At 44.5% G+C, this 922,746-nt stretch carries 790 protein-coding genes, 30 tRNA genes, 3 rRNA genes, 2 other RNA genes, 5 pseudogenes, 2 riboswitches and 3 other annotated features (2 of these 835 cut by a window edge); of the genes and pseudogenes, 488 read left to right on the forward strand and 342 right to left on the reverse strand.

Translation table 11 applies throughout. The annotated features are described in order from the left end of the window. The 14 genes from murD to OCV56_RS02450 all read left to right on the forward strand — a co-directional run. A protein-coding gene (murD, locus tag OCV56_RS02385; RefSeq protein WP_086714222.1) for a UDP-N-acetylmuramoyl-L-alanine--D-glutamate ligase crosses the window boundary here: on the forward strand, nucleotides 1–1,079 show its 3' portion. Its footprint begins 238 nt before the window's first position; only the last 1,079 of its 1,317 coding nucleotides appear in the window; the start codon falls outside the window, past its left edge; its stop codon occupies nucleotides 1,077–1,079. A gap of 22 nt (nucleotides 1,080–1,101) precedes the next feature. Beyond that, entirely contained in the window at nucleotides 1,102–2,298 is a 1,197-nt protein-coding gene (gene ftsW, locus OCV56_RS02390; protein ID WP_086714221.1) for a cell division protein FtsW, read from the forward strand. 12 nt (nucleotides 2,299–2,310) lie between these two features. Further along, the gene (gene murG / locus OCV56_RS02395) at nucleotides 2,311–3,372 is read left to right on the forward strand and encodes an undecaprenyldiphospho-muramoylpentapeptide beta-N-acetylglucosaminyltransferase (RefSeq protein ID WP_086714220.1); all 1,062 of its coding nucleotides are present in this window, start codon (nucleotides 2,311–2,313) and stop codon (nucleotides 3,370–3,372) included. 13 nt (nucleotides 3,373–3,385) lie between these two features. Continuing rightward, nucleotides 3,386–4,846 (forward strand): UDP-N-acetylmuramate--L-alanine ligase, encoded by a 1,461-nt coding sequence (murC, locus tag OCV56_RS02400; protein WP_017059288.1) that lies wholly within the window; start codon nucleotides 3,386–3,388, stop codon nucleotides 4,844–4,846. Nucleotides 4,847–5,124: 278 nt separating this feature from the next. Further along, nucleotides 5,125–5,817, forward strand: a complete 693-nt coding sequence (locus OCV56_RS02405; RefSeq protein ID WP_017629344.1) for a cell division protein FtsQ/DivIB — start codon at nucleotides 5,125–5,127, stop codon at nucleotides 5,815–5,817. Beyond that, nucleotides 5,810–7,078, forward strand: a complete 1,269-nt coding sequence (ftsA, locus tag OCV56_RS02410) for a cell division protein FtsA (RefSeq protein WP_017056050.1) — start codon at nucleotides 5,810–5,812, stop codon at nucleotides 7,076–7,078. The genes OCV56_RS02405 and ftsA overlap by 8 nt, the downstream gene beginning before the upstream one ends. A gap of 31 nt (nucleotides 7,079–7,109) precedes the next feature. After that, nucleotides 7,110–8,339, forward strand: coding sequence for a cell division protein FtsZ (gene ftsZ, locus OCV56_RS02415; protein ID WP_017059291.1), 1,230 nt, complete (start codon nucleotides 7,110–7,112; stop codon nucleotides 8,337–8,339). Nucleotides 8,340–8,435: 96 nt separating this feature from the next. After that, nucleotides 8,436–9,353, forward strand: a complete 918-nt coding sequence (lpxC, locus tag OCV56_RS02420) for a UDP-3-O-acyl-N-acetylglucosamine deacetylase (RefSeq protein ID WP_010434751.1) — start codon at nucleotides 8,436–8,438, stop codon at nucleotides 9,351–9,353. A 388-nt stretch (nucleotides 9,354–9,741) separates the two neighbouring features. Next, a complete protein-coding gene (gene secA, locus OCV56_RS02425; protein WP_061019049.1) occupies nucleotides 9,742–12,468 on the forward strand; it encodes a preprotein translocase subunit SecA in 2,727 nt (908 codons plus the stop codon). A gap of 347 nt (nucleotides 12,469–12,815) precedes the next feature. Next, on the forward strand, nucleotides 12,816–13,214 hold the full coding sequence (gene mutT / locus OCV56_RS02430; protein ID WP_086714219.1) for an 8-oxo-dGTP diphosphatase MutT: 399 nt from the start codon (nucleotides 12,816–12,818) through the stop codon (nucleotides 13,212–13,214). A gap of 92 nt (nucleotides 13,215–13,306) precedes the next feature. After that, nucleotides 13,307–14,131, forward strand: a complete 825-nt coding sequence (gene dapB, locus OCV56_RS02435; RefSeq protein WP_026084086.1) for a 4-hydroxy-tetrahydrodipicolinate reductase — start codon at nucleotides 13,307–13,309, stop codon at nucleotides 14,129–14,131. 503 nt (nucleotides 14,132–14,634) lie between these two features. Beyond that, a complete protein-coding gene (carA, locus tag OCV56_RS02440; protein WP_048609692.1) occupies nucleotides 14,635–15,774 on the forward strand; it encodes a glutamine-hydrolyzing carbamoyl-phosphate synthase small subunit in 1,140 nt (379 codons plus the stop codon). A gap of 16 nt (nucleotides 15,775–15,790) precedes the next feature. Continuing rightward, nucleotides 15,791–19,021 (forward strand): carbamoyl-phosphate synthase large subunit, encoded by a 3,231-nt coding sequence (carB, locus tag OCV56_RS02445; RefSeq protein WP_086714218.1) that lies wholly within the window; start codon nucleotides 15,791–15,793, stop codon nucleotides 19,019–19,021. A 195-nt stretch (nucleotides 19,022–19,216) separates the two neighbouring features. After that, nucleotides 19,217–19,996 (forward strand): TSUP family transporter, encoded by a 780-nt coding sequence (locus tag OCV56_RS02450; RefSeq protein WP_010434762.1) that lies wholly within the window; start codon nucleotides 19,217–19,219, stop codon nucleotides 19,994–19,996. Here the strand turns inward: OCV56_RS02450 and OCV56_RS02455 are convergent. The 10 genes from OCV56_RS02455 to gltB (OCV56_RS02500) all read right to left on the reverse strand — a co-directional run bounded on the left by OCV56_RS02455 (nucleotide 19,947) and on the right by gltB (OCV56_RS02500) (nucleotide 37,306). Beyond that, nucleotides 19,947–20,792: a LysR family transcriptional regulator gene (locus tag OCV56_RS02455; RefSeq protein WP_086714217.1), complete on the reverse strand. Its 846-nt coding sequence runs from the start codon at nucleotides 20,790–20,792 to the stop codon at nucleotides 19,947–19,949. The two genes, OCV56_RS02450 and OCV56_RS02455, sit on opposite strands and share 50 nt — an antisense overlap. 207 nt (nucleotides 20,793–20,999) lie before the next feature. After that, nucleotides 21,000–21,617: a TRIC cation channel family protein gene (locus OCV56_RS02460; protein WP_017062893.1), complete on the reverse strand. Its 618-nt coding sequence runs from the start codon at nucleotides 21,615–21,617 to the stop codon at nucleotides 21,000–21,002. 74 nt (nucleotides 21,618–21,691) lie between these two features. Next, on the reverse strand, nucleotides 21,692–22,561 hold the full coding sequence (gene btuF / locus OCV56_RS02465; RefSeq protein ID WP_086714216.1) for a vitamin B12 ABC transporter substrate-binding protein BtuF: 870 nt from the start codon (nucleotides 22,559–22,561) through the stop codon (nucleotides 21,692–21,694). 1 nt (nucleotide 22,562) lies between these two features. Beyond that, complete coding sequence (locus OCV56_RS02470; RefSeq protein ID WP_086714215.1) at nucleotides 22,563–23,516, reverse strand: cobalamin biosynthesis family protein; 954 nt, start codon at nucleotides 23,514–23,516, stop codon at nucleotides 22,563–22,565. 10 nt (nucleotides 23,517–23,526) lie between these two features. Beyond that, nucleotides 23,527–24,222: a 5'-methylthioadenosine/S-adenosylhomocysteine nucleosidase gene (mtnN, locus tag OCV56_RS02475; protein WP_012603226.1), complete on the reverse strand. Its 696-nt coding sequence runs from the start codon at nucleotides 24,220–24,222 to the stop codon at nucleotides 23,527–23,529. A gap of 127 nt (nucleotides 24,223–24,349) precedes the next feature. Further along, a complete protein-coding gene (locus tag OCV56_RS02480; protein ID WP_086714214.1) occupies nucleotides 24,350–24,778 on the reverse strand; it encodes a DUF1499 domain-containing protein in 429 nt (142 codons plus the stop codon). Between the two features lie 172 nt (nucleotides 24,779–24,950). Beyond that, nucleotides 24,951–26,363: an FAD-dependent oxidoreductase gene (locus OCV56_RS02485; RefSeq protein WP_086714213.1), complete on the reverse strand. Its 1,413-nt coding sequence runs from the start codon at nucleotides 26,361–26,363 to the stop codon at nucleotides 24,951–24,953. A 16-nt stretch (nucleotides 26,364–26,379) separates the two neighbouring features. Further along, entirely contained in the window at nucleotides 26,380–30,843 is a 4,464-nt protein-coding gene (gltB, locus tag OCV56_RS02490; RefSeq protein ID WP_086714212.1) for a glutamate synthase large subunit, read from the reverse strand. A 446-nt stretch (nucleotides 30,844–31,289) separates the two neighbouring features. Beyond that, nucleotides 31,290–32,759, reverse strand: coding sequence for a glutamate synthase subunit beta (locus OCV56_RS02495; RefSeq protein ID WP_086714211.1), 1,470 nt, complete (start codon nucleotides 32,757–32,759; stop codon nucleotides 31,290–31,292). Beyond that, nucleotides 32,759–37,306 (reverse strand): glutamate synthase large subunit, encoded by a 4,548-nt coding sequence (gene gltB, locus OCV56_RS02500; protein ID WP_086714210.1) that lies wholly within the window; start codon nucleotides 37,304–37,306, stop codon nucleotides 32,759–32,761. Before gltB (OCV56_RS02500) ends, OCV56_RS02495 begins: the two co-directional genes overlap by 1 nt. Before the next feature lie 531 nt (nucleotides 37,307–37,837). Here gltB (OCV56_RS02500) and OCV56_RS02505 point away from each other — a divergent pair. From OCV56_RS02505 to OCV56_RS02520, 4 genes are all read left to right on the forward strand, one after another. Then, nucleotides 37,838–38,791: a TIGR01212 family radical SAM protein gene (locus OCV56_RS02505; RefSeq protein ID WP_086714209.1), complete on the forward strand. Its 954-nt coding sequence runs from the start codon at nucleotides 37,838–37,840 to the stop codon at nucleotides 38,789–38,791. Between the two features lie 91 nt (nucleotides 38,792–38,882). Continuing rightward, a complete protein-coding gene (locus OCV56_RS02510; RefSeq protein WP_086714208.1) occupies nucleotides 38,883–40,634 on the forward strand; it encodes a sensor domain-containing diguanylate cyclase in 1,752 nt (583 codons plus the stop codon). 175 nt (nucleotides 40,635–40,809) lie between these two features. Next, nucleotides 40,810–43,179: an aerobic respiration two-component sensor histidine kinase ArcB gene (gene arcB, locus OCV56_RS02515; RefSeq protein WP_150330780.1), complete on the forward strand. Its 2,370-nt coding sequence runs from the start codon at nucleotides 40,810–40,812 to the stop codon at nucleotides 43,177–43,179. 7 nt (nucleotides 43,180–43,186) lie between these two features. Beyond that, nucleotides 43,187–43,630, forward strand: a complete 444-nt coding sequence (locus OCV56_RS02520) for a hypothetical protein (RefSeq protein WP_086712425.1) — start codon at nucleotides 43,187–43,189, stop codon at nucleotides 43,628–43,630. Nucleotides 43,631–43,755: 125 nt separating this feature from the next. Here OCV56_RS02520 and arcA read toward each other — a convergent pair whose 3' ends face one another. Further along, on the reverse strand, nucleotides 43,756–44,472 hold the full coding sequence (gene arcA, locus OCV56_RS02525; RefSeq protein WP_004741534.1) for a two-component system response regulator ArcA: 717 nt from the start codon (nucleotides 44,470–44,472) through the stop codon (nucleotides 43,756–43,758). 429 nt (nucleotides 44,473–44,901) lie between these two features. Next, a pseudogene (locus OCV56_RS02530) lies at nucleotides 44,902–45,003 on the reverse strand (ribonuclease activity regulator protein RraA); the annotation flags it as partial. A 47-nt stretch (nucleotides 45,004–45,050) separates the two neighbouring features. Here OCV56_RS02530 and OCV56_RS02535 point away from each other — a divergent pair. Then, a complete protein-coding gene (locus tag OCV56_RS02535) occupies nucleotides 45,051–45,536 on the forward strand; it encodes a putative 4-hydroxy-4-methyl-2-oxoglutarate aldolase (RefSeq protein ID WP_060983054.1) in 486 nt (161 codons plus the stop codon). 65 nt (nucleotides 45,537–45,601) lie between these two features. Here OCV56_RS02535 and OCV56_RS02540 read toward each other — a convergent pair whose 3' ends face one another. Then, entirely contained in the window at nucleotides 45,602–46,078 is a 477-nt protein-coding gene (locus tag OCV56_RS02540; protein ID WP_081090517.1) for a ribonuclease regulator, read from the reverse strand. Nucleotides 46,079–46,395: 317 nt separating this feature from the next. Next, nucleotides 46,396–46,514: a sequence feature (Thr leader region), on the forward strand. A gap of 29 nt (nucleotides 46,515–46,543) precedes the next feature. On the opposite strand from OCV56_RS02540, the gene thrA reads away from it, so the two are divergent. From thrA to OCV56_RS02560, 4 genes are all read left to right on the forward strand, one after another. After that, entirely contained in the window at nucleotides 46,544–49,003 is a 2,460-nt protein-coding gene (gene thrA, locus OCV56_RS02545) for a bifunctional aspartate kinase/homoserine dehydrogenase I (protein ID WP_086712426.1), read from the forward strand. Nucleotides 49,004–49,020: 17 nt separating this feature from the next. Further along, the gene (gene thrB, locus OCV56_RS02550; RefSeq protein WP_086712468.1) at nucleotides 49,021–49,977 is read left to right on the forward strand and encodes a homoserine kinase; all 957 of its coding nucleotides are present in this window, start codon (nucleotides 49,021–49,023) and stop codon (nucleotides 49,975–49,977) included. After that, nucleotides 49,974–51,260 (forward strand): threonine synthase, encoded by a 1,287-nt coding sequence (thrC, locus tag OCV56_RS02555; RefSeq protein ID WP_048618257.1) that lies wholly within the window; start codon nucleotides 49,974–49,976, stop codon nucleotides 51,258–51,260. Before thrB ends, thrC begins: the two co-directional genes overlap by 4 nt. A 165-nt stretch (nucleotides 51,261–51,425) precedes the next feature. Then, nucleotides 51,426–52,085: an NADPH-dependent FMN reductase gene (locus tag OCV56_RS02560; RefSeq protein WP_086712427.1), complete on the forward strand. Its 660-nt coding sequence runs from the start codon at nucleotides 51,426–51,428 to the stop codon at nucleotides 52,083–52,085. A gap of 95 nt (nucleotides 52,086–52,180) precedes the next feature. On the opposite strand, the gene grcA is transcribed toward OCV56_RS02560, so the two are convergent. Then, entirely contained in the window at nucleotides 52,181–52,558 is a 378-nt protein-coding gene (grcA, locus tag OCV56_RS02565) for an autonomous glycyl radical cofactor GrcA (protein ID WP_004739575.1), read from the reverse strand. Between the two features lie 325 nt (nucleotides 52,559–52,883). On the opposite strand from grcA, the gene nfo reads away from it, so the two are divergent. The 4 genes from nfo to OCV56_RS02585 all read left to right on the forward strand — a co-directional run bounded on the left by nfo (nucleotide 52,884) and on the right by OCV56_RS02585 (nucleotide 55,784). After that, nucleotides 52,884–53,792 carry a deoxyribonuclease IV gene (gene nfo, locus OCV56_RS02570; RefSeq protein WP_086712428.1) on the forward strand — a complete coding sequence of 303 codons (909 nt, stop codon included), beginning with the start codon at nucleotides 52,884–52,886 and terminating at the stop codon, nucleotides 53,790–53,792. A gap of 108 nt (nucleotides 53,793–53,900) precedes the next feature. Continuing rightward, the gene (locus tag OCV56_RS02575) at nucleotides 53,901–54,023 is read left to right on the forward strand and encodes a hypothetical protein (protein ID WP_261901418.1); all 123 of its coding nucleotides are present in this window, start codon (nucleotides 53,901–53,903) and stop codon (nucleotides 54,021–54,023) included. Nucleotides 54,024–54,465: 442 nt separating this feature from the next. Further along, nucleotides 54,466–55,146 carry a uracil-DNA glycosylase gene (gene ung, locus OCV56_RS02580; RefSeq protein ID WP_086712429.1) on the forward strand — a complete coding sequence of 227 codons (681 nt, stop codon included), beginning with the start codon at nucleotides 54,466–54,468 and terminating at the stop codon, nucleotides 55,144–55,146. A gap of 86 nt (nucleotides 55,147–55,232) precedes the next feature. Next, nucleotides 55,233–55,784 (forward strand): hemerythrin domain-containing protein, encoded by a 552-nt coding sequence (locus OCV56_RS02585; RefSeq protein WP_086712430.1) that lies wholly within the window; start codon nucleotides 55,233–55,235, stop codon nucleotides 55,782–55,784. Between the two features lie 146 nt (nucleotides 55,785–55,930). Here the strand turns inward: OCV56_RS02585 and OCV56_RS02590 are convergent, their stop codons facing one another. Beyond that, entirely contained in the window at nucleotides 55,931–56,119 is a 189-nt protein-coding gene (locus OCV56_RS02590; protein WP_017059319.1) for a DUF3545 family protein, read from the reverse strand. A 709-nt stretch (nucleotides 56,120–56,828) separates the two neighbouring features. On the opposite strand from OCV56_RS02590, the gene OCV56_RS02595 reads away from it, so the two are divergent. Continuing rightward, the gene (locus OCV56_RS02595; protein WP_032545312.1) at nucleotides 56,829–58,256 is read left to right on the forward strand and encodes an alanine/glycine:cation symporter family protein; all 1,428 of its coding nucleotides are present in this window, start codon (nucleotides 56,829–56,831) and stop codon (nucleotides 58,254–58,256) included. 227 nt (nucleotides 58,257–58,483) lie between these two features. Further along, entirely contained in the window at nucleotides 58,484–59,260 is a 777-nt protein-coding gene (gene yaaA, locus OCV56_RS02600) for a peroxide stress protein YaaA (RefSeq protein ID WP_086712431.1), read from the forward strand. A 112-nt stretch (nucleotides 59,261–59,372) separates the two neighbouring features. On the opposite strand, the gene srmB is transcribed toward yaaA, so the two are convergent. Both srmB and OCV56_RS02610 read right to left on the reverse strand, forming a co-directional pair. Continuing rightward, nucleotides 59,373–60,638 carry an ATP-dependent RNA helicase SrmB gene (gene srmB, locus OCV56_RS02605; RefSeq protein ID WP_048658056.1) on the reverse strand — a complete coding sequence of 422 codons (1,266 nt, stop codon included), beginning with the start codon at nucleotides 60,636–60,638 and terminating at the stop codon, nucleotides 59,373–59,375. Nucleotides 60,639–60,745: 107 nt separating this feature from the next. Then, on the reverse strand, nucleotides 60,746–61,474 hold the full coding sequence (locus OCV56_RS02610) for a tRNA1(Val) (adenine(37)-N6)-methyltransferase (protein WP_086712432.1): 729 nt from the start codon (nucleotides 61,472–61,474) through the stop codon (nucleotides 60,746–60,748). A gap of 314 nt (nucleotides 61,475–61,788) precedes the next feature. On the opposite strand from OCV56_RS02610, the gene brnQ reads away from it, so the two are divergent. Further along, the gene (gene brnQ, locus OCV56_RS02615) at nucleotides 61,789–63,102 is read left to right on the forward strand and encodes a branched-chain amino acid transport system II carrier protein (RefSeq protein ID WP_048662678.1); all 1,314 of its coding nucleotides are present in this window, start codon (nucleotides 61,789–61,791) and stop codon (nucleotides 63,100–63,102) included. Between the two features lie 119 nt (nucleotides 63,103–63,221). On the opposite strand, the gene fldB is transcribed toward brnQ, so the two are convergent. Continuing rightward, the gene (gene fldB / locus OCV56_RS02620; RefSeq protein WP_019820572.1) at nucleotides 63,222–63,743 is read right to left on the reverse strand and encodes a flavodoxin FldB; all 522 of its coding nucleotides are present in this window, start codon (nucleotides 63,741–63,743) and stop codon (nucleotides 63,222–63,224) included. Between the two features lie 150 nt (nucleotides 63,744–63,893). Between fldB and xerD the strand changes: the two genes are divergently transcribed. From xerD to OCV56_RS02665, 9 genes are all read left to right on the forward strand, one after another. Continuing rightward, nucleotides 63,894–64,808, forward strand: a complete 915-nt coding sequence (gene xerD, locus OCV56_RS02625) for a site-specific tyrosine recombinase XerD (protein ID WP_086712433.1) — start codon at nucleotides 63,894–63,896, stop codon at nucleotides 64,806–64,808. Between the two features lie 26 nt (nucleotides 64,809–64,834). After that, complete coding sequence (locus tag OCV56_RS02630) at nucleotides 64,835–65,614, forward strand: thioredoxin fold domain-containing protein (RefSeq protein WP_086712434.1); 780 nt, start codon at nucleotides 64,835–64,837, stop codon at nucleotides 65,612–65,614. A gap of 81 nt (nucleotides 65,615–65,695) precedes the next feature. Continuing rightward, nucleotides 65,696–67,432 (forward strand): single-stranded-DNA-specific exonuclease RecJ, encoded by a 1,737-nt coding sequence (gene recJ / locus OCV56_RS02635; RefSeq protein ID WP_086712435.1) that lies wholly within the window; start codon nucleotides 65,696–65,698, stop codon nucleotides 67,430–67,432. A 235-nt stretch (nucleotides 67,433–67,667) separates the two neighbouring features. After that, a protein-coding gene (gene prfB, locus OCV56_RS02640; RefSeq protein WP_102300662.1) for a peptide chain release factor 2 occupies nucleotides 67,668–68,766 on the forward strand; the annotation gives its coding sequence in 2 pieces (ribosomal slippage) (nucleotides 67,668–67,742 and nucleotides 67,744–68,766; 1,098 coding nt in all). An 80-nt stretch (nucleotides 68,767–68,846) separates the two neighbouring features. Next, nucleotides 68,847–70,379, forward strand: a complete 1,533-nt coding sequence (gene lysS / locus OCV56_RS02645) for a lysine--tRNA ligase (protein ID WP_086712436.1) — start codon at nucleotides 68,847–68,849, stop codon at nucleotides 70,377–70,379. A gap of 271 nt (nucleotides 70,380–70,650) precedes the next feature. Further along, on the forward strand, nucleotides 70,651–71,985 hold the full coding sequence (vpsR, locus tag OCV56_RS02650) for a cyclic-di-GMP-binding transcriptional regulator VpsR (protein WP_086712437.1): 1,335 nt from the start codon (nucleotides 70,651–70,653) through the stop codon (nucleotides 71,983–71,985). 336 nt (nucleotides 71,986–72,321) lie between these two features. Beyond that, the gene (locus OCV56_RS02655) at nucleotides 72,322–72,444 is read left to right on the forward strand and encodes a hypothetical protein (RefSeq protein ID WP_260167372.1); all 123 of its coding nucleotides are present in this window, start codon (nucleotides 72,322–72,324) and stop codon (nucleotides 72,442–72,444) included. Nucleotides 72,445–72,553: 109 nt separating this feature from the next. Next, nucleotides 72,554–72,805 carry a DUF1127 domain-containing protein gene (locus OCV56_RS02660; RefSeq protein ID WP_086712438.1) on the forward strand — a complete coding sequence of 84 codons (252 nt, stop codon included), beginning with the start codon at nucleotides 72,554–72,556 and terminating at the stop codon, nucleotides 72,803–72,805. Between the two features lie 214 nt (nucleotides 72,806–73,019). Further along, on the forward strand, nucleotides 73,020–73,331 hold the full coding sequence (locus tag OCV56_RS02665) for a DUF6482 family protein (RefSeq protein ID WP_086712439.1): 312 nt from the start codon (nucleotides 73,020–73,022) through the stop codon (nucleotides 73,329–73,331). Between the two features lie 89 nt (nucleotides 73,332–73,420). On the opposite strand, the gene mutH is transcribed toward OCV56_RS02665, so the two are convergent. Then, nucleotides 73,421–74,086 (reverse strand): DNA mismatch repair endonuclease MutH, encoded by a 666-nt coding sequence (gene mutH, locus OCV56_RS02670; RefSeq protein WP_048606845.1) that lies wholly within the window; start codon nucleotides 74,084–74,086, stop codon nucleotides 73,421–73,423. 616 nt (nucleotides 74,087–74,702) lie between these two features. Here mutH and rppH point away from each other — a divergent pair. The 7 genes from rppH to OCV56_RS02705 all read left to right on the forward strand — a co-directional run bounded on the left by rppH (nucleotide 74,703) and on the right by OCV56_RS02705 (nucleotide 82,226). Beyond that, a complete protein-coding gene (rppH, locus tag OCV56_RS02675) occupies nucleotides 74,703–75,221 on the forward strand; it encodes an RNA pyrophosphohydrolase (protein ID WP_009848435.1) in 519 nt (172 codons plus the stop codon). A gap of 2 nt (nucleotides 75,222–75,223) precedes the next feature. Beyond that, on the forward strand, nucleotides 75,224–77,473 hold the full coding sequence (gene ptsP / locus OCV56_RS02680; protein WP_086712441.1) for a phosphoenolpyruvate--protein phosphotransferase: 2,250 nt from the start codon (nucleotides 75,224–75,226) through the stop codon (nucleotides 77,471–77,473). 8 nt (nucleotides 77,474–77,481) lie between these two features. After that, entirely contained in the window at nucleotides 77,482–78,273 is a 792-nt protein-coding gene (locus OCV56_RS02685; RefSeq protein WP_086712442.1) for a sulfite exporter TauE/SafE family protein, read from the forward strand. A gap of 57 nt (nucleotides 78,274–78,330) precedes the next feature. After that, nucleotides 78,331–79,152 carry a prolipoprotein diacylglyceryl transferase gene (gene lgt / locus OCV56_RS02690; protein ID WP_008221585.1) on the forward strand — a complete coding sequence of 274 codons (822 nt, stop codon included), beginning with the start codon at nucleotides 78,331–78,333 and terminating at the stop codon, nucleotides 79,150–79,152. Nucleotides 79,153–79,161: 9 nt separating this feature from the next. Then, nucleotides 79,162–80,013 (forward strand): thymidylate synthase, encoded by an 852-nt coding sequence (locus tag OCV56_RS02695; protein ID WP_086712443.1) that lies wholly within the window; start codon nucleotides 79,162–79,164, stop codon nucleotides 80,011–80,013. Nucleotides 80,014–80,137: 124 nt separating this feature from the next. Then, entirely contained in the window at nucleotides 80,138–81,532 is a 1,395-nt protein-coding gene (locus OCV56_RS02700; protein WP_150330781.1) for a winged helix-turn-helix domain-containing protein, read from the forward strand. Between the two features lie 217 nt (nucleotides 81,533–81,749). Further along, nucleotides 81,750–82,226: a hypothetical protein gene (locus tag OCV56_RS02705; RefSeq protein WP_086712445.1), complete on the forward strand. Its 477-nt coding sequence runs from the start codon at nucleotides 81,750–81,752 to the stop codon at nucleotides 82,224–82,226. A gap of 239 nt (nucleotides 82,227–82,465) precedes the next feature. On the opposite strand, the gene OCV56_RS02710 is transcribed toward OCV56_RS02705, so the two are convergent. Then, the gene (locus OCV56_RS02710; protein ID WP_048662115.1) at nucleotides 82,466–83,611 is read right to left on the reverse strand and encodes a Na/Pi symporter; all 1,146 of its coding nucleotides are present in this window, start codon (nucleotides 83,609–83,611) and stop codon (nucleotides 82,466–82,468) included. 389 nt (nucleotides 83,612–84,000) lie between these two features. Between OCV56_RS02710 and nhaR the strand changes: the two genes are divergently transcribed. Next, on the forward strand, nucleotides 84,001–84,891 hold the full coding sequence (gene nhaR, locus OCV56_RS02715; RefSeq protein ID WP_048658065.1) for a transcriptional activator NhaR: 891 nt from the start codon (nucleotides 84,001–84,003) through the stop codon (nucleotides 84,889–84,891). A gap of 100 nt (nucleotides 84,892–84,991) precedes the next feature. Then, the gene (locus OCV56_RS02720) at nucleotides 84,992–85,285 is read left to right on the forward strand and encodes an ArsR/SmtB family transcription factor (RefSeq protein WP_004735028.1); all 294 of its coding nucleotides are present in this window, start codon (nucleotides 84,992–84,994) and stop codon (nucleotides 85,283–85,285) included. A 268-nt stretch (nucleotides 85,286–85,553) separates the two neighbouring features. Here OCV56_RS02720 and rpsT read toward each other — a convergent pair whose 3' ends face one another. Beyond that, nucleotides 85,554–85,814: a 30S ribosomal protein S20 gene (gene rpsT / locus OCV56_RS02725; RefSeq protein WP_004739529.1), complete on the reverse strand. Its 261-nt coding sequence runs from the start codon at nucleotides 85,812–85,814 to the stop codon at nucleotides 85,554–85,556. A gap of 252 nt (nucleotides 85,815–86,066) precedes the next feature. Here rpsT and murJ point away from each other — a divergent pair, with 252 nt between their 5' ends. The 6 genes from murJ (at nucleotide 86,067) to ispH (ending at nucleotide 93,902) form a co-directional block, all read left to right on the forward strand. Further along, nucleotides 86,067–87,629 (forward strand): murein biosynthesis integral membrane protein MurJ, encoded by a 1,563-nt coding sequence (gene murJ, locus OCV56_RS02730; protein WP_032545310.1) that lies wholly within the window; start codon nucleotides 86,067–86,069, stop codon nucleotides 87,627–87,629. 70 nt (nucleotides 87,630–87,699) lie between these two features. Next, complete coding sequence (gene ribF, locus OCV56_RS02735; RefSeq protein WP_086712446.1) at nucleotides 87,700–88,635, forward strand: bifunctional riboflavin kinase/FAD synthetase; 936 nt, start codon at nucleotides 87,700–87,702, stop codon at nucleotides 88,633–88,635. 63 nt (nucleotides 88,636–88,698) lie between these two features. Further along, a complete protein-coding gene (ileS, locus tag OCV56_RS02740) occupies nucleotides 88,699–91,539 on the forward strand; it encodes an isoleucine--tRNA ligase (RefSeq protein WP_086712447.1) in 2,841 nt (946 codons plus the stop codon). 157 nt (nucleotides 91,540–91,696) lie between these two features. Then, nucleotides 91,697–92,197: a signal peptidase II gene (lspA, locus tag OCV56_RS02745; RefSeq protein ID WP_086712448.1), complete on the forward strand. Its 501-nt coding sequence runs from the start codon at nucleotides 91,697–91,699 to the stop codon at nucleotides 92,195–92,197. 160 nt (nucleotides 92,198–92,357) lie between these two features. Beyond that, complete coding sequence (fkpB, locus tag OCV56_RS02750) at nucleotides 92,358–92,789, forward strand: FKBP-type peptidyl-prolyl cis-trans isomerase (protein ID WP_086712449.1); 432 nt, start codon at nucleotides 92,358–92,360, stop codon at nucleotides 92,787–92,789. A gap of 156 nt (nucleotides 92,790–92,945) precedes the next feature. After that, nucleotides 92,946–93,902, forward strand: a complete 957-nt coding sequence (gene ispH / locus OCV56_RS02755; protein WP_086712469.1) for a 4-hydroxy-3-methylbut-2-enyl diphosphate reductase — start codon at nucleotides 92,946–92,948, stop codon at nucleotides 93,900–93,902. Between the two features lie 83 nt (nucleotides 93,903–93,985). Here ispH and btsR read toward each other — a convergent pair whose 3' ends face one another. From btsR to OCV56_RS02770, 3 genes are all read right to left on the reverse strand, one after another. Continuing rightward, a complete protein-coding gene (btsR, locus tag OCV56_RS02760) occupies nucleotides 93,986–94,717 on the reverse strand; it encodes a two-component system response regulator BtsR (RefSeq protein WP_086712450.1) in 732 nt (243 codons plus the stop codon). Between the two features lie 105 nt (nucleotides 94,718–94,822). Beyond that, on the reverse strand, nucleotides 94,823–96,493 hold the full coding sequence (locus OCV56_RS02765; protein ID WP_086712451.1) for a sensor histidine kinase: 1,671 nt from the start codon (nucleotides 96,491–96,493) through the stop codon (nucleotides 94,823–94,825). 259 nt (nucleotides 96,494–96,752) lie between these two features. Then, nucleotides 96,753–98,243, reverse strand: a complete 1,491-nt coding sequence (locus tag OCV56_RS02770) for a carbon starvation CstA family protein (protein ID WP_086712452.1) — start codon at nucleotides 98,241–98,243, stop codon at nucleotides 96,753–96,755. A gap of 332 nt (nucleotides 98,244–98,575) precedes the next feature. On the opposite strand from OCV56_RS02770, the gene OCV56_RS02775 reads away from it, so the two are divergent. Further along, nucleotides 98,576–98,926, forward strand: a complete 351-nt coding sequence (locus tag OCV56_RS02775; protein WP_017098352.1) for a DUF2799 domain-containing protein — start codon at nucleotides 98,576–98,578, stop codon at nucleotides 98,924–98,926. A gap of 104 nt (nucleotides 98,927–99,030) precedes the next feature. On the opposite strand, the gene murQ is transcribed toward OCV56_RS02775, so the two are convergent. Both murQ and OCV56_RS02785 read right to left on the reverse strand, forming a co-directional pair. Continuing rightward, nucleotides 99,031–99,951: an N-acetylmuramic acid 6-phosphate etherase gene (gene murQ / locus OCV56_RS02780; protein WP_086712453.1), complete on the reverse strand. Its 921-nt coding sequence runs from the start codon at nucleotides 99,949–99,951 to the stop codon at nucleotides 99,031–99,033. A 31-nt stretch (nucleotides 99,952–99,982) separates the two neighbouring features. After that, complete coding sequence (locus tag OCV56_RS02785; protein ID WP_086712454.1) at nucleotides 99,983–101,098, reverse strand: anhydro-N-acetylmuramic acid kinase; 1,116 nt, start codon at nucleotides 101,096–101,098, stop codon at nucleotides 99,983–99,985. A 121-nt stretch (nucleotides 101,099–101,219) separates the two neighbouring features. On the opposite strand from OCV56_RS02785, the gene nagZ reads away from it, so the two are divergent. The 3 genes from nagZ (at nucleotide 101,220) to tyrA (ending at nucleotide 104,758) form a co-directional block, all read left to right on the forward strand. Further along, nucleotides 101,220–102,209 (forward strand): beta-N-acetylhexosaminidase, encoded by a 990-nt coding sequence (gene nagZ, locus OCV56_RS02790; RefSeq protein ID WP_086712455.1) that lies wholly within the window; start codon nucleotides 101,220–101,222, stop codon nucleotides 102,207–102,209. Nucleotides 102,210–102,455: 246 nt separating this feature from the next. Then, nucleotides 102,456–103,529: a 3-deoxy-7-phosphoheptulonate synthase gene (locus OCV56_RS02795; protein ID WP_086712456.1), complete on the forward strand. Its 1,074-nt coding sequence runs from the start codon at nucleotides 102,456–102,458 to the stop codon at nucleotides 103,527–103,529. Between the two features lie 101 nt (nucleotides 103,530–103,630). Further along, nucleotides 103,631–104,758 carry a bifunctional chorismate mutase/prephenate dehydrogenase gene (gene tyrA, locus OCV56_RS02800; protein ID WP_086712457.1) on the forward strand — a complete coding sequence of 376 codons (1,128 nt, stop codon included), beginning with the start codon at nucleotides 103,631–103,633 and terminating at the stop codon, nucleotides 104,756–104,758. A 142-nt stretch (nucleotides 104,759–104,900) separates the two neighbouring features. Here the strand turns inward: tyrA and OCV56_RS02805 are convergent, their stop codons facing one another. From OCV56_RS02805 to ettA, 3 genes are all read right to left on the reverse strand, one after another. Further along, nucleotides 104,901–105,911 carry a M23 family metallopeptidase gene (locus OCV56_RS02805; RefSeq protein ID WP_086712458.1) on the reverse strand — a complete coding sequence of 337 codons (1,011 nt, stop codon included), beginning with the start codon at nucleotides 105,909–105,911 and terminating at the stop codon, nucleotides 104,901–104,903. Nucleotides 105,912–105,961: 50 nt separating this feature from the next. Next, complete coding sequence (locus OCV56_RS02810) at nucleotides 105,962–106,330, reverse strand: PilZ domain-containing protein (protein WP_086712459.1); 369 nt, start codon at nucleotides 106,328–106,330, stop codon at nucleotides 105,962–105,964. 90 nt (nucleotides 106,331–106,420) lie between these two features. Beyond that, complete coding sequence (gene ettA / locus OCV56_RS02815; protein WP_017056147.1) at nucleotides 106,421–108,088, reverse strand: energy-dependent translational throttle protein EttA; 1,668 nt, start codon at nucleotides 108,086–108,088, stop codon at nucleotides 106,421–106,423. A gap of 263 nt (nucleotides 108,089–108,351) precedes the next feature. On the opposite strand from ettA, the gene sltY reads away from it, so the two are divergent. Both sltY and trpR read left to right on the forward strand, forming a co-directional pair. Next, nucleotides 108,352–110,301: a murein transglycosylase gene (sltY, locus tag OCV56_RS02820; RefSeq protein WP_086712460.1), complete on the forward strand. Its 1,950-nt coding sequence runs from the start codon at nucleotides 108,352–108,354 to the stop codon at nucleotides 110,299–110,301. Nucleotides 110,302–110,473: 172 nt separating this feature from the next. Further along, nucleotides 110,474–110,767, forward strand: a complete 294-nt coding sequence (gene trpR, locus OCV56_RS02825; protein ID WP_048615039.1) for a trp operon repressor — start codon at nucleotides 110,474–110,476, stop codon at nucleotides 110,765–110,767. A 126-nt stretch (nucleotides 110,768–110,893) separates the two neighbouring features. On the opposite strand, the gene yjjX is transcribed toward trpR, so the two are convergent. From yjjX to bamD, 6 genes are all read right to left on the reverse strand, one after another. After that, on the reverse strand, nucleotides 110,894–111,415 hold the full coding sequence (gene yjjX / locus OCV56_RS02830; RefSeq protein WP_086712461.1) for an inosine/xanthosine triphosphatase: 522 nt from the start codon (nucleotides 111,413–111,415) through the stop codon (nucleotides 110,894–110,896). Then, nucleotides 111,378–113,756, reverse strand: coding sequence for a putative bifunctional diguanylate cyclase/phosphodiesterase (locus OCV56_RS02835; protein ID WP_086712462.1), 2,379 nt, complete (start codon nucleotides 113,754–113,756; stop codon nucleotides 111,378–111,380). Before OCV56_RS02835 ends, yjjX begins: the two co-directional genes overlap by 38 nt. Before the next feature lie 316 nt (nucleotides 113,757–114,072). Next, a complete protein-coding gene (pheA, locus tag OCV56_RS02840; RefSeq protein ID WP_086712463.1) occupies nucleotides 114,073–115,248 on the reverse strand; it encodes a prephenate dehydratase in 1,176 nt (391 codons plus the stop codon). Between the two features lie 12 nt (nucleotides 115,249–115,260). After that, nucleotides 115,261–115,382: a sequence feature (Phe leader region), on the reverse strand. A 110-nt stretch (nucleotides 115,383–115,492) separates the two neighbouring features. Next, nucleotides 115,493–115,828: a ribosome hibernation-promoting factor, HPF/YfiA family gene (hpf, locus tag OCV56_RS02845; protein WP_004735034.1), complete on the reverse strand. Its 336-nt coding sequence runs from the start codon at nucleotides 115,826–115,828 to the stop codon at nucleotides 115,493–115,495. A gap of 446 nt (nucleotides 115,829–116,274) precedes the next feature. Beyond that, on the reverse strand, nucleotides 116,275–117,699 hold the full coding sequence (locus OCV56_RS02850) for an MltF family protein (RefSeq protein WP_315973286.1): 1,425 nt from the start codon (nucleotides 117,697–117,699) through the stop codon (nucleotides 116,275–116,277). Between the two features lie 139 nt (nucleotides 117,700–117,838). Then, nucleotides 117,839–118,567: an outer membrane protein assembly factor BamD gene (gene bamD / locus OCV56_RS02855; protein ID WP_086712465.1), complete on the reverse strand. Its 729-nt coding sequence runs from the start codon at nucleotides 118,565–118,567 to the stop codon at nucleotides 117,839–117,841. Nucleotides 118,568–118,704: 137 nt separating this feature from the next. Here bamD and rluD point away from each other — a divergent pair, with 137 nt between their 5' ends. From rluD to OCV56_RS02910, 11 genes are all read left to right on the forward strand, one after another. Continuing rightward, entirely contained in the window at nucleotides 118,705–119,679 is a 975-nt protein-coding gene (gene rluD / locus OCV56_RS02860) for a 23S rRNA pseudouridine(1911/1915/1917) synthase RluD (RefSeq protein WP_019820953.1), read from the forward strand. Nucleotide 119,680: 1 nt separating this feature from the next. Beyond that, nucleotides 119,681–120,421 carry a peptidoglycan editing factor PgeF gene (gene pgeF / locus OCV56_RS02865; RefSeq protein ID WP_086712466.1) on the forward strand — a complete coding sequence of 247 codons (741 nt, stop codon included), beginning with the start codon at nucleotides 119,681–119,683 and terminating at the stop codon, nucleotides 120,419–120,421. Between the two features lie 142 nt (nucleotides 120,422–120,563). Continuing rightward, nucleotides 120,564–123,137, forward strand: a complete 2,574-nt coding sequence (gene clpB / locus OCV56_RS02870) for an ATP-dependent chaperone ClpB (protein ID WP_086712467.1) — start codon at nucleotides 120,564–120,566, stop codon at nucleotides 123,135–123,137. Nucleotides 123,138–123,714: 577 nt separating this feature from the next. Next, a 16S ribosomal RNA gene (locus tag OCV56_RS02875) occupies nucleotides 123,715–125,269 on the forward strand. A 76-nt stretch (nucleotides 125,270–125,345) separates the two neighbouring features. Further along, nucleotides 125,346–125,421 (forward strand) — tRNA-Ala (locus OCV56_RS02880). A gap of 303 nt (nucleotides 125,422–125,724) precedes the next feature. Beyond that, a 23S ribosomal RNA gene (locus OCV56_RS02885) occupies nucleotides 125,725–128,618 on the forward strand. A gap of 95 nt (nucleotides 128,619–128,713) precedes the next feature. Beyond that, a 5S ribosomal RNA gene (gene rrf, locus OCV56_RS02890) occupies nucleotides 128,714–128,829 on the forward strand. The 16S, 23S and 5S rRNA genes sit together here with 3 tRNA genes alongside, the layout of an rRNA operon. 43 nt (nucleotides 128,830–128,872) lie before the next feature. Then, nucleotides 128,873–128,949, forward strand: a tRNA-Asp gene (locus OCV56_RS02895). A gap of 60 nt (nucleotides 128,950–129,009) precedes the next feature. Beyond that, nucleotides 129,010–129,086, forward strand: a tRNA-Trp gene (locus OCV56_RS02900). A 187-nt stretch (nucleotides 129,087–129,273) separates the two neighbouring features. Then, a complete protein-coding gene (gene mepA / locus OCV56_RS02905) occupies nucleotides 129,274–130,113 on the forward strand; it encodes a penicillin-insensitive murein endopeptidase (protein ID WP_086716145.1) in 840 nt (279 codons plus the stop codon). Nucleotides 130,114–130,375: 262 nt separating this feature from the next. Next, nucleotides 130,376–130,684 (forward strand): hypothetical protein, encoded by a 309-nt coding sequence (locus OCV56_RS02910; protein ID WP_086716147.1) that lies wholly within the window; start codon nucleotides 130,376–130,378, stop codon nucleotides 130,682–130,684. A 41-nt stretch (nucleotides 130,685–130,725) separates the two neighbouring features. Here the strand turns inward: OCV56_RS02910 and OCV56_RS02915 are convergent, their stop codons facing one another. The 3 genes from OCV56_RS02915 to rdgC all read right to left on the reverse strand — a co-directional run bounded on the left by OCV56_RS02915 (nucleotide 130,726) and on the right by rdgC (nucleotide 133,546). After that, nucleotides 130,726–130,980 carry a YfhL family 4Fe-4S dicluster ferredoxin gene (locus tag OCV56_RS02915; protein WP_004735061.1) on the reverse strand — a complete coding sequence of 85 codons (255 nt, stop codon included), beginning with the start codon at nucleotides 130,978–130,980 and terminating at the stop codon, nucleotides 130,726–130,728. A 28-nt stretch (nucleotides 130,981–131,008) separates the two neighbouring features. Then, nucleotides 131,009–132,427: a prephenate-dependent tRNA uridine(34) hydroxylase TrhP gene (gene trhP, locus OCV56_RS02920; protein WP_086716149.1), complete on the reverse strand. Its 1,419-nt coding sequence runs from the start codon at nucleotides 132,425–132,427 to the stop codon at nucleotides 131,009–131,011. A gap of 204 nt (nucleotides 132,428–132,631) precedes the next feature. After that, nucleotides 132,632–133,546: a recombination-associated protein RdgC gene (gene rdgC / locus OCV56_RS02925; RefSeq protein ID WP_086716151.1), complete on the reverse strand. Its 915-nt coding sequence runs from the start codon at nucleotides 133,544–133,546 to the stop codon at nucleotides 132,632–132,634. A 194-nt stretch (nucleotides 133,547–133,740) separates the two neighbouring features. Here rdgC and phoB point away from each other — a divergent pair, with 194 nt between their 5' ends. The 3 genes from phoB to OCV56_RS02940 are packed head-to-tail and all read left to right on the forward strand — an operon-like array spanning nucleotide 133,741 to nucleotide 136,736. Beyond that, nucleotides 133,741–134,430, forward strand: a complete 690-nt coding sequence (gene phoB, locus OCV56_RS02930; protein ID WP_004735064.1) for a phosphate regulon transcriptional regulator PhoB — start codon at nucleotides 133,741–133,743, stop codon at nucleotides 134,428–134,430. A 33-nt stretch (nucleotides 134,431–134,463) separates the two neighbouring features. Then, nucleotides 134,464–135,762, forward strand: a complete 1,299-nt coding sequence (gene phoR, locus OCV56_RS02935) for a phosphate regulon sensor histidine kinase PhoR (RefSeq protein ID WP_017062847.1) — start codon at nucleotides 134,464–134,466, stop codon at nucleotides 135,760–135,762. Between the two features lie 17 nt (nucleotides 135,763–135,779). Next, nucleotides 135,780–136,736 carry a PstS family phosphate ABC transporter substrate-binding protein gene (locus OCV56_RS02940; RefSeq protein ID WP_086716152.1) on the forward strand — a complete coding sequence of 319 codons (957 nt, stop codon included), beginning with the start codon at nucleotides 135,780–135,782 and terminating at the stop codon, nucleotides 136,734–136,736. Nucleotides 136,737–136,814: 78 nt separating this feature from the next. Here the strand turns inward: OCV56_RS02940 and ppx are convergent, their stop codons facing one another. Together ppx and ppk1 are read right to left on the reverse strand one after the other, a co-directional pair. Next, the gene (ppx, locus tag OCV56_RS02945) at nucleotides 136,815–138,326 is read right to left on the reverse strand and encodes an exopolyphosphatase (protein WP_086716153.1); all 1,512 of its coding nucleotides are present in this window, start codon (nucleotides 138,324–138,326) and stop codon (nucleotides 136,815–136,817) included. Next, on the reverse strand, nucleotides 138,313–140,412 hold the full coding sequence (gene ppk1, locus OCV56_RS02950) for a polyphosphate kinase 1 (protein WP_086716154.1): 2,100 nt from the start codon (nucleotides 140,410–140,412) through the stop codon (nucleotides 138,313–138,315). Before ppk1 ends, ppx begins: the two co-directional genes overlap by 14 nt. 200 nt (nucleotides 140,413–140,612) lie before the next feature. Here ppk1 and OCV56_RS02955 point away from each other — a divergent pair, with 200 nt between their 5' ends. The 4 genes from OCV56_RS02955 (at nucleotide 140,613) to phoU (ending at nucleotide 146,242) form a co-directional block, all read left to right on the forward strand. Then, entirely contained in the window at nucleotides 140,613–142,829 is a 2,217-nt protein-coding gene (locus OCV56_RS02955) for an ABC transporter permease subunit (RefSeq protein ID WP_086716155.1), read from the forward strand. A gap of 111 nt (nucleotides 142,830–142,940) precedes the next feature. Beyond that, complete coding sequence (gene pstA, locus OCV56_RS02960) at nucleotides 142,941–144,650, forward strand: phosphate ABC transporter permease PstA (RefSeq protein WP_086716175.1); 1,710 nt, start codon at nucleotides 142,941–142,943, stop codon at nucleotides 144,648–144,650. Beyond that, nucleotides 144,651–145,469, forward strand: a complete 819-nt coding sequence (pstB, locus tag OCV56_RS02965) for a phosphate ABC transporter ATP-binding protein PstB (RefSeq protein WP_086716157.1) — start codon at nucleotides 144,651–144,653, stop codon at nucleotides 145,467–145,469. It abuts the gene before it with no gap. A gap of 74 nt (nucleotides 145,470–145,543) precedes the next feature. Further along, nucleotides 145,544–146,242, forward strand: a complete 699-nt coding sequence (phoU, locus tag OCV56_RS02970) for a phosphate signaling complex protein PhoU (RefSeq protein WP_086716158.1) — start codon at nucleotides 145,544–145,546, stop codon at nucleotides 146,240–146,242. Between the two features lie 17 nt (nucleotides 146,243–146,259). On the opposite strand, the gene OCV56_RS02975 is transcribed toward phoU, so the two are convergent. The 5 genes from OCV56_RS02975 to OCV56_RS02995 all read right to left on the reverse strand — a co-directional run bounded on the left by OCV56_RS02975 (nucleotide 146,260) and on the right by OCV56_RS02995 (nucleotide 150,635). Next, nucleotides 146,260–146,751, reverse strand: a complete 492-nt coding sequence (locus OCV56_RS02975) for a hypothetical protein (protein ID WP_086716178.1) — start codon at nucleotides 146,749–146,751, stop codon at nucleotides 146,260–146,262. 201 nt (nucleotides 146,752–146,952) lie between these two features. Beyond that, nucleotides 146,953–147,795 (reverse strand): YadA C-terminal domain-containing protein, encoded by an 843-nt coding sequence (locus OCV56_RS02980; protein ID WP_086716160.1) that lies wholly within the window; start codon nucleotides 147,793–147,795, stop codon nucleotides 146,953–146,955. A gap of 142 nt (nucleotides 147,796–147,937) precedes the next feature. Beyond that, a complete protein-coding gene (locus OCV56_RS02985) occupies nucleotides 147,938–148,867 on the reverse strand; it encodes a LysR family transcriptional regulator (protein WP_086716162.1) in 930 nt (309 codons plus the stop codon). A gap of 100 nt (nucleotides 148,868–148,967) precedes the next feature. Next, the gene (locus tag OCV56_RS02990) at nucleotides 148,968–149,711 is read right to left on the reverse strand and encodes a copper homeostasis protein CutC (RefSeq protein ID WP_086716164.1); all 744 of its coding nucleotides are present in this window, start codon (nucleotides 149,709–149,711) and stop codon (nucleotides 148,968–148,970) included. Between the two features lie 315 nt (nucleotides 149,712–150,026). After that, complete coding sequence (locus OCV56_RS02995) at nucleotides 150,027–150,635, reverse strand: peroxiredoxin C (RefSeq protein WP_004740353.1); 609 nt, start codon at nucleotides 150,633–150,635, stop codon at nucleotides 150,027–150,029. Nucleotides 150,636–150,845: 210 nt separating this feature from the next. Between OCV56_RS02995 and OCV56_RS03000 the strand changes: the two genes are divergently transcribed. Next, nucleotides 150,846–151,751, forward strand: coding sequence for a hydrogen peroxide-inducible genes activator (locus tag OCV56_RS03000; RefSeq protein WP_017632986.1), 906 nt, complete (start codon nucleotides 150,846–150,848; stop codon nucleotides 151,749–151,751). Nucleotides 151,752–151,830: 79 nt separating this feature from the next. Here the strand turns inward: OCV56_RS03000 and OCV56_RS03005 are convergent, their stop codons facing one another. Then, complete coding sequence (locus tag OCV56_RS03005; protein ID WP_086716165.1) at nucleotides 151,831–152,277, reverse strand: CBS domain-containing protein; 447 nt, start codon at nucleotides 152,275–152,277, stop codon at nucleotides 151,831–151,833. Nucleotides 152,278–152,611: 334 nt separating this feature from the next. On the opposite strand from OCV56_RS03005, the gene queA reads away from it, so the two are divergent. The 7 genes from queA (at nucleotide 152,612) to OCV56_RS03040 (ending at nucleotide 159,897) form a co-directional block, all read left to right on the forward strand. Continuing rightward, on the forward strand, nucleotides 152,612–153,664 hold the full coding sequence (queA, locus tag OCV56_RS03010; RefSeq protein ID WP_019822091.1) for a tRNA preQ1(34) S-adenosylmethionine ribosyltransferase-isomerase QueA: 1,053 nt from the start codon (nucleotides 152,612–152,614) through the stop codon (nucleotides 153,662–153,664). Between the two features lie 193 nt (nucleotides 153,665–153,857). Beyond that, the gene (gene tgt, locus OCV56_RS03015) at nucleotides 153,858–154,994 is read left to right on the forward strand and encodes a tRNA guanosine(34) transglycosylase Tgt (RefSeq protein WP_017056177.1); all 1,137 of its coding nucleotides are present in this window, start codon (nucleotides 153,858–153,860) and stop codon (nucleotides 154,992–154,994) included. Nucleotides 154,995–155,104: 110 nt separating this feature from the next. After that, nucleotides 155,105–155,434, forward strand: coding sequence for a preprotein translocase subunit YajC (gene yajC / locus OCV56_RS03020; RefSeq protein ID WP_010440492.1), 330 nt, complete (start codon nucleotides 155,105–155,107; stop codon nucleotides 155,432–155,434). 20 nt (nucleotides 155,435–155,454) lie between these two features. After that, nucleotides 155,455–157,311: a protein translocase subunit SecD gene (gene secD / locus OCV56_RS03025; RefSeq protein WP_086716167.1), complete on the forward strand. Its 1,857-nt coding sequence runs from the start codon at nucleotides 155,455–155,457 to the stop codon at nucleotides 157,309–157,311. A gap of 14 nt (nucleotides 157,312–157,325) precedes the next feature. Continuing rightward, complete coding sequence (gene secF / locus OCV56_RS03030) at nucleotides 157,326–158,273, forward strand: protein translocase subunit SecF (protein WP_086716169.1); 948 nt, start codon at nucleotides 157,326–157,328, stop codon at nucleotides 158,271–158,273. A gap of 95 nt (nucleotides 158,274–158,368) precedes the next feature. Next, nucleotides 158,369–159,253 (forward strand): LysR family transcriptional regulator, encoded by an 885-nt coding sequence (locus tag OCV56_RS03035; RefSeq protein WP_086716171.1) that lies wholly within the window; start codon nucleotides 158,369–158,371, stop codon nucleotides 159,251–159,253. A gap of 116 nt (nucleotides 159,254–159,369) precedes the next feature. Continuing rightward, nucleotides 159,370–159,897, forward strand: a complete 528-nt coding sequence (locus OCV56_RS03040; RefSeq protein ID WP_086716173.1) for a hypothetical protein — start codon at nucleotides 159,370–159,372, stop codon at nucleotides 159,895–159,897. Between the two features lie 95 nt (nucleotides 159,898–159,992). On the opposite strand, the pseudogene OCV56_RS03045 reads toward OCV56_RS03040, so the two are convergent. Beyond that, nucleotides 159,993–161,192 (reverse strand): annotated as a pseudogene (locus tag OCV56_RS03045) (IS3 family transposase). Nucleotides 161,193–161,335: 143 nt separating this feature from the next. Then, nucleotides 161,336–162,139 carry an inositol-1-monophosphatase gene (gene suhB / locus OCV56_RS03050; protein WP_017062836.1) on the reverse strand — a complete coding sequence of 268 codons (804 nt, stop codon included), beginning with the start codon at nucleotides 162,137–162,139 and terminating at the stop codon, nucleotides 161,336–161,338. A gap of 181 nt (nucleotides 162,140–162,320) precedes the next feature. On the opposite strand from suhB, the gene trmJ reads away from it, so the two are divergent. The 21 genes from trmJ to OCV56_RS03155 all read left to right on the forward strand — a co-directional run bounded on the left by trmJ (nucleotide 162,321) and on the right by OCV56_RS03155 (nucleotide 182,398). Beyond that, nucleotides 162,321–163,049 carry a tRNA (cytosine(32)/uridine(32)-2'-O)-methyltransferase TrmJ gene (gene trmJ / locus OCV56_RS03055; protein ID WP_086715731.1) on the forward strand — a complete coding sequence of 243 codons (729 nt, stop codon included), beginning with the start codon at nucleotides 162,321–162,323 and terminating at the stop codon, nucleotides 163,047–163,049. Between the two features lie 117 nt (nucleotides 163,050–163,166). Further along, nucleotides 163,167–163,688, forward strand: a complete 522-nt coding sequence (gene iscR, locus OCV56_RS03060; protein ID WP_060983294.1) for a Fe-S cluster assembly transcriptional regulator IscR — start codon at nucleotides 163,167–163,169, stop codon at nucleotides 163,686–163,688. Nucleotides 163,689–163,715: 27 nt separating this feature from the next. Beyond that, a complete protein-coding gene (locus OCV56_RS03065) occupies nucleotides 163,716–164,930 on the forward strand; it encodes an IscS subfamily cysteine desulfurase (protein WP_086715729.1) in 1,215 nt (404 codons plus the stop codon). Between the two features lie 33 nt (nucleotides 164,931–164,963). Beyond that, entirely contained in the window at nucleotides 164,964–165,341 is a 378-nt protein-coding gene (iscU, locus tag OCV56_RS03070) for a Fe-S cluster assembly scaffold IscU (protein WP_004740340.1), read from the forward strand. 97 nt (nucleotides 165,342–165,438) lie between these two features. Continuing rightward, nucleotides 165,439–165,762, forward strand: coding sequence for an iron-sulfur cluster assembly protein IscA (iscA, locus tag OCV56_RS03075; protein WP_076650836.1), 324 nt, complete (start codon nucleotides 165,439–165,441; stop codon nucleotides 165,760–165,762). A gap of 85 nt (nucleotides 165,763–165,847) precedes the next feature. Then, the gene (hscB, locus tag OCV56_RS03080; protein WP_086715727.1) at nucleotides 165,848–166,363 is read left to right on the forward strand and encodes a co-chaperone HscB; all 516 of its coding nucleotides are present in this window, start codon (nucleotides 165,848–165,850) and stop codon (nucleotides 166,361–166,363) included. Nucleotides 166,364–166,385: 22 nt separating this feature from the next. Beyond that, nucleotides 166,386–168,236 carry a Fe-S protein assembly chaperone HscA gene (gene hscA, locus OCV56_RS03085; protein WP_086715725.1) on the forward strand — a complete coding sequence of 617 codons (1,851 nt, stop codon included), beginning with the start codon at nucleotides 166,386–166,388 and terminating at the stop codon, nucleotides 168,234–168,236. Nucleotides 168,237–168,256: 20 nt separating this feature from the next. Continuing rightward, nucleotides 168,257–168,595, forward strand: coding sequence for an ISC system 2Fe-2S type ferredoxin (gene fdx, locus OCV56_RS03090; protein WP_017629863.1), 339 nt, complete (start codon nucleotides 168,257–168,259; stop codon nucleotides 168,593–168,595). A 117-nt stretch (nucleotides 168,596–168,712) separates the two neighbouring features. Further along, nucleotides 168,713–168,913: a Fe-S cluster assembly protein IscX gene (gene iscX, locus OCV56_RS03095; RefSeq protein WP_004740335.1), complete on the forward strand. Its 201-nt coding sequence runs from the start codon at nucleotides 168,713–168,715 to the stop codon at nucleotides 168,911–168,913. Between the two features lie 206 nt (nucleotides 168,914–169,119). Beyond that, nucleotides 169,120–170,415, forward strand: coding sequence for an aminopeptidase PepB (pepB, locus tag OCV56_RS03100; protein WP_061039920.1), 1,296 nt, complete (start codon nucleotides 169,120–169,122; stop codon nucleotides 170,413–170,415). Nucleotides 170,416–170,522: 107 nt separating this feature from the next. Then, nucleotides 170,523–170,957 (forward strand): nucleoside-diphosphate kinase, encoded by a 435-nt coding sequence (ndk, locus tag OCV56_RS03105; protein WP_008222758.1) that lies wholly within the window; start codon nucleotides 170,523–170,525, stop codon nucleotides 170,955–170,957. A gap of 308 nt (nucleotides 170,958–171,265) precedes the next feature. Beyond that, nucleotides 171,266–172,408: a bifunctional tRNA (adenosine(37)-C2)-methyltransferase TrmG/ribosomal RNA large subunit methyltransferase RlmN gene (locus OCV56_RS03110; protein WP_017062516.1), complete on the forward strand. Its 1,143-nt coding sequence runs from the start codon at nucleotides 171,266–171,268 to the stop codon at nucleotides 172,406–172,408. 438 nt (nucleotides 172,409–172,846) lie between these two features. After that, the gene (gene rodZ, locus OCV56_RS03115; RefSeq protein ID WP_086715723.1) at nucleotides 172,847–173,797 is read left to right on the forward strand and encodes a cytoskeleton protein RodZ; all 951 of its coding nucleotides are present in this window, start codon (nucleotides 172,847–172,849) and stop codon (nucleotides 173,795–173,797) included. Nucleotides 173,798–173,804: 7 nt separating this feature from the next. Beyond that, nucleotides 173,805–174,926: a flavodoxin-dependent (E)-4-hydroxy-3-methylbut-2-enyl-diphosphate synthase gene (ispG, locus tag OCV56_RS03120; protein WP_017629859.1), complete on the forward strand. Its 1,122-nt coding sequence runs from the start codon at nucleotides 173,805–173,807 to the stop codon at nucleotides 174,924–174,926. A gap of 70 nt (nucleotides 174,927–174,996) precedes the next feature. After that, nucleotides 174,997–176,265 (forward strand): histidine--tRNA ligase, encoded by a 1,269-nt coding sequence (hisS, locus tag OCV56_RS03125; protein WP_086715720.1) that lies wholly within the window; start codon nucleotides 174,997–174,999, stop codon nucleotides 176,263–176,265. Nucleotides 176,266–176,381: 116 nt separating this feature from the next. Beyond that, nucleotides 176,382–176,996, forward strand: a complete 615-nt coding sequence (locus tag OCV56_RS03130) for a YfgM family protein (RefSeq protein ID WP_086715719.1) — start codon at nucleotides 176,382–176,384, stop codon at nucleotides 176,994–176,996. 10 nt (nucleotides 176,997–177,006) lie between these two features. Next, nucleotides 177,007–178,167, forward strand: coding sequence for an outer membrane protein assembly factor BamB (gene bamB / locus OCV56_RS03135; protein WP_086715717.1), 1,161 nt, complete (start codon nucleotides 177,007–177,009; stop codon nucleotides 178,165–178,167). A gap of 158 nt (nucleotides 178,168–178,325) precedes the next feature. Then, complete coding sequence (gene der, locus OCV56_RS03140; protein WP_017629857.1) at nucleotides 178,326–179,807, forward strand: ribosome biogenesis GTPase Der; 1,482 nt, start codon at nucleotides 178,326–178,328, stop codon at nucleotides 179,805–179,807. Between the two features lie 133 nt (nucleotides 179,808–179,940). Next, a complete protein-coding gene (locus tag OCV56_RS03145) occupies nucleotides 179,941–180,843 on the forward strand; it encodes a metal-dependent hydrolase (RefSeq protein ID WP_086715716.1) in 903 nt (300 codons plus the stop codon). A gap of 289 nt (nucleotides 180,844–181,132) precedes the next feature. Continuing rightward, nucleotides 181,133–182,134, forward strand: a complete 1,002-nt coding sequence (locus OCV56_RS03150) for a sensor domain-containing diguanylate cyclase (RefSeq protein WP_086715714.1) — start codon at nucleotides 181,133–181,135, stop codon at nucleotides 182,132–182,134. A gap of 36 nt (nucleotides 182,135–182,170) precedes the next feature. After that, complete coding sequence (locus OCV56_RS03155; protein WP_086715712.1) at nucleotides 182,171–182,398, forward strand: zinc ribbon domain-containing protein; 228 nt, start codon at nucleotides 182,171–182,173, stop codon at nucleotides 182,396–182,398. A gap of 95 nt (nucleotides 182,399–182,493) precedes the next feature. On the opposite strand, the gene xseA is transcribed toward OCV56_RS03155, so the two are convergent. Further along, the gene (gene xseA / locus OCV56_RS03160; protein ID WP_086715710.1) at nucleotides 182,494–183,840 is read right to left on the reverse strand and encodes an exodeoxyribonuclease VII large subunit; all 1,347 of its coding nucleotides are present in this window, start codon (nucleotides 183,838–183,840) and stop codon (nucleotides 182,494–182,496) included. 244 nt (nucleotides 183,841–184,084) lie between these two features. Between xseA and guaB the strand changes: the two genes are divergently transcribed. From guaB to OCV56_RS03185, 5 genes are all read left to right on the forward strand, one after another. Next, complete coding sequence (guaB, locus tag OCV56_RS03165; protein WP_017062496.1) at nucleotides 184,085–185,548, forward strand: IMP dehydrogenase; 1,464 nt, start codon at nucleotides 184,085–184,087, stop codon at nucleotides 185,546–185,548. Between the two features lie 365 nt (nucleotides 185,549–185,913). Next, nucleotides 185,914–187,467 carry a glutamine-hydrolyzing GMP synthase gene (guaA, locus tag OCV56_RS03170; protein ID WP_019820323.1) on the forward strand — a complete coding sequence of 518 codons (1,554 nt, stop codon included), beginning with the start codon at nucleotides 185,914–185,916 and terminating at the stop codon, nucleotides 187,465–187,467. A 312-nt stretch (nucleotides 187,468–187,779) separates the two neighbouring features. Continuing rightward, nucleotides 187,780–189,492, forward strand: coding sequence for a chitinase (locus tag OCV56_RS03175; RefSeq protein WP_086715705.1), 1,713 nt, complete (start codon nucleotides 187,780–187,782; stop codon nucleotides 189,490–189,492). Nucleotides 189,493–189,765: 273 nt separating this feature from the next. Continuing rightward, nucleotides 189,766–191,316, forward strand: a complete 1,551-nt coding sequence (locus OCV56_RS03180; protein ID WP_086715703.1) for a Na+/H+ antiporter NhaC family protein — start codon at nucleotides 189,766–189,768, stop codon at nucleotides 191,314–191,316. 557 nt (nucleotides 191,317–191,873) lie between these two features. Then, entirely contained in the window at nucleotides 191,874–192,467 is a 594-nt protein-coding gene (locus tag OCV56_RS03185; protein WP_086715701.1) for an acetate uptake transporter, read from the forward strand. Nucleotides 192,468–192,627: 160 nt separating this feature from the next. Here the strand turns inward: OCV56_RS03185 and OCV56_RS03190 are convergent, their stop codons facing one another. Together OCV56_RS03190 and OCV56_RS03195 are read right to left on the reverse strand one after the other, a co-directional pair. Beyond that, a complete protein-coding gene (locus tag OCV56_RS03190; RefSeq protein WP_086715699.1) occupies nucleotides 192,628–194,175 on the reverse strand; it encodes an alanine/glycine:cation symporter family protein in 1,548 nt (515 codons plus the stop codon). Between the two features lie 455 nt (nucleotides 194,176–194,630). Beyond that, a pseudogene (locus OCV56_RS03195) lies at nucleotides 194,631–194,831 on the reverse strand (MBL fold metallo-hydrolase RNA specificity domain-containing protein); the annotation flags it as partial. A 207-nt stretch (nucleotides 194,832–195,038) separates the two neighbouring features. Between OCV56_RS03195 and OCV56_RS03200 the strand changes: the two are divergent. After that, nucleotides 195,039–195,836, forward strand: coding sequence for a hypothetical protein (locus OCV56_RS03200; RefSeq protein WP_086715696.1), 798 nt, complete (start codon nucleotides 195,039–195,041; stop codon nucleotides 195,834–195,836). A gap of 298 nt (nucleotides 195,837–196,134) precedes the next feature. On the opposite strand, the gene OCV56_RS03205 is transcribed toward OCV56_RS03200, so the two are convergent. Next, the gene (locus OCV56_RS03205; RefSeq protein ID WP_086715694.1) at nucleotides 196,135–196,902 is read right to left on the reverse strand and encodes a 1-acylglycerol-3-phosphate O-acyltransferase; all 768 of its coding nucleotides are present in this window, start codon (nucleotides 196,900–196,902) and stop codon (nucleotides 196,135–196,137) included. 191 nt (nucleotides 196,903–197,093) lie between these two features. Next, the gene (locus tag OCV56_RS03210) at nucleotides 197,094–198,038 is read right to left on the reverse strand and encodes a hypothetical protein (protein ID WP_086715691.1); all 945 of its coding nucleotides are present in this window, start codon (nucleotides 198,036–198,038) and stop codon (nucleotides 197,094–197,096) included. Nucleotides 198,039–198,309: 271 nt separating this feature from the next. Here OCV56_RS03210 and OCV56_RS03215 point away from each other — a divergent pair, with 271 nt between their 5' ends. From OCV56_RS03215 to OCV56_RS03230, 4 genes are all read left to right on the forward strand, one after another. After that, on the forward strand, nucleotides 198,310–200,022 hold the full coding sequence (locus OCV56_RS03215) for a class I SAM-dependent methyltransferase (protein WP_086715689.1): 1,713 nt from the start codon (nucleotides 198,310–198,312) through the stop codon (nucleotides 200,020–200,022). Between the two features lie 75 nt (nucleotides 200,023–200,097). Continuing rightward, a complete protein-coding gene (locus OCV56_RS03220) occupies nucleotides 200,098–200,826 on the forward strand; it encodes a DUF429 domain-containing protein (RefSeq protein ID WP_086715687.1) in 729 nt (242 codons plus the stop codon). A 79-nt stretch (nucleotides 200,827–200,905) separates the two neighbouring features. Further along, nucleotides 200,906–201,715, forward strand: coding sequence for a M15 family metallopeptidase (locus OCV56_RS03225; protein ID WP_086715685.1), 810 nt, complete (start codon nucleotides 200,906–200,908; stop codon nucleotides 201,713–201,715). A gap of 305 nt (nucleotides 201,716–202,020) precedes the next feature. After that, nucleotides 202,021–203,901 carry an ATP-dependent zinc protease family protein gene (locus OCV56_RS03230; RefSeq protein ID WP_086715684.1) on the forward strand — a complete coding sequence of 627 codons (1,881 nt, stop codon included), beginning with the start codon at nucleotides 202,021–202,023 and terminating at the stop codon, nucleotides 203,899–203,901. Between the two features lie 208 nt (nucleotides 203,902–204,109). On the opposite strand, the gene ssrA is transcribed toward OCV56_RS03230, so the two are convergent. Together ssrA and smpB are read right to left on the reverse strand one after the other, a co-directional pair. After that, nucleotides 204,110–204,476, reverse strand: a transfer-messenger RNA (tmRNA) gene (gene ssrA / locus OCV56_RS03235). Nucleotides 204,477–204,542: 66 nt separating this feature from the next. Then, on the reverse strand, nucleotides 204,543–205,028 hold the full coding sequence (gene smpB, locus OCV56_RS03240) for an SsrA-binding protein SmpB (protein ID WP_004735156.1): 486 nt from the start codon (nucleotides 205,026–205,028) through the stop codon (nucleotides 204,543–204,545). Between the two features lie 119 nt (nucleotides 205,029–205,147). Here smpB and OCV56_RS03245 point away from each other — a divergent pair, with 119 nt between their 5' ends. Beyond that, a complete protein-coding gene (locus OCV56_RS03245) occupies nucleotides 205,148–205,576 on the forward strand; it encodes an SRPBCC family protein (RefSeq protein ID WP_086715682.1) in 429 nt (142 codons plus the stop codon). A 3-nt stretch (nucleotides 205,577–205,579) separates the two neighbouring features. After that, nucleotides 205,580–205,888 carry an RnfH family protein gene (locus tag OCV56_RS03250; RefSeq protein WP_004737569.1) on the forward strand — a complete coding sequence of 103 codons (309 nt, stop codon included), beginning with the start codon at nucleotides 205,580–205,582 and terminating at the stop codon, nucleotides 205,886–205,888. A 126-nt stretch (nucleotides 205,889–206,014) separates the two neighbouring features. Here the strand turns inward: OCV56_RS03250 and OCV56_RS03255 are convergent. The 4 genes from OCV56_RS03255 to nadK all read right to left on the reverse strand — a co-directional run bounded on the left by OCV56_RS03255 (nucleotide 206,015) and on the right by nadK (nucleotide 210,702). Continuing rightward, a protein-coding gene (locus tag OCV56_RS03255) for an IS3 family transposase (RefSeq protein ID WP_102514112.1) occupies nucleotides 206,015–207,219 on the reverse strand; the annotation gives its coding sequence in 2 pieces (ribosomal slippage) (nucleotides 206,015–206,832 and nucleotides 206,832–207,219; 1,206 coding nt in all). Between the two features lie 117 nt (nucleotides 207,220–207,336). Beyond that, a complete protein-coding gene (gene bamE, locus OCV56_RS03260; protein ID WP_004735159.1) occupies nucleotides 207,337–207,696 on the reverse strand; it encodes an outer membrane protein assembly factor BamE in 360 nt (119 codons plus the stop codon). A 167-nt stretch (nucleotides 207,697–207,863) separates the two neighbouring features. Beyond that, nucleotides 207,864–209,528 carry a DNA repair protein RecN gene (recN, locus tag OCV56_RS03265; RefSeq protein WP_086716040.1) on the reverse strand — a complete coding sequence of 555 codons (1,665 nt, stop codon included), beginning with the start codon at nucleotides 209,526–209,528 and terminating at the stop codon, nucleotides 207,864–207,866. 289 nt (nucleotides 209,529–209,817) lie between these two features. After that, nucleotides 209,818–210,702, reverse strand: a complete 885-nt coding sequence (gene nadK, locus OCV56_RS03270; RefSeq protein ID WP_017066747.1) for an NAD(+) kinase — start codon at nucleotides 210,700–210,702, stop codon at nucleotides 209,818–209,820. A 143-nt stretch (nucleotides 210,703–210,845) separates the two neighbouring features. On the opposite strand from nadK, the gene grpE reads away from it, so the two are divergent. From grpE to dnaJ, 4 genes are all read left to right on the forward strand, one after another. Next, the gene (grpE, locus tag OCV56_RS03275) at nucleotides 210,846–211,427 is read left to right on the forward strand and encodes a nucleotide exchange factor GrpE (protein ID WP_076654663.1); all 582 of its coding nucleotides are present in this window, start codon (nucleotides 210,846–210,848) and stop codon (nucleotides 211,425–211,427) included. A 389-nt stretch (nucleotides 211,428–211,816) separates the two neighbouring features. After that, the gene (locus tag OCV56_RS03280) at nucleotides 211,817–213,091 is read left to right on the forward strand and encodes a dicarboxylate/amino acid:cation symporter (protein ID WP_086716038.1); all 1,275 of its coding nucleotides are present in this window, start codon (nucleotides 211,817–211,819) and stop codon (nucleotides 213,089–213,091) included. Nucleotides 213,092–213,560: 469 nt separating this feature from the next. Further along, nucleotides 213,561–215,474, forward strand: coding sequence for a molecular chaperone DnaK (gene dnaK, locus OCV56_RS03285; RefSeq protein WP_076654662.1), 1,914 nt, complete (start codon nucleotides 213,561–213,563; stop codon nucleotides 215,472–215,474). 289 nt (nucleotides 215,475–215,763) lie between these two features. Beyond that, complete coding sequence (dnaJ, locus tag OCV56_RS03290) at nucleotides 215,764–216,912, forward strand: molecular chaperone DnaJ (protein WP_086716036.1); 1,149 nt, start codon at nucleotides 215,764–215,766, stop codon at nucleotides 216,910–216,912. 126 nt (nucleotides 216,913–217,038) lie between these two features. On the opposite strand, the gene OCV56_RS03295 is transcribed toward dnaJ, so the two are convergent. Next, on the reverse strand, nucleotides 217,039–217,521 hold the full coding sequence (locus tag OCV56_RS03295; protein ID WP_190960487.1) for a type IV pilin protein: 483 nt from the start codon (nucleotides 217,519–217,521) through the stop codon (nucleotides 217,039–217,041). Nucleotides 217,522–217,572: 51 nt separating this feature from the next. Here OCV56_RS03295 and OCV56_RS03300 point away from each other — a divergent pair, with 51 nt between their 5' ends. The 8 genes from OCV56_RS03300 (at nucleotide 217,573) to tadA (ending at nucleotide 226,016) form a co-directional block, all read left to right on the forward strand. Then, entirely contained in the window at nucleotides 217,573–218,079 is a 507-nt protein-coding gene (locus OCV56_RS03300; RefSeq protein WP_086716032.1) for a GspH/FimT family pseudopilin, read from the forward strand. Continuing rightward, entirely contained in the window at nucleotides 218,060–218,692 is a 633-nt protein-coding gene (locus OCV56_RS03305) for a PilW family protein (RefSeq protein WP_390903667.1), read from the forward strand. Before OCV56_RS03300 ends, OCV56_RS03305 begins: the two co-directional genes overlap by 20 nt. Next, on the forward strand, nucleotides 218,689–220,029 hold the full coding sequence (locus tag OCV56_RS03310; protein ID WP_086716028.1) for a hypothetical protein: 1,341 nt from the start codon (nucleotides 218,689–218,691) through the stop codon (nucleotides 220,027–220,029). The genes OCV56_RS03305 and OCV56_RS03310 overlap by 4 nt, the downstream gene beginning before the upstream one ends. Further along, a complete protein-coding gene (locus OCV56_RS03315; protein ID WP_086716026.1) occupies nucleotides 220,019–220,468 on the forward strand; it encodes a type IV pilus modification PilV family protein in 450 nt (149 codons plus the stop codon). Before OCV56_RS03310 ends, OCV56_RS03315 begins: the two co-directional genes overlap by 11 nt. 298 nt (nucleotides 220,469–220,766) lie before the next feature. Then, on the forward strand, nucleotides 220,767–222,329 hold the full coding sequence (locus OCV56_RS03320) for an AbgT family transporter (protein WP_086716024.1): 1,563 nt from the start codon (nucleotides 220,767–220,769) through the stop codon (nucleotides 222,327–222,329). 195 nt (nucleotides 222,330–222,524) lie between these two features. Continuing rightward, the gene (locus OCV56_RS03325) at nucleotides 222,525–223,814 is read left to right on the forward strand and encodes a hemolysin family protein (RefSeq protein WP_086716022.1); all 1,290 of its coding nucleotides are present in this window, start codon (nucleotides 222,525–222,527) and stop codon (nucleotides 223,812–223,814) included. Nucleotides 223,815–224,371: 557 nt separating this feature from the next. Continuing rightward, nucleotides 224,372–225,211 carry a hypothetical protein gene (locus tag OCV56_RS03330; RefSeq protein WP_086716020.1) on the forward strand — a complete coding sequence of 280 codons (840 nt, stop codon included), beginning with the start codon at nucleotides 224,372–224,374 and terminating at the stop codon, nucleotides 225,209–225,211. Nucleotides 225,212–225,449: 238 nt separating this feature from the next. Then, a complete protein-coding gene (gene tadA, locus OCV56_RS03335; RefSeq protein WP_086716017.1) occupies nucleotides 225,450–226,016 on the forward strand; it encodes a tRNA adenosine(34) deaminase TadA in 567 nt (188 codons plus the stop codon). Nucleotides 226,017–226,079: 63 nt separating this feature from the next. Here the strand turns inward: tadA and OCV56_RS03340 are convergent, their stop codons facing one another. Together OCV56_RS03340 and mltF are read right to left on the reverse strand one after the other, a co-directional pair. Further along, nucleotides 226,080–226,214 (reverse strand): hypothetical protein, encoded by a 135-nt coding sequence (locus OCV56_RS03340; protein WP_261901419.1) that lies wholly within the window; start codon nucleotides 226,212–226,214, stop codon nucleotides 226,080–226,082. A 316-nt stretch (nucleotides 226,215–226,530) separates the two neighbouring features. After that, nucleotides 226,531–228,099 (reverse strand): membrane-bound lytic murein transglycosylase MltF, encoded by a 1,569-nt coding sequence (gene mltF / locus OCV56_RS03345; RefSeq protein ID WP_086716016.1) that lies wholly within the window; start codon nucleotides 228,097–228,099, stop codon nucleotides 226,531–226,533. Nucleotides 228,100–228,428: 329 nt separating this feature from the next. On the opposite strand from mltF, the gene purL reads away from it, so the two are divergent. Beyond that, nucleotides 228,429–232,325, forward strand: coding sequence for a phosphoribosylformylglycinamidine synthase (gene purL, locus OCV56_RS03350; RefSeq protein WP_086716014.1), 3,897 nt, complete (start codon nucleotides 228,429–228,431; stop codon nucleotides 232,323–232,325). 264 nt (nucleotides 232,326–232,589) lie between these two features. Further along, entirely contained in the window at nucleotides 232,590–233,123 is a 534-nt protein-coding gene (locus OCV56_RS03355; protein ID WP_086716012.1) for a DUF3332 domain-containing protein, read from the forward strand. A gap of 111 nt (nucleotides 233,124–233,234) precedes the next feature. On the opposite strand, the gene dapD is transcribed toward OCV56_RS03355, so the two are convergent. After that, on the reverse strand, nucleotides 233,235–234,266 hold the full coding sequence (gene dapD / locus OCV56_RS03360; protein WP_086716010.1) for a 2,3,4,5-tetrahydropyridine-2,6-dicarboxylate N-succinyltransferase: 1,032 nt from the start codon (nucleotides 234,264–234,266) through the stop codon (nucleotides 233,235–233,237). Between the two features lie 504 nt (nucleotides 234,267–234,770). Between dapD and OCV56_RS03365 the strand changes: the two genes are divergently transcribed. Then, nucleotides 234,771–236,765, forward strand: a complete 1,995-nt coding sequence (locus OCV56_RS03365; RefSeq protein ID WP_086716008.1) for a bifunctional metallophosphatase/5'-nucleotidase — start codon at nucleotides 234,771–234,773, stop codon at nucleotides 236,763–236,765. Nucleotides 236,766–236,900: 135 nt separating this feature from the next. Here OCV56_RS03365 and OCV56_RS03370 read toward each other — a convergent pair whose 3' ends face one another. The 5 genes from OCV56_RS03370 to OCV56_RS03390 form a co-directional block, all read right to left on the reverse strand. Further along, nucleotides 236,901–237,542: a MarC family protein gene (locus OCV56_RS03370; RefSeq protein WP_086716006.1), complete on the reverse strand. Its 642-nt coding sequence runs from the start codon at nucleotides 237,540–237,542 to the stop codon at nucleotides 236,901–236,903. A gap of 242 nt (nucleotides 237,543–237,784) precedes the next feature. Next, nucleotides 237,785–238,774, reverse strand: coding sequence for a GGGtGRT protein (locus OCV56_RS03375; protein ID WP_086716004.1), 990 nt, complete (start codon nucleotides 238,772–238,774; stop codon nucleotides 237,785–237,787). Between the two features lie 23 nt (nucleotides 238,775–238,797). Beyond that, nucleotides 238,798–239,490: an iron-sulfur cluster assembly scaffold protein gene (locus OCV56_RS03380; protein WP_017071044.1), complete on the reverse strand. Its 693-nt coding sequence runs from the start codon at nucleotides 239,488–239,490 to the stop codon at nucleotides 238,798–238,800. Nucleotides 239,491–239,685: 195 nt separating this feature from the next. Continuing rightward, nucleotides 239,686–239,770, reverse strand: a riboswitch (Fluoride riboswitch). Nucleotides 239,771–239,924: 154 nt separating this feature from the next. Continuing rightward, on the reverse strand, nucleotides 239,925–240,218 hold the full coding sequence (locus OCV56_RS03385) for a YebG family protein (RefSeq protein ID WP_008223840.1): 294 nt from the start codon (nucleotides 240,216–240,218) through the stop codon (nucleotides 239,925–239,927). 88 nt (nucleotides 240,219–240,306) lie between these two features. Continuing rightward, the gene (locus tag OCV56_RS03390; protein ID WP_086716002.1) at nucleotides 240,307–241,203 is read right to left on the reverse strand and encodes a LysR family transcriptional regulator; all 897 of its coding nucleotides are present in this window, start codon (nucleotides 241,201–241,203) and stop codon (nucleotides 240,307–240,309) included. A gap of 162 nt (nucleotides 241,204–241,365) precedes the next feature. On the opposite strand from OCV56_RS03390, the gene OCV56_RS03395 reads away from it, so the two are divergent. The 4 genes from OCV56_RS03395 (at nucleotide 241,366) to recD (ending at nucleotide 252,240) form a co-directional block, all read left to right on the forward strand. Next, complete coding sequence (locus OCV56_RS03395; protein ID WP_167373195.1) at nucleotides 241,366–242,361, forward strand: TDT family transporter; 996 nt, start codon at nucleotides 241,366–241,368, stop codon at nucleotides 242,359–242,361. Nucleotides 242,362–242,488: 127 nt separating this feature from the next. Beyond that, entirely contained in the window at nucleotides 242,489–245,965 is a 3,477-nt protein-coding gene (recC, locus tag OCV56_RS03400; RefSeq protein WP_086715998.1) for an exodeoxyribonuclease V subunit gamma, read from the forward strand. A gap of 393 nt (nucleotides 245,966–246,358) precedes the next feature. Next, nucleotides 246,359–250,030 carry an exodeoxyribonuclease V subunit beta gene (gene recB / locus OCV56_RS03405; protein ID WP_150330782.1) on the forward strand — a complete coding sequence of 1,224 codons (3,672 nt, stop codon included), beginning with the start codon at nucleotides 246,359–246,361 and terminating at the stop codon, nucleotides 250,028–250,030. Beyond that, the gene (gene recD, locus OCV56_RS03410; RefSeq protein ID WP_086715994.1) at nucleotides 250,030–252,240 is read left to right on the forward strand and encodes an exodeoxyribonuclease V subunit alpha; all 2,211 of its coding nucleotides are present in this window, start codon (nucleotides 250,030–250,032) and stop codon (nucleotides 252,238–252,240) included. The genes recB and recD overlap by 1 nt, the downstream gene beginning before the upstream one ends. A 55-nt stretch (nucleotides 252,241–252,295) precedes the next feature. On the opposite strand, the gene OCV56_RS03415 is transcribed toward recD, so the two are convergent. Continuing rightward, nucleotides 252,296–252,487, reverse strand: coding sequence for a hypothetical protein (locus tag OCV56_RS03415; RefSeq protein WP_008223046.1), 192 nt, complete (start codon nucleotides 252,485–252,487; stop codon nucleotides 252,296–252,298). 281 nt (nucleotides 252,488–252,768) lie between these two features. Continuing rightward, nucleotides 252,769–254,106 (reverse strand): amino-acid N-acetyltransferase, encoded by a 1,338-nt coding sequence (gene argA / locus OCV56_RS03420; RefSeq protein WP_086715993.1) that lies wholly within the window; start codon nucleotides 254,104–254,106, stop codon nucleotides 252,769–252,771. A 160-nt stretch (nucleotides 254,107–254,266) separates the two neighbouring features. On the opposite strand from argA, the gene OCV56_RS03425 reads away from it, so the two are divergent. The 4 genes from OCV56_RS03425 to csdE all read left to right on the forward strand — a co-directional run bounded on the left by OCV56_RS03425 (nucleotide 254,267) and on the right by csdE (nucleotide 257,346). Then, nucleotides 254,267–254,740 carry a DUF2850 domain-containing protein gene (locus tag OCV56_RS03425; protein ID WP_086715990.1) on the forward strand — a complete coding sequence of 158 codons (474 nt, stop codon included), beginning with the start codon at nucleotides 254,267–254,269 and terminating at the stop codon, nucleotides 254,738–254,740. Between the two features lie 81 nt (nucleotides 254,741–254,821). Continuing rightward, on the forward strand, nucleotides 254,822–255,934 hold the full coding sequence (gene mltA / locus OCV56_RS03430) for a murein transglycosylase A (RefSeq protein WP_086715988.1): 1,113 nt from the start codon (nucleotides 254,822–254,824) through the stop codon (nucleotides 255,932–255,934). Nucleotides 255,935–256,047: 113 nt separating this feature from the next. Continuing rightward, complete coding sequence (gene tcdA, locus OCV56_RS03435) at nucleotides 256,048–256,857, forward strand: tRNA cyclic N6-threonylcarbamoyladenosine(37) synthase TcdA (RefSeq protein ID WP_086715986.1); 810 nt, start codon at nucleotides 256,048–256,050, stop codon at nucleotides 256,855–256,857. 60 nt (nucleotides 256,858–256,917) lie between these two features. Beyond that, nucleotides 256,918–257,346 carry a cysteine desulfurase sulfur acceptor subunit CsdE gene (csdE, locus tag OCV56_RS03440; protein ID WP_086715984.1) on the forward strand — a complete coding sequence of 143 codons (429 nt, stop codon included), beginning with the start codon at nucleotides 256,918–256,920 and terminating at the stop codon, nucleotides 257,344–257,346. A 153-nt stretch (nucleotides 257,347–257,499) separates the two neighbouring features. Here the strand turns inward: csdE and OCV56_RS03445 are convergent, their stop codons facing one another. From OCV56_RS03445 to OCV56_RS03460, 4 genes are all read right to left on the reverse strand, one after another. Further along, the gene (locus OCV56_RS03445; RefSeq protein WP_228761239.1) at nucleotides 257,500–257,853 is read right to left on the reverse strand and encodes an outer membrane beta-barrel protein; all 354 of its coding nucleotides are present in this window, start codon (nucleotides 257,851–257,853) and stop codon (nucleotides 257,500–257,502) included. Nucleotides 257,854–258,305: 452 nt separating this feature from the next. Next, a complete protein-coding gene (gene csdA / locus OCV56_RS03450; protein ID WP_086715983.1) occupies nucleotides 258,306–259,517 on the reverse strand; it encodes a cysteine desulfurase CsdA in 1,212 nt (403 codons plus the stop codon). 86 nt (nucleotides 259,518–259,603) lie between these two features. Then, the gene (gene panE, locus OCV56_RS03455) at nucleotides 259,604–260,497 is read right to left on the reverse strand and encodes a 2-dehydropantoate 2-reductase (protein ID WP_086715981.1); all 894 of its coding nucleotides are present in this window, start codon (nucleotides 260,495–260,497) and stop codon (nucleotides 259,604–259,606) included. 110 nt (nucleotides 260,498–260,607) lie between these two features. Then, nucleotides 260,608–261,423: a nucleoside-specific channel-forming Tsx family protein gene (locus OCV56_RS03460; protein WP_086715980.1), complete on the reverse strand. Its 816-nt coding sequence runs from the start codon at nucleotides 261,421–261,423 to the stop codon at nucleotides 260,608–260,610. A 589-nt stretch (nucleotides 261,424–262,012) separates the two neighbouring features. Here OCV56_RS03460 and OCV56_RS03465 point away from each other — a divergent pair. Next, the gene (locus OCV56_RS03465) at nucleotides 262,013–263,359 is read left to right on the forward strand and encodes a DUF4397 domain-containing protein (RefSeq protein WP_086715977.1); all 1,347 of its coding nucleotides are present in this window, start codon (nucleotides 262,013–262,015) and stop codon (nucleotides 263,357–263,359) included. A 77-nt stretch (nucleotides 263,360–263,436) separates the two neighbouring features. On the opposite strand, the gene OCV56_RS03470 is transcribed toward OCV56_RS03465, so the two are convergent. The 4 genes from OCV56_RS03470 to OCV56_RS03485 all read right to left on the reverse strand — a co-directional run bounded on the left by OCV56_RS03470 (nucleotide 263,437) and on the right by OCV56_RS03485 (nucleotide 267,184). Next, the gene (locus tag OCV56_RS03470) at nucleotides 263,437–264,795 is read right to left on the reverse strand and encodes an AmpG family muropeptide MFS transporter (RefSeq protein WP_086715975.1); all 1,359 of its coding nucleotides are present in this window, start codon (nucleotides 264,793–264,795) and stop codon (nucleotides 263,437–263,439) included. 53 nt (nucleotides 264,796–264,848) lie between these two features. Continuing rightward, nucleotides 264,849–265,397: a peptidylprolyl isomerase gene (locus OCV56_RS03475; RefSeq protein WP_019823852.1), complete on the reverse strand. Its 549-nt coding sequence runs from the start codon at nucleotides 265,395–265,397 to the stop codon at nucleotides 264,849–264,851. Then, a complete protein-coding gene (locus tag OCV56_RS03480; RefSeq protein ID WP_086715973.1) occupies nucleotides 265,397–265,966 on the reverse strand; it encodes a YajG family lipoprotein in 570 nt (189 codons plus the stop codon). The genes OCV56_RS03475 and OCV56_RS03480 overlap by 1 nt, the downstream gene beginning before the upstream one ends. Before the next feature lie 66 nt (nucleotides 265,967–266,032). After that, nucleotides 266,033–267,184, reverse strand: a complete 1,152-nt coding sequence (locus OCV56_RS03485; RefSeq protein WP_086715971.1) for a methyltransferase — start codon at nucleotides 267,182–267,184, stop codon at nucleotides 266,033–266,035. Nucleotides 267,185–267,357: 173 nt separating this feature from the next. Here OCV56_RS03485 and bolA point away from each other — a divergent pair, with 173 nt between their 5' ends. From bolA to nqrM, 9 genes are all read left to right on the forward strand, one after another. Then, complete coding sequence (gene bolA / locus OCV56_RS03490) at nucleotides 267,358–267,666, forward strand: transcriptional regulator BolA (protein ID WP_086715969.1); 309 nt, start codon at nucleotides 267,358–267,360, stop codon at nucleotides 267,664–267,666. Nucleotides 267,667–268,187: 521 nt separating this feature from the next. Next, nucleotides 268,188–269,528: a Na(+)-translocating NADH-quinone reductase subunit A gene (locus tag OCV56_RS03495; protein ID WP_086715967.1), complete on the forward strand. Its 1,341-nt coding sequence runs from the start codon at nucleotides 268,188–268,190 to the stop codon at nucleotides 269,526–269,528. A gap of 5 nt (nucleotides 269,529–269,533) precedes the next feature. Further along, nucleotides 269,534–270,778 carry an NADH:ubiquinone reductase (Na(+)-transporting) subunit B gene (locus OCV56_RS03500; protein WP_048669180.1) on the forward strand — a complete coding sequence of 415 codons (1,245 nt, stop codon included), beginning with the start codon at nucleotides 269,534–269,536 and terminating at the stop codon, nucleotides 270,776–270,778. Next, the gene (locus OCV56_RS03505) at nucleotides 270,768–271,535 is read left to right on the forward strand and encodes a Na(+)-translocating NADH-quinone reductase subunit C (protein ID WP_019823841.1); all 768 of its coding nucleotides are present in this window, start codon (nucleotides 270,768–270,770) and stop codon (nucleotides 271,533–271,535) included. The genes OCV56_RS03500 and OCV56_RS03505 overlap by 11 nt, the downstream gene beginning before the upstream one ends. After that, the gene (locus OCV56_RS03510) at nucleotides 271,535–272,167 is read left to right on the forward strand and encodes an NADH:ubiquinone reductase (Na(+)-transporting) subunit D (protein ID WP_008223083.1); all 633 of its coding nucleotides are present in this window, start codon (nucleotides 271,535–271,537) and stop codon (nucleotides 272,165–272,167) included. Before OCV56_RS03505 ends, OCV56_RS03510 begins: the two co-directional genes overlap by 1 nt. A 7-nt stretch (nucleotides 272,168–272,174) precedes the next feature. Then, on the forward strand, nucleotides 272,175–272,771 hold the full coding sequence (nqrE, locus tag OCV56_RS03515) for an NADH:ubiquinone reductase (Na(+)-transporting) subunit E (protein WP_009848375.1): 597 nt from the start codon (nucleotides 272,175–272,177) through the stop codon (nucleotides 272,769–272,771). Nucleotides 272,772–272,800: 29 nt separating this feature from the next. Further along, nucleotides 272,801–274,027: an NADH:ubiquinone reductase (Na(+)-transporting) subunit F gene (gene nqrF / locus OCV56_RS03520; protein ID WP_010439056.1), complete on the forward strand. Its 1,227-nt coding sequence runs from the start codon at nucleotides 272,801–272,803 to the stop codon at nucleotides 274,025–274,027. A gap of 173 nt (nucleotides 274,028–274,200) precedes the next feature. Next, nucleotides 274,201–275,205 carry an FAD:protein FMN transferase gene (locus tag OCV56_RS03525; RefSeq protein WP_086715965.1) on the forward strand — a complete coding sequence of 335 codons (1,005 nt, stop codon included), beginning with the start codon at nucleotides 274,201–274,203 and terminating at the stop codon, nucleotides 275,203–275,205. Nucleotides 275,206–275,221: 16 nt separating this feature from the next. After that, nucleotides 275,222–275,476 carry a (Na+)-NQR maturation NqrM gene (gene nqrM, locus OCV56_RS03530; RefSeq protein ID WP_009848378.1) on the forward strand — a complete coding sequence of 85 codons (255 nt, stop codon included), beginning with the start codon at nucleotides 275,222–275,224 and terminating at the stop codon, nucleotides 275,474–275,476. Between the two features lie 135 nt (nucleotides 275,477–275,611). Here nqrM and OCV56_RS03535 read toward each other — a convergent pair whose 3' ends face one another. After that, nucleotides 275,612–276,850 (reverse strand): GGDEF domain-containing response regulator, encoded by a 1,239-nt coding sequence (locus tag OCV56_RS03535; protein WP_086715963.1) that lies wholly within the window; start codon nucleotides 276,848–276,850, stop codon nucleotides 275,612–275,614. A gap of 164 nt (nucleotides 276,851–277,014) precedes the next feature. On the opposite strand from OCV56_RS03535, the gene dinB reads away from it, so the two are divergent. Continuing rightward, nucleotides 277,015–278,091 (forward strand): DNA polymerase IV, encoded by a 1,077-nt coding sequence (gene dinB, locus OCV56_RS03540; protein WP_086715961.1) that lies wholly within the window; start codon nucleotides 277,015–277,017, stop codon nucleotides 278,089–278,091. A 95-nt stretch (nucleotides 278,092–278,186) separates the two neighbouring features. On the opposite strand, the gene OCV56_RS03545 is transcribed toward dinB, so the two are convergent. Then, nucleotides 278,187–280,121 (reverse strand): RecQ family ATP-dependent DNA helicase, encoded by a 1,935-nt coding sequence (locus OCV56_RS03545; RefSeq protein ID WP_086715959.1) that lies wholly within the window; start codon nucleotides 280,119–280,121, stop codon nucleotides 278,187–278,189. A gap of 145 nt (nucleotides 280,122–280,266) precedes the next feature. On the opposite strand from OCV56_RS03545, the gene OCV56_RS03550 reads away from it, so the two are divergent. The 3 genes from OCV56_RS03550 (at nucleotide 280,267) to OCV56_RS03560 (ending at nucleotide 283,225) form a co-directional block, all read left to right on the forward strand. Further along, nucleotides 280,267–280,740 (forward strand): GreA/GreB family elongation factor, encoded by a 474-nt coding sequence (locus OCV56_RS03550; RefSeq protein WP_086715956.1) that lies wholly within the window; start codon nucleotides 280,267–280,269, stop codon nucleotides 280,738–280,740. An 88-nt stretch (nucleotides 280,741–280,828) separates the two neighbouring features. Next, a complete protein-coding gene (locus OCV56_RS03555) occupies nucleotides 280,829–281,587 on the forward strand; it encodes a YggN family protein (protein WP_086715954.1) in 759 nt (252 codons plus the stop codon). A 276-nt stretch (nucleotides 281,588–281,863) separates the two neighbouring features. After that, on the forward strand, nucleotides 281,864–283,225 hold the full coding sequence (locus tag OCV56_RS03560) for a sodium-dependent transporter (RefSeq protein WP_086715952.1): 1,362 nt from the start codon (nucleotides 281,864–281,866) through the stop codon (nucleotides 283,223–283,225). A 161-nt stretch (nucleotides 283,226–283,386) separates the two neighbouring features. Here the strand turns inward: OCV56_RS03560 and lipA are convergent, their stop codons facing one another. The 12 genes from lipA to leuS form a co-directional block, all read right to left on the reverse strand. Next, on the reverse strand, nucleotides 283,387–284,352 hold the full coding sequence (gene lipA, locus OCV56_RS03565) for a lipoyl synthase (RefSeq protein ID WP_017059920.1): 966 nt from the start codon (nucleotides 284,350–284,352) through the stop codon (nucleotides 283,387–283,389). Nucleotides 284,353–284,356: 4 nt separating this feature from the next. Continuing rightward, nucleotides 284,357–285,016, reverse strand: a complete 660-nt coding sequence (gene lipB, locus OCV56_RS03570) for a lipoyl(octanoyl) transferase LipB (protein ID WP_004737632.1) — start codon at nucleotides 285,014–285,016, stop codon at nucleotides 284,357–284,359. Between the two features lie 195 nt (nucleotides 285,017–285,211). Further along, on the reverse strand, nucleotides 285,212–285,490 hold the full coding sequence (gene ybeD / locus OCV56_RS03575) for a DUF493 family protein YbeD (protein WP_026084358.1): 279 nt from the start codon (nucleotides 285,488–285,490) through the stop codon (nucleotides 285,212–285,214). A 232-nt stretch (nucleotides 285,491–285,722) separates the two neighbouring features. Further along, the gene (locus OCV56_RS03580) at nucleotides 285,723–286,904 is read right to left on the reverse strand and encodes a serine hydrolase (RefSeq protein WP_083702834.1); all 1,182 of its coding nucleotides are present in this window, start codon (nucleotides 286,902–286,904) and stop codon (nucleotides 285,723–285,725) included. Nucleotides 286,905–286,997: 93 nt separating this feature from the next. Next, a complete protein-coding gene (locus OCV56_RS03585; protein WP_086715950.1) occupies nucleotides 286,998–287,837 on the reverse strand; it encodes a septal ring lytic transglycosylase RlpA family protein in 840 nt (279 codons plus the stop codon). Between the two features lie 3 nt (nucleotides 287,838–287,840). Next, nucleotides 287,841–288,962, reverse strand: a complete 1,122-nt coding sequence (rodA, locus tag OCV56_RS03590) for a rod shape-determining protein RodA (RefSeq protein WP_086715948.1) — start codon at nucleotides 288,960–288,962, stop codon at nucleotides 287,841–287,843. Further along, complete coding sequence (mrdA, locus tag OCV56_RS03595; protein ID WP_086715946.1) at nucleotides 288,962–290,854, reverse strand: penicillin-binding protein 2; 1,893 nt, start codon at nucleotides 290,852–290,854, stop codon at nucleotides 288,962–288,964. The genes rodA and mrdA overlap by 1 nt, the downstream gene beginning before the upstream one ends. A gap of 6 nt (nucleotides 290,855–290,860) precedes the next feature. Then, on the reverse strand, nucleotides 290,861–291,331 hold the full coding sequence (rlmH, locus tag OCV56_RS03600; protein WP_017068506.1) for a 23S rRNA (pseudouridine(1915)-N(3))-methyltransferase RlmH: 471 nt from the start codon (nucleotides 291,329–291,331) through the stop codon (nucleotides 290,861–290,863). A 3-nt stretch (nucleotides 291,332–291,334) separates the two neighbouring features. Then, on the reverse strand, nucleotides 291,335–291,652 hold the full coding sequence (gene rsfS, locus OCV56_RS03605; protein ID WP_004735247.1) for a ribosome silencing factor: 318 nt from the start codon (nucleotides 291,650–291,652) through the stop codon (nucleotides 291,335–291,337). Nucleotides 291,653–291,716: 64 nt separating this feature from the next. Then, nucleotides 291,717–292,742 (reverse strand): DNA polymerase III subunit delta, encoded by a 1,026-nt coding sequence (gene holA, locus OCV56_RS03610; protein WP_086715944.1) that lies wholly within the window; start codon nucleotides 292,740–292,742, stop codon nucleotides 291,717–291,719. Nucleotides 292,743–292,754: 12 nt separating this feature from the next. Further along, nucleotides 292,755–293,408 carry an LPS-assembly lipoprotein LptE gene (locus tag OCV56_RS03615; protein WP_086715942.1) on the reverse strand — a complete coding sequence of 218 codons (654 nt, stop codon included), beginning with the start codon at nucleotides 293,406–293,408 and terminating at the stop codon, nucleotides 292,755–292,757. A 179-nt stretch (nucleotides 293,409–293,587) separates the two neighbouring features. Continuing rightward, entirely contained in the window at nucleotides 293,588–296,164 is a 2,577-nt protein-coding gene (gene leuS / locus OCV56_RS03620; protein ID WP_086715939.1) for a leucine--tRNA ligase, read from the reverse strand. 266 nt (nucleotides 296,165–296,430) lie between these two features. Between leuS and OCV56_RS03625 the strand changes: the two genes are divergently transcribed. Together OCV56_RS03625 and OCV56_RS03630 are read left to right on the forward strand one after the other, a co-directional pair. Further along, complete coding sequence (locus tag OCV56_RS03625) at nucleotides 296,431–296,901, forward strand: zinc ribbon-containing protein (RefSeq protein ID WP_050619919.1); 471 nt, start codon at nucleotides 296,431–296,433, stop codon at nucleotides 296,899–296,901. Between the two features lie 139 nt (nucleotides 296,902–297,040). Then, a protein-coding gene (locus OCV56_RS03630; protein WP_261901412.1) for an IS3 family transposase occupies nucleotides 297,041–298,212 on the forward strand; the annotation gives its coding sequence in 2 pieces (ribosomal slippage) (nucleotides 297,041–297,323 and nucleotides 297,323–298,212; 1,173 coding nt in all). Nucleotides 298,213–298,261: 49 nt separating this feature from the next. On the opposite strand, the gene lnt is transcribed toward OCV56_RS03630, so the two are convergent. The 5 genes from lnt to miaB all read right to left on the reverse strand — a co-directional run bounded on the left by lnt (nucleotide 298,262) and on the right by miaB (nucleotide 303,994). After that, nucleotides 298,262–299,779: an apolipoprotein N-acyltransferase gene (lnt, locus tag OCV56_RS03635; protein ID WP_086716286.1), complete on the reverse strand. Its 1,518-nt coding sequence runs from the start codon at nucleotides 299,777–299,779 to the stop codon at nucleotides 298,262–298,264. A gap of 32 nt (nucleotides 299,780–299,811) precedes the next feature. Then, the gene (corC, locus tag OCV56_RS03640) at nucleotides 299,812–300,702 is read right to left on the reverse strand and encodes a CNNM family magnesium/cobalt transport protein CorC (RefSeq protein ID WP_012603382.1); all 891 of its coding nucleotides are present in this window, start codon (nucleotides 300,700–300,702) and stop codon (nucleotides 299,812–299,814) included. A 120-nt stretch (nucleotides 300,703–300,822) separates the two neighbouring features. Next, on the reverse strand, nucleotides 300,823–301,284 hold the full coding sequence (gene ybeY, locus OCV56_RS03645; protein ID WP_086716288.1) for an rRNA maturation RNase YbeY: 462 nt from the start codon (nucleotides 301,282–301,284) through the stop codon (nucleotides 300,823–300,825). Next, entirely contained in the window at nucleotides 301,285–302,406 is a 1,122-nt protein-coding gene (locus OCV56_RS03650; RefSeq protein ID WP_086716289.1) for a PhoH family protein, read from the reverse strand. A gap of 163 nt (nucleotides 302,407–302,569) precedes the next feature. Next, nucleotides 302,570–303,994, reverse strand: a complete 1,425-nt coding sequence (gene miaB / locus OCV56_RS03655) for a tRNA (N6-isopentenyl adenosine(37)-C2)-methylthiotransferase MiaB (RefSeq protein WP_086716291.1) — start codon at nucleotides 303,992–303,994, stop codon at nucleotides 302,570–302,572. A gap of 308 nt (nucleotides 303,995–304,302) precedes the next feature. On the opposite strand from miaB, the gene OCV56_RS03660 reads away from it, so the two are divergent. Then, entirely contained in the window at nucleotides 304,303–305,478 is a 1,176-nt protein-coding gene (locus OCV56_RS03660) for a 2-octaprenyl-3-methyl-6-methoxy-1,4-benzoquinol hydroxylase (RefSeq protein WP_086716293.1), read from the forward strand. 74 nt (nucleotides 305,479–305,552) lie between these two features. On the opposite strand, the gene OCV56_RS03665 is transcribed toward OCV56_RS03660, so the two are convergent. The 25 genes from OCV56_RS03665 to lolB all read right to left on the reverse strand — a co-directional run bounded on the left by OCV56_RS03665 (nucleotide 305,553) and on the right by lolB (nucleotide 313,982). Beyond that, nucleotides 305,553–306,593: a lactonase family protein gene (locus tag OCV56_RS03665; RefSeq protein WP_086716295.1), complete on the reverse strand. Its 1,041-nt coding sequence runs from the start codon at nucleotides 306,591–306,593 to the stop codon at nucleotides 305,553–305,555. A gap of 158 nt (nucleotides 306,594–306,751) precedes the next feature. Then, nucleotides 306,752–306,836 (reverse strand) — tRNA-Leu (locus OCV56_RS03670). A 55-nt stretch (nucleotides 306,837–306,891) separates the two neighbouring features. Beyond that, nucleotides 306,892–306,968, reverse strand: a tRNA-Met gene (locus OCV56_RS03675). Between the two features lie 50 nt (nucleotides 306,969–307,018). After that, a tRNA-Leu gene (locus OCV56_RS03680) sits at nucleotides 307,019–307,103 on the reverse strand. A gap of 68 nt (nucleotides 307,104–307,171) precedes the next feature. After that, a tRNA-Gln gene (locus OCV56_RS03685) sits at nucleotides 307,172–307,246 on the reverse strand. Nucleotides 307,247–307,276: 30 nt separating this feature from the next. After that, nucleotides 307,277–307,361, reverse strand: a tRNA-Leu gene (locus tag OCV56_RS03690). Between the two features lie 55 nt (nucleotides 307,362–307,416). After that, nucleotides 307,417–307,493, reverse strand: a tRNA-Met gene (locus OCV56_RS03695). Between the two features lie 50 nt (nucleotides 307,494–307,543). After that, nucleotides 307,544–307,628: transfer RNA gene (locus OCV56_RS03700), tRNA-Leu, on the reverse strand. Nucleotides 307,629–307,696: 68 nt separating this feature from the next. Next, nucleotides 307,697–307,771 (reverse strand) — tRNA-Gln (locus tag OCV56_RS03705). A gap of 30 nt (nucleotides 307,772–307,801) precedes the next feature. Next, nucleotides 307,802–307,886: transfer RNA gene (locus OCV56_RS03710), tRNA-Leu, on the reverse strand. 95 nt (nucleotides 307,887–307,981) lie between these two features. After that, nucleotides 307,982–308,056: transfer RNA gene (locus OCV56_RS03715), tRNA-Gln, on the reverse strand. Between the two features lie 30 nt (nucleotides 308,057–308,086). Further along, nucleotides 308,087–308,171, reverse strand: a tRNA-Leu gene (locus tag OCV56_RS03720). A 94-nt stretch (nucleotides 308,172–308,265) separates the two neighbouring features. Beyond that, nucleotides 308,266–308,340: transfer RNA gene (locus tag OCV56_RS03725), tRNA-Gln, on the reverse strand. Nucleotides 308,341–308,370: 30 nt separating this feature from the next. Beyond that, nucleotides 308,371–308,455 (reverse strand) — tRNA-Leu (locus OCV56_RS03730). A gap of 94 nt (nucleotides 308,456–308,549) precedes the next feature. After that, nucleotides 308,550–308,624: transfer RNA gene (locus OCV56_RS03735), tRNA-Gln, on the reverse strand. Between the two features lie 30 nt (nucleotides 308,625–308,654). Next, nucleotides 308,655–308,739: transfer RNA gene (locus OCV56_RS03740), tRNA-Leu, on the reverse strand. A 72-nt stretch (nucleotides 308,740–308,811) separates the two neighbouring features. Further along, nucleotides 308,812–308,888 (reverse strand) — tRNA-Met (locus OCV56_RS03745). Nucleotides 308,889–308,965: 77 nt separating this feature from the next. Then, nucleotides 308,966–309,040, reverse strand: a tRNA-Gln gene (locus tag OCV56_RS03750). Nucleotides 309,041–309,069: 29 nt separating this feature from the next. Beyond that, nucleotides 309,070–309,154, reverse strand: a tRNA-Leu gene (locus tag OCV56_RS03755). A gap of 67 nt (nucleotides 309,155–309,221) precedes the next feature. After that, a tRNA-Met gene (locus OCV56_RS03760) sits at nucleotides 309,222–309,298 on the reverse strand. A gap of 280 nt (nucleotides 309,299–309,578) precedes the next feature. After that, a complete protein-coding gene (ychF, locus tag OCV56_RS03765; protein WP_086714029.1) occupies nucleotides 309,579–310,670 on the reverse strand; it encodes a redox-regulated ATPase YchF in 1,092 nt (363 codons plus the stop codon). Between the two features lie 10 nt (nucleotides 310,671–310,680). Further along, nucleotides 310,681–311,271, reverse strand: a complete 591-nt coding sequence (pth, locus tag OCV56_RS03770; protein WP_004739815.1) for an aminoacyl-tRNA hydrolase — start codon at nucleotides 311,269–311,271, stop codon at nucleotides 310,681–310,683. 219 nt (nucleotides 311,272–311,490) lie between these two features. Next, nucleotides 311,491–312,435, reverse strand: a complete 945-nt coding sequence (locus OCV56_RS03775) for a ribose-phosphate pyrophosphokinase (protein WP_004739814.1) — start codon at nucleotides 312,433–312,435, stop codon at nucleotides 311,491–311,493. 27 nt (nucleotides 312,436–312,462) lie between these two features. Then, a complete protein-coding gene (gene ispE, locus OCV56_RS03780; RefSeq protein WP_167373181.1) occupies nucleotides 312,463–313,338 on the reverse strand; it encodes a 4-(cytidine 5'-diphospho)-2-C-methyl-D-erythritol kinase in 876 nt (291 codons plus the stop codon). Then, nucleotides 313,335–313,982: a lipoprotein insertase outer membrane protein LolB gene (gene lolB, locus OCV56_RS03785; protein ID WP_086714027.1), complete on the reverse strand. Its 648-nt coding sequence runs from the start codon at nucleotides 313,980–313,982 to the stop codon at nucleotides 313,335–313,337. The genes ispE and lolB overlap by 4 nt, the downstream gene beginning before the upstream one ends. Before the next feature lie 160 nt (nucleotides 313,983–314,142). On the opposite strand from lolB, the gene hemA reads away from it, so the two are divergent. The 8 genes from hemA (at nucleotide 314,143) to ybaK (ending at nucleotide 322,433) form a co-directional block, all read left to right on the forward strand. Beyond that, nucleotides 314,143–315,402, forward strand: a complete 1,260-nt coding sequence (hemA, locus tag OCV56_RS03790; protein ID WP_086714026.1) for a glutamyl-tRNA reductase — start codon at nucleotides 314,143–314,145, stop codon at nucleotides 315,400–315,402. Between the two features lie 28 nt (nucleotides 315,403–315,430). Continuing rightward, nucleotides 315,431–316,519, forward strand: coding sequence for a peptide chain release factor 1 (gene prfA, locus OCV56_RS03795; protein WP_019821589.1), 1,089 nt, complete (start codon nucleotides 315,431–315,433; stop codon nucleotides 316,517–316,519). 5 nt (nucleotides 316,520–316,524) lie between these two features. Further along, nucleotides 316,525–317,394 carry a peptide chain release factor N(5)-glutamine methyltransferase gene (gene prmC / locus OCV56_RS03800; protein WP_086714025.1) on the forward strand — a complete coding sequence of 290 codons (870 nt, stop codon included), beginning with the start codon at nucleotides 316,525–316,527 and terminating at the stop codon, nucleotides 317,392–317,394. Between the two features lie 187 nt (nucleotides 317,395–317,581). Then, the gene (locus tag OCV56_RS03805; protein WP_009848726.1) at nucleotides 317,582–317,965 is read left to right on the forward strand and encodes a SirB2 family protein; all 384 of its coding nucleotides are present in this window, start codon (nucleotides 317,582–317,584) and stop codon (nucleotides 317,963–317,965) included. 28 nt (nucleotides 317,966–317,993) lie between these two features. Beyond that, nucleotides 317,994–318,803, forward strand: a complete 810-nt coding sequence (locus tag OCV56_RS03810; protein ID WP_086714024.1) for a SirB1 family protein — start codon at nucleotides 317,994–317,996, stop codon at nucleotides 318,801–318,803. 22 nt (nucleotides 318,804–318,825) lie between these two features. Then, a complete protein-coding gene (gene kdsA, locus OCV56_RS03815) occupies nucleotides 318,826–319,680 on the forward strand; it encodes a 3-deoxy-8-phosphooctulonate synthase (protein ID WP_019821591.1) in 855 nt (284 codons plus the stop codon). A 487-nt stretch (nucleotides 319,681–320,167) separates the two neighbouring features. After that, nucleotides 320,168–321,829: a bifunctional UDP-sugar hydrolase/5'-nucleotidase UshA gene (gene ushA / locus OCV56_RS03820; protein WP_086714023.1), complete on the forward strand. Its 1,662-nt coding sequence runs from the start codon at nucleotides 320,168–320,170 to the stop codon at nucleotides 321,827–321,829. Between the two features lie 118 nt (nucleotides 321,830–321,947). After that, complete coding sequence (gene ybaK / locus OCV56_RS03825) at nucleotides 321,948–322,433, forward strand: Cys-tRNA(Pro) deacylase (protein ID WP_086714022.1); 486 nt, start codon at nucleotides 321,948–321,950, stop codon at nucleotides 322,431–322,433. A 78-nt stretch (nucleotides 322,434–322,511) separates the two neighbouring features. Here ybaK and rluF read toward each other — a convergent pair whose 3' ends face one another. From rluF to OCV56_RS03840, 3 genes are all read right to left on the reverse strand, one after another. Beyond that, nucleotides 322,512–323,645 carry a 23S rRNA pseudouridine(2604) synthase RluF gene (gene rluF, locus OCV56_RS03830; RefSeq protein ID WP_086714021.1) on the reverse strand — a complete coding sequence of 378 codons (1,134 nt, stop codon included), beginning with the start codon at nucleotides 323,643–323,645 and terminating at the stop codon, nucleotides 322,512–322,514. Between the two features lie 177 nt (nucleotides 323,646–323,822). After that, entirely contained in the window at nucleotides 323,823–324,404 is a 582-nt protein-coding gene (smrA, locus tag OCV56_RS03835; protein ID WP_017076135.1) for a DNA endonuclease SmrA, read from the reverse strand. Between the two features lie 168 nt (nucleotides 324,405–324,572). Beyond that, on the reverse strand, nucleotides 324,573–324,713 hold the full coding sequence (locus OCV56_RS03840) for a DUF3149 domain-containing protein (RefSeq protein ID WP_017062321.1): 141 nt from the start codon (nucleotides 324,711–324,713) through the stop codon (nucleotides 324,573–324,575). 255 nt (nucleotides 324,714–324,968) lie between these two features. On the opposite strand from OCV56_RS03840, the gene OCV56_RS03845 reads away from it, so the two are divergent. Continuing rightward, nucleotides 324,969–325,045: transfer RNA gene (locus OCV56_RS03845), tRNA-Pro, on the forward strand. Nucleotides 325,046–325,326: 281 nt separating this feature from the next. Here the strand turns inward: OCV56_RS03845 and OCV56_RS03850 are convergent. Together OCV56_RS03850 and OCV56_RS03855 are read right to left on the reverse strand one after the other, a co-directional pair. Further along, nucleotides 325,327–325,749, reverse strand: coding sequence for a hypothetical protein (locus OCV56_RS03850; RefSeq protein WP_086714020.1), 423 nt, complete (start codon nucleotides 325,747–325,749; stop codon nucleotides 325,327–325,329). 123 nt (nucleotides 325,750–325,872) lie between these two features. Then, on the reverse strand, nucleotides 325,873–326,760 hold the full coding sequence (locus OCV56_RS03855; protein WP_086714019.1) for a TraB/GumN family protein: 888 nt from the start codon (nucleotides 326,758–326,760) through the stop codon (nucleotides 325,873–325,875). 404 nt (nucleotides 326,761–327,164) lie between these two features. On the opposite strand from OCV56_RS03855, the gene OCV56_RS03860 reads away from it, so the two are divergent. After that, nucleotides 327,165–329,822, forward strand: coding sequence for a beta-N-acetylhexosaminidase (locus tag OCV56_RS03860; protein ID WP_086714018.1), 2,658 nt, complete (start codon nucleotides 327,165–327,167; stop codon nucleotides 329,820–329,822). Between the two features lie 536 nt (nucleotides 329,823–330,358). Then, nucleotides 330,359–331,015, forward strand: a complete 657-nt coding sequence (locus OCV56_RS03865; protein ID WP_086714017.1) for an oligogalacturonate-specific porin KdgM family protein — start codon at nucleotides 330,359–330,361, stop codon at nucleotides 331,013–331,015. Between the two features lie 262 nt (nucleotides 331,016–331,277). Here the strand turns inward: OCV56_RS03865 and OCV56_RS03870 are convergent, their stop codons facing one another. Next, nucleotides 331,278–331,718, reverse strand: coding sequence for a DUF411 domain-containing protein (locus OCV56_RS03870; protein WP_086714016.1), 441 nt, complete (start codon nucleotides 331,716–331,718; stop codon nucleotides 331,278–331,280). Beyond that, nucleotides 331,708–334,491 carry a heavy metal translocating P-type ATPase gene (locus OCV56_RS03875; RefSeq protein WP_086714015.1) on the reverse strand — a complete coding sequence of 928 codons (2,784 nt, stop codon included), beginning with the start codon at nucleotides 334,489–334,491 and terminating at the stop codon, nucleotides 331,708–331,710. Before OCV56_RS03875 ends, OCV56_RS03870 begins: the two co-directional genes overlap by 11 nt. 317 nt (nucleotides 334,492–334,808) lie before the next feature. Here OCV56_RS03875 and gltX point away from each other — a divergent pair, with 317 nt between their 5' ends. Beyond that, nucleotides 334,809–336,236: a glutamate--tRNA ligase gene (gene gltX / locus OCV56_RS03880; protein WP_086714014.1), complete on the forward strand. Its 1,428-nt coding sequence runs from the start codon at nucleotides 334,809–334,811 to the stop codon at nucleotides 336,234–336,236. 89 nt (nucleotides 336,237–336,325) lie between these two features. Here the strand turns inward: gltX and OCV56_RS03885 are convergent, their stop codons facing one another. The 18 genes from OCV56_RS03885 to OCV56_RS03970 form a co-directional block, all read right to left on the reverse strand. Continuing rightward, nucleotides 336,326–336,790, reverse strand: coding sequence for an Sbal_3080 family lipoprotein (locus OCV56_RS03885; RefSeq protein ID WP_086714013.1), 465 nt, complete (start codon nucleotides 336,788–336,790; stop codon nucleotides 336,326–336,328). A gap of 8 nt (nucleotides 336,791–336,798) precedes the next feature. Next, entirely contained in the window at nucleotides 336,799–338,022 is a 1,224-nt protein-coding gene (locus OCV56_RS03890) for a beta-ketoacyl-ACP synthase (RefSeq protein WP_086714012.1), read from the reverse strand. Continuing rightward, nucleotides 338,019–338,744, reverse strand: coding sequence for a 3-ketoacyl-ACP reductase FabG2 (locus tag OCV56_RS03895; protein WP_086714011.1), 726 nt, complete (start codon nucleotides 338,742–338,744; stop codon nucleotides 338,019–338,021). Before OCV56_RS03895 ends, OCV56_RS03890 begins: the two co-directional genes overlap by 4 nt. Continuing rightward, nucleotides 338,741–339,205 carry a hotdog family protein gene (locus OCV56_RS03900; protein ID WP_086714010.1) on the reverse strand — a complete coding sequence of 155 codons (465 nt, stop codon included), beginning with the start codon at nucleotides 339,203–339,205 and terminating at the stop codon, nucleotides 338,741–338,743. The genes OCV56_RS03895 and OCV56_RS03900 overlap by 4 nt, the downstream gene beginning before the upstream one ends. Then, nucleotides 339,198–340,397, reverse strand: a complete 1,200-nt coding sequence (locus OCV56_RS03905) for a beta-ketoacyl-[acyl-carrier-protein] synthase family protein (RefSeq protein ID WP_086714009.1) — start codon at nucleotides 340,395–340,397, stop codon at nucleotides 339,198–339,200. The genes OCV56_RS03900 and OCV56_RS03905 overlap by 8 nt, the downstream gene beginning before the upstream one ends. 5 nt (nucleotides 340,398–340,402) lie before the next feature. After that, nucleotides 340,403–341,026, reverse strand: coding sequence for a DUF3261 domain-containing protein (locus tag OCV56_RS03910; protein WP_086714008.1), 624 nt, complete (start codon nucleotides 341,024–341,026; stop codon nucleotides 340,403–340,405). After that, nucleotides 341,023–343,395, reverse strand: coding sequence for an MMPL family transporter (locus tag OCV56_RS03915; RefSeq protein ID WP_086714007.1), 2,373 nt, complete (start codon nucleotides 343,393–343,395; stop codon nucleotides 341,023–341,025). Before OCV56_RS03915 ends, OCV56_RS03910 begins: the two co-directional genes overlap by 4 nt. Further along, the gene (locus OCV56_RS03920) at nucleotides 343,367–344,047 is read right to left on the reverse strand and encodes a LolA family protein (RefSeq protein ID WP_086714006.1); all 681 of its coding nucleotides are present in this window, start codon (nucleotides 344,045–344,047) and stop codon (nucleotides 343,367–343,369) included. Before OCV56_RS03920 ends, OCV56_RS03915 begins: the two co-directional genes overlap by 29 nt. Next, entirely contained in the window at nucleotides 344,034–344,537 is a 504-nt protein-coding gene (locus OCV56_RS03925) for an acyl-CoA thioesterase (RefSeq protein ID WP_086714005.1), read from the reverse strand. The genes OCV56_RS03920 and OCV56_RS03925 overlap by 14 nt, the downstream gene beginning before the upstream one ends. Before the next feature lie 56 nt (nucleotides 344,538–344,593). Then, nucleotides 344,594–346,141, reverse strand: coding sequence for an HAL/PAL/TAL family ammonia-lyase (locus OCV56_RS03930; protein ID WP_086714004.1), 1,548 nt, complete (start codon nucleotides 346,139–346,141; stop codon nucleotides 344,594–344,596). After that, entirely contained in the window at nucleotides 346,119–347,918 is a 1,800-nt protein-coding gene (locus OCV56_RS03935) for a glycosyltransferase family 2 protein (protein ID WP_086714003.1), read from the reverse strand. The genes OCV56_RS03930 and OCV56_RS03935 overlap by 23 nt, the downstream gene beginning before the upstream one ends. Further along, nucleotides 347,911–348,273 carry an ApeI family dehydratase gene (locus tag OCV56_RS03940; protein ID WP_086714002.1) on the reverse strand — a complete coding sequence of 121 codons (363 nt, stop codon included), beginning with the start codon at nucleotides 348,271–348,273 and terminating at the stop codon, nucleotides 347,911–347,913. Before OCV56_RS03940 ends, OCV56_RS03935 begins: the two co-directional genes overlap by 8 nt. An 88-nt stretch (nucleotides 348,274–348,361) precedes the next feature. Continuing rightward, nucleotides 348,362–349,750 (reverse strand): AMP-binding protein, encoded by a 1,389-nt coding sequence (locus OCV56_RS03945; protein WP_086714001.1) that lies wholly within the window; start codon nucleotides 349,748–349,750, stop codon nucleotides 348,362–348,364. A gap of 6 nt (nucleotides 349,751–349,756) precedes the next feature. Then, the gene (locus OCV56_RS03950) at nucleotides 349,757–350,314 is read right to left on the reverse strand and encodes a COG4648 family protein (protein ID WP_086714000.1); all 558 of its coding nucleotides are present in this window, start codon (nucleotides 350,312–350,314) and stop codon (nucleotides 349,757–349,759) included. Beyond that, on the reverse strand, nucleotides 350,314–350,571 hold the full coding sequence (locus OCV56_RS03955) for an acyl carrier protein (RefSeq protein WP_004739745.1): 258 nt from the start codon (nucleotides 350,569–350,571) through the stop codon (nucleotides 350,314–350,316). The genes OCV56_RS03950 and OCV56_RS03955 overlap by 1 nt, the downstream gene beginning before the upstream one ends. A gap of 10 nt (nucleotides 350,572–350,581) precedes the next feature. Beyond that, the gene (locus OCV56_RS03960; protein ID WP_086713999.1) at nucleotides 350,582–350,842 is read right to left on the reverse strand and encodes a phosphopantetheine-binding protein; all 261 of its coding nucleotides are present in this window, start codon (nucleotides 350,840–350,842) and stop codon (nucleotides 350,582–350,584) included. A gap of 105 nt (nucleotides 350,843–350,947) precedes the next feature. Next, nucleotides 350,948–351,718 (reverse strand): lysophospholipid acyltransferase family protein, encoded by a 771-nt coding sequence (locus tag OCV56_RS03965; RefSeq protein WP_086713998.1) that lies wholly within the window; start codon nucleotides 351,716–351,718, stop codon nucleotides 350,948–350,950. Then, nucleotides 351,718–352,464 (reverse strand): beta-ketoacyl synthase chain length factor, encoded by a 747-nt coding sequence (locus OCV56_RS03970; RefSeq protein WP_086713997.1) that lies wholly within the window; start codon nucleotides 352,462–352,464, stop codon nucleotides 351,718–351,720. The genes OCV56_RS03965 and OCV56_RS03970 overlap by 1 nt, the downstream gene beginning before the upstream one ends. 72 nt (nucleotides 352,465–352,536) lie before the next feature. On the opposite strand from OCV56_RS03970, the gene OCV56_RS03975 reads away from it, so the two are divergent. Genes OCV56_RS03975 through OCV56_RS03985 form a run of 3 tightly spaced genes read left to right on the forward strand, consistent with a single transcriptional unit; the run spans nucleotide 352,537 to nucleotide 355,295 of the window. Further along, nucleotides 352,537–352,926, forward strand: a complete 390-nt coding sequence (locus tag OCV56_RS03975) for a hypothetical protein (RefSeq protein ID WP_086713996.1) — start codon at nucleotides 352,537–352,539, stop codon at nucleotides 352,924–352,926. Between the two features lie 28 nt (nucleotides 352,927–352,954). Next, nucleotides 352,955–354,028, forward strand: a complete 1,074-nt coding sequence (locus OCV56_RS03980; protein ID WP_086713995.1) for a methyltransferase — start codon at nucleotides 352,955–352,957, stop codon at nucleotides 354,026–354,028. Between the two features lie 25 nt (nucleotides 354,029–354,053). Further along, nucleotides 354,054–355,295, forward strand: a complete 1,242-nt coding sequence (locus tag OCV56_RS03985) for an NAD(P)/FAD-dependent oxidoreductase (RefSeq protein ID WP_086713994.1) — start codon at nucleotides 354,054–354,056, stop codon at nucleotides 355,293–355,295. 128 nt (nucleotides 355,296–355,423) lie between these two features. Here OCV56_RS03985 and OCV56_RS03990 read toward each other — a convergent pair whose 3' ends face one another. Then, a complete protein-coding gene (locus tag OCV56_RS03990; protein WP_017062268.1) occupies nucleotides 355,424–355,930 on the reverse strand; it encodes a hypothetical protein in 507 nt (168 codons plus the stop codon). 139 nt (nucleotides 355,931–356,069) lie between these two features. Continuing rightward, nucleotides 356,070–357,203: a flagellar assembly protein FlgT gene (locus tag OCV56_RS03995; RefSeq protein ID WP_017095995.1), complete on the reverse strand. Its 1,134-nt coding sequence runs from the start codon at nucleotides 357,201–357,203 to the stop codon at nucleotides 356,070–356,072. A gap of 192 nt (nucleotides 357,204–357,395) precedes the next feature. Between OCV56_RS03995 and OCV56_RS04000 the strand changes: the two genes are divergently transcribed. Both OCV56_RS04000 and flgP read left to right on the forward strand, forming a co-directional pair. Further along, nucleotides 357,396–358,031 carry a FlgO family outer membrane protein gene (locus OCV56_RS04000; protein WP_004736167.1) on the forward strand — a complete coding sequence of 212 codons (636 nt, stop codon included), beginning with the start codon at nucleotides 357,396–357,398 and terminating at the stop codon, nucleotides 358,029–358,031. A 9-nt stretch (nucleotides 358,032–358,040) separates the two neighbouring features. Beyond that, complete coding sequence (gene flgP / locus OCV56_RS04005; protein ID WP_086713993.1) at nucleotides 358,041–358,472, forward strand: flagellar assembly lipoprotein FlgP; 432 nt, start codon at nucleotides 358,041–358,043, stop codon at nucleotides 358,470–358,472. A gap of 251 nt (nucleotides 358,473–358,723) precedes the next feature. Here flgP and OCV56_RS04010 read toward each other — a convergent pair whose 3' ends face one another. The 3 genes from OCV56_RS04010 to flgA all read right to left on the reverse strand — a co-directional run bounded on the left by OCV56_RS04010 (nucleotide 358,724) and on the right by flgA (nucleotide 360,458). Then, nucleotides 358,724–359,149: a flagella synthesis protein FlgN gene (locus tag OCV56_RS04010; RefSeq protein ID WP_086713992.1), complete on the reverse strand. Its 426-nt coding sequence runs from the start codon at nucleotides 359,147–359,149 to the stop codon at nucleotides 358,724–358,726. Nucleotides 359,150–359,216: 67 nt separating this feature from the next. Next, a complete protein-coding gene (flgM, locus tag OCV56_RS04015) occupies nucleotides 359,217–359,534 on the reverse strand; it encodes a flagellar biosynthesis anti-sigma factor FlgM (protein WP_017062263.1) in 318 nt (105 codons plus the stop codon). A gap of 177 nt (nucleotides 359,535–359,711) precedes the next feature. Then, a complete protein-coding gene (gene flgA, locus OCV56_RS04020) occupies nucleotides 359,712–360,458 on the reverse strand; it encodes a flagellar basal body P-ring formation chaperone FlgA (protein ID WP_086713990.1) in 747 nt (248 codons plus the stop codon). 77 nt (nucleotides 360,459–360,535) lie between these two features. Here flgA and OCV56_RS04025 point away from each other — a divergent pair, with 77 nt between their 5' ends. From OCV56_RS04025 to OCV56_RS04320, 60 genes are all read left to right on the forward strand, one after another. Further along, on the forward strand, nucleotides 360,536–361,462 hold the full coding sequence (locus OCV56_RS04025) for a chemotaxis protein CheV (protein ID WP_086713989.1): 927 nt from the start codon (nucleotides 360,536–360,538) through the stop codon (nucleotides 361,460–361,462). 11 nt (nucleotides 361,463–361,473) lie between these two features. Further along, nucleotides 361,474–362,301 carry a protein-glutamate O-methyltransferase gene (locus tag OCV56_RS04030; RefSeq protein WP_004736174.1) on the forward strand — a complete coding sequence of 276 codons (828 nt, stop codon included), beginning with the start codon at nucleotides 361,474–361,476 and terminating at the stop codon, nucleotides 362,299–362,301. 255 nt (nucleotides 362,302–362,556) lie between these two features. Continuing rightward, entirely contained in the window at nucleotides 362,557–362,952 is a 396-nt protein-coding gene (gene flgB / locus OCV56_RS04035; protein ID WP_086713988.1) for a flagellar basal body rod protein FlgB, read from the forward strand. 4 nt (nucleotides 362,953–362,956) lie between these two features. Beyond that, on the forward strand, nucleotides 362,957–363,370 hold the full coding sequence (flgC, locus tag OCV56_RS04040; RefSeq protein WP_017631739.1) for a flagellar basal body rod protein FlgC: 414 nt from the start codon (nucleotides 362,957–362,959) through the stop codon (nucleotides 363,368–363,370). 17 nt (nucleotides 363,371–363,387) lie between these two features. Next, nucleotides 363,388–364,101, forward strand: a complete 714-nt coding sequence (flgD, locus tag OCV56_RS04045) for a flagellar hook assembly protein FlgD (RefSeq protein ID WP_010439286.1) — start codon at nucleotides 363,388–363,390, stop codon at nucleotides 364,099–364,101. A gap of 49 nt (nucleotides 364,102–364,150) precedes the next feature. After that, nucleotides 364,151–365,455 (forward strand): flagellar hook protein FlgE, encoded by a 1,305-nt coding sequence (gene flgE, locus OCV56_RS04050; RefSeq protein ID WP_086713987.1) that lies wholly within the window; start codon nucleotides 364,151–364,153, stop codon nucleotides 365,453–365,455. Between the two features lie 271 nt (nucleotides 365,456–365,726). Beyond that, nucleotides 365,727–366,476: a flagellar basal body rod protein FlgF gene (locus OCV56_RS04055; RefSeq protein WP_086713986.1), complete on the forward strand. Its 750-nt coding sequence runs from the start codon at nucleotides 365,727–365,729 to the stop codon at nucleotides 366,474–366,476. Between the two features lie 21 nt (nucleotides 366,477–366,497). Then, nucleotides 366,498–367,286 (forward strand): flagellar basal-body rod protein FlgG, encoded by a 789-nt coding sequence (flgG, locus tag OCV56_RS04060; RefSeq protein ID WP_004739713.1) that lies wholly within the window; start codon nucleotides 366,498–366,500, stop codon nucleotides 367,284–367,286. A gap of 72 nt (nucleotides 367,287–367,358) precedes the next feature. Then, nucleotides 367,359–368,135 carry a flagellar basal body L-ring protein FlgH gene (flgH, locus tag OCV56_RS04065; protein ID WP_086713985.1) on the forward strand — a complete coding sequence of 259 codons (777 nt, stop codon included), beginning with the start codon at nucleotides 367,359–367,361 and terminating at the stop codon, nucleotides 368,133–368,135. Between the two features lie 93 nt (nucleotides 368,136–368,228). Then, nucleotides 368,229–369,320 (forward strand): flagellar basal body P-ring protein FlgI, encoded by a 1,092-nt coding sequence (locus OCV56_RS04070; protein WP_017106350.1) that lies wholly within the window; start codon nucleotides 368,229–368,231, stop codon nucleotides 369,318–369,320. Between the two features lie 10 nt (nucleotides 369,321–369,330). Then, nucleotides 369,331–370,248, forward strand: coding sequence for a flagellar assembly peptidoglycan hydrolase FlgJ (gene flgJ, locus OCV56_RS04075; protein ID WP_086713984.1), 918 nt, complete (start codon nucleotides 369,331–369,333; stop codon nucleotides 370,246–370,248). Nucleotides 370,249–370,459: 211 nt separating this feature from the next. Then, a complete protein-coding gene (gene flgK, locus OCV56_RS04080) occupies nucleotides 370,460–372,340 on the forward strand; it encodes a flagellar hook-associated protein FlgK (protein WP_086713983.1) in 1,881 nt (626 codons plus the stop codon). A gap of 9 nt (nucleotides 372,341–372,349) precedes the next feature. Continuing rightward, nucleotides 372,350–373,540 carry a flagellar hook-associated protein FlgL gene (gene flgL / locus OCV56_RS04085; RefSeq protein WP_086713982.1) on the forward strand — a complete coding sequence of 397 codons (1,191 nt, stop codon included), beginning with the start codon at nucleotides 372,350–372,352 and terminating at the stop codon, nucleotides 373,538–373,540. 419 nt (nucleotides 373,541–373,959) lie between these two features. Next, nucleotides 373,960–375,096 (forward strand): flagellin, encoded by a 1,137-nt coding sequence (locus tag OCV56_RS04090; RefSeq protein WP_086713981.1) that lies wholly within the window; start codon nucleotides 373,960–373,962, stop codon nucleotides 375,094–375,096. A 698-nt stretch (nucleotides 375,097–375,794) separates the two neighbouring features. After that, nucleotides 375,795–376,928, forward strand: coding sequence for a flagellin (locus tag OCV56_RS04095; protein ID WP_150330744.1), 1,134 nt, complete (start codon nucleotides 375,795–375,797; stop codon nucleotides 376,926–376,928). 609 nt (nucleotides 376,929–377,537) lie between these two features. After that, nucleotides 377,538–378,668, forward strand: a complete 1,131-nt coding sequence (locus OCV56_RS04100; RefSeq protein ID WP_086715899.1) for a flagellin — start codon at nucleotides 377,538–377,540, stop codon at nucleotides 378,666–378,668. 81 nt (nucleotides 378,669–378,749) lie between these two features. Further along, entirely contained in the window at nucleotides 378,750–379,175 is a 426-nt protein-coding gene (flaG, locus tag OCV56_RS04105) for a flagellar protein FlaG (protein ID WP_086715901.1), read from the forward strand. 22 nt (nucleotides 379,176–379,197) lie between these two features. Next, on the forward strand, nucleotides 379,198–381,225 hold the full coding sequence (gene fliD / locus OCV56_RS04110; protein ID WP_086715903.1) for a flagellar filament capping protein FliD: 2,028 nt from the start codon (nucleotides 379,198–379,200) through the stop codon (nucleotides 381,223–381,225). Between the two features lie 3 nt (nucleotides 381,226–381,228). Continuing rightward, nucleotides 381,229–381,534, forward strand: a complete 306-nt coding sequence (locus OCV56_RS04115; protein WP_086715905.1) for a flagellar protein FliT — start codon at nucleotides 381,229–381,231, stop codon at nucleotides 381,532–381,534. 12 nt (nucleotides 381,535–381,546) lie between these two features. After that, on the forward strand, nucleotides 381,547–381,957 hold the full coding sequence (fliS, locus tag OCV56_RS04120; protein WP_004736194.1) for a flagellar export chaperone FliS: 411 nt from the start codon (nucleotides 381,547–381,549) through the stop codon (nucleotides 381,955–381,957). A gap of 228 nt (nucleotides 381,958–382,185) precedes the next feature. Continuing rightward, the gene (locus tag OCV56_RS04125; RefSeq protein WP_017064122.1) at nucleotides 382,186–383,652 is read left to right on the forward strand and encodes a sigma-54 dependent transcriptional regulator; all 1,467 of its coding nucleotides are present in this window, start codon (nucleotides 382,186–382,188) and stop codon (nucleotides 383,650–383,652) included. A gap of 184 nt (nucleotides 383,653–383,836) precedes the next feature. Beyond that, on the forward strand, nucleotides 383,837–384,877 hold the full coding sequence (locus OCV56_RS04130) for a sensor histidine kinase (RefSeq protein ID WP_086715909.1): 1,041 nt from the start codon (nucleotides 383,837–383,839) through the stop codon (nucleotides 384,875–384,877). Between the two features lie 33 nt (nucleotides 384,878–384,910). Continuing rightward, the gene (locus tag OCV56_RS04135) at nucleotides 384,911–386,320 is read left to right on the forward strand and encodes a sigma-54-dependent transcriptional regulator (RefSeq protein WP_086715911.1); all 1,410 of its coding nucleotides are present in this window, start codon (nucleotides 384,911–384,913) and stop codon (nucleotides 386,318–386,320) included. A 132-nt stretch (nucleotides 386,321–386,452) separates the two neighbouring features. Further along, complete coding sequence (fliE, locus tag OCV56_RS04140) at nucleotides 386,453–386,764, forward strand: flagellar hook-basal body complex protein FliE (RefSeq protein ID WP_017060684.1); 312 nt, start codon at nucleotides 386,453–386,455, stop codon at nucleotides 386,762–386,764. 16 nt (nucleotides 386,765–386,780) lie between these two features. Continuing rightward, nucleotides 386,781–388,523 carry a flagellar basal-body MS-ring/collar protein FliF gene (gene fliF, locus OCV56_RS04145; RefSeq protein WP_086715913.1) on the forward strand — a complete coding sequence of 581 codons (1,743 nt, stop codon included), beginning with the start codon at nucleotides 386,781–386,783 and terminating at the stop codon, nucleotides 388,521–388,523. Beyond that, a complete protein-coding gene (fliG, locus tag OCV56_RS04150; protein ID WP_048661520.1) occupies nucleotides 388,516–389,577 on the forward strand; it encodes a flagellar motor switch protein FliG in 1,062 nt (353 codons plus the stop codon). The genes fliF and fliG overlap by 8 nt, the downstream gene beginning before the upstream one ends. Before the next feature lie 125 nt (nucleotides 389,578–389,702). Further along, nucleotides 389,703–390,503 (forward strand): flagellar assembly protein FliH, encoded by an 801-nt coding sequence (gene fliH, locus OCV56_RS04155; protein ID WP_086715915.1) that lies wholly within the window; start codon nucleotides 389,703–389,705, stop codon nucleotides 390,501–390,503. Next, entirely contained in the window at nucleotides 390,503–391,822 is a 1,320-nt protein-coding gene (gene fliI, locus OCV56_RS04160) for a flagellar protein export ATPase FliI (protein WP_017060680.1), read from the forward strand. Before fliH ends, fliI begins: the two co-directional genes overlap by 1 nt. Nucleotides 391,823–391,841: 19 nt before the next feature. Then, nucleotides 391,842–392,279 (forward strand): flagellar export protein FliJ, encoded by a 438-nt coding sequence (gene fliJ / locus OCV56_RS04165; RefSeq protein WP_008218280.1) that lies wholly within the window; start codon nucleotides 391,842–391,844, stop codon nucleotides 392,277–392,279. A 180-nt stretch (nucleotides 392,280–392,459) separates the two neighbouring features. After that, nucleotides 392,460–394,610: a flagellar hook-length control protein FliK gene (locus OCV56_RS04170; RefSeq protein WP_086715917.1), complete on the forward strand. Its 2,151-nt coding sequence runs from the start codon at nucleotides 392,460–392,462 to the stop codon at nucleotides 394,608–394,610. Between the two features lie 93 nt (nucleotides 394,611–394,703). After that, nucleotides 394,704–395,192 carry a flagellar basal body-associated protein FliL gene (fliL, locus tag OCV56_RS04175; protein ID WP_086715919.1) on the forward strand — a complete coding sequence of 163 codons (489 nt, stop codon included), beginning with the start codon at nucleotides 394,704–394,706 and terminating at the stop codon, nucleotides 395,190–395,192. A gap of 7 nt (nucleotides 395,193–395,199) precedes the next feature. Beyond that, a complete protein-coding gene (fliM, locus tag OCV56_RS04180) occupies nucleotides 395,200–396,243 on the forward strand; it encodes a flagellar motor switch protein FliM (RefSeq protein ID WP_086715921.1) in 1,044 nt (347 codons plus the stop codon). Nucleotides 396,244–396,272: 29 nt separating this feature from the next. Then, nucleotides 396,273–396,683 carry a flagellar motor switch protein FliN gene (gene fliN / locus OCV56_RS04185; protein ID WP_004739851.1) on the forward strand — a complete coding sequence of 137 codons (411 nt, stop codon included), beginning with the start codon at nucleotides 396,273–396,275 and terminating at the stop codon, nucleotides 396,681–396,683. Further along, entirely contained in the window at nucleotides 396,683–397,102 is a 420-nt protein-coding gene (gene fliO, locus OCV56_RS04190; RefSeq protein ID WP_086715923.1) for a flagellar biosynthetic protein FliO, read from the forward strand. The genes fliN and fliO overlap by 1 nt, the downstream gene beginning before the upstream one ends. Beyond that, entirely contained in the window at nucleotides 397,089–398,018 is a 930-nt protein-coding gene (gene fliP, locus OCV56_RS04195) for a flagellar type III secretion system pore protein FliP (protein WP_086715925.1), read from the forward strand. The genes fliO and fliP overlap by 14 nt, the downstream gene beginning before the upstream one ends. Nucleotides 398,019–398,029: 11 nt before the next feature. Further along, entirely contained in the window at nucleotides 398,030–398,299 is a 270-nt protein-coding gene (gene fliQ / locus OCV56_RS04200; RefSeq protein ID WP_029235191.1) for a flagellar biosynthesis protein FliQ, read from the forward strand. 6 nt (nucleotides 398,300–398,305) lie between these two features. Continuing rightward, nucleotides 398,306–399,088 (forward strand): flagellar biosynthetic protein FliR, encoded by a 783-nt coding sequence (fliR, locus tag OCV56_RS04205; protein WP_086715927.1) that lies wholly within the window; start codon nucleotides 398,306–398,308, stop codon nucleotides 399,086–399,088. Between the two features lie 9 nt (nucleotides 399,089–399,097). Further along, nucleotides 399,098–400,228, forward strand: a complete 1,131-nt coding sequence (flhB, locus tag OCV56_RS04210) for a flagellar biosynthesis protein FlhB (protein WP_086715929.1) — start codon at nucleotides 399,098–399,100, stop codon at nucleotides 400,226–400,228. 212 nt (nucleotides 400,229–400,440) lie between these two features. Further along, nucleotides 400,441–402,540 (forward strand): flagellar biosynthesis protein FlhA, encoded by a 2,100-nt coding sequence (gene flhA / locus OCV56_RS04215; RefSeq protein WP_086715930.1) that lies wholly within the window; start codon nucleotides 400,441–400,443, stop codon nucleotides 402,538–402,540. A 27-nt stretch (nucleotides 402,541–402,567) separates the two neighbouring features. Continuing rightward, nucleotides 402,568–404,097, forward strand: coding sequence for a flagellar biosynthesis protein FlhF (gene flhF / locus OCV56_RS04220; RefSeq protein ID WP_086715932.1), 1,530 nt, complete (start codon nucleotides 402,568–402,570; stop codon nucleotides 404,095–404,097). Between the two features lie 13 nt (nucleotides 404,098–404,110). Next, complete coding sequence (locus OCV56_RS04225; RefSeq protein WP_017060668.1) at nucleotides 404,111–404,998, forward strand: MinD/ParA family protein; 888 nt, start codon at nucleotides 404,111–404,113, stop codon at nucleotides 404,996–404,998. Further along, complete coding sequence (locus OCV56_RS04230; protein ID WP_017060667.1) at nucleotides 404,991–405,725, forward strand: RNA polymerase sigma factor FliA; 735 nt, start codon at nucleotides 404,991–404,993, stop codon at nucleotides 405,723–405,725. Before OCV56_RS04225 ends, OCV56_RS04230 begins: the two co-directional genes overlap by 8 nt. A 42-nt stretch (nucleotides 405,726–405,767) precedes the next feature. Then, the gene (gene cheY / locus OCV56_RS04235) at nucleotides 405,768–406,136 is read left to right on the forward strand and encodes a chemotaxis response regulator CheY (RefSeq protein ID WP_016767062.1); all 369 of its coding nucleotides are present in this window, start codon (nucleotides 405,768–405,770) and stop codon (nucleotides 406,134–406,136) included. 105 nt (nucleotides 406,137–406,241) lie between these two features. Beyond that, a complete protein-coding gene (locus OCV56_RS04240) occupies nucleotides 406,242–406,973 on the forward strand; it encodes a protein phosphatase CheZ (RefSeq protein ID WP_086715933.1) in 732 nt (243 codons plus the stop codon). Nucleotides 406,974–406,982: 9 nt separating this feature from the next. Beyond that, complete coding sequence (locus OCV56_RS04245) at nucleotides 406,983–409,163, forward strand: chemotaxis protein CheA (RefSeq protein ID WP_086715935.1); 2,181 nt, start codon at nucleotides 406,983–406,985, stop codon at nucleotides 409,161–409,163. A 13-nt stretch (nucleotides 409,164–409,176) separates the two neighbouring features. Further along, the gene (locus OCV56_RS04250) at nucleotides 409,177–410,301 is read left to right on the forward strand and encodes a protein-glutamate methylesterase/protein-glutamine glutaminase (RefSeq protein ID WP_086715937.1); all 1,125 of its coding nucleotides are present in this window, start codon (nucleotides 409,177–409,179) and stop codon (nucleotides 410,299–410,301) included. A gap of 10 nt (nucleotides 410,302–410,311) precedes the next feature. Then, nucleotides 410,312–411,094 carry a ParA family protein gene (locus OCV56_RS04255; RefSeq protein WP_017064111.1) on the forward strand — a complete coding sequence of 261 codons (783 nt, stop codon included), beginning with the start codon at nucleotides 410,312–410,314 and terminating at the stop codon, nucleotides 411,092–411,094. Then, a complete protein-coding gene (locus tag OCV56_RS04260; RefSeq protein ID WP_150330759.1) occupies nucleotides 411,081–412,223 on the forward strand; it encodes a chemotaxis protein CheW in 1,143 nt (380 codons plus the stop codon). Before OCV56_RS04255 ends, OCV56_RS04260 begins: the two co-directional genes overlap by 14 nt. 73 nt (nucleotides 412,224–412,296) lie before the next feature. Then, nucleotides 412,297–412,791 carry a chemotaxis protein CheW gene (locus OCV56_RS04265; RefSeq protein WP_017064109.1) on the forward strand — a complete coding sequence of 165 codons (495 nt, stop codon included), beginning with the start codon at nucleotides 412,297–412,299 and terminating at the stop codon, nucleotides 412,789–412,791. After that, nucleotides 412,791–413,303, forward strand: coding sequence for a DUF2802 domain-containing protein (locus OCV56_RS04270; RefSeq protein WP_086712362.1), 513 nt, complete (start codon nucleotides 412,791–412,793; stop codon nucleotides 413,301–413,303). Before OCV56_RS04265 ends, OCV56_RS04270 begins: the two co-directional genes overlap by 1 nt. Nucleotides 413,304–413,579: 276 nt before the next feature. After that, nucleotides 413,580–414,197 (forward strand): cytochrome c biogenesis heme-transporting ATPase CcmA, encoded by a 618-nt coding sequence (gene ccmA / locus OCV56_RS04275; RefSeq protein WP_048607846.1) that lies wholly within the window; start codon nucleotides 413,580–413,582, stop codon nucleotides 414,195–414,197. A gap of 1 nt (nucleotide 414,198) precedes the next feature. Next, complete coding sequence (gene ccmB / locus OCV56_RS04280; protein WP_086712361.1) at nucleotides 414,199–414,867, forward strand: heme exporter protein CcmB; 669 nt, start codon at nucleotides 414,199–414,201, stop codon at nucleotides 414,865–414,867. Between the two features lie 148 nt (nucleotides 414,868–415,015). Beyond that, nucleotides 415,016–415,756, forward strand: coding sequence for a heme ABC transporter permease (locus OCV56_RS04285; RefSeq protein ID WP_017064107.1), 741 nt, complete (start codon nucleotides 415,016–415,018; stop codon nucleotides 415,754–415,756). 14 nt (nucleotides 415,757–415,770) lie between these two features. Continuing rightward, nucleotides 415,771–415,977 (forward strand): heme exporter protein CcmD, encoded by a 207-nt coding sequence (gene ccmD, locus OCV56_RS04290; RefSeq protein WP_009848525.1) that lies wholly within the window; start codon nucleotides 415,771–415,773, stop codon nucleotides 415,975–415,977. Then, nucleotides 415,974–416,456 carry a cytochrome c maturation protein CcmE gene (ccmE, locus tag OCV56_RS04295; RefSeq protein WP_017064106.1) on the forward strand — a complete coding sequence of 161 codons (483 nt, stop codon included), beginning with the start codon at nucleotides 415,974–415,976 and terminating at the stop codon, nucleotides 416,454–416,456. Before ccmD ends, ccmE begins: the two co-directional genes overlap by 4 nt. Next, nucleotides 416,453–418,423, forward strand: a complete 1,971-nt coding sequence (locus OCV56_RS04300) for a heme lyase CcmF/NrfE family subunit (RefSeq protein ID WP_017060654.1) — start codon at nucleotides 416,453–416,455, stop codon at nucleotides 418,421–418,423. The genes ccmE and OCV56_RS04300 overlap by 4 nt, the downstream gene beginning before the upstream one ends. A 5-nt stretch (nucleotides 418,424–418,428) precedes the next feature. Then, entirely contained in the window at nucleotides 418,429–418,980 is a 552-nt protein-coding gene (locus OCV56_RS04305; protein WP_086712360.1) for a DsbE family thiol:disulfide interchange protein, read from the forward strand. Next, nucleotides 418,977–419,465: a cytochrome c-type biogenesis protein gene (locus OCV56_RS04310; protein ID WP_086712359.1), complete on the forward strand. Its 489-nt coding sequence runs from the start codon at nucleotides 418,977–418,979 to the stop codon at nucleotides 419,463–419,465. The genes OCV56_RS04305 and OCV56_RS04310 overlap by 4 nt, the downstream gene beginning before the upstream one ends. After that, the gene (gene ccmI / locus OCV56_RS04315; RefSeq protein WP_086712358.1) at nucleotides 419,465–420,685 is read left to right on the forward strand and encodes a c-type cytochrome biogenesis protein CcmI; all 1,221 of its coding nucleotides are present in this window, start codon (nucleotides 419,465–419,467) and stop codon (nucleotides 420,683–420,685) included. The genes OCV56_RS04310 and ccmI overlap by 1 nt, the downstream gene beginning before the upstream one ends. Nucleotides 420,686–420,803: 118 nt before the next feature. Beyond that, nucleotides 420,804–421,589, forward strand: a complete 786-nt coding sequence (locus OCV56_RS04320) for an MlaA family lipoprotein (protein WP_086712357.1) — start codon at nucleotides 420,804–420,806, stop codon at nucleotides 421,587–421,589. A gap of 94 nt (nucleotides 421,590–421,683) precedes the next feature. On the opposite strand, the gene OCV56_RS04325 is transcribed toward OCV56_RS04320, so the two are convergent. From OCV56_RS04325 to OCV56_RS04340, 4 genes are all read right to left on the reverse strand, one after another. After that, the gene (locus OCV56_RS04325; protein WP_086712356.1) at nucleotides 421,684–422,946 is read right to left on the reverse strand and encodes an outer membrane protein transport protein; all 1,263 of its coding nucleotides are present in this window, start codon (nucleotides 422,944–422,946) and stop codon (nucleotides 421,684–421,686) included. 296 nt (nucleotides 422,947–423,242) lie between these two features. Further along, on the reverse strand, nucleotides 423,243–424,469 hold the full coding sequence (locus tag OCV56_RS04330) for an outer membrane protein transport protein (RefSeq protein WP_086712355.1): 1,227 nt from the start codon (nucleotides 424,467–424,469) through the stop codon (nucleotides 423,243–423,245). A 297-nt stretch (nucleotides 424,470–424,766) separates the two neighbouring features. Further along, nucleotides 424,767–425,495 carry a DUF3379 domain-containing protein gene (locus OCV56_RS04335; protein ID WP_086712354.1) on the reverse strand — a complete coding sequence of 243 codons (729 nt, stop codon included), beginning with the start codon at nucleotides 425,493–425,495 and terminating at the stop codon, nucleotides 424,767–424,769. After that, on the reverse strand, nucleotides 425,488–426,036 hold the full coding sequence (locus OCV56_RS04340) for a sigma-70 family RNA polymerase sigma factor (RefSeq protein WP_017060646.1): 549 nt from the start codon (nucleotides 426,034–426,036) through the stop codon (nucleotides 425,488–425,490). The genes OCV56_RS04335 and OCV56_RS04340 overlap by 8 nt, the downstream gene beginning before the upstream one ends. A 565-nt stretch (nucleotides 426,037–426,601) precedes the next feature. Here OCV56_RS04340 and fadI point away from each other — a divergent pair. Further along, nucleotides 426,602–427,909, forward strand: coding sequence for an acetyl-CoA C-acyltransferase FadI (gene fadI, locus OCV56_RS04345; RefSeq protein ID WP_086712353.1), 1,308 nt, complete (start codon nucleotides 426,602–426,604; stop codon nucleotides 427,907–427,909). After that, nucleotides 427,909–430,125, forward strand: coding sequence for a fatty acid oxidation complex subunit alpha FadJ (gene fadJ, locus OCV56_RS04350; protein WP_086712352.1), 2,217 nt, complete (start codon nucleotides 427,909–427,911; stop codon nucleotides 430,123–430,125). Before fadI ends, fadJ begins: the two co-directional genes overlap by 1 nt. Nucleotides 430,126–430,333: 208 nt before the next feature. On the opposite strand, the gene OCV56_RS04355 is transcribed toward fadJ, so the two are convergent. Next, complete coding sequence (locus OCV56_RS04355) at nucleotides 430,334–433,111, reverse strand: insulinase family protein (protein WP_086712351.1); 2,778 nt, start codon at nucleotides 433,109–433,111, stop codon at nucleotides 430,334–430,336. 305 nt (nucleotides 433,112–433,416) lie between these two features. On the opposite strand from OCV56_RS04355, the gene sixA reads away from it, so the two are divergent. Beyond that, the gene (gene sixA / locus OCV56_RS04360) at nucleotides 433,417–433,881 is read left to right on the forward strand and encodes a phosphohistidine phosphatase SixA (RefSeq protein WP_086712350.1); all 465 of its coding nucleotides are present in this window, start codon (nucleotides 433,417–433,419) and stop codon (nucleotides 433,879–433,881) included. Nucleotides 433,882–433,988: 107 nt separating this feature from the next. Here the strand turns inward: sixA and smrB are convergent, their stop codons facing one another. Next, complete coding sequence (gene smrB / locus OCV56_RS04365) at nucleotides 433,989–434,519, reverse strand: endonuclease SmrB (protein WP_017633130.1); 531 nt, start codon at nucleotides 434,517–434,519, stop codon at nucleotides 433,989–433,991. A 62-nt stretch (nucleotides 434,520–434,581) separates the two neighbouring features. On the opposite strand from smrB, the gene prmB reads away from it, so the two are divergent. The 11 genes from prmB (at nucleotide 434,582) to hflX (ending at nucleotide 448,027) form a co-directional block, all read left to right on the forward strand. Continuing rightward, nucleotides 434,582–435,514, forward strand: a complete 933-nt coding sequence (gene prmB, locus OCV56_RS04370) for a 50S ribosomal protein L3 N(5)-glutamine methyltransferase (RefSeq protein WP_017633131.1) — start codon at nucleotides 434,582–434,584, stop codon at nucleotides 435,512–435,514. 226 nt (nucleotides 435,515–435,740) lie between these two features. Then, nucleotides 435,741–436,382, forward strand: a complete 642-nt coding sequence (locus OCV56_RS04375) for a LysE family translocator (protein ID WP_086712349.1) — start codon at nucleotides 435,741–435,743, stop codon at nucleotides 436,380–436,382. A 534-nt stretch (nucleotides 436,383–436,916) separates the two neighbouring features. Continuing rightward, nucleotides 436,917–438,374, forward strand: a complete 1,458-nt coding sequence (locus tag OCV56_RS04380) for a protein adenylyltransferase SelO (protein WP_086712348.1) — start codon at nucleotides 436,917–436,919, stop codon at nucleotides 438,372–438,374. A gap of 151 nt (nucleotides 438,375–438,525) precedes the next feature. Continuing rightward, the gene (locus tag OCV56_RS04385; protein ID WP_086712347.1) at nucleotides 438,526–439,254 is read left to right on the forward strand and encodes a response regulator; all 729 of its coding nucleotides are present in this window, start codon (nucleotides 438,526–438,528) and stop codon (nucleotides 439,252–439,254) included. 13 nt (nucleotides 439,255–439,267) lie between these two features. Then, nucleotides 439,268–440,713 (forward strand): ATP-binding protein, encoded by a 1,446-nt coding sequence (locus OCV56_RS04390; protein ID WP_086712346.1) that lies wholly within the window; start codon nucleotides 439,268–439,270, stop codon nucleotides 440,711–440,713. Nucleotides 440,714–440,824: 111 nt separating this feature from the next. Then, nucleotides 440,825–442,072, forward strand: coding sequence for an ABC transporter substrate-binding protein (locus OCV56_RS04395; protein WP_086712345.1), 1,248 nt, complete (start codon nucleotides 440,825–440,827; stop codon nucleotides 442,070–442,072). A 144-nt stretch (nucleotides 442,073–442,216) separates the two neighbouring features. Continuing rightward, nucleotides 442,217–443,155, forward strand: coding sequence for a carbohydrate ABC transporter permease (locus tag OCV56_RS04400; protein WP_009848503.1), 939 nt, complete (start codon nucleotides 442,217–442,219; stop codon nucleotides 443,153–443,155). Next, a complete protein-coding gene (locus tag OCV56_RS04405; RefSeq protein ID WP_048613124.1) occupies nucleotides 443,152–444,009 on the forward strand; it encodes a carbohydrate ABC transporter permease in 858 nt (285 codons plus the stop codon). Before OCV56_RS04400 ends, OCV56_RS04405 begins: the two co-directional genes overlap by 4 nt. Before the next feature lie 5 nt (nucleotides 444,010–444,014). Continuing rightward, on the forward strand, nucleotides 444,015–445,127 hold the full coding sequence (locus tag OCV56_RS04410) for an ABC transporter ATP-binding protein (RefSeq protein ID WP_017056923.1): 1,113 nt from the start codon (nucleotides 444,015–444,017) through the stop codon (nucleotides 445,125–445,127). A gap of 141 nt (nucleotides 445,128–445,268) precedes the next feature. Beyond that, nucleotides 445,269–446,417: a S8 family serine peptidase gene (locus OCV56_RS04415; RefSeq protein ID WP_086712344.1), complete on the forward strand. Its 1,149-nt coding sequence runs from the start codon at nucleotides 445,269–445,271 to the stop codon at nucleotides 446,415–446,417. A gap of 242 nt (nucleotides 446,418–446,659) precedes the next feature. Then, on the forward strand, nucleotides 446,660–448,027 hold the full coding sequence (gene hflX / locus OCV56_RS04420) for a GTPase HflX (protein ID WP_086712343.1): 1,368 nt from the start codon (nucleotides 446,660–446,662) through the stop codon (nucleotides 448,025–448,027). Between the two features lie 98 nt (nucleotides 448,028–448,125). Here hflX and pfaD read toward each other — a convergent pair whose 3' ends face one another. From pfaD to OCV56_RS26105, 5 genes are read right to left on the reverse strand one after another with little or no spacing between them, the layout of a single operon-like run. Further along, nucleotides 448,126–449,763 carry an eicosapentaenoate synthase subunit PfaD gene (pfaD, locus tag OCV56_RS04425; RefSeq protein ID WP_086712342.1) on the reverse strand — a complete coding sequence of 546 codons (1,638 nt, stop codon included), beginning with the start codon at nucleotides 449,761–449,763 and terminating at the stop codon, nucleotides 448,126–448,128. Between the two features lie 30 nt (nucleotides 449,764–449,793). Then, on the reverse strand, nucleotides 449,794–455,715 hold the full coding sequence (locus tag OCV56_RS04430; RefSeq protein WP_086712341.1) for a hotdog fold thioesterase: 5,922 nt from the start codon (nucleotides 455,713–455,715) through the stop codon (nucleotides 449,794–449,796). Continuing rightward, nucleotides 455,712–457,760 carry a PfaB family protein gene (locus OCV56_RS04435; RefSeq protein WP_086712340.1) on the reverse strand — a complete coding sequence of 683 codons (2,049 nt, stop codon included), beginning with the start codon at nucleotides 457,758–457,760 and terminating at the stop codon, nucleotides 455,712–455,714. Before OCV56_RS04435 ends, OCV56_RS04430 begins: the two co-directional genes overlap by 4 nt. Beyond that, a complete protein-coding gene (locus tag OCV56_RS04440; RefSeq protein ID WP_086712339.1) occupies nucleotides 457,760–465,580 on the reverse strand; it encodes a type I polyketide synthase in 7,821 nt (2,606 codons plus the stop codon). The genes OCV56_RS04435 and OCV56_RS04440 overlap by 1 nt, the downstream gene beginning before the upstream one ends. After that, a complete protein-coding gene (locus OCV56_RS26105; RefSeq protein WP_086712370.1) occupies nucleotides 465,580–465,771 on the reverse strand; it encodes a hypothetical protein in 192 nt (63 codons plus the stop codon). Before OCV56_RS26105 ends, OCV56_RS04440 begins: the two co-directional genes overlap by 1 nt. A gap of 530 nt (nucleotides 465,772–466,301) precedes the next feature. Here OCV56_RS26105 and OCV56_RS04445 point away from each other — a divergent pair. Beyond that, complete coding sequence (locus OCV56_RS04445) at nucleotides 466,302–467,114, forward strand: 4'-phosphopantetheinyl transferase family protein (RefSeq protein ID WP_086712338.1); 813 nt, start codon at nucleotides 466,302–466,304, stop codon at nucleotides 467,112–467,114. A 107-nt stretch (nucleotides 467,115–467,221) separates the two neighbouring features. Here OCV56_RS04445 and OCV56_RS04450 read toward each other — a convergent pair whose 3' ends face one another. Continuing rightward, nucleotides 467,222–467,629 (reverse strand): thioesterase family protein, encoded by a 408-nt coding sequence (locus OCV56_RS04450; RefSeq protein ID WP_009847292.1) that lies wholly within the window; start codon nucleotides 467,627–467,629, stop codon nucleotides 467,222–467,224. Between the two features lie 346 nt (nucleotides 467,630–467,975). Here OCV56_RS04450 and OCV56_RS04455 point away from each other — a divergent pair, with 346 nt between their 5' ends. The 3 genes from OCV56_RS04455 to OCV56_RS04465 all read left to right on the forward strand — a co-directional run bounded on the left by OCV56_RS04455 (nucleotide 467,976) and on the right by OCV56_RS04465 (nucleotide 471,157). Continuing rightward, nucleotides 467,976–468,971: a TRAP transporter substrate-binding protein gene (locus OCV56_RS04455; RefSeq protein WP_010439482.1), complete on the forward strand. Its 996-nt coding sequence runs from the start codon at nucleotides 467,976–467,978 to the stop codon at nucleotides 468,969–468,971. Between the two features lie 66 nt (nucleotides 468,972–469,037). Continuing rightward, nucleotides 469,038–469,793 carry a TRAP transporter small permease gene (locus OCV56_RS04460; RefSeq protein WP_086712337.1) on the forward strand — a complete coding sequence of 252 codons (756 nt, stop codon included), beginning with the start codon at nucleotides 469,038–469,040 and terminating at the stop codon, nucleotides 469,791–469,793. Between the two features lie 2 nt (nucleotides 469,794–469,795). Further along, nucleotides 469,796–471,157, forward strand: a complete 1,362-nt coding sequence (locus tag OCV56_RS04465; protein WP_086712336.1) for a TRAP transporter large permease — start codon at nucleotides 469,796–469,798, stop codon at nucleotides 471,155–471,157. Nucleotides 471,158–471,202: 45 nt separating this feature from the next. Here OCV56_RS04465 and OCV56_RS04470 read toward each other — a convergent pair whose 3' ends face one another. The 3 genes from OCV56_RS04470 to OCV56_RS04480 all read right to left on the reverse strand — a co-directional run bounded on the left by OCV56_RS04470 (nucleotide 471,203) and on the right by OCV56_RS04480 (nucleotide 474,831). Beyond that, a complete protein-coding gene (locus OCV56_RS04470; RefSeq protein WP_086712335.1) occupies nucleotides 471,203–471,385 on the reverse strand; it encodes a hypothetical protein in 183 nt (60 codons plus the stop codon). 158 nt (nucleotides 471,386–471,543) lie between these two features. Beyond that, nucleotides 471,544–472,890 carry a sigma-54-dependent transcriptional regulator gene (locus tag OCV56_RS04475; protein ID WP_086712334.1) on the reverse strand — a complete coding sequence of 449 codons (1,347 nt, stop codon included), beginning with the start codon at nucleotides 472,888–472,890 and terminating at the stop codon, nucleotides 471,544–471,546. 147 nt (nucleotides 472,891–473,037) lie between these two features. After that, nucleotides 473,038–474,831, reverse strand: coding sequence for a sensor histidine kinase (locus OCV56_RS04480; protein ID WP_086712333.1), 1,794 nt, complete (start codon nucleotides 474,829–474,831; stop codon nucleotides 473,038–473,040). A 162-nt stretch (nucleotides 474,832–474,993) separates the two neighbouring features. On the opposite strand from OCV56_RS04480, the pseudogene OCV56_RS26110 reads away from it, so the two are divergent. From OCV56_RS26110 to OCV56_RS04515, 8 genes and pseudogenes are all read left to right on the forward strand, one after another. Further along, nucleotides 474,994–475,176, forward strand: a pseudogene (locus OCV56_RS26110) (hypothetical protein); the annotation flags it as partial. A gap of 294 nt (nucleotides 475,177–475,470) precedes the next feature. Next, nucleotides 475,471–476,769: a trigger factor gene (tig, locus tag OCV56_RS04485; protein WP_017631415.1), complete on the forward strand. Its 1,299-nt coding sequence runs from the start codon at nucleotides 475,471–475,473 to the stop codon at nucleotides 476,767–476,769. A gap of 105 nt (nucleotides 476,770–476,874) precedes the next feature. Next, complete coding sequence (clpP, locus tag OCV56_RS04490) at nucleotides 476,875–477,501, forward strand: ATP-dependent Clp endopeptidase proteolytic subunit ClpP (protein ID WP_004736080.1); 627 nt, start codon at nucleotides 476,875–476,877, stop codon at nucleotides 477,499–477,501. Nucleotides 477,502–477,582: 81 nt separating this feature from the next. Beyond that, nucleotides 477,583–478,863 carry an ATP-dependent protease ATP-binding subunit ClpX gene (gene clpX, locus OCV56_RS04495; RefSeq protein WP_009847283.1) on the forward strand — a complete coding sequence of 427 codons (1,281 nt, stop codon included), beginning with the start codon at nucleotides 477,583–477,585 and terminating at the stop codon, nucleotides 478,861–478,863. A 132-nt stretch (nucleotides 478,864–478,995) separates the two neighbouring features. After that, nucleotides 478,996–481,347 (forward strand): endopeptidase La, encoded by a 2,352-nt coding sequence (gene lon, locus OCV56_RS04500; RefSeq protein ID WP_086712332.1) that lies wholly within the window; start codon nucleotides 478,996–478,998, stop codon nucleotides 481,345–481,347. 190 nt (nucleotides 481,348–481,537) lie between these two features. Then, complete coding sequence (locus OCV56_RS04505) at nucleotides 481,538–481,810, forward strand: HU family DNA-binding protein (protein WP_004736083.1); 273 nt, start codon at nucleotides 481,538–481,540, stop codon at nucleotides 481,808–481,810. Between the two features lie 220 nt (nucleotides 481,811–482,030). Then, entirely contained in the window at nucleotides 482,031–483,896 is a 1,866-nt protein-coding gene (gene ppiD / locus OCV56_RS04510) for a peptidylprolyl isomerase (protein ID WP_086712331.1), read from the forward strand. A gap of 226 nt (nucleotides 483,897–484,122) precedes the next feature. Further along, the gene (locus OCV56_RS04515) at nucleotides 484,123–484,422 is read left to right on the forward strand and encodes a ComEA family DNA-binding protein (protein ID WP_086712330.1); all 300 of its coding nucleotides are present in this window, start codon (nucleotides 484,123–484,125) and stop codon (nucleotides 484,420–484,422) included. Here OCV56_RS04515 and rrtA read toward each other — a convergent pair. Beyond that, nucleotides 484,413–484,961, reverse strand: coding sequence for a rhombosortase (gene rrtA / locus OCV56_RS04520; RefSeq protein WP_086712329.1), 549 nt, complete (start codon nucleotides 484,959–484,961; stop codon nucleotides 484,413–484,415). The genes OCV56_RS04515 and rrtA overlap by 10 nt on opposite strands. 9 nt (nucleotides 484,962–484,970) lie before the next feature. Here rrtA and OCV56_RS04525 point away from each other — a divergent pair, with 9 nt between their 5' ends. Beyond that, nucleotides 484,971–485,570 carry a tRNA-uridine aminocarboxypropyltransferase gene (locus OCV56_RS04525; RefSeq protein ID WP_086712328.1) on the forward strand — a complete coding sequence of 200 codons (600 nt, stop codon included), beginning with the start codon at nucleotides 484,971–484,973 and terminating at the stop codon, nucleotides 485,568–485,570. A gap of 26 nt (nucleotides 485,571–485,596) precedes the next feature. Here OCV56_RS04525 and OCV56_RS04530 read toward each other — a convergent pair whose 3' ends face one another. From OCV56_RS04530 to OCV56_RS04540, 3 genes are all read right to left on the reverse strand, one after another. After that, entirely contained in the window at nucleotides 485,597–486,940 is a 1,344-nt protein-coding gene (locus OCV56_RS04530) for an anti-phage deoxyguanosine triphosphatase (RefSeq protein ID WP_086712327.1), read from the reverse strand. A gap of 55 nt (nucleotides 486,941–486,995) precedes the next feature. Then, nucleotides 486,996–487,580 carry a 5'-deoxynucleotidase gene (gene yfbR / locus OCV56_RS04535; protein ID WP_004739934.1) on the reverse strand — a complete coding sequence of 195 codons (585 nt, stop codon included), beginning with the start codon at nucleotides 487,578–487,580 and terminating at the stop codon, nucleotides 486,996–486,998. Nucleotides 487,581–487,751: 171 nt separating this feature from the next. After that, nucleotides 487,752–488,984, reverse strand: a complete 1,233-nt coding sequence (locus tag OCV56_RS04540; RefSeq protein WP_004739935.1) for a pyridoxal phosphate-dependent aminotransferase — start codon at nucleotides 488,982–488,984, stop codon at nucleotides 487,752–487,754. A 291-nt stretch (nucleotides 488,985–489,275) separates the two neighbouring features. On the opposite strand from OCV56_RS04540, the gene OCV56_RS04545 reads away from it, so the two are divergent. The 6 genes from OCV56_RS04545 (at nucleotide 489,276) to menE (ending at nucleotide 496,669) form a co-directional block, all read left to right on the forward strand. Then, nucleotides 489,276–490,583: an isochorismate synthase gene (locus OCV56_RS04545; protein WP_086712369.1), complete on the forward strand. Its 1,308-nt coding sequence runs from the start codon at nucleotides 489,276–489,278 to the stop codon at nucleotides 490,581–490,583. After that, nucleotides 490,580–492,304, forward strand: coding sequence for a 2-succinyl-5-enolpyruvyl-6-hydroxy-3-cyclohexene-1-carboxylic-acid synthase (gene menD / locus OCV56_RS04550; RefSeq protein ID WP_086712326.1), 1,725 nt, complete (start codon nucleotides 490,580–490,582; stop codon nucleotides 492,302–492,304). Before OCV56_RS04545 ends, menD begins: the two co-directional genes overlap by 4 nt. Nucleotides 492,305–492,313: 9 nt before the next feature. Then, on the forward strand, nucleotides 492,314–493,111 hold the full coding sequence (gene menH / locus OCV56_RS04555; RefSeq protein ID WP_086712325.1) for a 2-succinyl-6-hydroxy-2,4-cyclohexadiene-1-carboxylate synthase: 798 nt from the start codon (nucleotides 492,314–492,316) through the stop codon (nucleotides 493,109–493,111). A 105-nt stretch (nucleotides 493,112–493,216) separates the two neighbouring features. Continuing rightward, nucleotides 493,217–494,083, forward strand: coding sequence for a 1,4-dihydroxy-2-naphthoyl-CoA synthase (gene menB, locus OCV56_RS04560; RefSeq protein WP_017064079.1), 867 nt, complete (start codon nucleotides 493,217–493,219; stop codon nucleotides 494,081–494,083). 74 nt (nucleotides 494,084–494,157) lie between these two features. Next, nucleotides 494,158–495,165: an o-succinylbenzoate synthase gene (gene menC, locus OCV56_RS04565; protein ID WP_086712324.1), complete on the forward strand. Its 1,008-nt coding sequence runs from the start codon at nucleotides 494,158–494,160 to the stop codon at nucleotides 495,163–495,165. Nucleotides 495,166–495,217: 52 nt separating this feature from the next. Further along, entirely contained in the window at nucleotides 495,218–496,669 is a 1,452-nt protein-coding gene (gene menE / locus OCV56_RS04570; RefSeq protein WP_086712323.1) for an o-succinylbenzoate--CoA ligase, read from the forward strand. A gap of 110 nt (nucleotides 496,670–496,779) precedes the next feature. On the opposite strand, the gene nagE is transcribed toward menE, so the two are convergent. Beyond that, nucleotides 496,780–498,225 (reverse strand): N-acetylglucosamine-specific PTS transporter subunit IIBC, encoded by a 1,446-nt coding sequence (nagE, locus tag OCV56_RS04575; RefSeq protein WP_186728077.1) that lies wholly within the window; start codon nucleotides 498,223–498,225, stop codon nucleotides 496,780–496,782. A gap of 193 nt (nucleotides 498,226–498,418) precedes the next feature. Between nagE and OCV56_RS04580 the strand changes: the two genes are divergently transcribed. After that, the gene (locus OCV56_RS04580) at nucleotides 498,419–499,297 is read left to right on the forward strand and encodes a LysR substrate-binding domain-containing protein (RefSeq protein ID WP_057622934.1); all 879 of its coding nucleotides are present in this window, start codon (nucleotides 498,419–498,421) and stop codon (nucleotides 499,295–499,297) included. 106 nt (nucleotides 499,298–499,403) lie between these two features. Continuing rightward, complete coding sequence (locus OCV56_RS04585; protein ID WP_008220662.1) at nucleotides 499,404–499,568, forward strand: hypothetical protein; 165 nt, start codon at nucleotides 499,404–499,406, stop codon at nucleotides 499,566–499,568. A gap of 105 nt (nucleotides 499,569–499,673) precedes the next feature. Here the strand turns inward: OCV56_RS04585 and OCV56_RS04590 are convergent, their stop codons facing one another. The 3 genes from OCV56_RS04590 to OCV56_RS04600 form a co-directional block, all read right to left on the reverse strand. Further along, nucleotides 499,674–500,594: a YeiH family protein gene (locus OCV56_RS04590; RefSeq protein ID WP_086712321.1), complete on the reverse strand. Its 921-nt coding sequence runs from the start codon at nucleotides 500,592–500,594 to the stop codon at nucleotides 499,674–499,676. Between the two features lie 146 nt (nucleotides 500,595–500,740). Next, nucleotides 500,741–502,615 carry an MFS transporter gene (locus OCV56_RS04595; RefSeq protein ID WP_086712320.1) on the reverse strand — a complete coding sequence of 625 codons (1,875 nt, stop codon included), beginning with the start codon at nucleotides 502,613–502,615 and terminating at the stop codon, nucleotides 500,741–500,743. 17 nt (nucleotides 502,616–502,632) lie between these two features. Next, on the reverse strand, nucleotides 502,633–503,223 hold the full coding sequence (locus tag OCV56_RS04600; RefSeq protein ID WP_017064073.1) for a TetR/AcrR family transcriptional regulator: 591 nt from the start codon (nucleotides 503,221–503,223) through the stop codon (nucleotides 502,633–502,635). Nucleotides 503,224–503,418: 195 nt separating this feature from the next. On the opposite strand from OCV56_RS04600, the gene OCV56_RS04605 reads away from it, so the two are divergent. After that, complete coding sequence (locus OCV56_RS04605; protein WP_086712319.1) at nucleotides 503,419–504,339, forward strand: Tim44 domain-containing protein; 921 nt, start codon at nucleotides 503,419–503,421, stop codon at nucleotides 504,337–504,339. Nucleotides 504,340–504,967: 628 nt separating this feature from the next. On the opposite strand, the gene OCV56_RS04610 is transcribed toward OCV56_RS04605, so the two are convergent. The 7 genes from OCV56_RS04610 to OCV56_RS04640 all read right to left on the reverse strand — a co-directional run bounded on the left by OCV56_RS04610 (nucleotide 504,968) and on the right by OCV56_RS04640 (nucleotide 506,174). Then, nucleotides 504,968–505,052: transfer RNA gene (locus OCV56_RS04610), tRNA-Tyr, on the reverse strand. Nucleotides 505,053–505,154: 102 nt separating this feature from the next. Then, nucleotides 505,155–505,239 (reverse strand) — tRNA-Tyr (locus OCV56_RS04615). A gap of 102 nt (nucleotides 505,240–505,341) precedes the next feature. After that, a tRNA-Tyr gene (locus OCV56_RS04620) sits at nucleotides 505,342–505,426 on the reverse strand. A 102-nt stretch (nucleotides 505,427–505,528) separates the two neighbouring features. After that, nucleotides 505,529–505,613, reverse strand: a tRNA-Tyr gene (locus tag OCV56_RS04625). 102 nt (nucleotides 505,614–505,715) lie between these two features. Continuing rightward, nucleotides 505,716–505,800, reverse strand: a tRNA-Tyr gene (locus OCV56_RS04630). A 102-nt stretch (nucleotides 505,801–505,902) separates the two neighbouring features. After that, nucleotides 505,903–505,987, reverse strand: a tRNA-Tyr gene (locus tag OCV56_RS04635). A gap of 102 nt (nucleotides 505,988–506,089) precedes the next feature. Next, nucleotides 506,090–506,174: transfer RNA gene (locus tag OCV56_RS04640), tRNA-Tyr, on the reverse strand. A 549-nt stretch (nucleotides 506,175–506,723) separates the two neighbouring features. Here OCV56_RS04640 and OCV56_RS04645 point away from each other — a divergent pair. Then, nucleotides 506,724–507,800, forward strand: coding sequence for an efflux RND transporter periplasmic adaptor subunit (locus OCV56_RS04645; RefSeq protein ID WP_086712318.1), 1,077 nt, complete (start codon nucleotides 506,724–506,726; stop codon nucleotides 507,798–507,800). Then, nucleotides 507,800–510,913: a vibriobactin export RND transporter permease subunit VexH gene (vexH, locus tag OCV56_RS04650; RefSeq protein ID WP_086712317.1), complete on the forward strand. Its 3,114-nt coding sequence runs from the start codon at nucleotides 507,800–507,802 to the stop codon at nucleotides 510,911–510,913. The genes OCV56_RS04645 and vexH overlap by 1 nt, the downstream gene beginning before the upstream one ends. Nucleotides 510,914–511,013: 100 nt before the next feature. On the opposite strand, the gene OCV56_RS04655 is transcribed toward vexH, so the two are convergent. Further along, nucleotides 511,014–511,607 carry a thioredoxin domain-containing protein gene (locus OCV56_RS04655; protein ID WP_086712316.1) on the reverse strand — a complete coding sequence of 198 codons (594 nt, stop codon included), beginning with the start codon at nucleotides 511,605–511,607 and terminating at the stop codon, nucleotides 511,014–511,016. A gap of 127 nt (nucleotides 511,608–511,734) precedes the next feature. Between OCV56_RS04655 and OCV56_RS04660 the strand changes: the two genes are divergently transcribed. Then, nucleotides 511,735–512,055 (forward strand): DUF1244 domain-containing protein, encoded by a 321-nt coding sequence (locus tag OCV56_RS04660; RefSeq protein WP_004736423.1) that lies wholly within the window; start codon nucleotides 511,735–511,737, stop codon nucleotides 512,053–512,055. Between the two features lie 86 nt (nucleotides 512,056–512,141). On the opposite strand, the gene OCV56_RS04665 is transcribed toward OCV56_RS04660, so the two are convergent. Beyond that, the gene (locus OCV56_RS04665) at nucleotides 512,142–513,209 is read right to left on the reverse strand and encodes a PLP-dependent cysteine synthase family protein (protein ID WP_086712315.1); all 1,068 of its coding nucleotides are present in this window, start codon (nucleotides 513,207–513,209) and stop codon (nucleotides 512,142–512,144) included. A gap of 147 nt (nucleotides 513,210–513,356) precedes the next feature. On the opposite strand from OCV56_RS04665, the gene OCV56_RS04670 reads away from it, so the two are divergent. Next, on the forward strand, nucleotides 513,357–513,812 hold the full coding sequence (locus OCV56_RS04670) for an Lrp/AsnC family transcriptional regulator (protein WP_086712314.1): 456 nt from the start codon (nucleotides 513,357–513,359) through the stop codon (nucleotides 513,810–513,812). A 71-nt stretch (nucleotides 513,813–513,883) separates the two neighbouring features. Continuing rightward, on the forward strand, nucleotides 513,884–514,540 hold the full coding sequence (locus OCV56_RS04675) for a hypothetical protein (protein WP_086712313.1): 657 nt from the start codon (nucleotides 513,884–513,886) through the stop codon (nucleotides 514,538–514,540). Nucleotides 514,541–514,665: 125 nt separating this feature from the next. On the opposite strand, the gene tesB is transcribed toward OCV56_RS04675, so the two are convergent. Then, on the reverse strand, nucleotides 514,666–515,526 hold the full coding sequence (gene tesB, locus OCV56_RS04680; protein ID WP_086712368.1) for an acyl-CoA thioesterase II: 861 nt from the start codon (nucleotides 515,524–515,526) through the stop codon (nucleotides 514,666–514,668). 168 nt (nucleotides 515,527–515,694) lie between these two features. Here tesB and OCV56_RS04685 point away from each other — a divergent pair, with 168 nt between their 5' ends. After that, complete coding sequence (locus OCV56_RS04685) at nucleotides 515,695–516,135, forward strand: YbaY family lipoprotein (protein ID WP_048616800.1); 441 nt, start codon at nucleotides 515,695–515,697, stop codon at nucleotides 516,133–516,135. A 75-nt stretch (nucleotides 516,136–516,210) separates the two neighbouring features. Here the strand turns inward: OCV56_RS04685 and OCV56_RS04690 are convergent, their stop codons facing one another. After that, nucleotides 516,211–516,513 carry an MGMT family protein gene (locus OCV56_RS04690; RefSeq protein ID WP_086712312.1) on the reverse strand — a complete coding sequence of 101 codons (303 nt, stop codon included), beginning with the start codon at nucleotides 516,511–516,513 and terminating at the stop codon, nucleotides 516,211–516,213. A 51-nt stretch (nucleotides 516,514–516,564) separates the two neighbouring features. On the opposite strand from OCV56_RS04690, the gene OCV56_RS04695 reads away from it, so the two are divergent. Next, nucleotides 516,565–517,308 carry a VP0952 family biofilm-associated protein gene (locus OCV56_RS04695; RefSeq protein WP_086712311.1) on the forward strand — a complete coding sequence of 248 codons (744 nt, stop codon included), beginning with the start codon at nucleotides 516,565–516,567 and terminating at the stop codon, nucleotides 517,306–517,308. A gap of 195 nt (nucleotides 517,309–517,503) precedes the next feature. Then, nucleotides 517,504–517,600, forward strand: an RNA gene (ffs, locus tag OCV56_RS04700) — signal recognition particle sRNA small type. 108 nt (nucleotides 517,601–517,708) lie between these two features. Here the strand turns inward: ffs and OCV56_RS04705 are convergent. Then, nucleotides 517,709–518,470, reverse strand: a complete 762-nt coding sequence (locus OCV56_RS04705; RefSeq protein WP_086712310.1) for a transporter substrate-binding domain-containing protein — start codon at nucleotides 518,468–518,470, stop codon at nucleotides 517,709–517,711. A gap of 162 nt (nucleotides 518,471–518,632) precedes the next feature. After that, on the reverse strand, nucleotides 518,633–518,971 hold the full coding sequence (locus tag OCV56_RS04710; RefSeq protein ID WP_086712309.1) for a hypothetical protein: 339 nt from the start codon (nucleotides 518,969–518,971) through the stop codon (nucleotides 518,633–518,635). 225 nt (nucleotides 518,972–519,196) lie between these two features. Between OCV56_RS04710 and OCV56_RS04715 the strand changes: the two genes are divergently transcribed. From OCV56_RS04715 to OCV56_RS04745, 7 genes are all read left to right on the forward strand, one after another. Beyond that, nucleotides 519,197–520,030, forward strand: a complete 834-nt coding sequence (locus OCV56_RS04715) for an AraC family transcriptional regulator (RefSeq protein WP_086712308.1) — start codon at nucleotides 519,197–519,199, stop codon at nucleotides 520,028–520,030. A 104-nt stretch (nucleotides 520,031–520,134) separates the two neighbouring features. Further along, entirely contained in the window at nucleotides 520,135–520,863 is a 729-nt protein-coding gene (locus OCV56_RS04720; protein WP_086712307.1) for an AzlC family ABC transporter permease, read from the forward strand. Nucleotides 520,864–520,865: 2 nt separating this feature from the next. Further along, nucleotides 520,866–521,195, forward strand: coding sequence for an AzlD domain-containing protein (locus tag OCV56_RS04725; protein WP_086712306.1), 330 nt, complete (start codon nucleotides 520,866–520,868; stop codon nucleotides 521,193–521,195). Between the two features lie 319 nt (nucleotides 521,196–521,514). Continuing rightward, nucleotides 521,515–522,006 carry a DUF2059 domain-containing protein gene (locus OCV56_RS04730; protein WP_086712305.1) on the forward strand — a complete coding sequence of 164 codons (492 nt, stop codon included), beginning with the start codon at nucleotides 521,515–521,517 and terminating at the stop codon, nucleotides 522,004–522,006. 192 nt (nucleotides 522,007–522,198) lie between these two features. After that, on the forward strand, nucleotides 522,199–522,966 hold the full coding sequence (locus OCV56_RS04735) for a ribonuclease H1 domain-containing protein (protein ID WP_086712303.1): 768 nt from the start codon (nucleotides 522,199–522,201) through the stop codon (nucleotides 522,964–522,966). Nucleotides 522,967–523,058: 92 nt separating this feature from the next. Beyond that, nucleotides 523,059–523,835: a phosphotransferase family protein gene (locus OCV56_RS04740; protein WP_086712302.1), complete on the forward strand. Its 777-nt coding sequence runs from the start codon at nucleotides 523,059–523,061 to the stop codon at nucleotides 523,833–523,835. Between the two features lie 33 nt (nucleotides 523,836–523,868). Beyond that, nucleotides 523,869–524,303 (forward strand): GNAT family N-acetyltransferase, encoded by a 435-nt coding sequence (locus OCV56_RS04745; RefSeq protein ID WP_086712301.1) that lies wholly within the window; start codon nucleotides 523,869–523,871, stop codon nucleotides 524,301–524,303. A 15-nt stretch (nucleotides 524,304–524,318) separates the two neighbouring features. On the opposite strand, the gene OCV56_RS04750 is transcribed toward OCV56_RS04745, so the two are convergent. Both OCV56_RS04750 and OCV56_RS04755 read right to left on the reverse strand, forming a co-directional pair. Next, nucleotides 524,319–525,662: an ABC1 kinase family protein gene (locus OCV56_RS04750; RefSeq protein ID WP_086712300.1), complete on the reverse strand. Its 1,344-nt coding sequence runs from the start codon at nucleotides 525,660–525,662 to the stop codon at nucleotides 524,319–524,321. Between the two features lie 221 nt (nucleotides 525,663–525,883). Beyond that, nucleotides 525,884–526,270, reverse strand: a complete 387-nt coding sequence (locus OCV56_RS04755) for a thiol-disulfide oxidoreductase DCC family protein (RefSeq protein ID WP_086712367.1) — start codon at nucleotides 526,268–526,270, stop codon at nucleotides 525,884–525,886. Nucleotides 526,271–526,673: 403 nt separating this feature from the next. Here OCV56_RS04755 and OCV56_RS04760 point away from each other — a divergent pair, with 403 nt between their 5' ends. Then, nucleotides 526,674–528,464, forward strand: coding sequence for a hypothetical protein (locus OCV56_RS04760; RefSeq protein ID WP_086712299.1), 1,791 nt, complete (start codon nucleotides 526,674–526,676; stop codon nucleotides 528,462–528,464). Between the two features lie 68 nt (nucleotides 528,465–528,532). Here OCV56_RS04760 and OCV56_RS04765 read toward each other — a convergent pair whose 3' ends face one another. Continuing rightward, nucleotides 528,533–529,876 (reverse strand): sigma-54 interaction domain-containing protein, encoded by a 1,344-nt coding sequence (locus OCV56_RS04765; RefSeq protein ID WP_086712298.1) that lies wholly within the window; start codon nucleotides 529,874–529,876, stop codon nucleotides 528,533–528,535. Nucleotides 529,877–530,158: 282 nt separating this feature from the next. On the opposite strand from OCV56_RS04765, the gene OCV56_RS04770 reads away from it, so the two are divergent. From OCV56_RS04770 to OCV56_RS04785, 4 genes are all read left to right on the forward strand, one after another. Then, nucleotides 530,159–530,716 carry a DUF1439 domain-containing protein gene (locus tag OCV56_RS04770; RefSeq protein WP_086712297.1) on the forward strand — a complete coding sequence of 186 codons (558 nt, stop codon included), beginning with the start codon at nucleotides 530,159–530,161 and terminating at the stop codon, nucleotides 530,714–530,716. Nucleotides 530,717–530,941: 225 nt separating this feature from the next. Continuing rightward, entirely contained in the window at nucleotides 530,942–532,504 is a 1,563-nt protein-coding gene (locus OCV56_RS04775) for a glutamate synthase-related protein (RefSeq protein ID WP_086712296.1), read from the forward strand. A gap of 264 nt (nucleotides 532,505–532,768) precedes the next feature. After that, nucleotides 532,769–533,560 carry an arylamine N-acetyltransferase family protein gene (locus tag OCV56_RS04780; RefSeq protein WP_086712295.1) on the forward strand — a complete coding sequence of 264 codons (792 nt, stop codon included), beginning with the start codon at nucleotides 532,769–532,771 and terminating at the stop codon, nucleotides 533,558–533,560. Nucleotides 533,561–533,579: 19 nt separating this feature from the next. Then, a complete protein-coding gene (locus OCV56_RS04785) occupies nucleotides 533,580–534,104 on the forward strand; it encodes an NADPH-dependent FMN reductase (protein ID WP_086712294.1) in 525 nt (174 codons plus the stop codon). Between the two features lie 107 nt (nucleotides 534,105–534,211). Here OCV56_RS04785 and OCV56_RS04790 read toward each other — a convergent pair whose 3' ends face one another. Next, complete coding sequence (locus OCV56_RS04790) at nucleotides 534,212–535,024, reverse strand: enoyl-CoA hydratase/isomerase family protein (protein WP_086712293.1); 813 nt, start codon at nucleotides 535,022–535,024, stop codon at nucleotides 534,212–534,214. A 130-nt stretch (nucleotides 535,025–535,154) separates the two neighbouring features. Here OCV56_RS04790 and OCV56_RS04795 point away from each other — a divergent pair, with 130 nt between their 5' ends. Both OCV56_RS04795 and soxR read left to right on the forward strand, forming a co-directional pair. Beyond that, nucleotides 535,155–536,114 (forward strand): LysR family transcriptional regulator, encoded by a 960-nt coding sequence (locus tag OCV56_RS04795; protein WP_086712292.1) that lies wholly within the window; start codon nucleotides 535,155–535,157, stop codon nucleotides 536,112–536,114. A gap of 141 nt (nucleotides 536,115–536,255) precedes the next feature. Further along, a complete protein-coding gene (soxR, locus tag OCV56_RS04800; RefSeq protein ID WP_086712291.1) occupies nucleotides 536,256–536,696 on the forward strand; it encodes a redox-sensitive transcriptional activator SoxR in 441 nt (146 codons plus the stop codon). 17 nt (nucleotides 536,697–536,713) lie between these two features. Here the strand turns inward: soxR and OCV56_RS04805 are convergent, their stop codons facing one another. Next, nucleotides 536,714–537,493 (reverse strand): carbohydrate deacetylase, encoded by a 780-nt coding sequence (locus OCV56_RS04805; RefSeq protein ID WP_086712290.1) that lies wholly within the window; start codon nucleotides 537,491–537,493, stop codon nucleotides 536,714–536,716. Nucleotides 537,494–537,579: 86 nt separating this feature from the next. Beyond that, a complete protein-coding gene (locus OCV56_RS04810; protein ID WP_086712289.1) occupies nucleotides 537,580–538,908 on the reverse strand; it encodes a 6-phospho-beta-glucosidase in 1,329 nt (442 codons plus the stop codon). Between the two features lie 104 nt (nucleotides 538,909–539,012). Here OCV56_RS04810 and OCV56_RS04815 point away from each other — a divergent pair, with 104 nt between their 5' ends. The 3 genes from OCV56_RS04815 (at nucleotide 539,013) to OCV56_RS04825 (ending at nucleotide 540,879) form a co-directional block, all read left to right on the forward strand. Continuing rightward, nucleotides 539,013–539,897 carry a LysR substrate-binding domain-containing protein gene (locus OCV56_RS04815; RefSeq protein ID WP_086712288.1) on the forward strand — a complete coding sequence of 295 codons (885 nt, stop codon included), beginning with the start codon at nucleotides 539,013–539,015 and terminating at the stop codon, nucleotides 539,895–539,897. A gap of 76 nt (nucleotides 539,898–539,973) precedes the next feature. Beyond that, entirely contained in the window at nucleotides 539,974–540,354 is a 381-nt protein-coding gene (locus OCV56_RS04820) for a VOC family protein (protein WP_086712287.1), read from the forward strand. A gap of 105 nt (nucleotides 540,355–540,459) precedes the next feature. Beyond that, nucleotides 540,460–540,879, forward strand: coding sequence for a globin (locus tag OCV56_RS04825; RefSeq protein ID WP_086712286.1), 420 nt, complete (start codon nucleotides 540,460–540,462; stop codon nucleotides 540,877–540,879). Between the two features lie 119 nt (nucleotides 540,880–540,998). Here OCV56_RS04825 and OCV56_RS04830 read toward each other — a convergent pair whose 3' ends face one another. Beyond that, nucleotides 540,999–541,769 (reverse strand): DUF481 domain-containing protein, encoded by a 771-nt coding sequence (locus tag OCV56_RS04830; RefSeq protein WP_086712285.1) that lies wholly within the window; start codon nucleotides 541,767–541,769, stop codon nucleotides 540,999–541,001. 139 nt (nucleotides 541,770–541,908) lie between these two features. Between OCV56_RS04830 and OCV56_RS04835 the strand changes: the two genes are divergently transcribed. Together OCV56_RS04835 and OCV56_RS04840 are read left to right on the forward strand one after the other, a co-directional pair. Then, a complete protein-coding gene (locus OCV56_RS04835; RefSeq protein WP_086712284.1) occupies nucleotides 541,909–542,298 on the forward strand; it encodes a DUF4345 domain-containing protein in 390 nt (129 codons plus the stop codon). A gap of 9 nt (nucleotides 542,299–542,307) precedes the next feature. Next, nucleotides 542,308–543,810: an arylsulfatase gene (locus OCV56_RS04840; RefSeq protein WP_150330758.1), complete on the forward strand. Its 1,503-nt coding sequence runs from the start codon at nucleotides 542,308–542,310 to the stop codon at nucleotides 543,808–543,810. 71 nt (nucleotides 543,811–543,881) lie between these two features. Here the strand turns inward: OCV56_RS04840 and OCV56_RS04845 are convergent, their stop codons facing one another. From OCV56_RS04845 to OCV56_RS04860, 4 genes are all read right to left on the reverse strand, one after another. Next, nucleotides 543,882–544,907 carry a LacI family DNA-binding transcriptional regulator gene (locus OCV56_RS04845; RefSeq protein ID WP_086712282.1) on the reverse strand — a complete coding sequence of 342 codons (1,026 nt, stop codon included), beginning with the start codon at nucleotides 544,905–544,907 and terminating at the stop codon, nucleotides 543,882–543,884. Nucleotides 544,908–545,127: 220 nt separating this feature from the next. Beyond that, nucleotides 545,128–546,222 carry a porin gene (locus OCV56_RS04850; RefSeq protein WP_086712281.1) on the reverse strand — a complete coding sequence of 365 codons (1,095 nt, stop codon included), beginning with the start codon at nucleotides 546,220–546,222 and terminating at the stop codon, nucleotides 545,128–545,130. A 289-nt stretch (nucleotides 546,223–546,511) separates the two neighbouring features. After that, nucleotides 546,512–547,528, reverse strand: coding sequence for a nuclear transport factor 2 family protein (locus OCV56_RS04855; protein WP_086712280.1), 1,017 nt, complete (start codon nucleotides 547,526–547,528; stop codon nucleotides 546,512–546,514). 127 nt (nucleotides 547,529–547,655) lie between these two features. After that, entirely contained in the window at nucleotides 547,656–548,951 is a 1,296-nt protein-coding gene (locus OCV56_RS04860; protein ID WP_086712279.1) for an MFS transporter, read from the reverse strand. Between the two features lie 348 nt (nucleotides 548,952–549,299). Between OCV56_RS04860 and OCV56_RS04865 the strand changes: the two genes are divergently transcribed. Both OCV56_RS04865 and OCV56_RS04870 read left to right on the forward strand, forming a co-directional pair. After that, nucleotides 549,300–550,841 (forward strand): sodium:solute symporter family transporter, encoded by a 1,542-nt coding sequence (locus OCV56_RS04865; protein ID WP_086712278.1) that lies wholly within the window; start codon nucleotides 549,300–549,302, stop codon nucleotides 550,839–550,841. A gap of 26 nt (nucleotides 550,842–550,867) precedes the next feature. Continuing rightward, nucleotides 550,868–552,238 carry an L-serine ammonia-lyase gene (locus OCV56_RS04870; RefSeq protein WP_086712277.1) on the forward strand — a complete coding sequence of 457 codons (1,371 nt, stop codon included), beginning with the start codon at nucleotides 550,868–550,870 and terminating at the stop codon, nucleotides 552,236–552,238. Between the two features lie 110 nt (nucleotides 552,239–552,348). Here OCV56_RS04870 and OCV56_RS04875 read toward each other — a convergent pair whose 3' ends face one another. Beyond that, complete coding sequence (locus tag OCV56_RS04875) at nucleotides 552,349–552,834, reverse strand: Lrp/AsnC family transcriptional regulator (protein ID WP_086712276.1); 486 nt, start codon at nucleotides 552,832–552,834, stop codon at nucleotides 552,349–552,351. A 122-nt stretch (nucleotides 552,835–552,956) separates the two neighbouring features. Between OCV56_RS04875 and OCV56_RS04880 the strand changes: the two genes are divergently transcribed. Then, nucleotides 552,957–553,556: a LysE family translocator gene (locus tag OCV56_RS04880; RefSeq protein ID WP_086712275.1), complete on the forward strand. Its 600-nt coding sequence runs from the start codon at nucleotides 552,957–552,959 to the stop codon at nucleotides 553,554–553,556. 138 nt (nucleotides 553,557–553,694) lie between these two features. Here the strand turns inward: OCV56_RS04880 and ahpF are convergent, their stop codons facing one another. Then, nucleotides 553,695–555,287 (reverse strand): alkyl hydroperoxide reductase subunit F, encoded by a 1,593-nt coding sequence (ahpF, locus tag OCV56_RS04885; RefSeq protein ID WP_086712274.1) that lies wholly within the window; start codon nucleotides 555,285–555,287, stop codon nucleotides 553,695–553,697. A gap of 199 nt (nucleotides 555,288–555,486) precedes the next feature. Continuing rightward, the gene (gene ahpC, locus OCV56_RS04890) at nucleotides 555,487–556,044 is read right to left on the reverse strand and encodes an alkyl hydroperoxide reductase subunit C (RefSeq protein ID WP_016798107.1); all 558 of its coding nucleotides are present in this window, start codon (nucleotides 556,042–556,044) and stop codon (nucleotides 555,487–555,489) included. A 441-nt stretch (nucleotides 556,045–556,485) separates the two neighbouring features. Between ahpC and OCV56_RS04895 the strand changes: the two genes are divergently transcribed. Continuing rightward, nucleotides 556,486–556,977 (forward strand): VOC family protein, encoded by a 492-nt coding sequence (locus OCV56_RS04895; protein ID WP_086712273.1) that lies wholly within the window; start codon nucleotides 556,486–556,488, stop codon nucleotides 556,975–556,977. 137 nt (nucleotides 556,978–557,114) lie between these two features. Here OCV56_RS04895 and OCV56_RS04900 read toward each other — a convergent pair whose 3' ends face one another. Beyond that, a complete protein-coding gene (locus OCV56_RS04900) occupies nucleotides 557,115–558,329 on the reverse strand; it encodes a 4Fe-4S binding protein (RefSeq protein ID WP_086712272.1) in 1,215 nt (404 codons plus the stop codon). Nucleotides 558,330–558,810: 481 nt separating this feature from the next. Here OCV56_RS04900 and OCV56_RS04905 point away from each other — a divergent pair, with 481 nt between their 5' ends. After that, nucleotides 558,811–559,263: a septal ring lytic transglycosylase RlpA family protein gene (locus OCV56_RS04905; protein ID WP_086712366.1), complete on the forward strand. Its 453-nt coding sequence runs from the start codon at nucleotides 558,811–558,813 to the stop codon at nucleotides 559,261–559,263. A 202-nt stretch (nucleotides 559,264–559,465) separates the two neighbouring features. Then, nucleotides 559,466–560,479 (forward strand): manganese-dependent inorganic pyrophosphatase, encoded by a 1,014-nt coding sequence (locus OCV56_RS04910; RefSeq protein WP_086712271.1) that lies wholly within the window; start codon nucleotides 559,466–559,468, stop codon nucleotides 560,477–560,479. Nucleotides 560,480–560,627: 148 nt separating this feature from the next. Here the strand turns inward: OCV56_RS04910 and OCV56_RS04915 are convergent, their stop codons facing one another. Further along, nucleotides 560,628–560,996, reverse strand: coding sequence for a hypothetical protein (locus OCV56_RS04915; RefSeq protein ID WP_086712270.1), 369 nt, complete (start codon nucleotides 560,994–560,996; stop codon nucleotides 560,628–560,630). A gap of 272 nt (nucleotides 560,997–561,268) precedes the next feature. Between OCV56_RS04915 and OCV56_RS04920 the strand changes: the two genes are divergently transcribed. Further along, complete coding sequence (locus tag OCV56_RS04920; RefSeq protein ID WP_086712269.1) at nucleotides 561,269–562,006, forward strand: hypothetical protein; 738 nt, start codon at nucleotides 561,269–561,271, stop codon at nucleotides 562,004–562,006. Nucleotides 562,007–562,405: 399 nt separating this feature from the next. On the opposite strand, the gene OCV56_RS04925 is transcribed toward OCV56_RS04920, so the two are convergent. The 10 genes from OCV56_RS04925 to OCV56_RS04970 all read right to left on the reverse strand — a co-directional run bounded on the left by OCV56_RS04925 (nucleotide 562,406) and on the right by OCV56_RS04970 (nucleotide 572,638). After that, a complete protein-coding gene (locus OCV56_RS04925; protein ID WP_086712268.1) occupies nucleotides 562,406–562,912 on the reverse strand; it encodes a GNAT family N-acetyltransferase in 507 nt (168 codons plus the stop codon). A 100-nt stretch (nucleotides 562,913–563,012) separates the two neighbouring features. Next, nucleotides 563,013–563,498 (reverse strand): TetR/AcrR family transcriptional regulator, encoded by a 486-nt coding sequence (locus OCV56_RS04930; RefSeq protein ID WP_315973288.1) that lies wholly within the window; start codon nucleotides 563,496–563,498, stop codon nucleotides 563,013–563,015. Nucleotides 563,499–563,786: 288 nt separating this feature from the next. Continuing rightward, nucleotides 563,787–565,037 (reverse strand): lipase family alpha/beta hydrolase, encoded by a 1,251-nt coding sequence (locus tag OCV56_RS04935; RefSeq protein WP_228761226.1) that lies wholly within the window; start codon nucleotides 565,035–565,037, stop codon nucleotides 563,787–563,789. A gap of 128 nt (nucleotides 565,038–565,165) precedes the next feature. After that, nucleotides 565,166–565,618 carry a pentapeptide repeat-containing protein gene (locus OCV56_RS04940; RefSeq protein WP_086712265.1) on the reverse strand — a complete coding sequence of 151 codons (453 nt, stop codon included), beginning with the start codon at nucleotides 565,616–565,618 and terminating at the stop codon, nucleotides 565,166–565,168. Between the two features lie 85 nt (nucleotides 565,619–565,703). After that, nucleotides 565,704–566,096 (reverse strand): ArsR/SmtB family transcription factor, encoded by a 393-nt coding sequence (locus tag OCV56_RS04945; protein WP_086712264.1) that lies wholly within the window; start codon nucleotides 566,094–566,096, stop codon nucleotides 565,704–565,706. A gap of 75 nt (nucleotides 566,097–566,171) precedes the next feature. Then, nucleotides 566,172–567,107 carry a permease gene (locus OCV56_RS04950; protein ID WP_158094616.1) on the reverse strand — a complete coding sequence of 312 codons (936 nt, stop codon included), beginning with the start codon at nucleotides 567,105–567,107 and terminating at the stop codon, nucleotides 566,172–566,174. A gap of 430 nt (nucleotides 567,108–567,537) precedes the next feature. Next, nucleotides 567,538–567,963, reverse strand: coding sequence for a rhodanese-like domain-containing protein (locus OCV56_RS04955; RefSeq protein WP_086712263.1), 426 nt, complete (start codon nucleotides 567,961–567,963; stop codon nucleotides 567,538–567,540). A 68-nt stretch (nucleotides 567,964–568,031) separates the two neighbouring features. Continuing rightward, nucleotides 568,032–569,423 (reverse strand): CoA-disulfide reductase, encoded by a 1,392-nt coding sequence (locus OCV56_RS04960; protein WP_086712262.1) that lies wholly within the window; start codon nucleotides 569,421–569,423, stop codon nucleotides 568,032–568,034. Nucleotides 569,424–569,503: 80 nt separating this feature from the next. Then, nucleotides 569,504–570,913: a cation:dicarboxylate symporter family transporter gene (locus tag OCV56_RS04965; protein ID WP_086712261.1), complete on the reverse strand. Its 1,410-nt coding sequence runs from the start codon at nucleotides 570,911–570,913 to the stop codon at nucleotides 569,504–569,506. Between the two features lie 462 nt (nucleotides 570,914–571,375). Then, entirely contained in the window at nucleotides 571,376–572,638 is a 1,263-nt protein-coding gene (locus OCV56_RS04970) for a metal-dependent hydrolase family protein (RefSeq protein ID WP_086712260.1), read from the reverse strand. Between the two features lie 303 nt (nucleotides 572,639–572,941). Here OCV56_RS04970 and OCV56_RS04975 point away from each other — a divergent pair, with 303 nt between their 5' ends. After that, nucleotides 572,942–573,436, forward strand: a complete 495-nt coding sequence (locus OCV56_RS04975) for a hypothetical protein (protein WP_086712259.1) — start codon at nucleotides 572,942–572,944, stop codon at nucleotides 573,434–573,436. Nucleotides 573,437–573,664: 228 nt separating this feature from the next. On the opposite strand, the gene OCV56_RS04980 is transcribed toward OCV56_RS04975, so the two are convergent. The 3 genes from OCV56_RS04980 to OCV56_RS04990 all read right to left on the reverse strand — a co-directional run bounded on the left by OCV56_RS04980 (nucleotide 573,665) and on the right by OCV56_RS04990 (nucleotide 576,570). Beyond that, the gene (locus OCV56_RS04980) at nucleotides 573,665–574,351 is read right to left on the reverse strand and encodes a hypothetical protein (RefSeq protein ID WP_086712258.1); all 687 of its coding nucleotides are present in this window, start codon (nucleotides 574,349–574,351) and stop codon (nucleotides 573,665–573,667) included. A gap of 198 nt (nucleotides 574,352–574,549) precedes the next feature. Beyond that, nucleotides 574,550–576,268 (reverse strand): amidohydrolase, encoded by a 1,719-nt coding sequence (locus tag OCV56_RS04985; RefSeq protein ID WP_086712257.1) that lies wholly within the window; start codon nucleotides 576,266–576,268, stop codon nucleotides 574,550–574,552. Between the two features lie 125 nt (nucleotides 576,269–576,393). After that, a complete protein-coding gene (locus OCV56_RS04990; RefSeq protein ID WP_167373147.1) occupies nucleotides 576,394–576,570 on the reverse strand; it encodes a hypothetical protein in 177 nt (58 codons plus the stop codon). A gap of 154 nt (nucleotides 576,571–576,724) precedes the next feature. Between OCV56_RS04990 and OCV56_RS04995 the strand changes: the two genes are divergently transcribed. Both OCV56_RS04995 and OCV56_RS05000 read left to right on the forward strand, forming a co-directional pair. After that, nucleotides 576,725–577,585 (forward strand): helix-turn-helix transcriptional regulator, encoded by an 861-nt coding sequence (locus tag OCV56_RS04995; RefSeq protein WP_086712256.1) that lies wholly within the window; start codon nucleotides 576,725–576,727, stop codon nucleotides 577,583–577,585. Nucleotides 577,586–577,732: 147 nt separating this feature from the next. Further along, complete coding sequence (locus OCV56_RS05000) at nucleotides 577,733–578,251, forward strand: lipocalin family protein (RefSeq protein WP_048669028.1); 519 nt, start codon at nucleotides 577,733–577,735, stop codon at nucleotides 578,249–578,251. Nucleotides 578,252–578,337: 86 nt separating this feature from the next. Here the strand turns inward: OCV56_RS05000 and OCV56_RS05005 are convergent, their stop codons facing one another. After that, nucleotides 578,338–578,712 carry a hypothetical protein gene (locus tag OCV56_RS05005; protein ID WP_086712255.1) on the reverse strand — a complete coding sequence of 125 codons (375 nt, stop codon included), beginning with the start codon at nucleotides 578,710–578,712 and terminating at the stop codon, nucleotides 578,338–578,340. A gap of 48 nt (nucleotides 578,713–578,760) precedes the next feature. Further along, nucleotides 578,761–579,066 (reverse strand): monooxygenase, encoded by a 306-nt coding sequence (locus OCV56_RS05010; RefSeq protein ID WP_086712254.1) that lies wholly within the window; start codon nucleotides 579,064–579,066, stop codon nucleotides 578,761–578,763. 180 nt (nucleotides 579,067–579,246) lie between these two features. On the opposite strand from OCV56_RS05010, the gene OCV56_RS05015 reads away from it, so the two are divergent. Further along, nucleotides 579,247–580,137 (forward strand): LysR family transcriptional regulator, encoded by an 891-nt coding sequence (locus OCV56_RS05015; protein ID WP_086712253.1) that lies wholly within the window; start codon nucleotides 579,247–579,249, stop codon nucleotides 580,135–580,137. A gap of 51 nt (nucleotides 580,138–580,188) precedes the next feature. Here OCV56_RS05015 and OCV56_RS05020 read toward each other — a convergent pair whose 3' ends face one another. Continuing rightward, nucleotides 580,189–580,803, reverse strand: a complete 615-nt coding sequence (locus tag OCV56_RS05020; RefSeq protein WP_086712252.1) for a TetR/AcrR family transcriptional regulator — start codon at nucleotides 580,801–580,803, stop codon at nucleotides 580,189–580,191. Nucleotides 580,804–580,982: 179 nt separating this feature from the next. Here OCV56_RS05020 and OCV56_RS05025 point away from each other — a divergent pair, with 179 nt between their 5' ends. The 7 genes from OCV56_RS05025 (at nucleotide 580,983) to cyoE (ending at nucleotide 590,700) form a co-directional block, all read left to right on the forward strand. Then, nucleotides 580,983–582,101: an efflux RND transporter periplasmic adaptor subunit gene (locus tag OCV56_RS05025; protein WP_086712251.1), complete on the forward strand. Its 1,119-nt coding sequence runs from the start codon at nucleotides 580,983–580,985 to the stop codon at nucleotides 582,099–582,101. An 8-nt stretch (nucleotides 582,102–582,109) separates the two neighbouring features. Further along, complete coding sequence (locus tag OCV56_RS05030) at nucleotides 582,110–585,208, forward strand: efflux RND transporter permease subunit (protein WP_086712250.1); 3,099 nt, start codon at nucleotides 582,110–582,112, stop codon at nucleotides 585,206–585,208. 721 nt (nucleotides 585,209–585,929) lie between these two features. Beyond that, nucleotides 585,930–586,826 (forward strand): ubiquinol oxidase subunit II, encoded by an 897-nt coding sequence (cyoA, locus tag OCV56_RS05035; RefSeq protein WP_086712249.1) that lies wholly within the window; start codon nucleotides 585,930–585,932, stop codon nucleotides 586,824–586,826. 5 nt (nucleotides 586,827–586,831) lie between these two features. After that, nucleotides 586,832–588,901, forward strand: a complete 2,070-nt coding sequence (gene cyoB, locus OCV56_RS05040) for a cytochrome o ubiquinol oxidase subunit I (protein WP_086712248.1) — start codon at nucleotides 586,832–586,834, stop codon at nucleotides 588,899–588,901. Next, nucleotides 588,891–589,508, forward strand: coding sequence for a cytochrome o ubiquinol oxidase subunit III (gene cyoC, locus OCV56_RS05045; RefSeq protein WP_228761223.1), 618 nt, complete (start codon nucleotides 588,891–588,893; stop codon nucleotides 589,506–589,508). The genes cyoB and cyoC overlap by 11 nt, the downstream gene beginning before the upstream one ends. Further along, on the forward strand, nucleotides 589,508–589,819 hold the full coding sequence (cyoD, locus tag OCV56_RS05050) for a cytochrome o ubiquinol oxidase subunit IV (RefSeq protein ID WP_086712246.1): 312 nt from the start codon (nucleotides 589,508–589,510) through the stop codon (nucleotides 589,817–589,819). The genes cyoC and cyoD overlap by 1 nt, the downstream gene beginning before the upstream one ends. 8 nt (nucleotides 589,820–589,827) lie before the next feature. Further along, nucleotides 589,828–590,700 (forward strand): heme o synthase, encoded by an 873-nt coding sequence (gene cyoE / locus OCV56_RS05055; RefSeq protein WP_086712245.1) that lies wholly within the window; start codon nucleotides 589,828–589,830, stop codon nucleotides 590,698–590,700. Nucleotides 590,701–590,776: 76 nt separating this feature from the next. Here cyoE and OCV56_RS05060 read toward each other — a convergent pair whose 3' ends face one another. The 5 genes from OCV56_RS05060 to OCV56_RS05080 all read right to left on the reverse strand — a co-directional run bounded on the left by OCV56_RS05060 (nucleotide 590,777) and on the right by OCV56_RS05080 (nucleotide 597,625). Beyond that, complete coding sequence (locus OCV56_RS05060) at nucleotides 590,777–591,265, reverse strand: hypothetical protein (RefSeq protein ID WP_086712244.1); 489 nt, start codon at nucleotides 591,263–591,265, stop codon at nucleotides 590,777–590,779. A gap of 154 nt (nucleotides 591,266–591,419) precedes the next feature. After that, a complete protein-coding gene (locus OCV56_RS05065) occupies nucleotides 591,420–593,396 on the reverse strand; it encodes an alkyl sulfatase dimerization domain-containing protein (protein ID WP_086712243.1) in 1,977 nt (658 codons plus the stop codon). A gap of 366 nt (nucleotides 593,397–593,762) precedes the next feature. Then, the gene (locus tag OCV56_RS05070) at nucleotides 593,763–594,752 is read right to left on the reverse strand and encodes an efflux RND transporter periplasmic adaptor subunit (RefSeq protein ID WP_086712242.1); all 990 of its coding nucleotides are present in this window, start codon (nucleotides 594,750–594,752) and stop codon (nucleotides 593,763–593,765) included. After that, nucleotides 594,752–595,360 (reverse strand): magnesium transporter, encoded by a 609-nt coding sequence (locus OCV56_RS05075; RefSeq protein ID WP_086712241.1) that lies wholly within the window; start codon nucleotides 595,358–595,360, stop codon nucleotides 594,752–594,754. Before OCV56_RS05075 ends, OCV56_RS05070 begins: the two co-directional genes overlap by 1 nt. 1,029 nt (nucleotides 595,361–596,389) lie before the next feature. Beyond that, a complete protein-coding gene (locus OCV56_RS05080; RefSeq protein WP_086712240.1) occupies nucleotides 596,390–597,625 on the reverse strand; it encodes an OmpP1/FadL family transporter in 1,236 nt (411 codons plus the stop codon). Nucleotides 597,626–597,760: 135 nt separating this feature from the next. Here OCV56_RS05080 and OCV56_RS05085 point away from each other — a divergent pair, with 135 nt between their 5' ends. The 4 genes from OCV56_RS05085 to OCV56_RS05100 all read left to right on the forward strand — a co-directional run bounded on the left by OCV56_RS05085 (nucleotide 597,761) and on the right by OCV56_RS05100 (nucleotide 601,409). After that, on the forward strand, nucleotides 597,761–598,696 hold the full coding sequence (locus tag OCV56_RS05085; protein ID WP_086712239.1) for a LysR family transcriptional regulator: 936 nt from the start codon (nucleotides 597,761–597,763) through the stop codon (nucleotides 598,694–598,696). A gap of 246 nt (nucleotides 598,697–598,942) precedes the next feature. Next, entirely contained in the window at nucleotides 598,943–599,320 is a 378-nt protein-coding gene (gloA, locus tag OCV56_RS05090) for a lactoylglutathione lyase (RefSeq protein WP_086712238.1), read from the forward strand. A 14-nt stretch (nucleotides 599,321–599,334) separates the two neighbouring features. After that, nucleotides 599,335–600,432 carry an alkene reductase gene (locus OCV56_RS05095; RefSeq protein WP_086712237.1) on the forward strand — a complete coding sequence of 366 codons (1,098 nt, stop codon included), beginning with the start codon at nucleotides 599,335–599,337 and terminating at the stop codon, nucleotides 600,430–600,432. Between the two features lie 110 nt (nucleotides 600,433–600,542). After that, entirely contained in the window at nucleotides 600,543–601,409 is an 867-nt protein-coding gene (locus tag OCV56_RS05100; RefSeq protein ID WP_086712236.1) for a DMT family transporter, read from the forward strand. Nucleotides 601,410–601,495: 86 nt separating this feature from the next. On the opposite strand, the gene OCV56_RS05105 is transcribed toward OCV56_RS05100, so the two are convergent. After that, nucleotides 601,496–601,924: a MarR family winged helix-turn-helix transcriptional regulator gene (locus OCV56_RS05105; protein ID WP_086712235.1), complete on the reverse strand. Its 429-nt coding sequence runs from the start codon at nucleotides 601,922–601,924 to the stop codon at nucleotides 601,496–601,498. 16 nt (nucleotides 601,925–601,940) lie between these two features. Then, nucleotides 601,941–602,585: a cytochrome b/b6 domain-containing protein gene (locus OCV56_RS05110; protein ID WP_086712234.1), complete on the reverse strand. Its 645-nt coding sequence runs from the start codon at nucleotides 602,583–602,585 to the stop codon at nucleotides 601,941–601,943. 170 nt (nucleotides 602,586–602,755) lie between these two features. Here OCV56_RS05110 and OCV56_RS05115 point away from each other — a divergent pair, with 170 nt between their 5' ends. Next, nucleotides 602,756–603,193: a c-type cytochrome gene (locus OCV56_RS05115; protein ID WP_086712233.1), complete on the forward strand. Its 438-nt coding sequence runs from the start codon at nucleotides 602,756–602,758 to the stop codon at nucleotides 603,191–603,193. Between the two features lie 73 nt (nucleotides 603,194–603,266). Here the strand turns inward: OCV56_RS05115 and OCV56_RS05120 are convergent, their stop codons facing one another. The 5 genes from OCV56_RS05120 to OCV56_RS05140 form a co-directional block, all read right to left on the reverse strand. After that, nucleotides 603,267–604,409 (reverse strand): BamA/TamA family outer membrane protein, encoded by a 1,143-nt coding sequence (locus OCV56_RS05120; RefSeq protein WP_086712232.1) that lies wholly within the window; start codon nucleotides 604,407–604,409, stop codon nucleotides 603,267–603,269. A gap of 204 nt (nucleotides 604,410–604,613) precedes the next feature. After that, the gene (locus OCV56_RS05125) at nucleotides 604,614–605,108 is read right to left on the reverse strand and encodes a peptidylprolyl isomerase (protein ID WP_086712231.1); all 495 of its coding nucleotides are present in this window, start codon (nucleotides 605,106–605,108) and stop codon (nucleotides 604,614–604,616) included. 228 nt (nucleotides 605,109–605,336) lie between these two features. Beyond that, on the reverse strand, nucleotides 605,337–605,936 hold the full coding sequence (locus OCV56_RS05130; RefSeq protein ID WP_086712230.1) for a thiol:disulfide interchange protein DsbA/DsbL: 600 nt from the start codon (nucleotides 605,934–605,936) through the stop codon (nucleotides 605,337–605,339). A gap of 87 nt (nucleotides 605,937–606,023) precedes the next feature. Then, nucleotides 606,024–606,356 (reverse strand): hypothetical protein, encoded by a 333-nt coding sequence (locus tag OCV56_RS05135; protein WP_086712229.1) that lies wholly within the window; start codon nucleotides 606,354–606,356, stop codon nucleotides 606,024–606,026. 152 nt (nucleotides 606,357–606,508) lie between these two features. Then, entirely contained in the window at nucleotides 606,509–607,117 is a 609-nt protein-coding gene (locus tag OCV56_RS05140) for a TetR/AcrR family transcriptional regulator (protein ID WP_086712228.1), read from the reverse strand. A gap of 197 nt (nucleotides 607,118–607,314) precedes the next feature. Between OCV56_RS05140 and OCV56_RS05145 the strand changes: the two genes are divergently transcribed. Beyond that, nucleotides 607,315–608,271 (forward strand): glycosyl transferase family protein, encoded by a 957-nt coding sequence (locus OCV56_RS05145; protein WP_228761224.1) that lies wholly within the window; start codon nucleotides 607,315–607,317, stop codon nucleotides 608,269–608,271. Between the two features lie 89 nt (nucleotides 608,272–608,360). On the opposite strand, the gene OCV56_RS05150 is transcribed toward OCV56_RS05145, so the two are convergent. Next, nucleotides 608,361–608,645, reverse strand: a complete 285-nt coding sequence (locus OCV56_RS05150; protein WP_086712226.1) for a hypothetical protein — start codon at nucleotides 608,643–608,645, stop codon at nucleotides 608,361–608,363. A 187-nt stretch (nucleotides 608,646–608,832) separates the two neighbouring features. Beyond that, nucleotides 608,833–609,066, reverse strand: coding sequence for a hypothetical protein (locus tag OCV56_RS05155; RefSeq protein ID WP_086712225.1), 234 nt, complete (start codon nucleotides 609,064–609,066; stop codon nucleotides 608,833–608,835). 303 nt (nucleotides 609,067–609,369) lie between these two features. On the opposite strand from OCV56_RS05155, the gene OCV56_RS05160 reads away from it, so the two are divergent. The 4 genes from OCV56_RS05160 to udp all read left to right on the forward strand — a co-directional run bounded on the left by OCV56_RS05160 (nucleotide 609,370) and on the right by udp (nucleotide 614,966). Then, nucleotides 609,370–609,786, forward strand: coding sequence for a CBS domain-containing protein (locus OCV56_RS05160; RefSeq protein WP_017632179.1), 417 nt, complete (start codon nucleotides 609,370–609,372; stop codon nucleotides 609,784–609,786). 151 nt (nucleotides 609,787–609,937) lie between these two features. Next, nucleotides 609,938–611,401 carry an MATE family efflux transporter gene (locus OCV56_RS05165; protein ID WP_086712224.1) on the forward strand — a complete coding sequence of 488 codons (1,464 nt, stop codon included), beginning with the start codon at nucleotides 609,938–609,940 and terminating at the stop codon, nucleotides 611,399–611,401. A 167-nt stretch (nucleotides 611,402–611,568) separates the two neighbouring features. After that, nucleotides 611,569–613,911 (forward strand): zinc/cadmium/mercury/lead-transporting ATPase, encoded by a 2,343-nt coding sequence (locus tag OCV56_RS05170; protein WP_086712223.1) that lies wholly within the window; start codon nucleotides 611,569–611,571, stop codon nucleotides 613,909–613,911. Between the two features lie 296 nt (nucleotides 613,912–614,207). Beyond that, the gene (gene udp / locus OCV56_RS05175) at nucleotides 614,208–614,966 is read left to right on the forward strand and encodes a uridine phosphorylase (RefSeq protein ID WP_086712222.1); all 759 of its coding nucleotides are present in this window, start codon (nucleotides 614,208–614,210) and stop codon (nucleotides 614,964–614,966) included. Nucleotides 614,967–615,192: 226 nt separating this feature from the next. Here udp and OCV56_RS05180 read toward each other — a convergent pair whose 3' ends face one another. Beyond that, the gene (locus tag OCV56_RS05180) at nucleotides 615,193–616,359 is read right to left on the reverse strand and encodes a DUF1887 family protein (RefSeq protein ID WP_086712221.1); all 1,167 of its coding nucleotides are present in this window, start codon (nucleotides 616,357–616,359) and stop codon (nucleotides 615,193–615,195) included. A 198-nt stretch (nucleotides 616,360–616,557) separates the two neighbouring features. Then, entirely contained in the window at nucleotides 616,558–618,549 is a 1,992-nt protein-coding gene (locus OCV56_RS05185; RefSeq protein ID WP_086712220.1) for a methyl-accepting chemotaxis protein, read from the reverse strand. Between the two features lie 276 nt (nucleotides 618,550–618,825). Between OCV56_RS05185 and hinT the strand changes: the two genes are divergently transcribed. From hinT to OCV56_RS05220, 7 genes are all read left to right on the forward strand, one after another. Next, complete coding sequence (hinT, locus tag OCV56_RS05190) at nucleotides 618,826–619,176, forward strand: purine nucleoside phosphoramidase (protein WP_004736268.1); 351 nt, start codon at nucleotides 618,826–618,828, stop codon at nucleotides 619,174–619,176. A gap of 255 nt (nucleotides 619,177–619,431) precedes the next feature. Beyond that, nucleotides 619,432–620,823, forward strand: a complete 1,392-nt coding sequence (locus OCV56_RS05195) for a COG3014 family protein (protein ID WP_086712219.1) — start codon at nucleotides 619,432–619,434, stop codon at nucleotides 620,821–620,823. Continuing rightward, nucleotides 620,823–621,206 (forward strand): YcfL family protein, encoded by a 384-nt coding sequence (locus OCV56_RS05200; protein WP_017060222.1) that lies wholly within the window; start codon nucleotides 620,823–620,825, stop codon nucleotides 621,204–621,206. Before OCV56_RS05195 ends, OCV56_RS05200 begins: the two co-directional genes overlap by 1 nt. Before the next feature lie 87 nt (nucleotides 621,207–621,293). Beyond that, nucleotides 621,294–621,884 (forward strand): penicillin-binding protein activator LpoB, encoded by a 591-nt coding sequence (gene lpoB, locus OCV56_RS05205; RefSeq protein WP_017107631.1) that lies wholly within the window; start codon nucleotides 621,294–621,296, stop codon nucleotides 621,882–621,884. Between the two features lie 154 nt (nucleotides 621,885–622,038). Then, nucleotides 622,039–622,893: a phosphotransferase gene (locus OCV56_RS05210; protein WP_086712218.1), complete on the forward strand. Its 855-nt coding sequence runs from the start codon at nucleotides 622,039–622,041 to the stop codon at nucleotides 622,891–622,893. 108 nt (nucleotides 622,894–623,001) lie between these two features. Then, on the forward strand, nucleotides 623,002–623,541 hold the full coding sequence (gene ycfP, locus OCV56_RS05215; RefSeq protein ID WP_086712217.1) for an alpha/beta hydrolase YcfP: 540 nt from the start codon (nucleotides 623,002–623,004) through the stop codon (nucleotides 623,539–623,541). Nucleotides 623,542–624,050: 509 nt separating this feature from the next. Further along, nucleotides 624,051–625,340 carry an NAD(P)/FAD-dependent oxidoreductase gene (locus tag OCV56_RS05220; protein ID WP_086712215.1) on the forward strand — a complete coding sequence of 430 codons (1,290 nt, stop codon included), beginning with the start codon at nucleotides 624,051–624,053 and terminating at the stop codon, nucleotides 625,338–625,340. 131 nt (nucleotides 625,341–625,471) lie between these two features. On the opposite strand, the gene OCV56_RS05225 is transcribed toward OCV56_RS05220, so the two are convergent. The 4 genes from OCV56_RS05225 to OCV56_RS05240 form a co-directional block, all read right to left on the reverse strand. Further along, nucleotides 625,472–626,017: a GNAT family N-acetyltransferase gene (locus OCV56_RS05225; protein ID WP_086712214.1), complete on the reverse strand. Its 546-nt coding sequence runs from the start codon at nucleotides 626,015–626,017 to the stop codon at nucleotides 625,472–625,474. A 147-nt stretch (nucleotides 626,018–626,164) separates the two neighbouring features. After that, complete coding sequence (locus OCV56_RS05230) at nucleotides 626,165–626,932, reverse strand: peptidoglycan binding protein CsiV (RefSeq protein WP_086712213.1); 768 nt, start codon at nucleotides 626,930–626,932, stop codon at nucleotides 626,165–626,167. 63 nt (nucleotides 626,933–626,995) lie between these two features. Further along, on the reverse strand, nucleotides 626,996–630,457 hold the full coding sequence (mfd, locus tag OCV56_RS05235) for a transcription-repair coupling factor (protein ID WP_086712212.1): 3,462 nt from the start codon (nucleotides 630,455–630,457) through the stop codon (nucleotides 626,996–626,998). A gap of 6 nt (nucleotides 630,458–630,463) precedes the next feature. Further along, the gene (locus OCV56_RS05240; RefSeq protein WP_086712211.1) at nucleotides 630,464–631,033 is read right to left on the reverse strand and encodes a PilZ domain-containing protein; all 570 of its coding nucleotides are present in this window, start codon (nucleotides 631,031–631,033) and stop codon (nucleotides 630,464–630,466) included. A gap of 227 nt (nucleotides 631,034–631,260) precedes the next feature. On the opposite strand from OCV56_RS05240, the gene lolC reads away from it, so the two are divergent. From lolC to lolE, 3 genes are read left to right on the forward strand one after another with little or no spacing between them, the layout of a single operon-like run. After that, nucleotides 631,261–632,469, forward strand: coding sequence for a lipoprotein-releasing ABC transporter permease subunit LolC (gene lolC / locus OCV56_RS05245; protein WP_086712210.1), 1,209 nt, complete (start codon nucleotides 631,261–631,263; stop codon nucleotides 632,467–632,469). After that, complete coding sequence (gene lolD, locus OCV56_RS05250; protein ID WP_086712209.1) at nucleotides 632,462–633,154, forward strand: lipoprotein-releasing ABC transporter ATP-binding protein LolD; 693 nt, start codon at nucleotides 632,462–632,464, stop codon at nucleotides 633,152–633,154. Before lolC ends, lolD begins: the two co-directional genes overlap by 8 nt. After that, on the forward strand, nucleotides 633,155–634,399 hold the full coding sequence (gene lolE, locus OCV56_RS05255) for a lipoprotein-releasing ABC transporter permease subunit LolE (protein WP_086712208.1): 1,245 nt from the start codon (nucleotides 633,155–633,157) through the stop codon (nucleotides 634,397–634,399). Between the two features lie 169 nt (nucleotides 634,400–634,568). Here lolE and OCV56_RS05260 read toward each other — a convergent pair whose 3' ends face one another. Beyond that, nucleotides 634,569–635,081, reverse strand: coding sequence for a DUF2062 domain-containing protein (locus OCV56_RS05260; RefSeq protein WP_086712207.1), 513 nt, complete (start codon nucleotides 635,079–635,081; stop codon nucleotides 634,569–634,571). Nucleotides 635,082–635,098: 17 nt separating this feature from the next. Here OCV56_RS05260 and OCV56_RS05265 point away from each other — a divergent pair, with 17 nt between their 5' ends. From OCV56_RS05265 to OCV56_RS05350, 18 genes are all read left to right on the forward strand, one after another. Continuing rightward, the gene (locus tag OCV56_RS05265; RefSeq protein ID WP_086712206.1) at nucleotides 635,099–637,420 is read left to right on the forward strand and encodes a DNA internalization-related competence protein ComEC/Rec2; all 2,322 of its coding nucleotides are present in this window, start codon (nucleotides 635,099–635,101) and stop codon (nucleotides 637,418–637,420) included. Nucleotides 637,421–637,451: 31 nt separating this feature from the next. Then, entirely contained in the window at nucleotides 637,452–639,200 is a 1,749-nt protein-coding gene (msbA, locus tag OCV56_RS05270; protein WP_086712205.1) for a lipid A ABC transporter ATP-binding protein/permease MsbA, read from the forward strand. 15 nt (nucleotides 639,201–639,215) lie between these two features. After that, nucleotides 639,216–640,223, forward strand: coding sequence for a tetraacyldisaccharide 4'-kinase (gene lpxK, locus OCV56_RS05275; protein ID WP_086712204.1), 1,008 nt, complete (start codon nucleotides 639,216–639,218; stop codon nucleotides 640,221–640,223). Next, a complete protein-coding gene (locus OCV56_RS05280; RefSeq protein WP_086712203.1) occupies nucleotides 640,204–640,383 on the forward strand; it encodes a Trm112 family protein in 180 nt (59 codons plus the stop codon). The genes lpxK and OCV56_RS05280 overlap by 20 nt, the downstream gene beginning before the upstream one ends. Next, complete coding sequence (gene kdsB, locus OCV56_RS05285) at nucleotides 640,383–641,129, forward strand: 3-deoxy-manno-octulosonate cytidylyltransferase (RefSeq protein ID WP_086712202.1); 747 nt, start codon at nucleotides 640,383–640,385, stop codon at nucleotides 641,127–641,129. The genes OCV56_RS05280 and kdsB overlap by 1 nt, the downstream gene beginning before the upstream one ends. A 276-nt stretch (nucleotides 641,130–641,405) precedes the next feature. Further along, on the forward strand, nucleotides 641,406–642,086 hold the full coding sequence (gene cmk, locus OCV56_RS05290) for a (d)CMP kinase (RefSeq protein ID WP_086712201.1): 681 nt from the start codon (nucleotides 641,406–641,408) through the stop codon (nucleotides 642,084–642,086). Nucleotides 642,087–642,192: 106 nt separating this feature from the next. After that, nucleotides 642,193–643,863, forward strand: a complete 1,671-nt coding sequence (gene rpsA, locus OCV56_RS05295; protein ID WP_010439921.1) for a 30S ribosomal protein S1 — start codon at nucleotides 642,193–642,195, stop codon at nucleotides 643,861–643,863. Nucleotides 643,864–643,984: 121 nt separating this feature from the next. Further along, nucleotides 643,985–644,269, forward strand: coding sequence for an integration host factor subunit beta (gene ihfB / locus OCV56_RS05300; RefSeq protein ID WP_017060238.1), 285 nt, complete (start codon nucleotides 643,985–643,987; stop codon nucleotides 644,267–644,269). Between the two features lie 129 nt (nucleotides 644,270–644,398). Continuing rightward, complete coding sequence (locus tag OCV56_RS05305) at nucleotides 644,399–644,671, forward strand: LapA family protein (protein WP_086712200.1); 273 nt, start codon at nucleotides 644,399–644,401, stop codon at nucleotides 644,669–644,671. Nucleotides 644,672–644,683: 12 nt separating this feature from the next. Next, nucleotides 644,684–645,859 carry a lipopolysaccharide assembly protein LapB gene (gene lapB / locus OCV56_RS05310; RefSeq protein ID WP_086712199.1) on the forward strand — a complete coding sequence of 392 codons (1,176 nt, stop codon included), beginning with the start codon at nucleotides 644,684–644,686 and terminating at the stop codon, nucleotides 645,857–645,859. Between the two features lie 124 nt (nucleotides 645,860–645,983). Further along, nucleotides 645,984–646,694 (forward strand): orotidine-5'-phosphate decarboxylase, encoded by a 711-nt coding sequence (gene pyrF, locus OCV56_RS05315; protein ID WP_086712198.1) that lies wholly within the window; start codon nucleotides 645,984–645,986, stop codon nucleotides 646,692–646,694. 400 nt (nucleotides 646,695–647,094) lie between these two features. Further along, nucleotides 647,095–648,117, forward strand: coding sequence for an ABC transporter permease subunit (locus OCV56_RS05320; RefSeq protein WP_086712364.1), 1,023 nt, complete (start codon nucleotides 647,095–647,097; stop codon nucleotides 648,115–648,117). Continuing rightward, nucleotides 648,114–649,157, forward strand: a complete 1,044-nt coding sequence (locus OCV56_RS05325) for an ABC transporter permease (protein ID WP_086712197.1) — start codon at nucleotides 648,114–648,116, stop codon at nucleotides 649,155–649,157. Before OCV56_RS05320 ends, OCV56_RS05325 begins: the two co-directional genes overlap by 4 nt. A gap of 55 nt (nucleotides 649,158–649,212) precedes the next feature. Continuing rightward, the gene (locus OCV56_RS05330) at nucleotides 649,213–651,051 is read left to right on the forward strand and encodes an extracellular solute-binding protein (protein WP_086712196.1); all 1,839 of its coding nucleotides are present in this window, start codon (nucleotides 649,213–649,215) and stop codon (nucleotides 651,049–651,051) included. Nucleotides 651,052–651,065: 14 nt separating this feature from the next. Beyond that, nucleotides 651,066–651,962 carry an ABC transporter ATP-binding protein gene (locus tag OCV56_RS05335; RefSeq protein ID WP_086712195.1) on the forward strand — a complete coding sequence of 299 codons (897 nt, stop codon included), beginning with the start codon at nucleotides 651,066–651,068 and terminating at the stop codon, nucleotides 651,960–651,962. A 4-nt stretch (nucleotides 651,963–651,966) separates the two neighbouring features. After that, a complete protein-coding gene (locus tag OCV56_RS05340) occupies nucleotides 651,967–652,782 on the forward strand; it encodes an ABC transporter ATP-binding protein (protein WP_086712194.1) in 816 nt (271 codons plus the stop codon). A gap of 196 nt (nucleotides 652,783–652,978) precedes the next feature. Continuing rightward, nucleotides 652,979–653,851, forward strand: coding sequence for a hypothetical protein (locus tag OCV56_RS05345; protein WP_086712193.1), 873 nt, complete (start codon nucleotides 652,979–652,981; stop codon nucleotides 653,849–653,851). 28 nt (nucleotides 653,852–653,879) lie between these two features. Then, nucleotides 653,880–658,004 (forward strand): M66 family metalloprotease, encoded by a 4,125-nt coding sequence (locus OCV56_RS05350; protein WP_086712192.1) that lies wholly within the window; start codon nucleotides 653,880–653,882, stop codon nucleotides 658,002–658,004. 77 nt (nucleotides 658,005–658,081) lie between these two features. On the opposite strand, the gene miaE is transcribed toward OCV56_RS05350, so the two are convergent. Both miaE and OCV56_RS05360 read right to left on the reverse strand, forming a co-directional pair. Beyond that, on the reverse strand, nucleotides 658,082–658,846 hold the full coding sequence (gene miaE / locus OCV56_RS05355; protein ID WP_086712191.1) for a tRNA isopentenyl-2-thiomethyl-A-37 hydroxylase MiaE: 765 nt from the start codon (nucleotides 658,844–658,846) through the stop codon (nucleotides 658,082–658,084). 143 nt (nucleotides 658,847–658,989) lie between these two features. Further along, nucleotides 658,990–659,754 carry a DNA repair protein gene (locus OCV56_RS05360; RefSeq protein WP_086712190.1) on the reverse strand — a complete coding sequence of 255 codons (765 nt, stop codon included), beginning with the start codon at nucleotides 659,752–659,754 and terminating at the stop codon, nucleotides 658,990–658,992. A gap of 322 nt (nucleotides 659,755–660,076) precedes the next feature. Here OCV56_RS05360 and cysB point away from each other — a divergent pair, with 322 nt between their 5' ends. Both cysB and OCV56_RS05370 read left to right on the forward strand, forming a co-directional pair. Beyond that, nucleotides 660,077–661,051, forward strand: coding sequence for an HTH-type transcriptional regulator CysB (cysB, locus tag OCV56_RS05365; RefSeq protein WP_017060244.1), 975 nt, complete (start codon nucleotides 660,077–660,079; stop codon nucleotides 661,049–661,051). A gap of 149 nt (nucleotides 661,052–661,200) precedes the next feature. After that, complete coding sequence (locus OCV56_RS05370; RefSeq protein WP_086712189.1) at nucleotides 661,201–662,403, forward strand: methyltransferase; 1,203 nt, start codon at nucleotides 661,201–661,203, stop codon at nucleotides 662,401–662,403. Between the two features lie 152 nt (nucleotides 662,404–662,555). Here OCV56_RS05370 and ald read toward each other — a convergent pair whose 3' ends face one another. After that, complete coding sequence (ald, locus tag OCV56_RS05375) at nucleotides 662,556–663,680, reverse strand: alanine dehydrogenase (RefSeq protein WP_086712188.1); 1,125 nt, start codon at nucleotides 663,678–663,680, stop codon at nucleotides 662,556–662,558. Between the two features lie 156 nt (nucleotides 663,681–663,836). Here ald and lrp point away from each other — a divergent pair, with 156 nt between their 5' ends. From lrp to OCV56_RS05405, 6 genes are all read left to right on the forward strand, one after another. Then, nucleotides 663,837–664,331, forward strand: coding sequence for a leucine-responsive transcriptional regulator Lrp (gene lrp, locus OCV56_RS05380; RefSeq protein WP_004734558.1), 495 nt, complete (start codon nucleotides 663,837–663,839; stop codon nucleotides 664,329–664,331). 163 nt (nucleotides 664,332–664,494) lie between these two features. Further along, nucleotides 664,495–667,605, forward strand: coding sequence for a DNA translocase FtsK (locus tag OCV56_RS05385; protein ID WP_086712187.1), 3,111 nt, complete (start codon nucleotides 664,495–664,497; stop codon nucleotides 667,603–667,605). Nucleotides 667,606–667,680: 75 nt separating this feature from the next. Continuing rightward, complete coding sequence (lolA, locus tag OCV56_RS05390) at nucleotides 667,681–668,277, forward strand: outer membrane lipoprotein chaperone LolA (protein ID WP_086712186.1); 597 nt, start codon at nucleotides 667,681–667,683, stop codon at nucleotides 668,275–668,277. 64 nt (nucleotides 668,278–668,341) lie between these two features. Further along, entirely contained in the window at nucleotides 668,342–669,697 is a 1,356-nt protein-coding gene (locus OCV56_RS05395; protein ID WP_228761225.1) for a replication-associated recombination protein A, read from the forward strand. Between the two features lie 142 nt (nucleotides 669,698–669,839). After that, the gene (gene serS, locus OCV56_RS05400; protein ID WP_019822476.1) at nucleotides 669,840–671,147 is read left to right on the forward strand and encodes a serine--tRNA ligase; all 1,308 of its coding nucleotides are present in this window, start codon (nucleotides 669,840–669,842) and stop codon (nucleotides 671,145–671,147) included. Nucleotides 671,148–671,367: 220 nt separating this feature from the next. After that, nucleotides 671,368–671,634: a DksA/TraR family C4-type zinc finger protein gene (locus OCV56_RS05405; protein ID WP_086712184.1), complete on the forward strand. Its 267-nt coding sequence runs from the start codon at nucleotides 671,368–671,370 to the stop codon at nucleotides 671,632–671,634. Between the two features lie 104 nt (nucleotides 671,635–671,738). Here the strand turns inward: OCV56_RS05405 and bioA are convergent, their stop codons facing one another. Beyond that, nucleotides 671,739–673,016 carry an adenosylmethionine--8-amino-7-oxononanoate transaminase gene (gene bioA, locus OCV56_RS05410; RefSeq protein ID WP_086712183.1) on the reverse strand — a complete coding sequence of 426 codons (1,278 nt, stop codon included), beginning with the start codon at nucleotides 673,014–673,016 and terminating at the stop codon, nucleotides 671,739–671,741. Nucleotides 673,017–673,176: 160 nt separating this feature from the next. Here bioA and bioB point away from each other — a divergent pair, with 160 nt between their 5' ends. Genes bioB through bioD form a run of 4 tightly spaced genes read left to right on the forward strand, consistent with a single transcriptional unit; the run spans nucleotide 673,177 to nucleotide 676,911 of the window. Then, complete coding sequence (bioB, locus tag OCV56_RS05415) at nucleotides 673,177–674,229, forward strand: biotin synthase BioB (protein WP_086712182.1); 1,053 nt, start codon at nucleotides 673,177–673,179, stop codon at nucleotides 674,227–674,229. Next, nucleotides 674,216–675,427: an 8-amino-7-oxononanoate synthase gene (gene bioF, locus OCV56_RS05420; RefSeq protein ID WP_086712181.1), complete on the forward strand. Its 1,212-nt coding sequence runs from the start codon at nucleotides 674,216–674,218 to the stop codon at nucleotides 675,425–675,427. The genes bioB and bioF overlap by 14 nt, the downstream gene beginning before the upstream one ends. Further along, entirely contained in the window at nucleotides 675,428–676,231 is an 804-nt protein-coding gene (gene bioC / locus OCV56_RS05425; RefSeq protein ID WP_086712180.1) for a malonyl-ACP O-methyltransferase BioC, read from the forward strand. After that, a complete protein-coding gene (gene bioD, locus OCV56_RS05430) occupies nucleotides 676,228–676,911 on the forward strand; it encodes a dethiobiotin synthase (RefSeq protein ID WP_086712179.1) in 684 nt (227 codons plus the stop codon). The genes bioC and bioD overlap by 4 nt, the downstream gene beginning before the upstream one ends. 112 nt (nucleotides 676,912–677,023) lie before the next feature. On the opposite strand, the gene OCV56_RS05435 is transcribed toward bioD, so the two are convergent. Beyond that, nucleotides 677,024–677,191 (reverse strand): hypothetical protein, encoded by a 168-nt coding sequence (locus OCV56_RS05435; protein ID WP_086712178.1) that lies wholly within the window; start codon nucleotides 677,189–677,191, stop codon nucleotides 677,024–677,026. A 277-nt stretch (nucleotides 677,192–677,468) separates the two neighbouring features. Here OCV56_RS05435 and htpX point away from each other — a divergent pair, with 277 nt between their 5' ends. Further along, complete coding sequence (gene htpX, locus OCV56_RS05440; protein WP_060982833.1) at nucleotides 677,469–678,332, forward strand: protease HtpX; 864 nt, start codon at nucleotides 677,469–677,471, stop codon at nucleotides 678,330–678,332. A 266-nt stretch (nucleotides 678,333–678,598) separates the two neighbouring features. Here the strand turns inward: htpX and purB are convergent, their stop codons facing one another. The 3 genes from purB to mnmA form a co-directional block, all read right to left on the reverse strand. Then, nucleotides 678,599–679,969, reverse strand: coding sequence for an adenylosuccinate lyase (gene purB, locus OCV56_RS05445; protein WP_019822492.1), 1,371 nt, complete (start codon nucleotides 679,967–679,969; stop codon nucleotides 678,599–678,601). Between the two features lie 143 nt (nucleotides 679,970–680,112). Then, complete coding sequence (hflD, locus tag OCV56_RS05450) at nucleotides 680,113–680,730, reverse strand: high frequency lysogenization protein HflD (RefSeq protein WP_009848813.1); 618 nt, start codon at nucleotides 680,728–680,730, stop codon at nucleotides 680,113–680,115. A 43-nt stretch (nucleotides 680,731–680,773) separates the two neighbouring features. After that, nucleotides 680,774–681,910: a tRNA 2-thiouridine(34) synthase MnmA gene (mnmA, locus tag OCV56_RS05455; RefSeq protein ID WP_048609389.1), complete on the reverse strand. Its 1,137-nt coding sequence runs from the start codon at nucleotides 681,908–681,910 to the stop codon at nucleotides 680,774–680,776. 204 nt (nucleotides 681,911–682,114) lie between these two features. On the opposite strand from mnmA, the gene OCV56_RS05460 reads away from it, so the two are divergent. Then, on the forward strand, nucleotides 682,115–682,384 hold the full coding sequence (locus tag OCV56_RS05460; protein ID WP_010439986.1) for a hypothetical protein: 270 nt from the start codon (nucleotides 682,115–682,117) through the stop codon (nucleotides 682,382–682,384). A 102-nt stretch (nucleotides 682,385–682,486) separates the two neighbouring features. Beyond that, on the forward strand, nucleotides 682,487–683,791 hold the full coding sequence (locus OCV56_RS05465) for an inosine/guanosine kinase (protein ID WP_017065317.1): 1,305 nt from the start codon (nucleotides 682,487–682,489) through the stop codon (nucleotides 683,789–683,791). A 188-nt stretch (nucleotides 683,792–683,979) separates the two neighbouring features. On the opposite strand, the gene OCV56_RS05470 is transcribed toward OCV56_RS05465, so the two are convergent. Beyond that, complete coding sequence (locus tag OCV56_RS05470; protein ID WP_017060262.1) at nucleotides 683,980–684,390, reverse strand: H-NS family histone-like protein; 411 nt, start codon at nucleotides 684,388–684,390, stop codon at nucleotides 683,980–683,982. A gap of 364 nt (nucleotides 684,391–684,754) precedes the next feature. Next, nucleotides 684,755–684,932: riboswitch (Lysine riboswitch) on the forward strand. A gap of 112 nt (nucleotides 684,933–685,044) precedes the next feature. On the opposite strand from OCV56_RS05470, the gene OCV56_RS05475 reads away from it, so the two are divergent. The 9 genes from OCV56_RS05475 (at nucleotide 685,045) to hisIE (ending at nucleotide 694,307) form a co-directional block, all read left to right on the forward strand. Next, the gene (locus OCV56_RS05475) at nucleotides 685,045–686,637 is read left to right on the forward strand and encodes a Na+/H+ antiporter NhaC family protein (RefSeq protein ID WP_086712177.1); all 1,593 of its coding nucleotides are present in this window, start codon (nucleotides 685,045–685,047) and stop codon (nucleotides 686,635–686,637) included. 190 nt (nucleotides 686,638–686,827) lie between these two features. Further along, nucleotides 686,828–686,964, forward strand: a sequence feature (His leader region). A gap of 53 nt (nucleotides 686,965–687,017) precedes the next feature. After that, complete coding sequence (gene hisG, locus OCV56_RS05480; RefSeq protein WP_029223418.1) at nucleotides 687,018–687,914, forward strand: ATP phosphoribosyltransferase; 897 nt, start codon at nucleotides 687,018–687,020, stop codon at nucleotides 687,912–687,914. Then, entirely contained in the window at nucleotides 687,914–689,215 is a 1,302-nt protein-coding gene (gene hisD / locus OCV56_RS05485; protein ID WP_086712176.1) for a histidinol dehydrogenase, read from the forward strand. The genes hisG and hisD overlap by 1 nt, the downstream gene beginning before the upstream one ends. 9 nt (nucleotides 689,216–689,224) lie before the next feature. Further along, nucleotides 689,225–690,265 (forward strand): histidinol-phosphate transaminase, encoded by a 1,041-nt coding sequence (hisC, locus tag OCV56_RS05490; RefSeq protein ID WP_086712175.1) that lies wholly within the window; start codon nucleotides 689,225–689,227, stop codon nucleotides 690,263–690,265. Between the two features lie 130 nt (nucleotides 690,266–690,395). Further along, nucleotides 690,396–691,484 carry a bifunctional histidinol-phosphatase/imidazoleglycerol-phosphate dehydratase HisB gene (hisB, locus tag OCV56_RS05495; RefSeq protein ID WP_086712174.1) on the forward strand — a complete coding sequence of 363 codons (1,089 nt, stop codon included), beginning with the start codon at nucleotides 690,396–690,398 and terminating at the stop codon, nucleotides 691,482–691,484. Between the two features lie 25 nt (nucleotides 691,485–691,509). Next, the gene (gene hisH, locus OCV56_RS05500; RefSeq protein WP_017630681.1) at nucleotides 691,510–692,124 is read left to right on the forward strand and encodes an imidazole glycerol phosphate synthase subunit HisH; all 615 of its coding nucleotides are present in this window, start codon (nucleotides 691,510–691,512) and stop codon (nucleotides 692,122–692,124) included. Nucleotides 692,125–692,167: 43 nt separating this feature from the next. Then, nucleotides 692,168–692,905 (forward strand): 1-(5-phosphoribosyl)-5-[(5-phosphoribosylamino)methylideneamino]imidazole-4-carboxamide isomerase, encoded by a 738-nt coding sequence (hisA, locus tag OCV56_RS05505; protein WP_086712173.1) that lies wholly within the window; start codon nucleotides 692,168–692,170, stop codon nucleotides 692,903–692,905. Further along, entirely contained in the window at nucleotides 692,887–693,660 is a 774-nt protein-coding gene (gene hisF / locus OCV56_RS05510; protein ID WP_086712172.1) for an imidazole glycerol phosphate synthase subunit HisF, read from the forward strand. Before hisA ends, hisF begins: the two co-directional genes overlap by 19 nt. Next, on the forward strand, nucleotides 693,657–694,307 hold the full coding sequence (gene hisIE, locus OCV56_RS05515; protein WP_048617706.1) for a bifunctional phosphoribosyl-AMP cyclohydrolase/phosphoribosyl-ATP diphosphatase HisIE: 651 nt from the start codon (nucleotides 693,657–693,659) through the stop codon (nucleotides 694,305–694,307). Before hisF ends, hisIE begins: the two co-directional genes overlap by 4 nt. A gap of 198 nt (nucleotides 694,308–694,505) precedes the next feature. Here hisIE and OCV56_RS05520 read toward each other — a convergent pair whose 3' ends face one another. The 4 genes from OCV56_RS05520 to OCV56_RS05535 all read right to left on the reverse strand — a co-directional run bounded on the left by OCV56_RS05520 (nucleotide 694,506) and on the right by OCV56_RS05535 (nucleotide 698,052). Further along, nucleotides 694,506–695,015 (reverse strand): YchJ family protein, encoded by a 510-nt coding sequence (locus OCV56_RS05520; RefSeq protein ID WP_086712171.1) that lies wholly within the window; start codon nucleotides 695,013–695,015, stop codon nucleotides 694,506–694,508. Between the two features lie 118 nt (nucleotides 695,016–695,133). Then, nucleotides 695,134–696,351 carry an EAL and HDOD domain-containing protein gene (locus OCV56_RS05525; protein ID WP_086712170.1) on the reverse strand — a complete coding sequence of 406 codons (1,218 nt, stop codon included), beginning with the start codon at nucleotides 696,349–696,351 and terminating at the stop codon, nucleotides 695,134–695,136. A gap of 123 nt (nucleotides 696,352–696,474) precedes the next feature. Further along, nucleotides 696,475–697,209, reverse strand: coding sequence for a UDP-2,3-diacylglucosamine diphosphatase (lpxH, locus tag OCV56_RS05530; protein ID WP_086712169.1), 735 nt, complete (start codon nucleotides 697,207–697,209; stop codon nucleotides 696,475–696,477). 348 nt (nucleotides 697,210–697,557) lie between these two features. Next, entirely contained in the window at nucleotides 697,558–698,052 is a 495-nt protein-coding gene (locus OCV56_RS05535; RefSeq protein WP_017060275.1) for a peptidylprolyl isomerase, read from the reverse strand. Nucleotides 698,053–698,242: 190 nt separating this feature from the next. On the opposite strand from OCV56_RS05535, the gene cysS reads away from it, so the two are divergent. Together cysS and OCV56_RS05545 are read left to right on the forward strand one after the other, a co-directional pair. Next, entirely contained in the window at nucleotides 698,243–699,628 is a 1,386-nt protein-coding gene (gene cysS / locus OCV56_RS05540) for a cysteine--tRNA ligase (protein ID WP_086712168.1), read from the forward strand. A gap of 98 nt (nucleotides 699,629–699,726) precedes the next feature. After that, the gene (locus tag OCV56_RS05545) at nucleotides 699,727–700,305 is read left to right on the forward strand and encodes a thymidine kinase (protein ID WP_086712167.1); all 579 of its coding nucleotides are present in this window, start codon (nucleotides 699,727–699,729) and stop codon (nucleotides 700,303–700,305) included. A gap of 112 nt (nucleotides 700,306–700,417) precedes the next feature. Here OCV56_RS05545 and OCV56_RS05550 read toward each other — a convergent pair whose 3' ends face one another. The 3 genes from OCV56_RS05550 to OCV56_RS05560 all read right to left on the reverse strand — a co-directional run bounded on the left by OCV56_RS05550 (nucleotide 700,418) and on the right by OCV56_RS05560 (nucleotide 702,273). Further along, entirely contained in the window at nucleotides 700,418–701,083 is a 666-nt protein-coding gene (locus OCV56_RS05550; protein WP_086712166.1) for a YdcF family protein, read from the reverse strand. Then, a complete protein-coding gene (locus OCV56_RS05555; protein WP_086712165.1) occupies nucleotides 701,076–701,930 on the reverse strand; it encodes an NAD(P)H-binding protein in 855 nt (284 codons plus the stop codon). The genes OCV56_RS05550 and OCV56_RS05555 overlap by 8 nt, the downstream gene beginning before the upstream one ends. 112 nt (nucleotides 701,931–702,042) lie before the next feature. Continuing rightward, entirely contained in the window at nucleotides 702,043–702,273 is a 231-nt protein-coding gene (locus OCV56_RS05560) for a TIGR02647 family protein (RefSeq protein WP_017630468.1), read from the reverse strand. Nucleotides 702,274–702,531: 258 nt separating this feature from the next. On the opposite strand from OCV56_RS05560, the gene OCV56_RS05565 reads away from it, so the two are divergent. Further along, complete coding sequence (locus OCV56_RS05565; RefSeq protein WP_086712164.1) at nucleotides 702,532–703,839, forward strand: ATPase; 1,308 nt, start codon at nucleotides 702,532–702,534, stop codon at nucleotides 703,837–703,839. Nucleotides 703,840–704,201: 362 nt separating this feature from the next. Beyond that, on the forward strand, nucleotides 704,202–705,044 hold the full coding sequence (gene focA, locus OCV56_RS05570; RefSeq protein WP_086712163.1) for a formate transporter FocA: 843 nt from the start codon (nucleotides 704,202–704,204) through the stop codon (nucleotides 705,042–705,044). 354 nt (nucleotides 705,045–705,398) lie between these two features. On the opposite strand, the gene OCV56_RS05575 is transcribed toward focA, so the two are convergent. Continuing rightward, complete coding sequence (locus tag OCV56_RS05575) at nucleotides 705,399–706,193, reverse strand: ABC transporter permease (RefSeq protein ID WP_086712162.1); 795 nt, start codon at nucleotides 706,191–706,193, stop codon at nucleotides 705,399–705,401. 436 nt (nucleotides 706,194–706,629) lie between these two features. On the opposite strand from OCV56_RS05575, the gene torE reads away from it, so the two are divergent. From torE to torA, 3 genes are read left to right on the forward strand one after another with little or no spacing between them, the layout of a single operon-like run. Further along, nucleotides 706,630–706,812, forward strand: a complete 183-nt coding sequence (gene torE / locus OCV56_RS05580) for a trimethylamine N-oxide reductase system protein TorE (protein ID WP_008222628.1) — start codon at nucleotides 706,630–706,632, stop codon at nucleotides 706,810–706,812. Between the two features lie 50 nt (nucleotides 706,813–706,862). Then, complete coding sequence (torC, locus tag OCV56_RS05585) at nucleotides 706,863–708,044, forward strand: pentaheme c-type cytochrome TorC (RefSeq protein ID WP_086712161.1); 1,182 nt, start codon at nucleotides 706,863–706,865, stop codon at nucleotides 708,042–708,044. Between the two features lie 24 nt (nucleotides 708,045–708,068). Then, on the forward strand, nucleotides 708,069–710,531 hold the full coding sequence (gene torA / locus OCV56_RS05590; RefSeq protein ID WP_086712160.1) for a trimethylamine-N-oxide reductase TorA: 2,463 nt from the start codon (nucleotides 708,069–708,071) through the stop codon (nucleotides 710,529–710,531). A 244-nt stretch (nucleotides 710,532–710,775) separates the two neighbouring features. Here the strand turns inward: torA and OCV56_RS05595 are convergent. Both OCV56_RS05595 and OCV56_RS05600 read right to left on the reverse strand, forming a co-directional pair. After that, nucleotides 710,776–711,980, reverse strand: a protein-coding gene (locus tag OCV56_RS05595) for an IS3 family transposase (RefSeq protein WP_261901407.1) whose coding sequence is annotated in 2 segments (ribosomal slippage) — nucleotides 710,776–711,593 and nucleotides 711,593–711,980 — 1,206 coding nt in all. Because the reading frame shifts where the segments join, the coding sequence is not laid out codon by codon here. A gap of 154 nt (nucleotides 711,981–712,134) precedes the next feature. Beyond that, complete coding sequence (locus OCV56_RS05600; protein ID WP_086713019.1) at nucleotides 712,135–713,349, reverse strand: putative manganese transporter; 1,215 nt, start codon at nucleotides 713,347–713,349, stop codon at nucleotides 712,135–712,137. 201 nt (nucleotides 713,350–713,550) lie between these two features. On the opposite strand from OCV56_RS05600, the gene OCV56_RS05605 reads away from it, so the two are divergent. Together OCV56_RS05605 and OCV56_RS05610 are read left to right on the forward strand one after the other, a co-directional pair. Beyond that, entirely contained in the window at nucleotides 713,551–714,456 is a 906-nt protein-coding gene (locus tag OCV56_RS05605; RefSeq protein WP_086713020.1) for a manganese-dependent inorganic pyrophosphatase, read from the forward strand. Nucleotides 714,457–714,606: 150 nt separating this feature from the next. Beyond that, nucleotides 714,607–714,996, forward strand: coding sequence for a DUF2750 domain-containing protein (locus OCV56_RS05610; RefSeq protein ID WP_086713021.1), 390 nt, complete (start codon nucleotides 714,607–714,609; stop codon nucleotides 714,994–714,996). A 98-nt stretch (nucleotides 714,997–715,094) separates the two neighbouring features. Here the strand turns inward: OCV56_RS05610 and OCV56_RS05615 are convergent, their stop codons facing one another. From OCV56_RS05615 to pspF, 7 genes are all read right to left on the reverse strand, one after another. Then, on the reverse strand, nucleotides 715,095–715,874 hold the full coding sequence (locus OCV56_RS05615) for a DUF2927 domain-containing protein (RefSeq protein WP_086713022.1): 780 nt from the start codon (nucleotides 715,872–715,874) through the stop codon (nucleotides 715,095–715,097). Nucleotides 715,875–715,913: 39 nt separating this feature from the next. After that, the gene (locus OCV56_RS05620) at nucleotides 715,914–716,696 is read right to left on the reverse strand and encodes a peptide ABC transporter ATP-binding protein (protein WP_086713023.1); all 783 of its coding nucleotides are present in this window, start codon (nucleotides 716,694–716,696) and stop codon (nucleotides 715,914–715,916) included. Then, nucleotides 716,693–717,694 carry a peptide ABC transporter ATP-binding protein gene (locus tag OCV56_RS05625; RefSeq protein ID WP_086713024.1) on the reverse strand — a complete coding sequence of 334 codons (1,002 nt, stop codon included), beginning with the start codon at nucleotides 717,692–717,694 and terminating at the stop codon, nucleotides 716,693–716,695. Before OCV56_RS05625 ends, OCV56_RS05620 begins: the two co-directional genes overlap by 4 nt. Then, complete coding sequence (sapC, locus tag OCV56_RS05630) at nucleotides 717,694–718,581, reverse strand: putrescine export ABC transporter permease SapC (protein ID WP_060982811.1); 888 nt, start codon at nucleotides 718,579–718,581, stop codon at nucleotides 717,694–717,696. Before sapC ends, OCV56_RS05625 begins: the two co-directional genes overlap by 1 nt. Continuing rightward, nucleotides 718,568–719,530: an ABC transporter permease gene (locus tag OCV56_RS05635; RefSeq protein WP_086713025.1), complete on the reverse strand. Its 963-nt coding sequence runs from the start codon at nucleotides 719,528–719,530 to the stop codon at nucleotides 718,568–718,570. The genes sapC and OCV56_RS05635 overlap by 14 nt, the downstream gene beginning before the upstream one ends. Further along, the gene (sapA, locus tag OCV56_RS05640) at nucleotides 719,530–721,152 is read right to left on the reverse strand and encodes an ABC transporter substrate-binding protein SapA (RefSeq protein ID WP_086713026.1); all 1,623 of its coding nucleotides are present in this window, start codon (nucleotides 721,150–721,152) and stop codon (nucleotides 719,530–719,532) included. The genes OCV56_RS05635 and sapA overlap by 1 nt, the downstream gene beginning before the upstream one ends. 102 nt (nucleotides 721,153–721,254) lie before the next feature. Then, nucleotides 721,255–722,277, reverse strand: coding sequence for a phage shock protein operon transcriptional activator (gene pspF / locus OCV56_RS05645; RefSeq protein WP_086713027.1), 1,023 nt, complete (start codon nucleotides 722,275–722,277; stop codon nucleotides 721,255–721,257). A 272-nt stretch (nucleotides 722,278–722,549) separates the two neighbouring features. Here pspF and pspA point away from each other — a divergent pair, with 272 nt between their 5' ends. The 9 genes from pspA to OCV56_RS05690 all read left to right on the forward strand — a co-directional run bounded on the left by pspA (nucleotide 722,550) and on the right by OCV56_RS05690 (nucleotide 731,381). Continuing rightward, entirely contained in the window at nucleotides 722,550–723,221 is a 672-nt protein-coding gene (gene pspA / locus OCV56_RS05650; RefSeq protein ID WP_010440091.1) for a phage shock protein PspA, read from the forward strand. 14 nt (nucleotides 723,222–723,235) lie between these two features. After that, nucleotides 723,236–723,469, forward strand: coding sequence for an envelope stress response membrane protein PspB (gene pspB / locus OCV56_RS05655; RefSeq protein ID WP_004734605.1), 234 nt, complete (start codon nucleotides 723,236–723,238; stop codon nucleotides 723,467–723,469). Next, on the forward strand, nucleotides 723,462–723,848 hold the full coding sequence (gene pspC / locus OCV56_RS05660; RefSeq protein ID WP_086713028.1) for an envelope stress response membrane protein PspC: 387 nt from the start codon (nucleotides 723,462–723,464) through the stop codon (nucleotides 723,846–723,848). Before pspB ends, pspC begins: the two co-directional genes overlap by 8 nt. 156 nt (nucleotides 723,849–724,004) lie before the next feature. After that, on the forward strand, nucleotides 724,005–725,039 hold the full coding sequence (locus tag OCV56_RS05665) for an efflux RND transporter periplasmic adaptor subunit (RefSeq protein ID WP_086713029.1): 1,035 nt from the start codon (nucleotides 724,005–724,007) through the stop codon (nucleotides 725,037–725,039). A 1-nt stretch (nucleotide 725,040) separates the two neighbouring features. Then, the gene (locus OCV56_RS05670; RefSeq protein WP_086713030.1) at nucleotides 725,041–726,126 is read left to right on the forward strand and encodes an efflux RND transporter periplasmic adaptor subunit; all 1,086 of its coding nucleotides are present in this window, start codon (nucleotides 725,041–725,043) and stop codon (nucleotides 726,124–726,126) included. Further along, a complete protein-coding gene (locus OCV56_RS05675; protein WP_086713031.1) occupies nucleotides 726,119–729,229 on the forward strand; it encodes an efflux RND transporter permease subunit in 3,111 nt (1,036 codons plus the stop codon). Before OCV56_RS05670 ends, OCV56_RS05675 begins: the two co-directional genes overlap by 8 nt. 76 nt (nucleotides 729,230–729,305) lie before the next feature. Then, nucleotides 729,306–729,872, forward strand: coding sequence for a DNA-3-methyladenine glycosylase I (locus OCV56_RS05680; RefSeq protein WP_086713032.1), 567 nt, complete (start codon nucleotides 729,306–729,308; stop codon nucleotides 729,870–729,872). 109 nt (nucleotides 729,873–729,981) lie between these two features. Continuing rightward, nucleotides 729,982–730,920 carry a winged helix-turn-helix domain-containing protein gene (locus OCV56_RS05685; RefSeq protein ID WP_086713033.1) on the forward strand — a complete coding sequence of 313 codons (939 nt, stop codon included), beginning with the start codon at nucleotides 729,982–729,984 and terminating at the stop codon, nucleotides 730,918–730,920. Beyond that, nucleotides 730,911–731,381 carry a hypothetical protein gene (locus OCV56_RS05690; protein ID WP_086713034.1) on the forward strand — a complete coding sequence of 157 codons (471 nt, stop codon included), beginning with the start codon at nucleotides 730,911–730,913 and terminating at the stop codon, nucleotides 731,379–731,381. The genes OCV56_RS05685 and OCV56_RS05690 overlap by 10 nt, the downstream gene beginning before the upstream one ends. An 84-nt stretch (nucleotides 731,382–731,465) precedes the next feature. On the opposite strand, the gene OCV56_RS05695 is transcribed toward OCV56_RS05690, so the two are convergent. Together OCV56_RS05695 and cls are read right to left on the reverse strand one after the other, a co-directional pair. After that, a complete protein-coding gene (locus OCV56_RS05695; RefSeq protein WP_086713035.1) occupies nucleotides 731,466–732,650 on the reverse strand; it encodes a cystathionine beta-lyase in 1,185 nt (394 codons plus the stop codon). Between the two features lie 181 nt (nucleotides 732,651–732,831). Next, on the reverse strand, nucleotides 732,832–734,286 hold the full coding sequence (gene cls, locus OCV56_RS05700; protein WP_086713036.1) for a cardiolipin synthase: 1,455 nt from the start codon (nucleotides 734,284–734,286) through the stop codon (nucleotides 732,832–732,834). Between the two features lie 367 nt (nucleotides 734,287–734,653). Between cls and OCV56_RS05705 the strand changes: the two genes are divergently transcribed. The 4 genes from OCV56_RS05705 (at nucleotide 734,654) to OCV56_RS05720 (ending at nucleotide 739,720) form a co-directional block, all read left to right on the forward strand. Continuing rightward, complete coding sequence (locus OCV56_RS05705) at nucleotides 734,654–736,087, forward strand: sodium-dependent transporter (protein WP_012604350.1); 1,434 nt, start codon at nucleotides 734,654–734,656, stop codon at nucleotides 736,085–736,087. A gap of 191 nt (nucleotides 736,088–736,278) precedes the next feature. Next, nucleotides 736,279–737,895, forward strand: coding sequence for a methyl-accepting chemotaxis protein (locus OCV56_RS05710; protein WP_086713037.1), 1,617 nt, complete (start codon nucleotides 736,279–736,281; stop codon nucleotides 737,893–737,895). Between the two features lie 164 nt (nucleotides 737,896–738,059). After that, complete coding sequence (locus OCV56_RS05715) at nucleotides 738,060–738,758, forward strand: TIGR01621 family pseudouridine synthase (protein ID WP_086713038.1); 699 nt, start codon at nucleotides 738,060–738,062, stop codon at nucleotides 738,756–738,758. Between the two features lie 8 nt (nucleotides 738,759–738,766). Further along, the gene (locus tag OCV56_RS05720) at nucleotides 738,767–739,720 is read left to right on the forward strand and encodes a class I SAM-dependent methyltransferase (protein ID WP_086713039.1); all 954 of its coding nucleotides are present in this window, start codon (nucleotides 738,767–738,769) and stop codon (nucleotides 739,718–739,720) included. 77 nt (nucleotides 739,721–739,797) lie between these two features. Here OCV56_RS05720 and OCV56_RS05725 read toward each other — a convergent pair whose 3' ends face one another. The 5 genes from OCV56_RS05725 to OCV56_RS05745 all read right to left on the reverse strand — a co-directional run bounded on the left by OCV56_RS05725 (nucleotide 739,798) and on the right by OCV56_RS05745 (nucleotide 744,991). Further along, nucleotides 739,798–740,418 carry a CDP-alcohol phosphatidyltransferase family protein gene (locus OCV56_RS05725; protein ID WP_086713040.1) on the reverse strand — a complete coding sequence of 207 codons (621 nt, stop codon included), beginning with the start codon at nucleotides 740,416–740,418 and terminating at the stop codon, nucleotides 739,798–739,800. Then, on the reverse strand, nucleotides 740,408–741,058 hold the full coding sequence (locus OCV56_RS05730; RefSeq protein WP_086713041.1) for an ATP-binding cassette domain-containing protein: 651 nt from the start codon (nucleotides 741,056–741,058) through the stop codon (nucleotides 740,408–740,410). Before OCV56_RS05730 ends, OCV56_RS05725 begins: the two co-directional genes overlap by 11 nt. Next, nucleotides 741,024–742,724 (reverse strand): ABC transporter permease, encoded by a 1,701-nt coding sequence (locus OCV56_RS05735; protein ID WP_086713042.1) that lies wholly within the window; start codon nucleotides 742,722–742,724, stop codon nucleotides 741,024–741,026. Before OCV56_RS05735 ends, OCV56_RS05730 begins: the two co-directional genes overlap by 35 nt. A gap of 5 nt (nucleotides 742,725–742,729) precedes the next feature. Then, nucleotides 742,730–743,896 carry an ABC transporter substrate-binding protein gene (locus OCV56_RS05740; protein WP_086713043.1) on the reverse strand — a complete coding sequence of 389 codons (1,167 nt, stop codon included), beginning with the start codon at nucleotides 743,894–743,896 and terminating at the stop codon, nucleotides 742,730–742,732. Nucleotides 743,897–744,544: 648 nt separating this feature from the next. Then, nucleotides 744,545–744,991 carry an META domain-containing protein gene (locus OCV56_RS05745; protein ID WP_086713044.1) on the reverse strand — a complete coding sequence of 149 codons (447 nt, stop codon included), beginning with the start codon at nucleotides 744,989–744,991 and terminating at the stop codon, nucleotides 744,545–744,547. A 188-nt stretch (nucleotides 744,992–745,179) separates the two neighbouring features. On the opposite strand from OCV56_RS05745, the gene OCV56_RS05750 reads away from it, so the two are divergent. Together OCV56_RS05750 and OCV56_RS05755 are read left to right on the forward strand one after the other, a co-directional pair. After that, nucleotides 745,180–745,443, forward strand: a complete 264-nt coding sequence (locus OCV56_RS05750) for a DUF1289 domain-containing protein (RefSeq protein ID WP_086713045.1) — start codon at nucleotides 745,180–745,182, stop codon at nucleotides 745,441–745,443. A 108-nt stretch (nucleotides 745,444–745,551) separates the two neighbouring features. Further along, nucleotides 745,552–745,719, forward strand: a complete 168-nt coding sequence (locus OCV56_RS05755) for a hypothetical protein (RefSeq protein WP_167373166.1) — start codon at nucleotides 745,552–745,554, stop codon at nucleotides 745,717–745,719. 41 nt (nucleotides 745,720–745,760) lie between these two features. Here OCV56_RS05755 and OCV56_RS05760 read toward each other — a convergent pair whose 3' ends face one another. The 3 genes from OCV56_RS05760 to OCV56_RS05770 all read right to left on the reverse strand — a co-directional run bounded on the left by OCV56_RS05760 (nucleotide 745,761) and on the right by OCV56_RS05770 (nucleotide 747,905). Beyond that, nucleotides 745,761–746,063, reverse strand: coding sequence for a thiamine-binding protein (locus OCV56_RS05760; protein ID WP_017065764.1), 303 nt, complete (start codon nucleotides 746,061–746,063; stop codon nucleotides 745,761–745,763). Nucleotides 746,064–746,190: 127 nt separating this feature from the next. Further along, nucleotides 746,191–746,412, reverse strand: a complete 222-nt coding sequence (locus OCV56_RS05765; RefSeq protein WP_086713046.1) for a hypothetical protein — start codon at nucleotides 746,410–746,412, stop codon at nucleotides 746,191–746,193. A gap of 254 nt (nucleotides 746,413–746,666) precedes the next feature. After that, entirely contained in the window at nucleotides 746,667–747,905 is a 1,239-nt protein-coding gene (locus OCV56_RS05770) for a DEAD/DEAH box helicase (RefSeq protein ID WP_086713047.1), read from the reverse strand. Between the two features lie 209 nt (nucleotides 747,906–748,114). On the opposite strand from OCV56_RS05770, the gene OCV56_RS05775 reads away from it, so the two are divergent. Continuing rightward, entirely contained in the window at nucleotides 748,115–748,741 is a 627-nt protein-coding gene (locus tag OCV56_RS05775; protein WP_086713048.1) for a LysE family translocator, read from the forward strand. A gap of 232 nt (nucleotides 748,742–748,973) precedes the next feature. Beyond that, nucleotides 748,974–749,330, forward strand: a complete 357-nt coding sequence (locus OCV56_RS05780; RefSeq protein WP_086713049.1) for a PilZ domain-containing protein — start codon at nucleotides 748,974–748,976, stop codon at nucleotides 749,328–749,330. Between the two features lie 138 nt (nucleotides 749,331–749,468). Here OCV56_RS05780 and OCV56_RS05785 read toward each other — a convergent pair whose 3' ends face one another. Next, the gene (locus tag OCV56_RS05785; RefSeq protein WP_086713050.1) at nucleotides 749,469–750,593 is read right to left on the reverse strand and encodes a M14 family metallopeptidase; all 1,125 of its coding nucleotides are present in this window, start codon (nucleotides 750,591–750,593) and stop codon (nucleotides 749,469–749,471) included. 137 nt (nucleotides 750,594–750,730) lie between these two features. Further along, nucleotides 750,731–751,006, reverse strand: coding sequence for a nitrogenase-stabilizing/protective protein NifW (locus OCV56_RS05790; RefSeq protein WP_086713051.1), 276 nt, complete (start codon nucleotides 751,004–751,006; stop codon nucleotides 750,731–750,733). A 176-nt stretch (nucleotides 751,007–751,182) separates the two neighbouring features. Here OCV56_RS05790 and OCV56_RS05795 point away from each other — a divergent pair, with 176 nt between their 5' ends. Then, a complete protein-coding gene (locus OCV56_RS05795; RefSeq protein ID WP_086713052.1) occupies nucleotides 751,183–751,395 on the forward strand; it encodes a TIGR02450 family Trp-rich protein in 213 nt (70 codons plus the stop codon). Between the two features lie 40 nt (nucleotides 751,396–751,435). On the opposite strand, the gene OCV56_RS05800 is transcribed toward OCV56_RS05795, so the two are convergent. Continuing rightward, nucleotides 751,436–752,173 (reverse strand): HAD-IIB family hydrolase, encoded by a 738-nt coding sequence (locus OCV56_RS05800; protein ID WP_086713053.1) that lies wholly within the window; start codon nucleotides 752,171–752,173, stop codon nucleotides 751,436–751,438. A gap of 226 nt (nucleotides 752,174–752,399) precedes the next feature. Here OCV56_RS05800 and OCV56_RS05805 point away from each other — a divergent pair, with 226 nt between their 5' ends. The 4 genes from OCV56_RS05805 to proX all read left to right on the forward strand — a co-directional run bounded on the left by OCV56_RS05805 (nucleotide 752,400) and on the right by proX (nucleotide 756,115). Further along, nucleotides 752,400–752,552 (forward strand): hypothetical protein, encoded by a 153-nt coding sequence (locus OCV56_RS05805; protein WP_158094622.1) that lies wholly within the window; start codon nucleotides 752,400–752,402, stop codon nucleotides 752,550–752,552. 277 nt (nucleotides 752,553–752,829) lie between these two features. Then, nucleotides 752,830–754,017, forward strand: coding sequence for a glycine betaine/L-proline ABC transporter ATP-binding protein ProV (proV, locus tag OCV56_RS05810; RefSeq protein WP_086713054.1), 1,188 nt, complete (start codon nucleotides 752,830–752,832; stop codon nucleotides 754,015–754,017). Nucleotides 754,018–754,020: 3 nt separating this feature from the next. Further along, on the forward strand, nucleotides 754,021–755,115 hold the full coding sequence (gene proW / locus OCV56_RS05815) for a glycine betaine/L-proline ABC transporter permease ProW (RefSeq protein ID WP_086713055.1): 1,095 nt from the start codon (nucleotides 754,021–754,023) through the stop codon (nucleotides 755,113–755,115). After that, nucleotides 755,108–756,115 (forward strand): glycine betaine/L-proline ABC transporter substrate-binding protein ProX, encoded by a 1,008-nt coding sequence (gene proX / locus OCV56_RS05820; RefSeq protein ID WP_086713056.1) that lies wholly within the window; start codon nucleotides 755,108–755,110, stop codon nucleotides 756,113–756,115. Before proW ends, proX begins: the two co-directional genes overlap by 8 nt. A gap of 204 nt (nucleotides 756,116–756,319) precedes the next feature. Here proX and OCV56_RS05825 read toward each other — a convergent pair whose 3' ends face one another. Continuing rightward, nucleotides 756,320–756,694, reverse strand: coding sequence for a YybH family protein (locus tag OCV56_RS05825; RefSeq protein WP_086713057.1), 375 nt, complete (start codon nucleotides 756,692–756,694; stop codon nucleotides 756,320–756,322). A 141-nt stretch (nucleotides 756,695–756,835) separates the two neighbouring features. Between OCV56_RS05825 and OCV56_RS05830 the strand changes: the two genes are divergently transcribed. The 3 genes from OCV56_RS05830 (at nucleotide 756,836) to OCV56_RS05840 (ending at nucleotide 759,889) form a co-directional block, all read left to right on the forward strand. Continuing rightward, nucleotides 756,836–757,708, forward strand: coding sequence for a LysR family transcriptional regulator (locus OCV56_RS05830; protein ID WP_086713058.1), 873 nt, complete (start codon nucleotides 756,836–756,838; stop codon nucleotides 757,706–757,708). Nucleotides 757,709–757,992: 284 nt separating this feature from the next. After that, nucleotides 757,993–759,357, forward strand: a complete 1,365-nt coding sequence (locus tag OCV56_RS05835) for a polysaccharide lyase family 7 protein (RefSeq protein ID WP_086713059.1) — start codon at nucleotides 757,993–757,995, stop codon at nucleotides 759,355–759,357. Nucleotides 759,358–759,553: 196 nt separating this feature from the next. Then, on the forward strand, nucleotides 759,554–759,889 hold the full coding sequence (locus OCV56_RS05840; RefSeq protein WP_143691565.1) for a paraquat-inducible protein A: 336 nt from the start codon (nucleotides 759,554–759,556) through the stop codon (nucleotides 759,887–759,889). Between the two features lie 59 nt (nucleotides 759,890–759,948). Here OCV56_RS05840 and OCV56_RS05845 read toward each other — a convergent pair whose 3' ends face one another. Then, a complete protein-coding gene (locus tag OCV56_RS05845; protein ID WP_086713061.1) occupies nucleotides 759,949–760,368 on the reverse strand; it encodes a BLUF domain-containing protein in 420 nt (139 codons plus the stop codon). Nucleotides 760,369–760,589: 221 nt separating this feature from the next. After that, entirely contained in the window at nucleotides 760,590–760,787 is a 198-nt protein-coding gene (locus OCV56_RS05850; RefSeq protein ID WP_086713062.1) for a hypothetical protein, read from the reverse strand. A gap of 515 nt (nucleotides 760,788–761,302) precedes the next feature. On the opposite strand from OCV56_RS05850, the gene OCV56_RS05855 reads away from it, so the two are divergent. The 7 genes from OCV56_RS05855 to OCV56_RS05885 all read left to right on the forward strand — a co-directional run bounded on the left by OCV56_RS05855 (nucleotide 761,303) and on the right by OCV56_RS05885 (nucleotide 765,780). Next, nucleotides 761,303–761,731 (forward strand): hypothetical protein, encoded by a 429-nt coding sequence (locus tag OCV56_RS05855; protein ID WP_086713063.1) that lies wholly within the window; start codon nucleotides 761,303–761,305, stop codon nucleotides 761,729–761,731. Nucleotides 761,732–761,927: 196 nt separating this feature from the next. After that, nucleotides 761,928–762,740 carry a hypothetical protein gene (locus tag OCV56_RS05860; protein ID WP_086713064.1) on the forward strand — a complete coding sequence of 271 codons (813 nt, stop codon included), beginning with the start codon at nucleotides 761,928–761,930 and terminating at the stop codon, nucleotides 762,738–762,740. A gap of 125 nt (nucleotides 762,741–762,865) precedes the next feature. Then, nucleotides 762,866–763,114, forward strand: a complete 249-nt coding sequence (locus tag OCV56_RS05865) for a TIGR03643 family protein (RefSeq protein ID WP_086713065.1) — start codon at nucleotides 762,866–762,868, stop codon at nucleotides 763,112–763,114. A 227-nt stretch (nucleotides 763,115–763,341) separates the two neighbouring features. Further along, nucleotides 763,342–763,971 (forward strand): LysE family transporter, encoded by a 630-nt coding sequence (locus OCV56_RS05870; RefSeq protein ID WP_086713066.1) that lies wholly within the window; start codon nucleotides 763,342–763,344, stop codon nucleotides 763,969–763,971. Nucleotides 763,972–764,015: 44 nt separating this feature from the next. Further along, the gene (locus tag OCV56_RS05875; protein WP_086713067.1) at nucleotides 764,016–764,552 is read left to right on the forward strand and encodes a GNAT family N-acetyltransferase; all 537 of its coding nucleotides are present in this window, start codon (nucleotides 764,016–764,018) and stop codon (nucleotides 764,550–764,552) included. A 13-nt stretch (nucleotides 764,553–764,565) separates the two neighbouring features. Then, complete coding sequence (locus tag OCV56_RS05880) at nucleotides 764,566–765,327, forward strand: nucleotidyltransferase domain-containing protein (protein ID WP_086713309.1); 762 nt, start codon at nucleotides 764,566–764,568, stop codon at nucleotides 765,325–765,327. Nucleotides 765,328–765,387: 60 nt separating this feature from the next. Beyond that, nucleotides 765,388–765,780, forward strand: coding sequence for an NUDIX hydrolase (locus OCV56_RS05885; protein WP_086713068.1), 393 nt, complete (start codon nucleotides 765,388–765,390; stop codon nucleotides 765,778–765,780). 167 nt (nucleotides 765,781–765,947) lie between these two features. Here OCV56_RS05885 and rplY read toward each other — a convergent pair whose 3' ends face one another. Then, entirely contained in the window at nucleotides 765,948–766,226 is a 279-nt protein-coding gene (gene rplY, locus OCV56_RS05890; protein WP_086713069.1) for a 50S ribosomal protein L25, read from the reverse strand. 369 nt (nucleotides 766,227–766,595) lie between these two features. Here rplY and OCV56_RS05895 point away from each other — a divergent pair, with 369 nt between their 5' ends. Next, nucleotides 766,596–767,324 carry a glycosyltransferase family 2 protein gene (locus OCV56_RS05895; RefSeq protein ID WP_086713070.1) on the forward strand — a complete coding sequence of 243 codons (729 nt, stop codon included), beginning with the start codon at nucleotides 766,596–766,598 and terminating at the stop codon, nucleotides 767,322–767,324. A gap of 14 nt (nucleotides 767,325–767,338) precedes the next feature. Beyond that, nucleotides 767,339–768,595 carry an LssY C-terminal domain-containing protein gene (locus tag OCV56_RS05900; protein ID WP_086713071.1) on the forward strand — a complete coding sequence of 419 codons (1,257 nt, stop codon included), beginning with the start codon at nucleotides 767,339–767,341 and terminating at the stop codon, nucleotides 768,593–768,595. A gap of 7 nt (nucleotides 768,596–768,602) precedes the next feature. Here the strand turns inward: OCV56_RS05900 and OCV56_RS05905 are convergent, their stop codons facing one another. The 6 genes from OCV56_RS05905 to OCV56_RS05930 are packed head-to-tail and all read right to left on the reverse strand — an operon-like array spanning nucleotide 768,603 to nucleotide 773,477. Then, on the reverse strand, nucleotides 768,603–769,781 hold the full coding sequence (locus tag OCV56_RS05905; RefSeq protein ID WP_086713072.1) for a tetratricopeptide repeat protein: 1,179 nt from the start codon (nucleotides 769,779–769,781) through the stop codon (nucleotides 768,603–768,605). A 3-nt stretch (nucleotides 769,782–769,784) separates the two neighbouring features. Continuing rightward, nucleotides 769,785–770,384: an energy transducer TonB gene (locus tag OCV56_RS05910; protein WP_228761188.1), complete on the reverse strand. Its 600-nt coding sequence runs from the start codon at nucleotides 770,382–770,384 to the stop codon at nucleotides 769,785–769,787. A 31-nt stretch (nucleotides 770,385–770,415) separates the two neighbouring features. After that, the gene (locus OCV56_RS05915) at nucleotides 770,416–770,823 is read right to left on the reverse strand and encodes an ExbD/TolR family protein (RefSeq protein ID WP_086713074.1); all 408 of its coding nucleotides are present in this window, start codon (nucleotides 770,821–770,823) and stop codon (nucleotides 770,416–770,418) included. Then, complete coding sequence (locus OCV56_RS05920) at nucleotides 770,813–771,325, reverse strand: MotA/TolQ/ExbB proton channel family protein (protein ID WP_086713075.1); 513 nt, start codon at nucleotides 771,323–771,325, stop codon at nucleotides 770,813–770,815. Before OCV56_RS05920 ends, OCV56_RS05915 begins: the two co-directional genes overlap by 11 nt. Then, the gene (locus OCV56_RS05925) at nucleotides 771,325–772,731 is read right to left on the reverse strand and encodes a MotA/TolQ/ExbB proton channel family protein (RefSeq protein ID WP_228761187.1); all 1,407 of its coding nucleotides are present in this window, start codon (nucleotides 772,729–772,731) and stop codon (nucleotides 771,325–771,327) included. Before OCV56_RS05925 ends, OCV56_RS05920 begins: the two co-directional genes overlap by 1 nt. Nucleotides 772,732–772,733: 2 nt before the next feature. Then, nucleotides 772,734–773,477, reverse strand: a complete 744-nt coding sequence (locus tag OCV56_RS05930; RefSeq protein WP_086713076.1) for a DUF3450 domain-containing protein — start codon at nucleotides 773,475–773,477, stop codon at nucleotides 772,734–772,736. 513 nt (nucleotides 773,478–773,990) lie between these two features. Here OCV56_RS05930 and OCV56_RS05935 point away from each other — a divergent pair. From OCV56_RS05935 to OCV56_RS05950, 4 genes are all read left to right on the forward strand, one after another. Further along, nucleotides 773,991–776,324, forward strand: coding sequence for a TonB-dependent receptor plug domain-containing protein (locus OCV56_RS05935; protein ID WP_086713077.1), 2,334 nt, complete (start codon nucleotides 773,991–773,993; stop codon nucleotides 776,322–776,324). Between the two features lie 75 nt (nucleotides 776,325–776,399). Beyond that, nucleotides 776,400–778,103 carry an ABC transporter ATP-binding protein/permease gene (locus OCV56_RS05940; protein ID WP_086713078.1) on the forward strand — a complete coding sequence of 568 codons (1,704 nt, stop codon included), beginning with the start codon at nucleotides 776,400–776,402 and terminating at the stop codon, nucleotides 778,101–778,103. Beyond that, a complete protein-coding gene (locus tag OCV56_RS05945) occupies nucleotides 778,100–780,922 on the forward strand; it encodes a M16 family metallopeptidase (protein ID WP_086713079.1) in 2,823 nt (940 codons plus the stop codon). Before OCV56_RS05940 ends, OCV56_RS05945 begins: the two co-directional genes overlap by 4 nt. Before the next feature lie 99 nt (nucleotides 780,923–781,021). Continuing rightward, nucleotides 781,022–781,498, forward strand: coding sequence for a hypothetical protein (locus tag OCV56_RS05950; RefSeq protein ID WP_086713080.1), 477 nt, complete (start codon nucleotides 781,022–781,024; stop codon nucleotides 781,496–781,498). 73 nt (nucleotides 781,499–781,571) lie between these two features. Here the strand turns inward: OCV56_RS05950 and OCV56_RS05955 are convergent, their stop codons facing one another. The 4 genes from OCV56_RS05955 to OCV56_RS05970 form a co-directional block, all read right to left on the reverse strand. Beyond that, nucleotides 781,572–782,918, reverse strand: coding sequence for an ATP-binding protein (locus OCV56_RS05955; protein WP_086713081.1), 1,347 nt, complete (start codon nucleotides 782,916–782,918; stop codon nucleotides 781,572–781,574). Between the two features lie 129 nt (nucleotides 782,919–783,047). Then, a complete protein-coding gene (locus OCV56_RS05960; RefSeq protein ID WP_017060377.1) occupies nucleotides 783,048–783,707 on the reverse strand; it encodes a response regulator transcription factor in 660 nt (219 codons plus the stop codon). Nucleotides 783,708–783,768: 61 nt separating this feature from the next. Next, nucleotides 783,769–784,167 (reverse strand): PepSY domain-containing protein, encoded by a 399-nt coding sequence (locus OCV56_RS05965; RefSeq protein WP_086713082.1) that lies wholly within the window; start codon nucleotides 784,165–784,167, stop codon nucleotides 783,769–783,771. Between the two features lie 160 nt (nucleotides 784,168–784,327). Next, the gene (locus OCV56_RS05970) at nucleotides 784,328–786,070 is read right to left on the reverse strand and encodes a DEAD/DEAH box helicase (protein WP_086713083.1); all 1,743 of its coding nucleotides are present in this window, start codon (nucleotides 786,068–786,070) and stop codon (nucleotides 784,328–784,330) included. A gap of 97 nt (nucleotides 786,071–786,167) precedes the next feature. On the opposite strand from OCV56_RS05970, the gene rsuA reads away from it, so the two are divergent. The 3 genes from rsuA to OCV56_RS05985 all read left to right on the forward strand — a co-directional run bounded on the left by rsuA (nucleotide 786,168) and on the right by OCV56_RS05985 (nucleotide 788,892). Beyond that, nucleotides 786,168–786,863: a 16S rRNA pseudouridine(516) synthase RsuA gene (gene rsuA / locus OCV56_RS05975; protein WP_086713084.1), complete on the forward strand. Its 696-nt coding sequence runs from the start codon at nucleotides 786,168–786,170 to the stop codon at nucleotides 786,861–786,863. Between the two features lie 152 nt (nucleotides 786,864–787,015). Continuing rightward, nucleotides 787,016–788,233 (forward strand): Bcr/CflA family multidrug efflux MFS transporter, encoded by a 1,218-nt coding sequence (locus OCV56_RS05980; protein WP_086713085.1) that lies wholly within the window; start codon nucleotides 787,016–787,018, stop codon nucleotides 788,231–788,233. Then, a complete protein-coding gene (locus OCV56_RS05985) occupies nucleotides 788,233–788,892 on the forward strand; it encodes a DUF2913 family protein (RefSeq protein ID WP_086713086.1) in 660 nt (219 codons plus the stop codon). The genes OCV56_RS05980 and OCV56_RS05985 overlap by 1 nt, the downstream gene beginning before the upstream one ends. Nucleotides 788,893–789,031: 139 nt before the next feature. Here OCV56_RS05985 and OCV56_RS05990 read toward each other — a convergent pair whose 3' ends face one another. Together OCV56_RS05990 and OCV56_RS05995 are read right to left on the reverse strand one after the other, a co-directional pair. After that, nucleotides 789,032–790,492 (reverse strand): DUF2867 domain-containing protein, encoded by a 1,461-nt coding sequence (locus tag OCV56_RS05990; RefSeq protein ID WP_086713087.1) that lies wholly within the window; start codon nucleotides 790,490–790,492, stop codon nucleotides 789,032–789,034. 155 nt (nucleotides 790,493–790,647) lie between these two features. Next, nucleotides 790,648–792,075, reverse strand: a complete 1,428-nt coding sequence (locus OCV56_RS05995) for a cytochrome c peroxidase (RefSeq protein WP_086713088.1) — start codon at nucleotides 792,073–792,075, stop codon at nucleotides 790,648–790,650. 543 nt (nucleotides 792,076–792,618) lie between these two features. Here OCV56_RS05995 and OCV56_RS06000 point away from each other — a divergent pair. The 5 genes from OCV56_RS06000 to nhaA all read left to right on the forward strand — a co-directional run bounded on the left by OCV56_RS06000 (nucleotide 792,619) and on the right by nhaA (nucleotide 799,795). Further along, the gene (locus OCV56_RS06000; RefSeq protein WP_086713089.1) at nucleotides 792,619–793,992 is read left to right on the forward strand and encodes an MATE family efflux transporter; all 1,374 of its coding nucleotides are present in this window, start codon (nucleotides 792,619–792,621) and stop codon (nucleotides 793,990–793,992) included. A gap of 122 nt (nucleotides 793,993–794,114) precedes the next feature. Beyond that, entirely contained in the window at nucleotides 794,115–794,786 is a 672-nt protein-coding gene (locus OCV56_RS06005) for an ABC transporter ATP-binding protein (RefSeq protein ID WP_086713090.1), read from the forward strand. Then, nucleotides 794,767–797,220, forward strand: coding sequence for an ABC transporter permease (locus tag OCV56_RS06010; protein ID WP_086713091.1), 2,454 nt, complete (start codon nucleotides 794,767–794,769; stop codon nucleotides 797,218–797,220). The genes OCV56_RS06005 and OCV56_RS06010 overlap by 20 nt, the downstream gene beginning before the upstream one ends. Next, nucleotides 797,210–798,358 (forward strand): lipocalin-like domain-containing protein, encoded by a 1,149-nt coding sequence (locus OCV56_RS06015; RefSeq protein ID WP_086713092.1) that lies wholly within the window; start codon nucleotides 797,210–797,212, stop codon nucleotides 798,356–798,358. The genes OCV56_RS06010 and OCV56_RS06015 overlap by 11 nt, the downstream gene beginning before the upstream one ends. A 273-nt stretch (nucleotides 798,359–798,631) precedes the next feature. Next, nucleotides 798,632–799,795 (forward strand): Na+/H+ antiporter NhaA, encoded by a 1,164-nt coding sequence (gene nhaA / locus OCV56_RS06020; protein ID WP_086713093.1) that lies wholly within the window; start codon nucleotides 798,632–798,634, stop codon nucleotides 799,793–799,795. A 219-nt stretch (nucleotides 799,796–800,014) separates the two neighbouring features. On the opposite strand, the gene OCV56_RS06025 is transcribed toward nhaA, so the two are convergent. Next, entirely contained in the window at nucleotides 800,015–800,626 is a 612-nt protein-coding gene (locus tag OCV56_RS06025) for an OmpA family protein (RefSeq protein WP_086713094.1), read from the reverse strand. Further along, nucleotides 800,626–801,933: a TolC family outer membrane protein gene (locus OCV56_RS06030; RefSeq protein ID WP_086713095.1), complete on the reverse strand. Its 1,308-nt coding sequence runs from the start codon at nucleotides 801,931–801,933 to the stop codon at nucleotides 800,626–800,628. Before OCV56_RS06030 ends, OCV56_RS06025 begins: the two co-directional genes overlap by 1 nt. Before the next feature lie 300 nt (nucleotides 801,934–802,233). Here OCV56_RS06030 and OCV56_RS06035 point away from each other — a divergent pair, with 300 nt between their 5' ends. From OCV56_RS06035 to fabV, 4 genes are all read left to right on the forward strand, one after another. Beyond that, nucleotides 802,234–806,400, forward strand: a complete 4,167-nt coding sequence (locus OCV56_RS06035; RefSeq protein WP_228761186.1) for a VCBS domain-containing protein — start codon at nucleotides 802,234–802,236, stop codon at nucleotides 806,398–806,400. A 484-nt stretch (nucleotides 806,401–806,884) separates the two neighbouring features. Beyond that, nucleotides 806,885–807,514 (forward strand): TetR/AcrR family transcriptional regulator, encoded by a 630-nt coding sequence (locus tag OCV56_RS06040; protein ID WP_017065403.1) that lies wholly within the window; start codon nucleotides 806,885–806,887, stop codon nucleotides 807,512–807,514. Between the two features lie 55 nt (nucleotides 807,515–807,569). Continuing rightward, nucleotides 807,570–809,852, forward strand: coding sequence for an acyl-CoA dehydrogenase (locus OCV56_RS06045; protein ID WP_086713096.1), 2,283 nt, complete (start codon nucleotides 807,570–807,572; stop codon nucleotides 809,850–809,852). 209 nt (nucleotides 809,853–810,061) lie between these two features. Beyond that, nucleotides 810,062–811,264 carry an enoyl-ACP reductase FabV gene (gene fabV, locus OCV56_RS06050; protein WP_086713097.1) on the forward strand — a complete coding sequence of 401 codons (1,203 nt, stop codon included), beginning with the start codon at nucleotides 810,062–810,064 and terminating at the stop codon, nucleotides 811,262–811,264. Nucleotides 811,265–811,495: 231 nt separating this feature from the next. On the opposite strand, the gene OCV56_RS06055 is transcribed toward fabV, so the two are convergent. Further along, nucleotides 811,496–813,178, reverse strand: coding sequence for an aspartate:alanine antiporter (locus OCV56_RS06055; RefSeq protein WP_086713098.1), 1,683 nt, complete (start codon nucleotides 813,176–813,178; stop codon nucleotides 811,496–811,498). 249 nt (nucleotides 813,179–813,427) lie between these two features. After that, nucleotides 813,428–813,691, reverse strand: a complete 264-nt coding sequence (locus OCV56_RS06060; protein ID WP_009847069.1) for a GrxA family glutaredoxin — start codon at nucleotides 813,689–813,691, stop codon at nucleotides 813,428–813,430. Between the two features lie 550 nt (nucleotides 813,692–814,241). On the opposite strand from OCV56_RS06060, the gene OCV56_RS06065 reads away from it, so the two are divergent. After that, nucleotides 814,242–815,561 (forward strand): iron-containing alcohol dehydrogenase, encoded by a 1,320-nt coding sequence (locus OCV56_RS06065; RefSeq protein ID WP_086713099.1) that lies wholly within the window; start codon nucleotides 814,242–814,244, stop codon nucleotides 815,559–815,561. A gap of 128 nt (nucleotides 815,562–815,689) precedes the next feature. On the opposite strand, the gene OCV56_RS06070 is transcribed toward OCV56_RS06065, so the two are convergent. The 5 genes from OCV56_RS06070 to OCV56_RS06090 all read right to left on the reverse strand — a co-directional run bounded on the left by OCV56_RS06070 (nucleotide 815,690) and on the right by OCV56_RS06090 (nucleotide 821,249). After that, nucleotides 815,690–816,544 (reverse strand): MurR/RpiR family transcriptional regulator, encoded by an 855-nt coding sequence (locus OCV56_RS06070; RefSeq protein WP_004734686.1) that lies wholly within the window; start codon nucleotides 816,542–816,544, stop codon nucleotides 815,690–815,692. 359 nt (nucleotides 816,545–816,903) lie between these two features. Further along, entirely contained in the window at nucleotides 816,904–818,547 is a 1,644-nt protein-coding gene (panP, locus tag OCV56_RS06075) for a pyridoxal-dependent aspartate 1-decarboxylase PanP (protein WP_086713100.1), read from the reverse strand. A 119-nt stretch (nucleotides 818,548–818,666) separates the two neighbouring features. After that, nucleotides 818,667–819,194 (reverse strand): hypothetical protein, encoded by a 528-nt coding sequence (locus OCV56_RS06080; protein ID WP_048658401.1) that lies wholly within the window; start codon nucleotides 819,192–819,194, stop codon nucleotides 818,667–818,669. Between the two features lie 174 nt (nucleotides 819,195–819,368). Beyond that, on the reverse strand, nucleotides 819,369–820,274 hold the full coding sequence (locus OCV56_RS06085) for a lysine exporter LysO family protein (protein WP_086713101.1): 906 nt from the start codon (nucleotides 820,272–820,274) through the stop codon (nucleotides 819,369–819,371). 54 nt (nucleotides 820,275–820,328) lie between these two features. Then, nucleotides 820,329–821,249, reverse strand: coding sequence for an HDOD domain-containing protein (locus tag OCV56_RS06090; RefSeq protein WP_086713102.1), 921 nt, complete (start codon nucleotides 821,247–821,249; stop codon nucleotides 820,329–820,331). A 357-nt stretch (nucleotides 821,250–821,606) separates the two neighbouring features. Between OCV56_RS06090 and OCV56_RS06095 the strand changes: the two genes are divergently transcribed. Next, on the forward strand, nucleotides 821,607–822,188 hold the full coding sequence (locus OCV56_RS06095) for a TfoX/Sxy family DNA transformation protein (RefSeq protein ID WP_060982740.1): 582 nt from the start codon (nucleotides 821,607–821,609) through the stop codon (nucleotides 822,186–822,188). Nucleotides 822,189–822,334: 146 nt separating this feature from the next. On the opposite strand, the gene OCV56_RS06100 is transcribed toward OCV56_RS06095, so the two are convergent. The 3 genes from OCV56_RS06100 to OCV56_RS06110 all read right to left on the reverse strand — a co-directional run bounded on the left by OCV56_RS06100 (nucleotide 822,335) and on the right by OCV56_RS06110 (nucleotide 825,608). Beyond that, nucleotides 822,335–822,877, reverse strand: a complete 543-nt coding sequence (locus OCV56_RS06100; protein ID WP_060467931.1) for a hypothetical protein — start codon at nucleotides 822,875–822,877, stop codon at nucleotides 822,335–822,337. Between the two features lie 297 nt (nucleotides 822,878–823,174). Further along, the gene (locus OCV56_RS06105; protein WP_086713103.1) at nucleotides 823,175–823,672 is read right to left on the reverse strand and encodes a response regulator; all 498 of its coding nucleotides are present in this window, start codon (nucleotides 823,670–823,672) and stop codon (nucleotides 823,175–823,177) included. Beyond that, nucleotides 823,665–825,608, reverse strand: a complete 1,944-nt coding sequence (locus OCV56_RS06110) for an ATP-binding protein (RefSeq protein WP_086713104.1) — start codon at nucleotides 825,606–825,608, stop codon at nucleotides 823,665–823,667. The genes OCV56_RS06105 and OCV56_RS06110 overlap by 8 nt, the downstream gene beginning before the upstream one ends. Before the next feature lie 184 nt (nucleotides 825,609–825,792). On the opposite strand from OCV56_RS06110, the gene OCV56_RS06115 reads away from it, so the two are divergent. Next, nucleotides 825,793–827,055: a DUF945 family protein gene (locus OCV56_RS06115; protein ID WP_086713105.1), complete on the forward strand. Its 1,263-nt coding sequence runs from the start codon at nucleotides 825,793–825,795 to the stop codon at nucleotides 827,053–827,055. A 163-nt stretch (nucleotides 827,056–827,218) separates the two neighbouring features. Further along, on the forward strand, nucleotides 827,219–828,313 hold the full coding sequence (gene serC / locus OCV56_RS06120) for a 3-phosphoserine/phosphohydroxythreonine transaminase (RefSeq protein ID WP_086713106.1): 1,095 nt from the start codon (nucleotides 827,219–827,221) through the stop codon (nucleotides 828,311–828,313). A 90-nt stretch (nucleotides 828,314–828,403) separates the two neighbouring features. Here serC and OCV56_RS06125 read toward each other — a convergent pair whose 3' ends face one another. Continuing rightward, entirely contained in the window at nucleotides 828,404–829,216 is an 813-nt protein-coding gene (locus tag OCV56_RS06125) for an AraC family transcriptional regulator (protein ID WP_086713107.1), read from the reverse strand. A gap of 152 nt (nucleotides 829,217–829,368) precedes the next feature. On the opposite strand from OCV56_RS06125, the gene OCV56_RS06130 reads away from it, so the two are divergent. Then, nucleotides 829,369–830,061 (forward strand): MOSC domain-containing protein, encoded by a 693-nt coding sequence (locus OCV56_RS06130; RefSeq protein ID WP_086713108.1) that lies wholly within the window; start codon nucleotides 829,369–829,371, stop codon nucleotides 830,059–830,061. An 81-nt stretch (nucleotides 830,062–830,142) separates the two neighbouring features. Here the strand turns inward: OCV56_RS06130 and OCV56_RS06135 are convergent, their stop codons facing one another. Both OCV56_RS06135 and OCV56_RS06140 read right to left on the reverse strand, forming a co-directional pair. After that, nucleotides 830,143–830,859 carry a 3'-5' exonuclease gene (locus OCV56_RS06135; protein ID WP_086713109.1) on the reverse strand — a complete coding sequence of 239 codons (717 nt, stop codon included), beginning with the start codon at nucleotides 830,857–830,859 and terminating at the stop codon, nucleotides 830,143–830,145. Between the two features lie 5 nt (nucleotides 830,860–830,864). Then, a complete protein-coding gene (locus OCV56_RS06140; protein ID WP_086713110.1) occupies nucleotides 830,865–832,754 on the reverse strand; it encodes a DUF294 nucleotidyltransferase-like domain-containing protein in 1,890 nt (629 codons plus the stop codon). Nucleotides 832,755–832,904: 150 nt separating this feature from the next. On the opposite strand from OCV56_RS06140, the gene OCV56_RS06145 reads away from it, so the two are divergent. Further along, complete coding sequence (locus OCV56_RS06145) at nucleotides 832,905–833,549, forward strand: outer membrane beta-barrel protein (protein WP_086713111.1); 645 nt, start codon at nucleotides 832,905–832,907, stop codon at nucleotides 833,547–833,549. Nucleotides 833,550–833,652: 103 nt separating this feature from the next. Here OCV56_RS06145 and OCV56_RS06150 read toward each other — a convergent pair whose 3' ends face one another. The 3 genes from OCV56_RS06150 to OCV56_RS06160 form a co-directional block, all read right to left on the reverse strand. Further along, nucleotides 833,653–834,843, reverse strand: coding sequence for an amino acid aminotransferase (locus OCV56_RS06150; protein ID WP_086713112.1), 1,191 nt, complete (start codon nucleotides 834,841–834,843; stop codon nucleotides 833,653–833,655). Nucleotides 834,844–835,045: 202 nt separating this feature from the next. Further along, nucleotides 835,046–836,587 carry an HD-GYP domain-containing protein gene (locus OCV56_RS06155; protein WP_086713113.1) on the reverse strand — a complete coding sequence of 514 codons (1,542 nt, stop codon included), beginning with the start codon at nucleotides 836,585–836,587 and terminating at the stop codon, nucleotides 835,046–835,048. Between the two features lie 250 nt (nucleotides 836,588–836,837). After that, on the reverse strand, nucleotides 836,838–837,137 hold the full coding sequence (locus OCV56_RS06160; protein ID WP_086713114.1) for a hypothetical protein: 300 nt from the start codon (nucleotides 837,135–837,137) through the stop codon (nucleotides 836,838–836,840). A gap of 218 nt (nucleotides 837,138–837,355) precedes the next feature. Here OCV56_RS06160 and OCV56_RS06165 point away from each other — a divergent pair, with 218 nt between their 5' ends. From OCV56_RS06165 to OCV56_RS06180, 4 genes are all read left to right on the forward strand, one after another. Beyond that, nucleotides 837,356–838,759 (forward strand): aminotransferase-like domain-containing protein, encoded by a 1,404-nt coding sequence (locus tag OCV56_RS06165; protein WP_086713115.1) that lies wholly within the window; start codon nucleotides 837,356–837,358, stop codon nucleotides 838,757–838,759. A gap of 127 nt (nucleotides 838,760–838,886) precedes the next feature. Then, nucleotides 838,887–839,093 (forward strand): hypothetical protein, encoded by a 207-nt coding sequence (locus OCV56_RS06170; protein WP_086713116.1) that lies wholly within the window; start codon nucleotides 838,887–838,889, stop codon nucleotides 839,091–839,093. Nucleotides 839,094–839,501: 408 nt separating this feature from the next. Further along, entirely contained in the window at nucleotides 839,502–840,179 is a 678-nt protein-coding gene (locus OCV56_RS06175) for a hypothetical protein (RefSeq protein WP_086713117.1), read from the forward strand. 1 nt (nucleotide 840,180) lies between these two features. Next, nucleotides 840,181–841,341, forward strand: a complete 1,161-nt coding sequence (locus OCV56_RS06180; RefSeq protein ID WP_086713118.1) for a trypsin-like serine peptidase — start codon at nucleotides 840,181–840,183, stop codon at nucleotides 841,339–841,341. Nucleotides 841,342–841,472: 131 nt separating this feature from the next. On the opposite strand, the gene asnS is transcribed toward OCV56_RS06180, so the two are convergent. Further along, nucleotides 841,473–842,873, reverse strand: coding sequence for an asparagine--tRNA ligase (asnS, locus tag OCV56_RS06185; protein WP_086713119.1), 1,401 nt, complete (start codon nucleotides 842,871–842,873; stop codon nucleotides 841,473–841,475). A 561-nt stretch (nucleotides 842,874–843,434) separates the two neighbouring features. Between asnS and OCV56_RS06190 the strand changes: the two genes are divergently transcribed. After that, entirely contained in the window at nucleotides 843,435–844,925 is a 1,491-nt protein-coding gene (locus OCV56_RS06190) for a SulP family inorganic anion transporter (RefSeq protein ID WP_086713120.1), read from the forward strand. Between the two features lie 88 nt (nucleotides 844,926–845,013). Here OCV56_RS06190 and OCV56_RS06195 read toward each other — a convergent pair whose 3' ends face one another. Beyond that, complete coding sequence (locus OCV56_RS06195) at nucleotides 845,014–846,636, reverse strand: methyl-accepting chemotaxis protein (RefSeq protein ID WP_086713311.1); 1,623 nt, start codon at nucleotides 846,634–846,636, stop codon at nucleotides 845,014–845,016. A gap of 495 nt (nucleotides 846,637–847,131) precedes the next feature. Between OCV56_RS06195 and OCV56_RS06200 the strand changes: the two genes are divergently transcribed. Next, the gene (locus tag OCV56_RS06200) at nucleotides 847,132–847,329 is read left to right on the forward strand and encodes a hypothetical protein (RefSeq protein WP_143691566.1); all 198 of its coding nucleotides are present in this window, start codon (nucleotides 847,132–847,134) and stop codon (nucleotides 847,327–847,329) included. Nucleotides 847,330–847,410: 81 nt separating this feature from the next. Next, on the forward strand, nucleotides 847,411–848,553 hold the full coding sequence (locus tag OCV56_RS06205) for an amino acid permease (protein ID WP_086713121.1): 1,143 nt from the start codon (nucleotides 847,411–847,413) through the stop codon (nucleotides 848,551–848,553). Between the two features lie 151 nt (nucleotides 848,554–848,704). Here the strand turns inward: OCV56_RS06205 and OCV56_RS06210 are convergent, their stop codons facing one another. From OCV56_RS06210 to OCV56_RS06220, 3 genes are all read right to left on the reverse strand, one after another. Next, a complete protein-coding gene (locus tag OCV56_RS06210; protein WP_010441404.1) occupies nucleotides 848,705–850,066 on the reverse strand; it encodes an L-serine ammonia-lyase in 1,362 nt (453 codons plus the stop codon). Nucleotides 850,067–850,186: 120 nt separating this feature from the next. Then, complete coding sequence (locus tag OCV56_RS06215) at nucleotides 850,187–851,440, reverse strand: aromatic amino acid transport family protein (protein ID WP_048658418.1); 1,254 nt, start codon at nucleotides 851,438–851,440, stop codon at nucleotides 850,187–850,189. 309 nt (nucleotides 851,441–851,749) lie between these two features. Continuing rightward, on the reverse strand, nucleotides 851,750–852,349 hold the full coding sequence (locus OCV56_RS06220) for a CoA pyrophosphatase (protein WP_086713122.1): 600 nt from the start codon (nucleotides 852,347–852,349) through the stop codon (nucleotides 851,750–851,752). Nucleotides 852,350–852,651: 302 nt separating this feature from the next. Here OCV56_RS06220 and OCV56_RS06225 point away from each other — a divergent pair, with 302 nt between their 5' ends. Continuing rightward, nucleotides 852,652–853,194 carry a heme NO-binding domain-containing protein gene (locus tag OCV56_RS06225; protein ID WP_086713123.1) on the forward strand — a complete coding sequence of 181 codons (543 nt, stop codon included), beginning with the start codon at nucleotides 852,652–852,654 and terminating at the stop codon, nucleotides 853,192–853,194. Between the two features lies 1 nt (nucleotide 853,195). Further along, nucleotides 853,196–854,914 (forward strand): ATP-binding protein, encoded by a 1,719-nt coding sequence (locus OCV56_RS06230; protein ID WP_086713124.1) that lies wholly within the window; start codon nucleotides 853,196–853,198, stop codon nucleotides 854,912–854,914. A gap of 144 nt (nucleotides 854,915–855,058) precedes the next feature. Here OCV56_RS06230 and pabB read toward each other — a convergent pair whose 3' ends face one another. Further along, nucleotides 855,059–856,432, reverse strand: a complete 1,374-nt coding sequence (gene pabB / locus OCV56_RS06235; RefSeq protein ID WP_086713125.1) for an aminodeoxychorismate synthase component I — start codon at nucleotides 856,430–856,432, stop codon at nucleotides 855,059–855,061. A 254-nt stretch (nucleotides 856,433–856,686) separates the two neighbouring features. On the opposite strand from pabB, the gene OCV56_RS06240 reads away from it, so the two are divergent. From OCV56_RS06240 to OCV56_RS06270, 7 genes are all read left to right on the forward strand, one after another. Next, a complete protein-coding gene (locus tag OCV56_RS06240) occupies nucleotides 856,687–858,204 on the forward strand; it encodes a fumarate hydratase (protein WP_086713126.1) in 1,518 nt (505 codons plus the stop codon). Nucleotides 858,205–858,368: 164 nt separating this feature from the next. Then, complete coding sequence (locus OCV56_RS06245; RefSeq protein WP_004734731.1) at nucleotides 858,369–858,554, forward strand: hypothetical protein; 186 nt, start codon at nucleotides 858,369–858,371, stop codon at nucleotides 858,552–858,554. Between the two features lie 211 nt (nucleotides 858,555–858,765). Further along, nucleotides 858,766–860,139: a YcjX family GTP-binding protein gene (locus tag OCV56_RS06250; protein ID WP_086713127.1), complete on the forward strand. Its 1,374-nt coding sequence runs from the start codon at nucleotides 858,766–858,768 to the stop codon at nucleotides 860,137–860,139. A gap of 14 nt (nucleotides 860,140–860,153) precedes the next feature. Beyond that, nucleotides 860,154–861,206, forward strand: coding sequence for a YcjF family protein (locus tag OCV56_RS06255; RefSeq protein ID WP_086713128.1), 1,053 nt, complete (start codon nucleotides 860,154–860,156; stop codon nucleotides 861,204–861,206). A 123-nt stretch (nucleotides 861,207–861,329) separates the two neighbouring features. Next, nucleotides 861,330–862,874: a transcriptional regulator TyrR gene (tyrR, locus tag OCV56_RS06260; protein WP_086713129.1), complete on the forward strand. Its 1,545-nt coding sequence runs from the start codon at nucleotides 861,330–861,332 to the stop codon at nucleotides 862,872–862,874. Between the two features lie 18 nt (nucleotides 862,875–862,892). Then, nucleotides 862,893–863,480, forward strand: a complete 588-nt coding sequence (rimJ, locus tag OCV56_RS06265; protein WP_086713130.1) for a ribosomal protein S5-alanine N-acetyltransferase — start codon at nucleotides 862,893–862,895, stop codon at nucleotides 863,478–863,480. 140 nt (nucleotides 863,481–863,620) lie between these two features. Continuing rightward, the gene (locus tag OCV56_RS06270) at nucleotides 863,621–864,094 is read left to right on the forward strand and encodes a DUF2947 domain-containing protein (protein ID WP_048664809.1); all 474 of its coding nucleotides are present in this window, start codon (nucleotides 863,621–863,623) and stop codon (nucleotides 864,092–864,094) included. A 51-nt stretch (nucleotides 864,095–864,145) separates the two neighbouring features. Here OCV56_RS06270 and OCV56_RS06275 read toward each other — a convergent pair whose 3' ends face one another. Beyond that, nucleotides 864,146–865,144 carry a sensor domain-containing diguanylate cyclase gene (locus OCV56_RS06275; RefSeq protein ID WP_086713131.1) on the reverse strand — a complete coding sequence of 333 codons (999 nt, stop codon included), beginning with the start codon at nucleotides 865,142–865,144 and terminating at the stop codon, nucleotides 864,146–864,148. Nucleotides 865,145–865,476: 332 nt separating this feature from the next. On the opposite strand from OCV56_RS06275, the gene OCV56_RS06280 reads away from it, so the two are divergent. After that, nucleotides 865,477–865,692: a hypothetical protein gene (locus OCV56_RS06280; RefSeq protein WP_086713132.1), complete on the forward strand. Its 216-nt coding sequence runs from the start codon at nucleotides 865,477–865,479 to the stop codon at nucleotides 865,690–865,692. 155 nt (nucleotides 865,693–865,847) lie between these two features. Here OCV56_RS06280 and OCV56_RS06285 read toward each other — a convergent pair whose 3' ends face one another. The 3 genes from OCV56_RS06285 to OCV56_RS06295 form a co-directional block, all read right to left on the reverse strand. Continuing rightward, nucleotides 865,848–868,688, reverse strand: a complete 2,841-nt coding sequence (locus OCV56_RS06285) for an Hsp70 family protein (RefSeq protein ID WP_086713133.1) — start codon at nucleotides 868,686–868,688, stop codon at nucleotides 865,848–865,850. A gap of 152 nt (nucleotides 868,689–868,840) precedes the next feature. After that, nucleotides 868,841–870,802: an Hsp70 family protein gene (locus tag OCV56_RS06290; protein ID WP_086713134.1), complete on the reverse strand. Its 1,962-nt coding sequence runs from the start codon at nucleotides 870,800–870,802 to the stop codon at nucleotides 868,841–868,843. Then, the gene (locus OCV56_RS06295; RefSeq protein WP_086713135.1) at nucleotides 870,802–871,434 is read right to left on the reverse strand and encodes a DUF2760 domain-containing protein; all 633 of its coding nucleotides are present in this window, start codon (nucleotides 871,432–871,434) and stop codon (nucleotides 870,802–870,804) included. The genes OCV56_RS06290 and OCV56_RS06295 overlap by 1 nt, the downstream gene beginning before the upstream one ends. 348 nt (nucleotides 871,435–871,782) lie before the next feature. Between OCV56_RS06295 and OCV56_RS06300 the strand changes: the two genes are divergently transcribed. The 6 genes from OCV56_RS06300 to OCV56_RS06325 all read left to right on the forward strand — a co-directional run bounded on the left by OCV56_RS06300 (nucleotide 871,783) and on the right by OCV56_RS06325 (nucleotide 876,889). Continuing rightward, nucleotides 871,783–873,321, forward strand: a complete 1,539-nt coding sequence (locus tag OCV56_RS06300; protein ID WP_086713136.1) for a sensor domain-containing diguanylate cyclase — start codon at nucleotides 871,783–871,785, stop codon at nucleotides 873,319–873,321. Nucleotides 873,322–873,408: 87 nt separating this feature from the next. Next, nucleotides 873,409–873,939 (forward strand): 3'-5' exonuclease, encoded by a 531-nt coding sequence (locus OCV56_RS06305; RefSeq protein WP_086713137.1) that lies wholly within the window; start codon nucleotides 873,409–873,411, stop codon nucleotides 873,937–873,939. A gap of 303 nt (nucleotides 873,940–874,242) precedes the next feature. Continuing rightward, complete coding sequence (locus OCV56_RS06310; RefSeq protein ID WP_086713138.1) at nucleotides 874,243–874,599, forward strand: antibiotic biosynthesis monooxygenase family protein; 357 nt, start codon at nucleotides 874,243–874,245, stop codon at nucleotides 874,597–874,599. A gap of 15 nt (nucleotides 874,600–874,614) precedes the next feature. Beyond that, complete coding sequence (locus OCV56_RS06315) at nucleotides 874,615–875,310, forward strand: hypothetical protein (RefSeq protein WP_086713139.1); 696 nt, start codon at nucleotides 874,615–874,617, stop codon at nucleotides 875,308–875,310. 431 nt (nucleotides 875,311–875,741) lie between these two features. Continuing rightward, nucleotides 875,742–876,446 (forward strand): winged helix-turn-helix domain-containing protein, encoded by a 705-nt coding sequence (locus OCV56_RS06320; protein ID WP_315973289.1) that lies wholly within the window; start codon nucleotides 875,742–875,744, stop codon nucleotides 876,444–876,446. A gap of 5 nt (nucleotides 876,447–876,451) precedes the next feature. Next, complete coding sequence (locus tag OCV56_RS06325; protein ID WP_086713141.1) at nucleotides 876,452–876,889, forward strand: hypothetical protein; 438 nt, start codon at nucleotides 876,452–876,454, stop codon at nucleotides 876,887–876,889. A gap of 33 nt (nucleotides 876,890–876,922) precedes the next feature. Here the strand turns inward: OCV56_RS06325 and OCV56_RS06330 are convergent, their stop codons facing one another. The 3 genes from OCV56_RS06330 to OCV56_RS06340 all read right to left on the reverse strand — a co-directional run bounded on the left by OCV56_RS06330 (nucleotide 876,923) and on the right by OCV56_RS06340 (nucleotide 880,194). Then, a complete protein-coding gene (locus OCV56_RS06330; protein WP_086713142.1) occupies nucleotides 876,923–877,372 on the reverse strand; it encodes a tellurite resistance TerB family protein in 450 nt (149 codons plus the stop codon). Between the two features lie 134 nt (nucleotides 877,373–877,506). Next, entirely contained in the window at nucleotides 877,507–879,603 is a 2,097-nt protein-coding gene (locus tag OCV56_RS06335) for a metallophosphoesterase family protein (RefSeq protein WP_086713143.1), read from the reverse strand. Nucleotides 879,604–879,627: 24 nt separating this feature from the next. Continuing rightward, nucleotides 879,628–880,194, reverse strand: a complete 567-nt coding sequence (locus OCV56_RS06340) for a VC1380 family protein (protein ID WP_086713144.1) — start codon at nucleotides 880,192–880,194, stop codon at nucleotides 879,628–879,630. 81 nt (nucleotides 880,195–880,275) lie between these two features. On the opposite strand from OCV56_RS06340, the gene OCV56_RS06345 reads away from it, so the two are divergent. The 3 genes from OCV56_RS06345 (at nucleotide 880,276) to OCV56_RS06355 (ending at nucleotide 886,515) form a co-directional block, all read left to right on the forward strand. Beyond that, entirely contained in the window at nucleotides 880,276–881,589 is a 1,314-nt protein-coding gene (locus OCV56_RS06345; RefSeq protein WP_086713145.1) for a MipA/OmpV family protein, read from the forward strand. Nucleotides 881,590–881,809: 220 nt separating this feature from the next. Beyond that, nucleotides 881,810–885,877: an ATP-dependent RNA helicase HrpA gene (hrpA, locus tag OCV56_RS06350; RefSeq protein ID WP_086713146.1), complete on the forward strand. Its 4,068-nt coding sequence runs from the start codon at nucleotides 881,810–881,812 to the stop codon at nucleotides 885,875–885,877. Between the two features lie 143 nt (nucleotides 885,878–886,020). Then, nucleotides 886,021–886,515, forward strand: coding sequence for an outer membrane beta-barrel protein (locus OCV56_RS06355; protein WP_086713147.1), 495 nt, complete (start codon nucleotides 886,021–886,023; stop codon nucleotides 886,513–886,515). A 194-nt stretch (nucleotides 886,516–886,709) separates the two neighbouring features. On the opposite strand, the gene OCV56_RS06360 is transcribed toward OCV56_RS06355, so the two are convergent. After that, a complete protein-coding gene (locus OCV56_RS06360) occupies nucleotides 886,710–887,486 on the reverse strand; it encodes a hypothetical protein (RefSeq protein WP_086713148.1) in 777 nt (258 codons plus the stop codon). After that, nucleotides 887,407–888,186 carry a hypothetical protein gene (locus OCV56_RS06365; RefSeq protein ID WP_086713149.1) on the reverse strand — a complete coding sequence of 260 codons (780 nt, stop codon included), beginning with the start codon at nucleotides 888,184–888,186 and terminating at the stop codon, nucleotides 887,407–887,409. Before OCV56_RS06365 ends, OCV56_RS06360 begins: the two co-directional genes overlap by 80 nt. 303 nt (nucleotides 888,187–888,489) lie before the next feature. Here OCV56_RS06365 and OCV56_RS06370 point away from each other — a divergent pair, with 303 nt between their 5' ends. From OCV56_RS06370 to OCV56_RS06415, 10 genes are all read left to right on the forward strand, one after another. Further along, entirely contained in the window at nucleotides 888,490–889,674 is a 1,185-nt protein-coding gene (locus OCV56_RS06370) for a hypothetical protein (RefSeq protein WP_086713150.1), read from the forward strand. Between the two features lie 375 nt (nucleotides 889,675–890,049). After that, nucleotides 890,050–890,835: a TetR/AcrR family transcriptional regulator gene (locus OCV56_RS06375; protein WP_086713151.1), complete on the forward strand. Its 786-nt coding sequence runs from the start codon at nucleotides 890,050–890,052 to the stop codon at nucleotides 890,833–890,835. Between the two features lie 171 nt (nucleotides 890,836–891,006). Continuing rightward, nucleotides 891,007–893,469 carry an efflux RND transporter permease subunit gene (locus tag OCV56_RS06380; RefSeq protein ID WP_228761185.1) on the forward strand — a complete coding sequence of 821 codons (2,463 nt, stop codon included), beginning with the start codon at nucleotides 891,007–891,009 and terminating at the stop codon, nucleotides 893,467–893,469. 44 nt (nucleotides 893,470–893,513) lie between these two features. After that, on the forward strand, nucleotides 893,514–894,335 hold the full coding sequence (locus tag OCV56_RS06385; protein ID WP_086713153.1) for an outer membrane lipoprotein-sorting protein: 822 nt from the start codon (nucleotides 893,514–893,516) through the stop codon (nucleotides 894,333–894,335). A 9-nt stretch (nucleotides 894,336–894,344) separates the two neighbouring features. Beyond that, entirely contained in the window at nucleotides 894,345–895,577 is a 1,233-nt protein-coding gene (locus OCV56_RS06390) for a hypothetical protein (protein ID WP_086713154.1), read from the forward strand. Between the two features lie 234 nt (nucleotides 895,578–895,811). Continuing rightward, nucleotides 895,812–896,921: a GGDEF domain-containing protein gene (locus tag OCV56_RS06395; RefSeq protein WP_086713312.1), complete on the forward strand. Its 1,110-nt coding sequence runs from the start codon at nucleotides 895,812–895,814 to the stop codon at nucleotides 896,919–896,921. A 218-nt stretch (nucleotides 896,922–897,139) separates the two neighbouring features. Next, the gene (gene pheS, locus OCV56_RS06400) at nucleotides 897,140–898,123 is read left to right on the forward strand and encodes a phenylalanine--tRNA ligase subunit alpha (RefSeq protein WP_004734764.1); all 984 of its coding nucleotides are present in this window, start codon (nucleotides 897,140–897,142) and stop codon (nucleotides 898,121–898,123) included. Nucleotides 898,124–898,141: 18 nt separating this feature from the next. Then, a complete protein-coding gene (pheT, locus tag OCV56_RS06405; protein WP_061019266.1) occupies nucleotides 898,142–900,529 on the forward strand; it encodes a phenylalanine--tRNA ligase subunit beta in 2,388 nt (795 codons plus the stop codon). Between the two features lie 431 nt (nucleotides 900,530–900,960). Further along, entirely contained in the window at nucleotides 900,961–902,544 is a 1,584-nt protein-coding gene (locus OCV56_RS06410; protein WP_143691567.1) for a hypothetical protein, read from the forward strand. Between the two features lie 11 nt (nucleotides 902,545–902,555). Then, nucleotides 902,556–902,678: a hypothetical protein gene (locus OCV56_RS06415; protein ID WP_261901420.1), complete on the forward strand. Its 123-nt coding sequence runs from the start codon at nucleotides 902,556–902,558 to the stop codon at nucleotides 902,676–902,678. A gap of 102 nt (nucleotides 902,679–902,780) precedes the next feature. Here the strand turns inward: OCV56_RS06415 and OCV56_RS06420 are convergent, their stop codons facing one another. Together OCV56_RS06420 and OCV56_RS06425 are read right to left on the reverse strand one after the other, a co-directional pair. After that, nucleotides 902,781–904,553, reverse strand: a complete 1,773-nt coding sequence (locus tag OCV56_RS06420) for an ATP-binding protein (protein WP_228761184.1) — start codon at nucleotides 904,551–904,553, stop codon at nucleotides 902,781–902,783. 64 nt (nucleotides 904,554–904,617) lie between these two features. Continuing rightward, entirely contained in the window at nucleotides 904,618–904,809 is a 192-nt protein-coding gene (locus OCV56_RS06425; protein WP_228761190.1) for a site-specific integrase, read from the reverse strand. Nucleotides 904,810–904,972: 163 nt separating this feature from the next. Between OCV56_RS06425 and OCV56_RS06430 the strand changes: the two genes are divergently transcribed. Beyond that, the gene (locus OCV56_RS06430; protein ID WP_086713156.1) at nucleotides 904,973–905,845 is read left to right on the forward strand and encodes an alpha/beta fold hydrolase; all 873 of its coding nucleotides are present in this window, start codon (nucleotides 904,973–904,975) and stop codon (nucleotides 905,843–905,845) included. A gap of 120 nt (nucleotides 905,846–905,965) precedes the next feature. Here OCV56_RS06430 and OCV56_RS06435 read toward each other — a convergent pair whose 3' ends face one another. Continuing rightward, nucleotides 905,966–906,088, reverse strand: coding sequence for a hypothetical protein (locus tag OCV56_RS06435; RefSeq protein WP_261890851.1), 123 nt, complete (start codon nucleotides 906,086–906,088; stop codon nucleotides 905,966–905,968). 65 nt (nucleotides 906,089–906,153) lie between these two features. Next, nucleotides 906,154–906,411: a hypothetical protein gene (locus tag OCV56_RS06440; protein WP_086713157.1), complete on the reverse strand. Its 258-nt coding sequence runs from the start codon at nucleotides 906,409–906,411 to the stop codon at nucleotides 906,154–906,156. Between the two features lie 73 nt (nucleotides 906,412–906,484). Here OCV56_RS06440 and OCV56_RS06445 point away from each other — a divergent pair. Beyond that, a pseudogene (locus OCV56_RS06445) lies at nucleotides 906,485–906,619 on the forward strand (alpha/beta fold hydrolase); the annotation flags it as partial. Nucleotides 906,620–906,708: 89 nt separating this feature from the next. On the opposite strand, the gene OCV56_RS06450 reads toward OCV56_RS06445, so the two are convergent. Together OCV56_RS06450 and OCV56_RS06455 are read right to left on the reverse strand one after the other, a co-directional pair. Then, nucleotides 906,709–907,341: a glutathione S-transferase family protein gene (locus OCV56_RS06450; protein WP_086713158.1), complete on the reverse strand. Its 633-nt coding sequence runs from the start codon at nucleotides 907,339–907,341 to the stop codon at nucleotides 906,709–906,711. Between the two features lie 14 nt (nucleotides 907,342–907,355). Then, a complete protein-coding gene (locus OCV56_RS06455; protein WP_086713159.1) occupies nucleotides 907,356–908,558 on the reverse strand; it encodes a YbfB/YjiJ family MFS transporter in 1,203 nt (400 codons plus the stop codon). 535 nt (nucleotides 908,559–909,093) lie between these two features. Between OCV56_RS06455 and OCV56_RS06460 the strand changes: the two genes are divergently transcribed. Next, on the forward strand, nucleotides 909,094–910,239 hold the full coding sequence (locus tag OCV56_RS06460) for an MFS transporter (protein ID WP_086713161.1): 1,146 nt from the start codon (nucleotides 909,094–909,096) through the stop codon (nucleotides 910,237–910,239). 289 nt (nucleotides 910,240–910,528) lie between these two features. Here the strand turns inward: OCV56_RS06460 and OCV56_RS06465 are convergent, their stop codons facing one another. After that, nucleotides 910,529–910,783 carry a hypothetical protein gene (locus OCV56_RS06465; protein WP_086713162.1) on the reverse strand — a complete coding sequence of 85 codons (255 nt, stop codon included), beginning with the start codon at nucleotides 910,781–910,783 and terminating at the stop codon, nucleotides 910,529–910,531. A gap of 460 nt (nucleotides 910,784–911,243) precedes the next feature. Then, complete coding sequence (locus tag OCV56_RS06470) at nucleotides 911,244–912,752, reverse strand: DUF3360 domain-containing protein (RefSeq protein WP_086713164.1); 1,509 nt, start codon at nucleotides 912,750–912,752, stop codon at nucleotides 911,244–911,246. 594 nt (nucleotides 912,753–913,346) lie between these two features. Between OCV56_RS06470 and OCV56_RS06475 the strand changes: the two genes are divergently transcribed. The 3 genes from OCV56_RS06475 (at nucleotide 913,347) to OCV56_RS06485 (ending at nucleotide 915,300) form a co-directional block, all read left to right on the forward strand. Then, nucleotides 913,347–913,685 (forward strand): cytosolic protein, encoded by a 339-nt coding sequence (locus OCV56_RS06475; RefSeq protein ID WP_086713165.1) that lies wholly within the window; start codon nucleotides 913,347–913,349, stop codon nucleotides 913,683–913,685. Nucleotides 913,686–913,781: 96 nt separating this feature from the next. Further along, entirely contained in the window at nucleotides 913,782–914,654 is an 873-nt protein-coding gene (locus tag OCV56_RS06480) for a patatin-like phospholipase family protein (RefSeq protein ID WP_086713166.1), read from the forward strand. A gap of 19 nt (nucleotides 914,655–914,673) precedes the next feature. Next, nucleotides 914,674–915,300: a type II secretion system protein gene (locus OCV56_RS06485; RefSeq protein ID WP_086713314.1), complete on the forward strand. Its 627-nt coding sequence runs from the start codon at nucleotides 914,674–914,676 to the stop codon at nucleotides 915,298–915,300. Nucleotides 915,301–915,515: 215 nt separating this feature from the next. Here OCV56_RS06485 and OCV56_RS06490 read toward each other — a convergent pair whose 3' ends face one another. Together OCV56_RS06490 and OCV56_RS06495 are read right to left on the reverse strand one after the other, a co-directional pair. Then, entirely contained in the window at nucleotides 915,516–916,523 is a 1,008-nt protein-coding gene (locus OCV56_RS06490) for a tetratricopeptide repeat protein (protein WP_086713167.1), read from the reverse strand. A gap of 252 nt (nucleotides 916,524–916,775) precedes the next feature. Next, the gene (locus OCV56_RS06495; protein WP_032548816.1) at nucleotides 916,776–917,231 is read right to left on the reverse strand and encodes an Lrp/AsnC family transcriptional regulator; all 456 of its coding nucleotides are present in this window, start codon (nucleotides 917,229–917,231) and stop codon (nucleotides 916,776–916,778) included. Between the two features lie 142 nt (nucleotides 917,232–917,373). On the opposite strand from OCV56_RS06495, the gene OCV56_RS06500 reads away from it, so the two are divergent. Then, entirely contained in the window at nucleotides 917,374–919,185 is a 1,812-nt protein-coding gene (locus OCV56_RS06500; RefSeq protein WP_086713168.1) for a PLP-dependent transferase, read from the forward strand. 193 nt (nucleotides 919,186–919,378) lie between these two features. On the opposite strand, the gene OCV56_RS06505 is transcribed toward OCV56_RS06500, so the two are convergent. Further along, nucleotides 919,379–919,621 (reverse strand): hypothetical protein, encoded by a 243-nt coding sequence (locus OCV56_RS06505; protein WP_086713169.1) that lies wholly within the window; start codon nucleotides 919,619–919,621, stop codon nucleotides 919,379–919,381. A gap of 144 nt (nucleotides 919,622–919,765) precedes the next feature. Next, nucleotides 919,766–920,746: a GlxA family transcriptional regulator gene (locus OCV56_RS06510; protein ID WP_086713170.1), complete on the reverse strand. Its 981-nt coding sequence runs from the start codon at nucleotides 920,744–920,746 to the stop codon at nucleotides 919,766–919,768. 114 nt (nucleotides 920,747–920,860) lie between these two features. On the opposite strand from OCV56_RS06510, the gene OCV56_RS06515 reads away from it, so the two are divergent. Then, on the forward strand, nucleotides 920,861–921,481 hold the full coding sequence (locus OCV56_RS06515; RefSeq protein ID WP_086713171.1) for a LysE family translocator: 621 nt from the start codon (nucleotides 920,861–920,863) through the stop codon (nucleotides 921,479–921,481). Nucleotides 921,482–921,604: 123 nt separating this feature from the next. Here OCV56_RS06515 and OCV56_RS06520 read toward each other — a convergent pair whose 3' ends face one another. After that, nucleotides 921,605–922,746 carry the 3' portion of an FUSC family protein gene (locus OCV56_RS06520; RefSeq protein WP_086713172.1) on the reverse strand. The gene runs 925 nt beyond the window's last position, so only the last 1,142 of its 2,067 coding nucleotides appear in the window; its start codon lies beyond the right edge, outside the window; it ends in the stop codon at nucleotides 921,605–921,607.

The following is a 922,746-nucleotide window of genomic DNA, read 5'->3' on the forward strand; positions in this document are numbered from 1 at the left end:
TAGCAACCCCTGAAATTCAAGATGTTGTTCAAGCGGGAACGCCTGTCGTCGGTGACATCGAGTTGTTTGGCTGGGCGGTGAATAAACCCGTTGTGGCGATTACAGGCTCAAATGGCAAGAGTACCGTGACTGACCTTACTGGCGTGCTTGCTAAAGCCGCTGGCCTTAACGTTGGTGTCGGTGGCAATATTGGTATTCCGGCTTTAGACCTTCTTGAGCTTGATGCTGATTTGTATGTCCTTGAGCTTTCAAGCTTTCAGCTAGAGACAACGTCCAGTCTAAATCTTGCAGCGGCGGCCTTTTTGAACCTGTCAGAAGATCACATGGATCGCTATCAGGGTATGGCTGATTATCGCGAGGCTAAGTTAAGAATCTTCAATAACGCGCAGTGTGCGATTGTTAATCGCGAAGACAAACAGACTTATCCTGATCATAAGATGCCATTGGTGACATTTGGACTCGATGACCAAGAGTTTGGTGTTGCGACGATTGATGGCACTGAATGGTTAATGGACACCGGAAAGCCAGTACTTCCTACTCAAGATTTAACATTGGTTGGACGTCACAATGTGGCGAATGCGTTAGTCTCTTTAGCGTTACTGAAGCAAGTTGGCATCGATTACAGCAAAAGCCTTGAAGCATTGAAAGCTTACAACGGTTTAACGCATCGCTGCCAAGTGGTGGCTGACAAGCGCGGAATCAAATGGGTTAATGACTCCAAAGCAACCAACGTAGCTAGCACGTTGGCCGCTCTGTCCGGTTTAGAGTACCAAGGTACTTTGTATCTCTTGGTTGGCGGTGTAGGTAAGGGGGCCGACTTTAGTGAACTTAAGCCCGTGCTGTCTCAGCTAGACCATGTTCAACTGTGTTGTTTTGGTGAGGATGCAGCGCACTTTATGCCGTTACACCCATCAGCTAAGACGTTTGAAACCATGGGTGACATCATAGAGAGTATCTCAAAGCAGTTAGCTGCCGGTGATATGGTGATGTTGTCTCCTGCGTGTGCTAGCTTTGATCAATTTAATAACTTCATGGCAAGAGGTGATGCGTTCACTGAACTTGCTCATGAGTATGCCTAACGTGTTGAAGGACTAACATTCAGTGCTAAGAGTGAAAGAGATCAATCAATCTATTTGGCAGTGGCTCAACCGTGCTACACCAGAGGCGCTCTATGATCGTCAATTGGTATGGATTGCTCTGGGACTGATGCTTACGGGCTTAGTGATGGTAACGTCGGCTTCGTTTCCTATCAGTGCTCGTTTAACCGATCAGCCGTTTCACTTTATGTTCCGTCATGCCATCTTCCTTGTGTTGGCGTTAGGAGTCTCCAGTGTCATATTACAAATCCCGATGCAGCGCTGGTTTCAATACAGTATGTATCTACTGGGCTTGTCCTTCTTTTTGCTAGTCGTGGTATTAGCAGTTGGTAAGTCCGTCAATGGTGCATCACGTTGGATCCCTCTGGGGCTATTTAATTTACAGCCGGCTGAAGTCGCCAAGTTATCGCTGTTTATCTTTATGGCGGGCTATTTGGTTCGTAAACAAGATGAAGTGAGAAAAACCTTCTTCGGTGGTTTTGGTAAACCGATCATGGTGTTCGGCGCCTTTGCTGTGTTGCTACTTGGTCAGCCCGATTTAGGTACAGTCGTCGTAATGCTAGTTACCCTATTTGGAATGCTATTCATTGCTGGTGCTAAACTTTCACAGTTTATCGCTTTGATGGTGGCTGGTATTGCCGCGGTCGTCGGTTTGATTGTTATAGAACCCTATCGTGTTCGACGTGTGACCTCATTCTGGGAACCTTGGAATGACCCGTTCGGTAGTGGCTACCAATTAACTCAATCATTAATGGCGTTCGGTCGTGGTGACTGGATGGGACAAGGGCTTGGCAACTCAATTCAAAAACTCGAATATCTACCGGAAGCGCATACCGACTTTGTATTTGCTGTATTGGCTGAGGAACTCGGTTTCGTCGGTGTAACCTTAGTACTCATGCTGATCTTTAGCTTGGTTTTTAAAGCCATTTTTATTGGCAAAAAGGCCTTTGAAAACGACCAAGTGTTCAGTGGTTATCTGGCATTTGGTATTGGTATTTGGTTTGCTTTTCAAACGCTTGTTAACGTAGGCGCAGCTTCAGGTATTGTACCGACTAAAGGTTTAACCTTACCGTTGATCAGTTATGGTGGTTCAAGTCTTATCGTGATGTCGGTGGCGGTTTCTATGTTGCTGCGTATTGATCACGAGTGCCGGATACAACAAAAAGAACAAGCCGACAATCAAAACGAATTAGTAGAATAAGAATCTAACGTGATGAAACAAAACAAAAAACTTTTAGTGATGGCTGGTGGTACTGGCGGCCACGTTTTCCCAGGGCTAGCGGTGGCTAAAAAGCTTCAGCAGCAAGGTTGGGAGATTCGCTGGTTAGGAACCGCAGACAGAATGGAAGCGGATTTAGTGCCAAAGCATGGTATTGAAATCGACTTCATCGAAGTGAAAGGTCTGCGCGGTCAAGGTATTAGCAAGCTAATTAAAGCGCCGTTCCAGATTATCAATGCCATACTTCAAGCAAGGCAGCACATCAAAGCATGGCAGCCAGACGTGGTGCTTGGTATGGGCGGCTACGTAAGTGGTCCTGGCGGTATCGCGGCATGGTTGTCTGGTATTCCAGTGGTACTGCATGAGCAAAACGCAGTGGCTGGTTTAACCAACCAGTGGCTGTCTAAGATTGCTAAAAAGGTTTTTCAAGCTTTTCCTGGTGCTTTCCCTACTGCAGAAGTCGTAGGTAACCCAGTACGTGAAGATGTTGTTGCCTTAGCTGAACCAGAGCTACGTATGGCTGAGCGTGATGGTGACATCCGTATCTTGGTCATGGGCGGCAGTCAGGGCGCGAAAATTCTGAACGATACCTTGCCCGTAACTATGGCGAAGCTTGGTGAGGGCTTCACTGTAATGCACCAGGCGGGTAAGAACAGTCAACAACAAGTTATTGAACAATACAAATCACATTCTGTAGATAATGTACAAGTGACTGAATTTATTGATGATGTGGCGCAAGCTTATAAATGGGCAGATCTATTAGTGTGTCGCTCAGGTGCATTAACCGTATCTGAAGTGTCTGCAGCAGGTGTGGGTTCTATCTTCGTTCCGTTTATGCACAAAGACAGACAGCAAGCGCTCAACGCCGATCACTTAGTTGAATGTGGCGCTGCGTTAATGATTGAACAGCCTCAACTGACGGCTGATAAGCTAGCGAGCACTATCGCTCAGCTTGATAGAAATGAATTAAAAATGATGGCAACAAAAGCTCGTCAAGCAGCCAAGCTTGATGCTGATGTGACCGTCGCTGAAGCAATTAAAGCTTTAGCAAAATAATGAGATTGAATTGATGACGATTGAACATACCCAAGACTTAGCGCAAATCCGTGCAATGGTGCCAGAGATGCGCCGTGTTAAATCTATCCACTTCATTGGTATTGGTGGTGCAGGCATGAGTGGGATCGCTGAAGTCTTGCTAAATGAAGGCTACCAAATCACAGGTTCTGATATTGCTCAAAACCCAGTGACTGATCGTTTAGTTAGCAAGGGCGCGACCGTTTACATTGGTCACCAAGCAAGTAACGTTGCCGATGCAAGTGTGGTGGTGGTATCAACCGCTATCAACGAAGAAAACCCAGAAATTATTGCCGCTCGTGAAGCGCGTACACCTATCGTTCGTCGTGCTGAAATGTTGGCTGAGTTGATGCGTTTCCGTCATGGTATTGCTGTTGCTGGTACGCACGGTAAAACGACCACTACAGCGCTAGTGACTCAGATTTACTCGGAAGCAGGCCTAGATCCAACCTTCGTCAACGGTGGTTTGGTCAAAAGTGCGGGTACTAACGCACGTTTAGGTTCAAGCCGTATCCTTATCGCTGAAGCTGATGAAAGTGATGCGTCATTTTTACATCTGCAACCAATGGTTAGTATTGTAACTAACATTGAAGCGGATCATATGGATACCTATGGCGGCGACTTCGAAACGTTAAAGCAGACGTTTATTGATTTCTTACACAACCTACCGTTCTACGGTCAAGCTGTGATGTGTGTAGACGATCCAGTTGTACGTGAGCTTATCCCTCAGGTAAGTCGTCAAGTAATTACTTACGGCTTCTCAGAAGACGCAGATATTCGCATTGAGAACTATGTACAGGAAGGTCAGCAAGGTAAGTTCACGGTGGTGCGTGAAGGTAAAGCTAACCTTGATATTACATTGAACATTCCAGGCCGTCATAATGCACTGAATGCATCAGCTGCGATTGCTGTTGCAACGGAAGATGACATCAGCGATGAAGCTATTCTAAAAGCGATGGCGGGAACGGAAGGTACTGGTCGTCGTTTCGATCATCTTGGTGAGTACGAAACGGGTAAAGGTGTGGCGATGTTGGTCGATGATTACGGTCATCACCCAACGGAAGTGGATGTGACTATCCAAGCTGCACGAAGTGGCTGGACTGACAAACGTCTTGTGATGATCTTCCAACCACACCGCTACAGTCGAACGCGTGATTTATATGATGATTTTGCGAACGTTCTTGAACAAGTTGATGTCTTAATCTTATTAGATGTGTATTCAGCAGGTGAGAAACCGATTGCAGGGGCTGACGGACGTTCGCTAAGTCGAACTATTCGTGGGCGTGGTAAGATAGACCCAATCTTTGTTGCAGATATCAACGCGCTGCCATCGGCTTTAGCTAACGTAATTCAAGGCGGTGACCTTGTTTTAACACAGGGTGCAGGTGATGTTGGTCGAGTAGCAAAACAGTTGGAATCGTTACAGTTAGACATTAATAAAATGCAGAACGCGTAACAGAATACTGTCTACAGACTGTGGTCAATCGCTCACTTCTTGCGATTGACCTAAAATTGACCAAAAATCTTATTATCAACGTTTGATAGTTTGATTTTGCTCAGTATAATTCATAGGTTAAAGTAAGTGCTTTTACCTCTATTACGAAGATAGGGAATAGAATTGCGAACCAACGACAGGGAATGCGGGCTTTGGTAGAAAGTACTTTTAGCGAAAACCGCCACCTATTCAGTTTACCGTCGCTCAAGAAACACGCCTTAGGCGGGTCTTTTTTTGTCATGGTATTGCTATTCATTGGGTTTCTTTTCTATACCACGCTGACTTGGATGTGGGACGATCAGCGATTGCCTCTCTCCAAAATAGTACTTCAAGGTGACTTAACTTACGTAACCGCTGGTGATGTTCAACATGCCTTTGGCGAGCTAGAGCACATTGGAACATTTATGTCGCAAGACATCGGTGTGTTGCAAGACAGTTTAGAAGCGTTACCTTGGGTTTCAGTGGTCTCCATTCGTAAGCAGTGGCCAGACACAATAAAAGTATTTTTGACTGAGTACCATGCAGCAGCAATCTGGAACGGCAACATGCTGCTGAATGACGATGGTCAAGTGTTTAATGGTGATATCGGCCTGCTAAAGGGCGATAGAGTTAAGCTTTATGGCCCAGACGGCACCAGCCAAGAAGTGATAGAAAAGTGGCGACAGATAACCCCTCTGATTAACAGTCTAGGGTTAACCGTTACCTCTCTCGTTCTTAATGAGCGTCGCGCTTGGCAAATAATCCTAGATAACGGTATCCGTTTAGAACTAGGTAAAGATTCTTTAGATGAGCGTGTTGAACGCTTCATTTCGCTTTACAACGAACTCGGTAGTAAAGCGAATCAAGTGAGCTACATCGACCTCAGGTATGATACGGGAGCCGCTGTAGGCTGGTTTCCAGAGCAAGAGTTAGAAGAGAGCACAGATGACTAAGACCGCAGATGACAACATAATCGTTGGTCTTGATATAGGCACTGCGACCATATCAGCTCTGGTTGGTGAAATATTGCCTGATGGTCAAATCAATATCATTGGTTCTGGGCAAAGCCCATCCAGAGGTATGGATAAAGGTGGTGTAAACGACCTAGAGTCGGTAGTTAAGTCAGTTCAGCGAGCTATTGATCAAGCAGAGTTGATGGCGGAATGCCAAATCAGCAATGTATTTATCTCGCTATCGGGCAAACATATCGCAAGCCGAATTGAAAAAGGCATGGGCACAATCTCTGATGAAGAGGTGTCTCAAGACGATATGGATCGAGCGATCCATACCGCGAAATCAATTAAAATAGGTGATGAGCAGAGAATTCTGCACGTGATCCCGCAAGAATTTACCATTGATTATCAAGAAGGGATTAAGAACCCACTTGGCTTATCTGGTGTTCGAATGGAAGTCAGTGTTCACCTAATTTCTTGCCATAGCGACATGGCGAGAAACATTATTAAAGCTGTTGAACGATGTGGTCTCACAGTAGAACACATCGTGTTTTCAGGACTTGCCTCAAGCAATGCGGTAATTACTGAAGACGAGAGAGAGCTTGGAGTGTGTGTAGTAGATATCGGTGCAGGTACGATGGATATTTCCATTTGGACTGGCGGCGCACTGCGACACACAGAAGTCTTTTCCTACGCAGGAAATGCAGTAACCAGTGATATTGCCTTCGCTTTCGGCACGCCAGTGAGCGATGCTGAAGAGATAAAAGTAAACCATGGTTGCGCTCTGAGTGAACTCGTAAGCAAGGATGACTCTGTTAACGTCCCAAGTGTTGGTGGTCGCCCATCGAGAAGTTTGCAACGACAAACTTTGTCGGAAGTGATTGAACCACGTTACACTGAACTTATGGGGCTCGTTAACCAAACTATTGATACGGTTCAATTACAGCTACGAGATGAAGGTATTAAACACCACCTTGCAGCTGGCGTCGTTCTCACTGGTGGAGCGGCACAAATTGACGGATTGGTAGAGTGTGCGGAACGTGTTTTCCGCAATCAAGTTCGAGTTGGTAAGCCGTTAGAAGTTAGTGGCTTAACTGACTATGTTAAAGAGCCGTATCATTCTACGGCGGTTGGTTTACTTCATTACGCAAGAGATTGTCAGATCAGTGATGAGGGTGATTACAGCGAACCTAAGCGTTCAGCACCTTCTATGTCTGGTTTGTTTGGTAAATTGCGTAATTGGATACAAAAAGAGTTTTAACCTGAGTTGCAGGAAAAAACGGAGATAACACATGTTTGAACCGATGATGGAAATGTCTGACGATGCAGTAATTAAAGTCGTTGGAGTTGGTGGCGGTGGCGGTAACGCTGTTGAGCACATGGTGCGTGAGTCAATCGAAGGCGTAGAATTCATCAGTGTTAACACTGATGCACAAGCACTTCGTAAAACGAGCGTGAGCAGCGTGATCCAAATTGGTGGTGATATCACTAAAGGTTTGGGCGCTGGTGCAAACCCACAAGTAGGCCGTGATGCAGCTCTCGAAGATCGAGAAAGAATTAAAGAAGTTCTAACTGGCGCCGATATGGTATTTATCGCAGCTGGTATGGGCGGTGGTACTGGTACAGGTGCTGCTCCAGTTATTGCTGAAGTTGCGAAAGAGTTGGGTGTGCTAACGGTTGCTGTTGTAACTAAGCCATTTAGCTTTGAAGGCAAAAAGCGTTTAGCGTTTGCTGAGCAAGGTATCGAAGAGCTTTCTAAGCATGTGGATTCTTTAATTACGATTCCAAATGAAAAGCTACTTAAAGTACTTGGTCGCGGCGTAACACTGCTTGAAGCTTTCGCAAGTGCAAATGATGTACTTAAAAACGCTGTACAAGGTATCGCTGAGCTAATTACGCGCCCTGGTATGATTAACGTCGATTTCGCGGATGTTCGCACCGTAATGTCTGAGATGGGTCATGCAATGATGGGTAGCGGTATCGCAAAAGGCGAAGACCGTGCTGAAGAAGCTGCTGAAACGGCAATTTCTAGCCCACTACTAGAAGACATCGACCTAGCTGGTGCACGTGGCGTTCTTGTGAACATCACAGCGGGCCTAGATATGCGTCTAGATGAGTTCGAAACAGTAGGTAACACAGTTAAGGCATTCGCATCTGATAACGCAACAGTTGTGATTGGTACTTCTCTTGACCCTGATATGACGGATGAAATCCGTGTAACTGTTGTTGCAACAGGTATCGGCACAGAGAAAAAACCAGACATTACATTAGTTGCTGGTGGTAAAGCTAAGGTTGCACCAACTCCTCAACCACAGGTAGCGGCTCAAACTGCACCAAAAGTGGAAGAGAAAGTGGCACAGCCATTGCAAGAAAAAACTGAGGTTAAACCTCAAGTTAAACCGCAGCCAACAACGTCACCTGTTTCTTCAGGTACAGGCGCTAGCCAAAGTGCAGCACCTAAGGCTGAGAAAGAGAGTGGATACTTAGATATTCCAGCATTCTTACGACGTCAGGCTGATTAACAAATACCCAAAATTTGACTATTGTCGAATTAATGGTAAAATTCGCGGTCGGTAAATACTGGCCGTGATTTGTAGCACTGATAACGAGGCAAGCAGATGATCAGACAACGTACTCTGAAAGAAATTGTGAAAACAACTGGTGTGGGTCTCCACTCTGGTCGTAAAGTCACACTTACTCTTCGCCCGGCAGCTGCAAATACAGGCATTGTTTATCGTCGTACAGATGTAAATCCACCTGTAGATTTCCCAGCTGATCCAGCGTCAGTTCGTGACACTATGCTATGTACAGCTCTTGTTAATGACGAAGGCGTACGTATCTCTACAGTGGAACACCTTAACGCAGCTCTAGCGGGCATGGGCATTGACAACATTATTGTTGAAGTAGATGCTCCTGAGATCCCAATTATGGATGGTAGCGCAAGCCCATTCGTATACTTGCTACAGCAAGCGGGTGTGGAAACACTGAATGCAGCGAAACGTTTTATTCGTATCAAAAAGCCTATCCGTTTTGAAGATGGCGATAAGTGGGCAGAGTTTGTTCCATTTAACGGCTTCCGTATGGACTTTGAGATCGACTTTAACCACCCAGCAATTGAATCTGATGAGCAACGTTTGTTGTTTGATTTCTCTTCACAAGGCTTTGTGAAAGAGATTTCTCGCGCTCGCACTTTCGGCTTCATGCGCGATATTGAGTATCTACAATCTCAAAACCTAGTACTTGGCGGTAGCTTCGATAATGCTATCGTTCTAGACGAATACCGAATTCTTAATGAAGAAGGTCTACGTTTTGACAATGAGTTCGTAACTCACAAAGTATTGGATGCGATTGGTGACCTTTACATGTGTGGACACGCTATTATTGGTGAGTTCCGTGCATACAAATCAGGTCACGGCCTAAACAACCAACTACTACGTGCAGTACTTGCTGACGCAGAAGCTTGGGAATGGGCAACATTCGAAGAAGAAGTAGGCTCTCCTGTTGCATTTGCTGAGCCAGGAATGGTTCTAGCGTAATTGTTGTTTACAACAATATAAGATTTCGAAAACCAGGTCATTGACCTGGTTTTTTTGTATCTATTTTCCAGATACAGTGTCGTCAACATCCGAAAGTTGTCTACCAATGAGCTACAGTCTGGCTAATCCGTCAGCAATTAGAAAGAAAAGTTCCAAGCACATCAAACAAATGGGGTTATAAATGGTCGTTAGTGTGAAAATTACTTACACTAAAGGGCATTAATTTTAACTCAAGCCTTGAAAACTCTACTCTCAAGTACAATATCAAAGATACTAGATTTATCTCAGTATCCTTGGTTAGTAACTGAAGACTAGTTCATAGCTAGTAGAGACTGACGGCATTTAAAATAGATCGCGGACGATCTGAGAACGAAGAGATTCCAAGCACATGATTACTAAGCTGCTGACAAAGGTAATTGGCAGTCGCAATGACAGAACACTGCGCCGCCTTAGAAAAATTGTAAAAGAAATTAATAACTACGAACCAACGTTTGAAGCACTTTCAGACGAAGAGCTAAAAGCTAAAACGGTTGAGTTTCGTGAGCGCTTAGATAAAGGTGAATCGCTAGACCAACTTCTACCTGAAGCATTTGCTACGGTACGTGAAGCGTCTAAGCGTGTTTACGGCATGCGTCACTTTGACGTGCAAATGATTGGTGGCATGGTTCTAAATGCTGGCCAAATTGCAGAAATGCGTACTGGTGAAGGTAAGACTCTTACAGCGACCCTACCAGCTTATCTTAACGCCCTACCTAGTAAAGGTGTTCACGTAGTAACGGTGAACGATTACCTCGCGAAGCGTGATGCGGAAACAAACCGCCCATTATTTGAATTCCTTGGTATGACCGTTGGCGTGAACGTGCCAAACATGGCTCCACCAGAGAAGAAAGAAGCGTACCAAGCGGATATCCTATACGGAACAAACAACGAGTTTGGTTTCGACTACCTACGTGACAACATGGCTTTCCGTGCTGAAGATCGTGTTCAACGTGAACGCTTCTTCGCTGTTGTCGATGAAGTTGACTCAATTTTAATTGATGAAGCTCGTACTCCACTTATTATCTCTGGTCCTGCTGAAGATAGCTCAGACCTTTACACGCGTATTAACACGTTAATTCCGAACCTTGAGCGCCAAGATAAAGAAGATTCTGAAGAGTACCGTGGTGAAGGTCACTACACCATGGACGAGAAATCGAAGCAGGTTCACCTGACTGAAAACGGTCAAGAATTTGTAGAAGAGCTAATGGTGAAAAACGGCCTGATGGAAGAGGGCGATACGCTTTACTCTCCAACAAACATCAGCCTATTGCACCATGTTAATGCAGCGCTTCGTGCACACGTATTGTTTGAGAAAGACGTCGACTACATCGTTACTGAAGAAGGCGAAGTGGTTATCGTTGATGAACATACTGGTCGTACTATGCCAGGTCGTCGTTGGTCTGAAGGTTTACACCAAGCTGTTGAAGCTAAAGAAGGTGTGAAGATTCAGAATGAAAACCAGACTTTAGCATCGATTACATTCCAGAACTTCTTCCGTCTATACGAAAAACTGTCCGGTATGACAGGTACTGCCGATACTGAAGCTTTCGAATTCCAGTCTATCTACGGCCTAGAAACTGTGGTTATCCCAACCAACAAGCCTATGGTTCGTAACGATATGCCAGATGTGGTTTATCGTACTGAAGAAGACAAGTTCAATGCGATCATTGAAGATATCAAAGACCGTGTAGCAGCTGGTCAGCCATCACTGGTTGGTACGGTTTCTATCGAGAAGTCTGAACTACTGTCTAACGCCCTGAAAAAAGCAAAAATTAAGCACAGCGTTCTAAATGCTAAATTCCACGAAATGGAAGCAGAGATCGTTGCACAAGCTGGTATGCCGAGTGCGGTAACTATCGCAACTAACATGGCTGGTCGTGGTACCGATATCGTGTTAGGTGGTAGCTGGCAGGCACAAGTTGAGAAGCTAGAGAATCCAACCAAAGAGCAGATCGATAAGATCAAAGCTGATTGGAGAATCATCCACGATAAAGTACTTGAGTCAGGTGGTCTGCACATCATTGGTACTGAGCGTCATGAATCTCGCCGTATCGATAACCAGCTACGTGGTCGTTCTGGTCGTCAAGGTGATGCGGGTTCTTCTCGTTTCTACCTATCAATGGAAGATTCTCTGCTACGTATCTTTACATCGGATCGTATGGCTGGTCTTATCCAAAGTGGTATGGACGAAGGCGAAGCGATCGAATCTAAGATGCTTTCTCGCTCAATTGAAAAAGCACAACGTAAAGTTGAAGGTCGTAACTTCGATATTCGTAAGCAGCTTCTTGAGTACGATGATGTAGCGAATGACCAACGTAAAGTGGTTTATGAGCTTCGTGACGAACTGATGAGTTCTGACGACATCAGCGAAATGATCGAACACAACCGTGAAGACGTGTTTACTTCGGTTATTGATGAGTACATTGCTCCTCAATCTCTTGAAGATATGTGGGATATCGCTGGTCTGCAAGATCGTCTGAAGAATGACTTCGATCTAGACTTTGATATTCAAGGTTGGTTAGACGAAGACGACAAGCTTTACGAAGAAGCATTGCGTGAACGAATCCTAGGTATGGCGGTTGATTCGTACAAACAGAAAGAAGAAGTGGTTGGTGCTCAAGTACTGCGTAACTTCGAGAAGTCTGTGATGCTACAAACGCTAGACGGTCTTTGGAAAGAGCACTTGGCTGCGATGGATCACCTTCGTCAAGGTATCCACCTACGTGGTTATGCTCAGAAGAACCCGAAACAAGAGTACAAGCGTGAGTCGTTTGAACTGTTTGAAGGCCTACTAGATGTACTAAAAACAGACGTTGTTACCATTCTTTCTAAAGTTCGCGTTCAGCAACAAGAAGAAGTTGAAAAGATGGAAGCGCAACGTCAAGCCCAAGCTGAAGAAGCGGCGCGTCGTGCAAAAGCACAACATGCAACGGCTGAAAACCAGCTAGGCGACAATGAAGCTGAAGCTGCATCTCCACAAACGGTAGTACGTGATGAGCGTAAAGTGGGTCGTAACGAACCATGTCCATGTGGAAGCGGCAAGAAGTACAAACAGTGTCACGGTAAAATTGACTAAGTTTGGTGAATCGTTGCTGTAACAGATGATTGCAGTGTCGGAGGTACTCACTTACTAACGTAAGCTCCGTGCCTCCTCCTCGCACTCACCACGTTACAGCTTAGCTTCACAAAACTTAATGATAAAAAGAGTCGCTTAGGCGGCTCTTTTTGTATGTAAATTTCATGGCTTACTTTGTTATGCAAGGAAGTCGTCATTCCCTATAGCGAGGAACGAGCGCAGTAGGGAATCTCGTTTAGTTAGGCTCACGTTGTTTTAGATCCCCAACTCAGTCGTTCCTCCTTCTTGAGGATGACATCATTTCATAGATGAGTTGGCGATAACGGATATAGAAAGGAACACCATCAATGAAAAGAATCCACATTGTAGCGGGCATTATCTTCAATCAAGATAAGTCACAGGTATTTATCACAAAGCGCCCGGACGATAAACACAAGGGCGGTTTCTGGGAATTTCCTGGTGGTAAGGTAGAAGCGGGCGAAACCATTGAACAAGCAATGACTCGTGAGCTTGATGAAGAGATTGGTATTAAAGTGACTGAACAGTCTCTGTTTGAGCACCTTGAATTTGACTATACGGATAAGTCGCTTAAGTTTGATTTCATCCTGGTGACCGACTTTGAACTGCAGCCTTATGGCAAAGAAGGTCAACAAGGTGAATGGGTAAGCCTAGAATCATTGAATCAATACGCCTTCCCAGAGGCAAATGTGCCAATTTTAGAGCGAGTAATAAAAGAGTTTTCGTAATTGCTAGCCTGAGTTTGAGATTGTTGTTAGTTTAAAGAGATTAATCGATTGAACGTTGCTGCAAGAGATAAGTGGCAACGGTAACCAAAACAATGGAGATATTCGCAGTGGTAAGAATTGCAATTGCAGGAGCAGCGGGCCGTATGGGGCGCAACTTGGTGAAAGCCGCTCATCATAATTCAGAAGCAAGTGTTGGTGCTGGTTCAGAGCGTCCAGAGTCATCTTTGGTCGGCGTTGATGTTGGCGAGTTATGCGGTGAAGGTCGTTTTGATGTTGCTCTAGTGGATGACTTGTCTAAAGCCATCGAAGAGTTTGATGTGATTGTCGATTTTACTGCACCTGTTAGCACATTAGCGAATATTGAACTTTGTAAACGTCACGGTAAAAAGCTGATCATCGGTACGACGGGTTTCTCTGAAGAAGAGAAGCAGGTGATTGATGCCGCTTCAAAAGAGATGCCTATCGTAATGGCACCTAACTACAGTGTCGGTGTGAACCTGGTATTTAAGCTGCTAGAGAAGGCCGCTAAAGTGATGGGCGATTATTGTGATGTCGAGATCGTCGAGGCTCACCATCGTCATAAAGTCGATGCACCTTCTGGTACTGCGATTGGCATGGGCGAAGCGATTGCTGGTGCGATGGGCAATGAGCTAAATGATGTGGCCGTGTGGTCACGTGAAGGCATTACTGGCGAGCGTACAAAAGATGAGATTGGTTTTGCGACAATTCGAGCTGGCGACATTATTGGCGAGCATACCGCTATGTTTGCTGATATCGGTGAGCGAGTAGAAATTACTCATAAAGCCACAGATCGAATGACCTTTGCTAATGGTGCAATCAAAGCAGCAGTTTGGTTAAATGACAAACCTGCTGGCTTTTATACCATGACTGATGTCCTTGGTTTGAACGATCTGTAAATAGATATTTATGCGCTGGCAACTGCCGGCGCTTTCTTTATTTAGTACCTTTTTCACTGTAATCTCTCTTCTACGATCCTCCTTTTACTTTCTTATTCTCGTCATTTCCCCTTGGTTTAAGTGTTGTTTATGTTGGCTTTGGTGTGCTTTCTATTTTAGATCTTTAAATTATCATGTTTTCTCTTTGTATTTATCGTTTGCGTTTTGCTGCTGATATTTTTGTTACTCTATGCTTAGCTAAAATGAGGGGTGAAAATTAGAAAATCATAATATTCGGTTTAAATGAGCATGAAAGTTGAACTTTTGAAGCTTTGATGGTGTAAATTGGATTAGTCCTTACAAATGTTTAATTTCTTTTGCGTTAAATGTTGACACGTATCACGCAGATCACTAAAATACCGCCAATTTGTCTAATTTCCATAAACACGCAGTTTTTGGTGTTGCAGGAAGGTAGATTTGCAAATTAAATCAATTTTAATGCATTTTTATTTCTGGAGGTTGTCTTGAAGAAGTCAGCACTACTCGTCCTAGAAGATGGGACAGTATTTCACGGTGAAGCCATTGGCGCTGTAGGTTCTGCAGTTGGTGAAGTCGTTTTTAATACCTCGATGACGGGGTACCAAGAAATCCTCACTGATCCTTCCTATTCTCAACAAATCGTTACTCTTACTTACCCTCACATTGGCAATACCGGAACCAATTCCGAAGACGAAGAATCTTCTTCAATCCACGCTCAAGGCCTTGTGATTCGCGATCTCCCTCTAATCGCTTCTAACTTCCGTAATGAACAATCCCTTTCTGATTACCTTAAGTCGCAAAACGTTGTTGGTATCGCTGATATCGATACTCGTAAGCTGACACGTATTCTTCGTGAAAAAGGTGCTCAGAACGGTTGTATCGTAGCTGGCAACAATTTAGACGAAGCTTTGGCTCTAGCTAAAGCAAAAGAATTCCCTGGCCTGAAAGGTATGGACCTTGCGAAAGAAGTTACAACAAAAGAAGCGTATCAATGGAAACAAGGTTCGTGGACGCTTACGGGTGGACTTCCTGAAGCGAAAGCAGACTCTGAATTGCCATACCACGTTGTTGCTTATGACTTCGGTGCAAAACGAAACATCCTACGAATGCTTGTTGACCGCGGCTGCCGCCTAACGGTTGTTCCAGCTGAAACTTCTGCTGAAGAAGTACTCGCTCTGAACCCAGACGGTGTTTTCCTTTCAAATGGCCCTGGTGACCCAGAACCATGTACTTACGCAATTGAAGCGACAAAAGTGTTCCTAGAAAAAGGCTTACCAATTTTCGGTATCTGTCTAGGTCACCAGATTCTTGCTCTTGCGTCAGGCGCTAAGACAGTGAAGATGAAGTTTGGTCACCACGGTGCAAACCACCCGGTTAAAGATTTAGATCGTGATGTTGTGATGATTACTTCGCAAAACCACGGCTTTGCTGCTGACGAAGAGACCCTTCCAGAGACACTGCGTGCAACTCACAAATCACTATTTGATGGTTCTCTACAGGGTATTCACCGTACAGATAAACCAGCATTCAGCTTCCAAGGTCACCCAGAAGCAAGCCCAGGTCCAGAAGATGCGGCACCGCTATTCGACCACTTCATTGAATTAATTAAACAGCACACAGCGTAATCCGGAGTAGTAGATAATGCCAAAACGTACTGACATTAAAAGTGTTCTAATTCTAGGTGCTGGCCCGATTGTTATCGGTCAAGCATGTGAGTTTGATTACTCTGGTGCTCAAGCTTGTAAAGCACTTCGCGAAGAAGGTTACCGAGTTATTCTTGTAAACTCGAACCCAGCGACAATCATGACTGACCCTGACATGGCTGATGCAACTTACATTGAGCCTATCCAATGGGAAGTTGTGCGTAACATCATCGCTAAAGAGAAGCCTGATGCAGTTCTACCTACAATGGGTGGCCAAACAGCATTGAACTGTGCTCTAGACCTAGAAAAGCACGGTGTTCTTGAAGAGTTCGGTGTAGAGATGATTGGTGCAACGGCTGACGCTATCGATAAAGCAGAAGACCGTTCACGCTTCGATAAAGCAATGAAAGCTATTGGCCTTGAGTGTCCAACTGCTGATACAGCGAAAACGATGGAAGAAGCTTATAAAGTTTTAGACATGGTTGGCTTCCCTTGTATCATTCGTCCATCGTTTACGATGGGTGGTACTGGTGGCGGTATCGCTTACAACAAAGAAGAATTTGAAGAAATCTGTCGTCGTGGCTTAGATTTATCTCCAACAAACGAACTTCTAATCGATGAATCACTTATCGGTTGGAAAGAGTATGAGATGGAAGTGGTTCGTGACAAAAACGACAACTGCATCATCGTATGTGCGATTGAAAACTTCGACCCAATGGGTATTCACACGGGTGACTCAATCACCGTGGCTCCAGCTCAAACGCTGACAGACAAAGAATACCAACTAATGCGTAACGCATCTCTAGCAGTACTGCGTGAGATTGGTGTTGAAACCGGTGGTTCAAACGTACAGTTTGGTATCAACCCAAAAGATGGCCGTATGGTTATCATCGAGATGAACCCACGTGTATCTCGCTCTTCAGCACTAGCTTCTAAAGCAACAGGTTTCCCAATCGCTAAGATTGCAGCGAAACTGGCTGTTGGTTTCACGCTAGACGAGCTAATGAATGACATCACTGGTGGCGCAACGCCAGCATCATTCGAACCAACAATCGACTACGTAGTAACTAAGATTCCTCGTTTCAACTTCGAGAAATTTGCAGGTGCTAACGACCGTCTAACGACGCAAATGAAGTCTGTTGGTGAAGTTATGGCTATCGGCCGTAACCAACAAGAATCTCTACAAAAGGCACTTCGCGGCCTAGAAGTTGGCGCGACTGGTTTTGACGAAATGGTAGACCTAGACGCACCAGATGCTCTAACGACTATCCGTCACGAACTTAAAGAAGCTGGCGCAGAGCGTATTTGGTACATCGCTGACGCATTCCGTGCTGGTATGTCGGTAGACGGTGTATTCAACCTGACGCAAATCGACCGTTGGTTCCTAGTTCAAATCGAAGACATCGTTAAACTAGAGCAAGAACTTAAAGCGAAAGGCTTTGCTGGTCTAAACAAAGACGAGCTAAACAAGCTTAAGCGTAAAGGTTTTGCTGATGCGCGCCTATCTAAGATTCTAGGTGTAGCGGAAAGCGAAATCCGTCGTCTACGTGACCAATACGATATCCACCCGGTATACAAGCGTGTAGATACGTGTGCTGCTGAGTTCTCTTCAGATACGGCTTACATGTACTCATCTTACGATGACGAGTGTGAAGCAAACCCAACAGACAAAGAAAAAATCATGATTCTAGGCGGCGGTCCAAACCGTATCGGCCAAGGTATTGAATTTGACTACTGTTGTGTACACGCATCACTAGCGCTACGTGAAGATGGCTACGAAACTATCATGGTTAACTGTAACCCTGAGACAGTTTCTACAGACTACGATACGTCTGACCGTCTGTACTTCGAACCGGTAACTCTAGAAGACGTACTAGCAATCGCTCGCGTTGAGAAGCCAAAAGGCGTTATCGTTCAGTACGGTGGTCAAACGCCACTTAAACTGGCTCGTGCTCTTGAAGCGGCTGGCGTACCAATCATCGGTACGAGCCCTGACGCAATCGACCGTGCAGAAGACCGTGAGCGTTTCCAAGTTGCTGTAGACCGTCTTGGCCTTCTACAACCTGAGAATGCAACAGTAACAACAATGGAGCAAGCGGTAGAAAAATCTCGCGAAATTGGCTTCCCATTGGTTGTACGTCCTTCTTATGTTCTTGGTGGTCGTGCGATGGAAATCGTATACGATGAGCAAGACTTACGTCGTTACTTCAACGAAGCAGTTAGCGTGTCAAACGAATCTCCAGTACTACTTGATAGCTTCCTAGATGACGCCGTTGAAGTAGACGTTGACGCGATTTGTGACGGTGAGCGCGTTGTTATCGGCGGTATTATGGAGCATATCGAACAAGCGGGTGTTCACTCTGGTGACTCAGCATGTTCTCTTCCTGCTTACACGCTTAGCAATGAAATTCAAGATGTCATGCGTGAGCAAGTTGAAAAGCTAGCGTTTGAGTTGGGTGTTCGTGGCCTAATGAATACACAGTTCGCTGTTAAAGATAACAAAGTATACCTAATCGAGGTTAACCCTCGTGCAGCACGTACCGTTCCATTTGTTTCTAAAGCGACAGGTGCACCGATTGCTAAGATTGCTGCTCGTGTAATGGCTGGTCAATCTCTAGAGTCTCAAGGCTTTACGAAAGAAATCATCCCACCTTACTACTCAGTGAAAGAAGTTGTACTTCCATTCAACAAGTTCCCTGGTGTTGACCCACTGTTAGGCCCAGAAATGCGCTCTACTGGTGAAGTTATGGGTGTTGGCGCGACATTCGCAGAAGCATACTCTAAAGCTGAATTGGGTTGTGGTCACATCTACCCTGAAGGCGGTCGTGCATTGCTCTCTGTTCGCGAAGGCGACAAAGAGCGTGTTGTTGACCTAGCATCTAAGTTATCTAAGCTTGGTTACCAGCTAGATGCAACTCACGGTACTGCGGTTATCCTTGGCGAAGCGGGCATCAACCCACGTCTAGTAAACAAGGTACACGAAGGTCGTCCTCACATTCTTGACCGTATCAAGAATAACGAGTACACGTACATCGTGAACACAGCTGCTGGTCGTCAAGCGATTGAAGATTCTAAAGTACTTCGCCGTGGTGCATTGGCTGAGAAAGTTAACTACACGACGACGCTAAATGCTGCATTTGCGACATGTATGGCGCACACTGCAGACGCGAAGACGTCAGTAACTTCAGTTCAAGAGCTACACGCTCAGGTTAAAGCTTCTCAAGCTTAATTGACCAAAGTGTATCGCTGTTAAGCGGATATAAATGCTCAAAGCCCACTCTTCGGAGTGGGCTTTTTTATGTCTGTTATTCTGCGGTAACTAAATGATGAATATTTGGAATAGGTTACAATCTTGTGTTTCGTTATTGCTCATCTGCCGTGAGTGGTAACTTGTCGCTATATGAGAATTTAAGGCGCTGGGTATATGGAAATCACTCTAGAAATATTGGCTATCTTGTTTGTTGTTGCAACGGCAGCAGGCTTTATCGATGCAATGGCTGGCGGTGGTGGGTTACTGACTCTACCTGCATTGCTCGCGGCTGGAGTTCCACCAACACAGGCGCTAGCAACGAATAAACTCCAAAGCTCATTTGGCAGTTTCTCTGCAAGTTGGTATTTCGTGCGTAACGGTATAGTCAGTATTAAAGAGATGCGCCTCGCGATCTTTTGTACCTTTATTGGCTCTGCCATTGGCGCCGAGTTAGTCCAGCACATTGATGCGAGCCTACTGACTAGTGTGATACCGTTGCTGCTTATCGCTATCTCTCTCTATTTCCTGTTAGCACCACAAACCAGAGCGTCTGAGGGTAAACAGAAGATCTCTGAGGCGATGTTTGCTCTGTGTGTAGGTGGTGGCGTGGGGTTCTATGATGGCTTCTTTGGCCCAGGAACAGGCTCTATCTTCACCGTCTGCTTTGTTGCGATTGGTCATTTCTCGTTAGTCGATGCTACTGCGCGCACCAAGGTACTTAACTTCACTTCGAATATAGCAGCCTTGATTTTCTTTATTTTAGCAGGCTTGCCAATTTGGGAGCTGGGATTAGTGATGGCGGTCGGCGGCTTTATGGGCGCCCAGCTTGGCGCTAAAGTAGTGGTGACAAAAGGGCAGAAATGGATTCGCCCCCTTGTGATCGTAATGTCGATGCTAATGGCGTCTAAACTGCTTTGGGAACAGCATCAACAATGGATTCTATCAGTGTTTTAACTCGTGGAGACTGATAGCTATTTGGTCTGACACAGATATGAATCGGTCGAATAAGGCCTTCTAGTTCTTGAAAGCTAAATAGGTATTGAGACTCAATATTGAGCGTCTTTACGATAGAGAGCGGGATTAAGGCTGGTCCAGTTCCACCAAGTGCAAGTTGCGCAGCTGCGGTATAAGCATCCATCTCCATCAAGGGTTTAATACCAAACTTCTCTAATACAGAGAGCTGATAAGAGTTGGCAGGATTGGTCATATCGTTGGTAATCACCAATGGGGGAAGCTCCGTTAGCGGTGACTTACTCACTATGTAAAACGGCTCATTAAACAGGTGGAATGCCATCAAACCATGATGAGGTGGCAGTAAGCCAGCACACAACCCCAAAGTCGCCTTGCCAGATTGTACTCGCTCTATGATTCTCGGCGTGTGGTTGGTGGTAATGGTGATGTACTTATCTTGTTGGATAAATTGCCCCATCATTTCACCTAAATAACCCGCTATCAGCGACTTAGAGCTATCTAAAGTAATGAGAGTGGTATCTTCCAACTCTTGCTGTTCATAAATAAGACCACGAAGTTCATTGAATGTAGGGCCAATACTCTCGATTAATGCAATTGCATCCGGCGTGAGTTTTATCTGTCGGCCACTCGGTTCAATGAGCTTTTTACCTAGCTTCTTTTCTAAATTCGCAATCCGTTTGCTGACCGCTGATTGGCTGATATAAAGCAAACTGCCTGTGCGGCTCATGGTCTTTGCTTTACTCAATACCAGTAGAGTTTCGATTCCTTCGAGTAGCATTGGGTTATATTCATGAAAGTTGGGAATGATTGTGTCAACTTACCTGAAACGTAATCCATTCTCTAGACTTGAAACTAAAGCTTTGAACCAAGTTAGGTATTTTTAGTTATGCTCGCACGTATAACGCGAGAGCATAATAATTGTGTTGGGGGAGCTCAAATTAAGAAAGGCTCCTTTGCGGAGCCTTTCTTAATATTTGGTAATGGTCTATTTGATGGCGAAGGTCGGCAATGATAAATGCCAACGAATGGCGCCAAGCCTGATCAATAGTGTTGAGAATACGCCGGCTAGAAATGCAGTTTCTGAGTCGTGCCCCATGCTGATCGCCATGGTGTGGAAAGTGCCACCAATGATACAAGCGGTCGCGTAGACTTCACTTCTTAGAATCATTGGCACTTCACGAGCAAGCACGTCGCGGATAATACCGCCACCACAACCGGTGATGACACCCATGATGATGGCCACTAGTGCTGAATCTTGATAGATAAGCGCTTTTTCTACACCAATGCCAACAAACACCGCTAGGCCAATCGCATCACATACCGGCAATATCCACCAAGCGAGACGTTTCGGGCGTCTTACAATAATCATGGTCAGCAAACAGGTGATGATGATGACCCAAAGGTAGGTGGTATCGGTGATCCAAAATACGGGAGTCGCGCCCAGAGCCATGTCTCGAATTGTACCGCCACCAATTGCGGTAACACTGCCTAGAACGGCTACGCCAAAGGGGTCCATCTTAAGACGGCCAGCGACAAATACGCCTGAGACGGCAAAGATGGCAGTGCCAAATAAATCGATAATATAAAGCAGCATGGAGTCCATGATACTGGTGCTCTTATAGTTAAAATTATAGGGACAGGTCGGTGGCGAATTGTACGAAAAAACGCAGCAAATAGTTAGTGATTTTGCCTAGCTCTATCGAAGATATCGCACACTTGTTGGATCGCTTTCAAAGTTCTCGTTGTCGGGCGATTAATCCAGTCAGAATTGAGTGACCAAATCTGATTTTGAACAACTGCTGGGATCTCATCTTGCCATGTTTGCCACATGGTTCCATTCTCAATCGCGTGCTGAGAAGTGAAGATCACTTGCGGTTTTCTTAATACAACTTGTTCAATACCAACTTGCGGATAGGGGGAAGCACTGTCTTCAAAAATATTGTGGCCACCACAAAACTCAAACACCTCACTTGGCCAGTGCCCTTGAGCAACAGTGATGATCGGCTTCTCACTGAGTTGGTAGAAGTAGTTTACTGGCTCAGCATCTTTGTATTTTAGTTTTAAAGCGTTGAGCTGCTCTCTGTATTGCTGAGCGTTATTTTCGCCAATACTTGGATCGCTAGCGTATTGGCTCAGTTGTTCAATATTGGTTGCGATACTGTCTAGGCTTTTGGTTTTGGAGTAGTAAATATTAAAACCAAATTGCTCTAGTTTCGCCAGTTCTCTGGGCGGATTTCCGGCTGGCCACGCAAGAATCAAATCAGGCTGAAGTGCGATGATCTTCTCAACCTTGATGCCTTGATAGTTTGCCACTTTTTCAAGCTGATCTGCTTGTGGTGGGTAATCACTTCGTTCACTTACCGCGATAAGGTTGTCGCCTAAACCAGCGCTGTACGCGAGTTCAGTGGCGTGAGGAGCAAGGCTGACCACGCGTTGAGCTGGCTGTACGTTTTTTGGAGTCAGTGGTGTTTCTTCTGCAAATGATAAAGGCAGCCATAAGCTGGAAGACAAAATAGTAAGGCTTGTAACAAGTGCTGAAGGTTTCACTCTAAATCCCTTGGTGAACAAATAGTAAGGCTAGGCTTTGTAAAAATATCCAGATAGCGATGCGGCCAAATAGTAGTTTCTGAACCTGAGACAGATGCAGGGCTGATGGGGCGATTCTTCCACCTAATTTTGCGCGAATGGCTTTGGTGTTGTCGTAAATGGCAGGGCCACCCAATGATAGTTCAAGCTTGTTGCCAACGGCTGTGATTAACCATGCAGGGCCGGGCCGTGGCCAAGAGCGACTTTGGACTAGCATCATCTTAAATGTGTGTGTTGCTTTATCACCACATGCGATCATCAAAGCAAACAAACGCATCGGTATAAATTCTAGGATAACGACGATCTTGATAGCCGTTGAGCCAAATGGAGAAAATCGCTTGCGACTTGGTGACCAAGCTCGAGCTAACTCGACCACAAGGCGATACATTAACGCGGCGACTCCACCACCAATGGCGTACCAGAACAATACACAAACCACGTTACGAGCGTAACCCATGATGATGGTTTCTGTGGCGGCTTTGCCTAGGCCAAGTGATGAAAGTGATTCAGTCTGACGATTGACAATCGGAGCCAGTAACTGGCGAGCGGCCGCTTTATCTTCTCGGCTAAGTGCTTTGATCAGTTGGTTAGTCAGCTTTTCATTATTACGCCAATCAATCGCGAGTAATAACAGTGCTAATTCAAACAGTTGAGATTGCCAAACCAATGGTTGCAGAGCCAATAGAATAACCAGAGTCGGCAGTACCATTAACCCCCAGGCTAATGTGCCTGAGATTAAGCTTTGGGAGTAGTTGTGGTTATTATTAACCTTGCTTGCTAAAAGCTCAGCAAACTTATGCCATAAGGTCGTGGGGTGTGCGGCATGGGGGATAGGTAAAATTAAATGAAAAAGCAGTGCTCCCCACATCACAAGGAGCACGCCATTTGCAAATACCTGATCAAACAGTGTTTGCATGTCTAGTCGCTTACTTTAGTAGGGCAACCATTTTGATAACCATTTCAGAAGAACTTTGCGCTGCGAGTGGCAGGAACTCTTCGAAGCTCATTGGTGATTCTTTGTCTGCAACGTCAGAGATCGCACGAACAACCACGAATGGTACTTGGAACTGGTGACAAGCTTGAGCGATAGCCGATGCTTCCATCTCTACAGCAACGACAGATGGGAAGTGCTTGCGGATGAACTCTTGGCGTTCTGCTGTGCAAACAAATGCGTCGCCAGTACAGATAAGACCGCGAACCGCATGCTTATCTTCCATTTGTGCTAGTGCTTGCTCAGCAACGGCCATCAGCTTGTCGTCTGCTTTGAACGCTGCAGGTTGACCTGCCATTTGGCCGATTTCGTAACCGAAGGCCGTAACGTCTGCATCGTGGTGACGAACTTCTGTAGAGATAACCACATCGCCAAGGTTCAGTGTTGAATCAAAACCGCCAGCAGAGCCCGTGTTTAGTACTACGTCTGGTTGGTATTCGCTTAGTAGGATTGAAGTACCAACAGCCGCTGCTACTTTACCAATGCCAGATTGAAGCAAAACAACGTCAACACCATTTAGCTGACCAGAGAAAAAGGTACAACCGCCTTTATTAACTTCAGTAATGTCTGAAATTGCTGCTTTTAGGATCGCAACTTCTTGCTCCATTGCGCCAATGATGCCGATTTTCATGTGTAGTCTCTTAATAAATAATATTTAAACAGTAGAGCGAAATTGTAGCATGGATAAGAAGTGTCGAGCGACTGCTCAGAGGCACTTCTCATCCGAATAGCAGCGATTTATCTGCGTATTCTTTTATCTATTTGATTAAGCCTTCGCTTTTCAAGCTAGTACGAAGTTGTTCAGCACGTTTTCGGTTTACGCCAAAATCAGAATGGCCAGTACGAGACTCTGAACGCACGATCAGTTTGTCACCAGTGATTTTTAGTTCTAAGTCATCGACAAAGCGCATGATGCGAGAAGTACATTCCACACGCAGGTAATCTTCTGTTTTACTCGCGGTTTTCGAACCTGGTAAGGTTAGCGCAACCTGCTCAATCGCATCCAAGCTTGCTGAATCTGATAACTCAAATGCAGCTAAAGCATGTTGCTCACGGCCATCTTGTGTTGATACGCAATTGGGTTTGTTACCACAAGGTGATGAGGTTCTGTCTTTCATATCTGTGATTCCTTGGCTGCAAGCGGTTAAAGTGAAAAGAGATAGCGAGAGGAGAGCGGCTTTTTTCATAGTGTTTCCTATGGCGAGTTTTAGTTTTAATTGTAGTTCTCGGTATTCGTTAATTTGCGATTGTTTTACGTATTTTTTGTTATGCCGTTAGTAAACGTATCGAACTTAAAAAAGGATCCATATGAGGATCCTTTTTTATAGTAACGGCTTGAGTAATAAAGGAAACTATTAGTCACACTTCTAGGTAATCTAATATCCCTTCAGCTGCTTTACGACCTTCATCGATAGCGGTCACGACTAAGTCAGATCCTCGAACCGCATCACCACCAGCAAAGATCTTGCTGTTGGTGGTTTGATATTGAAATTCTTGTTGTCCGGGAGCCTTGATACGCCCCCATTGGTCGAGTTCTACACCAAAAGGTTCTAGCCATTTCATTGCATGAGGTTGGAAACCAAATGCCATGATTACGGCATCAGCCTCAAGAACATGCTCACTGCCTTCAACGGGCTCAGGACGACGACGTCCTGCATCATCCGGTTCACCCAAGGCTGTTTTCACCACTTTGACGCCGGTAACGTGACCTGATGAGTCGGTTTCCAGTGCTAATGGTTGAAGGTTAAACATGAACTTCACGCCTTCTTCTTTCGCATTTTTCACTTCGCGACGAGAGCCTGGCATGTTCGCCTCATCTCGGCGATAAGCACAAACAACATTAGCAGCGTGTTGACGAATCGAGGTTCGGACACAGTCCATCGCGGTATCACCACCACCAAGCACGACCACTTTTTTGCCTTTCATGTCGATGAATGGCGTTGGGTTATCTAAATCCATTACCTTGTAGGTGTTAGAGATTAGGAAAGGCAGGGCATCATAAACGCCTGGTGCATCTTCGTTGTCTAAACCTGCACGCATGTTTTTGTAGGTACCGACACCTAGGAATACAGCATCGTAATCATCGACCAATTGCTGAAGTTGTACATCTTTGCCAACTTCGGTATTCATTTGGAACTCAACACCCATCTCGCTAAAGATGCGGCGACGGTTTTCCATGATGCCTTTCTCAAGTTTGAACGAAGGGATACCAAACGTTAGGAGGCCACCGATCTCTGGGTAACGATCAAACACAACGGCCTTAACGCCATTACGAACTAGGATATCAGCCGCTGCTAGACCAGCAGGCCCCGCCCCGATGATGGCGACCTTTTTGTCTGTCCACTCAACATGAGACATGTCAGGCTTCCAGCCCATCTCAAAGGCTTTGTCGGTAATGTACTTTTCAATGTTACCTATGGTGACGGCACCAAAATCATCATTGAGGGTACAAGAGCCTTCACACAAGCGGTCTTGAGGGCAAACTCGACCACATACCTCAGGCAGGCTGTTGGTCTGGTGAGACAGTTCAGCCGCTTCGATAATGCGTCCTTCATTGGCAAGCTTAAGCCACTGAGGGATGTAGTTGTGAACCGGACATTTCCATTCACAGTATGGGTTACCACAGTCTAAACAACGGTCTGCTTGCGCTTTCGCTTGCTGTTTAGTGAAAGGTTCGTAGATCTCTACAAACTCAATCTTACGTATCTTGATTGGTTTCTTCGCTGGGTCTACGCGATTCACATCAATAAATTGGTATACATTCTGGCTCATTATTGGCTCCTTCCAATTATTGCGCTTGAACACGAAGTTCAGCTGAGCTGCGGCTTTGGTGGCCGAGCAAGGTGTTTAGATCCGCCGTCTTTGGCTTCACTAGGTAGAACTTCGGAATCCATTCATCAAAGTTCGCCAGAATAGCTTCAGCGTGTACTGAGCCTGTTTCTTCTAAGTGCTCTGCAATTAAGCCACGCAGATGTTCTTGGTGGATAAATAGGTCAGACAGAGAAAGCGCTTCAACCGACTCGTTGTTCACCCGACCTTGGAAGTCTTCGTTCTTATCCATGACATAAGCGAAGCCCCCCGTCATACCTGCGCCGAAGTTCACTCCGGTTGCGCCAAGAATGGCAACAATACCGCCTGTCATGTATTCACAGGCGTTGTCACCCGCACCTTCAATCACAGCAACCGTGCCTGAGTTACGTACACCAAATCGTTCGCCTGCAGTACCGGCAGCAAATAGCTTGCCTCCGGTTGCGCCATACAGACAAGTGTTGCCTATGATGGTCGCTTCGTTACAAGTAAAGGTGGTGCCTTGGTGAGGCTTGATAACCACTTTGCCGCCAGCCATGCCTTTGCCTACATAGTCATTGGCATCACCCGTTAGGTAAAGCTCTACTCCGCCTGCGTTCCAAACTGCAAAAGATTGGCCTGCTGTACCGTCGAGGTACAATTTGATTGGTGAACCCGCCATGCCTTGGTTACCGTAGCGTTTGGCAATTTCGCCGGAGATACGAGCGCCAATTGAGCGATCGGTGTTGATCACGTTGTAGTAGAGGCTGGTGGATTGACGTTTCTCAATCGCATCGAGTGCATCATCAAGGATCTGCTGGTTGAGCTGAGCCTTATCAAATGGTGCGTTTGGCTCGGTCCAAAACAGCGGGTGACCTTCTGGAGATACCGGAGCTTCGAGTATTGAAGATAGATCGAGTTTACTCTGTTTCGCAGTAAGGCCTTGAACTGCTTCAAGTAGATCTGTACGACCAATCAGGTCTGTAAGTTTTTCTACGCCAAGCTCTGCTAGGTATTGGCGAACTTCATCGGCTAGGCCAGTAAAATAGTTCACCACCATGTCTGGTAGCCCTTTGAAGTATTCACGACGTAGCGTTTCATCTTGAGTAGCAACACCCGTTGCACAGTTGTTTAGATGGCAAATCCGTAAGAACTTACAACCCATTGCGACCATTGGTGCAGTACCAAAACCAAAGCTTTCAGCGCCTAGAATCGCGCCTTTAATCACGTCGAGGCCAGTTTTTAAACCACCATCGACTTGCAGGCGAATTTTATGACGTAGCCCGTTAGCAACCAATGCTTGCTGGGTTTCGGCTAACCCTAGCTCCCAAGGACAGCCAGCATATTTCACCGAAGTCAGTGGGCTTGCCGCGGTACCACCGTCGTAGCCTGAAATGGTGATCAGATCTGCATAGGCTTTTGCCACGCCAGTTGCAATCGTGCCAACACCCGGTTCGGACACTAACTTCACAGAAACCAAGGCTTTAGGGTTAACTTGCTTAAGGTCGAAAATCAGCTGAGCCAAATCCTCGATAGAGTAAATATCGTGATGTGGAGGAGGGGAGATCAGTGTTACGCCTTGAACTGAGTATCTCAGCTTAGCGATCTCTGCTGTGACTTTATGGCCGGGCAGTTGACCACCTTCGCCGGGTTTCGCCCCTTGTGCTACTTTGATTTGTAGAACATCCGCATTGGTTAAGTAATGTGGCGTTACACCAAAACGGCCAGACGCAATCTGTTTGATGCGTGAGTTACGGTCGGTACCAAAGCGTCGTGGATCTTCACCGCCTTCACCAGAGTTAGAATAGCCACCTAAGCGGTTCATCGCCATGGCCAGCGCTTCATGAGCTTCTGGGCTCAAAGCTCCAATCGACATCGCTGCTGAGTCGAATCGCTTAAAGAGATCGCTATTTGGCTCTACTTGTTCTAATGGCAGAGGTTGATCGGCTTTTTTGAGGCTCATTAAGTCGCGCAGCATCGCTGCAGGACGAGCATTAACTTGCTTGGCAAAAGATTGGTAGTCGGATGTTTCGCCTGTTTTTACTGCTGTTTGCAAGGTACTGACTACATCTGGGTTGTAAGCGTGGTATTCACCGCCATGGACGTATTTCAGTAAACCACCATGTTCGATCGGTTTGCGCTTAGTCCACGCTTTACGAGATAAGTTATAAATATCTTGTTGGAAATCGCTAAAGCTTGCACCTTGGATTCGTGTAGTAACTCCGCGGAAACAGAGCTCAACGACATCAGAATGAAGGCCAACGGCTTCGAAAAGCTGTGAACATCGGTAAGAAGCAATGGTTGAAATACCCATCTTCGACATGATCTTATACAGACCTTTGTTGATGCCGTTTTGGTAGTTCTGCATCGCCGCGCGATAGTCTTTATCTAAAGAGCCATCATCCAACATTTTACCTAATGCTTCATAAGCCAAGTATGGATAAACCGCGGTCGCACCGAAGCCAAGTAGAACTGCGAACTGGTGTGGGTCTCGAGCAGTTGCTGTCTCGACTACGATATTGGCATCACATCGTAGGTTGTTGTCTGCAAGTCTGATTTGCACGGCACCGACAGCCATTGCAGCTGGAACAGGCAGTTTGCCTCTCTCTAAGTTTTTGTCTGAAAGCACAACCAAAACGGCACCGTCACGAACTTCTTGAACTGCACGATCACACAAGTCGTTGATGGCTTTTTCGAGATCTTTTTCTGCTGGGTCATAGTGCAGGCTAAGAATCGCGTGGCCATAATGCTTTTGATTTAATTGCAGAAGTTGTTGCATATCAGAATAAAGCAGTACGGGTGAATTGAATGTTACACGGTAGGCGTGACCGTCCGTTTCACAGAACACGTTCATCTCTTGGCCGATACTGGTCGCTAAAGACATCACGTGCTTTTCACGCAAAGGATCGATCGGTGGATTGGTAACCTGTGCAAACTTCTGACGGAAGTAATCAGTGACTAGTCGCTCTTTTGAAGAGAGTACTGCCATTGGCGTGTCGTCGCCCATTGAGCCGACTGCTTCCTGTCCCATGTCACCAAGTACGCGTAATACTTGATCGGACTCTTCGTTGCTCATCGCAAACTGTTTTTGGTAGGTTTTGAGCGTGTCATCGTCGAAGCTACGCTTACCCACTTGGTTATCATCGAGCTCAGAAAATGGTGTTAGCTTGTGAACGTTCTTTTCCATCCACTCTTTGTAGGGATGACGGCCTTTAAGGTCATTGTCGATCTCGTTAGATTGCCACAATTTACCGCGGCGCGTATCTATGACGAGTAATTCGCCCGGGCCAACACGGCCTTTTTCTGCAACTTCATCCGGTGCGTAATTCCAGATACCAACTTCAGATGCCAGCGTAATTAGGTTGTCTTTTGTAATGACATAGCGCGCTGGACGCAGTCCATTTCTATCGAGGTTACATGCGGCGTAACGACCATCTGAAAGTACGATACCAGCAGGGCCATCCCACGGTTCCATGTGCTTGGAGTTGAAGTCGTAAAATGCACGTAGATCTGGGTCCATGTCTGGGTGATTTTGCCAAGCGGGCGGAACAAGCATACGCATTGCTCGAAACACATCCATACCACCAGCAAGGAACAGATCGAGCATGTTATCTAGGCTTGAAGAGTCTGAACCTGTCTCATTCACAAAGGGGGCTGCGGTTTGCAAATCTGGAAGCAGCGGTGAAGAGAATTTATAAGCACGAGCCTTGGCCCACTGTCGGTTACCCTCGATCGTATTGATTTCACCATTGTGCGCCAAATAGCGGAATGGTTGAGCCAGCGGCCAGCGTGGTTGTGTGTTGGTTGAGAAGCGCTGGTGGAATAGACATATTGCAGACTCCATGCGTAAGTCTGCAAGATCGAGGTAAAATCGCGGAAGATCGGCTGGCATACACAGACCTTTGTAAACCATGACTTGTGTCGAAAGGCTGCAAATATAGAAATCTTTGTCTTCGGTGATCTGTTTTTCAATTCTACGACGAGCGATGTATAGACGTCGTTCAATATCGCGTTCACGCCAGCCAGCAGGAGCTGAGATAAACACTTGTTGAATATTGGGAACGGAATCTTTGGCAATCGGACCTAATACGTCTGTGTTAGTCGGCACTACGCGCCAACCTGCAACGGTTAAGGTCTCTTGAGCGAGCTCTTTATTGATGATGTCTTGCGCGGATTGCGCTTTGATTGGATCTTGGCTGAAGAAAATCATGCCGACAGCGTATTGCTTGCCGAGTTTGAAGCTATTTTCTTCTGCAATAATTCTGAGATAAGAGTCTGGCTTTTGTAGCAATAAGCCACAGCCATCTCCTGTTTTACCATCCGCAGCAATACCACCACGGTGTGTCATGCGATCGAGGGCTGAAATAGCAGTTCGTACCAACTTATGACTCGGTTGGCCTTCCATTTGCGCTATTAAACCAAATCCACAGTTGTCTTTTTCAAGACTAGGATCATATAGAGCCATTGCAATTCTCCCTTTTGCTTCTCTGTCATCCAGACAGTAAATGACTAACTATTCATATACTTGTTATTTTTTATAAACTTGCTCTTATATAAACTGATAGTTTGTTTTAGCCAGTTAAAAACGTTATCGGCTGTGTTAACAAAACCGATTGGTTTTATTTTCACCAGCTTTACAACGTATAGCTAATTGTGTTTAAGGTCAAGTTCATGGTTAATTATCATGCATAAACGCGATTAACCACGTAATAATCTAAAATAGTAGAGTGATATCAAAGGGATATAAAAGGTGAATGTTAATGATATTTAACATGTGTAAAAGGGATAGTGTTGCAATAGCCTTAAAGCTGATAGAAAAAAGGCTAGCATCGAGTGCTAGCCAAATATAAAAGTTAGGAAGGGTGTTGCTTTTCCTCTAGGCTAACGTCATTGACGCTAGCCTGAGAAATATTATGCGGAAAGCATGAGTGAATCAGCTTTCGCTTCTAAGTTTGAGTTACCCATTAAGAAGTCATCAATAGCAATTGCACATTCACGACCTTCATTAATACAACGCACGACTAGAGACTGACCTGTACGCATATCACCAGCAGCGAAAACACCTTTCTGGTTCGTTGCGTAACCTTCAGAAGCAACGTTACCGCGCTCGTCCAGTTTAATGTCTAGTTGAGCTAGTACACCTGTTGGCTCTGGGTGTAAGAAACCCATCGCTAGGAATGCCATATCACAAGGGATAACACGTTCTGTGTTCGCCACTTCATTAAAGCTTGGACGCTCACCTGGTTTCGCATCTTGCCAAACGATGTCGGCAATACGTAGACCCGTCACTTGACCTTGCTCGTTACCGATGAACTCTTTGGTCAAGATGTTCCAGTGACGTTCACAACCTTCTTCGTGAGAAGTCGTTGTTTTCATGATCATTGGGTATTGAGGCCAAGGCATATTTGCAGGGCGCTTCTCTGGTGGGATCGGCATGATCTCTACCTGAGTAATGCTTGCCGCTTTATGACGGTTTGACGTACCTACACAGTCAGAACCAGTATCACCACCACCGATAACCACAATGTGCTTATCTTGAGCGTGAATCTCTTCTGTTTTAAGGTCTAGGTCATTGGCACGACGGTTGTTTTGACCAAGGAATTCCATCGCAAAATGAACGCCTTTTAGCTCACGACCTGGAATTGGTAGGTCACGAGGAACCGTAGAACCACCTGTTAGCAGTACTACATCAAACTCTTGACGTAGTTGCTGAGCATTAACATCAACACCGATGTGTTGGTTCACTTTAAACTCAACGCCAGCTTCAGCCATTAGATTGATCTTACGATCAATTACGTCCATACCTAGTTTGAAGTCTGGAATACCGAAACGCAGTAGGCCGCCAACTTTCTCGTCACGTTCAAATACTGTCACTGAGTGACCAGCACTGTTTAGTTGCTCAGCCGCGGCTAGGCCAGCAGGACCTGAACCGATAACAGCGACAGTTTTGCCTGTTCGAGAACGAGGTGTTTTAGGTTTTGCGTACCCTTCACGGTACGCAGTTTCTACAATCGTTTTCTCGATATTACAGATAGTGATTGGGTCTTGGTTGATACCTAGTACACAAGCACTCTCACAAGGAGAAGGGCACACACGACCTGTAAATTCAGGGAAGTTATTGGTTGAGCTTAGGATGTTCCAAGCTTCTTCCCAGCTGTCACGGTAAACTGCGTCATTGAATTCAGGGATGATGTTACCAATCGGACAACCGCTGTGACAGAAAGGTACGCCACAGTCCATACAACGAGATGCTTGAGTATTGATCTTGTCACCAAACTCTTCGTTAAGTACGAACTCTTTGTTGTCTTCAATTCGAACTGACGGGTCGAGCTTCTTTGGAAGCTCACGACCGTGTTCTAAAAATCCAGTAGGCTTACCCATTATACTGCCTCCACTTCTTCCGTTTGTGCCTGTTGTGCTTCAGCTTTACGCTTTTCAAGAACCGCTTTGTAGTCGCGTGGCATTACTTTAATTAGTGATGCAACACTTGCTTCAAAGTTGTCTAGGAAAGACTGAGCAACTTCACTTCCTGTGAATTCAACGTGCTTGGTTAGCATATCTAGTAGAAGATCTTTATCTTCTTGTTCAATTGGATCTAGGTCTACAAGTTCAGAGTTAAGCTTGGTTTCGAAGTCGCCCGCTTTATCCCAAACATAAGCGACACCGCCACTCATACCCGCAGCAAAGTTACGACCCGTTGAACCAAGGATAATCGCAACACCGCCAGTCATGTATTCGCAACCGTGGTCACCAACGCCCTCAACAACAACCTTCGCACCAGAGTTACGAACACAGAAACGTTCGCCAGCCATACCGCGAATGAAAGATTCACCTGAAGTCGCACCGTAGAAACATACGTTACCAACCACGATGTTATCTTCAGCAACGATAGAAGATTTCGCATCTGGGTACAGTACCAAAGTACCGCCAGACAGACCTTTACCCCAGTAATCGTTCGCGTCGCCTTCTACTTCGAACTTAACGCCTTTCGCAAGGAACGCACCGAAAGATTGGCCAGCACTACCGTGGAACTTAACGTTCATCGGTTGTGGTAAACCTTGGTCTTTGTAAACCTTCGAGATTTCGTTCGACAGCATGGTACCCGCAGAGCGGTCCGTGTTGATGATAGGGAAGGTCGCATTTACGGCTTCGCCTTTCTCAAGTGCAGGAATCGCAGCTTGAATCAACTTACGGTCTAGAACATCTTCTAGGTTGTGGTTTTGTTGTGTCTGGTTGTAGATACCATCTTCAGCACGCGCCTGCTCAATGTGCAGTACTGGTGTTAGATCTAGGTTCTTGTACTTCCAGTGGCCGATGTCATCACGAACTTTAAGTTTGTGCGATTGACCCACCATCTCATCGATAGAGCGGAAGCCAAGTTCAGCCATTACTTCACGTAGGCCTTCAGCCATGTATTGGAAGAAAGTTACTACGTCTTCTACGCGGCCATCGAAGCGTTCACGCAGAGTCTTGTTCTGTGTTGCGATACCAACAGGACATGTATTCTTGTGACACTTACGCATCATGATACAGCCTTCAACAACCAATGCTGCTGTTGCTACGCCCCATTCTTCAGCGCCAAGTAACGTAGCTACTGCAAGGTCACGTGGTGTTTTCATCTGACCATCTGACTGAACAACGATACGGTTACGTAGGCCGTTTTTCAGTAGCGTTTGGTGAGTTTCTGCTAGACCCAGTTCCCAAGGCAAACCTGTGTGACGGATAGAAGACATCGGTGATGCACCCGTACCACCATCAAAACCTGCGATAAGTACTACGTCAGCTTTCGCTTTTGCTACACCCGATGCAATCGTACCTACGCCCGCTTCCGATACTAGCTTCACGTTTACACGGCCGTTACGGTTCGCGTTTTTCAGATCGTAGATCAGCTGAGCCAAATCTTCGATTGAGTAGATATCGTGGTGTGGCGGTGGAGAGATAAGACCTACGCCTGGAGTCGAGTGACGCGTTGCACCGATCCAATCATCAACCTTATCACCAGGTAGTTGACCACCTTCGCCTGGTTTCGCACCTTGAGCCATTTTGATCTGCAGCTCATCAGCGTTAGATAGGTAGTAAGACGTTACACCAAAGCGACCAGAAGCCACTTGTTTGATTGCAGAGCGTTCCCAGTCACCGTTTTCTTTACGTTCGAAACGTGCTGGATCTTCACCACCTTCACCTGAGTTTGATTTCGCGCCAATGCGGTTCATTGCAACAGCCAGTGTTGAGTGAGCCTCGTGCGAGATTGAACCAAAGCTCATTGCGCCAGTAGCGAAACGCTTAAGAATGTTCTCGATGGGTTCTACTTCTGCTAGAGGAATAGAGCCTGCAGGGTTTTTGATGAAATCCAGTTGGCTACGTAGCGTTGCTGCGTTGTCGCCTTGGTCATCGACTGCTTTTGCGTACTTCTTGAACTGACCGTAGTCTTTGTTACGCGTCGATTCTTGAAGTAGAGAAATCGTTTCTGGGTTGAATAGGTGCTTCTCACCACGTTGTTTCCACTGGTAAACACCACCAACATCAAGGATCTGAGCTGGGATTTCACGAGCAGGGTAACCAACACGGTGACGAACCAGTACTTCACGAGCGATGTCGTCGATCGTTAGACCTTGAATACGAGAAACAGTACCGGTGAAATATTTTTCAACCACTGATTTGCTTACACCAAGTGCTTCAAAGATTTGTGCACCGTGGTAAGACTGCAGCGTCGAGATTCCCATCTTAGAGAAAATCTTTAGTAGGCCGCCGTTGACACCTTTACGGTAGTTATCGAATAACTCACGTGGATGTACGTTTGGATCTAGTTTCTTCGTACGTTGCAGTTCAACAATCGTTTCAATAACTAGGTATGGGTTAACTGCGTTCGCACCGTAACCGATAAGCGTTGCAAAGTGGTGTGTCTCACGAGCGTCGCCCGTTTCAACAACGATGTCACACTTAGCACGTAGGCCTTTACGAATTAGGTGGTGGTGAACCGCACCAACGGCCAGCATTGCTGGAATAGCGGCGTGGTTAGAGTTAACCGCACGGTCTGTCAGTAGGATGATAGAGTAACCATCAATCACTGCGTCTTCCGCGTATTGGCAGATACGCTTAAGTGCACGCTCTAACTTACCTTGGTCGCCATTTGCTTGGAATACGATATCCAGCGTCTTCGCTTGAAGGTGCTCGTTATCGATTGCACGCAGTTTTTCTAGCTCTGAGTTAGAAAGTACAGGAGACTCAAGCTCTACTTTTTGACAGTGTTCAGGTGTTTCAGCAAGTAGGTTCTGATCTTTACCTAGGTAAGTGTTCAGAGACATAACCATACGCTCACGAATCGGGTCGATCGGCGGGTTAGTTACTTGTGCAAACAACTGTTTGAAGTAGTTTGAAAGGTGCTGCGATTGGTGAGAAAGAATCGCTAGCGGCCAGTCGGCACCCATTGCAGAAAGTGGCTCGTAGCCCGTTTTCGCAAGAGGTAAAATGATTTCGTTAACTTCTTCAGAGCTCACACCAAACGATTGTTGTTTGTGGAGAAGTTTCTCTGGAGAAGGTTGGCTAAATTCGTTGCTCGCATCTGGTAGCTTTTTCAGGCTCAGAAGGTTCTCTTCAACCCACTTTTCGTAAGGTTGTGCTTTAGCAATACTATCTTTCACTTCTTCATCAGAAATGATGCGGCCTTGCTCAAGATCAGCAACGAAGATACGACCAGGCTGTAGACGACCACGGTACTCAACGTTTTCAGGTGCAATCTCAACAACACCAGACTCAGACGCCATCACTAGGAAGTCGTCTTTCGTTACTGTGTAGCGAGAAGGACGTAGACCGTTACGGTCAAGTGTCGCACCTACTTGAACACCATCGGTGAAACATACAGATGCTGGGCCATCCCATGGTTCCATTACGTTCGCGTGGTACTGGTAGAACGCGCGACGAGTTGGGTCCATGTTTTTGTTTTCTTGCCATGCTTCCGGGATCATCATCATCAGTGCGTGTGGCAGAGTACGACCTGAAAGAACAAGTAGCTCAAGCGCCATATCGAAGTTTGATGAATCCGAGCTACCTTCCTGACAGATAGGAAGCAGCATGTCGATTTCAGCTTGTGTAAACAGATCCGATTCTAGGATTGCTTCACGTGCTTTCATCCAGTTCAGGTTGCCGCGAACCGTATTGATTTCGCCGTTATGTGCGATGTAACGGAAAGGCTGAGCTAGACGCCAACGTGGGAATGTATTGGTAGAGAAGCGAGAGTGTACTAGTGCTAGAGCTGTTACCATGGTTGGGTTTTGCAGGTCTAGGAAGTACTGAGGAACTTGTTCAGTTGTTAGCTGACCTTTGTACACCAATGTCTTGTAAGACATAGAGTTGATGTAGAAGTCATCACCGATATTTGAAACGCTTTCTAGACACACGCGAACGGTGTAGTTACGTAGAACGTACAGTTTGCGCTCAAGCTCTTCTGGAGTAATACCAGGGCCGCCAGAGATAAATACGTGTTCAAATTGAGGTTCAGTGCTTAGTGGGTCAGCACCAATCATTGAATTGTCAGTTGGAAGTTCACGGTAACCGATTACTTCTAACTCAAGGCGTTGTGCATTGCGTTCTAGAATGTCACGACACTGTGCACGTTTGTGTTCATCTTTAGGGAAAAGTACAACACCAACACCATATTTTTCAAAAGATGGCAGCTTAATTCCAAGCTTTACGGCTTCTTCTAGTAAGAATTCGTGCGGCTTCTGTAGCAGGATACCCGCACCATCACCAGAACACGGATCGCAGCCTTGGCCGCCACGGTGTTCCATACGTGCAAGCATATCGAGTGCTTGAGTTACTACATCATGAGATTTGCGATTCTTTAGATGTGCAACAAAACCGATACCACAAGCGTCATGCTCCAATTCAGGAGTATACAGACCCTGTGAGTTCTGCTCTTGATCTACCATAGATACATCCTTCCAGTTAAATCTAGGCGCAACTTATTTGTATAAAGTCAGCCTTGTCCTTTTATATTTATGGGTCTAAACCTGCCTATGCTGGCGGTTTGAATCCTTTCCGTATCTCGCAGGAAAAGTATTGCGAGAAAAACAATCCTTAGTGATATCCGTTTATTTTTAACCACAAACTAGTGGTTTATATAGGTGGGATATGGATATCACCGACTTATCAGCAAGTTTTCGTTGTAAGTAAATACTCAAAAATAGCCAATATGTGTAAGTATCCTACAATTTTGTTTAGGCGAATTGCAATGAAAGTTGACCCATGTAGACCATTTTTTTCGTTTTATTTTGAATTTAATGCCTAACAAATGTGCAACATTAGGCAAATAGAGCCAATTTTTTGCATGTTTATTGATATTTGTTAGGTTGCTCGCAAAAAGCCTTGAGTAAACTAATTGGTCGAATTTTGCAGGGATGTAATTTTTTTTCAAAAAAAAGACTGATATTCATTCTTATTTACTTGAGTGCTTTGAAAATATGCAATTACACGAGCTGGTCAATACAATCGGCCAAGATCTTCAACGCCGTTACGGTGAGAAGGTTCACAAGCTGACGCTTCATGGTGGTTTCAGCTGCCCAAACCGAGATGGGACAATTGGCCGTGGAGGTTGCACGTTTTGTAACGTGGCTTCCTTTGCCGATGAACAAACTCAAATTCAAAGTATTGCTGACCAGCTAAAAGATCGTGCGGGTGAGATTGCTCGTGCCAAAAAATATCTGGCTTACTTTCAGGCCTACACTAGCACTTATGCTGAGGTGCAAGTGCTTAAGAATATGTATGAAGAGGCGCTAAAAGCACCAGGTGCAGAGATCGTTGGTCTTTGTGTTGGCACAAGGCCAGACTGCGTGCCTGATGCCGTGTTGGATCTGTTAGCGGGCTACGTTAAACAAGGCTATGAGATTTGGCTCGAGCTCGGCCTACAAACCGCCAATGATAAAACCCTCAAGCGAATTAACCGAGGCCACGATTTTGCGGTGTATGAAACGATCACCCAGCGCGCTCGCGCTTTAGGTATCAAGGTATGTACCCACCTTATTGTTGGCCTACCCAAAGAAACCAAAGTGGATAACCTTGAAACTTTAGACAAGGTATTAGCCGTTGGCACCGATGGTATAAAGCTTCACGGCCTTCATATAGTAGAGGGAAGCACCATGGCTAAGGCGTGGAAGGCTGGAAAGCTAGAAGCCCCAAGCCTTGAAGAGTATATCGACATTGCTACTGATATCATTCAACGTACCCCTGCGAACGTGGTTTACCATCGTGTTTCTTCAGCGGCGAGACGCCCAACCTTGCTCTCTCCTTTGTGGTGTGAGAACCGTTGGCTAGCGATGACTGAAATAGGTCGTTCGCTCGATAAAACCGGTGCTCAAGGCATCAAAACTGGCTCTGCATTCGAGTACACGCTGCCTGTTTTAAACGCGCACAATTAATAGAAATGGGTGACTGTAGGTAACAGCAGATAAAACCAACAAATAGTGGTAACATTTCCCTCACAGATTTTAAGGTATAGATTGAGAGTAAATGGAACTGGTAATGACTTGGTTGTGGGACAAGGCGCACGGCTACGGTATTTATATCGTTGTTGTATTGCTGATTGCTCTCATCTGCTGGCATCTCTATTCTCGTTATCAGTCGCATATCGAAACGCTTTTACTCGCTACTCCATCACCACTCTACTTTGTTGATGTTCGAAGTGGCGAAATACTCTATGCCAATCGCCAAGCGATGCAGTTGCTTGGTATCCGCCAAATCGGTGTTAATTTCCGCTTTCCCACTGTGGAAAGCGAAAATAACTTTCGTCACTACTTAACCAATCACATCAACTCTCGAGCCTTTGAGCAGGTCTCTGTGTGGGCGCTTTCTGAATTTGAGTCGTTTAAGATCAACTTAGTTGGTCGTAAGCTCCATTTTAGAAGTACGCAGGCATGGATGATTCATTCCTCACCTTATAAAAATACCAATGAAGAACTGTCCCAAGAAGTTCGAGAACTGAATGTTGCTCGTACCGCTTTGGATTCTTTGTCTGAGCTGATCTATGTGAAAGATCAAAAGGGTGAGTTGGTCGCGAGTAATCGTTCGTTTAAAAAGTTTTGGCACGGTCGCCCAGAAGAGGGCACCTTGAGTGTTTCTGGTGGAGCATTAAAAGGCCGTGTTAGTGAACGTTCGTGGACAACCGACCAAGACGGCAAAGGGTGTTTACTCGAAACTTATCAAAGTGTACTGCTTTCCCAAGATGGTGAGACTATCGGCACGCTATCTATTAGCCATGATGTGACCGATTGGCATGACATGCAGCAGAAACTGCGTGGCGAAATGGAGAAGCGTAAAGATACCGAAGTGGCACTTGCCCAGCGTGACACCATCTTGCAAAATATCTTGGAAGCCAGCCCTGACTCTATTGGTATCTTCAACGAAAACATGGTCTATCAAGCGTGCAATAAGCCATTTGTGGCGGCGCTTGGTATCTCTGAGGTCAGTGACCTAGTGGGTAAACGCCTACAAGACGTAGTACCTAATAGTATGTATATGCGTATCTCAGACACTGATCATCAAGTGCTTCATCATGGTAAATCGTTACGCTATATCGATAAGGTTGTCTCTAGTGATGGAGAATACACTTGGTACGATGTAGTGAAATCACCGTTTAGAGATCCAGTATCAAGTACTAATGGTGTTTTGATCATGGCGCGTGATATCACCGAACGTTATCTCGCTGAGCAGAAGCTTGAAGAGGCCAACCTTGAGCTTGAACGTCTCAGCTTTATGGATAGTTTGACCCAAGTTTCCAACCGACGCCGCTTTGATGAACAGTTGTCGACACTGTGGCATTATCATGTGCGTGAGAAGTTGCCACTGACCATCATGCTGTGTGATATCGACTTCTTTAAAGGTTACAACGATTTTTACGGACACCAGCAAGGCGATGATGCTTTGATACAGGTTTCGCAGGCATTTAAGCAGGTGCTGAATCGTTCGTCTGATTGTGTGGCTCGTTATGGTGGTGAAGAGTTCGGCTTTATTTTGCCGAATACAACGACCGAAGGCGCTCAGCTGGTGGCACAGCGTATTCATGACGAAGTCCTTAAATTGGGACTGGCTCATGAGAAGTCGACGGTGTCTGAATTCATCACTGTGAGCATTGGTATTATCTCTTACATTCCTACACCGGATGATGAAATGGAGTCGGCAGTTGCCTTGGCTGATAGTGCGCTGTATCAAGCAAAATCAGATGGTCGCAACCGTTCAATGGTGCATCCATACTCAATTCGCTAACTCTATAAGATCAGAGATTAGCGCACGCTCGTATGTTTTGGCTTGTTCTGCATTTGTATTAATTGGGTTAACCTTCGATATTGCTGCTGATCTCTTGCTGCGTGTGATGTAGCTAGCTTACCTCCTATCTTCAAACAGGGTAGAATGTTGCTAGTCTTATCGCATGGAGCGCTAAATGAAACCCATGAAAAATCTTGCCCAGTATTACGTGGATCTACTCGTAAAACTGGGGATTGTCCGCTTTTCTATCTTACTCGCCCTAGCGCTTGTTGCCCTCGCCGTTGTTGTACAAGTCGGTATAACCCTTGCCCTCAAAGGGAATGTTGATGATATCGACATTGTCCGTTCAGTTTTCTTCGGTTTAGTGATCACGCCTTGGGCGGTTTATTTTCTATCAGTGGTTGTTGACCAGTTGGAAGAATCTCGTCAAAGACTAGCGAAATTAGTATCTAAGCTTGGCGATATGCGTGAGAGAGACCAAGAGCTCAACAATAAACTTCAGCTTAATATTGAGAAGCTTAATCAAGAAATTGAAGAGCGAGAAAAAGCGGAAGAAGCGCGTGCAGAAGCAATGCAAGATCTTGAAAATGAGGTGTTCCAGCGTGAACGAACTCAGCTTGAACTAGCAGAACGTACCGCACTGTTACGCTCGTTTATCGACGCTTCTCCTGATCTTATTTACTATCGCAATGAAGATGGCGTGTTCTCTGGTTGTAACCGTGCGGTGGAAGAACTTACCGGTAAAACAGAAAAAGAGCTGGTTGGTTTGACTCCGTGGGATGTCTACAGCAAAGAAGTAGCCCAGCAAGTTGTTGAAACCGATAAAAAAGTCTTTTCTGATAACCAAGCTCTGACCTATGATCAATGGCTTGAATACCCTGACGGGCGTAAGAGTTACTTTGAACTACGTAAAGTGCCGTTTTACAGTAAAGACGGTCGTCACTTAGGCTTAGTGGGTTTTGGGCGTGATATTACTGAGCGTAAAGAGCACCAAGAGTCGCTAGAAAAAGCCAGTCGTGATAAGACCACCTTTATCTCAACCATTAGTCACGAGTTAAGAACGCCGCTCAACGGCATTATTGGCTTGAGTCGCATGTTGCTCGATAGCCAGCTGACCACCGAACAGCGTAAGCAGATGCAAACCATTAAGGTGAGCGCGGTGACACTAGGTAATATCTTCAACGATATTATCGATATGGATAAGTTCGACCGTCGTAAGCTTGAGCTATTCCCAACCCCAATCAACTTTGAAGATTTCGTTGTCGAGATCGAAAGTATTTCCGCACTGATGGCTGAGCAGAAAGGATTGAGATTCGATCTCGAAAGATTATCTGATCTCCCTGCTGCTGTTGAGGTAGATGGTACTCGTCTTAGACAGGTACTGTGGAACCTTGTAAGTAATGCGATGAAGTTCACTAAAGATGGTGGTGTGGTGATGACAGTCAGCGCCGATATTGATGGCGATTTTGCCAACATCACGATGGAAGTAGAAGACACCGGGATTGGTATCCCTGAAAGTGAAATCGAGAAGATCTTCGCGATGTACTATCAGGTGAAATCGGGAACGGACAATCTACACGCCGTCGGTACCGGTATTGGCCTTGCTGTATCTCAACAACTGATCAATATGATGGATGGCCACATTGAAGTGGCCAGTGAAGAGGGTTTTGGTAGTACCTTTACGGTTTCGATTCGTGTGCCTGTTAATCACGATACTCAAGCATTGATTAAGACGCCAAGAAAGCAATCAAATCTAAAGATCTTTATGGTCGAAGACATTGAGCTCAATATTACGGTGGCTCGTTCTCTACTTGAAAGCTTAGGCCATGAAGTGACAGTAGTGATGACGGGTAAAGAGGCGCAAATAGCTTTCAACCCTGAAGACTATGATTTGGTATTACTGGACATCCAACTGCCAGATATGACAGGTTTCGACATTGCTCAATACTACCGTGAGAAATACAGCCAGTTGCCGCCTTTGGTTGCATTAACGGCGAACGTATTGAATAACAAGCAAGAGTACTTCCAGAAAGGCATGGACGAAGCGATCAGTAAACCATTGTCGGTTCGTGCAATCCAAGATGTCATCAGCGAGCTGATCGAAGATGCGCCAGAGGTAATTGAGAAAGTAGCGGGTATGGAGAAGGTTGAGAGCATTGATAAAGTCGACGTGAGTAAGCCTGTTCTTTCACCGGTTGATACCACTTTGCTTGATATTGATATGCTAGAGTCTTATGTTGATATTGTTGGGCCGAAACCGGTTTTGGATAGTATCGTGATGTTTGAAGATATGATGCCGGAGTATATGGAAATATTGAATTCCAACATGGTTGCGAAAGATCAAGCTAGTATCGTTTCTGAGGCGCATAAGATTAAAGGTGCTGCAGGATCCATTGGCCTAAAGCGCATACAGCAAGTTGCTCAGAAAGCCCAATCTCCAGATATGCCTGCGTGGTGGGAGAACATTTCAGATTGGGTTGATGAAATAAATAACGAATACCAAAACGATATTGAAGTTTTAAAAAGTTGGTTAAATCAAAGGTAGAAGAATAATGAAGAAATTAGCATTCGCCGCATGCGTTGTGGCATTAGCCGGCTGTTCTGCACCACAAGTAGAATGGCAACAAGATAACCAAGTTGAAGTCTCTACATCTACAGTCACAATGAAGAGTAATCTTTGGCACAACAAGATGCCAACTATTGGAGAAGCTCAAGATAAGACACTACACGGTTCTATCTACCTAGAGTCAGACTCACAGCTACCAGCAACACTTGCGGTGGAGAGCGTGACTGTTAAGCAAGGTGCAAATACCTTGCTAGTAACGGCTGACGACCTTGATCTAAGAACACATAGTGAGACTCAGTGGGAAGTGGCGTTTGTATGGCAGTTAGAGATCGATAGCGAAAAGCCTGTTGATGTTGCGGTTGAGCTGAGAGACGGTGAAACTGTGAAGTGGCTGGTGGAGAAAGACGTTAAGGTTGATACGGTTTACTAAAGCCTTATCAATTAAGAAGAATAAAAAAGGGAGAATGCGTTGGCATTCTCCCTTTTTAATAACTATTGATTGCGCTTCTACTGTTAAAAACACCGAGTGTTAAACGACCAGAAACGCCAATCGAATTAGTCTTCTAGGTCACCACAGAAGCGGTAACCTTCACCGTGAATCGTTGCAATGATTTCTGGCGTACCAGAAACAGATTCAAAGTGCTTACGAATACGACGGATTGTTACGTCTACAGTACGATCGTGTGGCTTAAGCTCACGGCCAGTCATCTTCTTAAGAAGGTCTGCACGTGTTTGGATCTTACCAGGGTTCTCACAGAAGTGAAGTAGAGCACGGAACTCTGAACGAGGTAGCTTGTAGCCTTCGCCATCTGGGCTAACCAGAGAACGGCTGTTGATATCTAGTACCCAACCGTTGAACTCGTACTTCTCAACGCTGCGCTTTTCTTCTTGAACAGAGCTTGTGCTCATTGAACGGTTCAGAAGGTTGCGTGCACGGATAGTCAGTTCACGAGGGTTGAAAGGCTTAGTGATGTAGTCATCAGCGCCGATCTCTAGGCCAAGGATCTTATCAACTTCATTATCACGACCAGTTAAGAACATAAGCGCTACGTTTGCTTGCTCACGTAGTTCACGCGCAAGTAGTAGACCATTCTTACCTGGAAGGTTGATGTCCATAATTACAAGGTTAACTTGGTTGTCAGATAGCACTTGGTGCATCTCTTCACCGTCGCTAGCCTCAAAAACAGCATATCCCTCTGCTTCAAAAATACTCTTTAGAGTGTTACGAGTTACTTGCTCATCTTCAACGATAAGAATCTGCGGGGTTTGCATTTGGCGGTACCTAAATTTGTGACGAAACTGTGCTAATAGAATAAATTCTAGGCAAAAACATAACATACAGGTAATGTATTTTTGATGATAACTTAAAGTTTTCAAAAAAACACTTACTTCCAGCTATCTGCCTTCCTTGAAGTATTGCCCAATAACGTAGATCCAGTACGCCTTTCAATCATTCTTTTAGTGATTGCAGAGGATTCTATAATGTTAACAGCATGCTAACAACGCGAGAATGTTAATTCCATTCAGTTTGTTGATTTACATCAATTGCCGTATCGCAACAAACTTTAATAGTATGGCTACAACTTAACCAATGTTATGGTGACTATTTAGTACCAAAACAAGAATGATTATTCGAGATATTTCGCACATCTCGGTTGCTAAAGACCGGATTATTAACCAAGGAAGCTGAAAGCTTTCCTAAGAGTCTAGTAGATAAATATGCTCAATCAACTTTTATTGAGTAATAAATTGAGCATAGAACAATGAAAACAAAGGATTAATTTTAATAACATATAAAAGCATAGAGGCTCACCTGACTTAACAGGTAGCGCCTTACTCACGGAGGATATATGCACGATATAACACCTGACTTGTGTGATGAGTTTGAAAGCAAAGTCACCCTACTGAATATGCCATTACAGAACTTCGGTCAACGTGGTGCGTTCTTTGGAAAAATTGTAACAGTTCGTTGTTATCACGATAATTCCAAGGTTCGCGAGGTTTTAGAGACAGACGGCTGTGGCAAAGTGCTTGTTGTTGACGGGAATGGTTCATGCCAGAAGGCGCTGCTTGGTGATCAGCTCGCGATTCTCGCAATAGAAAATGGCTGGGAAGGAGTGATTGTAAACGGTGCTGTGCGTGATGTTGGCATGATGTCGCAAATGGATCTTGGTGTTCAGGCATTGGGTGCATCGCCATTCAAGACGGAGAAGCGTGGCGTAGGCCAAGTGAATGTCACGCTCTCTATACACAATCAACTGATTCAGCCTGGGGATTACATTTATGCAGATTGGAATGGTGTGTTAATTTCATCTGAGCTATTGCTTGAATCATAAGTGGTACGTAACGAATAAAAGAGGCTTGAATACGTAACATATTCATCGATATCAAGTTAATTGGATTAGAAGCGAAACCCTAATCCCACTTCAACACCTTGCTGCCACTCTTCATAATCAAGAGTGGCATGCAAATCTAAATTGTCGGTCAGCTGTACTCGGCTAGAAACTTCTGCGGCCACCGATTTCTCATTGTCTTCGGTTTCATCTTTATAGGTGTGTAGAGAACTGTTGAAAGAGACTCTTTCTGAGAACTGATAACTGACACCACTCAAGAATCCGCTTTCCTGTTTCAGTGCAGCACTATTGATACGTGTACCGACATAAAGATCCACATCCGAAAACAAGCTATATGAATAGCCACTGTCTATTTTCCAAGTATCGAAGCTTTCATTCGATGCGTTTTGGGTGGAGATAAAAAATTTATGAGAAGAGCGATCTATTTGACCGGGAAGCAGAGGCAAACTATTTAGAAGAGGTAAACTGTTCGCTGAACAAACAACAGGCATAGCCAAGGCTAAAAGAATAAGTAATCTCTTCACTTCCCACTCCTGATGTCATTATTATTGCTTTTCGAACGTTATCGTTCAATTAAAGCACAGAATTTGTACGCTCGCCGCACAATCGATATAGCATTTTGTTATGACTATATATGCAATTAATCACTCTTGAGTGTTTATAGGATAAATCCACGATCTGAATTACAGGTGTATACAGGGTGTTTTATCCCTTAAATGACGGTTTGCTCTGAAAAACGGTGTGAATGTAAAAAAAACGCAACTTTTCATTGACGTCTAGTGGTAAAAATTGATACACGTAGAGTAAAGCACAAGCAGAGAATTTGATATGCAGCACGTAAGCCACCTAGTAATGACCACAACCATTATTATTACCGACATTAACATTGTTGGGGCAGGCTGCTAAGTAACGGATTTTAAAAAAAAGGCCTGTATCCAACAAGATACAGGCCTTTTTTTGTACCATTTTTATGACTTATGGAGAAAGGGATGCGCGTTTTAAAGTTTGGAGGTTCATCATTAGCTGATGCAGATCGTTTTTTACGAGCGGCTGATATCATCGCTAATAATGCCCAGCAAGAAGAGCTAGCCGTTGTACTATCGGCTCCAGGAAAAACAACTAATAAGTTGGTCGCTGTTATTGAAGCTGCACTGAAAAATGGTGAAGCTGACACACAAATCACAGAGATCGAATCTTCATTTACTGCGCTGTTTGCAGAGATTAAAGCGGTTGTACCTTCTATTGATGGTGCTGCGTTCCAAGAGCAGGTTGATACTTCTCTTGCTCAGCTAAAGCAGTTCGTGAACGGCATCAACCTACTGGGTATGTGCCCGAACCACGTTAATGCCCGCATCATCAGCAAAGGTGAGCGAATCTCTATCCAGTTAATGAAAGCGGTACTTGAAGCAAAAGGCCAACCAGCCAGCCTGATTGATCCAGTGCAATACCTATACGCTAAAGGCGATCACCTTGAAGCGATGGTAGATGTGGATGTCTCTACTCAGAACTTCCAACAGTCACCACTTCCGAAAGGCCACGTTAACATCATGCCTGGCTTTACTGCTGGTAATGAGAAAGGTGAGCTAGTCACGCTTGGTCGTAATGGCTCTGACTACTCCGCAGCTGTGTTAGCGGCGTGTCTACGTGCTGATTGCTGTGAAATCTGGACGGACGTCGATGGCGTTTACAATTGTGACCCGCGCTTAGTTGACGATGCCCGTTTGCTTAAGTCATTGAGCTACCAAGAAGCGATGGAGCTTTCTTACTTCGGTGCTTCGGTTCTACACCCGAAAACTATTGCGCCTATCGCACAATTCCACATCCCTTGTCTGATCAAAAACAGCTTTAACCCACAGGGAGCTGGCACTTTGATCGGTCAAGACACTGGCGAAGATAATCTAGCAATCAAAGGCATCACTACATTAAGTGACCTAACGATGGTTAACGTATCAGGCCCTGGTATGAAGGGCATGGTAGGCATGGCGAGCCGCGTATTCGGCGCGATGTCTTCAGCTGGCGTGTCTATTGTTCTAATTACTCAATCTTCTTCTGAGTACAGCATCAGCTTCTGTATAGAATCGGCTGACAAGTTAAAAGCTAAGCAAGTGCTATCAGAAGCATTTGAACTTGAACTTAAAGATGGCTTATTAGAGCCAGTTGAGTTCATGGACGACGTTGCGATTGTAACACTAGTGGGTGACGGTATGCGTACTTCACGCGGCGTTGCTTCTCAGTTCTTCTCTTCTTTAGCTGAAGTGAACGTTAACATTGTTGCGATTGCACAAGGTTCATCTGAGCGTGCTATCTCTGCGGTTATCCCTGAAGATAAAATTTCAGAAGCAATCAAAGCTTGCCACGAGAACCTATTTAACTCTAAGCACTTCCTTGACGTATTCGTTGTGGGTGTGGGTGGTGTTGGTGGTGAGCTTGTTGATCAGATTCAACGTCAGCAAGGTAAACTGGCTGAAAAAGGCATCGTGATTCGCGTATGTGGTTTAGCAAACAGTAAAGGCTTATTGCTAGACAGTGACGGCTTACCACTAGAACAGTGGCGTGATCGTATGTCGAGCGCGACAGAAGAGTTCAGCCTAGCGCGCTTAGCGGCTCTGGTTCAACGTAATCACATCATCAACCCAGTATTGGTTGACTGTACTTCTAGCGAAGATATCGCAGCACAGTACGCTGATTTCCTAGCGGCTGGTTTCCACGTGGTAACACCAAACAAGAAAGCGAACACAGCAAGCATGGCTTACTACCATCAGCTGCGTGAAGTTGCACGTAACTCACGTCGTAAGCTGATGTACGAAACAACGGTAGGTGCAGGTCTACCGGTAATCGAAAACCTACAGAACCTAATCTCTGCAGGTGATGAACTTGAGAAATTCAACGGCATTCTTTCAGGTTCACTGTCTTACATCTTCGGTAAGCTTGATGAAGGTATGACGTTAAGCCAAGCAACCAACATTGCTAAAGACAACGGCTTTACTGAACCGGATCCTCGTGATGATCTATCTGGTATGGATGTTGCGCGTAAGCTACTTATCCTTGCTCGTGAAGCAGGCATGGCACTTGAACTTGAAGACGTTGAAGTAGACCAAGCACTTCCACCGGGTTTTGATGATTCAGGTACGGTTGAAGAGTTTATGGCTCGCTTGCCAGAAGCGGATGCTTACTTCCAAGAGCAGTCAGCTATCGCAGCAGAAGAAGGCAAAGTACTTCGTTATGTTGGTGAGATCGCCGATGGTAAGTGTAAGGTTCGTATCGCTGCTGTTGATGGCGACGATCCAATGTTCAAGATTAAAGATGGCGAGAACGCGCTGGCATTCTACAGCCGTTACTACCAACCAATTCCGCTAGTACTTCGTGGCTACGGCGCTGGTACTGAAGTGACAGCAGCAGGCGTATTCTCTGATGTGATGCGTACTCTTGGTTGGAAATTAGGAGTTTAGGAATGAGTTCAAGTGATATGGATGTTGTCGTTTATGCTCCTGCATCGATCGGTAATGTCAGTGTAGGGTTTGATGTGCTGGGGGCCGCTGTGTCTCCAGTGGATGGCACACTGCTGGGTGACCGAGTTATGGTTACAGCAGGTGATAAACCATTCTCACTTAAAACAGCAGGCAGCTTTGTTTCTAAGCTGCCGACTGAAGTGAAAGAAAACATCGTCTACGACTGTTGGGTGGTGTTCTCTCGCGAGTTAGACAAGAAAGGTATATCAGTTAAGCCTCTAGAGATGACGCTAGAGAAGAACATGCCCATTGGTTCTGGTTTAGGTTCAAGTGCATGTTCAATCGTAGCGGCGCTTGATGCGCTAAACCGTTTTCACGGTCAGCCACTGAATGAAACTGAACTGCTTGCTCTGATGGGCGAGATGGAAGGTAAGATTTCAGGCGGTATTCACTACGATAACGTTGCGCCATGTTACCTTGGTGGCGTGCAATTAATGCTTGAAGAGTTAGGCATCATTAGCCAAGAAGTACCGTGTTTTGATGACTGGTACTGGGTAATGGCTTATCCGGGTATTAAGGTTTCAACGGCAGAAGCGAGAGAGATCTTACCATCTCAGTACCGCCGTCAGGATATCATTGCTCATGGTCGCCACTTAGCGGGCTTTATCCATGCGTGCCACTCAGGCCAACCTGAACTGGCAGCGAAGATGATCAAAGACGTGATCGCTGAACCATATCGTGAGAAACTGCTTCCAGGGTTTGCTGACGCTCGTAAATATGCGTTGTCGGCTGGTGCACTGGCTACTGGTATTTCTGGTAGTGGCCCAACTCTATTTAGCATTTGCAAAGAACAAGATGTCGCCGAGCGTGTTGCACGCTGGTTAGAACAAAATTACGTACAAAATGAAGAAGGATTCGTTCACGTTTGTCGCCTAGATAAGCAAGGTTCGATCGTTACAGGAAGTGAGTTATGAAACTGTACAACATCAAAGAAAATGATGAACAAGTCTCTTTTGGCCAAGCCGTTCGTCAAGGCTTAGGCCGTAATCAAGGTCTATTTTTCCCATCAGAACTACCAAAGTTTGATGATATCGATGCGCTGCTAGCAGAGGACTTTGTCCCTCGTAGTTCAAAGATATTATCGGCACTTATCGGTGATGAATTACCGAAAGAGCAGATCGATCAAATGGTGGATGCAGCGTTCCAATTCCCTGCACCAATCAACCAAGTAAAAGACGGCGTTTACGCACTTGAGCTTTTCCACGGCCCAACACTGGCATTTAAAGATTTCGGCGGCCGTTTCATGGCTCAATCTTTAGCGGCAGTTTCAGATGGTGGTCAAATCACTATCTTAACGGCGACATCAGGTGATACTGGTGCGGCGGTTGCGCATGCTTTCTACGGTATGGAAGACATCAACGTTGTGATTCTTTACCCGAAAGGCAAGATCAGCCCTCTGCAAGAGAAGCTGTTCTGTACACTAGGTAAGAACATCCACACTGTTGCGATTGATGGCGACTTTGATGCATGTCAGGCTCTAGTGAAAGACTCATTTGATGACGCTGAACTGCGTAAAGAGATTGGCCTTAACTCGGCAAACTCTATCAACATCAGCCGCCTGATGGCTCAGATCTGTTACTACTTTGAAGCGGCTTCTCAGCTAACTAAAGAACAGCGTGAAAACCTGGTTATCTCTGTACCAAGTGGTAACTTTGGTAACCTAACAGCTGGTCTATTAGCGAAAGCGCTTGGTCTACCAGTTAAGCGTTTCATTGCTGCAACTAATGAAAATGACACGGTTCCTCGTTACCTAGAAACAGGGCAATGGGATCCAAAACCGACCGTTGCGACAACATCAAACGCGATGGATGTAAGTCAACCGAACAACTGGCCTCGTATCGAAGAGCTTTGCCAACTGAAAGGTTGGGGTTTAGATACACTAGGCAAAGGTAAGGTATCTGACGAACAGAGCGCTGAATCAGTACGCGATCTAAAAGCACAAGGTTATCTATGTGAACCACATGGTGCGATTGCTTACCGTCTATTGGAAGAGCAACTGCAAGAGAATGAAACTGGCTTGTTCCTGTGTACAGCACACCCAGCGAAGTTCAAAGAAGTGGTTGATGACATCCTAGGTTCTGATATCGAACTACCTGGCCCACTAGCAAAACACGCGGCGATGGAGTTGTTGTCTGAAGATCTTGATAACGATTTTGAAGCGCTAAAAGCAGTGCTTCGCCGAGTTCAACCTGCGTAATTTTTCAGAAACGTAAAGCGTAGAACTTAGATCGATAAGAAAAGGTGAATGAGTAATCATTCACCTTTTTTCTTGCCTGAGTGTATTTAAAGTAAGCTTTATTTAAGTGTAAATGGATTTAAGTAAGCTTACTTCTTTAACTAGAGCAAAACGAAAAGGAATAGTATGAATTTTTTGATTTTTCTTGGCTCTGTACGTGATAGCACACCACCAAGACCAGCTCGATTAGGGATGAGAGTCAGCAAAGCGTGTGCAAAGTTACTGGTGGATAAATATTCAGAGCATACGGTCGAGATTATTGACCCATTGAATTACGACTTTGGTGATGTGTTTAAGCCTGAGTTTTCGTATCATCGATCCAAAGTACCTGCACACCTTGCTGAGTTAGCGGACAAGATTGCCAAAGCTGATGGCTACGTGATGGTCAGCCCGGAATACAATCATTCAATGAGCCCAGCATTGGCCAATATTCTTAATCATTTTGGTAGCTCGCTATTTTCGTATAAGCCGAGTGCGATTGTGACGTATTCTGCTGGGCAGTGGGGCGGGGCAAGAGCATCGGTTTCGATGCGTACCTTCTTGTCTGAACTCGGTTGTTTACCGGTTTCTGCGATGATTCATCTACCTAAAGCGCAAGAAGTCTTTGATGAAGAGGGTTATGTTGCCCAAGAGTCAGAGCAAGCTCGATGGGATGAATACATGAACCGAACCTTTCATCAGTTGATATGGTGGGCACAAGGTGCAGCGTTACAGAGAGACAAGATGGATCCAACGACGTTAGCAAAAGCCTTCACTAAAGATCCTTCTCAGCGAAATGCGCCATAGCCAATGTATAGGCAAATGTGAGCAGCATAAAAACGAAAAAAGCTTGGCCATCTCTGACCAAGCTTTTTAAATCTTTAACACTCTAGTTTCTGAGATTATAGAGACTCAGTGAACGTACGCGCGATAACGTCACGTTGCTGTTCAGTTGTTAGAGAGTTGAAACGTACAGCGTAACCCGATACACGGATAGTTAGCTGTGGGTAGTTCTCTGGGTGAGCAACTGCGTCTTCTAGTGTTTCACGCTTAAGAACGTTAACGTTTAGGTGTTGACCACCTTCGATACGTGGTGCTGCTTCGATAGCAACTTCACGGCTCTCGTATTCACCTAGGTCTGCAGCTGGGATAACTTGGTCAGCTTCGAAACCAGCAGTAGCTGCAACACAACGAGCTTCATTTTTTTCGCTGTCTAGTAGCCAGATTGAGTTTAGTAGGTCGTCGTTTGCTGCTTTAGTAATTTGAATACCTTGGATCATAACTATCTCCTAGTCCACTGAATGTGGTTTGATTATGGTGTTAACTTTCGATTTTTATTGAGCTGGGTAATATATACCTAATGTTTGTGAGGTTAACATTGATTTAAGTCAAAAAACAACCAAAAACCATATTTTTACAAAGGTGATTATTTTGAGGTAAATCAATAAAACCTTTGAAAACAAACTAATTACAAAATATTTTAAAGTATAAAAAATATTTAACGGTCATATTTGTTGTAATTTTACTACATTTGTTGTGCTTTTATTGAGCGGAAACTATATGACCCTTTATTTATGATGCATTCTGAAAGTGTGAAGTGATTTAATGACAAACAAAATTTCATCGTCAAAACCTGAAACAAATATTAAGTTTATTGGCGCTCATGTGTCGGCAGCTGGTGGTGTTGATCAGGCTCCTATGAGAGCTCGAGAGATAGGTGCTAATGCGTTCGCACTGTTTACTAAAAACCAGAGACAATGGGCAGCAAAGCCGCTAGAGGCGAAAACTATTAGCGCCTTTAAAGCCAACTGCAAAATGTTAGGCTTTTCAGCAGAGCACATCCTTCCCCACGACTCCTACTTGATTAACCTCGGTGCGCCGGAAGAGGAAAAACTAGAGAAATCACGTGCTGCCTTTATTGACGAAATGGAGCGTTGTAACCAGCTTGGTCTCACGCTACTTAATTTTCATCCTGGGAGTCATTTAAAGAAAATCTCAGAAAGCGAATGTTTGGCTAAGATAGCTGAGTCTATCAATCTCGCCCATCAAGCAGTTCCTGATGTTATTGCGGTTATTGAGAACACCTCTGGTCAAGGCACTAACTTAGGGTGGAAGTTTGAGCATCTCGCTGAGATCATTGATCTGGTGGAAGATAAGTCCCGTGTTGGTGTGTGCTTAGACACCTGTCATACGTTTACTGCTGGTTATGACTTACGTACGAAAGAGGCGTGTGAGCATACTTTTGCTGAGTTCGACCGCATCGTGGGTATGCACTATCTAAGAGCAATGCACATCAATGATTCAAAGGCTGAGTTCGCAAGCCGAGTTGATAGACACCATTCTTTAGGAAAAGGTGAAATTGGCTGGGATTGTTTTGAGTATATTGCCTCGGATTATCGCTTTAATGGTATCCCTCTTATCTTAGAAACGATTGATTCGACGATTTGGAAAGAGGAAATTCAACAGCTTAGAATGTTTCACCGCACAGCAACGGTTGAGAATAGCGAAGCGTAATAATAGAGGGGAAACTTAATTTCCTTCGATTTATCGAAATTGGCATCTTTCTTTCATAGTGTTTAGTTGAATATGTAGTTCACTGTAACAATAGAGGAGGGTGCCATTATGTATTCTATAGCTTACACCTCAAGTGCTTGTTCAACTGTCCATGCTGTAGCTCGTCTGCCAGCACCGAACCGCCACATCCATAGCCATGGTCACCATCGTACTCCCCAGAAGAGTGGCTAGCCGAGACAAACTAAAATTGAACCTATTAAGATGATTCATCAACAAGTGATCCCTACACATCATGTTTATTGATAGCTGTATGAGGTATAAATAGGGCGTGTTGATCTTTCGAGCTGATTTTTGCAGTGAGTTGCTGGGTATTTATACAAGGCAGAGGCTTTGACGTGTAGCTAGCCTACATGAGAAGCCGCTAACGCAGTAGAAATGACCAGCAAACGCTGCCCGGAGGGTTCGGCTAAAAGCGTTTTACTCTTTGTTGAGGGAGATTTGCTTAGAATGACTAGGCTATTTCTCCCTCGCCGCGATTAAAACGCTTTTATCTCGAACAAAATTTAACCACGAAAGGTCAACACGCCCTAAAGCCTTATTTAGGACCGTTAGCCGATACAGCTATTTTTTGTCTGGCGAAGCCTAGAAACCTTGATGATTGGGAAGTAAAACGATGAGCGTACCAAAGACCTGGGAATCCATTATTAATGACGAACGTGAAAAAGAGTACTTCCAAGGTGTTCTCGTTTATGTCGAACAGCAACGTAATAGTGGGAAAACAATCTACCCACCTCAAGAGCAGGTATTCAGCGCTTTTGATATGACGCCCTTTGAGTCTGTGCGAGTTGTTATCCTAGGACAAGACCCTTATCACGGTGCTAATCAAGCACACGGTTTGGCTTTCTCTGTATTGCCCGGCGTTAAAATCCCGCCTTCTCTACGCAACATGTATAAAGAACTCGCACAAGATATAGAGGGCTTTGAGATCCCTAACCACGGTTACCTTGATGCTTGGGCATCGCAAGGGGTGTTGATGTTGAACACCGTACTTACAGTAGAAGAGGCAAAAGCCCACTCACACGCAAAATGCGGCTGGGAAACTTTTACCGATACCATTATTACAGAACTAAACCAGCGCTCGGAACCGATCATATTCTTGTTGTGGGGCGCACACGCTCAGAAGAAAGGCCAAGCGATTGATACAGGCAAGCACCACGTGCTGACTGCACCTCATCCCTCGCCATTGTCTGCTCGTCGCGGTTTCTTTGGTTGTCAGCACTTTTCGACAACCAATAAGCTGCTTTCTTCTGTGAATCAACAACCTATCGACTGGCACTTACCCGCAGAAATGTAGATTGGTGGTTTTCTGAGCAGGGTCAAATCATAAATCAGCATCTTCGTATACACTTATAAATAGTAGGTGTAATGGAGTGCAATACTATGATGATTGAAAGGATAAGACGAGAGCATGGCTATATGGCTCGTTTACTCGCGATACTCAATAATAAGTTAGAGTTCCTCAAGCAGGAGCGAGAAATAAACTATAGCCTGATCGCCGAGGTGGTTCATTACTTGATGAACCATTCAGACAAAGTACATCACCCTAAAGAAGACGTCATTTATCGCTATTATCTTCAGCAATATGGCAGTCAACAAGCGATTGAAGACTTGGAGTTAGAGCATCAATTGCTTTCTGAGAAAACCGCTGACTTTTTAGGCGTCGTCGATATGATCCTTCAAGATGCGGTGGTACCGCAACAGGTCTTTATTGAGCAGCTTGAAGCCTTTATTAAAGCGCAGCGAAAACACATGGAGTATGAAGAGAAACATGTGCTACCAATGATCGTCGGAGCATTTTCGGTTAAGGATTGGCAAGAAGTTGAGTCGCAATGGATCCAGCCAGAAGATGACCCTGTCTTTGGGGATACGATTGCTGACCAATATCGTCAACTGGCGGCGCGCGTGCGACAAAGTGAGCAAGAGTGTGTTTAGCGATTCGATACTGCTCTCTTTTTAGTAGAAGTGGATTCCCTTTAGGAAGGGGATCTAAAGTGACTTGTAGAATGAAGCGTCTCTTGATGAAATCAAAAAGGCACCTTTATAGGTGCCTTTTGTTATCTGTTTTCTTATCGTGCTGATTAAAGCTTTATATCGTCAAGGCTAAAATCGAGTCCTAGATTCATCTCTCTCAGCTCTTTCTCAAGCTGCCTACGATCGTTGATGGCTTCTATTTCACGCCACTTACGCTTGAGTGGTTTCGAGCGTGATTTTTGAGTTACACGAGGCATTTCTAGTTCTGATACTTCATCGAATTGAAAGCTATCCATAAGCCATATCTCCTTCCGTGGGACTAGTTCTTACGAACCATTAAATATCATATTTAGGTTCACAATAACTTTGATTTGTTTCTCATTTGTTTCAAATCCATGAAGTTTTTGTTCTGTTTTCTTATGCATGCTCACACATTGGGAGAATTTAAATGCACAAAAAACAAGCAAACAAACCTAAGTAAACGATTAAATTGGGGGCTGTTGAATGTTAATTCATTGTGCGAATAGAATAGTGTTTTTACTATAATGCATTGAAGTGCACATGGTGCCGTGCGGTATAGGGATCTCATTGGCCTAGAAAAAAACGAAGATCTTCACTATACCTTGTAAAACCTAGGCTGACGTCGTTTTTATAGGATGATGTTCTTGTTGGGGTTGTGCTGTGACTGTTGTTGATATAATGTCCCGACAATGTGACTTTTATTGGGCTAGATTGTTGAAAGTTGTGTTAACAAAAGGTGTGTTATTAGTGAAATGTCATTTTAATATAAGTGTATTTGCATATTGATTTTTAGGCCATCTCGCTGCATTATCCGCCCGTCAAAAAATACACTGATACGTAAAATGGATGCATGAAGCGACATTTACAGTCTCAATCGCCGCAAGAATATAACAAGAGTGCCGACACAACATTGACAGAGGCATAGGTGATTAAGAGGAAGGCTAGGAAGCATGATCGGTGCTTAAACTCAATTACGAGGTTCACGTGACAGACTTAATCAATTTGATGAACGATCTCCTTTGGGGATCTATCTTAGTTTATTTACTGGTTGGTGTGGGTATCTACTTCACCGTACGACTAGGCTTCATTCAATTCCGCCATTTCGGCCACATGTTCTCTGTTCTAAGAAACAGCCGTAAAGCAGACAGTGCTGGTATCTCTTCTTTCCAAGCTCTTTGTACTAGTCTCGCTGCTCGTGTAGGTACGGGTAACATGGCAGGTGTTGCTGTAGCTCTAACCGCTGGTGGCCCTGGTGCTATCTTCTGGATGTGGCTAATCGCAATGCTAGGTATGGCAACATCGTTTGCAGAAAGTACACTAGCACAGCTATACAAAACGCGTGATAACGACGGTAACTACCGCGGCGGCCCTGCATACTACATGGAGAAAGGCCTAGGCATGCGTTGGATGGGGGTTCTATTCTCTATCTTCCTAATCATTGCATTCGGTCTTGTATTCAACGCAGTTCAAGCGAACGCGATTGCAAGCGCAATGAACACAGCATTCGACCTTGAGCGTAGCTACGTTGGTGTTGGTATCGTAATCATCTCTGCATTCGTTATCTTCGGTGGTATCCGTAAGATTGCACGCACTGCAGAAATTATCGTTCCAATCATGGCACTGGCTTACCTAGCGATCGCTATGTACGTGATGTTCGCGAATATCGAGAAAGTGCCTGAAGTACTGGCTCTTATCTTCAAGAGCGCATTCGGTCTGCAAGAAGCAGCGGCGGGTGGCCTAGGTTACGCAATCGCACAAGCGATGATTAACGGCATCAAACGTGGTTTGTTCTCGAACGAAGCGGGTATGGGTTCTGCGCCAAACGCAGCAGCATCTGCTACGCCTTACCCACCGCACCCAGCATCACAAGGTTACGTGCAAATGCTAGGTGTGTTCATGGACACCATTGTTATCTGTTCTGCAACAGTAGCAATCATCCTGATGTCTGGTGAGTATGTACCACACGGTGAAGTAACGGGTATCGAACTAACGCAACGTGCATTAACAGCACAAGTTGGTGAATGGGGCGGCATCTTTGTAGCGGTAGCGATTTTCTTCTTCGCTTTCACTTCAATCATTGCAAACTACTCGTACGCTGAAACGAACCTTATTTTCCTTGAGCACAACAACAAGAAAGGCCTAGTGCTGTTCCGTATTGTTGTACTGGGGATGGTTATGTTCGGCTCTCTAGCGACACTACCAACGGTATGGGCACTGGCTGACGTATCAATGGGCTTAATGGCGATTGTTAACTTGGTGGCGATTATCCTGCTATCAGGCATCGTGATTAAGCTAGCGAAAGACTACAACCGCCAACTAGACGCGGGCAAAGTACCGACATTCGATTCGAATGACTTCCCTGAGCTTAAGTCTCAACTGGAAGACGGTATTTGGGACAACAACAAGAAGTAATTTTGTTGGAGCGATAAACCGCTCATCCTAAAACGATTAGAAAGGCTAAGGTTTCGACCTTAGCCTTTTTCTTTACCTGTCATTTGTCTCATTCTGTCTACCAAAGCTCATTTTCCCTATCGAAGCTCATTCTCCCTATCAAAGTAATAGGAAGAGTCATAAAGACAAGTTGATGTTTTTTCTATACTCTAGCTGCATCCAGTTAGATAACCGATTAGGGTAAAGTTATGTTAGTTGTCGTTTCTCCAGCCAAAACACTTGATTACGAATCACCATTAGCGACTGAACGCTTTAGTCAGCCTGAGTTTGTTGAACACTCTGCTGAGCTGATTGAAGAGTGCCGTAAGCTGACGCCAGTCGATATTTCTGCATTGATGAAAGTCAGCGATAAGATCGCAGGGTTGAACGTAGCGCGCTTTGAGCAGTGGAGCGAGACCTTTACCCAAGACAACGCACGCCAAGCAATCCTAGCCTTTAAGGGCGATGTCTACACTGGCCTAGACGCTGAGACGCTATCGGATGAAGATTTTGATTACGCACAAAATCACCTGCGCATGCTTTCTGGCCTATATGGTTTGCTTAAGCCGTTAGATTTGATGCAGCCTTACCGCTTAGAGATGGGCACACGCTTAGCCAATGCTCGTGGCACTAACTTGTACCAGTTCTGGGGCAACATCATCACAGACAAGCTGAATGAAGCATTGAATGCTCAAGGTGACAATGTGTTGATCAATCTAGCGTCTAACGAATATTTTAAAGCCGTGAAGCCGAAGAACCTTGATGGTCAAGTCATTACACCAGTATTTAAAGACTGTAAGAATGGTCAATACAAGGTCATCAGTTTCTACGCGAAGAAAGCGCGTGGCATGATGGCTCGTTACATCATCGAGAACAAGATCGATTCGGTTGAGGCTCTGACCAAGTTCGATACCGCGGGTTACTATTTCGTTGAAGAAGAGTCGAACGCGAAAGAGCTGGTCTTCAAGCGTGAAGAGCAAAGCTAGACATTATTGATTAAAGGTCGTCGCGCTCTATGGCGAGATACCCACTAGATAGAGAAAGCCCCATGCAGCGAACTGCATGGGGCTTTTTTATTGAATCGTTGAAGCAGTTAGATTATTTCTTCTTTGCTGCTTTCTTTTTCTTCGCGATTTTTTTCTTCTTCGCGATTTTTTGTTTCTCTACCGCTTTTTTATCTTCTTTCTTCGGTTTCTTCTTCTTAGTCACCGCCGCTTTCTTGTGCGTTGGGCGCATGCCTTCGATGAAGCGTTCTTTGATTGGTTCGTCTGTGTAACGAGCCACACGCTCAATCATCAGTTGATCGTGCGCTTCAATGATAGAAACCGCGTTACCTTTTTTACCAGCACGTGCGGTACGACCAATGCGGTGCAGGTATACGTCAGCCGTACGCGGCATGTCGTAGTTGATTACGTGACTTACGTCTGGAAGGTCGATACCACGAGCTGCAACGTCAGTCGCTAGCAGTACGTTTACAGAACCGTCACGGAAACGAGCAATCGCGTTGTTACGACGATCTTGAGGCATTTCACCTTGGATCCATGCACATGGGATTTGCGCGCTTTCAAGTTGAGCTCGAAGATCACCTAGACGATCACGCGTCTTCAAGAACACAATGCTGCGCTCAGCTTGCTCTGTGATGATGTGTTTTAGGATGTTCAGCTTGTGCTCTGCTGTGTCTGCACGGTGGTACCACTGAGTGATCTTCTTGCGCTCACGAAGTGATGATTTCGCATCGATCTCTGCTGGGTTTTTCAGTAGGTCTTCAGTGAAGCCTTCAATGCCTTTACCTTCTAGCGTTGCTGAGAACAGTAAAGTTTGTTTACGCCAGCGACACTCTGCAGACAGACGGTCAACAACAGGACCAAAGCCCATGTCTAGCATACGGTCGGCTTCATCTAGAACCAGCCATTCAATCGCACGACAGTCAAAACGCTCACCTTCAATGTATTCCATCAAACGACCAGGTGTTGCTACTACGATATCTTGAGTCGTGCTTAAGATATCTGCATGCTCTTGATACATCACACCGCCCGTGATCGTGAAGATGTTTAGGCTGGTGTATTTAGCAAGCTCACGTGCTTGTTCGGTTATCTGCATTGCTAGCTCACGCGTTGGCGTCAAGATAAGCATACGTGCAGGGCCAGATTTCTTACGTGGGAAATCCAGTAGGTATTGCAGTGCTGGCAATACAAATGATGCTGTTTTACCAGTACCTGTTGGCGCAGAAGCCAAAACGTCTCTTCCATCTAACGCTTGTGGGATTGCTTCAGCTTGTATCTGTGTTGGACGTTCGTAGCCCATTTCGTCAATTGCTTTAAGCAGCTCTTGGTTTAGATCGAGTTCTGCAAAGGTTCTGATCACTGTTGTTTCTCCACAAGCAATAAATGTTTCTGCCTCAAAAAGCAGACGATAAAAAAGAGTAGTCGGACATTATAGAAGCATTAGTGATTAGGATCACATGGTATTTACTACATCTTGAGATAAAAATCTTTGGTGAGTGCAATAAATGCTTCGCTATAACCAACTTGGTGGTGAATTGTAAGTGATTCGCGCTGCAAATCTTGCTCGCAAGCAGGATCTTTAGATAACTCAAACAGGATTCGGCTCGCGGGTTTCTTGTCTGTTGTTTTCACATCGAGGCGCTTTGCTAGATACCAACCACATTGCTCGGCTAGTTTAATAAAGCCTTCTCCTTCTGGAGTTGGCAGTATGAAGCTGGAAGTAGCGGTTTCCGTTGTTATCTCGAAACATCGCTTAGCAAGTTGCAGATGATCCAAGCTGTCGGTATGTCTGGCGGTGGCTCTCTGACTTTGCTGTGCTTGCTCTCCTGAGTTGAAGTAGGGTGGGTTGCAGATGATCGCATCAAACCTTTGAGGAAAATCTGTGGTGAGCACACTGCCATAATGCAGGGCGATACGATCTTGCCAAGGAGATTGTTCAATATTGACTGTGGCAGCATCAATGGCGTGTTGATCAATATCTATCGCAGAGATTAAAGCATCTTCAAAGCGCTGCGCAGTCATCAAGGTCAATAGCCCAGTTCCTGTCCCAACATCGAGTACACGTGATCTTTGTGGCAGGCTTATCCACGCGCCAAGTAGCACACCATCGGTACTGACAGGCATACCGCTTTGGCCACCATAAATTGAGAATTGCTTAAAATTGAAGCTTTTAGTTTGCACTGTTTTGTTTTTCATTAATGTTCTGAGTATCGAGATATTTTAAGTGATTAGCTCTATTGTTAACCATCTGTATGAATAAATGTTCTGCTTGGTTAATTATTGTTGTGAATTATGGTTAGTTTATAATTATGACTATTTTTACATATCCAGTGGAATCAACTGCTTTTTGTTCTCATATGCAAATTTATATGGTGTTTTTGTGTGGTGACTTGCAGCTAGCTAAGTGTTTCGTCATTATGCGCGACTATTTTATAGATTGATTGGCAGCTTTGAGCTGTAACATTCATGTAAGCACAACATAAACACATAAATATAATTAAGGATTATCTGTGAAACAGAGTCTAAAACTAACAGATATAATGGCATTGGGCTTTATGCTTTTTGCGTTTTTCTTAGGTGCGGGTAACATCATCTTCCCACCTCTAGCTGGTCAATTGGCTGGTGATCACTTCCTTCCAGCGATGTCTGGTTTTCTGCTGACTGCCGTTGGTCTGCCGTTAATCACTATCGTCGCGGTCGCTGTGGCTGGTGGCTCTTGGGGTCACTTAACTAAAGATCTTCCTAAGCAAGCTGCTACCATCATGGCTGTGCTGATCTTCATCATTATCGGTCCTGCATTTGCTGCACCACGTACTGGCCTTGTTGCCTATGAGATGGCGGTGAAACCGTTCTTCATCGATGCCTCTCAAGCTCACCTAACTCTCTTTTCGATTGCATTTTTTGTAGTAGCGATGTTCTTCTCATGGTCGCAAGGTAAGCTTATTGACGTTATTGGTAAGGTACTAACACCTGCACTGTTCGTTGGTTTGGTTGTACTGGCGATTGCTGTATTCGTTAACCCTCAAGGCGATATTCTTGCAGCTCACGGTGAGTACATCACTCAACCACTGACTAAAGGTTTCCTTGAAGGCTACAACACCATGGATACTTTTGCTTCTTTGATGTTTGGTATGCTGATTGTTGATGCGATCCGCAGCAAGGGCATTACTGACCGCGCAGCGACGACTAAGTATCTGATCAGCGCAGGTTGCATTGCTGCAGCGGGTCTAGCATTTGTTTACATCTCTCTGTTCTTCCTAGGCGCAACAAGTGCAACAGTAGCTGCGGGTGCAGACAACGGTGGCGCTATCTTAAGCCTATACGTTCAATCGTTGTTTGGTCCTTCTGGTCAGCTAGTACTTTCTGTGATCGTATTATTGGCGTGTCTAACAACGGCGATTGGCCTTGTATCAGCATGTTCTGATTACTTCAGCTCGCTAACGCCTCTGTCTTACAAGACTTGGGTAATTATCAACGGTGTAGCTTGTGCAACCGTAGCGAACGTAGGTCTTTCTCAGCTGATTTCTCTGTCTGTACCAGTACTGTTTGCACTGTACCCAGTCGCGATTGCATTGGTTGCTCTGACGTTCTTGCGTAGTCGTTTCCCTAATCCAAAAGCGGCTTACCGCGTGGTGGTATTAGTGTCTCTACTGTTTGCTCTAATTGATGGTGCTAAAGTAGCGGGTGTTGATGTATCTGCACTTAAGATGCTGCCACTGTTTGAGATCGGCATGGGTTGGTTACTACCAACAACTGCAGCAATCATCTGTATGTTCTTTGTTGGTAAATCAACAGAGCAAGAGATGGCAGAAGAGACGGTTTAATCTTTACGTTGAGATTAAATAGTCACTCGACATAGAAAAGGCCTCATTACTTCGCAGTAATGAGGCCTTTTTGTATTCAGTGTGTTTAGATGAACAGGTCTTCGAGAGCGCATGTGCGCTTATAGCTTTTCGCTGTACTCAACCAGAACTTGCTCTACCCAGCTTGCGATACGGTCGTCGCTCAGTTCGTATTGTGAATCTTCATCAAGCGCCAGACCAACGAATTGCGATTGATCTTCGGTGAGTGCTTTAGACGCTTCGAACTCGTAGCTGTCATCGTTTGGCCAGAAGCCAACAAACTCTGCACCAGCGGTTTTCAGCTCGTCATGCAATAGCCCCATCGCATCTAAGAACCATTCGCCGTAACCTTCTTGGTCACCCAAACCAAACAGAGCCACTACCTTGCCTTTCATTGGTGTGGTTGCGATGTCTTCCCACAGTTCATTCCAATCTTCTTGGATTTCACCGAAGTCCCAAGTCGAGATACCTAGCAATAAAAGGTCGTAGTCCGCCATCAATGAAAGAGGGGTTTCTTTCACGTTATGGATATCAACTAGGTCTTCACCAATAATGCCGCGAATTTTCTCTGCTGCCATTTCTGTGTAGCAGGTAGTTGAGCCGTAAAATAATCCAATTTTCATAGCAAACGTTCGATTTTAATTTCAGATGGCGAATTCTAACCATAAATCGACTTCGATTGCAGCGATTATCCGCTCAAGTCGTAATTTTTATGGCATTCATATTTGCTCTGGCATACTCTCAAAACAGTTTCCAATATTGTGAGTAACACTATGCAGTCGCCTCAAGGGCAGAGCGCAGACCACGGTCTCGTTGAACAGTTTTTAGATGCTATGTGGATGGAGCGAGGCTTATCTGAGAATACGCTTGTCTCGTATCGTACCGATTTGTCCAAACTACTTACGTGGATGGAACAGCACAATTACCGCCTGGATTTCATTAGCCTTTCAGGGCTACAAGATTATCAGGGCTGGTTAGCCGACGCTGATTTTAAGCAGACTTCTCGTGCACGCATGTTGTCGGCAATTCGTCGCCTATTTCAATATTTACACCGTGAGAAAATCCGAGCGGATGACCCAAGCGCTTTATTGATCAGTCCTAAGCTTCCGCAACGCTTGCCGAAAGATTTGAGCGAAGAACAGGTTGATGCTCTGCTTGATGCGCCTGATCCGAACGATCCAATTGAGCTTCGCGATAAGGCGATGCTTGAGTTACTCTATGCAACCGGTTTACGTGTGACTGAACTGGTTAGTTTGACGATGGAAAACATCAGCCTAAGACAAGGCGTGGTGCGTGTTATTGGTAAGGGTGGCAAAGAGCGCTTGGTGCCAATGGGCGAAAATGCCGTGGATTGGATCGAGACATTTATTGAACAAGGTCGCCCACAGTTGCTTGGTGAAAACAGTTCAGATGTGGTTTTTCCAAGTAAGCGCGCCAAGCAAATGACCCGTCAGACGTTCTGGTACCGTATTAAGCATTACTCGGTTATCGCAGGTATCGATACTGAATTGTTGTCACCGCACGTATTAAGACACGCTTTTGCGACGCATTTACTGAACTATGGCGCCGATCTCAGGGTCGTACAGATGTTGCTTGGGCATAGTGACTTATCGACAACCCAAATTTATACTCACGTGGCGACTGAAAGGCTGAAGCAAATTCACGCGCAGCATCACCCTCGTGCTTAAATCCATTTATTTTTAAGGTGAACTTAATGAGCGTATTACGCCGTCTTCCTCTATTAGCGCTTCCTTTGATGATTACTGCATGTAATGCATCAGAAGCGAAAGTAGAACAAACATCAACAGCCGCAGAAGTTGCTCCAGCTCAAGCGATTGATACAGCAGCGTTAACTAAGCGTTTTGAAAAAATCGGTATCAAAGTTGATAAGATCGTTCCTTCAGACATCGATGGTCTGCTAGAGATTCAAACCAACAGCGGCATTATCTTCTCTTCTCCAAAAGGTGATCACTTTCTAGCGGGCACACTTTACTCTTTGGATGAGAACGGCAAATTCAGTGATGTATTGGCTGAGCGACAAGCGCCGCTTAATGCTGAAAAAGTAGCAGCACTGTCAGATACGGTTATCGAATATAAAGCGGATAACGAAAAGCACGTTGTGACTGTGTTTACTGATATTACTTGTGGCTACTGTGTTCGTCTGCACAGCCAAATGCAGGGCTACAACGACTTAGGTATTACCGTTCGTTACATGGCTTACCCGCGCCAAGGTGGAACGGGTCAAGTTGCAGACCAAATGGCAGCAATTTGGGCATCAGATGATCCAAAAGCCGCAATGCACAATGCGAAAGTAGAACGTCAGATGCCTGCATCAGGCAAAGACCTTGCTGAGCAGAAACAGATCATCGCAAAACAATACCAACTAGGCCGTGAGCTTGGTATCAATGGCACGCCAGCTATTGTATTAGAAAGTGGTGAGTTGGTGAGTGGTTACTTACCGCCAGCACAACTGCTTCAACGTTTAGAGCAATAATCTCGTTTTCTGTATTGCCAATTTATCCCCCCATGTTTTTGATTTAAGGAGTGGCCTGATTGATATTGGGCCCATTTTTATATGATAGAGATCCAACGCCGTCCTGAGGTCGACATTTCAGTTTTACCTGCTCACTTACCTGACTTGTTAAAGCGCATCTATGTGAGTCGTGGTATCGACAATGCTGACCAACTAGAGACTGCTGCGAAAGGCTTGCACTCTTATCAGAAACTGGGCGGTATTGATGCTGCAGTTGAGTTGTTGTTCAACGCGATTCAGCATCAAAAACGTATCATCATTGTTGGTGACTTTGATGCTGATGGCGCGACCAGTTCAGCCTTGTCAGTGCTTGCTTTGCGTATGCTGGGTAGCTCTAACGTCGATTATCTGGTACCAAACCGTTTTGAAGATGGTTATGGTTTGAGCCCTGAGGTTGTCGAACAGGCAATCGAGCTTGGCGCTGAAGTGATCATGACGGTTGATAACGGTGTATCTTCGATTGAAGGTGTGCGTTTTGCCAAAGAGAAAGGACTAGAAGTTCTGGTTACCGATCACCACTTGCCGGGTAATGAACTGCCAATGGTTGATGCGATGGTGAACCCGAACCTTGAGAGCTGCGCTTTTCCTTCAAAAGCTCTAGCGGGTGTAGGAGTTGCGTTCTATCTGATGATGGCGCTGTGTGTTCACATGCGTAAGTTGAACTGGTTTGCAGAACGTGGCATGACCGAGCCTAAGCTGATGGAGCTGATTGACCTTGTGGCATTGGGCACCGTAGCCGATGTCGTGCCACTCGATGAAAACAACCGAATCTTGGTACACCAAGGGTTGCAACGCATTCGTGCTGGTAAAGCTCGTCCAGGTATTCAAGCCTTGATCGAAATTGCCAAGCGAGACGCAAAGCGATTAGTCGCCTCTGATTTTGGTTTTGCACTGGGTCCTCGTATTAACGCAGCTGGTCGCTTGGATGATATGTCGTTTGGTGTTGAGCTGTTAATGAGCAACAACATCCATGCGGCGCGTCGAATGGCGAGTGAGTTAGATGGTTTGAACCAAACACGTAAAGAGATCGAAGAGGGCATGAAGCAAGAAGCGATGGCTTTTTGTGAACGCCTTGAGTTTGGTAAAGACGACCTGCCTTCTGGTTTAGCCCTGTTCCAACGTGATTGGCACCAAGGTGTGATTGGTATCTTGGCTTCGCGTATCAAAGACAAATACCACCGCCCAGTAATTGCGTTTGCAGATGGCGGCGAAGGTAGTATTAAAGGCTCTTGTCGTTCGATTCCGGGTTTGCACATGCGTGATGCGCTAGACCGTATCGACACTCAAAACCCAGGTTTAATTCTTAAGTTTGGTGGTCACGCAATGGCGGCTGGCTTAACGATCATGGAAAAAGACTTTGAACGCTTCAGTAAGCTGTTCAATGATGTGGTGAAGAAAGAACTGGGAGAAACGGCACTTAAAGGCATTATCTTGTCTGATGGTGAGCTGTTACCTGAAGAGTTTTCGATGCACACCGCTGAAACGTTGCGTTCAGGTGGTCCTTGGGGACAAGCTTTCCCTGAGCCCATCTTCGACGGTGAGTTTAAAGTGCTGCACCAAAAGCTAGTGGGTGAAAAACACCTTAAGCTGATGCTCGAGCCGTTGTACAAAGGCCACCCTACCAATGTGATGATTGACGGTATTGCCTTTAATGTCGACTTACGTCGCTGGCCAGATGCTTCGGTGAAAACTGTTCACCTTGCATTTAAGCTTGATATCAACGAGTTTCGCGGCAACCAGTCGTTGCAGCTGATGATTGATCATATCGAAGCCAAATAGTTATTTTGGGCTCAATAATGCTAATCATATAGCGCTAAATTCAACAAGCTCTGTTCAAAAACAGGGCTTGTTTTCCTTCCTTCCCTTACAAATTTTAGGTGTTTTTTATGCCTGTCAATTTTATATCCCATTAAGTTGTTGAATCTTGGTTCAGCACTCTAAAAAATTCTGTATCTCCGTCACACTTTTGAGTACAATTCTCCGGTTAAATTCTACTCATAAATGATGAGCTAAAATGTTTGAAATCAATCCTATAAAAAACCGTCTGCAGGATGTGTCTGAGCGCACAAATATCCTGAGGGGGTATCTTTGACTATGACGCTAAGCAAGAGCGTCTAGAAGAAGTAAACGCAGAATTAGAACAGCCGGATGTATGGAACGAACCTGAGCGTGCTCAAGCGCTAGGTAAAGAACGTTCTGCATTGGAAGCGGTAGTAGAAACGATCGACCAACTTGACCAAGGTGTTGAGGATGTTGATGGCCTATTAGAGCTTGCGGTTGAAGAAGAAGATCAAGAAACGTTCGATGAAATTGAACCAGAATTAGCCGAGCTTGAAGCTAAGCTAGAGAAGCTGGAATTCCGTCGTATGTTCTCTGGTGATCACGATGCATCAGATTGCTACATCGATTTACAGTCAGGCTCGGGTGGTACAGAAGCCCAAGACTGGACTTCAATGATGTTGCGTATGTACTTACGTTGGGCAGATTCGAAAGGCTTCAAGACTGAAGTTATCGAAGTGTCGGATGGTGATGTTGCTGGCCTTAAAGGCGCAACGGTACGTATTTCTGGTGAGTACGCTTACGGTTGGTTACGCACAGAGACTGGTGTTCACCGTCTAGTTCGTAAGTCACCATTTGATTCAAGTGGTCGCCGTCATACTTCATTTGCATCTGCGTTTATCTATCCTGAGATTGATGACAACATTACGATCGACATTAATCCTTCTGATCTACGTATTGACGTATACCGTGCCTCTGGCGCTGGTGGTCAGCACGTAAACACCACGGAGTCGGCGGTACGTATTACTCACGTTCCAACCAACACAGTGGTTCAATGTCAGAATGACCGTTCGCAGCATAAGAACAAAGATCAAGCGATGAAGCAGCTACGTGCTAAGCTTTTTGAACTTGAGATTCAAAAACAAAATGCTGAAAAACAGGCGAGCGAAGAAACGAAATCAGACATCGGTTGGGGCAGTCAGATCCGCTCTTACGTACTGGATGATTCTCGTATCAAAGATTTACGCACCGGCATCGAAAACCGTAATACTCAAGCGGTTCTTGACGGTGACTTAGACAAATTTATTGAAGCTAGCCTGAAATCAGGTCTGTAAGCTTACCAAGTATATTTGTAAAAATGCCTATATTTGCAAAGATATAGCGGTCCAAATTATAAAAGCAGGGTACATCTCTAATGACTGATGCTGTTCAAAACGAAAACGCACAAGAAGCTTCTTCACCTGAAGAGAACAAACTAATCGCTGAGCGCCGCAGCAAGCTGGATCACATCCGCCAAAACTGCAAAGCTAACGGTCACCCAAATGACTTCCGTCGTGAGCACCTAGCTGGCGATCTTCAAGCGGAATTCGGTGAGAAGACTAAGGAAGAGCTAGAAGAGCTCAACCACATCGTTGCGATCGCTGGTCGTGTTATGGCGAAGCGTGGTCCATTCCTTGCGATTCAAGAAACTTCTGGTCGTATCCAAGCATACGCAGCGAAAGACGTACAAAAAGTACTGAAAGAGAAGTACCAAGGCCTAGATATCGGTGACATCATCGGTGTTAAAGGTGCGCTTCATAAATCAGGTAAAGGTGACCTTTACGTGAACATGGAAGAGTTTGAACTGCTAACTAAAGCACTTCGCCCTCTACCTGAGAAATTCCACGGTCTAACTGACCAAGAGATGCGTTACCGTCAGCGTTACGTTGACCTAATCGTGAACGAAGATTCTCGCAACGCGTTTATCGTGCGTTCTAAGCTTGTTTCTTCAATCCGTAACTTCATGAGTTCAAAAGGCTACCTAGAAGTTGAAACGCCAATGATGCACGTGATCCCGGGTGGTGCAACAGCACGTCCATTCATCACTCATCACAATGCACTAGACATCGACATGTACCTACGTGTTGCACCAGAGCTTTACCTTAAGCGTCTAGTGGTTGGTGGTTTTGACCGTGTATTCGAGATCAACCGTAACTTCCGTAACGAAGGTCTTTCTCCACGTCACAACCCAGAATTCACAATGATGGAATTCTACCAAGCGTACTCTGACTACAAAGATCTAATGGATCTAACGGAAGAGATGCTAAGCACAGCCGCAATGGACGTTCTTGGTTCTACTTCTATGCCTTACGGCGACGAAACGGTTGAGTTCGGTGGCACTTACGCTCGTATGAGCATGTTCGATGCGATCAAACACTACAACCCTGAGCACGCTGAAATTCAAGCGCTAACAGAAGCAGACCTACAAGACCGTGACAAGATGGTAGCGATCGCTAAATCTGTACACGTTGACGTAGAAACGTTCTGGACATGTGGTCAGCTTCTAGAAGAGATCTTTGGTGAAACAGCTGAGCCTCAGTTAATTCAACCAACGTTCATCACTGGCTACCCAGCGGACATCTCTCCTCTAGCACGTCGTAGCGATGACAACCCATTCTTCACAGACCGTTTTGAGTTCTTCATCGGTGGCCGTGAAGTTGCGAATGGTTTCTCTGAGCTTAACGATGCACAAGACCAAGACGAGCGTTTCAAAGCGCAAGTTAACGCGAAAGACGCGGGTGATGACGAAGCTATGTACTACGATGCAGACTACATTACTGCACTAGAGCACGGCCTACCGCCAACAGCGGGTCAAGGTATCGGTATCGACCGTCTAGCAATGCTATTTACAAACACGCACACAATCCGTGACGTGATTTTGTTCCCGGCAATGCGTCCACAAGCGTAATTCTCGCTTATAGGACGTAAGAGCCTATGTAATTAAAAAGCCACCTTGGGGTGGCTTTTTCTGTTTTTGGGCTTCAAAACCTAGTCTGTACCGCACTCTTGATTCGAAAAATCGTTATTTCTGACATAGTCTTACTATTGAGACATAAAATCTAAGATAGTCTCACTACTATACGTCTCTGCGCTGAATACGATCTCGCGGCATTATGTCGAACGATGAAGCAGTGACTCGTATTAGCCTGATTTAAATAAAAATAGAATAAGGAAGAAGGATGGGAACTCAATTTAAGATGGATTCCTTACCAGGTTCTCTTATCGTCGTTGGTGGTGCGTACGAACCCTGGTTATCAGTGTTAGAACAAGTGGGTTGGCAGTGTACCCAGTGTGCAGATTTACGAAAAGCCGATGCCTTGATTGCTGATATTGGCCCATGTATTGGTATTGTCGATCTTAGTCATGATGAGTTTAGTCTCAACGGTATTGCTAACCTTGTGAGCAATAACAAGCAGGTGAGATGGCTCGCCTTTATCCGTGAATCTCAATTAAGCTCTGATACGATCTGCCAGTTTATCGTTAACTTCTGTATCGACTTTTTCACGGCGCCAATCCCAGATGCTCAGTTGCTGAGTACCATAGGTCACCAACTGGGTATGCTTAAGCTTGAGCAAAAGGTATGGCCAAACTACGGCATCAATAACAACATGGGTCTTCTAGGCGATTCTGTGGCTGTGAAGCGCTTGAGAGACCAAGTGAAGCGTATTGGGCCGACTGATGTCAGTATCTTGATTTATGGCGAGAGCGGGGCTGGTAAAGAGACGATCGCACGCTCTATTCACCAAAACTCGTCGCGAGCACAGAAACCATTTTTAACGGTTAACTGTCGTGCCTTGTCTGAAATGAGAATAGAGGCAGAGGTGTTTGGTATCTCAGCACAGCCAACGACCGCGCCTTGTATGTTGGAAGAAGCTGATGGCGGAACCATCTTGCTTAATGATGTTTTAGCGATGCCACGCAATCAGCAACTGAATCTGTTGCGCTTTCTGCAAGAAGGTAAGATTGAAACCGCGAATGGACCTAAATCGGTTGATGTACGTATTCTGGCCGCGAACTCCTCTGATATTGAGAAGGCGTTGATCGAGGGCGATTTTAATGAAGAGCTTTATCACTACATCAATGTTCTGCGTATTCATGTTCCGAGCTTAAAAGAACGTGTGAGTGATATTTCAGTGCTAGCGAATCATTTTTTGCGTGAGTACTCGAAAGAGTTTAATGCTCAAGCGAAGAGCTTCTCAGACGATGCTATTCGTTCGATGAATCGCTACCATTGGCCGGGAAACGTTCGTGAGTTGATGAACCAGATTAAGCGCGTTGTGTTGATGTCTGATGCAGTGATCATCGAAGATCACCAACTCGATTTACCAAAACAGAATGATGAACGTCGTAGCTTGAAAAGCATTCGTGAGCGTTCAGAGCGCGATGCGTTGTTAATTGTTTTGGAATCTTACGGCGGTCAGGTTTCGTTGGCAGCTAAAGAACTTGGTGTATCACGAGCTACTATGTACCGATTGCTGAATAAACACAGCCTAATCTCTGAGGGTGTGGTTTAGACTCTTTTCTACCTGAGTTTATTCAGTCTCTGAAAATTAAGCGCCACGTATCTACGTGGCTTTTTTGTTTCTGAAGGATAGCTCGTTGTTTTCTAGCTCAGCCCTAAGAGAGATATGCTGTGATTTTATATAATCATAGTGAATATGTTATATGTAAATGAATATGCAACTGACATTTCAGGCGAATGCATTGTTTTAAAAATGTTAACCAATTAGCGGTTGAATAATATACTCACTTGGTTAGAATTTAACCGTGAAAGCAACAATTTAACAAAGACTTGTCTGCTTTTACTACCCCATTTCTTTTTGGATTTTTTAGTTAGCTTGGAGGCGCAAATGAAACATTTCGATTTTATACAGCATATTTGCGCGTCGTTTGATCCGTGTACTGACATGGTGACTGATATGTCACAAACATCAGCCATGGCCGATCGAAACACCCAAGATAAACCTAACTAATAGATCCGTACCCTTATTTGGCTGCGGAAAAATAGCAGCTAAGTGAGAAGCCCTCATACTATCGAACACGCTATTTTTCCTCAGTTGATTCAACAACTGGAGAGTTATTATGCGTCACTCAGTATATTTAAAATTAGCAACAGTCCTTATCCGTGCCGATCTTCGTCGTGAAGAGCGTGAATGGCAACGAAAAGTTCGTCGTAGTTCATATGATCTACCATGGAACAATACTCACTTATTAAGAGATATTGGTCTTGAAGTTGACGGTCGACCTCTTGGTTTTTCTGAACCAGAAGTCGTCACTATTGAACGTCGAGTACGTCACCTTCGTCGTGTCTTAAGTGCGCGAATACCGACGTAATCTGCGGGGTTGATAGCACCTTTCAACCCCTAAGATAATTTACAGTGATAGTTATGGCGTCGAAAGTGCAAACTTTTGAACTAGAACTGGCCAAAAAAGAGAAGCTCTGGCTTCTCTTTTTTGCTTTTTTAAGCCGTTATCTGTGCTTTTTTAAGTCGTTATCTAGTAAAGGAAAAGAGTTCTACTAAGCTTTATAGAGCAAGGGAGGCTGGCTATGCAAAAGCATCAATTAGACATGTGGTTACATGGAGAGCACAAAGACTCTTATCAAACACCCAAGGTGTACGTGATTGGCTGTTCTGATATCTCAGAATATCTACTGGCGGTGGAGTACAAACACAAGCTAGAACCGGTAAAGCAAGACGGCGAGCCGCTTCACTTTGGATCCTTGGATCAAGTGAAAGAGGAGTTACTCCGGCTCGGTTTTGAAAAGGCGTATCTTCGCTTACACAACGCGTATGATGAGTTTGGTAATGAGCCAAGCCAAAGCTATTGTGATATTGAACTGGCGCTCAAATCTCATTAAGAGAGCGTTTGTAGCTAGAGATTGATTCAAATTACAGACTGTTTTGTAACGCACTGATAGTTTTGGCTATCGAGGCTCGATTAAACGCTCTATGCGTAATGTGTTGTCAGCAATTTGTGGGTGAATTGAGTTCGTAGATAGAAACCACGTGGTTTAGTTTTGATTGGTTTTCCACTTGCACCGTAAGCTTCTGTTAACACTCGACTGTTGGCGGCTTTTGGACGTAAATGCAGTGCTTCACCGTGTCTTGCTGTTATCTGCTCAACATTGCCTAAAACAATCAACTCCATCAGCTCTTCCCAATCTCTTTTCAAGAGTTCGTCTTCAGCTTGGCTAGGCGTCCATAATAAAGGGGAGCCTACATGCCTCTCAGCTAGCGGGATCTCTCTTTCCCCCTCGACAGGGATCCACAACACTTTAGACAACTTGTTTCGAACGTGGCTGGTTTCCCAAGTTATGCCTTGCACGCCCATCAAAGGCGCAACACATACAAAGGTGGTTTCGAGTGGCTTGCCAGAGTAGCCAATCGGAATACTTTTAAGTTCGATGCCTAGTTTCGCGAAATCCTGTTCTGGCTTGCTGCCTGCAGGTGCACCCAAGTGCCACTCCAATAGCTGCCCAACCCAGCCTTTATCACGCTTAAGGTCATTTGGCATCACCATCTCGGCTTCATCAGCTAGCTCTTTAAAGGTCATTCCGGCGATAGCATATGCGCGCTCTAACAGCTCTTGTTGTGTTTGTGGTTCTGGTTTCATAATAAAAGGCATGATCAAAAAAATGATTTTATCAGAAGTTATCACCAAATGACGACTGGTTAAGAAATGATCTCCCTGCAAGAGAAGGGATCAAAGTCAGGGTTATCCACAGGACGTAAAGGTAATTAATTGAAATATTAATTTAGTGGATAAATAAACAGGGGTTTATGGTGGATAAAATGCTTGCCAAATAGTGTTCAAAATGAATCTTTCACTTACTAGTGTGGATAAACATCGGGGTGGTTGATCTTTGACCATGTTGAATTTCTGAAAGATCTTTTACATTTCTAATGTTTTTTAAAACTAAGATATTATTTTAACTAATTGATTTTTAATTAGATAAAGTGATTTCGATTGGTTTGTCGTTTTTAGTGTTGATGAATCTATGGATTAAAAAAAACGATTGCGGGTAATTCTTCACATAGTTATTCACAGAAAAGGTGAATAAATGTGGTCTATGTCTCACTATTGTGTGGGTAACTAGAATTTGAGCAAAACTTATCCATATTCCTAGTTATTATTCATAAATATAGCGCTTATCACGTCACTAAGTTTGCTCCGATTGGGGATATGTGGAAAAATCAGAGTAATTAAAAATTTAGATAGAGGTTGGCCAGTGATAGATGGCGATGGTTACCGATTAAATGTTGGTATTGTAATCTGTAACAACCATGGTCAGGTCTTCTGGGCTAAACGATACGGGCAACATTCATGGCAATTCCCTCAAGGGGGAATAGATGAAGGTGAGACTCCGGAACAAGCAATGTACCGCGAGTTGTATGAAGAGGTTGGCCTTACCAAAAAGGATGTAAAGATCGTCGCGACAAGTCGTCATTGGTTACGCTACAAGCTACCCAAACGACTGGTTCGGTGGGATTCTAAACCTGTCTGTATTGGACAAAAACAGAAGTGGTTCCTTTTGCGCTTAGATTGCGATGAATCGCATATCAATATGCAGCGTGGAAGTACACCTGAGTTTGATGGTTGGCGTTGGGTGAGTTACTGGTACCCAGTTCGACAAGTTGTTTCTTTCAAGCGAGATGTTTACCGTCGAGCAATGAAGGAATTCGCATCTTTAGCAATGCCGTTTAAAGAGCGAAAAACAAAAGGAAAACGCAAATTGCGTAGAGGTTAAGCATGCTCAGCCAACTAAGGGAAATAGTTGAACACGTATCAAGAGTTGAAGATGTGTCGACGGCTCTTGATATTTTGGTGAAAGAGACATGCAGTGCGATGCAGACAGAGTGCTGCACCGTGTATCTAGCGAATAATGATATGCAGCGCCTTGAGTTGATGGCAACTCAAGGCCTGATCTTTGAAGGGAATAGTATTCACATTGGTTTTGACGAAGGCTTAGTTGGCCTTGTCAAAAGAAGTGCTGAACCTATTAACCTTGCACAGGCATCTGCTCACCCAGCTTATAAGTTTTTTCCAGAGCTTGGAGAAAACGTCTATCACTCTTTTCTCGGAACTCCGATTATCCACCGCAAGCAAGTGCTTGGTGTATTGGTTATTCAACAGAAGACCCCTCGCTTATTCAGTGAGATGGAAGAATCTTTCCTTGTCACGCTCTCAGCACAACTTGCCGTTATTGTGGCGCACGCCCAAACTCAAGGCCATTGGCTGTTAGAGCAACAGAAACTACCTGCGACTAAAGGTATTGCAGCTTCATCGGGTGTGGCGATTGGTGATTTGTGGTGGGACAACACTCAGCCTGAACTCACCGATGTTTATCCTGCTTCGACGCTCAATGTAGAGAGAGAGCATGAGCTGTTGGCGGTAGCGGTTGAAAATGCCCTCAATGACTTTAAGCGCATGCGAAAGCGCTTAGATAGCGAAATCAATAAAGACGCGTTGGCGATCTTTGACCTGTTTACTCACTTACTCAATGATCCTATGTTGCGTAAGGATCTGAAGAGCCAAATTCAGAAAGGCGATAAAGCCGATTGGGCATTAAGGCAGGTTGTTGAGAGCTACTCAAATCGTTTTGCTCGTATGTCCGATGTGTACCTTCGTGAGAGAGCACAAGACATCCGAGAGCTCGGACAAAGGCTGCTCTACTTCCTCCACAACTCTGAACATGAACTCCGCACATTAGATAAGCCGATTATTCTAGTGGTTCGTGAGTTAACCGCTTCGGTATTAGCGTCTATTCCCAAAGAAAAGCTATTGGCGGTTATTTCCTTGGAGGGAGCGGCGAACTCGCACGCAGCGATTTTATCTCGAGCGCTTGGAATACCTTCAGTCATGGGGGTAAACCTCAACCTAGCTCAAGCTAATGGTAAGCGAGCGATTGTTGATGGGTATAGCGGTGAGATCTTTATTGAGCCGACTAAAAACCTGCTCAAAGAATACCGTGGGCTAATTTTAGAAGAGAGTGAGCTCTCCTCTATGGTTAATCGCGAGCTGTACCTACCGGCAAAAACACAAGATGACAAGCAGGTAGAGATTCTACTTAATGCGGGCTTGAGTGCAGACACTAACATCGCCATCAACCAAGGCGTTGATGGAGTAGGGCTGTACCGAACTGAAATCTCTTTCTTGTTGCAGCAAAGGTTTCCGTCAGAGGATGAACAATTCAAGCAGTATCGTTCTGTGCTGGCAAGCTACCCTGAGAAACAAGTGGTGATGCGTACACTCGATATCGGTGGTGATAAGGCCTTACCTTATTTTCCTATCGAAGAGGACAATCCATTTCTTGGCTGGCGTGGTATTCGCTTTACGCTCGATCATCCTGACATCTTTATTATTCAGTTACGTGCCATGTTACGTGCGAGTTGTGAAAGCCATAACTTGAGTATTTTGCTGCCGATGATCTCTGGTGCACAGGAACTGGACGATGCGCTACAACTGATTGAACAAGCGTATGACGAAGTGCATGAGCTTGATAACCGAGTACGTATGCCTCGTGTTGGTATCATGATTGAAGTGCCATCCATGCTTTACATATTGCCGCTGATTGCAGATAAGGTCGACTTCGTTTCGGTGGGTACCAACGACTTAACCCAATATTTATTAGCCGTTGATCGGAACAATTCACGAGTATCCGATGTCTATGAATCAATGCACCCTGCGGTGATCATGGCATTAAAACAAATTCATGATACTTGTAAGCAATATCAATTACCCGTGTGTATTTGTGGCGAGCTTGCCGGTGATCCGATGGGCGCGCTGCTATTGATTGGCTTGGGGTATGAGACGTTAAGTATGAATACCTCGAATGTCGCAAGAACCAAATATTTGATTCGTCAATCTAACTTGGGTGAATTACAGGATTTGGCAAATAAGGCACTTTCAAAACCGTATGGTAGTGACATCTATAGTATGATGCTGAACTATTTCGAAGAGCGTGAATTTACAGGCTTCATTCGAGCAGGTAAAAAATAGGATTTAACGTGTCATATGAACTGATAGGCTTGTTAGCAGGCCTTGGTGCTATTGTTGGTGTTTTAGCTGGTTTGCTAGGCATTGGTGGTGGTTTGCTGGTGGTTCCTGCCTTACTGTTTTTGCTTCCTAAAGCGGGTATCCCTCAAGAGTTTGCGATGCAAATGGCATTGGCTACTTCGCTATCAACCATCATTGTTACGTCGGGATCATCTGCGATTAACCATTTAAAGTTGGGTAATGTAGAGATATTTGTCGTTAAATGGTTGATGCCAGGTGTCGTAATAGGTGGCTTCCTCGGTTCTTTTGTGGCCGATGTGATCCCAGCTCAATATCTGCCTAAAGTCTTTGGTGTGATTGTGTTGGTGTTGGCCTTGCAAATGCTGTTGTCGATTCGCTCTAAGAGTCAAAAGTCGATGCCGAGCTCAGCTAAAACTGTGTTGTGTGGTGGCGGTATTGGTTTGGTCTCAAGTTTAGCGGGCATTGGTGGTGGGTCTTTATCGGTGCCTTTCCTTAACCATCACGGTGTGGAAATGCGTAAAGCCGTAGGCTCATCTTCGGTATGCGGTTGTGTTATCGCGATTTCGGGAATGCTAGGTTTCATTTGGCATGGGTCTTCTGTCGATGATCTTCCTGCATATAGCTTAGGTTATGTTTATCTGCCGGCTTTGATAGCGATATCTTGTACCTCAGTTTTGACCACACGAGTGGGTGCGAAACTGGCCACTCAATTACCAACCCCTGTGCTAAAGAAATTCTTTGCGGTATTTTTAATGTTTATAGCAGCCACAATGCTGCTGTAGTGTCTTTTCTGTTAGCCATTGAGCTAACCGTTATTCAATTTAGATAGAGAGCCAAGTATGTCTCAGGGTTTTATCGAATTCCCAAATATCGATCCTGTTCTTATTGAACTAGGACCAATCTCAGTTCGTTGGTACGGCCTAATGTACCTTGTCGGTTTTATGTTTGCTCTTTGGCTAGCAAATCGCCGAGCCGATCAGCCGGGTAGCGGTTGGACTCGTGAGCAAGTGTCTGACTTATTGTTCGCTGGCTTTCTAGGTGTGGTGCTTGGTGGTCGTATCGGCTACGTATTGTTCTACAACTTTGACCTTTTCTTAGCAGACCCACTTTACCTATTTAAGGTATGGACTGGCGGTATGTCTTTCCACGGCGGCTTGCTTGGTGTTATTACCGCAATGTTCTGGTATGCGAAAAAGAATGGTCGCACCTTCTTTGGCGTCGCAGACATGATTGCGCCGCTTGTACCATTTGGTTTAGGTATGGGCCGTTTAGGTAACTTCATGAACAGTGAGTTATGGGGCCGTGTTACGGATGTGCCATGGGCAATCGTATTCCCGAATGGCGGTCCTCTTCCACGTCACCCATCTCAACTTTATGAAATGGCACTTGAAGGTATTGTGCTGTTCTTCATCTTGAACTGGTTTATCAAAAAGCCGCGTCCTCTTGGTTCTGTATCAGGGTTATTCCTTGCAGGATATGGTACATTCCGCTTCTTAGTAGAATACGTACGTGAACCAGATGCACATCTAGGCTTGTTCGGCGGCTTTATCTCTATGGGACAAATCCTGTCATTGCCAATGGTTATCATCGGTGCGCTGATGATGGTTTGGGCATACAAGCGTGGTCACTACAAAGACGAATTACCACAACAAACGAAGTAAGGAATTGGTGTGAAACAGTATTTAGATCTCTGTCAGCGTATCGTTGATAACGGTACTTGGATTGAAAATGAACGCACAGGCAAGCGCTGCCTAACCGCGATCAATGCTGACCTTGAATATGATGTTGGTAATAACCAGTTCCCACTTGTCACAACGCGTAAGAGCTTTTGGAAAGCGGCAGTTGCTGAGCTGCTTGGCTACATTCGTGGTTACGACAGCGCTGAAGATTTTCGCACACTAGGTACAAAAACTTGGGATGCAAACTCTAACTTGAACGAAGCATGGCTGAACAATCCTTACCGTAAGGGTGAAGATGACATGGGCCGTGTTTATGGCGTTCAAGGCCGAGCATGGGCAAAACCTGACGGTGGTCATATCGACCAACTGAAGAAGATTGTAGATGACCTGACGAACGGTATTGATGACCGTGGTGAGATCTTAAACTTCTACAACCCAGGCGAGTTCCATATGGGATGCTTGCGTCCGTGTATGTACAGCCACCATTTCTCTCTACTTGGTGACACTCTGTACCTAAACAGTACTCAGCGCTCTTGTGATGTACCACTAGGCTTGAACTTCAACATGGTTCAAGTGTACGTGTTCCTAGCTATTATGGCGCAAATCACGGGTAAAAAAGCGGGTGTGGCTTACCACAAGCTAGTTAACGCTCATATCTATGAAGACCAACTGGCGCCAATGCGTGATATTCAGCTGAAGCGTGAGCCTCTAGCTGGCCCAACGTTCCACATCAACCCAGAGATTAAGTCTTTAGAAGATTTAGAGACATGGGTAACGATGGATGACTTCTGGGTTGAGGGTTACGAGTGCCACGAAGCGATTAAGTACCCATTCTCGGTTTAATCGAATCTGTTTTGTTTGATTGAAAGGCTGCCACTGTGCAGCCTTTTTTATTTGTGATGCTTGGCTTGCTTACCATTTATAAAACCAATAATCTTGTGGGGTCTTTTCTAACTACAGAACTGCTATGACTCGCTCGCATTGCTTTGTATTGCAACATGACTTCCCTATTTCATTTTACCCTGATAAGAATCAGTTGGTGATCGATTATGAGGCGATTCATCTAGAGCCATTGCAAGCTAAATTGCTGAGCTATTTCATTGAAAATAGTGGGCGAGTGGTGAGTACGCAGCAGATTGCTACCGATGTGTGGCAAAGAACTCATGTATCCGACAACTTGGTAAGACAGGTCATCAGTTTACTGCGCAGCCAGCTTCAAGATAAATCACGTCCGTATCGCATTATTCAGACGATACCTAAACAAGGTTACCTGTTTGATATTGAAGTGACTCAGCCGAATACTGAAGCTACTCCCGTCGAAGATGGCTCACAACCTGTAACTGAAACCCTCGCGCCTTATTACAAAAAGAAGATCATTACTCTCATTGCGACCGCACTGTTAGCGGTTGGTTTCACTGCGACTTGGGCATGGACCGATGGTTTTAAGACTAATGAACAAGCAGTGATTACCGCTCGTCAGGCTGACGTTATTCCCGTTTATATCCATGACATTACCCTCGATTCTGTGAACGATTATGAGATGTCGGAAAGCGTCTATAACTATCTTTTCTACGGGGTGAACTCAGCTAAAAACCTATCAGGTTACCACTTCTCTCAGCTATCTAAACAGGGTAAGCAATCACTTGCCAACAATGGTGTCGAACTCAAAAGTTGGCTCAAGAAAAAGGATGGGGATTATGTACTGAGAGTGCTGGTACAAAATAACAGTCAGCCCAACCAAAGCCAGAAAGTAGAAAAGCGCTTTAGCCAAGATAATTTCTTTGATGCCATTGGGGATGTCATCCTTGAGATTAAAGCGATTATTGCACCTATGGAGTCAGAGTATGGCGTAGCGAGTCATCGAGTGACCTCTATCGATAACTACGAGGATTGGAGTGTTATCTCTGAGGGGATATCGCTTTTTTACCAAGGCAAAGGTGGTCAGCCATTTGAAGACATAGCAGTTCAGTTGGATGCGATTCAACAGCAAGGGCGAGATAATTATTTGGTCAATGCTTTGCTGTCGTATTCCGAGTCTTTGGCTTATTTACAAAACAGTGAGCAAGAAGATCGCGAACGCGCTCTGCAATTGGCAAAGCAAGCCTTTGAGATGAATCCTCGTTGTGATATTGCCAATCTGACCCTAGGGCTTGCATTGTTAATTAACCAACATGCCAATCAAGCTTTTCCTTACCTTTCTTATGCTGCTGAAAGTACGCCGAGTCCAATTAGCTTTTATCTACTCAGTGTGGCTGACAAGCTATCGGATAATCCAAAAGGCTCACAATACAATTATCAACGCTACACTGAAGTGAAAAAAGAGCATGACGGTCAACTCTTTGATCTTATTGAATCTTTATAAAAACCAAACCTTTTCTAAATGCCTAAACTCTCTTTCAAGCGAAGGTGTTTCATGAGAGCTGATAGCTCCGGTATTCCCGCAAGTTTTTCTTGTGCCAACAGGCTTCTCAACATGTTTGATTATTGTTTGGAGTCAGGCTCGATTGCCTTGCATCAAGTGTAAACACGCCGAATTCCACATACTTGTCACCAAATAATTCACTATTTGGGGTACATACATGTTGAAGAAGTTTGCTTTTCAGATCATTCCAATTCAGATTTTCCTGTTCGTCTTTTGGTTCAAAAATGGCTTTATCGATAAAGTGATGGGCGTACTACTTGGCTTCATTTCGCCGGATACCGCATATACGGGAGACACCTGGGCTGGCTGGAAAGGTTATATTGTCGGCACTTGGGACAAGAGCCAAGTTGGTCACGCTTTACTGAGTCCAACGTTCGACTTTATGTTTCCGATTCTAATTGCTTTGCAATGTGTGCCGTTTTTATTGGTTATTCGCTCGGTACTTGGTGGTGAGTTCATGGTGGGTAAAGAACGTCCGTGGTTGCTTTATGCCGCATTTTCTTCTTTGTTTGTGACTGCATGTATGGCTTTCACTCAAACCATCACTGGCGCAAGCGATGGACAGTATCTATGGCAATTTATCGGTTTTGGCATGGTTGCCATTATGTACCTGCGTAATGAGCAAGGTAAGTAAGTGTTTCTTAGGTGCACGTAAACGGGGTTCGAGATGCGAAGAGCTAAGAGTAGAAACGAGTAAATGAGATTAGGAATACGATAAACATACCTAGGTTTGAGCCGGCGATATACCAAATACGACTATCACAGTTCGTGTTTTTCGTTACTCGCTTACCCGTATCTCTAATCTGCTCTTAAAAAAGAAAAAGCCCGCAACCTAGGTTGCGGGCTTTGCTATAAGCGATGTTTGTTTTGCTATTAAGCAGTCAGAGCTAATACGGTACCAGGCAGTACAAGGAATACCGCAACAAGGTAGCCAGCTACTACAGATTTGTTCTTCACTGCCATATCTGAAATCATGTCTGCCGCTTTAACTGGAAGTTCACGTAGGAACGGGATACCAAAGATGAATACCGTTGCCATGATGTTGAACACCAAGTGTACTAGAGCTATTTGTAGTGCGAATACAGCGAACTCACCAGATACTGCTGTCGCTGCAAGTAGAGCCGTAATACATGTACCGATGTTCGCACCCAGAGTGAATGGGTAAACGTCACGTACTTTAAGAACACCTGAGCCTACTAGCGGAACCATTAAGCTTGTTGTCGTTGAAGAAGACTGAACAAGGATTGTAACGATAGAACCAGAAGCGATACCGTGGATTGGACCACGACCGATTGCGTTCTTTAGAATCTCACGAGCACGGCCAACCATTAGGCTCTTCATTAGCTTACCCATTACTGTGATAGCTACGAAGATAGTTGCGATACCAAGAACGATAAGCATGATGCCGCCAACAGTGTCGCCAAATGTTGATAGAGGCTCTTTAATCGCACTTACTACTGGTTTAGTGATTGGCTTGATGAAGTTAAGACCACCCATGCTCATATCACCTGTTGCTAGCATCGGAGATACCAACCAGTGAGAAATCTTCTCTAGAATACCAAACGCCATCTCTAGTGGTAGGAAGATAGCAACGGCTAATAGGTTAAAGAAGTCGTGGATTGTCGCACTTGCGAATGCACGTTTGAACTCTTCTTTACAACGAACGTGACCAAGGCTAACTAGCGTATTGGTTACCGTAGTACCAATGTTAGCACCCATGATCATAGGGATTGCTAGCTCAACAGGTAAACCACCTGCAACAAGGCCAACGATAATTGAAGTAACTGTACTCGATGATTGAATAAGAGCTGTTGCTACTAAACCAATCATTAAGCCTGCAACTGGGTGTGAAGCAAATTCGAAAAGAACCTTTGCTTGCTCACCTGTTGCCCATTTGAAGCCTGTACCAACCATTGAAACTGAAAGTAATAGTAGGTAAAGCATGAATGCCAAGTTAGCCCAGCGTAGCCAACGAGTAGTGCTCGAGATAGGCGCTGCTGCAGTAGTAGCTTGGTTCATAATGTTTTCTCCATTGGACCGTTTAAGTCTGTGTTTGGTCTGTTTGTTTAATCTGAGCGTGATGTTAGAGAACAAATATTTCAGTAATATTACATTTTGGTTTAGGTGAGACTTTTTTGTGATGATTTGCTCTTTAAATATTAACTTTTGAAATGAGGGTTTGTTAACTGTTTGTTTTTAATCATTTTTATCTTGGTTTTTGATGGGTGATATAGATCTTAAAAGTTAGAAAAAAATTGAAAATAATCGCTGAATTATTACATTATGAAATCAGACACTTCGAAAAAATAAGTAGTAAAGGTCTATTGGGTTAGGTTTTTCCGAGTTTATTGAGCGGAGGTGTCATATTTGATATAAAAGGCTATCTACTCTTTTATTACGGCACATCTATGTCGCACCTCAACTATAACCATCTGTATTACTTCTGGATGGTTTGCAAGCAAGGCTCTGTTACTAAAGCTGCAGAAGCCCTATTCCTAACACCACAAACGGTAACGGGTCAGATAAAAGCCTTAGAAGAGCGTATGGATGGCAAGTTGACCAAGCGTAATGGTCGAAGTGTTGAGCCAACGGAGCTTGGGCAACTGGTATTTAAATATGCTGATCGTATGTTTGGCTTGAGTTACGAAATGCTCGATATCGTGAATTACAGCCAGCACTCCAATATTCTGTTTGATGTTGGCGTCGCGGATGCGCTTTCTAAAAGACTCGTCAGTAAGATACTGATGTCGACCATCCCTCCAGATAACAGCATTCATTTACGCTGTTTTGAATCGACCCATGAAATGCTACTTGAGCAACTCTCTCAGCATAAGCTCGATATGATCTTGTCTGACTGTCCTGTGGACTCTAGTCAAAGCCCAGGTTTATTTAGTAAAAAGTTGGGCGAGAGTGGAATGAGTTTTTTCAGTTCAGGCAAGGTTGAAGGCGTTAACTTTCCTGCAGTATTAGAACAAAGGAAGCTTTTGATCCCAGGAAGCCGAACCTCCATGGGGCGTAAAGTACTGCAATGGTTTGATAGGCAAGGGCTTAAACCTGATGTTTTGGGTGAGTTTGATGATGCCGCATTAATGAAGGCTTTTGCGCGTTACCATGATGACGCAATATTCTTAGCACCGACGCTTTATATGTCTGAAGTAGAAGAAGACACATCACTGCAACTATTAGGTGGTATTGAAGAGTTAAAAGAGGAGTACTACGTCATATTTGCTGAGAGGATGATCCAACATCCAGCAGTAAAAAACGTATGTGACGCAGATTTTAGCAAATTGTTCGAATGAGTTAGTTTGTTAATGAATTGATATCGATTATCATAGCTCCACCATATGCCGGAAATACTGATAGCCCGTAGTTGGCGTAAAGGTTGTAGGGAGCCAAACTATGAACTTAAAAGAGATGGAGAAGAACTCAGCCCAAGCTGTGATTCTACTCAAAGCCATGGCTAACGAGCGTCGCTTACAGATTTTGTGCCTATTGCATGGTACTGAACTGTCGGTTGGGGAGTTATGTGGCAAGTTGGAACTGAGTCAGTCTGCTTTATCTCAACATCTTGCTTGGTTGAGAAGGGATGGTTTGGTCGAAACTCGTAAAGAAGCTCAAACTGTGTATTACACATTGAGTAGTGAAGAAGTCAAAGCGATGATTAACCTACTGCATGGAATTTACTGCAAGTAGCTTATTGCTGGTGGGAGGGGGATTTCTTATCAGCGATAGAATGACACAAGGAAGTGTTAGTATTTCACGTTGAACGTTAATGTTTATCTACCTATCTATTCGCTTCTTTATTTATTTTCCTGATTGTTTGTTTTATCTATCGGCTTGATTGTCTATCAGTAAGCAAGGTGGCTGTTAGCACGTAAAGTAAAAGTGTTACTCAAAATTTAGATATAAAAAAACCGGCCTAGGCCGGTTTTTTTCGTTTTGCGTTGTAATCAAATTTCTATTAAAGAGCTTTGATTGCAGCAGCGAAACGAGACTTATGACGTGCAGCTTTATTCTTATGAATAAGGCCTTTAGTCGCCATACGGTCAAGAAGTGGTGTAACTTCTACAAGAGCAGCAGTTGCAGCTTCTTTATCACCAGCTGCGATAGCTGCGATAGTCTTTTTCATGTAAGTGCGCATCATAGAACGACGGCTAGCATTGTGCTGGCGACGTTTCTCAGCTTGGATAGCGCGCTTCTTAGCAGATTTACTGTTTGCCAAGGGTCTAACTCCCAAAAACTTAGTTCGGTGACAATTTAAGGGCGAGGACTATACCCTCATTAGCGCTTAATTGTCAAATGATTTGTGCAAAAACCAATCGTAGCCAAACAAACTTTGGTATGGAAAGGTCATCGCGGTTAAGATGGCGGGGATTCTAACAGCATTTTTAGACCAATGCTAATAAATATGCTTCTTAGGACAGGATAGTAATTATCCTCGCTTGAAAGTAATCAACCAGTGTCAGAGGTTTCTGTGAGTAAACGACTATTAAAGTCAGGCCTGATTGTCAGTGCAATGACTTTTGTTTCCCGTGTATTGGGGCTAGTACGTGATGTAGTAGTAGCAAATTTGATGGGGGCAGGAGCGAGTGCCGACGTATTTTTCTTCGCTAATAAAATTCCTAATTTCTTACGTCGACTTTTTGCAGAAGGTGCGTTTTCTCAAGCGTTTGTTCCTGTATTAACGGAATATCACGCCGCAGGTGATAAAGATAAGACACGAGATTTAATTGCTAAGGTGTCGGGCACGCTCGGGGTTTTAGTTTCTATAGTGACCGTTATCGGGGTGTTGGGCTCTGGCGTGATCACCGCGATGTTTGGTGCGGGTTGGTTTATCGACTGGCTAAATGATGGCCCAGCGGCGCCTAAATTTGAGCTGGCGAGCTTTATGCTCAAGATTACCTTCCCTTATTTGTGGTTTATCACCTTTGTAGCTTTATCTGGTGCGATTCTTAATACGTTAGGTAAGTTTGCGGTTTCCTCTTTTACTCCTGTGTTTTTGAATGTGATGATCATAGGCGCAGCATGGTTTATCTCTCCTAATTTAGAACAACCAGAAATTGGTTTGGCTATCGGTGTATTTCTTGGTGGCTTAGTCCAATTCCTTTTCCAAATGCCTTTCTTGATTAAAGCGGGTGTATTGGTTAAGCCTAAGTGGGGTTGGAGAGATCCTGGCGTTGTTAAGATCCGCACATTAATGATCCCTGCTTTGTTTGGTGTATCGGTCAGTCAAATCAATTTATTGTTTGATACCTTTATTGCTAGCTTCTTAGCAACAGGGTCTATCAGTTGGTTGTATTACTCAGACCGACTGCTTGAATTTCCTCTCGGTTTATTCGGTATTGCGATTGCGACCGTAATCCTTCCTGCTTTATCTCGTAAACACGTTGATGCTCAAGGGGAAGGGTTCGCGCATACAATGGACTGGGGCGTGCGCATGGTTTTACTGCTTGGTATTCCTGCGATGCTTGGACTTATTGTCTTAGCCAAGCCAATGTTGATGGTGCTATTCATGCGTGGTGAGTTCTCTCCACATGATGTACAGCAGGCATCGATGTCATTGGTTGCTTACGCATCTGGCTTGCTTAACTTTATGCTGATTAAGGTTTTAGCCCCTGGTTATTACTCTCGCCAAGACACGAAAACACCAGTTAAGTACGGTATTATCGCTATGGTGACCAACATGGTATTCAACGCGATTTTTGCTTATTTCTATGGCTATGTTGGTTTGGCGATTGCTACGGCACTGTCTGCTTTTGTGAATATGGCCTTGTTATATCGCGGATTGCACCTTGCGGGTGTGTATCAATTAACTAAGACAACCTTGTTGTTTAGTGCCAAGTTGATTATCTCAGGTGTTGTGATGGTAGCCGCTATTTTATGGCAGCTGGATAATATGCAACATTGGCTTGAATGGAGCTTCAGCCAGAGAGCGCTGACATTAACAGGCTTGATTGGACTTGGTGGCTTTGTTTATATTGTTTCGGTACTGATTTTAGGTATCCGAGTAAAACATTTAAAAGCAGCGACAGATTAATACTGATTAGTATATAATCCGTCGGTTTCACACAATAAATGATGCAAATAACAGGTTTTAGCTGATCATAATGGAACTGATCCGAGGTACACACAATATTAAAGCGCAGCATCATGGCTGTGTATTAACCATAGGTAACTTCGATGGTGTTCATTTAGGACATCAAGAGGTTCTGAGCCAGGTTTCTAAACAAGCTACAGCATTAGGGCTACCTTCTGTTGTCATGACGTTTGAACCGCAGCCTATGGAGCTGTTTGCCCGAGATAGAGCGCCAGCACGTTTAACTCGCTTACGAGATAAATACGTGCAACTGAGTAAGCTAGATATCAGTCGTTTATTGTGTGTTAATTTTAATCAGTATTTTGCAAGTTTATCTGCGGAAGCATTCATTAAGGATCTTTTGGTTGATAAGCTTGGTGTAAAGTTTTTAGTGGTAGGTGACGATTTTTGCTTTGGTAAAGGTCGCACTGGTAATTTCGCTATGCTCAAAGCGGCGGGCGAGAAGTACGGTTTTGAGGTGGTAAGCACCCAAAGCTATTGCTTAAACCAATTACGAGTAAGTAGTACTGAGATACGAAATGCATTAGCGGTCGATGACTTGGCCGCAAGTGCTACCATGTTAGGACGTGATTACAGTATTAGTGGTCGAGTGTCCCATGGTCGAAAACTAGGGAGAACTATCGGTTTCCCTACCGCTAATATTCCATTAAAACGTTGTGTTTCTCCTGTATCGGGAGTGTATGTTGTTGAAGCATTGGATATCGACGGGGTTCCTGTCGGTGGCGTTGCTAATATTGGACAACGACCAACAGTTAATGGCGTAAGGCAGCAATTAGAAGTGCACTTTTTTGACTTTAAAGCCAATTTATATGGTAAACAGTTAGAAGTACGACTTTTGCACAAACTGCGCGACGAGATAAAGTTTGAATCGTTCGACGCACTAAAGAATCAAATAGAATTGGATGCTGAAGCCGCAAGGGTGTGGCTGCTTCAGCTAAAGAATTAATCGGATGATTCCACCGATTAACATAATGTCTAACTTCGCCCAATATAACGGAATTAAGAATCGATGAGTGATTATAAAGATACCCTGAACTTACCAGAAACAGGGTTCCCAATGCGCGGCAATCTGGCAAATCGTGAGCCAGAAATGCTGAAGCGTTGGTACAAAGAAGATCTTTACGGCGAAATCCGTAAGGCAAAGAAAGGTAAAAAATCTTTCGTACTGCATGATGGCCCTCCATACGCGAACGGCGACATTCACATTGGCCACGCGCTGAATAAGATTCTTAAAGACATTATTATCAAATCTAAGACCCTTTCTGGTTTTGATGCACCGTACATCCCAGGTTGGGACTGTCACGGTCTTCCAATCGAGCTAATGGTTGAGAAGAAGAAAGGTAAGCCTGGTCAGAAGATTTCGGCTGCTGAATTCCGTGAAGAGTGTCGTAAGTACGCTGCGGGTCAAGTTGAAGGTCAAAAAGAGAGCTTCAAACGTCTTGGTATCATGGGCGAGTGGGACAAACCTTACCGCACTATGGATTTTGGCACTGAAGCGAACATCATTCGTTCTTTAGGCAAAATCGCAGACAAAGGCCACCTTTTGAAAGGTTTCAAACCCGTTCACTGGTGTACTGACTGTGGTTCTGCTCTGGCTGAAGCTGAAGTTGAATACAAAGATAAAGTTTCTCCATCTATCGATGTGAAATTTACTGCAGCTGACGAAGCGGCTCTACTAGATAAATTTACTCTAGCTGAAGGTCACGCGGGTCAAGGCGAAATTTCTATCGTTATCTGGACGACAACACCATGGACTCTGCCAGCTAACCGCGCAGTATGTCTACGTGATGATCTTGAATACGTGCTTATCCAAGTTGAAGCTAACGACGAACAGCCAGCTCAACGTATCGTTGTTGCTTCTGATCTAGCAAAAGACGTAATGGATCGTGCAGGTATCGAGCACTTCCACAACCTTGGTTTTGCTACCGGTGCTGATCTTGAGCTTTCTCTGTTCAATCACCCGTTCTACGACTTTACTGTTCCTGCCGTTCTTGGTGACCACGTTACAACGGATTCTGGTACTGGTGTGGTTCACACAGCACCTGGTCACGGTCAAGAGGATTTCGTGGTTGGTAAGAAATACGATCTAGAAATCGCTAACCCAGTTGGTTCAAACGGCGTTTACCTGCCTGATACAGAGCTATTTGCCGGTCAGCATGTATTCAAAGCGAACGACTCTGTTTTAGAAGTTCTTAAAGAGAAAGGTGCACTTCTGCATCACCACGCTTACGAGCACAGCTACCCACACTGTTGGAGACACAAAACTCCAATCATCTTCCGTGCAACACCACAATGGTTCATCTCTATGGATCAAGCGGGCCTACGTGCTAAAGCACTAGAGTCAATCAAGAGTGTTGAATGGTTGCCTGAGTGGGGCCAAAGCCGTATCGAAGGTATGGTTGAAGGTCGCCCAGAGTGGTGTATCTCTCGTCAACGTACTTGGGGTGTGCCAATTGCTCTGTTCGTTCACAAAGAAACAGCAGAACTTCACCCAGAAAGCCCAGCGCTTATTGAAAAAGTAGCGAAGCTAGTTGAAGAGAAAGGCATTCAAGCTTGGTGGGATGTAGACGCTGCTGAACTTATGGGCGCAGAAGACGCTGATAAGTATGAAAAAGTAATGGATACGCTAGACGTATGGTTCGACTCTGGTGTTACGCACTTCTCTGTTGTTGATTCTCGTGAAGAGTACAACGGCAACAGTGCTGATCTTTACCTTGAAGGTTCAGACCAACACCGTGGCTGGTTCCAGTCTTCTCTAATTTCATCTATCGCGATGAAAGACGAAGCACCATACAAGCAAGTACTAACGCACGGTTTCGTGGTTGATGGTAACGGCCGTAAGATGTCTAAATCTATCGGTAACGTTGTTGCGCCTAAAGACGTAACCAACAAGCTAGGTGCAGACATCCTGCGTCTATGGGTTGCTTCTACAGACTACACTGGTGAAGTAGCGGTTTCTGATGAAATCCTGAAGCGTTCTGCTGATGCTTACCGTCGTATTCGTAACACCGCTCGTTTCTTCTTAGCGAACTTGAACGGTTTCAACCCTGAAACAGACCTAGTGCCAGCTGAAGAAATGGTTGCACTTGATCGTTGGGCTGTAGGCCGTGCTCAAGCTGCACAAGAAGAGATCGTTAAAGCATACGGCGAGTACAACACCCACGGTGTAACTCAGCGTCTAATGCAGTTCTGTTCTATCGAAATGGGTTCTTTCTACCTAGACGTAATTAAAGACCGTCAGTACACAGCGAAGCAGGGCAGCCATGCTCAACGTAGCTGTCAAACGGCGCTTTACTACATCGTAGAAGCTCTAGTTCGTTGGATGGCACCTATCATGTCGTTCACTGCAGATGAAATCTGGAACGAGATGCCTGGTCAGCGCGACAAGTTCGTGTTCACTGGTGAGTGGTTCGAAGGTCTATTTGGTCTTGCTGAAGGCGAAGAGCTAAGCAACGAATTCTGGGCAGAAATCCAGTCTGTTCGTGGCGCAGTGAATAAGCTTCTTGAAGATGCTCGTAAAGAGAAAACAATCGGTGGTGCACTGCAAGCTGAAGTGACTCTATACGCTGACGACGCACTAGCGGCTAAGATCAACAAGCTAGAAGATGAGTTACGTTTCGTACTTATTACTTCTGCAGCTGTTGTTAAGCCACTGAGCGAGAAATCTGATGCGGCTCAAGCAACAGACGTTGAAGGTCTGTTCGTTGAAGTTGCGGCGACTGAAGCTGAGAAGTGTGACCGTTGCTGGCACCACACTCCAGATGTAGGCACTATCGAAGGTCACGAGAAAGTTTGTGGTCGTTGTGTGTCGAACATCGACGGTGAAGGCGAAGTGCGTAAGTTCGCATAACGACTCAGAAAAGACTGAACTTTTTGTAAAAATCATAGCCCCAGTATCAACTGGGGTTATTTTTAATTAAAGGAAATGTGTTTAGCCAAGTTCGGTATTTATGGTCACTTAAAGTGAGCTCTAATGAATACTAACTTCGTAAATACTAGGAATAGAAATGAGTGAAGTTTCGTTAAAACAATCTGGCGTACGTTGGTTATGGTTGGCTCTATTGGTCTTCCTTGCTGATATCGGCATTAAACTCTTTGTCATGGACAGCATGGGTTATGGCTGGGCAAACCGTATTGAGGTGCTGCCTTTCTTTAACTTTTTGTACGTTCATAACTACGGCGCCGCATTCAGCTTCTTGAACGACCAAAGTGGTTGGCAGCGTTGGTTATTTACCGGTATTGCTTTTGCTGTAACAGGCATGCTGACATACTGGATGAGTAAATTACCTGCGACAGAAAAGTGGAACAACATTGCTTACGCCATCATCATTGGTGGTGCTGTTGGTAACGTATTTGACCGAGTAGTACATGGCTTTGTTGTCGATTACTTAGATTTTTACTGGGGCACTTACCACTGGCCTACATTCAACTTAGCGGATATGGGAATCTGTATCGGTGCTGCGATGATCATCCTCGATGGTTTCCGCAAGAAAGATGAAAGCAAATAGGCGAATCAGTTTTAAGTAAAAGACCTTTGGAATAGACCGCTTAAAGTCAGTCTATGACTCACAGAATAGAATAGCCCTAAGCGCTGTCGGTTGATTCCGACGGCGCTTTTTTTTATGCTGCATCTGCAAAATAATAATTATCCAGTCTAAGGAAAGTAACGTGGCAGCAATTAAAAATGATTCAGCAGTAACCCTTCACTTTACGATTAAAATGAAGGATGGTTCAGTTGCCGATAGTACGGAAAATATGGGTAAACCAGCGAAATTCGTTATGGGTGATGGCAGCCTAAGTGAGAACTTTGAGCAGTGTCTGCTTGGGCTTGAAACGGGGACTGAAAAGTCTATCGAATTGAAAGCAGAAGATGCATTCGGTATGCCGAACCCAGACCATATCCACCACATGGATCGTGCTAAGTTTGTTGGTGACTCTGAAGTTGAAGTGGGCACCATCATGGCATTTTCTGGCCCGGACGGTATGGAAATTCCAGGTATTATCACTGAGATTGCAGGCGATTCAGTGACGGTTGATTTTAATCACCCACTTGCAGGCCAAGATGTTACGTTTGACGTCAATATCTTAGCGGTTGAATAATTATCTTAACGGTAGAATAGCTGTCTTCACGCTAGAATAAGATAGCCTTACAGCTGTGATGTCACCCAGAGCTTCACTGTCTAGGCGCTTCACTGTAGAATGCGAGCCTCGCTGACAGCGAACTCTATAGAAACAACCTTAGTACCGCGGTAAATGATGAGCAATGAAATGAAGATAATGTTAGCTAACCCTCGTGGCTTTTGTGCCGGTGTTGATCGTGCGATCAGCATCGTAGAGCGCGCACTCGAAATGTACCAGCCACCGATCTATGTTCGCCATGAAGTGGTACACAACCGCTTTGTTGTTGAGGGGCTAAAGCAACGTGGTGCTATTTTTGTCGAAGAACTGAGTGAAGTGCCAGACGACAACATCGTAATTTTCTCTGCTCACGGCGTCTCTCAAGCGGTTCGTAAAGAAGCGAAAGAGCGTGAGTTAACGGTATTTGATGCGACGTGTCCTTTGGTAACTAAAGTTCATATGGAGGTTGCTCGTGCGAGCCGCAAACATATGGAAGTGGTACTGATTGGTCACGCAGGTCACCCTGAAGTTGAAGGTACGATGGGACAGTACGCGAGCCAAACAGGTGGTATGTACTTGGTAGAGAAGCCAGAAGACGTACAGAGCCTAGTTGTGAATGAGCCAAGTAACTTACACTACGTGAGCCAAACTACCTTGTCAGTTGATGAAACGGCAGATGTGATTGAAGAGTTGCGTCGTGTATTCCCAGAGATCCAAGGTCCTCGTAAAGATGACATCTGTTATGCGACTCAAAACCGTCAAGACGCTGTGCGTGAGATGGCGAATGATGTCGACGTTGTGATTGTGGTTGGTTCTAAGAACTCATCGAACTCAACCCGCCTAAAAGAGCTGGCTGAGAAGCTAGGCACGCCAGGTTACCTAACTGACTGCCCAGAAGACATCAAAACTGAGTGGGTTGAAGGCAAGAAGAAGATCGGTGTAACCGCTGGTGCTTCTGCTCCTGAAGAACTGGTAAACCAAATCTTAGACCGTATTCGCGAGCTAGGTGCTACCGATGTTGAAGAGATTCAAGGTCGTGAAGAGAACATGTTCTTCGAAGTACCAAAAGAGCTACAGATTAAACAAGTCGACTAATCTCTATCGATTCTCAAACAGTAAAAAGCCAACGTTGATGCATTGGCTTTTTTGATCGCGTTATATCTCGGTTTGGAATATGTTTACTGGAGGCCGAGCTGCTCTTTTAACGTCTTTAGATAACGGCGGCTAACAGGGACTTCAAAGCCTGTCAGTGTGATGATCTCCGCTAATCCATTTTCTAGCAACTTGATCTCTTGGATCGATTTTATGTTGATCAAATATTGTCGATGACAGCGGATCAAATCGGTCTTTTCTTCTAGGGTCTTCAGGGTTAACTGCGAGGTTGCTGTTTGTGATGAACTACGCACATGAACCCCACTGATATCTGAATAAGCGCACTCGACTGTTTGGCTAGCCATGATCACAATGCGGTTATGACCAATACACGGAATTTGTTCTAGATGGCAGGGAGCGATAGCGGAGATATTTTGTTCAGGTGCTTTGGGGTTTTGCTTGATGACCTTGTTAAGCCTAGAAACACTCTTGTTAAGTCGACAGGGTTCAACGGGTTTAAGTAGGTAGTCAAACGCATTATCTTCAAATGCTTGAATCGCATATTGGTCGTAGGCAGTGACGAATACTACGTAAGGCATGGTGTCTGGATCAAGCATGCTTAACAGTTCAATCCCGGTGACCTGAGGCATTTGGATATCCAAATAAACCACATCAGGTTTGAGTAAATTGATCTGTTTAAGTCCTTCTATCGCGTTACTCGCTTGTCCGATGACTTCCACTTCTCCGGTTTCGGTCAGTAGTTCAATCAGCTCTTCGCGAGCAAAAAGCTCATCATCGACAACTAATGCTTTTAACATCCTACAATCTTCATCTTAGTTCTATCCCTGCTTGATTCACGCGTTTCTTTTAAATGTCTGCTTCTAAATGTTTCAACTCGGAGTAATTCATCTCTGAAAGTACCATTAATTAAGTATAGGTATGATAAAGCTCATTCGAGTAAATTGCTGTGGTTGAGATTCTATTTTTAGTGCTGAATCTTGCCCAAAGAAATTAGTGAGTCGTTTATCAACAATTTCCATGCCTAATCCGACATGATCTTTAGATGGTTTCTGATAGTTGCCAGCATTGTCTTCGACGATTAGTTTGAATCCACCTTCAAAAGCCTCGCTATAGATCTTCACTGTGCCACCTTCCAACATGTTCGAAATTCCATGTTTGATGGCGTTCTCAACCAGTGGTTGTAGGGTAAAGCTTGGTAGTTGAGACTCGTATAACTGTGGGTCTATGTCCCATTCCACTTCTAACCTGTCAGTGAAACGTGCCTTCTCAATGGTGAGGTACGCATTGACGTGTGCCAGCTCGTCTTTGAGCTTCACGGTATTGATATTCTGTTTTAGGTTACTTCTAAAGAAGTGAGACAAGTGCTGAATGAGCTCTCGTGCTTTATCTGGGTCACGGCGAGTAACGGCGCTAATCGTATTAAGCGCATTAAACAAGAAGTGTGGGTTCACTTGAGCATGCAGCAGTTTGATTTCCGCTTGGGTCAGTAGTGTTTGCTGTTGCTGATAGTTGCTGAACAGGATCTGGCTCGACAATAGTTGAGCGATACCTTCTGCCATCGACATGTTGATGGTTGAGAATAACTTGAGTTTTGGCTCATACAATTTGATGGTGCCGACGACTTCGTTACCGGCACGCAGTGGGATAATCAGCGCTGACCCCAACTTACAATCCTGTGAGAGTGAGCATTGGTATGGGTTCTCTTTACCATCCAGGTAGATGATGTCGTTCTGTTCCATCGATGTAAGTGTGCTTTGCGATGAAATCGGGGTATTTGGAATATGGTGTTCATCACCAATGCCGACGAAAGCGAGGATTTTTTCTCGATCAGTGATTGCTACCGCACCTACGTTGGTCTCTTCGTAAACGATACGCACAATTTTTTGCGCGTTATCTGAATTAAAACCGCCATGCAAAATACCCACGGAGCGTTCGGCGATGGTTAATGCGCGGCGAGAGAAGGTCGCTGAGTACTTCTCGAAGATAGTTTTCCTATCTTGAATGATGCTCATGAACAGTGCAGCGCCCACTGAGTTGGCAATGATCATTGGCGCGGCAATATCAGAAACTAGAGCGTAGGACTGCTCAAACGGTTTAGCGACTGCGAGCAGAATCAACATCTGAATAATCTCTGCAAACAGCGTCACAGAGAACACCACCAGCGGATTAAACAGCTGACTGGCTTTGTTCTTTCTGACTAGGTAAACGTGCAGCAAACCACCAATCAGGCCTTCTGCAGTGGTTGAGATAGCACAAGCTAAGTCAGTAAAACCACCTAATGAATAGCGATGTATTCCGCCAGTAAAGCCCACTGCAAAGCCAACCACCGGGCCACCAAACAAACCGCCCATGACCGCACCCATCGCTCGCGTGTTGGCGATAGCATCATTGATCTGCAGTCCGAAATAGGTGCCCATAATACAGAATAAGGAGAACAGAACGTAGCAGCTGATCTTATGGCTTAAGCGAGATGAGATGCTCAACAAAGGGAGAATCAGTGGGGTTTTACTTAGCATGTAAGCAATCACTAAGTAGACACAGGTTTGTTGCAGCAGAGAGAGAATGAGTTCCATATTTTCACCTATTGAGACGCTTGTTAAGTGTAAAGCTCATTGCTTGGTAACGGTAGCTTTGCTTGCGTGTTAGTGGGTTATATTCGCTTCCCAGAGTCGAAAGCACTAACGCCTGAAAACAATAAAGCCCATCACAGTGGACGGGCTTTAGTCTTAGGTTCCACGAATCACGGAGTGATTACGGGAGCAAGCGAAGTGTGTTTGGCTGTTCTTTTGCCTTTCTATGAAGACAGGTTCCTTTTGCAAAGAGTTTAAAGAACTAGGCTGTTTTGGTTACGCCTTTTGCCTCTTTTTCTTCTTCATCAGCAAGGTCGATATCGCCTTTGCCTTTTGAAATCTTAATAACGTAAGCCGCAATACCGAATGCACTCACCACACCAATGATGGTTGAGATTTGCATTGGTAGACCGAAGCCTAACTGGCTGTTGTTCAAAATGAATGTGATACACACAGACGTCATGAAGATAGCAGGAACCGTTGTTACCCAGTGCAGTTTATTGTGACGAAGTAGGTAAGCCGAAGCTGTCCATAGCATCATGACTGCTGTTGATTGGTTAGCAAAACCGAAGTAGCGCCAGATGATACCGAAATCTACTTGAGTCAGGATACCGCCGATAACGAACAGTGGTAGAGCCATCAGTAGGCGGTTACGTAGCGTTTTCTGCTCCATGTTGAAGTATTCAGCAAGGATAAGGCGGCTTGAACGGAACGCAGTGTCACCAGAAGTGATTGGTAGGATAACCACGCCTAGGAAAGCAAGGATACCGCCGAACACACCTAATAGACCAAATGAAGCGCTGTATACCACGTTACCTGGGCCGCCATTTGCAATCGCGTCAGATAGAGACTCAACTGAACCGAAGAACGATAGCGCAAGTGCACACCAGATTAGAGCGATGATACCTTCACCAATCATTGCGCCGTAGAATACGAAGCGACCGTTCTTCTCGTTTTCCATACAACGAGCCATCAAAGGAGACTGGGTTGCGTGGAAGCCAGAGATAGCACCACATGCGATAGTGATGAATAGGGCAGGCCAAAGTGGTAGGTCATTCGGGTTCATGTTGGTGAACATGTCGCTCATCTCAAAACCACCCATGATTTGGTGTTCGTCAGATAGACCAATTGCGGTGATTAGACCTACAGACATAAAGATAAGCAGTGCGCCGAACAGTGGGTAGAATCGACCAATGATTTTATCGACAGGGACAATCGTTGCGATGATGTAGTAAGCAAAAATGATAACAACCATGGTTGTTGCAGACATCGCGAAATCAGTTTGGTCGTTCACTAGGTTAGTTATCATGCCTGCAGGAGCAGAAACGAATACCACACCAACTAGAAGCAGTAGAACAATGGCAAAGATGTTCATAAAGTGTTTTGCGCCATTGCCTAGGTAACGTCCAGTGATGGTTGGAACTGAAGCACCACCATTACGGATTGATAACATACCTGAGAAGTAGTCGTGTACTGCACCCGCAAAGATACAACCTAGCACGATCCATAGCATTGCTGCTGGGCCGTATAGGGCACCCATGATAGGGCCGAAGATTGGACCTACACCTGCGATGTTAAGCAGCTGAACTAGGTAAACCTTTGGTGTCGACATTGGAACGTAGTCCACGCCATCTTGCTTAGTGTGAGCAGGTGTTTGGCGCTTTTCATTGATACCGAAAATCTTCTCGATAAAGGCACCATAAATAAAGTAGCCACCAATGAGTGCTGCAACACAGGTAAGAAACCACATCATAATTTGTTATCCCTGAATGTATTAATTAAGTCAGGGTGTATATTAAAGGAGTCGATGATAAGAAACTTCCGCTACAAGAGTGAGTGGTCGAATAGCCAATTTAGCGGTGTTATAACTGATTGAGTGGTTCGAAACGTTTGTAGAGCGGTGGGTTTCTTGTGTTGGAAAGCCTATAGCTTCTATTAAGTGGTGCTTTATCGGCTTTAAGCGGTAACCAATAGATATCAGCGGTATATTATAGACATAAGTGGACATCGCCCTGTGTTCAGCGGAGAATCACCACAAAGGCAACGCTTCGTCAGGAAGTGGTTAGGTAAATATAAAGGACTGAAATGAAAAAAATAATCGCACTATTCGCCGTGGCATTTAGCCTTGCAGGATGCAGCGCTAATGTTCAAGACTTAGCGGCTGAAGGCAATTGGCAAGAGATTGGCTATCGTGATGGTATTAAAGGCCATACTCAGCGTTCGTATTCAGAGATGACTGAGCTTGGCGCAGTAGATCAAGCGAGTTACACCGAAGGTTATCACCTAGGTGTGACTGAATATTGTAATCCGAACCACGCTTATCAGATCGGTTTATCTGGTCAGGTTTATGAAGGTGTCTGTTCTGGTACGGAAGACGCGCAACGTTTCCGTATGGAATGGCAACGCGGGTGGGATGAGTTCTCAAACGACTATTAAGTTAAGCTAGTAGTGCTAAAAAATAGATAATAAAAAGACCAGTACCGTGTGTGTACTGGTCTTTTTGTCGGTAGCCGGAGTAACACTCAACAGCAGAGTTTAGGTTACTGGTTATTCTCTACCGCTTTTCTTAAAAAGCCGTTTTGCTTATCAAGCTGTGCCTTGGCCAATTCTAAATCTAGTCCTGTTAGAATCATCAAAATCGATAATTTCACATCGTAATCAGTCGTTTTAAGTGTCGACACTGCCAGTGCTTTATCACACTCTGTTGCTTGGATCACGATACGAGCAGCGCGGGCAACCAGCTTTTCATTGGTTGCTTTTACGTCGACCATCAGATTTTGGTAGCTCTTACCTATACGAATCATGCTCGCGGTGGTCAGCATGTTAAGTACCAGCTTTTGCGCTGTACCGGACTTGAGTCGTGTTGATCCCGTTAATGCTTCTGGGCCAACCACTGGGCTAATTGCGATCTGAGCGATCTCAGCTATCGGTGAATCTGGATTACAAGATAGCGCAATGGTCACTGCGCCAAGCTGATTAGCGTAATTGAGTGCACCAATCACGTAAGGTGTACGACCACTGGCTGCAATGCCCACCACAACATCCTTTTCTGAAAACTGAATTGCTTTTAGGTCTTCAATACCTAAGGTCAGCGAATCTTCCGCACCTTCTTTGGCTTTTAAAATCGCTTCTGGTCCGCCTGCAATTAGGCCGATAACCATCTTGTCTGAAACACCGAAAGTCGGTGGGCATTCTGAGGCGTCTAACACACCTAATCGACCACTGGTACCAGCGCCCATATAAATCAATCGACCACCGTGTTGAAAGGCATGAGCAATTTTATCTACCGCTTTAGCTATCTGTGCCAGTTCCGCTTCGATTGCCAAGGGCACTTGTTTGTCTTGTTGGTTAATCTTTTCAACCACTTCGAGAGAGGTGAGCAGATCAATATCCATAGTGTCAGGGTTTCTCCCCTCCGAAACGAGGTGCGAGAGCGCTGATATGAGAGCGTCGTTACTCATAATGATCCTTAAATGATGGTTCTAAAATTGTTTAGTCAGCACGATAAAGAACGCCTAGAGAGGCGGCCCTGCTTGCGCCAGTCACTTCGGGTAAATTGCTTGGCAGTTGATGAACATGACGCTGAGCAAGCCATGCGAAGGCCATGGCTTCCATGTAATCGGCATCAACCCCTTTAACGGTGGTCGACTCTACTTCCCAGTTAGGAAGCAGCTCAGCCAACCTTTTCATCAACAATGGATTTCTCGTACCGCCGCCACACACATAGAGTGCAGGTTGGTTGCCCAAGCGATAAGTCTCCACTTCATTTACTATCGTCAATGCCGTGTATTCACAAAGCGTGCGCTGAACATCTTCTGTTGAAAGGTCTTTAAACTCTGTAAGTCGTTGCTCTAGCCAAGGCAGGTTGAACAGTTCTCTACCTGTACTTTTCGGTGGTATTTGAGATAGATATGGCTCATTTAACAGCTGTTCGAGTAAAGCTTGATTGAGTTGGCCTTTAAGCGCGAATTGCGCATCTCGATCAAACTTCTCACCTGTATGTTTATCTGCCCAAGCGTCCATCAACATATTCCCTGGGCCAGTATCATAACCAAGTGTTGGCTGATTCGGGCGCAGCACTGAAATATTCGAGATACCACCAATATTCAAGACGACAACCGAGCTCTCTTGCGGGTGAAAGATCGTATGGTGGAAGGCGGGGACTAATGGTGCGCCTTGTCCGCCTAATGCCATGTCTTTACGTCTGAAATCGGCAACCGTTTGAATCTGCGTTTTAGCGGCAATGATGTTGGCATCACCCAGCTGCATGGTAAATGGCGAATCACCAGTTGGCTGGTGGAATACTGTTTGGCCATGATTACCAATCGCAGTCACAGAAGATACAGGTGTGTCTGACTTGTCGAGAAGTTGCAGAACCGCATCAGCAAACAGATGGCCAAGCTTGTGGTCTAGCTCACCAATGTTAATTAAATCCGTTTTCTGGCCAATACACACCTCAAGAAGACGTGCTTTAAGATCATCAGGCATGGGGAACTCATCATGTGCGAGCAATGTGATACGAGTACCTTCTATCGACACTAATGCCGTATCAACGCCGTCCATACTCGTCCCCGACATCACCCCGATATACAGTTCTTTATGATCCATTCCTAAGCTCTTGCGCTGCATTCCTAAAGTCTTCCACAGATTGGTTTAAAAACATTGTAAAGCAAATTTAAAGAGAATAACCTCGGGAAGTTTATGAAATTAGGTTTAATAAGGGATAAATATGGGACCGTTGTGGGTTGATGTTGCAGGCTATGAACTGACCGCTGAAGACAGAGAGATTTTAGAGCACCCAACCGTTGGTGGTCTCATCCTATTTGCTAGAAACTACCACGATAGCAAACAGCTGTCGGCGCTAAATAAAGAGATTCGCAAGGTAGCAAAACGTCCTATTTTAATCGGTGTTGACCAAGAAGGTGGCCGAGTTCAGCGTTTTCGTGACGGCTTTTCAATTATCCCTGCGGCGCAGGAGTTCGCTACAAAGAATAATGGTGAGCAGCTAGCAGAACAGGCGGGCTGGTTGATGGCGGCGGAACTGGTTGCTCATGATATCGACCTGAGCTTTGCGCCAGTATTAGATAAAGGCCATGATTGTAAAGCAATTGGAAATCGAGCATTTGGTGAAGATATTGATACCATCGTTCGCCACAGTAGTGCTTTCATCAAAGGTATGAAGTCGGTTGGCATGGCGACAACAGGAAAGCACTTCCCTGGACATGGTGGCGTGATTGCTGACTCACACTTAGAGACGCCATATGACCCTAGAGACGATATCTTTGAAACCGATATGGCAATCTTCAGGGCGCAAATTGAAGCTGGAATATTGGATGCCATGATGCCAGCTCACGTGGTTTTCTCCCACTATGATGATCAACCTGCGAGCGGTTCACAGTATTGGCTGCAGAAGGTATTGAAGCAGCAGCTTGGGTTCAAAGGCTTAGTTTTTTCTGACGACTTAACGATGGAAGGCGCTGCGATTATGGGTGGACCAGCAGACAGAGCGAAAGCAGCTTTGAATGCGGGGTGTGACATGGTGTTGATGTGTAATAAACGAGATGCCCAAATTGAGGCTCTTGATCACTTAACAATTCAAGAGGTGTCTTTAGCCAACTCATTGCTTAAAAAACGCAGTTTTGATTTACCGACGCTTCACTCGGATAGTCGATGGAAAGAGGCCTCAGAGCAAATTAAGCGAATGTTAAACGCTGGGTGATAAATCAACACATAATAATTTTAGATAGGGCGATATGATAAATATCGCCTTTTTTGTATGTGTAGGGCGTGGTTTAGAGCTATTTGATAGCCTGAACGAGGTAAAATAATGGTGTAAAGTTAAATTTACATTAAATGTTTTTTATTGTTTACACTTGCAATCGTTTTTGTAGCTGTTATTGTGTTTTTAAAGATTGTTAGCCCAAATGGAAATGTTGGGTGTAAAAATAAATATACAGGTTAAGTTATGCAGAAAAGTGAATTAAGCAATGTCAATATCATCGACGAACAGGTACTGATTACTCCTGAAGAGTTAAAAGCAAAACTGCCTTTGAGTGATAATGCTCGTCGTTTCATTCAAGAGTCTCGTCAAACTATCGCAAACATCATTCATAAGAAAGATCATCGCATGCTTGTTGTATGTGGCCCATGTTCTATCCATGACATTGAAGCTGCAAAAGAGTACGCGAAACGCCTAAAAGCACTTTCTGAAGAACTGAGCGATCAACTGTATATTGTAATGCGTGTTTACTTTGAAAAGCCTCGTACTACTGTTGGCTGGAAAGGCTTGATCAATGACCCTCATCTAGATGGTACTTTCGATATTGAGCACGGTCTGCATGTTGGTCGTGAGCTACTGGTTGAACTTGCTGAGATGGAAATTCCACTCGCAACAGAAGCACTCGATCCAATCAGCCCGCAATACCTCGCAGACACGTTCAGCTGGGCAGCTATCGGTGCGCGTACGACAGAATCACAAACTCACCGTGAGATGGCTAGTGGCCTCTCAATGCCAATCGGTTTTAAAAACGGTACTGATGGCAACCTAGGCACTGCAATCAATGCAATGCAAGCTGCTTCTTCTAGCCACCGTTTCATGGGTATCAGCCGTGAAGGCCAGGTTGCACTACTAACAACGCAAGGTAACCCAAATGGTCACGTAATTTTACGTGGTGGTAAGCAGACGAACTACGATTCAGTATCAGTACACGAATGTGAGCAAGAGCTGGGTAAATCTGGCTTAGAGGCGGCGCTAATGGTCGACTGTAGCCACGCTAACTCTCGCAAAGATTTCCGTCGCCAACCTCTAGTTGCAGAAGATGTGATTCACCAGATTCGTGAAGGTAACAAGTCGATTATCGGCCTTATGATTGAAAGCCATATTAACGAAGGAAATCAATCTTCGGATATACCTCTCAATGAGATGAAATACGGTGTTTCTATCACCGACGCGTGTATCAATTGGGAATCAACTGAGGCACTATTGAAGCATGCACATACGGAATTAGTCCCGTTCTTAGAGAACCGCTTGAAAGGTTAGTCAGAGTTTTAAATTTAAGTGCCTCATCAATTGGGGCATTTTAAGATCTGTTACTAGCAAAATCTGGGTTAGTACGGGCTTATAGATTAGTAAGGAATAAAATGGCCGTTGAACTGAACGAATTACGCGACCAAATCGATGCTGTCGATAAACAAATGCTGGATTTACTTGCTCAGCGATTGGCTCTAGTAGAGAAAGTCGGTGAAGTAAAAAGTGAACATGGTTTACCTATTTATGTACCAGAGCGCGAAGCGGCAATGCTGGCATCTCGTCGTCAAGAAGCCGAGAAAATAGGGGTTCCACCACAGCTCATCGAAGATATTTTGCGTCGTACTATGCGTGAGTCTTATGCCAGTGAAAAAGATTCTGGCTTTAAGTGTCTTAATCCAGAATTACGTTCAGTGGTTATCGTTGGTGGTAATGGTCAACTTGGTGGCTTGTTTGGCCGTATGTTCAAACTTTCTGGCTACGAAGTGAAAATTCTTGGCAGCCAAGATTGGGACAGAGCTGATGAGATTTTAGATAACGCTGGTCTTGTGGTAGTTACCGTTCCAATTCACCTAACGGAAGGTGTAATTGCAAAGCTGGGTAACCTACCAAGCGATTGTATTCTTTGTGATTTAACATCAATTAAGTCAAAACCGCTACAAGCAATGATGAACATGCACCAAGGCCCTGTGGTTGGTTTGCACCCAATGTTTGGCCCTGATGTACCAAGCCTAGCGAAACAAGTGATTGTTTACAGTGATGGTCGTGGTTCTGAAAACTACCAATGGCTACTGAATCAATTTGGCATTTGGGGCGCAAGCCTGTGCCAAATGGACGCTGCTGAGCATGATCATGGCATGACCTTGATTCAAGCACTGCGCCACTTTACCTCTTTTGCTTACGGCCTACACCTAAGCAAAGAGAATCCGAATATCGACCAGCTTCTGAAGCTAAGCTCGCCAATCTACCGACTTGAGATTGCGATGGTTGGCCGTCTGTTTGCTCAAGACCCGAACTTGTACGGAGACATCATTCTGTCTTCAGATGAGAACATTGAGATGATTCGACGCTTCCACAGCTGTTTCGGAGAAGCTCTAGAGATCTTGGACGGAAAAGATAAAGCCAAGTTTGTTGATAGCTTCAACCAAGTGAGCGATTGGTTTGGTGATTACTCTCAACAATTCTTGCAAGAGAGTCAAAGCTTGTTAAAACAAGCGCATGACTCGATTCACCGTGGCTAAGTACGGTTTGAAATCATAAAAAAGAGCGACCATTTGGTCGCTCTTTTTTATCTAATTCAGGAATTAAAAGCAGTTGGCCTACAGTAGTCTAAAAGCAATTAGATCATCATAGGCCAAACCAATAGGTCTTAGTAATTAACAACTAGTTAGTCGTGATAGGTTTCTTATTATCTTCACTCGATACGGTATCGATGGTTGAGCTAATGTAAGGCACGTTAGTCAGGTTGATCTGCAAGCGAACCACATTATCAATCAGTTGAACCAGTGGACCCCACTTAACCTTCTTCTCTTTCTCGAACACGTAGTTGAAATTCTCAGGTGTCCAATCCATCAAGTATTGAGGGTTCAATGAACGACCAAGGAAGCGTACTTCATAATGCAAGTGTGGGCCTGTTGAGTTACCTGAGTTACCACAGCTAGCAATCACATCACCTTTACTCACAAACTGTCCGCTACGTACTTTGAACTTCTGTAGGTGCGCATAAGAACTCATGAAACCAAACGAGTGACGCATAGTAATAAAGTTACCGAAGCCTTTTTTACTTGGACGTACCGTTTCAATGACTCCATCTGCGGGCGCTACAATATCTTCACCACGTTTACATGTTAGATCGATACCAGTATGTACATGGCGTTTACCTGAAATAGGGTTAGTGCGGCTGCCATAAGAAGAAGAGATGCGTTGATAAGCCATCGGGCTGTCGTTTGGAATCAAACGGAACATTGTGGCTCTTACCGCCGAATCGACTGCAGCCGCATCAATGCGCTCTTCTAAAGAAACATCATCGGTAAGCAGTTCTTCATCAGCAAGACCGAGTACTGATTCCACATCGAATACACGTTTACCAAGCAGTTGAATCGTGCCCTCTTTCTCTGTCAGTGTCTGCGATAGCGAATGGTTGGTTTCTATTTGCTCAGCATAAAGAAATTCTGTTTGTTCTTTTTCAACAATCAGTGTTTCAATCAACTGTTGGGCATCACCCGCTTGCAGTGCGAGTTCTTGTTTACTCTCGAAGTGCATGTACGCTGCTCCGCCAATCAGTAGCGGTACTGAAAATATCGCAGTGGTGCACATGAGGACGGCTTTTCGGCCGAAGTAAAACGTCTGTTCCCCCTGACTAGAGGGAATAGTGATGGAAATTTTTTTAGACATGGTTCTGTATTAACTAAATGCTTCTAATAGACAAATGGGTAACGGAGATATCACTCACTACCTAAGTCGGTAAGGTGTTCAATCTCTCGATAAAGCAGTTCATCGTCGCCAACGTTAAGCTCCACAAGGCGCTTAAGGTGACTGATACTATCAATATCTAAATGCTCTATGCGTAAACGCATTGAGGTATTGATGGTAGAGACTATCGTTGCTTCTAACTGAATATTGATATCACTACTTTCGAGCGTAAAATTCACTTGAATAGGGATATCATGGCTAAGTTGTTTTGATTCATTGCATTGAATGAGTAAACCATGGAGCGATAAGTCTTGCACTGAGCCTGCTACATTTACTTGCCCTTGTGAAATTTCAGTCGGAACTTGATAAATAACTCGTGAAAATTGACGTCTTTCAACCATAAGTAATCTCTCTATATCGATGCGTCACACGCAAGCCAGATATATCAAAGGCCGCTATTATCGCGGCCTTTGTTCAAAATACAAGCGAATTTACTTAGCGATACGCTTGTACTTGATACGGTGCGGTTCTGCCGCTTGTGCGCCTAGAGTTTGCTTAAGCCACTCAGTGTACTCAGTATAGTTACCTTCGTAGAAGTTAACTTGACCTTCATCACGGTAGTCTAAGATATGGGTCGCAATACGGTCTAGGAACCAACGGTCGTGCGAGATAACCATTGCACAGCCAGGGAACTCAAGCAGTGCTTCTTCAAGAGCACGTAGCGTTTCAACGTCAAGGTCGTTGGTAGGCTCATCGAGTAGCAGTACGTTACCGCCCGCTTTTAGCAGTTTCGCTAAGTGAACACGGTTACGCTCACCACCAGAAAGCTCACCGATGATCTTCTGTTGGTCGTTGCCTTTAAAGTTGAAACGAGAGCAGTATGCACGTGCAGGGATTTCGAAGTTGTTGATCTTAATGATATCAGCGCCTTCAGAGATCTCTTGGAATACTGTCTTGGTGTCGTCCATGCTGTCACGGAACTGGTCAACAGAAGCAAGCTTAACGGTTTCGCCTAGTTCAACTGTACCTGAATCTGGCTGTTCTGCGCCGCTTAGCATCTTGAATAGTGTTGATTTACCTGCACCGTTGGCACCAACGATACCTACGATTGCACCCTTAGGCATGCTGAATGATAGGTCATCGATAAGAACGCGATCACCAAACGATTTAGTTAGGTTATTCACTTCAAGAACTTTGTCACCTAGACGCTCACCTGGCGGGATGAACAGTTCGTTAGTTTCGTTACGCTTCTGGTATTGGCCAGTTGTCAGTTCTTCAAAACGAGCCATACGAGCTTTAGACTTAGCTTGACGGCCTTTAGGGTTTTGACGAACCCATTCAAGTTCTTTCTCGATAGTCTTTTGACGTGCGCTTTCGCCCGCTTTTTCTTGCTTAAGACGCTCATCTTTCTGCTCTAGCCAAGATGTGTAGTTACCTTCCCATGGGATACCTTCACCACGGTCAAGTTCTAGAATCCAGCCAGCTGCGTTGTCTAGGAAGTAACGGTCGTGGGTAATTGCCACAACAGTACCACTGTAATCAACTAGGAAGTGCTCAAGCCATGCTACTGATTCTGCATCCAAGTGGTTGGTTGGTTCATCAAGAAGCAGCATGTCTGGCTTTTCAAGAAGTAGTCGACAGATAGCAACACGACGACGCTCACCACCTGATAGGAATTCAATTTTCGCATCCCATTCAGGAAGGCGAAGTGCATCAGCAGCGCGCTCTAGAGCAGTTTCTAGGTTGTGGCCGTCTTTTGCTTGAATCAGTGCTTCTAGTTCACCTTGCTCTTTAGCAAGTGCATCGAAGTCTGCATCTGGTTCTGCGTAAGCAGCGTAAACTGCATCGATACGCTTAAGTGCGTCAGCAACGTCAGAAACCGCTTCTTCTACGATTTCACGAACCGTTTTTGATTCGTCTAGTACAGGTTCTTGCGGTAGGTAACCTACTTTAAGACCTTGTTGTGCACGTGCTTCACCATCAATATCAGTATCAATACCAGCCATGATACGTAGTAGGGTAGATTTACCTGAACCATTTAGACCCAAAACACCGATTTTAGCGCCAGGAAAAAAGCTAAGAGAAATGTCTTTAAGAATTTGACGCTTAGGTGGAACAGTTTTGCTCACCCGAGACATGGTATATACGTATTCAGCCATTGCCGATCGATCCTAATTATTGTTCAAAATTGTCTGCTATTTTATACCAATATCCTCAAAGATGTTACTCCTAGGACAGAAAAGCCATTCTTGAACGAATCCTTACTTACTATTGTCACATTGGTTATTAAAACTATATTTAATATGCTTCTTAGATGAAGTGTTAAATATTAATAATATTTACACTCAATTTCTTTACATTTCATGTGATGTCGGGCGTAAATAGATTTCACGTATTCATACACGCACTAAGGAAAGAGCGAATGTTTTTCCGAATTGGTAATACGAAGGTTGCTGTGGCTGCATCGGCAATCTTGTCTTCATTTTCACTGGCTCCGATGGCTTTGGCGAGCAATGCCTCTGAGCTAGAAATGCAGCGTGATGTTTATGATAGAGCGCAAGAGGTTTTAGACAACCGTGATCTAAAAGCTTACTCCGCGCTGCGTAACAAAATTCAAACATACCCTTTAACACCTTACACTGATTATCGAGCCTTTCTGATTGGCTTAGGTGAGCGCACGCCTGCTGAGGTCGATGCTTTTATTGAAGAAAACAAGGCACTCCCATTTTCTAATCGAATGCGTGCGCCTTACTTGGATTCATTGGCTTCTCAAAAGCAGTGGAAGACGATCCTTGAGTTTCAAGCTAAAGAGCCCGTAGGTGAAAAATACCAATGTATCTATTACCGAGCACATTACGAGCAAGGTAATCAAGAGCTCGCCTTTAAAGGGGCTAAACAGCTTTGGTTAAGTGGTAGTGGTATTGATGACGCTTGTGATCCGCTATTTAAAACCTGGGATCAAGCAGGGCTAAGAACCGATGAACTGATTCTGGAGAGGATGCTGTTAGCATTTGAAGGCCGTAATGGTAAGTTAATGAGTTATCTGATTAAGCAATTAGATAACGATGAGTCAATTGCTCAAGCTAAGCAGATGAAGGCGTTGTACAACAAGCCTGAAAATGTACTCGCGTTTGCTAAGAAAAATCCTGCGAATGAATTTAATCAAGCTCAAACCGAATTTGCTTTTGAGAAGTTAGCAAGGAAGTCATCAAGCAGTGCTCAAGAGGTGTTTGACGATGTCATCAAGGCTCAGAAATTCTCAAAAGAGAAATCTCAAGAGCTAGCTGATTACCTAACGTTTCGCCTGATTAACACAGATTCTGAAGAGTTGATGGAGTGGCGAGACGAGATGCTCGCGAATTCATCAAAGCAAGTTTTGCTGGAAAGACGTGCTCGCTTAGCGATTCAGCATGCCGATTGGACGGGCTTGAAAGAGTGGATAGCGCGCTTGGATGATAAACATCAGGCTTCGCTCCGTTGGCAATATTGGCAGGGCAGAGCTGAAATCGCGACGAGCGACACTGATAAAGGCAATAAGCGACTGTCAGATATTTTAGGGAAGCGTAACTTCTATAGTGTTGCGGCTGCAAAGCAGTTGGGTAAACCGATTCAATATCCAACTTCTACGTTGAAATACAATCCAGAAACAGTGAAGCCTTTTAGCACTTCGCTGATTCGTATCGATGAACTGATCACTCGCGATAAAATTGCCGCAGCCAAAAGTGAATGGCGCTGGTTACTGAGCAATGCAGATAAAGAGCAAAAAGAGATGCTTGCCGCTTACGCTGCGACACAGCGTTGGAATCACTTTACTGTCATTGCGAGTATTTCAGCGAAAATGTGGGATAACATTGCGTTGCGTTTCCCGGTCGCTCATAAGTGGTGGTTTAACTTCTACGCAGAGAAGCATGATATTGACCCAATCACTTTGATGTCTCTAGCAAGACAAGAGAGCGCGATGGATTCAGAAGCTCGTTCTCCGGTTGGTGCGCGTGGCGTCATGCAAATCATGCCAAAGACAGCGCAATACACGGCTAATAAGCACAAGATTAAGTACAAGGGTAGCGATGATCTTTACGATGTCGGCAAGAATATCGAAATTGGCAGTCACTACTTAGATGGCCTACTTGCTCAATATGATGATAACCGTATCTTTGCCTTTGCGGCTTATAATGCTGGCCCTAGCCGTGTGAAGCAGTGGCGTTCACGCAGTGATGAAAAGCTCGATGCTTTTGCGTTTATCGAAATGATTCCATTCAAAGAGACTCGGGGGTATGTTCAAAATATCTTGATGTTTGAGACCTATTATCGAGATATCTTGGGCGAGAAAGGGGCGTTTTTAGCACCCCATGAGGTACAAACGAAATACTAAGCCTTCGGCGTTTGACTCGAAACTGAGTCAGAATAAAGGCAGTGAGTGCGAACCATTTCCACTTACTGCCTTTTTACATTGGATCGCATCAAGTGTTTCGGTATAAAGTGTTAAATGCTTTCAATCGTTAAGCGACTCTTCAAAGTCAGAATTTAAAAGTAAGTGTAGAGATATGGCATCACAACCTGAATATGATAATTGGCAACAACTGATGGACTTGGTAAAGACGGCTGTCGAAAAAGATCAGCACGAGCTGTTGTTGACCATGATGATGACACCAGACGAGCGGGATGCTCTGGTTGCTCGAATTAATATCTTCTGTGAGCTGATGAAAGGCGATATGTCTCAACGACAGGTGAGTCAAATGCTTGGAGTAGGCGTCGCGACGATAACCAGAGGTTCGAATGAGCTAAAGGCTAAATCTGAACAAGAGAAAGCCGTGATCGCTGACCTATTGCTTAAGTAATAACAGAGTTAATCCATCACTGATATAGTACGAATACGAATACGAATTCGATAAAAACGCTAACTGGATGTTAGCGTTTTTTGTTTTTGAAGATTGCTCTCAAAGTCTTCGAAGTTAAACGAAGCATTAGATAGGAAAGTGCTCAGGATTTACAAATGGGATCAGCGCTAAAATTAAAGCCTGATGATAAACAGAACTTCGTGACAGTTGATTATGTGTCAGTAGGCCAATCGCCCCACCTTTCTGTTTGATATTGTCGGTACCAAACACTTCATCCATCACATCACCTAACTCGTTTGCATGCTCTAGCTTCTTAAGCACGGCTGGTGGCAGCATCAGGCTTGCTGAACGAGACTCTCCACGTTGACCATTCGCTTCGATCACCATCCACGCAAAGGTGACGTTTTTTTCTATTCCCGCTTCTAGGCCAACATAGAAGTCTGCATTGGGCTGAGCTTGAGCTGCGTTGTGGACACGATTCACGGCACCTTGATAGGTTTCATCATTGCTCATCGGTTGATCGGCGACACCACTAGGGACATTGATGCCTTTGAAATCAAACTCAGTATTCGGAAAAGCAGATAAGAACGCACTTTTAACGGCGTTTATTTTAGCTGGGTTCAGCGATGCGATGATTACAGATTTCATGTGTCAGATTCTTTTTGTTGTCGATTAGATTGAGTTGATGTTGTCGGTACCATTCACTCAACTCTTCTAATGGCATAGGTTTACCAAAGTAATAGCCTTGCAGCATATCGCACTGTGCATCCAGTAACCACTGGTGCATGCCTTGAGTTTCAATACCTTCGGCGGTGACCTTTTTCCCCTGAGCATGACATAACCCGATGACCGGTTTTACTATGTTCTGGTTATCGGTCTCAATTAAGGTATCTAAAAACGCTTTATCCAATTTAATTTTCTGAGTTGGATACTGCACCAGTTGAGTGATAGAGGTGTAACCGGAACCAAAATCATCAATCGCTAAGCGGTAGCCCATGCATGACAGTTTGTTCAGCAGTGGAAAGCCTTCTGAATTTGAGTAAAAGGTTTCGGTTATCTCAAAATCGATAAGGCTAGGTGGGATGCGATTTAACTCAGCGTGTTCTTGAATGAAGTCTGCAAGATCCGTAGTTTCAATGCCAGCAGAAGATAAGTTGATCGACAATTGAATTGAGTGATCAAATTGAGCCTGAAGCCGATGGAATGAAGCAAATGCATTCTCTATTACCCAGCGGTCAACATGTTCGAATAACCCGGTTTGTTCGGCAATTGGAATGAATTCATCCGGTGGAACCAAACCAAGTTGCTTCGAATTCCAGCGTAATAACACCTCAACGCCAATAACATCAGTCCCAGTTGAATCCATATAGGGCATGTAAACGAGCCTGAATTCATCATTAAAATTCTTATCTCTAAGCGCTCGTTCAATGTTTGCTTGGCGCTGAATAGTCTTGTCTAAATCTCGTGAATAGTCAGCAAATTGATTTTTACCGGCACGCTTGGCTTGGTACATCGCGGTATCTGCGTTCGACAGTAGGTTCTCGATCGAATCGCCATCGTTAGGGTAGGTCGCAATGCCAATACTGACTGTAATTGGGAAGGTGCCAGATTCGGTGACAAAGCCTTTTTGCAGTGGAGTCAGTAAATCATTCGAGAATCGATGTGCGATATTTCCTCGGTGACTAGGAGCATTAATGTAGACAACGAACTCGTCACCAGAAAGTCGAGCAGGCATGCAATGAGCGTCGAACTCAGCTTTATAGTGGTGACAAATATCTGAAATACGCTGAGCAAAAGAGACCAGAATCGAGTCGCCGATTTGATGTCCGTATTTGTCGTTCACAAACTTGAAGTTATCCAAGTCAAAGTAGAGAACCCAGGTTTCGGTATTTGAACTCGGTTTTGGCAAAGATTGCTGAACGAAGGTTTGAAACTGATGCCTATTAGCGATTTGGGTTAACTGATCATTTTCAGCTAAGAGCTTGGTTTGCTGGTAGGTGTTATCTAGCTCTTGGTACATGTCATAAAAACGCTGTGATAGGCGGCCAAGCTCATCACGAGAGCCTAAGCGCTCAATGTTCTTTCGTTGTTTTTTTTCTACTTGCTGTAGCTGTCGATCGAGCCGTGTTATCGGAGTAATCACAGTGCGAGAAAGAAGCATAAGTAGTAGAACGACAGTCACAAACGCAGACAGTGCGAATGACAAACTCAGCTTATTCCAAATGGAATTGAGCTTGTTTTCCAACAGGAATTGCGCCGGGTCGACCGTGGCGTACAACTCTGGTGCAAGCTTGACTGAGTGAGTGACATCACTTTCTAAAGAAACCGCTATGGATGTGAAGAACAAGCTGGTTTGGTAGTCGAACTCAATCTGCTTTCTAAGCGCATTAAATTTGTCGAGAGAAACAGATACAACAACAAAGAACGCATCGTTGGGTTGATTGCCAACGGTTGGGGAAATCGCTTGTCGAGCTATCTTTTCATAGTGAACCAACATTCCTTCGCCTTGAGAGTTTTGAATATAGTTGGTACTTGATGTTGCTAGGGTGCTTTGATAATGCTGGTCAACGTACTTCAATATTTTATTGTCAATTTGAGTGCGTGAGTCGTTGCTATTATCCGCGTAATAACGCAGTTTTCGGTCACCATTGAGAAGCGCTAAACCCGTATAGCTTTCATCGTCATCTTGCAGAAAATGTATAGCTTCTCGAAGGTTATTAGCCAATTCAAGATCGCGGGATAGATTTTGGTCTGTGAGAAAGTAACGTTTCACCATGTCACTTTGGGTCAAGGTGTAAGAGTAGCTATTGAGGAACGAACGAGATTGACGAAAGTATCCGGCTAGTTTTTCCATGTTCAGCTGAAGTGCGTTGTCTTCGCGTTTGATGAAGCTGCTTTTCTGCGTCGAATAAATAATATAGCTAGAAGCCGCGGTACTGATCAGTATCACAGGGGTTATCAGTAGTAAGATTTTAGTACTTAGCTTCATAGTTAATGACAACACTATTTATAAATTAAGCGCGTAAGTTTATGTTACTTAATGCTTACTCGCTATTAATTACACGTAGTTCGATGATTTCCTGTGAAGGGGGTAAGATTTTGTCTTTATTGATAAAAAAGCCAGTAATGAGTTTTTTTAGAATATATTGAACGATTGAGGCTGATAGGAGTGTACAGCTAGTGAAATAACCGATTCATATCTCAGGAATACGCGCAGTACGAATTAATTTTACTAGTTGTTGGTTTTTAGCATTTGGCCTACTGTAGGCCAAATGCTTTAGCTAAAAGCTGATATTCGCTCTCAACTATGACAACTTAACTTGAGTCGCTTTGATGTTCTCACTTGGGTAGCAGCCCAACACTTTAAGGTGGCGAGTAATGGCTGTTAGTTCCGTTATCGCTTGTTGCATATTATCCGAATCCAGATGTGCTTCTAAATCGACATAGAACATCTCTTCCCAAGGATTGCCCATAATAGGACGAGATTCTAGTTTGGTCATGTTGATACCTAAGCGTTGTAAGATCAGTAGTGTCTCTACCAAAGAACCCGCTTCTTGGGATGTCGACATGATGAGTGTCGTCTTGGCTGGTATTTGCGTTGATACTTCAACCGGTTTACGTGCTACAACGATGAAACGAGTGTGGTTCTCAGTTTGGTTTGCAATGTTACCTTGGATAGGTTGTAGGCCGTAAAGCTTACCGCTCGATGCATTGCCTATCGCTGCCACATCATCGCCGTCCAGGTCTTTCACCTTTTTCATTGCATCCGCTGTACTTGCGCAAGACTCAAGGCTGACACCTTTAAGGCGACTCAAAAATTCACTGCACTGTTGGTGAGGTTGTGGGTGTGAATAGAGGGTTTTGATGTCTTCTAAACGAATATCATTTTTGGCAACAAGGCAATGCTCAATCGGTTGAGATAGTTCACCAACGATATAAAGCGTTGTGTGTTGCAGTAGGTCGTAGACCTCGTTAATGGAACCTGAACTGGTGTTCTCGATAGGTAGCACACCGTAGTCAGCGTGGCCAGATTCTACCGTTGATGCCACTTCTTTGAAGTGATTGCAGTTCAGTTCAATCAACTCCATATTCTTGCGGCTGAAATATTCACGGCTAGCAAGGTGCGAGTAAGAGCCTTTAGAACCTAAGAATGCAACGCGAGCCAATGGTTTACGGCTTTGCGGGTTCGCAAGATTTTGTAGGTATGACTGTTGCAGTAGGACTGAATCTTCAATGATGGTGTGAAACAGCTTAGTAATGTACTGAGCATCCAATTCGTACTTATCTTTGCCGTTGTTGATCAGTTTAACCAACAGTTGTTGTTCTCTTACTGCATCACGAACTGGCTTTGATGTTTCTACCTTGCTTTTAGCGACTTCGATACTTAGCTTGCGACGCTCTGAAAGTAGCTTAAGCAGTTCGTCATCTAAATCATTAAGACGAAGGCGGATATCATCCAGTGAAATTGAGCGGTCAGTCATAAATGTGTCCTTATAAAAAAGCCTCCCTAGTGTGGGAGGCTTCTTGTTCGTTTTTGACTTGTTTTTCTAAAACGACTTAGCCTCCGATTTACGGAAGAAAAAAGAAGTCAAAAATAAACAAAGATTGAGTTTGCATAAAAAGTGATTGTTTTATGAATGTTTAAACACAATAAGCAAGCGAGCTACGAGCGTCAAGCAAAAAAATAGCGCCCTGAGGCGCTATTTTTTAATCTGTTATCTTTCCTTATTCTACTTCAGCTTCTAGCTCTTCGATTTCAGGCTTTTCGGCGCGGCGTGCTTCAGGTTTATGGCGTAGCTTGTTGAGTTGACGCTCTAGTTTTTGTTCTACTTCGTTGATAGCTACGTAGAGGTCGTCATGAATTGATGAAGCAACAAGTTGGCCTTTTGGTACGGTTAGAACCGCTTCAAATTTTTTCTTCTTGTTTGGTTCTTCGCTAAAGCTCGCTTGGCAGCCAATGATGTCTACTTGCCATTTATCCAGCTTTTTAAATTTGCTTTCTATGTGATCACGGATTGCAGAGGTAATGTCGATGTTTTTACCAGTGATGTTCATTTTCATAGAAGTTTTCCTCTGTTGTATCCCTCATGGGTTAACTTCAGATTACGACTTTTAGGAATAAAGAATGTGATCTAGATCTTGTTTTTGTTGGGTGGGGTAAGCATTAAAATCAAATGTGATCTTACGCAAGTCTTGATATGTTTTTGGCGAAAAATGCTTGTTATCCTTATGAAAAACGATAAGTTGAAGGCAAGGCTTCGCTAAAAATTAAACCAGTTTTTAGGGGCGTCCTACAGCTTATAGAAAGTGCTTGATTGAAATTTGCTCAATAGTATTTTGTGATGCAGAGCACGTGACATAGACAGCTACGTAAGCTTCTTCAGAATTAGATATACAAAAGCCGCATAAGTTTTCTTATGCGGCTTTTGTATATTTGGACCTACCTAATACCTTTACTCTCAAACTCTCAAACTCTCAAACTCTCAAACTCTCAAGTTAAGGCGCTGTTAATCATTGGTGCTTAGTAATCTTGCCGTACCATTTTCTCGGATAGCATCGATCGCCTGTAATTGTTTGTAAATTACAAAGTAACGATTAATGTTGGCTACGTAAGTGACAGGCTCTTTACTCACGTATTTGCGTGTGATGATTTCGACGTTTTTAAACCAGATGTTTGGGTTGTAACCTTTCTGTTTGGCAATGCGCCTCATCTTTCTGATCTTAGCTGGCCCCGCGTTGTAAGAAGCCAAAGTGAAGTAGATTTGGTTGTCTGGCGTAATGGCTGGGTCGTCAAAATACCTGTCCTTAATGAAACGCATGTATTTCACACCCGCATGGATGTTGTTATCCACCTTGTGTATGTTTTTGATGTTGACGTTTTTGTCTTTGGCGGTACTTGGCAACACCTGCATCACACCAATAGCTCCACGATGAGAAACTCTGCTTTGATCCAACCCTGACTCTTGGAAACCTTGTGCAGACATCATCAAAGGATCGAATTCGTATTTACTCGAATACTTTTCAAAGACATCGGCGAGTTTAGCTACTCGGTCTATTTTATTTGGGTTGAGTGCTCTACCTAACCAGCGAGTGTTGTCGATGTATTTCTGATAGATAACATTCCCAAGTAGGGTGCCTGTACGTGCGGTCTTGACGTATTTGTTTATCTCTTTCTTTAGCTGAGGACTGTTTTTTCTCAATGCCCATGCTATTTGGCCATTTTCACGTAAGGGCAAATCATGATGAACTTGAATGTTTTCCATTACGTCGGTCCATAGCTTTGCTTTATGGCTGTCTAGGATTGTACCTTGTATATAACCTTGGTTAACGAGTTCAATCAGCTCGTAGTCTTGTAATGACTCCTCGATAAAGTGGACATGCAGTGGTGGCAAACCTAACTCGTTAAGTGCTTTATTGACGCTTTGTACACTCTCGAAGTAACTCGAGCTTGCACGGATCCACACTTCTTTTCCGCTCAATTGCTTGATCTCAGTGATAGGTTCTGCCTTTTTCCCTGTGATAATGAGTTCTTTGCCATCTCTAATCATTGGATCTGAAAAATCGATGATTTCTAAACGCTTGTCAGTGATCGTTAGGTTAGCGACAGCGACATCACCATAGCCAGATTCTAAAGAGGGAAGTAGATCGTCTCGTTGTACGGGAATGATTTGAACATTGAGGTAGGGATGTTTTCTACGAAGGCTTTTTTCAAAGTGGTAGAGCATTTCTGCCACGATGCCTTTTGGCTTACCATCCTCGATATAATAGAAACCAAGATCGGCAGATACGAGCACTCTAACCGTTCCTTTGGTTTTGAGTACATCCAAGTCGCCCATGTAAGGCTTATTGCTTAATGGGGACAGTTCTAATGCGTAGGATAATTGGCTAAATAGCGATATCCAGATAAATAATAACAACCTACTCACATCCACACTCCATGTTGATGTTTTGTTAAAAGTTATCTTTTGAAGATACCGTGTATTGTGCGTTTCATCAAGTTTACGATATAGGGTCGAAAAAAAGCGCGCTAGTAAATTAGCGCGCTTTTTTGATAGAGATGTAAGAAGTTGATTAAGGTAGTGGGTTTAATTCAATCAACTTTTCTGTTCTTGAAACTGCGTCATCTAGGCCTAGCTGTTTATAAGCTTCTAGTTGGATATCTAAAGACTTGCGCGCAGCAATGGTGTCTGGGTAAGTTTTTTGCAGCTCTTGCGTTCTGTTAATCGCAGCAATCCAAGCTTCACGGCGTAGGTAGAAATCCGCCGTTGCTAGGTCGTAATCCGCCAAACGGTTTTTAAGTGCGAACATGCGTTTTTGTGCATCTTCAGCATAAGGGCTGCTAGGGAAACGCTCGAGTAGTCGCTTAAAGTCAGCAAAAGCGAGCTTTACTGGCTCAGGATCTCGATCACTGCGGTCGATATTAAAAATATCGTGCATGAAGTTTCGGTCTTGCGCCATGTGCGTTAAGCCGCGCATGTAAAGAACCCAGTCTTGCTTCTCGTGAGTTGGGTTTAAACGCAAGAAACGTGAAATGGTCGCTAGGCCAAGCGCTAGGTCATCATTTTTGTAGTAAGCGTAAATCAGGTCTAGCTGTACTTGTTCAGAATAGGCGCCGAAAGGGTAACGAGAGTCTAGGGCTTCTAGCTTTTCAATGGCAGAAAGCCAGCTACCGCTCTGTAGCGATTCTTGAGCCTCAGAGTAGAGAACCGATGGCGGTACATCTGGCACTATCTCTTCGGTACTTGAACAACCAGCCAAGAGTGATACGGCTAATAGACCCGCTAAAGTAAGGTGTTTCATGTCAGGCGTCGATTCCTTGAATTAAATATTTCGTAAGCTTCCGTTACTTTCTAACCAGTAACAGATACAATGATGCAATTATTCTATTTTATCCATACTAATGGGTATTAGTCTCACGGTTTTTAAAAAAGTTCGATATGGCTCAGCAGATCACATTAACAGACACAGTAAAAAGCAGCCAGTTAGGTCAACGTTTAGACCAAGCTGTCGCTGAACTATTTACCGATTTTTCTCGCTCTCGTATTAAAGAGTGGCTTCTTGACGGCAAAATCCAAGTGGATGGCGAAGTTATTACTAAGCCGCGCGTTAAGGTTTTGGGCGGTGAGGAGATCATCTTGCAAGCTGAACTTGCAGATGAAGAGCGCTGGGAAGCACAAGATATTCCTCTAGACATCGTCTACGAAGATGATGACTTATTGGTTATCAACAAGCCTCGCGACTTGGTTGTACACCCAGGAGCAGGCACGCCGGATGGAACCATACTAAACGCATTGCTTTTCCATTACCCACAGATTGCAGAAGTGCCTCGTGCAGGTATTGTGCACCGTCTTGATAAAGACACAACAGGTCTTATGGTTGTAGCTAAAACGGTTCCAGCTCAAACTCGTCTTGTACGTGCTCTTGCTAAGCGTCGTATTACTCGTGAATATGAAGCAATTGCAATTGGCAAAATGACCGCTGGTGGTGTGGTAGAGAAAGGCATTAGCCGTCATGCAACTAAGCGTACCTTAATGGACGTAAATGAATTAGGAAAGCCAGCGGTAACTCACTACCGTGTTGCTGAGCACTTCCGCGAGCATACTCGTATTCGTCTGCGCCTAGAAACGGGTCGTACTCACCAAATCCGTGTTCATATGTCATACCTTCAGCATCCACTGCTAGGTGATGTTGCATACGGTGGTCGTGCTCGTATTCCAAAAGGTGCATCTGAAGAGCTAACGACAATGATTCGTTCTTTTGACCGCCAAGCACTGCACGCCGTTATGCTTAAATTTGTTCACCCAATTACAGGTGAAGAAGTGGAGTTCCACGCACCTGTGCCAAATGACATGGTTGTGATGGCTGAAGCATTACGTGTTGATGCTCGCGAAAATAAAGAAGAAGACATTTAATATGTCGTTGATCATCCCTAACTGGAATGCACCCAATAACGTGAAGGCAATTGCGTCGACACGTGTAGGAGGCTTTTCTACTGATGCGTATCAAGGATTAAACCTAGGTACGCATGTTGGGGATGATGCTTCGCTTGTTGAAAACAATAGAACTTGGCTTAAGCAGCAAGCTAACATGCCCACAGCTCCTATATGGTTAAATCAAACTCACTCAACAGACGTCGTAACGGTTTTACAATCTACGGCAGATATTCTTGATGCTGACGGTGTATTTACCACTGCGAAAGGTGTTGTCTGTTCTGCGATGACCGCCGATTGCTTACCTGTAATTCTTACTGATACCAAAGGCACTCAAGTTGCTGCTGTTCATGCTGGTTGGCGTGGTCTTGCTGGTGGAATTCTTGAAAATGCAGTCGCAAAGTTTTCAAACCTAGATTCAGAGAATAAGATCATTGCTTGGCTTGGTCCTGCAATAGGCAAACAAGCTTTTGAAGTTGGTGATGATGTGTTAAAAGCTTTCATCAGTTTTGACCCTCAAGCGAAGCTCGCATTTAAAGCGAAACCTGAACCCGGTAAATGGCTAGCGAATATGTCTCAACTGGCAAAGCAACGACTTGAGAAAGTGGGTGTGTCGGAAGTGACAGATTCCAATCTATGTACCTTCGCTGATGCCGATGCGTTTTATTCTTATCGTCGTGATGGTATTACTGGACGCCAAGCTACCTTTATTTGGTTAGACTAACCTCTAGCTAGTGTGATTAGTCATCCAGCTCATTTATATTTTTATATAAACTCTATTCTTCATTTTTATCCCTTGAAAATCCGCGTTACCGTATCCATCTTCTAACCATAAGATAAACATATCTAAGAGTAGGAAGGTTGGCATGCGTCTCGATCGATTCACTAGTAAATTCCAAATTGCGATATCTGATGCTCAGTCGCTCGCATTAGGTCGTGATCACCAATATATAGAACCTGTACACCTAATGGTGTCTTTGCTTAATCAAGATGGTAGTGCAATTCGCCCATTGCTGACCATGTTGAATATTGATGTGGTTCAATTGCGTTCTAAATTGAGCGAAATATTAGACCGAGTACCAAAAGTAAGTGGTATTGGTGGTGACGTTCAGCTGTCGAATGCAATGGGAACGCTATTCAACCTATGTGACAAGGTCGCACAAAAGCGCCAAGACAGTTACATATCTTCAGAAGTCTTCCTACTTGCTGCGATTGAAGACAAAGGCCCTTTAGGAAATCTACTTAAAGAGCTAGGTCTTACCGAGCAAAAATTATCTCAAGCTATTGAGCAAGTTCGCGGTGGTCAGAAGGTCGATGACCCAAATGCGGAAGATAGACGACAAGCATTAGAGAAGTTCACCATTGACCTGACCGAAAGAGCTGAGCAAGGCAAGCTGGATCCGGTAATTGGCCGAGATGACGAAATTCGCCGCACCATCCAAGTACTTCAACGCCGTACTAAGAATAACCCTGTCATTATTGGTGAGCCTGGAGTCGGTAAAACGGCGATAGTTGAAGGTTTAGCGCAGCGTATTATCAATAATGAGGTTCCGGAAGGTTTGAGAGGCCGACGTGTACTTTCTTTAGATATGGGCTCTTTAATTGCAGGTGCTAAATATCGTGGTGAATTTGAAGAACGTTTAAAATCAGTTCTTAACGAATTATCGAAAGAAGAGGGCAACATCATTCTCTTCATCGATGAAATTCACACTATGGTAGGGGCGGGTAAAGGTGAAGGCTCTATGGATGCCGGGAATATGCTGAAACCAGCATTGGCTCGTGGTGAACTTCATTGTGTCGGCGCGACGACGCTCGATGAATATCGCCAGTATATAGAGAAAGATCCTGCGCTAGAGCGTCGATTCCAAAAAGTGATTGTCGATGAGCCAACCGTGGAAGACACGGTTGCGATTCTCCGTGGTTTGAAAGAGCGCTATGAACTTCATCATCACGTAGAAATTACCGACCCAGCGATTGTTGCGGCAGCAACGTTATCTCACCGATACGTTTCTGATCGTCAACTGCCAGATAAGGCGATTGATCTGATTGATGAGGCGGCCTCGAGTATTCGTATGCAGATCGACTCGAAACCTGAGTCGCTAGATAAGCTCGAACGCAAGATCATTCAATTGAAGATCGAGCAGCAAGCTCTTACTAATGAAAATGACGAAGCCAGTGAAAAGCGTCTTCGAACATTACAAGAAGAGCTTTCCGACAAAGAACGCGATTTCGCTGAGCTTGAAGAAGTGTGGAATGCAGAGAAAGCCGCGCTTTCTGGCACGCAACATATTAAATCAGAGCTAGAGCAAGCTCGTATGGATATGGACTTTGCGAGACGTGCTGGTGATCTTAACCGAATGTCTGAATTGCAATATGGCCGAATCCCAGAATTGGAGAAGCAGTTAGATCTCGCGACTCAAGCTGAAATGCAAGAAATGACCTTATTACGTAATAAGGTGACTGATGCTGAGATTGCCGATGTTCTTTCAAAGCAAACCGGCATCCCGGTTTCTAAAATGCTAGAGGCTGAGAAAGAGAAGCTTCTAAGAATGGAAGGTGTTCTGCATAAGCGCGTTATTGGCCAAGCGGAAGCAGTAGAAGTGGTATCGAATGCGATTCGTCGTAGCCGTGCGGGTTTGTCTGATCCGAATAAGCCGATTGGCTCTTTCTTATTCCTTGGCCCAACAGGCGTTGGTAAAACCGAGTTGTGTAAAACGCTCGCGAACTTCATGTTTGATAGTGATGATGCAATGGTCCGCATCGATATGTCTGAGTTTATGGAGAAGCATTCTGTTGCTCGTTTAGTTGGTGCTCCTCCGGGTTACGTTGGATATGAAGAAGGTGGCTACTTAACAGAAGCGGTGCGTCGTAAGCCTTACTCTGTGATTTTGCTCGATGAGGTAGAGAAGGCGCATCCAGATGTTTTCAATATCTTATTGCAGGTTCTTGATGATGGACGCTTAACTGATGGACAAGGTCGCACGGTCGATTTTAGAAATACGGTAGTGATCATGACATCTAACCTTGGCTCTTCGAGAATTCAAGAGAACTTCAATACGCTCGATTACCAAGGAATAAAGAATGAGGTGATGGAAGTGGTAGGTAAACATTTCCGTCCTGAGTTTTTGAACCGAGTTGATGAAAGCGTTGTGTTCCACCCATTAGGTCAAGAGCACATTCAATCGATAGCCTCTATTCAACTTGAGCACCTTAAGAAGCGAATGGAAGACAATGGTTATGAGCTTGAAGTTTCGGATAAAGCACTGAAGTTAATTTCTCAAGTTGGTTTTGATCCAGTATATGGTGCGCGACCTTTGAAAAGAGCGATTCAGCAAAGTGTCGAGAACCCGTTAGCGAAAGCGATATTGGCAGGAAAAATTAATCCAGATAAGAAAGTACAGCTGTTAGTAAACAACGACCGTATTATTGCTCACCAATAATTAAAGCAAGAATTGTAGGTACGATTGGCCTAAATTAGGCTTAATCGTACCTATTTTGAACGCTTTGTGTGAATAGTGTTCGAACGATCGCCGGTGGCGGTTTTTTTTGTTTTTTGCCTTGTGCAAAGGATTATTCTCTCTATAATGCGCCTCCGTTGCCAAGGATAACCAAACGGTTTGAACTGGGTAACGAGACGGTGATAAGCATTTAAGATGCTTTGAAAAATTAGCTGGAAAAAGTGTTTGACACTGGAATCCAATCCGCTAGAATGGCCGTCCACTTAGAGAGGCTCCTTACTAAAAGGAACGCTCAATAGGTATAGCTCTTTAACAATTTAAACCTATCAATCTGTGTGGGCACTCGTTGATGAATATCAAAACGTTATTACTTAGGTAATAGCAGTTACTTCGGTAACAAAATGATTTCAATGAACTGAGTGACCAATACGAATAATTACTTTCTTTATAGAGAGGGGTTATTTGGCACAGTCAATTCATTATCATTCTGTTGGAATGGTAATAGCTTTAAAATTACACAGTAGTTTTGAAGTCAGTATTCGTTGAGTCACAAAATCTTAAATTGAAGAGTTTGATCATGGCTCAGATTGAACGCTGGCGGCAGGCCTAACACATGCAAGTCGAGCGGAAACGACACTAACAATCCTTCGGGTGCGTTAATGGGCGTCGAGCGGCGGACGGGTGAGTAATGCCTAGGAAATTGCCTTGATGTGGGGGATAACCATTGGAAACGATGGCTAATACCGCATAATGCCTACGGGCCAAAGAGGGGGACCTTCGGGCCTCTCGCGTCAAGATATGCCTAGGTGGGATTAGCTAGTTGGTGAGGTAATGGCTCACCAAGGCGACGATCCCTAGCTGGTCTGAGAGGATGATCAGCCACACTGGAACTGAGACACGGTCCAGACTCCTACGGGAGGCAGCAGTGGGGAATATTGCACAATGGGCGAAAGCCTGATGCAGCCATGCCGCGTGTATGAAGAAGGCCTTCGGGTTGTAAAGTACTTTCAGTTGTGAGGAAGGGGGTAGCGTTAATAGCGCTATCTCTTGACGTTAGCAACAGAAGAAGCACCGGCTAACTCCGTGCCAGCAGCCGCGGTAATACGGAGGGTGCGAGCGTTAATCGGAATTACTGGGCGTAAAGCGCATGCAGGTGGTTCATTAAGTCAGATGTGAAAGCCCGGGGCTCAACCTCGGAACTGCATTTGAAACTGGTGAACTAGAGTACTGTAGAGGGGGGTAGAATTTCAGGTGTAGCGGTGAAATGCGTAGAGATCTGAAGGAATACCAGTGGCGAAGGCGGCCCCCTGGACAGATACTGACACTCAGATGCGAAAGCGTGGGGAGCAAACAGGATTAGATACCCTGGTAGTCCACGCCGTAAACGATGTCTACTTGGAGGTTGTGGCCTTGAGCCGTGGCTTTCGGAGCTAACGCGTTAAGTAGACCGCCTGGGGAGTACGGTCGCAAGATTAAAACTCAAATGAATTGACGGGGGCCCGCACAAGCGGTGGAGCATGTGGTTTAATTCGATGCAACGCGAAGAACCTTACCTACTCTTGACATCCAGAGAAGCCAGCGGAGACGCAGGTGTGCCTTCGGGAGCTCTGAGACAGGTGCTGCATGGCTGTCGTCAGCTCGTGTTGTGAAATGTTGGGTTAAGTCCCGCAACGAGCGCAACCCTTATCCTTGTTTGCCAGCGAGTAATGTCGGGAACTCCAGGGAGACTGCCGGTGATAAACCGGAGGAAGGTGGGGACGACGTCAAGTCATCATGGCCCTTACGAGTAGGGCTACACACGTGCTACAATGGCGCATACAGAGGGCAGCAAGCTAGCGATAGTGAGCGAATCCCAAAAAGTGCGTCGTAGTCCGGATTGGAGTCTGCAACTCGACTCCATGAAGTCGGAATCGCTAGTAATCGTGAATCAGAATGTCACGGTGAATACGTTCCCGGGCCTTGTACACACCGCCCGTCACACCATGGGAGTGGGCTGCAAAAGAAGTGGGTAGTTTAACCTTTCGGGGAGGACGCTCACCACTTTGTGGTTCATGACTGGGGTGAAGTCGTAACAAGGTAGCCCTAGGGGAACCTGGGGCTGGATCACCTCCTTATACGAAGATACTTACGATGAGTGTCCACACAGATTGATGGTTTAATAAGTTAAGAGTAGGAAATACTTTTCCAGATGGGGCTATAGCTCAGCTGGGAGAGCGCCTCGCTGGCAGCGAGGAGGTCTGCGGTTCGATCCCGCATAGCTCCACCATCTTTAAGTGTTCTTCCTTAAGAATCTTTAAAAATGGTTATTTCTTTTGAAATATCTAGCTCTTTAACAATTTGGAAAGCTGACTGATTTGATTACTTACGAGTAATTCAATCAAATTTAAAAGTTCTCAATGTTTACCTTTAAGGTAAACACAACAAACACATTCAAGTGTCTTGTATTCGAATCAATGTTTACATTGATTCACAATTGAGTCCGGCAAACAGTTATCAAGAATTAACCCTTCTTGATGACAACCAAAAACCTTGGTTAGTTGCCATACATTAAGACCCTTTCGGGTTGTATGGTTAAGTGACTAAGCGTACACGGTGGATGCCTTGGCAGTCAGAGGCGATGAAAGGCGTAATAACTTGCGATAAGCCCAGATTAGGTAGTAATAACCTTTTGAGTCTGGGATTCCTGAATGGGGAAACCCACTTACATAAGTAAGTATCCTGTTGTGAATACATAGCAACAGGAGGCAAACCGGGGGAACTGAAACATCTAAGTACCCCGAGGAAGAGAAATCAACCGAGATTCCGAAAGTAGCGGCGAGCGAAATTGGATTAGCCCTTAAGCTTTTAATGATGCAGGTGAAGAGTCTGGAAAGTCTCGCAATAAAGGGTGATAGCCCCGTAACCGACACATCATAATCAGTGAAAACGAGTAGGGCGGGACACGTGATATCCTGTCTGAATATGGGGGGACCATCCTCCAAGGCTAAATACTACTGACTGACCGATAGTGAACCAGTACCGTGAGGGAAAGGCGAAAAGAACCCCTGTGAGGGGAGTGAAATAGAACCTGAAACCGTGTACGTACAAGCAGTAGGAGCACCTTCGTGGTGTGACTGCGTACCTTTTGTATAATGGGTCAGCGACTTAATTTTAGTAGCAAGGTTAACCGTTTAGGGGAGCCGTAGGGAAACCGAGTCTTAACTGGGCGTACAGTTGCTAGGATTAGACCCGAAACCAGGTGATCTAGCCATGGGCAGGTTGAAGGTTGAGTAACATCAACTGGAGGACCGAACCGACTAATGTTGAAAAATTAGCGGATGACTTGTGGCTAGGGGTGAAAGGCCAATCAAACCTGGAGATAGCTGGTTCTCCCCGAAAGCTATTTAGGTAGCGCCTCGGACGAATACTACTGGGGGTAGAGCACTGTTAAGGCTAGGGGGTCATCCCGACTTACCAACCCTTTGCAAACTCCGAATACCAGTAAGTACTATCCGGGAGACACACGGCGGGTGCTAACGTCCGTCGTGGAGAGGGAAACAACCCAGACCGCCAGCTAAGGTCCCAAAGTATAGCTAAGTGGGAAACGATGTGGGAAGGCTCAGACAGCCAGGATGTTGGCTTAGAAGCAGCCATCATTTAAAGAAAGCGTAATAGCTCACTGGTCGAGTCGGCCTGCGCGGAAGATGTAACGGGGCTAAGCTATACACCGAAGCTGCGGCTACGTACCTTAGGGTATGTGGGGTAGGGGAGCGTTCTGTAAGCCGTTGAAGGTGGTCTGTAAGGGCTGCTGGAGGTATCAGAAGTGCGAATGCTGACATGAGTAACGATAAAGGGAGTGAAAAACTCCCTCGCCGGAAGACCAAGGGTTCCTGTCCAACGTTAATCGGGGCAGGGTAAGTCGACTCCTAAGGCGAGGCCGAAAGGCGTAGTCGATGGGAAACGGGTTAATATTCCCGTACTTCTTACAATTGCGATGGGGGGACGGAGAAGGCTAGGTGGGCCTGGCGACGGTTGTCCAGGTTCAAGTACGTAGGCGGAAAGTTTAGGTAAATCCGGACTTTCATTAACGCTGAGATACGATGTCGAGCTACTACGGTAGTGAAGTCATTGATGCCATGCTTCCAGGAAAAGCCTCTAAGCTTCAGATTGTAAGGAATCGTACCCCAAACCGACACAGGTGGTCGGGTAGAGAATACCAAGGCGCTTGAGAGAACTCGGGTGAAGGAACTAGGCAAAATGGTACCGTAACTTCGGGAGAAGGTACGCTCTTATCAGTGAAGTCCCTTGCGGATGGAGCAGACGAGAGTCGCAGATACCAGGTGGCTGCAACTGTTTATTAAAAACACAGCACTGTGCAAAATCGTAAGATGACGTATACGGTGTGACGCCTGCCCGGTGCCGGAAGGTTAATTGATGGGGTTAGACTTCGGTCGAAGCTCTTGATCGAAGCCCCGGTAAACGGCGGCCGTAACTATAACGGTCCTAAGGTAGCGAAATTCCTTGTCGGGTAAGTTCCGACCTGCACGAATGGCGTAATGATGGCCACGCTGTCTCCACCCGAGACTCAGTGAAATTGAAATCGCTGTGAAGATGCAGTGTACCCGCGGCTAGACGGAAAGACCCCGTGAACCTTTACTACAGCTTGGCACTGAACATTGAACCTACATGTGTAGGATAGGTGGGAGACTTTGAAACCGCGTCGCTAGATGTGGTGGAGTCGTCCTTGAAATACCACCCTTGTAGTTTTGATGTTCTAACGTTGGTCCCTGAATCGGGATTACGGACAGTGCCTGGTGGGTAGTTTGACTGGGGCGGTCTCCTCCCAAAGAGTAACGGAGGAGCACGAAGGTGGGCTAAACACGGTTGGACATCGTGTGGTTAGTGCAATGGCATAAGCCCGCTTGACTGCGAGAATGACAATTCGAGCAGGTGCGAAAGCAGGTCATAGTGATCCGGTGGTTCTGAATGGAAGGGCCATCGCTCAACGGATAAAAGGTACTCCGGGGATAACAGGCTGATACCGCCCAAGAGTTCATATCGACGGCGGTGTTTGGCACCTCGATGTCGGCTCATCACATCCTGGGGCTGAAGTCGGTCCCAAGGGTATGGCTGTTCGCCATTTAAAGTGGTACGCGAGCTGGGTTTAGAACGTCGTGAGACAGTTCGGTCCCTATCTGCCGTGGGCGTTGGAAAATTGAAAGGGGCTGCTCCTAGTACGAGAGGACCGGAGTGGACGAACCTCTGGTGTTCGGGTTGTCATGCCAATGGCATTGCCCGGTAGCTAAGTTCGGAATCGATAACCGCTGAAAGCATCTAAGCGGGAAGCGAGCCTTGAGATGAGTTTTCCCTGACACTTTAAGTGTCCTAAAGGGTTGTCGTAGACTACGACGTTGATAGGCAGGGTGTGTAAGTGCTGCGAGGCATTGAGCTAACCTGTACTAATTGCCCGTGAGGCTTAACCATACAACACCCAAGGGGTTTTGATGGACTCAAAGAAATACCAAACGCTTGAATGAGTTTGAAGAGAACAGAAACAGCTTTCCGAATTTTAAAATTTGCTTGGCGACCATAGCATTGTGGACCCACCTGATTCCATGCCGAACTCAGAAGTGAAACACAATAGCGCCGATGGTAGTGTGGGGCTTCCCCATGTGAGAGTAGGACATCGCCAGGCTTTAAATTTGAACACTTGTCAGCGACGACAAGTATTCCACTGCGGAGTGGTAGTTCAGTTGGTTAGAATACCGGCCTGTCACGCCGGGGGTCGCGGGTTCGAGTCCCGTCCACTCCGCCACTTATTCGATAACCTCGCCTAGTGCGAGGTTTTTTCGAATCTGAAGTAGTAAAAAGTTTTAGGGGTGTAGCTCCAATTGGCAGAGCAGCGGATTCCAAATCCGCGTGTTGGGAGTTCGAATCTCTCCACCCCTGCCATATTCAAGGCTCTAGTCGAAAGACTAGAGCCTTTTTACTTTCTGGCGTCGAACTACTTCATACTCCCCATTCAGTTTCTCCCATCTCAAATAGCTCTCTGTATATCCCCCAAAAGTTGCCAATAATCGTCAACTATTCTCTAATGCCGACTAGTATAGATAATATGCATCACTTACATGGAGCTGTTATGAGGCTATCTTTTGTTTTAGTTGTCATGTTTTATTCATTTTCTGCTTTGGCAACACCTTGGGAGAAAGAGAAAAGCCCGACGACAAACTCAACCTCATCGATAGGGAGCTATGCTAATGGCTGCTTGGATGGTGCGCAGGCTTTGCCTATTAATGGTTTGGGGTATCAGATCATTCGACCTCAAAGAGAGCGCTATTATGGCCATACAGAAGCTATAAAGTTTATTGAGAGATTAGGGGGTACCACTAGCGAGAAACTCAATACTAATTTATTGGTTGGTGATATTTCTCTTCCTAGGGGAGGGCGCTTTTCTTCTGGTCATTCAAGTCATCAAACTGGATTGGATATCGATATATGGCTGAGGTTAACGGATAAAAGGCTCTCTGAGAATGAACTCGCGGTTCCTAAGCCAGTTAGTGTTGTCGATCTTACTAACTACAAACTTCGTCAATCTAACTGGAGTAACGACCACTTCCAGGTCATTCGCTACGCCGCGGAAGATGAAAAAGTGGCGCGTATTTTTGTTCATCCAGTGATTAAGAAAACCCTTTGTGACCAAGAAAAATCTGACGCTAATAATAGAGCTTGGTTAGGAAAAATAAGGCCTTGGTGGGGACACCATTCTCATTTCCACGTTCGTTTAAAATGTCCAGAAGGCAGTTCAAACTGCATAGCTCAAGCAAGCCCTCCTAAAGGTGATGGTTGTGGAGATGAGCTCGCAAGCTGGGCACCAAAGACAATCCCTGTCCCTCCCCCTAAAAAGGTAGCTACCAAGAAGAAAAAAAAGAAAATTAAAGTCATGCCTAGTCAATGTCTAGCCTTGATTTCGAATAAGTAATCGAATTATCAATGGCTTATTAAGGTGGTAATGCCACTCGTTTTGTCGACGCTAAAAACTGGAGAAATGTCACACTTTTGTCTAGAGTTTATAAATACGACATTAAGAATATCGTTTGATATTGAGAGCATTAATGATGAAAACAGTGACAATTTGACTGGGCTAGGTCAGGGGTAAGTGTTTGGGGTGAAAGATGCGGCTTATGTGTAGTATGTGAAATCAGAGTCTGATACCCGTCGATAAATAATTCAAGGATAAGACTATGACTATGATTTGTGCAAAGGAATTTTCAGAATGGTTAAGACATAGGTTCAACGCTGAAAGCTCGGGTATTTCTATTTCGAGAGTCGATATTACCCAACTGACAGGCAGGCAGCGTTTAGACCCTAGTTTCGTAAATGATGTTCACTATGAATTGATGCAGTATGGGATGGCATTCGTGACAGATACCAGTAGGGAAAACTTTTATCTTGTTCCGGTAGCTCAATCAATTAACTGGCGAGAACGACTTGAATACCAATTTGAAAAAGAGCTCTTCTGCAATATTTATCCAATCGAAAAATCAGGATAAAAAAAAGGTTCAACTTATGGTTAAGTTGAACCTTTTTCTTTTTAGGTCAAGCCTTGAATAATGACAAACTTTTCGAGCAGTTCATCGTCAGTTTCAATGTGGTTTGGATCAGTGATGATGCACTTGGTAATTGGGCATACAGACTGACACGTTGGCTTCTCATAGTGACCTTTACATTCAGTACATAAATCTGGGTCGATTTCGAAGATGCTGTCACCCATAGTGATTGCACCATTTGGGCATTCAGGGTCACACATATCGCAGTTTATGCACTTGTCAGTGATTAACAGAGCCATTGCTTACTTCTCGGTTTTCTAAGTAAAGTTACTTACCTGATGCGTTGCGTGTGTCTTGGCCTTCGCTCAAGTTACGCATTAACAAGCCGTACTCTAAGTCTAGATCAGCTGGTACTGGGATGAATACAAAGTGACCGTTACCTTTTGCGTCTTCAACTGCTTCAGACTTACGGTTTTCCATCATCTCTAGTGTGAAAACAACGTTACCTTTCGGTGTCATCATTTCTAAGCTGTCGCCTACTAGGAACTTGTTCTTCACTTCTACTTCTGCAAGATCGCCTCGGCGTTTACCTGTGAATTCACCAACAAATTGCTGAGTATCAGAGATAGAGTAACCGTACTCGTAGTTTTGGTAAGTGTCGTGAGTGTGGCGACGTAGGAAGCCTTCAGTGTAGCCACGGTGCGCTAGGCTCTCTAGTGTACCCATTAGGCTTTCATCAAATGGCTTGCCTGCTACTGCGTCATCGATCGCTTTACGATAAACCTGTGCAGTACGAGCACAGTAGTAGAAAGACTTAGTACGGCCTTCAATTTTCAGTGAGTGAACCCCCATCTTCGTTAGGCGCTCAACGTGTTGGATTGCACGAAGGTCTTTTGAGTTCATGATGTAAGTACCATGCTCATCTTCAAACGCAGCCATTTTTTCTTCTGGCTTGTGTGACTCTGAAAGTAGAACCACTTCGTCTGTTGGTTTACCTAGACCTAGTGTATTGTCTGGACGTTCATCTTGAACTTCAATATCTTGCGTCTCTACTTCCTGAATAGCAACACCAGTAGGGTTTGCTTCAACGATTTGACCGTTTTCGTCTTCTTTTGCTGCTTCTGTTTTGTATTCCCAACGACAAGCGTTAGTGCAAGTACCTTGGTTAGGATCGCGCTTGTTCATGTAACCAGAAAGCAGGCAGCGACCAGAGTACGCCATACAAAGTGCACCGTGAACAAAGATCTCTAGTTCTGTTTCTGGGCAGTGCTCGCGGATTTCTTCGATCTCTTCAAGTGATAGCTCACGAGATAGGATTACACGCTCAACGCCTTGGGTTGACCAGAACTTAACGGTAGCCCAGTTTACTGCATTTGCTTGAACAGAAAGGTGGATTGGCATTTCAGGGAACGCTTCACGAACCATCATGATAAGACCTGGGTCAGACATGATTAGGGCATCAGGGCCCATATCTACAACTGGCTTAAGGTCGCGAATGAATGTTTTTAATTTAGAGTTGTGCGGCTGAATGTTACATACAACATATAACTTCTTACCTTGAGCATGAGCTTCATCGATACCAATTTGTAGGTTTTCGTGATTGAACTCGTTGTTACGAACGCGAAGGCTGTAACGTGGCTGGCCTGCGTATACTGCATCTGCGCCGTAGGCGAATGCGTAACGCATGTTTTTAAGGCTTCCTGCCGGTGATAATAGTTCAGGTACAAATGGTTTTTGTGTAGTCATTGCTTCGTTCTCTAATCTGATCTCAAGTCAGGTTGATACCACCAAGTGATATCAAAGGGGCGCAAATTTTACGCTAAAATGAGTCTGGTTGATAGCCCTAAAGATAGCAATGATATTAAGAAGAGAGTGAAGGGATAAATATACAGCGGGAAATGTAGGGAAAATAAGCTCAGGCACGGAGCACCTGAGCTTTAGAGATAGCGATTAAGCGTTCGGTTGAGTTAATCCACCTAGTGATTCGAATAGGTTCGGAAGGAACACGCTGAACTCACCACATAGCAATGAGAAATCTGCATCAAAGCGTGCTGCTTGGTCTTCGCGAGGAATATCGTCGTTCTCATCTTTAAGTTCATCGCTGAACTTCAGGCGTTTGATACTGCCGTCTTCAGCCAGGATGAATTCAATGCGATCTTGCCAGTTGATAAGCAGCTTGGTTACCACTTTATTTGCTTCGATGTGGTTTTTAATCTCGTCGGCTTCTAGCTCTTGTTTCTTAACTCGAACAATACCACCGTCTTCTTGGATTGATTTAAGCTCAGCTTCGTCAAGCATAGTAATGCCTTGAGGTGTATCGCCCGACTTAACCCATTCGGTTAGTGTTGTTTCGATCGCTTGCTCAGGAATTGCAGGAACAACTGGTAGGCTACCCATTGTTTTGCGTAGCAGAGCTAACACGTCTTCTGCTTTTTTGTAGCTGCTAGCATCAACCACAATGAAGCCTTCTTTTGGCATGATCAGCGCGTATGTGAAGTTACTGCGGCTAAATGCACGAGGAAGAAGGTCAATAATGATGTCTTCTTTTAGGCTATCTTTCTCTTTCTTTTTAAGAGGAGTGCCTGACTCTGCCTCAAGAGTTTCAACTTTTGCATTCAGTGACTCTTTAATCACAGATGCTGGAAGCATTTTCTCTTCTTTCTTTGCACAGATTAGGATGCGGTTCTCTGATACGTGCGTCATCATATCGCCATGTTTACCCATTGCGTGCACCCAACCAAACTTCTGTTTGTCTTGGCTACCACAAGGAGTAAAGCGGAATTCTTCAAGTTGTTTCTCTAGCTGATCTGCGTTGAAATCAATATCACGGTTGAAGCGATAGACTAGGCAATTTTTAAACCACATATATTTTTCTCATACCTTTTTAGAAGTGCCTCATGATATGAGATCTAATTCGATTTGTCCTTAGCTCTGTATCAAAAGTTATAAAGTGAAACGTTTGAGACAGTTATATGAAAATTTGTTTTCAAAGGTCACAAAAGTGTCATAATTAACTCAGATAATGCAATGCGTTGATTAAATACAAAGGCTATTCAATTATGTCGAGAAGGATTCTGGTCGTTGAAGATGAAGCACCTATTCGTGAGATGCTGTGTTTTGTACTTGAACAAAAAGGCTACCAAGCAGTAGAGGCTGAAGATTACGATACAGCGGTAAACAAGCTATGTGAACCTTTCCCAGATCTAGTATTACTAGATTGGATGCTACCTGGTGGTAGCGGGATAAACTTTATCAAGCACATGAAGCGTGAAGAGTTAACTCGCAACATCCCAGTGGTGATGCTAACGGCTCGTGGTGAAGAAGAAGATAAGGTTCGCGGTTTAGAAGTTGGCGCTGACGACTACATTACCAAACCATTTTCACCAAAAGAGCTTGTAGCTCGCCTGAAAGCGGTTATTCGCCGTGTAACACCAACAGCATTGGAAGATGTGATTGATGTTCAAGGTCTTAAATTAGACCCAGTATCACACCGCGTTACCGCAAGCGAAGGCCCAGTTGATATGGGACCGACAGAATTCAAAATGCTGCATTTCTTTATGACGCACCAAGAGCGTGTATACAGCCGAGAGCAGCTGCTTAACAATGTTTGGGGTACCAACGTTTACGTTGAAGACCGCACGGTTGATGTACATATTCGACGCCTGCGTAAAGCGCTTGAGTCTGCAGGTCACGATAAGCTAATCCAAACGGTTCGTGGCGCTGGCTACCGTTTTTCTACAAAGGCTTAATGTGGCTTCGCTGCCCAGTTTACGGAGTCCTGAATGGTTGAAAAGTTAACCTGGAAAAAGCTGGCTTGGGAGCTGGCTTTTTTTTACGCACCATGGGTTTTAGTCGGATGGATATTCGGTTATCTACCTTGGTTACTGCTGGCTGCTACGGTATTGCAGCTCGGCTGGCATCTACACAATCAAATGCGTTTGTCCGCATGGCTGTGGGATGAGAAGCGTCTAACTCCACCTTCAGGCTCTGGCAACTGGGAATCTCTGTTTAACGGTATTTATCGTATGCAGCAGAGACAGCGTCGCAAACGTAAAGAGCTGACTAACCTTATTCGCCGTTTCCGTAACGGTGCTGAGTCCCTTCCCGATGCCGTTGTGGTATTTCGTGGTGAAGGCAATATCGTTTGGTGTAACAAGCTGGCTCAGTATTTGTTGGGCTTTCGTTGGCCAGATGATTCAGGTCAACCGATCTCGAACTTGATTCGTACTCCAGATTTTATTAAGTACCTTAATAAGCAAGATTTCTCTGAGCCATTAGAGATGCCTTCTCCATTGAATGTGGAACGTATGCTTGAACTGCGTATTGTGCCGTATACCGAGGGTGAACACCTGATGGTGGTGCGTGATGTGACCCAGCTTAAGCAGCTAGAGGGCATGCGCCGTAACTTCTTCGCTAACGTCTCTCATGAGTTGCGTACACCAATGACCGTCCTTCAAGGTTATCTTGAAATGACGGAAGACCCAGACATGATCGTTGGCCCAATGTGGACCAAGGCGCATGGTGTAATGACTGAGCAATTGAATCGTATGAACAGTCTGGTTAACCAGTTGCTCACGCTTTCGAAAATTGAAGCAGCGCCAATGCATGAGTTGGATGAAGTAGTGAACGTTCCGGCTATGCTTGAAGTTCTGGAGAAAGAAGCAGCAAGCTTAAGTGGTGACCGTGAACATAAACTTGAATTTGATATCGATAAAAGCCTTCGTGTTCTTGCTGATGAAGACCAATTGAGAAGTGCGATATCGAATCTCGTTTACAACGCAGTGAAATATACGCCACCGGGTGCGACGGTTAAGGTGCGTTGGTATCAGACTAGTCAAGGTGCGTGTTTGGATGTGTCAGACACAGGAGACGGTATTGAGCCTCAGCATTTACATCGCCTCACAGAGCGCTTCTATCGTGTAGATAAAGCCCGCTCTCGTGATACCGGTGGTAGTGGTCTTGGATTGGCGATTGTAAAGCATGCGCTTAGCCACCACGATTCACACCTCGAAATTCAAAGTGAAGTGGGCGTCGGCAGTCGTTTCCATTTCACGTTGCCAAACCGATTGACCGTGTCATGAGTGACTTAATACGCAGGATGCGTTTGCCGATTGGTTCTATGTTAGCGATGCTATTGGCGTGGCCAAGCTTCGCTGAACAGAGTGTTGAATCACTGCCTGATTATTCCAAGGTTCCTGGTATCTCTGGAAGCTTGTTGTCGGTCGGTTCTGATACTTTGGCTGGGATGACGACACTTTGGGTAGAGGAGTTTAAATCCTATTATCCGAATGTGAACGCTCAGGTCCAAGCATCTGGCTCTTCTACTGCACCTCCTGCATTGACAGAAGGGACAGCACACCTTGGCCCTATGAGCCGACCAATGCGTCTGCGTGAAGTAGAAGCCTTCGAAAGAGAGCATGGCTATAAACCAACTGCATTACGAGTGGCTATTGATGCAATAGGACTGTTTGTCCATCGAGATAACCCTATTGAAGGGCTGAACTTTCGTCAGATTGATGGCATCTTTTCTGAGACCCTACGCTGCGGAGCAACGAAGCCCCTCAATAACTGGCAAGATCTCGGAATCGATCAGCCATGGGCGAAACATCGATTCCAGCTGTTCGGTCGCAATTCAGTATCGGGTACTTATGGATACTTCAAACAGAATGCACTCTGTGGTGGTGATTTTAAAAATCGCGTGAATGAGCAACCAGGTTCCGCTTCTGTAGTTCAGTCGGTCGCTTCATCCATCAGCGGGATTGGCTATTCGGGTATTGGCTATCGTGTAGCTGGTGTTAAGCTGATTCCTATTGCAGAGCACGGTTCTAGTTATGTTGAGCCTACGCGTACGAATATCTTGAGCGGTGATTACCCTCTATCGCGCTTTCTTTATGTATACGTGAACAAACACCCAGATAAACCGCTTTCTCCCGTTGAGAGAGAGTTCCTCACTTTTGTGTTCTCAAAGCAAGGGCAAGAACTGGTAGAGAAAGATGGCTATTTAGCGATACCGTCTGAGTTCGCAGAGCAAGAGTTGGCGAAAGTTGGGCTCTGATTGAGGCTACTACAAACTTAGAAAAGAAGTGTTTGAACAGCTTGCGATGTCGCAGGCTGTTTTTATTTTGACTGTTCGTTATTCTAGCTTTAACGACCACCCTGCATTTTGCCAACGTTGTTGTTCTTCTCTGAGTTCACAATTAAGCAGTTGGTTTTGAGCCAACCAATCGCTGCTAGATCCTTTCAATTTCCAGTTATCCTGTTGTTCAATCGTTAGAGTTACATCTGGAGTTAGCGTTTGATTTCGCTGACGGTTAAGTAAGATAGCGAGTCTTAATATACGAATTAGCAGCGTTATTTGTTGTGGGGGAAATAGGGAAAGCTCCGGCAAGTCTTGTAACTTGAGCGCTTTTCTTTGATAGCGAACCAATGTTGAGATCAGACGTTGTTGCTCAGTATTGAAGCCTGGCATTGTCGTGTGTTTAAGCAGATAAGCCGAATGACGGTGATAGCCTTGGAATGCAATGCTTTGTCCCACCTCATGAAGCAATGCAGCCCAACCAATCAGATCATACAGCTCATTACTGACCGCTGTTGTCACTTGAGGTTGCATTTGCTTCAGCAATGCAAGAGCGAGTACTTTTACTTTCTGACCATGAGCTACGTCGACATGGTATCGGGAAACTAGCGTTTCGGCAGTTCTTGTTCGAACATCAATATCTTTAAATCTATCCTCCATGTCATAAAGAACACCTTCTCTCAGAGCACCATCAGAAAAATGTAACGCCTTGATATCTAGCGTATCCATAATTGCTGAAAGAATGGTGACGCCAGCAGCAAACACTGGCTTTCTCTCATCACTTAAACCTGAAAGATTTAAGGTTTTGGATGATGAAAATTCACATAAGTGATTTTTTAAATAGGACAGGCGTTGTGGCGTAATGAGACCATCGCTGAACCCTAAGCCAATGAGTACCTCCTTTACTGATTTAGCGGTCCCAGATGAGCCAAAGGCGATTTCCCAAGAGGCTTTTGTGTATTCTTCAATCAATGGCATCAATAGACGAGTAGCTGCGGTATAAGCTTCTGAGAAGTGCTGTGAGGTTAGATCTCCGTTAGTAAAGAAACGTTGAGTGAAGTTGACGCATCCCATCGGTAAACTGCGCATAATTTGGGGGGTAAAGCCTTGTCCAGCGACGAGTTCCGTACTTCCTCCACCGATATCAATAACCAATTTAGATTCAGAAGCGGTTTGAGTGTGCTCTACACCGTTATAGATTATTCGAGCTTCTTCTTGACCGGAAATGATCTCTATTGGAAAAGGAAACAGTGGTTTGGCTTGCTCTATGAAGTCTTTAGCGTTTTTGGCCTTTCTTAGAGTATGAGTCGCAACAACTCTGACATCATCAAGTTCAAAATCCGCTAGTCGTTCTGCGAACACTTTCAGGCACTCTAAGCCGCGCTTGATAGCGCTTTCGGATAGGAAGTGACTTTCATCCAATCCATCACCTAATCTTACTTTCTGTTTGTGTCTACTGACTAATTGCAGGTGTTGATCGAATACTCGGGCTACTACCATATGGAAGCTGTTCGACCCCAAATCGATAGCGGCAATACATCGAGAATGTTTGTTATCAATTAGCGACATGATTTCTCTCTTGTTTGTACTTCTTGCGAGCCAATTTCTCCATACGTTTAATATAGTGGTAAGTGGAGAGTTGCGACGTCGGGTAATCAAGCGGGTTTGCCGGTGCTTGTATATAAGGGTTACTCATCGATTGGTTTAGCACTCTAGCTTTGTTGCTGTCATCGAAATGAAACTCGGTGATGTCGATAATGGTTTGCTTGATCTTTGGATCTAAAATTGGGGCTGCAACTTCGATGCGATGATCAAAGTTTCGTGTCATCCAGTCTGCAGAGGAGATATAGACTTTCGGCTTTCCAGAGTTACCAAATATCATCACTCTCGGGTGTTCGAGAAAACGGTCGACCACACTGACAACTTCAATATGGTTACTGACGTTGGGTATGCCAGGGACAAGAGAGCACATGCCACGAATGACCATTCTCACTTTTACATTTGCTTGGCTGGCCTGATAGAGCTTTTCAATGATATCGCGGTCGACCAAGTTGTTGAGTTTTAGAGTGATGCTTGCTGGCTTATCCTCTATCGCGTTTTGTATTTCACTATCTATCAACTGATACAGACGTTTTCTTGTATTCTTTGGCGACACAATCAGTTGTTTGAATTGGGACCTTTGATAAGGGTTTTCAACATACTTAAAGACTTGCCTCACCTCTTGAGTCAAATCTTTATTTGCAGTGAGCAGAGAAAAATCGGTATATACCCGCGCTGTAACTTCGTGAAAGTTGCCAGTGCCAATATGGGCATAATGCTCTGTATGCTTGCCTTCTTTTCGTTTGATGAGCAGCAGCTTGGAGTGGATCTTCAAGCTCGGGATGCCATGGATGACTTTTACACCCGCTTCTTGAAGTTTCTTGGTCCATTGAATATTGGCTTGCTCATCAAAGCGGGCTTGCAGCTCGACAACCACGGTGACCTTTTTGCCATTGTGCGCAGCGTCGATAATCGAGCTAAGGAGTTTTGAGCCTTCTGCAACACGATAAACGTTTATTTTTATGGAGGTTACCTTAGGGTCAAAGGAAGCCTGCCTCACGAGCTCAGTGATGTGATTAAAGGTGTGATAAGGGTAATGGAGTAAGATGTCACGAGCTTTGATCGCTTCGAAATAGTTTGGGTAGTGGCTGAAATGCGCACACTTAATCGCGGGTAGCGGACGATTAACTAAATCACGTCGATTAAGGCTTGGGAACTCAGAGAAATGTTTGAAGTTATGATAGCGTCCACCTGCGATGACACTATCATAGTCAGACAGCTTAAGCCTTACTTGTAAAAAATTAAGCATTTCAGCTGGCATTTCTGATTCATAGATAAGGCGTATTGGCAGTGCCGTTAAGCGTTGTTCTAAACCTAAAGACATCGACTCTAAGAGGCTACTTTCATTGTCCTCTTGAAGATCATAATCAGCATCACGCGTCATTTTTATCGCAAAACAACGCAATGAGTCATATTCAAAGAATCCTTTAAGCAAGTCATCCAAACAAAATCGAACTATATTATCTAATAAGATCAAAGTCGTACGCTGTGAACCAGAGGAGTCTGGTAGCTTAACAAATCGAGGGAGTGCCTCTGATGGGATTTCGAGTAAGACATATTGAGAAGATGCGTCACGCTCGATGTCGATGGCTAAGTAACTTTGCTCGTCTTTCATAATATTGAGCAACTGGCTATCTTCGTTTAAAAGAAACGGAGTTAAATGCGGAAGTACTTTTTTCTTAAAGTACTTCTTGATCCATTCGCTTTGTTCTTCGCTGATTTGTTGTTCGTTGACCAGAAAAATACGATTGCGTGCCAATTCTAATAGCAAGTCGTTATACAGTTCATGGAATTGAGCGTCGAGCTTGCTCGCTTTATTCTGCATTTGAGTCAGTAAGGCTTTCGGCGAGTTGGAGGGGAACTGTGGATCTTGAAGTAAGATCTTTCGCTTCACATCAGCAAATCGGACTTTGTAAAACTCATCGAGGTTTTTCGAATAAATACCTAAAAAACGAACTCTTTCGATTAAGGGGACTGACTTGTCTGTCGCCTCTTGGAGCACTCTTTCGTTGAAAGATAACCAGCTAAGTTCTTTTGTTACATAGTCTTTTTCCATCGAGATAAGAATCCTTGAGTACTGGTTATAGAGCTAATTACTTTAATTTAGAATGGCAAAATGCACAAAATCTATGATCTTACTTTAAGAAATATGGCTAACAAACTTGTTATTAGTTTCAGTTGTTTAACGTAACTTGTAATATAATTGTCATCTAACGTACATATTATGTCAGTAGCTAAAAAAAGGTAGATAAACAGATGGCTTCAGCCCAATTTTCATTGAAAGAGCGCGACAAAAAAAGATGGTTGAAAGATCGTCTCGTCCGTTTTTCGGTGACATGTGGCGCGGTCAGTGTTCTAGCCGCTTTGGTATTGATCTTTGTTTACTTAGCTATGGTTATTTTACCGGTATTTTCTGATACTGGTTTAGAGACTAACCAAGCCGTAAAAAAGGTTGCCGTAGAAAAGCCTATCGTCTTATCTGTTGATGAATATGGTCAACATGCATTTACTATCGAAAAATCAGGTTTGGTACAGTTTTGGGATTTAGAGTCTCAAAATACACACTCTTACTTTGAGCGTAATGTTGTAGCTAACCCAACCGCCTTTTCTCGAAATACCCCCTCAGAAAACTGGTTCGCCTTTGCCGACAGCGCAAGCAATCTTACTTTTTTCTATCCTGAGTATAGTGCGCCTGTGCTGAAAAAGGGCAGTGAAGCCGAACCTAAAATTGAGCAAATCGATCTCCCTGAACCATTCTTAAATGGTGAATCATCAAACGGAGTGACAATTGAAAAATTCGCGTTTTCTAAAAATGGACGTGGTATTACGGTAGTCGCTCAGCTAAGTGACCAACGAGTCTTGGTTAAGTGGTATGAGAGTGATCTTACTGGTCAGTATGTTTTTCAGAAAAGCCAATGGCTATCGGATAAGTTGGGCTTACAGCAACAGTTACTAGTCACTCCTGATGGGCAAACTTTATATCTCCGCGCACAATCGGATTTGGCTGTTTTGAAACTATCAGATGACGGTTTTAATGTTCGTGAAGTGATCGATCTGAGCTTAAATGATGCGAAGCATTCCGTAAAAAGCATCGATTTACTGTCTGGGGCATACTCGTTGTTGGTTACGCATGAGGATGGACTGGTTTCTCAGTGGTTCGATGTACTCAAAGATGAAAAGCGTGTTCTGACCCATATTCGAGACTTCCAACTTGCTGAACAAGTGCAGTTTATTTTGCCTGACACTTATAGGAAGGGTTTTTATAGCTTCTATAAGAACGGCACATTACAAAGCCATTATACGACTAGTGAAAAGCTGTCGTTGTTTGAACGAGCATTTGATAAATCACCACAATTAGCGGCTATGTCTGCCAATGAGCTGCACCTGGCGACGCTGATTGATGGCACCATCAGTGTGGCGAAAGTTGATAATGAATATCCACAAATCTCGTTCTCATCGCTCTGGCAAAAGGTCTGGTATGAAAGTTACCCTGAGCCGCAATATGTTTGGCAATCAACGTCGGCGAATGATGACTTTGAAGAAAAATTCAGTTTAGTACCTATCACGTTCGGCACTATCAAAGCAGCTCTGTTTGCGATGATGTTTGCAGTGCCAGTCGCTGTGCTTGGAGCTATTTACACCGCATACTTCATGTCTCCACGGATGCGAAGAGTGGTGAAACCTTCGATAGAGCTGATGGAAGCACTTCCGACTGTGATCATCGGATTTTTGGCCGGGCTTTGGTTTGCTCCAATCGTCGAGACGCATTTAACGGCAGTCTTCTCATTAATGGTGTTACTACCACTGAGCACACTGCTTACTGGACTTGTTTGGTTTTGTTTACCGAAGCTGGTCACGGGGCGCTTCTCTAATGGTTGGCACGCACTGATATTGATTCCGGTATTGGTGATTACGGTGGTTGCTGTGTTTGCTGGTGGAAACAGCATTGAAGCTTTGTTATTTGGTGGTGATATTCGAACCTTCTTGGCTAGCTACGGCATCGACTTTGACCAAAGGAATGCACTGGTGGTCGGTTTTGCTATGGGCTTTGCGGTCATCCCAACGATCTTCACTATTGCTGAAGATGCTATTTTCTCTGTACCTAAACATTTATCTGATGGTTCATTGGCGTTGGGTGCGACCGCGTGGCAAACCCTTATTTATGTGGTGTTATTGACGGCGAGCCCGGGTATCTTTTCTGCAGTTATGATGGGGTTAGGACGCGCGGTTGGCGAAACCATGATCGTCTTGATGGCGACAGGTAACACACCAATTCTTGACTGGAATATTTTAGAAGGGATGAGGACATTATCGGCAACGATTGCTGTTGAATTGCCAGAATCAGAAGTGGGCGGTTCTCATTTCCGCTTGCTGTTCTTGGCCGCACTCTTACTGTTTATCTTCACATTCGCGGTTAACTCAGTCGCAGAGTGGGTTAGACAAAGACTGAGAGATAAATATCGTGCGCTGTAGTGTTAAATGTTTGCCTCAATGGGTATTAATGTCTTTTCGTGGTTTGGTTAGCGTACCTCGTGATCTTCGCCGTTGTTTGAGTTTAGCGCGCCAAGAGCAAGGTCGATCATGATGAATAAACTGAAGTCATTATTATCTTGGGTTAAATCGGGCTCTCCGTGGATATGGCTAACGGGTGGAGCGGTGAGCATCAGTATGCTTTCTGTTCTTGGCCTAATGCTGCTGATTGGTTGGAAGGGCTTAACCTATTTTTGGCCCGCTCCTTTATACCAATGGCAAGTTGATTCCAAAGATTTATCGTTAGTAGTCGATCTTGATGAAACCGTATCAAAACAAGATGTATTGATTGGTCAGTTATATGAACGAAAATACATCCCGATAGAGCAAGTTCCTCAAGTCCATGACCTTTTGTCACCTCAAAATTTGTCGACTGGGCTAATACAGCGCTTAAGCATCAAAGTCGCTAACAGAGAGCTGTACCCTGCGGATTTTGTTTCCATTCTGGATGTTAACTTACGTGAACCAACAACCCCGCTTGATTGGGTTGTGATTGAACGAAGTCGAGGTGGCTATTTCTTTGGTAAGCCGGTGGGTTTTAAAACCGCTTCTGGCACATTTGATACGAACATAGATCAAAAGCTCGAACAGGGTTTAGCGTTTGCCGATACGTTACGTAAAGAAACATCGCGTGTTGTGAACCAAGAAATTCGCAATATCAGTTGGCAATTGGAAAACTTGCGTTTAGAAAAGCGTAAGCTTGAGCTCAATGAGTCAGTAAGCGATGAATACCTTAAAACCTATACTCAAACTAAACTGGAATTAAATCACCAGTTAGGTGAAGCAGAAATTAAGCTTGAGCACCTTAGAAAGCAACTTAATGTTGAAAGCTTGCTCGTTGAGGATATGACAGGAAAGGTGGTTGAAATTTCGCTCAGTCACATTCTGGATTACTGGTACCCGAATAATATGTCTTATCTTGAAAAGGTTGGGCATTGGGGCAAACAAGTTTGGAAGTTTTTATCAGAGAGCCCACGAGACTCAAACTCTGAAGGTGGTGTATTTCCAGCGATTTTTGGCACTGTACTGTTGGTTATTCTTATGTCGATCGTCGTGATGCCTCTTGGCGTGGTCGCTGCTATATATCTCCATGAATACGCAAAAAACAACGCACTCACACGTTTGATTCGCATTGCTGTGATTAACTTGGCGGGTGTACCGTCAATTGTGTATGGTGTTTTTGGTTTAGGCTTTTTTGTTTATACCATTGGTGGCTCGATTGACACTCTGTTTTATGCTGAGCGATTACCTGCTCCGACATTTGGTACTCCGGGTCTACTGTGGTCAGCATTAACCTTAGCGGTATTAACATTGCCCGTTGTTATTGTAACCACCGAAGAAGGTTTAACACGCATTCCTAGCTCTGTGAGGCACGGTTCATTAGCCCTTGGTGCTACTCAATTTGAGACGCTTTGGCGCATTGTTTTACCAATGGCAAGCCCTGCGATTATTACGGGTTTGATTTTAGCAATCGCGAGAGCTGCGGGGGAAGTTGCCCCATTGATGCTGGTGGGTGTTGTGAAATTAGCGTCAAGCTTGCCAGTCGATAGTCAGTTCCCGTATCTACACTTAGACAGAAAGTTCATGCACTTAGGTTTTCATATCTATGATGTTGGTTTTCAAACCTCTAATATCGAAGCGGCGCGACCCTTAGTGTATGCGACTTCATTTTTATTGGTTACGGTGATTGTTGGATTGAATTTAACAGCCATCAATATCCGTAATAACTTGCGCGAAAAATACCGAACCTTAGGACAAGATTAGATGTTCTCGATTAATGAAACCTTGGGTTACCAAGCACCACTTGATGTTCACAACCTGAAGGATGAGCAAATTGCTATCTCGATTGAAGGGCTGAATCTTTATTATAAAGAGAGCCAAGCACTTGATGATATTTCAATGCAGATCCCGAAGGGGCAAGTGACCGCGTTTATCGGCCCTTCTGGCTGTGGTAAGTCGACTCTGCTGCGCTGCATTAATCGCATGAACGATCTTGTTGAAGGCTGCAAGGTTTCCGGGAAAGTGAAGCTTCATGGTAAGAATGTGTATCACCCTCAGGTGGATGTCGCGACCTTACGACGTCGTGTCGGCATGGTATTCCAGCGCCCAAACCCTTTTCCAAAATCTATATATGAGAATGTGGTTTATGGTTTGAGGCTACAAGGTGTTAGCAACAGCCGAGATCTTGACGATGCGGTTGAGCGCTCTCTGCGTGCTGCCGCGCTATGGGATGAAGTAAAAGATCGTTTACATGAAAACGCCTTTGGTTTGTCTGGTGGTCAACAACAGCGCTTAGTTATTGCTCGTGCGGTTGCGATTGAGCCTGAAGTACTCTTGTTGGATGAACCGACATCAGCACTGGATCCTATTTCTACTTTGACGATTGAAGAGCTGATCAACGATCTCAAAACACAATACACCGTGGTGATTGTTACCCATAACATGCAACAAGCCGCGCGTGTGAGTGACCATACCGCCTTTATTCATATGGGAAAATTGATCGAGTACTCAGATACAGACTCAATTTTTACGTCTCCATTGAAAAACCAAACGGAAGACTACATTACTGGTAGATATGGCTAACCTCTAAAGAGGCGTCATCTAGAGCTAAGTCACTCTACATAAATGGCTTTCTTCATTTCTTTCAAGGAGCAAATATGCACTTCGGTCGTCACATTTCAGCGCAATTCAATGTCGAGTTAGAATCCATCCGTACTCATGTCTTGACTATGGGTGGGCTAGTGGAACAGCAACTTTCGTTTGCAATGCAGGCGCTTCACAAAGACGATGTTGAATTGGCTAAAAAAGTGATTCGTGACGACCATAAAGTGAACGCGATGGAAGTGTCGATTGACGAGGCGTGTACTCGAATCATTGCAAAGCGTCAGCCGACAGCGAAAGATCTGCGTTTGATTATGGCGATCATCAAAACGATTACCGACCTAGAACGTATTGGTGATGTCGCCTCTAAAATTGCTCAAGGCGCAATAGAGATCCCTTCGACCAAAGAGCAAAAATTCCATGTTTCATTAGAACCTCTTTGCCGTCAGGCTATCACCATGCTTCACCAAGTGTTAGATGCTTTTGCTCGTATGGACGTGGATGCGGCAGCTGAAGTTCATAAACTTGATGACAAGCTGGATGCGGAATACGAGGCTGTTATTCGTCAGTTAATGACTTACATGATGGAAGACCCAAAGAACATTCCTAATATCTTGCAAGTGATGTGGTCAGCTCGTGCGATTGAGCGAGTGGGGGATCGTTGCCAGAATATCTGCGAATACATTATTTACTTTGTGAAGGGTAAAGACGTACGCCACCTAGGTGATCAGAGCCTCGATGACGCACTAAAATAATCTCTTCGATTACGTTTCTAGAAATGAAATATAGCACCTAAATTGACATTAATCGTTGTGTCGTAAGGGATGTAGGTTTTATTGTGATCAAAAAAGTTCATATCAAAACCAGCGCGCAGGCCGACCATTGGTGTCGCTTGATAGACGTAGGCTCCTCCAAGGCTTAAACCGTTTGCTGTTCTCTCTTCAATGTCTCCGGAAGACGTTTTTTTTCCATCATAACTTGCCATTCCTATTTCAGCTTGAAAGCCGTGTGTTCTATTTTGTCCGAACATATTTTGGATACCAATTCGGTATGTATTGACCGTTTCATCATATCGATTACTGTCATACCAAATATGAGAGTAGCTTAGATACATCGCACCTAAATCTGCTACATCAGTAATACCAGCTTGCACTCCAAAGCCATGATAAGCGCCAATTTTTAGTTCTGGGGATAAATGGAGACCACTTGAGAATGCAGAAGTTGAGAATAAAGCTGAAGCTAAGAGGAGTGTTTTTAATTTCATGGTACCACCGAAGTAATTGTTTGCTCTCCTTAGCATTAGGTCGATCCATGTGCAAACCCAGTGAACACTCTGGGTGACGGAAAATATTATATTGGCTTTGAAAAAGTAAGCTAATAAGAGCTAGTTATCTCAGTGATAACCCAATCTTATTATTGTCTTACTTATGGAAATCCCCACCATCCATAGCAGGGAGAGAGTGCTCTATTTAAAATTGTATTGAAGACCAATGCCGCCAGCGACATCTGAAGATGAATATTTGCCTGAAGTCTCGTAGTGGAAAGTGCCCGAAACACTTAGGCTTTCATTAATGCCGTATGCACCACCTAGCGCAAGTGCTTCTTTTGAACCTGCGAAGCCAACACCTGCACCAATAGCAAATTCACCGTTGGTAACGAATGGGCGAGCATTAGTTACTGCGTGCAAGCTTGCACGGATACCGTCCATCTGTTCTTCATGGTTGTTGAACCTTCCGTTATATTCTTCGGCCATTGCCGTTAGGTTCATTTCTGCTGCAGAAATACGCTGTGATTCTGATGGTCCAGAGATATCTGGCACATCTACATCATCCCCTTCAATTGGGTTTGAAGGCACCTGTGGTTGAGGGCGATCAGGTGTATTATCAACTGGTGGCTGTGTTGGAATCGGCGGGTGAGGTCGATCTGGTGTATTGTCTACCGGCGGTTGAGTTGGGATCGGTGGATGTGGGCGATCCGGTGTGTTATCAACTGGCGGTTGAGTCGGCGTATGCTCAATTGGCTGTGTCGGCTTTGGCAACTCAATTGGGTGGCTAGGATCTGGTAACGTTGGTTGGACCGGCAACTGAGGCTGCGTTGGTGTGTGCTCAATTGGATTGCTTGGCTCAGGTAAAATCGGCTGAACTGGCAATTGAGGTTGAGTCGGCGTTTGCTCAATTGGCTGAGCAGGGTTTGGTAGCTCAATCGGGTTTGAAGGAGTTCCTTCAATTGGATTTTGGATGTTGATGTCTGCAAATGCAGGCAGTGAAAACGCAGTGGCAAGAGATACTGCAATAATTGATTTTTTCATTGATACACTCTCAATAGTATTAGAAATATTGAGCATCCTTACTTAGGTTGCACTGTTTGTACTGACTCCCTGTCGATGAAGAGAATATTAAACAGTGTTTTATTTTTAGGCTAAGTAGTGGTTTTTATATCAGTGATAAGTATTACTTATTAACTTGTTCGGTTAAAGCTTGTTGGATTTCAGAGAAGAGCCAAGTGAGCATAGGGTCATTGCGGTTTTTGAGGTGTATATGAGCATGGATTGGCATTTGGTAGCGTTTTCCTTCAATCAATACGTCGATTGCTCTTAAGTCGGGGTACTTCTCGACTGGAAAAATATTGGAATGGGGCATGTACATATCGGTGTGAAGAACTACGTCAATGATGGCCATGATCAACTCAGAGCGAAATCCAACTTTATGCTCTAATGAATAACGCTCCATCATTTTAGCAGCGTAGCTATAGCTATCATTCCAACCAGGAGAGATCATTGAGGCAATCTCGAAACCAGCCATATCTTTGGGCTCAATTTCTTGTTTCTTTATTGGGTGGTCTTGTCTTACAAAGATTCTGCCTGTGAGGTCGATGAGCTTTTTGGCGTACACTTCTTTTGAAGTATTTGGTATTGCATAGCTTACGCCCAAATCGACGACGCCTTTTTGAATCTCTTCTTGTGTGGATGGCTTCCAGCTAAGCAGTTCAAGTTGTGCGTTTGGAGCTTGAGCTTTGATCCGTTTAAATAGGCTGCCTGAAAGACATGTTAGGACCACTGGTGATAAAGCAATTGTGATTTTATGGTTGATCTCTTTCGGGTCGAATTGATTCGATGTATTAAGTGCGGATTCTAAGCCGTGGAAATGCGGCGTAATATTATTCGCTAGTTGCTCACAAAAAGATGTCGGTTGTAGTCCTTTATGTACTTTAACGAATAGATCATCTGAAAAATGATGACGCAGTTTCTGGAGAGCTTGACTCACTGCTGGCTGAGAAACGAATAAACGCTCCGCTGCCTTTCTGGTGTTTTTTTCCTGGTAAACAATCAAAAAGGTGCGCAACAAGTTTAAATCAAGAGAGCTGAATAGATCCTTAGCCATAACATTCCATGAGTCGCCATATTGAGTTTACTAATATACGTGACTTCCAAGCTTTTACTAGCCATGTTGTGTTGGTGTTTAGTCAGCTCTCGGAGTTTATCTATTTGTTAAGCGAGGCTATCAGATCTTGAATCTTTGCCGTACTCGTTACTGGGATTAAGTAATCGTCAACGTCATCTTGCCCCATTTGAGCTTGAGAGGCTTGTGTCATTAGGCTTGGTCTTGTCGACTTGCCAGATAGGTGCAGTGCTTGAACGCCAGTGTGCTTGAGAATGTCTTGGCCATTTTCAGCTGTAACGCCTGCCCCTGCCATAATGTCTAAGCGGCCTTGAGTGAGCGTAACCATTTCCTTGAGAATGTCTTTTCCTTGCTCTGCGTTACTTGCTAAGCCTGAAGTTAAAACACGTTCACAACTAAGTTCGATAATCTGTTCTAGAGCTTCTCGGTAATCCTTAAGTTGGTCGATAGCGCGGTGAAAGGTCACGCCAAGTTTTAGCTGGTGGGCTTTTGAGGTGAGTGCTTTCATCGCAACCATGTCTATTTCACCTTGAGCGGTAAGCACACCTAATACCACACCGTCTAAACCAGCATCGGCAGCGGCTTGGATGTCATCAAGCATGCACATCATATCGTCATTATCGAAGATGAAGTCGCCTTGTCTTGGGCGAATCATTGCATACACGGGAACTGATGAGATGCGAGCGGCTTGCTTCATTATTCCGAAGCTCGGAGTTAATCCACCAAGTGCTAGTGAAGCGCAGAGCTCAATACGATTCGCTCCGCCTGCTAGGGCATTGTGTAGGGATTCTAGGTTATCGATACAAACTTCAATTTCGATGTTCATGATATTTAACTCGTTCAAATTGAGACTGAGGAAATCATAGCAATCTTGAGACGACTCTGAATAGGCAGAGGTAGAGGAAAATAGAGGTAAAGTTTCGCTTTGCGGTTACCCCTATTCATAGTGGACATGACCAAGGAATAAATCATTGTTGAAGCGATAGAGGCGAAAAGCCCGAAGCGTTAACTTCGGGCTTTGAATAAGACTTTACTTCTTAACTGATTGGCGGTGCGCTTTGCGCTGTAGCTTATGCTTTATTTCTCTTTATAGAGAGTCATCCAACCATTCACCCGTGTTGAGGCGGGCTTAAGAATGTAATTACTTGCTTAGGTCGTCAGCGTGCTCAGATAGGAATGCTGCAACACCTTTTGGAGATGCGTCCATACCTGATTTACCTTCTTCCCATTGTGCAGGACAAACTTCACCGTTCTTCTCGTGGAAGTTTAGTGCGTCTACCATGCGTAGCATTTCGTCGATGTTACGACCTAGTGGAAGATCGTTAACTACTTGGTGACGTACAAGACCGTCAGCGTCGATTAGGAAAGAACCACGGAAAGCAACGCCTGCTTCTGGGTGCTCAACATCGTATGCTTTACAGATTTCGTGCTTAACGTCAGCAACTAGTGGGTATTTAACTTGACCGATACCGCCGTCAGCGATAGCAGTGTTACGCCATGCGTTGTGAGAGAATTGAGAATCGATAGAAACACCGATTACTTCAACGCCTTTAGCTTGGAAATCTTCTAGACGGTTGTCGAAAGCGATTAGCTCTGAAGGACAAACGAAAGTGAAGTCTAGTGGGTAGAAGAAAACAACCGCTTTCTTACCTTTAGTGAATTCTGCGAAGTTGAAGTTATCAACGATCTCACCGTTACCTAGAACAGCTGCTGCAGTAAAGTCAGGGGCTTGACGACCTACTAGTACCATTTTGGAATCTCCTAAAAAATTAGTTGGCCCAACACATCTTTGTTTGGGCTCCGTTTCTACGCGACAAACTATAGTACAATCGGTACTATAGAAAAAAGCGAATTAAATAGATTAAGTTCATCGAAAAAAGCGATAAGCTTATTCTTTGTCCTTTTCTCAGGTCTTAGGACCTTCGTGTAACTTATCCTACTCATATTACAAAGTAATTTCATGAATAAATGGCCAAGTCTTAAGCAACTTCACTATCTTGTTACTCTTCACGAAACACGGCACTTTAGCGACGCCGCTGATCGCTGTTTCGTTAGCCAATCTACTCTGAGTAAAGGTATCCAAAACCTAGAAGAGCTGATCGGTTGCCCTTTGTATGAGAAGAAAGATAAAAAGAGCCCACTCGTTTTCACTCAAGCGGGAGAGCTGGTGGTTAAGCATGGCCGAGAGTTATTGGCGAAAGGGCAGGACTTGGTTGAACTCGGAAACCTATGTAATGGCGATGCGATGCAAGGTCAGCTGCGAGTAGGGTGCATTCCTACCATTGCGCCATTTCTTTTGTGCGATCTGGTACAAGAAGCCAACCAACGCTTTCCTCAGTTAAATCTGCTGTTGCGCGAAGACACGACAACGAACTTACTTGCGGCACTGCGCCATGGTGAGTTAGATGTATTGATTCTGGCTCTACCTGTTGATATCGACAACATGGAGAGCAAAGTGGTTGGGCAAGATCCTTTTAGAATGGTCATCAGCCGTAATCAAGCAGATGGTATTCGTGTCCCTATTAAATATGACGACCTGCCAGACGAGTCTGTATTCTTATTGGAGAACGAGCACTGTTTAACTGAGCACGCGGTGTCAGCGTGTAAGTTAACTGACAAAGAGAAGATCAACCCGTTCACAGCAACGAGCCTTCACACCTTGGTTCAAATGGTAGCGAACGGTTTAGGTACTACCTTTATTCCGCAAATGGCTATTGATCACGGTTTGCTGGAAAATCAAAATCTGGTGGTTATCGACCCTCCTGGCCAACAGGCATACCGAGACATCGGTCTTGTTTGGCGACCAAGCTCTTCGCGTCGTGAGACGTTCCATCAACTAGCAGATGTGGTATCTGAGCTTCTATAACAGCCTACAATAGTTCGTATCGACAAAAATTCCTTCGAGCGGCATAACGAGCCGCTCTTCTTGAGAACACTTCCGAGCGTTACTCTACTTCCGCTTCTTCTGGCTCGACTTCTTCTTGTAGCTCTAACAAGTTAATCGCTATTGTGACGAAATCGCTGTCAGTGATAATGCCCACTAGTTCGTGGTTTTCAACGACAGGTAAACAGCCCACTTTGTGCTTCTGCATATAGATAGCCGATTCTTTTAATCCTGCTCGCGGCTCTACAGACATAACACTTTTATGCATGATGTCGTTAAGTGGTGTTGAAAGAGTAAAAGATTGAGCTTGTGGGATGTTTTGTAGGCTAGATTCTTGAGCGGCTAGAACGTCTCGCTGTGTGACGACACCTAATAGTTGTCTGTCTGAATCAACGACCGGAATATGGCGGATATCAAGCGCTTCCATCATGTGCTTAGCATCGGCTAGTGAGTGTGAGCGCAATAGAGTATGAGGGTTGCGAGTCATCATATCTTCAACCTTGATCATACGAACCTCCTTATTATTTATTTGTTGTTATCACTATAGTTTTTTATCCAAAAAATAACTGAGATCTGACGCATTCTTGGGTGAGTTTTATGCAACTAATTCTTTAGTTTGAGGAGGTGAATCAGTAGCATTATTTTACGCCTCTTTACAATAATCCATTGCTGTAAACCTTGCTATTGCGGCTCGTGTGCCTATACTAGCCCACTGCGAAATTTTTAGTCGTGTTTGCGATATCTTTCTGGTAACGATTTACTTACCGTCACGATTATCCAGCAACTACGATTTATGATTCGTCAATGGCACAAATCTCATCAACTAAGACAAGACTAGACACATGCAAGTTTCAGATTTTCACTTTGACCTACCAGATGAACTCATTGCTCGCTACCCTCAAGAGGAGCGCACAGCAAGCCGCCTGCTTAAATTAGATGGCAACAGCGGCAACCTAGCTGATGGTTCGTTTAAAGACGTTTTAGACTTGGTTGAGCCAGGCGATCTGGTTGTTTTCAATAACACTCGAGTAATTCCTGCTCGTGTATTCGGTCGCAAGGCATCAGGCGGTAAGCTTGAAGTGCTGGTTGAGCGTATGCTTGATGAGAAAAGTATTCTAGCGCATGTTCGTTGTTCTAAATCACCGAAACCGGGCACTAAATTGTTCCTTGGTGAGAACGATGAGTATGAAGCTGAAATGGTGGCGCGACATGATGCGTTATTTGAAATCCATTTCACATCTGACCAAAGCGTTTTAGAGATTCTTAACAGTGTTGGTCACATGCCACTGCCTCCTTACATCGATCGCCCTGATGAAGATGCAGATAAAGAGCGCTACCAGACGGTCTATAATGAAAAGCCGGGTGCAGTTGCAGCGCCAACAGCAGGCCTTCACTTTGATGACAAGCTAATGGCTGACATGAAAGAAAAAGGTGTCGAATTTGCTTACGTGACGCTTCACGTTGGAGCTGGCACATTCCAGCCCGTGAAAGTAGACAACATAAATGATCACCACATGCATGCTGAGTATGTTGAAGTACCGCAAGAGGTGGTAGATGCGGTTGCAGCAACTAAAGCTCGTGGCGGACGTATTATTGCCGTTGGCACAACATCAGTGCGCTCACTAGAAAGTGCAGCGCAAGATGCGCTAAAGAAAGGTACCGAATTAGTTCCTTTCTTTGGTGATACTGAAATCTTCATTTTTCCTGGCTATGAATACCAGTTGGTGGATTGCTTAATTACCAATTTCCACTTACCTGAATCGACTCTGATTATGTTGGTGAGTGCATTTGCAGGTTACGACAATGTGATGGGCGCATACGATCACGCAGTGAAGAGCGAATATCGTTTCTTCAGCTACGGTGATGCTATGTTCATCAACAAGAAAACCAGCTAATTTAGCCGGTTATAAGCGATATAAAAAAAATTTACGGGTGCTAGCAGTAAGCTAGGAGTCGGGCAGGGTGTCTGTCTAATCTCTCGCAAGGAATACGCGACCGCTCCTCATAGAACCTACTAGACTGAACTTTTGTTTGGCCTAAGGTTCTGAATTAACAGTCAGATTGTTTCTCTGGCATATTGGAGGCTTCGTGAAATTAAAATACGAACTTAAAAAAACTAATAGCGGCGCACGTCGTGGTCAACTTCAGTTTGAACGCGGTACCGTTGAAACCCCAGCATTCATGCCTGTAGGTACTTACGGTACTGTAAAAGGTATGACACCTGAAGAAGTGAAAGACACAGGCGCTGAAATTCTATTAGGTAACACATTCCACCTATGGCTACGTCCGGGTCAAGAAATCATGAAAATGCACGGTGACCTGCACGATTTCATGAACTGGCACGGTCCTATCTTGACAGATTCAGGCGGCTTCCAAGTATTCAGCCTAGGTGCTATGCGTAAAATCACTGAAGAGGGGGTTCACTTCCGTAACCCTGTAAACGGTGACAAGATCTTCATGGACGCTGAGAAGTCGATGGAAATCCAAAAAGATTTAGGTTCAGACATCGTAATGATCTTCGATGAGTGTACGCCTTATCCAGCGACACACAAAGAAGCAAAAGACTCAATGGAGATGTCTCTTCGTTGGGCAGAGCGTTCACGTAACCACTTCGACAAACTTGAAAACCCGAACTCACTATTCGGCATCGTTCAAGGTGGTGTGTACGAAGACCTTCGTGATGTATCGGTTAAAGGCCTAACAGAAATTGGTTTTGACGGTTACGCAGTAGGTGGCCTAGCCGTAGGCGAACCAAAAGAAGATATGCACCGTATTCTTGAGCACACATGCCCTCAACTGCCAGAAGATAAGCCACGTTACCTAATGGGCGTAGGCAAACCTGAAGACTTGGTTGAAGGTGTTCGTCGCGGTATCGACATGTTTGATTGTGTAATGCCAACGCGAAATGCACGTAATGGCCACCTGTTTGTGACTGAAGGTGTGATCAAGATCCGTAATGCGAAGCATAAAACCGATACAACACCACTAGATTCAGAGTGTGACTGTTACACTTGTAAGAACTACAGCAAGTCGTACTTACATCATTTGGATCGTTGTAACGAAATCCTAGGTGCTCGACTGAACACGATTCATAACCTGCGTTTCTACCAACGAGTAATGTCAGACATTCGTCAGTCTATCGATGAAGACCGCTTTGAAGAGTTCGTTGCAGAGTTCTACGCAAGAATGGGGCGTGAAGTGCCACCACTAGGTAAAGAATCTTAGTATTCCTTTTTTGCGAGCCCTATCTCTCTTCCGAGTGATGGGGCTTGAAAGTAAAGGGATGCGACCCAATTAGACAAACAATTACGAAAATATAATAGAGGATGTTTTAAATGTTTATTTCTCAAGCTCACGCAGCAGCAGAAGGTGCACCAGCAGGCGGTGGTTTCGAAATGCTTATCATGCTAGGTATGTTCGCTGTGATCTTCTACTTCATGATCTACCGTCCACAAGCTAAGCGTGTTAAAGAGCACAAGAACCTTATGTCTTCTATGGGCAAAGGCGACGAAGTTCTTACAAGCGGCGGCCTAATCGGTAAGATCACTAAGATCGCTGAAGACAGTGACTACGTTGCTATCGAACTGAACGCAAACAACGAAGTAGTTATTAAGAAAGACTTCGTTACAGCAGTGCTACCAAAAGGTACTCTGAAATCTCTATAAACAGCTAGAGGATCCTCGCTGTGCTAAACCGTTACCCGTTATGGAAGTATTTGATGGTGGTGTTTGCCATCGCTATCGCTGCGTTGTACGCACTTCCAAATATATACGGTGAAGATCCGGCAGTTCAAGTTACAGGGGCGCGCGGCGCCTCTGTAGATATGTCTACGCTGGATGCTGTCACCAATGCTCTTGAAGCAGAAAACCTTTCTACTAAATCCGTTGCTCTCGAAAACGGTTCCATTCTTGTTCGCTTTAACGACACAGATACGCAAATTAGTGCCCGTGATATCATCACCGAAGCACTAGGCGATGACGTTATCGTTGCTTTAAATCTAGCGGCTTCAACCCCTGACTGGCTTGAATCTATTGGTGCTGCACCAATGAAACTTGGTCTTGATCTACGTGGTGGTGTTCACTTCTTAATGGAAGTGGATATGGACGCTGCGATGCAAAAGCTGGTTGGTCAACAAGAAGAAGCATTCCGTAGTGAACTTCGTGAAGAGAAAATCCGTTATCGTGCAATTCGCCCATCTGGTAAAGATGCAGTTGAAGTGATTCTACGTAACGAAGAGCAGCTTGCTGAAGCGAAATCGCTACTGCAATCTAAGCACCAAGACATGACGTTCGTAGATTCTGAATCTAACGGTCGCTTCTCTTTGGTTGCAAGCTTTACAGAGGCTCGTCTTCAAGAAATCCGTAACTACGCGGTTGAGCAAAACATTACCATTCTACGTAACCGTGTTAACGAACTTGGTGTTGCCGAGCCTTTGGTTCAACGTCAAGGTTCTAGCCGTATCGTAGTGGAGTTGCCTGGTGTTCAAGACACGGCTCGCGCTAAAGAAATCCTTGGTGCTACCGCGACGCTTGAATTCCGTGAAGTGGATAGCAGTGCTGACTTAGCCGCTGCCGCTTCTGGTCGTGCCCCTGCTGGTAGTGAAATCAAGGAAGATCGTGATGGTCGCCCTGTGGTACTTAAGAAGCGCGTTATTCTAGGCGGTTCAAGTATTACTGATGCAAGCTCAAGTGTTGATGAATATGGTCGTCCTCAAGTTAACATCTCGCTAGATAGCGAAGGTGGTAGCAAGATGTCTGCATTCTCTCGTCAGAATATCGGTAAGCTAATGGCAACCGTATTTGCAGAGTACAAAGACAGCGGTCGTAAAACACCGGAAGGTCGAGTTATCTTAAGTAAGCACGAAGAAGTAATTAACCAAGCGACGATTCAGTCAGCGCTAGGCCGCAACTTCCGTATTACTGGTATCGACTCAACGGCTGAAGCTCATAACTTGGCACTTCTACTACGTGCTGGTGCATTGATTGCGCCTATTTCGATTGTAGAAGAACGTACGATTGGTCCATCTATGGGTCAGCAAAACATCGATATGGGTATCATGGCGATGGTTTGGGGTATGGCTGCAGTAATGCTGTTTACGCTGCTTTACTACCGTAGCTTTGGTCTGATTGCAAACGTTGCGCTAATGGCTAACTTGGTGCTTATTATCGGTGTGATGTCGATGATTCCGGGGGCTACTATGACCCTACCAGGTATTGCCGGTATCGTATTAACGGTCGGTATGGCGGTCGATGCGAACGTACTGATCTTTGAGCGGATACGTGAAGAGCTTCGAGATGGACGTAGTCCACAACAAGCTATTCACCAAGGTTACGCGAACGCATTCAGCACAATCGCCGATGCCAACATCACCACACTACTAACAGCAATCATTCTATTTGCTGTGGGTACTGGTGCGATTAAAGGCTTCGCGGTAACGCTGTCTATCGGTATCTTGACTTCAATGTTTACAGCTATTGTCGGAACACGTTGTATCGTGAACCTGATGTATGGCGGCAAACGCGTTAAAAAACTGTCGATCTAAGGCTAGGAATTAATATGTTTCAGATTCTAAAAGCAGACAAAATGATCGACTTTATGCGTTGGTCAAAGGTTGCCTTTGTTTTTTCTATCTTGATGATTGGTACTGCTATCTTCACCCTAACAACGAAATCGTTGAACTGGGGTCTAGATTTTACAGGCGGTACTCTGATTGAAGTTGGCTTTGAACAACCAGCACACCTTCCTGATATCCGTAGTGCACTAGAAGCCGAAGGCTTTGGTGATGCGACGGTACAGAACTTCGGTTCAGCTCGTGATGTAATGGTTCGCCTACGTCCACGTGATGGCGTAGCGGGCGAAACACTTGGTAATCAGATCCTTTCTGCTATTGAGAGCGGTACTGGTGAGCAAGTTGAAATGCGTCGTATCGAGTTCGTTGGCCCTAACGTGGGTGACGAATTAACAGAAGCTGGTGGCCTTGCTATCCTTGTTTCTCTTATCTGTATCCTGATCTACGTGTCAGTGCGATTCGAATGGCGCTTGGCTGCAGGTGCGGTATTAGCACTAGCACACGACGTTATCATCACTCTGGGTGTGTTTTCTCTAATGCAAATTGAGGTTGACCTTACCATCGTAGCAGCCTTGCTAACGGTAGTCGGCTACTCCCTCAACGATACCATCGTTGTATTTGACCGTATTCGTGAGAACTTCCGTAAGATGCGTAAGGGTGAAGCACCTGAAGTACTGAACAGCTCAATCACACAAACATTGAGCCGTACATTGATCACTTCTGGTACCACGTTATTTGTAGTTATCGCACTGTTCGTTCAGGGCGGCGCTATGATTCACGGCTTCGCGACTGCACTTCTACTAGGTATTACAGTTGGTACTTACTCTTCTATCTACGTTGCATCTGCACTGGCGATGAAGTTGGGTATTACGCGTGAGCACCTAATGCCACCACAAGTGGAAAAAGAAGGTGAAGAGTTTGACGAGATGCCTTAGGCCTTAGCTTAATACGTTTCGCTAAACCAAAAAAACCGCTAGGCAACTAGCGGTTTTTTTATATACAGTGGAAGAGAGCATACAGGAGGCGGTTTATGGATCTGAATTCATTGAAGTATTTTATTGCAGTTTATGAAGAGCGAGGTGTCTCCAATGCGGCTAAACAGCTTGGGATTACGCCATCTGCGGTGAGCCAAAATATCTCTAAGCTGAATGAGTTCTATAATGAGGTTCTATTCGTCCGCTCAGGCAATACCCTTGTTCCTACCAGCAAAGGTGAGAGTCTCTATCAAGCGGTGAAACCTCATGTGGATGCGATAGCTGCTGAGTCAACAGCGCTGCGCAATCCGAGAAAGTCTAAGCGCGTCATTACTTACTTCGGTCACAAAGATGGCGATATTCTCTTTTATCCTCAGTTGCTAAACGCGATATCTCATTCGAATTTTGATCTCTCGTTAACTAACCGAGCGAACTTTGTTGCTCAAGATGAGTGGTTAGATGAACTGCGCTTACGCAAAGCAGATTTCATGATATCCACCCAACCTGTTGAACTCAGTGGGTTCGAAAATATCTTGTTGTTTAAAGATGAACTCGTCGCTGTGTGTTCTGAAACTCACCCCAAAAGAGACGCGATGCTCAATGAGTCCCAGTTTCTTGAATTGGATTTTATTGCTTGGAATACTCAAAGAGAGCAGCCTTTCATTTTAGATTCGCTGTATTCCGGCAATGTAGAAAATCGTAATATCGTTTATACGTCGGACTCACTGCTTACTTCGCTGTATATGGTTTCTAAAAGTGAATTGGTGTGCGTGGTGACTAAGCGTCATGCAGAGATGCTGAAACAAGAACTTAACTTATCTATCTATTCACTACCATTTTCGGAACAACTTTCAATTCCTGTTTATCTTAGTTATCGAAAAGTGCCTAAATCCGATGTGGTCCTTCATTGGGTTTTGAATCAAATCAAAGCCATCATATAACAACTATTCACGCTTTAACTTCAGCTAAACTGTGTTTTTAGCAGGGATAAATAGAGACGCCTTAACATTCAGGTTAATCATTAATCGATTTCAAATGAATGTTTAAGGTGGTCAAGATGAGCTTTCGAGCGACGGCGATAGGTGTACTAGCAACAATGTTGTTAGTGGGTTGTGATGGTGAATCAACCAGTGAGTATGGTTACGAGCCTAGAGGTGATGAACAACATATTACGTATGCTCTCTCTTACTACGATGCAATAGATTCTAATTGTTCTAATAGTTGTGGTGTTGTGGCTGGATATGGTAGTGGAAGTGGAAACATGTATAACCTGTCTGTTGCGGATACTGCTGCTAAAGAGGGGAATAACTCCGCTTACCTAGAGCACAAATATCATGATATCGAACTGCTACCTTATCTTGGAGCGAGTTCGAACAAAGACTACGGCAACTACGTCCGTCTTGATAGTGAGCAATTGAGTTACATATACCCAAGTCTCAATCAGAGCAAACCTGTATTGTGTATTAGTTTTACGACTCGAGATGGTTTTATTCGAATAACAGGTCTGTACCCGGGTTCATTTGAAATGAGCCATTGCAAATGGCAATCAGGAGCTCCTAACCTACTGGGCAGAGTGAGCTATTAGTTGAGGCAAGATAAGGAGATCTGAGAGTATTTGAATGAATACTTTATTGCTTTGGATGAATTGACCCGTCCTGATATGGGTTGACACTTGATTGACTAAAACGCTCGATGTACTTCATCGGGCGTTTTGTATTTTAGAGCTGTGTGAGGCCTATATTCATTATAGATTTTTACTGATTCAGCGACCATTTTCTTTGCTTCATCTAAATCATTAGGCTTATTCAACAGATACTCCATCTTCAGTATTCCGTTGATCCTCTCTGCCAACGCATTCTGATAACAGTCATAGCCATCAGTCATTGAGCAAGATACACCATACTGTCGATGCAACTCTTGGTATTCAACAGAGCAGTACTGAACACCTCGATCTGAGTGATGGACAAGCTCACCTGTATTCTTCCGCTCTTTCAACGCGTTTAAAAAGGCCTGCTTGACCGTGCGAGCTTTCATATCATCACTTATGTGATAGCCCACGATTTTTCTTGAGTAAGCGTCCGTCACTAAACTGAGATAAGTACTACCACGCCGCGTTGCTAGGTAAGTAATATCGGCAACCCATAATTGCTCTGGTCCTTCCGGTATTAAGCCTTCTTTGATTCGATTTGGATGGCAGTAAAAGCGATGATTACTGTTTGTGGTTCGATGCCCTTCGATTCTGTACTAATAATCGATTCATTCTCAGCAGAGAGAATAAGCGGTCTCGCCCGATTTCAATATCGTTCTGAGCAAGTAAATACTTGATCTTACGAGTTCCTATTCGAGGGTGCATCATCCTTTGCTCCTTCACAAAACCGAGTACGGATTCATCTTTCTTTGTCTGATGAATTTCTGCAACACAGCGCTTGTAGAAAGCTTGTCGTGTAATACCTATGAAGTGACAAGCTTTAGTGACGGTCAACTTTCTGACCGTTTTTTCCTTAATAACTCGGCCTTGCGCTTCTTTGAAATTCGGACTCCGAAATCTCGATCCATGACTTTTACAACCGCTTCGAAGAACTCCGCTTTGAGCTGAGTTTCTTCTAATTGCTGCTCGAGTTCTTTGATTCGTTGCTCTGGGGTTTGAGTTGAGGAAGAGTTTGACATAGTCGCTCCTAACGCTCTCGATTGTTCTATTCCTTTAGACCAATCTAGTTGACCATGTTTGCGAAGCCAAACTAAAACGGTAGAGCGACCTTGGATCCCATAACGTTCTTGAGCTTGCTTATAAGTCATTTCGCCTTTTTCGACTTGGCTTACGACTGCCAATTTAAAGGCAAGAGAATAATCTCGTTGAGTACGTCTACTTGTTGTTTTCATGACACTCTCCAATTTCATGTTGGAAATGTGTCAACCATATTTAGGACGGTACAAATCTATAAAAAAAGCCTCGCATTAGCGAGGCTTTAAAATTCTTTCTCTTAACTGTCGTTATCGACGTTAGAGCTTATCAAAGGCCTGAATTACTTCAGCATACCTTCGTTAGCGTTCTCACGAACGTGCTTAAGGATAGACTTAACACCACGTGCGCTTGATGCAACAACATTACCAGAAGTCATGTAATCAGTACCGCCAGCGAAGTCAGTCATGATAGCACCAGCTTCACGAGCGATTAGATCGCCAGCTGCTAGATCCCATGGCTTAAGGCCTAGTTCTAGGTAACCATCAACACGGCCAGCTGCTAGGTAACATAGGTCAAGAGCAGGAGAACCTGTACGACGGAAATCAGCACAGTCGATGAATAGACCAGAGATGATCTTCATGAAAGATTCAGAGTGTTGCTTTTGCTTGAATGGGAAACCAGTCGCTAGAACAGTACCTTGAAGGTCTTTTAGTTGAGTAACACGCATACGAGCGTTGTTAAGTTGAGCGCCAGCGCCACGTTGAGCTGTGAATAGCTCGTTTAGCATTGGGTCATAAACACAAGCAACTTCTGTACGACCGTTCATGCGAACAGCGATAGATACAGAGAAGTGAGGGAAACCTTTTACAAAGTTGTTGGTGCCATCTAGTGGGTCAACGATCCATTGTACGTCAGAGTCTTTACCTTCAGTCAGGCCTTTCTCTTCAGAAATAATGCTGTGCTCTGGGTAAGATGCTTTGATTGTCTCAATGATCATGTACTCAGCTTCTTGAGCAATGTTAGTAACGTAATCGTTGTTACCTTTTAGAGACGATTCGATCTTATCAGTTGTTTCTAGAGATTTAGCAATATGGTTGCCAGCTTTACGCGCAGCGCGTATCGCAATGTTTAGCATTGGATGCATATGGTTTTTCCCACAAGATGTTAAAGAACAATTTAAAGCGGCGGCGAGTATACCAAAGTTTTACCAAAAGGGAAGTGGTTATTTTTTGAACTCTTGGTTTCACATTACGAGAAGGGTCTGACCATTTTACTTTGCTATGTGTTAATATCTCGCGATTATTTTTAAAGTGGTGTCATATAGCATGTTAGACAATGTAAAAGTCGTTCTGGTTGGTACGTCTCATTCAGGGAATATCGGATCAGCAGCTCGCGCAATGAAAGTGATGGGTTTGAGTCAATTAGTTCTTGTAGACCCTCAATGTGAAGTTGACGAGCAGACCTTAGCACTGGCTGCAGGTGCAGGTGATATCGCAGAAAACGCGACCATAGTTTCTACACTAGATGAAGCAGTAAAAGACTGTGGTTTAGTGGTGGGCTCGAGTGCACGTTCACGCACGCTTGAATGGCCAATGCTTGAGCCTCGCGAGTGTGGCCAAAAATTCGCAATTGAAGGTCAGAAGCACCCTGTCGCATTAGTGTTCGGCCGTGAACGTACTGGTTTGACTAATGACGAACTTCAGAAGTGCCACTTCCATGTATGTATCCCAGCTAACCCTGAATACAGCTCGCTAAACCTAGCAATGGCAGTGCAGACTCTGAGCTATGAAGTACGTGTAGCCCACCTTGATATGGTTGCTAGCCAATACAAGCCACAGCAACAAGATGAATACCCTCGCCACGAAGAACTAGAAATGTTCTATGAGCACCTTGAAAAAGTGATCATTGATACCCAATTTATCTCTAAGGATAAGCCGGGTCAGGTGATGAATAAGCTACGTCGTCTGTTCAGTCGAGCTCGTCCTGAATTGCAAGAGATTAACACTCTACGCGGTATTTTAACTTCGATTGAGAAGAGTAAAAATAGTAAGTAAAAACCACTCTAACCGTAAGGATGAATACTTGACTAAAATAGTCAGGTAAAATACTTGACCAATTTAGTCGGGTATGGGAAGATTCCAACCACATAAACAATGTGGATACGGTGTGATATGAAACTTACATCTAAAGGAAGATATGCGGTAACAGCTATGCTAGATGTAGCACTGCATTCGCAAAAAAGCCCAGTTCCTCTGGCTGATATTTCAGAGCGACAGGGCATCTCGTTATCTTACTTAGAACAATTATTTTCTAAGTTACGTAAAGCTGGCTTAGTTGCTAGTGTTCGCGGCCCTGGCGGTGGTTATCGTTTAGGAGCTGAAGCGAGCGATATTGCTGTCGGGACTGTAATCGCTGCAGTCGACGAATCAGTCGATGCAACTAAGTGTCACGGTCGAGCAGATTGCCAAGGTGGCAGTCGCTGTTTAACTCACACCCTTTGGCGTGATTTAAGCTCCCGAATCAGCAGCTTCTTAAACGACATTACGCTCGGTGAGCTGATGAAAGATAACGAAGTTTTAGAGATTTCTGATCGTCAAGATATTGATCTTGCGGTTAATAATAGTTTTGCACAAAAAAATACGAGCACTACAACGATTAGTGCAGCACCTCACGGTGTTAATGCCCGCTCATAGCGGTCAGTTTTTACATTGGAGTAGAAAATGAAACTGCCTATTTACTTTGACTATTCAGCTACATGCCCAGTCGATCCACGAGTTGCTGAGAAAATGGTTCAGTGCATGACGATGGATGGTAACTTCGGTAACCCTGCATCTCGTTCGCACCGTTACGGCTGGCAGGCAGAAGAAGCAGTAGATAATGCTCGTGAGCAAATTGCTGATCTATTAAATGCAGACCCACGTGAAATTGTTTTCACTTCTGGTGCTACAGAGTCAGATAACCTTGCTATCAAAGGTGCCGCGCACTTTTACGAGAAGAAAGGTAAGCACGTAATCACGTGCAAAACAGAACATAAAGCGGTTCTTGATCCATGTCGTCAACTAGAGCGTGAAGGCTTTGAGGTAACTTACCTAGAGCCAGAAGCAAACGGCATTATCGATCTAGACAAGCTACAAGCTGCAATGCGTGAAGACACAGTGCTTGTTTCTATCATGCACGTAAACAACGAAATTGGTGTAATCCAAGATATCAATGCGATCGGCGAACTATGTCGTTCTCGCAAGATCATCTTCCACGTTGATGCGGCTCAGTCTGCGGGCAAAATCCCACTAGACGTAAAAGAGATTAAAGTTGATCTAATCTCACTTTCAGCCCACAAAATGTACGGTCCTAAAGGTATCGGTGCACTTTACGTTCGTCGTAAGCCACGTATCCGTCTAGAAGCGCAAATGCACGGCGGCGGTCATGAGCGTGGTTTCCGTTCTGGTACGCTTGCTACTCACCAAATCGTGGGTATGGGCGAAGCTTGTGCTATCGCTAAGCAAGACATGCAGAAAGATTTCGATCACGCATTAGCACTTCGTGAGCGCCTACTTAAAGGTGTTCAGGACCTAGAAGCAGTAACAGTAAACGGTGACTTAGACCAGCGTGTACCCCACAACCTAAACGTGAGCTTTGCTTTCGTTGAAGGTGAGTCTCTGCTTATGTCTCTAAAAGACCTGGCAGTATCATCAGGTTCTGCATGTACATCAGCAAGCCTAGAGCCATCATACGTTCTACGTGCTCTTGGTCTGAACGATGAACTGGCACACAGCTCAGTACGTTTCTCATTCGGCCGTTTCACAACGGAAGAAGAAATCGACTACGCGATTGCACAAATTCGTGTAGCGGTAAACAAATTACGCGACATGTCTCCTCTATGGGATATGTATAAAGAAGGGATTGATTTGAACACTGTTGAGTGGGCTCATCACTAATCTCACGGATATAGAGGATTCGAGGTAACTATCATGGCATATAGCGAAAAAGTAATTGATCACTACGAAAACCCACGTAACGTAGGTTCGTTTGATAAAGAAGACCCAAGTGTAGGTAGCGGCATGGTTGGCGCACCAGCTTGTGGTGACGTAATGAAACTGCAAATCAAGGTAACGCCAGAAGGCATTATCGAAGACGCAAAATTCAAAACTTACGGTTGTGGTAGCGCAATCGCTTCTAGTTCACTAGTCACTGAGTGGGTTAAAGGTAAAAGTATTGATGAAGCAGCTGCTATCAAAAACTCTGAAATAGCAGAAGAGCTAGAATTGCCACCAGTGAAGGTTCACTGTTCAATTCTTGCTGAAGACGCAATCAAAGCAGCAGTTGCGGATTACAAAAAGAAGCGTTAATCGTTTCATTAAGTAATCACAAAAAATAAGTAATATTTGGGAGCATCCTTTGTGCTCCCCCTGAGTTCTCAATTTATATAAAACACAAGGTTGTAGTATGGCCATCACCATGACAGAGACGGCAGCAAGCCGAGTTCAAGCTTTCCTAGATAACCGAGGTAAAGGTATCGGGTTGCGCTTAGCGGTAAAAACTACTGGCTGTTCGGGTATGGCGTATGTACTAGAATTCGTTGACGAGCTTAACGAAGAAGACGAAGTGTTCGAGCATTCAGGTGTTAAGGTCATCATTGATCCAAAGAGCCTAGTTTACCTAGACGGTACTGAGCTTGATTACGTAAAAGAAGGCCTAAATGAAGGTTTTGAATTCAACAACCCTAACGCAAAAGGCGAATGTGGTTGTGGTGAGAGCTTCAATGTTTAAACGCTTTAATTGTTAAGCGTTTTATAGTGAGCGAAGAATAAAATTAGGCTCTGATTGAAGAGCCTAAACTTAGGACCACCGTTACATGAATCATTTCGAATTATTTGGGCTACCACTTCAGTTTCAGCTGGATGGTAGCCTTCTTTCTTCTCAGTTTAGAGATCTGCAACGCCAATTCCACCCTGATAAATTTGCCACTGCTTCCGAGCGTGATCGCCTGTTAGCTGTGCAAAAAGCTGCACAAATTAATGATGCTTATCAGGTATTGAAGAATCCAATCAGCCGTGCTGAATACCTGTTAGTGCAACATGGTGAGGATATTCGTGGTGAGCAGCAGACCATGCAAGATCCGATGTTCCTAATGGAGCAAATGGAATTGCGTGAAGAGCTTGAAGACATCGCAGACAGTTCTGAACCTGAAGATGCTTTATTTGCATTTGAAGGTAAGGTTAGCAAAATGTATAAACAACAATTAAGCGCTATCCAACAAGAACTCGACAGCGAAGCTTGGTTAGAAGCAGCAGACCGAGTCAGAAAGCTTAAGTTTATTGCAAAATTAAAGAATGAAATCGAATTAGTTGAAGATCGTTTGATCGGCTAGTTCGTATAACAAGGACACATCCATGGCACTACTTCAGATTGCAGAACCAGGGCAAAGCGCCGCTCCTCACCAGCACAAGCTTGCTGTGGGTATTGATTTAGGTACAACAAACTCATTGGTTGCGTCGGTGCGCAGTGGTGAGGCAAGTACGCTAGCTGATCAACAAGGTCGCAGTATTCTTCCTTCCGTTGTTCACTATACGTCAGAGTCGTACACGACCGGTGACGAAGCTCGTGCAAATGCACAGACTGATCCTAAAAATACCATTATCTCAGTTAAGCGATTAATCGGTCGCTCACTGGTAGATATTCAACAGCGATACCCATCTCTGCCATATCAATTTGAAGAAAGTGATAATGGTTTGCCTGTGATTAGCACAGAGCAAGGCAACAAAAACCCAATTCAAGTATCAGCAGACATTCTGCGTGCGCTAGGTCAACGAGCTGAGTCAACACTCGGTGGCGAGCTATCTGGTGCTGTTATTACCGTTCCTGCGTACTTTGATGATGCACAGCGTGCAGGTACGAAAGATGCAGCGCAGCTGGCTGGTCTTCATGTATTACGTCTTCTTAATGAGCCAACCGCAGCGGCGATTGCTTACGGTTTGGATTCAGGTAAAGAAGGGGTAATCGCCGTTTATGACCTAGGTGGCGGTACATTTGATATCTCTATCCTGCGCCTGTCTAAAGGTGTCTTTGAAGTTCTAGCAACGGGCGGTGATTCTGCATTAGGCGGTGATGACTTTGATCATCTCGTTGCGGATCATTTCCAACAACAAATCGGCTTATCAGAGCTAACTGCAGAACAGAACCGTATTCTTCTCGATGCAGCAACAGAAGCTAAGATTGGCTTATCTGAAGCTGAAAGCGTTGATGTTGAAGCTATAGGTTGGTCTGGTTCATTAACTCGCGAAGAGTTTGAAGAGATCATTAAGCCGCTGGTTAAGAAAACACTGCTTTCATGTCGCCGTGCACTTAAAGATGCAGAAGTTGACGCTGATGAAGTACTTGAAGTGGTGATGGTGGGGGGGTCAACTCGTACATTGCTTGTGCGTGAAATGGTTGGTGACTTCTTTGGTCGCACGCCATTAACTAGCATCAACCCTGATGAAGTGGTTGCGATTGGTGCGTCAATTCAAGCGGATATTTTAGTGGGTAACAAGCCTGACTCTGAAATGCTGCTATTGGACGTTATTCCTCTATCGCTAGGTATCGAAACTATGGGTGGTCTAGTAGAAAAGATCATTCCTCGTAATACCACGATCCCTGTGGCTCGAGCACAAGAATTTACCACGTTCAAAGACGGTCAAACTGCAATGACAGTACATACCGTGCAAGGCGAACGTGAAATGGTCGACGATTGTCGTTCACTGGCTCGTTTTGCTCTGAAAGGCATCCCGCCGATGACTGCAGGTGCGGCTCATATTCGTGTTACTTACCAAGTAGATGCTGATGGCCTGCTATCGGTTACCGCGATGGAGAAGAGCACTGGCGTTCAAGCTGAAATTCAAGTTAAGCCTTCTTACGGTCTAAGCGACAACGAAGTAGCGAGCATGCTGAAAGACTCGATGACGTTTGCAAAAGAAGACATGCAAGCGCGTGCTCTTGCTGAACAACGCGTAGAAGCGGATCGCGTTATTGAAGGCCTAATTGCTGCAATGCAAGCCGATGGCGATGAGTTGCTGGACGAGCAAGGTAAACAACAACTGGTTCAAGCGATTGAAGCACTGATTGAAGCGCGTAATGGCGACAATGCCGATGCCATTGAACTAGAAATTAAGAATACCGACAAAGCGAGTCAAGACTTTGCTTCTCGTCGTATGGATAAATCAATTCGTGCTGCACTGTCAGGTCAGTCAGTCGATAATATTTAATAGTTAGAGAATAGATAAACATGCCAAAGATTATTGTTTTACCTCACGAAGATCTATGTCCAGAAGGCGCTGTTTTAGAAGCAAAAACTGGTGAGACGGTTCTTGATGTTGCACTGAAGGCCGGTATTGGTATTGAACACGCATGTGAAAAATCGTGTGCATGTACGACATGTCACGTTGTGATTCGTGAAGGTTTTGATTCTTTAGAAGAGAGTGATGATCTAGAAGATGACATGCTAGATAAAGCATGGGGCTTAGAGATGGAATCTCGCCTTGGTTGCCAAGCAAAAGTGGCTAATGAAGATCTTGTAGTAGAGATTCCAAAGTACACATTGAACCTAGCGTCTGAAGATCACTAAGAACTTCTCTATGGTCATGGTGGTTTCGCCATGACTGATATTACGGTTTAACAAAACTGGCCTAAAATATAGATCATAAAGGTGACCAAGCGTCGCTAATAAATATAAGGAAGTGTTATGAGCTTGAAGTGGATTGATTCGCGAGATATCGCAATTGAGCTATGTGATTTGTACCCTGATACTGATCCTAAAACGGTACGTTTTACCGATCTACACCAATGGGTATTAGACCTTGAAGAGTTCGATGACGAGCCTAACCACTCGAATGAGAAAATCTTAGAGGCTATTATTTTATGCTGGATGGATGAGATGGATTAATTCTCTTGTCTCATGACTTGGTCGCGGGTTGGTATTAGTCCAATATAAAACGCAGCCAAGTTAACAATTCTTACCAAAAAAAGCGGACCTTATGGTCCGTTTTTTTATCAAAATGACATTTTCCTCCTACATAATGCTAACATCAGTGCGCTAATAAAAAATAATCAGAATCACACATTCAAAGTGGTTCATGACAAGGAGAAATCATGTCTACACAGATGTCAGTATTTTTAAGTCAAGAAGCTGCCCAGCCTCAGTGGGGAGCAAGAGCTATTTTATCGTTCTCAGAAGCGGGAGCGACAATTCACATTGGTGAAGGCCACGATCTAGGCGCGGTTCAACGTGCTGGTCGTACGCTTGACGGACAAGGTATCGCATTCGTTTCACTTCGTGGTGAAGGTTGGGATCTAGAAAGCGTTTGGGCTTTCTACCAAGGCTACCGTGGACCAAAGAAAAAGAATGCATTGGAATGGGATGCACTTTCAGAAGCTGATCAAACGGAGCTTGAAGCTCGTATTCGTGCGACTGACTGGACGCGTGACATTATCAATAAAACCGCTGAAGAAGTGGCGCCTCGTCAACTTGCGACAATGGCAGCTGAATACATCAAGTCAGTAGCGCCAGCTGGCACAGTTAAAGCGAAAATCGTTAAAGACAAAGATCTACTAACCGAAGGTTGGGAAGGCATCTACGCGGTCGGCCGTGGCTCTGAGCGTACATCAGCAATGCTGCAACTGGACTTCAACCCAACAGGTGACGAAAACGCCCCCGTGTTTGCTTGCCTAGTGGGTAAAGGTATTACTTTTGACTCAGGCGGTTACAGCATTAAACCGGGTCAATTCATGACAGCGATGAAGGCTGACATGGGCGGCGCAGCAACGATTACTGGTGGCTTAGGTCTAGCGATTGAACGCGGCCTGAACAAGCGTATTAAGCTTATCCTATGTTGTGCAGAGAACATGATCTCTGGTCGCGCATTGAAGCTTGGCGACATCATTACTTACAAAAATGGTAAGACAGTTGAGATCATGAACACCGATGCGGAAGGGCGCTTGGTGCTTGCTGATGGTCTGATGTACGCAAGTGCTCAAAACCCTGAGTTGATTATCGACTGTGCAACGCTAACAGGCGCAGCTAAAAATGCATTAGGTAATGATTACCACGCACTACTAAGCTTCGACGATGAGTTGTCTCACCAAGCGCTGACGGCGGCCAACCAAGAGAAAGAAGGCCTATGGCCACTCCCTCTTGCTGATTTCCACCGTGGCATGCTGCCTTCAAACTTTGCTGACCTTTCAAACATCAGCACGGGCGATTACACTCCGGGTGCAAGTACAGCGGCTGCGTTCCTTTCTTACTTTGTAGATGACTACAAAAAAGGTTGGATTCACATGGATTGCGCGGGCACTTACCGTAAATCAGCAAGCGATAAATGGGCTGCAGGCGCAACCGGTATGGGCGTCCGTACTCTAGCTCGTCTTCTTGTTGACCAAGCAAAATAATAATAAGAGTGAGCGGTATTTCGGTGCCGCTCATTCCTAAAGCTCAGATCGAAAGGTCTCAGTAATTTCAGTATTTAATAACAAAAAAATGAAGTGAAGGAATCCCTATGGCTCTAGAAAGAACGTTCTCAATTGTTAAGCCAGATGCAGTTAAGCGTAACCTTGTTGGTGAAATCTACCACCGTATCGAAAAAGCAGGCCTAGAAATTATTGCTGCTAAAATGGTTCGTCTTACTGAAGAGCAAGCGAGTGGCTTCTACGCAGAACATGAAGGTAAAGAATTTTTTGGTCCGTTAAAAGAGTTCATGACTTCCGGTCCTATCATGGTTCAAGTACTTGAAGGCGAAAATGCAATCGCTCGTTACCGTGAACTAATGGGCAAAACAAACCCAGAAGAAGCGGCATGCGGCACTATCCGTGCTGACTACGCAATCAGCATGCGTTACAACTCAGTACACGGCAGTGACAGTCCTGAGTCTGCAGCTCGTGAAATCGAGTTCTTCTTCCCAGAATCTGAAATTTGCCCACGCCCAGCTCAATAAGCGATACAGCAAATGATTCTAAAGGCTTCACTTCGGTGAAGCCTTTTTGTTTCTGATGGATTGTGGAAAAGAGGTGTAGTGTAAAGATGTCAGGGGTATTCACGTCATTCCCGATAGCGACGAAGGAGCGTAATCGGGAATCTTTTCTTTAAATTGGGCAATATAAGGCCGAGAAATACAATTGTTCAAATTTTAATCGCTTAAGTTTGAATGTCTTAATAAACACAGGGTTTTACAGTGCTTGTTGAAGTTGCGTAAAGCCTGTACAATTCGCGCCCTTAATTATTGTTCCGTCATTGAGAGGCATCATGACCACAGCTAAAGTCAATCTACTCGATTTTGATCGTAAAGGTCTTCGTAAATTTTTCACAGAAGAACTGAATGAGAAAGCGTTTCGAGCAGAGCAAGTGATGAAGTGGATTTATCACTTCGGTGTCGATGACTTCGAACAGATGAACAACATCAACAAAAAGCTGCGTGAAAAACTTCAACGTCGTTGTGAGATTGTTGCACCTGTTGTTTCTGAAGCTCAACACTCTTCAGATGGCACAATTAAATGGGCGATGAGCGTTGGCGACCAAGACGTTGAAACGGTATACATCCCAGATGGCGACCGTGCGACGCTGTGTGTCTCTTCACAGGTTGGTTGTGCACTTGAATGTAAGTTCTGCTCTACAGCTCAACAAGGCTTCAACCGTAACCTAAAAGTTTCAGAAATTGTTGGCCAAATCTGGCGTGCATCTCGTGAAATCGGCCTAGAGAAAGAAACAGGTCGTCGTCCAATTACTAACGTTGTAATGATGGGTATGGGCGAGCCTCTATTGAACATGAAGAACCTAATGCCATCATTAGAAATCATGCTTGATGATCTAGGTTTCGCACTGTCTAAGCGTCGTGTAACCGTGTCGACTTCAGGTGTTGTATCTGGCCTTGATCAAATGACAGACAACATTGATGTAGCATTGGCTATTTCTCTACACGCGCCAAACGATGCACTACGTAGCCAAATCATGCCGATTAACGACCGTTGGGATATTCAAGACTTCCTAGCATCTGTTCGTCGTTACATTGCATCTTCAAATGCTAACCGCGGTAAAGTAACGGTTGAGTACGTGTTATTGGATCATGTGAATGATGATATGGACCACGCACGTGAACTTGCAGAGCTAATGAAAGAAACGCCTTGTAAGATCAACTTGATTCCATTTAACCCTTACCCGGGCTCGCCTTATAAGAAGCCAAGCAACTCTCGTATTGATCGCTTCCAAAAAACGCTGATGGAATACAACTACACAGTAACGGTTCGTAAAACTCGTGGTGATGATATTGATGCCGCGTGTGGTCAGTTAGTCGGTGATGTTATTGACAGAACCAAGCGTACTAAAATGCTTAAAGCAGCCTCTGAAGCGAACTTGATTGCCGGTGGTGTGATTGAAGTAAAAGCGGTATAAACGCGATTAGAACCTAAACAAGCCAGAAGTCTTACTTCTGGCTTGTTGCTTTTTAGGGGTACAGTTTTTGATTTTTTGGACTTCTTGCCCACGCTTTCTTACATTTTTCGTCAAATTTTGGACAAAACCATGAGCTGACGGTAAATTTTGTTTAAAGTGTTTTTGCCTTGTAATGGCATTAGCTTATGATTAACTAATCTTAAATTAATTTAAGTGCTCGCTTGCTACTGATCATCAATATGTCTATTTAGGTTGGCTACTTGATAAACTAGCTTCCTGAGAAGGTCATCCATAACAAATGAATGATGTTCGCCTTTAAGGGTTGATGATTTAGATAGCAGGAAAAATCCCACATAACGTGGGTTGTTAGATTGAGCTTAAACGACAATAAAAAACGCTCTCCTCAACCTGCGATAATACTTTAGAAGTTCACTCTCTATGAACACAGAACAAGATACACAACCACAAGAAACCGTTGTTCCAGCTTTGGAAGCGGGGACGCTGCTGAAGAATAAACGAGAATCTCTTGGTTTAACGCAAAAGCAGATTTCTGATCGCTTAAAACTTCGCGTTACGCTGATCCAACAAATTGAAGAAAACCAATTCGAGTCAGATCAAGTGGCGACGTTTATGCGTGGCTACATTCGCTCGTACGCAAAGTACGTTAACCTTGACGAAAAAGTGGTACTGAGCGCGCTGCATCATGCTGGTGATGCTCAACATCAAGAGCAAGAAATGTTGAGCTTTTCTCGCAAGACTAAAGCCGAGAAGCACAACAGCCGTATTATGCTTCTAACTTGGAGTATCTTTGCTGTAATTGCGGGGATCTCTTCGTTGTGGTGGTGGCAGAGCCAGCAACAAGACACCTTATCTCAATCTCTAGCGAATACTGAAAGTTCAGAAGAGCATGCAGTCGAAGAATCACTGCCCCCTGAATTAACCTCCTTAGAAGTGCTTGAAGCTGAACAAAACGAAGCGGGAACTTCAGTTGTTGAAGGTACAGAGAGCCTTGCTGCGATAAGCGATGCGGAAGATACTTCTGATGCAGTTACTCCAGCTGACGAAACTCCTGAACAACAAGCAACAGAGGCAGAACCAGCAGCAACTGCTAAGGCAGAAGTTGTTGAAGCAAGCACTGCTCCTGAGGCGGTGGCTAACGAGCTAGTGATGCAGTTCTCTGCTGATTGCTGGATCCAAGTAAAAGATGCAACGGGTAAAACCTTGTCGACTGGCATCAAAAAAGCAGGTCAGTCGTTAAATTTATCAGGAACTGCGCCATATAAAGTGATTCTAGGTGCGCCAGAAGGCGTATCAATGACATTTGCAAGTGAACCTGTCGACCTTTCTGGGTATACTTCAGGCAAAGTAGCTAGAATAACCTTACCTTAGAGTTAATATGCAACACGAATCTCCTATTATTCGTCGCAAATCAACCCGTATTTATGTGGGTGATGTGCCGATCGGTGATGGTGCACCAATTGCTGTGCAATCCATGACCAACACAAGAACAACAGATGTAGCCGCGACCGTTGCTCAAATTAGAGCTTTGGAAAAAGTGGGTGCTGATATCGTTCGCGTATCTGTACCGACTATGGATGCCGCTGAAGCCTTTAAGCTAATCAAGCAGCAGGTTTCTGTTCCTTTGGTTGCTGATATTCATTTCGACTACCGTATCGCACTTAAAGTCGCAGAGTACGGCGTTGATTGTTTGCGAATCAACCCGGGTAACATCGGTAACGAAAGCCGTATCCGTTCAGTTGTTGATTGTGCTCGTGATATGAATATTCCGATTCGTATTGGTGTTAACGGCGGTTCTCTTGAGAAAGAGATCCAAGAGAAATACACAGAACCTACAGCAGAAGCGCTTGTTGAATCAGCAATGCGTCACGTAGATATCTTAGACCGTCTGAACTTTGATCAATTTAAAGTCAGCGTTAAGGCTTCTGATGTATTCCTAGCAGTCGGTTCTTACCGTTTGCTGGCTAAGCAGATTGATCAGCCACTTCACCTTGGTATTACCGAAGCTGGTGGTGCTCGCGCTGGTGCTGTTAAGTCTTCTGTTGGTCTAGGTATGCTTCTTTCTGAAGGTATCGGCGACACGCTGCGTATCTCGCTAGCCGCTGATCCAGTTGAAGAGATCAAAGTTGGCTTTGATATTCTTAAATCTTTGCGCATTCGCTCGCGTGGCATCAACTTCATTGCGTGTCCAAGCTGTTCACGTCAAGAGTTCGATGTTATTAACACCGTTAATGCCCTTGAAGAGCGCCTAGAAGACGTTATTACCCCAATGGATGTATCAATCATAGGTTGTGTGGTTAACGGCCCAGGTGAAGCTGAAGTGTCTCACTTAGGTCTAGCGGGTAGTGCACGTAAGAGTGCCTTCTACGAAGACGGTAAGCGTCAGAAAGAGCGTTTCGACAACGATGACCTTGTCGACAAGCTTGAAGCGAAGATCCGAGCAAAAGCATCGGTGCTTGATAAAGCAAATCGCATTGATGTAGAAAATTTAGAAGATTAATACAACGCGATGGGGTGTGATTGTCTATTCGCACTAACATCTGGTTGTGAGAAATTACGGAATAAATACTGTGGCTAAAAATATCCAAGCAATTCGAGGCATGAACGACTGTCTTCCAACTCAATCACCACTGTGGCAGAAAGTAGAAAGCGCAGTTAAAAATGTGGTGAGCGCATACGGTTACAACGAAGTACGTATGCCTATCGTTGAAGAAACGAACCTATTTAGCCGTGCGGTAGGTGAAGAAACTGACGTTGTTTCTAAAGAAATGTACACCTTTGATGACCGTAATGGCGACAGCCTAACGCTGCGTCCAGAAGGCACAGCGGGTTGTGTACGTTCATGCATTCAAAACAGCCTTATCAACCGTGATGAACAGCGCCTATGGTACATGGGGCCAATGTTCCGTCACGAGCGTCCTCAAAAAGGTCGTTACCGTCAATTCCACCAATGTGGTGTGGAAGTGTTTGGCCTAGATGGTCCAGATGTCGACGCAGAACTTATTATGATGACAGCACGTCTATGGCGTGAGCTAGGAATCGATAAGCACGTTCGCCTAGAGCTGAACTCAATCGGTTCTCAAGAAGATCGTGTAAGCTACCGCACTGCGTTAGTGGCTTTCCTTGAGCAACACATCGATGTGCTAGATGAAGACTGCAAACGTCGCATGCATACTAACCCGCTTCGTGTACTCGATACTAAGAACCCAGACGTTCAAGCTATCTTAGGTGACGCACCTCGACTATCTGAATATCTAGGTGAAGAATCGAAGCAACATTTTGCTGGTTTGTGTGAACTTCTTGACGCAGTTGGTATCGAATACCAAGTTAATGAGCGTCTAGTACGCGGCCTAGATTACTACAACCGCACTGTATTTGAGTGGATCACTGACAGCCTTGGTGCACAAGGTACAGTATGTGGCGGTGGCCGTTACGATGGTCTTGTTGAGCAACTAGGCGGCAAAGCAACCAATGCGGTTGGTTTCGCAATGGGTCTAGAGCGTCTGGTTCTGATGATGGAAACGCTAGAGCTTACAGAAGTTCGCCGTAGCGTTGATGTTTATGTAGTTGCTGCTGGCGAAGGCACAATGATCGCGGGCATGCAGTTAGCGAATCAATTACGCGACACCGTTAAAGGCGTGCGTGTAATGAACCACTTCGGTGGTGGTAACTTCAAGAAGCAATTTAAACGTGCTGACAAAGTAGGTGCTGTTGTAGCGCTTGTACTTGGTGAGAACGAAGTTGCTGACAATACAGTAGTGCTAAAAGATTTGGTTGGCGGTGTGCAAGAAACCGTGTCTCAAACGGAAGTTGCAGAGAAAGTTGCTGCGCTAATCTAATTAGCCATTGAGCAAACGCTCATAATGAATACTAACGTCAGCACTATGCTGGCGTTTAAAGAATTTAAAGAATTTAAAGAATTTAAAGAATTTAAAGAATTTAAAGAGGACAGGAAGTGGAACTTTACGATAGCGAAGAGCAACAGGTTGAAGCCATTAAAGATTGGTGGAAAGAGAACGGTAAAGCCGTAATCTTTGGTGCGGTTATTGGTTTAGGTGGTCTATTTGGCTGGCGCTATTACCAAGATTCAGTCGTTGAAGCGCGTGAAGCCGCTTCAGAAAGCTACACCTCTGTAATTTCAGCTCTTGATATTAAGGGCGTTGATGCTCAATCTGATATTCAAGCTTTCATCGACGCAAACAAAGACGCTGAGTACTCAGTACTTGCTGCTATGCAATTAGCAAAAGTACAAGTACAAGCGGGCGAGCTAGCAGCTGCACTTGAACAGCTAGAGTGGGCAAAATCGGCAACTAAGGATGCGGCACTTGCGCCACTACTTACTTACCGTGTTGCGCGCATCAAAGCTGAGCAAGGTGAATTTGACGCGGCACTGACTGATCTTGCTGCTATGACAGATGAATCTTGGAAAGGCCGTGTTGCTGAGCTGCGTGGTGATATTTCACTTCGTAAAGGTGACACTGACGCAGCATACAGTGCTTACACAGAAGCACAGCAAGCTGTTGATGCTAGCCAAACGCTTCAAATCAAACTTGACGACCTAGCTAAATAAGGCGCTTTGAATGAAGAAGATGTTTCCAAAAGCGGCGTTATGTGCGATTGCTCTTGGCCTACTAGCTGGCTGTGCAGGTGAAGAAGACACCGTAATCATGGCTCCAGTACCAACAGTAAACAGTGAGTTCACTCCTAGCCAGGAATGGTCTACGTCAGTTGGTGATGGTGTTGGTCATTACTTTTCAAAGCTAACGCCAGAATTGGCTTACGACAAAGTATTTGTTGCAAGCCGTGAAGGTATGGTTAAAGCGCTTGACCCTGATACAGGTAAAGAGCTTTGGAAAGTCGATCTTGAGAAAGACGTACTGGCTCGTTTATCGGGTGGATTAACGGCGGCTTACGGCAAAGTATTTGTTGGTTCTGAAAATGGCGAAGTGATCGCGATGGATGAATCAACCGGTGAAGAGCTGTGGCGTGTATCAGTGAATGGTGAGGTGCTTGCATCCCCAGCAACTGAAAGCAATATGGTTATTGTTCATACCAGTCGCGGTATGTTGATCGCGTTGGATCAAGAAAGTGGCGAACAGAAGTGGACCATCAGTACTGAAGTACCAAGCCTAACACTTCGTGGTGATAGCTCGCCTGTTGCTGTTTCTGGTGGTGTATTCTGGGGTACGGCGAATGGTCGTTTAGCCGCAGCTATCGTTGACCGTGGTCAGCTTATTTGGCAACAGCCAGTAGGTACGCCAAAAGGCGCAACGGAAATTGATCGTTTGGTTGATGTTGATGCATCTCCAATTGTTCTTGGTGGAACCCTGTATACCGTAGGTATCAATGGTCAGCTGATTGCTATCGATCTTCGTTCTGGTAAGCCAGTTTGGAAACGTAACTACTCGTCTGCGATTGATTTAGCAAGTGATGGCAGCCGTTTGTTCGTTGTTACTGACAAAGACCATGTAGTTGCAGTTGATGCTCGTAGTGGTACTGAACTTTGGAGTACTCCATTGTTAGAAAACCGCTTACTAACAGCACCTGCTATTATTAATGGTTATGTAGTCGTGGGTGACACCGAAGGTTATCTGCACTGGTTAGATCGCTCATCGGGTGAGTTTGTTGCTCAGCAGCTTGTCGACGATAGCGGCTTTGCGGTTGCACCAATTGAACTGCCAGAAGGCTACTTAGTGACGACTCGCAATGGCGACGTAAAGAAACTGACGATTAGCCAATAAAAGCGTGATATAATTCACAGTCGGCTCCTGGTTGGTAACAGCCAGGAGCCGTTTTGTTGTTAAAAATTAATAAACCGTGTGGTTATAGGTAAGAGTTTAAACTTGCGAACAAGTGCTTACCTATAACTACATTTAGAGAAGAAATTGTAGAGGTTGTTATGGTACCTGTTGTTGCTCTAGTAGGGCGTCCGAACGTAGGTAAATCTACGTTATTTAACCGATTGACTCGAACTCGTGATGCATTGGTTGCGGATTTCCCTGGCTTAACGCGTGACCGTAAATACGGCCATGCTCATTTTAGCGAGCATGACTTTATTGTTATTGACACTGGCGGTATCGACGGTACTGAAGAAGGTGTTGAAACTAAAATGGCTGAACAGTCGCTAGCGGCGATTGATGAAGCTGATGTTGTTCTATTTATGGTAGATGGCCGTGCTGGTCTAACACCTTCAGACGTTGCTATTGCTAAGCACCTTCGCCAGCTAGAAAAGCCTTCAATGCTAGTTGTAAACAAGGTTGATGGTATCGACCCTGATGCTGCAAGTGCTGACTTCTGGCAACTAGGCGTAGAAGACATGTATCAAATCGCAGCTGCGCACGGTCGTGGTGTAACAGCGCTGATTGATCTTGCTTTGAACCCGTTCGCAGAAGCGCTAAAAGCGGAAAATGGCGAAGTAAGCGATTTAACTGAGTTTGAAGACGAAGAAGAAGAGCAGGTTGAATTTACAGAAGAAGAAGCTGAAGAAGAATTCAAGCGTCTTCAAGATCAACCAATCAAGCTAGCGATCATTGGTCGTCCTAACGTAGGTAAATCAACACTAACTAACCGTATTCTTGGTGAAGAGCGTGTGGTTGTTTACGATATGCCTGGTACGACTCGTGACTCTATCTACATCCCAATGCAGCGTGATGAGCGTGAATACGTTCTAATCGATACTGCGGGTGTACGTCGTCGTAAGAACATCAACGAAACAGTAGAGAAGTTCTCAGTAGTTAAAACACTGAAAGCGATTGAAGATGCGAACGTTGTATTGCTGCTTATTGATGCTCGCGAAAACATCTCTGATCAAGACCTAAGCTTGTTAGGCTTTGCATTGAACGCGGGTCGTTCAATCGTGATTGCAGTAAATAAGTGGGATGGTCTAGATAACGACGTTAAAGAGCGTGTTAAGAAAGAACTAGACCGCCGTTTAGGTTTCGTTGATTTTGCACGTATTCACTTTATCTCTGCACTTCACGGTACAGGTGTTGGTCACTTGTTTGAGTCTGTTCAAGAAGCTTACAAGTCAGCGACGACTCGTGTTGGTACTTCTGTTCTTACTCGTATCATGAAGATGGCAACTGATGATCACCAACCGCCTATGGTTCGTGGCCGTCGTGTGAAACTGAAATACGCGCACGCTGGTGGCTACAACCCACCGATTATCGTTATCCACGGTAACCAAGTACGTAACTTGCCAGATTCATACAAACGATTCTTGATGAACTACTACCGTCGTTCACTAGAGATTATGGGTACACCAATTCGCATTCAATTCCAGAACAGCGAGAACCCATTTGAAGCTAAGACTAACAAGCTGACTATCTCTCAAGAGCGCAAACGTAAGCGTATGATGAGCATGGTTAAAGGCCGTAAATAGCCCTTTCCAATAGATTTGATACCCGAGCCTGTCTCGGGTATTTTTTTAAGCAAAATTTACGTTAATCCACAACGGCACATTTTTGTTTCGCTGTGGCTTAACGAATCAGACTAGATTCCAAAAGAAGAACGATATGACCACTAGCGATTTGATTACACAAGCTAAAGCCATTACACCAACCATTACTCAATTCTGCCATCAAGCGTGGCAACTCACGGCGAAAGCGTTATATGTAGAAAGCGACAGCAGCAAAACCTACCTGATCACCGATGTCACGCCTTTTCACCCTGTGAGTCATATTTGGCCCGATCACCCGGCAGACCAAGGCTTTGTGAGTGTTGGTGACACGCAATATCCAGTAGAAGATTGCCTTGTTGGTGCAGTAGAACAATCTACTGGCAAGCTTCATATCGCAGCAGATATCCCTGTTAAGCGTGATACGGAAGGGTGGGTGTTTGTGGTTGTCCACCAGCTACCGGCATCGGCTTCTATGATTAATATTGGCGATGAAGCTGAGTTGTCGGTTGATAAAGAGTATCAATCAAGCCTTAGCCGAGGTCACAGTGCTGGCCACATTGCTTTTTTAGCGTTGAATAAAGTATTGGCTGAGACCTACTGGCGAAAAGATGCCGACAGAAAAGATCCTCTTGGCAGTTATGACTTTAATAGCTACGCACAAGTGACGAGCTTTGTGACTCCTGAGTTGTGTACTGATAAGTATCGTTTGGGGAAAACTCTGAAGAAGCGCGGCTTGAACGTTGCAGATATGCTTGCAAACCTTGAAGGTATCGAAGCTGACATCAACCAGATGATTTCAGGCTGGCTAGCAGAGTCGACGCCAGTCGCGATGAGACTGGAAGGTGAGGCACTAACTGACTCTCGTTACTGGGAATGGCAACTGGATGCTGAGACGTTGGTGTCGATTCCGTGTGGTGGTACTCACATCGAGAACACCTCAGAGCTTAATGCATTATCGGTTAAATTATCCCAGTTAGATGACCAACATATTGAAATGCTGACGCATGTAATTCGATGATTTAGGTTACAGATCGAAATGACTTGTGCTGTTTATTTTGTTTTATTATGTCGCTTTTAATATAAATGACTATTTAAAATTGAAATGCAGCACATGTAACTTATGCTTTCGGTGTGTGGTGATATAAATATTCTTTTTGGGGTAGATCGCTGATCAAAATAGATAAAGCGAAAGATCAACCTATGATCTTCGGTTGTGTGTGGTACTAACTTAGTGTGTTATTATTAACCAATAACAAGCTTGCATAAGAACAAGCTGTACCCAATTATACAATTGAAAGCTTTAGTGAATGGAACAACAATTTTTATTAGAAGGCCACCGAGCAGTCAATAGTTTGCTTCGGAAGCTTGCCCTTGGGATGGATCGCAAGGACTTAAACCATAAGATCATTCAGCTTACTGAGCAGCTTTTTGGTCAGCGTATGGCTTCAATCTTACTGCTCAACTCCGAGTCAAATACTCTGCATCTTGAATATGCCCCGAATCTACCTGATTTTTATAATCAGCAGATTGAAGGAGTCGGCATTGGTGCTGGGATTGGTTCTTGTGGCGAGGCGGCGGCGCTTAAAAAAGCGGTGATGGTCTCAGATATCAATACACACCCCAATTGGGCACCTTTCTTAGCTTTAACTAATCAAGCCAATCTTCATGCGTGTTGGTCGGTGCCAATCATCTCTTCACATGGTCATGTGCTAGGTACCTTTGCGATTTACAGCCAATATGTTTCCGAGCCCCATGAGTTTGAGCTTGAGATCTTAGAGTTATTGGCTTCTCTGTATTCAGTTGCGCTAGAGAAGTATGAGTTAGAGAATCAACTCAACTTCTTTGCCAATCGCGACTCTCTGACACACTGTTTGAATCGCCGAGCCTTATTGAGAGAAGCCGAGCAAGTGTTAACCAAGCGTTGTTTTGCACAAAAGGTGATGGCGTGCTTGTTTGTTGATGTCGATAAATTTAAATCAATCAATGACACTTATGGGCACAGCTTTGGTGATGATGTGCTGTTAGCGGTTGCAAAAGTCCTTGATGAGGCAACCTCAGCATGTGCCAAGATAGGTCGTTATGGTGGTGATGAGTTTGTGGTGTTCTCTTGTTTTGACGATCAAGAAAGCGTTGTTAGCTTCTACCACGGTTTAGAGAAAACACTACAACAAGCGCTTTATATCAATGATGTGCAGTTCTCTGTGAGTGTTGGGCTTTCTTGTGAGAAAGATCCTCAAGGGTTAGACCAGTTGATCGCACGAGCTGATAAGAACATGTACCAAATCAAGCAAGCTAAGTCTCAACAGTAGTAGATTGTAAAAATAGTAGTGAATTAGGAAATGCTAATGAGTGAAAATATCTGCCCTAAGTGCCAGTCAGAGCTAGCTTGGGATGGCAAGTATCACTGTGAAAGTTGTCAGGCTCACTTTACCAAGGTTGGGTTCTGCCCAGAATGCAACAGCCAGTTAGAGAAGCTTCAAGCTTGTGGTGCTGCCAGCTATTTTTGTAATGCTGACTGTAACGAGCTTAAATCTAAATCGAGAGTAAAATTCGAGCTCCAATCTGCGGAATAACTCTTTTACTTAGTACTCTGTTAGATACTAAAAAGCCCTGTCGATGATCGATAGGGCTTTCTGGTTTTAAATGACTTTTAACACTCTAGTCGAACTTAAAGCTCGCTCTTAGTAACTCTTGTTGTTACTTGCGACTCAATCACACCGTCTTCAACTTGAGTGGTGATCACTTCGCCGACTTCGACATCGTTAATCGATGATACCGTCTTGCTCGATGCTGAATGAGTAATGCTGTAGCCGCGCTTTAGAGTCGCCAGCGGGCTGACGGTTTCTAACTTCTCTGCAGCCATGGCTAGCTGGTGGCGAGTCGTTAGTAATGTCTTGTCCATTGCATCCAACAGCTTTTGCTCTGAACGTTGCAGATGCAGTTTCTGTTCACCAAGTCGTTTCACTGGCGAGTTTAATTGAAGCTGGTGCTGTTTGCGCTCAACACGCTGTGCATGCTGCTTTAGGTATTGAGTCATACCGCGACGCAAACGCATGTCTAGGTCATCAAGCTGCTGACTTTGCTTTTGCAGTTGGTAGCTCGGGTGTTGTTTCTCTAAGCGGTATTTCAACGTTTGAGTTGATTGCGCTTGTTTGATTAGCACATGACGAATCGCACTCACTAAGCGAGCACGTTTAGATGCGAAAGCTTGTTCTTTATGGCTGTTATCACGGCTAACCAATTCAGCGGCTGCTGATGGCGTTGGAGCGCGCATATCTGCGACGAAATCGGCGATAGTGACATCAACTTCGTGGCCAACGGCGCTGATAATCGGGATTTGGCTTGCAGCGATTGTGCGGGCTACGATCTCGTTATTGAAGCACCATAGGTCTTCTAACGAACCACCGCCACGACCCACGATCAACACATCACACTCATTGCGTTCATTGGCACGTCCAATCGCTTGAGCAATCTGAATAGCGGCCTCTTCGCCCTGAACCATGGTTGGGTAAACTACCACTGGCAGTGAAGGATCGCGTCTTTTCAGGACATCAAGAATATCAAACAGCGCTGCACCGGTTTTAGAGGTGATAACACCAACGCGTTTTGGATGCTCAGGAAGAAGTTGCTTACTCGATTGAGCGAACAGCCCTTCTGCGGCGAGGTTCATCTTCAGCTTTTCAAACTCTTGCTGAAGTTTACCGTTACCTTCTGGTTGCATGCTTTCGATGATAAGTTGGTAGTCACCGCGCGGCTCATAGAGAGACAGGCGAGCTTTGACTAATACTTGATTGCCGTTCTGAGGCTTAAAGGTCACACGGCGGTTATTGCCACGAAACATGGCGCACTTAACTTGAGCGCGAGAGTCTTTAAGCGTGAGGTACCAGTGACCAGAGACAGGGGCTGAGAAGTTTGAGATTTCACCAACGAGCCAGACTATTCCCATTTCGTTTTCTAATAGGAGACGAACCTCTGAGTTGAGGCGAGAAACAGTAAAGATGTTTGGATTAGTCATAGAAGCACTATCTTTCCTTGAAGGAAGGTCTTTCTTGGAATCTCACAGGGCGTGAGTATGGAAGATAGCGGCAATATAATACATAGCAAGGGGGTAAATGCAAATTAAAAATACAAAAATGAGTAGCCAAGCGATTTCGCCGTGCGTATAATCCGTCTGCAATATCAAATCCAAATCACTTTATTATGCGAAACGATAAAGTTGGGTTTACTCCTTTTAACACCTTTGTTGTGAGATATTGCAAATGCTACGAATCGCAAAAGAAGCTTTAACTTTTGATGACGTTTTACTCGTCCCAGCACACTCAACCGTTCTTCCGAACACAGCTGATCTTCGCACTCAGTTAACGAAAAACATTTCTTTAAACATCCCAATGATCTCTGCATCGATGGATACTGTTACGGAAGCACGCCTAGCAATTGCCCTTGCGCAAGAAGGTGGTATTGGCTTTATTCATAAGAATATGTCAATCGAGCAGCAAGCTGAAATGGTTCGCCAGGTTAAAATTTACGAAGCTGGTGTGGTTTCTCACCCAGTAACTGTAAGCCCTGACGCGACAATCGCTGATGTTGTAGCCCTTACCCAAAAACACGGCTTTGCCGGTTTCCCTGTTGTTACTGAAACAAACGAACTTGTTGGTATTATTACTGGCCGTGACGTTCGCTTTGTTACTGACCTTTCTAAGAAAGTTGATGTAGTAATGACGCCTAAAGCTCGCCTTGCTTCTGTTAAAGAAGGTGCAACTCGTGAAGAAGTTCAAGAGAAAATGCATGAAGCGCGTGTTGAAAAAGTTCTTGTTGTAAATGACGACTTCCAACTGACTGGAATGATCACTGCAAAAGATTTCCACAAAGCAGAGCGTAAACCAAACGCTTGTAAAGATGAGCGCGGCAGCCTACGTGTAGGTGCAGCTGTTGGTGCTGGTGCTGGTAACGAAGAGCGCGTTGCTGCTCTAGTTGAAGCTGGCGTAGACGTTCTACTTATCGACTCTTCACACGGTCACTCTGAAGGCGTACTTAACCGTATCCGCGAAACTCGCGCTGCATACCCTGATCTACAAATCATCGGTGGTAACGTAGCAACTGGCGCTGGCGCTCGTGCTCTTATCGAAGCAGGTGTTAGTGCAGTTAAAGTGGGTATCGGCCCTGGTTCAATCTGTACGACTCGTATCGTTACTGGTGTTGGTGTTCCTCAAGTAACAGCAATCGCAGACGCAGCTGAAGTTGCAAACGAATACGGTATTCCAGTAATCGCAGATGGCGGCATCCGCTTCTCTGGCGATATCTGTAAAGCTATCGTTGCTGGCGCATCTTGTGTGATGGTTGGTTCAATGTTCGCTGGTACTGAAGAAGCACCGGGTGAAGTTATCCTTTACAACGGTCGTTCTTACAAGTCTTACCGTGGTATGGGTTCTCTTGGCGCTATGTCTCAAGGTTCTTCTGACCGTTACTTCCAATCTGACAACGCTGCAGACAAGCTTGTTCCAGAAGGTATTGAAGGTCGTATCGCATACAAAGGTCGTCTAAAAGAGATCGTTCACCAACAGATGGGCGGTCTGCGCTCAAGCATGGGCCTAACGGGTTCTGCAACTGTTGAAGATATGCGTACTAAAGCTGAGTTTGTTCGTATCTCTGGTGCGGGCATGAAAGAATCTCACGTACACGATGTTCAAATCACGAAAGAAGCACCTAACTACCGTTTAGGTTAATAATACGTCCAAACGTTTGAATAATGTGCTGATTTAGTCGGCACATTATTATACCAATCGTAGTAAATAACTGGTGATCCTAGCTTGTTAAAAACCTCGATAACTTCGTTAGGATTTTTGATTGTAGAATAACTACTTATCAGAAAATCCTGCCTTGTTCTCAAGCTTTTTTCCTGCGCTATTCCTGAACACTTACTTACTGTGATTGGTATTATATCTACCGCCTGTTTTGCTGAAAGTTTGATTTTCTCAAAACACGAGGTTAAAGGTATCTAACGAAAACGTTTGCTTTATTTCTTGAAGAGTTAATCAGAGGTGAGTAAACTCGCCTCCGTTTTATCACATAGCCAATAAGACTGCTTACAATGACTAAAAATATTCATGACCAACGTATTCTAATTCTGGACTTCGGTTCTCAATACACACAGCTAGTAGCTCGTCGTATTCGTGAGATCGGTGTTTACTGTGAACTTTGGAGCTGGGACGTAGAAGAAGCGGATATTCGTGAATTCAATCCAGACGGTATTATCCTATCTGGTGGCCCTGAAAGTGTAACGGAAGAGAACTCTCCACGTGCACCTCAGTACGTATTTGATTCAGGTGTTCCTGTATTCGGTATCTGCTACGGCATGCAAACTATGGCTGAGCAACTTGGCGGTAAAGTAGCAACGTCTACTGAGCGCGAGTTCGGCTACGCTGCGGTACAAGTGACTGGCGAATCAGCACTTTTCGCTGACCTTGAGTCTACTCAAGATGTTTGGATGAGCCACGGTGACAAAGTAGTTGAAATCCCTGCTGATTTCACAAAGATCGCTGAAACAGACACTTGCCCATACGCTGCAATGGCAAACGAAGAGAAGAAGTACTACGGCGTACAATTCCACCCAGAAGTAACACACACTAAGAATGGCCTAAAAATGCTAGAGAACTTCGTTCTTAACGCATGTGGTTGTGAAGGTCTGTGGACTTCAGCTTCAATCATTGAAGATGCAGTTGCACGTATTAAAGAACAAGTCGGTGACGACGAAGTTATCCTTGGTCTTTCTGGTGGTGTTGATTCATCTGTAGTAGCGATGCTTGCTCACCGCGCTATCGGCGACAAACTGACATGTGTATTTGTTGATAACGGCCTTCTTCGTTTGAACGAAGCTGAGCAGGTTATGGAGATGTTTGGCAATAAGTTTGGCCTAAACATCATCAAAGTAGATGCTGAGCAACGCTTCCTTGACGCTCTTGAAGGTGAAGCTGAACCAGAAGCTAAACGTAAGATCATCGGTCACGTATTTGTAGATATCTTCGATGAAGAGTCTAAGAAACTGAAGAATGCTAAATGGCTTGCTCAGGGTACTATCTACCCAGACGTAATCGAGTCTGCTGCATCTAAGACAGGTAAAGCACACGTAATCAAATCTCACCACAACGTTGGTGGCCTTCCTGATGATATGGAAATGGGCCTTGTTGAGCCTCTACGTGAGCTGTTTAAAGATGAAGTACGTAAGATTGGTCTAGAGCTTGGTCTTCCATACAACATGCTTTACCGCCACCCATTCCCGGGTCCAGGTCTAGGTGTTCGTGTACTTGGCGAAGTTAAGAAAGAGTACTGTGATTTGCTGCGTCGTGCTGATGCTATCTTCATTGAAGAGCTTCACGCTGCTGACCTTTACCACAAAGTATCTCAAGCATTCACGGTATTCCTACCTGTACGTTCAGTTGGCGTAATGGGCGATGGCCGTAAGTACGATTGGGTTGTATCTCTACGTGCTGTAGAAACTATCGACTTCATGACTGCTCACTGGGCACACCTACCATACGACTTCCTAGGTAAAGTATCTAACCGTATTATCAACGAAGTTAACGGCATTTCACGTGTTGTTTACGATATTTCTGGTAAGCCACCAGCAACTATCGAGTGGGAATAATCTCTTAGAGATTTAACCAAGGTTGATTAAAATCTTAAAAGCCTCGAACTCTGTTCGGGGCTTTTTTCTTTTCGATTCATTGCATTAAAGGCTTATGAGCAACACCTAGAAAGTAAATGAACAATACCTAGAAACCAAATCGGTTGGAAACTAGATATCAGCTCAAGAAACCATGAGACGTGTTGTTACGCTTAACTATACATAAAACTATCACTCGCACTTTTTATAAATTCATACCGCAACAGCTAGGCTATTTCCCTCGTGCCACATACTCTTTGATGGACTTATTAAGGACAAATAAGAGAATCCATCATGTTAAAAATCAAATATTTGGCGACAGTACTGGGCTGCACCTTGGCAGCACAAAGTCATGCATCTTTGAACATTCAACCTGATCCGCAAAACCCGAATGGCTACCTTGTTGAAAAGTCGGCATTACAAGCCGCTGAACAAGCGAAAACCTCCGATCCTATGTATGCGATCTGGTCACAAGCATTACAAACTCGTCCCAACAGTATTGTTGAAGCGATTGAGCCGGGCTTAGCTTCGAATCCTGAAAACGTGAAACGAGTCGAGCGTGTATTCCCTCAATCTGAATGGGATTTCCTCACTCAGATGGCTGCGCCAGAATACACATACACTCGTTTCTTACGTGCGATTGGTAAATTCCCAGCTTTCTGTGGAGAGTACACCGATGGCCGTGACTCCGACGCCATCTGTAAGAAGTCCATTATCACGGCCTTTGCTCATTTCTCACAAGAGACGGGCGGTCACATCGCGATAGACAATACTTCTGATAATCCATTAGCTCTCGAAGAATGGCAGCAAGCGCTGGTGCATGTTCGTGAAATGGGATGGTCTGAAGGGCAAGAAGGTTACACAACAGGCTGTGGCCAGAACGATTGGCAGAATGCACGCTGGCCATGCGCCGCAGGGCAGGGCTATTTCGGTCGTGGTGCTAAGCAGCTTTCTTACCACTTTAACTACGGTGCGTTCTCTGAAGTGATGTTTGATGGTGATGCGACGGTGCTATTGAATAATCCGGGTTTAGTTGCTGACTCTTGGTTGAACTTAGCTTCTGCTATCTGGTTCTTCTTAACACCACAAGCGCCTAAGCCGGCAATGCTGCATGTGATTGACCGTACATGGACGCCCTCTCAACGTGAACTGGATGCAGGGATTGGTTATGGCTTTGGTACCACCATCAACGTGATCAACGGTGGTATTGAGTGTGGTGAACAGAATAAAGACAAAGGTCAGCCAGTTAACCGCATCCGTTACTGGGAAGGGCTAGCAGCGCACTATGAAATTCCTGTAGAAGCGGATGAAGCGAATACCTGTTGGCAGCAAACGCCTTACGGAAGCTTGAACCTCAATGGTGCGACTGATGTGCTATACACCAACTGGGATGGTAACTGGAAGTACTACTCAGATCGCCCAGAAGGCTACTCATTTGAGTGTGAGTTAGTTGGTTTCCAAACGGCTTATTCAGCGCTGGTGGCGGGTGATTACGAGAAGTGTGTGACCAACTTCTATGGCTCTCATGCGAGTTGGCCGGAAGTGAAAGTAGTCGATAAGCTTGATCCAGTAGACCCAGGAACCGATCCTGGTGGCAACGGTTGGAACGCGACTAAGGTTTACAATGCGGGCGACCAAGTGACCCATAACGGCGCAACCTACGAAGCGAAATGGTGGACACAAGGGGATGACCCTGCCAATGGCGGCCCTTGGAAATTAGTGGCGGGTGAGCCAACACCACCAGTAGTGACTGATCCTGCCCCTGTCGATCCTGCTCCGGTAGACCCTACACCAGTTGAACCACCTGTTACCGAGCCGCCAGTAACTGAGCCACCTGTCGTTGTTGATCCATCGGTGTTTATCACATGGGAAGTGGGCGTTAGCCAAGTAAGTAACGGTGACAAAGTGACACATAACGGCAAGTGCTTCGTGGCTAAAAATGGTCCGGGTGTTTGGGAGAGTCCTGTTCAGTCGAATTGGTTCTGGGATGAAATCAGTTGTAATTGATAGTCTGAATATCGAAACAGTGGTTTAAACGACGAGTTCAATATTACGACTGTAGCGATATAAATAATCAAAAGCCGAAAGTTTCTACTTTCGGTTTTTTCCGTTTCGAACTTGGTGGCCTAGGAAGGTCGACTGGTCTATTAGGCTATGTTAAAGCGTATTTAAAGACTAATTATCCTGTTAGAGAATAAAGTTCTGTATAAACTGTGGCTGTGAATTTATATTCAAATTTAACTTATATTTATTCTTTGCTTTTAGGGTTAAGGTGTACCTATGGAACAGACAGATATCACGTCACTCATCCCCATTGTGATTACTTTGGTGTTGTCGTTGGCGACAAGGAATGTGGTGATCGGCCTTTTTGCTGGCGTGCTAAGTGGCGTTGCGATGTTGAGTGGCATGTTTAGCGAACTCAATCCGCTTGATACGTTTGGTACCATGGTTAAAGGTTACTTAGTCCCTCAGCTTACTGATAGCTATAACGCTGGCGTCATTATGCTGTTGGTGTTCATCGGTGGCTTTGTTGCCTTGATGGAGAAGTCGGGTGGTGGCGTTGCGTTTGCCAAGCGTGTGACTGAGTGGGTAAGCAATAAGTGCCAAGCTCAATTGTCTGCATGGTTTGGAGGAATCGTGATATTTTTCTCTGACTTAGGTACTCCGTTAATTGTTGGTCCTGTCTTTCGTCCCCTTTTCGATAAACTGAAACTTTCTAGACAGAAGCTGGCATTTATCATCGACTCAACATCATCACCTGTCGCGATTCTTATCCCTTTTATCGGGTGGGGCGTTTACATCATGAGCCTGATTCAAAAAGAGTTCACGGCCTTGAATGTCAACATGTCTGACTGGGATGCCTTCATTGGTGCGATTCCTTTTCAGTTCTACGCGTTCCTCGCGATTTTTATCGTTCCTTTGGTTTCATTTAAAGGCTTAGACTTTGGACCGATGGCAAAAGCCGAGCGTGATTGCCAGGCGGGAATCAACTCTGGCGTGAATAGCGAATCACTTAATCCTTTCTCGCATAAAAATGCAAAGGCCTCTTTTGTTTGGGCTCCGTTGTTAGTGATGCTTATAGTGTTGTGTGCCATGTTGGTTCCACAAGGCTTCCCATTCCAAAAGGTTGCAGGTTCTTCATTCAGAGCGGCTTTATCGTCGGCTTATTTCTTTGCTGCGATTACCTTGATCTCGTTGATGGCTTACTACGGTGTGAGAAAACTGTCGGATGGTGTTTCCGTATACCTAAAGGGTATGGGCAACATGATGCCAGTTGCGATTATTTTGGTACTGGCGTGGGCATTAAGCACCATTGGTAAAGAGTTGGGAGCGGCGGCTTATATTGCAGAGCAAGCACAAAGCGGTTTCCCATACTGGTTAGTGCCTGCGGTTGCCTTTTTATTGTCGGCTATCATCTCATTCGCAACCGGCTCTTCATGGGGAACCTTCGCGATAATGATGCCATTGGTTATTCCAACCGCGATCGCTATTGACGCGCCGCTTCTGGTAGCGATTGGCGCTGTACTTTCTGGTGGCTTGTTTGGTGACCACTGCTCACCGATCTCTGAAACAACTATCCTCTCTTCTACAGGGGCAGGGTGTGATCAGTTTGAGCACTTTAAGACTCAGCTTCCTTACGCATTGATGAATGGCTCTATTGCTCTAGTGAGCTTTGTTGTGGCTGGCTTTACTGGTAGTTCGCTGGTTGTGTTAGGTGCGCTTGTTGCTCAGTTGGTTGTTGTGACGCTGCTAGCCAAGCGTGATGCTAGTAAAAACGCTTCTTCAGAAGTTCAACCTCAAGCCTCTGATTCTAAGCCACAACAAGCGTAATTTAAGATGACAAATGAGGGATGAGGAGCGAGAGACTAGATACGGGATGCGAGTAAACGAGTAACGAAAAGATCGCCCTATTATTACTCGTGTTTGCTATTTATTTTCTCGCTTACTCAATCTGAACGCGCTGTTCGCATCCCGCATCTACATAAACCAGCGTCATTCCCTACAGCGAGGCACGAGCGTGATAGGGAATCTCTTTTGTGCCAAACGTGCTTATATCGAAGAGGAGATTCCAGATACCTCGTTCCTCGATTCTGGAATGACGATTCAATCGAGACCTGCTCCTCTTATCCCGCTTACTCGAATCTACAGACTCTTTTCGCATCCCGTATCTCGTTACTCGCATCTTTTCACTACGCGATAGGGAATCTGCTTATTGATAGTTTCTGTGAATCAATACAGCTTGTTATGAAACTAATTTTCCATGTGATCATTTCAACAACCTTAGTTTTCGATAACTGGATTATCCCAAAGGCAATTTATCAATTAAAATTTTCTTACAAATTTTATCGATTTTTTTTAATCAACCACTTTAATAAGGTAAATTCGCAATGTCGACCAAACTAGCTAACCCAGCGCCATTAGGCTTAATGGGTTTCGGTATGACCACTATTCTTCTTAATATCCACAACGCAGGTTTCTTCCCAATGGATTCAATGATCCTTGCGATGGGTATTTTTTACGGTGGTTTGAGCCAAGTTATCGTGGGCACTATGTGTTTCAAACGTGGTGACACGTTCGGTACAACTGCATTTACTTCTTACGGCCTATTCTGGTTGTCTTTGGTTGGTTTGATTGTAATGCCTTACATGGGTTTACCTGCAAGCCCAGCAAGCTTCATGGGTTGGTACCTACTACTATGGGGCATCTTCACAGGCTTCATGTTCATCGGTTCTCTATGCTACCCAGTAGCGAAGCAAGTAGTATTTGGTTCACTAACTATCTTGTTCTTCCTACTTGCTGCTCGTGATTTCACTGGCAGCTCACTGATCGGCACTATCGCTGGTTTTGAAGGTATCTTCTGTGGCGCTTCAGCTATCTACTTTGCAATGGCACAAGTAATCAACAACGAATACGGCCGTACAGTACTGCCTATCGGTGAGAAGAAAGCACCTCAAATGGCAACACAAGAAATCGCTGCTTAAGTACTCTAACTCGGGAACAGTTAGTTTGTTATAAGCCGCTTATTCGTAATGAATAAAACAAAAGGGGTTAGCCGAAATGGCTAACCCCTTTTTTATGCGTTATTGATAGCGCGAGTTCAAGCGAGCTACTTGTTAAAGCAATCTATTTGTTAAGGCAATCTTACGATGAAGGTTGCTCTACAGGTTTAGTGTCTGCAGCTTCTGCTTCAGGAGACTTACCTGTTTTACGCTTGTACTTCTCTTCCCAGTAAGTAGCACCTTTGATGCCTAGTTTTACAGGGTTGAATGTGTACTCAGTTACGCCTTGTTTCTGTTGCTCTTCATAATCAGCAAGTGCTTTAAGCGCAGGCTTAGACATGAAGAAGATGATCAGAATACCAACGATGTTTAACCATGCCATCAAGCCAACACCAACGTCACCCATTGCCCATGCAAGGTTAGCTGTTTTAACTGTGCCATAGAAAACCGCAGTGATAAGAACAAGCTTAAGCACGAACATCATGCCAGGGATCTTAATGGTACGACGTAGGTAAGCAATATTCGTTTCTGCGATGTAGTAGTAAGCAAGAATCGTTGTAAATGCGAAGAAGAACAGAGCAAATGCGATGAATGGCTTACCAATGCCTGGTAGTGCACTTTCAATAGCAAGCTGTGTAAATACAGGACCATTCGCCCCAACGTTTGCAGCTAGGTTCTGAACAAGGAACACACCTTCAGCGCCACCGTGAACGTTGTAAGCACCTGTGATGATGATCATGAACGCTGTAGCTGAACATACTAGAAGTGTATCGATGTAGATAGAGAACGCTTGTACTAAACCTTGCTGAGCTGGGTGATCAACACTTGCAGCAGCTGCCGCGTGAGGACCAGTACCTTGACCTGCTTCGTTTGAGTAAACACCACGCTTAACACCCCAACCAATTGCAGCACCGAAGCCTGCCATTGGTGTGAATGCATCACCAACAATCATTGCGAAAACAGTTGGCACTTGGCTGATGTTTAGCAGAATGATAACGAACGCGATGATGATGTAAGCCAATGCCATGAAAGGAACAACGATCTGTGTGAAGTTCGCAATACGTTTAACACCACCAAAGATGATGAAAGCAAGGATGATAGCAACAACAGTACCGGTGAAAATTTTAGCGAAACTGAATGTACCGACAGCTGTTTCAATCATATCACCTGAGCCAAATGCAGCTTCTACAGCATTACCAATACTGTTTGACTGAACACCTGGAAGCAAAATACCACATGCAAAAATAGTCGCGATTGCGAAGATCCATGCGTACCACTTCTGACCCATTGCTTTTTCTATGTAGTAAGCCGGACCACCACGGAACTGGCCTTCGTCTTCTTCTTTGTAGATTTGCGCTAGCGTAGATTCTGCATAAGCAGTCGCGGCGCCAAAGAAGGCTACAACCCACATCCAGAATACTGCACCTGGGCCACCGAAACCGATAGCGGCAGCAACACCAGCAATGTTACCTGTACCTACACGGCCAGATAGCGAAACGGCTAGAGCTTGGAAAGACGAGATGCCTTTTGATGAGCTTTTACCCGAAAGTAGCAAGCGCCACATTTCAAAGAAGTGACGGATTTGAACAAATCGAGTCATGATGGAGTAGAACAAACCTGCACCTAAACATAGGTAGATAAGTACTGGGCTCCAGATTATTCCATTCAAAAAATCAACGAATGACTGCATGAGTATTTTCCCTGTTAGTTTTGCTTATGATTGTTTTTCGAACAACACAATACTTCACTTGTAACCCAAGTGTTAAATTATTTAACTGCTCATTAGGATTACTGTGACATAAAGCAAGTTATAGAGAGTGTTTGTTAATGCTTAGTGCTAATTCGATAATCGTTCTATTTAATTTGATATGCAACTGGTTTTGCTTTGTGGTGTTTTGAAAAGTGAATAAATAGTGATTAATACAAAAAGGGGGATTTGAGGTTCGCATAAGAAACGAAATTGCGAAAAATAGGGATTAAAGCCGCTTAGCATGAACGGCTGATATAGGAGTGGTGGGATAGGTAGGTTGGAATATATCACCTCTATCGTATGAACTAGCAGGCCTAAGAGACTGTGATTTTTGAAAGTTCGATAATTGAGGCTTTCATGTTTACCTAGTGAAAGTTGCGAATTTGATGCCTGTTTCAAACAACCACGAACCCTCGCGCCTGCAATTCTTTGGTGAAGTCAGACTGAGTGTTTGGTTCGCCGTGAATCAAATGCACCTCTTTTGGTGGAGTCGCGACGCCCTCTATAAATCGATAGAGATCCTCTTTATCAGCATGAGCTGAATAACCAGACATGCCATGAATTTGAGCGTTAACCTCAACGTCTTTGTTATCTAGCTAATAGGTAGGCGATGTGCCATATCAAAGACTTTTACTGAGTGAGGCTAAGTGTGTAACAGATTGCTTGCTTCGTAAGTCAATTTTGTAACTAAATATTGTTCACATGATGTTCGTGAAGCGTATCGTAATTAATTTTCAAATCAATTGATGAAATCATTATATGGAGGAGAATATTTAATGTTTTTATATGTTTATGGAGGATTTATGAAAACATTAAGTGGAGTGGTTTTGGCCAGTTTGTTTCTTATCGGCTGTGGAGGTGGCGGAGGTGGCAGCACTGAAAGCAATGGGGGTTCTGGTTCGGGAAATTTAAGTGGCTTACCTGATCCCGGAGGTACGTCAAGTGCCGATTATGATCCGCGTCAGCTGCGAGCCCAAGCCACATTTTCCAACAATACTGTATCGGGCTCTAGTATTGTCTTCTCGCTTAGTTATGAGAAAGATGCGACTAGATTAATGTCGGTAGATGTTCTTGATGAAATTGAAGTCTTGGTTGATGGTACTTCGATTGCTCTGAGTAATATATACGGATCGCTTTATTCTTATGAAATGCCAGAATATGCTTCGAGCTATGAGGTGATCTGGAAACGAGATGGTGAAGTTATAGCATCAACTAGTTTTGATGGTGAACCTTCTCAAATTCCATTGACGACGACTTATGATGGGAGTGGTACGTGGTTTAATTGGACTGAACTGTCGAACACAACTTATCGTTTTGTGATTCCTGCATTGTCCTGTCGAGACCAACTAGGCAATGATGAGTACTTTACGCATTGGGAGAATGAAGACCTATCTAAAAATGTAGTCACAGGTGGCTCTTACTACGTACCGCTTAGTATTTTTAACGATTTTACAGAAGCTGAATTAAGAGCCAATTATGAAACCTGTTATACGACGTTAGATATTGTCGGTGAGCATCATGATATTAATATCCAAGACTCAGGCTATCAAATGCGTGGAATTGCTATGGGTGCAGGTGTATCGATGTATACAATCTTTTAGAAAGTATTAATTTCATGTAGTCAAAGAGGAGGTGAGGCCTCCTCTTTCCTCAAATTAATATACCGCATACGCGCTCCCATATATGACTGCTCGTTTTGTAATATGTTACTTTGATATACCTATACCTACCGCCATTTCGAATCACTTCCATTGTTTACTCCTATTGCTTTATCAAGCCTTTAATGCCTGTTTTTATTTTGCGGATAAGCGCCAGCAAGTAAAACAAGAACAATGAGAGTTGCGATCGTTGAATATCTTTTTAAGTAACTGAGCGATGATTCAGTGTGTTCGTTGCGAGTTAGTTGGTAGAAGAACGGTCTGAATCCAACTCTGGGTTTTGCTCCGCCTCTATACGAGCCACTTCTGCATCAAGCTCAGCAATCTTCTCGGCCATTAGTGCGTGACAGTGATTCGCCAGTTCTCTAGCGTCACTCAGCTTGTATCCGGACACATCAATAGGTTCAAGCATCTCGGTGATCACTATGCCGTTGTTTAATCGGTTAAAGTCGATCCTATTGTGCGTAGTGCTGGTACACATCGGGGTGATAGGCACACCCGCTTCAATTGCCATTCGGAAAGCGCCTGTTTTGAATGGCAGTAATCCACGCCCTTTACTTCGGGTTCCTTCCGGGTAAACCCAAACAGACAGATTTCTCTGATGAATCGCTTCCGCCACTTGTTTGATGGTATCGCGTGCTTTGGATTTGTCTTCACGGTTAATCATGATGTTACCGGTGATCCAATACAGCAGGCCAAAGAAAGGCACGTACAACAAATCGCGTTTGCCCAATGAAACGGTGCGTGGTCTTAGCATTCCTGGGTCGGTTACAAAGTCTAATATGCTTTGGTGGTTAGAGATGTAGACGCTGTTTTCTGGTGTAGGGGCATTGTCTAAGCCACGCTGCACTAGCTTTACACCGATGATCTTTTGTAGCTGGTTGAACCAACGACAGAAAACGTACACATGCTTGGGGTTCTTGGGGCTAAACAAGCAATAAACAAAAGCACATAGAGTGGTGAAAATAATAAACACCGTAGCCAAAATAATACGAAGAACAGCAAGCACAATTCACTCCTTACTCACCGCAAGGTTGCAGTGATTAAATAGTTTTAGATGCTTGAAGTTTTCACTCTATTTAACCGAATTGCAACAATTAACTGTGATAGGGGGCAATTTTTAGATCTTTATATAAAACAAGGACTAACAATGGGTGTTTGACACAGTTATCGAGCTTACACGTGTTCACCAGTAATGGTTCATGATAACCAATACTGTTTATTTGGATCCGATTTTTCTACCCATTCAGGATCTTGACGCGATTCCAAGTAGAGTTGTAGGCCGTTATAAGACATGAAAGCTGCAGGGCCGCCGAGGTGCTCGAAATAGTCAAAGTAATCATCTTCAAGTGCGCAAAGGTGAGCTAAATCTTCCACTTTGTTCGACAGTGCCCATTGAATCGCAAACACCGGAGCCGTTGAGCCTGCAACCGACACTTCTTTAATATTGGGGTTAAACATCGCATTAGCCTGTTCCAGCAAAATCTCTTGTTGTTCAGATTTTTGCTGCAGTACCTCATCGATAATAGCCAAACGCTTGGAGTTCGAGACGTTCTTGTTCAGCTTTGCAATTTTCAGTGCGTAGCCAAACCTTTCTGATGAAACAATATTGACCAGCTCCGAGAGCAGTTCTTTGTCTACCCCTGCAGCCTTGGTGAAATAGTCGATACAAGAGTGGATTGAAGCATAGCGAGTGCCTTCAAACTTAAAGCCACTGGTTTCGTCGTAGGCCTCAATGGCGATGTTATCAAGCGACAAAGGCCAACCTTGATACTCGACTCGTTGCTTGGCTATTTGATACATCTTCCAAGCGCTGCGTCCAAAGCCGCCAAGTGTCGAACCCGTAAACTCACTGTCTATCAGCTCTTGCTCTGTCCAGTTCTCACCAATACCTAAGTGCTTGGCATACTTGTCAATGAGCGCATACTTTATCTGGTCGCGCACCGCCCAAATCGAAGCCAGGTCTTTCACATACTTAACACTCGCGCACTCTTTACACGCTGGCAGCGCTATCGGCGCATGACCAACCTTGGCAAAAAGCGAAGCGGTTTTAGGAAACTCAACCGTGTGATTAGAAGGCTCACCACAAAACCAACAGGTGTGGCGTAGGTTGAATGGGATGTCTATGTAGGTGTATTGAGTCATTGAACGTCTATCGGCTGAGTGTTGAGGTTGGGGCCATTATGGTAAAAACAATTATCTCTGTTCGTGTGTCGCCTTGCACCTGGTTTGTTTCACTTTTCCACCGAGTTTGATTTTAGGCGCTTGTTATTGGAATGGGTTGGTGGAGATATGTTTATATAAAACAGTGACTAATGGTGAATGTTGATGGGAGTGGCTGAACCGATATGTGCCGCTAGTAATCCTGTAAGGTCACTATTATTATAGGGTTAGTCTCCTTACTCCATTAGCGCATATGTCCTCATCGATTCCTTTTTACGATAAAAATGCTCCTGCACTTTGTCAGCAATACAACTCTGTGGCTTTCGAAGTGGTACATAAAAGCTGGCAAGCTTACTGGCCTTTAGAGGGCGATAAGGTGTTAGATGTCGGTGCGGGCAGTGGCCGTGATGCATTATGGATGCACAAGACTGGCGCTGAAGTTATCGCGATAGAACCTAGTGTGTCATTACGTGAGCAAGGCTCAGAATATAGTGGGCCAAGTGTTACATGGTTAGATGATTCACTCCCATCATTGAGCCACACTGAAAACCTCGGAATGCGTTTTGACCTGATACTGGTGAGTGCTGTTTGGATGCACCTTGCACCGTTATATCGAGAGCGAGCATTCAGAAAGTTATCTAACTTGCTCGCTCCAAATGGCAAATTGGTGATTACGCTACGTCACGGAGAGTTTAATGACGACCGAGAGGGTTATGAGGTCTCGGTTGAAGAGCTTGAGCGTTTATCGAAGAACAGTGCTTTATTAGTGCGTCATGTCGATAACAGCCAAGATACCTTGAAGCGCAGTGAGGTTTGGTGGCAAACCGTAGTGATGACGCTGCCAGATGATGGCTCGGGTGACTTAAACAAGGTGCGCCACATTATTGTGAATGACAATAAGTCGGCCACATACAAATTGGCATTGTTAAGAACCTTGCTGCGAATCGCGGATGCCCATTCAGGTGCTGTGATTGATCGAACCGATGGCAAAATATCTCTACCTGTGGGTTTGGTTGCTCTGTATTGGGTTAGGCAATTTAAGCGTCTCATTGATATCGATATAGAAGGCATTGGGATTCAGCAAAACAGCAACACGAGTAAAGGTCTAGGCTTTGTAAAAGACGATGGCTGGGACAAGCTCAAGCACCTCAGTGCCGATGATTTAGCGATAGGCACTCTGTTTATTGGTGATGAAGCCAAAGCATTGCAGAAGTTGTTTTCACAGACGATCAGCACCATTAAATCGGGCCCAGTGACCTTTATTTATCAAGGTTCCAAAGAGAATAAGTTGTTTGAGATACTCCCACCTAAGCAGCGACGAAAGAGTCGAGAATCACTGGTCATCGACAGTGAGTTCTTAGCAAGCTTTGGTTACTTCACGCTGGATGAAAGCTTATGGGAATGTTTCAGAATCTATCACTCTTGGATTGAGCCGCTAGTCGTGAATCAATGGGTTATGGAGATGCAGCGTTTTGAGTTAAATCGACAGCGCAACATTTCACTACAAACTTATCACGACTGCTTAGTATGGATTGACCGAAACCATGATACTCGTGACGTACGTAAAAGAGTTGAACAGCTTAGAGCGGATCACGCAGACATTGTCAGCGTCTGGAGTGGAAAATCGTTAAAAAATGAGTATCACGTTGACCACTGTCTGCCTTTTGCTTACTGGCCGAATAACGATAAGTGGAACCTCTTTCCAACCACAGGCAAAGAGAACTTAAGCAAAAGTGACAAAGTGCCTACCGCTGAAAAACTTCGTGCGTCTAAACCTCGTATTCTCGAATGGTGGCAATTGGCGTGGAGTGATTCGGCTCATTTTGAACAGCAATTCTTTTCTGAAGCGGCCCTTTCTTTACCTAATATTCCACCACAGTGTCGAGACTTTGAAGAGGTGTTTGACGCAATGGGTCTGCAGGTACGTGGTGTGAAAAGTCGACTGTTGATTAGTGAGTGGCACTGATCATTAAGTGGCACTGATCATTAAGTGGGTTAGTTATCCCAAATAACCCTCAACAAACTAATCATCGAGAACATAATGAAATACATCGGAATTGATGGCTGCAAGGCGGGTTGGATTGCTTGGATTGTCTCTAGTAATGAGTTACCTATGTTCCAAGTGGTAAACACGCTCAATGAGCTGGCGAGTGATCTGGTCGGTTCTACGGCGCTTATCGACATGCCGATTGGTTTCAGTGACGCGCAGACTCCAGACCGTTTATGCGACAAAGCAGCAAGACGTTTTCTAACCAGCAAACGAGGGTCTTCGGTATTTCCTGTGCCGTGTCGTGAAGCAGTTTACCAAACCGATTACATTGCCGCGTGTAGTGCCAATGTGCAGCAGCTTGGTAAGAAGTTCTCTAAGCAAACTTGGGGTATTGTTCCTAAAATCCGAGAGCTAGATAAACTCATCGATGATCACCCGAACTTATCGATCAGAGAGTCTCACCCGGAGGTGGTGTTCGCTGCTTTGAAAGGGGAACCGCTAACGTTTTCTAAGCGAACCCAAGAGGGTAAAGAGGAAAGGCTTTCGATTATTCAGCAACTCGCCCCACAATGGTGTGAGGGTGTGGCGTTAGCAATCTCAAACACCAAGCGTAAAGATGTCGCGGTAGATGATATTTATGACGCATTCATATTGATGTTGATCGCGTATCACGCTCCAACATTGTCGTGCTTGCCTGAACTTTCTGATATCGGCGGAAAGGCGGATAAGGATCAGAATGGTCGAATTCGCGAAATCGTTTATTGGAACAAAACGCACTAGCAAAGTATGCGCTCTGTTGGGTTGAGTGTGTTATTTTCCATCTCCTGTCTTTTTACTCTTACTGTTTTTGAGCCTTGATATGAAACGTTTAATTGTTAGTTTGCTGGCAACCTTGATCAGTGCGGCGAGTTACGGTCAAGTTGCGCCTGTCTCTCAGTGGCAGTGCGACATGATGAAAAAGAACAAGGTATTGAATAGTGGAGCGCCTGTTAGCTGCGACCGCCTATCCAAAGTGGATTTTGATTTCGTTAACTTTAAGGGCGAAACGCAGCAGGGGAACATGATTGCGCTTGATGTTATCGCCCCTTCTGTTGAGCAAATCTTTTTAGAGCTCAAACAGCGTAACTTCCCACTGCATTCTGCGCGCCTAATGCGTGAGTTTAACGGTGATGATAATGCCTCGATGGAAGCCAATAACAGCAGTGCGTTTAATGCTCGGCCTATCACTGGCGGAGGAGGTTGGTCGAAGCATGCTTATGGTGTGGCAATCGACATCAACCCAGTTCAAAACCCTTTCTTAGTGTTCGATAGCAACGGAACCATAACGGTAAAGCCATCGCAATCGGCAACCAGCTATGTGAATAGAACTCGCTTTCGTGCTCGCAATGATATTGAACGCCGAGGCATGGCAGAAGATGTAGTCGAGCTGTTTGCACATCATGGCTTCATGATCTGGGGAGGGGACTGGAATACCCCAATCGATACTCAGCATTTCGAAGTCGGATCGAGAAAGTTCGTCAACCAATTGCTCTCTAAACCACAACCTGAAGCCAAAGTGCTATTTGAGCGATACGTCGAATCTTACCGCCAATGTTTTAATAAAAATAAAGGCGAGGGCGCAGAAAAAGCTCGTGCTGTCTGTGCAAAGAAAACAGTCGGGACTTTTTAGTGCTATGTTTATCTAGAACCGTTTGTGTTTTAGCAAATTAAGCTCGCTTCAAGGGTATTTTGAATCGCTAAGGTCAACGTGCGTCGTTGGCCTTTTTTGTATTCGTTTCTCCAATAGAACTCTGCGTATTCAAAAGGTTATTGGGTATCGATTAGTCAATAATAGATAAAGTAATGCAACGCAAAGTCATCGGTTTGTCATTGAAAAAGTCATAGCGTAAACGTTATGTGAGAACCATCGCTGGTGGGGGAACTTCTTGCCTATTCGCCAGTATTATTAGTGAACTGATCACAACGGACCAACTAATGAAAAAGATACCTTTGGCTCTAACTCTTTTAAGCACTCTACTTTTTTCACAATATTCTTTGGCTACAGACACTTCACACACCACACAAAATCCGACTTACGAACTCGATGGTAAGGCGGTATTAGGCCGTACTGAAAATGTGTACCTCTCTAGCGTTCAAGGGCTTAAAGACGTTCCTTTCATTGGCAAAATCGACACCGGTGCCGAAACCACTTCCATGCATGCAGAAGACATTCATGTGAAAAGCTCTAATGCAGATTACAAAACTCTTAAAGACAAAGAGCTGATGGCTGCGTTAACTGAAGATCTGTTGAACAATTCCGATGTTGATTACGATGATTGGGATGGCAGCACTTTTGCGAAATATGAAGCTGTGGTCTCTTTCAAGGTTCAAAACCCGCGTAATGGTGAGATGGTATTGATTGAGGCGCCACTTGAGCGTGTCAGCATGATCCGCAGCCGCACCAGCAGCACGCCTTTGCTTCGCCCGACGATTAAAATGTCTCTGACCATTGCAGACCAAAAGCTAAAAACCGACGTTAACCTGACAGACAGAAGTCACTTCTCTGCGCCAGTATTGATCGGCAAAACCTTCCTGGCGGATAACGCGTTAGTGTTTGCTGGCTATGACTATTTACAAGAGCAAGAGAACGCAACTGTGGTTGGCCGTAAAGAGGTAGTGTCTATCTCGGGAATGCCGATGAATGCGACCTTCTCTTTAAAGAATAGCTACAGTATTTTGCATGCAAAAAATATCGACATAGACAAAAAGAACAAACAAGTGACGTTTGATATGTTCGACAACGATGGCAAGCAAAAAGAGATGACTTTGCCGTTGGTTCGTATGTTAAGCGTGAGCGGTAAGAAGAGACCTTTAGTCTATGTGCCAGTTCAACTTGATGAGAACACCACGAAAGATGTTCTTGTTTATCTGCGTGACCGTTCAGACAGCAGCTCACAGCTAAGAATGGGAACTAACACCGCTAGCGAGCTCTTCATGATAGATACAAGTGCTGAGAATATTTTATCAGCAGGTTCAGAGAGCTTTAGTGATGTGGCGGAATCTAGTGAGCCTATGATTATCTCACCGGAAGAGGACATCACACTTGATGACTTCCCGCTAAAGGCTGTGGCTTCTTTTACTGTAAATACGCCTCTGTTGAAGGTGGCCAGCTTTGAGATTGTCGGCAAGGGTAAAGATGAATCGGTTGAGTTTTACCTGACTGACGTGAATGGCGAACAGCAGAAGGTCACAAAGCCAATCATTAAAAAGCTCAAAGTCGGTGATGATAGTCGCCCAGTTGTAAGTGGTGAGTTCTCGGCATCTGGCAAGGTTCGCACACAAGAGTTTGCTATCGATGTGCTAAACAGCAATGAAAAAGAAGCCTACTTCATTCTAGGTAAGAAGATGGCGAAAGAGGGCGTTTACGTAAACACGCGCTCAGACTACCTATTGAAAGCCGAACCTCTGTTTAAAGTTGGGCATATTGAAGTGGTTGAAGTGAACGGCATGACATTCCCTGCAAAGCTAGATACCGGTGCTGACGTTAGCTCTATGAACGCAGTGAACATCAAGCGATTCAAGAAAGATGGCCAAGACATGGTGACTTTTACTTATCAAAACAACCAAGGTGATAAGCAAGAGTTCACTAAGCCAGTGATTGATGTAATGCGCATTAAAGCCAAGAAAGGCGAGAAGGTGAACATTCGTCCTGTCGTCGAAATGAACGTTAAGCTAGGTGACCTAGAGAAGAAGGTGAGAGTAAACCTTCAAGATCGTTCACGCTTTGAATACAGCATGATTCTGGGTAAGAACTTCTTGAAGCACGGCGCGGTAGTGAGTAGCGATGAAGATTACGTACTAGGCGATATGGAGTAACGCCTTTACTTACTAAAAGCGAAATTGAACAGTTCTAAACGGCCACACATTTCAGTAATGGGATGTGTGGCTTTTTTATTAGGTGTCTGTTTTGATATTTACGATTAGATCTCTAAGTTTTTGTTATTTATTGGGTTGTTTGCCTAAGTCATTACCTTTAGACAAACAAAAAGGGCCAACTCTTTCGAGTTGGCCCTTTCCAAACGTTTGGTGGAGCTGGCGGGAGTTGAACCCGCGTCCAAAAATCATTCATCATTGGTACTACATGCTTAGTCGATCTTTAATTTCACCAGCAACCTGCGAACCGACACGCTAGTTAAAGGCTAACCTGAATTATAATTCGCGCTTTTCCTCTCAGGTGGGAGAAGCCACGCTAGCTAGTTTGGGTTTGATCTCTTATTGGTCCCCGTCTTACGAGCGGAAGCTAGGGTAAGAGAGCTCTGAGCAGGTTATTAAGCTGCTAGTGCGTAGTTTTCGTCGTTTGCGACTATTTTTTTGCGGCTTTTAACGTGGCCAACCGCCCCACGGCATGCACCTCAGACTTCAAAATTCCTGTCGAATCCTAAATCAGCCCCAAGTGTTATTTGCATAGTACCAGAAAAGCTTAACCTGTCTAGCACTGTGCGTTTAAGTGCTTAAAATTAACGCAAATTACTCTTCATAATTCGTGCTTTATCTCTCGCCCAATCTTTTTCTTTCATATCAGTACGTTTATCGTGCAGCTTTTTACCTTTCGCTACGCCAACTTTAATCTTCGCCCAAGAGCGAGACCAGTAAAGTGCGGTTGCGACAAGCGTCATGCCTTCACGGTTAATACGACCGATAAGGTTGTCGAGTTCTTTTCTCGACATAAGGAGTTTACGGATACGTGTTGGGTTCGCCACGATATGAGTACTCGCTTGAGTAAGCGGAGTGATCGTCATACCACTGATGAATGCTTCGCCATCTCGGATGTAAACGTAGCTTTCTGCGATATTGGTTTTGCCTTCACGTAGGGATTTTACTTCCCAGCCTTGTAGCTCAAGCCCCGCTTCTATCTCATCATCGATGAAATATTCGTGGCGAGCTTTCTTATTAAGCGCAATGGTATTACTACCGGCTTTTGATTTTGATTTATTCTTTGCCATAATGGCCTCATTATACGGATTGCGCCCTAGTTGGGGAATCCTTTTTATTGGCGCTCTGGCCCAATACAATTAAAATTGCAGTTTGTGTTAATGTAACGCTGTCTTTAACAGGAGTCTATATGCCAAAGGTTACTCGTTCAGCATTAGTGTCGTTTAGTGCCGACCAGATGTTCAACTTGGTCAATGATGTTGCTCGTTATCACGAGTTTTTGCCAGGGTGTTCTGGTTCACGTGTGATCGAATCTTCAGATTCAACTATGGTGGCTTCGGTTGATGTCTCTAAAGCCGGTATCAGCAAAACATTTACTACGTCGAATCGCTTAGCGGAAGGTGCTGAGATTTTGATGGAGCTGGTGGACGGCCCATTCAAGAAGCTGCAAGGCGGTTGGTATTTTACTCCGCTCGACGATCAAGCGTGTAAAGTTGAGCTTAAGTTAGAGTTTGAATTTTCTAGCCGAATGATTGAAATGGCTTTTGGTAAGATTTTCAATGAGCTGACGAGCAATATGGTCAGTGCTTTTACTCAACGCGCGAAACAGGTTTACTAAGCCATGACTATTGAATCAGATATGATCCACGTAGAAGTTGTGTTTGCGCTTCCACACGAGCAGCGTGTATTTACCTTAGTCGTGAACAAGAACGCGACCGTTGAAGAGATCATCGCGCAGTCAGGTGTATTGGAGCTGTATCCAGAAATCGACTTGGCGAAGAACAAGGTCGGCGTATTCAGCCGTAACGTTAAGCTAGATGCGACGGTTCGCGATAAAGATCGTATCGAAATCTACCGAGCACTGTTAGCCGATCCAAAAGAGATTCGCCGCAAGCGTGCAGAACAAGCGAAAGCAGCAGCTGCCAAGTAGTATTGTAAAACCGATTTGATTAAGAAGAGCTCGCTATATTGGCGAGCTTTTTTATGCCTGTTAGTTTGGCGCCGTGAGTTAATTTGTTAGCGTGACCCGTCCTGATATGGGTTGACACTTGATTGACTAAAACGCTCGATGTATTTCATCGGGCGTTTTGTATTTTAGAGCCGTGTGAGGCCTATATTCATTATAGATTTTTACTGATTCAGCGACCATTTTCTTTGCTTCATCTAAATCATTAGGTTTATTCAACAGATACTCCATCTTCAGTATTCCGTTGATCCTCTCTGCCAACGCATTCTGATAACAGTCATAGCCATCAGTCATTGAGCAAGATACACCATACTGTCGATGCAACTCTTGGTATTCAACAGAGCAGTACTGAACACCTCGATCTGAGTGATGGACAAGCTCACCTGTATTCTTCCGCTCTTTCAACGCGTTTAAAAAGGCCTGCTTGACCGTGCGAGCTTTCATATCATCACTTATGTGATAGCCCACGATTTTTCTTGAGTAAGCGTCCGTCACTAAACTGAGATACGTACTACCACGCCGCGTTGCTAGATAAGTAATATCGGCAACCCATAATTGCTCTGGTCCTTCCGGTATTAAGCCTTCTTTGATTCGATTTGGATGGCAGTAAAAGCGATGATTACTGTTTGTGGTTCGATGGTAAGCCCTTCGATTCTGTACTAATAATCGATTCATTCTCAGCAGAGAGAATAAGCGGTCTCGCCCGATTTCAATATCGTTCTGAGCAAGTAAATACTTGATCTTACGAGTCCCTATACGAGGGTGCATCATCCTTTGCTCCTTCACAAAACCGAGTACAGATTCATCTTTCTTTGTCTGATGAATTTCGGCAACACAGCGTTTGTAGAAAGCTTGTCTTGTAATACCTATGAAGTGACAAGCTTTAGTAACGGTCAACTTTCTGACCGTTTTTTCCTTAATAACTCGGCCTTGCGCTTCTTTGAGATTCGGACTCCGAAATCTCGATCCATGACTTTTACAACCGCTTCAAAGAACTCAGCTTTGAGCTGAGTTTCTTCTAATTGCTGCTCGAGTTCTTTGATTCGTTGCTCTGGGGTTTGAGTTGAGGAAGAGTTTGACATAGTCGCTCCTAACGCTCTCGATTGTTCTATTCCTTTAGACCAATCTAGTTGACCATGTTTGCGAAGCCAAACTAAAACGGTAGAGCGACCTTGGATCCCATAACGTTCTTGAGCTTGCTTATAAGTCATTTCGCCTTTTTCAACTTGGCTTACGACTGCCAATTTAAAGGCAAGAGAATAATCTCGTTGAGTACGTCTACTTGTTGTTTTCATGACACTCTCCAATTTCATGTTGGAAATGTGTCAACCATATTTAGGACGGTACAGCGAATATTAAAAAGCCTGCTCATTGAGCAGGCTTTTGCGATTCTTGATTTGTTGACTGGAAAGCTAGCGAAGGCTTTCGAAGAACTCATCACTGGCTTCAAAATCACCGTTGATCGTTACTAGAGTGCCAGTAGCGTCAAAGTTAACGACTAGGTTTTTCTGAATCGGGTCTTCATGACCTTTTTGGTGGTGGTAAATGTAGTACCACGTATCTGGGTAGCCGTTTTCGATAAGCATTGGTGAGCCCATAACGTAACGAACTTGTGTTTTTGTCATGCCAAACTTGAGCTGGTCAACAGCTTCTTGTTCAACATAGTTACCCTGATTGATGTCAATTCGATAAACCAACTTCTCTAATAGAGAGCAACCGGTCAACATTGTTAGTGCAAGTGGAACTGCAACTAACCACTTTTTAATTCGCATAGTTTGAGATCTTTCTTCGCTAAAATACTGCCTGATAATAAACAAGCTCCAGCAAGAAGTAAAAAGCTCCTTGCGCTTTGAGCTTGTTATGACTGGCAATTTTGAATTAAGTTGCAAAATTGCCAAGATTTTTCGTTAAATTATCAGAAGATTGCTGAATATTTAACCTAGGCTGCGATTAGTAACTCTTTTGCGTTGGCCAGTGTCGACTCGGTAATTTGGCTACCACCAAGCAGTCGAGCAAGCTCTGAAATGCGTTGTTGCTGATCCAGTGTGTGCATTTGGGTCTCTGTTTTACCCGATTTAGTGTTCTTGGCAACGAACAGTTGTTGGTGCCCGCAGCCTGCTACTTGAGGTAAGTGCGTCACACACATAACTTGGGTTGATTCGCCTAGCTTACGTAGCATTTTTCCGACAACCGCAGCTGTTGGCCCACTGATACCCACATCGACTTCATCGAAAATCAGGCTTGGTGTATCCACTTTTTGCGCCGTGATTACCTGAATCGCCAATGAGATTCGTGATAACTCACCACCAGAGGCCACTTTAGCAATGGGCTGCATTGGTTGACCTGGGTTCGTCGACACAATGAAGGTCACGTTATCCATACCCAATGGAGAAGGGTGTGTGTTGGTGTTGTTCACTTCAATAGCAAACTGCGCTTTTTCCATGCTCAGTTCGTGCATACTTTGCGTGATCAGCTTGTTTAGCTCTTTTGCGTAACGAGTTCGAGATTTATGAAGCTTTTCTGATTTAGCAACGAACGATTGGTATTGGCTTTCGACCTCGTTGGCTAGTTCTTCCAACTTTTCATCAGAGCAATCCAGCGCTTCAACTTGCTGTAATAAGTCTTGATGGTGCTTATAAAGCTCTTCAGGTAACACGTGGTGTTTACGAGACATCGACATCACTTTCGAGAAGCGTTCTTCAACGTAAGCCATACGACCGGGATCAACATCAATACTGTCTAGGTATGTTCTCAATTCGTTGTTGGTTTCTTCAATCTGAATAATCGCCTCAGAGAGTAAATTCGGTAATTCAGCCAACCTTTCATCGAGCTCTGCTAACTGAATTAAGGAGTTATTGGCCGATTGCAGAATACCAAGCGCATTAACTTCTTCACCTTCATAAATAAGCTCGATAGCTTGCTGGCAGGTTGTGGCCAGTTCTCCGCTATTGGAGAGGCGCTTATGCTCTTGTTCGAGGTCTTCATATTCTTCCTCCCCAATAGATAGCTCATTTAACTCTTTGATTTGGTACTCAAGAAGTTGTTTTTGAGCTTGGTTTTGCTGGCTATTCTCACGTAACTCTTTTAAGTGATTATCCGCTTGTCGCCATGCTTGGTAAGCGTTACGTGTCGATTTCAATAAGTTCAAGTGGCCTGCGTATTGATCAAGCATGGCCATTTGGTAGTCGCTCTTCATCAACTGGTGATGAGCATGTTGACCATGAATGTTGATCAGCAGTTGGCCAAGTGATTTCAATTGCGAAAGAGGAACCGGGCTGCCGTTGATGAATGCGCGAGAGCGACCTTCTTTAGAGATAGTTCTGCGTAAGATGCACTCACTGCCATCAAGTAGTTCGTTGTCTTCTAACCAGCGGGTAGCGTGCAGATTGTTCTCAAGTAAAAAAGCGGCACTGACTTCGGTTTTTTCTTCACCTTGTCTAACCATTCCTGCATCGGATCTTCCTCCAAGACATAAGCCTAAAGCGTCGATAGCGATAGATTTACCCGCACCAGTTTCCCCGGTGATTGTTGTCATGCCTTTAGAGAGTTCTAGCTGTAAAGACTTAACAATAGCGAAATTATTAACACTTAAATGAGCCAGCATTTTTATTTACCTGTATAACTGAACAATACTGTATATAAGCTCAGTATATACTGTTTCTTTATACAGTAAAGTCGACAGGTGAAATTTTTTTGTGACCGCTCTCAGAATTGAGGTTGTCTGTAGATCACTGAAAGCAATATAGATTCCCAACTCAGTCGTTCCTCCCTCTTGGGAATGACGATCTCCGGGGGAGGTGTAAAGGTAGAGCTGATGGGCTTTGTACCAGTAATAAAAAAGGCTGACGAATGTCGTCAGCCTTTAAAAATTTCGGTTTGCTAGAGCAGTTTAGTTAAAACAGCTTACTCGACCAGCCTAGTTTGTTACGTAGGACATGGTAGTAGTTGTAATCTTTCGGGTGGATCAGCTTGAGCACATTTGGGCTTTGGTAAATGTGTATTTCATCGCCAGGAGAAACTGGCAGTGAGATTTGACCATCACAGCTCACTTCCTGAGTGCCGCGGTTATCAGGCGATACGATCAGCTTGATGCGGCGCTTTCCATCGACTACAAGTGGGCGGCTTGAAAGTGTGTGCGGGAACATTGGCACTAATGAGATCGCATTTAGGCTTGATGACAGGATGGGGCCGCCGCCAGAAAGTGAATAAGCGGTAGAACCTGTCGGTGTTGAGACGATCAAACCATCAGAACGTTGTGAGAAGGCAAAGCTATCATCGATATACACTTCAAACTCGATCATGTGCGCGACTTGACCGGGGTGAAGTACTGCTTCGTTGAGTGCGGCGTTGTGGCTTTTTATTTGGCCGTGACGATGAATTTCCGTTTCAAGTAAGAAGCGTTCTTCTTCCATGAACTCGCCTTTGAGTACATCGGTAAGCGCACTCTGGAAGTTTTCCGGGTTGAGATCGGTTAGGAAACCAAGATTACCTCGGTTAACACCAATCACTGAAATGTCGAAACGTGACAAGATTCTAGCAGCACCGAGCATATTTCCGTCACCACCCACCACAATAGCGAGGTCGGCGCGTTTACCTAATTCAATTAGGCTAGAAAAATGTTCTTTTGGGATGTCGTCTAAAATAGTGGCGAGTCTGTCATCAACAAACACTTGATAACCTTCAGCACTTAACCACTGATAGAGCTCTCTATGAGTCTGAATTGCTTGCTGATCTCGAGGTTTACCGATAATGGCGATGACTTCAAATGGCTTTTTCATAACGTTTCCAAACGAATTAGGCTTGAATCAAAATTCTTCATCCCCATAATAAAGGCAAGTTGAACGTCTATGCGAGTGTTTTATATCAATTTGGGGCGCAAACACGCCTGTCACTTGCATTGAAAACGAATTCTGGAGATATCATGAGCAACGAAGAAAACAAAGTAACCGAAGAAGAACTAGATCAGATCATTGCTGAAGCTGAGAAAGTTGAAGAAGCTGAACTGAATGAAGACGCTGCTGATGAGCAGGAAGCAAAAATCGCTCAACTAGAAGCAGCACTGCTTTCTAGCGAATCTAAAGTGAAAGAGCAGCAAGATTCTGTTCTTCGCGCAAAAGCTGAAGTTGAAAACATGCGTCGCCGTAGTGAACAAGAAATTGATAAAGCTCGTAAATTCGCTTTGAACAAATTTGCTGAAGGCCTACTTCCTGTAATCGACAACCTAGAGCGCGCAATGCAAGCTGCAGATGCTGAAAACGAAGTGGTTAAGCCACTGTTTGAAGGTGTTGAGCTAACGCACAAAACGTTCGTAGACACAGTTGCTAAGTTTGGTCTTAAAGAGATCAACCCTGAAGGTGAAGTCTTCAACCCTGAATTCCACCAAGCAATGTCTATCCAAGAAAGCCCAGATCACGAATCAAACACGGTTATGTTTGTGATGCAAAAAGGCTACGAATTAAACGGTCGTGTGGTTCGCCCAGCGATGGTAATGGTTGCTAAGTAATTACGGTATTCCGTTGCCAAGTGATTGACTGGCACATTGACTGAGTAAGTCGCGGCAGCAAAAGAAATCACTGGTTTACGTAAAATAAAAAGAGAGGCATATGCCTCTCTTTTTTTGTGCCTATAACTTGAGAGTCCATATAAACAAGCATAAAAATCGCATTAAGAATGTCGTTCTTTTTATTTTATTAAGATCAGCGATTTAGAGTTTTGTGTTATGAAACTTGTTGTGAATGAGTAAATGTTTTGATGTCACATTTGTGATTATTTTGTAAATAAATACTTTTAATTGTTATCTTTGTATGTAAAATCCACTGCCATATAGCGATTTTAGTCGCATATACAACTATAAAAGTACAAATTTCAAACACAACAAACTGGAGAAGAACGATGGATAAATCGCTCTCAAGTAAAATTTTTGTAGGCTTGTTTGCCGGTCTACTTATTGGTACTGCTATTCAGTACCTATTCAGCGGTATTGCTATTTTTGATACGTATCTACTAGGCGCTGCAGAAGGTGCTGGTGGTATGTTCGTATCACTTATCAAATTGCTTGTAGTTCCTCTTGTATACGTATCTATTGTTTGCGGTATTGTTGAGCTAAAAGATATTCGTTCATTTGGTCGTCTTGGTGGTAAAACCTTTGGTCTTTACATTATTAACACCATCATCGCGATTTCAGCAGCGCTAACGATTGGTCTTATTTTCCAACCAGGTGCAGGTGCGAATCTAGCGGGTACGGTTTCTGAGACAATTGCGCTTACAACAACTGAAACACCAGACATCTTCTCTCTTGTTGTTAACATTGTTCCTAGCAACCCTGTAGAAGCGTTTGCAAGTGGCGACATGCTACAAATCATCTTCATGGCGATTCTGACAGGTCTTGCTATCCAAGCTCTTGATTCTCGTGGTGGCCCAGCTATCAAGACGTTCAAGATGGCTAACGAAATCATGATGAAGCTTATCGGCCTAGTAATGAGCCTTGCGCCATACGGTGTATTCGCTCTGATGATTCAACTGGGTGCTACACTGGATGCCAACACGCTAATGTCAGTTGCTGGCTACGTAGCACTTGTTGTTGCAATGCTTGTGTTCTGGATTTTCTTCTTCTACCCAATGATGGTTGGTTCGTTCACTGGTATTTCTCCAAAGCAGTTCCTACGTGCAACTCGTGAGCAAGTTCTATTCTCACTATCTACAGCAAGTTCGAATGCAACAATCCCAGTAACAATGCGTACTCTTACTGACAAACTAAACGTATCTAAGTCAGTTGCGGGCTTCGGTGTACCGCTAGGTGCAACGATGAACATGTCTGGTGTATCTATCTACATCGCACTGGCAACTATGTTCGTAGCAAACGCATTTGGTCAGCCAATCAACACTGCTGATATCTTCACTCTAGGTCTAACTATCCTGCTTCTTTCTATCGGTGCTGGTGGTGTTCCAGGTGGCGGTGTAGTAATGGTAGGTGTTCTATTGCACCAACTAGGTTTGCCACCAGAAGGTCTAGCGATTGTTGCTGCTGTTGACCGTATCTGTGACATGTTCTGTACTTCTTCAAACGTAGTAGGTGATACAGCGGTTAACACTATCGTTGCTAAATCTGAAAACGAAATTGGCGTTGAAGCAGACGAAGAAGTTGAACTGAAGAAAGCTGAAGCTTAATTCAAAGACTCTTTTCGCTATAGATTAAATCTGAGCTGAAACCCTGAGTAGATAAACGGAGCCCTAGTGGCTCCGTTTTTTATTGGGTGAGAAAGTCACTTTATCTATTTTGACTCAAAAAATGATGGTGGAGCCTGAATGGTTGTGTGAGAGGACCTCTTTGATCGTCAGCTGACAGAAACAGGGGACTGCTACAAGAATGAATGATTGAGGGCGAATAAACCCAGTTATGGGACTTATATAGGCGGTAATGATATGTATTCGTGCCTAATCATTCCTTTTATTAAAATAAATGTAAAAAAATCCGTTTTTACCCTTGAAAAGGCTTCGTGAGCCCTTATCTATGGTGCATACGAAAGCAAATTACATTTGCACTTTAATTTTGTGTATTAGGGTTGAATCCCTGATTCCCACCCCCACATATGTGGGTATAGCAAAAACTAAATAATATATATTCGGAGATGGCCTGATGGGTAAAATCATTGGTATTGATTTAGGTACTACTAACTCTTGTGTTGCTGTTCTTGACGGCGACAAACCACGCGTAATTGAAAATGCTGAAGGCGAACGTACAACAGCATCGGTAATCGCATACACAGAAGGCGAAACGCTAGTTGGTCAACCTGCAAAACGTCAAGCTGTTACTAACCCTCAAAACACACTATTCGCTATCAAGCGTCTAATTGGTCGTCGTTTTGAAGATGAAGAAGTTCAACGCGATATCGAAATCATGCCTTTCAACATTGTTAAGGCTGACAACGGTGATGCATGGGTTGAAGCGCAAGGCCAAAAAATGGCTGCTCCTCAAGTATCTGCTGAAGTTCTTAAGAAGATGAAGAAAACAGCTGAAGACTTCCTAGGCGAAGAAGTAACTGGCGCAGTTGTTACTGTTCCTGCTTACTTCAACGATGCTCAACGTCAAGCAACTAAAGATGCTGGCCGTATCGCTGGTCTAGATGTTAAACGTATCATCAACGAACCAACTGCTGCTGCTCTAGCTTACGGTCTAGACAAGCAAGGTGGCGATCGCACTATCGCTGTATACGACCTTGGTGGTGGTACATTCGATATCTCTATCATCGAAATCGATGAAGTAGAAGGCGAGAAAACTTTCGAAGTTCTTTCAACTAACGGTGATACTCACCTTGGTGGTGAAGATTTCGATAATCGCATGATCAACTACCTAGTCGATGAGTTCAAGAAAGAGCAAGGTATCGACCTTAAAGCTGATCCACTAGCAATGCAGCGTGTTAAAGAAGCAGCAGAAAAAGCGAAAATCGAGCTTTCTTCTACTACTCAAACTGACGTAAACCTTCCTTACGTTACTGCTGATGCGACTGGTCCTAAGCACATGAACATCAAAGTGACTCGTGCGAAGCTTGAGTCTCTAGTTGAAGACCTAGTTCAACGTTCTCTTGAGCCGCTAAAAGTAGCTCTTGCTGATGCTGACCTATCTGTAGGCGAAATCACTGACGTTATCCTAGTTGGTGGTCAAACTCGTATGCCTATGGTTCAAGCTAAAGTAACTGAATTCTTCGGTAAAGAGCCACGTAAAGACGTGAACCCTGACGAAGCTGTTGCAATGGGTGCTGCTGTTCAAGGTGGTGTACTAGCTGGTGACGTTAAAGACGTTCTACTACTAGACGTTACTCCTCTATCTTTCGGTATCGAAACGATGGGCGGCGTAATGACTAAGCTAATTGAGAAAAACACAACTATCCCGACTAAAGCGGATCAAGTGTTCTCTACAGCTGAAGACAACCAAAACGCAGTAACTATCCACGTTCTTCAAGGCGAGCGTAAGCAAGCGACTTACAACAAGTCTCTTGGTCAGTTCAACCTAGAAGGTATCCAACCAGCACCACGTGGCATGCCACAAATCGAAGTAACATTCGACCTAGATGCTGATGGTATCCTGAACGTATCTGCTAAAGATAAAGCAACTGGTAAAGAGCAGAAGATCACTATCCAAGCATCAGGCGGTCTGTCTGAGGAAGAGATCGAAGCAATGGTACAAGAAGCAGAAGCTAACAAAGAAGCGGACAAAAAGTTCGAAGAGCTAGTAACTGCACGTAACCAAGCTGACCAAATGATTCACGGTACTCGTAAGCAAGTAGAAGAAGCTGGTGAGGCTCTACCTGCAGACGAGAAAGAGAAGATCGAAGCAGCTATCACGGCACTAGAAGAAGTTAAGTCTGGTAACGACAAAGAAGCTATCGACGCTAAAGTTCAAGAACTTATGCAAGCAGCTCAAAAGCTAATGGAAATTGCTCAACAGAAAGCTCAAGCTGAACAAGCTGGTGCTGATGCAGGTGAGCAACCTAAGCAAGACGACGATGTGGTAGACGCAGAGTTTGAAGAAGTTAAAGACGACAAAAAATAATTTTTCGTCGCTATAACACGTGATTTCTACGTCGAAGGTACTCACTTACATCCGTAAGCTCCGTGCCTTCTCCTTGAACTAACGTGTTTTAGCTTAGAAAAGTCGTTTTTCGATTTCTAAATATACGGGCGTCAGAGGTAACTCTCACGCCCGTAAATTTGTATTTAGACTTGTCGATCTAGATAATAGCTTTATTCGGCGTTTCAGCCGGCAGAACTTTTATCTAGATTGATACACAGACTACTGAAGTGATCATTCGGTAGTAGCAATTATTTTGGTGACCTAGAACATGTCAAAACGTGATTTTTACGAAGTATTAGGCGTAAGCCGCGATGCATCAGAGCGCGATATTAAAAAAGCGTACAAACGCTTAGCGATGAAATTCCACCCGGACCGTAACCAGGGTGACGACACCGCAGCAGATAAGTTTAAAGAAGTAAAAGTAGCGTACGAGATCCTTACCGATTCTCAAAAGAAAGCAGCTTACGATCAATACGGTCACGCAGCCTTTGAACAAGGTGGTATGGGCGGCGGCGGTGGTTTCGGCGGCGGTGGCCAAGGTGACTTCGGCGATATCTTCGGTGACGTATTTGGCGACATCTTCGGCGGCGGTCGTCGTGGTGGTGGTCAACAGCGTGCACAACGCGGTTCAGATCTACGTTACAACATGGAACTTTCTCTAGAAGAAGCGGTTCGTGGTGTTTCTAAAGAGATTGAAGTACCAACTCTTGTCGAGTGTGACACTTGTGACGGTAGTGGCGCGAAATCGGGCTCTTCAGCACAAACGTGTGGCACTTGTCATGGTCACGGCCAAGTACAAATGCGTCAAGGTTTCTTCGCGGTTCAACAGACTTGTCCTACTTGTAATGGTAAAGGCAAGATCATCAAAGACCCATGTAACTCTTGTCACGGTCAAGGCCGTAAGCAGAAGACGAAAACACTTAACGTTAAGATCCCTGCTGGTGTTGATACTGGCGATCGTATTCGTCTATCTGGCGAAGGCGAAGCGGGAGAGCAAGGCGCTCCAGCTGGTGACCTATACGTACAAGTACACGTAAAAGAGCACAACATCTTCGAGCGTGACGGCAACAACCTTTACTGTGAAGTTCCAGTAAGCTTCTCTATGGCAGCTCTAGGCGGTGAAGTTGAAGTTCCAACATTGGATGGTCGTGTAAACCTTAAAGTGCCAGAAGAAACACAAACGGGCCGTATGTTCCGTATGCGTGGCAAAGGCGTGAAAGGTGTTCGTGGCGGCGGTGTGGGTGACCTAATCGTTAAGCTAGTGGTTGAAACGCCGGTTAAGCTAAGCTCTCGTCAGAAAGAACTACTGCGTGAATTCGAAGAAACATGTTGTGGCGAAGCGGCAAGCAAGCACAAACCAAAATCTGAAGGTTTCTTCAGCGGCGTTAAGAACTTCTTCGATGACCTAACTAAGTAATTAGGTTATTGATACTTTAACTTAATGACGAAAATATAAAGTCTGCACATGTAGCAGGCTTTTTTGTATCTGTCGAAAGCAGAAAAAGATAACAGGTAATGCATGAGATTGATTGGCTTACCCTCACTATTTCCAACACGCTTCTGGCTCAGAGGCGCCAGAATGGTGTAACTCCAAAATATCAGTCGTCGAATCTAAGCAGTCATCGTTTATTTGTGCTGAAAGTGGTTCAGCCTGAATCGAATAGGTGGTGGTGCTGGCCGAAACTGCTAACGTGTAGCGACTGGTATCCGTATCGCAAAACAAACATGTCCCTCCAGAAATAATATTCTCCGCTGCCGACGCGTAGCTTCCCTTGTATAGCGTCTCCATTTCCAATTGTATCTTTGCCATATCAGCTATAGCTGTGACTCGATGTGCCTTGATTACATGGCTTATATAACTAGGATAGGCAATGGCACCAAGTATCCCCACAATGGCGACAGCGAGCAATAATTCGATCAATGTCATTCCTTTCATGCTTAAGTTGTTGTTGTTGCATATATTTCTTCGAATCATCGCGAGTAGTTTCCTTTCATAACTCTGTCTATTTTTCTCCGGTGGTAGCATCGGCGCAAGATTAAATACGGTTACGCATCAGATTACATAGGAATTTGGGAAATGACTCGCGGGTTTACTTTATTAGAGCTGTTAGTAACGGTATCGGTACTGTCGATACTGATAGCTGCGGCTGCCCCGAGTTTTAGTTCAGTTACAGAAACCGTCAAGATGCAGCGACTTGCCGGAGAGTTGAATGGCTTTCTCATTCAGGCCAAGTCTGAATCGGTCAAAAGGAACCAAGATCTGTGGGTGCATTTCTCTATGGATAAAAATGAAGTGCAATCAACCGGGGAGTGGACTGTAAGGTTAAAGCCTACGGAAGATCTTTCTGGAGAAACCTTGCTGCAGTTGTCGGGGGCACCATTTCGAGATGTCTCGTTTTCTCATAATTATACAGGTGCCAGAATCAGTTTTGAGAGTGTGAGAGGACGGCCAGCTAGAGGCACGATTTACCTTTATCCAAATACAGCCTCTACAGACCGATTGTTGGTTAAATTATCTAGCCCTCCAGGGCGTATAAAAGTGTGTGGCGAGTTGAGTGCGCAGTATGGCTACGATGCGTGCTAAGTCAGTTGTGGTAGGACTCAGCAAGCAACAAGGCTCTTCATTGATAGAGCTAATGGTGGCGTCTGTGATTGGTATCTTCGCGATCTCGATTATCGGGAGTGTTTTTATCACCGGGCAGAGAATTGCCAAAGATAAGGGCATCGAGTTACTGCTGCTGCAAAACCTAACCAGCACTATGCAGGTTATGAAAGAGGATATCCAACGAGCGGGGTACGATGGATCTAATGGTTACTCAATCAAGTTGTCTGGGGCTACGGATACCATTCAAGTGAGCGGTGGTATTGCCGTTGGCTTTGTCTATTTCAGAGAGGGCTCGAACGCAAATAAAGATAATCGAAATATCGTTTACAGGAAAAGTGGGACCAAACTGCAAATATGTGAGAAGGGCACCGCAGTATCAGAGGCGATACCTACATTTAATCAAGTTACTGGATGTTACTCACTCTTCGATGACAGCCTCATTGATGTTGATGAATTCAGCATTACTTCTCAAGTATTAGAGCAGAACTCAATTAAAACCACGCTTACCGATATTCGTATTACGGCTTCAATTCCAACTGTAGGTGTTTCCAAATCGATTTCGGTTTCCGTTAAACAAAGGAACTGGCAATGATGATATTTAGAAAGCAACACGGCGTGGTGACTTTGTTGGTGACATCGGTTCTTTTAGTTGGAGCTTTAGTGGTGATGCTAGGTACATACCGCAGTGTTTTTCATCAAATTAAAGTTGCTCAGAATGAGGTTCAGGGAAGACAAGAACATTGGCGTTCGGAAGGAGGTTTAGAATGTACCTACTCCTACTTACTTGAATTAGACAAGACCATTGCTGATATCAAAGACGGCAGTGCTCGCCCTGCGGACTTTTCTGATTGGTGTTCACCCTACGAAAATAAACCGCAGATCGAAATCTCTAATACTACGACTTCTAGTGCTTATATCGTAGCTTCATCCTCAAACGCACAGTCACTTTTTAAGACAATAAGAGAAAGCTCTCAGCTCGGTAGTGGAGCTATTCAGTCTACGGGACCTATTGAGCTTATTGGTACCTTAAGCATCAAACCAACAGCAAGAGAAGAGCCAATTAGTGGCAATGAATATGAGTGTATCAGTGTGTCTTTTGCTGACCTGTTCACTTATCAATATGACGCAACACACGGTGATTCAGGCCAAGCTTTAGGGTTAGAGGTGTTAGATCCGAGTGCTGGTGGTCCCTTTTCTGGTTTCGACGGCATCTGTCACGGTGATTATAAAACACAGATCCCTAAAGCCAGTTCGGGGAGTAGTTATTCAATCTACGCTCCTGACTATTATCAAGGAACGAATCCACTTCCTTTCAAGAAAGACTTTAATCCTGATCCGAATATGAACCCGTTTTACACTTTCTTTGGTGTCGCTAAAACAGATCAAAACATTGTCGACTTATCGCAAGATGCTGATTTGTTTAAGCATGTTCAGCTATTGAATGCGACTGAGTGCGGCCCAGAGATCATGGATCACTTTACGGCTGGGCAAACCAAGGGGCTGTGGATTGAAGGGAATTGCCATATCAATGCTGCGGTTGCGGCCACAATCAATCCATCGCAGCTTTTGGTTGTGCAAGATGGTGTGCTTGCGTTGAATGGAGCCATGGCTTACAACGGAGTGATTTATCATTTGGTTGATTATCAAAAGAGTCATGTGAAAACTAGAGTTGATGGTTTCTGGAATTCGCTTGCTGCTAATAACGTGTTTGCGCCTTTTATTAAAGACATTGATGAGGCTAGCGTAATTAAAAAAAGTGTCGGGATTCAGTTTGCATCTGGTTTGCCTTCTGGTGGCCTTATTTTTGATTCACCTGCTGGTGTGACGACCATTGTTGGTGACATGGACTTAGATTTTCGTGCGGATTCTAACCCGATTGATCCGCCTTCAACATATCAGTGGAAGCGAGGCTCATGGAATGATTTCTAAGAATTCAGGTTTTAGCTTGATAGAGGTTCTTATCTCTTTTCTGTTGATTGGCGTTGCCTCACTAGGGTTGGTTAAATTGCAGGTCTACGCTGAACAAAAATCGGATTTTGCGCTCCACAGCGTAGAGGCGTTGCATTTTGCTGAAAGGCAGATGGAGTATTATCGAACTCGGGCGTCTAATACGAGTGGGGCGTTAGGTTTAATTCCTTTTTCGGAACTAAATCAGGCGAGTCATTGTCTCAACATAGCAAGTTCAGATCCTTTATCCGGTTTGTCAGGTTCTGTGTATGCAATGACTTGTGAAGTGACTAACGCGGGCGGTGCTTTGTCTAGTGCGTTAAAAAGCATTACTGTCACAATTGCATGGCAAGATCGTATGAACCATGCGCAAAGTATTTACCTAGAAACTATGCTCTCCAAATACAGTGAGTTTGATTGAACCTCAAGCAAACGTTTACTGCATGCCAAGGCTCATGCCACTCCTTTTACTGATAATTTTCACTCCTCGGACATTGTTTGCGTGCTAGTTAAAACTCTGTATATGGAATGGTGTTTTTTGTGTTTTTATATTGTTGTGGTTGTATGGTATTTTTGCAAAATATGTCTCCATTTATGGAAAATCAGGTGGAATCTTGTGCTTTTTAATAGCGACTTTAATAGAATATGTGCTGTACCAATAGGCCGTGGTCAAAACTTATATTAGGCCTAAACAAAACAACATCACATATGGAGTTACAATGAGTAACCAAGCCGTAAAAAAAGCACCATCGACTGAGAAGATCAGTGGTATGGACCGCTTTCTAAACTTCATTGAACGCGCCGGCAACAAAATTCCAGACCCAGCAATCCTGTTCTTCTGGGCTCTAGTTATCGTATGGGTAGCATCTGCACTTTTGTCGAACCTTTCATTCGACCTAATCAACCCTCAAACGGGTGCTGCTCTAGAAGTTAACAACCTACTTACTGGTGAAGCGCTTGCTAGCTTCCTAGCGAATATGGTGACTACGTTCACAGGCTTCGCACCGCTAGGCATCGTACTTGTTGCTATGCTAGGTGTTGGCGTTGCAGATTCTTCAGGCTTCATTACGACTGGCCTTAAGAAGATGCTTAACTTCACACCAGCTAAGCTACTAACGCCAATGCTAATCCTTGTTGCTATCGTGTCTCACACAGCAGCAGATGCAGGTTACGTTCTAGTAATTCCTCTTGGCGGTATCATCTTCCACGCAGCGGGTCGTCACCCTCTAGCGGGTATTGCAGCAGCATTTGCTGGTGTATCTGGTGGTTTCTCTGCGAACTTCATCCCTTCAGGTATTGACCCGCTACTAGCTGGTTTCACACAAACAGCGGCAAACGTTCTTGATCCTGAATACGTGATTAACCCTCTAGCGAACATCTTCTTTACTGGCCTATCTTCAGTTCTTATTGTTGCTATCGGTTGGTACGTAACTGAGAAGATCATCGAACCTCGTCTAGCGAACACGCCAGTTGATGAAGATGCTGAAGAAGCACCTGATCTAGGTACGTTCACTGCAATTGAATCTAAAGCATTCAAGTTCGCAGGTTGGGCAATGGTTGCAGGTATTGGTCTGCTTATCGCGGCTCTTATTCCTGAAAACTCAGCGCTTCGTTCGCCTGAAGGTGAGCTAACAGCATTCTCTGCACCAGTAATGAAATCTATCGTTCCTCTGATCTTCATCCTGTTCATCATTCCAGGTATCGTCTACGGCCGTGTAGCGGGTACTTTCAAGAACAGCAATGACGTAATCAAGGCAATGTCTGAGACGATGGCAACGATGGGCGCATACATTGTAATGTCGTTCTTCTGTGCACAGTTCCTATCTGCATTTGGTCAATCAAACATCGGTACTATGCTGGCACTTTACGGTGCTGAAGGCCTGAAAGCGATGGAGCTTCCTGGTGAAGCAACGGTTGTTGGTATGATTCTACTAACAGCTTCAGTTAACCTGCTTGTAGGTTCAGCTTCAGCTAAGTGGGCTCTTATCGGTCCAATCCTAGTTCCAATGCTAATGGTTGTGGGTATCTCTCCTGAGCTATCTCAAGCGGCTTACCGTGTAGGTGACTCAGTGTCTAACATCATCTCTCCACTAATGGTGTTCTTCCCACTGGTTGTTGTTTACTGTCAACGCTACGTTAAGTCGACAGGTATCGGTACTCTAGCTTCTCTAATGATGCCATTCTCGATTGCTATGCTAATTGGTTGGTCTATCTTCTTGCTAGCTTACTGGGCTCTTGGTATCCCACTAGGTATTCAAGCTCCTTACACTTACACAATGTAAGATTGAATTAAGCAAAATTAAGCTTTATTCACTGCTAAGCCCGCACCGAAATGTGCGGGCTTTTTTTGTTATTTTTTCGCACTCTTTTTCTATTTTTTATATCCAAAACTTTTTATATCAAAAAGCAAGGCACTCAGCTTATACTCCGGATTACGGCTAATTGTTGGCCGGTAAAATTAGGAAATCCAAAACATCATGAAAATTCTGCTTCTGGTAGGGTTAATTGTTTTAAATGGTCTGTTTGCCATGTCTGAGATTGCATTGGTAGCAGCAAAAAATAGCCGGCTGAAACGCTTAGCCGAAAAGCACCGTTCTGCTCAGATTGCACTTGAGCTTAAAGAAAATCCAACCCGCTTCCTCTCAACCATTCAAATCGGTATTACAGTTATAGGCCTGCTCAGCGGTATCGTGGGTGAGGCGACGCTATCTGCACCATTAGCGGTTCAACTTGAACTGTGGGGGCTGGATGCAACGCAAGCTAATGTCCTGTCTACAGCGGTCGTCGTTGTAGGTATTACTTACTTTGCCATTGTTGTTGGTGAACTCGTACCAAAACGCTTTGCTCAATCTCAAGCGGAAAACATTGCGGTGCTAGTCGCTCTGCCAATCTTCTGGTTATCTAAAATCGCGACGCCGTTTGTGTTTGCGTTGTCGGCTTCAACGGAAGGTATTCTTAAGTTGATGGGCCGAGGAGGTGAAGAAGATAGTGTCACTGAAGATGATATCCATGCACTTGTGAAAGAGGGCTCAGAATCTGGTGTGATTGAACGTGGTGAGCAAGAGATGATTCGTAATATCTTGCAGCTGGATGATCGCCTTGTAAGCTCATTGATGACTCCTCGCAGAGATATCGATTTTCTGGATGTCGACCAGCCTGTTGAAAACATCTTGAAGCAGCTCCGCTCATCGAAGCACAGTGTATTTCCTTTGTGCCAAGACCATCTAAATAAGGTGGTGGGTACAGTGTCAGCCAAAGCCTTGCTGAATCAGGCGGGTAATTTAAGTATTCAAGTGATCATGGGGCTGTCTCGATCTCCGATCTATGTTCCTGAGTCGATGAAGGCACTGCGTCTGCTTGGCTACTTTAAAGAGTCAGGCACAGAGATGGCGTTCATTGTTGATGAGTATGGTGATGTGCAAGGCCTTGTGACTCACTACGATATTCTTGAGGCGATTGCCGGTGAGTTATCAAACAACCCGAAAGACCTTTGGACAGAACAAGTCGAAGACGGACTATTGGTAGACGGGTTAATCCCTCTCAGTGAGCTGAAAAACCGCTTAGAGCTTTCGGATCTAGAAGGTGAAAGCGAGAGTTTCCAAACGTTGAATGGTCTTGTGACTTGGTTAATAGGACGCTTACCTGATGCCGGTGAAGTTGTTCAATATCAGCAGTGGCAGTTTGAAATCATCTCGGTCGAGAACAATCGTATTGTGAGTATCAAAGCGACGCAAATAGTTGATGACATAGAAGACGCCAATAGCTAGCGATCCCACTGACTAGCAAGCGGCAATTGTTCATTATCACGAAGACTAGGTATGCTTCACCGCATACCTATTTTCGCAATATTGAATGAGCCGATTCATTTTAGTTTATCAATTCTAATGTGCGAATCAGTCTGTACACAACGAGTTGTTGTCTTGTGTCTATGGTTTTTGATTTTAATTATTCCTTTCTGTTATTTATCTTTCCTTATCAAATCTTCTTCAGATTATTGATGTAAAAACTATTATATTTTTTTCTGTGGACAGGTGTTTTTATGTTTTTAAGAGTGTAGCTATTTGCTTTTCGGCATCTGTGCGGGAATGTAAAAACCTAAATTCATGTGGCGGATTTTTTTAATTACCTGATTTTATTAGATTGTTTATTGTTGCAATTATCAATTGGGTTGAAATAGGTTAATAAATTTTAGTTTAGAAAACCAAAAACTTTAATGAGGTGTTTTACGTTGTTTTGAGTCTTGGCGCTAAGTATCGTTTTCATCGCTCTTGACCGGGAAGAGTCTCGAAATTAACGCTCTGCACACGTATTTAAGGTTTTAAGAATGAAGAACATTACTTTTATAGCAGCTTCTATTTTGTCTGCTATTTCATTACAAACGCATGCGACATCAATTGAAGTTTATGGAGACGAGAATGATGTAATTGGTATGTATGGAGATTATAACTTTGGTGAGGATGGTCAGCACTTTGTTACGGGAGAAGTAACAAATGACAGCTTTGTTGAATTAGGCTATGGCTACAGCATTAACGAGCATTTTGATTTAGGCGGTTCTTATGTACAGGGCGGCTACGGTGGTGCTGATGAAGTACGTGTGAAAGCTTCAACCGCCTACACTTTCGGTTCTTCTTTAACGCTTTCTGGTGGGGTGGAGTACCACCACGGTTTAGATGCCGTAGGTGCAGATTTCTGGGATCCGACTTCTGGTGGTAAAGGTGATGGTCAAGGTGTTAACCCTGACGGACATGATGGTATTCTGCCTTCTCCAGGCCCTCACGATGGTGTTTTGCCTGCATCAGCGAATAGTAATGTGATTTTACCAGCACCTCATGGAGATAGCGATGTTATTCTACCAGCACCGTTGCCACATATGACGGGGGTTATGGCTGAGGGCAACAACGAATCACAAGTCGTGAAAGTGAACCTAGGCCTTGATTACAACATCGCCAAAACGGTTGTACTTTCTTACGACCTAGACGCTTACTCTCAGCTTGCTGAAGGCATCTATGTTGATGGAGAAGAAGTTGATAGCGAATGGTCAACATCTACATTGAAAGCGACTTATGTTAATTCTGGTGAAGTTCAGCCGTACGTTAAAGTAGCTGCTGACAACTCTGATATTGAAGATACCACCTTCACTGCGGGTGTTGTTATCGCTTTATAAGGTTTACCTTTATTATGTAGATCCTGACTTTCTATAAGCTACCTGCTTTCAGCTAGGACGCTGTTTTGGTTAAGCCAGTCTGTAAACTTATCTTCAACGCCACTCAAGGAACGAGTGGCTTTTTTGCTTGAGAGCCAAAAAATTACTGAGCAATACAAGGCGGTTGTTTATAGTGATGAATATTAGGTATGCTTCACCGCATACCTTTTTTGTTCCTATTGTTTTTCTGGAGTTCCCTTTGTCAGACCATCAATTCACCCCTCAAGATGAAATCTTCATGCGACGCGCCATCGAGGTGGCCAAGCAAGCTGAGAGTGAGGGAGAGGTTCCCGTGGGTGCTGTGTTGGTAAAAGATGGTGAGATTATCTCAGAAGGGTGGAATCGTTCGATTGGTAACCACGATGCGACTGCACACGCAGAAATCGAAACCTTGCGTAAAGCAGGTCAAGCTCTGGAAAATTACCGATTACTCGATACCACCTTATACGTCACGCTAGAGCCTTGCCCAATGTGTGCAGGGGCTTTGCTACATAGCCGAGTGAAACGTATTGTTTTTGGTGCGCCTGACTTAAAAGCCGGTGCGGCAGGCACAGTATTGAACCTGTTTGAAAGCCAAGCCTCATACCACTATGCCGATGTTGAACATGGGCTATTAGAAGAACAGTGTCGTGAGCAGTTGCAGGCGTTTTTCAAGCGCCGCAGGAAAGAGATAAAAGAAAAGCGAAAGCAAGAGCGCCTGTTGGAAGAGCAGCGTTTAGAAGCTGACAAGGTAAGTTGCGATAATAAGGTCAGTAATAAGAAATAGTAGCGAGCTGTAGGCACTCTCAAATTGCAAGAGTGTCAGTGCCAATCGACTTGGTTATTGTATTTACTCAGCAATCATCTGCATGAAGGCACGGTTGCGCCAAATTATTTTCTTCTTGTTATTTGAAAGCATACGCTTACGACGGTTTGCAGCAACGGTCTTATCAAGGCGTTTTGATTTCAATTTCTTGTTCATCATCTCAGTGAATTCCTATTGTCGTCTGGCTTTGTAATTATGACTTCAGTTTTAATTATAGTGGTTGTTTGATTATGAGTTCTGTCGCGAATTTAGCGTTACTATCCTGAACAACCATCGCAATGACCAGTATCTGAATACAACAGTACATAATTTTGATTGTGGCGTGCTGTTATAAGGTTCGATTGTTACCGCAATATGACACTTGAGAGCTCATCATTATTTCCCCGGTCTCTTTTCCCTATCGTATAGCGAAGAAAGAAGAGTCGAGAAGGACAAAAAAAAAGAGCAATGCTGGAAGGCATTGCTCTTTTAGTTTCTATTTCGAAGACTCAGAACCACTTACTGTTGATTCTGCAGCGCTGATGCTGGACTCAGCCCCAGAAGTCTCTAAAGGTGGAATAACGATCAACCCTTCAAGGCTCTCTTCTTGTTCTTTATTACGCTTATTAACGTGGCCGATGATGCTTTGGTAATAACGGCGAATGTTTTCAACGTAGTTTCTCGCTTCATCACCACGCGCATAACCGTATCGAGTTTGGCTGTAGTACTTCTTCTGTCTCAATAGAGGCAATCGGTCTTTCACATCCCCCCAAGCATCAGGATCACCACCTTGTGCTTTGGTTAAGCGGCGAGCATCCATCATATGCCCGTAACCGACGTTGTATGAGGCTAGCGCAAACCAGATCTTCTCGTGCTGTGTGATTGAGTCTGGCACTCGGTTAACGATACGGCGCAGGTATTCAACACCGCCTTGTACTGACTGTTTCGGGTCGAGGCGATTAGTAACACCAACACTTTTCGCGGTTGGCAGCGTCAGCATCATCATGCCGCGAACGCCTGTTGGTGAGCGCGCGACAGGGTTCCAGTGCGATTCTTGGTAAGCTAATGCCGCAATCAAGCGCCAATCAAATTCTTGCGAATATTTCTGAAACAGCGGAGACCATTTTGGTAACTTGCTGTCTAACGCACGAATGAATGCTCGTGTATCAACATAATCAAAAGTGCCAATGTGACCGATGTACTTTTCTTCTAGTGAAGCGAGCTCACCAGACTGTTTTAGGTTACCGAAGAACTCAATCAGCAAAGCATAAAGGCTTTCGTCCTCAGATTTCTGTAAGTACCAAGAAATAGGTTGGTCTTCTGTAAGTTCAAAGGCTAGAGCTACATCTGGGTATAAACGTTGTGCCAGTGATAACTCGATAGAATCCGCAACCGTAAATAGGCGCTCGCCAGTTGATACTTCTTTTAACAGATCATTGATGTCAGCATTACCCACCGCATCATAGATAAAGTCATCGTGTGTTTTCTGCAGCTGTTTTAGCGTTGGCTCAAAGTGCGAGTCTTTCACTACAACCAGAGATGGCGATAGCGTGTCACTTGATACCACATCTTCTGATTCAGCTTGTGCTTTTACAAACTCAGCCTGACGATCATTCTCAAACTTGATCAATTGCTCAAGGTTTCTTGGGCGCCATTGCCCCTTTTTATAAACGACCTGTTGGCTTACATAGTAATAAGCAGGCGCGGCGCGATAAGCACGTGTCAGTTTGTTGTTTTGCGTTAAGCCAGTCGCGATAAGGTCGATTTCGCCTTTCTGCAGTGCGGGGAACAAGCCAGACAAACGGTAAGCGGGCTTAACCTCAAGTTTTACACCAAGTTCCTGCGCAAACTCACGAGCTAATTCGTAATCCAAGCCAGCAGGGCCATCAGGACCGATGTAATAAGAGAGTTGGTTATTTAGGGTGCCGACACGAAGAACGCCACGATCTCGTATCTGCTCAAGGACACTTTTAGGTTCAGATTCAATCTGACATCCAGCCAACCCAAATAGGGCGATGGCGAGCAGAAGGAACTTAGACGAAAAGATGAGCGTAAATTTAGGCATCAAAATGAAATCTCGAAAAGTGGAAGCCCCTTTATACCAAACCCCGCAAGGCTGGCAAAGCAGGTTTAATTAAACAGTTGTAAAAGTGGCGATAAATGCAGCGAAAGTACCAATTACGGAGAAAGATAAAAAAAATCACGCAAACGGTTGCTTTTGGTGTTACGTCACAAAAAGAAATGCTTTATAATGCGCTCGCATTGAAGAGGTGGAATCGGCATAGGTTTGGCAACCTTCGGGAATAGCTTCGAAGAAAACAGTTAGGTTGTTCCTATAACCCACTGAATTTATTCCAATACTACCTTAATCAACTGCATAAGAGACGTAAGCACATGAGAATTTTGCGTGGCTCCCCAGCTCTATCTGAGTTTCGTGTTAACAAGCTTTTAGAGCTTTGTCGTGAATTAAGCTTACCTGTAACAGGTATTTACGCTGAGTTTGCCCACTTTGCTGATCTAACGGCAGACCTAGATGAGTCTGAAGTTGAGAAGCTAGAAAAGCTACTGACTTACGGTCCAACGATTGAAGAGCATGAACCTGAAGGTTTACTGCTGCTTGCAACGCCACGCCCAGGCACTATCTCGCCTTGGTCTTCAAAATCAACAGATATCGCACACAACTGTGGACTGGCTAAAGTGTCACGTCTAGAGCGCGGTACTGCTTTCTACATTGAAACTTCTTCTGAACTTTCTGAGCTTCAACTTGTTGAGCTGAAAGCGATTCTGCATGATCGTATGATGGAAGTGGTTTTCACTGACTTCGAATCGGCAGCTGCACTATTCAAAGTTGCAGAGCCTGCTCCTTATGCGGAAGTTGACCTATTAACTGGCGGACGTAAAGCGCTTGAAGAAGCAAACGTTACCCTAGGTCTTGCACTTGCAGAAGATGAGATCGATTACCTTCTTGAAAGCTTCACTGAGAAGCTAGGTCGTAACCCGACTGACATCGAGCTAATGATGTTCGCACAAGCAAACTCAGAGCACTGTCGTCACAAGATCTTTAACGCTGATTGGACTATCGATGGCGTTAAGCAAGAAAAATCATTGTTCAAGATGATTAAGAACACTTTTGAAACGACACCAGAACACGTTCTGTCTGCTTATAAAGATAACGCAGCAGTAATGACAGGTTCTGAAGTCGGTCGTTTCTTCCCGGATCCAGAAACTCGCCAGTACAACTATCACCAAGAGAAAACACACATCTTGATGAAAGTTGAAACGCACAACCACCCAACGGCAATCTCTCCATGGCCGGGCGCATCAACAGGTTCAGGTGGTGAAATCCGCGATGAAGGCGCGACTGGTATTGGTGGTAAACCAAAAGCTGGTCTTGTCGCTTTCTCTGTATCTAACCTTAAGATCCCGAACTTCGTTCAACCTTGGGAAACAGATTTTGGTAAGCCAAGCCGTATCGTTACTGCGTTGGATATCATGCTTGAAGGCCCTCTTGGCGGCGCAGCATTCAACAACGAATTTGGTCGTCCAAACCTACTAGGTTACTTCCGCACTTACGAAGAGAAAGTAAACTCTCACGCAGGTGAAGAAGTACGTGGTTACCACAAACCAATCATGCTAGCTGGTGGTCTTGGTAACATCCGTGACGAGCATGTTCAGAAGAAAGAGATCCCAGTAGGTGCAAGCCTAATCGTGCTGGGCGGTCCAGCGATGAACATTGGCCTTGGTGGCGGTGCGGCATCTTCAATGGATTCTGGTTCTTCTTCAGAAGATCTAGATTTCGCTTCTGTACAACGTGAAAACCCAGAGATGGAACGTCGTTGTCAGGAAGTGATCGACCGTTGTTGGCAGCTAGGTGATGCGAACCCAATCGCATTCATCCACGATGTGGGCGCTGGTGGTATCTCGAATGCACTTCCTGAGTTAGTTGACGATGGCGAGCGTGGCGGTATTTTCAATCTGCGTGACGTACCAAACGATGAGCCAGGCATGAGCCCACTTGAGATCTGGTGTAACGAATCTCAAGAGCGTTACGTAATGGCCGTTGCTGATGAAGACATGGCAACGTTCGACGCAATTTGTAAGCGTGAACGCGCACCATACGCCGTGGTTGGTAAAGCAACAGAAGAGCGTGAACTTAAACTTGAAGATTCACACTTCGACAACACGCCAATCGACATGCCGATGGACATCCTATTAGGTAAAACACCTAAGATGCACCGTGACGCGAAAACGCTAAAAGTAAACAACCCAGCGATTGACCGTTCTGGTATCGAAATGAACGAAGCGGTTGACCGTGTTCTTCGCTTGCCAACAGTCGCAGAGAAAACCTTCCTTATCACTATCGGTGACCGCTCGGTAACTGGCCTTGTTGCTCGTGACCAAATGGTTGGCCCATGGCAGGTTCCTGTTGCTAACTGTGCTGTAACAGCAGCAAGTTACGACTCTTACCACGGTGAAGCGATGTCTCTTGGTGAGCGTACGCCAGTAGCACTACTAGATTTCGGCGCATCGGCTCGTCTAGCGGTTGGTGAAGCAATCACAAACATTGCAGCGACTAACATCGGCGATATCAAACACATTAAACTGTCGGCAAACTGGATGTCTCCAGCGGGTCACCCAGGTGAAGACGCAGGTCTTTACGAAGCGGTGAAAGCAGTCGGTGAAGAGCTGTGTCCAGCACTGGGTCTTACTATCCCTGTGGGTAAAGATTCAATGTCGATGAAGACTAAGTGGGAAGAGAACGGCGAGCAGAAAGAAGTCACTTCTCCGTTATCTCTTGTTATCACTGCATTTGCTCGTGTTGAAGATGTCCGTAAGACGATTACGCCTCAGCTTCGCACTGACAAAGGTGACACATCACTAGTTCTTATCGACCTAGGTAACGGCAAAAACCGTCTAGGTGCAACGGCACTAGCGCAAGTTTACAAGCAACTTGGTGACAAGCCAGCAGACGTAGACAACGCAGCACAGCTAAAAGGTTTCTACGAAGGCGTTCAAGCTCTTGTTGCTAACGACCAAGTTGTGGCTTACCACGATAAAGGCGACGGTGGTTTATTCGTAACACTGGCTGAAATGGCGTTCGCAGGTCACTGTGGTGTTAATGCAAACATTGAAGTGCTAGGTGAAGACACGCTAGCAGCACTATTCAACGAAGAGCTAGGTGCGGTAATCCAGGTTCGTAACGACGACCTAGACGCTGTTCTTTCTACTCTTGCCGCAAACGGCCTAGAAGCGTGCTCACATGTAATCGGCTCTGTTGAAGCTTCAGATAAGCTAGTGATTAAGTCTGGCGAGTCTGTAGTAATCGAACGTAACCGTACTGAACTACGTACTATCTGGGCTGAGACGACGCATAAGATGCAAGGTCTACGTGATAACCCAGCATGTGCTGACCAAGAACATGAAGCGAAGAAAGACAACTCAGACCCAGGTCTGAACGTGAAACTAAGCTTCGATGTTAACGAAGACATCGCTGCACCGTTCATCAACACTGGCGCTAAGCCTAAGATGGCGATTCTACGTGAACAGGGTGTTAACTCTCACGTTGAAATGGCAGCAGCATTCGACCGTGCAGGCTTCGAAGCAACTGATATTCACATGAGCGATATCCTAACAGGTCAAGCGGTACTAGAAGAGTACAACGGCCTTGTGGCTTGTGGTGGCTTCTCTTACGGTGACGTACTAGGCGCTGGTGAAGGTTGGGCTAAATCAGTTCTGTTTAACGATTCTACTCGTGACCAATTTGAAAACTTCTTCAAGCGTGAAGATACTTTCTCTCTAGGTGTGTGTAACGGTTGTCAGATGTTGTCTAACCTGCGTGAACTTATCCCTGGTGCTGAGTACTGGCCACGTTTCGTTCGTAACGAATCAGAGCGTTTTGAAGCTCGTTTCAGCCTAGTTGAAGTTCAGAAGTCTGATTCTGTGTTCTTCAACGGCATGGAAGGTTCTCGTATGCCAATCGCAGTTTCTCACGGTGAAGGTCGCGTAGAAGTTCGTGACAATGACCACCTAAACGCGATTGAAAACTCAGGTACGGTTGCTTTACGTTACGTTGATAACAACGGTAACCAAACGCAGCAATACCCGAATAACCCGAACGGTTCGCCAAACGCTATCACAGGTTTAACAACGACTGACGGCCGTGTGACGATCATGATGCCGCACCCTGAGCGTGTATTCCGTACGGTTGCAAACTCATGGTCTCCAGAAGGTTGGGGCGAGAATGGCGCTTGGATGCGTATGTTCCAAAATGCACGTAAGAATGTGGGTTAACCACTCTCTTACAGGCCGCATTAATCTAGGCTAGGTTAAGCAAAAATGAAAAGCGCAGATCGAAAGGTCTGCGCTTTTTTATTTCCTAAGGTTTAGGAAGAAATACGAAACAATTGAGGTTTGCAGTTTGCTGTTCTAAAAATCTCCACTACGCTAAATGTTATGGAATCAATTTGTTAGGCGAATAATTCTTGCACTCGAGCAAGGAAAGCTTCGTTCGGCTATGCAAAAACTGAATCAATCATCGTGGCATAAGAGGGATCTATGAAAACAACACTTACAAAAGCCGTTGCAGTGGCAGCGATTGTCATGTCGTTAGCAGGGTGTGTGGGTAGTAACGCGGTTACTGGGAAATTAATGAAGTTCAACGTTGAGGTAGTGGATAACCGTTACGCTCGTGCGGGTGTCAACTTCTTGCTTGCTCCGGTTTACGCACTAACCACCGCAGCCGATTACATCGTATTTAACTCGATTGAATTCTGGGCGGGTAAAAACCCACTAACAGGCGCGCCTCACATCTTTGATAGCAAAGTCGATACCATGATAGATGTGAACGACAGCCTAGACGATTCACTAAAAGAAGCCCCACTTGGTTTCAATAATCGTCAGATCGAATGGGGTGAGATGCAACAAATCGATGAGAACACGATTCGCATGGACATCACCTACAATGATGGTCAGAAAGCCGTTCTGACGGGTGTTCGTGATGGAGATAAGGTCAGCTACTACATGGATGGTACATTGGTATCAGAAACCTCTATTCAAGCGCTTGAGCAGCTAGCTGCAGAGAAAGCGTAACCCTTTAAGTTTTATAGCAATAAAAGAAAAGCCGCTGGATTTAACCCCAGCGGCTTCGTATTTTCTAGCATCTAGCATCTAGCATCTAGCATCTAGCATCTAGCGCTTAGATTAGTTGTTGCTGTGTAGCTCGCTGTTCAGTTCAACAGCCGACTTGTTCGCTAGACATTCAATTTGACCAGTGATCGAGTTGCGACGGAACAGAAGATCAGAAACGCCAGCTAGGTCGCGAGCTTTAATGATTTCTACTTCGTTACCTTCTTTATCTAGCATGCGAACTTTCGTACCCGCGGTCACGTAAAGGCCAGACTCAACAGTACAGCGGTCGCCCATTGGGAAGCCAAGACCCGCGTTTGCACCTAGTAGGCAGTTTTCGCCGATAGAGATCACCATAGTACCGCCACCAGATAGCGTACCCATGATAGAAGCGCCGCCGCCGATATCAGAACCGTTACCTACAACAACACCCGCAGAGATACGACCTTCAACCATGCTTACGCCCGTTGTGCCAGCATTGAAGTTGATGAAACCTTCGTGCATAACCGTTGTACCTTCACCCACATGTGCGCCAAGACGAACACGAGAAGTATCAGCAATACGAATACCGGTTGGTACCACGTAGTCCACCATTTTAGGGAACTTGTCTACACAATCTACAGATAGAGCGCGACCAGCAAGGCGAGCTTCGATTTGACGCTCAGCCAGCTCAGGAAGATCGATAGGACCTTCGTTTGTCCATGCGATGTTGTGCAGTAGACCGAAGATGCCGTCTAGTACCGTACCGTGTGGCTGAACTAGGCGGTTAGAAATAAGTTGTAGCTTAAGGAAGCCTTCAGCAACAGATGCGGGCTTCTCGTCAGTCGCAAGAACAACAAGAACAAGTGGCTGCTCAGATGCTGCTGCTTTTTCTGCGAAAGATGCGTTTGCTGCATCATCGTTTGCTGCGAATGCTTTCGCTAGTTCTGCGCTTTGTGCAGCAGAGATTTCGATAGCTTGGTTGCCTTCAGTGTAACCTACAACTTCACCAACAGCCGCTACTAGAGCGTCGCTTGGGTTCAGAAGTGGGCTAGGGAAGAACGCTTCAATGATTTTATTGTCGCGGTTTTTGGTTGCCGTACCGAAGGCTAGTGAAAAGAAAGCCATGTTGAATCTCCATGTGTTGAGTCTTGATTTTGCTATCCAATAACAGCGGCTCGAATAACCAGCGCTGTCGTTAGCAAAGTTAATTTAATTGCGTTCATCATAAAGAGAGCGCTCTCGTTATGAAAGGGCGTATCAGGATAAAGTCTGTAAAATGATATTGCTTGTCTTTTTAGCGATAGTTTTCATTATCCGGATATATGCACTATGTTCTCAATGCTACGGCGTTTTATTCAACCACCTAGTATGATTTCATTTCCAACATGTCATTCATGTCTAACTCACCTTCTTGTTATCAGTATCAATAGGGTGAGTCACACTTTCTTTATAAATTCATGTTTATTATCACAATTAATCGAGTTCTGTTGATTTATCGTTTGTGCTTACAGTCCGAGTAAATACTCAAGTTTTCAGCTGTGTAATTAAGAGAATGATCACTAAAACCCTAAAGGATATAAGTATATTTTCAGCCATAACGACATTAAAACGATGAATAAAGGATCTTCTATGAATTTTACTAAGTCTTTACTGGTGCTCTCTATCGGTGTAGCGATGGTTGGCTGTGGCTCGGACAATAACAATAATATTGTTGCTCCCGATATGACATTGCGCATAGCACATGTGAATGACACTCACTCAAATTTTGACCCTGTAAAATCAAGTTTTACTATGGGTGCTGATGGTAAGAAGGTCTATAACGAGTTTGGCGGTTATCCTCGTCTATTGAAAGCCGCTGATGATATCAAAGCGGATGCGAAAGCTGACAAAGAGCCTTTGTTATTCTTGCATGGTGGTGATGCATGGCAAGGTACTGCTTACTTTAAGCTAAATGAAGGTGCTGCAAACGCAGACTTGTTGTCACAAATGGGTTTAGATGCAATGGTACTTGGGAACCATGAATTCGATTTAGATACCGACAAGCTCGCATCGTTCATCAATACGGTTAGCTTTCCTGTGCTGGCAAATAATATGGATGCATCAAAAGATCAGTCTTTAAGTAATGTCGATAATTTATACCCTTATCAACTGTTTGCATTTGAAGGCTCAGAAAAAAGAGCAATTACCTCTGTTTCTGATGCAAGTGATGATGAGAAAGTTGTTGCGGTAATCGGTGTTGTTTTAGGGGATATGCCAACGATAGCTACCGGAACTGGTGATGTGACATTTAGTGACCAAATTACAGCAACTCAAGCCACTATAAATGATTTAAAAACTAAGGGTGTGAATAAGATAATTGTTCTATCACACATAGGAAATGCTGCCGATAAGGATCTTGCAGCCAATACAACGGGTATCGATATCATTGTTGGCGGTCACTCTCATACTTTACTTGGTGATTTTACCGATCTTGATCAAGGTAACAATGGTATTTACGCCGAAATGATTCCGCAAAAAGACAAGGCACAAAACACTTGTGTGGTTCAAGCTGGCCAATATGCGGAAGCTATCGGAGACGTTGATGTATCATTTGATATAAATGGTAATCTCCTCTCATGTGTTGGGAACAATACTTTATTATCAAATGATGAGTTTTATCATGATTCTCATCGAGAACATCCAATGATTAGCTCTGATAAAGATGATGTAACTTCGTTTATTGATAATAATGAAAAAATCACGATAAAAGATGAAGATATTGATTTAAGAACCCGTATCGACGCGACTTATAAGCCGGCTCTTGAAGCTGCATATGGTGATGTTGTTGCAGCCGCTCCGACTGAAATCAATCATGAGCGCCGTCCTGGTGATGCAGGAACAGATGTGCACGGTTCTGATGTTGCACCTATGATAGCTCAAGGTATGATTTATTGGGCAAATCAACCGTCGGTAGCAACTGTTACTGGTAAAAATGTTCAGATTGGTTTGGTGGGAGCTGGTGGTGTTCGAACGGATATCGCATCAGGCGACTTCAGGGAAGGTAACGCTACGCTAGAATTACTACCATTCTCGAATTACTTGTCGATTTTAACAGTGAAAGGCGAGGTGATTCGAAACCTTATTGACAGCACAATTGAACCGACGCTTGCTGAAGGTGCTCATGCTGGTAAGTTCCCGTATGTATCGGGCATGCGTTACACGTTTACAGAAGATGTGAAAGGTGTATCAGGTACAGTCACAAATCTAGAGGTAAATACTGGAACAGAAGCCAATCCAGTATGGGCGACAATGAACGATGCCGCTGACTACACCGTTATCGTTAATAACTATAATGCAAGCGGTAGTGATGGTTGGAATGTATTAGGCGATGCTCAATTAATATCAACAGATCGTCAAGACATAGTCATTTCAGGCGATGGTTTTAAAACTTACAAAGTTAACAACTTGTCATACGATGGAAGTACAGAGAAGTATAGCGTCAACTATGACGGTAGTATTAAACCATGTGCGGAAGGTTCAGGTGACATATGTAATACTGACGCTGAATCATTTATCTCTTGGGCTGAGCATAAGAAAGTATTAGAACCACTAGGATTTGAAACCACAACGATGGAATATAAATAGTACTGATATCGCATTTGTCGGAATGTTATGTATTGTTGGTTAAATCCTTAAAATACAAATGTATAGATTAGTAATGAAAGAAAATAGCCAGCGAATCGCTGGCTATTTTTATATAAAACTTAGTGAATTTAGAGGCTAGATAAATAGCGCCTTATAAGCCTGCTCAATTCCTTCAATCAACATCTGCATACCGATGACTGCAAGTATCAAACCCATCATTCGAGTAATCACGTTCAGTGCACTTGGTCCGACTGCTTTAACGAAGCGCTCGCCGAATACAAATAATACATAGGTTAGGGTGCAGAGGAGGCCAAATGCCACAATGGTAATGATGGTCTCGTAAATCCCCTCTGTACTGGCGAAGTTCATTGCAGTGGCTATGGTGCCGGGGCCAGCCAGTATGGGCATGGCTAAAGGTGATACGGCGATACTTAGAGCTGCGTCTCGCTGGGCATCTGAGTTAACCTTCTCTTTTGCTTTCGAGTGTGTCGATTCGCCTTGCAGCATGTGGAAGCCAATCAAAAAGACCAGAATGCCGCCTGTGATGCGCAGTGCGTACAGCGTGATACCAAAGAGGTCAAAGATCAGCTTGCCAGAGATCGCAAAAGTGCTGACGATAACGAATGCGATAAACACTGAACGGAAGGCGATGGATTTGACCGTTTCCCTATCGTTATCACCGGTTAATCCAAGAAAAATTGGCGTATTAGCGATAGGGTTCATAATGGCAAAAAAGCCCATGAACACGGTAATGGTATGAATGATGAGCTCTTTCATATTATTCCTTTGAAAATATGCAGTTAAATACCAATGATTGGTGTATTTAACCTTAGATACAAATAATTATTAGAAATAGATAGTAGAGCAAGTGTGAATAAAAAACAGCCAGCATAAGGCTGGCTGTTTGGTTTTAGTGATAGGTGTAGAGTTTTGGTCGTACGTTATTGCGAATTTCTCAACTAACAAGCTCTAAACAACAGCCTCTATACAACAGGCCGACTATAGAGCTCGTTTTGTCGTTATGCGTTTTGAGATTCACTTACTGCCACAGCCAATGCAACCGTCGCACCGACCATTGGGTTGTTACCCATGCCGATGAAACCCATCATTGCCACGTGAGCAGGAACAGAAGAGCTACCTGCGAACTGAGCGTCAGCGTGCATTCTACCCATGGTGTCAGTCATGCCGTAAGATGCTGGGCCTGCTGCCACGTTATCTGGGTGTAATGTTCGACCTGTACCGCCGCCTGAAGCAACTGAGAAGTAAGGTAAACCTTGGCGAGTACGTTCTGCCTTGTAGATACCTGCAACAGGGTGTTGGAAGCGCGTTGGGTTGGTTGAGTTACCCGTAATACTTACATCCACCTCTTCTCTGTGCATAATCGCTACGCCTTCACGTACATCATCAGCGCCGTAGCACAAGATCTCTCCGCGAGGGCCTTGTGAGAAGCGGCGACGTTCTGTTTCAACAAGCTCACCTGTTTGGTAATTGTATTGAGTGCGAACATAGGTAAAACCATTGATGCGAGAGATTAAGTAAGCCGCATCTTTACCTAGACCATTTAAGATCACTTTCAGTGGGTTTTGACGTGATTTGTTGACGTTTAGCGCAATTTTAATCGCACCTTCTGCAGCTGCAAAAGACTCGTGACCGGCAAGGAAGGCAAAGCAGTGGCTCTCTTCATTTAGAAGACGAGCGGCTAGTGCACCGTGGCCAATACCGACTTGGCGTTGTTCAGCAACACTACCGGGTTTGGTAAATGCTTGAAGGCCTTCACCAATGATATTGGCCGCTTGTTCTGCACTGGTGGCTTTACGAAATAGTGCCAGTGCTGAGCCAAGGATATAAGCATCGGCAGCACTTTCAAAAGCGATAGGCTGGGTGTCCATCACCAAGGCTTTTGGATCAACGTTGTGGGCTTTGCAGTATTGGTTAGCTTGCTCCAAAGAGTCGAAGTTCATTTCTGCCAATACGCGAGTTACTGATTCATTAAATTGAGTGTTCATCATATCTTTCCTCTAAATTGGCAAAATTACTGTTGGCGTGGGTTAATGGTGGTAACGGCTTCATCGAAGCGACCATAAGTCCCCGTCGCAAGGTCAGCAGCTTCATTGGCTGGTACACCTTGATTAATCGCCTTCATCATTTTGCCGAGGTTGAGATACTCGTAACCAATCACTTCGCTGTGGTCATCAAGTGCAAGCTTGGTCACATAGCCCTCTGCAAGTTCTAGGTAACGTACGCCTTTTGCAGCGGTTGAGTAACTGGTACCCACTTGGCTGCGCTGGGTTTGACCTAAATCTTCCAATGCAGCGCCGATTTCTAGGCCACCTTCAGAGAAAGCAGATTGAGTTCGACCGTAAACAAACTGCAGGAAGATTTCGCGCATGGCTACGTTGATTGCATCGCACACCAAGTCTGTATTGAGTGCTTCGAGAATGGTTTTTCCAGTGAGGATTTCAGCAGCCATCGCGGCAGATTGCGTCATGCCAGAGCAGCCGATGGTTTCGATTAATGCTTCTTCGATGATGCCGTTTTTTACGTTAAGCGTTAGTTTTGCAGCACCTTGTTGTGGTGCACAAGTGCCCACGCCGTGGCTTAAGCCAGAAATAGCGATGACATCTTTTGGGCTAACCATTGCGCCTTCAACTGGAATTGGAGCTGAATTGTGAAGATCACCCCTTTGAATAGGGCACATTGATTGAATTTCTGAAGAGTAGTGCATAATGTTTTCTCACTTATTAGAGCCATTTAAGACCTAGGGCGTTGAGAAAACAGGACGTGTTGGAAGAGGTGCGGCTAATTCACTACAGATCTTGAGTATCGATAATCCAAAGGTGTCATGAAGCTCGGTCTTGATAGACTAAGTCCATTTCAAAATGGAGGAGTAGCGATACGTCCAACAGTGTTACCTGTTTTCGATTCTGTAGGAGTCATTAGCACTGTTCAAAAAGAACGGGCGGTTGAAGCAAAAGCTTAGGTGGAACCCCATCACCTGATGGATATAGATTAGATCTTTATCACACTTTTGTGCAAGCGAATGTTTAGAGCAATTTCGACTATAAACAAGCTTCATTATATTTCGACAAGTATAAAAAAACGCCAATAACGGACTCTGATTAGAGGCGTCATTGACGTTTTTTAGAGAACTCCAGCTAGTTAAGCTGCATCTTCTTCTGCGTCTTCAACAGCTTCAAGTTTTTTAGCTTTTTTCGGAGCTGGCTTACGCTTAGCACCTAATGCGTAAAGAACTTCTTCTTTGTTCTTCGCTAGGTACATTGCAAGCTCTTCTTGCTTGCCTTCATCTTCAACTAAATCGCTTTTGCCTAACAGTTCAAAAAGCTCATCAGCCATATCCAGCATTTTGTCGTATGCGTCAGCTTCGGCTTTAGAGGTAAAAGTCATTTTCTCTTCTCCGTTGCGTTCCACCACGTACTTGACGATAACAGCCATGGTTAATCCTCTAAGTTTGATAAATTTTACTGGCTTTTTATACAGTTTCTGAGGTTGAAAGTCCAGTTGGAGCCCTAACTATGCGGTCTCAATCTTGATGTGTCGCCCAGTCTTCACAATAACTCATGAAAGATTTCAGCAGCGGGCTCTGGTATTTGTCTTTATGTACCAGCATCCAGAAACGTCGTTTCATGTCGAGTGGCACATCAAGCGCTTTTACTCGGCCTGAATCAATCGCTCGTTGCGCCGCCAACCGTGATAAACACGCGAATCCAAGATTGGCAGAAACTGAATTGATGATCGCTTCAGTTGTGTTGAGTTCAAAGGATTCATACCAGTGTTCGATACGCGGTGCGACGGCACGAAGGAAAAACTCGCGAGTACCTGAGCCTGATTCACGTAGAATCCAGTTACTATTTTCTAAATCGCTTAAAATCACTTTGTCTTTTGCAACGAGAGGATGTTGATTACTAACAATAATGCACATTTCATCGCTGCTAAACTGGCTTGAGATTAACTCTGGATGGAGTGTTTTTCCTTCAATTAACGCGATATCCAGTTCATAATCCACCAACTTTTGACAGATTAGGGCACTGTTTGAAATGAACAAGCTTTGGTCTTGATGCTGAGTTCGTTCGCGAAAGCCAGACAGAATAAATGGTGCGACCTGATTACCAATTGTGTCACTCGCGCCGACCTTTAGATTGCCACTTAATGGTTGGTCGTCACGGAACAAAACATCAATACCAGCAGCTCGGTGAAGTATCTCATCAGCCAAAGGAAGTAACTTATGTCCCTCTTGATTGAGAATTAATCGGTTGTTGACCCGGTCAAATAGAGAGTGGCCTAATTGTTTTTCCATTTCGCCCAGCGCCATGCTGACTGCAGCTTTAGAGAGAAACAGCGCCTCAGAGGCAGCGGTCAATGTTGAGTGCTGAGTAATAGTGACGAACACTTTAAGTTGTTTAATTGAAATATTAGCCATCAGATCCCTAGTTTAACTCTGCTGGTGAAATGGATTTCGTTCAGTATTGGTGAACGCTTGTTACATATAATTGGATATTATTTAACGAAGCGCAAGCATATTATAGCTTCAACAAGCTAATGAGTTCACAAGTTTAGTGAATCAAGTTTAAGAGAGGCTGACATGATTCAACGTATTAAATATAGATTAACAGGAGCTCCAACACCCATGGCAGGGTTGGCACTAGCAATAGCAAGCTTAGGCTGGTGCTGGGATGGTGTATTGGTATCACAAGATATCTTACATACACCGGGTTTAGTTCAATGGATAAGCGCAGCGATTGCTGGGTGCTTACTTCTTGTTTTGGCTGTGAAGTTTTTGATTCACGGGCATCTATTGCGTGCAGATCTTGCTCACCCTGTAGTGGGAAGCGTTGTTCCAACATTTGCGATGGGTTGTATGGTTGTTTCTGCTTCTTTGGCTCCAATTTCGACCTTCCTCAGCGAAAGTGTTTGGCTAGCATCTGTTGCATTACATGTTGTGTTCTTGGTGAGCTTTTTATACCACAGAGCAAAACAGTTTGAGATTCACCATATGGTTCCTAGCTGGTTTGTACCACCAATCGGTATCGTTGTTGCGGATGTTTCTTTCTCTGGTAATCCAACTCTAGAGCCTGTTGCAAATGCTGTTTTGGTCTTTGGTTTGTTGATCTACGCGGTAATGCTGCCAGTGATGGTTTACCGTTTGATCTTCTCTCATGAAGTGCCAGATGCGGCGAAACCAACCATTGCGATTATGGCGGCACCAGCAAGCCTATCTTTAGCGGGTTACCTAACGGTTACGGCAAATCCTTCTCCAGTGATTATTGGATTATTATTTGGTATTGCGGTGCTAATGACGTTCATTATTTACGCAGCGTTCTTCAAACTACTTCGTTTACCGTTTAGCCCAGGCTATGCCGCGTTTACTTTCCCAATTGTGATTGGTGCAACGGCACTGTTTAAATTGGCAGCGTGGATGCAAGTACAAGGTATTGAAGCGCATTACATCAACCAAGTGTTCAATCTTGCGTATTTAGAACTTGTTGTTGCGACGCTGGTCGTGAGCTATGTAGCGATTCGTTACTACATGAACTACAAACCTCATCGTGTTCTAAGCGCGGTAGGTAGTAGATTGTAAGAAGCAATAGTTCAAAAGATAAACGAACCTTAAGCTTTCGATATTTCATAAGCTTATATTCCTAATCCAAACTCAGCACTTATGCTAATCTGGCAGTATATTGTGGCAAGATTAGCGTGAGTGCACTTTGTTTACTGTTTACCATTCCAATAAAGTTGATACTTTAAAAATTCTTCTCGTTCACTTGATCAAAAGTGACCCTTTAGCCAATCCTTTCGAAAAAGAGCAGATCTTGGTTCAGAGCCCAGGTATGTCTCAATGGCTTAAGATGGAACTCGCCAAAGAGTTTGGTGTAGCAGCAAATATCGATTTTCCTCTTCCAGCAACTTTCATTTGGGATATGTTCACCCAGGTGCTTCCTGATGTACCTAAACGCAGTGCTTTTAATAAAGAGGCGATGACGTGGAAGCTAATGAGTTTGCTACCTGCGAAGCTTGACCACCCTGATTTCTTACCCCTACAGCGCTATCTTGAAAACGATGAAGACGGCTCTAAGTTATATCAATTAGCCGAGAAAATTGCTGATATCTTCGATGGTTACTTGGTATATCGTCCTGAGTGGATGGCGATGTGGGAAGCGGGAGAGCCCGTTGCAGAATTGATTGATAGTGAAGGGCAGCAAGAGCACCCTTGGCAGCCAATTTTGTGGAAGGCACTCTACGAGCAAACACTGTCTCAAGGTCAGTCAAAATATCACCGTGGTAACTTGTATCACGACTTCATTGAAGCGTTAGCTAATCAACAAGGGCAATTACAACACCTGCCGAAACGTCTGTTTGTGTTTGGTATTTCGTCACTGCCTCCTCGCTACATGGATGCCTTGAAAGCGCTTGGCGAACAGATTGATGTTCACCTGATGTTTACTAACCCTTGCCAACATTACTGGGGCGACATCCGCGACCGTAAATACTTGGCAAGAGTTGAAGCGCAGCGCCGCAAGCAGTTTGCTCTGGTTGATGGTTTGCCTCAACTAGAAGGCGAAGTATCGCCATTGAAAGATGGTATTGAAGCCAATGTCGAAGATGAGCTGCATACCAGCCAAGCGGTCGGTAATAGCTTGCTTGCGTCTATGGGTAAGCTAGGCAGAGACAATTTGTTCTTGCTGTCTCAATCAGACAGCGAAGAGCATGAATTCTTTATTGATGTCGAGAGAGATAGCCTGCTGCATCAACTGCAAGCCGATATTCTTGAGTTAGAAGAGCACCAAGACGATCACATCTTAGACTCCAGCAACCACAAACAAGTGGTTGAGCTGGGTGATCGCTCGTTGACCGTACATGCTTGTCACAGCCCAATGCGCGAGGTGGAGGTTCTCCATGACCAGCTATTGGCGATGTTCGATGCAGACCCAAGCCTAAAGCCACGTGACATCATCGTGATGGTGGCAGACATCAATGCTTACAGCCCTGCGATTCAGGCGGTATTTGGTAATGCTCCGGGTGAGCGTTATATCCCATACTCTATCTCGGATAGAACGGCAGACCAAGAGAGCCCAATTCTGACCGCGTTCATGCAGCTGGTCGCGCTACCGAACACGCGCTGCTTAGCTTCTGAACTTCTAGAGCTACTAGAAATCCCTGCGATGATGGCACGCTTTGGTATTGATGAATTTCAATTTGAGCAAGCTAAGCAGTGGGTTGAAGAAGCAGGTATCCGCTGGGGTGTCGATTCTTCTACCGCAACCGAGTTTGATTTGCCTGCCACGGAGCAAAATACCTGGCTGTTTGGTATCGAGCGCATGCTACTGGGCTACGCGATGTCGGATTCTGCAGGCTTGTTTGAAACTGAACACTCTCCAATTGCAGCTTATAACGAAGTTCAGGGCATTAACGCCGAACTTGCAGGTAAGTTAGCGCACTTTATTGATCGTATTGCCCATTACCGTCAACGCCTTGCTAAGACGCAATCCATCGATATGTGGCGTGAAACCTTGCTGCAAATGATTGATGACTTCTTCTCCGTTGAACTAGAAGGCGAGGTGGTGCTTAAGTCGATTCGTGATGCACTTTCTCAACTGAATGAACAGCTTGATGATGCCTTGTACGAACAAGAACTATCGCCAAGCATTATCTATCAGTACTTAAACAATAAATTGTCGGGCGCGCGTATCAGTCAGCGTTTCTTAGCGGGGCAAGTGAACTTCTGTACTCTGATGCCGATGCGTTCTATCCCGTTCAAAACCGTTTGTCTATTAGGCATGAATGACGGTGTTTACCCTCGCTCAATGCCGCCAGAAGGGTTTGATTTGATGAATGGGCGTACTCGTCCCGGTGACCGTTCTCGTCGTGATGATGACCGTTACCTATTCTTAGAGGCGATGTTGTCGGCGCAAGAGTGTTTGTACATCAGTTATGTTGGCCGCTCGATTCAAGATAATACTGAGCGAGTACCGTCGGTATTGGTTTCAGAGTTGATTGAGTACTGCCAGCAGAACTACTGCCTAAGTGACGATCAAGCGCTACCAAGTGATGATTCTGGTATCAAGCTGACTCAAGCGATCAGCTTTGAGCACACCATGACGCCGTTCAGCCCGGCAGCCTTTACACAAGGTGATGAAAGTCATGTATTGAGTTACGCCAAGGAGTGGCTTCCTGCGGCTAACCGTTCCGGTGAACGCAGTGGTGAATTCAATCGTGCGTTGGACGACTATTTGCTTGGTGCGGCTTATCCGTTAGAACTCGATTTGGTTGAGCTACAGCGTTTCTGGCGCTTGCCAGTGCAATACTTCTTTAATCGCCGTCTCAAAGTAGTGTTTGAGCCACCGCTTCCGGTAATGGAAGACGATGAGCCGTTCGTGCTTAATGGCTTAGAGAGCTTCCAGCTTAAAGATGCGTTGCTTCAAGTACTACTCGATCACCCAGAAGGGGCAGATGAAGCGGTTCGCTTGTTTGTCTCTGAGCAAAAAGCCCAAGGTCGCTTACCGGTTGGCGCTTTTGGTGATATCGAGTTCGAAACCAACCGCGTTCAAGCGGAAGACTTAGCCAAAGAGATTCGATTTGTAAGTGGGCAGCCACAACAAGATCTCGAGGTAAATATTGAATTTGACGTGCTAGGCGAGGGTAAACCGGTTCGTTTGATGGGGTGGCTGACTCAAAACTATCAATCGGGGTTGGTACGTTTTCGTAGTGGCAAAATTCGTTCGCAAGACTACTTGGCTGCGTGGATTGATCACTTGTGTTGTACGGTGATGGGGCATGGCAAAACAACCCATATTATTGGTTATGACAGAAAAGAGGGCGTGGTTCACCAAACGCTACAACCTATCGGCGATGCGCAGCAAGTGAAGGGTTTATTGGCTGAGTTAGTACGACTGTTTTATCAAGGTATGACAGCACCACTGCCGTATTTCCCGAAAACCGCCTTGGCCGGCGTTGAAGCGGGCTTTAGCCGTGGTAAGTGGGTCGATGATGAAGAGAAGTCGCTCAAGAAAATGGCCGATACTTTTAATGACAGCTTCGCTTTCACGGGCGAGGGTCGAGATACCTACATCTCGCGTATTTGGCCTAAGTGGGATGATGTGCTGGCTGCTGAGTCGCGTATGTATTCAACGCTTGTGTTACAGGCGGCAAGGTTGGCTGCAGCCGATCTGGAAGATCAGGAGTAAGTGGCAGTGATCGATAAGATCAATCGCGGGTTCGCTGAATTAATGAATGACAAAAGAGAGTCGCTGGTAAGCGTTTGGAGTGTCTGCTTTCCTAGAGAGGGGAAGCAAGGTACAGGAAATAAAGTGGCCGCCAGTAAATCATTATTAGTGTAGGGCGTTCGCTGTACGGCCACAGGTCAGAGGGACCATTATTCTGTGGTTCTAAGTAGGCAATGAGTATAAAACTCGAATCGCGCTCTTGAACTCGTGGGCGCATAGTAGCGAGGCGATCTGAATTGATCCGTGAGAGAGATCGCACTAACTATTAACAAATCAGCGTAGGACGTAAATTGAATGACGTTTTCCACGCTAGGTCACATTTGTAACAACATATTTATCAGAAGGCAGTAAGGCATGACGACCACAAGCAGTGTTCAGGTAATTGCTCCACAGACACTCAATACCATGACGTTTCCACTTCATGGCGCGCGTTTAATTGAAGCATCGGCGGGTACAGGTAAAACATTTACCATCGCTGGCTTGTACTTACGCCTATTGCTTGGGCACGGCACGGCTGCGCCGCAAGGTGAACTCGCGGAAGCTACCCGACATCACGAGCCGCTCACTGTAGATCAAATCCTAGTCGTGACTTTTACTGAAGCAGCAACCGCAGAGCTGCGTGACCGTATCCGTGCGCGAATCCATGATGCGCGCATTGCGTTTGCTCGCGGGCAAAGTGATGACCCAGTGATTGCACCTCTTTTACAAGAGATCGAAGATCACACTGGCGCCGCACAAACACTGCTCAATGCCGAAAGGCAAATGGACGAAGCCGCGGTCTACACCATTCACGGCTTTTGTCAGCGAATGTTGACTCAAAATGCCTTCGAGTCTGGCAGCCGATTTGATAATGAGTTTGTGACAGATGAAAGCCATCTTAAAGCGCAAGTAGTAGCCGACTATTGGCGTAAGCAGTTTTACCCGCTACCTATTCAGCTAGCAGGTGAGGTCCGTAATATCTGGGGTTCACCGGCTGCATTATTAGCAGACGTCAATCGTTATCTGACGGGCTCTCCATTGAAGCTAACCGTTGATGCGATGTCGGGTGATTTGCAAACTCTACACAATCAGAACCTGGATAAAGTGAAGCAGCTCAAAGCGCTGTGGTGTGAGTCTGAAACGGACTTTTTGGCTTTGATCTCAGGTTCGGATGTGAACAAGCGCAGCTACACCAAGAAGTCGCTGCCGACATGGCTAGAGGCGGTGACGGCATGGGCACAAAGTGACACCCATGATTATCAATATCCAGACAAGTTAGAGAAGTTCTCTCAAGCCACGTTAATCGAGAAAACACCGAAAGGTACCGCACCTCAGCATGCCGTTTTCGAAGCGATTGATGATTTCCTAAATAACCCAGCCGACCTTAAGGCTCCGTTATTGGCTCATGCGATTACTCACTGTCGAACTATGCTAGCCAAGGCAAAACAGCAGAAGCAGTGGTTATCATTCGATGACTTGTTGACCCAGTTATCTGCGTCGATTGATGTCGATGAGCAATCCTTGCTGGTGGAAAGAATTCGCACACTCTACCCGGTTGCGATGATCGATGAATTCCAAGATACCGACCCGCTGCAGTACAGTATTTTTAGTCGAATCTATCTCGATAACCCGCTGTGCGGCTTGTTTATGATCGGTGACCCGAAGCAGGCTATTTATGGTTTCCGTGGCGCAGATATCTTTACCTATATCAAGGCGAGAAACCAAGTTAGTGCTCACTACACCTTAGGCACTAACTGGCGTTCAAGCGCTGATATGGTCAGCGCAGTAAACCAAGTGTTTATGAATTCGGACAGTCCGTTTATCTATGACCAAGACATCCCATTCTTACCTGTTGCCGCCAGTCCATCAGCCGACAAACGCCAATGGGTGATGAACGGAGAAACTCAGCACGCACTCACCTTTTGGTTGCAAGAGGCTGAAGATAAGCCGTTACCTAAGGGCGAATATCACAAGGCAATGGCTGAGGCGACGGCGAGTAAAATTCAAACCATTCTGACTGCTTCTCAAAACCAGCAAGCCTATTTTGATAACGGCAAAAACCAACATGCAGTGAATGCGGGTGATATTGCTGTCTTGGTTCGAACCGGCAGTGAAGGTCGTCTGATCAAGAACGCGCTCTCTGAGCAAGGCATTGCAAGTGTTTATTTGTCTAACAGAGACAGTGTATTCACCAGCTTGGTTGCGCAAGATATTCAACGTCTGCTGCAAGCGGTGCTGACGCCCGAAAACGACCGTGCGTTGCGCGCGAGCCTAGCCTCCGAGTTGTTCGCTCTGGATGCCGCATCATTGGATGAACTCAATAACGATGAAGTGGTGTGGGAAAACGTGGTTAATGAGTTTCGTGAGTATCGTAAGCTGTGGCTACAGCGTGGCGTGTTACCAATGCTTCGCAGCGTGATCAGCAAGCGACATCTCGCGGAACGCTTGCTGGAAGAAGAAAATGGTGAGCGCTCACTCACTGATTTGATGCACATAGGTGAATTGCTGCAACAGGCAAGACAAGAGCTCGACAGCGACTATGGCTTGCTGCGTTGGCTAGCAGAAGCGATTTCCGATGCTCAAAATGGTTTAGGTGGCAGTGAAGATGACATTCAACGCCTTGAATCAGAGAGAAACTTGGTGCAAATCGTTACCATCCATAAGTCGAAAGGTTTGGAATATGACTTAGTATTCCTTCCATTTGTTGCGAGTTATCGAGAAGCGAGCGAAGGCAAATTCTACGACCATGATTCAGACACCACGGTGCTGGATATTACAGGTAGTGATAGTGCCTTAGCCCAAGCGGATAAAGAACGACTCGCGGAAGACCTGCGTTTGATTTATGTAGCGCTGACTCGTGCGGTTTATGGCTGTTTCATTGGCATGGCGCCACTGCGTAAAGGGCGTTCAACCAAAGAACCGACCGGCGTGCATTTGAGTGCGATGGGTTATTTGGTTCAAAACGGACAAGAGCAGGGTATTGCCGAATTGCATCAGGCTCTAGCGGCCATTGAAGGCAAAAATTCAAGTGTGCTGTTAGCCGAAACACCAACTGCTCACGAGCAAGTGTTTGTACAAACAGAGCAAGTGAGTGAAGACTTACATGCTAATGAACTCAAGGCTTCAATCGACAGGGCTTGGCGTATTACCAGTTACTCGGGGCTAGTAAAGCAAGGCAGTCACGGTGCGAGTCATGACGCGACCATTGAGGTGTCTGGCTTTGATATTGACTCGGCTGATGAGCAGGATGAGTCTGAGTTGATTGAACCTGAACGCTCTATCTTTACGTTCCCTCGTGGTGCTCGCCCGGGTACTTTTTTACACACCTTGTTTGAGGAGGTTGAGTTTACCGAGCCAGCAAGCAGCGAACACAACACGCAAGTAATCACTCACTTATTAGAATCAGAACAATACGAATTAGAGTGGCTACCTGTGCTTCAGCAACTGGTCGATACGGTGCTGAACACTGCATTGGATGGCAAGAACTTAAAACTAAGCGAGAAAGATTCGACGCAACGCTTAGTTGAGATGGAGTTCTTGCTACCGATCGAAGTTTTGGCTGCATCTGAACTGAATCAAACCATTCAATATCATGATCCGTTATCAGCCAAAGCGGGCGACCTAGGTTTCCAAACCGTGAAAGGCATGTTGAAAGGCTTCATCGATTTGGTGTTCGAGCACCAAGGCAAATACTATGTACTCGACTGGAAATCGAACCATTTAGGTGATGATGTCGCTGTTTACCATGGCGAGGCATTGAAATCGGCGATGGCCGACCACCGCTATGATTTGCAATATCAAATCTATGCATTGGCGTTGCACCGTTTCTTACGTAGTCGTGTTGCCAATTACAGCTACGAGCAACATTTTGGTGGCGTGTACTACTTGTTCTTACGAGGAATGGACGGCCAATCTCAGCAAGGTATTTTCTCAGCGAAACCAACACTGGCTTTACTTGATGAAATGGATCAATTGATTGACGGTAAAGTGATAGACAGACGTTCAGCACAATTGAATGATGAAACTGGACAGATGGGGCTTTTATAATGACAACAACGACCACTAATACCAGCATAGATACTGCGAACGCAGTAAAGCCATTTTCACTTATTCCTGAGCAACTCATGGATGTACTTAAATTTCTGGCAGATAAGGGTTCGATTCGTCAGTTGGATTATCAATTTGCTCGTTTTATTGCTCAGCAAGCCACGAGTTACTCTCAAGAGATAGGCTTCCTTGCTGGTGTAGTGAGCCATGAGTTAGGCAAAGGACACATTTGTACTCAGCTGATACAGAAGCACACGACAGGCCACAAACAAACGGCAGATCTAGCTCAGTTACTTGGGTTGTACGGTGAAACGGCCCTGCAATTGAATCAAAAGTTGTTAGGTATTGATTGGTTGGCGGTACTTCAATCGTCCAATTTAGTTGGAGTAACCAATGACTGTGTTATGCCGATGATGTTTGATGGGCAGCGTGTCTACTTACAGCGTTACTGGAACTACGAGGTGGTACTGGCAGACACGTTAAACCGTTTAAGTAAGCCGGTAGAGTTCAATATTGAACAGAAAAAGGCGCTGACGGGAACACTTAATCAGCTCTTTGCACGCAGTTATCACTTTCTGTTTAACGCCTTAGCCAAGGCTGAAGCAAACCAACAAACGTCTCAGGTACTGCGTCAACAGCTGGTGTGTGATCATCTTGATATCGTCGACGAGCAATCTCTGAATTGGGGGGCAATCGACCAAGCGATCGTCCAAGCTAAGCAGGTAACGGACTTAGATGTTCTAGACGGTTTGGTTCCGCTATCAGTATGTTTGAACTGGCAAAAAGTGGCGGCAGCGGTGGCGCTGAGTCGTCGCTTTGCGGTGATTTCCGGAGGGCCGGGTACTGGTAAGACAACAACGGTAACCAAATTACTGTCGGCGATGGTCGAGCAATCACTAAGCCAAGGCAAAGCACCAACGATTAAGCTAGTGGCACCAACGGGTAAAGCGGCAGCGCGTTTAACAGAGTCAATCGGTAAAGCGATTGAGCAACTGCCATTAGCGCCTGAAGTAAAAGCCAACATACCAACGGAATCAAGCACTTTACACAGATTGCTCGGTGCGATTCCCAACCGTGCTGAGTTTAGACATAACCGACGTAATCCACTTCACCTTGATATCTTGGTGGTGGATGAAGCGTCGATGGTTGATCTGTCGATGATGTATAAGCTGGTGGATGCACTTCCTGAACACGCAAGGCTTATCTTGTTGGGAGATAAAGACCAATTGGCTTCCGTTGAGGCTGGTGCAGTGTTAGGTGATATCTGCTCATTCAATTCAGCAGGCTACAGCAGTGCGCAAGGCAACTTGATTGCGGAGATGACAGGCTTTGATGCGATAGCCAATACACAGCAGGCAAAAGCGGGAATCGTAAATCCTCCTGCCATTGCAGACAGCCTATGTATGCTGCAGAAGAGTTACCGTTTCGATGCGCGTTCTGGTATTGGTCAGCTGGCAAAAGCAATCAATAACGGATCTGCGAATCAAGTAGACCAAGTGTTTGCCAAAGGTTTTGGCGATATCGAAAATCATCCTCTATCGAGCGACAGCTATAACTTGATGCTACGTACTTTAGTCAATGAATATGGTGCGTACCTCAACCGAATGAATGTGCCATTGGAAGAGCTAGAAACTCAAGAAGCGAGAGCCAAATCGGTACTCGATTTGTTCAGCCAATGCCGACTGTTGTGCTCTATTCGTGAAGGCGATTTTGGTGTTAATGGTCTCAACCACAGAATTGAAAGGGCGCTTGCCGCAAGGCGTTTAGTGAATCCACATAATGATGAATTGTGGTATCACGGGCGACCAGTGATGGTAACGCGTAACGATCATGGCTTGGGGTTATACAATGGTGATATTGGTATCTGTATGCTTGAGGCGGATTCAAGCCAAGCTGAATCAACTCCTCGTTTGAAGGTCTATTTTGAATTGCCTGATGGCAGTGTAAAAGCGGTGCTACCAAGCCGAGTGCCTGATCATGAAACGGCTTATGCGATGACGATTCACAAATCTCAAGGCAGTGAATTTGATTTAACCTTAATGATTCTGCCGCCAGATTTCAGCCCAATTTTGACACGTGAGCTTATCTACACAGGTATTACGCGTGCGAAGAAACGACTGATGATGTTCAGTGATACTAATGTACTAAAACGTGGGATTAAGGTGAAGACAGAGCGAGTGAGTGGCTTAGGAAGTCGCTTAACCAACTAGAGATGATTGTTGAGATACATGTACAAAGCAACCATCCCTGGTTGCTTTGAGCGTGCTAGGAATCAGTGCCTAAAAACGCTCGAGTAAACGATATGTGGTTTATCTTGTATTTTGCTTGGCAATTCAAAATAAACTCTTTTAGATTTTCGCTCACAGGGAACACGCAATGTACGTCTAGCCCTTCTAAGAATTGGTTATCAGCCATATCCCAAAAACTTTGCAGCGAGTTACAAACAATGGTTCTCATATCAATGTTGCTCTTTTTGCTGTTTATATTAACGAGCAGAGCTAATGTTAGCGTTCTGGCCGTCAACGGGTATAGCAATCCGTGCAGTGACCACCTCAATGAGTTCGATATGACTATTGAGGTGGCAATTCCAAAAAAAACATTTGTTATTTTTTAAAGCGACCAAATTCTAAACAATTTTGTTTGTGAGTTAAAGTGCATACCTAATAAATCTCATATAGAAAACGATTACATTTGCAATTATTTTTACTTTGAAGTGAGATTTTAGTCCAAAACTTTATTTACACATTTAATGCTAAGATTTTTGAGTTACGTTGATAGTTGTATAGCCCCTGTTTTTCCATCGGTAACTCATCAACACCAATCTCGTAAAACCCTTGTTCACGGAACCAATGAAGGCTATGTGTCGTTAGAACGAAAATTTGGTCGATATCACGAGACTTAGATTGATGACGCATGTAGTCCAGTAATATTTGCCCACGGTTTCCATCCCGATAATCAGGATGAATAGCCACACAAGCCATCTCTGCCATGTGATCTTCGGGGTACGCGTAGAGCGCAGCGCAGCCGATTATCAGTCCGTCTTTTTCAATAATGGTAAAGCGGTGGATCTCTTGTTCTAGCTGCTCTCTTGAGCGACGGACGAGAATACCTTGTTCTTCAAGCGGGCGAATGAGGTCAAAGATACCACCGATGTCATCAATCTGAGCTTGTCTGACTTGCTCGGCACTCGCCATGACCACTTGAGTTCCAATACCGTCGAAAGAGAACAGCTCTTGGATTAATGCGCCATCCACTTTGTAGCTAATTAAGTGACAACGAGGCACTCCAGCACGACAAGCCGAGATAGCACCTTTCAGGAAGCGCAGTGTTCCTGTACTCATGTCTTCGGCTGGATTTTGAGATTGAGTTAAGCGTTCTAGAATGAGTTTGGCGTCTTTCGGGAAAAGTTCGGCTAGGACATTACCGTTTTGATCGGTAACCCCTTGCTCAGAGCAAAAACCAATGAGCTTGTCGGCTTTTAAACGAATCGCTACTTGAGTCGCGACTTCTTCAGAGAGTAGGTTAAAGCTTTCGCCTGTGACGGAGCTGGCAATCGGACCAAGCAACACGATAGAGCCTTGGTCGAGCGTGCGATTAATCCCTTCGATATCGATTCGACGAATACGTCCGCTATGGCAATAATCGGTGCCATCATCCACACCCAGAGGCTGGGCTGTAATGAAGTTGCCGCTCATCACATTGAGCTGAGTGCCGGCCATTGGTGTGTTGTTTAAGCTCATTGAGAGGCGTGCGGTGATAGCAAGTTGCAGCTGCCCAGCAGCCTGCATAGCCACACCAAGAGCATATTCATCGGTGACTCTAACGTTCTTATGATAGGGCGTGTGGCAATCTTGTTTCGCAAGGAGTTGGTTGATTTGAGGTCTTGCACCGTGAACGAGAACGATCTTTACTCCAAGGCTATGGAGTAGGGCGATATCACTAATTATGTTACCAAAGTTCTTATCAGCAACGGCTTCGCCTCCCAACATTATGACCATGGTTTTACCACGATGCGCGTTAACATAGGGGGTTGATTGTCTAAAGCCTTTTACTAGCGCTGTACTTCTTAGTTTCACAGAACAAGTCCATTTGTTTATTTATTCGATAATTTAGCATTTAAATTCAAATTTAAACAACATCTTTTTGGAATAAAGCGCAAACTCTTCTCATCTAGGCTTCATTATACAAAGTGTCTCAGTGTAGAATGCGCACAGCATCTTCACGAGTAGTAACCGAATGCCACAAGCTTCAGCACAAAAGAATAAAATCGATGAGATAACCAAAGGCCTATACAGTGAGGCAGAGCAGCGCAACCAGTCTCCATTGAAGCGCAAGATCATAGAGCGTTGCTTGATGATTTTGGCTCTGATTGGTTCGTTTGCTGTGGTGTCGCTATTTAGTGATGTCATCACTCGTTTGCAAGATTCCGCAACGCCAAATCATTTGTTGTATGGCACTTGGATTGAACAAGATGTGGCTCATTATGCGACTGATGAGTTTGTGTTGAATGCCAATGGGGTGTCGGTTGTTGGATCGATTATCGCGACCAGTTTTGAATTTGACGGTAACTACTTCGAGTATCAAGCGGGAAATACGACATACCGCTTTCGTATGACCAATTCTGAAAACACAGAAATGACGCTGGATTCAGAGAGTCATTACAATCCCGTCTTTCGCTTAAAAGGACATACCGATAACTCCGTCCGATAGGTTATCTTCTTGTAAACTCTTACAAACTAAGATTGTGTTATCTGATCGTTTTTGTCATCCTCGATGCATAGAATTTTTAGGATGACTCTTGTGATTAAAAAATGGCTTCCCCTTGTCGCTGCCTCTGTTTTATTTGGCTGTGCTCAACCTACCGACCTAGCTCAACAACACCTAGATGAGGAATTTCCTCGCACCTTAAATAAGGTTGATGTGGTTGAGTCCAATAAACCAAGAGATTACACCGCATTTGCAGAGCAAGCTGAGATGGTGGTTTCTAAATCTCCCTCGATGGCTAAAATCTATGAGCCGCTTTATCAGCAGCTGAATGAATGGGCACTGCAAAGCGGTGATCCAAGCCAACTCGCAAACTTTGGTGTTCAAACTGCTCAACTAGGTGGTGGTGATAAACAAGGCAATGTGCTTTTTACTGGCTACTTCTCTCCAGTAATGGAATTGCGCCACGAAGCGAATGAAGAGTACCGTTACCCGGTTTATGGCCTTCCAGAATGCGATAAAGAGTGTCCAACACGTGAAGAGATCTACAATGGCGCATTAGAAGGTCAAGGACTTGAACTTGGCTACGCAGCCAACCGTATCGACCCGTTCATGATGGAAGTACAAGGCAGTGGCTTTGTACACTTTGGTGATGACGATACCTTGCAGTATTTTGCTTACGCAGGAAAAAACAACAAAGCTTACGTGAGCATTGGCCGTGTGTTGATCGAGCGAGACTTGGTTCCACGCGAAAAGATGTCGTTGAAAGCGATTAAAGAGTGGGTGTTGGCGAATGACCCTGAAGTGGTTAAAGAGCTGTTAGAGCAAAACCCATCTTTCGTTTTCTTTGAAGCTAGAGACGACCTATCAGTAATGGGCAGCGCGGGCATTCCCTTATTACCAATGGCTGCAGTAGCAGGCGACCGCTCTATCTTACCAATGGGTACTCCGATTCTTGCTGAGGTTCCGTTACTGAATGCTGATGGTACTTGGAGTGGTGCGCACCAGCTAAGACTGTTATTGGTTTTAGATACCGGTGGTGCGGTTAAGCAGAACCACTTAGATCTCTACCACGGTATGGGGCCAAGAGCGGGTACTGAAGCGGGTCATTACAAGCATTTTGGTCGAGTGTGGAAGCTGGGTTTAGATGGCAGCGCAACCGAAGCGCCTTGGGCTTTACCTCCTGAGAAGGTTGAGTAAACGACAATAAAATAGGGCATTGAAAGCGAATCGCTAATCCCCTAGACTTTTTATTCAAGAGTGCGTATAAAACGCACTCTTTTCTTTTTCTCAGAAATAAATTGGCGGCAACAATGCGTGAATTGACCACTCCAGCTTCAGAAAACTATGACCAACGATTTGGTGGCACGCGTCGCCTATATGGCAATAGTGAAGTCGACATACTTAGAGCTGCACACGTGTGTGTGATCGGTATTGGTGGCGTAGGTTCATGGGCTGTTGAAGCGCTTGCTCGTACTGGTTTAGGTGAGCTGACGTTGATCGATATGGATGACGTGTGCGTGACTAACATTAACCGTCAAATCCACGCTATGTCGGGTACGATTGGCAAGAGCAAAATCGAAGTGATGGCAGAGCGCGTTAAGTTGATTAACCCTGAGTGTAAAGTGAACCTGATTGATGACTTTATTGGCCCTGACAATCAGGCTGAGTATTTGTCGAAAGAGTTTGATTTTGTTCTAGACGCGATTGATAGCATGAAAGCTAAGGCTTCACTGCTGGCTTATTGTCGTAGTAACAAAATCAAAGTGATCACTACGGGTGGTGCTGGTGGACAAATCGATCCGACTCAAATCAAAGTGGCTGATCTGACTAAGACGATTCAAGACCCGCTAGCCAAGAAATTGAAAGACACCTTACGTCGTCATCATAATTTCCCTAAGAATCCCGCACGTAAGTTTGGTATCGATTGTGTGTTTTCGACTGAGCAGCTGAAATACCCTCAAGCCGATGGCAGTGTATGTGCAGCGAAAGCGACAGCCGAAGGGCCAAAACGTATGGATTGTGCGACGGGTTTTGGTGCGGCAACGGTGGTAACGGCTACGTTTGGTTTTGTGGCGGTTTCACGTATCGTAGAAAAGATCGTTCAAAAGCATTCTAAATAAGTAATTATTAGAGACTAGACAGCAAGCTTTTGTGTACCTAACAATCTACTGGATATTAAAATGATGTCATTCCCAAGCTCTCCATTCGGCAAAGAAATCAACAGCAATGATATTGTCGCAAAAATGCAAACTTTCAGCGGTTGGGAAGACCGTTATCGTCAAGTGATTCAATGGGGTAAGAAGCTGCCAGTGATGCCTGATGAACTGAAAAGTGAACAGGTTGTGGTATCTGGTTGTGAGAGCCAGGTGTGGTTAGTTTCTCAGAACATAGAAGGTGTTTGGTACTTTTGCGCCGATTCTGATGCGCGTATTGTCCGCGGTCTAATCGCATTAGTGATGGCGGCATATGATGGAAAAACATCAGAGCAGCTACAAGCATTCGACATTGATGGTTATTTCGCAGAGATTGGCTTGATTACACATTTGAGCCCTTCCAGAGGAAACGGACTTAAAGCGATTGTTGAGCAGATCAAGAGCCTCTCCGCTTAAGCGTCAATCTGTTTGAGAACTCCTTTCTGTTTGAGAGCTTGTTCGTTTAAGAACTTCTCGGTATAGATAAGTAAGCGACAGTATCAAAAAGAAACGGTGCCCAATGGCACCGTTTTTCGTTTTAACGGATAACGGAATACGTTGAGAGAAGAATTAGAAGTGGAATTCAGCGCTTACCGCGTAGCCATTCTCGATAACTTTTGCTTCGTACATTGTGTATTCAAGAGCAACACGAGCAGGGCCAATCATTACACCCGCACCTACACCGTAGTAAACATCGTTGCTGTCACCTAGGCTGCTTTCAAAGTGCCCGATACCCGCACGACCATAAAGATCAAAGATAGTGATTGGCAAAGAAACTTTTGCGCTAGTTAGCCATGCATTCGAGTAAACGTGCTCGAAATCTTTGTGCGTATCGACAAAGTCAGCGTAGCCAGCCTCGATAGAAAGTAGGTCGTTGAATGCGTAACCCAAGTACAGGTTGCATCCGCTATTCTCATCTGTCATATCGATGTTTTCGACTCAGAATACAAGTAGCTTGCACCAATGTATGGGTCTGCTGAAGCTTGTTGAGCGGCAGTTAGCATTACTAGAGGAAGAACGATTGTTTTAAGTTTCATTGTGTTGTCTCTATCTAAAAGGTTTGAATTTAAAGTGCTATTCCGTCAGCTCTAGGTCACCCTTGTTAAATGGTGATTCTCGCTATTCAGTCACGATCTTTAACGTGGTATCGGTGATTAAACGAGAACGGGGTGCATTGTCGTTTTTTTCAGAAATGACGCATCAATGAAGTCTTAGAAATCAATAAAAACAGATAAGTGACATATAAAGAAAATATAAAATTATTACCTATCAATGGGTTATTGTTTTCAATTTAATGCTAAAAAAGGAACTATTTTTGAGGAGGGGGAGTCTGGTTCGAGGTCATTGAACCAGACATTAAGATCTTTGGTGGAGTTTTAGAGCATATCGACAGCTTTTTCTATCGCTGCGATCAGTTTGTCGACATCATCCATGTTGTTGTATATGCCAAATGAAACTCGCACGGTTCCTTTTACCTTGAGTGCATCCATTAATGGGTGTGCACAGTGGTGACCAGCGCGAACGGCAATGCCTTGTTGGTCAAGTAACGTCGCAATATCTTGATGGTGAACGCCATCCATCACAAAAGTAATAACGCTCGAATTGGGCTTATAACCGAGTATTTGGATGTCGTCCAATTGACTGAGTGCTTGATAAGTTTTGTGTTGTAGCTGGTGAATATGATCTTCCACGTCTTGTTGTTCAAACTGATTTAACCACTCGATTGCTGAACTTAAAGCGATAGCACCTGCTACGTTTGGTGTGCCTGCTTCGAACTTACCAGGCAATTCAGAAAACGTGGTGCCAGAAAAAGAGACTCGTTCGACCATTTTGCCACCGCCATGCCATGGCGGCATCGCTTCAAGCAATTCCAGTTTGCCGTAAAGTACGCCAATTCCTGCTGGAGCATAGAGTTTGTGCCCTGAGAATACGTAGAAGTCTGCACCCAAAGTGGCAACATCTACAGGTTCATGAACGATACCTTGTGCACCATCGACGACAACCACGGCGTTCATATCATGTGCCTTTTTGATAACTTGCTCAATCGGTTGGCGAGAACCCGTCACATTGGTTATCTGAGCCAGAGCAACAATCTTGGTTCGCTTCGTTAACAGTGTATCAAAAGCAGCAAGGTCGAATTCGCAGTCAGATGTCATCGGGATTTTGATGACTTTGGCACCGGTTTGTTCTGCTACGATTTGCCAAGGGACGATGTTGGCGTGGTGCTCCATTTCGCTCACCAGGATTTCATCGCCTGGCTGAAGGGTACTTCTAGCGTAGGTTTGAGCTATAAGGTTGAGTGCTTCGGTGGCACCGCGAGTCCAGATAATCTCTTTCGATGAGGCTGCGCCAACAAACTGAGCGACCTTGTCTCTAGCAGCTTCAAATTGGCTGGTGGCGTGTGCGGTTAAGCTATGACTACCGCGATGAACATTGGCATTCTGCTTGGAGTAATACTGGCTAATGGCATCAATAACTACCTGAGGTTTTTGTGTGGTTGCCGCGCTATCTAAGTAAATCAGTGGTTGCTGATTGATGGTTTGTGATAGTGCAGGGAACTGCTCTCGGATGTGATTGATATCAAGCATCTATTCTTACCTAAATCTTGGAAATTGGTGCCAGCGTTGTGCTGAGTGGTATCATTATTTTATCGCGACTTGTTGATTGGCGCAGGCTAATCTTGTTTCTTCCAGCTACTTTCTTTTTCTTTGACTTGCGTGAAGAGTGTTTGGTTAACGGGAACGTCGATTTTATGCTTATGTGCTGTCTTTATTAGATAGCCAGTAATGAAGTCTATCTCGGTCCTTCTTTGATAGAACATGTCTTGTTTCATAGAGGAGTTATTCTTTGCCGTCGCTTGAATAACTTTGTTGACGCTAGTTTCCAATTCGTCGGACGAGCAACTAATGCCCTCAGCCTGCATAACTTGTGTTAACTCTTCAATGATTGCGGCTAGAGTATTACCAAAGCGTGGTTCGGACAGCTCTCCATTCTTGATTTGCTCGAGACCAGTTAGCGGGTTGATTGCACAATTGATCGCGAGTTTGGTCCACAAAGCGGTATTTATTTCTGGGTTCCAGCTGACGTCAGGTAATGCGTGATTAAGGACATCGACTAAGAAGGCGCATTTTTCCCCAGCTTGATTAAAAGCCCCTAACTGAGTTTGACCAGCACCAGTGTGAATCACATGATTGCGATCGGGTTTGAATGCAGCTTGAGTGGTGGTCGCTAATATAACTGGATGAGTATTAACTTGATCGGCTATAGCATCGACAGCGCCCATGCCGTTGTGCATGAACATTAAGATAGCATTGGAGTCGATATACTGAAGTAGTGGCGTGATAGCACCTTCTACTTGCCAAGCCTTAACCGTGACGATCACCAAATCACTCGTTGATAGCGTTTCGATATTGTTGTTACTGAAGGAAATTGAAGTTTGTTCGTCAAGAGATAGGTCAACAGAGGGAGCAGAAGAACGACTCCATAAAGACACATTATGACCAGCTTGAAGAAGTTTTATCGCCCATAAAGCGCCAATCGCTCCGGGACCAACAATAGTGATATTCACAGCAATACCGAGATAAGAAAGTAATGCTGCAAGGATAGCGAGGCATTAAATGAAAGCAATAAAAAATGGCACCCGAGGGTGCCATTTAGGAAACTTTCTTAGAAGTTCGATTAGAACTTGTAAGTTACTGCTACGTAGTGACCTACGCCAGAAGAATCAGCTTGTGAAGTTGCATCCCATGGAAGGTCTGCACCGTCTTCAAAACCGTATACATCGCTGTATAGCTTCAAGCCGTAACCAACTGCAAAGCGATCTGAGTGCCAGTAGATACCGTTGAACATTGCGCCGCCGTTGCTTACTTGAGCGTACTCATCTTTCATACCGAATTGGTAATCGATGTAACCTTGGTAAGAGATGAACGAACCGTTCTCGAAGAAGTAGAAAGGCTTGAACCAGTTAGTCGAGATTTGGAAACCATTCCAATCTTTTTGGTTTGAATCGTATGTACCGTAAAGGTTTAGACCCATTTTACCGAACCATGGAACCATTACGTCAGAACCAAGACCAACTTTTTGAGTGTTAACACCGCCGTTGTTACCATCCCACTCGAAAAGAGTTGAAAGGTATAGCTCTTCAACTGGGCCGAAAGATAGGTCTTTACCAGTTAGACCGTCAAGAGACATACGAGGAGCAAACTTCATGAAGATTTTGCCATCTTTGTCTGCTTTGTCGCTGCTTGAGTCTGATGTCAGGTTAAATACATCAACATAGCCGTAAAGGTCGAAGATTCCAGAGCGACCACCAAATTCCATCTCTAGGTAATCATGAGTAGATTCGTAAGGACCTTTCTCGTTGATTGCACCCATGATGTTAAACTGCATCCATTTGTAGTCGTTCTTATGGATGTCGCCGTCAGAATAATCAGCTGCCATTACTGGAGCAGAAGTTGCTGCAAGTAGGCCAAGAGTTAGAAGTGATTTACGCATAATGGAACTCTCTATGTTAAAAATGAATAACCCGCTAATCCATGCGTGTTTATGATGTCCGAATGCCGAGCATAATAGCGATTTTGTTCTCAAATAAAAGTGAGACGGAGTGAAAACTACAATTATTAAGGTGAGGTTGATCACACTAATGATCTAAATAATGGAACTTTAAGGTTCTAATGCATCTTGATGCACCTTGGGTTCTATTGATTTTGTGAAATTCGATTATTTTGTGGTTAAATCGGTGAAATGCTGCTCTAAGCAAACGATTCTACTAATTTGAGTGACACACATATCAAAATCAACAGTATTCTTTTCTATGTAATATTTCCCCAGAAAACGACGAAATCTCTCCTCAGTTAGATCCACTCTTTGATCTATTTTTGACCAACTCCGTAATGGAGGGGGAATCAATTGATGAATAACTCATGTGATGAGTAATTTGGTATGTGAGCCCTATTACTTTGCCAGCACAGGTATTATTGAGACAGTTCACAGCACTAAATACTGAGAGAGAGTATTTGAAGATTTTTTACTGAGCTTATCTTTTGTGCGACGAACGGGTCTAATTTTTTGGGAGAGAAGACCGATGAAATATTCACCATTACTCGCGGTAGCAATATCAGCTCTGTTCATTGTTGGGTGTGATAATGACGATGAACCTACTACACAGCTACAAGCTGTTCATGCGTCACCCGATGCACCTTTGGCTAATGTTATCGTCAATAGTCAGGCTCGTTGGACTGGCGTCGATTATGCTCAAGCATCTGGTTACACCTCAGTTGCAGAAGGGCAGACTTTATTGCAAGTTGACGTTCAGCTTCCGGGAGAGGCCGTCACAACCGTCATACCTCAAAGCCAATTTAATCTTAGCCAAGATTTAGATTATACGGTGATGGTGGTGGGCGATGCTGATGGATCGAATAACCCTGTAGAAGCTTTGGTTGTGACTCGCCCTGCTGCGGGCACGGCAACGAGTTCAAGTTTAGATGTGCAAGTAGTACACGCCGCGACAGGTGTTGGCGATGTAAACCTGTATGTTACTGGCCCTAGTGATCCATTAGGTGCACCGTTAGGGACTTTGGCTTATAAAGATTTTACCGATGTACTCAATATTCCTGCTGGTCAATATCGTGTGAGATTAGAAACAGTAAGCGGTAGTGCTATCGCATTTGATTCAGGAGAGATTACTCTCCCTGCTGGTAGCGAACTGACCATTGCAGCCGTACCAAGAGCAGATTCTAATAGTGCTTCACCTGTTAAGTTGATGGTAATGGATGGTTCGGGCTCATCTTTAATCTACGACATGGCAGAAGCTGCCGAAGTAAGAGTAGGGCATTTAGTTGATGGTGCTCCGGTTGTAGATCCATTTGTCAATGGTTCGGCTTTTGCACCTTTAGCTGATTTGATGTTCAAGGAAATCCGAGGATTTATCGATTTGGCTGTCGGAAGCTACGATATTGATATCTTTGCAGATGGTACTACGACTAATGCATTGATTGATGCGGATGGTATCGCCGTCTTCGCCGGTATGGACTATAGCATCTATGCGGTAGGGACAGTAACGCCGCTGAATTTAGAAGCATTAGTCGTTCCTGAAAATCGTCGTCCGGTTGCAACTAGCGCAGTGTTGAACATTACTCATGCTGCGGCTAATCCAATTGCAGCGTCGGTTGATATTTACTTGACTGAAAATGTGGGAATCTCTGGTAGTACCCCGGCGCAAAATAATGTGAAATTCAAAGATTACGCGAATGGTATTTATGTGGCTGCAGGAACTTACTATGTGACGATTACTGTCGCAGGAGACCCAACAACTGTTGCGATTGATTCTGCACCTGCAACCTTGGCTGATGGCGTAGTTTATCAAGTGGTGGCGATTGATGATTCGATGGGAACTGGGTTTAACCTAATCGTGAGCGACACAACAGATTAGCTTTTATTAGATTGGTCGCGACAAAGTAAAAGAGGGTAGCGTGACGCTACCCTCTTTTCTTTTACTTTTTTGTTCAATTACTCTTGGTTGTTTTTAGCTTTTTCTAATAAATCAGTGAAAAAGTGGCGCAACGAATAGAGCATGATCAAGCTTGGTATCACCATTAATGACGTCAATATAAAGAAGGTTGACCAATCATTCAGGTAATCGACGAGCTCGCCACTGAATGAAGCCAGTGTTGTTCGACCGAAGTTGCCCAAGGACGCTAACAAGGCATATTGTGTCGCTGAGAACGCTTGTCCGGTTAGTAGCGTTAAGAAAGAAACAAAAGCTACTGTTGAAAAGGCGGTCGTGAAATTATCGACAATAATCGTGGCCAAGAACAGCGTTTCACTTGGGCCCGCTTGAGCGATCCACGCGAACATAAGATTACTGGCTGCCATTGCAACACCGCCAATCATGAGTCCGCGTACAATACCAAATTTCACATTGAAGACACTGCCTAATAAGGTGAAGAATATTGTCGCACCCCAACCAATTAACTTTGAATAATGGCCGATTTGTTCGTTACTAAAACCTATTTCTTTATAGAAGGTGATCGACATACGGCCTAAGAAGGCTTCGCCTATCTTAAATAGGAATACGAACAACAGTAGGGTAATGGCAACTTGAACTCCGTTTCGTTTAAAGAAGTCATAAAACGGTTCTAACACGGTAACACTGAACCAAGCCACGACTTTCGAACCCACAACTTTATTGTGGCGTTGCTGGGCCTGTTCTTGCAGGGCCTCGCGTTGTGTATTTGGCTCGCCGACAAAAAGCGTAAACAGCATTAATACGACAACGACGCCTGCCATGCCGTAATAAACACCATTCCAACCGATTGAGTCAGCATTGATAAAGGCGAGGTAACCCGGTAGGGAATAACCAGTCCACCAGCCAACTACGGCCATTGCTGACGCTTGTGGCAGTTTCGATGATTCAGATTTTGGAAACGAATCGATACGGAAGGCATCAATCGCAATGTCTTGAGTTGCAGACGCAATCGCAATGCCCAATGCAAGCATTGAGGTGAACATCAGGTCATTAGCAGGGTTTACTCCAGCAATGAACAGCGTGCATACGAGAACAAAGCTTTGGCATAGAAATATCCAACTGCGTCGTTGACCTAGTATCGCGTGTAAGATTGGCAGTTTGACTCTGTCTACCAATGGTGCCCATAAAAAGTTAATCGCATAGACGGCAAATACACTACCAAAGTAGCCGATTGCCGCACGTGTTAAACCTGCATCTTTTAGCCAACCAGACATGTTGGATCCAATAAGAACCCATGGGAAGCCGCTCGAACAACCCAGCATAAACACCCAAAGTAGGCGTTTATCAAGGTAACTGCGGAAAGTCTGCATCCAAGAAAGAGAGGGAGTGCCTGATGACATAGGGCGTCCTTGTATAGAAAAACGCCCTTAAGAAATAAGGGCGTTACATTGGATTACTTAAGAAGGGTCACTTTGGTGATGACGATTGGGTCGACTGGGATGTCTGACATGCGGCCCATTCGCTTGGTTGGAATCGTTGCCATCTTTTGAACAACGTCAAAACCTTCAGTTACTTTGCCGAATACAGCATAGCCTGGGTTACCACCTTTAGCGTTTAAGAAATCGTTGTCAGAGAAGTTAATGAAAAACTGACGAGTTGCAGAATCTGGAGCATTGGTACGAGCCATAGCGATGGTTGCTGTATCGTTTTTCAGGCCATTACTACCTTCGTTCTTGATAGGAGCATAAGTCGCTTGTTGATTCATCTCTTGATCGAAACCACCACCTTGTGCCATGAAACCAGGAATAACTCGGTGGAAGATAGTGCCTTCATAGCTGCCGTCAGCAACGTATTTTAGAAAGTTCTCAGCACTAACTGGTGCTTGCTCTTGGTTAAGCTCAATTGTGAAGTCGCCTAATGTTGTCTCTACGTTCACTTTAGGGCCAGCCCAAACGCTCACGCTCACCAGCATTAATGCGATAGAAGATAAAATACGACCCATTAGAAACGTTCCTTCATGTAAGTTTGCAGTTCTTGGTCATTGGCGATCTCCTTGAGCACTAAGTCGATAACATCGTTAAGTACCATTGCGATATCGTCGTTTGATGCACTTAATGCACCAGTGCGAGTTGCTGTGCCATTGAATGTCTTAACCAGTTTGCCTTCTGGTGTTTCAGCCGTAACTTCAAGTGTTACTTTACCGTCCATTTGGTTTTCCATAATGGTGTGTTCTACGGTAACGAGTGCTTCTTGAATCTCTAAAACAACAGAGTTTTCGCTGTTTACGCTGGCACGAAAGCCTTGTGACTCAAATTGTTGAGCAATAGCGTTTTCTAGAGAGATACGCATGTTTTGCTTAGCGTGAATTGGCTGAATATTTGAACGGCCACTATCAACCAATGCAACATATTGAGCGGCACGAACATCTTTACTGGTTAGCGTGTATGTTTTGCCTTGTACAAGGTTGCTGGAGCTTAGTGAAGCTTCTGGCATTACATTGATCTGTTCTTGCTGAGGGGCTGAACATGCTGTCAAAGCCATAATAGAAGCAGCCAAAATCAGTTTTTTCATTCCTTTATCCTTTCTAAATTCACACCAGAAGCTCGGTATCTTAAATTCTTGTGAAGTCGCTTCTGCTTATTTATTAAAATTCGCAGGTTCTCTTGTTGCTTGTAATATCTCAAATTTTTGGTTTAGTTCAAGCGTTTCAACGTTAGCTTCACCAAATAGTCTTGCTAGTTTGACATCGTATCCGAGGTGTCGGTTGCCAATAACAATTAATTTGCCTCCATTGCTAAGAACATGCTTTGCATCACAGAACATTTGCCACGCAATGTGATCAGTAATTGCTTGTTGTTGGTGGAACGGAGGATTACACATCACTAAGTAGGTGCTGTTTTTCTTAAAGCCATCTAAACAGTTGTTGGCGATGAATTGGAAGTTACCTTCTTCACCAAGGTTGTCTTTGATGTTTTGGCGCGCAGATTCCACCGCCATAAAGCTTTCATCGACACAGGTGATACGAGCTTGTGGGTTTAATTGCCCAGCTTTTACACTCAATACGCCGTTGCCACAGCCAAGGTCGATGATATGGCGTAGCTCAGGATCTTGAGGGATGTGCTCTAGCATATAACGAGCGCCTTGATCGAGTGCTTCCCCTGAGTAAACATTTGGTAAATTTTTCAGGCGGATATCTTCACCGTCAACATCCCATTCAACAAAAGGCTCTACCGTTTGAATTGGCTGGCAGTTTGGAGACGAGAAGACTAAGCGGTGTTTTTTCTTCGCTAGCGATGTTTTGGTTTCGCCTAGGTATTTTTCGAACAGATTAAGCGTAGAAGTGTGAATCTCTTTTACCTTGTTGACGCCGATCACTTGGCAGCCTTCAGGTAAAGCTTGGCGTAGCTGGCTCAATTGCCAAATTAGGTGACGGTTTGTTTTCGGCAGCTGCATGATCACAAGATCGATACCGTGTGGGATATCATCCATGGTGTTTAAAAAGTTGACGCGATTGCATTGATTACGCTGTAAGTTTTTCAGGGCACCACGGTGAGAGATAAATGAGTCACTCATCATGGTGACATCATGATCTTTCGAGAACCATGCGGATAGGGCACCAAAGCTGTCGTTCATGATCAGGATGTGTTTGCCAGGTTCAAGGTTCATCTCTTCAACGTGACTGATCAGGTATTCGTCGCCCGCATCCCAAGCTTGAAGGGTTTCATTTGAACGTTTAGGGAAACGATGTAAGGTTAAAGTTCTATCGTGAAGGGTAAGTTCTGTTTTCATTGCTTGAGATACTTATGTAAGGAATAACAAAGATATTGTCTCAAATGCAGCCTGAACAAGATAGAAAAAACTCAAGCAAACCTACGCCATTCACTTGAAATACTCAGACACTCGACCTGTTAGGGTTTATACTCTCCCCACGGACAACGCCAATACGTTATTAAGGAATCACAATGATCCAAGAAGTTATCGAAACAAAATTGCACAATGAGTTTTCACCAAGTCATTTAAACGTGGTCAATGAGAGCTATATGCACAATGTTCCGGCTGGTTCTGAGAGTCATTTTAAAGTGATTGTTGTCAGCGATGTGTTTGAAGGTTTGCGTCTTATTGCTCGCCATCGAGCAATAAATAAAGCTCTTTCAGAAGAGCTAGCGAATAATATTCACGCATTGTCCATTCACACTTATACAAAAGATGAATGGATGAAGCAGCTAGATAACGTGCCAGATAGCCCTATGTGTATGGGCGGTGGTAAGTAATAGAACTCGCGAATATAGAAGAGGTGGCTATGCCGCCTTTTTTGTCGTCAAATTCATCTGTTTCTTGTTGTCATATCACTCAAACTGATGGTAAATCGAACGGTTAAAAATACCCACAATGAGTAATGTTTTTATTAACAGTGTTTCAACATAACTCGTAAAATATTAGTTTGTGACAGAGTATTAATCTCTTGTTTAAAACACGATTCAAAAGCCAATTTATCTGTGCGGCTCGTCAAATTTATACATATTTGAGAGTCCATATGCTTCAAATCTCACCAAATAAAGGCCGTATTCAAGTTATTGGTCATGGCATCAAGTTGTCAAAAAATGCTAGAATACGGCACCTGATAAATCTCACATAATCTTTGTGATGAGTTTATTAATGTAATGTTGCGATTTTGGTATCTCAAATTTACCAAAACCGGACACTGTAATGTCGTGTCTAAGGGCGATTTTAAAACGTCCTGAATTTACGCAATTAAAAGAATCTTTTTCCCGATAAAGTAGTGCAAGTGCGTATGATTACAATAAAGAAGGGTTTGGATCTTCCTATCGCAGGAACTCCATCCCAGGTGATTAATGATGGTAAGTCCATCACTAAAGTCGCCTTGCTTGGCGAAGAGTACGTTGGTATGCGTCCTACGATGCATGCTCGCGTTGGTGATGAAGTGAAGAAAGGCCAAGTTCTTTTTGCAGATAAAAAGAACCCAGGTGTTGTATTTACTTCTCCAGCAAGCGGTAAAGTTATTGAAGTGAACCGTGGTGCTAAGCGTGTTCTTCAATCAGTAGTGATTGAAGTAGCAGGCAATGAGCAAATCACGTTCAATAGCTATGAAGCTAACCAACTAGTAGGCCTTGACCGTGAAACGGTTAAAGCTCAGTTAGTTGAGTCTGGCGCATGGACCGCTTTGCGAACTCGTCCGTTCAGCAAGGTTCCAGCAGTTGATTCTGAAACTCAGGCTATTTTCGTTACTGCTATGGATACTAATCCGCTAGCAGCTGAGCCAGAATTAATCATTAACGAGCAGTCTGATGCTTTCGTTGCTGGTTTAGATCTTCTTTCAACTCTGACTAACGGTAAAGTGTACGTTTGTAAAAAAGGTACCAGCTTACCTCGTTCAGCTCAGTCTAACGTTGAAGAACATGTTTTTGATGGCCCACACCCTGCAGGTCTTGCAGGCACGCATATGCATTACCTATACCCGGTAAATGCACAAAATGTAGCGTGGAGCATTAACTACCAAGATGTTATCGCATTCGGTAAGCTTTTCCTTACTGGTGAGATTTACTCTGAGCGTGTTGTTTCTCTGGCTGGTCCAGTAGTGAACAACCCACGTCTAGTTCGTACTCAAATTGGTGCTAGCCTTGAAGAGTTGACAGACAGCGAGTTAATGCCAGGTGAAGTTCGTGTGATTTCTGGTTCTGTACTTACAGGTACTGAAGCAACAGGTCCACATGCTTTCCTTGGTCGTTACCATCAGCAAGTTTCTGTTCTACGTGAAGGTCGTGATAAAGAGCTATTCGGCTGGGCTATGCCTGGTAAGAACAAGTTCTCTGTTACTCGTTCATTCCTTGGTCACCTGTTTAAAGGTCAGTTGTTCAACATGACAACGACAACAAACGGTAGTGACCGCTCAATGGTTCCAATTGGTAACTACGAGCGCGTAATGCCTCTAGATATGGAACCTACATTGCTGCTTCGTGATCTATGTGCAGGCGACGTTGATAGTGCTCAAGCACTAGGTGCGCTAGAGCTAGACGAAGAAGATGTAGCATTGTGTACCTTTGTATGTCCAGGTAAGTACGAGTACGGTCAACTACTTCGTGAATGCCTAGATACGATTGAGAAGGAAGGGTAATTTTCATGGGCCTTAAAAAGTTTCTTGAAGACATCGAGCATCATTTTGAGCCAGGTGGTAAACACGAGAAGTGGTTTGCGCTTTACGAAGCAGCAGCGACTGTGTTCTACACACCAGGTCTTATTACAAAGAAAAGCTCGCACGTTCGTGATAGCGTTGATTTAAAACGTATCATGATCATGGTTTGGTTCGCGGTATTCCCAGCAATGTTCTGGGGTATGTACAACGCGGGTGGCCAAGCTATCGCAGCACTTAACCATATGTATGCAGGCGCTGAACTAGCATCTGTTATCGATGGTAACTGGCACTACTGGCTAACCGAAATGCTTGGAGCCTCCTTAGGAGCCGATGCTGGTGTTGGCAGCAAGATGCTACTTGGTGCGACTTACTTCCTACCTATCTACGCGACGGTATTTATAGTTGGTGGTTTCTGGGAAGTTCTGTTCTGTATGGTGCGCAAGCACGAAGTAAACGAAGGTTTCTTTGTTACTTCTATCTTATTCGCGCTTATCGTTCCGCCAACGCTTCCTTTATGGCAAGCAGCACTAGGTATTACCTTCGGTGTTGTAGTCGCTAAAGAGATCTTCGGTGGTACGGGTCGTAACTTCCTGAACCCTGCACTTGCTGGTCGTGCGTTCCTATTCTTTGCATACCCTGCACAGATTTCAGGTGACGTAGTTTGGACTGCTGCAGACGGTTTCTCTGGTGCAACTGCGCTTAGCCAATGGGCTCAAGGCGGTGGTAGCGCACTAATGAACGTAACATCTGGTGAAGCAATCACTTGGATGGATGCATTCATTGGTAACATCCCAGGTTCTATCGGTGAAGTATCGACTCTAGCACTTATGATTGGTGCAGCGATGATCGTTTACATGCGTATCGCTTCATGGCGCATCATTGCGGGTGTAATGATCGGTATGATTGCTGTGTCTACGCTGTTCAATGTGATCGGTTCTGATACTAACGCAATGTTCAGCATGCCTTGGCATTGGCACCTAGTTCTAGGTGGCTTCGCATTCGGTATGTTCTTCATGGCGACTGACCCAGTATCAGCTTCATTTACCAATAAAGGTAAGTGGTGGTACGGCATCCTAATCGGCGCAATGTGTGTAATGATTCGTGTAGTTAACCCTGCATACCCAGAAGGCATGATGCTTGCGATTCTATTCGCAAACCTATTTGCTCCTCTGTTTGACCACGTTGTAATCGAGAAGAACATTAAGCGGAGACTAGCGCGCTATGGCAAGTAATAACGATAGCATTAAAAAGACGCTGTTTGTTGTTATCGCATTGAGCTTAGTGTGCTCAATCATCGTTTCAACAGCTGCAGTTGTTCTTAAACCTAAGCAACAAGCTAACGCGGTTCTGGATCAGCAAACTAAGATCCTTGAAGTAGCGGGCATTGAACTTGCGGGTAATATCCCAGAACTGTACGCAGAGAACATTGAACCTCGTCTAGTTGATTTCGCTACTGGCGATTTCGTTGACGGCGACGCTGCTGCATACGACCAACGTAAAGCGGCAAAAGATCCAGCTCAGTCAATCAAGCTTTCAGCTGAAGATGACATCGCTAAGATCCTTCGTCGTGCTAACACAGGTACTGTATACCTTGTGAAAGATGGCGCTGAAACTTCTAAAGTTATCATCCCTGTTCACGGTAACGGTCTATGGTCAATGATGTACGCATTCGTTGCGGTAGAAACTGATGGCAACACAGTTTCTGGTATCACTTACTACGAGCAAGGTGAAACTCCTGGACTTGGTGGTGAAGTTGAGAACCCAACTTGGCGTGCTCAATTCGTTGGTAAGAAATTATTCGACGAAAACCACAAACCTGCTATTCAGGTTGTTAAAGGTGGCGCTCCTCAAGGTTCTGAGCACGGTGTTGATGGCCTTTCTGGTGCAACACTGACTAGCGTTGGTGTTCAACATACATTTGACTTCTGGTTAGGTGATATGGGCTTTGGTCCGTTCCTAGCAAAAGTTCGTGACGGAGGTCTGAACTAATGTCTAGTGCAAAAGAAATTAAAAAGAGCATCTTAGCGCCGGTGTTGGACAACAACCCAATCGCGCTACAGGTTCTTGGTGTGTGTTCTGCTCTTGCGGTAACCACTAAGCTAGAAACAGCATTTGTTATGACTATCGCGGTAATGTTCGTTACTGCTCTGTCTAACTTCTTCGTTTCTTTGATCCGTAACCACATTCCTAACAGCGTGCGTATCATCGTTCAGATGGCAATTATCGCATCATTAGTAATCGTGGTAGACCAAGTGCTTAAAGCATACCTATACGATATCTCTAAACAGCTATCTGTATTCGTAGGCCTAATCATTACTAACTGTATTGTAATGGGTCGTGCTGAAGCATTCGCAATGAAGTCTGCGCCAATCCCATCTCTAATCGATGGTCTTGGTAACGGTCTTGGTTACGGTTTCGTTCTTATCACTGTTGGTTTCTTCCGTGAGCTTCTAGGCTCTGGCAAACTATTTGGTATGGAAGTACTACCTCTAGTGAGCAACGGTGGTTGGTATCAGCCAAACGGCTTGATGCTTCTAGCACCTTCTGCATTCTTCCTAATTGGTTTCTTGATTTGGGCAATTCGTGTGTTCAAACCAGAACAAGTAGAAGCGAAGGGGTAAGGTAGTCATGGAACATTATATTAGTCTGCTAGTTAAATCGATTTTCATCGAAAACATGGCGCTTTCTTTCTTCCTAGGTATGTGTACATTCCTAGCGGTATCTAAGAAAGTTAAAACTTCTTTTGGTCTTGGTGTTGCGGTAGTTGTAGTACTTACAATCGCTGTTCCTGTAAACAACCTTGTTTACACACACATCCTGAAAGAAAACGCGCTTGTTGAAGGTGTCGATTTAAGTTTCCTTAACTTCATCGCATTTATCGGTGTTATCGCGGCACTTGTACAAATCCTAGAGATGGTCCTAGACCGTTTCTTCCCACCTTTGTACAACGCACTAGGTATCTTCCTTCCACTGATCACAGTTAACTGTGCAATCTTTGGTGGTGTATCTTTCATGGTAACTCGTGACTACAACTTTGCTGAATCTGTTGTTTACGGTTTCGGTTCTGGTGTGGGTTGGATGTTAGCTATCGTTGCTCTTGCGGGTATCCGCGAGAAGATGAAGTACTCTGACGTACCTCCAGGTCTACGTGGCCTTGGTATCACGTTCATTACTGTTGGTCTGATGGCGTTAGGCTTTATGTCTTTCTCTGGTGTTCAACTGTAGGGTAAGCACCCAGTAATAAGGAATAACAAATGCAAAGCATTATTCTTGGCGTAGCGATGTTTACCATTATTGTATTGGCTCTAGTGCTAGTGATTCTATTCGCTAAATCTAAGCTAGTACCATCAGGTGACATCACTATTTCAGTAAACGGCGACCCTGAAAAGGCGATCGTTACTCAACCTGGTAGTAAGCTACTTGGTGCCCTAGCTGGCGCTGGTATCTTCGTATCTTCTGCTTGTGGTGGCGGTGGCTCTTGTGGTCAGTGTCGTGTAAAAGTTAAGTCTGGCGGTGGCGACATCCTTCCAACTGAACTTGATCACATCACAAAAGGTGAAGCTCGCGAAGGCGAACGTCTTGCATGTCAAGTTGCTATGAAAACTGACATGGAGATTGAACTAGATGAAGATATCTTTGGTGTTAAAAAGTGGGAATGTACTGTTATCTCGAATAACAACGAAGCTACTTTCATCAAAGAACTTGCTCTAGCAATCCCTGAAGGTGAAGAAGTTCCGTTCCGCGCGGGTGGTTACATTCAGATTGAAGCTGAACCACATCACGTGAAATACGCAGATTACGATATTCCTGAGGAATACCGTGGTGACTGGGATAAGTTCAACTTGTTCCGTTACGAGTCTATCGTTAAAGAGCATTCGATTCGTGCTTACTCTATGGCTTCATACCCAGAAGAGAAAGGCATCATCAAGTTGAACGTGCGTATCGCAACTCCGCCGCCAAACAACCCTGACGTAGCTCCTGGTGTGATGTCTTCATACATCTGGTCTCTTAAAGAAGGCGACAAATGTACTATTTCTGGTCCATTTGGTGAGTTCTTTGCTAAAGACACAGACAATGAAATGGTCTTCATCGGTGGTGGTGCAGGTATGGCGCCAATGCGTTCACATATCTTCGACCAACTTAAGCGTCTTAACTCTACTCGTAAGATGTCTTACTGGTACGGTGCACGTTCTAAGCGTGAGATGTTCTACATTGAAGATTTCGACGGCCTAGCGGCTGCAAACGAAAACTTCGTGTGGCACTGTGCACTGTCTGATCCTCAACCAGAGGACAACTGGGACGGTTACACAGGTTTCATCCACAACGTATTGTACGAAAACTACCTGAAGGATCACGAAGCTCCTGAAGATTGTGAGTACTACATGTGTGGTCCACCAATGATGAACGCGGCTGTTATCGGCATGCTGAAAGATCTTGGTGTAGAAGATGAAAACATTCTACTTGATGACTTCGGTGGTTAATCCATTTAAGTGATTGATATCATGGCTGACTCTCACGAGTCAGCCATTTGTTTTTCTAAGACTATTTTCGACAACATACTGACTTATATAAGAAAGAGTAAGGCATTCAAAATACCTATTTTTACTCTTATTTTTCCTTATATAAATCCTCAACATTAGACAGGAGTAAGCAAGTGAGAATTTGGCTTGTTGCATTAACTTCTTTGATTTTTCTTGCGGGCTGTGAGCAGGCAAGAGAACAAGTGCATTTAAGTGGCCCTACAATGGGTACTAGCTACAATATTAAATACATCAATGGTGATGAGTTTCCTGAGTCTAACAAGGTTCATACCGAGATCGATCGTCTACTTGAAGAAGTGAATGATCAAATGTCGACTTACCGCGAAGACTCTGAACTCAGCCGCTTTAACCAACACAAAGGCGCAGATGCTTTTGAAGTTTCTGAACAAACTGCGACAGTTGTGAAAGAAGCGATTCGTTTGAACGGTCTTACTGAAGGTGCGTTGGATGTTACGGTTGGTCCATTGGTTAACCTTTGGGGATTTGGTCCTGAAGCTCGCCCGGAAGTGGTTCCATCAGATGAAGAGCTTGATGCTCGTAAAGCTAAGGTTGGTATTCATCACTTGAGCGTTGAAGGCAATAAGCTAACTAAAGACCTGCCTAATTTGTATGTTGACCTTTCAACCATCGCAAAAGGTTGGGGTGTTGATGTTGTTGCTGATTACCTTGATTCGATTGGTATTCACAACTACATGGTAGAAGTCGGCGGTGAAATCCGTTTGAAAGGTCTTAACCGTGAAAATGTTGGCTGGCGTATTGCCATCGAGAAGCCTAGTGTTGACGAGCGTAACATTCAAGAAATCATCGAGCCTGGTGATATGGCTATCGCAACCTCTGGTGACTACCGCAATTATTTTGAGCGTGACGGTGTTCGTTACTCACACATCATTAACCCAGAAACAGGAAAGCCTCTTCATCATAAAGTGGTTTCTGTGACAGTTTTAAACCCGTCTTCAATGACTGCAGACGGCTTATCTACGGGCCTTATGGTTTTAGGTGAGGAAAAAGGAATGGAAGTCGCAAACCAACATAACATCCCAGTGTTTATGGTGGTAAAAACAGCAGATGGCTTTAAAGAAATTGCTTCTGAAGCATTTAAGCCATACTTAGGTAAATAAGGTAAGCGAGATAATTATGAATACATTTCTGATTACATTTGGTGTTTTTCTTGCAGTAATCGCAGCGATGTCAATTGGCTACATTATCCAAAAGAAAGTTGTGAAAGGTAGCTGTGGCGGTTTGGGTGCTGTTGGTATTGATAAAGTATGTAACTGCCCTGAACCTTGTGATGCACGTAAGAAGCGTGAAGCACGTGAAGCTTACCGTGAAGAGAAGCTGGCTGAACGCCAACAAAAAGAAGCGGCTTGGAGTAAAGACCGTATCGCTTAATTGGTTGTGGTTATAGAGGCTAGAGTTATCTATGCCCTTAAATTGAAAAGCTCAAGATTATCGTCTTGAGCTTTTTTTGTTTTGAAGCTTAATTATTTATCTAGGCTGATTATTAATAGAAACAAAAACGAATCACTATTGTTCTATTTGCATGCTATTGCGCGCAAATACTAGCTGGTTTCTACCTTGCTCTTTTGCCATATAAAGCAGTTCATCAGCAGCTTTAATCTGTTCATCTAACTTAGCGTCTAAATCGGTTACGCCGATACTGATACTGACCTTGATTCTTTGAGAGTCATGTTCAACAACGTGGTTTTCAATTGCTTCTCTCATGGACTCTAAGTTGTCAACAAAGCTCTCAAACGCACCACATGACTGAATACAAAACTCTTCGCCGCCGAAGCGCACAGCGACATCATCTTTGAAATGCTCTTTGATGATTTTACCTACATCGATCAGTACGGCATCACCACCATCGTGGCCAAACGTGTCATTCACTTTCTTAAAGAAATCGATATCCATCATGGCGATGTTTCGTTGATCGCAGCCCTTACAAGTGTGATTAAACAGGTAGCGACGATTCCATAAGCCAGTAAGAGCGTCCTCGTTGGCATGTCGAAACAGCTCGTTGGCCGCCTCTTTCATATCAAGCAGTTGATGGATTCGGCAGAAAAATTCTTCTTGGTTAAAAGGCTTGTAAAGGAAGTCGTTAGCACCCGCTTTAAGAAATCGAGCAGTCATGGTGCGGTCATCGCTGCCCGATAGCCCAAGAATAGCTAACTGATTTCTATCGTGATCGCGTCGAATCTCACGGATCATCGCTATACCGTCTTTCTTCGGCATATCATGGTCTGTAACAACGAATGTAATATCGGGATCGTTATGAAGCAGCTTTAATGCTTGTTCGCCATCTTCGGCTTGGATGGTTTGGATATATTGGTGTTCTAGAAGTTGAGCTATGTAACGGCGAACGACCGCAGAATCATCGACAACCAATGCTTTGTGGTGGCGATTATTTGAAATTCTTTGAACTAGAGGGAGTAGGTAGCTTACTGATGACATACTATCTTTAAGTATGTAATCGATAACGCCTTTTGCTAGGACTTGCTCACGCAGTTGATTATCAAACATCCCGGTAAGAACAATAATTTTCTGTTGATAGCCTAAGACGAGATCAATGATCTCACCATCTTGCCCGTCAGGTAAGCAGTAATCTAATACGGCACACAAGAAATCGGTCTCTTGTTCCAAGATGTTTTTTGCTTCTGCAATCGATTCTGCAAGCGCCACCTCATAACCGCTATTTTTAAGCTGTTGGTACAGGTAGTTGCGGAATGCTCGGCTATCTTCCACCACTAGTATTTTTTCACTCACAAGCGATCCCTACTTATAGACTAAATACTCGTTAACAATAGTATCAGAAGAGCTTATGACTATTGAAGCGAAACCTTTTTAGCTGGACTCGAGATCGTTTTAAATCTGATAAAAACTGGATTATACTGTTTATAGGTACAGTTGTAAGATCGGATAATTCCTAGATGTGTAGCGCGGATGAAGAGAAAGTAAGGAAAATAATTCATGTTGATATGGATTGTTTTTACGCGGCTGTAGAAATGCGTGATAACCCTGCTTACCGAAACCGCCCGCTAGCTGTTGGTGGGCATGAAAAGCAGCGTGGTGTGTTGAGTACCTGTAATTACGAAGCTCGCAAGTTTGGTATTCGCTCTGCAATGCCGACCGGAAAAGCCCTACAGCTTTGTCCTAATCTATTGGTGGTACCGGGGAGAATGTCGGTCTATGTCGAGATATCTAAAAAGATCCGCGAAATCTTCTCTCGCTACACATCTGTTATTGAGCCTCTTTCGTTGGATGAAGCTTTCCTCGATGTTACCGATTCCAAGCAGTGTCATGGTTCAGCAACACTGATTGCCGAGTCGATTCGCCGTGATATTTGGAATGAGCTTAACTTAACTGCTTCTGCAGGTATTGCGCCGATTAAATTTTTGGCGAAAGTAGCCTCGGATCTGAATAAGCCCAATGGTCAGTTTGTCATTCCTCCACAAGACGTACAATCAGTGATAGATGAATTACCACTTGAAAAGATTCCCGGTGTCGGCAAGGTGAGCATTGAAAAGCTCCATCAAGCAGGCTTCTTTACTTGTAAGGATATTAAGGAGTCTGACTATCGCGACCTCTTACTCAAGTTTGGCCGTCAGGGTGCATCGCTTTGGAAGCGCAGTCATGGTATTGATGATCGAGAAGTCATCATTGAACGTGAGCGAAAATCAGTAGGCGTAGAGCGCACATTCACCCAAAATATTTCTACTTACGAACAGTGTTGGCAGGTAATTGAAGACAAGCTGTTTCCTGAACTTGAAACTCGCTTAGAAAAAGCCAGTCCAAGCAAAGCTATCATCAAGCAGGGAATCAAACTCAAGTTCGCCGACTTTCAGCAAACGACTATTGAACACATTCATGCTTCTCTTGACCGCGAACACTTCAAAGAGCTGCTAAGTGAAATACTCAAAAGGCAGCAAGGCCGAGAAATACGCCTGCTTGGTTTGAGTGTGATGCTGCAACCCAAAGATCAAATGCGTCAGCTGAGTTTCTTTTAGGGTAAGGCATCGGGAGTCTCGATTTAGAAGTGTTGGTATTGGAATACCGACTAGACTTGACAACCTAATCGGTTTTTCTAAACAAGAAAATTAGCTTATCTAGGAAGCTGCTTCACTCGCGCTAGGGTGTCACTGAATGGCTGTTGCTCTAGCTTACCGTAACCGACCATTTTACTGGCTTTCAGTTTGGTTGAAAGCGGGGTGGCGATTCCACATAAGAAGCGAGTAATAGCCTCGTCGGTAATCAACTGTTGGCTAGCAGAAATGAATTCATGTATCCATGTCATCACCGTCTCATCATCGACAGGTTCAACATCAACGGTTGGTAGTGTCGCTACTTCGCCTCGGCATACGGAGCAGTGACCACAGTTGGTTGGCGCCTTATCATCTGCAAAGTAACTCGCAAGGCGCGAGCTTAGACAGGTATCGGCTTCAAAGAAGCTCAGCATCTGATTAAGACGATTGATTTCGCTGTTCTCTTTTGCTTTAAACAACTCAGTTAGACGCTCGGACAGTTGCATCATATCTTCAGAGGTATTGTGAATCGCGTAGACATCTGTGATTTGTTTGCTTTCTAGCTCAATCCAACCCTGTTCGTTGAAGTAATCAATAGCCGCGATAACACGTTGGCGATCCGCTTGGAAATGAGTCCAAAGCGCATCGAAGTCGACTTGGCACCAGACTCTCGCTTGTGGTGAACATTGGAAGATCGCTTCTACAAAATGACGACGTTCGCCTTGGAACTGCTCGCAGATCTGCTGTTTAGGGCGAATGAACTTAAATTTGTAATCCGCGAAGTAGCTGTACTTTGGCTCAATCACCCCTTCAATTTCAAGGTAAACCAGCAGTGTTTTCAGCGGTAGCTGCCGAATGTTAGATTCACGCGATAGTTGGTTAAGCATGATCTCCCATTGATTCGAACCCGAAGCATTAATGTTTTGGTTTTCGTAGATCTCTTTTAATACTGCCTGGATCGATATGTTGTCTGGCGTATCGCCAAATACAAAGTTCTCTAATGTGCTCAAGCCGTGTTTGTTCGCGAGCAAAATACACTGAGAAGCTTGCCCATCTCGTCCTGCTCTACCTATCTCTTGCGAGTAGTTCTCTATCGATTTTGGTAAGTCAAAGTGAATCACTCGGCGAATATTTGACTTGTCGACACCCATACCAAATGCAATGGTTGCTACGATACAGTTGACGTCATCACTCATGAATTGATGTTGGATGGCATCTCTGTTTTCTGGCTTAAGGCCAGCATGATAAGCCACAGCGTTAACACCAGCATTACGAAGTTGCTGAGCGACCATTTCTGCTGTTTGTTGAAGAGTGACATACACAATAGTCGGAGCGAGAGAAGCTTGGTTGACGACATTGCACAAGGTTTCTAGTTTGCTGGCTTGTTCGCAAGGTTGAATTGAAAGGTCTAGGTTTTGACGATAGAAGCCAGTAACTACTACACGTTCCTCATCGATATCAAACTTAGACTTCATATCTTGGATAACAGAGGTCGTCGCGGTTGCCGTGAGCAATAGCACTTGAGGAATATTCAGTTGTTTTTGGTATTGAGGTAGTTTCAGATAGTCTGGTCTGAAGTTGTGACCCCATTCCGAGATACAGTGCGCCTCATCGACCACAAGTAACGAGATAGGCACTTGGGAGATAAACTGACGAAAGCGTTCGTTCTTCAAGCGTTCAACCGAGATCATTAGGATTTTTGTGTCACCGTTACGTACCGACTGCATAACCTGTTGTGTGGTTTGTCTGTCTTGGCTTGATTCGATGGCAGCCGCGCTGATGCCTTTACTGTGTAAGAAGCTGAGTTGGTCTTTCATTAAGGCTAACAGTGGCGATATCACCAAGGTTAAATGAGGAAGCTCTAATGCGGGTAATTGGTAGCAAAGCGACTTACCTGATCCCGTCGGGAATATCGCGGCTGTCGAGTGACCAGATAGAACATTATCAATGACTTGCTTTTGTCCGTTTCGTAGTGAATCGAATCCGAATACTTGTTTTAGCTTCTGCTCAATCATTTATGTTCTACCTGATCTAATAAGTGTCGTATTGATGCTAAAGCGCGCGCCTATTCATGATAGCGTCGCTCGTTGAATCAAATGTCTTGCACCTGATTGTACCTAATTCTATTCTGTAGCTCCTATAGAAAAGCACCCCAATAGTATGAATAAGTCTGAGCTTCGACAAATAATCATTGAGCAACTCGAAACCCGATTACGTATCGCACAGTCTGCTACCCAGCGTGCCATTGACGCCGCGACCGATGAAGAGACAGTGCCAGAGCACAAGTACGACACCTTAGCTCTAGAAGCCTCGTATCTTGCCCACGGACAAGCGGTGAGAGTGCAAGAGTGTGAAGATGATATTCAGTGTTACCGAAACCTGGTATTGCGTGACAGTGAAAAAATTACGGTGAGTAGCTATGTGGTGGTGATTGACGAGCATGACCAATATAAACACTTTTTCATGGGGCCGAGAGTTGGTGGACTCTCTGTTATGTGGAATGATCATGAAGTTGCGATTGTGACCGCGAACGCGCCGTTTGGTCGGGCTTTAATGGGTAAAGAAGTTGGCGATGAAATTGAGTTTAAGGTCGCTGATAAACAGTTTTGCTACGAAGTTATATCTATCGACTAACTAACTGGCTAATAGATATAAAACGTTTCTCTGACAAAGAAGCATAAACCCAAGGTATAGTAATTTGTCAGATTGATGAGAGGATGTTATGAAAAACAGTGTATTAATTGCATCACTAACAGCGGCAATCTCTGTTGTGAGCCTGCCAACGTTTGCAGCGCAGTGTCGAGTTGATTTGAAGAATGAATTACGAATCGATGACCAGAAAGTCGAAATCCATCAGGTGAATGGCGATACAGCGGTCTTCGATGAAAACAATGACCTCTATATCCATGGCGAAAAAGTTGAGCTCGATGCTAACCAACAAGCTGCAATAGAGAAGTATCGTGACAGCATGAGTGAGTATTTACCTCGCGCAAAGCAAATGGCTAACGAGAGCTTAGCATTAGCCAATGACGTTATTGATGATATTGCTGCTAGCCTAGATTCGCCTGAGTCGTTTGATAACGTAAAAGAGTCAATGAAGACGTACTTTGCTGAACTTGAGGCTCGTTACTACAAAGATGGTGAGCTAGTACTACCAGCAGATAGCTTCGACTCGATGGCAAATGGCTGGTCTGAAGATTTTGAAAAGGCCAAAGAGATCTTTAACCAAGAGTTTATCTCAAGTGCATTCAATGCAATGTCGGAAAAGATGAAGCAAGAGGGTGGGCTAAATCTTACTGAACTGGCTGACAGCATGGCGGATCTCAAGCTTAAAGTTGAAGAGCGAATGAAAGAACATGCTCAGCAAATGGAAGAAGAAGGCACCGAATTCTGTGATTCACTTGATGAGATGGCAGAACAAGAGCAAGAACTGCATGAAATCATTCCGAACCTGAAAGATTACCAAGTATTCACGATTTAATTCGAGTCTAGTGATGAATAGCAAGAGCACCAGTTGGTGCTCTTTTTGTTTGTATAGTTCACTCAATGATAAGTATCAATTTTGTGGCCTGGCTCTGTTGATGATTCTTTAGTGCCTATATTTGGAAAACTATCGAACTGGTTCGTTGTTAATTTTGTGGTTCTAAATAGCGTATTGATTGTAAAAATTAGAGAATTGTTCATTTATTGGTTGTGTCTATCATTGCTTTTGATTACTGTACTTCTCAACTAGTTCACTGATTTTTATGCGGGCAATATGGACCAACAATCATCCTCTTCAAGAGAGCTATTTAGTTCTCGTTTGGGTTTTATTTTAGCAGCGGCTGGTGCAGCTGTTGGCTTGGGTAATATTTGGGGTTTCCCAACTCAAGTTGCGAGCAATGGCGGTGGTGCTTTTCTGCTTGTTTACCTAATCATGATCTTCGTGGTTGCTTTTCCTATGCTGGTGGTTGAGATGGCGATTGGCCGTCATGGCCAAGCGAACCCTGTCGATAGCATGCGTTCACTAACTGCTAACCCGCTAGGCAAGAAAGTCGGTGAATTTGTTGGCTGGATTGGTCTTAGTGTTCCAAGCGCAGTATTAGCCTTTTATAGCATTGTCGGCGGTTGGTTGATCTGCTTCCTAATCGGCGCTGTTGCTGATCTGATTGGCCTAGAGGCGATTGCGGATTGGTTTAAAGGCTTCAGCGTTGAGCGTAATGTTTTTGGTACAGTTGCGTTCTACGTACTGACGATTTTGATTGTACAGGGCGGTGTTAAGCAAGGTATCGAGAAGTGGTCGACGCGTTTAATGCCAGCACTGTTTGTATTGTTCGGCCTATTGTTTGTTTACATCATGACGCAATCTGGCGCGATGGAAGGCTTAAAACATTACCTAGTTCCAGACTTTGAGAAAGTGTGGGATAGAAAGCTGATTCTAGCAGCGATGGGGCAAGGCTTCTTCTCGCTAACGATTGGTGGCTGTTCAATGTTGGTTTATGGCTCTTACTTAAGTAAGAAAGAGAACCTACCAAAAATGGCGATGAACGTAACCTTGGTTGATACTGCTGTAGCCTTTATTGCCGGTTTAGTGGTTATGCCTGCGATGTTTGTTGCGATGCAAAAAGGTGTTCAAATCTACGCCGAAGATGGCTCGCTGTTAAGTTCTGACACGCTAGTGTTCACGGTTCTGCCTTTGATGTTTGATAGTTTAGGTGTGCTTGGGCAGATCTTCGCGATTGTTTTCTTCCTACTGCTAACGATTGCTGCACTGACTTCTTCTATTTCAATGTTAGAAGGCCCGGTAGCACTAGTGAGTGAGCGCTTCAATACCAGAAGAACGCCAACAAGTTGGGTGATTGGTGGTGCTATCGCACTATTCAGTGTGGTAATTGTTTACAATTTTGCTGCAATGTTTGGCATGGTGGCGATGATAGCGACTCAATACCTTCAACCGATCGCCGCATTGATGTTCTGTTTGTTTGGCGGTTGGGTATGGACCCGAGCTTCAAAAGTGAAAGAGCTTGAGCAAGGTTGCCCTGATTTTCAGCTTGGCTGGTTTGGTAAGGTTTGGCCGATGTATGTGAAGTTCGTGTGCCCAATCTTAGTGGCAACGGTGATATGGGCTTCTTTCGGATAGTGACCAGCTAACGACTACATCATTATATTTGCTATTCAAGGCCACTCAATAAAGAGTGGCTTTGTTGTTTTTATATAATGCTATAGCCGCACGAACAAGATAGAAAAAAGGCGCTGAACATAATATTCAGCGCCTTTGTATTTTTAGTTAAGCAATCGTGATTACTTAATTTCCATACCTTGAGCTTGTAGGTCTGCATGGTAAGAAGAACGTACAAACGGACCACACGCAGCGTGTGTGAAGCCAAGTTCAAGAGCAATCTCTTTCAGCTCATCGAACTCTGAAGGCGGCACGTAGCGCTCTACTGGTAAGTGGTGACGGCTTGGTGCTAGGTATTGACCTAGTGTCAGCATAGTTACACCGTGTTCGCGAAGATCTTTCAGAACTTGAACGATCTCTTCTTTTGTTTCACCAAGGCCCATCATTACACCAGACTTTGTTGGGATATCTGGGTGTTGCTCTTTGAATTTCTTCAGTAGATCTAGGGACCATTTGTAGTTCGCACCTGGACGCGCTTTACGGTATAGACGTGGCGCTGTCTCTAGGTTGTGGTTGAAAACATCTGGCGGGTTGTCTTTCATTAGGTCAAGCGCAACGTCCATACGACCACGGAAGTCTGGAACCAGTGTTTCGATACGAATATTTGGGTTTAGCTCGCGAATCTCACGGTTACAGTCAGCAAAGTGCTGAGCACCGCCGTCACGCAAGTCATCGCGGTCAACTGAAGTGATTACAACGTACTTCAGTTTCATGTCTTTAATTGTCTTAGCCAGTTTCTTCGGCTCTTCCGCTTCAGGAGCAACTGGACGACCATGGGCAACATCACAGAACGGGCAGCGACGAGTACAGATAGCGCCAAGAATCATAAACGTTGCCGTACCGTGGTTGAAACACTCGGCTAGGTTAGGGCAAGACGCTTCTTCACAAACTGAGTGCAGGTTGTTTTTGCGCATTGCTGATTTGATTTCTTGGATACGATGGCTGTCTGAAGGAAGTTTAATCTTCATCCATTCTGGCTTACGTAGCACTTCTTTCTGTTCAGCAGGCATATTCTTTACGGGAATTAATGCCATTTTGTCAGCGTCACGATATTTAACGCCTTTTTCCATTTGGATTGGTTTGCTCATGATTTTATGCTTCTGCTGTAATGTTACTGGTGGCTTGAATGTCTACTTGGTCATAGCCGAGCAGCTCTACGAGCTCTTGTATTAACTGTTGCTCAACGTTCTCTAATTCACTTGGTCCGCCAAGTTGGCTGACTTGTGCCATTTCCATACCTTGATAACCACATGGGTTAATGCGCAGAAACGGAGACAGGTCCATATCAACGTTCAGTGCTAGCCCATGGAATGAGCAGCCACGTCGAATTCGTAGTCCGAGTGAACAGATTTTCTTGCCATCGACATAAACACCAGGAGCGTCCGGTCGGGCAGCTGAATCTATATTGTAAGCTTTCAGAGTGTTGATTACGAGGTTCTCGATATGAGTAACTAAATCGCGCACTCCGAATTTCTTGCGGCGGATGTTAATCAGAAAGTACGCCACTAACTGACCTGGGCCATGGTAAGTCACTTGGCCACCGCGATCGCTTTGTATCACAGGGATATCGCCAGCATTTAATACATGCTCAGCTTTGCCTGCTTGTCCTTGAGTGAAGACAGGGTTGTGTTCAACCAACCATACTTGGTCTACGTCTTCTTCTGTGCGTTCGTCTGTGAACTTATGCATGGCTTTCCACACAGGTTCATAATCCTGACGGCCTAATTTTTTTACGATTAGCTTATTTTGCAAAGCGGCACTCCCTCAAGGATTAATAAAGTGAACGCATTATAAACGCGAAACATGATTCTAACTACAGACGGACTGCAAGGTTTTTCAACTTTCTTTGTGTTTATTGAAAATTAAGTTGAATGAATTTGACTGCGATAGGGTGCTTTAAACAAAAACAGCGGCAATAAGCCGCTGTTTTTCATGCGTAATCGAAGATTACAGAACCATACGAACGATTTCGATCTCGCCCAGTTCTTTGTATAGAGTTTCTACTTGCTCAATTGACGTCGCAGTAATATTGATAGAAACAGAGTGGTAGTTACCTTTTGCACTCGGTTTTAGCGTTGGGCTGTAGTCACCAGGAGCATGACGCTGGATCACTTCTAGCACTAGCTCAGTCAGTTCTGGCTTAGCGTGGCCCATTACTTTGTAAGTGAATGAACAAGGGAACTCTAAGAGGTCTTTTAGTTTTGCATCAGAATTGATGTTCATGATTAGCTCCAAAAGGCTAGACTCTCGCAACTTGGCGAAATGTCGATAAAAAGCGTGTTCGGTCAACAGACACGAGTAATAAGGCGGAATATTACGTGTAAATATCACTGAACTCAAGATCAACAAAAGCCGCACATGGCGGCTTTTGGTTCGCTAATGAGTAAATAGTGAATTTACTCATTAGGTTAGCTTTCCAACAAGCTAAGGTTTTGTTTAGAACAAACCTTAGGCTTACTTAGAATAAGCCTTTGAATAGCAGTACTAAGTAGTCCCATAGACGGCTGAATAGGCTGCCTTGGTCTACATCTTCAAGTGCAAGTAGTGGGTATTCAGCAACGTCTTCACCGTCTACTTGGTAGAAGAGTTTACCAACCACATCACCTTTGCTGATTGGCGCTTCTAGCTCTTTTTCAAGAACGAAGCTAGCCTTCAGGTTCTTAGCTTGACCACGAGGTAGCGTAACGAAAGTATCTTCATCGACACCTAGTGCAACTGTGTCCTTGCTACCCATCCAGATCTTCTCTTCTACGAAGGTTTCACCCGCTGTGTGTGGTGCCACTGTTTCGAAGAAGCGGAAGCCGTAGCTCAGTAGCTTTTTGCTTTCTGTTTTACGAGCGTTCGCATTTTTCGTGCCCATCACAACCGCAACTAGGCGCATTTTGCCTTCTGTCGCTGAGCTGACTAGGCTGTAACCTGCATTGCTTGTGTGGCCAGTTTTGATGCCATCAACGTTCATGCTCTTATCCCATAACAGACCGTTACGGTTGTACTGGGTGATGCCGTTGTAAGTGAATTTCTTCTGTGAGTAGATGCGGTACTCGTCAGGCACGTCGCGAATTAGCGCCTGGCCAAGTAGTGCCATATCATAAGGTGTTGAGTATAGATTCGGGTTGTCTAGACCGTGCACGTTAGCAAAGTGCGTGTCTTTCATACCTATAGAGCTTGCCCATGCGTTCATTAGGTCAACGAAAGCATCTTCAGAGCCAGCGATGTGTTCAGCCATCGCAACACATGCATCGTTACCAGATTGAATGATGATACCGCGGTTCAGTTCTTCAACTTTCACCGTTGTACCTACTTCAACAAACATCTTAGATGAATCTGGGAAGTTTTTAGCCCAAGCATTTTCACTGATTACAACATCGTCGTTTAGGTTGATGTTGCCACGCTCTAGCTCTTGGCCGATCACGTAGCTCGTCATCATCTTGGTTAAACTTGCTGGAGAAAGCTGAGTATTCATCTCTTTCTCTGCTAGTACTTTGCCTGAATGGTAATCCATCAGAACAAAACCTTTAGCGGCGATTTGAGGTGCATCAGGAACAACAATAGGAGCGGCGAATGACGATGTAGCTATCGTTGCAGAAAGAGCAACAGAAGTAGCAAAAATCGATTTAACAAGTTTATTAGATTTAATCATTTTGAATGCAATTATTTGGTGAACTATTCATATATTAACAGAATCACTCTGTCACACCAGAGCGCTGATTACCAGAAGTAACTGTTAGATTAATTAGCGAGTTAGGGTGTGTTTTTTTATATAAGCTGACGGGTAACCCATTAGCTTAACTTGTTCTAATTTCTCTTGAGTCAGAGCATAGTCATGAAATGGTCCAATCATTAGGCGGTAGTTGTCATCATTTGGCTGCAAGAACGTTGCTACTCCTAGCTTTTCGCCTAGATCTTTAGCTAACTTCTCGGTTCTATCTTCATGAGGCGATGTCGCGACTTGAATAATAAATTGCGGTAAAGCGGCCTTTTTATTTGCGTCGGTTGGCATAGCGACAGTAATGACTTCTATCTCAACATTTGCAGTGCCAGTTCTCAATACATCGAGCTTATAAGCTGCCGCATAACTAAGGTCAATGATTCGGCCATCATGGAATGGACCGCGGTCATTGATACGAACAATCGTCGTTTTGTTATTGTCGGTATTCGTCACCTTTACATAGCTTGGAATTGGCAATGTTTTGTGCGCTGCCGACATCGAATACATGTCGTAAATCTCGCCATTAGACGTTAAATGACCATGAAATTTCTTACCGTACCAAGAGGCTTTGCCCTTCTCTGTAAAGCCTTCGGTCTTTTTTACGATCTTGTAGTCTTTGCCACGCAGTGTGTAATCCGTGTTACCACCTAAACTATAAGGTTCATACTGAGGATGAGCATCCTCTAAATGCTCTACCGAGATCGGTGCGTCTGGTGCAATATCTGAATCAATATCGTAGCGTCCAGTTGGCTTCTGTGAAGAGCAACCATTGATTAAAATGGCTAGCCCTAAGATAGAGACTATTTTTTTTATTGGCAGCTCATCAACCAAGGATGCTTTTTTGGAAAATGTTGTAATAGACATCGATTAGGTCGCCTTTGAGAATGCTTTTCTGTGTGTATGGATCGACATTAAAATACCAAAACCTGCCATAAGGGTAACCATTGAAGTACCGCCATAGCTGACTAAAGGAAGAGGAACACCAACCACAGGTAAAATGCCACTTACCATGCCAATATTTACAAAAATATAAACGAAGAAGCTCAGCACGATACTGCCGCCCATCATTCGACCGAATGCGGTTTGAGCTTGGCTCGCAAGCACTAAGCCACGTCCAATAATAAACAGGTAGATAGCAAGCAAAAATAGAATGCCTATCATGCCCCACTCTTCGGCAATTACTGCAAAAATGAAATCGGTATGGCGCTCTGGGATGAATTCTAGTTGAGACTGAGTACCTTGCAGCCAGCCTTTTCCGGATATACCACCAGAACCTATCGCAATCTTACTTTGAATGATGTGGTAGCCCGCACCTAATGGATCTGATTCAGGATCAAAAAGGGTTCTTACACGTACTTTTTGATATTCACGCATCAAGAAGAACCACAAAATTGGAATAAACGCCCCGAGGGCTATTGCAGCACTGGCAATTATTTTCCAACTGATACCCGCTAGGAATATCACGAAGATACCTGATGCGGCGATAAGGATAGACGTACCTAGGTCGGGTTGTTTTGCGATTAGAATCGTCGGTACAAACACCATCACTAGCGAGATGGCTAATGTTTGGAATGTCGGTGGTAGTGAACGCTTACCAATAAACCGTGCCAGCATCAAAGGCACTGCCAGTTTTAACAGCTCTGAGGGTTGGAATCGAACAAAGCCGAAGTTAAGCCAACGCTGTGCACCCTTAGATGCTTCACCAAAGAAGAGTACGCCTAGCAGTAGAATGACGCCACCAGCGAATAGCACGGGGGCTAAAGTTTCGTAGGTTCGTGGTGATATTTGAGCTAAGAAGATCATTACACCCAAAGACAGTGCCATACGCATTGCCTGGCGATCCATCATCGCAAGGCTTTGGCCGCTTGCGCTATACATGATCAGTAGGGCAAAGCCCATTAAAACCAGAATGCCAAGCAATAGCGGCAGGTCGATATGCAGCCTTTCAAATAGGGCTCTATTTCGTCCAGTTGAAGGATCAAGTTTCATTATTTAATTGGCTCACTTTGATAATCTTCTGCAAGGATAATATGGTCCAAAATTCTTCTTACTACTGGACCGCCGTTAGAAGAACCACCACCTGCGTTCTCTAGAACGATAGTTACGACGGCTTCAGGGTCTTCAAAAGGCGCGTAACCGGTAAAGAGGGCGTGATCGCGTAAGTGCTCTGCGATTTCATCTGCGTTGTACTCTTCATCTTCTTTCAAGCCGAATACCTGTGCGGTACCAGATTTACCAGCGGTTTGGTAAGACATCTTCTGGAATGAACGTCTTGCGGTGCCTTTCTTACCGTGGTTAGCTAGCCTCATACCTTCTTGCGCGATATTCCAATATTTCTTCTTCACCCCGGTTAGCGGTGGATAAGTTTCAATGTCCGACATGACTTGTTCGTCGAATGGGCGGCCGTTATCAATGGTTGCACGCAGCAGGTGAGGTGCCGTTACTTCGCCTTCATTCACCAAGACTGATGTGGCTTTTGCGATCTGCATTGGTGTTGCAGTCCAGTAGCCTTGACCAATGCCCACTGGGATGGTGTCACCTTGGTACCAAGGTACGCGGTGCCTTGCCATCTTCCAATCACGAGTTGGCATATTGGCTTTGCTTTCTTCATAAATATCGATACCCGTGTAGTCGCCAAATCCAAACATCATCATCCATTTGGATATGCGATCAATACCAAGGTCATAAGCAATTTGGTAAAAGAAGGTATCTACTGACTCTTCAATCGCTTTCTCTATATCAACGACACCGTGTCCCCAACGTAACCAGTCACGGAATGGTCTTGTTTTTGAATTAGGGATCTTCCAATAACCTGGGTCATTACGCGTTGTATTCGGTGTAATCACACCTTCTTGCAGAGCTGCAACAGCAATGAAGGGTTTGATCGTCGATGCTGGTGGATAAATACCTAGCGTTGCACGGTTAACCAAAGGGCGGTCTTTATCTTGAAGCAGGGCGTTATAACCTTTAGACGAAATGCCATGTACGAACGCATTCGGGTCATAGCTCGGGCTTGAGACCATGGCTAACACGCCATTGTCTTTTGGGTCGAGAACGATGGCTGAACCACGGCGGCCATCAAGTAACTTATGTACATATAGTTGTAGTTTGATATCCAAATTGAGCACGATATCTTTACCCGGAACCGAAGGCACAAACTTAAGCGTACGGATCACTCGTCCACGACTGTTGACTTCGACTTCTTGATAGCCAGCGGTACCGTGCAACATGTCTTCGTAGTAGCGCTCAATGCCAAGCTTACCTATGTCGCGAGTAGCTTGGTAATTGGCGTCTTTCTCTTCTCTTGCTAGGCGCTGCATATCACGGTCGTTGATGCGCGATACGTAGCCAATCACATGAGTCAGTACATCACCATAAGGGTAGAAACGTTTTAACGTACCTGTAACTTCAACACCTGGGAACTTATGTTGGTTTACAGAGAAAACTGCAACCTGTTCTTCGGTAAGCTGATTGAGAATAGGCACTGACTTGAAGCGTCGTGAATTACGGCGATCACGATTAAAACGTTCGATACGTTCTGGTGGGATCTCGATTAGCGCTTGTAGACGGGCAAGCGTGTCATCCATATCTTTGATTTTTTCGGGTATGATTTCTAGATTGAAAACCGGGCGGTTTTCGGCAAGAAGCACGCCGTTGCGATCGTAAATCAAACCACGGTTGGGTGCGATTGGAACGACCTTGATACGGTTGTCGTTAGAACGAGTTTTATAGTCTTGGTATTGATTGACCTGAATGTTGTACAGGTTAACAACCAACATCGACATCATAACTATGATCCCCGCAAACGCAACAAAAGCACGACTAGTAAATAGTCGTGCTTCTGCTTTGTAATCACGGATTTGGCTACGTTTACGTAACATTAACGCTTATTCTCGATGATAAGGGTGGTTAGCAGTGATGCTCCAAGCTCGATACAAGCTTTCAGCCATGATAACGCGTACTAATGGGTGAGGGAGAGTAAGCGCAGACAGAGACCAACTTTGGTCCGCAGCCGCTTTACATGCAGGTGCTAATCCTTCAGGCCCGCCAATTAGGATAGAAACATCACGTCCATCCAACTTCCAGCTTTCCAATTGCTCAGCCAGTTGTGGTGTATCCCATTTTCTTCCTGGGATATCGAGCGTGACAATTCGGTTGCCTTTTGGCACCGCTGCCAGCATCGCTTCACCTTCTTTCTGAAGAATACGTGCAATATCGGCATTTTTACCGCGCTTTCCTGCAGTAATTTCAATGAGCTCTAACGGCATATCGTGAGGGAAGCGACGTTTGTATTCTTGAAACCCTTCTTCAACCCACTTTGGCATTTTTGTGCCAACTGCGATTAACTGGATCTTCAAAGCTTATCCCCAAAGTTTTTCTAGCTGGTACAGTTCACGATGTTCTTCTTGCATAACATGAAGCATGCTTGTGCCCATATCTAGAACAACCCATTCACCTTCTTGCTGGCCGTCCATGCCTAGTGGCTGCATACCTGCTTTACGCACTTCATCAGCAACGTGCTGTGCAATAGAAGCAACATGGCGCTTAGAGGTACCAGTACAAACAATCATGTAATCAGTAACGCTTGATTTGCCTTCTACATCGATAGTCACAATCGATTCTGCTTTCATGTCGTCGGCTTTGTCTGCAAGAAAATCTTTAAGTTCTTCACGTAACACGGGGTGTTCCTTTAATCTGAATTTAGCTTTTTAGGGGCTGTTGACCCTAGAATATACCACGCTTTTATGCGTGGAATGGTATTGAAGCTGAAGGGATACAAAACTCTACGCTTAACTGATGAATTAGTGGCCAAGGCGACTGCTCATATTGAGTTTTTGTCATCAATTCAGCTTGAGTGAGCAACGCGAACAAAGAGTGTAATTGAGAAATCGAAACTCTTGTTAGCGCGGCGTTATAAAGAGGCTTTTTTGATTGCCAGATGCGGTGTTTCTCGAAGACCTGACCAATCGGGAACTGTTTCATTTGTTGCTGCATTTGCAGCAGTAAGGCGAGTTCTCGCTGCACGCTACGCAGTAAAATAACAGGCTCAACACCCTCAGCTTCCAATTGTCTTAAAATTCGCTGCGCTCGATTCCCTTTACCCGCCAGTAAGGCGTCACTCCAGTGGAACGGCGTAAAGTGGTTATGGCGACTCAGCGATTCTTCTAAGCGCACTAAAGTGAGCTTTCCATCCGGGTATTGTAGCGCCAGTTTCTCTAGGCTCTGAGTCAATGCAAAAAGGTTGCCTTCGTGCCATTGTGCCAACATTTGAATCGCCTCAGGATCTGGCGTTAAACCTATTTGACGGCAGCGAGCTTGGACAAATTGAGGTAATCGACTGACATCTGGCGTTAAGCAACTGACCCAGTGTCCTTGATTCGAGAGAGCCTTAAACCACTTAGCGTTTTCTTGAGCTTTAGTTAATTTAGTACCCACTAAGATCAACAAGATATCGCTGTGGATATGCTCGGAGATTGCGAGTAGCTCTTTTGCTATTGCGGCATTGACGCCTGACTCTGGCAGCTCCAGCTCGATGACTTGACGGCTAGAGAATAGGCTCAGTGCTTGAGTGCAGTCGTAGACTTGATTCCAGTCCAGACTGCTATCAATCGCAAAGCGGTGACGTTCTTCAAAGCCTTGCTGCTTTGCAGCCTTTTGAATCGCTTCTCGGCTCTCTTGCAACAGTAGAGGCTCGTTACCAAAAATGAGGTAAACATTACTCAACTGTTTAGCAAGTTGCTCTGATAAGCGGTCAGCAAAAATACGCATCAAATAAACCTATTACTCAGCCGATTCGCTAAGTGTTGGTTGCTCTTCTGAAGCCGGTACAATCTCAACGTCGTCAATTTCAACATTCTTGATGTTGTATTGCTTTTCAAGCTCTTTAACTTGAACGTTTTCTAATGACTCTAGATTCATGCTACCAGCGGCAATATTGGCTTTTAGTCGAGCCATCTGACGTAAGATTTGGCTTGTTGCCAACTTGCGCATCTCATCTTCAATCATGTCTCGTTCAACCGACTTCGCAAGTGCTGTCAGTGGGTTGTCTAGGTAACTGCGGGTTACGCTAGTTGAGAATGTCTTTGAGCCTAGGTCTGGGATCGTTACGCGATATGAAGCACGAAATGTCAGTTCTTTCTCTGCTGCACGAGTGTTTTGGTACAGAGACAGAGTTCGCTCACTAACACTCTCACTAATAATATGCAGGTTAGGAGTATTCTCAGCCGGCGGCACAATTTCTACATCATTCATACGCAGTTGACCTTTCATCATACGTGTAAACGTACTGTATTGGTCGTAACTGGTTACGGAGATCTTGTTGAGTTCTTCTGGTACGGAGTAATCACCACGCAGGTGGAAACCACACGCACTTAACAGGCTAACGGTTAAAACAACAACAGTAACTTTCAATGAAGATAGTGAAATCAGGCGCATTATTTGATGGCTCTCATGAAGGTAGAATACTTATTTAAAGGCTTTAGTTCGTTTGAGTTTTTAGGCTCGAGTCTAAAGCGCTTAAATAAGTAGACAGGGCAATTAGCTACCCTGTCTACAGACTGCTTTTGATGAATTAAGTTCGTTAATTCTTTAGCAATTGTACTGTGCGAACGAAATTAGTTAGCCACGATGTTTAGAAGCTTACCTGGTACAAAGATAACTTTACGGATAGTTAAGCCATCTAGGAACTTCTTAGCGTTCTCATCGTTCAGACCAAGCTCACGAACTTGCTCTTCTGTCGCGTCTGCAGCAACCGTTAGTTTCGCACGTAGCTTACCGTTGATCATCACAACGATAGTCTTCTCGTCTTCAACCAGTGCTTTCTCGTCAAACGTTGGCCATGTTGCTGAGTCTACGTTTGATTCGCCAAGAGCAATCCACATTTCGTAAGAGATGTGTGGAGTCATTGGGTAAAGCATGCGTACTACCGCTTTTAGTGCTTCATCAAGGATTGCACGATCTTGTACAGATTCTTGAGGTGCTTTCGCCAACTTGTTCATCAGTTCCATGATTGCAGCGATAGCTGTGTTGAACGTTTGGCGACGGCCGATATCGTCCGTTACTTTCGCGATAGTCTTATGGATATCACGACGAAGTGCTTTTTGGTCGCCAGATAGAGCAGAAGCGTCAACAGATTCAGCTGCACCTTTAGAAGAGTGAGCGTGAACCAATTTCCAAACACGCTTAAGGAAGCGGTTTGCGCCTTCAACGCCAGACTCTTGCCACTCAAGCGTCATGTCTGCAGGTGACGCAAACATCATGAATAGACGTACAGTATCAGCGCCGTACTTATCTACCATCTCTTGTGGGTCGATGCCGTTGTTTTTAGACTTAGACATTTTGATCATGCCAGAGTGTTCAACATTGCGACCTTCGCTATCAACTGCTGATTCAATGCGACCTTTACCGTCACGCTCAACCGTTACGTCAGTCGGTGCGATCCACTCTTTAGTGCCTTTTTCGTTTTCGTGATAGAACGCGTCAGCCAAAACCATGCCTTGACATAGAAGCTGCTTGAACGGTTCGTCAGACGTCACATAACCAGCATCACGTAGAAGCTTGTGGAAGAAACGAGAGTAAAGCAAGTGCATACATGCGTGCTCGATACCACCAACGTATTGGTCAACTGGTAGCCAGTAGTTTGCTTTCTCTGGATCTAGGATGTCGTCAGCTTGTGGTGAACAGTAACGTGCGTAGTACCAAGAAGATTCCATAAACGTATCGAATGTGTCTGTCTCACGTAGAGCAGGTTCACCGTTGAATGTTGTCTCAGCCCAAGACTTGTCAGCCTTGATTGGGCTCGTTACGCCATCCATAACTACGTCTTCTGGAAGAATAACAGGCAGTTGGTCTGCTGGTACTGGGTGAACTTCACCATCTTCAGTTGTTACCATTGGGATTGGCGCACCCCAGTAACGTTGACGAGATACACCCCAGTCACGTAGACGGAAGTTTACTGTTTTCTTACCTTTGCCTTCAGCTTCTAGCTTCGCAGCAATTGCGTCGAATGCTTCTTGGAAAGCAAGACCGTCGAACTCACCAGAGTCGAACAGTACACCTTTCTCAGTGTAAGCTGCTTCAGATACATCTAACTCAGAACCGTCTTCAGGCTTGATTACTGGGATGATATCGATGCCGTACTTAGTTGCGAACTCGTAGTCACGTTGATCGTGAGCAGGAACCGCCATTACCGCACCTGTGCCGTAATCCATAAGTACGAAGTTTGCTACGTATACAGGAACAACACGACCGTTAAGAGGGTGGATAGCCGTTAGGCCTGTATCCATACCTTTCTTTTCCATCGTTGCTAATTCAGCTTCAGCAACTTTAGTGTTACGACACTCTTCAACGAATGCAGCAAGCTCTGGGTTGTTTTGAGAAGCTTTCTCTGCAAGAGGGTGACCTGCAGCGATACCAACGTAAGAAACACCCATTAGTGTATCAGGACGAGTCGTGTACACTTCTAGTGGTGCTTCTTCGCCGTTAACAGCGAAAGATAACTCAACACCTTCTGAGCGGCCAATCCAGTTGCGCTGCATGGTCTTAACCATTTCAGGCCAACCTTCAAGGTTGTCTAGGTCGTCTAGCAGCTCTTGAGCGTACTCAGTAATCTTAATGAACCACTGTGGAATCTTCTTTTGTTCTACTGGAGTGTCACAACGCCAGCAGCAACCGTCTTCTACTTGCTCGTTTGCTAGTACAGTTTGGTCGTTTGGACACCAGTTAACAGAAGAGGTCTTCTTGTACACTAGGCCTTTCTCGTAAAGCTTAGTGAAGAACTCTTGTTCCCAACGGTAGTACTCTGGAGTACACGTCGCGAATTCACGGTTCCAGTCGTAACCAAAGCCAAGAAGCTTAAGCTGGTTTTTCATGTACTCAATGTTTTCGTAAGTCCATGGTGCAGGCGCTGTGTTGTTTTTTACAGCCGCGTTTTCTGCTGGTAGGCCGAATGCATCCCAACCGATTGGTTGCATTACGTTTTTGCCTTGCAGACGTTGGAAACGAGATACCACATCACCGATGGTGTAGTTACGCACGTGACCCATGTGCAGTCGGCCACTTGGGTAAGGGAACATAGAAAGACAGTAGAACTTTTCTTTGTTTGGGTCTTCACTTACAACGAAAGTTTCGCTGTTATCCCAGTGTTGTTGAACCTTTTGTTCAATCTCTTGCGGGTTATATTGTTCTTGCATCGATGGTATCCGGTTATCTTGGAATTTGTGAGTTCGGTTAGAACAGAATCTTACAGATCGTCATAGAATACCTAAAGGAGCTGAGTACAACAATAGTTATACCCTTCATACTTGCAGTTGCAGCGTGGTTGATTGCGTAAATTCAACCGAATTACTAAGGACAGCTATACTTAAGGGTATGAATTGCATTTGTTTGTTAGGGGCTGGTCATTCAACTGTGTGCCAGTTCATTCGGATAAAGGTTGGTTATCTTAAGGAGGTCGTTTATGCCGAAGAAAAAAGCGCTCTATGAAGAAGTCGTAGAAGAGGTGATTGAAACACTGAAGCATAGTCCTGAAGAGCTCAACAACAAAATCGAAACCTCGGGCAAGTTTGCGAAAGCAGCTAATGATATGACTAAAGATGAGCTTTCATTGATCTCAGCCTACGTGAAATCGGACTTAAAAGAGTTTTCTGAAAGCTATGAAGAAAGTAAAAGCGGTCCATTCTATTTGATGATTACAGACTCTATTTGGCAAGGGCTTCTAGATATTACCGATCGCACTAAAGTGGAGTGGGTCGAGCTGTTTCAAGATCTAGAACACCAAGGCTTATATCAAGCCGGGGAAGTGATTGGGTTGGGTACGCTTGTCTGTGATGAGTGTGGTCATCAAACTGAATATAACCACCCAACTAATATCATCCCATGCATTAAATGTGGCTCTAAAGGGTTTAGCCGCAAAGCTCTTAAGCCGTAATATCCTTAACCATAGCGCTATCAACGTTAAACCGCAGTAATAAAAAGGGTTGACCCAATCAGTCAACCCTCTGATCACCTTTCGTCGAATCTGATGTGACCCCATAAAAGTAGACACTTAATACAGAGCATTGAGTGTCATGAAAGTAAAATCACAAAGACAATATACAGACGAATTTAAACGAGAAGCTGTTCAGCGATCTCTCGATTCTTCTGACACCGTTAAGTCAGTAGCACTATCCTTAGGAATATCGCCGGTGCTACTTTCGAAATGGAGATCTCAAATGACGTCGAAGAAGATTAATTCCCTCCCAATACCTAATCAAGGCCCCGAGAAATCCGTTGCTCAATTGGAAAGAGAGAACCGTCAATTGAAGAAGAAACTAGAGATGGCGGAGCTGGAGAATGATTTCTTAAAGGAAGCGAAGGCTTTCTTCGACAGCCAAAAAGAATAAGGTTCGAGTACATTCTAAAGAAAACCTGTGTGAAGCTTCCTGTTATTCGGTTATGTCGATGGTTAGACGTTTCTACAGCGGGTTACTACAAGTGGCTCACGAGACAACCCTCGAAACGAGAGACAGAAAATGAGTCCTTAAGTAACTACTTGAGGAGAGAAAGCAAAGCTCAGCACTGTATTCCTGGTTATCGAAAGCTTTGGGAAGCAGCAGTCGCTAACGGCTTTATTTGTAATAAAAAGCGAGTACAGAGGCTTCTACAGAATATGGGCTATCGCTCTTGCGTGAGTAAGAAGCGATATGGACGAGCGCCAAGACAAAATACACTTATACCTGCCTATAACATTCTTGCCCGTCAATTTAAGGTGGATAAACCCGATCGAGTTTGGGTGTCAGATATAACTCAGGTGCGCTGTACTGATGGTTGGCAATACCTGTGCGTTGTCTTAGATTTGTTTTCACGCAAAGTGATTGGTTGGTCGACAAGTCGCATTAATAACGCAAAGTTAGTGCTAAGAAGCCTGAATAAGGCTTGGGAACAAAGGCAGCCCTTAGGTCATGAGCTTTTGTTTCACTCCGATCAAGGTATACAGTATCGAGCGTTGGAGACGATCCGTTGGCACCGTAAACGAAAGATTAAAGTCAGCATGTCGAGAAAAGGAAACTGTTGGGATAACGCTTGTTCCGAAAGCTTCTTTGCGCAATATAAGAAAGAGTGGATGAACAAATTAGATCAGCTTTCACGACAAGAAATGACGATGCAGAGTCGAATTTATATCGATACCTATTATAATCCAGTAAGAAGACATGGGACTCTAGGTGGAGTGAGTCCCATGGACTTTGAACTAATCAACTAAACCCCTGTGTCTACTTTTTAGGGGCCATATCAAATCTCGAATCTCGAATCTAGCTCTTTGGCCTTCTTAGTACCCAGCTAATCACCAAGCTGAACATTGCCCAAATATACAGTGGCCAAGTACCTACTGTGTGATAAGGCGTTTGACCATCAGTTGAAATGAGTTCAGCTTTTAACACGGCCGTTTCAAACTGAGGCACTTGCTTGATGATGTTACCTTTGTAATCGGTAACAGCCGTCACACCATTGTTGGTAGAGCGAATCAGCGGCTTACCAAGCTCCAGAGCACGCATTTGTGCGATTTCCATATGTTGCAATGGCCCAATAGAACGACCAAACCACGCATCGTTCGAGAGCGTGAGGATAAAGTCAGTTTCATCGGTTACGTTTTGTCTAACTTGATCATTGAAGATGATCTCGTAGCACAACGCAGGCGCTAGATGACGACCATTTGCCACGATGTTTGGTTGTACAAAGTCGCCACGGCTGAATGATGACATCGGCAAATTAAAGAAAGGTGCTAATGGGCGCAAGATATTTTCAAACGGAACAAATTCACCAAATGGCAATAGGTGGTGTTTATGGTAGCGTTCGTCTGGATCGTAGCTGTACTCGCCATATGGGTTCACTCCGAGAGAAAGAACACTGTTATAGTATTTCTTATCTTCAGACTGATTGAGTACACCTGTGATGATGGAGCTGTTGTTCATCTTGGCTGCACTGTCTAAGTTACGCAGGAAAGAAGGTATCTCTACCTCAAACGCAGGAATAGCGGCTTCAGGCCAGATGATGATATCAGCATCCCAGTTTTCTCGGCTTAGATCGGTGTACTTCATCATGGTTGGCCAACGATGACTAGGCAGCCATTTGCTGTCTTGGTCGATGTTGCCTTGAATCAATACCACTGACGTTGTTTTTTCAGGGTTTGGGGTTACCCAATCGACATTACGAAGACCAAAACCAGTGCTAAATACAACAGCAGGAATGACCGCGACACTCCATGCTTTGTTGATGATCGTATAAGCGAGTGCAGACGCTGAAACAACGATCGCCAGAGTTATCAACTCTACACCACCAATCGGTGCAAATGATCCTAATGGGGAGTCAATTTGGCTGTAACCTAGCCACAACCACGGGAAGCCCGTCATTACCCAACCACGTAACCAGTCACTGATTAACCACAATGCAGGCGCTGCGAGGAAAAATCGGCTGAGGTTATTAGCAGGGAAGAACTTGTTCAAGCTCCAGGTAAAAAGCCCAGAGTAAACCGCTAGATAGCCCACAAGTAGTGCCATCAAGAATAAGTTGGCTGCCAGTGGCATTCCACCAAAGCCATCAATACTGACGTATACCCAACTGATCCCTGTTGTGAATTGGCCTAAACCCCATGCGTAACCAATCCAAAGTGCGCTTTTAGGAGAGCGGTTGTGGATCAATAACAGCAACAAAGCTGGGCTGAGAATAGCAAGAGGCCATATTGAGTATGGAGCGAATGAAAGGGTTGTTATAGCGCCAACAAAAACGGCCGCAAGCGGCCGTAATAGGCGATGAATAAAAGTCTTAGTCATCTAATTTCTGTCATCTCTTTAGAGAGAAGTTGTTATTCTTCGATAGTCGGAAGAGGCTGTTCGTCAGGAATGGTTACCTGTAGCTGAATCACACGACGGTTATCTGCTGATGTTATTTTGAAATGGTAGTTTTCGATTTCTACAATCTCGCCACGAACAGGCAGGTGACCGAGTGCTGTCATCACCATACCACCTACTGTATCCACTTCATCGTCACTAAAGGCAGTGTTAAACGTATCGTTGAACTCTTCAATAGTGGTTAAAGCTTTTACAGAGAAGGTATGCTTACTCAGCTTACGAATATCTAGCTCTTCTTCATCGTCGAACTCGTCTTCAATTTCACCAACGATTTCTTCGAGGATATCTTCAATGGTTACTAGGCCAGAAACTCCGCCAAATTCATCGACAACGATAGACATGTGGTAACGCTCTTCTTGGAACTCCTTAAGCAGGCGATCTACTCGCTTACTTTCAGGAACAACCACGACAGGGCGAATCACTTGTTCGATATCAAATGGGGCACTTTCTGAACCCAAATACTTAAGTAGGTCCTTCGCTAATAGAATGCCTTCAACATGGTCTTTATCTTCACTGATCACTGGGTAGCGAGAGTGTTGAGCATCAGTAATAAGCGCAATCAATGTATCTAAATCATCGGTGCGTTCAACTGTAACCATTTGAGAGCGAGGCAGCATGATATCGCGTACTCGCATCTCTGAAATTTCCATAACACCCTCGAGCATGTCGCGTGTGTCGTGGTCAATTAGGTCATTAATTTCTGAGTCGCGGATTACATCTACGAGCTCTTGGCGATCTTTTACTTCACCTTGAAATAGTTGGCCTAGGCGTTCAAAGAAGGACTTTCTACTCGGACCTTCAGATTTTTTACTTCCCTCAGAAGTGGGGGGGTTACCTTCGTTCATGATTTCTCAAAAAATAACGCTATCAGAAGTGTGATAGCACACGTTACAACTCAGATTCCTGCGAAAATCACAGGTTCGATGAGTTATTGTTTCTCTGCAACCTACTTTACTAGAATCAGTTTACTTTTCTAGAATATAAGGGTCTTCAAACCCCATAGATTGCATGATTTCTGTCTCGAGTGACTCCATCTCTTCAGCTTCATCATCTTCGATATGATCATAACCTAGCAGATGCAGACTGCCATGTACAACCATATGAGCCCAGTGTGCTAGCAGAGGCTTATTTTGCTCTTCTGCTTCTTTTTCGACAACTTGGCGGCAGATAATGAGGTCGCCCAGTAGATCTAACTCGATCCCTGGAGGAGCCTCGAATGGAAAAGACAACACGTTAGTTGGCTTGTCTTTGCCACGATATTCATGATTGAGCTGGTGGCTTTCTTGTATATCAACGATACGAACCGTCAACTCAGCGTTCTCTTGAAACTGAGGAATTGTCTTGTCCAACCAAATCTGAATGTCTTGCTCAGTTGGAAGACCTTGCTCATTTTCGACCGCTAATTGCAGGTCTAGTTCAATAGACATCTATTTATCACCTTGTTCTGCAATTACAGAACTATTTTGTGTTGCTAATTGTGTCGTAACTGCCTGCTGAGCCTCAAGAAGTTTGGCTTCGCGCTCTTCACGTTTACGCTTTTCAAACTCTTTGCGCTCTTTCTGGTCTTTCGCTTCCCATTTCTCGTAGGCGTTGACGATACGAGCAACTACAGGGTGACGAACCACGTCTTCAGACATGAAGAAATTGAAGCTAATGTCATCTACTTCACTGAGAACTTCTGTCGCATGACGCAGACCTGATTTTGCACCACGAGGTAAATCGATTTGCGTGATATCGCCTGTGATCACAGCGCGTGAGTTAAAACCAATACGGGTTAAGAACATCTTCATCTGTTCTACCGTGGTGTTTTGGCTCTCATCAAGAATGATAAACGCATCATTCAACGTACGGCCACGCATATACGCCAATGGCGCAACTTCAATCACATTACGCTCAATCAGCTTCTCGACTCGCTCAAAGCCAAGCATCTCAAACAGTGCATCGTAAAGTGGACGCAAATATGGGTCTACTTTTTGGCTTAAATCACCCGGCAGGAAACCAAGCTTCTCACCGGCTTCAACAGCAGGACGAGTCAGTAGGATTCGGCGAACCTCTTGGCGTTCAAGTGCATCAACTGCTGCAGCAACGGCCAAATATGTTTTACCTGTACCAGCTGGCCCAATACCAAAAGTGATGTCATGAGTGACCATGTTCATTAGGTATTGTGCTTGGTTTGGCGTACGAGGTTTGATGACACCTTTTTTAGTCTTAATGGTCACTTCTTTGCCGTAGTCGATTTCAGACTCGACGTGTTGCACCAAAATGCCAGATTCGGTGACCGCCAGATGCACTTGCTCTGGTTCGATATCGATTATGTTGCCTTTAACTGGAGCCGTTTCAACATAGAGGTGTTTGATGATGTCTAAAGCTGCGGCTGTCGTGTGAGGCTTACCGACAATCGTGAAAAAGTTGCTACGGTAATTAATCTCAACGCCCAGACGACGCTCAAGGTGTTTGATGTTGTCGTCAAATGGTCCGCATAAACTTGCCAAGCGCTTATTGTCTGCTGGCTCTAGATTTATCTCTAAGGTAACGATTTTATTGCTCAAATTAGCCTCTCATTTTGTGCCACTCACTCTTAATTAAAAAAAAGAGCAAAAAGCCCGATTTAGACCGGGCTTCTGATGGTGATATCCCTATTTCTAAGATGGTCACTTAGTTAGGTAATTTCAAGCTTTGTGTTTGCGCTTTGTGCTCAAACAGTTGTATTGCTTAAGGCGTAAATGTTGCTACACCTAGCTCGTCTTCACGTTTTGTTTTTTCCATCATTTCTGCTGGAGTCATAACAACGCGTAGACCCATGTCTTTTTCTGTGCGAACTAGTTCACCACGTAATGAGTTGGTGTAAACCTCAGTGATCTTCACATCTACGAACTGGCCGATTAGGTCTGCAGAACCTTCGAAGTTCACAACACGGCTGTTTTCTGTACGGCCGCGAAGTTCCATTAGGTTCTTTCTTGATGGACCTTCAACAAGGATGCGTTGCTCTGTGCCTAGCATTAGACGAGAGAAGCGCATAGCTTGTGTGTTTACCGTTTGTTGCAGTTCGTACAGACGATCTTTCTTCTCTTGTGCTGGTACATCACATGGGTAATCTGCCGCTGGCGTACCTGGACGAGGAGAGAAAACAAAGCTGAAGCTCATATCGAAATCAACTTCTTTGATTAGCTTCATTGTATCTTGGAAGTCTTGCTTAGACTCACCAGGGAAACCAACAATAAAGTCAGAACTGATTTGAATATCAGGACGAGCTTTACGCAGCTTACGGATAATAGATTTGTACTCGATAGCCGTATGTGGGCGCTTCATCATCGTAAGAATACGGTCACTACCACTTTGTACTGGTAGGTGAAGGAAGCTCACTAGTTCAGGAGTATCTTTGTAAACATCAATGATATCGTCACCAAACTCAAGCGGGTGGCTTGTTGTGAAACGAATACGGTCAATACCATCGATAGAAGCAACAAGACGAAGTAGTTCTGCGAATGAACAGATGTCGCCTTCGTGTGTTGGACCGCGGTACGCGTTTACGTTCTGACCCAGTAGGTTAACTTCACGTACACCTTGCTCTGCAAGTTGAGCAACTTCGAACAGTACATCATCCATTGGGCGGCTAACTTCTTCACCACGTGTGTATGGTACAACGCAGTAAGTACAGTATTTAGAACAACCTTCCATGATAGAAACAAATGCCGTCGCACCTTCAGCTCTTGGCTCTGGAAGGTTATCGAATTTTTCGATCTCTGGGAAAGAGATATCCATTACTGGTTTTTCGTTAGACAGTGACGACTTAATCATCTCTGGCAGACGGTGTAATGTTTGTGGGCCAAAGATTACGTCTACGTACGGTGCACGTTGACGAATGTGATCACCTTCTTGAGTCGCTACACAGCCACCCACACCGATCACCACACCTTCTTTCTTATCTTTAAGCGTTTTCCAACGACCAAGCTGGTGGAATACTTTTTCTTGTGCTTTTTCGCGGATAGAACAAGTATTCAATAGTAGTACGTCTGCTTCCTCAGGTACTTCAGTTAGCTCGTAGCCATTTGCAGCGTTAAGCAGGTCGGCCATTTTTGATGAATCGTATTCATTCATCTGACAGCCCCAAGTTTTAATTAGCAGTTTCTTACTCATTATATGTTCGCTCGATCGTTAGTTTAATTTAAGGGAGCAAATCGCCCATTATTCATCCGCTAGCCCCGTTTGTCATAATTCGGTATTCAGTTTTATGACAGGCTGTAGCGGCAAGCGGCGTATTGTACTGGTTTCAAAACCGACTGACTAGTAGTCTGAACAAATCTCTTATGTCGTGGTTTTTATTATCGTTAACACCATATGCCATAAGGGATAACCCTTTTTTCGAATAAGGTTTTTGGTTACAAGTTAGTTATGAAAAAGTACAATCAAAAACAGTCAAAGAATCAAACTGATAAGTACAAAATATGAACAGTTACGATATTGTAGTAGTCGGTGGCGGCATGGTTGGTGCAGCAACAGCAATCGGTTTTGCAAAGCAAGGTCTGAGTGTTGCGGTGATCGAAGGTTTTGCTCCACAAGCTTTTGATGAGTCGCAAGCGATGGATATTCGTGTGTCAGCGATTTCTCAAGCATCGGTCGATTTGCTTGAAGATCTTGGTGCATGGCAAAGTATTGCAGCAATGCGAGTGTGTTCTTATAAGCGTTTAGAGACGTGGGAGCACCCAGAGTGTCGTACTCGGTTTGATGCTGCATCACTGGACCTTCCTCGTTTGGGCTATATCGTTGAGAACAGACTCATTCAGTTAGGTTTATGGTCTCAATTTGATGCCTACGATAATCTCGAACTGTTATGTCCAGAAAAGCTCGATGAGATTGAGTTTGGTGAAACCAATATCGTTAAGCTTCAATCAGGGATTAAGTTATCCGCGAAGTGGGTGATTGGTGCTGATGGTGCTAATTCAGCCGTTCGTCAACAAGCTGGCATTGGTATTACGGCTTGGGATTATCGACAACACTGTATGCTTATCAATGTAGAAACAGAGCAGCCTCAGCAAGACATTACTTGGCAGCAATTTCTACCAAGTGGCCCTCGTTCATTTTTGCCTTTGTGTTCTTTAACCTCTGACGGTCAAGAAGTAGGGCAGGGCTCGTTAGTTTGGTATGACTCTCCACTGCGTATCAAGCAACTGTCAGCAATGACTCCTGAAAAGCTACGTAACGAAGTACTTACTCACTTTCCTAAAGAGTTAGGTGATATCAAAGTCTTGAATTCGGGTTCTTTTCCTCTGACACGACGCCATGCTCAATCATATTCGAAGAATAACTGCATTTTAGTTGGGGACTCTGCGCATACGATCAACCCGTTGGCAGGGCAGGGTGTTAACTTGGGTTTTAAAGATGTATCAGTATTATTGGATGTCACCAAAGAAAAGGGTGAATTGAATCAGTCTGTAGCAAGACGCTATGAAGTGATGAGAAGAGGCGATAATCTAATGATGCAGAGTGGCATGGATTTCTTCTATAAAACCTTCAGCAATGATATTGGTCCGCTTAAGTTTGTACGCAATGCCGCGCTAAAACTAGCAGAGAACTCTGGGCCGATTAAAACTCAAGTATTGAAATACGCCTTAGGCCTTTAATTTATTAGTTCCGTTTATTTATATAGAAAAGGAGAGCAGATGCTCTCCTTTTTTGTATGGTGTGAATGCTATAACTACTGTGTAACGCAAACCGGTGCGTCGATCTCTAAAGAGTATCCTGTATAAACCAAAGACCCATCCTCATTATCTCGCTTGAATGAGGTGATGTTGTTGGAGTGTTGGTTTGCTGCGATAAGCCATCGTCCGCAGTCAGTCATATGAAAATCACGAGGGAAGTTGCCTTCAGTATTATAGCGATCAATAAAAATAGGCATTTTCGTTGTAGGCTCGATTCTAAAGCAACTGATCATCGATTGGTGTCGACAAGATACATAAAGGAATTGCTCATCAGGTGATAGCTTAATTGCTGCTGCGGCTTCTCCCTTTTCCATATTAGGTAATGCATCAACCTCTTCCACTATATTCCAAATGCCTAAAACCTTTTCCAAAATCAGTAATGTTTCAGAGAGTTCACAGACCACATAGGCTCTGTCTTCAGCTTTGTTAAAGATTAAATGGCGAGGTCCATTGCCGGCTGGCACTTTGATCGACTGCATTGGCTCATCAAGGAACTCTTCTTGCTCTTCATCAAAGCAATAGAAGTTGATGCGATCGGTGCCGAGATCGACAGTCACAAACTGTGGCGAGTTTTGTAAGAACAGACATTGATGGGCGTGTGGCGCAGTTTGCCTCTCTTTGTTCGGCCCTGAGCCAACCATCTTGATTGTTTTGAGTCGTTTATCGATGCTGCCATTGATGCTTAAGCTAAAAATATCGAATGTGCCTGATGAGTATTGCGACGTGATAGCAAATTTATTGTGTGGATCTATCGCGATGTGACAGGGGTGATCTCCGGAGATGAGACTTGCGTTAGACGTTATCTTGGAATCAACATTGGGTATATGAATCAGCTGTGGTTGTTCTTGTTGGCTAACTTCAGATGCGGTATAGATCCCAGTCTTTGTCACAGTAACAAAAGAGGGGTTGGTGCACTCGGCAATCAACTCTAGAGGTAATAGTTTTCCTGTTTCTAGATCTAACTGAGTTTGATAAACACCATGGCTTTTACTTGGTGTATCTGTGTAGCAACCGATCGTTAAGGGGAGGGTTTTCATAGGCTAGTCATACTCAATTAGAAAGTGGAGCTGACATTGTCTTATAAAATCGTATTAAAAGTGAGGTTATAGAAGAGAATACTTGGTGACTTGGCTTACAGATTTACATATTACAGATAAAACAAAACCCAGCTAAAAAGCTGGGTTCCATTCAATAATGGTGCGGTCGGAGAGACTTGAACTCTCACACCTCTCGGCGCCAGAACCTAAATCTGGTGCGTCTACCAATTCCGCCACGACCGCAGCAAATCTTTATAGTCATATCGAATATTGGTGATTCAATAAGACGTTGTGTAAGTGGTGGCTACTGCGGGATTTGAACCTGCGACCCCATCATTATGAGTGATGTGCTCTAACCAACTGAGCTAAGTAGCCATAATAAATCTAATAGATTCACTATTTGTTCTCTAATGAAAGAGAAATAATGGTGCGGTCGGAGAGACTTGAACTCTCACACCTCTCGGCGCCAGAACCTAAATCTGGTGCGTCTACCAATTCCGCCACGACCGCAGCAAAGCTTTTACTCTAGCGAAGAGTATAGTTAAGAAGACTTATGGTTTGTCTAAGTAACGTTGTAATGGCTGGGCTACCTGGATTCGAACCAGGGAATGCTGGCATCAAAAGCCAGTGCCTTACCGCTTGGCGATAGCCCAACAGTGATATCATTTAAGATATCTAAATAATGGTGCGGTCGGAGAGACTTGAACTCTCACACCTCTCGGCGCCAGAACCTAAATCTGGTGCGTCTACCAATTCCGCCACGACCGCAGCAAATCTTTATAGTCGTATCGAATATTGGTGATTCAATAAGACGTTGTGTAAGTGGTGGCTACTGCGGGATTTGAACCTGCGACCCCATCATTATGAGTGATGTGCTCTAACCAACTGAGCTAAGTAGCCATAATAAATCTAATAGATTCACTATTTGTTCTCTAATGAAAGAGAAATAATGGTGCGGTCGGAGAGACTTGAACTCTCACACCTCTCGGCGCCAGAACCTAAATCTGGTGCGTCTACCAATTCCGCCACGACCGCAGCAAAGCTTTTACTCTAGCGAAGAGTATAGTTAAGAAGACTTATGGTTTGTCTAAGTAACGTTGTAATGGCTGGGCTACCTGGATTCGAACCAGGGAATGCTGGCATCAAAAGCCAGTGCCTTACCGCTTGGCGATAGCCCAACAGTGATATCATTTAAGATATCTAAATAATGGTGCGGTCGGAGAGACTTGAACTCTCACACCTCTCGGCGCCAGAACCTAAATCTGGTGCGTCTACCAATTCCGCCACGACCGCAGCAAATCTTTATAGTCATATCGAATATTGGTGATTCGATATGACGTTGTGCTCTTGGTCAACTACATAAGCAATAAAACAAAGAGTTTAAATAGTGGCTGGGCTACCTGGATTCGAACCAGGGAATGCCGGCATCAAAAGCCGGTGCCTTACCGCTTGGCGATAGCCCAACAATGATATCATTTAAGATATCTAAATAATGGTGCGGTCGGAGAGACTTGAACTCTCACACCTCTCGGCGCCAGAACCTAAATCTGGTGCGTCTACCAATTCCGCCACGACCGCAGCAAAGCTTTATAGTTATATCGACATTGGTGATTCGATGTAACGTTGTGCTCTTGGTCAACTACATAAGTAATAAAACAAAGAGTTTAAATAGTGGCTGGGCTACCTGGATTCGAACCAGGGAATGCTGGCATCAAAAGCCAGTGCCTTACCGCTTGGCGATAGCCCAACAATGATATCATTTAAGATATCTAAATAATGGTGCGGTCGGAGAGACTTGAACTCTCACACCTCTCGGCGCCAGAACCTAAATCTGGTGCGTCTACCAATTCCGCCACGACCGCAGCAAATCTTTATAGTTATATCGACATTGGTAATTCGATGTAACGTTGTGCTCTTGGTCAACTACATAAGCAATAAAACAAAGAGTTTAAATAGTGGCTGGGCTACCTGGATTCGAACCAGGGAATGCTGGCATCAAAAGCCAGTGCCTTACCGCTTGGCGATAGCCCAACAATGATATCATTTAAGATATCTAAATAATGGTGCGGTCGGAGAGACTTGAACTCTCACACCTCTCGGCGCCAGAACCTAAATCTGGTGCGTCTACCAATTCCGCCACGACCGCAGCAAATCTTTATAGTCGTATTGAATATTGGTGATTCAATAGGACGTTGTCTTTCTATTTCAAAAGAAAAAGTGGTGGCTACTGCGGGATTTGAACCTGCGACCCCATCATTATGAGTGATGTGCTCTAACCAACTGAGCTAAGTAGCCATCTGAGAGCGAAGTAATATAATATAATCTCGCTTCCAATGCCATTATCTTTTTAAAGATAATTACACTTTAAATTGTGGCTGGGCTACCTGGATTCGAACCAGGGAATGCTGGCATCAAAAGCCAGTGCCTTACCGCTTGGCGATAGCCCAACAATGATATCAATTAAGATATCTCAATATGGTGCGGTCGGAGAGACTTGAACTCTCACACCTCTCGGCGCCAGAACCTAAATCTGGTGCGTCTACCAATTCCGCCACGACCGCTTTACTTTCCTAAAAACTCTTATTGTTAATAGACTTGCGTTTAATAACAAACAGAGTGCTTAGGAAATGGTGGCTACTGCGGGATTTGAACCTGCGACCCCATCATTATGAGTGATGTGCTCTAACCAACTGAGCTAAGTAGCCATTTCCAAATTGTTGTTCATTTCGAGACGTTGCCGCTTCGTTGTGAACGGGGCGCATTATGCGTAGTTGAGCGAAACCCGTCAACTTTTTTTTTGAATAAATCACGAATAAACATCTGTTCGGTTTCTTTTTAGGCAAAGAGGCGTATTTGTCGACAAAAAACAGGTCTAAAAGGCGATATATATAGGAAGTTAAGTTTCTGGTGAGGGGCTATTTAGAAAGGGTAAAAACAAAAAGGCCAGTGAATTCACTGGCCTTTTTTCTAGATGTTTAATCAGAATTATACGTTGAAGCGGAAGTGAACAACGTCACCATCTTTAACGATATATTCTTTACCTTCAAGGCGCCATTTACCTGCGTCTTTCGCACCGCTCTCACCGTTAAATTCGATGAAGTGATCAAATCCAACAACTTCGGCACGGATGAAACCTTTCTCGAAGTCTGTGTGGATCTTACCCGCTGCTTGTGGCGCAGTTGCACCTACTGGGATTGTCCAAGCGCGAACTTCTTTAACACCAGCTGTAAAATAAGTTTGAAGAGTTAGTAGTTCATAACCAGAGCGGATCACTCGGTTAAGACCTGGTTCTTCGATACCCATATCCGCTAGGAACTCTTCGCGATCTTCGTCGTCAAGCTCAGAAAGCTCAGATTCGATTGCTGCACAAACCGCAACAACTACGTTGTTTTCGTTTTCAGCGTATTCACGAACAGCGTCTAGGTATGGGTTATTTTCAAAACCATCTTCTGCAACGTTTGCGATGTACATTGTTGGCTTAAGCGTTAAGAAGTTTAGGTAGCCGATTGCTGCCGCTTCTTCTTTACCAAGTTCAACAGTACGCGCCATGCCACCTTCAGTTAGAACTGGAAGTAGCTTTTCTAGTACAGTGATTTCGAATTTAGCGTCTTTGTCGCCGCCTTTTGCTTTCTTCGCATTACGTTGAATTGCACGCTCACAGCTGTCTAAGTCAGCCAGTGCAAGTTCAAGGTTGATCACTTCGATATCTTCGATTGGAGATACTTTGCCAGAAACGTGAACAATGTTTTCATTTTCAAAGCAGCGTACAACGTGACCGATAGCGTCAGTTTCACGGATGTTAGCTAGGAATTTGTTACCAAGACCTTCACCTTTAGATGCGCCAGCAACTAGGCCAGCGATGTCTACGAATTCCATTGTCGTTGGAAGGATCTTCTGTGGATTAACAATTTTTGCTAATGCATCTAAGCGGAGATCTGGAACCGGAACGATACCTGTGTTTGGTTCGATCGTACAAAATGGAAAGTTTGCTGCTTCGATGCCTGCTTTAGTCAGTGCGTTAAACAGAGTTGACTTACCAACGTTTGGTAGACCAACGATGCCACATTTAAAACCCATGATATAAACCTTATTCTGCTTTGAACGTATGTAAGCGATTTTGTGCTTTTGGTAGGCCATCTTTTAATAAGATGTCTAGGCTGCGAACCGATTCGTCAACGACGGCCTCGATACACTCTTGCTCTTTTTGAGGAGCTTTGCCTAATACATAACCTGCAACTTTATCTTTGTGTCCTGGATGGCCAATGCCCAACCTAAGACGATAGAATTCTTTATTGTTACCCTGCTTGCTGATGATGTCTTTCAGACCATTATGTCCACCATGACCACCACCTTTTTTAAACTTTCCAATACCAGGAGGAAGATCTAACTCATCGTGAGCGACCATGATCTCTTCAGGTTTAATTTGGTAGAACTTTGCTAAGGCTGCAACTGCTTTGCCTGACAAGTTCATAAAAGTCGTTGGGATCAGCAAACGAAGATCTTCACCGTGAACCATGATACGACCCGTTAGGCCAAAGAACTTTGGTTCGTTCTTTAGTGTCACGTTATGTACACGCGCTAATTCTTCAACTACCCAAGCACCCGCATTGTGGCGAGTTTTGGCGTATTCTGGACCTGGATTAGCCAGTCCAACGAGAAGTTTTATTTGTTGGCTCAAGGTATGGATCTCTCTTGGGATTTCAAAAAGCGCCGTATGATATCACAGTTTATGAAAAAGGTGCGAGCTAGCTTATAGCTACGCGATTATTCCGTTTGTGTAACGAGCAGTGTCATATTACTCAGACATAAAAAAAGCACTTCATTAAATGAAGTGCTTAATGTCTTTCTCGAACGTGTTTCTAAAACAAAGCTCTTGTAAAAAGCTATAAGACTTTGATTAGTTGAACATCGCTGAGATTGATTCTTCGTTGCTGATACGACGAATCGCTTCAGCAAGCATGCGAGAAAGGCTAAGTGTTGTCACTTTACCTGTCGCAGCCATCTCTGGAGATAGAGAGATAGAATCCGTTACGATAACTTGGTCTAGAACAGAATTCTTGATGTTGTTCGCAGCAGTACCAGAGAAAACAGCGTGAGTTGCGTAAGCGAATACACGCTTAGCACCGCGCTCTTTAAGCGCTTCAGCAGCTTTACATAGTGTGCCACCCGTATCGATCATGTCATCAACGATAACACAGTCACGGCCTTCAACATCACCGATTAGGTTCATTACTTCAGAAACGTTAGCACGTGGACGACGCTTATCAACGATAGCGATGTCAACATCACCTAGCGCTTTAGCTGTTGCACGAGCACGTACAACACCACCAAGGTCTGGAGAAACCACAACTGGGTTTTCTAGGCCACGGTTAGCCATGTCTTCTAGAAGAACTGGAGTACCGAAGATGTTATCAACCGGTACATCGAAGAAGCCTTGGATTTGCTCTGCGTGTAGGTCGATAGTAAGAACGCGGTCTACGCCAACGTTAGAAAGGAAATCTGCAACAACTTTTGCAGTAATTGGCACACGTGCAGAACGTACACGACGATCTTGACGGGCATAACCGAAGTAAGGGATTACAGCAGTAATACGGCCAGCAGAAGCACGGCGCATTGCGTCAATCATTACCACCAATTCCATTAGGTTGTCATTGGTTGGTGCACAAGTTGATTGAATCAGGAATACATCGCTACCACGAACGTTTTCATTGATTTGAACAGCGACTTCGCCATCAGAAAAACGGTCTACAGTAGCATCGCCAAGAGAGATGTATAGACGATCAGCAATACGTTGGGCTAGTTCAGGTGTTGCGTTACCAGCAAATAGCTTCATATCAGGCACGGTGGAAACCTCGGGTTGCGTCCAGTTTTAAATAGATTGTGGGTGGGCTGAGTGGTATTCAGCCAACGTTTCTTTTAAAGGAGAAATGTTTCGTCCTTTCGCTACAAATGCGGAAACGGTGTCTGGCAGTTTTTCTAGCACCAATTCGGCTTCTTTTTTGCTGCTAAATTCAGCAAAAACGCACGAACCTGTGCCAGTCAATCTCGACGGCGCGTATTGTAGCAGCCATGAAAGTTGCTTATCAACCTCTGGGTACAGCATTCGAACAATTTTTTCGCAATCGTTTACGTATTCTTGCTCTAGAAGCGTTGATAGCGCTCGCTTTGGCGTATTTCTGGTTAATTCTGGATGTGTGAATATGTCCACAGTTGCTATGCTCACATGAGGCTTGGCCACGAGGTACCATTTTTCATCCGGATTAGCTGGCTGTAGCTGTTCTCCAACCCCTTCAGCAAAGGCCGCGTGGCCTCGAACGAAGACTGGAACATCAGCACCAAGTTTCAGACCAATCTCTGCAAGTTGATCATCAGAAAGATTCAGTTGCCACAAGTAATTAAGCGCAACCAACACTGTTGCAGCATTTGAAGAGCCTCCGCCAATACCGCCTCCCATAGGAAGCACTTTCTTGAGTTTAATATCGGCACCGAAAGAAGTCGATGTGTATTGTTGAAGGGCAGTCGCGGCTTTCCAAATAAGGTTGTCTTCTAATGCAACGCCAGGTATTGCCGGGGTTATTGTTATCGCACTTGTTTCTGAGTTTGCGGTAACCGTCAGCTCATCACCAAAATCGACAAACTGAAATAAGGTTTGAAGTTCGTGATAGCCATTGTCGCGTTGGCCAGTGATATAGAGAAATAAATTCAGCTTAGCTGGCGAAGGCCAGTACGTTGGCGTTGTTATCATTTTTTCAGTGTCCACTTCGAAACTACAATGTTGATTTTGTTTTGGTTTTGCTTGAAAGAGAGTCGAGTAGGGAGCGGAATCGTCTCTGCATTGACTTTGTCTTCACCGAGTTGCAACGTACTCGGCACCTCTGTGTTGCGATAGTTTGCAAAACTCAGAGTCCATAGTTGGTTGCTGACTTGCTTGGTCAGTGACTCAAGGGTGTTCGTTGTATTTAGCTGATAGCTATCCGCTTTGTCTGGAATGCCAAGGAACCATTGTGGCAGATGATCAACTGGGATTTTCAAGCCTGTAAGTTGTTCAACCAAAATAGAGGCGCTCGCATGGGTAAATACTTGGTCGTCGTAAGTCACGACTTTGGCGCCTGATGGATCAATAGTTAGGTTTAATGCGGTTTGACCAAGGAAAGTGGTGAGTCTTAATTGGCTTTGGTTTGGAGAGTGTTTCCAAACGAAGTTGAGGCTTTGGCGTTGCTCTGGAGAAATGTAAGCGAGCTTGCCTGAGGCTTGATAGTTTTCTATCTGTAAAAGCCTATCTTGGTGACTTTGCCACTCTACGCTGGTCGGCTGTTCTGGGATAGATGAGCAACCCACCATGATTATGCTCAAAAAAATAAGAGACGTGATTTTACGAAGCTTGCTCATATTTGCTCACAACTTGTTCAAATTTATCTAAAAAACGCTTCAACTATAGCATTGAATTCACGAAGTCAGGAAAACAAATCCCGCTTGCTCTTTAAATAGAGCCATGCATCAAGTAAAATTCGCCCCTTGTTTCCATTCCCTGATCGAGAACTTCTGATACATGTCTTTGCTTGCCGTAGGTATCAATCACAATACAGCGTCGGTTGAATTGCGAGAAAAAGTCGCTTTTGGTCCAGATAAATTATCTGAGGCACTCAAGCAACTTAACGCAAATGCACACGTAAATGGAAGTGTCATACTTTCTACCTGTAATCGAACTGAAGTGTATTGTGACGTCAAAGGCGTGGCAAAAAACAAGTTGATCGATTGGTTGTCAGTTTTCCATCAAGTGAGCCCTGAAGAGCTAAAACCGAGCCTTTATATCCATGAAGAACAAGCTGCGATTAAACATTTAATGCGCGTCGCCTGTGGATTGGACTCTTTGGTCTTGGGTGAGCCGCAGATCTTAGGTCAGGTGAAGCAAGCTTATACAGACTCGCGAGAGAACAAATCTGTTGATGCTTCAATGGAAAAGCTGTTCCAAAAATCATTTTCTGTCGCTAAGCGCGTCCGAACTGAAACTGAAATTGGCGGCAGCGCGGTTTCAGTTGCTTACGCAGCCTGTACGTTAGCCAAGCATATTTTTGAATCGATTGCTGATTCTACCGTGTTGTTGGTTGGTGCAGGTGAAACGATCGAGCTGGTGGCGAAACACCTTTCAGCAAATGGCTGTACTAAAATGATTGTGGCAAACCGAACTCGTGAGCGTGCTTTAGGGTTGGCTGAAGAGTTTGGTGCTGAAGTGATCAGTCTCAATGAGATCCCTGAACATCTGCATCGAGCAGATATCGTGATCAGCTCAACCGCAAGTCCGTTACCTATTATCGGTAAGGGCATGGTAGAAACCGCACTTAAGAAAAGAAAACATCAACCTATGCTGTTGGTTGATATTGCGGTTCCGCGTGATGTGGAATCTCAGGTAGGTGAGTTAAACGACGCCTACCTTTACTCTGTGGATGATCTGCAGTCGATTGTTGATGGCAACATTGAACAGCGCAAAGTGGAAGCGATTCAAGCGGAAGCAATAGTTAGCGAAGAAAGTGCTGCATTCATGAGTTGGATGCGTTCACTGCAAGCAGTAGACAGTATTCGTGACTACCGTAAATCGGCCAACGAAATCCGAGAAGAATTATTAAGTAAGAGCTTACAATCACTTGCCGCTGGCGGTGACCCTGAGAAAGTCTTACTTGAGCTAAGTAATAAGCTCACAAACAAATTGATCCATGCTCCAACGCGTGCACTTCAAAGTGCAGCTGAGCAAGGAGAACCTGCAAAATTAATGGTCATTAGACAGAGTTTGGGCTTAGAAAACCCTCAATAATATTAGACCTCCAACAGAATAAGACATTATGAAAGCCTCGATTCTAGTAAAGCTTGAAACACTTGTTGAACGCTATGAAGAAGTTCAACATCTACTTGGTGATCCAGATGTAATCGGGAATCAAGACAAATTCCGTGCACTTTCTAAAGAGTACTCTCAACTAGAGGAAGTGACGGCTTGCTTCCAGTCATACCAGCAAGCTCAAGAAGATTTAGAAGCTGCTGAAGAGATGGCAAACGAAGATGACGCTGAAATGCGTGAAATGGCTCAAGACGAAATCAAGGACGCAAAAGCGGCGATTGAGCGTTTGACGGATGAGCTACAGATTCTTCTGATTCCAAAAGATCCAAACGATGAGCGTAATTGTTTCCTTGAGATCCGTGCAGGCGCGGGTGGTGATGAAGCGGGTATCTTCGCGGGCAACCTGTTCCGTATGTACTCTAAGTTTGCCGAGAAGAAAGGTTGGCGCGTTGAAATCATGAGCAGCAATGCTTCTGAGCAAGGCGGTTACAAAGAGATGATCGCTAAGGTTAGTGGCGACGCTGTTTACGGCACAATGAAGTTTGAGTCAGGTGGTCACCGTGTACAACGTGTACCTGAAACTGAATCTCAAGGCCGTGTTCATACGTCAGCATGTACTGTTGCAGTTATGCCGGAAATCCCAGAAGCGGATCTGCCAGAAATTAAAGCGGGCGACCTTAAAATTGATACCTTCCGTGCATCGGGCGCAGGTGGTCAGCACGTTAACACCACGGATTCAGCAATCCGTATTACTCACTTACCAACGGGTACAGTAGTAGAGTGTCAGGACGAGCGTTCTCAGCATAAAAACAAAGCGAAAGCGATGGCTGTTCTTGCTGCTCGTATTGTTCAAGCAGAAGAAGAGCGCCGAGCGGCAGCTGTTTCTGATACACGTCGTAACCTACTAGGTTCTGGTGACCGTAGTGACCGTATTCGTACGTACAACTACCCACAAGGTCGTGTTTCGGATCACCGTATCAACCTTACTATTTACCGTCTTAACGAAGTGCTTGAAGGTGATATGCAAAGCTTGCTTGATCCTGTACTTCAAGAGCACCAAGCCGATCAACTTGCTGCACTTGCAGAGAACAACTAACCTGTATGCAGTCAGCATATACGGTTGAAAGTGCTTTAAAAGCAGCAATCGTAAAGCTTCAAGAGGGTGATAACACATCACCCTCTATTGATGCTGCGGTACTGCTTTGTCACGCCTTAGATAAACCAAGATCTTACCTACTTACCTGGCCTGAGAAGCACCTCACTTCAGAGCAAGAGTCTGAATTTAACGTCCTTATAAAACGTCGCTTAACCGGTGAGCCTGTGGCTTACATTGTTGGTGAACGTGAGTTTTGGTCACTGCCGTTAAAAGTTTCTCCTTCTACTTTAATCCCTCGTCCAGACACTGAACGTTTGGTTGAGGTGGCTTTGGATAAAACTTACGGCAAGCAAGGTGCGATTCTTGATTTAGGAACAGGAACTGGTGCTATCGCTTTAGCATTGGCGTCTGAAATGCCGAATCGACCAGTGACTGGTATTGATCTTCGCCCTGAAGCACAGCTACTTGCTATAGAGAATGCACAACGTCTCAACATTACCAACGCTACTTTTTTGCACGGCAGTTGGTTTGAGCCTTTGAGCTCAGAATGTTCTGAAGAAGCTGTGAAGTTCTCTTTGATTGTCTCTAACCCGCCATACATTGAGAAGAATGACCCTCATTTGTTTCAAGGCGATGTACGTTTTGAGCCGATCTCGGCGCTAGTTGCTGAAGAGAAAGGTTTAGCTGATATTCGATACATTTCTGAAAACGCACGTGGCTTTTTGGAAAATGAAGGTTGGTTGGCATTTGAACACGGCTACGACCAAGGTTTGGCGGTACGTGAGATAATGCAGGCGCTCGGTTATCTAGATGTTGTCACAGAGAAAGATTACGGTGGTAATGACCGAGTGACATTGGGTCGTTACTGTTCATAGATAGTTACTGTTCATCGGCTGCGGTTAATCGTCTTGTGAGCAATAGATGATGAACTTGCTAAATTTATACCTTTAACTCGACAATACATTTCACTCGGTGATGCATTTAACGCAGAAATACAGAGCATTTACGGGTATTGTGTGGCTCGTGTTAACGAAAGCACATATAAAAATATAAAGGAATACCATGTACGAAGGTTTAAAACATTTTCACTTACTAACGATTGCGATAAGCGCACTGCTGCTTTCGATTCGTTTCGCTCTTATGATGGCTAACTCTCCGAAGCTTAAGCATCCTTTCTTGCAGCGTTTTCCTCATATCAACGACTCGTTGCTACTGCTATCGGGTATTGGTTTGATTTTTATCACTGGCTTTATTCCATTTACACCTGCAGCACCTTGGTTAACCGAAAAACTAACCTGTGTTATGGCTTACATCGCATTGGGTTTCTTTGCGCTTAAGCTAGGTAAGAACAAGCTATTGAGAGTTTTCTCTTTCTTCGGTGCACTTGGCTGGTTAGCAATGGCAGGCAAAATCGCAATGACGAAGACACCAACATTTTTCGGTTAATTATCTCCTTATTTTCGGTTAACTATCTATGTACGAATTTTTTGATGAAGACTTTGACCAGCTAGAATTAGCTGAAGGTGCATTGATCTTAAATAAAGCGATTAACCCAGAAACTCAAGACACTTGGGCTGAGCAAGAGCTGGCAAGATTGTTTAAAGAAGCGGAGTTTGCTTTGGTTCATGAAACCGACGAACAACAGAAGTTTGAGTCTTTTATTCGACTCTTCTTCTACGAGTGGGGCTTCGCTGGAGATAAAGATGCGTATTTTTCTTCGGAAAACGCGTTTATCGATAAAGTGCTTGAGAGAAAGAAAGGCATTCCAGTAAGTCTTGGCGCGATCTTTCTTTTTCTAGGTCGCAAGCTAGGCTTTCCTGTAGAAGGTGTATCTTTCCCGACTCAGTTCTTGCTTAAAGTGAGCTGGTACGGGCAAGCTGCTGTCTATATCAACCCTTACAACGGTGAGTATGTTGGCGAACAAACGTTGCGTGCATGGCTGATTGGACATGATGGCCCATTAGCTAAGGTGAAGCCTGAACACTTAGAAGTCGCCGATCACCCAACCATTATTGGTAAGTGGCTAGCACTGCTCAAGAGTGCACTACTGCGAGAAGAGCGTTATACGCTTGCATTGAAGTGTACAGATCTTGCGTTAACGTTTGTGCCGGATGACCCGTATGAAATCCGCGATCGTGGCTTTATCTACCAACAGCTAGACTGTCATCAAGTTGCTGCAACGGATTATCAATACTTTATCGACCAATGCCCAGATGACCCTGCATCTGAGTTACTGAAATCTCAAGTGAACGTCATGAACGAAAAGACCGTGGTCGTTCACTAATTAATAATTATTTAGAGAGAATATGATGGAACAGAAAACAGTTCATATTGGCGATATGCCAATTGCTAACGACAAGCCATTTACGCTATTTGCAGGCATGAACGTTCTCGAATCTCGCGATCTAGCTATGCAGATCTGTGAGCACTACGTGAAAGTAACAGAAAAGCTGGGTATTCCTTACGTATTTAAGGCGTCTTTCGATAAAGCAAACCGCAGCTCAGTTCACTCATACCGTGGTCCTGGTATGGAAGAAGGTCTTAAAATCTTCCAAGAGCTAAAAGATACCTTTGGCGTGAAGATCATTACAGATGTTCACACAGAAGCACAAGCTCAGCCAGTTGCGGATGTGGTTGATGTAATCCAACTACCTGCATTCCTAGCTCGTCAAACTGATCTTGTTGAAGCTATGGCTAAGACTGGCGCGGTAATCAACGTGAAGAAGCCTCAGTTCATGAGCCCAAACCAAGTTGGCAATATCGTTGATAAGTTTGCTGAGTGCGGTAACGACAACATCATCCTTTGTGAGCGTGGCGCTTGCATGGGTTACGACAACTTAGTTGTTGATATGCTAGGCTTTGGCGTAATGAAGAAGTCTTCAAACGGTAGCCCAATCATCTTCGACGTGACGCACTCTCTACAAATGCGTGACCCATCAGGTGCAGCATCTGGCGGTCGTCGTGAGCAAACGGTTGAACTAGCTAAAGCGGGTCTGGCGACAGGTATTGCGGGTCTGTTTATTGAAGCGCACCCTAATCCAGATCAAGCTCGTTGTGACGGCCCATCAGCGCTACCTCTAGACAAACTAGAGCCATTCTTGAAGCAGATGAAAGCACTTGATGACCTTATCAAAGGCTTTGAGCACATCGATATCAAATAGCTGTAGTTGATGTTAATTAGTTAAGTGGTTATTTAACGATATCAAATAAACGCCCAATTCTCAGAGTTGGGCGTTTTTGTTTATCTGGGGATCCGTTCGTTTGGTTGTGTGCCTACCTGTTTTACAGAGCTCTAATCAGTAACAGATGATTAAATTATTGTTAATAAACCCTTTGACTCCCTAAGAAATAGGCATGGGTGTGTGAGGTCTGTCCTGTTTGCAGTAAATTACTGATGTTCATCACACTTTGTAAGTAAACGATTGCCTGTGATGCAGAGGAAGTTTGAGTGTAATCTCATAATTTTGTTACACTTAACTGTTGATCTATGCGTGACCAATTCGACATAAATATGAAAACGTCGTGTTACATCGAGAATGTTAATTTAAGATTAGTCATGTTGAAGTCTTATTGTTCGAACTCTAGGAAAGGGTTCGCAATAGATTATAAAAAGCAGTGGATTCCCCTAAAAAGTTCAAAGGTATGACAATGAAGCAACGCCTTATTCTAAAGACAGCACTAAGTGCTGCAATCCTAGCTACTCTAGCTGGGTGTGCGTCTCAATCAGTTCATGATTGGAACCAAGACGAAACTTACAAGCTAACGATTCTTCACACAAACGATAACCATGGTCGTTTCTGGCAGAACAAATACGGCGAATACGGCATGTCTGCGCGTAAAACGCTGGTTGACCAACTTCGTTCAGAAGTTGAAGCAGAAGGCGGTAGCGTATTGCTTCTATCTGGCGGTGACATCAACACTGGTGTACCAGAATCAGATCTTCAAGATGCAGAACCTGATTTTAAAGGTATGAACAAAATTGGTTACGATGCAATGGCATTGGGTAACCACGAGTTTGATAACTCTTTAGACGTCCTACAAAAGCAGATCGACTGGGCTAACTTCCCAATGTTATCTGCAAACATCTACGATAAAGCGACAGGCGAACGCAAATTCCAAGCGTACGAAATGTTTGAAAAGCAAGGCATAAAGATTGCGGTTATTGGTTTAACAACTGAAGATACCCAAAAGATTGGTAACCCTGAATTTATCGCAGGCATCGATTTCCGTGACCCTAAAGAAGAAGCGAAGAAGCTAATCGCTGAACTTAAAGAAACAGAAAAACCGGATCTAATCTTTGCTGTGACTCACATGGGTCACTACGAAAATGGTCAACGTGGTGTTAACGCTCCGGGTGATGTAGCACTCGCTCGTTACCTAAACGAAGGCGATCTAGACATGATCGTTGGTGGTCACTCTCAAGAGCCTGTATGTATGGAAGGCCCTAATGTAGCGAAGAAAAACTTTAAGCCGGGTGATGAGTGTAAGCCTGACGTACAGAACGGTACTTACATCGTTCAAGCTCATGAGTGGGGCAAGTACGTAGGCCGTGCTGATTACGAATTCCGTAACGGCGAACTAGAGATGGTGAGCTACGACCTGATTCCAGTTAACCTTAAGAAGAAAGTTAAGATTGACGGTAAGAAGCAACGCGTTCTTATTCAAGATGAAATCGCACAAGACCCAGAGCTACTTGAATTCCTACGTCCTTTCCAAGAGCAAGGTCAGGCACAGCTAGAAGTTCAAATCGCTGAGACAAATGGCAAGCTTGAAGGCGATCGTAACGTAGTTCGTTTCCAACAAACTAACCTAGGTCGTTTGATTGCGACGTCTCACATGGAGCGTGCAAAAGCAGACTTCGCTGTGATGAACTCTGGCGGTGTTCGTGACTCAATTGAAGCCGGTAATGTCACTTACAAAGATGTGCTAACAGTACAACCTTTTGCAAACATCCTGACTTACACAGACATGACGGGTAAAGAAGTTCTAGATTACCTAAATGTAGTGGCGACTAAACCAATCGATTCTGGTGCTTACGCTCAGTTTGCTGGCATCTCAATGACAGTAGCGAACGGTGAAGTATCGAATGTATTCATCGGTGGTAAACAGCTTCGTCTAGACGAAACATACCGCTTCACAGTACCAAGCTTTAACGCTGCTGGTGGTGACGGTTACCCTAAACTGTCTGACCACCCTGGTTACGTGAATACTGGATTTGTTGATGCTGAGGTACTGAAAGAGTACCTAGAAGCAAACAGCCCGGTTGACGTAAACAAGTACGCGCCTTCAGGCCAAATGGTTTACAAGTAATTGAATCCAAGCAATTGTATCAATAGGTGCTAAATTAGATTGACTCTAGCACCATGATAAATTTAACTAAAGCGACGCCTCGGCGTCGCTTTTTGTTTACCTATCGTTTGGATTTGTTATGACCCCTGCAATCAATCTCGCCAAGAAAAAGAAAATCGCTCATAGTGTGCATCAGTATCATCATGATGCTAATAATACGAACTATGGTTTAGAAGCCGTAGAAGCGCTTGGTCAAGATCCCAAACGTGTATTCAAAACGCTGTTGTTCTGCTTGAATGGTGTGGCGAAAGATTTGGCGGTTGCCGTTATTCCTGTAGACCAGAAGCTAAATCTAAAGCTGGCAGCAAAAGCAGCGAAAGGCAAAAAAGCAGAGATGGCTGATCCAGATATTGCTCAGAAAACCACGGGTTATGTTGTTGGTGGCATCAGCCCGCTTGGTCAGAAAAAAGCGCTGCCGACTTTTGTTCATTCTAGTGCGACAGAATTTGAAACAATATGTGTGAGTGCGGGAAAGCGAGGTTTAGAAATTGAACTTGCCCCTAAAGACTTAGCTCAACTGACTCGAGCTCAGTTTACTGATTTGTGCTTGCAAGTTGATGGTTAGTCGTTAAAAGCCATGACGTACCGAACAATAAACAAAAACGCCCACTCATTAGTGGGCGTTTCTGTATAAGGAGTCATTCTACTTTTTCAGACCTAAAGTGCCACTAACACGTTTCTGTGCTGGTTTATTTGGTCTGTTTGAATCTTGGCTGCGGTTTGCTGGCTTACCGCTTCTACGATCGTTATTGTCGCGATCTGTACGATTGCGATCCGAACGGTTTCTATCTGAATTAGAACGCTCTGAACGAGAGTTCGATTTCCAGTTCTCGGTGTTGCCGCCGCTTTCACTATTCGACGAATTACGACCACGCTTCGAGTTTGGCGCATGGCGGAATTCATCCGCATTGTTACCACGGTAAGTGCGAGTGCGGTTCTCTTTTTGATTGCGGCGCGCTGTTGAAGTTTGGTTCTCTTCACGGCTGTCGAAAAGTTTAGCGTCTGTCGCTTTACGAATACGCTGACCTTTGGCATTCATTTTTGATGCATCTTCAGTGCTCACTGAGCCTTCACACATCGCTAAGATTTCAGTGATTTCTTCGTCGCTTAGGTAGCGCCATTTCCCGTTAGGAATGCCGTCTAGTGAGATGTTCATAATACGAACGCGGCGCAGCTTAAATACTTCGTAACCCAGAGCTTCACACATACGGCGAATCTGACGGTTAAGGCCTTGTGTTAGTGTAATTCGGAATGAGAACTTGGTCTCTTTCTCTACTTTACATGGTAAAGTGACCGTATCAAGAATATGGACACCTGCGCCCATTTGCTTCAAGAACTCAGTCGTAATCGGCTTATCTACACGTACCACGTATTCTTTCTCGTGGTTGTTACCTGCACGTAGGATTTTGTTTACGATGTCGCCATCGTTGGTCAAGAAGATAAGACCATCAGAAGGTTTATCTAGACGACCAATCGGGAAAATACGCTTGTGATGGCCAATAAAGTCGACGATGTTGCCAGGAATATCACGCTCAGTCGTACAGGTGATACCCGTTGGTTTATTAAGAGCAATGTAAATAGGCTTCTCTTTTGAGCGAACAGGCTTATTGTCGATCTCAACATCATCACCTGGCATGACCTTAGTACCCATTTCAGGGATCTTGCCATTAATAGTAACTCGGCCTGCATCAATGAGTTTGTCGGCCTCACGGCGTGAGCAAAAACCAGTTTCACTGATGTATTTATTAAGGCGTTTAGCTTGGGATTCTTGTGACATGATATTCTCTTAGCGTTTCACAACGGAAATATAGATAAACAAAAAGCAACCTTTGGATAGTTGCTTTGAGTTGGAATTCGTTAACTGAGGACAATTTTAGCACTTGGTGTGAGACTAGGCACGAAATATCGACCTTGATGCAAGATCGCTATTAGCCTACTTACCCATCTCAACCTATCAACTGGTGCGCTTTTGATGGCGTTCTCTGTTCTCTAGCTTTTTCTCATTACTCTTTCTGAGCATGACATAGACAGCACCAGTACCACCATGAAATTGCTGAGCAGAATGAACACATTGAACGTCGTTTATCTGAGTAAGCCAATTTGCTACGTAGCTTTTCATCATTGCTGGTGGGTTTGATCGTTCTCCTTTTCCGTGAACAATGATGACGGTACGAACATCCATTCTTAAACACTGGCGCAAAAATGAAAGCACTTCGTTACGTGCGTCTTTTAGTGTTTTCCTATGAAGGTCGAGCTTAGCTTGAATAGGGTATTTGCCCAAGCGCAGCTTTTTGTATACGCCTTCTTGTACACCGTCTTTTTTGTAAGCAATGACATCGTCTGGCTTGATCATTGGTGAGTAGTCTAATGATAAGTAGTCTTTCTCGTCATCAGACAGCCACATAGCGGCTTCACGCTTAGCAAGGTGAGATTCTGTGACTCGGTGTACTTTCTGATGTTCAGCGGTGTCATGGTCGATACGTTTAACATCGCCCATCATTTCTTGGAATAGATCTAAGTCGTCATCATGAGACATAGTGTGTATCTCAAGTTGGGGGAAGAATAGGGTAAGTATACCTAAGTTGGGGTTGGGTTTAAAAATGAAAAAACCGGAGGAGACAAGAGAAGTCAGCTCCGGTGCAAAGCGTTTTTATATTTACCCATAGCAATGAGGCTTAAGGTAAATGATTTAGGCTGAGCGATTCTAGTGAGGAGATTTTTCAGTCATAACTTTGTAGATGAAGAAGCCTCCATAAAACATCATGAGACCCAGAGCCCCGAAGATTACTATCATTGAAGATAGTCCCACCGCATTACCAAATAGGAGATCTAGCCAAAAGTCCATGTGTATACCTCAAAGTTATATGACACGGGTTAGTGTATTAACTGGTGTTATCAATTCACTGATCTGGATCAATCCTGTTTCATAAGTTAAATACTTGTTGGTAACTGTGTGTTTTTCGTCACATCAAGCGACTTGTTGTATGTCTTTTGTTCGAACGATTCGAATTCACAATAAATATGAGAAAAAGCGCTTGCGGATAAATTTAGAACCCGTATTATACGCTCCATCGACAGGCAATTAGCCAGTTAGATATCTCGGTGAATAGCGCAGCTTGGTAGCGCATCTGGTTTGGGACCAGAGGGTCGGGGGTTCGAATCCCTCTTCACCGACCATATTAAAGAAAGCCGTAGCAGAAATGCTACGGCTTTTTTGCATTTCAGGATAAAGATAATCACTTGGTTAACGGGGTCGCCTGATGTTCAAAATAAGCTCTTTACTGACTGTATAAAAGAAAGCCGTAGCACTCTCTGTAATAGAAAGGGCTACGGCTTTTTATATTATGGTATATGCGTCACTCCCTAGAGCGACGAAGGAGCGAGTCGGGAATCTCTTATTGTTCTATACCCCCCTCATAGAGAACAGGATTGACTCAATAAGCCCGTCCTAAACCTGTTTACTTAACATCACAAGTAATGTTCTTGATCGGTGTTTCCGATGTGACAAAACAAATATAGGCTTCAGCTGGGTTATTCGGACCAATTCGAATGTAACCTGCCTTCACTTCATCTTCATTGAACGAAGCTGAACTAGAGCTACCTGTTTGGCCATCGTAGAAGCTTGCTTCAAAATTCCCATTTATTTGGCTTGCAATACGGTTACGTGTTGTTGATGTCGTGAACGTAACGTTTGCGCATCGCATCGGTGGCTTCTCAGTAATCAGAAATTGTCCGCTTTCTTTATCTAACACACCGCCTTTGGTGTCTGGCTGAATGTCTATCGGCTGGAATTGTTCGATCGTACAAGTTTCTTTGGCAGACGCTACCGTAGGCATCAGAATCGCTAGAGCTAGAGGGAAAGCAAAAAGTACTGGTTTCATGAGAACAACACCGTATGTAAAAAGAGCGAAAGATAATAGCACCGCTATGGTGTCATTAAATGTAAGAATTCTGTTATTAAGGACATGCTTTTATAATGAAAAGGTCATGTCTTGACTTACTAACTAGTTGTTTGCGTCAACCTCGAACTGACACAGTGCTTGTTGGCTCTGTGATTGTTGATTAATTGCAAAGCCTTTTTTTTCTAGCAGTTCTAACAGGTTACCTTCTCCAATTAGATGTAAGGCGCCAACTACGATCAAGTAGTTTCCTTTTGAGTCGAGCTTCCAATCAGTGGCGGATAACTTGTCTGCCCAGTCGATATTACGATCAGTCAAAAATGCCTTCTCAAGTTCTGTTGGCATTTCAGACAATTTCGCAAAATCCTCAAGTTTGGACTCATCGCCCGTTTTCCAACTTTCAATGAGGCAATGTACGACACGGTCCGTTTGGTCAAATTCTTCAAGGCTAGTCAACAACCACTCTTTACCCGAATCTTTTTGTCCCGCGATGAGGTCAATTTGAAATTGCAGCGGCTCTAAGCTGATCACTGGAATGTCTTGTATGGTTGCTTTATACGCTAAGGTTGCATCTACACCGCCCGCTGAGCCATAGCCAAGGTTCTTTAATTGCTGCATCTGTATTGAGAGAGATGTCGCCCAAGGTGGAGAGCTCAGTAGTTGTTGAGTCGGCATACCCAAAGATTTTGAAATGCTGGCTAATAACTGTTTTTGTTCTTTGTTTAAAACATCACTCGTGGTCACTGTGGTCGTGGGATACACAATGCCTTTTGACTTCCTGATGTCTGTCTCAACAATTAATCCGTCGCTCTCTTTTAGCGTGTCAGTGATCTGTGCGGGAAGCGGGTACATGCTCTCGTCCCCAACGTGGACGGAACCCAAGATAGTGAGGGTCAAATCGTCTTTCTTTGCTTGCCAATAAAGGGGTTCGGCGGCCGTTTGCTTTGCAGAAAAGGCGAGTGTGAGTAACGTAAGGTACAAGAATGTGCGCAAAGAGAGCTCCTTTAGAAAGAAATAAACTCGTTAAAAAGGGTTTTGACGGAGTTTTTTAACGGTTTTTTTTGAGAACGATGTCACGTTGTTTGTACGAAAAGTATAACAACCCGAGCAAACTCTTAAACCTTTCTCTCTATCAACGACATGATTTTATGAAATTCATCAAAAAGATTGTGATTTAATTCTCAATTATTACGTCAAAATAAAAGTGACGGAAGTGCCGTTGACTCTAACTTTTTGATTTTAATATGAATAATATTATCAAGTTTTTTGAGATTTGAAGCCGATCACTTTATTAACTCGATTTAATTCACGGTAAAAAATAAGCCCATATAGTTTATCTAACTTTCGAAGCGCACCATTTTGCTTCTTACTCAATTTTTAATTTATGGGTGAATACGATGTTGAAGAGAAACTTACTATCTGTAGCGGTATTGGCTGGTCTAACGGGTTGTGCAGTAACACAAGCACCAGAACAAAAAGTAGTGAACGCACTGGCTGAAAATCTTGATGTTCAGTACGAAATTCTAACTAACCATGGTGCGAATGAAGGCTTGGCTTGTCAGGACCTAGGTGCTGAATGGGCGTCATGTAACAAAGTAAACATGACGCTAACTAATGAAGGCGAAGCGATTGATTCTAAAGATTGGAGCATCTACTTCCACAGTATTCGTCTTATTCTAGATGTTGATAATGAGCAATTTAAGATCACTCGTGTCACTGGTGACCTTCACAAACTAGAACCTACAGAAAAATTTGATGGCTTTGCGGCTGGTGAAGAAGTGGTTCTTCCTTTAACGAGTGAATACTGGCAACTGTTTGAAACTGACTTTATGCCAGGTGCATTCGTGACGGCGCCAAACGCAGAACCTAAGATGATTGCATCATTGAATACAGAAGATGTTGCATCGTTCGTAACTGGCCTTGAGGGTAATAACCTTAAGCGTACACCAGATGACAATAATGTCATGGCTACAGCAGTGACGCGTTTTGAAAAGAATGCAGATCTAGCAACGCAAGATGTATCAACAACATTACTACCAACGCCAATGTCGGTAGAGGTGGGTGAAGGTTCAGTGAGCATTGCTGGTGGTATTGCCCTACCAAAAGAGGCATTCGATGCTGACCAGTTCGCTGCAATTGAAGAACGTGCAGATGTGGTAAACGTAGATGTGAGTGGTGACCTACCTGTTAGTGTTGCCGTTGTTCCTACTCAGTTTACGGGTGATTTAGCAAAACCTGGCGCTTATGAACTAAGCATCTCGGAAGAGGGGATTGCGATCAAAGCGTTTGATAAAACAGGTGCTTTCTACGCAGTTCAGTCTATTTTTGGCCTAATAGACAGTCAGAACGCTGAATCATTACCACAACTGTCGATCAAAGATGCACCGCGCTTTGATTACCGTGGTGTGATGGTGGATGTTGCTCGAAACTTCCACTCAAAAGATGCCATCCTAGCAACGCTAGACCAAATGGCAGCATACAAGATGAATAAACTGCACCTTCACTTAACAGATGATGAAGGCTGGCGTTTAGAAATCCCAGGTTTACCAGAGCTAACGGATGTAGGGTCTAATCGTTGTTTTGATTTGGATGAGCAAAGCTGTTTATTGCCTCAGCTAGGTTCAGGTCCAACAACAGACAACTTTGGCTCTGGTTTCTTTAGTAAAGCGGATTACATCGAGATCTTAAGCTACGCAAAAGCGCGCAGCATCGAAGTAATTCCAGAAATTGATATGCCAGCACACGCGCGTTCTGCTGTGGTCTCAATGGAAGCACGTTACACTCGTCTAATGGCGGAAGGTAAAGAAGCAGAAGCGAATGAATACCGCTTGATGGATCCACAAGATACCTCGAACGTAACGACGGTTCAGTTCTACGATAAGCAAAGCTTCATTAATCCATGTATGGAATCTTCTACTCACTTTGTCGATAAAGTGATCTCTGAAGTGGCGGCAATGCACCAAGAAGCAGGCGTTCCACTAACGACTTGGCACTTTGGCGGCGATGAAGCGAAAAACATCAAGTTAGGCGCTGGCTTACAAGATATTAATGCAGAAGATAAAGTGGCTTGGAAAGGCAATATCGACTTGTCTAAGCAAGATAAGCCATTCCAACAGTCTCCACAGTGTCAGTCTTTGATCGCTGATGGAACTGTAAGCGACTTCGGTCATCTGCCAAGTCACTTTGCCGAGCAGGTATCTAAGATTGTTGCTGACAAAGGTATTCCTCATTTCCAAGCATGGCAAGATGGCCTGAAATACAGCGAAGGTGAGAAAGCATTTGCAACAGAAAGCACACGCGTGAACTTCTGGGACGTTCTTTACTGGGGCGGCACTTCATCAGTATACGACTGGTCTGCAAAAGGGTATGACGTAATAGTCTCTAACCCGGACTACGTATACATGGATATGCCATACGAAGTAGATGCTGCAGAGCGCGGTTACTACTGGGCAACGCGTGCAACCGATACTCGTAAGATGTTTGGCTTCGCACCAGAAAACATGCCACAAAACGCAGAAACATCATTAGACCGTGACGGCAATGGCTTCTCTGGCAAAGGCAAAGGCGAAATTGAAGCGAAACCTTTCTACGGTTTGTCTGCACAGCTTTGGTCTGAAACAGTACGTACTGACGAGCAATATGAATACATGGTGTTCCCTCGTGTACTTGCAGCAGCTGAGCGTGCATGGCACCGAGCAGATTGGGAAAACGACTACAAAGTGGGTGTTGAATATTCTCAAGATACTGACTTGGTGAATAAGCAGGCTCTAAACAGCGACTTTAATCGCTTCGCGAATATTGTAGGTCAACGTGAGTTGGCTAAACTTGAGAAAGCAGGTATTGATTACCGACTACCAGTACCGGGCGCGCAGGTTGTTGATGGCAAGTTAGCGATGAACGTTCAATTCCCAGGTGTAGAGCTTCAGTACTCTGCTGATGGCGAAAACTGGTTAACGTACGATGAGCAACAACGTCCATCGGTTTCAGGCGAAATTTACATCCGCTCTATCTCTGAAAGTGGCGAGAAAGTAAGTCGAGTAACATCGGTTAAATAATCGATAAGCAACATTAATAGAAGAGCTCCGTAGCTATTATCTTACTCAAGATAAAAAGCGGGAGCTCTTTTTGTTTACTGCAAATTAGGTTCTCATCCAAAACTGAAACATATAGAAATCGTCTTTGTTTATAACGTCAACAATGCACATAAGGTGAGTTCCATCGCAAAAGTGACGCGCTTCTCATTATTCTCTTCAAAAAATAAGTCCCTTGTAAAAAACTCTAAATTAGATGTGATTCAACTAACTGAATCTAATTTTGCACCGTAAAACAACGTGATCTTGATCTGTTTGTTTTTCCATGTTTAGTTTTTTACTAATTTTTATGTTTTTAAGTTATTGATTATTAAGTGTTAAATAACTTGTTCTTTTTTGATAGTGAGAGGGATCACTTTGCTTACTCTTTTATTTTGAAACGCAAATTAATTCGAGCAACATAGATTTCATGCCAGGGAGGCTACCAATTACTCAAGCGGTGAAGGTGAATGATGTACCGAAGATATGCCGCTGAAAAAATCAAACTAAGGCAGTTTACTATGAAAAAAATTATCGCTCTAAGTGCTCTTTCTCTTGCTTTCGCTTCTAGTGCTTTTGCTGGTTCTTCTTACGTTACAGGTAACGTTCAATTTCACTCTGATTTCCAACCAAACGCTACGTCTACTCTAGAAGCTGGCCACACGTTTGATTCTGGTACAACGCTACTAACAGAGTTCGATGGTATCTCTCTTGGTAAGTACGACGATGATGCTCTGCAAGATAACAACATTGGTAATTCACCATACATTACTTTAGGTGTTGAGCAGATGTACAACATCAATGACAACCTATGGGTTGCTGCTGGTTACCACCACCTACTAAACAACGGTGAGACTGTTCAGTACCGTCCACTAGTTAAGATTGGCTACAACTTTGATAACGGTATCTCAATCAGCAACCGTACTCGTTACCACGCAATGGAAGACAGCAAAGCTGACGACCAAACTCGCTTTGATAACCGTATCGGTTACGCAGTAAATGCTGAGCTAGCTCTAAGCTACAACAACGTATACGTAATCAGCGATGCTGATAACACAATGGACCACGAGCTTCGTGCTACATGGACTCGCCAAGGTGTTCAACCTTACTTTGAGTACCGTAACCAAGCTGACAATGCTAACAACGCATTCGTATTCGGTGCTTCTTACGGCTTCTAAGCTGATTCACTTGGCTACATAGTCGATTAGATTATTAGCCAAGTGAACTTCTTCGTTAATTAGCTTTTTGTTAAATAGCGTCTTCGCTAACTAGCGACGAAAACATAGCGGTACCAACAGCCCGGTTGGTGCCGCAACAAGATTTGCTTTACTGTCCAAAAGCAAAGAGCCTAGCAAGTAAACCACAGTCTTGGGTTTACTTAATGCTAGGCTCTATTTTTATAACTTCTTAAATATTGCTTTGTGCCGGTTTCTTTACGCTCTAATTACCATTGTAATGACGGTATTCAAACACTTGACCTTTCTCGTTAAACGCATACACAGAGTACTCGTCTTTCTTATCGCCGTACTCCATGCCCGGTGACCCCATAGGCATGCCCGGAACAGCCAAACCAATCGCATTACGCGGTGGATTTTCTAAAAAGGCTTTCACGTCCTCTGCTGGAATATGTCCTTCAAATACGTAACCGTCGATCTCTGCTGTATGGCAAGAAGCTAGCTCTGGCGTTATCCCCAATTTCTGTTTGATAGGATTCATGTCATCGTGGAGTTTCTCTGTAACATCGAACCCAGCGTCTTGCATGTGTTCAGTCCATTCTGTACAGCAGCCACAGTATGGGGATTTGTGGTTTAGGACATCGGTAGCCAGAGCTTGTCCTGAAATTGCAGCGAGTGCAGTAAGAGTCATAATTTTACGAATCATGGTTAACCTCATGAATATGGTTTTTGTTGATATTAGAATGAATAGGTTTGAACAATCTCAGCCTGTTGGCATTGCTAACTACCGTAATTGACGACATCGCCATAGCAGCGCCCGCAACAACAGGGCTAAGTAGAAACCCGAAAAATGGGTAGAGCACTCCTGCAGCGATAGGAATGCCCAGTGAGTTGTAGATGAAGGCACCAAAGAGGTTTTGCTTCATGTTTCTCACCGTTGCTTGGGACAGTTCTATCGCATTACTAACAGAGAGAGGTGACGAGTTGAGCAGCGTCATTTGCGCACTTTCGATCGCCACATCGCTGCCACTGCCCATTGCGATTCCTATATCCGCTTGAGCAAGAGCAGGCGCATCGTTAATACCGTCTCCGACCATGGCAACACTCTTATATTGCTGTTGAAGCTGAACAATATGTTGAGCTTTCTGCTCTGGAAGTACTTCTGAGATAACTTCGTCGATACCGACGTTCTTACCAATGGCCTGAGCAACAGAATCGTTGTCGCCCGTTAACAGCACAGTGTGAATTCCGGCGGATTTTAGTTGAGCTATCGCCTGTTTACTATCTATTTTTAACGCGTCTGAAATGCCCAATATGCCTTCCAGTTTTTGGTCGATGACGACGAAGATTGGCGTCCATGCTTGTGTGCGGCAAAGTTCAATAAAGTCACTACCTATTTGAGTATCAATACCGAGTTGGGTTAGGTATTTCAGGGAGCCGACTTGAACATGTTTGCCGTTAATGTTGGCTTGTACGCCGAGGCCGCGGTGGTTTTCAAAATTGCTGTGCGGGATTGCGGAAACTTCGAGGTTCTCGGCATACTGGCAAACGGCTTTGGCAAGCGGGTGTTCTGAACCTACCTCAACCGAATAGGCGTAAGCCAACAGTTCTTGTTCTGATAGGTTGTGATAAAAGGCCTGTTGAACACTTGGTTTACCTTGGGTTAGGGTACCCGTCTTATCAAATACCACAGCATCGATTTTGCTAGCTGACTGCAACACATCCGCATCTTTAATCAGAACGCCAAACTCAGCAGCTTTGCCGACACCTACTGTAATAGAAAGCGGCGTCGCAAGGCCTAGAGCACACGGACAAGCGATGATCAGCACAGTCGTCGATACGACAAGCATGTAACTTGCACTTGGTTGCGGACCAACAAAGAACCAAACTAGGGCTGCAATTGCTGCGATCGCGACGACAACTGGGACGAAAATAGCTGAGATAGAGTCGGAAAGTTTGGCAATCGCTGGTTTGCTGCTTTGCGCTTGGCGTACCATTTGAATGATTCGAGCCAGCATAGTGCTTGAGCCAATCCCGGTCGCTTCAATGATTAGGCTGCCATCACCATTAATGGTGCCTGCAGAAACGCCGTCATTAGCCGATTTTTCGTTAGGAAGTGGTTCACCGGTCAGCATCGATTCATCGATATAAGATTCACCCGATACCACAACACCATCAACCGGCACTTTTTCTCCCGGTTTTACACGTACTTGCATACCGACCTGGATAGCTTCTGCGGCGATGGTTTGTTCTTTTCCGTTGACAATGACCACTGCTTTTTGAGGCTGCAAGTTAATCAGTGCTTGGAGCGATTTTGTGGTGCGAGCTTTGGCTTTGGCTTCAATATAGTGACCCAAAGATATTAAGCCAACAATCATTGCGCTTGCTTCAAAATACACATGACGAGATGCTTCTGGGAACCACGATGGGATAAGCACAACCAACATTGAATAGAACCATGCAGCGCCGGTACCCAGAGCGACTAGCGTATCCATGGTCGCACGTTTATGCATCAGTGACTGCCAAGCATTAGTGAAGAAGCTGCGACCTGAGGTTGCAAGCAGTATCAAACAAACGACACCAATCAAGCCCCAAGCCAGTTGGTCACTAAGTGTAGCAATGGTCATGCTGCCACCGAATACGCCCCATACCATCAGCGGAGCCCCAAGCAGTAGTGCGCTCACTGAGTTTTTCAGGAAGGCTTGTTGGGTACGAAGTTGTTGCTCTTGCTGTTTTTGCTGTTGAGTTGCGGCGTCGTCAACGAATTCGGCGCTATACCCCGCGGCTTTAACGGATTCTATTAGGTCGCTTTCAATGATTTCTCGTGTTTTTGAGGTGAAAACCAAGGCCGTTTGCTCAGCGAGGTTAATCTGTGCTTGGTCGACGAATTCATTCTTTTTCAGCGCCTTCTCTACCGAAGAAACACAACTTGCACATGTCATTCCCTCAAGCACTAGGTGATAGGTATATTGGCTAGCAGCAGGTTTATCTTGTGTCGGTTCCGCAGGCGCTGGTTTTTTGTCGTCTTCTGAATCTGAATTCGGTAAAGGCTCATTAACTTTAGAGTAGGGAGTCGCGTGATAACCCACGCTTTCGACCAGCTCAATAACCTCAGATTCAGAAAGCAGAGTAACCAGTGATAATTCATGTTTGGTTACTTCTAGGTTTGAGGCTTGCTCGGTTTGTTCAAGCGCTTGAGTCAGCTTGCTCACGCATTTACCACAGCTGAGCCCTGACAATGAAAGGTGCAGTGAATTACCCATAGAATAACCAAGAGTCGCTAACTGTTCGTTGAGATCAACATAACTAAAAGGGGTCGAAACATCGATGTACGTCGGCGATATGTCATTGATCGTCGTATTGTCGAGATCATCAAACAGTGTGCGGACTTTCTTCGCACACCCCATGCAATTTAGGCCGTTGAGCGCAGTTGTGTAATGGTTCATATCGATACTCCAATTCTCATCTACGCCTAACATAAACCTTCCCGTAAGGGTAAGGTCAAACATAAATTCAAGAATTCGATATTTGTTGGAATATTGAGTGATGGAATGGATGAAGCGTATCGTAAGCGTGACTACAATTTGCGTTCTCAGCGTAGATGGCTTGTGTTCGACAGTCGTTTTTCTGCTCCTACGATAGCTTTCGTAACAGATCAGCACATTAATCATTCACTACTGATTGTAGATTTAAGCGGTGGTGATAAAATAGCGCCCAAAATTTAGTGATATTTGTCTGTTGCAGGCTTTGTAATAGCGACCACTAAAAGAATCACCTACATAATCAAGGTATTTAAATGACGGTTAAAACTCGTTTTGCTCCTAGCCCAACTGGCTATCTTCACGTTGGTGGTGCACGTACTGCACTTTACTCTTGGCTATTCGCTAAGAATCAAGGTGGTGAATTCGTTCTACGTATCGAAGACACGGACCTTGAGCGTAACTCTCAAGAAGCGGTTGATGCAATTCTAGAAGGCATGAAATGGATGGGTATGGAATGGGACGAAGGTCCTTACTACCAATCTAAGCGTTTTGACCGTTATAACGAAATGGTTGATAAGCTACTTGCTGAAGACAAAGCATTCAAATGTTACGCGTCTAAAGAACTGCTTGATGAAATTCGTGCAGAGCAAGAAGAAAACAAAGAGATGGCTCGTTACGATGCTAACCACCCTAAAATTGTTGCAGCAAACGAAGCAGCAAAAGAAGGTGATGCATGCGTTATCCGTTTCCGTAACCCTAAAGAAGGCAGCGTAGTATTTGATGACCAAATCCGTGGTCGCATTGAAATTGCGAACAGCCAACTTGATGACCTAATCATTCGTCGTACAGACGGTGCTCCTACTTACAACTTCGTAGTAGTAGTGGATGACTGGGACATGGGTATCACACACGTTGTTCGTGGCGAAGACCACATCAACAACACACCTCGTCAAATCAACATCTACGAAGCACTAGGCGCACCAGTTCCAACTTTCGCTCACTGTGCAATGATTCTTGGTGATGATGGTGCGAAGCTGTCTAAGCGTCACGGCGCTGTATCAGTAATGCAATACCGCGACGAAGGCTACCTACCCAACGCACTAAACAACTACCTTGTTCGTTTAGGTTGGTCTCACGGTGACCAAGAGATCTTCTCTCAAGAAGAGATGATTGAATTCTTCAGCCTGAACGCAATCAGCAAGTCTGCATCTGCATTCAACACTGATAAGCTACTTTGGTTGAACAACCACTACATCAAGACTTCTGCGCCTGAGTACGTTGCTAAATACCTACAATGGCACTTAGATGCACAGAAAATCGATACAACAAACGGCCCAGCTATCACTGAAGTGATCAAGCTAGTTGGCGAGCGTTGCAACACGCTTATCGAACTTGCTGAGCAATCTCGTTACTTCTACGAAGATTTCTCTGAGTTTGAAGCTGGTGCAGCGAAGAAGCACCTACGTGGTGTTGCTAAAGGCCCACTAGAGCTTGCTCTTGCTAAGGTTGAAGCACTTGAAGATTTCACGACTGCAAACATCAAAGACGGTGTGATTGCAGCGGTATGTGAAGAGCTAGAGATCGGCATGGGTAAAATCGGCATGCCACTTCGCGTAGCAGTAACAGGTGGTGGTCAGTCTCCTTCTGTTGATGCTGTGATGGAGCTTGTTGGTAAAGAGCGTGTAATCGCTCGCATCAAAATGGCTCTTGAGTTCATCGCAGAGCGTGAAGCTAACGCTTAATTGAGCGGTTGTTAGATTCAAAAAAGGGTCAGTAACTTGGTTACTGACCCTTTTTATTTGTTTGGAGTTTTATTGTCTAAATAACTTTGTTATAGCTGGTCGTCGGCAATCATTTGAGTTGCTTGCGCGGCTGATTTCTTGTCGAACAAGATATCCATCATCGCTTTGATGCGTTCCATATCGTCACCAAACTTGGAAAAGTTGCTGCTATTCGGCGCCTTAAACTCTACGTTACCAACGCGCTGTTGATCTTGATAAGCCGAGATTTTTGCGTCTGCCACAAAGGTTCTGAAATCCCAGCTCCAACGAGATACGTAATCTAGTGTAATCTCTTCAGGCTTGTGTTCAGAGCCGTCTGCGACAACCTTACATTTGACTTGATTGTTTAGACACCAGTCGAGCATCGAATCGAGAAAAACCGCACGAGTTTTTTCATCTTCAACAATTGTTACTTGCTCGATGGTATTTGCTTCCGGCAGTGCATTTCCTGAATATTTAGGAGCACTACAACCTGCGAGTAAAGCGACAGCTGCAACGGCTAACCAGTTTTTCATTACGTATCCTAGATTTTTTTGAAGATGATTGAAGTGTTAATACCGCCAAAAGCAAAGTTGTTGCTCATCAGATACTCAACATCTAATTCACGGCCTGAGCCAGTGATGTAATCGAGCTTACCGCACTGCTCATCGACCTTCTCAAGGTTTAGGGTTGGGCTGAACCAACCGCTGTGCATCATCTCTAGGCTTAACCATGCTTCAATCGCACCACATGCGCCAAGCGTATGGCCAAAGTAGCTTTTCAATGAACTGATCGGCACTTCACCGAATATATTCGCCGTAGCATTACTTTCTGCAATATCGCCTTTTTCAGTCGCGGTACCGTGCGCAGAAACATAACCGATTTTTTCTGCCGGAAGTTGCGCATCTTTCAGAGCTTTTTCCATACAGATTTGCATGGTTTCCATCTGAGGTTGGGTCACATGAGCAGCATCGCAGTTGCTGGCAAAGCCGATGATCTCAGCGTAGATCTTCGCACCACGAGCAACGGCATGTTCGTACTCTTCAAGAACAAGCGTGCCTGCACCTTCACCGATAACTAAGCCATCACGCTCGCTGTCGTAAGGACTAGGGGATTTTTCTGGCGTGTCGTTTTTTAAACTGGTAGCAAAAAGGGTATCGAAAACGGCAGACTCAGTTGGACATAGTTCTTCACCACCACCGGCAACCATCACGGTTTGATAGCCGTGTTTGATGGCTTCATAGGCGTATCCAATCGCTTGGCTTCCTGAAGTGCATGCACTGCTGGTGGGAATCACGCGGCCGCGCAGTCCAAAGAACAGACCTACGTTTACCGCAGCAGTGTGTGGCATCATCTGTACGTAGGTTGTCGCCGTGATAGCGCGTGTCGATTTTTCATTAAGCATCACACCAAACGCACCAACGGCATCAGTACTGCCTGTTGATGAGCCGTAAGCGATGCCGGTTTCCCCATTGGTCAATACATCATGACCAATTAAGCCTGCTTGCTCTAACGCATTCTCGGTGGCAACGGTTGCTAGGCGAGATACACGACCCATGCCGCGCACTTGCTTGCGCTTATAGTGTTTAGGCAATTGGAAGTCATCAATAGGAGCGGCAAGCTTAGTATTGAGTCCATCATATTGCTCAAAGCTTTGCATATACTGAGTCGCATTTTCACACGCTTTCAGCTTTGGCTCGATTTGTTGCCAGTCGTTACCAAAGGCAGTAACACCTGACATACCAGTTACAACAACACGACGGGTCATACTAAGCCTCCATTAACTGAAATTACTTGGCGAGTGACATAGCCGGCAATATCAGACATTAGGTAACTGACTAGGCCTGCCACTTCTTCTGGTTCGCCCATACGGCGTAGTGGCACCTGTGGAAGAGCATGATCTTTTACGTGCTCATCAACCATGCCTGTGTCAATTAAGCCAGGAGCCACACAGTTTACGGTGATCTTGCGCTTTGCGAGTTCTAGAGCAAGAGACTTAGTCGCGCCAATCACACCAGCTTTCGCAGCAGCATAGTTAGTTTGACCGCGGTTACCCATGATGCCTGATACAGACGCTAGAGTGACGATTCGACCACCTTTGCGCTTTTGAACCATAGGCATCACACAAGGGTGAAGTACGTTGTAGAAGCTGTCTAGGTTGGTATGGATTACACCATCCCACTCTTCTTCCGTCATGGCTGGGAATGCAGTGTCACGAGTAATGCCCGCGTTGTTCACCACACCGTAGTAAGCGCCATTTTCAGCAATATCAGACTCAAGCGTTTCGCGACACTCGCTGCGGTTGCTGATATCAAATTGGATAAGACGGCCTGCGCCACCCAGTTCGGTGATCGACTTTAGCGTCTCTTCAGCGCCTTGCTTGTCACCCATGTAATGAACGGCGATTTCAAATCCGTCTTTGGCGAGTTGAATAGCGATCGCTTTACCGATGCCTTTGCTGGCACCAGTGACTAAAACCTGACGGGTCATGATGGGCTCCTAGTTTTCATTTCTTGTAATTTTTGTTCGGTTGGCACATAGACGTTGAGTTGGCATTGAGCCACCAACTCGCCTTGGTCTTCGACTCTTGCAGTAAACACGGCCATGCCACTGTCTTCCATAAGTTGCTCGGCGTAGATATCAAGGGTCTGACCTTGAGTAAATTCATCACACAGTGACTTGTAGCGACGAGAGCCCAGTAAGAAACCGATTGGGGGAGTGGTGCCGTTTTTCAGTGCATGGTATCCAGACCATGCAGCAACAGACTGCGCCATAAACTCGATACCAACATAAGCTGGGACCGTTTGAGATTGGGCGTCAAAGAACAGGTTATGTTCACCAATATCAACCTGACAGTGGATCGACAACGCCTCTACGCTGATAGCACGATCGATTAATATCATCGGATCATCGTGGGGGAGGAGTTGGTCTACAGAAGGGATATCAGTCATTTACTACACCAAAAATCAGGCTAATGTTATTGCCACCAAAAGCGAATGAGTTGCTTAAGATGTTCTTTACTTTAAGTTTCTGCGCACAGTTTACCAAATCAATCTCAATATCTTCAGCTTTATCCTGACATTTTTGTAAGGGAAGCGGTAAGTCATATTTTAAAATATGCCACGCAATTGCAGCCTCAATCGCACTTGCTGCACCAAGAGTATGCCCGGTGAGCGGCTTGGTTGAGCTAACGGGAACCTTGTTTGCAAAAATACGGTGAATGGCTTTGCTTTCCATCGAGTCATTGAGTGGCGTAGCTGTGCCATGCGCATTGATGTAGCCGATGTCTTCTGCTTGTAACTGTGCAGAATCTAAAGCTTTTCTCATGGCTTGTTCAGCACCATCGCCCTCAGGGTGGGGCGCTGAAATGTGGTGAGCATCAGAACTGTCACCACAGCCTAATAAGGCAATGCTTGACGAATTCTGCTCTGTAGCGACACCACTTAGTTTTGCCTTGCTGAGCAACATAAACGCAGCCGCTTCTCCGATGTTGATGCCATTTCGAGAAGCGCTAAAGGGCTTACAATGTGTGGTTGAAAGTGCTTCAAGACCATGAAAGCCATTGAGCGTAAGCTTACATAAGGTATCTACGCCGCCGACTAATACAGCATCAGCCATCCCTGAATCTAACAAGCGTTGGGCGGCAATAAATACACGACCACTTGATGAGCAAGCGGTCGAAATTGCGTAGCTTGGTCCTGTTAACGACCAATATTGGCTGACGAATTCAGAGGTATTGCCTAACTCTTGTTTTGAGTAATGGTAATCTTCTGGAAAGTCACCGTGTGCCAATTTATGTTTGAGAGCAGTTTCACCGTCAGAGATTCCCGATGTGCTGGTGCCAATAACCACGGCAATCCTGTCTGCGCCAAACTGTGATTTTGCTTGTTCGATAGAATCTTTGATTTGGTTGAGAGCTGATAATGCGAGTTGATTGTTGCGAGTGGAATACTTCACGAGAGTGGGTGGAATCTCTGGTAGCTCACCTGCGATTTTGCCAACGACAGTGTGTTTGCCGTCGTTGAGCATATCGCTCGCTTCAATCATGTTTGGTTCACGTTCGCCTTTTATGCAGCCATGAATGTCAGTAATACTTGAGCCTAGCGCTGAGTGGAAACCACAGTCTTGGATATAAATAGGCATAGTGTTTAGCTCTTACTTGGATTATCGACAATCGTTGAATTCAACGTTTGTATGGTGATGGTATAGCCTTGGGTCAAATGTTTGAAAACAATATTGCCAGCAGTTTTGTGTGTATTCGGTTCCGCTTGGTAATCAATCTTGATGATTGCCTGCTTTTTGTCATCAAACACAGTGCGGCTGTTATCTGTATTGACCAAATGCCAGCCAATACCTTGTAGAGGTTGAGCCCATGCTTCTGCCGGCCATAAGGTCAACATTAAGTTAAATAACACCTGTTCAGGCTGCGGTAAGGTTGCGCCAAGGCCGGATAACACTTGAGTTTCAATGGTTTGGTTTTGGTATTGCAGCGATAAGATGCGTGTACCCCAAGAAGAGAAACCGGCTAAAACAACCTTATCGGGCGTGACTTCAACTTGAACGGGTAACTGCTGGGTATCCTTTTGCCAGGTTGCGCTAATTAACTGACTTGCCGTTAATGAGTATCCAAGTTCTTCGGGCATAGGCAAGGCGAGTTCTGTGTTTTGACCGATAGAGACGCTCGCGCCTGTTGGCTGTTGAGACACCATCGAACAAGCACTGAGTAATAAGCCAAATACTACGGCGAGCGCTATCTTGATTGTTTTGTTCATCTAAAAGCCTCTCGAGAGTTTGATTTTTCCGCGGCTTGTTCGTTGTCAATCGCGAGTGGTGAAAGTAACCATGCCACGAAAATACCAGTCAGGACGGTAACACCGAAACTATGAATGGCATGAGTCTGACTCAGTGACAGAAGGCCAAATGAAAGCAGAGTCGTGAGGCCAGACAAGGAGATCGCTAATAAGGTACTCAGCGACTTTTTCTGCTCAGCAAAGAACAGGGTGTAGTCGATACCAATCCCTAAAATCAGAATTAGGCCAAGCAGGTTAAATAAATTCAGTGTCGAGCCTAAAATGCCCGTGACCGCTAAACCTGCCACTCCGGCAATCAATGACGGCAACAGCATCAACAGGCTTTGTTTCACGCCGTAGCGCCAACCTAGCACCATGCCAATAGCAGCGAATGCAATCAATAACAGCTCGGTAATTTTGACGCGGTACTCAGAAAAAAGAGATGAGATCTCATCGGCTTTATTGAGGTATTTCACGCCTTGCCGTTGAGCAAAGTTTGAATCGAGCCATCGAGAGAACAGCTCTGAATTGGTGACGTCTTTGATCATAATCACCGACGCTGCTTGGTTATTGATTGGTTGTAGCCAAAGCGGACGGATAGGCTCTGATACTGGAGATTCCAAAAACTCATCGAGCGTGATTGGACTGTATTTAGGAAGCTCTGGGAAGCTCGGCCAGCCAAGCGTAGTTTGTAACGTGGTGCTTTGGTTATTATAAAGTTGCTTAACCAGCTGATAGTTTTGGTGCTGCTCTTGCTCACTTGGCAGATGTTGATTGACGCTGCGATAGCCTGAGATAGCTTGCTGAGCGACTAAGTTATCAAGCTTAGAGCTGATCAACGTTAATTTATTGAGCAGCGCTTGGTTGCTTTGGGCAGTAACCAACAGCATGTTCTGAGTACTACCTAGTCCGGAGATCTCAGAGATGGCTTGCTCTTGTTGTTTAAGCTGGTCTGGCATTGCCTGAAGCTGCCTGATATCGTCGTCGTAGCGAACTTGAGTGATTGACGCCAAACTTAAGACGGTCACTATCAATGGCAAGCCGATTTTAAATTTGGGATGGCTCCACAAGTTTAACCATGTGTGCCAAAGGCCGGCCAAAGGAAGCGCTCGCTCTTGGCTTGGTTTAGAGGCCAGCACTGGGTACCAACACACCACGCTAGCGTAGGCGGCGATAAGCCCGATAGACGAGAATAGCGCAAGTTGCTGTAGGCCAGGGAAGGGCGCAACCAGCAGCCCTAAGTATCCAATTAAGCTAGTGATTAGTCCTAGGGTAATGGCAACTAAGATGTGCTTTAGCCCTTTATCGCTCTGCCATCGGCTTCCTGCGGCTAAACGGTCAGTGAGGTAATGGAACGAGTAATCGATGGATACGCCAATCAAGCTCGCGCCAAACACCAAGCTGAATAGGTGGACTTTGCCAAAGATAGCGACGGTGCTTGCCAGTGCGACCAATAACCCCGTGCTAATTGAGAGTAAAGACAAGGCAAGTGGGAGTGCGCTACGAAACGTCAGCCACACTAATAGAATCACGCCTGCTAATGAGCCTAAGCCGATGGTGCTGATTTCAGACTTAGCACTTTGGGTGCCGTAATTCGCGTAGAAAACCACGCCAGTGTGCTGAACTTTAACGTCAAATTGCTTTTCGATTTTTCGCTCTAAAGTATCTAGCGCAGGCAGTTGTTCTTGAATCGCTAAGCTATAAGGGGAGCCCGCCAACGTCGCGGTAACGAGAATATGTGATTGCTCTTGAGATTGAGCGGTGAGATAGCCATCTTTAAGCCCAAAGTTACTCGAGCGAGTGCCAACCTCGCTTATATAATCGCGAAACAACAGGAATGGGTCTAAGGTTAACTCGGTCGCTGTCACGCCTGAAAAAGGGTTGTACAAGGATTGAATCACATACTGAGCACGTGACTCTGGTGCGTGTGCTAGTGTTTCTTTTTGTTGCTCTGTCAGTAGCTGAGCACGATGACGAAAATAGAAGTCACTCCATTGGCTTTGTGTGCTCGAGTTGATTTTACCTTGCACATGCTTGAAGAGTACCGAGCCACCTGAAAAGGCGTCATGATTGAGTGCTTTTTCAAAGGCTTTGGTCGCCGCAATGGTGTTCTTGATGTCTGAACCACTCAAGATAAACACCACTTGCTCACTCATCGAATTGGATATCTGCTGGAAAGCTTGTTCAACCATAGGATCTTGCTGATTTTCGGGCAGCAATTTCATGATGTTGCTTTCGATAGGCACTGAAGAAGAAAAAGCGAACTGTTTAATCAACAGTCCGCTGAATAGCGCCACAATCACTAGCCAGACAAGGGCGAGTTTAGAGCTGAAATTGTTGCGCTTCGGCATCTGATAATACTTCCGGTTGATGGCTTAGCTGGCTAAATTCGATCACCGTGCTATCTCCGCGAATCTCCTTTAGCTCGATACGCTCAATATCACTGTTGCCTTGCAGCGTGATAGCCTCAAATACTGCATTCATTGGTGCGCTTTTGGGCTTAAGAGTCAGTGTCCAAGATCCTGTGTTTTGGTCTGAACTTTGTGCCGTTGCAGGTTGGAACGACAGTGAGAATTGGTCTTGAAGTTTTTGTGTATCACCGTGGAACACCGATAGGAAAATGTGGCTGAAATAAAACGCCATTGGGTTTTCTTTATCAGTGATGATCTTCGCGGGTTGGTCGGCAAACCTTTGGCTCAATTTGTTGCCGGTGAGTACCAAGTTCACCGGAAACGGTGTGGTTTGTGTCCAGAGTAAACCACTTGATTTGTCTAACAGGAATGTACCTTGCGACGTTAGAGGTTGGGCGAACATCTCCATATTGCGTGTTTGAGTAAACTCGCCACGAACAATACTATTTTCGCTGAGCACCGCTTGCAGCTCTGAAATAGAGCCGACAGCAGCTGTGTTCTCTTTGGCGCAAACAAGGCCACTCGTCATCATCGCAGCAAGCCCAAGTAGCAAGATATTGATGTGTTTGCGGCTGCGTTTAAACAGATTCATGGTTCACCTGCTGTGGGTTAGAGGCCTGAGGTTGATGCTCAGTTGCTAGAGGTAAGCAACCAAACTGGTGCCAGTGTTCTACCTTGTCGGTAAACACTTTCGGAGAAGCGAAGCACATCTCTTGCTCTTCAATGGTCACGGCAACCTGCATTGTGTGTGCTCGTGTCATACGAGCACCGGTTAGGGCATCATGGATTTCATAATCGACGCGCAGGCGGTTTTCCCACTCGGTCAGCTTCGCTGTGACTTTAATCTTGTGATTAAACGGTATCGCTTTGATGTATTTCACGCGAGTATCAATGATAGGCCACATGTAGCCGGAATCCTTCATCTCATGGTAGTTGTACTCAATCTTATCCATCATGATGCGTCTTGCTTCTTCAAAAAATCGGAAGTAGTTGCCGTGATAGATCACGCCCATTGGGTCGGCATCTTGGAATGAGGTGACAAGTGTCACCTCAGATTGTAATGGATGAAGGATTCCAGACATAAATCGCTCTCAACAATATTGCGTAAAGGGGTAGCTATTTTATGAGGCCAATGACTCTATGAGTAAAGTGACCAGTGCTGATTTTGAATACGAGAAATAAAGTGGCGCAGATCGCCTTCAAGCGGGCGGTCCTCGACAATAAACTCAAATTCTTTCAGTACTTCGTCGCGAATGTGCTTGAGGTTTTCACTCATGTGGTGCTCATCTAGCTCATTGTGGCGTTTACGAAGTTCAAGCGCTTGCGTACCGGCTAGAAGTGAAGCTGCTGCTACTTGTTCGGTTAGCTCCAGAACGCGTAAACAGTCACGAGCAGCAATAGTGCCCATGCTCACTTTGTCTTGGTTGTGACACTCAGTTGAGCGAGAGAATACGCTTGCTGGCATCGTGTGTTTCAATGCTTCTGCTGTCCAAGCTGACACGCCGATTTGTACAGCTTTGAAGCCATGGTTGATTGGCTTACGTTCGCCTTCAGCCCCCGTAAGGTTGAATGGCAAGCCGTTATTGAACTTGTAATCCATCAGCTGGGCCATTTGGCGATCCAGCAGGTCAGCAAGGTTGGCTACGGCGGTTTTTAGTGTATCCATTGCCATTGCGATGTGACCACCGTAGAAGTGTCCACCGTGCAGTACGCGTTCATTATCACCATCGATTATTGGGTTGTCATTGGCACTGTTTAGTTCGTTCTCGATCATCTGACGAAGCCAAGGTAGAGAGTCTTGAACTACACCGATAACATGTGGAGCACAGCGCAGAGAGTAACGATCTTGTAGGCGATCACTGTTACGTGGCGGGCGATCTGCTTGCAGATCATCACGCAGCCATGCCGCAACCTGTTGTTGACCTGGATGAGGTTTTACGGCGAACAAGGCTTCATCGAAGTGGAAGTCATTGCCGTGCATACCTACCGATACCATAGCCGTGATCTTAGTTGACAGCTGAGCTAGGTATTCTGCACGCTTGTAAGCGATACACGCTAATGCCGTCATTACAGAAGTACCGTTCATCAACGCCAAGCCCTCTTTTGGCTTAAGCTTGATAGGGCTAATGCCTAGCTCTTTGTAAACGTCACTGGTTGGGCGCACTTCACCTTTGTAGATAACATCGCGCTCACCAATTAGCGCGGCTGCTAGATAAGACAGAGGTGTTAAGTCGCCACTGGCACCTACCGACCCTTCTTGAGGAATACGTGGTGAGATATCTTGGTTGATTAGAGTGACGATCTGGTTAAGCAGATCATGAGTCACACCAGACACGCCTTGTGATAGAGAACACAGGCGCGTTGCTAATACGGCACGAGATTGCTCGTGAGACAGTGTTTCACCTAAACCACAACCGTGGAAGCGCGTCAGATGTAGAGGTAGTTCATCCACAAGGTTTGGCGGAATCGCAACGGTACAAGAGTCACCGTAACCCGTCGTTACGCCGTAAATCACGCCTTCTTCTTTAAGTAGGCGCTCTAGGAATGCAACACCACGGTCGATTTTTGAAGTGAACTCGTCACTGGTGTTCATCGAGGCTTTTGCGCCTTGTGAGATAGCGACAACGTCCTCGATAGTGAGGCGTTCGGCACCAAAGGTGATGCTATTTGGATTCTTTTTCGTCATGGTGCTTGCTCAATGTCCAAAAATTAAAAAAGTTGTACCACTGAAGCGGTGCTTTCAGTGTGTAGTGCTGAAGTCGATCTGCGTATTGCTGAACGACTTGCTTTAAAGATTGTTCGCGTGTCTTTCTTGGTAGTTCGATTCTGTCGCTAAAATGCTCGAAATAGACATTAAAGTGCGGCTTTGCTTGTGAATCGTCACGTAACCCAAATAGCAAAAATACAGGTGCTTTGAGTACAGAGGCTAACATAAATGGCCCTTGAGGGAACGGGGCTTCCTTACCTAAGAACTCTGTCCATACTGAGCGGCTCTCTTTGCTGGTGGAAGTTCTATCGCCGACAATCACGATCCATTCACCTTGCTCCAACTTCTGCTGTAATAGGATAGCCGTATCAGGCCCCATCGAAGTCACTTGAATCAGGTTTAAATCCGACTGTGGGTTAACCGCTTTCATCACGGAATTAAAACGCTCTGCATGTTCTGTAAAAACCAGCGCATTGATTTTGATGTTTGAGTGTCTTCGACCCAAAGCTCGGCACAGCTCAATATTACCAAGGTGAGAACCAAGAATTAGCACACCTTGCTTATTTGCCACCATGCTTTCGAATTGGTCTTGGCCATGGATGGTAAGGTTATCTACCGAGAAGTCACCTTTCCATGCTGCGAGCTTGTCGAGCATGGTATGCCCAAACGAAAGCAGGTGGTTGTAGCTGGTTAGTTCCGCGGGCAACTCTATATTCTGCTGCTCTGCGTAAGCCTTTAGTTGAAACAAGTATTGCTCAGAAGCGTTTCGCGCGCGCTTGCCTGTTAAGTGGTAGTAACGCATTACACCACGTAGGATTAGATTGAATACGCCGCGACCTAATAAGGTATAAATGGCTAATAGTAGTTTGATGCCTAACACTGTGCCGCGTTCTTGGGTGCGAGACCAGTGCGGCTGCTCTGAATTTTGCAGTTCTGAACCCGCTGATGAACCTAGGTTACTTTCAGTAGCGTTAGATTTGAAATGACGAGCAATCAGTTTTGGTGCTCTTGGCAGCATGCCGAAGAATAGACGCGTATGCATCCAACTGATTTTGACGTTATCCCACAATGCATCGAAATGAGAGATGCCATTTTCAGGATAGATCACCCGAGTTTCAACGAAATCGATGTCGCAACCTTTCCAATACAGGCGAACTAGAATTTCGATATCGAAGTCCATTCTAGACCCAACATCGTATTTGCTTAGTACTGCTTGTGTTTGGTCAACAGGGTACGCTCTAAAGCCACACATGCTGTCTTTGATCGATAGGGACAGGGTTTCTATCCACACCCAAATGTGTGTCGCGTAGCGTCCGTAGAGCCTCGCTTTGGGCACACTTTCATCGTAAACCGGTTGGCCTGATATCAAACGTTGTGGGTTAGCTTGTGATGCCTGAATTAATGTTGGTAAGGCTTCAAGGTCATGTTGTCCGTCAGCATCAATTTGAATGGCATGGCTAAAGCCGAGTTGTTGTGCTTTTTTGATTCCGGCTTTTACCGCACCGCCTTTGCCTTGGTTCTTTTCAAGTGTCACCAAGGTTACATGTGAGTGCTCTGCTAGGGGAGTGAGAAACTGTTTTGTAGCGAGTTCACTACCATCGTCAACGATGATGATAGGTAACTCAAAATGATGGAGTGACGACACCACCGCAGGCATGGTTGCGCCATGATTAAAGCACGGGATAAGGAAGCAAGCCTTGTAGCTGCTTTCCTTCGTTTGGTGTTGAGAAGTAGCCTCGACTGGAGTGCTATTCACTTTTCTCTCCCAGCTTCATTTTGCCTGAAGAATGGGTTTGCTCACCGTTATTTGAAGTGTAGCTGAAGCTCAACTTGCTTTTGTCTGCATCCCATTTGAGTGATAGCTGGATTGTGGTGTCAGGCAGGATAGGCTCTTGGAACTTGATGACTTCCATGCCTTTAAAGAAACTAGGGACGCCTAACTCTTGGACTGCGTAGTGAAGTGCCCAATCAATTTGCGTGACGCCCGGTAGAATAGGGAAGCTCTTGAAGTGCCCCTTAAAATCGGTGATATCTGCGCTAACATTAAGTGTCAGGGTCGATTCATTATCTATCGTGTCTACAGCAATGATGTTTGGTTTTCTTTTATCCATAGGGCGTGCTTAGAATCCTTAGGCAAATATTGGTTCTTTGACAAAAATATAAAAAGATAGTCTCTGTGTAAAATACGATCAGCGGTTTCTATGATTTTATTAGCTGTTCTATGTGAGATGTTAATCGCTTACCTTGGCTGTTGAGAGGAATCTCATCAACAATGCGATATTTTCTTGGGATCGCGATTGGCTCTAACCACTTTCTGAGTTCTGTGCGTAGCATCAACCAGAATTTACCTTTAGTCATGGTCGATAACGTCGCTTGGCCTTCATCTGATAATACCAAAACAGAGGCTAAGATTAATCGCTCAGGTTCTTCAAATGGAATCACCACACACTCGCTTATCCAAGGCAGTTGCTCTAGTCGCTTTTCCACTTCAACCAGTGATACTCGTTTTTCTTCGATCTTGATCACTCGGTCGGTTCGGCCTTTCAATATGAATTGATTGTCTGAGACCATTTCGCACTCGTCAGCGGTTTGGTACCAGTTATTGTTATCGATGTAGGGCGACAATAACTTAATGCAATTCTCACTGTTGAGACTAGCCTCAATACAGTCAAAAAGTTGCCAAGGCGTTTGAGCGTTCTCTTGCTGACGAAAGGCTATACCGCCAGTCTCTGTGCTGCCAAATACCTCGATAGGTAAATGACCAAGTAGATCTCGTGACTGATGAGTTGACTCGGTAGGTAACGGACCACCCGAAGAGAAGATTCCTGCAAGTTGTACCTTGTTGGTCTCATGCTTTAAGCGTTTGAGTAGTGCTGGGCTGCTGATCAGCACACAGTTTTGATTTGCGTGAGACAAGATCTGTTCTGGGTACTCGAGGTTGTTTCGAGCAAATGGAACACCAGAGCATAGCGGCCATAAGACTCTAAACAGTAAACCATAGATATGTTGATGAGAAACGGTGCTTTGGATTCGGTTTCCCTTGAGTAATTCGCCCCAGTTTTTGTGTAACTGGGCGGTCTCAATATCTAGGTGTTCTAACGTTTTATCTATCGCTTTTGGCGTGCCACTTGAACCTGAAGTAAACAGAGTTAATGGGACGGTTGCCAGATCAATGGTTGTAAGATCATCGGTTAGGGGCTTTTGTACTTCGGTGCTTGAGTCCAATAAGGTTTGGATATTGCGAACGTCACTCACCTCAACTTCGCCAATCGAGTCATCAACTAGCAGGCAATCAAAATGTTCATTTAACTCAGCAAGCGCACAAGGCTGGTAGTTGCCCGGTAAGATGATGTGTTTGTTGGCTGCTGCACACGCCAAAAAAGCCACCGAAAATAGGTAGCTATCTTGGGTACAAATAGCGACTCGTTGAAAAGGGGATGAAGATAAAAGGTGCACGAGTTGAGATAAGTCGTCGTTAAATGTTTGCCACGTAATCTCGCTATTGTCATCAAAGCAGACAATAGATTCGGGCACTCGGTTTTGAGTGAGAAGCTTAGACAGCGAGGTGTAAGATACGGTTTGGGTCATAACAATTTAACTCTGACGAATGCGTTGTCTCACTATCCATTCCCCTGCAAAGAGCACCCCTGCAAACACATAGCTGAGTAAGCCATTATATAGGGTCCATACTTCTAGCGGTTGGAAGCAGGTGTAAAAGGCGATAGAGCCATTGATAATAAAGAACAGACACCAAACTTTGGTGACTTTTCGCGTGTAATCAATGCCACTTTGCGGAAGTTCAGGCTCTTGAAGGCGAGCAAGGCGCTCGATGATCGTTTGTGGTTGCCATAGGCTTGAAGCGAATACTACCAGCATACAAACATTAACGATAACGGGATAATAAGTTAGCCAGCCATGTTGCTTAAAGGCTAAACCTAATGTCAGCAGAACAATACCAGCACTTCCACTGATCCAAGCTAGGTGTTTTAGCTCTTTGATTTTTGCCTGGCCGCCAGTAAAAATGCGAACAGCAAAGATAACGGCCAAGACGATACCCACGGTTTGCAGCCCAAACTTGTTGAGTCCAAAGTAAACCGCTATTGGATAAGTGAAAAGTATGATTGCCGACAGTAAAGTCAGCAGAGGACGCATTATGCGTCCTTCAATAGTTCAACCACAGACTCTACAACGTCATTAACGGTGCGTACTGCTTTGAACTCTTCAGGTTTGATCTTTTTACCTGTTACGTTCTGGAGGTGAACGACTAAATCAACCGCATCAATGCTGTCTAGGTCTAGATCAAGATAGAGATGAGCTTCCGGAGTGATATCTTCAGCATCAAGCTCGAACAGCTCAATCAGCGCATCTTTAACCTGGTTGTATACTTCTTGTTGGTTAGCTTGTGTCATAAAGATCTGTCTAGTTGTTCGTTTGAGATGAGATGTAGTTTGCTAGGTTTGCAACCGACGCAAAATGCTCGCGAGTGTTTGAATCGTCAGCATCAATCACGATGTTGTACTTCTTCTTGATAGCTAGGCCAAGCTCTAGTGCATCAATTGAATCTAGCCCTAATCCATCACCAAACAGTGGAGCTTCCGTTTCAATTTCATCAGTGCTCATGTCTTCAAGATTTAGTGCGTCGATGATCAGTTGTTTCAGTTCGTTGTGTAATGTTTCCACTTTGGCCTACTTAATGCTTTATCTGAATGCTGCTTTAAGGGGGCGATTCTACATGACGTGAAGTATTTTCGAAATGCTGATATCGCCAGTTATGTTATTGATGAGCTAAATATTTTCTTCGGAAGGGAAAATTGTCTGTGCAAGATGATGATTAAGGCGTCTTGCTGCCGAAGTTAAGTTATTTGAGCTTTCAATAAATGGTGCAACGTCTATTTTACCTTTCACCGCGACATGAAAAAAGGGCTTCGTTACTGGAACTTGATACCATTTTTTCTCTTTCGTTAAGAATGTCGGAGAAACCGTAATATGAATGACACGTAGATTCGTTTGTGTTCGAGTGGCAATTTGTGCCGCGCCGCGTTGTAAGGATGGCTCAATTCCGGGCGTAGTGCGAGTTCCCTCGGGAAAAACAAGCAAGACATTGCCGCGTGAAAAGCGTTCTTCACAACGTTCTAAAAGATCGTCGGGCGCCTGATTTGGTATGTAGCCCGCGGCTTTGACGATCCTTTTCATAAATGGGTTTTCCCAAATGGCGGCTTTAACCAGGCAGTCACATTGGGGGAGCTGTGAGGCGATTAGCACGTAGTCTATCAAGCTCGGGTGATTCGCAACAATAATGCAGTTTCGGTCTTCACGCAGCAACTCAGCACCATCAATTCGGTAGTCAATTGCGCCTGTGAATTTCATGATCTGGCAGAAGGCATTGAATGAGAAGCGAATCAATCGTTGAGCCCTGAGCTCTCGCTGAATGGTGTTAGGAGTGATGAGTGCGATAGATGGCAAGATCAAGAAGCTGAGGACTAGGCCTCCTAAGCCGAAGATGGTAAAGCAGAGGCCTGTGGCGAATACTCGCCAATATTGATCTACTTTGCTCATTATAGCTCTCCGGCTTTTGCGTTGTTTACCCAAGCCCAATCTTGATACTTACCGGTCACGGTCCAACGTTGAGAGTCCTGAAGGATGTTTTGTAGAGCCTGCAAGCCTTGTGGCAATGGATCTGTTGAGTTTTCGTTGGTCACAGTTCTTGATACTGAGTAATCACTGCCAGAGGTCAGTACTAAGCCCAGTGCATAGTCGGTATAGTTTTGGGTTTCAAACTCTTGGTACAGCTCTGGCAGAGGCTGGTCGAAATCGATGACTAACACACGGTGCGATGGATATTGGTGCAGGTAAAGGTAGGCTTCAATCAGAGCATTGTGAAAGGTATCTTGGCCTGCAGCGATAGAGGTTAGCGGGATCGGCGCTTTTGCGGCAATGGTGGTTAATCCAGCTGCTGTGTTGTGTACGGACTGCGAAAATGCCATCGGCGAGGCGTCATCACCTTCTAGTATTGATTGAATCAATGTGGCGGTTCGGTGTAGCTCACCATGTCGACTGGCAAAAACCAGGTAATCAATTGAGGTGTCTTTTAATAGGGTTAGCGCAGTTTGAACGGCCAATTTGCTCTGTAGGCTCATTCGGCGGCGCATCATCGGTGGGATCGCTTTAAATTCAGTTGAGCCATCTTGTGGCCAATCTAAATTAGTGCTCCACGCTTGCCATTCAGCAATAGAATTGAGCCCTGCCGAATTTGCAGACCATTTCTCAATATTAAACGACATTAATTGGGATTGATTTGACATAGAGTATTGATTTGCTTTGAGTCTAACTAAATACTATGCGCGCTTATAAATAAACACAGATAAGGAATTTAAATGAAATTACTAAAAATAGCGGTTTCAATGTTATTCATATTCGTTCTTGCAGGGTGTGGACGCGTCCAACCTGTAATGAATGTTGAGGATACTCCAGTTGCACAGAATCTTCAAAGTAAACAGGTTAAATCAGCTATTTATGAATCTGCTGAAAATCGAGGCTGGTTGGTTTCAGAAATAAAGCCTGGTTTGATCCGCGCTGAATTGTATGTTCGTTCGCACCATGCTGTGGTTGAAATTCCTTATAGTGATAAGTTTTACTCTATTCTTTACGTTGAGTCAGAGAATTTGAAGTACGACGATGGTGAAATACACCGTAATTACAATCGTTGGGTTAATAACTTAAACGTTGATATTAAACGTAAGCTTGCACAAATGGCAGCTGAGTAACTCTCTATTATTTAAAGTTAGGTTTTTCGTGTCTGAATATAAATTAGATCCATTCAACGCATTAGAAGCAAAAACAGAAGCGCAGAAATTGTCTTTCGCTCCTATTGTTTTTCATACTGCTCGTACACTTCGCGATTTAGGTATCTTGAAAGCGTTAGATGATGCGGGCAACGAGGGTTTGCCTGCAGAGTCTATCTCTGAATCAACCGGTATCTCTGAGTACGGAGTGAAAGTTCTACTCGATATGGCGTTAAGTGCTCATATTGTTACTTGGGAAAAACCTAACTACAAAATGGCCAACCTTGGCTTCTACCTTCTGCACGATGGTATGACCAATGCAAACATGGATTTTACGGCCGATGTTTGTTATGCCGCGATGATGCATCTAACCGAAGCCATTGAAGAAGGCACTCCTGCCGGCTTGAAAGAGCTGGGTGATTGGGAAACCATTTATCAAGGCTTGTCTCAATTGCCCGAAAAAGCGAAAGAGAGCTGGTTCAAGTTTGACCACTTCTATTCGGATCGTTCGTTCCCTGTGTTACTTGAAAAGGTCTTCAGTAAGAAACCTAAGTCACTGGTGGATATTGGTGGTAACACGGGCAAGTGGGCGATGCAGTGTTGTAACCATGACTCTGATGTTGAAGTCACGATTGTTGATTTGCCACAGCAACTCGAAATGGCAATGGTAAATGCAACGCAGCACGGTCATCAAGACAGAGTCACTCCATTCCCGGCGAACATGCTGGATAAACAACAAGCTCTGCCAACAGGCGCCGACGTGTGGTGGATGAGTCAATTCCTTGATTGCTTCTCGCCAATGGAGATTCTGAGCATCTTAAAGCGTGTTCGCTCTCATATGTCAGAAGAAGCGACCGTCTATATCCTTGAGCTGTTTTGGGATGCACAGAAATACGATGCAGCTTCTTATAGCTTGAACGCAACTTCGCTTTACTTTACGTGCTTGGCAAATGGTAATAGCCGCTTTTACCGCAGTGAAGATTTCTTAGAGATCGTTGAAGAAGCTGGCTTTGAAGTGGTGACTCGCACCGACGATATCGGTCTTGGTCATACACTGCTTGAATTGAAAGCTGGCGCGCAATAAAAAATAACAAACATGGCTTAAATTAATGAAAAAACTGTCTACTCAAGTAGTGATCATCGGAGCTGGGCCATCAGGGTCTATTGCCGCGTCTTTATTACACAAAAAAGGCATCGATGTTCGAGTAATTGAAAAGAGCGTGTTCCCTCGCTTCTCAATTGGTGAAAGCCTATTACCCGCTTGCATGGAAGTGATTGAACAAGCTGGCATGACCGACGCGGTGACAAAGGCTAACTTCCAATACAAAGATGGCGCAGCATTTCGTAAAAATGGTGTGTACACCGCGTTCAATTTTGAAGATAAGTTCTCTACTGGGCCGGGAACCACGTTTCAGGTTCAACGTGGTGCTTTTGATAAGGTGCTTGCAGATACTGCTGAGGCACAAGGTGTCACTATCGATTACCAGCATGAGTTGACGGGCATTAATTTTACCGACGACAGCACTATTTTAGATGTTCAAGTGCTTGATGGAGAAAGCTATCAGCTAGAAGCACAGTACGTTTTGGATGGCAGTGGTTTTGGTCGAGTGCTGCCGAAAATGCTTAACTTGGAAGAGCCGTCGTCACTTCCACCTCGCAAAGCCATTTTCACGCACATTAACGATCATATTGCTGAGGTGGATACCGACCTAGAATATGACCGAAACAAAATTCTAATCTCTGTGCACCCGACCAACCCTGATGTTTGGTATTGGTTGATCCCGTTTAGCAACGGTGTTTCTTCATTTGGTGTGGTCGGGGAACCGAAGTTCTTTGAATCTTACCCTGAGGATAAGATTACCGCGATTAAGCAGTTGGCAATGGAAGAGCCTGGATTGGCCGAAATACTGACAAACGCTGAGTATCTAAACCCTGCGGGTGAGATCGGTGGCTATTCTGCTAACGTGAAGCATCTTGCAACTGACAAATACGCACTGCTGGGTAATGCCGGTGAGTTTCTTGACCCCGTGTTCTCGTCAGGCGTGACGATTGCGATGAAGTCGGCTCAGTTTGCGGTTGAGTGTGTTGAAAAGCAGCTTAACGATGAAGAAGTCGATTGGGATCGCGATTATGCCGATCCGTTGATGGTTGGTGTAGATACCTTCAGAACGTATGTTGAGGGGTGGTACTCAGGTACTTTGCAGGATGTGATTTTCTATCAAGCCCCCAATCCAAAGATTAAGCAAATGGTATGCTCGATTCTGGCGGGTTACGCATGGGATCAAACCAACCCTTATGTGAAAGAGTCTAAGCGCCGACTAACGACATTGGCAGAGATATGCCGAAGCTAGATGCTCTATTTAGTGTGTGACAAGATGCTAAAGCGCCAAGATCACTAACCTAAAAATAAAAACAGCCGCAATGTGCGGCTGTTTTTGTATTTGAACAATATGGGTAATCAGTTTAATTGCATTCAGTGCTACTTTAGATCGATGCTGTTTAATCGCCCCATAAAGATAAGCAGATCAATCACATCTTTGTGGGCATCAAGTAGGGCGCGTTTGGTTTGGCTATAAGCGGCAAGTCGGCCGTGCTTTCTGATGGAGCACACCTTGGTTTTGTATTTGTAGTCGCCGTTTTCTGAGAATACACGCCACTTAGCGATGTAGCACTCATCGCGGTGTTCAGGATCACTCTGTGTCGGATTTGGCTTGAATACGATTTTAGGTTCTAGACTATGAGGCAGACGCGTCATGAGGTAGGGCTCTTTGAGGACTTTGGGCCAAAACTTACCCCAAAGCTGTCTGCCCAGCTCGTCTCTTAATTTAATGGTTTTCTTCAGTGCTTTGTCTTCACCCATACGAACAAAACCAACGGAACGATGCAGCACCGTATCTTCGGGAGTATGGATGTGGATCTTAAAAGCGGTTTTACCTTTCGAGATAAAGCGGTAACCGGTAGCACCAATTAGATTATTTTGACTCATAGTTTGCTAAGTGATGATTATGTTATTAATAAGATTACGCCAAATACTGCAAAACCGAAACTAATACCCATGAAAAAAATAAAGCCTTAACATTTTTGCTAAGGCTTTATTAGATACTGTGTGTGGTGAGTGTCGTTAACTACATGATTTTCTGCATCACATCACCGATTTGAATGCTTCCCGCCAGGCTTGGTTGATCAATCGTTAGCTCTGCTTCGTTTTCGTAGACGCGAGAAACGGTCAGTGTGATATCGCTTTGCGACACTTTATTGCGTGGCAAACCTCGCTGGTCGATAAACGAACCTGTGTGCCATAGTTGCAGCTTGTCACCCTGCTGTACGCCATGCATTCGACCTAAATCAATGGTCACTGTGTTACCAAATACCGCTGCTACCTCTGGAAGCGTGATCTTACATGAGACTTCAGACTCTAAGTCCAACATAATATTACGGCTAACACGCAGCATCATACTTCCGTAGGTAGATGCCCAGAAACGCGCACTGCGAGTATCAACTTCACTGGTCTTAGCAAATGGCCATTTTGCCACTTCACGATAGCTGCGGTTGTAAACCTGATGTCCTGTTTTGCCATCAAACACTTGCATCTCTAACGCAAACTGGCGATTGATGATGTCATCTTTCAAAAGTTTGGACTCGATAGTTGCGGTTAGATCGGTAATGTCGCCACCAATGATGTACTGCGCACCAGTGTCTTGGGCGATCATCTTGATGACTTCAGGTCGACGTTTGTCGATGTCGTAATTGGTCGTACCGACGGAAACAAAACTGCGAGACTCTTGCGCCAACTGTCGATCCACGACGTGGCTGAAATCATCCCCAATATTATAGATTCTGCCCATCACAGCTTGTTGTGGCGAAGTCACGTCGATATTGCCGACCAAAAATGTCTTCTTGTATTGGCTCTCATGGCAAGCATTTGCCGAAGGATAGATATCGATCCTTGCGGTGACCATTATATTGCCACTGCGCTTTTTCTCTTTTTCTACCAAGATGTAGCGCACTTCATGATTGGTAAATTGAAACTCTTTCTTGTTTGCGTCGAGGTAGGGCGTGAGGTTGGAGATACTACCAATATCAGCACCTGAGAACTGGATCGCTTTGTATACCGCGTCTTCCAGTGCGTGGACCCTTGCCGTTTCCTCTGACGATACGATGGCTGCGGTACCGGTAACTTCATACCAAGAGGCATGAGCACTGAAGCTTATGGTTATCAGTGAACTTATTGAAAATAAGTAAGAAATTATTTTTTTCATCTATCCGTTACCAGTTGGGTATAAATATTGCTTAACAAATAACTATAAGCTTGAAGCTGACTTAAGTGCGTTTTTCTTAATCTGAACAATTAATGAAAAGCAAAGACTGTTCCAACATTGTAATCCATTGAAAAGAATAATGGTGAGAACATATTGGAACAGGTAGCACTAAAACTATCTGGAGATAAGAGAATGAAAAAATGGCTCGTAGTAATGAGTGTCATGCTATTGACCTCATGTGCTTATTCGCCAATCTATAACGGCAAGTCTGAGTATTCAGGCAGTCAGTTTATGTTGATGGATAGCCCTCGTCATACCATGGATTTCTTTGTGGAAAGTATGACCGAAGATCTGATCATTTCGAATACGAGTATCTCAGCAAGAACTCCAATTGCGATTACTTCGTTCGTTGACCTACAACACATGGATACAACGAACTGGCTAGGAAACTCGGTATCAGAAGGTTTTATTCATCAGTTTCAGCGCCGTGGCTTCAAGGTGGTTGATTTCAAAACAACAGGTTCTATTCAAGTGACACACCAAGGTGACTTTGCGTTAAGCCGCGATTGGAAAGACTTAGCTCAAGAGCAAGACGTTCAATACGTACTGACAGGCACTATGCTTCGCCAAGAAGGCGGTGTGTTAGTCAATGCTCGTGTTGTTGGCATGCAAACTCGCATTGTTGTCGCGTCTGCACAGGGGTTCTTGCCTGCAGATCGTATTGGGCGTGACCTAGATACTCTGAACAGTATTCGAACTCAAGATGGCGTTATCATTCGTTCTGACCCAACGATGACTCAGCCTTATACTGTTATTCTTCGCCCTTAGGAGTTCTAGATGAAGAAGTTAATATTTGTTGTTGCCGCTTTATTGCTTGTTGGCTGTCAGCCTCTGCAAAACATGAGGGCAGACGACTTCTTGGTCGCCGTTGGTTACGCGAGTATCAGTGAGCAGAAGGGACGTAACGATGAAGAAAGACGTATACGTGCCATGAGAGCCTCTAAGATCGATGCTTATCGTGAACTTGCCGAGCAAGTCTATGGTATGCGAGTGAGTGGTCGAGCAGAGCTTGAAGATCAACGCCTTGGTACTGAACGTACTTCTGGTGCGGTTGATGGTGTAATCCGCGGCGCAGAAGTGGTGCGCAGTTACCCTGTGGGTGATAGCTATGTCACTGAGCTTCAGCTCGATATCCGTAAGATGGAAAAGCTACGCGATTACGGTGAAGTACAACCCGTGCCTGAGAAGAGACAGCAAACACTGTTCTAGTACCAATGAATAAATGATATTGGTTGTCAGTCGCTTTCCAGATGGCGTATCGGCAATTAATAACTCATATCAATGAGAAAGCGGCAAGTATGAAAATACTTGCCGCTTTTTTATTTATTGTGGTCATGGGGGTACTTTCAGGAGTGTAGCTTTTGGTTGGAGTCGGAGTATAGATAGGCTGAGATACAGATACAGATACAGATACAGATACAGGCAGGTACTAAGGGTGTTATTGAAGAGGGGGGACTTAATTAGGCTTTTACGTTGGTTCCCAGCGTAGAGATAGTATGCGTTTGACCACCGGCATTGTAGGTCATGCCAATTTTACCATGGCTTTGCTGCATCATATTGCTGAGTTTTTTGAAGCTAAGGTGTGCTCTATTCAAGGCTTCGCCATTAACAAGGTTCGCTTGATGGCAATCGTGCACTATGGACTGAATTTTTGTGACTAATTGAGCAAGTTCAGGATTCTCGGTCAATTCTGAGATATTGGTATGGGCTGCGATTCGCTGATCGGTCGATCTTAGTTGTTCAACAAGGACCACTTTTTCTTTGGCGATTCGCTCAATATCGTTTGATTGTCGGCTCGTAATAGCGGTTTTCTCTGAACTTAATAATTCAGATAAGGCTTTGGCATTTTGAAGTTGAAAATTAACTAAATCTGCTAGTGCCGCCATAACATAAACCTATTCATAACCTCGTGTACTTTAAATACAATCACTTCAATCAAAAGTGACTGTTGGCTTAAAGACCTTTTAATTCATCTTCGAACTTGATCATGTTGTCTGCCAGTTTTTCTGGATCGACAGTGTATGAACCGTTCGCAATCGCTTCTTTGATCGCGGCTACTTTCACAGAATCAAAGCTTGGTTGTGCTGCCATATCTTGGTGTAGCTGACCAATCGCTTTGCCTTGCTGGCTAAGTGATACCGCATCTTTGCTTGCTGGTGATTTAGTTGATACATCAGAGCGTGATGCCTCAGAACTAGAATCAGAGCGTACTGCTGATCGGTTAGTGGTCGTTAGAGTTTGCCCTGAACGAATATTATCAATGCCTGCCATAGTTAAGCCTTTTCTTCAAAAATGGGAACCTGTACAGTCAATATCGACCAAGGGTTCGAATACTTTAGCAATTTTTAGCTCAATAGTCGAAAAGGAACAAAACATCGCAGCCGTTATATTTGGCGTCAGAGTTGAGAGTGAAATCGCTAATGATACCGTCAATTTAGAAGTAAAGAGTTAAAAGTAAACCGTGACTTCAGACATGCTGGTAACAATCCCTTCAATTATACGCTGTGATTTATCATTTTTCACTCTTACTTGATCACCCATAGAGCCATCGGTAAGCGCAGTCCCTTTGGTCGTAATGGTCATGCCACCTTTCACTGCCTGTATGATAACCTTCTCGTTTCGGCATACGACACAGATATCACCTCTTTCGACAACATCACCCGGTCTTAGGTTCTTTTTTACCTTAGCGCCGATAACTTGTTGTGGAGTTGTGAAACCTTGGCGACGAAACTTGTTAAGAGAAATCATAGCGGTAGTGACATCGTATTGACCGACGATTTCGCCTCTCGCGAGTGAGCGAGTTGTTGTGACCAGGGGCACTGACATCGAAAGGCGTACGGGGACATAAACGCGCCACTCATCAGGAACACATTGCACTAAAACCGTAATACTGCTGCGGGTATTGGTGGTGGTTGAGGCGCTGGTCTCTAAAGGTACTGGGCAATCTGTCGCTTTGATCCTTGAGTCAACATTTGCTGAATTTACAAAGAGTTCACCGCCTTGTGGCTGCTCAACCGTATCAAGGATGTGTTGCTCAGCTGCAGACTGAATCATCTCAATTTGTTCTGGGGTCGCAGCTTGTACAAAAAAACTAAACAATATTGATAAAATGCCGATAAACTTAGCGACAGTTTTAAAAGTAGCTCTACACATTGCTATGGAAAGAGGTGGCAAATTTGTTTTATAATACGTCATTCCGTTTCTCTGGTGGTTCGTAGCCTGCAGTAGACTAACACTTTTTATACAAAAAAGTTTGATATGGAGATGAGCTCATGACGGGTATTCTTGATTCGGTGAATCAGCGTACGCAACTCGTCGGTCAAAACCGATTAGAATTACTAACCTTTCGCCTAATGGGGCGTCAGCGTTACGGCATTAATGTCTTTAAAGTAAAAGAAGTGCTTCAATGCCCTAAGCTGACAAAGATGCCAAACTTGAACCCACTGGTTAAAGGTGTAGCACATATTCGTGGCCAAACGATCTCTGTGATCGACTTGAGCTTAGCGATTGGTGGCCGTCCTACAACGGATGTTGAAAAGTGTTTTGTGGTTATCTCTGAATTTAACCGAACCATTCAAGGTTTCTTGGTAAGTTCAGTAGAGCGCATTATTAACATGCACTGGGAATCGATTCTTCCGCCTCCCGATGGCGCAGGTAGAGCGAACTACCTGACAGCGGTAACCAACATTGATAATGAATTGGTAGAAATTCTAGATGTTGAGAAGATTCTTGCAGAAATTTCTCCTGTTGATGAAACAATGGACAGCAAGATTGCTGAAGATATTGCGAAAGTAGAACAAGAGAAAGAATTGGTTCGCCGCATCTTGATTGCTGATGACTCGACTGTTGCTCGTAAGCAGGTTCAACGTGCTATTGAGTCGATTGGTTTTGAAGTTATCTCAGTGAAAGATGGTAAAGAGGCTTATGAGAAGCTGATGCAGATGTCAGCGGAGGGCAGTATTTACGACCAGATTTCGTTGGTGATTTCAGATATCGAAATGCCAGAAATGGATGGATACACGCTGACTGCTGAGATTCGTCGTCACGCCGAACTTAAAGATTTATACGTAATTTTACACTCATCATTGAGTGGTGTATTTAACCAAGCCATGGTTGAGCGCGTTGGAGCTAACTCCTTCATCGCTAAATTCAACCCTGATGAGCTTGGTGCAGCGGTAAAAGCTGCGTTAACTAACTAAAAGAGACATTAATGACTGCTATAACAATAAGTGATCAAGAGTATCGCGATTTCAGCCGTTTCTTAGAATCTCAATGTGGCATTGTATTAGGTGACAGCAAGCAGTACTTAGTACGCAGTCGTCTAAGCCCATTAGTAACGAAGTTTAAGTTAGCTTCGTTATCTGATTTGTTGAGAGATGTAGTAACAGGTCGAAACCGTGAGCTGCGTGTGGCTGCTGTCGATGCCATGACGACGAACGAGACACTTTGGTTCCGTGATACTTACCCGTTTGCTGTGCTCGCGGATAAGCTTTTACCGGAAATAGCGGCAAATAAGCGTCCTATTAAGATTTGGTCTGCGGCAAGTTCTTCAGGCCAAGAAGCATACTCAATGGCAATGACGATTCTTGAAACTCAAGCTCGTAAGCCAGGTATGCTGCCAAATGTATCGATTACCGCAACTGACATCTCAGCAAGTATGTTGGATATGTGCCGTACTGGCGCTTACGACAACCTTGCATTGGGACGTGGGCTTTCTCCAGAGCGCCGCCGTACTTTCTTTGAAGATGCGGGCGATGGCCGTATGAAAGTGAAAGATAACGTCAAGCGCATGGTGAACTTCCGCCCTCAGAACTTGATGGACAGCTATGCTCTGTTAGGCAAGTTCGACATCATTTTCTGTCGTAACGTGCTGATTTACTTCTCGCCTGATATGAAGTCAAAGGTACTTAACCAGATGGCAAATAGCCTTAACCCTGGCGGTTACCTGCTATTGGGTGCGTCTGAATCGTTAACAGGTTTAACGGATCGTTTTGAAATGGTTCGCTGTAATCCAGGCATCATCTACAAATTAAAGTAATGAGTGGCACCAATACAAGGTGTAACGTTACTGTCTAAATTCAAAACCCAGCCAAGTGCTGGGTTTTCTTTTTCCTGCTTAAGCTATATCTTTAAGTCAGAGTGACATTCCAATTTACTCTATTTTTTGGCTTGTATATTGCAAGTTTACCCACGAGTAACCTGTAAAAGCATAGATAGACCGTTTTGTTTTAAAAGTTGGTATATATATTGCTTTGGTTATTTCATAACAGTCAGTTCTTGAGTTGAGGTTTACATGGCTATTTCTTTTGACGATGCTTTGGGCATTCACCAGCACACAGTTGGTGTACGTGAGCGTAACGCTGAGGTGCTTTCCACCAATATCGCGCAAGCAAACACGCCTGGGTATAAAGCAAAGGGATTAGACTTTAAGAAATCACTGCAAGCGGCAAGTTCTGGGGCAAGCATTGGTCTTAGCCGTACAGATGGTCGGCACATTTCTGCCTCAACAACGGTGAACGGGGAAACGAAGTATCGAATTCCTACACAACCTGATACAGGAGATGGCAATACGGTTGATTTGGATTTGGAAAGAAACCTTTTCATGCAAAACCAAATTAGGCATCAAGCCTCTCTCGACTTCCTAGGAAGTAAGTTCAAGAATTTAACTAAAGCAATTAAAGGGGAATAATTAGATGAGCTTATTTAATGTATTCAATGTGACTGGTTCTGCGATGAGTGCTGAATCTGTTCGTCTAAATACGACCTCAAGCAACCTTGCGAACGCGGACAGTGTAAGTAGTTCTGCTGAAGAAACTTACAAAGCTCGCCACGCAGTGTTCGGCGCTGAGTTAAATCGAGCACGCAACAGTGATCACACTGTGCCTGTGAAAGTATTAGGTATTGTGGAAAGTGATAAGCCGCTAAGCGCGGAGTATAACCCGGATCACCCATTAGCGAATAACGAAGGCTACATCTACAAGCCGAACGTAAACGTTATGGAAGAGATGGCAAATATGATTTCGGCATCACGTGCGTACCAAACGAACGTACAGGTTGCTGACTCGAGTAAACAAATGCTGCTGCGTACGCTGCAGATGGGTCAATAAGGATAAGGAGGTAGCACATGGCTGGAATCAACAACAATGTTGGTCAAAGCGGCTTGTCCTATGTTGACCAGCTAAAGAGTCTTCAAGATGGCGCTAAGAAGCCCGATGAAACAACAGGTAAGCAGGATCTTAAACAAGAAGACTTCTTATCTTTGTTGACTAAGCAACTTGCACAACAAGACCCTTTTAAGCCGGTTAGCAATGACCAGATGATTGCGCAAATGGCTTCATTTGCGACCGTAGATGGCATTGGCAAAATGAATACACAGTTTGAGAGCTTGAATTCATCAATGACCTCTAACCAAGCACTTCAGGCATCCTCTTTGGTAGGCCGTGATGTATTGGTTCCTGGTGCGGCAGGTGTAAAACCCGGTGATGGCGGTATGGCGGCAATGGTTAAGCTTCCTCAGGCAATGGACAATGTAATGGTCCGTGTTGAGAACGAAGTAGGGCAATTGGTTCGCACATTTGATATCGGCTCTAAACCATCAGGCGATACACGTGTTGAATGGGACGGAAAAGACGAAGACGGTAACCCATTGCCGGCTGGTAAATACAACGTGAAAGCGTCGGGTTTACTGGATGGCGAGAACACAGAGTTCCAAGTTTCCAGTTATGCGAACGTGAACAGTGTGCTTCTTGGTAAGGGTGATGGCAACGTACTACTCAATCTGGCTGGTTTCACATCGCCAGTACGACTTGCTGAAGTACTAGAAGTTGGTAAAGCGTAGCTCTTTATTGAGTGACTATGCTAGCTAGATAGATTAGGAGAATATTGGAATGTCATATGTAGCTTTAAGCGGCCTATCCGCTGCACAATTAGACCTGAATACAACCAGTAACAACATTGCGAACGCAAACACATTTGGCTTTAAAGAGTCTCGTGCCGAGTTTGGTGATGTTTATTCAAGCTCGTTGTTCACTAACGCAAAAACGACGGCAGGTGGCGGTGCGCAAGCTAGCCAAGTGGCGCAACAGTTCCACGAGGGTTCAAGTATTTATACAAACAACCCAATGGACTTACGTGTAAGTGGTACAGGTTTCTTTGCAGTATCGAAAGACCGCATGGTGCCAGAGATTAACGAATTAACGCGTAATGGTGCATTTCACCTAAACAAAGATAACTACATGGTTACCGCTAACGATGAGTTTCTTTTAGGTTACGATGTTGATCCAAACTCGGGTGAAGTTCTTTCTTACGCGCCAAAGCCTCTCGACATTCCTGCTGAGTTTGGTAAACCAAAACAGACAGAAAACATTGAAGTAGGGGTTAACCTTCCTGCAAACGGTGATCTTAAAGACCCGGCTGCATTTAACTTTGAAGATGCTGATACCTATAACCGTGCAACGTCTTCGACGGTATACGATTCTATGGGGCAGTCATACAAGTTAACGACTTACTACCTCAAAGATCAGACTCAACCAAACACTTGGCAGACGTACTACACCATGTCAGATGAGAACGGTGAAAAGCCGGTTAACATTACTGGTGGTGATGCGACGAATGCACTAGGCCATGTTGGTCACACAATGAAGTTCAATAATGACGGTACGTTAGCAAGCCTGAACAATGGTCAACCGATTAACTCGGAACCACTTGGTGCTGGCGCGAACCCAATTGACTTGAACGGTGCTGATCCAACTCAAGTACTTAAGTTTGGTCTGGATTCTTCAACTCAGTTTGCGGCTCCGTTTGAATTGACTAAGTTTGATGAAGATGGTGCAACAACAGGTTTCTTAACTAAAATCGATTTCGATGAATACGGCAGTGTTCTGGGTACTTACTCTAATGGTGAAAACGTAATGCTTGGTCGTGTAGGCCTAGTACGAGTACCAAATGAGCAAGGTCTAGATAAGAAAGGCGGTACTCAGTGGGATGCAACTAACAACTCCGGTGCTAAAATCTGGGGTGAATCTAACAAAGGTTCATTTGGTAGTATCAACAACGGCTCGTTAGAGCAGTCGAATATCGATATGACTCAAGAACTGGTTGATTTGATTTCTGCTCAACGTAACTTCCAAGCGAACTCGCGTTCTCTAGAAGTACACAACCAGCTGCAACAGAATATTCTTCAGATTCGTTAATCGTTTCGAGCGTTTGAATCATCTGCGAATACCCAATTCAATGTTATTGAATTGGGTATTGTTGGTGAATTTGATATGGCTGTTTGCTTTTCTATTTGCCGCCCCTATTGCCGCCCGGTAATGCCTCTGGCAACAATTCTTCCTCAATGCTCCTTTGACGATCACCTTTCTTGTTCGTTTTTTTATTTAAGCTATTGATAAGTATCAGTTAAAAATATTGGCATAGTGTTTGCTTTGTAAGCTCTAGAGAATGATTTTTTGGAGCAAAATTATGGATCGCGCACTGTTTCTTGCCATGAGTGGCGCTAAGCAAAATATGCAAGCTTTGCAGCTACGTGCTAACAACCTTGCCAACGTAAGTACAACGGGTTTTCGTGCTGATTTAGCACAAGCACGTTCAATGCAAGCGTACGGTGAAGGCATGCCTACTCGTGTTTTCAGCATGACAGAACGTCCGGGTCATAATTTCGCACAAGGTAGTGTTGTCACCACTGGCCGCGATCTCGATGTCACGATACAAGGTGATGGCTGGATTTCGGTAATGGACAACACTGGCCGTGAAGGTTTAACACGTAACGGTAACCTAAAGGTTGACCAAAACGGTTTGCTAACTAACGCGAGCGGTCATTTGGTGTTAGGCGAGAACGACGCACCCATCACACTACCTATCCCAATCAGTAAAGTTGAAATCGGCACAGACGGTACCATCTCGGTAATTCCTCAAGGCGCTCCAGCTGAAGAATTGGCCGTGGTTGATCGTATTAAACTTGTACGTCCAGACAACCAAAGTTTGTTTAAAGATACGAATGGTCTATTCCGTTCTAAAAACCCAGATCAGGCATACGAAGCAGATGCAGCGGTAACGTTGCTAAAAGGTGCCATCGAAGGCAGTAACGTAAATGCTGTCGGTGAAATGACTAGCCTAATTGACTTACAACGTCAATTTGAAATGCAGGTCAAGATGATGAGCACAGCAGAGGAAATGGACAAGTCGTCTGATTCACTGCTTCGTATGAGCTAATAGAATTTAAAGGAATTTGCTATGCATCCAGCATTATGGGTAAGTAAAACAGGTTTAGACGCCCAACAAACCAATATCTCAACAATTTCAAATAACCTTGCCAACGCCTCAACCATTGGCTTTAAAAAGAGCCGCGCGGTATTTGAAGATCTGTTCTATCAGAACATCAACCAACCTGGCGGTCAGTCGTCTCAGAATACTGAGCTACCAAGTGGTTTAATGCTAGGTGCAGGTTCTAAAGTGGTTGCAACTCAAAAGGTTCACACACACGGTAACGCACAAACAACTTCTAACAGCCTCGACATGATGATCGAAGGGGACGGTTTCTTCCAAGTTGAAATGCCAGATGGTGAAACAGGTTACAGCCGTAATGGTCAGTTCACATTGAACGGTGACGGCGCAATCGTGACATCGGGTCAAGGTTATCCTCTTCAACCAGAAATCGTTATCCCTGAAGATGCAATCTCGGTAACGGTCGGCAACGATGGTGAAGTATCGGTTCGTCTACGTGGTGAGCAAAACAACGTCGTAGTTGGCCAAATAACGATTACAGACTTCGTAAACCCAGGCGGTTTAGAGCCAGTAGGTCAAAACCTTTACTTGCCGACAGGTGCAAGTGGTGACCCACAAGAGGGTGTTCCGGGCTTTGATGGCCTGGGTAACATCCGCCAGTCGATGCTAGAAACATCGAACGTAAATGTAACCGAAGAGTTGGTCAACATGATTGAAGCTCAACGTGTCTACGAAATGAACTCGAAAGTTATCTCGTCAGTAGACAAGATGATGAGCTTTGTTAACCAACAGCTGTAATTGGTTTGTTCGCCGTTTGCTTGTTTTACACTAATTGATCCAATTGCCATTGCCTGCTGAGAGTATATCGCCATGAAACGTATTTTTTGTTTAGCTCTGTTTATGTCTATGTCGGGGTGTTCTGTACTGGAGCCAATTGAGACTCCAGCAGAAGAGAACGCAACCACAGTGGTTGATGCAGTGGAAGGTGATAAGTCGGCCGAGGAAAGCTCAGGCATTATCGACACACTTCGTGGCAGAACTGATCCAATTGCTGGTGATCCTGCATGGGCGCCAATTAATCCAAAACAGAAGCCAGAGCATTACGCAGCGGCAACAGGTTCACTGTTCAATGTTAACCATATTGGTAGCATGTATGACGACTCAAAACCTCGTGGTATTGGTGACATCATTACTGTGGCATTAGATGAGAATACTCGAGCGACCAAAAAAGCCAATGCAGACATGTCTAAGTCGAATGATGCATCGATGGAGCCATTGGCTGTCGGTGGTCAAGAGCTGACGATAGATAAGTACAACTTCTCGTATGATTTGAGCAACACCAATACCTTTGCTGGTGACGCATCAGCTAACCAAAGTAACAGCATCAGCGGCTACATTACTGTTGAAGTTATTGAGGTTTTAGCTAACGGCAACCTCGTGGTTCGTGGTGAAAAGTGGATGACACTGAACACGGGTGATGAGTATATCCGCTTAAGCGGCACCATCCGTCCTGATGATATTGACTTCGAAAACACCATCGCTTCCAACCGTGTTTCTAATGCACGAATTCAGTACTCAGGCACTGGTGTGCAAAAAGATATGCAAGAGCCTGGATTCTTGGCACGATTCTTTAATGTATCTCTGTAGAGCTTGAGAGGGTGTCGGTTTACTGACTCCTTCATAATTATCTAATTTCAAGCTAACTCATTATAAATTAAAGCAATACAGACAGGTTACTCAATGAAAAAACTGACACTCGTACTATTCGGCATGCTATTTCTTGCCACCAGTGCTCATGCTGCGCGTATTAAAGACGTGGCAAAAGTGGCGGGTGTTCGTAGTAACCAACTTGTCGGTTATGGTTTGGTCACAGGCTTGCCGGGTACAGGTGAGACAACTCCCTTTACTGATCAAACATTTAACGCGATGCTGCAAAATTTTGGCATCCAATTGCCGCCCGGCACCAAACCAAAAACAAAAAACGTAGCGGCGGTAATTGTTACTGCTGAACTGCCAGCTTTCTCTAAGCAAGGTCAGGAAGTTGACGTAACCGTATCTTCGATCGGTTCAGCAAAAAGCTTGCGTGGTGGTACCTTGCTACAAACCTTCCTAAAAGGTTTGGATGGTCAGGTGTATGCTGTGGCGCAGGGTAACTTAGTCGTAAGTGGCTTCAGTGCCCAGGGTAACGATGGTTCTAAGATTGTCGGTAACAACCCTAACGTCGGTATCATCTCTAGCGGTGCAACGGTTGAACAAGAGATCCCAACGCCATTCGGCCGTGGTGACTACATCACTTTCAATTTAATCCAATCCGATTTCACAACGGCTCAGCGTTTGGCTGATGCGGTTAATAATTTCCTAGGCCCACAGATGGCTTCAGCGGTAGACGCGACTTCGGTAAAAGTTCGTGCACCACGTGAAATCAGCCAGCGTGTGGCGTTCTTATCGGCTATCGAAAACATCGAATTCGACCCTGCTGAAGGCTCTGCAAAAATCATCGTCAACTCTCGTACCGGTACGATTGTGGTTGGTAAGCACGTTCGCCTAAAAGCGGCTGCGGTAACGCACGGTGGTATGACGGTTGCTATCAAAGAAAACCTAAACGTAAGCCAACCGAATGCATTTTCTGGTGGTCAAACGGTAGTAGTTCCTGATTCAGATATCGAAGTAACTGAAGCGGATGGCAAGATGTTTAAGTTTGAACCGGGCTTAACGCTGGATGATTTGGTTCGAGCTGTCAACGAAGTAGGCGCAGCGCCTTCTGATTTAATGGCAATCCTTCAAGCACTGAAACAAGCGGGTGCGATTGAAGGCCAATTGATCATTATCTAAGGAATAAAGCATGATTAAAAATAACAATGACATCGGCTTTATTCATGACATCGGCAGCCTCGACCGCCTTCGTCAACAAGCGGTAAATGGCGAAGAGGGCAGCGAAAAAGAAGCACTGACAGCTGCGGCAAAACAATTTGAATCGATTTTTACCTCAATGCTGTTTAAGTCGATGCGTGATGCGAATTCAAGCTTCAAGTCGGATATGTTGAATAGCCAGAACGAACAGTTCTACCGTCAGATGCAAGATGACCAAATGGCGAGTGAGTTGAGTGCTTCAGGTTCGCTTGGTCTTGCGGATATGATTGTGGCGCAGTTAAGCGCGGGTCAAGCAAGTGATGCGACAGAAGATAAGGTTCGCAGTGAAGGTTTCGATACTTCATTGCAAAGACCTCAATTCTCAGGTCGTTCAGAAGAAAGAGCACAAGAAATTCAGTCTGCATCGGCTGCTAAACAGCCGGTCTCTTTCGATTCACCAGAATCGTTTGTGACTTCAATGAAACCTTACGCAGAAAAAGCGGCAAGCGCGCTTGGTGTGGATTCATCTCTACTATTGGCTCAAGCTGCATTGGAAACAGGCTGGGGCTCTAAGATGGTCAAGAACTCTCTGGGCAACAGTAATAACTTATTTAACATCAAAGCAGACAGAAGTTGGAAAGGCGATAAAGTGGCGACTCAAACTCTCGAGTTCCATGGTAAAACTGCCGTTAAAGAGTCAGCATCTTTCCGTTCTTACTCAAGTTTTGAAGACAGTTTCAACGACTATGTGAAGTTCTTGAACGAAAACCCAAGGTACGAAACGGCGCTGCAGCACCAAGGCAATGCAGAGAATTTCATCAAAGGTATTCATCAAGCAGGCTACGCAACCGACCCTAACTATGCTGATAAGGTATTGCGAGTTAAAGCTAAGATTGATGAGATGAACTAGGTCACATCGATTGAACATCTAGAGCTTGCCACTGGCAGGCTCTTTTCTTATCTGCCGCTTAAGAATCAACAGCACCACACATAGTTATCTCTTTATACTTCAATAAATTAACGCCTTTTATTTCTCTTCTTTCTCTATTGGCACATATATTGCTTTTTAAACTGGTAGTTAATCAGTTTATCCTGATTTTGTTAAGTTTTTTGGGGGCATTATGGCGTCGGATCTTCTGAATGTAGGGGCACAAAGTGTTCTTACCGCTCAGAGACAGCTAAACACCACAGGTCATAACATTTCTAACGCCAACACAGAGGGCTATAGCCGCCAATCTGTGATTCAAGGTGTGAATGACCCGCGCCAGTACGGTGGTCAAACCTACGGTATGGGTGTGCATGTGGAAAATGTTCGCCGCTCTTGGGACCAATTTGCCGTCAATGAACTTAACCTATCGACAACCAATGCCGCCAATAAAGGTGATACCGAAGCGAACCTAGATATGCTATCAAGCACATTGTCATCGGTTGCTTCGAAGAAAATCCCCGAAAACCTCAATGAGTGGTTTGACTCGGTTAAAACATTAGCCGATACACCGAATGACGTTGGTGCGCGAAAGGTTGTATTAGAAAAGGCTGGTCTATTAAGTAAAACGTTGAATGAGTTTCATGAAACGGTTCGCCAACAGTCTGATTCTACGAACAAAAAATTAGACATGGGTATCGAGCGAGTAAACCAACTCGCGATCGAGATCCGTGATGTACAACGCTTAATGATGAGAACTCCTGGGCCACATAATGACCTTCGAGATCAGCACGAAAAGCTAATTAATGAACTTTCTGGTTACACCAAAGTAACGGTAACTCCGCGCTCAAACGCCGAAGGGTTTAACGTCCATATCGGTAATGGTCACACCTTGGTTTCAGGTAGTGAAGCAAGCCAACTGAAAATGGTTGATGGCTTACCCGATGCGCATCAGCGTCGCTTGGCGATCGTTGAAGGAAAGTCTTTAAAACCGATTACGAGCAGTGACATCGATGGAAAAATCGGTGCGATGTTAGACATGCGAGACGAGCACATTCCAGCAATAATGGATGAACTTGGTCGTTTGGCAACTGCGTTTTCGTACAAGGTAAATAGTCTTCAAGAACAAGGTTTGGATCTCAACGGCAACGTGGGTAAGAATCTGTTTACCGATGTGAACTCAGAGCTGGTGGCAAAATCTCGTGTCACTGCCAGTGGGCAGTCTAAAGCGGATGTTTCGGTATATATCGATGACACCTCTGCCTTAAAAGGTGGTGAATACGGTCTTAAGTATGACGGCAGTGATTATGTCGTGACTAAGCCGAATGGCGAAACCGTTAAGGTGACGACCGACTCTAGTGGCAACGCTTTTTATCTTGATGGTATGCGAGTGGAAGTGCGCAATCCGCCTGAATTAGGTGAGAAATTATTACTGCGCCCAACGCGTAACTTTGCCGCTCAGATTCAGATGGCAACCAAAGATCCAAAAGACATCGCAGCACAAAGCTATGAAGCATCCACAACGTTTGCCAAAGGTACCGCAGGATTCAAAATCCTAGAGGCGGGCCAGCTGCGTGAGTTTGAAGTAATTGTGTCGCCAAAGGGGGAGCAGTTTGCGGTGACGGATCCCAAGGGCAATATTTTAATGCAGCCGCAACCGTATCCACCTGAAGGACCAGTGACTATTAATGGCACGACCTTTGAGTTAACAACTGGCGCGGTGGCGAACGATAAATTTACGGCAAACCTTGTCCCATCAGAAGGTGACAACGGAAACCTACGTAAGCTACAAGACCTCCAAACAGAAAAAGTTTTGAACGATGGTGAATCTACGATTTTAGATATTTACCATAACCTAAATACCAATACAGGCTTGAAGTCTTCAACGGCAAACCGTTTGAGTGATATCGCGAGATTAGAGAAAGAGTCAGCTCAAGAGCGTATCGCTTCGATCTCGGGGGTTAACCTTGATGAAGAAGCGGCAAATATGATGAAATTTCAGCAAGCGTACATGGCATCTTCACGCATCATGCAAGCCGCCAATGATACGTTTAACACTATTTTGGCTCTGAGGTAGGAAGGATAAATGTTGAATCGTATTTCTAGCTTCCATAACTATCAGTCAGTGCAAAATGACTTGCGCCGCCAAGAGAACAAGGTGCATCACAATCAAGCGCAACTCGCTTCTGGTAAGAAACTGCAGTCGCCGAGTGATGACCCGTTAGCGACGCACTATTTGCAAAATATCGGTCAGCAGTCAGAGCAGCTTAAGCAATATGTAGATGCGATCACTTTGGTCAGAAATCGCCTTGAACACCATGAGGTGTTGGTCTCCAACACTGAAGGCTTTGCTGATGAAGCAAAACGAACCGTAATGGAAATGATCAACGGTGCACTTTCCCCTGAAGACCGCTTAGCGAAAAAGCGTGAGATCCAAGAGTTAGCGAATAACTTCTTGCACTTGGCCAACTCTCAAGACGAGTCGGGTAACTACACATTTGCAGGCACTAAGCCGAAAAATCAACCTTTCTTTCGCGATAACGAAGGAAATGTGACGTATCAAGGTGATGACTATCAACGCAAGATGCGTGTCGCAAGCAGCTTCGAAATGGCAATGAACGACCCGGGCAGCAAGATGTTTATGGAAATAGATAATCCGTTCGGTGACTATGAACCTCAATATGAGCTTGAACCGGCATCTGAGTTATTACTCGGGCGTGCGACCAACAGTGCTCAAGATGGTTCCACTTATAAAGTGACTTTCGTCGATATGCAGACAGGTAAATTTGCTTATCAACTTGAAAAAGATGGCTCGGTGGTTGCCGCTGAAGATTTTGACCCTTCAACTGGCATTGTTTATGAAGGGCTAAATATTCAAATTAAAGGCCAAATTACTAAGGGTGACGCCATCACCTTAGAACCGAGAGAGACATTCTCTATCTTTGATACGTTCAAAGAAGCCGCAGAACAGGCAGAAAACCCGGTGTCGGATGCATCAGCAACGGCGAAATTGCACCAAGTGACAGAAGAGTTCCATGCTGCGTTCATTCACTTGACGAAGGCGAGAACCGATGTGGGTGCACGCTTGAGTACATTGGATATTCAAGAGCAGCAACATGAAGATTTTAAGTTGTCTTTAGCGAAAGCAAAAAGCAACTTTGAAGACTTGGATTATTCGAAAGCCATCATTGAATTCAATGAAAACTCTCGAGCACTCCAAGCTTCACAACAAGCGTTTGGCAAAACAAAAGACCTAACCTTGTTTAACTATATTTAATGATCAATCGGTATTTAGTGGTGAACTGCTAAATACCACGGAGTCGATTCTTTGCCTTATGTGCTATGCCATACGTGCGAATGACTTCAAAGATTGCCGTTTATTCGTACGAAACCTAGTGTTTCCTGATATAGCGGCAAAAAACGGCAATAAGCGGGTAGGGGTCGTTTCATCCTCTAGAAGTAAACAATCATAATCGCGTTTAATTTTCTGTAAGTTTTTGATTATTAGTAAATAAAAAAATCATTTATACAAAATTAAACTTGGCATACAACTTGTATCTGTGTTGGTTATAAATGATTAATACAGATCTTAAACCCTGAATAGGGTTTATCGAGTAATACACGGTCAGTGCTTATCCATATGAGAGTAAAGCTGGCCGCTTCGCAGAAAGTTTGCGAACTCATAAGGAGAGCAAAATGGCTATCAATGTAAGCACTAACGTATCTGCTATGACAGCACAACGTTATCTGAATAAAGCGTCTAATGACCTAGCGACTTCTATGGAGCGTTTGTCATCTGGTCACAAAATCAACAGCGCGAAAGACGATGCAGCAGGTCTGCAAATCTCGAACCGCTTAACAGCGCAATCTCGTGGTCTTGATGTGGCAATGCGCAATGCTAACGACGGTATTTCAATTGCCCAAACCGCTGAAGGCGCGATGAACGAATCGACTAACGTGCTACAACGTATGCGTGATCTAGCGATTCAATCATCAAATGGCACCAACTCTCCGGCAGAGCGTACAGCACTGAACGAAGAGTCTATGGCACTTCAAGATGAGCTTAACCGTATCGCAGAGACAACGTCTTTTGGTGGTCGTCGTCTATTGAACGGCACATTTGGTGAAGCGTCGTTCCAGATCGGTGCTAGTTCAGGTGAAGCGATGATTATGGGGCTTACTAGCATACGTGCAGATGATTTCCGCATGGGTGGTACTACGTTTGATTCAGAAAATGCAAAGGATAAGAGCTGGGAAGTTCCCGCACAAGCTCGTGATCTAAAGTTCGAATTCAAGACTAAAGCGGGCGAAGACATCATCCTAGATATCAACACCAAAGCGGGTGACGATATTGAAGAACTGGCGACTTACATTAATGGTCAATCTGATCTAGTGAATGCATCGGTTACTGATGAAGGCCGTTTACAGCTGTTTGTTGCTGAACCTGATCTTGAGGGTTCAATGTCTATCTCTGGTGGACTAGCATCTGAGCTAGGTATTAAGAGTGAAGGCCGCACAACATCTGTTCAAGACATCAGTCTAACAAGTGTTGCTGGCTCACAGAACGCTATCAGTGTGATTGATTCTGCAATGAAGTACGTAGATTCACAGCGTGCTGATTTGGGTGCGAAACAGAACCGTCTAAGCCACAGTATTAATAACTTGGCAAACGTACAAGAGAACGTCGACGCTTCAAACAGCCGAATCAAAGATACGGACTTTGCGAAAGAGACGACGCAAATGACCAAGTCACAAATTCTGCAACAAGCAGGTACTTCGATACTTGCTCAAGCAAAACAGTTGCCTAACTCTGCAATGACACTATTGCAATAGTTATTGGTTGAACTTGCTGCTCGTGTTCAGACGTGAGCCATGCAGCAAGGGAAACTGGCAAGCATACTTACTATGAGTGTTTAGCTCTCTCATCTCTCACCTGCTATTCATTTTTACGGTAAGAATGCAACGGCGCGTCAGAAATGTGTTCATTTCTCGATGATCTCCACACAGGCTCTGACCTGCCAACTAGCCCCGGTTCTCTCAAAGGAAAAGGGGCTTTTTCCTTTCTGCTTTTATCTCACTGTTTCCTATCTTTCTGATTTCTAAATTTTTGTTTTCCTGTCTTTTGCGTTTCCCCTGGCTTCTAACTTTAGGTTTCTGATCTTTAACGTTCAATTCGACCCATTTTCTTCGTTACAAATGTTCTGCTTGGCTAGATGAATTGCACAATCTTTATGCCCACCTGCGATTTTTGGTGATTGATCATTTCTGAGGGTTGACCAATTTTAACGACAGTTAGCGTGTTTTTTGAACAAAGCAGGATCTTTACCTCATTAAATCCCAAAGCGGCTTTAGAAAAGCGTTAAAGTTAACCTTATGATAAATATAGGATTAATATTTTATTTGTGGTTTTTTTAAAGTTTTTCTAAAGCTTCGGGATTTTGAGCCGTTATTAAAAGTAACTTTGAGAGAACTACTTGGTTTTCCGAGACGTCGGAAACCGCTATACCGGAAAATCAATTGGAGAAATCACCATGGCAGTGAATGTAAATACAAACGTTTCAGCGATGACAGCGCAACGTTACCTAAACAACGCAAACAGCGCACAACAAACATCAATGGAGCGCCTAGCTTCAGGTTCTAAAATCAACAGCGCAAAAGATGACGCTGCGGGCCTACAAATCTCTAACCGTTTGAACGTTCAGAGCCGCGGCCTTGATGTTGCTGTCCGTAACGCGAATGACGGTATCTCAATTGCACAAACTGCTGAAGGTGCAATGAACGAGACAACCAACATCCTGCAACGTATGCGTGATTTGTCTCTACAATCTTCAAACGGCTCAAACTCAAAATCTGAGCGTGTAGCGATTCAAGAAGAAGTAACAGCACTGAACGACGAACTAAACCGTATCGCGGAAACCACGTCATTTGGTGGCAACAAACTGCTTAACGGTACTCACGGTACTAAATCATTCCAAATTGGTGCGGATAACGGTGAAGCGGTAATGCTTCAACTGAAAGACATGCGCTCTGATAACGCTCAGATGGGTGGTAAGAGCTACCAAACTGAAAACGCGAAAGATAAAGACTGGAACGTTCAAGCGGGCTCTAACGACCTAAAACTGTCGTTCACTGACAACTTTGGTCAAGCACAAGAAATCGACATCAACGCAAAAGCGGGTGACGACATCGAAGAGCTAGCGACTTACATCAACGGTCAACAAGATTCTGTTAAAGCGTCTGTTACTGAAGACGGCAAGCTACAAATGTTTGCTGGTAATAACAAGGTTGAAGGTAGTGTTGATTTTTCTGGTTCACTTGCAGGTGAACTAGGCATGCAAGCGGGTAAAGAAGTAACGGTTGATACAATCGACGTAACGTCTGTTGGCGGCGCACAAGAATCTGTAGCAATTATCGATGCGGCGCTTAAGTATGTAGACAGCCACCGTGCTGAGCTAGGTGCTTTCCAAAACCGTTTCGACCACGCTATCAGCAACTTAGACAACATTAACGAGAACGTTAACGCATCTAAGAGCCGTATTAAAGATACCGATTTCGCGAAAGAAACGACTCAGATGACTAAGTCTCAGATCCTTTCTCAAGCTTCAAGCTCGATTCTTGCTCAAGCGAAGCAAGCACCGAACTCGGCACTTAGCCTACTAGGTTAATCGATTGAAAGGCCACGTTGACTATAAGCGTTGTTGAGCAAAAGCGTTAACGTTAGGCTTCCACAAATTAGCTCGTGGTGAGAGATGAGCGCTAAACAGACCCAGCTTCGGCTGGGTTTTTTATTGCCTGCTATTTAGCGAAGATACATTTGGAAAAGTGCTGTGTGGGTAAATAGAGAAAAGCGAGATTCCCTATCACGTTCGTTCCTCACTGTAGGGAATTACGGGATCGGGAAATGACTATTTCATCGCTTATTGTAGCGAAGCTACCTTTCGTCATTCCAGAACCGAGTAAAACGAGGTATCAGGAATCTCAGTTGTCTTTTGTATTCAACCCCATGCTTATTAATCTACGCAAACGGGAAACTTTAGCGAATGTCGCCCTATTAATTGAAGCCTGATCACACTTTCCTTTGTTGTTGAAAAGAATATGAAAAAAAGCGCATTTTTTATTAAAGCTTCTAATTAAGGGGCCGTTAAAGGGATTGAGAGAAATGATATGTACCAATGTAAGGTGAGAGAGACACTGGTGCATAAACAAAACTGACATGTATTTATGTGAGGTGAGAGTCATATAAGTACATTAAAAATGCCTAAAGGAGATCAACTATGGCGATTAATGTAAGCACAAATGTGTCTGCAATGACGGCTCAACGCTACCTAAATAGCGCGGCTGAAGGTACTCAAAAATCAATGGAGCGTTTGTCTTCTGGCTATAAAATCAATAGCGCAAAAGATGATGCTGCTGGCCTACAAATCTCTAACCGCTTAACGTCGCAAAGTCGTGGCCTTGATATGGCTGTGAAAAACGCGAATGACGGGATCTCTATTGCACAGACTGCTGAAGGTGCAATGAATGAGTCAACCAACATTCTGCAACGTATGCGTGACCTTTCTCTTCAATCTTCAAACGGTTCGAACAGCAAATCTGAACGTGTTGCGATCCAAGAAGAAGTATCTGCTCTAAACACAGAACTTAACCGTATTGCTGAGACGACCTCTTTTGGTGGTAATAAGCTTCTTAACGGTACTTACGGTAGTCAATCTTTCCAAATCGGTGCTGACTCAGGTGAAGCAGTAATGCTTTCTATGGGTAACATGCGTACTGATACTCAGGATATGGGTGGTAAAAGCTATACTGTTGAAGAAGGTAAAGACGCTTCTTGGCGTGTTGCTGCAGGATCTGACTTAACGATCAAGTACAACGATAAGTTTGGTGAAGCGCAGGAGTTGTCTATTTCTGCGAAAGAAGGCAACGACATCGAAGAGCTAGCAACTTACATCAATGGTCAAAGCGAAGACGTTAAAGCGTCTGTAGGCGAAGGCGGTAAACTGCAACTTTTCGCTTCAAGTCAAAAAGTTGAAGGTGAAGTTGAGTTTGGTGGCAGCCTTGCGGGCGAACTAGGTATCGGTGGTGGTAAAGACGTTACTGTTAACGACATCGATGTAACATCGGTTGCTGGTGCAAACGAAGCGGTATCTATCATTGATGGCGCTCTAAAATCAGTGGATAGCCAACGTGCTTCTCTTGGTGCTTTCCAAAACCGTTTTGACCACGCAATCAGCAACTTAGATAACATCAACGAAAATGTTAATGCATCTAAGAGCCGTATTAAAGATACCGATTACGCGAAAGAAACAACGGCAATGACGAAGTCTCAAATCTTACAACAGGCGAGTACTTCTATCCTAGCTCAAGCAAAACAATCACCATCAGCAGCTCTAAGCTTATTGGGCTAAACTTACTTCGGTAAGTAGCGGTAAACTCTACTTAGGGTAGAGTTTTACTGTATGCCTCATAAAGGAGGGAGGGAGAGTGTTATGGACATATCATCCAACGCATCGAACATCCAGCCTTACGGCTCACCTAATGGCATTAAAATTGCAAGCGATGAAGGTAGTAGTGCGTCGAGTATATCGCGCCTGAAAGAAGCAACACCTTATGACAAGGTAGAGAAATCGAAAGAGGAAGCTACCGAAGCGGCGATTCAATTAGCTCAGCATAGACAAGAGCTAAATGATGAAGAGCGAGTCAAGATGGTGGAGAAGGTGAACGAGTTCGTTTCCTCTCTCAATAAGGGTGTTGCCTTTAAGGTCGATGAAGAGTCAGGTAGGGATGTGGTCACCATTTATGAGACCACAACCGGTGATATTATTCGTCAGATCCCTGATGAAGAAATGCTTGAAATTCTAAGACGCCTAGCAGCCCAAAACTCGAATAGTAGAATATTTGAGGTGAAGGTTTAAGTCGTATTATTGAGGTGGTTTAATGAGTTTTGGCCCAATGGGGATTTCGTCTGGCATGGATATCAATTCCATGGTCAGCAAAATTGTTGATTCGGAGCGTGTACCTAAACAGCAACGAATCGACAATGAACGAACGCGAATCGATACCAGCATTAGTGCCTATGGAAGACTCAGAGAATCCCTTGATTCGATGAAAAACCTGATGACAAACTTTCGTCAGGAAAAAGCTTTTGCTGTGCGAACAGTGGAAAGTACCGATGAGGCTCTTGTCTCTGCGACGGCGACTACCGAAGCGATCGCTGGCAAATATGCCATCGATGTGTTGCAGCTTGCCCAAAGCCATAAAGTGGCTTCTGATGTGCTATCAGAGGACATGAAATTTGGCCCAGGTAAGCTGCAGGTTTCGCTTGGCGATGACAGCTTTGATGTACAAGTTGGCGATAGATCGAAACTTATCGATATCGTTCGCAGCATAAACGGTGCAGATAGCAACCCTGGTGTTCGCGCATCTGTTATCAATGATGTTGAAGGCCCACGACTTATCGTTGCCTCGAACCAGTCTGGTTCAGATCAGCAGATCAGCATCAACGTTGAGTCTGATTCTGCCAATCCCCTAAAAAAACTCGAATACAAAACTCTTGAAGAGCGCGTTAAAGCGCTAGAGAAAGCGCGCCTTGCCGCTCAAGACGTTCTTGCTCTAACTCCTGCAGGAAAAGCTGCGCAACTTGTTGATGACGCGATCTCGAACGACGATCCTAATGCGAGTGAAGCACTCGATGAAGACGGCAATGTCATCCCTGCATCCCAAACTGATTCTACCTCCGTTGCTGACGAAGACTCTCAAAGTCTTAGCTACGGAGAACAAGCCGCCGCCGACGGCCAAGCTGCTCTTGATGCAGCTAAAGCGGCAAAATCTGTCATGCCTGAAGACAATATCCCAGGTTGGACGGAAACTGCCTCTGGTACGCTTCTTGACTCTTACTACACACCAGAACTTGAGCTTGATGAAAAAGCGATAGAGAAGGCACCTGATGTACCGGGATGGTCAAATGCTGCCTCAGGTACGTTGACGGATTCCTACGTGACGCCAAAAGAAGCCCAGCAAAAGCTTGAGGCGGAACAAGCTCGTATCGAAGAAAAGATTTCACAAGAAAAAGCAGAGCTAGCTGAGAAAGTTCAAAAAGGCGAATTGACCGCTGAGCAAGCCAAAAAGATTGAACGTGCTAAGTTAGAACCCGAAGAGCGTGAGCATTTGGAGAAGGTCGACAAAGCACAAGCTGACCTTGAACAAGCACAACAGGCTTTTGACACTTATAGCGGTATGACGGAAGTTCAGGCCGGACAAGATTCGATGGTCGTTTTAGACGGTGTGGCGCAGCTCTCTAGTAACAATAACGTGATTGAAGATGCTGTTGAAGGCATTGATATTACGGTGAAAGGAAAGACACCAAAAGATAAGCCGCCAGCAGAAATTGGTGTGGAGTATGACCGTAATAGCGTTCGCCAAGACATTGAAGCTTTTGTTAATTCTTACAATCAGTTTTACCAAGTGTCTAAAAATTTGGCGGGTGTTGACCCAACGACTGGCCAAAAAGGGCCGCTGTCTGGGGACAGTACCGTGCGTAATGCTGACTCACGATTAAAAGGTGTATTCTCATCAAGCATTGAAGGTGCGCCTGAGAACCTTAAGTCTTTGACTGAATTTGGTATCACCACCACAAGACAAGGCTCGCTAGAAATCAACTACGACATGCTTGACCGTCAACTTAACAATAACTTCGATAAGTTAGGTGAGTTCTTTGGCGGTAATAACGGCTTCGCCAAAAAAGTAGAAGATGCAATTCAAGGTATCACAGGTATCACAGGCTCAATTCGTACTAGAGAAAAGAGCTTAGTCGAGCAGAATTACCGCCTAGCAGATGACCAAAGCGCGCTTGATCGCCGCATGGATAGCCTTGAGAGCCGTACACACTCAAAGTTCACTGCCATGCAAGATGCGACCAGTAAGATGCAATCTCAGTTGGGTAGCATGATGAATGCGTTGGGCTAATAGATGAATAGCCAGTTGCAAGAGCTTTGTGAACTCGATCAATTAATTATCTCTAAGCTTGAATTTAGTGAAATTAATGCTGAAGAAATAACGCAGCTTGTCGATAACAGAGAACAGTTATTGCAAAACGTGCTTCAAATAATCGACTCACATCCCAACGTTAAGCAAAGTTCTGAATGGTTTGAAGCCATTACCAGAACCAGAAAATTAGTCGAATTGATGCAGTCTGAGACGAGTCGAGTAGGTAAGACCCTGCATAAGTATCGTCACGGCGCTAAATCAGTTCAACAATACAAAAAGTTTTTATAGAAGAGGTTTACTATGCGCGGTTCTTTACAAGCATATAAAAAGGTATCAGTGGATAGTCAGCTAACGGCTGCTTCACCGCATAAGATTGTGCAAATGCTAATGGCAGGCGCTATAGAGCGCTTGATTCAAGGCAAAGCGGCAATGCAAGCGGGTAACATCCCGGTGAAAGGTGAGCGACTTGGTAAGGCTCTAGATATCATCATTAGCCTACGTAGTTGCCTATCTATGGACGATGGTGGCGATATTGCGAAAAACCTAGATCAACTTTATGAGTTCATGATCACGCAAATTTCTGCGGCAAATCACAAAAATGACCCTCAGCCTATTGATGATGTTATCGATATTATTCGCGAAATTAAGAGCGCTTGGGACCAAATTCCGAACGAATATCACAACTTGACGTCCGCTGACGTAGGCATTTAAAGAAAAATTGCAGTTTTAACCAATCTCATATCCCTTAATTGGTTGGTTGCCTTATTTTTTTAATCAAATAAAATAGAAGCCATTAGATAGCCTAATGGCTTTTTTCGTTGCTGATTTCCTAAATTTGTCTACGTAGACCATACTCATTGATACTTTTCACTGTTTTATAGACTACGTCGCTCACCGTTTTTCCGCATCGCACCAAAATAAAGGCAATAATTCCTACTTATGCAAGGTTTGGCAAAACTGCTTGTCGTCGACGATAACGCTCAAGATCGTCACAATTTAAGCACAATATTAGAGTTTGTAGGAGAGAGCTGCGAAGTAATCAGCTCTGAACAAGCACGTAAAGTTGACTGGTCACTACAGTGGGCCGGTTGCATTATTGGTACCATTAAAGGTAAAGGCTTCAACGCATTACTGAATGAGAAGCTTGTTCACGCCAATCACATCCCTTTACTGGTGATTGGTAAAAACAATCATCCGGTTGACGAGTTGACTAACTATGTTGGTGAACTTGAACTTCCTCTTAACTACCCGCAATTAAGTGATGCATTAAGACACTGTAAAGATTTCTTAGGTCGCAAAGGTGTTCAAGTTGTGTCTTCTGCACGCAAGAACACACTGTTTCGCAGCCTAGTAGGACAAAGTGCTGGCATTCAAGAAGTACGTCACTTAATTGAACAAGTCTCTTCTACGGAAGCAAACGTGCTGATTCTTGGCGAATCAGGTACAGGCAAAGAAGTTGTAGCGCGTAACATTCATTACCACTCTAAACGTCGTTCAGGGCCTTTTGTACCAGTCAACTGTGGCGCGATTCCGCCAGATTTATTGGAAAGTGAACTGTTTGGTCATGAGAAGGGCGCATTCACAGGTGCGATTACCGCGCGTAAAGGTCGTTTTGAATTGGCTGAAGGTGGCACGCTGTTTCTTGATGAAATTGGTGATATGCCAATGGCGATGCAAGTTAAGTTGCTACGAGTATTGCAAGAGCGATGTTTTGAACGCGTAGGTGGCAATAGCACCATACAAGCCGACGTTCGAGTGATTGCTGCAACGCACCGTAATCTTGAAGATATGATCGACGATGACTCGTTTCGTGAAGACCTCTACTATCGCTTGAATGTATTCCCGATTGAAATGCCCGCGCTTCAAGACCGTAAAGAAGACATTCCATTATTGCTTCAAGAGCTGATGACTCGAATGGAAGCGGAAGGCAGTATGCCTATCTGTTTCACGGCTCGTGCTATCAACTCTTTGATGGAGCATTACTGGCCAGGTAACGTTCGTGAACTAGCGAACCTCGTTGAGCGAATGGTTATCTTGTATCCAAACAGCTTGGTTGATGTGAATCACCTACCAACTAAATATCGATACAGTGATATCCCTGAGTTCCAGCCAGAGTTTAATAGCTTTGGGTCTGAAGAAGAGCAGGAGCGTGACGCTCTTGCTGACTTGTTCTCAGAAGATTTCAGTTTTGACCAGCAAGATGATATTGCCGACAATGCCAATGCGCCTCAAGAGTTACCGCCAGAAGGGGTTAATTTGAAAGAGCTGCTCGCTGATATGGAAGTAAATATGATCAATCAAGCCTTGGAAGCTCAAGGTGGTATCGTTGCTCGAGCAGCTGACATGTTGGGAATGCGCAGAACCACTCTGGTAGAGAAAATGCGCAAATATAACTTGCAGCGATAGTGTCCAGTTTTAGATGAAAACGAAAAACTAGCACACACTTTTTAGCTAGTTGGTAATACTAGCTAAGTGAACAGGTAAACCATAGTCGAGTTGTTGCTTGCTTAACTATGTGATAAATATAGCAAATAGCCTGACTCGTGTTGTACGTCTCAGGCTGTTTTAGTATTTGAGGCAAATTTTTGACATGCACGTATCTAACGAACCAGAAAATCAATCGCACCTAGATTCTGTTGAACAGCAGGTTGAACGCTATAAGCAAGTACTCGACGTGATGCCAGCAGGTGTCATCTTGTTAGATACCCATGGCGAAGTGAGAGAAGCGAACCCTGAAGCGCACCGTATTCTTGGCGTCGAGTTGGTTGGTGAGAAGTGGTTTTCAGTGATTCAAAGTGCCTTCGATCCAAAAGACGATGACGGCCACGAGATCTCGTTGAAGAATGGGCGAAAAGTACGTTTGGCGATCTCAGCCTCTACCACTGGTCAGCTGATTTTAATTACCGATCTGACCGAAACTCGACTACTGCAGTCTCGCGTGAGTGATCTTCAGCGTTTGTCTTCATTAGGCAGAATGGTGGCCTCGCTTGCCCATCAGGTTCGTACACCGCTTTCAAGTGCGATGCTGTATGCATCAAACCTTGCCGCCCCAAACCTGCCGCCGGCAACAAAAACGCGTTTTCAATCTAAGCTTATGGATAGATTGCATGATTTAGAGAAGCAAGTGAACGACATGCTGTTGTTTGCCAAGGGTGGCGACAATAAGGTGGTGAAACCTTTTACCGTAGCCGAACTGATCACGGAATTTCACCCGATGGTAGAAGCGGCGTTGAAATCGAACCAGATTGACTATTGCCAAGAAGTGGAAGGCGAACAGACTCAAATGTTCGGTAATGCCAACGCGATTGCTTCCGCATTAAGTAATCTCGTTTTGAACGCGGTTCAAATTGCGGGTAAAGAATCGCAGATCGATGTTTTTTTTAGGCCCGTAAACGGCGAGCTTAAGATATCAGTACAAGACAGTGGCCCCGGCGTACCGAAAGAGCTTCAAGGTAAAATTATGGAGCCGTTCTTTACCACTCGTTCGCAAGGCACAGGTCTAGGCTTAGCGGTTGTACAAATGGTATGTCGAGCACACGAAGGCCGACTGGAATTGATATCAGAAGAAGGGGACGGCGCATGCTTTACCATGTGCCTACCGTTGGAAAGAAGAGCTTCTTCTGAAGACTAATAAGTTTTAACTGAATTTACACTGGAGAATCCTATGGCTCAAAGCAAAGTGTTAATCGTCGAAGATGATGAAGGTCTACGCGAAGCCCTTGTCGATACTCTCGCGCTTGCTGGCTATGAATGGCTAGAAGCGGATAGTGCGGAAGATGCTCTGGTCAAATTAAAATCCAACTCCGTTGATATTGTCGTATCTGACGTTCAGATGGCAGGCATGGGAGGTTTGGCGCTATTGAGAAACATCAAGCAGCATTGGCCAAACCTACCTGTATTGCTAATGACCGCGTATGCCAACATCGAAGATGCCGTTGCCGCAATGAAAGAGGGTGCGATTGATTACATGGCAAAGCCATTTGCGCCAGAAGTACTGCTCAACATGGTCAGCCGCTATGCACCTGTAAAATCGGATGACAATGGCGACGCTATTGTTGCTGATGAGAAAAGTATCAAGCTAATGATGCTGGCTGATAAGGTCGCAAAAACCGATGCTAACGTTATGGTGTTGGGCCCAAGTGGTTCTGGTAAAGAAGTGATGTCTCGTTATATTCATAATGCTTCTAGTCGCAAAGATGGTCCGTTTGTCGCGATTAACTGTGCAGCGATCCCAGACAACATGCTGGAAGCAACCCTATTTGGTTACGAAAAAGGCGCATTTACTGGCGCTATTCAAGCTTGCCCAGGTAAATTCGAACAAGCGCAAGGCGGCACGATTTTGTTGGATGAGATCAGTGAAATGGATCTTAGCCTTCAAGCGAAATTACTGCGTGTACTGCAAGAGCGCGAGGTTGAGCGTTTAGGCAGTCGTAAGAGCATCAAGTTAGATGTTCGTGTACTTGCGACCAGTAACCGAGATCTCAAGCAGTATGTGTCTGAAGGTAATTTCCGTGAAGATTTGTACTATCGTTTGAATGTTTTCCCAATTTCTTGGCCTCCACTGTGTGAACGTAAAGGTGATATTGAGCCTTTGGCGAAGCATTTGGTTGAGCGCCACTGTACCAAACTGGGTATGCCAGTACCGGTTATGTCAGCTCAAGCGATCAGCAAACTCGTCAATTATCCGTGGCCGGGCAATGTTCGTGAATTAGACAACGTGGTACAGCGTGCGTTAATCTTAAGTGAGAAAGAAAATATCTCTGGTGAGCATATTCTGCTTGAAGGTGTCGATTGGCAAGATGCAAGCAGCCTACAACAAATCGTTGAAGGTAATGACGTTGCGGCGCCAGACATTAAACCGATTGCTGAAGCAAATCCAATCAGTAAAGTGGCGGCTAGCAGTGAAGGGCTCGGTAATGAGCTTAGAGATCAAGAGTATGCGATTATTCTTGAAACCTTGATCGCGTGCAATGGCCGACGCAAAGATATGGCGGAAAAGCTGGGTATTAGCCCTCGTACATTACGTTATAAGTTGGCGAAAATGCGCGATGCTGGAATAGATATCCCAAACTGAGGGTAGATTAGTAGTGTCAGCTTTCTGACTAGTGTAATACGATATCTAGTCAATTTAATGTGTGGCACGCTAATTGCTCTGTCAATAATACAGCTAAATAGATAGTCATAATTTTGACTCCTGAGGTAGTAGATGAGAATAGATGGTTTACAAGGCGAAATGCAGGCAATGATGGTCGAAGCTGCCAGCGCGCGTCCCGCAGCAACGGGGCAAGCGGTCGGTGCAGATTTTGGCAATATGCTGACTAATGCCATCAATAATGTGAACTCATTACAGAAGACCTCAGGTGATCTTCAAGCTCGTTTTGATAGTGGTGACCAGAGCGTGTCTCTATCAGACGTGATGATTGCTCGTAATAAATCTAGTGTGGCTTTTGAGGCGACGATCCAAATTAGAAATAAATTGGTCGAATCGTACAAAGAGCTGATGAACATGCCGGTATAAGTTAGGTAGTTAAATAGTGGCAGATAATAGTCAAACAACAGATTTAACCGTGAGCGATAGCAACGACCACGCACTTATTGCAGGCTCTGAGCTAGACGGTGAAGGGCAGAATCCCGATTTAGGTGAACGCAGTTCATCTAAGTTCGATATGGCCGTAGGTGACCTCGATTTACTTCGTCAGGTCGTTTTAGTCCTTTCTATTTCTATTTGTGTAGCGCTGATTGTGATGCTGTTTTTCTGGGTTAAAGAGCCAGAAATGCGTCCATTAGGGGCTTACGAAACAGAAGAATTAATCCCCGTTCTTGATTATTTAGATCTCCAAAAGATCGAGTACTCACTTGAAGGTAATACCATCTCTGTTCCTGCTAGCGAGTACAACTCGTTGAAGCTGAATATGGTTCGAGCTGGTTTGAACCAAGAGCGAAACGCGGGCGATGACATCCTCATGCAAGACATGGGCTTCGGTGTATCACAGCGTCTAGAGCAAGAGCGCTTGAAGTTAAGCCGAGAAAGACAGCTTGCCAAAGCCATTGAGCAGATGAAACAAGTGCGTAAAGCGCAGGTTTTATTAGCCTTGCCGAAGCAAAGTGTGTTTGTGCGTCATAACCAAGAAGCCTCTGCTTCAGTATTCCTAACTTTAAAAACAGGTACTAACCTCAAGCAGCAAGAAGTGGATTCTGTTGTGGATATGGTCGCGAGTGCCGTTCCGGGGATGAAAACTTCACGCATTACCGTAACCGATCAACACGGTCGACTTCTGAGTTCAGGTTCTCAGGACCCGATGTCAGCAGCGCGTCGTAAAGAACATGAGTTAGAGCGTAATCAAGAGCAAGCGCTGCGTGAGAAAATTGACTCTATCCTGATTCCTATTCTTGGATTTGGTAACTATACCGCTCAGGTTGATATTCAGCTTGATTTTAGTGCTGTGGAGCAAACGAGAAAGCGTTTTGATCCGAACACGCCAGCAACACGAAGCGAATACACTTTAGAAGATTATAACAACGGCAATACTGTGGCAGGCATTCCGGGTGCGTTGAGTAATCAGCCTCCTGCTGATGCTTCAATCCCACAAGACGTTGCTCAGATGAAAGATGGCACTTTGACAGGTCAAGGCTCGGTTCATAAAGAAGCGACCCGAAACTTCGAGCTAGACACAACTATCAGTCACGAGCGTAAACAGACTGGTACGGTGAACCGTCAGACAGTTTCTGTTGCGATTAAAGACCGTCAATCATTGAACCCAGATACAGGTGAAGTGGTTCACACGCCAATTCCAGCGAGCGAAATCAATGCAATTCGCCAAGTGCTGATTGGTACGGTGGGCTTTGACGAATCTCGTGGTGATTTACTAAATGTATTAAGCATGCAGTTTGCACCTCAAGTAACAGATGTTGTTGCTGATGTGCCAATCTGGGAACATCCAAACTTCAATGATTGGGTTCGTTGGTTTGCGAGTGCGCTGGTTATTATTGTGGTGGTACTGGTACTTGTCCGCCCTGCAATGAAGAAACTGCTTAACCCAGCAGCTGACAATGATGAACAGATGTACGGCCCTGATGGTATGCCAATTGGTGCCGATGGCGAAACCAGCTTAATTGGTGGTGATATTGAAGGTGGTGAGTTGTTTGAATTTGGTTCCAGCATCGACTTACCAAACCTTCATAAAGACGAGGACGTGCTGAAAGCAGTACGTGCACTTGTAGCGAATGAACCTGAGCTAGCAGCTCAAGTAGTTAAGAATTGGATGGTAGATGGCTAACGAAATAGTTCCACAACAAACTGAAGGCGGTGAAGTGCTTGATGTCTCTAGCGTGGATATCGGTTCTATCTCTGGCGATGAGCGCGCTGCGATCTTGTTGTTAAGTTTAAATGAAGAAGATGCTGCTGGTATTATTCGTCACCTAGAGCCAAAGCAGGTTCAGCGTGTGGGTAGTGCGATGGCGCGAGCTACGGATCTATCTCAGGAGAAAGTAGGCGCAGTGCACCGTGCTTTCTTGGATGATATTCAGAAGTACACCAACATTGGTATGGGCAGCGAAGACTTCATGCGTAACGCTTTAGTTGCTGCTTTGGGTGAAGACAAGGCGAATAACCTTGTCGATCAAATCCTTCTCGGCACGGGTTCGAAAGGTTTGGATTCACTTAAGTGGATGGATCCTCGTCAGGTGGCGAGCATTATCATCAACGAACACCCTCAGATTCAAACTATTGTGTTGTCGTACCTCGATGCCGATCAATCGGCTGAGATCCTGTCTCAGTTCCCAGAGCGCGTTCGCTTGGATCTGATGATGCGTATTGCCAACCTTGAAGAAGTTCAACCTTCAGCTCTTGCTGAACTGAACGAAATCATGGAGAAACAGTTCGCGGGTCAAGCGGGTGCTCAAGCTGCCAAAATTGGTGGCCTGAAAGCCGCAGCTGAAATCATGAATTACATGGACAACAACGTGGAAGGCGTCTTGATGGATCAAATCCGTGACCAAGACGAAGACATGGCAACTCAGATCCAAGATCTTATGTTTGTCTTTGAAAACCTTATTGAAGTTGATGACCAAGGTGTTCAACGACTACTGCGTGATGTCCCACAAGACATTCTACAGAAAGCGCTTAAAGGTGCTGATGACGGTCTACGCGAGAAGATCTTCAAGAACATGTCTAAACGTGCTGCCGATATGATGAGAGACGATATTGAGGCGATGCCGCCTGTGAAAGTCTCTGACGTTGAAGCGGCTCAGAAAGAGATCTTGGGTATTGCGAGGAAGATGGCAGACAGCGGCGAGATTATGCTGTCTGGTGGCGCCGACGAGTTCCTTTAATACAGAAACCTCAAAAGCCCCACACTGTTGGGGCTTTTCTTTATCCAACTTCGAACCAATGATCAATTCCAGTTTAACTGTTTGAATTTAAAAACAGTTGGGCTCACTCATAGATAGGTACTGATATGTCAGGTGATAGAAAACGCGGCTTCCTTCGCCCTGAAGAAGATAATACGGTTGCCCAACCTCAGAAATGGGGGCTACCTGACTACACCTCTGACGTGAGTAAACAAGCCAAAGAAACGGCTTTTAACTACGATCCAGGTTGGATGCCAACAGTAGAAGAGGCCATTGAAGATGAAGAGCTTGTTTTGACCGAAGAGCAAATCGAACTGATCAAGCAAGGCGCTTATCAAGAAGGTTTGCATCAAGGACAAGAAGCTGGCTTCAAACAAGGTTACGAAAAAGGCAAAGAAGAAGGCTTTGCTGCTGGTCATGCCGAAGGTAATGAAGCCGGTAAGCTCGAAGGCGTAACCGCTGGTCAAGAGTACATTCAACAACAAGTGGCTATCTTTATGGGGCTTGCTAACCAGTTTGCTCAACCTTTGGAGCTGATGAATGCTCAGGTTGAAAAGCAGTTGGTGGACATGGTTCTTACTATGGTTAAAGAAGTGGTTCACGTTGAAGTTCAAACCAATCCACAAATCATCCTAGATACCGTGAAAGAGTCAGTAGAATCGCTGCCGATCTCTGGTCATGCGATCACATTGAAGCTTAACCCGGAAGACGTCACGATCATTCGCTCTGCGTATGGCGAAACTGAATTGGATTGTCGCAATTGGACGCTAGTAGCTGAGCCTGCACTTAACCGTGGTGATGTACAAATCGAGGCGGGTGAGTCGAGTGTTAACTACCGTATGGAAGATCGCGTGAAAAGTGTAATTCAGAACTTCTGCGGCACGAACCGCCACCAGGGTCACGAGTAATGCTTGAGTTAGCGAACCGTCTTAGTCAATACAAAGTCGAAGGGCTAAAATCACGACCTATTGCATCTGGCAAGTTGGTGCGAGTTGTTGGCTTAACGCTTGAAGCGACCGGCTGTAAAGCGCCGATTGGCAGCTTGTGCTTAGTTGAAACCATGTCTGGTCAGATGGAAGCCGAAGTCGTTGGTTTTTCTGGCGATAATCTGTTTTTGATGCCGAGTGAGCAAATTACCGGGATTTTACCTGGTGCTCGCGTCACGCCAATGACAACCGAAAGTGGTATCCCAGTAGGAATGGAACTCCTTGGTCGAGTGATCGATGGCGTAGGTAATCCACTGGACGGTTTAGGTCCAATCTATACAGAGCAACGCGCTTCATTTAATGCTGAACCAATCAACCCGTTAGCACGTAAACCGATCTCTGAACCACTTGATGTAGGCCTAAAAGCCATTAATGGTTTGCTAACGGTGGGTAAAGGGCAACGTATCGGCCTGTTTGCTGGTTCTGGTGTTGGTAAGTCGGTAACGCTTGGGATGATGACTCGAGGTACAACTGCACAAGTGGTTGTAGTAGGTTTAATCGGTGAGCGTGGACGCGAAGTAAAAGAATTTATCGAAGAGATTCTTGGTGAAGACGGCCGCAAACGATCGGTCGTGGTTGCTGCGCCTGCCGATTCATCGCCACTGATGCGCTTAAAAGGTTGTCAAACTGCACTGGCTGTCGCCGAGTATTTCCGTGACCAAGGCTTAGACGTTCTGCTTCTGATGGATTCATTGACCCGTTTTGCTCAGGCTCAGCGTGAAATTGCTCTGTCTGTTGGCGAGCCGCCAGCAACCAAAGGTTATCCGCCATCAGTTTTCGCCAAGCTCCCTGCGCTAGTGGAACGAGCGGGTAATGGTAATGATGAGCAAGGTTCAATCACGGCCTTCTTTACCGTGTTAACCGAAGGCGATGACCTACAAGATCCCATTGCTGATGCATCGCGAGCGATTCTCGATGGTCACGTTGTGTTGTCACGTGAAATGGCAGATGCGGGTCATTACCCTGCGATTGACGTTGAGAAATCCGTTAGCCGTGTGATGCCTCAAATCACCACCGAAGAACATGTGCTGATGTCGAAAGCCGTAAGACAAGTACTCTCTATCTGTCGCAAGAACCAAGACTTGGTGTCGATTGGTGCTTACAAGCCGGGTACCGATCCTGCGATTGATAGCGCCTTCACCTTGAAGCCAAAATTGGATGAGTACTTACAGCAGAAGATGAAAGAAACGGTGCCATACGACATGTGCGTCAATATGTTGAAACATGTGCTGGGTGGCTAGCAGGTGATTAAGGTTAGTCATGGATAACGCATTAGAGTTTCTTCTCGACCAAGCAAAAGACCAAGAAAACCAAGCGGTATTGGCGCTCAACAAAGCGAATGCGGAGCTGCAAGGGTACTACGAACAGGTCGCGCAGATTGAAAAGTACCGACTGGATTATTGCCAGCAACTTGTCGATAGAGGCAAGGCGGGGCTGACTGCCAGTCAATATGGGCATTTGAATCGCTTCTTAACTCAATTGGATGAAACGCTTTCTAAACAGCGAGAAGCGGAGCATCACTTTAAAAATCAGGTCGATAATTGTCAGAACTACTGGATGGAGCTGCGTAAGAAGCGTAAATCCTACGAGTGGTTGATGGAGAAGAAGCAGAAAGAGAAAGCCAAACTGCAGGATCAAAGAGAACAAAAGCAGATGGATGAGTTTTCAACTTTGCTTTATAGCCGAAAGAAGATGTGATCCTGAGCCACGAATCCTACTGACGCTGTTCTCATTGTGATTAGCCGAGATTTCTAGGCATGTTTCTTGCTCTGTTTTATATAAAATTGCGCCTCGTGCCTACCAAAGGTATGAAAAGCATCCGACTTTCTTTTTGTTGCCTGTTTAGGGTGGCAAAGCTAGTAGATAGAGCTTGTATATATGAACGTTAGTCCTTCTTCAAATTCAGCGACCAACACAACGTCATCGTTGTTGGACACAGGTTCTGCCGCTTCAAAGGTAGAGGAAACCGGCGACTCAAAAGGTTTCTTTGAGTCTTTAAAAGAAGCGCTCGGCTTTGAAGAAAGTGGTGGCAAAGCAGCGGAAAAAGAAGCAGACAGCACTGCAAAATCTGATGTTAAACAAGCCTCTACGGAAAGTGAAGTTTCTGGTGATGCAATGAAAACGGAATCAGCAGACGCTAAGACTACGGATGAGTCAAGCGAAGCACAAAGCAAGCAAGCGGTTTCAGAAGTTGAGGGTGAGAAAACCACAGACAAAGCTCCTGTAGAGGCTTTGTCTAGCTCAGAGGCACAGCTCAAAGCCAATTCAACCGATGATGCAGCTATCGCTAACAAGGCGGATGGGAAAGATGAGTTGGCTAAGAGCAATGACTCTAAGGAGCAGACAGCTCCCCCCCAAGTTCAGGCTTCGTTAGAGGTAGACGAACCTACCCAAGCATCGCAAGCAGCGGCAGCGATGAATGAAGGAAACAAGTTATTAGGTCAGTTGGATGAGGCAAATAAAACGCTGAATCAGACGCCGAACGGCAAAGCCTTGCCACAACAGTCTCAGTTAGAACAGGCTCAGGTCGACCAAGCTCAAGGTAATATTCCAGGAGCTTCTGTTGCAGGCTTATCAGCTGCAGGTGAAGTGGGTAAGCAGCTACAGCAAGCCAACGAAGCGGATCAAGGTAGCGCACTAGAAGTTGATTCTAAAATTGCTGTGCTTACTGGCGGGAAAGGCGTTTCGCAACTGACAGATGATGAAATTCGTCAGTTGATGGATAAAGGCGTTACTCCAGAGCAGATTGAAGCAAGCATGAGCCGAGAGCTCAACCAGAAAAATGTGGCACAAGCAGAAGCTGCTGAGCAAAGCCAAGCACTGTCTCCAGCGGATATTGAGTTGGCAAAACAGGTAGATGCACACACCAAAGCGCTCAATCAACTGAATGCTCAGATTGATTCAAAACAGTCCGTTGTTGATGGCCTACTGCAGAAGCAGCAAAGTGGCACAAAGTTGACAACTGATGAGCAAGCGATGCTTGCTAAAACGACCGCTGAGTTAGACGTTTTGGATAAACAACTCGCAAACGTTCAGCAACAAGCAACGGCTTTATTGAGCCAAGCTCCGGGCGCAAACAATGCCTCTGCTGAGCCTGTTGCGATTGATTGGGATAATACAGATTCAAATGAAGCCAAAGCCTTAGCGGCAGCATCGACAGTAGCGGTTGCGACGGCTGCGCAGCAAACTACGGCACAAGCTGCAGCGCAATCGGTAAGTAATGCGGCTACCACTCATGCAGCGACGGATAAAGCAGCAATGCTGCACGCTAATAATACGCATGTAGCCCAACAGGCCGCTGCTCAACAAGCTAATGTCGCAGCACAACAGCCACAAGCTGCGTTGGATCCTGCGTTAACCGCGCAAGGTGTGGCGCTGAATGCAGCACCTGCCGCGACCAAAGCGGGTTCAACAGACATGTTACTTAAGGCCGGTGCTGGTGCGGCTGCTCTTTCTGGCTTAGGCAAAGCCGGTGCTAAGGAAGATTTGAAAGACACCACATTTGCTCAGCAGATCGCTTCTGCGGCTGGCGTACAAGGTGCAGCGACCACCGGTTCGGCACCAACACGAGCCGAGATTCAAGCTGCTCAACAGGCACCGTTGCAGCTGACTAAAGAGCTAGCAAATGAACAGGTCGCTGAAAAAGTACAAATGATGATGTCTAAAAACCTTAAGAACTTAGACATTCGACTCGATCCACCAGAGCTGGGTCAGATGAAGATCCGCATGACCATGAATAATGACGTGGCGAACGTGCATTTTACGGTGAACAGCCAACAGGCGAGGGATGTGATTGAACAAACCTTACCTCGATTGAGAGAGATGCTTGCTCAGCAAGGTCTGCAGCTTGCCGATTCGTCCGTACAACAACAGAACTCCGGTCAGGGGCAAGATAGATACAACAATGGTGAGCAACAATCCGGCGCTAGCCGCACAAATGATGGCCAAGGTGATGAAAACCTTGATAGCGGCAGCAATCTTGAATTGAATGTCGCATCAAAGCGTGATGGAATTAGTTATTATGCCTAATATCAGGCTAAGTACACTTAGTTAAGAGAAAGTACACTTAATTAATAGACAGTACCGTTAGTTAATCGAAAGAACAGGAAGTTAGAGTAAGATATGGCCGAAGAACAAGATGCACCTAAAGGGAAGAGCAAACTCCTTATAATCATTATTGCCGTAGTTGTATTACTGCTTGGTGTAGGTGGTGCGCTGCTCTTTTTCTTGGGTTCCGATGATGATGCTTCTGAATCTCCGTCTCAGCCAGCAACTGCTGTGGTCGCGGCAGAACCCGTTATGTATGTTAATATTCCTCAGCCCTTTTTGTTCAATGTGACAGGTGACAAAAAAAATCGCCTAGTTCAGATAAAAGCACAGCTGATGGTACGTGGCAGCAAGAATGAAGACTTGGCTCGTTACCACTCTCCACTCGTGGAAAGTACGTTATTGGCCACGTTCGCCTCGGCAACGGTCGATCAATTACGTTCTCCAACTGGGCGAGTTGAACTGCGTAATAAGGCAACGGAAGATATCAAAGCAAGTCTGACTCAAGCTGTTGGCCAGCCTGTGATTGAAAAAGTGCTATTCACTGATTTTGTGATTCAGTAGGTAATTTGTGACCGATTTATTAAGCCAAGACGAAATTGATGCGCTGTTACATGGCGTTGATGATGTTGAAGAAGTTGAAGATATTGTAGAAGCTGATAACGATAGTGCTGTCAATTTCGACTTCTCCTCACAAGACCGAATTGTTCGTGGTCGAATGCCGACCCTTGAACTTATTAACGAGCGATTCGCTCGTCATTTGCGTATCAGCTTGTTTAATATGTTGCGTAAAACGGCTGAAGTGTCGATAAACGGCGTACAGATGATGAAATTTGGTGAGTATCAAAACACACTGTATGTACCCACCAGTTTAAACATGGTTCGGTTCCGTCCGTTAAAAGGCACAGCGCTTATCACTATGGAAGCTCGATTGGTTTTCATTCTCGTAGAGAACTTTTTTGGCGGCGATGGTCGTTTCCATGCCAAGATTGAAGGTCGTGAATTCACACCAACCGAAAGACGTATTATCCAGCTGCTGCTGAAGATTGTATTTGAAGATTACAAAGAAGCTTGGTCACCAGTAATGGGGGTTGAGTTTGAATATTTGGATTCTGAAGTGAACCCGAGTATGGCGAATATTGTGAGCCCAACAGAAGTGATCGTAGTGAGTTCCTTCCATATTGAAGTGGATGGTGGTGGCGGTGACTTCCATGTGGTTATGCCTTACTCCATGGTAGAGCCTATTCGCGAACTGCTTGATGCGGGTGTTCAATCAGACAAAATGGAAACCGATGTTCGTTGGAGTACCGCACTGCGTGATGAGATCATGGATGTGCCAGTCAATTTCCGCGTGAACTTATTAGAACAAGATATCTCCCTGCGAGATCTGATGGAGCTGCGCCCTGGTGACGTTATCCCTATGAACATGCCTGAGCACGCGACGATGTTTGTCGAAGAACTGCCAACGTATCGTGTGAAAATGGGGCGTTCGGGTGAAAAACTTGCGGTACAGATTTCGGAAAAAATTCGAAGACCGAGTGTGGTCAAAACTGATCTCGCTTTTCTAGGCAAAGACTTAATGTCGGAGCTCGAAAACAGCGATGATGACGAATAGCAAAATAGACAAAAGTATAGGAATTGGTAATGGAACCTAGTGAAGATCAAAAGCTAGCAGACGAATGGGCTGCAGCACTTGGTGAAGACCCTTCAGCACCGTCAATTGATGTTGATGATGTGCTTGCGGCGCCACTTGATGAGCTAACCGATTCATCATCTCCGATCTCTGAGGATGAGCGTCGTAAGCTGGATACCATTATGGATATTCCAGTGACTATTTCGATGGAAGTTGGCCGCTCTCAGATCAGTATCCGTAACTTACTTCAATTGAACCAAGGCTCGGTTGTTGAGCTTGATCGAATTGCAGGTGAATCACTAGATGTAATGGTTAACGGTACTCTGATTGCTCACGGTGAAGTGGTTGTAGTAAACGACAAATTTGGTATTCGTTTGACTGACGTTATTAGCCAAACAGAACGAATTAAGAAGCTGCGTTAATGAGCTTTTTGTCTCAAAGACTGTCGGGCCTGTTAAGAGGGTGCTTGGGAGTAGGGCTAATATTTACTCCTTCGATTGCCTTTGCTGCAACGCCGCCTTCTCTCGATTTAGCGACCACCTTTGGGTCGCTAATTTTCGTTATAGCCTTTATTTTATTCATAGCTTGGTTACTCAAGCGCATGCAAGTGCCTGCGATGTCGAATCAACAAGGTTTGGCGATTGTTAGGCAAATCCCCGTAGGTACCAAAGAGCGTATCGCTATTGTGCAAGCGGGTGACGAACAATTCTTGGTAGGGATTACCACACAATCGATTCAGCTGATCTCTAAGCTCGATAAACCTCTTACTCAGGAGATGCTGGAAAAAAGTACATTTTCAAGTCAGCTTTCCCAGCTAATAAAAAAAGATGCAAACAAGTAACGGACTTTTGAACTCATCTTACTTTCACCAGGCCGGAGCTTTCCGTGCGGTGAAAGTGCTGTTGGTTCATCTCACTCTCCTATGCTCAATCGTATTCAGTGTGTCGGTATTTGCACAAGCTGAAGATGGAACCGTCATTCCAGCGAGTACCGCTGGATCGGAATCGGTGACCATCAGCACGATGGAACAAGACCAAGCTAAATCGACAACCATGACAACTGGCAGTTTAACCGGCAATGGTGGAGGCATACCTGCCTTTACCATGACAACCAATGCCAATGGTGGTGAAGACTACTCGATAAATCTACAGATCTTGGCCCTAATGACCATGCTTGGCTTCTTGCCGGCGATGGTGATTTTGATGACGTCGTTTACCCGTATTGTGGTAGTGATGTCTATCTTGCGTCAGGCGATGGGTCTACAACAAACTCCGTCTAACCAAGTTATTATTGGTATCGCGATATTTTTGACCTTCTTCATTATGTCGCCAGTCATTAACCAAGTTAACGAACAAGCAGTTCAGCCTTATCTTAATGAACAGATATCGGCACGACAGGCATTTGATGTTGCCCAAGGGCCGATCAAATCATTTATGCTCAAGCAGACTCGAATTAAAGATCTGGAGACTTTTGTTGAGATCTCAGGTGCGGAAGTGACCAACCCTGAAGATGTTTCTATGGCAGTGCTAATTCCTGCGTTTATCACTTCTGAACTCAAAACGGCCTTCCAGATTGGCTTTATGTTGTTCTTACCGTTTCTGATCATCGATTTGGTGGTGGCGTCGGTATTGATGGCGATGGGTATGATGATGTTGTCACCAATGATTGTATCTTTGCCGTTCAAGCTAATGCTGTTTGTCCTTGTTGATGGTTGGAACTTGATACTCTCCACACTCGCCGGCAGTTTTGCCTTGTAGCTGGGGGAATAATGAATCCTGAAATATTCGTAGAGTTGTTCCGAGATGCCCTTTGGATGGTATTAATCATGGTTTGCGCCATCATTATTCCTAGCCTGCTGATCGGTTTGGTTGTCGCTGTTTTCCAAGCCGCGACTTCTATCAACGAACAAACACTGAGTTTCCTGCCACGTTTGATCGTAACTTTGTTGGCGTTGATGCTATTCGCACACTGGATGACCCAGATGATGATGGAGTTCTTTTTCGAGCTCATCGAACGCTTGCCGCAAGTTCTGTATTAAACCGAGATGGAATACCCAACGAGCCTTGTACTAGAGTGGTTAGCCAATTATTTTTGGCCATACACTCGCATCTCAGCAATGCTGATGGTGATGACGGTAACAGGGGCACGCTTTGTGTCTCCGCGCATTCGTCTGTATCTAGGTTTGGCGATCACTTTTGCAGTAATGCCCGCGATTCCTGCCGTGCCCAAAGAGATTGAACTTCTGTCCTTCCAAGGCTTCCTAACTGTCTTCGAACAAGTCGTGATTGGTGTTGCCATGGGTTTTGTTACTCAGTTCATGATTCAGACCTTCGTCATGCTCGGCCAGATCTTGGGTATGCAATCAAGCTTGGGCTTCGCCTCAATGGTTGACCCGGCTAACGGGCAAAACACGCCTGTACTTGGTCAACTGTTCATGTTGCTTGCGACTATGTTCTTTTTGGCGACCGATGGTCACTTGAAAATGTTGCAGCTGGTGGTGTTTAGCTTTAAGACATTGCCGATTGGTAGTGGAGCGTTGACCTCAGTGGATTTTCGAGAGCTCGCATTGTGGCTCGGCATCATGTTCAAAACGGCATTGGCGATGTCCTTGTCGGGGATTATCGCGCTGCTAACGATTAACCTTTCTTTTGGCGTAATGACGCGTGCGGCACCTCAGTTAAACATCTTTTCTTTGGGTTTTGCATTTGCGCTACTCGTGGGTCTGTTACTTTGTTGGTACATCCTTGGCGGCTTGTATAGTCACTATGAGCTATTTTGGATGCAAGGTGAGCAACAGATATGTCGTCTAATCCGGTTAGATTGCTAGGAGGCTGAAATGGCAGAGTCAGACGGTCAAGAACGCACAGAAGACGCCACGCCCAAACGCTTGCAACAGGCCAAAGAGAAAGGGCAGGTTGCAAGGTCAAAAGAGCTAGCGTCAGCATCGGTATTGATAGTCGGTGCGATTTCTTTAATGTGGTTTGGCGAATCGATGGCGAAAGGTCTATTCGAGGCTATGCAACGCCTGTTTTCTCTGAGCCGCGATGAGATCTTCGATACCAATAAGCTCCTCGAAATTGCCGGTGGTGCACTGGTGAATTTACTGTTTCCGCTGTTTTTGATTCTAATAACCTTATTTGTTGCTGCGGTCATTGGTGCGGCAGGTGTCGGTGGGATTAACTTTTCGATGCAAGCCGCGATGCCCAAGGCATCTAAGCTGAATCCACTCAGTGGTATTAAGCGTATGTTTGGCCTGCAAAGTTGGGTTGAGCTGCTCAAATCAATCCTGAAAGTAGCGCTTGTATCAGGGATGGCGATTTATCTGATTCAAGCCTCTCAGCACGATTTAATGCAGCTGAGCATGGATGTGTATCCGCAGAATATCTTTCATGCTTTGGATATCTTGCTTAACTTTATCCTGTTGATCAGCTGTTCTTTGCTGATCGTGGTCGCCATTGATATCCCATTCCAGATTTGGCAGCACGCCGATCAGCTAAAGATGACCAAACAAGAAGTGAAAGACGAATTCAAAGATACTGAAGGTAAACCGGAAGTGAAAGGTCGAATTCGTATGCTTCAAAGGGAGGCGGCTCAGCGTCGCATGATGGCTGATGTACCTCAAGCGGACGTGATTGTGACCAACCCAGAGCACTTTTCAGTGGCGCTGCGCTATAAACAGAATCAAGACAAAGCACCAATTGTGGTCGCTAAAGGTGTCGATCACATGGCGATGAAGATTCGAGAGATCGCGCGTGAAAATGACATCTATATCGTTCCTGCGCCGCCATTGGCGAGGGCGCTTTACCACACCACTGAACTAGAACAACAAATTCCTGACGGTCTGTTTACGGCAGTCGCACAAGTACTTGCATATGTTTTCCAGCTTAAGCAGTACCGAAAACGAGGTGGTGAGAGACCAAAACTGCAAGATTCTAATATGCCGATCCCACCTGATTTGCGTCATTAGATCAATTGCTTGAGCTCTGCGTGATGAACCCTGATAATAGCAAGCTAGCTAATCTTCCTTTTATTGAGGTGATGGCAATAATTTGACGTGAGATGTTGGTACAGTGTTTGCTGTAGTAAGCCTGAACATTATAAGCCCATAGCAAAACAGCCCTGACTAAGATCTAATCCACTTCTTCAGAGAGCTACAACATAGCGAAACTGTCTAGATTTATGAAATTCTCCCTGCCTTTTGCGGACAAGCTGCCTAAAATCCCAAACCGTGCCATGCCTGCGATTGGTGCACCTGTTATGGTACTTGCAACGCTTGCTATGGTGGTGTTGCCCATTCCAGCTTTCTTGCTGGATATGTTCTTCACCTTCAACATTGCACTGTCTATGGTTGTGCTATTGGTATCGGTTTATACCCGTAGGCCTTTAGACTTCGCTGCATTCCCAACCGTCCTGTTGATTGCGACTTTGCTTCGATTGGCCTTGAACGTAGCTTCTACTCGTGTGGTTCTGCTGCATGGTCATGAAGGTGGTGACGCGGCCGGTAACGTAATTGAAGCCTTTGGTAACGTGGTTATCGGTGGTAACTACGCGGTTGGTTTGGTGGTGTTTTTGATTCTGATGATCATCAACTTTATGGTTGTAACCAAAGGTGCGGGTCGTATCTCTGAAGTAAGCGCACGTTTCACCTTGGACGCCTTACCGGGTAAACAGATGGCAATTGATGCCGACTTGAACGCAGGTTTGATCGACCAAGATCAGGCGCGTCTGCGACGTTTTGAAGTCACCAAAGAAGCCGATTTCTACGGTTCGATGGACGGTGCATCTAAATTTGTTAAAGGCGATGCGATCGCTGGTATCTTAATCTTATTCATCAACATCATTGGTGGCTTGAGCATTGGTATGGCTCAGTTCGACCTTGGTTTTGGTGAAGCAATCGAAATCTACACATTATTGACTATCGGTGATGGTCTGGTTGCACAAATCCCATCATTATTACTGTCTATTGCGGCTGCGATGATGGTAACGCGTCAAAATACTGATGAAGACATGGGGCAACAGCTCGTCTTCCAGATGTTCGACAATCCAAAAGCCTTGATGATCACTGCCGCTATTCTTGGCATCATGGGTATTGTTCCAGGTATGCCACACTTCTCGTTCTTGAGCCTTGCAATCGTTGCGGGCGCGGGCGCGTATTACATCGATAAAAAGAACAAGAAGAAGGCGGAAGAACCTAACCTTCCCGCGACGGTTGAAGCGAATGGAGAAGTAGGCTCTCAGAAAGAGCTTTCTTGGGATGATGTTCAGCCGGTTGATATTATTGGCTTAGAAGTGGGTTACCGTTTGATTCCTTTGGTGGATAGAGACCAAGGGGGAGAACTGCTTGAACGCGTGAAAGGGGTGCGTAAGAAGCTATCTCAAGACTTTGGTTTCTTGATCCCAGCCGTACACATTCGCGATAACCTCGAACTGACACCAAACAGCTACCGAATTACCTTGATGGGTGTTGCGGTGGGTGAGGCTGAGATAAAGCCTGACATGGAGCTCGCGATTAACCCGGGTCAAGTCTACGGGATGATTGATGGCGAGCCGACAATTGATCCTGCTTTTGGCCTTGAAGCGGTATGGATTCGCGAAGAACAGCGTGAACACGCACAAGCTCTAGGCTATACCGTTGTCGATTCTTCAACAGTACTTGCTACACATCTTAGCCAGTTATTAACGAACAACGCATCGCAGCTTATTGGTCACGAAGAGGTTCAGAACTTGCTTGAGATGCTCAGTCGATCAACACCTAAGTTGGTGGAAGGCTTTGTACCGGATCAATTACAGTTGGGGGTTGTCGTAAAAGTACTCCAGAACCTATTGAATGAAGCGATCCCAATTCGTGATATTCGGACCATTGTCCAAACTTTGTCGGAGTATTCAGGTAAGAGTCAAGAACCTGACATACTTACAGCGGCGGTTCGTATCTCATTGAAACGATTAATTGTTCAAGAAATCAATGGCATAGAGCCGGAGTTGCCGGTGATAACCTTGATTCCTGAGCTGGAACAAATCTTGCATCAAACCATGCAGGCATCCGGCGGAGAATCTGCTGGTATTGAACCTGGTTTAGCCGAACGTTTACAGACCTCCCTCAGCCACGCTACACAAGAGCAAGAGCTGAAGGGTGAGCCCGCGGTGTTGCTGACCTCTGGCGTGTTGCGTTCGACTCTGGCTAAGTTCGTGAAGAACACGATCCCAAGCTTAAGAGTATTATCTTACCAAGAAATACCGGACGAAAAGCAGATACGTATAGTACAAGCTGTTGGTAATTAAGCCGCCTAATTAGAACGGACGATCGAATTGAAAATTAAACGATTTTTTGCAAAAGATATGCGAACGGCCTTGCTCCAAGTTAAAGAAGAACTTGGTTCGGAAGCGGTGATCATGTCTAACAAAAAGGTCGCAGGTGGCGTGGAAATTGTTGCCGCTATTGATGGTGAAACCAGCCCGTCGACAGCGAGCCAGAGACCAAATAAACCTCAGCAGCCTGCACAAAGCCAATATACGCAAATGGCCGCGCCCACAGCTCCTGCAGGGCGACGTCAACTAGACGATGATAAGGTTAGCCTACAGTCGAATGCTGAAGGTGGACGTTCAATGACCAAGCGCTTTGCGAATATGCTAAAGCAATACAGTCATGGCGCCGATGATGAGCCACAACATCGTGCTGAAAATGAAGATTCATTGTCAGCATTGCTGAATCGCCAATCAAGCACGGGTCATAAACCTCATAGTCATCATCAGGCACAAGGCAATCAGCAATCTCACGGAAATCTTGATTCCGCCTTTGCTCGTGAAACGGGGTTGTCTAAGTTGATTGCTGAAGACCGCAGAGTAGAGCGCCCAGCACCTCGTCTGGATCCTACTCGATATGATCGTGGTCGAGAGAATACTCAGTCCAAGGGTTCAGATACTGAAATGGAAACGATGCGCGAAGAGATGACCTCAATTCGTCGTCTGTTAGAACATCAAGTATCCGGGCTAATGTGGCAAGAAGTTGAGCGTCGTGAGCCGCTTAGAGCAATGCTTATTAAGCGCCTTGAGCGTATGGGTGTTTCTGCAGAGCTTGCCGATCAAATGGCCTGCTACATCCCTGAAGATACCAAACCAGCGCGAGCATGGAAGGCTTTGTTAGCTCTGGTTGCTGACCAAATCTCCGTAACACAAAAAGATATTTTAAAACGCGGCGGTATTGTGGCTCTACTTGGCCCTACCGGTGTGGGTAAAACAACGACGGTTGCAAAGCTAGCGGCACGTGCTGCGATGGAATATGGCGCTGATAACGTCGCACTGGTGACAACTGACACATATCGTATAGGTGCACATGAGCAGTTATCGATCTATGGTCGAATTATGGGTTGTCCTGTAAGAGTTGCTAAAGATTCTAGCGAACTGGCCGATGTAATATATCAATTACGTAATCGTCGCCTGATTCTGGTCGATACTGCAGGCATGGGACAACGAGATGTTCGCCTATCTGAGCAGTTAGACACATTGATGCAAGAGAGTGGTTCCGTTATCAATAGTTACCTTGTGTTGCCTGCAACTGCACAACGCAAAGTGCTGCAAGAAACAATTGAACATTTTAGAAGAATCCCGTTGTCGGGATGCATCATGACTAAGCTGGATGAATCCCTAAGTCTAGGTGAATTCATCAGTGTCGTAATACAAAATGCATTACCAGTTGCTTACATAGCAAATGGTCAACGAGTTCCTGAAGATATCGTTATAGCTCAGCCAAAGTACATGATTGCGAAGGCCAATGAGCTATTAGAAAAATCTACAGAGAATGAACCTCATTACTGGAATAGCGATTCTGAAGGGCTCTAGGCGGCGGATAAATATGAATGAAAATATGATACATGATCAAGCTAGCGGCCTCCGTCGCTTAACCAAGCCTTCACTCACAAAAGTTATTGCTGTAACCGGTGGTAAGGGAGGTGTTGGTAAATCTAATGTGACGTTAGGTATGGCCATTTGCATGGCGCGCCAAGGCAAAAAAGTTATGGTGCTAGATGCCGATTTAGGGTTAGCTAACGTCGATATCATGCTGGGTATTCGTTCTAAACGAAATCTTGGGCATGTGTTGGCTGGCGAATGTGAACTTAAGGATGCGATTGTCGAAGGGCCGCACGGAATTAAAATTATTCCAGCAACATCGGGCACACAAAGCATGACTGAACTTTCACACGCACAGCATGCCGGTTTGATTCGTGCATTCGGTTCACTTGAAGACGAGATGGACATCTTGTTAGTTGATACCGCAGCCGGTATTTCGGACATGGTGATCAGCTTCTCAAGAGCTGCGCAAGATGTGGTTGTTGTGGTATGTGATGAACCTACCTCGATCACAGATGCATATGCTTTGATTAAACTTTTGAGCAGAGAACACCAAGTTCAGCGATTCAAAGTTGTTGCAAATATGGTCAGAAGCTACCGCGAAGGCCGAGAATTATTTGCAAAGTTGACTTTGGTCACAGAGCGCTTCTTGAATGTGAGCCTCGAACTCGTAGCATGTATTCCTTTAGATGATAAAGTACGTCAATCAGTCAAGAGACAGAAAATCGTAGTCGATGCGTTTCCTCGCTCTCCAGCTGCATTGGCAATCAGCTCTTTGGCTAATAAAGCATTGACCTGGCCAATACCAAAAACGCCGAGTGGACACTTGGAGTTCTTTGTTGAAAGGCTACTGAATCGTACTGAATTTATAGAGGAACCATTTGGTGAATAAAGCGCTTACTTACGACCAACATGCTAATCACAATAGCCAACAGGCTTTTTTTGAGAAGTATTCTGTGTTGGTTAAACGTATCGCTCATCACTTGTTGGGGCGATTACCGCCTAATGTATTGGTTGATGATTTAATTCAAGCTGGCATGATCGGCTTGATTGAAGCGCAACAAAACTATGATGGTACTAAAGGCGCAAGCTTTGAGACGTATGCTGGTATTCGGATTCGTGGGGCAATGTTAGATGACATTCGTCGTGGGGACTGGGTGCCGAGATCGGTTCATAAAAACAATCGAGAAATCAGCAGTGCAATCGCGGAATTAGAGGGTATCCTCAACCGTGACCCGAGTGATGCCGAAGTGGCAAAACACATGGGGCTTAGCTTAGAGCAGTATCACAGTGCTTTAACTGATATTAATTGCTCAAGATTGGTTGGAATCGAAGATTTAGGCGTCTCAGATGATGTAATATCTCCGAATGAAGACTCTCAAGATAACACGCCTTTTCAAGGAGTTGCTGATGAGTCATTCCGCCAAGCTTTGATCGATTCGATAAAACAGCTTCCGGAAAGGGAAGGCCTTGTGCTTTCGCTTTATTACGACGAAGAACTCAATTTAAAAGAGATTGGGGAAGTGTTAGGTGTCAGCGAATCTCGTGTCAGCCAAATACTGAGCCAATCTATGCAGCGTTTACGCACTAAGTTAAGTGCTTGGACACAGAACGACTAACAACACTGATCCTATTCAGTGGAGGCTAATTTGAACAAAAACATGAAAATTCTCATTGTTGATGATTTTTCAACGATGCGCCGAATTGTTAAAAACCTACTTCGCGACTTAGGTTTCAACAACACTCAAGAAGCAGATGATGGCTTGACCGCGTTACCTATGCTGAAAAAAGGCGAATTTGATTTCGTGGTAACTGACTGGAACATGCCAGGCATGCAAGGTATTGACCTGCTTAAACACATTCGCGCAGATGCAGAGCTTAAGCACCTTCCAGTGCTTATGATCACAGCAGAAGCGAAGCGTGAGCAGATCATTGAAGCAGCGCAAGCGGGTGTTAATGGTTACATCGTGAAGCCTTTCACTGCAGCAACGCTGAAAGAGAAACTTGATAAGATTTTTGATCGCTTATAAGCATCAATAAATTTAGGCATTTCTAGGTAAACACTGGCTGATAAGTTATTTGTTTGTCTCGATAGCCTAAGCGCACAAAGTATGCGGAGTAAGGCCGAACTCAGGATGATTTCATTAGAACAAGCAAAAAAATTAGTAGAGCTGCTTGAGAACGATGAGCAGCAAGGTGCTGATTCTCTTGTTAGAAGCATTTATGAAGATAATTTTAGTCTTCAAGACAACCCAATGCTTCAAGAAATAGGTAGTCTGACACGCGACCTTCATGACTCTTTGACTCAATTCAATTTCGATGAACGCATCAGCGTTATCGCAAATGACGAAATCCCTGACGCAAGGGATCGCCTTCAGTATGTCATTGATAAAACGGAAGTTGCGGCAAACAAGACGATGGACGCAGTCGATCGCTGTATGCCAATTGCAGACAACCTACACGAGTGTTTACTTCAAGTAAGGCCTCAATGGAATGAACTGATGCACGGCCGCATTGAGCTGGCACAATTTAAAGCTTTATGTCACCGCATTGATGGATTGCTTGTCCAAGTAGAAGGTGACAGTACTGAACTACGCGGACAATTGACTGAAATCTTGATGGCTCAGGATTTCCAAGATTTAACTGGGCAGATAATCAGCAAAGTTATTACCTTGGTGAATGAGGTGGAAGGACGTTTGGTCGAGATTCTCACGGTATTCGGTGCGAATCAAAAAGAGCCAACTCCAGAGTCAGAGAAGAAAGCATCTATTGCGCCTGAAGGTCCAATTATGAACCCAGAAGAGCGCGAAGACGCTGTTGCATCTCAAGATGAAGTCGACGATTTGTTATCCAGTCTTGGATTTTAAAGGTAACGTATGAGCTACGATTTAGACGAAGATATTCTTCAGGACTTTTTAGTCGAAGCAGGAGAGATCCTTGAACTCCTATCAGAACAATTGGTAGAGCTTGAGAATAACCCTGACGACAAAGACCTATTAAATGCTATTTTCCGTGGTTTCCATACAGTAAAAGGTGGTGCTGGTTTCCTAGCATTAACTGAGCTGGTGGATACTTGTCATGGTGCTGAGAATGTGTTCGACATTCTACGAAACGGCCAGCGCAGTGTAACATCAGGTTTGATGGATACCATGCTGCAGGCGCTAGATACAGTGAATGTACAGTTTCGCGCCGTGCAAGATCAGGAACCTTTAGTACCAGCTGACCAATCTTTATTGGATGAACTTCATCGTCTCTGCAAACCAGAGTCTGCGGATGAAGTGGCGCCGGTAGAAGCACCAGCTCCTACGATCCCCGAACCTGTTGTTGCAGCGCCTGAGCCTGTTGCTGAAAGCGCAAGCATCAGCGCGTCTTCTGTCGATGACATCTCTGAAGATGAATTTGAACGCCTCCTTGATGAACTTCATGGTAAAGGTGGTTCACCAACATCGGCTTCTGCACCAACACCGCCGCCAGCTCCAGCTGCACCTCAGCCAGTTGCAGACAGCGGTGATATTACTGACGACGAATTTGAAAAGTTGTTAGATGAATTGCACGGTGCGGGTAAGAGCCCGACAGCGGCAAGTTCAACGCCTCCTCCACCGCCAGCTCCTCCTTCAGCTCCAGTTTCGGCGATGTCTGAAGGCGATGATCTGATGACGGACGAAGAATTCGAGAAGTTGCTCGACCAACTGCATGGTTCAGGTAACGGACCTTCGATTGAAGAGCTGGATGCAGCGACTAAGCCTGCAGAAGTGAAGCCAGCGCCAGTTGCACCACAAGCTGCACCTAAGCCTGCTGCGCCTGTTGCAGTTAAAGCAGAGCCTAAGCCTAGCACTCCAGCAAAAGCTGAAGTGAAAGCGCCAGCGAAGAAGCAACAAGCTGAAGCAACCGTTCGTGTCGATACATCAACGCTGGATACCATCATGAACATGGTGGGTGAGTTGGTATTGGTTCGTAACAGACTTGTCAGCCTTGGCTTAAACAGTAACGACGAAGAAATGTCGAAAGCTGTCTCTAACTTAGATGTAGTTACTGCAGACCTACAAGGTGCGGTAATGAAGACTCGTATGCAGCCGATCAAGAAAGTATTTGGTCGTTTCCCACGAGTTGTCCGTGACCTTGCTCGTAGCTTGAAGAAAGACATTGTTCTTGAGATGCGTGGTGAAGAGACGGACCTTGATAAAAACTTAGTTGAAGCACTTGCTGATCCCCTGATTCACTTGGTGAGAAACTCTGTCGACCATGGTATTGAAATGCCGGAAGATCGTGTTGCCGCAGGTAAATCGAGAACGGGTAAAGTGATTCTGTCTGCTTCTCAAGAAGGCGACCACATTGAACTGGCTATCGTTGATGACGGTGGCGGTATGGACCCTGATAAGCTTCGAGCTATCGCGGTTAAACGTGGTCTGATGGACGAAGATGCAGCGTCTCGCTTATCAAACAAAGAGTGTTTCAACCTAATCTTTGCTCCTGGCTTCTCAAGCAAAGAGCAGATCTCAGATATTTCTGGCCGTGGTGTTGGCATGGACGTTGTGAAAACAGCGATCAATACGCTGAATGGCTCGATTGATATCGATTCTGAAATGGGACAGGGCACCAAGATCACCATCAAGGTTCCACTGACGCTAGCGATTCTTCCTACCTTGATGGTCGGTGTTGCTGGTCACCCATTCGCATTGCCATTGGCATCTGTCAACGAGATCTTCCACCTAGATTTAAGCCGCACTAACGTGGTTGATGGTCAACTGACTATCATCGTTCGCGACAAGTCTATTCCGTTGTTCTACTTGCAAAACTGGCTTGCACCTAAAGCGGGTATTGTTGAACTGCGCAAAGGACACGGCCATGTTGTTATCGTACAGCTGGGTAGCCAACGTGTTGGTTTTGTTGTCGATACACTTATCGGCCAAGAAGAAGTAGTCATCAAGCCACTTGATAAACTACTGCAAGGCACGCCAGGAATGGCAGGCGCGACAATTACAAGTGACGGACATATTGCATTGATTCTAGATGTTCCGGACTTGTTGAAGCAGTACGCAGCTGCGTCAAGAATTTAATTTAAGGATAAATATGGCGATTAAAGTATTAGTCGTTGATGATTCGAGTTTCTTTCGTCGTCGCGTTAGCGAAATCATCAACTCAGAGGCTCGCCTAGAAGTCATTGATGTAGCAGTAAACGGTAAAGAAGCAGTTGAGAAAGCGAAACAGCTAAGACCTGACGTAATCACGATGGACATTGAAATGCCAGTCATGGACGGTATCACAGCCGTTCGTGAAATTATGGCCGCGTCTCCAACGCCAATTTTGATGTTTTCATCGTTAACGCATGACGGTGCGAGAGCAACGTTAGATGCGTTAGATGCAGGTGCTCTCGACTTTTTACCTAAGAAGTTTGAAGACATCGCACGTAACCGCGACGATGCGGTTGCATTGCTTCAACAGCGTGTGATTCAGATTGCTGCAAAGCGTGCGTTTATGCGTCGTGCTCCTATCGCACCGAGAGCTACAGTAGCGACTTCAACTTCTACGCCATTGCGCCAACCGATTTCAACAGCCGCTTCGACTTCTACAGCGAAGCCTGCGGTTGCATCTACGGCGAAGTTCAGAGCGTCAGGTAAGAAATATCAATTAACCGCAATTGGTACTTCGACTGGTGGTCCTGTTGCGCTACAGAAGATTTTGACTCGCATCCCTGCCAACTATCCACATCCGATTGTGTTAGTTCAGCATATGCCTGCGACTTTCACCGCAGCTTTTGCTAGCCGATTGAACACCTTGTGTAAGATCGAAGTTCGCGAAGCTCAAGACGGAGATGTATTGAAGCCAGGTGTTGCTTATCTTGCTCCGGGTGGTAAGCAGATGATGGTTGATGGTCGTGCAGGCTCGGCTCGCTTAAGAATTATCGATGGCGGCGATCGTATGAACTACAAACCATGTGTGGATGTGACTTTCGGCTCTGCTGCCAAGATCTACGGCGACAAAGTGTTGTCTATGATACTGACTGGCATGGGTGCAGATGGTCGCGAAGGTTCACGCATGTTGAAAACCGCTGGCTCGACTGTTTGGGCACAAGATGAAGATAGCTGTGTTGTATATGGTATGCCTCAAGCTGTAGCAAAAGCTGGCATTTCTACCGAAGACCTACCTCTGGACCGCATTGCGGAAAGGATCTTGGTTGAAGTTGGGTTAGCTTAGGTAAATCGAAATGATTGTTTGGAGTGTTGCAAACCAAAAAGGTGGTGTTGGTAAAACGACCACGACCGTGACTCTAGCAGGTTTACTTGCGTTGAAGGGGCACCGTGTTCTGTTGGTTGATACTGACCCACATGCATCACTAACCACCTATCTGGGTTATGACTCAGATACGGTGGAATCGAGCCTGTTTGATCTGTTCCAACTACGTGAGTTTAATGCACAGACAGTAAGACCTTTGCTTTTACAAACGGAAGTTGAAGGTATCGATATTATTCCTGCGCACATGTCTTTAGCGACTTTAGACCGTGTGATGGGAAATCGAAGCGGCATGGGGCTGATTTTGAAGCGTGCTTTAGCCGCTTTGAAAGACGACTATGACTATGTACTGATCGATTGTCCGCCAATTCTGGGTGTGATGATGGTGAACGCATTGGCTGCTAGTGATCGTATTTTGATTCCGGTACAGACGGAGTTTTTGGCTATGAAGGGCTTAGAGCGCATGATTCGCACTTTGACCATCATGCAGAAGTCTCGCAAAACGCCGTTTAAGGTGACGATTGTCCCAACCATGTACGACAAGCGAACCAAAGCATCACTGCAAACATTAACACAGCTTAAAGATGATTATCCGAACCAAGTTTGGACATCTGCTGTGCCGATAGATACTAAGTTTCGAGATGCGAGCCTAAAGCGCTTGCCAGCATCTCATTTTGCATCAGGTAGTCGTGGTGTATTTGCTTATAAACAGCTGCTTATTTATCTCGAGAGGTTGGCGATAAATGAGCGCGAATAAAGAATCAACATTGGCGCAGCCAAGCCTCTCCAGTGAACAAGCACTGGATGATTACTTTACCGCGCTGTTAGGTGATGAAATCTTTGAGTCTGACGATATTTTTGTTGACGAGTCCAGGGACGAATCACAATCTGAAGAGCCAGAGCCAGAGCCAGAGCCAGAGCCAGAGCCAGAGCCAGAGCCAGAGCCAGAGCCAGAGCCAGAGCCAGAGCCAGAGCCAGAGCCAGAGCCAGAGCCAGAGCCAGAGCCAGAGCGACAATTTTCGAGTCATCACTCAAGCTACGCAGAAATACGCGCGGCTGAGTTTGAGGTTCCTAACCTTGAAGATGTTCAGAAGCTATTAAGTCGTTTAGAGGCGACCAATGTTGTTGATGAACTGAATCTTGATGAGTTGATGGATCAGAACACCCAGAAAATTGCTCAACAAGCAGACATGCAAATGTTTGATGCTGCGGTTGAGTCTGTTCAAGTGTTTGAAGAGCCAGAGATTCAAGATTGGAATCTTTCAGAACCTGATTTTTCAATAGCTGTAGAGCCACCAGTTGAGTCGGTAGAAACGGAACAAATAGAAGTTAAGGCGATTGAGTCTGACCTTGAAGTTCCTGAGGCCGAGACAGTAGTTGAACCTGAAACTCAAACCGGAGGTGCTGACCAGTTTACCTCTTGGGAAAGTACGGTTCGCACAGAAGACTTTCAAGTCTTGTATTTTGATGTAAACGGCGTGACCTTTGCGGTACCACTTGATGAGCTTGGCGGTATCCATCGCCTTGAAGAGTTAAGTCATATCATTGGGAAGCCAGCTTGGTATTTAGGTTTACAAACCAACCGAGATAGTCAGCTAGATGTGGTCGACACCGCAAAATGGGTGATGTCTGAGAAACTATCGGGTGACGAATACAAAGAAAGCTATCAATATATAGTGATGCTTGGAGAGAGCTTATGGGGCCTTGCAGGCACCGAGCTAAAAGGCACCGAGCTACTTAACACAGATAAAGTACGCTGGCGAGAAACGGCAGGAAAACGCCCCTGGCTCGCTGGTATGGTAAAAGAAAAAATGTGTGCTTTGATCCATGTTGAAGCATTAATCGCCATGCTAAATGCAGGGCTAGATGTAAAAGCATTGAGCTAGTAATAAGCAATTAGGCTAACAGTAAGCAACAAGTTAACAATAGTGGTCGGTAACGACGGCAAGAGGATTATCTATGTCTCATATGAGTGAAGTTGAAGTAAGAAAAGAGCAAACGAATGATGAAGTACTTCAATGGGTGACATTCCAGCTAGAAGAAGAAACTTACGGCATCAACGTAATGCAAGTCCGTGAAGTACTGCGCTACAGTGAAATTGCTCCAGTACCGGGTGCTCCAGATTACGTTCTAGGTATTATCAACCTACGTGGTAACGTTGTTACTGTTATCGACACTCGTTCTCGCTTTGGTTTGATGCAAGGTGAAATCACAGATAACACTCGTATTATCGTTATTGAATCTGAGCGTCAAGTCATTGGTATTCTAGTCGATAGCGTCGCTGAAGTGGTTTACCTACGTTCTTCTGAAATCGATACAACACCAAGTGTGGGTACTGATGAAAGTGCTAAGTTCATTCAAGGTGTAAGCAACCGTGATGGTAAACTGCTCATCTTAGTAGATCTAAACAAACTACTAAGCGAAGACGAATGGGATGAGATGGCTCACCTGTAATGTTTGAAGCGCTTCCTTTAAGCCCTGTCGCTCTGATATCAGGTGTTGGGGTTTTTACGTTATTCATAGTGATTTTGATTAGCAAAGTAAAACGTGCGATTCAAAAGCAGCTCGATCAGTCACGCCTGCAAGTTCGTAACTTGGATAAAGAGCTTCAAAAATCGAGTAAGCAATTACTTGAGGTTCGCTCTGTTGTGGTTGGACTTGGCCAGAAAGTGACTGAACAGCAAGATCTGATCAAGCACTTGAATGAGCGTATTGTTGAGTTGGAACATGCTGACACCGATGGACGCTTGTACACGCGAGCTACGAAAATGGTTCAGCTTGGTGCTGGGATAAACGAATTGATCGAAGAGTGTGAATTACCTAAAGCGGAAGCTGAGCTGATGATGTCTCTACAAAACAAGCTAGCGGGTAAGGAAAAAATCCCTTCGTTAAGAAGTAACCCTTCATCGTACGATGAACAGCCCGATGCGCATCGCGATCGTAGAGACTCGCCTCGACGTCGTTAAATTGAGCGCTATCGTGGACGAACATTTTATGTTTACCACACACTCCTCTAAAAAGAAGCTTCGGCTTCTTTTTTTGTATCTGCACAACTGTTTATAGAACGATGTTTATAAGTACTTGTTACTACAGCAATATCTCATTTTTGGGCAAAATGTGTAAATTGTGATGCAGTAGTAACAGTTTCTTACCGACTTTGTTCTTTGGAAAACGCCTAGTCCTGTTTTGTCACCATGTTGGTGTGCTACTATAGCACTCTCATTACTCGACTAAATTTACCTATGCTAGAAGTCTCAAATTTAACTGCTATTCGTGACGACAGGGTTCTGTTTGAATCGTTGTCTTTTCAATTGAAACCAGGTGAGCTGGTTCAGGTTGAAGGTCGTAACGGTACCGGGAAAACGACACTCCTTAGGATTATTACTGGCTTAGGTGATCGCGATGACGGCACTATCTCTTGGGATGGCGAGTCTATCGAATCAAGTCGAGATGTGTATCATCAAAATCTGCTTTTTCTTGGCCATCAAACAGGCGTAAAGCGCGAGCTTAGTGCTTATGAGAACCTTAGCTTTTATCAGTCTATTCACAGTGGTGGTACGAGCAAAGAAGAGCTTTACCACGCGCTAGCCCAAGTAGGGCTTGCGGGCAGAGAAGACGTACCAGCAGGGCAACTTTCAGCGGGTCAACAGCGCCGAGTAGCATTGGCTCGTCTTTGGCTGAGTAAGCAAATGTTGTGGATTCTCGATGAGCCGTTGACTGCCATTGATAAACAAGGCGTGAAAGTTCTTGAGTCTCTTTTTTCTCAGCATGCAGACAACGGTGGTATCGTGTTATTAACCACACACCAAGATATGTTTGCTGATAGCCCGAAACTAAGAAAAATAAAGTTGGGTGAGTAATATGATCTCTTCAATGACCACAATTATCCGACGCGAACTGCTTATCGCATTCCGACGTCAAGCTGACATCTTTAACCCTCTGTGGTTCTTCATCATTGTTATCACGCTTTTCCCTTTGAGTATTGGCCCCGAGCCAAACCTACTCGCGCGTATTGCTGCGGGTATTGTTTGGGTGGCTGCTTTGCTCTCTGCATTGCTCTCTTTAGAGCGCTTGTTTCGAGATGATTTCCAAGATGGTGCCCTTGAGCAGATGATGCTGATGCCCATCCCGTTGCAGTTGGTAGTATTGTCCAAGGTCATAGCACACTGGTTGTTGACCGGGTTACCATTAATTTTAATTAGCCCATTGTTGGCTGTTTTGTTGTCATTGGATTTTGACACTTGGCTATCTGTCGTAATGACTCTGCTTGTCGGAACGCCAGCATTGAGCTTTATTGGTGCGATTGGTGTTGCTTTGACGGTTGGGTTGCAGAAGGGCGGGGTGTTACTAAGCCTGCTAATTTTGCCGCTATACATTCCTATTTTGATCTTCGCGACGTCGGCGATTGATGCTGCAGCATTGGGCGTTGCGTATAACGGCCAGTTGGCAGTGCTCGGAGCGATGTTAATGGGTGCGATGACGCTAACACCTTTTGCGATCAGTGCCGCACTTCGCGTGAGTGTGAACTGATAACGGTACCAGTATCGTATAGCTAAAGTGAACCAAAGTGTTCGATGAGACTCATAGAGTCAGCAAAACGGAAAGCAAAACAAATAAAATTATTATAATTATAGCTTTAATAGCTGTAAGCAATATGAAGTAAGAGTGAGATTACAACATGTGGAAATGGCTCCATCCCTATGCCAAAGCAGAAACCTCTTATCAGCTTGCTGGTAAACTTCTGCCATGGTTTTCGATCCTAGCGCTATTGTGTCTATCCGTCGGTACTGTGTGGGGGCTTGCATTTGCGCCTTCTGATTACCAACAAGGCGATAGCTTCCGTATCATCTACATCCATGTTCCGTCTGCAATCTGGTCTATGGGTGTTTATATGTCGATGGCGATTGCAGCCTTTATTGGCTTGGTATGGCAAGTAAGGCTATCAGACATGGCCGCACTGGCGATGGCACCTATTGGTGCTGTATTTACCTTCATTGCGTTACTAACCGGCGCTGTTTGGGGTAAACCAATGTGGGGTGCTTGGTGGGTTTGGGATGCGCGTTTAACCTCAGAGCTGATTCTTCTATTCCTATACTTGGGTGTGATTGCACTACACCACGCTTTTGACGACCAAAAAACAGCAGCGAAAGCGGCAGGCATCTTGGCGATCGTTGGTGTCATCAACCTACCTATCATTCACTTTTCAGTAGAGTGGTGGAACACACTTCACCAGGGCGCGACGATCACTAAGTTCGACAAGCCTTCTATTTCAAGTGACATGCTATGGCCGCTTCTTCTTAACATCTTCGGCTTCGCCTTTTTCTTTGGTGCTGTGACTATGGTTCGTTTCCGTAACGAAATCATCAGTAAAGAAAGTCACCGTCCATGGGTTCGCAAGCTTGCGGCTGAAAAAGCGTAGTAGGGTAGGTAATTATGTATTTTGAATCTTTGAGTGATTTCTTTGCCATGGGAGGCTATGCCTCGTATGTATGGAGTGCATTTGGAATCACGTTCCTCGCGATGATCATTTTACTGGTCGTAAGCGTTCGTCGTGGTAAGCAATTACTAAATGAAGTACAAGCGAAGATTGATCGTCAAGCTCGTATCGATGCAGCAAAAAATATGGAGAACACTCTATGAACCCAAGACGTAAAAAGAGGCTGGGCATTGTCTTAGCGATCTTTTTTGGTATCAGTGCGACTGTTGGATTGATGGTTTACGCACTTAACCAGAACATGGATCTGTTCTACACACCAACTGAGCTGGTTAACGGCAAAGATGGTAAAAAACCTGAAGTTGGCCAACGCCTACGTATTGGTGGCATGGTCGTAGTCGGCTCTGTAAGCCGTGACAATGAATCACTACGTGTGAGCTTTGATTTGCAAGATGTAGGCCCTAAAGTAACGATTTTATACGATGGCATCCTTCCTGATCTTTTCCGTGAAGGCCAAGGTATTGTTGCTCAGGGGGTTCTTAAAAATGCAACGACAATCGAAGCGTTTGAGGTGTTGGCAAAGCACGATGAAGAGTACATGCCTTCTGAAGTTGCGGAAGCAATGAAGAAAACCCATGAGCCTTTGCAATACACGACTGAACAAAAAGAAGGAAATGCTCAATGATAGCCGAGATCGGCCATTTTGCGATGATCCTGTCATTGGGACTTGCATTGCTGCTAAGCGTGCTCCCATTGTATGGAGCCGCTCGAAATAACACATTATTGATGAACAGTGCACGACCATTGTCGTGGGGCATGTTCGGATTCTTAGCGATTTCGTTCTTTATCTTGTGTTACGCGTTTTACACAAATGATTTTACGATTCAATACGTAGCAAGTAACTCGAATAGCCAGCTACCTTGGTACTACCGAATTACGGCTGTTTGGGGCGCTCACGAAGGTTCCTTATTGCTTTGGGTTCTTATCCAAGCAGGTTGGACGGTTGCAGTAGCGACGTTTAGCCGTGGTATGCCTCAAGAGTCGGTGGCTCGCGTACTGGCTATCATGGGTTTGATTACTGTCGGCTTCTTGCTGTTCATCATCGTAACGTCTAACCCGTTCCTACGTACATTGCCTTTCTTCCCTGTAGATGGCCGTGACTTGAACCCATTACTGCAAGATCCGGGTTTGATTATTCACCCGCCAATGCTTTACATGGGTTATGTAGGCTTCTCTGTTGCGTTCTCTTTCGCAATCGCTTCTCTAATGAGTGGTCGTCTTGATACTGCATGGGCTCGTTGGTCGCGTCCTTGGACAATCGCAGCTTGGTTATTCCTAACAGTAGGTATCGCACTAGGTTCATGGTGGGCTTACTACGAACTTGGCTGGGGTGGCTGGTGGTTCTGGGATCCAGTAGAAAACGCTTCATTCATGCCTTGGTTAGCTGGTACTGCACTGATGCACTCACTAGCGGTAACCGAAAAGCGTGGCACATTTAAAGCTTGGACAGTCTTACTGGCTATCTCTGCATTCTCGCTAAGCTTACTAGGTACATTCCTAGTTCGTTCAGGCATCTTGGTATCGGTTCACGCATTTGCGTCGGATCCTGCTCGCGGTATGTTTATTCTAGGTTTCCTAGTCTTTGTTATCGGTGGTTCACTACTGTTGTTTGCGGTTAAAGGCGCATCAGTTCGTGTTCGCGGTAATTTTGATTTGGTTTCTCGTGAAAACGCACTGCTTGGTAACAACATATTATTGATTGCAGCGCTTGTCGTTGTGTTAGTAGGTACGCTACTACCATTAGTTCACAAACAGTTAGGCTTGGGCTCGGTATCAATCGGTGCTCCATTCTTTGATATGTTGTTCTTCTGGTTAATGATTCCGTTCTCGTTCCTACTTGGCATCGGTCCACTGATCCGTTGGAAACGTGACAACCTGTCTAAGCTCGTTAAACCAATGCTGATTTCAGGTGCATTCTCACTTGGCTTGAGTGCGCTAATGGTTGCTCTACTGGCTGACCGCTTCAGCGGTACTGCTTTTGCTGGTTGGGTAATGGCATTTTGGATCATCTTCATGCATGGCTTTGAGCTGCATGAGCGTGCGACTCACCGTCATACATTCCTGAAAGGTCTAACTAAGCTGCCTCGTAGCCACTGGGCAATGATGTGTGGTCACATTGGTTTAGCCGTGACAGTGATTGGTATCGCGATGGTGCAAAACTACAGCATCGAACGCGATGTACGTTTGGCGCCAGGTGAAAGCTACCAGCTTGAAGAATACAGCTTCCTGTTTACAGGGGTTCGTGACAAAGATGGCCCTAACTACGATGGTTATATCGCTGACTTTGAAATTACCAAAGAAGGCAAATACATCAATACGCTTCACGCTGAAAAACGTTTCTACACCACAGCTAAGTCTATGATGACAGAAGCAGCGATTGACCGTGGAGTAACGCGCGACCTTTATATCGCAATGGGTGAACGTTTAGACGACAACAAATCTTGGGCTGTACGTATCTACTACAAACCATTTGTACGTTGGATCTGGGCTGGTTCTTTGATCATGTCGATTGGTGGTGCTATTGCTATTAGTGACCGTCGTTACCGTTTCCGTAAGCCAACAAAAAAGTCGGCTGAAGAACAGGAGGCTTAATTCGAATGAACAAAAAGATTTTATTCATTCCATTGATTGCTTTTATGATTCTAGCTGGAGTCTTTGCAACTCAATTAGTTCGTAATCAGTCGGGTGATGACCCGACTAAACTTGAGTCAGTATTGATTGGTAAGCCTGTGCCTGAGTTCGGTCTAGAAGACTTAGAACAACCAGGTAAGTTTCATGATCAAGCGATCTTCAAAGGCGAACCTCTGCTGCTTAATGTGTGGGCTACTTGGTGTCCTACCTGTTATGCAGAGCACTCTTATCTGAATAAATTGGCCGCTCAAGGCGTTAAGATCATTGGTATGAACTACAAAGATGATCGCAACAAAGCTGTCGGTTGGCTAAAAGAACTAGGTAACCCGTACTTAATTAGCTTATTTGATGGTGATGGTATGCTAGGTCTAGATCTTGGCGTGTATGGTGCTCCTGAGACTTTCTTAATTGATGCTAACGGTGTGGTTCGTTACCGCCATGTTGGTGACGTGAATCCAACTAACTGGGCATCGACGCTTGAGCCGATGTATCAAGAGTTGCTGGAGGAAGCGAAATGATTAAAAAGGTACTGATCACTCTGTTCGCTACGTTCGCTATTTCAGCGACTGTTTCTGCCGCGCCTATCGAGTTTCATGAATTTGATACCGTTGATCAAGAACAGCAGTTCAAAGAGCTGAGTAACACGTTGCGTTGCCCTAAATGTCAGAACAACACGATTGGCGATTCGAACGCTGAGCTAGCAGTCGACTTACGCCAGAAAGTGTACGAGATGACAAAAGACGGTAAGTCGAAGCAAGATATCATTGACTACATGATCGCTCGCTACGGTAACTTTGTTACTTACAACCCTCCACTGACACTAGCAACGTCAATCCTTTGGGTTGGTCCTTTTGCAGTAGTTGTATTTGGTTTCGGTTTGATCATTTTACGAAGCAGAAAATCAAAGTCGAAAGCAGTTGAGTCAGATAAAGGCTGGGATGCAGACAAAGAAGCTCGCTTAAAAGCGTTACTCGATGAAGAGAACGACGGAGATAAGAAGTAATGACTCTATTTTGGATTTCTACCATTATCCTTTCGCTAGCGGCAATTTTCTTAATTGTTCTGCCCTTCATTAATAAAAAGGCAAACAACGATGACGTGCTGCGCGATGAGTTGAATAAAGCATTCTACAAAGATCGTCTAGATGAGCTAGAAGTAGAAGCAGAAGAAGGTCTTGTTGATAACCAGCAGGAGCTGATCGCTGATTTGAAACAATCCCTGCTTGATGATGTTCCTGCTAAGCAAGAGATGAAGAAGACTAAAATCTCAACGTTGGGTGTAGTAGTACCATCTATTATTCTCGTCGTGATTGTTACATACGGCATGTACTTTAAGTTCGGGGCGTTAGATAAAGTTCAGCACTGGCAAGAAGTGAGTGCAAATCTTCCTGAGTTGTCTAAAAAGCTAATGTCATCGGAAGGTGGTGCGTTAACAGACGATGAACTAGAAGATTTGACTCTAGCACTGCGTACTCGCTTACACTACCAACCTAAAGACTCAACGGGTTGGTTGTTACTAGGTCGTATTGCTCTTGCTAACCGTGATGCGCAAACGGCGATCGATGCTATGGAGCGTGCTTATAAGCTAGAGCCTAAAGACGAAGATGTTCAACTTGGCTTTGCACAGGCGCTGATGCTATCGCCAGATGAGGCAGAGCAAAATCAAGCTCGTTTGCTTCTTAGTCGTTTGGTTCAAAACGATTACGTTGACCTTCGTGTGTTCTCGTTGCTAGCGTTCGACGCATTTGAGCGTCAAGATTACCCAGGTGCTGTGAAGTACTGGAGTATCATGCAGCAGATGATTGGTCCACAAGACAGTCGTTACGAAATGCTTTCACGCAGTATTGAAAGTGCTCAGCAAAAAATGGGCAATGCCATGGGCGTTGACCAAGGCAAGACTGTTGCAGTAACGCTTGAGTTATCTGGTGATGTGAATGCGGATCCAAACTCAGTGTTGGTTGTTTCAGTACATAGAGCTGATGGCTCTCCAATGCCTGTTGCTGCTGCTCGTTACCCATTAGGTACTTTCCCTCGTACCGTTGTGCTTGATGATGGCAACAGCATGATGGAGGGCCAAAAGCTGTCTAGCCTTGAAACTCTGATGGTTAGAGCTAGGCTTGATACAGATGGTAACGTTTCAACTCGCGATGGTGATTGGTACGGTGAAAGTGAAGTGGTTGAACTGGGTGCTCCAGTGACCATCAATATCAATAAGCAATATTAATCATCATTTTGCATAGGTGTTAGCTATTCCGATTTGTTGATAAACGGTATAGACTTAGCCAAACAATTGAGGCCAGCGATTGCTGGCCTTTTTTATTATTCCTTATGGAAAAGGTGATATGTCTGTCAGTGTTTTAAGATTCTCGGGTTTACTTTTTATCGCAAGCTTAACGGTGGGGTGTTCTAGCGCACCAGACGAAAGCAGTAACGATGATAACCTCGAAACCTCTGAATACGTCGAAGAGTCCCACCCGAATGATCCTTTCGAAGGATTTAACCGAGCGATGTGGGATATCAACTACGAATATCTAGACCCTTATTTGGTTCGCCCTGTTTCCCTTGCTTATGTTGACTACACTCCTGTGCCAGTGCGCTCTGGCATTTCTAACTTTCTAGCCAACTTAGATGAACCATCAAGCATGGTGAACAATCTTATTATGGGTAATGGTGAAAAAGCACTCGACCATTTTAACCGCTTTTGGATTAACTCCACCTTTGGTTTGTTAGGGTTAATCGATATTGCCAGCGAAGCGGGAATCACCAAGTACGACGATAAGTCATTTTCCGATGCGATTGGTCATTACGGGGTAGGGAATGGACCATATTTTATGGTGCCAGGTTACGGCCCGGTAACGACACGTGAAGTAACAGAAACCGTAGATGGGCTATATGTCCCTTTATCTTTCTTGAATTTTTGGGCTGGCTTAGGCAAGTGGGCATTTGAAGGCATGGAAACGCGTGCTCAGCTAGTTTCACAAGAAGCGTTGTTGGATGATTCTCCGGATCCGTATGCGTTAACTCGTGATGTTTACATCCAACGCCGTGATTTTAAAGCTGAGATTGAACCAGAAGAGGTTGATCTTGATGAAGAAGACCTTATTGATGGCTATTTAGAAGATTATTAAATAGAAGATCTTGAACAACAGGTAAAAGAAAGGCTCGATGTTGAAACAACATCGAGCCTTTTTAAAGTTTGCTGCTTAGGTTAATTAAGACAGATTAGAAGCGGTAGTTAGCTTGTACACCAACTAGCCATATGCTGCCTGTTACTTCACCTTCGAAGCTGCCACCAAACATATCAGCGCCACCAAAGCCTGGATCAGTTTCGTGCATCTTAGCGTCTTTCGCTAGAATGTAAGTGAAACCAGCGTCTAAGGTTAGTTGCTCAGACCATTGGTAGCCAGCACCAATACTTAACCAAGTACGGTCTGTTTCTGGAATCGTCGCAGTACGGTGCTCTTCGCTTACTGCTGAAGTATCGTATGCAATACCAGAACGTAGAGCCAGTTTAGGTGTCATTTGGTAAGTAGTACCGATCGCGAAACGGTAGTTGTCTTCCCAGTTTTCCATCTTTATTGTGTCTGGCTGTTCACCTGGGAAGTCCGCAACTAATTTTTCGAAGCTACTCCAGTCTGTCCAGTTGATACTAGCGTGAACGGCAACTTTGTCTGTTAATTGATGGAAAGAAGCGATCTCAGCTGTCGCTGGCAAAGCTAGATCCATAGAACCAGGTTTGTGCGCATTTGGGTTTGCCATGTTGAAAGCAAAGCCTTTAGCATGACCTTCAAGAGTTAAGTCGATTTCAGATTTGTAGGCAAAGCCCAAGCGGTTATTTTCATTGATCTGCCATGCGGTACCAACTTGCCATCCCCATGCAGTATCGTCACCTTCCATGTATTTCAGCGTCGTGCCTACTGGTAAAGTCCCTGTAGCTGTTGCGCCGAAGCTACCTTCAGCCATCACGTAACGAACACCACCACCAACAGATACGTTGTCTAATACTTGGTAAGCCGCGTTTAAGTTGAGTTCCATGCTGATTACGCTTGCTTCATTGCCGTGGTTTGCACCAGCAAAGTCAGTACCTAGGTCGGTTTCCATGCCGTAGTTGGTGCCTGCAGCAAATCCGATTGCTAACTTTTCTGAATACTTGTGAGATACGTAAAAGTTAGGAATCACAGCACTGTGGGCGAAGTCTTTGCTGTTTGCAGGGGTATTTGCGCCAGATGTACCTTCGATATCAATGTTCGGGTCAACATAGATAGCGCCAACAGAAACTTGAGTGCCTTCTAGGTAAGTTAGCATTGCTGGGTTACGCCATTGTGCGTCTGCACCGTCAGCCATTGCTGCTTCACCAGCGTATGCGCGGCCAAGACCGGTTGCTGAGTATTCTGCTAGTTGAAAACCTGCCGCGTGAGTCACGGTAGAAGTCGAAAGTAGTCCAACTGCCACTGCAGCAGATAGAAGAGTCTTATTCATTTTCATTATTATGTTCGCTGAATCATAAGTATTAAGTGTCGTGATTCTACTTTTAGAGTTATTACTTTAAAAACGAAATTCGAATAAAACAGTGTTTTAGGGATTTAATTATTAAATGTGACTAATTATTAGGTAAATAGTCTGAATGTTTCGGCTGTGTTGCGAAGTTTGAGCGTACACCTGTAGTCAAATGTTGGGTTTGTGGGCTACACATGTAAGCTTAAATTTAGGCTGGTCAGTAGTTTAGGTAATAAAAAAGGGTCGCGTAATGCGACCCTTTGGAGTTTATAATTTCGATTATATTAGAAGCTGCGGCTGTACTGCAGACCCATTAGGATTGCATCAGCATGTGTTGTCGCTGTCAGGCTGCTAACACCAGCATTTTCTGAAACACTTACATCATCACCTAGCAAGTAAGTGAAACCAAAGTCTACGTTTGACGCTGTATCAATGTGGTAAGTGAAACCAGCTGAGAACCATTGGCGGTCAGAGTCAGGAACTGAAACTGAAGTTAATTGGTCTTGAGCACTTGTGTCATACATGTAACCAGTACGAAGAGTCCAAGTGTCGTTTAGGTAGTAAGTTCCACCAATTGCGTAGTGCCAGCCATCTTGCCATTCGTATGGTTTGTCATATGACGCTCCAATACCTACGAAATTATCTTGTAGATTTCTAAATTCAACTTGGTCAAACGCACTCCATCCAATCCACTGTACAGAGTAGTGCACTGCAAATTTAGTGTCTTCGATTCTGTGGTAACCTGAAAATTCAGCCATGTCTGGTAAAGGCAGTGTGATCTCTTGTCCTTTATCATCTTCAGCGGTCATCTCTGGGCTGTAACGGTAAGAAAAACCAAAACGGTTGTTTTTGTCTAACTCATAAACAGTACCTAGATTAAACCCGACTGCCCAACCATCAGCTTTATCAACGTTAACCAAATCACCGAAAGTTGCGTGTTGACGCTTCATTGTTCCTTGACCGTAAATCAGGTCAAGTCCAGCACCAAAGCTCCATTGGTCATTTAAGCGGTAAGAACCTGCAAGGCCAAAGTTGATGCTCATAATATCTGTTAGACCACCATATTCTTTAGCAACGTAGTCGTCAGAGAATTCAGTTTTTGTCCCGAAGTTGGAGTATGCATTTACACCCCAAGCAAACTTGTCGTTTACAGGCACAATCAAATGAATGTTTGGTGCTACAGAAGTACCGCCAACATCATCAGTATCAGGGACTGCGGTTGCAGAGCCACCCAAAGGAGTGTATTCAGCATCTTTCACTTCAATCATAGAAGTAATTGTTTCAAAACCAAGAGAAAGCTCAGTTTTGTCAAACAGTGCCATTGCTGCAGGGTTACGTGCCATTACTGACGCGTTATCTGCGATTACTGCATCACCAGCGAATGCACGGCCAATGCCGGTTGCTGATTGTGCATTAAGTTGGAAACCTGCTGCCATCGCTTGCGAAGACGCCAGTGTAATTGTTACTGCTAAAAGAGACTTTTTAAACAGACGCGTGTTGTTGGTAGTCATTCATTTATTCCTTTATATATCCGCCTCTACAGGGCGATTAATTTGAGCAATTGCTCAATGGTGGCTGATCCTATTCGCAAGTATACGATATACAAATCCGACCATTGATAAATTTGAGTGGAAAATTATGGAAATGACGCCTATCTGGCACGAAAATGGTGCGAAATGCTTCTTTTTAGAGTTTTAACTCTAGAGGTATTGAGCTTGTGAATGGTTTTGGTGTTTATTTATAAATAAAGCCCAGCAATATCAAGAGTATAATCGCTGGGCCTTTTATGACGGGGCTTTGAGAGTGAATTAGCTCATTGGTTTGATCATTTTTGTCAGTTTTTCGGCGATTTTGGAAACATCCTCACCATTTTCACCAACTAGGATTAAGCTGCTGCCATCTACAGGGGTCACCGAACCGGACATGCCTTCTTCATCAAAGTCGATCGACTTGTCTGTCGGAATCCCAGTTAAAAACAGCGTGACTTTACCTTTTTTGCCTTGGAATACCATATGTACCGCGTTGGATTTACCAAAGCCACAGTGGTTTAGGTAATAGACGTGGTAAGGGAAGGCATCATCAAACTGAAAAGCAAATGGGTTCATTTTTGCGTTGATCTGCTGCGATGTGACCTGTTCATCGATGGTACTAACAAAGCTCTTTTCATTAACCACATGCTTCATCGCCGTATCAACCAAGCTGGCTTGTGCTGGTGACACGAATGCATTTCCCCAGTTTACTTGGCCAACTAATAAACCTGCCATAAAGGCAACAGAAGCGGCCATTGCCATCGCTCGCCTTGCAAAAGTAGGTCTTACTACTTTGCTTTCTTCGCTTGAGGTCTGATTAAACAGAATGCGATCAGCAAGATCGTCCGGCACATCCACATTCATTGCTGAATGGATTTGTTTATCAAGCGCTAGTACATCGTCTAGAAAGTTACTATTGGCTTCGCTATTCGCGGTCGCATCAACAATATCTTGTGTACGTTGTTTAGGTTCCGACAATACACGACGACGAAATTCCAAATCATCCATTATGTTGCCCCCTCTCTGCCTCTTCTGTATCCAATAGCTCTTTCAACTGATTTCGAGCTCTGAATAAACGTGTCATCACCGTGTTTTTGTTGAGATCGAGAATATCGGCAATCTCATCGCCACTAAAACCACCAATCACTTGCAAGAAGAGAGGTTCACGGTAATCAATTTCAAGTTTCATGATCTGGGCTTGCAACCACTGATGTTGATGGTGTGGGTCATCACTGACACTAGCATCGTTACCGTGATCATCGATATCAACCAGATCAAACTGTTTGCGTTCAAAACGTCGAGCATTCTCGCGGCGCAAGATAGTAATCAGCCAAGATTTCGCGGCTTTTTCATCTTGAAGGCTATCGAGTGACTTCCATGCACGAAGACAAGTTTCTTGAACTAAGTCTTCGGCAATGCTCTTGTCTTTGCATAACCAATAGGCGTAGCGAAAGAGGTCACGATGATAGGCACGCACGAGTGCTTCGTATTTTCTTTGTTTGTCCATATCAGAGTTGACCGGACGCTTGGCTGTTTTCTTTCCAAACATTTTTATTATTGACACACGAGCCTCCGTTATTGCTCTGCGTATAGCTGTCCTCTATACGTTGTGCTTTGTTTTTATAGGGCTAACGATTGGTTGGAAACCGTAAAATCACATTAAAATTGATCTACTTCAAAATCTAAGGCCTCGAACAAGCTATAGTACACCTTGTCGTCTAGTTAGTCATTCGTGGCTAGCATGTTGAGCAAGACGACACTTCCTTTTGAAGGCTGACTTTACTTTCTCCTAATCAGGAAACTGATTATTTCAATTGGCGTTAAGTTAATTGCTTTATACACATTCCGACCACACAGCTTTGTGTGGTTTTTTTTTGCCTTCAGAAAATACCCCGATACAAAACCATTGACTCTTTACCTACGCATAACAGTTGCTTCTAGCAATAGTTTAGTCTTTTAGGACAACCTTTCCCCCCAAAAGGTTCGCCTGAATGTGCAGTTATATTTTCAAACAGTGAGATACTCGTATCACGTTTATTTAAACGCTCGTTTGATTTAATTAACAACTTCTTTACAATGCTTCAGGTCAGACCTCTTAACTTTAAGGAGAAACCATGGGCAAACAGGAAGTCAAAACGCGTTCTGGAGAACGTGTTGCCGTTGTCGCTGGATTACGAACCCCATTCGCTCGTCAGAGCACTGAATTTAGCCAAGTGCCTGCGGTTGACCTAGGCAAAATGGTTGTGAGCGAAATGCTTGCAAGAACAGATGTCGATCCTGCACTTATCGAACAAGTCGTGTTCGGCCAAGTAGTGCAAATGCCAGAAGCGCCAAACATTGCGCGTGAAATCGTGCTGGGCACAGGCATGGACATCAATACTGATGCCTACAGTGTTACACGAGCATGTGCAACCAGCTTCCAAGCTGTAGTCAACGTGACCGAAAGCATTATGGCCGGTACGATTGATATTGGTATTGCTGGCGGCGCGGACTCTTCTTCTGTATTGCCTATCGGCGTTTCGAAAAAGCTAGCGGCAAATTTATTAGCGCTGAGTAAAACGAAAACTATGGGGCAAAAGCTGAAGATTCTTAAAACGCTTTCAGTAAAAGATCTGATGCCAGTACCGCCTGCTGTTGCTGAATACTCGACCGGTTTATCCATGGGACAAACTGCTGAGCAGATGGCGAAGACACACGGGATTACTCGCGAAGCTCAAGATGCACTTGCCCACCGTTCTCATTCTTTGGCTTCTCAAGCATGGAAAGAAGGCAAGATCAAAGACGAAGTAATGACGGCATTCCCGGCGCCGTACAAAAAGTACCTAGCGGAAGACAACAACATTCGCCACGACTCAACAGTTGAAGGTTACGCTAAGTTGCGCCCTGCATTTGATAGAAAGTACGGCAGTGTAACGGCAGCTAATGCTACGCCGCTTACTGATGGCGGTGCTGCGGTTATGTTGATGCGCGAAGGTAAAGCGAAAGAGCTAGGCTTAGAAGTGCTGGGTTATATTCGTGGTTATGCGTTCTCAGCGATTGGTGTTGAAACAGATATGTTGATGGGCCCGACGTACGCGACCTCTCAAGTATTGAAAAACACCGGTTTGGAGTTATCAGACCTTACGCTTATCGAAATGCATGAAGCCTTCGCAGCCCAAGTACTAGCGAATGTGAAAATGTTTGCGAGCGATGAGTTTGCACAGAAGAATCTTGGCCGCGACAAAGCGATCGGTGAGATTGATATGGAGAAATTCAACGTGCTTGGTAGCTCAATTGCTTACGGACATCCGTTTGCAGCGACTGGCGCGCGCATGATGACTCAAACATTACGTGAACTGAAACGTCGCGGTGGCGGCTTGGCACTAAACACAGCGTGTGCAGCTGGTGGTTTAGGTGCAGCAATGATCTTGGAGGTAGAATAATGTCTACGACTCTTGATGCAACAACAGAAAAAGAAACAGTCGCTCAACCAGATTCAACGTCTGCGACTGAATCAACCAAAAAGAAAGCGACCGCATTCTCTCTTAATATCGATGACCAAGACATTGCTTGGCTAGCGATTGATGTTCCGGGCGAGAAAATGAACACGCTACAAGCGGCTTTTGCTGAAGAAATGAAAGCCATCTTCGAGCAACTCAAAGAAAAACAGAGTCGAGTTAAGGGCTTAATCGTTCACTCACTTAAGCCAGATAACTTTATCGCTGGTGCTGATGTGCGAATGCTGGATGCGTGTAAAACCGCTGATGAAGCGCAGTCTCTTGCTCGCCAAGGTCAGGAGATGTTCCAAGAACTGTCTGATCTTCCTTACCCAGTCGTTGCGGCAATTCACGGTCCATGTCTTGGTGGCGGTTTAGAGCTTGCACTGGCGTGTGATTACCGTGTGTGTACCGATTCAGATAAGACACGTCTAGGTCTACCTGAAGTTCAGCTAGGCTTATTACCAGGTTCTGGTGGTACACAACGCCTGCCTCGTTTAATTGGTTTGCTACCATCACTCGATCTTATTCTTACCGGTAAGCAACTGCGTGCTAAGAAAGCGAAATCGCTTGGTGTTGTGGATGCTTGTGTGCCAGATACGATTTTGCTTGAAGTAGCGAAAAGCTACGTTGAAAAGAACACGGGAAGCAAAAAAGGCAAGCGTTTGGCGTCGAAAAGCCAAGCATCGACCAAAGAGAAGCTGATTTCACGTAACGGCCTTGGTCGTAAAGTGATTTTTGAACAAGCTTCTAAGAAGACAAATCAGAAAACACGTGGCAATTACCCAGCAGCCGATGCGATTCTTGATGTAATTCGTTATGGCCTAGAGAACGGCTTTGAAAAAGGCCTTCAGTACGAAGCTAAGCGTTTCTCTGAATTGGTTATGACTTCAGAATCTAAAGCCCTTCGTTCGATTTTCTTTGCAACCACGGAAATGAAGAAAGAACACGGTGCAGACGCAGAACCAAAAGCGGTGAAGCGTGTTGGTGTGTTGGGCGGCGGTCTTATGGGCGCAGGTATTAGCCATGTGAGTGTGGCTAAAGCAAAAGTACCGGTTCGCATCAAAGATGTATCAAATGAAGGTGTGTTGAATGCACTTAACTACAACTTCAAGTTGTTCGATAAGCAGCGTAAGCGTCGTATTCTGAGCCGAGCTGGTCTTGAAAGTAAGATGCTACAACTGTCAGGCGGTATCGACTTTACGAGCTTTAATCATACTGACGTAGTAATCGAAGCGGTGTTTGAAGACTTAGACCTTAAGCAGTCAATGGTTGCAGACATCGAACAAAATGCGAAGCCAGAGACTATCTTCGCGACGAATACTTCATCACTGCCAATCCATAAGATTGCAGAGAAGGCGCAGCGACCAGAAAATGTTGTCGGTCTTCACTACTTCAGCCCGGCAGAGAAAATGCCGCTAGTAGAAGTAATCCCTCATGAAACAACGTCAGAAGAGACGATTTCGACGGTTGTTGCATTGGCGAAGAAGCAAGGTAAAACGCCGATCGTTGTTAAAGACACGGCAGGTTTCTACGTAAACCGCATTCTTGCTCCGTACATGAATGAAGCCGCGCACTTATTACTAGCGAACGAGCCGATTGAAAAACTCGATAGCACGTTATTGGACTTCGGTTTCCCGGTTGGTCCTATCACCTTATTAGACGAGGTGGGTGTTGATATTGGTGCGAAGATCATTCCGATTCTGGTTAATGAACTTGGTGATCGTTTCCAAGGCCCTGACGTGTTCGACATTCTTCTGAATGACAACCGTAAAGGTCGTAAGAGTGGTAAAGGTTTCTACACCTACAAGGGTAAGAAGAAGGAAGTGGATAAGTCAGTTTACAAGCTGCTTAAGCTGCAACCTGATCCTAAGTTGAGCGACAACGATATCGCAATGCGCTGTGTATTGCCTATGTTAAACGAAGCAGTTCGTTGTCTAGATGACGGCATTATCCGCAGCCCTCGTGATGGCGATATTGGTGCGATTTTTGGTATCGGTTTCCCTCCATTCCTTGGTGGCCCGTTCCGTTACATGGATCAAATCGGCATTAAATCATTGGTTGAGATGATGAACGATTTCGCTAAGAAGTACGGTGATCGTTTTGCGCCATGTGATGGCCTACTGACACGTGCTGGTCTGGATGAGTCTTTTTACAAGTAATTCTCTAGTATGTTGACTATAAAGCCCGCTTCAAGCAATTGATGCGGGCTTTATTTTTTATGGAAACATACGAAAGGAAGGAGATTCCCGATTCTGTCGTCATCTCCTAAAGCGACGAAGGAGCGTAATAGGAGACCTGCTTTTGTGCTTCACCCAATAAAAAAGGTTGATGCTTTCACATCAACCTTTTGAATTGTTAGCCCGTTAATTAGCCAAGCTCAGTATCTTTCGGGCGCAACTGGAACTCATCAATAGAGCCAATCTCGACACCTGCAGATAGCTTATCTTCTTCGCTATGAGCGTTGCCGTGAGCGTGCATAATCAGTCGGTTAGCAGTACGTGGCTTAAGCTGGCTGACCACAAAACGCATCATATCTGAGCGAGTAAGCCCTTTGAGTTCTTCTAGTACTCGTTCTCTCTGATTGAACTCCAAATCCTTATTGCCTATCGCGACCCATAAGCGTTGAGCACGCCCTCGCAACGTCGTATCTGGTGTTGATATTTGATTCCAGAGGCCGCGCTTACTGCTGTGCCATTGGTAGTCATTAAGCTCTAACAACACCATATAAAAGGCATTGAGGAACTCATCTATTGAGGCCAACAAGTCAGCAGGGGCTGCATTAGGGGATTGTACGTACAGCACAATACCTGGGTGGCGGTTGAGTGGCATATTACCTGTACCGACCATGTAACCAAGTTGTTGTTTAGTTCGTATTTCATGGAAGAAAGTGGCTGACATTAGGTGGTTAGCCAATGAGTACAGTGCGATGTTTTTAGGGGAAATATCAGGGCATTGGTAGTAAACCACGATCGCTGAATCATCTTGGTTACACACCACCTCACGTTGGAAGCTGCCGTTTTCACCCAGCATGATTAGCGGACGCAGTGACTCTTCGTAAGCCTGATCTTGAACTCGCAGTGCATCTTTTAGTGTTTCTGCCATTTTGTGTGCATCGGCTTTCTTCCAGTCGCCATACACAAACATCTCAACATGCAGTTCCGCCAAGATTGCTTGAACGAAAGAAGAGAGCTCATCGACTTCTATCGTTTCCAGAGCTTCAATTAACACCGAATAAGGCGGATTATTTGGCTGAAGTATCCCTGTCATCGCATTAAACAGCTGTGAAATAGGGCGATCTTGCGACGCGTTATTCCAGTTTCTGAGTAATTGATGCTTAATCGTTTCGAAGCGTGTTGGACTAAAGTCGCGTGCTTGGAAGCGTTCAAGAATCATATTGAGTAGCTGTGGCTGTTTCTCGCTAAACCCAGACAGAGTGAGTGTTCCCCCGCCTTGATGGGTATACATGTTGTAACCCATACCGGCGATTTCAGCCTGATACGTATCTTTTTCCAGAGAGTCTAAGAACATCTCTACACACAAGCGTGTTTTTACGATATTTCTCGGGCTGGCGACTGAGTGCGGGCTGTCGATAGCGACATATACCACACCTTTAGGTACTCGAAATTGATGGTCTTGCAGGTGCCATAGCTTAAAGCCGTCGAGCTCTTCTAAAAGTTGTGGATATTTAGCATCACCTTCGAGCTCAGTTGGGTCTAGATCGTAGCAAATAAATGGGTTCTTACTTGGGAGCTCAAACTGCCAACCGGGGTTAATGCAGGTAAAGCATTGAACTTGTTCTGCGCTAAAAGGCGTGACTGAATAGGGTGTAAAATACCATTTTGCTTCTCTGTCATACTCGAAACCTTGAGCAACAATGGTTGCACGCATATTGTCGACGTTTAAGTAAGGAAGCAAAGAACGTTGTAATTCGTCATCGAAATGCGACATTTTGTAATCGCCATACACTACATCTTGTTCTTGGTAGTGTTGCATGTTGATAACAAGGTGGCTAACGACATCAAGCGGCCTTGCTGGCTCTTGAAAGCGGAAAGCTGACTCTAAAACGGCACGCTTTTCTAGGTAACGCCACTCTTCTATGCCTTGTTGTTCTACTAATTTGATGTACTGAAATATCGCTTGGATGATGTTATCTGTTTTGGTTAAACCTTCGATGGTCAATGAGCAACTGACCGTGAAATCACGGTAGTTACTGCCGCTCGCTCCACCACCCGCAGAGAGGGATGTTATCCAACCTTTCTCTTTGAGTTGCATCATTAAACTGCCTTCACCTTCGTAACCTAAAAGATGGGCAAAGAACGACAATGGCTTAATACCATAGTGTTCGTCCATGCTTGGCATCGGGAAGGTTAAGATAAGTTTACGTACTTCTTTAATCGGTTCAACACGGACTTGAACTCCTGTGCTTAATTCGCCAACGATCGGCACTTCAACCTTTTTGCCTTGTAGGTTGTGATTGGTGATCGAGCTAAAGCGATCCTCAACCCACCTTTGCATCTCATCTAATGACTGATTACCAGACAATGTCAGCGTCATTAAGTCAGCAGAGTATTGTTGCTGGTGGAAAGCTAAGATCTCTTGTCGAATCGTCTCACCGTTTCTGTCACCCAATGTATCGATATTACCGACAGAAAACTTCGAGAATGGGTGATTGTGATTCACCAGTTCTTTGGTAACTTGGTACAAGCGTCGCGAATCGTCGTTTAGCTTCATCTTGTATTCGGAATCAACGGCTTGACGTTCTTTGTCTAATGCTTCTTCGTTGAACAGGGGAGCGGTAAAAAATTGGCTGAAGCGATCGAGTGCTGTTTCAAAGGCATTCAATTCAACATCAAAAAAGAAGCAGGTGTGTTCTGTGCCTGTCCAAGCATTGTTGCTTCCGCCATGCTGGCTGATAAAACTTTGGAACTCTCCGACCTTTGGATACTTTTCAGTTCCTAAAAATAGCATATGCTCTAAGTAGTGAGCTAAACCCTCTCGGTCTGTAGGGTCATCAAAGTGACCTACATTGACGGCTAATGCGGCGGCTGCTTTTTGAGCATTTTGGTCCTGAACTAACAGTACACGTAACCCGTTATTTAAGGTTATGTAGCGGTATTGATGTTCATCATTTGGGCTTAAGTGCACAGGAGCATCTCCAGAGAAGGTGGTTTTTAAATTATGTACCCGATGATTCGGCGTGCAAACCTTGTAATCATATTTTGGGATATGAAGTGCTTTTTGGCGATTTCTAAATCACTTTTATCGATTTTTATCAGTAATTTATTTTCTTTTAACAAGATTGTTAAGAAAGTCGAACTCTTTGGCAAGTGACTTGATATAATTATTTATATTGACTGCGGTTTCTCTGGATTGAGAGCCAAACCTAAGTAGCGTTTCGCTGATATATGGGATATATCGACTTTCGACATGTTACGAAGACAGGATTGAACATGAAAATATTCATTATGCGCCACGGTGAAGCAGAGCATTTTGCGGATTCGGATGCAGAACGAGCGTTGACCAAGCGCGGGAAAATGGCTTCTCTTGCAGTGGCACAAGCTGCAAATGAGCAGGGGATTAGTCAATTCGATAAAGTGCTGGTGAGCCCATATTTAAGGGCACAAGAAACGTGGTTAGAGATCTCTCAGGCGTTTTCTGGTACGAAAGTAGAAACCTGTGATGATATTACACCTTATGGAATGTCCGACGATGTGTTTGATTTGACCTTGGCAATGGCTGAAATAGAAAAACTAGAGACCATTTTATTTGTTTCTCATTTACCTCTAGTGGGCTACCTAACAGCAGAATTTGCCACTGGCATGGCTCCGCCGATGTTCCCAACGTCAGGCCTAGCCTGCATCGACTTTAACCTTGAAACACAGAAAGGTGAGTTACTTTGGAACATCAATCCATAGTGAAGGTGAAGACAAACTTTCATTTGGAAGGTTAAAGTGAAAAGGGCATCTCAATGATTTGAGATGCCCTTTTTGTTTTTGATGATGAAGCGACTTGCAAACCAGCATTACTTCTCAGGAATAGAGAGCAGTACCAACAGTGCACCGTTACCGCCAAATTCTAATGGCGCTTGGTGAAAAGCCATCACGTCTGGGTGCTGTGCTAACCACAAAGGCACCTTCTGCTTAAGGATGTGTTTGCCAATGCCGTGTTGAACGCAGGCACACGCCACGCTCTCTTTTACGCAGTGCGCAATCATCGCGCCAAGCTCACGTTTGGCTTCTTGCTGAGTCATACCATGCATATCGAGATATACGTCTGGCACGTAGACACCACGACGCAGTCGCTTCACCTCATATTTTGAGACATCATCACGCGCATAACGTGTTGGGCCGTCTTCGCTAAGGTGCGGAATGAACTCATCCGAGAAATAAAACTCGCTATCACTCGCTTGTCTTGCCGTTCGAGTAATTTCTTTTTGCTTGGCATTTCTTTTTGGCTGCTGGACTATGGTATCCTGTTGCAACTTTTTAACGCCCTTTACTGCATCGTTGAATAGGGCGAAATCGTCATCGAAGTCGGTGTCTTTTTTGCTCATCAGGTTATGAATTCTAATTAGAAACGTAATTAGCAGTATTGTAGCGCTTTTCGGAGACAATTTTGGATAAGATTTTTGTAGAAGAAGCGGTATCAGAACTACACACGCTTCAAGATGTGATTCGTTGGACTGTTAGCCGCTTTAACGCAGCTGGCCTATTTTATGGTCACGGCACTGATAACGCGTGGGATGAGGCAGTACAACTTATCTTACCTACTCTTTATCTGCCGATTGATGTTCCTTCGCATGTAATGAACTCTCGTCTAACGAGCAGCGAACGTCTGCGTATCGTAGAGCGTGTGATCAAGCGTATTAATGATCGTACACCAACGGCTTACCTGACGAACAAAGCTTGGTTCTGTGGCCTTGAGTTCTTCGTTGATGAGCGCGTTCTTGTGCCTCGTTCTCCAATTGGTGAGCTGATCGAAGCTCAATTCCAACCTTGGTTGACTGAAGAGCCAGTTCGCATCATGGATATGTGTACGGGTAGTGGTTGTATTGCTATCGCTTGTGCGCACGCATTCCCAGATGCTGAAGTAGACGCGATTGATATCTCTACTGACGCGCTTCAAGTTGCTGAGCAGAACGTTCAAGATCACGGCATGGAGCAACAAGTGTTCCCAATCCGTTCAGATCTTTTCCGTGATCTGCCGAAAGAGAAATACAACCTGATCGTATCTAACCCGCCTTACGTGGACGAAGAAGATATGAACAGCCTGCCAGATGAGTTTACTCATGAGCCAGAACTTGGCTTAGCGGCGGGTACTGATGGTCTGAAATTGGTTCGCCGTATCCTAGCTAATGCACCAGACTACCTAACTGATGATGGTATTCTGATCTGTGAAGTGGGTAACTCAATGGTTCATATGATGGATCAGTACCCTGAGATTCCATTCACTTGGATTGAATTCTCAAACGGTGGTCACGGTGTATTCATGATCACTCGCGAGCAGCTAGTGGCTTGCGCTGACGAGTTCTCTATCTACAAAGACTAGGTAATGATGGCTAGTTTTTAGCTTAGTACTTAGTAAGACGTTCTATTTGAAACGTTTTAATTTAAACGCCATGCCGCAATGCATGGCGTTTTTTATTGCCTTAGTTTTGGGGTTAAGTCATCAACGCAGAATAAATAATGTTCAATATTTAGTTGCCTAATATGAATAGCTATTACATATTGGTGGCTAATGTTTAGCCGTTTTAGTGAGTTAAGGAGAATTCGCGATGAGCTTTGATACATGGATTTATTATTTGTTGGCAGTACTGATTTTAACGGCATCGCCGGGCCCCAGTTCTTTATTGTGCATGACCAAAGGTGTGCAATCGGGTTTTAAATTATCAATATTTACTGCGCTGGGTAGCTTAACGGCGATCACTGGAATCTTAACGTTATCGTTCACAGGCTTAGGGGTGATTATTGCTTCATCGGAAGTGGTGTTTAATGTCATTAAATGGACAGGCGCTGCGTATCTTATCTATCTTGGCTGGAAGTCTTTACGTTCTAACCAGCAAGATTACGACGATCTATCCAGTCAACAAACCGATTCTCAACTTGTTAAAGAAAGCGCGGTGCAACACTACTTAAGTGGTTTTATTGTTGGCGCGAGTAACCCGAAAGCGATCTTGTTTTTTACCGCACTTTTCCCTCAGTTTATCGACCCGTCACTCGCTTTGCTTCCCCAGTTTGCGGTGTTTGCTTTAACCTTTGCTGTGATGGAGTTGTCTTGGCTATTGGTTTACGCGTATTTAGGTGCGAAGTCGTCAAATTGGCTGTTTGCGAAAGGCAGAGCTAAGGTTTTCAATCGTGTTACAGGGGGCGTGTTTATTGGTGCTGGCGCGCTGCTTTCGACGACAAGCCGAGCATAACTTTTTGATTTATCAGAGGGCTGAATAGTTACAGAAAATTCTTAATGCTGTCATAAAAGGTTAATATTAATGTGCTTGCCGCTTTTGGTGAAAAGCCGATATATTGTAGTTACACCATCACGTTCTCAAGGAGAGACATATGCAGCATCAAGAAATGATTCAACACAGTAACTTTGGCGTTATCAGCCGCACTTGGATTTTCTCTACCCTTTCTCTAGTGGGTATTCTTGCTCTAATGTAGTCAGCTTAATGGCTCTATATTTTCAGTTTTTATTATGAAATCACTTGTTAAAAAGTCTTCAAAGTCAGAACTCTTTATCTCATAAACGTGGCTTTTCTCATCAGGCTAGCCACTTAACCTTTTCTTCGCTGTGCTTTTCTCTGAACACCTTCTTTCTCTGAACATTTTCTTTTCCATAATAGTATTTTTGTCTGATTCCCCATTTGTTTAATAGACTCATTGTTTAACCTGATCTGAAGTTGTTATCAAACTGTGATAATCTTAAGTTATCTATTACCTACAGTGTATCTCTCATGTCTGTCTGGGATTCAATTTCATTTAACAATCGATTTACGACGTTACCTCGATTGTTCTATACCCCAATTCAACCTACACCTTTAAATAATGTCCAATGGCTTGCATGGAACCAAAACCTTGCGAGTGAACTCGGTTTTCCGTCATTTGAGGACGTCTCTGAGGAGTTACTTGAAACTCTATCGGGCAACGTTGAACCAGAGCAATTTTTACCTGTAGCAATGAAATACGCAGGCCATCAATTTGGTTCTTATAACCCTGATTTAGGTGATGGCAGAGGTTTGCTATTAGCACAAGTTGTCGCTAAAAGTGGCGAAACGTTCGACTTACACCTAAAAGGTGCAGGTAAAACACCATATTCACGTATGGGTGATGGGCGCGCCGTGATTCGCTCAACCGTTCGTGAGTATTTATGTAGTGAAGCGATGGCTGGGCTTAATATCCCAACCACACGTGCGTTGGCCATGATGACCAGTGACACGCCAGTTTATCGAGAGAAGCAAGAGTGGGGCGCATTGTTGGTGCGTGCGGCTGAATCACACATTCGTTTCGGTCACTTTGAACATCTGTTTTATACCAATCAGTTGGCCGAGCATAAATTGTTGGCTGATAAAGTCATCGAGTGGCACTTCCCTGAATGCCTTGATGAAGACAAGCCCTACGCTGCTATGTTTAATCAGATTGTTGACCGTACCGCGGAGATGATTGCGTTGTGGCAAGCGAATGGCTTTGCCCACGGGGTGATGAATACCGATAACATGTCGATTATTGGACAGACGTTTGACTACGGCCCGTTTGCTTTCTTAGATGAGTATGACCCTAGATTGATTTGTAATCACTCCGACTATCAAGGTCGTTATGCCTTTAATCAACAACCTAGAATTGGCTTATGGAACCTGTCAGCTCTGGCTCATTCTCTGTCGCCGCTGGTGGAGAAGGCTGATTTAGAAGCTGCTTTAGAACAATACGAGCCACAAATGAACGGCTATTTCAGCCAGTTGATGCGCCGTAAGTTAGGGCTACTTTCTAAACATGAAGGTGACAGCCGCTTGTTTGAATCTATGTTCGAGTTGATGTCGCAAAACAAAGTCGATTATCCAAGGTTCTTTAGAACGCTGTCGAACCTAGACACTTTGCCTGCGCAGGAAGTCATTGATTTATTTATCGATCGCGAGGCCGCAAAGCTATGGCTGGATAACTATTTGCAACGTTGTGAACTTGAAGGTAGCTCAGTAGTCGAGCGCTGCGAAAAGATGAGACAGGTAAACCCTAAATACATCCTCAGAAATTACCTCGCACAGCTGGCGATAGATAAAGCCGAGCGCGGTGATAGCAGTGATATTGACGCATTAATGGTGGTGTTGGCCGATCCTTATGCGGAACACCCTGAATACGAACATCTTGCCGCGTTACCACCAGAGTGGGGCAAAGCGATGGAGATCAGCTGCTCGTCGTAAAGCAGTACGTCAAATCAAACGAGTAGACAGAGGTCACTTAGTTGTGATCTCTGTCTGTTTGTTCTTCTAATTTTACAAACATATCAATAATCAAATGTTCAACCTGCCTATAGACTATGTGAATAAGTTGTAAATTTAATAGGTTTGGCCGATGACAACAAATACTCGAATTCTCGTGGTGGATGATGATCAAGAAATCCGCGAGCTGCTGGAAGAGTACCTCACAAAATCGGGTTTCGATGTCTCTTCTGTTGGAGATGGTATTGAGCTCGAAACTCACCTGCAAAGCCAAGGTTACCCTGACCTGATTCTTCTTGATGTGATGCTGCCCGGTGACGACGGCTTTACCTTGTGCCAACGTGTCCGCAAACAATCGAATGTGCCTATCATTATGCTGACTGCGGTATCGGATGAAACCGACCAGATCATTGGCTTAGAAATTGGCGCTGATGACTACATCGCCAAGCCGTTTAGCCCTCGTCAGTTAATGGCGCGTATTAAAGCTCTGCTACGCCGCGTTCAAGTCGTCGATGACAAACCGAGTGATGCGTTGCCAAAGCAGATCATCTTTGGTGACTGGACGCTAGATACGTTAGCGCATCGAATTTCTCACAATGAAAGCTCAGAAGAGATGGACTTGTCGGGCAGTGATTTCTCATTGTTAATGCTATTCCTAACTCGCCCTAATGAAGTGTTAGACCGAGATACCATCTCTTTCGCCACTAGAGGCCGTGAAGCGCTGCCTTTTGAACGAGGCATTGATGTGCAGCTTAGTCGCCTGAGAAGCCGATTGGGCGACAGTGGTAAATATCCTCACTACATCAAAACCATGCGCGGCAACGGCTACATTCTGGCTGTGCCTGTGCATTATGAGCACTGAGTAAGAAGTCCGTATGAAGTGGTTGAGAAGTTTAAAGCCAAATTCCTTGGTTGCTCGAACCTTGTTATTAACCTTGTTGGCGGTGGTCATTGCTCAAGGTATCGCAACCTCTATTTGGTACAGCGAATCTAAACATAAGGAATTGGAAGGCATTCGTTCGGCCTCATCGAGCATGGCAAACATGTTTGCTTCCACAGTGACCTTCTTTCAATCTTTGCCCGTCAAATATCGCCATATCGTGTTAGACCAAATCCGTAATATGGGCGGGACGCGATTCTTCGTCTCTTTCAATAAAGAGGCATTGATTGTTGAACCTATTCCCGATACCCGTTTAAAAACCGCCTCGATAGAAGCCATAGAAAGTGTGTTGAGTAACAAGCTCAATAAAGTGGAATCAGTTCGTGTCGATTTCTCTCGTCCAGAGCATCTTCGATTGCTTAAAAATGACATCTACTTAAGCGATCTCCCTCGATCGTGGGCACATCACACCTTAACGTTAGAGCCTCTTAATCCACCTATTCTTGTTGTTCAAATAGAATTAACCAGTCATGAATGGGTGTACATTGCGGCATTGTTGCCAGCGCCATATGTGAAACTCGACGATACGATTCTTGGCAGAGAGCAGGTGATTTTCTTAGTTTCTTCGACACTCATTCTTTTGGTTTTGACTTACTTGATGATTCGTCGCCAAGTACGCCCTCTTAAGAAATTGGCAAGAGCGGCCAATGAGATGAGTATGGATATTCAGCAGCCTCCGCTTAACGAAGAAGGGGCAACAGAGTTGGTCACTGCAACACGAGCTTTTAATCGCATGCAGCAGCGTATTCGTCGCTATGTGTCTGATCGAGAACACCTTTTTTCTGCTATTTCTCATGACTTGAAGACGCCAATAACACGTCTTAGGTTACGAGCTGAGTTGTTGGAAAGTGAAGTAAAGAAAGACAAATTCAACAAAGATCTTGATGAACTTGAGATGATGGTGAAAGGCGCATTACAAGCGGTAAGAGACACGGACCTCCATGAAAACAATGCCATTATCGATCTCAACGAAATGATGCTCTCCGTGATTGAACTGCACAACCAACATCAAACCTTGGTTGAGTTTGAGCCTGCAGTGGTTGAACCGTTAGTCGCCAAACCATTAGCCATTAAACGCGTGCTTACCAATCTGATCGACAATGCTGTGAAATACGGAAAATCAGCTGAGGTAGATATTAGCAATGATTCAGTGTGGGTTATTGTAACGATTCAGGATCACGGCAAAGGTATCCCTGAAGATAAGTTAGAGTTGGTTTTTGAACCTTATTTTAGGCTAGCAACCGACGACCAAGGACACGGTTTAGGGCTCGGGATTTGTCGAAACATTCTGCATGGACATGGCGGAGATCTCATTATTCACAACTCCTCTCAAGGTGGATTAGAAGCCAAAGTCTATATACCAAGAGGCCTAGAAGTGTAATGTAACAATTGTGTTACATAGGGCTTACCTTTTGTTTCAATCTTATAAATCAGAATAAGTAGACTCTTTATTGAACCGGACGTCGAGTCCGCTAAAACATGGAAGATAATAATGAAAATCAATAAAACCCTACTTACTCTGTCTCTTCTTGCTGCCTCAACACTTTCTCAAGCTGGTGAAGTGGAAGTTCTTCACTGGTGGACTGCCGGTGGCGAAGCGAAATCCGCAGCGGTACTGAAAGAGATGATTGAAGAACAAGGCCATACATGGAAAGACTTTGCAGTGGCTGGTGGCGGCGGTGAAAGTGCGATGACCGTTTTAAAAACGCGAGCAGTATCAGGCAACCCACCATCTGCAGCGCAGATCAAAGGTCATGATATTCAAGAGTGGGGTGGTTTAGGTTTTCTAACGTCTCTCGATGCAACTGCGAAACAAGAACAGTGGGATGAACTACTACCAGAAGTAGTGACTAAAGTGATGAAGTGGGATGGTGAATATGTGGCGGTTCCTGTCAACGTTCACCGTGTTAACTGGCTTTGGGCTAACCCTGTTGTTTTAGAAAAATCAGGCGTTACGGTTCCAACTACGTTAGATGAGTTCTTTGTTGCTGCAGACAAGATTAAAGCGGCTGGCTTTATTCCACTGGCTCACGGTGGTCAACCTTGGCAAGACGCAACAGTATTCGAAGCAGTGGCTCTCGACGTACTAGGCAGTGAAGATTACAACAAAGCGTTCGTAGAGCTTGATATGGACGTGTTATCTGGCGACAAAATGGTGGAAGTGTTCACCAAATTCAAAAAGATGCGTGACTACATCGACAGTAACTCACCAGGCCGAGATTGGAATGTAGCAACTTCAATGGTTATCAATGGCGAAGCTGCAATGCAAATCATGGGTGACTGGGCGAAAGGTGAGTTTACCGCAGCAGGCAAAGTGCCGGGTAAAGACTACATCTGTGCACCAGCACCGGGCACTGACGGCCAATTTACTTTCAACATCGATAGCTTTGCGTTCTTTGAGTTAAGTGACAAAGAGAATCAAAAAGCGCAACAAGACCTAGCGAAAACCATTCTTACTAAAGACTTCCAAGAGGTCTTCAACCTTAACAAAGGTTCTATTCCTGTACGTCTAGATATGGACATGTCTAAATTCGACCAATGTGCGTTGGATTCAATGGCAACCTTCAAAGCGAGTGCCGAATCTGGCGATCTTGTACCGAGTATGGCTCATGGCCTAGCGACGACAAGCTACGCTCAAGGCGCTATCTATGACGTAGTGACTAACTTCTTCAATGAGAAAGATGCCGATCCGAAACAAGCGGCAGCTAAGTTAGCAAAAGCAGTGAAAGCGGCTATCTAATCTAACTTGGTCTAATACCAAACCCCCAGGGTGGGTAGGCTCGTAGGGAGCCTATCTACTCTTCATTCCCAATTCTGATATGCGTGATGCTGATGTGGTGCCGTGAGGTAAGCCATTGGTTCGATTGTGCAACAAGGATAAGTTATGGAGCATGTTTTGACTGAGTCGACTCCAAAACCCACAAGGAGCCAGCCTGCACCGAAACCGAGTTTTGCTGACAGGTTGCAACATTGGTTACCTAAAATTGTACTGGCGCCCACCGCGTTAGTGACCGTGGTGTGTATCTACGGCTACATTTTTTGGACGGCAGCGTTGTCGTTCACCAACTCTCGATTTCTACCAAGCTTTAACTTCGTTGGTTTAACCCAATATGAAAAGCTGATGGATAACGATCGCTGGATAACCTCAATCACCAACCTCGGTGTGTTTGGTTTTCTATTTATGGCAATTGCTATCTTGTTAGGTGTTGGTTTAGCGGTGTTGCTTGACCAGAATATCCGCCAAGAAGGGGCGATTCGTACTATCTATTTATACCCAATGGCGTTGTCATTCATCGTGACGGGTACCGCTTGGAAATGGATTCTTAATCCAGGTCTTGGCATTGAAAAACTGATGCAAGATTGGGGCTTTACTGACTTCAAATTCGATTGGTTAGTCGACTCTGAAATGTCGGTGTATACCTTAGTTATCGCGGCACTGTGGCAGTCTTCAGGATTTGTGATGGCGATGTTCTTAGCGGGTTTGCGTGGTATCGATTCTTCAATCATCAAAGCAGCTCAAATCGATGGCGCAAGCTTGCCTACTATCTATCTCAAAATCATTCTGCCTTGCTTACGCCCTGTAGTTTTTAGTGCGGTGATCATCACTTCACACATTGCGATTAAGAGTTTCGACCTCGTGACGGCAATGACAGCGGGCGGCCCAGGTTATTCATCGGACCTTCCTGCGCTATTCATGTATGCACACTCGTTTACACGTGGGCAAATCGGCCTTGGTGCTGCGAGTGCCATGATGATGCTTGCTGGTATTTTAGCGATTCTCGTGCCTTACCTTTACTCTGAACTTAGGGAGAAAAAGTCATGATGAATAACATCAATTTTGCTCGAATCTTTATTTATTCAGCACTGCTTTTCTTCTGCTTGGTTTACCTAATGCCGCTGTTCGTAATGGTACTGACGTCATTCAAAACTCTGCCTGACATCAAGGCGGGAAACTTGATGAGTTTACCAAAAGAGTGGGTATTCGATGCTTGGTATAAAGCGTGGGACACCGCGTGTACGGGCGTAAAATGTGAAGGCATTAAAGGGTACTTCTGGAACTCTTTCCAAATGGTGATTCCTGCGGTTGCTATTTCAACATTGCTCGGTGCATTCAATGGCTACGTGGTAACCAAGTGGCAGTTCAGAGGTTCAAATCTGTTCTTTAGCTTGCTGTTGTTTGGTTGCTTTATTCCGTTCCAAGTGGTGCTGCTGCCAATGGCGACCATGCTTGGCAAGATGGGCTTGGCTAACACAACCATCGGCTTGGTGATTGTGCATGTTATCTACGGTATGGCGTTTACGACTCTGTTTTTCCGTAACTTTTACATCTCGATTCCGGATGAATTGATCAAAGCGGCAAAACTGGATGGTGCAGGCTTCTTTACTATCTTCTTCAAGATCTTATTGCCGATCTCAACGCCAATTATCATGGTGACGGTGATCTGGCAGTTCACCGCAATCTGGAATGATTTCTTGTTCGGGGTGGTGTATTCAGGCTCAGAAACTCAGCCGATCACCGTCGCATTAAATAACTTAGTTAACACCAGCACAGGCGTTAAAGAATACAACGTCGACATGGCTGCCGCGATCATCGCCGCACTGCCAACGTTGTTGGTGTATGTCTTCGCAGGAAAATATTTTGTTCGTGGCCTAACGGCAGGATCAGTAAAAGGATAATTACCATGGCAACATTAGATTTAAAACAGATCCGTAAAACCTATCGCAACGCGGACAACGAAACGTTAAAGGGCATCGACATCAGTATCGATTCGGGGGAATTTTTGATACTTGTCGGCCCTTCGGGGTGTGGAAAATCCACCCTAATGAACACTATCGCAGGGCTAGAAAATATAAGCTCGGGTGAAATCGTGATTGATGGTGTAGATGTAGCGCAGGTTGAACCTAAAGACCGTGATATCGCGATGGTGTTTCAGTCCTACGCGCTTTATCCGAACATGACAGTACGAGGCAATATCGCTTTTGGTTTGAAGATTCGTAAGATGCCACAGGACGAGATCGATGCAGAGGTGAATCGTGTCGCTGAAATGCTACAAATCGAACAACTGCTTGATCGTAAACCATCCCAGTTATCTGGTGGTCAGCGCCAACGTGTGGCAATGGGGCGTGCTTTGGCGCGTCGTCCGAAGCTGTATCTGTTCGATGAACCGCTTTCTAACTTGGACGCTAAGTTGCGTGTTGAGATGCGACACCAGATCAAGCGCTTGCACCAAAAGCTCAACACCACGATCGTTTATGTAACCCATGATCAAATTGAAGCAATGACACTCGCTGACCGTATCGCAGTCATGAAGGACGGTGAACTGCAGCAGCTCGGTACGCCGCAAGAGATCTACACCAAGCCCAACAATATGTTTGTGGCGGGCTTTATGGGTTCACCATCCATGAACTTCATTAAGACCATGGTGGATTTGGATGAGGAACAGAATCCGATCATCAAGGTGGTTGGCACGGCAGATCAAGAGCACCATATTCGTTTGCCACAAAGTATGCGTGACCAGGATGGTAAGGAGTTGGTGATTGGGTTACGTCCAGAGCACATCACCGAGCAGGAAGGCGATGATGTTTCTGCCTCTACAAAGCTAGACTTACAGCTAGAGGTATTGGAACCTACAGGGCCAGATACGATCGCGATGGTCAAAGTGAATGACCAAGAAGTGGCGTGTCGCTTATCGCCAGAGTTTGAAGTGTCAGTAGGGCAAATGGCGCCACTTCATTTTGACTTATCAAAAGCGGTTTTCTTTGACGCGCAGACCGAAGCCAGAATTGATTTCTAGACACATCCACACGACTATCTAACACTTCATCACTTGATGAGGTGTTTTGCTTCTAGCCACCTCTTACTTACATTAATGATAAAATCATCAGTAGCGACTATGCTTTATTTGATACTTATTCCTAGGAAAAGGAAAGTTGTAATGAGAGTTCATATAATTGCAGGAGCGGTGACACTCGCTCTGTTTTCCTCTTCTGTCTTGGGGGTGGTAAACCAAGATTTAAGAGATAGCTATATTGTTGTGTTAAAGAATAATACCTCCGTGTCGCGAGCGAGCGATATTGCCCGTGAAGTTGCTAACGGGCACGGTGTGGTTGGATATCAATATAGCCATGTTCTGAAAGGATTTTCACTCAAGGTGCCTGAGCAAGCACTCAAAGGTCTTAAAAATAGGTTCCCTGAAATTGAATACATAGAGCCAGATATTGAGATGCATGCTTTACCGCGAGGAGGAAAACCCGGTAGAGGTGGTGGCGGAGGTGGCGATGTTGAACGAGCTGATCAGCAAACGCCGTGGGGTGTAACGAGAGTGAATGGTGGGACTGTGGATATGAGTAGTTCCTCATCCGTTGCATGGGTGATTGATTCAGGTATTGACAGTAATCATCCTGATTTGAACGTAAATAAATCACGCGGTGCTAATTTTACCCGTGGTAAGAAGACCAACACTAATGATGGCAATGGCCACGGTACACATGTTGCGGGAACGATAGGAGCTTACGACGATGGCTTTGATGTCATCGGTGTTGCGCCCGGTGTGGAAGTGATCCCTGTTCGAGTCCTAGATAATAGTGGCAGTGGTTCAATGTCTGGAGTTATTGCTGGTGTTGAACATGTGGCGATTAATGGTAGTGCGGGTGATTGTGCCAATATGAGCTTGGGAGGTTCAGGGTATTCGGCCGCATTGGAAACTGCTATTCAAGCTGCCGCCGCACAGGGGATCTTTTTCTCTATCGCTGCGGGTAATTCTGGGTTAGATGCGAATGGTTTTACCCCAGCGAGTACGAATGGCACAAATATCTTTACGATTTCTGCATTTGAAGAGACCAATGATAATTTTGCTTACTTTTCAAATTATGGGGCTGATGTTGATTATGCTCAACCGGGAGTCGATGTGTTATCGACCAAAGCGGGTGGAGGAACTGTTTCTTATAATGGTACCTCAATGGCAGCTCCTCACTTCTGTGGTGTCATTTTAGCGAGTGGGTTAGGTGATGGTGAATTACCATCAACAGATGGAACGGTAAATAATGACCCAGATGGCAATGCAGATCTGATTGCTGTGAAGTAAGAGGTTCCGGCTGGGAATTAACGAAGATCTTTCTGATAAGTGAGATTCCAGTCTCGACATAATAAAAAGCGACCTGATGGGTCGTTTTTTATTGTGAATAATCATCGAGTAGACAGTTAATTATCATCAAAGCTGATATTTAGTGTGATGTGGCTATATAAAGCTGACGTAGAAACGCGTAGGATCGACCCAACTTTAGACCAAATACTAGGTTGCACTTTGGTGCATAAACAGAAGAATACATGAAACTAACAGCAAAACCCTCAGCTAGTAACGCTTTACTTATTTCTATTACGACACCGGACTTCAAAGGTGACGAAGCAAAAGAGTCTCTTGCCGAACTTGCTCGCTTAGTAACAACCCTAGGGTTTAAAGTGGTCGGTACTCAATCGCAGCACCACAGTTCAACTCAACGACAAAACGTGTTGGGTGCAGGTAAGCTTGCGGAAATTGCACACCTAACTGGTTACCAAGGTTCGATTGAAGAAGCAGAAGATGAAGACTTCCTTGATGAATCTGGTCTGTTTGATTCAGAAATCGACGAGCTAGACTTTGATGATCTTCCAACGGGCAATTTCCAATATGGTGCTGCTGATGTTGTGGTCTTTGACTGTGATTTAAGTCCATCTCAACTGCGCACTGTTGAGGCTAGTTTGGGTGTGGAAGTATTTGACCGTACTGGCATCATCATCGAAATCTTCAGCCGTCACGCTCGTACTCGTACTGCTCGTCTGCAAGTTGATATCGCTCGTCTAAACTATTTAGTGCCACGACTTCGTGAAACGGCTGAGGGCGACAAAGAGCGCCAGATGGGTCAGGGCGCTGGTGAAACTTCACTAGAGCTAGACCGTCGTAACGTACGTGACCAAATTGCTGCGCTTAAGCGTGAGCTAGTAAGCGTTCAAGATGAAATGAAGACCCGACGCACAAGACGCGCGGAGCTTTTCACTGTTGCTTTAGTTGGCTACACCAATGCCGGTAAATCTTCGATGATGCGTGCAATGACCGCAACCGAAGTGGTAGGTGAAGATAAACTGTTCGCAACGCTAGATACTACGGTTCGCGCGCTTCAGCCGATTACTCAGCCGCGTATCTTAGTTTCAGATACCGTTGGTTTCATCAAGAAACTGCCACACGATCTTGTTGCTTCATTCCACTCAACGCTAGCAGAAGCGCATGATGCTTCTTTGTTGCTTTATGTGGTTGATGCCTCTGACGTTTCATTCCGTGCACAGCTTGATGTGGTACACGACGTATTAGCGCAAGTGGGCGTTGAAGGTAGCGAAAAACTATTAGTGCTGAATAAGTGCGATAGATTGACTGAAGAACAGCAATTAGCGCTGATTAAAGAGTTCCCAGATGCGATGCTGACGTCAACTCGTGATCCGTTAGATATCACTAAACTGCACAAGTACATCGTTGGTGTTGCTGAAGAAGGCATGATCGAAGAAGAGATCACTATCCCTTATTCTGGACAAGGCATCATCGGTGAGATTCGCTCAAACATGAGTGTGGTTAAAGAAGAGTACGACTACGAGCATATTAAATTAACGGTTCGTTCAAGCGCGATTGATTTAGCGCGTTTGAAAAAGCGTATGCAGAAGTCTTAAATGTCTATCTAGTTGAGATAAGAACGTCCAAAGAAAAAGCGACCTAAGTGGTCGCTTTTTTTATTCGTTGAGCCTAGCTAATCTAAGTTATGAGTTACTTACGCCATTCTTTGAGTCGGCTTCCAGCGTGCAAGTTCTGGATCAAGCTTGATACCTTGCGAAGTCAGCAGGTTAACACGTGCTAAGTAAGCCGCACCGTGCATCAGGTGCTTGGCTAGGTCTACTGCATTACGTTGTTGGTAATCATCTAGGTAGCTGTCTTTTGCCCATGCGTTGAATGCGCCAAGTGCAGGGCCAGCCCATACTTGATAATCCATTTCACGACCTTGTTCGCCTGTGTTTGACCAACGGCTAGAAAGACCCAAGTACCAGCGGAAAATCAACGCCATTTTACGTTTCGGGTTGCCTTCAGCACGTTCGATCTGTTTCGGGTCGCGTTCGTTAAAGTGAGCCACAGTGCCAGCCCAAATATCATCCAGTGTTGAACGGAATACTTGCTTCTCTAGCTTCAGACGCTCTTCTACTGGAATCGCTTCAATTGAGTCGTAACGTGTGTATAGCTCATACAGTTTGTTTGCACGCATTGGGAATAAAGTGCCGCGTTTAACCACTTGCAGTTTCACACCCATTTCGAACATGTCTGCCGCCGGGGCCATAGTCACGTCAGCCATTTCAGTTGTCGAAAGCAGCTTACGTGTGTGTTCGCTCGCGCCAGCCTCAACACATGCTTGGTTGATTGAACCAGTAACAATGTAAGCTGCGCCCATGTTAAACGTCGCTAGAGCAGCGTCAGGCGTACCTACGCCACCACCACAACCGACACGTAGCGGAGTTTTGAATTGGTACTGTGCTTGAATTTGCTCTTTCAGTGCAAGTATTGTTGGCAGTAGGGTAACCAGTGGACGGTTATCTGTGTGACCACCAGAATCGGCTTCTGCTGTAATGTCGTCCGCCATAGGAACCAGCTGTGCCAGTTCCATCTGTTCTGTTGTGATTCTGCCTTCGTCGACCAAAGCTTGCAGCATTTTCACAGGAGCAGGCTGCATGAACTTACTTGCGACTTCAGTGCGGCTTACCTTAGCAATAACTTTGTTGCCAATCTGAATCTCGCCTTGTGCATCGCGGCTAAGGCCAGCGGCACGATAGTGAACGATTTGCGGTGTTAAACCTAAGAATGCAGAAGCCTCAACCGTTTTCACTTTGTGCTTCAAAAACAGCTCTACACTGCCACGTTCTAGCGCTGGTTCACTTGGACTGTGAATCAGGTTAAACGCGTAAGGGCCGTTTGGCAGTGCTGCTTGAATACGGTTAATCGCTTGCTCAACGCGAGACGGGATTAGGCCTGCCGCACCAAATGAACAAAGAATGCCAGCCTGACCAAGCGCAATCACCAACTCTTCAGATGAAATGCCATTTGCCATTGCACCTGCATAGTAAGCGTATTTTACGCCGTGACAGCGGCGAAAATCTTCGTCGCCTAGGCTTTGTGTACCGAGTGCAGGAGCAAAAGCGCTAACAGGCTGGCTGTTCGCTGCACTTGCTGAATCACCCGATGTAATTTCAGCTTGTTGGCTTACGCCCAAGCCTTTTTCTGGGTGGTTCACTACGTAACAAGCAAGGCTTAAGTCTTTTAAGATCGTCGACATTGCCGCGCTATCAAAATGAGTAGTGTTCTCTTCAATCTGCCAAGGCCACGGAGATAGCTTTTCGTTATTGATAGTAGTTTGAGTTGTCATAATTATTTCTTTCCTAGTTCCGTGTCAGGCTCATGCTTCTTCGATACAAATTGCGATGTCTTTCACTTCGTAAATACGCAGACCATCTTTGCTCAGGTTTGCGTCGCCAACGATGATGCGTTTGCCGTCTTCGTCTTTAACCGCAGTGATATGTACATCCAGAGACATCTGTTTGTTCAGAGGGTTAATCTGACCACGGTATTTCCATTTCACTTCAGATTGGATTTGACCGAACTTCGGATTGCGGAAGCCAGCGCCAAGATCTTTGTTTAGCGCATAGGTTTGCATCAGCTCGATGATCGCTTCGACACCTAGAGAACCTGGCATTACTGGGTCTTGATGGAAGTGGAATTGGAAGAACCAATCGCTTGGGTCAATCGTACGCTCTGCATATAGGTAGCCAAGGCCGTCTTTACCACCGTCGCTAGTGATCTGTACGGTATCGATAAAGTTCAAACGACCGCCAGCCAATTTGTAGTGCTCTTGAACTTCACCCGCAGCTGAAACGGGTGCATTGAAGTAACGAGTTGTTTTGTCTAGCAGGTTGATGTTTACATCCGGCGTGCGGTTGTTATCAACGTGCCAAGGATGAGTCACCTTACCGTTGTCCAAACCTAGTTGGTCTTTCAGTGCAGCACCTTTGAAGTAACCAAATACCGCTGTACCTTGGTAGAAAGGCACGCCGTCAGTGCTCAGTTCGAAGCTGAAGCTCTGCACGATGTTGGTGCCCATCATGACGGTTGAAAGAAGACGAGAATCATTGGTGATGGTTTTGCCACGTAAGTCGACGTTACGCAGCATTTTGCCACTGCCGTCTAGGTTACGGAAAAACAGTTCTTCACCTGGGAAGCCCAATGTGGTGCCCATGTAGCCAGAGATGAAGCCGTTTGGCTGAAGTGAAATCTCCATCAATACCGAGTAAGGCATTAAGGTATGGTGGCTGTTTTCATCGAAATACCATGCGTTTTCTGGCACTTCGTATTCTGCGATACACGATGAAGGCTTCTTGAAGTCGCCACGCTTACCGTCGATTTCTACGACACGAGTGGTTAACTGCAAGTCGCCACACGGAGTACGTGGTGGAATCATTCCACGGTAGATAGAGAAGTCAGGGCCGAAACATTTTTCGATATCTCCAGTCGCGAATTCGAACATGTGATAAGGCGTGAACGGAACCGTATCGGGTGTTCGGTTCGGGTAATCTGGCGTTACCGGAGCTTCAACGTGTTGAAGAGGGATTACGCCTTTGTTTGGCGCAGTTTCTAGATCTTCAATTTGCGCCATCAGTGGTGCATTTGCTGAAGCCTGCTGATTAACGGCGGGTGTATGACCCAAGTTTTCGATAACAGGGGTCGCAACAGGTGTTTCTAAAGAAGGCAGGTAACGAGTACATTCGTCATCTTCTTTGAGCATTACACCTAAGTTTTGGAAATCAACAATCACTTTGCCGTTCAGCAAGATATCGATGTTAGCCTTCGCGTATGGGCGAGGGCTTAGACCAATTTCAGTCACTTCCATGCGGTAAGTCAGTTCTGCCGATTGTGGTAGCACTTGTCCACGACAACGCACTTGTTGAGGCGCGTTTTCAAGGGGTTGGAAACGACCATTTTGAACAAGCGTGTGCATGCCAAGGTGCATCATGAAGAACTGAAGCAGTTGACCACAACCTTCTGCCATCAAAGAGCCAGCCATTACTGAGTCATCTTTGAAGTGACAAGGGAAGTACCAGTGCTCTGGCTCTAGCTGTTTGTGACCTTCAATCAGACCAAGTCCCCATGTGCCGCCTTGTGGTTCAACACGGCTGACCTTTTCGATCATCATGAACTTCTCTGAGCTGAAGCATAGAGAAGGCTGGTGGCGATCAGATTGGTGAGTTGGGCCAAAACATTCTGCGATGTTTGCAGTCAGTAGGTGGCGTAATTCTTGGTGGTTAAACTGCGTTTTAGGGCAGTGCAGAATCGGGTCGAAGCGTTGCTTAGTTGCAAGCTTACGAGCCTTGATCTCGTCTTCAGTGTGAATCACACCTTTGCCGTCTGCCAGTTCTTCATCAGTGAAGAAGCCTGCACAGCCGTTATCCATTTTCAGGATCATCTTGTCGCCAACGAAACACTCGTACGAGAAGAAGAAAAGTAGTGTGTCGCCATTGCGAGCAAAGCTGTTGATTGAGATGTCGTAACGGAGTGTATCGCCACCACGAGGCAAGTCGCCAAGGAAGGTCAGCGTACAATCGAGTAGGCGATAAACGCGCTCGCCTTTGTTTTCAAAATCAATGCCTAGGTAGCTGATCAGCATCAGGTCACATTGGCCAGATTCAACCGCAACTGCCCAAGGGATCTGACCATCTACAAGATACGGTGCATCAACAGGGATGTCGTATTCTGTGGTCATTGTGCTTGGCTTGTACTCGTTAACGGTCGCGTTGAGCTTAGTCACACGAGATACCAATAGGTAGTCGGTGGTTGGCAAACGAACGCGGCGCGAGTAGCTATCAATGATCGCGTAGTCGGGGCCAAATACGTTAGCGATGTCGCCTTCAGCGTATTCAACCAGATCATCGTAATCCCAGATACATGGCTTACGAACGGGCTTCACAGGTGCAGGCGTCGCAAATACGTTGACTGGCACTGACTGGGCTTGAGTTGGTTGAGCTTGAACAGGCTGATCTGATGTCTGTTGCCCCGTCGTTTGTTGACCATTCGTTTGTTGAGAAACGGCTGAGCTATCTAAACCAGCCGTAACTGCGTTTAGCTGTGCTTTTAATAGTGCATCAGCCATCTGCATACCTTGGGCACGAGTGTGCAGGAATGCTTTGTGTACTTGCTGCGCCGCTTGCTGATTTTGAGCAAAAGCGTGGTTGTATGGTGTTACAGACGGCTGTGATGCTGCATCCGTATCAGCGTCGATGTTCGATGCGCCATTTTTAGCGGATAGGACATGAGTCATATTGCTGTGGTTACCTGTTAGCTGACTGTGGCGAGTTTGCGCCAGAGTAGGGGATACTGATGGTGACAATGTTTCTGTAGCGTGTGCTGCTTTCTCTGCAATCTCGGCTTTGTCTTTTAGTGTTGCCTGAATGTGTGCAGTCGTTGGGACAGAAACGATTCGCGCCGCTTGCTTACCAGAAGCTTTTTGTTGAATGTGCGCTAGGTTAGCGATTGGTGTCTCTGCGATGTGTTGATAAATATCGCGGCCACCGAGAGTCACTTGTTTAACCAATTGACGCTTAGTATCACTTGCCAGTTCACTACTTAAACGAACAGAAAGTGAGTGAGATTCAACACTCGATTGACTTAGTAGCAGCTGTGAACATTGTCCTTCGCTGATGTTGGCAACTATCGCGCTCTTAGAGCTGACATTTGGATTCAGAGGTGCAAGGTTCAGGTTGAGCAGACCGTGTAGCAGGCTTGCCATGCCAGAAGCTGCAGAGCAGTGACCAACACGTTGGCTCGCTTGAGTCGTCTTTGTGTTCCCTAGGCTGAGAAACGAAGATTCATGCGATGAAGTCTCTGGCCCATGGTTAAGCTCAAGCAGAGAAACATCGTTCGAGCCCATGCCAACTTGAGTCAGTAACTCATCAGCAACGGCGTTGTTATGCTTGCTTGAACCAAAAGCCAATGCGTTGATGCTGCCGTAAGCCGTGTCTTGGTTGCTAGCTACTCGACCTTCTTCAACAAGAACAATCGCACCTGCGCCTTCACCTACATTCCAACTGCCGTCTTGCGGTTGTCCGAATTTTGGAGCAAGCGACACTGGGCTCACGCTGTTGTTCAGAATCACATGCTCTGCACTGCCGCTTAGGTCAACGGCTGCAATCACGACTGCGTCCATTGATTCTTGCGACATTAGGTTTTGCGCGACATCGATACAACGAGCAACCGACTGTTCAGCGGCTGAAATCGTAAAGGCAGGGCCATTAAAGTCCCACAATGAAGAGATACGCGAAGCCATGATATTGCCGATGAAACTGGTGTATTGGTTCAGCTTGGCAGCGTCCATCACACTGTCCATCGCGATGGTTTCTAGCGATTGGTATTCGTCTTGAGTTAGTTCTATACCCATGTTGGCAAAGCTGTCAGCCAGTTGGCTATGCAGGTTTACGCGCCCACGGAATTGGTGCATCTCAAGCTCTGTTTCCATTGCGACCAGTACAGCTACCTTTTGGCCCGCTACGAGCTTGGCATCTTTGATGGCTTCATCTGCAACTTTCATCAGTAGCAACTGCTGAGAGATCAAACGGTCATCTTCATTAGGCGGCACTTTGAAGCGTAGGAAATCGAGATCGAATTGATCGATGTACGCTCCGTTTGGAATGCCGTGTAAACCAAATTGATTCAGTAGTTCTGGATGTTGGTCTAAGCCTTTCCAGCGTTTCTTAGGCAAAGCAATGAAAGCATCGTTGTTGGTCTCGATCGCAGTACTTAGTGCATTGATACTTTGCAGAGAACCGAAGTGAGACGCTAGGCCTGTAATACTTAAATTAGGCGATTGTAGTCTTGGAGACGTTGACTCTAGAGCCTGGTTTACATGGCTGGTGTTTGAATACGCTTCAAGCAGCAAGTGAGCGTTACAACCACCGAAACCAAATACAGACACACCTGCGCAGCGCTCTGAGTTACCCGCTTTACTTGGCCAAGGTTGAACCTGCGTTGGTAGAGTCTGCGAGCCAAATAAACCTTCTGGCGACGATAGTGGCTTATCCAAGTTAATACTTGGTGGCAGCACGCCTTCTTTCATCGCAAAGATCATCTTCATGATCCCCGGCATACCTGCCGCAGTCAGTAAGTGACCGAGGTTTGATTTCGCAGAACCAATCAATGGCGGGTTAGAACCATTCAATTTTTCAGTAAAGAATCGTTCCATTGAGGTTAACTCAACCTTGTCACCTAATGGTGTGCCGGTTGCGTGACACTCAATCACTTCAATGCTGTCTGGTGATAGGTTTGAAGCCTCGTAAGCGCGTTCAAAGGCTTGTACTTGTCCTTTGCTGTTTGGGCTTAATACGAACTGGCCACGGCCATCGTTCGATAAGCCAATGCCGCTCACTACCGCATAAATGTTGTCGCCATCACGCTCGGCATCAGCTAAGCGTTTTAGTACTAAAACACCGGCGCCTTCGCCAGCAAACAAGCCTTTACTGTTGCTATCAAACGGAACCGACACACCGTGGTCTGGGTAAGCGTGGAAAATGGAGAATCCCATGTTGATGAAGAATGGGTCTGCACCAGATACCGCACCCGCCAACATCATGTCGGCTTTGCCCGTGTTCAAGTAATCACACGCTAACTTCAATGAATACACTGAGCTCGCACATGCCGCATCTAGGCTAAGTTGCACGTTGCCTAGACCCAACGCATCAGCCACTAACTTCGAGGCGTTGTGTGCTGCCGCACCGTTGATCGGGTTGAGGTCTTGAGCAGTTTCATTGGTTGGCAGCAGTGAAAACTGGTCATTAGCCAATTTTGCTTGTAGTGCTTTCTCTACCACCGAGTGATACATCGGCAGAAACAGATCGTTCGAACGTGTTGTTGGGAACGAAAGGGCACCCATGATCACGCCTGTGCGATCTAAAACATCGGCATTCAGATCAATGCCGGCGTCGACTAAAGCCTTACGACTGGTATCCAAAGCCCAAAGGAAACTCTGGTCGACACCTTTGAATGACTCGGCTGTTAAGCGGTAGCCATTGCTGTCGAAATTGAAGTTTTCGATGTAGCCGCCTTTATCACAGTAAAAGCGGTCCGACTCACCTTGCACGCCCTGATAGCTTTCAGGTTTAGCGCCTAACTTTTCAGCGCTTAATGTGGTTCGAGAATCTTTTTTGTTCAGCAAGTTTTGCCAAAAGTCTTTTGGCGTATCAGCTTCTGGGTATTGGTTCGCAATACCGACAATCGCGATCTTATTGCACTTCACTTGCTGCTTATTCTGAGCTTGAGCCTGATATTGAGAACTCATACTAGCTCTCCTTGATGATTTACTGTTCTGCCTTTGCATACACCACTGAATTGCTTAGCGGCGGTGATCTGTTGTTCTAGCCCTTGAATAAGGGGCTCGACAGACAGTGGAATTTGATGAGTAATGAGCTGACCAATGCACTTGATGAGCGTGATAACATCGTCGCCACCTTTGGCATTGGAAGCGATTGTGTAGTATTGGTCTGATACGCTGTCGCTGCGGTTGATCTTGTCGATCAATGTGCTGGTTTGACGATCGGCGCCTACTTCGACAAACAGACGAGCACCTTGTTGACGCGCACTTTGAATCAACGCGGTGAAATCCAGCGTTGAACAGAAAGTGTCGGCAATCGAAAGGGCGATGCTGTCGCTATCGATATTGATTGGTGCGCCAGTTGGCAAGCCAGCTGCGCTGATAAAGCGGATATGCCTTGGCAACTCGTCGAACAGTGGTTGCGTGTAAAACTCTCGCACTTGGCTGTGTTGGCTCAACGCTGGCGTGGTGTGCATTGCGGTGACACGATTCGCGGCAATGCCACGTTTACCCAATTTTTTGAGTAGTGCGCGACATGTGCTTTCACAACCGGCCAGTACGCAGGTGTCACCTTGGATAATGGCAAGGTAAGCACGTGGAAACTCCGGTAACAGGGCCTCAATCGCTTGCGCATCACTGCGAACCACAAAGCTATTCCATTGGATGCTTTCGTCGCTGTTTAGCTGCCAATCTTGACGCACCGCGGTGAGTTCGCCCGAAATAGCCGTCGTGAAGATAGGACTGGTTTGAGTCATCTCAATCAGCGCATGTGGGTTTTTCCAAACATTTAAGCTGGCCCACATGGAAGCTTCACCCTTGGAGTAACCTAAAGCGAAGTCTGGCTGCACTTTGAATTCATCACATAGCAGTTGTGTTAACAGGTAACTACTGCCCACACCTGCAATTGCCAATTCACTGAGCGACATTTCTTGCGAGTCTTCAGCGTAGGTTTTGTCAGCCTGCAGCATCTCTTTCAAGTTCCCTTCTCGCTCTAAGCGGGCAAATAACTGTGGGAAATGGTGGTGAAACTCGCGCAACATGCCGGGATAAACCGTGCCAACACCAGGGTAAACAAATGCAACACCCCCTTTGCTTTGAGGCATAGGTGAGAAACAACTGCCTGCTGGCGTTTTGTAGTGGCTATTGTCTGCCATTACTTTTGGCAACGCATTTTCTATCGCTGTGATTTCTTGTAGTGCTGCCTCAATTGAAGCGGCCTGAATCACGATATTCGCGCCAAGGTCAACATTGTGTTGAACGCTTTGGAAGTTGCTTAGGTTTGAATGCATCACGCTGGCGATAGCAAGTTCGCTGTCTGCCGATTCGTTAACGCATTTAAGCTCTTCTCTTAACGAGGTTAACTGAGAAACCAATTCGGCTTGTTCGTTGCCTGAAACCACAAACATCAAACGCTCGCTCGATAGCAAGGGCTTTGGTTCTTGCAAACCGGTCGCTTGAGTCAATATCAGGCTGGTGGCTTTTTGGCTATCGTCACTGAAAGTTAACGCAGCAACACGTGCTTTGTTCGGCTCAGTAAACCAATAATGGCTCGGTAATGAATGGTTTGGCAATGAACGGCTCGATATCGCTTCAACCATATTCAACAACTCATCAAACTGCTGCGAAGCAGAGAGTGCTGAGTATTGCTGTTGATGGCTTAGGTCTGAAGCGGGGCGGCGTGCAATGTCCAAAGCTAGCTGGATGCTATCTCCGGTAACAGCATCTACAAAACCCGCTAAATTCGCGTGTGGGTGAATCTTATTCTGAGCAGCGGTCAGTGCACTCAACATCACTAATGATGGAGAGTGAGAATCCAAACAAAGCTTAACAACACTACCTTGATTGACTGTCTCGATGGTGTGAGTAAGTGCTTGATTAAAATTGCCATCAACCACAACAGTAATCACCTCTGGAAGCGAAGGTGATAAGTCGGCAGAAAGCTCAGCCGAGTTTGCTGGCTGAGCTAAAAGAGCGATGCGCAATGGCATCGCTTTATTAGTAGGAACAGTCACTATGACAATTGCTCCTTTTCTGCGTTCTTAGTAGTCTCTTTCTTCGACACTGCTGAGCTAGGTTTCGGCAAGAATGCGTCATTTAAGCTCTTGCTGATGGTGACTTTGGCACCTTTCATTACTGCGCTTAAACGACCATCTTGATGGTAAAGCGAGATATCAGCTTGCAGTGAACGAGCCGTGCTTTTTATTACGCTCAGCTCTAGCCAACCTTGGTCACCATTGTGCATCGGTGCGTAACAAATAAACTCACCAATTGCAGACGGCAGGCTTGCCGCGCCGTATTTCAATCGAGCCCATACCAGCATGGTTTGCAGCAAATAATCTTCAGCAAATGGCTGGCTATCACCAAAACCTTGCTTCGGAATAAATGATCCGCAGTCGCTGTTTTCAATCTGAGGCAACTGGCATTGAGCCAATAAGCCTAAGTCGTCAAAGCGTTCGACTGAAGTAATACCTTGCAGTCTTGGTCCATGAAACAAAGTACCGTCACTGTATAGAGCTTGTGCCGTTGTTACAGGTGTTGAAGTGTTGGCTTCAAAGCGCTTTGTCGACGCTTGTTGAACATCTTCAGACACTTGCACAGAGGCAACTTGCAACTGAGCTTGATACTGTGGTCGCCCTTGGCAACTGATCACTGCTTTTAGCTGATCTTTTGATTTAGCGTCAGGGGAAAGAACCAGTTTCAGCTCTTGCACTTCATCAGTATCAAAAATCACACCCTTAAGCAGTTTGTAGTTGTGAACGCTAACGTTCACCCCTAACAGTTGCTCTGCTACTTCGCGCATCCATTGGATGGCACACACTGTCGGTAACACTGGGTTACCGGCAATGCAGTGATCTTGAATGAAAGGCAATGCCTTCGGATCAAGATGACGTGTCACAGTGATGCTTGTATTCAGCGGACTCTTTGCAAGATGCACAGACTCCGCATTAAGCTTTTTTACAGCAGCTTCCTTGTTGTCAGAACCTTGCATGCTAGTGCCAACCAGCAATTGAATGCCAGTTTCGTTCAGTAGCTGAGAACTAAATAGCTCCGCACCTGCCTGAAGAGGAATTACGTACACACCGCGCTCTGTAAACATACGTTTTAGTGCTGCGTTGACCATACCGCCGTCCCACGGTCCCCAGTTAAAGCTCATCACTTTCGCTTGAGGGTTACGCGCAGACAATTGCAGAGCCGCTTTGTTTAGGATCTCGTTAGACATCGAGTAGTCACTTTGGCCTGTGTTTCCGTAGAAACCCGCTGCCGAAGAGAACATCGCAATCAGTTTTAGCTTGCTGCTATCAAGACCACTAAGAACTGCTTCTAGTCCGCCCACTTTCGTGCCGTAAACCATGTTCAGCTCATCAAGCGTTTTGTCTTGAATGTGTTTGTCAGCCAGTACGCCTGCGCCATGGATAAGCCCAGTAATGCCGTCGAAGTTTGTCAGCGTTTTCGCTACTGAATCATGGTTCGATACATCTAGGCTTAGGTATTCAGCGCTTGCGCCAATCTCGTTGAAAGCGGCAAGTGCTGCGTTGATTTCAAGGCTGCTCAATACTGGTTTTAGCAAGGCATCAACTTTCTTCGGTGTTGGTTTGTCACCTGTTGCTTGTAGGTGAGCGATAGCCGCTGGTTTTAGATCTTTCTCTTGCTTGCCTTGTGCCCACTGAGGTAGCTCAGCTGAAGTAATATGCTTACTACGACCTGCAAGAATGAAGTGAGACTTACATTGCTTAGCAAGTGTTAGTGCACATTCAAACGTCACGCCTTTAGCGCCACCCGTCACCAAAACTTTGTCGCTCTTGGTGAGCTGAGCGCCTGCGTTTTTGGTTTGTGCAGCGCCTGGTGTTGCAGCAATCAATGTTGCACGACCAGATTCACCGTTTTCCGCATGGCTAAGACCGATTTCAACCGTGTTGGTATCGATATCGAACAGTTCGCCAGTGATAGCTTCAGCAAGGTGACGAGCATCAATAGAAGCATCAGCATCCAATGCACGGCAGAACACGTTTGACCATTCGTGGCTCAGTGTCTTAGTGAGACCAGACAGCGCTGCTTGGTTAAGTTCTGCATTCGCTAGTTGCTTAGCATCTAGGTAACCAAAGCCACCATCGATACGGCTTAGTGTGAAGAACACGCTGCGACCTGAAACGGCATTCAGCTGACCATTTAGGTGTTTAGCGAATAAGAACGCTGTGGTTAGCGAAGCTCTTGAGTCTGCATTCAAGTTAACCGCTTGCTCGTTGCTTTGTTTCGCATCAACGATAGCTTGTAGGTGAATGAAGCCAGCAATCACTTTGTTCGACGTTTTAAGGTCTGCTTCGATGTCGTTAATAACCGCAGTCACACCAGCATCATCGACGCTGTTGAGTGTGTAGCTTGCGATTTCACTGTTTAAAGGTGACGCGGCAGAAAGAGCACTACGCACTACAGCAACTTGAATGCCGTTAGCGGTCAACTTTTCTGCTAGAACACCGGCGTTGTGACCATCATCTGTGATCACGACACAAGCGTTTTTTGAGAAACAATCGACGAATTTATCTGCCGCTGGTAGCTTTTTTAGCGCTACCTCATTGTGTGGAGGAAGTTCCGCTGTCGCTGTTTCTGCGATTGGCGTTACTGAATCTGCTTTTGGAGTCGCTACGGGTGCAGCAGATAGCTTGCTTTGCATGTAGGTAACGATTTCACCAAGCGTACGACACTCAGCTAAGTCTTCAGGGTTTAGCTCTGGCAGTGTTGGTAGCTGGTCTTGAACCGTACCCAGGATCTCAACGCGTTTGATTGAGTCGATACCAAGGTCTGCTTCCATGTCCATCGCTAGGTCGAGCATTTCTGCTGGGTAACCTGTTTTGTCGGCAACCACTTCCATCATTGTTGATTGAACATGAGCAGGGTTTAGGTCGTTGCTTACGCTTTCTACTGAGGCTATATCTGCTTCTGGAGCTACTGTCGCAGTTTCCGAACTAGGAGCCAACTTGCTGTTCATGTAGTCAACAATTTCACCCAGCGTACGACACTCAGCTAGGTCTTCAGGGTTCAGCTCTGGCAATGTTGGTAGCTGGTCTTGAACCGTACCAAGGATCTCAACACGTTTGATTGAGTCGATGCCAAGGTCTGCTTCCATGTCCATTGCTAGGTCTAGCATTTCTGTTGGGTAGCCCGTTTTATCAGCCACTACGCTCAGCATTGTGCCTTGAACTTGTTCTGCGTTTAAACCGTTTGATACAGCCTGCACTGGTGTAGATACTTGAGCTGCTACTGGAGCCGAAGCTGGAAGCTTGCTGTTCATGTAGTCTACGATCTCGCCTAGAGTACGACACTCAGCGAGGTCTTCAGGGTTGAGCTCTGGAAGAGTCGGTAGTTCGTCTTGTACCGTACCTAGGATTTCAACACGCTTGATTGAGTCGATACCAAGGTCGGCTTCCATGTCCATTGCTAGGTCTAGCATTTCAGTCGGGTAGCCCGTCTTCTCTGCGACCACTTCTAACATGGTTTTTTGAACTACTGCTGCATCTAAACCGCTAGCTGCTTGAACTGAAGTTGCTGCAGTTTGAGCGACTACAGGTGCAGAAGCCGGAAGCTTGCTGTTCATGTAGTCTACGATCTCGCCTAGAGTACGACACTCAGCTAAGTCTTCAGGGTTTAGCTCTGGAAGAGTAGGCAGTTCATCTTGAACCGTACCAAGAATCTCAACACGCTTGATTGAATCGATACCAAGGTCTGCTTCCATATCCATTTCTAGATCAAGCATTTCCGTTGGGTAACCTGTCTTCTCAGCAACTACTTCTAGCATGGTTTGTTGAACGACTTGTGCATCAAGACCGTTAGCTACAGCAACTGCTTGAACTGGTGCAGCGTCATTAGTTGAAACTCCAGAAGGCATCTTGCTGTTCATGTAAGTAACGATTTCACCAAGAGTACGACACTCAGCTAAATCTTCAGGATTCAGCTCAGGTAGGTTTGGCATTTCGTCTTGAACGGTACCAAGAATCTCTACGCGCTTGATTGAGTCGATACCAAGGTCAGCTTCCATGTCCATTTCTAGATCAAGCATTTCCGTTGGGTAACCCGTTTTCTCGGCAACTACTTCTAGCATCACTTTTTCAGCATCGGCTGTTTGTACTGCTGCTGGTGCAGCCACAGGAGCTGGTTGCGCTTTAACTGGCACTGGCTGACCTGCAACAGGTGCTGCTGCTTGAGCCGCTACTTGTGGTACAGGAACTGCTTTCTGTACTGGAGCTTGTTGAGCTTGTTGAGCTGTTGTATTTTGAACTGGCGCCGCTTGTACAGGGGCAGTTTGCACTTGAGCTACAGGCTGTTGAACGATCGCTGTTGGAGTAGCTGGAGCTTGAATCGCTGGCTGAGTATTTACTGGCGCAACGAAAGTTGGTTGTACCGTTTGTACTGAACCTTGCGTCAGCATATTAAGTGCTGAGTTGTTGCTGTGCGCTTGCATTTCTAGGTAATGAGCGTGCGCTTTTAGCGTTTCAGCTTGGTGCTGGTGGAACATCTCCATAGAACGCTGTAGGTTCTCAGGAATTGCTACGCCTGCCGTTGCCATTTTCGCTTGCTCAGACATTAGGGTGTTGAACGTGTCACCGTATTGCTGAGGAATCGCCAAGAATTGCTGATGTACTTCGGCTGCTTGTTGTTGAGCATTGAAGAACGACTGCAGAGAAGATTCATCAACCGATACTTGAGCTACTGACTGAATAGTCGCTGGTGCAGGTTGTGCTACTTGAGGCTGCTGAGCTGCTGTTGCTACTTGTGCAACTGACGGTTGTACATTTGAAGCTTGAGGAGCTGCAACAGGTACTTCAACGATTTCTGTTTTAATCACTTCTTTTTCCACGATTTTCTCGACTTCAACTTTCACTTCAACAATCTCAGTCTTTTCGGTGACGTTGCCCGAAGCCAATGATTGATCCATTTTCTTACGAGTAGCAGGGCTGATGTAGTTGGTTGCATTCAGCTTGATGTTCATTGGTGATGCCTTTGCAGGTTCAGCAATGTCAGCTTGGTAAGGGTCAATGTTGTCTAGTGAAACACCTGCCACGCACAGTTGAACCGCAGCTAGGCGAAGCTGTTGGTCACTGTCGCCTTTAGGGCTTGGGTTAATGCTGATTGCGTAAAGTTCTTCGTTCTTATCAGCCAATGTTTTCTCAACCAACTTTTGAAGAATGTTTTTCGGACCGAACTCAACGAATACACGCGCGCCTGCTTCATACATCGCTTCAATTTGCTCGCTGAAACGAACCGATTGCAGCATGTGTTGCTTGAACGCTTTCTTGATCGCTTTAGCGTCTTTGCTGTGCAGTTTGCCTGTTGCGTTTGAGTAAAGCGGCAGCGTTGGAGCGCTGAATGAAGCTTTATCAATTGCAGCAGCAAATGGTTTTTGAGCGTGAGCAACAAGCGGTGTGTGGAAAGCACCAGATACTGGCAGAGCAATCGCTTTGAAACCTTGATCTGTTAGCGCTTGTGCTGCTTGCTGAACGGTTGCTGTTGGACCAGCAATAACCAATTGAGTCGGAGCGTTGTAGTTTGCAATGCTCACACCTTCGAATTGGCTGATGCAGCTTTCAACGGCTGGAAGTTTGTCTGCGTCTAGAATGACCGCAAACATAGTACCGTTGTCGCCTTGTTCAGGTGTCGCTGCCATCGCATCGCCACGAGCGAAAGCTAGTTGGTAGTAATCGTCTTGCGAGATAACACCCGAAGCACATAGTGCGCTTAGCTCACCAAAGCTGTGGCCTGCGACCATGTCTGCTTTGAAGCCAGCTTGGGTCATGATGTCGAACTGACTCATAGACAAAGTACCAATCGCACTTTGCGCATTGGCGGTGTTGGTTAGTACCGCTTCTTGAGCTTTAGTTGCTTCTGGTGTGAAAGTTGGAATTGGGAACAGAATTTGCGACAGAGCCGTTTTCTTGTGCTGACCAAATACTTGATCCGCTTGAGCAAGCTGTTGGCGCATCTCTGGGTAATGACAAGCAAGCTCGCGACCCATGTTCAGGTATTGCGACCCTTGACCTGCAAATAGCGCTGCCACTTTACCTGCGCCGTTTTCTGCAATCAGTGCCGACTCGCGGTAGCTAGTGCCGTTTGGCATCTGCCAATGTGTTTTGGTTTGGCTCTCAAGCATTGAAACCGCTTGAGTCAGCTGAGCTTGAAGGTCTGCTTGGTCAGTAACGACTAAACCAAGACGTGCATGCTTAGCGTCAACTTCGCGTAGAGCGTGTTGCTCAGCAAGCGTTTCCAGTTTGAACGCAACATCTGTAGCTTGAGTTGAAACCTGCTTGAGCTCATTGATCAGTGCTTGGCGAGACTCTGCGCTGAACAATAGAGTTTGCGGAACTTGGCGCTGACGGTATTTGTCACCGCGAGCGTGTTCTGGTGTGTATTCTTCCAATACAACGTGGAAGTTAGTGCCACCAAAACCAAATGAGCTAATACCTGCACGGCGCGGTGTGCCGTCGACACGTTTCATCCAAGGACGTGTTTGTGTGTTTAGGTAGAACGGTGAGTTCTCGATATCTAACTTAGGATTCGGAGCCGATACGTTAATCGTTGGCGGCAGTACTTTGTGGTGCAGTGCCAGTGCAGCTTTGATTAAACCTGCAGTACCCGCGGTTGATTTGGTGTGACCAATTTGAGATTTCACAGAGCCTAATGCAATGTGTTGCTTCTCTTCATTGTTCTCGCTGAATACTGAGTTTAAACCACCAAATTCAGCAACATCACCCGCAGCAGTACCAGTACCGTGCGCTTCTAGTAAGCCAAGCGTGTGCGGTGCAAAACCTGCATCATCGTAAGCACGTTTCAGAGCTTTAGCTTGCCCTTCAGGGCGAGGCGCGTAAATACTCTTGAACTTACCATCCGACGAAGAACCCACACCTTTAATTACCGAGTAGATTCTGTCGCCGTCACGCTCTGCATCTTCAAGACGCTTAAGAGCAACCATGCCGATGCCTTCACCAATCATCATGCCTTTTGAGTCGATATCGAAAGGTTGAATGGTTTCATTGGTGGTGAATGCTGGCGTTTTAGAGAAGCTCATGTACATGGTTGGTGAGTTATCGGTACACACACCACCTGTGATCATCATTTCACTGCGGCCTTCAACCAGCTCGCTCAGTGCCATGCGCATAGCGGCTAGAGAACCTGCACAAGCGGCGTCTACTACACAGTTGATGCCACCAAGGTCAAAGCGGTTAGCGATACGACCTGAAATTACGTTACCCAATGAACCAGGGAATGAGTTCTCTTCCCAGTGAATGTATTGGTCTTGGAATTTTTTGATCAGCATTTCGCTGTCTTCGTCGTTGATGCCACTGCTCTTGAATACTTTTTTCAAAACAGGGTATTGAAGACGAGCGTTAAGGCTTTGAGCGATCTTCTGACCACCACCAACACCCAGCGTGATACCGATCTTATCGCGATCGTAGCCTTCTGGCAGTTTGGCATCTTCAAGTACTTCTTTTGCCACGATCAGAGAAAGCAGCTGTGACGTATCAGTCAGTTCAAGGATATTTGGCGGAAGGCCGAACTCCATTGGATTGAAGTCCACTTCAGGGATGAAACCACCGCGCTTACAGTAAGACTTGTCTGGTGTAGTACGATCTGAATCGTAGTAATCTTCTGGACGCCAGTGCGTATCTGGTACTTCGGTAATCGCATCGATCTTTTCGCTGATAAGATCCCAAAATTTATTCAGGTAACGAGAGTTTGCAAACATGCTCGCCATACCAACGATAGCGATAGGCATATCTTTAAGGCGTTTATTCAGTCGAGAATCGTCGACTGATTCCGGTGTATTTGTCTCGGGTTGGCTCATTATGAGTCTCCACTAGAAATCACAGAAAGTGATGTCGTGTTTTGAGGCTGTGCTTTAAAACTTATAGAAAGAAAATCTGAAACAGATTTAGGGAAGCGCAGCTGAAAATTCAGGTTGCTGAGTGGCGGCAACCAGATAGAAATTAGGTTTTCGAAGTGCGTTGACTTACGAGAGTAGGGGAGGTGTTTCATGCGCGACGGTGGCATTCAAATGTTGAGGCGATGTCCATTAAAATCCTGTTCAAAGTCTGACTAAATGACAAGTCGGTATCCGCAAAGAAAACGTGTGAATTTGTTTAATGGTTGAGCAGGCTACCCGAGGTGAGTTACCGATACAATGCTCCCAGAGGCCACTATGATCTGTTCAGACCAGATGATTTTACGGAACTTTTGTTTTTTGTGTTTTTGATGGAATTAACTTATTGATAATTAATGGGTATGCCTGGTTTTTTAGTGTTTATACTCTATTTATTTGATTGGTGAGATCTATGTCAGATTTTTGTAACTAACATTTAATAGGTGCCTATTCTGTAAGGTGAAGTGTGATCTGTGTTTTAATTTGTTATTATTTGAAAAGTTAGTTTTAAGTCCGTATATGAAGGCTGTTTCCTGCGCAGATTCTCTATGTTTCCCTCAAAATATAGGTGAGTTAAATTTGTTCGTTTTGATGTTTTATTGATGGCTTTATGAAGAGTGATTTTTAATAAGTGAGTGCTAAAAAGATGGAAACACCAGTCGTTGATTTGTGGCTTTTTTCTCTAAGCGATTTGGATGAGGGTACTGATCATGTGTCGCGCCTTAAACAGAAACTGACTGACGATGAAGTCGCTAAGGTTGAACGTTATCGAATGCCTTCATCTCAGATCCAAGCGCTCTATGTTCGTAATTATTTGCGAGAGGTGTTGTCGCTCTACTCTAATTTGACGGCTCAAGAGTGGCGGTTTGAGTATGGTGAGAAAGGCAAGCCAAGCTTAATTGAGAAACAACAAATAGAAACTGGCCTGAATTTCAATATCAGTCATAGCAAAGAACATTTGTTAATCGCGGTTTGCCAGAAAGAAGGGAAGCAAGTTCAGCTGGGTGTCGATATCGAACATTCAAGAAACTCGACCAATATCGACTCGATCATGAAGCACTACTTCTCGGACAAAGAGCTCTCAGATTTACTTGAACTCGGTAAAGAAGAGCAAAGGGAGCGATTCTTTGATTTATGGGCTTTGAAAGAGTCGTACATCAAAGCGACAGGTAAAGGGTTGGCTACATCGTTAAAAAGTTTTTCGTTCGACTTTTCCAATCTAACTCAACAAACACTGCCAGTTCATTCGTCAGGTTTAGAATCACAGTTGCATGATGGAATCATTGTGCATAACGGAGTTGGGCTGGATGTTACTAAACGAGGAGATGCTTCAACAGATTGGCAATGCAGTTTAGGAAGGTTGGATAACCAGTTTCGATTTTCCGTGACGCTTGGTGGTGCAATGCTTCCTATGCAATTAGATATGAAGTGCTTCCCAAAATCTAAGCTACTTGGCTGAGTTTACGCTCGTTACACTAGACCCTTGACCTTCTAATCTGGAACAAGGCGTACTCTCAACCACTCACGCTCTCAGCCTCTCAGCCTCTCAGCCTCTCACAATCTTAGTTAACTCGTTTCGCCAAGCATCGCTTTTAATACTTCAGCGGGTACAGGCTGAAGTTGTTTGTCTTTATCTAGGCAAACCATCTCGATATCACCAATCACGGCAGGTTTGGTCGCATCTTTACGCCACACTTCCTGTCGCCATAGCGTTTTGTATTTGCCATCGAGTTCAAAAGAGGTTCGGATGTCGCAGATCTCAGCGAACTCAACCCCATCTTGAAAAGTCATGTTGGCTTTATATACCGCAAAACCTAATCCGTGTTCATTCCACAATGTTGCCAGTTTATCGCTACCCAATACATGTTCGCGTGCACGCTCGAAGTATTTGAGAAAGTTAGGGTGATAAACCACACCTGAATGATCGGTATCTTCGTAGTAAATCTGTACTGGGTGATGGTAGATCTGACTCATTGGTAGCAACTCTTGGTTTATAGTGGATCAGTAAATCTGACTAAGTTGTGCAGCACTCTACAGGATAGGTCGAAATTACTTCAAGGCATCTTCGTGAAAGGGGCTTTTGGTCAGACCTCATTTATCATTGATGCTTTGGTCAACTCCCACCCATTTATAAATATTCTATGTGTCATTTTCCACCCATTAAATTTTGCAAAGAGCTGGCGACTCATGTTGGCAACGATGATGAAGCCTTGTGGTTAGAGGCTTGTTAATGCTTTGTATCAATATGGCGCGTTAATTGCCTTAGTGAAAGCGCGCAGTTCCCATTGAAGGGCTGCTTTGTTTACTAAGGAGAATAATAATGTTTAAGCCTCTTACCCTGCTGTCTGTATCTGCTCTGGCGCTCACAAGTTTTAATGCCGCTGCAAACTGTGATCCTGGTGAAATCGTGATTAAATTCAGTCACGTAACCAATACCGATAAGCACCCGAAAGGCATTGCCGCTTCTCTACTAGAAGAGCGAGTAAACACTGAAATGAATGGTAAAGCTTGTATGCAAGTTTTCCCTAACTCGACGCTTTACGATGATAATAAGGTACTGGAAGCCCTGTTAAATGGTGATGTTCAAATGGCGGCACCTTCGCTGTCTAAATTTGAGAAGTTCACTAAGAAATACCGCATTTTTGACCTTCCATTCCTATTTGAAGATGTAGACGCCGTTGACCGCTTCCAAAACTCAGAATCTGGTGAAAAACTGAAGAATGCAATGAAACGTCGTGGCCTACAGGGTCTAGCGTTTTGGCACAATGGCATGAAACAGATGTCGGCGAACAAACCTCTTATCAATCCTGAAGATGCGGAAGGTTTGAAATTCCGTGTTCAAGCATCAGATGTATTGGTTGCTCAGTTTGAACAGCTAGGCGCTAACCCACAGAAGATGTCTTTCAAAGAAGTGTACGGTGGCCTACAAACTAAGGTTATCGATGGCCAAGAAAACACATGGTCAAACATCTACGGCAAGAAGTTCTTTGAAGTACAAGATGGCGTGACTGAAACCAATCACGGCATCTTGGATTACCTAGTTGTAACCTCGAACGATTTCTGGAAAGACCTACCTGAAGATGTACGCACGCAGCTTGGCACTATCGTTCAAGAAGTGTCTGAGACGCGTAACGCGGAATCTTCAAAAGTTAACCTAGCGAACAAAAACAACATCATCGAAGCTGGTGGTGAAGTTCGTACGCTGACGCCTGAACAACGTCAAGCATGGGTAACGGCACTTCAACCAGTATGGAAGAAGTTTGAAAAAGACATCGGTTCAGATCTTATCGATGCAGCACTAGCTTCAAACCAATAACACCGCTATAGGGTGGCGGCTCCCTACCGCTGCCCTTTATTAAAACAATTATAAGCGGAGTCAATTATGGAAAAGCCTCAAATGAAACAACCAAATTCTAGCGAATCAGCACTGGAACCCTCTCTTTTTTCCAAAGTCGGAAGAGTTACGGATGCGATTGAAGAGTCATTAATCGCATTTTTCCTTGGCGCAATGACACTACTTACCTTTGCTAATGTGGTATTTCGATACGCATTCAACGACAACATTTTATGGGCATTGGAACTGACGGTATTCATGTTTGCATGGATGGTGTTAGTCGGCGCATCTTATGGTGTTAAAAAACACTTCCACATTGGTGTTGATGTCATCATCAACCTTGCCCCAGAAAAGCTACGCAAAGTGTACGCGTTAATTGCCGTCACTAGCTGCCTAGCATTCTCAGTGTTACTGCTTATCGGTTCTTGGAACTATTGGTACCCATTCGCCACTGATCGCGCATGGTATGAAACCGATGATATTCCAATGCCGGAGATGCTTCAGTTTCTTGCTGACTGGCTAAATGAAGGCGAGCGATACGAGAAATTACCACGTTTTATTCCTTACATGGCGCTGCCGATTGGTATGGCAATGCTGACGTTCCGTTTTGCTCAAGTTGCTTACCAAGTAGCAACAGGCAAACTCGACCGCATGATTGCTGGCCATGAAGCCGAAGAAGAGCTGGATGCGCTGAAAGCGGACGTGCTTGCGGGTTCTGATGAAGACGCGACAGCGGTATTGGATTCGACGAAGCCAAACAAGGCGAGTGATTCGGATGCAAAATCTAACGGTAAGGAAGACTAATCATGGCAATGTTATTTCTATTTTTAATGGTAATTGCTTTCATGTTGGTCGGTGTACCAATTGCAATTTCCCTAGGTTTATCGAGCATCATTTTCTTGTTGATGCATTCAGATGCGTCATTAGCTTCAGTCGCACAAACGCTATTTAATGCATTTGCAGGCCACTACACACTCTTAGCGATTCCTTTCTTTATCTTGGCTTCTAGTTTCATGTCTACTGGTGGCGTAGCGAAACGTATTATTCGTTTTGCTATCGCGATGGTGGGCTGGTTCCGTGGCGGTTTAGCGATGGCATCGGTTGTGGCATGTATGATGTTTGCAGCGTTGTCAGGTTCTTCTCCGGCAACGGTAGTGGCGATCGGTAGTATTGTTATCGCAGGTATGATCAAAAACGGTTACTCAAAAGAGTTCGCAGCAGGGGTTATCTGTAATGCGGGTACATTGGGCATTTTGATTCCACCATCAATCGTTATGGTGGTTTATGCAGCGGCGACCGATGTATCGGTAGGTCGTATGTTCCTAGGCGGTGTTATTCCAGGCTTATTGGCGGGTGTGATGCTGATGATTGCTATCTACATTGCAGCACGCATTAAAAAGATTCCAGCACAGCCTTTTGTTGGTTGGGGAGAGATGTTCGCAGCCGCGAAGGATGCGAGTTGGGGTCTACTGTTAATTGTCATCATTCTAGGTGGTATCTACGGTGGTATCTTTACTCCGACAGAAGCGGCGGCAGTTGCTGCGGTTTACGCGTTCTTTATTGCTAACTTTATCTACAAAGATATGGGGCCTTTCGCTGACAAGAACAATACCAAGCCTGCTTTGGTAAAAGTGCTCCAAACCTTTTTCCATAAAGACACCAAAGATACGCTCTATGATGCAGGTAAGCTGACGATCATGCTGCTCTTTATCATTGCGAATGCTCTGATTCTGAAGCATGTACTGACAGAAGAACGTATCCCTCAAATGATCACTGAATCGATGCTGTCTGCAGGCTTAGGTCCGATCACCTTCTTGATTGTGGTGAACGTACTGCTGTTGATTGGTGGTCAGTTCATGGAGCCATCAGGCTTGTTGATCATTGTTGCTCCGTTGGTGTTCCCAATCGCAATCGCACTGGGTATTGACCCAATTCACCTTGGTATCATGATGGTGGTGAACATGGAGATAGGGATGATAACCCCGCCGGTGGGGCTCAACTTGTTTGTGACCGCTGGGGTCGCCAAGATGTCGATGATGAACGTAGTCAAAGCGGCACTGCCTTGGGTGGGTGTGATGTTCTTGTTCCTAATCATCGTGACTTACGTGCCATGGGTTTCAACGTGGTTACCAACTACTCTGATGGGGCCGGAGATTATAACCAAGTAGTCAATGGTTTTATTCTCAATGTAAATAGCAGCGATAGATGAAGAGTTACACCTTTTCATCTATCGCTTTCTTATTTCCGCGCCTTATTGTGCCGCTTAAGCGTCTGTCGTAGCCTTTCCATCGTACTCTTTTCTTTCTTCGCTCGCGCCCAGATCTTCTTTCTACTTCATAGTGGTCATCAACCAGCACTGTATCTACAATGACCGGAATGGTCGTTTTTTCATTCATATGCAACTTATCCTTAAAGTCGACATATGAATTATGGGAGAGGAACCTCATCTCTGCCAGTTTCGATAAACATTCAGATCAAGCGGGAGTTTGCGCTTTGTTTCGTGGCTTGGTTCTTTTACTTCGCAGCCTAATTCTTTACTTCGACATCTATTGTTTTACTTAAAGTTCTCTTTGTCGATTTGATAACGCTGCATTTTGTCGTAAAGCGTTTTTCTTGGGACATTTAATTGAGACATGGTTAATTTTATGCTCCCTTCATTCTCAATCAGCGCACGCTCGATCACTGCTTTTTCGAACTCTGCTACTTGGTCCGATAGACTAATGCTGGCATCTAAGTGGCTGTCTGAGCTCACACCATCCCCCAGTTGAGCTAATTTTCCGAGTAAGATGAAGCGTTCAGCGCTGTTACGTAGTTCACGAACATTCCCTGGCCAATCATGAGCCAAAAGCGCGTGCAGTTCCTTTTGTGGAAGTGCAGGGGCTGTCTTGCCATAACGAGCTGCAGCGACCAGTAAAAAGTGGTGGAAGAGTGCTGGGATATCTTCTTGGCGGCTTCTTAGCGGCGGTAAATCTAGTGTCACGACATTGAGGCGATAATAGAGATCTTGGCGGAAAGTACCTTCTTCAGCAGCTTTCTTTAGGTCGACTTTAGTTGCCGCAATCACTCGGATATCTAGAGGCACTAACCCATTGGAACCAACTCTTTCAATGACGCGTTCTTGCAAGACGCGCAACAGGCGAATTTGTGCCTGCATTGGCATGGATTCAATTTCATCTAAGAATAGGGTACCGCCCTGAGCAAATTCAAATTTACCCACTCGCTTGCTTTCGGCGCCAGTAAACGCGCCTTTTTCGTGACCATAGAGTTCACTTTCAATCAGATTTTCAGGCACCGCCCCACAGTTGACCGCGACAAAGTTTTGCTCTCGGCGGCTGCTTTGTTCATGCAGAGAACGTGCAACTAACTCTTTACCTGTGCCGGTTTCACCAAATAGCAAGATATCGGCATTGGTGTCTGCAACATGGGTGATGATGGAACGAAGCTCAGTCATCGATTGCGTGTCACCAATGATTCTCGGGCCGAGTGCTTTGCTGGCTTTGAGTGAACGCTTGAGTTCGAGGTTTTCTAAGGTCAGTTGACGTTTTTCGATGGCGCGTTTGGTGGTTTCGATAAGACGTTCATTGGCGAACGGCTTTTCAATGAAATCATAGGCGCCATCTTGAATCGCTTGTACCGCCATGGAGATATCACCGTGGCCAGTGATCATAATCACGGGAATCTCTTTGTCTTTATGCATCACGGTGTTGAGCAGGTCATGCCCCGAGATACCCGGTAAGCAGATATCTGTGATGATCACGTGAGGCAATCCATTACCTTGAATCGCGAGCAGGGCTGACTCCGCATCGGGGAAAAATTCGGCATCAATGTCGGCGAGCTCGAAGCTCTGTTCAATGGCCATTCTTAGATCGGATTCATCATCAATGAAATAGACGTGACACATAGTGATTCCTTTACTCTTTTATACTAATTATCGCCGAGTTTGCTAGTTAAGCCGTATTTGAACGGGCTCATCTCAGTCTGTTATTTTTGCTTCGTGTGCTGGGTTTTATTCTTTTTGTCTTTGCTGTTCTTGCTGTTGCTCTTGCTCTTACTGTTGCTTAATAACGGGTAACTCTATGCTAAATCGAGCACCACCTTGTGGACTGGTTCCCGTCGTGAGCTTGCCGTTAATTCCGCTGATTATCTGTTGAGATATCGATAGCCCTAATCCAAGTCCGTTCTTCTTTGTCGTATGGAAGGGTTCGAAAAAGTTTCCGCTCGAGGAGGAAGTAAAACCAGGGCCGTTATCATCGACGTGGATCAGTAGCGTGTTGGCTTCATCCGTTTCTCTAACTTCTAATAGGACAGCCAACTGCTTGTCGTCTTGGCTTTCCATCGCCTGAACCGCGTTGGTGAGTAGATTAATAATGACCTGCTCGAGCTGGATGGCATTGGCGAGTATGCATGCGTCAAATGTTTCAGGTAGCTCATTGGTCTTGACTCGCTCACTCTTGAGTTGTGGCTTCATTAACTCCTTCGATGAATGCAATACAGGGAGGATCTGTATTGTGTGTAGTTCTTCTGCGGTCGACTTTTTAGCAAAGGAGCGAAGCTGATGGCTAATTTTCGCCATACGGTCGGTGAGCGATGAAATACGCGATAAGTTGTCATCGACACGATCTGTTTTCTCTTTGGCTAGAAACAATCGGCCATTGTCGGCGTAGCTCCGAATGGCCGCGAGAGGGTTATTCAATTCATGACTAATACTGGCTGACATCTGACCTAATACCGCTAATTTTGCCGCTTGGATGAGCTCGTCTTGAGTGTGTCTAAGCACCCGTTCGGTTTCGATACGTTGCTTGATCTCAACGTGTAGTTCAGAGGTCCTTTCGAGAACTTGAAACTCTAGCTTCTGGTTGGCTTCTGACTGTAGCCTATCGATCTGAGCGCGCCTATGCTGACGGTGCAGATTAAGTTGGATGGCGAGATAAATGATCGCAAAGACCAAGCTCAGCACCACCATATAGGCGATTAAGTCCCACCAAACCAAGTGGGTGGGAGAGAAGACCCTGACCGTTAATCCAGGATCAGGTAAAAACCGTGAAGAGGTGAAAAACTTCTCTTTAACTAATTGGTGAGACGATCGAATACTGCTGGTGGCACTTTCTAGATCGCCAGAGAAATGCAGGCTTTCAATTTGAGTATCGAGGTATTGCTGATTTTCCCGAATACGAGCTTGCTGTGCTGCATCAAGAGGTTGAAGACTTTTGAATAGCCATTCTGGATTGCTCGACATGAAAATAATCTGGTCTTTATCATCCGCGACAAAAAAACTCTGTTTGCCTTGCCAGCTTGCTTCAATCAAAGACAAATCCATTTTTACCACAATTACACCAATGATTTCAGCGGCATAGGAAACAGGATAAGAATAATAATAACCACGTTTACCCGAGGTAGAACCTAAAGCAAAGTACTGTTTCTCATGCCCTTGAATGGCTTGTTGGTAATAGGGACGAAACGCAAAATTACGCCCGACAAACGAGTGCTTTAGATTCCAGTTACTGGCTGCGATAGTAGTGCCGATACTGTCCAATAAATAGGTATCGGATGCCTGAATCACAGTGTTGACGTGCTCTAGATAGCGATTGGTGAGCTCTATCTGTGCAGAGTTACTTGGCGAGTGTAGGGCATCGATCAGCTCTTTATCTTTTGAAAGCAGTTCCGGGATGTGGGCGAACTTATCCAATTGGCTGGCAACATGGACGGAAAAGCGGTCCAAGTTGGATTGATGATCATTTAACAAACTTTGATGGCTTGTGTTCCATACCCAGTGGCCGCCAACGATCATCAGCAAGCTGTAGGTGACCAACAACAGGATACGAATTCTCAAAGCTTGAAACATGGTGGTTCTCCGCTAAATCGGGCTAACAATACAAAGCCTGCTTTCTCTCATTCATCACAGTAATTAGCGGTAGTTTTTACTGAAAATAGAGAGCCAGTAGATAGGTTTAGGTTAAGGCTTTGTAACGGAGATTGTTGAAAAAGTTATCGACTCTGAGGGGTAAAACAAGAGCAAGATCTCTTTTTAAGGTTTTTAGGAAAAAAAGCCCTCGATTCCCTTGAAAAAGTCGCTATTGTCCCCATTTCTGTTGTGCTAAGTGATGTTTTGATCGTTTTTGTATCACTTAGTTGGACGAATTTAGAGCATTCATCATCAAGCAGAGGTGAACGGCTCGACAGAGATTAAACAGATCGCTAGAATGTCGCGTCTAAAATTTCTGTCCTGAGGCTAATCGGAGATACCTTTCTTGTTTCTGAAAACAAGCTTTGTTGCGCTTTAATTGGCGCGTGAAGAACGAAGATATCGCTGATTAGTCTGGTGTTTGGTTGAATAATCAATTCAGACATCAATGCTCGATTTTAAATTAGGTGTTCGGATAGAGCACTACACAAGGATGCAGCCAACAACGTCGGCTTTTGAATTAAAGCTAAGTTACGGCTCATATGCTCAGATTACTGAGCCAGTTTTGAGGTTTATATAATGCAAGTTACTGTTGAAACGCTAGAAGGCCTAGAGCGCCGTCTTAATATTACTGTTCCTGCTGCTAACATCGAAGATGCAGTTACAGCTGAACTACGCAACATCGCGAAAAACCGTCGTTTCGATGGTTTCCGTAAAGGCAAAGTGCCAATGAAGATGGTTGCTAAAATGTACGGCAAAGCAGTACGTCAAGACGTGATGGGCGAAGTAATGCAACGTCACTTCATCGAAGCGATCGTTAAAGAGAAAATCAACCCAGCTGGCGCACCAACTTTCGCACCAGTTGAAAACAACGAAGGCGCAGACCTAGTATTCAACGCAACTTTTGAAGTTTACCCAGAAGTTGAGCTGAAAGGTCTAGAAAACATCACTGTTGAGAAACCAGCAGTAGAAGTTAAAGACGCAGACGTTGAAGAGATGATCGAAACTCTACGTAAGCAACAAGCAACTTGGACTGAAGTTGAAGCTGCTGCTGACGCTGGTTCTCGTGCAACTATCGACTTCGTTGGTTCTATCGACGGTGAAGAGTTCGAAGGCGGTAAAGCTGAGAACTTCCCACTAGAGATGGGTGCTGGTCGCATGATCCCTGGCTTCGAAGACGGTATCGTTGGTAAAACAGCAGGTATGGAATTCGAAATCGACGTAAACTTCCCAGAAGATTACCACGCTGAGAACCTAAAAGGTAAAGCAGCTAAGTTCTCTATCAAGCTGAACAAAGTTGAAGCTCGTGAACTTCCAGAACTAAACGAAGAATTCGTTTCTAAGTTCGGCGCTGCTGACGGTGTTGAAGGTCTTAAAGCTGAAGTTCGTAAGAACATGGAGCGTGAGCTTAAGCAAGCTGTTAAGAACCGCATCAAAGAGCAAGCTATCGACGGTCTAGTTAACGAAAACAACATCGACGTACCTTCTGCTCTTATCGATCAAGAGATTGGTGTTCTACGTCAACAAGCTGCTCAACGTTTCGGTGGCAACACTGAAGCTGCTGACCAACTTCCACGTGAGCTGTTCGAAGAGCAAGCTAAACGTCGCGTAGTTGTAGGTCTTCTTCTTGGTGAAGTAATCAAGACTGAAGAGCTAAAAGCTGACGACGAGAAAGTTAAAGCTATCATCGAAGAGATGGCTACAGCATACGAAGATCCAACAGAAGTTATTGCTTACTACGAGCAAAACGAGCAAATGATGAACAACATGCGCAATGTTGCTCTAGAAGAGCAAGCTATTGATGCAATCATCGCTAAAGCTCAAGTTTCTGATAAAGAAGTTAGCTTCAACGAGCTAATGAATCAGCAACCTGCTTAATATAGTAATATCTGACGTAGAAGGTTGACGTACGGTCAACAATTCTGCTAACAATGGTCCGTATGATTTAATCATTCGGGCCATTTATTTTAGGGACATAAGAATATGAGCTACCAAGAAAAAAATACAATGCCATCGATTATGGACGCACTAGTTCCTATGGTGGTTGAACAGACTTCCCGTGGTGAACGTTCTTACGATATTTATTCTCGTCTATTAAAAGAACGTATCATTTTCTTAACAGGTCAAGTGGAAGACCACATGGCAAATCTTGTCGTGGCTCAACTGCTTTTCTTGGAATCAGAAAACCCAGATAAAGATATCTATCTTTACATCAACTCACCTGGCGGTAGCGTAACAGCAGGCATGTCTATCTATGACACAATGCAGTTCATCAAACCAAACGTGAGCACAGTATGTATGGGTCAAGCTTGCTCTATGGGTGCATTCTTACTAGCGGGTGGTACTCCAGGTAAGCGTCACGTGCTTCCAAACTCACGTGTAATGATTCACCAGCCACTTGGCGGTTTCCAAGGCCAAGCGTCTGATATTCAAATTCACGCGCAAGAGATCCTAACGATCAAACAAAAGCTAAACAAACTATTGGCAGAGCACACTGGTCAGCCTTTAGAAGTTGTTGAGCGTGATACAGATCGTGACAATTTCATGTCTGCTGATCAAGCAGTAGAATATGGCTTGGTGGATTCAGTTCTTAATCACCGCGGTCAATAATTGCAGGGCAATTGTTTAACGCAAAGTGATTCAAATTGATATACACTCAAGCATAGAGAGTAAAGGCTAAGAGGTTAGCGAATGACAGATAAAAGCAAAGAGGGTGGTAGCGGTAAACTGCTTTACTGCTCTTTCTGTGGCAAAAGCCAACACGAAGTTCGCAAGTTAATCGCAGGTCCTTCTGTTTACATTTGTGATGAATGTGTCGATCTTTGTAACGACATTATTCGTGAAGAAATTAAAGATGTTCTTCCTAAGAAAGAATCGGAATCGCTGCCAACGCCGCGTGAGATTCGTGAGCATCTTGACGACTATGTAATCGGTCAAGAATACGCGAAGAAAGTGCTAGCAGTTGCAGTTTATAACCACTACAAGCGTTTACGTAATGGTGATACGACAGCTGAAGGCGTAGAGCTAGGTAAGAGTAACATTCTTCTTATCGGTCCTACTGGTAGTGGTAAAACACTACTGGCTGAAACATTGGCTCGTTTCCTAGACGTTCCTTTCACAATGGCAGACGCAACAACACTAACCGAAGCGGGTTACGTGGGCGAAGATGTTGAAAACATCATCCAGAAGTTGCTTCAGAAATGTGATTACGACGTAGCGAAAGCGGAACGCGGCATTGTTTACATCGATGAAATCGACAAGATTTCTCGTAAAGCTGAAAACCCATCAATCACGCGTGACGTGTCTGGTGAAGGTGTACAGCAAGCTCTACTAAAACTTGTTGAAGGTACAGTGGCTTCAGTTCCACCTCAAGGTGGTCGTAAGCATCCACAGCAAGAGTTCTTGCAAGTGGACACGTCTAAGATCCTATTTATCTGTGGTGGTGCGTTTGCAGGCCTAGATAAAGTGATTGAACAGCGTGTAGAAACAGGTTCAGGTATCGGCTTTGGCGCAGAAGTGCGTTCAAAAGATGAAACCAAAACTATCGGTGAGTTGTTCACTCAAGTAGAGCCTGAAGATCTAGTGAAGTATGGTCTGATTCCAGAATTCATTGGTCGTCTACCTGTAACCACTACACTGACAGAGCTTGATGAAGAAGCGCTAATCCAAATCCTATGTGAGCCAAAGAATGCACTGACAAAACAGTACGCAGCATTATTTGAGCTTGAGGATACAGAGTTAGAGTTCCGTGAAGATGCCCTACGCGCAATTGCTAAGAAAGCAATGAACCGTAAAACAGGTGCTCGTGGTCTACGTTCTATTTTGGAGGGTGTTCTACTAGAAACTATGTACGAACTGCCATCTTCAACTGATGTAAGCAAGGTTGTAATTGATGAGTCGGTAATCAATGGTGAGTCAGAACCACTGTTGATTTACAGCAACTCAGATAATCAAGCAGCTGTTGCAGAGTAGGTCTTTTTTAGACAAGTCACTCAAATTGAAAAAGGAGGTAAGCAATTACCTCCTTTTTTTTATTCTTCCATTGAATCCAGTCGTTTAAGCCCCATATACTGCTTTATAAGTTAAAGCGGAAGAGAGAAATATATGAACTTGGAACGTTCCGAGCGTATCGAAATCCCCGTGCTACCTCTACGTGATGTAGTGGTCTACCCACACATGGTTATTCCATTGTTTGTTGGTCGTGAAAAATCGATTACATGCCTTGAATCGGCAATGGAAGCCAACAAACAAGTATTACTTGTAGCGCAGAAAGAAGCGGACACTGATGAGCCTTCAATCGACGACCTATTTAACGTAGGTACTGTCGCTACCATTCTTCAGTTACTAAAGCTCCCTGATGGTACGGTTAAAGTGCTTGTTGAAGGTCAGCAACGTGCAAAAATTCACCAATTCAAAGAAAGTGAATTTTTCTTAGCAGATGCCGAATACGTTGTTACCTCAGAACTTGACGAAAAAGAACAAGAAGTGGTTGTTCGTAGTGCGATCAATCAATTCGAAGGCTTTATTAAGCTAAACAAAAAGATTCCACCAGAGGTTCTAACGTCTCTGAACGGTATTGATGAGGCGGCTCGCCTAGCTGATACCATTGCTGCGCACATGCCACTTAAGCTGGTAGACAAGCAGCACGTTCTAGAAATCTTAGATGTAACTGAACGTCTTGAATTCTTGATGGGCCAAATGGAGTCAGAAATTGACATCCTGCAAGTTGAAAAACGCATCCGTGGCCGAGTTAAGAAGCAAATGGAAAAATCTCAGCGCGAGTACTACCTGAATGAGCAAATGAAAGCGATTCAGAAAGAACTTGGCGAGATGGACGACGCACCTGATGAATTCGAGACTCTGAAGAAGAAGATCGAAGACTCTAAGATGCCTCAAGAAGCTCGTGAAAAAACCGAGCAAGAACTGCAAAAACTGAAAATGATGTCGCCAATGTCTGCTGAAGCAACAGTAGTACGTAGCTACATTGATTGGATGGTGGGCGTTCCTTGGGCTAAGCGTTCAAAAGTTAAAAAGAATCTAGCGAAAGCGGAAGAGATCTTAAACGAAGATCACTACGGCTTAGAGCGAGTTAAAGAACGTATTCTTGAATACTTGGCAGTACAAAACCGTATCAACAAGCTAAAAGGTCCAATCCTTTGTCTTGTAGGTCCTCCTGGTGTAGGTAAAACCTCACTAGGTCGTTCGATTGCTGCGGCAACGGGTCGTAAGTACACACGTATGGCGCTAGGCGGCGTTCGTGATGAAGCTGAGATTCGTGGCCACCGTCGTACGTACATCGGTTCACTTCCGGGTAAACTGATCCAGAAGATGTCTAAAGTTGGTGTCAAGAACCCACTGTTCCTATTAGATGAGATCGATAAAATGTCTTCTGATATGCGTGGCGACCCATCTTCAGCGCTTCTAGAAGTACTAGACCCAGAGCAAAACAACGCATTTAACGATCACTACTTAGAAGTAGATTACGATCTGTCAGACGTTATGTTCGTTGCAACGTCTAACTCTATGGATATTCCTGGCCCGCTACTGGACCGTATGGAAGTGATTCGTCTGTCTGGTTACACAGAAGATGAAAAGCTGAACATTGCTAAGAGCCACTTACTGGACAAGCAAGTTCAACGTAACGGTCTTAAGCCTCATGAGATTGAGATTGAAGACTCTGCAATCATCGGCATTATTCGTTACTACACGCGTGAAGCGGGTGTACGTAGCCTAGAGCGTGAAATCTCTAAGATCTGTCGTAAAGCAGTGAAGAACATCTTGCTAGACAGCGACCTTAAGTCGGTAACGGTTAACATGGATAACCTGAAAGAGTACTTAGGTGTTCAACGTCATGACTTCGGTAAAGCGGATGAAAGCAACCGTATTGGTCAGGTGACGGGTCTAGCTTGGACTCAAGTTGGTGGTGATCTACTGACTATTGAGACTGAAGCAATGCCGGGCAAAGGTAAGCTGACGCAAACGGGTTCACTTGGCGATGTGATGAAAGAGTCGATCCAAGCGGCAATGACCGTGGTTCGCTCTCGTGCAGAGAAACTGGGCATTAACTCAGATTTCTACGAAAAGCGCGATATTCACGTTCACGTACCTGAAGGTGCTACACCGAAGGATGGCCCAAGTGCGGGTATCGCAATGTGTACTGCATTAGTGTCTAGCTTGACGGGTAACCCGGTGAAAGCTGAGGTTGGTATGACTGGTGAAATTACCCTTCGTGGCGAAGTTTTACCTATCGGTGGCTTGAAAGAAAAACTGCTTGCAGCACACCGTGGCGGCATCAAAACAGTTCTGATTCCTAAAGACAATGAGCGTGATTTGGAAGAGATTCCAGACAACGTAATTGCTGACTTGAAGGTGATCCCGGTTCAGTGGATTGATGAAGTACTGAAAGTAGCGCTAGAACGAGATCCGTCAGGGGTCGAGTTTGACGTGAAAAAATAGTGATGCATAGCAAAAATAAGTAAAGAATTACGCTGATAGGCTCGAAAAGGCTTGTCAGCGTTTTTTTTGGACGCTAAGTTATTGAACAAAGCGGCAGCCCTTTTGCAATAAGGCTTGCGGCTAAATTAAAATCAAAATGGAACGTACAGTCATCGAGAAATAGTCACAGATGACACATAGGGGAAAAACAGTGAATAAAACACAACTAGTAGAATCAATCGCAGAAAACGCAGACATCTCTAAAGCTTCAGCTGGCCGCGCTCTAGACGCATTCATCGAAGCAGTTGGCACAACGCTACAATCAGGCGATCAAGTTGCACTTGTTGGCTTTGGTACTTTCAGTGTTCGTACTCGTGCTGCTCGTACAGGTCGTAACCCAAAAACTGGTGAAGAGATCCAAATCGCAGAAGCTAAAGTACCTGGCTTCAAAGCGGGTAAAGCACTTAAAGACGCATGTAACTAATTTCTACTGCTGAAACCTCCATTTGAAAGAGGGGGAGGCAGTAAAATGCGTTTACTGTTTGAAAAATGATGTTTCATTCTTAAACAGTATGTGTGCAAAGTACATTGAACTTATTTAAATTATGCGCATCCTACTGATGCGCATTTCTTTTTCTGATAATATCGCGTGAATAGATTTTTATTTTGAAGCCAATGCTTCATATCCGGAGAGCACTTAAATTATGATGGATCGATTACGCGAAGGCGTGAATAGCATCGCGGTAAAAATTATCCTTGGGTTGATTATCCTGTCATTCGTATTCGCAGGTGTAGGCAGCTACATCACCGGTGGCGGTAACAACGCAGCAGCTAAAGTTGGCAACACAGAAATTGCTCGTGGTGAGTTCGAACAGGCTTACCAAAACGAACGTAATCGCATGCAATCTCAACTTGGCGATTACTTCGCTCAAATGCTTGCAGACCCTGCATACGTAGAGTCTTTCCGTAAATCAGTTCTTGATCGTATGATCAATGACGTTCTACTTGAGCAGCAAGCAGAGTCTCTAGGCCTACGAATCAGTGATTCTCAAATCCGTACCATGATTCTAGAAATGCCTCAGTTCCAAACAGCTGGTCAATTCGACCAAGAAGTTTACCAATCGGCATTACGTCGTGCAGGCTTCAGCGCGGAAAGCTTCGCTGAATACATGCGTCGTGATCTAATGCGTAATCAGCTTGTTACTGCCCTACAAGGCAGCGAATTCGTTCTTCAAGGTGAGATCGACACGCAAAGCAAGCTTATTGCTCAAACCCGCGACATTCGCACAGTGACATTGTCTGTTGCTGACTTAGCAAAAAACATTGAGCTAACTGACGAGCAAATCGAGCAGTACTACCAAGAGAACCCAGCAGCTTACACTCGTCCAGAGCAAGCTAAGGTATCTTACATTGAACTTTCTGCTGAAGCGCTTAAGTCTCAACTTGAAGTAAGCGATGAGGAAGCACAGAAATACTACCAAGAGCACCTAGATAAGTACTCAACTGAAGAGCAACGTAAAGTTAGCCACATTTTAGTTGAAGGCGATGACGAAGCGAAAGCTCAGTCAATCCTAGACGAGCTAAATGCAGGCGCTGATTTTGCTACGCTAGCGGAAGAGAAATCTGACGACTTCGGCAGTGCAGATGTTGGTGGTGATCTAGGTTGGATTGAACGCGATGTTATGGACCCTGCATTCGAAGACGCAGCTTTTGCTCTTGAGAATATTGGTGATACTACTGGCCTAGTTAAATCTGATTTTGGCTACCACATCATCAAGCTAGACGAACTAAAAGCGTCTCAAGCTCAGCCTTACACAGAAGTCGCTGCTGAGATTAAGCAAGAACTGCTAGACCAGCACGCTGTAGATCAGTTCTACGAGCAACAAACTGAGCTAGAAAAAGTAGCGTTTGAATTCCCAGACTCTCTAGATGATTCTGCCGAAGCTATCAACGCGAAGATCACGACAACAGATTTCATCTCTCAAGTTGACGCTCCAGAAGTTCTGATGACGCCTGCAGTTATGCAAGCAATCTTGAGCCCTGAAGTGAAAGAAGATGGCCTGAACTCTGAAGTTATCGAAGTGGCTCCTGAGCACGTAATTGTAGTTCGTGTAGAAGAGACTCGTGACGAGACAGTTCTTCCTCTAGCTGAAGTGAAAGATCAAGTTGTCGCTGCATTGTCTGCTGTACAGGCAGAGCAACAAGCGGTTGAGCTAGGTGTTTCTCTAGTGAACGAACTTAAGCAAGGCAATGAAGCAGTGCTAGCGGACAACAATCTTGAGTTCACTGAACTTGAAACAATTGACCGTAACTCTCCATTAGCAGCATCTGTATTCGCTCTAGCGAAACCAGAAGCCGGTCAAGCTGTGTTCGGTCAATCTAAAGACCAAGACGGTAACATCGTTGTTGTTGAGCTTTCTAAAGTAACGGCCGAAATCAACCCTGCTTACAGCACTCAAATTGGTGCACAATTGGAGCGAGTTGGTAACCAGCAAGATCTGACTAATGTACTAAACGTACTTCGTAAAAACGCAGACGTTGAATACTACGTAGTGGGTCAAGGTCAGTAAGCGTTTGATTACCTCAGTAGCAAGCTCCGGTTAGAAGTTTACTACTGAGAGTCAACATATGATTGTTAGGCTCTAATTCAGATTTGTGAGCCAACAAACAAGCTGATGAAAATAAGATGTATAACGAAGCGGGTCACTTAGGTGGCCCGCTTTATTTTTATCTGGCGATCATGTTATCTCTTGCTGCAAACGCATAAGTTACGTTTTTTGAACAAAGGAACACTTTATGCGCACGATATATTCAACACTACTTCTTTCATTTCTGATGCTCTTAAGCCCTGCCGTATTTGCAGACAGTCCAACCAAGGCTGAGCTTTACGATGGCATTGAGATTACGGTAAATATCAATACCGCAACAGCAGAAGAGCTTTCAGCACTATTGATTGGTGTAGGTGACAAGAAAGCCAAAGAGATCGTCGATTACAGAGATCAGAACGGGTTATTTACGACTGCTGATGATTTGGTCAGTGTCAAAGGGATAGGTGAAGCGACGGTTGAAAAGAATCGAGAAAGAATTCAGCTTTGATCCGTTTTTTTATTCATTAGAAATGAAACGACAGCCATGAAGCCGCCTGTCACAGCACCTGCTAGGTGGGCTTCAATTGCGACACGAGCGTTAATCAGTTCGCCAGTCGTACTAGAAGGACCAATAAGCTGCTCCCAAGCGATTTTAGCGACTAATCCGAACACCAACAGCCAGCTAGATTTCCTGCTGTTTAAAGCCTCTCTGAGCGCGAATAAGCCAAACAACCCATGCAAAGTGCCAGATAAGCCAACGTAGATCTGAATACTCGAAAATAACAGAGCGACCCCAGTCACTAAACTAATCACAAGCAAAGCAACAACAAGCTGTGTTTTGCTCGGTTGGAACAGGTAGCTGATGATCCACAAGCCTGCTAGATTCATCAGAAGATGCGAGTAGTTGGTATGTGAAAAGTTTCCTGTTAGGATTCGCCACCATTGCCCGTCGGCAATCGCATTGCTATCCCAAACGACCCAAGCTTGTATTGGTTCAAATTGGAATAAGACGCATAAAAGTGAAGTGAAAATTAAAACAGGGTACACATTAAATCCATGTCTCGTTATTGCCCCCAATGCAGCAAGGCTTTGAAAGCTTGTATTTGTCAGTGGGTTACACCACTAGAATCGAATGTTGAGCTTATCATTCTTCAGCACCCATCAGAAGAGCATCGTCCAATGGGAACCGCGCGCATTCTCTCGTTATCTCTAAAAAACAGCGTGACGATTGTCGGCGAAGATTTTTCAGACAATGAACGACTGAATGCATTGCTGGCCGATGAGCAATATCAGCATGCGATTTTGTACCCGAGTGAACACTCGGTGTCTGTCGAGTCTGTACCACGCCCTAATAAAAAGCTGCGTGTGATTTTGTTGGATGGAACTTGGAAGAAGGCATTCAAGATGTGGCAGGTATCAAGTAACTTGCATGCGCTGAACACGGTTCATTTGCCGAAAGATCTCAAGGGCAACTATCGAATTCGCAAAGCACCTAGTGAAAACAGTCTTTCAACCGTTGAAGCTGGTTATCATTTGCTTAGTTTATTAGAGAGTGACCGCGATTTTAGTCCTTTGCTAACGGCATTTGACCAAATGATTCAGTTTCAAATCAATCAAATGCCGCCCGGCGTGTTTGAGAAAAACTACTTAGATTAAAGCGTTTTAGTAGAGTGAGTCAGGAATTAAAACTCGGTATGAGCCGAGAACAGTTGCTGATGCATTTTCTGTGCAAGATCATCAGTCATTGATGAAATGTAATCTGCTATCACACGCATCTTTCTTGATTCATCGTCATGCAGTAGCCACTGCTTTTTAATTGGCAGTGGTAACAGACGTTCAGGGTCGGCACTGAATGCCTCAAACATATCCATGATGATCTGCTGACCCTTGTACTCAATAACTTGAACCTGTGGCACTTGAATCACGAACTCGCTGACAAAGTGTTTCAGCTTATCAAGCGTGGCATCCATGCTTGGTTCAAGCACGGCATTGTAGGCAAGCAGTACATTCTCAAAATCTTCATCCACACGCTTAATCGAGATACTGGTCAGCAGCGCATTAACTATCCCACCAATGGCGTCTTTACGGCGGTATTGTTCACCTGAAAACAGCATTTCGGTAATTGAATCTAGGTGATCACAAATCCAAGGATCGGCCATTTCTTTCAATTGAGGGTAAGCAGATTCAACCCATTGCGATTTGGTCACTGAACCAAGCACAATCGCATCTTCTAAATCGTGTACACCATAAGCGATGTCATCAGCCAACTCCATGATGGAACAGTCGAGTGACTTGTACTTGGTTTTATTGTGCTCAAGAGGCTCGGTGTGTGTTTTTCTTTTCTGTTTTAGTAGCTGTTGGTCATTACTTGAAAGTGGCTCAAGTACCCAATTGAACAGCTCTTGGTCATGATCGTAGATGCCTTTTGCTGGCATCCAATCTTTTGCTCTTAACTGACGCTGATGCTTTACAGGTTCAGACTGTAATCTCGCTTGAACTTGGCTGAGCAGCGAAGGGTACTTAATCAGTCCTAATAGCGTGCGTCGAGACAGATTCATCCCGTGATGCTCAGTGTAAGGCTCTAGCTGCGTGACAATGCGAAATGTTTGGGCATTGCCTTCAAAGCCACCGTGTTCGCGCATCATGTAGTTGAGTGCGACTTCGCCTCCATGCCCATAGGGCGGATGACCAATATCGTGCGCCAAGCACAGTGAATCAATGAGGCTGTCTGAGGGTAATAGGTCTCTGAACTCGGGTTGCTTTTTCTTGAGCTGCGCAACAATACCCGTGCCAAGCTGAGCCGCTTCTAACGAATGGGTTAAGCGCGTGCGGTGAAAGTCATTAACTGTGGTGCCGTGCACTTGAGTTTTTGCTTGTAGTCGACGAAAAGCGGCAGAGTGAAGCACGCGTGCTCGGTCGCGTTGATAAGGGCTGCGGTGATCATCACGTCTTATTTTGTGTTCATCGTCATTTCGATGTTGCCACTCTTGTTCAAGTACAAAAGAAGGTTCGAGTTGAGAATTCAAAATATCACCTATCAAATTGATTTTATTTAACTAATTACAAGCAACTTATACCCAGCTAGCTTATCTCGTCTAGTGATAATTCAAAGCTTGGGGCAAAGGTGGTGAGAAAGTAGTCCATTTCAGGACTTTTTCGCTGTTCGAGAGTCTCTTCTAGCCGACGTTTGGCTTGTTCATACTCATGGTTGCCAGCACTGAGCTCTTCTAAACATTTTAGATACGCACAGATAGTATCGGCTTGTTTTACGATGTTCTGCTCTTCTTTACTGGCAGTGCCGGAGATTAAGAAGGGGGCGAAATCATCTTGAAACTCTTCTGGCAGCATCGAAAGTAGCCTTTGCTCTGCAGCTGCTTCTATCTTCTTATACTCTTGGGCGATATCTGGGTTGTAGTATTTGACGGGGGTCGGCAGGTCCCCAGTCAGTACTTCACTGGTGTCATGATACATCCCGATTAGGGCAATGTGTTCTGGGTTGAGTTTGCCATCAAACTTTTTGTTTTTGATAAGCGCCAAGGCATGGGCAACGAATGCGACCTGTAGACTATGTTCTGAAATATTCTCGCTTGAGACGGAGCGCATCAGAGGCCAGCGCTGGATAAGTTTCATACGTGCGAGATGGGCGAAGAAATGGCTCTGTTTCATAAGTGTCCTTTCTAAAGAGTGTTCCACTCGTACCTTGTAGTTGCCACAAACTGCACGAGACAGCGGATACAAAAAAGGCTCCTAAACTGGAGCCTTTTAAGCATAGAAGTGAATGAATACAAGTTAAAGTCTTTTAAAACAGCAAATTGTAGCCACTTTTCTTTGTGCTTATTAACCTTCGATGAGGTCGTCTTGGTTGTAAGTCTGCAAGAAGCGCTCTAGACGACCAATTGCTACTTCAAGGTCTTCAATATGTGGCAAAGTCACAATACGGAAGTGGTCCGGCTTAGGCCAGTTGAAGCCAGTACCTTGTACTAACAGTACTTTTTCTTGCTTTAGGAAATCGAGTACGAACTTCTGATCGTCTTTGATGTTGTACATCTCGGTATCGATCTTCGGGAACAGGTACATCGCGCCCTTTGGCTTGACACAAGAAACACCAGGGATCTTGTTAATCAGCTCCCATGCTCGGTCACGTTGCTCAAGCAGGCGGCCGCCAGGCAGGATCAGTTCATTGATACTCTGATAGCCACCCAATGCCGTTTGGATAGCGTGCTGCATTGGTACGTTGGCACACAAACGCATCGAGGCAAGCATCTCTAAACCTTCAACATAGCCCTTGGCTAAATGTTTCGGGCCCGTTAGGAACATCCACCCGCCACGGAAACCACATACACGGTAAGCTTTAGATAGGCCGTTGAACGTTACCATCAGTACATCTTCAGCAAGCGTTGCAACAGAAGTGTGTACCGCGCCGTCGTAAAGGACTTTGTCGTAAATCTCATCAGCGAAGATGATTAGGCCGTGTTCACGTGCAATCTCGACAACTTGAAGTAGGAAATCACGGCTGTAAACCGCACCTGTAGGGTTGTTCGGGTTGATAAGAACGATGCCGCGAGTTTTCGGTGAGATCTTTGCGCGCATGTCATCCAGGTCTGGATACCAGTCTGCATCTTCATCACACATGTAGTGAACTGGAGTACCACCAGAAAGCGCAACAGACGCTGTCCATAGAGGGTAGTCTGGAGCGGGAACTAAGATTTCATCACCATTATCCAGTAGCGCTTGCATAGACATAACGATAAGCTCTGAAGCACCGTTACCAATGTAAACGTCTTCTACATCAAGATTGCGTAGACCTTTTTTCTGGTAGTGTTGAACAACCGCTTTACGGGCTGAATAGATGCCTTTTGAGTCGCAGTAACCTTGAGATGTCGGCAGGTTACGGATTACGTCAACAAGGATTTCATCAGGGGCGTCAAAACCAAATGGGGCGGGGTTACCAATATTAAGCTTTAGTATTTTATGCCCTTCTTCTTCCATGCGCTTAGCATGTTTGAGTACAGGCCCCCTGATTTCGTAGCATACGCTGTTGAGTTTTGACGACATCCCGATATTTTGCATTGCCGATTTCCTGAAATTAATTTAAATACTTTATTAAAGTACCGCAAAATGGCGTTTGATAGAATAAAAATCTGATGAATGTCGCATTTCAGTGTCACGTTTGGTCTTTTTGTTGTCACCCTTTTCTAAGTTTTAATTCATCGCTTTTATGGTTATTGTCTAAAATGATAGAGGGGCTCGCTTAAAGTCACAGGAATGTTGAAAAGATATCGGACATTCTTGATCTAAGTGGGTGCTACCCATAAAGTATCAAACTAATATAATAAGAATTTAGATGTGAACGAGGTCGATTTGTCACATTTCCAGCAAACTATCTCCGCTTTGATTGAGCGAGTACAAAATGCCCAAGCAAGTGAAGTTCGTTGTGTTGAAGTTCTAACGCAAAAACCATCGTTTGCATTTATTGAATGGCTTCATGCTCAACCGCTCTTTCCTAAGTTTTACTGGCAGTCACGCGACACTCGTGAAGAGGTTGTTGCGCTCGGCCAGTTACATACGTTTTCAGATCCTGCCCCCGCGTATGCGATTCTTGGTGAAGACCAACGAATCTGGGGTGGACGCTCGTTTGACGGGCACACAGCAAAGAACCGTCGCTGCATGGAGTCGTTTTTCTTTCTTCCGCAGGTTGAATTAATCCGCTTTGACAACACTTGGTCGTTGGCCGTCAATTTATCGCCTGATCGCGTTGCGTCTATTAATGCTTTGAACAAGCTGTCTGTTGATGCTGCGATACTGGCCCCTTTGTCTGCGCGTATCGAACAGATTCACCACGTTCCAGAAAGAGAACAGTGGGGTGGTTTGGTTGAGAAGGTGCTTAAAGGCATCAGTGACGAAGAATATAAGAAAGTGGTTTTAGCGCGTAAAACCACGCTGCAACTTGATGCGCCTATATGTGCGGCTCAGTTACTCAAAGCCAGTTATTTGCAAAACCATCATAGCTTTCACTTTATGTTGGTATTGGACTCCAAACATAGCTTTATCGGATCAACACCAGAGCGCTTGTATAGTCGACATGGCACTGAGCTCGATACGGAGGCACTTGCTGGGACCATTGGTCGTGGCGAAAACGCGACTGAAGATATGGAGCTAGCTAATTGGCTTTCTCAAGACACTAAAAACCTCAATGAGAACCAATATGTGGTCGACGACATCATTGAGCGTCTCACTCCTCACTCTCAAACGGTTCATGTTGAAAAAGATGCACGTCTAGTGCGCTTGCGTAAGGTGCAGCACCTTAAGCGTAATATCCATGCTCAGCTCAATAATGGCGTTAATGGTGTTCAGTTGCTTGCTGCATTACAGCCAACTGCTGCGGTGGCGGGTTTACCGCGTAAAGAGGCGATGGATTTCATTCTTGAGCATGAACCGTTTGCTAGAGGCTGGTATGCCGGTTCTGTCGGTTACATCAGTCATCAACGAGCGGAATTCTGTGTGGCGATTCGAAGTGCATTGATTGTAAACGATCAAGTACAGCTGTTTGCAGGCGCGGGGATCGTGCCCGGATCGGTAGCAGAGCATGAGTGGCAAGAACTGAATAAGAAGATGTCGACTTTGCTTAGCCTGATTTCTGATCACCCACCATTGGGTGTGGCATCATGAGTCACGACCAAGCTGTGTTAAACAGAGTTTGGTGTAACACATTACTTGAAGAGCTTGTTCGCAGCGGTGTTGAACATGTTTGCATCGCGCCAGGCTCTCGTTCAACACCATTAACACTCGAAGCCGAAGCCAACTCTAAGCTAACCTTACATACGCACTTTGATGAGCGCGGACTTGGCTTCCTTGCTTTAGGCTTAGCTAAGGCGAGCAACAAGCCAGTTGCGGTGATTGTTACTTCCGGTACTGCCGTAGCTAATCTTCTACCAGCGACCGCTGAATCTGGATTAACGCGAGAAAAGCTAATCTTGTTGACCTCCGATCGACCAATCGATTTAGTCGATTGTGGTGCTAATCAAGCGATTCAGCAACAGGGTATCTTTTCGTCTCACGTTGAAACGACACTAAACCTTCCAAGCCCAACGACACAAGTTTCTTTGAATTGGCTTTTGACATCGGTTGATAACGCACTGGCGAAACAACGCAGCGTCGGTGGAGCTATTCACATCAACTGCCCGTTCCCAGAGCCTCTTTATTCAGCCAACAGCGCTGAGATGTATGCTCACTATACAAAGAGCGTGGCAGCTTGGAGAGCTTCAAACAGCCTTTACTCCAACACTTATTTACCCAGTCATTTAAACGCTCAGCCTGTTTCAGCAAGTGATTATGTCGCTCGTAAAGGCGCGGCAATTATTGGTTCGATTGACAAAGAAGCCGCAATTAAAGCCAAACAGTTTGCGACAGCTTTGGGCTGGCCAATTTTCTGTGACCCTCAATCGGGCGTCAGCAGTGATTGGAAACACCATGATCTGTGGATGCAAAGTGACGCAGCCAAAGCGCAGCTTAGTCAGTGTGATTTTATTGTCCAGCTTGGTGAGCGCATCGTATCTAAGCGTCTTAACCAATGGGTAAAAGGGCAAGCTGCCACATTTTGTTCATCGCAGTACATCGTTGTTTCACCTGATGCGCATCGTATTAATCAAGATCATCTGCCTCAAACTCATATTGTCGCTGATATCGAGCATTGGTTATCAGAGCAACATCTACCGACGCTGTTGGGAGAACATGCTGGCTGGGCGGCACCGTTGGCGGAAGTCGCGAACACCGTTCAACAATTGGCATTGGCGCAAATCTCTAATAACGATCAACTTACTGAGTTGAGCGTTGCGGTTGACTTGTCGTCTAGACTTAAAGGAAGAGAGCTATTTGTGGGAAATAGCTTGATGGTAAGGCTGGTGGATATGTTGTCGTCAATATCTGCGAATCAAGTTTACAGTAATCGTGGTGCATCGGGTATTGATGGCTTGGTGGCGACGGCTGCTGGTGTGGTGAAAGCCAACCAGAATCCCTTATTAATGTTGATTGGCGATACCTCTTTGCTATACGACCTCAACTCACTGGCTCTGCTTACTCACAATGTAACACCGATGGTTATTGTTGCGACCAACAATGATGGTGGTGCGATCTTTGACTTGTTGCCAGTTCCTGAGCAGCAAAAACAGTCACTTTATCAAATGCCTCATGGTTTCAGTTTTGAACACGCTGCTGCACAATTTCAGCTTGGCTACGCTGCACCAGAAACCTTGAACTGTTATCAAAACATTATCGAACAACACTTCGAACAGGGTCAGGGTACCTTGCTCGTGGAAGTTAAGACGCCTCCCGAACAAGCGTCTACTTTGCTGAAACAATTCAGTTCAATGCTCACAGAGGCATTAGCCTAAGGACTTTACATGCTTTACTCCAATTATTACCCAGCTGTACAAGATTCTTCTGACAAACCTTTGCTTGTTTTTTTACATGGTTTACTCGGAAGCGGGGATGATTGGAGTGCATGCCACCCCTTCCTCGAAGATTTTCCTCGTCTTTGCATAGATTTACCCGGACACGGACAAAGTCGCTTTATCGACCCGGTAGGCTTTGAACACTGTTGCACCAAGATCGTTCAGTGCATCACTTCTCAGTTGGAGGAGAACGATCTTCCTGCAGATTATCCTATCGTGGTGATTGGCTACTCAATGGGAGGAAGGCTCGCCATGTATGGGGTGACAAGCCCTTGCTTTGAAACACTCAACCTTGAAAAAGTCATCATCGAAGGTGGTAACTTTGGTTTGGAGTGTGACGAAGAAAGAGCACAAAGGTTAGTACATGACACGCAATGGGCCGTTCGCTTTGCACAGCAATCGATTGAAGATGTTTTAGACGATTGGTACCAACAAAGTGTCTTTTCTTCACTAAATCATGAGCAAAGACAAACTTTGGTCATAAAGCGTAGTGGTAACCTTGGAGTATCCGTAGCAAATATGTTGTTATCTACTTCGTTGGCGAAGCAACCAGATTTACGTGCTACATTGAAATCTCATGAGCATCTTTTGCATTATGTATGTGGTGAAAAAGATCGTAAATTCATGGAGCTAGCTGAGAATAGTGGCTTTGAATATAGTCAGGTTGATTACGCTGGTCACAATGTTCATTTTGAGCAACCAGAGATGTTTTCAAACTTGATTATCCAATGTATCGCCAGTCGCTGATGAACTGACTGAGCGTGTCTCTCGTATCAAGCGCTATGAAAAGCAGAGCAACACCGTCGCGACTTTACGCTAGTCGCGCTCTCTAATAGAACAATGGGAATCACCATGGCTAAAACAGTAGGCATCACAGAAGAAGAACTTTACGCAGCCGTTAACTGGCGCGATGAAAGCAGTCAATATGAAGATATTCAATACCACAAGTCTGATGACGGTATTGCGAAAATCACGATTGCTCGTCCTCAAGTGCACAATGCGTTCCGTCCACAAACCGTAAAAGAGATGATCAATGCACTGGCTGACGCTCGTTATGACGAGAAAGTAGGCGTAATCATTCTAACGGGTCTTGGTGAGAAGGCGTTCTGTTCTGGTGGTGACCAAAGTATTCGTGGTGACTACGGCGGCTACCAAGATGATTCAGGTACACACCACCTGAACGTGCTTGATTTCCAACGTCAAATTCGTACTTGTCCAAAACCAGTAATCGCAGCGGTATCGGGTTGGGCTGTAGGTGGCGGTCATGTACTTCACATGATGGCAGACCTTACTATTGCAGCTGAAAACGCACAGTTCGGTCAGACTGGCCCTAAAGTTGGCTCGTTCGATGGTGGTTGGGGTGCTTCTTACATGGCACGTATTGTTGGCCAGAAAAAAGCGCGTGAAATCTGGTTCCTGTGTCGTTTCTACGACGCTCAAGAAGCATTGGATATGGGCTTAGTGAACACGGTTGTCCCTGTCGCTGACCTAGAAAAAGAAACCGTTCGTTGGTGTCGTGAAGTTCTGCAACACAGCCCAATGGCGCTACGTTGTCTAAAAGCAGCGCTGAATGCCGACTGTGATGGCCAAGCAGGTCTGCAAGAGCTCGCAGGCAACGCAACCATGATGTTCTACATGACAGAGGAAGGCCAAGAAGGCCGTAATGCGTTTAACGAGAAACGTCGACCTGATTTCGACAAATTTCCGCGTAACCCATAGATTTATCCTCTTCAGAATGAGTCGCTAAATAGCGGCTCGTTTTGTTTTAATGTTCCCGTTTTTTAGGAAAACTTATGAATTCAATGAATTCCCCGCGTCACGCTAAACTGTATCGTTATCAACTACCTATGGATAGTGGCGTGGTGCTGCGTGATAATAAGTTGAACGAACGTGTTGGCTACATTATCCATCTTGAGTGTGATGGGCTGTCTGGTTTTGGCGAGGTCGCACCTTTGCCGGGCTTTAGCCAAGAAAATGCCGAGCAAGCCGGCATTCAGTTGCAAAATGAGTTAGAGCTTTGGAGTCACAACAAACCCAATACTCCATTCGATGAGCTTTATCCGTCAGTGGCGTTTGGCTTTTCAATGGCATTGATGGAACTAACAGGCGAACTTAACGCGGAAGGTAACTATCAAGCTGCGCCTTTATGTACTGGTGACCCAGATGAACTGATCCCTGTGCTTAATGAGATGGAAGGTGAAAAGGTTGCTAAAGTCAAAGTTGGCCTCTACGAAGCGATCCGTGATGGCATGCTGGTTAGCTTATTCCTTGAATCGATTCCTGATTTAACGCTACGACTTGATGCTAACCGAGCGTGGAAGCCCGAAAAAGCGAAGCAGTTCATTAAATACATTTCGCCGTCGCTGCGTCAGCGTATTAGCTTTATTGAAGAGCCTTGCCAAAAGCCGGAAGACAGCTTGGCCTTTGCCATCGACCACGGTGTAGCGATTGCTTGGGACGAAACACTGCAAGAAGCGGTGCGTAATCCTGATTTTGATTTAAGTGACTTAACTGGCGTTAAGGCAGTTGTGATCAAGCCAACCCTTATCGGCTCGGTAGAGCGTTGTGTGGCAATCATTGAGCGTGCACAGCAACTTGGTATTAAGCCTGTTCTAAGCTCAAGTATTGAGTCGAGCCTTGGCTTAACTCAGATTGCGCGACTGGCACAGCAGTACTTGCCTAATGAAGTGCCGGGGCTTGATACGATTGGTTTGTATCAACAACAGCTTGAAGTACCATGGCCAGGTTGCCAACTTCCTGTTGCGACTCTTGAACAGCAGCAGCTGATTTGGTCTTCATAGGCCCATTGTTCGGTTGGCTCAATCAGTTTTCAATCTTTAACTTGGTTATCTTATGATGCGCCCACAATCTAATCATCACCCGCTCTGGGTACAGTGGGCGCAGCAGAACCCACATCAAATAGCATTCGTTACTCCCAACTGCGCTTATACTTGGCTGCAAGTTGTGGCGTTAGTGAGTGATTACCAACAACAGTTATCAGAACAGGGCCTCTCGGAAGGCGATGTGTTGACCATTGTTGGTAAGAACCAAGCCGAAGTGATCCCCGTTTATCTAGCGGCACTTAATTTAGGTGTACTTTGCGCGTTCACTATGCCTCAACCTACAGCTCGCTTAGTACAAAAGCTTGAATCGCTTTATAGGTCGTCGGGTAGACGTTATTTATGGTTGCTAGAGAGCAGTGGTTTAAATCAATCAGACATTGCTGAACCAAACACTCAGTTACTTACATTGCCTTGTTTGAGTGATTTGAATGTTGATAAAAAACTGAATGTTGATGACAAACCAGCAGCAACGTCAGAACTTTCTTGTTTTAGCTCTCAGAACCTCGCGAGTATCGTCTTTACTTCGGGTTCTACCGGAAACCCCAAAGCAGTGGCTCACACACTTGAGCAGCACCTATGTTCTGCTGAGGGGCTACTGGATGCTTTCCAATTTAAAGGCAGTGATACTTGGCTGCTGAGTTTACCTATGTACCATGTGTCGGGGCTGGCGATTGTTCATCGTTGGCTAGCTGTTGGTGGTTGTATCAAAATTGGTATTGGTCAGCTTGAATCAGATATCAAGGGCTGTAGTCATGCCTCCTTAGTCGCGACTCAACTGCATAGATTATTAAAGAGTGAGCAAGCACTTACTTTAACTCATGTGCTGTTAGGTGGCAGCCATATTCCAGAAGCGCTTGGTCTTGAAGCTCAGCAAATGGGGATTGAGACTTGGCTTGGTTATGGCATGACGGAAGCGGCTTCAACGGTGACGGCAAAGCCTGTTGATGCGAGCAGCACTGCAGGTTTTGTGCTTAATCATCGTCAATTGAAAATTGAAAACCAACGTATCTATATTGGAGGCAATACCCTCGCTTCCGGTTACTACTACCAAGGCGAACTAACGCCATTAGTGGATGAACACGGTTGGTTTGATAGTAAAGATCTTGGTCAATGGGATGGCGAGCAAGTATCGATTATTGGCAGAGCCGACAATCAGTTTATTTCTGGCGGTGAGAATATTCACTGTGAAGAAATTGAGAGAGCACTCAGTCAACTGCCTGAGGTTAAGCAAGCCTTTATCATTCCCGTTGAAGACAGTGAGTTTGGCTTTAGACCCGTTGCGATTATTGACTGTGATGAAATGCCAACCAAAGCATGGTTTGCCGAGCAGCTACAAGGAAGCCTAGAGCGATTTAAGTTCCCTATCGAGTACTACCGTATGCCAGAGCAAGAACAACTAGGCATCAAGGTATCGAGAGCGGGATTAGCGCAGTGGTTACTACATGAGGTTCGTTCTAAATAAAACGAAGCGCAATACACGGTGACTAGTCGTAATTGCGCTTCAGGGGGTTATGATGGTGGTGAAGCCATCACAAATTCTTACTGTTTTATCTTGCCATCAAAGGTGTCGCGTTAAGCGAGAGCCTTCTTCATTTGTTCTGCAACCTTATCCACTTTTCCTAAGCCAATGATAACTTGCAGGCCACCTTTACCCACCGGAACCACGCCAGCCGCGCCTAGTTTCTTCAGTTTGTCACTGTCAGCGATTGACGAATCTTTTACCGTTAGACGTAGGCGAGTAATACAGTTATCGACTTCAAGGATGTTGTCAGCACCGCCAATCGCTTCAATGTAGTTGTTGGTTAGGTTAACGAGTGCTTCAGGAGATGCAGTCTCGCTTTCTGCTTCCATCTCCTCACCACGACCCGGAGTACGTAGGTTGAACTTGATGATAGCGAAGCGGAAAATGCAGTAATAAAGAGCGAAGAACACTACACCTTGAACCAGTAGCATGTACCAGTTAACCGCTAGTGGGTTTTGGCTTGATAGTACTAGGTCAACGAAGCCAGCAGAGAATCCGAAGCCTGCCATCCATTCCATGCTTGCCGCAATGTAAAGTGATAGACCTGTTAGCACAGCGTGTAGTAGGAACAGTACCGGAGCAAGGAACATGAAGCTGAACTCTAGCGGCTCTGTGATACCTGTGAAGAATGAAGCCATAGCCGCCGCAAGCATGATAGCGAATACTTGGTTCTTGTTTTTCGCATCAGAGCAGTGGTACATCGCCAATGCTGCCGCTGGTAGGCCAAACATCATGATAGGGAAGAAGCCCGCTTGGTACATGCCTGTTTTACCCGGAATACCCGTACCGTTAGCGATAGATTGTGCACCGCCTAGGAAGTTTGGAATGTCGTTAATGCCTACAACGTCGAACCAGAACACAGGGTAAAGTGCGTGGTGCATACCAACTGATAGGAACAAACGGTTGAAGAAACCAAACAGACCGGCACCAACTGCGCCCATGCTTTCTAGCTTTATACCCAGAACGATCAGAGCGTCATAAACAGCCGGCCAGATGTATAGTAGAGCAAAAGAGAGGGCCATACCTGCGATTGAAGTCAGGATAGGAACCAAACGCTTACCACTGAAGAACGCCAAAGCCTGAGGAAGTTCAACGGTTGAGTAGCGGTTGTAGATCTCAGCTGAGATGATACCTACTATGATACCCACAAATTGGTTGCTGATTTTGCCAAATGCTGCTGGCACTTCACTTAGTTCAACATCCATTAATTGAGCGACAGAGCCTGGAGCAAGTAGCGTGGTGACGACAAGGAACATCACAAAACCGGACAGTGCAGCAGAACCATTCTTATCGCGACTCAAACCAAATGCGACACCCACCGCGAACAGAACCGCCATGTTGTCGATGATCGCACCACCAGATTTGATCAAGAATGCCGCTAAGATGCTTTCTGAACCCCAACCAACAGGATCCAACCAATAGCCGATCCCCATAAGGATTGCTGCAGCTGGCAGTGTGGCTACGGGAACCATTAATGCCTTACCTACTTTTTGCATATACCCGAGTATATTCATATGTGCCCCTAAGTTTGTAATTAATTTTTTTAATGTTTCTGCTCGTCAACGTATGGAGTCAAAGATTGATCGAGGCAGGATTTTAAGTAACTGCAGCTATTAAAAACTTATTTCTTAATGCAAACAAACGAAACGGGTAGTAGTATGAATTAAAATTTTTAATGCATGAGTTCGTATGGCTAACCATCAATCTTTACTTAGAAATCTTCATACTTTTAATGTTGCTGCAGAGAAAATGAGCTTTACGCTAGCGGCGAAAAAGTTGCATCTGACTCAGGGAGCCGTTAGCCATCGAATCAAAGTGTTAGAAGGTGAACTCGGATTTAATTTGTTTGTACGAGGGACTCGTAAACTGGAACTGACCGAAGAAGGTCAGCGCTTTCAACGAACATTATCCAAATCGTTAAGCTCGATTTTTGGTGAGATCGAAGACATTACCAACACAGACTTGTATGGACAGATCAATATCGGTACCAGTCCTGCATTTGCGAACAGTTGGTTACTGCCAAGACTGGCTGATTTTAAGCAGAGGTATCCTAAATTTAACCTCAATATCTTCTCGCAAGAGGAACAGGATTTTCATCAAAATCATCTCGATGTCGCCATTTACTATGGTGCTGAAGATCTCAAAGATATGCATCGACAGCGCCTGTTTGGTGAAAAATATATTCCGGTATGTACGCCAGGTTACGCGGCTGAGCACGACATTTTTGACGACGGTGTAGAGTCGTTACACCGGATTAATTTCATTCATGCACTAGGGTCAGATGTGTGGCAGCGTTGGATTAAACACCACGGATTAGACGTGAACTTGTTTGAGCAGTTTTACTGCGTGAGTCACCGGGACATGGGGGTACAGAGTGCTCTGCATAATATTGGTGTGGCGATGGGGCGCTATCATTTCGTGAAGCAGTACATTGAGACTGGTGAGCTCATAACGCCTTATCCGAGCATGGATACAGACAAAGGGTATGATTTAATTTGCCCGCTAGGTACGGAAAAACGCCCTAAGGTAAGAACCTTTATTAAGTGGTTAGAGGGGCAATTACGCTAGGTTAGTTAATTTAGCAATTAGATAGTTCAAAACAGAATTTATTATCTTTATAACCATCCATCATAATAAGCCATATAAATAACGGATTATAGAATAAGGTCTTATTATGAAAATTGCCCTCATCATTGCAGTATTACTGCAGATAGGCCAAGCCATCACATCGTCAGGGCTGACGCGTTCGTTAGCTGAACTTACTGCATTTGTATTAGTTGTGGTATTGGTTTTGATGAAAAGAGAGAGCAAGAAGAGTGATAAGCCCCTGTTTGAATAGTGATTTGGTTAAAAGGTTTCAAAAACGATAAAGGCAAAGCCCATATGAGCTTTGCCTTTTTGTTTTGTGCTTCGTGATCTTGTTAGAGGTTTAACTCCCTAGAGGTTATGCGAGGGTCAACCAAGCTAACGAGCCTGTCGAGATCATCGTCCACATTGTAATACCAAACATCAACGGTTTCGGCCCTGCCGCTTTTAGTTTCTCTACAGAGATACCGCAGCCAATTAAGAACAGACACACTACCAGTGCTCGCTTAGACACATCAAAGATGCCTTGGTAGACCATCTCAAATTGAGGCAGTAAGTCACTAACCGCGATAGCGGCGCAATAGAAGAAAATGAAGTAAGGAACCGTAATCTTCTTTTGATCGTTCTTGAAGATAATCGCACTGACTAAAGCGATTGGGATGATCCAAAGTGCGCGAGCTAGCTTCAATGTTGTTGCTGTCGTCAGTGCTTCTTCACCGTATGCTGATGCCGCACCGACAACTGAAGATGTATCATGAATCGCAATGGCTGCCCATGTCCCAAAAGTTTGTTGGCTTAACTCAAGCGCATGGCCAATCATCGGGAACAAGAAAAGAGCGACCGAATTCAACACGAAAACAGTGGCTAATGCCAAGCCAATCTGTTCATCATTTGCTTTAATTGCTGGTGCTACGGCTGCAATGGCGCTACCACCACAAATTGCGGTACCAGAAGAGATGAGATAACCCGTAGTGCGATCGAGCCCCATTCGTTTAGCCAAGAACCAACCAATAACTAATGTGCCAATTATCGTCGTTATAATGAGACCAATACCGTCGCCTGTTACCGCTAATGCTTTTTCAAACTGAATACCAAAACCTAAGCCGACAATAGAGTAGGCCAGTAGTTTTTTGGTGAGTTTACCGACTTCTAAGTGCTCAGGGACTAAACCTAAACTAGCAAGTAGGAAACCGATAACCAGGGCTGTCGGTGAGCTAACCCAAGGCGTTAAGCAAAACAGTGCAGCAAGATAAAATGGAACGGACTTTTTTAGGTTCATTGTATTTAGAGTCTTGTTTTGTTGTGGCGTTATTGTGATGAGACCACTATACGTTCAATAAAATGATAAGTAAGTCTAAATGAATTGAACAAACGTTAAGGAAAACTTAACGCTTGTTCAGCTGATATGAATAAAGGGGTGGTTACTTAGCGCAGAGAGCCGCGAAGGTCAGAGACTGACTGTCGAAGCGTTTCACAAGACGCTTGTTTAGGTGAAATAGGCTCGCCAGCTTCTATCTCTAACTTGGTCCAGAAGCGAGTTGGTAACCCTTTGCAAGCACGGCCTTTGTAGCGACTGAAATAACTGCCCCACAACCCTTTGAGGGCCATTGGAATCACAGGAACTGGGGAGCGTTTGATAATGAGCTCCATACCACGCATGAACTCAGCCACTTCACCATCAGAGGTTAGCTTGCCTTCTGGGAAAATACATACGATGTGGCCTTCATACAGGGCTCGTTCTACTTCTTTAAAAGCGTTTCGAATCGAGCTGCGATTGGTTGCTGAGATCGGAATCACTCCAGCTCTTTTCAAGAAACGTCGAATCGGCGGCAACTTGGTGTAATCCTCTTCCATCACAAAACGGATCAAGCGAGAGCAAACCGCACTCAGCAGTAGTGCATCCATATAACTCACATGGTTGCAGACAATCAACGCACCGCCTTTTTCTGGTAGGTGATGTAGGTTTTTATGTTTAACTCGGTACATGGTGTGAGTGACTACCCACGTAAAGAAGCGGAATGCATAGATAGGCACCTGATAAAATAGGTACAGCATAACCAAAGTGTTTCCTACTGCGAGTAGCACAAACAGTTGTGGAATTGAAAGCTCTAGAACACTGAGGCAAACAATACCTAAAACCGCACTTCCCACCATGAACAGTGAGTTATAAATATTGAGCCCGGCAATCACTTGGGCACGTTCATCGGGCTTCGCACGTAACTGCATTAGTGAATACAGAGGAACAATAAAGATACCGCCGGAGATCCCCAGTAGTAGAAGATAAGCAAATAGTGGCCACAGCTCTGAATAAGTCACAAACTGATGGAAAGAGCTAAAACTAGGTAAAGACTCCGGGGTGGATATCGCCATCAAAAGACCGAAGATCGAGATACCCAAGCTGCCCATTGGCACGATGCCGATTTCAATTCGGTGATTAGATAACTTATCGCAAGCCAAGGAGCCGATCGCGATACCGACTGAGAACAGCGCAAGTAAAAATGCGACAGAGCTTTCAGTGCCGTTCAGATGCAGCTTAGTGAAGTTTGGAAACTGAGTTAGGTAAGCAGCCCCGAGGAACCAGAACCAGCTGATCGACATCAGAGCTTGAAAGGTTGGATGATCCTTTTTGGCTATCGCTAGTGTTGCGCGGGTTAGTTTTATAGGTTGCCATTTCACTTTAAGATCAGGTGCATTGCTTGGCGCTAATGGGATAAAGCAGCTTGATACATAGCCAAGCACAGCGAACAAAACAATGCACACCGCAGCAATGAGTTTCGCGCTTTCTTCAGAGGCAATTATACCTGCGCCTAGAGTACCAATCAGGATCGCTAAGAATGTACCTGTCTCGACGAGAGCATTACCAGATACAAGTTCTTTTGTTTCTAACTGCTGTGGAAGCAGGGCGTATTTTACAGGGCCAAAGAAGGCACTTTGCGTTCCCATCAGGAACAGGAGCAGAAGTAATATTCCGTAGCTTTCATAGATAAATCCGATCGCACCCAGTGACATGATCACCACTTCAAGGAGCTTAACTTTACGGATAAACCACGATTTTTCATATTTGTCGGCCAGTACACCAGCCAAAGCAGAAAATAGGAAGAAGGGCAGGATAAAAAGGCCTGCAGCCAAATTAATGAATAGATTGCTGGAAATAGGCAGCGTATCTACGCTTGCGAAAGCAACAAACAGTAACAGGACATTTTTGAATATGTTGTCGTTAAAGGCTCCTAGAAATTGGGTAATAAAGTAGGGTAGGAACCTTTTTTGCGTTAACAGCGAAGATTGGCTGCTGTTGTTCATTGTCTTTCCTTGGATGATTACCAGTTGGTTAAGTAGTTTGAGACTAGGTTATTGATCAGCTCTTTACCATCAATGGGCTCAGAGGCGAAAAATTTATCATCAACGCTAAGTAGAGTAATTCCATGGACTCCAGACCATAATACACGGCTGGCTTTAACGACTTCGCTTTTAGTATGTTCAGGAGCAATTGCGACTAGCAGCTGCTCTAGCATACCTGTCATTCTATCTATTCGGTTCGATTGCCATTCAGGAAGATTTTCACCGTTCATGTTGTGCTCAAAGATAAGCTGCCAACGGTGAGGGTGTCTCTGTGCAAAATCGTGGTAGCAGTAGGCAAGGTTGAATAGAGCTTGTTGAGGATTACTCGATTGTTCAACAGCTGCTGCAGATTCTGATGCCAGTTCATCTAATGTTTGAGCTACCACATGCAAAAGCAGTAGGTTGTAGTTACCAAATACATTCACCAAGGTACTTGGTACATAACCAATCATATTAGCGATTTTACGTAGACTCAACTCGTGATAAGAGTGCTCTTCTAAGAAGTCGGTCACCGTTTTTAAGGTTAATTGCACTAATTGTTCGCGAGTATGATCGTTTCGTCTTGCCATGGGTACTTTCTATTAAATGAACATCGTTCAATATTTTAATGCTGCCCTATAGAGCCGTCAATCCCTTCGCTAGTTTAGTAATCAATTAATAGCCGCAATATTATGATACATGTGTAAACGCCGTGAATATTTCATTGTTCTTTGTTAACGAGTATGATTAAGGTGTCGAAAGATAGAAACCTATAAAGGATAATAATGAAACGATTTTTCTCACTAGTCGCGATCCTGTTGGTAACAGTCGCGGTGACGCCAATCGCGGAAGCGAAAAAGTTTGGTGGTGGTAAGTCATTTGGCAAAAGCTTTAAAACGGCTCCAGCACCAAAACAACAAAACACGAATTCGATCCGTCAAGATCAAACGGGTAAGAACACAGCAGCTAACTCTAGCAAGAAAGGCCTTATGGGCGGTCTGCTAGGTGGTTTACTTGCTGGTGGTCTTTTAGCTGCATTCTTTGGTGGCGCATTTGAGGGTATCCAGTTTATGGATATTCTGATTATGGGTCTGATTGCTTTCCTAGCGTTTAAATTCCTACGCGGAATGTTGGGTGCGAAGCAGGGCTCAATGAATCAGCAGAATGCACGTGGCCAACAGCCAGCATTCGGTGGTATGGGTCAGAACAAGTTTGAACAACCTAAGCAACAGCCAAATGTTCATAACTTCGAGCAAGCACAGCCTCAATCACAACCTCACTCGCCAAATAGTGCTGGTGGTTTCGGTTTTGGTGCACAAAGTGATGTTCCACATAACTACCCACCGGGCTTTGATCAAGCGGCATTCATCAATGGTTCTCGTGAGCACTACCGTACACTGCAAGGTGCATGGAACCACAACGAACTAAACACGATTGAAGAATACGTATCTCCAAGCCTATTTGAAGATCTGAAAGCTGAGCGTAACAAGCTAGACGGTGACCAGCATACAGACGTAATGTACGTTGATGCTGAAATCGTTCGCGCAGACCATGATGGTAGTAAAGCACAGCTAAGCCTTCAGTTTAGCGGTCGTTACCGTGATACAGCGGATGGCATTGAAGAAGATATCACTGATATCTGGCACTTAGAGCGTGACCTAACAACTGACAATGCACCTTGGTTAATTGTTGGTATTCAAGGTTAATTCCAAGAGTTAGCTAAACATCTATATGATGTAGTTATTAGGAATGACACCCAATAATTGAAAGCCCCTGCTGAGGAATCAGCAGGGGCTTTTTTGTGTTTAATGATATGTATCTGTAAGCCGCTGAGGAAAGTTGGCTTTGCGCTTGTAGGGGAGAGTTTTAGTTTCACGGGGCAATGACAATATGACGAGAATGTGCGGAACAGACAAAGAACATTAATAGAAGAGGAGTGTCATCACGACAAATATTAAGAGATGCATCTTGCTCAATGACTGGATTAAGCTGAAGGCAATCGACTGATTTTATTTGGATGTAATTAGCCATGACAAAGTTCTTTGAACCCGTACTGGAGCCTGAGATTACTTTGCAGCAGAAACAGATAATTGCGAGTGAATGCGAAGAATATGTATCGACCAGTTGTTTAGGCTGCGCTGCTTGTCTGGTTTGTGAGCGTCATGCTGAAGTTTGGGAGCACTGATGTAGAGTGAGCTAGATTGCTTAGTCTTTTTTGTAGTAGTAGGTTGATGTTTAGGAAGTTGAGAGCAGTGTTTAGAAAGATACAAAGCTCAGAAACGAAAAAAGCCAACTCAATGAGTTGGCTTTTCGATTTTCCAATTAAGGATAATATGGTGGAGGGAGACGGATTCGAACCATCGAAGGCAGTGCCGGCAGATTTACAGTCTGCTCCCTTTGGCCACTCGGGAACCCCTCCAGGGTGTGTCTTACTCTTCACAAAGTAAGCCTAAATTGATGTTTTCCCATAAGCCCATCAACTAGGTTGTTCTCTTAACTCTCGAAAGAGGTAAGGAGAATATGGTGGAGGGAGACGGATTCGAACCATCGAAGGCAGTGCCGGCAGATTTACAGTCTGCTCCCTTTGGCCACTCGGGAACCCCTCCAGGGTGTGTCTTACTCTTCACAAAGTAAGCCTAAATTGATGTTTTCCCATAAGCCCATCAATCAGGTTGTTCTCTTAACTCTTAAAAGAGGTAAGAAGAATATGGTGGAGGGAGACGGATTCGAACCATCGAAGGCAGTGCCGGCAGATTTACAGTCTGCTCCCTTTGGCCACTCGGGAACCCCTCCAGGGTGTGTCTTACTCTTCACAAAGTAAGCCTAAATTGATGTTTTCCCATAAGCCCATCAACTAGGTTGTTCTCTTAACTCTCGAAAGAGGTAAGGAGAATATGGTGGAGGGAGACGGATTCGAACCATCGAAGGCAGTGCCGGCAGATTTACAGTCTGCTCCCTTTGGCCACTCGGGAACCCCTCCAGGGTGTGTCTTACTCTTCACAAAGTAAGCCTAAATTGATGTTTTCCCATAAGCCCATCAATCAGGTTGTTCTCTTAACTCTTAAAAGAGGTAAGAAGAATATGGTGGAGGGAGACGGATTCGAACCATCGAAGGCAGTGCCGGCAGATTTACAGTCTGCTCCCTTTGGCCACTCGGGAACCCCTCCAGGGTGTGTCTTACTCTTCACAAAGTAAGCCTAAATTGATGTTTTCCCATAAGCCCATCAACTAGGTTGTTCTCTTAACTCTTAAAAGAGGTAAGAAGAATATGGTGGAGGGAGACGGATTCGAACCATCGAAGGCAGTGCCGGCAGATTTACAGTCTGCTCCCTTTGGCCACTCGGGAACCCCTCCAGGGTGTGTCTTACTCTTCACAAAGTAAGCCTAAATTGATGTTTTCCCATAAGCCCATCAATCAGGTTGTTCTCTTAACTCTTAAAAGAGGTAAGAAGAATATGGTGGAGGGAGACGGATTCGAACCATCGAAGGCGGAGCCGGCAGATTTACAGTCTGCTCCCTTTGGCCACTCGGGAACCCCTCCAGGGTGTTTTTCCTAACTCATAATGGATAGGCTAAAGAGATGTTTTTCCCAACGCATCTCTCAAGTGCGGAGCGCATCATAGCAAACACGTTAAACCTGTAAAGAGTTTTTCTTATGGTTTTGTGTTGAATGCTGCCTTTTTGGGCAAAGATGGCGAAAAGTACGCATATTGCTCGGGAAGTGAACATCTGTACTAAGGTTTACGTATTAATAGGTAACACCTTGAGGTAACTGGCTTTCTGTACGGTGTTTGATTTGTGTAATTCGCTAAGAAACGTAAATGGAATTTAACCTAGATTTACACTTCTTGACGTTACAGCATTCATCAGTTGATAGAATACGGTTAATTTCATTTATAGATAATAATACCAATCGTAGTAAATAACATGTCATCCTAGTTTGTTAAAAAGCTCGATAACGGCGTTAGAATTTTTGATTGTAGAATAACTACTAATCGAAAACTCTTCCTTGTTCTCAAGCCTTTTTCCTGCGCTATTTCTGACCGTTTACTTACTGTGATTGGCATAAACTTACTTGCAGACCATTATTATGAAGCATAAATCTGTTTTAACCCTGCTTAGCTTGTCTATTCTTATGGCCTCTCCAGCCGTACTTGCAAAGCGCATGGGCCCTAGCACTGTCACTGTTGTTACTGAGCAGGTCGATATTCACCAAGTTAGCCAATCTCTTTCGTTGGTCGGTAAGTTAGAAGCCGAGCAATCTGTAATGATCACTTCTGAAGTGGCTGGCAGAGTGGACTCTATCAACATCAAAGCTAATCAAGATGTCACTAAAGGGCAGATGTTGGTTCAATTAGATGACGACAAAGCAAAAGCTGCAGTAGCAGAAGCGCAGGCGTACCTAAAAGATGAGCAACGTAAGCTAGCGGAATTTCAACGCCTAGTGAAACGTAACGCGATTACGCAAACTGAAATTGATGCTCAGAAAACCAATGTAGAGATCGCTAACGCTCGTTTAGCCGCTGCAAATGCTAACCTGAAAGATCTGCACATCAGCGCGCCATTCTCGGGTACTGTTGGTTTTATCGACTTTAGCCGCGGAAAAATGGTAACTGCAGGTACTGAACTGGTAACCCTTGATGACCTGTCAGTAATGCAGTTAGACCTTCAGATCCCGGAGCGCTACCTTTCTAAACTATCTAAAGGTATGAAAGTAACAGCTCGCACCAGCGCATGGGGTGATACTCAGTTTACTGGCACAGTGGTCGGTATTGATTCTCGTATTAACGCTGAAACTTTGAACCTTCGAGTTCGAATTCACTTCGACAACAATAATGATTATCTAAAGCCGGGCATGTTAGTGGCCGCTGATATGGACTTCCCGCCAGTAGAAGCTCCTATTATTCCAGTTCAAGCGCTTGAGTACTCAGGTACGAAGCGTTTCGTTTATGTTATCGATGAAGATAATAAAGCAACTCGTACAGAAGTCTTCCTTGGGGCACGTATTGATAACGAAGTCGTGATCGACAAAGGTATCGAGATTGGTCAGAAGATCGTAGTGCAAGGGATCGTAAATATGCGTGATGGCGTGTTGGTTCAAGAGCTCGCTGTTAATCATCCAGCTGATGCATTGAGCGATAACAAAGCACAAGAAGGCGCTAACTAATGTTGTTATCTGATGTTTCTGTAAAGAGACCAGTAGCGGCTGTCGTATTGAGCCTACTATTGGTTGTGTTTGGTATTGTCTCTTTCAATAAGCTCGCGGTTCGTGAGATGCCAGATATTGAAAGCCCGGTGGTATCGATCAGTACTCGCTATGAAGGTGCGTCCGCCACCATTATTGAAAGCCAAATAACCTCCAATCTTGAAGACCAGTTATCCGGCATCAGTGGTATCGATGAGATCGAATCCACAACACGTAACGGTATGTCGCGTATCACGATTACTTTTGAGCTTGGTTACGACCTTAATACCGGTGTTAGTGACGTTCGTGATGCTGTAGCTCGTGCGCAGCGTTCATTGCCCGATGAAGCCGATGACCCGATTGTTTATAAGAACAACGGTAGTGGTGAAGCCTCGGTCTACATCAACTTAAGCTCGACTGAGATGGACCGAACGCAGTTAACCGACTACACCGAACGAGTGTTGATCGACCGCTTTAGTTTGATTTCTGGTGTGAGCTCGGTGGATATCTCAGGTGGCTTGTACAAAGTAATGTACGTTAAGCTGAAACCAGCTCAGATGGCGGGTCGCGGTGTTACTACCTCGGACATCACTTCTGCGTTGAACAGTGAGAACATTGAAAGCCCGGGTGGTGAAGTGCGTAACGATGCGATTGTTATGTCGGTTCGTACCGCTCGTTCTTACACTGAAGCGAAAGACTTCGAATACCTAGTCGTTAAACGTGCTTCTGATAACACACCTATCTACTTGAAAGACGTAGCGGATGTTTACATTGGCGCAGAAAACGAGAACTCGACCTTTAAGAGTGACGGCGTTGTTAACGTCAGTATGGGGATTGTGCCTCAGTCAGATGCGAACCCACTTGAGGTGGCTGACTTAGTCCATAAAGAAGTCGAAGCAATTCAAAAGTTCCTGCCAGATGGTACTCGCTTGGCTGTCGACTATGACTCAACTGTGTTTATCGACCGTTCAATCTCAGAAGTTTACAGCACACTCTTTATCACGGGTGGCTTGGTTATCCTTGTGCTTTACATCTTTATTGGTCAAGCACGTGCAACACTTATTCCAGCGGTAACTGTACCTGTATCTCTGATCTCGTCGTTTATTGCGGCGTACTACTTTGGCTTCTCTATTAACCTGATTACCTTGATGGCACTTATCCTGTCGATTGGTTTGGTGGTAGATGATGCGATTGTGGTGGTTGAGAACATTTTCCACCACATTGAACGTGGTGAGTCACCACTGCTTGCAGCCTATAAAGGTACGCGTGAAGTAGGCTTTGCGGTAATCGCAACAACGCTTGTATTGGTTATGGTATTCCTACCAATCTCGTTCATGGACGGCATGGTTGGCCTATTGTTTACCGAGTTCTCTGTATTGCTCGCTATGTCGGTGATCTTCTCGTCTTTGGTCGCATTAACGTTAACGCCAGTGCTAGGCAGTAAAATCCTAAAAGCGAACGTTAAACCAAATCGTTTCAACCTGTTTGTCGAGCGCGTATTTGGCAAACTTGAGTCTGGATACCGCGCGGTATTGCGCCGTGCTCTAAACTGGCGTTGGGCAGCTCCAATCATCATTATCGCTTGTATGGGTGGTAGTTATGGCTTAATGCAACAAGTGCCATCGCAACTGACTCCACAAGAAGACCGTGGTGTTATCTTTGCGTTTGTTCGTGGCGCCGATGCAACCAGTTATAACCGTATGTCTGCCAACATGGACATCGTTGAAGAGCGCCTAATGCCGTTACTTGGTCAAGGTTTCTTGAAATCATTCAGCATTCAATCACCAGCGTTTGGTGGTAATGCGGGCGACCAAACAGGCTTCGTTATCATGATCCTAGAAGATTGGGACGAGCGTGATGTGACGGCACAAGAAGCCTTGAACGAAGTTCGTAAATCTTTGAATGGCATTCCTGATGTGCGTGTATTCCCGTTCATGCCTGGCTTTAAAGGTGGTTCAAGTGAACCTGTTCAATTCGTACTCGGTGGTTCTGACTACTCCGAACTTCAGAAGTGGGCAGAGATTTTAAAGCAAGCCGCTGAAGACTCACCAATGATGGAAGGTGCGGACATCGATTACTCTGAGAAAACACCAGAGCTATTGGTTACCGTAGACAAACAGCGTGCAGCTGAGTTAGGTGTGAGCGTTTCGGATATTTCGGATACGTTAGAAATTATGCTTGGCGGACGCAGTGAAACCACCTTCGTTGACCGTGGTGAAGAGTACGATGTGTACCTGCGTGGTGATGAGAACAGCTTCAACAACGCAAACGATTTAAGCCAAATCTACATGCGAACTCAGTCAGGTGAGCTAGTAACGCTTGATACGTTGACACATATTGAAGAAGTGGCATCGTCGATTCGTTTGTCACACTACAACAAGCAGAAATCTGTGACCATCAAAGCGAACCTAATGGAAGGTTATACGTTAGGTGACGCACTGGATTTCCTTGATGAGCAAGCAATTGAGCAGTTACCGGGTGATATCTCTGTGAGCTACTCTGGCGAGTCTAAAGACTTCAAAGAGAACCAATCGAGTATCTTAGTGGTGTTTGCGCTAGCGATGCTGGTCGCGTACTTGGTATTGGCTGCGCAGTTTGAAAGCTTCATTAACCCTCTAGTGGTGATGTTCACCGTACCTATGGGTATCTTTGGTGGCTTCTTAGGTTTGGTGTTGATGAGCCAAGGCCTCAATGTTTATAGCCAAATTGGTATGATCATGTTGATCGGTATGGTAACCAAAAACGGTATCTTGATCGTAGAATTTGCCAACCAACTTCGTGACCGTGGTATTGAGTTTGAAAAGGCGATTATTGATGCTTCGGCTCGCCGCTTACGTCCAATCATGATGACAGCATTCACGACACTAGCGGGTGCAATTCCATTGATTACCTCAACAGGTGCAGGCTATGAAAGCCGAGTAGCAGTGGGTACGGTTATCTTCTTCGGCATGGGCTTCGCGACTTTGGTAACTCTGTTCGTAATCCCTGCGATGTATCGATTGATTTCTGGCTCTACACGCTCTCCGGGTCACGTGGAAGCGGTTCTAAATAAAGAACTCAGCCATGATAACGTGGGAAGAACCAGTCACGGTTAAGCGGATTCGCGACTGACATTTATTAATAAAGCCCGACAACTTGCTCGTTGTCGGGCTTTTTGTTTGGTGCTGAGAATGGTGTCTGAAAGGAAATGAGACTCTATTGCTCGCTTAGGTACTGAATGGTTTTGAGCAGTTCTTCGATAGAGCGGTGGCCTCTTAATTTCACCATATAGCGCCCATTAATAATAAAGCTCGGAATACTGCTAATCGACGCTTGCTCTGTCTTTGAAACAGCATCTTCCATAAACTTGGCCCATTGCTGTTGTTGCTCTTGGGTCATGTCTTCTTGTTTCACAAGGTTGTGCTCTTTGAAAAAAGCGTCGATATCCGTTTCTTGCAGTGGGTTTTTAGTTTGAACCAGCGAAAATAATGCACTCAAAAGTTCATGAGATAGGTCCGGTTTTTGAGCCAAAACGGTGTAGTAAAGACTTGCCGCTTGTAAGGTCGAGTCGTTAAAAATCACGTGAGTACGATGCAATTTCAGTTCACCAGCAGATTCTTTATCTTTAAGTAACTCCGCCATCTGCCAACAAGGCATGCAGGTCAATGAAAAGAACTTGTCTACTTGATACTCGGTCGAATAAGGTTTTTCCAAAAGCGTGTATTGTTTTCCCTCTGACGGATATGCATAAGCGGTAGCGCTTAGAATAAGAGAAGCTAAAAAGATAAATACGTTTTGTAATCGTTTCATGGGAGTTCCGGTTTATCTGTGAATGTTTTGAAAAGCCTGCGTTTGCTCCTAGCGAAATGCGGTCTTTTTTTGTATAACAATACCTGCTCAACACATTAAAAAATGAAAACTATTAAGGGACACCAAAGTGGCTGAATTTAAATACAAAGATCTTTCTCAAGAAGAACAAGACAAGCTGGATGCAGCAACCTTTCGTCGCCTGTTAGCACACCTAGACAACAACAAAGATGTACAAAACATCGACCTGATGATCTTGGCTGGTTTCTGCCGTAATTGCTTCAGCAAATGGTACAAAGCAGAAGCTGAACAACAAGGTTTAGACCTTGATATCGATGATGCTCGTGAGCGTGTTTATGGCATGACTTACGATGAGTGGAAACAAAACCACCAACCAAAAGCGACACCAGAGCAACTGGCTGCTTTTGAAGCCAAGCAGAAGCCAGAATAGTCTTGGCTTATCGGTAACCAAAGACACACAAAAAGAGCCCATTGAGGGCTCTTTTTTATGTTGGAAACTTGTACTTCGCTTAGTGCTTAAGCTAACTCACCTGTTTGAGAGAAAGCTTCTAGCTTTGCCGCATAAGGTTGTAGGTCACCAATATTGTTGTTTACCCACTCATCGTTGAAGTAGGTGTCTAGGTAACGTTCGCCGCTATCACATAGCAAAGTCACGATAGAACCTTTCTCACCACGCATTTTCATTTCGCTTGCTAGCTGAAGCACACCGTACATATTGGTACCTGTTGATGCGCCAACCTTGCGGCCAAGAATGTCAGACAACCAATGTGTGGTTGCGATACTTGCTGCATCTGGGATCTTGCGCATTTCGTCAACCACACCTGGAATGAAGCTTGGTTCGGCTCGTGGGCGACCAATGCCTTCAATCTTGCTGAATGTGTTGCCTTTCACGTTTGTATTGCCTGTTTGGAAGTATTCGTGGAATACCGAGTTCTCAGGGTCGACAACACACAGCTTAGTCTCGTGCTGTTGGTAACGAATGAAACGGCCGATCGTTGCTGAAGTACCACCTGTACCCGGGCTCATTACTACCCAAGTTGGAACCGGGTGATCTTCCATCTGCATTTGATTGAAAATCGAGTTTGCGATGTTGTTGTTACCACGCCAGTCAGTTGCACGCTCAGCGTAAGTAAATTGATCCATGTAGTGACCATTCAACTCTTCTGCTAAACGACGAGATTCATCGTAAATTTCATCTGAGCGGTCAACCAGGTGTGCTTGGCCGCCGTAGAATTCAATCTGCTCAATTTTCTTCTTCGCTGTACACTTTGGCATTACCGCAATAAACGGTAGGCCAAGTAGGCGAGCAAAGTAAGCTTCAGATACCGCAGTGCTGCCTGATGACGATTCAATGATCGTTGTTTCTGGGCCTACCCAACCGTTACAGATAGCGTATAAGAACAGAGAACGCGCTAAACGGTGCTTCAAAGAGCCTGTTGGGTGTGTGCTTTCATCTTTAAGATAAATATCAATGCCTTCGATGCTTGGTAGGTCAAGCTTGATAAGGTGCGTATCCGCTGAACGTTGGTAGTCGGCTTCAATTTTACGAATCGCGTTGTTAATCCATTGATGGTCAGTGCACATAAGCGTTCTCCTGATCTTGTGTAGGAATTCTTTGTAATTGGTATGGTTCTAATTTATCTATAATCAGAGAGAAAAACTTTGCCATATTTGCTTTGTTTTGACTAAAATGTAGAAAATTATTCTATTTAAAAGCGATTTGGTGAAAGTGTGATAGATGCCGTAGATAAAAAAATATTAGCGTTATTACAAGAAGACAGCACTCTGTCATTGAACGATATTTCTGAAGCCGTCAACCTCACCACCACGCCTTGCTGGAAGCGTCTAAAGCGTCTTGAAGAGAACGGCATCATTGAAAAAAGAGTGGCGTTGCTGAATCCTGAAAAGTTAGATCTTTCTTTTACCGCGTTCGTATTGGTGAAAACCAGCGATCACTCTCATGAGTGGTATGGGCGCTTTGTGAATACTGTGTCGGAATTTCCAGAAGTGATGGAGTTTTACCGCATGGCCGGTGAGTATGATTATATGATGAAGGTGCAGGTTAAAGACATGAAGTGCTTTGATGACTTCTATAAGCGCTTAGTTAATAGTATTGATGGCATTTCTAATGTGACCTCAACGTTTGCGATGGAACCATTGAAATACACAACAGCACTACCACTATAATTAGCCTTAGCACCACGCTACATCTTGTCTCAGTTTAGACATCGCCTCTGCGATAAAGAAAAGGATTATTCATGTTTGCAAAAGTCTCTACCGCTATCCAATTGGTGTTAGCTGCCTCCATTTTTTATTTGGGCTACACCATATATTCATTTACTAATAAAGTCGGTGAAATTGTCGATACCTATCCTCAGGTTATTGAGGATCTTTCTGTTCTAACTAAAGAGCTAAAAGTCGAAGAGTTTCTGATGCTGGCGGAGCACATCGACGAGTTGGCGCCACAGATGCTCGATACCGTAGAAGATGTTCGAAAGACGGTTGAGAAGGTGAACAAAACGGTTGCATCGGTCGACAGTAAAATCCCGTCTATCCTAGACGAAGTGAAAAACGTTCGAACGGAAGTTGAGCAGGTAAGAACGGACGTCATCCCACCAACGTTGACTGAACTTAAGCGCTATCGTGTTGACGTTATGCCGCCAATGCTTGCTGAAAGTAAGTCTTACCGCGAACAGACTATTCCTGTTATCGTCACTGAGTCTGAAATGCTACGAGCAGAAGTACCGAGTATTTTGGCACAAGCTAATTTGTTAGCTGATAAGAGCAAAGAGCTCGCTCAAGGGGCCGCAGAGGGCGCGGTGAAAGGCGTAGTGCTATCACCATTTAACTTATTGCGAGATGCGGGAGATGGTATAAAAACTCGCGTACAAGGTGAGTTTGAACCCGCAGAGTAAGGGAACTTGGGGTTGGTTTTTTAGTTTGGTGCGTTGTCACCTTTGATGGAAAGAGGCTAGGTATGACACCTCGCCTCTTTCTATTTTGATGTAGCTTGTTTATTCAACTTAGAAGTAATTATTCGTTACTTAGTAAAACGCATTACACCTTCTTGTACTGCCGTCGCGACTAACTCACCTTTTTGGTTAAAGATCTCACCGCGAACTAGGCCGCGAGTGTTAGCCGCCGTTGGGCTTTCAATCGCATAAAGCAGCCATTCGTCCATCTTGAACGGACGATGGAACCAGATTGAATGGTCGATCGTCGCTACTTGGAAATTTGGTGTCATGATAGAGACTTCATGAGGGTGAAGTGCCGTAACCAAGAATCCCCAATCTGATGCGTAAGCAAGCAGGTATTGGTGAATCAATTGGTTGTCTGGCATCGCGCCGTTTGCTCTAACCCAAAGGTATTGCTTCGCTTCTGTCTTTTTAGGCTTCAGTGGATTCACGACCGTCACTGGGCGCATCTCAATTGGCTTTTCGCCACAGAAGGTTTTGCGCAGTTTCTCTGGTAGGAATTCAGCAATGTGGCTTGCTAACTCTGTTTCTGATGCAAAGTTCTCTGGTCCAGGAATATCAGGCATGGCATTTTGATGTTCAAACCCAGGGGCATCACCATGGTAAGAAGCCGTGAGATAGAAAATAGGGCGGCCATTTTGAATCGCTTTCACACGGCGCGTGCTGAAGCTGCGCCCATCTCTTAGGTTCTCAACATCGTAAATGATTGGCTTTTCAGGATCGCCGGGAAACAGAAAATAACTGTGGAAAGAGTGAACACTACGATCGTCTTGAACGGTATAACGAGCAGCAGAAAGTGCTTGTCCCAATACCTGACCGCCGTAAACTTGCGGAAGTCCCAGGTTCTCACTTTGCCCACGGAACAAACCTTCCTCCAGTTTCTCTAGCTGAAGTAAATTTAGTAATTCTTTTAAAGGTTGACTCATCGCCAGCATTCCTCTTCGTAAAATGAGTGTCAGATTATGGTGCTAATCATTTAGCTTAGTCAGATATCTGTCAATAAATCATAGGGTTTCAAGACAGAATATGAAAGCTCTCTTATAATTGGTGAGTAGATTTGCCGAGTCCGGCAAACATGTTGAGAGAAATTGAATATGAAAAAGGCTCTAATTCTTATTACGTCTTTAGTATCGTTTGGTCTACTTGTGGGTTGCCAAGCAACATCAGAAACGAACGCTTCTCAAGAAGTGGTTGCAGAGAACACTCAAGTGATTTCAGGAACAGTTAGCTACCGTGAAAGAATTGCATTACCAGAGAATGCAGTGGTTACCGTTACGCTAGAAGATATTTCACTGGCCGATGCCCCATCTACGGTTATCGCGACTCAAGAGTTCACCACAGACGGTAAGCAAGTACCGTTTGCATTCGAGCTGAGCTACGACAACGACAAAATTAAAGCTAACCATCGTTACAATATGCGCGCAGCGATTCACGTTGACGGTAAACTACGCTTCACGACTGATACCATTAAGTCAGTAATTACTGATGTAGAAAACACACAGCAAGCAGACCTACGTTTGGTTGGTGTTCGTTAATCAGAAATCGATGCCCGCGTTAAGGCATCTTGATTGGTTTAACTTAGCCAGTTGAATTGGCGATTAGTGGCAGCTTTAGGGCTGCCATTTGTATATTCTGAGCTTAACTTTTCCTGCCTCACTCACTTCAACCCCTTCTTTAACCAAATGCTGCTTTTGTCGGTCGAACGAATCACCCTTTAAAGATATTTCACCCTTACTATTAATCACTCGATACCAAGGCAATTTGCTACCTTCTGGCAGGTTACCCAGTGCTTTTCCTACATGGCGCGCGTAGCCCGGGAATCCTGAAAAACGTGCTATATCTCCATAAGTTGTTACTTTTCCATATGGAATTTGGTGAATCACAGCAAAGATTTGGCTTAAAAATTGGTCCATACTAAATGTTCCTAGTTCATTAATACCACGGATCGGTAGAAGGAGAGGGCTATGGTATTTTCAACATTTCAGTTTTTGATAACCACATTATTAGCGGTTGTCTGTGCGAGAGCAATCAGTTTAAGTGACGGGGATATCCCAGTACTTGCAATGGTCATTCCTGCTCTATGGATTTTGCCGCAGGGGGGCATAGCAGGATTAGCTTTGCTTGTTTCCATGACTACTTATGGCTTAACCCTTCCTTTGCAGCCAATCACGCTCTCTGTTAGCGCATGGGTGCTGTTTCCACTGTTAATGGTGGTTTTCTCAAGACGCAGTAGTTTGTCGGTGGTGATTATTTCGGGTTTGATCGTGACTACTTTGCAGGTCGGGATTATGGTCACGCAATCAGCAGGCAAGCTTGATGGTACGCCATGGGTGACTCTATTACAGGTCTTGTCCATCATGGTTATTTGGTGGGCCGCTAATCACCTTAAACCAGCGAGTCGACACAGCTGGTGGTCATTAGTTTTGATACTTCCATTATGGATAGCCGATTTACCTTATGCTGCTTTGGTTGCCTTGTGTATTACTGGCATCATGGCATCGATGGAAACACTCACACGCTTGAAAACTTTCCGTTGGAATAAGTTACTGTGTTGGACGCTGCCCACGGTAGGCTTTGCTGCCTTGGTGATTACTCCAAGTATCGAAGTACCAAGCCCTGTATTTGTAGTGTGGTTATGCCTGTTAGGAACGGCATGGATGACGGACTACATTATTCGTACTGAAGATAACGAAGACATCGATATCTAGTTAGTACTGACATTGAACTATCAATCGTGGGTAAATGATGAATTTACCTGCGATTTTCTAATGGTTTGAATAAAGGATAAGCACTTAGACCGTAATTGTTTAAAAATAGGGTGGAAGGGCTTGCAATGGTTGCTGTGATGCTTAATAATCCACTCACTCTTTGAGGCAAGCCTCTTAGAAAACGAATCTATGGGGGCCTGGTCCTCCCGCAACAATAGCTCGTGAACTCGGTCAGGCCTGGAAGGGAGCAGCCGCAGCGAGTGACTTGTGTGCCGGGATGTGGCTGGGTTCCCACCCCTTAAAAAAGCCGCTCTTAACGAGCGGCTTTTTGCTTTCTGAAGCTTTCTAAAAATTGAACAACAATTTTCATCAGTGAAGCTCATTCATTCTGTGCGCTAGGCTATTCATAAATACTGTATGAGAAGTACTTGCTAGCAATCTTTTGGTGTTGACCATTGTCGATCAGTCTTTGTATACCATCATCAATAAGATCTTTGAGTTCATTGTCTTGTTTTCGTACCGCTACACCAATACCACGTCCGAACCATTTCTCTTCGGTGAATTTAGGGCCTGTAAAGTGATAGTCCTTACCTTGTTCTGTTTCAAGAAACCCCGCATTGAGCCCCATAGAGCCACCAAATACGGTATCGAGACGACCGTTGAGTAAATCGGTAAAGGCTTCGTCGAATGAGCCGTAACGTTTAATGTCTACATCTGGGTAAATCTCAGAAAGGTACTTATCGCCAATAGTTGCTCGCTGAACCCCGATAGTTAGGTCATTCAAGCTGTCGTCGCTCATATTGATCTCTCGATCTTTCTTCATCACAAAACGAGTAGGAACTTTTGCGTAGGGGATAGTGAAGTTAACTTTCTTTTCACGTTCTTCGGTAATTGTCATCGCCGCTATTATCGCATCGTTTTTTCGGCTTAGAAGAGATGGGATAATACCGTCCCAATCTGTTTTTGAGATGATGCACTTCACCTCTAGCTCGATACACAGTGCGTTGGCCAAATCGACTTCAAATCCCTCTAAGTCGCCGTCCTGCGTTGTCCAACTGAATGGAGGGTAAGCCCCTTCAACAGTAAATCGAATTTGTTTCCAATCTTTTGCGTATGTGAATACAGAGAAAACACTGACGAATGCAACAAGTATCCATTTCATTTTTTATTTCCTTATAGTAATAATGGATACTGATAATTAACCACTTGTTAACATTTATCAATGTGAATACATATTGATGTGAGCAAAGGCATGAACGGTGTTTAGTTTGTTTGAGCTCTATTTCTAGAGGTGGCTTTTGTGCATCACATTGAGTTTGACCTCTCAATTAGCAGGCAACACCACCGCAGACGCTTCTTCCTCAGAGTCTTCTTTGTCTTCCACTTGTTCAGCAACCCAATCAATCGTCTTTGTTAGATAGAGCTTGTTGGTTTCGGTATCGCACCAACGTTTTGATAATCCTCTTCGATTAAATTCACTGCCAATTGCTGCGAGTGTCTGGTTACTGGAACGTCCGTAATACAAGGTGTCGCACAGTTCTAGGTTAGACATAGATTGCGGATACGTATTAACCGAAGATGAGTTTATACTCAGTGCTTTTGATTGGTTATGAGTGCACCCTGTTAGGCTCAGGAAAAAGAAAAGGATTAGTATGTTTTTCATGGTGTATCAGGTCTATTGCCGATGATTTGAAGACAGTATTGGCTGGTATGATTGAATTATTGTCAATTTTTCGCCAACTCGTTCTAGATCCAGACTCTCCTCCCAGTTAGTAAGCCAAGAATAAAACGGTATTAGCAAACAAAAGCGCAATTTTGTACAAAAGTTGAAAGAGCCTATAGAGTAGACTGATAAGTCGCTCGATAATTAACAGGCTTGGGAATTGTTATGGAGAACAAGAAACGTTCTAAAGAAAAGGCCGAATATAAGATAACGGAAGAGCTTGGTGGCCTTGAAATTCTTAATGCTGAATATGAAAAGCAGAACTTCTCACGCCATAGCCATGAGGGCTACACGCTTGGCGTCATCGAGCAGGGCGCTCAGCGTTTTTATAGAACGGGTGGTCACCATATCGCTCCACAAGACGCTATTATTCTGGTCAATGCTGATGAGGTACATAGTGGTCACTCTGCCACTGAAGGCGGCTGGGCGTATCGTGCGATGTACCCTCTTCCAGAGCAACTTGCCAAGATCACTCAAGAGCTCAACCTTCCTAATTACGGAGCACCTTATTTCCCAAGAGCCGTTGTAGAAGATCCAGAACTCGCCAATCAATTGAGATTGGTCTTCAACACGATTGATGAATCCGACAATCGCTTGTTAAGAGAAACATTGATGTATGGGATGTTGGTTAAGTTGATTAGCCGACATGGAAAATCGCCGCTTAACCCTCAACTCGATGGAAAAACTCAGCGCCAGCTTATCTTAGTGAAAGAGTTCTTAGATGACTTTCCACAAGCTGATGTATCGCTGGAGGAACTATCTAAGCTAGCAGCTTTGAGCCCGTTTCACTTAGTACGTTCTTTTCAGAAAGAGTTTGGTCTTCCGCCGCATGCGTATCAAATCCAATCTCGATTAAGACTTTCTCGCAAGCTGCTGAAGCAAGGGCATACCATTTCAGATACTGCCCAAGAGTGTGGTTTTCACGACCAAAGCCATTTTCATCGACACTTTAAAAAGGCCAATGGCTACACGCCGGGGCAATACATCAAAATGCTTTGAGCGTCGGCGAAAAATACGGTCGCTTAATCGAGCAAGTTTGTACAATCGAATCCACTCAGGTGTTTTTACATTGAATAGACAATGTGAAGAGAGAAAAGAACAATATGGATAATCAAAAGATAGATAGGCGTACGCAGCTGTGGAAGGGCGTTTTAGCGGGCATGCCTCTGAGTATCGCCGTGATACCGTGGGGAATCTTAGCTGGCTCATACGCGATTGATGCTGGATTGAATCAACTGCAAGCACAAGCGATGTCGGCGATCTTGTTTGCCGGCTCCGCACAACTGGTCGCTGCAGGGATGTTCAAAGCAGGTATTGGTCTTGGCACTATGTTGCTGACCACACTGTTCATCACCTCAAGACACTTTTTATATAGTGTGTCGATGCGCGAAAAGATAAGCCACCTTCCTGCTCGTTGGCGTTTATTGCTTGGCTTTTGGTTAACAGATGAGCTGTTTGCGATTTGTAGTGGGCAGTCTCAGCAAGAGTTCAATCGTTGGTATGCTGCGGGTGTTGGCGGCGGTTTTTATCTGGTTTGGAATATCGCGAGCTTCGTTGGCATTGTCGCTGGAAGCCAAATTCCATCCCTTAATGAAATTGGCCTCGACTTTGCGGTCGCCGCGACTTTCATTGCGTTGGTATTCCCGTTAATCAGAACATTGCCTGTTGTGGTGTGCGTGTTGGTTTCATTGGTGACTTCGGTTGCTATGTCGGTGAATAACGTTGAAGGCGGGCTCATGATTGCAGCAATTGCTGGCATGTTAGCGGGCTTTTTCAGTGAGTCATTTCAAGAGCGCAATAACGGCAAAAAGCCAATCATAGAAGGAAAATAGAGATGATTTGGTTAACGATATTACTTATGACAGCAATTGTTTTCTTTAGTCGATACTTGTTTCTTGAGCCTGCCATTCCGCTGCGACTCAACCAAACCGCGCGACGTTTATTGCGTTATTCAAGTCCGGCAGTGCTGACCGCGATTTGGGGGCCAATTGTATTTGCACCAGAACAAACATTTTGGCCAAGCCTAGAGAACCCTTACTTGATAGGCGCGCTGGTTACTGGCTTGCTGATTTGGAAAACAGGCAATGTGCTACTAACGATCGGCGTTAGCATGGGCGTGTTCTTGTTCTACAATCTTGTCGCGGTTGATTTCCTTTTTCATTAATACCTAGCTCAATTGATATGGCATGTCACGCCATTAGTTATCCTCGTTTCAAGTGTATGACTCATTACTTGAAACGAGTGCTTTTAGGCTCTGGTTCTCTTGTGGCTCTTTATTCAAAAGCGCTCTGTTCCTCTCTTCGTCTTCCTCATATCTGTCCAATAAATCCCTAACATTAAAATGCAATTGATTTTATATTATTTTGTACTGTTTAATTCGTTTTACTTATGGATAAAAAGTGAGTAAATTTGCAAACAATTCAATGTGTTGAGATGTTTGGGAAGATATTTCACCTGTTTTACAAAGCTAAAGGGACCTCAAAATGTACAGATTTTTCGCAATTTTATTTCTACTCGTACCGCTGCAATTATCAGCGGCACAAGATGATAGGCAAGCTCTGATAAAAGAGCTTCTTCAGATTATGGATGTCGATTCCACGTTGGACGCGGTATACGTTCAAATGGATAGCATGATGGCTAATATGTCTAAAGACCTAGGGGTTTCAGAGTCAGAACAAGCTATTTTTGATGATTACTATCAGGGCATGAACGACTTAATGAAAGAGGAGGTTAGCTGGCAAAAGCTAGAACCAGGAATTGTAACGATTTACAGCAATCAATTCACTGAAGAAGAGCTCGGTGCAATGATCGATTTCTACAAAACAGAACATGGAAAAAGCATTCTGAAAAAAATGCCAACCGTGACAACAGAGTCAATGATCATGACTCAATCGTTAATGCAACAAGTTCTCCCAAAAGTTCAAAAGCTAACGACCAAACTAAAACAAGACCTTGAAGCACATAGAGGTTCCTGATTAGAAGCCGTTAGGTTTGTGATTAGAAATAACGCTCTATACTTGGTCGATAACGTAGATATTCTTGAAACACACGCTGTATTTCATGCAATGACTTATGTGTTTCAAGCTTAATCAGGCATAATTACTACCCCATAGCTGAATCATTTTAGGTGTGGGTATCGTGTATTTAGGTTCTGGTAAGGAGTTAGTTTGGCTAAGAAATATTATGTGGTTTGGAAAGGTCGCACACCTGGCATTTTTACTACTTGGAATGAGTGCAAAGCGCAAGTCGATGGTTTTGCTGGTGCGAGATATAAATCGTTTCCAACACTGGGCGAAGCAGAATCCGCATTCGGTGGTAAAACATCTTTTACGTCTAGCGCAGCGAAGCCTAGTTCGACGGGTAAGGCAACTAAAGCGAAGGTGCCACCTCTTTCAGAACAACAAATCACTGATATGCCTTTTGATATCAAGATCTTTACTGATGGGGCTTGTGAGCCAAACCCTGGTGAAGCAGGGACGGGACTAGCCGTTTACCAAAACAACCAATTAACAGAATTGTGGTATGGCTTGTATCAAGCTGTTGGTACCAATAATACCGCTGAGTTACATGGCCTTAAACAAGCCTTTTTACTAGCAAAAGAGAAGCTTCAAGAAGGTTTGTCGGTAGCAATTTATTGTGACTCTAAGTACTCAATCGACTGTATTACTAAATGGGCATCGGGCTGGGAGAAAAAGGGTTGGACCAAGTCAGGCGGTGAGATCAAAAACCTCGATATTATCAAGCCTGCCTATGCGCTATACCAAGAGCTAGCTTCTCAAATAACCATCCATCACGTTAATGGTCACGTTGGTATTGAAGGCAATGAACTTGCAGACAGAATGTCGATTGTTGCTATCTCAACGAAAGACGAAAACTTAAGTCGATATAATGAAACCACCGATATTTCGGAGATATTGGCTTTACGAGCAGGCTAACTCAAGCCTGGAGAATGAAATGCGAGTTAGGTTGTTCTGATGAAATTAAGGCACACTTCCCCCAACTTTATAGGATGCTTGAAAGGGAACTTATGAGCGATGAAGATTTGTCGAAAATGGGCTCGGCTAAAGTTTCATTGGTTGAACTCGACGGTACGACTTGTGTAAGAAAGCAAGGGGCTAGTGAAGTAGAGTCTGCGTTTTATCAACATGCCGCTCAACATCTCAAAGGGGTGAATAGCCCCGCTTTAATTTTGAATGATGGCCCCGATCTTTTCTTGGAATATATCCCTAACTCAATTCCTCTGAGTGAACTCCAACAAACAAGCAGCGTGTATGAGCAACTTGCGGACATCCATAATTCTCGCTACGTACCTACGTTTGATGTAAAACAGCATCGTTGGAATGAAAATGACACTGGCATCGCTTTAGCCTCGTTAAACTTACCACTGGTAACTCAAGATAGTCTCAAGTATATCCAGTCGCTAAGTCGTAGTATTTTTGACCATAACACCTTGATCTCTGGTGATGCGAACGAAGGAAATTGGGGCAGAAGAGACAATGGTGAGCTCGTATTATTTGATTGGGAGCGTTTTGGTTATGGCAGCCCAGCTATCGATTTGGCACCGCTCGTTTCCCGTATGGGTACTTTGTCTGACTATGAGTTTATTGTTGACCAGTACCTACCTCATAGCAGTCTGATTTCCCGAGAAGATTTAATAAGGCAATTGATCATCGCTAAAAGCTGGATCGTTGTCGAAGTCACGAATATATTAGTCTCGCGTAACAATCCTGAAGCTTCGAAATACATTCACTGGTTTAGGGAGCAATTACCAACTTGGCTAGCTACTGTGGAAGGTCAGCTGTAACAAGGGTGAAGCCAAATCTATCAAGGTCTATCTATGAATATTGTCTGTGCGGAAAAACAGGAACTGGCTGAAATTTACCAGCTTGAACATGCTTTGTTTGGTGACCATGCCTATCCGCAATTTTTCATTCGTCAGGCATTTGATTGCTGGGGAAAAGGCTTATTAGTTGCTAAGCAAGACTCTAAGATTGCGGGCTATGTCTTAACGACAACCACGGACACGCAGAATGAGTTTTGGGTCCTATCATTAGCGGTAGACCCGAACTATCGTGGTATGGGAATTGGCCGGAAACTGATGCAACAGGCGGTTGAGCAGCTGCCCCGAGACGCTAAGCTTTTGCTTACTGTAGACCCAAATAACACATCCGCTTGCGCGCTCTACGCGTCGATGGGGTTTTCTACGATCAAACAAGAAGAAAACTATTTCGGTGATGATGAGCCGAGGTTAGTGATGCAGCTTATCATCTAGATTGTTGCTAGCGTTTTAACTATCGTTTTTAGTGGTGCTTTTGCTCTCTGACATAAGATATGGAGTGACCAAGCGACTGATATTCACTTTCGCACCAAGGCGAGCCGCGAGTAGATACATACCTCCGATCTTTCGGTGTAAGAACAGCGCATCGGCAGGTGGGGTATGCCAGTACTCTTGTTCCATGCTCAGAATGGTGCCAGCTTCACGAAGACGTTGCGCTAAACCACTTGCTTTGAAGTCGTAGTCTTCGTCTACTAACATCGGCTCACAAGCCATCTTCACTAGGTTTAGAATCGCTTGGCGTTGTTCGGGAAGAATTGTCTCGCTAAAGAATCCAATCTGCTCTAACGCTTGGTTGAGCCCTTGCTCATCGCTGTTAATTACAGAAGAAAAGGCCAAGCGATAACCCTCGCTGAAGCGGTCACTGTACTCACGTGTTGCTCCGAAATCTAATAAGCCAATTTGTCGGGTGTTTTCAACGTATAGGTAGTTGGCGAAATTGGGGTCGGTTTGCACCATCTTAAAGTCGAACAATTCTCTGAATAGGAGCTCAAGCAAGCTGTGCATCACAAAGTCACGGGTGCTTTGGTCGTAACTTTCTATCTGTTCTATTGAGACTCCCTCAATAAAGTCCATGGCGAGCACGGATTCTGAAGAGACTTGCGGATGAATCTTAGGCACGACGAAGTGTGAGTGCTCTTTTAATGCACTGTGATAACGAGTCGCATAGTCAGCCTCGCGAGCATAGTCCGCTTCATCATGGAGCTGTTTTTTTGCTTCCTCTAACAAACCTTTGTAGTCGACAGATTTGGGAATCAAACCAACAATGTTGAGCAGTGTGCCTACGTTATCAACATCACTGTCGATGCTTTTTCGAATACCTGGGTATTGGACTTTGACGGCGAGTTTGTCCCCCGCATCATTATACGCTTGATGCACTTGCCCAATGGACGCACTGGCAATCGGTTTAAAGTTGAAGGAAAGGAATTCTGTTTTCCAATCGTTCCCAAGCGAGCTCTCTAAGACTTGATTGAGCTGCTTTGTTGGCAGTGGGTCAGCGTCTGAGCGTAGGCGAGAAAGAATGTCGGCTAATTCTGGCTCTAAGACATCCCCCGCATCCATTGAAAGCATCTGTCCCAATTTCATTGCAGCGCCACGTAGGTGCGCGAGTTGATCGGTCAGGCGAGCTATGTTCTGTGGCGTTAACAGCAAATCTTTTGCTTTGGGCCTATTACCTTGTGCGATTTGCTTGGTGCCTTCTGTTAGTACGTTACCTGCGACTCTTGTCGCCAACGAGGCGAACTTACTAAATCTAGAAAGTCGATGAGTGGGAAGGTTTCTCTCTTTTGCCGACATAAAGGTTCTCTCTGGGAATCGGGGTTCACTACAAAGTTCTATCAATCATTACACAACCGTTTGTCATGTTGTGATAACTTGTCGCCTGAATCAGTAACTCGATTGAAAAGGACAAAGCATGAAGTTTATTTGGTTGAAAGTCGCTCTTACCGTAATAGTATTTGCTGCACTGTTTGGTATCGTTTACTACAAAGTCGCCAGTGGTATGTCTTAACTCAATACTATTTCGTACAGCTGTTTCCATTGCAACGTGATTTTCCGGTTAGCCAGAATGAGATGTTATATCGATTCTTGGCAAACCTTAGGTAGCACCAGTCTGCAAACGGCTTAAATATGGCCCAGCGTAATGGCGCATAAAGCCAACCTTTTCCTACTAAGTTCCATGCTTGGTAAGTCACGTCTAAACCGAGCAGCAGCTCTCCGTTTTCGTCCAGTGCATGCAAAATAGTATTGGCTGCCTCGGCATCTATTTGCGGGTAGTTTGAAAACGCTTCACTGTAGATATCGATGGTCTGGATCTGATTTTTGGTATCAGATTTAATCAGCGCTGCCATCTCTTTTGCACAAAGTGGGCACGTTCCATCATAAAATATCGTAAGTAGTGTCATCGTCTTTTCGCCTATCATTTCACACCCCTGAACCTTCAGTTATCCATCAAGTTGTTACCCGTCAACTCGACCGCTTGTTATTCAATCATCTAGTATTGGCTACGTTATTGCACCTTTTAAAGTTCACTCTCCTCGAATTAAAGCTTTAATAGCAGCCTGATGTAGACACTTTGTTCACCTTTCTAACTCATTGATTGTTAATTCAAATCTCTGGTTCATGGACAAATGATAACAAAGCGTTCAATAAAGGAGTGCCTCCAAAATATAAACATCAATCAATTCAACAAGTTGAACTTGGCTTGGAATATGCTCTTTCGAACCTACGAATTGCTAAAGGATTTTCTCCAATTTGGGTATGGCAGAAAACTCTAAAAGCATAAGTATGGATAAATGGAGAGAGAGCATGAAGGTTATAAATTATTTATTTAGTGTGCTTCTGTTGTTTAGTAGCCCTCAGTTGGCATGGGCTACTGTTGATGTGATGGAACTCGATGGTAATGCGACCAGTGATAATAGTGCTATCGATTGGGACGACGTAAATGACCCCAACAGCATGGTAGGGATTGCAGAATTTTTTCAAAAAGACCGTAACGGTATCGACCAAATCTTTTGGAAGGGGGGATCAAAAGATGACTCCGACATTACGGATTGGGCGTTCCGTACCGCGTCACCACAACCAAAAGATGACTTTACCAATGCGTATGCCGCTGCCTTTGAAAGCGAAGGCGATTTGCTGATTTACTTTGGTGCAGACCGATATGCGAACAATGGTGATATGTACATTGGTTTCTGGTTCTTACAAGACCAAGTAGGATTACCAGATGGACAAACTAAGGGCGACTTTGTTGGGCAGCATGTCAATGGAGACATCCTTGTGCTGATTTCATTTCCTCAGGCGAGTGGCGGCAATCCGTATATAGAAGTGTTGCAGTGGGATTTAAATAATGGCGATGTCACGGATAATATGACGAGAATTTTCCAAACAGACGGTGACCCTAAATCGAATGATTTCGTGGGTGCAAGATGTGGCAGTGGCGCTGTTGGTGTCGATAAGATATGTGCAATTTCAAATGATGATTCTATCGGGACAATACCGCTACCGAACGTGCAAGGTTGGGACTACCTAGCTAAAACGGGTGAAGCAACGTCTATTCCAACAGAGAGCTTTGTGGAAGGTCGATTAAACTTGTCAGCTTTGTTGAATGATGAGTTTGGTATTGAGGATATTCCTTGTTTCAGTAGTTTCTTAGTGGAGTCACGAGCTTCACGTTCGATTGATGCATCTTTGGCTGACTTCGTTGTCGGTTCATTCAGTTTATGTAGCATCAGTATAGCGGCGACTTGTAACACAACCAGCTTTACGGTTGATGGCATGTTTAACATCGATTACACCGTGACGGTTACCAATACCGGTCCTGGTTCGTTAGGCACTAATGGTGATTACGAGGTGGCCTTTTTATCTGAGTCACCAATCTTAGGTGCGCTTCCAGTGGTGGGTAACGGTGATGAAGTATGGAGTGTCGGTGAGTCATTCTCATTCATGGGGAGTTACCTGTCTGTAAATAATGGTGCCGTCGGTGTGATAGATGGTTCGGTGGATCTTGATGGCCTTATCGTAAATGCTCAAGCGCCAGTGGCTTACAATTGTCCTCCAATAGATTTGAGTCCAATGGTTGAGATTTCTAAGGTATGTAATAGCTTCTTAGAGGTTGATAGCGGTCAAGTTGTGCTTAAGAAAACCTATGATGTTGAAATATGTAATACCGGTGATATCCCATTGGCCATTGAATCGCTGGTGGATTCTAAGGATGACTCTTTGAGCCGTTCTGACTTACCTACCGAAGTCGTCAACAGCAGTTATTACCTCGACTTCGCTTTACCTTGTGATGATCTTGAGGATGTGACCACATGTGGTGCTGGTAATATGTGTAGTGTATTAAGTGCCGACCCTGAGCTGTTTGCTTGTAAGACGGGTGAAGGAGAGTGGATACCGAACTTTGGTGATGCGATTGGTCAAGTGTGTACACAAGTAAGCAAAACCTATGCGCCAAATGTGTTACCAACTGGAGTAGACGGAATGCTATCTAATCAAGTTACAGCAACGTTTGACTCGCTGTTCTTGCAAGAAGCATTTATGGAAACATCGAACATTGCAACCTGTGATGTTTGTCCATTTACTGTACCTGAGCCATAAGTACTTTCATTAATTAAACTCTAAAGCAGCCTAGTTCGTTAGGCTGCTTTTTTAATTAGCTATGCGACTTAAATTACTATTTGATGTTTTTTGATCAGTTTGTATAAGGTTGTCCGAGAAATAGACAACGCTTTAGCTGATTGGGAAATATTGTAGTGGTGTTGCTGAATCACTCGACGAACATTTTTTGAAGAAAGTCGAGCGTCACTCTCAATGTCGGGCGACGCGTCTTTCAATTGAATCCCCATATGCCGAGTAGAGAGGGCGCTTGAGTTAGAAAGAACAATCGCTCTTTTTATGCAGTTGAATAACTCTCTGACATTGCCCGGCCAATGGTACTGTTTCATTTGCTCAAGGGTGTCACTAGGCAGTTTGGTTTTGGATGCATATTTGTGCTTCAGCTCAAATCGAACCAAATCTTCAATGTCTTCTTTGTGATCATTGAGTGGCACTAAATCCAATGGAAGTACATTGATCCGGTGAAAGAGATCCTTTCGAAATTTACCCGCAGCAACGGCTTGTTCGATGTTGACGTTGGTGGCGAAAATCACACGACAATCTACGGGTAATTGGTTGTTACTGCCCAATCGCTCTATCAAGTTATTTTCTAGAAAATGGAGTAAGTAGGTTTGTAGTGACAGTTCAAGGTCGCCGATCTCATCCAAAAATAGCGTGCCACCATTCGCTCTTTCCACGTGTCCGACGTAGCGTTTGTTTGCTCCCGTGAACGAGCCTTTTTCAAAGCCAAATAACTCTGAGTGAATCAAGGATTGTGGAATTGCGCCGCAATTGACAGCGATGAAAGGTTTCTGACTGCGGGCTGAGGCTTCATGTATCAAACGAGCGCATAGGCTTTTCCCTGTTCCGGTTTCCCCTTGAATCAGAACTGGGAAATCATTGTTAGCGATCTTAGTTATCTTCTTTTTAAGGTGTTGGATGGTGCTGGATTGCCCCACTAATTGATATTTAGGGCACGAGACAGGCTTAGGTTTCATTTGCTTGGTATCTACCATGCCATACGCATGCCCTAAATTTCGACAAAGCCATTCTGTATCAATAGGGAGGTGGTAATAATCCCAAAAAGTTTGCTTAATGAGTGGCAAGTCGTGACTTGGTGGCAGGCTACAGATAGCGATTGCTTTTAAACTTGGAGAATGAGCCTTCAGTACTGAAATTTGCTCACATTGTTTGTCGATTGAAGATGATGTTAGACAGGAAACGACAATTGGTGCGCAGCGGTGGCTGCGGGAATTGAGCAAGTGAATGGCCTGCTCGCTAGTTTCTGCAATTTGAGCTTCCCATTTATGGAGATGCAGTTCCTCTACCCACTGTTTATGATGCAGGCATGCGGTGTTGCATAACAGAATCACGGAACGAGTTGTTGGTTCAGGTGATACTCTTTTTGATGGCATTGTGCTCACTCTTCATGTTTCTATCCATGATGAAACCTTTAGTAAGCCCCCTAAATATCCCATAAGCTTAGAAGTAAAATTCAATTAATTCGAGTACAAAAATCTGAGGGCGTTTGGCTGACAAGTGCCATTCTCTCAAGCGGGAAAGCTAATCTGGTGCTTTACTTACTGATATTTATGCTTATTAACAAAGGTATTTACGAATATCGTGTTTTTACTGTTTTGTGCACGGTTCACAAGGTAAACTTCACGTAAGCCACTAACGATAAAGAGCTGATATTGATGATAATTAATGTAGCAAAAAAGTTCATTTTGGCAGCTTCTGCGCTGGTGCTAGGTGGTTGTGTTAGCTATAGCGTTACTGAACAAGAAATGACGAGTTACCTTCAAGATTCTGTGATGTTAGAGCAAGAAGTCGGTGTACAAAACGTTATGTATGCACAAGTGGCTGTCGATGACTTAGCGGTGAAAATTGGCCGAGCTGATGACGAGCGTGTTTCTGTTCTGGCGAATACCAATGCACAAGTTCATGTGTTTAACGTGCCGAACATGAGTTTGGAGCTTGGTATCGAATTCAGTGCGATTCCTGAATATGACAAAGAGAGTGGCGAGATTTATTTGAAATCACTGCGTTTAGAGCGCTTTGAAGAAAAAGATAAACAGCTTTCGCCAGAGATTGCCAAACTACTTAAGCCTGCCGTTTCTATGATTGGTTTTGCGTTGTCTCAGTCGCCAGTTTACAAATTGGACAGCAATAAGGTTCAAGAGTCATTGATTAAGTCATCGGAACCTAATCTTGTGATTAAAGACAACAAGCTGGTCATCGAGCTATTCGATTAACCTTTCACATTAGCTTAGACTCAGATTTAAAACACAATGGCTGCCGATTTGGTGGTCATTTTTGTTTGTGTTGAACAAGCAAGACTTCTGTTTTTAGGCTGTCTAATAAGCCTGTTTTCTCAGGTCCATTTATTGAAATAGCCGCGTATCTCACCTTTACTTTACTCTTGTGAGCAAGTCATCGCTTCAGTCATCAAATCATAAGAAAGAAAAGGTGAGCGAACTATGAAGAGTCCAGTAATTGCGGATAACAAACCCGTCAAAGTAGAGCTGACGAAGGGAGAGGAGTATTACTTCTGTACCTGTGGGAAATCGAAAAGCCAACCGTTTTGTGACGGTTCTCATGCCGGTACGGGGTTCAAACCGAAAAGCTTTGTTGCCGAAGAGGACGGTGATGCCTACCTGTGTCGCTGTAAGTATTCTAACAACCTTCCTTTTTGCGATGGCACTCATAAACAGTTCACTGCGGAGCAAGTTGGGCAAGAAGGCCCCGATGTTCATATCCAAGCGGCAACGCCAGATCGCTCGCCAGCGGCTTCTGCAACCAAAGAAGAACCCACGGTTGAGTTCATTCATCAATTAGCACGAGATGGTTTATCTAAGGTTGGGCATCACGGGCCAATGACATCGATGGGTGTTCCAAGATATCTATTACCTCATTGGGATGATATTCAAGTGATGGTTGCACAAATGGCGACGAAACCTCTGTTGGAACATGTACCAGTCGGTACTGAGCTTATTATTGGGCCTAACGCCAGAAAACCATTGAAGCTCAATATTCCTCTATTTGTGTCGGACATGAGCTTCGGGTCGCTATCTGAGGAGGCGAAAGTGTCTTTGGCGACGGGGGCTGAACTTGCAGGAACCGGGATCTGCTCCGGGGAAGGCGGCATGTTACCTGAGGAACAGGCTGCCAATTCTCGCTACTTTTATGAGTTAGCCAGCGCTCAGTTTGGTTACGATGAAGCGAAGCTCAAAAATGTCCAAGCCTTCCATTTTAAAGGTGGCCAAGGGGCTAAAACCGGAACAGGCGGTCATCTTCCAGGAGCGAAGAATATCGGTAAGATCGCGGAAGTTCGTGGTATTGAAGCGGGCACTGCGGCGATTTCTCCTCCTACTTTTAAAGATCTAAAAACCGCAGCGGATTTCAAGAAATTCGCCGACCGAGTTCGAGAAGTGACGGGCGGTATCCCAATAGGCTTCAAGCTAAGTGCTAACCATATCGAAGAAGACATTCAATTCGCATTAGATGCCAGTGCCGATTACATCATTCTAGACGGTCGAGGCGGCGGTACTGGGGCTGCACCAGAAATGTTCCGAGACCATATTAGTGTGCCAACGATTCCAGCTTTGGCTCGTGCTAGAGCTTACCTCGATAAACAAGGCGTCAGTGACCGAGTTACATTGATCATCACGGGTGGTTTACGTGTGCCGATGGACTTTGTAAAAGCGATGGCGCTTGGCGCAGATGGTGTCGCTATCTCAAACAGTGCTATGCAGTCGATAGGGTGTGTGGCGGCGAGAATGTGTAACACCAATAATTGCCCGGCGGGTATTGCGACTCAAAAGGCCGACTTACGCCAGCGTTTAAATGTTGAGAAGGCCTCGAATCAGCTTAAAAACTTCTTCGAGGCGTCGACAGAGTTAATGCAAGTGATGGCGAGAGCGTGTGGACATGATCACCTGAATCAATTCAACCCTCACGATTTGGCTACATGGAATCGTGAAATGGCAGAACTATCGGGCGTGACATATTCTGGTGTCAGTCCACTAAACCCACTTAAGTAAACAGCACATCGATAAAGCACACTCACTGTATTTGTGGGTGTGCTTGTTTTTACCATTCAATTCTTTACCCATTTTAATCTACTGCTTTATAAGCACTTTTAAATTATTTCCTATTTTTTGAAAATATCGCTTTACCTCAAGTTAACTTGAGGTTTTATCATCCTCCCCAATCTAAAAACATAAAGCATCACCTTGTCACTTTTAAGGGCTGCAAGCTCAGTAGAAGCAAGTCATGAGGTGACAAAAACGAATCAGGGGTTAGGTATGGAACAGAGTCAAATCAGCGAGTATTTTTCAAGGATCGGCTTATCTCAACCAAGCGATACCACAATAGAGAGCCTAAAGGCGATTCACCAACACCAACACAGGAGTATCCCTTTTGAAAACTTTGATGTGGTTCAGGGGTTGCCGATTCAGCTTACAGCAGACGCACTGCATGAGAAGTTAGTGGTTAATCAGCGGGGCGGTTATTGCCAAGAGTTAAATGGACTGTTGTTGAACGTGTTAAGCCACTTGGGCTTTGAAGCGAGAAGTTTACTTGGCCGTGTTCACTTAGCTGGTGAGCCTACAGGGCGTAGCCATCGCGTGACCTTGGTAACGATTGAAGGCAAACAATGGCTGGTGGATGCGGGCTTTGGCACTTTTACCCCTCGATCTCCGTTACTACTAGAAACCAACTTAGAACAGTCTAATGACTTACAAACCTTCCGTTTCATAGAAGACGAACTGTACGGCTTGCTACTGCAAATCAAGCAGGGTGAAGAGTGGATGAACGTCTACAGCCTAGACATGACGTATGTGTGTGCCAACGACCTAGAGTCGAGCAACTTCTTCACTTCTAACAGCCCGAAATCGATTTTCACATCGAACTGTATTGCAGCGCTACCTATTCAAGAGGGGATTGTCACGCTACTGAATCAAACCATCAAGGTGACAAAAAACGGCATTACCGAAGAGTGGTTATTAGAGGACGAGGCGTCTTACTTTGCTGCCCTACAAACCTACTTTGGACTCACACTCAACGTACCTTTTTCACTTTTAAAGAAATGTTTCTAACCAAATTCGAGGATAAACAATGAAAGTATTAGCGATTGGCGCGACCAACAGTAAAGTATCGATTAACCAACAATTAGCAGCGTACACCGCAAGCTTAGTCGAGGGCGCGCAAGTTGAGGTGCTCGATCTTAATGATTTCGAGATGCCTATTTATAGTGAAGACAGGGAAAAAGAGTCCGGCGTTCATCAACACGCGCAGCGCTTTTTTAGCAAGATTGGTGAAGCTGACGCTGTGGTTATCTCCTTTGCAGAGTACAACGGCTCATACACCGCAGCCTTTAAGAATGTGTTTGATTGGACATCACGAATCGACATGAAAGTGTATCAAGGCAAGCCTGTGGTCATGCTTGCTACCTCTCCGGGCCCCGGTGGTGCGACTTCGGTGTTATCTTCTGCGGTTAACTCTGCGCCTTACTTCGATGCAGATGTGAAAGGTTCAATGTCAGTACCAAGCTTCTACGATAACTTCGATATGGAGACGGGCGAGGTGACTAACGCAGATATGATCGACAACCTTAAGATGATCATGAAAAAGATTGGCTAAGTGGTTTTAGTACATTCAGTTCATTCGGCTCATTCGGTTCATTCAGTGAGAGGGTAGATCTTAAAAGTAAAGGCAGCCATAACGTAATGGCTGCCTTAGGTGCTGTATTAGTTTGATAACTCAGCGGCGGTATCAACGAAGATACCTTGAATGTCTTTCGCTTCACGTTCAGTTTGACCGCCATGTTTTAAGAATGCTGCAATGATGGCTGCTGTTTTTTGCTCTTTTGCACGCTCTAAGAAGTAACGCAGTTCTAGTTCTGCGCCCGCTTGCTCATCTTTGATTGAGGTTGCGATGATCTCTTTGTACATCACGATGTCACGCACTTCCAATTGGCTGATCACACCAAGTGTTGCCGCCAAGAAATCTTTAAGCTCTGCTTTCGGCACGAACTGAGTGATGATATTGCGACTTTCAGCTTGTTGCGCTGTAAAATCGTTGCCTAGCAAAAGTGCTTGTAGGGCTTTGTTTTTACCCATGCGTCTTGCAAACTGCACCGCGCCTTGGCCACCTGTTGGGATGTTCACATGAATTTCTGGTTGCGCGAACGCTGAGTTTTCAGTGCCATAAGCTAAGTCACATGCCATCACAAACTCATTGCCGCCCCCACGAGCCACACCATCCACAACAGCGACAGAGACTTGTTTCATCGTTTTGATGTTTTCAATCATGTGGTTGAATTCGATTGAGCCAGCTTGCCCACCTTGGGTGCCGTTGATCACGTTTAGATCTAAATGAGCAAGGAAGAACTCAGCATGCAGTGATTTGAATACCACCACTTTAGTATCGCGGTCATCTTTTAGCGAAAGAACAAACTCATTGATTTCATTGATTAAATCGAAAGTTAATACGTTCACTGGTGGATTGTTGATTGATACGGTAGCAATGCCATTTTGATTGGTAATAGATAGTAGTGTCATCTTGGTTTCCTCTAATAATTTGGAACTGAATGTTGTCTCCGTTATGTGCAGCTACTATAAATTTGTAATAAGATGAGAAAAATAGTCATATTGGCACTTAATTGGTGCTTTAAGTGCAACAAAGGTCGTTATGGATACATCAAGTCGTTTATTATTGCTGTTGGAAGTGGTTGAACTAGGCTCGTTCGTCAAAGTTGCGGAGCAGAGGAACGTTGACCGTTCTGTCATCTCTAAACAGATCAGTCGTCTTGAAGAAGAGCTCGATGTACGACTGTTGAACAGAACCACTCGCTCGTTGTCGCTCACAGCAGCAGGTAACGAGATGGTCAACCAAGCCCATCAATTGCGTGCTTTGCTTAATGACACACAACGTTTGGCACAGAACTACCATTCTGAGCCTAGAGGCCTGTTAAGAATTACGAGCTCTACCATGTTTGGTCGGCAATATGTTCAGCAGGCAATATCAGTGTTTCAGACACAGTATCCGAATGTGGATTTTGAACTGAGACTCGAAGATCGCATCGTTGATATGGTCAAAGAAGGGTTCGATATTGGCTTTCGTATTGGTAAGCCCAAAAACTCTAGCTTAATCAGCCGCAAGATAGCGCGAAGCCGACTCTTGATTGTCGCGTCACCTGAATTCATCGAGAGACATGGGGCAATTGACACTATTGAAAAACTAGAGTCACTGCCTGCCACTATTTATGCCGCACCGGGATTGGTGATCGACAAATTCTCTTACCGTGATGGAGAGGGTAATACACAGCATTTTCAGCTTAACGCGACCTATAAGGTGAATGATGTGGAGATGATTCCTAAGAGTGCTCTAACAGGCAATACTTTAGCGGTTGTTACGGCACAGATGATCACTGATGAAGTATTAAAGGGCGAGTTAGTACCTATCATGACGCATTTGGCATTGGATGATTTTGGTACCTTCTATGCAGTTTATCCTCATCGAGACGCGCCGATAAAAACCAAGCTTTTCATCGACACTTTAAAATCGATAGTCGGGGAAGAACAGCCTGTTTGGGAGCAAGGTATTGCGGGTTTTGATGGGATGTATGGTAATCGCAGAATGAAATCATAAGCCGCTTATCACTGAGGTGATTGCATAACACTCAGATGAATTTGTTACCTAAGCTCAAATTTAGATCTAAAGTTAAAGTGAACTCTATTGTTCTGTATATATTAGATAGTGCATTGGATACTCGAAAAGGGAAGTAAGGACATGAGAAACGTAGTGTATTTAACGATTGGTCAACTATCAGAGCGCAGTGGTGTTGCGCCTTCGGCTCTGCGTTTCTACGAAACCAAAGGACTGATCGCCTCTATCCGCACCAACGGTAACCAACGCCGTTATCAATCAGCGATGCTGAGACGAATTGCCCTTATTCAAGTTGCGCAGTCGATAGGCTTTACTCTTGAAGAGATCACGGAGGAGCTGTCTACCTTACCGATGAATCAGACCGCGACTAAGCGGGATTGGGAACGAGTCGCTAAGAAATGGCAAGGGCAACTCGACAGCAAGATGGCACAAATCCGCTCGTTACAAGAAAACCTGACAGGCTGTATTGGCTGTGGTTGTTTAAGTATGCAGAAGTGCCATTTATTAAACCCAGAAGATATTCTTCATGATCAAGGGCAGGGCGCACAGCGGATCGCTGAGTAGCCTCGATACCGCCTTGATTACCGATTTTGACTCGTTAATAGGTCATCAAACCCAATACACTCAATTTGGTTGTCATCAAGCCACACTTTTAGCTTTGGGTCAGTAAGGAGTTGATATTCTTCTGCACGTTTATGACTGTAACTTGATAGTGACGTGAGTTGCTCACTGGCTGTTATAGAAGGGTGACACATCAACTCAACTACTCCTTTTGGCATGATGGCTTGATAGCTTAGTAGTAAGTCCTGGAGTTTTTCCAATGACACTCCGTCATCGAAAAATCGCATATCGAATGCATCAGGGGTTGGAACTTGGAGATGTTGTTGTCCTTCAATGATGTTATCGATACGACGAACGGGCAACCCGAGTTGATTGGCAAAATGTGTAAAAGCTTCTTTCAAGGGTTTAAACACCCCACCAAAGTGATGGCTGTCGATGTGGTTTATTGTTAATCCAGCATCTAGAGTCGCTTGATACTGTGCCTTAAGCTCTAGTGTCACTTCGTTAGGGCAAACATCGGATTTGTTCATTAGCGTCGTTTTATCCCAAAACAAACCATTATCATCGACCAAGCTTGGAACTAACTCTGGGTCTGATAGCGGTTTTCCGGAAGTCACTGTAAAGTGCAAGCCAACCTCTGGGACTAAATCTTGGTGATAGAGCTCGATAGCATGTTGCGTTCCGGGTTGGTTCATCATGATAGTGGTTGATTTAACTATCCCCGCTTTAAAGCAGTCGACGATGCCATGGTTCACGCTTTCAGTGAGGCCGAAATCATCGGCGTTGAGTATCAATTTCATGATGACCTCTTATTAAAAAATTTGGATTCAATATCTGAATGAGCTCAGCTCTCACGGAGCTCATTAGCTGCTAACAAAGTGCCACACTAAGCGAGTCGATGAGCGAACGCAGGCATGAAGTCTAAGTTCTCGCGAATGGTTTCTAGCAAGGCCTCATCGATGTGCGAACCACTATCGACAATCGGGTTTAAGATCAGAGCTCGTTTTGCTAACGCTACATCACCTGTCATGGCCGCTTTAACGGTCAAGGTTTCAAACTCTTTCATTTGCTGTATCAAGCGCAGCGTGTCGCTATCAAAAGGTTCAACGTTGAGTGGCAAGATTGCGCTGCTAGTGATCACCGAACTCACTTCGACCGCACAGTCATCGGGTAATCCTTGAATCGCGCCATTGTTGCGAGTGTTAACATGCATGATAGAACGTTTGTTATTGTGGATACTGCTCATCAGCTCACAGGCCGCTTCAGAGTAGTAAGCTCCACCTCTTTCTTCTAGCAATTGAGGTTTGGTATCCAGCATCGGATCTTTGTATATCTCTAGCAGTTGTTGTTCGACCTTTGCAACTAGGTCTGCACGATTGGTGCTATTTTCAGAAGCCGCAAACTCTTTGTCTAAGATGTCTCGTGACTGATAGTAGTAACGTAAGTACGCACATGGCACCAAGTTCAGTGAGCGAATAAGCTCGCCGTCCCATTCGAATGGCGGGATGTTTTTTGGCATCATTTGATCGTTGCCACCAAGAAGTTGCTCGATGAGCTCGCCCAGCTTATCTTGACCTTCATGGAGCACTTTCCGAGCCCACACTAGGTGGTTTAATCCGGCAATTTGCATCGTCATATCTTTGCGTTCTGCACCGAGCATTTTTGCGGCTCCGAGTTCCATGTTGACTGGAACGTTACATAGGCCAACGGTCTTAATCGTGGAATGCTTAATCAGTGCTTCCGTTACCATACCTGATGGGTTGGTGAAATTGAGTAACCACGCATTGGGGCATAATTCTTCCATCTCTTTTGCTATCTCGAGTGCAATCGGTATGGTTCGGCAAGCATTAGAGAAGCCTCCTAAGCCATTGGTTTCTTGGCCAATCATGCGATATTTTAATGCGATTCGTTCGTCGCGTAGCCTGGCCTCCATTCTTCCTGCGCGAAACTGTGAGCAGACAAAGTTCGCGCCTTTCAGGGCTGATTTTCGATCCGTGGTGAGGTGAACATTAATCTCACAGCCTGCTTTGTTTATCATTCGCTTAGTGAGAGCCGCGATTATCTCTGCTTTTTCCATACCTTCTTCGATATCGACCAACCACAGATCAGAGATAGGTAATTCGTGATGGCGCTTGAGTAGGCCTTCAACGAGCTCTGGGGTGTAACTTGATCCACCACCAATCACGGTTACTTTGAGTTTTTGATTCTGTTGCATGCTGTTCACCATTTAATGTTGTAGATTACTTGGTTTAATTTATATGATGTTCACATACACCGACAAACCAGTTATGACGACTTATGAATTAGTGAGGTTAATCCATGGGGCTATTCGAAAATCGCCAACAAACGCTGTCACTGCTGCACTCCTTTAGTGTTGCGGCCAAGCATTTAAGTTTTACACGTGCAGCAGATGAGTTGTGTTTGACTCAAGGTGGGGTAAGCCATCGCATCAAAAAATTGGAACAACAACTGAAGTTCAACCTGTTTGTGCGCAAGACAAGAAAACTCGAACTGACACCAGAAGGTCAGCGTGTACTATCCATGTTGAACGTCTCGTTTGAGTCTATTTTTTCTGAACTGATGGACATTCAAACGGGTGAGCTAAGCGGGGAGTTATACATCGCGACATCTCCTTATTTTGCATCATCTTGGCTAATGCCGCGCTTGCCAGAATTCAGACGATTGTATCCAAATCTAAGCATTAAACTGCAAACGAAACAGAACCAATCCGACTTCCAGTTTGAACCGTATGACGTGGCAATTTTCTATAGCGAAGGCCACTATCCCAATCATTACAGCGAGCGGTTGTTTAATGGGGTAAGAACACCGGTGTGCAGCCCTGAATACGCGAATAAGTTTAGTTTGGAAAAGGGTATTAAGTATTTAGATGGTGTTCAATTCATCCATAGTGGAGACATTACAGCTTGGCAGCGCTGGTTGTGTGAAGCTCAGAGTGATGTCGATTGCACGTTGCAGTGTGACTATTACAGCGATAACCGCTTGGCGATGGATGCTGCGATATTATCGATGGGGTTAGCATTAGGGCGGTTAGAGTTCATGAAACCGCAGATTGAACAAGGCTTGCTAGTCGCGCCTTTTATGAGCATTGAATCGGGCAAAGGATATGACTTAGTGTGTCCTAAAGGGATGGAGCAACGAACTAAGTTTCAGGTGTTTACTCAATGGGTTAAGCAACAGTTGTGACCGAATAGCGTGCCTAGACAAACGCATATTATAGGTCTAGTTTAGGGTGTTCTTTCAATAAAAGAAGAGGTTAGTTATGTTCAGCCATGTATTTCTCGGTACTGAAAATATTGAACGCGCAAAGTCTTTCTACGACTCTATTATGACGGTGCTTGGTTATTGCGAAGGCTCTGTGGATCCTAAAGGACGTTGTGTTTACGTCACTCAAACGGGTGTATTGGGTTTAACGAAACCGATTGATGGTCAGCCTGCTACTCATGGTAATGGTATGACTGTGGGTTTTCTAGCGAGCTCACCAGACGCTGTCGATGAATGGCATCGTATCGGAATAGAGAATGGAGGCACAAGCATTGAGAATGGACCGGGTATGAGAGGGACCGATGAGAGGCCACTTTACATGGCTTACCTGCGAGACCCTGATGGAAACAAGATCTGTGCAACTCACTTTATGCCATAGTGGCGTATAATTAGAGAGTATTGATTGTTCAGAGTTAGCTAATGGCAACTCTTGAGCTTTCTCATTATTCGAAGGATTGACTGATTATTGCAAAGGACCTGCTAGATGACACCGAATGAACTGTTTTATGAGAGCTTTGAGCGTTGCCGGATTGACCAAGAATTCTTGGAGAGTTTTCTAGCGGATTTTTGCGAACATAACCCTAGATTTTCGGAGAGATTCGAAAGTATAGGCTTAGAGCAACAAACCAAGATGCTCAAGGCCTCGATCATTCTTATTTATAACTCTTCTGGCCTGCCAAGTGTGCGGAACTCCGTTAAGAGGCTGGGTAAAAGGCATAAAGACTTAGGGTTGGATATTTCAGAGCAAGAACTTAACGAGTGGTTTAATTCTTTGCTTAATACGGTTAAGAAGTATGACCCACTTTATGACGCTCGAGTTGAGCAAGCTTGGGCTGAAACCCTCGCTGCCGGCCTAAATATTATGAAGAAAGAATGCGTGGTTCCAAACTCTGTGAATAACTAGATCGTTGATTCTGTGATTCTCAGTTTTGCTTGTTCGTTATTTAAAGCGGGCAATAGCGTCTGAAAGGATGACATTGTAAGGTAAGCCTAACGATATCAGGCTTACCTCTTATTATTTGACTAAAAATGAGCGGCCCAACCAATCAAGAAACCTTGTGATGCCGTATCGTACTCAAAAGTGCCTTTGTTTTCGTAATCAACCCAAGTCGATTTGTATGCGATGTTTAAATCAGACCAACTGTTTATCTGGTATCGAACTCCAGTCAATAGAGACGAGGTAAAGTCGGTATCACTGCCAAGCCCTGCATCAATAGTTGTGTGAAACTTCCAATCCTTATTGATCTGCGTTATCCATCTCACACCTATTTGATAGTCTATCCAATCTTCATCAAGTGATCGGTCGACACTTAGACTACCGCCTGAACCGTAAAGCTTGGCATCAATGTCGTTATCCCACCAACGAAGTCCAAATAGATAGTCAATCGTGCCAAATTCGTATTGGTAGCGCTTAAAACCTTTTATATCTAAAACACCTTGTCGGATATCAAGATTGCCTTTCAATATCTCTAGGTTGGCATCTAACACCGAGTTTGTTTTTCCACTTAGCTTCATGAAGCTGTAGTCAATGTAATAGCCCCACTGATTGTTATAGATACCCTCTAAACGCACCATAGCGGTCATATCAAGGTGATCCATGATGAATGAAGGATCAACATCGACATCTGCTGACAAGTCACCAATGGTGCTGTCTCCGCGAATATTGAGTGCGAGTGCGTAGATTTCGAAGCTATGCTGCCACTTTTTTGCATCCGCTTGTGCGCTTGCTTCTTGCGCATTTACGGTTGAACTAGCAGCCAGTGCTGATGCGAGTAGGTAACGCCATTTAGCCATGTTGATATCCCTATCTTAGCTGTGAAATAGAACAAATGTGAATGCATATCCCCAGCGTTCACTTTTCACATATGCAACTTGTATATTGCTGATTGTAGACTATGTTTTTTGAAAAGAGCCAAATTCAAAGAGTTAAGACATGAAGCCACAAAGTGTTTTTTTGTACATCGCTGTTTTAGGGTTAACACCGATTGCGTTGTCGTACGGTTATGCCCCCGTTATCTCCCTCGATTATCTTTTCGGAATTGATGCAAGCCCTATCAATGTCACTCATATCTTTCGTGCCGTGATGGGGTTGTACTTAGCATTGGCGTTGTTTTGGATAGCAGGGGCGTTATTAAAGAAATATCGACTGCCAGCACTCTACAGCTTGGTGGTGTTCATGTTGGGTTTGGCTGCAGGTCGTGTCATTAGCTTAGTGTTAGATGGCATGCCTCATTGGCTGCTTTTTGTCTATCTAATATTGGAGCTTGGCTTTGGCTTGGTAGGAATAAAAATGGTTCATAAAGAACAATCTGAAACAGTATAAGGACATTCTATGAAAAGGATCTTCCATCTTCTTATCCTGAGTGTGTTAAGTAGCTTTTCGCTATCGGCATGGTCAGCTCAAGAGCAGCCCAATATTTTTGTTATCTTCACGGATGATATTGGGATATCCAACCTGAGTGCCTATCACAATGGTGTGATGAGTAGCGAAACCCCGAACATCGACAGTATTGCCGAGAAAGGCATGCTACTCACCGATTATTACGCTCAACCCTCTTGTACGGCGGGTCGTTCCGCATTCTTAACAGGGCAGCTACCTGTGCGAACAGGCATGCACTCAGTCGGGTTGCCGGGTGGGCCAGTTGGTTTAAGTGCTGACACCCCAACGCTTCCTGAAATCCTTAAAACCATGGGCTATGTGACGGGGCAATTTGGTAAGAACCACCTTGGTGACCGAGATGAATTCCTACCGACAATGCATGGTTTTGATGAGTATTGGGGTTGGCTATATCACTTGAATGCAATGGAATACACAGAAGATCCAGATTGGCCAAAAGATGGGTCTTTGGATGCCTTTGCACCTCGTAATGTCATTTATGCAAGATCAGACGGTAAAGGTGGTCAAACGATCGAAGACGATGGCGCATTGTCGATCGAGCGTATGCGTACTCTGGATGATGAAGTGAATAAACACGCCATCAACTTCATCGAAAGGGCGGTTGAAGCGGATAAGCCATTTTTCACTTGGTACTGTCCATCACGTGGTCACGTTTGGACGCATCTGTCACCTGAATATGAAGCAATGCTCGGCCAAAACGGTTGGGGACTTCAAGAAGTGGTGATGAAAGATCTTGATGATCATGTTGGTGAAATGATGGCAAAAATGGAAGAACTCGGTATCGCCGACAACACCATCATCATTTTCACTGCCGATAATGGCCCGGAAATCATGACTTGGCCTGATGGCGGTATGACGCCTTATCACGGTGAGAAAGGGACAACTTGGGAAGGTGGTGTAAGAGCGCCTGCACTGGTTAGCTGGCCTGGTAAGATTCCAGCAGGAAGCGTGGGTAATGGTATTTTTGATGGTATGGACTGGTTACCAACTCTCGTTGCGGCAGCTGGTGGGCCGGCGGATCTGAAAGAGAAGATGCTTAAAGGTCACGATGGCTTTAAAGCGCACCTCGATGGCTACAACCAAGTCGATATGTTGACGGAGAAAGGTGAATCGAATCGCAAAGAAATTTACTACTACGAACGTGACAAGTTACAAGCGGTTCGAGTCGGTGATTGGAAGGCGCACTTCGTAGTGCAGAATCATGGCTGGAGTGGCCCTAAAGAAGAGCTTAATGCACCGCTACTGTTTAACTTGCGACGCGACCCTTATGAGCGAGCAGCAGAAGAGTCAGGAATGTACTTGAAGTGGATGGGGCAGAAGATGTGGGCATTCGGCCCAGCACAGGCAGCAGTGCAACAACACCTCGCTACTTTCAAAGAGTGGCCACCTAAAACACCAGAAACTCAGCCCGACAATACCGGTGGCGTGGGCAACTAGTGGAAATAGCATAATAAAAATCCCGCTCTGTATGAGCGGGATTTTTGTTGTAATGCATCTTTGAGTCGGTATTACTTGAGTGTCGTTTTTCTCTCAATAAACTTCACCGGAACCATCAGTTTTACTAGGCTAGTATCTTGTTCTTGAATCTGACTCACTACAATTTTCACTGATTCGCGAGCAAGGCGTTTGAAATCCTGTTTGAACGTCGTGAGCTGGTAGTTCAGCCACTGCGTTTGCGGGATATCATCGAAGCCAATGACTTGCAGATCTTCAGGAATACTCAGGTTGAACTCCAATCGAGCTACGTCCATAACAGCCATCGCTAGGTTATCCGTTGCGCAGAATATCGCTTCTGGCTTTGATGACTCTGAGAACATAGCGCGAATAGTATCTAGTGCATCAAGATAGTCGTAATCGGCCTCGATAACGCGAGCTTGTTTACCTGTTAGATCTTCGAACTCTGAGCAGAAACCGGCTTCACGTTCCCCGTTGGTGTAAGTCGGTACATTACCGGTTAGGTAAACAGCTGATTTTACGCCTACATTATGAAAGTGCTGAGCGGCAACTTGGCCTGCTGCGTAGTTATCGCTTACGACATGGCTACTTTTAGTGCCTTCAACCACACGAGCGTACTGAACAATCGGGATATCGAACTCTTCACACTCTTCATACAGTGACTTGTTGAACGTTGCGGAGGCGGCAATTACACCATCGACACGATATTGGAAGATGTTAGGAATCGAGTGGTTATCGTTGCCATCAACTTGCCAAGGAATCAATACCGCAGAGTACCCCTGTTTTTGTAGCTCAGTAGAGATAAGCTGCAGCGTTTTCATGTGAATCGGATAATCAGCGTCTGGGAAAACTAAGCCAATCAATTTGGATTCATTTGTCGTCAGGCTTCGCGCAAAAGCATTAGGGCGATAGTTGAGTGCTTTTGCTGCTTCAAATACTTTTAGCTTGGTCTTTTCAGATACCGAACTGCCCGGTACAAATACGCGAGATACAGTTGATTGAGAGACGCCTGCTAGTTTAGCGACATCTTTTGAAGTGACAGTTGTTTTTGACGCCGAGGCGTTTTTTGGAGAGTTCATAGACCATGCTTTTTAACCAAGTAACAGCATAGAGAATATCATAGATAGGTACGTATTCAAAAAGTCTATGCGTTAGAGTGGTATGAAAAATAAGGGCTAATTGACGTTATTGGGTATTACACTGGGTATAACCCAAAAGCTCTGCATATATAGAATAGATACAGGCAGAGCTTAATTAGGCATTGATTGAGTTGCGTTTATTTAACGCTTTAATCAGCGATTAAAAGTAGTAACGAATACCGGCAGCAAACTGGTCATCACTGTTTTCGTATTTCACACCATTGTAGGAGTCTTTGCCGTTATCGAATTGATATTCGGTCCACACTAAGAACTTGTTCTTCTTAAAGTGATACTCAAGGCCAGGGATAATCAACTGACGTTCATAGCCGTTCGCATTGTCATCTGTATCCGTTAAGTAGTTAACGTTAAAGGTTGGACGAAGGCCATTTTCAAAGTGGTAGTAAGTGAAGAATTCTGCACCACGGTGATCGTAAAATTCAGATTGGCTGGTGGTTTCCCAGTTTGAACCTTGGCTGTAAGTGAAGCCAACAAACAAGCCGTTATTGGTGTAGTTTACACCCAATAGACCAATGCGTTGTGTATCGCCATCTTTGATGTTTTGAACACCTACTTCAACATTATCAAATTCATTCTGGTGGTAGGCTAAACCAATAGTTAGACCATCCATAATAGTGTATAGCGTTGACGCGCCAATACCATTTTTCAACGTCACAATATCTGATTCAGTCTGGTTGTATCTTTTAGAAACAGACACATCTTCGCGAGTGGTTTGGTAAGTGAAGCCGTATTTCCAGTTGTCGTTGATGTTGTTGCGGTAAGTAATTGAGTTTTCTGCTCGGCCTGTACCAGAAGCGATGCCCCAGTCAGACAGGTTGTAGTAGCCAGAACCACGTGAACCAAATACACGGCCCATATCGGTAAACCAAGCGACATCGTAGAAGGTAGACCACTGCTTAGTACCAGCTGCAATCTTGCCGTACTTATCGTGCTCTACGCCAGCGTATAGAAGTCGGTCATAAATATTGTCGCCGTTAGCACCAGAGTTGTAACCCCATTCGGCATGGCCAAAGCCAGTCCAACCGTTGTCTAAGCCCATTTGACCTTTTAGGCCAAAGCGAGAGCTACCGCTGTTCCATTCGCCATTATGATCGCCGCCCTTATCATGGTAACGAACGTCAAAACGACCATCTAGTGTTAGGCTATCGCCCGCGTCATTGGTAAAAGTGTGTGCAGCAAAAGCTGAACCTGAAGTCAGTGCTGTCAGGATCATTGCAGAAAGAATCGACTTTTTCATTGTAATTCTCTTTATTCGAGCCGTAGAAAGCCACCGTGCTTTCAAGCCCGTTATATTAGTAATGGTTTGGCAGGGTGTGCCCATCCGTGAGGCACAAGTTGATAATCTTGGGTGGAGCTCTTTTTCTTAGGTAGATCTCAGTGTTTTTGATAGATCTACTTGTCTTTGTTTGATCTACTTTTCTTAGTGAGATAAGTAGATTTGTAGCAAGTTGCCGAGGGCGAGAAGGAGCCCTCGGCAGTCATGTCTACCTAGCGTAGGTAAGAACTAGGCAGGCAATAGGGCAGGGTTACAGCGTTGGGTTCATGATAGTAGAAGTGCGTTCGAACACGTCCAGACCTTGCTGTTGTAGCCAGTAAGGAAGGTCGATCAGTACCCAGTTTTCAGATAGCTTGTCGCCGTCACGGTAGTAAACATCAACCACTTGCATGTCTGCGCGAACTTCGCCGCCAGTCATGCCAAGGAAACCACCTGTTGGTGTGTTTGATAGGTTTGGCCAACCGAAGAAACAAGAGAAGTTACCTTCAGCGAAGCGACAAACGTGACCGTTGAACTTCTTGTCTTTCAGGTTGTTACGGAAAGGAAGTTGGTGCTGTTGCTGGTAACGAGGAATCGTGTAAGACGCGCCGATACCACATGGGCCGTACCAAATCATATCTTTTGACCAGCTCTTCGCTAGCACTTCTGGTGGGCAACCCATCGCGCCGCTGTCGTTAAGAGCAGACAGGTCATCAACCATCTTGTTTACAAGAGCAAGTGTTGCAACGCCTTCTTCTGGTGCTGCATCTTCAAACAACAGACCATCGTGATTACGTGGGCCAGGGTAAACGAAGTGCTTACCAGTTGATGGTGGAAGTGGGTAGCAACCTGCTTGGTCCATCATGCCTAGAAGGTCTAGGAACAGGCCTGTCTTAGTGATCTTGCCGTCAACCACACAGTTAAATTCTGCGTAACGAACGTTCATGATCTTGCCAGTAGGGCGCATGCCTAGGTATTCAGCGTCGAATAGACCCATGAAGTGACCCATGCTCATTACCCAAATCTCTTCTGGGTTGATTTCGTTGTTACCGCCGATGAAGATGTCTTGACGACGTTGCATACGCGTCATCGATTTCATCATTGGAGCCCAGAATACGTCAGCTGCCGCTTGAGCGCCTTCTTGCTCACGGAATGGGTAAACACCTCGCCATAAGTAATCTTCAGACGTGTGTGCTTTCAGTACTTCAGCAACGTTCTCATGAGTTGCGTTTTCCATTGCATCAAAGTATTCGCGAACAATGCGTTTAGCTTCTTGATATTTAGACATAATTCATTCTCTTTTTGTTGTCGAGTCAACATTCGGAACAGGACTCGATTTGGATTTTGTTACCGGCTGACTGTTCAGCCGGAATAGTGTTTATTCGTTGTCTTGAAAGACCTTCAGAGCAAGGGAATTAAGCCTTAGCTGTCTCCGCTTTTTTGCTCTTGTCGAAGATGCCGCCTTTCAGTGTTTCTGGTAGAGTCAGCCACAGTAGACCAGCTACAATCCATACGATTGGCGAGCCCCACATTGCTGTAGCAAGGTCGCTGCGCTCTTGAATGAATACCAACACCATTGGTGCCCACATACCGATGATACGACCGCCGTGGAACAGCGCAGCGCCAAAGCTACGAAGGTGAGCTGGGAACAGTTCTGAGAAATAGCCACCCCATACCGCTGAAGCTGATAGGCCGAAGTTGTAGATAAGACCTAGAATAGCCAGCATGTTTAGGCTGCCGATCATCACGTCGCTTGGAGCTACGAAGAATACTGAAGCCATGACACCGGCAAGGATGAAACCAAACGCGTTCACTTTACGGCCGTATTTGTCGGCGATTGCCCCCCATACCCAAGCACCGAATAGAGAACCAAATGCTGAGATAGAGAAGATGATGCCGATAGTCGCACCGTCAAACTGGCGAACTTCTTTTAGGTACGTTGTCACGAAGCCAGAAAAGAATTGGTAACCGTAGAAGTTCAAGCCTGCTAGTAATAGACAAGTGATGGTTAGCTTACGGTAAGGTGCGCTTAGCATCTCTCCCCAAGAGCCTTTCTTAGCTGGTGCGTTTGATGCTTCAGCTGCCGCTTGATCTTCTTCACCGTAGGCGATCACTTTCTTGTCGCTAGGTAGGATGAAAATCATTAGTGCAGCCGCAACTAGAGGAGGAATACCACCCACCCACATTAGGCTCTGCCATGGTGCGTCAATGCTAGAGATAAACGCTGCGTATGCACCCATAGCCATTAGAGCTACCGAGAACATAGAAGAAGCGAATGCCGTCAACTTACCGCGAACCGTTGGTGTGAATAGGCCGATCATTAGGCTTACTGCTACCGTGAAGTAACCACCTAAAGAAATACCGATGATGAAACGCATTGCTGCCCACATAGCGTAGTCAGTAAACATCATGTTGATGATCGTTGCGCCGCCGTTCAGTGCCGTGATGACAATAAGAGTCGATTTCTTACCAAAGTTTGATGCCACCCATGCACAGCTTAGGGCACCAATAAGCGCACCAACCGACTGCCATGTATAGAATTGAGCGGTATCCGCTAAGTTAATGCCATCATACGCATCAACGATATATGGGCGTACGTAGTCAATAATTACAAAGTTATAACAATAGAAAAAGTAGCCCACTAGAATTGCAAGATAAGCGGCTACCCTTTGAATCATAGGAACTTCGCTCATGTGTTTTTTCGTAGTCATGACCGATAAACCTTTATTTTATATAGGATGTTTTTAGTTTTGATTACGGTGTAGTGGTTGTTGGCTGTCACTACACCGTCTTCGTTTCGGGAGAGATAATAGAGTTTTTGTGGTTATTAGATCCGTGATCAAAGTCAATTTTAAAATGAGTGCGTACCCATTTTGTGTATTTTGGTGATCTTGATCCCATTAGATCGCGTTTTTGGCACTTTATGCATGTTTTGAGTGATTATTCATCTATCTTAGTGACAATACTCACACTTACAGGGGGTTTTTGAGGGAAGTTAGCCAATTTTAAGTAATATTGGCTGCGAATAATTTGCGAAATATAATAAACGGAATCTACAAATGGTTACGTACTCAAGTTTTGTGGTGATTGCCCTTTATGTGCTAACTACTTTATTTATCAGCTACTTAGTTAATAAGCGCTATAGCGTTGGTGGCGATTTTTCAACTGGTGGGAAACAATTTGGTTGGTTTACGGCAGGTGTGTCGATTCTTGCAACCTACATCAGTGCGATGACGTTCGTGGGTATGCCTGGCTGGGTTTATAGCTCTGGTATGGAAGCGATGAGCGTTCATTTGAATTACCCAATAGTGATCTTTTTTGCTGTGGTTTTCTTTGTTCCTGTCTTTTACAAGCTTGGCCTGACTTCGATTTATGAATACCTAGAGCACCGCTTCGGCGTTGTCGCTCGTACGATCAACTCCATCGTATTTATTGTGGTTCAGTGCATTTCGGCTGGGGTGATTTTGTATGCCGTAGCCCTTATCTTGGTACAAGTGCTGCCGATTAGTATCTCAGAGGCAATCATCTACATAAGCTTGTTTACTGCTTTGTATACCTACGCCGGTGGTATCTCTACGGTAATATGGACAGATATGTTGCAGTCGGCAGTGCTGATCATCGGTAGCATTGCGATCTTTACCTTATTGCTGATGAAGATTGATGCGGGTGAAGTGTTGTCTCCTGAGCATCTGAATATCATCAATCTCGATTTCGACTTGGGTGTTGATACCACGTTGTGGGCTGGTGTGGTCGCCGTGAGCTTTTTACACCTAAGCGTGTACGGTACTAACCAGTTGATTATTCAAAGAACTCTGGCAACCAAAAATGTTAAGACAGCACAAAAATCGATGCTGCTTTGTGGTTACGGTGCGTTCTTTATCTACCTATTCTTCTCGGTAATGGGCGTTCTACTGAGTGTATTTTACCAAGACCAAAGCTTTGAAAATAGCAACGAAGTGATTCTTGATTTCGTGTTTAATCATACCAATCCAATCATTGTTGGTTTGGTGATTTCCGCACTCTCGGCTGCTGCTATGTCGACACTGGACTCGACCTACAACTCAATGGCAACCGTAGCAACGTTCGATTTCTACAAGCGCTTTTTCCGTAAGAAAGCATCTAACTCACATTATGAATCGGTGGCGAGAAAGATGAGTTTAGTTGCCGCTGCTTCGGTTGTTGTTCCTGCTTTACTGGCCGTTTCTAACGAGTCTGTGCTTAAGACGATTGCTAGCCTGACTTCAATTTTTGTTGGTATTCGTCTTGGCTCTTTCATTCTTGGGCTGTTTTTCAAGAAAGCGAATGAGAAGGGTGTGATTGCCGGCAGCATAGGCAGTGTGGTTGTGGTGTTTATTGCTAAATACAGTGGTATTTCTTGGCCTTGGTTTGCACTGATTGGCACCGTCGTTTTTCTCGTTCTTGGCGTTATCGTGAGCCGCTTCTTTGGTGAGGTCACTCAACAACAGAATGAATTTATCGCTAAGCAAAAGCATTTGTTCGCTAAGCCTACCGCGAGTCACTACGGCTTGTTGGTGTTTGCCGTAGTGACGATTGTTGCTTGCACTGTTATCCCTGACTGGCTTTATGCCGCTCTTTCTTAATTGACCGATTTTTTACTGGTATGTCTATGTTATCGATCTTTGATATCTACAAAATTGGTGTTGGGCCATCGAGCTCTCACACCAACGGCCCAATGATTGCGGGTTTTCATTTTACTCAATTAATCGCCGATAGAATCGCAGAAGTGACTCGTGTTCAGGTCGATCTTTATGGCTCACTATCACTCACTGGAATTGGACACCACACCGATAGAGCGACCATTTTGGGTTTACTGGGTAACAAACCAGATACGATAAAGATCACCAGTGCTAACCAAGCGATGCGTCATGCTATCGACAGTGGTGAACTGCAGTTAAGTGGTAGCCACAACATCGGCTTTAATTACAAAACCGACATGCTATTTCACGAAGACAATCTACCTTTGCATGAAAATGGCATGATGATTACTGCTTTCGACCAAGCTGGAAATGTGATCGTCGATGAAACTTATTATTCGATTGGCGGTGGTTTTATCGCAACCGCTGATGAACTGCAAAATGGCACTCAAACCCAAGCAGTAGAAGTCCCTTTTCCATTCAAAAATGCCGATGAAATGCTGCAACAAGCCGATAATAGTGGAATGAGTTTAGGGGGCATGATTCTAAAAAATGAAGCGGAGTTCGAAGGCTCTGACATTATTTCAGAGAAAGCGGATCAAATCTGGCGAGTAATGAGTCGTTGCATGGAACGCGGCTTTGAAACCGAAGGTATTCTAGATGGTGGTTTGAACGTGACCCGTCGAGCTCCTAATTTACTTAAGAAGCTCGAAGCGAACGCGGCGGTTGAGAACGATCCAATGGAAATCATGGATTGGATTAACTTGTTTGCTTTCGCTGTGAGTGAAGAAAACGCTGCCGGCGGCCAAGTGGTGACATCACCAACTAATGGCGCGGCGGGCGTTATTCCGGCTGTGTTGATGTATTACCATCGCTTCATTAAAGAGTTGGATACCAAGCAGTTAAAAGACTTTTTAGCGGTATCGGGCGCGATTGGTATTTTGTACAAAACCAACGCTTCAATTTCAGGTGCTGAAGTGGGGTGCCAAGGTGAAGTAGGCGTATCATCTTCTATGGCGGCTGCGGGTTTAACTGCATTGCACGGTGGCAGCAACGAGCAGATTTGTATTGCTGCAGAAATTGCAATGGAGCATTCGTTGGGTATGACGTGTGACCCAATTGGTGGCTTGGTACAAGTGCCGTGTATTGAGCGAAATGCAATGGGTGCGATGAAGGCGATTAATGCATCACGTATGGCTCTGAAACGTAATAGCAAATCTTTGATCTCACTTGATAAGGTTATCGCGACCATGTACCAAACAGGTAAAGACATGAATAAGAAGTATCGTGAAACATCGCTAGGTGGTTTAGCTTTGATCCATTTAGCTCACCCTTGTGAATAGCCAAGTTGGTTAAACCAAACAAATAATCACGTTAAGCCCACTGCTTTAGACTTCAGAAATCTCTAGCAGCTGGGCTTTTTGTTTGATGTGTTTTAGGGAGAGACAGCGGACTAGTCTGAAAGCGGCAGCTGATAGCTGTTTTTCAACTCTTTTACAGAGATGTTGGACTGAATCGCACTCACGCCTTTCACTCTTCTAATCGAGCTAATACGCTCAAAGTACTCTTCTAGATCTCTCGCTAACACCTGAATCATGTAATCTGCACCGCCGGCAATGCAGTGACACATTGGAATCCAATCAGTGACGGCAACAAACTCTTCAAACGGCTCTGTGTTTTCAACTTCATGGTTACCCAAGGTCACAAGAGTAAAACCAGCCACATGAAAACCAAGCTTTTTTCGGTTTAGCTGCGCGGTATAGCCATCAATATAGCCCGTCTCTTCCATGCGTTTCCAACGGCGCCAGCATGGGGTTTCGCTGAGGTTCACTTTCTCTGCGAGTTTACTGTTGCTCATGCGTCCGTCTTGTTGGATATGTTCTAAGATGGCGATATCTGTGTCATCCAACACTTCTTTGGTGGATTCTTTCTGTTTCATGGGTATTTTGGAAAAGTCTTGCTCAAATTTGCATTAATATTAGCCTATATAGCAATTTAATTCCTAGTCGAATCTGTAAACTCTCTCCGTATAAATACTTTACTTATTAGGAGTGAGAGGAAATGAGCTCTCAATTAATGCTGGCGTTCTTGCTATTTTCAACATCAATTGCAATTACACCTGGGGCAGGCAATATCGCATTACTTGGGATTTCAAGTCGTTATGGGTTTGCTGCGACTTTACCTTTTATCTCTGGGAACGCTGTTGGCATCATCATCGTACTGGCCGGTTCCAGTGTCGGTTTGGTAAGCCTATTTACCCTTTATCCAGATCTATACAACATTTTGAAATATGCAGGCGCGGCTTATTTGCTGTTCATGGCGTGGTCGATTGCGAACATGCAAATCGAAGAAAGCACTGTCGATAATCGCTCGGGTTTCATGTCTGGCGTATTGGTGCAGGTGTTGAATCCTAAAGGTTGGATTGCTTCATTAACCGTGTTCTCACAGTTCATCACTCCTAATGCAGATTACTTGATTCAAGTGGTGACCATTATCGCGGGCATGGTTATTACTGGTGTACCGTGCATGTTGGTGTGGGCGTATTGTGGCACCATGCTTAAAAAGCTACTGCAATCACCAAAACAGATGATGTTTGTGAACCGCTGTTTGGGTGGCAGCCTCGCTCTTGTTGTTGCTTTCATGCTTTATCAACCGGCATAAAAATTACAAATAAAAAAACCACTCCTAAATCCATAGGAGTGGTGTCTAAATGTCGACTAAATGGTTAACAATAATTAGTAAGTTACTAATAACTCGTAAGTTAACAAGAACGTTTTAAGGAATGTTTGCTTAAAAGATTTAAGCGGTTTCAGCCTCTTTAACCGGAGCTGAGTTACGGATTAGGTAGTCAAATGCGCCTAAGCTTGCTTTCGCACCTTCACCCATCGCAATGATGATCTGTTTGTAAGGTACTGTTGTTACATCGCCTGCTGCAAACACACCTTTCATCGATGTTGCGCCATGAGCGTTAATCTCAATCTCACCGCGTGGTGAAAGCTCAACCTTCGAACCTTTCAACCATTCGCTGTTTGGCATCAGGCCGATTTGAACAAAGATACCTGCTAGCTCGATCTGTTTAAGTTCGTCGGTGTTGCGGTCTTTGTATTCCAGACCTGTTACACGGTTGCCATCACCAATCACTTGCGTTGTTTGCGCCATCTTGATGATTTCGATGTTTGGTGTCGCGTTTGCTTTGTCGATAAGTACTTGGTCAGCGCGTAGTGTGTCTGCAAATTCAAGTACCGTTACGTGTTCAACAATACCCGCTAGGTCTATCGCTGCTTCGATACCTGAGTTACCGCCACCAATAACCGCTGTTTTCTTACCTTTGAACAGTGGTCCGTCACAGTGTGGGCAGTAAGCCACGCCTTTATTGCGGTACTCTTGCTCACCCGGAACGTTCATTTCACGCCAGCGTGCACCTGTACTTGTGATAACAGAGCGAGCACGTAGTGTTGCGCCACTTTCTAATTCAACGTGGATGTAGCCGTCTTTCGTGTCTTCTGCAGCAATGATGTTCGCAGCACGCTGTTCAGTCATTACTTCTACACCGTACTCTTTTACGTGCTCTTCTAGGCTAGCCACTAGCTTAGGGCCGGTTGTCGCTTTCACAGAGATAAAGTTTTCAATCGCCATGGTATCCATTACCTGACCGCCGAATCGGTCAGCAACTACGCCAGTGCGAATGCCTTTACGTGCTGCGTAAATCGCTGCTGAAGAACCCGCAGGGCCGCCACCTACCACCAATACATCAAACGGTGCTTGTTGATTTAGGTTTGCCGCTTTCTTTTCCGCTGCGCCTGAGTCTACTTTATTTAGGATCTCAGCCAGTGACATACGGCCTTGACCGAATAGTTCACCATTAATGAATACACTTGGTACCGCCATAATATCGCGAGACTTCACTTCCTCTTGGAATGCAGCGCCATCAATCATGGTTGTCTTAATCAGAGGGTTAATCGCTGACATCATATTGAATGCCTGAACCACTTCTGGACAGTTTTGGCACGATAGTGAGATGAAAATTTCTACATTAAGCTCTTGATCTAAATCTTTAATTTGCTCGATTACATCAGCTTCAAGCTTGATAGGGTGACCACCACTGTGAAGCAGTGCCAGTACCAGTGACGTGAACTCGTGACCCATTGGTAAACCCGCAAAACCGATCGCAGTGCCTTTCTCTTGGTTCACTACCTGCATGATAGGGCTGCGCGTGCTTGCGCTATCATCGCGAGTTACTTCAATTTTGTCGGTTAAAGACGCGATATCGTTCGCTAGGTCTTGGAGTTTGTTTGCGGTATCGCTGTCATCTAGGCTCAGCACTAACTGAACATTGGTTTTTAAGTTTTCTAGGTATGCTTTTAGCTGCTGCTTCATTGCTTGATCTAACATAATCGTGCCTGCTCTTAAATTCTGTGTCTTGGTATTAACCAATACCTTCTTGCTGAAAAAGGAAAATAAAAAGGGGCGCAAGTCGGCAAATATTGTGATGTTGATGGTTTGAAAAGGGTGGCGCGCAACTGCCCTTTAGGAGGGAGGCCGAAGCGCGCCTGTAGAACCGTTTTATTTGTTCCTTTTAGCTAGGCTTAGATTAAATCTTGCCTACTAGGTCTAGAGATGGAGCTAGAGTCTCTTCACCTTCTTTCCATTTAGCTGGGCAAACTTCACCTGGGTTAGCGGCTACGTATTGTGCTGCTTTAACCTTGCGTAGTAAGTCTTCAGCGTCACGGCCGATACCTTCAGCAGTGATTTCCATTGCTTGGATAACGCCTTCTGGGTCGATTAGGAACGTAGCACGGTCTGCTAGGCCTTGACCTTCACGCATAACGTTGAAGTTGTTTGTGATGTTTCCTGTTTGGTCACCTACCATGAAGTATTCGATAGTGCCGATTTTGTCAGAAGTATCGTGCCATGCTTTGTGAGAGAAGTGCGTGTCAGTTGATACTGAGTAAACTTCTACACCGCGAGATTGAAGCTCTGCGTATTTGTCTTGTAGGTCAACTAGCTCAGTTGGACATACAAACGTGAAGTCTGCTGGGTAGAAGAAGAATACTGCCCACTTGCCTTTAACGTCTTGCTCAGTGATTTCTACGAATTCGCCGTTTTTGAATGCTGTTGCGTTGAATGGTTTGATTTCTGTGTTGATCATGTTTTGACTCTCTTTCTAATTTATAGTGTTTAACGCTATCCCGCGTCGATGGAGATATATTGCATCCGCACCGAAAATTAGTGAAATCGGACATTTCTATAGATTCAATAGGTGATTCCTATCTTTGAAAGAAGAAAGCTATCGACAAAAACTATCAAACGTCGGCAACACCCGATTAGAGCAGCTAAGTTCTTTAGGTCGTTCTCAATATTGGGCCTATCTCTATTAGCGCGAGCGCCTATGTATAGTGTGAGTACCTATGTAGCGTTCCTTGAAGTGGGTTAGGAGCTCATTGGTGTGGTAAATAACAATAAATTATCATTGATATAATTTATGATAATTTTATTTAATCAGCATCTCTCCATATACTCTCTTCATCGAAACGAGATACCGAAGCTAGACTTCGAAAAGCACAGAATAAAAAACGAATTGGAGAAAGTTATGAAAATGAATCACGTAGGCATCATGGTAGGCGACATGGATCAAGCAGTAGAGTTTTACACTAAGGCTCTAGGTTTAAGAATCGTAATGAACAACACTAAAGTGATGGAAGAACGCGAATCAGCAATCGGCCGCATGTGTATCGCTGTATTTGGTGAAGGTTTCAAAGGCTTCAACATTGCTCACCTAGTAACTTCAGACGGTATCGGTGTTGAGCTATTCGAAATGGTTGACCGTGAAGAGCGTCATAACGTCGACTTCTCTCGCCTAGGCATTTTCCACTTCTGTCTACAGCTTCCAAAAGAGCAATTTGATTCAGCTATCAAACGTGTAGAAGAGTTTGGCGGTAAAGTACGTATGGACATTCACCGTTACCACCCAGAAGACGAGCTAAAACAAGCACAAATGGTTTACCTAGAAGACCCGTTTGGCAACCTATTCGAATTCTACTCTCACTCATACGAAGATACGTACGCGACAGATTACGAGTAATCGCGTTACTGCCTTCCATAAGGTAGAAAACCGAACACCCCCAAAGAGGATTGGTAGAGATACCAATCCTTTTTTGTGTTTGGGCTGTATGTGATTGTGCTGGCTCCACTCCCAGAGCTTAGAGTTGAGAGCCAAGATCAATAGCTGAGATAGTCCATCACTTGAATTAACTGTATGCGTATCTCATTGGTGGTCTGACTGTGCCAATAACCCAATGCAAAAGATAACAGAGGAATGCCGAACATTATCATTAGCACTAAAACGAGAAGATATTTAGATGATAATTGCCAACCATTGCGTGTCTTTAGTCCAAGCGCTTGCTTATTTGGACATGCAGCAACACAGCGTAAACAAGCTTGGCACTCATCCGTTCGAATCTGTTTAGCGGTATGAATAATAATATTAGAAGGACATGCGCGAGTGCATTTGCTGCAATTCAGATTATCTTTCTCATTTAAACAATGCTTAGTGTCTCGGCGAATCTTAAATGGGCTAAGCAGACTTGTTATCCCGAGTAGGGCACCATAAGGGCAAAAGTATCGGCAGAAAGCACGTTGTCGCCATGCTGACATCAATAGAATGACGGCTAAAACACCAAGAGTAATCATTCCAGGCTCAACGAATACCCAAGCGGTTTTTACATCAGCGATTTTATGGTAATTGCCATTGAGGTAATAAGTCAGGCTCGCGACAGGCATTCCTACTGAAATAAAGGTGAAGAAAGCCAACAGTAAGTACTTCATCATACGTAATGGCCAGTCGAGCCAAACTGGCGGCAAATACGCTTTCTTGACGAACTTTAAGCGTAATTTATAAAGATATTCCCCAGCGAGACCTAGCGGACAAATCCAACCACAAAAGGCACGCTTACAAACAATCCCAGTCACTAACACAGTCACGAGCATGACAGCACCTGCCGGATGAGTTTGATCCCAAAATCCAATAGAGAAGATAGTCTTAAGTTGAATGGCCGCAGCAATAGGTAAGAAAGCATCCGTAACATCAGGTCGCATGAAGCTTGGAGATATTTGATGAACAAGCAGCCATGTGTGAAGGGTGTACTGGATAGCTACTAGAAATAATGAAAGTGCCATCGCATGTTGGCTGGCTTGACGCAAAACATTTGTCTTAGATGAAGCCGTGATTATGGTCGGTTTAAAGTAAAAAATCGAAGAGATGACAACCACCGCCAATGACAGAGCAATGAGCAGAGGCCAATAGGCTGCACTAAGTACCGCTGTGATGAGAATGCAGGACGTTATTATGCTACCGAGCTTTTTACCGCTAGTGTAGAGAACACAAATGCTATAAATCAATGCAAGCATTAAGGTAAAGGATTCAATAAAAGTCATATAGCCACCGTTTCATTACAGAGTGGTACTATAAATCGCATTTAAGAGCATGTCTGACGATTAATGAGCTAACTTATCTATCTTTGATATGAGTTAATTTTCATCAATATTTCGCCTAACCATTTGGGGTGATTTTTAATAACGTTAGCTGGGTTTATTAATAAATTGAACAGAGTTGATTGATAGCCAACCAGCTTTTTTGGAGTGAAGGAGGAGAATCTTCAAATCAGAATAGGGCACAACTCAATCTGCATTCGAGTGTTCTTTGAACCGTGGTTTATCTGCGTTGAATGATTAATAAATAAGCAGCCTCAACTCTTTGTTAAATCTGACGTTTTGAAGATAAAACCTTTCATGAATATGACGGAAGAAAACGTACTTCATGAAAACATTCTGCACACATACTGGATGGTAGTCTTTGCTGAGCAGTGACTATACTCAGCATTACATGGCGAACCAAAACACAACGAAAACAGAGAAAATGCACAGATTAGCGCACCCAAATTATATGAAAAAACTACATATCATCTTTACCGCTCTTATTCTTATGATATTAGCCGGATGCACCTCAACGTCGGCGGTCGGCAGTTCTAAAACAAAGGAATATGCCAAGTCACATGCTTTGACTGGTAAAGCTTCTTGGTATGGTGATAAGTTCCATGGAAAGCTCACAGCAAGTGGTGAGACGTATAATATGAATGCTTATACGGCAGCGCATAAAACCTTAGCCTTTGGCACTATCGTGAGAGTGACCAATACAGCCAATAACAAGTCTGTCGATGTGAAAATTAATGACCGAGGCCCTTATGTAAAAGGCCGAGTGATCGACCTTTCACACAAAGCATTTGCAAAAATCGGCAACGTTAAGCAAGGCACAGTTCCTGTCAGAATCGAGATTGTTGATGACAGTAATACCTTTAGGTACAAGCACTAACTGCCTCTAAGCCTGCAGTGGTTTGTGAAACTCAAGGATTGGTAGAGATACTGATCCTTTTTTGTTTTTTGGGAAACCTAACGAGATCTAAATTACATTTCGTTACTTACTGAAGTAAATCTGAAATATTACTGACACGGTTCTGAAATTTTTCAAGGCTAGCGTATGGGGTTCTAAAACGAATCCAAATAAGGAAATATCCGTGAAGCTAACACCTGTCGTTGCTGCCGTAATCATGTCTTTCAGTTCAGCAAGTTTTGCTTTTAGCCTGCAACAATCTGCCAATGAAAACAGTGAAGATCTCGTATGGACGGGGCACCTTAGCCCAGACAGCGACACGGTAATGTCTGCGATGCTCGCGGCTCATATCTATGGCGGTACGGCGACAGTGCCTGAGCCTATCAACCCTGAATCGACGTTCATCTTGAATTACTGCAATGCTGAATCTCCACGTGTAGAGAAAGATTACTCTTCATATCGAGTGGGGCTGGTGGATTTCAACCAAGTGACTCAATTAGCACCAACCATCGATCAATCAGCTATTGTGGCTGTGGTCGATCACCATGCGATTGGTGGCTCACCGATTAATACGCCTCAAATTGTTGAGATGGATATTCGAGGTTGGGGTTCAGCTGCAACTATTCTGGCTGACAACGCTGAAAAGCTCGATGTGACATTACCCAAACACCTTGCTTGTGTTGGCTTAGGCGCGATTCTCTCTGATACCGTGGTATTCCAATCAGCAACCACGACAGAGCGCGATCGTGAATACGCAGAGAAACTGGCAAAGGTTGCAGGCATTTCAGATATCGAAGACTTCGGCCAACAGATGTTGATTGCTAAATCCGATCTTAGCCACCTTTCATCTGAAACCATTCTGACGCTGGATTACAAAAACTTTAAATACGGTGGAAAACAGGTGGGTATCGGTGTGGCTGAAACACTAACCGCTCAACAACTGATTGACCGTAAAGACGAGCTTTTGGCAGCAATGAAGGCATACAAAGAAGAGAATGGGCTAGACCATTTGTTCTTCTCAATCACAGACACTAAGAACAAAGAAGCAAACTTACTTTGGGTAGATGAAAGCGACTATCAGGTCATCAAATCCGCTTTCAACGCTGAACCGACAAGCGATATGTTGACTCTGGAGGGGGTCACCTCGCGCAAACGCCAGATTGGCCCTGCGGTACAAAAGGCAATTGAGAGCTTGTAAGTATTAAGAGAGTTTGGGAGAGGGATTGGTAGAGATACCAATCCCTTTTTGTTTTAGGACTGAATTGGATTTGGACATTTGTGAGTTAGCAATGAGAGAGTACGCACAACAATAGGTACTAGAACATCGCTTGGTGAGATGCCTAGTCTTACTGCCGCAGTACAATTCTGTAATGGTCTAATTTCGAAACCTTTTCTATATTGTCGAGCATCGTATCTACTACGTCTCTTGTCGTCCAATGCAAGGTTACTAATGAGTTTTCTATCTTTATGTATCCATGAGGGCGAGGTGAGGGAACATGAATACTTTCTAGCAACGAATCTAATAGATGCACAACAGCCGCCATTGCCTCACTACACTCATCACACTCACTGAGGTTTAAACGCCAGCTATGATAGCTAGCCGTTTCGTATGGTGGTTTTTCTTGCAAGGTGCCAAAGAAAATATAACCTTTGGCTTCTCTCAACTTTGGATAGATATCGAGAATTTCCCAAATAATTTTCTCTCTTGTTTTCATATAAAATGTTATCTCGGCTCTGTTTGATATCTAGTATGGCGTCGTTAACGCCCCTTTATTCCGCATTACGAGGTTAAAGATGAGATATTTCACGACACACACCACAGCACTATCACTTAACTATTTGTATAGTATAAATAAAGTCGACAGGGTAGATAAGCTTAAATGGCAGCTTCAATTGAGATTGTAGTCTTCATTTCTGATAGCGTATTTGGCTTGTGCTCTCAAAAAATTTGAAATCATCGTAATAATTTATAAACGTGGAGTTGCTAATGGATCTTAGTTCATTGAAATCTAACTATGAGTTAGTTTTGAAAGAGCTACACAGTACTGATTTTATCAATGGAGAAGACAGGTATTCAGGGGTATTTCTACCGTATCCATTCGAACAATACGATTCGGCTCAAAAACGAGTTATGTTAGTAGGAAGAGAGACCGCGAAATGGAATACTTTAAACAACAAAAATACTATAAAACGTATCGTTGATAAAAATGCTTCTAATAACATTAGAGCTGTCATTGAAGAAGCTTTTGACCGCTATTCTTGGCACTTGTACGACAAAAAAGGGGGGAATATAAAAACCTCACATCGATCTCACTTTAAGAGATTCTATACAAATTTAGCTAGAAAACTGAATGCTAGTCCTGAAGAGCTTGTGTATGCCAACCTTTATGCATGGGACTACAACGGAGCATCTCCATCTAGGCGTGGGAAAGAAGAGTTCACGGTAATTCAACAGCTATCAGCAGATCTTTTGGCTGAAGCGATCAAGTTTTGCAAACCCGATACCATTGTATTCGCTGTAGGATGCAATCGTAAAAACGACGAGACGATAAAACTCATAATGGATAAACATTTCGGTGGGTACGAAACGAAAGAGCTTGATAGAAAAAAATACTGGCGATTTTCCAGTAATGGCATGGATTGTTACAGGATCTCTCACCCTAGAGCTAGTTCAAAAGAACAACAAAACTACCGAAAGTTGGTTATTGATAGAGTAACTGGCTGATTATCGTTTGATAAAAGTACGGCAATTTCAGTGGCAGCTTTGCCACTGAGCAATTACGTTAACACCTAATGGGGCAAATCCATGTTAGCTCTAGAATAAAAATCCCCTCCTAGCCTCCCCTTAATCAGCATCTGCGATCTATTGTGGGGAGGAACAGAGCGCCGATCGTTACATGTGCAGTTACATATTCCGCGCCAAAGAAGATTCTCCTCCTCGGTCGCAGGCCAAAAGGGGTTGATGAACTAAATTTGAGGGTGTTTAGAGTTAGAAGGTGTTGCCAAATTAGCCCGAAACTGCATTCATCCTCTCGGAATCAATAAGTAATTTCTTCGAAAAGCATTACGCTTACCCAAACAAAAATGGAACGCCTGAGCGTTCCATTTTTCCTATCTGATGACCTTAAACTTGCTCGTTTGGGTGTCCCCACATTCGCTCACTTGCGTAAGGGCCAGAGATGCTTGAAGTCGATTCACCTACACCGTCTAGTGCGCCAGGGGTAAGTGCTTTAGCGAACCAGCACTCTAAAGGTGCAAGTGTTTTTACAGGTGGAAGCACGTTGTGTGCGGTGTTGTAGCGGTTGCCGTAGTGGAACGGTTCGCCCATCACGAAGATAACGTCAGCGTCGAGTTGTTTCTCGGCTTCTTCCATTAATCGAGTCGCGTAGCCTTTGCCTTGGTATTCTGGCAACACCGCTAAAGGTGCAAGCACATAACACTTCAGGTGTGGTGCTGCGTCTATTGTGATTGGGGTATAGCATGCGTGTGCTACGCCTTCATGCACGATAGAAAAGCTGCCGTCGGCAATAAGATCGTCGGCAAATTCTGCGTACAGTTTTGCATGGCGTTCGTCGTAAAGCCCGCCTGCAGCGGCGAAAGCGTCATATTGAATTTCATAAGGGGTTTTCATTTGAAAAATTCCTAACTTAAATTATTTGTTGTTAGCGTTTTCAGGTATCTGATTGCTTTAGATAGCCAACAACGTTTTATTGAGCTTTTAAGCGAGGTACTTATAAATCCAGCAGCAGTAAGTACTTAGCTATGAAGCGTTCTTTAATTTGTTCTAACGGGTAATCACCATCCGAGAACAAGTAATTGAGTGCGATACCATCGATGTCGGCGATCAACATGTGGCTATCGACAATGCTGTTGGCATGGGGAATGTCGCACAGAATGACTTCAAAAGAGTGCACCATCAGTTGGTAGCGTTCATCTAACTGGTCTTTCAATATCAACCTTGTTGAAGGCTGACATTTCACTTGGTAATCCAACTGATAAAACCGTTTTTGTTGTGGGTCGGCCATAGACAAAAAGATGTGTTCGATAAGGTTAATAAACCTCTGTTTCGCCGACATTCCTTCACTAGACTGGTCAACACTTTCGCCAACTTCGCTAATGATCTCCGCCATGCGAACAAACACCTGTCTTAGTAGATCATCTTTGTTTTTGAAATGATGAAAAACTAAACCCTTTGATACTTTCGCCGTTTCACACACTTGTGCGATAGACGTTTTTTCAAAGCCTTGTGTTGCGAATAACTCAATCGCGGCTTGGATTGCTTGCTGCTTTTTGTCCATGGGAATCACTCAATTAATTACAGACCGACTATCCGGTCTGTAATTTATGGGCGAATAATATACAACATTAATGTGCCCTGCAAGATCTTTTAAGATCATTCATAACGTGAGTGCTTGGGGAGCTAAGGGAGGCTGGGAGGGGATGTTCAACTCATGAGGTGAGCGGCGCACTCCGATAAAACAACTGGTGATGCGCCTAAAGGTGGATTAATTTGTTTGCTCTGCTCTCAACCAAAAGTCGGATAGGTCTTCAAACAGGTCATCGTTGTCTAAAATGCTGGTATGGTCTTCATCATAGCCGAGGATTTGTGATGCATGGAGTTGGGCTGGGCGCGACAATTGGCTTGAGAGGTTAATGACACCATCATTACTTTTGGTATTGAACAGCTCGCCCGAGTTATAGCCAAACGAGAGAAAATGTGGCGTGTTGTTGTCATTGTTATCAGAAAATAAATCAGCGATAAACTTACCGTCTGGGTTTAAATCTATCCAAGCAGGCATTACGACAGGGGCGTACTCTATACCTTGCTTGGCTGATGCCACGCCACCGAACGGGGAAGATATAGTGGTGATACTACTAACAAAATCACACAGCTGCCCAATGCTGCACTGACGGAGACTGTTGGTGGCGATAAGCCCGCCCATACTGTGCGCGACCACATGCAATTGTTGAATCTTGTACTGAGTGACGACGGTGTGTATTAGGTTATTCAGGCCCTTTGAGTTCAAAGCCAAAGACAAACCTGAAGGGTAGTTAAATACCCATATTTGATATTTAGATTGGTCGATCTTTTCAATCAGTGGGGCAAAGTCTAATGCGGTGGCGTTAATGCCATGCACAAACAAGATAGGGATTTTATTCGGGTCGTACTCTGATAAAAAATAGACCCCCGCATTATGCTCGAGCAAGAATGTTAGTGGCTGCCACATCCCGAGTTTGGCGTTTTTTCTATCAAAGGGTGGATCCGATAAACTCACGACGGTGCCAATATCGACAAGATCCAGTTCGATTTTCAACAGTGAAGAGAGTGAGCGACCAACAAACGCACTTGGGACTTCATTTTCATTAACTTCTAGGGATACTTCTATGGTGGAATTGTCTTGATGGTTACGAAGGTTAATGACACTGAATGCTTCGTCTGCTTGTAGGGTTAAGTCTTGATTTTTATCTTCAAAGACAAGTAGATAATGGATGTTGTTCGATAGCTGTAAGTCGATGCGGTCACTAGCGATTATTCCGTCGTAACCATCCACTTCGCTTTTATTGATGTCTTTGATTTGCTCAATCACCACGGCCGAATCTGACGCGGGTTGGCTCAAAACGAGTTGGTATTGGTTGGTAATGGAGTTAATTGCGTCTATCTCATGGGATAGGTTTCTAAAGTTACTGCACCCAAACAGTATTGAACTGACTAGCAGTACTACGCCGAACCGTAGCGCTGTACTAAGCCTCAGCACTGAAACGAGTTTTAGCGCTGAAAGCAAGCGTGCAGTTAGTAATTTCCTCACTCTAATTTCATCCTTATACCAACCCGGTTCATCCATAAATCAATAACCTGTGTTTAATAGTAGCAATTAAACAGCGTTTAACCTGACTTGGAGGCGAAACATTGCTGGTTCGGATTACGCAGCTTGATGATGGTATTACTAGGGTCGATGCGGTTGAGTGCGCTATCGCTCAGATTAGCGTGGCTGAAATCGGTACGAAATAGATCCGCACGATACAAATCAACGTCTCTCATTTGTGCGTAGTTCATGTCTGCGTTTCGTAAATCTGCATCGCGGAACGTGGCGTTGTTCAGCTTAGCATGGCTGAAATTGGCGTAGGTGATATCAGCCTCATTCATGTTGGATCCCGATAAATCGGCACCACTAAAGTTGGTACGAATTAGGTTGGCGCAACGAAGGTCAACATTTTGAAGCATTAGATTACTTAGGTCGACATTACGTAATTGTGCACGCTGGCCGCCTTGGTTTTCTAGCCACAGTTTGTGTTGTTCAAGAATAGAATCAAGCTCTTGCTGAGTATAGGTATTCATAATTCACACCACCATTTTCAACAGGGATGCCGTGGCATCCTCTTATTGCGTCTCTTGCTGTCTCTCTTCTTCTATTTGTTGAGAGCTAGCTAATTTTGCTGTGCCATATCTCGCTGTCTGGCCCGATAACACAGTCACCATCAACTCTCATTGATAAGCGAATCTGACAACGTTTAACCACTTCTTGGAAATCGTCTTCTGGCAAGTGTCTTACTGAATCGACCAAAGCTTTACAGTGAGGCGCGGTTTGTTCTTTCAAGGTGTAAAACACCCACTTTCCTTTCTTATCGTGGTTAAGAAGCCCAGCTTTGTAGAGCATTTTTAGGTTACGAGAGACGTTGTATTGAGTTTCACCAATGATGTCCATTGCTTCAGCCACCGCCATGCATTCATCAACATGCAGGAACAACCAGAACAATCGCAGGCGATTGGGTTCTGATAAGGCTTTGAGCGAATCAATGTATTTTTCATCCATCATGGTTTTACCTTTCCAACTGAATAGCGCCACTCTCGATGAGCGGCGCGAAGTTTTATTTATTCTGAGTAACCGATTTTACACAACGTATTGGAAGATAGCGCCACCAATGATGGCTGTCGTTAAGACGATTCCTACAAACGCGATTACGGCTTTTCTTTTTAGAACTGCAGATACTAGCGCGATTTCAGGCAAACTGGCACCTGTACCGCCAATAATTAATGCCAATGCTGCGCCTAAGCCCATTCCTTTAGCAATTAACACGTTAAGCAGAGGAATCGCCATCTCGATACGTAGGTAAAGCGGAATACCAATCAATGAAGCGACCACGATAGATTGGAAGCTGTCACCGCCCACGTATTTCTCTACCAAGTCTGCTGGCAAGTAAGCTGCCGAGAATCCACTGATCGCCGCACCCAATAGTACATAAGGGATGATTCGTTTGAACAAAGCCCAAGCTCCACCCATAGCATTACGCATTCTTGATACTGAAGAAGGAGCCGCGGCACAAGTGTTGCCTGTGTTTTTGTTATTGCTCGAACCTGAGCAGCCTTTGCCTTTGGTGTCTTCAAGCTCAGCACCACGTTTGATTTCGTTTCTCCAAGGTGATTTGGATATCAAGTAACCACCAAGAACCGCGGCGGTAAAGGTCACCAAGAAGTACACCACGGTGATCTTCAATCCGAACGCTGCGTACACCATCGCTAATACGATGAAGTTACACAGTGGCGCCGAGATGATGAAGCTCATCACAGTACCTAATGATGCACCCATCGACGCCATCGCCATGGTCACCGGAACCACAGCTGCGCTACAAAATGGAGTTAACATCCCGAACAATGCGCCCAACAAGGTTCCCCATTTATCGTGTTTGGTCAGCGTCGCTTGGAGCTTATCTTGAGGGATATACTCTCGCATGATGCCAGTCAGAACCGACACAATAGCGATGATAACGACCAGACCTTTGGCCACATAAAAGAACTCATTTAACGCAATAACTAATTTAGCGTCCACAATTGGAATCTCTAGCAAGTGAAAAGAGGTCGAATCATATATACGAATGCACAATTGTGCAAGTGTGTATGTTTAAGTTGATTGAAAATAGACTAGGTTAGGCGTGCTTGTGGTTTATGGTTTTCTTTCTGGATAGTTGTGTCTTTAATTTTTTTAACTTCTAAAAATCAATAGCTTAAATTATTCATGTAAGGCGAGGGATAGAGGGTCAAAGTAAGACAAGTTATTTGAAAAATAATAATGAGACAGTGGGAATGTGTGGGTTATTCGGGCATTACATTCTGTGAATGCGAGGCAAGCACAGAATATAACGTCTAGTATCACCGGGCAGGATCGATACTCGAATACATACTGAGTAGCAGGAATTAGCGTAGGACAGTTGAGCTCTACGCTCGATTTAACTCAGTACGATTTTATTGAGTTGGATGTTTTATTTAGTTGGCATTTCAATGTCACCTGATTGCTCTGCCCAAGCAGCAAAGCCACCTGCGAGGTTTTTAACAGGCTTTAACCCCATCTCCGCGGCCATCTTGGCAGCGTAAAGAGAACGCAAACCGTGGGCACAATAGAACACGTAGGTTTTGTCTTGGTTGAATATTTTATTGTGAACGGGGCATTCTGGATCAATCAAGAATTCCAGCATGCCTCTTGGGCAAGTAAAAGCGCCGGGAATAATGCCAAGCTTGTTTCTTTCTTCGGCTTCTCTCACATCGACAAACACGTAGTCATCAAGTGTGTTTTGCTTGTCGTCGCTGCCGTTGAATAGCGCTATTGCTTCTTCTACCGACATATCTTCAACGACTTGGTAGGCTTCTTCTTTGAGGGCTTTAATGCCTTTGGTAATGGTTTGTGCCATGGTTTTCTCTCTCATTAAATTGGGTGATGGTGATTAAATTAAGTGCATTTTATTAAGTTAGATGACAGTTATTTCGCAACATTGCCCGCCACATTCAGCGCGTCCCATGTTCGTGCAAAAGGAGGAGCGTAGCTGAAATCAAGGTAACCCAATTGTTGGGTCGTCATGCCTGCAGTAATCGCAACGCCTAATGCATTTAGCCGACCTACAGCGCCTTTCTTGCCGACAATTTCTCCACCTAAAAGGCGTTTAGATTCAGGGTCGTAAGCAAGTTTTATCTTGATGTCTTCTTGGCCGGGGTAATAATCTGTTTGGTTCTTGTCTTTAATGACAGAGGTACTGGTTGGCACTGCGTATTGGTTTGCCATCCAATGAGAAATGCCCGTGTTAGCAAGCTCGTAATCAAGTACTTTCAAAGATGATGAACCTAAGAAACCATCGAGGAAGGTCTCTTTGCCTACTAATCTGTCGGCCATCATTCGAGCCTGTTTATTGGCTGTGGTGGCAAGTGGCAAATACACGGGCTGATCGAGCGTTAAGTGATGAACCGTCGCGCAGTCACCTACGGCGTAAATATTAGCTACGGGTGTCGCCCCAAACTTATCGACTAACAAAGCGCCGTTGGGTAGTTTTGGTAGATCAAACAATTCGGTATTGGGTTTGAAGCCAAGTGCCAGAATCACAATGTCGGCTTGAATTGCAGTCGGTCCATTGTGAGTGTCTTGTGTGTTGCTGAGCGTCAGTATGTAGCTGCCGCGTTCCATTCTTTCTATGTGTTCGACTTGGGTATTGGTTAGCAGATTGGTTCCTGTGTCACGAATGGCATCTTCGATGTCGATGATCATCTCTGGACTGAATTGGCGGCTCATGATGTGCGCTTCACGCTCTATTATGGTGACGTCTTTTCCTAAGTCATGTGCCGCATCGAACATCTCTAATCCAATAAAACCTGCGCCAATGATTGCGACGCGAGGTTTATCTTCTGCGAGCATGGCTTGTTTCACGGCAATGCCGTCTTCCATGCTAGTGAGGGTGTAAATGTGCTCGGTGTTATTCGAATCAGCGCTATCAGCACGTCCAGGGTTACTCACACGAAAAGAGGTCGCGAAATCTGGAATTAAAGGGCGCGCACCTGTCGCAATGATTAACTTATCAAACGAGATATCTTGTGACTTGCCTTGCGTGCTGACTGTGATGATTTGCTCGGCCGCATTCACCGCGATCACTTCTGTATTGATGCGAACATCGAGCCCTGAATCGATGGCTTGCTGTGGTGTGCGAGAGATCATGCGATCTGTAGTTTGAAACTTGTCACCAACAAAGTAGGGCAGGCCGCACGCACCAAACGACAGGTAGCTGCGTTTTTCGATCACGATAACGTCATCAGTGGGTTGGTTTCTTTTGTATTTGGCAGCAAAGCTCATACCTGCGGCACTGCCACCTAAAATTACGATCTTCATAGTGGTACATCTTCTTATGAGGGCGCGGTTTCACGCCCTGTGTTTATTTGAATGAATCTGAATAACTTGAGCGATCTGCGTTAAGCAGGAATTTCGCTATTGGTTGTATTCGATGGGGCGTGTGTTTTGTACTGTTCAGCGTTCAATGAACCGTTAGTTTTGGCGGTTAGTACACCAGAGAGCATTGAACCCGAGATGTTAAGAGCGGTACGCGCCATATCAATCAAGGCTTCAATCGAGACCAGTATCGCAACGATAGTGATGTCTAATCCCATGATGGTTAGCACGGCAACGGCTGCGAAGGTTGCGCCGCCGCCGACGCCTGCAATACCGAATGAAGCAATGGCAATCACGGCGATAAGTTGTAGAACAAAGCTCAGGTCAATTGGGATACCCATGACTTGCGCGGCCATGATGGCGAGCATTGCTGGGTAAATTCCGGCACAACCGTTTTGGCCAATACTGGTACCGAATGTTGCCGACATATTGGCTGTTTCTTCGTCTACTCCAAGACGTTGAGTCTGTGTTTCTACGTTTAATGGAATAGCGGCCATGCTTGAGCGAGAACCGAAGCCGAACACCAACACAGGCCAAGTTTTTTTTGCGAATGTCTTCGGAGACAAACCAAACAAACCAACAAGTACGAGGTGAACCACAAACATCACTGCGATTGCTGCGTAGCTTGCGATTACGAATCGACCCATTTCAGAGAGTGCGAACAAATCGTTGTTCATCATGAACTTGGTCATTAAAGCGAACACGCCATAAGGGGTAAGCTTTAGGATTTCTCGAACCATCGATAGAACGACTTCTTTCGCAGCATTGATGAAATCAACAAAGCTTTGTACTTTTTCGGGTTTACGCTTTTTCACCTGCAAGATGCTGAAACCAAGGAACATACCGAATAGAACCGTCGATAACGTTGAGGTTCTTTCTGCACCCGTCAGCATCTCAAAAATATTGGCAGGGATGATAGACAGCACCAAGCTTGTGAAGGTGTTGTTAGACATCAGTTCTTGAGTCGAAAGCAAACTATCACTGCGCGCTTCAATGGCCGTATTCGTGCCCATCGCATGAACTAAGCTGTTCGCATCGATGTTGAATAAGTAGATACTCGCAATACCAATTACCGCAGAGATCGTCACGCTAAAAATCAACACACCGATGACTTTAGGCGCGATTTTCGAGAGGGCGCTAGTGCCTTCCACATTCATGATGGACGCTGTCATAGCAACAAACACCAGCGGTATCACTATCATCTGCAGTAACTTGACGTAACCGTTCCCGAATAGAGAAATAAGATCAGAAAACTGCAGTCCAACTGCGCTATCGGTTCCGAGTGCAACTTGAATAATGCCCCCAAACAAAAGGCCGCCAACCAGTGCGCTAAGCACACGGAAGTTGAAGCTTTTTTTCTGTTTTTTAAAGCGCGATAGCACGACGTAAAAGCCGAGGAAAATGGCACTCAGTGCCAGTAAGGTTAAGCTCATTTTAAGCTCCTATTATTTACAGCTAATTAAAATCACAGGATCGAGGCGCAGAATGTGTGTGAGGTGTTTTTACCAAAGGCGCACAAGGTTTGAAGCGTTGTCCAGTGAAGGAATACCTGTAAGACGAAGCTTGATAAAAAAAGACGGTAAAAAATCTCAATTAATTTTCAAATTAAAAAACGGGCGCTTTTCCGGGTGTGTTTTGCAGCTGTTTTTCAGAATGGCGGGCAATTTCTTCGTCTTTTCAGGCGCAGTGTCGTCTTAGTCTAATGAGCTAAATTTGGTGGCTATGTTTGGTGAATTTTGGCGGTTTATGATGGGATCTATTCGGGTGAGTGTGCCGCGGGATAATCAGGGGTGAAATCAAGAATTGAACGGCTTTGAGCGATGAGTTTTAAATAAAGCGGTGCTATGACGAATTCGCCATAGCACCGCAGTTTATTCTAATCTTGAGGTTCTAAATTAAAGGCTATTTTTATACACCTTGCCGTCTTTCATGATCAGTTTTTGTGTTTCTGTATTAGCTACACATGCCACTCCTTCCAGTGGGTTGCCGTCGATGATTAATAGGTCGGCATACGCACCTTCAACGATCTGACCTAGTTTGCCTTTTTGGTAAGGGTGTTGGTAAGTCGACATTTCAAACAAGCGTCCACAGTTTGATGTCGCCATACGAAGTGCAGTGATGGTATCGAACACTTGTTCAATCGCGCCAAGCTCATTTAATTGAGTCGCATGAACGTTGGTTTCGTCGACACAGTCGGTACCAAAGGCGATGTTTTGGATATCGTATTTCTTAATCAACTCTGCTGACTTGAACATGGCTTTACCCACGCGCTCTGTCTTGCGGTATGTCTCTTCGTTTGGCAGAGGGATCTTACGCTCTGCAATCAATGAAGAGGTAAAGTAAGAAGGAATCACCCAAATACCTTTCTCTTTAATGATCTCCGCAATGTCGTCGTCCATGATAGTCGCATGTTCGAATGACATCACGCCCGCTTCTGCCGCTCGGCGCATCGCATCAGATGTGTGGATGTGCGCAGCGACATAGGTGCCGTAATCGGAAGCGGCATCAACCGCAGCTTTCATTTCTTCAGATGTGAATTGCAATGTATCTAGCGGGTCGAACGTTGAAGATGCGCCACCGCCTGCCATGATCTTGATTTGTGATGCACCCATAAACAGTTGTTCACGTACTGCTTTCAATACTTCTGAACGGCCATCGGCCACTTTCATAGCACCAAGCTTCATCATTGGGGAATCTTCGTGGCCGTTAGCTAAACGCTCTTGCGCTTGGTTCTGGCGGTAATCTGAGTGACCACAGGTTTGCGAGATAGCCGCCATTGAAGGCAGAATACGTGGGCCAGTTGCGTAACCGTTATCGATACTGTTTTTAAGGCCAAGCGTGTTGCCCGCTACATCACGAATGGTGGTAAACCCGCGCATCAGCATCTCTTCTGAAATCTTTGCTGAGCGAATCGCCACTTCTTCACGTGTCATGGTATCAATCACATTGAAAGGTGCAGATAGCGTGATATGAACGTGTGCATCAATCAAACCTGGCATTACTGTGCCACCTCGAGCATCAATGATTTCATCGGCTAGCGTTGGGTCAATCTCGCCAATTTGAGTAATCAAGTTATCTTCGATAAGAAGTGATACGTTCTCGATTAGGTTGTTATCAACACCGTTAAATACGTTCGCGTTAGTGATTAGCTTTTTCATAGTCTGCACCTTTTGGATATGAGTTAGTGTCGCTGATGGAGTCATCATATGGGGAGCGGTAATGGAAGAATGGCCATTTGGTGACACGTAATGACGAGGCTTATCTTTTGGTGCTTTTCTATATTTTGAGAAATTGCTTTAATAGAGGGAAGCGAATTATTGGTGTGATAAATGATCAATCGATAAAAACTAATAATTTCGAATGGAATGGTTGTGGTGTCACCAAATGGTAAGTTTTGGTCCGATTCGAACGCTAAGATGTATTTCAAATCGAGGCTACTTATCAAATCAGAGAGAGACATAATGACTAAATCAGACAAAGTTTACGGATTCAATACACCACAACGTCTATTCGTAGGTTATACGTTAGCTGTGCTGGTGGACTTAGTGGTCCTTAACTTCTTCGATGAGTACTGGGACTTCGTCAACATTGAATCCTTCACTATCTCTTTGATAGCGGCGTTGCTGCTTCAGCTACTATTGAAACTTTCTATTGGTTTAGAACATAAGATTGCTGAGCACTTCAAAAGCAAACCAGGTACAGCACCGAAGGTTTATCGAGCAATCACCACTTACATCATCTTAGTGGGTTCAAAGTTCGTGATGCTAGAAGCAATTAACCTTCTGTTTGGCGAGAAGGTGAGCTTTACTGGCCCTTGGAATGGTGTAGTGGCGTTCTTCGCTGTGGTATTTACGATTCTGATTGCTGAAGTGTTGGTATCGAAAATCTACTTTGCTCTTGATAATAAAGAACAAATCGATAACGAATTAGAAGAGGCAAAAGAAGTAAAAGCATAATTGCTAGTTGATGGCTGCTCGGAGAGCTCTTAATCGACTTTCCAATAAAAAGGGTTGGTATTTATACCAACCCTTTGTTTTTTAGAAAACACAGTTTGTAACTGGATTTAGAACTTAACTTGGTCGTTTACGTTGTAAGCCCTGCCACGACCTTTGTAGTCGTACGTGTTGAATCGTAATTCACTTGATGTGCGCTTTAATCAGAAGTGAGCTTGAAAGAAATCATTTCTAAAAAAGGTATTTTACACCAACTTGTGGCATGAACTCGCCAAGATCTACGTAATCGTCTTTTAGTTTTCGATAGCCAAGAGCTGCTTCAAAAGACCAGTTTTTACTAAATTGGGTATCTGAGATTAAGTAAGTCTCATATAGATGAAGGTTTTGATTATCGCCTTCAGGTTCAGTCACACTGGCTAAAACTCTTAGTGCCCAAGCATCACTCATGTGGATCATGGATCCGAGCTCTACCCCATACCCTTTGAGTGTGTAGCTTTCCTTAAAGATCTGTGGGTCACCCCCTCCAGGGACGAAGGTATCTGTTGTGCCCTTATAGCTTTGTTTAAACGATGTTCTATTTATCTTTACATAAGGTGAGAATGACCCTAGCTCGAAGTAATACCCAAGTCCAAAATCCTGTTTTGTTGTAGAGGAGTACGATGATAAAGAAAGGGTACTGCTCTGAAAGCTTGGCCCATCATATGAGTTATAGCTAATACTGTAATCGGCGAACAGATGATCGTAAAAATTCCAAGAGATACGACTATACCCACCTACACTACCTTCAGACTGGCCGATGACAGAATCAGAAAGTCCATCATCAATACCATATTGAAGTCCACCAGAGACAAACGTGAAATCATTTGCGCTCGCTGATAATGATGTTAACGCTGTAAGTAGGATTATGTATTTTTTCATGCGCAATGTTACCGATTGTTAATAAATTTTCCGCAGTTTAATGATTTTTTTTAACTAATCTGTTCTGCAATCTAATGTTGTGAAAATGGTGATCAAACGTTAATTTTGAAAATCAGTATGGATTATTATGTATTCTTATGGGTGATGTTAATTATCATAAGAAATATTTTTATTACTTTGTGGTTCAACATTAGTTTGCTATTTACTGTTTTCGAAAACTATTTTCCCCCGCAACACCGTCATCAACACCTGCGTTTTGGCGATGCCTCTTGCTGATAAAGTGGTGATGTCTTTATCAAGAATGGCGAAGTCAGCTGACTTACCAACCTCAATCGTTCCCGTTATATCGTCAATTCCTAGGCTTTTAGCTGCGTTGAGGGTGTAAGCGTCGATGGCTGTGTAGATATCGGTTAGGCCTGTTTTTCCCATGATTAGGCTGTTGGCGATACCGACTAAAGGATTTATGTCGTGTACATTCCAGTCACTACTTAACGTGATATTAGCGTCGGTTTTGAGTATTGCGTCGAGGTTCATCATGGCTTTCGTGCGTCTAGCACCTAAGAAGGCCTTAGCCCATTCGTGATCGTGCTGTGCTACGTAGTCTGACCCGACCTGGAAGTCCGCCGAAACATCGAGTTGTTTAAAGCGTGGAACGTCCTCATCATTGATCAATTCAACGTGGGTTAACGTGTATGGCTTTTGCGAACCTTGTTTACGTACGCTCTCGATGGCATCTAAAGATTCACGAACCGCACCGTCGCCAATTGCATGTATGTGTGCACTAAAGCCGATTTTGTCTAGAGCCGTTAACCACTGTTGCATCTGTGCTGGTGGAATGTAGTTCAAGCCATTAGGAGAGTTTGGTAAATAAGTATCTAAATAAGGAGCGAGCGTTTTTGCCGTGCCATTGATGAAGATGCCATCGCTGTACATTTTCACCTGATCGACTAGCAGTAGACGGTTTTTGTCATCGGAATACATCTTCTCAAACACTTCTAATTGAGAGGGCATTGCCATTGATGGGTAAACCCAAGGGCGTAATGACACGCGAGCAGTCAAATCCTGGTTTTGCTCCGCTTCGAGCCAAACATCATACCAACCGCGTTTCCAGTACAGTCGACCGTCACCTATGGTGGTAATGCCGTGTGCTGCCGCTTCTTCAAGTCCGTACATTAAGCCCTGGTAGCTTTGCTCAAACAGTTCGCTTTGGCTGTTCCACGCCATCTCCATAATTTGGTCGCCAGCATTATCCAATAAGATGCCATTGAGCTTGCCGCTGTCTTGGTCTTTTAAATAGGCGCCGCCTTGTGGATCTGACGATTGCGGACTAATTCGGGCAATTTTTAGTGCTTTTGAGTTAACCCACATTGAGTGTGAAGTCTGCTCCATGATCACGACAGGTCGGTCGTGAAAGACACTATCGATGATCTCAAGTGGTGTGTATTCCGAATCGCTGTCGAGTGTAGACTCCAGAGAAAAGCCATAACCCATCAGCCAGCCTCGACCATTGGTTTCGGCATTGATTTTACACGCTTCTAAGTAAGGGATTTGCTCTTCGAGTGTGGCTTCAGAATCCAGTTCGCAATTACCACCTAGTTCAGAGGCGGCTTCAAAAACATGGTTATGATTGTCAATGAAGCCCGGTAGCACAAAGGCATTCTCCAAGTCGATGACATCGGTATTTAGCCCTTTAAAAGTCTGCGCCTGCTCGTGGTCACCAATGAATATGATCTTGCCGTTATGGGTAACGATCGAGTCTGACTCTCGATGCCCGTATATATCGGCATTAGTGAAGATTTGGTCAGCCGCTTGGTCTTGATTGGCTGTGTTGGCTTGTGCAAGAGCTGGTGATACAGCACTTAGACCTGCGATTAAGATGGCCAATGCAGTGTGTGGCAGAGTGAGCTTGTTGTTCATTATTGTGTCTTCCATGTTCCACTGTGTAATAAGTATAGAAAGCGAGTGGTCAGTGGGAAACTCTACATGAATGACAAATAAAAACTGTATTTAATCAATAAGCTGTCGTTTGAATGAGCTTTTGATTACGACTCTTGCCTCAGGCTTTTACGCAGATCTTTTTTGTATTCGTCATAAGAGTTGTAGCCATAGAGTTTCCACGTGTGATCACCTTTAATATTGTGGCTGTAGGTGATTTCTCCGATCCACTGCTGACGTGTTGCATGAATCATATCGCGTATTTTTAATAATAAAGTGTCCATAGTTGCTCTCCTGATTAAGTTCACCTGCAGTATATTTAGCGGAGAAAGTCGGAAGAGTACCGTTAGCGCAATGTCCAATACTTTTCAGTCAAAGTGCTCACTTAAATGGTTTGATGGGTATACTTTCAGTATTAGAGGGTCACAGAGTGTCGTAATGAAAGGTTACTTAGAAAAGGTGCCGCAAAGGATTGGTGCGTCATGGCGCTACAAGAAAATCGTTGAAGGCAGCAAGAGTTATGGTTGGCATCGACATGAAGAATATGAGATAGCGATTCATCGTCACTTCTCGGGGCATAGCTTTGTCGGCCACCACCAAAGCGATGTGTTCCATAACCATATGATTTTGGTTGGTCCCGACTTGCCTCATGCCATTTATTCGGAAGTGAGCAGTGATGACTCACGTGTTTGCGAAACCCATGTAATTTGGTTTCGTAAAGATTGGATTGAGCCGTTGATAGCGTGCTGTCGTGAACTTGAACCGTTACGTACACTACTAGAAGACTCAAAGAAAGGATTGCAGTTTTCCCCTAATACCGCTGAGAGGGCAACACAACTGCTAGATAAGGTGATGGATCAGCCTCCTCATCAACAGCTACTGATTCTATTCTCTCTGTTTGCTTTGCTGATTGATGACCAAGAAGTCGTGCAGCTAATTAACCCAACCTTTAACTCGGTTGAAGAAGACGAGGTCAGCGACAAACTAGACAAGGTCGAAGCTTTTCTGATGAATCATTTTATTCATAATATTTCGGTAAATGACTTAGCTAGCCATTTGTACATTAGTGAGAGCAGCGTAAGGCGTCTGTTTCAAAAGCACTACAACGAGAGCTTCAGTCAGCGGTTGAAGAAAATTAGATTAAATGTGGCGTGTGATTTGCTGCTAAATACATCTCTGCCTGTGAATCTGATTATGGAAAAAGTCGGTTATGACAACCAAGCTAACTTCAATCGCCAGTTCAAATCTTATAAGCAGGTGACTCCGACTCAATATCGTGACGCAATGAAGCGGCTTTAATTCATTCACCAACGAAACGATTTTCATAAATGTCTGAATAATTTAATGTTATATGAACCATGCTAATGGGGTTCACGTATTAACAAGGACGTAAGTTAAGACTCAAATGACTTACTCGTATTACGATTAAAATAAGTCGAGGTTAGGATGAAGAAAATACTTTTGCTGCTGAGTGTGATTTTATTGGGCGGATGCGTTGGCATGCCGGAAACCGTCAAGCCAGTTCAGCAGTTTGAATTAGATAGATATTTAGGGAAATGGTACGAAGTAGCTCGCTTAGACCACTCGTTTGAGCGCGGCTTAAGCAATGTGAGTGCTGAATACAGTCTGCGCGATGATGGCGGCGTGAAAGTGATTAACCGCGGCTATTCGGCTGAAGAGGGCGAATGGAATGAGGCAGAAGGTAAAGCGTATTTTGTTGAAGGTAGCGACCAAGGCTATTTAAAAGTGTCGTTCTTCGGTCCGTTTTATGGTGCCTATGTGGTGTTTGAATTGGAAGAGGAAGGATACCAATACGCGTTCGTTTCTGGGCCAGACACTGATTACTTATGGCTACTAGCAAGAACGCCTGAAGTCGCACCAGAAGTGATGGAGAAGTTTAAAGCGATGTCGAAAGAGCGTGGGTTCAATACCGATGAGCTGATCGTTGTGGAACATACCCAATAAACCGATCGCTGTTATTGGTGAGAGTGATTGATGATTGATAAGGCACAGAGGATGAATTTCTCTGTGCCTTTTTAATTATCTGAGAGTTAGTCTTGCTTACGCACTTGCAATACGCTCAGTACTGATAGAAACAGGAAGAACACAGGATCGCTCCAACCAAAACCAACAAAGATACCTGTGAATGCTGCATACAATGTGATGATGGCGCCAAGCATATTCGTAACAACCAAGCCTTGAATGAGCTTTTTGGCGGACACGCCAGGTTCAATATCTCTAAGCAACCAGCTTATTGCAGCGATACCACCAAGAAATATACTGGTGTGCTGAGAGAGAAAGTAAGCGTACTTGTCATTGATCTCCACACCGTACATGGGCCACATGACTGTTGGTAGGAAAAACAACGCGAAGGCAAACCCTGCGTAAATGATGCCGTGTAGGCTTAAAAACGTTTTATTGTTCATTTTTCATCTCTCTATCTCGTGCTTTTCGCTAATTCTTTATTCATTTCATTAGCCGTTGATTGGGCCTTTGTTAATGGTAGTTAATGGCTGATTGACGTCAAAAATCACGCCGCGAACTTCATCAACGCCCATCTCTTTTAAGCGAGCGGCATGCATGGCTAAGTAAGCCTCAGCGCTGAGTTGATCTTCAAAAAGGTAGACACCACCGCCCAGTTTCTCGGCTTGGTTTTCTGTCCAGATTTTCCAGATCATACCCGGCTCGTTGTTGATGGACTTAGCTAGGTCTACGAGTGCGTTCGACATCTCTTCACCGAAAGGGCCGTTAAATTCAAAATCAACTTGTAGTAGTTTCATGGTGTTTCTCCGTTTAACAAATTTCGTGTAACAAAATCCGCTGAAAAATAGGTGTTTAAGACAAACAAGCCATTCTCGTTTGTTGTTGAGATTTATATTGCCTGTTGAAATAGATATTACCTGTAAAAAACAGACAGAAAAGTTCATAATATTGCCATTAACTGTCAGGATTTTAGACCAATGAGATTAAAGACTACCCTCGACCAATGGCAAACACTCTATGAGATAGACCGTGCTGGTAGTATTCAGGCGGCGGCATTGCAACTGAATAAGAGCCATACCACGCTGATCTATGCGTTGAGAAAACTGGAAGATCAATTGGGCGTGTCTTTGGTTCAAGTTGAAGGACGCAGGGCGGTATTGTCGGAAGACGGCAAAGCCTTATTGCGCAGGGCGAGCAGCATGCTGGAACAAGCGCGAGAACTTGAACTGATCAGTGAGCAGTTAGCAAAGGGAGTCGAATCTGAAATCGTGGTCGCAGTTGATCATTTGTGCTGCCTTGAGCGTCTTTATAAGCCGATGGCTGCGTTTATGGCAGAGAACAACAGTACGTCGATACAAGTGGTAGAAACATCACTGTCGAAGACCACCGAAATGGTCACTCAAGAACGAGCCGATGTTGCCATCATTAATCTACCCATAACCAATTACTCGGCTGAAGCCTTTGGATTTACCAAGATGGAGCCTGTTGTCGCCAGTTCGCACCCTTTGGCTAATGCATCATCCATATCGCTTAATCAGTTGTCGTCGTTACCACAAATAGTGGTCAGGGACTTAGGTTCGGTTGAAAAGCTGGGAGAGAAGAAAGATGTGGGTTGGTTGAAGTCGAGTCAGCGTATTACGGTCGATAATTTTGATCATGCTTTTGGTGCGGTAGAGCAGGGAGTAGGTTATTGCAGACTGCCAAAGCATATTGTGGGAAGCCGAGGCGGTGAGAAGCTAACGGTGTTGAACGTGGAAAATGGCAGTGGTTATCAGGTTCCGCTGCATCTAACGTTACCAAAAGGCGTGAAGACAGGCCCCGCCGCTAAACGTTTTTATGAACTGTTGCTAGCGTCGGCTTCTCAGTAACTTCTGCTCTCGTTTTTGATGTCCGCGTTTTATTTCACCATCAAACTAGAACTAGCGAGGCTGGTTTCCATTCAAGAAAAGTGCAACGCATTCGCGCGTGTAGCTGAGTCTTTCTTCATCAGATTCGCCGCTATCATGGCCGAAGAACGACCAATAGGCTGATTTACCATGAAACATCAGCAGTAACTGACGAGCCGCAATGATCGGTGAGCTTGATGTCGACAGTGTGAGATTACCAGAATCTATCTTCGACTGTAGGTAATCGGCGAGTAACTTGGTGGTTTTTTGAGGGCCGGTTTCTAGATAGATAGAGGCTATTTCTGGGTGCGTGTTGGATTGGCTGACCGCGTTCTGAAAGGTTTGTCGTGACTGTTCATCAAGCAATAAATCCTGAAACTTCACACCAAACTTCACCAATTCATCTTCCAAAGTAGCATTCATATCGAAGGCTGAGTGGCTCAGTTCACGCTCGGCACACTTGGTTTGCATGCAAGTTTCAAAAAGCACGTCTTTGTTTTTAAAGTGAGAGTAGACCGTTTGCTTGGAAACGTTCGCTGCTTTGGCTATCTGATCCATATTGATCTTGAAGCCATGTTCAGAGAAAAGCTTACTTGCTGCGGTTAATATCTGCGATCTCTTCTGTTCACTTTTGATGATTTTCGTCACGTGCTTATCTCTCGCTACCTATTGCTAACTTGTTGTGCGCTAGCATTATGCTTTTTGTGATGGTTTTATCAATCATTAACGATGAAACTTATTTTTAACACAATCAAACTAGACAGTCTAGTTTGATTTGGTTAGTCTAAAAAAAGAACATAATTGAGTACCGCATAGGAACAGTACGTATGTATAAATTGATGAAGGGAAGCGCAGTGACAGTGGCGTTGTCGACTCTTCTTGTTGGGTGTGGTGAAAATACACAAGCCGAGGCAACATCCGACGCAGCGAGTAACACCGGAGCGAATGGTGCTGCATCGACAGTCTTGAAGGTAGAAACGGTCGCCCTAGAACGCTCTCCATCATATGAAGTACAACGTGAATATGTCGGTGTGGTAAAGGCGGGACAGCAAGCGAATTTAGGCTTTGAACTGGCGGGCAAAGTAAATGAGATTCTGGTAGATGTAGGTGACACAGTCACAACGGGTCAGCCGTTGATTCGATTGGATACCCAGCTATTGGAAACCGAGTCTAGCCAGCTGAAAGCACAGGCTGAAGAAGTGAAAGCTCAACTGAGCCTTGTTGCCGCGAACCTAAAACGCCAACGCTCATTGAAAGCGAAAGGCTTCAGTGCCGAAGCGGAGATTGACTCTCTTACTAGTGAGCAACGTGTATTGCAGGCGAACTTGCTGCGCATTGAGGCCTCCGTAAAAGGCAATCAATTGAAGCTGGTGAAATCGACAGTGCTTGCTCCTTACTCTGGTACCATCGCCACCCGTTTTGTCTCTCTCGGAGATGTGGTCAATGTGGGTAACCCAACTCTTACATTGCTCGCTTCTGAAGGTAAAGAGGCCTTCATCGGTATTCCTGCTCACCAAATGCAGAAAGTCACCTCACTCTCTGCGCCTAGTATTCGAGTTGGACGTAACGATTATGCAGTAGAGCTATTGAATCCAGGGGCAATGGTCGACACACAATCTCGAAGTGTCGGTTTGCGCTACCTGTTCCCTGAGCAATCTTCGGTATTGGAAGGGCAACTTGCCTACCTTAAATTTGATGAGCAGATTGATGACTCAGGTTACTGGGTGCCATTAACTGGTTTGATTGATGGTTTACGCGGTGTGTGGAATATCTTTGTCATTGGTGGCGACAACAAAGTTGAGCGCCGCAGCGTTCAGGTGTTGTTTGCCAACAATCAACAAGCGTATGTGAGTGGTGCAATCGAGGATGGCGAACAGGTGATCGCAAGTGGTTTACATCGCTTGGTTCCTGGTCAAATCGTGAAGCCAGTCAGCGTAGCTGAGTAGGTAATAGTATGAAAATTATAGAGACTATTTCCAATACTCGACTGCTCATCTTGATGACAGCGCTGCTGATGGTGAGTGGTATTTCTGCTTTCATGACGCTGCCGCGTGCAGAAGACCCGGTGATCATCAACCGTTACGCCAACATCACAACCAGCTTTCCCGGAGCCAGCGCAGAACGTGTAGAAACGCTAGTCACTGAGGTGATTGAGAATAAGCTTCGTGAGCTGAGTGAAGTTAAACTCGTGAGTTCAACCTCAAGGCCGAGCGTGTCTATTGTCACGTTAGAATTGAATGACACTATCACCGAGCCAGAACCGGTTTGGTCGCAAGCGCGTGACAAACTGTCTGACATCGAATCCATTTTACCTGCGGGTGCCCATTCTCCTGATCTCGACAGTGACCATACCTATGCTTTCACAACCATCGCATCATTGACTTGGTCGGGTGCAGGCGAGCCAGACCGATTGACCCTCGGGCGTTATGCTAAAGAACTGGCTAAGCGGTTACGAACCTTGTCGGGTACTGAATTCGTTGATGAATATGGGATGCCGCAAGAAGAAATTCAGATCAGCTTGCGCACTGCTGATGCCGCAGCTCTAGGGCGTTCGAGTGCCAATATCGCTGAGTCGCTCGAAGGGGCGGATGCAAAGAACTCGGCGGGTGAACTGGTTAGTGCGTATTCTCGCTTTGGTTTAGAAATACAATCTGAACTGGATTCCATTGAACGCATCAAGCAAGTCCCAATTGCCACGGACAGCAATGGTCACATCATTCGCATGGAAGACATCGCATCGGTGAGGCGTGGTGAGAAAACCCCACAAGATCAGATTGCGATTATTGATGGTGAGCCGGGTGTGATTGTCGCGGCGAGAATGCACCCTGATCTCCGAGTCGATAACTGGACGTCGCGAGCGAACGCTCTGATTGAAAAATTTCAACAAGAGCTGCCAAGCAATATCGATGTCACCGTGTTGTTCAATCAGCAGGGCTATACCGAAACTCGCCTAGATGATTTAGGCAAAAGCTTGATGATCGGCTTCGGTTTGATCTTGATTGTATTGTTCGTGACCTTAGGTGTGCGCGCGGCAATATTGGTGGCGATTTCTCTGCCACTCACTTCACTGCTTACGCTGTCGATCATGAAAATGACCGGTGTGCCAATCAACCAAATGTCGGTGACAGGATTAATAGTAGCGCTAGGGATCATGGTCGATAACGCGGTGGTGATGGTTGATACCATTCAGGCTTACCGCTTGAAAGGACAACAACGAGCTGAAGCAACCATGAATGCGTTGAAGCACTTGTGGGTGCCTTTGCTGGGTTCAACATTAACTACGGTATTGGCGTTTGCCCCGATAATTCTGATGCCAGGTGCATCGGGTGAGTTTGTCGGTGGTATCGCGATTACGGTGTCGTTCTCATTGATCGGTTCCTATGTGATTTCGCACACCTTGATTGCAGGTTTAGCGACCAAGCTACTGCCGAAACAACTCAGTGATGTGGATAAGAAAGGCCAACATCACTGGTACATGACGGGCTTAAGAATTCCTGCTTTAACACGTTGGTTCTCGTCTTCTGTCCGTTTTGGTGTGACACATCCCATCATCACTATTGCGTTGGTATTGTTGGTGCCGTTTACTGGCTACTGGAGCATGTCTCAACTTACTGAGCAGTTCTTCCCACCATCAGACAGAGACATGTTTGAGATTCAGGTGTACATGCCACCTCAAGCGAGCATTTATGCGACCAAGAATACCTCGGAAAATATAGACGACATCATCCACCGCTATCCAGAAGTGGAGCGCATTGATTGGCTGGTGGGTGCAAACTTCCCATCTTTCTATTACAACTTGCAGGCAAGGCAAAACAACGCGCCGTACTTCTCGCAAGCCATGGTCAAAACGGAAAACTTTGCTCAAGCGAATGCGTTGATTCCTGAGCTGCAAAAGGTGTTGGATGAAGAGGTACCGGAAGCACAAATCTTGGTACGTAAGCTTAATCAAGGGCCTCCATTTACTGCGCCAGTTGAGCTGCGTGTTTATGGTGAAAACCTCGATACTTTGAAAGCGATTGGTGAAGATGTTCGTCTGATTTTGGCCGGTGTTCCTCATGTCACTCACACAAGGGAAACGCTGCAACCGGGTACGCCAAAGGTGTGGTTGAAGGTCGATGAAGATACGGCAAAACTCAACGGTATTTCACTGAATCAGTTTGCTAGCATGTTGCAAACCACACTGACTGGCCGTGAAAGTGGCTCTGTGATTGAGGGCAGTGAATCGGTACCGATCCGTGTTCGTGTCGCAGATGAAGCGCGTGAAAACTTGGCGCATTTAAGCAATATTCGTTTGCCAATTAGCTCTGAGGTGTACTCAACGGGTATTAACGTATCGACACTGGCCGAACTTGAATTAACCACAAGCCGTGGTGCGATTACCCGCAGAAATGGTCAACGTGTGAATACCATTGAGGGCTACATTGAAGCGGGAGTCTTGCCACAAACCGTGCTCAATGAATTCCAAAAACGCCTAGAAAGCTATCAGATGCCATCGGGTTATACGATTGGTTTTGGTGGTGAATCCGCCGAACGAGATAATTCAGTCAACAGCCTCATCTCGAATGTCGCAGTTGTGGTGGTATTGATGGTGTTGGTGGTGGTGATGTCGTTTAACTCGTTCCGAATGAGTAGCATCATCTTCATGGTGGCGGGATTGGCTGGTGGTCTAGGGTTGCTGTCGGTGTGGATCTTCGGCTATCCGTTCGGTTTTACGGTGATCATTGCGATGCTCGGGATTGCCGGTTTAGCTATCAACGCGGCTATCGTGATTCTGACCGAATTGAAGCTAGACAAGGAAGCTTCTTCTGGGAATGTCGATGCAGTTGTTGAGGCGGTGATGTCGTGTACGCGTCATATCAGTTCGACCACAATTACAACTGTTGGTGGCTTCATGCCATTGATCATTGCTGGTGGTGGTTTCTGGCCTCCGTTCGCGGTCGCGATTGTTGGCGGAACCGTGTTAACCACGCTGATTTCTTTCTACTTTGTGCCTGTGGTTTATCACTTGATGACTAAAAATCAGCGCAAGAAAGTTGTCACAGCAACAGCATAATATCTCTCTTAATGACTATTACTCCTCTCATTTGAGGGGAGTAATACCTGCTTAAAATACTCGTTAAATCGGCTTTCTAGATCGATCTTGGCCATTACTTGTTACTACATCACTGGCATTCTTATCGATAAAAAGCAGTGTGCCATTCGAATACCTAATGGTTTGCTGGTCAAAGCAATATCTTTTCTAAATACCTTTAAAATTACAGGTGAATTCATAAATTTGATGTTCATCACGCTTTGTTTAATTCGCTCTTTCTAATGTACCCAAACATCACTTCGCTTTGTCATTGTTGGTCGCTGATTTTTCAGAACCTTACTCACCCCTTATCACTGTTGGCTTTGTATGTGTAGCACGCCTATGTCGTGCGGCTGAATTCCTCTCTGTTTTCCATGTTTCACTTTCATAACTGGAAGGTTAGTTTCCAAGTTTGTTTGGTGAGCTTTCAATTTCGACTCCTCATAATGCGTCAAATGTAACAATGTATTTCAAAGTGTAACAATTAAGTCATATTTTTTGTGTGGTTTTAACCGTGCGGCAATATTTCGGCTGCGGTGTGCTGTCGTTTTAATTCGGCAGTTTTAACTGTGCTGAGATGGGTTTAATTCAGTTTCGCTTTGAGATGCGTCGTTTCACATGCTCAACACATAAATATTCTAATGACCATGACAACCAGTACTCGGGCGTTCGTTCTGAGGCTGGATAACCATCGAGAAAGTTAATGGAAGCTTCAAGATATAAATGCATTTTATCGAGAGCAAATCTGTCGAGGATTGGTTTGGTGGGAACCGTCCTGATGCTCGAAGGATGTAACTCCGCATTGCTCGACCCAAAAGGTAGCGTTGGCGTTCAGGAAAAGGAGCTGATTATTACGGCTCTGTTGCTGATGCTGATTGTTGTCATCCCTGTGATTCTGATGACCATCTACTTTGCTTACCGATACCGCGAAAGCAATACCACAGAAGAGTATGCACCTGATTGGGCGCATTCAACCAAGATTGAAGTGGTGGTATGGACGATTCCAATCATCATCATTGCGATTCTTGCCACCATCACTTGGCGAACAACACACGAACTGGAGCCCTCCAAGCCTCTGGAAAGTGATGTGCAGCCTATGGTGATTGAAGTGGTCTCTCTGGACTGGAAATGGCTGTTCATCTATCCGGAGCAAAACATTGCGACGGTTAACTATGTTGCGTTTCCGAAAGACGTACCGGTGACGTTTAAGCTGACTTCAGACAACATCATGAACGCGTTCTTTATCCCGCGTCTTGGTTCGCAAATCTACGCGATGCCGGGAATGGTGACCAAGCTGAACTTGATTGCTAACCACGAAGGTGACTTCAAAGGTTTTGCATCGAACTACAGTGGCAAAGGTTTCTCACAGATGAAATTTACCGCATCGGCTATGCCTGATCAGGTGGCATTTCTAAACTGGGTGGAAAAAGTGAAAGCAAGCCCCGACCGTATTGAAGATTGGGAGCAGTTCCGTTCATTGGCAGCGCCGAGTGTGGCTGAACCTGTGACTTTGTTCTCCAGTATCCCACCATTTTTATTCACCGATGTCGTGACCCAGCACCCTGGTTCAATGAACTGTTTGCCGGAAACCCAAGGATAATCGTCATGTTTGGAAGATTAACTCTAGACTCAATTCCCTACCACGAACCCATTATTTTGTTCACGTTAACCATGATCGCTTTAGTGGGTGGTTTAGTGGTGTATGCGGTAACAAAAGCCGGTAAATGGCAATACCTCTGGAATGAATGGTTTACTTCAGTAGACCACAAAAAATTGGGCTTCATGTACATTGCTGTGGCAATGGTGATGTTAGTTCGTGGCTTTGCCGATGCAGTCATGATGCGTAGTCAGCAATTGCTTTCTGCAGCCGGTGAGACAGGCTATTTACCGCCACATCACTACGACCAGATCTTCACAGCTCACGGCGTGATCATGATTTTCTTCGTAGCGATGCCTTTGGTTATCGGTTTGATGAACATCATCGTTCCGCTGCAAATCGGTGCCCGTGATGTTGCATTTCCTTATCTGAATAACTTGAGCTTCTGGCTGTTTGTAGTGGGTATCATCCTAACTAACATGTCACTGGGCTTAGGTGAGTTTGGTCGTACGGGTTGGTTGGCGTACCCGCCGCTTTCTGGTATTGAGGCCAGTCCGGGAGTCGGGGTCGATTATTGGATATGGGCGCTGCAAATATCCGGTGTGGGTACCACGTTAACGGGTGTGAATTTCTTCGCTACTATTTTGCGCATGCGTACTCCGTCTATGCCAATGATGAAGATGCCAGTATTCACGTGGGCATCTCTGTGTGCCAACATCCTGATCATCATCTCTTTCCCTATCCTAACGGTTACCATCGCGTTACTGACTTTGGATAGATACATCGGCACGCACTTCTTCACCAATGATCTTGGTGGCAACGTGATGATGTATGTGAACTTGATTTGGGCATGGGGACACCCTGAGGTGTACATCCTAATTTTGCCTATCTTCGGTGTGTTCTCTGAAGTTACTGCAACCTTCTCACGCAAGAAACTGTTTGGTTATACCTCGTTGGTATGGGCGACAGTGGCTATCACTATTTTGGCGTTTGTGGTTTGGCTGCATCACTTCTTCACCATGGGTTCTGGCGCCAATGTGAATGCCTTCTTCGGCATCGCGACCATGATTATCTCTATCCCAACCGGGGTTAAGATCTTCAACTGGCTATTCACCATGTACAAAGGACGCATCCGTTTTACCACGCCAATGATGTGGACAGTGGGCTTCCTAATTACCTTTACCGTTGGTGGTATGACGGGCGTATTGATGGCGGTACCGGGCGCAGATTTCATTCTGCATAACTCTGTATTCCTGATCGCGCACTTTCACAACGTAATCATTGGTGGCGTTGTTTTCGGTTGTTTTGCTGCGATTGGCTACTGGTTCCCGAAAGCGACCGGTTTCACTCTGAACGAGCTTTGGGGTAAACGCGCATTCTACTGTTGGATCATCGGTTTCTTGATGGCGTTCTTGCCGCTTTATGCTCTGGGCTTTATGGGCATGACGCGTCGTTTGAGCCAAGACATTAACCCTGAGTTCTTCCCTCTACTGGCGGTTGCGGCTGCAGGTACAGGTGTGATTGCGATGGGTGTTGTGTGTCAATTCGTTCAGATCTATGTGAGTGTTCGCGACCGCGATCAGAACCGTGACCTAACGGGTGACCCATGGGGTGGACGTACATTCGAATGGGCAACGTCTTCACCACCGCCGTTCTACAACTTTGCAAAATTGCCTAAGGGCGATGAGATCGATTCGTTCTGGTATCAAAAGCAAAGTGGTGAGTTTGACCCAACTCAGGAAGAAGAATACGAACGTATTCATATGCCGAAGAACACACCGACGGGTATTTATGTGTCTGCTTGGGCGTTGGCATTTGGCTTCGCAATGATCTGGTATATCTGGTGGTTAGCAGCAGCAAGCCTAGTGGGCATCGTGGTGACGTGTATTCAACACAGCTACAACGACGATGTGGATTACTACGTGGAAGTTGAAGAGATCAAAGCGATTGAAGCAGCTCGACGTGCACAGCTTGAAGAAGCGAAGAAACAGTCAGTGAACGACAACTCTGGTCGCGGTAACAGTGACAGTGATAACAACGAAAACAAAGATGATTTGGAGACGACGTATGCAAGCTAATACTCCGTCACACACTTATGATCTTGCACACTCGCATGATCATCACCACGAAGCCGCAGGCAATAAGTTGTTTGGCTTCTGGGTTTACTTGATGAGTGACTGTGTCCTGTTTGCCACGCTTTTCGCGACTTATGCCGTGCTTGAGAGTGGCTCAATTGCTGGGCCGACAGGTAAAGACATCTTTGAACTGCCGTTCGTGTTTGTCGAAACCATGATGCTGCTGTTCAGTAGTATCACCTTTGGTTTTGGCATGATTGCGATGAAGCGCAAAGACGTTCTAGGACTGAAGCGATGGATCAAAGTTACTTTCGTATTGGGCTTAGCCTTTATCTGTATGGAAGTGTATGAGTTCCATCACCTGATTGCAGAAGGCTATGGCCCTCAAGAGAGTGCGTTCCTTTCTGCGTTCTTTACCTTGGTTGGTACACACGGTTTTCACGTAACCTTCGGTCTTATCTGGATGGCAGTGGCGTATCATCAGCTTTCAACCAAAGGCTTGAACGACAACATGTCGATGCGTTTCCAGTGTTTGAGCTTGTTCTGGCACTTCCTAGATATTGTTTGGATTTGTGTATTTACCATCGTGTACTTAATGGGGGTGATGTAATGGAACAGCATCTAGACAGCGGTGCAACGGATTATGTGAAAGGCTTTATTGCGTCACTGATTTTAACCGTTATTCCGTTCTACATTGTGTGGGCGCATGCGTTACCAAGCGCGGAAACTTACGTGATCTTGTTCGGTTGTGCGCTGGTGCAAATCTTTGTGCACTTTAAGTACTTCTTGCACATGGAAGCGAAGTCTTCTGATGGGCGTTGGAACTTGGTGTCGCTGATGTTTACCGCCATTGTTGTATTGATTCTGATCGCTGGCTCGGTATGGATCATCTACAACATGAACGTCAACATGAAGTTGTAGGCTAGGGTATGCTGAAAAGTTATTTGTCTATTACCAAACCGGGCATCATTTTCGGCAACCTGATTTCTGTTGCGGCGGGGTTCTTCCTCGCCGCCAAAACAGAACCAGCCAGTGCGATGTTGTTACTGACGACGTTAGCGGGTGTAGGGCTTGTGATTGCATCAGGTTGTGTGGTGAATAACATCTTTGACCGAGATATCGACCAGAAAATGAAACGTACTCAGAACCGCGAATTGGTTCAGGGCAACATCAACATAGACGTCGCATTTATTTATGCGTTAGTCATGTTGTTGGCTGGCACGGCGTTGCTGTTTCAATTCGTTAATCCGATGTCTGCGGTGGTGGTGTTGCTCGGCTATGTGTTCTACGTTTTTTTCTACACTATGTGGTACAAGCGTAATTCGGTTTACGGCACCTTGGTGGGCAGTATTTCTGGTGCGGTTCCGCCTCTAGTTGGCTACCTTGGCGTAACTAACTACCTGAGCTTAGAAGCCGTTCTGTTGTTCATCATGTTCTGCTTATGGCAGATGCCACATTCGTATGCGATTGCGATGTTTCGCATTCAAGACTACCGCGATGCAGGCATTCCTGTGTTGCCGGTTAAAGAGGGCGTCGACAAAGCACATCAACACATGAAAGCGTATGTAGTCGCGTTTGGCGCGGTTGCTCTGGGGCTATTTTTGCTCGGAGAAGCGGGTTACGAATACCTAGCGGTCTCAGCTGCCGTTTGCTTTATGTGGACTAAAGTGACCTTCCGTAAAGTCGATTGCCTCAACTATATTCAGTGGTCAAAGACTGTCTTCAAGGTCTCTCTGCTGGTAGTGATGAGCATCAGTGGTGTGCTGGGGTTAGAACTGATTCCACTGCCTGTGCTTTTTTGATTTAAGTTTGTCGTTGAATCCTCATGTTCTGAAGTCCGAGGGTTTGACGACCTTTTATCTATCCCGCTTTACGCAATTACCCTGCAAAAATATCGCCAAGCCAATCTTCAAGCTGCTCTCGTTTATCTTGTGGGCCATTGATTATCACTAAGCCGTTTAGTGTCGCGTGATCCCAAGATATGGTGCCAGTTGCTAGCGCATCGAAAACATCTAACTCAGTAATTAACAGTAGCTCTTCTTCAGTAGGCAAAGTATCTCTGCCTGACACATCGACACCCTTTTCAAATTTCACTTGGCTGTAATGACCTTTAATCGCTTCGAATAGGTTGAACTCTATTTTGCTTGGGTAGGACTTGGCAAGCGCAGCCTTGATGGCGAAGAGTCGGAAGTGATCAGGTTTATTGAGATTGTTGAGTTCATCGTCTTGTCTGGCTGTGATGACATTGCCAAACACCTCTAGTGAACCGGGCTCTGTCACTAAACTAAATCCGGTTTCTTGGTGTAAGCCGCAAGCTAATACCAGAGAAGAATTGAGTGAAAGCAAAAGAACAAAACGTTTTAGCATGTGTGAACCTTAAAAGAAGCAGGGCAGTTTCCTTACTCCAACAATGGACCTAGATCGTTGAGTTAAGGTAGCGACTGTACTAACAAATAAACGATAAAGGGACCACAATGGGTCCCTAAGTTATCGACTCGCCATCCTTAGCAGCCTTTGATTATTAACGAACGATGAGCATGATCTCTTCTGGAGTCATTGGCTTATCGAAGTAGCTCATGAATTGACCGAAGCCTTTGATGTCGCCATTCGAGAACTTGAATGCACCAGACTGTAGGTTAGTACCAATCACTTGTTGAGCGTTTGGACCCGCAATCAAGATTTGGTTCAGTACGGCACGAGTGGTATCGATTTGAACGTCTGCACCTTTCACTGCTTCTTCGTGTAACTGAGCAATACCGTTACGGATTTCGATGGTGAATGCTTCGTTCGTATCAGAGAAGTTGTACGTTAGCATCATGTTTACGTCTAACGAGTTTTCTGCGATAAGCGTTGAGGTCATCATGTCGAAGATCTGCTTGCTTGGTAGCGCAGTAAGAACGTCAACAGAAGCGAAGCTGATCATATTAGAGAAGTCACGCTTGCTCTCAAGTTCAGCGGCAGCGTTAAGTGCCCAGTTACGCCAGTTGATGTTCACTTGGTCAGCAGCCCATGCTTTGTAAGCTTGTGCTTTCATTTCGCGAGCTTCTATATCTTGCTTGTTTACCGTGATCGGGTAAGAAAGAATTTCTGCTGCAAATGTGTAATTTTCTGCCTTAATTGCTGCTTGTGCAGTAGTAAGGATGTTGTCACGACCGCCCATGACCTCTACGAAGGCCTTAGCGCGTTGCTCGTAAGCCATTGGCTCTAGCTGCCATGGGTCACCTTCGAAGAAACCGTTGTAACCTACGTAAATCTGACGCACGGCGTGTGCAACAGTGCCGTAGTGCTCACCTAACCACGGGTGCTCTGCAAGGTGCTTCGGAAGTTTAACGACTTCAACTAGCTCGTCTGGCGTCATACCTTTGTTCATGTAACGGATAGTTTGGTCATGCGTGTATTGAATTGCATCACGGTAAGCTGTTAATACGTCAGATACCGCTTCTTTACCTTCAACAGGACGACCGTGAGAGTTAATCATGATCTCAGTGTCGAACTTACGCATTACGTCGATGCCCTTGAACCACATTGATGGGTCACGGAATTTAGTACCACGGATTGTGTGAAGGTTAGGGAAGTTCTCGCCTTGAAGTACTTCAGCCGCGTGCAGGATTTTTTGCTCTGGGAAGTAAACCACTAGCTCATCTTTGGTTTCAGAAGGCACGTTCTCAATGTGCATTTTAACGCCAGCAATTTCGATTTCGATGTGGCTTTGGCTTGGTACAAGCAGGTTTGGTTCAATGAACGAGATAGCACCTTGCATGAAGCGCGGGCCAAGGCCATCGTTTACTGTTCCGTGCTCGCCTTCTTCTACGTGCTTAGCGCCAGTGTAAGAAGTGCGGTGACCAAATAGAGTACCTAGGTTTGAAGACCAGTTAGCCACTGCCGCGGTAAGGCCTTCTTCAGCGATGATTTTTACTTCACCTGATGCCACTTCTTCGTCAGTAACCCATGCACGAACACCAGAGATATGGTCGATGTGGTTGTGAGAGTAGATGATTGCTTTAACAGGCTTGTCTGTGATTTGACGGAACTGCTCTTTAACCGATTGAGCCATTTCAACCGACTCACCTGGATCAACAATGATGATACCGTCAGTGCCTTCAATCATGACCGGTGTATCGAGACCAAAACCGTAACCAAGGTAAATGTTGTCATCTACTTTGATGATTGCTTGGTCCATTTTTCGGCCATGCTTAGTTAGAGTTGGATGAACGTGGTCAGATTCCTCTGTGTAAGCCAGAGAGTTACCAGTTTTAGATACAACTTGGATACGCTCGCCTTTGCCCCAGAACATGTTTGATTTGTGCTCGAATAAAACCTCGCTCTTGTAGCGAGCATCAAGTTCAATATTCTGGTATTGCGCAGCATTTGATGTCTGAAGTTCTTGGCCTATTTTCGATGTCGCTTCTACAACCGGTGTTGCAGATGCAAAGCCAGAAGCAAGTAGAGCGCTCGCGATAGCGACAGGGAGTGCCATTTTTTTGAATGTATTAGTCATGGTAGTGACCTTATATTTGGATACAGGAATTGGATTTCTTGAGCCAAATGATAGAGGTGGGAGAGGTCGTTATCTACGCGCTAATATGATTTCGATATATCGAATTTACGATGTTTAATTTCATGAATAATTGTATTAACGATTTAATTTGATCTAAATCAATTAGTCACGAAAGCTTGGTATAGATACAAAAATGCCCTGAAATTCAGGGCATTTATTTTGAAATTAGTCGCAGGTTCATGAGTGGCAGTTATGCGAGCGAATAACCGTCACATCATTGAGTACTTAGTCGTTTACCAGGAGCTAATCGTTTACTAAGAGCTTAAGCTCTTATCAAGATCTTAAGTATTAATAGGCGGCTAGGTATTACCAAGCACCTAAGTATGACTTGTAAGATTGTAGACGAACCGTTGCTGCACCGATTACATCAATGAAGCCCCAGAACGGGTGTGGCTTCTCAGCAGAGATCCAAGCCGCGCCAGTTGAACCAATTGGGATGTTGAAACCTTCTGGTTCGATGATCTCAAGTACGATAGTACGACCTAAACCATTACCGTTTCTTACCACGTGTTGGCCAACGCTTTGTGGCCCTTGGAATGGTGAAATTGCTGCTTCGCCCGTACCTGTCGTGAAGCTGTGTACTTTTGCTCGGAAAACATGGCCTGGGTAAGCATCAACGAAGAACTCAGCGAAATCACCTTTCTGAACATATCCGTAGGTTTGGTCAGAAACACGCATTTCCAAAAACTTCTTGTTGGTGTTGTAAAGGTGCATGTTGCCCATTACTGAACCTTCGGCAATGTTCACAATAGCGACTTGGCCATCAAACTCTGCACGAATCGTCTTTTTCTCTTGCGCCCAATTTACTTTTTGAAGATCGGCAACTAGTGAATTCAGTTCAGCGTTCATTACACGCAAGTCAGAGTCGTATTTCTCAACATCACGAGCATTGAAGATCTCTGGTGATGTTTCAGCACGCTCAAGATCTCGCGTCATCTGTTTAATTTGCTCTTCTTTCTTAACAATCTCAGATTCGATCTTCGCTTTGTCAGCAGCAGAGTTAATGTCGACGAGTGTGTAAAGCACATCGTTCTCTTTCACCATTTGGTTATGGTCAACATGGATTTCATCAATCTGCTGGCCAAATACTGGTGACATTACCGCGTGTGGCGCTTTTACTGTGGTTGAGTTAGTTAAATCAACCGGTGCCCACAAACGAGAGATAACCGCTAATACCGCAAGAATCGTTACACCGCCAATGGCAGCCCAGGTGTAGTTTTTAAAGTTCTTCTTGAGTGCGCCTGTCGCAAACAGTGACCATACAATTAGGATGTATGGAATCATCATCTCTTTCATTATGCGACCTCTTTTGCTGTAGTGTTTGGTTCTGTTGGAGTCTGTTCTACTGAAGACTGTTTGGTTGCCACTTGTTCTGCTGCAGATGGCTCTGTCGTTGGTTTCTCAGGTGATGTTTGATTGACGACAGTCTCTGTTGTGGAGTCTTGTTTTGGCTGTACACCTCGACGGATAACATCACTCAGTGACTGACCAATATGTTTCCAATTCGCTAACGCGATCACCAAGGCAATAACCCAGAATGTTTTGCTGATGAAAAGCCCGCAAAGTGACAGTGCGAACACGATCTGTACGTGAGCGCTTTTGTGCTCTTTGGCTTTATGAACCCCCAGTTCATGTAATTGCCACATACCGTAAACACCGGCTAATACCACAGCGATTGTCACTGAGAACAAGTAACCAGAGAAGTACTCCATCTGGAAGAAGTTCATCATCATTTCATTGGGGTGGTTGTTGAACTGAGACATGTCGATGTCTTTAGAGTGGATTGTGCCTAATGGTGCAAGAGCCCATGCACCAGCAAACATCACTGCCATAAACAGGCAGAATTTAATCAAGACCATCACAATGGCCCAGATTTTCTGGAAAACGATTTTTATAAAGTTCATATCTCAACCTACATCAATAAGAAGAGAGAATTTGCAGCCTAGGAGTAACCTTTAATGACATCTTAAAAAGTAGATGTCTATTATGTGGGTAGATTGGTGCGCATAATAAACAAAAGTAATAGATGGTATTTAAGTCCAGACAACCGATTCTCGGTACCAAGAAGCGAATATGCTTCCCTACAAACCAATTCTTATTGTTAGTCAGAAACGCAGGTTGAATGACTATGTACTGTTGAACGAAATATTTGACTCGTTCTTTTAGTTATTGTCTTCTTTACGTGTAATACCTCGGTTGTCGAGGGGCTCTTCCATGGCAATGACATAGTGTTGTAAAACATTTGTCAGCATTCTGTTTTGGCTAAGAATTGATTTGTTAGCAGGATAATAGGAAGAGTTTTGAGCGGTATCTACCCAGAATTACGATTTGATAATATCGTAATTACGATGAGTTACTATCACTCTAAATCGGTAGGTTGAATTATTTGCTAGCGCTCAAATTCGGGTTTAAAACATCGCTAGTTAATTTGGTTTGGATCAATGAAATGACTAATAAAAGCATCAATAAGCAATTTGGCGAAATTGATCTTTTTACACACTTCTTACAATAAAGGAGTAATAGAAACGAATGATGGATGACATATAACTGATAATAGGTTTGTGAACACTGGAAAAATACTCTCGACGCTTTGATATCTATATCAATGACGTGCTCAATATTTGGGTGTGCTCACTAGAAAATACGTTTCTGTTTATGGTCGAGTGTTGAATTCGAAATATTGTAGCTTTAATTCCTCAAATGTATATCTCAATGATGCTGAACACAGTGTCATGATAAACGAGACAATATCGTCTTGTTTATGTTCTATTGAATATGTAATCTAACCCAATCAAATACAATGTTGAATTAGGGGGGATACATTGCATTTGAAGAACAAACAGAGAAAGACCTAGCAGATAGCTAGGTCTTGATGTGGTGTACTTAAGAGGGCATTACTAGTAAATAAACGACGAAAGGGTCGAGACCGCTGCTTACAGGAAGCGGTAGTTCGCTTGTAAACCAAAGAAGTGCGCGCTGTTATCATAAGAGCCTTGAACATTGATAACTTGCCCCTTTGAGTAATTAAGCTCAGGCTCATCCAGATCGATGTAATCGTAGTAAGCGCGCAGTTCCCAGTTCTTGTTGAGCGCATAGGTGGCACCCGCGCCAATACGTTTGGTTTCGCCCACAGGAAGATCCATATATTGATGAGTTGCGTCATCCTGAGGAGAAGTCTCGTAGCTGATGCCTGTTTCTAGTCGCAAGGTTGGGGTGATTTGGTAATGAGTACCTATGGCTAGGTTCCACACATCGTCAAAGTTACGATCGACAATTTTTATTGAGCTATCATTGATGTCTAGTGTGAGGTCTTTCCATGTTGATAGGTCATACCAAGTGACACTCCACAGCATGTCCCATTGATCATTGACGGCGTGCACGCCACTAACCTGGATGTTTTGAGGCATGATAAAGTCGAGCCCAACATCACGCTTGGTGTCACTAGCCGAACGTTGAAGATCCCCCTCGCCGTAATGAGAAAGTTCAGAACGGTACATAAAGCCAAAACGGTGCTGTTCGTTCGGTTGGTAAAAGGCGCTGAGAGAGTAGCCAACGGTGAAATCATCCGCGTCTGCTTTGAATAAGTGCTCAGCCCCTATCTCGCCAGAGCCGATAAAAGGATTCAACTTGCCGTTCGCAGTGAGGTATTCCGCATTGACTGAGGCGCCTAATGAAAACTGCTCATTCACTTTGTAAGATATTGACGGCATCAGTTGAACGGTCATGAACTCAACATTTTTTAATAAACGCTGCCCAGAAAAGTTATCACCATAATCGATCCCAGACCCACCTTGAGAAGCTAACGCAATACCAGCGTGAAATTTGTCGTTGATAGGGGTGACAAAGTAGAAGCTCCCTACCGGAGCCCAACCGCCAGCATCAATGTTACTGTCAAAACGCTCTGTTGGGTTTGTGTCTGAATAATTGATGTCTGTGTAGAGCCCGGCCAGGTTGACTGTGAGTTCAGGGTTTTCTAGCTGAGACATCGCGGCAGGGTTCGTCCATGCTGTTAACGCACTTTCAGCTAACGCTGCCGACCCTGCTCCTGCGGTACTTGCGTTGAGAGAACCAAGCTCAGGAAGAAGGTGCGCCGCAGCCAATGCAGGGTTTGAAAGTATCGCGTGACTCGTCATCATCGCAATAGTGATGGCAAGGTAATGTTTTTTCATGGGGGAAACCTATTAAGAAACGAATTACGCGGGATGTTAGTGTCTCAATTTGGGACTTTAAACGAGGGATTCCTATTTCATTCTATCGTTTTTACGATAGCATGGTGCTCATGGTCGCCTAACGAGTAATGATATATGAGCAACGACATCCCCAACTTCAATCTACTTGCCGTGTTTTCTGCAGTGATGGAGCAGGGCAGTTTAAGCAAAGCTGCGGATCAACTCAGTACCAACCAATCGACCATCAGTACCGCGTTAGCCCGTTTAAAAAAAGAGATTGGCCAAGAGCTTTTTGTTCGTAAAGGAAGAGGTGTTGCGCCTACGTCTTATGCCCAAAGCTTATACGAACAGATAAAAGCGCCGATCAATGAACTCAATGGCGTGTTTCAGTCGATGGCTAATTTTGATGAGCAATCTTCTGAGCGTAAGTTTGTGATTTCTGCACCTGAGCACTTACAGTGGGTTCTGCTCAATAGTTTCGCGGCGCTTCCTAATCAAAACTTGTCGCTAGAAGTCTTTGATCAACCAGACAGTGATGAGCGAATTTACGAAGATCTTTTGACTCAAGAGTTTGATGCGATGATCGATATTGTGGTGCCTGAACATCCAAGTATCGTCACTGAAACCTTGTATGATGGGGAGTTTGTGATCGTATGTCGAGCTGATCACCCGCGAATTCAAGGGGAAATCAGTGAAGCTCAGTTCCTGAGTGAAAAACATGCCGTATTAGACAGAACCCGACGTAAAGTTCGCAGTTTGAATCACTACACGTCTTTGGATTTATCCCAGCGTAAAATCGTGTTTCATGGACGCTCGCTGTTCAGTAATATCTTGCTGTGTAGCCAATCCGATTACATTACTGTAGTGCCTTTATCTATGGCGATTCAGTTCCAAGAAAAGTTAAGTTTGCAGTTGTTCAAACCACCCTTTGAATATCAGCCGATATCTCACTACCTGATTTGGTTGAAGAAGCAGAACAGTGACCCTGCTCATAAGTGGTTCAGAGAACAAGTCATCAGTACGTCAGATGCAATGTCGAAGGCGCTTCAAGATAGGCGCTTGCGGTTTTAATTGAGAGTCTAACTCTAAGGGAAGCATTGGCTTCCCTTTTTTGTGTCGATTACCCAAAATGTTAATAACAAAAAATTATTAAAATGAGAATGTTTAATAATTTCCATGATTTGTGTGTGTTCAGTAGTATATCTAGCAACAGAGAAATAGGTGGCCTCAAGGTTAACCTCAACGAACACTACTTAGCTTCATGCGACGAGTTAGCTTCACGCGACGAGGCTGAGATTAAAGTACGAAGGGCGAAATATGAAATTCCTACACACAATGATCCGAGTTACTGATTTAGACAAGTCTATCGAGTTCTACACCAAGGTATTGGGAATGAAAGAACTTGAACGCCACGAAAATAAAGACTACCGCTACACATTGGTTTTTGTTGGCTACGAGCAAGGCGGCACGACTATCGAGCTAACGTTCAACTGGGATACTAATGAGTACGAGATGGGCAGCGCGTTTGGTCATCTGGCATTGGGTGTAGAAGATATTTACGCAGCATGCGACAAGATCAAATCGCTAGGTGGCAACGTTACTCGCGAAGCTGGCCCAGTGAAAGGTGGTTCAACGCACATCGCTTTTATTACTGACCCAGACGGCTACCAAATCGAACTGATTCAACTAGGTTAATCGAGGATATAACAATGGCAAACGCACTATTTCAACCAATTCAACTTGGTAATATCGAGCTTAAAAACCGTATTGTTATGCCACCGATGACGCGTTCTCGTGCAACGCAACCGGGTAATTCAGCAAACGATATGATGGCGGCTTACTACGCTCAACGCGCTTCTGCAGGTTTGATTATCGCTGAAGGCACACAAATTTCACCTATAGGTCAAGGTTACGCTTGGACTCCGGGTATCTATTCTGATGAGCAGATCGCTGGTTGGAAAAAGGTAACAGACGCAGTACATGAAAAAGACGGTGTAATCTTCGCTCAGCTTTGGCACGTAGGCCGCGTTACGCATCCAGATAACATTGGCGGCGAGCAACCTATTTCATCGTCTGCACTGAAAGCAGAAAATGTAAAAGTATTCATCGACAACGGTACTGATGAACCGGGTTTTGTAGACGTTGTTGAACCTCGTGAGATGACCAAAGAAGACATCAAAGAAGTGGTTGAACAGTATCGCCAAGCTGCACTTAATGCGATCGAAGCTGGCTTTGATGGCATTGAACTTCACGCGGCAAATGGTTACTTGATCAACCAATTTATCGATTCTGAAGCAAACAACCGCACCGACGAATATGGCGGTTCAATTGAAAACCGTTTACGTTTCCTAGGCGAAGTGGTTGAAGCTATGGTTGAAGCGATTGGTGCCGACCGTGTTGGTGTACGTCTTGCGCCGTTTACATCATTGAATGGTACGGTTGACGCAACGCCAGTTGAAACCTACACAGCGGCAGCAGCGCTGCTTAACCTATACAAGATTGTTTACCTACACATTGCAGAAGTGGACTGGGACGATGCACCTGAAACGCCAAAAGCGTTTAAAGCAGCAGTTCGTGAAGCTTATGACGGCGTATTGATTTACGCAGGCAAATATGACAGTGAGCGTGGCGAAAAAGCCGTTGCAGAAGGCGTAACAGACATGGTTGGCTTTGGTCGTCCATTCGTTGCTAACCCAGATTTACCTGCTCGTATTCAACATGGTTACCCACTTGCGGCACACGATCCAAACACACTGTTTGGTGGCGCTGAAAAAGGTTTAACGGATTACCCAGAATACGCAGGCTAAAAACAGCTGCCTGAAGCTGAGTATTGAGATAGTATCTTGATCCTGTTGAATGTTTATAAAAAGCAACCTTGCAGAGCCAGGTTGCTTTTTTTGTTATTGGACGAAGTAAAATGATGAACGTGAAAGCGATGCGCGGAGAACTTTACCTTCTATTGGCTACCCTGCTAGCTGGAGTTGGATGGATTGCATCTAAGCTGGTGGTATTAGAAATGCCTGGGCCAGTGTTCATTGGTGTACGATTTGTTGTAGCAAGCCTGATTCTACTTCCGTTTTGTATTCACCACATTCGTAAGCTTTCGCTTAAGCAGATTCTATCTCTTTGCGGCGTAGGCCTGTTGCTGTCTGCCTCATTACAGGTATGGGTATTTGCAGTTTCGGTGACAGAGAGCTTGTCGGAAGGGGCTTTCATCATGAGCTTAGCTATGATCATTGCACCGTTTGTGTCTTGGGTTTTGTTTCGAGTTAAGCCTAACCGTGCGTTTTGGATGTCTTTCCCTATTGCGATTATTGGCATGCTATTGCTGACCTTGGGTAATGGTTGGAATGTGGAACAGAGTCAGATTTACTTCTTGTTAGCTTCGATGCTGCTGTCTGTTCACTTTGTGATGAACAAGCGTGTGATTACCAACATTAAGCCTATTGCGTCAATCTGTGTGCAGCTGTTTGTGGTAGGTATGAGTGGTTTAGCCTTTGCTTCTATGACAGCTCAGCCGGAGTTCGAAATCACCAAAACCTTAGTCTTCTGGTTTATCGTGTCTGCAGTGATCGCGACATCTATTCGTTACTTGCTGCAAACGGTCGGTCAACACTCCGTGAACATGGAAGTAGCAGCATTGATCATGATTCTTGAGCCCGTGTGGACGCTGCTGTTAAGTGTGAGTGTGCTTGGTGAAAGTGTAGAGATGCAGAAGCTGCTCGGTGGGGCGGTGATTATTGCTTCATTGTTTTGCTATATAAAATGGTCGAGACGAAAATAAAACACTCGGCGCGAGGCCGAGTGTTGGCTGTCTTTGAATGCATGCTTAGAAAGCACTAAGCATAGTAAGTAGTGAACGCGGTAAGATCAGATTGCAGCGACTACTTTCTGAAGTAGCTTGAGCATTTGTTGTTGTTCTTCAGCATCTAACTCGTTCATTAACTCTTTGTTTAAACGAACAGGGATCGGAACGAGTTGTTTTTCAAGTGCTTTACCTTTCTCCGTCAAGTAAATCCGGAAAGAACGGCGACTGTTTGGATCCGCTCTGCGTTCGACCAGTTCAAGCTTTTCTAACTTGTCTAATGTACGTGTCGTTGTTGAATTTTCGACTTTGGACTTCGCAGCAATATCACGCTGAGTCACACCTTCTTCTTCCCAAAGACACATCATGGTTGGCCATAACGCAATGGTTAAGCCATGTTCTTTCAATTCCGTGTCGAAATCTTTGGTCGCTTTATTAGCGATCACATTGATCATCCAACCAAAGCTTTTTTGTCTATCAAACTCTTCTGGCATCTGTTGCTACCTAACTTTACTGTGATATTACAACTATTGTCATCGTAACTAATACCGATGCAATTAGCACCAACAACGCTTTCCTATTTGATGAAAAAGCCAATTGACTGCCATTTCTGAAATAATCCGTTGACGCTGAATGGTTTTGCTTTCCTGTAATCATTGCAAGAACCAGCGGTTTTGAGCGCAGTTTGTAGACGGCAATGGCTACCAAGTGCAACACGACAAAGACGACTAACATACGTGCCGCAACACCATGCATCGCACCTGAAACCTCAAATACTGCATCAGAAATAACGAGCTCCGAACCTGGAATCGCATCAAAGAAACCAGCAATAACAAGCCCAGTTATACATTGGAAAAACAGGGTTGTAATCATTCCCATCACCATCCACGCGCCTAACGGGTTATGCCCCGGTTTTGCGTTCGCTTTTCCGCGTAAGTAATTCCAAGCAGATTGCGGAGAGCTAATGAATTGAGAAAAACGGCTGGTATCGCTGCCGATGACTCCCCAAACCAAGCGCCATAAAATCAAACTGAACAGCGCGAGACCTAAATAAATGTGGGGGCCTTGTCCGTTAAATCCGGATGCAGCAAGACCAATAAAGAGCGCGGCTTGAAGCCAGTGATAAAGTCGAGTTGGTAGATCCCAGATTTTCATAATGCTTTTTCCTGCTTGTTAATTTGCTTGATGAGGATAATTTACACAACAATAGTTGCGCATGCAACTATTGTTGTGTAAATTAAATGCGCATCTTCGATAACGATTGAGCAACCAAGTCGTAATTAACTAAAAAACTAACCAATCACTTAACCACTAGGAATAACACTATGAAAAAATTCACTATCGCTTTGATTATGGTACTCCCAACGATTTCTTTACCTATGATCTCTGCAGCCGCACAGGATGTGGTCAATAATCGTCAACACGTTTTCAGTTCTATTGAAGAGGTCAGCAAACAAGTCGATTCAGAATTGAATAACAATGACGTGGATTGGCTGAAAGTGGGCGAGTTAAGTGAAATGTTGGTGGAACATGGTGAAGTCTTGAAGGTGAGTTTTTCGGAAGGTGATACAGGAGGTAAGGCCAAAAAGGAGATTTGGAGTAAGCCTGAGAAATTTAACCAACTGATGTTACAGATGAACCAGGGCTTTGTAGAACTTTATCAGGCGAGTGTTGAACAAGACTTGTCGAGTGCGGAACAAGGGTTAGATTCTGTGAACAATACTTGTAAAGGATGTCACCGTACTTATCGCTCTCGTTGGTAGTTTTCGAGAAGCCTTTAAAAACAAAAGCCTGTGCAAATCGCGACAGGCTTGATGTGATAGTCGTTGGTGAGAACTAAATATTTTCGCCCAAACTAAAGTATGCCAATACTTCATCTTCGCTGTTGTAGGTGAAGTCCATGCGAACATTGATACGCTCTTGACGCATTAAGCGATAGCGTAGTCCGAGGCCAACCATAGTCAAAAGGTCACCATCGTCAAAGCTATGATAAGGGTCTGTTGGGTTCAGCCTTTCACCAAATACTTTGCCCACACCCGTTAAACCCACAACGGCTACGTTGTTCAAGAAGTTAATGGACGAGCCTGAAATCGAGTAACGATACTCCATTTCGAGGTTGGTCATGTGTGAGGCGATGTGATCACCCGCGACAAACCCCCGTTGAACGTTACGACCTTGTCGCCCGTAAGTGCTGTATGCACTGCTAGGGGCATTTTCAGCATCCAGTAGGTAGCGAGTCACCCATCGGCTAGCGATGATGTGATTATCATTCCGCGTTAAACTATAGAAAAATCGGGAGTCGGAAAACAGTGAAGAATAGGTCGCGTCTTCATCGTTTCCTAGCCAAGCACCATGGTTCTCATAGGTCAGTTCGAACAAAAAGCCATGGTACGGATAGTAGTAGTGCTCTCGTTCATCCCATAAAAATGAGAGCTTTGCGCCTGTATCGGCTTCATATTCTTCGCTAAACCCTGTCAACTTCAACAACAATTTGTCGCGAGGTGTGTCCGCTAGATAGCGAGCCGTGGAAAAGTCTAACCCCATACCTAGATAGATATTGTCATACACTTTAAAGTAGAAATCGCCATCGAACGCATACTCTTGATGGTTGGTATCAACAAGGTCGACCAAGGTTATGTTAGTGCTAGAGAACCCCATTTCACCGCTAAATCTTACCGAGTCTCCTTTCAGCAACAGCTCCGCATTACCTTTGATGTAATAACTGTCGTTCTGTGTGTAAGTCAGTGTCGCTGATAGAGTGGAAGCGTTTTTAGTTTCGCCATCGGCGTAGAAGTTATAGATAGGAACCACGGAGATCCCGGTATCTACACTCGGGTCATAAAAAGGGATCGCGATAACACGAAATTGGTCATCGAATTCTGGTTCTTGGGATTCTCGTGTATCAACTTCGAATGCTGAACTAGAGAAACTGGCAACAGAAGAGAAGAGAGCTGTTGTCCAAAAAGAGCGTCGAGTCATGGTTAGAGTTACGTCCAATGTAAGTTGATCGCAGTGCTTTAGAAGCATGCAGGTCAGGAGCATAACACGTCATTGAGACTGATGAATAGCAAGGGTATGGTTGATTATATAAATATACCGTACAGGAATAAGTACAGTTGATAATATGGACAGTAAAAAATGGTGAGCTTCATTCTCACCATTTCGTTACTTTTTCGTCATGAATTACTCGTTAATGGTGACTTTTGTAATCACAATATCTTCGCAAGGTACATCTTCGTGTCCCCAACGAATGGTTGTTGGTGCTACCGCGATTTTGTTTACTACATCCATACCTGCTGAAACCTTACCGAATACCGCGTAACCCCAGCCAGCGTTGGTTGTTGAGGTGTGATCTAGGAAGTCGTTGTCATCAAGGTTGATGAAGAACTGTGCGGTTGCAGAATGTGGTGCGTCAGTACGTGCCATTGCTACAGAGCCAATTACGTTCTTTAGACCGCGGTTTGCTTCATTTACGATAGGCGCACGTGTTGGTTTTTCTGTCATGTCGATAGTGTGACCACCACCTTGAATCATGAAGCCTTCAATAACGCGGTGAAATGTCGTGCCTTCGTAGAAACCGTCTTGGCAGTATTTAAGGAAGTTTTTCGACGTTACTGGTGCTTTTTCAAGGTTCAGTTCAATTTCAATGTCGCCAAAGTTAGTGGTCAGAATGATCATAAAGGTGCCCAATTTTTGAGTGCTAATATTTTGAGTACTACAGAGTAGTGGATGACTTAATAGGGTGCAGTATATGAAAAATCGCGAAGGATGCCAGTTAACTATCAACCCTAAGTCTACGGGTTCTTAAGTTTATTCACAGGGTGTGGTGAGTTTTGAGCGCGCATAAATAAAAAAGCCAGCGATGAAATCACTGGCTTTGATATACCTAAAAAAGGCGAATCATTACTAAAGAGTCAGTAGGTAATTCACTAGTTGATTGTACTCTTCATAGCTTTTGATTTGATCCGGTTTCACGATGTATTTGTTGTTGACCAATACACCTGGAACGCCCGTTAGCGTGCTTGCATCAAACTGTTTATCAAAACGTTTCTGCATAGAGTTAACGGCAAAGCCATTGTAAGCCGCATCAAACTTCTTCGCATCTACGCCGTTATCAATGAAGACTTGACGCAGTTCAGCTTCGTTTTTTGGTGTCTGTTTCATTTCATGAATTTTAGAGAACATTGCCGGAATCATGCTCTCTTCAGCATCAAGTGCAATCATGGTTGCGTACGCTTTTGCCATTGGTACTGCCATATCGTTACCCATGAATGCGACGTGCACTTTTTGGAAGCTTGCCGTTTCCGGTAAGTCTTCTTTTAGGTACTTAATCACCCCTTCAAACTTGTAACAGTGCGGGCAGTAAAAAGAGAAAAATTCGGTAACGACAGGCTTGTCTGCTTTTGCTACATCAAGGATCTTGTAGTGAGTACCTTCTTCAAATTGAGCTGCGTTCACTGAAGCGCTCAAGATCAGAGCAGCAAAAAGGCTAAATAGTTTTTTCATGTGTTATTTCCTAAATTCGGATGTCATTAAGTACAGCAAATGCGCTGTTTTATTGTGGTGGCAAGTATTGCCTATCGGGACAAACGATTAAGAAATAGGGGGGCGGTATGGTGCTTGAGGCGCAACAATCGCTTTATGCGAAGGTTCTTTTTCGATCAAAGCCAGAGACCCAATTTGAGTATCGAAGGATTCCGACACAATCAACGGTGGCATTTTTAGCAAACAGACCGAACCACAGCAGTGGTGCTCAATATTAGGCTGTGCATTTGAATAAGGTGTTGAGATGCTACTTGAGGGCATTGATAGGCTTTGGGATGCCACGACATTGTTACTCGCAATGCTATCCACACTGATGGTGGCCATTAACATAGCGAATAGCATAAAAGCGTGTACCCAAATTTTGCTTATCAACTTTGGCATGAAATCTCGGTCTTTGTATCCGAACAGATGTTGGTATGAATTAAACTTTGCAGCGAGTAAAACAGATCAAGCGCAAAACGAGCAAATGATACATCACTCGTTTGTGTATCTCTAATCAAAACCCAACAAAACTTATCATAGCTCAACTTTTATTAAGCCTGATATTGTTTTAGAAACATCTCTACACTGGAGCTAATGATGACTTGTTTGTGCTGCGTATCTGGAGAAGGTGCATGACCAATGATCTGCGGCCAAAAAGCGAACGACTTAATGAGTGCAATGAATTGAGTTGAAGCAAACAGAGGGTCGAGCTCGACTAAGCGACCATCGGCCTGCGCTGCTTTTATCCAAGTCATCAGCCCACTCTCTGCTTGAGAGTATTTCTCCATTGCTTGGCTCGCGAGTTCCGCATTATGGAAGTACTCAGAGAAAAGCACGCGTGATAAATCGATAAAACCTTCGGATTCCAAAAGTTCTAGCTCTTGATTCGCGATTGATGCGAGCTGTTGCTCCAGAGGCAGCTCAGCTTGATAAGGGAAGTGCGTGGCGGCGAGCGTTTTACTCCAAATACTGTCTAGTATCTCCTCGAGAAGTAGTTCTTTACTGGCAAAGTGGTTGTAGACGGTGCGTTTAGACACTTCTGCTCGGCTTGATATCTTATCCATGCTGGTGGCCTTATAACCGTGCTCAGTAAATTCTGCGATAGCAGCGGCAACGATCGATTCTCGTTTTCTTTGGCTCAGTGTTTTCTTTACAGTCATTTGGATACTACTCAATATGTCGCGGTTAGCATTGCATACGTTAATTTTACACCACGAGGTTTACTTTTAGAACTCCCACGATGGTTTTGGTAATTAGAGTGTTAGCACCTGAATCGCTTTGCAATGCACTGTGGGTATCATAGAATCGAAAGCGTATTCGAATTTTATTGATATCAACGGAAGAGAATAAACAATCAATGAGTAGTATTTTAGAGTGTATTCGTACAGTTGGACGAGGGGAAAGAGGGCGTAAGCCTTTATCGTTCGAACAAGCCTACCGCATCATGGATGAGTATTTAAGCGGACAGGTCGGTGACGACCAGATGGCTATGCTACTGATGTTAATTCGTGTGCAGAACGAAACCAATGAAGAGATTGCTGGCTTTGTTAAAGCGTTTCAATCTCGAGTACCCGATTTAGGGGCAGATATTGATTGGCCGTGTTATGCCGGTAAGCGCAATGAAAGTGCAAGTGGTAAGCCTTGGAACCTGCTGGCGGCTAAGATCCTGTCGGATAACGGCTACAAGGTATTGATGCATGGTTACATGGACAAGCCGAGCGGTAGAACACACGTAGAAAGCCATTTGCAAGATGTCGGTGTGCAACGTGCTGATAACCCTGAACATGCTAAGTCGATCCTTGAGCAAGATGGTATTGCTTATTTGCCGCTGGCTAACTTTGCTCCCGAAGCGCAAACCATGATTGGTTGGAAGCATCGTTATGGGTTGAGAACGCCGATCAATACGGTAGTTCGAGCATTGAACCCTGGTGGTGGCCGTTTAGGTTTACGTGGCAGCTTTCACCCTGGCTTCCCACAGCTTCATGCTGAAGTTGAGCATGTGATTGGCAACAAATCTCATTCGGTTATCTCTTTCAAAGGAATGAACGGTGAGTCGGAATACAACCCTAAAGTGAGTCAAACGGTATGGATGAGCTCTCCTGATAAAGTTGAGTCTTTCTATTGGGAAGAGATGATGAACTCAGATCTACCACTGCCGAGTGAATGTGTGCTCGGGACACCAGCTGAAGAGATGACTTTGATGGCAAACACAGTGGTCGATAGTATGACTGCAATTTTGTTTGCGGAGACGCATGACAAAACTGAGGCCTACCAAAAAGCGGTACACCTATGGCATGAGTATTGCGCACGTTAGTGGAAAGACTATCTAGCTTGTAAGAGAGGGTCAGCGATTGCTGGCCTTTTTTGTATCGGGTGTTGCGGTTAAATGGTCAAACAGAGCCACTATTTTACTCGCATCAGCCGATGCATTTTGTCTTCGAATTGAATCTCGATAACCTGCGATATCTTCATCTTATCAACACGATCGAGCATTTTTGATTGGTAATCACGCTTTTTCATCCACTCTAGCGGCTCTTTAAAGGCATCTTCATTAACGACAAAGGATTGGTCAGTAATTGAATCTTCAAAGATATGCACAACCCAGATACGAGATTGGAAGTCCAATAAATCGCTAAAGTAGTTTTTCAGCTTAGATAGATAAGTTTTAGATGAGAGTGACGAGGTCATAGTGAACCGTATTGGGATAATAGATGTGGCGTAACGGTTGTTTATCTAAATCTATCGCTTGCCGATTAAAGTAGGTAATCATTGTCAAAGTGATTACCTACTCAAGAACTTTCCACAAAATACGGTATTCATGTGTCGTTGACAATGATTGTTGAAATGGTCAATCAAGAGATGAGTGATAAGTCTGCTATTTCATGAACAAGCCGAAGTCGATCTCTTGTTCTCTTTGATATTTCACCAGTTTCACTTTTAGGTCGTGTTTTGCTGCTAAATCAATGGCTAAGCACGACATACGTTTTACTTCATGAACGCAACTTGAAATAAGCGGCTTTTCTTGATTATCGATAGTGGCGATGAGTGTGTTTTCTGTACCGTCGTTACCTGCATAAACATACGCGTACATGTTGTTGTCGTGTTGCATAAACTTCCTAAATCCGGATTTATAATTATTAGTGCGGTGAAGATTACAGGGTTTATCTATTCAGGCTAGTTCGGCTAAGTAAGGTTAAGCAAGCGAAAGTAAGGCTTTGTAAGGGCTCTTTTTTTTCTTTTTTTTGGTGCGAGAAAACGTGCTCAACCCTTTGTTTGTCTCACTTTTTTGCCTTGTTAGGTTTTGCCTATCAATAAAATTGTTGAAATCCATTTAGTAAAATCAAGATTTTAGACAACAATTAACTTAACGAGATAGAAAAATATATGACGCAAAGTATTTAGGGAGAACGCAATGCATTCAATTAAAGTGAAAGATTACATGACGCAGCAGGTTGTGACATTCACTCCTGATATGCCGTTAAGTTTAGCGTTGGACAAAGTGATGCGAAGCCATCACATGGGTGGTCCAGTTATTGATGACAATGAACAAGTGATTGGTTTCCTTTCAGAACAAGATTTATTAGAAAAACTGGTTAAGGTTAGCTATTTCTGCCAAGACACACACATTGTTGGCGACTGCATGTACCAAGAAGTGTTATCCGTATCGCCAGACCTATCTATTATTGAATTGGCGGACATGATGCAGGTGGGAAAACCGAAAGCTTACCCAGTGATCGACAACAGAAAGTTGGTCGGAATTATCACCAGAACAGATGTTTTAAGAGCAATTGGCAAGAACTTAGATGAATGCTTCAAACATCCTGTATAGTGGCGTGTTAAGAACGATTATTTTTCTCAACACCCATAAATGATAAAAGGCGCACTAGCGCCTTTTTCTTCGTAGAGTTTTTGTAGATCTGTTGTTATAGAGATCAAACGACGAAGCTTTGACTTGTGGTGTTCCAGCTTTTGGAGGTTTCATGTCAAACCAAACTGCAAAGTTTGTAGAAGGTTCAACGATGCGCCACATCTTGGTGATGTCGGGGGCTGGCTCTGTTGGCTTGATGGCACTGTTTGTGGTCGATTTACTCGATATGCTGTTTATCAGTATGTTGGGACAAGTCGAATTGGCTGCCGCAGTCGGCTTTGCAGGTACTCTCACTTTCTTCTCTACCTCCGTTTCGATCGGTACCTCTATTGCGATGGGCGCGTTGGTTTCAAAGGCGATAGGCTCTAAAGATAGAGACCACGCACGAAACCTCAGCACCAGTATCATGTTAACCGCGTTTGTGATCAGTTCGACGGTCACCGCTATTATGTTCGCTTACATCCCTGAACTACTCGCTGCGATTGGCGCGAAAGGTTTGGCGGCTGAACGTGCGCAAGCTTATCTTCAGATTTTGTTGCCTAGTGGGCCATTTCTAGCCTTGGCTATGGCTGCGGGTGCCGGCTTAAGAGCGGCAGGTGATGCGAAGCGTTCAATGTGGGCGACCTTGTCTGGCGGCATTGTGAATGCGATCTTGGACCCTCTTTTTATCTTTGGTTTTGGTTGGAATATCGAAGGGGCGGCTATCGCTTCTGTCGTCGCTCGTTTTTCGGTTCTCTTCTTCTCGCTTTATCCCTTAATTCGCAGCCACGAACTGGTGGCACCGCCTTCAATGGTGCAATGGCGTATCAATATTCGCCCAATCTTAGCAATAGCGATTCCCGCAATTATTACTAATACCGCAACACCGATTGGTAATGCGATTGTGACGACCGGTATCGCTCAATACGGTGAAGATTTCGTCGCAGGGTTTGCCGTGATTGGTCGTTTAACGCCAGTGTGTTTTGCTGTGATTTTTGCCTTGTCCGGCGCTGTTGGTCCAATCATTGGCCAGAATTTTGGTGCAGAACGGATGGATAGAGTAAAAGAAACACTCAACAACTCACTGTTGGTGACAACACTTTATACCATCGCTGTTTGTATTCTGTTGTACTTCGTTCAAGGCTATATCATTCAAGGCTTCAGCTTACAGGGGGATGCTGCAATTATTGTCGCGGCCTTCTGTACGTACGTTGCTTTAACTTTCACATTCAATGGCGCACTATTTGTCGCGAACACCTCATTTAATAACTTAGGTAAACCGCTTTATTCAACTGCTTTAAATTTAGGGAAGGCGACGTTAGGAACTTTGCCTTTTGTTTATTTAGGTTCTCAGTGGTATGGGGCGCTAGGCGTATTGTATGGGCAAGCACTGGGCAACATTGTATTTGGCCTACTTGGTATTTTGGTACTTCGTTACCATGTCGCTGAACTTATGGCGGGATCTCAAACCGACCCTGTAGAAGATGATGTATCAATTGTTAGTTTAAATACGCAGCCATTCTGTTCACACGATGCTGTTCTTATTGATGACGTATCGGCAAATCGTGAAGAATGCGCTGAGGTTAAGTTGCAGTAAGATAGTGTAAAAACATCAATGGTTTTTGGTAAAAAATTGAAGAGATTGATATATTCCTCTTGACCTTGGAGCTACCTCCAAGGTTTATACTTTTAAGGAACTTAAGGTTTGGTTGTTCATTGTACTGGCAACAACCTTAAGGCTTTTGAGTATTAAGGAGATACATTATGTGCGCAAAACATGCAGCGTGCCGCTCAACAAAAGTGGACGTTCAACCGCAAGCGACTGGGGCGACCTGCTCTAGTCCAAAAATTACCAGTATTACAGCCGCAGGCTCTTCATCAGCATGTTGTAGCGCTCCGACTGCATCAGCATCAGCAGATGATTGTTGTGGTTCAGACAGTGGAGAAGAAGACCGGCTGCCCTTAACTGAGTCTCTTAACGCCCAATTTTCAAAAAGTTGGTTAGTCTCGGGAATGGACTGTCCAGCTTGTGCTCGAAAAATAGAAAAAGCGGTCAGTAACATCGAAGGTGTTATTCAAGCTAAGGTTCTATTTGCTACCGAAAAACTTGTTGTTAAATTTGACAACGAAAGCCTTGCTGAAACCATCGAACAAGTCTCTATCAAAACTGGCTTCCCATTGACGGAAGTGGGTTCTAAGAAACAAAAACAACAACCAGAGACCTTTTGGCAAGCTTATATCCAACCAAACTGGCAGATTATCGCGATTGCAGTCTCAATGCTGGTCGCTGCCTTGCTTAAAGGGTCATTGCCTCAGTTAAGCGAAGGCTTATTCACCGCCACTTGTTTGCTTGGGCTTTATCCTGTAGCTAAAAAAGCCGTTCAACTTGCTCGTTCAGGTACACCTTTTGCGATAGAAACACTAATGAGTGTGGCTGCCCTTGGCGCCTTGTATCTTGGTGAAACCGCGGAAGCGGCGATGGTTCTTTTGCTGTTTTTGATCGGTGAACGCTTAGAAGCTTTTGCGTCATCAAGAGCAAGAAGTGGCGTTCAAGCGCTAATGGCATTGGTACCAGAAAACGCAACCAAGATTATCAACGGCGAGCGTGTCGAAGTTGCAGTCAGTGAACTTGTTCCTGGTGATGTCATTGAAGTAGCAGCAGGCTCTCGTTTACCAGCTGATGGTCAACTGATTACAGACGCGGCTAGCTTTGATGAAAGTGCGTTAACGGGTGAATCTGTTCCTGTTGAACATATCGAAGGCAATAGCATCATGGCTGGCGCCGTGGTCGTGGACAAAGTAGTTCGTATCACTATCACTTCAAAACAGGGCGAGAACGCGATTGACCGTATTCTTCACCTGATTGAAGAAGCCGAGTCTCGTAAAGCACCACTAGAACGATTCCTCGATAAGTTTAGTCGTTGGTACACACCATTAATGATGGTGGTGGCTTTACTGGTGATCATCACACCACCATTGTTGTTTGCACAGCCATGGGAAACCTGGGTCTATCGTGGCTTAGCGCTATTGTTGATTGCTTGCCCGTGTGCATTAGTTATCTCAACACCTGCAGCGATTACCTCTGGTTTAGCTGCTGCGGCGAAACGTGGCGCACTTATTAAAGGTGGTGCAGCATTGGAGCAGCTTGGCAAAATCCAAACTATTGCTTTCGATAAGACAGGCACCCTGACTGAAGGTAAGCCTCAGGTTACGGACATTCAGCCTTTATCAGGTTGGCAACAAGATGCGATGCTGCGTGTGGTTGGGGCAATTGAAGTCGGGTCTACTCACCCATTGGCGCAGTCACTTGTCGCTAAAGTAAAAGAGCTGAACGTTGAGATTCCAGAATCTCACAATAAGAAAGCGCTGATTGGTAGCGGTGTTGAAGGCGATGTTGATGGTGTTAAATATCAGGTTCTGTCACCGTCTAAAGTAACCATCGATCTTGGTACCGATGTTGTTTCTCAGATAGAAGCATTAGAAGGTGAGGGTAAGACGGTTGTGGTTGCGCTTAAAGATCAAGAAGTATCAACAGAGCACGCGACTCCAATTGGTTTGATTGCTTGGCAAGATACGTTGCGCAGTGACGCTAAAGTTGCGATTGAGCGACTTAATGACCTAGGTATTCAATCTATCATGCTGACGGGTGATAACCCGCGAAGTGCAGCAGCAATCAGTGGCAAGATTGGTATGCAGTACAAAGCAAGCCTGCTTCCAAGCGATAAGGTGTCGTATGTCGAAGAGCTATCGCAACAGTCGCACGTTGCTATGGTTGGTGATGGCATTAATGACGCGCCAGCAATGAAAACCGCGAATGTGGGTATTGCCATGGGCGGAGGTACAGACGTAGCTTTGGAAACCGCGGATTCAGCACTGACTCATAACCGTTTAACTGAGCTGCCAGCGATGATTGAACTGTCGCAAGCAACTATGAACAACATCCGTCAAAACGTCGCTCTTGCGCTTGGTTTGAAAGGCGTATTCTTAGTGACAAGTTTGCTGGGTATTACGGGCTTGTGGGTGGCAGTTTTAGCGGATAGTGGTGCGACAGCTTTGGTAACATTAAACGCTCTGCGCCTGCTTCGTTTCAAGTCTAAAGCAGACTAAGCACAGCTTACTGATATAGATTAGTCTTATTCAAAAACGACTAATATAAAAACGCCTTTAGCGGTAATACGTTAAAGGCGTTTTTTGTCTCGTTAGTATGCAACACAGGCATTCGGATTGCTTATTTTTGTGATACCAATCGGTTTTTTGTGAAACTTGAATTCTTGTTGCGATCATTAGTGTGAGTTGTGTCACTTCATTTTGTAATAAGCTTGGTTAGAGTGTGTTCGTACCCCACGAATTTACTATGAGCTTAAATAAGGGTAAAAAGCCCAATAAGCCAAAAGGAGCGAACTATGTCTCAAGCTGTTTTCCACTTAGGTGTTACTGAAGCAGATCTTAACGGTGCTACTCTCGCGATCATCCCTGGTGATCCTGCTCGTGTGCAAAAAATTGCAGAAGAGATGGAGAACCCTGAATTCCTTGCTAGTCACCGTGAATACACGCTTTACCGCGCAGAGCTAGACGGCAAGCCAGTTGTTGTATGTTCAACTGGTATCGGTGGTCCATCTACTTCTATCGCAGTTGAAGAGCTTGCTCAACTTGGTGTTCGCACTTTCCTACGTGTTGGTACTACTGGTGCTATCCAACCTCACGTAAACGTGGGTGACATGATTGTTTCTACAGGTTCTGTTCGTTTAGACGGCGCTAGCCTGCACTTTGCGCCAATGGAGTTCCCAGCAGTTGCTGACTTCGAAGTTGCAACGGCAATGAAAGCGGCAGTTGAAGAATCAGGCGCAACAGTTCACATGGGCGTAACTGCTTCAAGTGATACGTTCTACCCAGGTCAAGAGCGTTACGACACGTTCTCTGGTCGCGTTGTTAAGCGTTTCCAAGGTTCTATGCAAGAATGGCAAGACATGGGCGTTCTAAACTTCGAGATGGAATCTGCAACATTGCTAACTATGTGTGCAAGCTCTGGTCTGAAAGCAGGTTGTGTGGCTGGTGTGATTATCAACCGTACTCAAAAAGAGACGCCTGATCACGATACACTGAAAGTAACAGAAGCTCGTTCAATCAAAGTGGTTGTAGAAGCTGCTCGTAAAATGCTTTAAGTACGTAACCGTACTTTTAGTCTTAAAGTGCATTAAGTCTTAAATCGACTTCAAATTTTGAAAATGGCCGTATCGAATGATGCGGCCATTTTTTATTTCCTCTTTGAGTAATAGAGAGAAAGTAGACAGCAAAAAGTATCAGAAACAAAAAAGGCGAGTGACTTAATCGCCATCCGCCTTTTGAACATTTGCTTAAGAGAGCTTTGCTCATAGAGTCTACTTGTTTTTAGTACTCTAGATCTTCATTACCGCCAGCGGCTGTAAACCATGCTGTGAGGTGTGTTTTAAGATCTTTTAATTCATCAGGGCCAATCAACGCAAGGCCAAGATCTTCCGCTCGTGTGATGTCATTGTGGCGAAGAGGGCGGAAGCTAACCAACATTGCACGGGCTTGTAGACCACCTAGCAGGTCTCTCAGCGATTCCAGTTTGTATAACGTGTCATCACCATCATCACGCATGCCTTTGGTCTTACATTCGATGATGTGTAGCTTATTGTTCACTACTGATGCAACATCAAGCTCGTTTCGAACTTCACGCTCACCTAATTGACGGTATACCTGAACATTCAAAGAGCGATCTTGAATGGTCGGCATGTCATCTTGGATCTGCTTGACCGTGCTGTGAACCAATGTTTCAAGCCATTCACCGTTTGAGAAGCGGCGCGCGTCTTCATTGGCAAAGGTTAAAATACCATTGTCGTAAGTCGCAATCTTAGCTTCAACCAAATCGCTCAGCAGCATGTTTAGCTCTCGATAGCCTTGTTGCTTCTCAGATAGCCCAACATCAAGTTTCTGTTCCTTACGGCAGGTTGTTGCAAGGTAGTTCAATGTTGCCAGACCTGGGCCTAATTCTAGTGCGTTACTCGCCCAACGCTCACCCAGCTCATAAAGTTTCTGATCAAGTTGCGGAGACAGCTGCACATCGCTGAATTCACCACGAGCACCAAACACCGTTAGGTAGTCGTCGATGGTTATACGGTCTTGCACTTGTGCATCTTCTTTGCCATTCGGGTACAACCAGCACAGCTTGTCACTGTTTGGTTCAACGACGAAGATTGGCCAGTGGTAAGTTCGGAATACTTCATATACAGAGAGGAGGCGGTGACGAAGGCCGCAACTTGCGTTGAGCTTCACTTCTTGACCCCGTGCTTTGAGGTCTTCGGCAAGGGTTTGGATAGATTCTTTAATTACGGATGTATTTACGATGGTCGGAATTTCGAAAAACTCACTCGTAATGTCGCGCTTCTGCAAAACGCTGTCTAAACGTTTGTACATACCGACTTGATTCTTGTCGCCGATAAACACGATGTGAGTGCTGACCGTTCGGTTATCAAGTAATGGGGTGAGCAAGCGGATGGGGTCTTGATCGATAATGCCAACATGAACAGCCATATAAATTTCCTTAATAGCGGCTCGCTCATAAAGGTGAAAGAAAAAACGGGAAGCAGCAAGCCTTATTAATCATATAATGACAAAGCTCATAAAAAACAAGGGCAACCCTTGATAAAAGTTGCCCTAGCTCAATTAGTTACCACTATTGGGTAAAAAGTCTCAACAATCTCATTAAATATCTATCGATTCTTTATTTATCTATAGTTTGAATTGATGTACTAAATCACCTTGCTGATTTGCCAGAATTGTGAGGTTTTGGCTTGCCTCCGCAATAGAAGACATCGCTTGATAACTCTTATCTGCGATGTGGTTGATGTCTTCGATGTTACGTGCGATATCACCAGAAGTTTCACTCTGCTCAGCGGCTGCTTGAGAGATGTGTGTACTCATATGGCTAATCTCTAGAATCAAGGCTTGTATCTCTTCCATAGCACTGTTTGCGCTTGAAGCTTGTTGAACCGACATGTCCATATCGCTCATACAACTTTCTATCACGTTACTTGCTGTCTTCGAGCTTGATTGCAGGTTGCTGATCATGGTCTCGATTTCAGACGTTGATTGAGTGGTCTTCTGCGCTAACACTCGAACTTCATCGGCAACTACTGCAAAACCACGACCTTGTTCACCGGCGCGAGCTGCTTCGATTGCCGCGTTGAGTGCAAGTAGGTTGGTTTGTTCTGCGATGCCACGAATAACGTCAAGGATTGAGCCAATCTGGCTACTCATCTGTTGTAGTTCGCCTACAGCACCCACAGATTCAGTAAGGCGAACCTCGAGCTGGTTAATAGTACTTATGTTGGTGTTCATTATCTGACGACCAGACTCAGAAGCCGATTCTACTTGTTGAACCATAGTTAGTGAGCTTTGCGCACTGTTCGCTACTTCTTGTACAGAATGAGACATCTCCGTCATTGCCGTTGCGACGGTGGCGGTTTGCTCACGTTGGCTGTTCAGTTGAGCCTGCGTTTCTGAAGACGTTTTTTGGTTTACGCTTGCTGTCTTGGTTAGGTCATCTGAAGCATCATTCAGCTTCACAAGGATATTGTGCAGGTTATCCGCCAATGTATTGATGTGACGGCTTACACGGCTGAATTCGTTGTCGTATCGAATATCGATACGCTGAGTCATATCACCTTCAGTTAGACCTTCTAATGTACCGAGGATGCGAGTTAATGGCTCTCTTACGCTATGTGCAATGTGGTAACCAATTGCAGCAGCGAATACGGTGACAACAATGCCAATTGCAATCGCATTGAATAGGCCTTTGTCGTAGATGCTGCTTGCGTCTGCTAATGATGAGTTGAGTTGCTCTTCAGCGGTCACGTTGAATGAGTCCAAAACAGCCATCGCTTGGTCTACTTCAACCGCTAGGTTAGCGATGTTCACATACAGGGCTTGCTTCGCTTGTAGGTAGTTGTTGTGTTTGTCTAACACGCCGCCTTTTTGACCCACGTCTTTGGTGAACTTCTGAACCGATTCATCAAATACACTTTTAAGTGCAGGCAGTTGTGTTGATAGGCCACGATAAGCGTAGTTAAGGTGAGTAACGGCCTTTTTGTTTTGGTTAACAGCTTTCTGAACGAAGGCTACATCAGAACTAGCAAGTGCATCAGAGGTGATAACTTCTGCGTCTTGCAGTTTAATGAAGTAGCTCTTTGCCATCACTTTTACAGAGATGCTTTTTTGGTCGGCAACGTATTCTTTCATTCCTACGGTTAATTCTGAATGTAGACGTTGGAAGTCACGAGATGCTTTTTGTACTTGTTCTTGTGCTTCGAACATTGCAATGTAGTTGTTCATTGCTTCGTCAGCTTCGGCGAAGTAGCGTTCTTCCATCGCTCTCAATTGCGCGATGCGTTCAATGAGTGATGCATTGTTTTGGCTTGCCGCTTCTAAATTACCAAGAACTTCTGAAAACGAGTTTTGTGATGCAGCAAATTCTGTACGCATTGCAGACATGCGTTCAGCGTTTTGTGTGGTTAAGAAATCTTTGAATGACTTATCAGCAGAAAGCAATTGGACACTTGTTTGATTGGAAAGCGCAACAAGTGGTAATGAGGTTTCTGAGACACTCTCAAAATTGCTGTGTATCTGATTCATGCTGTTCATCATGATGGTTATCGTGACTGCGAACATGATGATGATCAGTGCGAAACCAGCGTACATACGCTTGATCACAGATCCCTTCATGGCTTTCTCCCTAAATAAAATGCAGACCTAATGTCAGGTCAATGTAAAACTAACAAAATTATCAGCATTCTATTGAGCTCCGCTTACGCATTTTATGACGCACACGTCAAAAATAGCCCTCAGTTATAACCAACATGCCATTCTTGAGAGCTAAGGCTCGTTTTCTTTGATTTGAACGGTGTTTTTTATTATGCTTTAAAGCAGGTTTATTGTGGTTTGATGCGGCATAGCGCATACTCAAAGCATTAAAAAATAAATGTTTTATCGGAGAGAAACATGGCTGAAGAAACCATTTTTAGTAAGATCATTAATAAAGAAATTCCAGCAGATCTGCTATACCAAGACGATTTGGTAACGGCATTCCGCGATATTAACCCTCGTGCGCCAAGCCACATCCTAATCATTCCAAACAAGCTGATTCCAACAACGAACGATGTTGAAGTAGAAGATGAAGCGATGATGGGGCGTATGTTTACCGTTGCTCGCAAGTTAGCAAAAGAAGAAGGCATCGCAGAAGATGGCTATCGTCTTATCGTGAACTGTAACTCTCACGGCGGCCAAGAGGTTTATCATATACACATGCATTTGGTTGGTGGCCGTCCACTTGGTCCTCTATTAATGAGCTAATGAAAAGCTAACGAGTTAATGAAAGCTAGTGAGCTAGTTTAAACGAGCTTATTAGCGGGTTAACACAAGTAGCTAGTTGGAAAATTTGTAGTTTATATGCCAACTTTAAGTTCTATCTGTTGTCTGAATATCGGCTTTGCTTAGCCAGAGTCCGATTAAGCAAGTATTTACTTGCTTGAGATCCTTTTTTCAGCAGGTTTCGTTTTGATAACGAGACCATTGAAGTTGGCATTTAAACATTTACGGAGACGATAAGTGAAGCAACAGTTTAGATTCGCTTCCATTGCCCTGTTATCGGCGTTGACTGTAGGTTGTGCGAGTATGTCTGCAGGAAGCCTGTTCAGCCATTACAGCGCGCAAAACAAAGCGATCTACCAAGCCGTTAAATCTGGAGATTATTCAGAGGCTCAGCAAGAGCTACCAGATTACGCGGCAGGCGATATTCTTGATAACTTTGAAAGAGGCAGAATTAATCTGCTGGATCAAAAATACCCTGAGAGTAAGTCTTCGTTTGAAGTGGCTGATCAGGCGGTTACTGAGCAGCAACGAAAAGCTGTGATCTCAATCTCAGACAGTGCAACCAGTGTGGGTGCGTTGGCTGTGAATGACAATATTACCGAGTATGTGCCAGCCGATTACGAGTTGGGCTTTCTTCATTTGTATCTCGGTTTAAATTACCTCAAGAAAAATGATTTAGAAGGTGCGGTGATCGAAATGCGTCGCGCCAACCAAGTTCAAGAACAAGCAAAGAAGCAACGTGAAGCTGAGTTAGACAAAGCAGCCAACGATGCGAAGAAGCAGGGTTTGTCTGCCAATGTGGGTAGCATCCTTGCCAATTACCCTGATGCGGGTAAAAAGCTGCAGTCGGTACAGAATGCGTATCTGATGTTCTTGTCTGGTCTGCTTTATGAAGCTTCAAATGATTTGAACAGTGCCTACGTTGATTATCGTCGTGCTTTGGCTGTGATGCCAGATAACCAAGAAATCATTGATAGAACTATGGCAACAGCCGCTCGTTTAGGGATGCGACAAGATTTAGCGACATTAGAAAAACGCTACAAGCAGTCTTCTAAACTTAGTAAAGGTGAAGGGCGCGTAATTGTTCTTCAAGAGCAAAGTGCTGTTCAAGCAATGGACAGTTGGCGATTAGATTTACCTGTTTATGACAGTCGCGATCAGGGGGCAATATACTCTCTTGCGCTGCCCTATTACCCGAGTCAAAACGTAGAGCGTTTTTCTCCGTTGCGAATCAGTGGGCAGCCGCTTCAAGAGCACTTAATCACTGACGTAAATGCCATGGCTCAGAACGATCTATCTGAGCGTATGACGAGCATTGTTATTCGCCAAGCGCTACGTGTCGTCGCCAAAGATCGTATTCGTAAAGAAGCAACCAAAGGCGATGATGTCGGCAATATTCTGTTCAACGTGTGGAACACATTGACAGAGCAACCAGACACTCGCAGCTGGCAATCATTACCAGCAGAGATTAAGAGCAGCACGTTTGTAGCAAACAGCGGTCAATATACGTTGGATGCGGGTGCTAAAACGTACGACTTTGATATTCGAGAAGGGCAGACCACTTTGGTGTGGATTTCTCGACAAGGTAACAACGCAACAATGTGGCATAAACAGCTAGGGAGGCTGTAATGAAAAAGTGGTTAGTGAGCTTAGCAGCGGTTATGGCTCTGGCTGGTTGTGCTGATAATACAGCTGGCGTAAGAGTTGATAGTCTGACTCAGAACGTTTTCTTTGGTGACAAGGTATTGGGCAGCCGCTTACAGGTTGAAGATATCCGCACCGATCTCGTCGACGGTCATACGCGAGGAATCGTTCGCTTAAACAGTAATTATAAAGGCGATCAACATATCCTTTATCGTTTTTACTGGTACGACGATGCCGGGCTTGAGGTCAACCTAAAGCAAGGTCCTTGGAAGCAAGCAATTGTTCGTGGTTTTGAAAGTATTTCGTTGTCGGAAGTGTCGGTAAACCCGAAAGCGACTCAGTTTAGAGTTCAGTTCCGAGAGCAGTAAGTTAGATAAAACGGATCTAATGATTCGTAAATACAAGAGTTTAAGAGTGTGGGGAAACTCCGCTCACTGATAAGTTGAGGAAACAAAATGAAAAAGAGTGTCATTGCGCTACTAGGTTTAGCGGTTATTTTAGGCGGTTGTTCAAACAAGGTAAGCTACGGTGATGCACAAGCAGTAGAAACCACGACAATCGATTTTGGTTCAACTGACCTTCAAACGATTGCGGGTGAAATGGTCGATAGCATGATGGCGTCTGGTTCTGTGTCTTACATTACTCGTGAACAGCGTCCAATCGTGTTTGTTGAGCGCATCAAGAACAAAACAAGTGAGCACATTGATACTGAGTCAATCACTGACACTATCAGTACTAAAATGCTGAACTCTGGTAAGTTCCGTTTCGTTGATATGGACCGTGTAGAGTCTGTTCGTGATCAACTGAACTTCCAAAACAACGATGAGCTTGTAAATCAAAGCTCAGCGATTCAGTTCGGTAAAATGGTTGGCGCTCAGTACATGCTGTACGGTAATCTATCAAGCATCGTTAAGAAAGACGGTAGCGATGAAGACGTATACTACAAAATGACGATGCGTCTAATGGATCTTGAGTCTGGCTTAATTGAGTGGGCTGACGAGACTGAAATCCGTAAGCAACAATCTAAGAGCCTACTAGGCCTTTAATTTCGCTTACTCGCCAACTAAACGTAGCCAGGATTGACAGCGTTTAGCTTGGTCACACGCCAATGCAGTGCATGATGTGCTGTTTATGAAGAGACACTGGCTTTTGGTCAGTGTCTTTTTTGTAGGTAATGAAGACGTTTATGGGGAATGAGCAATGGCAATTTTTTCTTGGTCTGAGGCTAAGCTTCTTGATACTAGTTTGAGTTCGCTTGATGGTTACTTTTCTGAGCCTCCAGTTAGAGCGCAGACATTAACAGGCGGTTTGACCAATCGATGTTGGAAGTTGGTTTCAGCCAATGGCACAGCCTATGTGTGGCGTCCAATCACACCGATCACTAAAGCCTTCTTTATCTCTCGTCATGAAGAGTACCAAGTGTTGTCGGCAATTGAGCGTCTTGGCATCGGGCCAAGCCCAATGGTGGTGAATGAGCAGGGTTTATTGGTTGAGTGGATTGCGGGTGAGACACTTTACGACGATCTAGACCTCGATGACCTGTTGAAAACGCTGCTCTCAGTACATCTGGTTAATACTGCGCGATTACCACTACAACCATTCAGTTTCACGGCGCGAGTAGACCACTATTGGTTGCAGCTTGATGCGATTCATAAGACCGAAGTCTGCACTAAAATTTATCAAGAGTGGCGTGTGGCCCCGAGTATTACTAATGTTGACCTGTCTTTATGCCATTTTGACTTAGGTGGTTATAACCTAGTGAAAAATAGTGATGGGATTAAGATTATTGATTGGGAATACGCTGCGCTAGCAGACCCTAGGCTCGACTTAACCTTGACCATTGCTGTTGCCGGAGTGCCGGTCACTGACGCGGTTGAGAAGTACTGTCAGTTGCGAGGTATTCATGATGTTCAGGCATGGCTCGACGGTGTAGAAGCTTGGTTACCAAGAAGCCAAATGATGGCGATGCTGTGGTATTTACTTGCTCATCAGCTATGGGGAGATGAAAGTTATCTTCGTGAGGCAGAGGCTCTGAGTCACACTTTATGTAGCTAGGATCACGTTTAGGAAGTGAAAAATATAATTTATCAGCTGTGACCTTTAAAACCTTGTTTTTCGTGTTAGATTGATCAAAACGTACCAATATTCAACGGGGGAGGTACAATGATTATCTATCTACATGGCTTCGACTCAACAAGCCCGGGCAATCACGAAAAAATACTGCAGTTGCAATTCATTGATGATGACGTTCGTTTCATTAACTACAGTACTTTGCATCCAAAACACGATATGCAGCACTTGCTAAAGGAAGTGCATAAAGTGATAGAGCAATCCGATGATCCGCATCCAATTATTTGTGGTGTCGGTTTAGGTGGCTTTTGGTCTGAGCGTATTGGTTTCTTATGTGGGATCAAGCAGGTGGTGTTCAATCCTAATCTTCACCCTGAGAACAACATGGTAGGTCGAATTGACCGTCCAGAAGAGTATGAAGATATCGCGACCAAGTGTGTCGAGCAGTACCGAATGAAAAACAAAGGACGCTGTTTAGTGGTGCTTTCTCGTGAAGATGAAATTCACGACAATACCAAAACAGCTGCCGCGCTCGAAGACTACTACGATGTGATTTGGGATGAAAAAGAGAGCCATAAATTCAAAAAAATCTCTCAACACCTTCAGGCAATGAAAGCGTTTAAGAACGCCTGATCACTCCGATTATTTTATAAAAGCAGCACTCATTTAAGTGCTGCTTTTTCACATCTGAATCTTAGATATTGGTATTGATAAAGCAGTTGTATATGTTTTATCGACCAGTTTACGCATTTATAGATAAGTTTGCGCAAACGTTAACTAATTAGCCGCGAATCCTCATTGCGGGTAAGGATTTTTGTTGCGGTCATCTTTTTGCTATATATAATGTTCCTAAGCAAAATATTTTGACAAATATCAAAAAAAATTGAGAGCAAGTGAAAAACTTGCCCATAATTTGCGTTCTATCCCTCAGGTAGGCGCCTTTTTTATCCATGTGAGCAAAGCGATAAACGAATGTTTGTTGTTTGTAATCCCTCTTACTACTCGGTGAGCTGTCGTTATTCATTTTCGCGGTTATCCAATATGTCACAGCCTTATCAACAAGGCCGAGTAGATACATAGAATTTATCGGTTGGAGCAATCGGGCCGAACCCCATTTATTCATTTTGTAGAGGATTGTCATTGTGACAAAAATTATCGTAGTAGGCGGCGGTGCTGGTGGTTTAGAGCTAGCAACTAAGCTAGGCCGAACTTTAGGCCGTAAGAAACGTGCCCAGATCACTCTGGTAGACCGTAAAGCAAGCCACCTATGGAAACCATTACTTCATGAAGTAGCAACTGGCTCACTGGATGAAGGTGTTGATGCACTAAGCTACCGCGCACACGCAAAAAACCATTACTTCGACTTCCAAATGGGCAGCCTGAACGACATCGATCGTGAACGTAAAGTGATTGCACTGAGCGAACTGAAAGATGAGCACGGCGAGCTGTTGATGCCAAGCCGTGAACTTGAATACGATATTCTTGTTATGGCACTAGGTTCAACGTCGAACGACTTCAACACTCCTGGCGTTCGTGATAACTGCATTTTCCTCGATAGCCCAGAACAAGCGCACCGTTTCCGTACTGAAATGAACAACCAGTTCTTAAAACTTCACGCTAAGAACGGTCAAGGTACGGTAGACATCGCGATTGTTGGTGCTGGTGCAACGGGCGTAGAGCTTTCTGCAGAGCTACATAACGCGGTAAAAGAGCTTCGCACTTACGGTTTCGGCGACCTAGATTCCAGCAAGTTGAACGTCAACCTTGTTGAAGCGGGTGAACGTATTCTTCCTGCTCTTCCTCCTCGTATTTCAAGCGCCGCACACTCTGAGCTAACTAAGCTTGGTGTAAACGTTCGTACTAATACTATGGTGACGCAAGCTGATTCTGATGGTCTAACAACCAAAGACGGTGACAAGATCCCTGCTCAAATCATGGTATGGGCAGCAGGTATTAAAGCGCCAGATTTCATGAAAGATATTGGTGGCCTTGAGACTAACCGTATCAACCAATTGGTTGTGAAAAATACGCTGCAAACCACGCTTGACGACAGTATCTTTGCTATCGGTGACTTGGCACAATGTACACAAGCGGATGGTTCATTCGTTCCACCACGTGCACAAGCGGCTCACCAAATGGCAAGTTGTGCATTTAGCAACATCATTGCTAAGTTGAATGGCCGTGACCTGAAAGACTATATCTACAAAGATAAAGGCTCACTGGTTTCACTAAGCCGTTTTTCTACAGTGGGTAGCTTGATGGGTAACCTGACTAAAGGTTCGATGATGGTTGAAGGTCGTATTGCTCGCGTGGTTTACATCTCTTTGTACCGCATGCACCAGATGGCGCTTCACGGCTTGATCAAAACATCACTGATGATGTTGGTTGGTCGTATTAACCGTGTACTTCGTCCAAACTTAAAGCTTCACTAATCAGCTAAGCCTGATAAATAGCTTCATGTTGATAATAAAAAAGAGCTCTTAGGAGCTCTTTTTTGATCGTGTCAGTTAAGTGAGATTTACCCAGTTTAGTGTTATTTGCGCTTATCACTGAGCAGCAACGGTTAAGCCGTTGGCGGTAATACTGAGTAAACGATGCCATCTTTCGGCTTTCCGTTAAAGATAAATCGATTCTTGGCGATGGTTTCTCGCTCTGCACCACACCTCTCTATCAGCTTTTGGCTTGGTAGATTTTCGGTATCACAAACGATCTCCAAGCGCGTTAGCTTAAGCTGAGCAAAGCAGAATTCAAACAAGGCTAGCATCGCTTCTTTGGCAATACCTCTCCTTTGAAATTCGTCACCGACCCAATAACCTAAACTTGCCATATTGAAGGTGTGGTAAAGCTCATTGATCGCCACCATTCCGACCAGCTTATCGGTTTTTTGCTCAAAGATACCAAAACCAAACGCATCGGCTTTTACCCAATTGAGGCGAGTTGCCAGAATGAATTTTTCGGCTTCGACGATAGAAAACTCATCATGACACCAGTCTACCCAAGGTAATAAGCTTGGTGAAGATTTGATCAGTTGAGCAAACTCTTTAGCATCTGAGGGTTCAATGATTTTGAGGCTTAGATTCTGTGTATTGATCTGAAAGTCTGGGCTCATAGGACGCACCAAATTATGTGTAACGGCTAATAAAACGCCCTCATAATGGAGGGCGTATTGAATGCTTAATTCAACTTCAATGCTTTATACCAAGTTCCACTCTCTGTAAGAGTAGTTGAGCTGCTAGTTGAAGACTGATTACATGGCTTATTGAGCGACGCGACGTACTTGAATCACCATGCCAAGAAGCGGGTGGTCTAGGTAGTGAGTCTCTGTACTGCGCATGCGACGTTTTTGGTCCATACGGTAGCTCTTAAGGAACTCCTGCACTTCTACGGTCGGAGATATCTCGGTAAGGTTACCCACCTGAACATTGCTCTCTGCACCACTTACTGGCGAGTCTAGTTCGATTTGCTGTTCTTGTAGAGTCACTTCACGAACGCTTGGCGCTTTCAAATCGAGTGTCGTTTCTGCATATAGGTAGTGCTGCACGTAGATTTGAAGTTTGCCATCTAACTCGTAAAGCGGCTTATCAATCGTCTCTTCTTGGAAGCCATCCGGGTTTGATGCAGTCACAGCGCCTTTCTCAGAACCGTCCGCATTAAACTGTTTAGAGAAGTCTTTACCTGCTTGAATGTGGAAAACAGGTGCTGAACTCTTACCTTGGTCACCTTGACGCCAAGCAGTATGCATCAGAACTTCAAAGCCTGCGTGTTTGCGTAGCTTGTCTTTCTGAGGTGTTAACTTGTATTCCGAGTAAGGAAGCATCTGCACGCCTTTCTTCGCTCGGTATTGGGTATCTTGAAATGAACCAACGCGCTCAAGTGAAATCTTTGGCTGTGTGTTTGGCCAAGATTCATTCACTTTCTCTGCATCAACAGCGCGCTTAAAAATGATCACTTCTATATCAAATTGTCTCTGTGCCAAACTTGGCAGTGAGACGAACAATAGTAGCAGTGGGATCAGTCTTTTCATTTTTACTCCGTCTTCCAGCCGAACTACCGGCTGGATAATTTATATGTGCAAGTGGGTTGGGTCTTATGCTGAAGGCAGCAAGTTTTGTCTGAATTCGCCCAATAAATCACTAACAAATTGAATTCGTTTCCGTCTGTCGACCAATGGTATCGTAAACTTGAACTTTGTTGGTCCTTCCATTGAAAACTTTTGCGGTTGAGATTGCAACAGTTTAACAAGGTAGGCTGGGTTTATGTCAGCATCCGGGTAGAATTCTAAGAATCCCCCCTTATCGTGAGCTTCAATTTTTTTAGCCTTGATAGACGCCGCGGCTAATTTTAGCTCTGAAACTGACAACAAGTTTTTGGTTGCATCAGGCAGAAGGCCGAAGCGATCAATCAGCTCGACTTTCAACTCTGCCAGTTCATCTGTGTTGTTCACACTCGCTATACGTTTGTAGGTTGATAAGCGCGTGTTGATGTCTGGGATGTAGTCATCTGGCAATAGTGCTGGCAGACGCATTTCAATTTCAGTTTGTTCACGCAGTAGGTCATCAAGTGACGGTTCTCGACCTTCTTTCAATGCTTCAACCGCCTGTTCAAGCATTTCCATGTACAAGGTGAAACCAACCGACTGGATTTGGCCACTCTGTTCATCACCTAACAGTTCGCCTGCGCCACGAATCTCTAAGTCATGGGTTGCTAGAGTAAAGCCTGCGCCCAAGTCTTCGAGTGAAGCAATCGCATCTAATCGCTTGATCGCATCTTTGGTCATTGCTTTAGGATGCGGCGTTAACAAGTAAGCATAAGCTTGGTGGTGAGAACGACCCACACGACCACGCAATTGGTGAAGCTGTGCCAAGCCAAGGTTATCGGCTCTGTCCATTAAGATAGTATTGGCCGTTGGTACATCGATACCTGTTTCGATGATGGTTGTACACACCAACAAGTTAAAGCGTTGGTGGTAGAAGTCATTCATGATGCGTTCTAGTTCGCGTTCTCGCATTTGACCGTGTGCGACGGTCACACGCGCCTCTGGAATCAGTTTCTGTAGTGATTCAGCCGTTTTCTCAATCGTATCGACTTGGTTGTGCAGGAAGTAAACCTGACCACCACGCATGATTTCACGCAGTACTGCCTCTCTAACGATCGCGTCATCACTCTCGCGAACAAAGGTCTTAATTGCCAAGCGTCGTGCGGGTGGTGTGGCGATGATCGAAAGGTCGCGCATACCACTCATGGCCATGTTTAATGTCCGTGGTATTGGTGTTGCAGTTAGCGTTAGGATGTCGACATCGGCACGCATTGCTTTCACTTTCTCTTTCTGGCGCACACCGAAGCGGTGTTCTTCATCGACAACCAATAAGCCAAGATCTTTGAATTTAATCTCACTCGAAAGTAGCTTGTGAGTACCAACCAAGATGTCGACCTTACCGTCGGCGACATCTTGCATGATTAACTTCTGCTCTTTAGCTGATTTAAATCGCGATAGCACTTCAACACGAATTGGTAAGTTAGCGAAACGGTCTCGGAAGTTTTCGAAGTGTTGCTGAGCTAGTAGGGTAGTCGGAACCAAAACCGCCACTTGTTTGCTGTTATCCGTACAAACGAATGCCGCGCGCATCGCTACTTCTGTCTTACCAAAACCAACATCACCACATACTAATCGGTCCATGGCTTTTGCTTGGCACATATCAGACATAACGGCATTGATGGCTATTGCTTGATCATCGGTTTCTTCAAATGGGAAGCCTGACTTGAAAGTCGCATATTGGCCACGGTCGAGCACAAATTTGTAGCCAGGTTTTAGCTCACGCTTAGCGTAAACATCAAGTAGCTCTGCTGCAACGTCACGTACTTTCTCTGCGGCGCGTTTACGAGCTTTTTGCCAAGCTTCGCCACCGAGTTTATGTAAAGGTGCGGAGTCTTCTGCGCCGCCAGAGTAACGTCCGATTAAGTTCAAAGAAGCAACAGGTACGTATAACTTGGCATCGTTTTGATACTCAAGGGTTACGTATTCGGTTTTCATACCACCCGCTTCGAGAGTCTGCAGGCCGATGTAGCGACCAATACCATGGTCAATGTGAACAACAGGTTGACCCGGTTTAAGCTCCGCTAAGTGACGAATTACAGTATCGCTGTTTACGCTTTTCTTGTCTTTCTTACGGCGTTGAATAACACGATCACCTAATAGATCGCTTTCACAGATAAGGGCGATGTTTTGTTCTTCGTGGATAAAACCATGTTCAGCGGAACCGAGAATCAGGCTGAACTTGTCTTTGCCGTTAATAGCTGTATCGAGGTTTTCAACTTCGCTAGGACGAACTTTAATGCCACTGAGTAATTCACTCAGGGCTTCACGACGACCTTCTGATTCAACCGAAAAGACTACTTTACCATCGAAGGCTTCAGTGAACTTTCTTAGGTTTGCAAGTGGCTCTTTATTTTGATGCTGAACGCTGAGGTCAGGCAATGACACGACAGGCAAGTTAGTGCGGCCTGCTTTCTCTTCAATCGACTCTAGGCTTAGGTTGACCTGTGGCTTCTGTTTGAAGTGAGCGAACAGCTCGTCTTTCTTCAACCAAAGTTGCTCAGGCGTCAGCAGTGGTCGTAGTGGATCAACACCACGTTGCTCGTATCGGTGAGCGACATCAGCAAGGAAAGAATCAACAGCGGTTTCTACATCACCCAGAACCAAAAGTTGCGCTTCATCGGCAACATAGTCAAAAAGCGTTTCTGTGTGATCGAAGAACAGCGGTTGCCAATACTCAATACCAGCCGGCCATGTGCCTTTAGATACCTGCATATAAACCGATTCTGGTTCGCGGCGGGCATCAAACTGTTGGCGCCAACGAATACGGAAATCTTCAATTGCCGTTTCTGAAGTTGGGAATTCGTGAGCAGGTAACAGGCGGATCTCAGAGATGTCTTCGATAGAACGTTGGTTTTCTGGATCGAAAGTACGAATGGTGTCGATCTCGTCATCGAAAAAATCGATTCGATAAGGGTCTTTGCTGCCCATCGGGAATAGATCAAGAATAGAACCACGGCTTGCGTATTCACCCGGACCAAACACTTGATCAACGTAACGATAGCCAGATTTTTCAAGCTGCAGGCGCAGTTTCTCTAGTGAGTAAAGATCACCAGTTTTCACCATTAGAGTGTGCTGTAGCAAGAAGTCACGTGGTGATTGGCGCTGGAGTAGCGTGCTGATCGGCACGATCGTGATGCCATCTTTTAGCGTCGGCAATGCGTAAAGGCGCGCGATACGATCTGAAATAATCTCTTGATGTGGCGAGAAGCTATCGTAAGGCAGTGTTTCCCAGTCTGGGAATAGTGCAACTTCGCTCGCCGTAAACTGTTCAATTTCAGATTGCAGCTTAAGTGCAACTTGTGGGTCTGGCACTACAAGTACTGTATGGCTGCTGTGTTGCTCCGCGAGTTTGGCAATGGCAAGAGCGAGAGACGAACCTACTAGGTTACCGATGTGCTTTTTGTCACCGGCACCTTTAAGTTTAGGTAGTGTAAATATGGATTTTTTGGTCATGTTAATTTACTTGTTATCTCGGTCTAGAGAGCGTTGACGCAAGAGTTTCTGTTGTTGATGAAGAGCCGCTTTAATGAGCAGATCTTGGTCGGTATCACGAAGATGAGCGTATTTAAATTTGATTTCGAAACCTGAGTCTTTAGCTTCACTAGCAAACACTTCTGCGTAGCAATAAATAGCCGCAGCAGGGTGCTCTAGAAAAAGTTTGGCTTTTACCAAGCGACCCGGTTCGATGTCTGCTTTTGAAAAGCAGGAAAACTGACTCGCACCAAAGGAATAGGTGTGAGTGCGAAATTTCTCATCATCTTGTTGCGATAACATAAAGCTCAACAAGAGGTTTAATTTTGAGTTTTGTGCATCCAATAAACTGGTGACATTCTTCAAGTCGCTGTTTTTCAGTTCAGCACGAGCACTGTCAGCTAATAGATCCAATTGGCTAAATTCACTTGCCACCACAAATGGTGCTGGGATCTCAGATTCGAACTGAATTTGAGAAGGTAAAGTGAAGCCACTATCCATTGGCTCAACATTAGCGGTAAGGCTATGGTGAACGGTGAAAAACTCTTGTTCTGTCATGCGTTAGTTCCTTGAAGTGATCTATTGATTATCGCTATGTGGCGGCAGTAATCAAGGTCAGTTAATTGAAAGTATCAAATAGTTGTTTGAAATTTGGTGTTTTGACAGGGTTCTGTTTTTCAGACCTAACTAATTGAGTTAATTCACTCTATATTTTCAATTACCCCCTACACAGTAACAGCAATACCCGTTACATTAACCCGCATCCCTTTTTGATGGTCCAAAGTATGTTTCATCCTATTTCAATGTTTGTTGGCCTACGTTATTTAAAAGGTCGTTCAGGTGATCGCTTTAGCCGTTTTGTTTCTTACATGTCGACGGCAGGTATCACCATTGGTGTACTGTCTTTGATTACTGTTTTATCGGTAATGAATGGATTCGAAGCGCAATTAAAAGACCGAATTCTCGGCGTTCTTCCTCAAGCTGTGGTTTATGAGCAGGGTGGTAAGACGCTACTCTCTGAACAGGCCCCTAGTTTTGCTAAGCAGATTTCGCTTAATGGCCACGTTGAACCGATTGTTCGCAGTGAAGCGGTGATTCAGAGCCCGGCTCAATTGTCAGCGGGCCTTTTGATTGGCATCCAACCTAACTCTGATGACCCACTTCAAGACCACTTAATCGCGGGTAGACTTTCTTCACTAAAAGCTGGGCAATATCAGCTGTTCCTTGGTCACACACTGGCGAGAAACCTAAAGGTTTCGATGGGCGACAAGGTTCGTCTAATGGTGACCAGCGCAAGCCAATACACACCACTTGGCCGTATTCCTAGCCAACGTAATTTCACCGTTGCTGGTATTTTCAATACGGGTTCTGATATCGATGCTCAATTGATGGTGACCGATATTAAAGATGCTGGGCGTTTGATGCGCTACAAATCAGACACCATTTCAGGCTGGAGACTGTTTTTTGAAGACCCGTTTGAAGTCGCGGAGTTATCGACTCAACCATTACCTGAAGGTTGGTTGTGGAGTGATTGGCGAGACCAACGTGGTGAGTTATTCCAAGCCGTTCGTATGGAAAAAAACATGATGGGCTTAATGCTTGGGCTTATTATCGGAGTTGCTGCTTTCAATATTATTTCCGCGCTTATCATGGTGGTTATGGAGAAGCAGTCTGAAGTTGCGATTCTTAAAACCCAAGGCATGACCGATGGTCAAGTGATGGGGATCTTTATGGTTCAAGGTGCAAGTAGCGGCGTGATTGGCGCGCTATCAGGTGGCGTGTTAGGCGTTGTATTAGCCATGAACTTGAATACTATTTTAGAGGCGATGGGGGTTGCTCTGTTCTCGTTTGGTGGGCAATTGCCAATCATGATTAACCCAATTCAAATCGCCGTTGTTGTGGTTCTGGCTATTGCACTTAGCTTGATTGCCACTGTTTTCCCTTCTTATCGTGCATCGTCTGTGAAACCTGCTGAGGCCCTTCGTTATGAGTAATTTTCTTCAATGTAATGATATCCGTAAAACGTACCGTGAAGGCTCGTTGGATACCGAAGTCCTTAAAGGTGTCAGCTTTGATATTGAGAAAGGGGAACTGGTTTCTATCATTGGTACCTCTGGTTCAGGTAAGAGTACGCTACTGCATATCTTAGGTGCGCTCGATGATGCCTCTGCTGGCAGTGTGAGTTTTCTTGGTCAAGACTTAGCTAAACTTAGCTCGAACAAGCAGGCTAAGCTGCGCAACCAGCACCTTGGTTTTGTGTATCAGTTCCATCACTTACTATCCGACTTTTCTGCACTAGAAAACGTCGCAATGCCATTGCTAATAGGTGGTGAGAAGCCTGCGAAAGCGAAACAAGAAGCACAGTTGCTACTTGATAAAGTGGGGTTAAGTCATCGAGTTGACCACCGACCTTCTGAGCTTTCTGGTGGTGAGAGACAACGTGTGGCGATTGCTCGTGCATTGGTGAATAAGCCAGCTTTGGTGTTGGCGGATGAGCCGACAGGTAACCTTGACCACAATACCGCACTGTCTATTTACGACTTAATGCGTGAACTAAACCGTGAGTACGATACTGCCTTTTTGGTTGTCACTCACGATGGTGAGCTTGCTGGTAAGATGGATCGCCAACTTCATATGCAAGACGGTTTGCTGGTCAACGTAGAAAAAGAGGAGAGCTAAGTGTTTTCTTCTTTATCTCTATTGATAGGCGGCCGCTTTAGCCGTGCTAAGCAGCGAGACAAGATGGTGTCTTTCATCTCATTGTCTTCTACGATCGGTATTGCGGTTGGTGTGGCGGTGATCATTATCGGTCTGTCAGCCATGAATGGTTTTGAGCGTGAGCTTGAATCGCGCGTGCTGTCGGTTATTCCACATGGTGAGTTTGAAGGAGTCAATGAGCCTGTGACTCGCTGGGAGCATGTGATAGAGCAGTCCGAAAAAAATGACAAAGTCGTTGCAGCTGCGCCTTATGTGAAAATCACAGCGCTGGCTGAGAAGGGCAAAGAGCTCAAAGCGATTGAAGTTCGCGGTGTTGACCCACAGCTTGAGCAACAGGTATCGAGTTTATCGAGTTTCATTGATAAACAAGTTTGGACTGATTTTAAAGCAGGACAGCAGCAGATTATCTTGGGCTCTGGTGTGGCCAATGTTCTAGGTGCGCAAGTGGGTGATTACTTGACCTTAATGATCCCAACAGTCAACGGCTCGGTTAAAGTTCAGGCGCCTAAACGGATACGAGTAAAAGTTGCCGGCTTACTGACGCTCAATGGACAAATTGACCATAGCTTAGCGCTTATTCCGATTGGTGATGCTCAAGTTTACGCGAACTTGGGTGAGGCAGTGACAGGTGTCTCTTTGAAAGTGACTGATGTATTGAATGCCAACTCGATTGTTCGCGAGGTCGGAAATCAGCTAGATGTGTATGTTTATCTGCGCAGTTGGCAACAGAAGTTCGGCTTTCTATATCGAGACATTCAACTGGTTCGCACCATCATGTATCTGGTCATGGTACTGGTAATTGGCGTGGCTTGTTTCAACATTGTCTCTACATTGATGATGGCGGTAAAAGATAGAGCTTCAGAGATCGCAATCTTAAGAACCATGGGCGCTTCCGATGGCTTAGTTAAGCGTATCTTTGTTTGGCAGGGCGTGTTCTCTGGCGTATTAGGTAGCTTAGTCGGTAGTGCGATAGGTGTTTTGGTCGCACTCAATTTGACTACTATTATTAAAGGTCTTGAGAAGCTGATCGATCACCAATTCCTGTCAGGTGATATCTACTTTGTCGACTTCTTGCCATCACAGTTGAATATGATGGATGTCGTTGTTGTATCAGGTACTGCAATCGCTTTAAGTTTGCTAGCGACATGGTATCCAGCATCTCGAGCAGCGAAGCTAAATCCCGCTTCTGTGTTGAGCTCCAAATAACAAATCTACTGTTTCGACAGATATAAAAAGGATCCCTTGTGGGATCCTTTTTTATTGAACTCAAACTGTATTATTTAAGACTTTCATTACATGCCTATCATCTAATGGCTTATAACTTGTCTGATTTTTATCGCTATCCGTTAAAAGTGGAGAGCGCGTCAGTATACGTTCAGTATCTTGCTTGTCGTTTCTTCCAGCTTCTTACCACTGAGTAGCGCCATAAGCCGCGAATGCCGAAATAACCAATCATTGCTGAAATCACACCACAAATCATACAACCCAGCAGGAACGGAGGCCCAATGGTGCTCATTTGAGCCAAAATGAAGTCCCAAGACAGTTCAAAATGAAAGGCTTGCGGCGGAACATGCATAACGAATGCACCTACTTTATAAGCAAAGTAGAACAATACCGGCATGGTTACGGGGTTACTTATCCAAACAAGAGCGACAGCCAGAGGTAAGTTAACACCACATACAACGGCTAGGCCTGCAGACATAATCATTTGGCTTGGTAGAGGGACAAACGCCATGAATAACCCAACAGCAAATGCGCCGGCCGCGGAGCGACGATTAAGGCACCATAAGTTGGGGTTGTACAAAACATTGCCAAAAACTTTTAATGCTTTCTGACGCTTGATGAGCTCATGGTCAGGCATAAATCGTTTGATAAACTTTCTTGGCATAGGAGGAAGCTACTCTCTTGTTTAACACTTGGTTCTTGATTTCATTTGCTGCGACAGTTGTGTCTGCCAGCTTCTGGCCTGTGATGCCACATTGGGTTTGGGCACCATTGATGCTGTTGTTACTGCTAGCATCAACAAAGTATAGCGTTTTCCGGAGAGCAAGAGGTTCAGTAACAGCATTGATACTAGTTATCTGCCTAGGGAATGCGATTGAAATACAAACGAGTCGCTTGTTTCAATCAGGGCAGAATACTACCATAAATGCGTCGGTTGTTAGCCTTTTTAGTGAAAATAGCCGCGGTTTTGAAAGCGTAATAGTAGTCAGATCAATTGGCGGTGAAAAATTAATCTTTCCTCAATTGATAAAATTGCGTTTGTTTACTCCTTTTAAGTTAACACTTGGAGATGATGTCTATCTATCTGCGTCCATAAAGCCGGTATGGGGCAAACTCAATGAAGCAGGCTTTGATCTCGAAAAGTACTTGTTTAGTGCTAGCGTGGTTGCCAATGCAACTTACAAAGCAGATACCAAGTATCGCATTCACTCAAGCACCAACTTGCGCTCCCGGTGGTTTGAAACCAGCCTTGAAAGGTTAAGCCCGTTGGCAAATCAAGACCTCATTATAGCTTTGAGTTTTGGATATCGAGACCTTATTCTCCCAGCGCGGTGGGATTTGCTTAAAAGCACTGGCTTGATTCACTTGATGGCTATCTCGGGGCTCCATATCGGTATTGCCTTTGGTATCGGCTATCAGATTGGCAAGATATTCAGGTTAATTTCACCTTCATGTCTTTGGCTACCTACAATATTCGGGCTTGGCTTGGCGTATTTCTACAGTTGGTTTGCCGGATTCACACTACCAACCTTGAGAGCTTTAGTGATGTGTGTTGTCGCCAGTTATTTCTTGTGGCGTGGGCAGAGTATCAGGTTGCTTCTATATGTCGCTTTAAGTCTGTGCGTGGTTCTTCTGATTTGGCCGTTTTCAACTTTGTCGAGCAGTTTTTGGTTGTCTTTTGGTTCATTGGGTGCGGTTCTCTACATCGCGTTCAATAGTAACAACTCTTCTTCACAACCTACCTTTATCGAACGAGTGCTAAAGCTCATCAAAATTCAGTTTTTGCTGACCTTATTAATTGCTCCGTTTTCGATGTTGTTTTTCAAAGGCGTTAGCTTGATCTCGGTCGGCTACAATTTGCTGCTATTGCCTTGGGTGTCAATGGTGACGATACCTTTGCTGTTTTTATCGATGTTTCTGACTTTGGTCACTGAGTCTTTAGTTGGGGGAAGCGAATCAATGGCTCGTTTCTCTACTCAGTTATGGAAACTGGTTGATTTATCGCTTGAACCCTTGGTGTTTAGCTTGCCTTTCTCTGAACGGTTTTGGATTCAGGTGGATGATCACGTAACCGTGTTGCTCGTTTTTCTTATCTTATTCTTCGGTTTTATTGCTCGATACCTCAAACATGGGGCTGCCGCTGTCATCATTTCTGTATTCCTGTTGTGGTGGGAGTTTGGCAAAGTTAAACAGGACCAGTTAACTATTGATGTCTTGGACGTAGGGCATGGCTTGTCTCTCATCCTTGAAAAGAACAACCAGGTCGTTGCTTACGATCTTGGTAATGCGTGGCCAGGAGGTTCGGTTGTCGAATCCTTGTTGGTCCCAACTTTGAATCAGAGGGGGATTTATGAATTAGAAGGCGTGATTGTGAGTCATTTCGATTCTGACCATGCTGGTGGATATCCAGCTCTACTTGAGAGCTACGATCCTAAGTGGATAAGAGCCAGTCAGAATATTAATCAACAAACACAATCGACCACTCAAACTCAGTCTAATATTCAAGCATGCATTGTTGGTGAGGTGTGGAACTGGCAAGGTCTCGTTTTTGAAGTGTTATGGCCTCCCAAGCGAGTGAAGAGGGCATACAACCCACATTCGTGTGTGGTCAAAATCTCGGATCCAAGTGCTGAGTTCTCAATGTTGCTCACAGGTGATATTGAATTGGTAAGTGAGTGGTTACTTGCTCGTGAAGGTGAACAGCTTAGAAGTGATGTTATGTTGGTTCCGCATCATGGTAGTGATTCGTCATCGATTAAGCCGTTTATTGAGGCTGTGTCACCTCAGTTGGTGATAGCTTCTTTAGCTAAAGGCAATCAATGGGGTATGCCAAGCCAGTCTGTTGTAGAACGTTATCGAGAAACCGGAAGTACGTGGCTAGATACGGGTGAAAGTGGACAAATAACCATCACCATCAGTAAGGAAGGTTGGAAATATCATACGATTAGAGAGGAACAAGGCCGGCAGTGGTATAGGCAGATGCTTCGTAAGGGAGTAGAATAGGTAGATTATTGTGAGAAAATTAAGCGATTTTATGTCAACACAAACAGATGAAACTACCTGGGTCACATTTAAACGACTTTGGACTTATATTCGGCTATATAAGGCTGGTCTTGGTGTTGCGGTTATTGCGCTTATTATAAATGCCGTCTCTGATACCTACATGATTTCTTTGCTAAAGCCACTACTTGATGAAGGCTTTGGTAGTGCAGAATCTGATTTTCTACGCACACTCCCTCTTATTATCTTTGCCATGATGTTCATTCGTGGCGTCAGCGGTTTCGTATCTACCTATTGCTTAAGTTGGGTTTCTGGCAATGTGGTGATGGAAATCCGCCGTAAAATATTCAGTCACTTTATGCACATGCCAGTCTCTTTCTTTGATAAAGAGCAGACGGGCGCACTGCTATCTCGTATTACTTATGACTCAGAGCAAGTCTCTGCTGCAACCAGTAGAGCTCTGGTTAGTATTGTCCGTGAAGGTGCCAGCATCATTGGCTTGTTGACGCTGATGTTCTGGAATAGCTGGCAGTTGTCTTTGGTGCTATTTGCTGTTGCTCCTTTTGTTGCTTGGGCGATCAACATTGTATCGAAACGCTTTAGAAAGATTTCTAAGAACATGCAAACCAGCATGGGTCATGTGGCTTCTTCAGCAGAACAAATGCTGAAAGGCCATAAGGTCGTTCTGACTTACGGTGGTCAAGACTTAGAAAGAGGTCGTTTCGATACCGTTAGTAATCAGATGCGCCAACAAAGTATGAAGTTGGTCACGGCTCAAGCGGCGGCGAACCCAATTATTCAGATGATTGCTTCGATCGCGATTGTGGTTGTTCTTTACTTGGCTAGTATCGATTCTATTAAAGCTGAACTAACGGCTGGTACGTTTACGGTTGTGTTCTCGGCTATGTTTGGTTTGCTACGTCCACTGAAAGCGTTGACTAACGTGACATCTGAGTTCCAACGCGGTATGGCGGCGAGTACGACTCTATTTGGTTTGATGGATCTCGACACAGAACAAAACAAAGGTACGTTGAAACCTGAAACCGTAAGCGGTGAAGTTGCAGTAAAAGATGTGACCTTTACTTACGAGGGCGCAGAGAAACCAGCACTCGATAAGGTGAGCTTCAACATACCGAAAGGTAAGACGGTCGCGCTTGTTGGACGCTCTGGATCTGGTAAGAGCACCATTGCCAACCTATTTACTCGTTTCTATGATGTGGACTCAGGCTCTATTGAACTTGATGGACACGACATCCGAGATTATGAGTTAAAAAATCTTCGTGAACATTTTGCTCTTGTTTCTCAAAATGTGCATCTGTTCAACGATACTGTCGCGAATAATATTGCATATGCAGCTGGTGAGGTTTACTCACGCGAACAAATTGAACACGCGGCTAAGCTTGCTCATGCCACTGAATTTATCAAAGGCATGGAAAATGGAATTGATACGGTTGTGGGTGAGAACGGTGCAAGTTTATCTGGTGGCCAAAGACAACGTATCGCTATTGCAAGAGCGTTGTTAAGAGAAGCTCCAGTATTGATTCTTGATGAGGCGACGTCGGCACTGGATACAGAGTCAGAGAGAGCGATTCAATCTGCATTAGAAGAACTGCAGAAAGACAAAACAGTATTAGTTATTGCACACCGACTCTCTACTATCGAACAAGCCGATGAGATTCTAGTGGTTGATGATGGTCATATTGTAGAAAGGGGTGCACATGCTGAGCTAATCGCTCATGATGGTGCCTATGCTCAACTGCATCGAATTCAGTTCAGCGGATAAGATTAGGTCTTTGTCGTGATAGAAAAGATTTGGTTTAACAATCATCCGTTAAAATACCTTCTTTGGCCGCTATTGTGGCCATTGAGTCTGCTGTTCAAAATGATCAGTGGGCGGCGTCGTGATGCTTATCTATCTGGAAAGAAAGAAACCTATCGACCACCTCTACCTGTAATTGTTGTGGGTAACATTACCGCTGGTGGCAATGGTAAAACGCCTGTTGTGATTTGGCTGGTTGAGATGCTTCAAGCCAACGGTTTTAAACCCGGTGTGGTTTCTCGTGGCTACGGTGCTAAAGCGCCTAGTTACCCTCTGGTTTTGGACGAGAACACGCCCGCTGAACATTCGGGTGATGAACCGCGTCTAATTAGAAAGCGAACTGGTGCGCCGGTAGCGGTTGACCCAGTAAGATCAAACGCGGTGAAGGCTTTATTGAATAAAGGCGTGAATGTCATTATTACTGATGACGGCTTGCAGCATTATGCGCTTGAGCGTGATATTGAGTTTTCAGTTATCGACGGTGTAAGGCGTTTTGGTAACGAGAGTCTGATTCCACTAGGCCCGTTGCGAGAGCCTGTATCGCGTTTAGCTGATGTAGATTTCTTGATTAACAATGGCGGAAAGGCACAAGGGCGAGAGTTCTCAATGTCTTTGGCACCGAGTGAAGCCGTTAATCTAAAGACTGGCCAGAAAAAGCCAGTTTCAGAATTACCAAAGCTGGTGGCTTTTGCTGGGATAGGGCACCCACCGCGCTTTTTCAAAACATTAGACGATCTTGATGGAGATGTGGTTTACACACAAGGCTTCGCCGATCATCAGGATTTTGATAAAGATGAACTTCATACCTTAGCAAAGAAAGGTATGAATATGATTATGACAGAAAAAGACGCTGTAAAATGCGAAGAACACGCTCAAGACAACTGGTGGTATCTTCCAGTTTCTGCGCAGTTTGATGAAAATTCGCAACAGCAAATTTTAAAAAGAATAAAAGAGGTTATGGAATACTATGGATCATCGTCTACTTGAGATCGTTGCTTGTCCTGTTTGTAAAGGTAAACTAACTTTTGACAAGGATAAGCAAGAGCTTATTTGCAAAATTGATCGCCTTGCTTACCCTATTAAAGAGGGTATTCCTGTTCTTCTAGAGCCTGAAGCTCGCACCGTTTCTATGGATGAGGGTAAGTAATGTCTTATACGGTTGTTATACCTGCAAGATACCAATCGAGCCGTTTGCCAGGTAAGCCTCTGGCTGACATTGGTGGAAAGCCGATGATTCAATGGGTATACGAACAGTCAATGAAAGCCGGTGCCGATAAAGTTATCATCGCTACCGATGACGCTCGAGTTGAAAAAGCGGCTAAAGCATTTGGCGCGACTGTGTGTATGACATCACCGAATCATGAGTCAGGTACTGAACGTCTAGCTGAAGTGATTGAAGTCATGCATATTCCTGATGATCATATTATCGTGAATGTTCAAGGTGATGAACCACTTATCCCACCTGCGATCATTAATCAGGTTGCGAACAATCTTGCGAACAGTACAGCCCCGATGGCAACGTTAGGTGTGGAAATCACTCATGTTGATGAAGTGTTTAACCCTAACGCAGTTAAAGTCGTAACCGATAAAGACGGTTATGCCTTGTATTTTAGTCGAGCCACGATCCCATGGGATCGTGATGCTTACGCGAACAACGGTACTGCAGCGGAATCGCCTTTGCTTCGTCATATTGGTATCTACGCTTACCGAGCGGGTTTTATCAATACCTACATCAATTGGGAACCAAGTACCCTTGAGCGTATTGAGTGCCTAGAGCAATTGCGAGTGCTTTGGTACGGTGAAAAAATCCACGTCGACGTTGCGGCTGAAGCACCTGCAGCTGGTGTTGATACGCCTGAAGACCTAGAAGCGGTTCGAGCCATTATTGGCTAAGCTTCTTTGAGCTACTACTTCTTTGCTCTACAAGATGTAAAATCATGAGCCTTGCTTATTGCGAGGCTTTTTTATGCCTATAGAAAATGTCTACGTGTCTTATTGAGCTGAGCTGGTGGGTATTGAGTCGGTTGCATTCGCCAATGCATCATCAACTCTGAATTATCTGAGATTTACCTCGCTCGACTTCCAATTTTTCTCTATAATGTGCCGCCTATAAAGTAGTGGCGAATCGCTAGTACAGAATAAAACTTACGACAAAACGTGGAGTAAAAGATGCCTTCTCAAAGCCCAGTGATTACGGTTGATGGACCAAGTGGTGCAGGTAAAGGTACCCTGTGTATGTTGCTAGCAGATAAGCTAGGTTTTCATCTTCTAGACTCAGGCGCGATTTATCGCGTATTGGCTTTAGCAGCAATTCACCACGGTGTGGATACTGAATCAGAAGATGCTTTGGTACCGCTTGCTACACACTTAGATGTGCAGTTTATTGCTGAAGGTGACTTAGTTAAGGTTATTCTAGAAGGTGAAGATGTGTCTGGTGAGCTTCGTAAAGAAGAGACTGGCATGGCGGCTTCAAAAGTTGCCGCTTTACCTCGTGTTCGCGAAGCATTGCTTCGTCGTCAACGCGCATTCAGCGCTGCGCCTGGTTTGGTTGCAGATGGCCGTGACATGGGAACGGTTGTGTTTCTTGAAGCTGAAGCGAAAATATTTTTAGATGCAAGTGCTGAAGAGCGAGCGAGTCGCCGCCTTAAACAGTTGCAACAGAAGGGGTTAGATGTTAAATTTGACGACCTTTTGAGCGAGATCCAAGAGCGAGATGATCGAGATCGTAATCGCCCAGTGGCGCCACTTCGCCCTGCAGAGGATGCTCTAGTGCTTGACTCCACCTCAATGAATATTGAGCAGGTAGTAGAAAAAGCACTACACTATATTGAATCGAAACTGGCTGGGTAATTTCGCCGAGCTAGTACGAACGTTGGTCGCAAGGATGATGACTGGCGAATTTATCAACCCCATGCGGTAGGATACCCATGGACGTTTAATTATTGAAGATTAAATAATGACTGAATCTTTTGCTCAACTCTTTGAAGAGTTTCTATCTGAAACTGAATTCCAACAAGGCAGTATCGTTAAAGGTACTGTAGTAGCTATCGAGAACGGTTTCGTTCTTGTAGATGCTGGTCTTAAGTCTGAATCTGCTATCCCTGCTGAACAATTCAAGAACGCTGCTGGCGAACTTGAAGTTGAAGTTGGTGCTGAAGTAGACGTAGCTCTAGACGCTGTTGAAGATGGTTTCGGTGAAACTCAACTTTCTCGTGAGAAAGCTAAGCGTCACGAAGCTTGGATCGTACTTGAGAAAGCTTGCGAAGAAGCTGAAACTGTTGTTGGTATCATCAACGGTAAAGTTAAAGGCGGTTTCACTGTTGAACTTAACGGTATCCGTGCTTTCCTTCCAGGTTCTCTAGTAGACGTACGTCCTATCCGTGACACTGCTCACCTAGAAAACAAAGAGCTAGAGTTCAAAGTAATCAAGCTAGACCAGAAGCGTAACAACGTTGTTGTTTCTCGTCGTGCTGTTATCGAATCTGAAAACAGTGTTGAGCGTGACGAACTTCTTGAAACTCTACAAGAAGGTACTGAAGTTAAAGGTATCGTTAAGAACCTTACTGACTACGGTGCATTCGTTGACCTTGGCGGTGTTGACGGTCTTCTACATATCACAGATATGGCTTGGAAGCGCGTTAAGCACCCATCAGAGATCGTTAACGTTGGTGACGAAATCCTAGTTAAAGTTCTTAAGTTCGATCGTGAGCGCACTCGTGTTTCACTAGGTCTTAAGCAACTAGGCGAAGATCCATGGGTAGCAATCGCTAAGCGTTACCCAGAAGGTCACAAGCTTTCTGGTCGTGTTACAAACCTAACTGACTACGGCTGCTTCGTTGAAATCGAAGAAGGCGTTGAAGGTCTAGTACACGTTTCTGAAATGGATTGGACTAACAAGAACATCCACCCTTCTAAAGTTGTTAATGTTGGCGACGAAGTTGAGGTTATGGTTCTTGATATCGACGAAGAACGTCGTCGTATCTCTCTAGGTCTGAAACAGTGTAAAGCTAACCCATGGCAGTCATTTGCAGAAATGCAAGCTAAGGGCGACAAAGTTACTGGTAAGATCAAGTCTATCACTGACTTTGGTATCTTCATCGGTCTAGAAGGCGGTATCGACGGTCTAGTACACCTATCTGACATTTCTTGGAACGCTGCAGGCGAAGAAGCTGTACGTGAATACAAGAAAGGCGACGAAATCTCTGCTGTTGTTCTAGCAGTAGATGCAGAGCGTGAGCGTATTTCTCTTGGCGTTAAGCAAATGGAAAACGACCCGTTCAACGCATACGTTGCTGACAACAAGAAAGGTGTTCTTGTAAACGGTACTGTTACTGCAGTTGACGCGAAAGGCGCTACTATCGAGCTAATCGAAGGCGTTGAAGGTTACATCCGCGCTTCTGAAGTTTCTCGCGACCGTATCGAAGATGCATCTCTAATCCTAAGCGTTGGCGACAGCGTTGAAGCGAAGTTCACAGGTGTAGACCGTAAGAACCGCGTAATCAACCTATCTATCAAAGCTAAAGATGAAGCTGATGAGCAAGAAGCAATGGCTTCACTGAACAAGTCTGAAGAAGGCGCGTTCGGTAACGCAATGGCAGACGCATTCAAAGCTGCTAAAGGCGAATAATAGCTTCTCATTAAGAGAATTATAGCTATCTAGCCAAGAAAGGAGCCGTAAGGCTCCTTTTTTTTTGCTTATTTTTCCGATAGGTCTATAATTTCTAAAAAGAAAACCAACGAGGGTAACTATGACTAAGTCTGAATTGATTGAAAGACTGTGCGCTGAGCAAACGCATCTTTCTGCAAAAGAAATTGAAGACGCTGTAAAAGACATTTTAGAGCATATGGCTTCAACACTAGAAAGTGGTGATCGAATCGAAATTCGCGGTTTTGGCAGCTTTTCTCTGCATTATCGTGAGCCTCGTGTTGGACGTAACCCAAAGACTGGTGACAAAGTAGAGTTAGAAGGTAAATACGTTCCTCACTTCAAACCAGGTAAAGAGCTGCGTGAACGAGTAAACTCAGGAATGTAGCCTACTTATCGGAATTAAGAAAAGCGGCATACTATAATGTATGCCGCTTTTTTATGACCATAATATGGTGGTCTGATTAGTAATTTTCCTGCATAATCGTACAGCTAACCAACCAATGAGTGATGAACTATGAAAATTATAAAAATAGTCGCCGTTATCGCACTTTTCCTAATTGCACTGGCTTTAGGCTCTCAAAACCAAACAACTGTGAATTTCAACTATCTGCTAGCGCAAGGTGACTTCCAGCTATCAAGTTTATTAGGTGTTGTATTCGTTTCAGGCTTCGCCCTAGCTTGGTTAGTCTTTGGTAACATGCACATGCGGTCTCAGCTAAAAATTCATCGCTTGAAGAAGCAACTCAATAAGCAATCAAAGCAGGTCACTGCTGATACTAAAGCTTAAAGGCTATATTTGATGTTAGAGTTACTGTTCTTACTTTTGCCCATTGCAGCTGCTTATGGCTGGTATATGGGGAATCGTAATGCTCAGCAAGAAAAACAAAAGCAATCACACCAGATCTCCCGTCAATACGTGACGGGTTTGAATCTATTACTGTCAGATCAATCTGACAAAGCGGTTGATCACTTCATTGAGCTGCTTCAAGTAGACAATGAAACCATCGATACTCACTTGGCTTTGGGTAACTTGTTCCGATCAAGAGGCGAAGTCGACCGCGCTATTCGTATTCACCAAAATCTTATCTCTCGTTCGGGGCTTACCCTCGATCAGAAAAACCTCGCACTGCAACAATTAGCAAAAGACTACATGGTCTCTGGCTTCCTTGATCGCGCCGAAAAAATCTTTGAACAACTTGTAGAAGAACCTGACCATAAAGAGGGGGCTCTGCAGCAGTTGGTTGCTATTTATCAGCAAACTCGAGAGTGGAACAAAGCTATCCATTACGGAAATATCCTCGTTAAGCTTGGTAAGAAGAAAATGAAGATGCGTGCGACAGTGGCGCATTTTTGGTGCGAGCTTGCGATGCTGGAGCAAGCTGATGGTAACCGATCTAAAGCACTTCAGCACTTCAAGAAGGCGCTGTCTGAAGATCCTAAATGTGTACGTGCAAGTATCGCTCTAGGTAAGTTCCATTTAGCGAACGAAGATTACCAAAAGACAATTGATTGCCTTGAATCGGTACTTGAGCAAGATATCGATTTTATTAGTGAGGTGCTGCCAACCCTTGCTGAGTGTTATCAGAAGCTTGGACAAGAAGCTCAATTGGTCGAGTTCCTCAAAGGGTGTATTCAGAAGAAAGCGGGCGTATCCGCTGAATTAATGCTCGCTCAGTTGGTTGCTCACCATGAAGATGTAGGCTCTGCTCAAGAGTTACTGACCAAGCAGCTTGTTAAGAATCCAACCATGAAAGGCTTCTATCGATTAATCGATTATCACCTAGCAGAAGCAGAAGAAGGCCGAGCAAAAGACAGCTTAACCACACTTCAATCTATGGTTGGTGAACAGCTTAAGGTTAAGCCCCATTACCGTTGTCGTCAGTGTGGGTTCTCTACACACTCAATGTATTGGCATTGCCCTTCATGTAAGGGATGGGGGACGATCAAGCCTATTCGTGGGCTTGATGGTGAATAGATTTGTGGTCATTTTAAGACCAAATTATTAATTGCAGCTTTCGGGCTGCATTTTTATGACTGTTATTTATCACCTGCTTTGGTGATTGAAAAGTTTTAGAAAGTTAACTGCGTTAGGAGATGAAATGAACGACCAAAAAATCATTGTAGCCTTGGATTATGACAATCAAGCGGATGCGTTAGCCTTTGTCGATCGTATTGACCCAGCATCTTGTCGCCTAAAAGTCGGCAAAGAGATGTTTACCCTGTTTGGCCCTGAGTTTGTTCGTGAATTACATAAGCGTGGTTTCTCAGTATTCTTAGATCTTAAATTCCACGATATCCCTAACACATGTTCGAAAGCAGTGCGTGCTGCTGCTGAACTTGGCGTATGGATGGTGAACGTACACGCAAGTGGTGGTGAACGTATGATGTCGGCTTCTCGCGAAATCTTAGAACCGTATGGTAAAGATCGTCCGCTGCTTATCGGGGTGACAGTACTAACTAGTATGGAGCAACAGGATCTGGCGGGCATTGGTCTTGATGTTGAGCCTCAGAAGCAGGTAATGCGTCTAGCTACCTTAACGAAGAATGCAGGGTTAGATGGTGTGGTATGTTCAGCGCAAGAAGCATCTTTGTTGAAAGGTAATCTTGGTCAGGAATTTAAGCTGGTGACACCAGGTATCCGTCCAGTGGGTGCTGAAGTCGGTGACCAAAAACGTATCATGACACCGACCAGAGCCATCCAATCGGGCTCCGACTATCTAGTTATTGGTCGCCCAATTACTCAGACTTCAGATCCTGCTGAAGTGTTAAATAATATTAATAATGAATTGTTACATATGAGTAGCAACTAATTATTCTGTTGGTGCATGGTTTTTACTGTTTAATAAATTTAGCAAACGTTTAAATTGTGCACCTTTTAGTGAAAATCACTGAAAATCTCATTTCCATAACTTTCCTTTCTAAAATATATGTTTATCAACATATTATTGTCGTTTCAAACTCAATTAACCTAATAATGTTCTAAATAAACCGACGTATATTGTGGTTTTACAAAGGCTTTTTCCTAGCTTGGCTACAATAATATGAACTGAGTCGATAATTTGTAATGTTAATTAGATGTAAATATATAATTTATCATTATTATAAATTAGAGTTCACGGTAATGTTAACTCATAAAACCAGTGTGTAAGTTAGGAATAAAACCTACAGGATGTGGTTTAAATTTAATTAATTGGTATGGAGTACTTCCAATTGTTAGCTTATATATTGAGACGATTATTGCTCATTGTCCCAACGTTTATAGGGATTACTATATTAATATTCGCGATAACGCGATTCGTTCCGGGAGGACCTGTCGAGAGAATGCTCTCTAAGATGCATTCTGGAAGTGATAGTGCTGCAGTCGGTGTGGCAGGTAATAACTCTTCTCTGTCGGACGATCAAATAGCTGAACTTAATGCGTTCTATGGATTAGATAAACCTATATTAGAATCTTATGTTGATTGGTTATCTAAGATCGTCGTATTAGATTTTGGTGAATCAACCCGCTATTACGAACCTGTTAGTGACATGATTGCGGAACGTTTACCAATTTCGTTGTTTTATGGAGGCATGACATTTTTTATTAGTTATTTTATATCAATCCCGTTAGGTTATTTTAAAGCAATTAAACATGGTTCTGTTTTTGATTCCGCTTCGTCAATATTGATATTTATTGGCTATGCGTTACCCGGTTATGTTGTCGGCGTGTTTTTAATTACCCTGTTTGCATATAACTTAGACTGGTTCCCAATGGGCGGTTTCGTGAGCGATGATTTTGAAGACTATGAAAATTGGGTCGAGCAAGCAAAAGACATCATGTGGCATGCCGTCCTTCCTTTGATTTGTTACCTGATTGGTGATTTCGCAACCCTTACAATGACGATGAAAAACAATCTAATGGAGAATATTTCAGCGGATTATATTCGCACCGCGATTGCTAAAGGCCTACCATTTAAACAAGCAGTGAAGAAGCACGCACTACAAAATAGCCTTATTCCGATTGCGAGTCATTTTGGTAACTCACTGCTGTTTTTTATGTCAGGTTCATTTTTGATTGAAGTGATTTTTAATATTGATGGTATTGGTTTGCTTGGTTACGAATCCATTATTGAACGTGATTATCCGGTTGTGATGGGTATCGTTGCTATTAATGCAGCAATGTTGATGATTGGTAATATTTTGTCTGATTTGTGTGTTGCAGCTGTCGATCCGAGAGTGAGGTTTGGCGCATGATTAAGTTAACCCCACTAACTCAAAAAAAGATCAAACATTTCAAAGAGGTTAAACGTGGTTATTGGTCTTTCGTGATATTGAGTTCACTGCTGGTAATGTCACTTTTCGCAGAGGTGTTGGTCAACAGTAAGGCTTTATTGGTGAGTTATCAAGGCCAGTGGTCTTTTCCTGTCTTCTCAGATGTGAGGCCGGGTACTGACTTTGGTCAAGGTTATTTAAGTGAAGCGGACTACAGGCAGCTACAGCATAACTTTGAACAGGCAAACCAAGGTAACTTTGTCATCATGCCATTTGTGCCGTGGAACCCTTACGAACAGGACTTCTCTGGTGACTTTCCTCCTCTCGCGCCCAGTATTGAAAGTAAGCACTATTTAGGTACCGATTCTATAGGTCGCGATATTCTCGCCCGTTTGGTTTACGGTTTTCGAATTGCGATGGGATTTGCGTTGATGACCATGGCGATTTCATACGCTATCGGCACTGTAGTTGGTTGTTGTATGGGCTTTTTCGGAGGTAAGTTTGATCTCTTTGTTCAACGGCTGATAGAAATTTGGTCGATGGTGCCATTTCTGTACGTGATCATGATTTTAGTTTCGATAACCCAACCGACATTTACGCTTTTTGTGGCCATTAACGTCTTGTTTGGTTGGATGGGGATCACTTGGTATATGCGAACAATGACCTATAAAGAATCCGCTCGTGAGTACGTTATGGCAGCCAGAGCGCTTGGTGCATCGACTGCTCGGATATTGATTAACCATATATTGCCTAACACTATGGTTATGATTGTGACCTTAGCACCATTTACTATTGCAGCGAATATCACTGCACTAACAGCGTTAGACTACTTAGGGCTAGGGTTGATGCCGCCGACACCAAGTTGGGGCGAATTATTACAACAAGGAAAATCTAACTTAGATGCACCATGGATAGTGGTTTCAGTGGTTGCTTCTATTGTTTCAGTATTGGTAATGGTGACCTTTATTGGAGAAGCGATACGCTCGGCATTTGATCCAAAGAAATTCACTCGTTACGTCTAAGCTCAGGACGAGAATTCAAACATTTACAGGAAGTATCCAGTTACAGGATGTAATTATGAATAGAACACTCTCAATTTATATCGCAGCATTGCTCAGTGGTACATCAGGATTAGTTCATGCCTCGACGCTACCGCAAAACCTTGAATGGTTGTCAAACAACAGTGAGCCTTTGTTTGCATCACAAGAAGCGGTGCGCGGCGGGACACTGCGCACCTTTATGGCGAGTTTTCCTCAAACACTGAGAAGTGTTGGCCCTGATGCAAATTCAGGTTTACGGCACTACTTTATGGATGGATCGCCGAAACTGGCTCAGCGCCATCCGAATACCGGAAAGTGGATCCCGCAACTTGCAACTGATTGGGCATTTGATGAGGACAACAGAACTCTCTATTTCAAACTTGACCCTAAAGCGACTTGGTCTGATGGCGAGAAGATCACCGCTGATGACTACTTGTTCATGCTGAAATATTACCGCTCTAAGGATATTGTCGATCCTTGGTATAACGACTTCTTTTCTAACTCTATTCTTAATATTACGAAGATTGATGATTACACCATTGCTGTTGAAACGGCGGTAAAACAGAGCCGAGATGCTCTAATGGTATTGATTAACATGCCAAGCAACGGTTTCCAGCCAAGACCAAAGCATTTCTTTAAAGGTGGTAAGGATGCTAACGGTGATGGGATGGTTGATAACTTTGTGCGCAAATATAACTTTAAGAGTGAGCCAACAGCAGGCCCTTACTATCTCGATAAGGTGAAAAAAGGTAAAAGCGTGACCTTTAAACATGTCGGAGAACAGTGGTGGGGCTATTCAAATCGTTATTATCAAAACCGTTATAACGTGGACAAAGTGCGCATCACGGTAATTCGGGATTTTGATATTGCACTCAAGCACTTCGAGAAAGGCAAACTCGACTATTTCGATCTGGTTCTGCCGGAATACTGGCATGGAAAGTCTGACTCTCAAGGCTTCGAAGATGGATACATTCAAAAATTCTGGGGCTTTAATCAAACTACACAAGGCGCGGGTGGCTTGTGGATGAACACTGCCCAACCGTTACTGGATGATGTCAACCTACGAAAGGGAATTATGCATGCGACCGACTACGATGGCATGATTAAGAATATTATGCGCGGTGACTACACACGCAAGCCCCACGGGCTTGGGTTTGGTCATGGAGAGTACGATAACCCTGACAATAAAGCGCCTAAGTTTGATCCTCAATTGGCCGCTGAGCACTTTGAAAAAGCTGGCTTCGACACCATTGGCCCTGATGGCATACGTGTTAATCAACAAGGTCAAACACTCTCTTTAGCTATTACTTATGGCTACAACGCGTGGACACCAAGAATTGCGTTCCTAAGAGAGCAAGCGAAGTTAGCTGGATTGGACTTCACTCTTAACTTGGTCGATGGTTCCTCGGCATTTAAGTACATCCTAGAGAAAAAACATCAGCTGGCATTTCTAAATATGGGCTCAGGTGAAATCCCATCGTATTGGGAGTATCTTCACTCAGATAACGCTAACAAACCACAAACTAACGCACACACTAATTACAGTAGCCCGGAGTTGGATAAGCTAATCGAGGCTTATGATGCTGAATTTGATCAGCATAAACGTTATCAGTTGTCCTACCAAATTCAGAGTTACGTGACTGAAGCGAACATCATTGTTCCGGGTTACATGGTGCCATATTCACGTGCAGCGCATTGGCGTTGGGTGCAGTACCCTGAGAATCCGATGACTAAGCAAACTGAATCAATCTTTCACCCAATGGATATAGGTAATTTCTGGATTGATGGAGACGTAAAAAAGGAGACGAAAAATGCCATTAAATCGGACAAAACGTATCCTTCTGTCTCATTTGTTGATGATCGTTTTAAGTTGTAAGTAGAGCGTTTTATATGAGTGAAGATAAGAGAAAAGTGGGGATACAACAGGGTGACAACATTCTTGAAGTCAAGGATCTTGAAGTCTCGTTCTCTACTGATAGTGGCGTTGTACAGGTGTTACACGGTGTCAGTTTTAAGGTAAAGCGTGGAACAACTTTAGGTTTAGTCGGGGAGTCTGGTTGCGGTAAAAGTGTTACATCTATGTCGATTATGGGGCTTTTACCTAAACCTTATGGCGAAGTCACTCGTGGGCAGATCTTGTATGAGGGGCGAGATCTGACTCAGCTGGATCCTAAGTCTATGTATGAGATGCGTGGAAACTCTATTTCGATCATCTTTCAAGACCCAATGACAGCTTTAAACCCTGTCCATACAGTCGGTAAGCAGTTAACGGAGGTGCTGGCCTTACATCGCCCTGAGCTGAAAAAATCGGATAGACGACACTATGCATTAGAGATGTTGGAAAAGGTCAAAATACCCATGCCAGAGAAGCGTATTGATGACTATCCGCATAACTTGTCTGGTGGCATGAGACAGCGTGTGATGATTGCAATGGCTCTGGCTTGTAAGCCTGATGTGTTGATATGTGATGAGCCGACAACCGCATTGGATGTGACCGTTCAAGCATCGATCTTAGAACTAATGTATGAACTCCAGCAGGAGACAGGAATGGCAATGCTGTTTATTACTCATGATCTGGGGGTGGTTGCCGAGGTGTGTGATGAGGTTGCAGTTATGTATGGTGGGCGAATCGTAGAGCAAGCAGATGTCTTCGAGTTATTTGACCATCCACAACACCCTTATACCAAGCGATTACTTGGATTGATGCCTAATTTAGAGAGTGCCCCAAAGCAGATGATAGATATTCAGCCTATTGATACATCGGAATTCCCTGAGTTTCGAGGTTAGAGCAATGACAGAAGTACTTAGGATAGAAAACATAACTCAGCATTTCATTTCGGGTAAACGATTGTTCTCAAAAGGGTATGTAATCAAAGCCGTCGACGGAGTGTCTCTTTCTCTTAACCGAGGTGAAACGCTGGGGTTAGTCGGTGAATCCGGTTGTGGAAAAAGTACGTTAGGGCGAACTATCTTAAAACTGTTTGAACCAACGTCAGGACGAATCTTTTTTGAAGGGAAAGACATTACCAAGTTGTCGACAAAAGAGATGCGACCACTGCGTAAAGACATGCAGATTGTGTTTCAAGATCCTATGGAGTCTCTCAATCAGAGACACACCATAGGTATGATTCTGGAAGAGCCCTATATCATTCACAAAGTTGGCAATTCTGCTGAACGTAAGCGATGGGTATTAGAGCTACTCGATAAAGTCGGGCTACCTCGTGAGTCTGTTGAACGTTATCCTCATGAGTTTTCCGGTGGTCAGCGACAGCGAATAGGTATCGCTCGAGCAATAGCCCTTAAACCCAAGTTACTTATTTGTGATGAATCCGTGTCTGCGCTGGACGTATCGGTTCAAGCTCAAATCATTAACTTATTGCTCGGGCTACAAAAGGAGATGAACCTCGCTATTATTTTTATCTCTCATGACTTGTCTGTGGTTAAACAGGTATCAGACGATGTCGCTGTGATGTATTTTGGAAAAATCGTGGAATACGGCTCTGCAATGGAGTTGTATAACAATCCGAAAAATGAATATACACAAAATCTACTATCAGCAATACCAATTACACACCCTAAGAATAGAAAGCGTAATAAGAAGTCTTAGAAAAAATACAAAACTGTACAAAATAATACAAAGAATATTTGTAAGTTAAATGTAAAGTAATTTGGCGACAAGGGTTTGTTGCTAAAAGGCCTATCAATATTTAGTGAAGATATTGAGGTATTCGTTCACCTAAAATTCGATGGGCTATTTAAATAAAGTTCAGTAATTGAACTTACATTCATGGAAGTTAAAAAGTATGCAGAACACAATAAAGTGGAAGGTGAAGCCGATCGCAATATTATTAAGCACGATGTTTACTTTTTCTGTTTATTCAGAAGAAGACACTCGTGTTGATAATATTAGTGATGCAGTTGAATCCACACAAAATGACAGAGGTGCATCTTGTATAACTTGTAATATCAGCGGGTCCGTTACTGCTGGTTATTCTACGAATATATACAATAAAGATGACTATCGTGCTGATAGAAGCTTCTCATGGAATGGCACACTGAAATATAAGCTTTCTGAAAATATGAAAACGTATATATCTTCGGGTGGTTACCGAGCATTAGATGATGAGGTAGGGACATTTGCTACCGATTCTGTAATAGGGCTCAGTTACTCGAAATTATATGAATTCGGTGAAAGTGGAAAAGTAAGTGCAAGTGGGCAGTTTACTATTCCCACATCTGAAGCGTCTCGTAATGACAAATTACAAACCGCATTTAGATTGGCTATTCCCGTTAGCTTCGATCATTGGGGGGTAAGCTTTACGATTAGCCCTCGAGTTAGAAAGAATTTCCATCAGTATGAGACCTACGGCGGTAAATCATTAACAGAGTGGACCTATTCATTGTTTACCGGTGCTAGTTACAGTTGGGAAAAACTAACTATCGGTATTGATGCCTTGGGCGGAAATACGATCAGTTATAAAGGGACAAGGCGTGACTCCGTCGACTACGGTGGCTCTGTTTATGGGGCATATGACTTTGCAGAAAATTGGTCATTTGCACTAACTGCCGCAACGTCAGGTGCATATGCAGATGCAGAGCGAGGCACGTTAGGCAACATCGATCTTTTCGATGCTGACAAAGCTTCTTATACAGCAGAAATAACATTTTCATTCTAGGGAAATTAAAATAATAAAAGGATTCAATATGGACTTTAAAAAGATTGCATTAAGTTCCGCAATTACGGCTATCTTGGCTGGTTGTGGGGCAGATGACCAAGCGTACGAACTGCAAGAGCGTGATGCTCGTGAAGTCGCAGTACAAGACCTCAAAGATGGGCGTTGGTTTTATGTGCCTACAACAGGTGCAGCACCACGATTTGCACTGAACCAGTTTCCGTTTCTTCAAGGGATGGGACGTTATGTTGAGTTGTGTTACACAAAAACAGGTCTAGAAGTTAGAGCTTTCGATAAAAACTATCCAGACTCATCACTACCAAAAGATGAAAATAACTATTGTGCAGAGCAAGGTATTGTCGGTAGTGACGATGTGGTTAATTTTGCACAAGTTCTTGAAATTCCTGGTGAATTCGCTGCATATCGTTGTAAAGAAGATGCGTATGATGATTGTACCAATACCGAAGAGGTTAACGAAGACAAGAGTTTAGATTACCGTAAAAAAACATACTTCACGCCGAAGCCAGAAGAATTAATAGTATCGGAGTTCAACTACGAAGATCTGTATGGTTTAAAAGATGGTATTACGGAGCAGGGAACAGCGAAAGTTGTGTCTTGGGAGTTTGACCCAGAGAACGGTATTCTAAACTTCGAATTAGAGCGTACCTTCCAAGTCGATTTAGATAACCTTTCTGACTACATTAATTTTTCTACTAAATCTGGCCTAGAAGAAGCATTGGTTGATGGTGCATTTAAAGCACGATTCTATTACTCGCTTGTGCATGAGAGTGTTGTTGCGTCTGAAAACTATCAGCCGGTCATGTACCCAGTGGGTGATGAAAACGATATTGGCTTCTTTACTACTCAAACGAAGAAACTAAACCCAATTACAAACAAGTACGATCGTGATGTAGTGTACTTGAATCGTTTCAACCCAGAAAATGGTTCAATTAAATATTATCTAACGGACAACTTCTTTGAAGACAAAAATAAGCTGTTCTTAGATGCAACTATCCAGACTGTTAATAAGATGAACGATGCCTTGGCGTTGTTTGGTAATGATGCAGGTAAGCCAGCGATTGAGATTGTTAACTCGACCTCTCCTGCGGGCGTACACCCGGGCGACTTGCGTTACAACATCATCAACTTAGTCGATGAGCCTTTGGCCAATGGTCTACTTGGTTATGGTCCTTCAGTGTCAAACCCAATGACGGGTGAAATCATAAAAGCGCACGTCAACCAATACTCTGGTGTGGCAAGGACAGGTGTTCCTTATTATTGGGATAATTTGGCGCGTTTCTACAACCGAAATGAGTTGGCGTTAGATGGCTTACCAGCGTTACCGTCAGAAGATGACTCTACACCTGCTGTCGCTGAAGTTGAGTCACGTATTAAGCAATTGTCGACACTGGCGGCGATGTCAAAACTTCCTCAGGTTGATGAAGTGGCGCCGAGTCTTACCAAAGAGGAACTCACCGGTGGTCGCACGCCGACTCAAGCGCCGACGATCTTAACGCAACACTTTGATGATGATATGGATTTCGAAGATGTTGTAGCTGCAGAAGAGAATCGCTTAGCGTTTTGGTCTGAAAACAATGCTTACCCAATTGAAGCTTCATGGGTATCGTCGACGAGTAAAGCTATGCTCGATAACCTGAAGTTTGATGACGAACGTTATTTTGATATTAAGGTTGATGACAGTGGTGTAGAAACGTCGCGAGAGCTGAAGCGTTGGAAGTATCTGCCGAAAGATCTTCAACAAGAAGCAGCTGATGCAATTACGGTAGCGACATATAGCAATACTCTTGTGCATGAATTTGGCCATAATGTTGGTTTACGTCACAATTTCAAAGGCTCTAACGACAAAGCGAACTACTACACATTAGAACAAGCGCATGCTTTAGGCTTAAACAACGTTCCAGCTTACAGCTCCACGATGGATTACGCGCCAAGTATGTTGGACGAAACTCCAACTTGGGGTTTGTATGATATTGCTGCGTTCAAGTTTGGTTATGGACGTAAAGTTGAGACCATTCAAGACTCTTCGTCCGCAATGCCGGTAGCCGTCGCCGATCCAGGTGATGCAGGCAGCGATGAAGAGAAAGCGGCATATCAACAGTATCTCGCTGATTTGCAGTCTCACCAGCAGAGCTTTGCGAGTCGTTTCGGCAATAATGTTAGTAACGACTCACTGATGGTGTGTGCAGAAGTAATGCCACTGACGGGGGACCAGCTAGGTAAGTCACTATACAATTGTGATTTTAGCCGTTTCGATGCTGCTGCTCTAACTGATAACGCAGAAGACTATGCTAAAACTCGTTACGGTGTACTTTACTACCTTGATAATGTTCATAACATTGAACGTAAGGAGTACGGTTTCTGTACCGATGGTAATGTCTCATTGAACAGCGATTGTAACCGTTTTGATGAAGGCACTAGCCTGAACGAAATTGTTGCTTACGAATGGCAAAGTTATTTGGATAGCTACGATCGTCGTAACTTAGCTGAATACAGCGTAAACGGACTATTCTCAACAGATTACTCTAGCTATATTATTCGTCGTTACCGTGAAATGACGTCGATCCGTGACAAGATGGAAGATCTAGAGCGTATTGATGACATTTACACTAACTTAGGCTTCACATCATCTACAGATAAACCAGGCGATTTCTTATTACGACTAGCATCTAACGATACTTACTGTACAACCCCAGGCGCTGAAGCAAACTATTGGTTCTGTGATTATGCAGATGGTGCTAAGAAATCAGCGGCTTACTTCCTTGATGTATTAGCAACACCAGAGCACCAATGTGTTATCGAAAATGCGGATGGCGCGCAAAAGGTGATTTCATTTGGTCAGCTACTGAACAACAACTCTCACATGTTACCTGCTAGCTACGATTTGATTGATGCTAACTGTTTTGATGAGCAGGCTGCGAAGCTTATTGAGGACGCTGATAGTGGCTATACAGCCGTTGCTGAAACTAAGAATGGTCGATTCCTAAATTCGATTGGCAGTTTTGATCCTGATTACCCATGGTCGAATGCCGTATCTGTTCTGGGTAGCTGGCCTGATAAAGCACTAGCAAGCTACTTCTTAGCTCGTCGTTTCTCGACTCGCTATACTGATGAAGTAAGCTTCGCGTCTCTATTGGATCTTCCTGGAGTACAAGAACAATATGAAAACATCATTTCGAATATTATTTCAAATGAAGGTTTGAACACACCGGTAGAACTAGTAGATGCAAAAGGTGCTTCTTATACTAATCTGCGCGGCGTTGAAGTTCAGCTTCACGTAACCGAACAGATGGAATCGTTGTCTCCACTTCCTCGTGGTATTGAACGCTTCTTTGGTATCTCAAGCCGCAACCGTCAACGTATCGGTGACCTCATTCTTGATATGGGCGTTCGCCAAATGCAGTCAAATGACTATACGGTGAAATCACTTGGTAAAGCTCAATTGGATGCATTTACGAAACAACAAGACCGCTATGGCTTGATTGCAGGCGAAAAAGTGGAATTCGTAATTGACGGACAAACTTACGTTGCGACTAAATCTAATAAGCTAGCTTATGAATTTGCGAATCAGTTAGTGAGCTCTGACGGGTACGAGTTGAAAGTATTCCTAGACAACTACGACTCCGCAGGACTGGCAACTATTGCAAATAACATTGATACCGCATGGGGTAGCTTTAGAACAGATATCATACCTTCATTCCACGACGCTGTTTTGTTGCTTGATGCACCGATGGTGAACGCAATGAAAGCGAATATCGATATAGATATCGCGGCTAATGTTTTGAACTTTGCAACGTCATTTAATAACTTCGTCGATGCAGGCATTGCTTCTGGCGATGTTGTGTATGATGCTACGGCTGGTACTGTTCAGTACAAAGACGGTGAGGCTCATACTGTATCAAAAGCTTATGCAGCTTATTCAGATGCAATGATTCTTATCTTTAATAACTACGGTGATTCAATGATGTCTGCGGTGGATAACGTGCATGCTGGTTACGTTGCAGCTCCTGATGCAGATAAGGATCTATGGCTAAAAGACTTGAACTTGATTCAAGCTTACGTGAGTGGTGATATTGCGAGCGTTGCTGGTAAGTACTATGAGTTACTTGACCGCTTACCGAATGCAGAAGATTTCTAATTCTTGAATATTCTGACTAGAAAGAACAAAGGCTCGCGTTTGCGAGCCTTTTTTTACAAAAAGTTAATGGCTTTACACTACAATGCGGCAGTAGGAGCGCCACTATGAAACTTAAAATCGCTGTCGTCTGAAGTGATCAGGTCAGCTTCTACTTGAGCAAAATGTGCAATACGCTCTGAAATATCTTTGCCTGCGATCTGCTCTGCTAACTCAAGGTAATCTTGGTAGTGACGCGCTTCTGAGCGAAGCAGAGACACGTAAAACTTCTCCATGTCTTCTTCCAAGAAAGGAGCTACTTTAGCGAAGCGTTCACAAGAGCGCGCTTCAATGAAGGCACCGATGATAAGCTTATCAACCAATGCATCGGGCTCGTAAGTTTTAACTTGTTTGATCAAGCCTTTAGCGTAACGTCCTGCTTCGATTGGCTGATAGATCACGCCTTTCTTTTCCATCAATTCCATCACTTGATAGAAGTGGTGCAGTTCTTCTTTGATCAGTAGAACCATCTTATCGATAAGGTCAGCGCCGTAGTTACAGCCTTCTTTCGCTGTTATCTGCTTTGATACATTGCTCTTGCCGCGAAGTGACTCTAAATCACCAATGCGGCGGTAAGCAAATTGCTCGTATGGCAAGATCCATTCGTTTAATTGCTTGGCGCTTTCTTTATCTACCGCGTATTTACGGATAAGGAACAACGCGCTTTGAGCCGCCTTAAGTTCACACAGCATGTGGTCACGCAAAATGATGTGTAGGTTTTCGGGCTTTTTGGCTTCATCGATCCATGAATCTGGCGTTTCAGCTTTAAGAAAGGAGTGGATTGGTGCGAGTAGTTCTTGATACATGGTCAGGGAAGGTTTGTTGATAATATGGGGATTTTATCACAGCTCAAGAGATCTCCCTATAAGGAGAAAGGAAATTCAACAGGTACAAAAAAGACCGCCTATTTAATGTAAATAAGTCGGCCTTTAAGTGTTGAGCTAGACGTTTACCACTTCTTTTTCTGACCGAAAAGGGCATCCATATCGTCTTCTCGCTCTTTAGACTCAATCTGCTGTAAATCTTGAGCGTTTTTATCTTGGCGTTTTTGATCGAGATCGTTGAGCATCTGCTGAAGCTTTTCTTTCGCTTGATTAGAGTATGAATCATTTTTGGTTGCCAGCGCATCGATACCTTTACGCAATAATTGAATCGCTGTTCCCGGTTGTCCGCGAGAAATCGAATCGTTTGCACGTTTGATAACATTTTCAATGTTGATACGAATTTGGATCGTTTCTAGACGAGCATTTTCAACGACATAAGCTTGAGTCTCGAAACGGCCTTTATTGTGCTCGTTACGTACCGTATCACGTAGGCGCTTAACTAACTTAAGCATCATGATCGCTTGCTTATCACTACTTGGCACGCGGAAGGCTGTACTCTCGCCACCTTTGTAGTTTTCTTTGAGCTGAGTGATTTGTTGTTTTACGCTTTCAATGCGTTGGGCAAGCTGCTTATTTTTTGGATCGAGTTGATACATGTTTTCTAATGCATCAAGAATTCGATTGTTTAAGCATACAAGAAGATCTTGGCTAAACGGCATGTGATGAGCGTTGCCAATCAGTTCTTCCGTACCGTCAATAATGGTTAGATAACGAGAAGCTTCCTGTTTCTTCGCTGTTTCTACCTTAACTTTATATTGAAGCATGATGTTGTAGCCTAAAACTAACACCAAAAGAACGGCTACTAAGGCGATTATTAAACCAATATTCATATATTTGAGTCTGCTTATTATTTTCTATAGCTAGCTGGAGAGGATACACGATTCCATTGCGTATCGGCACTCGTAAATTGCAATTTCTGATTATCTCTTGTTGAGAGAAATCGGCAATCAAAACTTAACAACTAATGTATGGGAATGAGGGTTGGGTTGCAAAGCGTTAGTGATGTTTTTGTTTGTTAAGCTAGAAAAAATCAATTTTTCTGTCATTTTTGTGCGTGAAGCGTTATAACTATTAATTATATTACACGAGACTAGAATGCTCTCTTTGCAAATAAGTTAGCACAGAAATGAGTAAAGGATTACGAGGTTAGATATGAAGTTACAGCAACTGAAGTACATTGTTGAGGTTGTAAACCATAACCTAAATGTTTCTGCGACAGCGGAGAGTTTATACACATCTCAGCCGGGCATCAGTAAACAAGTTAGATTGCTGGAAGATGAGCTGGGTATTCAGATCTTTGAGCGAAGCGGCAAGCATTTAACACAAGTTACCCAAGCCGGTGAGGATATCATCCGTATCTCTCAAGAAATATTGGCACGTGTTGAGAGTATTAAAGCGGTGGCGGGTGAGCACACTCATCCAGAGATGGGCACATTGAATATTTCAACGACTCATACTCAAGCTCGTTATGCACTACCCGATGTGATTAAAGGTTTCACGGCACGCTATCCAAAAGTATCGCTTCATATGCACCAAGGCACACCAAGCCAAATGTCAGAAGCAGTCGCTAAAGGTACAGCGAATTTTGCGATTGCAACGGAAGCGTTACACCTTTATCAAGATGCGATTATGCTGCCTTGTTACCACTGGAACCGTTCGATCGTTGTGACCAAAGATCACCCTCTAGCACAGAAGCGAAATATAACGATCGAAGATCTTGCGGCTTATTCTCTAGTGACTTACGTATTTGGTTTCACTGGGCGTTCTGAGCTTGATACTGCGTTCAACAAAGTGGGTCTAACACCGCGCGTTGTATTTACCGCGACCGATGCTGACGTAATCAAAACTTATGTTCGTATGGGCATTGGTGTTGGTGTAATCGCAAGTATGGCGATTGACCATGAGCAAGATACTGATTTGGTTGCTATTGATGCGAGCCATCTATTTGGTGCTAGCACCACAAGCATTGGCTTTAGAAAAGGTACCTTCCTACGTTCTTACATGTTTGACTTTATGGAGCGTTTTGCACCGCACTTAACTCGCCCTGTTGTCGAGCAGGCTATTTCTTTGAAATCGAATGAAGAGATTGAAGAGATGTTTAAAGATATCGAGCTACCTGTTCGTTAATCTCCTCGTGCAAACCTGTATTCTTATTCGGCCTGTATCTACAGGCCGTTTTTCTATCTGATTTCGAACTCTCTTTATTGTTCTCTTTTATATCGATCCTTTCCATTTCCGTTTGTTACCCCTACAATCCTCGCACCATAGGGGGAAGCATGCACTCACGATTTAAAACACTCGATTCATTTCTGCTTGAGCACCAGGTTTACTGGCGTTCAGAGCCTTTTCACCTATGCCAAACCCAGCAACAACCTTGGTTTGATGTGAATCGCGCGCTTGTCGATTGGTTGGATAACTTGAGTATCGAGAATATTCAGATTCTGAAAGAGCAACCTCATGTGTTGGTAAAGGAACTTATTGGCTTTCTTCCCGAGTTAGAGGAAGCGAATCAAAGCATTCAGTTCACTACCACCGCTCTTAAAGGGTTAACACTTCCACGAGGTACCGAAGATGGTATTCCGGGAAGAAAGCTACAACAGATTGTTTCGATGGGCGAGGCTTCTCTTGAACATCATCATGGCAAAGAGTGGCTGGAGTGGTGTTCTGGAAAGGGCTTCCTTGGTCGAATCTTATCTCAACAATCTAAGCAAAAAGTGACCAGTTTCGAGTGGCAGCAATCGCTGTGCGAAAGCGGCCAAAAGATTGCAGATGCACAGCGTCTAGAAATGACATTTGTTCAAGGTGATGCGTTTTCCGAAGGTGCAGATGAGGTATTTAATCCTAATCAACACGCTGTCGCACTGCATGCCTGTGGCGACCTTCATGTTGAGTTAGTTAAAAAATCTGTGTCACATGGGTTACCAGCAGTCACTATATCCCCTTGTTGTTATCACCTTATTCGTGAAGAAAACTACCAAGCAATGTCATCAGTGGCAAAAGCCTCGGCTTTAACATTGAGCAAGAGTGATTTACGAATCCCGCTTCAAGAAACGGTTACTGGTGGTGAAAGAGTTAAGCGACATCGTCAGTTAGAGATGAGTTATCGTTTAGGTTTTAGCCAACTGCTTAGAGCTGAGCTAAACATCGATGAATACATCCCAGTGCCGAGCATCAAAAAATCAGAATTATCTGAAGGGTTTGAATCGTTTTGTCATTGGGCTTCTGAAGTGAAAGAGATAACACTTGGTTCGGATATCGATTTTGAATCCTATTTTGCTCAAGGCGAGAAACTTTTCTGGGAAATGGAGAAGTTGAGTTTAGTTCAGCAAGTTTTCAGACGACCATTAGAGATATGGCTAGCTTTGGATCGTGCTCTTTACTTGCAAGAGCAAGGCTATGAGGCAAGCATCGAAGAGTTTTGTGAACGCAGTGTCACGCCTCGAAATCTGTTGATTCATGGTGTTAAGAGCGACCGATAAATCTTTCGAGTACAAGAAAGAGCGTTGATCATCGCTCTCGAGTGTTACTAATACAAAAAAGCCAGTTCGACAAATGTCGGACTGGCTTTTTAATGTGTGTTGTAACTGAACGCTTCAACGAGAAAATTTACGCTCAGTTAGTCATTACATCATTAGTTAAACATTGCGATAGCTTCTGCTGGGTCTACGTATTCTAGGTCAAAGCTCTCTGCAACTTCTTTACAAGTCACTTTACCGTGGATTACGTTTAGACCTTCAAGGAAGCCTTTGTCAGATAGAAGTGCTTCGCGGTAGCCTTTGTTCGCTAGCTTAACAATGTAAGGAAGTGTTGCATTGTTTAGTGCGTAAGTTGAAGTACGAGCAACAGCACCTGGCATATTTGCAACACAGTAGTGAACTACGTCATCAACGATGTAAGTAGGGTCTGCGTGAGTGGTTGCGTGAGATGTCTCGAAACAACCGCCTTGGTCGATTGCAACGTCAACCACTGCTGAGCCTGACTTCATCTTAGCGATGTGCTCTTTTGTAACCAGTTTAGGAGCTGCTGCGCCAGGAATTAGCACTGCACCAATGACTAGGTCTGCTTCTAGAACATGCTTCTCAATCGCGTCTTCAGTAGAATAAACTACTTTTGCACGACCTTGGAACTCTTCATCAAGACGACGAAGTGTATCTACGTTACGGTCAAGAATTGTAACATCAGCGCGAAGGCCAACAGCCATACGTGCTGCGTTAGCACCTACAACACCACCGCCAACAACAACAACTTTTGCTGGCTCAACACCTGGAACGCCACCAAGAAGAAGCCCACAACCACCGTTAGATTTCTCTAATGTTTGTGCACCTGCTTGAATAGACATACGACCAGCTACTTCAGACATTGGTGCTAATAGTGGCAAGCGACCCATATTATCTGTTACAGTCTCATAGGCTACGCAGACAGCTTTGCTCTTGATAAGCTCTTCAGTTTGTGGAAAATCTGGTGCAAGGTGTAAATAGGTAAATAATATTTGCCCTTCGCGAAGCATAGCTCGCTCGACAGCTTGAGGTTCTTTAACCTTTACAATCATCTCTGCTTTCGCGAAAACGTCAGCAGCAGTAGGAAGAATGGATGCGCCTACAGCGATGTAATCATCGTCTGAAAAACCGATACCATTACCGGCATTGGTTTCTACAAAAACTTGGTGGCCGTGTGAGATTAGTTCTCTCACGCTAGCTGGGGTCATACCAACGCGGTATTCGTGGTTCTTGATTTCCTTAGGTACGCCAATGATCATCCTGACTCCTCATTTTATTTTGGTTGTTTTATCTATGTGTAGGGTAATTCTGTCGAATTAATATCTAGTATAGATAGGTTCAGATAAAATTTGATACTGAATATTAAAAAGTTGTAGTATATTTTTTTGCAAGGAAGTAATAAGGTGGAATAAAAAATGGCAGACAATTATAAGAAGCCGTCCAAGGAACTAGATCGTATTGACCGCAACATTCTTAATGAGTTGCAAAAAGACGGTCGTATCTCAAACGTTGAACTCTCAAAACGAGTAGGACTTTCTCCGACTCCGTGTCTTGAACGTGTTCGTCGTTTAGAACGTCAAGGTTACATTACTGGGTACACAGCGTTGCTGAACCCACAGTACCTTGATGCTTCGCTTTTAGTGTTTGTTGAAATTACGTTGAACCGTGGTGCGCCAGATGTGTTCGAACAATTCAACACCGCTGTGCAGAAACTGGATGACATCCAAGAGTGTCATTTAGTGTCGGGTGATTTTGACTATCTTCTAAAAACACGTGTATCTGATATGGGTGCTTACCGTAAGCTACTGGGTGATACGTTACTTCGTCTACCGGGCGTAAACGACACTCGAACTTACGTAGTGATGGAAGAAGTGAAACAAACCAATCAACTTGTGATTAAAACTCGTTAGTCACAATTGGTGAAATGAAAGAAAGCGGACATTTGTTCCGCTTTCTTGCTTTCTGGAATTGGGTTTTTCTGTTTGATATGGTTAAATCAACAGTAGTTTCATAGAAACGAGCGGCTTTGGCCGCTCGAGATGTTTTTATCCCGTTAAATTATTAAGTTGGTTTATGTTCAAGCAGAGCAGTAATAAAGTAGAAACAATCATTAAAACGAGTGAAGAGCCTCAGTCTCCTCGTTTGAATGGTTCTCAACGTCTCAAAGAGTGCAGCCTGATTTTGGGTGTTCTCTTCTCTATTCTACTTGCCGTTGCGTTATTAACTTTTAGTCCTGCAGATCCATCATGGTCGCAAACGGCGTGGGGTGGTGACATTCAGAATGCGGGTGGCTACCTAGGTGCATGGTTAGCGGATACGCTTTTCTTTGTCTTTGGTTCACTGGCTTACCCGCTTCCTATACTAGTGACCGTGGCTGCATGGGTGTTGTTCCGAAAACGCAATGAAGACGAACAAATCGACTTCATGTTGTGGGGCACTCGATTACTTGGCTTAACCGTCCTTATTCTTACAAGCTGTGGTCTTGCGGATATTAACTTTGACGATATCTGGTATTTTTCATCAGGCGGCGTGGTTGGTGACGTGTTAACAAGTCTTGCACTTCCAACGCTTAACGTCCTTGGCAGTACACTGGTTCTTCTTTTCTTATGGGGCGCTGGCTTTACTCTATTAACGGGTATTTCTTGGCTGAGTATCGTTGAATGGTTGGGTGAATGTGCGATTAAGCTGTTTACCTCTGCTGTTAATAAAGCACGTGGTGAAGACCAAGAGTTGCTTGAACCACAATTAAGAGAGTCGGCAGACCGAGATTTAATCGAAGAACGTCATAAGCAGTATCAAGAACCTATTTACCGTGATGTTCCTGCTATAGAAGACAACAAAGAATCAACAGATCAAGATCAGGTTGATCCTGCACTGAGCTTCTCTGCGACCAACGACTCTTCCGATGCTGCGAATGCACTAGACAATACTGCATCGCCGAAGCGTCATTACAATATTCACATGCCAGTCGATGTGCCTGTTAAGCAAGAAGCTTCTGCGCAGGAGCAGCCTCAACTAGTTGAGCAAGAGCAACTAATCCCTGCAGCTTCTGTTTACCAAGCACCAGAAGAGCCTTTAGAAGAAGGTGTCGAACGTTCTAAACAGTTAAACGCGACTATTGAGCAGTTAGAAAACGCGGCTATGTATGAAGATGATCTTGCTGAGCAGGAGCAGGTTGACGCGCATGAATCTCAGATTGTGTATCAGCAATACATGCAGAATGAGCAACCAGCAGTTAATCCGACTGAAACGGTTGCTGAAAGTGCAGAACCAGTAATGGATAGCTCATCAGAAGTAAATAATGAGTTCGATGCAGAAGATGTTCAACCAGAATCTCTATACGCTTCGCCAATGGGTGAAATAGAAGAAACACCACAAGAATTATCATCGTCTTTCGATACAACGGAAGAGCAAAGCTTTGAACCTAATTCAGAGCTAGGCGTTGAACCTATTGATAATGACGAAGACCAACTTGCTTCTTCAGCTTTCGAACAAGAGCCTACGGAAACGACTGAACAGAACCAAGAGCCAGTTGTTGATCTTCCTTGGGAAGAAGTCATAGAAGACGAATCGCAAAACCAAGATAAAGACGTAGAAGCGTTCCAAGATATTGTCTCTGAAGCACAAGCAAACATGGCTGCAGCGCAAAATCCGTTCCTAGTTCAGCAAGATGTTAACTTGCCTAAACCAGCAGAACCATTGCCAACACTTGAGCTGTTGTTCCATCCTGAAAAGCGTGAAACCTTCATTGACCGTGATGCACTTGAAGCGATTGCCCGTCTGGTTGAATCGAAACTTGCGGATTACAAGATCAAAGCAGACGTTGTCGACATCTTCCCTGGTCCCGTGATCACTCGATTTGAGTTGGATTTGGCTCCAGGTGTGAAAGTAAGCCGCATCTCTGGCCTTTCTATGGACTTGGCGCGTTCTCTGTCCGCATTAGCAGTACGTGTGGTTGAAGTTATTCCAGGTAAACCTTATGTGGGCTTAGAACTACCGAACATGAGCCGTCAAACGGTGTTCTTCTCTGATGTAGTTGCTAGCCCTCAGTTCCAAGAGGCTAAATCACCAACGACGGTTGTTCTAGGGCAAGACATCGCAGGTGAAGCGGTTATTGCTGACCTGTCGAAAATGCCTCACGTTCTTGTTGCAGGTACGACTGGTTCTGGTAAGTCGGTGGGTGTGAACGTGATGATTCTGAGTATGCTATATAAAGCATCTCCAGAGGATGTTCGCTTCATCATGATTGACCCGAAAATGCTTGAGTTATCAGTTTATGAGGGTATCCCTCACCTGTTATCTGAAGTAGTTACTGACATGAAAGATGCATCAAATGCTCTTCGTTGGTGTGTCGGCGAAATGGAACGTCGTTATAAGTTAATGTCGGCGTTAGGTGTTCGTAACATCAAAGGCTACAACGATAAGCTTAAGATGGCCGCTGATGCGGGTCACCCAATCCACGATCCATTATGGAAACCGGGTGATAGTATGGACCCAGAAGCGCCATTGCTAGAGAAACTGCCTTACATCGTGGTTATCGTCGATGAATTTGCCGACCTAATCATGGTTGTAGGTAAGAAGGTTGAAGAACTGATCGCACGTTTGGCACAAAAAGCACGTGCAGCGGGTGTTCACTTGATTCTTGCGACTCAACGTCCATCGGTAGATGTTATCACTGGTTTGATTAAAGCCAACATCCCAACGCGTGTTGCCTTTACCGTATCAACCAAAACAGACTCTCGAACCATTCTTGACCAAGGTGGTGCTGAATCGCTACTTGGTATGGGTGATATGCTTTACTTACCGCCGGGCTCAAGCCATACCATTCGTGTTCACGGTGCCTTTGCGTCAGATGATGATGTACACGCGGTGGTGAACAACTGGAAAGCGCGTGGAAAACCAAACTACATTGATGAAATCACCAACGGTGAACAAACCCCTGAAACCTTACTTCCGGGTGAGAAGATGGAAGGCGATGAAGAGGTTGATCCTCTGTTTGATCAAGTGGTTGAACACGTTGTTCATTCACGTCGTGGTTCGGTTTCTGGCGTACAGCGTCGATTCAAGATCGGTTATAACCGCGCAGCACGTATTGTTGAGCAACTTGAAGCTCAAGGTATTGTGAGTGCTCCAGGGCACAACGGTAACCGAGAAGTCTTAGCACCAGCGCCACCAAAAGATTAGTTCCACTAGGAACTCATGCCCATTAAGTCGGTCAAATCGAGAATATGACCGACTTATGTTTTAACAGGATTATTGATGAAAAAAGTATTCGCACTTTTATTTATGAGCTTCTCAGTGTTTGCTTCTCCGAAAGAAGAGCTGAGTAGCCGCTTGGCATTGAACGCAGGCTTTAGCGCTGATTTTAAACAAGTTGTGACCAGCCCTGATGGTGATGTTGTTATGGAAGGTGAGGGCACGGTAGAGATTGCACGCCCAAGCTTGTTCCGCTGGGAAACCACTTTCCCTGATGAAAACTTGTTGGTATCTGATGGTCAAAGCTTGTGGTACTACAGCCCGTTTATTGAGCAAGTGAGCATTTACTGGCAAGAGCAAGCGACATCGCAAACGCCATTTGTCCTACTTACACGTAATCAAGAAAGCGATTGGGATAACTATAATGTGGTGCAAACGGGTAACCAATTTACGCTAACGCCGACGGCTGTAGATTCTAATCAGGGTGATTTCCAAATTAATATCACTGAAAAGGGCATTGTTCAGGGCTTTAATGTGATTGAACAAGATGGTCAGAAAGGTGAGTTTACCTTTAACAATGTTAACTTGGGTAAACCAGCAGCAGACCGCTTTACTTTTGTGGCACCGGAAGGTGTCGAGGTCGACGACCAAAGAAACTGATCTAAATAAGCAGATCGTTTGGTAGTACGTCGATAGGCATTAATGCCATCAACGAATCAAGAGATTGCAATTGAGTAATTACAGCTTAGATTTTGCAGGGGACGAAGATTTTCGTCCCCTTGCTGCTCGTATGAGACCTGAAACTGTCGAACAGTACATCGGTCAGCAGCACATATTAGGTCCAGGTAAACCCCTTCGTAGAGCTCTGGAAGCGGGGCATATCCATTCTATGATTCTGTGGGGGCCTCCTGGCACAGGTAAAACCACGCTCGCAGAAGTGGCTGCAAATTATGCCAATGCAGAAGTGGAACGTGTATCGGCGGTAACTTCGGGCGTAAAAGACATTCGCATTGCGATTGAAAAAGCGCGTGAAAATAAGCAAGCAGGGCGCAGAACGATCCTGTTTGTGGACGAAGTCCATCGCTTTAATAAAAGTCAGCAAGATGCTTTTTTGCCTCATATCGAAGATGGCACTGTTACCTTTATTGGTGCGACGACAGAAAATCCATCCTTTGAACTGAATAATGCTTTGTTGTCACGTGCGCGTGTTTACAAACTGACATCTCTGAATACAGACGACATTTCTCTTGTAATTCGCCAAGCGATTGAAGATAAGCAGCGTGGCCTTGGTGATGTGCCTGCTCACTTTGCTGACAACGTTTTAGATCGCTTAGCAGAGTTAGTGAACGGTGATGCACGTATGTCGCTCAACTATCTTGAGTTGCTGTATGACATGGCAGAAGACAACGATAAGGGCGAGAAAGCGATAACTTTGCAGTTGCTTGCTGAAGTGGCAGGTGAGAAAGTCGCTCGCTTTGATAACAAGGGTGACATTTGGTACGACCTAATCTCTGCGGTTCACAAATCGATTCGTGGTTCGAACCCCGATGCGGCCTTGTACTGGTCTGCACGAATGATTGCCGCGGGTTGTGATCCTCTGTATATCGTAAGGCGTTTACTGGCGATCGCTTCTGAAGATATTGGTAACGCTGACCCAAGGGCAATGCAGGTTGCGATGTCGGCTTGGGATTGCTTCACTCGTATTGGCCCAGCAGAAGGGGAGCGTGCGATTGCTCAAGCTGTTGTTTATTTAGCATGTGCGCCAAAGAGTAATGCCGTTTACACCGCTTGGAAGCAAGCGTTAACCGATGCACATAACCTTCCAGAGTATGAAGTGCCTCATCATTTACGAAATGCACCGACAACTTTGATGAAGGACATGGGCTACGGACAAGAATACCGTTATGCTCATGACGAACCGGGTGCCTACGCGGCTGGCGAAAAGTATTTGCCTCCTGAAATGGGAGAGAAACAATACTATTTCCCAACAAAACGAGGCTTAGAGACCAAAATTGGTGAGAAGCTAGATTATCTGGCGGATTTGGACGCAAAAAGCCCACAAAAACGCTATGAAAAGTAGTCTTTTTTGGATATCGTTACCTAGTCATAAAATTTATATTAAATCGTTAAAAGTTGGTCGAAATAGCACCAGTTTTAGGGGTTTAGCAGTGATTCAGTAGCAAACTACTGAATATTCAAATAACTAAAGCATAGGATTAGCAATGCTGGATTCTAAATTACTTCGAGCTGAGCTGGATGAAACAGCGGCAAAATTAGCACGTCGAGGCTTCGCCCTTGATGTAGAGACAATTCGTGAACTTGAAGAAAAACGTAAGTCCCTTCAGATGAAAACTGAAGAGCTGCAAGCGTTACGTAACTCTCGATCGAAGTCCATTGGTCAAGCGAAAGCAAAAGGCGACCATGAAGAAGCTGAGCGTATCCTTGCAGAAGTAGGCAACTTAGGCGCAGAACTAGACCAAGCTAAAGTAGCATTGGCTGACCTTCAATCTGAGCTTGAAACGATCACAATGTCTATTCCTAACCTTCCTGACGCAGAAGTGCCAGATGGTAAAGATGAAGACGATAACGTAGAAGTTTCTCGTTGGGGTCAACCTAAGACTTACGACTTCGAAGTAAAAGATCACGTTGACCTAGGCGAAATGTCTGGCGGTCTTGATTTTGCTAGCGCAGTTAAAATCTCTGGCTCTCGTTTCATCGTGATGAAAGGCAAATTTGCACGTCTACACCGTGCTATTGCTCAGTTCATGTTGGATCTTCACACTGATGAGCACGGCTACACAGAAATGTACGTACCGTACCTAGTGAACCACGATAGCCTTTACGGTACTGGTCAACTTCCTAAGTTTGGTGAAGACTTGTTCCACACAAGCCCGCTAACTGAGCAAGTAAGTGACGTACCTCTTAAGACTCTATCGCTTATCCCAACTGCAGAAGTACCGGTAACGAACATGGTTCGTGACACGATCACTGATGAAGCTGAACTGCCACTTAAGATGACAGCTCACACACCATGTTTCCGTTCTGAAGCAGGTTCTTACGGTCGTGACACTCGTGGTCTTATCCGTATGCACCAATTCGACAAAGTTGAACTAGTACAAATCACCAAACCAGAAGACTCTATGGCAGCTCTTGAAGAGCTAACAGGTCACGCTGAGAAAGTACTTCAACTTCTAGAGCTTCCTTACCGTAAAGTGATTCTATGTACTGGCGACATGGGCTTCGGTTCTGCGAAAACTTACGACTTAGAAGTATGGGTTCCAGCACAAGAGACTTACCGTGAGATCTCTTCTTGTTCAAACATGTGGGATTTCCAAGCGCGTCGTATGCAAGCTCGTTTCCGTCGTAAAGGTGAGAAGAAACCTGAGCTTGTGCACACACTAAACGGTTCTGGTCTAGCTGTTGGTCGTACTATGGTTGCTATCCTAGAGAACAACCAAGAAGCTGATGGTCGTATTGCGATTCCAGCAGTACTTCAACCATACATGGGCGGCGTAACGCACATCGGTTAAGTAGACTGATTCGGCATTAGATTGCTAATAAAACCCAGCTAGCAGGCTGGGTTTTTTATTGCCTATAGAATAGGGCAATAGTGTGAGATAAATAACTTTGTTACCTGTGCGTAATAGTGTTTTCTTAGTTTTGATGATTATTGCAAATTAATAATGTGGTTATAATATGCTCTTACCGCGGTAGGTATAGATTTTCTCGTTCAAATACTGAGGAGGGCTTATGGCCGTAGGATGGGCTGGTGACGATAGTGTGAGCCAGCAAATTCAAAATACCATTGATGATGAGATCTCTCGAGTAAGAGGTAACATTCGAGGTGGAGAGAGCTTACATTATTGCGATGAATGTGGTGGTGAGATACCAGAACAAAGACGACTTGCGATAAAAGGCGTACGTTTCTGTGTTGAATGCCAATCAATGTTAGAGCATGCAGCACATCGACATTCATTGTTTAATCGTCGAGCAAGTAAAGATAGCCAATTACGTTAAATTGTTAACTATCACCGAAAATAGAGTAAGGCCTTACTTTCACGTAAGGCCTTTTAATTATGAGATTCACCAACAAAGGAAGATAAGAGTAAACTCCGTTAGTTTTACTTAAAGCAGTTATTATCCTGTAATGCACTTTCAATGGCTGAAACAAGCTGCTCGATATGTTCTGGCTTACTAATAAAGGGAGGCATCATATAAATCAATTTACCAAATGGGCGAATCCAAACACCTTGTTCAACAAAGTGAGCTTGGATGGTTTCCATATCGACTGGTGTGTGTGTCTCAACAACGCCAATCGCTCCTAGCCAGCGTACGTCTTTAACCAGCTCATACTCTCGCAGAGGCGGCAGTAATTCAGAAAACAGCTGTTCAATCTGTTGAGTCTGATTTTGCCAATGGCCTTGCTCTATGATGGATAAACTTGCCGCACCGACTGCACAAGCCAATGGGTTACCCATAAAGGTTGGCCCGTGCATAAAACAGCCCGCTTCACCGCCACATACCGTGTCAGCAACTTCTTTGCTCGCAAGCGTAGCTGAAAGCGTCATGTAACCACCAGTCAGAGCTTTGCCGACACACAAAATATCTGGCTGAATATCTGCATGTTCGCAGGCAAACAGTTTACCTGTGCGGCCAAATCCTGTCGCAATCTCATCCAAAATCAGCAATACGTTGAATTCATCGCACAGTAAGCGTACTTGTTTCAGAAATTCAGGGTGGTATATACGCATGCCGCCAGCGCCTTGAACGATCGGCTCTAAGATCACGGCTGCGACTTCTTGATGATGTGCTGCTAGTTTTTCTCGAAAGCTGTCTATGTCCTTAGAGTCCCATTGATCCCAAAAACCTGTTTTCGGTGAATCTGCAAAAATGTGTTCCGGCAGAAAGCCTTTGTAGAGGCTGTGCATCGAATTATCTGGGTCGGTAACCGACATGGCGGCAAAGGTATCACCGTGGTAACCATCTCGCAGCGTTAGGAATTTAGAGCGAGGTTGTCCTTTGGCATGCCAGTATTGCAGAGCCATTTTAAGGCTTACTTCTACGGCGACTGAGCCCGAATCGGCCAAGAAGACATGTTCAAGATTGCTGGGTGCTAGATTGAGAAGCTTTTTGCATAAATCGATGGCAGGTTGGTGGGTGATACCACCAAACATAACGTGTGAAACCTTATCGATTTGGTTATGAGCAGCGGCGTTCAGTTCTGGATGATTGTAGCCGTGAATGGTTGACCACCAAGACGACATGCCATCAATAATTCGTTTTCCGCCTTCTAATTCTAAGTAAACGCCGTCTGCATTGGTGACTGGGTAGCAGGTCAGAGGTGTTAACGTTGATGTGTAGGGATGCCAGATATGCTGGCGATCAAAGGCGAGATCCATAGTAACTCCCATTCTTAATGTGATTAAAAAATAATCAAATGTAAACTTTTGATATTATCAATGTGTTGACAGTCTAAAGCTTGTCGGTAGACTAGCCAAGCATAAATGCAAACTCTAGACACAGAGTTGTAACATCAAAAAAATAAAAAAGGATCGACACGTGGAAGTTCGTCATGACTGGACAGTTGCTGAAGTAACAGCGCTGCTTGAAAAACCGTTTATGGATTTAATGTTTGAAGCTCAAGTCGTTCATAGACAGTACCAAGAGCACAACCACGTGCAGGTGAGTACGCTTTTATCGATAAAGACAGGTGCTTGCCCTGAAGATTGTAAGTACTGCCCTCAAAGTGCTCACTACCGAACGGATGTCGACAAAGAACGCTTAATGGAAGTTGAGCGTGTTTTGGATGCGGCGAAAAAAGCTAAGAATGCGGGATCAACTCGCTTCTGTATGGGCGCGGCATGGAAAAACCCGAAAGAACGCGATATGCCTCACCTAACTGACATGATCAAAGGTGTGAAAGGCATGGGTCTAGAAACCTGTATGACACTGGGCATGTTAACACCGGATCAAGCAGGTGAGCTAGCAGACGCAGGTTTGGACTACTACAACCATAACCTTGATACGTCTCCAGAGTTCTACGGCAGCATTATTACCACTCGTACTTACCAAGATCGTTTAGATACATTATCTCACGTGCGCGATGCCGGAATGAAGATCTGTTCTGGTGGCATCATCGGTATGGGCGAAAGCACCAATGACCGCGCAGGTCTTCTTGTAGAGCTCGCAAACCTTCCAGTACATCCTGAGAGTGTACCAATCAACATGCTTGTAAAAGTGAAAGGCACACCGATGGAAAACGTCGACGATGTTGAGTCTTTCGACTTCATTAAGTTGATTGCGATTGCTCGTATCATGATGCCAATGTCTGCGGTTCGTCTATCTGCAGGTCGTGAGAATATGAACGAACAGATGCAGGCGATGTGCTTCATGGCAGGCGCAAACTCAATTTTCTACGGTTGTAAGCTATTGACGACACCGAATCCAGATGAAGACACGGATATGCAGCTGTTTAAGAAGCTGGGTATCAACAGTCAAGAAGTGGCTCAAAAGCCAGATGAAATTCAAGAAAACGAACTGTTAGATCAAGTGGTGGAGCGCGTTGCAGCTCGTCCAACTAAAGACGACATGTTCTACGATGCCACTGTTTAAAGCTCGCATTAAAGAAGCCCTTGTTCATCGCCGTGAGCAAGGGTTAACACGTCAACTCAAGGTGCTCGAAAACAGCAATGGACCTTTGCTGAATAGCGAAGGTTCTAGTTTCATCAATTTTTCGAGTAATGATTATTTAGGCTTGGCGAACGATCCTGATCTGGTCGATGCATGGCAAACTGGGCTTTCCCAATACGGGGCTGGAAGTGCGGCATCGCCATTGGTTACAGGCTTTAGTCCTGCTCATCGAAACTTAGAGGCTCAGCTGTGTGAGTGGCTCGGTTTCGAACGTGCGATTCTGTTTAGTTCTGGTTTCAGTGCTAATCAAGCCTTGTTGTTTTCTCTGCTCGAAAAAGACGATTCACTATTGCAAGACAAACTTAACCACGCCTCTTTGATGGAAGCGGGGATGCTATGTCCTGCAACAATGAAACGTTTTAAACATAACGACACGCAACATCTCGAGTCGCTACTAAGTCGTTCTCTACAATCCTTGGTTGTGACGGAAGGCGTGTTCAGTATGGATGGCGACCAAGCTCCCCTTAATCAAATATCTAACTTGACCAATCAATACGACAGTTGGCTAGCCGTTGATGATGCCCACGGTATTGGTGTATTGGGTGATAAAGGGGCTGGGAGCTGCAGCATTTCGCAAATAACACCTGATATTTTGGTCGTGACTTTCGGTAAAGCATTTGGCCTTTCTGGTGCTGCGGTTTTGTGTTCGTCAGAGGTGGGTGATTACTTAACTCAGTTTGCTCGTCATCATGTTTATTCGACGGCGATACCACCTTCGCAGGCGGTGGCTTTGTCCCACGCTTGCCAGATGATTCAAATGCAGGATTGGCGTCGTGAGAAGCTAACCGAGTTAGGGGCCATCTATGCAGAGCAGATGAGCGGCATCCAAGGTTTTATTGATACTCAGACTCCGATTAAGCCGTTTGTGATCGGTGAAGCTCAGGCTGCGCTCTCCGTTGCAGAAGAATTAAAGCGCAACCAAATTTGGGTCACTGCAATTAGGCCACCAACGGTTCCGACCGGGACAGCTCGTCTACGTATTACGTTAACCGCCAATCACACTCAAAAGCAGATTCTTCAGTTAACTGGTTCGTTACGTCAAGCAGTGGAAAGAAGTGTTGAATCAAGCTTTGAATCCAATCGCGAAATTAACATCGAAACAAATAATGAGGCTCAGTAAATGTCACAAGAAGCAGTCGTGCATAATTACGTAGGCCAAGATAAGAGTGCGATTGCCGAAGCCTTCGGCAAAGCAGCAACAACCTATGACACACACGCAGAGTTTCAGCGCGATGTTGGTCACCGATTACTGGATAAGTTACCAACTGATCTCTCAGGTTTAAAGGTACTCGATTTAGGTTGCGGTACGGGGTATTTCTCCGAACAGATAGTGAAGCGTGGTGCTGAGGTAGTGTGCGCTGATCTTTCTGTTGGAATGTTAAAAGCGGCGGAACAACGCTGCGGAGCATCGGTCTTTTTATATCAACAAGCTGACGCTGAACAATTACCGTTTGAAGATGGATGTTTTGACATCGTTTTTTCAAGCTTAGCGTTGCAATGGTGTGATGATTTATCGTCGCCTTTAAAAGAGATGAAGCGCGTTACAGCGAGTGGTGGACGTGTAATTTTCTCAACTTTGCTTGATGGGTCACTGTTTGAACTGGAAAAGTCATGGTCCAAAATTGACACACATCAACACGTTAACCATTTTATTACAATCAATCAGGTAAAAATTGCGTTAGCGCAATCTAGCTGTACTGCTCATCAACTAGACTTGCCCACCATCACCGTTTGGTACGACACTGCGTTTGAACTGATGCGCGACCTTAAAGGCATTGGCGCTAATCACGTAAGTGGTCGCTCACAAGGTTTAACAAGTCGCCGTATGTTGCAACTTGTTGAACGGGAATATCGAGAGTTCAAAAACCATAAAGGTTTCTTACCAGCAACATATCAAGTTTGTTTAGGGGTTATTCAATTATGATTGATGCATTATTCATTGCAGGTACGGATACCGAAGTGGGAAAAACTGTGGTTTCAAAAGCGATTCTTCAAGCTTTGGCCGCACAAGATTTATCAACAATTGGCTACAAGCCAGTTGCTGCAGGGTGTGAACAATACTCTGAAGGGTTGCGTAACAGTGATGCTTTACATCTTCAAGAAGCGGCGACGCAAGATATTGCTTACGAAGACGTTAACCCGTACGCGTTGCTACTGCCTTCATCACCTCACATCGCTGCCAAGCATGACGGTGTAGTGATTGATGACGCAGTATTATCTGCAAAGCTAGAACAGCATAAGCAAAACTCTGACATCGTTTTAGTTGAAGGTGCGGGTGGTTGGCGTGTACCGGTTTCAGACGACGAATACTTGTCTAGCTGGGTTAAAAAAGAACAGCTTCCAGTTGTATTGACGGTTGGTATTAAGCTTGGTTGTTTGAGTCACGCTCTGTTAACAGCAGAAGCGATTCGTGCAGATGGTTTAAACCTAGTAGGTTGGGTAGCAAATCGTATCAACCCTGGTACTGAGCACTACGCAGATATTATTGCGATGCTTGAAGATAAGCTAGGTGCGCCAAAGTTAGGTGAAATTCCTTACGTACCAAAAGCGAAGTCTAAGAACATTGGTAAATACATTGATGTGCAGCCTTTACTTGCACTTTAATTATCAGTTTTCTACTAAATAAGAAAAGGGCTGCGATTGCAGCCCTTTTGCTATTTTAAGCCTTTAGACCTTAAGTTAATAAACAATCGGTCTTTTAATAGCAAGCGTGGGATTAATGTTCTTTAGTCAGTCCCATTAGCGCTTGTTGTGTCTCTGTGATTTTTGCCTGTGCCGTTTGCGGTGTTTGGATTCCAATCTGCTTTTTCGCTTCTTCTTCTGTAATCCCTAGGTGACAGCACAGTAAATCGATAGCCATTTGAGTGTTAGTACCTTCAACCATGATCTTTCCCTTTTTGTACATGGACTAGCCAATAAATCATCTGAAGTCACTGTAAACGGATTGTTATATCGACACCATACGACTTAGGTCTAATAGACTAGGTTTAATTCGGATATGGTCTCGTAATCAAATGTTGCAATTTAATGCTTAACCTTGTTTTCTTAATCTAAGACTATATGTATAAGTAAGTATAAGTCTTCAAGGTTGGAATCTATTGCTGTCTGCCTTGTCTATAACAATAAGTTTTATAAAAACAGCTTTCATGCGGAGATAAGTAATGAAGCGAGTAATGTTGTTCCTTGCAACCAACCTAGCGGTTGTATTGGTACTAAGTGTTGTTCTTAATATTGTATACGCAGTCACAGGTATGCAACCCGGTAGCCTCTCTGGCTTATTGGTGATGGCTGCGGTATTTGGTTTCGGCGGCTCATTCATTTCATTAATGATGTCAAAGAAAATGGCGCTACGTTCTGTAGGCGGCATGGTCATTGAAAGCCCGCGTAACGAAACAGAACACTGGTTGATGGAGACGGTAAGCCGTCAATCTCAACAAGTGGGTATTGGTATGCCAACAGTGGCGATCTACGATTCACCTGACATCAACGCATTTGCGACAGGTGCAAAGCGCGATGATTCATTAGTAGCTGTATCGACAGGCTTACTGCACAACATGACACGTGACGAAGCTGAAGCGGTGTTAGCTCATGAAGTTAGCCACATCGCAAATGGCGACATGGTGACAATGACCTTAATGCAAGGTGTTGTGAACACGTTCGTTATCTTCCTATCTCGTTTCATTGCCAACATCGTGGCGTCGAATGACAACGAGGAAGAAGGTGGCAGCAACATGATGGTGTACTTCGGTGTGTCTATGGTGTTGGAACTGGTCTTCGGTTTCCTAGCAAGCTTCATTACGATGTGGTACAGCCGTCATCGTGAATTCCATGCCGATGCAGGTGCTGCACATTTGGTAGGTAAAGAGAAGATGATTGCTGCGCTAGAGCGTCTAAAGGTGAGCCACGAGCCACAACTAGAAGGTTCTATGATGGCGTTTGGTATCAACGGTAAGAAGTCTCTTACAGAGCTTCTAATGAGCCATCCGCCGCTAGATAAACGTATTGCGTCTCTACGTAACATGTAATTTCTAACACAAGCTGCTATCGTTAAGCGGCAATATGTATTCTAAAGGCTTCCTTCGGGAGGCCTTTTTTGTACTTGCTGCTTAAGAAAAGGAACGGGTGTTTGTTTAATACGACTTACAGTACTTGAATGGGAGAGGCTAGTTGGATATGCCAGGTTTGATTGACGGCTGTTGCTTTACTTAGGGCACTGCTGTTCGAGATATTTGTTCTACGCAACAAAAAGGCTTCCACATGGGAAGCCTTCGTATATTCGTTTGTTCGAATCTTACAGTTTGTCAGTCAGCTCGATTGCTTGACCAATGTAGTTCGCTGGTGTCATCTCTTTCAGGCGAACTTTCTCGTCTGCAGGGATTTCAAGACCGTCGATGAATGCACGCATGCCTTCGCCATCTACACGCTTACCGCGAGTTAGCTCTTTTAGCTTCTCGTATGGCTTCTCGATACCGTAGCGACGCATCACTGTTTGTACTGGTTCAGCTAGTACTTCCCAGTTCTTGTCTAGTTCAGCAAGTAGCGCTTCACGGTTAACTTCTAGCTTGCTAATACCTTTCAGAGTTGAAGTGTATGCAATGATTGCGTAGCCAACACCAACACCTAGGTTACGAAGAACCGTAGAGTCAGTTAGGTCACGTTGCCAGCGAGAAACTGGAAGCTTTTGTGCAAGGTGGCTAAATACTGCGTTAGCTAGGCCAAGGTTGCCTTCAGAGTTTTCGAAGTCAATTGGGTTTACTTTATGCGGCATTGTAGAAGAACCGATTTCGCCAGCAATAGTCTTCTGCTTGAAGTGACCAAGAGCGATGTAGCCCCAAACGTCACGGTCGAAGTCTAGAAGAATTGTATTGAAACGAGCAACAGCGTCGAATAGCTCAGCGATGTAATCGTGAGGTTCGATTTGAGTTGTGTACGGGTTCCAAGTTACGCCAAGAGATTCAGTGATGAACTCTTCGCTGAATTGGTGCCATTCAACTTCAGGGTATGCAGAAAGGTGAGCGTTGTAGTTACCTACAGCGCCGTTGATTTTCGCTAGGATCTCAACGCTTTCGATTTGCTTGAATTGACGTTCCATACGGTACGCAACGTTCGCCATCTCTTTACCCATAGTCGAAGGAGAAGCTGGCTGACCGTGTGTACGAGAAAGAAGAGGAATATCACGGTACTCGTTCGCAAGTGCTTTGATAGCATCGATTACGTTACGAATTTCTGGAAGAATCACTGTGTCACGAGCTTCTTTAAGCATAAGCGCGTGAGAGGTGTTGTTGATGTCTTCAGAAGTACATGCAAAGTGAATGAATTCGTTAACTGCGTGAAGCTCAGGAACGCCCGCAACTTTCTCTTTCAAGAAGTACTCAACCGCTTTTACGTCGTGGTTTGTCGTGCGCTCGATCTCTTTGATACGCAGAGCGTCTTCTTCGCTGAAGTTAGCGGCTAGTTCATCAAGAAACTGGTTAGCTTCTGCACTGAACGCTGGTACTTCTTTGATTGCATCAGTTGCTGCAAGCTTTTGTAACCAACGAATTTCAACGATAGAGCGGTACTTTAGTAGTCCAAACTCACTAAAGATGCTGCGTAATGCAATAGTCTTACTTCCGTAACGGCCGTCTACTGGTGAAACAGCAGTCAATGCTGACAGTTCCATGGTGTTCTCCTGAATTGAGTTTTCTAAATTTTGAGAGGTTTATACCAGTAACAATCTCAATTGTCACGCACATTGCGCAATCGTTTGCGTGAGAGTTGTGTTGGTACAAAAAACAAGCTCGCGACGAGGCGCGAGCTAATAAATTACATTCGAGCTAGCAGGATTTGAGCCTGCTCGATCATCTTCTTGCGACCGAAGATAAGGTGGCGGCGTTTACCACCAACCTGGCGCCAAAGAACAGCGCTTCGAATTCCTGACAGAAGGAGTGCACGAACTTTGTGCTGGCTCGATGTCTGTTGAAGTACCGCTGGTGTGCCAGATACCTGAATACGTGGACCAATAGGGCTCACAACATCAAGGTAGATGCTCGCTAGGTTGCTGATCATTTGCTCGTCAAACAGATCAAAGTGTTCAGTTTGGCGTTCTGCAGTTTGAATGCGATCGCCAAGCTGAGACATTGAGTCGTTACGAGAAGATAGCTTACGCTCAAGAGCCATCAAGCTGATGATGTAGCGAGTAATATCGCTACCAGCTGGAGTACTATCGATACCTTTTACTAAGCACTCAAGACCTAGCTTTAGGTTCGCTTCACGTCCAAATACGCCCACAGTGTTCGCCGGGTTGGTATTTAAAATAGCACTGAGTGAAGCTTCGAAGGCATCTTTATCACAATGGCCGTCTTTCGCTACTTGTTGAACCAAAGCCACAGCTTGGCAAATTCCGGCGAAAGCAATCGTACGGTCATAAAGTGTATTAGCCACGTAGTAACTCCTAGTTGTCTTCTATCGTTTGTTGTTCGTTCGATTAGATGCGCTTTTCGATGATACCGCCACCAAGACAAACGTCGTCTAGGTAGAACACTGCCGATTGACCTGGGGTCACAGCAATCTGTGGTTCATCAAAAATAACCTTAATGTTCTCATCATCAATTGGGATGATTGTACAAGGAATATCGGTTTGACGGTAACGTGTTTTTACCGTGCATGTCATAACTTCAGTAATTGGAGTGCGATTTACCCAGTGAAGCTGAGACGCGATCAAACCTTCTGATTTTAGAAGAGGGTGGTCTTTACCTTGTACTGCGATCAGAACATTACGCTTGAGATCTTTTTCACCAACAAACCATGGCTCTTCGTTACCGCCGCCACCTTTAGTGCCGCCAATATGAAGGCCTTTACGCTGACCTAGCGTGTGGTACATCAAACCTTGGTGTTGACCAATAACTTGGCCTTCAGGTGTTTCGATGTTACCCGGTTGTGCCGGTAGGTATTTGCCTAGGAACTCAGTGAACTTACGCTCGCCGATAAAGCAGATGCCTGTTGAATCTTTCTTCTTCGCTGTGATCAAGTCTTGCTCTTCAGCAATACGTCGCACTTCTGGCTTCTCTAATTCACCGACAGGGAATAGGCTGCGTGCCACTTGATCTGAGCTTAGCGTGTATAGGAAATAGCTTTGGTCTTTGTTGCTGTCTAGACCGCGTAGCATTTCTGGTTTTACGCCAGCGTCTAGCTCTTCTTGAGTTGGGAAAGTACGACGAACGTAGTGACCCATCGCAATGTAGTCTGCGTCTAGCACTTCATCCGCAAACTCTAAGAATGCTTTGAATTTGATTTCTTTGTTACAAAGGATATCTGGGTTAGGCGTACGGCCTGCTTTGTACTCTTCAAGGAAGTATTCGAATACGTTGTCCCAGTATTCTGCAGCAAAGTTGATAGTGTGAAGGTGGATACCTAGTTTGTCACATACCGCTTGAGCATCAGCAAGGTCTTCAGCTGCCGTGCAGTATTCTTCGTTATCGTCTTCTTCCCAGTTTTTCATGAAAAGGCCTTCTACCTGATAGCCTTGTTGCTGAAGAAGATACGCCGATACTGACGAATCTACACCGCCGGACATACCGACAATTACTTTCTTTTCGCTGTTTCCAGAGCTGATATCTGACATGTCTAAACACCGTTACTATTACTTGGTCGCAGATTCTAACAGAAAGAGAAACGCCGTGACAGATCCGAGACCGGAATCACAGTTTCATTTGCACAAATAGTGCGCTGACTTTGTTAGAGAATCGCATGAGAGCGAGGTGAGTCGCTAGGATGTCAGAAGTATATGTGGCATAGTCGCTCGAAATCCAAGACCTGAGATAAAAAAATGTCTGAACAAAATGAATTTATGCAAGAAGAAGAGCTGATTGAGATTATCGAGAACCAGCTTGAAGATGGCGAGCCAGTGAAAGTGAAAGAGACGTTGATGCGTTTAATGATGACTGGTACTCCTCGTGAAGAGGCAATTGCGGCTATGGCATGTGCATTGGCAATTGAAGTATTTGACGTTATGAAAAACGGCGCGGAGTTTAATCAGAAACGTTACGCAGAGCATTTGGGCATGCTGCCTGATTTAAGCTTTATGGAAGGCGAATAAAAAAAACCTTCAGCAAACGTTTGCTATAGTTTGAAAGATTGCCGCGTTAAATATAGCGCGGTAGAATCCGCCACCTATTTCCCCTTGACTTAGACTAGCCCTATGAAATTCCCTGGACAACGTAAATCAAAGCACTACTTTCCGGTTCACGCTCGTGATCCTCTAGTGAGCCAAGCTCAAAGCAGTAAAAGAATGTCACGCACTCATATTATCGGTATTGACCAAACATTGGTGGATATTGAAGCAAAGGTGAGTTCTGAACTTATTGAGAAGTATGGTTTGAGCAAGGGACATTCACTGGTTATTGGTGACGCAGCCGCTGAATCTTTATATCAAGAATTAAAAGAACAGTGCCTGATTACTAATGAATACGCTGGTGGCACAATTGGTAACACATTACACAACTATTCAGTGCTAGCGGATGACCGTTCTACTCTACTGGGTGTCATGAGCCAAGATATTAAGATTGGTAGCTACGGTTACCGCTATTTATGTAATACATCAAGCAGAATGGATCTGAACCATTTACAAGGGGTAGATGGTGCAATCGGTCGCTGTTTTGCATTAATTACAGAAGACGGTGAACGTACTTTCGCAATTAGCGAAGGACAAATGAACCAATTAAAACCAGAAAGCATTCCTGAAAAAATCTTCAAAAGTGCTTCTGCTTTAGTTTTAACGGCTTATTTAGTTCGTTGTAAACCAGGTGACCCTATGCCTGAAGCAACAATGAAAGCGATCGAGTACGCGAAGAAATACGATGTGCCAGTAGTTCTTACATTGGGTACTAAGTTCGTTATTCAAGATGATCCAGAATTCTGGAAAGATTTCCTTGAGCAACACGTAACGGTTGTTGCAATGAATGAAGACGAAGCTGAAGCATTAACGGGTGAAAGCGATCCACTGGCTGCATCAGATAAAGCGTTAGAGTGGGTAGATCTTGTTCTATGCACTGCGGGACCTGTTGGTCTATTTATGGCTGGCTATACGGAAGATGCAGCTAAGCGTGAAACGTCACTGCCTTTACTTCCAGGTTCAATTGCTGAGTTCAACCGTTTTGAATTTAGCCGCCCTGCGCATAAAGATTTATGTGAAAACCCAACTAAGGTGTATTCACACATTGCGCCTTACATGGGTGGTCCAGAAAAGATCAAAAACACCAATGGTGCGGGTGATGCTGCTTTATCGGCTTTATTGCATGATATGGCTGCTAATAAGTACCACAAAGAAAATGTGCCAAACTCAAGTAAGCACCAACATTCATTTTTGACGTACTCCTCTTTCTCACAAGTTTGTAAATATTCAAACCGTGCAAGTTACGAAGTGTTAGTTCAGCACTCCCCACGTTTATCACGTGGTCTTCCAGAAAGAGAAGATAGTTTAGAAGAAGCGTACTGGGAAAGATAAGGTACTTTCTTTAATCAGTGCAACTATCAGTTGGTTTCTAATACTGATAGTACAAATATAAAAAAGGCTCCGAAAGGAGCCTTTTTTGTTTCTGAATATATTTAATTCGTAAATAATACTTTGGTCGACTTAAATATTAATTCTATTGCTTAGCGTGTAATTGATTACTCACTAAGTAAGCTAAATGTTTAGATAGCAAACTCTTCTAGAGATTTACCAGCATCTAGCTGTTCTTGGATAGCTGAAGGTGTACGACCTTGACCTGTCCAAGTCTTCTCGTCACCGTTTGCGTCTACATATTTGTATTTCGCTGGGCGAGGAGCGCGTTTCGCTTTTGTTGTTTTAGATTTTGCTTCACCAGAAAGTGCAGCAATAAGATCGGCAACATCAATTCCGTCTTTTGCAATTTGTTCAGCAATAGCAGAAAGTTTAGCTTCTTGCTCGGCTTTAGCAGCACGTTCTTCAGCTTCAGACTCTTGACGCTCTTGTACAACAATAGTCAGCTTGTCTAGTGCTTCTTCAAGTTGCTCAAGAGTTAATTCACGTGAGAACGCACGAAGGCTGCGGATATTTAATAGAGTTTTTGTTAATTCAGACATGATATTTTCCATCAAGGTAAACTAAATAATCTTCCTAATAATAAACAGAGCCTAGGAATAAAACAAATAGTATTTCTTCTATTACATCTTTAAATATAAAAGTGAGATGAATAGTTGAAAATCCAGAGCTGTATTTCTATTGAATTTATAATAATTATTAAGATTATCTTAAAAATTGATATGTGACTGGTGGAGTAGTGAACTTATGTAGACTATTCTCTTATTGATTAGTTCATTAACAAAAAGCTATTTTTCTCGGAATGATATGTTGCATTGTTGCTCTTGATGAGTACAATTGCGGCTACCTGATGCGAAGCTTTGGTTAATCTGTTGTTAAACTCTGGTTTGCACGGTTAATAGTGTTATCGCACGTAGAGGTGCAATTATAAAAAGTAACTTCCGTTGGGGTGATGCCAATGAACGGGAATGAAAGGTGTAATTGCCGAAGTAAATTGTATATCTAAGCAATTTGCTGGGGTTGTGCTCAATAGGTACAACACTGCCATAGTCTTAATTTTAAACTATGGAGCGCTACTGTAGGGTTGGGTGAAGTGTTCACTTCCCTTTCGCTTAGTTCAACATGAGCTTGGTCAGCCGTATCAAGTTTGTCTGCAGTAGATCTCTAGCCAAATAAAAAACTGGTTTTTGAAGATCATGAATTTAATAGATTTTGCAACATCACCTTTATCTTTGCTTCCGCCCCTTGTGGCTTTGAGCCTTGCTATTGTTACCCGCCGTGTATTGGTTTCTTTGGGTGTCGGTATCATCATGGGTGCGATTTTACTTGCTGACTACTCAGTAGGTAACGCAGCGAGCTACGTGTTTACTAAAGCATCTGGTGTTTTCATCGAAGATGGTGGCATTAACACTTGGAACATGAGCATCATTGCATTCCTAATTATTCTTGGAATGACAACTGCACTATTAACACTGTCTGGCGGTACTCGTGCATTCGCTGAGTGGGCTCAGTCTCGCGTTAAGAGCAAACGTGGTTCAAAACTACTTGCTGCTTTCTTAGGTGTATTCATCTTCGTGGATGATTACTTCAACAGCTTAGCGGTAGGTGCTATCTCTCGCCCTGTAACAGACCGTTTCTACGTATCTCGCGCTAAGCTTGCTTATATTCTCGATTCTACCGCTGCTCCAATGTGTGTGATCATGCCAGCTTCTAGCTGGGGTGCATACATCATTACTATTATTGGTGGCATCTTAGTAACACACGGTGTAACTGAATATTCAGCACTGGGTGCTTACGTTCGTCTTATCCCAATGAACTTCTACGCTGTGTTTGCACTACTAATGGTGTTCGCAGTGGCATGGTTCGGTCTAGATGTTGGTAAGATGCGTGAGCATGAGATCGAAGCATCTCAAGGTCGTGGCTTTGAAGGTGACAACGATCAAAAGCAAGCTCACGATCTAAACGAAGAGCTAGACATCGAAGAGAGCGAGAATGGTTCTGTTTCTGACCTAATTATGCCGATCGTTTCGTTAATTGTTGCGACGGTTGCAGCAATGCTTTACACCGGCGGTCAAGCGCTAGCTGCTGATGGTCAAGCGTTTAACCTACTTGGTGCATTCGAAAATACCGATGTTGGCAAGTCTCTTGTTTACGGTGGCATCATCGGTCTACTAGTGGCGCTAGCGACTGTATTTAAACAGAAGCTATCTATGGCAGACATCGCAAGAACAATGTGGATCGGCGCAAGCTCTATGTTTGGCGCTATATTGATTCTTGTATTCGCTTGGACTATCGGTTCTGTAATCGGCGACATGAAAACAGGTTCTTACCTATCGTCTCTAGTAACGGGCAGCATTGATTACCACTGGTTACCAGTTATCCTGTTCCTTCTAGCCGGTATTATGGCTTTCTCGACAGGTACATCTTGGGGTACGTTCGGTATCATGCTACCTATCGCGGGTGATATGGCTGCTGCATCTGACATCGCGCTGATTCTTCCGATGCTAAGTGCGGTTCTAGCGGGTGCTGTATTTGGTGACCACTGTTCTCCAATCTCAGATACAACGATTCTGTCTTCTACAGGTGCTCGTTGTAACCACATCGACCACGTATCAACACAGCTTCCATACGCGTTGTCTGTAGCGTTCGTATCTTGCATTGGTTTCATCACTCTAGGTATGACATCTTCAATTGGCATCGCATTTGGCGCAGCGTCTCTAACGTTTGTTGCTGTATGTTTTGCATTGGCTTACTTCTCTCGCTGCAAAATGGCGACATGCAAAAGCTAAAAATGAAAGTTAATCAGTAAACTATCAGGGAGGCGTCGGCCTCCCTTTTTTGTGCCTGTTAATTTAATTTTAAGTTTCGTGAAAAAAGTTCGAATAAATGGTTGAAAAAGGATCTTACCTTAGTTAGTGTGGAGACAAGACAGCAAACAACCTAAGAGCTGATAAGTATGCGTAAATTAGTAATGAACATTCATCACCATCATCACCCTATCTAGTCTTTCGGGGAGATTTACGTATACCCGGGAGCAAGATTACTCCCGGAGGTTAAGTCAAAAGAATTTAGATTTAAACCCTCGGGATGACAGAGTCTTCCGAGGGTTTTTTAGTTTTAGCGTTTTTAAATAATCAATAAATTCAAATATTTGCACAGGGATACAGCAATGCAGACACAACGCCTAAGAATCGCAATTCAAAAGAAAGGTCGCTTAAGTAAAGAGTGCCAAGACCTACTTAAAAAATGTGGTGTTAAATTTAACATCATGGGTGAGCGCCTAGTGGTTCATTCACTAAATATGCCAATCGACTTGTTATTAGTTCGTGATGACGACATCCCAGGTCTTATCATGGATGGTGTGGTTGACCTTGGTTTTATCGGTGAAAATGAACTAGAAGAAGTTCGTTTAGACCGTGTTGCTCTTAAAGAGCCTTCAGAGTTCCGCACACTACGTCGTTTAGACTTCGGTGGTTGCCGCCTTTCTATCGCTATCAACAAAGACGAAGAATACAACGGCCCACAAGACTTAGCGGGCAAACGTATTGCGACAACCTACCCACAACTACTTAAAGCCTACATGGACGAGCAGGGTGTTGAATTCAGCACTTGTATGCTAACAGGCTCGGTTGAAGTAGCGCCTCGCGCAGGCCTAGCAGACGCTATCGCCGATTTAGTTTCTACAGGTGCGACGCTAGAAGCGAACGGCCTAAAAGAAGCAGAAGCTATCTTCCAATCTAAAGCAACACTGATTCAACGTGTTGGTGAGTTCGACGCTGACAAAACTGCATTGATTGAAAAACTACTGACTCGTATGCAGGGTGTTCAACAAGCGAAAGAGTCGAAGTACATCATGCTTCACGCGCCAACCTCTCAACTAGAGCAAATCAAAGCACTACTGCCTGGTGCTGAAGACCCAACGGTTCTTCCACTATCGACAGACAAAGACAAAGTTGCCGTGCACCTAGTAAGTACAGAGAACTTGTTCTGGGAAACAATGGAACAGCTTAAAGAGTTGGGTGCGAGCTCGATTCTAGTATTACCAATCGAAAAAATGATGGGGTAGTGGCGATGAGAACCGTTGTTTGGCAATCTTTAAGTGAATCACAGCAAGACTCGGTATTAGAGCGTCCAGCTATTACTGAAGGTGCAAACATCACAGCGACTGTTTCTGATGTTATTGCAAAAGTACGAAATGAAGGCGATGCCGCGCTTAAAGAGCTGACTGAAAAGTTTGATGGTGTAACTCCTGAATCCATTCGAGTCAGTTCAAATGAAATCGAAGAGGCGTGCGCTCGTCTAACACCAGAAATGAAGCAAGCGCTTGAGCAAGCTTATAGCAACATTGCTAAGTTCCACGAAGCTCAAAAGCCTCAACCTATCAAAGTTGAGACACAACCGGGCGTTGTGTGTGAGCAAGTGACTCGCGCGATTAATACTGTTGGCCTTTATATTCCTGGTGGCAGTGCGCCACTTCCGTCAACGGTTCTTATGTTAGGTGTACCTGCACAAATCGCAGGTTGTCGTAAGGTGGTGCTTTGTTCACCTCCGCCAATCGCTGATGAAATCTTGTATGTCGCTAAGCTTTGCAAGATCGACGAGGTTTACAACGTTGGTGGTGGTCAAGCGGTTGCAGCAATGGCTTACGGTACCGAGAGTGTGGCTAAAGTCGATAAGATTTTCGGCCCAGGTAATGCCTACGTAACGGAAGCGAAGCGCCAAGTGAGCAATGACTTCCGCGGTGCGGCGATTGATATGCCTGCTGGCCCGTCTGAAGTTTTAGTCATTGCCGATGAAACGGCTGATGCAGACTTCATAGCGGCAGACTTGTTGAGCCAAGCGGAGCACGGTCCTGATTCACAAGTGGTATTGGTAACACCATCTCCAATTGTGGCAGACCAAGTAACCGAAGCGGTACAAAAGCAGTTGAAAGAGCTGTCTCGCGCCACGATCGCTCAGCAAGCATTGGCTTCAAGCCTAATTATCATTGCGGAGTCGATCACTCAAGCGATTGCGATTTCGAACTTCTACGGTCCTGAACACTTGATCGTTCAAACCAAGAACCCACGTGAATTGCTTCCACTGCTCGATAATGCAGGCTCAATCTTCCTTGGTGACTGGTCTCCAGAATCTGCAGGTGATTATGCGTCTGGTACAAACCACGTATTACCGACCTACGGTTATACGAAGACATATTCAAGCCTAGGTTTGGCTGATTTCTCTAAGCGTATGACGGTACAAGAGCTAACAGCCGATGGTTTGAAAGGCCTAGCGCCAACTGTAGTAACGATGGCGGAAGCTGAAGGGTTGGATGCACACAAACGCGCTGTGACTATTCGAGTTGAAAAGTTAAATAAAGCGAAATAAGGGTAGGGCATGGAAAAGTTAGCAAGAAAACAAGTTCAGGCTCTTACACCTTACTTGTCTGCAAGACGCATTGGCGGTACGGGTGATGTATGGCTAAACGCCAACGAATCTCCGTTTGATAACGAGTACAACCTAAACCTGTCTCGTCTTAACCGTTACAGTGAATGTCAGCCTAAAGAGTTGATTGACGCTTACGCACAATATGCAGGTGTGAAACCAGAGCAAACACTGACGACTCGTGGTGCTGATGAAGGTATCGAGTTATTGATTCGTGCTTTCTGTGAGCCGAACGAAGACGCTATTCTTTACTGCCCACCTACTTACGGCATGTACGCAATCAGTGCAGAGACGATCGGTGTTGAGCGAAAAGTTGTGCCTCTAACCGCTGAGTGGCAACTGGATCTTCCTGCGATTGAAGCTCAGCTCGACAATGTAAAAGTAGTCTTTGTTTGTAGCCCAAATAACCCGACCGGTAACTTGGTTGATCGTCAAGACATCATCAAGCTGCTTGAAATGACGCAAGACAAAGCGATTGTGGTGATGGACGAAGCGTATATCGATTTCTGTCCAGAAGCGTCAACCGTTGATTTGCTTGAGCAATATCCACACCTTGCGATTCTGCGCACCTTGTCGAAGGCCTTCGCTCTGGCGGGCTTACGTTGTGGCTTTACGTTGGCGAATAAAGAGCTGATCGATGTACTGTTGAAAGTGATTGCTCCCTATCCAGTGCCAATCCCTGTTGCTGACATTGCCGTTCAAGCACTTTCAGAGCAAGGACTAGCGCGAGCTAAGTTCCAAGTTCTGGACTTAAGCGCCAACCGTGCGTATCTGCAGGCGGGCCTGATGGGAATGCCTGACGTTACGGTATTTGATGGCTGGGGTAACTACCTACTGGTTAAATTCCCGAACGGCGATGAGTTGTTTAAAGCGGCTTGGGACACGGGCATCATCTTGCGTAATTCGCCAATTGAAGATTGTGTTCGTATTAGTATTGGTAACCGCGAAGAGTGCGAAAAGACACTTGGATTTATTCGTAACTTTTATCAGTAACGAAAGGCTTACCAGTAATAACATTGCCAGTTTGAATTGATGAATCACAGCCTGGCAAGTGAAACCAATATTTTGGGTTAGCGTTTGATTTTAGCTAGGCCACCAGATTTAAAATTAAAAGGAAGTTCAAGTGAGTAAACAACAGAAAATACTTTTTATAGACCGTGACGGCACCTTAATTGTTGAGCCGCCAGTTGACTTTCAAGTAGACCGTTTAGACAAGCTAAAATTCGAACCGCTAGTGATTCCTAGCCTACTTGCTTTGCAAGACGCGGGTTACCGCTTAGTAATGGTCACTAACCAAGATGGCCTAGGTACTGATAGCTACCCACAAGAAGATTTCGATGCGCCACACAATATGATGATGGAGTTCTTCGAATCTCAAGGTGTTAAGTTTGATGACGTGCTTATTTGCTCTCACTTTGACGAAGACAACTGCTCTTGCCGTAAGCCTAAGCTAGGTATGGTTAAAGAATACCTGCAGGGCGGTAAAGTGGACTTCCAACACTCTGTTGTGATTGGCGATCGAGTGACTGACCTACAACTAGCTGAGAACATGGCAATTCGCGGTATTCAATATGGCCCGGATGCAGAAACAGAAGGTACGCTTAACTGGCCACAAATCGTTAAAGATCTGACGGTTAACGCTCGCGTTGCTGAAGTGGTTCGTACCACCAAAGAAACGGATATCAAGGTTGCAGTAAACCTTGATGAAACCGGTGGTAATAAGATTGATACAGGTATGGGTTTCTTCGACCACATGCTTGATCAAATCGCGACACACGGTGGTTTCCAAATGAACCTAACTGTGAAAGGCGACCTGCACATTGATGATCACCACACAGTAGAAGACACAGCACTTGCGTTAGGCCAAGCTCTGAAAGATGCGCTAGGTGACAAACGTGGTATTGGCCGTTTTGGTTTTAGCCTGCCAATGGATGAGTGTTTGGCTCAGTGTGCGCTAGACCTTTCTGGTCGCCCATACCTGAAGTTCGATGCTAAATTCAGCCGTGAGCAAGTGGGTGATCTTTCAACGGAAATGGTGGTTCACTTCTTCCGCTCTCTAACCGACACACTGGCTTGTACGCTGCACCTTTCTTCTAATGGCAATAATGATCACCACATCATTGAGAGCCTGTTTAAAGCATTTGGTCGTACTCTTCGCCAAGCAATCAAAGTTGAAGGTAATGAGTTACCAAGCAGCAAAGGCGTCCTGTAAGGCTAACGTTAGCAAGGAAAAAACAATGAAAGATCAAAAAGTCGTCATTATTGATACTGGGTGTGCCAACGTCTCTTCGGTGAAATTTGCCATTGAACGTTTGGGTTACGCAGTTGAGATTTCAAAAGAACCAGAAGTCGTCCTTGCCGCTGATAAGCTTTTCCTACCCGGTGTAGGCACAGCAAGCGAGGCAATGAAGAACCTACAAGAGCGTGACCTTGTTTCTCTTGTGAAGAAAGTAGAGAAGCCTCTGCTGGGTATTTGTTTAGGTATGCAGCTGTTAGGCAAACTGTCTCAAGAGAAAGGCCAAAAGGCTGATGAGCTAGTTGAATGTCTAGGCTTGTGTGATGGTGAAGTGCGTTTACTTGAAACGGGCGATTTACCGCTACCGCACATGGGTTGGAACACAGTAACTTCGACACCTAATCACCCTTTGTTTAAAGACATTGAAGAAGGCGAGTATTTCTACTTCGTTCACAGCTTCGCAATGCCTGTGGGTGACTACACAATCGCACAATGTGATTACGGTAATCCGTTCACAGCGGCGGTGCAAAGTGGTAACTATTATGGTGTTCAGTTCCACCCTGAGCGTTCTTCAAAAGCTGGCTCTAAGCTGATCCAGAATTTCTTGGAATTGTAATAAGGATTAGGCAGCGGCCAACGTTGCCATATAAGGAATGTAAATGATTATTCCCGCATTAGATTTAATTGAAGGCCAAGTAGTTCGCTTATTCCAAGGTGATTACGGGCAAGTAACAGAATACAAAGTAGACCCTGCAGAGCAGTTTAACCTATATCACCAAGCTGGCGCAGGTTGGCTTCACCTTGTTGACTTAACAGGTGCAAAAGACACAACCGCTCGTCAACTTGATCTAATCGCAAAGCTACTTGCTAGTACACCTGCCAATATCCAGATTGGTGGTGGTGTGCGTAATGAACAAGATGTAGTGGATCTGCTAGAAGCTGGCGCACAGCGCGTTGTGGTTGGCTCTACCGCAGTAAAGCAACCGGAGCTGGTGAAAGGTTGGATGGAAAAATACGGCGCTGAAAAAATTGTACTGGCTCTGGACATCAACATTGACGAAAGCGGCACACGTAAAGTGGCGATTTCAGGTTGGCAAGAAGATTCAGGTGTGACGATTGAAGCGCTGATTGAAGACTACCTAACAGTGGATCTTAAACACGTTCTATGTACTGACATTTCACGTGATGGCACGCTAGAAGGATCAAATGTAGAACTTTATGTTGATCTTTGTAAGCAGTATCCGCAAGTGCAATTTCAATCATCGGGTGGCATCGGCAGCCTAGCGGATATCGAAGCTCTAAAAGGCAGCGGTGTTGCTGGTGTGATTGTTGGTCGTGCGTTACTTGATGGCAAGTTTACCGCAGAGGAGGCATTTGCATGTTGGCAAAGCGAATAATTCCTTGTTTGGATGTCCGTGACGGACAAGTGGTTAAGGGCGTTCAGTTTCGTAACCACGAAATTATTGGTGACATCGTTCCGTTAGCACAGCGCTACGCGGAAGAGGGCGCTGATGAGCTAGTATTTTACGATATCACGGCATCAAGTGATGGCCGCGTTGTCGATAAGAGCTGGGTGAAACGTGTAGCGGAAGTGATTGATATCCCTTTCTGTGTTGCTGGTGGTATCAAATCGGCTGAAGATGCAGCGCGCATTCTTGAGTTTGGTGCGGATAAAGTATCAATCAACTCGCCTGCATTGGCTAATCCACAACTGATCACTGACCTTGCTGATAAGTTCGGTGTGCAGTGTATCGTTGTCGGCATCGATTCATACTTCGATAAAGAAACAGGCAAGTATCAGGTTTACCAATTTACGGGTGATGAAGCGCGTACTAAAGCGACCAAATGGGAAACCAAAGATTGGGTGCAGGAAGTACAGAAGCGTGGTGCAGGTGAGATTGTATTAAACATGATGAACCAAGATGGCGTTCGTAATGGTTACGACATCGAGCAGCTCAACATGGTGCGCGAAGTGTGTAATGTGCCATTGATTGCCTCTGGTGGCGCTGGTGCAATGGAACACTTTGCTGAAGCCTATAAGACGACAAACGTGGACGGAGCGCTAGCGGCTTCAGTATTCCACAAGCAAGTCATCAATATTGGTGAACTTAAACAGTATTTAAAACAACAAGATGTAGAGGTGCGACTATGAGTTTTGAAACCGCAAGCTTATCAAAAACAGAAGTAGGCGCATTATCAGAGCGTATTAACTGGGAGAAAGTAGATGGCTTAGTGCCAGCTATTGTTCAGGATTACCAATCGAGTCAAGTGTTAATGATGGGATACATGAACCCAGCAGCACTTGAGAAAACAGGTGAAACAGGTAATGTGACGTTTTTCTCTCGTACTAAAGAGCGCCTTTGGACGAAAGGTGAAACGTCGGGTAACGTATTGCAACTGCAAAACATCGCCTTGGACTGTGACAACGATACCTTACTGGTTAAAGTTAATCCCATTGGTCCAACGTGCCATACAGGTACAACAACGTGTTGGGATGGAGACAAGCAAGAAGAGTCTCAGATGGTGTGGCTTCATCAGCTTGAGCAGCTACTGGCTGCCCGCAAGGACGCAGACCCTGAGTCTTCTTATACTGCCAGTCTATATGCCCGTGGCACCAAGCGTATTTCGCAAAAAGTGGGCGAAGAAGGCGTTGAAGTCGCGCTTGCGGCGACGTCGGGCGATAAGGCGGAATTAGTATGTGAATCAGCTGATTTGATTTACCACCTAATGGTTCTTCTTCAAGACCAAGGCCTATCGATGAACGACGTAGTGAATAAACTAAAAGAGCGTCATAAGTAAGCTCTCTTTAGATTCATCGAACCAGGTAAAAGATAGATAAAAGCCAAAGCCCTGTAAATAAACATGTTTACGGGGCTTTTTAGTTTTCAAGCTTTCTAAGCCTTACGTTACTTCTCTAACCTCTGACTTGTCGTTATTCCGAGGAGCTTAAGCGACATCAGGAATCTTTGTACTTAATTAAACATTCTAATTTTTGACTTACCCACAGCACTTCTTGTACTTCTTACCACTGCCACAGATACACGGGTCATTGCGGCCGATTTTAAAGCTCTCTACTGTCTGGTTTAGGCGAGGGTCGAGCTCAGGCTGTGCTTGGTTTTGCTCTGGGAACTCACCATCGATATAGAACCAAAGGCCATCTTCACGAACGAAACGCGAGCGCTCTTGCATGCAGTATTGTGCGCCGTCTTCATTGAAGTAGGCTTTAAACTCGACAAAACCTTCGTTCTCGTGTGAGCCAGCGGTTGTATCAATGACTTCCAAGCCTGCCCAATCACTGTCGATAGATTCGGCAATACCTTCTCTTTGTTCTTCTGCGTTACAGCTTGGATGGTAAGTCGCAACCACATAATCAACCAAACCAAGTACGTGCGCCGAATAACGTGAGCGCATCAATTGCTCGGGTGTTTCAACTGCACTGTGGTTAAGGTGCGCAGATTCGCAGCACTGTTGGTAAGTATTGTTGCTACCGCATGGGCATAAAGACATAGTCAGATCCTGTAAAAATGGCCTCTATTAAGAGGCCATAAATGAATGCGTGGGAGTTTACCAAGAAACGATCGCTCACCAAAGCTTAGTTTCTATTGAAGTTCTTTTGCGAAGTGCGCTATTTCAGATCTGGAGATAATAGTTCTTGAGCCCAAGTCGTTGCTTCGTCATAAGCTTGACCAAGTTGGGCCTCGCTCAGTTTGAGAAGCTGACGAATACGAGTCGCTTCATCCCAACGAGCTTGTTCATAAGCAACTACCATCGCCAATACTGCACCTAACACGCCTTTACGTTGAATTAAGGCTTGTTTTATCTCTACGTCGATCGGCACTGAATCGAGTACTTGTTTCAATGGTTGGTCAAAGAGTGAGTCCAATAGAGAGAACATACCGGTCAAAAAGGCTTGTCCAGGTTCAACTTTAACATTCATCTTCTCAACCAAGAGTTCACACTGACGTGCGCGTATTACCGCTAAGCCATAGAGAGAGTCCGGCTTATCTTCTTTCGCGGAGGCGATAGCCACAAGTGAAACGAACTTACGGAGCTTTTGTTCGCCAAGGTAAATAAGCGCTTGGCGGAATGAGCGAATCGTCGTCGCTGAGCCACCGGCAGAGTTTACGTAGGTGAGTAGCTTATACGACATGGTCACATCAAGTGTGATTAAGCGTTCTACTTCGCCGAAGTCGATAGGGTCGTGTGCAATCTCTTTTAATAGTTGAACGGTCGTCAGGAATGCAGGGTTGAGCGCACGTGTTTGGATCATCTCAGGCTTGCTAAAGAAGTAACCTTGGAAGTAGGTGAAGCCTGCTTTTTTCGCTTCTTGGTATTCTTCGTACGTTTCCACTTTCTCAGCAAGGAACTTGATATCTAGCCCTTTGAGAGAGTTCATAAACATCGCTGCTTTGGCAATTGGCGTCAAACGGATATCGAACTTGATAATCGAAACGTAGGGTAAGAAGCGCTTCCAAGCTTTACTCGGTACAAAGTCGTCTAACGCAATGGTATAACCTGCGTCAAAGATGGTTTTGATTGCTTCAAGTAATTCGTCTGTCGGTTCGCAGTCTTCAAGAACCTCAACAACAAGGCTTTCTTTGGGGAACAGAGTAGGGACTAAGTTGATTAGGCTTGCATATGGGAAGTTCACGAACCCAAGCTTATTACCCAACGTATTATAGTGGGTCGATAAGAAGTGATCGGAAAGCAAACGGCTAGTAGCGAGCTCCGGCTCTACTTCAGGGAAAGTGTTCTTGGGACCATCCCTGAATAGCAACTCGTAACCTATGGTTTTCTTGCCTGTGTCGAGTATTGGTTGACGCGCTACGTATGAATATTTCAACTTGGTACTGTGTTCGGTTTATTTCTGGTAGAGAGATAATAGCTAATTTACTAGAAATTACCATACACTTTCTAAGAAAGTCTGACCGACAATAATAATCAAACTGAAAGTTTAAGAGTGATGTTAAAAGCTATTGCTAAACGCTCGATTCTGTAGTTCAAAACTTTGCGGAGTGAACACTAGCACCGAGCCCTGCGTATACCAATCGCCAAGTACGATACGGGTTTTAGTGCAATTGTTAGCATTAAAGGTGTGGACGTTTGGACGATGTGTATGGCCGTGGATCATCAGATCGACATTGTTTCGATCCATCACATCTTCGACTTCTTGCTGAGTCACATCCATGATGTCGAGAGACTTGGTCTGCTTGTCATCTTTGATATCCGATTGAACTTTAGATACGATTTTCTTCTTGATGAAAAATGGAATTCGATTGAAGACCCACTGTAACCATGGCTGATGAACTTTTTCTCGAAAGGCGAGATACTTTACATCTTCAGTACATAAGGTATCACCATGCAACACTACTGCTTTTTGCCCGTAGATATCGATCGTCGAAACTTCGTCGAGAAGTTGTACACCCGTTTGTTTAGCAAATTTCTTGCCGACTAAGAAATCGCGGTTTCCTTGAGTGAAGTAACAAGGTACGCCAGTTTTCACTAACTCGATAAACGCTTGGCGAATGGAAGTTGCGAACTCACTCTTATCGTCGTCACCAATCCAGAATTCGAAAAGGTCGCCTAACACGTATAGTGCATCCGCCTCTACGGCCTCGTTCTTCATGAAGGTTAAGAAGCAGTCTGTGATGTCTTGTCGTGATGGTGCAAGGTGCAGGTCTGATATAAAATATGTTTTCATAGGTCTAAAAAAGGGAGCGATTCGCTCCCTATATCCTGATTTATCGGCTCATCTATTATTAATACTAGGGCGTGTTGACCTTTGGCGGTTAAATTTTGTTCGAGATAAAAGCGTTTTAATCGAGGCGAGGGATAGGAAGCCTAGTTATTCTAAGCAAATCTCCCTCAACAAAGAGTAAAACGCTTTTAGCCGAACCCTTTGGGCAGCGTTTGCTGGTTATTTCTACTGCGTTATCGGCTTCTTATGTAGGCTAGCTACACATCAAAGCCTCTGCCTTGTATAAATCCCCAGCAACTCGCTGCAAAAATCAGCTCAAAAGGTCAATACGCCCTAATCGAAAGCAAGTGATTAAGCTTCGATTGTAGTACCAGTGATGATCACTTCTTCTAGAGGTACATCTTGGTGCATACCCATAGAACCAGTGCTAACACCTTTGATCTTGTTTACGATATCCATGCCTTCAACAACTTCTGCGAATACACAGTAGCCCCATCCGTCTAGGCTTTCGCTACGGAAGTTTAGGAAAGAGTTATCGTTAACGTTGATGAAGAACTGAGAGCTCGCTGAATGCGGTTCCATAGTGCGAGCCATTGCTAGTGTACCAACTTTGTTCGCTAGACCGTTGTTTGCTTCGTTCTTGATAGTTGCGCGAGTCGCTTTTTCTTTAAGGCCAGAAGTCATGCCGCCGCCTTGAATCATGAAACCATCGATAACACGGTGGAATAGTGTGTTGTCGTAGAAACCGTCACGGCAATACTGTAGAAAGTTTGCGCTTGTTTCTGGTGCTTTTTCTTCGTTAAGTTGAACTTTGATGTCACCAAAATTTGTGTGAAGGATGATCATGATTGTTACCTTACTGTCTTTTTAATATGAAAGGCGATTCTAGCCTAGTTTGATTGAGTTTCAAAATACGAAATCGTCAATAGATAACAAGGAGTTTAGCTGATTTGATGGTGAAAGGTATTACCTATTAAGGTATGACTTGTTATACTGCGAGCTTATTTTTGATTAATCCATAAAATAGATAGAGATCATGCTGAAGATATATAACACGCTCACAAGACAGAAAGAGGAATTCAAACCAATTACAGCTGGCAAAGTCGGCATGTATGTCTGTGGGGTAACCATATACGATCTCTGTCATATTGGTCATGGTCGTACGTTCGTTTCTTTCGACGTTGTGACTCGTTACCTGCGCTACTTGGGTTACGACCTAACGTTCGTTCGTAATATCACAGATATCGATGACAAAATCATCAAGCGTGCGAACGAAAACGGCGAGTCTTGCGATTCTCTGACTGAGCGTCTAATTGGTGAAATGCACGCTGATTTTGATGCGTTGAACATGAAGCGTCCAGATGTTGAACCTCGTGCAACGGAATTCATCACAGAAATCATCGAGCTTGTTGAAAAGCTGATTGAACGTGGTTTTGCTTACGTAGCAAGCAACGGCGACGTAATGTTCGAAGTTAAGAAGTTTGACGAGTACGGTAAGCTTTCTAAGCAGGACCTAGAGCAACTTCAAGCTGGTGCACGTGTTGATGTTGAATCAGCAAAACGTAGCCCATTAGATTTCGTTCTTTGGAAGATGTCTAAGCCAGGCGAACCTACATGGGAATCACCATGGGGCCCTGGTCGTCCTGGTTGGCACATCGAATGTTCAGCAATGAACTCGTCTATTCTTGGCAACCACTTCGATATCCATGGTGGCGGTTCGGATCTACAGTTTCCACACCATGAGAACGAAATCGCACAATCTTGCTGCGCACACGGCACTCAGTATGTAAATACTTGGATGCACAGTGGTATGGTGATGGTAGATAAAGAGAAGATGTCTAAGTCTCTTGGTAACTTCTTCACTATCCGTGATGTATTGGCGCATTACGATGCTGAAACGGTTCGTTACTTCCTAATGTCTGGTCACTACCGTAGCCAGCTTAACTACAGCGAAGATAACTTGAACCAAGCTCGTGCATCACTAGAGCGTCTATACACGTCACTTCGTGGCCTAGATCTTACAGCAGCACCTGCTGGTGGTGAAGAATATGTGACTCGTTTCTCTACAGCGATGAACGACGACTTCAATACGCCAGAAGCATACTCAGTACTGTTTGAAATGGCTCGTGAAATCAACCGTATTAAGACTGAGAGCATTGAAAAGGCAAGCGGACTTGGTGCACTGATGCGTGAACTTGCGGATATCATTGGTATTCTTCACCAAGAGCCAGAGGCCTTTCTTCAAGGTGATACGGCAGGTAACGACGACGAAGTGGCTGAAATCGAAGCGTTGATCAAACTGCGCAACGACTCTCGCGCTTCTAAGGATTGGGCAAATGCCGACCTTGCACGTGATAAGTTAAACGAGTTAGGCATCGTTCTGGAAGACGGCCCAGAAGGTACGACTTGGCGTCGTAAGTAAATCTTATAAAAAAGGGCTGATTTTCAGCCCTTTTTTCTAGCAAAAATTCTCGAATTTCATCTTTTCTATATTCAACTTTATTAAACAGGAATATTTCTGTGGCTCAGATGTATTTTTATTACTCAGCAATGAATGCGGGTAAATCGACAACGCTTCTTCAATCTTCATTTAATTACCAAGAGCGTGGCATGACGCCAGTGATCTTTACAGCAGCACTCGATGATCGCTACGGTATTGGTAAAGTGAGCTCTCGAATTGGTTTGCAGTCAGAAGCTCAGCTTTTTAAGAATGACACGAATCTTTTTGAAGCGATTCAAGAGCTGAACGAGCAAGAAAAGCGTCACTGTGTGTTGATCGATGAGTGTCAATTCTTGTCGAAGGAACAGGTGTATCAGCTTACGGAAGTAGTTGATAAGCTGCACATCCCGGTGCTTTGTTACGGCCTACGTACCGATTTCTTGGGTGAGTTGTTTGAGGGTAGCCGTTACTTGTTATCTTGGGCAGATAAACTTGTTGAGCTCAAAACGATTTGTCACTGCGGTCGTAAAGCGAACATGGTAATTCGTACTGACGAGCACGGTGTGGCTATTGCCGAAGGTGATCAAGTGGCAATTGGTGGTAACGACAAATACGTCTCTGTATGTCGTCTTCACTACAAAGAAGCGCTAGGTAAATAAGCCGAAGCTATTTGTTATTACTAACGTGAAAGAACGAAAAACGGTGACCAAGTGTCACCGTTTTTGTTTATTGAGCCTGTGTTCTAGCTTTATTCTAAGCTAGGTTTTTTCTCTACTCGAAACCGAGCTTCTTCAATGCTTGATAGGCGTGATCAACGTCGTCGGGGATAGGCATCTCAATCTGAAAGCCTTTATCTGGGTAAGATTTGATTCGCTCATAATCAGCAATCAATGCGCCTAACACCATGTCTAACGGTAACTCTTCGTTAAAGTAATCATCCCAATTTTGCCATCGTGACGTCACCGTTATCTCTGAAGTTTCGTCAGGCCACTGTTTACTGAAGGTGGCGTAGGTACGTTTTTCCATGAAGGGCTTTTGAACTAAGGTCAGCCTTTTCGGGGATAACCCTTGCTTTAACAACAATTCGTGAGTGAATCGTACATTTTCCCCAGTGTTTGTCGCGTGCTTCTCTATGATAATGCCAGACTCAGGTACCCCGCAATCTCGTGCGATAGAAGCGAATGTTTCTGCTTCCGAGCGCTCAAAGCTTCCTTCCGTAAAACGTCCCACACCACCAGAAAAAACGATGTATGGGGCGATCTGCTTGTGATAAAGCTCGGCGGCGTATTCCGCAACGCGAGTATCGTTACTGCATAATACAAAGATGCAGTCTGAAGGCGTTACCTTGTGACCCATAGACATAAAGTTCCAAAGGGTGTCGACAGATCGATGCAGTTTTATGTTGGGATCTTTTTCAGCTATAAATTGTTCAGTCATGAAGTGCGTCCAGTGTGGATTCGAATTTAAATGAATAGCCTAAGTCGAGAATTTTCTTCGAAGAGATTAACTTGTCTGGGGTATCAACAACGGTGGGTAGAGGCTCACTGCTGTTGGCACTTTTCAGTGCTGCGGCATAAAACTCCGCTTTACTAACCGTATTTGGCGTTGTCACGTTAACCACTTCGTTATGCAGGTGGCTAATCGCAAAATCAACCGCGCCTATAGCGTCGTCGAGGTGCAGCATGTTGGCTGGAGCTTGAGTACTGACTTGTTTTAGTTTGCTAGCAAATCTCGACGGGTGCCGGCTTGGGCCAATTAATCCACTAAAGCGAAGAATGGTGTAGTCGATACCTGAATCAATCACGAACTGTTCAGCTTGCAGCATGGTTCGCGCGTTATCGGAAAACGAAGATGCCTGCTCGCTATCTGAGGTTGAAAGCGGAAGTGATGCATCCAGCTCGTTTAACACACCCGGTTTGGTTGGGTATACAGTGGTTGAACTGACCATAATGAGCTTTTTAATGTTGGCCTTTTGACATGCATTGGCGAGTTGCTGCCAGTAGTCGGCATATTCTTGTCCTGCTCCTTTTCTAAAGCCTGGAGGAAAGCTGCCAATCACAATTTCAGTGTTGTTTTCGAGTAACAGCGAATAGAGTCGCCCGATAGTCTGGTCTGGATCTGATGAATCAAAGCTGAATACTTCGCAGGGAATACGTTCACTAGTGATCGTGTCTGCTCCCGCTTGGGTCGTTTTCGTGACCACCACTCGGTTACCATGTCTCTCAAGGTGTTCAGATAAAGGTGCGCCGACCCATCCAGCACCAACAATAAATATAGAAGCCATCTGTTCCTCACAACGACAAGCTAGGGATTTAATAAGCCTAACAAACCTTTGGCCAAAAATGAAAAAACTCCACGGCCGAAGCGAGTGGAGTTTTTACTAGAACAATGGAGATTTATTTAAGTACGCGAAGTAGCTTGTCTGCGCGTTCTGCCATCTCGATACCTTCATCTGTCAGATAACCACCGTCTGGCTGAGTACAAAGGTTTTTTTCGAATAGACGCTTAACAGCGTCTTGAGTTTCTTGAGCAGCCTCTTGATGAACTTTAATTCCAGTAGCAGCGCTACTTACATCAAATTGAAGAAGGAGGTTTAAATCAGCAATATGTTCAGCGTTGTACTTCATAATTAACCTATATATTCATAACGTTCTCTACCTTCACCTTAGTGCGCATTCACGGCTCAGGCAATAGCAAATAAAGAGAATTGATAAGTGATACCAAATTGATTGATTAATCATCGAGCAATGAGTTTATTTTAGTTATATTGGGTGATTTGCACCCACTTAAATCATCAGTGATGTTTATTGCTAAGTGGTTGTAATATATTGTGACTAGAAATAATTTGCATTGAGCGAATATTGTATAAAAAAGGATATGCATAAGTGAGAGCGAACAAAGTAGCATTAACGATCAGTATGCTATTTGCTATTTCGGGTTGTCAAAGTACACCCTCAGAGCAGACAGACGTGAACCAAACCACAAACAACAATAATGAATCTACAATCGAGGTCCGTTCATTTCAGTCTGTCCAAAGCGTTTACTCCGAATGGGAGGCTAAGCTTGAAGACCACGCTCAATTGTCTCTCTATGCACCAGAGAATTACAATGAACTATTAGACGCATGGGATGATGCCGAAAGTATTTATGCGGACTTACTTAAAGACGAAACTCGAATAACCAAGAGTTATTCCATCTTTTCGAGCTTAACTTACGCTGAAGCCTTTGATGAAAAAATCGCGTTGATCAAGTCAAACTATGACTCGATCTTAGTGTTGAAGAAGAAAGCTGACCGAGTGCTCGCTGATTCGATTGTCCAAATGGATTACCTGAAGTTCCTTGGCGCAGATACTCTCTTTACCTCAAGCTACAAGCGTTTGTATTCAGAATACAGCGAGTTGTTCGAATATGTGCTAGTTGATGAGCTTGAAGATGCTCAAGAAGCACAGGTGGAATTTCTTAACAATGCTCGCTTGTTAGAAGTTAAAGTGGCGCATAAGAAATACATCGAACCTTTGAAGGACGAATTAGAGTTCTTGGAAGATGAAGATTTTGATGATGTTGCTCCGCTAACCTTTGCCAAGGCGGCATCTCAAATTGCGTTAGCCGAAAGCCAAGTGAAAGCCAGCCCTCGTGAAAAGTCGATCATTGAAGACGCGGTTCACGCTGCAGAGTTTGAATTGAACCACGTGCGTAGTGTCGTTCATGAAGTTAAAGTGCTGGCGAGCGTAAAAGGTGACAAGTTCGAACAGTCGGTTTTGAATGCAGAGAACCAGCTACTGAGTATTTCAAAAGTCGTCAATGATGAAGATTACCGTGATGTTGGGTTACGTCAGCAATCACAGAAGATTGTAGCGAGTGTTAAAGCGTTAAAAAGCTCAGATATGACAGGGCTATTAAAGTCTGAGATTGAAACTTTGACCGAGCAATTGGCTAAGCTAGAGTCTGAAAACCAAAAGCAAGCGCAGCAATTGTCTGAAGTAACCAAGCATAATGAGTTGCTGGGTGAGCAGATTACGAAGAGTGATGCTCATATAAAAAGTTTAGAAGAGTTAGTTAATAGTTTAAAAAGCATAGATGGCAAAGTGGCCAATGAAAGTGACTCTGATGTGATGTCCCCGGATGTTGAATCTAAACTAGGAGATGCAACCCTAGAACAATCATCAGAAGAAGTGATTGAACCTGCGGTTTAGCATCACTAATTTCTTTATTTGTGATTGAGTTAAAAGCGCCTTAGGGCGCTTTTTTATGTTCTGTTGATCTATGTCAAAATCTAGAAATAAAAGCGCTCAGTGAGTAATTATAGTGTACGTCATTCCATTGGTTTTAACGTAACTTGTTGATATTTATAGGTGTGTTATTTTCTATGCTGATAACTAATCATTCAGCAGAGTTTTCTTTTTACTACTAAAGTCGTATGAATTTGGAATAACTCGGACTATTTGCTTTCAACAAGGCTATGAGAGGTATTTTGAGCCTAAAATAGGTCTTGAATTCAGAAATGAAAGAGAGGATTATCGCGCTCCCGACGACATGTTTCAAAATGTAAATCATCATGAATCTAAACCAATTTGACTCATTATTACCGCCACAAATGGCTGAGCGCGCTGCAGATATTGGCGTAGGTAAAGCAACCAAAGATCCAATCAAATCCTTTCTCCTAGCGATTTCAGCTGGTATACATATCGGCATTGCGTTCGTGTTCTACACTATCGTAACGACTGGTGCTGGTGATTTACCTTGGGGTATTACTCGCCTATTAGGTGGTCTTGCATTTAGCTTAGGCTTAATCCTCGTTGTTGTTACCGGTGGTGAACTATTTACTAGTTCGGTGCTGACTCTGGTTGCTCGCGCAAGTGGCAAGATTACTTGGCGCACGCTTGTTAAGAACTGGGCGACAGTTTATGTAGGTAACTTGATTGGCGCGTTGCTGCTGGTGGCTTGTATGTTGCTGACCAAACAGTACATGTTCGACCATGGACAAGTAGGTTTGAATGCAATGGCGATCTCCCAACATAAGATGCACCACGATTTTATCCAAGCTATCGCACTTGGCATCATGTGTAATGTATTGGTTTGTATCGCGGTATGGATGACGTTTAGTGGACGTACACTGACTGACAAAATTGCGGTAATGATTCTACCTGTTGCGATGTTCGTCTCGGCTGGTTTTGAGCACTGTATTGCGAATATGTTCCAAGTACCTTTAGCTATCGGCATCAAAACATTTGCTCCAGCTGAATTTTGGGCAATGACAGGCGCTAACCCAGCGGACTATGTTGATCTGAATATGATGGACTTTTTGATGAACAACTTGCTGCCCGTTACTATCGGTAACATCATTGGTGGTGGTATTTTTGTTGGCATGTGGTATTGGTTGATTTATCTACGTGATTAACAAAGGTGACTCGTTCAACAAAGATAGCGTGACTAACTTGGTTGATGAGATTAGCTAAAGCTCAGTGGGGACACTGAACTGACTTATGACATTTATAAGACGGTCTGCATTGCAGGCCGTTTTCTATTTGTGGAAAACCGACTTCTTCATTTCTCTAATGATCAGCTAAACGCCCAAATTCGCTACTCACCAAGTGTGTATATGTCTTTGAAATCACCCAAAGATCAAAGGCAATGATCTTTCCTTGGGTCGAAATGGACAAAAAAGGATCTATATTGATTTGGTTATCCACAGTTTCTGTGGATAACCTGTCTCAAATTCAGTGAGTAACCAGATCTAAGTGGGGTAGGGAGGTTATTTTGAAGGCTGTATTTGAGCGAGAACTCGTCCTTCTTTGGTTAGAGATGTCTTCAAAGATAGGTGTAATGCGAGAGCCAAAGAGCAGCTCATCATCACGAAAATCGCTAACATGATCATCAGTTGGTACTTAATCGCGATCATCGGCGAAGCTCCACCTAAGATCTGTCCCGTCATCATCCCTGGCAGCGTGACTAAGCCGGTAGTTGCCATAGAGGCCATAATCGGTGACATGGCTTTCTGTATTGCATTACGTACAAATGGTGCGGCTGCGTAACTCGGTGCTGCTCCTGAGGCGATTGCGGCCTCATATTCTGATTTCTGTGTTTCGAAAGCGCCAAACAAGTTCTGTAATGCCACTATATTGCTGCTTAAGCTATTACCTAATAACATCCCTGCGATTGGGATAAGGTACTGCGCGTTAAAAGCTGGTGTCGGTTTAATGATGAAAAAGCAGATAAACAAGACGATAGGTACACAAGTTACCGCAAGACTAACGGCGACAGGAGCCAAAAGTAGGTTTCTTGGCAGCCTAGATTTTTCAACAATCGAGCTTGCGCCGATGATAATCATCGCAAATAACCACAGTAAATTGACCCACAAACTATTCAAGGTGAACAAGTACTCTAGGTAAAGTCCAACTAGAAATAGCTGAATAACCATACGAATTATGCTGATAGAAGCTTCTTTGCCAAGACCGAGCTTTAACTTGTGATTGATGGTAATAGGCAGTAAGAGAAGTGAGCTGAATGCCAATAGCTGCCACCAGGATATATCAATAACGTCTTGCATAATGCTTCCTTTTAAGTAGGCCTCCATCTTATCTGAAAGTGTCAGATGGTGCATTTCAGCTTCAAAATCGCGATTCAAAAAATACTCAATTATTTAACAAACAAAATACAAAACATTGGTTGTTTGAAGCTTTTTTGGCTACTACTTAGTAGGTAAAAGGTTAAAAATAGTTACATCATGGTTGCATAAGTGTTGGCTTTTAACATTTGTGAAATATACTTAATTCTTCACATTTGTTAATACTTTTTAATAACTCTGTTTAACTGAAAACAAGTTTGGATGACCTCAAAAAAGTATTGATTAGCAAGGGTTATAACGGGAGATTTGATTGAACCCTACTTTGTGTATGGTCTAAAATTTGTTGTTAGATACTCAAGAACTTTAGCCCCTTAGAATGGGCTACTCGAAATTACTAAATACAAAATAGGCAAAATGTATGAGTGATGTTAATAAAATTGAAACTGGCGAAAAACGCTCGTTGGAGTGGAAATCTTTCCTCTTCATCGCGGTGGTTCTCTTTCCAATATTAAGTGTGGCTTTTGTAGGCGGTTACGGCTTCCTAGTTTGGGCACTACAAGTGTTTGTATTCGGACCTCCTGGTGCTCACGGCGGCATGTAATGCCCTCTAGTAACAACATTTTTTAAAATCAATATTTAAGAGAGCTAAACATGAAATCATTTTTAGTTAAATTATGGCGCACAATGACTCGCCCTGCGGTACACATCAGTCTTGGTGTACTAACTATGGGTGGCTTTATCGCCGGTGTTATTTTCTGGGGTGGTTTTAACACTGCTTTAGAACACACTAACACAGAAGAATTCTGTATCAGCTGTCACACCATGCGTGACAACGTATACGTAGAACTACAAGAGACTGTTCACTGGAAAAACACTTCTGGTGTACGTGCTACTTGTCCTGACTGTCACGTTCCACATGAATGGACAGCAAAAATCGCTCGTAAGATGCAAGCATCTAAAGAAGTATTCGCACAAGTATTTGGTGACCTAGATACACCTGAGAAATTCGAAGCTCGTCGTATTGAACTGGCTAAACACGAATGGGACCGTTTTTCTTCGAACAAATCTCTAGAGTGTAAAAACTGCCATAACTACGATTCAATGGATTTCGAAAACATGCGCCCAACAGCGCGTATCCAGATGAAGAACGCGGCAGAGCGTGATCAAAGCTGTGTTGACTGTCACAAAGGTATTGCTCACAACCTTCCATTAGATATGGAATCGGCAAGCGGCATTGTTGGCGAGCTAGAAAATGTTGCAAGTAGCACATCTTATGCTTCAGGTAATGATGTTATTTCAATCCGTCACCTTCCAATGTACACGGATGAAACAGCAACAGTTGAAGCAGGTCTACTAAGCCCTGCAAGTAAAGTTGCAGTTATCGATGAAAAAGGCGACATGATCAAGATTCAAATCGACGGTTGGCGTAAAGCGAAAGGCTTCGGACGTGTAATCCAAGAAGACTTCGGTATGAACATCTCGACTGCAATCTTGACGAAAGAAGTATCTCAAAGTGACGTAATCACTGTTGGTGAGAAGAAAGAAGATGAGCTAACAGGTCTTCCATGGGAAGAAGTTAACCTAGCACTTTGGATGAAGAAAGAGTCTATGGTTGATAACTTCGATCCAATCTGGAACGCAGCTGGTCAAGCGTACCAATCTAACTGTTCAACGTGTCACTCACAGCCAGATGAAGCTCACTTCAGCGCTAACGGTTGGGTAGGCATGCTAGATGGTATGATTGCATTCGTAAACTTCGATACAGATACAGAAGCACTGGTTCTTAAGTATCTACAGAAGCACTCATCAGATTTTTCTGAAGGCCATCACTAATAAGACGTCAATTGGAGTAACACAATGGCAATTACAAGAAGAAGTTTTCTGAAAGGTGTCGCGACTACAAGTGCGGCATCGGTTATCGGTCCAAGCTTATTGGCGTCGGCTTCAGCATCTGCTGCAGAAACAGACGGCGCGTGGAAAGTCTCTGGTTCTCACTGGGGTGCATTCCGAGCTCGTGTTTACGCGGGTAAAGTACAAGAAATTAAACCTCTTGAAATCGATCAGCACCCAACAGAGATGCTGAAAGGTATTAAAGGTATTATCTACAGCCCATCACGTGTGCGTTACCCAATGGTTCGCCTAGATTGGTTGAAGAAGCATAAATACAGCGCAGACACGCGTGGTAACAACCGCTTTATTCGTGTGACTTGGGATGAAGCACTTGACCTTGTTTACCGCGAGCTAGAGCGCGTACAGAAAGATTACGGTCCATGGGCACTTCACACAGGTCAAACTGGTTGGAGACAAACAGGTCAGTTCCATAGCTGTACGAACCACATGCAACGTGCAATGGCACTTCATGGTTACTCTGTGAAGAAAATCGGTGACTACTCAACAGGTGCTGGTCAAACGATCATGCCTTACGTGCTAGGTTCTACTGAAGTTTACGCACAAGGTACATCTTGGGAACTGATCCTAGAAAACAGTGACAACATTGTTCTTTGGGGTAACGATCCTGTTAAAAACCTTCAAGTAGGTTGGACGTGTGAGACTCACGAGTCGTTTGCATACCTAGAACAGCTGAAAGAAAAAGTTGCTAAGAAAGAGATCAACGTTGTTTCTGTTGACCCTGTTAAGAATAAAACAGGTCGTTACCTAGAAAATGAGCAAATGTACATCAACCCACAAACTGATGTGGCGTTCATGCTTGGTGTTGCTCACGTTCTTTACAATGAAGGTCTGTACGACAAGAAGTTCATCGAAACTTACTGTCTAGGTTTTGAAGACTTCATCAAGTACGTTCAAGGTGAAACGAAAGACAAAGTTGAGAAGACTCCTGAATGGGCCTCTGCTATTTGTGGTGCAAGCGCGGACTCTATCCGTGACTTCGCTAAGATGCTAGTCAACGGTCGTACACAAATTCTTGTGGGTTGGAGTATCCAACGTCAAGAGCACGGTGAACAGCCTTACTGGATGTGTGCAGTTATCGCAGCAATGGTTGGCCAAATTGGTCTACCTGGCGGTGGTATCTCTTACGGTCACCACTACTCAGGTATCGGTGTATCTTCAACTGGCTTCGCTGCTCCGGGTTCATTCCCGCTGAACATCGACCAAGGTCAATCACCTAAGTACACCAACACAGACTACAACGGTTACAGCCGCGTAATTCCTGTTGCTCGTTGGGTTGATAGCTTGCTAGAACCTGGTAAGAAGATCAAAGCTAACGGTTCAACGGTTACCCTACCTGACATCAAGATGATGGTATTCAGTGGTAACAACCCGTGGCACCACCACCAAGATCGCAACAAGATGCGTAAAGCATTCAAGAGCCTACAAACTGTAGTGGCTGTTGATTTCGCTTGGACTGCAACTTGTCGTCACTCTGACATCGTGCTACCAGCATGTACTCAGTGGGAACGTAACGATATCGATGGTTACGGCGCATACTCTGGCCGTGGTTTGATCGCGATGCACAAACTAGTGGATCCTCTGTTCCAGTCTAAGACTGACTTTGAGATCATGTCTAGCCTAACCAAGCGTTGGGGTCGTTACGACGATTACACGCGTGGTATGGACGAAATGCAGTGGGTTAAATCTCTGTACGACGAATGTCGCGCAGCAAACGAAGGCAGCTTCGAAATGCCTGAGTTTGCTGAGTTCTGGGAAAAAGGTTTCCTAGACTTCGGTAAAGGTAAGCCATGGACTCGTCACGCTTCATTCCGTGAAGATCCAGAGATCAACGCACTAGGTACACCTTCTGGTTTCATCGAAATCACAAGCCGTACTGTTGGCAACATGGGCTACGAGCACTGTCAAGAACACCCAATGTGGTTCGAGAAATCTGAACGTTCACACGGTGGTCCAGGCTCTGATAAACACCCGTACTGGCTACAATCTTGTCACCCAGACAAGCGTCTTCACTCTCAGATGTGTGAATCTGAAGAGTGGCGTGCGACTTACGCGGTGCAAGGTCGTGAGCCAATCTACATCAACCCAGTTGATGCTAAGAAGAAAGGCATTAAAGACGGTGACGTAGTACGTGTGTTCAACGACCGTGGTCAACTACTAGCAGGTGCTGTTCTAATGGATAGCTACGCTCCTGGTGTTGTACGTATCGAAGAAGGTGCTTGGTACGGTCCGATCAACGAGAAAGTGGGCGCGCTAGATACATACGGCGATCCAAACACATTGACTCAAGACATCGGTACTTCTGAGCTAGCTCAAGCGACGTCAGCAAACACATGTTTGGTAGACTTCGAGAAGTTCCAAGGCAAACTGCCTCCAGTAACTTCATTCGGCGGTCCAATCGAAGTATCTTAAGTTTCGACTTAAGTTCTGAGACTAACGTTTAAATTGAAGCCCCTGTAAGTACTTTTACAGGGGCTTTTTGTATTTTAGCTCTCTAGCTTTGTATTTACTGTAAAGCATCGGTGTAGCGCGTTTAGAAGCGTATTGAGAGGTGAGGGGGGGGTAGAGTGTGTCCTCAAATAAGAGCAGCTGTAAGTGGTGACTCGCTCGATAAAATATCAGTGACCCGTCCTGATATGGGTTGACACTTGATTGACTAAAACGCTCGATGTATTTCATCGGGCGTTTTGTATTTTAGAGCCGTGTGAGGCCTATATTCATTATAGATTTTTACTGATTCAGCGACCATTTTCTTTGCTTCATCTAAATCATTAGGTTTATTCAACAGATACTCCATCTTCAGTATTCCGTTGATCCTCTCTGCCAACGCATTCTGATAACAGTCATAGCCATCAGTCATTGAGCAAAATACACCATACTGTCGATGCAACTCTTGGTATTCAACAGAGCAGTACTGAACACCTCGATCTGAGTGATGGACAAGCTCACCTGTATTCTTCCGCTCTTTCAACGCGTTTAAAAAGGCCTGCTTGACCGTGCGAGCTTTCATATCATCACTTATGTGATAGCCCACGATTTTTCTTGAGTAAGCGTCCGTCACTAAACTGAGATACGTACTACCACGCCGCGTTGCTAGATAAGTAATATCGGCAACCCATAATTGCTCTGGTCCTTCCGGTATTAAGCCTTCTTTGATTCGATTTGGATGGCAGTAAAAGCGATGATTACTGTTTGTGGTTCGATGGTAAGCCCTTCGATTCTGTACTAATAATCGATTCATTCTCAGCAGAGAGAATAAGCGGTCTCGCCCGATTTCAATATCGTTCTGAGCAAGTAAATACTTGATCTTACGAGTCCCTATACGAGGGTGCATCATCCTTTGCTCCTTCACAAAACCGAGTACAGATTCATCTTTCTTTGTCTGATGAATTTCGGCAACACAGCGTTTGTAGAAAGCTTGTCTTGTAATACCTATGAAGTGACAAGCTTTAGTAACGGTCAACTTTCTGACCGTTTTTTCCTTAATAACTCGGCCTTGCGCTTCTTTGAGATTCGGACTCCGAAATCTCGATCCATGACTTTTACAACCGCTTCAAAGAACTCAGCTTTGAGCTGAGTTTCTTCTAATTGCTGCTCGAGTTCTTTGATTCGTTGCTCTGGGGTTTGAGTTGAGGAAGAGTTTGACATAGTCGCTCCTAACGCTCTCGATTGTTCTATTCCTTTAGACCAATCTAGTTGACCATGTTTGCGAAGCCAAACTAAAACGGTAGAGCGACCTTGGATCCCATAACGTTCTTGAGCTTGCTTATAAGTCATTTCGCCTTTTTCAACTTGGCTTACGACTGCCAATTTAAAGGCAAGAGAATAATCTCGTTGAGTACGTCTACTTGTTGTTTTCATGACACTCTCCAATTTCATGTTGGAAATGTGTCAACCATATTTAGGACGGTACACAGAAAGCAAAAAGGCCGATACAAAGTACCAGCCTATTAGAAACCTATGGAGTTAAGCTAAATCTTGAACAAAAACTTGAGCCTTGAATAGAAACTTAAGCCTACAGTTCGAACATGAACCAATAACCGTATGCACAAATCAAAGCGGGCACACTCGAATACAAGGTCGCAACAATCGCTGCTTTCGGTGCCATGGCAATGGCAGGGAATAGTGCGTCACCATCATTTGAAATTGCGTTACCTACCTGAGCCGAAAGTGGTAGTGCGCCTGAAAGGTATAAGCTAGTGACCAATAATTGCGGCCCACAGCCCGGTAGCAAACCCATCAGGACCCCAGCCAGGGGGAGCATGATTCCCCAGCTTGAGAACAGCGTCGCAAAATCGACATTTGCTATCACAGAACCAAATTCAAAAAACAGAAAAGCAACCACAACCCAAGCCGTAACAAAATTCGTATCCTGAGCGGTTTTTTGTAGTGGGTGAGAGCCTACACATTTCTCATCTTCACTTACGGCCGATTTATAGTCTTTAATCTCTCGCGTTAGACCCCATAAAAACATGGAGCTAATCAACAAAATAGCACCAACCCATTCCATTGACATGTCAGGTAAAGCGAACAGTTGATTAACATCGACTTGAAATGATCCAAGCAAGGCAACCGCCGCACCCGGAATAATCAATACAGACCAAAGATAACCCTGTAGATTGATCGCTTTTTTAGAAACCGCTTCTTTGTTTTGAGATTGGGAAGCGCAGCTGTTGCTGGCTTCACTTTTCTCTGCTTGTTTCGGACGTAAAAAGTCGTCTGCGTGGAATAGGTTAATGATTCGGCCTGACGCGGTACCGACGATGACACCCATCGCCATCATAGCGAGGCCTGTTTTTGGTTCGCTGGCGATGAGTAGAAAGGCCGCATCTCCCATAGTGGACACCAATACGGCAACAACAGCACCGAAACCGAGCTTGCCCGAGATGAACTGTGTGGTCACCACTATCGCACCACCACAACCTGGTAGGGCCCCCATTAAGGCTGCAAATACGACTTGGTTAGAACGAGACTGGTGAACAAGTTTGCTGAATACGTTGTCCTTATTAATGTAAAGACTCAGCCAGTGGTAGACCGCTAAGGTTAAAGCGACATAACAAGACACGGCCCAGAAGGCATCTGACAAGGTGGTTACCGTTAATTCTCGTGTGGCAGGAGCGGCTACTAAAGCTGCAAGTGAGATAGGTAAAAGCAGGCGCTTAAATGACAATGAAAACTGAGTTGTTTTCGCAGCGCTACTGCTTGGCAAAAAAGAGATTAGTCGATCCATAGGTGTTACTCAAAATTAGTGGCTTAAGATAAATATATACGAATGATAATAATTATCAATTGCATTTGTTGTTTTTTTATCTATTGTTACTATTGGCTAAACCCACGAAACATGACCAATCTAAAAAAATGAGGTAAAGTATGGTTAATAAAGAGGGGCTCTAAAGGTAGAGTCATAATTGTTAGTGTAATAGGAAGAAACATGATTTTAGTTGTTGGTCACAAAAACCCTGATAGTGACAGTATTTGTAGTGCGTTAGTTGCAACAGAGCTTCTTAAAGCTCGTGGCGAGGAAGCGACACCAATTCGCCAAGGCGAGATCAACCGCGAAACTCAACACATTCTTGAAGTTGCTGGTGCAGAAATGCCAGAGCTTCGTACTTCTGTTGCTGGTGAGAAAATCTGGCTAGTAGACTACTCAGACCTAGCACAAGCACCAGATGATGTTACTGATGCAGAGATCGTAGGTATTGTCGATCACCACCGTCTAGGTGACGTGATGACAGTAAACCCAATGGAAGCTTGGATCTGGCCTGTTGGTTGTACAAACACTGTACTTTTCAACATGTTCAAGATTGAAGGTCACGCTATCTCTCAACAAATCGCTAAACTAATGATGTCTGCAATTCTTTCAGACACAGTTGGTTTCGCATCTCCAACATGTACTCAAAAAGACAAAGACGCAGTTGCTGAGCTTGCTGAAATTGCTGGCGTAACTGACGTTGATGCATTCATCAAAGCACTTCTAATCGCTAAGACAAACATCGAAGGCCTATCTGCTGCACAGCTAGTAGAAAAAGACCTTAAAGGTTACCCATTCAACGGTCGTGATGTTGTTGTTGGTCAAGTTGAACTTGCGACTCTTGAGCAAGTAGACGGCATGATCGAAGCTCTAGAAGCTGATCTTGAAGAGCGTTGTGAGAAAGACGGTCTAGCATTTGCTGCGGTAATGCTAACTGACATCACTACTGCACAAACTCGCCTTCTTTATAAAGGTGAGTGGGCTGAGAAATTGGTTAAGCACGAGAAAGACGGCGTATTGATGATGGAAAATACACTAAGCCGTAAGAAGCAAGGCTGGCCTTGGCTACAAGGTGAGCTTGTTTAATCAAGTCACTTAAATAATAAACGCCTGCTTATTTAGCAGGCGTTTTTCTTTGAAGCAGACTTTCTTCTTCATTGATAATGTTTGCAGTTAAAAACACTCGGCATAAAATAGTTTTAAGAACAAAGTTACTGACTAAAGTGGGAAATTAAGATGACTACACAGCTAGACGATAAAAAAATCGCTGAAATCAACAAGTATACGGGCGAGCAACGCCTGAAATACTGTGTGAAAGAAATCGTAGCAAACCGTGAAGTATGGATCTTAACCGATGAACACGGTTGTGTAATGCTAAACACAGAAGACGAAGATTGTGTTCCAGTATGGCCAAATCAAGAGTTCGCGGAGTCGTGGGCAACGGGTGATTGGTCTGAGTGTAAAGCTGAGTCTATCTCATTAAACAAATGGCACAGTCGCTGGACTAACGGTCTAGAAGACGACGAGCTTGCTATCGTTGTATTCCCGAACGAGCAAGAAGAAGGCGTTATCTTGTTCCCGGATGAGTTCGATTTCGAATTGAAAAAGCAGGCTGCTAAGCGCTAGTTTTTTCTCAATACAGTAACACCGTAAGCCAGCGTTGCCTTTGTTAGGCAGCGCTATCATTTAATTACCCCATCTAAGCTGTTTCTAACGTATTTTCGTTAGTACCCAATCAACTGATACAAAGGCGCTTGCTGTGCGACCTTTGCAGCTTGTTGAAGCACGCCTGTTTTGCTGTATCTCTTCAGTAACTTTCGAACAATAGGTTTTACTTTAGATTTGGTCATTCCAGCTTTCAATTCTGGTTCATACAGTAGTTGGAGTAGTACCACATCTAAGGGGGATAACAAGTCTTCTGGCGTGTGGTCATTGAAAATAGAAGGGTAGGCTTTATCTGAATCATTCGGCAGGCCTAGAACCTGTGTGATCTCTTCTACGATGCATGCGACTAGCTTACCTCGTGACCTAGCCAGATCAACGGGAATCACAATCCCAGCATACACAATCTCACCTTTAGAATTGGTTCGATAACCCGCGGTGCAGATAGCGTTATTTAAATGCTGAGTTGACTTGAGTTTGAGTACCGATTTCGCCTCAGGTACCCACTGATTCTGTCTTGTGTATATCCACTTAACGTTCGCTTCGGACTCTTTACTGACGATTCTTATCGGGTGTTGGGTTACTTCAGATAATTGTTGGACATGAAGCTCTGTGAGCTCTTGATGCAGCTTCTCATCGCCGACACGGTGATCGATCCAAATCTTGATAGGTTGTTTCCATTTGGCGAGTGGTTTATTACCTTGGGAGTATTCGTGTTGAAGTGCCACGTTGTAGAAGGCTGTTTCAACGAACGTCTTGTCTAACCAAGTGAGTGGCGTACTTGCGACACTAAATGAAATAACCGCAAGCAAGAGGGGCAGCGTTGAAGCTTTTGTTAGCATGCGTTACCCCCTAGTGGTGAGTGAAAAAGCGGAAACAGCCTAGTGGTTTGGCGCTTTGGAGAAATGGCTCTCAACCAATCTTTGGGTGATTTGGTGAGTTGGGTTGGTCAGCACTTCATCCGTTTCACCACTCTCAACCACATTACCTTCGTGCATCACGATGATCTTATCGGTGATGTGCTTAACAATACCGAGGTGTTGGGATACGTAAACGAACGATACGCCCATCTCTTCTTGCAGCTCTAAGAACAGGTTGATGATCTGAGAACGCATTGCCATATCCAAACCATTCAACGCTTCATCAGCAACGATGATCGATGGTTGAAGTATCAAGGCACGAGCCAAACAAACCCTCTGTTTCTGGCCTGCAGCGAGCATCTGAGGGTAGAAGTAAGCATGCTCCGGTAAAAGGCCTACGCGCAGCAGTGTGTCTTTCACGCGACGCATACGAGCTTCTGGTGGCATGTTAGTGTTTCGCTTTAATGGACCTTCAAGAATTCGACCTATCTGAATGCGTGGGTTAAGCGAGGTATTCGGATCTTGGAAGATCATTCGAATCAGCTTACACCGAGTCGAGTAGTCCTTGTGTTCTAGCTTTTCGCCGTTGACACGAATCTCGCCCGCAGTCGGCTCCACCATACCTGCTAGCATTCTTGCTAATGTTGATTTCCCAGAACCATTTTGGCCGATAAAACCAATAGTTTGGCCTGCTTCAAGGGAAAAGCTTACCGGCTTTACGGCTTGATGAATCTTTTTACGGAAAAGACCAGAGCGAGTCGTAAAGTCTTTAGACAAATCACTGACTTCTAATAATGCACTCATGATTTCTTTTTCTTCTCCATATTCAGAGGGAAGTGACAGTTAAACTTATGGTTTTTGATTCGCTTAGTATGTGGAATTTCCACACACTGTCTTTGCGCGTATGGGCAGCGAGGCCCTAATCGACAACCGATAGGAAGATGTTGTAGTGGGGGGATAGACCCTGGCAGCGACTGTAGCTTCTCTTTATGTGGAATCCAGTCGTTAAAATCTGGCATCGCTTTCAATAGAGCGACCGTATAAGGGTGCTTTGGTGCATCCAAAAGTTTCTGAGTGTCGGCAGATTCAACGGATTGACCGCAGTACATAACGGTGATGCGTGTTGCCCATTGTGTGATTGTTGTTAAGTCATGGCCGATCAACACAATGGTGGTGTTATGAAGCTGGTTCATTCTACTCAACAAGCGCAATATTTGTGATTGAGTGATCGGGTCTAAATCGTTGGTTGGCTCGTCAGCGATCAACACCTTCGGTTTGGCTGCGATTGCCATCGCGATCATCACTTTTTGGCACTCACCATCGGTCAGTTCATAAGAGTAACTGTCCATTAGACGAGAGTGGTCTTTGATACCGACTTTGTGTAACAACGCTATCGCTTGCTTCTTACGCCACTTAAATCGTTGCCACCAACGACCTTCAAACGCATGGGAAGGGATCGCTTCAATTAGCTGGTTGCCTACTTTTTCAGAAGGGTCAAGACAGGTTGATGGTTCTTGGAATATCATCGCGATATCGCGTGCGATCACTCGGCGTCTTTCTTTCGGCGTCAGTTGCAGTAGGTCGATATTACCTAAGCGCATTCGGTCTGCAGAAACCTTCCAGTTTTCTTTACAGACACCGACGATCGCCTTTGCAACCAAGCTCTTACCTGAGCCTGATTCGCCTACTAAGCCACGAATTTCCCCTTCATTGAGGGTAATACTCATTCGATCTACGGCTTTAACCATCCCTTGAGGGGTCTCAATCTCGATGGTTAGATGTCGAATATCAAGTAACGGCATTATTCGATTCCTGCATTTAGCGCTTGGCGAACACCTTCACCGACGAGGTTAATCACGATAACTGTAAACATAATAGCTAAGCCGGGTAGGGTTACTGTCCATGGCGCAAGGTAAATCAGTTCGACCGAATCACCCAAGATTGAGCCCCATTCCGTACTAGGTGCTTGAGCGCCAAGTCCTAGGAAGCCCAAGGCCGTGATATCAAGAATCGCGACTGATAGAGCCAGCGTAATTTCAAGTGCAACCACAGTCAGAATATTGGGAAGGATTGAATTCCATAGTAGGTAGAAATCGTTCGCACCATCAAGGCGAGAAGCCAGAATATAGTCCTTTTCTACTTCAGCATGCACGGCAATGTATACCGAGCGAATAAAACGCGGGATCAGTGCCAAGCATAACGCAAGCAAGATATTAAACTCACCAAAGCCTAGGAATGCCACGAAGATAATCGCCAACAGAAGAGATGGAATTGACATAACGGTATCAAGCAGGTGGTTTAGTGTGCTGGATAGCAATCCACGAGTCATCCCTGCAAGTACGCCAATCAGACAACCAATGACTGCTGCGATAAAGGTAATCACAACCGCGGCGCCGAAAGTAAGCTGAGAGCCTATGATCAGACGAGAAAGAATGTCTCGCCCTAAGTCATCAGTACCTAGAAAGTATTCAACCGTCCCCGCAGGATCCCAAGACGGAGGGGTTAGAAGGTGGCCGGTTTGTTCTTGAGCATCATGCGGGGCTAGCCATGGTGAAGTAACGGTAACCAGAATAATAAGGACCAAACACCACAAGCCAAACATAGCCAGATTATTGCTACGGAAGCTACGCCAGAACCGCTCGAACTGGGTTGGAATTTGTTCTTCTTGGTAGACGTTATTTGTTAGCATACCATTCCTTCCTTACCAGTGGGTTGATCATCGCGCCCAGTAGATCGGACAAAATGTTTGCGGTCAAAACTAAGGTTGCCACCACAATCACGCCTGCTTGAATAGAAACGTAATCTTGATTCGATAATGCATCCAATAACCAGCGACCAATGCCCGGCCAGTTAAAGATAGACTCAGTAATAATAGCAAGCGTTAACATACTCGATAGTTGAACACCGACCTTAGGAATAATCGGAGGTATCGCGTTTCTTAGCACGTGCTGCGTGATGATCTCTCTCGTAGAAAGACCTTTAATTCGTGCAGCTCGGATGTAGTTTTGCGTCATTACTTCAGCCACTGACGCTCTCATCAATCGAATGACCTGAGTCGTTGGGGCCAGCGCTAAAACAAGACAAGGCAATGCCATGTGCTCGATAACACTTTGTAGTGCATGTGCACGGTAGCGCCCCTCGGCAAAAAAGGCGTCAATCATCGCGAAGCCAGTCACGTGTTCAATCTCGTAAAGTAGGTCGTATCGGCCACCAACTGGGAACATTTCAAAGTGCAGTGAAAACACCATGATCATCAGTAACGCGACCCAAAATATAGGTGCCGAGTAGCCCGCCATAGAGGTAAAGGAGATAGTCGTATCGACAAACTTACCCTGCCTCATGCCTGCTATTGTGCCGAAAGGGATACCGATGAAGAGTGCCAACACAAAGGCAAAGAAGCACAGTTCTAGCGTTGCAGGGAATACAACGACCAACTCATCGATGATAGGCACGCCGTGTTTGCTTAGGCCAAAGTTCAGCGTCGATAATTCAGTGATATAGCTAATCCAACCGGGCCAGAAATCTTGGATAGCCCAAGGCGAAGTTTGGTCGAGTCGAAGCAATGAGAAACCAACCAAAGTCAGAATCGCTAGCGTAATAACGAATAAGTTTACACGTCTTAATGTATACCAAAACATTACTGCACCTCTCTTCTGACTTGATCAAAAGGTTGGGCATTGAAAGGGCTCTGTTTAAAACCGGTTAGCGAACGATCGTGCACGCGGAATTGCACACCATGGGCTAAAGGAATCACAGGAACTTCTTCATTAAGAATGTTTTGGGCTTGTCGGTACAAGTTCACACGGTGCCTTTGTTGATTGATCTCTAATGCTAGGTCGAGAAGGAAATCAAAGTCTGAATTACACCACATCGAGACGTTTAACCCAGCACGTTCAGAGCTACATGAAAGAAGTGGGCGTAAGAAGTTGTCTGGATCACCGGTATTACCTATCCAACCTGTAAGTAACAAGTCTGTTGAAGAAATAGAGGACAGTTGTGTGCGGTCAAATCGGTCGTCGGTATAGAGTTTTAATTCAATACCTATATCTGCTAAGTTTGCTTGGATCAGCTCTGCCGTTTTTCTGGGACTTGGATTGTATGCGCGTGGCTCTAGAGGCACCCACATCGAGAGCTCTAAACCAGGCTCTACACCGGCTTCTTTGAGAAGCGCAATAGCATAGTTTCGGTCGTAGCGCACTTGAACACTGTCTTTTTGGTATGCCCAAGAAGTAGGAGGAAGCAACGTGTAAGCTTTGGTTCCTGTACCGTAATACACAGAATCAAGAATGTTTTGACGGTTGATGGCTAAGTTGAGCGCTTTACGAACTCTAGAGTCACGCAGTGCAGGGTGCTCAGTATTCAGTGCGATGAAAGAGACATTAACCGCTGGTGTGGCAGATATCTTCAGTTCTTCATGTGCCTGAATAATAGGGATCTGACTAGAAATCGGTGAATTCAGTACGTCACACTCACTGCGTAGGAGCTTAGCAAGTGTGCCTGTTCCGCGTTGTGAAGTATCAAACACAACTTGGTCCATTTGTACTTCACCCTTCCAATAGTGCTTGTTCTTTTTCAAGCGAACTAGGTCGTTGATTTGGTATTCATCTAAGTAGAAAGGGCCAGTGCCAACTGGATTGGAATCGATTAGATTTTTCTCATCCGCGGCAATTAGCTTGTTGGCATACTCTTTAGAATGAATGACCGCATAGCTGGTGGCGATATTATTGAGAAATGAATTGTCAGGACGACTTAATTGGAATTTTACGGTTAGATCATCGACCGCTGTAATATCAACAATCAGGTTTTGAAAATCGATGCCAGCAAACCATGGATATAAACCGCCACCCACATAATGGAATGGGTTTGAGCTATCAATGACACGTTCAAAGCTAAACACGACATCCTGTGCATTCATGCTACGAGTTGGTGTGAACCAGTCTGTAGTTTGGAACGCAACATTTGGGCGCAGTTTGAAAGTGTACTCTGTACCTGATTTATCAACAGACCAACTTGTCGCTAAGTTCTGTTTTGGTCGGTAAGTCATTGGATCAAGAGTGAGCAGTGTATCGAAGATTTGAGGGCTCAGCGATTCTGCGGTAATACCACTATCAACCAACTGTGGATTGAAGGTACTAGGGTTACCTTGGCCGCAATAAATGAAGCCTTTTTCACGGATTTGCTCGTGATTCACACTCTCACCACATCCAGCTAGAAAGCTCAGCGTACAGATGCTCAGTGATAGTCTTATTAGTGCTTTCATAAAGAGAAATACTTTTCGAAACGAGGCGTTAGAGGAGCCTCAAGATCCGGACAATTTAACATTTTATTTATTCGGCTCCAAATAATAATCAAGTGTGGACAGCTATTTATCGTTAGCTTGTCCGACAATCGCGTACTTCCTCACCATTCCACGCAATTGGTTGTAGGTTAACCCAAGTAATTCTGCAGCTTGTTTCTGGTTATACTTGCTCTGTTTTAGGGCTTGATTGAGTAGCTTGATGTCTTGTTGCTCTTGCCATGCTTTGTAATCAAGTGGCAAAGAAAACGAACTCTCTGATGAAGTATGGCTGTTGGACTGAGCATTGCCAGTTTCTGGCGTCGAATCTTGTTCTGTTTTCCATGCTGGTTTGAATGGGTTAAACACCAAAGATTCAATAGGATATGGATTCTTACCATGTTGGTAGATCGCGCGCTCAATGACGTTTTTGAGCTCTCGAACATTCCCTGGCCAAGAATAATCCAACAAGGATTCAATGGCCGATGGTGCAAAGCCAACAAACAGCTCAAGCTCTAATTCTCGGCACATCTTAATAGCGTAGTATTCGGCCAGTAGAGTGATATCTTCTTTACGTTCGCGAAGTGGGGGAATGGTAATGACATCAAAGGCGAGTCTATCTAATAGGTCTGCTCTGAATTCGCCCTTTAATGCCATCTCTGGCAAGTCGGCGTTGGTTGCACACACCAGTCTTACATTGGCACTTAGGGCCTTTTGTCCGCCGACACGTTCATATTGCCCGTATTCAATAACCCGCAATAGTTTCTCTTGCACGGCTAGAGGAGTGGTCGCGAGTTCATCCAAAAACAGCGTCCCACCTTCGGCTCTCTCAAAGCGGCCTTGATGACGACCTTTCGAACCAGTAAAGGACCCCGATTCATGGCCAAATAACTCTGAATCAATCAACCCTTCACTGAGTGTTGAGCAGTTCAGTGAGATTAAAGGTTGATCCCAGCGTTTTGAAAGGTAGTGGAGCCTTTGTGCAATCAGCTCTTTACCTGTACCACGTTCTCCAATGATCAGAATAGGTCTCTCTATTGGAGCCAGTTGAGAAACTTTGTCCAAAACAGAGAGAAAGCTAGGTGATTCACCAATAAGATTCTGCTGCATAGCGGGTCCTTGTATTAGCTGAGCGCTGGTGGAGGTCATATAAGGGCTGTAGTGGTGAAAAATACCAATACTTGGTTAAATTCATCATAGCATGGTTCGAGTTAATCGCCATTACATTGTAAGTGACTGATAATTAATGCCTTAAAAGTTGGCACGCTACTTGGATTACTCATGGTAGGTCTAACTACAAACGTAAATTTTTGAGCAAGTGGTTTGAGAGTTGAACAACTATTTAAAGCACATTTGCCATTATTGTAATTAAGGAGCTTCTCATGGGTATTTTTTCTCGCTTTGCAGACATCGTAAATTCAAACATCAGTGCACTTTTAGATAAGGCTGAAGATCCTGAAAAGATGATTCGCCTGATTATCCAAGAAATGGAAGATACGTTGGTCGAGGTTCGTACTAACTCAGCTAAAGCTATCGCAGACAAGAAAGAGCTAGCGCGTAAAGTTGAAGCTATCGAAACTCAGATTTTAGATTGGCAAAATAAAGCGACACTAGCGCTAACTAAACAACGCGAAGACCTGGCGAGAGCAGCGCTAATCGAAAAGCAAAAACTGGAAGACATCATCAAGAGCCTTCACACCGAGCAAACTTTGGTTCATGAAACCATCGAAAAGCTAACCAGTGAGATTGGCAAGCTTGAAACTAAAATTGCAGAAACTCGAGCAAAGCAACAAGCATTGATGATCCGTAACAACGCTGCAAGTAACCGCCGTGATGTTCAAAAGCACCTGCACTCAAGCAAAACCAACGAAGCAATGGCGAAGTTTGAGCAATTCTCGCGTAAAGTGGATGAATTAGAAGCTGAAGCGGACGTTTACGCTAAGACGGGTAACGCAAAATCTTTAGACCAAGAGTTTGCAGAGCTACAAGCTCAAGATGAAATTGAAAAAGAGCTAGCGAAACTGAAGCAACAAGTTGAAAACCGCGATAAATAATTTAGGAGTTGTCTATGTCAACATTTCTAATTGCAGGTCCATTGATTGTCTTTTTAATCTTCGTGGCGCCGCTATGGTTATTCTTACATTACCGCAGCAAGAAGAAATCCAGTAATGGTCTTTCAGAAACGGATCTTCAACGTCTGCATAAGCTTTCTGCTCAAGCGGAATCGATGCAAGACCGAGTGAAAACGCTAGAAAAAATACTGGATGCGGAGTCGCCTAACTGGAGACGAAACTATGAGTAGAGAGTTGTATCGCGACCCAATTAACGGCAAATTGTCTGGTGTGTGTGCGGGCTTAGCTAACTACTTCGGCCTTGAAGTTTGGCTAGTTCGCATCTTGGTTATCTCTGCAGCATTGCTTGGTGGCAGTTTTCTGGTGTTATTAGCTTATTTAGCTTTGACATTTATGCTCGAAAAACAACCGCCTCAGTATGTTGATGAGATGAAAGCTAAGCAAGAGCACACACTCAAGCAAAAACCTTGGGAAAAAGGGCAAACTGCGGAGTCATTATTGGACACTTTAGAGGGTGATTTCCAGAAATTAGAGACCAGTGTCCGCAACATGGAAGCTTATGTGACCTCCGACACTTTTAAAGTCGACCGCGCATTTAAGAACATGTAGCGGTAAACCTAAAAAGATTAGATAACGGTTTAGGAAAATTTATTCCAAGCCGTTATTTTTTTTAATAATTTTGTCTAAATAAATCTTACGATAACTGGTAAGTTACATGTGATTAATCTATGTTATAAAAATATTTATAGATATGGATGATCACCAATGTATAGAGCCTCCCTTGTCCTATTGACAGCCTTAGCAGGGTTGTCTGGGTGTGGTAAGGAGCTACCTCCCGTACCTGAACCTGATTCTAGACCCGCCAAACTCTTCACTGTCTCCGTCGGTAATAATGCCTTTGAACGTAGTTTTCCTGCTACCACAGAAGCGGGTGACAAAGCAGTACTCGCATTCCGTGTTCCTGGGTTACTACAGAGTATCGATGTGACAGCTGGGCAACACGTGTCTAAAGGTGACGCGCTTGCTAGGCTAAACCCCGATGAATATCAATTGCTAGAGAAGCAAGCAAAAGCCAACTTTAAGCTAGCGGACGTTCAATACCAGCGAGCGATTAAGCTGCGCAAAGACCGTGTGGTGTCAGAGCAGGATTTCGATCAAGCAAAAGCAAATCATAATTCAGCACGAGCGGTGCTTAATCAAGCCAATGCGAATCTTCGTTACACCACTTTGGTAGCCCCTTATGATGGCACTATCTCTATTATTCCAGCTGAAAACCATGAGTACATTGCCGCTAAACAAGGCGTCATGAATATTCAAACCAATCAAATTCTTAAAGTCGTTTTCTTATTGCCCGACCAACTTATTACGCGCTTTTCTTCAGGGTTTGAAACCGATTCGACCATGGTATTTGACGCGTTTCCTGAAAATTCCTACGTACTGACGTTCCAAGAGGTTGATACGGAAGCCGACCCTAAAACAGGCTCATATAAAGTCACCATGGTGATGGAAAGACCGACGGATATCGGTATCTTGCCAGGCATGTCTGGTACGGTGAATCTAGTGTCTGCTCAAGCAGCTGCGACCAAAATTCCGACTTCGGCAATGATGACTGATGGTGATGATGTCTCAGTTTGGCGTGTTAACAGCGACGGTATCGTTGAGAAAGTCGCGATTGTGATTGATGAGAAACGTCACATTGTCTCTGGGCTTAATGATGGAGATCGCATCGTAACCTCTGGTGTTAATGGCCTTGAATCCGGCATTAAGGTACGAGAGTGGATCAAGGAAAGGGGGCTATAACATGAGTGCATTTAAATTAGCGACAGGATTGTCATGTTTAGCTTTGTTGACCGCTTGTAGTGACAAGCAGGAAGTAGAAGTCGATAACACTCCACTGGTCAGAGCGATAGAGATTTCGGTTTTAGATTTTAATGACAAGTTGTATTTCCCTGCCGTTGCCAATGCGGCGGAAAAAGCCCACCTGAGTTTTCGTGTGGCTGGTGAGATATTTAGGCTCGATGTCAAAGAAGGCGAGCGAGTTGAAGCTGGAGACATTATAGCTGAGCTTGATCCAACCGATTATCAACTAGATGTAGATAATGCCCAAGCTAGATACACGGTAATTAACAGCCAATATAACCGTTCTAGACCTTTGGTGAAAAAGGGTTTACTCGCGAAATCACAGTTTGATGAAATTGCCGCTCAACGTCAGATCGCATACGCGGAGTTAGAACTGGCGAAATTACGCTTGTCTTTCACGATACTGAAAGCGCCTGTTGATGGGATTATTTCTCGAGTGAGTGTCGATCAATTTGAGAACATTCAAGTAGGTCAGCAAATTGTGAACATTCACAGTGTTGAAGATGTTGAAGTCATTATTCAGCTTCCTGACCAAATTTACGTCAATCAACCAAGTGAAACAATCCTAGAAAATGTGACTGCGTTGGTACGGGTTCCTAGTGGTAATGAATACCCTGCAGGAATTAAAGAGTTCACGACAGAGCCTGATCCGAGTACAGGAACATTTACTGTGACCTTGGCACTACCTATGCCAAAAGATGACCTGATTCTAGATGGAATGGCTGTCGATGTTACCTCACATGGCCGAGATATCGGTTTAGATCTAAAAGCCGGAGTGCTAATCCCAATTGAAGCGGTGTTTAATGCTGATGGTGATGATTTAACGCGTAAGAACTCTTATGTATGGGTACTTAATGACGATAATACCGTCTCGAAACAGCAAGTCGTATTAGGAAAAGCAAATCAGAAAACATTGCAGATCATGAAAGGATTAGAAATGGGGCAGCATGTCGTTGTTGCAGGCGTATCGCGATTGCGAGATGGGATGACAGTGGAAGTATTGTCTCAGGAGACGAATAATGAGTGAAGTAAATAACAAGCCCCAAAATGACGATCAACAGGGTGATGATCAGATCACAGGTGTTGCTGCTTACTTTATACGCAACAAAGTCATTAGCTGGATGTTATCTCTGATCTTTCTTATCGGTGGTGTTTCTGCATTCTTCGGTTTGGGGCGTTTAGAAGATCCTGCCTTTACCATCAAAGATGCAATGGTAGTGACTTCATACCCCGGGGCAACACCTCAGCAGGTGGAAGAGGAAGTGACCTACCCACTAGAGAAAGCGATTCAACAACTGACCTATGTCGACGAAGTGAACTCGATCTCTAGCCGTGGCCTGTCTCAGGTAACGGTAACGATGAAGAATAACTACGGTCCAGATGATCTTCCGCAAATCTGGGATGAACTTCGCCGAAAAGTGAATGATCTTAAGGTTGAACTTCCACCAGGGGTCAATGATCCTCAAGTCATCGATGATTTCGGTGACGTTTACGGTATTTTGCTGGCGGTGACGGGCGATGGTTACAGCTATAAAGAGCTGCTGGATTACATCGATTACCTAAGGCGAGAGTTAGAGCTGGTTGATGGGGTCAGTAAAGTCTCGGTATCCGGCCAACAGCAAGAGCAAGTGTTTATTGAAATATCGATGAAACGGATAAGCTCTCTCGGTCTGTCTCCAAACACGGTATTTAACCTTTTATCGACTCAAAACATTGTATCAAGTGCTGGCGCGGTGAGAATTGGCGATGAATACATTCGAATCCATCCTACGGGCGAGTTCCAGAATGTTGAACAGCTGGGTGATTTGATTCTGACAGAAGGCGGTGCTCAAGGCCTTATTTACCTAAAAGATGTCGCTGATGTAACTCGCGGTTACGTTGAGGTGCCAAGCAATATCATAGGTTATAACGGCAAGCTCGCACTTAACCTTGGTGTCTCTTTTGCACAAGGCGTGAACGTGGTAGCGGTTGGTGAAGCTTTTGACCGAAGACTGGCCGAACTAAAATATCAACAACCCGTCGGTATCGACATCTCTGAGGTTTATAACCAGCCAAAAGAAGTCGACAAATCGGTAAGTGGATTTGTGGTGAGTTTAGGTCAGGCGGTTGCGATCGTAATCGTGGTTCTACTGTTCTTCATGGGTCTACGGTCAGGTCTGTTGATCGGTTTGATACTATTGTTGACCGTTTTCGGTACATTCATTTTCATGCAGTACTTCAAGATTGACCTCCAGCGTATTTCATTAGGTGCATTGGTTATCGCCTTGGGGATGCTGGTGGATAACGCCATTGTGGTGGTGGAAGGGATATTGATCGGCACGCAGAAGGGGCGAACCCGGATGCAGGCCGCTACCGATATCGTAACTCAAACCAAATGGCCTTTGCTTGGTGCTACCGTTATTGCAGTAACCGCATTTGCTCCAATTGGTTTATCTGAAGACTCAACTGGCGAATACTGTGGCACCTTGTTCACGGTTCTACTTATCTCCTTGATGCTGAGTTGGTTTACTGCCATCTCGCTCACGCCGTTCTTTGCTGACATGTTCTTTAAGGGTCAGAAGGTTGACCCAGATAGCGAAGGTAAAGACCCATACAACGGGATGGCTTTTGTTATCTACAAAAACTTCCTTGAGTTCTGTATGAAGCGTGCTTGGCTCACCATGTTTGTCTTGATTATTGGTTTAGGTGCGAGTGTGTACGGTTTTGGCTTCGTTAAACAAGCTTTCTTCCCGTCATCGACAACACCGATGTTCCAAGTTGATGTTTGGATGCCGGAAGGGACCGATATTCGAGCAACCAACACTAAGCTGAAAGTGCTTGAAAGTTGGTTAGCAGAACAGGACGAAGTTGAACACATCACAACGACCGCAGGTAAAGGCTTACAGCGTTTCATGTTGACTTACGCACCAGAGAAAAGTTATAGCGCTTACGGCGAGATAACGGTTCGCGTTAAGAGTTACGAAGTGCTTGAAGGGTTGATGAAGCGTTTCCGTGAACATGTAAATGGACAATTCCCAGAGATCGACTATAAGCTAAAACAGATTGAATTAGGTCCTGGTGGCGGTGCGAAGATTGAAGCTCGTATTGTGGGTTCAGATCCAACGGTGTTACGTTCAATCGCAGCACAAGTGATGGATGTAATGCGTGCCGATAGTGGTGCATTTAACGTTCGTCACGACTGGCGTGAAAGAACTAAGGTTTTAGAGCCTCAGTTCAACGAAAGCCAAGCGCGTCGTTACGGTATCACCAAGTCTGATGTCGATGATTTCCTAGCGATGTCTTTCTCTGGTAAATCAATTGGTGTATACCGTGATGGTACAACGCTGATGCCGATTGTGGCTCGTTTGCCTGAAGATGAGCGTGTCGATATTCGTAACATCGAAGGTATGAAGATCTGGAGCCCTGCGTTAAGTGAATACATCCCGCTGCAACAAGTGACTTTAGGCTACGAGTTGGAATGGGAAGATCCACTGATCATTCGTAAGAACCGTAAGCGCATGCTGACAGTAATGGCGGATCCAGATCTACTGGGCGAAGAAACTGCTTCTACGCTACAGAAGCGTCTACAGCCACAAATTGAAGCGATAGAGATGCCACCTGGTTATTCTCTTGAGTGGGGTGGTGAGTATGAGTCGTCTGCGGATGCGCAGGCATCACTATTCACAACCATGCCTCTTGGCTACTTGTTCATGTTCTTGATCACTGTATTCTTGTTTAATTCGGTGAAAGAGCCTCTGATTGTTTGGTTAACGGTTCCATTGGCGTTGATTGGGGTGACGACCGGCTTGTTAGCCTTAAATACTCCCTTCGGTTTTATGGCCTTGTTGGGCTTCTTGAGCTTATCGGGCATGCTACTCAAAAATGGTATCGTCCTGCTTGATCAAATTGAGATTGAAATGAAATCAGGTAAAGATCCTTATGTCGCAGTTGTCGATGCAGCGTTGAGCCGTGTTCGTCCGGTATGTATGGCGGCGATCACCACGATTCTAGGTATGATCCCTCTGCTACCCGATATCTTCTTCAAACCAATGGCAGTAACCATCATGTTCGGTTTGGGCTTTGCTACTGTACTGACGTTAATCGTGGTACCTGTGCTATATCGTCTATTCCATAAAATTGAAGTAGCTTAACGCTAATTAACCTTTGAAATAATGCCCCTGAATGGGGCATTATTTTTATATACCGATTGATAGAAGAGAACACAAAATGGAAGTAAATACATCGGATAGAACCTGCGCATGGGCACTGAAACACGAACTTGAAAGGGAGTACCACGACGCAGAGTGGGGCGTGCCTGTTTATGATGACCGAGTTCTGTTTGAGTTCATTACTTTAGAAGGCGCTCAGGCGGGTCTAAGCTGGATTACGATTCTTAAAAAGCGCGAAGGCTATCGCGCGGCATTTGATAACTATGACATCGATAAGTTAGCCGCACTCAATGAAGACAACGTGCCACACATCATTGATAACTTCGATGTGGTTAAGCACAAGGGCAAAATTGCGTCAGTATACAACAATGCTCGAGCGACACTTGAACTACAGGAAGAGTTCGGCTCTCTTTCAAATGCTTTATGGCAGTTTGTCGACAACAAGGTGATTGTGAATCAATGGACTGAGATGTCTCAAGTTCCCGCTTCTACCGAGCAATCTAAAGCGATGAGCAAGTTTTTGAAGAAGAGAGGCTTTAAGTTTGTAGGGGAAACAATCTGTTACGCGTTCATGCAAGCAACAGGTATGGTTAATGACCATATCGTAGGTTGTCCACACAAATAAAAGTGTTATTTATCGTCGAAAAATAATTGCTCTAATATAGGAAAATTCACTGGTCATTTATAAACTATTCAATATCATATGCGACCGAATTCAAACCTAGAAGACGATAGTGAAACAACAAAGCTACCAAATTTGTGATGCTCGTTATGATCCCTTGCTTAGGCAGTTTGTGCGTGAAGATGGCCACGTAGAAACTATCGCGCCGATAGAAGGTAAGGTGTTTCTATTCTTACTTGAAAATACTGGTGAGTGCATTGAGCGAGGCCTGATATTTGATAGGTGCTGGGGCGATGTGATTGTCTCAGAGCAAGCGCTCACTAACGTGATATCTAAGATTAGAAAAACGCTGTCACGAGTTACTTGTGGTTGTGCGACTATTCGTACAGTCAGTAAAACGGGTTATTTACTTGAAATCAATGAGTCGATAAAGCCTAGCAAAACTGGAGTTGTATCTTCTCCTTTAGCTACGGGGGGATTTGAATCAAACTCTTCGTCCGCCTCTCAAGAGGTGTTTTCTGTCACTGAAACCTCTACAGATGTTAATACGACAACGGCAATTGATTCCGATTCTAAAACGTCTTCCAACCAAGAACAGAACACAGTTGTACCAGATCCTTCAAATTCAAAAAATAATACGCAACTAGTTAAAGCGGGCTATTTAGTCGCTTTGATTTGTGTCCTTGTAACGGCGTTCAACCTTTTCCAAACCTATTATACGCCTTTGCCTTATTTTATTGATAAAGCCGAGTATCGAGACAGTTACACAGACAATACCAATCACTACTTTTTCCATATTGCGCACAATGAATCTTATTCGTTGCCTGCGATCACTCAAAAGCTTACCGCTGTGATACCCAGTCACTGCAACGTTAATGTTTTTGTGCGTATCTATCCGTCTGTAGACCTACCGGAAAATGATGCGTTATATATGTTGGTTCAAAAGAAGAGTGGGGAAGCTTTGAACTATAGCGCTTCTATTTTCAATATCGTGTCGTCTTTTGACTCGTTTGCTCAGTACATGGAAAAGAGGAGTTACTTTTGCGACTAATTGGCTTACTCATTCTTTTTGCAATCGCCGCTGCGAGCTTCTTGTTAGAGCAAAACGTATTGGCAGGCACTCGATGGCACTGTAAAACAATTAAAACTGATTTCTTATCTCAGGCATTCCAACCTTATCAAGCACTGTATGAGCGCATAAGCCTTACTTTTCAGTCTGATCATACCTTTAGTATTAGAGAGTTTGTGACGATTACCGAGCAGGATGGTAATGAGAGTACGATGGAAAACCTTTATTCCGGCTACTATGGGCTTGATGGAAACAGACTGTCGATGAGTATTCTTGATGTGAGAACCGCAACGCCTTTCCATGATCCTATTATTAATCTGGATTACAGTGAGTATAAAGGGGTGACGATTGACTACGCGTTTGCAGTGAAGGACAAGTCTTTGTATATGTTCAATGAACAACGATCTGAAATATTCAACTGGGCGTGCTTTAACGTTCAGTAGCTTTTTAAAGCCATGCGTCTAATACGCTAAAATTAAAAGGCAGGAGTACCCTGCCTTATTGTATATTGAGTCAAATGTGTCAGCTTAAATCAAAGCGTTGTAGCGTTCCAATCCAGCCTCGAGGTCTGCAATCAAATCATCAACGTCTTCTAAGCCGATATGAACACGAATCAAGGTACCTTTGAAGTTAGGGTTCGCTACTGTTCTTAGGCTATCAAAGCTGCTCGGCTCGTTTGCTAGAATTAAGCTCTCAAAGCCACCCCATGAGTAACCCATACTAAAGTGAGTCATACCATCAAGCAGTGCCGTCGTCGCTTTTGTATTTGAGTTTTTCAGCACGAAAGAGAACAAACCATTACCACCGGTAAAATCTCGTTTAAAGAACTCATGACCAGGGCAAGATTCAAGTGCAGGGTGACGAACGTGGTCAACCTCAGCACGAGTCTCTAACCATTTTGCGACTTTTAAGCTGCTTTCTGCGTGTTGGCGTAGGCGAACATCAAGAGTACGAATGCCGCGTAGGCCGAGGTAAGCGTCATCTGGAGAAACACATTGCCCCATCAGGTAGCTCTGTTCTCTCAGTTGGTCCCAACATTTCTCGTTGGCTACCGCAGTCCCTAGCATCACATCAGAGTGACCAACGATGTATTTTGTCGCAGCTTGAATAGAGATATCAACACCGAAATCAAACGGTGAGAAGTTCACACCTGCCGCCCAAGTATTATCAAGCATAACGATGATGTCATGTTCGTGAGCAATGCGAGCCAGAGTCGGAACATCTTGAACTTCCATCGTTACTGAACCCGGAGATTCGGTAAACAGAACCTTGGTATTTGGTTTGATAAGCTCTTGGATGCCTTCACCAATTGTTGGCTCGTAGTAAGTTGTCTCGACTCCCATCTTTTTCATGATAGTGTCACAGAAGTCACGCGTCGGTTCGTAACAGGTATCGACCATCAGAATATGGTCACCTGTTTCTACAAAAGAGAGGATGGCATTAGAAATTGCTGCCGTACCACAAGGGTATAGCGCGCAACCTGCGCCGCCCTCCACTTCAACCATGGCATCTTGGAAAGCGAAATGAGTGTTGGTTCCACGACGTCCGTAAAAAAGCGTTTTGTTAGCGCGATTAATCGTAGCTTTGCGTTTTTCTTCTACAGAGTTGAATACAACAGTTGAAGCGCGCTGTACTGGTGGGTTAACGACACCATTGGTCCACTTCTTATCACGGCCTGCAGTGATCAGTTTAGTGGTTTTGTTCTCGGACATGCTGTGAATTCCTTATCAATCGGTTATGTCCTATTTAAAACATGCCAATAGCCTTCAAAGCAAGAGTGAAGCGGGAGTTTTTATGCATTTCTTTCTCTTTTTAACCTTTCACGTCGTTTATCGTGAAAGGTTAAAATTAGATAGGCTGCGACAGATGAGTCGCGTAGCCCCATTGATTGGATTAAAGAAGTGGGTTGAACAGATAGAACAACCTTTCAAAGAAGCGGTTGCGCAGGTTTCTCTGTTCCCACTGTTCCAATTCTACTGGGTGCGATGACTCGATGTAAGATTGTTGAAGTTCAGATAGCTGTTGAGTGAAGTGTACATCGTCAACGGCTAGCGTCACTTCGAAGTTAAGCCATAAGCTACGCATGTCGATATTGACCGTTCCAATTAAGCAAAACTCTTCATCAATCACTACTGATTTGGTGTGAAGAAGCCCGCCGTAAAACTCATAAATCTTAACGCCGGCTTCAAGCAACTCCGTATAGAAAGCGCGCGAAGCCCACTTCACCATCAATGAATCGTTGTTATGTGGAATGATCAGTTCTACGTTTACACCACGTTGCGCCGTCATTTTCAGAGTCTCTAATAAATCGGCACTCGGTACAAAGTAGGGGGTTGTGATGCGAACAGAATGGTTTGCCTGATTAATCGCAATGGTCAGAACTTGTAGGATCAAATATTCTGGCATGCCGGGGCCTGATGGTACTACTTGAACAGGATGATGCGTGATTACCTCTTCAACCGGACATTCTGGTAAATCAGGAAGGATTCGTTCACCGGTTTCCACTTCCCAATCCCAACCATGAATGGCCGACAGCACATTTACGGTTGGACCCGTTACGCGAACCATTACGTCAATCCACTGACCAACACCTGAACTCTGCTTGAAGTGAGCAGGATCAACCATATTCATTGAACCGGTATAGGCGATGCTTTCATCAATGACGATGATCTTACGGTGTTGCCTTAGGTCTAGGCGTCGTAAGAAAATACGCCAAGGGCTAACCTCTAAGGCTTGCACAACTTGCACACCGGCATCTTTCATCATTGAACGCCAGTGGCTTTTAAAAAAGCGTGGGCTACCTGCAGAATCCAGCAAGACTTTAACATCTACACCACGTTTCGCCGCTCGAATAAGTGCGGAAGCAACCGAATCGGTTAAGCCTCCAGGGTGCCAAATATAGAAAACCATCTTGATACTGGTCTGGGCGTTTTCTATATCTTCGATAATTGCGTGTAAGATCTCATTGGGAGAAGCTTGCAGTGAAAGCGTGTTTCCACTGAGTGCAGGGATACCCATCCGATTGTTACAAAGCTCATCGATCTTGTGGATCGGGGAGCCGACTTTGCCAGGAAGGTGAAGTTGGCAATCATTTAATTGGCGGAACCAGTCACCAAACGGAGTAAACATGCGATGTGCACGCTCAGCCCTCTTTCTACCAAGGTTTAGCTCTCCAAAAAGGAAGTAACAAGCTACCCCCACAATTGGGATAATGTAGATAACCATCAACCACGCGAGAGAAACGCTCACTGAGCGTCGTTTTAGTACGACACGGAAAGTAACACCGGCTACAAGTACCCAGTACAAAGCGACAGAGGCTAAAGTTAAAAAATGGTAGAGCTTTTCCACATTGAATACTCGAAAAAAGAGACACTTAGATAGTAATGCTATTTTACGGATATGGGAATTTAAGGAATCAACTATTTACAAATTAGAGCTAAAGCTGTAAACAGGTTATAGTTGTTAAGTTTTGGTTAACTTAAGACGAAAACGATTGTTTTGTATGAAAAGGCGGCATTTAACCATAAAAATTTACATTGGTAACGAAATATGTACGGTTCGGGCTTCCAATTTTATTCTTAAACTGGTTTACTTGCCATATAACGAGCGTCAATCAAATCTTTTAGGTGTGTAAATCTTTTTGTACACCTTATCTTTTAAAGACGCCACCCAAAGCAAAACACAACATCACATAACACAAAAGTTTGGAGTACACGTGGCTACTAGTAATACAACCACAACACCCCGCGATACCTGGGGTTCGAAGTTAGGATTCGTAATGGCTGCAGCAGGTTCTGCTGTTGGTCTAGGTAACATTTGGAAATTCCCTTACACAGCAGGTGAAAGTGGCGGCGGTGCATTCGTTGCAATTTATCTGTTTTTTGTAATCTTCATCGGTTTCAGTGTGATGCTGACTGAATTTGCGATTGGCCGTCATACGCAAAAATCGGCAGTAGGTGCATTTAAATCAACGGATCGTCGTTGGACGTTCGCTGGTGTTATCGGCGTAGTCAGTGGTCTACTTATCATGGGTTTCTACCCTGTAGTAGGTGGTTGGTCTATCGCATACATCGGTAAGATTGCTGGTGGTCTGCTAGATGCACCTGAAGCAATCGGTGACAGCTTCGGTGGCTTTATCTCAAACCCAGTTCAACCACTTATGTGGATGGGCCTATACCTATTGCTTAACGTTGTTATCGTTATGAAGGGTATCTCTGGCGGTATCGAGAAAGCGGGTAAGATCCTGATGCCACTTCTTTTCATCATCCTTATCGTGGTATCAATCAAAGGCCTTATGCTTCCGGGCGCGATGGCTGGTCTTGAGTTCTTATTCAGCCCTGACTTCTCTAAAGTAGATAGCGGTGTAATCCTAGCAGCACTAGGTCAAGCATTCTTCTCACTAAGTCTTGGTATGGGTTGTATGTTGACATACGGTTCTTACCTTAAGAAGAAAGAGAACCTAGTTCAAACTACGGCTATGGTTACGGCAATGGATACTGGTGTTGCTATCCTAGCTGGTGTTGCAATGTTCCCTGCAATGTTCGCATTCGGCATGGAGCCAGCAGCTGGTCCTGGTCTAGTATTCGTTGTTGTTCCTCAGCTATTCGCTGAAATGGGCGGCGTAGTTGGTCTTCTATTTGCTCTAATGTTCTTCGTTGGTTTAAGTGTTGCGGCACTGACTTCTTCAGTATCTCTACTTGAAGTTGTGGTTTCTTACCTAATCGATGAGAAAGGCATGAAGCGTGTGACAGCAGTACTGTCTGCAAGTGTAGTAATGGCGATTCTATGTATCTTCGCTTCTCTATCACTTGGTGGATTCGGTCCTACATTGTTCGGTACTGGCGCATTCGATATCTTCGACTTACTAACTGATAAGATCTTCCTAGCCGTTGGCGGTATGTTGGTATGTATCTTCGCTGGTTGGAGACTAAACCGTGCAGACCTAGAGAAAGAAATCACTAACGACGGTGAAGTATCTTTCCCACTATTCGGTCTATGGTACACGCTAGTTAAGTACATCATCCCAGTAGCTATCGCTATCGTAGCGTTCATGGGTATCTCTTCTGGCTTCGACAGCGGTAAAGGTGCAATCATGCTACTAGGTATTGGTATTATTGCTGGCTCTGCGCTTATCTCTAAGAAGCTATAATTCTAAGAAGCCGCAAGCGCAAGTTAAAGTAAGTTACAAAGCGGGAGCCAATGGCTCCCGTTTTTTTATGCCGGACACTTAATTATTGATGGAAAATAAATATCTCCTATTCACTCAAGTTATCCGTTTGCTAGCCGATATATTGAATGTTAAAGCTTTTCTAAGCCGTATTTTATTTAGGTAGGTGTTGTATGAAATTATCGGTGAGAAAGAAACTGTATGCCGGTTTTGGTTCTATATTGGCGGTGCTCGTCACGCTGGTCGGTATTGTGTGGATAGAGGTTATTGGTGCTCATAAAAGTGCTGATGAGATAAGAATGGACGATGTTCCGGGTACTGTTACCTATCTTGTTCTGATAGATGAAGCTGGGGATGTTTATCGAGATGCTTTGGGTGCGATTATTCAAGTTGATAACGCGCTGAACGATTATCGAACCAATAAAAACGAGTTTGCTCAAGCCATTGAAGAGGCAAAGCGTTTAGAGAGTAGAGGCACGGAAGATCATCGCCGTATTCAGCGAATTGAAGACCTGATGGGCCGTTTCACTCAAGAGTTTGAATCGAATCTTGTGCCTAAAATCAGTGATGAATCTGAGCTACTAGCCAACATTCAACAGCTACGTTCTTTGTATGAGAGCAATCTCATCCCAATTGAGAACTTACTGGATCAAGCCTCTGCTAGTGAACGTGCAGATACAGAACAGTCACTACTTATATTAACCGATGCGTTTACCACCATCGAACGCACCATCATGGTGTTGTCTGCTATTGCGATTGTCTTTGGTTGTGTGATTGCGTATGTATTATCTAGTTCTATTACCAATCGTTTGACTCGTGTTGAACAGGTCGCACGACGTGTAGCAAATGGTGACCTAACTGCGGGCGACATTATTGATGATTCTGGTGATGAGTTAGCTGAGCTGGCTAAGTCGATTAACCAGATGCAGAAATCGTTGGTAGACTTATTGGGTTCAATCTCTTCTGTGACTCACCAAGTTCAATCAGTAACTGGCGAGCTATCTTCAATAAGTGAGGACATCGTAACAGGCGCTTCTGCTCAGGCCGATAAAGCGAACCTTATTGCAACAGCTGCAGAAGAGCTAAGCTTGACCATTTCTGAAGTGGCACAACAAGGCACCTCTACCTACGAAGAAGCACGCCGCTCTGAAACCTCTGCAGAAGATGGTCGTAATGTGATCGTTGAAATGGTGGCGAGTATTCAGCAAGTATCGACTCAAATGAGTGATATGTCACTGCAAATGAATACTTTGGGCTCTCACGGTGAGCAGATTGGTAGCGTTATCAAAGTCATCGAAGACATTGCTGAGCAAACTAACCTGTTAGCTCTCAACGCTGCAATTGAAGCAGCTCGTGCGGGCGAGTTTGGCCGTGGTTTCGCGGTGGTTGCCGATGAAGTACGTGCGCTCGCAGAGAGAACGACCAAAGCGACACAAGAAGTGTCTGGCATCATTCAATCTATTCAGTCGGGTACTCAAGAAGCGGTGACTTACACCCAAGATAACTGTCGCTTGGTTGAGATCGGTGTTGAGCAAAGCTCAGGTGCGGTTTCTGCTCTAGAAGCGATTGTAAGCGGCGCAGGCAATGTACAAAGTATGGTTAACTCAATTGCTACCGCAGCAGAAGAGCAGACCGCTGTGACCAAAGAAATTGCTGCAGACATTACCGCGATCAGCGATATCTCTGAGCAATCTTTACAACTGGCAACGCGCAGCTCTGAAAACACTTCAGGTTTGAATGCTAAGGTTGCTGAGCTAGAAGCACTGGTTAGTAAGTTCAAACTTGCTTAGTGCTTAGTCCGTATTCAATCGGAACTAAAAACGATTACCGAAAGTGGACAAATAAAGAGAAGCCCAATGATTCAATGTTAATTGAGTGAGTTGGGCTTTTTCGTAGCTGGAATCTGGGTTCAGACACGGTATACTCCACGTTCTACAATGGAGCTAGCCTTTACATGTTCGATATTCTTCTGAACCACTCTGATTTTTTACTCATCAATAAGCACCCTGGTGTCAGCGTCCACAAAGACGATGGCGATACTATGCTGCTTCAAGAAGTGGCTAAGGCAATCAATGAGCCTAAGCTGTATCTCGTTCATCGCCTCGATAAAATGACCTCAGGTATTCTGCTGCTAGCAAAAAATTCGTCGGCGGCAAGTGAGCTTTCACAGCTATTTGCAAAGCGTGAAGTAGAGAAGTTCTACCTTGCGATTGGCTCTAAGAAGCCAAAGAAAAAGCAGGGATTGATCTCAGGTGATATGGAGCGTTCACGACGCTCTAGCTGGAAATTATTGACTAGCAAAGAAAACCCAGCGATTACCCAGTTTTTATCAGCAACAGCTGAACCCGGCGAGCGTCTACTTTTATGTAAACCCTATACTGGGCGAACTCACCAGATCCGTGTCGCGATGAAGTCGATCGGCTCAGCTATTGTTGGTGACCCAATTTATAATCCATCGAGTGAGGCTGACAGAGGTTATCTGCATGCCTTCGCGATTCGATTTACCTATCAATCACAAGCCTACGAATATGTCTGCGACCCAAGGAGCTTAGACTCTTTAGGAGAGAAGTGGCATCAAGAAACCGTATCTAACGGTTTGGACAGTTGGCTTGAACCTTGGTCATTAACTTGGCCAAAGCTAAACACTAAGTGAGTGAAATAATGGAAGCATCAGCTTTACCTCTGTTTTTTAGTCATATTGAACAGCAATTGAATGAAGTACCGAATGAACTACGTCGTATCTTTCACGGTCGTGGTAAGTTTTGGCCAGGTCTAGAGCAACTGACATGTGATTGGGTTGATGGGCAGCTACTGGTGAATGTATTCAAAGAAGTAGACGATGAGTTCTTGTCATCTCTTAAAGCTGGATTGGTTGATTTGACCAATAAAGACATCTGGCAAGCAAAGCAGGGAACAAGTATTGTTCTGCAACACCGTTATGCCGATGGTGCGCCTTCAGAAGTGCTGTGGGGCGAGCTAAACGACTCTCCAGTCGTGGTTGAACACGGGCTTAAGTACCAACTAGACATTGGCCGTAACCAAAACTTCGGGTTGTTCCTAGACATGCGTAACGGTCGTCAGTGGGTACAAGATAATGCCAAGGGTAAGAATGTTCTTAACTTGTTCGCATACACTTGTGGCTTCTCTGTCGCAGCTATCGCTGGTGGTGCTCGCCAGTGCATGAACGTAGACATGTCACGCGGATCGCTAAACAAAGGCCGTGATAATCACCGTTTGAATGATCACGACATGCGCTCGGTTAACTTCCTTGGTTACGACATTTTTAAGTCGTGGGGGAAAATCAAGAAAGGCGGCCCTTACGAGCTAGTTATCATTGATCCGCCTTCGTTCCAAAAAGGCAGCTTTGCTTTAACTAAAGATTACAAAAAGATCTTACGTCGATTACCTGAGCTTCTAACTGAAGGTGGTGAAGTGATCGCGTGTGTGAACTCACCAGCGGTTTCTCCTAACTTCCTTATTGAGACGATGGCAGAAGAAGCGCCAAACGTTGAGTTTATTGAACGCTTAGACAACCCGCCTGAGTTTGTCGATGTTGACCTTGATTCAAGCCTCAAAGTACTGAGATTTAGAATTAAAACGCCTGCTGACGCTTAATTGAACGTCAGCATTAGAAAAGAAAACGCCACTCATATTGAGTGGCGTTTTTGTATCTTGTTGATGTCGTTAGACCGCTAACTCTCTTGCTGAGTCTTAAGAGTTTGGAACCCAAAATAGATACGCATAAATGTGGTGAGCCAACATGCTGCACCAAAGGTATAGGCGATAACAGCAAAGTGTTGTGGCCAAATACAAAAGGCAATGAAACAGGCGATGGTCTCTGTCCCTTCGGTTAGACCAGACATGTAGTAAAGAGATTTGTGCTTGTACACTGGATTCTCGATGCCTCGTTTGCCCGCCATGACTGCAAACGCCAAAAAGCTACTGCCTGTACCGATAAAAGAGAAGATCAAAAATGCACCGGCAATGGCATTGTGTTCTGGATTGGCAATCACAAAACCAAAAGGGATCAGTGAATAGAAAAGGAAATCTAAACTGATATCGAGAAAGCCGCCCGCATCACTGATATCTTGGATTCGAGCTAAGGCGCCATCAAGTCCATCGCAAACCCGGTTAAGTACAATAAATCCCAACGCCCATTCGTATTGTTGAAATGCCAACGCAGGAAATGCCAAACACCCAACCACAAATCCGAATAACGTGGTTTGATTGGCCGTTATACCAAGTTGGTTCAGTAATTTAGCCGACTGATTTAATGGCCACTTGATGACCTTTATAGAGTACTTATCCAGCATGGTTGCTTCTCCATGGCCAAGAGAGTACTTGAGCCCCTTGAGGCACATCTGCTTCGTCGTGCGTGACCATTAACGTTGGGATATTGGCTTTTGTTAATTGCTCAAACACCCAATCGCGAAATTGTGCTCTGAGCTCTTGGTCCAGCTTACTGAACGGTTCATCAAGTAGAGCCAATTTAGGCTTCGCCAATAACATACGAGTTAAACTGATTCTCGCTCGTTGACCACCAGAAATCTGATCAGGAAAAGATTCTGCTAAGTGTGTCAGTTCAATGTCTTTTAACGCAGCCATCGCTTGCTGTTGACGAGCGGAGCCCTTAATTGAATTAGGCAGAGAGAACGCCAAGTTCTCCCATACCTTGAGGTGTGGAAACAACAAGTCATCTTGAAACAAAATACCGACTTCACGCTGATGTGAAGGCAAGTCGTCCAACTGAATATCGTTTAATACAACGGTGCCAGAATACGAAAACTCTTCACCTAAGTGACCAGCAATCGCATCCAGTAATGTTGACTTTCCGCAGCCACTTGGTCCCATCAAAGCCAGTATTTTGCCAGATTCTAATGTTACGTTTAGCGCTGAAAATAGCGATACACCATCGTTTTTATGGATGGCGAGGTCGTTGAGGTGCAGACTCATTCGTTAGAAAACCCTTAAAAGTAAGACGGCGATATCTGAGTTGAAGTCGGCTGACCAATATCGCTAAAGAGAAAAAGAACAGAGGCAATAAGGCCTGCCAAATGGCGTAAATGGCGGTCACTCTGCGGTCGAAACCACTGGTTAGAGCAACCGCTTCTGTGGTGATTGTGCTAATGCGACCCGCGCCAAGCATTAATGTTGGTAAGTATTGAGCCAAACTCACACTGATCCCAACCGCCCAAGCGAAGGCAATGGCAGGCAACAAGATAGGCAGCTTAATAGAGTACCAACTTTGAAATGGCGATTTCCCCAAGCTGAGTGATGCTTTAATGAGTCCATCGTTGAAGCTTTTCCAAGGCCCGTCTAAAGACAAGTAAACAAATGGAAAGGCGAAGAATACGTGTGCCCAAATCACCCAGAACTCATAAGCGCTGCTGCCGATATAAAGCGTGGTCACTTGCATACCGAACAACACAGAGAGCTGAGGGATCAACATCGGAATCGCGATAATGAAGCCCGGAACTTGCCACTTGTATTTGATTCGGTATTCATGAGCAACTAGCGCGAGTAACAACGCAACGGAAGCGGCAATAAGCCCAATCCATAAGCTTTGCCCGACGGTGCTCATGATGCCATCCCACTCAAACTCCCAAAAACGCATGCTATAGCGACTAGGAAGTAAGTCCGGGAAGCGCCAACGTTGGGCCACACTCCAAATGATCATTAACGGAAACATCGTCATCGAAAGCAAGGCAAGGAAACTAAAGATAGACTTACCTGGTAGAGTAATACCGCTGCGCCCTGAATATTGCCATGATCTAAAGCCTTTCAGAGTTGCCCACTCAATAAGACGAGCTAAAGCAATCATAAGCGAGGCTAAGATAAACAAGATAATTGCGCCTGCGGCAGCTCTTGGTAGCAAGCTAAGATCGGGGTCATTAAACCAATGCCATACTAAGATAGCGAAGGTCGGTGGATTCGTTGGACCAAGAATCAGCGCAATATCAACAACCGATAGACTATAAGCGAGCACAGCCAGCATAGGGAAGCGAAGCTTAGTGAACCACTGGGGGAAAATACATTTCCACCAGATTTGTGAGCGGCTGTAACCTAAAGATGAACTCACCTTTGTAATACGCTCAACGTCGATTTGTTGAAGGATAGATATACTCATCAATAGTAAGAAAGGGATCTCTTTCAGCGCGAGCATGACTATAAGCCCTAGTGCATAAGGGTCTTTGACCAAAAGTGCAAGTTCAGAACTACTTCCTGATGCCCCAAATATATGATGGATTGATCTCGCGCCTAAGCCACTAGGGCCGAATAGAAAAGCAAACCCAATGGCGAAAGCTACGTGTGGAATAGACAACATCGGTGAGAGAGTAAGCTCTATCTTTCTCCAGAAAGGGCGTTGCCATGTTGCTTGTAAAATACAGAACGTTAGAAAACAAGCAAGATAGCTACTGATAAAGGCGGAACATAATGTTAAGCCAATTGAATGCCAAACACCTTCCCATTGAAAGACTTGGCTAAAACCGTTGAGTGTTGGCTCCTCTAAACCTAGGGGCGGGATGAAACTCAGTGACGAAGCCACTACTCCCGCGACCCCAGGAATGGTCGGGATAATGCACACAGCTATAACAACAAAATATAGAGCGCGTAGCATGAAGATTAGTTACCGTATCGCTTAAGCCACTCTTTCTCGAGCGCGTTTTGCCAGCTTGGGTGTGGTTCATCAATCGATTTAAATTGCTGAGTATTCTTAGCGCTACCCGTGAGGTATTTACTGCTTAATACTGAAGGATCGCCCCAAATATTGAGGTCACCTTTGCGCGATTGTGCTTCTGGGCTCAGCAAGAAGTTAATGGTCACTTGAGCGCCAGCATTTGCATTCGCATTCCAAGGGATTGCAAGGAAGTGAATATTAGATAAAGCCCCGCTTTCTAGAGCATAAGCCTTGGTGCTTTCGGCTAAGCGACCACTTGCTTGTGCTGAATAAACAGAGTTTGGGTTGAACGTAATCGCGAGGTCGAGCTGTCCATCATCCAGAAGTTGTATGCTTTCCGATGTGCCTGCAGGGAATTGTTTGCCACCGCGCCATGCCACTTTGTGGAATTTATCTAAGTAAGCCCACAGTGGTGCCGTAACTTCTTGGAAGTTGTCTTCTGAAACCTGCTGAGCCAGTGCTGGATTATTGTTTGTTAGCTCAATCAGTAGAGACTTGATGAAGCTAGTGCCATGAAATTCTGGTGGGCGAGGGTAGCTTAAGCGGTTAGGGAAAGCTTGAGCATAGCTCAACATCTCTGAAAACGATTGTGGGGGATTGTGCAGCGTCTCTTGGTCGTGGATGAACACAAGTTGTCCAACGCCCCAAGGAGCTTCTAGGCCTTCTGTAGGTTCAGAGAAGTCGACATCAATCGGTAAAGATTTATCAACGTACTTCCAATTTGGAAGTGATTCTGTGAATGGTCCAAACAACAACGCGTTGTCTTTCATCGAACGGAAGTTCTCGCCATTGATCCAAACGATATCGACACTGCCTTCTGTGTTCTTACCTGCTGCTTTTTCTGCGAGTAATCGAGTGGTGGTCTCTGCAATATCGGTCACTTTCACGTGTTTTAGCGTGACACCGTAATCACTTTGTAATTTCTTGCCTGCCCATTGTAGGTAGCGATTGATCTCTTGGCTTCCGCCCCAAGCGTGAAAGTAGACAGTTTCTCCTTCTGCCTGCTGTTCTATTTGGTTCCAGCTGTCGGTTGATGTTGCTTCATCAGCATAAATGGTTGCGCTGTATGCAACGGTTGCCATGATTCCTAACGTACTTACTATCTTGTTCATAAACTTTTCCATTTGGTAGTGAACGGGCAAGAGCATTGTATTTTCGAGCTCCCTAGGGCGTGTTGACCTTTCGTGGTTAAATTTTGTTCGAGATAAAAGCGTTTTAATCGCGGCGAGGGGGAAGTAGCCTAGTCATTCTAAGCAAATCTCCCTCAACAAAGAGTAAAACGCTTTTAGCCGAACCCTTCGGGCAGCGTTTGCTGGTCATTTCTACTACGTTATTGGCTTCTCATGTAGGCTAGCTACACATCGACGCCTCTGCCTTGTATAAATACCCAGCAACTCGCTGCAAAAATCAGCTCGAAAGATCAACACGCCCTATAGTTATTCTATCTGTTTCTGAAATAATTTCTAATTCAATAGTAAATTCAATCAATTACTTGAGAAGATGTCGGGAGTTCGCGGTTGAGTTTTGTTCGATATACACCTATCTCGAAAACTCAACAGACTCTAGGCTTTTGCCATCCTAGCAACAGACCGCTGGACCGGTGAATTTATTGCATCTAAATGAGAGATTTTTGAGGTTTATTGGAGGTTGGTACGAAAAGTCGGCGATGAGCGTCAATTTTGACGAAATAGTGAGGGTAAACTGACAATAAAAAAGGAGCCGTGAGGCTCCTTTAATCAATATTTGGTTTCGATGAGGGATCAGTTTACCCAGTCACGAATTGTGTACGTTAGTGTGTGTACATCGTTTTTCAGTATTAGCGTATCGTTTGTTAGCGTTACGTCGCTCCACTCGCTTAGAGTAGCAGAAACCGATTGCTCGATGTCCATCGCAGAGCCGTGACACATTTTCATTGTCATGCCCATTTGCTTGATACGGAATTGACCATCTTTCAGCTCGCCTTGACCGAAGAAGTTGTTACAACCAGCCATGCCGTTTGCAGTCATCTTTTCGCCGATCTCTAGACGAGGAGCTGCTTGATCTTCGCTTTTCGCAATGTCCTTGCCATCGATTTGCGCAAGTTCCCAATTATGGTGCTGTAGATCGGTTGGTGTTACTTGCATCGCGTTGTCACCTGTTGTTGTGCATGCTGCTAGCATCATAGGTAAAGCGGCTACTGCTAGTAATTTTTTTGAACTAAACTTCATATTATAAGGCTCCAAAGGAAAGAACGAAGTTACCGAATAAGTGTAACTTGATGGGTTCAAAGTATAGTTTACAAAACACTATATGTGTCAGTATAAGGTCATAGTTTAGTATGGATTTCATGAGCTAGGCGACAAATTAATCGCTTATTTTTGAGATAGTAAGCGTAATTTTGAATGTGTAAGGAGGCATGGTGGAGCAGTTAGAGTTTTTCCAAGTTCCAAGCCCTTGCGTTGGGGTTTGTTCAAGCGATGACAAAGGCTATTGCAATGGTTGTATGCGCAAAAGAGAAGAGCGTTTTAATTGGATGTCGATGACACCGTCAGAACAATTGCACGTCATCAAGCTGTGTCGTCAGCGTTATAGAAGAAAAATAATGAAGCAAAAAAACTTGGTTGGTAAGTCGATCGACGAAGAGGGAAATACAAGTCCCCAAAGAGATCTGTTTGGCTAAAGAGGAAGCATTAAGATTTATTTAACTCCGAAGTAACTATTACTTTACATAATGGTTGGGGTGTAATATCAAGGTAGGTACCTTTGTACCTGAAGGAGTGTTGTTGGTATGAATAAAAAGAACGTAAAACTCAAAAAAGAGCCAGTCACAGCACTGGACCGAAAACCGATTGGGGCGAAAGATGACCCTGAAGAGAGTCCGCGTGATTGGCATTCGATGTCAGAAGAAGAACGAATGGAAATCCTTTCTCACCTTTCAGACATGCCTTTCCAATAACACCGCTGGTTCTTAAGGGCCTTTCTTAAAGCTCAGCTTTCTTAAACAAACATGTGATTCGCTTTCGTTACACCACGATGGTATGTGCAAAATGTATCATCGGCCTCGGTGGTTTTACTGTGGATCTTAATGTTTGTGATCACTTCTACAGCCCCTGCATCGTAGCAAGCTTGTTCTGCTTTTTTAACGATATCGAGTAGTTGGTTGAGTTCACCTTTCATCGTGGTTTCCATCGCACCGACTTGGAAAGGCACATCGGCAGCTTTCACTACTTCAATGGCTTTATCAACCACTTCGAAGTTATTGCCTTCTTTAACGCGAGGTATCACTTGGAAGGCAACCATTACTTCTTTTTCTCTTTTTAACTCAGACACTTTCTGCTTACTCTAGGATAAGGAATTGTTGCAGATGATAGGTTAATGCGGAGACAAATTCTACAGCGACTATGCTGGTTGGATTACACTCGTTGCCTTACTTGCTACCCCAGTGGTCGCTTACCCAACCACCTATGTGTTCATCAAAATGACTACCACTGAACCTCTGGTTACGTTCAACCGAAGTATCACAATCATCTTGATTATCTATTAGGGTTTGTATGTAGTTTGCCATCGGGTCATTGGAACGTTGACGATCTCGGCGGGTTGCCACTTCCTTAATCAGTTGTAATCGATATGTAGAGCTAGCACGTTTCATTTCAATGACCTCCTGGTTTTAGACACTAATAGAAAAATCTAGTTGCCAGATATAGGGGCGTCAACGTGATTTAAGAGTATTTTTTTTGAGCAACCAAGAATCAATACGTTGGCATCATAATTCACAAAAGTGTCATTTAAGTTGGCATCTTTAGGGAGGTTCTTGGGTGTGAGTTTGTATTTTGTTGCATATAAAAAAGCCCAGTACAAACTGAGCTGATTATTTTATTTCTGGTTACTTAAAGCTACTTCTGGTTACTTTGAGCTATTGGGTTTGCTTTTAAATTGCTTAATACTCTTCTTTTTGGCTGTTCGTCGATTGGCCATTTTGTCTTTAGGCGGACGCTTGCGAGCTGTTGTTTCAGATGCCGGTTTGTCTGTAACAGGAAAACCTTCTAATGGTTGTAGCACTAGCAGCTTATTGGTCAGGCTGCGAATCGCATTAAGGTAGTCAGTTTCGCTGTGGCTAACTAGCGAGATCGCGCAGCCAGTACTTCCTGCTCTTGCTGTACGGCCAACACGGTGTACGTAAGTTGCTGAGTGAGATGGCAATTCAAAGTTAATCACGACAGGTAACTGATCAATATGGATGCCTCTAGCCATGACGTCGGTCGCGATAAGCACACGAGTCTCACCTTTTTTGAAACTTTCTAATGCTTGCTCTCGTTCTTCTTGGCTCTTATTTCCATGTAACGCACTCACACTGATTTTGGCTTTGTTCAATCGTTTAGTTAATGCGTCTGCATTGTCTTTAGCGCCAATAAAAACCAACACCTGTGGCCATTGATTTTGATTAAGTAAGGCAATCAATGCTTGAGCTTTACTGCCTTTGTTCACTAGATACAGGGTTTCTTCAATGGTTTCGACAACGCTGTTTTCTTGATGAGTCGTGATCTTCTCTGGGTTCGATAAAAGCGTTTCAGCCTGATTGACCAATTCTGGAGGAAGTGTCGCTGAGAATAGTAGTGATTGGCGCTTGCTAGGCAGTGCTGCGGTGATCGCTTGAATATCTGGCCAAAAGCCCATGTCGATCAGACGATCAGCTTCATCAAGAACTAGTGCTAGACATTGAGCTACTTCCAGTTCACCACTTTTGATTAACGCAAGTAGGCGGCCTGGTGTTGCGATAGCTAATTGTGGCTTGATGGATAATCGTTGCTGTTGATCATCGGTATTCACGCCGCCCGTTAAAGTTACGAGTTTGATATCAAGCGCTGTCGCGACAGGCTCTAAAGATTTCGTCACTTGAGATGCGAGTTCACGCGTTGGGACAATGATCAGTGCTTGCAGTTCATTTACATCATGATTGATGTTGTTCAGCAGTGGTAAGCCGAAGGCCAATGTTTTACCGCTACCCGTTTGAGCTAATGCAAGTACGTCTTTCCCCGTAATAATTGTAGGAATTACTGCTTGTTGTATCTCTGTCGGCTTATTGAATTGAGGTGGGAGCGCGGAGACGGTTTTAGCATTAAGGGTTAGGTTATCAAATGACATAAATGAACCAAGTATCAAAAGGGAGGTGGAGTCTAACAGGGCTGTAAATGTTAGAGAATCAGTTTTGTACGTTACACGATAAACACATTCATTATACGCGTTATTTTGTGACGATCTCTATGCGAGTTAATTAAACGTTTATCATATTGTAATGCTATCGAATGGACGTACAATGTCCGTCCTAAAAATGTTCATGAAAAGAGATCGAAATGAGTTGGGACAGTATCTGGCTGTTTATTGTTATCGTGTTTTTTATTGCCATTATACCGGGCCCTAATGCTTTGTTGGTATTAAGCACGGCCTTAACTCAAAGAAAGCTGTTCGCATTTGTGAACGTGTTAGGCGTTTCATGTGGTTTCTTTTTTCACGCTTTTATCTCGGCAAATGGAATAAGCCTGTTACTGTCGAACACTCCAATGGCCTTTGAAGGGCTAAAATGGGCTGGGGTTTTGTGTCTTGTCTGGCTTGGATACAACCATTTCCGTGCAGCACTGCGCGCTCAAGAGGGCGTACTTTCTGTGGTAAGTGCATCGGGAAGTAAGCTTTATAGCCAATTTTTCAAAGGGCTCCTCACGAATCTACTGAATCCTAAAATCGTCTTGTTTTATCTTTCTATATTTCCTCAATTTGTTTCAACAGATGCGATTGTGACAGACAGTCTCATGCTTGGTGGAATTCAGGCGATGGTCGTTTCGATGTGGTTCTTGGTTGTGATCTTAATGGCGGATACGTTTAAGCGCTTATTGGTTCAAAAGCGTACCTCGCAAATGATGAATATTGTATGTGGCGTGTTATTTGTCGGCTTCAGTATTCAGTTGGCGTTGTTTCAGCTTTAGGGTAATCACACGAAGAGTTGGGTCTTTACCTATCTAGCTCAGTTCCATTTCTGACTCAGATCTCATTTTTTGTTGAATGCCAAGCAATTCTTATTTCTCTGTATAAATCTCTAAAGCATTAGCTCGGGAAGTCGATATAATGACCAGATATCAATTTGGTGAATGTGTAATTTGAAACCCAATTGAAACTAATGTCTATTGCTTGACCGAATAACAGAGACAGGGAGTCAATATGCGTGAAGATTCATTCACCCAGAAACGCAAATATTACCGCTTAAAGTACCCTCAAAAGGCACGTCCGGTGATGCGAGTTAAGGATGAGCTTTTTCATGTCAGCGAAGTTTCTGAAAAGGGTGTGCGCTTGATGATGCGTAACATCATTCCGGTTTATCGTGGCTTTTCAATGGCCGGCACCTTGAGGTTGCATGACAACAGCAGTATTGATATTAGTGGCGCAGTGCTGAGACAAGAGGGCGACGAAGTGATCGTTCAGTTATCACAAGGCCCAAGTTTCAAAGATATGGTGTCTGAACAAAGGCACATTAGGCAAAAATATCCGGTATTTTTTGCAAGCCTTAGGGTGGCATAAAGAGCTTCTAACGTTAGATGCTTAAGCCCAAATAGATTATTTTGAGTAGAGATTAAAAAGCCCAGCGATCTCATAGGTGCTGGGCTTTGTTATATCTATCAAATTAGATAAAGGGACAAATTAAAGAGCTTAGTTACTCTATAGCTCGTCTACTGTTGCCCAAACCGCCGCTAGCATGTCGTGACCAAACGCGACACTACGCTCCGGCGACCAGCCATAAAGTTCGTCAGCATGGCTGATGTGATCTTTAAATGGCATCTCGACCGTGTAAGCCAAACACTTGAATTGCTCACCGATCCAGTTTGTGCCAACGGTCATATTCGCTTTGCCTGGCTCGTCTTTGTCGTAACCAAACTCATCTTGGAACTCTGGCGTGATCGTCAGTAGTGCTTGCTTGAAGTGGTTTTCTAGCTTCGCGATGCGTTCGTTGTATGAAGGCGTGCCTTCGCTACCTGCTACAAAGTTATATGGAATCGCTTCGTCGCCGTGAATGTCTAAACACATATCAACGCCCGTTTCTAACATGCGCTCTCGCACAAGAAATACTTCTGGGCTGCGCTCCATCGACGGGGATTGCCATTCGCGGTTCAGGTTTACGCCAATTGCGTTGGTACGCAGGTGACCACGGATACTGCCATCTGGGTTCATGTTTGGTACAACGCGGAAAACAACGCTGTCTAGAAGAGAGCGACCCACTGTGTCTGTCTCATCAAGCAGGCGTTGAAGCAGGCCTTCGATTAACCATTCAGCCATTGTCTCGCCAGGGTGTTGGCGGCCAATAACCCAAATGTTTTTCTTCTCTTCACTTGGTTCACCAATAGTTAGCAAAGTGATGTCGTTGTTGTCTAGCGTGTGACCGAGTGTTTCAAGCTTACAAGCAGGGTGCGTCTGTGCGCTGTGCAGAAGGTCTTGGTGACGATCGTACGAGTAAGGTGCGAAGTACGCGAAGTACATTGAATCGTGCTCTGGAATGATATCAAAGCTTAGTGTGTCGCCATCGAACTGAGATGGGATACGGAACCACTCTTCGCGGTCATACGATGCAACCACATCGTAATCTTTCCAGCCTTCAGGGTAAGCAGACGTTGCCAATTGGCCGATTTCAAAGTGGTGAGCTTGTTGAGCTTCACTTTCCAAACGGAAGTGGAACCACTGAGAGATTTGAGTCTGGTTGTCTGCAGGGATGGTCAGTTGAATGTTTTGTGGTGAATCTGCTGAAACGACGTGAATGTTGCCGCTTTCGAAATTGCTGAAAATTTTCATTGTAGTTTTTATCTCGTAGTTGAGTTGCCGTAAGACTAGCACACTTTTTTTCGAGCAAACCACTAACTAAATCGTAATGAGATGTTATTTCAACTATCTACTTTTTAGTTATCTATTTTGAACAACCCACTTTCCAATTATCGACGCTGGCAAGTTGTACACCCACGACAGGCAGAACGTGTGTGGCGATCTAACTTGCTACGTTGAACCTTACAGTAAGCGTTTTTCAATGCTCTTCGTCCAGAAAACCAATCATCAGGTTTCGCAAGGATCAGATAACCATTAAAGCGCTTCACAAGTTCGACTCTATTTTGATCGATGAACTTGCTATCAAACCCAATTTCAAAGTAATTGAGCGCTTGTTCGATTGAGGTGAAGCTCGCCATTTTTTTCTGGAATTCTGTTTGGTTCATGGTGAGTTGGTTTATGAACTGGTGGCAACTATTGTACCGAGTTCATGTTTTGTTTTATTGATTTTAGTTATGACTTACCTAGGTTTGAATCGGAGCCTTTCTTAACTTGAAGTGATCTTTTTAACTCTTTGAGGGTTATAGATAAAGTATTAACAAACAGTGACAGGAAAGAATCAATGAATCGAATAAATCCAAAGAAACTACTTCGCAGCAAATGGACAGCCGTTAGCCCAGTGAAGAAAGAAAAACACTTTATTGTCACAGAGGTCGAGTGTGAAGAAGGGGAGGTCACTCGTTGTTTGATAGAAGCGGTGATGACCAAAAGAGAGGAAGACATTAACTGGCGGGATCTAACCGACAAGGAGTATTGGCTTCCTGGGTGGAAATAAGGATATGAAGTAGAGGGGCAGTCGCTCGCCCCTACGTATTCTAATTACCTGTCGTCGCACGCTCTTGCCAGTATTTTAGGCCTTCTAACACGCCCGCAGCATGTGTTGCGCTGCTGGTATATACATTGTCTCTGTCGGATAGGTGAGCAACCTCAGGGTAATGGTTAGCCACCAATATCGAGTTTACGCCTTCAATTGTGAGCATTGAGGTGTCGTTGGCAGAGTCACCGGCGACACACACTTCTTCTACACTTAAATTATGCTGTTTGAGCAGGTGATGAATAGCTGTTGCCTTATTGACGCCCTTTGGTGTGATGTCCAAGTACCAATCGTGAGAGTAGGTCAGGTGTACATCCACCCCGTGCGACTCCAAGCTTGATTCGATCAATTCATGTTGAGGCTCAGATAGCTTCCCTTCAAAAGTCATCTTGTAATCACCTTGATGGTTTTCAAAGCGTTCACCCATAAAGTCGAGTGGTGCGAGTGCTGTCTCGACTTTGGATTTGTTCCACGACGCTTCTAACTGGTTGCGCCAAACATGATCGGGCTTTTGGGAGTGAACGTGATGAATTCTCGTGCCCACATCACTGATAATACTGTGTGGTTTCGGGTAGTTATCTGATGCCAAACCCACTCGAATAGAAGGTAGAGTTCTCCCTGTTGCGATGATAAAACGGATATCAGGTTGCTCGGTTAGGTAGTCAAATAACTGATTCACCCCATGAGAAGAGCCTCCATCCAGCGTCCCGTCAAAGTCACACACCAGCATTTTTATCATTCGAATTCCTTGTCTTTTTCTCTAATTCATCGTGGGAAAATGTCCAATTCTTCCATAAATAATGGCTTAGCTATGAGGACTCTACAAGTTGTCTTTCGGTTTGGATAATCGACGTTTAATAGTTTGCAGCAAGTATCACAGTTGATGTGATGTTTTAAGATTCTTGGTTGAAAAGGTCTATTTTATCTCGCTGACTTTAGCCAGTTCACCTATGGATTTTATGTAGATGCCGAGTGTGGGCCTTATCCCTGTCGCAGAGTGGATGACCAACTTTGAAACGCCATTAAACCTTAACAAATGGTTTGTATTCAAATTATTTGTGCACGAACTATTTGATGCCATTCTTGGTCTATTTGGCGTATTAATTACTCAAATGTAAAATAAATATTCAATAATCTATCAGTAAGTAATACATAATATCGCTATCGTTCTTCTTGGTTGATTGTCTTTTGTTTTCAGTATCTTGGGTGTTTGTTGTTTTGTTTTTAATCGTTGTTTTTTCTAGGGGATTAGTAGTTTTGTGAATGAGTTACAGTACGATACCCCTTGATTTACACTGCTTGATTACTTAGAGTGCTAATCGTTTTTTGAGTTTAAATAACCGTTTTAAGTTTAAATAACTATAAGTTTAGATAACTAACAAAGGATTAGATTACATGGATCCCATACTGGAAGTTAAGGGACTGTACAAGGTGTTTGGTGAAGACACCGACCGTGCTTTTACGATGATTAATCAAGGTGCGGACAAAGACAAAGTTTTTGAAGAAACAGGTCTAACGATCGGCGTTAACGATGTTTCTCTTAGTATTCAAGAAGGCGAGATTTTCGTAATAATGGGACTGTCAGGATCTGGCAAATCAACCCTAGTTCGCCTTCTTAACCGCTTGATTGAACCTACCAAAGGTAATGTGCTTCTACGAGGCAAAGACATTGCCCACATCTCAGAAGATGAACTCCGCGAAGTTCGCCGCAACAACATCTCCATGGTTTTCCAAAATTTCGCATTGATGCCCCACATGACTGTGATAGAAAACGCAGCGTTTGGCCTTGAGCTTGCGGGTGTTGAAATGGAAACGCGAAAACAGTCGGCATTTGAAGCGTTAGAGCGTGTAGGTCTTGGCGCATATTCAGAGTCTTACCCAGATGAATTATCTGGTGGTATGAAGCAGCGTGTGGGTTTAGCTCGTGCTCTAGCATGTGACCCAGATATCCTCTTAATGGATGAAGCGTTCTCTGCACTTGATCCTTTGATTCGTACTGAGATGCAAGATGAACTTATTCGTCTGCAAAATGATGATAAACGAACCATTGTTTTCATCTCTCATGATTTGGATGAAGCGATGAGAATCGGTGACCGTATTGCCATCATGCAAAATGGCGAAGTGGTTCAAGTTGGTACCCCTGACGACATTCTTAATAACCCAGCTAACGATTATGTCGAAGCTTTCTTTCGCGGTGTAAACGTAGCAAGCGTGCTTACTGTGAAGGACATTGCTCGCAAGAAACCTGCTGCGGTATTTAAGAAATCTGAGCACGATGGCCCAGCCTCTGCTTTGCAAATCTTAATGGATAACGACCGTGAATACGGCATCGTTGTTGAGAAGAGCAGTCACTACTCAGGCATCGTTTCTATCGATTCCCTTCGCAAAGCCCACAAAGAGAATAAATCCTTAGTTAGTGCTCAGCTAAGTGATGGCTTAACTCTGAATCCAGATTTACCAATCAATGATGTGCTTGGCCTTGTTGGCGGTGTGCCTTATTCCGTTCCTGTTGTGGACGAGCAAGGCAATTACTTTGGCGTTGTGACTAAGTCACGACTGCTACAAACATTAGATAAGGGATAGATCATGTCGTCTGAACAAACAAATAATGACCCATGGTCTCAATCTGCTCCAGCAGCTCAACCTGCAAGTGATCCTTGGGGGCAAGCCGCAGATACCTCACCATCAGCAGATTGGTTAAGCAGTGAAACAGTTGAAGTTACTCCTTTTGATCCACTTAACCCTTTTGCTGAAGCCGTACTACCAGTTGATACTTGGGTTGAGTCTGGACTTAATTGGTTGGTTGAGCACGGACGCCCACTGTTTCAGGCTATTCGTGTACCGATCGATTTCATCCTAAGTTCATTTGAAACGGCGTTGGTGTCTACACCTGCACCATTCATGTTGCTGATCTTGTTTTTAGTCGCATGGCAGTTTTCAAACTTGAAGCTTGGTGTGGCTACGGCCGTATCTTTGACATTCATTGGTTTGATTGGCGCTTGGTCTGAAGCGATGACCACGTTGTCACTGGTCATGACATCGGTGTTCTTCTGTCTGTTGATTGGCTTACCCATGGGGATATGGCTTGCCCGAAGTAACACGGCGGCTAAATTCGTGCGCCCAATTTTGGATGCCATGCAAACCACACCAGCCTTCGTTTATCTCGTACCCATCGTAATGCTGTTTGGCATAGGAAACGTACCGGGTGTTGTTGTGACCATCATATTCGCGCTGCCGCCAGTGGTACGTTTAACCATCTTAGGTATTCAGCAAGTACCGGAAGAACTGATCGAAGCGGGTCACTCATTCGGCGCAAGCAAAAAACAGATGCTTTATCGAATTCAACTGCCACTAGCACTGCCAACCATCATGGCAGGCGTTAACCAAACACTGATGTTGTCGCTATCTATGGTGGTTATTGCATCAATGATCGCTGTAGGTGGTTTGGGCCAAATGGTACTGAGAGGTATCGGCCGTTTAGATATGGGATTGGCCGCAGTCGGTGGTCTTGGCATCGTTATTCTCGCGATCTTATTGGATCGCATCACTCAAGTGTTGGGTGTAAATGCAGGCAATACAAAATTACGCTGGTACCGCATGGGGCCTGTTTCCCTTGTACTTAATGCTTTAAATCGCGGTAACAAATCAGAACTTCAATTAAGGAAAAACACCAATGAATAATTCATGGAAGAGCAAACTTGCAGTGAGCATCGTTTCTACACTGGCAGTATCAACGAACGTGTGGGCAGCAAGCCTACCGGGTGAAGGCGTATCTGTTCAGCCTGTTCAATCGTCTGTAGCGGAAGAGACATTTCAAACATTGATCGTGAACCGTGCTCTAGAAGAACTTGGCTATGACGTGAAATCAACTCAAGAAGTAGACTACAACGTAGGTTACACCTCAATTGCAAAAGGTGACGCAACGTTCCTAACGGTAGGTTGGTTCCCGCTTCATGCAGACAAATACACAATGGCGGGTGGTGATGAAAAATTCTACCGCGAAGGCCAATATGTAAGTGGTGCCGCTCAAGGGTACCTAATTGATAAGAAGACCGCAGAAAAGTATAACATCACCAACATTGGTCAATTAACTGATCCAAAAATCGCGAAGCTGTTTGATGCGGATGGTGATGGCAAAGCAGACCTAACGGGCTGTAACCCAGGTTGGGGTTGTGAGATGGTTATCGAACACCAACTTTCAGCATTCAAACTGGACGACACGGTGACTCACAATCAAGGTAACTACGCTGCAATCATTGCAGACACAATTTCTCGTTACCAAAAGGGTGAATCAATCCTTTACTACACGTGGACACCTTACTGGGTAAGTGGCGTATTGGTTTCAAACGAAGATGTAGTTTGGCTAGAAGTACCTTTTTCAGCTCTCCCAGGCGAGCGTTCGAACGTGGATACGACGTTATCAAACGGCAAAAATTACGGCTTCGAAATGAACTCAATGCGTATTATTGCGAACAAAGAGTTTGCTAAGAACAACCCATCAGCAGCGAAGCTTTTCGAAATCATCAAACTTAACATCAATGATGTAAGTGCTCAGAACATGATGATGAGTAAAGGTAAGAATAGCTCTGCAGATATTGAAGCGCATGTAAACGGTTGGATCAAAGCGAACCAAAGCACGTTTGATGGTTGGATTTCTGAAGCGAAGAAAGCAGCACTGTAACTCTGCTCTGTATTTGTTTTGTCTTACCAGACATTTCGATTTGAAATGATGGGCGTTTTAGTGATTGTGTAGAGTCACTGAATCACCTTCAAATGCAGTGAGAAGTCGACAAGCGTGAACATTAAAAAGCCAGCAGTCCAATTTGGATTGTTGGCTTTTTGTTTTCTGTTTCGACTCTGAGCTTCTAGTTTTTAATTATAGCTTCTAGCGTTCGCCTTGAACTTCGAAGTCGTCGCTTACTAGGCGAGCATAGCCATCGGCTTGTAGCTCCCAGTGTTCACGGTGTACAACACCAAATGCTTTGTTCATTGTCCAGCTAGCGGTAAGGATGTATCCGCCTTCTGGGTGTTCTTCCCATTTTACGTCAGTGTAATCAACGTCTTTGAAACCTTGGTCCATGATACCTTGCCAGAATGCTTGAATCGCTTCACGACCTTCAAAAGTACCAAATGGACGAGCTTCCATTACGCAGTTCTCTGTATATTGATCTGCACAACCTTTCGCATCTTGGCTGTTGAATGCTTTTTGCCATGCGTTAATGCCTTGCTTACACGCTTCTAATACTTGATTGTTTGACATTGTTTTCTCCATAACAGTCTTCTTCTAAACACTGTGTTTTTGATTGGGTTATCTCGATAAGTTGAATGTAGTTTAGTCTTGGTAATTGATTTGAAAAACAGAGATAATAGAAAATACTGTTTGTAAAAAGAGAACAATAAGATGAGTAAGCTAAAACAGATGTCGATTTTCGCTCATATCGTAGAGCAAGGCTCAGTATCGGCCGCGGCTGAAAAACTAGAGTTGTCTAAATCTGTTGTCAGTCAGCATCTAAAGATTTTGGAGCAAGAGCTCGGTGCTTCTCTCCTTAAACGGACAACGCGAAGACAAACCTTGACCAGTATGGGAGAGCGGTTCTATCTAAGTTGTAAGGATATTAACGTGATCGCCGAATCGGCATGGGATATGGCGAAATCTGAGTTGGAAGAGCCTCAGGGGCGGATTCGCATCACGGCTCCGAATGCGTTGATGGACTTGTTGGTTGCGCCTGTTATTGCGGATCTGATGAAACAGTACCCAAAGCTAAAGCCGGAATTGATCAGTGATGATCAACACTTAGATTTCATGGAGCACGATATTGATCTTGCGGTACGAGTCGGCAGTTCACGTGACAGCAACCTAAAGCAGAAACGGTTAGGTGAGTTTAAAGATGTATTATGTGGAGTCAAAAGCATGCGAGAGCGTGAGCTTGATTCTATCCCTTATATTGCTAACTCATGGCAAGGAAAACAGGTGACTCATTGCTTTAGTTCTCAAAGTAAACAAGACTTTGTCTACCAACAACAAGCTAGCTGTACTACCAACTCATTTCATAGCTGTCTTGCCTTAATCAAATCAGGCGTTGGCATTGGTGTGATCCCAGACTTCTACCTTTCTCAGTTACCGAATGAGGTTGTCGATGTGCTGCCAAGCTTTGAATTACCAACCAACACCGTTTATGCGCTGAACCCATTCACTTCCAACACGCCTATCGCCATTCAACTTTGTGTTCAAGCATTAGAAGAGAAGCTTAAACAGGATTTCATCAAAAGCTGATCATGTGATGTTGCCGCGTTGTGTGAGAGTAATAAAGGCGGTAACAAAGCGTAAAAACTTCGAGTTATATAGACGCCTTATTAGATGGCATGTTTGATATAAGAATGGTACATGGTACATGGCACATGGCACATATTTATTTATTTGTAGTATAATAACTCATGAGCGTGATATTCATTCAACTTGTCGTACAAATATTGTCCTATAGTAGTTTCCGTTATTTCGGTAACACCCTACAAACTATGGAATAAATAATATACGTGAAATATATCATGGAGACTTGTATGATTTTTAACCATTGCAAATTTAAGTTTTGCAAACCACTGTCGTGCTCAATTCTTTTGGCGATGGCTTCTTGTGGTGCATCGGCTGAAACATTGAACATTCAATCAGCATCAGACTGGGGAGGAGCTCATAACTCTTACCCGGCATCAAATACGATTGATGGCAACACAGACTGGTCATCGCGTTGGGCGGCTCAAAATGCCCCTGTTAATTTAGTGCTAGACCTAGGTTCTGTACAAAATGTTCAAGACGTCGCGATAGCTTGGGGTAAAGGAGGAGAGCAAACTTATAAGTTCGAGATCAGAGCATTAGCAAATGAAAGCTCAAGTAACTGGGACAAGGTTTACTATGGATACAGCAGTGGCAGCACGTCAGGTTTTGAAACCTATGACGTAACGGATGTTCAAGCTCGCTGGATTCGTATCAAGGTATTTGAAAACAGCGCTGAAAGTGTTTGGACAAACATTACTGAAGTCGAAATCAGTGGTAATGACAGCCCTGACTACGGTCTTGATCCAAATCTACCGCCGTCAGGCAACTTTGACTTACTCGACTGGTATGTCAGTATCCCTGTTGATGAAGGAGATGGTTACGCAACTTCTATTAAAGAGAACGCGCTAGATGCTGGTTATGAAGATCAGTTCTTCTATACAGGCAGTGATGGCGGCTTGGTGTTCTATACACCTGTTGAAGGTGTGACCACATCGAGTGGAACTAAGTATGTGCGTACTGAACTGCGAGAAATGCTGCGTCGTGGTGACACTTCTTACTCTACCTCTGGTAAAGACAATAACTGGGCATTCTCGTCTATTCCATCGAGTGAACAGGCTGATTTTGGTGGCATTGACGGCACGTTGAATGCGACGTTGGCCATCAACCATGTGACGACTACGACCTCAAACACAGAGCAAGTTGGTCGAATCGTGATTGGTCAGATCCACGCTGAGAAAAACGAACCGATTCGCCTGTACTACCATAAATTGCCAGGGAACGACAAAGGCGCGATCTACTTTGCTCATGAAACCTCTAAATCGACTGGAGGCGATGAAACTTGGCATAACTTGTTAGGTAACATGGTGACTTCTGACGGTGACTTGAATAACACCAGCAACCCAAGTGATGGCATTGCGTTAGATGAAACCTTCTCGTACTCCATTGTCGTCGAAGGTGACAAGTTGATCACGACGATTAGCCAGAATGGTTCAGAGCTAGCGGCAAAAGAAGTGAATATGAGTAACAGCGGTTATGACGATGCTGATAACTACATGTATTTTAAAGCAGGTATCTACTTACAAGATAACTCAAGTGCTGACAGTGATTATGCGCAAGTGACTTTCTACCAGTTAGATAACAATCACAACTAGGCTTTGTTTAGCCAGTAACGAAACTTGTGAATACTTAACGTGGAGGTGGCCATTCGGTCATCTCCTTTTTATCTTTCCACCTCTCATTTCTAATATATCGCGTTCCTTTCATGGTGTGCATATTGGCAAAAAATCCAACCCTTACTTATATTTACCTAGAGTGTCTAGTTGCTTATTAACATCAAAGGGGACGTCTTTGCCTGAACGCTTTACCAAGTCATGTCACGAATGCGGGCTGGTTAGTCAGTTTGAAGACTTGTCTACGGGCAGCGAAGCGTCTTGTCCAAGATGCTCCCATACCTTGTCGAGTGTTGGGCAACACAAAGAGCAGGGCGTGATCGCTTATGCGTTGGCGAGCCTGATTACGTTAATCATGAGCCTTACTTTCCCGTACATGCCATTTAGTGTTCAAGGAATTAGCCAACAGATTACCTTGTATCAAGCTGTCGACATGATGTCGACGTTACAGGATCTTTTGGACCAACTTCTTCAATTCCTTCTTCTGAGCCTTAATTACAATAATAGAGGCTAAGTATATTATGCTTAACCTCTCTATTTTGCGAAGCTCTTGTTTTATTCGAGAAAGTCACGTTATTCAGATGGCAAATTCTGCTTCAACTCTAGAAGCATTTGATAAGCGCTTTCTCCAGACATCTCATATGGGTTGAATTGGTTGGATGTCGAAAACTGTAAATTCACCAATTCGGTCAAGCTTGATTGAGGGATATCACCCATAGACCAGTCACCAAATTGCCTACAGTCTATCTCTTTGAAATACAGGACCATCACCTTTTTATGGCGCTTGTCATTCAGGATGTGGTTATAAGTATGGTTTACGGCGCTTCTCGATCCTTCGATGCATTGGAGGAAATATTTGTCATTGTGACTAAGAAGGCCAGTTAAATGGCTTTGTTTATTGCGGTCGTGTGAAATCTGGAGAATATCGTTCAAAGCTTCAGAATCACAACTTTCACAAAGTGTACTGACATAAATTAACCGAGTTAGGAACATAGCGACCACTTGGATTATTTGTTCGAAGGTACTAACAAATATAAGCCAAGCTCGTAGGATTGCTAATTATTGATTATTTTGTCATTTGCGTTTTTTTGGGAGGGGGATTAACAAGCATGCGAGAAACGAGTTCAGGCTTGTTCTTTATTGCGGGTAATACTTGGTTACCATCGTCAATAGCTGAACATCTTTGCCTGCTTGTTATTGGATTACGCGTTTGTTTATATTTCTTGGTTTGACACTGAGATTGACTCAACATTAGAAGATGCGTCGAATCTAACATTGACCAAAACGGTTTCGCGTTCAAAGGTCACATCATCAAAATCTGTCGCGGCGATTTTAAACCCATTTTTCGCAAACAAGCTTGTTACGACCGTGCGTTGTTTCTGTTCCATAGCGTGCGTTAGTAGTTCGTCCATCGTCATCTCCATTAGGCAACAGTGTGTATAAAGTAACCATACAGCTCTGTCTTTATGAGATCAATTGCTTAATCGATAGCTTGCGCTGATATGAGTAGATGAATGATTGAGCCATTCAAATTGCTGATACCTGCGTGCTTATATTTGGATGAATTCTATGTAAGTTAGCGCTTTGTGTGATAGGGCTTCAGCAAACTCTAAGCAGGCGGCTCTCGTGTTCAAAATGAATTGAAATAACTGGTTACAAAGTACAGATGAAACGTGCTGGTTAATGGGAGCGTTCATTATGAGTAGCGGAAAGAATCAATTGGTGAATACCTTCTGTACAGTGCAAATGAGCACCTAGGATTTAAACAGAGCAATTCATATTTTGAATGTTTTGTTGGTGTTGTTATAAGGGTTATTAATTTCATATCCTTGCTTTTTATATTCTCTTGATTTATAAAATAAGTATTCACCGATAACTTCATGATTATATTAGTTTTTACTAACCTTTAATAACATGGAGAAAGGCGATGAATAAGAACCCAACACGCAATAGGTTAGCGAATTTATTGAGGCTGCGTAGAGCATACAAGGCATCTGACTTTCTCGTGAGCTCTGATGAACTTCGAGTGAAGAAGGATGTTTACAGCTTACGTAAAATCAAACAGCTAGAAATTCGCCAATTGGGCATCAAAGAAAACGCAATCAACGTCATTTCATTGGCCTTGATGCTATCTGCAGCAACTTGGGCGTTCGTACCTCAGTTTGGGTTAACTATGCTCGCTCTGACCTTTGTTTTGGCTTTTGTTTCGTGGCGAAAATACGAGCTTCGTGCAGAGTTTAAAGGATCAGACGAAACTGGTGATCACTGGGTATCTGTAGCTCGAGGCTGCACTCGTGAAGAGTTCAAAATCTTAAAAAGTGTCGAAGTGAATTTGCGAGAACAAGTTGTAAGCTAAGTGCGACCTCGCAGTTAGCATGGTTCAACCTTAAACAAGGCTCGTCATTATTGGCGAGCTTTTTAATTTCAGAAAAACATCGATAGAAAATTACTTTGAGAGACTAACGCTTATGTGTGTAATCATGAGCAGAGTGAAGCTTAAGTCACGGCATTTATGATGTTCTTTGTGGCTTTAGATGTAGGGGGCAGATGAAATGAATGCACGAGTCAGTGAGGGGGCTTTTAAAAGGCTTATCCAGTTAGTTGGCTATGTTTTGATTATCGTGTTGAGCAATAGCCGATTCTCTAATGCTCAAAGCATCGAGTTTCCTAGTTGTGCGCAGAGTGAGGTTTTGAATACAGAGATTCACCTTTATGTTGATGAATCTGTATTAGCCGAATATTCCAAAGCATTTATAGCTTCTAAAATAGCGACATGGGAAAGCTATTCGAATCTGGTGTTGAAGAACTCTTGTATTCCAATGACGAGAAAGGTAACTAAAGTGACTTATACGTCAGCAATCGATAACCTTTGGTTTCAAGACTTGGGTGCTGCAGAGAGGTTATTGAAACTATCGATTGAAGAGCCTATACCGGAAGCTACGCAAGAGGGAGTTCCGATTTTTAAAGGAATTGTATTTTCTAATTATAATTTTAGTTTTGAATCCGGTTACTGTGGTGTCTCATCTTCAGTATCCAATTTTTTCTCTTTAGCGATAAACTGCCCTGATTACCTAATGGAGCATGAAATTGGCCATTTAAGTGGTGCTAATCACGACTACAAAACGTTGTTGAAAGACTTTGATAGTATTGAAAGTTACCTTTCTGGTACGTATCCAAGAGCTCTTCAATACTCTTTCGGCGCTATTTGTGCTGATAGAGGAACCGTGATGTCTTATGAGCGAGATGTTATCCCGGCTTATTCCAGCCCGGACATCAAAGTGGACGGCATAAAGTGCGGGGATAGTAAACACCACAATAATGCGAAAGTGCTTAGAGAGTTCGCACAAGCTTATTTAACCCCATGATTGCCTTGTTGCTAGCCTGTTGTTTTATTGAATGTTATAACCGTTCAATTCAAAGTGTTTGTCCTGTGATCTTTAAATTTGGAACGAGCGTATTTCTCCCAGTTTATTAAGGAAGAGTATGCCCAATGTTATCTAAAGAGAACGAATCAAGAATTATTGAAATGGCGTGGGAAGATCGAACGCCGTTTGAAGCAATAGAACTGCAATTTGGTTTGAATGAATCGCAAGTGATTCGTTTTATGCGTAGCCATATGAAGCTAGGTAGCTTCAAATTGTGGCGCGCTCGTGTCGCAGGTCGTGCGACAAAGCATGTAAAACTTCGTAGCTCTGAAGTGTCGAGAGGTTATTGTCCAACACAATATAAGCGGCAGTAGGTTTTCTATTAACCATTTACCTCTTACGGTGGCTATCGATCTAAATAGGGAGATTGAGGTTGAACCTTATTGCTTGGCATTTTAGGTCCAAATGTGGACTCTAACACTGAGTTGAAAGATACTCATCACAACACGTTCGTGTGCACTAATTTTGTGAATCAAGCTACGTAAAACCGTTAGTGTGTGCGATATCATTATTAAAGCTTGAGTGAATTGAGTAGAGGCGAATGGAATATTTATTGGTTCTTTTTCACGTTGCGTTGATTTGGATGCTGGCGGTTGCAACGCCTGGCGCGAATGTGCTGTTGACGATCAATACAGCGCTGCACTACAACCGCAAGCTAGCAAAATACTCTGCTTTTGGAGTCAGTACGTCCATATTATTATGGTCACTGTTCGGAAGCACCGGCTTAGTTATTCTGTTCTCCCATTTCCCGGCACTGTTTAGCGTTATGAAGCTCGTTGGTGGCAGTTATTTATTGTATTTAGGTGTGCGCCAGATCCTTTCAACACGAAAAGCTAAGCAGCTAGATGGAGGCTTGAATACTTGCCAAGTGATGTTGCCTTCGAATAGAAAAGTCTTTATGTCTGCATTCATCACTAGCATCTTAAACCCTAAAACGGGTTTCTTTGTAGTGAGTTTGTTTAGTGTCTCTATGCCTGAAGATATTACCATCCCGATGGTCATCGCCATTATGCTCACTATGTCCGGTATTACTTTATGCTGGCATATGTTTCTGGCGACAGCGTTTTCACATCGAGCTGCAAAAAGTGTTTATGCACGTATCTCAAGTGTCATGGATTATGTGACAGGCGGCTTGTTTACTTTGTTTGGCATTAAAGTCATGGCGTCTTAATAGTTTTAGGCTGTGTTTATTTCGTTACATAAGAAGGCGTTCTGATGTTTAAGCTAGAAACTGACAGGTTGGTTTTGCGAGACATTACACTTGAGGATCAAAGTGCGTTTGTTGCTATGTCACAGGACGCCAAGTATCAGCGCTTCTATGACGAGAGTGATTGCGAGCCTAGTAAATACTATCAACTCACCCAATTGTTTGTTGAGCAGGCTTTGGAAGTTCCGCGACAGTCCTATCAATTAGCTGTTGAAAGTAAAGAGTCAGAGAAGTTCATCGGAACCGTGTGTTTAAGCCTTGAAGGCAACCAGCAAGCTTCAATGGGCTGTGCTTTTGCGAGAGAAACTCAGGGGAAAGGGCTCCCCATAGAAGCGGCCAAAGCTCTGGCTGATTTTGGTTTTTCAGAGCTTGGCATTCATCGAATTCATGCAGAAACCATTGGTGAGAATCTAGCGGCGATAAGACTGTGTAAGTCACTTGGAATGAGACAAGAAGCTTGCTTTAAAGAGCACCGATTCTTCAAAAATATGTGGTGGGATACCGTTGTATTAGCGATGCTTCGCTCAGAGTGGGAGCGAAGTTGAAATGAGAAGTGACATGCAGAATCAAACTAGAGGTCTCGACAAAGACGGGTTCATCGAAAACCTATACTCATCTGAGAATATCGCTCCCGAATTCCAAGATGCCGTGAATGCTGTTATTGATTCGTTGTTAAGCGACCTTCCGAATCAAATTGATGGTATCTACCTATACGGAAGTGTGCCGAGAGGAACGGCGGTTGTCGGTCGCTCGGATTTGGATGTTTCTATCGTACTAAATACGCCTATTGGTCAAAAAGAGAAGCGAGTATTTAAGCACCTTTCTGACTGCATTCCTAAAGCATATCCCCAAGTCAGTAAGCTTGATATCGATCCCGGCTGCCTTTCAGAAGTGCTGCAGCCACAAGAAAAATTCCATTGGCAGTTTTGGCTCAAGCACTGTTGCTGCTGTATTTGGGGGAATGATTTATCTACAGAGTTTCCGCTATATAAGCCCAGTATTGAAATAGCTCAAGCTCTCAATGGCGACTTGTCTACTTTTCTTGAGCAAATGAGCTCGTCCTTTAAAACAATGACCGATGCGGGTGTCGCTAAGGTGATTGGCAAGAAGTTAGTTCGGGCGGCGTATTATTTCGTGGCTGAGAAAGACGGAAGTTGGTACACCAACTTGAGCCAGTGTACTGCTGTAGCCAAGCGTTATTATCCAAAACAAAGTGACGATATTGAATTAGCACATCAATACGCTCTTGGAAACTTGATATCTAAAACAGAAGCTTTTGAATTGTATGAAAGGCTGAGTAAAGAGCTTGTTGTAAGTTAAGCATTAACACAAACTAGAAAACAAACTTAGCAGCCGTTGTAACGGTTTAAGGAAAAACTGATGGATGTACATGAGTGTGTTTCTTTTATCTTGCTGAACGAATCACAAGTATTGTTAGAAAAGCGTAGTGAGTCTAAAGAAACGGATCCTAGTTTAATTACCATACCTGGCGGCCATATTGAGCACGGTGAAAATCAGGTGCAGGCGTTGTTTCGTGAACTTGATGAAGAGCTTAATGTTACTCCAACTGAATACTCGTTCTTATGTTCACTTTACCATCCTACGAAAGAGCTGCAGTTGATCCATTACTTTATCGTGAGCGACTGGAAAGGAGATATCACAGCTCAAGAGGCTGACAGTGTAGAGTGGTATTCGTTAAATATAGCTCCTGTTGGTATCGCTGCCGATGGTGTTGCTTTAAAAGAAGCAGGGCGGGTGGGGAAATATCTTTAGTTCGTGTTCGAACATATGTTTTGGACACTTTTGAGGGCTCAAAAACGGTGAAACCCCGATGTTGGTAGCATCGGGGTTTCGAATTTCTAGATTTCTCGACTGGTAAGATCGATTATCTTTTCTATGCAGAAGGCTGGATTAATCCAATCTTATTCCTTGGTAGGGAATTAGATGCGGATGAAGTCCATGTGCTCAACTTTAGGCTTGAACGCGTGACGTTGAACGTCTTGCGGCTTAACCTTAACTTCTGCGCCGTCAATCACTAGAGTGATTGCTTCGTAGAATTCAGGCTTATCCATTTGGTTGATCACGTCAGCGTGAACAAGTTCGATAGCTACAGCTGCTGCTTCGCCACCGTAGATTACAGCTGGGAATTTACCAGCGTGACGTAGGCGGCGGCTCGCACCTTTACCTAGTTCAGTACGTACTACTGCTTCAAATTTCATAGTTTTACTCTCAAATTAGTAAAAATTAACTTCACACCTCAATGCGACCTTGAGTGTGTGGTAATGCTTAGGCACAAACGAGTTCATGCTTAAGCGAGCGCGGATACTAACATCACATTCCAATATGAGCAAGTCAGAAGCCCATCTCAAAGTGAATTTCCTTCGATATTTGGTTCGTTTGGAGATAAAACGCTCGCTAATGCTTGTTGAGCCCATTTTACTCCCTTTTACATCGTCATTCTTATCTATTTATATCGCTGTTAAATCATTAAGTTAATGAACGGAAAATGAATGCTTAGCTAAGGCTTGGTTAAGGCTTGGTTCGTTAATCTTAGTGTTAATTAAACAGCAGAATAAATAGGTGAAAATATGGAACCGGTAAGCATTGTCGTAATTACGCTAAACGAAGAGAAACGCATTAGCCGTTTAATGGAAGAGTTGAGCGTGCAAACGCACCAAGAGTTTGAAGTGATTGTTGTCGATTCGAACAGTGAAGATAACACAAGAGAAGTGGCGCAAGCTTATGAAAACGCGTTGCCAAAATTAACTGTTCATCATATGGAAAATCGTGGTGTGAGCCTTGGTAGAAACACAGGTGCTGCATTGGCGCAGTACAACAGAATTCTATTCTTAGATGCTGATGTGAGCTTGCCTCGAAACTTCCTTGCGAAAGCGCTTTACGAGCTAGAAGAGAAGAAGCTTGAAGTTGCGGGTGTGTACATGAGTTCGAAAGGCCTGCCGCTTGTGCACAAGTTTGGTTACGGGCTATTTAATGCAGGCTTGTTTACTACTCAATTCTTTTTCCCGACAGCGATTGGCGCATGTATTTTCTCGACTAAGCGAGTGCATGATGAGATCGGCGGTTTCGATGAAGAGATCGTACTGTGTGAAGACTGTGACTACGTAAAACGTGCGAGCAAAACATGGCGATTTAGATTCCTAAATATGACCTTTGGTTTTGACCCACGTCGCTTAGACCAAGATGGCGTTGTGAATACAGGCTCAACTTACCTTAAAGCCAATGTAAGACGTTTTTTTAAAGGCGAAATGCGTAACAACGAGATGAACTACAAGTTCGGTCATTACAAAGAACAGTAAGCATTGAGGTTGTTATGTTTGATGGACTAGGGCTGTTTCTGGGAGCATTGGGTGATGCTCTCATTGGCCCAAACCTATTTGTACCGGGAGAGCCCTTTTATATCACGGCGGGCTTTCAACTGTATTCGGGTGCATGGATGGCTTTGGTGATGGTGATGCTAGGTGGCTTGCTTGGTGATCAACTCAGTTATTTTATAGGCTATAAATACGGTGCCAAAGCGCAACGAAGGCTCATTAAGTTTCGTCCTAAAACCAAAAGATTGATTGCGCGTTGTCGTTATCTGGTTGCTCGAAAAAGCACATACATCATTATTTTTGCTCGCCTATTAGGGCCAATCGCTTGGGTCGTGCCATTCATAGCTGGCTCGCATCGTGTACCGTGGCGTAATTTCAGTTTATTGGCCTTTATAGGCTTGGTTCTTGGTGGTGGGCAGTTTATTGCTTGGGGCATGCTACTGGCGCATGGCGTTGAGAACTTTCCGTGGCTTAATAACCTTAAGATATTTATCTCTGAGCATAATAGTTTGATCGTTGGAGTATTCGCGGTATTGGTCTTCACCGTTATTGGTTATCGAATGAAGTGGCGACGCTTAGTTCTTAAGTCGAGTGCGTTACTGTTGGCATGGGTATTGTTTGCGAATTACGCTCATTTTTTCTGGAAAGCAGATGATTTTCAAAATCAGCAAGAGACGGCTCAAATTGACAAAATCGACTGGAATTCGGTTATCTACAAAGCGTTCCCCGGCAAATCTTCATTCTACTCGGCACAAGCGATCAACGTAATTTATGTTGGAGCAACCCCAAGAGACTTGATGAAGCAATTAGGTTGGATAGAGAATAAAACCTTCTCTCGAAATGAGATTGAATGGGCTGGTTATCTCGCACTGCTTAGAGACAAAACACCACCAGTGTCTGATTTATATTGGAGAGAAAAACCACAAGATATGGCGTTTCAACTACCGGGTAACTTGATGAAGCGCAGCCATATTCGCTGGTGGCGTGCTGGTGTTGATATTAAAACTAACCAGCCTCAGTGGTTAGGTGCAATTAGCTATGATGACGGCCTTAAAGTCACTCCTTACTCCGGTATTGTGACCGTACTTCATAACATTGACCCTAATGTGGATGAAGAGCGAGATAGCCTAGAATTGCAAATTCGGCAGAACCTTCCGCAAGTATCGATAGAGCATCACCCCTTAGCTCGAGTTGAGGTTCTAAACGATGATCATGATTACTTTACCGATGGTAATATATTAGTGATTGGAGGATGAACCCCATTTAGCTAGCATCGCTCAGATACTCAATTTGAGCGAGCCACTGCTGTGCTGAACGATCAAGTTTGCCGCCGACCAGAGTTGTTAATATAGGTTTTGCTTGGGCGTACTGACTTAATTCGAAATGAGCTATCGCTTTTAACAGCTTCCACCTTGGATTATTGGGCTGTTGTTCGATTTGTTGATCTAAAAGCGCGATAGCTTTATCCCATTCTTGCTCGCTGTAACTCAGTTGAATTTTGGTCTCTAGTTGAGTGTCGGTCGGTAACAAATTAAGCAGCTGAAGAGCTTGCTCACGTTGACGTGATTTAAGAAGAGCATGAAGCTTCAGCTTGTTAAATTTGTTTTGATACTGCGCTGAAGGATGACGCTCATCCAGTGTTTGATAGGCGCTTGCAGGTGCTCCTTTGGTCAACTGGAGTTGCGCCAAGAGTATTCTTTGTGGCTCAGTCAGTTGGTTTAACTCCCTCACTACTGAAAGTGCAGCAATTGCGCGAGCGGGCTGTTTAAAGTAAAGGCTAGATTGCGCTAAGCGCGACCAAAACTTCACTTCATTAGGGTAAAGATGAGTAACATTGATCAATATTTCTCGTTCTTTCTCATACGCATCCAAACGTTGATAGCTTGCTAATAAAAGCTGGTAGCGCTGCTTTGTTGCATTTAGTTCAATCGCCGTTTTTATGGCCTCTATACTCGCTGGCCACTTCCCGATCTGATAAGCGCTGTGTGCCGCTAGGGTATAAACCTCAGCTTGCAATGTAGAAGGGAGCTTCGATTGCTCTGCACTTGATAGTGATACGCGGGTCAATCTCCATTCATTAAAACGAGATAGGGCGTCTAAATGGCGGCCATTCTGGTAATTCAGCTGAACCGCAAGGCGCAGTAACTGTTCTTGATTGGCTCTGTTTTCGGTTAACTCTAACAGTTCATTGGTTCTGTCTAGCGCGCATTGGAGTTCTTCAAGCTTCAAACACGCTTGCAAATAAATGCTTTTTGTGAGTTCTAATGTCTCTTTGTTGTCACCCAGATGGTTGTGATGAAAACGTTCAAACGCTCGGATATCAATATCATCACGTTCTAGAAATTGGCTTAGCTGTTGGTAACGTTCAAAGGTTTGAATCTCGACCTGAGCGCAAGTAGCAGCGCTCGCTAGCATAGCCAGAAGTAGCGTAACTATTCTCATCCTTTAATCTTCCAAATTGTAGTTTACAGTGACTTGTTGCCATTGCTCGCCCGATTGGGGCGGCACAAATTTCCAGCGCATGACGGAACGTAGCGAAGAACGCAAGAACACCCCGGGAGGTGACTCTTCTACAACCTTATGTTGCACAGCCTCACCTTGCTGGTTGATCAGCAATGAAAAGGTAATATGTCCTTCAATGTCATTACGTTTCGCTTTGGCCGGGTATTTGGGCGGAATTTGGTAAGTCGGCTTTGCCATTACGACTTGAGAGTGGAACTGACTCCCTTGTTGTAAACCTTCGCCCGAAAATGAAAAATCAAAGTTGAGATGAACATCTAACTCATCGCTTGGTTTAAAGGTAACCTCCGGCAGGATCACTAAGCTCTCCATATCGGGTATCTCAAAGTTAACTAAGGCAGGGCGACTCGGCGCAGAATTGGGGGCGCTGGTTGCAACGATAGGCTTTATCGTTTCTGGCTCTTGTGGCTTTTTCTGAGAAGTAATGGTTTGAACGTATATCGGATAGGCAGAGCTATCTCGCTTCAACGTTGGCGTTGAAACAAGCAGGTGAAGCACCAAAACCAAGATTAGATTGATGCCCACAGCCAATCCCAGAATTCTGAGCTGCTTGGGTTTACTGGTCTTGGGTAGCGATAGCAACATTGGTAAGCCCTGATAAACGTAGTGTATCGATAACCGAAATAAGAGTGCCGGTGTCTAAAGAGCGGTCGGCATTGACGATGGCATTAGTAGTCTGTTTTTCAGTGATATGAGCCTTAACTTGGAATTGAAGTTGACTAAGGTTTAAGGTCTGCCCGTTAAACCAGATGTTTTTGTCACGATCGACACTCACAGTTAGAGTTTCCGATTGTGGTGTGAGAGTCGAACTGGATGCGCTAGGCCGATCAACGCTTAAGGTCGACTCTTTTTGAAAGTTGGCCGATAAGATGAAAAAGATCAGAAGGATAAACACCACGTCAATCAATGGTGTTAGGTCAACTTGAGGTGAATCTTCTCTGTCAGTGAAGGGTTTAATTTTCATCGATTTTCCATTGTTTGATACAGAGTTCTAATAGCTTTTGTTGTTGTCGTTTTAGGTTATAGGCTAAGTACATGCCAGATATGGCGGCGAGTAAGCCAGCCAGAGTGGTCAACATGGCTTGGCTGATACCACTAGAAACGGCGTTCAATACATCTTCATTGTTTAGCTGTTCAAAACACTCCATCATGCCATCGACTGTACCCAGTAAACCAAGCATGGGAAGAATGCGAACACAGAGCCTGATTTCGTTTAACCCTAGATTCAGGTGCTGATTAATTTGGCTAATCCAACCTTGTTGAAGGTGCTTTATCTCAATGGTGGTGATGCTTGAGTATTGACTACTCACGCGGTGAATTTGCGAGGCTAAGTCCAGCTGCTTCAGACTGTTAAAACGAAAATAGCACTGGACGATTAGCCCCCACATGACCAAAGACACCAAACCAATAGCCCACATAATGGGGTGGTCCATAGGTAAGCGTGCATTTAAGATTTGTTCTAGCATTACGCTTGTTTACCGTGTCGGATGTCTACGACTAAGCTGGTTACTTGATGCTCCAAAATCTCCGATAGCTGTTGTGCTTGTGTCTTAACTAGGCAGTGCAAAATTAGTAGGGGAATGGCGACAAGCAACCCTAATTTTGTGGTCAGTAACGCTTCTGCAATACCACCTGAAAGCAGTTCACCATCAGTAACACCTTGCGAAGTGATGACACTAAATGTTTCGATCATCCCACCAACGGTACCTAAAAGCCCCATTAATGGTGCTATTGCTGCCAAAACTGCCAATGTCCCGATGCCTTTGTTTAACCATGGCATCTCTCGGCTAATGTTGGCGTCAACAACATCCTCCATTTGTTGGTCTGTAGTACATCCCTTAAGTTGAAGAAGTACACGACCTAACATGTTCTGTTCGGATAGTTCGCTGAGCTTTAAGGCTTGGTGCTTCACTGCTTTTTTCTCTATGGTTACGCTGAATAAGCGTGCTAAACCGATAGAAAAACCGATCACAGCAAGAAGAGCGATGAGTAAGCCAATAATGCCGGCAGGCAAGTAAGCTTCATACCATTTAGGTTGTTTGGCGTTAGTTACGAACCCAAAACCAAAGGCCGGATCGATCAACCATCTCTCGTTGCTATGAGCTAATTGAGGTTGTGGGAAGAGCTGAATCCACAGTTGACGAGCACCATCAAAACTAAGCCAACCATAGCCTTCAGCGAACTGGCTAAATGCCCCAACTTGTTGAATTGAAGCTTGTTTGATCTCGCCATTTGGCAGCAATACCTCGCCCACGAGCTCTCTTGGTTCACTCGATGCCGAGATTTGTTGAATCATCGCTATCCAGAGTTGATGGATGGTTGCGATACTGAAGTCATTTTCATCGACGGGTTGTGGTTCTTTCACTTTTGCCCAAGTTGCTAAAGGCCGATTGTTTGAGAGGAAATTTCTCTGTTGAGCGGAAGTGAGATTAATGACCTCAACAATGTCAGCTTTAGCCGCTTTCACCTGTTTCTGTTTATCCTGCAGCTTTTGCTGTAACTGAAGAATTTGTTCCTCTAATTGAGCATTGCGATTGTTGAGTGCTTGCAGTTTAGTTTGCTGTACGGCGACTTGCGCATTAGTTTCAGTGAGTTGTTCTTTCTTGCGAACCTTAAGCTCTTGGTAGCGCTGAATATCGGCTTGGCTAGCTTTCTCAACACGTTCAAAAATGGATTGCAGTGAATCACTGTTTACTGGTTGCACAGAATTTTCACTTGCCGAAACAGGTGTATGAGCCGGTTCTTCTGAAGCATGGGATTGGCTAGCGTTGAATATTGTCGCTAGGCTGACCATCAACATCACGCTGCAATGGGATCTCCAATGGCTGTTATTCATCATGGAAGTGCTGCTGTTAGCTCTTAGATTTTTCATGATTATTGCGCCTTTGGAAGTGTGAGCAGCGGGTAAGTATTGCCGCTATTCAGTGCAGTGATAGCTTGGATGACCTGTTCGGTTTGTTCGCTTGAAAGTGTTGCCCACAACTGTTGTTTCGGACGCCACACTCCAGCCAGTGATGCATCAAGTGATAGGTAGTAGTAACCCAAACGTCCAACCCTTAAATACTGAACTTCTTGATCAGCTGTTAACCTGCCAAACCAAGTTTTTACTTCAGTGCCGAATTGGATTTCCGTTTGATAGGCAATCAAGATTCGTTCGAGCTTTTCAGCATCGCTCAGTTGAGGATCGATCAAGTTGTTGTTTAATTGGTTGATTCGTTTTAGTCGCGCTTGTTTATCGAAAGGGAGGTCTGACAATACAAGTTCTCTCAATGTCTCAGTCATTTGCTCTAGTAGTGGGTATAAGTTGACCTTAGTTTGTCGGATGTTATCCATCTCAACATCTAGCCCATCAATCACGTTCTGTAGTTGAATCAGTTGATTAGTAAGTTGCTCTTGATAGCGGCTTTGTAACCTTATTTCATGATCTAGGGCTCTTGCTGTTTCACGTCGTAACTGAATTTGGTCGTCGATCGATTCAATACGCTTTTGTATAGAAGATGATGACTCAATATGGCGTACCTGTTCTTTGATTTTCTGGTTAGTGATTGATTCTGCAAATGCGTTATTTTGCAGACATAATGAGCATATCGCTAAAAGTGTAAAACGGAATTGAATCATCAGTATGAGCGCTTTTTTGGATTGGTGATATTCGGTTGGGCAATTAAAAATGATGTGGAATGATAATTGTTTTTATTTATATGTGAAGTTTATTTTTCATGCCACATATGATTATTTATATTAAGATTTTGATTTATAAGTAATTTAATTATTATTGTCGATTGTTTTGTCTTTGCTTATCATCGTATTGCGTAATATTTCACCGTTTTTATTTTATCGATTGCGTTAACAAAAATGTATTTTATCTCAAATTGTTTTGTTAATGATTTGTGACAGTGGAATTCAATGTCGACATATTATTCCAAATGATATTTGTTCTCATTTATCCTTGCAGCTAAAGGGTTCTATAAGATTTGGGTATAGTTTATAACATTAGTGAATGTTACATTTTTATTACTTAAAAGGAGATGTTGGTAGATTACCCTACAGTTATTGGTGGTAGGTGAGGGATTTACTTGTTGAATGTCTTATTGTTAGCATTAATGATAATTATTATCACCTAGACCTTTTAACATGCACCCTTTTAATAAAACTCTTCTTGCAGCGACTATTGCGTCGCTCTGTTCTGTGTCTAGCGTTTACGCAGAAACAGAAAAACCATCTGAGGCTGAAGCCAAACTTACAGTAAATGTCACCGACACGAGAGACGATGAGCTGTCAACGAAGCAAACCCTAGATGCAGATGACATCAAAGACACACCTTCTTCAAACGGAAACTTGACCGACTACCTAAAAGACAACCCGAATGTACGATTTGCTGGTGGTGATTTAGATGGTCTGCAAGGAGGCGAAATTAAGCCAAGCTCGATATCTATTAATGGTGCAGACCCTGAGCAAACAGCGTACCTTCTTGACGGGATTAGCATTAATAATGACATTGATCCAACGGGGCAAGTTTTTGATGGCTCTATGGCGGTGAACCCAAATAAGAGTTCAGAGCAAGCTTACTACTTTGATGCTAACCTTCTGGGCGGTATCACTACGTATACAAGTGACGTTCCTGCGAAGTTTGGTGGCTTTACTGGCGGTGCTGTTAATGCTGAAGCGCGCCAGTATAGTGGCGAAAACCGTGTGAAGTTACGGTATCGTGGCACACAATCGGATTGGGCTTCAGTTCATATAGATGACAATGTTAAGGCAGCAACGGAAGCTACAGAGCCGACAGGTTCTGAGGCAACTTATCAACCGGAATACAAAAAGAATTTCTTTAGCGTAATGGCAGAGCAAGCTATTACTGACAACATTGGTATGGTGCTTGGTTTTAGTCGAAGAGATTCAGACATCAAGCAGACTCGTTTACTCAATCCGACAGGGAAACGAGATGTTGAGGAGCATACCCGTCGTTCTGATAACTTTCTCGCTAATTTTAATTGGGTTCCTGACACAAATCGCTCGCTAGAGTTCGGTCTGCGTTTGTCTGACTACAGCGAAGGCAAATACTATGCAACGAATACAGAAGGTGATGTTGCAGATACCCACCTTGCTTATGGTTCTACTATTAAGTGGACTCAAAGATTAGGTTCTGGTTTATTTTCTGCAACAGCAGCGTACGACAAGTTTAAAGATGATCGCGACTCTTCTTCGAATGAAGCTAACGTTTATATTGAGTTTGATCCGTCATTCGAATATTACGAAGGCGGATATGGTGACAGTGACATGACGCAGCAAAACATCAATCTGATGCTAACGTATGACTTTGATCGTGTTGAATTTGGTTCAACGTCTCATATGTTCTCTATGGGTGCAGACTATCGTAAAACAGATTACGAGTTTAATCGTGATAGCGATGTGACGGTTAACACGACTATGACTTGGGGTGGAGCTGAGTTCGGAAAAACTGTGGACATCTTAAATGCGGGAAGTGTAGACACTGATCATCAAAATTACACAGCCTATTTCGAAGACCAAATTCAAATTGGTAATCTAACACTAAGACCTGGTATTCGTGTCGATCGAGATGATTTCCTCGAAAACACTAATGTTGCGTATCGTTTCGCTTCGTCATTGCAAGTCGCTCGTGACACAAACGTAAGCTTTGGCATGAACCGCTATTATGGCCGCTCTTTCGGCTCCATGAAACTAGCGGGTGAAATATTGGAGCTAAATAACGATACCACCCGTGATTTCGCATCAATTGAAAATTTGAAAACACCTCATTCTGATGAAATCTCATTAGGAATTACTCAAAACGTATCGAACTTTGTCCTTTCTGCTCACTATGTAGGTCGTAAATACGAGGACAGAATTAAAGTCAAGGAGATAGGAGGCGTCGTTACTTACAGAAATTCAGAAAGTTACAACGTCGATGTTTATACCATTCAGGCATCAAACATTAAACCATGGGTGTTAGGCCCAACATACTGGACAACAACACTTGCGGCTGATTGGACGACAACGGATGCCTCTAACTTAGGCACTGGGTATAACGACAGTGAACTTATTTACCTTGATGGAAAACTGATGACCCGTGCAGAAGCGCAGGAACAAGTAAATAGCAACGGTGAAGAGTGGGTAGTGCGTCTTGGCCTTGATATGGCAGTACCTAACTACAACATCACGTGGTCAAACAAAGTTTACATCAAAGCACCAGTAAAAGACGCTGAATATTCAACAGATGCGACTGATGGTAAAGAGATGTATTACACCTATGACCATGGTACGCATACTCAGTGGGATACACGTATTCGCTACCAACCTAGTTTCTATGGTACTCACTCTGCTTACATACAGGTTGATGTTCTGAATGTTCTAGATGATGTACGCCAAAAAGGTATTTTCAGCTCAGCTAGTAACGCAACTTACTCCCCAGGTCGTGAGTTCTGGCTTGAGCTAGGCTACGAATTCTAATCTCATTTCTTCTATTTTGATTAAGGGTAACCAGTGGGCTTTGGCTGCTGGTTGCCTTGTCTTTTTTGGTGAATTATGTCTTACCCATCCCCTTTGTCTCTTAAAGACAAATCTTTCCTTTCACAAGTATGGTCGCTAGCACACCCATACTGGCGCAGCGACGAGAAGCGTATCGCTTGGCTGCTTTTAGGGCTTGTTGTCGGATTAAACTATTTAATTGTTGAAGTAGCGGTTCTTTACAGCAACTGGAACCGCGATTTCTTCAATCTAATGCAAAATGAAGAGTGGAATAACTTCTGGAATATGCTCGGTCAGTTTGTGTTGATCATGATGGTCTACACAGTGATTGATTTGGCAGAGGAATATCTGAGAAGGACGCTTCGTATCCGCTGGCGCCGTTGGCTTACCCATATTTTTTTAAAGAAGTGGTTGGGTGGTAAACGTTTGTACCGTCATCAACTTAGTTATCCTGCTAGTGATAACCCAGATCAACGTATCTCGCAGGATGTGAAAGATTTCTGCGATAAGACACTATTTATGGGGCTAGGTTTGCTTCGTACTGTCACCAGTTTATTTTCATTTGTGGTGATTCTTTGGAACCTATCAGGCAGCCTTACTTTCGAGTTTGCGGGCAGTGAATGGGTGATTCCGGGTTACATGGTATGGGTGGCCATCGTCTACTCGGTGATTGGTACATGGCTCACGCATAAAATTGCTAAACGCTTAGTGCCATTGAACTTTGAGCAAGAGAAAAGTGAAGCCGACTTCCGTTTCCATTTAATGCGTGTACGTGAGCATGCCGAGTCTATAGCACTGCAGCGCGGAGAATCAGCAGAAAACCATCGAATACAAAGTCTCTTCGGCAAGGTTTGGGATAACTGGCAGCAACTCACAGGTATGAAGTTAAAGTACGGTGCATTTACCAGCGGCTATAACGAAGTCGCTCGTATTTTCCCATACTTGGTGGCATCGCCACGATTAATGAGTGGCGCGTTGCAGCTTGGCGACATGATGCAAACTGCGACCGGTTTTTATCGTGTTCAAGAAGCCTTCAGCTGGTTCGTCGATTCTTATGAGTCACTTGCTGATTGGCGTGCCGTGACTGACCGTTTGATCACGTTTCACACACAGTTAGAGGCGTTGCCTGCAGCGAATGTTATGCCGCGTTCGAACCAACCTGAGTGGCGCGATCTCAATTTGTATTCACCGGAACAGCAGCCACTACTTGCAGAACAAAGCGGAAACATCTCTCAAAGTATTACCATCAAAGGCGTATCTGGTGGAGGTAAGAGTACCTTCATTCGTTCTTTGGCAGGGTTGTGGCCCTATCAAAGTGGTGAAGTCAGTATGCCAGATGACCGCGAGTGTATGTTCATTCCTCAGAAGCCGTATTTGCCGAATGCGAGTTTACGCGACATCTTGTTGTATCCAAACGGTGAATCTATATCTGATTCCGACTTAGTGGGCGCATTAACGCTTGCTGGAGTGAGTAAGTTTGGTGACAAGCTAGATTTCAAGAGTAACTGGCAGCAGAGTGTGTCGGGTGGTGAGCTGCAAAAAATCATGTTGGCTCGTAGCTTGGTTCAAAAGCCGCAATGGTTGTTCTTAGATGAAGCAATGTCGGCATTGGATCCTGAGAGCTACCGCTCGATCAGAGAGATCATGGCGCAACAACTTCCAGATACGCATGTTGTGGAGGTTTCACACCGAGAAACACATGAAGAAGAACAAAACCAGATCATTTTATGTACTCAAACACAGTCATTTAAATATTCATGAAAATTAACAAAATACTGATCTTGGCAGGCGCTGTACTTTTAAGTGCTTGTCAGGTAACAACTCCTACAAATAGTGAAGATACGTCTTTAGATTTAGCTCAGACCTTAAGCTTTGATAGTAGTGTCGAAGTCGGCAAGCTTGATAATGGTCTCAGCTATTACATCGCTGAAAATACGAATCCAGAATCGCGAGTTTACGTTCGTTTGGTTGTTAATGCGGGTTCAATGAACGAGGACGATGATCAACGAGGTGTTGCTCATATCGTTGAACACATGGCGTTCAATGGTACACAGAATTACCCAGGAAACGAGGTGATCAAAGTGCTAGAGCAAGCTGGTATGAAGTTTGGTGTCGACATCAATGCGTTTACCGACTTTGAAAATACCGTTTATACCTTGAACTTGCCAAGTAATGATCCTGAGACGCTTGAGCTAGTCATGGACATTCTTTCCGATTGGGCAAGTAACGTGACCATGCTGAAGGGCGACCTTGATGCAGAGCGTGGCATTGTACTTGAAGAGTGGCGTGCTCGTTTAGGGCCAATGTTACGACTGGGTGATAAGAAAAGTGCAATCGAAATGACAGGTTCACGTTATGTCATTCGAGACCCTATTGGTGATCCACAGACAATTCAAAATGTATCCAAGTACCGTGTCGCTGATTTTTATAATAAGTGGTATCGCCCTGATAACATGTCTGTCGTGGTGGTTGGCGATGTACAAACAGAGCAGGTTAAACAGCTGATCACCCAGAAAATGGGAGATGCAAATGCACCTGAATCAGAACTTGAGAAGATCGATTACAGCATTCCTCTCGTGGATGGTTGGCGTAGTGAAGTTGTCTCTGAAGAGGGTTACTCATCACCTTCGGTTGAAGTGAGCTTTTTCTCAACATTTGAGACCGATCTTAGTTACGCACGTTATCAACAAGATCTTGCGCATCAAATTGCCACACGCTTACTCAATGTGCGTTTGCAGCGTTGGGAGCAAGATGAAGACAATGTGGTCAACGCCGCTAACTTCTATTCATCTAACGTTGGCAGAGAAACAACACAAGCTGTGTTTTCGCTGCAATTAGTTGAGGGTGAGTATCAGCATGCAACGGAAGGATTATTCCAATTTGTTGCTCAATTGGCGCAGCATGGCTTTTCAGAGGCTGAAGTGAACGGTGAAGTTAGCCGCTTGCAAGGGGTAATCGATCGTGGTCAAGATAAGAAAAATTACAGTATTGATCTCGCCGGCGATTTGATGGTTGCCGCGGCAAGTGGCCAGATTTTGGTGAGTAAGGATCAAGCTTATGAGCTGAATAAGTATTTCTTAGAACGTATTACGTTAGAGCAGGTGAACGAGGCGTTTCTCAACATTGTTGAACCAAAATCTCGCTTGATTTTGTTAACTCAACCAACTGAAGAGCGTAAGCCAAAACTTGCGCCCGATTGGGTTGAGAGTCAATGGCAAATGAGCATGAGTACAGAGCAGAAGACTTGGAGCATTGATGGCAACAAAGCGGTACTGCCTGTGGTTGATCCAAAACCGGGCACGCTCAAGCAAGAGAAAAAATGGGCAGAGCACCGTATTACGGAATATCGACTAAGCAATGGCAGCAAACTTGTCTACCGCTATAGCGACAGTAACCCGGGGCAAGTGCACTTTAAGGCGCTCACTGAAGGTGGACTTCGCTCTATTCCGCAGAGTGATTATCAAGCGCTGAGAACCGCTGTAAGTCTTGTCGATGACACCGGTGTTGGTAAGGTGTCTCAGGCTGATATTCAGACTATTTTTCGAGGTAACCCAGTAGTCATGTCGACATTGGTTGGCGACTATCAACAGGGTTTTTCAGGTTGGGCAAAAACCGACAGCTTTGAAAAGATGCTTAAGCTATTTCATTTGAAACTGGCATCGAGTCCTGTCTCTTCCAAGTCTTTGAAAGAGTATCAAGTTGAAATGGACCAGCGTTTAAACGGTAGTCAATTCGACAGTGCAGATCGCTTTGTTCGTAAAGTATCTGAGCTCCGTTTCCCAGGCGTTACAACCGTGTATAGCGATAATGGTGAGCAAGCTCCAAGTTACACAACGGAACAATTGAGTGAGCTTTATCAAACGTACATAGCAGGCAAAACCGACTACACCTATTTTATTGTCGGGGATATCTCTGCGAATCAGCTTGAGCAACTCGCTGCGCGCTACTTGTCTTCAATTGAAGTAAAAGAGCCAAGCCGGTCTTCCTACGATCTGAAAGCCTTTTCACCTAAGGTGCGCTATAGCGCGGATGATTCGAAAGAGCCAAGAGCTGAAGTCGAGATTTATTTAACTCAAGACTCTCAATGGCGACCAGATAACGCGTATTACTTGGAGTTAAGTGGTGAGTTAGTTCAAGAACAGTTACGACTAAAACTTCGTGAACAAGCGTCAGGCGTATATGGGGTAGCAAGTTGGTTCTGGCAAGACGTACATAGTCCACAAGCTGAAGGACGTATTATGTTTACCTGTGCGCCAGAGCGAGTTGATGAGCTGATCTCGCTGACACATTCGGTATTGAACTCTGTTGCTAAACAAGGCGCTGATGAGCAAGTATTAGCGAACAAATTAGTGCAACGCGATGACCAGATAGACCGCTACTTGCGCTCCGATTTGGGCATGTTGAATGCAATGGAGCAGTCATACTTACTTACGGACACCCCGCGTTTGATTCAAGCTCAACGCAGAGCGAATAGTGAGGCAACAAAATTAAAAGTGGATGCCATTATGAGTCAATTCCTTATTGAGGCCGAGCGCTTTGAAGCAGTTCTTAAGCCACAGGCGTTATCTCTAACTCAGTAATTAATATAAGCCACGGACTTACGCCTAGAGCATTTTCGAACAGAGGATTACTTGCGAAAATGAAAAGCCGTTTACCGTGGCTTTGCTATGGGAAATAGTATGAAGAAACAGATTATGGTGAGCTTGTTGTGGATGTTGGCTTTTAATGTCTCTGCAGGTTTAGAGTTGACTGATACTTACCAAGATTGGGAGCATTACGAGTCAAAAAGTTCTGATACTGGTGAGGCGGTTATACTTGGTGTATCGAGTGTTAAAAGCAAAGGTGGCGTTGAAACTGTCGCATTACGCTGCACAACGGAAGGCGTTAACTTATTGTTCTTTAATGGTCTATTGAGAGAGGAGTTGGGCTATCCGGCGAAAGCGGTATTAAATGATGGTACAACATTTGCGATGGATGTTTGGATTAAAGGAAAGACCAATTGGGCGACCGTGCCAGTCGAACTGCTAGAATCGTTTTACGCCGCAGAGTCATTGGAAGTAGAGCTTCAAGGCGATGCTCCAAAAGCAGAAGCAGTAACGATATCCCTGAAAGGTTTTAAAACAATGTATCAGACGTTATTGCCAAGCTGCAAATAGGACGGCGTTAAAGACATTGAATTGAGATAAGCATACCAAGATGATTGATATGCTTATCTACATCTACTTATGTTTAGCTTTGAGACAGTTGCAATACGAGCGTTGCTTTCAGCCCTCCCATAGAGCTATTTTCAAGTGTGAGCTGTCCGCGATAGCTATGCGCCATCTCATTAACGATATTGAGTCCTAAACCAGTACCCGGTGTGGTTTCATCTAAGCGGACGCCGCGTTTGACTACTTGGCTCATTTTCTCTTCTGGAATACCTGGACCGTCATCTTCAATGATCAATTTTATTTGACCTTCATTAACTTTATTCGAGTGAACACGAATAATGCTGGTCGCCCATTTGTAACTATTCTCGAGTAGGTTGCCGACCATTTCATCGAGATCGGTTTTTTCGACCGCCACTTCAATCTCAGAGTCTAGCTCGTTAATCATGGTTACCTCGTTGGCAGCATAGACTTTATCAAATGCCATAGAGATAGCTTCAACACGCTCACAAGGTGAGGCCTTCACTGAAAGAATGTTCATTGCACCAGCCATGCGCGCACGGCCAAGGTGATAGTCGATTTGGTTCTGAATCTGATAAATGGGTTGTTGTAGCAGTGCTTTGTCCTCATCTGGAAGTCGCTCTATCTCATTTTTCAGAACGGAAAGCGGTGTTTTCAACGCGTGAGATAGGTTTCCAGCGTGGTTGCGAGCTCGCTCCAATAACTCTTGATAGTGGAAGAGTAGGGCATTGAGATCAGAGACTAATGGAGAAACCTCTTTCGGATAGTTATCGCTTAACCCTTGTTGTTCGCCATTCCTCAACATCACCAGTTCACGCTGCATCTTACTGAGCGGTAATAGCGACCAACTGACTTGAATCCCAATCAACATAAGGACACCAACAAACAACAGCATGAGAATCAACCAAACTTGACCAGTCAGTTCAGTCAGTGTGGATTCTATCGGATCTTCATCAATACCAATGGTGATCGTGACAGGGTCGCTCAATTCTGGCAGATAGATATCTTGCTCGATGTAGATCAGTTTTTCTTTCTCGGGCCCTTTGACGGATGTGTGAATCGGTGAACGCTTAATGGTGAGGTCTTTGTCCCATAGGGAACGAGAACGAATGATTTGATCTTGGGTAGCGGCACGCCAATAAATACCACTGTAGGGTTGGTTGAACCTAGGATCAGACAGGCGTTCTGCCATGATTAGGTTACCACTGTCATTGGTTTCGATATTGGCTGTCAGCTCGTCCATGGTCAGGGAAAGCTGCTGCTTCATGTCATCGACTAAGTAGTCGTTTACCAGCTTTGGTATCCCGACACCTGCCGCCAATATCATCGCACCTAGCCAAAAAGCCGCGGCGAGGAGCAAACGGCTTTTTAAACTAATGTTTTTAAGAGTTCGTTTCTTTAGATTCATGCATTTCCAGCCTGCCTTTGCCCATCGTTATTTGATTGTATTTCGATGATCAGTACAGGCTGTCCACTTAATGGGTGAGTGTGCTTGGTGGATGATTGCTATTAATTTTTCGTTTAATTAAATAGAGTGCTATTCAGCATTCAGTTGGTAGCCAAGGCCACGCACGGTTTTGATGATCTTAGGTGCGATTTTCTTACGAATACGACCAATAAATACCTCAACCGTGTTTGAGTCTCGGTCGAAGTCTTGTTTGTAGATGTGCTCAACTAGCTCGGTGCGTGAGATAACCTTATTTTGGTTATGCATGAAGTACGCGACAACCTTATATTCCAGTGCCGTTAGGCTTACTGCTTGGCCTTGCCACAATACTTTAGAGCTGCGAGTGTCTAGGCTTAGGTCACCGATTTGAAGTATAGGTGCTGCACTGCCGGACGCTCGGCGTAGTTGAGCACGAATACGCGCAATCAACTCGACCATTTCAAATGGCTTAGTTAGGTAATCATCTGCGCCGGCATTTAAACCCTCGACACGCTGGGTAAGCGTATCTCGAGCACTTAAGATAATCACAGGCGTATTAATGTTTTCGTCTCGAATGCCTTTTAATACGGTTAGGCCATCAAGTTTAGGTAGTCCTAAATCGAGAACAATCGCGTCCCACTCTTCTGAGGTTGCACGATAGAGTGCGTCAATACCATCTTGAGAAAGTTCTGGAACCCAATCGGCTCCCTCAAGTGTTTCAATAATCTGTTGGCCCAAACGAGGTTCGTCTTCAACGACTAAAATTTTCATAATTGTTCTTCTTAATTTTTGTAATGACTGTTCGTTGTGCTTAACTATTTGCCGTGCTCAGTTAGTCACCGTGCTTAATAGCGTTTTTAAAGTTGCGGCCTTCAATTTTTAGCATTTCTAACGTTTCGGCGTTGTATTCAACTTTGATGATGTTGTTTTGGTAGTTAATTTTTAGTTCATACACCCAAATATCATCATCTTCTTCTAGTTCGACCTTAATGATTCGGCCATGAAGATCGTTCTCAACGGCCGCATACATTTCAGAGAAAGGGCGGATATAACCTTCTCGAACCGCTTCATAGACTTCATCTTGATCTTCTTCAAATTCGATACGAGTTCCTGCTTTGTGAACGTCTTGTACTAGGTCGTGACCATTATGATGTGAGTCAGCCCATGCGCCAGCAGAAACAAATAAGCCTAAGCTTATAGAAAACAAAGAAATCATAGCTTTACTAAACATAGCGAATCCTAGAGAAGGTTGATAGCGTTCAGTATAAAAAAGTAATTCTGAACAGAAAGTGAACCTGATTAATAATGAGAATTTGATACCGAAAAACTTAACGCTTAATAGTAACGCCTTAGAACAGAAGGCTAAACTCTGAGTGTTAAGATCGTAAGATCTAGCGTTGTTGGAGTTCGTCTTCGAATATCTTATCTCTCATTTTCCAAAAGCGTCCTACTTTACGTGCAATCACGAATTGAGGTGGGCGGAATCTATGTTGGTGAGCAACCACTTTCGACGGTGAGGCCTCTTCAAAAGGACGATGTCTGTCTGCAAGGTGAGGGCGAACAAACTGGCCTTTGAAGTTTTGCTTCTGTTTCTTGGTGGTTAATGACCAAAACTCATGGACTTGCGCTTGGTTTTCACCACGGTAAGTGACTTTAAGTTGTGATTTACCTTTGTCGTCCTTAAGCACGTTGAGGTCCATTTCTAAACACTCAAATACCAAGGCATCTTTTAGATTCAGTGCTTCTTTTAGCTTTTTGTCTGGGTCTACTAAGGTTGCATCGCACTCATGGCAAATACGCGCGGCAATGTCGTTATCGGCGCCACATTCACCGCAATATTTTGCACGAAAACGATAATTACAGTGTTCACGTTCGCCTGTGTCTTCATCGGTAAAGTAGCCTTGGCATTTACGACCAAAGTGTTCAAGCAGGAAACCATTGCTGTCTAATTTCCCCCAAAAGTTATTATTGAAGCCGCAAGCTGGGCAGGGGATTGTGATGGTTTCACTGTCTGAATCGGGTTTTGGATCGCCCACTTCAGGTTGATAAAGGTCGTAACTGTTACCTGCATAGTCGAGTACCAAACACTCTTTTTTCCCTGGAGATAGGCGTAAGCCGCGGCCAACGATTTGTTGATATAAACTGATGGATTCGGTCGGGCGTAAAATAGCGATTAAATCGACGTGCGGCGCATCAAAACCTGTGGTTAATACCGATACGTTGACCAAGAACTTGATTTTACGCTCTTTGAAATCACTGATGATTTGGTCACGTTCGAGTGTTGGTGTGTCGCCGATCACAATTGAAGCTTCCCCTTCTGGCAATAAGCCGAGGATCTCTTGCGCGTGTCTAACGGTCGCAGCGAACACCATGATGCCGAGTTTGTCTTGGGCTAGATGAATGATTTGGTCGACAATTTGTGGAGTCGCTCGCTTCGATTGCTCTATCACCATGTCGAGTTCGGCCTCTTTGTAGCGACCTGTGCTAGCAGGCTTTAACTGCGAAAAGTCGTAGCTCAAAACGGGTGCATCGATCATGCGTGCAGGCGTTAAGAAGCCTTCGTCGAGCAGGTAACGAATCGGCAGCTCAAAAATACAGTCGCGGAAGAAGCGTGGCTCATCTGAACGCACTTGCCCGCGAGTGTGATATTGATAAATCCAGCCCATCCCAAGACGATATGGGGTAGCCGTTAATCCAAGCACCTTGATACCAGAATTATTCTCTCGCAAGTGAGTGATTACTTTTTGATAGCTACTGGTCTTTTCATCGGGAACACGATGGCATTCGTCGATAACCAACAGTGAAAATTGGTTAGAGAATGAGTCGAGGTTTCGAACAACGGATTGCACCGAAGCAAACACCACTTGTTGGTCTGTCTCTTTACGGCCTAAACCCGCCGAGAAAATCGATCCTTTTAGTCCGTAACCTTCATATTTTTCATGGTTCTGTTCAACCAACTCTTTTACGTGAGCAAGTACCAATACACGACCTTTCGCAAGCCTTGCCAGCTCTGCAATCACAAGGCTTTTTCCTGCACCTGTCGGAAGCACGAGAACAGCCGGAGTTTGGTGTTTTCTGAAGTAATGAATCACTGATTTTACGGAATCAGCTTGGTACGGGCGGAGTGTATACATATCGCGTCTTGTAAGAAGGAAAACAAATAGTGTGAAATAGCTCAACTAATCGAGCAAAGGTGACTATAATACCCGACTTAGATTAGTTGAGGTATTCATGCGTTTAGATAAATTTCTGTGCGATGCATTAGGCGTCACTCGAAGAGAAGCAACACACTTATTAAAATCCAAAGCAGTGACAGTTAATGATGTCATTCAAAAAAGCGGTTCACTCAAGGTTACAGAAGAGTGCGTTGTGGAATGGCAAGGTAATGAACTGCATGTTCATGGCCCACGTTACATCATGCTTTATAAGCCAGAAGGCTTTGTTTGTTCGCATGAAGATGGCGCAAATCGTATCGCGTTTGAATTACTTGATGAAATCAAAATGGACAAGCTGCACTTTGCTGGTCGTTTAGATATTGATACAACAGGTCTTGTGTTGATTACCGACGACGGTAAGTGGTCTCACCGTATCACATCTCCAAAGCACAAGTGTGAGAAGACGTACCGTGTGTGGTTGGTTGAACCTGTTGAAGACGATTACGTTGAAAAATTCAAAGAGGGCATCCAGCTTAAGAGCGAAGATGGCTTAACACTTCCTGCGCACCTAGAAGTTCGTGCTGAGCGTGAAGTGCTGCTAACGATTCACGAAGGCAAATACCACCAAGTTAAACGCATGTTTGCAGCACTTGGTAACAAGGTAGAAGCACTGCACCGTGAACGTATTGGCGAAATTGAGATGGACGAATCTTTAGAGTTAGGTGAATACCGTTACCTAACGCAAGAAGAAGTCGACTCTATCTGGAAGTAATCCCTACCTATTGATGTAGCCGAGCAAGGATAGCGTCGGCTGATTATTTTGACTGGTACTAGGACAGTTTCAGCCATTATTACTATGTGTGTATTCATGTATCACTGTGTATGCTCGTGCGCACATAGAACCTAGTACTTAGTCGGAGAGTTATGCAAACATCTACCCAACAAACACCAAGCTCACAACCACAAACTCCTCAGTTAGGTTGGATGCTATTTTTGGTTTTGGGTGCGATTGGTGCACTGACACCACTCGCCATCGATATGTACCTGCCTGCAATGCCAACGATCGCTAAAGATCTAGGTGTGACAGCGGGCGAAGTACAAATCACACTCACAGCGTACACCGCAGGTTTTGCACTCGGTCAGTTGTTACATGGCCCGTTAGCCGACAGTTATGGTCGTAAGCCCGTTTTATTAATTGGGGTGTTTTTGTTTGCGATCGCGTCTGTGGTAAGTGCGACTACTCATGGTATTGAAGCGCTAACGTTAGTTCGTACTGCTCAAGGTTTTGCAGGTGCGGCAGCAGCGGTAATAATCCAAGCCGTTGTGCGTGATATGTTCGACCGTGAAGATTTCGCAAGAACCATGTCGTTCGTTACCTTGGTGATGACGGTTGCGCCATTAATCGCCCCTATGATTGGTGGTTACCTAGCATTGTGGTTCGGTTGGCGTTCAATTTTTTGGGTGTTGGCTATTTTTGCGGTGATTGTGATTATTGCGGTGATAATTAAAATTCCTGAGACACTGCCTGTCGAAAATCGTCAACCATTGCGCTTTAAAACGACGATTCGTAATTACGCCCGTTTATGTAAAAACTCGACCGCTATGGGCCTGATTTTCTCTGGTGCATTCTCGTTTTCTGGGATGTTTGCATTCTTAACCGCAGGCTCTTTTGTCTACATTGATGTTTATGGTGTACGTCCTGACCTATTTGGTTACCTGTTTGGCTTGAACATTGTCGCGATGATTCTGATGACGACAATCAATGGCCGAATCGTTAAGAAGGTCGGTTCTCATACAATGTTGAGAGCTGCGCTAGTCATTCAATTACTGGCTGGTGTGGGTCTGCTTATCGGATGGGTATTGGATCTCGGACTATGGGGTATTGTGCCGTTTGTGATGCTGTTTATCGGCACCATTTCTACTATCGGCAGTAACTCTATGGGCCTATTGCTAAGTGGTTATCCAAACATGGCAGGCACAGCTTCTTCGCTTGCAGGCACATTAAGATTTGGTACTGGTTCTGTCGTTGGTGCGATCGTTGCGATGATGCCAAGTGACAGTGCTGGGTCTATGGCTATAGTAATGGCTGCGTGTGCAGTAATGTCAGCATTACTATATTGGACATTAGGAAAGAAGGCATAATGTCAAAATACTATATTGAAATTCAGAAGTTAGTGAACGATGCGTTAGGTGAGCTATATGCTCTACATAAGTCTGGCAAGGCCATTGACGCACCTATCGCGAACAACCTTTACCTTGTTCGCTGGGTAACAAAGGCGATTAAATCTCAAGCTTATGATCGCGTGATTGTACCTGACTTGGTTCGCTGGCAGAAACAGGGGCGTTCAAAAGGTAACAACTCTGATTTAACTTTTACCTTTAAACGTATTTCATCGTTTTACGGACGTTTTTTCCCTGAAGGCGAAGAGCCTAAAGCGCTAAAAGACAGTGATGTTGAAGCGTTCATGGACAAAATGTACGAGATGGGCTGGAGCGTATCGAGTGAAGACGAGCTAACGACTGGCGGTAAGATTCAATTCTTTACTGATGGTGAGCACTCTTTTGCTTTGTGTGGTAAACAGTGTGACGACTCTTTTGACGGTGAGTTGATGGTTAAGCCGATGAACTGGTTTGTTCGTGGTAACCATGCAGAGTTCATCCAAGCGGCGATGGAAGCGGGTTTCATGCTTCACAAAGTAACGGACTATAAGTCTGCGGTGAAGTATCACGGTGAATATATTGTTTACCCTGCGAACCAAGGCAACCAGCTGGCTGAGATCCCAATTAGCGTTATTGGCTAACGGATAGATACGAGATGCGAGATGAGTGATACCAAGAGCCACTTACTCGCATCTTTTTTATCTTTCTTATCTCAGATCTTGAATAACGTATCCGCTTTTAATCTCTTCGCATCTCGACATTCGAGTCCCGCATCTGCTTTTAGTCTTTTCGCATCTCGACACTCGAATCTCGCATCTGCTCTTTAGCTTGCTTCTCAATTGCCTTCACCATGCCTTTAAAAATAAACAGGTGAGCAGGCATCATCGCAAACCAGTACACTAACCCTAGAAAGCCCTTGGGATGCCACCAAGCCGAAATGTTCAGCTCGCGAGAAGCACCGTGGTCAGAGACGGTAATCTCTAGTCTTCCCAAACCGGGGCCTTTCATTCCAAAGAGTAAAGATAAAAACTTGTTTTCTTCACAACGAATGACTTTCCATGAATCGATTTTGTCACCGACTTTTAGGTTGGGTCCTTCTGGCATTTGACGAACCGGTACACCACCACCGAAAAGAACATCCAACCATTCACGTGTGCGCCATAAAGCGTTTGCGAAGAAGTAACCTTGCTGTGGGCTTCCGATTTGCTGAGCCACGTGCCAAAGCGACTCTAATGATGCGTTTGAAGTGATACTTGCACCTGTTTTCTTCGGATAGTAACCGTATCCCGCTTGCCAGCGCTTAAAGGCGGTTTTGTCAAAGCCCCACACATTACTTTTTACGAAGTTACCTTCAGCGTGTATGGCTTGTTCAACCATATTTTCAAACGAAACAAGCTTCTGAGGGTACTTTTCTTTGATGGTGGTCGAATTGGCGATGAAGTCGTGCTTTAAGCCTGCAAGCAGTGCTCTGCCTACGTTGGACGGCACGGAAGTCACCACGCCTAACCAATATGAAGCAATCTTTGGTGTCAGTAGCGATGTCGCCCACAGCCTGAGTGGACGATCGGCGGTTTTGGCTATATGAGCAAATTGGTTTCGATAAGAGACAATATCCGGTCCACCAACTTCGAAGATTTGGCTTTCATTTGGTGTGTCTTGCGCGAGCTTCAGTAGATAGTGGTTCAGGTTCTGCAATGCAATTGGGTTCGCTTTAGAATCAACCCACTTTGGCGCAATCATGATGGGTAAGTTGTACACGAAGTCTCGCATGATCTCGAACGCCGCAGAGCCAGGGCCAATGATAACGCCAGCTTGAAGTTCGGTTACAGGTACTGGTCCTTTACGAAGCAGTTCACCGGTTTTCTTCCTTGCTTGAAGATGCTCTGAATCGCCAGTTTGAGGTTGAAGGGAGCTAAGGTAGATGACGTGTTGATTCATTGAACCAAGAGCCGAAACAAAATTGCGTGCTAAATTCAGCTCATAATCAATAAAGTCGTGGCCTTCTGCCATACCATGGACGAGGAAGAAGATAAGATCAAAATCGGGGACCAATGCTTGTGTCGCGGCTTGATCAGCGAGATCAAGGTACTCAAGTGATAAGTTTTCGTGTGGCTCGGTTCGCGCCTTTAAATAGTCGATATGCCTTGCTGCTGCCGTGACTTGATAACCTTGCTTAAGCAGGAGAGGGAGGAGTTGTGAACCAACATATCCAGAAGCGCCTAAAACCAGTACTTTCTTCATTGTTACTCCATGCATTGCGTATCAAATCATCCTTTACTCATACTACGCTAACTTTTCTACAAAACCAATTGAGCCATGAGTAATGAAAAAGCCAATAGAAAGAATCTATTGGCTTAAGTTTATAGGCAGCATCCAATCGCTTCGATTGGTATCAATTAGCTCTGCTGCTGCGCTTTAGGGCTAAGGTTATTTCCCTTGTATTCGCCAGTCAGCGTTTTTAGGAATGCTTTGATGGCATCCACTTCATCATCAGTCATTTCAACACCAACTTGATACTTACCCATATCGAAAATCGCCTTGTCTAAAGTTTCTGCCTGTCCATCGTGGAAGTAGGGCGCAGTCAATTCGATGTTTCTGAGTGTCGGGACTTTAAACTTGTGTCTGTCCGTTTCGTTGCCTGTTACGTTGAAACGTCCCATATCTTCGGGTGTGATCTCAGAACCACGGTCAGAGAAGTAATCCGCTTTTAGCCCCATTGCCTCAAAGGTCTCGCCACCCATGGCCTCACCTGCATGACATGTACCACAGCTATACTTTTTGAAAAGCATCAAGCCATATTTTTCATGGCTATCTATCGCATCGACGTTACCCGTTAAATATTGGTCAAAACGGCTGTTGGGTGTCGTCAATGTCTTTTCAAATTCAGCGATAGCGTGAGTTATGGTGTAGCCGCTGATTTCACCTTCGTAGGTCTTGTCGAACATAGCCACTAATTCTTGATCGTTGCTGAGCTTGTCGACTATCTGATCCCAGCCTTCAGAACCCATTTCAATCGGGTTGAATGGAGGGCCGCCCGCTTGGTCTTGGAGATCGTTTGCTCGACCGTCCCAAAATTGGAGTTTGTTGTACACCGAGTTGAAGACGGTTGGTGCATTGATTCCACCCACTTGACCATGAATACCGACCGAGCCAACTAGATTGTCTACTCCACCCGTATCAAGGCCATGACACGATGCACAAGATACGGTGTCATCTCCAGATAGGCGGGTATCGTGATACAAGGCTTTACCTAACTTAGCTCTGTCTTCATTAACGTCGAAGCTAGAATAGATAGGCTGCAAAGCGAGCTTTTTTCCTTCGTCATGCACCGGTGAGTTGGCGTGAAGATCGGCGCGTGTTTGGCGAATCCATTTAAGAAGCGTGTGTTTCTCTTCTTTCGATATTCCTGCAGACCAGTGCATCGATTGGTAGATCTTTGGAGGCATTGAGTCGTCATAAAGCACTTTCTCGATACGAGCTAATGCCACTTCAGATATCGGTTCTTGACCTTGTACACCGTTGAACAGCTGAGTGATTTCAAAGTGTCTCATACCGGATTGAAGGTCCTTATCCATCAGATTCTTGGCGACCGGCCAATCGGCATAAAAAGGCATCTCACTATCACCAGTATGACAATAACTGCACCCCTTATCTGTTAGGACTTTCATCGCTTGATAATCAAGAGATGATTTATCGAGTGATGAGAATTGCGCCAAGTTTTGTTCTGCTAGCTTTTGATCATTTTTGCCGACCAAATACACTGAGCCTAAATAAGCCGCAATGCCTAAACCAACTAAACCTAATATTATTTTTTTATTATTCATCTTTTAACTCCCTAGTGAACTGGCTAGGAAGTTATTGAATTTAAGCGACTTTATGAAATGACAAAAAGGAATCAATATTAATCGAATAACTAGATGGAGAAGAATTTAACGGAATAAAGCCATTCAATTCATATGGTTATTTTCATTTGTTAAAAATGACAACAAATACAAAGAGATGCCGATCGTCACCAACTTTGATTTCAATCAATTTACCAGTCCATAGCATCAAATGTGTTTTTTGATATGTGCACCTCTATTAATAATGCTGACTTGATGAATTCAGCTTTGAGTGAGAGAGCGGCTGCGTGAATGTGCGTTGGTACATTCGATTAGCAAGTTTATAAAGTGGTTAGGAACAAGATCACGTTACTGTCGTTTGGCTAATTTATTTTGAGCATTTGAACAAGTGAACGATGTACAAATTAGGATGCTATGCGGGAATTCATGTTCACAACGTTATTTATGTATGGTTAAAAACCGAACATTGATATAATGATGAGATATTTTTCTATATTCATCAATGCGTTCCGTTTAGGTATCTCTATGTTGCTCTCTTCTATTATTTATCACACACGAGGTGATTTTGTTCGTAGGCTTATTGCGATTGCTCTGCCTATCACCTTGCAGAGCATTATGTTTTCAAGCCGAGGCCTAGTAGATGTGTTGATGTTGGGTCAGCTTGGAGAAGCAGATATTGCGGCGGTGGGTGTTGCAAGCCGAGCGATGTTTGTGACGACCATTATGCTGGTGGGTGTGACCACAGGTGGTGCTCTACTTACGGCTCAATATTGGGGCGCGGGTGATAGGCAAGGAGTGAGAGAAAGTACCGCGCTAACATGGCTGGTATCGACTCTCTTTGCATTGTTGACCATTGTTTTCTTTATCTCTTTCCCTGCGCAAATTATGGGAGTGACGACCGACTCTAAAGAAGTTATAAGTTTGGGCGTTGAATACATCGTTATCACCTCATTCAGCATGTTAGCTGTATCGTGTGTTAGCAGTATGGCTGTGGGCCTAAGAGCGATGCATAAACCTGGGCTAAGTACCTTCTTCAGCGGTATCGGCATTCTGTCTAATGTGTTTTTAAACTGGGTTCTGATCTTCGGTAATTTAGGCTTTCCTGCTCTTGGAATTAAAGGGGCGGCGATTGCAACAGTGTTGAGTGGCGCGATAGAAGTCGCGACTTTGTTTGGTTATCTCTATTTCTCTAAGCATTTACTCGCTTTCAAGTTCTGCGATATTAAAGCGGCAGCTTCGATCGAAAAGGTGGTTCGCTTTTTGAAGTTGTCTCTCCCGACAACGTTCAACTTTTTAGCATGGGCGGGTGGCTTGTTTGCTTACCATGCAATCATGGGGCAATCGGGTGTTCAAGGTCTGGCTGCGCTTTCAGTAATGACGCCGGTAGAGTCTATCTCATTGAGTTTATTGATCGGTATGTCAAACGCCGCCGCTGTTTTGGTGGGTAACCAGCTTGGCGCGAAAAACAATGAAGCGGTTTACTATCAAGCGTTGGGCTTGACGATTCTGTGTTTCTTAACCAGTATCGTAGTGGCCGTTTTTCTCTACTTCGTCCAAACACCAATACTTAATGCCTTTAGTGCACTGACGGAAGAAACCAGAGCCCTCTCAGAGAAGTTCATTCTGATTCTCAGCGTTGGTATTATTATTCGCTCGGTACCGTTGACAGTGATCGTTGGCGTATTAAGAGCTGGTGGTGATGTGAAGTTCTGCCTCTATCAAGATTTGATTGCTCAGTGGGTCATAGGTATCCCATTAGCAGCCATTGCCGCTATCTATTTTAAATCTCCACCTGAGTGGGTATATCTACTTTTCCTTACGGAAGAAGTGCTCAAGTGGGGCGGCTCGCTTTATCGTATGAAAACAAGAAAATGGATTAAAAACTTGATAGGAAGTTGAAGTAGGGCGCATCAATCGCATCACTTTATCTTTGGCGTGTGATCTATCTTTCAAAATACTTCCTCCTAACAGGGAATTAGTGTAGATTCTCATTCCAAATTCTAACTAATGTGAGCTGTTTAATGTTAAAGCTGTCAGACCTATGTAAAGGCTATGTCGATGGGGGGGAGTTTCACCCTGTTTTACAAGGTGCTGAATTAACATTGAACCAAGGTGATCAGGTAGCATTAATGGGAGAAAGCGGTTCAGGTAAAAGTACTTTACTGAACCTTATCGCGGGCTTAGACCTACCTGATTCCGGTGAAATCGCTTTCCCTCACTTCAATATGCACGACTCTAAGGAGCGTGATCGTACTGCTTATCGTAGAAACAACATTGGCCATATTTTTCAGCAGTTCAATTTACTACCGACGCTTAATATTGCCGATAACATCCGTTTTTGCCGCCAATTGAAAGGCCTACCTGAAGACAAGGGGCTCTGGAGACAAATACTTTCTGCTTTAGACCTTATGCCTTTACTTGGTCGTTATCCAGAAGAAGCGTCTGGTGGTCAGCAACAGCGTGCAGCGATTGCTCGCGCGTTGTACATGGAACCAAAAATCTTATTGGCAGATGAACCGACAGGTAGTCTAGATGAGCGTAATGCCGAAGCGGTAATGCGTTTGCTTACGTCTCTGGCTCGCCAATTAGAATGCACTTTGTTGTTGGTGACACACAGTGAAAAAGTAGCACTGCATATGGATGGCCGTATCCGCTTACAAGGAGGGCAGCTGCATGTTATGGCCCGTAGTTAAGGCACTACTCGGTCACTATCGACGTTACCCACTTCAGATTATGTTGGTATGGCTTGGTTTAACCCTTGGCGTATCCCTTTTGGTTGGTGTTACCGCAATCAATCAACATGCTAAGCAAAGCTATGCGCATGGCGAAAAACTCTTTTCGAACCCTCTCCCTTATCGCATTCGACCAAAACACAACGCCAATAAAATACCACAAGGTTTTTATATCCAGCTTCGCCGTGAAGGCTTTCAACAGTGCTCTCCCTTTGACCACCATCGTATCACTGATGAAAATGGCGCGAACTTCATGCTCATAGGCATAGACCCTGTTTCAATGCTTCAGCTACAGCCGGGAGTTGCGTTAAAAGATCTCACTACTTTAAACCTTATGAAACCGCCTTATCCAATTCTGGTCAGTGATGATCTCGCTGAACACATGGAATGGAAAAACGGTGATTACATCCCTTTGATGGATGGCTCTGAGCTTGGCCCTGTGGTTGTCGACCAAAATAACCTGATTAATGGGACAAGGCTGATTGCGGATATCTCCTTGCTTCGAATGCTTAAACGCAGTGCAGGTCTGTCAGTGATAGCTTGTTCAGACATGCCTACAGAGAAGTTTGAACATCTTAAAAATATGCTGCCCAACGGGCTAACGATCACTCGCAGTTCTAAAGCGGAACTAGAGTCGCTGACCAGTGCTTTCCACTTGAACCTTAAAGCGATGGGTATGCTGTCATTTGTGGTTGGCTTGTTTATTTTCTATCAGGCGATGTCGTTGTCCTTTATTCAGCGCCAACCGTTAGTCGGAATATTAAGACAAACAGGCGTATCTGGTTGGCAACTGGCTAAAGCGCTTTGCTTAGAGCTTTTGCTATTGGTTTTATTGAGCTGGATCTGCGGTAATGTATTCGGTGTCATGCTGGCCAACCAATTGTTACCTGCAGTCTCTTCAAGCTTAGGCGACTTATATGACGCCAATGTTGGGCTAACTATCGACTGGAATTGGCGATGGAGCGGCTATAGTTTGTTGATGACGTTACTTGGTGCGTTCCTCGCTTGTGCTTGGCCACTGGTTCGTTTACTTAGATCACAACCTATTCGTTTGACTTCTCGCTTATCTTTGATGCGTTTCGCGGGTACTGAGTTTACTTGGCAAGCATTGATTGGCTGTGGCTTCTTAGTTGCAGCTGTTGCTGTGTATCAAGCGCCTCAGACTCAAGAAACGGGTTTTGCGATTATCGCGCTGATGCTCATTAGTGTGGCTCTCTTTACACCGTTTTTGATGTGGAAGTTATTTAATAGCCTATCTTATTCATTACGCTGGGTTCGTGCTCGCTGGTTCTTTGCTGATGCTGCGTCAAGCATGAGTTACCGAGGCGTGGCAACGATGGCCTTCATGTTGGCATTAACAGCCAATATTGGTGTAGAAACTATGGTAGGTAGTTTTAGAGATACCACCGATAAATGGTTAACACAGCGTTTGGCAGCAGACCTCTATATATACCCAACTAACAATGCCGCAGCTCGAATGAGTAACTGGTTATCAGAGCAACCTGAAGTGGACTCTGTGTGGTGGCGTTGGGAAAAAGACGTTGCGTCTCCAGTTGGCAGTATTCAGGTGGTCAGCACTGGTCCTTCCGAAGGTGAACTAGAAGCACTGACGATAAAATTAGGTATTCCGAACTACTGGTATCACTTACATCACTCAAAAGGTGTGTTGATCAGTGAATCGATGTCTCTCAAGCTGGGAATTCGTCCAGGCGACTACATTGATCTCTATGATAGTCTCGGCTCTGGTTGGCAGGTTGTCGGCGTTTATTACGATTATGGAAACCCTTACCATCAAGTCATGATGTCGCATCGAAACTGGCTATATGGGTTTGCAGGGCGAGGCAATGTAGGCCTTGGTGTAATACTCAAAGATGATGTCAATTCAATAGGGCTTCGAAGCCGCTTAGAAAGCGTATTTAGGCTGGGCTCAGAACGTATTTTTGATAACAACAACATTCATAGCCAAGCGATGCGAGTGTTTGATAGGACGTTCGCGATAGCAGATACATTAGGCAACATTACCTTAGTCATTGCCGTCTTCGGTATTTTCTTTGCAACCGTCGCTGGCGAAGTCTCTCGACAAAGACATATTTCCTTACAGCGCTGTTTAGGTGTGTCAGCTAAAGAACTGATTCTGACAGGTAGCTTACAGTTATTTGTGTTCGGGCTTATTTCCTCTTTAATTGCCATTCCGCTCGGATTAGCGTTAGCGAGCTTGATTGTTGACATCGTTATTAAGCAGTCTTTTGGCTGGTCACTCGAGTTACAAGTGATTCCTTGGGATTATATACAGACATTTGCATGGGCCATGGCAGCATTGATGTTAGCTGGTGCTTTGCCAGTGATGAGAATGATTCGGAATACTCCGATGAAATCATTGAGGGATGCGATTTAATATGTATCAACGTAATAGTTCAAGAAAACTCAGACATCGATTGCTCTCCTCTCTATTATTGATAGGTTTTTTTGGCACAATTTTAGGTGTATGGGCGTATTACTCTTACTTTGTTGATGTGGGTGAGAAGGGGGTTAATGAGGTTAACTCAGTGCTTGTCAGCGAACACTTTAATGTGTTTGAGCCTGTGTTACCGGATCGTACTGTATCATTGCCACGTGATTTTCAGTTCCACCCTGAGTTTCAGCATGAATGGTGGCACTACTTTGCTTCTCTCAAAGGGGACGATGGCAAAAAGTACTCTGTCCAGTGGAGCTTCTTTCGCATAGCAACTGACGAACGGGAAACTCCGGGCTGGCAAAGTCCGCAGGTCTATATTTCAAATGTAGTAATCTCTTCTGATTCTAAGGTTTGGAAAGAGCAACGTTTAGCTCGTGGCGGCATTGGCCAAGCTGGAATGACCAATCGCCCATTCAGGCTTTGGATTGATAATTGGAGCTGGCGTGCACTCGGCAACACACCATTTCCAGGCCGCCTACAAGTGCAAACGGATACGTTTGGATTCGAACTCGACACCATTGCAAAAGGGCCATATGTGCTCAACGGTGATAATGGCTATCAGAAAAAGCACGACTTATTACCTGTCGCGTCTTATAACTTCAGCGCTCCGTTTTTATCCCTAAATGGTGTGTTGAACCTAGACGGAGTTACCAAAGAAGTAGAAGGAACTGCGTGGGTACATAAAGAGTGGGGCAGTGGCTTACTTGGAGTGGGCCAGCAAGGTTGGGATTGGTTTGTATTTAACCTCGATGACGGTACTGCACTGAGCATTAGCCGTTATCGTCACAACCAACAACTGCCTTACGTGTTTGGCACATTAGCAACGCGCTCAGGCAAAGTTTACCAATTAACAGAATCCGATATTTCTATTCAACCGTTGCAAAATACAACGCTGATGAATGGAAGACGGATGCCTCTGCAGTGGATCATTAACGTGCCTAAGCACGATATCAACCTCACGACGCGGATTATACGTAGGGATATGTGGCTTCCTTTTGTCATACCATATTGGGAAGGGCCAATTATGGCGAGCGGGAGCCATGAAGCGACTGGCTTTATGCAACTAACCGGCTACTAAAAACACCTAAGGCTATCATTTGATAGCCTTTTTTTATGTTTTCTACTTTTATTCACCCCAATGAATTGTGCATACAGGTTCGATGATCTCATCTATACTTAATTCATGGTGCATAACAACATTATGGAATATACGACGTATTGTTTAGTATTTGTAGGAAAAACCGAAGTTAAACATCCGAAGAAGTGATTATCTATCAATTAAACTTGGATATAAACTCGTGGTTATTCTTTGTTATTCGTTTATTTAAATAATAAATATAAGGGCGAAATCATGACCGACGTCATCCGTGACTTCTTTAAAATGGAATCTGCTGGCGGCATCATCCTAGTCATCGCTGCGGCGATCGCAATGTTTGTAGCAAACTCACCACTGAACGAAATGTACCAAGGTGTACTGCATAGTTACGTTCTTGGTATGTCTGTGTCTCACTGGATTAACGATGGCTTAATGGCTGTCTTCTTCCTTCTAATCGGCTTAGAAGTTAAGCGTGAACTTTTAGAAGGCGCATTAAAGTCTAAAGAGACAGCAATCTTCCCTGCCATCGCAGCTGTGGGTGGTATGCTAGCTCCTGCACTAATTTACGTGCTATTCAACTCAAGTAACCCTGAAGCGCTTCAAGGTTGGGCTATCCCAGCAGCAACAGATATCGCATTCGCATTGGGTATCATGGCACTTCTTGGTAACCGTGTACCAGTGAGCTTGAAAGTGTTCCTGTTGGCTCTAGCAATTATCGATGACTTAGGTGTTGTTGTTATCATTGCATTGTTCTACTCAGGCGACCTATCAACGCTTGCACTAACGGTTGGCTTTATCGCGACTGGTGTATTGTTCATGCTAAACAACAAGCATGTCACCAAGCTAAGTGTTTACCTCATTGTTGGTGCAATTCTGTGGTTCGCAGTATTGAAGTCTGGTGTTCACGCAACACTAGCAGGTGTAGTAATTGGTTTTGCTATCCCACTGAAAGGTAATAAAGGGGAGCACTCTCCGCTGAAACACCTAGAGCATGCTCTGCACCCATACGTAGCTTTTGCAATTTTGCCAATCTTCGCATTTGCGAACGCAGGTATCTCACTGGAAGGAATTTCAATTTCAAACCTTACAGGCATGCTACCGCTTGGTATTGCAATGGGTCTATTGGTTGGTAAGCCACTGGGTATCTTCCTATTCAGCTGGGGTGCTGTGAAAACAGGTGTAGCTAAACTTCCTGAAGGTGTGAATTTCATGAACATCTTCGCAGTGTCTGTGCTGTGTGGTATTGGCTTTACTATGTCTATCTTTATTTCATCACTGGCATTTGGTCCAACGAACGCAGATTTTGATACGCTCGCTCGACTAGGTATCCTAATGGGATCAACGACTGCAGCAATTCTGGGCTACTTCCTGCTAAGTATTTCTTTACCGAAAACTAAGCAACAAGAAGTAAAACTATAGTCGGTAGTAGTAGGCTCGCTAAATCAAAAAGGGAGCCTACTCACTGAGTAACAAGTCAATTTCTGAGTAGCAAGAAGAGTCACAGAGTCATTCCCGAGACTCAGTGGTTACAAAGAACAAAAAGCCGTGATGGGCAACCCTATCACGGCTTTATTGATCTTGTAGCTAAGCAGTCTTTTGTAAGATAACCCACTTTACACTTTCAATGACAATGTCACGCTATTTTTCTAGTGTGGTAAAAATGGTCCATTCTTCTACGATCTGCTCACTTAATCCAACTACAGTCGCTGTTACCTTACGGTTCAGTGCGTGTGAAGTAGGGTCATCACCATCGTTTTCTAATCGTTCTTCACCGTAGCCGACAATTCTCACACGCTCTGGTTCTATACCATTCGACAGTAACTCCTCTTGAACATTGTTTGCTCGTTTTTTTGAAAGGTCTAAGTTGTACTCGTTGGAACCAACTTTACTCGCATAGCCTTGTATTTCAATCGACGCACTTTTGTAGGTTTCAAGAAACTCTGCCATTGTGCTGATCTGGTCTGAGAAGATTGGGTTCACTTCAAATGAGTCATGAGCAAAGAGTATTTTTAGCTGTCTGACTTCTTCCGCACGAATCGTTTCTCCACAACCATCATTGTCAACTTGTGATGTTTCAGGTGTACCTGGGCAGATATCACGAGCGTTTACTACACCATCTCTATCATCGTCTTGCAGGTCTGCAATCTGCTCAGCTTCAGGTGTCTCGATATAGGCCTCTTCCTGCTGGCTCGAACAGGCAAATAAAGTAATCGTTAACACGGGAAGTAATAAGTAAGGTATTTTCATCATTAATACTCCACGGGCGTAGTCCACTCTTCTGGAATGTCGACCAGTAGAGCATTCAATAAAGAACCTGTAGCGTTCATCACACGGTACTTAGCGTACTGCTCTGAATAGTGGGCATCTAGGTAATCTTTACGGGCTTCAAATAGTTCGTTCTCGGTGTTGAGTAAGTCAAGCAGAGTACGTTTGCCTATTCGGTATTGTTTTTCATATGCGATAACAGTTTCTGAAGCTGAATCAACATGATCGGATAAAAAGTTCTTTTGTTGTAGCGTTAGATCCAATGCACTCCATGAGAGGCGAAGACCTTCTTCTACTTGGCGATAAGCTCGATCTCTCAGATCTTTTGCTTTGTTCAATTGGTAAGCCGCAGCTTCTGAGTTAGCACTGTCTGTTCCGCCGTTGTACAAGTTATATCGCATGCGTAGCATCGCGAGGGTCTCTTGACTTGAGCCTTTATCGCCACCTGCATCATCACGCCACGACTGAGAGGCCTCAATAGAGAAGGTAGGGTAGTTCACGCCCTTTGATTGTTTGTATTGGAAGTGGGCTGAATCGACATCTGCGTTTGCTACTTTGATGACGGGGTGCTGGTCTAATGCATCAACAATGGCGTCGGTTAATGACAAAGGAATTCTCGAAATATCGGCTCTTGGGTAGATTAGGCCTAGTGGTTCTTGGCCAACCACTCGTCTAAATTGGGTATGTGTATCGATCAAATTATTCTGTGCGGCCAATAAGTTACCATGAGCTTTTGCAATCCTAGCTTCTACTTGTGATACATCCGCTGTCGAACCTATACCGGAATTAGCTCGTTTCTTAATGTCTTTATAGATTTTTTTGTGTATTGAAAGGTTACTTTCTGACAGTGCTAGCACTTCAGTGGCTTTCACTGCATCTAAATAAATTTGTGTCACCTCCAGAGCTTTATCTTCGGCATCCGCTATCAATTGCAAACGAACCGACTCAGCCTCTGCGGCTGTACGATCAATATCGTATAGAGTCGCTGAACCATCCCACAGCAATTGAGTGAGGGAAATCGTCGCTTCCTTTCTTGTTAGATCGGTATCGGGACCGTTGTTTGGTGCAGGGTTTATACCTTCGTAACCAATACCAGCATCAAGGTCGATACTGGGCTTGTATGCGCCTCCAGAGGCATCATTACGTTTTTTCACACTCACATATTCGTTAAAGATGCTTTTTATTTCTGGATTCGTTGCCAAAGTAATAGCAACAGATTGTTCCAGAGTTTGAGCGGCGAGTGGTGTTGCGGCAACTAAGCAGCAAAATATGGATAATTTAAACAATTTCAAAGTAGCTCTCCTTCTACTTTCAATGTCTCATCCGTTTCCCAACCTACGTTTATCGCTGAATTGAGAGAAGGGTATTAAACGAAGCTTAGGACATTTGCAAAAAAATGCGAAGTTTGTTGTTTTTTTTTGAATGTAAGTCGCTATTGCTATTGACTAATTTAAAAAGTGCCATATTCCTACGCCGTTAGTGAGTTGATTATCAATAGGGGCGCTACTAAATTTATTGTAGGAAATAGCCACCGCGCAGAGTGGGATTGGATCCGCGTTTGGTGTGTTCTGGGTAGAAGTGGGAATATGGATATGGGAAATATCAACCTAAATATACTAGGCCTTGCTAGCGGGAGTATAGTGCTTGACGCGCAAGGCCAAGTTAGACGTTTGTCTCCGGGTGAACAACCGGCCGCTAGCGACGTAATTATCAGTTTTGATACTAGTGAAGAGAGTGTGCCAAGTGTTTCTGCACGTTTTGTAGATAACCAGGGCCAACAAAATGTGCTAGCTACTGATGATGCGATCGCTCAAGTTCAGCGTGCTATTGAAGAAGGATTTGATCCAACGGAACTAGGAGATGAGTTTGATACTGCTGCTGGTGAGGACGGCTCGAGTTTGACCAACAGCGGTAGGATTGAACGGACTGGGGCTGAAACTCAAGCTGCCACGAATTTTGAAACTGAAGGGTTTGAGTCTCAAGGATTGTCAGAAACTCAAAGTATTGCTCTTTTTGATATCATCGCTTTTGCGCTTATTTCAGGTGAAACTAACGTTATTGAGTTTGAGCAGGATGAACCAATTGTGACAGGCGGCGCTTTAACCAGCGATGATCCAGATGTTACCTTTATTGTTAAAGAGGTCGCTGGAGATAATGATCTCGGTACCTTTGTTGTAAACGAAGATGGTACATGGACCTTCGTGGCTAACAGTCCTTATGATGAGCTTGCCGATGGCGAGCAAATTCAAGACACGACGACAGTACAAACCTCAGATGGAGACGAACAAGTCATCACAGTAACGATAATTGGGACTGATGATGCGGCTGTAGCCACTGATGACTCAGGCAGTGTGACCGAGGACATTGATGTAGATGACGTCACTAATCAATTGGTGACGTCTGGTCAGATTGTGATTACAGATGTAGACAGCGACACTCCCACCTTTTTAGCTGACGGTGAGTTTAACCTCGTAGGTTCAACAAACGACTCACAGCTAGGCATATTAAGCATCGCTCCCGACGGTGCTTGGACTTACGTAGTTAACAACGATGATGTTCAGTACTTGGATGACGATGAGTTCGTTACCGAGGTTTACACTGTTACTGCGATTGACGGAACCACAAGTGAAGTGACCATCACCATCAACGGTGCTGATGATCCGTCTGAGATCACCGTTGGAGAGGGTGACTCAGACATGGGGGAGGTGACGGAAGATGTCGATGTGGATCCGGAAAGCAATGACTTGATGACATCAGGAACGTTGACGATCACTGATGTTGACGCCAATGATGTTGCGGCCTTTGAACCCAACGGGACGTTTAATCCAGAAGGCTCAACCAATGATACCGCGTTGGGTATGTTGACCATAACAGACGATGGCGAATGGACTTACGTTGTCGATAACGATGATGTGCAATATCTCGATGACGATGAGTTTATCACCGAGGTGTATACCGTTACCGCAATTGATGGAACCATGAGCGAAGTGACCATCACCATCAACGGTGCTGATGATCCGTCTGAGATCACCGTTGGAGAGGGTGACTCAGACATGGGTGAGGTGACGGAAGATGTCGATGTTGATCCTGAAAGCAATGACTTGATGGCGACAGGAACATTGACGATCACAGATGTTGACGCCAATGATGTTGCAGCCTTCGAGCCTAACGGGACGTTTAATCCAGAAGGCTCAACCAATGATACCGCGTTGGGTATGTTGACCATAACCGATGATGGCGAATGGACGTACGTTGTCGACAATGATGATGTGCAATATCTCGATGACGATGAGTTCGTTACCGAGGTGTATACAGTCACTGCGATTGACGGAACTACAAGTGAAGTGACCATCACCATCAACGGTGCTGATGATCCGTCTGAGATCACCGTTGGAGAGGGTGACTCAGACATGGGGGAGGTGACGGAAGATGTCGATGTGGATCCGGAAAGCAATGACTTGATGACATCAGGAACGTTGACGATCACAGATGTTGACGCCAATGATGTTGCGGCCTTTGAACCCAACGGAACGTTTAATCCAGAAGGCTCAACTAATGATACCGCGTTGGGTATGTTGACCATAACAGACGATGGCGAATGGACTTACGTTGTCGATAACGATGATGTGCAATATCTCGATGACGATGATTTTGTCACCGAGGTGTATACCGTTACCGCAATTGATGGAACCACGAGCGAAGTGACCATCACCATCAACGGTGCTGATGATCCGTCTGAGATCACTGTCGGTGAAGGTGACTCAGACATGGGTGAGGTGACGGAAGATGTCGATGTTGATCCTGAAAGCAATGACTTGATGGCGACGGGAACACTGACGATCACAGATGTTGACGCCAATGATGTTGCAGCCTTCGAGCCTAACGGAACGTTTAATCCAGAAGGCTCAACCAATGATACCGCGTTGGGTATGTTGACCATAACAGACGATGGCGAATGGACTTACGTTGTCGATAACGATGATGTGCAATATCTCGATGACGATGAGTTTGTCACCGAGGTGTATACCGTTACTGCAATTGATGGAACCACGAGTGAAGTGACCATCACCATCAACGGTGCTGATGACCCGTCTGAGATCACCGTTGGAGAGGGTGACTCAGACATGGGAGAGGTGACGGAAGATGTCGATGTTGATCCTGATACCAACGAACTTTCAGCATCAGGTACTTTAACGATTACTGATGTCGACACGAGTGACATGCCCGCCTTTAAACCTAATGGTGTGTTTACCCCTATTGGGTCTACTTATGCACTTGCTCTGGGTATGTTAACGATTACTCCGGAGGGGGCATGGAGCTATGCCGTTGATAACGATGCGGTTCAATACTTGAATGATGATGACGTGGTTATTGAGCGATATGTCGTAACCGCTATCGATGGTGTTGAGCATGTTATCGAGATAACAATCAATGGTGTCAACGATGTGCCTGAAGCGACTAGCTTTACGGTCGTCAATGATGAGGACGCGGTCATACCAATCCTTTTCGATTCTGAAGATGGTGGTATGCCTGATTACATCTCAGATATAGAAGATGACCATGATGACATTCCACTTAATATTAGGATAGAAAGCTTGCCAACCAACGGCAGCCTTTTGTATACCGATGAAAATGGCGTCACGAGAGAAATCGTTCAGTCTGATGTTGATAACGGTGTGTTGTTTGTTCCGAACAATATCAGTTTTGTTGCTGGGCCTGGAGAAATGTTTGAAATGGGCTTTAGTGGCGACCCTGATGATATGCCAGACCTCGTTGATGGTTTCTATAATTGGGGTGTAGCGGTATCACCAACCGAAAGACTGATCACCCTAGCTAATGGTAATACCATAACTATCTCTGTCGAAGATAATAACGACAAGCCGCTGCAACAATATCAAGGCGAGCAACCTCATGTTGGCTATGGTATTGGTGATAGTGATGGTCAGGGTATGAACATGCAAGAAACCTTGGTTATCGACTTCACCAATAACCCACTTGAAGTCGTCCAATTTGGTCTCGATGGTATGGGTGGGTCGTTCAATACCAATAGCAGTGTGTATGTTGAGGTACTTTACATATTTGCTGACGGGACAACCCACACAGAGCAGTATCAAAAAGATGAGGGTGATACTGGCCATGATCAGATTCTTTACGAGTTCACCTATTCTTCGCCAAGTAATCCGATCGTTGGAATGGAGCTTTCTTCTTCGGGTGGTAACTGGGAGTTACGTTACGTGCAAGGTAATGAAGTTGTCACAGATGACCCGCAGTTTGATTATGTCGCAGTTGATTCAAATGGAGCTGAAAGTAGTGTTGAAACAGTCACTGTTGATATTGAAGAGCCGCAACAATATAACGTGATCAGTGCTGCAAGCAACGAACCTCTATTTGCTGGTTCTGGCAATGATTTGCTTATTGGAGATAGCGATGACAACATTTTTACTTGGTTAGATTCCGCGCTCGATAACGGGACAGATATTATTAAGGACTTTGAGCTTTATACAGGTGGCTCTGGTGACCTGATAGATCTCAATGACCTACTTGAGGATCCACAAGATGAAACTCAATTGGCTGAGTTGCTCGATGCGATTGAAGTATCGATTGATGGTGAGGATATCGCTTTGTCTATTCCAATCAATGGTGGCGGAGATATTCAAACCATTGTGGTCGAGGGAATTGCAACAGAAATGGGGGCCTCGGTTGACCTTGGTAGTGATTTAGCGGTGTTAGGTGAACTTATCAAAAACGATGCTGCTTAAATATGACTGTAGGAGTTTGGAAGAAATTCGAGTAACAGAAACAAACGGAAGTTGTAGAAATAAGGGCATATAGCTTAAAGAAAGCTTCCAGTTAGGAGGCTTTCTTTTTTGTGCTGGACCAAATGTGTTGCGAGAAAACTGACGCAAAAAAAAAGCCCAAACCAACACGGTTTGGGCGGATACAAGTATAGGAGTTAATAAGGAAAATGCAGTAATTAAGAAAGCAGTGAGAAGAACAAGTTTGACGGCCTGTTAAACTTCTAAATACGCTGTTTTCTACTCAATTTATGACTCTCCATTTCTAATTCAGTTCCAAGAAAATTCAATAATTTTTTCTTTTTTTGTAAACACACATCGATTCAATCGTTTAGTGCTGAGTTTTATTAACTGGTACGACCAATTTGTGAAAATGTGATGTTGCTTGCTTGTTAAATAAATGTACTGGGCGTATATTTCAAACAGTTGTTTAATACGAGTGATTGAAATGGCACCAAGAAGTACAACCAAAGACAAAATCTTAGATGTGGCTGAAGGCTTATTTGCTGAGCACGGTTTTAATGACACCTCTTTACGCACGATTACAAGTAAAGCGAATGTCAACTTAGCTTCAGTGAACTATCACTTTGGCGATAAGAAGACTCTGGTTCGTGCGGTACTCAATCGTTACTTAGAAGCATTTATGCCAGCACTGCAAGATGCATTAGTGAACTTAAACTTGAACGAAACGTATTCTATGAGTGACGTGTTTGAGTCTTTGAGACAGCCACTAAGAGCACTTAATGATGTTAGGCCAAATGGTACAAGCCGATTCATGTTACTTATCGGCAGGGGTTATACGGATGTGCAAGGGCATCTACGTTGGTTCATTACCACTCGTTATAGCGAAGTACTTTCTTTGTTTACGACGTCAGTAATGAAGGCAAATCCGAACCTCACTCAAGAACAGTTATTTTGGCGATTACACTTCACCCTAGGGACTTGTGTATTCACCATGGCATCGAGTCAAGCTCTGGTAGAAATTGCAGAGAATGACTATGACAGAAAGATTGATGCTAAGGCAGTGGTCGATATTCTTATTCCATATCTTGCCGCTGGCATGTCAGCAGAAGAATAAAACAATAAAAAGCGAACCATTCACAACCAATATAGTGAACAAAAGGATCTGAACTATGAGCTCTCTAAGACAAAAATGGGTAAGTGACCCAGCTTTTAAACTCTTTAAAAAAGTACTACCACCACTATCTAGCACTGAGAAAGAAGCGATGGAAGCGGGTAGCGTGTGGTGGGACGGAGAGCTGTTTTCTGGTAAACCAGATTTCACTAAGCTTCACCAATACCCAAAACCTCAGCTGACAGCAGAAGAGCAATCGTTCATGGATAATGAACTTGAAACTTTGCTTGCTATGCTTGATGACCACCAAATTGTAAAAGAAGATCGAGACCTTCCTGAAGAGGTATGGACCTTCTTACGTAAAGAGCGTTTCTTTTCGCTAATTATTGCAAAAGAGTATGGCGGTCGTGAATTCTCAGCACATGCAAACTCAACCATCGTAACTAAGATTGCGACTCGTAGTATCAGTACTGCGGTTTCGGTAATGGTTCCAAACTCTCTAGGTCCTGGTGAGCTATTGTCTCACTACGGTACTCAAGATCAAAAAGACTACTGGCTACCTCGTCTTGCTGACGGTACCGATATCCCATGTTTCGCACTAACAGGCCCTGAAGCAGGCTCTGATGCGGGCGGTATCCCTGACGTCGGCACTGTGTGCATGGGGATGCATGAAGGTAAAGAGACACTAGGCATCAAGCTTAACTGGAACAAACGCTACATTACGCTAGCACCAGTTGCGACGGTACTTGGTTTGGCTTTCAAACTGCACGATCCAGAAAAACTGCTTGGTGATAAAGAAGATATCGGTATCACGTGTGCGCTAATTCCGGCTGATCATGAAGGTGTTGTGATTGGTGAGCGTCATGATCCACTTGGTCTTGCATTCATGAATGGTCCAACACGCGGTCACGATGTGTTTATCCCAATGGAATGGCTAATCGGTGGCGCAGATTACGCAGGTAAAGGCTGGCGTATGCTGGTGGAATGTCTGTCTGCAGGTCGTGGTATCTCATTACCAGCACTTGGCACAGCGATGGGTCACCTAACGGCAAAAACAACCGGTGCGTACGCTTATGTTCGTAAGCAGTTTGGTATGTCGATTGGTAAGTTTGAAGGTGTTGCAGAGAGCCTAGGCCGTATTGGTGGCTTAACGTATCTACTGGAAGCAACTCGTACATTGACAACTACTTCTCTCGACATGAAAGAGAAGCCGGGTATCGTGACCGCTATCGCTAAATATCACATGACAGAGATGGCACGTACTATTCTAAATGACTCAATGGATATCCACTCGGGTCGTGCAATCCAAGATGGTCCTATGAACTACTTGGCAGCGCCTTATCTAGGTATCCCTGTTGCTATTACAGTAGAAGGTGCAAACATCCTGACTCGTAACCTGATGATCTTTGGTCAAGGTGCGACACGTTGTCACCCATACGTACTGAGCGAAATGGAAGCGGCAGCAAACCCAGATGAGAAGCAAGGTGCGAAAGACTTTGATAACTTGTTATTCAAGCACATTTCACACGCGACTAAAAACACGTTCGGTGCTTTTGGTGCGGCACTAACTGGCTCTAAGTTCATTAAAGCCGACATGAGCGGTCCAACTAAACCTTATTACCAAGACCTGACTCGCTTGAGTCGTGCACTTGCAGTAAGTGCGGATTTTGCAATGCTTACACTAGGTGGTGAACTGAAACGTAAAGAGCTTATCTCTGCACGTTTAGGTGATGGTCTAAGCTACCTATACATGGCATCTGCAGCACTTAAGAAGTATGAAGACGAAGGTCGTCAACAAGCTGACCTAGACTACGTACACTACGCGGTTCAACACTGTTTCCATAATGCGGCTAAATCGCTACAAGAAGCGTACCGTAATTTCCCGAACAAGATGGTTGGTAAAGTATTAAAAGGTTTGGTTTTCCCGGTAGGTAACCACTTTGAAAAACCAAGCGACAACCTAACGGTGCAACTAGCTGAAAGCTTGATGACTCCGGGTGCACACCGTGAACGTCTGACTCATCTTTGCTACATCGGTAAAGAAGAAGAGGATAGTGTTGGTCTGATGGAGAACGCGTTCAATGCGATGTACAGCATTAAGCCTCTTGAGCGTAAGATCTTCAAAGCGGTGAAAGAGGGTAAAGTGGCTCGTAAAGGCTTACTACAAGATAAACTTGCTCAAGCACTAGCGGCAGACGTTCTTACTCAAGACGAAGTTGACCAAATCATTGCAGCAGACAAACTACGCTACGCAGCGATTCAAGTTGACCACTTCAGTCACGACTTTAGTGAAACTTTGACGCGAAAAGAGTTAAAACCTAAGCTAAATAGCGTTGCTTAGATAAAGAAATGACAAAAGGCACCTAATAAGGTGCCTTTTTTGTTTTTGTCGTAGAAGTCGCAATAGACGCGTTAACAAATGGTGACTTAGTCAGCAAATATTCGCTGAGTGCTCCAACCACTTGCATTTTCACCACATTTTTACAGAAATTAGATGCCATTTGCGTACGAAACTTTTATCCTTAACCTGATTTTTTAAGGAAGTTGAATATGATCATCAAACCTCGAATTCGCGGATTCATCTGTACTACAACACATCCAGTCGGTTGTGAAGCTAATGTAAAAGAACAAATTGCTTACACAAAAGCTCAAGGCCCAATCGCAAACGCACCTAAACGTGTACTAGTTGTTGGCTCTTCAAGTGGCTACGGCTTGTCTTCACGTATTGCGGCTGCATTTGGTGGCGGCGCTTCAACTATCGGTGTTTTCTTCGAGAAAGCCGGTACTGAGAAAAAGCCGGGCACAGCTGGTTTCTACAACTCAGCAGCGTTCGATAAGCTAGCTAAAGAAGAAGGCCTGTATTCAAAAAGCCTTAACGGCGATGCTTTCTCTAACGAAGCGAAACAGAAAACAATTGATCTGATCAAAGAAGATCTAGGTCAAATCGATATGGTTGTGTACTCACTGGCGTCTCCAGTGCGTAAAATGCCAGAGACAGGCGAAGTGATTCGTTCAGCTCTAAAACCTATCGGCGAAACGTACACATCAACTGCTGTTGATACAAACAAAGACATGATCATCGAAGCAAGTGTTGAACCTGCATCTGAAGAAGAGATCAAAGACACTGTTACTGTAATGGGCGGTGAAGATTGGGAACTTTGGATCAATGCTCTATCTGAAGCGGGTGTTTTAGCTGATGGTTGTAAGACTGTTGCTTACAGCTACATCGGTACTGAACTAACGTGGCCAATCTACTGGGATGGCGCGCTAGGTAAAGCTAAGATGGATCTAGACCGTGCAGCGTCAGCGCTTAACGAGAAACTAGGCCAAACTGGCGGCACTGCAAACGTTGCTGTTCTTAAGTCTGTTGTAACTCAAGCAAGTTCTGCAATCCCTGTTATGCCTCTTTACATCGCAATGGTGTTTAAGAAGATGCGTGAAGAAGGTATTCACGAAGGTTGTATGGAACAGATCTTCCGTATGTTCAGCCAACGTCTATACAAAGAAGACGGCAGCGCTCCAGAAGTAGATGAAGTGAACCGTCTACGCCTAGATGATCTTGAGCTTCGTGAAGACATCCAAGATCACTGTCGTAACCTATGGCCTCAAATCACAACTGAGAACCTGAAAGAACTGACTGACTACGTAGAGTACAAAGAAGAGTTCTTGAAGCTATTCGGTTTCGGTGTTGAAGGTGTTGATTACGAAGCTGAGGTTAACCCAGCTGTTGAGTTTGATGTAGCTGACATCTAATTCAAACAATCGAATCAAAACGAATAGGCGCTCATTGAGCGCCTATTTTTTTGTCTGTTGTTTGAGTGAAGAAATTAAGGGCAAATACGGGTACCGAGATACGAAGAGAGTTAAGAGCAGAAGCGAGGGAGAAAGTTGAACTCTTTAGAACGGCCATAAAAAATGCACTAACCCAAATTGAATTAGTGCATTCGAAATATCTAAGCTGGGCTGCTTTTAATGCAGCAGATGCTAGCTAATGATGATGATGAAGGTACCGGCTAAGGTCATCAAGATGTTTGCTATTGCGTAAGTGCCCGCGTAACCCAGAGCTGGAATGGTTGAGCGAGCGTGGTCATTTACGATGTCCATTGCCGGAGCGCAGGTTCGCGCACCAATGATCGCACCAAACAGCAGCGCTCGGTTCATCTTCAACACATAAGCACCAACCAAGTAAGCAAAGAATACTGGCAGCACACTGACCACCAGAGCGATACCTATTACCTGTGGGCCGACTTGAGTTAAATGCTCAAATATCTTACCACCGGCGCTTAAGCCGATACCGACCATGAAGAACATCAAACCGAGGTCTTTGACCATGTTCAACGCCCCCTGAGGTACGTAACCGAAAGTAGGGTGGTTCGCTCGTAAGAAGCCAAGCATGATGCCTGATAGAAGAAGGCCAACCGCGTTACCTAGTCCAAACGACACCTGACCGAATGTCATGGTGATCAAACCAAACAAAATACCCAGGATGAAGAAGCTACAGAAAGCCATCAAATCGGCCATTTGGCTATGGATCGAGATGAAGCCGATTTTCTCTGCTAGGCCGTGGACACGGCTCTTTTCGCCACTCACCTGAAGTACGTCACCTTTAGAAAGCACGATGTTTAAGTCCATCGGCATTTCAATCTGAGCTCTTACTACGCGGTTTAGGAAACAACCATATTCAGACAGGTTTAAGTCTGATAGGCGTTTACCTGCGATACTGTCACTTTTAACGACGATCTCTTCTTCCACGATACGTAGATCGAGAAGATTACGGTCGAAAACCTCTTTACCGTTGCGGAAGCTTGGGTCAAGGCGAGCGTGGCTGTCAGGGAAACCAACCAATGCGATTTCATCACCTTCTTGCAGAATTGCGTCACCATCTGGGTGGGCAAGAATACCATTTCGACGAATACGTTCGATGTAACAGCCTGTTTGGCGATAGATACCCAATTCACGCAGGTTCTTACCGTCAGTCCAAGAGATAAGCTCCGGCCCCACACGATAAGCACGAATGATAGGAAGATAAACCTTACGTTGACCAGAAGCACCTAGACCGCGTTCCTGAGCGATTTGTTCAGCCGAGTCGTGCAGGTTAACTTTCTGCAGCTTTGGAATCAGGCGAGCGAACATGATCATGCTGATCAAGCCAACCAAGTAAGCCATCGCGTAACCTACCGATAGGTTCTCGATAATCAGGCTTAAATCCATGTTTCTTGGCACTTCAGCAAGCCCTGAGTTGAGTGCGTCCTGAGCACCTACCAAGATTGGTGTCGCAGTCAGTGCACCCGCCATCATGCCGGCAGAAAGTCCGAAACCAAGGCCTAAGTACTCGCTACAGAAGTAAGTAAGCGCAATAGCGGTAGAGAGCACCACTAAACTTAAAATAAGGTAGTGTTTGCCATCTCGGAAAAAGATACCGAAGAAGTTTGGACCCGCTTCAATGCCAACACAATAGATGAACAGCATAAAGCCAATGGTGAGGGCATCTGCGTTAAAAGAAAAACCAAGATGTCCCATAACGAGGGAAGTAATCAGAACACCGATTGAATTGCCGAGTTGGAGACTACCGAAACGAATTTTACCAATGGCTAATCCAATCGATAAAACAACAAAGATGAGGAGAATGGGGTTTTGTTCTAACAGAAAAACAACGTCGATATTCACAGTGGTCGCTCAATAATTGGCGTGAAACACAGGGTAAGTTTGAGAGGTGAATTGTATCTAAATATAAATAAATTATAAGCGATATTTTGCTATTTTACTTGATTTTGACCTTATTCTTATTCCGTACGAAAACTGGTCATAAAAAAGCCCACTACAGTGAGCGGGCTTCATATAAATCGTACAGTCTAACGCTAAAATTGGTCAGCTGTTTAAGGCTATAGCCTTGGCTCTCTTAAGAGAAACCTTAGCTTAGTCGAAAAGACCTAGGTTTTCTTTTGCGTATGCTTCAAATTCAGTGCAGCCGCCGATGTGGTCTTGATCGATGAAGATTTGTGGAACTGTGTCTACTGGCTTACCAACAGTCTTCTCTAAGTCAGCTTTGCTGATGCCTTCAGCGTGGATGTCAACGTAACGGTAGTTGAAGTCATCACGTTTAGCTTTAAGAGTTTCAGCATGCTCTTTTGCACGAACACAGAATGGGCAAGCAGGGCGACCAAAAATAACTACAAACATTTAATTTCTCCTAAATACGGGATGAGGCTCGTTAACTCATTTATGTTAACTATTCTTTTATGAATGCCACTCAAAATTTCTTAAAACCAACTATGCCTCAATGCTATGGGGAAATAAAGATGGAATTGCCTCTTAATACGATAGGTTTTGCCTATCAGAGCAAATAATGGTCACAAAAAGGATCCGTGATGATTTCTAATGGGTATCTAAGTTGAGTACCCATAATTTAAGAGTGTGAATTACCCCTAAGAATAGGACTTTAATCCATCTTTAATGCGACAAGTTGCAGCTCGTCAAAAAACGTACTCATAGAACGAGGCATCTTAATACTGATGCGCGGGAAAGAAGCGAAATTGAAAAGAGGCGGCGTGGCACAAACGTTTGGACAGTGACTATGCTGGGTATTCTTTATTAACCTTATGTCATTTCAGCATGCTTTACCCTCGCTACGAAACCTGCCAGTTACAAAGGCAAAAAAACGAGTTACAAAGTCTACATTCCAAAAACCAAGAGTTCGCAGTTTTGTTTGGTCATAGGCGCAGGAGGCACCATGTTTCAATTTATGACATCTACAAAGATCATCTTTGGTGATGGAGCACTTTCCGCTTCATTGTCTCTCTTTAACCAATACGGCTACAGCGTGCTATTGGTGACTGGCAACACATTAGAGCGCACTTCAATTGTTACTGATTATCTAGATGCTCAGGGTATGCGCTATCAACACATCGCAGTTTCCGGCGAACCCAATATTAAAATGGTCGAAGAAGCGGCGATATCTGCACGAAGGTTTAAGCCCGATATGGTTGTTGCTATGGGAGGAGGTAGTGCGATCGACATGGGGAAAGCGCTAGCTGCTGTTTTACCTAACCAAGGCAACTTATACGATTATGTCGAAGTCGTCGGACGTAATGTTCCTCTTAAAACCAAACCGCTTCCATTCATCGCAATTCCTACCACGGCCAGTACTGGCGCAGAGGTGACTAAAAACGCGGTGCTTAAATCAGGGCAAGACCAAGTTAAGATCAGCCTTAGAAGCCCAGACATGCTGGCTGATGTAGCGATTGTCGACCCGACATTAACTCATGGTACCAACCTGTATTTGTCGGGCAGGGGCGCGATGGACGCTTTCACTCACCTGATGGAGGCCTATGTGTGCGGTGACCCAAACCCATTGACGGATATGATCTGCGAAGAAGGGTTACGTAAGTTAAGTGGCTCTGTAGTACAAGCATGTGTTTATGATGAGCCTCAAGCACGCTCAGATCTGGCGTTTGCTTCTATGTTGGGTGGTATGGCTATTACCAATGCCAAGCTAGGTGCTGCACACGGATTAGCTTCTGCATTGGGTGGTAAGATATCGGCGCCCCACAGTGTGATTACCGCGCGCTTAGCACCGTTCGTGATGCTGGAAAACATTGCTGTTGCAAGAGAAGGGCAAAGGGCCGACATTTTAGAGCGTTACCAACGAATTGCTCAGATAGTGACGGTCAACTCCGAGGCGAAAGAAGAAGAGACGATAGCTTGGTTATCTGAAGTCCTGGATACGTTAAAGCTTCCAAGCTTACTGGAATTTGGCGTCTGCGAAGCGCAATTTGAAGAGGTGTCTTCAGATGCGCTTAAATCGGTCGCGATAAAAGGAAATCCTTTACCATTGAATCAGGAGAGGTTAATACATATCTTGCAGCAGGTTTGTGGGAAGTGCCGTTGTGAAGGGGAACATCACAAAGCCGCTTCAAGAAAACAGGCAGATCAAGTTGTTCAAGGATCTCATGTTTATCAAGAGCCTACAACAGAGTCGAGTTTTACCATTATCAATTCTTATGCGTCTGAGAACAGTGTGGTAGAGAAAGGCAACAGTTGGACTATTTAATGGCCTTCGATCTGTTTGCTGTATAAATCATTTAAAACAGACAAACAAAAACGGAGCACTAGGCTCCGTTTTTTAATAGCTATCTTTTTGTGTGTATCCAAGGGGCACTTTGTTCGTACCTTAGATGATCAGAACTGAGAGTACTTCTCGTAACGTGAATCACGAAGTGACTCTTTAACGCGCTTTAGGTTCTCTCTGAAACCAGAACCGCGACGCAGTGTAAAGCCAGTCGCTAGCACATCGATAACCGTCATTTGAACAACGCGGCTTGCCATTGGCATATAAACGTCTGTGTCTTCCGGTACATCCAATGAGATAGACAGCGAACTTGCTTTATCTAGTGGAGAGTCTTTTGCTGTGATAGCGATAACCGTTGCACCGTTTTCACGTGCTAGGTTTGCAATCTCTACTTGGCTTTTGGTGCGCCCAGTGTGAGAGATAAGGACAATAACGTCGTTATCACTGCAGTTAATGCAGCTCATTCGTTGCATCACGATGTCTTCGAAACAAGTGATTGGGATATTAAAACGAATGAACTTGTTTTGAGCATCTTTGGCCACAGCAGAAGAGGCGCCCAATCCGAAGAACGAAATGCGTTTTGCTTGAGTCAACAAGTCAACTGCACGGTTGACTTGCATCGCGTCTAGACTGTTTTTAGCAACGTCTAGACATGCCATAGTCGATTCGAAAATCTTATGCGTATAAGCATCTGGACCATCATCTTCTTCAACATTACGGTTCACATAAGGTGTACCGTTCGCCAAGCTTTGAGCTAGGTGAAGTTTGAAGTCAGGGAAGCCCTTTGTGTCTAAACGACGACAGAAGCGGTTAACTGTAGGCTCACTTACGTCAGCCATCTTAGCTAAGGTAGCAATGCTAGAATGGATTGCAGTTTGAGGGGAAGCCATGATTACTTCGGCTACCTTACGCTCAGACTTGCTGAAATTTTCCAGGTTTTTTTGTATTTTTTCTAATGTATTCATAGTGTTCACAAGGGTATAGAGAACAACTTGCCAGTTAATATCTTTTACCAGGGGGTATGGCTGAAACAAATATCAATAATCACAAAACCAAACTTAAATTCGGTATCGTAAATACTAATGCTTCAAATAGATATCAAGCTAACTAGCACCATAGAGTTAGTATAAACCCAACATACTATTTACTAATACAAAAACACGGCATGAATGCCTAAGAATATGACAAACCTCAACAAAATTTTAGAAAACTACAGAATTGGAAGAGGGTTTGAGCAAAAAGAATGCAAAATGAGTATGAACTGACAGCTTAGTTACATCAAAAAGAAAGAAATTTTCAAATTGATGCAACTAAAATTGAATGACTATGCGTTGATTTGCGTAACCAGTTTGCTGATTTTGCTCATCAAGTTTGGTGCTAGTTTAGAGATCTCACGCTGTTCTTCAAGCACTGAAGAAAGAATCTCATTGCCTGTTAGTGGGTTTGCTAACACGACGCGGAAAACGATGATTGGCTGATGTGCCCATGCCTCAGGGTTTAAGCGAGTACGCGACACGAAAGACTTTCCTGTTTCACGCTGCTTCTTCTGAATAAACTTAGTAAGCTCATTGAGTAACTCATTCAGTTCGACACGATGTTCAGGCTCAGCTTTAAGCAGTGCAGCTTTAACTGATTCAGGCACATATCGATAAGTCAGTAGGCAAAGCTCTGGCTCTGAAACAAGTTCAAAGTCGCTTTGCTCTTTAATCAGGTCGGCAAAATAGCGCGCTTTATTTATGCTTTGGTCGATCAGCAGTTCATAACCTGGGCGGCTAATGATGTGCATAGCAGCGTAAACCAGCATTGCCATACCTGAACGTGACCCTTCCAGTGTGTGGCTACCTAAGTCTTTAGATCCTTTACGCAGGATGTATTGGGCGTGATGCTCAATCGCTGTCATTGCATCTGGCTTCTTGAACAAAACCATGCCCGCGCCCATAGGGATATAAAGCTGCTTATGCGCATCAATCGTGACTGAATCTGCCAGCTCAATACCATCTAGCAGATGACGATGATTATTCGACATCAAGGTTGCACCACCCCAAGCTGCATCAACATGGAAATGACAATCTGATTCGGCACAAACCTCAGCAATGTCTCTTAGCGGGTCAATATTACCTGTTTCAGTTGTACCTGCGACACCGATAACGGCGAAAGGCTTAATCTTGTTCTGCTTGAGTTGCTCGATCTTCAGTCGTAGGTCGTCAGTACAAATGCGATTGTCGTTATCTGTTTTAACCGATACTAGGCCTTCTTGACCAATACCAAGGACATCTGCGGCTTTTTTCAGAGAGTAGTGACCACGTTCAGAGACTAAGATGGCTAGCCCTTCATAGTTGTAGTGCTTCATGGCTTTAAATAAGCCTTCTTTTTCCACACCCTTGAACGAACCTTGTGCTTTTAGTGCATTGTTACGTGCAACCCAAAGCGCAGTAATGTTCGCGATGGTACCGCCAGAACAAAACGCACCTAAAGAGTGGTTTGCACTGTGCATCCAACGTGAATAAAACTGGTCACTATCTTGATAAATCAGGCGATGTAACATACCCAGAACTTGACGTTCTAGGGGAGTGAAAGCTTTTGATGTCTCGATTTTTACTAGATTCTGATTCAACGCAATCATGATTTTAGAAAGCGGCATCAGGAAGTACGGCAGCGCAGAGGTCATGTGGCCAATGAAACTTGGCGAAGACGTATGAACCGAATGAGATACAAGAGAATCGAGGAGATGCTCAGTATGTTCAGAAACAAACTCAGGCTGCTCGGGGATATGAGCATTTGAAAAATCTTTCTCAATTTCACGCAGCGGCTTTTCTTCAGCCACGATATGTTCACGTAAGAATTGATTCAGGTTTCGTGAAAGTTTGTCTTCAATTTGAGTGAGTGTAGAATCTGGGCCTTCCGGTACCGTGAAGATACGTAAAAGACTGTCGAAGCTAACATCTGCTGTTTTTTGTTCCGTAACCATAGCAAGCGAGTTATTTTTTTTTATATTGACGCGAGCGGGACAATCTAAACGAAAACGGGAACAATGTCCCGTCTTAATTATGAAATCCAACTTCTCATAAAAGCGCATTAAACCAAGGGTTATTTACACTTAATCGCTTCAAGTTTACTAATTGACTGGTTGTAACGCTGCAGCGCTGTGTCGATTTGCTTAGGGTGGCTAAGCAGCTCTGCAAATGCAGAACGTAACTCGTAGTTTTGAGCGTGAGGCGTTGATTGGCGGTCGTCAAATGTGGTTTTCGCGATTTTACCAAGCTCATCATCACGTGTTGATAACGTTTTAATGTCGTGTTGCTCAAGTTGCAGCCAAGCTTCCACCGGTTGTTCAGTTGCTACTTTACTTGAATCATTCACAAGGTAGTAGTTTACCGCAGCACGGTTAAGCTCAAAGTGGTGCTTACGGCCTTCTAGGAACCACTCACTTACTTCTGTTAGCTCTGGATATTGTTCTGAGGTTAATGCAGCAAGGTCGGCATACCAATTCAAAGATGCATCGATGTACGCATCATATTTTTTTGCTTGGCACTGGTTTGTCTCAGACATTGAATCTGCTGCAAAAGAGAAAGTAGAAGTTGAAGCTAGCAGTAATGCGACGCAAAGGCGTTTCATAGTGGTTCCTTTTGTAAGTTTATTCTTTTTATAACTTTGTCGTTACAGGTTACCGTGATCGTTATTCGTTGAGCAATGACACTTAGTGTCTTTTTATTTAGGTAACTGTATCGGTGTCTTGGGCATTGGTATTCGAGTTGCATTCTAATCTAAAACAAATGCTATTCCTGCGATCTAGTTAGCAAGAGATACAAAGAACAACATCAATATCGGAACAAGCAAGCTTAGGATAAAGCCACTGACGATAGCGATAGGCACACAACGAACGCCGCCTGTTGTTTGAATGACAGGTAAAGTGAAGTCCATAGCAGTAGCGCCTGCATAACCAATAGACGTGCATGGGTAGCTACGAATGAGCACTGGAATCAGGACTAAGGCGACGAGCTCTCTAAGTAGCTCAAGCATGAATGATGCTCCGCCGTAGACTGGACCGAATGCATCGCCCATTAGGATTCCAGCCAGAGAGTACCAACCAAAACCAGAAGACATAGCTAACGCTTTAAATAGGGGAATATCCAATAAGTAAGCTGCGATAACGCCACCCAACATTGAGGTGATGATAATCGTGATTGCGATAACCATGCCATGCTTGTTGAGCAAGATCTGTCGAAGTGTTAATCCACTATTGCGCAGCTGAATACCAATAAAGAACAGAAGAACAAACAGAATCCATTCGCTTGCGGTATCAACCCAATCAAGGCCAATAGGCAGCACTAAGCCAGCGATTAGCCCCGAACCCACCACTAAGATGAGTTTGGCAGATTCCATCGCCATAGAAGAGAGGGGAAGCTTCTTCTTGCTGCTGTCGGTTTTGAGTGGCAGTAGCTTATCAATAACGGGCAGTGCCATTAGGTTACAAACGCTCAAACAGACAAAGAAAGTGACGGTATAAAGAAGGATTGTCTGTAGGTTACTGCCTAGGTTGTCAAGGGCGGCTAAGCTTAGTCCCATTAACGCCAGAATCACGTAGATCAACCGTGATGTTGAGCGGTTGATAAATTCTAATGTCTGAGCGTTTGAAATTGCAAAAAGATACCCCACGACGAGTGGTGCAAATATAAAGATCATCCCTGTAAACATGCTTTCCTCATTGCATTTACTTCATATTACATTTAGTTGTAATTTAACAGTGACTTAGAAGCCGCTACTATTGATCACGTCGCTTAGCTTTGCATTAAAATCATGTTTGCTCAAGTTGCTTAACTTATAAAGTACCTCTGCACCGGTGACGTTAAGTTCAACTTCGTGATCATCGATGTTCTCGTCCTTGTTTCTGAACATCAGCAGGTGGTTAGCGATTCGAGCTATATCCAGGTAAGACACTTCACGCTGTTCGTGGTTATTGATGGTATTACTGCACACATCAATAAAGTCACTGTCGAAACCCCAACGGTTAAGCACTAATTTACTGGTAGCAGAACATTGGCCTTGGAAGATTTGTAAAGCGATGTCGTGATCTAGGTAATTGCCGTTTTCGAGGTAGAGGTGGTATTCGCTAACCAAACAGAACAAACCAATGTCAGCCAGCAATCCAACAAGCAGTGATTTTTCATGTTCAAGGTAACGGTATTCAAGAGGGGAAAGTTCTTTGAAGCCGTTGGTCACCAGTACCATAGTGGCGCCTAGCTCTTTTGATACAGATGCGCTCTGAACCAATAATTTATTACACTCTTTGCTGAGGTTCACCGAGTGTTTAAGTTGCTCGATAGCTTGAGCGGTCACGATGTCACGTACTCTTAATATGCCAAGCCGTGATACAGCCGTCACAATATCGACACAGGTAATGTTGCGTCTGTTAAATACGACAGAGTTAGCCACACGAATGACGATAGCTGTTAGGCCTGGATCTTCGAGTAAGCACTCGGCAACTTCAGCAATCCCGGTTGATTCAAGGGTACAAAGCGTTTGAATCTTCAGTACAACGTTAGGGATAGGAGGAAGTGTTATTTTTCCCGCTGAGATAGAATGTCCAACAAGTTGGGCAAACTCTGATTCCAGACCCTTTAAGAGAAGAGCCTTATTTTGTGGTAGCCAGAAAAACGATAAATGATTCATATAAAAAGTAAAAACAGGTCTGTCCTGCTATTTTACAAGCCACGATGCTGCGAGGCAATACTCACCCGTCTACATAACCTTTAATAATTTGAACCGGTGTATCACTAGGTGTCCAAATTTAAGCATAGTTTGATAGTTTACTGTGATGTCAATCATGAAAAACCGGAATACTCAATTGATTGATGTGAACTAAGTCCAGACTTATTTTTCTTTTCGAAGTATCATTTATTGAAAGGTGGAAAGGTAACCATAATATTCACCTAAACAATAAAAAAATAGATTATAAATTTTTCGCATAACAAGCTGCTTGTCTGGTGATCAACCTAATCGGGGTAATTTGATTAAGGATCAACGGATATGACCGAGACAGCATTTATTAATTACGTGAATCAATTTGGTGAGCATCAAAAACGTTCTATGTTTGGAGGTATTGGCCTCTTTCAAAATGATGCTATGTTCGCTTTATTGAGTGAAGGTTGTTTATTCATTAGAGGTGGAAAGTCATTAGATAAGAAACTGACGGATCTTGATTGTGAAAAGTATCGTCATGTAAAAAAACAGACAACAGCAACCGTAAACTATTACGACATTACGGATCTGTTTACGTGTGAACATCCTGAATTGGATTGTATTATTCGTACTTCAATCGATAATTCAATTCAGCAGCGTAGCTTCAAGAAATCATCAGCTAGCCGTAGATTAAGAGATCTACCAAATATGCAGCTCACATTAGAGCGTATGGTTAAAAAGGCGGGTGTGGATGATGTTTCAATGTTTATGCAGTTGGGCGCGCCTGAAGTGTTTAATAAGGTTCGCGAAGCGTACGGAAACGATGTTGACCTAAAACTACTTTGGAAATTTGCGGGTGCAATTGACGGTATTCACTGGAAACTATTGCAAGAGCCACGCAAGCAGCAATTACTAAAGAGCTGCCACTAAAGAAGTTTGCCTTATATGCTTAAGATTACTGTTAATAAATAAAAACCGAGGAATGTCCTCGGTTTTTTTGTTTTTGTCTTAGTCGGATTTCTTAAAAGATTAAGTATCAAAAGACTAAGTGCTCATGAGAGCTGGCTCGCTAAGTCTTAGAACTTGAAACGAGTAGTGAACATTAGCTGGTCACCGTAGAAGTCGTTGATGCGAGCTTCAGCACCGATAGAGAATAGCTCTGTAGAGTGGAAACGTGCGTAAACAGAACCTGTCCAATCATCGTTGTCATCGATAGAAACGTAACCACCTTTACCACCAACTTCTAGTTGTGGACCAAGCCATTGACGAACACCAACGTTGATTTCCATACCGATATCAGTAGAGCTTGAATTTTCAGGCTGAACGATACGAGCTAGCATTTCACCTGTTAGATCAGCCCAGTTGTTGATTGGAGCGTGAAAACCAAGACCTACAGCTGAGTCGTAATCACCTTCAAATTCTGAATCGATACGTGCTACAGCGTGAGCGTTCGGGTGAATTGACTTACTGAACGCACCACCAAATGTTACTGGGCTAGCACCGATACGTGCTTCGAAGTAATCGTAGCTGAAGTTGCTCATTACTTGTGGTTGTTCATCGACAGCTAGCGCTTGACTAGAAGCCAATAGCATAGCGGTAGTAAGTAGTATTTTGCGCATAACGACCGTAAACCTTTATTAGTGTTAATTCCTTTGGTTTGAGAAAAATCAGGCAAACCATAAACATTGAGACAGTTTAATCTAACTTACGGAAAAGTAATCCATTAAAATGTAAATCCTTACTCATTTAGTTAAAAAACAAGCAAATTAAGGAGCAGTCTGTAACGGAGATCTCATGTTTTACGCCGATTAAGAAAAATAGACGAGCAAATTATCCAAAATTTATATGTATTCGATCAGTTCTTATATCGGGTACCATTTTTCTCTCTGGCTATTAAACGCTACTTATCGTTAACGCTATTCACCAAAGCTTGTCCGCTTATCTGCCATTGAGGTAAGGATGCGCTCTGTATCTAAAATCGAAGTCCAATTCAGTAGTTGTTTGTCGTTGGCAATCACGTAGTCAGTCAGCTGCTGAGTAATGGTGTTCCTGAGCTGATCGCCTTGCCAAGGTTTGGAGATATAAAAGTCGAGAGCCGCGTTGTTAATTGCGATTACCGTATCTTCTAAGCCAGCTTGTCCTGTGAGCAGGAGCTTGCGTGTTGGCTTAGTCGAGTCTTGCTGATTCAGTTCGATTAGAAAATCGATGCCGGTTTTTTCTGGCATGATGTGGTCGCACAAGATCAAAGCGAGCTTGATACCATCGTGTCCCATTTCTTTAATGACTTGCTTAGCTTCATCGACCGATTCAGCACCTTCAACGATAAAGTTTTCTTCAAATACAGCTAAATCTTGAAGCACACTGTTGAGAACTTCAGGTTCATCATCGACACATAAAATTAGGTACTTATTCATGAGGTGCTCCTTCTTGTTTGAATGGCAGCCACACCTGCATGTGAGTATGGCTGCCTACCTCAGACTCCACCAAGATAAATCCTTGATGAGCTGAAACGATTTGCTGAGAAATAGATAACCCAATCCCTAAACCAAAGTTACCTTCTTTTTTGGTCGTGAAATTAGGGTTGAAAATAGAATGAATGTCTTCCTTCGCGATTCCAATGCCGGTGTCTGATATCTGCACTACTAGAAACGTTTGATTGTCTTTAGTCTGTTGTGAAGTAGTGATAGAAACCTTGCCCCGTTCTGGAATTGCATCGAGGGCATTAGAAAGAAGGTTGGTCCAGACTTGTTGCAAAGCGAGTGATTGGCAGAGCAAAGGTGGCAAGTTGGTGTCGTAGTGCTTTTCAAGCTGATGATGCTTCAAGCGGTTTTCAAAGATCACCAACGTATCTTCGATACCTTCGTGAATATCTGTGTAATGGCGAAGCTCATCATCTTCTCGTGCATAGCTTTTTAGGCTTTTGACCATATCGGCAATCCGTTTGCTACAAACTTGAATGGAGCGGATAGAGTTTCCTACGTAGTGGTAATGTTCTAAATCATTCAGCAGTTCTTTACCTGCGACAGGGGACTCTTTGAGGGTTTCTAAAACCGTAGAGTCTTGACTGAGATTTAGCCTCACCACTTTTTTGGCTAGAGCACGTTCATCGATAGTTGATGTAAGGTGTTTTACTAATTGTCTCTCCTGAGAAGTGGAGAGCGGTTTGGCCAATTTTGAACACGCTAATACCTCTGTTCCCTTATTGGAGTGAGGAACGGATAGTTGCTCTAGTATCTGATCTAGATGATCTGACAGCGTTTCAATACTTCTCATAATTGCTGCTATGGGGTTATTAAGTTCATGTGCAACACCAGCGACAAGCTGCCCAAGCATGGCCATTTTCTCTTTTTCAATTAATTGTTGGTGGGCTGACTCCAATGATTCGAGCGTTTGTTGAAGCTTGATTTTGTTGGTGATGCTACGTTGCAAGCGGCGATTGAAATGACGGAGCAATAGGTTAGTAAACAAAGGCAGCAAGGTATTATTGGAATGCATCACTTGAGCAAAACTCTCTTTATCAAGCTTAATGACTCGAGTTGGGGTCAGAGTTATCCCAGTAGAGAACGAAGGCTCGCCCGTCACAAATGACATTCCACCAACGATGTTGCCTTTAGAGTGACGCACCACTTCTCGCTGCTGGCCCAATTCATCTTTCTTATAGAGGGCGACTTCACCCTCAATGATCAACCATAAAAAGCGATTGTCTTCACCTTCAACCGTTAACAAGTGCTCTGGGGAGTACTCACGAATTGCTTTGGTTTTATCACCTTTAGAGAAGACCTCTTGCAAGGCATTGAAGACACGTTCCGCGAGCGCATTGTCTGAAAGCTGGTGGTAATCGTGAATAAAGCCAGATTGAAAAGATTGAATCTTTTGCTCTATGTGGGCTCTTAGTAGGCGGTGTTGATCTAACGCATCACTGTAGGACAGTAGGTTTTCAGCATCGTACTGGATAACGAAAGAGGTCAGTTCCTTTTGTGCTGACTTGAAAAGAACCTGATCTTGAACCGGTTTGGTTAAGCAGTGATTAAGCCTGCCTTCGTTTACCGCAGTTAGAATGGATTGAATATCTGACGATGCACTGACGAGTATGGTTCTCGCCGTATTACTATGAGGTAATTGTTCGAGTTCAATAAGAAACTGCACACCATTAAACTGAGAGTGATGGTGAGTGATCACCAAAGCAACAGTTTGATGATTGTCGTGGATGTCTTCCAATGCGTGGTGCGCATCTTCAATGTTCTCGGCAGTGTAGATATCGAACACACAAGATAACGGAGCTAATTCCGTACGTATTCGTTCGATGCTAACTGGATTATTGTCCAAACAGATAACAGCGTATTGATTCACAGTTTGCCCTTAGTAGTCGCAACGCTTCTAGCCTAGCAAGAACAGCTGATTAAGGATGAGAGCTAGCCGTTAATTTGCTGAGTGATTTGGAGTATCGAGCAATAGACTGATTTAACTCAATGTTTCTTGTTTGCGACTGATGGGTTAGACTGAAAAAAAACAAACACATGTAGAAAGAGAACTCATGGAACAGTTAAGAAAAATTGGCGCAATTGGCGGCGCAATCTCATTGGCTCTTTGCTGGCCTTTAGCCGTTGGGCAAATTGGACAAAATGCGATTACTGATGGCGTTGCAAAACTTAACAATTCGAGCATTCAAGCTGAGATCGTTGAGTACGATAGGGGTTACCTTTCTTCTAATGTAACCACTCGCATCACTGTGACGGATGAAAATCTAAAAGAACAACTTGCGATTGATGGCTTACCAAGTGAGTTTGTTATTAATAGTGCGGTTAGCCATGGCTTGGTTAGCCTTAACGCTGTCTCGACATTAGACAATGCAGACATTCTGCCACTGACCTTAACGACGAGCACAGAGCTGAATGGTAATACGGATTTCGACTTCGAGCTAAGCCAATTCAATCATCAAGGCACTGATGAGAATGGCACCTCGGTGTCTATCACTAAATCGAACCTGACTGGTCACGCGACTGTGTTAGGTCAAGTGGACTACCAACTTTCAATTCCTTCTGTTCAAATCGATTTTGAAACGGGTGAAGAGGTAACACTGTCTAACCTGAAAGGTGTTGGTTCAGGCCAACAAGCCAAAGGTTACTGGTTAGGCACTCAGAATTTCACGATTGATAGTTTCTTGGTTTCAGATTCTGCAATGCAGCCATTCATGACCATTGAAAATTCTAAGTACGATTTTGATTCGCACCTAGATGAAGCGACTAAGCGCCTGCGCAGCAATCTTAAACTGGATATCGCAAATATCGAGACCAGTGAAGGTCAGTTGAACAACTTAAACGTTGATTTTGAAATATCGAAATTAGATAGCGAATCATTCGAGAAAATCTTTGAGATTTACCAATCCAATCCAGTACTGACCCAAGAAGACGTCGCAGAGATCATTCCATTTATCGATATTCTGTTTGCTAAGGGTTTCGATCTTTCAATGAACAATATGTCGCTAGAGCTAGGTAAGGGCCAGTTTGAATCTAAATGGTTGGTGAGCGTACCGGAAGGGACAGAAAACATCAGCAGTAATCCTTCGATGATCATGCCAGCGCTTACTGGTAGCCTTCACTCGAGCTTTTCAAATGAGCTTGTTGAAGAATACCCATTCATCCGTGAAGGTATCGATGAATTGCTTGTGATGGAAATGATCAAAGAAACAGAAAGTGGTTATGAAATCAGTGCTGACTTAGAAAATGGAAACCTAGTGTTCGAAAATGGACAAGAAATTCCGTTAATCGCTCTACTTATGCCAGTTTTTGTTCAATAAACTGAGCTGACCTGGATACTGATAGAGTGATTTAGCAGGTTAAGCTTAAACATTTTATACGGTACAAAACAAAAGAGGTCTTAAGACCTCTTTTGTTGTTTTTATGTTGGGTAAAACATGGTATTACTTGCATAGTTATTATTTAGCAGGAGCAATCATCCCCATGGAACTTACATTAGATAACGTATTCAACTTCAGTGCAGGTCCAGCCGCACTGCCTAAACCTGTAATGAAACAAGCGCAAGCAGACTTTATTGATTGGAATGGTTTAGGGACTTCCGTGATGGAAATCAGCCATCGCAGCAAGGAATTTATTCAAGTTGCAGACGAGTCCGAGCAGGACTTACGTGATCTTCTGAACATCCCAGACAATTACAAAGTTCTTTTCTGTCAGGGGGGCGCTCGTGCTCAATTCGCTGCTGTTCCTCTAAACCTTTTAGGTGACGCGACGAAAGCGACTTACATCGATGCAGGTTACTGGGCGGAAAGTGCGGTAACTGAAGCAAGCAAGTACTGTGAGATCGATGTATTCAACGCGAAGACGTCAATTGATGGCAAAGCGGCTGTTGTTCCCGCTAAAGATTGGAAAATCGACCCAGAAGCTGCGTATGTACATTTCTGTCCAAACGAAACCATCGATGGTATTGAAATCAGCGAGCTTCCTCAAACTGATAAGCCAATCGTGGCGGACATGTCATCTAATATTCTGTCTCGTAAGATTGATGTGTCTCAGTATGGTGTTATCTACGCTGGCGCTCAGAAGAACATTGGCCCGGCTGGTATCTGCATCGCTATCGTGCGTGATGATTTGCTAGATCTTGCAAATGACGTATTGCCAAGCATTCTTAATTACAAAGTGCTTGCTGAAAAAGACTCAATGTTCAACACGCCACCAACTTACGCTTGGTACTTGTCTGGCCTTGTTTTCAAATGGCTGAAAGCTCAAGGTGGTGTTGAAGCGATGGAGTTGGTGAACAAAGAGAAAGCAGCGTTGCTTTACAATGCTATCGATAGCTCAGCTTTCTACAAAAACGATGTTCACACTGCAAACCGTTCAAGAATGAACGTACCGTTCCAACTTGCGAAACCTGAGCTAGATGGCAAGTTCTTAGAGTTGGCTGACGCTGCGGGTCTGAAATCACTAAAAGGCCATAGAGCCGTAGGTGGAATGAGAGCTTCACTTTACAACGCAATGTCTTTGGAAGGCGTTCAAGCGTTGGTTAGTTTCATGAAAGATTTCGAAGAGAAGTACGCTTAATCTGGTCACACGAGATTGAACCATTCAAAGAGGAGCTATTAGCTCCTCTTTTTCTTTTTTAGCCCCTCAACCATTTCTCAGCAACACTAACTATTTTCTTTTGCTGTTTAAACGAAATTGCTGCGGCGTGACGTTAAAATATGCTCTAAACGTCTTGATGTACGATGAGTCGTTTTGATAGCCAACTAGGTCAGCAATTCGTTGAATCGAGAGTTCTTCATCAAGCAAAGATAATGAATAAATCAGTCGTATTTGTTGTCGCCACAGCTGAAATGACGTGTTGAATTCTTTTGAGAATAATCGCGATAATGTTCGTTCCGATGCTCCGACTTTTTCTCCCCACTCTTTGAGTGACAAGTCTAAATTTGGCTCATCAGTGAGGGCTTCAAATATCAACTTCAAACGCCTGTCTTGTGGCAATAACAGCTGAAATGTTTGTACGTTGTCTTTCATTATTTGGTCGTGCAATACGGACAGTAGGCGAGACACTTCTTCATCGCTCACCAAGCCCTCACACTGTCTTCGAATTTCTTGTAATAGCTCATTTAGAAAGGGAGTAAGTGTGATGGTTCGAACTTCGGGCTCATACTCCTTTCCAAAGGCTGGGTTAAGGTAAATACCAACAAACGTGGTATGGCTCAATGCGATAGACTCATGTGAAATACCGGCAGGTACAAACAAAGCCGATGTGTGCGGCACAAGGTGTTGATAGTGTTCTGTTTGAGTCTGTAGCAAACCTTTGAGTGGAAAGATCACTTGATGCCATGTGTGCTGGTGCATCGCATCGATGTAACCTTTCGGCATGTCGATAGTCTTAACGAGCGCGGGCGAATTTGGATTAGCGACCATCATCCTATTGGAGGTGACAACTCCGGTACGAGAATCGATTTGGCGGGTTAGCATGGTTAAGTGTCCTTATGTCCCTACTCTGACGGGGCGACCCTAGGCTATCATGCTCGGCAAAGAGCGTGAAGTTGAGTCGCAGTGTCGTTTTATTTCACGCAGTTCAACAAGTATGTTTTCAGTAAGAAAGTCTCCAGTAAGAAGGAAGGGATATGAAGAAGTTAGGCGTAGTAAATAGTGTATTGGTAGGAAAAATTGCCGCCTTCGCACACGGAGCAAAAAGTGCTATTGATAAGCAAGTTTTATCAGAGCGCCAATACGCGACAGAGCTTGGTTTTACCAACGATGAACAAGGTGACCCGCGTTTCCATGGCGGCATTCAGAAAGCTCTTCATATCTACCCAAGCGAGCACTATTCAGTTTGGCAGAAAGAGTTAGGTGACAAAGGTATCTTTCAATCTTCAGGTGCATTTGGTGAGAACCTAAGCTCAAGTGGCATCACGGAACAATCTATTTGTTTGAAAGATAAGGTTCGTATCGGCTCAACATTATTGGAAGTCTCACAAGGGCGTATGCCTTGTTGGAAACTCAATGTGAGATTCGAGCAGAACGATATGGCGAGGAGACTGCAAGACACACTTCGAACAGGCTGGTACTTCCGCGTATTGGAAGAGGGCGATATTGGCGCAGGTGACGAGATTATTCTGTGTGAAAGACCGTATCCAGATTGGTCGCTCGCTCGTATCATGGGGGCTGTTTTCACAGGTAGTTTAGATAAAGAAGAGCTAAGCCAGATGGCTGAACTGCCATTGGTCGAATCATGGGGAGCACTTGTTGCACGTCGCCTTGAAACAGGAAAAGTTGAAGACTGGGAAATGCGCTTGGTTGGGCCTACTGCGGTATAAAGCCAGTAGTGAAATTAAGAAAGCCCGTTAATTGAACATAGCGGGCTTTTTAATAGTGACCAACTTTCACTTTCAGTGTAGCTATAACCAGAAACTCTTCAAAGGCATTTCAGCATCAAAGTGATGAGCAATCTGCGCTTGGAGTAGCTCAGCAGTCGCAATCGCGTCAGTTAGTGCATGATGCGGTGTGTAGTCGGGTAGGTGGTATCGACGACGACTTTGGCCAAGTCTTACTGAGGCTGGCTTCTTACCTTTGAGCTTGTTCCACAGGCCACCGGCCAGTTTGTTCTGAATTTGAGATTCAATCTCGAGCGTGTCGAGGACTGGAAATTCGATCCCTTCACCTAATCTCACTTTCAATGCATTATCCAAGAAGTCCCGTTCGATACGGCGATAGTGAACCACTGGGATATGTCCCGCCATCGCTTCTAATATCTCATCTAACACTTCGCTAAGATCTGGTGCATCAATGATGTCGTTGTGAGTGATGCCATGAATTACCACAGAATCTTCTTCCAACTTCTGCTTTGGCCGCAGTGTCCAGTGCCTGGCTTGTCGCAAGTAAATACGATTGAGCGTAAACGGGACAAGGCCAATGGTGATGATGCCATCTTTGTTTGGGTTTAAGCCTGTTGTCTCAAAGTCGACCGCTAAGAACATCACTTCTGAAATTGGCGTATCAGGCGCGGGAAGAGGCTGGCTATAAAAGTGCTTTAAGCGCTCATCTCTCGCTCTTTCTAGCTTCTGAGCAAACTTAAATGGCCAATCGACCGCAGGTGATCTGAATAGTTTGTTCATAGGCCCTACTTAAACTTATTGCTGGCTTGATAACGGAACTTAAGGAAGTTTTGCGCATTACTTAATATTTGGAATGCATCCTTAAGGTTACGTCGCTCGAAGTCAGATAGGTTCTCTGGTTCGATGTTGTTATCAGGCTCGACATTATTATCAACATCGTGTGCTTGGTGGCGAATACGAACCAGAGAGATAAACTCCATCGCATCTTTCAAGTCTTGAGCTCGACCTTTTGGCAGAATACCTGCGTCGATAATGTCATCCAAACGTTCGAATGAGTTCTTAGAACGAGAGCCCACTGCCAATGAATGAACACGAATCAAGTCTGCTAATGGTGCAGTACCACGGCGCTTAAGGTTGATGGAGTTGTTATGACGGCCATCTTTCTCCATTACGAAGTCTTTAAAGAAACCAAGTGGCGGCGTACGGTTGAGTGCGTTACGTGCAAGACAGGCTAAGAAGCGGTTGTTTTTACGTGCGCGTCGAACGATAAAGCTGTTTAATTGCTCAGCCCACTTCAGACGGCCATAAACGCCATCAAGGTCGAAGAAGATTGAAGCATTCAACAGTGCTTTCGGGTTTGGATCATCAATCCAATCGGCAAAGCACTCTTCCCATTCTCTACGAGTCATGCGCCATGTTGGGTTAGTCGCCATGATGTCACCCGTACAGTACACATAGCCACACTGGTCTAAGCCGTCACAAATGAATTTTGAGAGCTCTTCAAAGTACTTGCCGTGCTTTTTCTCATCGTAGGTATCATCAAGAATAATTGCGTTATCTTGGTCAGTAACGAGCAGTTGCTCGTCACGACCCATAGAACCGAGTGCGAGGAAACAATAAGGGATAGGAGCCTTGCCCAACTTCTCTTCACCAAGTTCGATAATACGTTGCTTAAAGCTACGGCCAATTACCGACATTGCGGTACCAACCATATGGGCGTTGGCATCTTCGTTGACTAAGCGCACAAAGCTGTCTTTCACTTGCTCAGAAAGCACTTTCAGATCTTCAATACTCTGTTGTTGGAAGATACTACTTACAAGTAACAGCGAGTTTTGAGATTCGTAACGAACAATATCAGTCGCTTCGATTATGCCAATAGGTTTCTTATCTTTTAGTACTGGCAAATGATGTACGTTGTAGCGAAGCATGGTCATCATGGCTTCGTATACGTAGGCATTGTGGTCGAGTGAGATAACCTCTGGCGTCATCACGCTGGACACTTCATCCGATGGGTCTAGACCTTCGGCGAGTACACGCGTACATAAATCTCGGTCGGTGATGATACCAATCACTGGTGTTGAGTCATCTTCATCATCTTCGACGATATCTGGGTCGATGATCAGCAAAGAGGATACATTATCTTGGGCCATCATGGTTGCGGCTTGTTGAATAGTGCGCGTTTTTTCGATCATTGGCGCTTCGCTAGTCAGCAGCGTTTTGACTTTTGATGTCGTTAGGTCGTTAGCGTCGTTGCTATCTGAGTTGGCTTGGCGCAGTCGCGCGTTATCTTCTACTTCTACGAAATCGGCAAAGGAGTCGTAGTTGTCGTAGAGTTCTTGGAAGATAGGCTCAGGAATGCAGTAGAGCAGGGTATCTTCAGTCGCTTTAACAGGGAAACGCACCTTGTTGTTGGTCAGTAGGCCCATTTGACCAAATAAGTGGCCTTCATCAAGGCGGTTATAGAGTTCACCTTTACGACGGTAGACTTCTACTTCGCCACTTCGAACGATGTATAAGTCATGAATTTGATCACCAAAGTGAATGATGGGGGTATCTTGGCGGTAATAAGAAATTTCCACACTACTGGTCACTTTCGCCAACATCTCCTCTGGGAGTTCTGTGAAAGGGGGGTATTGTGCCAGAAAGTTTTGAATCTCTAATAACTCAGCATCCATAATGATCATCCATTAGTTTGTATGATTTCATGGTACAACATTTGATAATAATTTGCCGTCACAAATCAATCTGTGAGCTAAAACCTTTTTAAAGTCTTATGGATAGACTAACCTTTCAATTAATGGAGTGACAGTTAAAGGATGATAGGAATGTCGAAGTGGAAGCTTAGTTTTGTATCTACAGTTTTTGTGTTTTCTCCAAGTTTGTGGGCAGACACTAACGCCGTGGATATTCTTGATTATGACCATATATATGCGACCGCGCATTCGGGCAGTTTAAATGAAGATGCAGGCAGTAATAACAATGCCTCGTCGTATGGACTAGGCGTTAGTTACGCGATGACGGATGATTGGTTGTTGCTGGGAGACTACAGCGCACGCTTTATTCACCCTGATGAAAGCACGACTCGAATTGATACCTTAATGGCAGGGGCTGGTTACCGTTATAGCATTAAGAAAGACTTGGATATTGTGGCTTCTTACTTGTTGGGTGTTACCAAAGGTGAGGTTGAGCTTAACGGTAGTAATGAAACCTTAGAATCGGACACTGAATTTGTCCAAGGGGTAAAAGCAGAGCTTAACTATGGCTTTGCGAAACGTTGGATTGCCAATGGCAGCGTACAAGTGAATCGAAGTGATTTGTTCGACGAAGAGATTTACCACCTAGGTTTACGTTATCTGGTGACCAACAAATTTGCGATTGGTGGCTCCTACCAACACCGAGATGGCGAGGGCAGCACGGGTGTGAGTGAAAGAACGAATGAGTTAGGTGTTGAGTTCTTCCTAGAGTACTAACTTACAAAACATTTAAACTGAAAGTAGAGATACAAAAAAGCCAGCTTAATCGCTGGCTTTTGCATATCTACTGTCTGCAAGAGCAGACTTGGTATTGTTACGATTACAGAACCGCAGCGATACCTTTACATAGAGGACCCATGTTTGACTTAGTCATGCCCGCTACGCTGATGCGGCCAGAGCCAACAATGTAGATTGCGAATTCGTCTTTTAGGCGGTTTACTTGCTCTTTGCTCAAACCAGAGAAAGAGAACATGCCGTTTTGGCGCTCGATGAACGTGAAGTCTGCATCAACACCTTCTGATTTCAGTGTTGCAACGAATAGCTCACGCATTTCTTGGATACGGTCACGCATCTCAGCTACTTCCGCTTCCCATTCCGCTCGTAGACCAGCATCGCCAAGGATGTGAGTCACGACTGCACTACCGTGCGCTGGTGGGTTAGAGTAGATAGAGCGGATTATGCTCTTAACTTGAGAGAATGCTGTTGTTGCTACGTCTGCAGATTCAGCAACCAAAGTGAATGCACCAACACGCTCGTTGTATAGACCAAAGTTCTTAGAGAACGAGCTCGCGACTAGAATCTCTTTGTTGTACTTAGCGAAAGTACGAAGGCCAGCAGCATCTTCTTCAACGCCTTTTGCAAAACCTTGGTAAGCAAAGTCGAATAGTGGAAGAAGCTTCTTCTCAGCAACGAGCTTAGCCAGTACTTCCCACTCTTCAGCTGTTGGGTCGATACCTGTTGGGTTGTGACAGCAGCCGTGAAGAAGAACGATATCACCTTCAGATGCTTTCTCTAGGTCAGCAACCATGCCAGCGAAGTCTTTGTCTTTTGTTTCAGCGTTGTAGTAGCTGTATTGAGCTGTTTCGATACCAGCAGCAGCGAAAACACCGTTGTGGTTAGCCCAAGTTGGGTTGCTGATCCAGATCTTCACATCGCCCAGTTGGCGCTTGATGAATTCACCTGCAACACGTAGAGCACCAGTACCACCAGGAGCTTGTGCTGTTTTAGCGCGTTGAGACGTTACGATTTCAGCGTCTGAACCGAAAAGAAGTTTCTGAACCGCTAGACCGTATTCAGCTGTGCCTTCAATCGTTAGGTAAGATTTGGTTTTTTCGTTTTCAAGAAGTGCAGCTTCTGCTTTCTTTACTGTTTTAAGTACAGGCGTTTGACCATCTTCATTTTTGTAGATGCCAACACCAAGGTTGATTTTCTCTGCGCGAGAGTCTTTTTTAAACTCTTCAGTAAGGCCGAGGATAGGATCGGCGGGAGCAGCTAACACTTTTTCAAACATAATCTTCATCCATGTCAATTGAGAGGGGATAGTATCTAAGGGTAGTTATACCTGTATGGAATTTTTAAGACAATACGAAGTGAACAGAAAGGACAAAAAAAATCCATTTCAATCAGATTTATTGATTAAAGAGGGTATTTGATAACAAAACACCCTACGGATTAACCTATAGGGTGCAAGAAGTTAGTGATTTTTGAATAGATTAAGCAGGTTGAGCAATAAAGCTTTCACGCTCAAGTTCACTGGGCACATTTTTGCCATCTTTGTAGAGCGCGGCAATTGAAACGAACTCCTGTTCGACGGCCAGAAAAGCTTGGACAACTTGCGGATCAAAATGCGTTCCATTGCCCTCTAAGATGATCTGTTTAGCTTGTTCGTGACTAAAGGCTGGCTTGTAAACGCGTTTCGATATTAGCGCATCATAAACATCGGCTAGTGCCATTAAACGGCCAGATAGAGGAATATCCTCACCAGACAGCTGATTTGGGTAACCGCTGCCATTCCATTTTTCGTGATGAGTGAGAGATATCTCTTTTGCGACTCTCAAGAAAGAGCTACTTCCCAGCTGCTTTTCTGCAATAGATAAAGCTTCAGCGCCAATTGCAGGGTGACCTTTCATTATCTCAAACTCTTCGTCCGTCAATTTGCCCGGCTTCAATAGCACACTGTCAGGTACACCCACTTTGCCTACATCATGCAGTGGGGCTGACTTATAAAGCAGCTCGATATAGTTGGGTGTTAACAAGGTCGCGTGAGCTTTCGATTTACTGAGTTCTTGAGCGAGAACCTTAACGTACTCTTGAGTTCTTAGGATATGTGCGCCAGTTTCATTGTCTCTCGATTCGGCAAGTGCCGATAAGCTTACGATTGCTACGTCTCGAGTGGTTTTCACTTCGTTTTGTGCGGTTTCCAGGCTATCAAGCATGGTATTGGTCATAGATGCCATTGAGCCAAGCTCGTTGTAGCCAAAAATAGGCAGGCGAACACCTTGCTCTCCATTGGTCACCTTGTTCAATGCACACTCTTGGTTAATTAGAATGCGTTTAATTAGCTTGCTCCAGAGCGTCATGATGGTTATCGCGTAACCACCCAATACCACAGCCAAATAGATAAACTCCTTGATCACGCTGATCTTGCCGGTGCCGTCCAATAAGCGGTCAGGGTTGTGCTCTAGCCAAAAGATGTCTTTGACGGCAATCATCGTCAACATTGTAGTCAGTGTTACCAGAAGCACGATGACCAAACCAATCATTTGCTTAACCAGCGAACTCCTTTCACCAACCAGTTGGAAGTCAAATTGTCCAGTCGTCTCCATTTTATCCATTTGACTGAGCTTCGCATTCAATTGGAGAATAGTTCCAGTAAAGAAGCCGAATAGACTCATGCCAAACAGCACTTTCAAATTGCTATCTATCGTGAATTCATAGCTTAAGTTGTAATAGAGCGCGAAAGGGATACTTGCAGCAAAAAATAGCAGGGTATCTAGCTGGGCGAATCGGCCTTGTTTGACTAAGGTGTGCTGCGCGAATAGGTAACGACGCGCGAGCCACAATAAGATAAACACAATACTGACTTGTGTGAAAATCTCTAAGGTCGTTAAGCTCTCGAGCATAGGGCACACCCGACTGCCATAGGTGCCGAACAGCACGCCAGCGATGAAGTATAATTTAGTCGTTAGCGATTGATTGTAATTTGAAATATCCATCGATAAGCCTTTATTCTCGTTCTTATTAGATTTACGCATTCATTGATTCACAATTTTAGAGTTACGAATGATTAACATAACTGACGTGAATAAGACCGGAAATTCTATCTATAGCTTTCGTGGATTGATACAAGAAACTGATTTGTGTTAGAGATTTGTTAGCTAGGTGAGGGTTATTACAGCATTTTTATGAAGACACTTGAATAGCCTCGGTCGAGGTTCGAGGCTATTCAGTCTGTGTACTGGGTTAGACTCACGAGCGATTGAGCTCGCTATCTACTTTAACCAATTACTTTTTCAGATTGATTTCAGCTTCGATTGAGCCCGTTTCAATCTCAGGGTGAGACGCTAGCTTGTCTGCAGCCCATTGGTTGATGTGTTTCAGAATAGCAGACACCGCGTGTTTTTCTGTTGGCGCTTGATCTTGATCGACATCGATTTTTTGCTTTGGATGTGATCCTGTCGCATCTTCAGCAATATGGAGCCAATCTGGGTGCCAGTAATATGGTTGGCCGCTCGGTGTTGTCCAACTGTGAACACCGTTTGACTCTCCTTTATAACTTAATTGGTCTGCTTCTATTTTTTTCATTGTTATCTCGCATGTTTTGGGGTTACATCAAATTATTGAGGTAGAAAGCCAACTTAGCTCCTACCTTGGGTACAAACTTAGCAAAGCTTACAAAGTTATCTGTGAACTAATTCACACTATTGTGGAAATTAGGTGCGATCATATGGATAGCAGCAATAGTTGGTGGCGTAAGTGATAAAATCACCGGCTCACAGAATTTCTCTAGGTAGTACAATTAGATGGCGCGTTATGAAGAGCTTGCAAAGGATATTCGAACTCAGATAGCCAACAATACGTGGCGTTCCGGAGAGAAGATCCCGTCGGTACGCATGAGTTGTCGTAATTACAACGTCAGCAATAGTACTGTCTTACAAGCTTACCAGTTGCTAGAAAGCGAAGGGTGGATCATTGCTAAACCTCAGTCGGGTTACTTTGTTGCACCAAGACTGGACGGCGTTGATTATGAACAGCCGCTTGTTCGTGAAAAAAAAGCCATTAATGACCGCTTATTTGATTTCTTGAAATCGAGTTCAGCCGAGGGTGTTATTCCTTTTGGCTCAGCATTTCCAGATCCCGATCTTTTCCCATTACCTACCTTGACTCGAAATCTGGCCAGCGCCGGTAGAAAGATGACTGGCGCCAGTGTGATCAATAATCTGCCACCGGGCAGTGAAACCTTAAGACGACAAATTGCACAGCGCTATCTGCAGCAAGGCATTACGGTTAATCACCAAGACATCGTGATTACGTCAGGAGCGATGGAAGCGCTTAACTTGAGCCTGCAAACGGTCACTAAATCGGGTGATAACGTAGTGATAGAGTCTCCTGCATTTTATGGTGCTCTACAGGCCGTAGAGAGGCTAGGCCTTAATCCTATCGAAGTCGATGTTTGTCCAATCAATGGATTGAACATTGAGCAGTTTGAAAGCGTACTACAAAACCAAGATGTAAAAGCGTGTTGGTTGATGACGACTTTTCAAAACCCGACAGGGACAAGTTTGTCGGAAGAGGCGAAGCGCCGTGTGGTAGAGATCGCAGCACAACACGAAACCTACATTATTGAAGATGACGTATATGGCGACCTCTACTTTGAAGGGCATAAACCCAAGCCACTAAAAGCCTTCGATAAGACCGATTCTGTTCTGCTTTGTGGTTCGTACTCAAAAAGTCTGTGTCCGGGTTATCGGGTCGGTTGGGTTGTGAACACCCGTTTCAATGATGCCATTCAAAAGCTTCAGCTTCTTTCTACACTGTCGAGTAGCGCGCCTGTGCAACTTGGCGTCGCCCATTTCTTAACACATGAAAGCTACGACAATCACCTTCGCAAATTGCGTAAAAACCTTCTAGTGAGAAAAGAGCGGTTCATTGAGGTCATCAAGCAGTACTTCCCGCATGCAGTAGAAATTGAAGAACCGGCTGGTGGCTACTTCATCTGGATTCGTTTTTCTGCGAAATTCGACAGCCAACAACTTTATCAACTAGCTATCGAGCAAGGTATTAGTGTCGCATCTGGTGATCTGTTCAGTGAACAGGGCAGAGTGGATAACACGATACGATTGAACTTCTCTTATGAACTCACAGAAGAGAAAGAACAAGCACTCATTTTGCTTGGTAAGCTGGCACATCAACTCACGCACTCGTAAAACCTTAAGTCCCTCATAAAAAGGGCAATCATTTCAACTGTACGGGCTGTTTCTAGCGTAACTGTACGCCTACTTGACCAGAGAGTTGTGATTCAATAACGGTAGACCAAATATTGGAGATATCGTTATGTTGAAAATGACTATGGGAAATGAAGTTAAGTTGATTATCGTCGCGATTGTGTGTGCGCTTCTGCTTATTATCGGCCATGTATTATTGGCAAAAGCCTTTGCTGATATGGCGTGGGCGGAATATACAACTGCCGCTATCCCGTTTGTCATGATGGCAATCTGCGGTTTCGCCATCAAATATGCTAAAGACCAAGATGTAGACTAAATCGATTATCCAATCGAACTGTTTTAAGCCCTGCCAGAATTTGGCAGGGCTTTGTCGTTTTAAATGACCTGAACTTTTGAATAATCGCATTAAATCATAAGTTATGAAGGCCATCTCATACTTTAATACCACAGGCTTTGTAAGTCCGTGTAAGCGCGAAATGGTGATTATTTGGAATATGTATCACCTTTAGTCAAAAACTTGGCTTATGGGTTGTACTGGGAAATAACCAGAGCTTACCTTTTCTTGGTATGTATTCACGTCAATTATTGGTCGCTATGCAATAAAAGTGGTTAAAGTAAAGGCTTACAGTACCTTACAGGTTTAAATTTCCCACTTATTACAATTGGTTATGACTAATTGAGAGGCGGGACTATGAGATTGAAATATAAAAAAACAAACCTGTGCATGTTGGCTTTGTTGGCCACCAATGCTTCAGCAAGCGAACTCCATGTTGATTTGAATCGACTAAGCAATTTTTCGGAAGTCGGCACTAATAAGTTGTCTATTACCAGTGAATTTATCGGCTATGAGCTTGATGAGGGAAAGTATCGTTACGCAAGAGATGTTGACTTAAACGGCCTAGATTGGGCTTTTCTTTACGGAGATCATCAAAGAAAAGATAAGCCAAATAGTACCTTAATTGGAGATGTGAAGGTTATTGGTGACTTAAAACAAGTCGCTAATTCAGAGACTAGAAATGCAGTTGGCAATCGTTACTACTGGCAAGACGGCGACTCAACGGATTATAACCAAGAGCTGGCTTTTTCAGGTTTGCTTGTTGGTTCTAGTGGTTTCTCTTTTGACGTTCAGCCGAGTAAAGAAGGGCGGTTTTCTGTAGATCTTTATACACATAATTGGCTGTCCTCTGCTGATGTGACCGCATGTATTAAAAAGCAATGCATCACAATTAAAAATGACATTTCCTTTCACATGACCAGTGTTAAAAATACGATTATTTTCGAATCTCAATCGCCAGATGACATCGTGGAAATCTCATATTCACGCCAATATAGGCAGTTTGATTTTGAATCGAGACAAGGCTATCACGCTATTGAGGCTATCCAGTTGAGAGAGGTCGAGTAATATGAAAAGAATCATTCTAGCATCAGCAATTGTAGCGAGCTTTTCGGCTCACTCAGGTCTTGGAAAAATGGATCGTTCGGTCACTCAACACAAAACGTTCGCTCTACAAACTCAATTCGATTTTGCCTGTCATATGAATGCGGGCTCTGCGACCTTAATTGACCCTTACTGGGTGATAACGGCAAATCATGTATCTGGTTCTAAAAGTGAAGGGTATGAGAATGCAGTAACTTGTTCGTCTTATGAAAAAGATGAGAACGGTAAGTACAATGTTATTCATACATCACGTGCGACTACTGACCCTAATGGTGAGTGGGGGGAGTATGAATTTACTGATGGCATTTACGATTTTGCTCTGGTGCGCTTAGATACGCCAATCACAGGTATTAAGCCCGCGAAGTTACCAGAGAAAGGGATGTTCGATCATTCAGAGGTTTATGAAGTAAATAGCGTTGGCTTTGGTAACTACAACGGCCGTAATGGTGGGAAGAAATTTGTTAAGTACAATGACACAGACAAGAAATGGTTAGCCGAATATAAATATGACCCGGTGATCATGCCTCAAAGTAACTTGCAGTGGCTGATCATCCATGGTGACTCAGGTTCAGGCATTACGATTGAACGGGAAGGTGAGTTTTACATTATTGGGGAGATAGGCCTTCAATATTATGGCGAGCTTGGTTGGCAAGATACCTTTGATGATGTTTTGGGGAGATTAGACTCCTTAAACAAGGACATGAGAGAGCATGGGTTTAGTTACACTAAGCCAGTCAATTTTGGTGACGTAAGATGGACGCCAACGACCCAGAACAGTATCGAAGATCTTCACGCCTTTTACAGCTACTGGACAGCCGGAAGTATGGATTTTAATGGTACTTATTGGACGAAGGATGGCGGCATTTACAATACGGCTTATGCGCAAGAAGGTGAAACGTATACTTTTGAAACTGTTATCCCTGCAAACCCAAAAGCACCCGCATTTGATGTGTTTGTAAATGGTCGTCAGGTTGCTCATAACATTAAGGCGGATAAGGATAGCTTATTCTTTAAGGTGAATGCTTTTGAGCAAAAGGGTGAACAGATGGTGATTGAATTTAAGCCGCTAGAACAGACGGGCGAGAAGATACTTTTAGACCACTTTTTGGTTCGTACTGTTGAGTAGACTGAGCTGTTAAGCTTGCATCAATAGGTGCTTATGAACATGCCCTTATAAATAGACGGGTATAAAAAAACCTCCGCAAATGCGGAGGTTTTTATTTGTTTCGAACTTTTAATATCGAATAGGTATTCGAATTAGAAGTTTGCAGAGCGTGGCGTACGTGGGAATGGAATCACGTCACGAACGTTACCCATACCTGTTACGTAAGATACTAGACGCTCGAAACCAAGACCGAAGCCTGCGTGTGGCACTGTGCCGTATTTACGTAGGTCGCGGTACCAGCTCATGTGCTCAGGGTCGATACCCATAGCAATCATACGCTCGTCTAGAATATCTAGACGCTCTTCACGTTGTGCACCACCGATGATTTCACCGATGCCTGGTGCAAGTACGTCCATCGCTGCAACTGTTTTGCCGTCGTCGTTTAAGCGCATGTAGAAAGCTTTGATGTCTTTCGGGTAGTTCTTAACGATAACAGGAGCTTTGAAGTGCTCTTCAGCTAGGTAACGCTCATGCTCAGAAGACATGTCGATGCCCCACTCAACGTCAAACTCAAATTTCTTACCAGAGTCTAGTAGGATTTGAATTGCGTCAGTGTAGTCAACTTGTGCGAAGTCTGCGTCAACGAATTGCTCTAGACGAGTAATTGCTTGCTTGTCGATACGAGAAGCGAAGAACTCAAGATCGTCACGGCGCTCTTCAAGAACAGCTGCGAAAACGTACTTAAGCATGTCTTCAGCTAGTTTTGCTACATCTTCAAGATCTGCGAACGCAACTTCCGGCTCAACCATCCAGAATTCAGCTAGGTGGCGGCTTGTGTTTGAGTTTTCAGCACGGAACGTAGGACCAAACGTGTAAACTTTGCTTAGTGCACAAGCGTAAGCTTCAGCATTAAGTTGGCCAGATACTGTTAGGAACGTCTCTTTGCCGAAGAAATCTTCATTGAAATCTACGTCGCCTTTTTCAGTGCGTGGTAGGTTTTCCATGTCTAGCGTAGAAACACGGAACATTTCACCAGCGCCTTCTGCATCAGATGCAGTGATAAGCGGAGCAGAAGTCCAGAAGAAGCCTTGCTCGTGGTAGAAACGGTGAATAGCTTGAGATAGGCAGTTACGTACACGTGCTACTGCGCCGATCACGTTTGTACGTGGGCGTAGGTGAGCAACTTCACGAAGGTATTCGATAGAGTGACGTGTCTTAGCCATTGGGTAAGTGTCAGCATCTTCAACCCAACCAACAACTTTAACGTCAGTTGCTGCTAGCTCGAAGTCTTGACCTTTCGCAGGAGACTCAACAATCTTACCCGTTACTTCAACAGAGCAGCCAGTTGTTAGCTTTAATACTTCGTTTTCGTAATTATTAAGATTATTAGGAACCACGGCCTGAATCGGGTCGAAACAAGAGCCGTCATAAATGGCAAGGAAAGAGATTCCAGCTTTGGAATCACGACGTGAACGGATCCAGCCGCGAACAGTTACTTCACTGTCTACCGCTAGCTTGCCGCCAAGTACGTCTGTTACAGGCGCGTAAGTCATGTTGATTTCATTCTCCATTGAGGGACAAATTCAACTCAAAATCTCTGGCATTACTGCAAATAAACATACATTTGCACAATAATTAGCCGAAACATTAAGTTGTATAAACTTTTTAAATCGATTGAACATATTACCTGTCATACCGACAGCTTCAACCTTTATTCTTGCTTGGTGAAAGAAATATTGTGTCTACTGACGATAAATACGTTTGAGGGTGTGTTTTTTGTTCGATCTTAGCGGTGTGCCTTACCTTTCTGGCTAACTGCGAGCCGTTGAACGAACTGGGTATAATCGAAACCTTTGTTTTCAATAATTGGAGTGTGATTGCGTAGAAACTCGCTCTATATTGACGCGGATTCAGTCATATTGGACTAGAACACCTTCTTCATTTCCCACTAAAGCAACTAGAGGAATTTAATATCTACGTGTTAATTACGCCGCCTTAACCCCTGCATTCTCTCTACACCCGCACTTTTCGAGCGCTCGCTCATTCATGAAAAACAGTCGATCAAATTATGTCTGAACAAGGCAGGACTGGCTGTACAAGTAAAAGAGAATTACATGCTTAATTATTTAAAAAAACACTGGTTATCAAACGTTAAAGGAGATTCATTATCTGGGATTGTGGTTGCACTCGCATTGATCCCTGAAGCCATCGCATTTTCAATAATTGCAGGTGTTGACCCTAAAGTAGGGCTCTATGCTTCGTTTTGTATCTGTGTCGTGACCGCTTTGGTTGGTAGTCGCCCAGGAATGATTTCCGGAGCAACAGGCGCCATGGCGCTGTTAATGGTCACCTTAGTGAGAGAGCACGGATTAGAGTACTTGCTTGCTGCTTCATTTCTTGCAGGCGTTATTCAAATCGCGGCGGGGTATCTCAAGCTCGGCAACCTGATGAACTTCGTTTCCAAATCGGTGATTACTGGATTTGTTAACGCGCTCGCCATACTGATCTTCATGGCCCAGCTTCCTGAATTGGTCAATGTCCCTTCGAGCGTTTACGTATTAGTCGCTTTGGGATTGGCGATCATTTATCTGCTTCCCTATTTTCCCAAGTTTGGCCGTGCAATACCCTCCCCATTAGTCGCTATTGTTGTTCTGACAATCATTAGTTTGTTGTTCGGATTAGATGTGAGAACGATTGGCGATATGGGGAAGCTTCCTGATTCACTGCCTGTGTTTTTGATTCCCAATATTCCATTCACGTTCGAAACGCTTGCAACCATCCTTCCATATTCGATTGCTCTATCTCTGGTTGGCTTATTGGAATCCTTGATGACAGCGACCATCGTCGATGATCTGACAGATACTGAAAGTAATAAAAACAATGAGTGTAAGGGGCAGGGCGTTGCAAACATCGTTGCCTCACTATTTGGTGGCATGGCGGGATGTGCGATGATTGGTCAGTCGATCATTAACATCAAATCAGGCGGTTTAACTCGGTTATCCAGCCTGATCGCCGGAGTCGTTTTGTTATTAATGGTGGTGTTTGTTTCTGACTGGTTGAAGCTGATACCGATGGCGGCTTTAGTATCTGTGATGATCATGGTTTCTATCGGCACATTCTCATGGCGTTCTATTGTTGAGCTTAAAGACCACACTCTGCCAACCAATGTAACCATGCTAGCAACCGTGGCGGTGGTGGTGTTTACTCATAACTTAGCGATAGGTGTTGCGGTTGGCGTGGTGTTATCGGCTCTGTTTTATGCACATGCCAGCAAATCCATGGTGTTTATATCCGATGAAGTCGTGACGAACGAACTGCATACCATCCACCGAGTAAAAGGCCATGTCTTCTTTGCTTCGTCAGATGCGTTTGTCGACCTATTTGATTATGACAATGCGACCTCTTTAGTGACGATCGATATTTCGTATGCGTCATTCTTAGATAATACATCGGTTGAGGCGCTTGATAAGGTGGTATTCAAGTTCCGTAAGAAAGGGGCTTATGTTGAAGTGTCGGGAATGGATACCGTGAGCGCGAATCTCATATTCAAACACGCGATGTATCATAAGCATAAAGACTTAACCGCGGTTTCCATTACACACTAATCATTGTTTAAGGTTCTTTGAAAGCCTCACTAGACATTGCTAGGAAGATAAAGCGCTCATTGTTGAGCGCTTTTTTGTTGTAAACGATCTATGAGTTCTTCTTTGTATTCGACAAAGTAAACTGATTAATCAGCGATTCAAGATGATCAGAAAGCTCTTCTAAGTCATTACTGATGTCACGGGTTTCAGCCGCAGATTGAGATGTGTTATTAGCGTGAGAAGTGATAGTTTCGACTTTCTGTTGAACATCTTGAGTCGCCAGCGTGGTGGATTGCGTTTGCTGCTGAATGTTTTGTGCATGTGCTAACACTTGCTTCATTTCTTCCACAACACCATTCATTTCAATAGACAGAGCGTCGATATCCGTTGAGCTTTGATGTGCTTGTTCGCAAACTCGATCGGCAGAAGTCAGCGACTCTTCACTGCCTTGTTGGAATTGATGAATGATTGACTCAATACTACCTGTTGCTTCTGCCGTTCGTGAGGCAAGATGGCGAACTTCATCAGCAACTACCGCAAACCCACGGCCTTGTTCTCCCGCACGAGCCGCTTCAATAGCTGCATTTAATGCAAGAAGGTTGGTTTGGTCGGCAATACCTCGAATTACGCTCAATATTGAAGAGACCTCTCCAGTCTGCTCGTTGAGTGTCAGTATTTTGTATTTCACCTCTTCTATGCTGGTGACGAGGTTTTTTATCTCACCGCTTGCCTCATGTGCTTGGTTAGCACTCTTACAAGCCACGTCGGCAGTGTGATTGATGAGTTCTGAAGCGGTGAAAGTGGCTTGTTCTACATTGACTTGTTGCGCCTGTATCCCTTCGACATTGTGTTGCACTTCGGCGGTTTCGCTTTGCTGGTCGCTGGCGGCTTGCTCGGTAATTTGCGCGACGCTAGTCAGTTGGTTAGCGGAAGCATTCAACTTGTGCGAGGTACTTTGTACTTTTTCTAAGCTGTCAGACACAGTCCCCATGAACGAGTTGATGGAGTTAGCTAGCGTACCTATCTCATCCTTACTTTGTTCGGGCAGGCGAGTGGATAGGTTTTTATCGCTGCTGACTTGGGTCATAAAGCGAGAAGTGTGTTGCAGCGGACGAACAATAATCTTACGAATTAATCCCATCGTAAGAACAAATCCGGCAAAGGAGATCACCGCCATAATACCAATAGCGGCCATTGTTTGAGTGTTGATCAACGAGTTGACGTGGTTAAGGTTATATTCGAGACGTATTGCGCCGAGAACTTCACCTTCTGGCGCCATATGACACGCGACACAATTGGTACCTCGGTAATCCTCACTCGACTTCATTGGCAGAGCAATAACCAAACCTTTGCCCCAACTAGCAGAAAAAGGTTCGATAACGGTTTCGCCTGCTAGCGCTCGCTTATCAATATCGTCAATCGGTGTTTGGTTGTCATTACCTGGTCCATATAACTTGCTGACAGCGTCGGCGCGCAAAACACGAACGTCTTCAATGCCTTCTTGAGCGAGCGCTTTCTGACGAAGGGTCTCTTTCTGTGCCATGGTGCCAGTCAGCATCATCATATTAAGGCTATCGAAGTAGTTACTTGCTTTGTCGTGTAGTTGTTCACTCAACACGGAATTAACAAGTTGTTTTTGCTGCGAGTATTGGAAATAAGTCGATATTGCTAGCAAAAAAGTGAACACGATGGCGAGGGCCACTAGGATTTTAAAAGTAATTGTTGAGCGCATAAGGTCGTTTTTATTATTTATAATGACGCGCATACTGTACGTGTATGAGCCCCTACTACCTATGGGGTATAGTGAATTGTGTGACCACACTCCGGTTATGGTTATGTTTCTGTGATGTAGCGAGTTTGTGTTGTATCTGATATTGAAATGGAACGCGCTTCATGCTCGTCACTGTTTTTTGGAATTTAGTTCTGTTAGTGAAGTACAGCATCGGGCTGAAAGTTGGTTGAGAAGTAGAACAGCCTTGGTTGTTAATTAGGTAAATGTATTTGTCAGCTTATCTTCTATCAATAAAGACTATTGTTTTAGACCACTTAGTGGTTAATTTGTATCCAAATGGCTATTTTGTTCAATTTAATAGCAAAAATTGTGGTTATAGCGTTGTGTTTCGAGGCTCATTCGATAAGATGAAAAGACCTCTATGATAGAGGTAGGGCAGCAACGGATACGCTGCTTCAAATACTATGGAATGTGAATCAATTATTGGACACATACATGAAATTCAAGATTACATCGCCGATTATTGAACCTACGGAAGGTTCACCACATCAGTTAACGCTTACTCACGCTTCTCGTTTTACCTCTTTTAAGACAAGCTCCCCTTTGAACGCCCTGTTCGACAACGTCTCTGCACGCTTCTTTACCGCTTATCGCTCCTATTGTTATTCGTTTTATAACTTTATTTCTATCTGAATCCCTTTGTCATCTGCTTGATGAACGAAGACTCACACCTATAAAAACTAAACAAATAAGTTAAAAATAATGAATATTAAAATGATGGGTAGCTCCCTAATTATCGCTGGTACCGCCCTCGGTGCTGGTATGCTTGCGATCCCAATGGTATTAGCTCAATTCGGATTGCTTTACGGCACACTGCTGATGGTACTGATTTGTTTCGGTACCACTTACGCAGCATTACTACTTCTAGAAGCGACCATCAAAGCGGGTGGCGGTCTAGGGTTAAACTCTATTGCTCGAAAAACCTTGGGCAAACAAGGCCAGTTGCTTACTAACGGCCTGCTTTACGCGTTATTGATTTGCCTTTTAATGGCTTACATTTTGGGCGCGGGCGACTTGCTGAGTAAGTTACTGTCTAACTTTGGCATTGATCTCACTGCTACTACGAGCCAAATCGTGTTTACCTTACTCGCAGGCGCTGTGGTCGCAAGTGGTACTGGTGTCATTGATAAGCTCAACCGAGCTCTATTCTTTGTGATGCTAGCAAGCTTATTTGCAACTATGGCGTTCTTGGCGCCGAGTATGACTCAAGAGAACTTGCTGCAGGTAACCAGTCATGACCATATTGATTTAATCAAAACCAGTGCAATCTTGTTTACAAGCTTCGGCTTTATGGTTGTGATTCCAACCTTGGTTTCTTACAACCACGAAGCAACAGACAAGCAATTGCGTAACATGGTGATCGTCGGTTCTCTGATCCCATTAGTGTGTTACTTGTGTTGGTTGTTTGCGGTAGTGGGTAACTTGAGTGAAGAGCAATTCAGAAGCTTTAAGAATGTCTCAGACTTGATGGCGGCGTTTGAAGCTCAATCTCCTTGGGTGGGTAACGTTCTGTCTACCTTCACTGGCTTGGCGTTGTTGACCTCTTTCTTTGGTGTTGCAATGGCGTTGTTCAACCAGAACAAAGACATGTTTAACCAAAATACGGCAGTAACGTACTGCATTAGCTTCATCTTGCCGTTGGCGGGCTCATTACTTGCTGCAGACAAGTTCCTACAAGTGTTGAACTACGCAGGCATCATCTTGGTGTTCCTAGCTGTGTTTGTTCCTCTAGTGATGGTTCATAAGCAGCGCTTTATGAAAGTGGCACAAGACCGATACAGCGCCGAAGGTGGTCGACCTATGATGCTTTTCTCATTGTTGTTTGGTTGCTTCTTGCTTATCTCGCAAGTTATCTAATGAAATAATTTGGTCGGCTGAATAAATCAGTCACCAAGCTTGAGATCCAAAAGCTTTAGATACAAAAAAGGAACGCATCGGCGTTCCTTTTTTATTATCTGCTCGTTACCAAGCAAACTGAGTTAGAGGTTGGCTTGTTAGCTAATACGAACTAGCAAACAACCTTAACAGCCAGACCACCTTGAGAAGTCTCACGGTACTTAGCGTTCATGTCTTTACCTGTTTCTAGCATTGTTTCGATAACTTTATCTAGAGAAACAGTAGGAGCAGAAGAACGACGAAGTGCCATACGAGTCGAGTTGATTGCTTTTACTGCAGCAATACCGTTACGCTCAATACATGGTACTTGTACTTGGCCTGCAACTGGGTCACACGTTAGACCTAGGTTATGCTCCATGCCGATTTCTGCAGCCATACATACTTGCTCAGGGCTACCACCCATAAGCTCAGCAAGACCAGCCGCCGCCATAGAACATGCCACACCAACTTCACCCTGACAGCCCACTTCAGCACCAGAGATAGAAGCATTACGCTTGTAAAGGCCACCGATTGCGCCAGAAGCTGCGAAGTAACGGATGTAGTCTTTCTCTGTCACTGTCTGAATGAACTTATCGTAGTAAGCTAATACAGCAGGGATGATGCCACATGCGCCGTTTGTTGGTGCCGTTACTACACGACCGCCAGCTGCGTTTTCTTCGTTTACTGCGAAAGCAAACATGTTTACCCAGTCAACAACCGTCATTGGATCATTGGTTGTTTTTTCTGAAGTCATTAGCTGTTGGCGAAGTGCTGCAGCACGACGAGGTACACGCAGTGGACCAGGCAGGATACCTTCAGTATTCATACCGCGATCCATACACTCACGCATCGTTTTCCAGATGTTAGCGAAGTAAGTGCGAGACTCTTCGTCTGAGTGGAAAGCTGCTTGGTTTTTCATAACCAGTGTACTGATAGAAAGACCGCTTTCTTTACACTGATTAACCAGCTCTTCAGCTGTTGTGAATTCGTAAGGTGCTTTGATTGGGTTTTCTTCTTCTTTGCCGAAGTTTTCTTCGTCAACGATGAAACCGCCACCAATTGAGTAGTACGTTTTTGAGTATGCTACTTCGTCGTCAACCCAAGCGTGAATGCTCATGCCATTCTCGTGTAGAGAAAGGTTGCTAGTATGGAAGTTCATACCACCATCGCGTGGGAACGATACTGTATGACAGTGCATGCCAACAGGAAGGCGTTCAGTTTCTTCTACGCGAGCGATGAAGCCAGCAATAGAATCGATATCAACACGCTCAGGAGTATTGCCAGCAAGACCCATGATGATTGCGATATCTGTGTGGTGACCTTTCCCTGTCAGTGATAATGATCCATATACGTCCACGGTGATTTTAGTGATGTCGCGCAATTTTCCCATTGAACGTAGGTCATCAATAAATTCTTTACCCGCTTTCATTGGTCCAACTGTGTGTGAGCTCGATGGACCAACACCGATTTTATAGATATCAAATACACTAATCATAGCGATTACCTCAAAAAGAGAGCCTCCCAAGGGGAGTAGGGAGGCTCATTTATTATCATTATATTTTGTGTCTAATCTCGCGATATAAGATGGATGTCATCTTATAAAAAGGGCTTGAGATTAAAGAGCGCCGTAGATTACAGAACTAATAGCCGCTAGACCACATAAAGCTGTAAAGATTTGTACAGGCGCTGAAGTTTTGTACTTAGCCATTGCTGGTACTTTGTTCATTGCGAATACAGGCATTAGGAACAGGATAGCTGCAATCATTGGAGCACCCATTGTTTCAATCATGCCTAGGATGCTTGGGTTAACTACCGCAACAATCCAAGTTGTAACAACGATGAACGCTAGAGATGCTTTTTCAATCTTAGAGATTGAAGAACCAGAGCGAGACTTGATTAGACCAACAAGACCTTCGTGAGCACCTAGGAAGTGACCGAAGTAGCTTGAAGTAATCGCTGCGAACGCTACTAGAGGACCCATGTAAGAGATAAGTGGAGACTCGTGAACGTTAGCTAGGTAAGAAAGAACAGAGATGTTCTGTGCTTGTGCTGTTGCTAGTTGCTCTGGAGATAATGAAAGCACTACAGAGAATACGAAGAACATTACAAAACCCATCAGCATCATTGCTGCGCCGCCAGTGATTTGGTCAGTTTTCTTAACTGCGTCTTCACCGTATACACGACGTTGCTCTTTAGAGAACTGTGAGATGATTGGGCTGTGGTTGAAAGAGAACACAATGATTGGAATAGCAAGCCAGATAATAGATGGCATAGTTGACCATTCTGGGCTTACGTCCATCATTGAAGTGTTCCAATCAGGAACTAGGTAGAAAGATAGCGCTAGTAGGATGAATACTAGTGGGTAAACCATCGCTGAAGTTGCTTTAAGCATCAGTTCTTTACCGAATACAACACCTGCTGTCATAGCAAGGATAAGTGCACCAGAAAGAAGAGGACGTGGAATAGATTCCATACCCATTTGGTTTACTAGGAAAGAGTCAACTGTGTTTGTGATACCAACACCGTAGATAAGAACGATAGGGTAGATAGCGAAGAAGTAAGCAAAAGTAATAATGTTTGCGCCAGTCTTACCGAAGTGCTCTTCAACTGTGTCTGTGATATCCGCTTCAGGGTTTTTAGCAGACAGTACGAAACGAGCTAGAGATTTGTGTGCGAACCAAGTCATTGGTGCCGCGATTAAAGCTAGGATAACTAATGGCCAAAAACCACCCGCACCAGCTTTGATTGGAAGAAATAGTACGCCAGCACCAACTGCTGTACCGAATAGTGATAAACACCAGGTAAAATCTTTATAGTTAAACTTGCTTGAATCTTTAACGGCATTTGCCGAAGAAGTTGTTGTGTTCATGTTAAATTACTCATTTTTTGGGAACAGGAAATAAGTCGGGGCTAATTTTGCAGAATTTTCTTCGGCAAAAAATAGATCTAAATCATGTAATGAAACGGCGTGTCACATGATATGCGAAAAACGGATTTTTGATCACGAAAATAGCGTGCCACAGGTGATTTATGCTCATGCTTGGCATTAGTTTTATTTATGCGAAAGGATGGGTTGTATAGATTTATACCAGGGAAACGTTTGCGTAAAATTGCATTAATAAATCTGTTCCATAGAAACTCTGGGTTTTGTTAACAGAGATTAAACAAAACGTAGTTGCTATGTAATTTGTTGCACTACATGCTGCTGCAGTGATTGGATAATTTGCGCCGTAACCCCCCATATTAGGTGCTCTTGGAAGGGCATCGCAAAAACACGATGCTTAATTTGTTTAAAGTTAACAGTGTGGCTGTGCAGTTTTGCTTGGTCCAAAACATAGGTAGCAGGAACCTCAAAAATGGAAGCGACTTCGTTCTGATCAATGATGGGTTTATAGTCAGGATCTACTAATGCGACAATCGGTGTAACAGAAAATTTACTAATAGTACTCAAGGCAGGTAATTGCCCAACAATTTTAACCTGATCCGATCGAATTCCTACCTCTTCATGAAGCTCCCTAAGTGCAGTGAATTGCATAGACGGGTCAGAGAGTTCGTGTTTACCTCCAGGAAAGCTGACTTGGCCAGGGTGATGCTTTAAGTGAGCGGCTCTTTTAGTAAAAATTACATGTAAACCATCTTCTCTTTCAACTAAACCTACCACCACAGCCGCTTTACGTAATTGTTCGCCACTGATATGCGAAACTCGTTCTACTGACTCTGGGTGATAGCCAACGGTAGGGTTAAGTTGGAATTGTTGAAGGAAGTTTTCTTTATTCATATCAAGCCAATATATTGATTATTATGATTTTAAGTATAGACACAACTCTGGGTTGATTTCCAATATTGAGTCTTTCTTCATTGAGTCGCCCTCTCATCGTTATGAATAGGCATCATGAGAGTCTGTTTATCGATGACCCTCTTTAAAATGGTTAATTTTGCTATATTCAATATGTTCATATAGACGAGTAATCGTTATCCACGTCATGAAATTGGGTGATGAAGCGTATACTTTGTGTTTAAGAATTTGATAACAATGACTTAGTGAACCATTCTAAAAAGAAATAGAGCAAAAGGTATGAGATGAAAGGAATCATATTCACTGAATTTTTGGAGCTTGTTGAAGACAAGTTTGGGCTAGAACTTTTGGAAGAAGTTTTAGAAATGTCAGAAGATGAAGGGATCTACACATCTGTAGGTAGTTACGATCATAAGGCTCTGGTTAAGCTTATTATCAACTTAAGCAAAAAAACGGACATTGATGCCACCATGTTACAGCGCGTGTTCGGGCAATCAGTGTTTAAGAATCTATTGGCCTCTTTACCCAACAAAGCCAGTCTTACCCACAGCAATACTACCTTTCAATTTATTCAGCACGTTGAGCGATACATCCACGTTGAAGTGAAAAAGCTCTACCCAGATGCTGAGCCACCTGAGTTTAGTTTTATCACCACGACGGAAGCTGAATTGGTTTTCGATTATAAAAGCGCACGATGCATGTCGCATGTTTGTTTAGGACTGATTGAAGGGTGTGCTGAATACCACGGAGAATCTATTGAGGTGGAAATGACGCCTCAGAATGATGACCAAAGCGTGGTTAGATTTAATCTCAAAGTAGAAAAGTAATATGGAACTCGCATCGGCCCTAGAAAAGAAACTAAAGCGCCAAATAGCGGCTAGGAAAGCGGCTGAAGCATTATTGGAGCAAAAAAGCCTTGAGCTGTTTGAAGCCAACCAACAGCTTGAACTTGCGCTGCGTCAGCTAGAAAAGCGTTCCAACGCAAATATACGTCGTATTGAGTTTCAGGAGCAAATTGACAATCTATTGATAGACTTTGGCCGCGCGTTTCTTCGGAATGATCTGGATGATGTGATGCTGTCAGAGCTGACCACTAACGTGACTAACAGTTACCTTATTGAAACGAGCCGCTTGATATTACCTTCAAAACTGCTCCCACAACTTCAAACTTACGATTATGGTGACGCATCTATCGGTGATTTCGACCAAGAAATCGAGGAAACTCAATGGAAAGGAGAGCTGTTAACGGTCCCTCTTGAAGTCGAGAAGGTTATTGTTGGGGTACTCATCGTTAAAGCAAACCTATCCGACCAAGATGTTGAATTTATCGAGAGCCAGCTGTTATTGGTAACGGACCTTATCTGCAGTGCAATCACTCATCAGTTAGCCATTAACCGAAACATTGAGTCCCGTAAGAGAGCGGAGGAGTCAGAACGAGCCACGCGCGATTTTGTGGCGATGATTAATCACGAACTAAGGACCCCACTTAATGGCTTACTCGGTAGTGCAGAGTTGATCAGTGACACACAACTGAGCAGCTCTCAACGTGAGATAGTGAATAACCTTAGCCAATCTGGAGAGTTCCTTAGAACCATTATTAATGACCTACTGGATTACAGTAAAATAAATGCTGGTATGTTGGAGCTTATCCCGAAAAAATTTGCGCTCTATGATTTAAGGAACACGATTGAAAGTATCTTCGTCAATCGTGCGAGAGAGAAGCAGCTTGAGTTTAACATTTGTGTCGCGCCTAACGTCCCTTCTTATTTTATTGGTGACTTAGAACGTATCACTCAACTGTTTGTAAACTTAATCGGTAATGCGATTAAGTTTACTGAAGAGGGGCATGTGAATGTCGATATCGAATGGGAGAAAGACCATTTCGTTTTCTCTGTCGAAGATACCGGCGTAGGGATTGCTAAGTCCGCTCATAAAACACTGTTCGAACCTTTTACACAAGCTGATAATTCAAGTAGTCGAAACTACGAAGGCACAGGGCTAGGTTTAGCTATATGTCGTAAGTTGGTTGCGTTGATGAATGGAGACATTGGAGTGACTAGTGTTGTCGATTCCGGAACTACATTTACCATCTCAGTACCTCTTCAAATTGTTGATGTACCGGCAGAGAGCGATAGTATAGCTAAAGGGTTTGAATCTGAGATCGAATTGTCATTGCTTAAAGTGTTGGTGGTGGATGATATAAAGATGAACCAGATCATCATCCAACAAATGCTACGTAAATTCGAGATAGAACCAGCCATCGCTAGCAATGGCGTTGAAGGGGTAGAATTCGCGTCAAACACGGAGTATGACATTGTGTTTATGGATTGCAGAATGCCGCTTATGGATGGCTTTGAAGCAACCGAGAGGCTAAGAGAGAAAGGTTATTCTAAATCTATCGTAGCGCTGACGGCTGGTACTACGTTAGAGGAGCGCGAACGTTGTATTCGTTGTGGAATGAATGACATTCTAAGTAAGCCTTACACGGCTAATGACCTAAAAGAGATCCTCAAAAAGTGGGCTGTTATTCCTGCTAGTGCGACTTAGGAAAGCATTGACCGTCAGTGGTAGTTTATGAGTCTAGAAAATTAAAAAGCCGAAGTGATCATCTCGATGACTTCGGCTTTCTTTATTCTGTTCGCTTATTGCAATATTGTCAGTAAATTACGCTAGCAGTTAAATAGCGTCGGTTTAGCAGCCTTCTAGAACGGGAAGGATGCGACTCAGCTTATCCAGTGTTTCTTGGTATTCAGCAGCACAATCACTATCAAATACCACACCACCGCCAGCCCAAGCATAAAGCGAGTTGTTCTCTGCGACTAATGTACGAATGGTAATGCTAGTGTCCATTCTGCCATTTCGGCTGATGTAGCCAATACTGCCGCAGTATGCTGAACGGCGATGTGGTTCTAACTCTTCAATGATCTGCATAGCACGAACTTTTGGTGCACCAGTAATCGAACCTCCGGGGAAACAAGCTCGTAATAGGTCAGTTGCTGAATATTGATCATCCAGGTCTGCTCGTATGGTGCTTACTAAGTGGTGCACGGCAGGGAAGCTTTCAATATCGAACAACTTTGGTACATGAACTGTGCCCGGTGTTGCCACTCGGCCAATGTCATTACGAAGTAGATCGACGATCATCAAATTCTCCGCCTGATCTTTATCGGCGCTTGCTAGGTCTTGCGCATTGGCATCATCAATTACGTGGTCATCAGAACGAGGACGAGTTCCTTTGATTGGTTTGGTTTCAATCACGTTGTCTTTAAGTTCTAAGAAACGTTCTGGCGAAACACTGATGATTGCGCAGTCGGCCAAGCGTATGAATCCAGAAAAGGGCGCTGAGTTGTACTGCTCTAATTTTTCATAGGCCAGCCATTCGCTACCTTGGTATTTGGCATTGAAGCGCTGTGCCAAGTTAATCTGATAGCAGTCACCCGATAACAGATACTCTTGAACACTATCGAACTTGGTCGCGTAGCTCTGTTCGCTCATGTTCGATTGCCACGGTGTGGTTAGGCGAAATTCTTCTGTTTGAGATTTATCTTTCTGTTCAGATAACCAGTTCCAGTGAGCCTCGATGTTCTGTCCAACCACACACGCTTTCTTGAGCTTGTGATCAACCACGATTGCCCACTCATACAAACCAACTGCCATTTCGGGCGCTTCAATATCCCGTTTTGCGAGTGAAGGGAGTGCCTCGACTCTACGCCCTAAATCATAACTAAAGTAGCCCAATGCGCCACCAACGAATGGCAATTCAGGATGGTCTTTGATTGCAGGTAGTAATTGCTGCTGATATTGGTCGAGTAGTTCGAAAGGATCAGACTCTGAAACCTCGCACGTCTCGTTAACATTAACGGTCGTTTTTACACCGATTGTCTCGAAGATGGCGATGGGTTGAGCAACTAAAATATCGTATCGACTATCAACGTGGCTTTCTGAAGCAGAGCGTAATAGCATTGCCCACGGCAGGTTTTCGATATGGGAAAACAGCTGTTTAGCTAAAGTTGATTGATATTCAAGCGGCTTGATTTGGATAGAGCGAAATTCGTTGTTATTCATTTGTTTAATTTGTGACAAAGAGTTCGATCACTGCATGGCGTGTGAGAGGAAGCAAGAGTATCATAAATTGAAAATAAAATGGGTTCTTGATTAGAACGGAGTAATCCAAGTGGTTTAGTTTAAAGCTATGCAAGCGATTGCTAAAGCAACTAAATACAGCTCAACACAATAAAAAGCTAAACCCACTAATTCGATTTGGCATATATAGCCAAGCTGTGAACCCACATGGAACCAGAACAATAAAGAGGCATGCAATGACGGTTATTCGTAAGCAAGATGTGATCAGCAGTGTCGCTGACGCACTTCAGTACATTTCTTATTATCACCCTTTAGACTTTGTCCAAGCCCTAGAAAAAGCGTACGAGAAAGAAGAGAGCCAAGCAGCAAAAGATGCGATCGCTCAGATTCTTATTAACTCGCGTATGTCTGCGGAAGGCCATCGTCCAATTTGTCAGGATACGGGTATTGTTACTTGTTTCGTGAACATCGGTATGGATGTTAGGTGGGAAACGGATCAGACAGTACAACAAATGGTTGATGAAGGTGTTCGTCAAGCTTACAACAACCCAGATAACCCATTGCGTGCATCTGTCCTAATGGACCCTGCAGGTAAGCGTATTAATACAAAAGACAACACACCAGCGGTTGTCCACATTAATATGGTTCCAGGCGACAAAGTTGAAATTCAAATCGCGGCGAAGGGCGGCGGTTCTGAGAACAAAACGAAGATGGTTATGCTGAACCCTTCTGATGATATTGCAGAGTGGGTAGAGAAGACGCTCCCAACAATGGGTGCGGGCTGGTGTCCACCGGGTATGCTAGGTATAGGCATCGGCGGTACGGCTGAGAAAGCAGCAGTGCTGGCAAAAGAATCTCTGATGGAACACATCGATATTCAAGAGCTTATTGAGAAAGGCCCTGAGAACGCAGAAGAAGAGCTTCGTCTTGATATCTTCAACCGTGTAAACAAGCTAGGTATTGGTGCGCAAGGTCTAGGTGGCCTAACAACGGTTGTTGACGTAAAAATCAAAACAGCACCAACACACGCAGCTTCTAAGCCAGTATGTTTAATCCCAAACTGTGCAGCGACACGCCACGTTCACTTCACGCTAGACGGCAGCGGCCCAGCAGAGCTAACGCCACCTAAGTTAGAAGAATGGCCAGACATCACTTGGGAAGCGGGCGCTAATACACGTCGTGTGAACCTTGATGAAGTGACTAAAGAAGACGTACAAGAGTGGAAGACCGGCGAAACGGTTCTTCTGTCAGGTAAGATCTTAACCGGTCGTGATGCTGCTCATAAACGTATTCAAGGCATGCTAGAAAGCGGCGAAGGCTTACCAGCGGGCGTTGATTTCAAAGGCAAGTTCATTTACTACGTAGGTCCTGTGGATGCAGTAGGTGACGAAGCGGTGGGTCCTGCGGGTCCAACAACGTCAACACGTATGGATAAGTTTACTGACATGATGCTGAACGAAACTGGCATTATGGGCATGATCGGTAAAGCGGAACGTGGCCCTGCAACGGTTGAATCAATCAAAGAGCACAAAGCGGTTTACTTGATGGCGGTAGGCGGTGCTGCTTATTTAGTCGCGAAAGCAATTAAAAAAGCACGCGTTGTTGCGTTTGAAGACTTAGGTATGGAAGCCATTTACGAGTTTGAAGTTGAAGATATGCCAGTAACGGTAGCGGTTGACTCAAACGGCGTGAACGCACACCAGATCGGCCCTGACACGTGGAAAGTGAAAATTGCTGAAGCTGAAAAAGCGTAATTAACCGAAGCAAAAAAATTGTAATTGATGCTAACTTCTGCGTTTGAATTGCGATTTTTGACAGAAAGTTAAAGACAAAAGTGCAGCATTATCTGCACTTTTGTCATATTATCAATGATATAGTGATAAACACATAGTTTGATATAAGAACATAGGAGAGAGGAATGCCTCGTTTTATTCAGATCCTACAGATTATCTTGGCAGTGGTGATTGGTGCTTTTGTTGGTTACGATCTGATCTTGAAAGGGATTAGTATCTTTGATAATAAATACGTGACGATTACTTGTGCGCTTTGGCTAATTGCAGAGATTGCCCTGTTTGTTATCTACAAGTTGATTGAAGACGATTAAAAGTCGGGTACCGTATAAAAATTCTAAAGCCCCTGATTATGAATGTAGTCAGGGGCTTTTATTCATCTAGCATTAAGAATGTGTATTGCATACTTACCACTAGTTAGCAAAAGAACAAGCAAAAGCATACAAACTATCCCGACAGGGAAAGAACATAGGCTACCTCTCTATTATCATAATCAGCTAGCCTAATTATCATGGAGTCGTTCAAATGAAACACCTAACTCAAGAAATGAGTGACTTTATAAGCAGAGGAACGGATTCTCATATTCGAGTAGCGGTCACGGGGCTTTCTCGTGCGGGTAAGACAGCATTCATTACTTCGCTGGTCAATCAGCTTCTTCATACGTCTACCCATAAAAATCTACCACTGCTTGCATCGGCCAGAGATGGAAGAATTATTGGTGCAAAACGGATCCCTCAACACAACATGATGATTCCACGTTTCTCATATGATGAAGCGATGGAGTCGTTAAATGCACAGCCACCAGAATGGCCTGTGCCAACGCGTGATGTCAGTGAGATTCGTCTAGCCATCAAATATAAGCCAGCGAAGGGCGCAAAAAAACTACTGAGTAAAAACAGCACCCTTTATCTCGATATTGTTGATTACCCGGGTGAATGGCTGCTTGATTTACCCTTACTGGATATGGATTTTGAAACCTGGAGTCAGTCTCAATTCGCTGCGTTGAAAGGTGATAGAGAAACCTACTCGCAAGAGTGGAACGTAATGCGTGGTGATATCGACTTGCTAGCAGAAGCGGACGAAAAGAAACTGGTTACCATTGCTGAGAGTTACACTCAATACCTTCATACTTGTAAAAGTAACGGACTGCACTGGGTACAACCGGGTCGATTCGTATTGCCGGGTGAGTTAGAAGGCGCACCTGTGTTGCAGTTTTTCCCCTGCGCAGCACCAGAAGGTAAATCCTCAAAAACAAGTAACTATGCGGTGCTGAAAGCGCGTTATGAAGAGTACCAACAGAAAGTTGTTAAAGCGTTCTACAAGAATCATTTCTCAACCTTCGACAGACAAATTGTGTTGGTGGATTGCTTGCAGCCACTCAATGCGGGTTATGACTCTTTCATGGACATGCGTGGTGCACTTGAACAGTTATTGAAGAGCTTTAAATACGGACGAAGCAATATCTTAAGACGACTGTTTGCACCGAAGATCGACAAGATCTTGTTTGCAGCCACCAAGGCCGACCACGTGACACCGGATCAACATCCAAATCTGGTGTCACTGTTGCAACAGATGGTGCATCCAGCTTGGCAACAGGCGGCGTTTGAACACATTGATATGAGTTGTATGAGTATCGCGTCTATTCAAGCGACTAGCGCAGGTTATATCTCGTCAGGTTCAGACAATGTCCCAGCACTGCAAGGTGTAACTTTGGATAATGTCCCTCAAACCATGTATCCGGGAGAGGTGCCGCGTAAGTTACCCAATAAACAGTATTGGGAAACCAACCAGTTTGATTTCACGAGCTTTAGGCCGATGGAACAACATTCCGATGAGCCTTGCCAACATCTAAGAGTCGACAAGGTTTTAGAGTATCTCATTGGCGACAAGTTAAAGTAATTGAGGCAATCAAAATGAGTGAATTAAAAACGAAACAGGTCTTTGATGAACCATTGAAGACCTCATTTGATGAGCAAGATCATAATGAAACCAGCCCGGATTTAGGCGCTCAACAGCTCTTCACAGAACAAGAAAAATTTGTACCCGTCGCACCGCAAGTGGAAACCGATCTTGATGGTGAAGCTGAGCTGCAATTGGAACAAGTGATTCGACCGAGTAAAAAGAAGAAGTGGTTTGGAACTGGCTTGTTAGTTGCCTTTTCTGGCCTAGTTGGATGGCAAGCCATTGATTCGGTCATCACTGCGATTCAAACTGCCGATTGGCTTGCGTTAGGTTGGGCCGGCTTTATTGCTGCGATTGCGTCATTGGGTTTAGGCGCAATAGGCAAAGAGCTGTGGAAACTGCGCTCTCTGAAAGATCACTTCAGTGTGCAAGAACAGAGTGAAGAGCTACTACAGAGCCAAAGTGTCGGCAAGGGTAAAGCGTTCTGTGAAAACATCGCAAAGCAGGGCGGCATTATTGCTGAGTCACCTTCGTACGATAAATGGCGAAACAGCATCAACCCAGCACACAGCGATGCAGAAGTGTTGGATATGTACGATGCTCTGGTTGTCGCCCAACAAGACAAAGTGGCGACTCAAATTGTGACTAAGTTTTCAACCGAATCGGCTGCTTTGGTGGCTGTGAGCCCGTTAGCTGCTGCGGATATGTTGCTGGTGGCGTGGCGTAATTTCACCATGATAGATAAGCTTGCTGATGTGTATGGCATTGAGCTTGGCTACTGGTCTCGCATTAAGCTGTTTAAACTGGTGTTAATCAATATGGCAGCAGCGGGTGCCAGCGAACTCGCGATTGATGCAAGTATGGACCTTGTCTCGATGGACTTAGCTGGTAAAGTCTCAGCTCGAGCAGGCCAGGGGCTAGGTGTCGGTATCCTCACTGCGAGACTCGGTTTAAAAGCCATGACATTGCTGCGCCCTTTGCCTTGGCACAACGAGCGCAAAGTAAAACTGGCAGACCTCCGTAAAGCAGTCCTTTCTGAAATAAAGCGTATTACTCTCAAATAAAGCATAGGAAGCTCAATAGTTTGAGAAGAAGAGTAAACATATGTTTACTCTTCTTCTTGACTGAACTCAGACCTTAATCCACACTACTGTCAACTTATCCTGACACCTATAATAGGACTATTTGTGCGTCTTGAAGTATTGTGTGAAGACAGACTCGGCTTAACGCGTGAGTTGCTCGATATCTTGGCCTCAAAAAGCATTGATTTAAGAGGAATCGAAATTGATGTTAAAGGCATTATTTACCTAAACTGCCCTGATATCGATTTTGACGCTTTTAGTGAACTTATGGCTGAAATTCGCCGAATTTCAGGTGTAAAGGATGTACGTAAGATCCAATTTATGCCAAGCGAAAGGCATAACACAGAGCTGATTGCTCTGCTGGCAAACCTACCTGACCCTGTGATAGCGATTGACCTTAAAGGCTCCGTCGATATGGCAAACCACGCTGCATTGAACCTCTTCAACAAGCAAGAAGACGAAGTCATCGGTGAACCGCTAGCGACGTTCGTCCCTAGCTTTAACTTTGCTCGTTGGATCGAAGGTGAAGTAACACGCCACCGTGAAGTTGTTGTGTTGGATGGCTTGGACTTCTCTATTGAAATCCTACCGATCTACCTTGGTGGTGATGTGAATGAAGCGGTATTGGCAAGCGCAGTAATGACGATTCGTTCTTGTAACCAAGAGATGAATACGCCAGACGCAATCCCTGAACAGAACAACTTAGGTTTTGAACACTTTGTTGGTGTTTCTAATCGCCATAAAGCGTTAATCAGCCAAGCTAAGAAACTGGCGATGCTGGATCAGCCTTTGCTGATTGAGGGTGATACAGGTACAGGTAAAGAGATGTTGGCGAAAGCGTGTCATAACCGCTCGAACCGCTCATCTTTCCCATTCTTGATTCTGAGCTGTGCATCGATGCCTGATGACGTAGCGGAAACCGAGCTGTTTGGTCACGCCCCGGGTTCATTCAACCATGAGCAAGGACATAAAGGTATTTTCGAGCAAGCGAATGGCGGTACCGTATTCTTAGATGAAATTGGCGAAATGAGCCCGCATCTACAAATCAAACTGCTGCGTTTCTTGCAAGATGGTTCATTCCGTCGTGTTGGTGAAGAAGAAGAGATGCACGCTGATGTTCGTATTATTGCATCAACGCGTCATCGTCTTTCTGAATTAGCAGACTCGGGTTCGTTCCGTGAAGATTTGTTCTATCGCTTGAATGTACTGACTTTGTCTATTCCAGCATTGCGTGAACGATCTAACGACGTAGCGCCGCTGTTGGAACTGTTCGTTGCGAAATACGCGCAACAGTTAGGCATGTTAAAACCAAAACTGACTCAAGAGTTAATTGACCAGCTTGGTAATTACCAATGGCCGGGCAACATTCGTCAGTTAGATAACATGGTTCTACGTGCACTAACAGAGTTAGATTCAGACACGCTAACGGTTGAGCAATTCCACTTACCACAGCTTGAAACCATGACAGCAGGAATGGCGAATCTAAGCTTAGATGGTTCTCTGGATGAGATCATGAAAGACTATGAATCTCAGATTTTAGAGAAGCTTTACCAGTCGTTCCCATCAAGCCGTAAGCTTGCAAAACGTTTGAATGTTTCTCACACCTCAATTGCCAACAAACTGCGCGATTACGGTATTAGAAAGAACTGATCGAATAAGAACAAGATTATGGAAGATTTGAGCACACCAGAACGCATTTATAAGCGCGATGGAAACCTGATTCTACGCACCGCTGAGATAGACGATGCGAACATGATCAGCGAGTACTTTCAAACTAACCGAGAGTACCTTAAGCCTTGGGAACCGATTCGCGAAGATGAGTTTTTTGATAGAACAGGCTGGGCGCAGCGCCTAATTAAGCTCAATGAGCTTCATAAAATGGGACTCGGCTACTACTGTTTATTGATTAATGCAGACTCTAACGAAATGTTAGGGACAATCTCGTTCAGTAATTTGTCCCGTTTCCCGTTCTACGCGTGTAACGTTGGTTACTCACTCGCAGAGCGCGCTCAGGGCCACGGTTACATGCGCAGAGGTTTGAGCATGGCGAAGGACTACATGTTTGATGTGCAGAACATGCACCGCTTAATGGCGGGCTATATGCCTCACAATGAGCGAAGTGCTGGCGTGTTGGAACATCTTGGTTTTGTTCGCGAAGGTTTTGCCAAAGACTACCTACAGATTAACGGTAAATGGGAAGACCATATACTGACCGCGTTAGTTAACCCAAACTGGGAAGACAAACGTAATGTTTAAATAAATAGTATTTAAGCGCATAAGTTAACAGCGAATTTAAAGGCAGCGAATATCAAGCGATAATACATCGCCGCTGTATCAAAAAAGAACATATGGGCATGGTAGATCCATCAGCCTGAGAAGATATTTGAGGAATTTTGATGTCATACACAACTTTGGACGAATACCAAAGAAAATGGATTTTTACTCACCAGTCAATGCCACTGCCAGCTGAGGACTTGGAAAAGATCAAACCAATGACACAGGCGAGAGCATCTCAGTTCTGGAAAGAGAACGTGAGCCCTCAAAGCCCAGATGCAGAAAGACTGAGCTCGCAAGACTGGCCAAGTAAAGCATCGAACTGGAATGAAGAGATCAGCTGGATGGCGCATTGGGAGGCGGATGAGCCAGAAATGCCAGAAGAGATTCTTAACTTTATTGATTGGCAAGATGACGTAACTGTTTATTTTTGTTACGAAAAATACAATGTTCTTGAAACCAAATGGGCGATTTTTAAGAAGCATTGGAAGAACTTTTTGTTCTACGATGATGGCCCGATTCTACTAGGTCGCCGTCGTTCAGAAGCACTTTGGTTTGCTACAAATGGCACGGTGAAAATCGGTAACCGAGCATAAGCTGAAATCGAGTTTTAAGCGGTAGAAAAGCGAGCATAGTGCTCGCTTTTTTTATTTTAGTTGGGCGTAACGTTTACTCATTTTGTTTTCGTACATTTGATCATCCGTTAGTCGAATTAACTCTTCGATAGGTGGAATATTTGACGAGTAAATAAGTGAACCATGGCTAAAAGTTGCATGGCAATCTATACCCAGTTTTTGGGAGTGTTTGTTAAAGTCGGATTGCACTCGGCTTATTATCTTATTTAGAGAGTCTTCGGTGATGTCTCTACACAATAAGATAAACTCATCTCCTCCAAGTCTTCCACAAATATCAGCCTCACGAGTGTTACGTTGAAGTGAATGAGAGAAAGACTTTATATATTGGTCGCCAATATTATGTCCGAAGTTATCATTAACATACTTGAGCCCGTCGATATCAAAATAAACAGTTCCGATACTGACACCACTTTCTATAGTGCTATCGATGAATCTTGGTGACTCATTTAATATAGCTCTGCGATTAAATACTTGAGTCAATTCGTCGTGATTAGACGTGTACTTCAACTTACGTACTTGTTCCGCAGTATGTACTTCTCTTTCCAATAGCGCACGAATACTCTCCATTAAATTTATCTGTATTGGTTTATAAGAGGTCTCTTTAGTATCTAGCGCACAAAGTGTCGCAAACATGCTGCCGTCCGACTGGAAGATAGGCAAGCCAAGATAAGAGACATAGCCCATCTGGGTGAGTTCGGGATTGTCGCTCCACTCTTCTTTACCAGAAGCATTTTTCACATAAAGCATGGCCTTGGTTTCCATCACTTTCTTACAGTACAAATTGATGTCTCTAGGGATGATTTTACCGGGGTTTGCTTTAACACCTGGTGAAGAAGACATCGCAATGTTTTGGAATCCAACTTCTGATGTAAGAATAAGTCCAACGGCAGGGGCATTAAGCACTTCTGCTATGTTATTGAGCATACTTTTCCATAAAGAGAGGTCCATTTCTTTCACTAGATCATTGATGGCATATTTAGAGCTGGATTGATAGATATTGGTAAATGGCATGAATGATCACCTTTTTGGAATGTCATACCGTTGACTGTAATGTCAATTTTCTGCCTTTGCAATCTGAAATAATGTATTTCCTTTCGTTTGTATTTTTAATAAGACAAAGGCATAGCCCATAGGAGGTGTGTTTATAAAAACCATATAAAAAACACTTCGACCATATTTATTTTTTAATAAAAATAAGTGAATCCTATCTGTTTAAATAATGTACTTATAAAGCGATTTTCGATATGCAAATCACAAATTCACTATGGTTTAACCGGAAAGTATTGAACCAATAGGGAGTGTCTCTATATTGGGAAGTGTAGCCTTAGTGGAGGTGAAGTATTATGATTTGGGATACTCTCGAACGTGTAAATAAACTTCGCAAGGAAGCAATGGAGGATCCAGAATTCTTGGATTCAGCAAAAATGCATGAGGAATGGCTTTTGAGCGAAACTCATAATCAACCGAATAAAGGAGCCAAAGAAAAGAAACCGAAAAAACTGTCTGATATCTATGAGAATACAGACTTTACTATCAACCCAACCGGAACGAAACATTAACAATGAGTAACTGTGACACGGCTGAGGCTCCTAACCCGAAAGCTAAGTATCAACGACACACACCAGCCTTTAGCCACCAATAAAAAAGCCACTTTCAACGAATCGAAAGTGGCTTTTTCTTTTCTAGTCAGTGCTCCAATTTAATGAGTCTAAAACTAGCTATTAATCAGGCTTAATCCGCTTGGTAGTGCATCGCCAAACACGCGCTTAGATTCGCTCTCGGACAGCTCAGTTACTTCGCTAACCAGCGTTAACCAAGACTCTGGCACCTTACTTTGTTTAAGCTTCTCAATCACTTGATTGCGATAGTCATCAGAGATATCAAATTGACGGTCACCGGTTTTACGACAAATCATCACCGCTGCAAAGGCGATCATCTGTTCTTTATGCCAGTTCTGTTCAAGTAGCTTCGGTAACCACTGCTCAGCTTGTTCTCTAGGAATCACACTGTGTTGGCTACCATACAAAGGTGTTCTTGAAGCCAATCGACCTAGCGCCCACCAGTGAGCTTGTTCAAATTGGTTATGGTTAATCGCTTTGCTCAAGAACCAACTTGCCAACAATACTTTGTCTTCCACCTCTAGTTGCTCAAGTGACGCGGCTAAACGCACCATAGCTTCATAACCGTTGTCTTGCGCATCTTTAGCTGTTTTAGGGTTCTTCATAGCCCCTGGGTGAAGGTACTTAGCGATGTCAGCTAAGATGCTCTCTTGCTGCTCTTGGTTTAAACCTCCTGCCACGCGACGCCAGAATACCCACCAGTCTGTCCAACCTTGATGGTTCTTGAACTGAATGTTCTGTTGGTAAAGCCCCCAAATCTGCTCAATACGCCATGAGTCAGTTGGGTCGCCAAAGCCTGGGCGTAGCGAGTAACCAGCCAAACGTAGCCAGTTCTTCTCGTGTGCTTCTGAGCGGCGACGACGCTTACGACCTAATGAGAAGGTATCAAACAGGTGACGAAGGGTCGTGAAGTCCCATTCGTCACGTTTACCTAGTCGTTTCTCAAGGTCTTTAGATAGTGTTTTGATCTCTTTCGATTCAGCGCTCTTCTTGTTGCCGCTGTACAGGCGCGAAATCAATTCCTTACACTCATCCAATCTTGGATGAAGTTTAGAGTCGTCGGATTCATCGCCTTGCTTGTTTCTGACTTCGAACTCAAGCAACCAACGCTTAGTGTCATCTTCCGTACTCACACACTCCATTTTCAATGTGCCGACTTCGGTTAATTGACAAGCGAGCAATACTTCAACGCGCTCCTTTTGGTTGGCTTGAAGCTCTGCTGTACCTGAACCTTCCAGCGTTGAGATGTAAGGCGGAAGAGGGGAGAACAAGTCGGCATCCACATTGACCATCACACCGTTTTGAATAGCGGTATCGTGAGCTATTTGATCGTGTGTTGAAGTCAGCAGGTTAAAACGAACCGGCTCGCCTAGCGTTAGCGAGAAACGACGGCTGTTCAAACGGATTTCTTGGCCTTCTTCGGTACCTTTGGCAAGCAAACAAAGCGCTTTACCCATCTTATTCTTCTCTTGCAGATGCAAGAAGTAAGAACGAGCAGCACCGCCACCGATTTTTAGTTGTGCACCACGGCGTGCTTTACCAAAAGCAACCGCACCAAGGGCAACAGACCAATCCGGGTGAGGGTTATCTAATACTGTGATTGGAGCGCCGTTCCAGTTACCTAGGAGCTGAGTAATTCGCTCTGTTACCAGTTCACTGTTGAACACACCACCGTTAAGCAGCACACCGACAGGGATAGCAGGCTTGGTGTCATCGAATTGAACAGCATCTGAATTTTCTAGCGCAGCCTTAGACACTTGTTGATGTGTGGTAAGGAATTCTGCAACGTGTTTACTGACCGCAGGATCGGCAACGTAAGGCAGGCCGAATTCAACCACGGCGCTGCGACGTTTGTCTGGTGTTTCCGTAAATTCTGAAAGCGGGAAGAAGCCTTCCAATGCGATTTGATGAACTTCTTGTTTGGTTAAACCAATACTCTTAGTGCCACCTAATAGCTTCGAACCGCTACCCAGCATAGTGATCTTCACGTCATCGGGTGCATTGGCAGAAAGCAGGCTCTCTTTTGCAGCGCGAGTTTGTTGAATCAGTTTGGTTAGGCTAGAGGCATTCAGCTTCTTATTTTGGTTGAAGCGCTGCTCGGCTAGGTGAGCGAGGGCTAAATCGAGGTTATCACCACCGAGCATCAAGTGTTCGCCGACACCGATACGGTCGAGTGCTAGCTCGCTATGACCTTGTTTGTCCGCAGCGAATTTGGCTTCAATTAAGCTCAAGTCGGTAGTACCACCGCCGACATCACACACTAAGATCAATGGGATCTGTTGAAGTTCTTCCGCCGCCGTTTGTTGGTGACGCGCATACCAGTCATAACAAACCGCTTGTGGCTCTTCGAGTAATAGAATCTTACCTAAGCCAGCAAGTTCTGCGGCTTCAAGTGTCAGCTTACGAGCTGTCTCATCGAATGATGCAGGAACAGTAACCACAACATCTTGATCTTCAAGTTTGTTGCTTGGGTTACGGTAGTTCCATGCTTGGCGAATGTGATTCAGGTAGCTCGCACTCGCGACAACCGGCGATACTTTATCGACATCAGCTGCGCCTGCCCAAGGGAGAATATCGGAGTTACGGTCAACCGCTTGGTGCGATAACCAACTCTTCGCACTTGATACTTGGCGGCCTTCAACCTTAGCGCCCAATTCACGCGCCCATTCACCGACGATAACATTTTTGATATCGCCTTCAACTGGGCTTGGTTCCCACGGCATCGTCAGGTCAGAAGGGGAGATTTGACCTTGTGCTGGGTGGTAACGAAATGATGGAAGTAGAGGCTTGCGAACCACTTCACCGGGGCCGATGAGTTGGTCAATATCGAAAAGAGAAACGGGAGCATGTTGTAGGTCGTCGTTGATTTCACAGTAAGCGACAACCGTATTCGTTGTGCCTAAGTCAATGCCGACTAAAAAACGAGGAGTTGCCATACAAAACCTTATTCTTCCAGAGTGATGACCAGTTTGTTTATAGATTTGGTCTTATTGTTGTTATTCGTATATGTCGTTCCTGAGAAACAGGTAGGACTGGGTTGGAACGGTATTGATAAAATAACGGCACCCGCTAAGGTGCCGTTGATTCATTATGCTTCTTCGTTTGAGTCGTTGTTCGAATCTTCACGAACGTCGAACTCAACGTGCCATTTCTGACCGTTGTCAGTGGCAATTGCTTCTAGGTATAGAGTACCAAGCTCAGTAACGCGAGAAGCCAAAGTAACCGGAACCACTTCACCTTCGCGACGGCCTTCAGAAACAGGCAGTGTCACTTGGATTTCAGGAAGCTCGTCTAGCTCTTCTGGCGCCCAGTGATCAAGGTGCGTACCGGCTTCATCTTCACGACGAGTTGTTGAACCGAAGAATTGGAAGTGAACAGGCTGCCCAATCACTAGACCGAACTCTTGGCTAGGTACTTGAACGCTTGAACCTTCTTCCATACCAAACGGTGCAACACATAGTGCTTCCATTGGAGGAGCCATACCTGGGATTGCTGGCATTGCGCTCTCGATTCCTACGTAGTAAGAAGATGCAATACCGCCACGGATACGAACGCCTTGACCACGACGCACTGCGCCGTAGTAAGAAGCACCACTTGCAACCGCAAGATCTAGATCTAAGCCTGAAAGTTGTTTCGCAAATTCAGCGTCAGCATTGATCAACCACTCGTTGATTGTGTCTGAAAGACGATCAGCAAGTAGGCTAGATTTTAGAACACCACCGTTGAACAAGATTGCTGTTGGCTTGATGAAATCAGCCGCTGGCGCTTCTGTACCAGGCATACCGGGCATGTTTGCAAACGGGTTGAAATCTTGTTGAGCAGTTTCACTATTTCCAGAAAGCGCGTTCGCTTGCTTAGAAAGGAATGCAGCAATGTGACGAGTGATACCTGCGTCTTGAGCGTAAGGCAGACCCATTTGAGTCAGTGCGCCACGTGTCTTTTGTACTGGGTGCTCTGTCACAGCCACTTTAGGGAAGAAGCCATCAACCAATGTCTGTTGTACTTCTTGCTGAGTCAGTTCTGTTTTCAGCGTCGCGCCAAGCAGTTTAGAACCACGGCTAGGTACTACGATTGGTACAGATTGCAGTTCAGCATCGTTTAACAGTGCTTCTTTTGCATCACGACAAGCATGTGTCATCGCTTGAACTTGCCAAGGTGCTAGTTCTTTGCCGTCTTGCGCCAGTTTCATCTTCAAGCGGTAAGCCAACGCCAAATCCATGTTGTCGCCGCCCAGTAGGATATGTTCACCTACTGCGATACGGTTTAGGCTTAGGTTGCCGTCGTCTTGAGTTACTTCAACTAACGAAAGGTCGGTAGTACCACCACCGATATCAACAACAAGCACGATGTCGCCAACGTCTACTTCGTCACGCCATTTGTCGTCGCTGTTATCGATCCAGCTGTACAACGCTGCTTGAGGCTCTTCTAAAAGCGTAAGGTGAGTGAAACCAACATTACGCGCAGCTTCTGCTGTTAGGTCACGAGCAGCAGGATCAAACGAAGCCGGAACCGTGATCGTAACATCTTGGTCTGCCAGTTTTTGTTCTGGATTAGCGTGGTTCCATGCGTCTTTAAGGTGCTCAAGGTACAGCTCAGTCGTTTTAAGAGGAGATACCTTTTCCACTTCTTCTGGGCTACCTGCAGGGAGGAATGCATCGCGACGGTTTACACCACCATGGCATAGCCAAGATTTAGCACTTGCTACCAAACGGATAGGGGTTTTAGAACCAAGGTTACGCGCAATTGCACCAACTAGAGCTTTAGGCTCAGAAGACCAAGGAAGAACGCGAGAGCCCGCATTCATTTCGTGTTCGTGAGGCTGGTATAGGAACGAGCCAAGTTGGCTGCGAGTTTCTACTGTACCTGGTGCCGTCAGTTGAGGGATTGGCATCACCTCAACACGAGCGTCTTCATTGGTTGTGTCGATGAAAGACAAAACGCAGTGTGTGGTACCTAAATCGATACCAACACTGAACTTAGGTGCCTGATGTTGCTCTTGAGAAGATAGTTCTTGTGAATGCTCTTGAGCTGAATGACTTTGGTGTTCCATTATAGCTCCACCTCTGCTGGGGCAATCACAGATGCATCGTAGTTCTCAGCAAGCTTTGGCAGGTTCATATCAGTTGCTTTCCAACCTTTGTGAACCAGTGTACCGTTGAATGGTGCATTGCCCGTTACGTTGCCTGTTAGGCGAATTTCTTGTGGGTTGAAGCCTTCTGCGACAGTGATACGAGTTTCTTCATCTTCGTTGCGGATGTGAGAAAGCGTAACGTAATCTGCTAATACTTTTTGGCCGCCAGTGTGAATAACACGTGCCGCTGCGCCCACTTCTTCATCAGAAAATGACGTTAGGTCTTCTTTTAGGAAGTCGATTAAGCGTGCTTCTTGCTGCATGATAGACAGTAATTGCATTGCTGAATCAGTCGGTGCGGTTGCTAGCTTAGATTCAACTTCTACTACTTTTTCGATAACACGTTCAACTTCGACAACTTTCTCTACTTCGACAATTTTCTCAACTGGCTTTTCAACTTCAACGATCTTTTCTACTGGTTTTTCTACGATTTTCTCAACCACTTTGGATTTACGAGAAACAGCAATTAGCAGTAGTAAAACGCTTGATGCAGTTAGGCCTGCGTGAAGCATATCAAACGTTTGTGGAATTAGGTTCAAATCAACGATCATAGTGATTTCTCTTTAAAATTGATTTAACGGTATATTCGTCGGTTTAAAGGAATATACAGATTGGAAAGAAACTCAGTGGCACGAAGCCGAAATGGTCACTTTCAAGCTATAAATATGGATGGATACTAGCATATTCAAGGCCTAAGAGTGGTATTTAATGTTTTTAATCAAGTGGGTTTTTGGCGTGTTAGCTTGAAATTTAGTCGAGATTCGTTCGATTATTGGCCGTCGATGTAAGGGTTCGGTAAACAATGCCTATTTTATGTCATTTTTAAAACCAAACTTAAATGGAGCATGATTCCCTTCCGTTATATACTTTTAACTCATCAGAGCCTATTTGGAAGCCACATGCCTCACACCACCGACCCACTAACAGGGTTGAAGAGACGAACTCTCCCATTGGTCGTATTTTCGGTCAGTTTTTTGATTACTGTGTTGTGTTTTATATTAGTCGCACTCAACCAAAACCGCGCGCTAAATATGAACCTGGATAGCTTTGCTACCCATCAGACACTGAGCTTGGAAGCGTTTATCGGCAATGATGTGGCTTATATCGGCTCTGGGGCTAATTTTTTCTATTCTAACGAACCTGAAAACTGGGATAAATTTGATCGTTTTGCTCAGCAAACTATAAACGGCTCAAAAAGCTTAATCGGCTTGCAGTGGATGCAAAAAGTGCCAGCAGACGAGATTGCCGAACACACTGCTAAGATGAAAGAAAAATACCCATCTTACCAACTGTTCACTATTCCAAAACACGAAGCAAAGTCCTTTGGTTACATTTTAGATGGCGAGCCAGCGTTCATTGCTAGTGACCTCTACCCCAATACTGAAGCTAACGACAGCGTTCTGGGTTTCTACTCCTCTCGTGAGCGATTCAAGCGTATCTTAGAAAACATCAAACAGACGCGTAAAGCCAACATTTCAGACAAAGTTCGCTTGCTTCAAGACGGCTTAGACCAAAGTACTCCAAAGACAGGTATGCTGGTTTATCATCCAGTGTTTGAAGGTGAAAGCGACAATCTACTTGGCGTTGTCATTGGTGTGGTTCGCACGACTTATTACTTTGAAAACCTACTCGCTTCTGCTGTGGGTGACATGGATGTCTACATTCGTGTTACCGATACGGGTTTCGAAGCAGAAGATTCCCCAATCCTGTTTGAAACCAAGGGTTATGAGGCCGTTTCTGGCCACCACATAACAAAGACGATTGAATTGACTAACCGAGACTGGAAGATCGATTACAAGATAGATTCCTGCATCTCTTTTTATGGTTATTTGGTATTAACCGGAATTGCTTTGGTGGGGACAACCATCTCTTTGTTGTTGGCGTATATCGTTAACATGCAAATCCGAGAGAAAGAGCGTTTGTATCAAATGTTGGATAAAAGAACAGCAGAACTGCGTTTTCTAGCCAACCATGACAGCCTGACCGAGGTTTATAACCGACGTGCTTTCAATAAGATGTTAGATAAAGCGATACAGCGCAATGAACCCTTTAGTCTTATTGGATTTGATGTCGATAAGTTCAAAGGTATTAACGACCAATTCGGCCATCCTGCGGGAGACGCCTTACTCGTCCATGTCATCAAGCTGATTTCAGTGAGCTTGAAAGAGGGTGATAACCTGTTTCGTTTAGGTGGAGACGAGTTCTGTATCATTTCAAGTATTACAAACCATGAAGCGCTAGACCGATACTTACAATGTATTTTAAGCACAGTCAGTCACTCTCATTGTGAGCATAAAGGTCGACAGCTAAGTTGTACTTTGAGCATTGGTGCTGCCATTCATGCTAACGAAAATACGGAAGAGATTCTGCAAAAAACAGACAGTATGCTCTATCAAAGTAAGTCGAATGGCCGAAATCGAGTGACAATTGCAGGCTAAATGAGCACTTGATACAACTAGGGTCGAGTTCTGTATTGGGCTCATGTACAATTTCACGAAATTTTTGACGAGAGAATTAGGCGACGTATGAATCACAATCGAGTGGTGTGTTTCGATTTGGAAATGTGCTGTTGGAGCGAAGACGGTGTGGGTACAACAGGGGAGATCATTGAAGTTGGTCTTGCTGAGATTGATCTAGCATCCGGAACTATCGTGAAGCGAGCACAATACTACGTTAAGCCAGAGAAAGACGAAGTCTCTCTATTCTGTGCCGAGTTAACGGGCATTACACCTCGTAAAATCGAAAAGCAGGGTCGTCCGCTAGAATCAGTCATCAAATCGATGATCAAGAATTTTGGTGGTCCAAACAAGATCTATGCTGCGTGGGGACGTGATGACCTGATTTTACACAAAGAGTGTCAAGAGAAAGGCATTGAACCTCCGTTTAGCGAGTTCATCAATATTGCAACGCTTTATCGAGTTCAGAATCGATTGAAAGACAAACGCATTGGTCACCGCGCCGCTCAAGAAGCGAAAAATATTGAGTGGGAAGGGCGTCAACACTCGGGTTATGTTGATGCTTACAACTTGGCAAAGCTTGCACTAACGATGTTGTAGTTGTTTGCAATAAACGGGTGCTTGGTAAAACTTGAAACCCGCCTGATTCTTGTGAGTTATTCAAATTAAGAGCCACCTACTTATTAGGTGGCTTTTTTGTGTCTGGAATTCAGGAGGAACCTCGATCAAAAAACTCATTTCAACGAGTGGTTTATCAATAGTGAATGGCTACATCGCTTATTTTACGAATTAAGAATATCCGTTTGAAATTTAGCTTTTTAATTAATATTAAATCGCAGGTTGCAGCCTTGATTGGGCAGGGGTAGATGATAGCGTTAGCTCACCCAAAACAAGGAGAATAGGATGAACAACATTATTAAATATGGATTGGCACTGGGGGCGCTAAGCGTGAGTGCGTTGGTTTCGGCACAACCCGTTGTATTGATAAACACTTTTTCAGTCGAGCCAGCCCATGAAGCCGCGACTTTAGCGTATTGGGAAAGCGCAAGAGGCGTATTAGAGAAGCAACCTGGATATCTTTCGACCAAATTGCACCGCTCTTTAAGCTCTGATGCGACATATCGCTTCATCAATGTTGCTGAATGGGAAAGCAAGAAGCAATTCCATGATGCGATACAAGTGATGAGAAAAGAGCTACCACCTTTAAAAATTGAAGGGGTTTCTGCTGACCCTAACTTGTATGAAATTGTTCGCGACTAATTAGGAAACCACATAATGAAAACCACTCTAGGAACCTTTTTAGCTATTTTTAGCTTTCTATCTTCCGCCATTCTATTTTCTAGTTATAGCCATGCTGCGGCATACGGTGTGTCAGTAGCTTGGAAAACTGATGATGCTCAAGCGGTATTTGAGGCAATGCCTCATCAACAAAAAGCATTTGCGAACTTAGTTGATGCGGGTTTGGTCCACGATATGTTCGTATCAGAAAGCTTTATCGGAGATAAAAAATTTCCGATCATCAAGTTTGTGATTGAAGCGGATAGTGAACAGCACGTTCGAGAGTTAATTGGTAACTTACCGTTCCAATTTAAAGAGCTTGTCGAGGTGACTGAAATCAGAGACATCGGTAATAAGTGGTTAAACACTGACGTTGCTTTCAAAAATTACGCAGTGGAACTTGCTTGGAAAGAGCCTGAGAATCAATTCATTGTCGATGAGATTATCAGCCAAGATTTGCAAATGGTTGTCGACTGGAGTGCTCAAGGCGTGATTACTTCTGCTTACTTAAAACATCAAGAAATAGCACAAGAGCAGCCAAATCAAAAAGCAATGATCAGACCAATCTACTCAATGGCAATACTCGCTAAAAACGAAGAACAAGCACGCGAAGTTGCCAATCAGTTAAATGCAGTAAAGTTAGGCTTTGCTGAAGTCATGGTCAGTGAACTGGGCTTTAAGCTAGAGCTATAGAAAATGACAACGATAGAAGATGAAAGTTATAGAAAAACAGAGTTATCGATATCATTTGATGTAACTTCCGTTTCTCTAGGCCTTGTTAGCTGTTTTTAAGAGCTAGGCTTTGTATTTAGGTGAGTGAGTCTGCATGACTGACTCACCTTATTACTATTTTATCTTGTTACTTGCTGAGCTTATATTGGGCTTAATTATTGGCTAAACTAATCACCAATTTTCTATGTGTGGTTTGACATTAGCTCGACCAAACAAACACCTTTTGATGACCTTTTATTTATGAACACCTCGCCGAAATGAACGCCAGTAGCCCTGAAAAAATCATCTTAGACGCTTCGGGTATCGAGATGATTGATAACACACTCTTTGATTCTAATTTAAACAAGCAGGTCGCCTTGTCTCCCTCAGAAGCTTTGATTCTTGAGTTCTTAGTGAAGAACAGCCCCAAAGCTGTTGGTCGAGATTTTTTACTTGAGCATTGTTGGCCGGGCAGAGTGGTTACGGGCAGTTCGCTTAACGTCGCAGTGAAGAACATTCGCACAGCATTAAGTTCATTTGAGTGTGATTGCAAAATCCTAACAGTGCAAAAGGAAGGGTACAGTTTTAGCAGACCTCAACAGCTTGGTGGATACTTATCAGCACCTATTTCGGCTATTCAAGTTGAAGAATCTCGATATGAAGAACCTCAAGTTGAAAACCTTACCGAGACCTCTGCTTCAAAGCTCTCGAGTACTGAATGTGTCGACAATCAAGATGAGTCTGTCTTGGCTAAGCAACCGGGGTCATGCAAACAACGTCAGGTACTGTACTTTATCGCTCGTCACCAATCTCGTATCGCCGGAATTTTAGTCAGCGCGTTTCTTCTCGTGCTGTTCTATCAGTTTGCGTTTTTTATGGATAAGACTAACTATCGCGGCGTAGCTGTTTATCACGATAGTTTAAATTTTGATCAAGCGCTCTTAACTGAGCTAAATACCGTGTCAGAACTCGGTGTTGATTCGCTTTACCTACATCGCATTGGAGTTGGGTGTCAGAATATTCAAGCCGTTGCTTTGATAAACGGGCGTTGGAAAGAGATTAGCCACCAGTTTAAATCACTCTCTTGTGATGACGACAATGACGATGAGCGAGGATAAGCAGTATGAATCGTCAGTTTTGGGTCCCCATCTTATTAACGATTTTTGTGATTCTAAATGTCGGCTTAATTTCTGGGCTCGCAACCAAAAGTACTTATAAATTTACCGCAGAATACCCGATGATAGGCTGGGAGAAAATCTCACTTCGATTGGAAAATGGTCGAGTTAAAATGCAGTACATTGGCTACGATATGGATGGAAATATCGCTCAAACCAAGCAAATGTTTGGTGTGTTTTTACGCTGGGGGAATCACTACTACCTTTATCAATTGGACCAAGAGCAGGCCCAAGATAAACAGACATTCAATATCAAGCACTTATACATTCAGCAAACCCAAGGCAAGCGCAGTGTACTGGTATCGAATCAGCGCGGTCTTTATGTGACTAAAAAGGGCGCGCCATTAGAGCTTAAAGGCATCATGCATGGCGATCGATTACGCTGATGCTGAGGCTTTAAGTGAACAGAGAACCTTTGGTTAGCTTTTTCCGAGGACGTTAAGTTTGGTCTTAATAAAATCACTGTGGTCGACGTATAGCAATTCTGCTGTTTTACGGATCACTGAGTCTTCGATAGGGTCAATTTCCCCGTCTGCATGCGCCACTTCCCACATCGCTTTGATTAAGTCGATTCGCACTGGTTGAGATAGGTCTCTAAGTTGCGATGTAAAGTCATACAGCGATACTGATTGCTCTACTTTCGGTTCTGCTTGCTCTAGCAGCACTTTTGCTTGTTCTTCATCTAAATCCAGTAAGCGTTGAAGAAGCTGTAGCTTAGCGATTCTTTCTGATTCATTGATCTGATGGTCAGCTCCTGCAACTTCACACAACAAACTCGCGATGGCGATATTAGGTGATGTGCCTTGGTTTTTACTTAGGTCCTGGCCTTCAATCAATTGTTTAAACATTGATGTTAGAGAATTGAACATAACGAGCTCCAGTTAAAATTTGTATCGGGTTCCGTAACGCGGATAGTTATAACTATTGGGCCTACAGAGTGTGATCGCAAGCGCCTTTACTAAAAACTGACATTACGGATACGCGAGCAATAAGGAGCACTTTATCAATCTGGTTCAGGGAAACGGGTAATTTTACCGTCGCCACTGAGTGTCGTGATCGATTGCGGTTTCCCTTTGGCGTCTAGCCTCAATTCACCAATCGCACTGCGGTTTGAAAGGCGATAAAAGGTTTGATTGTCGGGGCTGCGTTTTTCTATTCTTAGGCGTTTTCGCTTTGTGAAATAGTTAAGAACCGAGCGTGGGCTATACAGCAGCCGGTCCCACACATCGCAGAACTTAAGCAGCGGTGCAGGGAACTGATTTTTAATACCACTACAGGTAATCTGGTAGATATTCGGACTGTTTCGGCGATATCTAAGCTTTATATCGTAAGCAAACGAATAGTGAACATCACCAGAAAGTACCACGAAGTTGGTTGGTGTTTTGGTATGGGTAAAGATACTAATAAGCGTATTGGCACTGCCTGGGTGTGCCATCCAGTTTTCAGCATCAATCACCAATGGCTTACCTATTGTCGTTGCCATCTTTTGCAGCGTTTCAATAAACTTCACACCAAACATAGGTGCAGCAGAAACAATCACTACTTTCTCTTGGTGCAGCAATTGATGTTGAAACTCTATCAGGGCTTCCCAGTCCATTAAACCTGAAGGTTTATTCATGCGAGACTCTGAACGCCAACGACGGGTTCGAGTATCCAACACAATGACCTTGGGTGAAGTATCTATCGTGTAATGCCACTCTTCAAAGCGGCTCAGCATCTCAATGAAGGCTTGATGCTTGTCTGGCTCTATTTGGCTAATAGAGTGAGTAGTCGCGACATCACCAGTTTCACTGTTTGTTTGTGTAAGATTGTTCGTTTGTTCAACATTATGCGTTTGTTTAACATTATGGGTTTGTTTAGCAACGCACGGTTGATCGACAAAAAGCTGTTTTGCTTGCTTGATGAACGCTTCGTTAAAGCTTTCCGGTTTGTTACCCCAGCCTTGGCACATCCAGTAGGCGGCAAGGCCATTACCAATAACTTGAGTGGCGAACTGGTTTTGGTCGACAGCGTATTCCCAGCCCACTGTAAGGTTCCAGTCATCAGTGACATCATGATCATCGAAGATCATGTACGTTGGAATGTGAGCAAACAGGCGCTGAACTTGCGGTAGACCAGCAATGAAATCATTGATGATGACACTTTCATCGCGCCACTGTTGCTGTTCCGTCGGTGTTAATTGGCGTCCACCTTGAGTGAAGTTGTTCTCAACCAAACGCTCTCGATTTACGCATTGCCACAGTGTCGGAGACCAAACTAGAAAATACATCGCAATGAATTCAGACAGTGTGACTAAGTGGTTTTCACAATCGGTAGAGCTAAAAATCGGTACTCTGCGATTCGGAAAGAACTTATCGAGCATCGATTCTGAAGTCGAGTGGTGTGGTAAGTATTGATGACGCTGATATAAGTGATACTCACTGCTATACAGAGCGTCACTGCTGTTGATTTGCTTAATTTGTGAATCTGTCGGTAGGCTCTCACCAACAAGACCAAGCAGTTGAATCACTTGCTGAATAGCATCAAGCGTTGGGCCTGCTACATGGTCAGCGTAGATTTGATCGCCGCTCATCATCAGCATGTCGGGTCTTTCTTCGACAGCTTGATCAGCAACCTTGTTATCTGCCGCGACTAGGCTGTCTTTACTTGGATGATGGGGGTTACGGCAAGAGCCATGCAGAATGTAGTCAGCCGATGTCGAAATCTTAAATTCAACACGAGATTTACCGTTGTAAACAAGATGAGGAGCCAGTGTCACCAGCGAGCCTGACTCTGTGTGAATATCATATTCAAGTGGCGTATTGGTTGGAAACTCGCCTTGCAAGCGTATCAGCGTCACCCACGCATGTGTACCGACTTGAATCGAATCATGCTCTTCAAGCGATGAGGTATAAAACGGTTGACCTAGTTTTACGTTCGCATGCTCAGTCTCGTGAGTTAGACCAGCTTCGCTAAGATCTTTTTCACGGATATACAGTTCAGCTCTGCCTGTGAGAGGTGAACTGGTGGCTAACCAAAGTACCACTTCTGTAGCGGTGGTTTTTCTTAAAATGGGTCCGGCGAGTAACAGGGGAAGAGATGATGTCGTAGAGGGTTTCAATACGGTACCTAAAATCGTTGGTGGCTAATCGTCGTGGAGTTCTTGTGTTTCTGGCTTGTTAGTTTGAGCCTTACAGGTTTCAAGCTCTGGTGCTTCAAGTTCTGCTATGTCAGGCTCTGTTGTTCTTTGCTCTGCCATCTCTGCTTCAGAGCCTGTCATTTCCTGTCCAGTTTCTTCAAACTCTGGCATTTCAGACTCTGTTGCTTCTAGAACTTCGATAACTTCCGAGCTAGAAAGTTCATGACCCATTAGAAATATTGCCAATAACGCGTCGGCTTTAGTTTTAGTATCGGAGGGATCGTCTAACACTTGTTCAAGCTTTTCTCGGATCATCGCAATTTCGTGCTCAACAAAGCCACGGCCTTCGTCGTCCCCTTGGTTTTCTTCGGGGGCATTATCGAACTCCATAAACAGCAACTCACCGTCTAACTTTGTGTTAACCAGTCGCTCTGGCAACCATTCTTCACCCATAACGATATCTGGGTCGGAATCACTGGGTAAGTGGTCTATAATGTTTTGTAATTCTGAGACTTTCACAATACTTTCATTTAACCGAGAATATTCTACATTGTAACGGTCAATGCCGAGCAAACCTAAAAATAGTTAGCCGTCATGGTTAATAAATGTCTATTCAGTAACACAATATTTATTACAAAGAGTAATTACATAAGAATGAAGCTCAAATATTTACCGACTTTCACTTCTTCAGGAGTGGCTTTACTAGGTAGCGCTTTCCTAAGTACTAGTGTCTGGGCCGCTGAAGAGCAAGAGTGGGGCATCGCTGCAATGTTCCGTACTGCGAGCATCCCTTATGACACGTCTGGTGGTGACCAATCGGTTAGCTCATTCGTACCGATGCTGTTTTTCAAGAACGACTATGTATTCATTGATGGTACCGAAATGGGGGCATACCTCTATCAAACCGACGATGAAAAGTGGTCCTTCAACGCTATTTCTCGTATGCGCTTTATTGATATTCCCGCTTCTGAACAGAACGCAATTGAAGGCGATACCGCCGATTTTGGTGCTCAGTTAACGTATCAACTGGACGAACAATGGGCCGTCGAAACAGAGTTCATGAGCGACAGTGAGTACAACTTCCACGGCAACTTACGTGCGAAAGCTAAGTATGAAACCGGTGATTGGGAGTTTTCCCCAAGTGCGACACTGCGTTACAAAAGTGCGGACTTCAACAGTGAGTACTATTCAGCATCCGATGAAACCATTGGTGCCGGTGTTGATCTGAATGTGGGTGTAGAAGCGCGTTACCATGTGATTTCAAATTTATACTTATTGGGTTCAACCAGTGTGACTCGATTAGATGATAACGCTTACGATTCATCGATTGTTGAAGACCGTTATCAAGGCGAGCTATACCTTGGCTTTGGCTTCTTTAACGATAAAGAGAAAGCGCCGAAACCTAAGTTGAGCAATGCGCCATACTTACGTGTTGCACATGGTTGGGCGACGCCATCCAATATTGGCGACATCATGAAGTTCAACTCAGAGAAAGACGAATACAACAACCAGTTGACCTCTTTCTTCTATGGACACCCGTTAACCGATGAGATTTTTGGCTTCCCATTGGATATCTATTTGACTCCAGGTATCGCGCATCATTGGAGTTCAGACGTTCAATCAAGCAGCACCGAATACATTATCGCAATCAAAGCGTACTACACCTTTGATTGGCCAACCCAGTGGCGTGTTGGTGTGGCAGAAGGTATGTCTTATATCGATTCGATTACGTATATCGAAGGCTCTGAGATGGAGCGTAAAGGTTACACAGCAAGCCACCTGTTGAACTATTTAGACTTCTCATTCGATGTGAACGTGGGTGATTTGATTGGTAAGAGTGACCTGAACAATTTATGGTTCGGTTATTCATTGCACCACCGTTCTGCGATCTTCGAAAATGCGTCCCAGTTTGGACGAATCAAAGGCGGCAGTAACTACAACACGGTTTACTTCCAGTATGAGTTCTAAGCGCAGCGTTTAACTGTGGTTGTTACGGTTTTCAGCGGTAGCTTTTAGCCGTAGCTTACTAAGCACAACTTACATTTGACCTGGCCTTCATAACCCCAGTTAGAGCTAGTGTGATTAATCAGCCTGATAGCAAAAGGTTTTCCCTTTGCTGTCAGGCTTTTTTGTTTGAGACTTGTGATATAATCGCGCGAGTTTAATAAGTACAAGAATAGGACACGCTTTGACTTCGTCTCCGGAAAAAGCAGACAACAAGAATGCAGCACAGCCTAGTTCTCAAGAGAACCAAGCGAAATCTCACAAACCTGCATCGAACCGAACTGCTAAACAATCAAAAGCTAAATCTGCTGATCATTCAGTGACAGCTAATACAAAAACATCTCAGAATAGCCCAGCCTCTCTTCGTAAAGCGCTCAACGAATGTATGATGCGCGATCGCTTCCGTTTGAGTAAGCGAATTGCTGGTGCAAGCAAAATTAAGAACGAACAATCTAAGCACGCGGTCTTTGATGAGATTGCATTAGACATTGCTAAGTCGATGATGACAGCAACTCAGCGTGCAGCACAGAAACCAACGATTGAATACCCAGAAATTCTCCCTGTTAGCCAAAAGCGCGACGACATCGCGAAAGCCATCGCTGAAAACCAAGTGGTTATCGTGGCAGGTGAAACGGGTTCGGGTAAAACCACTCAGTTACCAAAAATCTGTTCTGAGCTTGGCCGAGGCCGCTTTGGCTTAATTGGTCACACTCAGCCTCGTCGTCTTGCTGCACGTTCGGTTGCGAACCGTATTGCTGAAGAGATGGAAACGCAACTGGGTGAGTTTGTTGGTTATAAGGTTCGATTCAACGATCAAATCTCTGACAACACCCAGATCAAATTGATGACCGACGGTATTCTACTGGCGGAGATTCAACACGACCGTTTCTTAAGCCAGTACGACACTATCATCATCGATGAAGCGCACGAACGTAGCCTGAACATCGATTTCATCATGGGTTATCTGAAAGAGTTGCTGCCAAAGCGTCCTGATCTAAAAGTGATCATCACGTCCGCAACCATCGATCCAGAGCGCTTCTCTAAGCACTTCAATAATGCTCCAATCATTGAAGTGTCTGGTCGTACTTACCCAGTAGACACGCGTTACCGCCCGTTAGGTGGTGATGAGAGCGATTCAGACCGCGACCAAATCGAAGGTATCTTTGAAGCGGTTGATGAACTGTGTGATGAAGGACTTGGCGATATCTTGATCTTCATGAACGGTGAGCGAGAGATTCGTGATACTGCAGATGCATTAAGTAAACGTAACCTTCGTGATACTGAAATTGTTCCGCTTTACGCACGTCTATCGGCGGGCGAGCAAAACCGTATCTTCCAGTCTCATACTGGCCGACGCATTGTTCTGGCAACCAACGTGGCAGAAACCTCGTTAACCGTTCCGGGCATCAAGTATGTCATCGACCCAGGTACGGCGCGTATTAGCCGTTACAGCTACCGCACAAAAGTACAACGCCTACCAATTGAACCAGTATCTCAAGCGAGTGCTAACCAGCGTAAAGGTCGTTGTGGTCGTGTTGCGGAAGGTATCTGTATTCGCCTGTACTCAGAGGAAGATTTCGAATCACGCCCAGAGTTTACTGACCCAGAGATTCTTCGTACTAACCTAGCATCCGTTATCCTTCAGATGACAGCGTTGGGCCTAGGTGACATTCAAGCATTCCCATTTGTTGAAGCGCCCGATAAGCGCAACATTCAAGATGGTGTAAGGCTGCTTGAAGAGCTTGGTGCAATCGCGACAGTCGAACCGTCTGCGAATAAAAACAAGAACCATGGCGATGACAAGAAGAAGCTAACGGCGATTGGTCGTAAGTTGGCAAAACTGCCTATCGATCCGCGTTTAGCGCGTATGGTGATTGAAGCGCCAAGCAACCGATGCCTGCACGAAGTGATGGTAATTGCGTCTGCATTGTCAATTCAAGATCCGCGTGAGCGCCCATCAGACAAACAGCAATCGTCTGACGACAAGCACAAGCGCTTCTTCGATAAAGAATCTGATTTCATCACGTTTGTGAACCTATGGGATTACATCAAGCAGCAACAAAAATCGCTGTCGAGTAACCAGTTCCGCAAACAGTGTAAGCAAGATTACCTGAACTATTTACGTATTCGTGAATGGCAAGATGTGTACTTCCAAATTCACCAAGCGATGCGTGAATTGGATACCAAGCTGAATACTGAACCGGGTAGCTACGATGGCATTCACATGTCTTTGCTATCAGGCCTGCTTTCGCACATCGGTATGAAAGACCAAGAGAAGAACGAATATCAAGGTGCTCGTAACGCGCGCTTCCATATCTTCCCTGCGTCGGGCTTATTTAAGAAACAACCTAAGTGGATCATGTCGGCTGAGCTGGTGGAAACCTCAAAACTATGGGGTCGTGTTATCGCGAAGATTCAACCTGAATGGATTGAACCACTAGCGAAACATCTGATTAAACGCAGCTACAGCGAACCACATTGGTCGAAGAAGCAAGCAGCGGTAATGGCACACGAAAAAGTGATGCTTTACGGAATCCCAATTGTTCCTAAGCGCCTTGTGAACTACGGTGCGATTGACGCAACTGTCAGTCGTGAGTTGTTTGTACGCAGCGCATTGGTTGAAGGTGAGTGGGAAACCAAGCACACCTTCTTCAAGCAGAACCGTAAGCTACTGCAAGAAGTGGAAGAGCTAGAGCATAAGTCTCGTCGTCGTGACATCTTAATCGATGATGATGAGCTGTTCGATTTTTATGACCAGCGTGTGGGTGAAGAGGCGGTTTCAGGCCGTCACTTTGATACATGGTGGAAGAAAACCAGTCAGAAAACGCCTGAACTGCTGAACTTTGAAAAGTCGATGCTATTCAGAGGTGATGCTAGCCATGTTACTGACTTGGATTACCCTAACTTCTGGCACCAAAATGGTATCAAGCTAAAACTGAGCTACCAATTTGAGCCGGGCGACGACAACGATGGTGTAACGGTACACATTCCGCTGCCTATCTTGAACCAGATTGACCAGAACGGTTTTGATTGGCAGATCCCAGGCCTGCGTCAGGAATTGGTGATTAGCTTAATCAAGTCGTTACCTAAAACGCTACGCCGTAACTTTGTGCCTGCGCCAAACTACGCCGATGCCTTCTTGGCTCGTGTTACACCACTTGAAGCACCGTTACTGGATTCTCTTGAGAAAGAGCTACGCCGAATGACAGGTGTGGAAGTGGTACGTGATGATTGGAAGTTAGACCAGATTCCAGAACACTTGAAGGTAACATTCCGTGCAGTGGATCATCGCAAGCGCAAGCTTAAAGAACAAAAAGACCTGCATGAACTGAAAGAGAGCCTGAAAGACAAAGTTCAAGAAACGCTTTCTAAAGTGGCAGACGATGATATCGAACAGCAGAATCTGCACACGTGGAGCTTTGGTGAGTTACCAAAAGTCTACCAACAGAAGCGTGGCGGCTATGATGTTAAAGCCTTCCCTGCGCTGGTGGATACCAAAGACAGCGTAGAGATCAAGCTGTTCGAAACTGAACAAGAGCAGATCTCGGCAATGAAATCGGGTCAGCGTCGTTTAATCTTGTTGAACGTGCCATCACCGATCAAATACTTGCACTCAAACTTGCCGAACAAATCGAAACTTGGCTTGTACTTCAACCCATACGGACAGGTACTGGATCTTATCGATGACTGTATCGCTTGTGGTATTGATAAGCTGATTGAAGAGAAGGGCGGTCTAGTCTGGGAGCCAGAGCAGTTTGAAGCATTGAAAGAGCACGTACGTGCAGAGTTAGGTGATACGGTTGTTGAGATTGCTCAGCAGGTAGAAACCATCTTAACCACGGCATTTAGCATCAGTAAGAAGCTCAAAGGGCGTGTGGACCTTTCTATGGCATTTGCGCTTTCAGACATCAAAGCTCAGGTAGAAGGTTTGATTTTTAAGGGGTTTGCCACAGAATGTGGGTGGAAACGCTTGCCGGATATTCTACGCTATATGAAGGCGATAGAACGTCGCATGGAGAAACTGCCTATTGACCCGAACAAAGATCGCTTGCACATGATCAAAGTTGAGTCAGTAGTGAATGATTACAAAGAGCTGCTGAATAAAATTCCAAAAGGGATCGCGGTTCCAGAAAATGTAAAAGAGGTGCGTTGGATGATAGAAGAGCTTCGTGTAAGCTTCTTCGCACAGCAGCTCGGTACGCCTTACCCAGTATCAGATAAGCGTGTTAAAAACGCAATTGATGCTTGCTAAAGGAATAAAGCTAGACGCAATGGCAAGGTTTGGGTATAAATCTTGCTTATTGCATTACTAATTGAATAGTTATTACATACAGGGCGACTTGGTGGCAATTTATTACCACTCAAGGCCTGCCACTAGGACGAAAAAGGTCGAATATGAAAAAAACGTTATTGGCACTAGCACTGCTAGGTGCATCTTCAACAGCAATGGCTGATTCTTGGTTGTACGGCGGCGTAATGGGTGGTCAAAATTCATTAGGTAATGAAGAAGAAACGGCGATGGGTATCCACGTGGGTACAGGCATCCTGCCACTAATCGGTATTGAAGCGGGTTACTGGGATCTAGGTTCTTTCGACAGCGTTAAGTACGGCAACCGTGACCTTACAAACCTAGATGCAAGCACTGCTTACCTAGCGATCAAACCAAGCATCGATTTCGGTCCTCTTCACGTTTACGCGAAGGCTGGTATTCACTCTTACGATCTTAAAGCTGATGGCTTCAAGCAATCAAGTGAAGATGTAATGTACGGTGTAGGCGCAGAATACTTCATCTTTGGTCCACTATCTGTAGGCGCTAGCTACCAAAACTTTAAAATGAAAGATGACGACTCAGGCGTATTCACGCTAAACGCAACTATCCACCTACTGTAATTACTTATAGTTAGTGATGGACTTATAGTCAGTGACGGACTTACAGTCAGTAATGGACTTATAGTCGGTCACGGATATGCGTTAAAGAGTTCGTAAGAATTCATAAAAAATGCCAGCTTAATAGCTGGCATTTTTGTATCTGTTGTCCCGTGTAATCGCCACTCTGTTTTCTTTTAACAGATGGTGGCGGACGGCTACTTCTTACTGTTCAGAATCTGTTGGATACGCGGGTTCAGTGCTTTGCCATGTTGGCTTTCGTACTCTTCGCGTTTCAAATCGTTCAAGTTCTTCACTGAGTTAGCGGCAAGAAGGAATTGCGGTAATTCTGTTTCAAGCATGCCTTTCTCATCTAAACGCTTCGCTTCCAAGTAGTACTTCTTGAATAGGCCATCAAGCTTGTTCTCCGCGGTGCGCTTCAAGTCATACAGCTTGTTCTGAATAAGCCATTTTTCAATCTTGTTCACGGCGGTGCGAGACAAAACGCGAATACGGCTGTCTAGCAGCTCTTCTTCGGTCAAAGAATCTTTTAAGATCCAAAGCTCACCCATTTGCGGCGGCCAGCTGTTGCCAAGCTGAATACGCTCATGGCAGTGCATTAGCACACGGTTCAGACCGTCTGAATCAACAGAGTTGGCAAATTCGATGAACTTACCACTTGGCTCACTACCGTACTGATACTCCCACTGTGTCTCGTATACACTTAAGAAAGAGCCAAACACGTGAATACACCAATCAGTTAACTCCAATTCTGCAGGGTCTTGGTCAACAACCGGCACTTGTTGAGAGGCACCAGAATCCGCACCTTGCGCTGCTGTTGCTTTTACATTGGTACTTTGTGCTTCAATCACTTCAGGTACGAGTGGAGCTTTAGGCTGAACGTCCGGAGCTGGCTCAGAAGGTTGGCTTTTTGCCTTTTTGAATGAGCTGCTGCCTGAAGCGTTCAGATGGGCTAAGCTTTTGTCGATACCCATTTCCTTGAGCTTGTCCTGCATTTCCTGAATATTGAGAGGTCTTCTGCTGTTGTTGTCTTTCATTTTGCTTCTCGTTAACTAGCCAGTACTGCAGCTTGGATTCAATCCGAGATAGTGGCATTAATTCATTGGCTTTGGCTTTATACCAGAGGACAAATTTCTTCCATACTAAACTATGGTCACCGGCAAGGCCGGAGAATTTAAACGCGCGTTCTGCCCATGATGGTATCTCTTCTTCGTTGAGATCATGAGTAGAAACGGTGTTGCTGTTCATTGAGCCTCGACCTTGAGGGCGAGGGGCATGCTGCATGCTTTGCATTGGTGCCGGAGCTGGCTGAAACTTAGGTGCAGGTGCAGGTGCAGGTGCAGGTGCAGTAGAGTAGACCGGAATACTATTCGCTGGTTGAGCCTCTACGTGAACCGCCGCTTGCTCTTGCTCAATGAGCATTTTGAAAACGTGAATCTCTTTTTGATCTCGATAATCTACTTTTACCTTATCGAGAAAACCTTGGTCGACTAAACACTTAAGGCAGTCGGCTAAACCAAACGTAGAGAGAGCACAAAGCTGGCCTGCAGTTTGTAGGCACACATTGGTGTAGCCGAATTCATCCGCACCGTCTGCAAGCATCAATAAAACAAGCTTTTCTGCTGGGCTAGAAGTATTCACTTGCCAAGCTAAATAAGAATATTTGGCGCTCAATATCGTGTTCTCAAAAAAGGTAGGTCGTTGACTCTATTGTAAGTCACCGCTTACGGAATTTATAGCAACTTAACAGAAAACAACATTAGTGAGACAAATATTAACCATAAGGAGAGGTGTGACCCAGAAAGGTGGCGTAAGCCGACAATTTTTTAGTAGTAAGCAGCAACCATTGCTATGTTGAAATGAGTCTTATTGCTTAATGATTGCTAATAAAATAGTAGTCAAAGCAAATGCAAAAATTAGCACTAAACGTTTAAGGGGTTGTTTAATCCTAGGAAGGTCACGACAGAAGGAGACTGTATGCCAACCAGTGTGGAATTCACCATGATGCCGGAAAATGGTACCTCGTTTACCAAGACAGAGTGGAAATTGAAGAAAGATGAGATTAAAAAGCGCAAGCCAGAAGTTTTAAAGCATATCGATAAATCGACTCACATGTCTCAAGGCTTTCGCTTGGTCAACAACAAAGCTTATCAGCAGGCATTGGCTGAACTAAAAGCGAGCCTACAAGGACAATCCTTTCGCAACACCGAGCAAGGTAAAGTTGCACAGCTAATGTATTCGATTCTAACCGACGACAACGCCTTCAAAACTTACCTCAGCGAAGAGATGCAGGGTAACGTAGTCAGTTCAACCAATGGCACCTCGAAGATCATGTCGAAGGGTGCAAGCTTTAAAGCCAAAAACCAACTCGCTAATGCTCACTTAAAGCGCAAGCAATTATTTATGATGTATCGCGACATCATTCAGGCACAAGAAGAACTGAAAGAGTTTTCCAAGCACGTAGTCTCACTTTTTAAAGGCAAACTCTCCGTTCCGCCAGGTGCTTATGGCGGTATTAAAAGCTTCAATGGCGCTCTGGATAAGATCACTAACCGAAACCCGTTAGATGATATTGGCGATCTCAAAGATTGCGCCCGAATGACCATAGAGTTCGAAAGCGTGCGCGCGATGTCTGCGGCAAAAGTATTCATATCCAGAACCAAAGAGTTCAAAGATCTTCAGCACTATCAGTCAGCATTGAAAGATCGTTATGGCCTCGGCTCAAAGCTATCAGGGCTAAGCGAGTTCAACAGAAAGGCTCAAGGTTCGGGTTACAAGGACATCAAGTTCTTTCTGAAGATGAAGAACGGCATCATCGGAGAGTTACAGCTCAACATCTCAGGCATGTTGGTTGCCAAAGAGAAAGAACACGTCATTTATGACATTTTGCGTGATGCCAAAGAGGGAGCCAAGACCTTCACCATCGTTAACAAAGACGTGTTGGATAAAGTGAAGCACCATATGAACGAAGACTGGTTCCAGTTCATCGATACGCGCATTCCAAGCGTGAAGCCGCAACTAATGATAGTAAGGCAGATGTTGAGCCGTTTGAATGGCAGTAGCGTGTCGTCGTTAACTGTCAGTGAAACTGAGACAGAAGCGTTGAAGACCATAAGCTTAGCCCTGTACGCTCAGGGTGAAAATGGTAAAGCCCTGTTGTAACAGAATTAGTAACGAGCACTAGTAACAAGCGTTAGTAATAAGAATTGGTGAGTGTCGGACTGTTCGATTCAATTCATCAGTGCTCATAAATCTGTATGAAGCCTTTCAAGCCAGCGATTTGGATAGTCGCTGGCTTTTTAATGTCACTAACTTAGCTATTGATGATTTACCTACTTATTCAAAAAATATATTAAATTTATAAAACATCTTGATATGATCAATATTTGATCTATTATGACGATAAGTCAAAAATGACGAAGCGTCACAAAATGGTTAACTACATGAATTTACTATTCGTGTTAATATTGGACAGGAGTGTTTTAAATACTGGCTAAGCTTAGATAATGGCTAAGCTCATATACGGACTGAGAAATTATGTTTGGCTTTGGTTGTAAAGGCGATAAACAAGGTATCTTTGGTTGCAAAGGCGTGTTGTCTAAAAAGCAGCAGTCTATTGCAGACCGAGAAGTAGAGTTGATGTTGTTGGCGAAAGATCTGGTTCGAGAACAAGGGTTCGGAAACCTAACGATGGACAAGCTAACGGCAGCGAGCTCTTATTCTAAAGGGACAATCTACAATCACTTTTGCAGCAAAGAAGACGTCGTTTTAGCGTTATGTATTCATTCTCTTAAAACAGAAGCAATGATGTTTGCTCGCTCTGGAGAGTTTGAAGGCAACACACGTGAAAAGATCGTCGCACTGCACGTTGCTTACCGAATCTATGCTCGCATGGAGCCGGTACTATCAACCTGTGCGATCATGGCTAAAAGCCCGTGGGTACTAGAGAAAGCGTCTAGTGCGCGCGTCGCCGAGATGAATGAACTGGAAGAGCTGGTGATTGAACAAGCCGACTCTATGGTTAACCAAGCGGTAGAAGCAGGTGACCTAAAGTTCTCTTCTGGTGTGGGTTCAGATGCCATCGTTTTTGCTAACTGGTCAATCGCGTTTGGTTCAAATGCCTTGTCACAGAACGCATCAAACAGTCATTGTATTAAGCGGTTACAAGACCCGTATTCAGTATTACACAACGCGAACATGATTCTAGACGGCCTCAATTGGCAGCCCCTTTCTAGCGACTGGGATTACCGCAAAACTTGGCGTCGTGTAGAACAAGAACTGTTCAGTGAAGAGATCGCTTACTTAGAGTCTGTAGGTCGATAGCTTCCGTTAAGCCCACACATGTGGGTTTATTAATAACCATTTTTGACGATTCGTCACAAACTTGAGATTGACCGACTGTGGTTGCTGTTTTCTTGAGTGTTTGACTAAGCATTGTGTTTTTTGTCAGCTTCGGCTGGCTTTTTATGACACAAATATGACGAATCGTCACAAATGGAGACTGTGATGAAACATGACAGCCAGAAGCCCACGTTCGATCAGCAAAACCGAGATAACCCTAATGCCGATAGCGCAAACACAGATCTAAACAGTTGGCACTCAATACCTACCAAGCGTTCGTTTATCGTTCTGCTGGTGGTGTTTTCAATCATCATTCTCTCTGCATTAGGGGCCAAGAACCTCTACTTTAGAGGGGACTACAACATCTTCTTTGAAGGTACCAACAAACAGTTGATGGCGTTCGATGAAATCCAAACCACCTTTGCAAAAACCGACAACCTTGCGATTGTTGTCGCCCCTGAAGATGGCAATGTCTTCACCCCAGAAACTCTCACATTAATTCAAAACCTCACGGTTGATGCGTGGCAGATCCCGTATTCAAGCCGTGTGGATTCTCTTGCTAATTATCAGCACACCGAAGCCATTGAAGATGACCTCTTGGTAGAAGACCTGCTGTATGAAGAGTACGAGCACACACCAGAGCGCATCGCTAAAGTTAAACAGATAGCCCTCAACGAACCGTTGCTTAAGAATGCCTTGGTGTCGGCCTCTGGCGATGTGACGATTGTTAACGTGACCGTGCAACTGCCTGAAGTGGATAAGACCGCGGAAGTGCAAGAGGTGATCGCGGCGATCAATGCCATGATCGGCAAGTATCAAGATCAATATCCGAATGTGGAATTCCATAAAGCGGGCATCATCGCCATGAACAACGCATTTATGACTTCGGCTCAAGAAGACAGTTCAACGCTGGTGCCGTTAATGCTATTGGTAGTGTTGGTGTTCCTGACCTTTATGCTGCGCTCGTTCTTTAGTGTGGTGGCCACGCTTATTGTGATCATCTCTTCAATTGTTGCCACCATGGGTTTATCCGGTTGGGCAGGGATGTTCCTCAGCACAGCAACCGTGAATGTGCCTACCTTGGTTTTAACTTTGGCGGTGGCCGATTGTGTTCACGTGATTGTGACCATGAGACAAGCCATGCAACGCGGGATGGAGAAAGCACAAGCCATTCAATACAGCATCAAGCTCAATGCGATGCCGATTCTGATCACCTCAGTGACCACCGCAATTGGTTTCTTGATGATGAACATGTCGGACTCTCCAGTATTACGAGACTTCGGTAACTTGTCGGCATTAGGTGTACTCATCGCGTGTTTCCTATCTGTGACTATGCTGCCTGCATTGCTAAAACTGCTGCCAATTAAGCGCTTGTCAGTAAATCCAACGGCGGAAGATAAAGTGACCTTTATGGATAAGCTCGGTGATTTTGTCGTTGCGAACCGTAAAGCACTGCTGCCTATTTCAACCCTTGTGATTGTTGGCGCTGCGGCGTTAATTCCACTGAACAAAGTGAATGATGAATCGGTGAAGTATTTCGATACCTCAAGCGAATTCAGACAAGCGGCTGATTTCATGGAAGAGACCGTAAGCGGCATGACCACCCTTAGCATCGCGGTCAAAACCAATGAGTCTCAAGCGATTGCTGATCCTGTGTTCTTACAAGCGATTGGCGACTTTACTGAGTGGCTACGTGTTCAACCAGAAACCGACCATGTGGCCACGCTATCTGATGTTTACATGCGTTTGAATAAGAACATGCATGGCGATGACGATAGCTACTACCAATTGCCACTAAACCGTGAACTTGCTGCGCAATACCTGCTTCTTTATGAGATGTCTCTGCCGTATGGCTTGGACTTGAACAACCAGATCAACGTCGATAAGTCATCGATAAAAATGGTACTCACCGTCGACAACCTCGGCAGCGTTGAGCTAGTGGAACTCGAAGAACGCATCTACTCATGGTTTGCAGCCAATGCACCTCAGTATGAAGTAGTCGCGTCGAGCCCATCACTGATGTTTGCTCACATTGGCGAAACCAACATGGCGAGTATGTTATCGACTCTGCCTATCACCTTAGTACTTATCTCGGGCTTGATGATCTTTGCGTTGCGCTCAGTTCGCTTGGGTATGATCAGCCTAGTGCCAAACATTGCACCTGCGATCATTGGTTTTGGTTTATGGGCGCTTATCTCAGGTGAAATTAACCTTGGTTTGTCAGTGGTGGTGACGCTCACTTTGGGTATCGTAGTTGATGATGCGGTGCACTTCTTAAGCAAATACCAGCGCGCAAGAATAGAAGGTAAATCGGCGGAAGAAGCGGTTCGATACGCCTTCCACACCGTTGGCCGTGCATTGTGGATTACCACTGTCGTGTTAGTGGCTGGTTTCTCAGTACTGGCGATGTCGAGCTTCAGACTCAACTCCGACATGGGCTTACTCAGCGCGATTGTGATTTTCATTGCGCTGGTGGTCGACTTCATCTTGCTACCAAGCCTACTGATGATCTTCGACAAACAGACTCACTATTCAGATAAACCTCAGCACGAATCAAAGCCAGAAACCAAGCCACAGTCTAGCCCAACAGCCGAACTGACTACATGGACCAAATAAGGAATCGTCAGCCTGCTGCGGTGGGCTGACTCAAGGAGATATTTATGAAAAGCGTTAAACAATCATTCGTTACTACATTACTTACTGTTAGCTCATTAAGCGTCGGCACGTTAACAATAGGCACATTCGCGGCTTTCCCAGCATTAGCAGACCCTGCGAAAGGCTTAGAAATTGCCGAGCAACGTAAAGCGGTCGATGTCGGGTGGGGCGATTCTGTTGCGACCATGGAAATGCTACTTCGCAACAAACAGGGCGAAAGCAGCACACGATTAATGCGATTGAAATCTTTGGAAGTTGATGACGATGGCGATAAAGGCTTAACCATTTTTGATGAGCCGCGCGATGTAAAAGGCACGGCTTTTCTAAACCATTCGCATATCACTAAATCGGATGACCAGTGGCTGTATCTGCCAGCATTGAAACGTGTGAAACGCATCTCTTCACGCAACAAATCGGGGCCGTTTATGGGCAGTGAATTTGCGTATGAAGACTTAAGCTCGTTTGAACTAGAAAAGTACACCTTCAACTACATTGAAGACGCGAAATTAGAAGGCGTAGACACCTTTGTTTTAGAGCAAGTACCGACCGACAAAAACTCAGGCTACACCATGCAAAAAGTATGGCTAGATCAACAATACTACCGCCCCGTTCAAGTGGAGTTTTACGACCGCAAAGGCGCATTGCTGAAAACTCTGTCGTTCCAAGACTACAAACAATACCTGAACCAATACTGGCGCGCGCACACCATGTCGATGCAAAACCACCAAACGGGTAAAAGTACGGTATTAACCACGACAGATTTGGCGTTCCAGACCGGTCTTAAAGACAAGGACTTTCAAAAAAACACACTGAAACGAGCTAAGTAAGGCAAGAATATGAAAAGGATTGTGTTAACAGGAACCCAGTTATCCTTAACCTTAGCAGCGACATTTGGGTTTATGCAGGTGTCGCTGCCTTGTGTGGCAGCAGGCTTTAGCTCTGAGTTCGTAGAACAAGTCACCCCAGAGCTCGCAGGGCAGGTTAACCTTGAACACAGGCAGTTCTTTAGTGACGGCTTGCAAGGGCAAGATAAAGGACAAAGCTCACTGGTGTTGCAGCCAGAGTTTTACTGGGAGCAACAAGAGGGCAACGGCAGTTTTACCTTTACGCCGTTTTATCGCCTAGACAGTGAAGACGATGAGCGAACCCATGGGGACATTCGTGAAGCTCTGTATCTGACTTATTGGGATGATTATGAACTGCGCGCCGGTGTTGGCAAAGTGTTCTGGGGCGTGACCGAATCAGCGCACTTGGTGGACGTTGTAAACCAAACCGATGCCATTGAATCGGTCGATGGTGAATCCAAGCTAGGTCAGCCGATGGTGCATTTCACCTCTATCAAAGACTGGGGAACCATCGATGCCATGTTACTGCCGTATTTTCGTGAACGTACCTTTGCAGGGGAAGACGGACGCTTAAGGCCAACAGTGCCCGTGTCAGACGATGCGCTTTACGAATCTTCGAGAGAAGAAAAGCACGTCGATGTAGCACTGCGCTATAGCCAAATGTACGGCGATTGGGATGTCGGTTTAAGCTACTTAGGCGGCACTAATCGCGACCCTTATTACCGTGTTGAAGGCAATCAGCTCAAGCCGTATTACGCGCAGATGCAGCTCTTTGGGCTTGATGTACAAGGCATTATTGGCGATTGGTTGTGGAAGCTGGAAAGCATTTATCGCGACAGTTACGACAACCACACAGGCGTCGCGACAGGCTTTGAATACACATGGGTTGGCGCGCTTGAATCGTATTGGGATATCGGCTTCATTGCTGAATACCTGTATGACAGCCGAGGCAATAACGCTCAAACCATCGGTCAAAACGATGTGTTCCTTGGAGCGCGTTTCGCCTTGAACGATGAAGATGGTACAGAGGTACTTACAGGTATCACTCAAGACTTAGACAACAGTGATGTCTACAGTGCAAAACTCGAAGCCTCAAGCCGTATCAATAACAACCTCAAGTGGCGACTGAATGCTTGGTTGTTTGAGAATGAAACCCCGGAGGATTTGTTGTTCTTTGCTCGCAAGGACGATTTTGTTGAGGTGGCGTTGGAATATTACTTTTAGTATTTATAAAAAGTTAGCATTTATAACAAGTTAATGGCGGTTTTGTGGGGCGTTCTTGTTAAGGGGCGTCTCAAATTTAAGATGAGCCATATTTAGAATGTTCAAAGTCGCCTTTTTATAAAATAGAGCAAACAATCGAATAGACCCACAGGTAAGATGGTTATATTTTTCGAATATCTATAACCTCCGAATATGCATGTAAAGCGTGTTGGCGGTATCGGCCCTAAGGGAATTATGAATTCATTTAATTGGGATACAAACTTTGAAACAGGTATTGGTGTTGTAGACGAACAACATCAATACCTTGTTGGTTTTATCAACCACTACGGAAACCTGTTGTCGGAGAATACAATTTCTATCGATGACATGAGCGCCGCTTTGCTTGACCTCACACGCTATGCCGAATTTCATTTTAAAGAAGAAGAATCTTTGATGAGAGAGCGCGGCGTTTATGACTTACACATTGAAGAGCACATCAAAGTGCATCGTGTGTTTATGCAAGACATCTACAGCATGCAAGCCTTCATCTTGGAAGAAGATCAGGCGTCAGCACGTCAGTTGTTGGACTTCCTCATCCATTGGCTTGCTTATCACATCCTTGGTATCGACCAAAACATGGCGCGACAAGTGGCCGCAATAGAAGAGGGCGCAACACCTCGACAAGCCTTTGAAGCAGAAGAAAAGCAGCAAGATTCTTCGACCATCCCTTTACTGGCCGCGCTTAAAGGCTTATTTGAACAAGTCTCTGAACGAAACAAACAGTTGTTACGCTTCAACCAGTTACTCGAAGACAAAGTCGAGGAACGCACCGCAGAATTGAAACGAGCGAACAAGAAACTTGAAGAGCTGTCGTTAACAGACTCACTCACTAATTTGCCTAACCGTCGGTGTGCTTTTAAACAGTTAGCAGTGCATTGGCAAGATTCAAAAGAACTTGGCGTACCTTTGGTGTGCATTATGATTGATGCAGACCACTTCAAACGCATTAATGACACCAGTGGACATGATGCAGGCGATTTGGTACTAAAAACCCTCTCGCGCGAACTGAAAAACACGTTTCGTAATGATGATATTGTGTGTCGATTAGGGGGCGATGAATTCTTGGTTATTTGCCCAGACACCGACCTTAAAGGGGGCATGCACATCGCAGAAACGACTCGACAGAAAGTGTCTGAATTAGAGGTCGAAACCGGCAACCAAGCTTGGATTGGTAGCATCAGTGTCGGTGTGGCTGAAATGACCCAAGAATTCGAAACCATGAATGAATTGATTAAAGCGGCTGACGAGTCCGTTTATTTAGCGAAAAACGCAGGGAAGAACAGCGTTTGTTCTATTCAAATCTAGCGTTTAGGTCACTTCCAAATTAAGAAGTGGAACCTGTAATTGTTCCACTTCTTCCTACTCCTCATTAATATCCTGTTAAATTTGCCGTGTTTTTAGTCAATAACTTGTTCTTTTAGCGATTCAATTTGGCATTGGTAGCGTGTTTGATTACTATGTGTAGCTATCTAAAAAAACTAATCATCCGATACGGACACTACCAACTGGTAGATGAGGAAATGATGCAACATCTAGAAGAGATCATTGCTAATGCAACGACTGCTATTGATACAGCAGATTCGTTAGTCGCACTTGATGAAGTGCGAGTTCAGTATTTAGGTAAGAAGGGTGAACTAACTCTTCAACTACAAAGCCTAGGTAAACTTCCACCTGAAGAGCGTCGCACTGCTGGTCAAGAGATCAACAAAGCGAAAGGTGCTGTTCAACAAGCGATCGCAGCTCGCAAAGACGCACTACAACGTGCAGAGCTTGAAGCGAAACTAGCTGAAGAAACTATCGATGTGAGCCTACCTGGTCGTCGCATTGAGAACGGTGGTCTTCACCCAGTTACACGCACAGTTGAGCGTATCGAACAGTTCTTTGGTGAGCTTGGCTTTAGCACTGAGTCTGGCCCTGAGATCGAAGATGCATTCCACAACTTTGATGCACTAAACATCGCAGACGATCACCCAGCTCGTACTGATCACGATACTTTCTTCTTCAACCCTGATCTAATGCTACGTACGCACACTTCTGGTGTTCAAATCCGTACGATGGAAAACGGCAAACCGCCATTCCGCTTCATTGCTCCGGGTCGTGTTTACCGTAACGACTACGATCAAACTCACACGCCAATGTTCCACCAAGTGGAAGGTATGTTAGTTGATGAGAACGTAAACTTCGCACAACTTAAAGGCATTCTTAACGATTTCCTTTGTAACTTCTTTGAAGAAGAAGTTGAAGTGCGTTTCCGTCCTTCATTCTTCCCGTTCACAGAGCCTTCAGCTGAAGTTGACGTGAAACGTAAAGATGGCAAATGGCTAGAAGTTCTAGGCTGTGGCATGGTTCACCCTAACGTACTTCGCTCTGTTGGCATCGACCCTGAGAAATACTCTGGTTTTGCATTCGGTATGGGTGTAGAGCGTCTAACGATGCTTCGTTACGGCGTAAATGACCTTCGTGCGTTCTTCGAGAACGACCTTCGTTTCCTTAAACAATTCAAGTAATCCGGGGCAGTCAAAACTATGAAATTCAGTGAATCTTGGCTACGCGAGTGGGTTAAACCTGCAATTAACAGCGAAGAGCTAGCTCACCAAATCACTATGGCTGGTTTGGAAGTTGACGATGTAGAACCTGTTGCTGGTGAATTCACCGGCGTTAAAGTAGGTAAAGTGGTTGAGTGCGGTCAGCACCCAGACGCAGACAAACTACAAGTTACAAAAATTGATATCGGCGAAGAAGAACTTTTAGACATCGTATGTGGTGCATCTAACTGTCGTCTTGGCCTAACTGTAGCAGTAGCAACAGTTGGCGCAGTACTTCCTGGTGACTTCAAAATCAAGAAAGCAAAACTACGTGGCGTTCCATCGCACGGCATGCTTTGTTCTTTCTCTGAGCTAGGTATCGACGTAGAGTCTGACGGCATCCTTGAGCTGCCAGAAGGTACAACGCTAGGTATGGACGTACGTGAGCTTCTAGAGCTTAACGACGTAACTATCGACGTAGACCTAACAGCAAACCGCGCAGACTGCTTCAGCATCCGTGGTCTTGCTCGTGAAGTTGGCGTACTAAACCGCGCAGACGTTACAGAGCCAACAGTTGAAGCTGTCGCAACAAGCATTGAAGACACAGTATCTGTTGAAATTAAAGCAACTGATGCTTGTCCACGTTACCTTGGCCGTGTGGTTAAGAACGTAAACGTGAAAGCGGAATCCCCAATCTGGATGCAAGAAAAACTGCGTCGTTGTGGTATCCGTTCAATCGACCCAGTTGTAGACATCACAAACTACGTGATGCTAGAGCAAGGCCAACCAATGCACGCATTTGATCTAGCTAAGATCGAAGGCGGTATCGTGGTTCGTCTAGCAGAGCAGGGCGAAAAGCTAACACTTCTAGATGGCAACGAAGCTGAACTAAACAGCAACACGCTTGTTATCGCTGACCACAACAAAGCACTAGCAATCGCTGGTATCTTTGGCGGTCAAGATTCAGGTGTTACTACTGAAACAACAGACGTACTTCTTGAAGCTGCATTCTTCGCACCGGATCACATCCGTGGTCGCGCACGTGCTTACGGCCTTCACACTGATTCTTCTCTACGTTTTGAACGTGGTGTTGATTCAACACTTCAAGCAGCTGCAATGGAGCGTGCAACACAGCTTCTAGTTGAAATCTGTGGTGGTGAAGTTGCGCCAGTAAACGGCAGCGAATCTGAAGCTGATCTTCCTAAAGCAAACGTAGTTGCTCTACGTCGCGCTAAGCTAGACAGCCTACTAGGTCACGAAATCCCATCTACAGACGTAGTGGAAATTCTTACTCGCCTAGGTTGTGAAGTAGAAACGACTGATGCTGGTTGGACGGCAACGTCTCCATCTTGGCGTTTTGATATCGCAATCGAGCAAGACCTAATTGAAGAAGTAGGTCGTATCTACGGTTACGATAACATTCCAAACCAAGCGCCTAAAGCGGCACTTAAAATGAATGACCACAAAGAAGCTGACCAACCGCTTAAGCGCGTTCGTGACCTTCTCGTAGACCGTGGCTACCACGAAGCAATCACATACAGCTTCGTAGAACCAGAACAGCAAAAACTTGTTGTACCTGGCGTTGAGCCGCTAATTCTGCCATTCCCAATCTCTGCGGACATGTCAGCAATGCGTCTTGGCCTAATCCAAGGTCTTCTAAACACAGTTGTTCACAACCAGAAGCGTCAACAGTCTCGCGTTCGTCTATTCGAATCAGGCCTACGTTTCATCCCTGAAGCCACTGCTGAAAACGGCATGCGCCAAGAAATGATGCTTGCGGGCGTTATCTCTGGTACTCGTGGCGAAGAGCACTGGGACATTGCAACTAACACTGTAGATTTCTTCGATCTTAAAGGTGACCTAGAAGCTGTTCTTGAGCTTTCTGCAAACGAAATCGCATACAGCTTCAAAGCAGCTAAGCACCCAGCACTTCACCCAGGTCAAACTGCGGCTATCGTAGTAGACGGCAAAGAAGTGGGTATCATTGGTACTGTTCACCCAGAACTAGAGCGTAAGTTTGGTCTTAACGGCCGCACTATCGTATTCGAAATCGAATGGGCAGCTATCAACACTCGCGTGCTTCCAGAAGCAGTAGCAGTATCTAAGTTCCCTGCAAACCGTCGTGATATCGCGGTTGTTGTTGACGAAGCAGTAGCTTCTGGCGACATCGTAGAAGCGTGTATCGCAGCTGGTGGCGAATTCCTAACAGGCGCTAAACTGTTCGACGTATACGTTGGTCAAGGCGTTGAAGAAGGCAAGAAGAGCCTAGCTATCGCACTTAGCCTACAGTCTGTAGAGCGCACACTTGAAGATGCAGACATCGCTGGTTCAGTAGATGCTATCGTAGCTTCAATCTCAGAGAAATTCGGCGCAGCACTTCGCGACTAATCTCTTCTAATAGATAGAAAACCAAAGGCCTCGCATTGCGAGGCCTTTTTTCGGCTTAAAGAATAGTGTTAGAGCTTGGATTTGTGATTTTATAAGCACCTTATTAAGCAATAGGCGTTATTTTCTGAACACTATATTGTTATTTTGATAACAGGCTCTTTACCATGTGTGCTCGTACAAGTACAGAGGGATAGAGCTGGGTGGAATATATGCCCGTATGCTAACGTATTGTTTTTATTGAAAGCAAAAACGCTCCCAATTAAATGGGGTACTGGTGGAACGCTATATTATAAGTTTAAAATTAGCTCACTAAATGATACGATCACGAGTTCGTTTTCTTATGAGCTTTTTAAATGCCTGTTCAGAACTCAAGCCAAGAGCCATCTTCGTTTACACATTTCGTATTTTTCGGTTATCTTTGCATCATATTTATGTGTATTAAAGATGTAACTTCTGTTGTTATCAGTTATCCACCAGTTGGTGGTACTGGTAACATATTCCTTTCCTTTTTATGGGAAAAGCTTGACTTTAAGAGTGTCTTTTTTTGGTTGTATGCTATATCAGCAGTGCTCGGCGTTGTTAACGTTATTCCCCTAATTCGTAAAAAGTTACCTAACCTTCTTTGCCTACAATACAGTGTGAGTAAGCTAAGCAGCCCTGCATGCACTTCAGCACTCCACTTTATAGTCATTATTGTCACTATTTATTTCTCTGTTACTTCATCAGCTATCGATAAGTGGCTTACTGAAGATAAATTAATTACTGGGAATGTAGCTATCGTATTTTCTTGGGTTGTTTCTCTACTTTGTTTATCAATTATCATTTTTGTATTGAACCAGAAGTCAATAGGAAAAAAGCGCACTCAAGATGAGGATGGACGGCAAGAGTCTTATGAAATAAAGGTTAAAGCTCTTGAAGATATCATTCGATTTGCACCGCCGAATGGTTTTGCGAAGGTACTTTCGGAGTATGTTGATGTTGCTGATGACTTCGGTAAAGAAATAAATAAGCAGCACAATCAAGCAAAAATTTTAGATGCATGTAGCTTCGCGTATAAGCATTTTCTTGATGTTCCAGGAAAACCACCATCGTTTGTATTTAAAGGCTTTGAGGCCATTAAGCCTTATACTAACAACGCTGTTAATCTAAAAAATGAGATGAAAGAAGCGATCGACTCTTTAAAAAAACAGACGGATGAAAATGCAAAGTATATTCGAGCTATACTTATCGCTTATGCAAGGTTAGCGGCTCACTTTGAGGGTGTGACACCATCTGAGAGAGATAAAGATATCTATCGAGCTACGTTGATGCTGAAATATGATGCTAAGGACTTGCGGTTAGGCGATAAGGATAACATTAAGTATGTCCCAGCTATTCTAACTAAAACGAATTTGGATAAGTTTTTAACTCTTCATAAAGAACACAGCGTTAAAGCCTATAGTGGGAAAATGAATATTACGCAGAAAGCTAATAATAAATTTGTCCCTATAGATTTTAAACCTGATGATGAAATTTCTACGACATATATGCCTTTTTTCTTAGGTGAAGAGCGTGCTAATTACAACTGTATAGGAGCTCCCCGTGTACTAGGTACATGTGAAAGCCAGTTTATTAATAACGTAATCAATGAGATAGAAGGTTGGCGAGGAAGTGATAAAAGCCCTATAGAGATTGTTGATGAAGCAAAGGAGTATTTTTCGAAACAGAACAAACCTTTTTCTTTGATGTCCTTTCCTCTAATGCATAGTCGGTATGATGTTGAGCATAAAAGTGCCCAGTACATTCTAGGCGTAGTAACTATTTCAAGAGATAAGAAAGCTATGATGATGGAAGAGGAATCTAAGCTTGAGCAATTCGAGCATATAACTACGCCATTGAACTTTGCTTTGTGTAAGATAGTTCATTTTGATGCATTACATAGGTATCACATTAATCTTTTACAAGAGATATTGGACTCTGTTAGTATTGGTTCTTCAGATGTAGGCAGTAGCTCTACGCAACAAGATAGTGCTTAAGGTAGGTTGTTATGGGTGAGTTTCTAGAAAGTACAAATGAGTTCTTTGAAGATTTCCGTAGCTTTGATGCTGTTGATGAGCAAGTTGCTGACTTATTGGAATCATCAGATTACTCTGATGAAGAAGATGAGTAAGAAAAATTCCTAGGAAAGGAGTGCATACAGCACTCCTTTTTTTATATTAAAGGGACAGTATAGAACGGCTCCATTAGTATCATTATTCCAAGTAGTGTGTAACTACCCTTCAATGCCATTAGACTTCTTAATAAACTCCACCAGTTGAGGAACCCTCCTATTCAAATCATGTATTGCTAGGTCAGCTTCGTAGTTTCTCACATAGTAATTAGCAACTTTAACTTTACTTGCTGTTGGTGCAGAGGGCTTATTATTTTGAGACGCCTTCTTATGCTTAAACTCTAGCAAGTTAGCCCACTTTCCTTTCGCAAGTAGAGATACAGCGGTTTGTGGATGAACTGCTTTTACTGTGTCTTCTACTTGATCATCATTTAAGTAGTTTTCTACTTCTCTTCCATCTGTAACCCAAGCGAACCCTGGCCCTTTATCAAACTCATCACGTAAGCGCTTTTTCGTTGCGTTAATGTGAGCGCGTGAACTTGCCTTGTCGCTATCTATCATGATGACGCTATTGCGGTTTAGTTTTCTCAAAGAGATTAGCTCTTTCTCATGCTCTTCAAGTTCTTCAGGGTCATTCCCCGTTAGGTGACTAGCAAGACGGCCGCCGTAGAACATGATGGAATAGTGAATGCCTTCAACTAAGGACTCATCCTTAGCTTTTATCCAGTAGTTCAAGTAAGTTCTATCAGATGGGCCCTCAACCCAAATTACACAGTTAGCTTGTAGAATATCTGAACCTTTGTAGCCTAGCTCAGCACATAGCTCTGAACGCTCTCGAGTATTAGATACAGTGTTAACTTTTGATACTCCATCCTCCATATGAACATGGAAAATTTGAGCTTCAGTTGCATCAAGTAAGTGTGCCGAGTGGGTAGTAATGAAGTATTGGTTGTTAGTGCTAGTGTTTAGATAGTTGATTAGCTTCCTTTGCAGAATAGGGTGTAAGTGCAACTCAGGTTCTTCGATACAAACAATAGTGTTTTCTAATAATGTTGAAGCGGCAGCTAGAATAATGACTTCGTGAATGCCTGTACCTAGTGAGTCTAGTGGGAGGGTTTTGCCATCCATATGAATAATGATCATTGAACGGTCGTGTGGAATTTCAATAGTCGCTGTTTCGTTCTCAAGAACCGAACGGAGAAAGCGATTTATTTTGGCAAATTTCTCTTTGTCTTGTTGTGCTGTAAGGATTGGACGTTCCAGTTTGGCTAAACGTTCAATGATACCTTCTCCACTATATCCGCTAGTTTGTGAACCAGAGTCACCAACTTTTCTAATTGCAGGAATGAGTTCAGGTCGGGCTTCAATGGTTGGTATCCAGTTTACTAATTCGCCCAAAACAGCCCTACAGTTACTTGTGTCATTGTCATAATAACCCCCTGTTAGGTGATTACTTAATGGCTTCCAAGAGGTAAATGGCTTGTTTGATAATTGTCCTATTAGTGCAATATCAGGTTTATTAATTGTAATCTGCCTCGGGTCTACATTAGTAGTAAGCCAAGTTAGGTTGTTTGATTGTGTAAAAAATTCACTTAGGTAAACCCATTTTAGATGAGACTGGACTGTACTATCTTTTTTCCGAATGTTATTTCCGATGAGCTTTTCAATATCTTCAGGTCGTAACGCAAAAGATATGGAGAACCCTTGGTTATTTTTCTGAGGTGTGTCTAATTCACCAAAGTTAACCTTGCTTTCTCGAAAGATGGAAGAGTGTTCACAAATAAGTCGCATAACATTTGACTTACCAGAGTTGTTCGCACCGATGAGAAAGTTAATTTTTTGAAGAGGGGCAATTACAGCTTCATCACCGCCAAAACTGCGGTAGCCCGAGAATGAAAATCCAGACAGTATCACTCGGTAAGTCCTATAGTTCATGTAGTTATCTATAGCGTGATGATACTACTATTTGGTATGTATGTGCTCTTATTTATGCAATCTATCACTTAATAATAATATTCAACCACTTTATTTGATCATGAGCGTGTGACTCCATAAACTTGCCGTAAACACGCTCTAGCATCATTGTGCTTGTGTGGCCCATTTGTTCTGCAATGAAAGAAAGGTTTGCGCCTTTGGTAATAAGCCAACAAGCGTAAGTATGACGAGGTTGATAAGAACAGCGGTGTTGAATGCCAGCTCGTTGGAATACACTATGGGGTCAGGCCTTGTCTTTTGCCAATTATTGTTTTTGTCTAAATCTTTATTGACCCGTCTACAACTTCACACTTTATAGTGACTACATTGATTGAGAGGGGCGCTTTCTGTGTTCCCTCCAAAGTAAGTAGAGAGACACTATGAAACGTTTAATTCTAAGCATCACATTCTTTGTAATCATGGCGCTTGGTAGCTTTAATGCCATGGCTCATGCTTCAACTGTTAACTACGGTATTGCGATATCTCACGATGGTGAACAAATTGCGTATGGCAAAAGTGGGAGTGGGGATACGGCGCTGATCTTCATTCACGGTTGGAGCTTAGACAGCAGGCTTTGGCAAAACCAAGTGAGTGAGTTTTCAAAGCTGTACCAAGTGATCACCATGGACTTGGCAGGTCACGGTAACTCATCGTTTAATCGCGAAGAGTACACCATGGTTGTGTTCGCTGAAGATATCGAAGCCGTCATCGAAAAAGAACAACTCGAATCCGTCATCTTAATCGGTCATTCAATGGCAGGTGGTGTGATTGCAGAAGCCGCTAAACTGATGCCGAAAAGAGTGAAGGGCATTATTGGTGTCGATACATCGCAAAACGTCGCACTAGCGGTTTCACAAAGCGACCTAGATGCAATGACCAAACCCTTTGAAGCAGACTTCCAAGCGGGCATTACTATGTTCGTGAAAGACTCACTACCAAATGACGTAGACGCAGATTTACTTTACTGGGTAACGCAAGACATGGCATCAGCGCCACCAGCTATCGCGATAAACCAGTTCCGCCACTATCTAGGCCAATACGTAACAGGCGAAGCACACCGCGTGTATGAGAACGTGAACGTGCCAGTAATATTGGTCAACGCTCGCCTATGGCCAACCGATTCAGAAGCGAACAAGAAACACATCAAGGATTACAGCATTTACCACATTGAAGACTCAGGCCACTTCCCAATGCTAGAGCAACCTGAGCAGTTCAACACAACGTTGATGAAAGCGGTTAAGTCAGTGAAGTAGGGTGCTGTCGTTGTTAAAATATGGATGTAATCATCCTATAGATAAAACAAAGGCCTCGTGTGTACTAGGCCTTTGTTTTCTGAGTCAAATCGATGGAATCTGTCACTCTGTGATAGTCCATTATTTTTTGTCTTGAGAGTCTTTATATTTTTTTGCAATCCACTCATGCAAGTGAAGTCCCGTTTGACGCTTTAAGAATACAGTGATGCCAGCTAAAATTAACAGTCCGATTATTGTGCCCATAATTATCTCCAAAATTAGTTATCGTTCGTCATTTAAAAGTGAATCAATACATGTCGGTATTATGATTAATCCATTGATTTCATTATTTTATCTATATTAAGTCCACCAAGTTCCTCTAGGTTATTCTTGATCTCTTCATCTATCGATAACTGACGTTCAACTTGCTTTACTTCCTTCTCAAGAAACTTTTCAACTTCTTGAGATACGTTGAACATCAATCCCTGTTCACGCGCTGCTTTTCTAGCTCTTTTAAGACGAACATCTAAGTCTGATGAAATTTTAATGTTCAGTGATACTTTGGATTGTTTTTTCTGTAATGACATATCGTTTCTCAACTTTATCTAAAAAATACTATAAACTTTTCTACCTTTTTAGCAAGAAATTTCGAGGTTGGCGGATTCAGGATCGAACAAGAAATACATCAAGGATTACAGTATTTACTACATTGAAGACTCCGGGCATTTCCCAATGCTAGAGCAACCTGAGCAGTTCAACACAACGTTGATGAAAGCGGTGAAGTCAGTGAAGTAGGGTGGTTGTAATCACCCTATAGATAAAACGAAGGCCTCGCGTGCGTGAGGCCTTGTTAGACTCGTTCAACACAACACTGATCAAAGTGATTAAGAATTTTTGTATTCGCAATAGCTAAGCTTTTTTGAAAGCGACTCTAGGCTAAATTTTGCCAATGTGTCTTTAAAAGGCGAATTATGTAAGCCAGTAGTGAGGATGTCTCGCTCTTCTGCTGAAAGCAAATTAGCATGCCTGAATAATACGTAATCTAATGCTATGTGCAGGTACAATGTTGAGAAGTCAGGTTGAAGCAAATCATCATTGTTATTCAATTGCCCGACAAGCGTTTTAACGCTTCTTTGAATTCCTTCCTTTCCTCTAATCGTTAGCACGTTTTGCTCAGCTTCGAAGCGGCTTAGTGCTGCGCAGCGAAATGCCACCTCCATCAGCGTTTTACTCAGTCCCAATAACGACATGCGTTGAGTGTCGCTAGCCTTGGTCGCTGCTAGTTTTTCAGTTGGGTAAGCTTGCATGAGAAATTCGCAGATCGTTAAGCTCTCGGTGAGTGTAACCTCATCACTGGTTTCTAGAACCGGAATGGTACTGAATGGATTGATTGTGACCAATGTGTTTGGCGTTTGCCACGGGTCGATCCATTCAAGAACTATTGGAGCATCACACAGATAGGCCGTGGCTAACACTGCTCTGGAGAATGGAGAGGTGTCGTTTAAATACAGTTTCATGAGCGATTCCTTTGCTAAGAATTTATTTGAGCAGTGTTTAATATCTGTTGTTTGGTTGATGTAAACGCAATGCAGAGTACCGACAAAATGAGTGCACTCGCGCTGATCATAAATAAGAGGTTATAACTGGTGAGTTGCGGGGCGTAATGAGCCATAACGAAGCCGACTATTCCTTGCGATATCGCAAAAGCCATTGTCATTGCTCCCCAAGATTTCGTATGGAGCTGTGTCCCAACGATCTCTAAGGTATAAGTTGAGACCAGTGTTACGGTGCCAGGCGTAAACATACCGACCAACAAAGATGAAGTAAAAAGTGCTGTTTCACTGGTGCTTAATAGCGGAAGAGCAACCCCCACAGCTTTACAAATAAACGCAGCGAATAGTGCTTTTTTAAGTCCAAATTTATCACCTAGTATACCGGTTACTATTGGCCCAATTGCTGCCCCTATGCCAAAGACAGCCCAATAAAAACCGCCACTCGAAAAACTCATTTCTAGCTCTCGAACAATGTAATCGACCCAAAAGAGAGTGTGGGGTAAATAACCGATGGCGCTAAAGCTATAGGCTACAAGTACGCAGCTAATGCTGATGCGCTCATTCTTAGATAAGGCATTAAACGTCGATGGGCTTTTATCGCAATGGTTTGGCTTAACCTTAAGAGACCATGTGTTCCACGTCAGGACGGTTGCGAGGAAAGCGATTGCACCCATACCTAACCATGCACTTTCAACACTTTGGTAGATTAGCAAAGGTATTATGGTTCCTGAAATCATGGCACCTAGACCAATGCCTGAAAATACGACGCCACTGATTCTTGCTTTCATCTCTTGAGGGTGAAGGCTGGTGATCACGGGTGGTGCGAGTACCATAAGTACGGCTCCCGATACACCCGCAATGGTTCTAAGCGTTAAAAACCATTCAAAGGGCGCAGACTTTAAAGCACAACCAAGATAACTAAAGCTACTTAACAACAGAGAGGCGCGTATGAGTGTGCCTGTTGAATAATACCTTTGTAAAAAGCTCGAAGCAGGAGCCCCGAAGATATAGCCAATCAGTGTCGCAGCCCCAAGTATGGAGGCATCTTCGCTTGAGAACCACCCACTTTGAATGAGCACTGGCATTAAAGCTATATAAGCAAATCGCCCAATGCCGTTTCCAACTAATGTTGCTGCGAGCCCTGCGAAGGTGTTGCGGTTCAATAGTTTTACGTGCTGCATGTCACGTACCCTTAATATGTGTCTGTAACATTACGCTAACATTTAAAGCTGAGCTTTCTCAACTGAGTTTTTGCTCTACTTTGTAGGGTTTGATGACAGGTCAGATTCTTTGTAAGTGTTAGATTGGTCACTTACATTTCAAGCTCTTGCTGGGAATGGGAATGGTAATAGGAAAGGGGAGGAACTGAATCCGGATCGTGACAAGTGTGGCTCTATATTCAGCGAAAAATAATAATCTCACATTAATTTCTCAAATAAATAAAAACCCTCTGAATACTTACCAATCTCAAGAAATAACATTCTAAAAATGATCGTGTAACAACTCTTTAACTGATTGTATTGTCGCTGTGTTCTCTGTCTTAGTTGCATATCGTTACCAAGCTCAGAACATACCATTATTTTTGAGGATCTGAATATGAACGGAAAACTTATAGCGGCTTTATTCATGCGTGACCCTATTCAAGATTTTCTTTTAGAATCGGCGGCTTAAATGACTCTTTGGCTAAGGCTTATAACATCGCGGAGCTCATTCACGATGTTGGTTATCATCGCTATCGCGTCAGTGATAGCGAATACGGGCTGGCGAGTCGTTATGAATAACTTCGCTGTCGACACTGTTGGTATGAGTGGGGCTGACGTGGGTGTATTGCAGAGCGTTAGAGAGATCCCAGGCTTGCTCTCATTTACCGTTTTGTTTCTGTTGTTCATCGCGTCAGAACAAAGAGTCGCGGTATTGTCGGTTGCGACATTAGGGCTAGGCGTTGCGGTAACTGGCTATTTGCCTTCGATTTATGGCTTCTATTTCAGCACGACGATTATGTCTATCGGTTTCCATTATCTAGAAGCGGTGAACAAATCACTCTCAACACAATTGTTAGCGGCTGAGAACTTTAGTGAATCAATAGGAAAGATTCGCTCTGCCGCCTCGTTTTTCTCGATGGTGACTTTTCTAGGCATTATGGTTGCGAGCTATCTGTTTGATGTTTCAGATAAGGCCATTTTCTTTACTTGTGGAGCAATATGTTTCTGGCTAGCGGTCTATTTGGTCACGTTCCAAGATACTTACACAGAGGTTAAGCAACACACCAAACTTATTGTACGACGCGAGTACACAACCTATTACATTTTGACCTTTTTAAGTGGGGCAAGAAGACAGATCTTTGTGGCATTTGCTGGCTTACTGATGGTGAGCAAGTTTCAATATACCATCGCGATGATGGCCGCACTGTTCATGGTCTCCAGCTTAGCTGCGACGCTTGCTCTTCCTTATGTTGGGAGATTTATCGATAGAGTAGGAGAGAGGCAAGCTTTGATCATTGAGTATGCCGCGTTAGTGTTGGTGTTCCTATCTTACGCATTCGTGGATGATCATTATGCGGCCGCGGGGCTGTATGTTATCGACAGTATTATTTTTAGTTTTGCGATAGCTTTAAACACGTACTTTAAAAAGACAATTAGGGAAGATGAAGTGGCTTCAACGGCGAGTTTGTCGTTCACCATCAATCATATTGCAGCGGTGTTCCTACCATTTTTGTTGGGAATTATCTGGATGTCTGGTTATCAATGGGTATTTGTTACAGGAGCAGTGATTGCTTTGATTAGCCTGTTGGTATCGCTGACCATGGGAACTACGCTGCACCAGCGGATTAATGGGTTTGATAAGCGACAGAAACGGGTTTGATAAGTTACAGGAACAATAGCGACTCTCATCAAGAACTACAGCATTTTACATCGAAGGCTCAGGTTATTTGCCAATGCTAGAGCAATCAGAGCAGTTCAACACAACGCAGATGGAAGCGGTTAAGTCGGTGTCTAAAATTAACAGTGCAGGTGATGTTTAGGAGGCGTGGAAATAGTGAGACCAATACCATTGGCTTAGGTATCTCATGAACTGATTGGCTTTAAGCAAAAATATAAGTCAGTACAATTGAAAATTAATTGTACTGACTAATGACGATAAGAAATAGAGCCTAGATTGACAACCCACCAGCTCCTGCAGTCGCAATTCCTATCCACATTTGTGATTTCGCTAAGACTCTTAATTCATCACCATGAATGGATTTAAACGTTTCATGCGCTACTTGGCCATTTTCAGCATCTATAATGTCGCCTATGAGCTCAAAACCTTGATCAATGAGTTGTTCGTTTTCCGTTGTAAATGAAGGGCTATGTACATCTAAATGAACTAATATTTTATCTTTTTTATAAAATTGAAATGAAGCCATATTTACATCCTAATTGGTCATTAAATGTTCAAGATCATGGTAATTTATGGGATGGTTAACATCAATTGATTTTATAAATAAAAGTGTGTCCGAATATTTAGAGCTTCTTATCTACTTGGCTGATTATAAATAGGGTAGAGCGCAAGGAGATCGCGCGTATTTCTCACAAAATTGGAGAATAACGAGTTATTAAATTCAATAACTGTTCAGTCGATAGTTTCATGACTTAAAAAGGATATATGAATAGAAAGGGCCACTTCCCAATGCTAGATCAAATAGATCAGTTAAATACAAAGTTGATGAAAGCGGTTAAGTCGGTGAAATCGGGTGGTTATCAACGTTCGGGAGATAAAACGAAGGCCTCGCGTATGCGAGGCCTTTTTGTGTTCCGGCCAAAACCTAATAATGGCGAGGGTCGAACATTCGATAACTCTTATTTAAAGGAACTCTTATTTAAAGGTTAACGAAAACTCGGGATAATCGCTGGGATTCCTGGTAGAAGGCCAACCAATGCCATCACACCACTTAGTACAATAAACATAGCTCCAGGTAACACCCAACGGTTCATTTTACTCAGTTCACTGCTACGTTCTTTACAACCGACTAAGCCTAAGTTATCTAACAGCATGGTGAGAGCCCAACCAAATGCAGGGTTAACGAGCGCTGAAGAAAACACAACAATTGCTGCTGATTGGGTGGTTTTCCCTTCACGTGTCATTTCCATTCCAGCTTCTAGCAATGGCACAAATACGCCAACAATTAACGCGACACAAAGTACAGGCTGCCATATAGCTAAATCCATCGGGTAGCCCCAAACAGCGGCGATAATACAGAACAGAGCCGTGAGCAATGCGCCAGCAGGAATAGGGCGTTTAGCAATTGCTGCAGGGACGATATAAGTACCCCATGAAGACGTAAAGTTAGTACCGCCAAGTAGAGAACCGAACGTTTGACGAATTGATGCCGTGGTCATGGTGTCATCAATGTTCATGTGTACTTTTTCGGTACGTTCTGGATAGCTGATCTTTTGGAATACTTGATGGCCTAAGAAATCTGGTGACCACATAGCCACAGCTAAAATAGCAAACGGCAATACCACCATGAAGTGTTCAATCGTTGGTAGGCCTAGCATCCAACCTGTATCTTCTCCCCACCAATACATAGGGTTCATGTTAGGCAAGCCTGGTTCAGTGTGGAAAGCAAATGGGGCACCCATGGCAAATGCAATCGTACCACCTAGCAAGCAGCTAAGAGGGACAGCTAGCCAACGCTTACGGAAATGTTCCAATAACGCGTACAAAATAATGGTGCAAAAGATCACGACAAAAGCGATATGACTCATACCGATTCCTTCAGCCCAAGCGAAGAGTTTTTTCACTTGAGAAGCGGTTCCAACAAAGCCAAGGTAAAGTAATAAACCGCCACACACACCTTTACTGGTGAGGTTGGCCAACATGCTGCCACCTTTACTGATGGCTAAAATTAGGCCAAAAGCACCAATCAACAAGCCAAAGGCCATAGGGTGTCCGCCGGCTGCAACGACAATCGGAATTAAAGGGATGAGTGGGCCGTGTGTACCTGCGAGGTTCGCGGTCGGCAATAAAAAGCCAGAGAAAAGAATGATGAAAACAGAGGCGATGAGTAGTTCATAACGAACGTTTTCTAAAATGAAGCCTTCATCTAGCCCTAGAGCCCCGGCAAATGTTGCTGCAATGGCACCCACCATAACAACTTTACCGATGGTAGCCGCCATCGCTGGGATAGTATCTTCTATCTCAAATCGATAATCTTTAAACGGCAAATTAGGACGCCAGCGTTTAGGCGCCATGATTTGTAATTCATGCTCTAAATATTGTTCGCGGGAATCAAATTCCGATCTTGGTTTGTGTTGTTGTTCATAAGTGAGTTCATCCTCATTGGCTTGAGGCTTATCTGCTTGTATATGTACGGACTCTAAAGTACTGCTCATGTTGATTCCTTTCGTTCACACTCTAAGGTGTGTTATTCCAACAAACGTTATTGACTCACGGCACGAAGATTTAGCTGAGTTGCTATAAAGTTTCTGCCACGAAGAACTCGATGACTGTATTTTATATATGAGCAGATTTATTATTAATAAGTGAAATTAACTCACTATCAAATACGAATAACAAATCAACCTATAATTTAAAAAATTATGATAATTCAGTAGTTAGTACCTTATACCAAACCAAAAAAAACAAATAGTCTCAGTTAGTTAGACATTAGTCGTAGAGTTAGGCGACTAGTATGCGACCCTGTAGGGAATAGGCATTTATTCAGAAATAATTAAGTAATGTTCGACAATAAATGGCTTGATTTTAAAACCCCGAGAAAATCTATCGACTCATGTTTAGTTGCATGCTTGACTGAGTTCTTGGTGTGATTTGATAGTGAACATCTGCTCCAGTTTTATGCCGGATATATTGGGGCGATAAACAGTGTCAGGCCTTGCCTTTTGCCACTAAATCTCTACTACGTTCTGCCCCTGATAGTGATAGAATCTCCGCATCATAATTATCGAGAAACTAGGTATTTATAAACAATGTTTATCCATCACGTTAACGGCATCGACTGGCTGGTGATTACAGCTTTTGAAGAACTGAAAACTATGTTTATCAAAGATGCTGGTCCCATCCCATCTTACTTCTCTACCGCCAGTGAATTGAGCCTGATTGATCAAGCCAAGCGCAGCTATGGATTTTTGCCTACACTCCGCGGTGTGGTCACCGATACCGGCACGTATCAAAGTAAAGATCTGGAAGAAGATTTGAACCCACAGCTTGCGTGTATAGTTGAAGGGCGTGGTCGGGTGTTTATCTATCACGGCGACTATGTGGCTTTTGTGGATGACGAGCAAACCTTCATTACCCGAATGGACTGAAAATGATTCAGTAACTTGAAATGGGCAAATCAGTATCACGGCTACAGGATTTTACCCAAAGATTTGAAAGAACTAATGAATTAAAGGATTAGTACAATGGCAAAAACGATCTCATTGGTACTTGGTAGTGGTGGCGCTAGAGGCTTAGTTCATGTTGGCGTTATCCGTTGGCTGATTGAACATGGCTATCAGATAAAATCCATCTCTGGCTGTTCAATTGGCGCACTTATCGGTGGTGTTTACGCGGCAGGTAAGTTAGATGAATTTGAAGAGTGGGTCACCAGTATCGATCAATCGGATATGGCTATGATGTTGGACTTTTCATGGCAATCGAGTGGCATGTTTAAGGGGGACAAGATCATCGACACACTGCGTGGATTAATCGGCGAGATTTCAATTGAAGATCTGCCTATCCCTTATACCGCAGTTGCCGCTAACGTCGCCGATGAAAAAGAGGTTTGGCTGCAATCAGGTTCTCTGTTTGATGCCATTCGCGCCTCTATCTCTTTGCCACTATTCTTCACACCTCATGTCATCAATGGAGAAGAGCTGATTGATGGCGGAGTACTTAATCCCGTTCCGATTGCGCCTACCTTCAGTGATAAGACAGACTTTACGCTGGCTGTGAACTTAGGTGGTGAGCCTGAAACGGTTAAACAGGAAACGACATCGGTTTCCCTACCTACAAAAGAGAGTAACCTGCATGAGAAGGTTGTTCATTTTATCGATAATCTAGGTAGCAGTGTAAAAAGCAAAATGAGTTTTAACTTTGCAGCTTACGACATTGCCAACCAAGCGTTTGATGCGATGCAATCGACTATTGCTCGCCAGAAATTGGCCGCTTATCCTGCCGACATTACGCTTGAGATCCCACGCAATGCCTGCGGCACCTTAGAGTTTGATCGCTCACAAGAGATGATAGATAGAGGCTACCATTTGGCACAGGCTAAACTCGGCAACAGGCTTTAAGATGAGAGACAGAAAAGACATGTTGAAATTGTTGCGCCAGATGAAAAAGTGGAAACTTGCGTCGCTTAGCTTGATCATTCTCGTTACCACTTTCTTTATCTATCATCAGTTCGGTAACAGCATGTCCCGTGCCGATGAGGCAAAATTTCTAATCGGGCAACTTAATACTGTCTTGGATGCTGCTGAGCAATATTCTCATGATAATGGTTCTTTGCCCCCAATTACTTCCGATACTGACACTAAATTCGGCTACTTAAATATCAATCACTTAATCGAGAATCCGGGCATATCAACATGGCAAGGGCCCTACCTCGCTTTTGACGATACATGGATTGGTGGTGATCAGTATATTGACCACCCAGACTACATAGCAACGCAATTACTGCTTAAGGAAAAGGGGAGTCAGTGGGTACGAGGAAGCTCAGAAACCGGCTGTAATGCGTCGTCACCAGTATGCTCTCTTGCGGCTTGTATTTGGTTGGTGCCAACAAAAGTCGCACGAGATATTAATCAGATTGTGGACGGAGATACGAGTATAGAAAGCTCGGATGCGACAGGAAAAATACGTTACGACAACACTTTTGGTGGCGCTCTTGTATGTATGATTGGAGATGATTACCCAATGCCTTCGACACAGCCAAATTAAGTCGTTTCTTATTAATTACTGGCCGCTTCGTTTTTTTTTTTACTTGACCTGGACTCGATAGACGTAATATTGGTAAAGCGAGTTGTTCTGTAGATAAAATTAAGGCCTCGCGTGTGCGAGGCCTTTTGATTTTCTGGTAATAACAATAAACTAATCTTTAATAAATTATTGGGCAGAAGGGTTCTAGTCCATACAAATTAGAGCCGTTATTATCCTTACCAGATATCTTCAATTAAAGAGTCTTTGAGCTGCTCTGCTGCTGCAATGTTTTCTTTCGACATGTACTGCTTAACGTCAATTATCTCTTTTTCTGCATCCGAGTTTCCGTATTCCTGCGCGACTTCAAACCATGCTAGCGCTTTAACAAAATCGCTCCATGTTCCGTGACCATTGCGGTAAGCGTAACCAACGGAATACTGACCATAATCGTTGCCCTGCATAGCAGCGCTAGTGTAATACTCTAATGCTTTTTTTGCGTCTGTAGTTTTGAAACCACACGGTTTTTTGTATCGAGTAGAAGAGTAAATATCACCCATCTTTACATAAGAAAGTGTATGTTCATCTTCTTCAATGGCGTTGCTAAACAATTGCATCGCTTTAGAACAACTCTTTTCAACGCCTTGTCCATTTAGGTAAGAAATACCCAAGTTGTACATGGCACTTGCATCACCTAAGTTTGCTGATTGCTCAAACCAATAAGCCGATTTAGTGAAGTCCTGAGCGACGCCTTGACCCTCATCGTATGAAAACGCGAGTTGATACATAGCGTCAGAATAACCTGCTTGCGCGGAAGCGAGGTAATAGTCATTGCCTTTTTTAAGATCGACAGGTGTACCTTCACCATCAAAATACATTACGCCTAATGAATAGAGCACATAGGGGTCTTTGCTCGGTTCCGCTTTATGGTACCAAGCCAGTGCCTTTTCGTACTGTTCGTCGTAGTAATACTTATCTGCCAAGGTAATGATGGCTTTCACCTCACCAGATTCCGCGAGTTGATTCATGTACTCATAACCGCGCTCTACGTTCTCTTCATACATTGAATCTTCAATCAAAAGGTTAGCAGCCTGCATCACCAATTCATTATCGCTAGAATTTTCTGCCGTCTTTAATAGAGTGAGCTCTTCGCCTTCAAAAACTTCAATCTCAAGATCATATGCAAAAGCATTGGCTGATAGCAGCAGTGACAGTGACGTTAAAAAGGTACAACTTTGTTTCATCATTTAAGCCATTTATTATATTAGTTAAGTTTCACATGAATATAACAAGGTAGCTTTGAAAATAAAGGGTTTTTACAAATGTAGACCTCTGGATTTACTACAATGAGACCTAGGGCATTTCCGGATGCTAGAGCAGCTAGAATAGTTAAACCAACCTCTGATCAAAGTGATTAAGCCAGTGAAGTAGTGGGCCGATTTCTTTCAGTGCAATTCATGCTCCAGAGAGCTTTAAACCCAAACAGCTGCGCCCCACATTTACCTCACTGGCAGCTTAGTCTTTGTTTTTACCTGACCGAAGGCGAAGCTAGATTCAATAGAAGCAATATTGGGCAGGCGGGTTAATTGTTTACGGATAAACTGCTCGTAGCTTTTGAGCGATTCACTGACCACATGCAGCAAATAGTCGTGATTGCCTGTCATTAGAAAGCACTCTAACACTTCATCGATGGCTTCAATGTGCTGCTCAAAGTCTCGCATGTTTTCTTCAGTCGGCTTTTCAAGTTTTACCAACACAAATACATTCACGGGTAACCCACATGCCTCTTGGTCGACACTAGCGTGATAGCCTCGAATGATCCCTTGTTTCTCTAATGCTCGAACTCGGCGTAAACAAGGGGAGGGAGAAAGCGCTACGCGGTCGGCTAACTCTTGATTGGTCAGCCGTGCGTTGCTTTGCAGTTCAGCCAGTATTTTTTTGTCGATCTCATCCATTGGCATATACCATCAATATTGAAGTTCATTTGGCAATATTATTGCTCAAAGTGTATGCCTTACTTCGCAAATAGCAATTTTTAACATCTGCGCAAAACTAAAATTAAAGGAGGAACAACAAGCATGGAATGACTTAGGAACTATGAATACTTCAACTCAACTTAGCCCACTGCGTAAAACCACCAAACACGAACAAGCAGAAGCTCTTGCCATTGAGCAGGCAAAACACTTTGGTATCGACCCAAATAGTGATTACGGCGTCACGCTGATTGAACTGGCGACGACCCTGTACAAAGCTAATACCAAGACACACGATCTTTGGGCATTGACGGTTGATGGCTTATCAGATCTCGACAAGAGTGACCGGATCGCTTGGTTTAACGCTAAACGTTTTTTGTCATTCCAGATCGCTAAGATCCTCGATAACCTGCAAAACCCAATGCGCGCCACTTACCAATCTATTGCTACCAATAATGGCAATTTTGCTTCAAAAGGTGCGTATCCTATCTTCGATAATGTTGCTGCTATCTTCTCGGCAAGCCCAGTGATTACGCGCACCGCGACCTATTTGTTTGCGTGTACTGAATGGATTGAAGACGCGTTCAACGGTAAAGAGCCGCTGCACGATATCTATTCTCGACTTCTCAACCCAACATCGATTTCACTGGCGAACCATATGGTTGACATTGAGGCGGGCTCCAGAGCTAACGAGTACCTCGCATGGAACTTTAACTCCGGTATGGCGGCTATTGATGGGTTGTTGAGTCATTTGCTCGGGCATGAAGACATTGTCTTGGCCTCACGCAATATCTACGGCGGTTCTTATCAGCTGTTGGAAGATTGGTTTGGCAAGCCGTCGAATCTAAATGTTGCGGTAGAGTGGGTCGATGGTTACTCAGGAGATGAGTTTGCGGCTCGCCTTGATGAGGTTGCTGAAAAATACGCAGATCGCCTCGCCGCGGGTAAGAAGATCTATGTTTATCTAGAGTCACCGTGTAACCCGCACGGGTACGTGTTAGATGTCGCCAACATCAGTAAAGCTGGTCACCTTCGAGGTTGGGACGTAATTGTCGACTCAACAGTGGGTACACCATTGTTGCACCCAGTACTAAAACGCGATGATGTGATGGAAAGACCAGATTATGTCATTCACTCCTACACCAAGGAACTAGCGGGTTCAGGTACCACAACCGCTGGTGTCGTGATTGGGCGAAACGAGACCATGTTTGTTCCTAAAGGGGAGGACGTCACCTTCACCAAACCTAACGGCGATGAGGTTACCATTCCATGGAACGAAACGCTGTTTTGGAATGTGTATTACATCAAAGGCGCATTCTTAGATGCAGACAAAGCGTTTGAAGTGCTTAACGGCATGAAAACCTATGAGATGCGCGTGGTGCAGAAAACCATTAACACGCTGACTCTGGCGAAGATTTTTGATGCTCACCCTGACATCAACGTATCGTGTCCTGCTTTGCCAGATAGCGATAACTATGAACATTGTCAGAACAACATGTATTTGGGGGTGCCAGCGGCATTATTTACTATCGATATGGAAGGTAACGGTGATCGTGCGCCAATCAATCGTGATGGGTTCAAACAGTTCTTCGATATGCTTGAGCCAGCAATCGGCATGCAAGTGAGCCTGGGGCAAACTAATACGGTGGCGCTGTGTCCGGCACTGACCACCCACTCAGAACTTAGCGATGAGGCACTCAATGAAGCAGGGATCAAACCGACGACAATGCGTATCTCTATCGGTTTGGAAGATCCTCGAATGTTCATCGCCCATATTATCGAGGCAGCCAAATTGTCCATTGACCGTAAACACGCCGATTTCTCATCGAGCTTCCCTAGTGGTGACAGTATCGATGAAATCTATATGCAAACCTATATGGACGTACACCAGAGGTTTGTGAAGAGTTTGCCAAAGTTCAGTCAGCTCACTCAATAACTTTCGTCAATAAGCCAGTCAGTGAAGTAGGGAGCTGTAATCGTTAGAGAATAGCTGCACCGCTAGATAGAAAACTAAGGCCTCGCATGTGCGAGGCCTTTTGGGTTTAGGAGAGTGGCAATAAATCTGTTTCGAATAAATTTTTGAAGACTACGGTTATCGAATTTTGAATCCTTGTTTCTCCATTTACTTACTATTTCGGCTGGTGGCCAGTCTTCTTCGCAAGCTCTTGCATAGCTTCAGCAAACGTTGTTGTCCCGCCTTTCGGTTTAACCTGTACCACTTTATATCCTAGTTCTTCCAGTGCTTGGCGCTCTGCTAAAACCGCTTTATCGTCTGGTTGACTACCTTGTACAGGCTGATGAATGTAGCACCCTTCTAGTTGACCATCTTCGACCAGTTGGTGGTGTTTCAGTGCATTGATATCAAAATTCATAGTCAGTCTTTTCGTTTTAAATGGAGAGTCTCTGTGGCAAAGGCCTCAGATATCTATAATTTTATTGTTTGTACCATACGGCATTTTAACTACAAGAATCTAGTGCAAATACAGTTACCCAATTGCAGTAAGCCGGCCTCTATACTAAAGCCTCATAGAATTACGACGGCATTGGGTCGGAGTCATCCCGAATCTTTTGCGAAAAATTTTGCATAGATAGCTGGTGTCCTTTACACCGATCTCATCCGCAAGTTGTATCAAGCTATGATTAGAATGGACCAATCGCCAATGCACGTGCTGTAGGCGTAATTCTTGCCAATATTGATGAACAGATACATCAAACTGTTGTTGAAAAAGGCGGTCTAGTTGTCGGCGGCTGAGGCCAATAAACGTTCCTATCTGATCTACCGTGGTATCTAGTGCTAAATGTTCCTGCATTAATGAGGTTGCGCGGTCGACGTGTCGATTTTGGTAATTGCCATGCTGTGAGGATTTTAAACGGTGGTGATTACTGCGGCTCTCATCAACAAGCATATCGGCTAACCCTTTTTCAGCTTTGATTTGACCGACATGGTTTTGCAAAATAGCGACGAGAAGATCGATAGTCGCGCTACCCCCCGTGCAACTGATGAGTTTTTTGTCGAAGTGATAAAGCTGCTCATCACGCACAACCACTTTGGGATAAGTCGCTTTAAATTCATGATGATGCCTCCAGTGAACCACGACCTGATGTTGGTTTAACAACCCTAGCTCTGCAAGTGTAAAACAAGCGTTATCGATGCTAATAATGTTGATACCAGCCGATACCACCTTTCTAAAAAAAGTTCGATAAAGATCGGCCTGTTGTTGTGACTCATGAGCACTTCGACTGCCAAATAAGACAACGTAATCAACGTCCTTCAATTCGATAGTATCAGGGGTAAGGTCCACCATAATGGGGATGTTACTGCTAGAAGTGACCAACCCTTGAGTGTGGGACATTATCTGCCAAGAGCAATAGCGTTGCTGGCTGAGATCTGCGTCATCTGCCGAAAAGCGCAGTTTGTCTAGAAACGCGCCGAAGGGGAATATGTTGAAATTATTCAACGGTATTAATAAAAACCGGACGCCTTTGGGTTGGCTCATAGGAATGGCTCTTGATGTCTAAATGGTAATATTTTACGTCCATATATTACCGTTATCAATTTGATTTTCGAAGGATACTAGCGACAGATTAAGTTGTCTTTTTATAGGTTAGTTATGACGTTTGAAGTGTGGTGCGTGTTTATTTTGTCTGCTTTGGGTCTAGCATGTATCCCTGGTCCCAACTCTTTATTGGCACTCAGCCATGGTGCTCAATTTGGTTATAAGAAAACAATGTGGACGATCTATGGCGGGATTTGTGGTTTCTTCTTATTGATCACGATTGCCATGTTTGGGCTTGGAACAATATTAGAGGCTGAGCCGAAGCTGATGATTGTTCTGCAATGGCTGGGCGCTTTGTATCTCGGATACCTCGGTCTGACGTTGTTTTCTGCTCCCTCTGTTAGCGTTGAAGATACAACTGAAAAGGTCACATTGTTACCACGCGAGTTATTCAAACAAGGGTACTTTGCCGCGCTGTCTAACCCGAAAGTCTTACTATTTTTTACCGCGTTCTTGGCTCAATTTATTAACCCTGATAAAGCCTTTCTACCTCAGTTTGTTGTCATCACCTTGAGCTTTCTTTGTATTGAGTTTGCTGTCGAGTTCGCGGTGGCTAGAGTTGCAGATAAGGTCAAAGTGTTGTTATTAACGAATGGTCGTATGTTTAATCGATGCTGCGGCACTCTTTTCTTACTGCTAGGCATAATGGCATTAGTGAAAAGTCTCCCTCAATAAGAAGACCTGTCGATTTATTCCTCGCCGTGAGTTACGCAGAGCATCATAGTCCCCAAATGAGGTCGGTTTACGAGGTGCCAGCCACTTGTGGGGATGGGGCGATAGCCCTGTGTATTTAGCTTTCTAGATCTCTAACTTTCTAGCTTTTTCATTTTCAAGATTACGCCGAGCTAAATCATGCATTTGCTTTATTGTCATCAGCGCCAACCAGATGATCTCTTCTACTGATTTCTGACCAGTTGTTGAAGTTGGGTGGTTCACATCGGTTTTGTCAGTCAGTGTCGGCAGCTCATGAACCCGGTTATCACGGATGGTGTTGATCAACGCATCCATAGCATCATGTATTAGCGTCTCCACTTGTTGTGAACCTTGGTATTGCGTGCCTTTTCTTATAAGCGGAATGAGCAAGCAGAGGTAATGGCTTAGCAAGCGGTAGTGGCTCAACATATCTTCGTAGTAGTGAGGGTCGGCGCGAGTGTGTTTTGGCTCTTGCTGCATCTCATTGTAAATCAGCTCAAGGTCGCTTTCTGCGGTTAGCATGGCGGCACGTTGCTTGGTGAGTTCAATATGGTCATGTTGTTCTGCATCGACTTGAAGTTGTTCATAGCAATACACGAACAAGCTTTTTGAACTGCTCAAGGCTTTTAACGCTTGATTGTGGATCTCTTTACCTCGCCATTGAGGCCATAGCAAACCATAGCCCAGTAGGACTATCGCGCCGCCAATGACGTTATCGATCAAACGTGGCGCGGCAAAATCGAGCCCTTGATGTGCCATGGTTTGGTAGACCAAAATCAATAGTGCGGTAATACAACCAATGGCCAGTGAGTAGTGGCGCATAATATTAAGCATGGCGATGGGTAAGAGTATGACTATCAGAGCAAACATCGCGTTCGCAGACACACCGATATGAATGATAGAAGTCGCGAATAACACACCGGCGGCAGTGCCTAAGCAGCGTTTCCAAGTCTTACTGCGTGTGGCTAAAAAGCTAGGTTGTATCACCATCAACATTGAGATAAGCACCCAGTCAGGGCGAATTAATTCATAGTATTCTGCGATGCCTGCGCCAAGGGAAAACATTAAACCGACACGGGTAACGTGGCGCCAAATAGGGTTGTCTCGTTTTGGTAGGCGAAAAGACAATTCGAACGGTTGTACTTCAAAAGAACGCTCATACGCGGGTTCATTCAGCTCGATACGACGTGAGATGTGTTTTACGGCGAATGCCCAATAACGGAAGCGAGGTTGATCTTCCAGCTTCA

The sequence above is a fragment of the Vibrio gigantis genome, assembly GCF_024347515.1.
GTDB classification, from domain to species: domain Bacteria; phylum Pseudomonadota; class Gammaproteobacteria; order Enterobacterales; family Vibrionaceae; genus Vibrio; species Vibrio gigantis.

Excerpts from the sequence above, each read along its gene's own strand:
- grpE (WP_076654663.1), top strand. The coding sequence starts at position 210,846 with ATGAGCAACGAAGAAAACAAAGTAACCGAAGAAGAACTAGATCAGATC.
- OCV56_RS06245 (WP_004734731.1), top strand. The coding sequence starts at position 858,369 with ATGCCTCGTTTTATTCAGATCCTACAGATTATCTTGGCAGTGGTGATT.
- OCV56_RS02655 (WP_260167372.1), top strand. The coding sequence starts at position 72,322 with ATGAAACATTTCGATTTTATACAGCATATTTGCGCGTCGTTTGATCCG.
- OCV56_RS06475 (WP_086713165.1), top strand. The coding sequence starts at position 913,347 with ATGTTTATCCATCACGTTAACGGCATCGACTGGCTGGTGATTACAGCT.
- OCV56_RS06295 (WP_086713135.1), bottom strand. The coding sequence starts at position 871,434 with ATGATCGTTGATTTGAACCTAATTCCACAAACGTTTGATATGCTTCAC.
- OCV56_RS06005 (WP_086713090.1), top strand. The coding sequence starts at position 794,115 with ATGTTAAAGCTGTCAGACCTATGTAAAGGCTATGTCGATGGGGGGGAG.
- OCV56_RS05800 (WP_086713053.1), bottom strand. The coding sequence starts at position 752,173 with ATGATAAAAATGCTGGTGTGTGACTTTGACGGGACGCTGGATGGAGGC.
- dnaJ (WP_086716036.1), top strand. The coding sequence starts at position 215,764 with ATGTCAAAACGTGATTTTTACGAAGTATTAGGCGTAAGCCGCGATGCA.
- OCV56_RS06225 (WP_086713123.1), top strand. The coding sequence starts at position 852,652 with ATGAAAGGAATCATATTCACTGAATTTTTGGAGCTTGTTGAAGACAAG.
- OCV56_RS02505 (WP_086714209.1), top strand. The coding sequence starts at position 37,838 with ATGCAATTACACGAGCTGGTCAATACAATCGGCCAAGATCTTCAACGC.
- OCV56_RS05995 (WP_086713088.1), bottom strand. The coding sequence starts at position 792,075 with ATGAATAATAAAAAAATAATATTAGGTTTAGTTGGTTTAGGCATTGCG.
- OCV56_RS04850 (WP_086712281.1), bottom strand. The coding sequence starts at position 546,222 with ATGAAAAAGTCGATTCTTTCTGCAATGATCCTGACAGCACTGACTTCA.
- OCV56_RS04710 (WP_086712309.1), bottom strand. The coding sequence starts at position 518,971 with ATGAAAAACATACTAATCCTTTTCTTTTTCCTGAGCCTAACAGGGTGC.
- OCV56_RS06220 (WP_086713122.1), bottom strand. The coding sequence starts at position 852,349 with ATGAATAAAGAAAACTTCCTTCAACAATTCCAACTTAACCCTACCGTT.
- OCV56_RS06190 (WP_086713120.1), top strand. The coding sequence starts at position 843,435 with ATGCTTAATTATTTAAAAAAACACTGGTTATCAAACGTTAAAGGAGAT.
- OCV56_RS05135 (WP_086712229.1), bottom strand. The coding sequence starts at position 606,356 with ATGCCAAAGTTGATAAGCAAAATTTGGGTACACGCTTTTATGCTATTC.
- OCV56_RS05760 (WP_017065764.1), bottom strand. The coding sequence starts at position 746,063 with ATGGTTGCCTTCCAAGTGATACCTCGCGTTAAAGAAGGCAATAACTTC.
- OCV56_RS03005 (WP_086716165.1), bottom strand. The coding sequence starts at position 152,277 with ATGATCAAGGTTGAAGATATGATGACTCGCAACCCTCATACTCTATTG.
- OCV56_RS04445 (WP_086712338.1), top strand. The coding sequence starts at position 466,302 with ATGGAAACACCAGTCGTTGATTTGTGGCTTTTTTCTCTAAGCGATTTG.
- OCV56_RS26105 (WP_086712370.1), bottom strand. The coding sequence starts at position 465,771 with ATGAAACACCTCCCCTACTCTCGTAAGTCAACGCACTTCGAAAACCTA.
- OCV56_RS05860 (WP_086713064.1), top strand. The coding sequence starts at position 761,928 with ATGAATGCACGAGTCAGTGAGGGGGCTTTTAAAAGGCTTATCCAGTTA.
- secA (WP_061019049.1), top strand. The coding sequence starts at position 9,742 with ATGATTACTAAGCTGCTGACAAAGGTAATTGGCAGTCGCAATGACAGA.
- recB (WP_150330782.1), top strand. The coding sequence starts at position 246,359 with ATGACGACCACAAGCAGTGTTCAGGTAATTGCTCCACAGACACTCAAT.
- hisF (WP_086712172.1), top strand. The coding sequence starts at position 692,887 with ATGTTGGCAAAGCGAATAATTCCTTGTTTGGATGTCCGTGACGGACAA.
- OCV56_RS05115 (WP_086712233.1), top strand. The coding sequence starts at position 602,756 with ATGAAAAAATTCACTATCGCTTTGATTATGGTACTCCCAACGATTTCT.
- OCV56_RS04915 (WP_086712270.1), bottom strand. The coding sequence starts at position 560,996 with ATGAAAACAAGAGAGAAAATTATTTGGGAAATTCTCGATATCTATCCA.
- OCV56_RS05930 (WP_086713076.1), bottom strand. The coding sequence starts at position 773,477 with ATGATTCAATTCCGTTTTACACTTTTAGCGATATGCTCATTATGTCTG.
- ppiD (WP_086712331.1), top strand. The coding sequence starts at position 482,031 with ATGATGGATCGATTACGCGAAGGCGTGAATAGCATCGCGGTAAAAATT.
- OCV56_RS03370 (WP_086716006.1), bottom strand. The coding sequence starts at position 237,542 with ATGAAAGAGCTCATCATTCATACCATTACCGTGTTCATGGGCTTTTTT.
- panP (WP_086713100.1), bottom strand. The coding sequence starts at position 818,547 with ATGGTTACGGAACAAAAAACAGCAGATGTTAGCTTCGACAGTCTTTTA.
- mnmA (WP_048609389.1), bottom strand. The coding sequence starts at position 681,910 with ATGTCAGATATCAGCTCTGGAAACAGCGAAAAGAAAGTAATTGTCGGT.
- OCV56_RS04285 (WP_017064107.1), top strand. The coding sequence starts at position 415,016 with ATGTGGAAATGGCTCCATCCCTATGCCAAAGCAGAAACCTCTTATCAG.
- OCV56_RS05875 (WP_086713067.1), top strand. The coding sequence starts at position 764,016 with ATGTTTAAGCTAGAAACTGACAGGTTGGTTTTGCGAGACATTACACTT.
- asnS (WP_086713119.1), bottom strand. The coding sequence starts at position 842,873 with ATGACTTACGCGCCTGTAACAGACGTACTTGGCGGCAAGCTAGCGGTA.
- OCV56_RS05965 (WP_086713082.1), bottom strand. The coding sequence starts at position 784,167 with ATGTTTAGTAAAGCTATGATTTCTTTGTTTTCTATAAGCTTAGGCTTA.
- OCV56_RS04790 (WP_086712293.1), bottom strand. The coding sequence starts at position 535,024 with ATGACACTACTATCTATTACCAATCAAAATGGCATTGCTACCGTATCA.
- OCV56_RS05625 (WP_086713024.1), bottom strand. The coding sequence starts at position 717,694 with ATGCCGTTACTTGATATTCGACATCTAACCATCGAGATTGAGACCCCT.
- OCV56_RS05140 (WP_086712228.1), bottom strand. The coding sequence starts at position 607,117 with ATGACTGTAAAGAAAACACTGAGCCAAAGAAAACGAGAATCGATCGTT.
- flaG (WP_086715901.1), top strand. The coding sequence starts at position 378,750 with ATGGACATATCATCCAACGCATCGAACATCCAGCCTTACGGCTCACCT.
- sapC (WP_060982811.1), bottom strand. The coding sequence starts at position 718,581 with ATGCTAACAAATAACGTCTACCAAGAAGAACAAATTCCAACCCAGTTC.
- OCV56_RS04755 (WP_086712367.1), bottom strand. The coding sequence starts at position 526,270 with ATGACACTACTTACGATATTTTATGATGGAACGTGCCCACTTTGTGCA.
- arcA (WP_004741534.1), bottom strand. The coding sequence starts at position 44,472 with ATGCAAACCCCGCAGATTCTTATCGTTGAAGATGAGCAAGTAACTCGT.
- OCV56_RS03585 (WP_086715950.1), bottom strand. The coding sequence starts at position 287,837 with ATGTCTATTACAACATTTTCCAAAAAAGCATCCTTGGTTGATGAGCTG.
- OCV56_RS04940 (WP_086712265.1), bottom strand. The coding sequence starts at position 565,618 with ATGAATACCTATACTCAGCAAGAGCTTGATTCTATTCTTGAACAACAC.
- OCV56_RS06450 (WP_086713158.1), bottom strand. The coding sequence starts at position 907,341 with ATGAAACTGTATTTAAACGACACCTCTCCATTCTCCAGAGCAGTGTTA.
- OCV56_RS04780 (WP_086712295.1), top strand. The coding sequence starts at position 532,769 with ATGGAACAGAGTCAAATCAGCGAGTATTTTTCAAGGATCGGCTTATCT.
- OCV56_RS06460 (WP_086713161.1), top strand. The coding sequence starts at position 909,094 with ATGTTGGTTATCATCGCTATCGCGTCAGTGATAGCGAATACGGGCTGG.
- OCV56_RS05755 (WP_167373166.1), top strand. The coding sequence starts at position 745,552 with ATGAATAAAAAGAACGTAAAACTCAAAAAAGAGCCAGTCACAGCACTG.
- OCV56_RS02720 (WP_004735028.1), top strand. The coding sequence starts at position 84,992 with ATGAACTTAAAAGAGATGGAGAAGAACTCAGCCCAAGCTGTGATTCTA.
- OCV56_RS03895 (WP_086714011.1), bottom strand. The coding sequence starts at position 338,744 with ATGACCCGTCAGGTTTTAGTCACTGGTGCCAGCAAAGGCATCGGTAAA.
- bioC (WP_086712180.1), top strand. The coding sequence starts at position 675,428 with ATGTCACAAGAAGCAGTCGTGCATAATTACGTAGGCCAAGATAAGAGT.
- OCV56_RS05825 (WP_086713057.1), bottom strand. The coding sequence starts at position 756,694 with ATGTCAAACAATCAAGTATTAGAAGCGTGTAAGCAAGGCATTAACGCA.
- OCV56_RS06275 (WP_086713131.1), bottom strand. The coding sequence starts at position 865,144 with ATGCCATTTACCAATATCTATCAATCCAGCTCTAAATATGCCATCAAT.
- OCV56_RS05200 (WP_017060222.1), top strand. The coding sequence starts at position 620,823 with ATGAAAAAGTGGTTAGTGAGCTTAGCAGCGGTTATGGCTCTGGCTGGT.
- suhB (WP_017062836.1), bottom strand. The coding sequence starts at position 162,139 with ATGCATCCAATGCTAAACATTGCGATACGCGCTGCGCGTAAAGCTGGC.
- OCV56_RS04320 (WP_086712357.1), top strand. The coding sequence starts at position 420,804 with ATGTCTGTCAGTGTTTTAAGATTCTCGGGTTTACTTTTTATCGCAAGC.
- OCV56_RS06310 (WP_086713138.1), top strand. The coding sequence starts at position 874,243 with ATGAACAACATTATTAAATATGGATTGGCACTGGGGGCGCTAAGCGTG.
- OCV56_RS02510 (WP_086714208.1), top strand. The coding sequence starts at position 38,883 with ATGGAACTGGTAATGACTTGGTTGTGGGACAAGGCGCACGGCTACGGT.
- OCV56_RS04515 (WP_086712330.1), top strand. The coding sequence starts at position 484,123 with ATGCGCACGATATATTCAACACTACTTCTTTCATTTCTGATGCTCTTA.
- fabV (WP_086713097.1), top strand. The coding sequence starts at position 810,062 with ATGATCATCAAACCTCGAATTCGCGGATTCATCTGTACTACAACACAT.
- cmk (WP_086712201.1), top strand. The coding sequence starts at position 641,406 with ATGCCTTCTCAAAGCCCAGTGATTACGGTTGATGGACCAAGTGGTGCA.
- OCV56_RS02980 (WP_086716160.1), bottom strand. The coding sequence starts at position 147,795 with ATGAAAAAATCAATTATTGCAGTATCTCTTGCCACTGCGTTTTCACTG.
- flgB (WP_086713988.1), top strand. The coding sequence starts at position 362,557 with ATGGCTATTTCTTTTGACGATGCTTTGGGCATTCACCAGCACACAGTT.
- purL (WP_086716014.1), top strand. The coding sequence starts at position 228,429 with ATGAGAATTTTGCGTGGCTCCCCAGCTCTATCTGAGTTTCGTGTTAAC.
- OCV56_RS03355 (WP_086716012.1), top strand. The coding sequence starts at position 232,590 with ATGAAAACAACACTTACAAAAGCCGTTGCAGTGGCAGCGATTGTCATG.
- OCV56_RS05710 (WP_086713037.1), top strand. The coding sequence starts at position 736,279 with ATGAAATTATCGGTGAGAAAGAAACTGTATGCCGGTTTTGGTTCTATA.
- gltX (WP_086714014.1), top strand. The coding sequence starts at position 334,809 with ATGACGGTTAAAACTCGTTTTGCTCCTAGCCCAACTGGCTATCTTCAC.
- proW (WP_086713055.1), top strand. The coding sequence starts at position 754,021 with ATGTCGTCTGAACAAACAAATAATGACCCATGGTCTCAATCTGCTCCA.
- serS (WP_019822476.1), top strand. The coding sequence starts at position 669,840 with ATGCTGGATTCTAAATTACTTCGAGCTGAGCTGGATGAAACAGCGGCA.
- OCV56_RS06270 (WP_048664809.1), top strand. The coding sequence starts at position 863,621 with ATGTCATACACAACTTTGGACGAATACCAAAGAAAATGGATTTTTACT.
- OCV56_RS05370 (WP_086712189.1), top strand. The coding sequence starts at position 661,201 with ATGCACTCACGATTTAAAACACTCGATTCATTTCTGCTTGAGCACCAG.
- OCV56_RS06105 (WP_086713103.1), bottom strand. The coding sequence starts at position 823,672 with ATGAATAAGTACCTAATTTTATGTGTCGATGATGAACCTGAAGTTCTC.
- OCV56_RS05475 (WP_086712177.1), top strand. The coding sequence starts at position 685,045 with ATGAATTTAATAGATTTTGCAACATCACCTTTATCTTTGCTTCCGCCC.
- OCV56_RS04855 (WP_086712280.1), bottom strand. The coding sequence starts at position 547,528 with ATGTCTAAATATCAAGAAGCTAAACGCATTGTTCGCGAATACTTTGAT.
- OCV56_RS04585 (WP_008220662.1), top strand. The coding sequence starts at position 499,404 with ATGAAAATTGCCCTCATCATTGCAGTATTACTGCAGATAGGCCAAGCC.
- iscA (WP_076650836.1), top strand. The coding sequence starts at position 165,439 with ATGGCCATCACCATGACAGAGACGGCAGCAAGCCGAGTTCAAGCTTTC.
- OCV56_RS04720 (WP_086712307.1), top strand. The coding sequence starts at position 520,135 with ATGGATAATCAAAAGATAGATAGGCGTACGCAGCTGTGGAAGGGCGTT.
- OCV56_RS06065 (WP_086713099.1), top strand. The coding sequence starts at position 814,242 with ATGTTTCAATTTATGACATCTACAAAGATCATCTTTGGTGATGGAGCA.
- OCV56_RS06215 (WP_048658418.1), bottom strand. The coding sequence starts at position 851,440 with ATGAACACAACAACTTCTTCGGCAAATGCCGTTAAAGATTCAAGCAAG.
- ndk (WP_008222758.1), top strand. The coding sequence starts at position 170,523 with ATGGCTCTAGAAAGAACGTTCTCAATTGTTAAGCCAGATGCAGTTAAG.
- OCV56_RS06315 (WP_086713139.1), top strand. The coding sequence starts at position 874,615 with ATGAAAACCACTCTAGGAACCTTTTTAGCTATTTTTAGCTTTCTATCT.
- proV (WP_086713054.1), top strand. The coding sequence starts at position 752,830 with ATGGATCCCATACTGGAAGTTAAGGGACTGTACAAGGTGTTTGGTGAA.
- cyoE (WP_086712245.1), top strand. The coding sequence starts at position 589,828 with ATGCTGAAAAGTTATTTGTCTATTACCAAACCGGGCATCATTTTCGGC.
- OCV56_RS04785 (WP_086712294.1), top strand. The coding sequence starts at position 533,580 with ATGAAAGTATTAGCGATTGGCGCGACCAACAGTAAAGTATCGATTAAC.
- OCV56_RS04975 (WP_086712259.1), top strand. The coding sequence starts at position 572,942 with ATGACTAAATCAGACAAAGTTTACGGATTCAATACACCACAACGTCTA.
- clpP (WP_004736080.1), top strand. The coding sequence starts at position 476,875 with ATGAGCTACCAAGAAAAAAATACAATGCCATCGATTATGGACGCACTA.
- pstA (WP_086716175.1), top strand. The coding sequence starts at position 142,941 with ATGAATAAACTGAAGTCATTATTATCTTGGGTTAAATCGGGCTCTCCG.
- OCV56_RS06470 (WP_086713164.1), bottom strand. The coding sequence starts at position 912,752 with ATGAGCAGTACTTTAGAGTCCGTACATATACAAGCAGATAAGCCTCAA.
- OCV56_RS04470 (WP_086712335.1), bottom strand. The coding sequence starts at position 471,385 with ATGAATGAAAAAACGACCATTCCGGTCATTGTAGATACAGTGCTGGTT.
- OCV56_RS06130 (WP_086713108.1), top strand. The coding sequence starts at position 829,369 with ATGAAGAAGTTAGGCGTAGTAAATAGTGTATTGGTAGGAAAAATTGCC.
- OCV56_RS06370 (WP_086713150.1), top strand. The coding sequence starts at position 888,490 with ATGCCAACCAGTGTGGAATTCACCATGATGCCGGAAAATGGTACCTCG.
- OCV56_RS04260 (WP_150330759.1), top strand. The coding sequence starts at position 411,081 with ATGAGCGCGAATAAAGAATCAACATTGGCGCAGCCAAGCCTCTCCAGT.
- lolC (WP_086712210.1), top strand. The coding sequence starts at position 631,261 with ATGTTTCATCCTATTTCAATGTTTGTTGGCCTACGTTATTTAAAAGGT.
- menB (WP_017064079.1), top strand. The coding sequence starts at position 493,217 with ATGGCTAAAACAGTAGGCATCACAGAAGAAGAACTTTACGCAGCCGTT.
- OCV56_RS04990 (WP_167373147.1), bottom strand. The coding sequence starts at position 576,570 with ATGGACACTTTATTATTAAAAATACGCGATATGATTCATGCAACACGT.
- OCV56_RS03210 (WP_086715691.1), bottom strand. The coding sequence starts at position 198,038 with ATGACTCAATACACCTACATAGACATCCCATTCAACCTACGCCACACC.
- flgE (WP_086713987.1), top strand. The coding sequence starts at position 364,151 with ATGTCATATGTAGCTTTAAGCGGCCTATCCGCTGCACAATTAGACCTG.
- ppk1 (WP_086716154.1), bottom strand. The coding sequence starts at position 140,412 with ATGGAAAAAGACTATGTAACAAAAGAACTTAGCTGGTTATCTTTCAAC.
- menD (WP_086712326.1), top strand. The coding sequence starts at position 490,580 with ATGAGTCACGACCAAGCTGTGTTAAACAGAGTTTGGTGTAACACATTA.
- OCV56_RS02470 (WP_086714215.1), bottom strand. The coding sequence starts at position 23,516 with ATGCAAACACTGTTTGATCAGGTATTTGCAAATGGCGTGCTCCTTGTG.
- OCV56_RS05865 (WP_086713065.1), top strand. The coding sequence starts at position 762,866 with ATGTTATCTAAAGAGAACGAATCAAGAATTATTGAAATGGCGTGGGAA.
- OCV56_RS05980 (WP_086713085.1), top strand. The coding sequence starts at position 787,016 with ATGCAAACATCTACCCAACAAACACCAAGCTCACAACCACAAACTCCT.
- OCV56_RS03545 (WP_086715959.1), bottom strand. The coding sequence starts at position 280,121 with ATGATTGAGCAGAAGCTAAAACAAGTATTCGGATTCGATTCACTACGA.
- OCV56_RS05000 (WP_048669028.1), top strand. The coding sequence starts at position 577,733 with ATGAAGAAAATACTTTTGCTGCTGAGTGTGATTTTATTGGGCGGATGC.
- OCV56_RS02910 (WP_086716147.1), top strand. The coding sequence starts at position 130,376 with ATGACTATGATTTGTGCAAAGGAATTTTCAGAATGGTTAAGACATAGG.
- ispG (WP_017629859.1), top strand. The coding sequence starts at position 173,805 with ATGCAACACGAATCTCCTATTATTCGTCGCAAATCAACCCGTATTTAT.
- OCV56_RS05165 (WP_086712224.1), top strand. The coding sequence starts at position 609,938 with ATGTCAAACCAAACTGCAAAGTTTGTAGAAGGTTCAACGATGCGCCAC.
- csdA (WP_086715983.1), bottom strand. The coding sequence starts at position 259,517 with ATGCTTGATATCAATCACATCCGAGAGCAGTTCCCTGCACTATCACAA.
- OCV56_RS05465 (WP_017065317.1), top strand. The coding sequence starts at position 682,487 with ATGAAATTCCCTGGACAACGTAAATCAAAGCACTACTTTCCGGTTCAC.
- OCV56_RS06430 (WP_086713156.1), top strand. The coding sequence starts at position 904,973 with ATGAAACGTTTAATTCTAAGCATCACATTCTTTGTAATCATGGCGCTT.
- OCV56_RS04760 (WP_086712299.1), top strand. The coding sequence starts at position 526,674 with ATGAAGGTTATAAATTATTTATTTAGTGTGCTTCTGTTGTTTAGTAGC.
- OCV56_RS03940 (WP_086714002.1), bottom strand. The coding sequence starts at position 348,273 with ATGGATAAAAGAAAACCAAACATCATTGCTGTAGACACGATAGATAAT.
- OCV56_RS03910 (WP_086714008.1), bottom strand. The coding sequence starts at position 341,026 with ATGAACAAAACAATCAAGATAGCGCTCGCCGTAGTATTTGGCTTATTA.
- prfA (WP_019821589.1), top strand. The coding sequence starts at position 315,431 with ATGAAAGCCTCGATTCTAGTAAAGCTTGAAACACTTGTTGAACGCTAT.
- OCV56_RS06330 (WP_086713142.1), bottom strand. The coding sequence starts at position 877,372 with ATGTTCAATTCTCTAACATCAATGTTTAAACAATTGATTGAAGGCCAG.
- rdgC (WP_086716151.1), bottom strand. The coding sequence starts at position 133,546 with ATGTGGTTTAAAAATTGCCTAGTCTATCGCTTCAACCGTGATATTGAT.
- OCV56_RS02985 (WP_086716162.1), bottom strand. The coding sequence starts at position 148,867 with ATGGCTAAGGATCTATTCAGCTCTCTTGATTTAAACTTGTTGCGCACC.
- OCV56_RS04810 (WP_086712289.1), bottom strand. The coding sequence starts at position 538,908 with ATGCAACAGAATCAAAAACTCAAAGTAACCGTGATTGGTGGTGGATCA.
- kdsB (WP_086712202.1), top strand. The coding sequence starts at position 640,383 with ATGTCTTATACGGTTGTTATACCTGCAAGATACCAATCGAGCCGTTTG.
- OCV56_RS06255 (WP_086713128.1), top strand. The coding sequence starts at position 860,154 with ATGAGTGAATTAAAAACGAAACAGGTCTTTGATGAACCATTGAAGACC.
- OCV56_RS03930 (WP_086714004.1), bottom strand. The coding sequence starts at position 346,141 with ATGACGAAAAAGAATCCAAATAGCATCACCTTTGGTGCCGAACGCCTC.
- rsuA (WP_086713084.1), top strand. The coding sequence starts at position 786,168 with ATGCGTTTAGATAAATTTCTGTGCGATGCATTAGGCGTCACTCGAAGA.
- smpB (WP_004735156.1), bottom strand. The coding sequence starts at position 205,028 with ATGGCAAAGAATAAATCAAAATCAAAAGCCGGTAGTAATACCATTGCG.
- OCV56_RS03905 (WP_086714009.1), bottom strand. The coding sequence starts at position 340,397 with ATGCCTATTTATATCCAAGACTGTGGTTTCCACTCAGCGCTAGGCTCA.
- OCV56_RS06000 (WP_086713089.1), top strand. The coding sequence starts at position 792,619 with ATGTTGCTCTCTTCTATTATTTATCACACACGAGGTGATTTTGTTCGT.
- OCV56_RS06250 (WP_086713127.1), top strand. The coding sequence starts at position 858,766 with ATGAAACACCTAACTCAAGAAATGAGTGACTTTATAAGCAGAGGAACG.
- OCV56_RS05600 (WP_086713019.1), bottom strand. The coding sequence starts at position 713,349 with ATGGATCGACTAATCTCTTTTTTGCCAAGCAGTAGCGCTGCGAAAACA.
- OCV56_RS05925 (WP_228761187.1), bottom strand. The coding sequence starts at position 772,731 with ATGAAAAATCTAAGAGCTAACAGCAGCACTTCCATGATGAATAACAGC.
- ahpF (WP_086712274.1), bottom strand. The coding sequence starts at position 555,287 with ATGTTAGATCAAGCAATGAAGCAGCAGCTAAAAGCATACCTAGAAAAC.
- OCV56_RS05340 (WP_086712194.1), top strand. The coding sequence starts at position 651,967 with ATGACAGAAGTACTTAGGATAGAAAACATAACTCAGCATTTCATTTCG.
- OCV56_RS05560 (WP_017630468.1), bottom strand. The coding sequence starts at position 702,273 with ATGAAGTACAACGCTGAACATATTGCTGATTTAAACCTCCTTCTTCAA.
- OCV56_RS05670 (WP_086713030.1), top strand. The coding sequence starts at position 725,041 with ATGAGTGCATTTAAATTAGCGACAGGATTGTCATGTTTAGCTTTGTTG.
- OCV56_RS03495 (WP_086715967.1), top strand. The coding sequence starts at position 268,188 with ATGATTACAATAAAGAAGGGTTTGGATCTTCCTATCGCAGGAACTCCA.
- OCV56_RS06395 (WP_086713312.1), top strand. The coding sequence starts at position 895,812 with ATGAATTCATTTAATTGGGATACAAACTTTGAAACAGGTATTGGTGTT.
- fliJ (WP_008218280.1), top strand. The coding sequence starts at position 391,842 with ATGGATAACGCATTAGAGTTTCTTCTCGACCAAGCAAAAGACCAAGAA.
- OCV56_RS02995 (WP_004740353.1), bottom strand. The coding sequence starts at position 150,635 with ATGGTACTAGTAGGTCGTCAAGCCCCTGACTTTACTGCAGCAGCTGTT.
- xseA (WP_086715710.1), bottom strand. The coding sequence starts at position 183,840 with ATGACTAATCCAAACATCTTTACTGTTTCTCGCCTCAACTCAGAGGTT.
- OCV56_RS02495 (WP_086714211.1), bottom strand. The coding sequence starts at position 32,759 with ATGGGTAAGCCTACTGGATTTTTAGAACACGGTCGTGAGCTTCCAAAG.
- OCV56_RS04465 (WP_086712336.1), top strand. The coding sequence starts at position 469,796 with ATGGCAATGTTATTTCTATTTTTAATGGTAATTGCTTTCATGTTGGTC.
- OCV56_RS05100 (WP_086712236.1), top strand. The coding sequence starts at position 600,543 with ATGATGAACGTGAAAGCGATGCGCGGAGAACTTTACCTTCTATTGGCT.
- rodZ (WP_086715723.1), top strand. The coding sequence starts at position 172,847 with ATGAACACAGAACAAGATACACAACCACAAGAAACCGTTGTTCCAGCT.
- OCV56_RS05955 (WP_086713081.1), bottom strand. The coding sequence starts at position 782,918 with ATGAATCTAAAGAAACGAACTCTTAAAAACATTAGTTTAAAAAGCCGT.
- OCV56_RS03035 (WP_086716171.1), top strand. The coding sequence starts at position 158,369 with ATGGATCTGAATTCATTGAAGTATTTTATTGCAGTTTATGAAGAGCGA.
- mrdA (WP_086715946.1), bottom strand. The coding sequence starts at position 290,854 with ATGTTACGTAAACGTAGCCAAATCCGTGATTACAAAGCAGAAGCACGA.
- lolB (WP_086714027.1), bottom strand. The coding sequence starts at position 313,982 with ATGAGCAAGCTTCGTAAAATCACGTCTCTTATTTTTTTGAGCATAATC.
- OCV56_RS04170 (WP_086715917.1), top strand. The coding sequence starts at position 392,460 with ATGAACGTTAGTCCTTCTTCAAATTCAGCGACCAACACAACGTCATCG.
- mtnN (WP_012603226.1), bottom strand. The coding sequence starts at position 24,222 with ATGAAAATCGGCATCATTGGCGCAATGGAGCAAGAAGTTGCGATCCTA.
- rpsA (WP_010439921.1), top strand. The coding sequence starts at position 642,193 with ATGACTGAATCTTTTGCTCAACTCTTTGAAGAGTTTCTATCTGAAACT.
- OCV56_RS05145 (WP_228761224.1), top strand. The coding sequence starts at position 607,315 with ATGAGTAGTATTTTAGAGTGTATTCGTACAGTTGGACGAGGGGAAAGA.
- OCV56_RS04695 (WP_086712311.1), top strand. The coding sequence starts at position 516,565 with ATGGTATTTTCAACATTTCAGTTTTTGATAACCACATTATTAGCGGTT.
- hisC (WP_086712175.1), top strand. The coding sequence starts at position 689,225 with ATGGAAAAGTTAGCAAGAAAACAAGTTCAGGCTCTTACACCTTACTTG.
- OCV56_RS04460 (WP_086712337.1), top strand. The coding sequence starts at position 469,038 with ATGGAAAAGCCTCAAATGAAACAACCAAATTCTAGCGAATCAGCACTG.
- cysS (WP_086712168.1), top strand. The coding sequence starts at position 698,243 with ATGCTGAAGATATATAACACGCTCACAAGACAGAAAGAGGAATTCAAA.
- OCV56_RS04905 (WP_086712366.1), top strand. The coding sequence starts at position 558,811 with ATGCACAGATTAGCGCACCCAAATTATATGAAAAAACTACATATCATC.
- OCV56_RS04775 (WP_086712296.1), top strand. The coding sequence starts at position 530,942 with ATGAAGAGTCCAGTAATTGCGGATAACAAACCCGTCAAAGTAGAGCTG.
- OCV56_RS03500 (WP_048669180.1), top strand. The coding sequence starts at position 269,534 with ATGGGCCTTAAAAAGTTTCTTGAAGACATCGAGCATCATTTTGAGCCA.
- flgA (WP_086713990.1), bottom strand. The coding sequence starts at position 360,458 with ATGACGTATTATAAAACAAATTTGCCACCTCTTTCCATAGCAATGTGT.
- OCV56_RS05900 (WP_086713071.1), top strand. The coding sequence starts at position 767,339 with ATGTTTGATGGACTAGGGCTGTTTCTGGGAGCATTGGGTGATGCTCTC.
- nhaR (WP_048658065.1), top strand. The coding sequence starts at position 84,001 with ATGTCGCACCTCAACTATAACCATCTGTATTACTTCTGGATGGTTTGC.
- lnt (WP_086716286.1), bottom strand. The coding sequence starts at position 299,779 with ATGACTAAGACTTTTATTCATCGCCTATTACGGCCGCTTGCGGCCGTT.
- ftsZ (WP_017059291.1), top strand. The coding sequence starts at position 7,110 with ATGTTTGAACCGATGATGGAAATGTCTGACGATGCAGTAATTAAAGTC.
- OCV56_RS04665 (WP_086712315.1), bottom strand. The coding sequence starts at position 513,209 with ATGTGCACTGACCATCAATGGATTAACAACGCGATTCGTAAAATTGAA.
- OCV56_RS05905 (WP_086713072.1), bottom strand. The coding sequence starts at position 769,781 with ATGAGAATAGTTACGCTACTTCTGGCTATGCTAGCGAGCGCTGCTACT.
- yjjX (WP_086712461.1), bottom strand. The coding sequence starts at position 111,415 with ATGAAATCTGTAATCATCGCATCGCTGAACCCAGCTAAAATAAACGCC.
- OCV56_RS04265 (WP_017064109.1), top strand. The coding sequence starts at position 412,297 with ATGTCTCATATGAGTGAAGTTGAAGTAAGAAAAGAGCAAACGAATGAT.
- OCV56_RS06505 (WP_086713169.1), bottom strand. The coding sequence starts at position 919,621 with ATGAATTTTGATATCAATGCACTGAAACACCACCAACTGGTCGAAGAT.
- OCV56_RS02535 (WP_060983054.1), top strand. The coding sequence starts at position 45,051 with ATGCACGATATAACACCTGACTTGTGTGATGAGTTTGAAAGCAAAGTC.
- ccmA (WP_048607846.1), top strand. The coding sequence starts at position 413,580 with ATGCTAGAAGTCTCAAATTTAACTGCTATTCGTGACGACAGGGTTCTG.
- pheS (WP_004734764.1), top strand. The coding sequence starts at position 897,140 with ATGCAACATCTAGAAGAGATCATTGCTAATGCAACGACTGCTATTGAT.
- OCV56_RS05805 (WP_158094622.1), top strand. The coding sequence starts at position 752,400 with ATGCCGAGTGTGGGCCTTATCCCTGTCGCAGAGTGGATGACCAACTTT.
- OCV56_RS06385 (WP_086713153.1), top strand. The coding sequence starts at position 893,514 with ATGAAAAGCGTTAAACAATCATTCGTTACTACATTACTTACTGTTAGC.
- fliQ (WP_029235191.1), top strand. The coding sequence starts at position 398,030 with ATGAATCCTGAAATATTCGTAGAGTTGTTCCGAGATGCCCTTTGGATG.
- OCV56_RS04925 (WP_086712268.1), bottom strand. The coding sequence starts at position 562,912 with ATGAAAACCCCTTATGAAATTCAATATGACGCTTTCGCCGCTGCAGGC.
- OCV56_RS06210 (WP_010441404.1), bottom strand. The coding sequence starts at position 850,066 with ATGATTAGTGTATTTGATATCTATAAAATCGGTGTTGGTCCATCGAGC.
- OCV56_RS05330 (WP_086712196.1), top strand. The coding sequence starts at position 649,213 with ATGAATAGAACACTCTCAATTTATATCGCAGCATTGCTCAGTGGTACA.
- OCV56_RS05260 (WP_086712207.1), bottom strand. The coding sequence starts at position 635,081 with ATGCCAAGAAAGTTTATCAAACGATTTATGCCTGACCATGAGCTCATC.
- OCV56_RS05785 (WP_086713050.1), bottom strand. The coding sequence starts at position 750,593 with ATGAAAATTTTCAGCAATTTCGAAAGCGGCAACATTCACGTCGTTTCA.
- OCV56_RS05180 (WP_086712221.1), bottom strand. The coding sequence starts at position 616,359 with ATGGCTGTTCATGTTGGCATTATCGATCAAGACCCCATCCGCTTGCTC.
- csdE (WP_086715984.1), top strand. The coding sequence starts at position 256,918 with ATGATGTCATTCCCAAGCTCTCCATTCGGCAAAGAAATCAACAGCAAT.
- OCV56_RS06435 (WP_261890851.1), bottom strand. The coding sequence starts at position 906,088 with ATGGGCACAATAATCGGACTGTTAATTTTAGCTGGCATCACTGTATTC.
- OCV56_RS02805 (WP_086712458.1), bottom strand. The coding sequence starts at position 105,911 with ATGTCTAAAAAAATTTCCATCACTATTCCCTCTAGTCAGGGGGAACAG.
- OCV56_RS03395 (WP_167373195.1), top strand. The coding sequence starts at position 241,366 with ATGATTCAACGTATTAAATATAGATTAACAGGAGCTCCAACACCCATG.
- OCV56_RS05520 (WP_086712171.1), bottom strand. The coding sequence starts at position 695,015 with ATGTCTTTATGCCCATGCGGTAGCAACAATACTTACCAACAGTGCTGC.
- flgL (WP_086713982.1), top strand. The coding sequence starts at position 372,350 with ATGTTGAATCGTATTTCTAGCTTCCATAACTATCAGTCAGTGCAAAAT.
- OCV56_RS05030 (WP_086712250.1), top strand. The coding sequence starts at position 582,110 with ATGAAAATTATAGAGACTATTTCCAATACTCGACTGCTCATCTTGATG.
- OCV56_RS03295 (WP_190960487.1), bottom strand. The coding sequence starts at position 217,521 with ATGCTACCACCGGAGAAAAATAGACAGAGTTATGAAAGGAAACTACTC.
- hisG (WP_029223418.1), top strand. The coding sequence starts at position 687,018 with ATGCAGACACAACGCCTAAGAATCGCAATTCAAAAGAAAGGTCGCTTA.
- ettA (WP_017056147.1), bottom strand. The coding sequence starts at position 108,088 with ATGGCTGAATACGTATATACCATGTCTCGGGTGAGCAAAACTGTTCCA.
- OCV56_RS06230 (WP_086713124.1), top strand. The coding sequence starts at position 853,196 with ATGGAACTCGCATCGGCCCTAGAAAAGAAACTAAAGCGCCAAATAGCG.
- OCV56_RS04405 (WP_048613124.1), top strand. The coding sequence starts at position 443,152 with ATGATGAATAACATCAATTTTGCTCGAATCTTTATTTATTCAGCACTG.
- ybeY (WP_086716288.1), bottom strand. The coding sequence starts at position 301,284 with ATGTCTATTGAACTAGACCTGCAATTAGCGGTCGAAAATGAGCAAGGT.
- OCV56_RS04675 (WP_086712313.1), top strand. The coding sequence starts at position 513,884 with ATGTTTGCAAAAGTCTCTACCGCTATCCAATTGGTGTTAGCTGCCTCC.
- miaE (WP_086712191.1), bottom strand. The coding sequence starts at position 658,846 with ATGTATCAAGAACTACTCGCACCAATCCACTCCTTTCTTAAAGCTGAA.
- OCV56_RS05240 (WP_086712211.1), bottom strand. The coding sequence starts at position 631,033 with ATGACAGAACAAGAGTTTTTCACCGTTCACCATAGCCTTACCGCTAAT.
- OCV56_RS03375 (WP_086716004.1), bottom strand. The coding sequence starts at position 238,774 with ATGATGAACACTCAATTTAATGAATCAGTAACTCGCGTATTGGCAGAA.
- tig (WP_017631415.1), top strand. The coding sequence starts at position 475,471 with ATGCAAGTTACTGTTGAAACGCTAGAAGGCCTAGAGCGCCGTCTTAAT.
- OCV56_RS03445 (WP_228761239.1), bottom strand. The coding sequence starts at position 257,853 with ATGACAGATGAGAATAGCGGATGCAACCTGTACTTGGGTTACGCATTC.
- OCV56_RS05885 (WP_086713068.1), top strand. The coding sequence starts at position 765,388 with ATGGATGTACATGAGTGTGTTTCTTTTATCTTGCTGAACGAATCACAA.
- OCV56_RS05680 (WP_086713032.1), top strand. The coding sequence starts at position 729,306 with ATGGAAGTAAATACATCGGATAGAACCTGCGCATGGGCACTGAAACAC.
- OCV56_RS04895 (WP_086712273.1), top strand. The coding sequence starts at position 556,486 with ATGAAAATGAATCACGTAGGCATCATGGTAGGCGACATGGATCAAGCA.
- OCV56_RS05940 (WP_086713078.1), top strand. The coding sequence starts at position 776,400 with ATGTCTTACCCATCCCCTTTGTCTCTTAAAGACAAATCTTTCCTTTCA.
- fliN (WP_004739851.1), top strand. The coding sequence starts at position 396,273 with ATGGAACCTAGTGAAGATCAAAAGCTAGCAGACGAATGGGCTGCAGCA.
- OCV56_RS03890 (WP_086714012.1), bottom strand. The coding sequence starts at position 338,022 with ATGACCCGTCGTGTTGTTGTAACTGGTATGTCAGGTGTTACTGCCTTT.
- OCV56_RS04685 (WP_048616800.1), top strand. The coding sequence starts at position 515,695 with ATGAAAAAGGCTCTAATTCTTATTACGTCTTTAGTATCGTTTGGTCTA.
- mutT (WP_086714219.1), top strand. The coding sequence starts at position 12,816 with ATGAAAAGAATCCACATTGTAGCGGGCATTATCTTCAATCAAGATAAG.
- ccmD (WP_009848525.1), top strand. The coding sequence starts at position 415,771 with ATGTATTTTGAATCTTTGAGTGATTTCTTTGCCATGGGAGGCTATGCC.
- fliS (WP_004736194.1), top strand. The coding sequence starts at position 381,547 with ATGCGCGGTTCTTTACAAGCATATAAAAAGGTATCAGTGGATAGTCAG.
- lgt (WP_008221585.1), top strand. The coding sequence starts at position 78,331 with ATGTCTCAGGGTTTTATCGAATTCCCAAATATCGATCCTGTTCTTATT.
- bolA (WP_086715969.1), top strand. The coding sequence starts at position 267,358 with ATGATCCAAGAAGTTATCGAAACAAAATTGCACAATGAGTTTTCACCA.
- fadI (WP_086712353.1), top strand. The coding sequence starts at position 426,602 with ATGGGCAAACAGGAAGTCAAAACGCGTTCTGGAGAACGTGTTGCCGTT.
- ribF (WP_086712446.1), top strand. The coding sequence starts at position 87,700 with ATGGAACTGATCCGAGGTACACACAATATTAAAGCGCAGCATCATGGC.
- pspB (WP_004734605.1), top strand. The coding sequence starts at position 723,236 with ATGTCAACATTTCTAATTGCAGGTCCATTGATTGTCTTTTTAATCTTC.
- OCV56_RS02710 (WP_048662115.1), bottom strand. The coding sequence starts at position 83,611 with ATGAACCAAGCTACTACTGCAGCAGCGCCTATCTCGAGCACTACTCGT.
- OCV56_RS04970 (WP_086712260.1), bottom strand. The coding sequence starts at position 572,638 with ATGAAAAAGCTAATCACTAACGCGAACGTATTTAACGGTGTTGATAAC.
- OCV56_RS03390 (WP_086716002.1), bottom strand. The coding sequence starts at position 241,203 with ATGGCTAATATTTCAATTAAACAACTTAAAGTGTTCGTCACTATTACT.
- OCV56_RS05620 (WP_086713023.1), bottom strand. The coding sequence starts at position 716,696 with ATGAGTGCATTATTAGAAGTCAGTGATTTGTCTAAAGACTTTACGACT.
- OCV56_RS04965 (WP_086712261.1), bottom strand. The coding sequence starts at position 570,913 with ATGAGCTTAACCTTACTGGCACTGAGTGCCATTTTCCTCGGCTTTTAC.
- OCV56_RS04335 (WP_086712354.1), bottom strand. The coding sequence starts at position 425,495 with ATGGATGATTTGGAATTTCGTCGTCGTGTATTGTCGGAACCTAAACAA.
- OCV56_RS04820 (WP_086712287.1), top strand. The coding sequence starts at position 539,974 with ATGTTCAGCCATGTATTTCTCGGTACTGAAAATATTGAACGCGCAAAG.
- OCV56_RS04750 (WP_086712300.1), bottom strand. The coding sequence starts at position 525,662 with ATGTCGGCAAAAGAGAGAAACCTTCCCACTCATCGACTTTCTAGATTT.
- clpX (WP_009847283.1), top strand. The coding sequence starts at position 477,583 with ATGACAGATAAAAGCAAAGAGGGTGGTAGCGGTAAACTGCTTTACTGC.
- OCV56_RS05555 (WP_086712165.1), bottom strand. The coding sequence starts at position 701,930 with ATGGCTTCTATATTTATTGTTGGTGCTGGATGGGTCGGCGCACCTTTA.
- OCV56_RS06180 (WP_086713118.1), top strand. The coding sequence starts at position 840,181 with ATGAAAAGAATCATTCTAGCATCAGCAATTGTAGCGAGCTTTTCGGCT.
- sixA (WP_086712350.1), top strand. The coding sequence starts at position 433,417 with ATGAAAATATTCATTATGCGCCACGGTGAAGCAGAGCATTTTGCGGAT.
- OCV56_RS05855 (WP_086713063.1), top strand. The coding sequence starts at position 761,303 with ATGAATAAGAACCCAACACGCAATAGGTTAGCGAATTTATTGAGGCTG.
- hisH (WP_017630681.1), top strand. The coding sequence starts at position 691,510 with ATGAAAGATCAAAAAGTCGTCATTATTGATACTGGGTGTGCCAACGTC.
- OCV56_RS05960 (WP_017060377.1), bottom strand. The coding sequence starts at position 783,707 with ATGAAAATTTTAGTCGTTGAAGACGAACCTCGTTTGGGCCAACAGATT.
- OCV56_RS05695 (WP_086713035.1), bottom strand. The coding sequence starts at position 732,650 with ATGTCCGAGAACAAAACCACTAAACTGATCACTGCAGGCCGTGATAAG.
- thrB (WP_086712468.1), top strand. The coding sequence starts at position 49,021 with ATGGATGTTGTCGTTTATGCTCCTGCATCGATCGGTAATGTCAGTGTA.
- OCV56_RS05745 (WP_086713044.1), bottom strand. The coding sequence starts at position 744,991 with ATGAAGTTTAGTTCAAAAAAATTACTAGCAGTAGCCGCTTTACCTATG.
- OCV56_RS06290 (WP_086713134.1), bottom strand. The coding sequence starts at position 870,802 with ATGGAACACCAAAGTCATTCAGCTCAAGAGCATTCACAAGAACTATCT.
- sapA (WP_086713026.1), bottom strand. The coding sequence starts at position 721,152 with ATGAAAGCACTAATAAGACTATCACTGAGCATCTGTACGCTGAGCTTT.
- fdx (WP_017629863.1), top strand. The coding sequence starts at position 168,257 with ATGCCAAAGATTATTGTTTTACCTCACGAAGATCTATGTCCAGAAGGC.
- OCV56_RS06380 (WP_228761185.1), top strand. The coding sequence starts at position 891,007 with ATGGAGACTGTGATGAAACATGACAGCCAGAAGCCCACGTTCGATCAG.
- ahpC (WP_016798107.1), bottom strand. The coding sequence starts at position 556,044 with ATGATCAACACAGAAATCAAACCATTCAACGCAACAGCATTCAAAAAC.
- OCV56_RS03475 (WP_019823852.1), bottom strand. The coding sequence starts at position 265,397 with ATGGGTCGTATTTTATCTTCTATCGCATTAATGCTGGTGAGCGTGAGC.
- OCV56_RS06205 (WP_086713121.1), top strand. The coding sequence starts at position 847,411 with ATGATGGGTAGCTCCCTAATTATCGCTGGTACCGCCCTCGGTGCTGGT.
- OCV56_RS03875 (WP_086714015.1), bottom strand. The coding sequence starts at position 334,491 with ATGTTAGGCGTAGATGAGAATTGGAGTATCGATATGAACCATTACACA.
- miaB (WP_086716291.1), bottom strand. The coding sequence starts at position 303,994 with ATGAGTAAGAAACTGCTAATTAAAACTTGGGGCTGTCAGATGAATGAA.
- rplY (WP_086713069.1), bottom strand. The coding sequence starts at position 766,226 with ATGAAATTTGAAGCAGTAGTACGTACTGAACTAGGTAAAGGTGCGAGC.
- yaaA (WP_086712431.1), top strand. The coding sequence starts at position 58,484 with ATGTTAGTTGTCGTTTCTCCAGCCAAAACACTTGATTACGAATCACCA.
- recN (WP_086716040.1), bottom strand. The coding sequence starts at position 209,528 with ATGCTGGCTCATTTAAGTGTTAATAATTTCGCTATTGTTAAGTCTTTA.
- OCV56_RS05880 (WP_086713309.1), top strand. The coding sequence starts at position 764,566 with ATGCAGAATCAAACTAGAGGTCTCGACAAAGACGGGTTCATCGAAAAC.
- OCV56_RS05130 (WP_086712230.1), bottom strand. The coding sequence starts at position 605,936 with ATGAAAAAACTATTTAGCCTTTTTGCTGCTCTGATCTTGAGCGCTTCA.
- OCV56_RS03315 (WP_086716026.1), top strand. The coding sequence starts at position 220,019 with ATGATTTCTAAGAATTCAGGTTTTAGCTTGATAGAGGTTCTTATCTCT.
- OCV56_RS04805 (WP_086712290.1), bottom strand. The coding sequence starts at position 537,493 with ATGAAATTGATACTCAACGCCGATGATTTCGGCCTCACTGAAAGCGTG.
- OCV56_RS06080 (WP_048658401.1), bottom strand. The coding sequence starts at position 819,194 with ATGAAACGCCTTTGCGTCGCATTACTGCTAGCTTCAACTTCTACTTTC.
- trmJ (WP_086715731.1), top strand. The coding sequence starts at position 162,321 with ATGTTAGACAATGTAAAAGTCGTTCTGGTTGGTACGTCTCATTCAGGG.
- OCV56_RS05720 (WP_086713039.1), top strand. The coding sequence starts at position 738,767 with ATGGAAGCATCAGCTTTACCTCTGTTTTTTAGTCATATTGAACAGCAA.
- OCV56_RS06390 (WP_086713154.1), top strand. The coding sequence starts at position 894,345 with ATGAAAAGGATTGTGTTAACAGGAACCCAGTTATCCTTAACCTTAGCA.
- OCV56_RS05070 (WP_086712242.1), bottom strand. The coding sequence starts at position 594,752 with ATGAAAGAGATGATGATTCCATACATCCTAATTGTATGGTCACTGTTT.
- OCV56_RS03320 (WP_086716024.1), top strand. The coding sequence starts at position 220,767 with ATGAGTAACCAAGCCGTAAAAAAAGCACCATCGACTGAGAAGATCAGT.
- OCV56_RS03425 (WP_086715990.1), top strand. The coding sequence starts at position 254,267 with ATGCCACAAGCTTCAGCACAAAAGAATAAAATCGATGAGATAACCAAA.
- OCV56_RS05535 (WP_017060275.1), bottom strand. The coding sequence starts at position 698,052 with ATGATCATCCTTCACACAAATTTTGGTGACATCAAAGTTCAACTTAAC.
- bamE (WP_004735159.1), bottom strand. The coding sequence starts at position 207,696 with ATGCGAATTAAAAAGTGGTTAGTTGCAGTTCCACTTGCACTAACAATG.
- OCV56_RS02990 (WP_086716164.1), bottom strand. The coding sequence starts at position 149,711 with ATGAACATCGAAATTGAAGTTTGTATCGATAACCTAGAATCCCTACAC.
- OCV56_RS04125 (WP_017064122.1), top strand. The coding sequence starts at position 382,186 with ATGCAAGGTTTGGCAAAACTGCTTGTCGTCGACGATAACGCTCAAGAT.
- OCV56_RS04305 (WP_086712360.1), top strand. The coding sequence starts at position 418,429 with ATGAACAAAAAGATTTTATTCATTCCATTGATTGCTTTTATGATTCTA.
- xerD (WP_086712433.1), top strand. The coding sequence starts at position 63,894 with ATGCAGTCGCCTCAAGGGCAGAGCGCAGACCACGGTCTCGTTGAACAG.
- OCV56_RS05725 (WP_086713040.1), bottom strand. The coding sequence starts at position 740,418 with ATGCTGGATAAGTACTCTATAAAGGTCATCAAGTGGCCATTAAATCAG.
- ccmI (WP_086712358.1), top strand. The coding sequence starts at position 419,465 with ATGACTCTATTTTGGATTTCTACCATTATCCTTTCGCTAGCGGCAATT.
- OCV56_RS06305 (WP_086713137.1), top strand. The coding sequence starts at position 873,409 with ATGAATCACAATCGAGTGGTGTGTTTCGATTTGGAAATGTGCTGTTGG.
- OCV56_RS05385 (WP_086712187.1), top strand. The coding sequence starts at position 664,495 with ATGTTCAAGCAGAGCAGTAATAAAGTAGAAACAATCATTAAAACGAGT.
- OCV56_RS03975 (WP_086713996.1), top strand. The coding sequence starts at position 352,537 with ATGAAATTACTAAAAATAGCGGTTTCAATGTTATTCATATTCGTTCTT.
- OCV56_RS06025 (WP_086713094.1), bottom strand. The coding sequence starts at position 800,626 with ATGATGAAAATACCTTACTTATTACTTCCCGTGTTAACGATTACTTTA.
- prmC (WP_086714025.1), top strand. The coding sequence starts at position 316,525 with ATGCAGTCAGCATATACGGTTGAAAGTGCTTTAAAAGCAGCAATCGTA.
- ppx (WP_086716153.1), bottom strand. The coding sequence starts at position 138,326 with ATGTCGCTAATTGATAACAAACATTCTCGATGTATTGCCGCTATCGAT.
- OCV56_RS04835 (WP_086712284.1), top strand. The coding sequence starts at position 541,909 with ATGAAGCCACAAAGTGTTTTTTTGTACATCGCTGTTTTAGGGTTAACA.
- OCV56_RS06150 (WP_086713112.1), bottom strand. The coding sequence starts at position 834,843 with ATGTTTGAAAAAGTGTTAGCTGCTCCCGCCGATCCTATCCTCGGCCTT.
- OCV56_RS04605 (WP_086712319.1), top strand. The coding sequence starts at position 503,419 with ATGAAACGATTTTTCTCACTAGTCGCGATCCTGTTGGTAACAGTCGCG.
- OCV56_RS05935 (WP_086713077.1), top strand. The coding sequence starts at position 773,991 with ATGCACCCTTTTAATAAAACTCTTCTTGCAGCGACTATTGCGTCGCTC.
- OCV56_RS05845 (WP_086713061.1), bottom strand. The coding sequence starts at position 760,368 with ATGTTCCTAACTCGGTTAATTTATGTCAGTACACTTTGTGAAAGTTGT.
- OCV56_RS03925 (WP_086714005.1), bottom strand. The coding sequence starts at position 344,537 with ATGTCTGGAATCCTTCATCCATTACAATCTGAGGTGACACTTGTCACC.
- OCV56_RS06240 (WP_086713126.1), top strand. The coding sequence starts at position 856,687 with ATGACGGTTATTCGTAAGCAAGATGTGATCAGCAGTGTCGCTGACGCA.
- rimJ (WP_086713130.1), top strand. The coding sequence starts at position 862,893 with ATGGAAGATTTGAGCACACCAGAACGCATTTATAAGCGCGATGGAAAC.
- OCV56_RS06200 (WP_143691566.1), top strand. The coding sequence starts at position 847,132 with ATGAAATTCAAGATTACATCGCCGATTATTGAACCTACGGAAGGTTCA.
- OCV56_RS02460 (WP_017062893.1), bottom strand. The coding sequence starts at position 21,617 with ATGGACTCCATGCTGCTTTATATTATCGATTTATTTGGCACTGCCATC.
- OCV56_RS06360 (WP_086713148.1), bottom strand. The coding sequence starts at position 887,486 with ATGGGTATCGACAAAAGCTTAGCCCATCTGAACGCTTCAGGCAGCAGC.
- nadK (WP_017066747.1), bottom strand. The coding sequence starts at position 210,702 with ATGAAAAAGCCATTTGAAGTCATCGCCATTATCGGTAAACCTCGAGAT.
- pepB (WP_061039920.1), top strand. The coding sequence starts at position 169,120 with ATGTCTACACAGATGTCAGTATTTTTAAGTCAAGAAGCTGCCCAGCCT.
- OCV56_RS05665 (WP_086713029.1), top strand. The coding sequence starts at position 724,005 with ATGTATAGAGCCTCCCTTGTCCTATTGACAGCCTTAGCAGGGTTGTCT.
- OCV56_RS04100 (WP_086715899.1), top strand. The coding sequence starts at position 377,538 with ATGGCGATTAATGTAAGCACAAATGTGTCTGCAATGACGGCTCAACGC.
- OCV56_RS04815 (WP_086712288.1), top strand. The coding sequence starts at position 539,013 with ATGGGGCTATTCGAAAATCGCCAACAAACGCTGTCACTGCTGCACTCC.
- hpf (WP_004735034.1), bottom strand. The coding sequence starts at position 115,828 with ATGAAAATGAACATCACTGGTAAAAACATCGACATTACCTCTGCAATC.
- OCV56_RS03470 (WP_086715975.1), bottom strand. The coding sequence starts at position 264,795 with ATGTCATCAGGCACTCCCTCTCTTTCTTGGATGCAGACTTTCCGCAGT.
- mutH (WP_048606845.1), bottom strand. The coding sequence starts at position 74,086 with ATGAAACCAGAACCACAAACACAACAAGAGCTGTTAGAGCGCGCATAT.
- bioD (WP_086712179.1), top strand. The coding sequence starts at position 676,228 with ATGATTGATGCATTATTCATTGCAGGTACGGATACCGAAGTGGGAAAA.
- OCV56_RS04880 (WP_086712275.1), top strand. The coding sequence starts at position 552,957 with ATGAGCTCTCAATTAATGCTGGCGTTCTTGCTATTTTCAACATCAATT.
- OCV56_RS06125 (WP_086713107.1), bottom strand. The coding sequence starts at position 829,216 with ATGCTAACCCGCCAAATCGATTCTCGTACCGGAGTTGTCACCTCCAAT.
- OCV56_RS02955 (WP_086716155.1), top strand. The coding sequence starts at position 140,613 with ATGGCTTCAGCCCAATTTTCATTGAAAGAGCGCGACAAAAAAAGATGG.
- OCV56_RS03625 (WP_050619919.1), top strand. The coding sequence starts at position 296,431 with ATGCCGAAGAAAAAAGCGCTCTATGAAGAAGTCGTAGAAGAGGTGATT.
- gltB (WP_086714212.1), bottom strand. The coding sequence starts at position 30,843 with ATGGCTCTATATGATCCTAGTCTTGAAAAAGACAACTGTGGATTTGGT.
- pspC (WP_086713028.1), top strand. The coding sequence starts at position 723,462 with ATGAGTAGAGAGTTGTATCGCGACCCAATTAACGGCAAATTGTCTGGT.
- OCV56_RS06420 (WP_228761184.1), bottom strand. The coding sequence starts at position 904,553 with ATGAACTATAGGACTTACCGAGTGATACTGTCTGGATTTTCATTCTCG.
- OCV56_RS04600 (WP_017064073.1), bottom strand. The coding sequence starts at position 503,223 with ATGGCAAGACGAAACGATCATACTCGCGAACAATTAGTGCAATTAACC.
- OCV56_RS04645 (WP_086712318.1), top strand. The coding sequence starts at position 506,724 with ATGAAGCATAAATCTGTTTTAACCCTGCTTAGCTTGTCTATTCTTATG.
- OCV56_RS06480 (WP_086713166.1), top strand. The coding sequence starts at position 913,782 with ATGGCAAAAACGATCTCATTGGTACTTGGTAGTGGTGGCGCTAGAGGC.
- OCV56_RS02665 (WP_086712439.1), top strand. The coding sequence starts at position 73,020 with ATGCAAAAGCATCAATTAGACATGTGGTTACATGGAGAGCACAAAGAC.
- OCV56_RS04300 (WP_017060654.1), top strand. The coding sequence starts at position 416,453 with ATGATAGCCGAGATCGGCCATTTTGCGATGATCCTGTCATTGGGACTT.
- OCV56_RS05075 (WP_086712241.1), bottom strand. The coding sequence starts at position 595,360 with ATGAACTTTATAAAAATCGTTTTCCAGAAAATCTGGGCCATTGTGATG.
- OCV56_RS05185 (WP_086712220.1), bottom strand. The coding sequence starts at position 618,549 with ATGAAGGGATCTGTGATCAAGCGTATGTACGCTGGTTTCGCACTGATC.
- OCV56_RS02610 (WP_086712432.1), bottom strand. The coding sequence starts at position 61,474 with ATGAAAAACAAAACAGTGCAAACTAAAAGCTTCAATTTTAAGCAATTC.
- OCV56_RS02975 (WP_086716178.1), bottom strand. The coding sequence starts at position 146,751 with ATGAAATTAAAAACACTCCTCTTAGCTTCAGCTTTATTCTCAACTTCT.
- OCV56_RS04580 (WP_057622934.1), top strand. The coding sequence starts at position 498,419 with ATGGCTAACCATCAATCTTTACTTAGAAATCTTCATACTTTTAATGTT.
- OCV56_RS03190 (WP_086715699.1), bottom strand. The coding sequence starts at position 194,175 with ATGCAGTCATTCGTTGATTTTTTGAATGGAATAATCTGGAGCCCAGTA.
- OCV56_RS04010 (WP_086713992.1), bottom strand. The coding sequence starts at position 359,149 with ATGGCGGCACTAGCAGATTTAGTTAATTTTCAACTTCAAAATGCCAAA.
- carB (WP_086714218.1), top strand. The coding sequence starts at position 15,791 with ATGCCAAAACGTACTGACATTAAAAGTGTTCTAATTCTAGGTGCTGGC.
- OCV56_RS04770 (WP_086712297.1), top strand. The coding sequence starts at position 530,159 with ATGATAATTAATGTAGCAAAAAAGTTCATTTTGGCAGCTTCTGCGCTG.
- OCV56_RS05740 (WP_086713043.1), bottom strand. The coding sequence starts at position 743,896 with ATGAACAAGATAGTAAGTACGTTAGGAATCATGGCAACCGTTGCATAC.
- OCV56_RS04325 (WP_086712356.1), bottom strand. The coding sequence starts at position 422,946 with ATGAAAATGAATAAGACTCTTCTATCTGCTGCAGTGGCAGTTGGACTA.
- OCV56_RS05155 (WP_086712225.1), bottom strand. The coding sequence starts at position 609,066 with ATGCAACACGACAACAACATGTACGCGTATGTTTATGCAGGTAACGAC.
- OCV56_RS06140 (WP_086713110.1), bottom strand. The coding sequence starts at position 832,754 with ATGGATGCTGAGTTATTAGAGATTCAAAACTTTCTGGCACAATACCCC.
- mltF (WP_086716016.1), bottom strand. The coding sequence starts at position 228,099 with ATGCCTAAATTTACGCTCATCTTTTCGTCTAAGTTCCTTCTGCTCGCC.
- OCV56_RS04830 (WP_086712285.1), bottom strand. The coding sequence starts at position 541,769 with ATGGCTAAATGGCGTTACCTACTCGCATCAGCACTGGCTGCTAGTTCA.
- OCV56_RS02560 (WP_086712427.1), top strand. The coding sequence starts at position 51,426 with ATGAATTTTTTGATTTTTCTTGGCTCTGTACGTGATAGCACACCACCA.
- arcB (WP_150330780.1), top strand. The coding sequence starts at position 40,810 with ATGAAACCCATGAAAAATCTTGCCCAGTATTACGTGGATCTACTCGTA.
- flgH (WP_086713985.1), top strand. The coding sequence starts at position 367,359 with ATGAAACGTATTTTTTGTTTAGCTCTGTTTATGTCTATGTCGGGGTGT.
- OCV56_RS03110 (WP_017062516.1), top strand. The coding sequence starts at position 171,266 with ATGACCACAGCTAAAGTCAATCTACTCGATTTTGATCGTAAAGGTCTT.
- OCV56_RS04400 (WP_009848503.1), top strand. The coding sequence starts at position 442,217 with ATGGAGCATGTTTTGACTGAGTCGACTCCAAAACCCACAAGGAGCCAG.
- OCV56_RS03485 (WP_086715971.1), bottom strand. The coding sequence starts at position 267,184 with ATGAAAACAGAACTTACCCTTCACGATAGAACTTTAACCTTACATCGT.
- OCV56_RS03220 (WP_086715687.1), top strand. The coding sequence starts at position 200,098 with ATGAAATACATCGGAATTGATGGCTGCAAGGCGGGTTGGATTGCTTGG.
- phoR (WP_017062847.1), top strand. The coding sequence starts at position 134,464 with ATGGTTGAAAAGTTAACCTGGAAAAAGCTGGCTTGGGAGCTGGCTTTT.
- OCV56_RS04030 (WP_004736174.1), top strand. The coding sequence starts at position 361,474 with ATGACTGCTATAACAATAAGTGATCAAGAGTATCGCGATTTCAGCCGT.
- ptsP (WP_086712441.1), top strand. The coding sequence starts at position 75,224 with ATGCTCAGCCAACTAAGGGAAATAGTTGAACACGTATCAAGAGTTGAA.
- OCV56_RS03850 (WP_086714020.1), bottom strand. The coding sequence starts at position 325,749 with ATGAAACCAGTACTTTTTGCTTTCCCTCTAGCTCTAGCGATTCTGATG.
- OCV56_RS04440 (WP_086712339.1), bottom strand. The coding sequence starts at position 465,580 with ATGAGCCAACCCGAGACAAATACACCGGAATCAGTCGACGATTCTCGA.
- hemA (WP_086714026.1), top strand. The coding sequence starts at position 314,143 with ATGTCTTTGCTTGCCGTAGGTATCAATCACAATACAGCGTCGGTTGAA.
- lolA (WP_086712186.1), top strand. The coding sequence starts at position 667,681 with ATGAAAAAAGTATTCGCACTTTTATTTATGAGCTTCTCAGTGTTTGCT.
- OCV56_RS04310 (WP_086712359.1), top strand. The coding sequence starts at position 418,977 with ATGATTAAAAAGGTACTGATCACTCTGTTCGCTACGTTCGCTATTTCA.
- fliI (WP_017060680.1), top strand. The coding sequence starts at position 390,503 with ATGCTTGAGTTAGCGAACCGTCTTAGTCAATACAAAGTCGAAGGGCTA.
- OCV56_RS04090 (WP_086713981.1), top strand. The coding sequence starts at position 373,960 with ATGGCTATCAATGTAAGCACTAACGTATCTGCTATGACAGCACAACGT.
- OCV56_RS03555 (WP_086715954.1), top strand. The coding sequence starts at position 280,829 with ATGAAAAACAGTGTATTAATTGCATCACTAACAGCGGCAATCTCTGTT.
- OCV56_RS05095 (WP_086712237.1), top strand. The coding sequence starts at position 599,335 with ATGGCAAACGCACTATTTCAACCAATTCAACTTGGTAATATCGAGCTT.
- OCV56_RS03245 (WP_086715682.1), top strand. The coding sequence starts at position 205,148 with ATGCCAAAGGTTACTCGTTCAGCATTAGTGTCGTTTAGTGCCGACCAG.
- ybaK (WP_086714022.1), top strand. The coding sequence starts at position 321,948 with ATGACCCCTGCAATCAATCTCGCCAAGAAAAAGAAAATCGCTCATAGT.
- OCV56_RS05105 (WP_086712235.1), bottom strand. The coding sequence starts at position 601,924 with ATGCCAGAAGAGTTTGATAGACAAAAAAGCTTTGGTTGGATGATCAAT.
- OCV56_RS03180 (WP_086715703.1), top strand. The coding sequence starts at position 189,766 with ATGGAACAGACAGATATCACGTCACTCATCCCCATTGTGATTACTTTG.
- OCV56_RS04860 (WP_086712279.1), bottom strand. The coding sequence starts at position 548,951 with ATGACTACGAAAAAACACATGAGCGAAGTTCCTATGATTCAAAGGGTA.
- dapD (WP_086716010.1), bottom strand. The coding sequence starts at position 234,266 with ATGGCTTTCTTTTCACTAGCCTTCGGTACGGCAACCAAAAACCGCGAC.
- flgC (WP_017631739.1), top strand. The coding sequence starts at position 362,957 with ATGAGCTTATTTAATGTATTCAATGTGACTGGTTCTGCGATGAGTGCT.
- OCV56_RS05770 (WP_086713047.1), bottom strand. The coding sequence starts at position 747,905 with ATGTCATTTGATAACCTAACCCTTAATGCTAAAACCGTCTCCGCGCTC.
- OCV56_RS04730 (WP_086712305.1), top strand. The coding sequence starts at position 521,515 with ATGTACAGATTTTTCGCAATTTTATTTCTACTCGTACCGCTGCAATTA.
- OCV56_RS06375 (WP_086713151.1), top strand. The coding sequence starts at position 890,050 with ATGTTTGGCTTTGGTTGTAAAGGCGATAAACAAGGTATCTTTGGTTGC.
- gloA (WP_086712238.1), top strand. The coding sequence starts at position 598,943 with ATGAAATTCCTACACACAATGATCCGAGTTACTGATTTAGACAAGTCT.
- OCV56_RS03950 (WP_086714000.1), bottom strand. The coding sequence starts at position 350,314 with ATGCGTCCTCTGCTGACTTTACTGTCGGCAATCATACTTTTCACTTAT.
- OCV56_RS03965 (WP_086713998.1), bottom strand. The coding sequence starts at position 351,718 with ATGAGCAAAGTAGATCAATATTGGCGAGTATTCGCCACAGGCCTCTGC.
- udp (WP_086712222.1), top strand. The coding sequence starts at position 614,208 with ATGTCTCAAGCTGTTTTCCACTTAGGTGTTACTGAAGCAGATCTTAAC.
- fliO (WP_086715923.1), top strand. The coding sequence starts at position 396,683 with ATGAGCTTTTTGTCTCAAAGACTGTCGGGCCTGTTAAGAGGGTGCTTG.
- torA (WP_086712160.1), top strand. The coding sequence starts at position 708,069 with ATGGCAATTACAAGAAGAAGTTTTCTGAAAGGTGTCGCGACTACAAGT.
- clpB (WP_086712467.1), top strand. The coding sequence starts at position 120,564 with ATGCGTCTCGATCGATTCACTAGTAAATTCCAAATTGCGATATCTGAT.
- murQ (WP_086712453.1), bottom strand. The coding sequence starts at position 99,951 with ATGAGTAACGACGCTCTCATATCAGCGCTCTCGCACCTCGTTTCGGAG.
- OCV56_RS05610 (WP_086713021.1), top strand. The coding sequence starts at position 714,607 with ATGACTACACAGCTAGACGATAAAAAAATCGCTGAAATCAACAAGTAT.
- tcdA (WP_086715986.1), top strand. The coding sequence starts at position 256,048 with ATGCGTGAATTGACCACTCCAGCTTCAGAAAACTATGACCAACGATTT.
- ileS (WP_086712447.1), top strand. The coding sequence starts at position 88,699 with ATGAGTGATTATAAAGATACCCTGAACTTACCAGAAACAGGGTTCCCA.
- OCV56_RS02485 (WP_086714213.1), bottom strand. The coding sequence starts at position 26,363 with ATGAGCCAGAATGTATACCAATTTATTGATGTGAATCGCGTAGACCCA.
- OCV56_RS04725 (WP_086712306.1), top strand. The coding sequence starts at position 520,866 with ATGATTTGGTTAACGATATTACTTATGACAGCAATTGTTTTCTTTAGT.
- OCV56_RS06280 (WP_086713132.1), top strand. The coding sequence starts at position 865,477 with ATGATTTGGGATACTCTCGAACGTGTAAATAAACTTCGCAAGGAAGCA.
- purB (WP_019822492.1), bottom strand. The coding sequence starts at position 679,969 with ATGGAACTGTCAGCATTGACTGCTGTTTCACCAGTAGACGGCCGTTAC.
- ccmB (WP_086712361.1), top strand. The coding sequence starts at position 414,199 with ATGATCTCTTCAATGACCACAATTATCCGACGCGAACTGCTTATCGCA.
- OCV56_RS02705 (WP_086712445.1), top strand. The coding sequence starts at position 81,750 with ATGTTGAAGAAGTTTGCTTTTCAGATCATTCCAATTCAGATTTTCCTG.
- ispE (WP_167373181.1), bottom strand. The coding sequence starts at position 313,338 with ATGATAACAACGCCAACGTACTGGCCTTCGCCAGCTAAGCTGAATTTA.
- phoB (WP_004735064.1), top strand. The coding sequence starts at position 133,741 with ATGTCGAGAAGGATTCTGGTCGTTGAAGATGAAGCACCTATTCGTGAG.
- OCV56_RS03040 (WP_086716173.1), top strand. The coding sequence starts at position 159,370 with ATGAGCTTTCGAGCGACGGCGATAGGTGTACTAGCAACAATGTTGTTA.
- OCV56_RS06115 (WP_086713105.1), top strand. The coding sequence starts at position 825,793 with ATGGAACAGTTAAGAAAAATTGGCGCAATTGGCGGCGCAATCTCATTG.
- OCV56_RS03665 (WP_086716295.1), bottom strand. The coding sequence starts at position 306,593 with ATGAAAACCCTCCCCTTAACGATCGGTTGCTACACAGATACACCAAGT.
- pyrF (WP_086712198.1), top strand. The coding sequence starts at position 645,984 with ATGAACGACCAAAAAATCATTGTAGCCTTGGATTATGACAATCAAGCG.
- OCV56_RS05150 (WP_086712226.1), bottom strand. The coding sequence starts at position 608,645 with ATGACCTCGTCACTCTCATCTAAAACTTATCTATCTAAGCTGAAAAAC.
- OCV56_RS06070 (WP_004734686.1), bottom strand. The coding sequence starts at position 816,544 with ATGAATACATTAGAAAAAATACAAAAAAACCTGGAAAATTTCAGCAAG.
- OCV56_RS06300 (WP_086713136.1), top strand. The coding sequence starts at position 871,783 with ATGCCTCACACCACCGACCCACTAACAGGGTTGAAGAGACGAACTCTC.
- ftsA (WP_017056050.1), top strand. The coding sequence starts at position 5,810 with ATGACTAAGACCGCAGATGACAACATAATCGTTGGTCTTGATATAGGC.
- vexH (WP_086712317.1), top strand. The coding sequence starts at position 507,800 with ATGTTGTTATCTGATGTTTCTGTAAAGAGACCAGTAGCGGCTGTCGTA.
- OCV56_RS04715 (WP_086712308.1), top strand. The coding sequence starts at position 519,197 with ATGGAGAACAAGAAACGTTCTAAAGAAAAGGCCGAATATAAGATAACG.
- thrA (WP_086712426.1), top strand. The coding sequence starts at position 46,544 with ATGCGCGTTTTAAAGTTTGGAGGTTCATCATTAGCTGATGCAGATCGT.
- OCV56_RS05780 (WP_086713049.1), top strand. The coding sequence starts at position 748,974 with ATGCGTGAAGATTCATTCACCCAGAAACGCAAATATTACCGCTTAAAG.
- OCV56_RS04415 (WP_086712344.1), top strand. The coding sequence starts at position 445,269 with ATGAGAGTTCATATAATTGCAGGAGCGGTGACACTCGCTCTGTTTTCC.
- OCV56_RS04375 (WP_086712349.1), top strand. The coding sequence starts at position 435,741 with ATGAGCTTTGATACATGGATTTATTATTTGTTGGCAGTACTGATTTTA.
- hinT (WP_004736268.1), top strand. The coding sequence starts at position 618,826 with ATGGCTGAAGAAACCATTTTTAGTAAGATCATTAATAAAGAAATTCCA.
- OCV56_RS02700 (WP_150330781.1), top strand. The coding sequence starts at position 80,138 with ATGACTCGCTCGCATTGCTTTGTATTGCAACATGACTTCCCTATTTCA.
- ushA (WP_086714023.1), top strand. The coding sequence starts at position 320,168 with ATGAAGCAACGCCTTATTCTAAAGACAGCACTAAGTGCTGCAATCCTA.
- pfaD (WP_086712342.1), bottom strand. The coding sequence starts at position 449,763 with ATGACAACTCAAACTACTATCAATAACGAAAAGCTATCTCCGTGGCCT.
- OCV56_RS03945 (WP_086714001.1), bottom strand. The coding sequence starts at position 349,750 with ATGACCCAAACCGTATCTTACACCTCGCTGTCTAAGCTTCTCACTCAA.
- OCV56_RS06495 (WP_032548816.1), bottom strand. The coding sequence starts at position 917,231 with ATGGATGAGATCGACAAAAAAATACTGGCTGAACTGCAAAGCAACGCA.
- fliL (WP_086715919.1), top strand. The coding sequence starts at position 394,704 with ATGGCCGAAGAACAAGATGCACCTAAAGGGAAGAGCAAACTCCTTATA.
- pabB (WP_086713125.1), bottom strand. The coding sequence starts at position 856,432 with ATGAATAACAACGAATTTCGCTCTATCCAAATCAAGCCGCTTGAATAT.
- OCV56_RS06155 (WP_086713113.1), bottom strand. The coding sequence starts at position 836,587 with ATGCGTAAATCTAATAAGAACGAGAATAAAGGCTTATCGATGGATATT.
- rodA (WP_086715948.1), bottom strand. The coding sequence starts at position 288,962 with ATGAAACTTGATCCTTCAACTGGACGAAATAGAGCCCTATTTGAAAGG.
- leuS (WP_086715939.1), bottom strand. The coding sequence starts at position 296,164 with ATGCAAGAACAATATAACCCGCAAGAGATTGAACAAAAGGTTCAACAA.
- pgeF (WP_086712466.1), top strand. The coding sequence starts at position 119,681 with ATGTCGTTGATCATCCCTAACTGGAATGCACCCAATAACGTGAAGGCA.
- OCV56_RS04055 (WP_086713986.1), top strand. The coding sequence starts at position 365,727 with ATGGATCGCGCACTGTTTCTTGCCATGAGTGGCGCTAAGCAAAATATG.
- OCV56_RS03215 (WP_086715689.1), top strand. The coding sequence starts at position 198,310 with ATGTCCTCATCGATTCCTTTTTACGATAAAAATGCTCCTGCACTTTGT.
- OCV56_RS04690 (WP_086712312.1), bottom strand. The coding sequence starts at position 516,513 with ATGGACCAATTTTTAAGCCAAATCTTTGCTGTGATTCACCAAATTCCA.
- OCV56_RS04395 (WP_086712345.1), top strand. The coding sequence starts at position 440,825 with ATGAAAATCAATAAAACCCTACTTACTCTGTCTCTTCTTGCTGCCTCA.
- OCV56_RS06515 (WP_086713171.1), top strand. The coding sequence starts at position 920,861 with ATGACGTTTGAAGTGTGGTGCGTGTTTATTTTGTCTGCTTTGGGTCTA.
- torE (WP_008222628.1), top strand. The coding sequence starts at position 706,630 with ATGAGTGATGTTAATAAAATTGAAACTGGCGAAAAACGCTCGTTGGAG.
- dapB (WP_026084086.1), top strand. The coding sequence starts at position 13,307 with ATGGAGATATTCGCAGTGGTAAGAATTGCAATTGCAGGAGCAGCGGGC.
- iscX (WP_004740335.1), top strand. The coding sequence starts at position 168,713 with ATGAGCTTGAAGTGGATTGATTCGCGAGATATCGCAATTGAGCTATGT.
- OCV56_RS06015 (WP_086713092.1), top strand. The coding sequence starts at position 797,210 with ATGCGATTTAATATGTATCAACGTAATAGTTCAAGAAAACTCAGACAT.
- OCV56_RS05010 (WP_086712254.1), bottom strand. The coding sequence starts at position 579,066 with ATGAAACTACTACAAGTTGATTTTGAATTTAACGGCCCTTTCGGTGAA.
- lspA (WP_086712448.1), top strand. The coding sequence starts at position 91,697 with ATGAGTGAAGTTTCGTTAAAACAATCTGGCGTACGTTGGTTATGGTTG.
- OCV56_RS03365 (WP_086716008.1), top strand. The coding sequence starts at position 234,771 with ATGAATTTTACTAAGTCTTTACTGGTGCTCTCTATCGGTGTAGCGATG.
- nagZ (WP_086712455.1), top strand. The coding sequence starts at position 101,220 with ATGGGACCGTTGTGGGTTGATGTTGCAGGCTATGAACTGACCGCTGAA.
- OCV56_RS05730 (WP_086713041.1), bottom strand. The coding sequence starts at position 741,058 with ATGAGTCTGCACCTCAACGACCTCGCCATCCATAAAAACGATGGTGTA.
- OCV56_RS04995 (WP_086712256.1), top strand. The coding sequence starts at position 576,725 with ATGAAAGGTTACTTAGAAAAGGTGCCGCAAAGGATTGGTGCGTCATGG.
- phoU (WP_086716158.1), top strand. The coding sequence starts at position 145,544 with ATGCACTTCGGTCGTCACATTTCAGCGCAATTCAATGTCGAGTTAGAA.
- OCV56_RS05895 (WP_086713070.1), top strand. The coding sequence starts at position 766,596 with ATGGAACCGGTAAGCATTGTCGTAATTACGCTAAACGAAGAGAAACGC.
- OCV56_RS04430 (WP_086712341.1), bottom strand. The coding sequence starts at position 455,715 with ATGAGTTCTCAATATCAGGCTCAAGCTCAGAATAAGCAGCAAGTGAAG.
- OCV56_RS03810 (WP_086714024.1), top strand. The coding sequence starts at position 317,994 with ATGTACGAATTTTTTGATGAAGACTTTGACCAGCTAGAATTAGCTGAA.
- OCV56_RS03840 (WP_017062321.1), bottom strand. The coding sequence starts at position 324,713 with ATGGACTTTTGGCTAGATCTCCTATTTGGTAATGCGGTGGGACTATCT.
- OCV56_RS04960 (WP_086712262.1), bottom strand. The coding sequence starts at position 569,423 with ATGAAGATCGTAATTTTAGGTGGCAGTGCCGCAGGTATGAGCTTTGCT.
- OCV56_RS04985 (WP_086712257.1), bottom strand. The coding sequence starts at position 576,268 with ATGAACAACAAGCTCACTCTGCCACACACTGCATTGGCCATCTTAATC.
- OCV56_RS05065 (WP_086712243.1), bottom strand. The coding sequence starts at position 593,396 with ATGACTAATACATTCAAAAAAATGGCACTCCCTGTCGCTATCGCGAGC.
- nagE (WP_186728077.1), bottom strand. The coding sequence starts at position 498,225 with ATGCAAAAAGTAGGTAAGGCATTAATGGTTCCCGTAGCCACACTGCCA.
- OCV56_RS02480 (WP_086714214.1), bottom strand. The coding sequence starts at position 24,778 with ATGAAAAAAGCCGCTCTCCTCTCGCTATCTCTTTTCACTTTAACCGCT.
- OCV56_RS04540 (WP_004739935.1), bottom strand. The coding sequence starts at position 488,984 with ATGCAAAATATCGGGATGTCGTCAAAACTCAACAGCGTATGCTACGAA.
- OCV56_RS03955 (WP_004739745.1), bottom strand. The coding sequence starts at position 350,571 with ATGACACAAGCTAACCAACAAGAAGTATACAACCAGGTTAAAGATGCG.
- yajC (WP_010440492.1), top strand. The coding sequence starts at position 155,105 with ATGTTTATTTCTCAAGCTCACGCAGCAGCAGAAGGTGCACCAGCAGGC.
- iscU (WP_004740340.1), top strand. The coding sequence starts at position 164,964 with ATGGCATATAGCGAAAAAGTAATTGATCACTACGAAAACCCACGTAAC.
- flgM (WP_017062263.1), bottom strand. The coding sequence starts at position 359,534 with ATGGCAGGCATTGATAATATTCGTTCAGGGCAAACTCTAACGACCACT.
- OCV56_RS02835 (WP_086712462.1), bottom strand. The coding sequence starts at position 113,756 with ATGAAGCTAAGTACTAAAATCTTACTACTGATAACCCCTGTGATACTG.
- focA (WP_086712163.1), top strand. The coding sequence starts at position 704,202 with ATGAATCTAAACCAATTTGACTCATTATTACCGCCACAAATGGCTGAG.
- OCV56_RS03860 (WP_086714018.1), top strand. The coding sequence starts at position 327,165 with ATGTTGAAGAGAAACTTACTATCTGTAGCGGTATTGGCTGGTCTAACG.
- lysS (WP_086712436.1), top strand. The coding sequence starts at position 68,847 with ATGACTGATGCTGTTCAAAACGAAAACGCACAAGAAGCTTCTTCACCT.
- lpoB (WP_017107631.1), top strand. The coding sequence starts at position 621,294 with ATGAAAAAGAGTGTCATTGCGCTACTAGGTTTAGCGGTTATTTTAGGC.
- thrC (WP_048618257.1), top strand. The coding sequence starts at position 49,974 with ATGAAACTGTACAACATCAAAGAAAATGATGAACAAGTCTCTTTTGGC.
- OCV56_RS03230 (WP_086715684.1), top strand. The coding sequence starts at position 202,021 with ATGAAAAAGATACCTTTGGCTCTAACTCTTTTAAGCACTCTACTTTTT.
- OCV56_RS05335 (WP_086712195.1), top strand. The coding sequence starts at position 651,066 with ATGAGTGAAGATAAGAGAAAAGTGGGGATACAACAGGGTGACAACATT.
- OCV56_RS05360 (WP_086712190.1), bottom strand. The coding sequence starts at position 659,754 with ATGAATATTGGTTTAATAATCGCCTTAGTAGCCGTTCTTTTGGTGTTA.
- OCV56_RS04450 (WP_009847292.1), bottom strand. The coding sequence starts at position 467,629 with ATGAGTCAGATCTACCATCACCCAGTACAGATTTACTACGAAGATACC.
- lapB (WP_086712199.1), top strand. The coding sequence starts at position 644,684 with ATGTTAGAGTTACTGTTCTTACTTTTGCCCATTGCAGCTGCTTATGGC.
- tesB (WP_086712368.1), bottom strand. The coding sequence starts at position 515,526 with ATGAGTCAACCTTTAAAAGAATTACTAAATTTACTTCAGCTAGAGAAA.
- OCV56_RS06085 (WP_086713101.1), bottom strand. The coding sequence starts at position 820,274 with ATGTTTACAGGGATGATCTTTATATTTGCACCACTCGTCGTGGGGTAT.
- OCV56_RS04590 (WP_086712321.1), bottom strand. The coding sequence starts at position 500,594 with ATGAACCTAAAAAAGTCCGTTCCATTTTATCTTGCTGCACTGTTTTGC.
- OCV56_RS04245 (WP_086715935.1), top strand. The coding sequence starts at position 406,983 with ATGAGCTACGATTTAGACGAAGATATTCTTCAGGACTTTTTAGTCGAA.
- OCV56_RS06135 (WP_086713109.1), bottom strand. The coding sequence starts at position 830,859 with ATGAACAAACTATTCAGATCACCTGCGGTCGATTGGCCATTTAAGTTT.
- OCV56_RS06490 (WP_086713167.1), bottom strand. The coding sequence starts at position 916,523 with ATGATGAAACAAAGTTGTACCTTTTTAACGTCACTGTCACTGCTGCTA.
- flgK (WP_086713983.1), top strand. The coding sequence starts at position 370,460 with ATGGCGTCGGATCTTCTGAATGTAGGGGCACAAAGTGTTCTTACCGCT.
- OCV56_RS03460 (WP_086715980.1), bottom strand. The coding sequence starts at position 261,423 with ATGCGTAAATCACTTCTAACTCTTGGCCTACTTGCAGCAACTTCTGCT.
- cyoD (WP_086712246.1), top strand. The coding sequence starts at position 589,508 with ATGGAACAGCATCTAGACAGCGGTGCAACGGATTATGTGAAAGGCTTT.
- OCV56_RS05675 (WP_086713031.1), top strand. The coding sequence starts at position 726,119 with ATGAGTGAAGTAAATAACAAGCCCCAAAATGACGATCAACAGGGTGAT.
- OCV56_RS04255 (WP_017064111.1), top strand. The coding sequence starts at position 410,312 with ATGATTGTTTGGAGTGTTGCAAACCAAAAAGGTGGTGTTGGTAAAACG.
- OCV56_RS05085 (WP_086712239.1), top strand. The coding sequence starts at position 597,761 with ATGAGCAACGACATCCCCAACTTCAATCTACTTGCCGTGTTTTCTGCA.
- OCV56_RS03200 (WP_086715696.1), top strand. The coding sequence starts at position 195,039 with ATGAAAACATTAAGTGGAGTGGTTTTGGCCAGTTTGTTTCTTATCGGC.
- OCV56_RS03615 (WP_086715942.1), bottom strand. The coding sequence starts at position 293,408 with ATGCGCCTGATTTCACTATCTTCATTGAAAGTTACTGTTGTTGTTTTA.
- OCV56_RS03310 (WP_086716028.1), top strand. The coding sequence starts at position 218,689 with ATGATGATATTTAGAAAGCAACACGGCGTGGTGACTTTGTTGGTGACA.
- OCV56_RS03385 (WP_008223840.1), bottom strand. The coding sequence starts at position 240,218 with ATGGCTGTTATCGTCAAGTACGTGGTGGAACGCAACGGAGAAGAGAAA.
- OCV56_RS04025 (WP_086713989.1), top strand. The coding sequence starts at position 360,536 with ATGACGGGTATTCTTGATTCGGTGAATCAGCGTACGCAACTCGTCGGT.
- OCV56_RS04270 (WP_086712362.1), top strand. The coding sequence starts at position 412,791 with ATGTTTGAAGCGCTTCCTTTAAGCCCTGTCGCTCTGATATCAGGTGTT.
- OCV56_RS06045 (WP_086713096.1), top strand. The coding sequence starts at position 807,570 with ATGAGCTCTCTAAGACAAAAATGGGTAAGTGACCCAGCTTTTAAACTC.
- murG (WP_086714220.1), top strand. The coding sequence starts at position 2,311 with ATGAAACAAAACAAAAAACTTTTAGTGATGGCTGGTGGTACTGGCGGC.
- OCV56_RS04225 (WP_017060668.1), top strand. The coding sequence starts at position 404,111 with ATGAATGAAAATATGATACATGATCAAGCTAGCGGCCTCCGTCGCTTA.
- ung (WP_086712429.1), top strand. The coding sequence starts at position 54,466 with ATGAGCGTACCAAAGACCTGGGAATCCATTATTAATGACGAACGTGAA.
- OCV56_RS06285 (WP_086713133.1), bottom strand. The coding sequence starts at position 868,688 with ATGGCAACTCCTCGTTTTTTAGTCGGCATTGACTTAGGCACAACGAAT.
- recJ (WP_086712435.1), top strand. The coding sequence starts at position 65,696 with ATGATAGAGATCCAACGCCGTCCTGAGGTCGACATTTCAGTTTTACCT.
- hisA (WP_086712173.1), top strand. The coding sequence starts at position 692,168 with ATGATTATTCCCGCATTAGATTTAATTGAAGGCCAAGTAGTTCGCTTA.
- ispH (WP_086712469.1), top strand. The coding sequence starts at position 92,946 with ATGAGCAATGAAATGAAGATAATGTTAGCTAACCCTCGTGGCTTTTGT.
- OCV56_RS05850 (WP_086713062.1), bottom strand. The coding sequence starts at position 760,787 with ATGGACGAACTACTAACGCACGCTATGGAACAGAAACAACGCACGGTC.
- OCV56_RS04480 (WP_086712333.1), bottom strand. The coding sequence starts at position 474,831 with ATGTTTCAAGCTTTGAGAATTCGTATCCTGTTGTTGGTCACCTACAGC.
- OCV56_RS02590 (WP_017059319.1), bottom strand. The coding sequence starts at position 56,119 with ATGGATAGCTTTCAATTCGATGAAGTATCAGAACTAGAAATGCCTCGT.
- OCV56_RS06415 (WP_261901420.1), top strand. The coding sequence starts at position 902,556 with ATGGGTGAGTTTCTAGAAAGTACAAATGAGTTCTTTGAAGATTTCCGT.
- OCV56_RS06410 (WP_143691567.1), top strand. The coding sequence starts at position 900,961 with ATGTGTATTAAAGATGTAACTTCTGTTGTTATCAGTTATCCACCAGTT.
- grcA (WP_004739575.1), bottom strand. The coding sequence starts at position 52,558 with ATGATCCAAGGTATTCAAATTACTAAAGCAGCAAACGACGACCTACTA.
- OCV56_RS06325 (WP_086713141.1), top strand. The coding sequence starts at position 876,452 with ATGAATCGTCAGTTTTGGGTCCCCATCTTATTAACGATTTTTGTGATT.
- ald (WP_086712188.1), bottom strand. The coding sequence starts at position 663,680 with ATGATCATTGGCGTACCTAAGGAAATCAAGAACCACGAATACCGCGTT.
- nqrF (WP_010439056.1), top strand. The coding sequence starts at position 272,801 with ATGCAAAGCATTATTCTTGGCGTAGCGATGTTTACCATTATTGTATTG.
- OCV56_RS06355 (WP_086713147.1), top strand. The coding sequence starts at position 886,021 with ATGAAAAAAACGTTATTGGCACTAGCACTGCTAGGTGCATCTTCAACA.
- OCV56_RS05350 (WP_086712192.1), top strand. The coding sequence starts at position 653,880 with ATGGACTTTAAAAAGATTGCATTAAGTTCCGCAATTACGGCTATCTTG.
- vpsR (WP_086712437.1), top strand. The coding sequence starts at position 70,651 with ATGGGAACTCAATTTAAGATGGATTCCTTACCAGGTTCTCTTATCGTC.
- OCV56_RS03465 (WP_086715977.1), top strand. The coding sequence starts at position 262,013 with ATGAAATATTCACCATTACTCGCGGTAGCAATATCAGCTCTGTTCATT.
- OCV56_RS03000 (WP_017632986.1), top strand. The coding sequence starts at position 150,846 with ATGAATAAATGGCCAAGTCTTAAGCAACTTCACTATCTTGTTACTCTT.
- pstB (WP_086716157.1), top strand. The coding sequence starts at position 144,651 with ATGTTCTCGATTAATGAAACCTTGGGTTACCAAGCACCACTTGATGTT.
- secF (WP_086716169.1), top strand. The coding sequence starts at position 157,326 with ATGTTTCAGATTCTAAAAGCAGACAAAATGATCGACTTTATGCGTTGG.
- flgD (WP_010439286.1), top strand. The coding sequence starts at position 363,388 with ATGGCTGGAATCAACAACAATGTTGGTCAAAGCGGCTTGTCCTATGTT.
- hflX (WP_086712343.1), top strand. The coding sequence starts at position 446,660 with ATGAAACTAACAGCAAAACCCTCAGCTAGTAACGCTTTACTTATTTCT.
- pspF (WP_086713027.1), bottom strand. The coding sequence starts at position 722,277 with ATGCAGCAGAATCTTATTGGTGAATCACCTAGCTTTCTCTCTGTTTTG.
- OCV56_RS03300 (WP_086716032.1), top strand. The coding sequence starts at position 217,573 with ATGACTCGCGGGTTTACTTTATTAGAGCTGTTAGTAACGGTATCGGTA.
- OCV56_RS03805 (WP_009848726.1), top strand. The coding sequence starts at position 317,582 with ATGTACGAAGGTTTAAAACATTTTCACTTACTAACGATTGCGATAAGC.
- OCV56_RS04455 (WP_010439482.1), top strand. The coding sequence starts at position 467,976 with ATGTTTAAGCCTCTTACCCTGCTGTCTGTATCTGCTCTGGCGCTCACA.
- OCV56_RS03970 (WP_086713997.1), bottom strand. The coding sequence starts at position 352,464 with ATGTCAAATCAATCCCAATTAATGTCGTTTAATATTGAGAAATGGTCT.
- OCV56_RS03660 (WP_086716293.1), top strand. The coding sequence starts at position 304,303 with ATGAACAGTTACGATATTGTAGTAGTCGGTGGCGGCATGGTTGGTGCA.
- mltA (WP_086715988.1), top strand. The coding sequence starts at position 254,822 with ATGACTCTTGTGATTAAAAAATGGCTTCCCCTTGTCGCTGCCTCTGTT.
- OCV56_RS02455 (WP_086714217.1), bottom strand. The coding sequence starts at position 20,792 with ATGCTACTCGAAGGAATCGAAACTCTACTGGTATTGAGTAAAGCAAAG.
- OCV56_RS02775 (WP_017098352.1), top strand. The coding sequence starts at position 98,576 with ATGAAAAAAATAATCGCACTATTCGCCGTGGCATTTAGCCTTGCAGGA.
- OCV56_RS03185 (WP_086715701.1), top strand. The coding sequence starts at position 191,874 with ATGTCGACCAAACTAGCTAACCCAGCGCCATTAGGCTTAATGGGTTTC.
- kdsA (WP_019821591.1), top strand. The coding sequence starts at position 318,826 with ATGATGGAACAGAAAACAGTTCATATTGGCGATATGCCAATTGCTAAC.
- OCV56_RS05765 (WP_086713046.1), bottom strand. The coding sequence starts at position 746,412 with ATGAAACGTGCTAGCTCTACATATCGATTACAACTGATTAAGGAAGTG.
- OCV56_RS05230 (WP_086712213.1), bottom strand. The coding sequence starts at position 626,932 with ATGAAAAGACTGATCCCACTGCTACTATTGTTCGTCTCACTGCCAAGT.
- fliP (WP_086715925.1), top strand. The coding sequence starts at position 397,089 with ATGCAAACAAGTAACGGACTTTTGAACTCATCTTACTTTCACCAGGCC.
- OCV56_RS04795 (WP_086712292.1), top strand. The coding sequence starts at position 535,155 with ATGGATACATCAAGTCGTTTATTATTGCTGTTGGAAGTGGTTGAACTA.
- recD (WP_086715994.1), top strand. The coding sequence starts at position 250,030 with ATGACAACAACGACCACTAATACCAGCATAGATACTGCGAACGCAGTA.
- OCV56_RS03580 (WP_083702834.1), bottom strand. The coding sequence starts at position 286,904 with ATGATTAAATCTAATAAACTTGTTAAATCGATTTTTGCTACTTCTGTT.
- OCV56_RS06160 (WP_086713114.1), bottom strand. The coding sequence starts at position 837,137 with ATGAAAAAAATAGAAGCAGACCAATTAAGTTATAAAGGAGAGTCAAAC.
- OCV56_RS04655 (WP_086712316.1), bottom strand. The coding sequence starts at position 511,607 with ATGAAACGATTACAAAACGTATTTATCTTTTTAGCTTCTCTTATTCTA.
- tyrA (WP_086712457.1), top strand. The coding sequence starts at position 103,631 with ATGGCCGTTGAACTGAACGAATTACGCGACCAAATCGATGCTGTCGAT.
- nqrE (WP_009848375.1), top strand. The coding sequence starts at position 272,175 with ATGGAACATTATATTAGTCTGCTAGTTAAATCGATTTTCATCGAAAAC.
- der (WP_017629857.1), top strand. The coding sequence starts at position 178,326 with ATGGTACCTGTTGTTGCTCTAGTAGGGCGTCCGAACGTAGGTAAATCT.
- OCV56_RS05110 (WP_086712234.1), bottom strand. The coding sequence starts at position 602,585 with ATGAAAATCTGGGATCTACCAACTCGACTTTATCACTGGCTTCAAGCC.
- cheY (WP_016767062.1), top strand. The coding sequence starts at position 405,768 with ATGAAAATTCTCATTGTTGATGATTTTTCAACGATGCGCCGAATTGTT.
- OCV56_RS04840 (WP_150330758.1), top strand. The coding sequence starts at position 542,308 with ATGAAAAGGATCTTCCATCTTCTTATCCTGAGTGTGTTAAGTAGCTTT.
- OCV56_RS06095 (WP_060982740.1), top strand. The coding sequence starts at position 821,607 with ATGACCGAGACAGCATTTATTAATTACGTGAATCAATTTGGTGAGCAT.
- OCV56_RS03155 (WP_086715712.1), top strand. The coding sequence starts at position 182,171 with ATGAGTGAAAATATCTGCCCTAAGTGCCAGTCAGAGCTAGCTTGGGAT.
- guaA (WP_019820323.1), top strand. The coding sequence starts at position 185,914 with ATGACTAAAAATATTCATGACCAACGTATTCTAATTCTGGACTTCGGT.
- OCV56_RS03250 (WP_004737569.1), top strand. The coding sequence starts at position 205,580 with ATGACTATTGAATCAGATATGATCCACGTAGAAGTTGTGTTTGCGCTT.
- OCV56_RS06485 (WP_086713314.1), top strand. The coding sequence starts at position 914,674 with ATGTTGAAATTGTTGCGCCAGATGAAAAAGTGGAAACTTGCGTCGCTT.
- OCV56_RS06465 (WP_086713162.1), bottom strand. The coding sequence starts at position 910,783 with ATGGCTTCATTTCAATTTTATAAAAAAGATAAAATATTAGTTCATTTA.
- corC (WP_012603382.1), bottom strand. The coding sequence starts at position 300,702 with ATGAACGAAGGTAACCCCCCCACTTCTGAGGGAAGTAAAAAATCTGAA.
- menC (WP_086712324.1), top strand. The coding sequence starts at position 494,158 with ATGAATTCAATGAATTCCCCGCGTCACGCTAAACTGTATCGTTATCAA.
- OCV56_RS05985 (WP_086713086.1), top strand. The coding sequence starts at position 788,233 with ATGTCAAAATACTATATTGAAATTCAGAAGTTAGTGAACGATGCGTTA.
- OCV56_RS05160 (WP_017632179.1), top strand. The coding sequence starts at position 609,370 with ATGCATTCAATTAAAGTGAAAGATTACATGACGCAGCAGGTTGTGACA.
- OCV56_RS05080 (WP_086712240.1), bottom strand. The coding sequence starts at position 597,625 with ATGAAAAAACATTACCTTGCCATCACTATTGCGATGATGACGAGTCAC.
- OCV56_RS05060 (WP_086712244.1), bottom strand. The coding sequence starts at position 591,265 with ATGCTAAAACGTTTTGTTCTTTTGCTTTCACTCAATTCTTCTCTGGTA.
- OCV56_RS04330 (WP_086712355.1), bottom strand. The coding sequence starts at position 424,469 with ATGACTACCAACAACACGCGTCTGTTTAAAAAGTCTCTTTTAGCAGTA.
- proX (WP_086713056.1), top strand. The coding sequence starts at position 755,108 with ATGAATAATTCATGGAAGAGCAAACTTGCAGTGAGCATCGTTTCTACA.
- OCV56_RS04595 (WP_086712320.1), bottom strand. The coding sequence starts at position 502,615 with ATGAACAACAGCAGCCAATCTTCGCTGTTAACGCAAAAAAGGTTCCTA.
- OCV56_RS02405 (WP_017629344.1), top strand. The coding sequence starts at position 5,125 with ATGGTATTGCTATTCATTGGGTTTCTTTTCTATACCACGCTGACTTGG.
- OCV56_RS06195 (WP_086713311.1), bottom strand. The coding sequence starts at position 846,636 with ATGCGCTCAACAATTACTTTTAAAATCCTAGTGGCCCTCGCCATCGTG.
- OCV56_RS05435 (WP_086712178.1), bottom strand. The coding sequence starts at position 677,191 with ATGGTTGAAGGTACTAACACTCAAATGGCTATCGATTTACTGTGCTGT.
- OCV56_RS04875 (WP_086712276.1), bottom strand. The coding sequence starts at position 552,834 with ATGAAACAGAAAGAATCCACCAAAGAAGTGTTGGATGACACAGATATC.
- OCV56_RS06170 (WP_086713116.1), top strand. The coding sequence starts at position 838,887 with ATGTTGAAAATGACTATGGGAAATGAAGTTAAGTTGATTATCGTCGCG.
- OCV56_RS03560 (WP_086715952.1), top strand. The coding sequence starts at position 281,864 with ATGGACCAACAATCATCCTCTTCAAGAGAGCTATTTAGTTCTCGTTTG.
- OCV56_RS03550 (WP_086715956.1), top strand. The coding sequence starts at position 280,267 with ATGAATAAGTCTGAGCTTCGACAAATAATCATTGAGCAACTCGAAACC.
- OCV56_RS04340 (WP_017060646.1), bottom strand. The coding sequence starts at position 426,036 with ATGTTTGGAAAGAAAACAGCCAAGCGTCCGGTCAACTCTGATATGGAC.
- OCV56_RS03865 (WP_086714017.1), top strand. The coding sequence starts at position 330,359 with ATGAAAAAAATTATCGCTCTAAGTGCTCTTTCTCTTGCTTTCGCTTCT.
- htpX (WP_060982833.1), top strand. The coding sequence starts at position 677,469 with ATGAAGCGAGTAATGTTGTTCCTTGCAACCAACCTAGCGGTTGTATTG.
- OCV56_RS04980 (WP_086712258.1), bottom strand. The coding sequence starts at position 574,351 with ATGAAAAAATACATAATCCTACTTACAGCGTTAACATCATTATCAGCG.
- msbA (WP_086712205.1), top strand. The coding sequence starts at position 637,452 with ATGTCAACACAAACAGATGAAACTACCTGGGTCACATTTAAACGACTT.
- ycfP (WP_086712217.1), top strand. The coding sequence starts at position 623,002 with ATGATTATCTATCTACATGGCTTCGACTCAACAAGCCCGGGCAATCAC.
- OCV56_RS03330 (WP_086716020.1), top strand. The coding sequence starts at position 224,372 with ATGAAGAACATTACTTTTATAGCAGCTTCTATTTTGTCTGCTATTTCA.
- torC (WP_086712161.1), top strand. The coding sequence starts at position 706,863 with ATGAAATCATTTTTAGTTAAATTATGGCGCACAATGACTCGCCCTGCG.
- OCV56_RS06455 (WP_086713159.1), bottom strand. The coding sequence starts at position 908,558 with ATGCAGCACGTAAAACTATTGAACCGCAACACCTTCGCAGGGCTCGCA.
- OCV56_RS03990 (WP_017062268.1), bottom strand. The coding sequence starts at position 355,930 with ATGAGTCAAAATAATCTAATTGGTGCTACCGGTTACCGCTTTATCTCG.
- OCV56_RS04095 (WP_150330744.1), top strand. The coding sequence starts at position 375,795 with ATGGCAGTGAATGTAAATACAAACGTTTCAGCGATGACAGCGCAACGT.
- OCV56_RS04825 (WP_086712286.1), top strand. The coding sequence starts at position 540,460 with ATGACACCGAATGAACTGTTTTATGAGAGCTTTGAGCGTTGCCGGATT.
- OCV56_RS05790 (WP_086713051.1), bottom strand. The coding sequence starts at position 751,006 with ATGAACCAAACAGAATTCCAGAAAAAAATGGCGAGCTTCACCTCAATC.
- fadJ (WP_086712352.1), top strand. The coding sequence starts at position 427,909 with ATGTCTACGACTCTTGATGCAACAACAGAAAAAGAAACAGTCGCTCAA.
- OCV56_RS05835 (WP_086713059.1), top strand. The coding sequence starts at position 757,993 with ATGATTTTTAACCATTGCAAATTTAAGTTTTGCAAACCACTGTCGTGC.
- OCV56_RS05735 (WP_086713042.1), bottom strand. The coding sequence starts at position 742,724 with ATGCTACGCGCTCTATATTTTGTTGTTATAGCTGTGTGCATTATCCCG.
- fliR (WP_086715927.1), top strand. The coding sequence starts at position 398,306 with ATGGAATACCCAACGAGCCTTGTACTAGAGTGGTTAGCCAATTATTTT.
- mfd (WP_086712212.1), bottom strand. The coding sequence starts at position 630,457 with ATGACCAAAAAATCCATATTTACACTACCTAAACTTAAAGGTGCCGGT.
- OCV56_RS04870 (WP_086712277.1), top strand. The coding sequence starts at position 550,868 with ATGTTATCGATCTTTGATATCTACAAAATTGGTGTTGGGCCATCGAGC.
- serC (WP_086713106.1), top strand. The coding sequence starts at position 827,219 with ATGGAACTTACATTAGATAACGTATTCAACTTCAGTGCAGGTCCAGCC.
- OCV56_RS05015 (WP_086712253.1), top strand. The coding sequence starts at position 579,247 with ATGAGATTAAAGACTACCCTCGACCAATGGCAAACACTCTATGAGATA.
- OCV56_RS05550 (WP_086712166.1), bottom strand. The coding sequence starts at position 701,083 with ATGACTGAACAATTTATAGCTGAAAAAGATCCCAACATAAAACTGCAT.
- rluD (WP_019820953.1), top strand. The coding sequence starts at position 118,705 with ATGGCTCAGCAGATCACATTAACAGACACAGTAAAAAGCAGCCAGTTA.
- bioA (WP_086712183.1), bottom strand. The coding sequence starts at position 673,016 with ATGGATCTCGCCTTTGATCGCCAGCATATCTGGCATCCCTACACATCA.
- bamD (WP_086712465.1), bottom strand. The coding sequence starts at position 118,567 with ATGAAACACCTTACTTTAGCGGGTCTATTAGCCGTATCACTCTTGGCT.
- OCV56_RS02915 (WP_004735061.1), bottom strand. The coding sequence starts at position 130,980 with ATGGCTCTGTTAATCACTGACAAGTGCATAAACTGCGATATGTGTGAC.
- OCV56_RS05170 (WP_086712223.1), top strand. The coding sequence starts at position 611,569 with ATGTGCGCAAAACATGCAGCGTGCCGCTCAACAAAAGTGGACGTTCAA.
- flgG (WP_004739713.1), top strand. The coding sequence starts at position 366,498 with ATGCATCCAGCATTATGGGTAAGTAAAACAGGTTTAGACGCCCAACAA.
- OCV56_RS05990 (WP_086713087.1), bottom strand. The coding sequence starts at position 790,492 with ATGAAGAAAGTACTGGTTTTAGGCGCTTCTGGATATGTTGGTTCACAA.
- OCV56_RS02575 (WP_261901418.1), top strand. The coding sequence starts at position 53,901 with ATGTATTCTATAGCTTACACCTCAAGTGCTTGTTCAACTGTCCATGCT.
- OCV56_RS04135 (WP_086715911.1), top strand. The coding sequence starts at position 384,911 with ATGGCTCAAAGCAAAGTGTTAATCGTCGAAGATGATGAAGGTCTACGC.
- OCV56_RS05210 (WP_086712218.1), top strand. The coding sequence starts at position 622,039 with ATGGCAATTTTTTCTTGGTCTGAGGCTAAGCTTCTTGATACTAGTTTG.
- OCV56_RS04000 (WP_004736167.1), top strand. The coding sequence starts at position 357,396 with ATGAAAAAATGGCTCGTAGTAATGAGTGTCATGCTATTGACCTCATGT.
- OCV56_RS03480 (WP_086715973.1), bottom strand. The coding sequence starts at position 265,966 with ATGAAAAAACTGATTTTGGCTGCTTCTATTATGGCTTTGACAGCATGT.
- OCV56_RS02940 (WP_086716152.1), top strand. The coding sequence starts at position 135,780 with ATGCGTTTGCCGATTGGTTCTATGTTAGCGATGCTATTGGCGTGGCCA.
- OCV56_RS03885 (WP_086714013.1), bottom strand. The coding sequence starts at position 336,790 with ATGAAAAACTGGTTAGCCGTTGCAGCTGTCGCTTTACTCGCAGGTTGT.
- OCV56_RS04130 (WP_086715909.1), top strand. The coding sequence starts at position 383,837 with ATGCACGTATCTAACGAACCAGAAAATCAATCGCACCTAGATTCTGTT.
- lolD (WP_086712209.1), top strand. The coding sequence starts at position 632,462 with ATGAGTAATTTTCTTCAATGTAATGATATCCGTAAAACGTACCGTGAA.
- lpxH (WP_086712169.1), bottom strand. The coding sequence starts at position 697,209 with ATGAAAACATATTTTATATCAGACCTGCACCTTGCACCATCACGACAA.
- menE (WP_086712323.1), top strand. The coding sequence starts at position 495,218 with ATGATGCGCCCACAATCTAATCATCACCCGCTCTGGGTACAGTGGGCG.
- OCV56_RS03870 (WP_086714016.1), bottom strand. The coding sequence starts at position 331,718 with ATGATTCGTAAAATTATGACTCTTACTGCACTCGCTGCAATTTCAGGA.
- pheA (WP_086712463.1), bottom strand. The coding sequence starts at position 115,248 with ATGACTGACCGCTCAATTTCACTGGATGATATCCGCCTTCGTCTTAAT.
- OCV56_RS06060 (WP_009847069.1), bottom strand. The coding sequence starts at position 813,691 with ATGTTTGTAGTTATTTTTGGTCGCCCTGCTTGCCCATTCTGTGTTCGT.
- OCV56_RS05305 (WP_086712200.1), top strand. The coding sequence starts at position 644,399 with ATGAAAATTATAAAAATAGTCGCCGTTATCGCACTTTTCCTAATTGCA.
- OCV56_RS05915 (WP_086713074.1), bottom strand. The coding sequence starts at position 770,823 with ATGAAAATTAAACCCTTCACTGACAGAGAAGATTCACCTCAAGTTGAC.
- fliE (WP_017060684.1), top strand. The coding sequence starts at position 386,453 with ATGAGAATAGATGGTTTACAAGGCGAAATGCAGGCAATGATGGTCGAA.
- rluF (WP_086714021.1), bottom strand. The coding sequence starts at position 323,645 with ATGTCACAAGAATCCCAAGCTAAACGCCTTAATAAATACATCAGTGAA.
- OCV56_RS03280 (WP_086716038.1), top strand. The coding sequence starts at position 211,817 with ATGGATAAATCGCTCTCAAGTAAAATTTTTGTAGGCTTGTTTGCCGGT.
- OCV56_RS06440 (WP_086713157.1), bottom strand. The coding sequence starts at position 906,411 with ATGTCATTACAGAAAAAACAATCCAAAGTATCACTGAACATTAAAATT.
- OCV56_RS06510 (WP_086713170.1), bottom strand. The coding sequence starts at position 920,746 with ATGAGCCAACCCAAAGGCGTCCGGTTTTTATTAATACCGTTGAATAAT.
- gltB (WP_086714210.1), bottom strand. The coding sequence starts at position 37,306 with ATGGTAGATCAAGAGCAGAACTCACAGGGTCTGTATACTCCTGAATTG.
- OCV56_RS05280 (WP_086712203.1), top strand. The coding sequence starts at position 640,204 with ATGGATCATCGTCTACTTGAGATCGTTGCTTGTCCTGTTTGTAAAGGT.
- OCV56_RS05125 (WP_086712231.1), bottom strand. The coding sequence starts at position 605,108 with ATGATCATTCTGACCACTAACTTTGGCGACATTGAAATTGAACTGAAC.
- OCV56_RS05605 (WP_086713020.1), top strand. The coding sequence starts at position 713,551 with ATGATTTTAGTTGTTGGTCACAAAAACCCTGATAGTGACAGTATTTGT.
- cyoA (WP_086712249.1), top strand. The coding sequence starts at position 585,930 with ATGGAAGCTTCAAGATATAAATGCATTTTATCGAGAGCAAATCTGTCG.
- OCV56_RS04410 (WP_017056923.1), top strand. The coding sequence starts at position 444,015 with ATGGCAACATTAGATTTAAAACAGATCCGTAAAACCTATCGCAACGCG.
- OCV56_RS03505 (WP_019823841.1), top strand. The coding sequence starts at position 270,768 with ATGGCAAGTAATAACGATAGCATTAAAAAGACGCTGTTTGTTGTTATC.
- OCV56_RS05575 (WP_086712162.1), bottom strand. The coding sequence starts at position 706,193 with ATGCAAGACGTTATTGATATATCCTGGTGGCAGCTATTGGCATTCAGC.
- OCV56_RS03065 (WP_086715729.1), top strand. The coding sequence starts at position 163,716 with ATGAAACTGCCTATTTACTTTGACTATTCAGCTACATGCCCAGTCGAT.
- OCV56_RS05775 (WP_086713048.1), top strand. The coding sequence starts at position 748,115 with ATGAGTTGGGACAGTATCTGGCTGTTTATTGTTATCGTGTTTTTTATT.
- menH (WP_086712325.1), top strand. The coding sequence starts at position 492,314 with ATGCTTTACTCCAATTATTACCCAGCTGTACAAGATTCTTCTGACAAA.
- OCV56_RS02450 (WP_010434762.1), top strand. The coding sequence starts at position 19,217 with ATGGAAATCACTCTAGAAATATTGGCTATCTTGTTTGTTGTTGCAACG.
- pheT (WP_061019266.1), top strand. The coding sequence starts at position 898,142 with ATGAAATTCAGTGAATCTTGGCTACGCGAGTGGGTTAAACCTGCAATT.
- sltY (WP_086712460.1), top strand. The coding sequence starts at position 108,352 with ATGTTTTTCCGAATTGGTAATACGAAGGTTGCTGTGGCTGCATCGGCA.
- OCV56_RS02785 (WP_086712454.1), bottom strand. The coding sequence starts at position 101,098 with ATGGATCATAAAGAACTGTATATCGGGGTGATGTCGGGGACGAGTATG.
- OCV56_RS06345 (WP_086713145.1), top strand. The coding sequence starts at position 880,276 with ATGAAGCTCAAATATTTACCGACTTTCACTTCTTCAGGAGTGGCTTTA.
- OCV56_RS03305 (WP_390903667.1), top strand. The coding sequence starts at position 218,060 with ATGGCTACGATGCGTGCTAAGTCAGTTGTGGTAGGACTCAGCAAGCAA.
- cyoB (WP_086712248.1), top strand. The coding sequence starts at position 586,832 with ATGTTTGGAAGATTAACTCTAGACTCAATTCCCTACCACGAACCCATT.
- OCV56_RS04705 (WP_086712310.1), bottom strand. The coding sequence starts at position 518,470 with ATGAAATGGATACTTGTTGCATTCGTCAGTGTTTTCTCTGTATTCACA.
- OCV56_RS04250 (WP_086715937.1), top strand. The coding sequence starts at position 409,177 with ATGGCGATTAAAGTATTAGTCGTTGATGATTCGAGTTTCTTTCGTCGT.
- OCV56_RS04920 (WP_086712269.1), top strand. The coding sequence starts at position 561,269 with ATGGATCTTAGTTCATTGAAATCTAACTATGAGTTAGTTTTGAAAGAG.
- OCV56_RS04070 (WP_017106350.1), top strand. The coding sequence starts at position 368,229 with ATGAAAAAACTGACACTCGTACTATTCGGCATGCTATTTCTTGCCACC.
- OCV56_RS06100 (WP_060467931.1), bottom strand. The coding sequence starts at position 822,877 with ATGCGCAAAATACTACTTACTACCGCTATGCTATTGGCTTCTAGTCAA.
- queA (WP_019822091.1), top strand. The coding sequence starts at position 152,612 with ATGCAAGTTTCAGATTTTCACTTTGACCTACCAGATGAACTCATTGCT.
- dnaK (WP_076654662.1), top strand. The coding sequence starts at position 213,561 with ATGGGTAAAATCATTGGTATTGATTTAGGTACTACTAACTCTTGTGTT.
- OCV56_RS04900 (WP_086712272.1), bottom strand. The coding sequence starts at position 558,329 with ATGACTTTTATTGAATCCTTTACCTTAATGCTTGCATTGATTTATAGC.
- ychF (WP_086714029.1), bottom strand. The coding sequence starts at position 310,670 with ATGGGTTTTAAATGTGGCATCGTTGGTCTACCAAACGTTGGTAAGTCA.
- flhA (WP_086715930.1), top strand. The coding sequence starts at position 400,441 with ATGAAATTCTCCCTGCCTTTTGCGGACAAGCTGCCTAAAATCCCAAAC.
- OCV56_RS03900 (WP_086714010.1), bottom strand. The coding sequence starts at position 339,205 with ATGACTGATATCCCTTCTGTAGACCAACTCCTCCCCCACGATGATCCG.
- OCV56_RS02585 (WP_086712430.1), top strand. The coding sequence starts at position 55,233 with ATGATGATTGAAAGGATAAGACGAGAGCATGGCTATATGGCTCGTTTA.
- OCV56_RS04740 (WP_086712302.1), top strand. The coding sequence starts at position 523,059 with ATGAGCGATGAAGATTTGTCGAAAATGGGCTCGGCTAAAGTTTCATTG.
- OCV56_RS04745 (WP_086712301.1), top strand. The coding sequence starts at position 523,869 with ATGAATATTGTCTGTGCGGAAAAACAGGAACTGGCTGAAATTTACCAG.
- OCV56_RS02660 (WP_086712438.1), top strand. The coding sequence starts at position 72,554 with ATGCGTCACTCAGTATATTTAAAATTAGCAACAGTCCTTATCCGTGCC.
- OCV56_RS06040 (WP_017065403.1), top strand. The coding sequence starts at position 806,885 with ATGGCACCAAGAAGTACAACCAAAGACAAAATCTTAGATGTGGCTGAA.
- OCV56_RS03145 (WP_086715716.1), top strand. The coding sequence starts at position 179,941 with ATGACCACTAGCGATTTGATTACACAAGCTAAAGCCATTACACCAACC.
- OCV56_RS04240 (WP_086715933.1), top strand. The coding sequence starts at position 406,242 with ATGATTTCATTAGAACAAGCAAAAAAATTAGTAGAGCTGCTTGAGAAC.
- nfo (WP_086712428.1), top strand. The coding sequence starts at position 52,884 with ATGACAAACAAAATTTCATCGTCAAAACCTGAAACAAATATTAAGTTT.
- OCV56_RS05405 (WP_086712184.1), top strand. The coding sequence starts at position 671,368 with ATGGCCGTAGGATGGGCTGGTGACGATAGTGTGAGCCAGCAAATTCAA.
- OCV56_RS05635 (WP_086713025.1), bottom strand. The coding sequence starts at position 719,530 with ATGTTTTGGTATACATTAAGACGTGTAAACTTATTCGTTATTACGCTA.
- OCV56_RS02630 (WP_086712434.1), top strand. The coding sequence starts at position 64,835 with ATGAGCGTATTACGCCGTCTTCCTCTATTAGCGCTTCCTTTGATGATT.
- yfbR (WP_004739934.1), bottom strand. The coding sequence starts at position 487,580 with ATGAAACAGAGCCATTTCTTCGCCCATCTCGCACGTATGAAACTTATC.
- ihfB (WP_017060238.1), top strand. The coding sequence starts at position 643,985 with ATGACTAAGTCTGAATTGATTGAAAGACTGTGCGCTGAGCAAACGCAT.
- OCV56_RS03915 (WP_086714007.1), bottom strand. The coding sequence starts at position 343,395 with ATGCCGAAGCGCAACAATTTCAGCTCTAAACTCGCCCTTGTCTGGCTA.
- OCV56_RS02770 (WP_086712452.1), bottom strand. The coding sequence starts at position 98,243 with ATGATGTGGTTTCTTACCTGTGTTGCAGCACTCATTGGTGGCTACTTT.
- OCV56_RS05345 (WP_086712193.1), top strand. The coding sequence starts at position 652,979 with ATGCAGAACACAATAAAGTGGAAGGTGAAGCCGATCGCAATATTATTA.
- OCV56_RS04845 (WP_086712282.1), bottom strand. The coding sequence starts at position 544,907 with ATGAACTCTCCAAAAAACGCCTCGGCGTCAAAAACAACTGTCACTTCA.
- OCV56_RS06165 (WP_086713115.1), top strand. The coding sequence starts at position 837,356 with ATGGCGCGTTATGAAGAGCTTGCAAAGGATATTCGAACTCAGATAGCC.
- OCV56_RS02810 (WP_086712459.1), bottom strand. The coding sequence starts at position 106,330 with ATGGTTGAAAGACGTCAATTTTCACGAGTTATTTATCAAGTTCCGACT.
- OCV56_RS03340 (WP_261901419.1), bottom strand. The coding sequence starts at position 226,214 with ATGATGAACAAGAAATTGAAATCAAAACGCCTTGATAAGACCGTTGCT.
- OCV56_RS05325 (WP_086712197.1), top strand. The coding sequence starts at position 648,114 with ATGATTAAGTTAACCCCACTAACTCAAAAAAAGATCAAACATTTCAAA.
- OCV56_RS05460 (WP_010439986.1), top strand. The coding sequence starts at position 682,115 with ATGTCTGAACAAAATGAATTTATGCAAGAAGAAGAGCTGATTGAGATT.
- OCV56_RS04945 (WP_086712264.1), bottom strand. The coding sequence starts at position 566,096 with ATGATGGATGAAAAATACATTGATTCGCTCAAAGCCTTATCAGAACCC.
- OCV56_RS05870 (WP_086713066.1), top strand. The coding sequence starts at position 763,342 with ATGGAATATTTATTGGTTCTTTTTCACGTTGCGTTGATTTGGATGCTG.
- OCV56_RS04390 (WP_086712346.1), top strand. The coding sequence starts at position 439,268 with ATGAAGTGGTTGAGAAGTTTAAAGCCAAATTCCTTGGTTGCTCGAACC.
- OCV56_RS05615 (WP_086713022.1), bottom strand. The coding sequence starts at position 715,874 with ATGCTAACAAAAGCTTCAACGCTGCCCCTCTTGCTTGCGGTTATTTCA.
- OCV56_RS05025 (WP_086712251.1), top strand. The coding sequence starts at position 580,983 with ATGTATAAATTGATGAAGGGAAGCGCAGTGACAGTGGCGTTGTCGACT.
- OCV56_RS05970 (WP_086713083.1), bottom strand. The coding sequence starts at position 786,070 with ATGTATACACTCCGCCCGTACCAAGCTGATTCCGTAAAATCAGTGATT.
- btsR (WP_086712450.1), bottom strand. The coding sequence starts at position 94,717 with ATGTTAAAAGCATTAGTTGTCGATGATGAGCTTTTTGCTCGCGAAGAG.
- OCV56_RS06145 (WP_086713111.1), top strand. The coding sequence starts at position 832,905 with ATGTCGAAGTGGAAGCTTAGTTTTGTATCTACAGTTTTTGTGTTTTCT.
- fliG (WP_048661520.1), top strand. The coding sequence starts at position 388,516 with ATGGCTAACGAAATAGTTCCACAACAAACTGAAGGCGGTGAAGTGCTT.
- OCV56_RS04955 (WP_086712263.1), bottom strand. The coding sequence starts at position 567,963 with ATGGCACAAACCATTACCAAAGGCATTAAAGCCCTCAAAGAAGAAGCC.
- OCV56_RS06035 (WP_228761186.1), top strand. The coding sequence starts at position 802,234 with ATGGGAAATATCAACCTAAATATACTAGGCCTTGCTAGCGGGAGTATA.
- mepA (WP_086716145.1), top strand. The coding sequence starts at position 129,274 with ATGAGGCTATCTTTTGTTTTAGTTGTCATGTTTTATTCATTTTCTGCT.
- OCV56_RS06090 (WP_086713102.1), bottom strand. The coding sequence starts at position 821,249 with ATGAATCATTTATCGTTTTTCTGGCTACCACAAAATAAGGCTCTTCTC.
- OCV56_RS03175 (WP_086715705.1), top strand. The coding sequence starts at position 187,780 with ATGTTAAAAATCAAATATTTGGCGACAGTACTGGGCTGCACCTTGGCA.
- hscA (WP_086715725.1), top strand. The coding sequence starts at position 166,386 with ATGGCACTACTTCAGATTGCAGAACCAGGGCAAAGCGCCGCTCCTCAC.
- trhP (WP_086716149.1), bottom strand. The coding sequence starts at position 132,427 with ATGACTACACAAAAACCATTTGTACCTGAACTATTATCACCGGCAGGA.
- iscR (WP_060983294.1), top strand. The coding sequence starts at position 163,167 with ATGAAACTTACATCTAAAGGAAGATATGCGGTAACAGCTATGCTAGAT.
- OCV56_RS03325 (WP_086716022.1), top strand. The coding sequence starts at position 222,525 with ATGAAAATTCTGCTTCTGGTAGGGTTAATTGTTTTAAATGGTCTGTTT.
- fliD (WP_086715903.1), top strand. The coding sequence starts at position 379,198 with ATGAGTTTTGGCCCAATGGGGATTTCGTCTGGCATGGATATCAATTCC.
- OCV56_RS05830 (WP_086713058.1), top strand. The coding sequence starts at position 756,836 with ATGAGTAAGCTAAAACAGATGTCGATTTTCGCTCATATCGTAGAGCAA.
- flgJ (WP_086713984.1), top strand. The coding sequence starts at position 369,331 with ATGATTAAAAATAACAATGACATCGGCTTTATTCATGACATCGGCAGC.
- OCV56_RS05795 (WP_086713052.1), top strand. The coding sequence starts at position 751,183 with ATGAATCGAATAAATCCAAAGAAACTACTTCGCAGCAAATGGACAGCC.
- OCV56_RS05120 (WP_086712232.1), bottom strand. The coding sequence starts at position 604,409 with ATGACTCGACGCTCTTTTTGGACAACAGCTCTCTTCTCTTCTGTTGCC.
- OCV56_RS05225 (WP_086712214.1), bottom strand. The coding sequence starts at position 626,017 with ATGAGCCCAGACTTTCAGATCAATACACAGAATCTAAGCCTCAAAATC.
- OCV56_RS04525 (WP_086712328.1), top strand. The coding sequence starts at position 484,971 with ATGTCTCGTTATTGCCCCCAATGCAGCAAGGCTTTGAAAGCTTGTATT.
- trpR (WP_048615039.1), top strand. The coding sequence starts at position 110,474 with ATGGCATCACAACCTGAATATGATAATTGGCAACAACTGATGGACTTG.
- hisIE (WP_048617706.1), top strand. The coding sequence starts at position 693,657 with ATGAGTTTTGAAACCGCAAGCTTATCAAAAACAGAAGTAGGCGCATTA.
- cysB (WP_017060244.1), top strand. The coding sequence starts at position 660,077 with ATGAAGTTACAGCAACTGAAGTACATTGTTGAGGTTGTAAACCATAAC.
- OCV56_RS03225 (WP_086715685.1), top strand. The coding sequence starts at position 200,906 with ATGAAACGTTTAATTGTTAGTTTGCTGGCAACCTTGATCAGTGCGGCG.
- lon (WP_086712332.1), top strand. The coding sequence starts at position 478,996 with ATGAACTTGGAACGTTCCGAGCGTATCGAAATCCCCGTGCTACCTCTA.
- fldB (WP_019820572.1), bottom strand. The coding sequence starts at position 63,743 with ATGAAAATTGGATTATTTTACGGCTCAACTACCTGCTACACAGAAATG.
- cyoC (WP_228761223.1), top strand. The coding sequence starts at position 588,891 with ATGCAAGCTAATACTCCGTCACACACTTATGATCTTGCACACTCGCAT.
- OCV56_RS05005 (WP_086712255.1), bottom strand. The coding sequence starts at position 578,712 with ATGAACAATAAAACGTTTTTAAGCCTACACGGCATCATTTACGCAGGG.
- smrA (WP_017076135.1), bottom strand. The coding sequence starts at position 324,404 with ATGTCTCATGATGACGACTTAGATCTATTCCAAGAAATGATGGGCGAT.
- dinB (WP_086715961.1), top strand. The coding sequence starts at position 277,015 with ATGTGTAGCGCGGATGAAGAGAAAGTAAGGAAAATAATTCATGTTGAT.
- nhaA (WP_086713093.1), top strand. The coding sequence starts at position 798,632 with ATGACCGACGTCATCCGTGACTTCTTTAAAATGGAATCTGCTGGCGGC.
- flhB (WP_086715929.1), top strand. The coding sequence starts at position 399,098 with ATGGCAGAGTCAGACGGTCAAGAACGCACAGAAGACGCCACGCCCAAA.
- OCV56_RS06175 (WP_086713117.1), top strand. The coding sequence starts at position 839,502 with ATGTTGGCTTTGTTGGCCACCAATGCTTCAGCAAGCGAACTCCATGTT.
- guaB (WP_017062496.1), top strand. The coding sequence starts at position 184,085 with ATGCTACGAATCGCAAAAGAAGCTTTAACTTTTGATGACGTTTTACTC.
- OCV56_RS06010 (WP_086713091.1), top strand. The coding sequence starts at position 794,767 with ATGTTATGGCCCGTAGTTAAGGCACTACTCGGTCACTATCGACGTTAC.
- bioF (WP_086712181.1), top strand. The coding sequence starts at position 674,216 with ATGCCACTGTTTAAAGCTCGCATTAAAGAAGCCCTTGTTCATCGCCGT.
- lipA (WP_017059920.1), bottom strand. The coding sequence starts at position 284,352 with ATGAGCAAACCAATCCAAATGGAAAAAGGCGTTAAATATCGTGACGCT.
- holA (WP_086715944.1), bottom strand. The coding sequence starts at position 292,742 with ATGCGTATTTTTGCTGACCGCTTATCAGAGCAACTTGCTAAACAGTTG.
- pspA (WP_010440091.1), top strand. The coding sequence starts at position 722,550 with ATGGGTATTTTTTCTCGCTTTGCAGACATCGTAAATTCAAACATCAGT.
- OCV56_RS03995 (WP_017095995.1), bottom strand. The coding sequence starts at position 357,203 with ATGAAAAAAATAATTTCTTACTTATTTTCAATAAGTTCACTGATAACC.
- OCV56_RS04765 (WP_086712298.1), bottom strand. The coding sequence starts at position 529,876 with ATGCCATCAAAAAGAGTATCACCTGAACCAACAACTCGTTCCGTGATT.
- OCV56_RS04115 (WP_086715905.1), top strand. The coding sequence starts at position 381,229 with ATGAATAGCCAGTTGCAAGAGCTTTGTGAACTCGATCAATTAATTATC.
- OCV56_RS04475 (WP_086712334.1), bottom strand. The coding sequence starts at position 472,890 with ATGTGTCACGTCTATTTCATTGATGATGAATCCGATCTAAGAATGGCC.
- bamB (WP_086715717.1), top strand. The coding sequence starts at position 177,007 with ATGAAGAAGATGTTTCCAAAAGCGGCGTTATGTGCGATTGCTCTTGGC.
- OCV56_RS05920 (WP_086713075.1), bottom strand. The coding sequence starts at position 771,325 with ATGCTAGAACAAATCTTAAATGCACGCTTACCTATGGACCACCCCATT.
- ccmE (WP_017064106.1), top strand. The coding sequence starts at position 415,974 with ATGAACCCAAGACGTAAAAAGAGGCTGGGCATTGTCTTAGCGATCTTT.
- OCV56_RS03510 (WP_008223083.1), top strand. The coding sequence starts at position 271,535 with ATGTCTAGTGCAAAAGAAATTAAAAAGAGCATCTTAGCGCCGGTGTTG.
- OCV56_RS02520 (WP_086712425.1), top strand. The coding sequence starts at position 43,187 with ATGAAGAAATTAGCATTCGCCGCATGCGTTGTGGCATTAGCCGGCTGT.
- lpxC (WP_010434751.1), top strand. The coding sequence starts at position 8,436 with ATGATCAGACAACGTACTCTGAAAGAAATTGTGAAAACAACTGGTGTG.
- OCV56_RS03380 (WP_017071044.1), bottom strand. The coding sequence starts at position 239,490 with ATGCACTACTCTTCAGAAATTCAATCAATGTGCCCTATTCAAAGGGGT.
- murC (WP_017059288.1), top strand. The coding sequence starts at position 3,386 with ATGACGATTGAACATACCCAAGACTTAGCGCAAATCCGTGCAATGGTG.
- nqrM (WP_009848378.1), top strand. The coding sequence starts at position 275,222 with ATGAATACATTTCTGATTACATTTGGTGTTTTTCTTGCAGTAATCGCA.
- OCV56_RS05750 (WP_086713045.1), top strand. The coding sequence starts at position 745,180 with ATGGTGGAGCAGTTAGAGTTTTTCCAAGTTCCAAGCCCTTGCGTTGGG.
- flgP (WP_086713993.1), top strand. The coding sequence starts at position 358,041 with ATGAAGAAGTTAATATTTGTTGTTGCCGCTTTATTGCTTGTTGGCTGT.
- OCV56_RS05950 (WP_086713080.1), top strand. The coding sequence starts at position 781,022 with ATGAAGAAACAGATTATGGTGAGCTTGTTGTGGATGTTGGCTTTTAAT.
- OCV56_RS05715 (WP_086713038.1), top strand. The coding sequence starts at position 738,060 with ATGTTCGATATTCTTCTGAACCACTCTGATTTTTTACTCATCAATAAG.
- OCV56_RS02765 (WP_086712451.1), bottom strand. The coding sequence starts at position 96,493 with ATGGAACTCATTCTCTCTCTGCTGCAACAAACCTGTGTCTACTTAGTG.
- smrB (WP_017633130.1), bottom strand. The coding sequence starts at position 434,519 with ATGAGCAAAAAAGACACCGACTTCGATGACGATTTCGCCCTATTCAAC.
- OCV56_RS04380 (WP_086712348.1), top strand. The coding sequence starts at position 436,917 with ATGTCTGTCTGGGATTCAATTTCATTTAACAATCGATTTACGACGTTA.
- lrp (WP_004734558.1), top strand. The coding sequence starts at position 663,837 with ATGGCAGACAATTATAAGAAGCCGTCCAAGGAACTAGATCGTATTGAC.
- OCV56_RS03415 (WP_008223046.1), bottom strand. The coding sequence starts at position 252,487 with ATGAGAACCATTGTTTGTAACTCGCTGCAAAGTTTTTGGGATATGGCT.
- fliH (WP_086715915.1), top strand. The coding sequence starts at position 389,703 with ATGTCAGGTGATAGAAAACGCGGCTTCCTTCGCCCTGAAGAAGATAAT.
- OCV56_RS06500 (WP_086713168.1), top strand. The coding sequence starts at position 917,374 with ATGAATACTTCAACTCAACTTAGCCCACTGCGTAAAACCACCAAACAC.
- OCV56_RS02795 (WP_086712456.1), top strand. The coding sequence starts at position 102,456 with ATGCAGAAAAGTGAATTAAGCAATGTCAATATCATCGACGAACAGGTA.
- hscB (WP_086715727.1), top strand. The coding sequence starts at position 165,848 with ATGAATCATTTCGAATTATTTGGGCTACCACTTCAGTTTCAGCTGGAT.
- soxR (WP_086712291.1), top strand. The coding sequence starts at position 536,256 with ATGAGAAACGTAGTGTATTTAACGATTGGTCAACTATCAGAGCGCAGT.
- OCV56_RS04385 (WP_086712347.1), top strand. The coding sequence starts at position 438,526 with ATGACAACAAATACTCGAATTCTCGTGGTGGATGATGATCAAGAAATC.
- OCV56_RS03150 (WP_086715714.1), top strand. The coding sequence starts at position 181,133 with ATGGAACAACAATTTTTATTAGAAGGCCACCGAGCAGTCAATAGTTTG.
- OCV56_RS05945 (WP_086713079.1), top strand. The coding sequence starts at position 778,100 with ATGAAAATTAACAAAATACTGATCTTGGCAGGCGCTGTACTTTTAAGT.
- OCV56_RS04865 (WP_086712278.1), top strand. The coding sequence starts at position 549,300 with ATGGTTACGTACTCAAGTTTTGTGGTGATTGCCCTTTATGTGCTAACT.
- OCV56_RS05470 (WP_017060262.1), bottom strand. The coding sequence starts at position 684,390 with ATGTCTGAATTAACAAAAACTCTATTAAATATCCGCAGCCTTCGTGCG.
- OCV56_RS03985 (WP_086713994.1), top strand. The coding sequence starts at position 354,054 with ATGAAAAAACTGTCTACTCAAGTAGTGATCATCGGAGCTGGGCCATCA.
- OCV56_RS03920 (WP_086714006.1), bottom strand. The coding sequence starts at position 344,047 with ATGAATCTGTTTAAACGCAGCCGCAAACACATCAATATCTTGCTACTT.